At 67.2% G+C, this 912,151-nt stretch carries 893 protein-coding genes, 4 tRNA genes and 23 pseudogenes (2 of these 920 only partly in view); 411 read left to right on the forward strand and 509 right to left on the reverse strand.

Annotated features, from left to right (window positions below):
- Positions 1-534, forward strand: the end of a protein-coding gene (locus D3H54_RS13885; RefSeq protein WP_149379525.1) for an amidohydrolase family protein. It extends 579 nt beyond the left edge of the window; the window shows 534 of its 1,113 coding nt (coding positions 580-1,113); the start codon falls outside the window, past its left edge; the stop codon is at positions 532-534.
- On the opposite strand, the gene D3H54_RS13890 is transcribed toward D3H54_RS13885, so the two are convergent.
- Positions 531-1,574 carry a hypothetical protein gene (locus D3H54_RS13890; protein WP_149379526.1) on the reverse strand — a complete coding sequence of 348 codons (1,044 nt, stop codon included), beginning with the start codon at positions 1,572-1,574 and terminating at the stop codon, positions 531-533. The genes D3H54_RS13885 and D3H54_RS13890 overlap by 4 nt on opposite strands.
- Before the next feature lie 420 nt (positions 1,575-1,994).
- Entirely contained in the window at positions 1,995-2,393 is a 399-nt protein-coding gene (locus tag D3H54_RS13895; RefSeq protein WP_149379527.1) for a hypothetical protein, read from the reverse strand.
- Between the two features lie 177 nt (positions 2,394-2,570).
- On the opposite strand from D3H54_RS13895, the gene D3H54_RS13900 reads away from it, so the two are divergent.
- The gene (locus D3H54_RS13900; RefSeq protein WP_149379528.1) at positions 2,571-3,101 is read left to right on the forward strand and encodes a hypothetical protein; all 531 of its coding nucleotides are present in this window, start codon (positions 2,571-2,573) and stop codon (positions 3,099-3,101) included.
- Positions 3,102-3,106: 5 nt separating this feature from the next.
- Here D3H54_RS13900 and D3H54_RS13905 read toward each other — a convergent pair whose 3' ends face one another.
- From D3H54_RS13905 to D3H54_RS13915, 3 genes are all read right to left on the reverse strand, one after another.
- Complete coding sequence (locus tag D3H54_RS13905) at positions 3,107-3,577, reverse strand: nuclear transport factor 2 family protein (protein WP_149379529.1); 471 nt, start codon at positions 3,575-3,577, stop codon at positions 3,107-3,109.
- Positions 3,567-5,366 carry an N-acyl-D-amino-acid deacylase family protein gene (locus D3H54_RS13910; protein WP_210419696.1) on the reverse strand — a complete coding sequence of 600 codons (1,800 nt, stop codon included), beginning with the start codon at positions 5,364-5,366 and terminating at the stop codon, positions 3,567-3,569. The genes D3H54_RS13905 and D3H54_RS13910 overlap by 11 nt, the downstream gene beginning before the upstream one ends.
- A gap of 66 nt (positions 5,367-5,432) precedes the next feature.
- Positions 5,433-6,353, reverse strand: coding sequence for an SDR family oxidoreductase (locus tag D3H54_RS13915; RefSeq protein WP_149379531.1), 921 nt, complete (start codon positions 6,351-6,353; stop codon positions 5,433-5,435).
- An 84-nt stretch (positions 6,354-6,437) separates the two neighbouring features.
- On the opposite strand from D3H54_RS13915, the gene D3H54_RS13920 reads away from it, so the two are divergent.
- Positions 6,438-7,346, forward strand: coding sequence for a dienelactone hydrolase family protein (locus tag D3H54_RS13920; protein WP_149379532.1), 909 nt, complete (start codon positions 6,438-6,440; stop codon positions 7,344-7,346).
- On the opposite strand, the gene D3H54_RS13925 is transcribed toward D3H54_RS13920, so the two are convergent.
- Positions 7,343-7,693 carry a hypothetical protein gene (locus D3H54_RS13925; protein ID WP_286199234.1) on the reverse strand — a complete coding sequence of 117 codons (351 nt, stop codon included), beginning with the start codon at positions 7,691-7,693 and terminating at the stop codon, positions 7,343-7,345. The two genes, D3H54_RS13920 and D3H54_RS13925, sit on opposite strands and share 4 nt — an antisense overlap.
- Before the next feature lie 102 nt (positions 7,694-7,795).
- Here D3H54_RS13925 and D3H54_RS13930 point away from each other — a divergent pair, with 102 nt between their 5' ends.
- On the forward strand, positions 7,796-8,932 hold the full coding sequence (locus D3H54_RS13930; protein WP_149383528.1) for a glycosyltransferase: 1,137 nt from the start codon (positions 7,796-7,798) through the stop codon (positions 8,930-8,932).
- Positions 8,933-8,971: 39 nt separating this feature from the next.
- Entirely contained in the window at positions 8,972-9,388 is a 417-nt protein-coding gene (locus D3H54_RS13935) for a hypothetical protein (protein WP_149379533.1), read from the forward strand.
- On the opposite strand, the gene D3H54_RS13940 is transcribed toward D3H54_RS13935, so the two are convergent.
- Both D3H54_RS13940 and D3H54_RS13945 read right to left on the reverse strand, forming a co-directional pair.
- Positions 9,341-10,651 carry a cytochrome P450 gene (locus D3H54_RS13940; protein ID WP_149379534.1) on the reverse strand — a complete coding sequence of 437 codons (1,311 nt, stop codon included), beginning with the start codon at positions 10,649-10,651 and terminating at the stop codon, positions 9,341-9,343. The genes D3H54_RS13935 and D3H54_RS13940 overlap by 48 nt on opposite strands.
- 41 nt (positions 10,652-10,692) lie before the next feature.
- Positions 10,693-11,973 carry a cytochrome P450 gene (locus D3H54_RS13945; protein WP_149379535.1) on the reverse strand — a complete coding sequence of 427 codons (1,281 nt, stop codon included), beginning with the start codon at positions 11,971-11,973 and terminating at the stop codon, positions 10,693-10,695.
- Positions 11,974-12,070: 97 nt separating this feature from the next.
- On the opposite strand from D3H54_RS13945, the gene D3H54_RS13950 reads away from it, so the two are divergent.
- The 3 genes from D3H54_RS13950 to D3H54_RS13960 are packed head-to-tail and all read left to right on the forward strand — an operon-like array spanning position 12,071 to position 14,035.
- Positions 12,071-12,739 carry a YoaK family protein gene (locus tag D3H54_RS13950; RefSeq protein ID WP_149379536.1) on the forward strand — a complete coding sequence of 223 codons (669 nt, stop codon included), beginning with the start codon at positions 12,071-12,073 and terminating at the stop codon, positions 12,737-12,739.
- Positions 12,736-13,818 carry a pyridoxal-phosphate dependent enzyme gene (locus tag D3H54_RS13955; protein WP_149379537.1) on the forward strand — a complete coding sequence of 361 codons (1,083 nt, stop codon included), beginning with the start codon at positions 12,736-12,738 and terminating at the stop codon, positions 13,816-13,818. The genes D3H54_RS13950 and D3H54_RS13955 overlap by 4 nt, the downstream gene beginning before the upstream one ends.
- 28 nt (positions 13,819-13,846) lie before the next feature.
- Positions 13,847-14,035 (forward strand): hypothetical protein, encoded by a 189-nt coding sequence (locus D3H54_RS13960; protein ID WP_149379538.1) that lies wholly within the window; start codon positions 13,847-13,849, stop codon positions 14,033-14,035.
- 19 nt (positions 14,036-14,054) lie between these two features.
- Here D3H54_RS13960 and D3H54_RS13965 read toward each other — a convergent pair whose 3' ends face one another.
- Complete coding sequence (locus tag D3H54_RS13965; RefSeq protein ID WP_149379539.1) at positions 14,055-14,558, reverse strand: nuclear transport factor 2 family protein; 504 nt, start codon at positions 14,556-14,558, stop codon at positions 14,055-14,057.
- Positions 14,559-14,599: 41 nt separating this feature from the next.
- The gene (locus D3H54_RS13970) at positions 14,600-15,055 is read right to left on the reverse strand and encodes an SRPBCC family protein (protein ID WP_149379540.1); all 456 of its coding nucleotides are present in this window, start codon (positions 15,053-15,055) and stop codon (positions 14,600-14,602) included.
- Between the two features lie 64 nt (positions 15,056-15,119).
- Between D3H54_RS13970 and D3H54_RS13975 the strand changes: the two genes are divergently transcribed.
- A complete protein-coding gene (locus D3H54_RS13975; RefSeq protein WP_286199235.1) occupies positions 15,120-15,530 on the forward strand; it encodes an SRPBCC family protein in 411 nt (136 codons plus the stop codon).
- On the opposite strand, the gene D3H54_RS13980 is transcribed toward D3H54_RS13975, so the two are convergent.
- Entirely contained in the window at positions 15,517-16,341 is an 825-nt protein-coding gene (locus D3H54_RS13980; RefSeq protein WP_149379541.1) for a polysaccharide deacetylase family protein, read from the reverse strand. The genes D3H54_RS13975 and D3H54_RS13980 overlap by 14 nt on opposite strands.
- A gap of 135 nt (positions 16,342-16,476) precedes the next feature.
- Here D3H54_RS13980 and D3H54_RS13985 point away from each other — a divergent pair, with 135 nt between their 5' ends.
- Positions 16,477-17,352 (forward strand): TIGR03854 family LLM class F420-dependent oxidoreductase, encoded by an 876-nt coding sequence (locus D3H54_RS13985; protein WP_149383530.1) that lies wholly within the window; start codon positions 16,477-16,479, stop codon positions 17,350-17,352.
- A gap of 18 nt (positions 17,353-17,370) precedes the next feature.
- A complete protein-coding gene (locus D3H54_RS13990) occupies positions 17,371-18,381 on the forward strand; it encodes a DUF4331 family protein (protein ID WP_149379542.1) in 1,011 nt (336 codons plus the stop codon).
- Here the strand turns inward: D3H54_RS13990 and D3H54_RS13995 are convergent.
- Complete coding sequence (locus D3H54_RS13995) at positions 18,378-18,944, reverse strand: chorismate mutase (protein WP_286199236.1); 567 nt, start codon at positions 18,942-18,944, stop codon at positions 18,378-18,380. The two genes, D3H54_RS13990 and D3H54_RS13995, sit on opposite strands and share 4 nt — an antisense overlap.
- A gap of 6 nt (positions 18,945-18,950) precedes the next feature.
- Complete coding sequence (locus D3H54_RS14000; RefSeq protein ID WP_149379543.1) at positions 18,951-20,021, reverse strand: S1C family serine protease; 1,071 nt, start codon at positions 20,019-20,021, stop codon at positions 18,951-18,953.
- 160 nt (positions 20,022-20,181) lie between these two features.
- On the opposite strand from D3H54_RS14000, the gene D3H54_RS14005 reads away from it, so the two are divergent.
- The 6 genes and pseudogenes from D3H54_RS14005 to D3H54_RS14030 all read left to right on the forward strand — a co-directional run bounded on the left by D3H54_RS14005 (position 20,182) and on the right by D3H54_RS14030 (position 25,002).
- Positions 20,182-20,421 carry a hypothetical protein gene (locus tag D3H54_RS14005; RefSeq protein ID WP_149379544.1) on the forward strand — a complete coding sequence of 80 codons (240 nt, stop codon included), beginning with the start codon at positions 20,182-20,184 and terminating at the stop codon, positions 20,419-20,421.
- 172 nt (positions 20,422-20,593) lie between these two features.
- Entirely contained in the window at positions 20,594-21,448 is an 855-nt protein-coding gene (locus D3H54_RS14010; RefSeq protein ID WP_149383532.1) for a cyclopropane mycolic acid synthase family methyltransferase, read from the forward strand.
- Positions 21,449-21,636: 188 nt separating this feature from the next.
- Positions 21,637-22,205: pseudogene (locus tag D3H54_RS14015) on the forward strand (lipoprotein LppJ family protein).
- Between the two features lie 107 nt (positions 22,206-22,312).
- The gene (gene fdxA, locus D3H54_RS14020) at positions 22,313-22,657 is read left to right on the forward strand and encodes a ferredoxin (RefSeq protein WP_149379546.1); all 345 of its coding nucleotides are present in this window, start codon (positions 22,313-22,315) and stop codon (positions 22,655-22,657) included.
- Positions 22,658-22,854: 197 nt separating this feature from the next.
- A complete protein-coding gene (locus D3H54_RS14025; protein WP_432246308.1) occupies positions 22,855-24,096 on the forward strand; it encodes a DUF7159 family protein in 1,242 nt (413 codons plus the stop codon).
- 150 nt (positions 24,097-24,246) lie between these two features.
- Positions 24,247-25,002 carry a L,D-transpeptidase gene (locus tag D3H54_RS14030; RefSeq protein WP_149379548.1) on the forward strand — a complete coding sequence of 252 codons (756 nt, stop codon included), beginning with the start codon at positions 24,247-24,249 and terminating at the stop codon, positions 25,000-25,002.
- Here the strand turns inward: D3H54_RS14030 and D3H54_RS14035 are convergent.
- From D3H54_RS14035 to D3H54_RS14055, 5 genes are all read right to left on the reverse strand, one after another.
- The gene (locus tag D3H54_RS14035) at positions 24,992-25,678 is read right to left on the reverse strand and encodes a sterol desaturase family protein (protein WP_149379549.1); all 687 of its coding nucleotides are present in this window, start codon (positions 25,676-25,678) and stop codon (positions 24,992-24,994) included. The two genes, D3H54_RS14030 and D3H54_RS14035, sit on opposite strands and share 11 nt — an antisense overlap.
- Positions 25,675-26,397, reverse strand: a complete 723-nt coding sequence (locus tag D3H54_RS14040) for a FadR/GntR family transcriptional regulator (protein WP_149379550.1) — start codon at positions 26,395-26,397, stop codon at positions 25,675-25,677. The genes D3H54_RS14035 and D3H54_RS14040 overlap by 4 nt, the downstream gene beginning before the upstream one ends.
- 122 nt (positions 26,398-26,519) lie before the next feature.
- On the reverse strand, positions 26,520-27,065 hold the full coding sequence (locus tag D3H54_RS14045) for a YceI family protein (RefSeq protein WP_149379551.1): 546 nt from the start codon (positions 27,063-27,065) through the stop codon (positions 26,520-26,522).
- A gap of 29 nt (positions 27,066-27,094) precedes the next feature.
- On the reverse strand, positions 27,095-28,342 hold the full coding sequence (locus D3H54_RS14050; RefSeq protein WP_149379552.1) for a cytochrome P450: 1,248 nt from the start codon (positions 28,340-28,342) through the stop codon (positions 27,095-27,097).
- A 107-nt stretch (positions 28,343-28,449) separates the two neighbouring features.
- Positions 28,450-29,220, reverse strand: coding sequence for a helix-turn-helix domain-containing protein (locus tag D3H54_RS14055; protein WP_149379553.1), 771 nt, complete (start codon positions 29,218-29,220; stop codon positions 28,450-28,452).
- A gap of 88 nt (positions 29,221-29,308) precedes the next feature.
- On the opposite strand from D3H54_RS14055, the gene D3H54_RS14060 reads away from it, so the two are divergent.
- Positions 29,309-29,596 (forward strand): hypothetical protein, encoded by a 288-nt coding sequence (locus D3H54_RS14060; protein ID WP_149379554.1) that lies wholly within the window; start codon positions 29,309-29,311, stop codon positions 29,594-29,596.
- On the opposite strand, the gene D3H54_RS14065 is transcribed toward D3H54_RS14060, so the two are convergent.
- Complete coding sequence (locus tag D3H54_RS14065; RefSeq protein WP_149379555.1) at positions 29,590-29,781, reverse strand: ferredoxin; 192 nt, start codon at positions 29,779-29,781, stop codon at positions 29,590-29,592. The genes D3H54_RS14060 and D3H54_RS14065 overlap by 7 nt on opposite strands.
- Positions 29,778-31,058, reverse strand: coding sequence for a cytochrome P450 (locus tag D3H54_RS14070; protein WP_149379556.1), 1,281 nt, complete (start codon positions 31,056-31,058; stop codon positions 29,778-29,780). The genes D3H54_RS14065 and D3H54_RS14070 overlap by 4 nt, the downstream gene beginning before the upstream one ends.
- A gap of 114 nt (positions 31,059-31,172) precedes the next feature.
- On the opposite strand from D3H54_RS14070, the gene D3H54_RS14075 reads away from it, so the two are divergent.
- On the forward strand, positions 31,173-31,763 hold the full coding sequence (locus D3H54_RS14075; RefSeq protein WP_149379557.1) for a TetR/AcrR family transcriptional regulator: 591 nt from the start codon (positions 31,173-31,175) through the stop codon (positions 31,761-31,763).
- A 54-nt stretch (positions 31,764-31,817) separates the two neighbouring features.
- Positions 31,818-32,528 (forward strand): SDR family NAD(P)-dependent oxidoreductase, encoded by a 711-nt coding sequence (locus D3H54_RS14080; protein ID WP_149379558.1) that lies wholly within the window; start codon positions 31,818-31,820, stop codon positions 32,526-32,528.
- Here D3H54_RS14080 and D3H54_RS31225 read toward each other — a convergent pair.
- Entirely contained in the window at positions 32,525-32,896 is a 372-nt protein-coding gene (locus tag D3H54_RS31225; protein ID WP_168214859.1) for a hypothetical protein, read from the reverse strand. The genes D3H54_RS14080 and D3H54_RS31225 overlap by 4 nt on opposite strands.
- Positions 32,897-32,954: 58 nt before the next feature.
- Here D3H54_RS31225 and D3H54_RS31230 point away from each other — a divergent pair, with 58 nt between their 5' ends.
- Positions 32,955-33,185 carry a hypothetical protein gene (locus D3H54_RS31230; RefSeq protein ID WP_168214860.1) on the forward strand — a complete coding sequence of 77 codons (231 nt, stop codon included), beginning with the start codon at positions 32,955-32,957 and terminating at the stop codon, positions 33,183-33,185.
- A gap of 105 nt (positions 33,186-33,290) precedes the next feature.
- On the opposite strand, the gene D3H54_RS14090 is transcribed toward D3H54_RS31230, so the two are convergent.
- Both D3H54_RS14090 and D3H54_RS14095 read right to left on the reverse strand, forming a co-directional pair.
- Complete coding sequence (locus D3H54_RS14090) at positions 33,291-34,121, reverse strand: ANTAR domain-containing protein (protein WP_149379559.1); 831 nt, start codon at positions 34,119-34,121, stop codon at positions 33,291-33,293.
- Between the two features lie 10 nt (positions 34,122-34,131).
- Positions 34,132-34,443 (reverse strand): STAS domain-containing protein, encoded by a 312-nt coding sequence (locus tag D3H54_RS14095; protein ID WP_149379560.1) that lies wholly within the window; start codon positions 34,441-34,443, stop codon positions 34,132-34,134.
- Positions 34,444-34,898: 455 nt separating this feature from the next.
- On the opposite strand from D3H54_RS14095, the gene D3H54_RS14100 reads away from it, so the two are divergent.
- A complete protein-coding gene (locus tag D3H54_RS14100; protein ID WP_149379561.1) occupies positions 34,899-35,342 on the forward strand; it encodes a hypothetical protein in 444 nt (147 codons plus the stop codon).
- A gap of 66 nt (positions 35,343-35,408) precedes the next feature.
- Here D3H54_RS14100 and D3H54_RS14105 read toward each other — a convergent pair whose 3' ends face one another.
- On the reverse strand, positions 35,409-36,542 hold the full coding sequence (locus D3H54_RS14105) for a nitronate monooxygenase (protein WP_149379562.1): 1,134 nt from the start codon (positions 36,540-36,542) through the stop codon (positions 35,409-35,411).
- Between the two features lie 207 nt (positions 36,543-36,749).
- On the opposite strand from D3H54_RS14105, the gene D3H54_RS14110 reads away from it, so the two are divergent.
- Positions 36,750-37,046 (forward strand): hypothetical protein, encoded by a 297-nt coding sequence (locus tag D3H54_RS14110; RefSeq protein ID WP_168214861.1) that lies wholly within the window; start codon positions 36,750-36,752, stop codon positions 37,044-37,046.
- A gap of 46 nt (positions 37,047-37,092) precedes the next feature.
- Here the strand turns inward: D3H54_RS14110 and D3H54_RS14115 are convergent, their stop codons facing one another.
- Positions 37,093-37,440, reverse strand: a complete 348-nt coding sequence (locus D3H54_RS14115) for an aminopeptidase (RefSeq protein ID WP_149379563.1) — start codon at positions 37,438-37,440, stop codon at positions 37,093-37,095.
- Positions 37,441-37,523: 83 nt separating this feature from the next.
- The gene (locus D3H54_RS14120) at positions 37,524-38,597 is read right to left on the reverse strand and encodes an NAD(P)H-dependent amine dehydrogenase family protein (protein WP_149379564.1); all 1,074 of its coding nucleotides are present in this window, start codon (positions 38,595-38,597) and stop codon (positions 37,524-37,526) included.
- A 106-nt stretch (positions 38,598-38,703) separates the two neighbouring features.
- Here D3H54_RS14120 and D3H54_RS14125 point away from each other — a divergent pair, with 106 nt between their 5' ends.
- Positions 38,704-39,447, forward strand: a complete 744-nt coding sequence (locus tag D3H54_RS14125; RefSeq protein ID WP_149379565.1) for a glucose 1-dehydrogenase — start codon at positions 38,704-38,706, stop codon at positions 39,445-39,447.
- 10 nt (positions 39,448-39,457) lie between these two features.
- Here D3H54_RS14125 and D3H54_RS14130 read toward each other — a convergent pair whose 3' ends face one another.
- Complete coding sequence (locus D3H54_RS14130) at positions 39,458-40,288, reverse strand: HAD family hydrolase (RefSeq protein ID WP_149379566.1); 831 nt, start codon at positions 40,286-40,288, stop codon at positions 39,458-39,460.
- Between the two features lie 53 nt (positions 40,289-40,341).
- On the opposite strand from D3H54_RS14130, the gene D3H54_RS14135 reads away from it, so the two are divergent.
- Positions 40,342-40,767 carry a PPOX class F420-dependent oxidoreductase gene (locus D3H54_RS14135; protein WP_149379567.1) on the forward strand — a complete coding sequence of 142 codons (426 nt, stop codon included), beginning with the start codon at positions 40,342-40,344 and terminating at the stop codon, positions 40,765-40,767.
- Here D3H54_RS14135 and D3H54_RS14140 read toward each other — a convergent pair.
- Both D3H54_RS14140 and D3H54_RS14145 read right to left on the reverse strand, forming a co-directional pair.
- Entirely contained in the window at positions 40,764-41,660 is an 897-nt protein-coding gene (locus D3H54_RS14140; RefSeq protein WP_149383534.1) for a DMT family transporter, read from the reverse strand. The two genes, D3H54_RS14135 and D3H54_RS14140, sit on opposite strands and share 4 nt — an antisense overlap.
- Before the next feature lie 85 nt (positions 41,661-41,745).
- Complete coding sequence (locus tag D3H54_RS14145) at positions 41,746-44,502, reverse strand: glycoside hydrolase family 2 protein (RefSeq protein WP_286199237.1); 2,757 nt, start codon at positions 44,500-44,502, stop codon at positions 41,746-41,748.
- A 206-nt stretch (positions 44,503-44,708) separates the two neighbouring features.
- On the opposite strand from D3H54_RS14145, the gene D3H54_RS14150 reads away from it, so the two are divergent.
- Genes D3H54_RS14150 through D3H54_RS14160 form a run of 3 tightly spaced genes read left to right on the forward strand, consistent with a single transcriptional unit; the run spans position 44,709 to position 47,150 of the window.
- Complete coding sequence (locus tag D3H54_RS14150) at positions 44,709-45,374, forward strand: GNAT family N-acetyltransferase (protein WP_149379568.1); 666 nt, start codon at positions 44,709-44,711, stop codon at positions 45,372-45,374.
- Positions 45,375-45,388: 14 nt separating this feature from the next.
- Positions 45,389-45,853, forward strand: coding sequence for a hypothetical protein (locus tag D3H54_RS14155; RefSeq protein ID WP_149379569.1), 465 nt, complete (start codon positions 45,389-45,391; stop codon positions 45,851-45,853).
- 31 nt (positions 45,854-45,884) lie between these two features.
- Complete coding sequence (locus D3H54_RS14160; protein WP_149379570.1) at positions 45,885-47,150, forward strand: competence/damage-inducible protein A; 1,266 nt, start codon at positions 45,885-45,887, stop codon at positions 47,148-47,150.
- Here the strand turns inward: D3H54_RS14160 and D3H54_RS14165 are convergent.
- Together D3H54_RS14165 and D3H54_RS31235 are read right to left on the reverse strand one after the other, a co-directional pair.
- Positions 47,147-47,404, reverse strand: coding sequence for a hypothetical protein (locus tag D3H54_RS14165; protein ID WP_149379571.1), 258 nt, complete (start codon positions 47,402-47,404; stop codon positions 47,147-47,149). The genes D3H54_RS14160 and D3H54_RS14165 overlap by 4 nt on opposite strands.
- A 164-nt stretch (positions 47,405-47,568) precedes the next feature.
- Positions 47,569-47,796, reverse strand: a complete 228-nt coding sequence (locus D3H54_RS31235; protein ID WP_168214862.1) for a hypothetical protein — start codon at positions 47,794-47,796, stop codon at positions 47,569-47,571.
- 202 nt (positions 47,797-47,998) lie between these two features.
- Here D3H54_RS31235 and D3H54_RS14175 point away from each other — a divergent pair, with 202 nt between their 5' ends.
- Positions 47,999-48,475: a hypothetical protein gene (locus D3H54_RS14175; RefSeq protein WP_286199238.1), complete on the forward strand. Its 477-nt coding sequence runs from the start codon at positions 47,999-48,001 to the stop codon at positions 48,473-48,475.
- Between the two features lie 65 nt (positions 48,476-48,540).
- Here D3H54_RS14175 and D3H54_RS14180 read toward each other — a convergent pair whose 3' ends face one another.
- The 3 genes from D3H54_RS14180 to D3H54_RS14190 form a co-directional block, all read right to left on the reverse strand.
- Positions 48,541-49,455 carry an alpha/beta fold hydrolase gene (locus D3H54_RS14180; protein ID WP_149379573.1) on the reverse strand — a complete coding sequence of 305 codons (915 nt, stop codon included), beginning with the start codon at positions 49,453-49,455 and terminating at the stop codon, positions 48,541-48,543.
- A gap of 74 nt (positions 49,456-49,529) precedes the next feature.
- Positions 49,530-50,999 (reverse strand): amidase, encoded by a 1,470-nt coding sequence (locus tag D3H54_RS14185; RefSeq protein WP_149379574.1) that lies wholly within the window; start codon positions 50,997-50,999, stop codon positions 49,530-49,532.
- Between the two features lie 51 nt (positions 51,000-51,050).
- Positions 51,051-51,488, reverse strand: a complete 438-nt coding sequence (locus D3H54_RS14190; protein ID WP_149379575.1) for a hypothetical protein — start codon at positions 51,486-51,488, stop codon at positions 51,051-51,053.
- A 217-nt stretch (positions 51,489-51,705) separates the two neighbouring features.
- Between D3H54_RS14190 and D3H54_RS14195 the strand changes: the two genes are divergently transcribed.
- Positions 51,706-52,332 carry a hypothetical protein gene (locus tag D3H54_RS14195; RefSeq protein WP_149379576.1) on the forward strand — a complete coding sequence of 209 codons (627 nt, stop codon included), beginning with the start codon at positions 51,706-51,708 and terminating at the stop codon, positions 52,330-52,332.
- 203 nt (positions 52,333-52,535) lie between these two features.
- Here the strand turns inward: D3H54_RS14195 and D3H54_RS14200 are convergent, their stop codons facing one another.
- Positions 52,536-53,396 carry an AraC family transcriptional regulator gene (locus tag D3H54_RS14200; RefSeq protein WP_149379577.1) on the reverse strand — a complete coding sequence of 287 codons (861 nt, stop codon included), beginning with the start codon at positions 53,394-53,396 and terminating at the stop codon, positions 52,536-52,538.
- 25 nt (positions 53,397-53,421) lie between these two features.
- Between D3H54_RS14200 and D3H54_RS14205 the strand changes: the two genes are divergently transcribed.
- Positions 53,422-54,684 carry an amidohydrolase family protein gene (locus D3H54_RS14205; RefSeq protein WP_149379578.1) on the forward strand — a complete coding sequence of 421 codons (1,263 nt, stop codon included), beginning with the start codon at positions 53,422-53,424 and terminating at the stop codon, positions 54,682-54,684.
- A 47-nt stretch (positions 54,685-54,731) separates the two neighbouring features.
- On the opposite strand, the gene D3H54_RS14210 is transcribed toward D3H54_RS14205, so the two are convergent.
- Entirely contained in the window at positions 54,732-55,589 is an 858-nt protein-coding gene (locus D3H54_RS14210; RefSeq protein ID WP_149379579.1) for an endonuclease domain-containing protein, read from the reverse strand.
- A 182-nt stretch (positions 55,590-55,771) separates the two neighbouring features.
- On the opposite strand from D3H54_RS14210, the gene D3H54_RS14215 reads away from it, so the two are divergent.
- The 3 genes from D3H54_RS14215 (at position 55,772) to D3H54_RS14225 (ending at position 59,407) form a co-directional block, all read left to right on the forward strand.
- Entirely contained in the window at positions 55,772-56,269 is a 498-nt protein-coding gene (locus D3H54_RS14215; RefSeq protein ID WP_149379580.1) for a lipoprotein LpqH, read from the forward strand.
- 100 nt (positions 56,270-56,369) lie between these two features.
- Positions 56,370-58,052 (forward strand): hypothetical protein, encoded by a 1,683-nt coding sequence (locus D3H54_RS14220; RefSeq protein WP_168214863.1) that lies wholly within the window; start codon positions 56,370-56,372, stop codon positions 58,050-58,052.
- On the forward strand, positions 58,049-59,407 hold the full coding sequence (locus D3H54_RS14225) for a CHAT domain-containing protein (RefSeq protein ID WP_149379582.1): 1,359 nt from the start codon (positions 58,049-58,051) through the stop codon (positions 59,405-59,407). The genes D3H54_RS14220 and D3H54_RS14225 overlap by 4 nt, the downstream gene beginning before the upstream one ends.
- Before the next feature lie 62 nt (positions 59,408-59,469).
- Here D3H54_RS14225 and D3H54_RS14230 read toward each other — a convergent pair whose 3' ends face one another.
- Positions 59,470-60,129: a hypothetical protein gene (locus tag D3H54_RS14230; RefSeq protein ID WP_149379583.1), complete on the reverse strand. Its 660-nt coding sequence runs from the start codon at positions 60,127-60,129 to the stop codon at positions 59,470-59,472.
- 66 nt (positions 60,130-60,195) lie between these two features.
- Here D3H54_RS14230 and D3H54_RS14235 point away from each other — a divergent pair, with 66 nt between their 5' ends.
- Together D3H54_RS14235 and D3H54_RS14240 are read left to right on the forward strand one after the other, a co-directional pair.
- The gene (locus D3H54_RS14235; RefSeq protein WP_210419697.1) at positions 60,196-61,515 is read left to right on the forward strand and encodes a hypothetical protein; all 1,320 of its coding nucleotides are present in this window, start codon (positions 60,196-60,198) and stop codon (positions 61,513-61,515) included.
- Positions 61,512-62,642 carry a hypothetical protein gene (locus tag D3H54_RS14240; RefSeq protein ID WP_149379585.1) on the forward strand — a complete coding sequence of 377 codons (1,131 nt, stop codon included), beginning with the start codon at positions 61,512-61,514 and terminating at the stop codon, positions 62,640-62,642. The genes D3H54_RS14235 and D3H54_RS14240 overlap by 4 nt, the downstream gene beginning before the upstream one ends.
- Here the strand turns inward: D3H54_RS14240 and speB are convergent.
- The gene (gene speB, locus D3H54_RS14245) at positions 62,639-63,682 is read right to left on the reverse strand and encodes an agmatinase (protein ID WP_286199239.1); all 1,044 of its coding nucleotides are present in this window, start codon (positions 63,680-63,682) and stop codon (positions 62,639-62,641) included. The genes D3H54_RS14240 and speB overlap by 4 nt on opposite strands.
- 82 nt (positions 63,683-63,764) lie before the next feature.
- Here speB and D3H54_RS14250 point away from each other — a divergent pair, with 82 nt between their 5' ends.
- Complete coding sequence (locus tag D3H54_RS14250; protein WP_149379586.1) at positions 63,765-64,160, forward strand: nuclear transport factor 2 family protein; 396 nt, start codon at positions 63,765-63,767, stop codon at positions 64,158-64,160.
- A gap of 3 nt (positions 64,161-64,163) precedes the next feature.
- Here the strand turns inward: D3H54_RS14250 and D3H54_RS14255 are convergent, their stop codons facing one another.
- Both D3H54_RS14255 and yaaA read right to left on the reverse strand, forming a co-directional pair.
- Positions 64,164-65,288: a GGDEF domain-containing protein gene (locus tag D3H54_RS14255; protein ID WP_149379587.1), complete on the reverse strand. Its 1,125-nt coding sequence runs from the start codon at positions 65,286-65,288 to the stop codon at positions 64,164-64,166.
- 176 nt (positions 65,289-65,464) lie between these two features.
- The gene (gene yaaA / locus D3H54_RS14260; protein WP_149379588.1) at positions 65,465-66,211 is read right to left on the reverse strand and encodes a peroxide stress protein YaaA; all 747 of its coding nucleotides are present in this window, start codon (positions 66,209-66,211) and stop codon (positions 65,465-65,467) included.
- A gap of 125 nt (positions 66,212-66,336) precedes the next feature.
- Between yaaA and D3H54_RS14265 the strand changes: the two genes are divergently transcribed.
- Both D3H54_RS14265 and D3H54_RS14270 read left to right on the forward strand, forming a co-directional pair.
- Positions 66,337-67,617, forward strand: a complete 1,281-nt coding sequence (locus D3H54_RS14265) for a diguanylate cyclase (RefSeq protein WP_168214864.1) — start codon at positions 66,337-66,339, stop codon at positions 67,615-67,617.
- A 45-nt stretch (positions 67,618-67,662) separates the two neighbouring features.
- Positions 67,663-68,301, forward strand: a complete 639-nt coding sequence (locus D3H54_RS14270; RefSeq protein WP_149383537.1) for a nitroreductase family protein — start codon at positions 67,663-67,665, stop codon at positions 68,299-68,301.
- Here the strand turns inward: D3H54_RS14270 and D3H54_RS14275 are convergent.
- The 3 genes and pseudogenes from D3H54_RS14275 to D3H54_RS14285 form a co-directional block, all read right to left on the reverse strand.
- Positions 68,292-69,428, reverse strand: a complete 1,137-nt coding sequence (locus D3H54_RS14275) for an alkaline phosphatase family protein (RefSeq protein ID WP_149379590.1) — start codon at positions 69,426-69,428, stop codon at positions 68,292-68,294. The genes D3H54_RS14270 and D3H54_RS14275 overlap by 10 nt on opposite strands.
- A gap of 21 nt (positions 69,429-69,449) precedes the next feature.
- Positions 69,450-70,210: pseudogene (gene modA, locus D3H54_RS14280) on the reverse strand (molybdate ABC transporter substrate-binding protein).
- 11 nt (positions 70,211-70,221) lie between these two features.
- Positions 70,222-70,626, reverse strand: coding sequence for a TOBE domain-containing protein (locus D3H54_RS14285; protein ID WP_149379591.1), 405 nt, complete (start codon positions 70,624-70,626; stop codon positions 70,222-70,224).
- A gap of 126 nt (positions 70,627-70,752) precedes the next feature.
- Here D3H54_RS14285 and D3H54_RS14290 point away from each other — a divergent pair, with 126 nt between their 5' ends.
- The 3 genes from D3H54_RS14290 to D3H54_RS14295 all read left to right on the forward strand — a co-directional run bounded on the left by D3H54_RS14290 (position 70,753) and on the right by D3H54_RS14295 (position 72,895).
- The gene (locus tag D3H54_RS14290; RefSeq protein ID WP_149383538.1) at positions 70,753-71,532 is read left to right on the forward strand and encodes a CDP-diacylglycerol diphosphatase; all 780 of its coding nucleotides are present in this window, start codon (positions 70,753-70,755) and stop codon (positions 71,530-71,532) included.
- 100 nt (positions 71,533-71,632) lie between these two features.
- A complete protein-coding gene (locus tag D3H54_RS31240) occupies positions 71,633-71,773 on the forward strand; it encodes a hypothetical protein (protein ID WP_168214865.1) in 141 nt (46 codons plus the stop codon).
- A 3-nt stretch (positions 71,774-71,776) separates the two neighbouring features.
- Positions 71,777-72,895 carry a YeiH family protein gene (locus D3H54_RS14295; RefSeq protein ID WP_149379592.1) on the forward strand — a complete coding sequence of 373 codons (1,119 nt, stop codon included), beginning with the start codon at positions 71,777-71,779 and terminating at the stop codon, positions 72,893-72,895.
- 5 nt (positions 72,896-72,900) lie between these two features.
- On the opposite strand, the gene D3H54_RS14300 is transcribed toward D3H54_RS14295, so the two are convergent.
- Positions 72,901-73,398 (reverse strand): Rv1352/Rv1906c domain-containing protein, encoded by a 498-nt coding sequence (locus tag D3H54_RS14300; protein ID WP_432246591.1) that lies wholly within the window; start codon positions 73,396-73,398, stop codon positions 72,901-72,903.
- A gap of 128 nt (positions 73,399-73,526) precedes the next feature.
- Between D3H54_RS14300 and D3H54_RS14305 the strand changes: the two genes are divergently transcribed.
- Complete coding sequence (locus D3H54_RS14305) at positions 73,527-74,456, forward strand: homocysteine S-methyltransferase family protein (protein WP_149379594.1); 930 nt, start codon at positions 73,527-73,529, stop codon at positions 74,454-74,456.
- Between the two features lie 7 nt (positions 74,457-74,463).
- Here D3H54_RS14305 and D3H54_RS14310 read toward each other — a convergent pair whose 3' ends face one another.
- Positions 74,464-74,895 (reverse strand): STAS domain-containing protein, encoded by a 432-nt coding sequence (locus tag D3H54_RS14310; RefSeq protein WP_149379595.1) that lies wholly within the window; start codon positions 74,893-74,895, stop codon positions 74,464-74,466.
- Positions 74,896-75,065: 170 nt separating this feature from the next.
- Positions 75,066-76,028, reverse strand: a complete 963-nt coding sequence (locus tag D3H54_RS14315; RefSeq protein ID WP_149379596.1) for an LLM class flavin-dependent oxidoreductase — start codon at positions 76,026-76,028, stop codon at positions 75,066-75,068.
- Positions 76,029-76,140: 112 nt separating this feature from the next.
- Here D3H54_RS14315 and D3H54_RS14320 point away from each other — a divergent pair, with 112 nt between their 5' ends.
- On the forward strand, positions 76,141-76,731 hold the full coding sequence (locus tag D3H54_RS14320) for a restriction endonuclease (RefSeq protein ID WP_149379597.1): 591 nt from the start codon (positions 76,141-76,143) through the stop codon (positions 76,729-76,731).
- Here the strand turns inward: D3H54_RS14320 and D3H54_RS14325 are convergent.
- From D3H54_RS14325 to D3H54_RS14335, 3 genes are read right to left on the reverse strand one after another with little or no spacing between them, the layout of a single operon-like run.
- A complete protein-coding gene (locus D3H54_RS14325; protein WP_149379598.1) occupies positions 76,707-77,951 on the reverse strand; it encodes a sulfotransferase family protein in 1,245 nt (414 codons plus the stop codon). The genes D3H54_RS14320 and D3H54_RS14325 overlap by 25 nt on opposite strands.
- Complete coding sequence (locus D3H54_RS14330; RefSeq protein ID WP_149379599.1) at positions 77,948-79,027, reverse strand: DUF1214 domain-containing protein; 1,080 nt, start codon at positions 79,025-79,027, stop codon at positions 77,948-77,950. Before D3H54_RS14330 ends, D3H54_RS14325 begins: the two co-directional genes overlap by 4 nt.
- A 2-nt stretch (positions 79,028-79,029) precedes the next feature.
- The gene (locus D3H54_RS14335; RefSeq protein ID WP_286199240.1) at positions 79,030-79,653 is read right to left on the reverse strand and encodes a TetR/AcrR family transcriptional regulator; all 624 of its coding nucleotides are present in this window, start codon (positions 79,651-79,653) and stop codon (positions 79,030-79,032) included.
- A 130-nt stretch (positions 79,654-79,783) separates the two neighbouring features.
- On the opposite strand from D3H54_RS14335, the gene D3H54_RS14340 reads away from it, so the two are divergent.
- The 3 genes and pseudogenes from D3H54_RS14340 to D3H54_RS14350 all read left to right on the forward strand — a co-directional run bounded on the left by D3H54_RS14340 (position 79,784) and on the right by D3H54_RS14350 (position 81,513).
- Positions 79,784-80,263, forward strand: coding sequence for a protein disulfide oxidoreductase (locus D3H54_RS14340; RefSeq protein WP_432246592.1), 480 nt, complete (start codon positions 79,784-79,786; stop codon positions 80,261-80,263).
- A 9-nt stretch (positions 80,264-80,272) separates the two neighbouring features.
- Positions 80,273-81,129, forward strand: a pseudogene (locus D3H54_RS14345) (cytochrome c biogenesis CcdA family protein).
- 69 nt (positions 81,130-81,198) lie between these two features.
- Positions 81,199-81,513 (forward strand): hypothetical protein, encoded by a 315-nt coding sequence (locus D3H54_RS14350; protein WP_149379601.1) that lies wholly within the window; start codon positions 81,199-81,201, stop codon positions 81,511-81,513.
- Between the two features lie 70 nt (positions 81,514-81,583).
- On the opposite strand, the pseudogene katG reads toward D3H54_RS14350, so the two are convergent.
- The 3 genes and pseudogenes from katG to D3H54_RS14365 all read right to left on the reverse strand — a co-directional run bounded on the left by katG (position 81,584) and on the right by D3H54_RS14365 (position 84,544).
- A pseudogene (gene katG / locus D3H54_RS14355) lies at positions 81,584-83,784 on the reverse strand (catalase/peroxidase HPI).
- Between the two features lie 30 nt (positions 83,785-83,814).
- Complete coding sequence (locus D3H54_RS14360; protein ID WP_149379602.1) at positions 83,815-84,246, reverse strand: Fur family transcriptional regulator; 432 nt, start codon at positions 84,244-84,246, stop codon at positions 83,815-83,817.
- Positions 84,247-84,313: 67 nt separating this feature from the next.
- Positions 84,314-84,544, reverse strand: a complete 231-nt coding sequence (locus tag D3H54_RS14365) for a hypothetical protein (RefSeq protein ID WP_149379603.1) — start codon at positions 84,542-84,544, stop codon at positions 84,314-84,316.
- A 130-nt stretch (positions 84,545-84,674) separates the two neighbouring features.
- On the opposite strand from D3H54_RS14365, the gene D3H54_RS14370 reads away from it, so the two are divergent.
- Positions 84,675-85,574: a mycobacterial-type methylenetetrahydrofolate reductase gene (locus tag D3H54_RS14370; RefSeq protein WP_149379604.1), complete on the forward strand. Its 900-nt coding sequence runs from the start codon at positions 84,675-84,677 to the stop codon at positions 85,572-85,574.
- 12 nt (positions 85,575-85,586) lie between these two features.
- On the forward strand, positions 85,587-86,543 hold the full coding sequence (locus D3H54_RS14375; RefSeq protein ID WP_149379605.1) for an enolase C-terminal domain-like protein: 957 nt from the start codon (positions 85,587-85,589) through the stop codon (positions 86,541-86,543).
- Between the two features lie 10 nt (positions 86,544-86,553).
- On the opposite strand, the gene D3H54_RS14380 is transcribed toward D3H54_RS14375, so the two are convergent.
- Genes D3H54_RS14380 through D3H54_RS14390 form a run of 3 tightly spaced genes read right to left on the reverse strand, consistent with a single transcriptional unit; the run spans position 86,554 to position 88,747 of the window.
- Positions 86,554-86,739 (reverse strand): hypothetical protein, encoded by a 186-nt coding sequence (locus D3H54_RS14380; RefSeq protein WP_149379606.1) that lies wholly within the window; start codon positions 86,737-86,739, stop codon positions 86,554-86,556.
- Positions 86,740-86,741: 2 nt separating this feature from the next.
- Positions 86,742-87,722, reverse strand: coding sequence for an MOSC domain-containing protein (locus tag D3H54_RS14385; protein WP_149379607.1), 981 nt, complete (start codon positions 87,720-87,722; stop codon positions 86,742-86,744).
- Between the two features lie 17 nt (positions 87,723-87,739).
- Complete coding sequence (locus D3H54_RS14390; protein WP_286199241.1) at positions 87,740-88,747, reverse strand: DUF3533 domain-containing protein; 1,008 nt, start codon at positions 88,745-88,747, stop codon at positions 87,740-87,742.
- Between the two features lie 178 nt (positions 88,748-88,925).
- On the opposite strand from D3H54_RS14390, the gene qcrB reads away from it, so the two are divergent.
- Both qcrB and D3H54_RS14400 read left to right on the forward strand, forming a co-directional pair.
- A complete protein-coding gene (qcrB, locus tag D3H54_RS14395) occupies positions 88,926-90,551 on the forward strand; it encodes a cytochrome bc1 complex cytochrome b subunit (RefSeq protein ID WP_149379608.1) in 1,626 nt (541 codons plus the stop codon).
- 24 nt (positions 90,552-90,575) lie between these two features.
- On the forward strand, positions 90,576-91,526 hold the full coding sequence (locus D3H54_RS14400; RefSeq protein ID WP_210419698.1) for a zinc-dependent alcohol dehydrogenase: 951 nt from the start codon (positions 90,576-90,578) through the stop codon (positions 91,524-91,526).
- Here D3H54_RS14400 and D3H54_RS14405 read toward each other — a convergent pair.
- Complete coding sequence (locus D3H54_RS14405; RefSeq protein ID WP_432246311.1) at positions 91,523-94,051, reverse strand: glycogen/starch/alpha-glucan phosphorylase; 2,529 nt, start codon at positions 94,049-94,051, stop codon at positions 91,523-91,525. The two genes, D3H54_RS14400 and D3H54_RS14405, sit on opposite strands and share 4 nt — an antisense overlap.
- Before the next feature lie 133 nt (positions 94,052-94,184).
- Here D3H54_RS14405 and D3H54_RS14410 point away from each other — a divergent pair, with 133 nt between their 5' ends.
- The 3 genes from D3H54_RS14410 to D3H54_RS14420 all read left to right on the forward strand — a co-directional run bounded on the left by D3H54_RS14410 (position 94,185) and on the right by D3H54_RS14420 (position 96,400).
- Positions 94,185-94,733: a cysteine hydrolase family protein gene (locus D3H54_RS14410; protein ID WP_149379609.1), complete on the forward strand. Its 549-nt coding sequence runs from the start codon at positions 94,185-94,187 to the stop codon at positions 94,731-94,733.
- 80 nt (positions 94,734-94,813) lie between these two features.
- A complete protein-coding gene (locus D3H54_RS14415) occupies positions 94,814-95,998 on the forward strand; it encodes an acyl-CoA dehydrogenase family protein (RefSeq protein ID WP_149379610.1) in 1,185 nt (394 codons plus the stop codon).
- A 54-nt stretch (positions 95,999-96,052) separates the two neighbouring features.
- Positions 96,053-96,400, forward strand: coding sequence for a hypothetical protein (locus D3H54_RS14420; RefSeq protein ID WP_149379611.1), 348 nt, complete (start codon positions 96,053-96,055; stop codon positions 96,398-96,400).
- A gap of 33 nt (positions 96,401-96,433) precedes the next feature.
- Here D3H54_RS14420 and D3H54_RS14425 read toward each other — a convergent pair whose 3' ends face one another.
- A complete protein-coding gene (locus D3H54_RS14425; protein WP_149379612.1) occupies positions 96,434-97,819 on the reverse strand; it encodes an aspartate aminotransferase family protein in 1,386 nt (461 codons plus the stop codon).
- Between the two features lie 27 nt (positions 97,820-97,846).
- Positions 97,847-99,364, reverse strand: coding sequence for a CoA-acylating methylmalonate-semialdehyde dehydrogenase (locus D3H54_RS14430; protein WP_149379613.1), 1,518 nt, complete (start codon positions 99,362-99,364; stop codon positions 97,847-97,849).
- An 81-nt stretch (positions 99,365-99,445) separates the two neighbouring features.
- On the opposite strand from D3H54_RS14430, the gene D3H54_RS14435 reads away from it, so the two are divergent.
- Positions 99,446-101,032, forward strand: coding sequence for a PucR family transcriptional regulator (locus D3H54_RS14435; RefSeq protein ID WP_149379614.1), 1,587 nt, complete (start codon positions 99,446-99,448; stop codon positions 101,030-101,032).
- Here D3H54_RS14435 and D3H54_RS14440 read toward each other — a convergent pair.
- Positions 101,029-101,856: a formate/nitrite transporter family protein gene (locus D3H54_RS14440; protein WP_149379615.1), complete on the reverse strand. Its 828-nt coding sequence runs from the start codon at positions 101,854-101,856 to the stop codon at positions 101,029-101,031. The genes D3H54_RS14435 and D3H54_RS14440 overlap by 4 nt on opposite strands.
- Before the next feature lie 82 nt (positions 101,857-101,938).
- On the opposite strand from D3H54_RS14440, the gene D3H54_RS14445 reads away from it, so the two are divergent.
- Positions 101,939-102,718 (forward strand): hypothetical protein, encoded by a 780-nt coding sequence (locus tag D3H54_RS14445; RefSeq protein ID WP_149379616.1) that lies wholly within the window; start codon positions 101,939-101,941, stop codon positions 102,716-102,718.
- A gap of 233 nt (positions 102,719-102,951) precedes the next feature.
- A pseudogene (gene ripD, locus D3H54_RS14450) lies at positions 102,952-103,437 on the forward strand (NlpC/P60 family peptidoglycan-binding protein RipD); the annotation flags it as partial.
- A 101-nt stretch (positions 103,438-103,538) separates the two neighbouring features.
- On the opposite strand, the gene D3H54_RS14455 reads toward ripD, so the two are convergent.
- Positions 103,539-103,829, reverse strand: a complete 291-nt coding sequence (locus D3H54_RS14455) for a DUF4193 domain-containing protein (RefSeq protein WP_149379618.1) — start codon at positions 103,827-103,829, stop codon at positions 103,539-103,541.
- Positions 103,830-103,999: 170 nt separating this feature from the next.
- Positions 104,000-104,785 (reverse strand): acyl-CoA thioesterase, encoded by a 786-nt coding sequence (locus D3H54_RS14460; RefSeq protein ID WP_149379619.1) that lies wholly within the window; start codon positions 104,783-104,785, stop codon positions 104,000-104,002.
- 59 nt (positions 104,786-104,844) lie between these two features.
- Here D3H54_RS14460 and D3H54_RS14465 point away from each other — a divergent pair, with 59 nt between their 5' ends.
- Both D3H54_RS14465 and D3H54_RS14470 read left to right on the forward strand, forming a co-directional pair.
- Positions 104,845-106,698 carry a fatty acyl-AMP ligase gene (locus D3H54_RS14465; RefSeq protein WP_149379620.1) on the forward strand — a complete coding sequence of 618 codons (1,854 nt, stop codon included), beginning with the start codon at positions 104,845-104,847 and terminating at the stop codon, positions 106,696-106,698.
- A gap of 4 nt (positions 106,699-106,702) precedes the next feature.
- Entirely contained in the window at positions 106,703-107,491 is a 789-nt protein-coding gene (locus D3H54_RS14470) for a transporter substrate-binding domain-containing protein (RefSeq protein WP_210419699.1), read from the forward strand.
- A gap of 6 nt (positions 107,492-107,497) precedes the next feature.
- Here the strand turns inward: D3H54_RS14470 and D3H54_RS14475 are convergent, their stop codons facing one another.
- From D3H54_RS14475 to D3H54_RS14510, 8 genes and pseudogenes are all read right to left on the reverse strand, one after another.
- Positions 107,498-108,271: an enoyl-CoA hydratase/isomerase family protein gene (locus D3H54_RS14475; protein ID WP_149379622.1), complete on the reverse strand. Its 774-nt coding sequence runs from the start codon at positions 108,269-108,271 to the stop codon at positions 107,498-107,500.
- A 35-nt stretch (positions 108,272-108,306) separates the two neighbouring features.
- Positions 108,307-109,149 carry an acyl-CoA thioesterase domain-containing protein gene (locus D3H54_RS14480; protein ID WP_286199242.1) on the reverse strand — a complete coding sequence of 281 codons (843 nt, stop codon included), beginning with the start codon at positions 109,147-109,149 and terminating at the stop codon, positions 108,307-108,309.
- Positions 109,150-109,298: 149 nt separating this feature from the next.
- On the reverse strand, positions 109,299-109,634 hold the full coding sequence (locus D3H54_RS14485; RefSeq protein WP_149379623.1) for a thiocyanate hydrolase: 336 nt from the start codon (positions 109,632-109,634) through the stop codon (positions 109,299-109,301).
- The gene (scnC, locus tag D3H54_RS14490) at positions 109,631-110,347 is read right to left on the reverse strand and encodes a thiocyanate hydrolase subunit gamma (RefSeq protein WP_149379624.1); all 717 of its coding nucleotides are present in this window, start codon (positions 110,345-110,347) and stop codon (positions 109,631-109,633) included. The genes D3H54_RS14485 and scnC overlap by 4 nt, the downstream gene beginning before the upstream one ends.
- A gap of 12 nt (positions 110,348-110,359) precedes the next feature.
- The gene (locus tag D3H54_RS14495; protein ID WP_149379625.1) at positions 110,360-111,196 is read right to left on the reverse strand and encodes an SH3-like domain-containing protein; all 837 of its coding nucleotides are present in this window, start codon (positions 111,194-111,196) and stop codon (positions 110,360-110,362) included.
- Between the two features lie 115 nt (positions 111,197-111,311).
- Positions 111,312-111,815: an isoprenylcysteine carboxyl methyltransferase family protein gene (locus D3H54_RS14500; protein WP_149383544.1), complete on the reverse strand. Its 504-nt coding sequence runs from the start codon at positions 111,813-111,815 to the stop codon at positions 111,312-111,314.
- A 25-nt stretch (positions 111,816-111,840) separates the two neighbouring features.
- Positions 111,841-112,946: pseudogene (locus D3H54_RS14505) on the reverse strand (type III polyketide synthase).
- A 335-nt stretch (positions 112,947-113,281) separates the two neighbouring features.
- Positions 113,282-115,630: a Tex family protein gene (locus tag D3H54_RS14510; protein WP_149379626.1), complete on the reverse strand. Its 2,349-nt coding sequence runs from the start codon at positions 115,628-115,630 to the stop codon at positions 113,282-113,284.
- 97 nt (positions 115,631-115,727) lie between these two features.
- Between D3H54_RS14510 and D3H54_RS14515 the strand changes: the two genes are divergently transcribed.
- The 6 genes from D3H54_RS14515 to D3H54_RS14540 all read left to right on the forward strand — a co-directional run bounded on the left by D3H54_RS14515 (position 115,728) and on the right by D3H54_RS14540 (position 118,939).
- Positions 115,728-116,159: a pyridoxamine 5'-phosphate oxidase family protein gene (locus tag D3H54_RS14515; RefSeq protein ID WP_149379627.1), complete on the forward strand. Its 432-nt coding sequence runs from the start codon at positions 115,728-115,730 to the stop codon at positions 116,157-116,159.
- A 104-nt stretch (positions 116,160-116,263) separates the two neighbouring features.
- Positions 116,264-116,548: a hypothetical protein gene (locus tag D3H54_RS14520; protein WP_149379628.1), complete on the forward strand. Its 285-nt coding sequence runs from the start codon at positions 116,264-116,266 to the stop codon at positions 116,546-116,548.
- A gap of 200 nt (positions 116,549-116,748) precedes the next feature.
- Complete coding sequence (locus D3H54_RS31245; RefSeq protein WP_168214866.1) at positions 116,749-117,354, forward strand: hypothetical protein; 606 nt, start codon at positions 116,749-116,751, stop codon at positions 117,352-117,354.
- Positions 117,355-117,455: 101 nt separating this feature from the next.
- A complete protein-coding gene (locus D3H54_RS14530) occupies positions 117,456-117,719 on the forward strand; it encodes a hypothetical protein (protein ID WP_149379629.1) in 264 nt (87 codons plus the stop codon).
- A 126-nt stretch (positions 117,720-117,845) separates the two neighbouring features.
- A complete protein-coding gene (locus D3H54_RS14535; RefSeq protein WP_149379630.1) occupies positions 117,846-118,316 on the forward strand; it encodes a DUF5078 domain-containing protein in 471 nt (156 codons plus the stop codon).
- 89 nt (positions 118,317-118,405) lie between these two features.
- Positions 118,406-118,939: a hypothetical protein gene (locus tag D3H54_RS14540; protein ID WP_149379631.1), complete on the forward strand. Its 534-nt coding sequence runs from the start codon at positions 118,406-118,408 to the stop codon at positions 118,937-118,939.
- A 5-nt stretch (positions 118,940-118,944) separates the two neighbouring features.
- Here the strand turns inward: D3H54_RS14540 and D3H54_RS14545 are convergent, their stop codons facing one another.
- Positions 118,945-119,577 (reverse strand): FKBP-type peptidyl-prolyl cis-trans isomerase, encoded by a 633-nt coding sequence (locus D3H54_RS14545; RefSeq protein ID WP_210419700.1) that lies wholly within the window; start codon positions 119,575-119,577, stop codon positions 118,945-118,947.
- 350 nt (positions 119,578-119,927) lie between these two features.
- Here D3H54_RS14545 and D3H54_RS14550 point away from each other — a divergent pair, with 350 nt between their 5' ends.
- The 6 genes and pseudogenes from D3H54_RS14550 (at position 119,928) to D3H54_RS14575 (ending at position 126,299) form a co-directional block, all read left to right on the forward strand.
- Complete coding sequence (locus D3H54_RS14550) at positions 119,928-121,136, forward strand: S1C family serine protease (RefSeq protein ID WP_286199244.1); 1,209 nt, start codon at positions 119,928-119,930, stop codon at positions 121,134-121,136.
- A 92-nt stretch (positions 121,137-121,228) separates the two neighbouring features.
- On the forward strand, positions 121,229-121,672 hold the full coding sequence (locus tag D3H54_RS14555; RefSeq protein WP_149379632.1) for a hypothetical protein: 444 nt from the start codon (positions 121,229-121,231) through the stop codon (positions 121,670-121,672).
- Between the two features lie 70 nt (positions 121,673-121,742).
- Positions 121,743-123,322: pseudogene (locus D3H54_RS14560) on the forward strand (S53 family peptidase).
- Complete coding sequence (locus D3H54_RS14565; protein ID WP_149379633.1) at positions 123,319-124,500, forward strand: zinc ribbon domain-containing protein; 1,182 nt, start codon at positions 123,319-123,321, stop codon at positions 124,498-124,500. Before D3H54_RS14560 ends, D3H54_RS14565 begins: the two are co-directional and overlap by 4 nt.
- Positions 124,497-125,237, forward strand: coding sequence for a hypothetical protein (locus D3H54_RS14570; RefSeq protein ID WP_149379634.1), 741 nt, complete (start codon positions 124,497-124,499; stop codon positions 125,235-125,237). The genes D3H54_RS14565 and D3H54_RS14570 overlap by 4 nt, the downstream gene beginning before the upstream one ends.
- A 21-nt stretch (positions 125,238-125,258) precedes the next feature.
- Positions 125,259-126,299, forward strand: coding sequence for an alpha/beta fold hydrolase (locus tag D3H54_RS14575; RefSeq protein ID WP_149379635.1), 1,041 nt, complete (start codon positions 125,259-125,261; stop codon positions 126,297-126,299).
- Here the strand turns inward: D3H54_RS14575 and D3H54_RS14580 are convergent.
- From D3H54_RS14580 to D3H54_RS14595, 4 genes are all read right to left on the reverse strand, one after another.
- Positions 126,296-127,546: a glycosyltransferase gene (locus D3H54_RS14580; RefSeq protein WP_149379636.1), complete on the reverse strand. Its 1,251-nt coding sequence runs from the start codon at positions 127,544-127,546 to the stop codon at positions 126,296-126,298. The two genes, D3H54_RS14575 and D3H54_RS14580, sit on opposite strands and share 4 nt — an antisense overlap.
- A 38-nt stretch (positions 127,547-127,584) precedes the next feature.
- Positions 127,585-128,532, reverse strand: coding sequence for a phytoene/squalene synthase family protein (locus tag D3H54_RS14585; protein ID WP_149379637.1), 948 nt, complete (start codon positions 128,530-128,532; stop codon positions 127,585-127,587).
- A 36-nt stretch (positions 128,533-128,568) separates the two neighbouring features.
- On the reverse strand, positions 128,569-129,684 hold the full coding sequence (locus tag D3H54_RS14590) for a polyprenyl synthetase family protein (protein ID WP_149383547.1): 1,116 nt from the start codon (positions 129,682-129,684) through the stop codon (positions 128,569-128,571).
- A 91-nt stretch (positions 129,685-129,775) separates the two neighbouring features.
- The gene (locus D3H54_RS14595; RefSeq protein ID WP_210419701.1) at positions 129,776-132,022 is read right to left on the reverse strand and encodes an MMPL family transporter; all 2,247 of its coding nucleotides are present in this window, start codon (positions 132,020-132,022) and stop codon (positions 129,776-129,778) included.
- A 232-nt stretch (positions 132,023-132,254) separates the two neighbouring features.
- Here D3H54_RS14595 and D3H54_RS14600 point away from each other — a divergent pair, with 232 nt between their 5' ends.
- Both D3H54_RS14600 and D3H54_RS14605 read left to right on the forward strand, forming a co-directional pair.
- The gene (locus D3H54_RS14600) at positions 132,255-133,178 is read left to right on the forward strand and encodes a TIGR03564 family F420-dependent LLM class oxidoreductase (RefSeq protein WP_149383549.1); all 924 of its coding nucleotides are present in this window, start codon (positions 132,255-132,257) and stop codon (positions 133,176-133,178) included.
- A gap of 192 nt (positions 133,179-133,370) precedes the next feature.
- Positions 133,371-134,144, forward strand: a complete 774-nt coding sequence (locus D3H54_RS14605) for a cutinase family protein (RefSeq protein WP_149379638.1) — start codon at positions 133,371-133,373, stop codon at positions 134,142-134,144.
- Positions 134,145-134,211: 67 nt separating this feature from the next.
- On the opposite strand, the gene D3H54_RS14610 is transcribed toward D3H54_RS14605, so the two are convergent.
- Positions 134,212-135,585, reverse strand: a complete 1,374-nt coding sequence (locus D3H54_RS14610; RefSeq protein ID WP_149379639.1) for an NAD(P)/FAD-dependent oxidoreductase — start codon at positions 135,583-135,585, stop codon at positions 134,212-134,214.
- A gap of 172 nt (positions 135,586-135,757) precedes the next feature.
- On the opposite strand from D3H54_RS14610, the gene D3H54_RS14615 reads away from it, so the two are divergent.
- Positions 135,758-138,031 carry a putative bifunctional diguanylate cyclase/phosphodiesterase gene (locus D3H54_RS14615; RefSeq protein WP_286199245.1) on the forward strand — a complete coding sequence of 758 codons (2,274 nt, stop codon included), beginning with the start codon at positions 135,758-135,760 and terminating at the stop codon, positions 138,029-138,031.
- Positions 138,032-138,071: 40 nt separating this feature from the next.
- On the opposite strand, the gene D3H54_RS14620 is transcribed toward D3H54_RS14615, so the two are convergent.
- The 4 genes from D3H54_RS14620 to D3H54_RS14635 form a co-directional block, all read right to left on the reverse strand.
- Positions 138,072-139,283: a thiolase family protein gene (locus D3H54_RS14620; protein ID WP_115320048.1), complete on the reverse strand. Its 1,212-nt coding sequence runs from the start codon at positions 139,281-139,283 to the stop codon at positions 138,072-138,074.
- A 35-nt stretch (positions 139,284-139,318) separates the two neighbouring features.
- Entirely contained in the window at positions 139,319-139,717 is a 399-nt protein-coding gene (locus D3H54_RS14625; protein ID WP_115320047.1) for a Zn-ribbon domain-containing OB-fold protein, read from the reverse strand.
- A 75-nt stretch (positions 139,718-139,792) separates the two neighbouring features.
- Positions 139,793-140,236 carry a thiol-disulfide oxidoreductase DCC family protein gene (locus tag D3H54_RS14630; protein WP_115320046.1) on the reverse strand — a complete coding sequence of 148 codons (444 nt, stop codon included), beginning with the start codon at positions 140,234-140,236 and terminating at the stop codon, positions 139,793-139,795.
- 58 nt (positions 140,237-140,294) lie between these two features.
- The gene (locus D3H54_RS14635; protein WP_286199246.1) at positions 140,295-142,649 is read right to left on the reverse strand and encodes a putative bifunctional diguanylate cyclase/phosphodiesterase; all 2,355 of its coding nucleotides are present in this window, start codon (positions 142,647-142,649) and stop codon (positions 140,295-140,297) included.
- Positions 142,650-142,860: 211 nt separating this feature from the next.
- Between D3H54_RS14635 and D3H54_RS14640 the strand changes: the two genes are divergently transcribed.
- Entirely contained in the window at positions 142,861-143,652 is a 792-nt protein-coding gene (locus tag D3H54_RS14640) for an SDR family oxidoreductase (RefSeq protein ID WP_149379641.1), read from the forward strand.
- 203 nt (positions 143,653-143,855) lie between these two features.
- Here D3H54_RS14640 and D3H54_RS14645 read toward each other — a convergent pair whose 3' ends face one another.
- The 5 genes from D3H54_RS14645 to D3H54_RS14665 form a co-directional block, all read right to left on the reverse strand.
- Positions 143,856-144,425, reverse strand: a complete 570-nt coding sequence (locus D3H54_RS14645; protein WP_149379642.1) for an HD domain-containing protein — start codon at positions 144,423-144,425, stop codon at positions 143,856-143,858.
- 86 nt (positions 144,426-144,511) lie between these two features.
- Positions 144,512-145,300, reverse strand: a complete 789-nt coding sequence (locus tag D3H54_RS14650; RefSeq protein ID WP_149379643.1) for a DUF1906 domain-containing protein — start codon at positions 145,298-145,300, stop codon at positions 144,512-144,514.
- Between the two features lie 89 nt (positions 145,301-145,389).
- Complete coding sequence (locus tag D3H54_RS14655) at positions 145,390-145,791, reverse strand: type II toxin-antitoxin system VapC family toxin (protein ID WP_149379644.1); 402 nt, start codon at positions 145,789-145,791, stop codon at positions 145,390-145,392.
- Between the two features lie 30 nt (positions 145,792-145,821).
- The gene (locus tag D3H54_RS14660) at positions 145,822-146,658 is read right to left on the reverse strand and encodes a DUF5666 domain-containing protein (protein WP_149379645.1); all 837 of its coding nucleotides are present in this window, start codon (positions 146,656-146,658) and stop codon (positions 145,822-145,824) included.
- A gap of 68 nt (positions 146,659-146,726) precedes the next feature.
- Positions 146,727-147,200, reverse strand: coding sequence for an SRPBCC family protein (locus D3H54_RS14665; RefSeq protein WP_149379646.1), 474 nt, complete (start codon positions 147,198-147,200; stop codon positions 146,727-146,729).
- 72 nt (positions 147,201-147,272) lie between these two features.
- Here D3H54_RS14665 and D3H54_RS14670 point away from each other — a divergent pair.
- Positions 147,273-148,822 (forward strand): annotated as a pseudogene (locus D3H54_RS14670) (phospholipase D family protein).
- A 24-nt stretch (positions 148,823-148,846) separates the two neighbouring features.
- Here D3H54_RS14670 and D3H54_RS14675 read toward each other — a convergent pair.
- Complete coding sequence (locus tag D3H54_RS14675) at positions 148,847-149,056, reverse strand: hypothetical protein (RefSeq protein ID WP_149379647.1); 210 nt, start codon at positions 149,054-149,056, stop codon at positions 148,847-148,849.
- A gap of 101 nt (positions 149,057-149,157) precedes the next feature.
- A complete protein-coding gene (locus D3H54_RS14680; RefSeq protein ID WP_149379648.1) occupies positions 149,158-149,646 on the reverse strand; it encodes a nuclear transport factor 2 family protein in 489 nt (162 codons plus the stop codon).
- Positions 149,647-149,791: 145 nt separating this feature from the next.
- On the opposite strand from D3H54_RS14680, the gene D3H54_RS14685 reads away from it, so the two are divergent.
- Positions 149,792-150,382, forward strand: a complete 591-nt coding sequence (locus D3H54_RS14685; protein ID WP_149379649.1) for a TetR/AcrR family transcriptional regulator — start codon at positions 149,792-149,794, stop codon at positions 150,380-150,382.
- On the opposite strand, the gene D3H54_RS14690 is transcribed toward D3H54_RS14685, so the two are convergent.
- Positions 150,363-151,115, reverse strand: a complete 753-nt coding sequence (locus tag D3H54_RS14690) for a dienelactone hydrolase family protein (protein WP_149379650.1) — start codon at positions 151,113-151,115, stop codon at positions 150,363-150,365. The genes D3H54_RS14685 and D3H54_RS14690 overlap by 20 nt on opposite strands.
- A gap of 374 nt (positions 151,116-151,489) precedes the next feature.
- On the opposite strand from D3H54_RS14690, the gene D3H54_RS14695 reads away from it, so the two are divergent.
- The 3 genes from D3H54_RS14695 (at position 151,490) to D3H54_RS14705 (ending at position 153,731) form a co-directional block, all read left to right on the forward strand.
- The gene (locus D3H54_RS14695; RefSeq protein ID WP_149379651.1) at positions 151,490-151,867 is read left to right on the forward strand and encodes a YciI family protein; all 378 of its coding nucleotides are present in this window, start codon (positions 151,490-151,492) and stop codon (positions 151,865-151,867) included.
- 62 nt (positions 151,868-151,929) lie between these two features.
- A complete protein-coding gene (locus tag D3H54_RS14700; RefSeq protein ID WP_149383551.1) occupies positions 151,930-153,117 on the forward strand; it encodes an RNA polymerase sigma factor in 1,188 nt (395 codons plus the stop codon).
- A gap of 107 nt (positions 153,118-153,224) precedes the next feature.
- Positions 153,225-153,731, forward strand: a complete 507-nt coding sequence (locus D3H54_RS14705; RefSeq protein WP_149379652.1) for a hypothetical protein — start codon at positions 153,225-153,227, stop codon at positions 153,729-153,731.
- 167 nt (positions 153,732-153,898) lie between these two features.
- Here the strand turns inward: D3H54_RS14705 and D3H54_RS14710 are convergent, their stop codons facing one another.
- Positions 153,899-154,549 carry a maleylpyruvate isomerase family mycothiol-dependent enzyme gene (locus D3H54_RS14710; protein ID WP_149379653.1) on the reverse strand — a complete coding sequence of 217 codons (651 nt, stop codon included), beginning with the start codon at positions 154,547-154,549 and terminating at the stop codon, positions 153,899-153,901.
- Positions 154,550-155,055: 506 nt separating this feature from the next.
- Here D3H54_RS14710 and D3H54_RS32180 point away from each other — a divergent pair.
- The 6 genes from D3H54_RS32180 (at position 155,056) to D3H54_RS14740 (ending at position 160,631) form a co-directional block, all read left to right on the forward strand.
- Positions 155,056-155,331 (forward strand): DUF2254 family protein, encoded by a 276-nt coding sequence (locus D3H54_RS32180; protein ID WP_168214867.1) that lies wholly within the window; start codon positions 155,056-155,058, stop codon positions 155,329-155,331.
- Positions 155,292-155,813 carry a DUF2254 family protein gene (locus D3H54_RS14720; protein WP_149379655.1) on the forward strand — a complete coding sequence of 174 codons (522 nt, stop codon included), beginning with the start codon at positions 155,292-155,294 and terminating at the stop codon, positions 155,811-155,813. Before D3H54_RS32180 ends, D3H54_RS14720 begins: the two co-directional genes overlap by 40 nt.
- A gap of 202 nt (positions 155,814-156,015) precedes the next feature.
- Positions 156,016-156,291 carry a GlsB/YeaQ/YmgE family stress response membrane protein gene (locus D3H54_RS14725; RefSeq protein WP_149379656.1) on the forward strand — a complete coding sequence of 92 codons (276 nt, stop codon included), beginning with the start codon at positions 156,016-156,018 and terminating at the stop codon, positions 156,289-156,291.
- A 568-nt stretch (positions 156,292-156,859) separates the two neighbouring features.
- Entirely contained in the window at positions 156,860-159,193 is a 2,334-nt protein-coding gene (locus D3H54_RS14730; protein ID WP_149379657.1) for a nitric-oxide reductase large subunit, read from the forward strand.
- 2 nt (positions 159,194-159,195) lie between these two features.
- Positions 159,196-159,840: a hypothetical protein gene (locus tag D3H54_RS14735; RefSeq protein ID WP_149379658.1), complete on the forward strand. Its 645-nt coding sequence runs from the start codon at positions 159,196-159,198 to the stop codon at positions 159,838-159,840.
- Complete coding sequence (locus tag D3H54_RS14740) at positions 159,837-160,631, forward strand: slipin family protein (RefSeq protein WP_149379659.1); 795 nt, start codon at positions 159,837-159,839, stop codon at positions 160,629-160,631. Before D3H54_RS14735 ends, D3H54_RS14740 begins: the two co-directional genes overlap by 4 nt.
- 26 nt (positions 160,632-160,657) lie before the next feature.
- On the opposite strand, the gene D3H54_RS32355 is transcribed toward D3H54_RS14740, so the two are convergent.
- The 20 genes and pseudogenes from D3H54_RS32355 to fdxA (D3H54_RS14840) form a co-directional block, all read right to left on the reverse strand.
- Entirely contained in the window at positions 160,658-160,855 is a 198-nt protein-coding gene (locus D3H54_RS32355) for a hypothetical protein (protein ID WP_168214732.1), read from the reverse strand.
- Positions 160,852-161,057: pseudogene (locus D3H54_RS14745) on the reverse strand (hypothetical protein); the annotation flags it as partial. The pseudogene D3H54_RS14745 and the gene D3H54_RS32355, both read right to left, overlap by 4 nt.
- Positions 161,058-161,245: 188 nt before the next feature.
- Complete coding sequence (locus tag D3H54_RS31800) at positions 161,246-161,821, reverse strand: DUF5994 family protein (RefSeq protein WP_353620023.1); 576 nt, start codon at positions 161,819-161,821, stop codon at positions 161,246-161,248.
- A 740-nt stretch (positions 161,822-162,561) separates the two neighbouring features.
- Entirely contained in the window at positions 162,562-163,041 is a 480-nt protein-coding gene (locus D3H54_RS14755) for a GreA/GreB family elongation factor (protein ID WP_149379660.1), read from the reverse strand.
- 325 nt (positions 163,042-163,366) lie between these two features.
- Positions 163,367-163,822 (reverse strand): annotated as a pseudogene (locus tag D3H54_RS14760) (GreA/GreB family elongation factor); the annotation flags it as partial.
- Positions 163,823-163,939: 117 nt separating this feature from the next.
- Entirely contained in the window at positions 163,940-165,202 is a 1,263-nt protein-coding gene (locus D3H54_RS14765; RefSeq protein ID WP_149379661.1) for an NAD(P)/FAD-dependent oxidoreductase, read from the reverse strand.
- A gap of 383 nt (positions 165,203-165,585) precedes the next feature.
- Complete coding sequence (locus tag D3H54_RS14775; RefSeq protein ID WP_149379663.1) at positions 165,586-165,927, reverse strand: hypothetical protein; 342 nt, start codon at positions 165,925-165,927, stop codon at positions 165,586-165,588.
- 156 nt (positions 165,928-166,083) lie between these two features.
- Entirely contained in the window at positions 166,084-167,346 is a 1,263-nt protein-coding gene (locus D3H54_RS14780) for an NAD(P)/FAD-dependent oxidoreductase (protein ID WP_149379664.1), read from the reverse strand.
- Between the two features lie 376 nt (positions 167,347-167,722).
- Entirely contained in the window at positions 167,723-168,208 is a 486-nt protein-coding gene (coaD, locus tag D3H54_RS14785) for a pantetheine-phosphate adenylyltransferase (RefSeq protein WP_149379665.1), read from the reverse strand.
- A 164-nt stretch (positions 168,209-168,372) separates the two neighbouring features.
- Positions 168,373-168,672, reverse strand: coding sequence for a hypothetical protein (locus D3H54_RS14790; RefSeq protein WP_149379666.1), 300 nt, complete (start codon positions 168,670-168,672; stop codon positions 168,373-168,375).
- 152 nt (positions 168,673-168,824) lie between these two features.
- Positions 168,825-169,133, reverse strand: coding sequence for a hypothetical protein (locus D3H54_RS14795; RefSeq protein ID WP_149379667.1), 309 nt, complete (start codon positions 169,131-169,133; stop codon positions 168,825-168,827).
- 368 nt (positions 169,134-169,501) lie between these two features.
- A complete protein-coding gene (locus tag D3H54_RS14800) occupies positions 169,502-170,956 on the reverse strand; it encodes a catalase (protein ID WP_149379668.1) in 1,455 nt (484 codons plus the stop codon).
- 255 nt (positions 170,957-171,211) lie between these two features.
- Positions 171,212-171,823: an Rv1733c family protein gene (locus D3H54_RS14805; RefSeq protein ID WP_168214870.1), complete on the reverse strand. Its 612-nt coding sequence runs from the start codon at positions 171,821-171,823 to the stop codon at positions 171,212-171,214.
- A 10-nt stretch (positions 171,824-171,833) separates the two neighbouring features.
- Entirely contained in the window at positions 171,834-172,640 is an 807-nt protein-coding gene (locus D3H54_RS14810) for a sigma-70 family RNA polymerase sigma factor (protein ID WP_149379670.1), read from the reverse strand.
- Between the two features lie 92 nt (positions 172,641-172,732).
- Entirely contained in the window at positions 172,733-174,259 is a 1,527-nt protein-coding gene (locus D3H54_RS14815; protein WP_149379671.1) for a PucR family transcriptional regulator, read from the reverse strand.
- A 205-nt stretch (positions 174,260-174,464) separates the two neighbouring features.
- On the reverse strand, positions 174,465-174,803 hold the full coding sequence (locus tag D3H54_RS14820; protein WP_149379672.1) for a cupin domain-containing protein: 339 nt from the start codon (positions 174,801-174,803) through the stop codon (positions 174,465-174,467).
- A 17-nt stretch (positions 174,804-174,820) separates the two neighbouring features.
- Positions 174,821-175,108, reverse strand: a complete 288-nt coding sequence (locus D3H54_RS14825; protein ID WP_149379673.1) for a hypothetical protein — start codon at positions 175,106-175,108, stop codon at positions 174,821-174,823.
- 32 nt (positions 175,109-175,140) lie between these two features.
- Positions 175,141-175,569 carry a hypothetical protein gene (locus tag D3H54_RS14830; RefSeq protein WP_149379674.1) on the reverse strand — a complete coding sequence of 143 codons (429 nt, stop codon included), beginning with the start codon at positions 175,567-175,569 and terminating at the stop codon, positions 175,141-175,143.
- Positions 175,566-176,261 (reverse strand): helix-turn-helix transcriptional regulator, encoded by a 696-nt coding sequence (locus D3H54_RS14835; protein WP_149379675.1) that lies wholly within the window; start codon positions 176,259-176,261, stop codon positions 175,566-175,568. The genes D3H54_RS14830 and D3H54_RS14835 overlap by 4 nt, the downstream gene beginning before the upstream one ends.
- Positions 176,261-176,605, reverse strand: a complete 345-nt coding sequence (fdxA, locus tag D3H54_RS14840; protein ID WP_149379676.1) for a ferredoxin — start codon at positions 176,603-176,605, stop codon at positions 176,261-176,263. Before fdxA (D3H54_RS14840) ends, D3H54_RS14835 begins: the two co-directional genes overlap by 1 nt.
- Positions 176,606-177,069: 464 nt before the next feature.
- Between fdxA (D3H54_RS14840) and ctaD the strand changes: the two genes are divergently transcribed.
- From ctaD to D3H54_RS14860, 4 genes are all read left to right on the forward strand, one after another.
- Positions 177,070-178,815: an aa3-type cytochrome oxidase subunit I gene (gene ctaD, locus D3H54_RS14845; RefSeq protein WP_149379677.1), complete on the forward strand. Its 1,746-nt coding sequence runs from the start codon at positions 177,070-177,072 to the stop codon at positions 178,813-178,815.
- A gap of 184 nt (positions 178,816-178,999) precedes the next feature.
- A complete protein-coding gene (locus D3H54_RS14850) occupies positions 179,000-179,608 on the forward strand; it encodes a DUF2249 domain-containing protein (RefSeq protein ID WP_353620024.1) in 609 nt (202 codons plus the stop codon).
- Positions 179,609-179,977: 369 nt separating this feature from the next.
- Positions 179,978-180,418, forward strand: coding sequence for an OsmC family peroxiredoxin (locus D3H54_RS14855; protein ID WP_149379678.1), 441 nt, complete (start codon positions 179,978-179,980; stop codon positions 180,416-180,418).
- A 44-nt stretch (positions 180,419-180,462) separates the two neighbouring features.
- Positions 180,463-180,936, forward strand: coding sequence for a hemerythrin domain-containing protein (locus D3H54_RS14860; RefSeq protein WP_149379679.1), 474 nt, complete (start codon positions 180,463-180,465; stop codon positions 180,934-180,936).
- A 103-nt stretch (positions 180,937-181,039) separates the two neighbouring features.
- Here D3H54_RS14860 and D3H54_RS32185 read toward each other — a convergent pair whose 3' ends face one another.
- Together D3H54_RS32185 and metE are read right to left on the reverse strand one after the other, a co-directional pair.
- Positions 181,040-181,306: a nitroreductase/quinone reductase family protein gene (locus D3H54_RS32185; protein ID WP_353620025.1), complete on the reverse strand. Its 267-nt coding sequence runs from the start codon at positions 181,304-181,306 to the stop codon at positions 181,040-181,042.
- A 296-nt stretch (positions 181,307-181,602) separates the two neighbouring features.
- On the reverse strand, positions 181,603-183,876 hold the full coding sequence (gene metE / locus D3H54_RS14870; RefSeq protein ID WP_149379680.1) for a 5-methyltetrahydropteroyltriglutamate--homocysteine S-methyltransferase: 2,274 nt from the start codon (positions 183,874-183,876) through the stop codon (positions 181,603-181,605).
- Between the two features lie 502 nt (positions 183,877-184,378).
- Here metE and D3H54_RS14880 point away from each other — a divergent pair.
- From D3H54_RS14880 to acnA, 3 genes and pseudogenes are all read left to right on the forward strand, one after another.
- The gene (locus tag D3H54_RS14880) at positions 184,379-184,750 is read left to right on the forward strand and encodes a carboxymuconolactone decarboxylase family protein (protein ID WP_149379682.1); all 372 of its coding nucleotides are present in this window, start codon (positions 184,379-184,381) and stop codon (positions 184,748-184,750) included.
- A gap of 242 nt (positions 184,751-184,992) precedes the next feature.
- A pseudogene (locus D3H54_RS32360) lies at positions 184,993-185,496 on the forward strand (aconitase family protein); the annotation flags it as partial.
- Between the two features lie 118 nt (positions 185,497-185,614).
- Entirely contained in the window at positions 185,615-187,555 is a 1,941-nt protein-coding gene (gene acnA, locus D3H54_RS14885) for an aconitate hydratase AcnA (RefSeq protein WP_502707765.1), read from the forward strand.
- Between the two features lie 156 nt (positions 187,556-187,711).
- Here the strand turns inward: acnA and D3H54_RS14890 are convergent.
- Positions 187,712-188,069 (reverse strand): annotated as a pseudogene (locus tag D3H54_RS14890) (DUF488 domain-containing protein).
- Between the two features lie 117 nt (positions 188,070-188,186).
- Between D3H54_RS14890 and D3H54_RS14895 the strand changes: the two are divergent.
- Positions 188,187-188,984: a helix-turn-helix transcriptional regulator gene (locus D3H54_RS14895; protein ID WP_210419550.1), complete on the forward strand. Its 798-nt coding sequence runs from the start codon at positions 188,187-188,189 to the stop codon at positions 188,982-188,984.
- A gap of 530 nt (positions 188,985-189,514) precedes the next feature.
- On the opposite strand, the gene D3H54_RS32190 is transcribed toward D3H54_RS14895, so the two are convergent.
- On the reverse strand, positions 189,515-189,763 hold the full coding sequence (locus tag D3H54_RS32190) for a hypothetical protein (RefSeq protein ID WP_353620026.1): 249 nt from the start codon (positions 189,761-189,763) through the stop codon (positions 189,515-189,517).
- 475 nt (positions 189,764-190,238) lie between these two features.
- Between D3H54_RS32190 and D3H54_RS31510 the strand changes: the two genes are divergently transcribed.
- Entirely contained in the window at positions 190,239-190,703 is a 465-nt protein-coding gene (locus tag D3H54_RS31510) for a hypothetical protein (RefSeq protein ID WP_210419551.1), read from the forward strand.
- A gap of 1,059 nt (positions 190,704-191,762) precedes the next feature.
- On the opposite strand, the gene D3H54_RS31255 is transcribed toward D3H54_RS31510, so the two are convergent.
- The 3 genes from D3H54_RS31255 to D3H54_RS14915 all read right to left on the reverse strand — a co-directional run bounded on the left by D3H54_RS31255 (position 191,763) and on the right by D3H54_RS14915 (position 192,847).
- Entirely contained in the window at positions 191,763-191,909 is a 147-nt protein-coding gene (locus D3H54_RS31255; protein ID WP_168214871.1) for a hypothetical protein, read from the reverse strand.
- 12 nt (positions 191,910-191,921) lie between these two features.
- On the reverse strand, positions 191,922-192,083 hold the full coding sequence (locus D3H54_RS31260) for a hypothetical protein (protein ID WP_168214872.1): 162 nt from the start codon (positions 192,081-192,083) through the stop codon (positions 191,922-191,924).
- A gap of 167 nt (positions 192,084-192,250) precedes the next feature.
- Positions 192,251-192,847 carry a TetR/AcrR family transcriptional regulator gene (locus D3H54_RS14915; RefSeq protein ID WP_286198891.1) on the reverse strand — a complete coding sequence of 199 codons (597 nt, stop codon included), beginning with the start codon at positions 192,845-192,847 and terminating at the stop codon, positions 192,251-192,253.
- Between the two features lie 159 nt (positions 192,848-193,006).
- On the opposite strand from D3H54_RS14915, the gene D3H54_RS14920 reads away from it, so the two are divergent.
- The 4 genes from D3H54_RS14920 to D3H54_RS14935 are packed head-to-tail and all read left to right on the forward strand — an operon-like array spanning position 193,007 to position 195,325.
- Entirely contained in the window at positions 193,007-193,684 is a 678-nt protein-coding gene (locus D3H54_RS14920; RefSeq protein ID WP_286198892.1) for a hypothetical protein, read from the forward strand.
- The gene (locus D3H54_RS14925; protein WP_149379685.1) at positions 193,681-194,436 is read left to right on the forward strand and encodes a hypothetical protein; all 756 of its coding nucleotides are present in this window, start codon (positions 193,681-193,683) and stop codon (positions 194,434-194,436) included. The genes D3H54_RS14920 and D3H54_RS14925 overlap by 4 nt, the downstream gene beginning before the upstream one ends.
- Positions 194,433-195,044, forward strand: a complete 612-nt coding sequence (locus D3H54_RS14930; protein WP_149379686.1) for a cytochrome c oxidase subunit 3 family protein — start codon at positions 194,433-194,435, stop codon at positions 195,042-195,044. Before D3H54_RS14925 ends, D3H54_RS14930 begins: the two co-directional genes overlap by 4 nt.
- Positions 195,045-195,046: 2 nt before the next feature.
- On the forward strand, positions 195,047-195,325 hold the full coding sequence (locus D3H54_RS14935; RefSeq protein WP_149379687.1) for a cytochrome C oxidase subunit IV family protein: 279 nt from the start codon (positions 195,047-195,049) through the stop codon (positions 195,323-195,325).
- A 13-nt stretch (positions 195,326-195,338) separates the two neighbouring features.
- On the opposite strand, the gene D3H54_RS14940 is transcribed toward D3H54_RS14935, so the two are convergent.
- Both D3H54_RS14940 and D3H54_RS14945 read right to left on the reverse strand, forming a co-directional pair.
- Positions 195,339-196,127 carry a hypothetical protein gene (locus tag D3H54_RS14940; protein ID WP_149379688.1) on the reverse strand — a complete coding sequence of 263 codons (789 nt, stop codon included), beginning with the start codon at positions 196,125-196,127 and terminating at the stop codon, positions 195,339-195,341.
- A gap of 82 nt (positions 196,128-196,209) precedes the next feature.
- Positions 196,210-196,611, reverse strand: coding sequence for a DUF1801 domain-containing protein (locus D3H54_RS14945; protein ID WP_149379689.1), 402 nt, complete (start codon positions 196,609-196,611; stop codon positions 196,210-196,212).
- A 172-nt stretch (positions 196,612-196,783) separates the two neighbouring features.
- Here D3H54_RS14945 and D3H54_RS14950 point away from each other — a divergent pair, with 172 nt between their 5' ends.
- On the forward strand, positions 196,784-196,969 hold the full coding sequence (locus D3H54_RS14950) for a long chain fatty acid-CoA synthetase Faa4p (protein ID WP_149379690.1): 186 nt from the start codon (positions 196,784-196,786) through the stop codon (positions 196,967-196,969).
- A gap of 39 nt (positions 196,970-197,008) precedes the next feature.
- On the opposite strand, the gene D3H54_RS14955 is transcribed toward D3H54_RS14950, so the two are convergent.
- The 4 genes from D3H54_RS14955 to D3H54_RS14970 all read right to left on the reverse strand — a co-directional run bounded on the left by D3H54_RS14955 (position 197,009) and on the right by D3H54_RS14970 (position 199,734).
- Positions 197,009-197,362, reverse strand: coding sequence for a Zn-ribbon domain-containing OB-fold protein (locus D3H54_RS14955; protein WP_149379691.1), 354 nt, complete (start codon positions 197,360-197,362; stop codon positions 197,009-197,011).
- An 88-nt stretch (positions 197,363-197,450) separates the two neighbouring features.
- The gene (locus D3H54_RS14960; RefSeq protein WP_149379692.1) at positions 197,451-198,650 is read right to left on the reverse strand and encodes a thiolase family protein; all 1,200 of its coding nucleotides are present in this window, start codon (positions 198,648-198,650) and stop codon (positions 197,451-197,453) included.
- Positions 198,647-198,883 (reverse strand): hypothetical protein, encoded by a 237-nt coding sequence (locus D3H54_RS14965; RefSeq protein WP_149379693.1) that lies wholly within the window; start codon positions 198,881-198,883, stop codon positions 198,647-198,649. Before D3H54_RS14965 ends, D3H54_RS14960 begins: the two co-directional genes overlap by 4 nt.
- A gap of 2 nt (positions 198,884-198,885) precedes the next feature.
- Positions 198,886-199,734, reverse strand: coding sequence for a sulfurtransferase (locus tag D3H54_RS14970; protein WP_149379694.1), 849 nt, complete (start codon positions 199,732-199,734; stop codon positions 198,886-198,888).
- 328 nt (positions 199,735-200,062) lie between these two features.
- Here D3H54_RS14970 and D3H54_RS14975 point away from each other — a divergent pair, with 328 nt between their 5' ends.
- Positions 200,063-201,214, forward strand: a complete 1,152-nt coding sequence (locus D3H54_RS14975) for a DmpA family aminopeptidase (protein WP_149379695.1) — start codon at positions 200,063-200,065, stop codon at positions 201,212-201,214.
- A 1-nt stretch (position 201,215) separates the two neighbouring features.
- On the opposite strand, the gene D3H54_RS14980 is transcribed toward D3H54_RS14975, so the two are convergent.
- Positions 201,216-202,028 carry an acyl-CoA thioesterase domain-containing protein gene (locus D3H54_RS14980; RefSeq protein WP_149379696.1) on the reverse strand — a complete coding sequence of 271 codons (813 nt, stop codon included), beginning with the start codon at positions 202,026-202,028 and terminating at the stop codon, positions 201,216-201,218.
- Positions 202,029-202,094: 66 nt separating this feature from the next.
- Here D3H54_RS14980 and D3H54_RS14985 point away from each other — a divergent pair, with 66 nt between their 5' ends.
- Positions 202,095-203,549, forward strand: a complete 1,455-nt coding sequence (locus tag D3H54_RS14985; RefSeq protein WP_149379697.1) for an MFS transporter — start codon at positions 202,095-202,097, stop codon at positions 203,547-203,549.
- A gap of 1 nt (position 203,550) precedes the next feature.
- Here the strand turns inward: D3H54_RS14985 and D3H54_RS14990 are convergent, their stop codons facing one another.
- A complete protein-coding gene (locus D3H54_RS14990) occupies positions 203,551-204,417 on the reverse strand; it encodes an EamA family transporter (RefSeq protein WP_168214873.1) in 867 nt (288 codons plus the stop codon).
- A gap of 98 nt (positions 204,418-204,515) precedes the next feature.
- Here D3H54_RS14990 and D3H54_RS14995 point away from each other — a divergent pair, with 98 nt between their 5' ends.
- From D3H54_RS14995 to D3H54_RS15005, 3 genes are read left to right on the forward strand one after another with little or no spacing between them, the layout of a single operon-like run.
- On the forward strand, positions 204,516-204,983 hold the full coding sequence (locus D3H54_RS14995) for a MarR family winged helix-turn-helix transcriptional regulator (protein WP_149379699.1): 468 nt from the start codon (positions 204,516-204,518) through the stop codon (positions 204,981-204,983).
- 55 nt (positions 204,984-205,038) lie between these two features.
- The gene (locus tag D3H54_RS15000; protein ID WP_149379700.1) at positions 205,039-206,202 is read left to right on the forward strand and encodes a sulfotransferase family protein; all 1,164 of its coding nucleotides are present in this window, start codon (positions 205,039-205,041) and stop codon (positions 206,200-206,202) included.
- Complete coding sequence (locus D3H54_RS15005; RefSeq protein WP_149379701.1) at positions 206,192-207,502, forward strand: DUF1214 domain-containing protein; 1,311 nt, start codon at positions 206,192-206,194, stop codon at positions 207,500-207,502. The genes D3H54_RS15000 and D3H54_RS15005 overlap by 11 nt, the downstream gene beginning before the upstream one ends.
- Before the next feature lie 6 nt (positions 207,503-207,508).
- Here D3H54_RS15005 and lhgD read toward each other — a convergent pair whose 3' ends face one another.
- The 3 genes from lhgD to D3H54_RS15020 are packed head-to-tail and all read right to left on the reverse strand — an operon-like array spanning position 207,509 to position 212,302.
- Positions 207,509-208,708 (reverse strand): L-2-hydroxyglutarate dehydrogenase, encoded by a 1,200-nt coding sequence (lhgD, locus tag D3H54_RS15010; protein ID WP_149379702.1) that lies wholly within the window; start codon positions 208,706-208,708, stop codon positions 207,509-207,511.
- Entirely contained in the window at positions 208,695-210,110 is a 1,416-nt protein-coding gene (locus D3H54_RS15015) for a mechanosensitive ion channel domain-containing protein (protein ID WP_149379703.1), read from the reverse strand. The genes lhgD and D3H54_RS15015 overlap by 14 nt, the downstream gene beginning before the upstream one ends.
- On the reverse strand, positions 210,107-212,302 hold the full coding sequence (locus D3H54_RS15020) for an adenylate/guanylate cyclase domain-containing protein (protein ID WP_432246319.1): 2,196 nt from the start codon (positions 212,300-212,302) through the stop codon (positions 210,107-210,109). Before D3H54_RS15020 ends, D3H54_RS15015 begins: the two co-directional genes overlap by 4 nt.
- Positions 212,303-212,476: 174 nt before the next feature.
- On the opposite strand from D3H54_RS15020, the gene D3H54_RS15025 reads away from it, so the two are divergent.
- Positions 212,477-213,331, forward strand: a complete 855-nt coding sequence (locus D3H54_RS15025; protein WP_432246320.1) for an alpha/beta fold hydrolase — start codon at positions 212,477-212,479, stop codon at positions 213,329-213,331.
- On the opposite strand, the gene D3H54_RS15030 is transcribed toward D3H54_RS15025, so the two are convergent.
- Entirely contained in the window at positions 213,328-214,935 is a 1,608-nt protein-coding gene (locus tag D3H54_RS15030) for a flavin-containing monooxygenase (RefSeq protein ID WP_149379705.1), read from the reverse strand. The genes D3H54_RS15025 and D3H54_RS15030 overlap by 4 nt on opposite strands.
- 119 nt (positions 214,936-215,054) lie before the next feature.
- Here D3H54_RS15030 and D3H54_RS15035 point away from each other — a divergent pair, with 119 nt between their 5' ends.
- From D3H54_RS15035 to D3H54_RS15045, 3 genes are read left to right on the forward strand one after another with little or no spacing between them, the layout of a single operon-like run.
- On the forward strand, positions 215,055-216,236 hold the full coding sequence (locus D3H54_RS15035; RefSeq protein ID WP_149379706.1) for an acyl-CoA dehydrogenase family protein: 1,182 nt from the start codon (positions 215,055-215,057) through the stop codon (positions 216,234-216,236).
- A 13-nt stretch (positions 216,237-216,249) separates the two neighbouring features.
- Positions 216,250-217,158: a biphenyl-2,3-diol 1,2-dioxygenase gene (gene bphC / locus D3H54_RS15040; protein ID WP_149379707.1), complete on the forward strand. Its 909-nt coding sequence runs from the start codon at positions 216,250-216,252 to the stop codon at positions 217,156-217,158.
- Position 217,159: 1 nt separating this feature from the next.
- Positions 217,160-218,617: an FAD-dependent oxidoreductase gene (locus D3H54_RS15045; RefSeq protein WP_149379708.1), complete on the forward strand. Its 1,458-nt coding sequence runs from the start codon at positions 217,160-217,162 to the stop codon at positions 218,615-218,617.
- 35 nt (positions 218,618-218,652) lie between these two features.
- Here D3H54_RS15045 and D3H54_RS15050 read toward each other — a convergent pair whose 3' ends face one another.
- Positions 218,653-219,000: a HicB family toxin-antitoxin system gene (locus D3H54_RS15050; protein ID WP_149379709.1), complete on the reverse strand. Its 348-nt coding sequence runs from the start codon at positions 218,998-219,000 to the stop codon at positions 218,653-218,655.
- Between the two features lie 307 nt (positions 219,001-219,307).
- Between D3H54_RS15050 and D3H54_RS15055 the strand changes: the two genes are divergently transcribed.
- Complete coding sequence (locus D3H54_RS15055; protein WP_149379710.1) at positions 219,308-219,946, forward strand: TetR/AcrR family transcriptional regulator; 639 nt, start codon at positions 219,308-219,310, stop codon at positions 219,944-219,946.
- Between the two features lie 46 nt (positions 219,947-219,992).
- Here the strand turns inward: D3H54_RS15055 and D3H54_RS15060 are convergent, their stop codons facing one another.
- The 6 genes from D3H54_RS15060 to D3H54_RS15085 all read right to left on the reverse strand — a co-directional run bounded on the left by D3H54_RS15060 (position 219,993) and on the right by D3H54_RS15085 (position 226,859).
- Positions 219,993-221,276 carry an HNH endonuclease signature motif containing protein gene (locus D3H54_RS15060; protein WP_149379711.1) on the reverse strand — a complete coding sequence of 428 codons (1,284 nt, stop codon included), beginning with the start codon at positions 221,274-221,276 and terminating at the stop codon, positions 219,993-219,995.
- Between the two features lie 90 nt (positions 221,277-221,366).
- Positions 221,367-222,500 (reverse strand): 3-ketosteroid-9-alpha-monooxygenase, oxygenase component, encoded by a 1,134-nt coding sequence (locus D3H54_RS15065; RefSeq protein ID WP_149379712.1) that lies wholly within the window; start codon positions 222,498-222,500, stop codon positions 221,367-221,369.
- 110 nt (positions 222,501-222,610) lie between these two features.
- Entirely contained in the window at positions 222,611-223,483 is an 873-nt protein-coding gene (locus D3H54_RS15070) for an enoyl-CoA hydratase (protein WP_149379713.1), read from the reverse strand.
- Between the two features lie 128 nt (positions 223,484-223,611).
- Entirely contained in the window at positions 223,612-224,445 is an 834-nt protein-coding gene (locus tag D3H54_RS15075) for a mycofactocin-coupled SDR family oxidoreductase (RefSeq protein WP_149379714.1), read from the reverse strand.
- Positions 224,442-225,245, reverse strand: a complete 804-nt coding sequence (locus D3H54_RS15080; RefSeq protein WP_149379715.1) for a mycofactocin-coupled SDR family oxidoreductase — start codon at positions 225,243-225,245, stop codon at positions 224,442-224,444. Before D3H54_RS15080 ends, D3H54_RS15075 begins: the two co-directional genes overlap by 4 nt.
- Entirely contained in the window at positions 225,246-226,859 is a 1,614-nt protein-coding gene (locus D3H54_RS15085) for a flavin-containing monooxygenase (RefSeq protein WP_286198893.1), read from the reverse strand.
- 104 nt (positions 226,860-226,963) lie between these two features.
- On the opposite strand from D3H54_RS15085, the gene D3H54_RS15090 reads away from it, so the two are divergent.
- The 7 genes from D3H54_RS15090 (at position 226,964) to D3H54_RS32195 (ending at position 234,372) form a co-directional block, all read left to right on the forward strand.
- Positions 226,964-227,323 (forward strand): 2Fe-2S iron-sulfur cluster-binding protein, encoded by a 360-nt coding sequence (locus D3H54_RS15090; protein WP_168214874.1) that lies wholly within the window; start codon positions 226,964-226,966, stop codon positions 227,321-227,323.
- Between the two features lie 101 nt (positions 227,324-227,424).
- Positions 227,425-228,606, forward strand: a complete 1,182-nt coding sequence (locus tag D3H54_RS15095) for an acyl-CoA dehydrogenase family protein (protein ID WP_149379718.1) — start codon at positions 227,425-227,427, stop codon at positions 228,604-228,606.
- A gap of 11 nt (positions 228,607-228,617) precedes the next feature.
- Positions 228,618-229,526, forward strand: a complete 909-nt coding sequence (bphC, locus tag D3H54_RS15100; RefSeq protein WP_149379719.1) for a biphenyl-2,3-diol 1,2-dioxygenase — start codon at positions 228,618-228,620, stop codon at positions 229,524-229,526.
- The gene (locus D3H54_RS15105) at positions 229,523-230,992 is read left to right on the forward strand and encodes an FAD-dependent oxidoreductase (RefSeq protein WP_149379720.1); all 1,470 of its coding nucleotides are present in this window, start codon (positions 229,523-229,525) and stop codon (positions 230,990-230,992) included. The genes bphC (D3H54_RS15100) and D3H54_RS15105 overlap by 4 nt, the downstream gene beginning before the upstream one ends.
- A 638-nt stretch (positions 230,993-231,630) precedes the next feature.
- A complete protein-coding gene (locus D3H54_RS15110) occupies positions 231,631-232,476 on the forward strand; it encodes an IclR family transcriptional regulator (RefSeq protein ID WP_149379721.1) in 846 nt (281 codons plus the stop codon).
- Complete coding sequence (gene lipP1 / locus D3H54_RS15115; RefSeq protein ID WP_149379722.1) at positions 232,473-233,399, forward strand: LipP1 family hormone-sensitive lipase; 927 nt, start codon at positions 232,473-232,475, stop codon at positions 233,397-233,399. Before D3H54_RS15110 ends, lipP1 begins: the two co-directional genes overlap by 4 nt.
- A 337-nt stretch (positions 233,400-233,736) precedes the next feature.
- Entirely contained in the window at positions 233,737-234,372 is a 636-nt protein-coding gene (locus tag D3H54_RS32195; protein WP_353620056.1) for a Dabb family protein, read from the forward strand.
- On the opposite strand, the gene D3H54_RS15125 is transcribed toward D3H54_RS32195, so the two are convergent.
- Complete coding sequence (locus D3H54_RS15125; RefSeq protein ID WP_149379724.1) at positions 234,369-235,256, reverse strand: SDR family NAD(P)-dependent oxidoreductase; 888 nt, start codon at positions 235,254-235,256, stop codon at positions 234,369-234,371. The two genes, D3H54_RS32195 and D3H54_RS15125, sit on opposite strands and share 4 nt — an antisense overlap.
- Positions 235,253-237,175, reverse strand: a complete 1,923-nt coding sequence (locus D3H54_RS15130) for a flavin-containing monooxygenase (RefSeq protein WP_149379725.1) — start codon at positions 237,173-237,175, stop codon at positions 235,253-235,255. Before D3H54_RS15130 ends, D3H54_RS15125 begins: the two co-directional genes overlap by 4 nt.
- A gap of 101 nt (positions 237,176-237,276) precedes the next feature.
- On the opposite strand from D3H54_RS15130, the gene D3H54_RS15135 reads away from it, so the two are divergent.
- From D3H54_RS15135 to D3H54_RS15165, 7 genes are all read left to right on the forward strand, one after another.
- Positions 237,277-238,449 carry an acyl-CoA dehydrogenase family protein gene (locus tag D3H54_RS15135; protein WP_149379726.1) on the forward strand — a complete coding sequence of 391 codons (1,173 nt, stop codon included), beginning with the start codon at positions 237,277-237,279 and terminating at the stop codon, positions 238,447-238,449.
- Entirely contained in the window at positions 238,446-240,014 is a 1,569-nt protein-coding gene (locus tag D3H54_RS15140; RefSeq protein ID WP_149379727.1) for an acyl-CoA synthetase, read from the forward strand. The genes D3H54_RS15135 and D3H54_RS15140 overlap by 4 nt, the downstream gene beginning before the upstream one ends.
- Positions 240,015-240,091: 77 nt before the next feature.
- Positions 240,092-240,580, forward strand: coding sequence for a polyketide cyclase (locus D3H54_RS15145; protein ID WP_149379728.1), 489 nt, complete (start codon positions 240,092-240,094; stop codon positions 240,578-240,580).
- Entirely contained in the window at positions 240,577-241,440 is an 864-nt protein-coding gene (locus tag D3H54_RS15150; protein WP_149379729.1) for an SDR family oxidoreductase, read from the forward strand. Before D3H54_RS15145 ends, D3H54_RS15150 begins: the two co-directional genes overlap by 4 nt.
- Positions 241,440-242,477 (forward strand): alpha/beta hydrolase, encoded by a 1,038-nt coding sequence (locus tag D3H54_RS15155; RefSeq protein WP_149379730.1) that lies wholly within the window; start codon positions 241,440-241,442, stop codon positions 242,475-242,477. Before D3H54_RS15150 ends, D3H54_RS15155 begins: the two co-directional genes overlap by 1 nt.
- The gene (locus tag D3H54_RS15160; protein ID WP_149379731.1) at positions 242,467-243,543 is read left to right on the forward strand and encodes a hypothetical protein; all 1,077 of its coding nucleotides are present in this window, start codon (positions 242,467-242,469) and stop codon (positions 243,541-243,543) included. Before D3H54_RS15155 ends, D3H54_RS15160 begins: the two co-directional genes overlap by 11 nt.
- Positions 243,544-243,662: 119 nt before the next feature.
- Positions 243,663-244,106, forward strand: coding sequence for a nuclear transport factor 2 family protein (locus D3H54_RS15165; RefSeq protein ID WP_210419552.1), 444 nt, complete (start codon positions 243,663-243,665; stop codon positions 244,104-244,106).
- A gap of 56 nt (positions 244,107-244,162) precedes the next feature.
- On the opposite strand, the gene D3H54_RS15170 is transcribed toward D3H54_RS15165, so the two are convergent.
- Positions 244,163-245,095, reverse strand: a complete 933-nt coding sequence (locus D3H54_RS15170; protein ID WP_286198894.1) for a hypothetical protein — start codon at positions 245,093-245,095, stop codon at positions 244,163-244,165.
- Positions 245,096-245,301: 206 nt separating this feature from the next.
- On the opposite strand from D3H54_RS15170, the gene D3H54_RS15175 reads away from it, so the two are divergent.
- Positions 245,302-245,898, forward strand: a complete 597-nt coding sequence (locus D3H54_RS15175; protein WP_286198895.1) for a TetR/AcrR family transcriptional regulator — start codon at positions 245,302-245,304, stop codon at positions 245,896-245,898.
- A gap of 24 nt (positions 245,899-245,922) precedes the next feature.
- Here D3H54_RS15175 and D3H54_RS31805 read toward each other — a convergent pair whose 3' ends face one another.
- Positions 245,923-246,201 carry a ferredoxin gene (locus tag D3H54_RS31805; protein ID WP_149379733.1) on the reverse strand — a complete coding sequence of 93 codons (279 nt, stop codon included), beginning with the start codon at positions 246,199-246,201 and terminating at the stop codon, positions 245,923-245,925.
- Between the two features lie 2 nt (positions 246,202-246,203).
- Positions 246,204-247,349 carry a 3-ketosteroid-9-alpha-monooxygenase, oxygenase component gene (locus D3H54_RS15185; RefSeq protein WP_149379734.1) on the reverse strand — a complete coding sequence of 382 codons (1,146 nt, stop codon included), beginning with the start codon at positions 247,347-247,349 and terminating at the stop codon, positions 246,204-246,206.
- A gap of 137 nt (positions 247,350-247,486) precedes the next feature.
- Between D3H54_RS15185 and D3H54_RS15190 the strand changes: the two genes are divergently transcribed.
- Positions 247,487-249,193, forward strand: a complete 1,707-nt coding sequence (locus D3H54_RS15190; protein WP_149379735.1) for a 3-ketosteroid-delta-1-dehydrogenase — start codon at positions 247,487-247,489, stop codon at positions 249,191-249,193.
- Here D3H54_RS15190 and D3H54_RS15195 read toward each other — a convergent pair.
- Positions 249,190-249,852 (reverse strand): PadR family transcriptional regulator, encoded by a 663-nt coding sequence (locus tag D3H54_RS15195; protein WP_149379736.1) that lies wholly within the window; start codon positions 249,850-249,852, stop codon positions 249,190-249,192. The genes D3H54_RS15190 and D3H54_RS15195 overlap by 4 nt on opposite strands.
- Before the next feature lie 100 nt (positions 249,853-249,952).
- Here D3H54_RS15195 and D3H54_RS15200 point away from each other — a divergent pair, with 100 nt between their 5' ends.
- A complete protein-coding gene (locus tag D3H54_RS15200; protein WP_432246321.1) occupies positions 249,953-250,549 on the forward strand; it encodes a PaaI family thioesterase in 597 nt (198 codons plus the stop codon).
- A 54-nt stretch (positions 250,550-250,603) separates the two neighbouring features.
- Positions 250,604-251,440 carry a class II fructose-bisphosphate aldolase gene (locus tag D3H54_RS15205; RefSeq protein WP_149379737.1) on the forward strand — a complete coding sequence of 279 codons (837 nt, stop codon included), beginning with the start codon at positions 250,604-250,606 and terminating at the stop codon, positions 251,438-251,440.
- A gap of 10 nt (positions 251,441-251,450) precedes the next feature.
- Here D3H54_RS15205 and D3H54_RS15210 read toward each other — a convergent pair whose 3' ends face one another.
- On the reverse strand, positions 251,451-252,236 hold the full coding sequence (locus D3H54_RS15210; RefSeq protein ID WP_149379738.1) for a DeoR/GlpR family DNA-binding transcription regulator: 786 nt from the start codon (positions 252,234-252,236) through the stop codon (positions 251,451-251,453).
- Positions 252,237-252,347: 111 nt separating this feature from the next.
- On the opposite strand from D3H54_RS15210, the gene D3H54_RS15215 reads away from it, so the two are divergent.
- From D3H54_RS15215 to D3H54_RS15260, 10 genes are all read left to right on the forward strand, one after another.
- Positions 252,348-253,673: a D-tagatose-bisphosphate aldolase, class II, non-catalytic subunit gene (locus tag D3H54_RS15215; protein ID WP_286198896.1), complete on the forward strand. Its 1,326-nt coding sequence runs from the start codon at positions 252,348-252,350 to the stop codon at positions 253,671-253,673.
- Complete coding sequence (locus tag D3H54_RS15220) at positions 253,670-254,803, forward strand: SIS domain-containing protein (RefSeq protein WP_149379739.1); 1,134 nt, start codon at positions 253,670-253,672, stop codon at positions 254,801-254,803. Before D3H54_RS15215 ends, D3H54_RS15220 begins: the two co-directional genes overlap by 4 nt.
- Before the next feature lie 3 nt (positions 254,804-254,806).
- Positions 254,807-255,784 (forward strand): N-acetylglucosamine kinase, encoded by a 978-nt coding sequence (locus D3H54_RS15225; protein ID WP_149379740.1) that lies wholly within the window; start codon positions 254,807-254,809, stop codon positions 255,782-255,784.
- Positions 255,785-255,791: 7 nt separating this feature from the next.
- Complete coding sequence (locus D3H54_RS15230) at positions 255,792-256,709, forward strand: DMT family transporter (protein WP_149379741.1); 918 nt, start codon at positions 255,792-255,794, stop codon at positions 256,707-256,709.
- Complete coding sequence (locus tag D3H54_RS15235; RefSeq protein ID WP_149379742.1) at positions 256,706-258,028, forward strand: alpha-glucosidase/alpha-galactosidase; 1,323 nt, start codon at positions 256,706-256,708, stop codon at positions 258,026-258,028. The genes D3H54_RS15230 and D3H54_RS15235 overlap by 4 nt, the downstream gene beginning before the upstream one ends.
- Positions 258,029-258,039: 11 nt before the next feature.
- A complete protein-coding gene (locus tag D3H54_RS15240; protein ID WP_149379743.1) occupies positions 258,040-259,317 on the forward strand; it encodes an ABC transporter substrate-binding protein in 1,278 nt (425 codons plus the stop codon).
- 7 nt (positions 259,318-259,324) lie between these two features.
- On the forward strand, positions 259,325-260,215 hold the full coding sequence (locus tag D3H54_RS15245; protein WP_149379744.1) for a carbohydrate ABC transporter permease: 891 nt from the start codon (positions 259,325-259,327) through the stop codon (positions 260,213-260,215).
- Positions 260,212-261,117 (forward strand): carbohydrate ABC transporter permease, encoded by a 906-nt coding sequence (locus D3H54_RS15250; protein ID WP_149379745.1) that lies wholly within the window; start codon positions 260,212-260,214, stop codon positions 261,115-261,117. The genes D3H54_RS15245 and D3H54_RS15250 overlap by 4 nt, the downstream gene beginning before the upstream one ends.
- A 2-nt stretch (positions 261,118-261,119) precedes the next feature.
- Positions 261,120-262,211: an ABC transporter ATP-binding protein gene (locus D3H54_RS15255; RefSeq protein WP_149379746.1), complete on the forward strand. Its 1,092-nt coding sequence runs from the start codon at positions 261,120-261,122 to the stop codon at positions 262,209-262,211.
- A gap of 82 nt (positions 262,212-262,293) precedes the next feature.
- Positions 262,294-263,853 (forward strand): FAD-binding protein, encoded by a 1,560-nt coding sequence (locus D3H54_RS15260; RefSeq protein ID WP_149379747.1) that lies wholly within the window; start codon positions 262,294-262,296, stop codon positions 263,851-263,853.
- On the opposite strand, the gene D3H54_RS15265 is transcribed toward D3H54_RS15260, so the two are convergent.
- Genes D3H54_RS15265 through D3H54_RS15305 form a run of 9 tightly spaced genes read right to left on the reverse strand, consistent with a single transcriptional unit; the run spans position 263,840 to position 273,724 of the window.
- Positions 263,840-264,355, reverse strand: a complete 516-nt coding sequence (locus tag D3H54_RS15265; RefSeq protein ID WP_149379748.1) for an Rv2253/PknI dimerization domain-containing protein — start codon at positions 264,353-264,355, stop codon at positions 263,840-263,842. The two genes, D3H54_RS15260 and D3H54_RS15265, sit on opposite strands and share 14 nt — an antisense overlap.
- Before the next feature lie 23 nt (positions 264,356-264,378).
- Entirely contained in the window at positions 264,379-265,977 is a 1,599-nt protein-coding gene (locus D3H54_RS15270) for an MCE family protein (protein WP_149379749.1), read from the reverse strand.
- On the reverse strand, positions 265,977-267,281 hold the full coding sequence (locus tag D3H54_RS15275; RefSeq protein ID WP_149379750.1) for an MCE family protein: 1,305 nt from the start codon (positions 267,279-267,281) through the stop codon (positions 265,977-265,979). The genes D3H54_RS15270 and D3H54_RS15275 overlap by 1 nt, the downstream gene beginning before the upstream one ends.
- On the reverse strand, positions 267,278-268,753 hold the full coding sequence (locus D3H54_RS15280; RefSeq protein ID WP_168214875.1) for an MCE family protein: 1,476 nt from the start codon (positions 268,751-268,753) through the stop codon (positions 267,278-267,280). The genes D3H54_RS15275 and D3H54_RS15280 overlap by 4 nt, the downstream gene beginning before the upstream one ends.
- A complete protein-coding gene (locus tag D3H54_RS15285; RefSeq protein ID WP_149379752.1) occupies positions 268,750-269,847 on the reverse strand; it encodes an MCE family protein in 1,098 nt (365 codons plus the stop codon). The genes D3H54_RS15280 and D3H54_RS15285 overlap by 4 nt, the downstream gene beginning before the upstream one ends.
- Entirely contained in the window at positions 269,847-270,872 is a 1,026-nt protein-coding gene (locus D3H54_RS15290) for an MCE family protein (protein ID WP_149379753.1), read from the reverse strand. Before D3H54_RS15290 ends, D3H54_RS15285 begins: the two co-directional genes overlap by 1 nt.
- Positions 270,869-272,056, reverse strand: a complete 1,188-nt coding sequence (locus D3H54_RS15295) for an MCE family protein (RefSeq protein ID WP_149379754.1) — start codon at positions 272,054-272,056, stop codon at positions 270,869-270,871. Before D3H54_RS15295 ends, D3H54_RS15290 begins: the two co-directional genes overlap by 4 nt.
- A gap of 12 nt (positions 272,057-272,068) precedes the next feature.
- Positions 272,069-272,917 carry an MlaE family ABC transporter permease gene (locus tag D3H54_RS15300; RefSeq protein WP_149378753.1) on the reverse strand — a complete coding sequence of 283 codons (849 nt, stop codon included), beginning with the start codon at positions 272,915-272,917 and terminating at the stop codon, positions 272,069-272,071.
- The gene (locus D3H54_RS15305; protein ID WP_149383563.1) at positions 272,918-273,724 is read right to left on the reverse strand and encodes an MlaE family ABC transporter permease; all 807 of its coding nucleotides are present in this window, start codon (positions 273,722-273,724) and stop codon (positions 272,918-272,920) included.
- A 370-nt stretch (positions 273,725-274,094) separates the two neighbouring features.
- Here D3H54_RS15305 and D3H54_RS15310 point away from each other — a divergent pair, with 370 nt between their 5' ends.
- A complete protein-coding gene (locus D3H54_RS15310; RefSeq protein ID WP_210419553.1) occupies positions 274,095-274,901 on the forward strand; it encodes an SDR family NAD(P)-dependent oxidoreductase in 807 nt (268 codons plus the stop codon).
- Position 274,902: 1 nt separating this feature from the next.
- Here D3H54_RS15310 and D3H54_RS15315 read toward each other — a convergent pair whose 3' ends face one another.
- Positions 274,903-275,481 (reverse strand): TetR/AcrR family transcriptional regulator, encoded by a 579-nt coding sequence (locus D3H54_RS15315; protein WP_149379755.1) that lies wholly within the window; start codon positions 275,479-275,481, stop codon positions 274,903-274,905.
- Positions 275,482-275,546: 65 nt separating this feature from the next.
- On the opposite strand from D3H54_RS15315, the gene D3H54_RS15320 reads away from it, so the two are divergent.
- On the forward strand, positions 275,547-276,725 hold the full coding sequence (locus D3H54_RS15320) for an acyl-CoA dehydrogenase family protein (protein WP_149379756.1): 1,179 nt from the start codon (positions 275,547-275,549) through the stop codon (positions 276,723-276,725).
- A 184-nt stretch (positions 276,726-276,909) separates the two neighbouring features.
- Here D3H54_RS15320 and D3H54_RS31810 read toward each other — a convergent pair whose 3' ends face one another.
- Positions 276,910-277,041 carry a hypothetical protein gene (locus D3H54_RS31810; RefSeq protein WP_286198897.1) on the reverse strand — a complete coding sequence of 44 codons (132 nt, stop codon included), beginning with the start codon at positions 277,039-277,041 and terminating at the stop codon, positions 276,910-276,912.
- Here D3H54_RS31810 and D3H54_RS15325 point away from each other — a divergent pair.
- From D3H54_RS15325 to D3H54_RS15365, 9 genes and pseudogenes are all read left to right on the forward strand, one after another.
- Entirely contained in the window at positions 277,027-278,145 is a 1,119-nt protein-coding gene (locus D3H54_RS15325) for an ABC transporter ATP-binding protein (RefSeq protein WP_149379757.1), read from the forward strand. The genes D3H54_RS31810 and D3H54_RS15325 overlap by 15 nt on opposite strands.
- A 66-nt stretch (positions 278,146-278,211) precedes the next feature.
- Positions 278,212-279,396, forward strand: a complete 1,185-nt coding sequence (locus tag D3H54_RS15330) for a polyamine ABC transporter substrate-binding protein (protein WP_149379758.1) — start codon at positions 278,212-278,214, stop codon at positions 279,394-279,396.
- Between the two features lie 4 nt (positions 279,397-279,400).
- Positions 279,401-280,276 carry an ABC transporter permease gene (locus D3H54_RS15335; protein ID WP_149379759.1) on the forward strand — a complete coding sequence of 292 codons (876 nt, stop codon included), beginning with the start codon at positions 279,401-279,403 and terminating at the stop codon, positions 280,274-280,276.
- Positions 280,273-281,136: an ABC transporter permease gene (locus D3H54_RS15340; protein WP_149379760.1), complete on the forward strand. Its 864-nt coding sequence runs from the start codon at positions 280,273-280,275 to the stop codon at positions 281,134-281,136. Before D3H54_RS15335 ends, D3H54_RS15340 begins: the two co-directional genes overlap by 4 nt.
- A gap of 62 nt (positions 281,137-281,198) precedes the next feature.
- Positions 281,199-281,854 (forward strand): annotated as a pseudogene (locus D3H54_RS15345) (DedA family protein).
- Between the two features lie 53 nt (positions 281,855-281,907).
- On the forward strand, positions 281,908-282,660 hold the full coding sequence (locus tag D3H54_RS15350; RefSeq protein WP_149379761.1) for a hypothetical protein: 753 nt from the start codon (positions 281,908-281,910) through the stop codon (positions 282,658-282,660).
- Positions 282,661-282,734: 74 nt separating this feature from the next.
- On the forward strand, positions 282,735-284,255 hold the full coding sequence (locus tag D3H54_RS15355) for an HD domain-containing phosphohydrolase (RefSeq protein ID WP_149383565.1): 1,521 nt from the start codon (positions 282,735-282,737) through the stop codon (positions 284,253-284,255).
- A 59-nt stretch (positions 284,256-284,314) separates the two neighbouring features.
- Entirely contained in the window at positions 284,315-285,136 is an 822-nt protein-coding gene (gene mddA, locus D3H54_RS15360) for a methanethiol S-methyltransferase (protein WP_149379762.1), read from the forward strand.
- Between the two features lie 9 nt (positions 285,137-285,145).
- Positions 285,146-285,967, forward strand: a complete 822-nt coding sequence (locus D3H54_RS15365; protein WP_149379763.1) for a DUF1206 domain-containing protein — start codon at positions 285,146-285,148, stop codon at positions 285,965-285,967.
- A gap of 25 nt (positions 285,968-285,992) precedes the next feature.
- Here the strand turns inward: D3H54_RS15365 and D3H54_RS15370 are convergent, their stop codons facing one another.
- Positions 285,993-286,784 (reverse strand): ketosteroid isomerase family protein, encoded by a 792-nt coding sequence (locus D3H54_RS15370; protein WP_149379764.1) that lies wholly within the window; start codon positions 286,782-286,784, stop codon positions 285,993-285,995.
- On the reverse strand, positions 286,784-287,341 hold the full coding sequence (locus D3H54_RS15375) for a nicotinamidase (protein ID WP_149379765.1): 558 nt from the start codon (positions 287,339-287,341) through the stop codon (positions 286,784-286,786). Before D3H54_RS15375 ends, D3H54_RS15370 begins: the two co-directional genes overlap by 1 nt.
- Before the next feature lie 57 nt (positions 287,342-287,398).
- On the opposite strand from D3H54_RS15375, the gene D3H54_RS15380 reads away from it, so the two are divergent.
- On the forward strand, positions 287,399-290,329 hold the full coding sequence (locus D3H54_RS15380; RefSeq protein WP_149379766.1) for an aminotransferase: 2,931 nt from the start codon (positions 287,399-287,401) through the stop codon (positions 290,327-290,329).
- Between the two features lies 1 nt (position 290,330).
- Here the strand turns inward: D3H54_RS15380 and D3H54_RS15385 are convergent, their stop codons facing one another.
- Positions 290,331-291,044 carry an MBL fold metallo-hydrolase gene (locus D3H54_RS15385; protein ID WP_149379767.1) on the reverse strand — a complete coding sequence of 238 codons (714 nt, stop codon included), beginning with the start codon at positions 291,042-291,044 and terminating at the stop codon, positions 290,331-290,333.
- A gap of 189 nt (positions 291,045-291,233) precedes the next feature.
- Between D3H54_RS15385 and manT the strand changes: the two genes are divergently transcribed.
- The 3 genes from manT to mmpH are packed head-to-tail and all read left to right on the forward strand — an operon-like array spanning position 291,234 to position 294,290.
- Positions 291,234-292,505: an MMP alpha-(1->4)-mannosyltransferase gene (gene manT / locus D3H54_RS15390; protein ID WP_149379768.1), complete on the forward strand. Its 1,272-nt coding sequence runs from the start codon at positions 291,234-291,236 to the stop codon at positions 292,503-292,505.
- Complete coding sequence (locus D3H54_RS15395; protein WP_149379769.1) at positions 292,499-293,230, forward strand: class I SAM-dependent methyltransferase; 732 nt, start codon at positions 292,499-292,501, stop codon at positions 293,228-293,230. Before manT ends, D3H54_RS15395 begins: the two co-directional genes overlap by 7 nt.
- Positions 293,214-294,290 carry an MMP endo-(1,4)-3-O-methyl-alpha-D-mannosidase gene (gene mmpH, locus D3H54_RS15400; RefSeq protein WP_149379770.1) on the forward strand — a complete coding sequence of 359 codons (1,077 nt, stop codon included), beginning with the start codon at positions 293,214-293,216 and terminating at the stop codon, positions 294,288-294,290. The genes D3H54_RS15395 and mmpH overlap by 17 nt, the downstream gene beginning before the upstream one ends.
- Here the strand turns inward: mmpH and D3H54_RS15405 are convergent.
- A complete protein-coding gene (locus tag D3H54_RS15405; protein ID WP_149379771.1) occupies positions 294,280-294,957 on the reverse strand; it encodes a class I SAM-dependent methyltransferase in 678 nt (225 codons plus the stop codon). The two genes, mmpH and D3H54_RS15405, sit on opposite strands and share 11 nt — an antisense overlap.
- Positions 294,958-295,039: 82 nt before the next feature.
- On the opposite strand from D3H54_RS15405, the gene D3H54_RS15410 reads away from it, so the two are divergent.
- The 4 genes from D3H54_RS15410 to D3H54_RS15425 all read left to right on the forward strand — a co-directional run bounded on the left by D3H54_RS15410 (position 295,040) and on the right by D3H54_RS15425 (position 297,838).
- Positions 295,040-295,618 carry a TetR/AcrR family transcriptional regulator gene (locus tag D3H54_RS15410; protein WP_149379772.1) on the forward strand — a complete coding sequence of 193 codons (579 nt, stop codon included), beginning with the start codon at positions 295,040-295,042 and terminating at the stop codon, positions 295,616-295,618.
- A 36-nt stretch (positions 295,619-295,654) separates the two neighbouring features.
- The gene (locus D3H54_RS15415; protein ID WP_149383566.1) at positions 295,655-296,155 is read left to right on the forward strand and encodes a DUF6328 family protein; all 501 of its coding nucleotides are present in this window, start codon (positions 295,655-295,657) and stop codon (positions 296,153-296,155) included.
- A 43-nt stretch (positions 296,156-296,198) separates the two neighbouring features.
- A complete protein-coding gene (locus D3H54_RS15420) occupies positions 296,199-297,116 on the forward strand; it encodes a DoxX family protein (RefSeq protein WP_149379773.1) in 918 nt (305 codons plus the stop codon).
- A gap of 89 nt (positions 297,117-297,205) precedes the next feature.
- On the forward strand, positions 297,206-297,838 hold the full coding sequence (locus tag D3H54_RS15425) for an RDD family protein (protein ID WP_149379774.1): 633 nt from the start codon (positions 297,206-297,208) through the stop codon (positions 297,836-297,838).
- A 9-nt stretch (positions 297,839-297,847) separates the two neighbouring features.
- Here the strand turns inward: D3H54_RS15425 and D3H54_RS15430 are convergent, their stop codons facing one another.
- Complete coding sequence (locus D3H54_RS15430; protein WP_149379775.1) at positions 297,848-299,284, reverse strand: GntP family permease; 1,437 nt, start codon at positions 299,282-299,284, stop codon at positions 297,848-297,850.
- A gap of 5 nt (positions 299,285-299,289) precedes the next feature.
- Positions 299,290-299,784, reverse strand: coding sequence for a gluconokinase (locus D3H54_RS15435; protein ID WP_149379776.1), 495 nt, complete (start codon positions 299,782-299,784; stop codon positions 299,290-299,292).
- 124 nt (positions 299,785-299,908) lie between these two features.
- On the opposite strand from D3H54_RS15435, the gene D3H54_RS15440 reads away from it, so the two are divergent.
- Entirely contained in the window at positions 299,909-300,631 is a 723-nt protein-coding gene (locus D3H54_RS15440) for a FadR/GntR family transcriptional regulator (RefSeq protein ID WP_149379777.1), read from the forward strand.
- Between the two features lie 9 nt (positions 300,632-300,640).
- Here D3H54_RS15440 and D3H54_RS15445 read toward each other — a convergent pair whose 3' ends face one another.
- On the reverse strand, positions 300,641-301,174 hold the full coding sequence (locus D3H54_RS15445; RefSeq protein ID WP_149379778.1) for a DUF4333 domain-containing protein: 534 nt from the start codon (positions 301,172-301,174) through the stop codon (positions 300,641-300,643).
- Positions 301,175-301,247: 73 nt separating this feature from the next.
- On the opposite strand from D3H54_RS15445, the gene D3H54_RS15450 reads away from it, so the two are divergent.
- Positions 301,248-302,135, forward strand: a complete 888-nt coding sequence (locus D3H54_RS15450) for an SCO6745 family protein (RefSeq protein WP_149379779.1) — start codon at positions 301,248-301,250, stop codon at positions 302,133-302,135.
- 11 nt (positions 302,136-302,146) lie between these two features.
- Here the strand turns inward: D3H54_RS15450 and D3H54_RS15455 are convergent, their stop codons facing one another.
- The 3 genes from D3H54_RS15455 to D3H54_RS15465 all read right to left on the reverse strand — a co-directional run bounded on the left by D3H54_RS15455 (position 302,147) and on the right by D3H54_RS15465 (position 305,991).
- Entirely contained in the window at positions 302,147-302,365 is a 219-nt protein-coding gene (locus tag D3H54_RS15455; RefSeq protein WP_149379780.1) for a hypervirulence associated TUDOR domain-containing protein, read from the reverse strand.
- Between the two features lie 36 nt (positions 302,366-302,401).
- Positions 302,402-304,387 carry a DUF7064 domain-containing protein gene (locus tag D3H54_RS15460; protein ID WP_149379781.1) on the reverse strand — a complete coding sequence of 662 codons (1,986 nt, stop codon included), beginning with the start codon at positions 304,385-304,387 and terminating at the stop codon, positions 302,402-302,404.
- An 83-nt stretch (positions 304,388-304,470) separates the two neighbouring features.
- Complete coding sequence (locus D3H54_RS15465) at positions 304,471-305,991, reverse strand: carboxylesterase/lipase family protein (protein ID WP_149379782.1); 1,521 nt, start codon at positions 305,989-305,991, stop codon at positions 304,471-304,473.
- 76 nt (positions 305,992-306,067) lie between these two features.
- Between D3H54_RS15465 and D3H54_RS15470 the strand changes: the two genes are divergently transcribed.
- Positions 306,068-306,763, forward strand: a complete 696-nt coding sequence (locus tag D3H54_RS15470) for a hypothetical protein (RefSeq protein ID WP_149379783.1) — start codon at positions 306,068-306,070, stop codon at positions 306,761-306,763.
- On the opposite strand, the gene D3H54_RS15475 is transcribed toward D3H54_RS15470, so the two are convergent.
- A complete protein-coding gene (locus D3H54_RS15475; protein ID WP_149379784.1) occupies positions 306,760-307,773 on the reverse strand; it encodes a cation diffusion facilitator family transporter in 1,014 nt (337 codons plus the stop codon). The genes D3H54_RS15470 and D3H54_RS15475 overlap by 4 nt on opposite strands.
- Positions 307,773-308,135, reverse strand: coding sequence for an ArsR/SmtB family transcription factor (locus D3H54_RS15480; protein WP_115319936.1), 363 nt, complete (start codon positions 308,133-308,135; stop codon positions 307,773-307,775). The genes D3H54_RS15475 and D3H54_RS15480 overlap by 1 nt, the downstream gene beginning before the upstream one ends.
- A 57-nt stretch (positions 308,136-308,192) precedes the next feature.
- On the opposite strand from D3H54_RS15480, the gene D3H54_RS15485 reads away from it, so the two are divergent.
- Positions 308,193-308,825 carry an NAD(P)H-dependent oxidoreductase gene (locus D3H54_RS15485; protein ID WP_210419554.1) on the forward strand — a complete coding sequence of 211 codons (633 nt, stop codon included), beginning with the start codon at positions 308,193-308,195 and terminating at the stop codon, positions 308,823-308,825.
- Here D3H54_RS15485 and D3H54_RS15490 read toward each other — a convergent pair.
- The 5 genes from D3H54_RS15490 to D3H54_RS15510 form a co-directional block, all read right to left on the reverse strand.
- Positions 308,731-309,828 (reverse strand): LLM class flavin-dependent oxidoreductase, encoded by a 1,098-nt coding sequence (locus D3H54_RS15490; RefSeq protein ID WP_149379786.1) that lies wholly within the window; start codon positions 309,826-309,828, stop codon positions 308,731-308,733. The two genes, D3H54_RS15485 and D3H54_RS15490, sit on opposite strands and share 95 nt — an antisense overlap.
- 11 nt (positions 309,829-309,839) lie before the next feature.
- On the reverse strand, positions 309,840-310,859 hold the full coding sequence (locus D3H54_RS15495; protein WP_149383567.1) for an ABC transporter substrate-binding protein: 1,020 nt from the start codon (positions 310,857-310,859) through the stop codon (positions 309,840-309,842).
- A gap of 20 nt (positions 310,860-310,879) precedes the next feature.
- Positions 310,880-311,617: an ABC transporter ATP-binding protein gene (locus D3H54_RS15500; protein WP_149379787.1), complete on the reverse strand. Its 738-nt coding sequence runs from the start codon at positions 311,615-311,617 to the stop codon at positions 310,880-310,882.
- Complete coding sequence (locus D3H54_RS15505) at positions 311,614-312,396, reverse strand: ABC transporter permease (RefSeq protein ID WP_149383568.1); 783 nt, start codon at positions 312,394-312,396, stop codon at positions 311,614-311,616. The genes D3H54_RS15500 and D3H54_RS15505 overlap by 4 nt, the downstream gene beginning before the upstream one ends.
- 174 nt (positions 312,397-312,570) lie before the next feature.
- Positions 312,571-312,900, reverse strand: coding sequence for a hypothetical protein (locus D3H54_RS15510; protein ID WP_102807614.1), 330 nt, complete (start codon positions 312,898-312,900; stop codon positions 312,571-312,573).
- A gap of 142 nt (positions 312,901-313,042) precedes the next feature.
- On the opposite strand from D3H54_RS15510, the gene D3H54_RS15515 reads away from it, so the two are divergent.
- Positions 313,043-313,381: an RNA polymerase-binding protein RbpA gene (locus D3H54_RS15515; RefSeq protein WP_047330568.1), complete on the forward strand. Its 339-nt coding sequence runs from the start codon at positions 313,043-313,045 to the stop codon at positions 313,379-313,381.
- Between the two features lie 11 nt (positions 313,382-313,392).
- Here the strand turns inward: D3H54_RS15515 and D3H54_RS32365 are convergent, their stop codons facing one another.
- From D3H54_RS32365 to cobN, 7 genes are all read right to left on the reverse strand, one after another.
- Positions 313,393-314,166 carry a polyprenol monophosphomannose synthase gene (locus D3H54_RS32365; RefSeq protein ID WP_149379788.1) on the reverse strand — a complete coding sequence of 258 codons (774 nt, stop codon included), beginning with the start codon at positions 314,164-314,166 and terminating at the stop codon, positions 313,393-313,395.
- Entirely contained in the window at positions 314,163-315,899 is a 1,737-nt protein-coding gene (gene lnt, locus D3H54_RS15525; RefSeq protein ID WP_149379789.1) for an apolipoprotein N-acyltransferase, read from the reverse strand. The genes D3H54_RS32365 and lnt overlap by 4 nt, the downstream gene beginning before the upstream one ends.
- Positions 315,892-317,490, reverse strand: a complete 1,599-nt coding sequence (locus tag D3H54_RS15530; RefSeq protein ID WP_149379790.1) for an amidohydrolase — start codon at positions 317,488-317,490, stop codon at positions 315,892-315,894. The genes lnt and D3H54_RS15530 overlap by 8 nt, the downstream gene beginning before the upstream one ends.
- A 44-nt stretch (positions 317,491-317,534) precedes the next feature.
- Complete coding sequence (locus D3H54_RS15535; RefSeq protein WP_149379791.1) at positions 317,535-318,002, reverse strand: FxsA family protein; 468 nt, start codon at positions 318,000-318,002, stop codon at positions 317,535-317,537.
- Between the two features lie 71 nt (positions 318,003-318,073).
- Positions 318,074-318,454 (reverse strand): PPOX class F420-dependent oxidoreductase, encoded by a 381-nt coding sequence (locus tag D3H54_RS15540; RefSeq protein ID WP_149379792.1) that lies wholly within the window; start codon positions 318,452-318,454, stop codon positions 318,074-318,076.
- 3 nt (positions 318,455-318,457) lie between these two features.
- Entirely contained in the window at positions 318,458-318,841 is a 384-nt protein-coding gene (locus D3H54_RS15545; RefSeq protein ID WP_149379793.1) for a PPOX class F420-dependent oxidoreductase, read from the reverse strand.
- Between the two features lie 35 nt (positions 318,842-318,876).
- A complete protein-coding gene (gene cobN, locus D3H54_RS15550) occupies positions 318,877-322,479 on the reverse strand; it encodes a cobaltochelatase subunit CobN (RefSeq protein ID WP_149379794.1) in 3,603 nt (1,200 codons plus the stop codon).
- Positions 322,480-322,574: 95 nt separating this feature from the next.
- On the opposite strand from cobN, the gene D3H54_RS15555 reads away from it, so the two are divergent.
- A complete protein-coding gene (locus D3H54_RS15555) occupies positions 322,575-323,510 on the forward strand; it encodes a TauD/TfdA dioxygenase family protein (protein ID WP_149379795.1) in 936 nt (311 codons plus the stop codon).
- Here D3H54_RS15555 and D3H54_RS15560 read toward each other — a convergent pair.
- Genes D3H54_RS15560 through D3H54_RS15580 form a run of 5 tightly spaced genes read right to left on the reverse strand, consistent with a single transcriptional unit; the run spans position 323,453 to position 327,540 of the window.
- Entirely contained in the window at positions 323,453-323,923 is a 471-nt protein-coding gene (locus D3H54_RS15560) for a hypothetical protein (protein WP_210419555.1), read from the reverse strand. The genes D3H54_RS15555 and D3H54_RS15560 overlap by 58 nt on opposite strands.
- Positions 323,920-325,161, reverse strand: coding sequence for a DUF58 domain-containing protein (locus D3H54_RS15565; protein WP_432246593.1), 1,242 nt, complete (start codon positions 325,159-325,161; stop codon positions 323,920-323,922). The genes D3H54_RS15560 and D3H54_RS15565 overlap by 4 nt, the downstream gene beginning before the upstream one ends.
- Complete coding sequence (locus tag D3H54_RS15570; RefSeq protein ID WP_149379797.1) at positions 325,161-326,123, reverse strand: AAA family ATPase; 963 nt, start codon at positions 326,121-326,123, stop codon at positions 325,161-325,163. The genes D3H54_RS15565 and D3H54_RS15570 overlap by 1 nt, the downstream gene beginning before the upstream one ends.
- Complete coding sequence (locus D3H54_RS15575) at positions 326,120-326,596, reverse strand: hypothetical protein (RefSeq protein ID WP_149379798.1); 477 nt, start codon at positions 326,594-326,596, stop codon at positions 326,120-326,122. Before D3H54_RS15575 ends, D3H54_RS15570 begins: the two co-directional genes overlap by 4 nt.
- The gene (locus D3H54_RS15580; RefSeq protein ID WP_149379799.1) at positions 326,593-327,540 is read right to left on the reverse strand and encodes a DUF4129 domain-containing protein; all 948 of its coding nucleotides are present in this window, start codon (positions 327,538-327,540) and stop codon (positions 326,593-326,595) included. The genes D3H54_RS15575 and D3H54_RS15580 overlap by 4 nt, the downstream gene beginning before the upstream one ends.
- 30 nt (positions 327,541-327,570) lie before the next feature.
- Here D3H54_RS15580 and cobG point away from each other — a divergent pair, with 30 nt between their 5' ends.
- From cobG to D3H54_RS15600, 4 genes are all read left to right on the forward strand, one after another.
- A complete protein-coding gene (gene cobG, locus D3H54_RS15585) occupies positions 327,571-328,683 on the forward strand; it encodes a precorrin-3B synthase (RefSeq protein WP_210419556.1) in 1,113 nt (370 codons plus the stop codon).
- A 16-nt stretch (positions 328,684-328,699) separates the two neighbouring features.
- A complete protein-coding gene (locus D3H54_RS15590) occupies positions 328,700-329,326 on the forward strand; it encodes a precorrin-8X methylmutase (protein ID WP_149379801.1) in 627 nt (208 codons plus the stop codon).
- Complete coding sequence (locus D3H54_RS15595) at positions 329,323-330,777, forward strand: precorrin-2 C(20)-methyltransferase (RefSeq protein WP_149379802.1); 1,455 nt, start codon at positions 329,323-329,325, stop codon at positions 330,775-330,777. Before D3H54_RS15590 ends, D3H54_RS15595 begins: the two co-directional genes overlap by 4 nt.
- A gap of 145 nt (positions 330,778-330,922) precedes the next feature.
- Positions 330,923-332,266 (forward strand): HNH endonuclease signature motif containing protein, encoded by a 1,344-nt coding sequence (locus D3H54_RS15600; protein ID WP_149379803.1) that lies wholly within the window; start codon positions 330,923-330,925, stop codon positions 332,264-332,266.
- Here the strand turns inward: D3H54_RS15600 and D3H54_RS15605 are convergent.
- Genes D3H54_RS15605 through dprE2 form a run of 4 tightly spaced genes read right to left on the reverse strand, consistent with a single transcriptional unit; the run spans position 332,263 to position 335,658 of the window.
- Positions 332,263-332,985, reverse strand: coding sequence for a cobalt-precorrin-6A reductase (locus D3H54_RS15605; protein WP_149379804.1), 723 nt, complete (start codon positions 332,983-332,985; stop codon positions 332,263-332,265). The two genes, D3H54_RS15600 and D3H54_RS15605, sit on opposite strands and share 4 nt — an antisense overlap.
- Positions 332,985-333,740, reverse strand: coding sequence for a precorrin-4 C(11)-methyltransferase (gene cobM, locus D3H54_RS15610; protein WP_149379805.1), 756 nt, complete (start codon positions 333,738-333,740; stop codon positions 332,985-332,987). Before cobM ends, D3H54_RS15605 begins: the two co-directional genes overlap by 1 nt.
- Positions 333,737-334,912, reverse strand: coding sequence for a precorrin-6y C5,15-methyltransferase (decarboxylating) subunit CbiE (cbiE, locus tag D3H54_RS15615; RefSeq protein ID WP_149379806.1), 1,176 nt, complete (start codon positions 334,910-334,912; stop codon positions 333,737-333,739). Before cbiE ends, cobM begins: the two co-directional genes overlap by 4 nt.
- Positions 334,909-335,658, reverse strand: coding sequence for a decaprenylphospho-beta-D-erythro-pentofuranosid-2-ulose 2-reductase (dprE2, locus tag D3H54_RS15620; protein ID WP_149379807.1), 750 nt, complete (start codon positions 335,656-335,658; stop codon positions 334,909-334,911). Before dprE2 ends, cbiE begins: the two co-directional genes overlap by 4 nt.
- Positions 335,659-335,694: 36 nt before the next feature.
- Between dprE2 and D3H54_RS15625 the strand changes: the two genes are divergently transcribed.
- Positions 335,695-336,108, forward strand: coding sequence for a F420-dependent biliverdin reductase (locus D3H54_RS15625; RefSeq protein WP_036337572.1), 414 nt, complete (start codon positions 335,695-335,697; stop codon positions 336,106-336,108).
- On the opposite strand, the gene D3H54_RS15630 is transcribed toward D3H54_RS15625, so the two are convergent.
- The gene (locus D3H54_RS15630) at positions 336,105-337,223 is read right to left on the reverse strand and encodes a M24 family metallopeptidase (RefSeq protein ID WP_149379808.1); all 1,119 of its coding nucleotides are present in this window, start codon (positions 337,221-337,223) and stop codon (positions 336,105-336,107) included. The genes D3H54_RS15625 and D3H54_RS15630 overlap by 4 nt on opposite strands.
- Before the next feature lie 35 nt (positions 337,224-337,258).
- Between D3H54_RS15630 and D3H54_RS15635 the strand changes: the two genes are divergently transcribed.
- A complete protein-coding gene (locus D3H54_RS15635) occupies positions 337,259-338,107 on the forward strand; it encodes a hotdog family protein (RefSeq protein WP_149379809.1) in 849 nt (282 codons plus the stop codon).
- Here the strand turns inward: D3H54_RS15635 and D3H54_RS15640 are convergent.
- Positions 338,095-338,484, reverse strand: a complete 390-nt coding sequence (locus tag D3H54_RS15640; protein WP_149379810.1) for a VOC family protein — start codon at positions 338,482-338,484, stop codon at positions 338,095-338,097. The genes D3H54_RS15635 and D3H54_RS15640 overlap by 13 nt on opposite strands.
- A 29-nt stretch (positions 338,485-338,513) precedes the next feature.
- On the opposite strand from D3H54_RS15640, the gene D3H54_RS15645 reads away from it, so the two are divergent.
- On the forward strand, positions 338,514-339,467 hold the full coding sequence (locus tag D3H54_RS15645) for a 5'-3' exonuclease (protein ID WP_149379811.1): 954 nt from the start codon (positions 338,514-338,516) through the stop codon (positions 339,465-339,467).
- 3 nt (positions 339,468-339,470) lie between these two features.
- Here D3H54_RS15645 and D3H54_RS15650 read toward each other — a convergent pair whose 3' ends face one another.
- The 7 genes from D3H54_RS15650 to pafA form a co-directional block, all read right to left on the reverse strand.
- Positions 339,471-340,238: a DUF4333 domain-containing protein gene (locus D3H54_RS15650; RefSeq protein WP_149379812.1), complete on the reverse strand. Its 768-nt coding sequence runs from the start codon at positions 340,236-340,238 to the stop codon at positions 339,471-339,473.
- Between the two features lie 56 nt (positions 340,239-340,294).
- Positions 340,295-343,081, reverse strand: coding sequence for a DEAD/DEAH box helicase (locus D3H54_RS15655; RefSeq protein ID WP_149379813.1), 2,787 nt, complete (start codon positions 343,079-343,081; stop codon positions 340,295-340,297).
- Positions 343,065-344,000: a twin-arginine translocase subunit TatC gene (tatC, locus tag D3H54_RS15660; protein WP_149379814.1), complete on the reverse strand. Its 936-nt coding sequence runs from the start codon at positions 343,998-344,000 to the stop codon at positions 343,065-343,067. Before tatC ends, D3H54_RS15655 begins: the two co-directional genes overlap by 17 nt.
- A 45-nt stretch (positions 344,001-344,045) precedes the next feature.
- A complete protein-coding gene (tatA, locus tag D3H54_RS15665; RefSeq protein WP_036345393.1) occupies positions 344,046-344,309 on the reverse strand; it encodes a Sec-independent protein translocase subunit TatA in 264 nt (87 codons plus the stop codon).
- A gap of 65 nt (positions 344,310-344,374) precedes the next feature.
- Complete coding sequence (locus D3H54_RS15670; RefSeq protein ID WP_149379815.1) at positions 344,375-345,346, reverse strand: helix-turn-helix transcriptional regulator; 972 nt, start codon at positions 345,344-345,346, stop codon at positions 344,375-344,377.
- Complete coding sequence (locus D3H54_RS15675; protein WP_149379816.1) at positions 345,343-346,332, reverse strand: helix-turn-helix transcriptional regulator; 990 nt, start codon at positions 346,330-346,332, stop codon at positions 345,343-345,345. The genes D3H54_RS15670 and D3H54_RS15675 overlap by 4 nt, the downstream gene beginning before the upstream one ends.
- Before the next feature lie 48 nt (positions 346,333-346,380).
- On the reverse strand, positions 346,381-347,739 hold the full coding sequence (gene pafA / locus D3H54_RS15680; protein ID WP_110918644.1) for a Pup--protein ligase: 1,359 nt from the start codon (positions 347,737-347,739) through the stop codon (positions 346,381-346,383).
- A gap of 116 nt (positions 347,740-347,855) precedes the next feature.
- Between pafA and D3H54_RS15685 the strand changes: the two genes are divergently transcribed.
- Complete coding sequence (locus D3H54_RS15685) at positions 347,856-348,128, forward strand: DUF7162 family protein (protein WP_149379817.1); 273 nt, start codon at positions 347,856-347,858, stop codon at positions 348,126-348,128.
- Positions 348,125-349,834, forward strand: coding sequence for an alpha/beta hydrolase (locus D3H54_RS15690; protein WP_149379818.1), 1,710 nt, complete (start codon positions 348,125-348,127; stop codon positions 349,832-349,834). The genes D3H54_RS15685 and D3H54_RS15690 overlap by 4 nt, the downstream gene beginning before the upstream one ends.
- 6 nt (positions 349,835-349,840) lie before the next feature.
- On the opposite strand, the gene D3H54_RS15695 is transcribed toward D3H54_RS15690, so the two are convergent.
- The 5 genes from D3H54_RS15695 to dop form a co-directional block, all read right to left on the reverse strand.
- Positions 349,841-351,037: an FAD-dependent monooxygenase gene (locus D3H54_RS15695; protein WP_149379819.1), complete on the reverse strand. Its 1,197-nt coding sequence runs from the start codon at positions 351,035-351,037 to the stop codon at positions 349,841-349,843.
- Positions 351,034-351,810, reverse strand: a complete 777-nt coding sequence (prcA, locus tag D3H54_RS15700) for a proteasome subunit alpha (RefSeq protein ID WP_149379820.1) — start codon at positions 351,808-351,810, stop codon at positions 351,034-351,036. The genes D3H54_RS15695 and prcA overlap by 4 nt, the downstream gene beginning before the upstream one ends.
- Positions 351,811-352,689, reverse strand: a complete 879-nt coding sequence (gene prcB / locus D3H54_RS15705; protein WP_149379821.1) for a proteasome subunit beta — start codon at positions 352,687-352,689, stop codon at positions 351,811-351,813.
- Entirely contained in the window at positions 352,686-352,880 is a 195-nt protein-coding gene (locus tag D3H54_RS15710) for a ubiquitin-like protein Pup (RefSeq protein ID WP_036337615.1), read from the reverse strand. The genes prcB and D3H54_RS15710 overlap by 4 nt, the downstream gene beginning before the upstream one ends.
- 105 nt (positions 352,881-352,985) lie before the next feature.
- Complete coding sequence (gene dop, locus D3H54_RS15715) at positions 352,986-354,494, reverse strand: depupylase/deamidase Dop (protein ID WP_149379822.1); 1,509 nt, start codon at positions 354,492-354,494, stop codon at positions 352,986-352,988.
- A gap of 102 nt (positions 354,495-354,596) precedes the next feature.
- On the opposite strand from dop, the gene D3H54_RS15720 reads away from it, so the two are divergent.
- From D3H54_RS15720 to D3H54_RS15735, 4 genes are all read left to right on the forward strand, one after another.
- Positions 354,597-355,739 carry a hypothetical protein gene (locus D3H54_RS15720; RefSeq protein WP_149379823.1) on the forward strand — a complete coding sequence of 381 codons (1,143 nt, stop codon included), beginning with the start codon at positions 354,597-354,599 and terminating at the stop codon, positions 355,737-355,739.
- 1 nt (position 355,740) lies between these two features.
- Positions 355,741-356,904, forward strand: coding sequence for a hypothetical protein (locus tag D3H54_RS15725; protein ID WP_149379824.1), 1,164 nt, complete (start codon positions 355,741-355,743; stop codon positions 356,902-356,904).
- A complete protein-coding gene (locus tag D3H54_RS15730) occupies positions 356,888-357,499 on the forward strand; it encodes a hypothetical protein (protein WP_149379825.1) in 612 nt (203 codons plus the stop codon). Before D3H54_RS15725 ends, D3H54_RS15730 begins: the two co-directional genes overlap by 17 nt.
- Positions 357,500-357,625: 126 nt before the next feature.
- Positions 357,626-357,916 (forward strand): DUF732 domain-containing protein, encoded by a 291-nt coding sequence (locus D3H54_RS15735; protein WP_168214876.1) that lies wholly within the window; start codon positions 357,626-357,628, stop codon positions 357,914-357,916.
- Between the two features lie 27 nt (positions 357,917-357,943).
- On the opposite strand, the gene arc is transcribed toward D3H54_RS15735, so the two are convergent.
- On the reverse strand, positions 357,944-359,752 hold the full coding sequence (gene arc, locus D3H54_RS15740; protein ID WP_210419557.1) for a proteasome ATPase: 1,809 nt from the start codon (positions 359,750-359,752) through the stop codon (positions 357,944-357,946).
- A gap of 147 nt (positions 359,753-359,899) precedes the next feature.
- Here arc and D3H54_RS15745 point away from each other — a divergent pair, with 147 nt between their 5' ends.
- The 3 genes from D3H54_RS15745 to D3H54_RS15755 are packed head-to-tail and all read left to right on the forward strand — an operon-like array spanning position 359,900 to position 361,248.
- A complete protein-coding gene (locus D3H54_RS15745) occupies positions 359,900-360,394 on the forward strand; it encodes an MTB12 family secreted protein (RefSeq protein ID WP_149379827.1) in 495 nt (164 codons plus the stop codon).
- Positions 360,395-360,405: 11 nt separating this feature from the next.
- Positions 360,406-360,954 carry a lipoprotein LppK gene (gene lppK, locus D3H54_RS15750; protein WP_149379828.1) on the forward strand — a complete coding sequence of 183 codons (549 nt, stop codon included), beginning with the start codon at positions 360,406-360,408 and terminating at the stop codon, positions 360,952-360,954.
- Entirely contained in the window at positions 360,955-361,248 is a 294-nt protein-coding gene (locus D3H54_RS15755) for a DUF503 domain-containing protein (protein ID WP_115319899.1), read from the forward strand.
- On the opposite strand, the gene D3H54_RS15760 is transcribed toward D3H54_RS15755, so the two are convergent.
- Complete coding sequence (locus D3H54_RS15760; RefSeq protein WP_149379829.1) at positions 361,245-362,099, reverse strand: tRNA (adenine-N1)-methyltransferase; 855 nt, start codon at positions 362,097-362,099, stop codon at positions 361,245-361,247. The two genes, D3H54_RS15755 and D3H54_RS15760, sit on opposite strands and share 4 nt — an antisense overlap.
- Positions 362,100-362,176: 77 nt before the next feature.
- Here D3H54_RS15760 and D3H54_RS15765 point away from each other — a divergent pair, with 77 nt between their 5' ends.
- Genes D3H54_RS15765 through D3H54_RS15785 form a run of 5 tightly spaced genes read left to right on the forward strand, consistent with a single transcriptional unit; the run spans position 362,177 to position 365,263 of the window.
- Positions 362,177-363,022: a RecB family exonuclease gene (locus D3H54_RS15765; protein ID WP_115319897.1), complete on the forward strand. Its 846-nt coding sequence runs from the start codon at positions 362,177-362,179 to the stop codon at positions 363,020-363,022.
- The gene (locus D3H54_RS15770) at positions 363,019-363,807 is read left to right on the forward strand and encodes a thioesterase family protein (protein ID WP_115319896.1); all 789 of its coding nucleotides are present in this window, start codon (positions 363,019-363,021) and stop codon (positions 363,805-363,807) included. Before D3H54_RS15765 ends, D3H54_RS15770 begins: the two co-directional genes overlap by 4 nt.
- 51 nt (positions 363,808-363,858) lie before the next feature.
- Complete coding sequence (locus D3H54_RS15775) at positions 363,859-364,173, forward strand: ArsR/SmtB family transcription factor (RefSeq protein ID WP_115319895.1); 315 nt, start codon at positions 363,859-363,861, stop codon at positions 364,171-364,173.
- Positions 364,170-364,676: an SRPBCC family protein gene (locus D3H54_RS15780; RefSeq protein ID WP_149379830.1), complete on the forward strand. Its 507-nt coding sequence runs from the start codon at positions 364,170-364,172 to the stop codon at positions 364,674-364,676. The genes D3H54_RS15775 and D3H54_RS15780 overlap by 4 nt, the downstream gene beginning before the upstream one ends.
- Positions 364,670-365,263 (forward strand): flavodoxin family protein, encoded by a 594-nt coding sequence (locus D3H54_RS15785; RefSeq protein WP_149379831.1) that lies wholly within the window; start codon positions 364,670-364,672, stop codon positions 365,261-365,263. The genes D3H54_RS15780 and D3H54_RS15785 overlap by 7 nt, the downstream gene beginning before the upstream one ends.
- Here D3H54_RS15785 and D3H54_RS15790 read toward each other — a convergent pair.
- Positions 365,260-366,702, reverse strand: a complete 1,443-nt coding sequence (locus D3H54_RS15790) for an HNH endonuclease signature motif containing protein (RefSeq protein WP_149379832.1) — start codon at positions 366,700-366,702, stop codon at positions 365,260-365,262. The two genes, D3H54_RS15785 and D3H54_RS15790, sit on opposite strands and share 4 nt — an antisense overlap.
- Positions 366,703-366,993: 291 nt before the next feature.
- Here D3H54_RS15790 and D3H54_RS15795 point away from each other — a divergent pair, with 291 nt between their 5' ends.
- Entirely contained in the window at positions 366,994-368,211 is a 1,218-nt protein-coding gene (locus D3H54_RS15795) for an IS110 family RNA-guided transposase (RefSeq protein ID WP_149378412.1), read from the forward strand.
- A gap of 50 nt (positions 368,212-368,261) precedes the next feature.
- On the opposite strand, the gene lgt is transcribed toward D3H54_RS15795, so the two are convergent.
- The 6 genes from lgt to D3H54_RS15825 form a co-directional block, all read right to left on the reverse strand.
- Positions 368,262-369,833: a prolipoprotein diacylglyceryl transferase gene (gene lgt, locus D3H54_RS15800; RefSeq protein ID WP_149379833.1), complete on the reverse strand. Its 1,572-nt coding sequence runs from the start codon at positions 369,831-369,833 to the stop codon at positions 368,262-368,264.
- Positions 369,830-370,642 carry a tryptophan synthase subunit alpha gene (gene trpA / locus D3H54_RS15805; RefSeq protein ID WP_149379834.1) on the reverse strand — a complete coding sequence of 271 codons (813 nt, stop codon included), beginning with the start codon at positions 370,640-370,642 and terminating at the stop codon, positions 369,830-369,832. The genes lgt and trpA overlap by 4 nt, the downstream gene beginning before the upstream one ends.
- On the reverse strand, positions 370,639-371,877 hold the full coding sequence (gene trpB / locus D3H54_RS15810; RefSeq protein WP_168214877.1) for a tryptophan synthase subunit beta: 1,239 nt from the start codon (positions 371,875-371,877) through the stop codon (positions 370,639-370,641). The genes trpA and trpB overlap by 4 nt, the downstream gene beginning before the upstream one ends.
- Before the next feature lie 36 nt (positions 371,878-371,913).
- Entirely contained in the window at positions 371,914-372,732 is an 819-nt protein-coding gene (trpC, locus tag D3H54_RS15815; RefSeq protein ID WP_149379836.1) for an indole-3-glycerol phosphate synthase TrpC, read from the reverse strand.
- 81 nt (positions 372,733-372,813) lie between these two features.
- Positions 372,814-373,413, reverse strand: a complete 600-nt coding sequence (locus D3H54_RS15820) for a TIGR02234 family membrane protein (protein ID WP_149379837.1) — start codon at positions 373,411-373,413, stop codon at positions 372,814-372,816.
- Positions 373,410-374,930 carry an anthranilate synthase component I gene (locus tag D3H54_RS15825; protein WP_149379838.1) on the reverse strand — a complete coding sequence of 507 codons (1,521 nt, stop codon included), beginning with the start codon at positions 374,928-374,930 and terminating at the stop codon, positions 373,410-373,412. Before D3H54_RS15825 ends, D3H54_RS15820 begins: the two co-directional genes overlap by 4 nt.
- A 53-nt stretch (positions 374,931-374,983) precedes the next feature.
- Between D3H54_RS15825 and D3H54_RS15830 the strand changes: the two genes are divergently transcribed.
- Together D3H54_RS15830 and D3H54_RS15835 are read left to right on the forward strand one after the other, a co-directional pair.
- Positions 374,984-375,448 carry a peroxiredoxin gene (locus D3H54_RS15830; RefSeq protein WP_149379839.1) on the forward strand — a complete coding sequence of 155 codons (465 nt, stop codon included), beginning with the start codon at positions 374,984-374,986 and terminating at the stop codon, positions 375,446-375,448.
- Positions 375,449-375,454: 6 nt separating this feature from the next.
- Complete coding sequence (locus tag D3H54_RS15835; protein ID WP_149379840.1) at positions 375,455-376,249, forward strand: ABC transporter ATP-binding protein; 795 nt, start codon at positions 375,455-375,457, stop codon at positions 376,247-376,249.
- On the opposite strand, the gene D3H54_RS15840 is transcribed toward D3H54_RS15835, so the two are convergent.
- The 9 genes and pseudogenes from D3H54_RS15840 to hisD all read right to left on the reverse strand — a co-directional run bounded on the left by D3H54_RS15840 (position 376,246) and on the right by hisD (position 383,152).
- Complete coding sequence (locus D3H54_RS15840) at positions 376,246-376,797, reverse strand: arsinothricin resistance N-acetyltransferase ArsN1 family B (RefSeq protein ID WP_149379841.1); 552 nt, start codon at positions 376,795-376,797, stop codon at positions 376,246-376,248. The two genes, D3H54_RS15835 and D3H54_RS15840, sit on opposite strands and share 4 nt — an antisense overlap.
- 18 nt (positions 376,798-376,815) lie before the next feature.
- Positions 376,816-377,163 carry a phosphoribosyl-AMP cyclohydrolase gene (gene hisI / locus D3H54_RS15845; RefSeq protein ID WP_149379842.1) on the reverse strand — a complete coding sequence of 116 codons (348 nt, stop codon included), beginning with the start codon at positions 377,161-377,163 and terminating at the stop codon, positions 376,816-376,818.
- Positions 377,160-377,935 (reverse strand): annotated as a pseudogene (gene hisF / locus D3H54_RS15850) (imidazole glycerol phosphate synthase subunit HisF). Before hisF ends, hisI begins: the two are co-directional and overlap by 4 nt.
- Positions 377,935-378,738 carry an inositol monophosphatase family protein gene (locus D3H54_RS15855; RefSeq protein ID WP_149379843.1) on the reverse strand — a complete coding sequence of 268 codons (804 nt, stop codon included), beginning with the start codon at positions 378,736-378,738 and terminating at the stop codon, positions 377,935-377,937. The pseudogene hisF and the gene D3H54_RS15855 overlap by 1 nt, the downstream one beginning before the upstream one ends.
- Entirely contained in the window at positions 378,738-379,472 is a 735-nt protein-coding gene (priA, locus tag D3H54_RS15860; RefSeq protein WP_149379844.1) for a bifunctional 1-(5-phosphoribosyl)-5-((5-phosphoribosylamino)methylideneamino)imidazole-4-carboxamide isomerase/phosphoribosylanthranilate isomerase PriA, read from the reverse strand. Before priA ends, D3H54_RS15855 begins: the two co-directional genes overlap by 1 nt.
- Positions 379,473-379,474: 2 nt before the next feature.
- On the reverse strand, positions 379,475-380,095 hold the full coding sequence (hisH, locus tag D3H54_RS15865) for an imidazole glycerol phosphate synthase subunit HisH (RefSeq protein ID WP_149379845.1): 621 nt from the start codon (positions 380,093-380,095) through the stop codon (positions 379,475-379,477).
- Complete coding sequence (gene hisB, locus D3H54_RS15870; RefSeq protein WP_149379846.1) at positions 380,092-380,700, reverse strand: imidazoleglycerol-phosphate dehydratase HisB; 609 nt, start codon at positions 380,698-380,700, stop codon at positions 380,092-380,094. Before hisB ends, hisH begins: the two co-directional genes overlap by 4 nt.
- The gene (locus D3H54_RS15875; protein ID WP_149379847.1) at positions 380,697-381,827 is read right to left on the reverse strand and encodes a histidinol-phosphate transaminase; all 1,131 of its coding nucleotides are present in this window, start codon (positions 381,825-381,827) and stop codon (positions 380,697-380,699) included. Before D3H54_RS15875 ends, hisB begins: the two co-directional genes overlap by 4 nt.
- Complete coding sequence (gene hisD / locus D3H54_RS15880) at positions 381,824-383,152, reverse strand: histidinol dehydrogenase (protein WP_149379848.1); 1,329 nt, start codon at positions 383,150-383,152, stop codon at positions 381,824-381,826. Before hisD ends, D3H54_RS15875 begins: the two co-directional genes overlap by 4 nt.
- Before the next feature lie 78 nt (positions 383,153-383,230).
- On the opposite strand from hisD, the gene rhtB reads away from it, so the two are divergent.
- Positions 383,231-383,866 carry a homoserine/homoserine lactone efflux protein gene (rhtB, locus tag D3H54_RS15885; protein WP_149379849.1) on the forward strand — a complete coding sequence of 212 codons (636 nt, stop codon included), beginning with the start codon at positions 383,231-383,233 and terminating at the stop codon, positions 383,864-383,866.
- 10 nt (positions 383,867-383,876) lie between these two features.
- Positions 383,877-384,290 (forward strand): nitroreductase family deazaflavin-dependent oxidoreductase, encoded by a 414-nt coding sequence (locus D3H54_RS15890; RefSeq protein WP_149379850.1) that lies wholly within the window; start codon positions 383,877-383,879, stop codon positions 384,288-384,290.
- Between the two features lie 15 nt (positions 384,291-384,305).
- Here the strand turns inward: D3H54_RS15890 and nadC are convergent, their stop codons facing one another.
- From nadC to nadA, 3 genes are read right to left on the reverse strand one after another with little or no spacing between them, the layout of a single operon-like run.
- Positions 384,306-385,163 carry a carboxylating nicotinate-nucleotide diphosphorylase gene (gene nadC / locus D3H54_RS15895; protein WP_149379851.1) on the reverse strand — a complete coding sequence of 286 codons (858 nt, stop codon included), beginning with the start codon at positions 385,161-385,163 and terminating at the stop codon, positions 384,306-384,308.
- Complete coding sequence (locus D3H54_RS15900; protein ID WP_149379852.1) at positions 385,160-386,725, reverse strand: L-aspartate oxidase; 1,566 nt, start codon at positions 386,723-386,725, stop codon at positions 385,160-385,162. Before D3H54_RS15900 ends, nadC begins: the two co-directional genes overlap by 4 nt.
- Complete coding sequence (nadA, locus tag D3H54_RS15905; RefSeq protein ID WP_149379853.1) at positions 386,722-387,783, reverse strand: quinolinate synthase NadA; 1,062 nt, start codon at positions 387,781-387,783, stop codon at positions 386,722-386,724. The genes D3H54_RS15900 and nadA overlap by 4 nt, the downstream gene beginning before the upstream one ends.
- Before the next feature lie 48 nt (positions 387,784-387,831).
- Between nadA and D3H54_RS15910 the strand changes: the two genes are divergently transcribed.
- Both D3H54_RS15910 and D3H54_RS15915 read left to right on the forward strand, forming a co-directional pair.
- Entirely contained in the window at positions 387,832-388,524 is a 693-nt protein-coding gene (locus D3H54_RS15910) for an NUDIX hydrolase (RefSeq protein WP_149379854.1), read from the forward strand.
- 43 nt (positions 388,525-388,567) lie between these two features.
- Positions 388,568-389,902 (forward strand): lipase family protein, encoded by a 1,335-nt coding sequence (locus D3H54_RS15915; protein ID WP_149379855.1) that lies wholly within the window; start codon positions 388,568-388,570, stop codon positions 389,900-389,902.
- A 15-nt stretch (positions 389,903-389,917) separates the two neighbouring features.
- Here the strand turns inward: D3H54_RS15915 and D3H54_RS15920 are convergent, their stop codons facing one another.
- Genes D3H54_RS15920 through bioB form a run of 3 tightly spaced genes read right to left on the reverse strand, consistent with a single transcriptional unit; the run spans position 389,918 to position 391,745 of the window.
- Positions 389,918-390,508, reverse strand: a complete 591-nt coding sequence (locus D3H54_RS15920; protein ID WP_149379856.1) for a DUF2567 domain-containing protein — start codon at positions 390,506-390,508, stop codon at positions 389,918-389,920.
- Entirely contained in the window at positions 390,505-390,732 is a 228-nt protein-coding gene (bsaP, locus tag D3H54_RS15925; protein ID WP_149379857.1) for a biotin synthase auxiliary protein BsaP, read from the reverse strand. Before bsaP ends, D3H54_RS15920 begins: the two co-directional genes overlap by 4 nt.
- Positions 390,733-390,737: 5 nt before the next feature.
- Complete coding sequence (gene bioB / locus D3H54_RS15930) at positions 390,738-391,745, reverse strand: biotin synthase BioB (protein ID WP_149379858.1); 1,008 nt, start codon at positions 391,743-391,745, stop codon at positions 390,738-390,740.
- Between the two features lie 55 nt (positions 391,746-391,800).
- Here bioB and D3H54_RS15935 point away from each other — a divergent pair, with 55 nt between their 5' ends.
- The gene (locus D3H54_RS15935) at positions 391,801-392,379 is read left to right on the forward strand and encodes a TetR family transcriptional regulator (protein ID WP_149379859.1); all 579 of its coding nucleotides are present in this window, start codon (positions 391,801-391,803) and stop codon (positions 392,377-392,379) included.
- On the forward strand, positions 392,376-392,711 hold the full coding sequence (locus D3H54_RS15940) for an MmcQ/YjbR family DNA-binding protein (RefSeq protein WP_149379860.1): 336 nt from the start codon (positions 392,376-392,378) through the stop codon (positions 392,709-392,711). The genes D3H54_RS15935 and D3H54_RS15940 overlap by 4 nt, the downstream gene beginning before the upstream one ends.
- Here the strand turns inward: D3H54_RS15940 and D3H54_RS15945 are convergent.
- From D3H54_RS15945 to D3H54_RS15960, 4 genes are read right to left on the reverse strand one after another with little or no spacing between them, the layout of a single operon-like run.
- A complete protein-coding gene (locus tag D3H54_RS15945) occupies positions 392,704-393,228 on the reverse strand; it encodes a 2'-5' RNA ligase family protein (protein ID WP_149379861.1) in 525 nt (174 codons plus the stop codon). The genes D3H54_RS15940 and D3H54_RS15945 overlap by 8 nt on opposite strands.
- Position 393,229: 1 nt before the next feature.
- Entirely contained in the window at positions 393,230-393,907 is a 678-nt protein-coding gene (gene bioD, locus D3H54_RS15950; protein ID WP_149379862.1) for a dethiobiotin synthase, read from the reverse strand.
- Positions 393,904-395,052, reverse strand: a complete 1,149-nt coding sequence (locus D3H54_RS15955; RefSeq protein WP_149379863.1) for an 8-amino-7-oxononanoate synthase — start codon at positions 395,050-395,052, stop codon at positions 393,904-393,906. Before D3H54_RS15955 ends, bioD begins: the two co-directional genes overlap by 4 nt.
- 31 nt (positions 395,053-395,083) lie before the next feature.
- The gene (locus tag D3H54_RS15960; RefSeq protein WP_149379864.1) at positions 395,084-396,376 is read right to left on the reverse strand and encodes an adenosylmethionine--8-amino-7-oxononanoate transaminase; all 1,293 of its coding nucleotides are present in this window, start codon (positions 396,374-396,376) and stop codon (positions 395,084-395,086) included.
- Between the two features lie 127 nt (positions 396,377-396,503).
- Between D3H54_RS15960 and sucT the strand changes: the two genes are divergently transcribed.
- Genes sucT through treZ form a run of 4 tightly spaced genes read left to right on the forward strand, consistent with a single transcriptional unit; the run spans position 396,504 to position 404,902 of the window.
- Positions 396,504-398,678: an acetyltransferase SucT gene (gene sucT / locus D3H54_RS15965; RefSeq protein WP_149379865.1), complete on the forward strand. Its 2,175-nt coding sequence runs from the start codon at positions 396,504-396,506 to the stop codon at positions 398,676-398,678.
- Positions 398,679-398,719: 41 nt separating this feature from the next.
- A complete protein-coding gene (glgX, locus tag D3H54_RS15970; protein WP_149379866.1) occupies positions 398,720-400,864 on the forward strand; it encodes a glycogen debranching protein GlgX in 2,145 nt (714 codons plus the stop codon).
- 17 nt (positions 400,865-400,881) lie between these two features.
- The gene (treY, locus tag D3H54_RS15975; protein ID WP_149379867.1) at positions 400,882-403,185 is read left to right on the forward strand and encodes a malto-oligosyltrehalose synthase; all 2,304 of its coding nucleotides are present in this window, start codon (positions 400,882-400,884) and stop codon (positions 403,183-403,185) included.
- Positions 403,178-404,902: a malto-oligosyltrehalose trehalohydrolase gene (gene treZ / locus D3H54_RS15980; protein WP_149379868.1), complete on the forward strand. Its 1,725-nt coding sequence runs from the start codon at positions 403,178-403,180 to the stop codon at positions 404,900-404,902. The genes treY and treZ overlap by 8 nt, the downstream gene beginning before the upstream one ends.
- Here treZ and ilvA read toward each other — a convergent pair.
- From ilvA to D3H54_RS16015, 7 genes and pseudogenes are all read right to left on the reverse strand, one after another.
- A complete protein-coding gene (ilvA, locus tag D3H54_RS15985) occupies positions 404,899-406,179 on the reverse strand; it encodes a threonine ammonia-lyase IlvA (protein ID WP_149379869.1) in 1,281 nt (426 codons plus the stop codon). The genes treZ and ilvA overlap by 4 nt on opposite strands.
- Positions 406,164-406,877 carry a sirohydrochlorin chelatase gene (locus tag D3H54_RS15990; RefSeq protein WP_149379870.1) on the reverse strand — a complete coding sequence of 238 codons (714 nt, stop codon included), beginning with the start codon at positions 406,875-406,877 and terminating at the stop codon, positions 406,164-406,166. Before D3H54_RS15990 ends, ilvA begins: the two co-directional genes overlap by 16 nt.
- Complete coding sequence (locus D3H54_RS15995) at positions 406,874-408,019, reverse strand: uroporphyrinogen-III synthase (RefSeq protein WP_149379871.1); 1,146 nt, start codon at positions 408,017-408,019, stop codon at positions 406,874-406,876. Before D3H54_RS15995 ends, D3H54_RS15990 begins: the two co-directional genes overlap by 4 nt.
- Positions 407,991-408,356 (reverse strand): nitrite reductase small subunit NirD, encoded by a 366-nt coding sequence (gene nirD, locus D3H54_RS16000; RefSeq protein WP_149379872.1) that lies wholly within the window; start codon positions 408,354-408,356, stop codon positions 407,991-407,993. The genes D3H54_RS15995 and nirD overlap by 29 nt, the downstream gene beginning before the upstream one ends.
- Before the next feature lie 48 nt (positions 408,357-408,404).
- A pseudogene (gene nirB / locus D3H54_RS16005) lies at positions 408,405-410,928 on the reverse strand (nitrite reductase large subunit NirB).
- Entirely contained in the window at positions 410,925-412,379 is a 1,455-nt protein-coding gene (locus D3H54_RS16010) for a nitrate/nitrite transporter (protein ID WP_149379873.1), read from the reverse strand. The pseudogene nirB and the gene D3H54_RS16010 overlap by 4 nt, the downstream one beginning before the upstream one ends.
- A 95-nt stretch (positions 412,380-412,474) precedes the next feature.
- The gene (locus D3H54_RS16015) at positions 412,475-416,275 is read right to left on the reverse strand and encodes a bifunctional nitrate reductase/sulfite reductase flavoprotein subunit alpha (protein ID WP_149379874.1); all 3,801 of its coding nucleotides are present in this window, start codon (positions 416,273-416,275) and stop codon (positions 412,475-412,477) included.
- A gap of 100 nt (positions 416,276-416,375) precedes the next feature.
- On the opposite strand from D3H54_RS16015, the gene D3H54_RS16020 reads away from it, so the two are divergent.
- From D3H54_RS16020 to D3H54_RS16030, 3 genes are all read left to right on the forward strand, one after another.
- The gene (locus D3H54_RS16020) at positions 416,376-416,984 is read left to right on the forward strand and encodes a TetR/AcrR family transcriptional regulator (protein ID WP_168214879.1); all 609 of its coding nucleotides are present in this window, start codon (positions 416,376-416,378) and stop codon (positions 416,982-416,984) included.
- Positions 416,985-417,062: 78 nt separating this feature from the next.
- Positions 417,063-418,625 carry an MFS transporter gene (locus tag D3H54_RS16025; protein ID WP_149379876.1) on the forward strand — a complete coding sequence of 521 codons (1,563 nt, stop codon included), beginning with the start codon at positions 417,063-417,065 and terminating at the stop codon, positions 418,623-418,625.
- Positions 418,626-418,660: 35 nt separating this feature from the next.
- Positions 418,661-418,852, forward strand: a complete 192-nt coding sequence (locus tag D3H54_RS16030; protein ID WP_149379877.1) for a hypothetical protein — start codon at positions 418,661-418,663, stop codon at positions 418,850-418,852.
- Here D3H54_RS16030 and D3H54_RS16035 read toward each other — a convergent pair.
- Both D3H54_RS16035 and D3H54_RS16040 read right to left on the reverse strand, forming a co-directional pair.
- On the reverse strand, positions 418,849-419,259 hold the full coding sequence (locus D3H54_RS16035; protein WP_149379878.1) for an SRPBCC family protein: 411 nt from the start codon (positions 419,257-419,259) through the stop codon (positions 418,849-418,851). The two genes, D3H54_RS16030 and D3H54_RS16035, sit on opposite strands and share 4 nt — an antisense overlap.
- Entirely contained in the window at positions 419,256-419,648 is a 393-nt protein-coding gene (locus D3H54_RS16040; protein ID WP_149379879.1) for a MerR family transcriptional regulator, read from the reverse strand. The genes D3H54_RS16035 and D3H54_RS16040 overlap by 4 nt, the downstream gene beginning before the upstream one ends.
- A gap of 56 nt (positions 419,649-419,704) precedes the next feature.
- On the opposite strand from D3H54_RS16040, the gene D3H54_RS16045 reads away from it, so the two are divergent.
- Together D3H54_RS16045 and D3H54_RS16050 are read left to right on the forward strand one after the other, a co-directional pair.
- The gene (locus D3H54_RS16045) at positions 419,705-420,148 is read left to right on the forward strand and encodes a PPOX class F420-dependent oxidoreductase (RefSeq protein WP_286198899.1); all 444 of its coding nucleotides are present in this window, start codon (positions 419,705-419,707) and stop codon (positions 420,146-420,148) included.
- Between the two features lie 86 nt (positions 420,149-420,234).
- On the forward strand, positions 420,235-421,038 hold the full coding sequence (locus D3H54_RS16050) for a transglutaminase-like domain-containing protein (RefSeq protein ID WP_149383570.1): 804 nt from the start codon (positions 420,235-420,237) through the stop codon (positions 421,036-421,038).
- Positions 421,039-421,047: 9 nt separating this feature from the next.
- On the opposite strand, the gene dnaE is transcribed toward D3H54_RS16050, so the two are convergent.
- Positions 421,048-424,602, reverse strand: a complete 3,555-nt coding sequence (gene dnaE, locus D3H54_RS16055) for a DNA polymerase III subunit alpha (protein WP_149379881.1) — start codon at positions 424,600-424,602, stop codon at positions 421,048-421,050.
- Between the two features lie 114 nt (positions 424,603-424,716).
- Here dnaE and D3H54_RS16060 point away from each other — a divergent pair, with 114 nt between their 5' ends.
- The 3 genes from D3H54_RS16060 to D3H54_RS16070 all read left to right on the forward strand — a co-directional run bounded on the left by D3H54_RS16060 (position 424,717) and on the right by D3H54_RS16070 (position 426,512).
- On the forward strand, positions 424,717-425,088 hold the full coding sequence (locus D3H54_RS16060) for a YidH family protein (RefSeq protein ID WP_149379882.1): 372 nt from the start codon (positions 424,717-424,719) through the stop codon (positions 425,086-425,088).
- On the forward strand, positions 425,085-425,411 hold the full coding sequence (locus D3H54_RS16065; protein ID WP_149379883.1) for a DUF202 domain-containing protein: 327 nt from the start codon (positions 425,085-425,087) through the stop codon (positions 425,409-425,411). The genes D3H54_RS16060 and D3H54_RS16065 overlap by 4 nt, the downstream gene beginning before the upstream one ends.
- Before the next feature lie 114 nt (positions 425,412-425,525).
- Positions 425,526-426,512 carry an IS481 family transposase gene (locus D3H54_RS16070; protein WP_149378248.1) on the forward strand — a complete coding sequence of 329 codons (987 nt, stop codon included), beginning with the start codon at positions 425,526-425,528 and terminating at the stop codon, positions 426,510-426,512.
- Here D3H54_RS16070 and D3H54_RS16075 read toward each other — a convergent pair.
- Positions 426,509-427,105, reverse strand: a complete 597-nt coding sequence (locus tag D3H54_RS16075; protein ID WP_149379884.1) for a SecDF P1 head subdomain-containing protein — start codon at positions 427,103-427,105, stop codon at positions 426,509-426,511. The genes D3H54_RS16070 and D3H54_RS16075 overlap by 4 nt on opposite strands.
- Positions 427,106-427,132: 27 nt before the next feature.
- On the reverse strand, positions 427,133-428,368 hold the full coding sequence (locus D3H54_RS16080; protein ID WP_149379885.1) for an Rv1490 family membrane protein: 1,236 nt from the start codon (positions 428,366-428,368) through the stop codon (positions 427,133-427,135).
- Between the two features lie 24 nt (positions 428,369-428,392).
- Here D3H54_RS16080 and D3H54_RS16085 point away from each other — a divergent pair, with 24 nt between their 5' ends.
- Complete coding sequence (locus tag D3H54_RS16085; protein WP_149379886.1) at positions 428,393-429,427, forward strand: polysaccharide pyruvyl transferase family protein; 1,035 nt, start codon at positions 428,393-428,395, stop codon at positions 429,425-429,427.
- Here D3H54_RS16085 and rarD read toward each other — a convergent pair.
- Genes rarD through lspA form a run of 3 tightly spaced genes read right to left on the reverse strand, consistent with a single transcriptional unit; the run spans position 429,403 to position 431,812 of the window.
- Positions 429,403-430,305 (reverse strand): EamA family transporter RarD, encoded by a 903-nt coding sequence (rarD, locus tag D3H54_RS16090; protein ID WP_149379887.1) that lies wholly within the window; start codon positions 430,303-430,305, stop codon positions 429,403-429,405. The genes D3H54_RS16085 and rarD overlap by 25 nt on opposite strands.
- Positions 430,302-431,228 carry an RluA family pseudouridine synthase gene (locus tag D3H54_RS16095; RefSeq protein ID WP_149379888.1) on the reverse strand — a complete coding sequence of 309 codons (927 nt, stop codon included), beginning with the start codon at positions 431,226-431,228 and terminating at the stop codon, positions 430,302-430,304. The genes rarD and D3H54_RS16095 overlap by 4 nt, the downstream gene beginning before the upstream one ends.
- Positions 431,228-431,812, reverse strand: a complete 585-nt coding sequence (gene lspA, locus D3H54_RS16100) for a signal peptidase II (protein ID WP_149379889.1) — start codon at positions 431,810-431,812, stop codon at positions 431,228-431,230. The genes D3H54_RS16095 and lspA overlap by 1 nt, the downstream gene beginning before the upstream one ends.
- Here lspA and D3H54_RS16105 point away from each other — a divergent pair.
- Positions 431,811-432,728 carry an asparaginase gene (locus D3H54_RS16105; protein ID WP_149379890.1) on the forward strand — a complete coding sequence of 306 codons (918 nt, stop codon included), beginning with the start codon at positions 431,811-431,813 and terminating at the stop codon, positions 432,726-432,728. The two genes, lspA and D3H54_RS16105, sit on opposite strands and share 2 nt — an antisense overlap.
- On the opposite strand, the gene D3H54_RS16110 is transcribed toward D3H54_RS16105, so the two are convergent.
- On the reverse strand, positions 432,693-434,054 hold the full coding sequence (locus D3H54_RS16110) for a DNA polymerase IV (RefSeq protein WP_149383571.1): 1,362 nt from the start codon (positions 434,052-434,054) through the stop codon (positions 432,693-432,695). The genes D3H54_RS16105 and D3H54_RS16110 overlap by 36 nt on opposite strands.
- Before the next feature lie 110 nt (positions 434,055-434,164).
- Between D3H54_RS16110 and D3H54_RS16115 the strand changes: the two genes are divergently transcribed.
- Positions 434,165-436,366 carry a hypothetical protein gene (locus tag D3H54_RS16115; protein WP_149379891.1) on the forward strand — a complete coding sequence of 734 codons (2,202 nt, stop codon included), beginning with the start codon at positions 434,165-434,167 and terminating at the stop codon, positions 436,364-436,366.
- 3 nt (positions 436,367-436,369) lie between these two features.
- Here D3H54_RS16115 and ileS read toward each other — a convergent pair whose 3' ends face one another.
- Together ileS and D3H54_RS16125 are read right to left on the reverse strand one after the other, a co-directional pair.
- Positions 436,370-439,489 (reverse strand): isoleucine--tRNA ligase, encoded by a 3,120-nt coding sequence (gene ileS / locus D3H54_RS16120; RefSeq protein WP_149379892.1) that lies wholly within the window; start codon positions 439,487-439,489, stop codon positions 436,370-436,372.
- A 253-nt stretch (positions 439,490-439,742) separates the two neighbouring features.
- A complete protein-coding gene (locus D3H54_RS16125) occupies positions 439,743-440,318 on the reverse strand; it encodes a hypothetical protein (protein WP_149379893.1) in 576 nt (191 codons plus the stop codon).
- Positions 440,319-440,452: 134 nt separating this feature from the next.
- On the opposite strand from D3H54_RS16125, the gene D3H54_RS16130 reads away from it, so the two are divergent.
- From D3H54_RS16130 to D3H54_RS16145, 4 genes are read left to right on the forward strand one after another with little or no spacing between them, the layout of a single operon-like run.
- Positions 440,453-440,809, forward strand: a complete 357-nt coding sequence (locus D3H54_RS16130) for an XRE family transcriptional regulator (RefSeq protein ID WP_149379894.1) — start codon at positions 440,453-440,455, stop codon at positions 440,807-440,809.
- Positions 440,810-440,849: 40 nt separating this feature from the next.
- Positions 440,850-441,584, forward strand: coding sequence for a hypothetical protein (locus D3H54_RS16135; protein ID WP_149379895.1), 735 nt, complete (start codon positions 440,850-440,852; stop codon positions 441,582-441,584).
- 39 nt (positions 441,585-441,623) lie between these two features.
- Positions 441,624-442,904, forward strand: coding sequence for a glycosyltransferase (locus D3H54_RS16140; protein ID WP_149379896.1), 1,281 nt, complete (start codon positions 441,624-441,626; stop codon positions 442,902-442,904).
- Positions 442,905-442,949: 45 nt separating this feature from the next.
- Complete coding sequence (locus D3H54_RS16145) at positions 442,950-443,678, forward strand: GAP family protein (protein ID WP_210419560.1); 729 nt, start codon at positions 442,950-442,952, stop codon at positions 443,676-443,678.
- A gap of 9 nt (positions 443,679-443,687) precedes the next feature.
- Here the strand turns inward: D3H54_RS16145 and D3H54_RS16150 are convergent, their stop codons facing one another.
- The 8 genes and pseudogenes from D3H54_RS16150 to mutA form a co-directional block, all read right to left on the reverse strand.
- Complete coding sequence (locus D3H54_RS16150) at positions 443,688-445,040, reverse strand: hypothetical protein (RefSeq protein ID WP_149379897.1); 1,353 nt, start codon at positions 445,038-445,040, stop codon at positions 443,688-443,690.
- 10 nt (positions 445,041-445,050) lie between these two features.
- The gene (locus tag D3H54_RS16155; RefSeq protein WP_149379898.1) at positions 445,051-446,406 is read right to left on the reverse strand and encodes a hypothetical protein; all 1,356 of its coding nucleotides are present in this window, start codon (positions 446,404-446,406) and stop codon (positions 445,051-445,053) included.
- 4 nt (positions 446,407-446,410) lie between these two features.
- Complete coding sequence (locus D3H54_RS16160) at positions 446,411-447,865, reverse strand: condensation domain-containing protein (protein WP_149379899.1); 1,455 nt, start codon at positions 447,863-447,865, stop codon at positions 446,411-446,413.
- Positions 447,866-447,887: 22 nt separating this feature from the next.
- A pseudogene (gene pks2 / locus D3H54_RS16165) lies at positions 447,888-454,135 on the reverse strand (sulfolipid-1 biosynthesis phthioceranic/hydroxyphthioceranic acid synthase).
- Between the two features lie 1,049 nt (positions 454,136-455,184).
- Complete coding sequence (gene lipL / locus D3H54_RS16170; RefSeq protein ID WP_210419561.1) at positions 455,185-456,453, reverse strand: esterase/beta-lactamase LipL; 1,269 nt, start codon at positions 456,451-456,453, stop codon at positions 455,185-455,187.
- A gap of 73 nt (positions 456,454-456,526) precedes the next feature.
- A complete protein-coding gene (gene meaB, locus D3H54_RS16175) occupies positions 456,527-457,510 on the reverse strand; it encodes a methylmalonyl Co-A mutase-associated GTPase MeaB (protein ID WP_149379901.1) in 984 nt (327 codons plus the stop codon).
- Positions 457,510-459,765 (reverse strand): methylmalonyl-CoA mutase, encoded by a 2,256-nt coding sequence (scpA, locus tag D3H54_RS16180; protein ID WP_149379902.1) that lies wholly within the window; start codon positions 459,763-459,765, stop codon positions 457,510-457,512. The genes meaB and scpA overlap by 1 nt, the downstream gene beginning before the upstream one ends.
- Before the next feature lies 1 nt (position 459,766).
- A complete protein-coding gene (gene mutA / locus D3H54_RS16185; protein WP_149379903.1) occupies positions 459,767-461,626 on the reverse strand; it encodes a methylmalonyl-CoA mutase small subunit in 1,860 nt (619 codons plus the stop codon).
- 142 nt (positions 461,627-461,768) lie between these two features.
- Between mutA and D3H54_RS16190 the strand changes: the two genes are divergently transcribed.
- Positions 461,769-462,521: a TVP38/TMEM64 family protein gene (locus D3H54_RS16190; RefSeq protein ID WP_168214881.1), complete on the forward strand. Its 753-nt coding sequence runs from the start codon at positions 461,769-461,771 to the stop codon at positions 462,519-462,521.
- 4 nt (positions 462,522-462,525) lie between these two features.
- Here D3H54_RS16190 and D3H54_RS16195 read toward each other — a convergent pair whose 3' ends face one another.
- Together D3H54_RS16195 and D3H54_RS16200 are read right to left on the reverse strand one after the other, a co-directional pair.
- Positions 462,526-463,767 carry an SPFH domain-containing protein gene (locus D3H54_RS16195; protein ID WP_149379904.1) on the reverse strand — a complete coding sequence of 414 codons (1,242 nt, stop codon included), beginning with the start codon at positions 463,765-463,767 and terminating at the stop codon, positions 462,526-462,528.
- Positions 463,768-463,778: 11 nt separating this feature from the next.
- A complete protein-coding gene (locus D3H54_RS16200) occupies positions 463,779-464,213 on the reverse strand; it encodes an NfeD family protein (protein WP_149379905.1) in 435 nt (144 codons plus the stop codon).
- 77 nt (positions 464,214-464,290) lie between these two features.
- On the opposite strand from D3H54_RS16200, the gene D3H54_RS16205 reads away from it, so the two are divergent.
- Positions 464,291-465,151, forward strand: a complete 861-nt coding sequence (locus D3H54_RS16205; protein ID WP_149379906.1) for an Rv1486c family protein — start codon at positions 464,291-464,293, stop codon at positions 465,149-465,151.
- On the opposite strand, the gene D3H54_RS16210 is transcribed toward D3H54_RS16205, so the two are convergent.
- The 9 genes from D3H54_RS16210 to D3H54_RS16250 all read right to left on the reverse strand — a co-directional run bounded on the left by D3H54_RS16210 (position 465,120) and on the right by D3H54_RS16250 (position 473,989).
- Positions 465,120-466,175 carry a ferrochelatase gene (locus D3H54_RS16210; RefSeq protein ID WP_149379907.1) on the reverse strand — a complete coding sequence of 352 codons (1,056 nt, stop codon included), beginning with the start codon at positions 466,173-466,175 and terminating at the stop codon, positions 465,120-465,122. The genes D3H54_RS16205 and D3H54_RS16210 overlap by 32 nt on opposite strands.
- A gap of 10 nt (positions 466,176-466,185) precedes the next feature.
- Positions 466,186-466,992 carry an NADH-dependent enoyl-ACP reductase InhA gene (gene inhA / locus D3H54_RS16215; RefSeq protein WP_149379908.1) on the reverse strand — a complete coding sequence of 269 codons (807 nt, stop codon included), beginning with the start codon at positions 466,990-466,992 and terminating at the stop codon, positions 466,186-466,188.
- Positions 466,993-467,050: 58 nt separating this feature from the next.
- Complete coding sequence (gene fabG1 / locus D3H54_RS16220) at positions 467,051-467,815, reverse strand: 3-oxoacyl-ACP reductase FabG1 (RefSeq protein ID WP_149379909.1); 765 nt, start codon at positions 467,813-467,815, stop codon at positions 467,051-467,053.
- Positions 467,816-467,878: 63 nt separating this feature from the next.
- On the reverse strand, positions 467,879-468,886 hold the full coding sequence (locus D3H54_RS16225; protein ID WP_149379910.1) for a VWA domain-containing protein: 1,008 nt from the start codon (positions 468,884-468,886) through the stop codon (positions 467,879-467,881).
- The gene (locus D3H54_RS16230; RefSeq protein WP_149379911.1) at positions 468,883-469,827 is read right to left on the reverse strand and encodes a DUF58 domain-containing protein; all 945 of its coding nucleotides are present in this window, start codon (positions 469,825-469,827) and stop codon (positions 468,883-468,885) included. Before D3H54_RS16230 ends, D3H54_RS16225 begins: the two co-directional genes overlap by 4 nt.
- Positions 469,824-470,942, reverse strand: coding sequence for a chaperone MoxR1 (gene moxR1 / locus D3H54_RS16235; RefSeq protein WP_149379912.1), 1,119 nt, complete (start codon positions 470,940-470,942; stop codon positions 469,824-469,826). Before moxR1 ends, D3H54_RS16230 begins: the two co-directional genes overlap by 4 nt.
- Before the next feature lie 130 nt (positions 470,943-471,072).
- The gene (ripB, locus tag D3H54_RS16240) at positions 471,073-471,762 is read right to left on the reverse strand and encodes an NlpC/P60 family peptidoglycan endopeptidase RipB (RefSeq protein WP_149379913.1); all 690 of its coding nucleotides are present in this window, start codon (positions 471,760-471,762) and stop codon (positions 471,073-471,075) included.
- Positions 471,763-471,775: 13 nt separating this feature from the next.
- Positions 471,776-473,233 (reverse strand): NlpC/P60 family peptidoglycan endopeptidase RipA, encoded by a 1,458-nt coding sequence (gene ripA / locus D3H54_RS16245; protein ID WP_149379914.1) that lies wholly within the window; start codon positions 473,231-473,233, stop codon positions 471,776-471,778.
- Between the two features lie 198 nt (positions 473,234-473,431).
- Positions 473,432-473,989 (reverse strand): Rv1476 family membrane protein, encoded by a 558-nt coding sequence (locus D3H54_RS16250; RefSeq protein ID WP_149379915.1) that lies wholly within the window; start codon positions 473,987-473,989, stop codon positions 473,432-473,434.
- A 186-nt stretch (positions 473,990-474,175) separates the two neighbouring features.
- Between D3H54_RS16250 and D3H54_RS16255 the strand changes: the two genes are divergently transcribed.
- Complete coding sequence (locus D3H54_RS16255; RefSeq protein WP_149379916.1) at positions 474,176-477,004, forward strand: aconitate hydratase; 2,829 nt, start codon at positions 474,176-474,178, stop codon at positions 477,002-477,004.
- Between the two features lie 7 nt (positions 477,005-477,011).
- Entirely contained in the window at positions 477,012-477,593 is a 582-nt protein-coding gene (locus D3H54_RS16260) for a TetR/AcrR family transcriptional regulator (RefSeq protein ID WP_149379917.1), read from the forward strand.
- A 19-nt stretch (positions 477,594-477,612) separates the two neighbouring features.
- Here the strand turns inward: D3H54_RS16260 and D3H54_RS16265 are convergent, their stop codons facing one another.
- The 15 genes from D3H54_RS16265 to D3H54_RS16330 form a co-directional block, all read right to left on the reverse strand.
- Positions 477,613-478,008 carry an ester cyclase gene (locus D3H54_RS16265; RefSeq protein WP_149379918.1) on the reverse strand — a complete coding sequence of 132 codons (396 nt, stop codon included), beginning with the start codon at positions 478,006-478,008 and terminating at the stop codon, positions 477,613-477,615.
- Positions 478,009-478,074: 66 nt separating this feature from the next.
- Positions 478,075-478,263 carry a helix-turn-helix domain-containing protein gene (locus D3H54_RS16270; RefSeq protein WP_036345465.1) on the reverse strand — a complete coding sequence of 63 codons (189 nt, stop codon included), beginning with the start codon at positions 478,261-478,263 and terminating at the stop codon, positions 478,075-478,077.
- A gap of 96 nt (positions 478,264-478,359) precedes the next feature.
- Positions 478,360-479,988: an ABC-F family ATP-binding cassette domain-containing protein gene (locus D3H54_RS16275; protein WP_149379919.1), complete on the reverse strand. Its 1,629-nt coding sequence runs from the start codon at positions 479,986-479,988 to the stop codon at positions 478,360-478,362.
- Between the two features lie 57 nt (positions 479,989-480,045).
- Positions 480,046-480,867, reverse strand: a complete 822-nt coding sequence (locus tag D3H54_RS16280; protein ID WP_149379920.1) for an enoyl-CoA hydratase — start codon at positions 480,865-480,867, stop codon at positions 480,046-480,048.
- Positions 480,868-480,893: 26 nt separating this feature from the next.
- Positions 480,894-481,253 carry a thioredoxin gene (gene trxA / locus D3H54_RS16285; RefSeq protein ID WP_115319798.1) on the reverse strand — a complete coding sequence of 120 codons (360 nt, stop codon included), beginning with the start codon at positions 481,251-481,253 and terminating at the stop codon, positions 480,894-480,896.
- Between the two features lie 65 nt (positions 481,254-481,318).
- Entirely contained in the window at positions 481,319-482,434 is a 1,116-nt protein-coding gene (locus D3H54_RS16290) for an oxidoreductase (protein ID WP_168214882.1), read from the reverse strand.
- A complete protein-coding gene (locus D3H54_RS31265) occupies positions 482,427-483,095 on the reverse strand; it encodes a hypothetical protein (protein WP_168214883.1) in 669 nt (222 codons plus the stop codon). Before D3H54_RS31265 ends, D3H54_RS16290 begins: the two co-directional genes overlap by 8 nt.
- Positions 483,092-483,661: a hypothetical protein gene (locus D3H54_RS16295; protein ID WP_149379921.1), complete on the reverse strand. Its 570-nt coding sequence runs from the start codon at positions 483,659-483,661 to the stop codon at positions 483,092-483,094. The genes D3H54_RS31265 and D3H54_RS16295 overlap by 4 nt, the downstream gene beginning before the upstream one ends.
- Before the next feature lie 9 nt (positions 483,662-483,670).
- A complete protein-coding gene (locus tag D3H54_RS16300; RefSeq protein WP_149379922.1) occupies positions 483,671-484,018 on the reverse strand; it encodes a metal-sulfur cluster assembly factor in 348 nt (115 codons plus the stop codon).
- Positions 484,015-484,464: a Fe-S cluster assembly sulfur transfer protein SufU gene (sufU, locus tag D3H54_RS16305; protein ID WP_210419740.1), complete on the reverse strand. Its 450-nt coding sequence runs from the start codon at positions 484,462-484,464 to the stop codon at positions 484,015-484,017. The genes D3H54_RS16300 and sufU overlap by 4 nt, the downstream gene beginning before the upstream one ends.
- Positions 484,465-484,479: 15 nt before the next feature.
- Positions 484,480-485,730 (reverse strand): cysteine desulfurase, encoded by a 1,251-nt coding sequence (locus D3H54_RS16310; RefSeq protein ID WP_149379924.1) that lies wholly within the window; start codon positions 485,728-485,730, stop codon positions 484,480-484,482.
- 1 nt (position 485,731) lies between these two features.
- Entirely contained in the window at positions 485,732-486,499 is a 768-nt protein-coding gene (gene sufC / locus D3H54_RS16315) for a Fe-S cluster assembly ATPase SufC (protein ID WP_149379925.1), read from the reverse strand.
- A complete protein-coding gene (gene sufD / locus D3H54_RS16320) occupies positions 486,496-487,686 on the reverse strand; it encodes a Fe-S cluster assembly protein SufD (protein WP_149379926.1) in 1,191 nt (396 codons plus the stop codon). The genes sufC and sufD overlap by 4 nt, the downstream gene beginning before the upstream one ends.
- Positions 487,687-487,716: 30 nt before the next feature.
- Positions 487,717-489,159 (reverse strand): Fe-S cluster assembly protein SufB, encoded by a 1,443-nt coding sequence (gene sufB, locus D3H54_RS16325; protein WP_149379927.1) that lies wholly within the window; start codon positions 489,157-489,159, stop codon positions 487,717-487,719.
- Positions 489,160-489,176: 17 nt separating this feature from the next.
- Entirely contained in the window at positions 489,177-489,914 is a 738-nt protein-coding gene (locus tag D3H54_RS16330) for a helix-turn-helix transcriptional regulator (RefSeq protein ID WP_432246327.1), read from the reverse strand.
- Between the two features lie 45 nt (positions 489,915-489,959).
- Between D3H54_RS16330 and mptB the strand changes: the two genes are divergently transcribed.
- The 4 genes from mptB to D3H54_RS16350 all read left to right on the forward strand — a co-directional run bounded on the left by mptB (position 489,960) and on the right by D3H54_RS16350 (position 494,412).
- A complete protein-coding gene (mptB, locus tag D3H54_RS16335; RefSeq protein WP_168214884.1) occupies positions 489,960-491,705 on the forward strand; it encodes a polyprenol phosphomannose-dependent alpha 1,6 mannosyltransferase MptB in 1,746 nt (581 codons plus the stop codon).
- Positions 491,702-492,634 carry an ABC transporter ATP-binding protein gene (locus tag D3H54_RS16340; RefSeq protein ID WP_210419562.1) on the forward strand — a complete coding sequence of 311 codons (933 nt, stop codon included), beginning with the start codon at positions 491,702-491,704 and terminating at the stop codon, positions 492,632-492,634. Before mptB ends, D3H54_RS16340 begins: the two co-directional genes overlap by 4 nt.
- Positions 492,631-493,407 carry an ABC transporter permease gene (locus D3H54_RS16345; protein ID WP_149379930.1) on the forward strand — a complete coding sequence of 259 codons (777 nt, stop codon included), beginning with the start codon at positions 492,631-492,633 and terminating at the stop codon, positions 493,405-493,407. Before D3H54_RS16340 ends, D3H54_RS16345 begins: the two co-directional genes overlap by 4 nt.
- A gap of 75 nt (positions 493,408-493,482) precedes the next feature.
- Complete coding sequence (locus D3H54_RS16350; protein ID WP_210419741.1) at positions 493,483-494,412, forward strand: COX15/CtaA family protein; 930 nt, start codon at positions 493,483-493,485, stop codon at positions 494,410-494,412.
- Here D3H54_RS16350 and D3H54_RS16355 read toward each other — a convergent pair.
- The gene (locus D3H54_RS16355) at positions 494,362-495,312 is read right to left on the reverse strand and encodes an ATP-grasp domain-containing protein (protein ID WP_149379932.1); all 951 of its coding nucleotides are present in this window, start codon (positions 495,310-495,312) and stop codon (positions 494,362-494,364) included. The genes D3H54_RS16350 and D3H54_RS16355 overlap by 51 nt on opposite strands.
- Before the next feature lie 18 nt (positions 495,313-495,330).
- Here D3H54_RS16355 and D3H54_RS16360 point away from each other — a divergent pair, with 18 nt between their 5' ends.
- A complete protein-coding gene (locus tag D3H54_RS16360) occupies positions 495,331-496,311 on the forward strand; it encodes a quinone oxidoreductase family protein (RefSeq protein ID WP_149379933.1) in 981 nt (326 codons plus the stop codon).
- Here D3H54_RS16360 and D3H54_RS16365 read toward each other — a convergent pair.
- Complete coding sequence (locus D3H54_RS16365; RefSeq protein ID WP_149379934.1) at positions 496,308-497,237, reverse strand: heme o synthase; 930 nt, start codon at positions 497,235-497,237, stop codon at positions 496,308-496,310. The two genes, D3H54_RS16360 and D3H54_RS16365, sit on opposite strands and share 4 nt — an antisense overlap.
- A gap of 234 nt (positions 497,238-497,471) precedes the next feature.
- Here D3H54_RS16365 and tkt point away from each other — a divergent pair, with 234 nt between their 5' ends.
- From tkt to pgl, 5 genes are read left to right on the forward strand one after another with little or no spacing between them, the layout of a single operon-like run.
- Positions 497,472-499,565 carry a transketolase gene (gene tkt, locus D3H54_RS16370; RefSeq protein ID WP_149379935.1) on the forward strand — a complete coding sequence of 698 codons (2,094 nt, stop codon included), beginning with the start codon at positions 497,472-497,474 and terminating at the stop codon, positions 499,563-499,565.
- Positions 499,566-499,593: 28 nt separating this feature from the next.
- Entirely contained in the window at positions 499,594-500,712 is a 1,119-nt protein-coding gene (gene tal, locus D3H54_RS16375) for a transaldolase (RefSeq protein ID WP_149379936.1), read from the forward strand.
- Entirely contained in the window at positions 500,709-502,274 is a 1,566-nt protein-coding gene (gene zwf / locus D3H54_RS16380; RefSeq protein WP_149379937.1) for a glucose-6-phosphate dehydrogenase, read from the forward strand. Before tal ends, zwf begins: the two co-directional genes overlap by 4 nt.
- Entirely contained in the window at positions 502,274-503,185 is a 912-nt protein-coding gene (opcA, locus tag D3H54_RS16385; RefSeq protein WP_149379938.1) for a glucose-6-phosphate dehydrogenase assembly protein OpcA, read from the forward strand. The genes zwf and opcA overlap by 1 nt, the downstream gene beginning before the upstream one ends.
- A gap of 39 nt (positions 503,186-503,224) precedes the next feature.
- Positions 503,225-503,953, forward strand: coding sequence for a 6-phosphogluconolactonase (gene pgl, locus D3H54_RS16390; protein WP_432246594.1), 729 nt, complete (start codon positions 503,225-503,227; stop codon positions 503,951-503,953).
- A 64-nt stretch (positions 503,954-504,017) separates the two neighbouring features.
- Here pgl and D3H54_RS16395 read toward each other — a convergent pair whose 3' ends face one another.
- Positions 504,018-506,807, reverse strand: a complete 2,790-nt coding sequence (locus D3H54_RS16395; protein WP_149379940.1) for a BREX system ATP-binding domain-containing protein — start codon at positions 506,805-506,807, stop codon at positions 504,018-504,020.
- 184 nt (positions 506,808-506,991) lie between these two features.
- On the opposite strand from D3H54_RS16395, the gene D3H54_RS16400 reads away from it, so the two are divergent.
- From D3H54_RS16400 to D3H54_RS16415, 4 genes are all read left to right on the forward strand, one after another.
- Positions 506,992-507,546: a hypothetical protein gene (locus D3H54_RS16400; RefSeq protein ID WP_149379941.1), complete on the forward strand. Its 555-nt coding sequence runs from the start codon at positions 506,992-506,994 to the stop codon at positions 507,544-507,546.
- A 47-nt stretch (positions 507,547-507,593) separates the two neighbouring features.
- On the forward strand, positions 507,594-508,583 hold the full coding sequence (locus D3H54_RS16405) for an NAD(P)H-quinone oxidoreductase (protein ID WP_149383576.1): 990 nt from the start codon (positions 507,594-507,596) through the stop codon (positions 508,581-508,583).
- Between the two features lie 89 nt (positions 508,584-508,672).
- On the forward strand, positions 508,673-509,017 hold the full coding sequence (locus tag D3H54_RS16410) for an ATPase (RefSeq protein ID WP_149379942.1): 345 nt from the start codon (positions 508,673-508,675) through the stop codon (positions 509,015-509,017).
- Between the two features lie 9 nt (positions 509,018-509,026).
- The gene (locus tag D3H54_RS16415; protein ID WP_149379943.1) at positions 509,027-510,343 is read left to right on the forward strand and encodes a cytochrome P450; all 1,317 of its coding nucleotides are present in this window, start codon (positions 509,027-509,029) and stop codon (positions 510,341-510,343) included.
- Positions 510,344-510,503: 160 nt separating this feature from the next.
- On the opposite strand, the gene D3H54_RS16420 is transcribed toward D3H54_RS16415, so the two are convergent.
- Positions 510,504-510,971, reverse strand: coding sequence for a DUF309 domain-containing protein (locus tag D3H54_RS16420; protein ID WP_149379944.1), 468 nt, complete (start codon positions 510,969-510,971; stop codon positions 510,504-510,506).
- 3 nt (positions 510,972-510,974) lie between these two features.
- On the reverse strand, positions 510,975-513,770 hold the full coding sequence (gene ppc, locus D3H54_RS16425) for a phosphoenolpyruvate carboxylase (protein WP_149379945.1): 2,796 nt from the start codon (positions 513,768-513,770) through the stop codon (positions 510,975-510,977).
- Between the two features lie 130 nt (positions 513,771-513,900).
- Here ppc and D3H54_RS16430 point away from each other — a divergent pair, with 130 nt between their 5' ends.
- Positions 513,901-515,244, forward strand: coding sequence for an HNH endonuclease signature motif containing protein (locus tag D3H54_RS16430; RefSeq protein WP_149379946.1), 1,344 nt, complete (start codon positions 513,901-513,903; stop codon positions 515,242-515,244).
- A gap of 5 nt (positions 515,245-515,249) precedes the next feature.
- Here D3H54_RS16430 and secG read toward each other — a convergent pair whose 3' ends face one another.
- The 6 genes from secG to D3H54_RS16460 form a co-directional block, all read right to left on the reverse strand.
- A complete protein-coding gene (gene secG / locus D3H54_RS16435) occupies positions 515,250-515,483 on the reverse strand; it encodes a preprotein translocase subunit SecG (RefSeq protein ID WP_036337899.1) in 234 nt (77 codons plus the stop codon).
- A 42-nt stretch (positions 515,484-515,525) separates the two neighbouring features.
- Positions 515,526-516,311 (reverse strand): triose-phosphate isomerase, encoded by a 786-nt coding sequence (gene tpiA, locus D3H54_RS16440; protein WP_149379947.1) that lies wholly within the window; start codon positions 516,309-516,311, stop codon positions 515,526-515,528.
- 7 nt (positions 516,312-516,318) lie between these two features.
- Complete coding sequence (locus tag D3H54_RS16445) at positions 516,319-517,527, reverse strand: phosphoglycerate kinase (protein ID WP_149379948.1); 1,209 nt, start codon at positions 517,525-517,527, stop codon at positions 516,319-516,321.
- A 5-nt stretch (positions 517,528-517,532) separates the two neighbouring features.
- On the reverse strand, positions 517,533-518,555 hold the full coding sequence (gene gap / locus D3H54_RS16450) for a type I glyceraldehyde-3-phosphate dehydrogenase (protein ID WP_102807983.1): 1,023 nt from the start codon (positions 518,553-518,555) through the stop codon (positions 517,533-517,535).
- 77 nt (positions 518,556-518,632) lie between these two features.
- Positions 518,633-519,355: an ABC transporter substrate-binding protein gene (locus tag D3H54_RS16455; RefSeq protein WP_210419563.1), complete on the reverse strand. Its 723-nt coding sequence runs from the start codon at positions 519,353-519,355 to the stop codon at positions 518,633-518,635.
- A 10-nt stretch (positions 519,356-519,365) separates the two neighbouring features.
- On the reverse strand, positions 519,366-520,790 hold the full coding sequence (locus D3H54_RS16460) for a glycosyltransferase family 2 protein (protein WP_286198900.1): 1,425 nt from the start codon (positions 520,788-520,790) through the stop codon (positions 519,366-519,368).
- 88 nt (positions 520,791-520,878) lie between these two features.
- Here D3H54_RS16460 and D3H54_RS16465 point away from each other — a divergent pair, with 88 nt between their 5' ends.
- Positions 520,879-521,535, forward strand: a complete 657-nt coding sequence (locus tag D3H54_RS16465; protein ID WP_149379950.1) for an MOSC domain-containing protein — start codon at positions 520,879-520,881, stop codon at positions 521,533-521,535.
- On the opposite strand, the gene whiA is transcribed toward D3H54_RS16465, so the two are convergent.
- The 4 genes from whiA to uvrC are packed head-to-tail and all read right to left on the reverse strand — an operon-like array spanning position 521,532 to position 526,478.
- Positions 521,532-522,509, reverse strand: coding sequence for a DNA-binding protein WhiA (gene whiA, locus D3H54_RS16470; protein ID WP_149379951.1), 978 nt, complete (start codon positions 522,507-522,509; stop codon positions 521,532-521,534). The genes D3H54_RS16465 and whiA overlap by 4 nt on opposite strands.
- Positions 522,506-523,567, reverse strand: a complete 1,062-nt coding sequence (yvcK, locus tag D3H54_RS16475; RefSeq protein ID WP_149379952.1) for a uridine diphosphate-N-acetylglucosamine-binding protein YvcK — start codon at positions 523,565-523,567, stop codon at positions 522,506-522,508. The genes whiA and yvcK overlap by 4 nt, the downstream gene beginning before the upstream one ends.
- Positions 523,564-524,454, reverse strand: a complete 891-nt coding sequence (gene rapZ, locus D3H54_RS16480) for an RNase adapter RapZ (protein ID WP_149383578.1) — start codon at positions 524,452-524,454, stop codon at positions 523,564-523,566. The genes yvcK and rapZ overlap by 4 nt, the downstream gene beginning before the upstream one ends.
- 23 nt (positions 524,455-524,477) lie before the next feature.
- A complete protein-coding gene (uvrC, locus tag D3H54_RS16485; RefSeq protein ID WP_149379953.1) occupies positions 524,478-526,478 on the reverse strand; it encodes an excinuclease ABC subunit UvrC in 2,001 nt (666 codons plus the stop codon).
- Between the two features lie 46 nt (positions 526,479-526,524).
- Between uvrC and D3H54_RS16490 the strand changes: the two genes are divergently transcribed.
- A complete protein-coding gene (locus D3H54_RS16490) occupies positions 526,525-526,989 on the forward strand; it encodes a GNAT family N-acetyltransferase (RefSeq protein ID WP_149379954.1) in 465 nt (154 codons plus the stop codon).
- Here the strand turns inward: D3H54_RS16490 and D3H54_RS16495 are convergent.
- The 4 genes and pseudogenes from D3H54_RS16495 to D3H54_RS16510 all read right to left on the reverse strand — a co-directional run bounded on the left by D3H54_RS16495 (position 526,976) and on the right by D3H54_RS16510 (position 532,204).
- Positions 526,976-527,440, reverse strand: coding sequence for a PH domain-containing protein (locus D3H54_RS16495; RefSeq protein WP_149379955.1), 465 nt, complete (start codon positions 527,438-527,440; stop codon positions 526,976-526,978). The two genes, D3H54_RS16490 and D3H54_RS16495, sit on opposite strands and share 14 nt — an antisense overlap.
- A 139-nt stretch (positions 527,441-527,579) precedes the next feature.
- A pseudogene (ribH, locus tag D3H54_RS16500) lies at positions 527,580-528,050 on the reverse strand (6,7-dimethyl-8-ribityllumazine synthase); the annotation flags it as partial.
- Entirely contained in the window at positions 528,047-529,318 is a 1,272-nt protein-coding gene (locus tag D3H54_RS16505; protein ID WP_149379956.1) for a bifunctional 3,4-dihydroxy-2-butanone-4-phosphate synthase/GTP cyclohydrolase II, read from the reverse strand. The pseudogene ribH and the gene D3H54_RS16505, both read right to left, overlap by 4 nt.
- Before the next feature lie 579 nt (positions 529,319-529,897).
- A complete protein-coding gene (locus D3H54_RS16510) occupies positions 529,898-532,204 on the reverse strand; it encodes an autotransporter outer membrane beta-barrel domain-containing protein (protein ID WP_149379957.1) in 2,307 nt (768 codons plus the stop codon).
- A gap of 69 nt (positions 532,205-532,273) precedes the next feature.
- Between D3H54_RS16510 and D3H54_RS16515 the strand changes: the two genes are divergently transcribed.
- A complete protein-coding gene (locus D3H54_RS16515) occupies positions 532,274-532,726 on the forward strand; it encodes a hypothetical protein (RefSeq protein WP_149379958.1) in 453 nt (150 codons plus the stop codon).
- Positions 532,727-533,133: 407 nt separating this feature from the next.
- On the opposite strand, the gene D3H54_RS16520 is transcribed toward D3H54_RS16515, so the two are convergent.
- Positions 533,134-533,733 carry a riboflavin synthase gene (locus D3H54_RS16520; protein WP_149379959.1) on the reverse strand — a complete coding sequence of 200 codons (600 nt, stop codon included), beginning with the start codon at positions 533,731-533,733 and terminating at the stop codon, positions 533,134-533,136.
- Positions 533,734-533,863: 130 nt separating this feature from the next.
- Between D3H54_RS16520 and D3H54_RS16525 the strand changes: the two genes are divergently transcribed.
- Both D3H54_RS16525 and D3H54_RS16530 read left to right on the forward strand, forming a co-directional pair.
- Positions 533,864-534,562, forward strand: coding sequence for an LppX_LprAFG lipoprotein (locus D3H54_RS16525; RefSeq protein ID WP_168214886.1), 699 nt, complete (start codon positions 533,864-533,866; stop codon positions 534,560-534,562).
- Between the two features lie 11 nt (positions 534,563-534,573).
- Entirely contained in the window at positions 534,574-536,139 is a 1,566-nt protein-coding gene (locus tag D3H54_RS16530; protein ID WP_149379960.1) for an MFS transporter, read from the forward strand.
- Position 536,140: 1 nt separating this feature from the next.
- Here D3H54_RS16530 and lysA (D3H54_RS16535) read toward each other — a convergent pair whose 3' ends face one another.
- From lysA (D3H54_RS16535) to D3H54_RS16585, 11 genes are all read right to left on the reverse strand, one after another.
- Complete coding sequence (lysA, locus tag D3H54_RS16535) at positions 536,141-537,394, reverse strand: diaminopimelate decarboxylase (RefSeq protein WP_149379961.1); 1,254 nt, start codon at positions 537,392-537,394, stop codon at positions 536,141-536,143.
- The gene (locus tag D3H54_RS16540) at positions 537,394-538,119 is read right to left on the reverse strand and encodes a glucosamine-6-phosphate deaminase (RefSeq protein WP_149379962.1); all 726 of its coding nucleotides are present in this window, start codon (positions 538,117-538,119) and stop codon (positions 537,394-537,396) included. The genes lysA (D3H54_RS16535) and D3H54_RS16540 overlap by 1 nt, the downstream gene beginning before the upstream one ends.
- On the reverse strand, positions 538,116-539,552 hold the full coding sequence (locus D3H54_RS16545; RefSeq protein ID WP_149379963.1) for a xylulokinase: 1,437 nt from the start codon (positions 539,550-539,552) through the stop codon (positions 538,116-538,118). The genes D3H54_RS16540 and D3H54_RS16545 overlap by 4 nt, the downstream gene beginning before the upstream one ends.
- The gene (locus tag D3H54_RS16550) at positions 539,549-540,913 is read right to left on the reverse strand and encodes an aspartate aminotransferase family protein (RefSeq protein WP_149379964.1); all 1,365 of its coding nucleotides are present in this window, start codon (positions 540,911-540,913) and stop codon (positions 539,549-539,551) included. Before D3H54_RS16550 ends, D3H54_RS16545 begins: the two co-directional genes overlap by 4 nt.
- A gap of 62 nt (positions 540,914-540,975) precedes the next feature.
- Complete coding sequence (locus D3H54_RS16555; RefSeq protein ID WP_149379965.1) at positions 540,976-542,388, reverse strand: APC family permease; 1,413 nt, start codon at positions 542,386-542,388, stop codon at positions 540,976-540,978.
- The gene (locus D3H54_RS16560; RefSeq protein ID WP_149379966.1) at positions 542,388-543,569 is read right to left on the reverse strand and encodes a M20 family metallopeptidase; all 1,182 of its coding nucleotides are present in this window, start codon (positions 543,567-543,569) and stop codon (positions 542,388-542,390) included. Before D3H54_RS16560 ends, D3H54_RS16555 begins: the two co-directional genes overlap by 1 nt.
- Complete coding sequence (locus D3H54_RS16565) at positions 543,566-544,588, reverse strand: oligopeptide/dipeptide ABC transporter ATP-binding protein (protein WP_149379967.1); 1,023 nt, start codon at positions 544,586-544,588, stop codon at positions 543,566-543,568. The genes D3H54_RS16560 and D3H54_RS16565 overlap by 4 nt, the downstream gene beginning before the upstream one ends.
- On the reverse strand, positions 544,585-545,556 hold the full coding sequence (locus tag D3H54_RS16570; RefSeq protein WP_149379968.1) for an ABC transporter ATP-binding protein: 972 nt from the start codon (positions 545,554-545,556) through the stop codon (positions 544,585-544,587). The genes D3H54_RS16565 and D3H54_RS16570 overlap by 4 nt, the downstream gene beginning before the upstream one ends.
- Positions 545,553-546,470 carry an ABC transporter permease gene (locus D3H54_RS16575; RefSeq protein WP_210419566.1) on the reverse strand — a complete coding sequence of 306 codons (918 nt, stop codon included), beginning with the start codon at positions 546,468-546,470 and terminating at the stop codon, positions 545,553-545,555. The genes D3H54_RS16570 and D3H54_RS16575 overlap by 4 nt, the downstream gene beginning before the upstream one ends.
- Positions 546,467-547,435, reverse strand: coding sequence for an ABC transporter permease (locus D3H54_RS16580; RefSeq protein ID WP_149379969.1), 969 nt, complete (start codon positions 547,433-547,435; stop codon positions 546,467-546,469). Before D3H54_RS16580 ends, D3H54_RS16575 begins: the two co-directional genes overlap by 4 nt.
- Positions 547,436-547,441: 6 nt before the next feature.
- Positions 547,442-549,073 carry an ABC transporter substrate-binding protein gene (locus tag D3H54_RS16585; protein WP_168214888.1) on the reverse strand — a complete coding sequence of 544 codons (1,632 nt, stop codon included), beginning with the start codon at positions 549,071-549,073 and terminating at the stop codon, positions 547,442-547,444.
- A gap of 209 nt (positions 549,074-549,282) precedes the next feature.
- Here D3H54_RS16585 and D3H54_RS16590 point away from each other — a divergent pair, with 209 nt between their 5' ends.
- Together D3H54_RS16590 and D3H54_RS16595 are read left to right on the forward strand one after the other, a co-directional pair.
- On the forward strand, positions 549,283-550,116 hold the full coding sequence (locus D3H54_RS16590; RefSeq protein WP_168214889.1) for a GntR family transcriptional regulator: 834 nt from the start codon (positions 549,283-549,285) through the stop codon (positions 550,114-550,116).
- Positions 550,117-550,145: 29 nt separating this feature from the next.
- Positions 550,146-550,700 carry a type 1 glutamine amidotransferase domain-containing protein gene (locus D3H54_RS16595; protein ID WP_149379972.1) on the forward strand — a complete coding sequence of 185 codons (555 nt, stop codon included), beginning with the start codon at positions 550,146-550,148 and terminating at the stop codon, positions 550,698-550,700.
- Here D3H54_RS16595 and ribD read toward each other — a convergent pair.
- The 8 genes from ribD to D3H54_RS16635 are packed head-to-tail and all read right to left on the reverse strand — an operon-like array spanning position 550,697 to position 559,927.
- Positions 550,697-551,716, reverse strand: a complete 1,020-nt coding sequence (gene ribD / locus D3H54_RS16600; RefSeq protein WP_149379973.1) for a bifunctional diaminohydroxyphosphoribosylaminopyrimidine deaminase/5-amino-6-(5-phosphoribosylamino)uracil reductase RibD — start codon at positions 551,714-551,716, stop codon at positions 550,697-550,699. The genes D3H54_RS16595 and ribD overlap by 4 nt on opposite strands.
- On the reverse strand, positions 551,713-552,387 hold the full coding sequence (rpe, locus tag D3H54_RS16605) for a ribulose-phosphate 3-epimerase (RefSeq protein WP_149379974.1): 675 nt from the start codon (positions 552,385-552,387) through the stop codon (positions 551,713-551,715). The genes ribD and rpe overlap by 4 nt, the downstream gene beginning before the upstream one ends.
- Positions 552,388-552,395: 8 nt before the next feature.
- Positions 552,396-553,889 carry an RsmB/NOP family class I SAM-dependent RNA methyltransferase gene (locus D3H54_RS16610; RefSeq protein ID WP_286198901.1) on the reverse strand — a complete coding sequence of 498 codons (1,494 nt, stop codon included), beginning with the start codon at positions 553,887-553,889 and terminating at the stop codon, positions 552,396-552,398.
- A complete protein-coding gene (fmt, locus tag D3H54_RS16615; RefSeq protein WP_149379975.1) occupies positions 553,886-554,815 on the reverse strand; it encodes a methionyl-tRNA formyltransferase in 930 nt (309 codons plus the stop codon). The genes D3H54_RS16610 and fmt overlap by 4 nt, the downstream gene beginning before the upstream one ends.
- A 4-nt stretch (positions 554,816-554,819) precedes the next feature.
- On the reverse strand, positions 554,820-555,356 hold the full coding sequence (locus D3H54_RS16620; protein WP_149379976.1) for a LemA family protein: 537 nt from the start codon (positions 555,354-555,356) through the stop codon (positions 554,820-554,822).
- The gene (locus D3H54_RS16625; RefSeq protein ID WP_149379977.1) at positions 555,350-557,152 is read right to left on the reverse strand and encodes a DUF2207 domain-containing protein; all 1,803 of its coding nucleotides are present in this window, start codon (positions 557,150-557,152) and stop codon (positions 555,350-555,352) included. The genes D3H54_RS16620 and D3H54_RS16625 overlap by 7 nt, the downstream gene beginning before the upstream one ends.
- Before the next feature lie 25 nt (positions 557,153-557,177).
- Positions 557,178-559,175, reverse strand: coding sequence for a primosomal protein N' (locus D3H54_RS16630; RefSeq protein WP_149379978.1), 1,998 nt, complete (start codon positions 559,173-559,175; stop codon positions 557,178-557,180).
- Positions 559,176-559,207: 32 nt separating this feature from the next.
- Positions 559,208-559,927: a lysoplasmalogenase gene (locus tag D3H54_RS16635; protein ID WP_210419742.1), complete on the reverse strand. Its 720-nt coding sequence runs from the start codon at positions 559,925-559,927 to the stop codon at positions 559,208-559,210.
- Between D3H54_RS16635 and D3H54_RS16640 the strand changes: the two genes are divergently transcribed.
- The 4 genes from D3H54_RS16640 to D3H54_RS16655 all read left to right on the forward strand — a co-directional run bounded on the left by D3H54_RS16640 (position 559,926) and on the right by D3H54_RS16655 (position 563,819).
- Positions 559,926-560,864 carry an alpha/beta hydrolase gene (locus D3H54_RS16640; protein WP_149379980.1) on the forward strand — a complete coding sequence of 313 codons (939 nt, stop codon included), beginning with the start codon at positions 559,926-559,928 and terminating at the stop codon, positions 560,862-560,864. The two genes, D3H54_RS16635 and D3H54_RS16640, sit on opposite strands and share 2 nt — an antisense overlap.
- 94 nt (positions 560,865-560,958) lie before the next feature.
- Entirely contained in the window at positions 560,959-561,354 is a 396-nt protein-coding gene (locus D3H54_RS16645) for a hemophore-related protein (RefSeq protein WP_168214891.1), read from the forward strand.
- Positions 561,355-561,415: 61 nt separating this feature from the next.
- Positions 561,416-563,008: an adenylate/guanylate cyclase domain-containing protein gene (locus tag D3H54_RS16650; RefSeq protein ID WP_149379982.1), complete on the forward strand. Its 1,593-nt coding sequence runs from the start codon at positions 561,416-561,418 to the stop codon at positions 563,006-563,008.
- Positions 563,009-563,075: 67 nt separating this feature from the next.
- Positions 563,076-563,819 (forward strand): 3-oxoacyl-ACP reductase family protein, encoded by a 744-nt coding sequence (locus D3H54_RS16655; protein WP_149379983.1) that lies wholly within the window; start codon positions 563,076-563,078, stop codon positions 563,817-563,819.
- A gap of 33 nt (positions 563,820-563,852) precedes the next feature.
- On the opposite strand, the gene metK is transcribed toward D3H54_RS16655, so the two are convergent.
- The 5 genes from metK to mihF all read right to left on the reverse strand — a co-directional run bounded on the left by metK (position 563,853) and on the right by mihF (position 567,774).
- Positions 563,853-565,061 carry a methionine adenosyltransferase gene (gene metK / locus D3H54_RS16660; protein ID WP_149379984.1) on the reverse strand — a complete coding sequence of 403 codons (1,209 nt, stop codon included), beginning with the start codon at positions 565,059-565,061 and terminating at the stop codon, positions 563,853-563,855.
- Between the two features lie 114 nt (positions 565,062-565,175).
- Complete coding sequence (gene coaBC / locus D3H54_RS16665; protein ID WP_432246330.1) at positions 565,176-566,420, reverse strand: bifunctional phosphopantothenoylcysteine decarboxylase/phosphopantothenate--cysteine ligase CoaBC; 1,245 nt, start codon at positions 566,418-566,420, stop codon at positions 565,176-565,178.
- Positions 566,421-566,441: 21 nt separating this feature from the next.
- On the reverse strand, positions 566,442-566,744 hold the full coding sequence (gene rpoZ, locus D3H54_RS16670) for a DNA-directed RNA polymerase subunit omega (RefSeq protein ID WP_036338010.1): 303 nt from the start codon (positions 566,742-566,744) through the stop codon (positions 566,442-566,444).
- Between the two features lie 81 nt (positions 566,745-566,825).
- Complete coding sequence (gene gmk / locus D3H54_RS16675) at positions 566,826-567,443, reverse strand: guanylate kinase (protein WP_149379986.1); 618 nt, start codon at positions 567,441-567,443, stop codon at positions 566,826-566,828.
- A 7-nt stretch (positions 567,444-567,450) separates the two neighbouring features.
- Positions 567,451-567,774, reverse strand: a complete 324-nt coding sequence (gene mihF / locus D3H54_RS16680) for an integration host factor, actinobacterial type (protein ID WP_036338016.1) — start codon at positions 567,772-567,774, stop codon at positions 567,451-567,453.
- A gap of 469 nt (positions 567,775-568,243) precedes the next feature.
- Between mihF and D3H54_RS16685 the strand changes: the two genes are divergently transcribed.
- Positions 568,244-568,675, forward strand: coding sequence for a hypothetical protein (locus tag D3H54_RS16685; RefSeq protein ID WP_149379987.1), 432 nt, complete (start codon positions 568,244-568,246; stop codon positions 568,673-568,675).
- Between the two features lie 14 nt (positions 568,676-568,689).
- Here D3H54_RS16685 and pyrF read toward each other — a convergent pair whose 3' ends face one another.
- From pyrF to pyrR, 7 genes are read right to left on the reverse strand one after another with little or no spacing between them, the layout of a single operon-like run.
- On the reverse strand, positions 568,690-569,514 hold the full coding sequence (gene pyrF / locus D3H54_RS16690; protein WP_149379988.1) for an orotidine-5'-phosphate decarboxylase: 825 nt from the start codon (positions 569,512-569,514) through the stop codon (positions 568,690-568,692).
- A gap of 9 nt (positions 569,515-569,523) precedes the next feature.
- Positions 569,524-572,865, reverse strand: a complete 3,342-nt coding sequence (gene carB, locus D3H54_RS16695) for a carbamoyl-phosphate synthase large subunit (RefSeq protein ID WP_149379989.1) — start codon at positions 572,863-572,865, stop codon at positions 569,524-569,526.
- The gene (gene carA / locus D3H54_RS16700; protein ID WP_149379990.1) at positions 572,866-573,987 is read right to left on the reverse strand and encodes a glutamine-hydrolyzing carbamoyl-phosphate synthase small subunit; all 1,122 of its coding nucleotides are present in this window, start codon (positions 573,985-573,987) and stop codon (positions 572,866-572,868) included.
- A complete protein-coding gene (locus D3H54_RS16705; protein ID WP_149379991.1) occupies positions 573,984-574,514 on the reverse strand; it encodes a PH-like domain-containing protein in 531 nt (176 codons plus the stop codon). Before D3H54_RS16705 ends, carA begins: the two co-directional genes overlap by 4 nt.
- The gene (locus D3H54_RS16710) at positions 574,511-575,803 is read right to left on the reverse strand and encodes a dihydroorotase (protein ID WP_149379992.1); all 1,293 of its coding nucleotides are present in this window, start codon (positions 575,801-575,803) and stop codon (positions 574,511-574,513) included. The genes D3H54_RS16705 and D3H54_RS16710 overlap by 4 nt, the downstream gene beginning before the upstream one ends.
- Positions 575,800-576,753 carry an aspartate carbamoyltransferase catalytic subunit gene (locus tag D3H54_RS16715; protein WP_149379993.1) on the reverse strand — a complete coding sequence of 318 codons (954 nt, stop codon included), beginning with the start codon at positions 576,751-576,753 and terminating at the stop codon, positions 575,800-575,802. The genes D3H54_RS16710 and D3H54_RS16715 overlap by 4 nt, the downstream gene beginning before the upstream one ends.
- The gene (gene pyrR, locus D3H54_RS16720) at positions 576,750-577,316 is read right to left on the reverse strand and encodes a bifunctional pyr operon transcriptional regulator/uracil phosphoribosyltransferase PyrR (protein ID WP_149379994.1); all 567 of its coding nucleotides are present in this window, start codon (positions 577,314-577,316) and stop codon (positions 576,750-576,752) included. Before pyrR ends, D3H54_RS16715 begins: the two co-directional genes overlap by 4 nt.
- A gap of 122 nt (positions 577,317-577,438) precedes the next feature.
- Here pyrR and D3H54_RS16725 point away from each other — a divergent pair, with 122 nt between their 5' ends.
- Complete coding sequence (locus tag D3H54_RS16725; RefSeq protein ID WP_149379995.1) at positions 577,439-578,641, forward strand: serine hydrolase domain-containing protein; 1,203 nt, start codon at positions 577,439-577,441, stop codon at positions 578,639-578,641.
- A 23-nt stretch (positions 578,642-578,664) separates the two neighbouring features.
- Here the strand turns inward: D3H54_RS16725 and D3H54_RS31270 are convergent, their stop codons facing one another.
- Both D3H54_RS31270 and D3H54_RS16740 read right to left on the reverse strand, forming a co-directional pair.
- Complete coding sequence (locus tag D3H54_RS31270; protein ID WP_168214892.1) at positions 578,665-580,155, reverse strand: hypothetical protein; 1,491 nt, start codon at positions 580,153-580,155, stop codon at positions 578,665-578,667.
- Positions 580,156-580,209: 54 nt separating this feature from the next.
- Entirely contained in the window at positions 580,210-581,358 is a 1,149-nt protein-coding gene (locus tag D3H54_RS16740) for a hypothetical protein (protein WP_149379997.1), read from the reverse strand.
- A gap of 31 nt (positions 581,359-581,389) precedes the next feature.
- Between D3H54_RS16740 and D3H54_RS16745 the strand changes: the two genes are divergently transcribed.
- Positions 581,390-581,656 carry a hypothetical protein gene (locus D3H54_RS16745; protein ID WP_149379998.1) on the forward strand — a complete coding sequence of 89 codons (267 nt, stop codon included), beginning with the start codon at positions 581,390-581,392 and terminating at the stop codon, positions 581,654-581,656.
- 315 nt (positions 581,657-581,971) lie between these two features.
- Here D3H54_RS16745 and D3H54_RS16750 read toward each other — a convergent pair whose 3' ends face one another.
- From D3H54_RS16750 to D3H54_RS16765, 4 genes and pseudogenes are all read right to left on the reverse strand, one after another.
- Positions 581,972-582,724, reverse strand: coding sequence for an inositol monophosphatase family protein (locus D3H54_RS16750; RefSeq protein WP_149379999.1), 753 nt, complete (start codon positions 582,722-582,724; stop codon positions 581,972-581,974).
- Positions 582,721-583,800, reverse strand: coding sequence for an ABC transporter ATP-binding protein (locus tag D3H54_RS16755; protein ID WP_149380000.1), 1,080 nt, complete (start codon positions 583,798-583,800; stop codon positions 582,721-582,723). The genes D3H54_RS16750 and D3H54_RS16755 overlap by 4 nt, the downstream gene beginning before the upstream one ends.
- 25 nt (positions 583,801-583,825) lie before the next feature.
- Positions 583,826-584,641 (reverse strand): carbohydrate ABC transporter permease, encoded by an 816-nt coding sequence (locus D3H54_RS16760; RefSeq protein ID WP_149380001.1) that lies wholly within the window; start codon positions 584,639-584,641, stop codon positions 583,826-583,828.
- Positions 584,638-584,994: pseudogene (locus D3H54_RS16765) on the reverse strand (carbohydrate ABC transporter permease); the annotation flags it as partial. The gene D3H54_RS16760 and the pseudogene D3H54_RS16765, both read right to left, overlap by 4 nt.
- Before the next feature lie 30 nt (positions 584,995-585,024).
- Between D3H54_RS16765 and D3H54_RS16770 the strand changes: the two are divergent.
- A complete protein-coding gene (locus D3H54_RS16770) occupies positions 585,025-585,780 on the forward strand; it encodes a BtpA/SgcQ family protein (RefSeq protein ID WP_149380002.1) in 756 nt (251 codons plus the stop codon).
- Here D3H54_RS16770 and D3H54_RS16775 read toward each other — a convergent pair.
- From D3H54_RS16775 to D3H54_RS16795, 5 genes are read right to left on the reverse strand one after another with little or no spacing between them, the layout of a single operon-like run.
- Positions 585,777-586,916: an acyl-CoA dehydrogenase family protein gene (locus D3H54_RS16775; protein WP_149380003.1), complete on the reverse strand. Its 1,140-nt coding sequence runs from the start codon at positions 586,914-586,916 to the stop codon at positions 585,777-585,779. The two genes, D3H54_RS16770 and D3H54_RS16775, sit on opposite strands and share 4 nt — an antisense overlap.
- Positions 586,917-586,948: 32 nt before the next feature.
- Positions 586,949-587,485, reverse strand: coding sequence for a TetR/AcrR family transcriptional regulator (locus tag D3H54_RS16780; protein ID WP_149380004.1), 537 nt, complete (start codon positions 587,483-587,485; stop codon positions 586,949-586,951).
- Positions 587,486-587,495: 10 nt separating this feature from the next.
- The gene (gene nusB, locus D3H54_RS16785) at positions 587,496-587,975 is read right to left on the reverse strand and encodes a transcription antitermination factor NusB (protein WP_149380005.1); all 480 of its coding nucleotides are present in this window, start codon (positions 587,973-587,975) and stop codon (positions 587,496-587,498) included.
- Between the two features lies 1 nt (position 587,976).
- On the reverse strand, positions 587,977-588,540 hold the full coding sequence (efp, locus tag D3H54_RS16790; protein ID WP_149380006.1) for an elongation factor P: 564 nt from the start codon (positions 588,538-588,540) through the stop codon (positions 587,977-587,979).
- A gap of 14 nt (positions 588,541-588,554) precedes the next feature.
- Positions 588,555-589,649 (reverse strand): aminopeptidase P family protein, encoded by a 1,095-nt coding sequence (locus D3H54_RS16795; protein WP_149380007.1) that lies wholly within the window; start codon positions 589,647-589,649, stop codon positions 588,555-588,557.
- Positions 589,650-589,682: 33 nt separating this feature from the next.
- On the opposite strand from D3H54_RS16795, the gene D3H54_RS16800 reads away from it, so the two are divergent.
- The gene (locus D3H54_RS16800) at positions 589,683-590,300 is read left to right on the forward strand and encodes a B-4DMT family transporter (protein ID WP_149380008.1); all 618 of its coding nucleotides are present in this window, start codon (positions 589,683-589,685) and stop codon (positions 590,298-590,300) included.
- Here D3H54_RS16800 and D3H54_RS16805 read toward each other — a convergent pair whose 3' ends face one another.
- From D3H54_RS16805 to aroC, 5 genes are read right to left on the reverse strand one after another with little or no spacing between them, the layout of a single operon-like run.
- On the reverse strand, positions 590,301-591,179 hold the full coding sequence (locus D3H54_RS16805) for an MBL fold metallo-hydrolase (RefSeq protein WP_149380009.1): 879 nt from the start codon (positions 591,177-591,179) through the stop codon (positions 590,301-590,303). It lies immediately after the preceding gene.
- Positions 591,176-591,625: a type II 3-dehydroquinate dehydratase gene (aroQ, locus tag D3H54_RS16810; RefSeq protein ID WP_149380010.1), complete on the reverse strand. Its 450-nt coding sequence runs from the start codon at positions 591,623-591,625 to the stop codon at positions 591,176-591,178. The genes D3H54_RS16805 and aroQ overlap by 4 nt, the downstream gene beginning before the upstream one ends.
- Entirely contained in the window at positions 591,622-592,707 is a 1,086-nt protein-coding gene (aroB, locus tag D3H54_RS16815; protein WP_149380011.1) for a 3-dehydroquinate synthase, read from the reverse strand. Before aroB ends, aroQ begins: the two co-directional genes overlap by 4 nt.
- Complete coding sequence (locus tag D3H54_RS16820; protein ID WP_149380012.1) at positions 592,704-593,369, reverse strand: shikimate kinase; 666 nt, start codon at positions 593,367-593,369, stop codon at positions 592,704-592,706. The genes aroB and D3H54_RS16820 overlap by 4 nt, the downstream gene beginning before the upstream one ends.
- A gap of 4 nt (positions 593,370-593,373) precedes the next feature.
- Positions 593,374-594,591: a chorismate synthase gene (gene aroC / locus D3H54_RS16825; protein WP_168214893.1), complete on the reverse strand. Its 1,218-nt coding sequence runs from the start codon at positions 594,589-594,591 to the stop codon at positions 593,374-593,376.
- A 103-nt stretch (positions 594,592-594,694) separates the two neighbouring features.
- Here aroC and D3H54_RS16830 point away from each other — a divergent pair, with 103 nt between their 5' ends.
- From D3H54_RS16830 to D3H54_RS16860, 7 genes are read left to right on the forward strand one after another with little or no spacing between them, the layout of a single operon-like run.
- Positions 594,695-595,027, forward strand: coding sequence for a hypothetical protein (locus tag D3H54_RS16830; RefSeq protein WP_149380013.1), 333 nt, complete (start codon positions 594,695-594,697; stop codon positions 595,025-595,027).
- A 15-nt stretch (positions 595,028-595,042) separates the two neighbouring features.
- Positions 595,043-596,044 carry an AAA family ATPase gene (locus D3H54_RS16835; RefSeq protein WP_149380014.1) on the forward strand — a complete coding sequence of 334 codons (1,002 nt, stop codon included), beginning with the start codon at positions 595,043-595,045 and terminating at the stop codon, positions 596,042-596,044.
- A gap of 3 nt (positions 596,045-596,047) precedes the next feature.
- The gene (locus D3H54_RS16840) at positions 596,048-596,911 is read left to right on the forward strand and encodes a DUF58 domain-containing protein (protein ID WP_149380015.1); all 864 of its coding nucleotides are present in this window, start codon (positions 596,048-596,050) and stop codon (positions 596,909-596,911) included.
- The gene (locus D3H54_RS16845; RefSeq protein ID WP_149380016.1) at positions 596,901-597,374 is read left to right on the forward strand and encodes a hypothetical protein; all 474 of its coding nucleotides are present in this window, start codon (positions 596,901-596,903) and stop codon (positions 597,372-597,374) included. Before D3H54_RS16840 ends, D3H54_RS16845 begins: the two co-directional genes overlap by 11 nt.
- Positions 597,365-598,363, forward strand: a complete 999-nt coding sequence (locus D3H54_RS16850; RefSeq protein WP_149380017.1) for a vWA domain-containing protein — start codon at positions 597,365-597,367, stop codon at positions 598,361-598,363. Before D3H54_RS16845 ends, D3H54_RS16850 begins: the two co-directional genes overlap by 10 nt.
- Entirely contained in the window at positions 598,360-599,409 is a 1,050-nt protein-coding gene (locus D3H54_RS16855; RefSeq protein WP_149380018.1) for a vWA domain-containing protein, read from the forward strand. Before D3H54_RS16850 ends, D3H54_RS16855 begins: the two co-directional genes overlap by 4 nt.
- Positions 599,406-600,203 carry a hypothetical protein gene (locus D3H54_RS16860; RefSeq protein ID WP_286198902.1) on the forward strand — a complete coding sequence of 266 codons (798 nt, stop codon included), beginning with the start codon at positions 599,406-599,408 and terminating at the stop codon, positions 600,201-600,203. Before D3H54_RS16855 ends, D3H54_RS16860 begins: the two co-directional genes overlap by 4 nt.
- Positions 600,204-600,212: 9 nt before the next feature.
- Here D3H54_RS16860 and D3H54_RS16865 read toward each other — a convergent pair whose 3' ends face one another.
- From D3H54_RS16865 to D3H54_RS16895, 7 genes are all read right to left on the reverse strand, one after another.
- Positions 600,213-600,902, reverse strand: coding sequence for a class I SAM-dependent methyltransferase (locus D3H54_RS16865; protein ID WP_149380020.1), 690 nt, complete (start codon positions 600,900-600,902; stop codon positions 600,213-600,215).
- 109 nt (positions 600,903-601,011) lie between these two features.
- Positions 601,012-601,440 carry a prepilin peptidase gene (locus D3H54_RS16870; RefSeq protein WP_149380021.1) on the reverse strand — a complete coding sequence of 143 codons (429 nt, stop codon included), beginning with the start codon at positions 601,438-601,440 and terminating at the stop codon, positions 601,012-601,014.
- A 9-nt stretch (positions 601,441-601,449) separates the two neighbouring features.
- Positions 601,450-602,241, reverse strand: coding sequence for a shikimate dehydrogenase (locus D3H54_RS16875; RefSeq protein ID WP_149380022.1), 792 nt, complete (start codon positions 602,239-602,241; stop codon positions 601,450-601,452).
- 78 nt (positions 602,242-602,319) lie between these two features.
- Entirely contained in the window at positions 602,320-603,549 is a 1,230-nt protein-coding gene (locus D3H54_RS16880) for an endolytic transglycosylase MltG (RefSeq protein ID WP_149380023.1), read from the reverse strand.
- The gene (ruvX, locus tag D3H54_RS16885; protein WP_149380024.1) at positions 603,542-604,069 is read right to left on the reverse strand and encodes a Holliday junction resolvase RuvX; all 528 of its coding nucleotides are present in this window, start codon (positions 604,067-604,069) and stop codon (positions 603,542-603,544) included. Before ruvX ends, D3H54_RS16880 begins: the two co-directional genes overlap by 8 nt.
- A 5-nt stretch (positions 604,070-604,074) precedes the next feature.
- Complete coding sequence (gene alaS, locus D3H54_RS16890) at positions 604,075-606,771, reverse strand: alanine--tRNA ligase (protein ID WP_149380025.1); 2,697 nt, start codon at positions 606,769-606,771, stop codon at positions 604,075-604,077.
- A 71-nt stretch (positions 606,772-606,842) separates the two neighbouring features.
- Positions 606,843-607,232, reverse strand: a complete 390-nt coding sequence (locus D3H54_RS16895; protein ID WP_210419744.1) for a secondary thiamine-phosphate synthase enzyme YjbQ — start codon at positions 607,230-607,232, stop codon at positions 606,843-606,845.
- A 127-nt stretch (positions 607,233-607,359) separates the two neighbouring features.
- On the opposite strand from D3H54_RS16895, the gene D3H54_RS16900 reads away from it, so the two are divergent.
- Positions 607,360-607,980 carry an antibiotic biosynthesis monooxygenase gene (locus D3H54_RS16900; protein ID WP_149380027.1) on the forward strand — a complete coding sequence of 207 codons (621 nt, stop codon included), beginning with the start codon at positions 607,360-607,362 and terminating at the stop codon, positions 607,978-607,980.
- 68 nt (positions 607,981-608,048) lie between these two features.
- The gene (locus D3H54_RS16905; RefSeq protein WP_149380028.1) at positions 608,049-608,702 is read left to right on the forward strand and encodes a hypothetical protein; all 654 of its coding nucleotides are present in this window, start codon (positions 608,049-608,051) and stop codon (positions 608,700-608,702) included.
- 7 nt (positions 608,703-608,709) lie between these two features.
- Here D3H54_RS16905 and D3H54_RS16910 read toward each other — a convergent pair whose 3' ends face one another.
- Positions 608,710-610,038, reverse strand: a complete 1,329-nt coding sequence (locus D3H54_RS16910) for a replication-associated recombination protein A (RefSeq protein WP_149380029.1) — start codon at positions 610,036-610,038, stop codon at positions 608,710-608,712.
- Between the two features lie 35 nt (positions 610,039-610,073).
- Here D3H54_RS16910 and D3H54_RS16915 point away from each other — a divergent pair, with 35 nt between their 5' ends.
- Positions 610,074-610,970, forward strand: coding sequence for a DMT family transporter (locus D3H54_RS16915; RefSeq protein ID WP_149380030.1), 897 nt, complete (start codon positions 610,074-610,076; stop codon positions 610,968-610,970).
- Here D3H54_RS16915 and D3H54_RS16920 read toward each other — a convergent pair.
- Positions 610,947-611,528 carry a TetR/AcrR family transcriptional regulator gene (locus D3H54_RS16920; RefSeq protein WP_149380031.1) on the reverse strand — a complete coding sequence of 194 codons (582 nt, stop codon included), beginning with the start codon at positions 611,526-611,528 and terminating at the stop codon, positions 610,947-610,949. The genes D3H54_RS16915 and D3H54_RS16920 overlap by 24 nt on opposite strands.
- Before the next feature lie 97 nt (positions 611,529-611,625).
- Between D3H54_RS16920 and D3H54_RS16925 the strand changes: the two genes are divergently transcribed.
- The gene (locus D3H54_RS16925; protein WP_149380032.1) at positions 611,626-612,414 is read left to right on the forward strand and encodes an SDR family NAD(P)-dependent oxidoreductase; all 789 of its coding nucleotides are present in this window, start codon (positions 611,626-611,628) and stop codon (positions 612,412-612,414) included.
- Between the two features lie 92 nt (positions 612,415-612,506).
- Positions 612,507-613,853 carry an HNH endonuclease signature motif containing protein gene (locus D3H54_RS16930; RefSeq protein ID WP_168214894.1) on the forward strand — a complete coding sequence of 449 codons (1,347 nt, stop codon included), beginning with the start codon at positions 612,507-612,509 and terminating at the stop codon, positions 613,851-613,853.
- 23 nt (positions 613,854-613,876) lie between these two features.
- On the opposite strand, the gene D3H54_RS16935 is transcribed toward D3H54_RS16930, so the two are convergent.
- Entirely contained in the window at positions 613,877-614,602 is a 726-nt protein-coding gene (locus tag D3H54_RS16935) for an IclR family transcriptional regulator (RefSeq protein WP_149380033.1), read from the reverse strand.
- Between the two features lie 105 nt (positions 614,603-614,707).
- On the opposite strand from D3H54_RS16935, the gene D3H54_RS16940 reads away from it, so the two are divergent.
- From D3H54_RS16940 to D3H54_RS16950, 3 genes are read left to right on the forward strand one after another with little or no spacing between them, the layout of a single operon-like run.
- On the forward strand, positions 614,708-615,562 hold the full coding sequence (locus D3H54_RS16940; protein WP_149380034.1) for an LLM class F420-dependent oxidoreductase: 855 nt from the start codon (positions 614,708-614,710) through the stop codon (positions 615,560-615,562).
- Between the two features lie 44 nt (positions 615,563-615,606).
- Positions 615,607-616,050: a nuclear transport factor 2 family protein gene (locus tag D3H54_RS16945; protein WP_286198903.1), complete on the forward strand. Its 444-nt coding sequence runs from the start codon at positions 615,607-615,609 to the stop codon at positions 616,048-616,050.
- Positions 616,047-616,823, forward strand: a complete 777-nt coding sequence (locus D3H54_RS16950) for an SDR family NAD(P)-dependent oxidoreductase (protein ID WP_149380036.1) — start codon at positions 616,047-616,049, stop codon at positions 616,821-616,823. The genes D3H54_RS16945 and D3H54_RS16950 overlap by 4 nt, the downstream gene beginning before the upstream one ends.
- On the opposite strand, the gene D3H54_RS16955 is transcribed toward D3H54_RS16950, so the two are convergent.
- Positions 616,824-618,035 (reverse strand): acyl-CoA dehydrogenase family protein, encoded by a 1,212-nt coding sequence (locus tag D3H54_RS16955; RefSeq protein ID WP_115319687.1) that lies wholly within the window; start codon positions 618,033-618,035, stop codon positions 616,824-616,826.
- A gap of 151 nt (positions 618,036-618,186) precedes the next feature.
- Entirely contained in the window at positions 618,187-619,026 is an 840-nt protein-coding gene (locus D3H54_RS16960) for a DUF3097 domain-containing protein (RefSeq protein ID WP_149380037.1), read from the reverse strand.
- A gap of 87 nt (positions 619,027-619,113) precedes the next feature.
- On the opposite strand from D3H54_RS16960, the gene D3H54_RS16965 reads away from it, so the two are divergent.
- From D3H54_RS16965 to D3H54_RS16985, 5 genes are all read left to right on the forward strand, one after another.
- On the forward strand, positions 619,114-620,346 hold the full coding sequence (locus D3H54_RS16965) for a serine hydrolase domain-containing protein (protein ID WP_149380038.1): 1,233 nt from the start codon (positions 619,114-619,116) through the stop codon (positions 620,344-620,346).
- Positions 620,347-620,474: 128 nt separating this feature from the next.
- Positions 620,475-621,059 (forward strand): hypothetical protein, encoded by a 585-nt coding sequence (locus D3H54_RS16970; protein ID WP_149380039.1) that lies wholly within the window; start codon positions 620,475-620,477, stop codon positions 621,057-621,059.
- Positions 621,056-621,556, forward strand: coding sequence for a flavodoxin domain-containing protein (locus D3H54_RS16975; RefSeq protein WP_149380040.1), 501 nt, complete (start codon positions 621,056-621,058; stop codon positions 621,554-621,556). Before D3H54_RS16970 ends, D3H54_RS16975 begins: the two co-directional genes overlap by 4 nt.
- A gap of 103 nt (positions 621,557-621,659) precedes the next feature.
- Entirely contained in the window at positions 621,660-622,127 is a 468-nt protein-coding gene (locus D3H54_RS16980) for a MerR family transcriptional regulator (RefSeq protein ID WP_149380041.1), read from the forward strand.
- Entirely contained in the window at positions 622,120-623,238 is a 1,119-nt protein-coding gene (locus tag D3H54_RS16985) for an SDR family oxidoreductase (protein ID WP_149380042.1), read from the forward strand. The genes D3H54_RS16980 and D3H54_RS16985 overlap by 8 nt, the downstream gene beginning before the upstream one ends.
- Here the strand turns inward: D3H54_RS16985 and D3H54_RS16990 are convergent.
- From D3H54_RS16990 to D3H54_RS17005, 4 genes are all read right to left on the reverse strand, one after another.
- Entirely contained in the window at positions 623,186-624,286 is a 1,101-nt protein-coding gene (locus D3H54_RS16990; RefSeq protein WP_149380043.1) for a zinc-binding metallopeptidase family protein, read from the reverse strand. The two genes, D3H54_RS16985 and D3H54_RS16990, sit on opposite strands and share 53 nt — an antisense overlap.
- Positions 624,279-625,193: a transglutaminase family protein gene (locus D3H54_RS16995; RefSeq protein WP_149380044.1), complete on the reverse strand. Its 915-nt coding sequence runs from the start codon at positions 625,191-625,193 to the stop codon at positions 624,279-624,281. Before D3H54_RS16995 ends, D3H54_RS16990 begins: the two co-directional genes overlap by 8 nt.
- Positions 625,190-627,841 (reverse strand): circularly permuted type 2 ATP-grasp protein, encoded by a 2,652-nt coding sequence (locus tag D3H54_RS17000; protein WP_286198904.1) that lies wholly within the window; start codon positions 627,839-627,841, stop codon positions 625,190-625,192. Before D3H54_RS17000 ends, D3H54_RS16995 begins: the two co-directional genes overlap by 4 nt.
- Positions 627,842-627,914: 73 nt before the next feature.
- Entirely contained in the window at positions 627,915-631,289 is a 3,375-nt protein-coding gene (locus tag D3H54_RS17005) for a transglutaminase family protein (RefSeq protein WP_149380046.1), read from the reverse strand.
- Between the two features lie 83 nt (positions 631,290-631,372).
- Between D3H54_RS17005 and D3H54_RS31815 the strand changes: the two genes are divergently transcribed.
- Entirely contained in the window at positions 631,373-631,501 is a 129-nt protein-coding gene (locus tag D3H54_RS31815) for a hypothetical protein (protein WP_286198905.1), read from the forward strand.
- 394 nt (positions 631,502-631,895) lie between these two features.
- Here D3H54_RS31815 and D3H54_RS17010 read toward each other — a convergent pair whose 3' ends face one another.
- On the reverse strand, positions 631,896-632,822 hold the full coding sequence (locus tag D3H54_RS17010; RefSeq protein ID WP_149380047.1) for a DUF389 domain-containing protein: 927 nt from the start codon (positions 632,820-632,822) through the stop codon (positions 631,896-631,898).
- Between the two features lie 41 nt (positions 632,823-632,863).
- On the opposite strand from D3H54_RS17010, the gene D3H54_RS17015 reads away from it, so the two are divergent.
- Positions 632,864-633,166, forward strand: a complete 303-nt coding sequence (locus tag D3H54_RS17015; RefSeq protein ID WP_149380048.1) for a hypothetical protein — start codon at positions 632,864-632,866, stop codon at positions 633,164-633,166.
- 25 nt (positions 633,167-633,191) lie between these two features.
- Here D3H54_RS17015 and D3H54_RS17020 read toward each other — a convergent pair whose 3' ends face one another.
- The 5 genes from D3H54_RS17020 to D3H54_RS17035 all read right to left on the reverse strand — a co-directional run bounded on the left by D3H54_RS17020 (position 633,192) and on the right by D3H54_RS17035 (position 638,643).
- On the reverse strand, positions 633,192-636,092 hold the full coding sequence (locus tag D3H54_RS17020; protein ID WP_149380049.1) for an MMPL/RND family transporter: 2,901 nt from the start codon (positions 636,090-636,092) through the stop codon (positions 633,192-633,194).
- On the reverse strand, positions 636,089-636,517 hold the full coding sequence (locus D3H54_RS17025) for an MmpS family transport accessory protein (protein ID WP_168215083.1): 429 nt from the start codon (positions 636,515-636,517) through the stop codon (positions 636,089-636,091). Before D3H54_RS17025 ends, D3H54_RS17020 begins: the two co-directional genes overlap by 4 nt.
- 274 nt (positions 636,518-636,791) lie before the next feature.
- Positions 636,792-637,760: a hypothetical protein gene (locus D3H54_RS17030; RefSeq protein WP_286198906.1), complete on the reverse strand. Its 969-nt coding sequence runs from the start codon at positions 637,758-637,760 to the stop codon at positions 636,792-636,794.
- Positions 637,748-638,125 (reverse strand): hypothetical protein, encoded by a 378-nt coding sequence (locus tag D3H54_RS31820; RefSeq protein WP_286198907.1) that lies wholly within the window; start codon positions 638,123-638,125, stop codon positions 637,748-637,750. The genes D3H54_RS17030 and D3H54_RS31820 overlap by 13 nt, the downstream gene beginning before the upstream one ends.
- A gap of 26 nt (positions 638,126-638,151) precedes the next feature.
- On the reverse strand, positions 638,152-638,643 hold the full coding sequence (locus D3H54_RS17035; protein WP_149380051.1) for a winged helix-turn-helix transcriptional regulator: 492 nt from the start codon (positions 638,641-638,643) through the stop codon (positions 638,152-638,154).
- Between the two features lie 94 nt (positions 638,644-638,737).
- On the opposite strand from D3H54_RS17035, the gene D3H54_RS17040 reads away from it, so the two are divergent.
- Entirely contained in the window at positions 638,738-639,922 is a 1,185-nt protein-coding gene (locus tag D3H54_RS17040) for a thiolase family protein (RefSeq protein WP_149380052.1), read from the forward strand.
- Between the two features lies 1 nt (position 639,923).
- Complete coding sequence (locus D3H54_RS17045) at positions 639,924-640,412, forward strand: DUF302 domain-containing protein (protein ID WP_149380053.1); 489 nt, start codon at positions 639,924-639,926, stop codon at positions 640,410-640,412.
- 15 nt (positions 640,413-640,427) lie between these two features.
- On the opposite strand, the gene D3H54_RS17050 is transcribed toward D3H54_RS17045, so the two are convergent.
- The 3 genes and pseudogenes from D3H54_RS17050 to aspS all read right to left on the reverse strand — a co-directional run bounded on the left by D3H54_RS17050 (position 640,428) and on the right by aspS (position 643,152).
- Positions 640,428-640,850 (reverse strand): pyridoxamine 5'-phosphate oxidase family protein, encoded by a 423-nt coding sequence (locus D3H54_RS17050; protein ID WP_149380054.1) that lies wholly within the window; start codon positions 640,848-640,850, stop codon positions 640,428-640,430.
- Between the two features lie 10 nt (positions 640,851-640,860).
- Positions 640,861-641,292, reverse strand: coding sequence for a nitroreductase family deazaflavin-dependent oxidoreductase (locus D3H54_RS17055; RefSeq protein WP_149380055.1), 432 nt, complete (start codon positions 641,290-641,292; stop codon positions 640,861-640,863).
- Positions 641,289-643,152, reverse strand: a pseudogene (aspS, locus tag D3H54_RS17060) (aspartate--tRNA ligase). Before aspS ends, D3H54_RS17055 begins: the two are co-directional and overlap by 4 nt.
- Before the next feature lie 124 nt (positions 643,153-643,276).
- Between aspS and D3H54_RS17065 the strand changes: the two are divergent.
- The gene (locus D3H54_RS17065) at positions 643,277-643,765 is read left to right on the forward strand and encodes an SRPBCC family protein (RefSeq protein ID WP_149383584.1); all 489 of its coding nucleotides are present in this window, start codon (positions 643,277-643,279) and stop codon (positions 643,763-643,765) included.
- Here D3H54_RS17065 and D3H54_RS17070 read toward each other — a convergent pair.
- Positions 643,762-645,240, reverse strand: a complete 1,479-nt coding sequence (locus D3H54_RS17070) for a carboxylesterase/lipase family protein (RefSeq protein ID WP_149380056.1) — start codon at positions 645,238-645,240, stop codon at positions 643,762-643,764. The genes D3H54_RS17065 and D3H54_RS17070 overlap by 4 nt on opposite strands.
- A gap of 72 nt (positions 645,241-645,312) precedes the next feature.
- Here D3H54_RS17070 and ypfJ point away from each other — a divergent pair, with 72 nt between their 5' ends.
- A complete protein-coding gene (gene ypfJ / locus D3H54_RS17075) occupies positions 645,313-646,191 on the forward strand; it encodes a KPN_02809 family neutral zinc metallopeptidase (protein WP_149380057.1) in 879 nt (292 codons plus the stop codon).
- On the opposite strand, the gene D3H54_RS17080 is transcribed toward ypfJ, so the two are convergent.
- Both D3H54_RS17080 and D3H54_RS17085 read right to left on the reverse strand, forming a co-directional pair.
- Positions 646,169-646,846 carry a DUF427 domain-containing protein gene (locus D3H54_RS17080; protein ID WP_149380058.1) on the reverse strand — a complete coding sequence of 226 codons (678 nt, stop codon included), beginning with the start codon at positions 646,844-646,846 and terminating at the stop codon, positions 646,169-646,171. The genes ypfJ and D3H54_RS17080 overlap by 23 nt on opposite strands.
- A 7-nt stretch (positions 646,847-646,853) precedes the next feature.
- Positions 646,854-647,744 carry an acyl-CoA thioesterase gene (locus D3H54_RS17085; RefSeq protein WP_149380059.1) on the reverse strand — a complete coding sequence of 297 codons (891 nt, stop codon included), beginning with the start codon at positions 647,742-647,744 and terminating at the stop codon, positions 646,854-646,856.
- Between the two features lie 75 nt (positions 647,745-647,819).
- Here D3H54_RS17085 and D3H54_RS17090 point away from each other — a divergent pair, with 75 nt between their 5' ends.
- From D3H54_RS17090 to D3H54_RS17105, 4 genes are all read left to right on the forward strand, one after another.
- The gene (locus D3H54_RS17090) at positions 647,820-648,440 is read left to right on the forward strand and encodes a TetR/AcrR family transcriptional regulator (RefSeq protein ID WP_115319665.1); all 621 of its coding nucleotides are present in this window, start codon (positions 647,820-647,822) and stop codon (positions 648,438-648,440) included.
- 107 nt (positions 648,441-648,547) lie between these two features.
- Positions 648,548-649,777, forward strand: coding sequence for an amidohydrolase family protein (locus tag D3H54_RS17095; RefSeq protein WP_115319664.1), 1,230 nt, complete (start codon positions 648,548-648,550; stop codon positions 649,775-649,777).
- The gene (locus D3H54_RS17100) at positions 649,774-650,907 is read left to right on the forward strand and encodes an acyl-CoA dehydrogenase family protein (protein ID WP_149380060.1); all 1,134 of its coding nucleotides are present in this window, start codon (positions 649,774-649,776) and stop codon (positions 650,905-650,907) included. The genes D3H54_RS17095 and D3H54_RS17100 overlap by 4 nt, the downstream gene beginning before the upstream one ends.
- On the forward strand, positions 650,904-652,163 hold the full coding sequence (locus tag D3H54_RS17105) for an acyl-CoA dehydrogenase family protein (protein ID WP_149380061.1): 1,260 nt from the start codon (positions 650,904-650,906) through the stop codon (positions 652,161-652,163). The genes D3H54_RS17100 and D3H54_RS17105 overlap by 4 nt, the downstream gene beginning before the upstream one ends.
- Positions 652,164-652,173: 10 nt before the next feature.
- Here the strand turns inward: D3H54_RS17105 and D3H54_RS17110 are convergent, their stop codons facing one another.
- The 5 genes from D3H54_RS17110 to D3H54_RS17130 form a co-directional block, all read right to left on the reverse strand.
- Complete coding sequence (locus D3H54_RS17110) at positions 652,174-653,463, reverse strand: carboxylesterase family protein (protein WP_149380062.1); 1,290 nt, start codon at positions 653,461-653,463, stop codon at positions 652,174-652,176.
- An 18-nt stretch (positions 653,464-653,481) separates the two neighbouring features.
- Positions 653,482-654,498, reverse strand: coding sequence for an Rv2578c family radical SAM protein (locus D3H54_RS17115; RefSeq protein WP_149380063.1), 1,017 nt, complete (start codon positions 654,496-654,498; stop codon positions 653,482-653,484).
- Positions 654,499-654,551: 53 nt separating this feature from the next.
- Positions 654,552-655,832 (reverse strand): HNH endonuclease signature motif containing protein, encoded by a 1,281-nt coding sequence (locus D3H54_RS17120; protein ID WP_149380064.1) that lies wholly within the window; start codon positions 655,830-655,832, stop codon positions 654,552-654,554.
- Between the two features lie 102 nt (positions 655,833-655,934).
- Positions 655,935-656,588, reverse strand: a complete 654-nt coding sequence (locus D3H54_RS17125; RefSeq protein WP_149380065.1) for a hypothetical protein — start codon at positions 656,586-656,588, stop codon at positions 655,935-655,937.
- 20 nt (positions 656,589-656,608) lie between these two features.
- On the reverse strand, positions 656,609-657,496 hold the full coding sequence (locus D3H54_RS17130) for an oxidoreductase (protein WP_286198908.1): 888 nt from the start codon (positions 657,494-657,496) through the stop codon (positions 656,609-656,611).
- 27 nt (positions 657,497-657,523) lie between these two features.
- Here D3H54_RS17130 and D3H54_RS17135 point away from each other — a divergent pair, with 27 nt between their 5' ends.
- A complete protein-coding gene (locus D3H54_RS17135; protein WP_149380067.1) occupies positions 657,524-657,976 on the forward strand; it encodes a GNAT family N-acetyltransferase in 453 nt (150 codons plus the stop codon).
- Position 657,977: 1 nt separating this feature from the next.
- Here the strand turns inward: D3H54_RS17135 and D3H54_RS17140 are convergent, their stop codons facing one another.
- Positions 657,978-658,415: an Rv2576c family protein gene (locus tag D3H54_RS17140; protein ID WP_168214895.1), complete on the reverse strand. Its 438-nt coding sequence runs from the start codon at positions 658,413-658,415 to the stop codon at positions 657,978-657,980.
- 204 nt (positions 658,416-658,619) lie between these two features.
- Between D3H54_RS17140 and urtA the strand changes: the two genes are divergently transcribed.
- The 8 genes and pseudogenes from urtA to D3H54_RS17180 all read left to right on the forward strand — a co-directional run bounded on the left by urtA (position 658,620) and on the right by D3H54_RS17180 (position 666,139).
- On the forward strand, positions 658,620-659,882 hold the full coding sequence (gene urtA / locus D3H54_RS17145; RefSeq protein ID WP_149380068.1) for an urea ABC transporter substrate-binding protein: 1,263 nt from the start codon (positions 658,620-658,622) through the stop codon (positions 659,880-659,882).
- Positions 659,883-659,917: 35 nt separating this feature from the next.
- The gene (gene urtB / locus D3H54_RS17150) at positions 659,918-660,802 is read left to right on the forward strand and encodes an urea ABC transporter permease subunit UrtB (RefSeq protein ID WP_149380069.1); all 885 of its coding nucleotides are present in this window, start codon (positions 659,918-659,920) and stop codon (positions 660,800-660,802) included.
- Positions 660,799-661,906, forward strand: a pseudogene (gene urtC / locus D3H54_RS17155) (urea ABC transporter permease subunit UrtC). The gene urtB and the pseudogene urtC overlap by 4 nt, the downstream one beginning before the upstream one ends.
- A gap of 38 nt (positions 661,907-661,944) precedes the next feature.
- Entirely contained in the window at positions 661,945-662,703 is a 759-nt protein-coding gene (gene urtD / locus D3H54_RS17160; protein ID WP_149383586.1) for an urea ABC transporter ATP-binding protein UrtD, read from the forward strand.
- A complete protein-coding gene (urtE, locus tag D3H54_RS17165) occupies positions 662,703-663,395 on the forward strand; it encodes an urea ABC transporter ATP-binding subunit UrtE (RefSeq protein ID WP_149380070.1) in 693 nt (230 codons plus the stop codon). Before urtD ends, urtE begins: the two co-directional genes overlap by 1 nt.
- Positions 663,396-663,483: 88 nt before the next feature.
- Positions 663,484-664,539: a catalase family peroxidase gene (locus D3H54_RS17170; RefSeq protein ID WP_149383587.1), complete on the forward strand. Its 1,056-nt coding sequence runs from the start codon at positions 663,484-663,486 to the stop codon at positions 664,537-664,539.
- The gene (locus D3H54_RS17175) at positions 664,536-665,093 is read left to right on the forward strand and encodes a cytochrome b (protein WP_149380071.1); all 558 of its coding nucleotides are present in this window, start codon (positions 664,536-664,538) and stop codon (positions 665,091-665,093) included. Before D3H54_RS17170 ends, D3H54_RS17175 begins: the two co-directional genes overlap by 4 nt.
- Before the next feature lie 11 nt (positions 665,094-665,104).
- The gene (locus D3H54_RS17180) at positions 665,105-666,139 is read left to right on the forward strand and encodes a DUF2330 domain-containing protein (RefSeq protein ID WP_149380072.1); all 1,035 of its coding nucleotides are present in this window, start codon (positions 665,105-665,107) and stop codon (positions 666,137-666,139) included.
- Here the strand turns inward: D3H54_RS17180 and D3H54_RS17185 are convergent.
- The gene (locus D3H54_RS17185; RefSeq protein WP_149380073.1) at positions 666,122-666,565 is read right to left on the reverse strand and encodes a YbjN domain-containing protein; all 444 of its coding nucleotides are present in this window, start codon (positions 666,563-666,565) and stop codon (positions 666,122-666,124) included. The two genes, D3H54_RS17180 and D3H54_RS17185, sit on opposite strands and share 18 nt — an antisense overlap.
- Before the next feature lie 234 nt (positions 666,566-666,799).
- Here D3H54_RS17185 and D3H54_RS17190 point away from each other — a divergent pair, with 234 nt between their 5' ends.
- Positions 666,800-667,108, forward strand: coding sequence for a DUF732 domain-containing protein (locus D3H54_RS17190; protein ID WP_158249003.1), 309 nt, complete (start codon positions 666,800-666,802; stop codon positions 667,106-667,108).
- A gap of 34 nt (positions 667,109-667,142) precedes the next feature.
- Here the strand turns inward: D3H54_RS17190 and hisS are convergent, their stop codons facing one another.
- A complete protein-coding gene (hisS, locus tag D3H54_RS17195; protein ID WP_149380075.1) occupies positions 667,143-668,402 on the reverse strand; it encodes a histidine--tRNA ligase in 1,260 nt (419 codons plus the stop codon).
- Complete coding sequence (locus D3H54_RS17200) at positions 668,399-669,067, reverse strand: MBL fold metallo-hydrolase (RefSeq protein ID WP_149380076.1); 669 nt, start codon at positions 669,065-669,067, stop codon at positions 668,399-668,401. The genes hisS and D3H54_RS17200 overlap by 4 nt, the downstream gene beginning before the upstream one ends.
- Positions 669,068-669,174: 107 nt before the next feature.
- Here D3H54_RS17200 and D3H54_RS17205 point away from each other — a divergent pair, with 107 nt between their 5' ends.
- Complete coding sequence (locus tag D3H54_RS17205; protein ID WP_149380077.1) at positions 669,175-670,068, forward strand: peptidylprolyl isomerase; 894 nt, start codon at positions 669,175-669,177, stop codon at positions 670,066-670,068.
- 71 nt (positions 670,069-670,139) lie between these two features.
- Entirely contained in the window at positions 670,140-671,129 is a 990-nt protein-coding gene (locus tag D3H54_RS17210; protein WP_149380078.1) for a peptidylprolyl isomerase, read from the forward strand.
- 9 nt (positions 671,130-671,138) lie between these two features.
- Here the strand turns inward: D3H54_RS17210 and D3H54_RS17215 are convergent, their stop codons facing one another.
- Positions 671,139-671,378 (reverse strand): hypothetical protein, encoded by a 240-nt coding sequence (locus D3H54_RS17215; RefSeq protein WP_149380079.1) that lies wholly within the window; start codon positions 671,376-671,378, stop codon positions 671,139-671,141.
- A gap of 128 nt (positions 671,379-671,506) precedes the next feature.
- Here D3H54_RS17215 and D3H54_RS17220 point away from each other — a divergent pair, with 128 nt between their 5' ends.
- Positions 671,507-671,791, forward strand: coding sequence for a hypothetical protein (locus D3H54_RS17220; RefSeq protein WP_149380080.1), 285 nt, complete (start codon positions 671,507-671,509; stop codon positions 671,789-671,791).
- A gap of 16 nt (positions 671,792-671,807) precedes the next feature.
- On the opposite strand, the gene D3H54_RS17225 is transcribed toward D3H54_RS17220, so the two are convergent.
- The 6 genes from D3H54_RS17225 to yajC form a co-directional block, all read right to left on the reverse strand.
- A complete protein-coding gene (locus D3H54_RS17225) occupies positions 671,808-674,159 on the reverse strand; it encodes a RelA/SpoT family protein (RefSeq protein WP_149380081.1) in 2,352 nt (783 codons plus the stop codon).
- Between the two features lie 95 nt (positions 674,160-674,254).
- Entirely contained in the window at positions 674,255-674,788 is a 534-nt protein-coding gene (locus D3H54_RS17230; RefSeq protein ID WP_168214896.1) for an adenine phosphoribosyltransferase, read from the reverse strand.
- Positions 674,785-676,446: an ABC transporter substrate-binding protein gene (locus D3H54_RS17235; RefSeq protein WP_149380083.1), complete on the reverse strand. Its 1,662-nt coding sequence runs from the start codon at positions 676,444-676,446 to the stop codon at positions 674,785-674,787. The genes D3H54_RS17230 and D3H54_RS17235 overlap by 4 nt, the downstream gene beginning before the upstream one ends.
- Before the next feature lie 6 nt (positions 676,447-676,452).
- Entirely contained in the window at positions 676,453-677,724 is a 1,272-nt protein-coding gene (secF, locus tag D3H54_RS17240; RefSeq protein ID WP_149380084.1) for a protein translocase subunit SecF, read from the reverse strand.
- Positions 677,725-677,729: 5 nt separating this feature from the next.
- The gene (secD, locus tag D3H54_RS17245) at positions 677,730-679,562 is read right to left on the reverse strand and encodes a protein translocase subunit SecD (RefSeq protein WP_149380085.1); all 1,833 of its coding nucleotides are present in this window, start codon (positions 679,560-679,562) and stop codon (positions 677,730-677,732) included.
- A gap of 108 nt (positions 679,563-679,670) precedes the next feature.
- On the reverse strand, positions 679,671-680,006 hold the full coding sequence (yajC, locus tag D3H54_RS17250) for a preprotein translocase subunit YajC (protein WP_149380086.1): 336 nt from the start codon (positions 680,004-680,006) through the stop codon (positions 679,671-679,673).
- 131 nt (positions 680,007-680,137) lie between these two features.
- Between yajC and D3H54_RS17255 the strand changes: the two genes are divergently transcribed.
- The 3 genes from D3H54_RS17255 to D3H54_RS17265 all read left to right on the forward strand — a co-directional run bounded on the left by D3H54_RS17255 (position 680,138) and on the right by D3H54_RS17265 (position 683,740).
- Positions 680,138-680,833, forward strand: a complete 696-nt coding sequence (locus D3H54_RS17255) for a nitroreductase family protein (RefSeq protein WP_149380087.1) — start codon at positions 680,138-680,140, stop codon at positions 680,831-680,833.
- 139 nt (positions 680,834-680,972) lie between these two features.
- A complete protein-coding gene (gene gabT / locus D3H54_RS17260) occupies positions 680,973-682,316 on the forward strand; it encodes a 4-aminobutyrate--2-oxoglutarate transaminase (RefSeq protein WP_149380088.1) in 1,344 nt (447 codons plus the stop codon).
- A complete protein-coding gene (locus D3H54_RS17265) occupies positions 682,313-683,740 on the forward strand; it encodes an aminobutyraldehyde dehydrogenase (protein ID WP_149380089.1) in 1,428 nt (475 codons plus the stop codon). The genes gabT and D3H54_RS17265 overlap by 4 nt, the downstream gene beginning before the upstream one ends.
- Here the strand turns inward: D3H54_RS17265 and D3H54_RS17270 are convergent.
- Positions 683,712-684,023 (reverse strand): hypothetical protein, encoded by a 312-nt coding sequence (locus D3H54_RS17270; protein WP_149380090.1) that lies wholly within the window; start codon positions 684,021-684,023, stop codon positions 683,712-683,714. The genes D3H54_RS17265 and D3H54_RS17270 overlap by 29 nt on opposite strands.
- 121 nt (positions 684,024-684,144) lie before the next feature.
- Positions 684,145-684,822 carry a hypothetical protein gene (locus tag D3H54_RS17275; RefSeq protein WP_149380091.1) on the reverse strand — a complete coding sequence of 226 codons (678 nt, stop codon included), beginning with the start codon at positions 684,820-684,822 and terminating at the stop codon, positions 684,145-684,147.
- A 225-nt stretch (positions 684,823-685,047) separates the two neighbouring features.
- On the opposite strand from D3H54_RS17275, the gene car reads away from it, so the two are divergent.
- Positions 685,048-688,542, forward strand: coding sequence for a carboxylic acid reductase (car, locus tag D3H54_RS17280; RefSeq protein ID WP_149380092.1), 3,495 nt, complete (start codon positions 685,048-685,050; stop codon positions 688,540-688,542).
- A gap of 171 nt (positions 688,543-688,713) precedes the next feature.
- Positions 688,714-689,799: a GGDEF domain-containing protein gene (locus D3H54_RS17285; protein ID WP_168214897.1), complete on the forward strand. Its 1,086-nt coding sequence runs from the start codon at positions 688,714-688,716 to the stop codon at positions 689,797-689,799.
- Between the two features lie 25 nt (positions 689,800-689,824).
- On the opposite strand, the gene D3H54_RS17290 is transcribed toward D3H54_RS17285, so the two are convergent.
- From D3H54_RS17290 to ruvC, 4 genes are read right to left on the reverse strand one after another with little or no spacing between them, the layout of a single operon-like run.
- Positions 689,825-690,208 carry a DUF1304 domain-containing protein gene (locus tag D3H54_RS17290; protein ID WP_149380094.1) on the reverse strand — a complete coding sequence of 128 codons (384 nt, stop codon included), beginning with the start codon at positions 690,206-690,208 and terminating at the stop codon, positions 689,825-689,827.
- A gap of 11 nt (positions 690,209-690,219) precedes the next feature.
- Positions 690,220-691,284, reverse strand: coding sequence for a Holliday junction branch migration DNA helicase RuvB (gene ruvB, locus D3H54_RS17295; RefSeq protein ID WP_149380095.1), 1,065 nt, complete (start codon positions 691,282-691,284; stop codon positions 690,220-690,222).
- Positions 691,281-691,874, reverse strand: coding sequence for a Holliday junction branch migration protein RuvA (gene ruvA / locus D3H54_RS17300; protein ID WP_149380096.1), 594 nt, complete (start codon positions 691,872-691,874; stop codon positions 691,281-691,283). Before ruvA ends, ruvB begins: the two co-directional genes overlap by 4 nt.
- On the reverse strand, positions 691,871-692,443 hold the full coding sequence (gene ruvC, locus D3H54_RS17305; RefSeq protein ID WP_149380097.1) for a crossover junction endodeoxyribonuclease RuvC: 573 nt from the start codon (positions 692,441-692,443) through the stop codon (positions 691,871-691,873). The genes ruvA and ruvC overlap by 4 nt, the downstream gene beginning before the upstream one ends.
- Before the next feature lie 103 nt (positions 692,444-692,546).
- Here ruvC and D3H54_RS17310 point away from each other — a divergent pair, with 103 nt between their 5' ends.
- The 3 genes from D3H54_RS17310 (at position 692,547) to D3H54_RS17320 (ending at position 693,932) form a co-directional block, all read left to right on the forward strand.
- Complete coding sequence (locus D3H54_RS17310; RefSeq protein ID WP_149380098.1) at positions 692,547-692,996, forward strand: cupin domain-containing protein; 450 nt, start codon at positions 692,547-692,549, stop codon at positions 692,994-692,996.
- The gene (locus tag D3H54_RS17315; RefSeq protein ID WP_149380099.1) at positions 692,993-693,583 is read left to right on the forward strand and encodes a TetR/AcrR family transcriptional regulator; all 591 of its coding nucleotides are present in this window, start codon (positions 692,993-692,995) and stop codon (positions 693,581-693,583) included. The genes D3H54_RS17310 and D3H54_RS17315 overlap by 4 nt, the downstream gene beginning before the upstream one ends.
- Before the next feature lie 88 nt (positions 693,584-693,671).
- Entirely contained in the window at positions 693,672-693,932 is a 261-nt protein-coding gene (locus D3H54_RS17320) for a hypothetical protein (protein WP_149380100.1), read from the forward strand.
- Between the two features lie 54 nt (positions 693,933-693,986).
- On the opposite strand, the gene D3H54_RS17325 is transcribed toward D3H54_RS17320, so the two are convergent.
- Positions 693,987-694,298: a hypothetical protein gene (locus D3H54_RS17325; protein ID WP_149380101.1), complete on the reverse strand. Its 312-nt coding sequence runs from the start codon at positions 694,296-694,298 to the stop codon at positions 693,987-693,989.
- Between the two features lie 42 nt (positions 694,299-694,340).
- Between D3H54_RS17325 and D3H54_RS17330 the strand changes: the two genes are divergently transcribed.
- Positions 694,341-696,329, forward strand: coding sequence for a molybdopterin-containing oxidoreductase family protein (locus D3H54_RS17330; protein ID WP_149380102.1), 1,989 nt, complete (start codon positions 694,341-694,343; stop codon positions 696,327-696,329).
- Between the two features lie 2 nt (positions 696,330-696,331).
- Here the strand turns inward: D3H54_RS17330 and D3H54_RS17335 are convergent, their stop codons facing one another.
- The 6 genes from D3H54_RS17335 to D3H54_RS17360 form a co-directional block, all read right to left on the reverse strand.
- The gene (locus D3H54_RS17335) at positions 696,332-697,087 is read right to left on the reverse strand and encodes a YebC/PmpR family DNA-binding transcriptional regulator (RefSeq protein ID WP_036338312.1); all 756 of its coding nucleotides are present in this window, start codon (positions 697,085-697,087) and stop codon (positions 696,332-696,334) included.
- Positions 697,088-697,156: 69 nt separating this feature from the next.
- The gene (locus tag D3H54_RS17340) at positions 697,157-697,993 is read right to left on the reverse strand and encodes an ABC transporter permease (protein WP_149380103.1); all 837 of its coding nucleotides are present in this window, start codon (positions 697,991-697,993) and stop codon (positions 697,157-697,159) included.
- Entirely contained in the window at positions 697,990-699,153 is a 1,164-nt protein-coding gene (locus D3H54_RS17345; protein ID WP_149380104.1) for an ABC transporter substrate-binding protein, read from the reverse strand. Before D3H54_RS17345 ends, D3H54_RS17340 begins: the two co-directional genes overlap by 4 nt.
- The gene (locus tag D3H54_RS17350) at positions 699,150-699,881 is read right to left on the reverse strand and encodes an ABC transporter ATP-binding protein (RefSeq protein WP_149380105.1); all 732 of its coding nucleotides are present in this window, start codon (positions 699,879-699,881) and stop codon (positions 699,150-699,152) included. Before D3H54_RS17350 ends, D3H54_RS17345 begins: the two co-directional genes overlap by 4 nt.
- Complete coding sequence (locus tag D3H54_RS17355; protein ID WP_149380106.1) at positions 699,857-700,903, reverse strand: acyl-CoA dehydrogenase family protein; 1,047 nt, start codon at positions 700,901-700,903, stop codon at positions 699,857-699,859. The genes D3H54_RS17350 and D3H54_RS17355 overlap by 25 nt, the downstream gene beginning before the upstream one ends.
- Positions 700,900-701,418, reverse strand: coding sequence for a DUF4242 domain-containing protein (locus D3H54_RS17360; protein WP_149380107.1), 519 nt, complete (start codon positions 701,416-701,418; stop codon positions 700,900-700,902). The genes D3H54_RS17355 and D3H54_RS17360 overlap by 4 nt, the downstream gene beginning before the upstream one ends.
- A gap of 93 nt (positions 701,419-701,511) precedes the next feature.
- On the opposite strand from D3H54_RS17360, the gene D3H54_RS17365 reads away from it, so the two are divergent.
- On the forward strand, positions 701,512-702,108 hold the full coding sequence (locus D3H54_RS17365; RefSeq protein WP_149380108.1) for a TetR/AcrR family transcriptional regulator: 597 nt from the start codon (positions 701,512-701,514) through the stop codon (positions 702,106-702,108).
- On the opposite strand, the gene D3H54_RS17370 is transcribed toward D3H54_RS17365, so the two are convergent.
- The gene (locus D3H54_RS17370) at positions 702,105-702,704 is read right to left on the reverse strand and encodes a TetR/AcrR family transcriptional regulator (RefSeq protein ID WP_210419567.1); all 600 of its coding nucleotides are present in this window, start codon (positions 702,702-702,704) and stop codon (positions 702,105-702,107) included. The genes D3H54_RS17365 and D3H54_RS17370 overlap by 4 nt on opposite strands.
- A gap of 89 nt (positions 702,705-702,793) precedes the next feature.
- Between D3H54_RS17370 and D3H54_RS17375 the strand changes: the two genes are divergently transcribed.
- The 6 genes from D3H54_RS17375 (at position 702,794) to D3H54_RS17400 (ending at position 708,441) form a co-directional block, all read left to right on the forward strand.
- Positions 702,794-704,536: a CocE/NonD family hydrolase gene (locus D3H54_RS17375; RefSeq protein WP_149380109.1), complete on the forward strand. Its 1,743-nt coding sequence runs from the start codon at positions 702,794-702,796 to the stop codon at positions 704,534-704,536.
- A gap of 21 nt (positions 704,537-704,557) precedes the next feature.
- Positions 704,558-704,938: a carboxymuconolactone decarboxylase family protein gene (locus D3H54_RS17380; protein ID WP_149380110.1), complete on the forward strand. Its 381-nt coding sequence runs from the start codon at positions 704,558-704,560 to the stop codon at positions 704,936-704,938.
- 8 nt (positions 704,939-704,946) lie between these two features.
- Positions 704,947-705,837, forward strand: a complete 891-nt coding sequence (locus tag D3H54_RS17385) for an NAD(P)-dependent oxidoreductase (protein WP_149383589.1) — start codon at positions 704,947-704,949, stop codon at positions 705,835-705,837.
- Between the two features lie 62 nt (positions 705,838-705,899).
- Entirely contained in the window at positions 705,900-706,706 is an 807-nt protein-coding gene (locus D3H54_RS17390) for an ABC transporter ATP-binding protein (RefSeq protein ID WP_286198909.1), read from the forward strand.
- Complete coding sequence (locus tag D3H54_RS17395) at positions 706,703-707,671, forward strand: aliphatic sulfonate ABC transporter substrate-binding protein (RefSeq protein WP_149380111.1); 969 nt, start codon at positions 706,703-706,705, stop codon at positions 707,669-707,671. The genes D3H54_RS17390 and D3H54_RS17395 overlap by 4 nt, the downstream gene beginning before the upstream one ends.
- Positions 707,671-708,441: an ABC transporter permease gene (locus D3H54_RS17400; protein ID WP_149380112.1), complete on the forward strand. Its 771-nt coding sequence runs from the start codon at positions 707,671-707,673 to the stop codon at positions 708,439-708,441. Before D3H54_RS17395 ends, D3H54_RS17400 begins: the two co-directional genes overlap by 1 nt.
- Positions 708,442-708,705: 264 nt before the next feature.
- Here the strand turns inward: D3H54_RS17400 and D3H54_RS17405 are convergent, their stop codons facing one another.
- From D3H54_RS17405 to D3H54_RS17470, 15 genes are all read right to left on the reverse strand, one after another.
- Positions 708,706-709,992 (reverse strand): hypothetical protein, encoded by a 1,287-nt coding sequence (locus D3H54_RS17405; protein WP_168214898.1) that lies wholly within the window; start codon positions 709,990-709,992, stop codon positions 708,706-708,708.
- Complete coding sequence (locus D3H54_RS17410; protein WP_149380113.1) at positions 709,989-710,345, reverse strand: cupredoxin domain-containing protein; 357 nt, start codon at positions 710,343-710,345, stop codon at positions 709,989-709,991. The genes D3H54_RS17405 and D3H54_RS17410 overlap by 4 nt, the downstream gene beginning before the upstream one ends.
- Positions 710,342-710,494 (reverse strand): hypothetical protein, encoded by a 153-nt coding sequence (locus tag D3H54_RS31275; protein ID WP_168214899.1) that lies wholly within the window; start codon positions 710,492-710,494, stop codon positions 710,342-710,344. Before D3H54_RS31275 ends, D3H54_RS17410 begins: the two co-directional genes overlap by 4 nt.
- A complete protein-coding gene (locus D3H54_RS17415; protein WP_149380114.1) occupies positions 710,491-712,335 on the reverse strand; it encodes a hypothetical protein in 1,845 nt (614 codons plus the stop codon). The genes D3H54_RS31275 and D3H54_RS17415 overlap by 4 nt, the downstream gene beginning before the upstream one ends.
- A gap of 100 nt (positions 712,336-712,435) precedes the next feature.
- Positions 712,436-713,035 carry a pyridoxal 5'-phosphate synthase glutaminase subunit PdxT gene (gene pdxT, locus D3H54_RS17420; protein ID WP_149383592.1) on the reverse strand — a complete coding sequence of 200 codons (600 nt, stop codon included), beginning with the start codon at positions 713,033-713,035 and terminating at the stop codon, positions 712,436-712,438.
- A 20-nt stretch (positions 713,036-713,055) separates the two neighbouring features.
- The gene (tesB, locus tag D3H54_RS17425; RefSeq protein WP_036338322.1) at positions 713,056-713,898 is read right to left on the reverse strand and encodes an acyl-CoA thioesterase II; all 843 of its coding nucleotides are present in this window, start codon (positions 713,896-713,898) and stop codon (positions 713,056-713,058) included.
- A gap of 5 nt (positions 713,899-713,903) precedes the next feature.
- Positions 713,904-714,830, reverse strand: coding sequence for a pyridoxal 5'-phosphate synthase lyase subunit PdxS (gene pdxS, locus D3H54_RS17430; protein ID WP_149380115.1), 927 nt, complete (start codon positions 714,828-714,830; stop codon positions 713,904-713,906).
- A 100-nt stretch (positions 714,831-714,930) separates the two neighbouring features.
- Positions 714,931-715,905 (reverse strand): NUDIX hydrolase, encoded by a 975-nt coding sequence (locus D3H54_RS17435; protein WP_149383593.1) that lies wholly within the window; start codon positions 715,903-715,905, stop codon positions 714,931-714,933.
- A gap of 63 nt (positions 715,906-715,968) precedes the next feature.
- A complete protein-coding gene (locus D3H54_RS17440; protein WP_149380116.1) occupies positions 715,969-717,129 on the reverse strand; it encodes a glycosyltransferase family 4 protein in 1,161 nt (386 codons plus the stop codon).
- Positions 717,129-718,046, reverse strand: coding sequence for a phosphatidylinositol mannoside acyltransferase (locus D3H54_RS17445; RefSeq protein WP_149383594.1), 918 nt, complete (start codon positions 718,044-718,046; stop codon positions 717,129-717,131). The genes D3H54_RS17440 and D3H54_RS17445 overlap by 1 nt, the downstream gene beginning before the upstream one ends.
- Positions 718,047-718,087: 41 nt before the next feature.
- Positions 718,088-718,768 (reverse strand): phosphatidylinositol phosphate synthase, encoded by a 681-nt coding sequence (pgsA, locus tag D3H54_RS17450; protein ID WP_149380117.1) that lies wholly within the window; start codon positions 718,766-718,768, stop codon positions 718,088-718,090.
- Positions 718,765-719,373, reverse strand: coding sequence for an ATP adenylyltransferase (locus D3H54_RS17455; protein WP_149380118.1), 609 nt, complete (start codon positions 719,371-719,373; stop codon positions 718,765-718,767). The genes pgsA (D3H54_RS17450) and D3H54_RS17455 overlap by 4 nt, the downstream gene beginning before the upstream one ends.
- Positions 719,330-721,390: a threonine--tRNA ligase gene (gene thrS / locus D3H54_RS17460; RefSeq protein ID WP_149380119.1), complete on the reverse strand. Its 2,061-nt coding sequence runs from the start codon at positions 721,388-721,390 to the stop codon at positions 719,330-719,332. The genes D3H54_RS17455 and thrS overlap by 44 nt, the downstream gene beginning before the upstream one ends.
- Positions 721,391-721,474: 84 nt before the next feature.
- A complete protein-coding gene (locus tag D3H54_RS17465; protein ID WP_149380120.1) occupies positions 721,475-721,888 on the reverse strand; it encodes a TIGR02611 family protein in 414 nt (137 codons plus the stop codon).
- On the reverse strand, positions 721,885-722,502 hold the full coding sequence (locus D3H54_RS17470; protein WP_149383595.1) for a PaaI family thioesterase: 618 nt from the start codon (positions 722,500-722,502) through the stop codon (positions 721,885-721,887). Before D3H54_RS17470 ends, D3H54_RS17465 begins: the two co-directional genes overlap by 4 nt.
- Positions 722,503-722,585: 83 nt before the next feature.
- Here D3H54_RS17470 and D3H54_RS17475 point away from each other — a divergent pair, with 83 nt between their 5' ends.
- The gene (locus tag D3H54_RS17475; protein WP_149380121.1) at positions 722,586-723,083 is read left to right on the forward strand and encodes a DUF1990 domain-containing protein; all 498 of its coding nucleotides are present in this window, start codon (positions 722,586-722,588) and stop codon (positions 723,081-723,083) included.
- Here the strand turns inward: D3H54_RS17475 and D3H54_RS17480 are convergent.
- Positions 723,055-724,131 (reverse strand): hypothetical protein, encoded by a 1,077-nt coding sequence (locus D3H54_RS17480; protein WP_149380122.1) that lies wholly within the window; start codon positions 724,129-724,131, stop codon positions 723,055-723,057. The genes D3H54_RS17475 and D3H54_RS17480 overlap by 29 nt on opposite strands.
- Positions 724,132-724,269: 138 nt before the next feature.
- Here D3H54_RS17480 and D3H54_RS17485 point away from each other — a divergent pair, with 138 nt between their 5' ends.
- Genes D3H54_RS17485 through D3H54_RS17500 form a run of 4 tightly spaced genes read left to right on the forward strand, consistent with a single transcriptional unit; the run spans position 724,270 to position 727,296 of the window.
- Positions 724,270-724,983: a glycosyltransferase family 2 protein gene (locus D3H54_RS17485; protein ID WP_168214901.1), complete on the forward strand. Its 714-nt coding sequence runs from the start codon at positions 724,270-724,272 to the stop codon at positions 724,981-724,983.
- On the forward strand, positions 724,980-725,909 hold the full coding sequence (locus D3H54_RS17490; RefSeq protein ID WP_149380123.1) for an acyl-CoA/acyl-ACP dehydrogenase: 930 nt from the start codon (positions 724,980-724,982) through the stop codon (positions 725,907-725,909). Before D3H54_RS17485 ends, D3H54_RS17490 begins: the two co-directional genes overlap by 4 nt.
- Positions 725,906-726,667 (forward strand): PIG-L deacetylase family protein, encoded by a 762-nt coding sequence (locus tag D3H54_RS17495; RefSeq protein ID WP_149380124.1) that lies wholly within the window; start codon positions 725,906-725,908, stop codon positions 726,665-726,667. Before D3H54_RS17490 ends, D3H54_RS17495 begins: the two co-directional genes overlap by 4 nt.
- Positions 726,664-727,296 (forward strand): SAM-dependent methyltransferase, encoded by a 633-nt coding sequence (locus D3H54_RS17500; RefSeq protein ID WP_149380125.1) that lies wholly within the window; start codon positions 726,664-726,666, stop codon positions 727,294-727,296. Before D3H54_RS17495 ends, D3H54_RS17500 begins: the two co-directional genes overlap by 4 nt.
- A gap of 7 nt (positions 727,297-727,303) precedes the next feature.
- Here D3H54_RS17500 and D3H54_RS17505 read toward each other — a convergent pair whose 3' ends face one another.
- The 4 genes from D3H54_RS17505 to D3H54_RS17520 form a co-directional block, all read right to left on the reverse strand.
- Positions 727,304-728,773, reverse strand: a complete 1,470-nt coding sequence (locus D3H54_RS17505) for an Hsp70 family protein (RefSeq protein ID WP_149380126.1) — start codon at positions 728,771-728,773, stop codon at positions 727,304-727,306.
- 91 nt (positions 728,774-728,864) lie between these two features.
- On the reverse strand, positions 728,865-729,494 hold the full coding sequence (locus tag D3H54_RS17510) for a TetR/AcrR family transcriptional regulator (protein WP_149380127.1): 630 nt from the start codon (positions 729,492-729,494) through the stop codon (positions 728,865-728,867).
- On the reverse strand, positions 729,491-730,558 hold the full coding sequence (locus D3H54_RS17515) for an NAD(P)H-dependent amine dehydrogenase family protein (RefSeq protein ID WP_149380128.1): 1,068 nt from the start codon (positions 730,556-730,558) through the stop codon (positions 729,491-729,493). Before D3H54_RS17515 ends, D3H54_RS17510 begins: the two co-directional genes overlap by 4 nt.
- Entirely contained in the window at positions 730,555-731,421 is an 867-nt protein-coding gene (locus tag D3H54_RS17520; protein ID WP_149380129.1) for an SDR family NAD(P)-dependent oxidoreductase, read from the reverse strand. The genes D3H54_RS17515 and D3H54_RS17520 overlap by 4 nt, the downstream gene beginning before the upstream one ends.
- Before the next feature lie 94 nt (positions 731,422-731,515).
- Between D3H54_RS17520 and D3H54_RS17525 the strand changes: the two genes are divergently transcribed.
- Together D3H54_RS17525 and D3H54_RS17530 are read left to right on the forward strand one after the other, a co-directional pair.
- The gene (locus tag D3H54_RS17525) at positions 731,516-732,721 is read left to right on the forward strand and encodes a thiolase family protein (protein WP_149383597.1); all 1,206 of its coding nucleotides are present in this window, start codon (positions 731,516-731,518) and stop codon (positions 732,719-732,721) included.
- 2 nt (positions 732,722-732,723) lie between these two features.
- A complete protein-coding gene (locus tag D3H54_RS17530; RefSeq protein ID WP_149380130.1) occupies positions 732,724-733,134 on the forward strand; it encodes a Zn-ribbon domain-containing OB-fold protein in 411 nt (136 codons plus the stop codon).
- A gap of 3 nt (positions 733,135-733,137) precedes the next feature.
- On the opposite strand, the gene D3H54_RS17535 is transcribed toward D3H54_RS17530, so the two are convergent.
- The 3 genes from D3H54_RS17535 to D3H54_RS17545 form a co-directional block, all read right to left on the reverse strand.
- Positions 733,138-733,608, reverse strand: coding sequence for an ATP-binding protein (locus D3H54_RS17535; protein WP_149380131.1), 471 nt, complete (start codon positions 733,606-733,608; stop codon positions 733,138-733,140).
- A 30-nt stretch (positions 733,609-733,638) separates the two neighbouring features.
- A complete protein-coding gene (locus D3H54_RS17540; protein WP_149380132.1) occupies positions 733,639-734,028 on the reverse strand; it encodes an STAS domain-containing protein in 390 nt (129 codons plus the stop codon).
- 157 nt (positions 734,029-734,185) lie between these two features.
- Complete coding sequence (locus tag D3H54_RS17545) at positions 734,186-735,439, reverse strand: PP2C family protein-serine/threonine phosphatase (RefSeq protein WP_286198911.1); 1,254 nt, start codon at positions 735,437-735,439, stop codon at positions 734,186-734,188.
- A gap of 161 nt (positions 735,440-735,600) precedes the next feature.
- On the opposite strand from D3H54_RS17545, the gene D3H54_RS17550 reads away from it, so the two are divergent.
- The 5 genes from D3H54_RS17550 (at position 735,601) to D3H54_RS17570 (ending at position 740,082) form a co-directional block, all read left to right on the forward strand.
- Entirely contained in the window at positions 735,601-736,956 is a 1,356-nt protein-coding gene (locus tag D3H54_RS17550) for a cytochrome P450 (protein WP_149380134.1), read from the forward strand.
- Between the two features lie 179 nt (positions 736,957-737,135).
- Positions 737,136-737,519: a DUF6319 family protein gene (locus tag D3H54_RS17555; RefSeq protein WP_149383598.1), complete on the forward strand. Its 384-nt coding sequence runs from the start codon at positions 737,136-737,138 to the stop codon at positions 737,517-737,519.
- 95 nt (positions 737,520-737,614) lie between these two features.
- Positions 737,615-737,899, forward strand: a complete 285-nt coding sequence (locus D3H54_RS17560) for a hypothetical protein (protein WP_432246335.1) — start codon at positions 737,615-737,617, stop codon at positions 737,897-737,899.
- A gap of 295 nt (positions 737,900-738,194) precedes the next feature.
- Positions 738,195-739,448 carry a cytochrome P450 gene (locus D3H54_RS17565; protein ID WP_149380135.1) on the forward strand — a complete coding sequence of 418 codons (1,254 nt, stop codon included), beginning with the start codon at positions 738,195-738,197 and terminating at the stop codon, positions 739,446-739,448.
- Positions 739,441-740,082 (forward strand): TetR/AcrR family transcriptional regulator, encoded by a 642-nt coding sequence (locus tag D3H54_RS17570; RefSeq protein WP_149380136.1) that lies wholly within the window; start codon positions 739,441-739,443, stop codon positions 740,080-740,082. Before D3H54_RS17565 ends, D3H54_RS17570 begins: the two co-directional genes overlap by 8 nt.
- 12 nt (positions 740,083-740,094) lie before the next feature.
- Here D3H54_RS17570 and D3H54_RS17575 read toward each other — a convergent pair.
- Positions 740,095-742,640 (reverse strand): annotated as a pseudogene (locus D3H54_RS17575) (excinuclease ABC subunit UvrA).
- Positions 742,641-742,845: 205 nt separating this feature from the next.
- On the opposite strand from D3H54_RS17575, the gene D3H54_RS17580 reads away from it, so the two are divergent.
- Together D3H54_RS17580 and D3H54_RS17585 are read left to right on the forward strand one after the other, a co-directional pair.
- Positions 742,846-743,655, forward strand: a complete 810-nt coding sequence (locus tag D3H54_RS17580; RefSeq protein ID WP_149380137.1) for an RsiV family protein — start codon at positions 742,846-742,848, stop codon at positions 743,653-743,655.
- A gap of 71 nt (positions 743,656-743,726) precedes the next feature.
- Complete coding sequence (locus tag D3H54_RS17585; RefSeq protein ID WP_149380138.1) at positions 743,727-744,125, forward strand: nitroreductase family deazaflavin-dependent oxidoreductase; 399 nt, start codon at positions 743,727-743,729, stop codon at positions 744,123-744,125.
- A 127-nt stretch (positions 744,126-744,252) separates the two neighbouring features.
- On the opposite strand, the gene D3H54_RS17590 is transcribed toward D3H54_RS17585, so the two are convergent.
- Positions 744,253-744,324, reverse strand: a tRNA-Val gene (locus tag D3H54_RS17590).
- Between the two features lie 173 nt (positions 744,325-744,497).
- Between D3H54_RS17590 and D3H54_RS17595 the strand changes: the two genes are divergently transcribed.
- From D3H54_RS17595 to D3H54_RS17625, 7 genes are all read left to right on the forward strand, one after another.
- Positions 744,498-744,570: transfer RNA gene (locus D3H54_RS17595), tRNA-Gly, on the forward strand.
- A gap of 30 nt (positions 744,571-744,600) precedes the next feature.
- Positions 744,601-744,674, forward strand: a tRNA-Cys gene (locus D3H54_RS17600).
- 13 nt (positions 744,675-744,687) lie between these two features.
- Positions 744,688-744,762 (forward strand) — tRNA-Val (locus D3H54_RS17605).
- 185 nt (positions 744,763-744,947) lie between these two features.
- Positions 744,948-745,562, forward strand: coding sequence for a hypothetical protein (locus D3H54_RS17610; RefSeq protein ID WP_149380139.1), 615 nt, complete (start codon positions 744,948-744,950; stop codon positions 745,560-745,562).
- On the forward strand, positions 745,559-745,831 hold the full coding sequence (locus D3H54_RS17615; RefSeq protein WP_149380140.1) for a hypothetical protein: 273 nt from the start codon (positions 745,559-745,561) through the stop codon (positions 745,829-745,831). Before D3H54_RS17610 ends, D3H54_RS17615 begins: the two co-directional genes overlap by 4 nt.
- Before the next feature lie 435 nt (positions 745,832-746,266).
- The gene (locus D3H54_RS17620) at positions 746,267-746,665 is read left to right on the forward strand and encodes a hypothetical protein (protein ID WP_149380141.1); all 399 of its coding nucleotides are present in this window, start codon (positions 746,267-746,269) and stop codon (positions 746,663-746,665) included.
- Between the two features lie 90 nt (positions 746,666-746,755).
- Positions 746,756-747,139, forward strand: coding sequence for a tyrosine-type recombinase/integrase (locus D3H54_RS17625; RefSeq protein WP_210419569.1), 384 nt, complete (start codon positions 746,756-746,758; stop codon positions 747,137-747,139).
- Positions 747,140-747,738: 599 nt separating this feature from the next.
- Here D3H54_RS17625 and D3H54_RS17630 read toward each other — a convergent pair.
- The 3 genes and pseudogenes from D3H54_RS17630 to D3H54_RS17640 form a co-directional block, all read right to left on the reverse strand.
- Positions 747,739-748,299, reverse strand: coding sequence for a hypothetical protein (locus tag D3H54_RS17630; protein ID WP_149380142.1), 561 nt, complete (start codon positions 748,297-748,299; stop codon positions 747,739-747,741).
- Positions 748,300-748,507: 208 nt separating this feature from the next.
- Entirely contained in the window at positions 748,508-748,822 is a 315-nt protein-coding gene (locus D3H54_RS17635; protein WP_149380143.1) for a hypothetical protein, read from the reverse strand.
- Between the two features lie 171 nt (positions 748,823-748,993).
- A pseudogene (locus tag D3H54_RS17640) lies at positions 748,994-749,880 on the reverse strand (tyrosine-type recombinase/integrase); the annotation flags it as partial.
- A gap of 710 nt (positions 749,881-750,590) precedes the next feature.
- On the opposite strand from D3H54_RS17640, the gene D3H54_RS17645 reads away from it, so the two are divergent.
- Genes D3H54_RS17645 through D3H54_RS17660 form a run of 4 tightly spaced genes read left to right on the forward strand, consistent with a single transcriptional unit; the run spans position 750,591 to position 754,225 of the window.
- Positions 750,591-751,166 (forward strand): CHAP domain-containing protein, encoded by a 576-nt coding sequence (locus D3H54_RS17645; RefSeq protein WP_149380144.1) that lies wholly within the window; start codon positions 750,591-750,593, stop codon positions 751,164-751,166.
- A gap of 44 nt (positions 751,167-751,210) precedes the next feature.
- Positions 751,211-752,194, forward strand: coding sequence for a trypsin-like serine peptidase (locus D3H54_RS17650; RefSeq protein WP_149380145.1), 984 nt, complete (start codon positions 751,211-751,213; stop codon positions 752,192-752,194).
- 41 nt (positions 752,195-752,235) lie between these two features.
- The gene (locus tag D3H54_RS17655) at positions 752,236-753,258 is read left to right on the forward strand and encodes a hypothetical protein (protein WP_149380146.1); all 1,023 of its coding nucleotides are present in this window, start codon (positions 752,236-752,238) and stop codon (positions 753,256-753,258) included.
- A gap of 55 nt (positions 753,259-753,313) precedes the next feature.
- Positions 753,314-754,225 carry a hypothetical protein gene (locus tag D3H54_RS17660; protein ID WP_149380147.1) on the forward strand — a complete coding sequence of 304 codons (912 nt, stop codon included), beginning with the start codon at positions 753,314-753,316 and terminating at the stop codon, positions 754,223-754,225.
- Positions 754,226-754,292: 67 nt separating this feature from the next.
- On the opposite strand, the gene D3H54_RS17665 is transcribed toward D3H54_RS17660, so the two are convergent.
- Positions 754,293-754,802 carry an Rv2253 family sensor-like surface protein gene (locus D3H54_RS17665; protein ID WP_149380148.1) on the reverse strand — a complete coding sequence of 170 codons (510 nt, stop codon included), beginning with the start codon at positions 754,800-754,802 and terminating at the stop codon, positions 754,293-754,295.
- An 85-nt stretch (positions 754,803-754,887) separates the two neighbouring features.
- On the opposite strand from D3H54_RS17665, the gene D3H54_RS17670 reads away from it, so the two are divergent.
- Positions 754,888-756,054: a cytochrome P450 gene (locus D3H54_RS17670; RefSeq protein WP_149380149.1), complete on the forward strand. Its 1,167-nt coding sequence runs from the start codon at positions 754,888-754,890 to the stop codon at positions 756,052-756,054.
- Here the strand turns inward: D3H54_RS17670 and D3H54_RS17675 are convergent.
- Positions 756,037-757,026, reverse strand: coding sequence for an IS481 family transposase (locus tag D3H54_RS17675; protein ID WP_149380150.1), 990 nt, complete (start codon positions 757,024-757,026; stop codon positions 756,037-756,039). The genes D3H54_RS17670 and D3H54_RS17675 overlap by 18 nt on opposite strands.
- 308 nt (positions 757,027-757,334) lie before the next feature.
- On the opposite strand from D3H54_RS17675, the gene D3H54_RS17680 reads away from it, so the two are divergent.
- Positions 757,335-757,577, forward strand: coding sequence for a hypothetical protein (locus D3H54_RS17680; protein ID WP_149380151.1), 243 nt, complete (start codon positions 757,335-757,337; stop codon positions 757,575-757,577).
- Between the two features lie 238 nt (positions 757,578-757,815).
- On the opposite strand, the gene D3H54_RS17685 is transcribed toward D3H54_RS17680, so the two are convergent.
- The 4 genes from D3H54_RS17685 to D3H54_RS17700 are packed head-to-tail and all read right to left on the reverse strand — an operon-like array spanning position 757,816 to position 760,959.
- On the reverse strand, positions 757,816-758,109 hold the full coding sequence (locus D3H54_RS17685; RefSeq protein ID WP_149380152.1) for an EF-Tu/IF-2/RF-3 family GTPase: 294 nt from the start codon (positions 758,107-758,109) through the stop codon (positions 757,816-757,818).
- Positions 758,110-758,113: 4 nt separating this feature from the next.
- The gene (locus D3H54_RS17690) at positions 758,114-758,605 is read right to left on the reverse strand and encodes a hypothetical protein (protein WP_149380153.1); all 492 of its coding nucleotides are present in this window, start codon (positions 758,603-758,605) and stop codon (positions 758,114-758,116) included.
- 2 nt (positions 758,606-758,607) lie between these two features.
- Positions 758,608-760,446, reverse strand: coding sequence for an AMP-dependent synthetase/ligase (locus tag D3H54_RS17695; protein ID WP_149380154.1), 1,839 nt, complete (start codon positions 760,444-760,446; stop codon positions 758,608-758,610).
- Between the two features lie 54 nt (positions 760,447-760,500).
- Positions 760,501-760,959 (reverse strand): SRPBCC family protein, encoded by a 459-nt coding sequence (locus tag D3H54_RS17700; protein ID WP_149380155.1) that lies wholly within the window; start codon positions 760,957-760,959, stop codon positions 760,501-760,503.
- An 81-nt stretch (positions 760,960-761,040) separates the two neighbouring features.
- Between D3H54_RS17700 and D3H54_RS17705 the strand changes: the two genes are divergently transcribed.
- Positions 761,041-761,775, forward strand: coding sequence for a Clp protease N-terminal domain-containing protein (locus D3H54_RS17705; RefSeq protein ID WP_149380156.1), 735 nt, complete (start codon positions 761,041-761,043; stop codon positions 761,773-761,775).
- Positions 761,776-761,865: 90 nt separating this feature from the next.
- On the forward strand, positions 761,866-763,224 hold the full coding sequence (gene lysA / locus D3H54_RS17710) for a diaminopimelate decarboxylase (protein WP_149380157.1): 1,359 nt from the start codon (positions 761,866-761,868) through the stop codon (positions 763,222-763,224).
- Here lysA (D3H54_RS17710) and D3H54_RS17715 read toward each other — a convergent pair.
- Positions 763,211-764,821 carry a GAF domain-containing sensor histidine kinase gene (locus tag D3H54_RS17715; protein ID WP_286199291.1) on the reverse strand — a complete coding sequence of 537 codons (1,611 nt, stop codon included), beginning with the start codon at positions 764,819-764,821 and terminating at the stop codon, positions 763,211-763,213. The two genes, lysA (D3H54_RS17710) and D3H54_RS17715, sit on opposite strands and share 14 nt — an antisense overlap.
- A gap of 458 nt (positions 764,822-765,279) precedes the next feature.
- Between D3H54_RS17715 and D3H54_RS17720 the strand changes: the two genes are divergently transcribed.
- Complete coding sequence (locus D3H54_RS17720) at positions 765,280-765,924, forward strand: SRPBCC family protein (protein WP_149380159.1); 645 nt, start codon at positions 765,280-765,282, stop codon at positions 765,922-765,924.
- Between the two features lie 28 nt (positions 765,925-765,952).
- Here the strand turns inward: D3H54_RS17720 and D3H54_RS17725 are convergent, their stop codons facing one another.
- The 3 genes from D3H54_RS17725 to D3H54_RS17735 all read right to left on the reverse strand — a co-directional run bounded on the left by D3H54_RS17725 (position 765,953) and on the right by D3H54_RS17735 (position 768,130).
- The gene (locus tag D3H54_RS17725) at positions 765,953-766,234 is read right to left on the reverse strand and encodes a hypothetical protein (RefSeq protein ID WP_149380160.1); all 282 of its coding nucleotides are present in this window, start codon (positions 766,232-766,234) and stop codon (positions 765,953-765,955) included.
- Between the two features lie 111 nt (positions 766,235-766,345).
- Entirely contained in the window at positions 766,346-766,705 is a 360-nt protein-coding gene (locus tag D3H54_RS17730) for a PNPOx family protein (RefSeq protein ID WP_149383600.1), read from the reverse strand.
- A 54-nt stretch (positions 766,706-766,759) separates the two neighbouring features.
- On the reverse strand, positions 766,760-768,130 hold the full coding sequence (locus D3H54_RS17735) for a WS/DGAT/MGAT family O-acyltransferase (protein WP_168214902.1): 1,371 nt from the start codon (positions 768,128-768,130) through the stop codon (positions 766,760-766,762).
- A 109-nt stretch (positions 768,131-768,239) separates the two neighbouring features.
- On the opposite strand from D3H54_RS17735, the gene D3H54_RS17740 reads away from it, so the two are divergent.
- The 7 genes from D3H54_RS17740 to D3H54_RS17770 all read left to right on the forward strand — a co-directional run bounded on the left by D3H54_RS17740 (position 768,240) and on the right by D3H54_RS17770 (position 774,921).
- Positions 768,240-769,346 carry a 3-oxoacyl-ACP synthase III family protein gene (locus D3H54_RS17740; protein WP_149380162.1) on the forward strand — a complete coding sequence of 369 codons (1,107 nt, stop codon included), beginning with the start codon at positions 768,240-768,242 and terminating at the stop codon, positions 769,344-769,346.
- The gene (locus tag D3H54_RS17745; protein WP_149380163.1) at positions 769,330-770,205 is read left to right on the forward strand and encodes a 3-oxoacyl-[acyl-carrier-protein] synthase III C-terminal domain-containing protein; all 876 of its coding nucleotides are present in this window, start codon (positions 769,330-769,332) and stop codon (positions 770,203-770,205) included. Before D3H54_RS17740 ends, D3H54_RS17745 begins: the two co-directional genes overlap by 17 nt.
- 271 nt (positions 770,206-770,476) lie before the next feature.
- Positions 770,477-771,571, forward strand: coding sequence for a 4Fe-4S dicluster domain-containing protein (locus tag D3H54_RS17750; RefSeq protein WP_168214903.1), 1,095 nt, complete (start codon positions 770,477-770,479; stop codon positions 771,569-771,571).
- Entirely contained in the window at positions 771,558-772,418 is an 861-nt protein-coding gene (locus D3H54_RS17755; RefSeq protein ID WP_149380164.1) for an FAD/NAD(P)-binding protein, read from the forward strand. Before D3H54_RS17750 ends, D3H54_RS17755 begins: the two co-directional genes overlap by 14 nt.
- The gene (locus D3H54_RS17760; RefSeq protein ID WP_149380165.1) at positions 772,419-773,180 is read left to right on the forward strand and encodes an NADH-quinone oxidoreductase subunit B family protein; all 762 of its coding nucleotides are present in this window, start codon (positions 772,419-772,421) and stop codon (positions 773,178-773,180) included.
- Complete coding sequence (locus D3H54_RS17765) at positions 773,177-774,469, forward strand: Ni/Fe hydrogenase subunit alpha (RefSeq protein ID WP_149380166.1); 1,293 nt, start codon at positions 773,177-773,179, stop codon at positions 774,467-774,469. Before D3H54_RS17760 ends, D3H54_RS17765 begins: the two co-directional genes overlap by 4 nt.
- Positions 774,466-774,921, forward strand: a complete 456-nt coding sequence (locus tag D3H54_RS17770) for a hydrogenase maturation protease (RefSeq protein WP_149380167.1) — start codon at positions 774,466-774,468, stop codon at positions 774,919-774,921. Before D3H54_RS17765 ends, D3H54_RS17770 begins: the two co-directional genes overlap by 4 nt.
- On the opposite strand, the gene D3H54_RS17775 is transcribed toward D3H54_RS17770, so the two are convergent.
- Together D3H54_RS17775 and D3H54_RS17780 are read right to left on the reverse strand one after the other, a co-directional pair.
- A complete protein-coding gene (locus D3H54_RS17775) occupies positions 774,912-776,030 on the reverse strand; it encodes an Rv2629 family ribosome hibernation factor (RefSeq protein ID WP_149380168.1) in 1,119 nt (372 codons plus the stop codon). The two genes, D3H54_RS17770 and D3H54_RS17775, sit on opposite strands and share 10 nt — an antisense overlap.
- A 153-nt stretch (positions 776,031-776,183) precedes the next feature.
- Positions 776,184-777,179, reverse strand: coding sequence for an Acg family FMN-binding oxidoreductase (locus D3H54_RS17780; protein WP_149380169.1), 996 nt, complete (start codon positions 777,177-777,179; stop codon positions 776,184-776,186).
- A 293-nt stretch (positions 777,180-777,472) separates the two neighbouring features.
- Here D3H54_RS17780 and D3H54_RS17785 point away from each other — a divergent pair, with 293 nt between their 5' ends.
- Entirely contained in the window at positions 777,473-778,336 is an 864-nt protein-coding gene (locus D3H54_RS17785) for a universal stress protein (protein ID WP_149380170.1), read from the forward strand.
- 39 nt (positions 778,337-778,375) lie between these two features.
- Positions 778,376-779,029, forward strand: a complete 654-nt coding sequence (dosR, locus tag D3H54_RS17790) for a hypoxia response regulator transcription factor DosR/DevR (RefSeq protein WP_149380171.1) — start codon at positions 778,376-778,378, stop codon at positions 779,027-779,029.
- 12 nt (positions 779,030-779,041) lie between these two features.
- Here dosR and D3H54_RS17795 read toward each other — a convergent pair whose 3' ends face one another.
- From D3H54_RS17795 to D3H54_RS17815, 5 genes are read right to left on the reverse strand one after another with little or no spacing between them, the layout of a single operon-like run.
- A complete protein-coding gene (locus D3H54_RS17795) occupies positions 779,042-779,827 on the reverse strand; it encodes a universal stress protein (protein WP_149380172.1) in 786 nt (261 codons plus the stop codon).
- Positions 779,828-779,835: 8 nt separating this feature from the next.
- Positions 779,836-780,186 (reverse strand): hypothetical protein, encoded by a 351-nt coding sequence (locus D3H54_RS17800; protein ID WP_149380173.1) that lies wholly within the window; start codon positions 780,184-780,186, stop codon positions 779,836-779,838.
- Positions 780,183-781,163, reverse strand: coding sequence for a 1-phosphofructokinase family hexose kinase (locus tag D3H54_RS17805; protein ID WP_286198912.1), 981 nt, complete (start codon positions 781,161-781,163; stop codon positions 780,183-780,185). The genes D3H54_RS17800 and D3H54_RS17805 overlap by 4 nt, the downstream gene beginning before the upstream one ends.
- Entirely contained in the window at positions 781,160-783,202 is a 2,043-nt protein-coding gene (locus D3H54_RS17810; protein ID WP_210419570.1) for an erythromycin esterase family protein, read from the reverse strand. Before D3H54_RS17810 ends, D3H54_RS17805 begins: the two co-directional genes overlap by 4 nt.
- Before the next feature lie 38 nt (positions 783,203-783,240).
- Positions 783,241-784,224, reverse strand: coding sequence for an Acg family FMN-binding oxidoreductase (locus tag D3H54_RS17815; protein ID WP_149380174.1), 984 nt, complete (start codon positions 784,222-784,224; stop codon positions 783,241-783,243).
- A 187-nt stretch (positions 784,225-784,411) separates the two neighbouring features.
- On the opposite strand from D3H54_RS17815, the gene D3H54_RS17820 reads away from it, so the two are divergent.
- Positions 784,412-785,869 carry a bifunctional aminoglycoside phosphotransferase/ATP-binding protein gene (locus tag D3H54_RS17820; RefSeq protein WP_149380175.1) on the forward strand — a complete coding sequence of 486 codons (1,458 nt, stop codon included), beginning with the start codon at positions 784,412-784,414 and terminating at the stop codon, positions 785,867-785,869.
- 60 nt (positions 785,870-785,929) lie between these two features.
- Here the strand turns inward: D3H54_RS17820 and D3H54_RS17825 are convergent, their stop codons facing one another.
- Positions 785,930-786,199, reverse strand: a complete 270-nt coding sequence (locus D3H54_RS17825; RefSeq protein WP_149380176.1) for an SHOCT domain-containing protein — start codon at positions 786,197-786,199, stop codon at positions 785,930-785,932.
- Positions 786,200-786,336: 137 nt separating this feature from the next.
- Here D3H54_RS17825 and D3H54_RS17830 point away from each other — a divergent pair, with 137 nt between their 5' ends.
- A complete protein-coding gene (locus D3H54_RS17830; protein WP_432246338.1) occupies positions 786,337-787,092 on the forward strand; it encodes a response regulator in 756 nt (251 codons plus the stop codon).
- Between the two features lie 6 nt (positions 787,093-787,098).
- On the opposite strand, the gene D3H54_RS17835 is transcribed toward D3H54_RS17830, so the two are convergent.
- Complete coding sequence (locus D3H54_RS17835) at positions 787,099-787,338, reverse strand: ferredoxin (protein ID WP_149380178.1); 240 nt, start codon at positions 787,336-787,338, stop codon at positions 787,099-787,101.
- Positions 787,335-788,327, reverse strand: coding sequence for an FAD:protein FMN transferase (locus D3H54_RS17840; protein WP_286198913.1), 993 nt, complete (start codon positions 788,325-788,327; stop codon positions 787,335-787,337). Before D3H54_RS17840 ends, D3H54_RS17835 begins: the two co-directional genes overlap by 4 nt.
- Positions 788,328-788,578: 251 nt before the next feature.
- On the opposite strand from D3H54_RS17840, the gene D3H54_RS17845 reads away from it, so the two are divergent.
- On the forward strand, positions 788,579-789,595 hold the full coding sequence (locus D3H54_RS17845) for an FkbM family methyltransferase (protein ID WP_149380179.1): 1,017 nt from the start codon (positions 788,579-788,581) through the stop codon (positions 789,593-789,595).
- On the opposite strand, the gene D3H54_RS31825 is transcribed toward D3H54_RS17845, so the two are convergent.
- The 3 genes from D3H54_RS31825 to D3H54_RS17855 are packed head-to-tail and all read right to left on the reverse strand — an operon-like array spanning position 789,592 to position 791,500.
- On the reverse strand, positions 789,592-789,867 hold the full coding sequence (locus tag D3H54_RS31825; RefSeq protein WP_286198914.1) for a sensor histidine kinase: 276 nt from the start codon (positions 789,865-789,867) through the stop codon (positions 789,592-789,594). The two genes, D3H54_RS17845 and D3H54_RS31825, sit on opposite strands and share 4 nt — an antisense overlap.
- Positions 789,849-790,805 (reverse strand): histidine kinase dimerization/phospho-acceptor domain-containing protein, encoded by a 957-nt coding sequence (locus D3H54_RS17850; protein ID WP_286198915.1) that lies wholly within the window; start codon positions 790,803-790,805, stop codon positions 789,849-789,851. Before D3H54_RS17850 ends, D3H54_RS31825 begins: the two co-directional genes overlap by 19 nt.
- Before the next feature lie 23 nt (positions 790,806-790,828).
- A complete protein-coding gene (locus D3H54_RS17855) occupies positions 790,829-791,500 on the reverse strand; it encodes a response regulator transcription factor (protein ID WP_149383605.1) in 672 nt (223 codons plus the stop codon).
- A 272-nt stretch (positions 791,501-791,772) separates the two neighbouring features.
- Between D3H54_RS17855 and D3H54_RS17860 the strand changes: the two genes are divergently transcribed.
- The 7 genes from D3H54_RS17860 to D3H54_RS17890 all read left to right on the forward strand — a co-directional run bounded on the left by D3H54_RS17860 (position 791,773) and on the right by D3H54_RS17890 (position 801,545).
- Entirely contained in the window at positions 791,773-794,061 is a 2,289-nt protein-coding gene (locus tag D3H54_RS17860; RefSeq protein ID WP_286199292.1) for a heavy metal translocating P-type ATPase, read from the forward strand.
- Between the two features lie 41 nt (positions 794,062-794,102).
- The gene (locus D3H54_RS17865) at positions 794,103-794,618 is read left to right on the forward strand and encodes an SRPBCC family protein (protein WP_286199293.1); all 516 of its coding nucleotides are present in this window, start codon (positions 794,103-794,105) and stop codon (positions 794,616-794,618) included.
- Between the two features lie 22 nt (positions 794,619-794,640).
- A complete protein-coding gene (locus D3H54_RS17870) occupies positions 794,641-794,895 on the forward strand; it encodes a hypothetical protein (protein ID WP_149380182.1) in 255 nt (84 codons plus the stop codon).
- Between the two features lie 35 nt (positions 794,896-794,930).
- On the forward strand, positions 794,931-796,187 hold the full coding sequence (locus D3H54_RS17875) for an MgtC/SapB family protein (protein ID WP_149380183.1): 1,257 nt from the start codon (positions 794,931-794,933) through the stop codon (positions 796,185-796,187).
- Positions 796,188-796,447: 260 nt separating this feature from the next.
- Positions 796,448-796,999, forward strand: coding sequence for a GNAT family N-acetyltransferase (locus D3H54_RS17880; protein WP_432246596.1), 552 nt, complete (start codon positions 796,448-796,450; stop codon positions 796,997-796,999).
- A 113-nt stretch (positions 797,000-797,112) separates the two neighbouring features.
- Entirely contained in the window at positions 797,113-801,237 is a 4,125-nt protein-coding gene (locus D3H54_RS17885) for a SpoIIE family protein phosphatase (RefSeq protein ID WP_149380184.1), read from the forward strand.
- Positions 801,234-801,545, forward strand: coding sequence for an STAS domain-containing protein (locus tag D3H54_RS17890; protein ID WP_149380185.1), 312 nt, complete (start codon positions 801,234-801,236; stop codon positions 801,543-801,545). Before D3H54_RS17885 ends, D3H54_RS17890 begins: the two co-directional genes overlap by 4 nt.
- 7 nt (positions 801,546-801,552) lie before the next feature.
- On the opposite strand, the gene zapE is transcribed toward D3H54_RS17890, so the two are convergent.
- On the reverse strand, positions 801,553-802,569 hold the full coding sequence (gene zapE, locus D3H54_RS17895) for a cell division protein ZapE (protein ID WP_149380186.1): 1,017 nt from the start codon (positions 802,567-802,569) through the stop codon (positions 801,553-801,555).
- 35 nt (positions 802,570-802,604) lie between these two features.
- Between zapE and D3H54_RS17900 the strand changes: the two genes are divergently transcribed.
- The 4 genes and pseudogenes from D3H54_RS17900 (at position 802,605) to msrB (ending at position 806,743) form a co-directional block, all read left to right on the forward strand.
- Entirely contained in the window at positions 802,605-803,390 is a 786-nt protein-coding gene (locus D3H54_RS17900) for a pyrimidine reductase family protein (protein ID WP_149380187.1), read from the forward strand.
- A gap of 36 nt (positions 803,391-803,426) precedes the next feature.
- On the forward strand, positions 803,427-805,001 hold the full coding sequence (locus D3H54_RS17905) for an alpha/beta fold hydrolase (RefSeq protein ID WP_149380188.1): 1,575 nt from the start codon (positions 803,427-803,429) through the stop codon (positions 804,999-805,001).
- Between the two features lie 20 nt (positions 805,002-805,021).
- Positions 805,022-806,319: pseudogene (gene aftC, locus D3H54_RS17910) on the forward strand (arabinofuranan 3-O-arabinosyltransferase).
- 13 nt (positions 806,320-806,332) lie between these two features.
- Complete coding sequence (gene msrB, locus D3H54_RS17915) at positions 806,333-806,743, forward strand: peptide-methionine (R)-S-oxide reductase MsrB (protein ID WP_168215086.1); 411 nt, start codon at positions 806,333-806,335, stop codon at positions 806,741-806,743.
- On the opposite strand, the gene D3H54_RS17920 is transcribed toward msrB, so the two are convergent.
- From D3H54_RS17920 to hemE, 6 genes are all read right to left on the reverse strand, one after another.
- A complete protein-coding gene (locus tag D3H54_RS17920; protein WP_149380189.1) occupies positions 806,718-809,048 on the reverse strand; it encodes a putative bifunctional diguanylate cyclase/phosphodiesterase in 2,331 nt (776 codons plus the stop codon). The genes msrB and D3H54_RS17920 overlap by 26 nt on opposite strands.
- Positions 809,049-809,142: 94 nt before the next feature.
- Positions 809,143-811,446 carry a putative bifunctional diguanylate cyclase/phosphodiesterase gene (locus D3H54_RS17925; RefSeq protein WP_286198916.1) on the reverse strand — a complete coding sequence of 768 codons (2,304 nt, stop codon included), beginning with the start codon at positions 811,444-811,446 and terminating at the stop codon, positions 809,143-809,145.
- 58 nt (positions 811,447-811,504) lie between these two features.
- The gene (locus D3H54_RS17930) at positions 811,505-813,919 is read right to left on the reverse strand and encodes a putative bifunctional diguanylate cyclase/phosphodiesterase (RefSeq protein ID WP_149380190.1); all 2,415 of its coding nucleotides are present in this window, start codon (positions 813,917-813,919) and stop codon (positions 811,505-811,507) included.
- 95 nt (positions 813,920-814,014) lie between these two features.
- Complete coding sequence (gene hemQ / locus D3H54_RS17935) at positions 814,015-814,719, reverse strand: hydrogen peroxide-dependent heme synthase (RefSeq protein ID WP_149380191.1); 705 nt, start codon at positions 814,717-814,719, stop codon at positions 814,015-814,017.
- A 29-nt stretch (positions 814,720-814,748) separates the two neighbouring features.
- A complete protein-coding gene (locus D3H54_RS17940) occupies positions 814,749-816,104 on the reverse strand; it encodes a protoporphyrinogen oxidase (protein ID WP_149380192.1) in 1,356 nt (451 codons plus the stop codon).
- A 19-nt stretch (positions 816,105-816,123) separates the two neighbouring features.
- Complete coding sequence (gene hemE, locus D3H54_RS17945) at positions 816,124-817,173, reverse strand: uroporphyrinogen decarboxylase (RefSeq protein WP_149380193.1); 1,050 nt, start codon at positions 817,171-817,173, stop codon at positions 816,124-816,126.
- Between the two features lie 198 nt (positions 817,174-817,371).
- Between hemE and D3H54_RS17950 the strand changes: the two genes are divergently transcribed.
- The 3 genes from D3H54_RS17950 to D3H54_RS17960 are packed head-to-tail and all read left to right on the forward strand — an operon-like array spanning position 817,372 to position 819,736.
- Positions 817,372-817,908, forward strand: a complete 537-nt coding sequence (locus tag D3H54_RS17950; protein WP_232077762.1) for a DUF3000 domain-containing protein — start codon at positions 817,372-817,374, stop codon at positions 817,906-817,908.
- 1 nt (position 817,909) lies between these two features.
- Positions 817,910-819,184, forward strand: a complete 1,275-nt coding sequence (locus D3H54_RS17955; RefSeq protein WP_149380194.1) for a ribonuclease D — start codon at positions 817,910-817,912, stop codon at positions 819,182-819,184.
- Between the two features lie 51 nt (positions 819,185-819,235).
- Positions 819,236-819,736 (forward strand): phosphate-starvation-inducible PsiE family protein, encoded by a 501-nt coding sequence (locus D3H54_RS17960; protein ID WP_286198917.1) that lies wholly within the window; start codon positions 819,236-819,238, stop codon positions 819,734-819,736.
- On the opposite strand, the gene dxs is transcribed toward D3H54_RS17960, so the two are convergent.
- The 4 genes from dxs to D3H54_RS17980 all read right to left on the reverse strand — a co-directional run bounded on the left by dxs (position 819,733) and on the right by D3H54_RS17980 (position 826,269).
- Positions 819,733-821,649 carry a 1-deoxy-D-xylulose-5-phosphate synthase gene (gene dxs, locus D3H54_RS17965; RefSeq protein WP_149380196.1) on the reverse strand — a complete coding sequence of 639 codons (1,917 nt, stop codon included), beginning with the start codon at positions 821,647-821,649 and terminating at the stop codon, positions 819,733-819,735. The two genes, D3H54_RS17960 and dxs, sit on opposite strands and share 4 nt — an antisense overlap.
- A gap of 28 nt (positions 821,650-821,677) precedes the next feature.
- Positions 821,678-823,003: a Na+/H+ antiporter NhaA gene (nhaA, locus tag D3H54_RS17970; RefSeq protein ID WP_149380197.1), complete on the reverse strand. Its 1,326-nt coding sequence runs from the start codon at positions 823,001-823,003 to the stop codon at positions 821,678-821,680.
- A 67-nt stretch (positions 823,004-823,070) separates the two neighbouring features.
- A complete protein-coding gene (locus D3H54_RS17975) occupies positions 823,071-824,267 on the reverse strand; it encodes a class I SAM-dependent RNA methyltransferase (RefSeq protein WP_149380198.1) in 1,197 nt (398 codons plus the stop codon).
- A 7-nt stretch (positions 824,268-824,274) separates the two neighbouring features.
- On the reverse strand, positions 824,275-826,269 hold the full coding sequence (locus D3H54_RS17980) for an APC family permease (protein WP_149380199.1): 1,995 nt from the start codon (positions 826,267-826,269) through the stop codon (positions 824,275-824,277).
- 87 nt (positions 826,270-826,356) lie between these two features.
- Between D3H54_RS17980 and D3H54_RS17985 the strand changes: the two genes are divergently transcribed.
- A complete protein-coding gene (locus D3H54_RS17985) occupies positions 826,357-827,034 on the forward strand; it encodes a potassium channel family protein (protein ID WP_115319526.1) in 678 nt (225 codons plus the stop codon).
- A complete protein-coding gene (locus tag D3H54_RS17990; RefSeq protein ID WP_036338541.1) occupies positions 827,034-827,717 on the forward strand; it encodes a potassium channel family protein in 684 nt (227 codons plus the stop codon). Before D3H54_RS17985 ends, D3H54_RS17990 begins: the two co-directional genes overlap by 1 nt.
- On the opposite strand, the gene D3H54_RS17995 is transcribed toward D3H54_RS17990, so the two are convergent.
- From D3H54_RS17995 to D3H54_RS18005, 3 genes are read right to left on the reverse strand one after another with little or no spacing between them, the layout of a single operon-like run.
- Positions 827,714-829,135 carry an MFS transporter gene (locus D3H54_RS17995; RefSeq protein ID WP_149380200.1) on the reverse strand — a complete coding sequence of 474 codons (1,422 nt, stop codon included), beginning with the start codon at positions 829,133-829,135 and terminating at the stop codon, positions 827,714-827,716. The two genes, D3H54_RS17990 and D3H54_RS17995, sit on opposite strands and share 4 nt — an antisense overlap.
- Positions 829,136-829,137: 2 nt before the next feature.
- Positions 829,138-829,857, reverse strand: a complete 720-nt coding sequence (locus D3H54_RS18000; protein ID WP_432246341.1) for a DUF3159 domain-containing protein — start codon at positions 829,855-829,857, stop codon at positions 829,138-829,140.
- A complete protein-coding gene (locus tag D3H54_RS18005) occupies positions 829,854-830,225 on the reverse strand; it encodes an OB-fold nucleic acid binding domain-containing protein (RefSeq protein WP_036338547.1) in 372 nt (123 codons plus the stop codon). Before D3H54_RS18005 ends, D3H54_RS18000 begins: the two co-directional genes overlap by 4 nt.
- Positions 830,226-830,347: 122 nt before the next feature.
- Between D3H54_RS18005 and D3H54_RS18010 the strand changes: the two genes are divergently transcribed.
- The gene (locus D3H54_RS18010; protein WP_149380201.1) at positions 830,348-831,052 is read left to right on the forward strand and encodes an alpha/beta fold hydrolase; all 705 of its coding nucleotides are present in this window, start codon (positions 830,348-830,350) and stop codon (positions 831,050-831,052) included.
- On the opposite strand, the gene D3H54_RS18015 is transcribed toward D3H54_RS18010, so the two are convergent.
- Positions 831,053-831,835 carry a DUF3710 domain-containing protein gene (locus D3H54_RS18015; protein WP_149380202.1) on the reverse strand — a complete coding sequence of 261 codons (783 nt, stop codon included), beginning with the start codon at positions 831,833-831,835 and terminating at the stop codon, positions 831,053-831,055.
- Positions 831,835-832,299 carry a dUTP diphosphatase gene (gene dut, locus D3H54_RS18020; RefSeq protein ID WP_149380203.1) on the reverse strand — a complete coding sequence of 155 codons (465 nt, stop codon included), beginning with the start codon at positions 832,297-832,299 and terminating at the stop codon, positions 831,835-831,837. Before dut ends, D3H54_RS18015 begins: the two co-directional genes overlap by 1 nt.
- Before the next feature lie 24 nt (positions 832,300-832,323).
- Between dut and D3H54_RS18025 the strand changes: the two genes are divergently transcribed.
- Positions 832,324-832,809 (forward strand): DUF3093 domain-containing protein, encoded by a 486-nt coding sequence (locus tag D3H54_RS18025; protein WP_149380204.1) that lies wholly within the window; start codon positions 832,324-832,326, stop codon positions 832,807-832,809.
- Between the two features lie 56 nt (positions 832,810-832,865).
- Here D3H54_RS18025 and D3H54_RS18030 read toward each other — a convergent pair whose 3' ends face one another.
- On the reverse strand, positions 832,866-833,168 hold the full coding sequence (locus tag D3H54_RS18030) for a DUF4193 domain-containing protein (protein ID WP_005145714.1): 303 nt from the start codon (positions 833,166-833,168) through the stop codon (positions 832,866-832,868).
- A gap of 170 nt (positions 833,169-833,338) precedes the next feature.
- Here D3H54_RS18030 and cei point away from each other — a divergent pair, with 170 nt between their 5' ends.
- A complete protein-coding gene (cei, locus tag D3H54_RS18035) occupies positions 833,339-833,989 on the forward strand; it encodes an envelope integrity protein Cei (protein WP_149380205.1) in 651 nt (216 codons plus the stop codon).
- Here cei and D3H54_RS18040 read toward each other — a convergent pair whose 3' ends face one another.
- The gene (locus D3H54_RS18040; RefSeq protein WP_149380206.1) at positions 833,990-834,838 is read right to left on the reverse strand and encodes an inositol monophosphatase family protein; all 849 of its coding nucleotides are present in this window, start codon (positions 834,836-834,838) and stop codon (positions 833,990-833,992) included.
- A gap of 101 nt (positions 834,839-834,939) precedes the next feature.
- Between D3H54_RS18040 and ppgK the strand changes: the two genes are divergently transcribed.
- From ppgK to D3H54_RS18060, 4 genes are all read left to right on the forward strand, one after another.
- Complete coding sequence (gene ppgK, locus D3H54_RS18045; RefSeq protein ID WP_149380207.1) at positions 834,940-835,722, forward strand: polyphosphate--glucose phosphotransferase; 783 nt, start codon at positions 834,940-834,942, stop codon at positions 835,720-835,722.
- Between the two features lie 174 nt (positions 835,723-835,896).
- Positions 835,897-837,390, forward strand: a complete 1,494-nt coding sequence (locus D3H54_RS18050) for an RNA polymerase sigma factor (protein WP_149380208.1) — start codon at positions 835,897-835,899, stop codon at positions 837,388-837,390.
- Between the two features lie 199 nt (positions 837,391-837,589).
- Positions 837,590-838,885 (forward strand): serine hydrolase domain-containing protein, encoded by a 1,296-nt coding sequence (locus D3H54_RS18055; RefSeq protein ID WP_432246597.1) that lies wholly within the window; start codon positions 837,590-837,592, stop codon positions 838,883-838,885.
- A 21-nt stretch (positions 838,886-838,906) separates the two neighbouring features.
- A complete protein-coding gene (locus D3H54_RS18060; protein ID WP_149380209.1) occupies positions 838,907-839,314 on the forward strand; it encodes a RidA family protein in 408 nt (135 codons plus the stop codon).
- On the opposite strand, the gene D3H54_RS18065 is transcribed toward D3H54_RS18060, so the two are convergent.
- A complete protein-coding gene (locus D3H54_RS18065; RefSeq protein ID WP_149380210.1) occupies positions 839,263-839,628 on the reverse strand; it encodes a DUF952 domain-containing protein in 366 nt (121 codons plus the stop codon). The genes D3H54_RS18060 and D3H54_RS18065 overlap by 52 nt on opposite strands.
- Before the next feature lie 159 nt (positions 839,629-839,787).
- Here D3H54_RS18065 and D3H54_RS18070 point away from each other — a divergent pair, with 159 nt between their 5' ends.
- Together D3H54_RS18070 and D3H54_RS18075 are read left to right on the forward strand one after the other, a co-directional pair.
- Positions 839,788-839,979 carry a DUF7455 domain-containing protein gene (locus D3H54_RS18070; protein WP_115319514.1) on the forward strand — a complete coding sequence of 64 codons (192 nt, stop codon included), beginning with the start codon at positions 839,788-839,790 and terminating at the stop codon, positions 839,977-839,979.
- Between the two features lie 60 nt (positions 839,980-840,039).
- The gene (locus D3H54_RS18075; RefSeq protein ID WP_149380211.1) at positions 840,040-841,038 is read left to right on the forward strand and encodes a YihY/virulence factor BrkB family protein; all 999 of its coding nucleotides are present in this window, start codon (positions 840,040-840,042) and stop codon (positions 841,036-841,038) included.
- On the opposite strand, the gene D3H54_RS18080 is transcribed toward D3H54_RS18075, so the two are convergent.
- Positions 841,025-841,264, reverse strand: coding sequence for a DUF3039 domain-containing protein (locus tag D3H54_RS18080; RefSeq protein WP_036338588.1), 240 nt, complete (start codon positions 841,262-841,264; stop codon positions 841,025-841,027). The two genes, D3H54_RS18075 and D3H54_RS18080, sit on opposite strands and share 14 nt — an antisense overlap.
- Positions 841,265-841,341: 77 nt before the next feature.
- Between D3H54_RS18080 and D3H54_RS18085 the strand changes: the two genes are divergently transcribed.
- The 3 genes from D3H54_RS18085 to D3H54_RS18095 all read left to right on the forward strand — a co-directional run bounded on the left by D3H54_RS18085 (position 841,342) and on the right by D3H54_RS18095 (position 843,658).
- On the forward strand, positions 841,342-841,737 hold the full coding sequence (locus D3H54_RS18085; protein WP_149380213.1) for a DUF3099 domain-containing protein: 396 nt from the start codon (positions 841,342-841,344) through the stop codon (positions 841,735-841,737).
- A 117-nt stretch (positions 841,738-841,854) separates the two neighbouring features.
- Positions 841,855-842,844: a sigma-70 family RNA polymerase sigma factor gene (locus tag D3H54_RS18090; RefSeq protein WP_286198918.1), complete on the forward strand. Its 990-nt coding sequence runs from the start codon at positions 841,855-841,857 to the stop codon at positions 842,842-842,844.
- 124 nt (positions 842,845-842,968) lie between these two features.
- A complete protein-coding gene (locus D3H54_RS18095) occupies positions 842,969-843,658 on the forward strand; it encodes an iron-dependent transcriptional repressor DtxR (protein WP_149380215.1) in 690 nt (229 codons plus the stop codon).
- Between the two features lie 6 nt (positions 843,659-843,664).
- Here the strand turns inward: D3H54_RS18095 and D3H54_RS18100 are convergent, their stop codons facing one another.
- On the reverse strand, positions 843,665-844,723 hold the full coding sequence (locus tag D3H54_RS18100; protein ID WP_149380216.1) for a DUF4192 domain-containing protein: 1,059 nt from the start codon (positions 844,721-844,723) through the stop codon (positions 843,665-843,667).
- Positions 844,724-844,898: 175 nt separating this feature from the next.
- Between D3H54_RS18100 and sthA the strand changes: the two genes are divergently transcribed.
- Positions 844,899-846,311 (forward strand): Si-specific NAD(P)(+) transhydrogenase, encoded by a 1,413-nt coding sequence (sthA, locus tag D3H54_RS18105; RefSeq protein ID WP_149380217.1) that lies wholly within the window; start codon positions 844,899-844,901, stop codon positions 846,309-846,311.
- A 4-nt stretch (positions 846,312-846,315) separates the two neighbouring features.
- Here the strand turns inward: sthA and D3H54_RS18110 are convergent, their stop codons facing one another.
- Entirely contained in the window at positions 846,316-847,101 is a 786-nt protein-coding gene (locus tag D3H54_RS18110) for a trypsin-like serine peptidase (protein WP_149380218.1), read from the reverse strand.
- Positions 847,102-847,288: 187 nt separating this feature from the next.
- Between D3H54_RS18110 and D3H54_RS18115 the strand changes: the two genes are divergently transcribed.
- From D3H54_RS18115 to D3H54_RS18125, 3 genes are read left to right on the forward strand one after another with little or no spacing between them, the layout of a single operon-like run.
- Positions 847,289-848,263, forward strand: a complete 975-nt coding sequence (locus D3H54_RS18115) for a proteasome assembly chaperone family protein (protein ID WP_149380219.1) — start codon at positions 847,289-847,291, stop codon at positions 848,261-848,263.
- A gap of 33 nt (positions 848,264-848,296) precedes the next feature.
- Positions 848,297-849,343, forward strand: a complete 1,047-nt coding sequence (locus tag D3H54_RS18120) for an alpha/beta fold hydrolase (RefSeq protein ID WP_149380220.1) — start codon at positions 848,297-848,299, stop codon at positions 849,341-849,343.
- A gap of 23 nt (positions 849,344-849,366) precedes the next feature.
- Positions 849,367-850,053, forward strand: coding sequence for a PhzF family phenazine biosynthesis protein (locus D3H54_RS18125; RefSeq protein ID WP_149380221.1), 687 nt, complete (start codon positions 849,367-849,369; stop codon positions 850,051-850,053).
- Between the two features lie 5 nt (positions 850,054-850,058).
- Here the strand turns inward: D3H54_RS18125 and nrdR are convergent, their stop codons facing one another.
- Together nrdR and D3H54_RS18135 are read right to left on the reverse strand one after the other, a co-directional pair.
- Positions 850,059-850,523 carry a transcriptional regulator NrdR gene (gene nrdR / locus D3H54_RS18130; protein WP_149380222.1) on the reverse strand — a complete coding sequence of 155 codons (465 nt, stop codon included), beginning with the start codon at positions 850,521-850,523 and terminating at the stop codon, positions 850,059-850,061.
- A gap of 89 nt (positions 850,524-850,612) precedes the next feature.
- A complete protein-coding gene (locus tag D3H54_RS18135) occupies positions 850,613-851,095 on the reverse strand; it encodes a LysM peptidoglycan-binding domain-containing protein (protein WP_149380223.1) in 483 nt (160 codons plus the stop codon).
- Positions 851,096-851,308: 213 nt separating this feature from the next.
- Here D3H54_RS18135 and lexA point away from each other — a divergent pair, with 213 nt between their 5' ends.
- A complete protein-coding gene (gene lexA, locus D3H54_RS18140; protein ID WP_149380224.1) occupies positions 851,309-851,968 on the forward strand; it encodes a transcriptional repressor LexA in 660 nt (219 codons plus the stop codon).
- Between the two features lie 18 nt (positions 851,969-851,986).
- Here the strand turns inward: lexA and D3H54_RS18145 are convergent, their stop codons facing one another.
- Both D3H54_RS18145 and D3H54_RS18150 read right to left on the reverse strand, forming a co-directional pair.
- Complete coding sequence (locus tag D3H54_RS18145; protein ID WP_149380225.1) at positions 851,987-854,113, reverse strand: LGFP repeat-containing protein; 2,127 nt, start codon at positions 854,111-854,113, stop codon at positions 851,987-851,989.
- A gap of 221 nt (positions 854,114-854,334) precedes the next feature.
- Positions 854,335-855,507 (reverse strand): acyl-CoA dehydrogenase family protein, encoded by a 1,173-nt coding sequence (locus D3H54_RS18150; protein WP_149380226.1) that lies wholly within the window; start codon positions 855,505-855,507, stop codon positions 854,335-854,337.
- Between the two features lie 136 nt (positions 855,508-855,643).
- On the opposite strand from D3H54_RS18150, the gene D3H54_RS18155 reads away from it, so the two are divergent.
- Entirely contained in the window at positions 855,644-857,926 is a 2,283-nt protein-coding gene (locus D3H54_RS18155) for a molybdopterin-dependent oxidoreductase (RefSeq protein WP_149380227.1), read from the forward strand.
- A gap of 96 nt (positions 857,927-858,022) precedes the next feature.
- Positions 858,023-859,456 carry a PE-PPE domain-containing protein gene (locus tag D3H54_RS18160; protein ID WP_149380228.1) on the forward strand — a complete coding sequence of 478 codons (1,434 nt, stop codon included), beginning with the start codon at positions 858,023-858,025 and terminating at the stop codon, positions 859,454-859,456.
- On the opposite strand, the gene hflX is transcribed toward D3H54_RS18160, so the two are convergent.
- The 5 genes from hflX to D3H54_RS18185 form a co-directional block, all read right to left on the reverse strand.
- On the reverse strand, positions 859,453-860,853 hold the full coding sequence (gene hflX, locus D3H54_RS18165; RefSeq protein WP_149380229.1) for a GTPase HflX: 1,401 nt from the start codon (positions 860,851-860,853) through the stop codon (positions 859,453-859,455). The two genes, D3H54_RS18160 and hflX, sit on opposite strands and share 4 nt — an antisense overlap.
- Before the next feature lie 72 nt (positions 860,854-860,925).
- On the reverse strand, positions 860,926-861,795 hold the full coding sequence (dapF, locus tag D3H54_RS18170; protein WP_149380230.1) for a diaminopimelate epimerase: 870 nt from the start codon (positions 861,793-861,795) through the stop codon (positions 860,926-860,928).
- Positions 861,796-861,799: 4 nt separating this feature from the next.
- A complete protein-coding gene (miaA, locus tag D3H54_RS18175; protein WP_149380231.1) occupies positions 861,800-862,717 on the reverse strand; it encodes a tRNA (adenosine(37)-N6)-dimethylallyltransferase MiaA in 918 nt (305 codons plus the stop codon).
- Positions 862,714-863,400: a class III extradiol ring-cleavage dioxygenase family protein gene (locus D3H54_RS18180; protein WP_149380232.1), complete on the reverse strand. Its 687-nt coding sequence runs from the start codon at positions 863,398-863,400 to the stop codon at positions 862,714-862,716. Before D3H54_RS18180 ends, miaA begins: the two co-directional genes overlap by 4 nt.
- Before the next feature lie 20 nt (positions 863,401-863,420).
- A complete protein-coding gene (locus tag D3H54_RS18185) occupies positions 863,421-864,305 on the reverse strand; it encodes a DMT family transporter (RefSeq protein ID WP_149380233.1) in 885 nt (294 codons plus the stop codon).
- 215 nt (positions 864,306-864,520) lie between these two features.
- On the opposite strand from D3H54_RS18185, the gene D3H54_RS18190 reads away from it, so the two are divergent.
- Positions 864,521-865,846 (forward strand): DUF349 domain-containing protein, encoded by a 1,326-nt coding sequence (locus tag D3H54_RS18190; protein WP_149380234.1) that lies wholly within the window; start codon positions 864,521-864,523, stop codon positions 865,844-865,846.
- On the opposite strand, the gene D3H54_RS18195 is transcribed toward D3H54_RS18190, so the two are convergent.
- A complete protein-coding gene (locus D3H54_RS18195) occupies positions 865,843-866,448 on the reverse strand; it encodes an Rv2732c family membrane protein (protein WP_149380235.1) in 606 nt (201 codons plus the stop codon). The two genes, D3H54_RS18190 and D3H54_RS18195, sit on opposite strands and share 4 nt — an antisense overlap.
- Positions 866,436-867,962, reverse strand: a complete 1,527-nt coding sequence (gene miaB / locus D3H54_RS18200; protein WP_432246342.1) for a tRNA (N6-isopentenyl adenosine(37)-C2)-methylthiotransferase MiaB — start codon at positions 867,960-867,962, stop codon at positions 866,436-866,438. The genes D3H54_RS18195 and miaB overlap by 13 nt, the downstream gene beginning before the upstream one ends.
- 117 nt (positions 867,963-868,079) lie before the next feature.
- Here miaB and D3H54_RS18205 point away from each other — a divergent pair, with 117 nt between their 5' ends.
- From D3H54_RS18205 to D3H54_RS18230, 6 genes are all read left to right on the forward strand, one after another.
- A complete protein-coding gene (locus D3H54_RS18205; RefSeq protein WP_149383611.1) occupies positions 868,080-868,808 on the forward strand; it encodes an amino acid ABC transporter ATP-binding protein in 729 nt (242 codons plus the stop codon).
- Between the two features lie 20 nt (positions 868,809-868,828).
- Positions 868,829-869,665, forward strand: a complete 837-nt coding sequence (locus D3H54_RS18210) for a glutamate ABC transporter substrate-binding protein (RefSeq protein ID WP_149380236.1) — start codon at positions 868,829-868,831, stop codon at positions 869,663-869,665.
- Positions 869,666-869,677: 12 nt separating this feature from the next.
- Positions 869,678-870,358 (forward strand): amino acid ABC transporter permease, encoded by a 681-nt coding sequence (locus tag D3H54_RS18215; RefSeq protein WP_149380237.1) that lies wholly within the window; start codon positions 869,678-869,680, stop codon positions 870,356-870,358.
- A complete protein-coding gene (locus D3H54_RS18220; RefSeq protein ID WP_149380238.1) occupies positions 870,355-871,218 on the forward strand; it encodes an amino acid ABC transporter permease in 864 nt (287 codons plus the stop codon). The genes D3H54_RS18215 and D3H54_RS18220 overlap by 4 nt, the downstream gene beginning before the upstream one ends.
- A 54-nt stretch (positions 871,219-871,272) precedes the next feature.
- Positions 871,273-872,568, forward strand: a complete 1,296-nt coding sequence (locus D3H54_RS18225; RefSeq protein ID WP_149380239.1) for a DUF1254 domain-containing protein — start codon at positions 871,273-871,275, stop codon at positions 872,566-872,568.
- Between the two features lie 326 nt (positions 872,569-872,894).
- A complete protein-coding gene (locus D3H54_RS18230) occupies positions 872,895-873,665 on the forward strand; it encodes an SDR family NAD(P)-dependent oxidoreductase (protein WP_149380240.1) in 771 nt (256 codons plus the stop codon).
- A 112-nt stretch (positions 873,666-873,777) separates the two neighbouring features.
- Here the strand turns inward: D3H54_RS18230 and D3H54_RS18235 are convergent, their stop codons facing one another.
- The gene (locus D3H54_RS18235) at positions 873,778-874,605 is read right to left on the reverse strand and encodes a TIGR03560 family F420-dependent LLM class oxidoreductase (protein ID WP_149380241.1); all 828 of its coding nucleotides are present in this window, start codon (positions 874,603-874,605) and stop codon (positions 873,778-873,780) included.
- A gap of 101 nt (positions 874,606-874,706) precedes the next feature.
- On the opposite strand from D3H54_RS18235, the gene D3H54_RS18240 reads away from it, so the two are divergent.
- Genes D3H54_RS18240 through D3H54_RS18250 form a run of 3 tightly spaced genes read left to right on the forward strand, consistent with a single transcriptional unit; the run spans position 874,707 to position 876,747 of the window.
- Positions 874,707-875,141, forward strand: a complete 435-nt coding sequence (locus D3H54_RS18240; RefSeq protein ID WP_149380242.1) for a DUF4189 domain-containing protein — start codon at positions 874,707-874,709, stop codon at positions 875,139-875,141.
- A gap of 49 nt (positions 875,142-875,190) precedes the next feature.
- On the forward strand, positions 875,191-875,424 hold the full coding sequence (locus tag D3H54_RS18245) for a hypothetical protein (protein WP_149380243.1): 234 nt from the start codon (positions 875,191-875,193) through the stop codon (positions 875,422-875,424).
- A 36-nt stretch (positions 875,425-875,460) separates the two neighbouring features.
- On the forward strand, positions 875,461-876,747 hold the full coding sequence (locus D3H54_RS18250) for a cytochrome P450 (protein WP_286198919.1): 1,287 nt from the start codon (positions 875,461-875,463) through the stop codon (positions 876,745-876,747).
- A gap of 7 nt (positions 876,748-876,754) precedes the next feature.
- On the opposite strand, the gene recX is transcribed toward D3H54_RS18250, so the two are convergent.
- From recX to D3H54_RS18275, 5 genes are read right to left on the reverse strand one after another with little or no spacing between them, the layout of a single operon-like run.
- Positions 876,755-877,273: a recombination regulator RecX gene (gene recX / locus D3H54_RS18255; protein WP_149380245.1), complete on the reverse strand. Its 519-nt coding sequence runs from the start codon at positions 877,271-877,273 to the stop codon at positions 876,755-876,757.
- Positions 877,242-878,294: a recombinase RecA gene (recA, locus tag D3H54_RS18260; RefSeq protein WP_149380246.1), complete on the reverse strand. Its 1,053-nt coding sequence runs from the start codon at positions 878,292-878,294 to the stop codon at positions 877,242-877,244. The genes recX and recA overlap by 32 nt, the downstream gene beginning before the upstream one ends.
- A 57-nt stretch (positions 878,295-878,351) precedes the next feature.
- Positions 878,352-879,125 (reverse strand): alpha/beta fold hydrolase, encoded by a 774-nt coding sequence (locus D3H54_RS18265; protein ID WP_168214905.1) that lies wholly within the window; start codon positions 879,123-879,125, stop codon positions 878,352-878,354.
- A gap of 4 nt (positions 879,126-879,129) precedes the next feature.
- Positions 879,130-879,324 carry a DUF3046 domain-containing protein gene (locus tag D3H54_RS18270; RefSeq protein WP_005148761.1) on the reverse strand — a complete coding sequence of 65 codons (195 nt, stop codon included), beginning with the start codon at positions 879,322-879,324 and terminating at the stop codon, positions 879,130-879,132.
- A 9-nt stretch (positions 879,325-879,333) separates the two neighbouring features.
- Positions 879,334-880,500, reverse strand: a complete 1,167-nt coding sequence (locus D3H54_RS18275) for a glycosyltransferase (protein ID WP_149380248.1) — start codon at positions 880,498-880,500, stop codon at positions 879,334-879,336.
- 42 nt (positions 880,501-880,542) lie between these two features.
- Here D3H54_RS18275 and D3H54_RS18280 point away from each other — a divergent pair, with 42 nt between their 5' ends.
- A complete protein-coding gene (locus D3H54_RS18280; RefSeq protein WP_149380249.1) occupies positions 880,543-880,986 on the forward strand; it encodes a limonene-1,2-epoxide hydrolase family protein in 444 nt (147 codons plus the stop codon).
- Here the strand turns inward: D3H54_RS18280 and pspM are convergent.
- The 5 genes from pspM to pgsA (D3H54_RS18305) all read right to left on the reverse strand — a co-directional run bounded on the left by pspM (position 880,983) and on the right by pgsA (D3H54_RS18305) (position 884,237).
- The gene (pspM, locus tag D3H54_RS18285) at positions 880,983-881,813 is read right to left on the reverse strand and encodes a phage shock envelope stress response protein PspM (protein WP_149380250.1); all 831 of its coding nucleotides are present in this window, start codon (positions 881,811-881,813) and stop codon (positions 880,983-880,985) included. The genes D3H54_RS18280 and pspM overlap by 4 nt on opposite strands.
- Before the next feature lie 14 nt (positions 881,814-881,827).
- Positions 881,828-882,640, reverse strand: a complete 813-nt coding sequence (gene pspA / locus D3H54_RS18290) for a phage shock protein PspA (RefSeq protein ID WP_149380251.1) — start codon at positions 882,638-882,640, stop codon at positions 881,828-881,830.
- A 118-nt stretch (positions 882,641-882,758) separates the two neighbouring features.
- The gene (clgR, locus tag D3H54_RS18295; RefSeq protein WP_149380252.1) at positions 882,759-883,094 is read right to left on the reverse strand and encodes a transcriptional regulator ClgR; all 336 of its coding nucleotides are present in this window, start codon (positions 883,092-883,094) and stop codon (positions 882,759-882,761) included.
- 71 nt (positions 883,095-883,165) lie between these two features.
- Complete coding sequence (locus D3H54_RS18300) at positions 883,166-883,654, reverse strand: CinA family protein (RefSeq protein ID WP_149380253.1); 489 nt, start codon at positions 883,652-883,654, stop codon at positions 883,166-883,168.
- Positions 883,632-884,237 carry a CDP-diacylglycerol--glycerol-3-phosphate 3-phosphatidyltransferase gene (pgsA, locus tag D3H54_RS18305; RefSeq protein ID WP_149380254.1) on the reverse strand — a complete coding sequence of 202 codons (606 nt, stop codon included), beginning with the start codon at positions 884,235-884,237 and terminating at the stop codon, positions 883,632-883,634. Before pgsA (D3H54_RS18305) ends, D3H54_RS18300 begins: the two co-directional genes overlap by 23 nt.
- A 55-nt stretch (positions 884,238-884,292) precedes the next feature.
- Between pgsA (D3H54_RS18305) and D3H54_RS18310 the strand changes: the two genes are divergently transcribed.
- Entirely contained in the window at positions 884,293-884,793 is a 501-nt protein-coding gene (locus tag D3H54_RS18310; protein WP_102806535.1) for an amino-acid N-acetyltransferase, read from the forward strand.
- Positions 884,794-884,857: 64 nt separating this feature from the next.
- Here D3H54_RS18310 and D3H54_RS18315 read toward each other — a convergent pair whose 3' ends face one another.
- Positions 884,858-887,383, reverse strand: a complete 2,526-nt coding sequence (locus D3H54_RS18315; protein WP_149380255.1) for an FtsK/SpoIIIE family DNA translocase — start codon at positions 887,381-887,383, stop codon at positions 884,858-884,860.
- Positions 887,384-887,589: 206 nt separating this feature from the next.
- Between D3H54_RS18315 and D3H54_RS18320 the strand changes: the two genes are divergently transcribed.
- Genes D3H54_RS18320 through D3H54_RS18340 form a run of 5 tightly spaced genes read left to right on the forward strand, consistent with a single transcriptional unit; the run spans position 887,590 to position 891,173 of the window.
- Complete coding sequence (locus tag D3H54_RS18320) at positions 887,590-887,904, forward strand: putative quinol monooxygenase (RefSeq protein WP_149380256.1); 315 nt, start codon at positions 887,590-887,592, stop codon at positions 887,902-887,904.
- A gap of 3 nt (positions 887,905-887,907) precedes the next feature.
- The gene (locus D3H54_RS18325; RefSeq protein WP_149380257.1) at positions 887,908-888,723 is read left to right on the forward strand and encodes a mycofactocin-coupled SDR family oxidoreductase; all 816 of its coding nucleotides are present in this window, start codon (positions 887,908-887,910) and stop codon (positions 888,721-888,723) included.
- Between the two features lie 19 nt (positions 888,724-888,742).
- The gene (locus tag D3H54_RS18330; protein ID WP_149380258.1) at positions 888,743-889,273 is read left to right on the forward strand and encodes a dimethylamine monooxygenase subunit DmmA family protein; all 531 of its coding nucleotides are present in this window, start codon (positions 888,743-888,745) and stop codon (positions 889,271-889,273) included.
- Positions 889,270-890,193 (forward strand): PDR/VanB family oxidoreductase, encoded by a 924-nt coding sequence (locus D3H54_RS18335; RefSeq protein WP_149380259.1) that lies wholly within the window; start codon positions 889,270-889,272, stop codon positions 890,191-890,193. The genes D3H54_RS18330 and D3H54_RS18335 overlap by 4 nt, the downstream gene beginning before the upstream one ends.
- A gap of 5 nt (positions 890,194-890,198) precedes the next feature.
- Positions 890,199-891,173 (forward strand): heme-dependent oxidative N-demethylase family protein, encoded by a 975-nt coding sequence (locus D3H54_RS18340; RefSeq protein ID WP_149383612.1) that lies wholly within the window; start codon positions 890,199-890,201, stop codon positions 891,171-891,173.
- Here the strand turns inward: D3H54_RS18340 and D3H54_RS18345 are convergent.
- Genes D3H54_RS18345 through D3H54_RS18365 form a run of 5 tightly spaced genes read right to left on the reverse strand, consistent with a single transcriptional unit; the run spans position 891,134 to position 896,942 of the window.
- Positions 891,134-892,393, reverse strand: coding sequence for an MFS transporter (locus D3H54_RS18345; RefSeq protein WP_149380260.1), 1,260 nt, complete (start codon positions 892,391-892,393; stop codon positions 891,134-891,136). The two genes, D3H54_RS18340 and D3H54_RS18345, sit on opposite strands and share 40 nt — an antisense overlap.
- A 36-nt stretch (positions 892,394-892,429) precedes the next feature.
- A complete protein-coding gene (locus tag D3H54_RS18350; RefSeq protein WP_149380261.1) occupies positions 892,430-894,109 on the reverse strand; it encodes a ribonuclease J in 1,680 nt (559 codons plus the stop codon).
- A gap of 28 nt (positions 894,110-894,137) precedes the next feature.
- Positions 894,138-895,040, reverse strand: a complete 903-nt coding sequence (gene dapA / locus D3H54_RS18355; protein ID WP_149380262.1) for a 4-hydroxy-tetrahydrodipicolinate synthase — start codon at positions 895,038-895,040, stop codon at positions 894,138-894,140.
- A 24-nt stretch (positions 895,041-895,064) separates the two neighbouring features.
- The gene (gene thyX / locus D3H54_RS18360) at positions 895,065-895,817 is read right to left on the reverse strand and encodes an FAD-dependent thymidylate synthase (RefSeq protein ID WP_149380263.1); all 753 of its coding nucleotides are present in this window, start codon (positions 895,815-895,817) and stop codon (positions 895,065-895,067) included.
- Positions 895,818-895,826: 9 nt separating this feature from the next.
- Positions 895,827-896,942 (reverse strand): GGDEF domain-containing protein, encoded by a 1,116-nt coding sequence (locus tag D3H54_RS18365; protein WP_168214906.1) that lies wholly within the window; start codon positions 896,940-896,942, stop codon positions 895,827-895,829.
- A gap of 65 nt (positions 896,943-897,007) precedes the next feature.
- Between D3H54_RS18365 and D3H54_RS18370 the strand changes: the two genes are divergently transcribed.
- A complete protein-coding gene (locus tag D3H54_RS18370; RefSeq protein WP_149380265.1) occupies positions 897,008-898,567 on the forward strand; it encodes a class I adenylate-forming enzyme family protein in 1,560 nt (519 codons plus the stop codon).
- Positions 898,568-898,644: 77 nt separating this feature from the next.
- Here the strand turns inward: D3H54_RS18370 and D3H54_RS18375 are convergent, their stop codons facing one another.
- The 3 genes from D3H54_RS18375 to D3H54_RS18385 are packed head-to-tail and all read right to left on the reverse strand — an operon-like array spanning position 898,645 to position 901,126.
- Positions 898,645-899,853 carry a winged helix-turn-helix domain-containing protein gene (locus D3H54_RS18375; protein WP_149380266.1) on the reverse strand — a complete coding sequence of 403 codons (1,209 nt, stop codon included), beginning with the start codon at positions 899,851-899,853 and terminating at the stop codon, positions 898,645-898,647.
- On the reverse strand, positions 899,850-900,329 hold the full coding sequence (locus D3H54_RS18380; protein WP_149380267.1) for a dihydrofolate reductase: 480 nt from the start codon (positions 900,327-900,329) through the stop codon (positions 899,850-899,852). The genes D3H54_RS18375 and D3H54_RS18380 overlap by 4 nt, the downstream gene beginning before the upstream one ends.
- On the reverse strand, positions 900,326-901,126 hold the full coding sequence (locus D3H54_RS18385) for a thymidylate synthase (protein WP_149380268.1): 801 nt from the start codon (positions 901,124-901,126) through the stop codon (positions 900,326-900,328). Before D3H54_RS18385 ends, D3H54_RS18380 begins: the two co-directional genes overlap by 4 nt.
- Positions 901,127-901,169: 43 nt before the next feature.
- Here D3H54_RS18385 and D3H54_RS18390 point away from each other — a divergent pair, with 43 nt between their 5' ends.
- The gene (locus tag D3H54_RS18390) at positions 901,170-901,910 is read left to right on the forward strand and encodes a dienelactone hydrolase family protein (protein WP_149380269.1); all 741 of its coding nucleotides are present in this window, start codon (positions 901,170-901,172) and stop codon (positions 901,908-901,910) included.
- On the opposite strand, the gene D3H54_RS18395 is transcribed toward D3H54_RS18390, so the two are convergent.
- Positions 901,899-902,366 carry a hypothetical protein gene (locus D3H54_RS18395; RefSeq protein WP_149380270.1) on the reverse strand — a complete coding sequence of 156 codons (468 nt, stop codon included), beginning with the start codon at positions 902,364-902,366 and terminating at the stop codon, positions 901,899-901,901. The genes D3H54_RS18390 and D3H54_RS18395 overlap by 12 nt on opposite strands.
- 244 nt (positions 902,367-902,610) lie before the next feature.
- Here D3H54_RS18395 and D3H54_RS18400 point away from each other — a divergent pair, with 244 nt between their 5' ends.
- The 9 genes from D3H54_RS18400 to D3H54_RS18440 all read left to right on the forward strand — a co-directional run.
- On the forward strand, positions 902,611-903,159 hold the full coding sequence (locus D3H54_RS18400; RefSeq protein WP_286199296.1) for a TetR/AcrR family transcriptional regulator: 549 nt from the start codon (positions 902,611-902,613) through the stop codon (positions 903,157-903,159).
- Positions 903,160-903,309: 150 nt separating this feature from the next.
- Positions 903,310-907,617: an AAA family ATPase gene (locus D3H54_RS18405; protein WP_149380271.1), complete on the forward strand. Its 4,308-nt coding sequence runs from the start codon at positions 903,310-903,312 to the stop codon at positions 907,615-907,617.
- A gap of 38 nt (positions 907,618-907,655) precedes the next feature.
- The gene (locus D3H54_RS18410; protein WP_286198920.1) at positions 907,656-908,498 is read left to right on the forward strand and encodes a hypothetical protein; all 843 of its coding nucleotides are present in this window, start codon (positions 907,656-907,658) and stop codon (positions 908,496-908,498) included.
- Positions 908,499-908,526: 28 nt separating this feature from the next.
- On the forward strand, positions 908,527-909,669 hold the full coding sequence (locus tag D3H54_RS18415; protein ID WP_286199297.1) for a polyprenyl synthetase family protein: 1,143 nt from the start codon (positions 908,527-908,529) through the stop codon (positions 909,667-909,669).
- Positions 909,666-910,124 (forward strand): hypothetical protein, encoded by a 459-nt coding sequence (locus tag D3H54_RS18420; protein ID WP_149380273.1) that lies wholly within the window; start codon positions 909,666-909,668, stop codon positions 910,122-910,124. Before D3H54_RS18415 ends, D3H54_RS18420 begins: the two co-directional genes overlap by 4 nt.
- Entirely contained in the window at positions 910,121-910,390 is a 270-nt protein-coding gene (locus D3H54_RS18425) for a hypothetical protein (RefSeq protein WP_149380274.1), read from the forward strand. The genes D3H54_RS18420 and D3H54_RS18425 overlap by 4 nt, the downstream gene beginning before the upstream one ends.
- Complete coding sequence (locus D3H54_RS18430) at positions 910,387-911,409, forward strand: hypothetical protein (protein WP_149380275.1); 1,023 nt, start codon at positions 910,387-910,389, stop codon at positions 911,407-911,409. The genes D3H54_RS18425 and D3H54_RS18430 overlap by 4 nt, the downstream gene beginning before the upstream one ends.
- On the forward strand, positions 911,402-911,809 hold the full coding sequence (locus D3H54_RS18435) for an SCP-2 sterol transfer family protein (RefSeq protein WP_149380276.1): 408 nt from the start codon (positions 911,402-911,404) through the stop codon (positions 911,807-911,809). The genes D3H54_RS18430 and D3H54_RS18435 overlap by 8 nt, the downstream gene beginning before the upstream one ends.
- Positions 911,806-912,151, forward strand: partial view of an FAD-dependent oxidoreductase gene (locus D3H54_RS18440; RefSeq protein ID WP_149380277.1) — the 5' portion only. 2,711 nt of this gene lie beyond the right edge of the window; the window shows 346 of its 3,057 coding nt (coding positions 1-346); it begins with the start codon at positions 911,806-911,808; its stop codon lies off the right edge, out of view. The genes D3H54_RS18435 and D3H54_RS18440 overlap by 4 nt, the downstream gene beginning before the upstream one ends.

Consider the following 912,151-nt stretch of genomic DNA (forward strand, 5'->3'; position numbering starts at 1 on the left):
GCCCGTTGGCGCGACGCCGGGGGAGTGCGGCTGGCCGACCGCACACTGTTGAGGTTCGGCGTGCACGAAGGGCTTCGGCTGGGCAAGCCGCTGCAGTTCCACGTCGGCCTCGGCGACCGCGACTGCGATCTGCACCGGACCAATCCGATGCACTTGCTGGACCTGCTGCGCCAGTCCGGCAGTACGCCGATCGTCCTGTTGCACTGCTATCCCTACGAACGGGAAGCCGGTTATCTGGCACAGGCTTTCAACAATGTCTACCTCGATGTCGGTCTGAGCATCAACCACCTCGGCGCCCGCGCCGAAGCCTTCATCGCACGCACTCTGGAGTTGGCCCCGTTTCGCAAGATCCTGTATTCCTCGGATGCGTTCGGCCCGGCCGAGCTGCACTATCTGGGTTCGCGGCTCTGGCGAGCGGGGACGGCCGCGGTCCTCGCCGGCTTCGTGGCGCGTGACCAGTGGAGCCAGGCCGACGCGATCCGGGTTGTCGACCTGATCGGGCGGGAGAACGCCGTCCGCGTCTACGGTCTCTAGCGACCCGATTTCGCCGTTCGCTTGGACCCAGCGGTGCCCTTGCTCGTCGCCTGCGCCTTGGCGTGACCGGTCGAGGATGTGTTTGACGCGGCCTTGTGTGCCGGGCCGGCGACACCTTTGGTCACGACCGGCGCCAGGGTCACCGTCGCCGCACTCGCCTTCGGCAGCAGGTGCGGTAGTGCGAGGTGCAGCGATGCGGGCGGACCGGGCCGGGTCAGCTGTGCCGCGATGGCCTTGGCGGCCTGGAGCAGATTCTCGACGGTCCCGAAACCGACGGTCGCGCCGGACAGCAGACCGCCAGCCGGATCGATGAACGCTGTTGGGCCACCAGGGAATCCGTTGAGAAAGGCGTCGGTCAATACCGCGGGTGCGCTGACGAAGTCCTCGACCACCGAGGTGATGTCGCGCGACGAGATCGAGTCGACGACGTTCTGCGCCAGCGCCGCGAAAGCCGAGACCGTCGCGTTGATCGGGTAGATCGGGGTGAGCGCGACTGAGGCAAGGACGAGCGGTAGCGCGTTCTGGATGACGTCGTTGTAGTTGGCGACCATGTTCTGGATGACCGGCACCACGCCGCCGATCAGCGGCAGCGCCGGACCCAGGAGCAGGCCGGTGCCGGTGCCGAACAGGCCGACGATCGCGTCGCTGACCTGACCGTCGCGCAACTGGGTGATGGTGGTTTGCAGCGCCGCGGGCAAGGCCTTCAGCTGGTCGGTCAATGCGGCTCCGGCTTGGTTGAGGGCAGTGCCGAGAAGCTGGGCATTGCCGGCGCCGTTGGCCAACATCGCGCGCAGGATGGGCAACGGGTCGGCGGCGATCTCGTTCGCGAGCCCGGTCAAGCTGGCCACCGTGTGGGTGACCAGATTGGAATACGCGGTGATCGGATCGACCAAGGCGACCAAGCCCACATCGATGTTCGAAATACGTTGTGCTGCAACATCAAATGGATCGGAAACAGGGGAGACCGGAGTCATGGCGATTGCGCCGGCCCCGAGTAGAGCCACGCCGGCGGTGGCATAGGAACGGATTGCGGTATGCATGGGGGCCCCTTTCGAGTCGGGATCGAACACCCACTGGCAAAGTAACTCCGAAACTTACCCCGAAGTAAGTAAAAGATGCGATCGCAAATACTTGCCGTTGCATGCGCAACAGATTCGGCATCCACTTAGTTTCGCTGCCTAGTTACATCGCCGCGAACTCGCCGGTCGTGTACCGCGCCGTGAGCTTTCGGCGGGGACGCTCGGCACGGCGGCTCTGTCCTCGCGGGTTTCTTGCTGGCCCCGGATCGTCCGCGGAATAGCTGTGATCACAGCATGATTCGTCGAGCGGCGCAGATTTGCTTTCCGGCCGATCTACGAAGTGTCACGGTCGGTATGACATTGACTTACCTGGGAAGACGCTGTGTGCCAACGGAATTCCGTATTTCTTTGCCGGCGGTAGCACCGGTCCCGGCAGATTGGTCAGGAGGGCGGGAAGTGCATCCAGTGCGCGAAGTCGGCCGGCCCGGTGCAGATCAGCGGCACCCCGTAGACCTTGGGCTCCCATTCGTCACCGGCCACCCGCTGCTGCGCGGTGGTTCCGGGTGTGGTGCACGGCAGCGCGTTGGCCGCCTCACCGACCAGCGGTCCCGTCGCCACCCACGTGCCGCTGGCCGCGCAGATGAGGGTGTTCTTCTGACTGTCGAACCCGAAGACGAAGCCCGGGCTCGGTGTGCAGGGTGTTCCGCCGACGACGTTCTGCGCGACATTCGGCACGCAGTTCGGGGAGTGGCATGAGGTCGCCGACGCCGGTCCGGCGAGCGGTATCGCCACGCTCAGCAGTCCCGACGCGACAATCGACCCAATGACGACCCTGCGCATCTATGCCTCCTGACGACGGTGCCGGTTCGGCCTGATCAGACTAGCGTCGTGGGCCCGGGCTGGTGCTCAGATCAGCCCGTTCGCCTCGAAGATCCTCGAGGTGCCGGCCGTCGGGTCGGGATTATCGGGGCCCTTGGACCCTCCCGATACCGCTGCCATGGGGTGACGCTGGTTCCCATGCGCTCGCCACGGATGCTCGTCGCCGGGATCGCCGCGATGGCCCTCACCGCGTGCGGTCCGACGGTCGGCCCGCCGATGAAGACCAGCGTGGTCACCGCCGCGCCGTCGACGCTCACGCAGACCCGGACCGTCGCACCGCCCACCCCGCCGCTTCGGCAGTCGATGCAGGCGTGGTGGGACAACGTGCAGGACCATGTCAGGGCAATCCAGTCGGCAACGGCGGCGGTGTCAGCGGCAGCGCAGGCCAACGACGTCGTGTCGCTGAGTACGGCGTGCTCGAAGTACCACGACGGGGTGGCTGGACTGCAGGGCCACATGCCACCCCCTGACCCGGCTTTCGGCGCCGAATTCCAGGCCGGGCTTTCCGATTACGACGTGGCGATGCACTTCTGCATGGCGGCAACGGACGACATCGACTCCAACGAACTTCGGCACTTGCTCGAGTTCCTGCGCTCAGGCAACGCCGCGATGGGTCGGGCGGGCACGATCCTGGATCAGGATCTCGGGGAATCGGTCCAGCTGGGCTAGCGGGCTCAGATCAGGCCGGTGGCGTCGAAGATCCACGACGTGTCGGCTCCTGCCAGGTCCTCGAGCCAGGTCGGCGGCGCGAAGCTCGTCAGCCCGTTCATGTCCCAGTAGTCCTTCCACAGCGTGATCTTGCCGTCGGCGACCTTGTGCACCGTGACGAAATTCAGCACGCCCTGCTCGCCGGTCGTGAACGTCCACGTCTCGGAGTGCTCGTACATGGCGTCCACGCCGTTGCTGACCAGAACACCGTCGTGATTCTCGTAGCCGGCCAGCGGCTCCAGCCCGACCTTGAGGCGCTTGACAATGTCCTCGGGTCCGCGCGCTGCCGCGATCGGGCCGACCGGCATGTCGACATAGATGCAATCGTCGGACAGGAACGTCTTCAACGTCTCCCAGTCGCGGTTCGACAGCGCCTTCCACATTCCCAACACGGTCTGGGCCACATCCGTGGGTACCGCCGAAGTGTCAATTGACATGCGCCAGCTCCGTTTCCGTCGTCGTGGTCTTTCCGGGTGCCGCCGTCGCCCGGCCCACCCGCAGGAAACTGCCGGTCCGCTCGGACCCGAGAACGGGCGTCGGCTCGCCGTCGCGGACCACCGCACGCCCGCCGATCAGGACCAGATCGACGGCATCGTTGTTGCGGTTGACCATCCGGGGCAGGCCGGCGTACTGCTCGACGGGGTTCTCGGCGTAGTCGTCGAGATGGCTGTCGAGGCGCTTGGGGTTGATCACCACCAGATCGGCCCGATCGCCGACGCGAAGGTGGCCGGCGTCGATCTGATACCAGTCGGCCAGCTCACCCGTCATCCGGTGCACGGCCTGCTCGACCGACATGAAGGGGCGGCCCTTGCGATCGGCGTCGCGCACATGGCGCAACAGCCGCAGGCCGTAGTTGTAGAACGCCATGTTGCGCAGGTGCGCACCGGCATCGGAGAAGCCCATCTGGACACCGGGGTCGCGGGCGAGTTTCTTGAGCACCTCCGGCCGGTGGTTGGAAATCGTGGTGCGCCAGCGCAGCTTGGTGCCGTGCTCGAGCACCAGGTCCAGGAACGCGTCCACCGGGTGCAGCTCACCGCGTTCCATGCCGACCTGCCCGAAGGACTTGCCGACCACCGTGTCGTCGGGACAGGCGACGATCTCGGCGTCGAAGAAGTCCCGGTGCCACACCCGCACCCCGAACTTGGTGTCGTAGTCCTTACGGAACTGGCGGCGGTACGCCTCGTCGGCCAGCAGCGCGTTGCGCTCGACCTCGTCACGCAGGTGCAGTGCGGCAGCACCGGAGCCGAACTCTTCGAACACCACCAGATCGATACCGTCGGCGTACACCTCGAACGGAACCGGCAGATGTTGCCAGCGGAAGTCGCCGCCCAACTTGTTCGCCGCTTTGGCCAAGGGGCCCATGATCAGGATGGCGAACGGATTGGCCTTGACGTCGGCCGCCGACAGCAGGCTGGTCTTCAGCTTGTCGCGCAGAACCGGAATCGATTGCGCCACTTGCGATACCAGATTCAGCGGGTTCTGGATGTCCGGCCCCGACTGCAGCACACGGCCGCGCTTGCGCAACAGCGACTTGAGCCGCCGCAGCTCGCGGGGCTTGGCGTAGGTCGACGGCAGCGTCCGCGACCGGCAGGTCTCGCCGTCGATCTTGTCGAACAGCAGCTGCTGCGACGACATTCCGACGAATCCGGCGTCCAGCGCCTCGGCGAGCATCCGCTCCATCTCGGCCTGCTGAGCAGCGCTGGGCCGCACATCTTCTCGGGTGGCCTGATCCAGCCCCATGACGGCGGTCCGCATGTCGGAGTGTCCGATGAACGCCGCGATGTTGGGTCCCAGCGGCCGTGACTCCAGTGCCTGGACGTATCCCTCGGCGGTGGTCCAGGTCTTGGCGTCGTCGATGGCGGCGACGACGTGCTCGCGCGGAATCGCCTCGACTCGGCCGAAAAGATCGCCGGCATCGCTGCCGCCGACGTGGATCGTGGACAGCGAGCACGAACCGAGCAGGACGGTGGTGACGCCGTGCCGGACCGATTCCGGCAGACCGGGACCACCGAGCACCTCGACGTCATAGTGGGTGTGCACGTCGACCATCCCCGGCAGCACCCACCTGCCGCCCGCTTCGACGACGTCGTCGCAACCGGTGACATCGAGGGGGCGCAGGCTGACGGTGGCGATGCGGCCGTCGCGGATGCCGATGTCCCGGATCCCGGACGGGGCGCCCGTTCCGTCGAACCACCGACCGTTGCGGATGATTGTGTCGTAGCTCACGAGCGTCAATAGAACCGTTTGCTTGCACGAGTGTCAACGATTTAGTGGACACTTTCTTCGATCTGTTTACTCCATGTGCGCCCAGGCGTCCGGCTGCCGCCCGTCGACATCGACGAAGCCGTACGCCCGTGCCAGATCGCCCGCCGACACCGACCGCTGATGCCAGCGCGACCTGTGCTCGTCGGCGGCAATCGCCGCGATCGCCCGGCCCACATACCGCGGCGTTTCGGATTCCGCGAAACCCGGCGGTGCGGTCGGCCCTCCGTCGGCGCGGTCGTCGTCGAGCGCCAACCGCCAGTTCTCCTCGGTGACGCCGTAGTGCTCGAGCATGATCTCCGAGCGCATCCAGCCGGGCGTGACGGCGACGGCAGTCGCACCGTACGGCGTCAGCTCGTGACCGAGCGCGAACGCCATCCGGTTGACCGCACTCTTGACCGCGTCGTAGAACACCGAAATGCGATAGTTCACGGCATTGTATTCGGCTGTGCCATCGGTCATTTCGACCAGCAGTCCACCTGGTCGCTGGACCATCAACGGCAGCAGGGCGTGCGAGGTGATCAGGTGGGTGTCGATGCCGAGACGCAGGATCCGCAGCCCGTCGGCGATGTCGAGCTCCCAGATCGGACGGTTCCACTGCGGCGGCTCACCCTTGAGGATCTCGGCGCCCCAGATGTCGTTGACCAGCACATCGATACGGCCGAACTCCGACCGGATCCGGTCGGCCAACCCGCGTACCTGCTCGGGGTCCAGGTGATCGACCTGGATCGCCACCCCGGTTCCGCCGAGCTCGTCGACCAGCGCGGCGGTGCCCTCGATGGTCTCCGGCCGGTCGTAGTCAGAACCGCCGCGCCCGGTGATACTGCTGCGGCCGGTGCAGATGACGGTCGCGCCGGCCTCCCCGAGTGCGGCGGCGATTCCGCGGCCGGCGCCCCGCGTGGCACCGGCCACGACCGCGATCCGGCCGGTGAGCACAGCCTCTGACGACATGAACCCCAGGCTAGTCAGGCCTGCACGTCCGGTTCCGATCTCTGCTTCAGCTCACGCTCACCCAACAGGCGCATACTCGCCTAGGTGACTCCATTGCAGCGCTACATCGCCGAAGAGATTGCCACGGATCACGTCGACGGCCTGCTGAGCCGCCGCGAAGCGCTGCGGCGGCTGGCGCTGTTGGGCGTCGGCACCGCGGCTGCCGGCGCGCTGATCGCCGCGTGCTCCAGCGACAAACCGAAGACCGCATCGTCGTCACCGGCGACAGCCCCACCGACCTCCGCGGCGCCACCGCCCGGCATGGCCACGGCGCTGCCCACCGAACCCATCACCTTCGCCGGCCCACGCGGGCCGGTGCAGGGCGCCTGGGCACAGGCCGCCACCCCGCGCGGGGGCGTGGTGGTCATCCACGAGAACAAGGGCCTCAACGACTGGGTTCGCACCGTCGCCGGCCGACTGGCCGGGATCGGCTACTCGGCGCTGGCCATCGACCTGCTCTCCGAGGAGGGCGGCACCGCCACGTTCACCGACCCCGCCGCCGCGACCGCCGCGCTGGGCACCATCCCGCCCGAGCGCTTCGTCGCCGACCTCCGGTCGGGGCTCGACGAAGTGGCGCGCCGCACGCCCGGTCAGAAACTCGCCGTCGTCGGCTTCTGCTTCGGCGGCGGACTGGTGTGGCGGTTGCTGGCCGCCGGCGAGTCCCGGCTGGCCGCCGCCGTGCCGTTCTACGGTCCATTGCCGGAGAACCCGGACTTCACCGGGTCGAAGAACGCGGCGGTCCTCGGCTTGTATGGTGCTCTCGACCAACGGGTCACGTCCTCGGAGCCCGCGGCCAAGGCGGCGCTGAATCAGGCCGGCCTCGTCAACGACCTGATCGTCGAGCCCGACGCCGACCACGCGTTCTTCAACGACAGCGGACCTCGCTACAACCCGGTCGCGGCCGCCGATGCGTGGACCCGGGTGCAGGACTGGTTCAGCCGGTATCTGGCTTAGTCGTCGAGCCGGACGGTGACGGTCACCCGGCCGCGGGCATCCCGGGTGGCCACGGCGTGGCCGGGACGCTGCGTGCCGCCGAGCAGGATGGTGAGCGGGGCGCCCTCGCCGGTGAAGTTGCGCCACCACTTCTTGCCGTCGGGCATCGCGACACCGATGAGGATGTCTGAGCCGCGTCGGCGGTAGCCGACAGGTAGCACCACGCTGCGGCCACTGCGCCGGCCCGTGTAGCGGATCTCGGTCAGCCCCAGCCCGACGATGCGGCCCCACCGCGGCGACGTGATCAGTGCGGTCGCGCCGCGATTGATCGCAGCGGAGGCCGCGCGGAACACATCCGAAATCTGCACGTCACCAACGCTAGACCAATTGTGGCTGTTCACCGCGTGTTCAAGACGCGGAAGGTCCGGGGTCGCCATCCGCACATCGCCACACGATCGGATACGGCCATGATGAGGGTCGCGCAGGTCGCGAACTTCTACGGCCCCCGGTCGGGCGGACTGCGCACCGCGGTCGACCGGCTGGGCGCGGAGTACTGCGCCGCCGGACATGAGGTGTTCCTGATCGTGCCCGGATCGAGCGCCACCCATACTGTGCTGCCCAGTGGAGTCACCCGAATCACGGTGCCCGCCAGACAGATTCCATTCACCGGCGGCTACCGCGCGGTGACGCCGGCGCCGGTCACCACATTGCTGGAGCGATTGGCGCCCGATGCCATCGAAGTGTCGGACCGGTTCACCCTGCGCTCGCTGGGCCGGTGGGGTGCGCGACAGGGCGTCACCACGGTGATGATCTCGCACGAGCGCCTGGATCGGTTGACCGGTCAGATCATGCCCAAGCGGCTGGCCCGCCGGATCGCCGACCTGGCGAACCGTCGCACCGCGGCGAACTACGACACGGTGCTGTGTACCACCGGTTTTGCCCGCGAAGAGTTCGACCGCATCGGCGCGACGAACGTGGTGACGGTGCCGCTGGGTGTGGATCTGGACATGTTCCATCCCCGCCGGTTCTGCACACGTACCCGCAACCGGTGGGCCGCCCCGGATCAGGTGCTGCTGGTGCACTGCGGCCGGCTGTCGGTGGAGAAGCATGCCGACCGGAGTATCGATGCACTTGCCGCCCTTCGTGATTCAGGTGTGGATGCCCGGCTGGTGATTGCCGGCGACGGGCCGATGCGGGCGCGGCTGCAACGGCAGGCGGCGCGGCTACCGGTGGATTTCACCGGGTTCATCGACTCGCGCAACGCCGTCGCCACCTTGCTGGCGTCCGCCGACGTCGCGCTGGCACCCGGTCCGCACGAAACATTCGGCTTGGCCGCGTTGGAGGCGCTGGCCTGCGGGACACCGGCGGTCGTCTCGCGCACCTCGGCATTGTCCGAAATCCTCACCTCGGACAGTGGTGCGTGCGCCGACAACGATCCGCGCGCGATCGCCGCGGCCGTCGCCGGGGTCATCGATCGCCCCGAGCAGCAGCGGCGGTTCTGCGCCAGGCGACGGGCCGAGACGTTCACCTGGCCGCGGTCGGCGGCGGGCATGCTGGCGGCGCTGAGCGGTTTGGCCCACGACCGTGACGGGAACGCCGTGAATTGACGGTGCCGTATCAGCGGCCCCTCCACTGAAGGAGCCAGGATGGCCTCGAACAATGTCGTGTGGATAGTCATCGCCGTAGTCGCCGCGCTGATCGTGATCGGAGCGCTGGTCTGGGTCGGCCGTAAACGCCAGATCAGCCGCCGGGTCGCGCAGGCCGAGGAAATCCGCGAGGAGGTCCGCCAGAAGGAAGTCAAGGTGCAGCGGCGTGAGGCGCTGGCGGAGGAAACCGCAGCCAAAGCCCGTGCAGCGCAGGCCGAAGCGGAAGCCAAAGCTGCTGAAGCGGCCCGCCTGCAGGAGAACGCCGAAAATCATCGCACCGAGGCGGCCGCTCACCGCGACGAACTCGACGAACGCGCCCAGCACGCCGACGCGCTCGACCCCCGGGTCTCCGACGAGGATCGCGCCGAGTCAGTCGCGCGAGGTGATCAGCCCGGGCGCGCCGAGGCTGACCGGTAGCTCGGCCCAGCCGCGCAGCACCCGGGTGTCGCGGCGGCTGCCGAGCCCGGCGAGCTGCGCCTCCGGGAAATGCGTGAAGAACCGGCGCAGACCCACCTCGCCCTCGGCTCGCGCCAGCGCGGCCCCGAGGCAGAAATGCCGTCCGCCCGAAAAGGCAAGGTGTTTACCGGCATTGGGGCGGCTGACGTCGAAGCGGTGCGGGTCTTCGAACACCGCCGGGTCACGGTTGGCCGCCGCGAGATAGATCGCCACCATCTCGCCCGCCCGAACCGTTGCGCCGGCTACCTCGGTGTCTCGCAGGGCGATCCGCGCCGACAGCTGCACGGGCGACTCCAGGCGCAGGATCTCTTCGACGGCGCCCGGCCACAGTGACGGATCCTCCTGCAGCCGAGCAAGCTGGTCGGGGGAGTTGAGGAGCAATCGGATTCCGTTGCCCAGCAGGTTGACTGTGGTCTCGAACCCGGCGGCCAGTACCAGCCCGGCGACGCCGGCCAGTTCGTTCTCATCGAGGTGCTGACCCTCGTCCGAGGCGACGATCAGCTGGCTCATCAGGTCGTCGCCGGGATGCTCGCGAAGCTGTTGCAGGTGCGCGGCCAGCCACAGGTTGAATCCGGCAAGTCCCTTTTGCACCCGCTGGTACTGCGACCAGGACAATCCGACATCCAGGCTCGGAGCGGCGAGCTCGCCGAATTCCAGAATCCGCGGCCGGTCGGCTTCCGGGACGCCGAGGATGTCGCCGATCACCGAAACGGGCAACTGCGCGCAATACCGCTCGACGATGTCGACGACGCCGGGACCGTCGGACAGCTGGTCGAGCAGGTCCGCCGCGGTGTCCTCGACCCGGTCCCGCAGCGCGGTCACGGCGCGCGAGGTGAACACGGACGAGACGGTCTTGCGGTACCGGGTGTGTTCGGGGGGCTCGACCGCCAGCAGGGACGGCGGCCGCAGCGGATGCAATAGGTCGTCGCGGGTGCGGCGCTCCACCCAGCGCAGCGGCTTGGGCAGGTTTCCGCCGAGGATGATCACCCGGAAATCGTCGGAGCGCAGGAGCTCGTGGGCGACCGCGTGGTCGAGAGTCAGGTACCCCACTCGAGTGGGAAGCATCGGACCCTGGGGACGCATCTCTTCGAAGAATGAGACCGGGTCGGCGCGCACGGCCGGGTCGAACGCCATCCGGGCCTGTGGGTCGCCGCGACGGGCCGCCGCACTGGCCGCCGCTCGGATCACGCCGTGCATCACCAACCAGTGCACCCGCTGCTTCATGTCCATCACGCTACGAGTGCCGCACCGTCCGCGCCACAATGTCAGGCGGGTGTCCAGCTCACCGGCAGCCGTTTGATGCCATGGATGAACGCGGACAGCAGCATCGAGGGCTCCTCGGTGACCGCGATATCGGGGATGCGGCGGTGCAGTTCTTCGAACACGACGGCGATCTCGCGGCGGGCGAGGTTGGCGCCGAGGCAGAAGTGGGCGCCGCCGCCGCCGAACCCGACGTGATGGTTGGGGGTGCGGGTGACGTCGAAGAGGTACGGGTTGGCGAACTTCTCCTCGTCGCGGTTGGCCGAGGCGTACCACATGGTGACCTTGTCACCCTCGGCCATCGTGACCCCGCTGAGTTCGACGTCGCGGGTGACGGTGCGGCGCATGTAGATCACCGGCGACGCCCAGCGCACCACTTCCTCGACCGCGGTGTCGGTGACGCCGGCGAAGTCGTTCCACCAGATCTCACGCTGCTCGGGATAGCGGGTCAGCGCGAGCACGCCGTGGCTGATCGCGTTGCGGGTGGTCTCGTTTCCCGCGACGGCCAGCAGGATGAAGAACGAGGCGATCTCGGCCGACGTCAGCCGCTCCCCGTCGACCTCGGCCGCCACCAACGACGTGGTCAGGTCCTCCCGTGGGTTGATCCGCCGGTCCTCGGCGAGCGCGGTGGCGTAGGCGCCGATATCGAAGGCCACCTTGAGGAACTCGTCGAAGTCGGTGGTCAGGTCCGGGTCGCCGAAACCGAGAATGATGTTGGTCCAGTGGAATATCCGGTCGTGGTCGTCCTCGGGGATGCCCATCATGTCGCAGATGACCTGCAGCGGCAGCGGACCGGAGAGCTCGGTGACCAGCTCGGCATTGCCGTCCGGATGGTTGGCGATCATCGCCGACACCAGTTGCTGCGCACGGTCGCGCACCGACGCCTCGGTGCGGGCCACCACCTTGGGGGTGAAGGCACTGCGCACGATGTTGCGCAGCCGCGCGTGCCGCGGGTCGTCCAGCGCGATCATCGAGCCGAAGTACTCGGCGACCTCCGGGATCTGATCGCCGATCGTGATGTTCGGATAGGAGCTGAAGATGTCCGGGTGGCGGCTGGCGTAGAAGACATCGTCGAGCTTGGTCAACGCCCAGTGGCCGGGGCCTGCCTCGATACCCTCGAACTCCACCTCGTGGAAGAACTTGATCGGGGCCTCGCGGCGCAGAGTGGCGAACGCGCCGTCGCGCAGCGCGTCGTCCATGCCCCAGAACTCGAAGGTGCCGAGATTGATGTCCTCGAGCGCCATTTCGGGCGGCTGCTGACCATTGACTCGAGTGGCGATGCCCATGCGAATCCGTTCCGTCGTCGCTGCGGTTAGTACGACAGTAGATTCTCTTCACCCACGGTCGTGTTCATTTCCGGATTCAGGCAAGCTTGCTCCCACGATGACGCGCACCTCGACGACACTGCGTTTCGGCCTGCTGCTCACGCTGGCAAACGGCTTCCTGGACGCCTACACCTACCTCGCCCGCGGCGGGGTGTTCGCGAACGTGCAGACAGCCAACGTCATCCTCTTCGCGCTGGACACGAGTCAGGGCAAACTCAGCGCGGCGCTCGCGCATGTGTGGCCGCTGCTGGCGTTCTTCGCCGGCGTGGGGCTGGCGTCGCATCTGAAGTCGGGCCGGGTGGAGCGGTACCTGAAGCATCCGCTGCGCTGGACGATGCTGGTGCAGGCGGTGGTGCTGTTCATCATCGGGTTCGTACCGACCACGGTGGCGCACAGCTATGTGACGGTGCCGATCTCGTTCGTCGCGGCCATGCAGATCGGGTTGTTCCGCAACATCGGTGATTTCGTGTATCTGCCGGTGGCGACCACCGGCAACCTGATGCGTCTGGTGGAAAGCGGTTACACCGGTTTCGTGGACCGCGACGCGACCGCGCGGCAGGCGTTCACCACCTACGCCGCATTGACGGTGTTCTTCGCCGGCGGCGCGGTGGTCGGCGCGTTCGCCACCCGCGCCTGGAGCGTGCACGCGATCTGGATCCCGGCCGCCGTCCTGTTCGTCACGCTGATCCTGTTCGTCATCGACGAACGCAAGGGAGTGGAGCCATGAATCTGCCGCCGCTGCAATGCCGCTCGTGCGGCCGGGAATTCGACGTCGCCGCGCTGGTGTGGCGATGCCCGTGTGGCGGGGTACTCGACGTCATCGAGACGTGGCGACCCGAGGGCGATTCCGTGTTGCCGGTACCGGTCGGCGCATCGATCACCCTCGGTGAAGGAAACACCCCGATGATTCCGTCGACGACGCTGCCGGCCGTCCGGTTCAAGCTCGAATTCTTCAGTCCCACCCTGTCTTTCAAAGATCGCGGCGCGGTGGTCCTGGCGGCGCTCGCTGATCGGCTCGGGGTCCGGGAGGCCGTTGTGGACAGCAGCGGCAATGCCGGAACCGCGGCCGCCGCGTATCTCGCCAGGGCCGGCATCGACTGCCAGGTGCTGGTTCCGGAGGCGACCTCGCCGGAGAAGCTCGCCCAGATCCGCGCGCACGGCGCCGCACTGACGCTGGTGGAGGGGGACCGCGCCGCGACCGCTGCCGCGGCGGCCCGGATCGCGCAGCGCCCCGGCATCTTCTACGCCAGTCACGTCTACCACCCGTATTTCGTGCACGGCGTGAAGACCTACGGATACGAGATCTGGCAGCAGAACGGACGCACGCTGCCGTCGGCGGTGCTGGTTCCCGTCGGCAACGGGACGCTGCTGCTGGGCTGCCACCTCGCCTTCACCGAGTTGGTCGCCGCCGGTCTGGCCGACCGGATGCCGGCGCTGATCGCGGTCCAGGCGGCCGGGTGTGCACCGCTGGCGGCGGGGTGGGACGGCCGAGTTGCGGCCCTGGGGTCCACGGTGGCCGAGGGCATCGCGATCACCGCGCCGCCCCGCGCCGAGCAGATCCTGGCCGCGGTGCGCGATTCGGGCGGCACGATCGTCACCGTCGACGACGACGCGATCGTGGCGGGGCGTCAGGCGCTGGCTCGTGAGGGCCTGTTCGTCGAGCCGACGGCAGCGGTCTGTTACGCGGCGGCGGCCGGCGCCGCCGCCCGATCAGGCCCCGACTGGGAGCGGATCAACGATGTGTTGGCCAACGGCGACGTGGTGATTCCGTTGTGCGGCGCGGGTCTCAAGCATCCCGGAGATTGAACCGCGCTCCAGCGGGAACGTATGAGGCATGGCAACTTACCGCGTGACCAACCCGCATGGCGAGATCGTCGACACCAAAGACATCGAGAGCGCCGAGGACGCGCACGCCTGGTTCGTGGACTCCAGAGCCGACAACTCCGAGCTGGGCTGGCGGATGGAGGTCGAGCACGACGGTGAGTGGAGCTTCTTCGACGACACCGAGGGCAGCTCCGACTGACAGCCGAACCGACGATGCGTCAGGCCAGGTCCCACCTCATCGTGCGGGCGAACGTCACCGCATCCTCGGAGATGGTTCCCAACTTCTTCGACGCCTCGATGTAGCCCTTGACCATCGGCATGAAATTCATCGGGTTGTAGGCGTCTTCCTCGTAGCTCCACAGTCCGTCACCGGCGTACTTGAGCACGGAGATGTTGGGCTCCTCGTGGATGCTGCCGTCGCCGGGATCGCGCATCCGGTTCTGGAACTCGCAGATGACCCAGCCCTTGTCCACGTCGATGGAGTGCCAGGTCGACGGGAACCACGGCATCTCGGTGCCGGGAAAAGTGTTCATGGTGTTGACGATCCATTTCCGGATCGCTTCCCGGCCATGGAACGTGCCGTAGGAATGTTCGACGTATGTGGCGTCCTCGGTGAACTGGTCGGCGAACCGCGACCAGTCCCAGCTGTCGGCGATACCGACGACGACCTGCTTGTGTTCCTCGAACGCGGACTCAATCTCTTCGCGTGACCACCGACCCATGCACCGGTTGTATCAAACCGACCGGCACCCGCGGCGAGGATTCAGTTGTTCTCGACGACCTTCTTGATCCGTTCCAGCGTTGTCCGCATGTCGCGTTCGTTGCGCCGGACTCGCAGAAATCCGCCGAACACCTCGAACACCCGTATGAGCGCCGATTTCGGCATCCAGAAGGATTCGGTCACATCGGTGCCGTCACCGCTGGGCTCGAGGCGGTAGTGCCAGTTGTTGAGCGCCTTGTCGCCGGCGAGGACGGCGAAGCCGAATTCGCGTCCCGGTTCGCAGGCGGTGACGCGGCACGTGGTCCAGTAGACCGGGCCGATCTCGTTGCGCCGCACATGCCCGCGGAACTTCGCGCCCAGCGCCGGGCCGGTGGCGCCGTCGAGCCATTCGGACTCGAACACCTCCGGTGAGAACTCGCCGGTTCTGGTGATGTCGGCGATGACATGCCAGATCTTGTCTGCCGGTGCGGCCATGTGCACTGTCGCGGAGCCTTCCATGGGACCTGATCCTATGCAGCCGGCGCCCCGGCCCGAACGACTATGCGGCGTAGCGTTGGCAGACATGGGGTTTGGTGTGCGAGTTCGGCTGCCGATGGTGATCGTGGACCGCGTAGTGGCGTCCCCGCCCGACGCGGTCTGGACCGTGCTGACGGATCTGGCGGCCTGGCCCCGGTGGGGCCCGTCGATCAGCCGGGCCGCCCTCGACTCCGGCGGCAGGCATCTGGAGGCCGGCTCCACCGGAACGGTGTGGGCGATCGGTGGTGTCCGGGTCCCGTTCACGGTGACCGAATTCGATGCCGGGCGACGGTGGGCGTGGTCAGTGGCCGGGGTGCCGGCCACCGCTCACGGTGTCGAGCCGGCGGCGGGCGGGTGCCGGGTCTGGTTCGAGGTGCCGTGGTGGGCGGCGCCCTACACCACGGTGTGTGCGATTGCGTTGCGCCGCATCGACTCTCTGGCCGCTACGCAGACGTGACGTGGGGGATCTCCGGCTGCAGGAACACGTCGTTGAGGGTGACCGTGCGCAGATTGCGCGACCGGATGACGTCGACCAGTGCGGGGAAGACGTGCGTGACCGGCGGATGGTTGAGGTGGCCGATCACGATGTTCTGCTGGATGAAGTACTGATCGGCCATCTTCACGATGAAGTCCTCGGCCACCGGTGTGGAGTCGGCCAGCGAGCCCGCCCACAGGGTCGGAACGCGGTATCCCAGATCGGCGGCCACCGCGTCGACGGTGTCGTTGTGACTGCCGTACGGCGGTCGGAAATACGGTGTGGCATCGGCACCGAACGTGTTGCGCAGGAACTGGTCGTTGCGCTGCAACTGGTCGGCGACCTGCTCCTTGGTCAGTGTGGTCAGGTCGGGGTGGGACCACGTGTGGTTGCCGAGCTGAATCTGGCCGGAGTCCACCAGCGGCCGCAACAGGGCCGCGTTGTCGCGCCAGGAGTCGTAGACCCCGTTGACGAAGAAGGTGAGCCGGATCCCGGTGTCCTTGGCCAACTGGGTGTAGAGCCGGACCACCTCGGAGTCCACCCCGTCGTCGACGGTGAGGGCCAGCAGGTCGCCCTTGCCGGGGATCCTGGTCAGTTCGCCGCCGCCCGGCAACGGGATACGCGCCGTGGTCGGCGGTGGGGGCAGTAGTGGCGCTGCGCCGAGCGGCGGCGGGGGAGCCTTGGCCGCCGGCGGAGGATTCGTCTGTGACATCGCGATCGCGCTGGACGCGCCGACCAGTCCGGCCGAGGCGAACAACCCGATCACGAACTGGCGGCGGGTTACCTCGGGCACGTCACGATCCCACAACCCCAAGTCACATCTGTAACACCCGTCACACCGATAGGCTAAGCTGTGCGACCGCCGAAACCCGGTACATCCGCCGCTGTGTCGCCGCCCGGACCGGGCTACCGTGGCGAGGTGAGCGACGTGAAGATCCGCTTCGGGATCAGCTTCGGTAGCGGAGTCGAGGATCTGCCCCGCGTCGTGGACCGGCTCGAGGCGGCCGGCATCGACTCCCTGTGGTTTTCCGAGCTGGTGTACACCCCGGCCGTCGACCCGTTCGCCGGAATGGCGTACACGCTGGGGCGCACCACCCGCCTCAAAGTCGGCACCTCGGTGGCGGTGCTGCCCGGGCGCAACCCGGTTCTGGTCGCCAAACAGCTGGCATCGCTGGCCGCCCTCGGCCCCAAGCGGGTGCTGCCGGCATTCGGTCTGCGCCCCGCGTCGAAGGCGGAGTGGGACCTGTTTCCGGTGCCCGACGGGCAGCGCGCGGCGGTGTTCGACGAGGCGCTGGAAGTGTTGCGCGCGTTGCTCACTGGCGACGCTGTCACCTTCGACGGCAAGTACTTTCAGCTCGCCGGCGTTTCGCTGGGCATCCGTCCGCCGGTGCCGGTCGAGGTCTGGCTCGGCGGTTCGGCACCGGCGGCATTTCGCCGGATCGGACGGCTGGCTGACGGCTGGCTGGGCAGCTTCCTCACTGCCGACGAGGCGCGGGTGGCCCGGGAGAGCATCGAGCGCGCCGCGGCGGAGGCGGGCCGCACGGTCGAACCGGACCACTACGGGCTGAGCCTGGCCGTTGCCGACGGGCACCTGCCCGACGAGGTCGCCGCCGCAGTCCGGTCCCGACGCTCCGACGTGGATCCGTCCGAACTGATCGCAGACGACTGGTCGCAGCTGCACCGGCAACTCGACGGGCTGATCGCCGCGGGGCTGAGCAAGTTCGTCATCCGACCGGTCGGCGACACCCCCGCCGACGAGTTCATCGAACGTTTCATCCACGAGCTGTTGCCCCGGCAGAACTGATCCGGCAAGGTTTCGTTGATGTCGAACCATTTCACCGGCTTGAGTCTGGGTCCACCACTGGGCGATCAACGGCTGGATCTGTGCGATCTCTATGCATTTCAGTCGCCCTCCGACCCCGCCCGCACGGTGCTCATCCTGAACGCCAACCCGAACGCCGACGCGCTGCATCCCGATGCCATCTATCGGCTGGCCGTCGACAGCAACGGTGACCTGCGCAACGACATCGCGTTCAGCTTCGTGTTCTCGGCGCCCGAGGACGGGCGGCAGACGGTCGACGTCTTCAAGGCTGTCGGCGACGAAGCGGAATCACCGTATGCGGTGGGGGAGAAGATCTTCGAGAACGTCGAGGTGTCCTTCGGCGAAAACGCGAACGTCGTCCAGTCGGACGGCTACACCTTCGCCGCCGGCGCGCGCAGCGATGCGTTCTTCTTCGACTTCGACGGCATCAAGAATCTGTTCGACACCACCGGCGGACGCAACTTCACCGCGCCGCACCTCGGTGGTGAGTCACCGTGGACCGGGGTGGACTCCAATCTGACGGCCAACGTGTTCTCGATCGCCATCGAACTGCCGACCGCGGAGCTGGCGCCTGATCCCGACCTTCGGATCTGGGGGCGCTGCAGCCTGAACCGCGACGGCGAACTGCTGCACGTCGACCGCGCCGGGCATCCTTCGGTGAGCAGTTTCTTCAACACCGACGACACCAAAGAGGAGTACAACGCCAGCGAGCCGATCCGCGATCGGGAGCGCTGGATCGGGCAGTTCATCCACTTGATGGGACATACCGGCGGCTACACCGACGACGAGGCCATCGAGGCGATCGACACCGAGGGCACGCTGCCGGACATGCTGACCTTCGATCCCGCGAAACCGGCGAAGTACCCCAACGGACGGACGTTCAGAGATGACGTCATCGACTACCGGTTGGCGTTCCTGACCAAGGGTGATTGCCCGCCAAGCGGTCTCGCTCCCCACACCGACACCCTCGACGTCTTTCCGTACCTGGGCAACCCGCACCCGGCGGGTTAGGACCCGCAGTACGACCGGGTCGCCGAGTCCAGCGCGGTGCGGTAGAGATCGTCGAACTGGCGCTGTCCGGCCACGTCGTTCTTGGCCGCGTCCAGCTCGGCTCGGCACCCGGGCGAGCTCAACACCGGCCACTGGGCGGCGATCTGCTCGACCATCTGGCGGTTCAGGCCGTCGATGATCGAGCGGGATGACGCCAGGTCGGGGGCGGACGTGGGCGCCCCGGCCGGGTCGAACTTCCAGCCGGCGAACCGCGCATACTCGACGGCCTCGGTCGCGTTGATCTGGTTGGTGAACACCGTGGTCACGTAATCGGTTGACACACCTCGGGATTCGGCGTCCTTGGACACCGCGTCCAGCACCACCGTGACCCGCGCCGGGTCGGTGATCGGTCCGCCGGTCAGCCATTTGTTGGCCGCCACCGCATCCGCGGTCTGCAAGCGCTGCGCCGCGGCATCGACCAGGTCGTACAGCGGCTCGGGCGAATCCGCCCAGGCCGGCGCGGCCGTCCCGACCGCCATCATCGTCATCATCGCTGCGGCGCCGCGCGCCAGGCCGGTGGTCATCGGAGATCAGCCGACCGGCCCGGAGCCGAGAACGATGGGCGCACTGCGCGGAGCGCCCTCCCGGTCGATCCAGCTCAACGTGATGGTGTCACCCGGGCGATGGGTGTCCATGAAGTTGGAGAGGTCGGTGGCGGTGTTGATGGCGATCCCGTCCGCGGCGGTGATGACGTCACCCGGCGCAAGCCCCGCTCCGCGAGCCGCGGTGTCCGGAAGTACTTGGCGCACAACTGCTCCGGGCGGCGCGCCGGGGCCCGGGTCGGCAATTCCGACGCCGATGAACGCGGTGTCGCCGATATGGATGCCGGGGCCACCGCCGGAGCGGATCGCTCCCGCGACGCCCAGTGCGCGGTCGATCGGGATGGCGAAGCCCTCGCCACCGCGCACATTGCCCATCCGGTAGGTCAAGGTGGCCGCGACGGTCACTCCGACCACCTGACCGGCGGCGTTGACCAGCGGGCCACCCGAGTCGCCGGGCCGGACATCGGCGGCGACCCGGATCAGATCGGTGAGTTCGCGTGAGCCGCCGCCGGATTCGTCGGACGCGCGAACCGAGGCGCCCAGCTGGGTGATGGTGCCCGGGGAGAAGCTCGGCGCACCGCCGGCGCCGCCGGCATTGCCGATCGCGGCGATCGGGTCACCGACCGCCAGGTTCGACGAGGTGCCCAGTGAGGCGACCGGCAGATCACCCGCGCCGCGCAGCCGCACCAGCGCGATGTCGTTGGCGCGGTCGTAGCCGATCACGTCGACGGGATAGGTGCGGCCGTTGGCCAGGCTGGTCGCGGTGATGCCGGTGGCGCCCTCGATGACGTGGTTGTTGGTCAGCACCTCGCCGCTGGGATCGACGACGATGCCGGTGCCCGCGCCGACTGCGCTCTGGTAGTTGAGGGTCGTGTTGATGTCGACCAGACCGGGGGTGACCTGACCGAGCACGGTGGACTGATCGAGCGGCGTCAAGGGAGCCGGCCCGACGTGTACCGGAGCGGCGTGGGCCGGCGCGGTGAGCAGGCCGGGCACCAAGAGAAGGGCAGCCAGCACGGTCGACAGCCGGCGCCCATGACGAAATGGCATTGCGTCCATGACTCAACTTTGCCCGAAAAGCGGCCCACATAACATTCGGGTGGCCTTTTGGCCGCTCGCGGCGTTGCTGAGCGCGCCAGCGCTGTTTGGTGCATCACATTTGTGGGCAGTCCGGTTCCAGCATCACGTCCCCCCGGCATCGACGCGAAGGAATCCGAACGTGAGCAATCCAGAAGGCTCCGAAAGACCCGACGAGAAGCGACCGCACGGTGAAAAGCCGGTGCCGGATGAGAACGCGAAGGCAAAAGCTAAAGAAATGATGACGGCTTACGAGGACCGACCCACGGCGGTGTTGCCAGGATCGGACAACACAGTGACCGGCACGGCGGTCAACGACTGGCTTGACGAGGAAGGACAGCCCATTTACGGCAAAAACGAGGATGCCGATAGATCTTCGTGACAGCTCACACCCAGCTCCCTTCCAGTTTGCTCAAGTGGGGAGATTGAGTGCGGTCGCGTAGGCTACCCGGGAACGTCACGAGGGGAGTGCGACTGGTCTCGCGGGGGTGGGCCGGAATGCAGACGCAAGAATAGGACATCGAGCTTTGAATACACCCGCGAAAACGCAGCATATGGAGCCGCACTTCGACGACGTGCAGCACCACTACGACCTGTCTGATGATTTCTATCGGCTGTTCCTGGACCGGACGCAGACCTACAGCTGTGCCTACTTCGAACGCGATGACATGTCGCTGGAAGAGGCGCAGATCGCCAAGATCGATTTGTCGCTGGGCAAGCTCGGGCTGCAGCCCGGTATGACCTTGCTGGACATCGGCTGCGGCTGGGGCGCGACGATGATGCGGGCCCTGGAGAAGTACGACGTCAACGTCATCGGCCTGACCCTCAGCAAGAATCAGGCTTTGCACGTCCAGCAGCAGTTCGACGATTCGGCCAGTACGCGGTCCAAGCGGGTTCTTCTCGAAGGCTGGGAGCAGTTCGACGAGCCGGTCGATCGCATTGTGTCGATAGGCGCATTCGAGCACTTCGGCTACGACCGTTACGAGGCCTTCTTCACGATGGCCTACGACGCGCTGCCCGCCGATGGAGTGATGTTGCTGCACTCCATCGTTTTGCCGAGCGACGAAGACTTCGCGGCGCGCGGCGTGCCGATCACCATGCGGCACCTGAAGTTCTTCAAGTTCATCATGGACGAGATCTTCCCCGGCGGCCGGTTGCCGAAGGTGACGGACGTGCAGGAGCATGCGACCCGCGCGGGCTTCACCGTCGACCGGGTCCACCCGCTGCGCCTGCATTACGCCCGCACGCTGGAAATCTGGGCGGACGCACTGCAGGAAAACGAGGAAGAGGCGCTCACCTTGCAGTCACGCGAGGTGTACGACCGGTATATGAAGTACCTGACCGGCTGCGCTGACCTGTTCCGAGAGGGCTACACCGACATCTGCCAGTTCACCCTGGCCAAGGGCTGACGCTGCGGCCAGCCCCCGGCTTCACCCCGCACGGGTGATCGGGCATCACCGCGACGCATCCCCCGGCGTGCGCCAGCATCACGATGTCGTTCTTGACGTTAGGGGCCGGATCGTCCCACCGTCGCGGGCCGAAGGCCCACACCTCATAGGGCCATTGGTCCTCTGCTGGGTGTCACTATCGTGATGAGATGCCCGCCGCGACCGTGCTTCGCTCTCGGCCCGCGGTGCTGCTCATCGCCGCAGCGCTGCTGGTCAGTTTGACAATGGGCTTGAGTTTCGTTGCGCTGCACCACTTTCGGGACCTGCGAGGTGCGGCGGTGGATCCGGTGGCGGAGCCGCTCACCGACGACCAGGCCAGAGCGCAGGTGCTCGGGCCGGCTCGCGAGATCGCCGGGACCGGCACGCTGACGAACGTCAGCGCCAGTTACCTGCTCATGTCATGCGCGAATGCCGACGAGCCGCCGTACCAGGGTGCCATCTACCTCAACTTCGACGTGCCGGGGGTGCTGGAGACGCCGAAGTACTTCGACGCGATCGCGACGGCCATGAAGACCGGCGGCTGGACCGAGGCGATGCCGCCGAATCGTCACCCGGGTGGGCGGACCTTCACCCGGGACGGGGTCACCGTCATCTACTTCCGCACGGACGACACCAGCAACCGGGCCACCATGCAGATCTACGGCGAATGCCGAACACCACGGATCACCGCAGAGATGCCACCGGGTGGGTGGACGTCTCCGCCGCGCTCCGCCGCTGAGCTGGCCGGATCCCCGGGGCCGGCCCCATCGGACTAGGGACTTTGGTCCCTGAATCCGGGGCCTTCAACCCGTACCTGGTACGGCGGGTCACACATAGAATCGGTTCATGACCTACGTGATCAGCAGTGCGTGTGTCGACGTCAAGCACAAGGCCTGCATGCAGGAATGCCCGGTTGACTGCATCTACGAGGGTGACCGGACCATGTACATCAACCCCGTCGAATGCGTGGAATGCGGCGCGTGCCGGATCTTGTGCGAGGTCGACGCGATCTACTTCGAATCCGACCTGCCGGAGGAAGAGAAGAAGTTCCTCGCCGACAACGCGGCCTTCTTCACCGAGGTTTTGCCGGGCCGCGACGCCCCGATCGGCAATCCGGGCGGGGCCTGCGAGTTCGGCGCGGTCGGGGTGGACACCCCACTGGTCGCCGCGCTGCCGGTACACCAGTCCTGACCGGCGCCGCACTCCTCGTCGACATCGTCGAGCCCACCGTTATCGCATTGTCGCCGTAGCGGGATCACACGGCGCTCATTCGCCGGTATAAGCCGCTGCGGGTAGGCTCCACGGAGATCGAAGACGACCACGCTGTCCCGGTTCGCTTCCGGCGCTTCCAGCGAAGTACGCCCGTCAGGCCATTGGTGCCTTTGTGCGTGCTGTGTGAGGCCAGCGAAGTCTGCACCGGAGAGGAGTGCTTCAAGTTGGAGACCGTCCTGGGACTGTCGATGACCCCAACCACCGTCGGCCTCGTCCTGGTCGAAGGCGACGGAGCCGAAGGCGCCACGAAAGGCCATGACGCCTTCGAGGTGCGCCGCGGTGGGTTCAGCCCCGTGACCACCTCGGAGTTCGTCGCCGAGGCGCTGTCGCGCACACAGGCCATCGCGGGCGGTCAGCGCCTGCAATCCATCGGTGTGACCTGGAGCGACGACGCCTCCGTCGAGGCGTCGCTGTTGCTCGACTCGCTGGCCGACTGTGGTTTCGCCAACGTGATCCCCATTCGCTTGCCCGAGGCCACCGAGGCGTTCGCGCGTGGAATCGGACAGGTCATCGGATCCGACGTCACCGCGGTGTGCGTCGTCGAGCCCGAGGTCATCGTCGCGCTGATCGTCGATGCGCACGAGGGCACGGTGCAGACCGCCGTGAGCTACGCCCTGGAAACCGACGAGGACCTGATCGACTGGCTGTCCCAGCTGCTGGGCGCCAGCGAATGGGAGCCCGACGGCCTGGTACTGCTGGGCTCGGGCGACGGTTTGGAGCCGATCGCCCGCAGCCTCGAGCAGATGCTGGGCATTCCGGTGTTCGCGCCCGCCGAGGCCGAACTGGCGCTGGCCCGCGGTGCGGCCCTGGCCTCGGTGAACGGCATCGGCGTGTTCGACGACCACCTGTTCGACCTCCCGGTGCCGCCGCCGGCCCGCCGCCGCGAATCGGTGGCGTTGCGCGGCGCGACGGCCCTGCTGGCCGGTGGTGTGGTGGCGTTCGTGGTGTCCGCTTCGGTGGCTGTCGGCCTCGAACTGCTGCCCGACCACGCAGCGCGTCCCGAGCATCGGGATGTCGTCAACACCGCGGAGACGCCCCCGCTGCGCCCGGTCACCGCGCCGGAGGCACCCACGCCCGCGCCTGAGGCGAGCGAGGCTGCCGACGAAGGGTCGCGTCCGGCTCAGGCGCCGCAATCCGCCGGCGAGCCTGTCTTCGACAGCGCACCGGTGGTCGCGATGACGATGAATGTGCCCGCGCCGCCGCCCGAGGCACCGCCCGCCGGGGTGGACGCCAACCCGGAGGCACTCCCGCCGGTCGAGCCCGCAGCGGCGCCGCCGGTCGTGGCCACCGTGCCCCCGGTGAACGAGCCGAAGCAGACGTTGCGGCAGCGGATCTGGGAGCGCGTGCACGGGGGATAGCCGCCCGGCTTTCGCTGACGTGTGACCGTTGCACACGTTCCGACGCCTCGACGGCGCAGTTACGGCATGTCACCGCATGTTTGGCGGGCGCCGCCGAGCGGAACATCTAGACTGTCACTTTGCTGTTCGCCCACGTGAGGACACCGAGCCATGGCCAAACCAATTCGACGAGCACTCGCCGTCGCAGGGATCGCGATGCTGTCATTGGCGGCTTCGGTGCAGACCAGCACGGCAGCCGTCGCTCCCTCCATCGACGGAGCGACCGTCGCGTCGGTTCAGCCCACCAACGGCCAAGTCGTCGGAGTGGCGATGCCGATCACCGTGACGTTCACCAAGCCGATCACCGATCGGTGGGCGGCCCAGCAGACGATCAGCGTGACGACGCCCGCCTCGGTGGCGGGGCGCTTCGACTGGCTCGACGACAAGACCGTTCAGTTCGTGCCCGACCAGTACTGGCCCGCGCACTCGGAGATCACCATGATGGCGGGCGGGATTCCGCGGACGTTCGGCACCGGGGCGATTGTGCTCGGCGTCGCCGACATCTCGGCGCACACGTTCACCGTGAGCATCGACGGGCAGGTGGCGCGTCAGATGCCGGCGTCGATGGGCAAGCCCAAGCACCCGACCCCGGTGGGCAGCTTCAATGTTCTGGAGAAGCAGTCCACGGTTGTGATGGATTCGCGCACCATCGGCATTCCGCTGAACGACCCAGAGGGCTACAAGCTCACCGTGAACGACGCCGTCCGCGTCACCTGGGGCGGGGTGTACGTGCATTCCGCGCCGTGGTCGGTCGGTTCGCAGGGCTACGCCAATGTCAGCCACGGCTGCATCAATTTGAGCCCCGACAACGCCTCGTGGTATTTCAACCAGGTCCACATCGGGGACCCGGTCGTCATCAACGCTTAACTGCCGCAGGGCTTTCCGCGTCGATCGCGTGCAGGTTCCGGGCTGTCGGCGAGGTCGGTACCGAGGCCGCATCGGGATAGGTGCGCAGCATCCGGTCGGCGGTGCCCGGTGTGGTCACCCCGAACCAGTAGTGCTCGTTCTTGAAGTGATGCAACCGGTGGTCGCGCCAGATCACCCGGTAGGCAGCGGTTTTCGGCTTGTAATCGGTGTGCACCAGGTAGTGGCACCATTCATAGAGCAGCCCGCAGGTCAGCATCACCACCAGGAACGTCAGCCCCATCCCGGTGCGGGGGAACAGCCACAGCGCGATCACCACCGCGGAGACCACCGCGCCGATAGCCGACTGCAGCGGGATGAACACCAGATCCACGTCTCGTGGGGCGACGTGGTGTTCGCGGTGCTTACGGGCAAGCATCGGGTCGAGGGTGAACCGGCCGATGCGGCGCGGCCGCCAGTGCAGGACGAAGACGTGAATTGTCCACTCCAGGAACGGGAATAACGCGGCAACCGCGAACGGCACCACCGCATCGCCGAGCCGCCAGTCGCCGACGGCGACGCGGGCGATCACGGCCGCGGTCAGTGCCACGAGAAACAGCCATGGCGTGGGATGTCGCCAGAATTCGCGGCCCGCGTCGGCCAGCGTGAGACTGCGGCGGGCGTTCGTCGATGCACTCACTGTTGTTCCTCCAGTGCGGTCAGGGCTGTCACCAGAGCGGTGGTGGCCGGTTCCAGGAGTTCGCGGGCGGAAGCGGCCGCCTCGTCCGGTTTGCCCGCCGCGATGGCGCGGGCGACGGTGCGGTAGGCCTGCGTCTGTCCGACCTCGGCGGCCATCAGGGTGGCCAGTGCCGGCAGTGCCGGCTCGTAGGCGGCCCGTAATGTGTTGAACATCAACCGAAATGCGATGGAGTCGGCGCCGTCGACGATGTGATCCCAGAACTCCAGCGCATGCCGCTGCTGCTCGAGCGGGTCCTCGGCCGATTCGAGCGCGGCGATCGATCGTTCGAGCAGATCGGCCAGCCCGTCCGGGTGGCGCAGCGCGGCCAGTTCGGCCACCTTGGGCCCGTTGTGCAGGCGGGCCTCGAGAATGCTGCGGGCCACCGACACGTCGAGTTGGCCACCGCGCAGGAGCAATTGGGGGAGCAGGTCCAGGCCGGCATGCCTGCGGAAGTCCCGGACAGTGGTGGCGTCACCCTGGCGGACCTCGACGAGGCCGGCGGCGGCGACCCGCTTGAGGGCCTCGCGGACGGCGGGCCGGGAAACGCCGAGCACCTCGGCCAGCCGGCGCTCGCTGGGCAGCGGTTCGCCCGGCTGCATCTCGCCGCTGAGGACGTCGGCGAGGATCTGCTCGAAGACGTCCTCGGGTACGGAACGCCGGCTCACCGGCTGCAGTGCCATGGCGCCAGCATGCCTCGTGTCTGGCCAGAGGTCAAGTGGTCAGACCAGTGCGATGCCGCCCACACCGACGACCGGCAGGAGAAGTGCGAGTAAAACCCGGCGCAACGTCGATCTCGGCGCGGCTACCTGGGGTGCCGGGCGGTGAACGTCAGCTTCACCTCGTCGGCCACCTTCAGCGTCCCCATGAACAGCGAGTATGGCTTGACCCCGAAGTCGGTCTGGACCACGGCCACCTCGGTGGACATCACCCACATCCCGTCGCGTTCCTCGACGGCCAGATCGACGGATTGCGGGCGCGTCGTGCCGTGGATCGCGACGGTGCCGTCCAGGCGGTAACCGCCCGGAGTCGTGCTGATCGTCTCGGCGTCGAAGGTGATCTGCGGAAACTTCTTGGCGTTCAGAGATTTCAGCGCGTTCGAGCGGACCACGCCCTTCTCCGGTCCGGTCAGCGGCGTCACGCCACCCTCACCCCTGACGACCTGCAACGAGTCGACGTCGACCACCAGCCGGGCCGCGGCCGGGTCGTCCCCGCGCCACTGGACCTGCGCCGTCCAGGACGCAAAAGCGATGGTCAGGCGATGCCCCATCTTGGCGGCAGGACCCCCGACCTCGGTGAAAACCTGCAGTTCACCCTCGGCGGCGGTCAGTGTCCAGGAGGTATCGGTCACGCCTGCACTGTATCGGCTTGTGCCACAAGCTACTTGCTTGCGCCGGCCCCGGTGTAGTCGACCTGCCAGTGCTTGATGCCGTTGAGCCAGCCCGACCGCAACCGCTCCGGCTTGTCCAGTGGCGTCAGGTTCGGCATATGGTCGGCGATCGCGTTGAACATCAGATCGATGGTCATCCTGGCCAGATTGGCGCCGAGGCAGTAGTGCGCGCCGGTACCGCCGAAACCGACATGCGGGTTCGGGTCGCGAAGGATGTTGAAGCTGAAGGGATCGTCGAACACCTCTTCATCGAAGTTGGCCGAGCGGTAGGACATCACCACCCGCTGGCCCTTCTTGATCTGCACCCCCGAGAGTTCGACGTCTTCCAGAGCGGTCCGCTGGAACGACGTCACCGGGGTGGCCCACCGGACGATCTCGTCCACCGCGGTCACCGGGCGCTGCGCCTTGTACAGCTCCCACTGATCGGGGAAATCGGCGAACGCCGTCATGCCGTGGGTGATCGAGTTGCGGGTGGTCTCGTTGCCGGCCACGGCCAGCAGGATCACGAAGAACCCGAACTCGTCATCGGAGAGCTTGTGCCCGTCGACGTCGGCCTGCACGAGCTTGGTCACCAGGTCGTCGCCGGGGTTGGCCGTCCGGTCGGCGGCCATCTGCATGCCGTACATGATCAGCTCGCCGGCGGCACCCTGCGGGTCGTTGCGGTGGAACTCGGGATCTGCCTCGCCCACCATCTGGTTGGACCAGTCGAAAAGCTTCTTGCGTTCGTCCTGGGGAACGCCCATCAGGTCGGCGATGGCCTGCAACGGCAGCTCACACGACACCTGTTCGACGAAGTCGCCCGAACCCTCCGCCGCGGCAGCCTTGGCGATGGCCTGGGCTCGCTCCCGCAGGTTCTCCCGCAACGTCTCGACGGCTCGCGGCGTGAACGCGCGGGAGACGATCTGGCGTAGGTGGGTGTGCCGCGGCGCATCCATGTTCAGCAGGATGAACTGGCCGGTGTCCTTGTGCGATACCGCCGCATTGTCCGGATAGCGCGGCAGGGCGGTGTTCTCCAGGCTGGAGAACACATCGCTGCGCCGGGAGATCTCCTTGACGTCCTTGTGCTTGCTGACGACCCAGTAGCCGTCGTCGTCGAAACCGCCGACGCCGCGCGGCTGCTCGTTCCACCAGATCGGCGCGACCCGGCGTAGCTCGGCGAGTTCCTCGACGGGTAAGCGCGCGTTGTTCAGGTCGGGGTCGGTGAAGTCGAAGCCGGGGGGCAGGTTCGGACTGGGCATAAAAAGCGCACCTCCATACGACGTGATCTAGTGCCCGGTGACCCATGCCTACACCACGCACGGAGGCCTCGGGTGCGGGTTGAGGAAACTCGCAACTAGAACGTGTTCTATTGCCCGGCTGACGTCAGTCGTAGCGCGTCGGCGGTGGCCTGGTCGGCGGGCAGGAAGGCTTCCAGGCTCAGCTCCGCAGCGGTCAGGTCGAGCGCCGTTCCGAACGTCGTCACCATCGACAGGAACGTCAGCGACACCCCGTCGAGCCGGTCGACCTCCAACGGCACCGCGACACCGCCGAGATCGGTCGACGCGTCTTCGCCGCCGGGGTAGGACTCGAGTTCGGCCAGCAGACCGGCGGAGCTCCCGGCGCCGGCCTCGCGGCGTAGCCGGCTGAGCAGGTGATGGCGCCACTGCGCCAGATTGCGAATGCGCGGCGCCAGGCCGTCCGGGTGCAGCGCGATTCGCAGGGCGTTCGGGGTCTCCAGGAGATGCGGCGCGACCCCGTCCAGCAGCACGGCGGTACCCGAATTGATCTGCAGCACCTCCCAATTGCGGTTCACCGCCAGACAGGGGTACGGGTCGTAGGCGGCGAGCACGCGATCAACGCCGGCACGCACGGCCGCCATCGCGGGATCGTCGAAGCTTCGCTCGGCATACGCCGGTGCGAGCCCGGCGGCCAGCAGCAGGTGGTTCTGCTCGCGAGCCGGAACGGCCAGGGCGTCCGCCAGCCGGAGCACCATGGCTCGGCTCGGCGTGGAGCGCCCGCTCTCGACGAAGCTGACGTGCCGGGCCGAGACGTCGGCTTCCAGCGCCAGGTCGAGTTGGCTGAGTCGACGCTGGCGCCGCCAGTCGCGCAACAGGTCGCCGAAGGCTGTGCCGCTCATTGGGCCAGCATCTCCCAGGGCGGTGGCGCTGCGCCATTACCCCGAAGGTAATTGCGCCGCCTACCTCGGCGAGGGGAGCGTGGACAGCATGACACGGCACAGTGATCCGCATCCGGTCCCGCGCTGGCTTGGTTTCGTGCTCAGGTCCGATCGCGCCGGCTCGGCGTGGTTCGTCGGCGCCGGTTTCTTCTTCGCTCCGCTGCTGACCCTGGTGTCACCATGGCCCGCGCTGACCGTCGCGATCTGGACGGTGGTCGGCCTGTTCGGGCTCTGGCTCGGACTGCTGGGCGTGGCGATGGCCACCGGGCTGGCGATGGTGCTGCGCTCGAATGCCGAGATACCCGAGGACTATTGGCGCTCGATCGTGAACTACTGATCGAGGATGACGGCGTTCTCCGGGCAGGCCTCGGCCGCCTCTCTGGCGCTGTCCTCGAGCCCGGCGGGCACCTCGTCGACGATCGCCTCGGCGTACCCGTCGTCGGTCATCGCGAACACGTCCGGACAGACGGTGGTGCACACGCCGTGACCGCGGCAGCGTCCGTCGTCGATGTGGGCTTTCATGCGAGGTCAAACTCCAGATGTAGTTCGGTGAGCCCACGCAGGATGTAGGTGGGCACGTAGGTGTATCGGCGCGCACCGGCGGGGCCGTGGTGTTCCTCGCTGATCCGGATGTCGGTGGTGCGATCCAGCAGTCGCATCAGTGCCACCCGCGCCTCGGCGCGGGCCAGCGGGGCACCCGGGCAGGTGTGGATGCCGCGTCCGAAGGCGATGTGTTGCCGGGCATTTGGCCGTGACGGGTCGAAAGTGTTCGGGTCGGTGAACCGGCGCGGGTCGCGATTGGCGGCGGCCTGGACGACCATCAGTGTGGAACCCGACGGCACGTCCACACCGCCGATGGTGGCCGGCTCTTTCGACAACCGGAAGTCGCCCTTGACCGGGCTCTCGAAGCGCAGCGCCTCCTCGATGAAGTTGCTCACTCCGGAGCGGTCGGCGCGCAGCTGCGCCTGGAATTCGGGATGGTCGCCCAGGATCTGCAGGGCGGCGCTGAGCAGCCGGACGGTGGTCTCCTGGCCTGCCGAGTACAGGTTGGCCGCCACCCGGGCCACGTCGCCCGGATCGGGCACCGAGCCGTCGGGGAACGTCGCCGCGGCCATTTCGGACAGCACGTCGCCGCGGGGGTTGGCGCGCCGGTCTTCGATGTAGGCGCTGAACTTGTCGTAGAGATATTCCAGTGGAGACTTCGCCAGGCTCTCGCCCTTGACGCTGCCGATGCCGCCGCCGTGGTGCGCGCCGCTGGCCATCTCCTTGACGAACTCGTCGCGATCGGCGTCGGGGACGCCGAGCAGGTCGGCGATGATCATCAGCGTGAACGGTTGTGCGAAGCCGGCAATCAGCTCGCCGCCGCTGCCCACGAGGTAGTCGTCGAGTGCACGGTCGACCATCGCGCCCATTGCCTCCTCGTTCTCCTTGAGGCGCTTGGGTGTGATCAGCCGCATCAGCAGCGCGCGGTGATCGGTGTGCACCGGCGGATCGAGCGCAGGCAACTGGTCGTAGAAGGGCAGTTCGTTGCGGTGTCGGTCGATGAGTTCGGGAACGTCGTCACGACCCTCGACGGGAACGGGGAAGCCGGGGAAGGGCCCGGTCACCGCGATGCAGGACGAGAAACGGTCGGCGTCGCCGGCGACCTCGGTGGCTTCTTCCCACCCGGTGACCATCCAGACGCCGTGGTGGGGCTCCTTCGAGACCGGGCAACGGGCCTGCAGCGCCTCCAGATACGGATACGGATCAGCGACCAGACCGCGATCCGTGAAGAAGTTGACGGAGTCTACGTCGGTCACTGAGAAATCCCTTCACGTCACGGCGTTGCCTATACGATCGGCTAGGAGGATGCTAGCCGATCGTATGGTAGTTTACTAGCCGATCGTAAAGTTGGATTGCGAAGGGAGTCGACGATGAGCGCAGTCGCCGCAGCCAGCCCCGACTCCACCGCCGCCCCCGATACCCGGCAGCGGCTGATCGACGCGGCCATCGCGCTGTTCATCCGGCACAGCTTCGCCGGGACGTCGCTGCAGATGATCGCCGACGAGCTCGGCTTCACCAAAGCCGCCATCTACCACCACTTCCGGACCCGCGAGCAGTTGTTGACCGCGATCCTCGAGCCGATCATCGACAAGCTGTCCGCCGTGGTCGACGACGCGGAGACGCAGCGCGGCGTGCAGGCCCGGGCCGAACGCATGCTCAACGGCTACGCGCGCCTGGCCGTGGAGAACCCGATGCTGGTCTCGGTCCTGGCGGCCGATCCGAGCGTGCATACCGTGCTGAAAGCCAACCGCGACTGGACGCACATGATCGCGCGCCAGATGGCGTTGCTCGCCGATGTTCACCCCGGCCCGGCCGGGTACCTGCGGGCGCAGTTCGTCTTCGCCGGCATCGCCGGATCAGCCGACCCGAAACGTGACGCCGATGACGAGTGGCTGCACGGCCAGCTCGTCGACGCGGGCCGGCGTGCGCTCGGTATGCGTGCACCGCGCCGAATGTCTTGATTTTCCAACATCTTTCGATCATCAGGCGGTCAGCCCGCCGGAAAGGGGAAACCTGTGTCCACCTCGAAGACGGCATTGGTGACCGGTGGCGGTTCGGGAATCGGTGCGGCAGTGGCGGAACGGCTGCGGGCCGACGGTCACACCGTGGCGATCATCGACCTCAACCCCTCTGAGGCCGAACACTCCTACGTCGCCGACGTCACCGACCGCGCGCAGATCGACGCTGCGGTCGCCGAGATCCACCGCACCCTCGGGCCGGTCACGATCCTGGTGAACGCCGCGGGCAAGGACAGCTTCCGGCGCTTCCTCGACCTGTCCTTCGAGCAGTGGCAGAACATCATCGACATCAACCTGCACGGTGTCTTCCACACCATCCAGGCCGTCCTGCCGGACATGATCGAGGCCGGCTGGGGCCGCATCGTCAACATCTCCTCGTCGAGCACCCACTCCGGTGTGCCCTACATGTCGGCCTACGTCGCGGCGAAATCCGGCGTCAACGGGCTGACGAAAAGCCTTGCGCTGGAATATGGTCCGGCCGGCATCACGGTCAATGCGGTGCCACCGGGCTTCATCGACACCCCGATGCTGCGCAACGCCGAAGCACGCGGGAACATGGGCGACATCCAGGCCACGATCGACGCCACCCCGGTGCGCCGGATGGGCAAACCGGAGGACATCGCCGCGGCATGCGCCTTCCTCATCTCCGAAGAAGCCGGTTACATCACCGGCCAGATCCTCGGTGTGAACGGCGGCCGCAACACCTAGCCGGCGGGCTTGGTCGTCGTCGGGGTCACCGATGTGGTCACCGTGACGGTGGTGGTGCTCACCGTCGTCGTCGCGCTCGCCGAACTGCTCGCGGTGCCCGAGGTGCTGGCCGGCGAGAAGCTGGCCTCCTTGAACTCGATCCACGAATCCTTGTAGATGACATCGTCACCCGAGGACACCAGGATCTGGGTGGGCGAAACGGCGTACGTGACACCGTCATTGATTGCGACCAGCGTCCCGTCGGAGCTACGCGTGATCGGTAGGTGCAGGGGAGCGTTGTCCGACAGGCGCACGCCGCGGTACTCCAGTCCGCCGTCGGCGTTCACGCAGATCACCACCAGCGATTTCGACGTGCGTCCGTAGGCCATCAGGGTCTGGTTCTCGTCGCACCGTGCGCCGGTGTCGACATAGCCCCGTGAGTCGGCCGTGAACGACGTCGGTGCGCTCGACGTCGACGTCGCGGCCGATGACGAGGCCGGGGACGTCGTCGCCGTCGTGCTGGCCGTCGTCGAGAGCGTCGTGGGCGCCGCCTGGGCGACGGGCAGTGTGTCAGACGAGCCGGCCGCCACGGTCACCGCGACCGCCAGGCCGACCGCCGTCAGCGCTCCGCCGACTCCCAGCCAGGGCAACCAGCGCGACGGCGGGTGGATGGAGTGAGGTTCGTGAGCTGACATGGCCTAAGCGAACCACCTCGGGCGGCGTTTTCCGTGCTGTGCAGCGGCGTTTCTCCGGACTAATCGCAGGAGATGCCCGTCACGCCGGTCAGCTCGCCGGTTCGGCCGGTTCAGGTGACTGGGCCGGTGTCGACTCGTGGGTCAGCACCGCCCACAACAAGCCGGCGGCCTGGCGGGCCTGATCGGTGGGCACGATCGGCGAACCCGCCGCAGGCTGTTCTGCCGGTGCACCGCTGATGTGTTCCACCAGGGCCACGGCCAGTGAGCGGAGCTTCACATTGGATTCATGGCTGGCGCGGCGCAGGGTGGCCCACGCGGTGTCGGCATCACACATCAGTCGCCCCATGATCGCGCCTTTGGCCTGCTCGATGGCTCCGCGCGACTGCAGCACCGCGAGCATGTCGGCGGTGGCGGTCTCGTCCTCGGCGCCGGCCGACACCATGGCTGCGGACACCAGCTGCTCGTAGCCGATCAGGGTGGTCACCGTGGTGGCCGTCGACGGCCGGTCCAGCGCGCACGTCAACACGACCGTGCTGTCGGCCTTCCACACCCCGGGCACCGACACCGCACCGCGAACCTCACGCCAGGCCGCGCTGAGCTCGGGCAGCCGGCCGTCCATCGCCTGCAGGCTGAGCTCCGGCCAGCGCTCGTCGGCCCACAAATCCAGGCTCAGCACCGGCATCTGATGGACGAAGGCGTCGATCACCGGGCCGCCGAGCCCGGCCAGCTGGGCCTCGACGATCTCGCCGCCGTAGCCGCGGGCGGCCAGCACCGTCACCTCGTCCTCGTCGAGGCGCCGCTCGTGCACGGTGATCGCCAACCCGACCGCATGGGGCAGGTCGAGATGGACGCGTTCGAGAATCCGGTCGAACAACTCCTGCTGGGACAGGTCGCGCCGGTGGAACTCGGGGACGGGCATGGTGTGCGACTCACTCCTTGGTGATGACGGTTGCCACCCGGTCGAGGCCGGAGATGCCGAGCAGGGTCTTGATCGGCCCTTCGGCGGCGATGATCATCGTGAGCTCGGCTGTGGCGGCCACGGCAAACAGCGCACGCACCGCCGCGCTGTCGCAGTAGGTGACGTCGGACAGGTCGACGGTCAAGGCGTCAGATCCGGTGGCGGCCTTGGCCACGACGTCCTGGAACTGCCCGACATTGGCGAGGTCGATCTCACCGGAGGCAACCACGTGTGGCGACTCCAGATCGGAATCCACCGCGACCCGGAACTGGGCCTCTGCCATCAGCGCAACTCCTTGAGCGTTTCGACGCCTGCTCCGACGCACAAACCGTAACTGCCGTTACTCGGCGATTGTCGCGGATGGGTCGAACAGCTGTTGCCGGAAACCGCAAGCCGCCACCGGTCGGCACCGTCGCAGGATCGGACCGTCAGCACGATTTTAGGCCCGAACAGGACATCTCGACCGGCGGCAGCAACCGATTTGCCACCGCACGTTTCACCCACTGGTTCTCCCGTCGTCTTCTTCACCCCCGACGACGTAATCGCCGGGCAGCTTAGCAAGCTTCGGTGCGTGCCGAGCAGTCAGCGAGAGCAAAGTCTGCTGCCGGTGCGCTCCGGCCGGGACTCGCACGCCTTTGCGAGTTCACCGCAGACACACCCGCAACAGCAGTTAGGCTCACGCGAGAGGGCTGCCGGGGGGCAAGGGGCCCTGCGGGAAGAGACCTAGAGGGTGGATAGATGCTCCGCGAATTCGTCATCGCAGCAGCCGTCGCCGGAGCGGCACTGGCCGTGGCACCGGCTGCCGCCGCCGATGAACCCCACGGGCCGTTCCCCGGTGATCCGCCGGGCATGAGCTACGAGGCTTACCTCAGCGCGCCGTGCTATCAGTGGGACCGGTTCGCATTCGGGCGCGGCCCCGGTGGCGAGCCGTTGCTCTGCCGCTGGATCCCCGGTCAGTCGCCGATCGGCATGGACCGGCCGCCTGAGGGTGTGGGCTTCTGGGTGCTCTCACCCAAGATCTACGGCGTGCAGGCCGTCGGCTCGCCGTGCCCGGGCTCGCAGGCCGCGGCGCAGTCGCCCGACGGCCTACCGATGTTGTGCCTGGGAGCTCAGGGCTGGCAGCCCGGATCGATGCATTCCGGCGACTGGGGCAACGGGAACGACTTCTACCCGGCCGGCTAACCGGCGAGAACGCAATCAGGGCGAGAATCACGAAGATTCTCGCCCTGATTGCGTTGTGAATGCGGGTCAGACGGACGCCGCTTCGTTCAGCTCGTCGAGGCGGGTGGTGGCCTCCAGGTACTCCTGCACCCAGCGCTCGATCACCGTGGCGGTCTTCTCGACCTTGGTGAACTGACCGACGACCTGTCCGATCGGGTTGAACGCGACGTTGACGCTCTCATTGGGGTACTTGTGCGTGGCGGCCACGGCCATGCCGGACACCATGTACTGCAACGGCATTCCGAGCGGCTTGGGGTTGCCGTCCTTCTCCCACGCCTCGGTCCAGTCGTTGCGCAGCATGCGGGCAGGCTTGCCGGTGAACGAGCGGCTGCGCACGGTGTCGCGGCTCTCGGCCTTCGCATACGCGGCGTGCTGCACGTCGGTGTGCTCGGACTCCTCGACCATGACCCACTGCGAACCGGTCCACGCGCCTTGGGCACCCAGTGCGAGCGCCGCGGCGATCTGCTGACCGCTGCCGATACCGCCGGCGGCCAGCACCGGCACCGGCGCCACCGCCTTGACGACCTGCGGCCACAGCACGATCGAGCCGATCTCACCGCAGTGGCCGCCGGCCTCGCCGCCCTGGGCGATGATGATGTCCACGCCGGCCTCGGCGTGCTTCTTGGCCTGCGACGGCGAACCGCACAACGCCGCGACCTTGCGGCCCTCGGCGTGGATGTGCTTGATCATCTCGGCCGGCGGGGTGCCGAGGGCGTTGGCGATCAGCGTGCACTTGGGATGCTTGAGCGCCACCTCGACCTGCGGCGTCGCGGTCGCCTCGGTCCAGCCCAGCAGCCCCATGGCGTCGTCGTCGCTGTTCTCGACCGGCACACCGTGGTCGGCGAGGACCTTCTTGGCGAAGTCGATGTGCTCTTGCGGCACAAGGTCGTTCAGCGTCTTCTTCAGCACCTCGGGGGACAGGTCCGTCGAGTCCATGCCCTCGTATTTGTTGGGGATCACGATGTCGACGCCGTAGTGATGGTCGCCGATGTTCTCATCGATCCACTTGAGCTCGATCTCGAGCTGTTCGGGGGAGAACCCGACGGCGCCGAGCACGCCGAAGCCGCCGGCCTTGCTGACGGCCACGACCACGTCGCGGCAGTGGGTGAACGCGAAGATCGGATATTCGATATCGAGGTCGTCGCAGAGGGGAGTGCGCATGGACCGGCTCCTTCAAGCGTGGGGCGTAAGCAGACTGAAACGTGTTCTAGTTTAGTACGCGCCGCGCGCGCCAGTTGCAGGTATCCGCCATCGATGCGCGAACGAATGGCTATCGGCACAATCACCCCAGCGAGAGCCCATGACGGCGGCTCTTCGCGGAGTACCGTGAGCAGTGTCGGCTCGTCGTCGGCGAGAGGGTGTAACGCCATGGTTGTCTCGACACTTCGAATGCGGCGCGTCGCGCTGCTCGGCATCGCGGCCGCCCTGACCGCGGTCCTCGCACCCGTCGGCGTGGCCGCGGCGGAGACCGGCCCCGATTGCACCAACGGCGTCGTACCGCTCAACCCCTACGTGGTGAACTGCGGTCTGCCGGCGCGGGGCAATCACACCATCGGGGCGGCGCCCGACGCCGGAGCGATCATCGCGTGCCGGCACAGCCCCATCTGCCTGTCGTACTACGTGAATTACCCAGGCACGCTGATTGTTCCGGGCTACCGGCCCTAGGCCTTGATGCCGCTGCGGCTAGCTGGTCGAGCCGACTCACCGTCGGCTAGCTGGTCGAGCCGACTCCTCGTCGGCTGCTGACCAGCAGCGAGCCACCCGCCACCAGCAGGCCGATCACGGCCACCGGAATCGACCAGGACCGCCGCTGCGACACCGACGACTGGCACTGCGCCACGAAGTCGGTGTGCGGGACGAGCTGGTTCAGGATCGGCACGTTGGCGACGACATTCTTGTCGTTGGCCGCCCGCGCCGACGACAGATCGGCGGCTACGGCGTTGCCGCAGCCGATGCTGCCGCCGTTGCCGTCCGGGGTCGACACCGGCACCAGCATCGCGATGACCCCCACGGCCAGCAGCACCGCACCCACCAGCAGAACCACACGACGCACCGACATGTCCGTCTCCTTACGCATCCGTCGAATCGGAGCGGGGTCTACCCCGGCGACGACTCGGCCAAACGCGCCGCGGTGCGCACCTGTCAGGGCTTGGCGAACAGCTCCACCTCGGAGACCAGCGGCAGGTTGAGCGTGGTGCGGATGCCCGGCGGGGCGGCGATCACCGCCGGAATCGCGTTGACGATGCGGCCTGCGGCGCCGGCGATCGCGGCCTGGTTGTGGTCGCCGTAACTGCTGCTCGGGACGATGTCCACCGCGTACGAAGGCTCACCGGTGATTTCAATGCGGTACGAGCCGCCGCCAGCTGCGGGCTGTGGCAAATCCGGACGCAGATCGGGGCGCAACCGGGTGATGTGCTCGATGACGATCGCGGGGTGGCCGTTGACCATTCCGCGGATCTCGAACTGCAGGACGGCCAGGGTGCCCTTGGCGACATGACCGACCGCGATGTCGAAATCCTCTGGCGCGGGTTCGCGTTGGTACGACTCGGTGATCTCGTCGACCTCGATGCCCAGGCCGGCGGCCAGCTGCCGGATCGCCGTGCCCCAGGCGATGCTGAGCACTCCGGGCTGCAGCAGCATCGGGATCTCGTCCATGGAGCGGGCAAAACCCATGTAGTGCATGACTTCTGCGCCGTCGTAGGACGCGTAATCATGGATCTCCATGCATCGCACCTGCTCGACGCGCTGACAGGTGCTGGCCAGCGCGAGCGGGATCAGATCGTTGACGAAGCCCGGGTCGACACCGCTGATGAACAGGCTCGAATTGCCTTGTCGGGCCGCGTCTTCCACTCTCTGGATGTACTTGTCGGGCATCACGCCCCAGGGGTACTGCAGCAACCCGGGCGATGATCCGACGACGTTGATGCCGGCGGCCAGGATCTTGCGGACATCCTCCATGGCCTCGGGCATGCGGGTGTCGCCCATCGCGCAGTAGACGGCGCACTCGGGCTCGGTGGCCAGCACCGCGTCGAGGTCTTTGGTCGCCAGGATGCCGGTCTTGACGTCCAGCCCGGCCAACTCACCCGCGTCCTTTCCCACCTTCTCGTCGGCCGACACGCACAGCCCGGTCAGCTCGAACCCGGGGTTCTCGATCAGCTCGACCAGGGCTATCCGACCGACGTTTCCGGTGCCGATGTGGGCAACGCGGATGGCCATAAGTTCTCCTCATGCTGGGGTCTGCGGTGGGTTCAGTATGCGCACTTCGGCGCAGAACTGGAACAAGTTCTACTTTGAAAAATATGCTGCGGTAGCCTGTCGGCTCATGGGACGCGTAGACGACAAAGTAGCCATCATCACCGGTGGCGCACAGGGGATGGGCGCCGCTGACGCGCGGATGCTGGTCGCCGAAGGCGCCAAGGTTGTGATCGGGGACATCCTCGACGACAAGGGCAAAGAACTCGCCGACGAGCTCGGCGACGCCGCGCGCTACGTGCACCTCGACGTCACCGAAGCCGATCAGTGGAAGGCCGCCGTCGAGCTCGCGATCGCCGAGTTCGGCAAGGTCAACGTGCTGGTGAACAACGCGGGCATCGTCCAGGTCGCGCCGCTGAAGTCGCTCGACGTGGAGCGGTGGAAGAAGGTCCTCGACGTCAACCTGACCGGCGCGCTGCTGGGTATCCAAGCTGTCCTGCCGTCGATGAAGGAGTCCGGTGGCGGCTCGATCATCAACGTCTCGTCCATCGAAGGCATGCGCGGCGCCGCCTGGGTGCACAGCTATGTGGCGTCCAAGTGGGGTCTGCGCGGCCTGACGAAATCGGCTGCGCTGGAACTGGCGTCGGACAACATCCGGGTCAACTCGGTGCACCCGGGCTTCATCCGCACGCCGATGACCAAGCACCTGCCCGAAGACATGGTCAGCGCCCCGCTGGGCCGTCCGGGCCAGCCCGAAGAAGTGGCCACCTTCATCGTGTTCCTGGCCAGCGACGAGTCGTCGTTCTCCACCGGTTCGGAATACGTGGTCGACGGCGGTCTGATCACCGACGTCCCGCACCGCGCGATGCCCTGATCCTCGGGCCTTAGTCCTTCGGGCTCCGGCGGGTCCGCAGCGCCAGCGAGCCGAACGCCGCGCCCAGCGCGGCCCGTCCCAGCGCGGGGAAGTGGCCGATCACATTGGCCGCCCCGCCGCGGCGGCCGGGGATCGACATCCGCAGCACCGGCCAGTCGCTCGCCGCGGCCTTGGCGGCCAGGCCGGGCCGCGGATTGACCGGACGGGGATGGCCGACCAGCCGCATCAGGGCAGCGTCCTCGTCGCCGTCGGCGTAGAAATAGCTGCCGGTCAGGTCGACCTCGTTTTCTTCGCAAAACCGTTGCACCGCAGCGGCTTTCTGGCGTCCCCAGACGATGGGCCTGGCGATGTTCCCGGTCAGGCGACCGTCGTCGTCGAGCTCGAAGGTGTTGCAGATGACGTCGGCGATCCCCAGCGCGCGGGCCACCGGCTCCGCGTGGATGGTCAACGCTGACGAGCTGACCACCACGGTGTGCCCGCGGTCCCGGTGCGCGGCGACGATCTCGCGCATCAGCGGGTACACCCGCGCCGCCACCTGTTCGGTGTAGAGCCGCTCACCGATCTGGTCGAGCTCGGCCAGCGACTCGCCGCGCAGATACCCCGCGGCGCGGACCAGCAGCCGCTCGAACTGCATGCGGCCCAGCTTGTAGCGCAGCGAGGCCTCGATCACCCCGAGCACCTCGCCGATCCGGGCCTGTCCGCGGCGGACCCGGTCGCTGGCGTGCGCGGTCGCGGTGAAACCGGCGACCAGCGTGCCGTCCAGGTCGAAGAACGCGCCGACGGTCGGACCCGGTGGGCTCCCGGCGATCTGAGCGAGCGGATCCGATGACAGAGTCACCACACCATCATGCCGATCCGCGGGAATGCCTCGCCCCCTGCGGTGTTGCACGCCACATGAAACTCAACGATGCGGCGCGCGCTCTGATCGGCTCCGGTGCCGATGCCACGCTGGTCACCCTCAACCCGGACGGCAGCCCGCAGGTGTCGCTGGTGTGGGTGGCGGTGCAGTCCGGTGAGGACGGCGACGAGCTGGTGACGGCCCACCTGTCGGAGCACAAGAAGGTTCGCAACGTGCGCCGGGACGGACGGGTGGCGCTCACCATCGTCTCGACCGAGCCGGGCGCCGTCATGCGGCCGTATCTGTCGGTCACCGGTACCGCGCGCATCGTCGAAGGCGGCGCACCCGAGGTTCTGCGGGAGCTCGCGGCGGTGATGATCACCGACGACACCGTGGTGTTCCCACCCGACGACGCCCCGCCGGGATACCTGACCCGGATCCGGATCGACGCGGTCGGCGGCATCGGCCCCTGGGCGAGCTAACCCTGCGGGCGGGTCTTGGCTGCCGCTTCGAGTTCCTCTTCCCAGGCGCCCTCATCGCGTCCCAGTGCGATGGTGGCCGCGGCCATGGCGCCGACGGCGATGGCCAGGACGACCGCGACCGGCTTGGTGACCGCGAGGTGCTCGCCGAGCACCACCTCACCGATCAGCACGGCGATCACCGGTTCGAGCACCAGCATCGCCGGGACCGACGCGCGTAGCGACCCGGCGTGGAAGGCCGACTGTTGCAGCAGAGTGGCCACGACGCCGACGACGATCACCACGTAGAGCACCGGCGAGGTGAGCAGACGCCCCATGTCGCCCTCGCGTACGGCATGCATCACGAGCTTCGTCAGCACCGCCACCACGCCGAACAGAACACCGACACCGACCGCCAGCAGGATCGCCCGGCGCCAGTCCGACAGCCGTAACGCCACCAGTAGACAGCCGGCCACGAACAGCAGGCTGACTCCGGCCACCACCACGGCAGGCAACGCCGCGCCGTCGTAGTCGCCGGGCTTGGTTCGGGCCAGCGATACGAACACCGCCAACGCGAGCGTGAGCAGCATCGCCCAGCCCCACTCGCCGCGGGAGACCCGGCGGTGCGCCAGCCGCGCGCTCAGCGGCAGCGCGAACAGCAACGCGGACACCATCAGTGGGGCGACCAGCAGCAGTGAGCCGTAGGCCAGCGCCACCGCCTGGAACGCGTACCCGATCACCGCGGACGCGGTGCCGGCCCACCAGAGCCGGCGGCGCAACAGCGTCGACACCATCACGGTGCTGACACCCTGATCTCGGGGGACGTCCATGGTGGCCCGCTGACGGACCACGATGCCGATGGCCGCGAACACCGCACCGGCAAGGGCGGCTGCCACGACGAGCGCGTGCTGCAGCAATATCCGTCCCTTCACTGGTTGTCCGCGGCGCACCACCGAATCTAGGGCACGCGCGGATCGGCCGACGTCAGCGACGTCGCGTGTGTCAGCGAACCTGCACGACCACCGGTGTGCTGTTGTACCCCGTGACCCTGACCCAGGCCGGGGCGGGTCCCGACCCGGGAACCCGGCCCTTGATCTGGACGGTCTCACCCGGGAACACCGTCACGTAGTTGTCGTCGTACTGGATCGGCAGGATCTCGTCGGCGAGCGGACCGGAGAGCAGTTCGGCGCGTTCGAAGAACGCGATCTGCGGCGTCGGGTTGTGCAGGCTGATGGTGACGTCACGGCCGGCGTCGTCGCCGCCGGTGGCACTGACGTCCAACGGCACTTTCGGCATCGCGTTCAGCGCGGTCATGTCGGCCCAGCTCACCTGGTTGGAGTTGAAGGCCGCGTCGTTGGCCGGCGGACCGACGTCATCGGCCTGCCGGGACTGCCAGTACACGTTGTTGGCCACCACGGTGCCGGTCGCGTCGAGCAGCTCGCAGCGGACGAAGAACACCGGGGAGTCGGCCGGTCCGGGCGGCAGCGTCATCGCCTGCACCGCGCCGCCCGGATCGACGGCGATGTCGTCGGCGGCCCGGTCGTCGCGCAGTGCGCCGTTGAGGCCGTAGATGCGGACCCGCACCCGCAGGTTCTCCTGGGTGTCCGGGGTCTGGTTGACGACGGTCACCTTGGCCTGGCGATGGTTACCGGTGGCGTAGGAGTCGAACACGACCGACAGCGGCTGCAGCCCCTTCTTGGCGCCGTAGTAGGCGCCGCCGGGGCGCAGGTAGTAGTCGAAGATGTTGCCGAAGAACGACGGCCAGTGGCTGTTGAGCATCCAGTAGATCGTCATCTTGTGCCCGTCCCAGCCGTTGGCCGCGAACGATTCGAACTGGGCGCGGGTGGCCTCGTAGTGGGCCAGCTGCGCCTTGTCGGCGAACATCCGGGCATTGCTGGACGGGCCGTAGCGGCGGTCGATGACGCGCTGGACGTTGGCCAGCCGCGAGTTCTGCGGGTCCGATCCGGCGTGGAAGAACCAGGTGTCGTTGATCGGCCAGAGCTTGTCGGGCGGAATGAACTTCTGCAGGCTCGCAAACGGCGGGATGTGCTCGTTGTCGCCCTGCTCGGCCGACGAGCCGCGGGCCGCGCCGTACCGGCCGGCGAACCAGTACGACGGTGGACGCCAGGTGTAGGGCCCGGCCATCTGGATGCCGTCCCAGAGTTGCCTGCCGTCGGCGTCCCGGTTCAGCGACGACACCGTGTCGACGGTGGCGTTCTGCCAGTGCAGATCGGACAGGATCTGGTGGTAGTCGGTCAGCACGTCGGCCGGTGGTCGGCCGTCGCTGCCGTTGGCCCACACGAACACCGAGGGGTGCGAACGCAGCATTTCGATCTGCGAGCGCATGCTGTCCTGCGAGACGCGACGATCCTCGTCGTCCCACTGCTGCCACTTCTCCCACTGGTTGCAGCACATCCAGCCGTACATCAGCGGGACGCCGAGCTCGTCGGCCTGCTCGACGAAGCGCTGCGACGAGATCTTGGACTCCAGCCGCAGCATGTTCAGCCCGAGGTCCTTGACGTAACCCAGGATCGCGGCGTCGCGCTCCGGGTCGTACTTGTAGAGCAGGTCGGGCGTATAGGTGGCGCCGCGAACCAGGAAGTTCTTGCCGTTGACCTGGAGGTAGAAGTTGCCGCCGGTGCCCAGATCGGCGAACGAGTCGTCGGAGTCACGCCCCTGGGTGATGGTGCGGATGCCGAATTTCTGGGTGGCCACCTCGGTCGCCTGACCGTTCTGGACGAACTCCAGCTTCAGGGCGTAGAGGTCGGGCCGGCCCATCGTGTACGGCCACCACAGATCCGGGTGCTGGACGGTCAGCGCCGCGAACTTCTCGGGGTTCAGCGTGATCTCACGCTCCTCGCCGGGCATCAGCGTGACCGGCTCGTCGACGTGGACGGGTGCTTTGCCGTCGCGGGTGATCGTGGCACGCAGCAGGCCGCGCACCTTCTCGGTCGAGTAATTCTTCAGCGGCGCGTACACCGTCAGCCGCGCGCTGTCGGTGTCCGGTAGCGGCAGTTGGGTGTTGACCGTCGCGTCGCCGATCGACACCCGCCCGGATGTCTTGAGGTACACCGGTTTCCAGATGCCGGCATTCCGGTCCGGCACGAAGGAGTTGCCGTTGGCCGCGTTCTTGTCCGGGCCCTGATAGCCCAGATAGCGCCAGTTGATCCAGTCGTACCAGCTGTCGGCGAGCTCGACTCCGTTGACGTCCTGGATGGCTCGTTCCGGGGTGACCTTGACGGCGAGGGTGTTGGGTTGGCCCTGCCTGATCCACCGCGTGACGTCGAGTTCGTGGTCGTTGTACATGCCGACGACTTGTCTGTTGTCGGCGACGCGGCGGCCGTTGAGCCACACCTCGGCGCGGTAGTTGATGCCGGGGAAGTCCAGAACGTAGGTGGGGTAGTCGGTCGGTGCGTTGAACGTCGTGCGATACCACCAGTCCTGCTCGTAGAGATCTTGCGGAACGTCTTGGAGCAGGTTCTTGCCGTAGTAGAGGTTCGGGTAGACGCCGTCGTCCTGCAGGGTTTGCAGGACGGTGGCCGGCATCCGGCGTACGGGGTGCCAGGCCGCGGCGTCGTAGTCGTTGGCCGAGACGGCCGCGCCGTCGGCGGGCAGGCCCTGCGCCGAGGTGAGGCGCCAGCCGTCGGACAGCTCGATGTCCTGGGCGGGCCGCGGTTGCGGACCGCTGAACACGCGCAGGTCACCCGCGCACAGCAGCAGGAGCAGCAGGACGGAGAGCGTGCCGAGGGTCTTCGCCACCGTCCCCAAACTCCTCAACTCGAGATCCGCGACAGGACACCCCCGCGCAACCGTTCATCAGCCGCGCGTTCATCTTGGCAGAGCAGTGGCGCAAACGCCGTATGTGGTTCGTGTGCAACAGCGCACTCCTGACCCGGGGTCCAGGTTAGTCGCCGGAGTTCGGCGCAGCGCCGCCGAACTGGGGCGGGCGGATCTACGCTGGGGCCATGACCGACCAAGACCGCGCCGCGGCCCGCCGCGAGATTGCCGATGCACTGCTCACCGCGCTCGAGCGCCGCCACGAAGTGATCGACGCCATCGTCGCCTCCGACAACCGGGACTCCGCGATCACCGCCATCACCGAACTGCTCGGCACATCGCGCCGGGGCACCGAGGCCGTGCTGGGACTGTCCTTCGAGCAGGTGACCAGAGAATCGCGGGACCGCATCACCGCCGAACTGCGAGACCTGAACAGCCAGCTGTCCTTCACCCTCGGCGAGCGCCCGGCCAGCACAGACGAGAGCCTGCAGCTGCGCCCGTTCGCCGACGAGTCCGACCGCGACATCTTCGCCACCCGCACCCAGGAGATCGGCGCGGCCGGTGACGGTTCGGGCGCGCCCGCCGGGCTTGTGGACGACGAAATCCGTTCGGCACGAAGCCGTTTGGCGGCCGAGGAGGCTGCCTGGTTTGTCGCTCTCGACGGCGACGAGAAGGTCGGCCTGGTGTTCGGCGAGCTGCTCGGCGGTGAGGTCAACGTGCGGATCTGGATTCACCCCGATCACCGCAAGAAGGGTTACGGCACCGCCGCGCTGCGCAAATGCCGGTCGGAGATGGCGGCGGCATTCCCCGCCGTACCGCTGGTGGTCCGAGCTCCCGGCGCGGCTCCACGCTGAGCCTGGCGTCCGATGTGAACGTCGCCGGGCAGATCGTCCTGCTGGTGGTCGGCATCCTCGCGGTGCTCGGGCTCATCGCGGGGGTGATCATGCTGATCTACCGCGGCAGGTATCGCGCCGCCGCGGACCGGCTGGGCACCGAGCTGGCGGTGGAGACCATCGTGCGTCCGCTGGAGCGCGGCAACTATCGGGGCGCCACCGCGCCGGGCTTTCCCACGGTGAAGAACAACGGCCGCATCGCGCTGACCCGGCGGCGGCTGGTCTTCGTCACCCTGACCGGCACCACGATCAGCATTCCGCTGGACTCCGTCACCGGATTGCGGCTGGCGAAAGTGTTCAGGGGCAGCGTCGCCGGCGGATGGACCCATCTGGTGGTGCGCACCGCGGCCGGCGAGATCGCGTTCTACGTCAACGACACCCAGGCCTGGCTGCACGCGTTGGGGGAGGCCACCGGGCTGACGCCCGATCCCGTGGCCTGATCGGCACCGCGCCTGCGTAATCTCGCTCGGTATGAGCGTGCGCGCGGGAATCGTCGTCACCGGCACCGAAGTCCTCACCGGACGCGTCGCGGATCGCAACGGCCCCTGGGTGGCCGATCGGCTGTTGGAATTGGGCGTCGAACTGGCCCACATCACCATCTGCGGTGACCGTCCCGCCGACATCGAGGCCCAGTTGCGGTTCCTCGCCGCCGAAGGTGTCGACCTGATCGTCACCTCCGGCGGACTGGGCCCGACGGCCGACGACATGACGGTGGAGATGGTGGCCCGGTTCTGCGGACGTGAGCTGGCTCTCGACACCGAGCTGGAAGCCAAGATCGCGGCGATCCTCCAACACCTGATGGCCCGATTCACCGGCGTCGACTTCGACGCGGTGCTCGCGGCCAACCGCAAGCAGGCGATGGTGCCGGTGGGCGCCCATGTCCTCGACCCGGTCGGCACGGCACCCGGCGTCGTGGTGCCCGGCTCGCCGACGGTCCTGGTGCTGCCCGGCCCGCCCCGTGAACTTCAGGCGATGTGGCCGGCCGCCGTCGCCGACGATGCCTTCCAGCAGGCCATTGCCGGGCGGACCGTCTACCGCCAGGACACGGTCCGGATGTTCGGGCTGGCCGAGTCGGGGCTGGCCGAGACGCTGCGAGAAGCCGAAAGCCTGCCGGGTTTCGGTGACCTGGAGATCACCACCTGCCTGCGCCGCGGAGAGGTGGAGATGGTCACGCGCTACGAGCCGCAGAGCGCGCCGGCCTACGAACAGCTGATGGAGCTGGTGCGCAGCCGGCACGCAGACACGCTGTTCTCCGAAGACGGTTCGCTGGTCGACGATCAGGTCGCTCGGCTCTTGGCGGGGCGGCGCATCGCGACAGCGGAGTCCTGCACCGGCGGATTGCTGGCGGCCCGCCTGACCGAACGGGCCGGCTCGTCGGCCTATGTCGCCGGCGCGGTGGTGGCCTATGCGAATGAGGCGAAGGCCGATGTGCTCGGTGTCGAGTCCGCGCTCATCGAGCAGTGTGGCGCGGTGTCCCAGGACGTCGCCGAAGCGATGGCGGCCGGCGCGTTGCGCCGATTCGGCGCCGACACCGCGGTGGCGATCACCGGCATCGCCGGACCGGGCGGTGGAACCGAGGAGAAACCAGTGGGAACCGTTTGGTTCTGCGTGATGCTGGGCGACGGCACGACGGTGAGCCGGTCGGTTCGGCTGCCGGGCGAACGCGCCGACATCCGGGAGCGGTCCACCACCGTGGCAATGCACATGCTGCGGCGGGCGTTGCTCGGATTGGCTTAAGCCAGAACATCTTCCGCGTCGGCGACGACGAGCTCGTCGGGATCGCACGCCGCGTACAGGCGTGCCGCGAGGTCGGACAGCTCGACGATGATCTCGGCGCGGCCCAAGCCGGCGTCGAGCGCTTCGCTGAGCAGTAGTTCGATGTCGATGCGGCGGTTCTCAACGGCCATTGCGTCCGCCCCGTCGGCGTGCGAGATCCGCGCGGCGCGAATCATCCGCCAGGCGTAATTGCGTTCGGTGAGGACGTCATTCATTACTTCACCTTTCGACGGCGGCGCGCTGACTTATCCGTCAATACACCGGCGAGGCCCCATTCCTTATGTCAGTTTGGCCGGCCGTTGTGTTTACCGACAGGGACTTCTGGCCCATGCCGACAGGGGCATTGGGCATAACTACGGATCGGCCCGCCCACAAACACCTATTGACGGACCCGCCGAAATTGCCGCGATTGACGTAATTGCTCACGTACCGTGAGACGGTCCAATTCAATCGCGACCCTAATGGGGAGGGACTTCATGCGAAAATTCATCTTGGGTGTTGCGACGGCAGGAATGATCGCCGGTTCTCTGGCCGGTGCGGTCACCGCCAATGCGGCATCGACGAACAATGCCACGCCGTCCGGTCCGGGGCATTCACCGATCATCACGGCCCTGGATTGTCAGGGCGGTACCGGGAATATGGGTTGTGGCGCAGGCTTTTTCTGGCGTGACGGCTGGCGCGGCTGGGGCTGCTACCCCTGCTGATCGACTGTTCGTGATAACCCGGTATTCATTCCTTCTGAACGGAAGTCTTCGAATATGAACTCTCGTTGTATTGGCGGTCTGACCGCCGCCGTGTTATCGGCGGGTATGACGCTCGGCGCCGGCCTGGCATCGGCCGACCCCGGTGATTACACCGTCCTGCTGATCGACCCCAATGTGGTCACCGACTCGCTGGCCTACACGTCGGCCCCGCCGACGCTGAATCCCGGCGGCCAGCCCGGTGCCATGACGGTGTACACCCACCGCGACGGACGCACGATCACCGACACCGTGTGGGTGCTGGCTGATCCGGCCGCGGCAGCCGGTGCGATCAGTTCCGCGCAGGCGGCCACCCCCATCGCCAACCAGAAGTCGGTGGCCGCACCGGTCGGGCAGGGCGGACAGCTGATCACCGGGACCTCACCGGACGGCACGCGATCGCTGAGTGTCCTGTACTTCACCGAGGGCAATGCCGCGTCGTCGCTGGAATTCTCCGGCCCCGCCGCCGACCCGGCGCCCAACGATCTGGTGATCGACTTCGGTCAGAAGCAGGACGCGTTGATCAAGAGCCAACTCGGCGCGTAACACGGCAGCCCGCGTCGCGCCGGATCATCAGCGCGGCGCGGGCTTTCGCCACCGGGCGGGAATGATCACGCCTTGTCGTCGCGGTCCCACAAGTCGAGCATGGTGCGCAGGATGTCTTCGGCGCGTCCGAGGCCGGCCAGGTGGCTTTCACCGGAGAGCGTGTAGAGCTCGGCGTCGGGCAGCTTGGAGACCACGTGCTGGCCGTGGGCGAACGGCACGATGTGATCGCGGTCGCCGTGCCACCACCGGACCGGAACCTTGACCTCGTCGAGCCGGAAACCCCAGTCCCGGGCGAACACCACGATGTCGGCGAGCGGCGCCGCCAGCTGTTTGCGGCTGCCGTTGAGCAGGTCGTCGAGGAACATCGCCTTGAATTCCGGGCGGACGAGCATCTTGCGGTCGCCTTCGGGGGAGATACCGGCATAGATGTACAGAGCCGGCTCGGCGACCGGGCGGATCAACCGAATCAAGCTGACGGCGGCCAGCCGCAGCGGAGCCCCCGCGACCTCGATGATCGGGGCCGCGAACGTGCCGACTTTCATCAATCCGCCGGCGATCGCCTCCGGTCCGACGGTCGGGGCCACCCCGCCGAGCACACCGGCGGCCACGATGCGGTCCGGCATCGCCGTCGCGCAGCCCAGCGTGTACGGGCCGCCGCCGGACAGGCCGACGACGGCCATCTTGTCGACACCGAGGGTGTCGGCGATGATCGCCAGATCTTTCGAGAAGGCCAGCACGTTCTCGTACTGGTACGGCGTGGAGGAGCCGATCCCCGGCCGGTCGACACCGATCAGTCGAATGTCGTTCTGTTCAGCGAACACTCGCGCTTCCACCGGGATCTGACGTCGAGCCCCCGGTGTGCCGTGCAGCCAGAACACGGCGCGGCCCTGAGCGCAGCCGAATTCAGCGAAACCGATCTGGCGGTCCTCGGAGACGGCGACGTTGCCTTCCAACTTGGGACGCGCGATAGCGACAACCATGGGCACAGTGTCTCACGCGGGACAGCGGCCACTGCACGGATCGAAGCAATGGTGAGCGGCCGCAGCAAAGCCGCTCAGACCGCGGGCGCGTCCAGCCATCCCGCCGGGCGCCGCTGCGCCCACGGGATCGCCTGCTCGAGCTGAGCCGCCAGCTGCAGGAGCACGGTCTCCTCGGGAGCCATCAGCTGAACACCCACGGGTAGTCCGTCCTCGGTGGTCGCCAGCGGTAGCGAGACCGCGGCCCAGCCGGTGACGTTGGCCATGGTGGTCCACCCGGTGTGTGCGAACTCGACATCGAAGAATGCCCGGGTGGTGCCGCGCGGCTGATCCAGGATGCCGTAGTGCGGCGGTGGCGCCAGCAACGTCGGCACCAGCAGCACGTCATGGGCGGCCATTCCGGCGACGAATTGGCGGGTCTGGGCGTGGATGGCCTCGATGGCGTCGGCATAGTCGACGCCGGCGGTGGTGAATCCCTCGCGCATCATCACCCAGCTGCTGGGCTCGAACTCGTCCTCGCGGGGATCGCGGCCCAGATGGGACTTCGCGAAGTTGTACAGCTGCACATTGCTGACGTTGTGCAGCACGGCGATCGCGTCGGCGACGACGTCGGGGTCGAACGACGGTGCGCCCGGTTCGATGTGATGGCCGGCCGATTCCAGTGCGCGCCCGGCAGATTCGACGGCGGCCGCGACGCGCGGGTCGGTCGGCGGGGCCGGGAACGGGGAGTGCGTGGCGATCAGGATCCGCCGGCGCGACGGCGGCGCACCGATGGCGCCCAGAAAGGGCTGGGCGGGCGGCGCCGCGTTGTACGGATCGCCGGGGGCGCCACCGGTGACCGCGTCAAGGAGAGCGGCGCTGTCGCGAACCGTGCGCGTCAGCGCGTGCTCGACGGCCAGTCCCTCGAGCAGCTGCCCCGACGGTGCGAACGAGGTGCGGGCACGCCGGGGCTTCAGCCCGACCAGGCCACAGCACGACGCGGGCACCCGGATCGAGCCGGTGCCGTCACCACCCGAGGCGGCCGGCACGACGCCGGCGGCCACCGCCGAGGCCGACCCTCCACTGGAACCACCGGGGGTGATGTCCGGTGACCACGGATTGGCCGTGCGGCCGAACAACGACGGCTCGGTGGTGCAGTGATTGCCCCATTCCGGGGTGTTGGTCTTGCCGAACACCACCAGGCCGGCGTCCAGGTAGCGCTGCACGATCCACGCGGTGTCCGGCGCGATGTGATCGCGCAACGCCCGCGAACCCATCGCCTCGCGGGCACCGGCCAGCGAGGCGCCAAGATCCTTGAGCAGGAAGGGAACTCCGGCCACCGGCCCGGCGGTCCCGCTGCGCAGCGTGCCGCTCTCGTCGAGGGCGACGGCCTGGTCGCGTCCGCGCTCGAACAGGTCGGTGATGACGGCGTTGAGCCCGCGGGTGGCGTCGAGCCGCAGGATGGCCGCGTCGAGCAGCTCGGCGGCGGACACGTCTCCGGAAGCGGCTAGTGCGGCCTGCCCGATGGCATCGAGGTCGGCGAGCTCAGCGGCGAATGTGGGATCCATTGTCACGGATCCTCGCCGCCCGGCCCGGCCCCGGCAAGTTGGCGCGCGGAACTATCCGTTGCCGCCGGGGGTGGCCAGTTCGCTCGACTGGTTCTGCTGGGCGGCGGCATCCTTGGCGGCCTGCTCCTCTTCGGCCGCCTTCTCCGCCTGGCCCTCCGGGCTCGCCAGCGAGTTACCGGCCTTGCCCGCGGTGGCAAGCTTGGCGTTGCAGTTCAGGTACAGCAGCACGGTGTCGGTGACGGGGGAGAAGTTGTCGCCCTTGAGCCAGTCGGCCTTCTGGGACCGCGTCACCACACAGTCGCCCTGGTTGGTGGTGTCGCCGACGGATGTCGCGATGACGGCCTTCTGCCCGGCATCGCCGATCGCCTTGGAGGCGTCTGAGTACGACTTGCCGGCGTAGTCGTCGGCCAGCGCGGCACCGGATCCGAGCGTGAGTGACATCGCACCGAGAGTGATTGCTCCCAGTCCGAGCCGAACGAGCTTGGTCATCTGTGTTCCTCCACGGCAGATCCCCGACAAGGCAGCGTCACAGGCGCCGGGACGCGAAAAATGAGAATAAGACGACTCACTGGCAACCAACTGGGTGACAGCTGGTGGCATGCTGGCAGCCGGCAGGGGGCGCGCGGCCCCGTCTCTTTGCCTACCGGAGCCCGGTCTGTCACTTCGCCGATATCGTCCGGTCGGCCCGGACTAGTTGACTGGCCGCATGTCTGAGACCACGATCGAGCCCGACACCGCCGCCGTCCCGGCCGCCGACGAGCAGCCGCACGAGCAAACCACCATCGTCATCCGCCACGTCCTCGAGCGTCAGATCGCCGTGGGCCAGGCGCTGAGCAGCCAATTACTCGACGCTGCAACAGATGTCACCACCGCGATCGCACACGCACCCGCTGCATTCGCGGGCGCTATTCAGGATGGCGAGACCATCGCCACGGCCTGGGAGCGCACCGGCACCGGCGTACAGGACGTCGTCGACGACGCTCGCGGACGGCTGCGTGCCGCGGTCGTCAGTTACGTCGGTCACCAGGCCACGTTGCCGGTGGCCGTCCTGGGCTACGCCGGTGAGGTCGCCGGTTCGGTGGCCTCCGCGCAGGGCACGCTCGTAGGTTCGGCCCTCGACGGCGCGTTCGCCGTCGCGGCCGCCGCTACCCAGGGTGACGACGTGCGGGCGGCACTGGGCCGCAACATCGACGAATTGCGGGCCACCGCGACCGCCGCCCGGGGCGACGTCAACGAGTCGGTCAGGCGGGCCGGTCGCGAGGTTCGCGAGGCCGTCGGCGGGGAGCTCGAACCGCTGGTTGCCGCGATCACCGGTGCCGGCGAGGATTCTTGACGGACAACGAACTTCAGGTGACAAGCGGCACACTCAGGCGTGTGGCGCGGCGGCCGGTGTCGGTCGGCTGGCACAGTGGTGATGTGGCACAAACACGGCGGACACGATCGGGCTCCTGGCGGCATCCATTGTCGCTGGGGTTCGAAGCGCACCGCGGCATGCTGTTGCTGCGCCTGCGCTGGCACGAGCGGCGCGCGCCCACCTCACATACCGGTGCTGGTGACGCGTCGTCGGTATGACGACGGGGTCTCCCCGCAGAACTGACTGAAGGCTCGGGTGAACGACCCGACGCTGTCGAAGCCCACCGCGGTGGCGGTCTGCTGCACGCTCTGGGCCGGGGCGGCCAGCAGGGCCATCGCCCGCAGCATTCTGGCGTGTAAAAGGTAAGTGCGCCAGGATATCTCGGCCTCGCTCTGAAACTGCCTGCGCAGGGTCCGCTCCGACACCGCAACGGCCCGGCATACCTCGGCGAGCGTCACCGATTGCAGGTGCTCCTTGGTGTAGGCCATCGCCGCGGCCACCACCGGATCCTCGGAGCTCGGAAGGCTCAGGGGCGCTTCGTGATCCAGTGCCTCGGCGACCAGATTGGCGAGCGTGCGAAAGAATCCGTCGGACGTGTCGTCGCCGGCGTCGCGGTAAATCGGCCAGCGCAGGGCGTAGAGCATCATCTCCCGGATCAGCGGGGAGACCGCGAGGATCCGGGCGCGGTCACCGGCGGTCGGGATGAGGTCCGGGTCGAACATCACCGCCAGGGTCTTGACGGCGGGGTTCATGGTCGCCTGGTGTTCCAGTCCGGCCGGAATCCAGGCGGCTTGCTGGGGCGGCAGCAGGTAGTGCGCCGATGCGGTCTCGACCTCGACCACACCGCCGATCGCGTATTCGATCTGATGCACGTCGTGGAAATGCCAGCCGGTGACCAGCAGCTCGCCCTCGTACAGATAGCTGCCGGCCAGGACCCGTCCACCCCGGCGCAGCTCGACCTGCCCGATATTGGCCGGTTGAGGCTCCGGTCGATTTTTGGCCGTTCCGGCCAAGTCTCTGGCCGAATGTGCGGAGACGGTCATGATTATCGAGGGTACAACTGAGGCCATGAATGTCGACGACCTGATCCTGGTGAGCATTGACGACCACGTCGTGGAGCCCCCCGACATGTTCCTCAACCACGTTCCGGACAAGTACAAGCCCGAGGCCCCCATCGTCGTCACCGACGACAAAGGGGTGGATCAGTGGATGTATCAGGGCCGCCCCCAGGGGGTGAGCGGGTTGAACGCCGTCGTGTCGTGGCCTGCCGAGGAGTGGGGCCGCGACCCCGCCGGCTTCGCCGAGATGCGCCCCGGCGTCTACGACGTCCACGAGCGGGTCCGCGACATGAACCGCAACGGCATCCTCGCCTCGATGTGCTTCCCGACCTTCACCGGCTTCTCCGCGCGGCACCTCAACATGACCCGCGAAGACGTCACGCTGGTGATGGTGTCGGCCTACAACGACTGGCACATCGACGAGTGGGCCGGCTCCTATCCGGACCGCTTCATCCCGATCGCGATCCTGCCGACGTGGACACCCGAGGGGATGTGCAACGAGATCCGCCGCGTCGCGGCCAAGGGCTGCCGCGCCGTCACCATGCCCGAGCTGCCGCACCTGGAAGGCCTGCCCAGCTACCACGACGAGGACTACTGGGGCCCGGTCTTCCGGACGCTGTCCGAAGAGAACGTGGTGATGTGCCTGCACATCGGCACCGGATTCGGGGCGATCAGCATGGCGCCCAACGCGCCGATCGACAACATGATCATCCTGGCCACCCAGGTGTCGGCGATGTGTGCCCAGGATCTGTTGTGGGGACCGGCGATGCGCAACTACCCGGATCTGAAGTTCGCGTTCTCCGAGGGTGGTATCGGCTGGATTCCGTTCTATCTGGATCGCAGTGACCGGCACTACACCAACCAGAAGTGGCTTCGCCGCGACTTCGGCTCTCAGCTGCCCAGTGAGGTGTTCCGGGAACACTCGCTGGCCTGCTACGTCACCGACAAGACATCGCTGAAGCTGCGGCACGAGATCGGCATCGACATCATCGCCTGGGAGTGCGATTACCCGCACTCGGACTGCTTCTGGCCCGATGCTCCGGAGAAGGTGCTGGCCGAGCTGGACGCCGCGGGCGCGTCGGATTCCGATATCAACAAGATCACCTGGGAGAACTCCTCCCGGTTCTTCAGCTGGGATCCGTTCGCCCGCACCGCCCGGGACGAGGCGACGGTGAAGAGCCTGCGCGCCAAGGGCGCTGACGTCGACGTGTCCATTCGCCCGCGGGCGGAGTGGGCGCGGCTCTACGACGCCAAGCAGTTCGCGCAGACCTGAGCCACATCACCGAGATCGACGCTGGCGTGTGAAAGTACGAGTTGACCTCACGCCACCGTCGATCTCGGTGACGTTCGGCGGTGGATTGCCTCGCGCACCTGCCGGACGATGCCGTCCGGGCGGTCCTCTGCGATCACCCGGATGACGATCCACCCCAGCTGTTCGAGTCTGCGTAGCCGGCGTTGGTCCTTGACGTATTGAGCTCGGTTCGTTCGGTGATGATCCCCGTCGTACTCGACGGCGACTTTGATGTCGTCCCAACCCATATCGAGGACCGCCAGTATCCGCCAGCCGTCCATGACGGGTATCTGTGTGGTGGGCGGTGGAAAACCCGCATCGATCAACAGCATTCGTAGCCAGGTCTCCTTCGGGGACGCCGCTCCGCCATCGACGAGCGGAAGAATCGCCGTGAGTTGCCGCAGGCCGCGTGCGCCCGGGTGCGCGCGTGCCAGCTGCATGACGTCGTCGATCGAGAAGAAGGTGGCCCATTTGAGCGCGTCAAGACGCGCAACCGCCGTCTCGGCGGGCAGGTGACGACCAAGATCGAATGCGGTTCGCACCGGGGTGGTCACCGGCAGACCTGAGACCTTGGTGACCTCGCCGGTTGTGAGTGTTTCGTTTCGGACGATCAGCCCATCGTGCGGACGGGAGTTGCGGCCGATCAATTCGATCGGCTCGTCGACGTCGACCCACCGGGAGCCGTGCAACGCGGCGGCCGCCACACCCGCGATCACGCCCCGCCGCCTGGACCACAACCACGCGGCCCAGGTCCGATCGCCCAAGGACGGGTCCAGGGATGCCGCGACGTAAACGTCGCGATAGATGGGGCGGTACCAGCGGCGCAACTCGTGCTCGGTCAGCTGCCCGGCGGCAATCGCTTCACTACCGATGAACACGCGATTCATCCCCGCATGCTGGCGCATCCCACCGACAATCCGTCGACATCGACGCCGGCGCGCGAAAGTGCGGGAGGCGGGCACGCCACCGTCGATCTCGGCGCCAGAAGTTTGGGATCGGTAGCCGCGAGCCGCGTCTGTACTTCTCTCGTGACGGTGCCACCGAGGCGCCGCGAACGAAGGGAACACAGGTGAAGCGAATTCTCGCGGTCGGTGTCGGCGTGCTCGGCTGCAGCATGCTGCTCATGGCTTGCTCCGACAACAACAGCAGCAGCAAGGGCTCCAGCTCGGCGACGGGCGCCGCGCCCACCAGTGTCTCGGTGGCCTCAAGCGGGAAGACGTCGGTCAAGGTCGAGGGAAATGACCTGCAGGGCCTGGACCTGAACTCCGTGACGTGCGTGAAGCAGGGCGGCACGATCAACATCGCCAGCGGCGCGGTGGGCGGCCAGCAGGGTCTCGGTGTGGTCATGAAGGACGGCCAGCCGCCGACCGTGCAGTCCCTCGGGATGGTCGTCGACGGCAACGCGCTCGCGGTGAGCGACAACATGGGCATGAAGACCGGTTCTGCGGATGTGAAGGTGGACGGCGACACCTACACCATCACCGGTGAGGCAGCCGGCGCGGACATGAAGAACCCGATGGCCGGGATGATCAGCAAGAAGTTCGAAATCTCCGTCACCTGCAAGTGACGTGACCAACCGTTCGGGCGGCGGGAGGCGGACGTGCCGAGCACGTCCGCCGTCTCGCCGTTACCTGTATCGGCGGCCGTGGCCGATTTATGATCCAGCCGTGTCCATCACCGGCGATCTGCAGCGGGCCCGCCAGCTCGCCCTCGCCGCCCAGGAGGAGAAGGCCAAAGACCTCCTGCTGTCGCTGATGCCGCAGATCGAGAGCGAGGACCGCGACGACCTCGCGCTCGAAGCCTTCGCTCAACTGGGCGAAATCTATCTCATCCGAACGGCTTACGACGGCACCAGGGAATGCCTCCGGCGGATGACCGACTGCATCGCCGCATACCCCGACCGCGGGGCCGAGACCGACCGCATGGTCGCCCGCTACACCCTGCGGGCACGCTTCCTGCGCACCGGTCTGGCCGCGGCCGCCGGTGACCACGAACACGCCGCGGCCGAACTCGCCGGACTGCGCGACGACGACACCGCGCAGCGGTTCGCCGACCTGGAACCCGAACAGCGGCACCTCGCCACGTTGGCCGGGGTGCTGTGCGCGACGGCGCTGTGCGACGACGACCTGCACGTGCCGGCAGCGCAGTTGTGGCAGGACATCATTCCGGTCATCGACGAGCTGGCCGGGGGCACCGACGACGCCGATCAGCTGTTGGTCGCCGCCGGGCTGGCGTACGGCCGGTTCTGCGTGGAGACGGGCCGACTCGACGAAGGGGAGCAGTGGCTGCGCCGGGCCGGTGCCCGCGCGCAGCGCCGCGAGTGGAAACTGTATTGGGCCAGAGCCGAACTCGAGACCGCCGCGGCCATGTGGATGCGTGGTGACCATGAATCCACCGAGCGTCTCGTCGGGTCGGCCTACCCGGTCATCGCCGAGCATTCCCGCGCGCACGACGTCGCGCGCTGCTGGCTCTACTTCGGGCTCACCCGGCTCGGCATCGGCTGGCTCAAGGAGGCCGACGAATCCTGGGGCCATGCCGAGACGCAGTGGCGGGAGTTGGGCCGTCCGCTGTTCGTCCATCGCATCCTGTTGCAGCGCAGCTGGATCTCGGTGTTCCGCGGCCGCTTCGACGAGGCTGTCGAACAGGTGGCGGAGGCGCGGCGGTTCCTCGACGGCTGGCCGCGATCGAGTTGGCTGCAGTATGCGCGGCTCGACGACCACCTCGGTTCGATCTGGCGGGCCGACGCGTTGGCCGACCTGAACTTCGACGGAATCGGCGATCCCTCGGACAGCTGGCAGGCCAACAAGGAGCGCCAGGTCGCCTCGCTGGGCGTCACCCGGTTCGACTCGGGAAGCGACCGGCACCGCAGCGCGCTGGCCAAGCTGGAAAAGGCTGCGGAACTCAAGATTCCGGCCGCGCTCGCGGTCGACTCGGTGCGTTACGCCATGACGGATGCCGACGCGCGCTGGCGGTGGGCGTCCCAGGTCTCGGCACGCATGCTGGCCGGCGCTTTCTCGGTGGCCTGGGAGTGGGAGAACGACGAACTCCTCAGCGAGCTGATTGAATACCACTGCGCACGAGGCACTTTCGCCACCGAGCCGCGCGGCGAAGCCGGCGGCTGGGAGGCGCCTGCCACGATGACCGTTCCCGTCGAGACCGTCGACGAGGAGGCGCTCGCCGCCGGCGGCTACTCGGTCGACGCCCTGACCCAGACGACGCTCGGAGCGCTGCCTCCGCTGCAGATGGATCCCGACGGCTCACCGATTCTGGCGCGTTACCGGCTGCTTGCGCAGAACCGCTACGGCCAGGCCGTCACCTCCGGCGGCCCCGCCTGGTCGACGTGGCCATGACCACGACCCTGGTGCTGCGGTACGCCGACGTCGGCGTGGCGACCTATGCCAGCCTGCGCATCGTCGGCCGGCCGGAGCGCACCGTGACGTGGGTGGTGCACGAGCCGATCGTGCTGGCCGCGCTGGAGGAACTGCGTGGGGCGCTGCCTGATCCCGAGGGCGACGAGAGCCTGGCCGACGCGCTGGACAGGGCGTTGACCCGCGGCCCGTTCGCCACGACGCGGGGGGAATTGACCCTCGCCTACATCCTGGGCGTGCTGCTGATCGCCGAGCCGGCCTGGCAGCTGATCGCCGAAACGACCCGGGACGCGGCATCTGCCGGCGGTCCGCGCCCGCTGCTGTTCATCTCACCGAGCGCGCGCCTGGCCCGAATCCCGTGGGCCGCAGTGGCGGTCCCGCTGACCGGGCCCAGTCCCGAGGAGCTGGTCGCCGCCCGCAAGGAGGCGGTCACCTTCAAAGGGACCACCGCGGCCCGCATTCCGTGGCAGCTCGCCGACATCGACACCGTCACCGAGGGTGTGCGGCTGATGGAGATGGTCGACGTGGCGATGGCGGTACCACCCAACATCGTGCATGCCCCGCGCACACCGGCACGATGGAACGAAAGACGAGGTGCGCCGGCACTTCTCGTGGTCGATCCCCGGGTACCGGGCCAGCGGCCCGATTCCGCCCTGGGGTCGGTGCTGGGCCGGCCGTCGAGCGAGGGCGCGCTGTCCCGCCATTTCGGCGAGCTGCTCGCGCACCGCGCGGTGCTGCCCGACGTCACCGCCCCGGTGGAGTTGTTCCGTAGAAGCGACGCCGACCGGGGCTGGCTGGCCGCACATCTGCAGCGGGCTCCGAGCCGGATGCTCTTCGTCGGCCATGCCAGTGCCGCCGATCGTGCGCACGGGTACGCCGATCGTGCCGCCCTGCACCTGGCCTGCACGGCCGCGGCGGAGGGCGCGGCCGAACCGGTGGGGGATCACCGCCCGCTGCTGGCCTCGGATCTGATGGCCGCCCAGCTGCCGGTGCCCCCGCGGGTGGCTCTGCTCGCGTGCGGTTCCGGCGGTGACTATCAGTTCGACGAAGCGACCGGACTGGTCGCCGCGATGGTCCTCTGCGGCAGCGAGCTGGTGACCGCCACGCTGTGGTCGCTGCCGACAACCGCGGGCTATCGCCGGTTCACCGGGCGGGCCGAGGATCCGATGGCCGAAATCGTGATGGCCGTCGACGATGCCCACGAGGCCGACGACGCGGTGTTGAGCGTCAATCGCTGGCAGCGGGCCCAGATGCGGCGGTGGCGGGACGGCGATGCGGGGGCGAGCCCGTTGTACTGGGCCGCGGTGGTCACGTTCGCGGTCGGGGGTGCCCGGTGAGCGGCGGCGGCCGCGACAGGGCGGCGGTGACCCGCTGCGGTGTCGATGAACGCGCCGAGCGCTTAGGCAGGGGGCACGCACACCGCGATCGCGGACTCGTCCTCCGGGAGGTAGTAGGCGTCGATGATGCTGCCGGGCGAGACCTTGGCCAGCGCTGTCTCGGGCACCAGGGTGATCTCTTGGGCCGGGAACTGGCCGCCGCCCGGTCGGGTGACGATCAGATCGAGTTCCACCTCGCGGAGCTCCTCGCGCTCGCGGCCGGTGGTCCGCATCCCGGTCACCACGCCGCACGACCGGGTGCCGAAGCGGATCAGATCGAGCTGGTTGTGGGTCAGCACGCCGTGGCGCAGCAGTGTGTGGTCGGCGGTGGCCCGCACCGCGATCGCGTCGTCGGCCAGCGAAAGTTGCTTGCGGCTGGCCGGGTCGAAGGACACCAGCACGATCACGCCGGGGCGCAGGGCGGACAGCACCTTGTCATCGGCGCCGTGGCACAGTCGGCCGGTGAAACGCTGGCCGGCAACGCTTTCCACTTCGATGACGATCACGGGATCATCGGATCCCGCCACCATCTGCACCGTGCCGACGCCGATCGAGCGCGGGCAGCGGGTGCTGCGTGGGCGTCGCCTGCGCGGCGGCTGCCCGGCGAGGCCGGCGGCGACGATGATCGAGGCGAGTGCGATGGCGGAGACGATGGCGATGGCGCCCAGGAGTGCATCAGACATGGTGTGCAGCGTGCCGACCGTCGGCAGCTACCGAACCCAACTTTGCGCTGGCCTTATTCTGTCCGGATGAGCGCCGGTCCGGACACGGTCGCAGGTGTCGGCACGTCGCAACCGCGGCGGGCCGTGATCGACCGTGCGTGGCGGATGATCGGTCCGGGCGTCGAGGTTCTCAGCGGCGACGACGGCGGGCCGCTGCGCAGGACGGTGAAGCGGATCATCGATCCGCTGGTGCTGCGGCTGCGCAGCAATCCCGCCTACTCCGCACCGTTCGTCGACGCCGACGTCGCAGCCGAGATGGCCGACGTGATCGGCGACCACGCGGACCGACTGCGCTGGGCCGCAGCATGGTTCGACCTGATGAAGCAGGAACGCCGGCGTCTGCGCATCACCACCGGCAATGCCCAAGACCTCTATTTCCCGGTGTGCTTCGAGCTCGCGGTCACCGACGGCGCGCCCGGCGGGAACGGGCTCGACGTGGCGTCGGCGGCGCTGCGTGCCGTTCACGACGACCGTGACCGCACCGCCGTGGAGGTGCTCAACGCGCACGTCGCCTCACCGCAGGTGATGGCCCGCCTGTCGGCCCAACTGCATCGCAGCTGGGCCGACGTTCGCGCCGACGACAGCATCAGCGGGCCGTTCCTGGCCGGCCTGACCACGGTGCTGGGGCCGGCCGAGGGGCATCGCGCCGCCGTTGCCCGTCAACGGGTGTGGTCGGCGCTGATCGCCGACGCGACGCCGCACAACCTCGGCGCCCGCGCCCGCAGTCAACCGTCGGCGTTGCCGTGGTCGCTGGTCGACCTCGGCCTGACTGCCGCATTGCCGCTGGGGCCACCGCCGTTGGCCGGGGGACCGGAGCGCGACCGGCCGCTGGACCGCAGCGTGGTCGACCGGGTGCGGGCCACTCTGCGCCGCGCGCTGGATCGTGACGAGTTGCCGGACGTGCCCCTGCTGTGCGCCGAGGAGGTCGATCGCGCTTGTGCCCCTTGGGGTTTCCTCGGCGAGGACAACCAGGCCGCGCTGGTGGCGGGTATCGAGGTGGCCGGCCAGCTGGCACCGCTCGACGAACGGGCAGAGACCACCTATCAGGTGGCAGCGATCATCCAGGCCCGGTTGCGCAAAGAGGCGTACGTGCTGCACGCACGCCGGGTGCTGGCCGGCGCCGACCCCGTGCATCCCCGTCAGCGCAGGGTCGTCGAGGAGCTCGCGTGCTTCGCCCAGCCCTACTTGAGTCGGCTGTGGGCGCGGTTGCACGGCCGCGACGTGTGGCAGGAACCCTGTGACGATGTCGACGATCTGCGTGCCCTGCTCGAGGGGGTCGCGCGTTCGGTGAGCCTCGACCACCGGCAGCGGATCAAGGCGATGCTGGAAGTGCAGGTGCCCCAATGAGGTTGGTGGCCGACTCCGGGTTGTGGCGGATCGGGCCCGAGGTGGCCCCGGTGCCGCTGGTCGCGGTGCTCGAGGTCGCCGGCGCGGTCCTGGCCTGGACCGTCGACGAGTCGGCGGACGGGCCCGGTGCGCAGATCACCCTGACCGACGCCGCCCGCGCGGACTGGTTGTGGCGGGTGGTCGGCGAAGACGGCCACCATGCGCTGGCCGCCGCGGCCGCCGAACCGCCGGATCACGATGCCGGAGTGGACCTTTCGGGGGTGGAGGTACGGCCCGGCGCCGTGGCCGGGTTGCGCCGGCTGGCCGTGGGGCATTGGCTGCGCCGATGGTGGCCGGCCAGCGTGCGCGACGGCATCGTCGGCCTCGACCCGGCATTGCTGGATGCCGAGATCGCGCTGCTGACCGCCGACGCCGAGGACTTCGTCACCGACGACGGCCTGGACGCCGACATCGGCGCGCTGCTGGCCCCGCACGCCGGCGCGCTGTCGATGCATCTGCTCGTCGGTGACCCGCGGGTGGTCGAGCTGGTCCGCAACTGTGTGCGGCTGGCCGAGGAGGTGGGCGTCGACGCACCGGGCTGGGCCGACCTGAGCGATGCGCTCGCGAACGTTCCGCTGCAGCCGACGCCGGTCCGCCAGGACGACTACGCGCTGGCCGCCGGCGGCGATACCGGACCGGCTCCGGCCGGACTCATTGCCCGTGGCGCGGCGTCCATCGCGTGGTCCGGGGTACCCGGTGGCGTCTTCGACGCCGCAGAGGACACCGTGAGCTGGGCGGTGGCCGCCGACGGCGACCGGGTGAGCGCGACGCTGCACAGTGCGGTCGTCGGACCCGGCTCACCCGCCGGTATCCCGGTGACACTGCGCTGTGGGGACATCACCGGCGTAGGCGCACTGGACGCATCGGGCCGTGCGGTGATCCCGCTGCTCGATCCGTCGAACGCGCCGCTGACCGCTGCGGGTGGATGGGATCAGGACTGGTCGGCCACCGCCGTCACCGTCGGGGCCGAGGTGACGGAGGCGGCCGAAGCGCGCGAACGGGTCCGGCGGTTCGCGCGGCAGCGACTCGCGCAACCGGGACCTGATGCGTTCCTCGCCGAGACCCTGGCCGCGGAGTCCGACTACTAGGCCAGGGGCGACGGCGGTCCGGGCTTGACGTTGGCCGCGTCGCGGCGGCGGGCCGCCATCCCGGCCAGCGCCTCGAACACCACCCGGTGGGCGGCATTGACCGTCAGTTCGGCGTGGTCGTACGCGGGGGCGACCTCCACCACGTCGACGCCGACGACGTCGTGCTCGTAACAGAGTTGCCGAACCATCCGCAGCAGATCGGCACTGGTGATGCCGCCCGGCTCAGGCGTTCCGGTGCCGGGCGCGTGCGCGGGGTCCAGAACATCGATATCGACTGACACATAAAGTTTTTCGGCCTTGTTGAGCGCCTCCGAGACGGCGCGTCGCATCACGTCCTTGAAGCCATGGTCCCAGATCTCCTGCATGGTGTGCCAGACCATGCCCTGTTCTTGCATCCACTCGAAGGTGTCCTGCGGCGGCCAGTAGCCGCGCAGCCCGACCTGGACGAAATGCGTTCCCGGCACGGCGCCCGACTCGATCAGTCGGCGCATCGGGGTGCCGTGGCTGGCCAGGTTGCCGTCAATGATGTCGGCGGTGTCGGCGTGCGCATCGAAATGCACGATCCCGACATTGCCGTAGCCGTGCACGTCGGCGACCGCGGTGGCTGACGGCCACGTGATCGAGTGGTCGCCGCCGAGGACCACCGGGACGATGCCGCGCGATGCGATGGTGTGCACCCGCTCGCGAATGTTGGCGTGCGACACCTCGGTGGACCCGTGCGGGCAGTGCGCGTCGCCGAAGTCGACGACCTCTAGCCAGTCGAAGATCTCCAGCCCGAGATCCATGTGATAGGTGCCGGGTTCGTACGCGGTGGACCGGATCGCCCGCGGGCCGAACCTGGCGCCGGGCCGATTGGTGGTGGCGATGTCGAACGGTGCCCCGACGATCGCCACGTCCGGGCGCCAGCTGTCCAACTGTTCGGGCTCGGTCAGGAATGGGCGCTGCCCGAACGAGACCATCCCCGAATACGGCAGATCCAGCTGCTCGGCCATACCGGGTGGGAGTTCACGCTCGGGTCTGTGGTCGTGGCCGTGGCTCATCGGCCAGACATTACCGCCGCCGAGCCGGCCGGGTTAGCCTCGACGGGAGAGCGTTCCGTAGGAATCTGTGGGAGTTGACACCGTGAGCGAACCGAGCCGAGCCGAGATCGCCCGCGCGTTCGCCCAGCACCGATTCGACGACGTTCTTCCGCACCTGGCCCGCGACGTCGTGTGGACGATCGTCGGCTACTCGGTGCTGGAGGGTGCCGACGCCGTCGCCACCACATGCCGTGACACCGCGGGCGGACTGGCCGCGACCGTCGCCACCTGGGACCGGTGCCTGACGGTGGAACAGGACGACACCGTCGTCGTCGAGGTGTTGGGCCGGTACCGGCGCCCGGACGGCGTCACGATCGTCTCCAGTTGCCACATCTGCCGATTCGCCGGCGCCGAGATCGCATCGATCACGTCCTACGGCGTGGAGGTCGACCCGGAATCGGTGGGCGCGCCCACCGATGTCCGGCAGGCCACCCGCTGAGGGTCACAGCAGCGGGGTGTCGTACCCGTCGCCGTCGCCGTCGCAGATGCTGAGGTTCGGGCTCACCACATAGCGGGCCTGATTGCCGCCGGCCCGCCGCGCCTCGTACATCGCGGTGGTGGCCAATGCCACGATCTCGTCGAGGATCTCGTTGGGCGGGTGCTCCACCAGCGGCTGCAGCGGGGTGCTCACCACGCCGATACTGGCCGTCATCCCGGCCGGCGACGAGGCCACCGCACCCCGGATCCGCTCGATCAGCGGTGACGAATCGGCCGTCGTGAAGCAATCGGCGACAAGGAATTCCGCCTCGCTGACATGTCCGACGATCGCGTCGCGCCGCACCGTCTCACGCAGCGCCTGGCCCGCGGCCACCCGCGCCCGGTTACCGCCGCGGTTGCCTGCGACGGCGACCATCGCCGCGAAGCTGTCGATGTTGACGACGGCGATCACCAGAAAGCGGTCGTCGCCGCGGTTGCGCGAGGCCAGCAGGGTGGCCGTCTGCAGATAGAACGCGTCGCGGTTGAGCAGTCCGGTGAGCGGCTCGACGGCGTCGGCGCCGTCCTCGGCTCCGGTCAGCCACACCACCAGACGGCAGGAGAACGCCGCGAAGACATACAGCAGCAGAATCAATGCGACGCCGGCCAGCGTCAGCGGAAGATCGGCTCCTGCCATCTGCGCGGCCAGGTAGAGCAGCGTGCCGAGGGCGATGGTCAGGACCGTGGCCAGCAACCGCGGGCCGTGAAAGAGCGCGGCGTATCCGATGACCAGTGCGAACGACGAGGCCCCCAGCAGTCCGTAGAGCGGAACCACCGGAATGACGGACCCGATCGCGATGGACACCGAGGCGACGACCACCAGCAACGCCGACTCGTTTCGGGTCGGCCACCGGTGCCGTAACCAGACGGCCGTCGATGCGAAGCACAGAACAGACACCACTATCAGCAGTGATCGGCTGAACGGCCACCGCAAAGCGGCCGAGCTGCCGATGGTCGACAACGTGATCAGGCCCAGGGTGAAGACGCTGCCGGCGATCACCCGAGAGGTATAGGTTTGCGCGCCGCGAGCCGCGAGCAGGGCGGTCAAGGTGTAGTACTGATTCGCGGATCGGGTGGACAACGCCAGACGCATTACCCCACCCTTCGTGATCGCACCGCTGCTGCACGACGTGTCAGCAACGAAATCGCGTGTGCGCTACCGATGCCGGGTACCGAGCCTAGCGAACGCTTTCTGCACTGGCCACCCCAGGTTTTCTCAGTTTTTCCGCACACGACAATTCGACGGGTGTGGCGAATGGCCGGATTCGGTCACGCCGGGACGACGACGGTCAGCTCGTTGCCTGCCCGTTCGACGTGCATCCCGGCGCGGCGGGCCACGGCGGCGACCGCGGCCGCGTCACCGGGTTCGGACCGCGACGTCGCGAGCGCCCTGGCGAGCCGGCCCTTGTGCGCCTTGTTGAAATGTGTGACGACGGTTCGGCGGCCATCCGGGCGCTCGGCCAGCACGTCGACGCGTACCGCGCCGGGTAGCCGGCCCAGCGCCGCATACGAGCCGGACCGCAGGTCGACGATCAACTCGCCGGCGGCCATCTCGGCCAGCACCGGCTCGAGGACCGGACGCCACCGGGCCGCGAGTGTCGTGCTGCCGGGCAGTTTGGACGTGGCCGACAGCCGGTAGGCCGGAATCAGGTCGTCGGCGCGCAGCACCCCGAACAAGGCGGATCCCACCGCCAGCCGAGCGTGGGCTCGCGCCTTCGCGGCGCCGCGCAGCGACTCCACATCCAGGGCGTCGTAGAGCACGCCGGTGTAGCGGACGATGGCCGGCAGCGTCGGGGAGGTCAGCAGCGCGGCATTGCGGTCGATCTCGGCGTCCTGCGCGGGGGAGATCCCCAGCGCCGCCCGGCACGCCTCGGGATCGGCGGCCAGCGTGACGAGTTCGTCGAGCAGGTCCCGGCGCAGCGGACCCAATGCCGGATTGCTCAGACCGTCGAGTCGCAGCGGGGGGCCGTCCCCGCCACTGCGTTTGGTTTCCGACGGCGGAAGCAGAACGATCACGGTGCAGACGGTAGCGGGGACTCCGCGGCGCCTGTACCTGGCCCCGGCGCGACGCTGATAAGTTTGGCGGTCAGTGTTTTGACACAACAGGACACGACTCACCAGCAGCGCATCGAGGGGTGAAGGTGGCGTCGGCCGAACAGCCGAACCCTGACGACGAACTCCGGCAACTGTGGCAACTCGTCAACCATCTGCCGGGCATCGTCGGATATTGGGATCGCAATCTCCGCAACGTGATTGCCAATGATGCCTACCTGCAGTACTTCGCGATGGCGCCGCATCAGGTGCACGGCAGGCATATCCGCGAGGTGTTGGGCGAAACCGTCTACGCGCTGAACCTGCCCTACATCATGGGCGCCCTCGCCGGCCACGAGCAGCTGTTCGAGCGCGAGCTCGTCGGCCTGGGCGGTGTCACCCGGCGCACCCTGCTCTCCTACGTCCCCAACATCGTCGACGGCGAAGTGCACGGCTTCTACGTTCAGGGCACCGACCTGACCGAGGAGGCGCAAGCCGAGCGCACCCTCGATGACGCGCGACGGCTGTTCGAGGTCAGCATGGCCAACGCCCCGTACGGAAAAGCGGTCGCGATGAAGACCGGCGAGATGTTGCTCGCCAACCCGGCGTTGTGCGAGTTGATCGGCTACGGCGCACCCGAACTCGTCGGCCGCGATTACCGCGAGTTCGTCCACCCCGACGACATTGCCGCCGGTGAGCAGGAGATGGCTGCACTACTGGCCGGGACGGTCACCCAGGTCTCCTCCGAGCGCCGTTACATCCGCCGCGACGGCAGCGTGATCTGGATGCAGCGCAGCGCAGTCCTGGTGCCGGGCCGATTGCCGGGAGCCGAGGACCTCGTCATCGCGCAGTTCCAGGACGTCACCGCGCGGCGGGTCGCCGAAGCCGAGCTGGCCCGGCTGGCCGTCACCGATCAACTCACCGGGCTCTACAACCGTCGGGCTCTGGTCAGTCGCGTCGCCCAACAGCAGAGCGCCCGGCCGGCGACTCCGGTCGGCATGATCTTCATCGACCTGGACGGCTTCAAACATGTCAACGACTCGCACGGGCACGCCGCCGGTGACGTCGTTCTCGCCGAGGTTGCCCGACGATTGAAAAATGCTGTCGACGAACCGAATTCGGCGTATCGCCTGGGCGGCGACGAGTTCGTCGTCCTGCTGCCGGACGCCGCACAGGACGACGAGGTGCGCGTCCTGTCGGTGGCCGTGCGCTCGGCGCTGACCGGCCGCTACACCGCCGACTCGAGCGAATTCGACCTCACCGCGTCGGTGGGGTGGACGTGGGGTCACGCAGAGACCGCCGAGGAGCTCATTCGGAAGGCCGACATCGACATGTATCGGCACAAGGCACGGCTTCGCCAATCCGCCGATCGGCGCGACCGCGACGTCTGATAGACCCTCAGCGTGAAGGCAATCAGCAGCGATATCTGGAATGTGATGTCGACGGCCAGAACCATCAGGCGGTTCACCTCCGAGCCGGTCGACGACGCGACGCTGAGCCGCTGCCTGCAGGCCGCGACGTGGGCACCCTCGGGTGCCAATGCCCAGGGCTGGCGATTCGTGGTGCTGCGTTCGCCCGAACAGCGGGAGGTGGTCGCCGCAGCGGCAGCTCGGGCCCTGGAGGTCATCGAGCCGGTGTACGGGATGAGCCGCCCCGCGCCGGAGGACACCGGAAGACAGGCTCGCAACAACCGCGCGACCTACGAATTGCACGACCGCGCAGGTGAATTCACGTCCGTACTGTTCGCCCAGCAGCACTATCCGACCGCCTCGGAGTTGCTGCTCGGCGGATCGATCTTCCCGGCGATGCAGAACTTCCTGCTCGCCGCCCGCGCTCAAGGACTCGGCGCGTGTCCCACCGGTTGGGCCTCCTACGGCGGTGCGGAACTGTTGCGCGAGGCGGTCGGCGTGCCCGACGACTGGCTGATCGCCGGCCACGTCGTCGTCGGCTGGCCGCGGGGCAGGCATGGGCCGCTGCGGCGCCGGCCGCTGTCGGCCGCGGTCAACCTGGACCGGTGGGACGCACCGGCTGATCACCTGCTGGCCGCCCTCGCGCAGGACGAGCCTCAGCCGTAGGCGAGCAGCAGCGGCACCCGCTGTTCGGCACTGGTCAGCGAGCCGTGCTGGCCGATCAGCGCCGACTCCATCGGTTCGGCCGTCCGTCGCACCAGTGCGGCGCGGTCACGCGTGGCGGCCACCACATCACCGATGCGGGCACGCGCCCGGTCGTCGACCGCGTCACCGAACCAGCCTGCGGTGATGGCCTCGTCGCGCGTCACCACCCAGGCATGCTCGGCCAGCGTCTCGCGCCAGGTGGTCAGGACATCGGCGCCCGCCCCGTCGCGCACGTAGACATGACGGGCCCGCGCCTCGCCGCCGATCGCCGCCACACCGTCGAGCAGATCCGTGGCGGCGTCGAGGTCCACGGTCGCCGCGCCGTCGACGGCCACCATGCCGTGATCGGCGACCACCGCCAGCAGCCCGCCGGCCGGCAGAGCTTCCACGACGGACTCCACCAGCCGGTCCACCTGCCGCAGTTCCATCCGCCACGCGGGGGAGCCGGGTCCGTAGAGATGGCCCATCAGGTCGAGATCCGCGTGGTATCCGTAGCAGAAGCCACCGCCGCCGATCGTGGCGCGGACTTCGGCGGCCAGATCGCCCAGCCCGATCACCCCGACGTAGCGGCCACCGCGCAGCACCGCCCGGGTCAGCCCGGAGCCGGTGAATTCCGCGCCGGAAATCACGCTGACCGCCATGCCCGCTGATGCGGCGCGTTCAAAATTCGTTGGCAGCGGCTGAATCTCCTCCGGAACAGCGGTCTGGCGCGCGTCCTCGCCCCACGGGTGTGGACGCCACCGCAGTGCGTTGATGATGCCGATCTCGGGAAGCCGGAAGGACAGGCCGACCATGCCGTGGCCGCCCGACGGCAGCCCGGTGCCCACCGCCGCCAGACCCGCTGCCGTGGTCGACGGGAAGCCCACATGCAGCGTGCGGCCCCGCATCCCGGCCAGCACCGGGGCATCCTCGGCGTAGGTGTCGAGCAACTCGGCGCCCAGACCGTCGATCAGCAGCACGCAGGCTCCGGCGACGGGTCCGGCCAATCCGATGCGCGGTTCGAAGCCGGCCACGCCCATCGCGGCCAGCACCGAGGGCACCACGTCGGCCAGGTGTGGGGTGTCAGCATCGACGCGGGGCAGGATCACGGCTTCGAGCCTGCCATGTCCTCAGGGTTTGCCGAAACCGGCTTTCGTCAAGATCTCCTGGCCGGCCGGACCGGTCACCAGATCCACGAATTTGCCTGCCAGAGTTGGATTGCCGGCGTGCGCGAGGGTGGCGATCGGATAGGTGTTGACCGCGCCGGCCGCTTCGGGGAACGACACCGCCAGAACCTTGTCGGCGGCGCCCGCGGTATCGGTGACGTAGACCAGCCCGGCGTCGGCCTGACCGCTGGTGATCTTGTTCAGCACGTCGGTGACCGAGGACTCCTCGCTCACCGGAGTCAGTTTCACCCCGGTCTTGTTCTCCACATTCTGGGTGGCCGATCCGCACGGCACCTGGGGTGCGCACACCACGACAGCGAGGCCCGGTGTGGCCAGGTCCTGAAACGTCTTGATGCCCTTCGGGTTTCCGGGAGCGACGGCGATGGTCAAGGTGTTGGAGGCGAAGTTGACCGGCGGCCCGGCGAGCAGCCCGGCTTGGCCGGCTTTGTCCATGTTCTTGGTGTCGGCGGAGGCGAAGACGTCGGCGGGGCGCCCTGGGTCAGCTGGGTCACCAGATCGGAGGAACCCGCGAACGAGAACTCCACGGAGGCACCGGGATTGTCCTTGCTGAACCGATCGCCGATGGCGGTGAAGCTCTTCTTCAACGACGCGGCGGCGAAGACGATGATCGTGTGGTTCCCCGGCGAGGTCGTCGTGGACGACGATTGCTGTGACGGGGAACTGCAGCCGGCGATGAGAAGCAGACCGGCGGCAAGCGCCGGCATCAGACGTGTGATCACTGTGCTCCTGACGTTTCGACGATCACCGTGGTGGCCTTGACGACCGCCACCGCGACGCTTCCCGGTTCGAGGTTCAGGTCCCGCACGGCCTCGCTGCTCATCAGCGAGACGACGGTGAACGGTCCGCACTGCATCTCCACCTGAGCCATCACCGTGTCGGTGACCACTTTGGTGACCAGTCCGGCGAACCGATTGCGGGCGGAGCTGGCGACCGACAGCGGGTCCTTCGGGGCCGCGGCGGCGCTCTTGCGGGAGTGGGCCGCCAGCGCGGCTCCGTCGACGGTTTTGCGGCCGGACTGGTCGTTGCCGGTCGGCAGGTCGCCGTCGTCGATCCACCGCCGGATGGTGTCGTCGCTGACGCCGAGCAGCTCGGCGGCCTCTCGAATTCGCAGCATCGGCACGGCCGAACACTAGCGGATTTTATCCGCACCCGCGGATTCAACCGCTGGTTTCAGCCGCAGTTGAGGAAACAGTGTGGGTAAGCCGGTGCAGTTACACCGGCGTCGTAGGGTGTGGCCGTGCGACTCATGCGCGGTGGCGCACCGCTGGCGGCGACACTGGCGCTGGGACTGCTTGCTCCGCAGCCCGCCAACGCCGATCCGAACGCGTTGTGGCGGATCGTCCACGACCAGTGCGTCGTCGATGTTCAGCAGCACCACGACCCCGCGCCGTGTTCCCGCGTCGACCTCAGCCGCGGCGAGAACGGCGGCTATGCGGTGCTCAAGGACATCGTCGGAGACCGGCAATACCTGCTGATCCCGACCGCCCGCATCCCGGGTATCGAAAGTCCCGAGCTGCGGGAACCCAACGCCACCAACTACTTCGGCGCGGCGTGGCAGTCCCGGTCGTTCGTCGAGCAGCGGGCCGGCGGAACCATCCCGCGAGACTGGATGAGTTTGGCGGTCAATTCGGCGATCGCGCGGACGCAGAACCAGCTGCACATCCACATCGACTGTCTGCGCGCCGACGTCCACGACGCGCTGCGCGCGGCGGCCGGTTCCATCGGCGCGACCTGGGCACCGGTCCCGGTTCCGCTGAGCGGCCACAGCTATTGGGCGATGGCGGTCGACGGCACCGATCTCGACGCCAACCCGTTCACCCTGCTCGCCGACGGCATCGCCGGCGCCCGCGACGACATGGGGGAGTACACGCTGGTGGTCGTCGGCGCCACCGACTCCGCCGGCCGGCCGGGCTTCGTCATCTTGGCCGACCGCGCCGACGACACCGGCGACGCCGGCGGTGAAGAGTTGCAGGATCACGACTCCTGCCCGCCGCCCCTTCCGGCGACGCCCGGCACCGCCAAATAACCGGCGCATCTCGAATCACCGCGAGCGCATTGGTGGTCAGCGCCGCGCCCGGTCGTCACCATCGGCGACGTAAGAACAGTGGCGCGAGCGGAAGGTGACCGTGACCGAATCCTCAGAGCCCGGTGGGAACGACGCGAGCCGGGGTCGTTTCGCCATCGGCGTCGACTGGTGGGCGACCATCGTGGCCGGCATCGTCGTCGTGCTCGCCGCCGCCGACGTCCTCCCCAAGATTCCGTGGTGACCCGTGACCACAACTGACGTCGCACACACTTCGGAAGAGCAGCCGATCTTCACCAGCCGCAACCTGCTCGACTACGTCCCCGGTGTGCTGCTGCTCATCGGCGTCGGGCTGCTCGGCAAGTACGCCCAGATCTGGTGGAATGCGCTTGCCAAATCCCAACATTGGACAGTTCCCGATATCGAGTACGTGCTGTGGGCCATCGTGATCGGTCTGGTGATCGCGAACACCGTTGGGCTACACCGGATTTTCCGGCCCGGAGTACAAACCTACGAGTTCTGGCTGAAGATCGGCATCGTCGCGCTCGGTGCACGATTCGTCCTGGGTGACATCGTGAAACTGGGTGGCATCTCCCTGGTGCAGATCCTGCTGGACATGGCGATCGCCGGAACGATCATCCTGCTGGCCGCCAAGGCGTTCGGGTTGTCGGGCAAATTGGGCTCGCTGCTGGCCATCGGCACGTCGATCTGCGGGGTATCGGCGATCGTGGCCGCCAAGGGTGCGATCAGGGCGCGCAACTCCGAGGTCAGCTATGCCATCGCCGCGATTTTGGCGTTGGGCGCTGTCGCGTTGTTCACGTTGCCGGTCTTCGGCCACGCGCTGGGCCTGTCCGACCACGAGTTCGGGCTGTGGGCCGGCCTGGCCGTCGACAACACGGCCGAGACCACCGCCACCGGCTACCTGTACTCCGAGGAGGCCGGCAAGCTCGCCGTGCTGGTGAAGTCGGTGCGCAACGCCCTGATCGGGTTCGTCGTGCTGGGGTTCGCGCTGTACTGGGCGTCCCGCGGGGAGGCCGACCAGCTCGCGCCGGGGTTCGGGGCCAAGGCGAGATTCGTGTGGGAGAAGTTCCCCAAGTTCGTGCTGGGCTTCCTGGCGGTGTCGACGCTCGCCACGGCCCACGTGCTGACCAAGGGTCAGACGGCGAACCTGGGCAACGTATCGAAGTGGGCGTTCCTGCTGACGTTCGCCGGGGTCGGCCTGAACACGAATTTTCGCGAGTTGGCCCGCACCGGCTGGCGGCCGCTGGTGGTGGCCGTCATCGGCCTGGTGGTGGTGGCGGTGGTGTCGCTGGGGCTGGTCCTGTTCACCTCACGAGTGCTGCACTGGGGCGTCGGCGCCACCTAGCACGCTCAGTACGGCGGCATCTGCCCCTGGCCGGACGCCCCGGCCATCCCGTTGAGGGTGTCCAGAGCATGGCGCAGCTGAAGCTGGGACAGCAACGGTCCCGCGGGTGCCGGCGGCTGCTGATCGGTCAGCGTCCACGGCTGGCAGCCGTCGGTCTTGAATGTGGCGTCGCCCGGATCGATCTGCACCACCGAGGGTTTCTTGGTCAGCGCGTTGTCCACGTTGGTCTGGCCGTCGGGTCCGCCGGTCCGCTTCCAGTAGCACGCACCGCCCTCGACGGGTCCCGCCGATGCATAGGTGCCCGGCACGATGTCGACACCGACCTTGTAGGTGCCGTCGCTGTCGATGGTGGACTTCGGCGCACCGGCCGGCGTGGCGCCCGGTGTCGGTGTCGGTGTCGCACCCGGGGTGGGTGTCGGGGCCGACGCGTCGACCGGACCGGGTGCCGGCCCGGTCGGGGACGGCGTGGGCGCCGGGGTGGTGGTCGGGTCGGCGGCTGCGATACCCCCGCCGACGACGCCGGCGGCTACCGCCAGCGCACTGATCGCGATCACATGTGTTATTCGACCCACGTCAACTAGGGTAACCCGGCGCCGGACCCGGCCGGTCCGGACTGAGCTAACGTCAGCTGATGGCCAGCTTCACCGACGCCGTCGCGAGCGGGATCCCGGTCCTCACCGACGGCGCGATCGAGACGCGCGTCATGTTCGAGACACCGGTCGCGATGGATCCCGACGTCCAGGTCGCCGGACTGCTCGGCGACCGGCAGGGCGAGGCGGCACTGCGGGAGATCTACCGCAGCTATCTCGACGCGGCGGCCGCGACCGGTGTGCCGCTGGTGATCGGCACGCCGACGTTTCGGGCGAGCGTCACCTACACCCGTCGCGCCGGTCTCGGCGACCTCGAGGCCGTCCGGCGCCTCAACAGCGCCGCGGCCACTTTTCACCAGGAGTTGCTCGACGGCCATACCGGCCCGCCGGTCTGGGTCGCCGGGGTGCTCGGCCCGGCCGGCGACGCTTACCGGCCCGCCGAGGCGCCCTCGGCATCTGCTGCCTTCGAGTACCACCGGCCGCAGATCGACACCCTCGCCGAGGCCGGGGTGGACTTCCTGTTCGCGGCAACATTCCCTGCCGTCGGCGAGGCGGTCGGCGCGGCTCGGGCCATGGCCCGGACCGGCTTGCCGTTCGTCGTGTCGTGGGTGCTCGGCGCGGACAACCGCGTTCTGGACGGAACGTCGCTCGCCGATGCGATCGGGCAGGTGGATGACGTCGCGGCGCCCACGTATTTCTCGCTGTCGTGCATCCATCCGACCGTTGCCGCCCGCGCCCTCGACGCCTGCGGTGACGCGGTCGACCGGATCAATGAGGTCAAGGCCAACGGTTCGACGCTGAGCCCCTCCGAATTGGTGGCTCTGGACCACGCCGACAGCGATCCACCCGCGGAATTCGCCGCCGCGATGGACGACCTCAGGCGAAGTTACGGGGTAGCGGTCGTCGGCGGGTGCTGCGGCACGACCGACGAACACATGCGCGCCCTCGGGACGCTGCTCACCACACGGTGAATATCGGTCAGGCGGTCTTGCTCAGCAGGGGAAGCAGCAGTCGACGACGGCTCAGAACCGCGTCGTCGAATTCGTGCTCTGCCTCGGCCACCGAGCCCACGATCGGGAATACGACGTCGCTGTCCCTACGCAGACGGCGGTTCACCGCGTCGCTGCCGACCACGGCCCATTCCACACCGACGGCGGTGCAGACATCGTCGATATCGCACAGCAACCGGATCGCCTGCGGAGCAAACGAGATCACGCCGGACAGGTCCAGAACGAACGGCTTCTCGGCGAGGACGAGCCGCTTGGCGCATTCGGTGACCCGGTCGACGTTCACCGAATCGATCCGACCGCTGACCGCGACAACCGTCGCCATGTGGCGAGAGTGTGCTCGAACGTGGGCGCCCTCGTAGTCGACAGCGGGGTTGCCGTATCGCGACGTGAAGCTCGACATGGGTGCCTCGTTTCGGTCCTGTTGCGTGTGTGACGGGTTGTAGACCGTCTCAACTTGACCCAAACGTTATGCCGCTAATTTAAGGTCCCCGGGAGCAGCGGCTAAATCCTTGTTAAGAACCCAACTTTCGGGCCAACCCCGGATTTCGGGCAACGTCGGCCACCGAACGGCTATCGGAGAGCCGGCAGAACCTCGTCTGTAAGCAGAGTTACGGACTTCCACGCTTCCTCCACCGGCATGCCGCCAACCAGCGGATGCATCACGATGGGGCCGTAGTTTGCGCTTGCGCGAACCTCGTCGATCAGCTGGTCGGGGGTGAGGAATCGGTACCTGCCGGAGGCCCGGACTTCGGCCAGGGTCTGCACACCCGGCAGGTGCATGGACGACCGCGACGGGTCGTCGGACCACGCCCCGTAGGTGACCGCCTCCCACAGAATGTGGCTACCGAGTTCGGCCCATGCCCGCTCGGGGTCGTCGTGCAGATAGATCATTCCGCGGTTGACCGCGGGCGGCATCAGGACGAACGGCTGCAGACCGGCCTCCCGGCACAGCTCGGTGTAGTACTCGGCGAGGTCGGGCCGGTGGTCGGGCAGGCTCAGCGGGAGACCGAACCGCACCGCCCGGCGGACGGTGGCCCGGACGCCGCCGCCGACGTAGAGCGGAGGGTGCGGCTTGGTCCAGGTGCCCGACACCACACCGGAGTCACCGGTCCAGGCGGCCAGCATGGTCTCCAGCAGCTGATCCATGAGTTCGCCGCGGCGACCGAAGTCCACCCCGAGGGTCCGGTACTCCTCTTCCCGGTAACCAAGGCCGACCGTGGTGTGCAACCGGCCGCGGCTCATGGCGTCGACGAGCGCGATGTCCTCGGCCATGCGCACGGGGTTCCACAGCGGTCCCAACGCGCAGTCGATGCTGGCGAAGATGTTCGCCGTGCGGGCCAGGAACATGCCCGCGATCATGACCGGGTTGCAGCTCCAGCCGTGGCCGGTGACGTGGTGTTCATCGACGCTGATCGCCGCGATTCCGTGCCGGTCACCGAACTGGGCCAACTCCATTGCGGCCGAAAGCAATTCACCCTGGACGCCGGGATCTCCTCCTGGAGAGGCGAAATTGAAGCGGAGAATTGCAAGCATCTGAGCACTGTATTGGGGTGATTGCGCCAAACTCGATGCGAACGGGTCACGATTTGGCCGCTGTGCTCGGTCGCCGGGACGGACTGTCGGCGGCCGTCGCTACGGTGGCGGCGTGCGCGAGGGCTCGGCAGCGGTGACGACGGCATTGCAGTGGCTGGGTCTGTGGGTGGTCGCCACCGCGCTGCTGGGGTTCGTCGGCATGCTGAACAGGCTGGGGTGGGTGCTGGCCGCGCTGAGCGCGGTGGCTGTCGTGGTGAGTGTATGGCGCGCGTTGCTGGCCTGGCTGGATCACCGCCGAAACCTCCGGCGCGACGCGCTGTACCGCGCCACCGGGCAGGCCGCCGTCGACGCCATGACGGGCGTCGATTTCGAGCACTACGTGGCGGCGGTGTTGCGGGGCCTCGGCTATGAGGTCGAAATCACCAGGGCAACAGGTGATTTCGGCGTCGATCTGATCGCGACCAAAGGCGACACCCGCACCGCGGTGCAGTGCAAGCGGCAGAACCGGGTGGTCAACGGCGCCGCGATCCAGCAGGTCGTCGCCGGTGCGGCCGTCCATGACTGCACGGCGACGATGGTGGTCTCCAACAACCGGTACACCAGGGCCGCTCACCAACTCGCCGACATCCACGGCTGCGTGCTGGTCGATCGCACCCGCCTGGCGCGGATGTCCCGGGCTCAGCCGATGAACCGGTCCCGGTAGGCGCCAAGCCGCTCGGCGACCTCACCGGCGTCGAGTCCCACATCGGCGAGGTCGTAGATCACCTCGCCGTAGCGGCCGCGGGGATGCTCGGCGATGAAGTCGGCCATGGCGGCTCGCACCTCGTCGTCGAACGGTTGATCGGCCACCCCGTAGATCGCCGCCAGAGTGCCCTGCTCGTCGGCCATGAAGTCGGTGAACCGCACGTCGATCGACTGATCGGCCGGGAGCACGTCGCGGTCGCGAAGGCAGCCGCTGAACAGGTCGTCGGCGCGGTCGAGCCAGTACCGCGCGATCTTCACCGGATCCGGCCGGGCACTGGCCATCCGGGAGGCATAGGCGATCATGGTGACCATCGAGCGCGTCACCTCGACCGGATCGCGATGCGTCACAACGAAAGTCGCATCAGGAAAGGTGGCGTACAGGGTGGGGAACTGCTCGAGGTGTTGCGGTGACTTCAACACCCAGCGGGTCCCGCCGCGCAGCCATTGCATGGCCTGAAGTTGGCGTTTGAGGTACGCGTACGACGGCCCCTGGTCATGGGACTTGTAGTGCGCGGCGAACGACGGCAGATAGTAGGTGGTCTCGAAGAGCATGCCGGAGATGTCGTTGGCCAGCAGCTGGATCTCCTCGTGCGCATGGTCGACGGTCATGTCGTGCATCCGCTTGAATTCCGGCATCGAGGAGTCGACCAGTTCGAGTCCGGTAGTACATCGGTCGCGCCGTGCTTGGTCCTCTTCGCCTGGCGCGGGGAAGGGCTCCAGGCTCTCCCAGTAGGGCAGGTACCGCATGTTGGGGTCGGCGGCGATCAGGTTGTGCAGGTGGGTGGTACCGGTGCGGGGCAGGCCGCAGATGATGATCGGCCGGACGATCTCGATGTCCTCGATGTCAGGGTGCTCGGCGATCAGCGCCTCCAGTCGCAGCCGGTTGACCAGGTTTCCGACCAGCTGCTCGAAGACCACGGCCACGCCGACGTCGGACAGCCCGGCCTCCTCGCGCAGGGACGCGGTCAAGACGTCGAGCCGTTCACGGAAGCCGGCGTCGCCCCACCCGGTCAGCCCGGTGCGTTCGGTTGCCGTGGCCAGCAACGCCTCTGAGGTCAGCTCGAGGATCGATCCGTAGCCGGCGAGCGCATCCCGCATCGGCTGGGCGGCCGCAGGGAACACCGGATGCGCGAGGTCGGTCAACCGGATCGGCTGGGGGCGCTGCACATCGGCGGTCATGCCAGACCCCCGGCGACCTGAGCGACGTCGACGACGCGGCAGCTGGGCCGTTTCGGGGTCTCCTCGGGAAGGAACCAGCGCAGCCAGATCAGGCCTTTGGTGCGTCCGGCCGTCGATACCCAGTTGGGGTGGCCGGGATCGGTGTCGCTGACCACGATTCGCCACGATCCGTCGGGCTCGTAGGTGACGTGCGCGCCGTTGATGGTGACCCGCTCGTAGGTGTAGTCGTAGGTGTGCAGGAACGGATTCCACAGGCAGAGGTTCCAGAACACGCATTCCGGCGACGTGCCGTCGATGATCAAGGCCTGGCCGGGCTGCAGCTCGTAGGCGCCCATCGCGTACGCCGCGTCGCCGGCGGCCCAGCCGTAGGTCTGCTGCGGAACCGGGTAGGGCTCGGCGATGTCGTTGGCGGGCTGCACCGTGGTGGGGATGAACGAGCACTGCTCGGCCAGCCAGGTCCGGGCAGCGCGCAGCCGGCGGGTCAGGTCGGCGCGATCGTCGTGCTTGCGGGCCGGGGGATCGATGGCCTCGATCTTCCACTGCGCACGGCGATCGGTTTCGGGGTTGTCCAGGTAGTCGCGGGTCAGCGCGACGACGGCGTCGTCCTCCAGCTTGAGCCACGCACCTGCTTGCGGGTCGGGACTGATGGTGAAGTCGAAGTTGCCGTCGGCGTCGAACTGCAGGGAGCGGTCGTTCATGGTGCCGACGATGCGGTTGCTGTAGTGGCCGTCGTCGGGTCCGCCGTAGACGGTGATCGACAGGTAGACCGAATCACCCCGGTTGCCGGTCACCCGGTAGGTGCGGGTGGGATCGATCGGCGCCAGTTGATAAAACGCGTCCGAATTGTCGCCACCCCACCGCTGATAGGGACCGATGACGTCGACGAACCGCGGATTGTCCTTGTCTCCCCAGACATAGGCGTCGACGGCGACCCGCAGCAGGCTGAACGTCAGCCGATACCCGTCGAGGATGTCCGCTTCCGGCAGCGGCGGATCGCTGGCCAGGAACTTGCGTTCGATCCCGCCGAGTTCATCGAGCAACTCGTGGAAAGCGGTCGACAATTCATCGTCTGCCATGTTCATTCCTTATCTCGTGTCTGCGCGCCATGCATGATCAGAGAGCAGAGGGTGTCGACCAGGTGGTCGGTGTCGGCGCGCCCGTCGACGAGGACGCCGTAGAACGTGGTGCCGACCAGCATGTTGAACAACGTGTCGGTGTCGACGTCGGTGCGCACCACGCCTTGGGCGGCTGCGGTCCGAACCAACTCGGCGAGCTCAGCCCGGATCTTGTCGTCGAGCAATTGCTGTGTGCGGATGTGTAATTCGGAGTCACGGCGCCGTTCGGCGAGGATGCCCAACGTTGCGGCCTCGACGACGGGCTCGCGCCAGAAGGCCACCGCGCCGCGAACGAATTCCCGCAGATCGGTTTCGAAGTCGCCTGACCGCGGCAGTTCTGCTGTGCCACCGTCGATTCCGAAAGCCGCCTCGAAGACGACATGGGCCTTGGACGGCCAGCGGCGGTAGATGGTGGGGCGGCTGACGCCCGCGGCTCGGGCGATCGACTCCATGGACACCTGGTCGTAGCCGACATCGGTGAGCAACCGGCGGGTGGCCGCCATGATCGCGGAGTCGGTGCGCGGGTCCCGCGGCCGGCCTCGCACAGTCTCGGGGACAGGCGCTCCGGCGTGATCGGGGGCGGTCACGCCGGTTATGTTCCGTTACGTAACGTAAACTGTCAAGAGTGTGACGTCCAGATTGAACCTGTTCACCGCCGGGCATCGTGATTACACAATTAGTGCGCCCCGACGGCCAGGAGGTCATGCCATGAAAGTCATGCTGCGAGCGCTGGCCGTGGTGCTGTCCGCGCTGAGCATCGCGGTCGCGGCCCCGCCGACGGCCAGCGCCGACGATCAGCTGGCGTTCACCGGCACCACCCTGACCGGAGCGCCGTTCAACGGTGCGAGCCTCAAAGGCAAGCCGGCGGTCCTGTGGTTCTGGACGCCGTGGTGCCCGTTCTGCAACGCCGAAGCCCCCAACGTCAGTCAGGTGGCCGCGGCCAATCCCACGGTCACGTTCGTCGGTGTCGGCGCACGCTCCGATGCCGGGCAGATGCAGGCCTTCGTGTCGAAGTACAACCTGAATTTCACCAACCTCAACGACTCCGACGGATCCATCTGGGCCCGCTTCAACGTGCCGTGGCAGCCGGCGTATGTGTTCCTGCGTCCCGACGGCTCGTCGACGTTCGTCAACAACCCCACCTCGGCGATGTCAGAACAGGAGCTCAGCGACCGGGTGCGCGCACTGGTGTCCTGAGCCCCGACAGTGGACGCGAATCTGACCGGCCTGGCATTGGCCGCGGGGATGGTGGCTGCGCTCAACCCGTGCGGGTTCGCCATGCTGCCGGCCTACCTGACGCTGGTGGTGCGCGGTGAGGACGCCGATCCGGGCCGCACCGCCGCGGTGGGACGCGCCTTGGCGGCGACCGCGGCGATGGCGCTGGGCTTCCTTGCGGTGTTCGGACTGTTCGGGTTGCTGACGGTCCCGGTTGCCACAGCAGTCCAGCGCTACCTGCCCTACGCGACGATCGGCATCGGGATAGTCCTTGTCGCCCTTGGTATCTGGCTGGTCTCGGGCCGGGAATTGGCGTGGGGGCCTGCCGGACCGAGCTGGCGGGGGCGCCGACGGCGCGGCTGGGATCGATGTTCGGCTACGGCGTGGGCTACGCGGTGGCGTCGCTGTCGTGCACCATCGGGCCGTTCCTCGCCGTCACCGGCGCCACACTGCGCGCCGGGTCTCCTGTCGACGGCGTGCTCGTCTATGCCGCCTACGCCGCCGGCCTTGCCCTGGTCGTCGGTGTGCTGGCGGTCGGAATCGCCTTGACCAGTACAGCTTTGGTGGACCGGGTGCGCCGGCTGTTGCCCTACATCAATCGCATCAGCGGCGTCGTGCTGATCGCGGTAGGCGCCTATGTGAGCTATTACGGTCTCTACGAGATCCGGTTGTTCAGCGCGCAGGGGGATCCGGCCGATCCGGTGATCGCGGCCGCCGGCCGTCTGCAGGGTGCGCTGGCCGGCTGGGTTTATCGGACCAGCGCCTGGACCTGGGTCGTGGTGCTGGCGGTGCTGATCGCAGCGGCCGCGGTGGTGCGGGTTCGACGCAGCCGTCACCCGCGGCGCTGATCGCCCGAATCCGCGCCTCGCGCGTGGATATACTCCGCTGCACGTTCCATGCAGGGGAGAGGCAACGCGATGAAGCGACAGTCGATGCGAACCTGGGGGGCTGCCGGGGCGGCAGTCCTGGCGATCAGCGGGGTGCCCGCCGCGATCGTGACGATCCAGCCCAGCGGTCAGGCCCACGCCGACGTCTGCGCCAGCGCAGGCCGCCGGGTCACGGTCAGCGGGTGCGCCAACCTGTCCGACGTGATGGCGCCCTACGTGCCGCCACCGTCGTACTACGCGCCGCTGCCGGAGGACTACCCGCCGCCACCGCCGCCGCCACCCCCGCCGGTGACCGGCTGCGTGGGGTACAACGGCCGCTGGGTCAGCGCCGGCGGCTGCCGCTAGCCACAACCACGCACCACAACGACGAAACCCCGCGGGCAGTGCCCGCGGGGTTTCGCTTACTGCAACAGATCTAGGTCAGGTCGTACCGGTCGGCATTCATGACCTTGACCCATGCCGCGACGAAGTCCTCGACGAACTTGCCGGCGTTGTCGTCCTGGGCGTAGACCTCGACCAGGGCGCGCAGGATCGAGTTCGAACCGAACACCAGATCGTTGGCGGTCGCCGTCCACTTGAGCGCACCGGTGGTCCGGTCGGTGCCCTCGTAGACGTTCTCGGAGTTCTCCGACGGCTTCCACTCCGTGCCCATGTCGAGCAGGTTGGTGAAGAAGTCGTTCGAGAGCACGCCGACCCGGTCGGTGAACACGCCGTGCTTGGTGCCGCCGTGGTTGGCGCCGAGCACCCGCAGACCGCCCAGCAACACCGTCATCTCCGGAGCGGTGACACCCACCAGGTAGGCCTTCTCGATCAGCAGCTCCTCCAACGCCGTCTTCTCGCCGGGCCGCACATAGTTGCGGAACCCGTCGGCCCGCGGCTCGAGAACCGCGAACGACTCCACGTCGGTCTGCTCCTGAGTGGCGTCGGTGCGGCCGGGTGCGAAGTGAACGTCGATCGCATAGCCGGCCTCCTTGGCCGCCTTCTCGATCGCAGCGTTGCCGCCGAGCACGATCACGTCGGCCAGCGACACGGTCTTGCCACCCGCGGCGTTGAACTCCTGCTGGACCTTCTCCAGCACCGGAAGCACCTTGGCCAGCTCGGCGGGCTCGTTGGCCTCCCAGCTGCGCTGCGGCTCAAGCCGCAGCCGGGCGCCGTTGGCGCCGCCGCGCTTGTCGGTGTTGCGGTAGCTCGACGCCGACGCCCATGCCGTCTTGACCAGCTGCTGAACCGTCAGGCCGGACTCCAGGATTCTGGCCTTCAGCGTCGCGGCATCGGAGTCGTCGATCAGCTCGCCCTGCACCGGCGGCACCGGGTCCTGCCAGAGCTGCGGCTCGGCAACCCACGGGCCCAGGTAGCGGGTGATCGGACCGAGGTCGCGGTGCAGCAGCTTGTACCAGGCCTTGGCGAACGCCTCGTTCAGCTCCTCGGGGTGGTCGAGCCAACGCCGCGTGATCGCCCCGAACTCCGGGTCGACCCGCATCGAGACGTCGGTCACCAGCATCGTGGGCTTGCGGTTCGGGCCGCCGAACGGATCGGGGATGATCGCCTCGGCGTCCTTGGCCTGGAACTGCCACGCGCCCGCCGGGCTCTTGGTCAGCTCCCACTCGTAGCCGTAGAGAATCTCCAGGAACGAGTTGCTCCACTTGGTCGGGGTGGTGGTCCACACCACCTCCAAACCGCTGGTGATGGTGTCGCCGGCCTTGCCCGAACCGAACGGGCATTTCCAGCCGAGGCCCTGCTGCTCGATCGGGGCGCCTTCGGGCTCAGGTCCCATGCCCTCGTCGGAGCCGGCACCGTGGGTCTTGCCCAGCGTGTGCCCGCCGACGATCAGCGCCGCGGTCTCCTCGACACTCATGGCCATCCGGCCGAAGGTCTCCTTGATGTCGACGGCCGCCTTCAGCGGATCCGGATTGCCCTCCGGCCCTTCGGGATTGACGTAGATCAGACCCATCGTGGTGGCGCCGTACGGCTCCGCCAGCGTGCGCTCATCGGAGTAGCGCTTGTTGGTGCCCAACCATTCGTCTTCCTCGCCGAACAGGATCTCTTCGGGCTCCCAGATGTCGGGGCGGCCGAAGCCGAAGCCGAAGGTCTTGAATCCGGCCGACTCCAGCGCCACGTTGCCGGCGAACACCAGCAGGTCGGCCCAGGAGATCTTGTTGCCGTACTTCTTCTTCACCGGCCACAGCAGGCGGCGCGCCTTGTCCAGGTTGGCGTTGTCGGGCCAGCTGTTGAGCGGGGCGAACCGCTGCATGCCCTGACCGCCGCCACCGCGGCCGTCGAAGATGCGGTAGGTGCCCGCGGCGTGCCAGCTCATCCGGATGAACAGGCCGGCGTAGCTGCCGTAGTCGGCCGGCCACCAGTCCTGCGAGGTGGTGATGACCGACAGCAGATCCGCCTTCAGCGCTTCAGGATCGAGCTTGGCGAATTCGGCCGCGTAGTCGAAGTCATCGCCGAGCGGGTTGGAATACGGCGAGTGCGGGTGCAACTTGGTGACGTCGACCTGATTCGGCCACCAATCCTGATTGGTACGGGCCAGCCATGTGCTTTCGGCTCCGGCGCGTCGATGACCGGATTCTCGCTCTCGGACACTTTTTGCCTTTCCATTCCATATTTCATTGGGGTGATGGGCTGTGATCACTGGTGTGATCAGGAAGGTTCATTCGGTGAGCAGTCGGGACACAGTCCCCAGTAGATGACCTCGGCTTCGTCGAGCACGAAACCGTTGTGCTCAGACGGGGTCAAACAGGGCGCCTCGCCGACAGCGCAGTCGACGTCGCCGATGACACCGCACGATCGGCACACCACGTGGTGGTGGTTGTCGCCCACCCGCGCCTCGTATCGGGCCACCGAGCCCGACGGCTGAATGCGCCGCACCAGTCCGGCCGCGGTCAACGCGTGCAGCACGTCGTACACCGCCTGGCGGGACACGTCGGGCAGGCCCGTTCGGACCGCTCCGAAGATGGTGTCGGTGTCGGCATGCGGGTGCGTGTGCACCGCGTCGAGAACCGCGAGACGAGGGCGGGTGACCCGCAGCTGCGCTGCCCGCAGCTGGTCGGAGAGATCCGAGACGGAGGTCACGTTTTGATAGTTGTCTCTTTTCTGGAACCAGTCAAGAGTTGTCCCGAAATGAATCCTGCGGAGCTGGTCAGGGGCTTTGTGCTGGATCGTTCTTCGGGTTGACGGTGGGGTTCAGGGGCGCGATCGGGGCCGGGCTGAAGCTGTTCGGCCCGGGCAGGGTGGCCTTGCTGGTGGGCTGCACCGAAGAACTCGACGGAGTGGGCGCCGGAGCGCTGTCCATGGATCCGCACGCCGGGAACACCACGGCGCCGGCGCCGGCCAGCGTGACCAGCCAGATCGCTCTCCTGGGACCCTGCATCGCTGAAAGCTACCGCGTTTGGCGGCGCAGTAAGGCCGCGACCGCGCTTTCTGTATGGTGATCGGCGGATCGCGTCCGGCGGCCACCTCGGACCGCACCCGAAATCAGTCGTCTCGTCAGGAGCAGATTCGTGCCCCTCAACACCGTTGCGCTCGAACTCGTGCCGCCCAACGTCGACCGCACGCCGGACGAAATGCTGGAGGAAGCGCGCAAGGTCGTGCAGTTGTCCGCCGAGACCGGACTCGACGGCCGGATCCGGCACGTGATGATCCCCGGGATGATCGAGGAGGACAGCGGCAGGCCCGTCGAGATGAAGCCCAAGCTCGACGTCCTCGACTACTGGTCGCGTATCTCACCGGAGCTGCCCGGCGTGCGCGGGTTGTGCACCCAGGTGACCGCGTTCATGGACGAGCCGACGCTGGTCAGCCGGTTGACCGCGCTGCTCGACGCGGGCATGGAGGGCGTGGCCTTCGTCGGTGTTCCGCGGACGATGAACGACGGCGAGGGCGCCGGCGTGGCACCCACCGACGCGTTGACGATCTTCTCCGAGCTGGTCCCGAATCGGGGCGCGATCCTGATTCCGACCCGGGCCGAGGAAGCCGGCCGGTTCGGGTTCAAATGCGGCCGGGGCGCCACCTACGGGATGACGCAGCTGCTCTATTCCGACGCGATCGTCGGCTTCCTGACCGAGTTCGCCGCCACCACCGACTACCGCCCGGAGATCCTGTTGTCGTTCGGCTTCGTGCCGAAGGTGGAATCCCGGGTCGGCCTGATCAACTGGCTGATCCAGGACCCGGGCAATGCCGCCGTCGCCGCCGAGCAGGACTTCGTCCGCACGCTCGCCGCCAGCGAGCCGCCGGTCAAACGGCAGCTGCTGGTGGACCTCTACAAGCGGGTCATCGACGGCGTCGCCGACCTCGGGTTCCCGCTGAGCATCCACTTCGAAGCCACCTACGGGATGTCCCGCCCCGCCTTCGACACCTTCGCCGAGATGCTGGCGTACTGGTCGCCGGCCCCATCCGCATCCTGACGGCCGCAGCCCATGAAGGAAATGATCGACTTCGACGGCGCACCGATTTTCGCGATCCCGGCGCGCGAGGACTATCGCGGCTTCGGCGGCTGCGAGGGCATGCTCCTCGAAGGCCCGCAGGGGTGGGGTGAGTTCTGCCCGCCCCGCACGGGCAGTGATCTCGTCGCGGCCCGCTGGCTGACCTCGGCCATCGAAGGCGGAACCGTCGGCTGGCCGGACCCGATCCGCGGCCGGGTGCCGGTCGCGGTCGCGGTGCCCGCGGTCGGAGCCGAGGAGGCGGCCGCGATCGCCGTCGCCAGCGGGTGCCAGACGGCCGACGTGATGGTCACCGGTCTGTCCGACGATGCCGACCGGCTCGCGGCGGTCCGCTGCGCCCTCGGACCGGACGCGTCGATCCGCTGCCTGGTCGACGGGTGGTGGGACGTCGACACCGCCGCCGAGACGATCCCCAGGCTGGACACGGCGGCAGTCGGTCTGCAATTCGTGCAGCAGCCGTGCGCGACCGCACGGGAACTGGCCGCGCTGCGGCGCCGGATCGACGTGCGGGTGGCGGTCGACGTCTCCGACCTCAGCAGCGACGGGCTGACGTTGGCCGAGGTCGCCGACATCCTGGTGCTGGACGCCGCCCCGCTGGGCGGCGTGCGCCGGGCATTGCGGTTCGCCGAGAAGTGCGACCTACCGGTCGTGGTGTCCGGCGCCGATCAAACCAGCATGGGGCTGGCCAGCGGCTTGGCGCTGGCCGGGGTACTGCCGGAGCTTTCCTTCGCCTGCGGACTCGGAACCGCCGCGGCCCTGGCCGGCGACATCGTGCCCGCGGGACGCGCACTGATCACCGCCGACGGTTACCTGCCGGTGGCGCCGTCGGCCCCGGCACCCGACCTGCAGCGCCTCGCGGAATTCACCGTCGACGACGCCGAGCGCATCGCGTGGTGGCGCGAGCGGCTGCGCACTGCCCGAGAACTTCTCTAAGCGCCGCGGTTCAGCGGCGCGGACGCCAGGCCGCGACGGCCAGCACGATGCCGACCAGCACGACGATCGGGCCCAGCACCGACCACGTCGTGGTGTTGCTCATCGGGCTGCCCTGAACCGCTCCGAAACCCTGCAGTGTGAACAACAGTCCGAACAGCGCGACCAGCACGCCGAGACCGCCGAGGACGTGACGCATGGTCAACCCTTCTTTCCGCTGGGCATGGCCGCCGACACCGCCCGCATGACGGCCCGCTTCACCGTTGCCGCGCCGCCACCGGCGGTGGCGCTCAGGGTGGAACGGTTCGGTGGATTCAGTTGGAGCACATCACCTTCGGCGATCCGGCCGGCGCGCGTGACATTGCCGTAGACGCCCAGGCAGCGGCGGGTGTGCGCGGCGATGGTGCGGGTGATCTCCTTGTCCCGCTTGAGCTCGGGTTGCTCGTGGGACGGCATCACGCAGCGGATGGTCGGGATCATCGGCGCAAGCTCGGCGTGCGGGGCGTGCAGCCGCCCGCCACACCACTCCCACTCCGGATGGGCGGCGGTGCTGGGGGAGTCCACGACCAGCGTCGGGCGGAACCGTCGCACGTCGAAATCGGAGTCGGGCGCCAGCGCCCCGAGGGTGGCCAGGCTCTGCTCGGTGATGATGTGCACGGGATAGGCATCCACATAGCTGCCAACCGGGGTGGCATAGCGGCTGATCTCCGCCAGCTTGCGCACCGGGAACATCGACAGGTCGGGCAGCGGCTCGTCATCGTCGAGTCCGAAGATCGTGCGCAGGTCGGTTTTGGTGGCCATCGGTCCGCGATACTCGTCGCGACGATCGATCGGCGGCAGCGGCCGAAGTTCCACCTCACAGTCGAGATATCGCGAGAGTGCTTGGTGCACAACCGGATCCGAGCTGGACACTTCGGTACCGTCCGGGAAGCCGATCAGCACCTCCGGTGCGTGTCCGGGCCCGGCGTCGGGTCCCGGCGGCTGCGCGTAGCGCGCCGTCAACCACAACAGACCGGGCAGTCGCTTGGCGCTGGTGGTGGCGTCGGACGCGACGTCACGCACCGCCCAGGTCCGGTCGGCGTGCACCCCCAGGTCACCGACGTCGGCCTCGGCAACCCGCTCGCCCCGCATCGATTTCACCGGATAGCGCCAGATCGAGGTGATACGGCCGGCCTGAATCATCTGCTCAGCCTAGAACCTCACTCCGCCGGCGAACGTCGGAGCGTCTTCGACGCCACGATCAGTGCGGCCAGGCTGACCACCAGCCACAGGCCGAGCACGATGAACGGCAGCAGCCGCTGGTTGTGCGGGAAGTAGGTCGCGGCGTGGATCGCCGACACCGTCGCGCCGCTGGGCAACGCATGGTTGAAGAACGCGAACGGCTGCGGTAGCAGCGACGCCGACACCGCCCCGCCCGACGAGGTATTGCCCAGCAGGATGAACACCAGCCAGGTCGGGATGATCGCCCATCGGTGGATCAACACCAGCATGGTCGAGTTGAACGACGCGGCGACCGCGATCTGAACCGAGATCAGCAACCACAGCTGAGGAAACGGTGTGCTCAGCGCGCCCAGCACCGGGCCGGTCACCACGGCCAACGCCGCGCCACCGACGACGGCGAGCACCGCCATGCTGAGCAGCCAGCGTCGCAAGGTGAGCGTTTTGACGTTGGCCCGCAACTGGAACATCGTGATGAAGCCCAGGATCGTGGCGGCGATGACGAGATAGAAGGTGGCCAGCCCCGCCGGGTCGGACGGCGGCAGCGGATGCAGATCGACGATCGGCAGGATGAACTGTCCCGGTTGGGTCTGGTCGAGCTGGATCAGCGCGCGCGTCCCCGACGGATCGCTGGCGCTGGACAACAACAGCTGCGGCGGCTTCGACGTGGCGTCGATGGCCGCGGTGATGCGTTGCTGGTTGATCGCGGCGACCGCGGCCTCCCGTGTCGCGTACTCGTGGACGTTGAACTCATTGGGGTTGGTGCGCAACGCTTTCTCGAACGGTGCGGTGTCAGCCGTCAATCCGATGACGCCGACGGGCAGGTTGCGCGGCGAGGGCCGGCCCAACGCGACGGTGTAGGCCGCGGCGAAGCTCGACGCCAGCACGATGGCGATCGCGAGCACCGTGGCGACCTTGCGGATCTCCAGCGGGATGCGCCGAAATCCGCGCAGGGGAGCGTCCGGCGATTCCTCGGTCACTGCGGCCACAGCACTCCTCGTCCTGGCGATGGCAGATCAACCTACCTCGGTGGCCCGCCGCCGACCGGAAGCGCCGAGAAGTCTGACGTAAGAATGACCAACAGTCCCGACGGCCATCCGCGACGGACGTGGCTCCGAACCACTCACGCCTGCTCAGTTCACCCGGGCGCAGCTTCGGAGGATCGCTATGAAATCAGCCGCCACGCTCGCCGCATCCCAAGGCGATGCGATCGACTCTCGATACCACCCGTCGGCCGCGGTCCGGCGGCAGTTGAACAAGGTCTTTCCCACCCATTGGTCGTTCCTGCTGGGCGAGATCGCGCTGTACAGCTTCATCGTCCTGCTGATCACGGGCGTCTATCTGACGTTGTTCTTCGACCCGTCGATGACAGAGGTCACCTACAACGGCGTGTACCAACCGCTGCGCGGCATCGAGATGTCGAAGGCGTACGCGTCCACCCTCGACATCACCTTCGAGGTGCGCGGCGGCCTCTTCGTCCGCCAGGTACACCATTGGGCGGCGCTGCTTTTCGCCGCGGCGATCATGGTGCACCTCGCGCGGATCTTCTTCACCGGAGCCTTCCGCCGGCCCCGCGAGGCCAACTGGGTGATCGGGTCACTGCTGTTGATCCTGGCCATGTTCGAAGGGTTCTTCGGCTACTCGCTGCCCGACGACCTGCTGTCGGGTACCGGAATCCGGGCCGCGCTGTCCTCCATCACCCTCGGGATTCCGGTGATCGGCACCTGGATGCACTGGGCGCTGTTCGGCGGCGACTTCCCCGGCGAGGTCCTGATCCCGCGGCTCTACGCCATCCACATCCTGATCTTCCCCGGAATCATGTTGGCGCTCATCGGTCTTCACCTGGCGCTGGTGTGGTTCCAGAAGCACACCCAGTTCCCCGGCCCCGGCCGCACCGAGAAGAACGTCGTCGGTGTGCGGGTCATGCCGGTGTTCGCGGTGAAGTCCGGTGGGTTCTTCGCGGTGACCGTCGGCATCCTCGGCTTGATGGGCGGCCTGCTGCAGATCAACCCGATCTGGCAGCTCGGCCCGTACAAGCCGGCGCAGGTGTCGGCGGGCAGCCAGCCCGACTTCTACCTGATGTGGACCGACGGGCTGATCCGGTTGTGGCCGGCGTGGGAGATCTACATCGGCAACCACACCATCCCGGCGGCGGTGGCGGTCGCCGTCCTGATGGGCGTCATCTTCCTGGTGCTCATCGCCTACCCGTGGATCGAGAAGCGGTTCACCGGCGATGACGCGCACCACAACCTGCTGCAGCGGCCGCGGGACGCCCCGGTGCGCACGGGCATCGGCGCCATGGCGATCGCGTTCTACATCGTGCTGACCTACAGCGCGATGAACGACATCATCGCCTACACCTTCCACATCTCGCTGAACGCGACGACGTGGATCGGCCGGATCGGGATGGTGGTGCTGCCGCCGCTGGTCTTCTTCATCACCTACCGCTGGGCCATCGCGTTGCAGCGCAGCGACCGGGAGGTGCTCGAGCACGGCGTCGAGACCGGCATCCTCAAGCGGCTGCCGCACGGCGCGTACGTCGAGTTGCATCAGCCGCTGGGGCCGGTCGACGCCGACGGCCACCCGATCGCGCTGGAATACCAGGGCGCTCCGGTGCCCAAGCGGATGAACAAGCTCGGCTCCGGCGGCAAGACCGGCCACGGCAGCTTCCTCACCGCCGATCCGGCCGACGAGGACGCCGCGCTCACCGAGGCGGCCCACGCCGCAGAGCAGCGGGCACGCACCGCGCTCAAAGAGCGTCAGGCGCTCGACGGATCCGCGCACGGGCGGTGACGACGCCTCCTGGACAATCGAGCGATGATGCGCGCCGTCCGCTCGATCCAGGGGTCAGCCACCGTCGTCGACGTCGACGAGCCCACGGGTGACTGGCCGATCCTCGAGGTCGGATCGGCCAGCATCTGCGGCAGTGACCTCGGCATGCTGTCGTTCGGCCTGCCGGTCACGATCGGTCACGAGATCGCCGGCACGGTGGACGGTCAGACGTACTGTGTCGAGCCGACAGTGGGCTGCGGGCAGTGCGATCAGTGCCGCGGCGGGTCACCGCAGCGGTGCCGGGGAAGTGCGCCGCACGGTCTGCTCGGGGTCGCGTTCGACGGCGGCCTCGCCGACCGCGTCCGGGTGCCGGCCGAGTGCCTTGTCCCGCTGCCCGACGGACTGCCCGTCTCCGACGCCTGCCTGGTGGAACCGCTGGCGGTCTCCTGGCATGCCTTGCGCAAGGTCGGCGCCGACGTGACCGATCGGATCCTGGTCGTCGGCGGCGGCAGCGTCGGATTGCTGGCCGTCGCCGCGGCCCGCGCCATGCGTCTCGAGGTCGATATGCAGGCCCGCCACCCGCATCAGGTCGAAGCCGCCGAGCGACTCGGCGCCGGAACTCCGAAAAGCGCCGGGACACCGGAAGGCGAGTACGACGTCGTCGTCGAGGCGGTCGGCTCCGACGAGGCGGTGGCCGACTGTGTGCGGCGTGCCGTCCCGGGCGGCCGGGTCGCGATAGTCGGTGTGGCGCACGGCAACCGAGCGGTACCCGGCATCCCATGGATGCTGAAGGAACTGACGCTGACCGCCTCGATGTGCTACGACCGAGGGCGCAACGAGCGCGAATTCATCGACGCGGCAGCGGCGTTGGCCGCAGATCCGGAGATCGCGGCCACCGTCGTCACGCACCGCTTCCCGCTGGCCGACGCGGCGGAGGCGTTCCGGGTTGCGTCCGACCGGCGAAGCGGGGCGATCAAGGTGGTGTTGGAACCCTAGAGCTTCACCGGCATCGCGCCGACATGCCAGATCTCGTCGGAGTATTCGGCGATCGCGCGATCCGAGGAGAACTTGCCGCTGCGGGCCGCGTTGAGGATCGACATCCGCGACCACGTGTCGGAATCCTGCCAGGCGGCGCTGACCCGGGCCTGGCAGTCGACGTAGGAGCGGTAGTCGGCCAGCACCAGGAACGGGTCGTGGTGCAGCAGGTTGTCGACCAGCGGACGCAGTACCTCGGTGTCACCGTGCGTGAAGGTGCCGTCGACGATCAGCTCGAGCACTTCGGCCAACTCGGGGTCGCGCTCGACGAAGCCGGTCGGCCGGTAGCCGTCGGACTTGAGCTGCTCCACCTCGTCGACGGTGAGACCGAACAGGAAGAAGTTCTCCGGCCCGGCTTCCTCGCGGATCTCGACGTTGGCGCCGTCGAGCGTCCCAATGGTCAACGCGCCGTTGATCATGAACTTCATGTTGCCGGTGCCCGAGGCCTCTTTGCCCGCCGTGGAGATCTGCTCGGACAGGTTGGCCGCCGGGTAGATCAGATGCGCATTCTTGACGTTGAAGTTGGGCAGGAACACCACCCGCATGAACCGGTTGACGTCGGGGTCGTTGTTGACGGTGGCGCCGACCGCGGTGATCAACCGGATCATCCGCTTGGCGATGAAGTAGCCGGGTGCGGCCTTGCCGCCGAAGATGAACGCCCGCGGGGCGATCGCGAATCCGGGATTGCGCTTGAGCCGGTTGTACAGCGTGATGATGTGCAACACGTTGAGGTGCTGACGTTTGTACTCGTGGATGCGCTTGACCTGGACGTCGAACATCCAGGTCGGGTCGAGCTCGATACCGGTCGAGGCGTGCACATATTCGGCAAGGCGGCTCTTGTTGGCGCGCTTGATATCCCGCCAGCGTTCACGGAATGCCGGGTCGTCGGCGTAGGCCTCCAGCCGGCGCAGCTGGTCCAGGTCGGTCAGCCAGCCGTCACCGACGGTGTCGTCGAGCAGTGTGCGCAGTCCCGGATTGGACAGCGCCAGGAAGCGGCGCGGGGTGACTCCGTTGGTGACGTTGCCGAACCGCTCCGGCCACATCTCGTAGAAGTCCTTCAGCACACTGGCTTTCAGCAGCTCGGAGTGCAGCGCGGCCACCCCGTTGACCGCGTGGCTGCCGACGGTGGCCAGGTGCGCCATCCGCACGCTCTTGCCGCCGTCCTCACCGATGAGGGACATCCGCCGCTCGCGCTCGGTGTCGCCGGGGAACCTGTCGCGCACCTCCTCGAGGAACCGGTCGTTGATCTCGTAGATGATCTCCAGGTGCCGGGGGAGTGACTCGCCGAAGATGCCCAGCGGCCACGTCTCCAGCGCCTCGGGCAGCAATGTGTGGTTGGTGTAGGCGAAGGTGGCGACGGTGATGTCCCACGCCTCATCCCAGCCCATGTGGTGTTCGTCGATCAGCAACCGCATGAGTTCGGCGACCGCGATCGACGGGTGGGTGTCGTTGAGCTGGATCGCCCACTTGTCGGGCAGTGCGCTCAGCGGCAGCCGGGCCCGCTCGGTGTGGATGCGCAGGATGTCCTGCAGTGACGAGCTGACGAAGAAGTACTGCTGCTGCAGTCGAAGCCGTTTGCCCGCTTCGGGTTCGTCGTTGGGGTACAGAACTTTCGAGATCTTCTCGGAGAGGACCTCGTCCTCGACCGCCTTGTAGAAGTCGCCGGTGTTGAACGCGTCCAGTGCGAAGGAGGAGACCGATCGGGCGCTCCACAGGGTCAGCGTGTTGCAGGTGTTGACCCCGTAACCCTGGATCGGGGTGTCATAGGAGACGCCCTTGATCACCCGTCGCGGAATCCAGCGCACCCGGTGATTGCCCGCGACGTCCTCGTACTGTTCGGTGCGCCCGCCCCAGTTGACCAGATAGCTGGCGTCGGGCTTGTCGATCTCCCAGGGGTTTCCGGCCACCAGCCAGTTGTCGGTCTTCTCGACCTGCCAGCCGTCCTGGATCTCCTGGTCGAAAATGCCGAACTCGTAGCGGATTCCGTAACCGATCGACGGCCGCTGCAGAGTGGCCATCGAGTCGAGGTAGCAGGCGGCCAACCGGCCCAGGCCGCCGTTGCCCAGCCCGGGCTCCTCCTCGCACGCGAGGATCGCGTCGAGGTCCTGCCCGAGTGCGGCCAGCGCTTCGCGGGCTTGGCGCTCGATGCGCAGATTCAGCAGGTTGTTGCCGAGCTGGGGACCCATCAGGAATTCCGCCGACAGGTAACAGGTCACCTTGGCCGGGCCGTGCAGCAGATCCTGGGTGGTGGCCATCCAGCGCTGCTGCATGCGGTCGCGCACCGCCAGGGCCAGCGCGCGGTAGTAGTGCTCGGGGGTCAGCACGCTCGGCGGGCGGGCGATCGAGTACGCCAGGTGATCGGCGATCGCCCGGTGCAGCGCGTCGGCCGACAATCCCGTCCGGCTGTGTTCGTGCGGTTGCGACGGGCTCATGCCCCCGTCACGGTCGGCGACGTCACCGGGTGCACTGCTCACCACATCGGTCATTGCGTTCTCCTGGTCCCAGACCACTTCTCGATCTCGTACGGGACCAGCAGTTTGGCACGGTCGTATTTCAGCGAGGCGAGGTCCATGAGTCGGTCCCGTGAACTGTTGGTCCGCTCGTCCTACGATCGCTGGCATGCCCACGTTGGTGAATCGGCCGAACACGGCCCTGCTCGTCATCGACGTGCAAGACGGCGTCGTGGCCCACGCCCACGACCGGGACGCCATCGTGGCCCGGATTGCCGGGCTCGTCGACCGCGCCCGCGATGCCGGCGTCCCGGTTGTGTGGATTCAGCACGCCGATGCGGAATTACCCGAGGGAAGCGACCAGTGGCAGATCGTCGCCGAACTGACCCCGGACGAGACCGAGCCGCTGATCGCCAAGAACTACGGCGACTCATTCGAGGACACCACGCTGGAAGCCACGCTCGCCGCCCTCGGCGCCGGACACCTGGTCGTGGCCGGCGCCCAGACCGACCAGTGCATCCGCTCGACGATCCACGGCGGCTTCGTGCGCGGCTACGACGTCACCCTGGTCGCCGATGCCCACACCACCGAGGACCTCTCGCAATGGGGCGCCCCGCCGCCCGAGCAGGTGATCGCCCACACCAACCTGTATTGGTCGCAGCAGAGCGCGCCGGGGCGAACAGCGCAGTCGGCACTCGCCGATGACATCGTCTGGTAATCGCTTCCGCCGAGCGCAACCGCGCTATACATTCTTTCAAAAGTGTTCACTACCGTGCGGAACGCAGATCGGACATGACGATGACGTCGACAATTGACTCGAAGACCCGGCCGTTCGGGCTGGCCCGCGGGATGCGCGAGTTGGTGGTTGCACAGGCCGGTGAGTCCGAACGGCTGCGCACCATCGCCCCGTCGATCGTCGACGAGATGTGGGCCAGCGGACTGATGTCGTCGTTCAATCCGGTCGCGGCGGGCGGCGTGGAGCCGTCGTTCGCCGAGATGATCGAGACCTGGATCGAGATGGCCTGGCAGGACGGCTCGTTCGGCTGGATCGGGATCGCCAACCTGCCGTCGTCGTTCGCCGCCGCGGCCTACCTGTCGGACGAGGGTTTCGCGGAAGTCTTCACCGCGCACGACAACCGCGTCACGATGGGCGGCCAGTTCTTCCCCAACGGCCAGGGCGTCGTGGTCGACGGCGGCTACCGGGTGACCGGATCGTGGAGTTTCGGGTCGGGCACCGGTCACGCCGAGTATGTCTGCGCCGGGTTTTTCCCGATGGTGGACGGCCAGCCGGTGATGGGGCCCGGCGGCCTGCCGGAGATGCATGTGGCCGTCATTCCGCGCGAGGAGGTCGTGTTCAAGGACGGCTGGCATGTCCAGGGCCTCAAGGGAACCGGGTCCTACGACTACGGCGTCGAGGATGTTTTCGTGCCGGCCAGCCGGACCTTCCCACTGTTCTCCAGCTCACCGCACCGGGGTAGCTCGCCGGCAACCCGGATGGGGCTGATGCCGGTGACGGCGGCCGGCCACGCGGCGTGGGCCCTGGGCGTGGCCAAGAGCATGCTCGACGACGTCGAGGAACTGGCGGCCACCAAGTTCCGGATGAGCGACATGGCCTCACTGGCCAGCCGGCCGACCTTCCAGAAGGGGCTGGCACACCACGTCGCGGCGTGGCGGGCGGCGCGGCTGCTCGTGCTGGATGCGTTCGGCACCGCCGAGGCCGCGGTCGCTGCCGGCGAGGACCTGACCCCAGGGCTGCGCGCCGACATGCGGGTGGCCGCGGTGTACGCCACCGACGTGGCACGCGAGGCCGCCGAGTGGGCGCACCTGGCGGCAGGCACCACGTCGATCCGGGAGGGCAGCCGTCTCGAGCGGGCGTTCCGCGACATCTACACCGGCACCCAGCACGCGTTCATCAGCGAGAAGGTCGCCATCGATGTGGCGCAGATCTGGCTCGGCATCATCGAGGACCAACCGGGGTTGTGACGCCCCGGCATTTTCCGCGCGGCGCCGGTCCGGCCGCACTAATGTCCAACGGTTATGACCGACTGGTCCGATCCGCGGCTGCCGACCAACCAGACGAGTAGTCCCCGACAGCTCAAACGGCTGAGCCGGAATTTCGCCGGCGTCGGCGTCGGGATCCCGCCCGAGCGTCTGCAGCAGATCGCGATGGGGCAGGCGGCCACCGAGGACGAGTTCGTCGATGTGACGTTCGCGCTGACCGCAACTCAGCTTCGCAGCGAGCAGCGACGCTCCAAAGTCGGTCGCGCGCAACGGCGTTGCGTGCGGGGCGCCATAGTGTTCGTCGCGATCCTGATCGCGATCAACGTGCTGATGTGCCTGGGCCTGTTCCTGTTCGTCCTGACCCAGCACACCACGCCTTATTAGGGCCCTATTAGGCCCCTATCAGGCCGCGCCGGACTAGCCAGTCACGTACCCGTCGGCGACATCGAGCGCCTTGTCCAGAATGGCCAGTCCCTCGGCCACCTCGGCGTCGCTGATGTTGCAGGCCGGCACCGCGTGGATCCGGTTGAAGTTCGCGAACGGCAGCAGCCCGCCGGACTTGCACGCGGCCAGCACCGCGTTCATGGCCGGGCTCGAGCCGCCGTAGGGCGCCAGCGGTTCGCGGGTCTGCTGGTTGGCCACCAGCTCGATCGCCCAGAACACGCCGAGTCCGCGGACCTCACCGACCGACGGGTGGCGGGCTGCCAGCTCGCGCAGACCCGGTCCGAGCACCTGCTCGCCGAGTCGGGCGGCGTTGGCCACCATGCCTTCGTCTTCCATCGCGTTGATCGTCGCGACCGCGGCACCGCAGGCCAGCGGATGCCCCGAATAGGTCAGCCCACCGGGGTAGGCGCGGTCGGCGAACGTCGAGTAGATCGCGTCGTTGATGGCCACGCCACCCAGCGGCACATACCCCGACGTCACACCCTTGGCGAACGTCATGAGGTCGGGCACCACGTCGAAGTTCTGGATTGCGAACCACTTTCCGGTCCGGCCGAAGCCCGCCATCACCTCGTCGGCGATGAACACGATGCCGTAGCGGTCGCAGATCTCGCGCACGCCGGCCATGTATCCGGGCGGCGGCACCATGATGCCGGCGGTACCCGGCACCGATTCCAGGATGATCGCGGCGATCGAGTCCGCGCCCTCGTGCTGGATCAGCCGCTCGAGGTAGTCCAGTGCACGCTCGGACTCCTGCTGCTCGGTCTCGGCGAAGAACGACGAGCGGTACAGGAACGGGCCGTTGAAGTGCACGACACCGGAACTGGCGTAGTCGTTGGGGTAGCGCCGCGGGTCACCGGTGAGGTTGACCGCGGTGTCGGTGCCGCCGTGGTACGAGCGGTAGCGGGAGAGCACCTTGTAGCGCCCGGTGTGCAGCCGCGCCATCCGGACGGCGTGCTCGACGGCGTCGGCACCGCCGTTGGTGAAGAACACCCGGTTCAGGTCACCGGGGGTGCGCTCGGCGATCAGCCGGGCCGCCTCGGAGCGGGCGGCGTTGGCGTGCTGCGGCGCGATCGTGCACAGCTTCGCGGCCTGCTCGGCGATCGCGGCGACGACCTTGGGGTGCTGATGGCCGATATTGGTGAACACCAGCTGCGAGGAGAAGTCGAGCAGCTTGTTACCGTCGCCGTCCCAGACATAGGAGCCGTCCGACGCGACGACCGTCATCGGCTTGATCTGTGCCTGCGCCGACCACGAGTGGAAGACGTGCGCACGGTCCAGTTCGTAGGCCCGGGCAGCTTCGGCGCGGGCGCTATCGAGGTCCTGACCGTTGGGCAGGAGGTGAGATTCGGTCGTCGTCATGCGTGCCTCTTTCGAGCTCGGTGGTGCTCAGTGGTTCTGGGGGAAGCCGAGGTTGATGCCGCCGTGGGAGGGATCGAGCCACCGCGTCGTCACCACTTTGCCACGGGTGAAGAAGTGCACGCCCTCCGTGCCGTGGGCGTGAGTGTCGCCGAACAGGGAGCTCTTCCAGCCGCCGAAGCTGTAGTAGGCGGTCGGAACCGGAATCGGCACGTTGATGCCGACCATGCCGACCTCGACCTCATTCTGGAAACGCCGTGCCGCGCCACCGTCATTGGTGAAGATCGCGGTGCCGTTGCCGTACGGGTTGGAGTTGATCAGCTCCAGCGCTTCGTCGTAGGTGTCCACCCGGACCACCGACAGCACCGGACCGAAGATCTCGTCGGTGTAGACGCTCATCTCGGGGGTCACGTTGTCGATCAGGGTGGGGCCCAGCCAGAAGCCGTCAGCTCCGCCGTCGACCGGGGTGCCGCGGCCGTCGACGACGATGGTCGCGCCGTCGGCTTCGCCCGCGTCGATGTAGGAGGCCACCTTGTCGCGGTGGGCCTTCGTCACCAGCGGGCCCATGTCGGTGTTGCGGGTGCCGTCGCCGATCTTCAACGTCGCGGTGCGCTCGGCGATCTTGGCGACCAGCTCGTCGGCGATCGGGCCGACCGCGACTGCCGCCGAGATCGCCATGCAGCGCTCACCGGCCGACCCGAAGCCGGCATTGACCATCGCGTCGGCAGCCAGGTCGAGGTCCGCGTCGGGCAGGATCACCGCGTGGTTCTTGGCGCCGCCCAGGGCCTGCACGCGCTTGCCGTGCAGGGTCGCGGTCGAGTAGATGTACTGCGCGATCGGGGTCGAGCCGACGAAGCTGACGGCCTTGATGGACCTGTTGGTCAGCAGTTCGTCGACCGCGACCTTGTCACCCTGCAGGACGTTGAAGACACCGGCCGGAAGTCCGGCCTCGGCCCACAGGTTCGCGATCCACAGCGCAGCCGAGGGATCCTTCTCAGAAGGCTTGAGCACCACGGTGTTTCCCGCGGCGATCGCGATGGGGAAGAACCACATCGGCACCATCGCGGGGAAGTTGAACGGGCTGATGACGGCCACCGGGCCGAGCGGCTGGCGGATCGAGGCGACGTCGACGTTGGTCGAGGCGTTCTCGGTCATCCCGCCTTTGAGCAGATGCGAGATACCGCAGGCGAATTCGACGACTTCCTGGCCGCGGCTGACCTCACCGAGAGCGTCGGAGAGCACCTTGCCGTGTTCGGCCGTGATGATCGCGGCCAGCTCTTCCTTGCGGGCGTTGAGCAACTCGCGAAAGGCGAACAGGATCGTGGTGCGCTTGGCCAGCGAGGTGTCGCGCCAGGCCGGGAACGCGGCGGCCGCGGCGGCGATGACCGCCTGCGCGTCGGCGACGTCGGCCAGCGCGACCTGTCCGGTGACCTGGCCGGTGGCCGGGTTGGTCACCGGGGCCGTCCGGTCACTGCTGCCTGCGAAGTTCTTCCCGTCGGCCCAGTGGGCGATGGTCCGGACGCGGGTGTTGGGCGCTGTGAGGGTCATACCAGCGATTCTGGTGCACGATCACCCAGGTCGCGGCCGACGATATGTCAATGAAGTCCTACCGTCTCTTACACTGTGTCAATGCAGTTGACCCTTGCCGACATCCTCGAGCTGCCGTCGGTGCGCCGGGGCGATCCGGACGTGGTGTGCGCCGGACCGATGGACCAGCCGGTGCGCTGGGTGCACGTCAGCGATCTCGCCGACCTGTCCGGCCTGCTGACCGGCGGGGAGTTGGTGCTCACGACCGGCCAGGCATTGGCCGATCCGGAGCGCCGGGACGGCTATCTGCCCGGCCTCGCGAAGGCCGGTGCGGTGGGCGTGGTGATCGAGCTCGGACTGCACATCGACCGGCTTCCGGAGTCCGTGCGCGCCATCGGTTCGGCGCTGTCCCTGCCGGTGATCGTCCTGCACCGGACGGTGCGCTTCATCGATGTCACGGAGGAGGTGCACCGCCGGATCGTCGCTGACCAGTACGCCGAAGTCGAGTACGCCCAACGGGTACACGAAGAGTTCACCGCATTGAGCATGCGCCGCGCGTCGATCGACCAGATCGTCAGTGCGGCAGCTCAGATGCTCGACACACCCGTGGTGTTGGAAGACCTCAACCGTCAGGTGCTGGCGTTCGACGGCCGGGGCCTCTCGGCGGCGGCACTGCTGGTCGACTGGGAGCGGCGCTCGCGGCTGGCGAGTGGCGACGCCTGGACCGCGTGCCCGGTGGGCCCGCACCGCGAGGAGTGGGGCCGGTTGATCGCGCCGCGGATGGCTGCGGCCGACGGCCGGTCGGTGATGACGTTGGAGCGGGCGGCGCAGGCCTTGGCGTTGAACCGGATGGTCGAGCAGAATCGCAGCTCACTCGAACTGCGCGCGCAGAGCGGTCTCGTCGACGACCTGCGCCGCGGTCGCATCACCGATGAGGCCGAAGCCACCGCCCGTGCGCACGCGCTGGGGCTACGGCCGGCGCTGACGTATGTGCCGATGGCGGTGCGGCTGCGGGAGACCCCGGGCGCCGATCAGGTTGCGATCGCCCAGCGGCGGGTTCGCACACTGGACGCGATCATGCACACCGTGCGTGCGGCCGGCCACACCGGTTTGGCCGCCACCCGTGACGACGGGCAGATCGACGTGGTGTTGGCGCCGCAACGCACCAGCCGGGTGCCTGGATCGCTCGACACCGTGTTGGGCGACGTGTGTTCGGCTACCCGGCGCGCGGTCGCCCACCTCGACGGGGTGAGCGGATGCGCCATCGGGGTGGGGCCGGAGAACAGCCGGCTGGTCGACGCGGTGGGCGGTCTGCGCGAGGCAGGGCACGTTGCCGAGGTGGCGATGTCGATGCCCTTGCAGGACAAGCCGTTTCATCGGGCTTCGGATGTCCGGTTGCGCGGCCTGCTGTCGCTGATCCGTAGTGATCCTCGCGTGCAGGCGTTCGCCGAGACCGAACTGGCCGGGTTGCTGGCGCATCGCGCCAAGCATGGCGACGAGGCGTTCGACCTGCTGTGGCATTACCTGGCGGCGGGTGGCAACAAAGCCGAGCTCGCCAGGACACTGCACATGTCGCGGCCCACGCTGTACGCCCGGTTGGAGGCGCTGCAGCGGATCGTCGGACTCGACCTCGACGACGCCGAGTCCAGGACGTCGTTGCAGGTGGCGATGTTGATCCTGAACGTCTAGTCCGTCGTGGGATCTTCGGCGTCGCGACGCTCGTCCTTGAGCCGCTCTTTGCTCCGCAGGAGTCGCAGCAGCGTCACCAGCACCAGACCGCCGACGATATTGCCGACCAGCGTGTACCAGAACCACCCCAGCCAGTCCAGGTAGCCGAACGGCGCCTCGCCGGTCGCCAGGGCACCAAAGATCAACAGCGAGTCCAGGATCGAGTGGAACAGCTGCAGTCCGGCCAGCACGAACGCACCGGCCACCGCGGCCGCGATCTTGCCGGGTACCGAGTCGGTGCCGTGCTGCATGCGGGTCATCAACGTGATCACCATGCCGCCCAGCACCGCCAGCGACATCGTCTGCACCGAGAGCGGTTCGCCGACGAAATGTTCTGCGGACTCGATGGTTTGGTCCTTGAGCTTGGGGAACGCCGCGATGATGAGCGCCATGATCACCCACCCGCCGACCAGGTTGGACACCAGCGTGCCGCTCCACAGCTTGGCCAGCTGGCCCACGCTGGCACGCTTGGCGGCCACCGTCGTGACGGGAACCAGGAATCCTTCGGTGAACAGCTCGCTTCGGCCGAGCAGCAGGGCCAGGAACCCGATCGAGAATGCCACTCCGGCGAGCAGCTGGTTGTGGGTCTCATGCAGAACGGACAGGTAGGCCAGCACCCCCACCGCGACCTCGGTACCGCCGAAGAATCCGGTGACCAGGACCTCACGCCAGCTGCGGTGCAGCCGCTGACCGCCCTCGTCGACCATCCGGTTGAAGGCGGCTTCGAGTTCGTCCTCGATCGGGCTGTCTGAATCGCCCAGCTGGCGCTGGCTCGTTGAACTCACGACCCCGTATACCCATCGGCGGCCAACCCGACACCGGACGCCGCTGAGCAATCGCTCAACGCACGCCAATACACTGGCCGCCGTGGGCATTCTCGTTGGCTTTGCGCCGTGGATCGTCTATTGGGTACTGGTGGGCAACGCGCCGTTCACGACGGCCGTCCTGGTGGCTCTCGCCGTCGCGATACTCGGGCTGGTGATGAGCCGCACCCGGAAGGTGGCCGGCCTGACCTTCGAAATCGGTTCTGTCGCAGCGTTCTTCGTGCTGACGGTGCTGACCTTCGCGGCAAGCCAAGCGTTCTTGGAGCAATGGATACTGCCGCTGAGCACCGCGGGCATCCTGCTCATCACACTGGTCGGGGCGCTGGCGGGCACGCCCTTCGTGCGGGACTTCGCCGCGGCCGGACGCTCCGAGGAGATCGTCAGCAGCGAGCTGTTCACGAAGATCACGTCGCTGCTGACCTGGATCTGGATCGCCGCTTTCGCGGGGATGACCGCGTCCTCGGCGATCCCGCCCATCGCCGCGAGCGACGCCACGATTCTCGACACCGCGAACCCGCTGTCCGTGCTGTGCTACTGGGTCATCCCGTTCGCGCTGCTGGGCCTGGCCGCGGTCGCCTCGCGGATCCTGCCCGACACCATGGTTCTCAGCGACGACGTGGTGCGCGAGACGTCCTTCGTCGCGTACAGCGAAGCCGCGATCGACGAGCTGTACTACCTGGCTCAGGAGCACGCCAACCGCGAGGTCGGCGCGGGCAAGGAAGCCTACGACGTCAAAGTCGGCGGGATGGGGATGACGCTGACCGGCGACGACTGCCGCAAATCGTGGCCGTCGACGTATCGAGTGCGCGACCGCCGCCGCTGAGCAGTCGAGGCCGCGAGCGTCGTGAGTTGCTGACGCCGGTTCGGTGATCGCAACCGATCGGGCAAGGATGCACACCGCTTTGGACACCTTTGCGTCACGGATCGGCTAAAAGCCCTGCTCAGGCCGTGAGCGTGGTAACCGGCTGTCAGCTGATTGCGGTAGAAAGTGACAGAAGTGACCTCTGTGAAGAGGACGGAGCTTTGCTCAGAGGCGCCCGGAAGGTGGAAATCATGATGAAGAAGCGCGTATATGCCCTGGCGATCAGCCTGGTGATGCTGCTCGCCATTCCCGGCCTGCTCACCCCGACGGCGACCGCCGCTCCGGTGGGCCGCGATCAATACGTCAACCTGGTGATCCAGCGCGGGCTCGCCCAGCGGGGCGTGCCCTACGCCTGGGCCGGCGGCGACATCAACGGACCCACCCTGGGCAAAGGGCCGAGCGCGGCCGTCGTCGGCTTCGACTCCTCGGGCCTGATCCAGTACATCTACGCCGGCGTGGGAGCCAAGCTGCCGCGTTCCTCGGGAGATATGTACAAGGTCGGCCAGCACGTCACCGCTGACCAGGCGTTGCCGGGCGATCTGATCTTCTATGGGCCGGACGGCACCCAGAGCGTCGCGATGTTCCTGGGCAACAACCAGATGCTGGAAGTCACCGACACGGTCGTCGCGGTATCCGCGGTGCGGGCCAAAGACATGGCGCCCTACCTGGTCCGCGTCATCGCCTGAGTGTCACGCGGGGGCGTGCCGTTGACCCGCCGTGCAGATTCACGGCGCGACGACGGACACGCCCACCGTCGAGCGAGACCGGGCAGGGCTGCGGGCTAGGCGCAGTCGGTGCAGACCAGGCTGGTGGCATCCGCCAGCCGGCTGCGGTGGTGAACCAGAAAGCAGCTGCTGCAGGTGAACTCGTCAGCCTGCTTGGGGATCACCCGAACCGTGAGCTCTTCGTCTGACAGGTCGGCACCGGGCAGCTCGAAGGAATCCGCCGCTTCCGCCTCGTCGATATCTATTACCGCTGTGGCCGTATCCTTGCGCCGTCCCGCCAAGTCCTCGAGAGACTCTTCCTCAGGCTCGGCCTGGGTGCGGCGGGGGGCGTCGTAATCAACCGTCATGATCCGTGCCTTTCGTTTCCGCATTCGACGTCGCGTCAACGCGGTCGAATGCGAGTTTGTTCCCGTAGCCGGTCTCTGCTAAACACCGTTGTTTCCGGCTGTCTGTGCGCTGGGTCCTGCCTTGCTGTGGCCTGCGGATTCGCCTGCCATAGGCACGTAGAAAGCTGGGCTCAGGTTCGCCAGAGAGATTCCTGGGCGACGCTGGCGATCAGGGTACCGTCATCACGCTGAAATGAGCCGTGCGCCAACCCCCGCGCGTCGCTGTGACTCACCGCGGTGGCGTCGTAGAGGTGCCACCGGTGCGGGTCGGACGGCCGGTGCAGCCACAGCGCGTGGTCGAGGCTGGCGGCTCCGCCCGGACCGGGGAATTCCGGGCCCGGCGGACGTGCCGAGGACACCATGCCCAGGTCCGAGATGAAGGTCAGTGCGCAGGCTCGCAGCAGGGGATCGTCCTCGACCGGTTCGCGGGTGCGGAACCAGAACGGCTGGGTGGGCCACTCGACGCGGCTCTGCGGACCCGGTGCGAGCCGGATGTCGAAGTGATCGGCCCACTCGACCGGCAGTCGTGTGAGAATCGTCGCCTCCGTCAGCGGCACCCGCGGCTCCTGCGGTAGCTGCCAGTCGGTGGTCGTCTCGGGTTGATGAAACGACGCCAGCATTTCGAATATCGCGACACCGTCCTGCGTCGCGGTGACGCGGCGGGTGTTGAAAGAGCGGCCGTCGCGGGTGATCTCGACAGTGAAGTGGATGTCGACGCCGATCCGGCCGCCCTTGATGAAGTAGGCGTGCAGCGACTGCGGCAGCCGGCCGGGTTCCACGGTGGCGCCCGCGGCCGCCAGCGCCTGGGCGGCGATCAACCCGCCGAAGAGCCGGGGACCCGCACCGTAGGACGCCGATGCGCGAAAAGTGTGCCCACTGCGGTCGAGTTGGACCAACTCGGCGATCCAGCTCGACATGCTCTCCTCGGGGGTCGTCGTCGAAAATCGCACTCACGATAGCGTCTTAGACTCCTGGCATGGACCGCGGCCATGTCGACGCACCAGAGGGCCTGCTTCGGATCGAAGACTGCTTGGACGCCGACGGAAACGTCGTATTGCCGGCGGGCGTGACGCTGATCTCGTTGATCGACCGCAACATCGCCAACGTCGGCGACACCGTGGCGTACCGCTACCTCGACTACAGCCGGTCGGCCGAACCGGTGGTCTTCGAGCTGACCTGGACTCAGCTCGGTCAGCGCCTGCGCGCGATCGCGGCCCACGTACAGCGCAGTGCTGCCCGCGGTGACCGGGTCGCGATATTGGCACCGCAGGGGCTGGACTACATCGCCGGTTTCTTCGCCGCGATCAAGGCGGGCACCATCGCTGTGCCGTTGTTCGCTCCCGAATTGCCCGGCCACGCCGAACGTCTCGACACCGCGCTCGCTGATTCGCGGCCCGCTCTGGTGCTCACCACCGCAGCCGCCGCCGACAGCGTGCGCGGGTTTCTGGCCAAGCTACCGCCGGCCCGGCAGCCGCAGCTGATGATCATCGACGAGATTCCCGATTCCTCGGCCGCCGACTTCGTCGAGACCGTTGTCGACGTCGACGACGTGTCGCATCTGCAGTACACGTCGGGCTCGACCCGACCCCCGGCCGGCGTGGAGATCACCCACCGGGCGGTCGGTACCAACCTGATCCAGATGATCCTGTCCATCGATCTGCTCGATCGAAATACCCACGGCGTCAGCTGGTTACCGCTCTACCACGATATGGGCTTGTCGATGATCGGCTTCCCGACGGTGTACGGCGGACACTCCACACTGCTGTCACCCACCGCCTTCATCCGCAGGCCGCAACGCTGGATCCGGGCGCTCTCCGATGCGTCCCGGTACGGCCACGTCATCACCGCCGCACCGAATTTCGCGTACGAGTGGACCGCTGCGCGGGGCCTGCCCGACGCCGGGGACGGCATCGATCTGAGCAACGTGGTGATGATCATCGGGTCCGAACCGGTGAGCGCCGACGCGATCGCCACGTTCTCCGAGGCCTTCGCACCCCATGGCCTGCCCCCGACGGCGTTCAAGCCGTCCTACGGCATCGCTGAGGCCACCTTGTTCGTCGCGACCATCGCACCGACCGCGCCGCCCACAGTGATTCGCCTGGACCGCGAGCGGTTGGCCGAGGGAGTGGCGCAGGAGGCCGACGACGGCGCGGACGCGATCACCCAGGTGTCGTGCGGCCAGGTGGCCCGCAGTCTGTGGGCGGCGATCGTCGACCCGGCGACCGGCGACGAGCTGCCCGACGGCAGGGTCGGCGAAATCTGGTTGCACGGCAACAATGTCGGCCGCGGCTATTGGGGCCAGCCGCAGGAGAGCCGCCGTGTCTTCGGTGCCCGGCTCGTCCGCCGGCGATCCGGGGACGGCCATGCCGGCAGCGTGCCCGTCGACGGCGCCTGGTTGCGCACCGGCGACCTCGGCTTCTATCTCGGCGGCGAGCTCTACGTCGCCGGGCGCCTCGCCGACATCGTGGTGCTCGACGGCCGGACACTGTATCCGCACGACATCGAGAAAACCGCCGCGGATTCCTCAGCACTCGTCCGGCACGGGTACGTGGCGGCGTTCACCCTTCCGAAGAACCAGATGCCTGGTGCGACAACACACGACACCACAGAACAACTGGTGATCATCGCCGAACGCGCGGCCGGCACCAGTCGCAGCGACCCGGCAGCCGCGATCGCGGCGATCCGGTCGGCGGTGTTCGATCGTCACGGTATCGAGGCCGCCGACGTGCGGCTGCTGCCTGCCGGCGCCATCCCGCGCACCACCAGCGGCAAACTGGCCCGGCGGGCCTGCCGCGCCGAATACCTTTCCGATGCGCTGCGGGTGCGGTGATCGTATGCGGCCGTTGACCTTTGGCGCACTCGCCATTGCCGCGACGCTCACCGCGTGCGTCGCGCCGCCGGTCGCCTGGGCAGGCGGGCCGGCCGTCCTGAAGGTCTGCACCACCGGCGACTACCGGCCCCTGACCTACCGCGACCCGGCGACAGGACAGTACAGCGGGGTCGACATCGACATGGCCGCCGACTTGGCCGCGCATCTCGGGCGCACTCCGGTGTTCGTGCCGACCACCTGGTCGACGCTGGTCGCGGACCTCACCTCACCGGGACGATGCGATATCGCGATGGGCGGCATCACCGACACCCCGGAGCGCCGCCGCGACGTCGACGTCACCCGGGCCTACCTGGCCGGCGGCAAGACCGCGCTGGTCCCGGCGGCCAACGCCGAGCGGCTGGTGACCATCGAGCAGATCAACCAGCCCGATGTGCGGGTCATCGAGAACATCGGCGGCACCAACGAACGTTTCGCCCGCACTCACTTCCCCGACGCGCAGCTCACGATCTGGCCGGACAACACCACCATCTTCGATCAGCTCGCGACCGGCGGGGCCGACGTCATGGTCACCGACGCCATCGAAGCCATCTACCAGTCGTCGCTGCACCCCGAGTTGGTGGCCCAGCACCCCGCGGATCCCTTCACCTCCGAGGTCAAGGCCTACCTACTGCCCAAGGGCAGTCCCATCGCCGCTGCGACCGACGTCTGGCTCGTCGGCGCGCTCCACGACGGAACCTACGCCGACAGCTACCAACGGTGGCTGCACGCGCCGGCACCCGACCCGCCCAGCTAGGGCGGTTCAGCGGCCCTTCCACTGCGGCCTGCGCTTCTCCCGCCATGCCTGCAGGCCTTCGCCGACATCCTCGGTGGCGCCGGCGACCTTGCGCATGACCTCGCCGAAACGCACCGACTCGATCCAGCCCATGTCGGCGGTCCGCCAGGCCACTTCCTTGGTGGCTCGCTGCGCCAGCGGCGCGGCTTCGGTCAGGGTTCTGGCCCAGGCCTGGGCTTCGGCCTGCAGGTCCTGGGGTTCGACGAGCTTCCACACCAGCCCGATCTCCTTGGCCCGCTCGGCGCTGATGGGCTTGCCCGTGAGCAGCAGCTCCATGGCGTTGGCCCAGCCGACGCGGTGCGGCAACCGAATGGCGCCGACGATGGTCGGCATGCCCAGGGACACTTCGGGGAAGCTGAACGTGGCTTCGGTCGATGCGATCACAAAGTCGCAGAACAGGACCCCGGTGACTCCGTAGCCGACGCAGGGACCGTGCACGGCCGCGATCGTGGGTTTGAACAGTTCCATGCCGGACTCGAACGAATTGATCGTCGGCTTCTCCCAGAACGTCCCGCCGAAGGTGCCCACCGAGCCCTCGCCGTCTTTGAGGTCACCACCGGCGCAGAAGACGTCGCCGGTGGCGGTCAGAATCCCCACCCAGGCGTCCTCCTCGTCACGGAACCGATCCCATGCGGCGTTGATGCCCTGGCGGAGCGGGCCGTTGATGGCGTTGCGCGCTTCGGGCCGGTTGAGGGTGATCGTCGCGACGTGGTCTTCCAGTTGGTAGGTGACGAGGCTCATTGCTGCACTGTAGTTTCGGGCCAGGCTCCTGACGCTCAGTCGCGCAGGCGGGTGCTGCTGCGGCCGGCGGGACTCGCAACCGCGGTGACCATGCTGGTGCCGAACGCACCCGCATCGTCGAACAGGGTGGCGCTGCCCACCGACACTCCGTTCTCGGCGAAGTGCGTGTCGGCTTGCACACCGATGAACACGCCGCGGGGCAGCCGGGACATGGCCACCGTCAGGTCCCCGTTGATATAGCCCATGTCACCGGCGCCCAGGTTGGTCACCAGGTTCGCCGCCGCCTCGGCGACCACCGCCGCGCGGACGAAGGGCGTCGCCGGCAGACCGGCCACCGCGTCCAGACCGCCGTAGTACGCCCGCTTGCGTCCGGCAGTGTTCTGCTCGCCCATCGGGCTCCAGCCGGTTCCGTCGCCGTCGACGTAGAGGGCGTGGTCCTCGGTGTCGGTCGGCGAGCCGGCGGGCTGTGCCGGCGCGGCGTCCGACCGGTCCGGTGTACGAGATTGCCGGTACTGCAACAGAGTTGCGCGTGCCACGATCCAATCGTCCTGGATGATGTCGCATTCAGCGGTACGCATGCGGTTTCCGTGCCGGATCAGCCGCGTCTGGGTATGGGTGGGGACGGCGCGGGCAGGTTTGAGCAGGTCGAGCGTCAGCCGGGTGGGCAGGTATCCGACACTGCCGTACTTGCGTTCCAGCGTCGATGCCGCGAGCCCGGCGATCGCCTGACCGCTGAGCAGACCCTCGCTCCAGGATGCCGCCGCCGACGGGGTGGGCCGGAAGGTGCCGTTCGGGTGCTGAACGAAATACGCCGGACGGATACCGATTGCGCTCGAAGCCGCTGCCGTGCGCTTCGACAACACCATGCCACTGTTCATCGCTGCCATCCTCTGAGTCGGGGGAGCCGCCGCTTGCTTGACGGCTCACCAGCAACTATCACCCGGCGTGGCCTCGCGAAATATCCACCGATCGGCCGCAACACCGGATGAATGCGATGTCCACCGATCGGGGGACACGTCCCCTGGCGTCAGGCCTCCAGCCGGGCTCGGACGGCGGAAAGACGTTGTTGCAGTTCATCTTCGGTGATGACTCCGCGGGACAGCAGCGAGTGCGCCAAGGAGACCAGCTGGCTCTCGGGGTAGGGGAGGTCGGCATACATGGTGGCCGACAGGTCGTCCTCCTCGTCGCGGCGTTCTTTGAACGTCGGGATGTCGGCCTCACACGCTGCGTGATCGAGTGCGTCACAAAGCCCGTCGAGGCTGGTCTTCCACGGCGGCACCGGGTTCTCCACCCCGTATTTGGCCGCCATCACCGGCCAGACCTGATTGCGGTCGACAATCTGCTGTAACGGCTCGGGTGTCATTCGCCGACCGGATGCACAGCGGGCCGGGTGTCGGTGATGACATTGGTGGTCACCCCGGGCTTCGGCAGCGCGACGCCGATCAGGCAGTCGCGGGTGATGATCTCGGTCAGCTGATCCTCGGTCCAGCCGTCGGTGCCCTCGGGTCGCATCGGCATGACCATGAAGCGGTGCTTCTGGTTGGAATCCTGCACGCGGACTTCGACGTCGTCGGATAGGTAGAGCCCGAACTCGGCGAGAACCTGCCGGGGCCAGCGCACCAGCCGCCGCCGGTAGTTCGGGGTGCGGTACCACTCGGGGGAGTTACCGAGGATGGGCCGCGGGTAGCAGGAGCAGAGGGCGCAGACGATCACGTTGTGCAGACCCGGGGTGTCTTCGAGGATCTGGAACGCGGTGAAGTCGCTGGGGGTGCCGAAGCCGGTCGGCTCGAGCCAGTCGACACCGACCTCCTTGCTGGCGGTCATCGGTTCGGCGAGGGCAAGGGCTTTGAAGTCGGGATCCAGCCAGGCCCGGGCCACCAGGCGAGCCGCCGGTGTGGGGCCGATCTGCTCGGCGAACTCGGTGAAGCGGCGGTGCTCCTCGGCGGTGAAAATGCCCTTCTCGATGCACAATTCGCGCAGCGCGATCTCGAGCACCTCGAAGTCGGTGATCTCGTCGACCATCGGCTTGACGGTGCGGTCGTGGTCATGGTCGTGATCGTGGCCGTGGTCGGTCATGTCCGTCCGTTCCTATGCGGGTGCAAGCCAGTGCTCGGGGATTTCGGTGCGCAAGCTGTCGCTGTCCGGGCCGTTGAAGTCGTTCCACAGCTCGGACATGCTGAATTTGACGATGTAGAACCATTCGGGCTTGGCGTCGGGGATGTCCCAGGTTTCGTCCTCGGCGGCCGGGCTTTCGTAGGCCACCGCATCGATGACGCCCGTGGCGCCGCGGACGTACTCGGGGGTGCGGGTGTAGAACAGCACCGGCAGTTCGCGGACGACGACCCGGTCGCCGACCGTGAACCTCGGTTCGCCTGCCTTGCCCGCGTACACCTGCGGGTCGCCCTTGCCCTGGGCATGCACGATGTGACTGTTGCGCTTGACCTGCGATCCGTCACCTTCGAACTTGGGCCTGGCCGCCAGCGTCTTTCCCTCCAGTCCGCCCGCGTAGCGTTCCTTGACCTCCGCCATCCGCTCGGTCAGCTCGGTGAGACCGATGTGGTGCTTTTCGATCAGGACTCGGGCCACCGACAGCAGCCAGCGGCCGTAGTACGGGAAGCCCAGATAGACGGCGCGCTGGACGTCGACGTTGCCGATCCGGCGCCGTTCCTCCGAGAGCCAGATTCCGCGCCACGCCAGCACCTCGCAGATGACATACGTCATGTGCTCCCAGTACTCGTAGTCCTTGTTCTCGTACTTCATCGGGGCGTCCGGCTCGCCGCCGACGTCGTGCACCGGCTTCATGTAGGCGACGAACCGCGCGTGGTCGAGCAGATCCGGAGTGGGAGCGTCCGGCAACTCGGGATAAGCGGACTTGAGACGGGCCACCAATGCCAGCTGATCGGCGCGTTCTGCGGCAGTGCTCATTGAAGCCCCCTCGTGACCGTGCACAGGTCCCAACGCGAGCCAACGTAACACCGACTATGTCCGAAAGTGGTTGCAATCCATCGACTCTTACCCGCGAGACAATTGCGGGTACTTCTCAGGCGTAGCCCAGCGCCGCGTTCTCGGCGCGGATACGCACGGTGAGCACCAGCGCGTTGGCGATGCTGAACACGATGGCGGTGGTCCAGGCTGAGTGCACCAGGGGCAGCGCCACCACTTCGGCGACCACCGCGGTGTAGTTGGGATGGTGCATCCAGCGATAGGGCCCACGGTCGACCAAGGGCGCACCCTTGATGACGATCAGCCGCGGATTCCAGCGCTTACCCAGCGTGGACACGCACCACCAGCGCAGCGCGGTGCTGGCGGCCACGATCGCCACCATCGGCCAGCCGAGCCAGGGCAGGAACGGCCGGTGCAGGGTCGCCACTTCGACGATGCAGGACACCAGCAGCAAGGTGTGCATGCCGACCATCACCGGATAGTGCCCGCGGCCGAACTCCTGGCCGCCCTGGGCGAAGGACCATCGGGCGTTGCGCCGTGACACCGCCAGCTCGACAAGACGTTCGGCGCCGATCGCGAGGATGAACCCGTAATAGAACATTGGGGTGTAGATCATCGGGACTCCTTCACCAACTCAGAAGCAACAGTTCGAAGCTGAAGCCGGGCCCCATCGCCAGCATGATTCCCAGCGAGCCGGCCGCCGGCGCGTCCGCGAGAGTTCGGTTGAAGACGTCGAGCACCGAAGCCGACGACATGTTTCCGTTGTCGCGCATCGATTCCCAGCTGTGCCGCAGGGCTTCGGCCGGCATGCCGACCGCGTTGGTGATCGATTCGAGCACCTTGGGTCCGCCCGGGTGACACACCCAGGTTGTGATGTCGGCGGTTGTCAGCCCGTGCTCGGCGAGGAACCGGTCGACCTCGGCGCGGAGGTGGTCATCGGCCATCTTGGGAACGTCGCGTGACATCACCAGCTGGAATCCGCTGGAGCTCACATTCCAGCCCATCACCTCGACGGTGTCCGGCAACAGCGCGCTGCGGGTCGCCAGGATCTGCGGGCCCTGCTGCAGGGGAGCCCGGCAGGGACCCGATCGGCGCCCGTGCCGACCACCGCTGCCGCGCCGTCGCCGAACAGGCAGACGCCGATCAGCGCGGGAATCGAGGTGTCGTCGCGTTGCAGCGTCAGAGAGCACAGCTCGACGGAGAGCAACACGGCGACGTGGTCGGGGAAACCGCGCAGGTAGTCATGCAGCCGCGCCATCCCGGCTGCGCCGGCCACACAGCCGAGCCCGAACAGCGGGATGCGCTTGACGTCGGACCGGAGCCCCAGCTTCGACGCGATGCGGGCATCGATGGTGGGCACGGCCACGCCGGTGCTCGACACAGTCAGGATGGCGTCGATCTCGTCAGGGCGCAGGTGCGCCTCGTCGAGAGCGCGGCGCACCGCCTGCTCGCCGAGTTCGGCGGCGACCTCGAGGTAGGCCTCGTTGGCTTCGGTGAAACCGGTCAGCTTCGGGTAGCGCTCCACCGGCAGCGCGAGGTTGCGGTATTCGACGCCGCTGGTTCGGGCGAAGCGGCCGAAGCCGGGTTCGGCGAACTCGGTGAGCGCCCTGGCCACCTCGTCCTGGTCGTAGCGATGTGTCGTGAACGCGACGGCGGTGCCGGCGACGCGGGGATCACCGTGCCGGGGCGTGCCAATCGGGTTCAGCGAGTGGGAGAAAGCAGTATCTGTCATGCGCGATGCAACACTGCCGATGTGCTAAAACCATTCCCCGTTTAGACCGGTCGTGAAATATCGCACACGAACCTGAAATATCCGCCGGTCATCTGTATAAGCAGCGATCACATGGGCATTTATGAAAAGCTAAGAGGCACAACATAAATAGAGCCTGAGAATTCCCAGGAAGGCGGCCTGTTCTGGCAATTAATTGTGCACGGACTGGGGGACTGCTGATAATCCGAAATATCGTTGAACCGGCCTCCCGAAATTTCGTGCACCCATGTGATCATGAAAAGGATTGCCGCAGTCGGTCAGCCTCCCTCCGGAGGCTGAGCCGACCAGGGGGAGTGTTATCGGCCGAAACCGGCGTCGCGCAAGGCTTGTGCCATCGCGCCGGATGATCGGTTGTCGCGGTCCCGCCGCCCGCCGTCGCCGCCACGAGCGGGCTGGCGCCGCTCGCTACGGCCGGCAGGCGCGCTACTGCGCCCAGAGCCCTTGGTCTGCTTGGCTTTCGGTTCATCACCGAGGCGCAGGGTGAGTCCGATCCGCTGGCGATCCACGTCGACGTCGACGACCTTGACCCGCACCACCTGACCCGAGCGCACCACTTCATGCGGATCGGACACGAATCGGTCCGACATCGCCGAGACGTGCACCAAACCGTCTTGATGGACACCGACGTCGACGAAGGCGCCGAACGCCGCGACGTTGGTCACGACACCTTCGAGCACCATTCCGACCTTGAGATCGGCCACCTTCTCCACACCTGCGGCGAAGGTCGCGGTGGAGAAGGCCGGCCGCGGATCGCGGCCCGGCTTTTCCAGCTCGGCGAGGATGTCGGTCACCGTGGGCACGCCGAAGCGGTCGTCGGCGAAGTCGGCCGGCCGCAGTGTCCGCAACGCTCGTTCGTTGCCGATCAATTCGGCCATCGTGATACCCGAACGGTCCAAAATGCGCCGCACCACCGGATAGGCCTCCGGGTGGACGCCCGAGGCGTCGAGGGCGTCGTCACCGCCGCGGATCCGTAGGAAGCCGGCGCACTGTTCAAAGGCTTTGGGGCCCAGGCGTGGAACATCGAGCAAGGCGGTGCGGCTGCGGAACGGACCGGTCTTCTCGCGGTAGGCCACGATCGCTTCGGCCAACGACTCGGAGACTCCCGACACCCGCGACAGCAGCGGAACCGACGCGGTGTTCAGGTCGACCCCGACGGCGTTCACTGCGTCCTCCACCACCGCATCGAGGCTGCGGGCCAGGGTGCCGGGGGTGACGTCGTGCTGGTACTGGCCGACGCCGATCGACTTCGGTTCGATCTTCACCAGTTCGGCCAGCGGATCCTGCAGGCGGCGGGCGATCGACACCGCACCGCGGACCGTCACGTCCAGACTCGGCAGCTCGCGGGCGGCGTAGGCCGACGCCGAATACACCGACGCCCCGGCCTCGCTGACCATAGCCTTCGCCGGTGCGCTGGCACCCGCCGCGCGAATGTCGGCGATCAGCTCGGTGGCCAGTGCATCGGTCTCCCGGGACGCGGTGCCGTTACCGATCGCAATCAGCTCGACGCCGTGCCGGGCAACCAGGGCGGCCAGGGTCGCCTTGGCCGAATCCCATTGGCGCTGAGGCTGATGTGGGTAGACCGCGCAGGTGTCGAGCACCTTGCCGGTGTCGTCGACGACGGCGACCTTGACCCCGGTGCGGAACCCCGGATCGAGTCCGAGCGTGGTGCGGGTACCGGCAGGCGCCGCCAGCAGCAGATCCTTGAGATTTTTGGCGAAGACGGCCACGGCGTCCTCTTCGGCGCGCTGACGCAACCGCATCCGGGCATCGACCGCACCGGAGATCATCAGCCGGGTGCGCCAGGCCAGCCGGACCGTGGTGGTCAGCCATGGGGTGGCCGCAGCTTTGGCGGTCAGATCGACGCCGAGGGCGTTGGCGACCATCACCTCGTAGGCGTCGTCGCTGCCGCCGTCGAAGCGCACGGCGAGGGCTTGTTCCTTCTCTCCGCGCATCACCGCCAGCACCCGGTGCGAGGGCATGTCCTCCAGCCGCTCGGTGAATTCGAAGTAGTCCCGAAACTTCTGTGCCGCTGGGCTCTTCGCGGCCTCGTCGGAGAACGGTGCGGTCCGCACCGCACCCTCGGCCCAGAACTTGGTCCGGATCGCACCCACCAGCTCGGCATCCTCGGCCGCCCGTTCGACGAGGATGTGCCGCGCGCCGTCGAGTGCCGCCGCGGCGTCGGCGACGTCGGCGGTGAGGAATTCGGCAGCGGCGGTTTCGGGGGCGACAGCGGGGTCGGCGAGCAGACGGTCGGCGAGCGGCTCGAGGCCTGCTTCCCTGGCGATCTGGGCTTTGGTACGCCGTTTCGGCTTGTACGGCAGGTAGATGTCCTCGATCCGAGACTTCGTGTCGGCGCTCAGCAGCGCGGACCTCAGCTCGTCGGTCAGCTTGCCCTGCTCGTCGATCGACGCGAGCACCGCGTCCCGTCGTTCGTCGAGCTCGCGCAGATAACGCAGCCGCTCCTCGAGGTCGCGCAGCTGACCGTCGTCCAGGCTGCCGGTGACTTCCTTGCGGTAGCGGGCGATGAACGGAACGGTCGCACCCTCGTCGAGCAGCCGGACCGCGGCGGCCACCCGGGCCTCTGCGACGGCGAGTTCTTCAGCAAGACGGGCATTTACAGATTTGAGGGTTGGGCTCGAAGTCACGCGCAGACCCTACCGAACCTCGCCGACAATCCCACGACCCGTCGAGGGGTGTTGCGCGCGCAGGAATAGCCCCGCGGATCGGGGAGTTGGCCGCTGTATGCCCAGACAACTGACCGAGTCCGAGTGGCAGGAGTTCCTCGCCGCCAAACATGTGGCGGTGCTGTCCGTCGCCACCACCGACGGCCGGCCGCCGGCCAGCATTCCGATCTGGTACCAGTACACCCCCGGCGGGGACATCCAGTTCTCCACCGGTCCGTCGACCCGCAAGGCGCGGCTGATCGCCGAGGCCGGCGCGGCGACGCTGGTAGTCCAAGACGAGGAGCCGCCGTACCGCTACGTCGTCGTCGAGGGCACCCTGGTCGACACCACCGACCCGACGCCGCCGGAGGTCCTGGAGAAGATCGCGGTGCGCTACCTCGGTGAGGACGGTGGGCGTCAGTTCCTCCAGTCCATGGCGGGCCACGCCAACGTGCTGTTCACGATCCGGCCCGACCGTTGGCTGACTGCTGACTTCTCCGACGAGTTGTAGCCGCCGGCCGATCCGGGTCTGAGTTGGGATCGGTAGCCGTCCGGCAGTTCTTCACTTCTCTCATCGACGCCACCGAGGCGGCGGACAACGAGAGGAACAACCCCATGAAGATCGTGCCGACTCCCATCGCGCAGCACATCGACCGCGTCGAGCGCCAGCACAGTCTCTACATCGCGATCAGCACCGGCCTGCTGGCCTTCTGGTCGATCTACCGGGTGCTCTGGTCGATCTACCTGGCGGTGACCTATGACTTCATCTTCGGCTCGCTGGTGTTCCCGATCGTCCTGTGGGGCGCGATCGGTGTGGTCGCGGCGGTCGCGTCGATCGGCTTCGCCACCCGCTACCTCAAGGGATCGGCCACCGGCACCACCGAAACCAATCAGGTCTGACCCGGCATCGCGGGTGCCTGCGCCCGGTGCCTGCGCGCGGCGCAGGCACCGGGGCGTGCTGAAACGGGATGTGGCGGCCGTGCGATAGGACGGAAAGTACACCGGTTTTGCCGCCGGCACGCCGACGGCCAATGTGTGCGACGATGCCCCTACGCCAAGGGGCAACCCTTCGCAGGGAGATCGAGAGGACCGCCGGATTCATGAGTGAACGGCACCGCACCGCGGCACTTGTCCACGCAGTCGCCATCGCGAGCGTCACCGTCGGTGCTGCCCTGGCCGGAGCCGCGACGGCGGCTGCCGACCCGATGACGCCGACGCCCATTCCGGTCCCGTCGGATCCTGCCGCCGTCCCGCCGGGCCAACCCGTGGCGATGCCGGTCGATCCGGCGGCGCCGCCCGCACCCGCACCTCCGCCACCCGGGGCGCCGCCCTCGGTGCCGGAAATCGCCAATCCGACCTACGGTTCGCAGAACACCCCCGGCGTCCTCGGCTCGCTCAAGGACATGTGGCACAACGTCCGCGACCCGTATTACGGGCCTGACGAGTCCGCATCGGCCAGCGGCTCGGTCGCGCCGCCACCGGGTGCCGGAGCGCCGCCGCCGCTGCCGCCCGGATACAAGTCGTACACCGCCCCCGGTTCGGAGGCGCCCCCGAGCGAGTACGGCCCGGGTAAACCGCCGCCGCCGGGAACTCCGGCGCTGCCGCCGGGCTACTACTCGCTGAACGGTCCGCCGCCGCCGGGGTACGAGTTCAACACTCCCGGCCAGCCGGCTCCGATCACGGCGACGCCGGCGCCGACGCCGTAACGCCGCGACGGGCGACGTTACGGGGTAGGGGATTACTCGCGCCGTCTGCTGGTTATGCTTGCTAAGTATCTCGATGACGTCCGGACGCTGGAGTCGTGCTCATGACCTTGATCAAATCCGCGCTGACCGCTGTCGGCGCACTCGCGGTTGGACTCGCGATCGGTATCGCGCCCGCGAGCGCGGACCCGCCGCCGCCGGATCAGAACGTGGGCGAGGTGGCGCCGGACTGGGCGCCCCGCAAACCGGCAGAGGTGTGGGCCGGACACCCGGTGGTGTGGACGCATATGTGGGGCGGCCGCTGGGGCGTCTGGATCAACGACCAATTCATCACGTTGTCGTCCAACCCGGTGACCAACGGCGGCTGAGCGGTTGCTGGTAGCGAGTCTCACTCGTCACATTCGCCGTCCAATCTCGGGCTGGGGTGGATACTCCGAAGTGGACCGCTATATAGTTAGTCCGCTTAAGGTTTTCGGTAATAGGGCAGGAGAACGATGGCTGGTTTGATGAGTCGCGCGAAGCTGGCAAGTCTTGCGCTGAGTGCTGTGGCGGCTGCAGGCGTCATCACCGCCGGCCCCGCTGCCGCCGATGCCAGCGACGACTTCCCGATCCCACACCGCATCATCATCACCCAGTGCGATGTCGAGCAGTACATGGCCGCGGCGCGCGACACCAGTCCGGTGTACTTCGAGCGCTACATGATCGACCGCAGCAACCGGCCCGCCGAGGTGCAGCAGATCGCGTTCGATCGCATCCACTGGTTCTTCTCGCTCGACCCGGTCGCCCGACGGCAGTACTCCGAGAACACCGCGACCAACGTCTACTACGAGTTCGTCGCGACCCGCTGGGGCAACTGGGCCAAGCTGTTCTTCAACAACAAGGGCGTCGTCGCCAAGGCCACGGACGTCTGCATGAACTACCCGCCCGGCGACATGTCCGTCTGGGACTGGCCGGTCGCCAGGTAGCCTCGGCTAATTTCTGAGCGGCGGTAACACCGCCGTCAATTCCAGCTATGTACAGGCATCAATGGTGATGCCCCCTACGTAGGTGGACTATGAAGCAAACCCAAGCGATTGTGGTCGCGGCGCTCGTGACCTGCACCTCGATGATCACGGCGCCCCTGGTTGCAGCCGATCCCGGGCGAGTGCCCTGCGGGGTGCTCGACCAGGTCCGCGAGAGCCTCGACAACGACATCAATGCCGGCATCGGCGGAGTGCGGATCGTGATCAGCTCGCCCTACGCCAGCGGAGCCGCCCAGCAGCGCGACACCAACGTGAAGCTCGCGATGATCAGTCACGGCGTGCACTACATGGAAGACATCAACGGGCCGGGCATCGTCCCGGGCCTGGCTCCGGCTCTGGTCGACCTACGCCGGGCCAGCGACGACATGCGCGACGCCGTGGGTGCGCTGTTCGTCATCTCGCCCGGTTACGGCTACGGATACGGGGATGGCTACGGGAGTTACGGCCCGACGGTGTCCAACGCCTGGCCGCAGCCCTCCACCTGGACCGCGATCGACTACGCCGACCAGAAGAAAGACGACATCTACGCGCTGGTGAACGGCCTCCAGGGCACCTGTACGCCGTAGTCCGACTACGAGGCGCTGAGGATCTTGATGGCGAAGACCAGCGTGTCACCCGGCAGGATGCCGGCCCGCGGCTGGCCCTGCGGGTAGCCGTCGGCAGACACCATGGCGACCGCGACGGTTGATCCGACCTTCTGGCCCGCGATCGCCTTCTGGAAGCCGGGAACCACGCCGTCGAGCGAGAATTCGGCCGGCTCGCCACGCTGGTAGCTGCTGTCGAACACGCTGCCGTCGCGGCCGTTTACACCCTCGTAGCAGACCGAGACGGTGGCCGTCGGTGCGACGACCGGTCCGGTACCTGCCTGCAGCGTGTGCACTTCGGTTGCGTTCACGCTGAACGGGGCGGTCACCGTGACGACCGGGGCCGCGGTGTCCGTCGATCCCGTGACCGCGACACTGCCGGTCGCGCCGGGCAACGTCCACTCCGGAGTTCCCGCGGCGGCCGGCGGCGCGGTCGGGCAGGCCGAATCCGGACCGGCCGCCTGGGTGAGCGTGGACGAGACCGCCGGGGCGGTCGAGGACTTGCTCGCCGACGGGCTGGCTGCGTCCGAGCCGCAGGCCGCAAGGGACACGGCAAACGCGGCGGCGCAGGCACTGAACGCGACAACAGAGGGCAGGCGGGAGAAGTTCACGCTCGTCACGCTACAGCGGATTGACTCGCCGAAAGTCTTGGCTCACACCGAACTCATTCTCAGCAAAGCCTCAGACGGCGTAGGCAAACTGCATCCAGGCGCCTCGAGGCGCGGATCGTTCTTGTCACGAGAAAGCGAAGCTGAACGCAATGGACTACAGGTCAGGACACTCGCCGCAGGAGGGCCACTACCAGTGGCAGCCGAAAGATTCTGTGGAACATTCTAATTCACGGCAGTGGCATCCCGGCGGATATCAGTACGGTCACAGTGCCACCGACACGGCGCAGCTGTACCCGCCCCATTACGGGGCCCCGCCGCGGGATGGGAGATCTGCGTCACAGCAAAATTCCCGGCAACGGATGAAGTCGCGAGTGGGCGTTCTGGTCGGCGGTACAGCCGTGGTCGCGATGATCGCCGGGGCCGCCGGCGCGGTCGCCGTGGTCGACCACTCCGAACGCCCGACGGCTACCGCACCGGGGCAACTCGCGCCCGGGGCGTCGGAGCCGAAGAACCCCGCGGTGGCCGGTCAGCCGGCCAGCTCGGCACCTGTCGGTTCGGTCGAGCAGGTCTCGGACAAGGTGCTTCCCAGTGTGGTGAAGCTGCAGATCACCACTGGTCAGGGCAGTGAGGAGGGGTCCGGAATCATCCTGAGCTCCGACGGGCTGATCTTGACCAACAATCACGTCGTGGCTGCCGCTGCCCAGGGTGCTAGTAGCGGGCCGATGGCAGCCGAGGACGGGCCGGACGGTCAGTTCCCCGGCGGCCCCGGCGGCCGCCCGTCCGGTCAGAGCCGCGGCGGCATGCAGGCGACGGTGACGTTCGCCGACGGCCGGACCGTGCCGTTCACCGTCGTCGGCGCCGACCCGGCCGACGACATCGCGGTGGTTCGGGCTCAGAACGTTTCGGGGCTCACCCCGATCACGATCGGATCGTCGAAGGATCTGAAGGTCGGCCAGAACGTCGTCGCGATCGGCTCCCCGCTCGGCCTACAGGGCACCGTGACAACGGGCATCATCAGCGCGCTGGACCGTCCCGTCGCGACCGGCGACGAGCAGTCCGGCCAGCATTCGGTCATGAGCGCCATCCAGACCGATGCGGCGATCAACCCCGGCAACTCCGGTGGCGCGCTGGTGGACATGAACGGTGACCTCATCGGCGTCAACTCCGCAATCGCATCGCTTGGCGGCGGCCAAGATTCGCAAGCGGCCCAGAGCGGATCGATCGGCCTCGGCTTCGCGATTCCGGTTGACCAAGCGAAACGTATTGCCGACGAACTGATTTCGACCGGAACTGTGCAGCGCGCCTCGCTGGGCGTTCAGCTCAGCTCCGACGACAGCGCGCGGGGCGCACTGGTCGCCGGCGTCGCGGACGGCAGTCCGGCTGCAGCGGCAGGCATGTCGAAGGGTGCGGTGATCACCAAGGTCGACAACAAGGTGATCGACGGTCCGGAGGCGCTCGTCGCCGCCATCCATTCCAAGGCGCCCGGCGACGACGTCACGCTGACCTACAACGACCCGTCGGGCGCGTCACGCACCGTGCAGGTCACCCTCGGACAGATTCAGTCCTAGCGGCACAACCCATCTCGAGATGGACGGTGGCTATTGTCTAATGGCTACCGTCCATTTTTGGCAGTCCATTTCGGCATTGGGGGAGACCGATGATGAACCGCACCACCTGTCGGCTGGGCGTCGTCGTCGCGTTCGCGGGGCTGACGATCATCGGTCTGCCCGGATGCTCGCCGGGGTCCTCGGCACCGGCCGCCGGCACGACGAGCACCCGTACCGCCGATGCCGCCGCCGGCTGCACGAAGGCCGAATTCGCCGACGCGGCCACCACGGCCGTGCACGCCGTGAGCAACGACAACATCTACCGGATCGACGACGTGACATGCGCCGACGGCTGGGCGGTGACCAGCGGCCTCTGGTCCAGCACGGCCAACCCGGACATGGGCGCCCCGAGCACGCTGGTGTTCCAGCAGCACGGCGGCCAGTGGATCAGCCAGGACAAGCAGAAGGTCTGCGGCACGAATGCCTCGGCCACCCCCGCTCCTGCGGACGCGACGATCCCCGCCGCGCTGTACGAGCTCGGCTGCCTGACGGGATAGCTCCCCATTTGTTTGCCGCATGCGCTAACTTGGCGGGGTGTCGAGGGGAGCACACGTCACTGTGCGCGCAGTGCGGTCGCCACTCGTCCTGATCGTCACCGCTGCAGTGGTCGTCGCGGCGATCGCGTTCCGAGTGCATTCGGACTCACGGCTCCCGCAGTTGATTTCGGGCCCATTCGCCTTACTGCTTGCCGCATCGACCAATCTGGGCGATTCGCAGGCGGACCGTGTCGAGCTGACCGCGGAGCTGCCTGATGCGCAACGCCCTGAGCGGCTCGACGCGTGGGCGACGGCCAACGGCTTGTCGGTTCGATGGCGGCCCGGTGAGCGCTGGGCGGTGATCGGCGGCCCTCCTGCTCGGGTCAGCGCCGCGTTCCAAGTGGCCGTCCACGATTTCCGCGGGAAGGCAGGCGCGGTGTTCTACGCCTCGCCTCAGCAGCCCGCCGTCCCGGCGTCGTTGCGTGACAAGGTGACTGGTCTCGGGCGCATCCTCAGCTATACGCCGTATCACTCCAACAGCCCCTCGTTCCGCCCGCTGGACGTGCCCGACCACAGCCTGCCGCCGGACTCGTTGCGGACGACCTACAACGTGCGCCCGCTGACAGAGGCCGGCTACACCGGCAAGGGTGGCACCATCGCGGTCTTCGGGTTCGACGGATTCGATCAGGCCGACCTGGACATGTTCACCGCCACCTACGGGTTGCCGCGGCTCGTTCCCGAGGTCGTCGGCGGCGTGCCAGAACAACGCAGCGGCGAATCCACGATGGATTTACAAGTCGCCCATGCGATTGCGCCTGACGCACGCAAGGTGCTGGTCAACGCCAGGACGACGGTCGCCGGTGGCGGCACCTACGTCAAGATCGCCGAACTGATGCAGTCGGTGGACCGGCAGTTCCCCGGGGCGGTGTGGAGTCTGTCCATCGGCTGGGGCTGCGACAGGCTGATCACCGCGGCCGACCTGGCCCCGATCCGGGGTGCGATCTCCACCGCACTTGCCCACGGCACCACGGTGTTCGATGCGAGCGGGGATCTGGCCGGCCTGGAATGCAAACGCGGTCATGACTGGTCGGCGCCGCCCGGACCGGCCGACGTCGGGCTCGATGCCGTCGCATCGCTGCCCGAGGTGACCAGTGTGGGTGGGACCACGCTGTCCACCGACGAGAACTACCGGTGGCTGGGCGAACAGGCCTGGAGCGACGGTCCATTGACGCAGGGGAGCGGCGGTGGCGTGTCCAACCTCTTCGACCGGCCGCCATGGCAGGCCGGTGTGACCACGACGACCAACACCGTTCGCCGGCTGACGCCCGATGTCTCGGCGGTGGCCGACAATTCGACCGGTGCGGTCATCGTGCAGAACCAGCAATTGGTGGTCGGGGTGGCACGTCGCAATCCGCACCGATCTGGGCCGGCATCGCCGCGGTGATGAATCAGTTCCTGGTCGCCAACGGCGGGCGGCCGGTCGGTGAGCTCAATCCGGTGCTCTACCGACTGAAAGCCGGTGCGGCCCGGCCGGCATTCCACGACATCACGTTGGGTACCAATGCCGTCGCGATCTCGCAGCCGGGCTACGACATGGTGACCGGCCTGGGCAGTCCCGACGTCGACAACATGGTGCGCGACATCCTCGACGTGCAACGGTCTCCGCGATGACCGGCCAGCCAGGCATCGCGACGATGCCGTGCCCGAACTGCGCCCATGACGTCCCCGCGGGACGGTTCTGCGTGCGCTGTGGCGCCCACCTCTCGGTGGCTCCGGGTGAGCGCCCGAGCCCGCTGCGGGTGAGCGATTTCGCCGCCGCACCGGGCGAGAACGTGCTTCAGCCGTCGATCGTCAGCTCGATGTTCCCGCATCTGCCGAGCCGCTCACGGGTGGCATTCCGGTTCGCACTCGGGCTTCTGCTGGCCGTGCTCGTCGCGTTCTGCGTGCTGCAGTGGTATGTGCCGATGCTGGCGCTGGCCATCTTCGCACCGCCCACGCTCATCGCGATCTACCTGGTCGAGTCGCGGGTGCTGGCTGACCTGCCCGCCTGGGTCTGGGCGCTGACCGCCGTTCTGGGTGCTGCGGTCGGGGTGGCGTGGGCGACCTTGACCGGCGCCATCGTGGCCGAGTCCTACAGCCTCGGACTGGGTGCCCAGGTCCCGACCATGCGTCTGCTGCTCGACGCGGTGGTCATTCCCTTCGGCGGCCTGCTGGCGATGCAGGTGCCGGTGATCGTGGTTCGGCTGCTGCGGCCTCCGGTGCGAGAGTCGTTGCACGGCGCCGTGATCGGCCTGCTCGGCGGCGCGATGTTCCTGCTCGCCACAAACGTGATCAGAATGATCCCGCAGTTCGGGGATAGTGCGGTCACCGGCGATCTGCCCATCGAGGACCTGTTGCTACAGGCCGGGGTGCGGGGAATCGGGGAGCCGTTGACCGGGCTCTCGCTCAGCGGCCTCATCGGAGCGTGGCTCTGGTACGTCAACCGCCGCAATCTCCGCACCGTCGCGGTCGGCGGTCTCGGGTTGATCATGGGCGCCGCGGCCTACGCCTGCGTCGGTCTGGCCCAGGCCTACCGGCTGCCGCCGTACCTGCAATTCTCCGTGCACATCGTGTTCGCGGTCGCGGCGGTCATCGCCTTGCGGCTCGCGCTGCAGGTGACGATGTTGCGCGACGAGGACGTCGAGACCTATCCGGCGCTTCCGATTCTGTGTGTGTGGTGTCAGCACGTCGTGCCCGACACCAGGTTCTGCCCGGCCTGCGGTGTCGCCGCACAGGCGGCGTCGCAGACGTCCCGGGCCGCGCGTCGACAAGACCGCCCGCAGCTCCAGATCGCGACGGCGGAGTCATGAGTGCCCCGACCGCGCCGCAGATGGCGGAACTGTATCCCGGTTACGCGGTGGCGCCGGGTGCCTACACCGCTGGGCCGCAACGGTTTACCCCGTTGCGGCGGATGCTCGTGCCACTGGTCGTCACACTGGCGGTCTTGATCGGAGCCTCGACGGCGGCCTGGGCGGTGGTTGGTGGCCCGTCGGTGCGTTATGCATGCCCACCCGATTGCGGGCGGCCGCCGACGGGTGTGCCGGTACAGGCGAGTCCGCGTTTCGTGTCTGCCGACGGCGAGTTCTCGGTGTCGTATCCGGCGGAGGGCACGGCCTACAAGGTCACCATGGAGAACGACGGCGTCTCGGCCACGTACACCGGCGGCGACGGCGGGGTGATGGAGTTGTTCGGGGTCCCGGCCCAGGGCCGCTCCGCCGAGGAGATCATCGACGATCTCCTCAAGGACAAGCAGCCCGACGCGACGGTGGCCTATGTGCTGCCCAACACGACAGTCGGTTATCAGCTCGGATTCGGTGAAGTGCTCGACGTCTACCCGCAGGGCGGCGCCACGGTGTCTCGTACGCGGATCGTCGTGATGGCGGCGGTGAAGAACGATCTTGCGTTGGTGGGTGCGGCCATCGGGCCGTACCGCAAATTCGGACCCGGCAACGGGCCCGGCGTGCCGTCGGGCGCGAATCTGGAACTCGCGCAGGATCTCGGCAAGTACGTCAATAGCTTCCTGTGGAAGGGCGATCCGCCCCGATAAGGCGTCGTACGCTCAACGGCGATGCTCGAGAAATCCGAGATTCGCTTCCTGCCGGTCGGCGAGCGCCGTCTGGCGTACGAAGTGCGCGGCGACGGCCCGCCGCTGGTGGCACCCGCGTGGTGGGTGAGCCACCTCGAACTGGACTGGCAGCACCCCGGCGTGCGGCGGTTCTGGGAAGGTGTCGCGGGCGGCTACACCCTGATCCGCTATGACCGGCTCGGGGTCGGGATGTCGGACCGCGACGTGCAGCAGGCCGATCTGAGCCTCGACGGCGAGGTCACGATGTTGCGCGCACTGCTCGACGAGCTCGGGCTGGACCGGGTGTCGCTGATCGGCGGTTCGTCGGGCAGCTGTACCGCCACGGCCTTCGCCGCGGCGTTCCCGGACCGGGTGGAGCGCCTGGTGCTGTACGGGTCGTACCCGCACGGTGAGGAACTGACGGCCCCCGGGGTTGGCGACGCGATCGTGGCCGCGGTGCGCGCGCACTGGGGGCTCGGTTCGCGGATGCTCAGCGATATCTTCCTCGGCAGTGCCGAGGCGGCGGAGCATGAACGTTTCGCGCGGCTGCAGCGCGAGTCGGCGTCCGCCGACACCGCTGCCGAACTGTTGAGCCTGGTCTACCGCTTCGATGTCCGCGCGCATCTTCCGCTGGTGCGCCAGCCGGCCACGGTCGTGCATCGGCGTGATGATCGCGCCGTGCCGTACCGGCTCGGACGCGAGGTCGCAGCCGCGATTCCTGGTGCGACATTCATTCCGCTGCAAGGGCAATCGCATTTTCCCTGGCACGGTGACGTCGAGTCCGTCATCCGGGCCTGCCGCCAGGGGCTGCATCCCGATCAGACCGCCGGGCCCGGGGCCGGCCGCCAATCGGTGCTGTTGTCCGAGCGGGAACGCGAGGTTCTCGGTTGTGTCGCACACGGTCTCGGTGATCGCGAGATCGCCGAGCAGCTCCAGCTGAGCCCGCATACCGTGCACCGGCACGTCGCGAACATCCGCCGCAAACTGGGGGCGACGTCCCGGACGGCCGCGGTCGCGCAGGCAGCCCGCCTCGGATTGGTCTAGCGTCCCGGCGTTCGCAGCGCCCACTTCTGCAGCAGGCCCTCCACGCGGTCGGCGCCGTGGCGCACCCCGCCGGTGGCCTCGAATCCGGCTGCCACCGCGGCTGCACCCTCACCCATCGTCATCGCTTCTTCCACGGCCGAGCGCAGGCGCTGCCTGGTGAGCCGCCGGGCCGGCAAACGCGTCCCGCACCGCGCGATCTCGACCCGGCGCGCCACCTCGAACTGGTCGCGCCCGAACGGCACCACACACACCGGAATTCCCCGGGCCAAAGCCTTTTGCGTGATCCCCATCCCGCCGTGGGTGATGACGCACACCGTGCGGTCCAGGATCGCCGAGTGCGCGGTGAATCGTGACAGGGTCGCGCCGCGACGTTGCCGCACATCGACGTTCCCGCCGCCGGGCAGTGTCGCCACCACGTGCACCGGCAGCCCTTCCAGTGCGTCGATGGCGGTGCCGACGAGTTCGTTGTCGGCCTGGGCCAGCGACGAGGTTGTCACCAGCACGATGGGGTCGTCGATGTCGTCGAGCCAGGATTCGTCTCCGGTGCGGGGCGGGTCGAACGAGGCCGGACCGATGAGCTCCACGTTCGGGCCCCAGTCGGTGTGCGGGTACTCGAACGGTTTTCCGGTCGCGATCAGCAGCACGGGTGCCCGCCGCAACAGCTGGCCGGCGCTGCGCACTTTCGGCAGTCCCAAACGTCTTCGCACGGGCGATATTTCGGACCTGAACGGTACGTCGAACACCACGCTGGTCACCAGCTGTATGCCGCAGTCACGCACGAAGCCGACCGGGCCGGGGCGGGGCGCGACGCCTGCCCCGAACGGAGCGGAGCCGGGGGATCGCAGGTACGGGATGAACGGACTGAGCACCACCCACGGTTGCGGCATCGTCTCGGCGGCCGATTGGGCTCCCCAGCTGTTGGCGTCGATCAGGCAGATGTCGGGCTCGACATCTCGGACCGCGTCGCGGAAGTCGTCGACTTCGTACTGTGCGCACTGGCCCAGCACACGCACGGTGTTGCCTGCCGCACGCAGCACCCCGCCGGCAGCCGGGCCCGCGCTCTGCAGCGCCTCGATCCGCGGGTCGACGGCCTCGGCGTCAAAACCCAACTGGCGGCACAGGTCCACTCCCGCGGCGAGCGTGCGCACGTGCACCCGATGACCGCGCGACGCGAGCTCGGTCAGCAACGCGCAGAACGGGAAGAGATGGCCCAGCGCGGGTGCGGTGTAGGCCAGTACTACTGCCATCGCGGCTCGGGCCGGGTCTCGGCGACACGGCAGCCCACTCAACGGCTCCTGTCTCGGATGCGGGCGGCCCAGGCCCGTCCGAGGCCGGCTCCGGCGACGGCGACCCGCTGCGTGGTTCCCACGGTGGCCCGCTGGGTGAAGATCTCGAAGTCCAGAGCTTCGATGCGGGACAGGATTTTGGAGTACAAGGTCAGGGCGGTCTCGACACACGGGCGGGAAATCGGTGCCAGCATGGCGATTCCCGGCTGCGCCTGCGCGTACACAGCCCGGGTGAGCGCATGTTGTTCCATCAGTGCCGACCGTACCCGCGCATCGGTTCGCCGGTGCGCCTGACACCACGACAGCAAATCGCGGTCGACTCCGTGCGCGGCCAGTTCGTCGGCGGGCAGATACACCCGGCCACGAGCAAGGTCTTCGTCGACATCGCGCAGGAAGTTGGTCAGCTGAAAGGCTTTTCCCAGCGCCGCGGCATAGGGCGCGGCTTCCTCGCGCGGCACGACGGTGCCCAGCACCGGCAACGTCTGGAAGCCGATGACTTCGGCTGAGCCGTACATGTAGCGCTCCAGGGCGCTGCGATCCGGATAGTCGGTGACGGTGAGGTCCATCCGCATCGAGGCCAAGAAGTCGTCGAACAGCTCCCAGCCGATGGCGTATCGCCGTGCCGTGTCGACCACTGCCGCCAGGATCGGGTCGTCGTCGCACGGTTCGTGGTCGACCAGACCGGTGAACAGCTTGTTCGACAGTGCGGTGAGCTCCGAGGTGCGCTGGTCCGGACTCAGGCCGGTGTCGCGATCGTCGAGAATGTCGTCGGCACGACGAGCGAAGGCGTACAGCGCGTGCACCGCCGGGCGCTGGTAGGGCGCCAGCAGCCGGGTGGCCAGGAAAAAGGTCTTACCGTGCCGGGCGTTGAGCACGCGGCACTGCCGGTAGGCCTCCCGCAGTGCGGGCTGGTGCACACCGGCGGCGTCGAGTTCGGACCCGATCATGGGTGTCTCACCGCGGCTTCGGTCGGTCGTCGTACATCAGGCCACCCGCACCGTGCACGCGTGCGCCATACCGGTCAGTGCGCTACGCGGCTGTTCCGGAATCTGAACGCCGTCAAGCAGATTCAGCGCCCGGGTGCGCAACTGGAGAATCCGCTCCTCCACCCACTGCACCGCGCCGCTGGCATGCACCAGTGCGCGCCAGCGCTCTACGGCGTCGTCGTCGAGTTCGGGGAGAGCCCGCAGCTCCTCGAGCTGCGAGCGCACCCGCGGGTCGGCCAGCTCGTGGGCTGCCACCAGCACACTGGTTGCTTTGTGGGATTCCATGTCGGTGCACGCCGATTTCCCGGTCACCTCGGGTGATCCGAAGACTCCCAGCACGTCGTCGCGCAGCTGAAAGGCTTCGCCGACGGCCGCGCCGTATCCCGACAGCGCGTCCAGGACCGCGGCGTCACACCCGGCCATCTCCGCGCCGAGCTCCAGGGGTCGCCGCACGGTGTAGTTCCCCGACTTGCGGCGCAGCATGTCGAGCACGGCGTCCAGCGTCGGTAGGCCGCCGGAACCGCCCACCAGGTCCGCGAACTGGCCGACGGCCAGCTCGACGCGCATGTCGTCGTAGCGCGGCCACACCCTGGCCAGGGCGTCGGCTTCGACGCCGCTGCGCCGCAGCATCTGCTCGGCCCACACCAGGCACAGGTCGGCCAGCAGGGTCGCCGCCGACTCGCCGAACCGGTCCGCGGGCCCGCCGAGGGAGCGGTCGCGATGCCATTGCCGCAATCGCACGTGCACCGACGGCTTGGCACGGCGCATCACCGAACCGTCCATCACGTCATCCTGGATGAGCGCGAAAGCGTGGAGCAACTCCAGGCTGGCCGACGCCCGCAGGGCCGCCTCGCTGGCCTCGGCACCCGACAACCAGCCCAGGTACATGAACGTCGAGCGCAGGTACTTGCCGCCGTCCACGAAGTCGGCCAGCACCTCACCGGCGATGTCGACCCCCGAGTGCGCCAGCCGGGGCACACACTCGGCCCGCACGAAGTCACCCACGTGGGCGCGTGCCGCCGCGCGCACGTCGTCGAGCAAGCGGGTCGACTCGGGCGAAAGCGAACTGGTGGCTGTCTGCTGCGCGCCCGGTGACCCGACGACGTGCGTCATCAGTGGTGTCCCGGCTCTGTCACCGCTGGTCAACGGCCCAATCCTTTCCTGGGGCAACGATGGCCCTTCCTCGGACAAACGATGGCATCCATCATTCGGAGTCGACGCCGCCATGGATGGGTTCTTTTTTCACCGGGGCGGCCGGCGGCGTCGGATGACCGGTCAGACGGGCATGCCAGCGGGCGATCGGGGCCGGTGCCCACCAGTTGTGCCGGCCCAGCAAGTGCATGAACGCGGGCAGAAGCATCATCCGTACCACCGTGGCATCGAGGACGATCGCCAAGGTCAGACCCACCCCGAACATGCGCATGAAGGACACCTTCGCCGCGAACAGCGCGCCGAAGGAGATCGTCATGATCGCGGCGGCGGCAGTGACCACCCGGCCGGTGTGGGCAAGACCCTGCGCCACGGCTTCGTCATTGGCGAGCCGAGATCGATCGCTGGCCAGCCAGAACTCACGGATGCGCGCGACGATGAAGACCTCGTAGTCCATCGACAGCCCGAACGCGATGCAGAACAGCAGGATCGGCATATTGGCGACCAGCGTCCCGGTGACCGTCGTGCCCAGCGCACCGAGATGGCCCTCCTGAAACACCCAGACCAGCGCCCCGAACGACGCGGTCAGCGACAGCAGCGTCAGGATCAGTGACTTGACCGGCAGCACCACACTGCCGGTCAAAACGAACATCACCGCGAACATGACCGCGGCGATGATGCCCAGCACCACCGGCAGCCTCGAGGTGATCGCGGCCACGCTGTCCTGGCCGACCTGCGTCGCACCGGTCAACCAGATGTCCCGGCCGCCGGGGCCGGGGACCGCCTCGACGCCGCGGAGTGTGTCGACCGCGGCGGGGGAGAAGGCCGGCTCGGTGGTGCTGACCGTCAGGAAGGCCGAGCCGTCGCGCACGGCTGCCATGCCCGCAGGGGGACCGGCGCGCACTCCGGCGGCGAACACAGCGGTGGGCGTGCTCACCTCGGCGACACCGGGAACCTGCGATACCGCCATCGCGTAGGTGTCGATGTCCTGGCTCGACAGCCCCGCGGCGTCGGGCACCACGACCTTGATCGCGCCTTCGGCGTTCTCGGTGAAATCGGAGCGCAGCATGTCACCCACCCGATGAGCCGACGCCGAACTCGGCAGCACCCGTTCGTCGGGCAGACCCCACCGGACCCCCAGGAAGGGCAGGCACAGGGTCAGCAAGGCGGTCGAGCCCAGCACTGCGACGATCCCGGCGCGTCGGGTCATCAACACCGTTGTGCGATACCAGAATCGGTCGTCAGATCGCCGGTGTCTGCCGCCGGCGTCCCGTGCGGTCAGCCGGCTGCCCAGCAGGACGATCGCCGCCGGCGTGATCACCATGGCGGCAAGAGAACACAGCGCCACCGTCGCAACGCCGGCATAGGCGAACGACTTGAGGAAGTACAGCGGAAACACCGCCAGCGCGGCCATCGACATCGCCACGGTGAGCGCGGAGAACAGAACCGTTCGCCCCGCCGTCGCCATCGTGGCGAGCAGGGCGGCGTCCGGTTGCGCGCCGGCGCCGATCTCGTCGCGGTAGCGGCTGAGGATCAGCAGGGTGTAGTCCACCGCCAAGGCCAGGCCCAGCGCCGCGCTGAGGCTCAGAGCGAAGACCGACACATCGGTGATCGATGCGATCGCGCGGAGCAATGCCAGCGAACCCACGATCGAGAACGTGCCGACCGAGATCGGCAGCAGCGCGGCCCACACACCTCGGAAGACCCAGATCAGCACCACAAACGTCAGGGGTATCGCGATCGACTCCATGACCACCACGTCGCGCTGGGTCTGGGAATTGATCTGCGAGAAGACCATCGCCGAGCCGCCCGCCATGACGTCGATCTGGGGGTACTTGCCGTCCAGGCTGGCCGCGACGGCGTCGGCCAGGCGCTGCGCATGCCCGGGTGCGGCGTCCTCGCCGCCGCGAAGACCCACCACAACCAGGCCGGAGCGGCCATCCGTGCTGATCAGCGACCCCGATACCGCCGCAGGCGCCGTCCAGGGGGAGGCCACCGCGGTGACGGAAGGGTCCTTGCTCGCACGATCGGCGATGGCCGTCCCGACGGCGCGGGCTGCCGCGCTCTGAGCGTTCTGCGGGTCGGTGACGGTGAAGACGAGTTGCATGTCGCCCTGGCCGAACGTGTCGGTCAGAATGCGCGTTGCCTGCGCGGATTCGGCATCGGGATCGACGAAGCCGCCCGCCTTCAGGTTGCCTGCCGCCGAGGCGCCGAACAGACCCGCCGCGATCATCACGAACACCGCGCACGCCACGATCCGACCTGGTGCTGCCAGAGCCAGCAAGGTCATCCGGTGCAGCACAGCGGCTTACCTCGCTTCCCGACCGAAGGCGACCATGTACCGACCAGCTTGTGGAAGATCGACAACCCGGGGAACCGAACTGACGTGTTCGTCACCGAGATGTCACGGTTGGCCGACCCCGGTCAGCCGTGCTTGATGTGGGGCGCCCGGGTGCAGCAGAGTGAGGTACGGATCGGGTCGATCAGCAGGCCGGCGCGATGACGGACAGTGACGCGACAGGAGCGTGTTGGTGATGCAGGTAAGCATGTTCGGGCAACTCAGCGGATCGGGCAGCGAGTCACCGATCGACGCGACGATCGCCAACCTGGCAATGTTGCGCGACGAAGGCTTCAAGCGGGTGTGGATGAGCCAATTGCCCTACGAGCCAGATCTTTTCGAGGTACTCGCGATCGCCCTGCATGAGGTCGACACCATCGAAGTGGCGAGCGGGGTGGTGCCGATCCAGAACCTGCATCCGATGCTCATGGCGCAGCGCGCCCTCACCCTGAGTCTCGCCTCGGGCGGCCGATTCACGTTGGGGCTGGGGATGACCCATCAAGCGGTCACCGAAGGGATGTGGGGGATCCCGTGGGACAAGCCGGTACGCCGACTCAACGAATACCTCGACGGGCTGTTGCCCCTGCTGGCCGGCGAGGCCGCCGACGCGGCAGGGGAGACGGTGACCACCCGCGGCGCTCTGATGATCTCCGGAGCACCTCGGCCCGAGGTCTACATCGCAGCCCTCGGTCCGCAGCTGTTGAAGATCGCCGGCCGGCGGACTTCGGGAACCTGCACGTGGATGACAGGTCCGAAGACACTGGCCGAGCATGTCGGACCGGCATTGCGTGAGGCCGCGGAGGGCGCCGGGCGAAGCGACGCGGTCCGGGTCGCCGCGTCGCTTCCGATCAGCGTCACAGACGACGTCGACGCGGCCCGCGCGCAGGCGGCCGAACAGTTCGCCGTCTACGGTCACCTGCCGTCGTACCGCGCGATGCTCGACCGCGAGGGCTATGCCGGCCCGCAGGATGCCGCCATCATCGGGGACGAGGAGACGGTGCGTGGCCGGCTCGACGAACTGGCGGCGGCCGGTGTCGACGAGTACGTCGCCGCGACCTTCGATCCGTCACCGGAGGGCCGGGCCCGCACTCGGGCCCTGTTGCGCGCCTACGACGCGTAGGCCATCACTCCGGAATCCGCCCCGGAGTCCGCGGGCGGCGTTGAGCCGCAATGCCAACGCCCGGCACGGCGCCGGCCATCCCGGTGAGCCGGTTTTGTCCCGGTGAGATAGATCACTTGACATCGGTGGAATCGCAGGTAGGGGATCCCCGCTTGTAGCAGGCAGAAGCCGCTCGAGGATGGGGACGATCTGATGAATACACCACTGGCCCGCACGGTGAACGCCACCAAGGCCGGCGCTCTCACCGCTGTCGCGTTGTTCGCAGTCGTCGCCGGTCTGGTGGCGGGCCCCGCCGCAACCGCGAACGCCGCCGAAGACTCGTGCGCCGCAGTCGAGGTCGTCTTTGCGCGCGGGACGTTCGAGGCGCCCGGCGTGGGCGCCACCGGCCAGGCGTTCGTCGACGCGTTGAGCGCGCGGTTGCCGGGTAGGACGGTCGAGGCGTATGGCGTGAACTATCCCGCGTCGCTGAACTTCGGTCAGGCAGTCGACGGTGTCGCGGATGCGGCCAACAAGATTCAGTCGGTCGCGACGGAATGCCCGTCGACCAAGATCGTGCTGGGCGGCTACTCACAGGGTGCTGCGGTCGCGGGCTACACGACGTCGAGCACGGTTCCGGCCGGAATCACGTTGCCCGCCAGCATCTCCGGACCGCTGCCGGCATCCGTCGCATCCCATGTGGCAGCGGTGGCGCTGTTCGGCACCCCCGACGACTGGTTCCTGGGCCTGGCCGACCGCAACGCGCCCCCGATCTCGATCGGCGGTGCCTACGCCGGCAAGACCGTTCAGCTGTGCGCCACCGGCGACCCGGTCTGCTACCCGGGTGGGCTGGACCGCAGCGCCCACAGTTCCTACAAGAGCAACGGGATGGCCGATCAGGCAGCTGACTTCGTGGTGAGCAAGCTCGGCGGCCCCGCTCCGGCGGCCACGCTGGTTCAGACCGCGGCGCAGGTCGACGCAGCCAACTGACCCTTTTCCCCGACGGCCGGATGTCAGTTCGAGAGGACTGCGTCCGGCCGTCGGCGTGCTCCGCCGTTCACCCGGCACTCTGATCGCGACGGTCCGCCTTCGTCGCCGCGTCGTCTCTCTGGTGCACCGGCGACTGCCACATGTACGGCTCCTCGGGATGGCCGGACCCGCCCAGAATGAAGGTGCGGTCGCTGCGGTTGGCCCGGGCGATGGACGCCATCCACGTTGCGACGGTGCTGAATCGGTTGCGGACGCCGGTGAGGAATGCGATGTGGATGAAGCCCCACCCTAGCCAACCCGCGATGCCGCTCAGCTTGATCGGACCGGCCTGCAGCAGGGCGTGGCCGCGGCTGATGTAGGCCGCGGACCCGAGGTCGCGGTAGCGGAAGTTCTTGCGGGCGCGTCCGTCGAGGTCGCGCTTGATGCACGCGGCGACATGCAGACCGCCCTGCATCGCGTTCTCCGCAACGCCGGGTAGCCCGTCGCGGCCGGCGAGGTCGCCGATGACGAACACCGTGGGATGCCCCGCCACCGAAAGGTCGGCGTCGACCGAGACTCGGCCCGACCTGTCGGTGTCTGCGCCCAGCACCTCGGCCGCCTGGCGGGCAAAGGGCACCGCCTCCACTCCGGCGGTCCACAGCACTGTTCGCGTCGCGTAATCCTTGTCGGGCCCACCGCTTTTCGAACTGACGGTCACCCCGCCGCGGCGCACGTCGGTGACGTGGACGCCGAAGTGCATCTCGACGCCCAGTTTCTCGAGTTCGCGCGTTGCACGGTCGGTGAGGGCAGGAGCGAAGCTCTTGAGCACGCGATCCCCGCCGTCGAACAACAGCACCCGAGCTTCCTCCGGTTCGATGCTGTGGAATTCGTTGGCCAGTGCCCGGGTCGCGAGTTCTCGGATCTGCCCGGCCAATTCGACTCCGGTGGGTCCGGCGCCGGCGACGGCGAAGGTGAGCCATTCGTCCCGTTCGGGGCCGGGCGGCAACGTCTCGGCGATCTCGAACGCCGCGAAAACTCGGCGACGGATCGTGAGCGCATCGTCGAGCGTCTTCATGCCGGGCGCCCAGGCCGCGAATTCCTCCTTCCCGAAGTAGGACTGCCGCATGCCGGCCGCGATCACCAGGTAGTCGTAGTCGAGTTCGAACGTCGTCTCGTCGGGACGGCGGGCCGTGACACGGCGCGCGCCAGCGTCCAACTCGATGGCCTCGCCCAGCAATGTGGTGACGTTGCGGTGGTCCGCCAGTTCCTCGCGCAGGGACCGGCTGATCTGCCCGATGCTGAGTGTTCCCGTGGCGCATTGATACAACAGCGGCTGGAAGACATGGCAGGCGGCGCGGTCGAGCAACGTCACATCGACGTCGACGCGCCCCAGCCGACGGGCGCAGAACAGGCCACCGAAACCGCCTCCGATGATGAGCACCCTGGGGCGTCCACTACCCATGTCGAATCAACCTCATTGTCGTTGAAGTACCCGTTCGGGAAGTGATGAATACGGGCTGCCCGATCGATTTGCCGGTCGAACGCCGACCGTGGTCAGTTGCGCGATAACGGCCCCGGCCGTCGTGCCATTCTGCCACGATATGGGGGGTCGACGCCGCGGGCTGGAGGGGAGCGTGTTGTCGCTTTTGAGTCGCCGCCTGCGTTGCGGGCTGTCTGCTGCGGTGGTCGCCGCGGCAGCGTTCAACGCGCTCGGCCTGTGGGGCGTGGCGACGGCACTGCGGGTGCAATTCGCTCTCGAGGCCGTCGTGTGTGTCGCTGCATTGGTTGTCGGGCTGGCCGTCGTACCGCGAGTGACCGGGCTGTCGCGATGGTGGCGGACGACCCTCCTCACCGCGGTGGCCATCTTCCTGGGAGCCGAACTCCTCTGGAAGCTCACCGGCCACGCCGACCGGCATGCGACCGCGCCGTGGCCGAGTGTGGTCGGCTATTTCGTCGCGGCCTTCTTCTTCGCCGTGGCGATGGTCCTGCTGATCCGCGCGGGCCGCGACCAGGACGTGCCCGGGCAGACGCTGGCGCGGCCACGGGTCTTCACCACCCTGCTCGACGGACTGATCAGCGCACTGTCGTTCGCCCAGTTCATCTACCTCGCCCGGCCCGACGCTGTGGACAGCAGCGCATTGCCGCGATCGACCAACACTGCGGTCATCTTCAGCATCGCCATCGTGGAACTCGTCGTGGTCATGGTCGCTGTTCTCCTCGCGATGTGGTACCCGCCGTACCGCCTGGGGCGGGCCAACTACATGTTGCTCGCGGCGGCAGCGATCACCCTCGTCTCCTCCGATCGGCTGTTGGCCTACCTTCGCAGCGTCGACGTGACCAACCTGGATCTATGGATCGGCACCGGGTTCGTGTTCGCGCCGCTGCTGATCGCGTGGAGCCTGCTCGAACTGCCACCGCGGCCCCGGCCGCAGAACGAACTCCCGACCAACTGGGCGCAACTGACGCTGCCCTACGTCGGCTTCATGGGGAGTACGGCCCTGCTCGCATTCCAGGTACTCGTCGGCCGCGGCATCGACATGTTCTTCGCGTCCACCTATCTCGGCTTGGCATTGCTGGTCGCGACCCGCTATCTGATCGCGATGCGGATCCAGCGGGTGCTGACCGCGCAGCTCGTCGACGCCAAGCGCCGCCTGGCCCATCAGGCACACCACGACGCGTTGACGAAGCTGCCCAACCGGTTGCTGCTGGGGCAGCGGCTGGACGACGCGATCCGCGATGGACCGTTCGTGTTGATCTTCGTCGACATCGACGACTTCAAGGAGGTCAACGACCGGTTCGGGCATGCAGCCGGTGACGAGTTGCTGTGCGCGATCAGCGCCCGCCTCCGCAGCTGCCTTGGGCGCGACGACACACTGGCCCGCATCGGGGGAGACGAGTTCGCCATCCTGATCGCCGGTGAGGTCGGAGCACCGGAGATCGTCGCCGACCAGCTGCGCGTCGCTCTTCGGAGTCCGTTTTCGGTGCACGGGACCTCGGTCCGGGTGCGGGCGAGCATGGGCCTTGTCAGCCCGGGGCATCACGGTCTGCCGCCGACGTCGGACGATCTGCTCCGGCAGGCGGATATCTCGATGTACACCGGCAAGCGAATGGGCAAGGACACCGCGGTGGTCTACCGGCCGGCGTTCAGCGTCTCAGAGGATTTTCCGACGGCGCTTCGCCAGGCGAAAGGCAAAGTGCCGCAGGGGTTCCACCTGAAGTATCAGCCCATCGTCACGCTCCCGCACGGCGCGCCGGTGGCTGTTGAGGCGCTGGCGCGGTGGACGACGCCGAGCGGGATGCAGATCCCTCCGCAGACGTTCGTCTCGCTGGCCGAAGCCAACGGCCTGGGCGCGCAACTGGATGCGCTGGTGCTGGATCAGGCCTGCGCGGAGATCACGGCCGCTGACCTGGACTTGGATGTGCACGTCAACATCGGTGCCGCGCGCCTGGGCAGCGCGGAATTCGAAGGCATCATCAGCCGTACGCTCGCCCGGCACGGCCTGCCGGCAGCCCGCCTCGTTCTGGAGATCACCGAGACCGTTCCGATCGTCGACCTGGTTGAGGGGGCGGCGGCCATCACACGCTTGAACGACCTCGGCATCAGAGTCGCCCTGGACGATTTCGGCGCCGGTTACAACTCGCTGACCTATCTGCACGAATTGCCGGTGCAGATCGTGAAGTTGGACCGCGGGCTCGCTCTGGGCGTCGACCCGGGACGCAATCTCACCCTCTACCGGTCGGTCATCGGATTGTGTAAAGCGTTGAATCTCAACGTCATCGCCGAAGGTATCGAAAGTGCCGACCAGGCGGAGACCATATTCCTGGCCGGTTGCGGACTCGCCCAGGGTCACCTGTTCGGGCGGGCGATGGGGTTGTCCGACATCGGGGTGTCGCTGACCGCACCGTGAGAATGCCGGATCCTCCGAATTGGTTGCACACCAAGGCTATTCAGGCGGCGGACTTCTCCAGGATGTGGACACCGCACGCCGACCCGAGCCCGATCACGTGGGCCAGCCCAACCTTGGCGTTGGCGATCTGCCGATCGCCGGCCTCGCCCCGCAGGTGGTGGCAGATCTCCCAGATGTTGGCGATGCCGGTCGCCGCGATCGGATGGCCCTTGGACTGCAGACCACCGGACACATTGACCGGCGTCGAGCCGTCCCGCCAGGTGGCGCCGGAGTTGAAGAAGTCGGCGGCGCCGCCTTGCTCGCACAGCATCAGGTTGTCGTAGTGGACCAGCTCGGCGGTCGCGAAGCAGTCGTGCAATTCGACCAGGTCGAGGTCCTTGGGTCCGATGCCGGCCTGCTCGTAGGCGGTGGCGGCGGCATTGCGCGTCAGGGTGTTGACGTTCGGCAGCACCTGGCAGCCCTCTTCGTACGGGTCGGAGGTCAACACCGACGCCGACACCTTCACCGCGCGCCGACGTTGTTCGGCCGACAGCGTTTTGAGAGTCTCGCCGCTGCATACGATCGCCGCCGCGGCACCGTCACAGTTGGCCGAGCACATCGGGCGGGTGTTGGGGTAGGCGATCATGACGTCGTTCATGATCTGCTCGAGGGTGAAGCGCTTCTGGTAGGCCGCCAGCGGATTCAATGTCGAGTGCGCGTGGTTCTTTTCGCTGATCTTGGCGAACAGCTCGAAGCTGGTCCCGCCGTACTTGTGGCCGTATTCGGTGCCGATCTGGGCGAACACGCCGGGCATGGCCTCGGTGCCGATGCGGCCGTCGATCGGCGCGACGGCGCCGAAGCGCCCGGCCGGCTGCCAGACATCGGAGTCGTCCTTTTTGCGTCCACCCGCACCGAGAAGTCCTGCACCCGAGAGCTTTTCGACACCAACTGCCATGCCGTAGCGCACCTCGCCGGCCTTGACCGCCATGATCGCGGTGCGCAGCGCGGTGGCCCCGGTGGCGCACGCGTTGGCGACGTTGTACACCGGGATCCCGGTCTGGCCGATCTGCTTCTGCAGCTGCTGGCCGATGCCGGCGCTGGCGTTCATCAGGTTGCCCGCGGCCAGCACGCCGATGTCGGCCATGGTCACACCGGCGTCGGCGAGCGCGGCCATCGCGGCCTCAGCGGCCAGGTCAACGGTGTCTTTGTCGGCGTGCTTGCCGAATTTGGTCATCCGGATACCGAGGATGAAAATGTCGTCGCTGGCACTCATCGCATCTCCTTGGAACAGTTCGGCGGCGGGGGAGTTCAGGCCACGGGCTCGAAGCCGAAGCCGATGGCCTCGGTGCCCTGTGCGTCGGCGCCGAGCGAATAGGTGCTCAGACGCACCTTCATGCCGTCGTGGACGTGCTCGGGATCGGGCTCGACGTTGACGAGATTGGCACGCACCTGCGTGCCGTCGCAGTCGATCACCGACGCGACGAAGGGCACAGGCACGCCCGGTGCGGCGAAAGTGACGATCGTGAATGTGCGCACGGTGCCTTCGGTTGCGACGGGGACCGTGCGGAAATCGGTGGCGAAGCAGTTGGCGCAGGCGTTGCGCCGGTCGAAGAATCGGGCACCGCACGCCGTGCACTCATGGGCCACGAGATGGGGTTCACCGTCGTCGAGCACGAGGTAGTCGACCATCGGTATGCGCTCGGCCATGCGGACCTCCGTTCGTGGGTCCTTGTGACGCTAGCGAAGGGCCGGAGGCCTCAACAGGGCGGGTGTGCCGAGAGCTCAGCCGTAGGCCGAGTCGAGGAAGCGGCTGCGCACGTCGGCGGTCGGGATCGGGCAGGTGTCATGGCGGCCGCCGATGCGATAACGCACGGCGGCGAACCGCTCGTAGAGCCAGTCACGCGCGGCTGGTGGGATCGCGTAGGCCGTCAATGCCAGCCGCCACCAGCCGCCAAGATATGCCGCCACCTGCAGCAACGCCGTCGAGCGAAGGTATACGGTCTCGCCGGGTCGTCCGGCGTCGCGTACGAACACCGCGGTGTCCGCACCCGCCAGCTCGGGATGCCGAGCGATCGTCTCGCGGGCGAAGTCGCTGTCCAACGCGGCGAAGCGCAGAGTCCCGTGCTGGTCGTACCGAAGAATGGTGCGCACCGCGCTGTTGCAGACCCCGCACACACCGTCGTACAGCAGTACAGGCGCAGTAGCGGAGTTGGTTGATGGCGTCATCGCGACCTCCCTCGCCGGCGCGGTTATTCGGCCTCCATCATCCCAAATCGAGCCGGGCTCAGGTCCGGTCTGTTCCTGATGTCACAGGGGATCCCGTACTGATGGGATCCGCGGCCTCGGTGACCATCCGCAGCACGTCGTCGGCGGACAAGGGCACGCTGAAGTAGAAGCCCTGCACCACATCACAGCCGAACTCGACGAGACGCGCGGCGACGTCGGCGTCTTCGACTCCCTCCGCGACGACGATCAAGCCCAGTTCGTGGGCGAGCGTGATCACCGCGTTGACGACGGTCGACACCCGGGCATCGTCCACAATCTGCACGACGAGCCGCCGGTCCAGCTTGACTTCGTCGACTGGCAGCTCGCACAGATAGGACAGGGTGGAGTAGCCAGTCCCAAAGTCGTCGATCGCGATGCGAATTCCACTGCGGCGCAACTGGTTCAGTACGTCGCGGGTACCTTCGATGTTGCCGAGCACCAGGTCCTCGGTGATCTCGACGGTCAGCGCACTGGCGGGCAGGTTTCGGTCATCCAACGCACGGCGGATGCGGGTGGGCAGATGCGGGTCGGCAAGCAGCGGTGCCGACATGTTGACCGCGATCGGCAGATGCACCGCGGCCTGATGCCACCCGTGCGCAGCGTCGAGCGCGGTGTTGATCACCAGATCGGTGACCGGGCGCATCAGACCGTGATGGCGGACGAGCGGCAGGAACTCGTCGGGGCTGAGCAGGCCGCGCCGGTGGTGCGGCCAGCGCACCAGGGCCTCGACACCCACCATGTGACCGGTGAGGAGGTTGAACTTGGGCTGGTATGCCAGCGTGAGCTCGACGGAGTCGATCGCCTGGCGCAGCTCGCCCAGCAGCTGGGCCGCGGCCTCATCCTCGGTGGACGGCGTGCTGCGGAACCGGTGGATCAGGCCGTCGTCGGAGGACTTGGCCAGCTGCAGATCGTGGGTGAATCGGTGCACACCGATGGTGCGGGTCTTCTTGGCCGCATACATGGCCGTATCGGCACGTTTGACGAGCTCTTCGGCCGATACTTCGGGTTCGTCGGCGCCCGCCACGGCCAGCCCGACGCTAGGTCTGATGAACAACTCCTGGCCATCGATGGCGAACGGCTTGTCGAAGGACTCTGCCACGCGCTGCGCGATCTGGTCGGCGTGCATGTGCTTGGGGTCGTCGTCGACGAGGACGACGAACTCGTCGCCGCCGAGACGGGCGACGGTGTCGCCGTTGCGGACGCAACCCAGGATTCGTTCACCAGCACGGTTCAGCAGCTCATCGCCGGCTGGATGCCCCAGCGTGTCATTGACGAGTTTGAAGTCGTTGAGGTCCAGGATGATCAGCGCCACCGCCCTGCAGTCCCGCTCGCGACGCTGCATCGCATCGTCGAGCCGGTCGGAGAACATGGCGCGGTTGGCCAGGCCCGTCAACGGATCACGCAGCGCCTGTTCGGCCACGGTGGCGAGCAGGCGGCGGTTTTCTCGCACCGCCAGGTACTGGCGGCCCAAGACGGCGAGCATCAGCAGCGTCCCGATGGTCCCTACCAGCGGCGTCTGAAAGACGGTGGCCGGTTCGGCGGCGGCGACGATGCCGGCCAGGAGAAGTGGCGCGTAGGGGAACCAGACCGACGCCCAGCCGGCCAGGTTGGCGTGTGTCCGTGGCCGGCGAACCTCGTCACGGCTGGCGGTGGCCGCCACCATGATGAGCATCAGGCCGGCGACCCATCCGATGTCGATCAGGTTTCCGCTGGAGTAGTCGTTCTTCGCCGACAGATAGGTAAAGCCGCTGTCGGACAGGGCGATGAAGACCATCGCGATGGTCAACAGTGTCGACACGCCGCGTTGATCGTCGGCAGCGCGCAGCAACGCCATCGCCGCGATGGTCAGGACCACCACATCCGACAGCGGGTAGGCCAGCGAGATGATCACCGCCGGCGCGCCATCGGACCTGGCGGAGTAGATCGGGTTCAGGATCGTCACCCAGCTCACCAGGAAGAGCGATCCGGCCACGATCACCCCGTCGAGCAGTGTCCGGGTCCGCGACTGACCGCTGTCGGCGGGGAACAGCAGCAGGCCCACGCAGAAGCCGACCGGCATGATCAGATAGGCCGCGTCGGCCAGTGAGGGGAACGGGGGTTCCTCGAGCGCGAGTTCGTAATAGGTCCACAGCACCTCGCCGAGCGCCCAGCCCACCATCCCGATCGTGATGGCAACCCATGCGGCTCGCAGCCTCCCGTGCACCGCTCGCGCGGCCAGGGCCGTGAAGACCGCCGCGGGAATCGTCAGCAGCACGAACACGATGTCGTCGACGGCTTTGACAGCCTCGCCGTGCGATCGCCCGCTGAGGACCCAGACGACGAAGGCCGCGAAGATCACCGAGCTACCGATCGCGACCCGGGCGGTCTTGGGCATCGCGGCCCCTTCCTGCACCGCCCGGTGGCACAACACCCGGGACAACGTAAAGCCGCAGTCAGAATAGCGGACTCGCAAAGGAGAGCAAAGGCAACCCACCGGGCAAACGCTGGCTTAAAGTCACATCAGTGCATCAGTAGCAACGTTTCGATCGTGCGTGGTCAGGATGGCGGCACGCGCGACCTCGGTCACGTGCGCTAGACATGTGCCCGTGGACATCGACGGAGCGGTGGCGGTGGTCACCGGAGCGGGCTCAGGCATCGGCAGGTCCGTCGCGGCGGCCCTGGCGGCGGGCGGCGCATCGGTTGTCGCCGGCGACATCGACGCGGATTCGGCCGCCGACACCGCTGCGATGGTCGGAGGCATCGGGGTGGCGGCGGACGCCTCGAGCGCGGACGGAATCGCCACCCTGCTCGACGCAGCACGTGAGACGTTCGGGCGAACCGACATCTACGTCGCCAATGCCGGCATCACCGGAGAGCCAGGACTCGGCGACGACGAAGCCGCCTGGGACCGCATCATCGACATCAACCTGCGCGCCCACATCCGGGCCGCCAAGGCGGTGATGCCGGAGTGGGTTGCGCGGGGCAGTGGACACTTCGTTGTCACCGCGTCGGCCGCTGGTCTGCTGACCCAGCTCGGCGCCGCCCCCTACAGCGTGACCAAGCACGCTGCCGTCGGGTTTGCCGAGTGGTTGGCGATTCGCTACGGCGACAACGGGATCGGTGTGAGTTGCGTGTGTCCGATGGGGGTGGATACGCCGCTGCTGCGGGGTATGGCGGACTCGCCGGAGGAAGAGATCCGAGTGGCCGGGTCCGCCGTCACGAGTGCGGGAGCGGTGATCGGCCCGGACGCCGTCGCCGCCCTCGTGGTGCAGGCCATCGTCGACGGGACGTTCCTTGTGCTACCGCACCCCGAGGTGCTGACCATGTACCGCCAGAAAGGCGCCGACTACGAGCGCTGGATCGCCGGTATGCGCCGCTACCAACGCACCCTGCGGTAGCTGGCCCGCGACGACGTTTCGAGCGCGACGGGGCGGGGTAACAGGTCGCCAACGTCGCAGACCGTCGGCGTCGCCCGCGAGACGAAGGAAACCTGATGATTCCGTTCATCTGCCCCTCTTGCGGGCAACTCGACATCGACAGCCCCGACTGCGCATCGTGCGCTAGCGTCACCAACGACGCCGCCTGAGGCCAACCGCGTGAATTACCGTGCCGCGAGCCACGGTTCGCGGGCGAACACGTCCTGCACCATCGGCCGGAAGAACTCGAGCGGTCGGTGTTCGAACTGCGCGTCGAAACAGTTCTGGTCGTAGCGCTCACAGAATTCCACCGCATCGTCGAACCATGGGTGGTCGCGATAGCGCTCCCGGGCGTCACGCACGCCGCCCATGTGAGGCGCGTAGTAGTACTGCTGAAATTCGGGGTGCACCCGGACAATCCAGGCGACCTGTTCCGATACGTACGGCGCCAGCACGGCGGCCGCGAACGCACCGTGGGCATGGGGCGCATACGTGTCGCCGATGTCGTGTAGCAGCGCAGCGACGACGTACTCGGCCGGGCGGCCGTCATCGAAGGCGCGGGTGGCCGACTGCAGGGAGTGCTCAAGCCGGCTGACCGGATAGGCCTGCTGTCCCTCGGCGAGAGCGTCGACCAACGCCAGCACACGATCGACCAGTCCGGCATTGTTGGCCGCCTCCGCACGCTCGATGAGCGCATAGTCCTGCGCGGTGCCTTCGGCCATGGTGCGGTAAGTGGCTCGGGTTGGCGCGCTCATCGTCAGCTCCTCTAGGACGGCGTCCGAACAAACCTAACCGGGTCGTGTTTCGGCTACGTGACGCAGCGAGCGCGCGGCTGGTGCCGTCAGGGATGAAGGTTCCACTGGCCGACGTCGGAGGCCAGGACGTCGTTGACGTCGACTTCCAGACCGCCGACCAGTGGGCCGGGGTTCGAGGCGGTGCTCACGATCCGCTGGTAGAGAACGGCGGCGGGGTGCACCCGGTTGCCGGACCACGCCTTGGTCTGCCAGGCCCACACCCGGTCAGGCGTGCTCGATCGGCCGATGACGCCGTCTGCCAACGCCCACTGACACACGTCGATACCGCCGTAGACCCCCGTGCGCTGGACTCCGAGCACCGAGTTGATTCCCCGAAACCATTGCAGTGCAACGCGATTCCACGTATCGCGATTGATGTCCTCATCGATGGTGAAGAAGACCGGCGCACTCTGCCCGCCGCCGGCGGCGGTGTGCAATTGCCAGGCGGTGCGCGCGTCGGCGACGCCGCCGGCGTAACCGCGCAGGAAGTCCGAGGGCGCTGTCCCGCCGGGCTTTCCGTACTGATAATTGCTGACGATCACCAGGCCCGCGGCCGTCAGCGACTGGGCGTAGGGCAGGGTGATCGGCTTCGCACCGAACGACGAGCCCGGACGCGACGTCGAGACGTAGTTGACCACCCCGGAATGCCCGGCGGCGCGGATGTGCTGCGCCGGGATTTGTTTGGCGGCAAAGTCGATCAGCGTGGGGGCCGCGGCGGCAGCTTCGGGCGTACCCCAACTCAGCGATGCGGCACCCAGGCCCGCCACTGCGCCGGCGTAGCGCAACGCGTCACGCCGAGTGACCGACCGTCGTACGGCCGGGGGCAAATCGTGCATCGCGCGATGTTAACGATGTGACTGCCGTGAATGGTGTTCCCACGCTGATTGTTGTGCGTTTCAGCTCAAGATGAGCTTCGATCGTTACGCTAGGGCCGCAGAATCGCGGCGGGGGAGACGGTTTCGACGAAGCCGCGTCCCGCCGCCGCGAGTTCCTCATCCGCGGTGGCCAGCGCGTCTGCTTGCAGCTGAGTCAACGCGATGTATTCGGTTCGGTAGGTATCCGGCCAGTTCAGCGTGGCAGCGATCCGCCACGCGCGGTCCTGCAGAGCTCGATCGCCGAGCAGGCGGATTCGAAGTCCACGAATATCGTCGAGAAGCCTCCGGCCGGCACGTTCGTCGTACTCGCCTCGGCGCACCGAGCCGTACACGAGTGCGAGCGCCTGCGAGCGGAGCAGGGTGGGCGCGGTGAGACTGTGTCCCGGCGGGATGGACTGTCCGCCGGCCGCGAGGTCGATGGCCACCTGTGCGTCGATGACGAAAACTGTCATGGGAACACCGTCGCACGACGGTGCTCCCGCTCATCGGTTCATCGATGGACAGCTGCCGTTGTTGGCCGGCCGCAGGCCGATCATGCTGGCCTGCAGGGTGCCGCTCGCATCCTTGGTGCCTCGCGCGATGACGCACGTGCCTTGCGCGATTGCCTGGACGTCGGCGGCGGCGCGCTTGGTGTAGATGGTGGTACCGGACAGGGTGACGTTGGTGGGTGTGGTGCTTCCCGCCACCGTCACGACCAGCGTGCTGCCACTGACCGAGGCCACCGTGCCGCGCACGCCACCGTGACCGGAGGAGGGCGGCGCCACCCCGAGTGGCGGGCCACTGACCGAGGCCACCGTGCCGCGCACGCCACCGTGACCGGAGGGCGCGCCAGGCGCAGTGGGGGCGGCGGAACCGGCCTGTTGCCGAGCGCCTGCGAAGCACTGGCCGTCTCTGGGTGCGCTGACCGATATCGCGGCCGCAGTCACCGATCCGTCCGGCGCCGGGCTGCTGCCACGGGTCGGACGCACAGCCACACAGCTGCCGACGGTGACGTCGGTGACCGCGGCAGGGGTCACTTCGGAGACCTTCGTCGCCGAGGTGAAGCCCACGGTGGATGTGACGTTCTTGTCGCTGACCGCGAACGTGTCGCCGGTGACCGAAGTGATGAGCCCAGACACGTGGTCTTTGCCGACGCCTTTGGCCGGTACGGAACCCGAAGTCGTCGGCGCCGTCGCGCTCGTCGACCCCGCAGCTTGTGTCGAGGAGGTCGCGGCGGTGGGAGAGGAGCCACATGCCGCCAGTGACAGGGCGGTGAGGCCGATGAGGATCGGCACCGCACGCCGACGCCGCGTCGGTGATTCCGGAACGGTGAGAGTCATGCGTCCACAGTCGGCCGCCGAACTTGGACTGACCTTTACAGCCCGCGTGAGTGAGCTGTGCGCGGCGGCTACCGCGGATAGCCTCGCCGCACGGCCCGCTCGAGGATGCCGAGTGTCGCGCGTAATGCCGGCTCGCCGACGATCGGGAAGATCTTGGCGTCGCGCCAGTGCTGATCGATGTCGGACCAGTCGTAGAACGACGTGACCGCGGTACCGCCGTCCGCCGGCTCGAGCCGGTAGCCGTACACATGCCCGATGTCGGGCTTCAGCTGGCCGAAGATCGTCCAGGCGATCAGCCTGTCCTGTTCGAATTGCGTGATCGACACGGTGACGTCGTATTTGCCCAATGGGTAGTCGTTGAGCGATTCGCGGTCCATGTGCACAACGAAGCTGTCGCCGACCGCGCCGACAGATGACCCGTCGGCGTCCTGCAACATGCCGGTGGCATCGATCGCGACGTGCCCCTGCGGATCGCAGAGGACCGCGAAGATGTCCGCGGCCGGCGCGGGGATGATTCGTTCAACCTCGATGCGTTCGCTCACCACTGGATCCTGTCACGTGCGGTACCCACCCAGTAGTGGCCTGGTGTAGCCCGAACGCCGAACGGGCACTTCATGGGCGTGGTGACCCCGGCCGATTGGTTCCTGACCCGTGACGAGCGAGGTAACCCCGCCACCTGGATACCGGCATGGTCGGAGGGCAACCGCGCCGAACCGCTCATTCACGGTGCCACCTATTTCCAACGGCTGGTCGCCGAAGTGGAGGCGCTACGTGCGGGCGACTATGTCTTCTTCACCGACTGGCGTGGCGACCCCGACGAACTCCTGCGCGACGGCGGGCCGACGATCCGGGATTTGTTCTGCCAGGCCGCAGAACGCGGCGTGGTGGTCAAGGGCCTGGTGTGGCGATCGCATCTGGACAAGTTTCAGTACAGCGAGGAGGAGAACCAGCATCTGGGCGAGGCCATCGAAGCCGCCGGCGGCGAAGTGCTGTTGGATCAGCGCGTGCGGGTGGGCGGATCGCATCACCAGAAGCTGGTCGTGATTCGGCATCCCGAAGCGCCCCAACGCGATATCGCATTCGCCGGTGGCATCGACCTGTGCCATTCCCGCCGCGATGACGAATCGCACGAGGGCGACCCGCAGGCGGTGCAGATGGCCGAATGCTATGGGAGCACTCCGCCATGGCACGACGTGCAGCTGCAGATCCGCGGGCCGGCCGTCGGGGTACTCGACACCACCTTCCGGGAACGCTGGAATGATCCAACGCCGCTCGACGCGTTGTCGCCGGTCGCCTGGGTGATGGACAAGTTGCGGGGCGCGGACCTCTCGGCGGACCGACTACCGGAACAACCACCAGATCCGCCGGCGTGTGGACCTCACACCGTGCAGGTCCTGCGCACTTACCCGGATGCGCACTTCCGGTACGCCTTTGCGCCCCGCGGGGAGCGCAGCATCGCCCGCGCGTACAACAAAGTCGTACCCCGCGCGCGCCGGCTGATTTACGTCGAGGACCAGTATCTGTGGTCGGCACGGGTGGCCACCTTGTTCGCCGACGCACTGCGCACCAACCCCGATCTCCATCTGGTGGCGGTGATCCCGCGCCACCCCGACGTCGACGGCCGGCTGCAACTGCCGCCGAACCAGGTCGGTCGCTGGCAGGCGATTGCGACCTGTCAGGCCGCGAGTCCTGAGCGGGTACACATCTTCGATGTCGAGAATCACCAAGGCACACCGGTGTACGTGCACGCGAAGGTGTGCGTCATCGATGACACCTGGGCCTGCGTCGGCAGCGACAACCTGAACCGGCGGTCCTGGACCCACGACAGCGAATTATCTTGTGCGGTAATGGATTCCGACGGTGAGTTCGCTCGCGATGTGAGGCTGCGGCTGTTACGTGAGCATCTGGACCGGCCGGCTGATGGGAGTGCGGACGGAAATCTGGTCGACCCGATCACAGCGGTACGTGACATCACCGCGACGGCGGAGGCGCTCGACGCGTGGTACCGGTCGGGCTGTCAGGGGAGAGGCCACCGGGGCGCTTGCGCCCGCACAAGCCGGAGCGTCTCGGCTGGCGAACCCGCGTATGGGCAGAACCCTTGTACCGCTTGATCTACGACCCGGACGGACGCTCCTACCGCGATCGGCTACGCAATCGACTGTAGAACAGCTTGGGGTTAAAGCTTCGCTTACGCGACACTGCTGACGATCGCGATCACCAGCCCGAGGAGCGTCAGCAACCCGACCATCACCGTGGCGGCGATCGCCCGGCCCCGTCGGTGTCGACGTACGTCGTAGATCGCCACTGCGATGCCGGCAAAGATCAACGCTGCGTAGGTCGCCAGTCCAACCGTCAGCGCCGCCGTTGACGCGGCGCTGGCCAGGATCACGTTGTGCACGCCGTGAAGCCTACGGTGCGACGGAAGCATCGCGACGCCTGGCGGGTTCGAGGCTCACGGATGCCGGTGGAGACATCCATGCAGGACAGAAGATCGAGGTATCAGAGACCGAGGTCAGACAGGCTCGGATGATCTGCCGGTCGTGGCGCGTTCCGGTCCCAGAAGAACTTTCGCTCGCCTTCATCGATCTGCACATCGTTGATGCTGGCGTGGCGATGTGTCATCAAGCCGTGCTCATTGAATAGCCAGTTCTCGTTGCCGTAGGCGCGGAACCATTGACCCGAATCGTCGTGGTACTCGTAGGCGAAGCGGACCGCGATGCGGTCGTTGCTGTGCGCCCACAGCTCTTTGATGAGTCGGTATTCGTGTTCGCGGTCCCACTTACCGCTCAAGAATTCGACGATCTGTGCACGGCCTGTCACGAACACGGAGCGGTTACGCCAGACGCTGTCGACCGAATATGCCTGCGAGACGACCTGCGGATCGCAGGTATTCCAGCCGTTTTCAGCCAGCCGGACCTTCTGTGCAGCCGATTCATCGGTGAACGGTGGGACTGGAGGCTTGGACGTGATTGCAGAGGTCATGGTCATGGTCGTCTGTCACTTTCGAAGGTTGATCGAGTGGGGATGCCTATGTAGACAACCCTGTCTACATGTACGCAACAGTAACCCACGTAGACAGGTTTGTCTACACCAACCGGGTGCATCTGTGGACAGCTCTGTCTACACTGGTGGCGTGAGCATCGCCGAGACTCTGGATCCGCAGATCGATGTGCCGGCCCTCCCGGCCCGGGAGCGGATACTCGCCACCGCGTACCGACTGTTCTACCGCGAGGGAATTCGGGCTACCGGTATCGACAAGGTGATAGCGGAAGCCGGGGTCACCAAGGTGACGTTCTATCGTCACTTTCCAAGCAAAGACGCACTGATCTTGGCGTACTTGGAACTGCGACATCAGCGTTGGATGGACTGGTTTGTCGATGCGCTCGATCGCCACGCCGCCAATCGTCGCCGGTCCCCGGTGGTAGCTGCGGTCGAGGAGTGGCTGACGGCGGACTCCTTCCGTGGGTGCGCCTTCCTGAACAGTGTTAGCGAGATCGGCGCCGAACTGCCCGAGGTTCACGCCATCACGACTCGGCACAAGGCAGACATGGTCGCGGCGATCAAGGCGACCCTTCCGCCGGGCGCGAACCGAACCCGGACCGCACAAGCGCTGGGTGTGGCTGTTGATGGTGCCGTCGTGGAGGCGCAGTATCAGCACAACGCCACGTCGGCGGTGAAAGCACTGGCGACGATCGCGTCAGCTGTTACAGCAGTGTCTCGCTGAACAGATCCAGCACCGCCCGCCATGCCCGGGCCGCATGCAGGGGGTGATGCTCCACGCCGGGCACGGTGGCCATGGCGTGGGTTGTGCCACCGGTCAATGAGCCGTCAGGTTGTGTCGGGGCGGCCCAGAAAGCGTGCTTGGCCCCGCCGTAAATGTTGACGCGCCAGTCGATTCCGGCGTCCTGGAGCGCGCTGGTGAACGTCAACAGTTGGTCGGGGGTGCACAGTGGGTCGTCGGAGCCTGTGCACAACAAGTAGGCTCCGTGCGCATTCACCCAATCGTCGGTGCGGGCGGGCGGCAGGCCCGGATGGATGGCGGCGAGGGCCGTGAAAGGCACTCCAGCGCTGGCGAGTTCGAGGACGATTCGGCCGCCCGCACCGTAGCCGAGCGCCGCGAGCCGCTCGCGGTCCGCGCCGGGTACCGCGAGCAGGATGTCGAGCGCAGCGCTCCCAATGGCGCGCATCCGGGTGGGATCGGCCATCAGGGGCATGACCCGATCCAGCATCGCATCCGGCTCGCCGAAATACGTTCGGCCGGCATGGTAATCCATTGCAAGAGCGACGTAGCCGCGCTTGGCGAGGTCGTCGGCGCGGCCGCGTTGATAGCCCTCGAGTCCGATTCCGTCGTGTCCGATGAGCACCGCCGGCCACGGACCCTGGCCGTCGGGCAGCGACAGGTGGGCGACCATCGTCAGCCCGTCGGCGTCGTAGGTGACTTCGCGCGTGACGACCATGTGCTCACACTAGGCAACTCCATAGCCCGTGGGGAACGCGTTCACGTTCAGCGAACCGACTGTGCGTCATAAACCGTTGGTGGCGAAACAGTTTGATCACGTCCTATCTGACGCAGCAGTGAATTGGGTGGAATGCGAGAGGGGAGAGGTGCTGACTGCTGGCCAGATCGTCACCGGCGGCAGCGGCCTCGCTCATGTTCCCCGTAGGCATTCGAGGTGGTAGTTGTTGGTGGTGGACGTGGGAGCGATAGCCGAGTGCGTCGCAGCCCTGGGCGGGCGCGGCGGTGACAAGTGGCGACAGTTCGGCGAATGTCGAATCGACGGCACCTGAATCGTCATGACTATGACGACACACCCGACGTGAGGACGAATCCATGCGCTACTGCCTGTTGATGCACTACGAAGAGGGATCCTCGGTCGGCTTGACCGAGGCGGATATGGCTCCGGCCATGGCAGCCTTCGCCGCCTACGCCGACGACCTATCCGACGCCGGGGTCCTGATCGCCACCGAGGTCCTGGACGTGGTGGCCAACACCACGACCGTGACAGCGCGGGGAGGGGCGCCGGAGATCCAGGACGGCCCCTTCGCCGACACCAAGGAGAAGCTCGGCGGCATCTTCGTGATCGAGGTGTCGGACCTGGACGAGGCGCTGGCGTGGGCCCGGCGGAATCCTGCGAACGGTTGGGGATCGATCGAGATCCGGCCCGTGGCGCGGACGTACGCCCCCGGCCGCGGGTGGTACCAGCCCTGAGCGGCCGCCAGTCGCGGGCGGTGGAGGCGGCCGCGTCGATCACCCGCGATTCCTACGGACGGCTGCTCGCCGTTCTCGTCGCTCCCGGTCGCGACCTGGTGGCGGCCGAGGATGCGTTGGCCGACGCCCTCGAGCGGGCCCTCATCCGCTGGGACGTCGATGGCGTACCCACCAATCCGGAGGCGTGGATCCTCACCGTGGCGCGCAACCGCCTACGAGACCTGTGGAAGTCGTCGGGGTACCGATTGACTTCGCCGCTGGGGGACACCGACCGGGTTGCCGAGGAGATCGACGCCGCCGAGATTCCCGACCGTCGGCTGGAGCTGATGCTGGTGTGCGCCCATCCGGCCATCGCTCCAGCGGTGCGGACGCCACTGATGCTTCAGACCGTGCTGGGGATCGACTCGGCAGCCATCGCCACTGCTTTCGCTGTCGAACCCGCCGCGATGGCACAACGTCTGGTGCGGGCGAAGCGGCGCATCCGCGACACCGGCATACCCTTCGCGATACCCGGGCGCGATGACCTGGCGCCCCGGCTGTCGGCGGTCATGGAGGCCGTGTACGGGGCGTACGCGATCGACCGGCACACAGAGCTCGGCGGCGGACCGGTCGAATCCCTGTCGGCGGAAGCACTTCATCTCGCACTGACGCTGGCTGAGTTGGTGCCCGACGAACCCGAAGTGCTGGGGCTCGCGGCGCTGGCGTGCCTCGCGGAGGCTCGACGTCCGGCTCGTACGGACGCCGACGGAGTCTTCGTGCCACTCGACGAGCAGGATCCGTCGGCGTGGGACCGTTCGCTGCTCGACCGCGGAGAGGATCTGCTGGCGCGGGCTCATCGATGCGGTCAGCCCGGTCGGTTTCAGTACGAGGCGGCCATTCAATCCGCCCATTGCAGCCGCGCATTCGGACGGGCGGTGAATCCCGAGGTGGTGCGAAAGCTGTATCGGGCACTGGTCGCGGTTGCGCCGTCGCTGGGTGCGCGAGTGGCGCTGGCGGCGCTCGACGGCGAGATCGACGGCCCGCTGGCGGGTCTGACGAGTCTGGATCGGCTCGACGCCGAGAATTTTCAGCCGGCCTGGGTGGTCCGCGGACACCTCATGACGACAGCCGGTCACGCGGCGGAAGCGACTGCCGCATACAGTCGCGCGGTCGCGCTGACGACTGATCCCGCCGTGGTGAAACATCTGGCCACACGTGTCCGGTCTCAATATTGCTGTCACCCGCCACCTGCAGAAATGCCAAGTCACTGAGACGATTGCGGTCCCGATTGTCTCAATCAAGTTGTCATTTCCGTAATGGCGACAGTGTCCTCGTGAGTTGTGGTCCCCGGGGCTGATCAACTCCACGGTCCCGTGGCGTGGTCGGTGTTTCCGGCGATGTCATCGCCAACCTCGAGCTGCTTTTCATCCTCTACAACATCCTCGGCAGAAAGCTGTACGCATTTCGGGATGGCTACTCGACGGATATCGACCGGCTGTCATGGGATTGGATATCAGGCTGTCGGCGCCGCGGTTCACGAGATCAGGGAGACCGCCGACGGTGTCACGGTGAGCGGACCGATTCAAAGGGCTTGCGCCACAACGATACCGGTTGGGGTGCGACGCTGACCGCTCGGGCCGACACGATCCCGAACCTGGCTTCTGAACGTTTCGACTCCGATACCGAGCAGCCCGCCGAAGCCTTCGGCTACCCCAAGTGCGTGGTGATGAATACCAGAGTCACCCGAAAGCCCGGGGGCATCGTCGCGTCGGTGATCAACATCCCCGAGCCCGTCGGTCCCAACGCCATAAGGCTCACCTGCGAGCAGAACAGGGCGCCGGGGCGCGCGCCGGAAGGCCATGGGCTGCTTGACATCCTGACATGACGGAGGTCGCCGAGAAGATCATCGACGACGACACTGGTTGTTGTTGCAGTGTCGCTCAGCCAAATAACCGGCGAGCCACTGTGCACCAAGCTATTGCGCTTGAATCTGAAGGCGTCATCACCGCAGATGGAGTACTGGAGATGGTCACCCCACACCGGTCCAGGGGGCTATCGCGGACGAGCGCCGTCCATCCGCCGTTGTCGGCGGCCGAGCCGCCGGGCCACTACCTGTTGCCCTGGGCCCGTCAGCTCCCCGATGACACTGTGCCTACCAGTGACCGCCATCAGCACGGCTTCCGCCGGTCCGGTCAGTTCTGGCCCCTTGCCGTGACTCCAGTCCAGGTCAGTCGTTGTCAGGCGTACGCCGCGGGCGAGGTGCCAACCCGGCAGCTCAGGGGTGCGCAGACTGTCGCCCAGCACACAACGCAGCCGTTCGGCCGGGATCTGGCGCGGCAGATCGAGCGGGCGGCGAATGTCTTGATGATGGACAGTGACGTCGAGCAGCGCGAGCCGGCCGCCGAAGGACGTCGCCAGCCCCTGCGGCCGCAGCCGAGCCTGCACCCGCTCGAGGAGCTCGTCGGTGCTCAGGGATGCGAGTTCGTTGACCCATACCTGATTGGCGTCAACGATCCGACCGCGGACGACACGACCAAGCAAGCTGAGCAGGCTGACGCCGTCGAAGCCGATGACATGAGCGACCACGTCCCGCACCCGCCAGCGTGCACACAGTGACTGCGCCTCCCACTGCTCGGGCGTCAGCGTCGCCAGCAGACCGACCAGGTCTGTCCGCTCGGCGGTGGCCATCTCGAGACCGTCCACGAGATCAACTCTTCCTCACGCCGACGCCGATTGGTCACATCGTGACCGCCGGTCGCAAAATGATGATGACGCCAGTGTCGTCCGGCCTCCGTGAAGTTGTTTGCCGTATTAGCGACCAATCGATGCCTGCCCCCGCCTCCTCTGTAGCCAGGAGCACCCCGTCGCCCCAGGTGGCCCGTGGCCGACCCGGGAGGCCAGGTATCGGCCCGCGCTGAGCTTGTCTAATTCCCACACCTGGGTCTCCCGATGCACCGAGGCTTCTGACGCCCACTCGGTTCGGTAGCGGAGATTCGTGCCCATATCTCACCAGCGCAAACACGGGAGTTGGACGGTTCGCGCCCCGTGCCGCTGCCTTACGTTGATCCGTACCAAGAAGCAAGGCGACTCATAGCTGAACTTGTCGGTTTTCGACTACTTGTCGACGGCGGCGACGACGGGGTTGCTCTCGTGCCCAGGATCTCGGCGACGATCCCCTTCCTTCTTGGGCTGGTCAGCGTGCTCGGGCGGTGTTGTTCCTGGCTCATCTGGCTCGCCGAATTGGTGTCGCAACCATGTTGCGCGATGTCCACCAGGACGCCAGCGCGACGGTCCGGATCGTAACCAGCCAACGCGAAGAGACCCATCTCCGCCCGGCGATCCCCACCCCGCCTCACGGTGCCGTCGCTCTGACCGCGCCGTCGTCGGGCTTCCTTGCCAGCATCGATGAGTCCGAATTATTCTCTGCTGCAACCAGAGCCGAGGCATGCCTGGTCATCGATTCTCATCGGGCAGCTCCTTCATAGAGGGCGTGGCGGTCGGGGCGACGTGGTCGGAACATAGCCAGCTTGACGCTGGGGCCGTCGATCGGCTCCAAACTGCCGTCAACCATGCCATCCGGATCGGGTATGAGCGCACCGCCGCGCAAGACGTCGGCTACGGTCTTCGGCAGCTCACCGACGTTGCAAATAAGGCACTCTCGCCCGGTATCAACGACCCGACCACGGCAATCCATGCGCTCGGCCACATCTCCGCTCTCCTGTGCCAACTGGCCTCCCGTGAGCTCGGCCCGGTGCTGTTGCGCGACGACGATGACCGGGTGCGGGTAGTGCTGCACCGACCCAACCTTGGCGATTTGCTTGATCTCTCGATCACCCAGCCCCGCCGGTACGGGTCATCTGATCCCCAAGTGATGATGCGACTGTTCCGGCTACTCGAAGACTCGTGGATGACACAGCGCTCTTGCGGGCGCAGCTTCACCGGTTGCGGGCGACTGTCACAAGTCTGATTCGACGACACCGCGATCTTTCATCTGGGCGAGACGGGGCGGCGAGTCGACCTCGCCCTGAACTCGTCCACCGCAGCTGCCGCGACCACCCTTGCGTGACCTCTGAAACGCGACCCGAGGGCGAAATCATTGCGCGTGAGGCGAACTGCGCAGAAGCGGGTATACCCGGTTCCACCGCACCACCTATGAAGGAGCAGCAGAAATGATCGGAACCATTCTCGGTGCCATCCTGGTCGGCCTGGTCGTCGGCGCATTGGCGCGGCTGATCATGCCCGGCAAGCAGAACATCGGCGTGATCATGACGGTGCTCCTCGGAGTCGTCGGCTCGTTCCTCGGGACCTGGGTGACCTACAAACTCGGCTATTCCAACGCAAACGGCGGTTTTGAGATCATTCCCTTCCTCGTCGGGATCATCGTCGCGATCGTCCTGATCGCTGGCTACCTCGGCATCACCGGACGCCGCCACACCACCCGGTAGGCGCGCCCTGATTTGCAACTTCGACCGATAGCGCTCATACGGTCGAATACCGGTTATGTGAAACCAGTGCCTCGACCCACCGCCGCACGGTGACGTCGATCTCCGTGGCAGCAAATGCGGCGACCACCACGGCCTCATTGTTCGTCTACTGTCGTATGGCGCCACCCATGCGCCACATCATGTTCCGACTTCCTACTCTGGGCCGAATCGCGGCCAGTTCGACGACGACTGGGACGCACGAGTCGATTTGCCTTGCAGGAACTAGCTTTTGACTCTGGTAGGGTTGCCATGGCCGGTTCGCGGGGCCACCCCGGCCGAGTAGAGTGGACAGCACCTCGTATCGGCGCTGACCATCGCAGTGCGCCGCGGTCAGCTGGTCGCCACACCCGCCCTTTGCGCGATGAGTTGGCGCTCAGGAGCCGGCAATTCGCTCAGGCGTTTCCACGGGGATAGGCAAACGGGCATCTTATCCCTGCGGAACGTGATATGACATGCAGGTTCGGACAAGATTGAGGCACGCTCGCCGTTTTGAGCATCGGTCAGAACATCGTGGTGAGGAGTTCTAGGCATGGCAAACAAACGGGCGCAATCGATTTCACCGTCAAACGTGGACGCATCACGGCAGGGACTGATCGGAAGGGGCTGGCTCCAGGGCGTCGCCCTAGTGATGATCTTCGGCTTCTTCGTGATGGGCATCCTGGCCTACCGCACCTACACGGCGTCAATGCCGCTGCCGGACAAGGTCGTCACGCAGTCCGGTGACGTGTTGTTCACCGGCGAGCAGATCACTCACGGGCAGGAGCTCTTCCAGGCGAGGGGACTCCAGGAGTACGGCTCGGTCCTCGGCCATGGCGCCTATCTCGGTCCCGACTACACCGCTGACTACCTGCGGATGGCCACTGACGACGTCACCGCTCAATTTCGGGCCGAAGGGGTTCCCGATCCCAAAGAGCAGGTCATCAAGGAGTTCCGGACCAACCGCTACGACAAATCCACCGGCACTCTGGTGTTCACCGATCACCAAGCCGCCGCGTTCGAAAACATCCAGCGCCACTACGCGGCCTATTTCGGCGAGAACTCCACCAAGTACGGGCTGCTGCCGGGTCTCATCACCGATAAGGCCCAGATCCGCGATCTCACCGCGTTCTATGCGTGGACAGCGTGGGCTGCGGCCGCCGAACGTCCCGGGCACAGCTACAGCTACACCAACAACTGGCCCGCCGAGGCTCGAGTCGACAACGGGCCGACCGCGCCGATGGTGGTCTGGTCGGCCCTGTCGCTGATCGTGCTACTTGGCGGCACCGGCATCATGTTCGCGGTCTACGGCCGGTGGAGTCAGAAGATCGGCTGGCACGGCACTGAGACGTCGACGCTGTCGTTTCGGCAGCCCGGCGAGGTGACGCTCACCCCCGCGCAGCGGGCCACCGTGTGGTTCTTTGCGATCGTGGCGGTGCTGTTCCTGGCCCAGGCTCTGGTCGGCGCCGCAGCCGAACACTATCGGGCAGACCTGTCCACCTTCTTCGGCCTCGACCTGGCCCGCATCCTCCCGTACAACCTGGCTCGAACCTGGCACGTGCAATTGTCGTTGTTCTGGACCGCGGCGGCGTTTCTGGCCGGCGGAATCTTCCTCACCCCCTTCATCGCCCGGCGTGAGCCGCATCGCCAACATTGGCTGGCCTACGGTTTGCTCGGTGCGGTCGCACTGGTGGTTTTCGGCTCGCTGATCACCGAGGCACTGTCCATCTATGGGGTGGTGCCGGAAGGTTCAGTGTTTTCTCAGCAGTGGGAGTACCTGGACCTGCCTCGGATTTGGCAGGTTCTGCTGATCGTCGGAATGTTCCTGTGGATCGCGATCATCTGGCGCGGCATGCGGGCGCGGCTCAGAGGCGAGTCGAAGTCGAACATGCCCTGGCTTTTCTTTTTCTCGGGACTGGCGATCCCGATGTTCTATGCAGTCGGGGTGCTCGCCGCCAGCGACACCCACTTATCCGTCGCGGAATTCTGGCGGTTCTGGGTGGTGCACCTGTGGGTCGAGGACTTCCTCGAACTGTTCACCACCGTGATGGTCGCCTACATCTTCGTGCTGCTCGGCGTGGTGCGTGAACGCATCGCTCTGGGCATCATCTTCCTCGACATCATCCTGTACTCCGCAGGTGGCGTAATCGGAACGATGCACCACCTGTACTTCTCCGGAACCCCGGTCGAGCACATGGCGATGGGGGCGTTCTTCTCGGCGGCCGAAGTCATCCCGCTGACCTTCTTGACCGTCGAGGCCTGGGCCTTCCTGCAACTCGGTTCTCGGCAGCAGTCGGCTGACGCGAAACCGTTCCCGCACCGGTGGGCGGTGATGTTCCTGGTTGCGGTCGGATTCTGGAACTTCCTCGGTGCTGGCGTCTTCGGCTTCCTGATCAACCTGCCGATCGTGTCCTACTACGAGATCGGCACGGCGCTCACGGCAAACCATGCGCATGCGTCGATGATGGGTGTTTACGGGATGCTTGCCGTCGGACTGGCGATGTTCGCGTTCCGTTACGTCATCCCGGCCGAGAAGTGGCCGGAAAAGGCTGCCCGGCTGTCATTCTGGTGCCTCAACATCGGATTGGCGTGGATGGTGTTCGCGACCCTGCTCCCGTTGGGGATCCTGCAGCTGTACCACTCGGTGAGCGACGGATACTACGAGGCACGCACACTGGGTTACATCACCCGCCCCGGCAATTCGTTGCTGGAGTGGCTGCGGCTGCCCGGCGACCTGGTGTTCATCGTGGGCGGCGTCCTGCCGTTCCTCTGGATCGCCTGGCTGGCGGTTCGGTACTTCCGCGGCAGCGGCAGCATTCAGGAACTGCCCGAGAACCCGCTCTACACCGAGATCGGCGTCGGCTCAGCCGCGTCGGCCAAGGAGTGAACGTGGCCGCGCCGGCGACTGCGGTGTGGCTGGTGGCCGCCTACTCCCTGGCGCTCGTAGCCATTGCGTGGGGATTTGATCTGATGGCGCGCAAATCCTCGGCGCGGGCTGCGCGCTGGCGCACGGGGCAGTTCGTCTACCGCGCCGATCACGACGCCTGGGTGTGTCCGGAGGACCAGTGGTTGTGGCCGACGTCGTTCGACCCTAAGAATCGTGTGATGCGCTACCGAGCGCAGCCGATCGTGTGCAACAGCTGCCCGGTCAAGTCGAGTTGCACCACCTCGCACCATGGCCGCGAGATCAGCCGCGAGGTCGACCCGTGGCCGTTCTCCGAGGCGGGGTTGTTTCATCGGGGTATTGCCTGCGTGGTGGCCGGTCTTGCTCTGGTGTTGCTGCTCGGCATGCTCATCGGCCGGCATTCGCCAGCGGATGTGCTGGTGCTTCTGGGTACGGCGCTGGTGGTGATCGCCGCGACGGTGCCGCTGGCGCGCCATCTGTGGACCACCCCGTCCAATGCACCGGCTCATCTTCCGCATCGGTCGTTGCACGAGGACGCGGTCGCTGCCGCTATCGACCGGTACTCCACCCGCTGGGGTAGCGATGACAGAGCAAAAAAAGCCGCCCCCAAAGAGGACCCAGCACAGTGACGACGATCGTCTTTGCCGTCCTCGGTGCGGTCATCGTGCTCGCCGTCCTGGCGTATTTGTCACTGTCGGTGCTGCGCGAGTACGAACGGGGCGTGGTGTTCCGAATGGGCCATCTGCGCCCGCTGTATCAGCCGGGCCTGGTGTTCCTGTTTCCTCTGTCGGACAAGATGATCAGAGTCGATCAACGGGTGGTGACGCTGACGATTCCGCCGCAAGAGGTCATCACAAAGGACAACGTGCCCGCGCGGGTGAACGCCGTAGTCATGTTCCAGGTGACAGATCCGATGAAGGCGATTATGGCTGTGGAGAACTATGCAGTCGCCACCTCGCAGATCGCGCAGACAACGCTGCGCTCGCTGCTGGGCCGTGCCGATCTGGACACCTTGCTGGCGCACCGGGACGACCTCAACGCGGATCTGCGGACGATCATCGACAAGCAGACGGAACCCTGGGGCATCGAAGTTCGGGTAGTCGAGATCAAGGACGTGGAGATCCCGGAGTCGATGCAACGGGCAATGGCCCGCGAGGCCGAGGCCGAACGTGAGCGTCGCGCAAAGGTGATCAACGCACGCGGTGAGCTTCAAGCGTCCGAGGAGTTGAGCCAGGCGGCCGCGACGTTGTCGAAGAACCCGGCATCGCTGCAGCTGCGCTATCTGCAGACACTATTGGAGCTTGGCGCGGATCAGAATTCGACGGTGGTCTTCCCGCTGCCGGTAGACATCATCACGCCCTTTCTCAAGAACCCGGGAGCGCTTCGGGGCATTGTTAACTCGATGAACGACGAGGAATGAGCTTTACGACACCAGGCCTTGTTTAATCAATCAGTCGCGTGCCACAGGGCAGGGTCGTCGCCATTGTTGTCGACCTTCGCGTTGAAGGTGAGCATCGTTTCGTTGGTGAGGTTCGGATTCAGCCGGGCGAAGTGGCGTATTCCCACCGAATGAGTCCCGCTGATGTGCACCCGTTGCTTCGAGCCGTGGACAAGACCGTGTCCGCTGGCACGATCGTAGGTCAAGCCAACACGAAGTACCGCAGCCACAGATAGGGCGCGGCGATTGCGATGGCCAAGGCGGTGACGATGGCACCCTTACGAGTGAATTCCCAGAAACTCATGGGGTGGCCTTCGCGGGCAGCAATGCCGAGCATGACGACGTTGGCACTGGCTCCGATGGCGGGGAGGTTGCCGCCGAAATCGGCGCGCCCGCTGCGAGCGCCCACCGGAGCGCTTGCGACTGAGCGGGATCGGAGATTCGCCCAATTGTCTTCATTCTCAACCACTTGGCCACGTCACCACAGCGGACACAAGCGCAGGATGACCATCAACCGACCGACAATGACAAGAGCCTGCAAGCGTCTGTCCGCCCCGGCGCTGGCATTGACGTAGACAGACACCACGCCGAGATTGTCAGTGCGCAGCGGATTTCACGGCTGGCCCACCAAGCTGTGGTCGGGTTGTCGGACAAAGGGATCCTCCGTCTGATTCCCATCGATGCAGGGCAATTGGGGTCAGCGGGCGCTCCACTGCGCTGTCGTCGTCGATTCCGAGTAGTTGGTCGGGGGTCGATGAATCGAGGGCGCTGGAAGCAGTCGTGACCACGGTGTAGGCGTGTGTGGCTTCGGTGTATGGGGGCACCACGAGCAGGGTCAACTTCCCGAACTGAAGCCCGAACACTGAGATGACGTTGGGGGTGTCGTTGCTGGAGTCCATCAATACGGCCCTACCGGGAGGCTGGACGTGTTGGGATGTTGGGGACCAATCACATTCGTTGTATTGCACGCGTTCAATCGCGCCGAACCGCGACGACAGTGCCGCGAGCAGAGGTGGAAGTTCGGCTGCTAGCTGCGTTGATCGTGGCCACCATGCTCCTTGCACAAATCCGCAGGTTTGGTGTGCGGGTTTCAACTGCAGTCGTGGGGTTTCGATGGCCGGTCGGCGCGTTTGTGCAGCTCTAGTTGCCATACTTTCCATCGTTGTTGTCATTGTGTTGCCTTCCTGTAGTCGTTGTGGGACGGCGTTACTGGAGCTTCTTGGCGTTCTGCGTGGTCTTTCGGCTTCAGCGGCACGGACAATGCGATGACCCAAGAGGCGTCCCGCCGGTTTGGTTGGTGATGTCAACTGGCTGGGTTGACATCACCGAGGGCCTAACGGCGTAGGCAGTTCTTCGCGGGCTATTCGTGAGGCGCGACGGATGTTGGTCGTCGTCAGTGGTCATCGCGCCCGTAGGACGGAAGCGACGAGCCACACCAGGGCAACGATGATAAATATGATCCCAACCGGGTCGACGTCGTCAAACAACATGGGATCGCAGCGTTTTCGTTCGCTTCGTGCTTATGGGGGCCGTGGAGACTGGCGCAGCACGGTTGTCGTTTTCCTGTGGGTGCGCCACGGGGGGACGGGCTCGCTGGGTCGCGAGCTTACCCAGTTGATCGCCGATGCCGAATCTGTCACCACGGCCCTGGTCAGGCGACGAGGCCTGCACCGGAGTCGAGGTGAGTTCGACGGTGGAGCGCGTGGGAGATCTCTGTGAGTGCGATCGGAAGGTGGCGGCGCGGACCAGTCTGATTTGGGCGAATAGCTTAGGTTCGTCTGATTTGAGGTCGCGGCTTCGGTGGTGGGCCTTATTGAGTTGGTCGTTCGGGGCGACGAGAATGGGGGTTGTAGGAGACACGTGACTTCCTCTTAACTGCCTGTGCGCGTGATCTTTTGGACGCTTTGAGATCTCAGCGCGCGACGGGCTGGTTCGGATCGGCTGTGTGAAGGCCGTAGGGCACTGCTTCGAGTAGTGTGACGGCCAGGGCGGGACCATTGGGCAGTCGGTAGGTGCGGCGTTGACCGGCGCGTGCGCCGGCAATCGCGGCGCCCAAAGGGGATTGGATGGAATAGACCACCATGTCGGCGTATTCCGCGCCGTGCACGCCCAACAGGAATGTGTCGGTGTCACCGGTCGCGTCGTAGCGGATAGTGACGACCATGCCGGGTTCGGCTATCCCGTCGTTGGGTGGGTCCTCGCCGACGACGGCGTGGATCAGCAGTTCATGAATCTGCTGAATCCTTGTCGCCCAAGCGCTTCGGACAGCGGCGGCGTTTTCATCTGTATCATCAGCGATGCCGGCGGAGAAGAGAAACTGCAGAGTACCTAGTTCCTGATTCAGCCGCTCATGAGCTTGCGCTGAGATCCATACGCGTGGGGTAGTGGGCATGTTAATTCCTTTTTCATCTCACCAGCGTGGTGATCGCGCGCGGTGTTGTCGTACTTGATGACTCGGTTGCATCCCGCTGCGGGTGTTGGGTTCCGACGCGGCGTTCGCTTTGCTGGGTTGGCACGGCGGGCATACGCCGATGGTCCTGGTCGCGACCAGATCGTGTGGTTGATCGCTCCCAACCCCATTAGGTGGCGGAGCGGGCGACGACGCGAGTTGTCGGTGGGCGTCTGGTTGTGCGGGCGCTGTCCGTTTGCTCGGCCTCAGGTCGTCGGCGAGCGTTGCGTTGTGGCGAGACAGACTGTGACCGAATAGGTTTCGGGGCGTGCATGCCGTAGGGCACCGCCGTGAGGAGCGTCACGGGTAGGTTGGTCCCACTGGGGATGGAGTAGGTGCGTTGTTCGCCGGGGCGTGCGCCGACGATGGCGCTGCCCAGCGGTGACTGTATCGAGTACACGTCGACGTCGACGTCTTCGACGCCACGCACGCCTAACAGGAATGTTTCGATCTCACCGGTGTCGTCGTATCGAACGGTTAGGACCATTCCTGGTTCGGCGATGCCGTCGTCGGGCGGGTCCTCGCCGACCACCGCATTGGTCAGCAAATCTTGTATCTGGCGGATGCGCGCTTGTCGCGCAGCGTAGTTCGTGACGAGATTTTCGTCGTAGTCCATCACGTCCTCAGGTCCTTCGGTGGTGGGGCGTGCACGCAGGGCGGCCAGTTCGGTCTGCAATCTTGTGTGGGCCTGTCGCGTCATCCACACAGGTTCGGTGCTAGTCATTTTGAGGTGGCTTCCTTTCATTGAGGCAGGGATGTCGTCAGGGGCGGGCCGTCGCAGAGCGCCGCCCCTGACGACTCGAGGGCCCTTGAGGGCCGGGAGTTCGGGGTCTTGGAGGGGTCAGCGGCCAGGTCGGCGCAGCGGGTCGAACTCGCGCAGAGCTTCGGGTTGCTTGCCGGTGGTGATGTATTCAGCCAGCAGTCGCCCGGTCACCGGGCCGTGCGCCAATCCCCACATGCCGTGACCCCCAGCGACGTAGATCCCTCGCGACACCTCACCGATCAAGTGCCGGCCATCGGGCGTGATCGGGCGCGGACCAACCCAGGTGTCATCGCGTTCGGCCCAGCGCACCCCGTCCAGCAAGGGGCTGGCAGAGGCGACGATGGCGTCCACCCGCGCTGGTATGGCTGCTTCGTACGGGTTGCGGAACTCCATGGTGCCCGACACACGCAAGGCGCCCTGGTATGGCGTGCAGGCCACCCGCACGTCGGGCAAGTAGATAGGGCTGGGTATGGGGCGTTCCACCGGCACCGTGAACGAGTAGCCGCGGCCGGCCAGCACGGGTACGCGCACGCGGGAGCCGGCCAGCCGAGACAACCATGCGCCGGTCGCGATCACCGCGGCGTCGGCGGTCAATATGTTGCCGCGCGAGTACACAGTGACCCCGCTACCCGAGCTAGAGACGTCGCTGACCTCCAGCGTGCGTATCGTTGCCCCCCGGTCGACGACCGCGTGACCCAGCGCGTGCACGAAGCGGCCCGGGTCGACAAAACGCTGGCCGTTGATGTTCAGCGCGGTGGTGATCGCCGATGATGCCAACGGCACTTGTTCGCGCAACGCCTCACCGGCCAGTGCGGTGACAGACATTGTCTGCCCGGCGGTTTCGAGGTGGCGAAGCTCACGCACCAAGCGCTCCGCGGCTTTGGTGGTGCGGAACAGCGCCGTGATCGGCGCGTCGGTCAGCGGCGCAGCGACTCCATTGGCGACGAGTACGTCGAAGGCCTCAAGGCTTTCCTCGTTCAGCGGCACGTTTGCCCGTACTGCGCGCTTCCATGACGATCGGCGGCAGTTGGCGGCGAAATGCATCAGGAAGATCCCGAGCGCGGAGTCAGCGGTTAACGGGATGTGCAGCGGGGCGGCGGGGTCGAGCATTGCGCGCAGGCCGTAGCGAAACACCTCCGGGGAGTTCAACGGAAGGGTCAGTGCCGGCGAGATCCAGCCGGCGTTGCCCCAGGATGCTCCGGCGGCCACGCCGGTGCGATCGACCACGGTGACATCGACTCCGCGTTCCTGCAGGAACCACGCCGTCGACAATCCGACGATGCCCGCACCGACAACGATCGCCGATCGCGGTCCGCCATCAATGCGCTCGACGCCGCCCATCACATGCCTCCACAGTTGACCTTTGGTTGTTATCTCCATGGTGGCGTGGACCGCACCCGCAACGTTTGCTGAATTCGGACAACCCGCCGATGCCCCGTTGTGCGTATCCGACAAAGCCGGTTGATAAGCGCTGGTGGCGCGCACGGCCGGTGGATTCAGGCTTGGGTGCGAGCACATGAATAAGGAGCGAGGTGGCACTTTATTTTTTCTGACGTATGGTCGGGTCAGGTGGTTGCCACTTCGAATAAGGGAGCGACAATGGCTGACAAATCTCCGGGCAAAATTCTTCGAAAGCCCGCACTGTCCATCAGGGAGCGCCGGGCTGCCAAGCGCGCTAAGGCCGTCGCGTCAACGCCGATTGCGCGAAAGCGCAAGGACCGACGTTAAAACGGATTTGCACGCTGCTTCAAAGAACATGCGGCAGAAATTCCGCAATTGAGCTGTTGGTAAAGGCCGCAGATTGAACCGATGAGTTGGATCGCAGAAAAGGTGGGTTTGATACGGGTATGCGATGGGATGTAGCGGCCAATCGCGAAGGTGCGGTAAGTGAGCAGGAGAAGCAGCTGTCGGGGCCCGTACCGAATTTGGGTTTGCTGTCGTGCCGGTTGTTGACCGCGGCGATCGACAGTCAGCATCCTCACCAGCAGCGTAAGCGAAGTGCTGCGCGCGGGCGAGCTCACCGACGCGACCGTGGGCGCGGCGATGACCGCGCCCACGGTGGTCACGACGGATTACCGACCTGACCGAACCGATGCAGACGCCGCCGCAGCACCGGGCTTCGCCGCCGGCCGCTCGTCGACGACGAGGGACATTGGCGGGGCAACTTCAGCCGGGGTGACGCGCTGAAGATGATGCTTCACACCCGATGAGTCTCGCCAGAGTTAGTGGCCGGTTCGCCGCAGCGGATCGAACTCGTGCAGGGCTTGGGGTTGCTTGCCGGTGGTGATCTGTTCGGCCAGCAGCCGGCCGGTGACCGGACCGTCCGTCAGTCCCCACATGCCGTGCCCACCGGCCACGTAAACGCTTGGTGACACCTCACCGATCAGCGCGCGGCCGTCGGGGGTGACTGGGTGCGCCCCAACCCACACGTTGCGGCGCTCGTCCCAGCGCACCCCATCTAGCAAGGGACCGGCCGAGGCGATGATGGCCTCCACCCGCTGTGGTATCACGGCCCGGTGGGGGTGATGGAATTCCATGGTGCCCGAGACTTGCATCGCGCTGTTGTGGGGTGTGCACGCCACCCGGATGTCCGGCAGGTAGATCGGGGTGAGTATTGGGCGGTCCACGGGTACGGTAAAGGAGTAGCCGTGTCCGGCCTGCACCGGCACGCGCAGCCAGCGGCCCGCCAGTTGCGATAACCGTGCGCCGGTGGCGATCACCGCGGCGTCGGCGCTCAGTACATTGTGGCGCGAGTACACGGTGACACCGCTGCCCGAGCTAGACACGTCGCGGATTTCCAGCCTGCGCATCGTGGCCCCGCGGTCCAGCACGGAGCGGCCCAGAGCCTCCACAAATGACCGCGAGTCGATGAACCGCTGCCCGTTGATGTTCAGCCCGGCGGTGACCGCCAGTGATGCCATGGGCACTTGCTCGCGTAACGCCTCGCCGGATAACCCGGTGACATCCATTGGCTGGCCGGCTTTTTCGAATTCGCTGAGCTGCCGTGCCATGTGCTCCGCGTCGTCGGTGCTGCGAAACACCGCGGTGATGGGTGTTTCGGTGATCGGGGCGTCGACGCCATTTGAGATGAGCACGTCGAAGGCTTCCATGCAGTCCTCGTTGAGGGCCACGTTGGCCCTCATGGTCCGTTTCCACGATGAGCGTTGGGAGTGGGCGAGGAACTGCGATAAGAAGACTCGGCCTCCGATGTCGGCGGTCAACGGGATGTGTAGTGGCGCGGTTGGGTTGCGCAGTGCGCGAAGGCCGCGGCGTAGCACCCCTGGGGAGTTCAGTGGAACAGCTAGCCCCGGGGCGATCCATCCGGCGTTGCCCGAGGACGCGCCGGCGGCCACTCCGGTTCGATCCACCACCGTGACCTCGACTCCGCGATCCTGCAAGAACCACGCCGTCGACAATCCGACGATGCCCGCACCGACAACGATCGCCGATCGCGGTCCGCCGTCGATCCGCTCGACGCCGACCATCACAGCACCTCCTCTCCTGACCTTGTTATCTACTTCCAATGGTGGCGTGAGGTGCGTGGCAACGCTTGCCGGAAGCCGACGATGCCGAAGCGGCATTTTGTCGCCACCCGACAACTCCGCCTCGATCGTGACTTGCCTAAACTTCTGCGGTGGCAGGGATGTCGACTGAATCGATCTCCTCGGGCACGCGACTCGAGTTGCGCAGCGGCCGCGGCGCGTTGGGCGGGATCGCGAATGCTCAATGCATCGGTCTTCTCTCGGGTGAGCGGTTTTCGATCATCGAGATGGAGACATTGCGGGACCACCACAATCGCCGTCACCACCAGCTCAGGCCGCGCGCACTTCGCGTGCTGGCGTGGATATCCCGTAGTTGGGGCTAGCCGTTGGCGCGACGCAACTTGTCTGACAGACGGCGGCTTACCGATTCGGAAATCAGGTTCGACACGTCGCCGCCGAGGGTCGCGACCTCTTTGACAAGCGACGACGACACGAACGAATACTGCGGGGCGGCCGCGACGAAAACGGTGTCCACGCCAGCGATGTGTTTGTTCATCTGTGCCATGTGCAGCTCGTATTCGTAATCGGTGCCAGTGCGCAGACCCTTCACGATGGCGGACAGTCCTCGTGACCTAACGAAGTCAACCACCAGGCCCTCGCTGGCCTCCACCCTCAGATTCGACAGATGCGTTGTCGACTCGTTGATCATCGCGATCCGCTCATCAACGTCGAACATGCCCCTTTTGATGGGATTGACCAGGATAGCGACGACAACGTCATCGAACTGGGCGGCGGCTCGCTCGAAAATGTCGACGTGGCCCAGCGTCACCGGATCGAACGACCCCGGGCATAACGCGCCGCTCATGACCGATGACGGTAGCAGGAAACCTTCAGCGGGTCCGGCGCGGAGACGGGCGGGCCGCAGCGCAGCGGTATGGGGCAGTCTGAGTCCAGCCAGTAGTGGGTCATGGGCGGTCACGGCGACCGCTAGACAGCTATCGCACCATAGGATTCGGAACGACCGGCGGTTCAGCTCGACTGAAGTCGAGGTACAAATGTCAGTTCGTCACCGTGGTACCGCATTCCGTCGAAGCCGACCACACCGGCGATCGAAATTCCGGCAAAGTGCGCCGATGTGAAGCCGTTGGACACGTTGTGATGCAAATTGTGTAGGTCGTTGAACGCGGCTTCGGCGAGATGTGCGTAGGCGAGGCCCAGACGACCGACCACGGCAGCCAGTACTGCCTGCGTACACGCCGACAAGGAGGAATCGCCGACGGTCAAAGCGTCGTAATAGTCGAAGTTTCGGGTCGTTTCTCGTCTGTGAATGCGTCACCGGCGACTACATCGCCAGGGTGACGTCGGCCTGCTTGACATCTGCGTGCGGTACAGCCGAAGTACGGGTCGCGCAACAGAAGTGGATACGTGCTCGCTGTAGTCGCAGCGAAGTCCCACAGCGCTTGCCGGGTAGCGGTCTCGGCTTATTCGTGCACTCCGAGCCCGCGGTTGAATGGCATCATCATGTGATTGGCGCGATCGCGCCAATACGTGGTCTCCTCGTCATTTGCCCCGAAGGGGCGGGCGATCGCCGAGCGGCGCGCACAGGAGTCGACGGCGTCGTGAAGGTTCTGCTGCGTCATCATGTTGACGCACGGGTTATCGTCCACTCGCGCAAAGTATACATCGGACCTGGTGACACCGCGGATGCGAATTTTCCAGACGCGTCGTGGTGGCCGAAGCTGGATTCTAGGCGCGCAGTTGCTACCAGCAGCGTTACGCCGCAGTGATATTCAAGTTGCCCATCTCCGGTAGCCGCAACGCATCGGACCGGTGCGTAAGCGATGTCGGGCCTGTACACCGCTGCTGTCCCGGCAAATCGTTAGCTGGAACATTCGTTGCCTTTGATGTCCGTCACGAGAACATAGCTCCGACGTGGTCCTGATTCGCGGACACGTCGTTTCACCTTGCCCGGCATGAATGCCGCCAGCGCAGGGCTTCAACGGCGTTGTCCTGCACGGTGTGTCAGCATCGGTAGTGCGTGAATTGCGATGTCCCAGCATGCGTGGCCGTCGTAACTCGATCCCGACTTGCCGGCAGTGCTCGGCGGTCGACGCTTGCGAGCTGGCATTGTTGCGCGCGGCCCCGGCGAAGGTCTAGCTCATTGCCGGGCACCCTTTTCGATCCGATCGCCGAGCTCACGGTCGATGTTGCGCCAGTAGCCGAAGGCGCGTTGCAGCACCGCCTCGCTGACGCCGGCGCGAAGATGACCAACGACGTTGTCCACCAGGCGGCCCCGCTCGGCCTCGTCCATCACGTCGCGAACCAGGGTGCCGGCTTGGCCCCAGTCGTCGTCCTCGGCTCGCCGCGTGTAGGCGGTGCGCACCATGTCACCGTCGGTGTGCCAACCCGCGGGCTCGCCGTAGCGTGCGGTGTCGGCCAGCGGGCCGCCTTTGGAGTTGGGCGCATACATCGGGTCGGTCGCCAGCTGGTAGCGCATGTTCCCGGCGGTGCTGTAGCTGTGCACAGGCGAGTGCGGTGCGTTGACGGGCAGTTGGTTGTAGTTGGCGCCGATGCGGTAGCGGTGGGCGTCGGCGTAGGCGAACATTCGACCCAGCAGCATCTTGTCCGGGCTGGGCCCGACGCCGGACACCATGTTGGACGGCTCCCAGGCACCCTGCTCGATCTGGCTGTGATGGTCGGTGGGGTTGCGATCCAGGGTCAGGGTGCCGACCTCGATCAACGGATAGTCGGCGTGCGGCCACACCTTGGTCAAGTCGAAGGGGTTGAACCGGTAGGTCTTGGCCTCGTCGAACGGCATGATCTGCATCTTCAGCGTCCAGCTCGGATGCTCGCCTCGCTCGATCGCCTCGAACAGGTCACGGGTGTGGTGATCGGTGTCGAGCTTGACCAGCTCGTCGGCTTGGTCTTGGGTCAGGTTCACCACGCCCTGGCCGGTGATGAAATGGTATTTGACCCAGAACTTTTCGCCGCTGGCGTTGATCCACATATAGGTGTGTGAACCGTAGAGATTCATGTGCCGCCAGGTGGAGGGGATGCCGCGATCACCCATCAGGTAGGTGACCTGATGGGCGGACTCCGGTGAGAGCGTCCAGAAGTCCCACTGCATGTCGTGGTCGCGTAGGTTGCTGTCGGCGCGGCGCTTTTGCGAGCGGATGAAATGGCCGAACTTGAGCGGATCGCGAATGAAGAACACCGGGGTGTTGTTGCCGACGATGTCGTAGTTGCCCTCGGTGGTGTAGAGCTTCAGGGCCCATCCGCGTGGGTCGCGCCAGGTGTCTGGGCTGCCGCGCTCACCGGCCACGGTGGAGAACCGGATCACGGTCTCGGTTGTGGTGCCGGGCTGAAACACCGCCGCTTTGGTGAAGGCACTCACGTCATTGGTGACCTCGAAACGCCCAAAGGCGCCGCTGCCCTTGGCATGTGGTTGGCGTTCCGGGACGCGTTCGCGGTTGAACGCGGCCATCTGCTCGATCAGGTAGTGATCGTGCAGCAGGATCGGTCCGTCGGGGCCGATGGTCAATGAATGCTCGTCACTTTCGACCGGGATGCCGGCATCGGTCGTGGTCGGCGGTGTGGGTCGTGTGGCGGTCATGGGGTGCCTTTCGGTGGGGGTTGACTATTCAGGATCTAGCAGGACAGGCATGTCCGGTAACTCATCTCGTTGCAGAGCACCTCCGTCAGATTCCCAGCGCTGCAGCGAGATCGGGGCCAGTGACGGGTCTGTTGTACCGTGCATGCCGTTACCGATTGGCTGACCGTGGCCAAATGATTCATGGGGTGCTGGCCGGGGTCGTCTCCAAGATGTATGTGTCCGTTTCGGGGGTGTGTGGGGCTGTCATGAGCGGGGTCACCGTTCCACGCTGCGGCCGGGATGCTGATGCCCGTTCCCGTTGCTGAGCAGGCTGTCGAGATCGTGTTGCCATGCGGTGAACCGGATACGGTTACACACTGCTCGGGCGAGCGTGGAAAGGGTCGCCGCGAGGGCGACCACGCTTATCCACATCACCAGTGCGCCCGTCGCTGCCTCCACGGCGGCGCGGGTGGTCGGGGTTGGTGCGGGCACTTGCGCTCCGTTGTGGTCGATCCAGATCTCAACAGTGTCACCAGGTTTGATGGCCGATGGTGCCTTGACCGCGCCGGTGTGTTCGGTGCCGTCGGCTGTCCATAGGGCCGGTACCGTGGTAGCGCCGGTGCGCGAGTTTTGTTGCGGGGACGGGCCATCAGTGACCGTCGCGGCCACGGTGCGGCGGGTGTCGGCCTGCTCGGCGTAGGCCTGCCGGCGGGAGTCATACACTGCGGTGCCCACAGCGCCCGCGATCGGGAGGGCAAACAGCGACACGACGACAGCGAGCACCATGACTAAAGCCTCGATCCGATCGGTACCACGTACCAGCGGATCGCGGCCGGCTAGCCGCAACACGAGGGGCCACCGGGGAAAGCGCACGGTAAAGGTGTCCATCACGGCTTCGTCAGTGCCCCAACGAGCAGTCCCACAGTGGTCGTGGGGACCGTGGGGATTCATCGAAATCCTCTCCCTTCAAGTCGGCTTCGGTATCCGGCGTCGAAGGGATGGGAGGCGGTCGGGTCGCATATGTCGGCAGCCGGTGGCGTGCCGCCGATGTATTGAGCGGGAGCCGATGAGGGGCGAGCAGCCCGCGCAACTGTCGTCGTCCGCGGGACAGCCTCGAAAGCACGGTTCCGACTGGGGTGCCCATGACCTCAGCGAGCTCTCTCCGCCGGAGGCCTTCGACATCGGCGTAATACACCGCCATTCTGAAATGCTCAGGCAGCGCCTGCATCGCTGCCTTAATCACGTTGTTCGGCAGCCCTGCCAGGGCCCCATCCTCGGCCGAGCGCGGCCCGGTTGGCGTCTGCTGCGCATGTCTTGCCAGCTGCCGGTCAGTGGTCTCCTCAGCCGGGAACTGTGCCGGGCGCCGCTGTCTCTTTCGGTAGCCGTTGATGTAGTTCTTGGTCAATATCCGGTACAGCCACGCCCTGAGGTTCGTACCCCACTGGAACACGTCAACATGTGCCCATGCTTTCAGCAGCGTGTCCTGCACGAGATCCTCCGCGTCGGCATGCTGGCGGGTCATCCGCAATGCTTGCCAGTACAGCGGCCCGATCAGCGGCGTGACCTCGTGGACGAATGCGACCGTCGGCTCGTTTGTGGAACCAGCTAATTCAGGCAGTCCTGAGCTCACGGTTCGTGCTTCCACAGGGGCATCGACCCGATCCGGGGTGACCATCACCACCTCGACATCTGAGCTTTGCCTCATGATATTGATGGTGGTGGGACTGGCCAGCGCAGGCTTGCCTGAACCACACAACGATGCGGCCGCCCTTTGTCGTGTTTCGACAGTGCGCGCGGTTAGTCGGTGTCGGCGGCTGCGAGTTCGATCATCATCGCCAGCCGTTTCTTGGCGTCGTCCAGTTGCAGGTTAGCGATGTCGGCCATCTTGCGTAGCCGGTATCGCACGGTGTTCTCGTGGATTCCCAACCGCTCGCCAGCCTCGGCGGGATCACCCTGTCCCTCCAACCACGCCTGCAGCGTCACCACGTATTCGGTGGCATTGGCCTCGTCATGGCGGCGCAACTCGGCCACCGGCCCGCGATCCGGGGATCGACCTGTGCGCGCCGCCGTGCGCAGCCGCTGCAGCAGGATATCGTCCCACGACTCATCGTAGGCGGGGGGCGTGGTGCCGCGAGCCCACACTTCGTGAAGTGCCAGACACTCGTCGGCCTCGCGTCGCGCCGCGACGAGGTCCGCCGCCCCGGCCGGCCCGCTGATACCGGCCAGCACCGTCACCTGCTCAGGTAGCGCCGCTCGCAGACCGGCGACCCACTTGCGAGCCGTTGCCGATGGCTCGCCGGGAAGCAGGGTGTAGACGGTGTTGCCGGCCAGGGCGCTGCGGCCCGGCCGTGACCAGCCGAACCCAGTGGTGGCGCGCTCGAACGCCAACAGCAGGGATGCGTCTCGTTCGGCGCCGATGAACGCCTGGACCGCGATCACCCGCAACAGGCTGTGCGGTAGGCCCAGGCGGCTGGCCGCGGTGGCGGCATCGGCGGTACCTTCCAGTAACCGGATCACGAGTTCGGTCTCGATCTGGCGTTCCAGGTCGGCGCTGGCGCGGGAGCGCAACAGGTGCAGGGCCACCGTGCGGGCGCCGTCGATCAACGCGGTGAGCGCGGCCCCATCCAACGGCGCCCCACATTCCACCCACACCGAGCCCAGGAGTTCTCGACCCGAGCGCGCCGCCACCACCATGCGTCCGGTCATCCCATGATCGGCGTCTTGGGCGACAAACAGCGGTTCGTCGGAGGCCACCAGATGTGTGTACACACCACGGGCCGCGAAGAACGCCCGAATCCCCTTCGGTGCCTGTCGCTCCAGGATGGTCGCTGCTCGAGCCGGGTCGGCGTGCTGGTGCAGCCGGGAATACGCCAGCACGCGGCACAGCCGGTCCTCGATAATAACCGCGCCACCGATCGCCTCGGCCAAGCTGTCGGTCAACGCGAATAAATCCGTTGGGCCACGGCCGGATTCGGTCTCGCGGCCTTCCATCACCAAGCCGTAGATGATGGCGGCCAATTCGCTCCAGGTCACTGCTGGATCGACCACCATCACCGCGACGCCCTCGTCCGCGCCACCGAATGTGGTGTCGTCATCACCGCCGCGGATCAGCACCACAACCGCGTGCGCCGCGGCCGCCCAGCGCACCGCTTGTTTGACCGAGTGAGCACCGATACCGAGCAAGACGTCGCCGACAACCGTCCGATCATCGGTCACCTCATGCAGGATGACGCTGCGCAACTCTGTGGACCGCGGTATCGGGCAGAAACGCAGCCGTACGCCGTAGCTGCCCAGCACATTCACCAGGCGGTCTAACGTGACCACAAACTGCCCCCTACACCGAACCGATCACCCAGCGTAACCAGCAGCCCACCACGCAGTCGGCAAATCACATTTGTGTCGGGGAGAGGTTTGGCCGCCGGGATCGGCGTCGTTGGCGGGGTGTTTTCTCGTTGCAGCCTGAAGCAACACAGCTCGCGTGGGTGTTGGCCGCGCTGTCACGACAGGCCATGGTCACGGCGGGATGTCCTTACTGCTGAACAGATTTAGCGACGGTGAGCAGTACGACGCAATCATCGACGGCGTGCAGGCCGTGGCGGGTGGAGGGGATGACGAGGTGATCGCCGGGGCGGCCGTCCCAGCTGGTGTCGGGACTGGTCAGCCGAACGCGACCGTGCAATACCTGAATTGTGGCCTCGCCCGGACTGTCGTGATCGTCGAGGCTGGTGCCCGCGGTCAGGGCAATCAGGGTTTGTCGCAACGTGTGTTGGTGTCCGCCGTATACGGTATGTGCGCTGCGGCCGCTGTGGGCGTCGTGGGCGGCGGCCAGGTGTTGTCGGGCGAGCGCGGTCAGTGAGATCTTGTCCATCTGGGTTGTCCTGGTTCTCAGTGATTTGAGGGCTGTGTCAGCTGGTGGTGCAGGTCCTCGACATAGCCGTCGTAGGCGGCGGCGACGGTATCGAGGTCGACCTGCTCGGGCAGGTCGTCGGGGTTTTGACGGGCGATCAGGTAGGCCGCGGTCGCCTCGACGACGCGCTGCTCGTCCTCGGCGATTTGCGCAACCACGGCAGGGTCGGCGTGCACGCGCACGACAATCGTCCCTTCGTCCTGTGCAAATCGGACCAGGTAGTCGTGATCGCCGAGCGCCTCGAGGGCCGGCTGATGAACGCTCATGGTGTTCTCCTTCGTGGGTGGTTGGGGGATCGTCATCCCGCCAGGAGTGCGGCGCCAAGGGCGATCAGAGCGGCGAGCTTGACCGCCTCCAAGCCGATGTAGGCGTGGTGTGCGCGGGAGCGGGGTGCGTCGTAGCCAGCCAGCACGCGCGCCGTGCGCCGGTTGAGCTTCGGCCGCACCAACAGCAGTTGGACGGCGAGCAGGACGACTGTCAGTGCGGCGAGGATGAGCACCGGGCCCGATGATCTGGTAACGCTCAGGCATACCGCGATGACGACGGCCCAGACGACCTCGGCGATATTGAGGGCCTGAAACACGATGCGCCCGATGGCCAGGCCCACCCGTAGCTCGAGACCTTCGGCGCGGAACTTCAGGGGTGCTTCCAGGAATGAGATCGCCAGGACCATGCCCAGCCATATCAGCGTGGCCGCCGCAGCCACCCGAATGGCGAGGTCGGTCATGACGATGCCCGATCACGTGTCGGTGCGGGTGCCAGATGGGCGACGCACAAGTCCGGTTCGACGAACGGATCGAGGCGATCCACGGTGACCGGTGCCCGTAACGTGCTCAGTGCACCCTGCATCAGGCCCAGGTGCACAGAACACACCACCTCGCCATGTTCTTCGGCCAGGTTCTGGAAGGGACAGTGCCGCAGCCGGATCTCGCGGGTGCGCGGACCGTCAGCGGGTTCGGGCTCAAAGCCCAAGTCGGCCAGCAGCTCAACCAGTTCGGTGACCGCGCGGGTCTTCGACGGCGCGCGGCTCTGCTGGGCGGATGACACCAGAGCCGGGCTCGTTGAGCGGCCCAGGTGTGCGGCGATTCCGGCGGGATCGGGGCTTCGGGCGACATAGTCGGTCAGGATGCTGGCGAGGAGCCGATAGTTCGTCGGTCCGGTGGGGTCCATCCGGCGGCTGGCGCGAAACAGGACCGGCGGACGCCCGCGCCCGACGGAGCCACCGAGGACTTGTTCGACGCGGCCGGCGCGCTGCAGTGCATCGAGGTGAAACCGAACCGTGTTCGGGTGCACGCCGAGTTCCTCGGCGACGCTGGTGATGCTGCGCGGCACGGTCGAGGCGCGCAGCACCTGCAGGATGACGTCTCGGCGCCCCGGGTGGCCGGTCCTCGGGTTATGTGTGGCCGCATCGGTGGACATCAGTGGCCCTGCGGCGGCAGGGCCGCCACCATCGGGGTGTCGGCGTCGATGACGCCGAGTTTGGCGGCACCGCCCGGTGATCCCACGGGATCGGCCTGACCCGGCAGGATGTCGGTGAAAAATTTGACGTTCTCATCGAGATAGGGCCGCAGCGGTTCGGGCAGATCGTCTTCGTAGTAGATCGCTTCCACCGGGCATACCGGCTCGCACGCGCCGCAGTCAACACACTCGTCGGGGTGGATGTAGAGCATCCGCGCGCCCTCATAGATGCAGTCCACCGGGCACTCATCCACGCAAGCACGGTCCTTGATGTCCACGCACGGTTGTCCGATCACGTATGTCATGCCCACGACATTACTCCAATTACGGGTTGTAGGAATAGCGCTATCGCGATGCCCCAGGGAATCCGCAAACGCTTGCACCGACGAGATCGGCGTACGCCAAACGCCCGAATCCCGTAGGCGCTCCGAGGCCCGCTGTGACACAACCGCGGCATCGACCCGGAGCTACCGCGGGCAGCTGGACATGGCTGCCGTTTGCCATCGCGCAGTGGCTGCCGTGCGTATATGCAGTGAAAAGCCTTTTCCGACAAGGCCCTTAGGCTGCAGGCCATCCGCCTCGCAGCCAGTGTGATCGTGGCGACCCGCTGCTACACGGCGCCGCCCGGCCCCTAGCGTGCCTCGGCGCTGCCGTCCTACACCCCTTACCTAAACCTATTTAGCGGGCTATAGTCCGTTAAAGTCTCGTAGTGAAAGTGATGACACATGGCACCTGAGATGACGCATCTGCTCGCCGGTGTGGGCCCGCCGTGAGTTTCCTCGTCGAAGTGACACCTGCTCGACCGTTCCCGCAACGTCGTGGACTCAGGGGCACGTTCGCGTACCGGGTGGTGACGACGACTGATCCCAAGTTGCTCGGGATGATGTACATCGTCACCTCGGTCGCATTTTTCATGGTCGGCGGATTGATGGCGCTGTTCATGCGCGCCGAGCTTGCCGCGCCGGGTTTGCAGGTCTTCTCCAACGAGCAGTACAACCAGCTCTTCACCATGCACGGCACGATCATGCTGTTGCTGTATGCGACCCCGATCGTGTTCGGGTTCGCCAATTGCATTCTGCCGCTGCAGATCGGCGCACCCGATGTGGCGTTTCCGCGCCTGAACGCGCTGAGTTACTGGCTGTTTGTGTTCGGTGCGCTCGTCACGGTGTCCGGTTTCATTACCCCCGGGGGAGCCGCCGATTTCGGCTGGACTGCATACACGCCGCTGAGCGACGCCATTCACTCCCCGGGCGCCGGCGGTGACCTGTGGATCATGGGCTTGGCGGTCGCGGGCCTCGGTACCATCCTGGGCGCGGTCAACATGATCACCACGGTCGTATGCATGCGAGCGCCGGGGATGACGATGTTTCGGATGCCGATCTTCACCTGGAACGTTTTCATCACCATGATCATGGTCCTGTACGCCTTCCCCCTATTGACCTCCGCGCTGCTCGCACTGGCCGCCGACCGCCACCTCGGCGCGCATATCTACGACCCGGCCATCGGCGGAGCGATCTTGTGGCAGCACCTATTCTGGTTCTTCGGCCACCCCGAGGTGTACATCGTCGCGATCCCGTTCTTCGGCATCATCACCGAAGTCATTCCGGTGTTCAGCCGCAAACCGGTCTTCGGGTACACGACCATGGTCTACGCGACCGTGAGCATTGCCGCGCTGTCCACCGCGGTCTGGGCGCATCACATGTTCGCCACTGGGGCCGTTCTCCTACCCTTCTTCTCATTCATGTCGTTTCTGATCGCCATCCCCACCGGCATCAAGTTCTTCAACTGGATCGGCACGATGTGGCACGGCCAATTGACATTTGAGACACCGATGCTGTTCTCGGTGGGCTTCATGCTCACCTTCCTCCTCGGGGGCCTCTCCGGCGTCATGTTGGCCAGCCCCCCGCTCGACTTCCACGTCACCGACAGCTACTTCCTGGTCGCCCACTTCCACTACGTGCTGTTCGGCACCATCGTGTTCGCCACCTATGCCGGCATCTACTTCTGGTTCCCGAAGATGACCGGGCGTCTGCTCGACGAGCGGCTGGGCAAGCTGCACTTCTGGCTGACCTTCATCGGCTTCCACACCACGTTCCTGGTGCAGCACTGGCTCGGCAACAAAGGCATGCCGCGCCGCTACGCCGATTACCTGCCCGCCGACGGATTTCAGACGCTCAATATCGTCTCCACCGTCGGGGCGTTCACCCTCGGCGTATCCATGCTGCCGTTCGTCTGGAACGTCTTCAAGAGCTACCGCTACGGCGAGATCGTCACCGTCGACGACCCATGGGGCTACGGCAACTCCCTCGAGTGGGCCACCAGCTGCCCACCGCCGCGCCACAACTTCACCGAACTACCCCGAATCCGTTCGGAGCGGCCCGCTTTCGAACTGCACTACCCCCACATGATCGAGCGGATGCGTGCCGAAGCCCACATTGGGCAGCGCCATCGCCCCGGCGTGGACGCCACGAGCGACACTCCTAGCACGAACCAGAACCGGGCTCCCGGTGGGTAAACGGTGACCAACTAGCAGAAGTCGGTGGGCAGCCGCCCACTGGGCCTCTCATGTGACCGGCATTCGGGCATCGCGGGCGTACGGGGTCTGTCGTTGTGGCACAGGCATTTTGACGTAGGGGTGTTCTTGCGAGGTTCGGCAGGCGAGCACACTTGTTTTTACACAAACTGGTATTGTGAAAACTGTGGAGAACGTTGAGATGAGCGCCCGGGAGCTTGATGTGCGTGTTCTACCCAAGCCGGACAAGCACCCGGCGATCTTCGCGGCGTATGAGCATCTAGGCGTGGGGGAACTGTTCGTTCTGGTGAACGACCACGACCCCAAACATCTGCACGAGGAGTTCGAAGCCGACTATCCCGGCTCCTACGGCTGGGCCTACATCGAGGCGGGACCGCGGGTCTGGCGCATCGGCATCACCAAGCTGGCCTCCACAGCGCTGCCCCGAGTTGTGGTGACCACAGTGGACGATCCGCGGGGCGCCGGCTCGACGGTGGCGTGGCGGCTGCAGCCCCGCAAGCGCGACCTGGACGCCAACATCATTGCGCTACCGCCCGATGGCGTCATCGACACCCACACCGGTCCCGACCTCGACGTGCTGATCCATGTCATCGCCGGGAGCGGCCAGCTCGACACGGAACGCGGCGGCATCGACATGACGCCCGGCGTGCTCGTGTGGCTGCCGCGGCAATCGGTGCGGCGGTTCTCCGCCGGCCCGAACGGGCTGCGATATCTGACCGTGCATCAGCGCCGCGAAGCGCTGACGCTGCACGCGCCACTGCCGCGGGGAGTGTGATGAGCCGTCGGCAGTTCCGCAACTACGCGCCATCGCACCCGGTGCACTCGTCGCTTGTCGATGCCTGATTTCGCCGAGGGCATCGTGGCACTGATTTGCTCGCCGGCCGGGTACGCGTGTACCGCGTCCCGGCACTATCGATCTCACCCGCGCACCGCCGCCGAAATCCTTGTTCACGTGAGCAAAGAATCACTGGCGCTGTCAATCTGGCGACAACGAAGATGCCCGACAAGGGACCTCAGGCCATCGTTAGCAAGCAAGCCATGGGCTAGCTTTTACACAAATCGTATTTGTAATAATTAGCGATCCGCTCCTGCGGCAGATGTGGACGTCTGCATTGGGAGCGCAGATAGTAAGGAGTTCGTGGGTATGAGCATCGCGGATCGAATCGTGCGGACCAACTGGGAGGGTCCTCTCGCGTCTGGCAAAGGCGCTCTGTCAGGGGGCAGTAGCGCGGCGCTGGACGGCCTGCAGGTGACCTGGGCCTCTCGAACCGAGCAACCAGGCGGCAAGACCAGTCCGGAAGAGCTGGCGGCAGCGGCACATTCATCGTGCTTCGCGATGGCGCTGGCATTGAAACTGGGCGAGAACAACACTCCGCCGCAACGGCTGGACGTGAAGTCCACCGTGACTCTGGATGCAGTCGACGGAGTTCCGACGATTACTACCTCCCAGCTGACGGTCAGGGCAGAGGTTGCTGGTCTGGGCGCGGACACCTTCGCGGCCGTGGTGGATGAGGCCGCAGCTCTGTGTCCGGTGTCGCGATTGTTCGCCGGGGCCAAGATCAGCGTCGATGCCAAGCTTGATTAGGCCGATCGGTGCAAGTGCTGTGAACTGACGAAGCGGAGAACGCCATGCCCGACGGGGTTCTGGCTGCTCTTCTGAAACGTGAGCACCACGAAATAGACAGTGGAATAGCGACCTTCATCGACAACCTCGATGTTGGCTGCGTCAAGCCCGGACTGTCGAGCACGTCGTTGGACGCACTGCGCCGTCACATTTACTTGGAGGAGACCTTTCTGTTCCCTCCGATCCGCGAGGCCGGCATGATCATGCCGATCGGCGTGATGATGCGTGAGCACGGCGAACTGTGGCGCACCACGGGCGCCCTGACCGATCTGCTCGTTGACAGAGCCGACTACGAACAGCTGCGCGATATCTCCCATCGGCTGCAGGGGCAACTCGAGCAGCACACCTCGAAAGAGGAACCCATCATCTATCCGCATGCGGATAGCGACCTTCCAGCGCAGGTGAGCGCGGAGATTGCCCGCTTCATCGCATTCGGCCGAACTCCGGACGGATGGGTTTGTCGGCAGGCTGGTCGGTGATGCGTACCCACGGCGACAGCGGGAACAAGCTCGGTGCGGTCGGAAGAGACAGATTCGTCGTGTCCTCACCGGGGCCAGCGCTCGATCTACCCGTGCGCCCACACTAGACCGGTTCACAGACCACCAGCGGAATCACGCGGTCGGTCCACGATTGATATTTGGCCCAACGCGGGTTGTGTGCGATGAATCGCGGCCAGAGTTGCGCCCGTTCCCGCCTTGTCGGCAACGCGAGCGCGCATGGTGTGGTCTGCGCTCGGATCTGCACGTGCACATCAGGATTCGCGCGCAGGTTCAGAAACCACATTGGGTGTGTGGGCACACGGCCCTCCGACGCCACCACGACCACACCGATACCGTCGGCCATAAACATTCAACGGACTCGTTCGGGATAATCCGCTCGTGCGGCCCGTCGTAGTCAATAGAGATAGGGGATCCCCAGCTCATGCCACCACCCGCGCGTCGGTGACGCGATAGATTGCCACGTTCGACTTGGCCATCCATTTCAAGAGACCTGGGCCAGAACCGACATGAGAACCGGCGGTCTCTTGGATGCCATTTTCCGAGTCTAAATCGGTCGATGTAACGCGCTGGATCAATGGGTGTCCGCACCGGACTGGATGAGGCGGGCCGTACCATCCGCCGCGTTTGCCCAATTCGGTTGCCCCGTCATGCGCTGCGGGTCCGCACCTGCTGCGCGGCGGCCACCAGACGCTGCAGGGATGCCGTCACTTCATCGGTAGTGCGTGTCTTCAACCCGCAGTCGGGGTTGACCCAGAGCCTTTCGGCGGGAACCGATTCCAGCGCCTCGCGCAGCAATGAGATGATCTCATCTACGCCGGGAACGCGTGGTGAGTGGATGTCGTAGACACCTGGCCCCACGCTGTTGGCGAAGCCTGCCGCGTTGAGATCGCCGAGTACCTCCATGTGGCTGCGTGCGGCCTCGATGGAGGTGACGTCGGCATCGAGATCCGCAATCGCACCGATTACCTCCCCGAACTCCGAATAGCACAAATGGGTGTGGATCTGGGTGGAGTCCGCGACTCCTGAAGTCGAGAGCTGGAAAGCGCTAACTGCCCACCGAAGGTAGGCGTCCTTGTCCTCAGTTCGCAGGGGCAGCAGTTCACGCAGCGCGGGCTCGTCCACCTGGATGATGGCGATACCGGCCAACTCCAGATCGATTGCCTCATCGCGAATCGCCAGCGCCACTTGGGCTGCCGTCGCGGCCATTGGTTGATCGTCACGCACGAACGACCACGCCAGAATCGTCACCGGACCGGTCAACATGCCTTTCACCGGTTTGTCGGTGAGCGACTGGGCGTAGGTGATCCAGTCCACCGTCATCGGGCGGAGCCGAGCCACGTCGCCGTACAGGATCGGCGGGCGCACGCACCGACTGCCGTAGGACTGCACCCATCCGTTCTGTGTCGCGAAGAACCCGTCGAGCTTTTCGGCGAAGTACTGCACCATGTCGTTGCGTTCGGGTTCACCGTGGACCAGCACGTCGAGGCCGAGCTCCTCCTGCAGCGTGATGACATCAGCGATCTCCGCCTGCATCCGCCGCTCGTACTCAGCCTGGTCGATGTTGCCGGCCCGCAGATCTGCCCTAGCGACTCGGATGGCCGATGTCTGCGGGTAAGAACCGATGGTGGTGGTCGGCAGCTCGGGCAGATGCAACCGCTCGGTTTGCGCCGCACGGCGTGCAGCTGCGGGACCCCGTCCTGCTCCTGACGCTGTGATTGACGAGATGCGGGATCGGATCTGGCCGTTGTTCAGCCGCGGGTCAGAGCGGCGCGACGCAATCGCTGAGTTGGAGGTGGCGACCTCATCGGCGATAGCCTCGCTGCCCTCTCTCAAGCCGCGCGCCAAGGCGACGACCTCGGCGACCTTCTCCGTGCCAAATGCCAGCCAACTACGCAGTGCGGCATCGATATCCGATTCGGCATCGAGCGTGTACGGAACGTGCATGGTTGAGCAGGACGTCGCCACTGCGACCTGGCCACCCTGTCCTTGCAGGCTGACGAGCGTACCTAGAGCCGCCTCGAGATCCGCGCGCCAGATGTTGCGCCCGTCGACGATGCCCGCCACGACGAGCTTGTCGGCTAGCTCGGGAATGGCCGCGACTGCTGAGATTCCACCGGCCACGAGATCGACTCCGATCGCTTCGACTGCGGTGCGCGCCAAGACAGGCAGCACTCCGTTGAGCGTGCCGAAATAGGTGGCGACGAAGATGGCAGGACGCGTGACTAGACGTCCGAGCATCTCGTAGCTGCGCGCCGCCAATTCTTCCGCGTTTTCCAAAGCGTCGGTAACCAGCACGGGCTCGTCGACCTGAACCCAATCCACACCCTTATCGACGAGCAACTCCAGCAGCTCGCCGTACACGACAAGTAGCTCGGCGAGCCGGTCGATCGGCGCACCCGCACCATCGACGGCCTTACTCAACGCTAGGAACGTGATCGGCCCCACGATGACCGGTCGGGCTGGAATCCCCAGTGCGCGGGCCTCTTCCAATTCCGCCAGCACCTTGCCCGGATTGAGCGTGAACTCCGTGTCGGGCCCGATTTCGGGAACGATGTAGTGGTAGTTGGTGTCGAACCACTTGGTCATTTCCAATGGCGCGATCTCGTCGTTGCCGCGGGCGGCCACGAAATAACGCTCCAGATCGTCGGTGACGCCGGTAGCCCGGGTCGGCAATGCGCCTACCAGGACCGCGGTGTCGAGCACCTGGTCGTAATAGGAAAACGTGTTCACCGGAACCGAATCCAGCCCTGCGGCGACCAGTGACTTCCAGGTATCGCTCCGCAGTTTCGCAGCGATGAACTCAAGCTCACTGCGGGCGAGGATGCCCGCCCAGTACATCTCGACAGCGCGCTTAAGTTCGCGGTTGGGGCCGATGCGCGGTGAACCGAGAATGGTCGCGGTAAACGGTGCTGCGGTCATCACGACGTCCTCCAACGTCCGACGGGATGGTCATCGCCAGGAGACGTCGCACCGAGGACGGCGCGAAGGCCGCTCCGGTCATCCGCCCGTCCCACGAGGCGACAAACCACCGGATGCGGCGCGCCCGGAGCAACTGCCAGGTCTTCGGACTCGCAGGCTCGCGTCGCGCGGTCCCGCACGCCTACTGACCGACGCTCATATACGCGGTCGTAGCGCGGGGGATAGGCGACGTTGCCGACCGCGACAACGTCGTTGATCGCAGCAATACCGACCTTGTCTGAGCCGGCCATGACTTTCGGTGTGGTCCGACCCTTCCGTCCGGGACCGTTGATAGACACTGTCGTCGCCATCACACACCTTCCACGCCGTGGCGCCACCCGTTGCAAATATAGAGGATGATACCCATTTATATCCCGGACTGCGGGTAGAGTGGCTCAGTGAGACCAGCGCCGCGGGCGCGACGAGCATCGCTACGGCCGGCAGCGCAGAGTGGAGATGTGTTGTGTCCGAGTCCCTTTATCAGCCGGCGACACGGCAGATGTCGGCTCGCCGAAAGGCTCTTGCCCCCAACATCCACGATGCCTTCGACGGGTTTTCTCGTGCGGTGTTCGCCGAGGGTGCGCTGCCCGAGAAGACCAAGCAGCTCATCGCTGTCGCGGTCGCACACGTGACCCAGTGTCCGTACTGCATCACCGGCCACACCAAGCTGGCGAGGCGCAAAGGCGCAAGCCCTGAAGAGATCATGGAGGCCGTCTGGGTCGCCGCGGAGATGCGGGCCGGCGGCGCGTTTGCCCACGCAGAGTTTGCCATTCACGCGATGGACCAAATCGACGCCCACTCTCACACCCCGGGTGCGGATGGCGCGCCGTCGTGAGCCTCAACAGTTTCGGTGCCCGTGATCGGCTTGTCGTCGACGGCGAAGGCCACGAGATCTTTCGTCTGGATCGGGTGCAGACCGCACACCGGCTGCCCTACAGCCTGCGGGTGCTGCTGGAGAATTTGCTCCGCAATGAGGACGGCCGTCTGGTTACCGGGGAGCAGGTGGCGGCGTTGGCAGGGTGGGATCCCATGCGGCAGAGCGGTACCGAGATCCAGTTCACGCCGGCCAGGGTGTTGATGCAGGATTTCACCGGCGTCCCGTGCGTGGTCGACCTGGTCGCGATGCGTGATGCGATGACCGCGCTGGGCGGGGACGCGACCAAGATCAACCCGCTGATCCCCACGGAGCTGGTGATCGATCACTCGGTGATCGCGGACGTGTTCGCCCGTCCCGACGCGTCCAAGGTCAATGCTGGCCTGGAATTCGACCGCAACCGGGAGCGCTACCAGTTGCTGCGGTGGGCGCAGCAGGCGTTCGACGATTTCTTGGTCGTGCCGCCAGACACCGGAATCTGTCATCAGGTCAATCTCGAATATCTGGCCCGAGTGGTGTTCACCCGGGCCGGCCCTGAGGGCCCACAGGCCTATCCAGACACTCTCGTCGGGACTGACTCGCACACCCCGATGGTCAACGGGCTCGGCGTGCTCGGTTGGGGAGTCGGCGGCATCGAAGCGGAGGCCGCCATGCTCGGGCAGCCGATGAGCATGCTGATCCCGCAGGTGCTCGGCCTCAAGCTCACCGGGGAGCTGCGCGAGGGCACGACCGCGACCGATCTGGTGCTCACCGTCGCCGAACTCCTGCGCCAGACGGGGGGTGGTGGGCAAGTTCGTCGACTTCTACGGCCCCGGTGTGGCGACCGTGCCGCTGGCGAACCGGGCGACCCTGGGCAACATGAGTCCCGAATACGGGTCGACCTGTGCGATCTTCCCGATCGATGCGGAAACATTGACCTATCTGAGGCTGACCGGACGCTCCGAACCGCAGATACGGCTGGTCGAGGCGTACGCCAAAGAGCAGGGTTTGTGGCATGACCCGGACGACGAGCCGGTCTACAGCCACAGCGTCGAACTCGACCTGTCCAGTGTGGAGCCCTCGATCGCTGGGCCGAAGCGACCCCAGGACCGCATCCCGCTGTCGATGGCATCGAATGCGGTCGATTCGCGACTTGCCAGTGGTCCCCGGGTTGTCGTGCAGGCGGGCGGGCTCGATGAGGCGTTGAGCGAATCATTCCCGGCAAGTGATCCGGTCGCCATCGATCACGACCGCGACGACGACGTCCCGTTCGCGCCGCGCGGTTACGGCCAGTCCCATGAACTGCAGTCGGATCCGGTGTCGGTGACCCTCGAAGATGGCACCCGCACGGCAATCGCCCACGGGCATGTGGTGATCGCAGCGATCACCTCGTGCACCAACACTTCCAACCCATCGGTCATGATCGGTGCCGGCCTACTGGCCAAGAAAGCCGTCGAGCGCGGCCTGTCTCGAAAGCCTTGGGTGAAAACGACACTTGCCCCGGGCTCGCGTGTCGTGACCGACTACTACGACCGAGCCGGCCTGACCCCGTACCTGGATCGGCTCGGGTTTTCCCTGGTCGGCTACGGCTGCACCACCTGTATCGGCAACTCTGGACCGCTGATCCCACAGGTCAGCGAGGCCGTCACCGAACACGACCTGACGGTCTGCTCGGTACTGTCCGGCAACCGCAACTTCGAGGGCCGCATTCATCCCGAGTGCAAAATGAACTTCCTGACCTCCCCGCCGCTGGTGATCGCCTACGCGCTGACCGGCACCATGCTCGCCGACCTGCTCAACGATCCCCTCGGCACCGACTCTTCGGGGCAGCCGGTGTATCTGCGCGACATCTGGCCCAGCACCCAGGAGGTCAAGGAGGTGATCGACGAGTGCGTGCGAGCGGAGATGTTCACCCGCGGCTACGCCGACGTGCTAGTCGGCGACGACAATTGGCGCGGCCTCGACGTCGCCACCGGGCAGATCTTCGACTGGGACAACGCCTCCACCTATGTCCGCCACCCCCCGTATTTCGACGGCATGAGCCGAGAGCCGGACCCCGTCGACGACATCACTGGAGCGAGAGTGCTTGCCGTGCTCGGTGATTCGGTCACCACCGACCACATTTCGCCCGCCGGTGCGATCAAGGCCGATAGCCCCGCCGGGAACTACCTGAGCGGCCACGGGGTCGCGCGGGGCGAATTCAACTCCTACGGCTCCCGCCGTGGCAACCACGAGGTGATGATTCGGGGCACGTTCGCGAACATCCGGCTGCGTAACCTCCTCGCTCCCGGTACCGAGGGTGGGGTCACCCGGCATCTACCCGGCGGCGAGCCGATGACCATCTTCGACGCATCCACCGCGTATGCCGCCGACGGGGTGCCGCTGATCATCCTGGCCGGTGCGGAGTACGGCTCGGGCTCGTCGCGGGACTGGGCGGCGAAAGGCACCCTGCTGCTTGGGGTGCGGGCGGTCCTGGCCACCTCCTTCGAGCGGATCCACCGCTCGAACCTGATCGGCATGGGAGTGCTGCCCCTGCAGTATCCGGCCGGCGCCTCAAGGGAAAGCCTCGGCCTCACCGGCGAGGAGCTGTATTCGATCACCGGACTCGCCGGCGCCGACCCTGCCGCACCGTTCCCCAACGAGGTCACCGTCCACGCCGAACGAGACGGGCAGAACACCGAATTCGTCGCCACTGTGCGCATCGACACTCCCGCCGAGGCTGCCTACTACCGGCACGGCGGCATCCTGCAATACGTCCTGCGGCAACTGCTCGCAGGCAAAGACTGAGCGAAGACCCGTAACTACCGACGATATCGGCGTGCGGTCCGGTAATGCCACGATGGTTGTGGCCGGCCGCGTTGAGCCGGGCTGCAGAGCTCGCGCCCCACTACCGAATAGGTCGATGCGGCGGCGATCGGAATAGTCGATGCGGCGGGATCGACGTCAATGCAGTACCGCTGCAAGCACGGCGGCCTCGCTGATGTCGACGGCCTTACTCGCCGTAAGCAGCGTCAACGTTCCCTTCTTGCGAGGTAGCGTAAGTGCGTCAGGACTTCGGCGCGCGCAGGTTCGGTCAACTCCTCCTGATAGCGGCGAGTGAACTCCTCGAACCGTTCCGGAGCGTGGTTGTACCACTTACGCAGCTCATTGGACGGCGCGATCTGCTTGCACCATTCGTCCACATCCGCTTTTTCCTTGGTCATCCCGCGCGGCCAGATCCGGTCCACCAGCACCCGAGTACCGTCGCCGCGTACCGATGGTCATAAACACGGCGCACCTGCACCGCGTAGGCGTTTCCCATTGGTTGCCTCCCGGCTCAGATAAGGCATCTCGTATGTTCCATGGACGTCTGAAGCGACGGACTCTGTTAATATAAATGAAGTATATCCGTTAAAAGTGTGAAGGGTATGGATCGAGGGTGAACGAGGAAACCGACACCGTGGCCGGTCCGCGTGGGCGTCGACGAGAGCGCCTGCCGCGCAACCGGCAACGGGAGCGAGTGGTTCAGATGGTCCGTGAGCACGGCGGCGCGATTGACGCGGTCGAGCTCGCTTCGCGGCTAAATTTGCACGTGACCACCGTGCGTTTCCACCTGGATGCGTTGTGCGACGAAGGCGCGATCGAGCGTACTCGGATGAACCGGGACGGTGTGGGCCGCCCCCGAACGGGATACCGTGCCGTCGAGGAGCGTCTGGATTACCGGATACTTGCTGAGATCCTCGCGATGGAACTCGGCGAGACGGTGCAGACGCGCGCTCGGCGCGCCCAGCGCGCTGGACAGCAGTGGGCCGCGCGGATCGCCGATTCCCGAGGTCAACCCTTTGCGGGCCAGGCTGATTCGGACGCGGGGGAGGGGGGTGACCCGCTGGATCGCGGAGCGGTTCTGGCCACCGAGATCTTCGTCCGGATGGGGTTTGATCCCGAACTGGCTGCTGAATCAGAACCCTCGGCATCGCTGTCGGCCGATAGGGAGCAGGTGCTTGGGCGGGAGCGGGTCATTCGGCTACACGCGTGCCCGGTACGGGATTTGGCCCGTGCCCACCCCGAGGTGGGTTGCGGTGTGCACCTGGGGTTGTTGCAGGGCGTGCTCGACCGCACTGCGGCGGCCGGCGGGCATCCAGACCGCCAAGATGCGGCTCTGTCGGCCCGGCTCGAACCCTTCGTTGAACCCGAACTGTGTCTAGCTCGATTGGCTGTCTCGCGAAGGTCCAGATGATTGAGGTCGGGCCGCCGCTGGAGCGACCTTCCTCGCTGATGCCCGTCCAGTGGTACGGCGTCGATTCGTGAAACAGCAACTCCCCGGCTGCCTTTCGGGCAGCCTTGCGTCGGGTGCGCACCCGCGCAGATCCCGCGGCGCAGCGCCGATCGGCGTTGGCCGCGACGATGGCACGTTCGAGCAGGGTCATGATTGATCCTCTCCGTTCCATCGCTCAACTTTTCACCGGGATGTCAACACCTCCCTCGCGGGCGATGCATCCCAGCCGCGGCTCGACGTGCGCACGGGATGGCGATTGCTATCGACGGCCGGTGCAGTCGAGATGGCTCGCAGACCGATTGACGATGAACGCGGCGACCACGAGCTGGTGCGCTCACACCCGAGGTGGTGACCGAACCGCGGTGGCCCAAGACGGTGGTTGGTGACACCTTGGCGGGATGCCCTCACTGCGGCAGCACGTCGAACAAGCCGTCCGGCTCGGATCAGATAAAACGGACGGGCCCGAACGGGTACCGGTCAACGACGACTGGCTACGCCGCAGCGACTCCGCCACGGAGGCGCTGTCGAAGGGAACGGAGCCGTCCGCGCAGTCGCGAGGCGATCACCTCTCGCGGCAGCTGGCTCGGAGTGGGGTAGGCGACGATAACCCTTCCGCCATCCGGGTCGCATCCCTCGACGAAGCTCACCCCGTTCTCGGTGTAGGAGAATGTCGCCACATCGTAGGCGAACAGACGCTGCGATATTCGGAGCAATTCTGCGTGGCTGTCGGTTGCCCACATGAGGTACCGGACACCTGTGGCGCCCACACGTGGTCGCCGAGACGGCCCTTTCGAGCGCAGATAGATCTGAAAACCGCCCGGTGTCAACAGCAGCGCCGTGTCCTGCTCGTGCAGTGCGACACGGCAAGAGAACACATCACAATAAAAGTTGATCGATCGGGCCAAGTCGGAGACCATCACCAGGGATGAGGCCACCGTGACGGTGACCTCACCAGCCGGCTCGGGTGGATCCTGACGGTCCGAGTCCGACACCGTAGCCGCCGACCCTAATTTAGATGATTGCATTCCTCTATAATACGGGTTTCGGGGTAGAGATAGAAGACACCCCCGGGATCCGGGATCGCTGGCTGCCGCCACTCGAGGCGCGCGGCGATCACGAAGAGGTCGGCGGGCCTCGCCGTTCGACGACGCGTGTACCGCTGGCAAGATTTGCCGGTCAGATTGACTGTCGGACAGGGCTATCGAGTTCCTCCGAGTGGTTCCCGGTAAGCCGGCGGTGCATCGCGCGGGCGATTCTTGCCGCTTGGATCTTGGCGTGTTCGGCAACCGGGCCCTCATACATCTGGTCGAGGGTGCTGTTCCAGAGGCTGAGCCATCGCAAGAAGTGACGGGCGGTCAGCGCTTGCCGGTCATGCACGGGCTGATGAGCACGCACCGCGCTACCTCTATAGAGCCCGGCGTGGAACAGGACAGTCTGCCAAAAGTCGCACATGATCGGAAGATGCGACTCGAGGCCGTTAATCCGTATCTTCGCGAACGGCTCGGCAAGGATGCCGTCGACAAGGACCCGGCCGTAAAAGCGGCGCAGCGCCGATCATGTGCTGTTGACGCAGCCCAGCTTCGTCGATCTACCGCCAGCATCAACGAGAACGACATGGTTGACGGCAGCACTACTAGAAAAAAGTTGATGATGAGTGGAAATCACCAGGGGCATATCTGATTCCAGGATCCCCAACCCCAAACCGAGATGACAACAAAACTGAGACAACCAGCCACAATCCGTAAAGGGACAACTTCACTGCGAAAAATGACAGCTTCACTGAGACCGGACAACAGACGATTCGCATCAGATGCGAATAACCAACTTACAACTTGACATAATGTGGCTTATCGGCAAAACGTGGACCTGGGCGGACTCGGGATCCCATCGATTCGTGGATCCCTGGATCCCTGGATCCCCGGCGTCGGCATTCCCATCGCCACGCACGCAACACAGTACTTGTCGGGAACCCGATATCACCGGTGATACCGAGTTCCCGACGACAGCCATGTATGTCCGTCCGCCAGGCCTGAGGTCCGCCCAAAAGCTCTGAGGCGAGCTCGTTTCCGTCTGACGCCGGACGCAGCCCAACGTGCCATATTCGTCACTGTGACGTTTATACAGCGGCGGGTACGCCGTCGGTCGTCGGCCGGCCGGGGCGTCACCGCGGCCGACGCCAGCCGGCGGGCGTTCGCCGATCGCCGCGAGGGCATCCCGCGTGGCCGATGGCCGATGAACCCTTCCCCGTCACCCCACCCCCGCCCCTCCGGTCCCCGAGAGGAATTCGTCAGAGTGACGGAATGCCTCTACCCGACTCTCGCGAATCACATTCCCCGGCAACATCTTCGAACACAATGAGTCGTCGTTTGCCCGGTCGGCCACACCACCCCGGCTTGGACACCCGTGCAATCGTGATCGCAATGCTACGCCGAAAGGGGCACGCCCCCAACGTAATTCGTCACTGTGACGATTATGCCTAACTGAAGCTAGAATCCGTCACTGTGATATCTGCGCCTCGGGGCGAGCGCTGATGCGACCAGACGTGTGGGGCCGGTGCCTGACGGCACTCGTTCTCGCCACCTCGGCTGCCGGGCTGGAGACCTTTGCCATGACCGGCACGGCAGCGGCCGATTGCTTCCAACGCGGCGGTTACAACCCTGCCCCATGCGCAACCACAGCTCCGAAAAGCGGTGGTGCGTCGAAGGCGCCGTCGACCAGCAGCCCGCCTGCCCCGGACGATCAGAATGCCGACCAGGACGGGTCCGGCTCACCGGACAAGGACCAGTCGGAAAGCAGCCCGACCGGGACCACACCTGCCGATTCCGGGATGACCGCCTGCCAGAACCAGGGCGCGATGACGACCTCGCTCGGACTGCCGACCGCCACGTGTCGCGCGAGTCAAGGCCCGAACACCCCACCGGACTCCGGGATGACGGCCTGCCAGAACCAGGGCGCGATGCCCATCGCCATCGGCCTACTACCCACCACCTGCCGAGCCAGCCAAGGACCCAACACCCCACCGGACTCCGGCGTGACCGCCTGCCAGAACCAGAGCGCCATGCCCATCGCCATCGGCCTGCAACCCACTACATGCCGAGCCAGCCAAGGCCCCAACACCCCACCCGATTCCGGCGTGAATGCGTGCCAAAACCAGAACGCCATGGCGAATTCGCTCGGTCTTCAGCCGGCGGTCTGTCCGCCCAGCGCACGCGACTGACGCCTGGCGCCTACGGCCGAAGGCTGCGCAGCGTGCTCTTGACGAACTTCGCGAGGACCACATCGCGGGCCGCCCCGGTTTCTCGGGCACTGATGAGAACGGCATGGAGCCCGATGAGGAAGAACGCGGCCCCGTCGTAGGCTTCGACATCGTCGTAGAGTTCACCGCGGATACGGGCACGCTCGATCTCCGCGGCAAGCAATACGAAAGTCGGGTGTCTGCTCCACTGCTCGTCCTGAGCCAGGGCCGGCGAGAAGTACAGACTGATGACATCGCGGAACAGCGCAGCACCCCAACGATTCTCGAGATCGACGACAAGCCTGATGATCTCTTCGAGGACGGCTTGCAAATCGTGCCGCGACTCCAGGAACTGACTGAGTTCCTCGCCGAGGTAGTCCTCGTCGCGCCGGATCAGCTCGAGCAGAACGTGCTCTTTGGTCGGGAAGTGAAAGTAGAACGTGCTTCGGGCGACTCCCGCGGCCTCGACGATGGCGTTGATGTCGGCCGAGCTGGTGCCGGCCCGTTGAAACTCGACGATGGCTGCGTCGAGTACGCGCGCACGCGTCCGACGGCGCTGGGCTTCGCGGCTCGTCGCGGTCTCTCGCACGTGCCCATTGTGCCGCACAAGTCCCGTTCGCCGACAGATGTCACTGAAATATGCCTAACCACCGGCACAGCTGCCCTGTCCCGCGGCAATTTCGTTGTCATCTGTCAGCGAACGTGCTACAAAAAGCTCGATGAACACACGAGGTCAGCGCATTCTGTTGTGGACCGCGCCGCCGGCGGCAGCTCTGCTCGCCCTGGCCTACGTACTGTTTCCAGTCTTCTCCCCGCCGCTGTCCCCGACGTTGTCCCCCCCGACGACGTTGCGGCGTTCTTCCGAGACAACGCGACGGGCGTGCTCGGCGTCGCGATTCTGTGCAACTTGATCGCCGGTGCCCTGATCCCGCTCTTCGCGGTGACGGCTGTCCAGATATCGCGTGTCGCGACCTCCAGCGTGGTGCTGACCTACGCGTACATCATCTGCGTCGGTGTGGGGACAACGGCGTTCATCCTTGCCGACTATTGCTGGGGCATGGCGGCTTTCAGGCCCGACCGCGATCCCGAACTCATCAGCCTGCTCAATGACATGGCCTGGTTCTTCTTCATCGCGCCGGTCGGCACCATCATCGTGCAGAATCTGTGCTTCGCACTGAGTGTCTACCTCGACGAGCGTCCCGACCCGATCTTCCCGCGCTGGGCAGCGCATTTCAACGTCGCCACCGTCGTGCTGCTGGCCCCGAGCGCGTTCTCGATTCTGGTCAAGACCGGTCCCCTCGCCTGGAACGGCACGCTGTCATTCACGTTGCGGCTGGTGACTTTTGCGGTCTACATCGTGGTGATGTTCCTCGTGCTCCTGCGTGCGGTGAATCGCCAGGGCAATGAGCGGGAAGTCCTCGCGTGAGACCGCGGCGCAGGAACCGCAAGCTCGACCAATGGATCACGTTCTGGAGTGTGCCGTTCTTCTTCACCGTGTTCGGTCTGGTGTTCGTGCCGCTGAGCTGGATGATGCCGCCGAGATCGCCGAGCGCCCCTACATCGCAGATCGTCGCATTCATGCAGTCCCACAATCTGCTCGTCGCGTGTGTCCTACTGACCCTCACCTTCGGACTCGCACCGGTGTCAAACGCGGTGTATCTCATGCAGATCAAGCGGATGGCGGTCAGCCCGGCGTTCCGCTACACGCTGATGATGGGGGCCATCACCGGTGCCATCGTCGGCATGCTGTTCCCGATATTCTGCTTCGGCGTCGGCGCGTTTCGCACGGGCTACAGCCCGGCCGTGTTGTCCATGCTCTACGACTTCGGCTATCTGGCGTTCATCGGATCCCTCGGCTGCTTCTGTGTCATGTGGCTGGCGTTCGGGCTGGCCATCCTCCTCGACACCAACAACGTCCTGCCGAAGTGGTTGGGCTATTACACCGTGTGGCAGTACATGACCGAACTGATGGCCGCACCGGTCTGGATCAACAAGTCGGGCCCTTTCGCGTGGAACGGGCTGATGACGTTCTGGTTCACCGTGGTGCTCTACGTCTCGTGGCAGATGGTCGTGTACACCTGTATCTACCGGTCCATCAAGAGACAACCGGACGCCGAACTCGACAACGCCGACCTGTACACCGCCACAGGCGATCCCCGCGCCGGGGCAAACGCATGACCGAGGTCGCCAAGGGACACCCCGACGACCTCAACGAGTCCCATCCAGACCAGCACGAGCGGGCGCACATCCCCGGCGATCCGAGCATGTGGTTCTTCGTCATCGGCGATCTGCTGATCTTCGGCATCTACTTCGTCGGCTACGTGTACTACCGCGGCCAGAACCCGGATCTTTTCCTACAGAGCCAGGCCCGGCTCAACGTGGACATCGGTGCAGTCAACACCGTTGTGCTGCTGACCAGTTCGTTGTTCGTGGTTCTCGGGACCACCGCGGCACGAGCCGGCAACTCCGCGGACGCGCTGCGCCGGTTCGCGCTCGCGCTGGTTCTGGGTTCGGTGTTCCCGCTGCTGAAGATGATCGAATGGATTCCGGAGATCACGGCCGGCATCACGCCCGGAACCAATCTGTTCTTCATGTTCTACTTCGTGATGACCGGACTTCATCTGTGTCACGTCCTGCTCGGTCTGATCATCCTGTGCTTCGTGATCCGCAATCTGAGAGTGTCGAGGCCGCCGGAGATCTCGTTCGTCGAGACCGGGGCCACCTACTGGCACATGGTCGACGTCCTCTGGCTGGTCCTGTTCGCCGCGTTCTACTTGATGAGGTGACGATGACGTCGTTGATCCGCAACCCGCTCACCATCGTGTGGGCGCTGCTGACGGCCGTCACCGTCGTATCGTGGTTGGTCTCCCGCGACGGCGGAGCCGCCCATCAGCTCAATGCGACGGTCACCACCGTCGTACTCCTGATCGCAGGCGTGAAGGCGCACCTGGTGATCTGGCATTTCATGGAGGTCCGCCGGGCGCCGTTGTGGCTCAAGGCTGTTACCGGCGGCTGGGTGATCGTGGTAGTCGCGGCAATGCTCGGCGTCTACTTCACCGGCCGGTAGTGCCGAAGGCCCGTCACAACTCGGTCCACCACGGCTTGAGATCAAGATAGAACGAGATGGTCTTCGGCGCGCGGCTGGTGCCGCCGAACCAGCTGTTGATCCGGAACGCACACAACTGATTCGGGTGCAGGCCCTCGGGAATCGGCTTGTATACCACCGTGTCTCCGTATTGCACGGTAATGCCTTGGTAGTCGGCATTGAAGCTGAATTTCTGCCCGACGGGTACCGAGATGATCTCGGAGTCGGTCGGCATGATCCTGGCGGTGTCGACGTTGTAGTAGGGCCCGACTTCGAACATCTGGGTCGTCACGTTGTATCGCCAGGCCACCATGATCGCGTCGGTGTCGGGCCACAGCAGCGTGAACGAGATGCCGGTCAGCTTGTTCCAGTCGTACTGGTCGACGGTCTGCAAGTCGTAGACCGAGTTCTCGGTGAAGGTGGCAGTCCCGGCAACGTGTTTGGCGAAGAACACCATCTGCGGGGGTAGCGCCAGGTGGGTGTTCTTGAAGATGACGATCCGATTCCGTATCGGGCTTCGGGCCGAAGACGCGGCGGCCGCCGGTTGACGCGCTGTCGCGACAGGTCGATTCGTCGTGCTGGGGGCTACCCGGGGGGCCGCCGACCGGCGGGCGGCGGTGGTCTTGTGGTCGCGTGCGCTGGTCGCAGTGTGCGCGCTGGTGCTGTCGGAGGAACCGGCCGGTGCCGCCGACGCGGGCTGCGCACCAGCGATCCCCATGGCCAGCCAGATCCCGAATCCGACCGCCACGCCGCCCAAGCACCCCGCCAACCGCACCCCCGGCATCAGCAGAGCGTATCGACGGGTGATGGGCGGCGAGTCGTGTTTGCGGAGATCGGCTGCCCGGCAATTTGGTCCGAGAGTCGAGCTATGTGCGTTTGCGCGACCGCGGCTTCGAGGACATGTTCAGTTCAACAGCCGACTGGATGAGGGCCGCCAGCGCACGTTCGTCGATGACATCGCCTTCGTGGAAATCGATGGCCCGCCGGGTGTTCCCCTCGAGGCTCGAATTGAACAGACCTGAGGGATCCGGCAGTGACGCGCCTTTGGCGAATGTCATCTTGACCGAGGCCTTGTACGTCTCTCCCGTGCAGATCATCCCGGCGTGCGACCACACCGGGACGCCCCGCCACTTCCACTCCTCGACCACCTCGGGATCGGCTCGCTTGATCACGGCGCGGATGTGGGCGAGTGTCTCGCCTCGCCAATCGTCGAATTCGGCAATTCGGGCGTCGATTCGCTGTGCAGCGGTGATGTCATCGTCAGCCATATCTCCATCATGGCCGCACCCTCCGCGATTTTGTATTCCCAGTCACAGAGAGTATCTTTTCCCGCGGCCCAGAATCGTTTCGGAAAGCTTGAAGATGCGTACTCATTACAGAACTCGCGGCTTCTCTACTCGTCCGCAACGGGGTCTTCGCACCCATCAGGTGTTGCGGCCGATGGCCGGTCAGTGCTTCGAAATCGATATTCGGTTCGAGAGCAATCGGTGGATTGTCCGGATTCCCGAAATCAACGATGCCACCGAGGCAACAGCACGCGACAAGGTCGAACTTGCTGCCCGCGAATGCATTGCCGCCCGCACCGGCATCCCCATCGGCTACATCTCGGTCTGGGTCCGCGACTGATCGCAATCCCGTTGCCCGGCAACGGTTGAGTACAGCCTGTCAGTGAGCGACCGGCCGGAACAACGGTATCCACACCCGGGTGTCCTCGCCGCCGGACAGCGCGGTCCAATCTTCGAAGAACACCTCTACCTCGAGCCCGATTCTCATGTCCGCCGGCTCGACGTCCACGACATTGGTGATCAGCCGAACCCCGGGATCCTCGGCGATCTCGACGATCGCCACGATGTAGGGCGGCTCGAATCCCGGAATCCAGGGTTGGCGGTCGACGCTGAACGCGGCGACGGTGGCTCGCCCGGAGACCTTTTCGGGCGCGACATCGGTGCTGCGGCAACGCCAGCAGGCCGGCCCCGGCGGGTGGAAGAAATGGCCGCACGCGTGGCAGCGGCTGATCATGAGGTTGCCGTCGCGGCCGCCCGTCCAGAATGCTTCCGACTCGGGTGTGGGGCTGGGGGCGCGAGGCGTAGATCCGGTCGCTGATAGCTCATCGGCTGCTCACCAACATCGAACCCGCGACGGGACCTCCGCCGACGCCGACCGCAACGACCTCGGGTGTGCGCGGAGCCTGACGTTCGCCACCCTCGCCCCAGAGCTGCACACAGGCCTCGTGCAGGAAGCCCATCCCGTGTAGCCGTCCACCCGACAGCTGCCCACCGCTGGTGTTCAGTGGCAGCGGTCCGTCCAGGGCGATTCGGTCACCGCCCTCGATGAACTCACCGACCCGGCCATGCTCGCAGAATCCCAACGCTTCCAACCACATCACGGTGAGAAAGCTGAAGCCGTCGTACAACTGGGCCATGTTGACGTCACTCGGCCGCAGTTCTGTGTGCTCCCACAAAGTGGCGGCCGAATCGTGGGCCGCCATCGTGGTGAGGTCGAAACGCTGCTCCCACGTTGGCCTTTCGAACATTCCCGGTCCGACCGACTCGACCGTCAACGGATGGCGGGGCAAGCCGCCGCAGGCGTCCCGGCGGGAGACGATGACCGCGGTCGCCCCGTCGCAGGGCACATCGCAGTCGTAGAGGCACAAGGGTTCTGAGATCATCCGCGCGGACAGATAGTCCGCCATCGTCAATGGGTCGCGGTAGACGGCGTCGGGGTTACGGCCCGCGTTGCGCCGGGCGTTGAGCGCGATCGCGCCGAGTTGTTCACGGGTGAGCCCGAACTCGTGCATGTACCGCTGCGCCGGCATCGCCAGCCAGTTGGCCGCCGACAGCGCCCCGAACGGCGCGGTCCACTCCATCTGCGGGGGCAGCTTGCCGCCTCCGCCGAGCAGCACCGATGCGTGGCCGCCGCCGGCCCGCTGGGCGGCGGTGGACTCCCACACCGACCGGAATACCACCACGTGGTTGGCCAGGCCGAGGGTGACGGCCATACAGGCTTCGATCACCGGGCCGATCTGTCCCGCGGTCTCCAACCCGGACATGTACCACCTGCTTCGCAGGCCCAGAGCGGTACGCACCTCGGTGACATTGGCACCGGAGAAGCCCGGGTTGGCGGCGACCGCACCCGGGTAGCTGGCGATGCCGTCGACGTCGTCGACATCGAGCCCGGCGTCGGCGATCGCGCGCAGCACCGCTTCGATCGTCAGTTCCAGCCCGGTGCGGCCCAGTCGGCGCCCGACCTGCGACTTGCCTGCTCCGGTGATGACGGCCTTACCGTCGAAGGGGCCGCGGTTCGTCACGATCTGCGGGCCTCGTCCTGCGCGCGAGCCACCTGCTTGGCCCGCATCGTCTGGTCGGTCAGGCCGAGCGCGATCAGCACGTCGATCGCGGTGATCACCAATCCCCAGTAGTACATCCACCGGATGGTCGGGTCGGGTTGCGCGGCGAAATACACGACCAGGAATATCGGGCCCACGATGCCGAACACGAAGCACATCGCCTGAAGCTTGAGGTACACCCGGAACGTCTCCATCGTCACTGCTCGCCTCGGGCGACCGGGCGGTCCGGATCCGAACTCCACTGCGACCACGATCCCGGGAACAGCGCGGCGTCACGGCCCGCGGCGGTCAACGCGGCGACGGCGACCGCCGCGGTGATGCCCGATCCGCAGTAGACGCCGACCGGTGCGTCGGCACCGATGTCGCGTGCGGCCAGCAGGCCCTCCAGTGCGGTACCGCTGATGAAGCTCTCGTCCTCGGTGAGCAGTCCCGTGCTCGGCAGGTTGCGCGCGCCCGGGATGTGCCCGGCCACCGCATCCACCGGCTCCACGTCACCGCGGAAACGTTCGGGCGCGCGGGCGTCCAGCAACGGCCGGCTGCCGACCTCATCGGCGGTCAGGGTGGGCAGCGCCCCGGCGTAGAGGTCCTCATGGGCCACCATGACGTCGCCCGGGGACGGTTCGACCGCACCGGTATCAACCCGCCCACCTGCCGCCTTCCACGCCGCCCAGCCGCCGTCGAGAATGCGCACGTCCGGGAGCCCCGCGGCGGTCAGCACCCACCAGGCACGTGCCGAGCCGGCCCGGTTCCAGTCGTCGTAGACCACCACGGTCTGCCCCGCGCGGATCCCCCAGCGACGCGCGGCGGCCTGCACCGCGGGTCCGGACGGCAGCGGATGCCGTCCGCGGCCCGACACCGTGTGGTCGCTCAGGTCGTCGTCGAGCGATACATACACCGCCCCGGGAACATGGCCCTGCAGGTAGTGCTCTCGGCCGTCCGGCTCGCTCAAGGTCCAGCGCACGTCGAGCACGGCCACCGGTTCACCGGCTGCCAATCGATTGACCAGCGCTTCAGCGGTGATCAGCACGTCAGCGCGCCCAGTCATCGAGTCCCCCGTTCGTCGTCGGTCGGCACCGATGATCATGCCCCCGCGCGCAGGTGGACGCAGGCACCAGGTGGTCAACCTGAGAAGAAGCTGAAATCAAGTAGTGCACTACGCGTGCGCACGTCGATATCGGACCGATAACTTTGCTACAGCATCAGACGACACACGGATTCCGCCGGGGGCGCCGGGATCGCCTGATCGTTCGCACCACGGCTATGGGGGGTGTGGTGCGAACGCCAGGCGGCGCTGGGGAAGGTCATCGAGCCTTCCCCGGCGTCCGTGGTTTCTCGGACATCCTCGTCCGGCAGCCGACGGTAGGGTCGGCCGGATGACGTCTCCAGCGGCATTCACAGCCGACGGCCGGCCGCGCGCTCGTGGACTCGGGATCCCGCTTGCCGGCGAGCCAGGACCACTCAACGCCATCACCGATGTAGCCGGCGTCGAGGTCGGCGTGACCACCCTGGTGGCCGGCGACGGAGCACTGATCGTGGGCAGCGGACCGGTGCGCACTGGCGTCACCGCGATCCTGCCTCGCGGCCGGGCCGGACTCGGTCGGCCGTGCGCCGCGGGCTGGTTCTCACTCAACGGCAACGGTGAGATGACCGGCACCACCTGGATCGAGGAGTCTGGTGCCTTCAATCTTCCTGTGCTGCTGTCGAATACACATGCGGTCGGCGCCTGCCACGCGGGCGTGATCTCCTGGGTGAACCAGACCGATCCGGTGCTGGCCCGTCAGTGGCTGCTGCCGGTGTGCGCCGAGACGTGGGACGGCTATCTCAACGACATCAACGGCGGGCATGTGCGTCCCGAACACGCCGAAGCGGCACTGGACCGGGCCACCGGCGGTCCGGTGCCGGAGGGGTCGGTCGGCGGCGGCACCGGGATGAATTGCTATGAGTTCAAGGGCGGCAACGGAACTGCGTCCCGGCTGGTGCGGTACGGCAGCCACACCTTCACCGTGGGTGCCTTCGTCCAAGCGAATTTCGGTGCGCGCCAAGAACTCACCGTGGCCGGGCGTCTCGTCGGCCCGCACCTGGACACCGAGAATCCGCTCGACGGTGACTGGTTCGAGCGCGACCTCAACCGGCCGCCGCCCGGAGCCGGTTCGGTGATCGTCGTGATCGCCACCGACGCACCGCTGCTACCCGGGCAGTGCAAGGCCCTGGCCCGGCGGGTGCCGCTCGGGCTGGCCCGCACCGGCACCACCGGCAGCCATTTCTCCGGAGACATCTTCCTGGCCTTCTCGACCGCCGATGCACCGGATCTGGCCAGCCGGTTCCCCATCGGTCCGGTCGGCGACGACGAATTCGGCCACCTGCGATTCCTGCCGTGGGGCCGGATGGACGACTTCTACGCCGCCGTCGTACACAGCGTGGAGGAGGCCGTCCTCAACGCATTGGTGGTCAACGCCGACATGGTGGGTCGCGACGGGCACCGCTCCCCCGCGTTACCGCACGACCGACTGCGCGCGCTGCTGTGACTCAGACGTTCAGCGTCGGGATCGTGTCGGGCTTGCTGAAATCGATCTGAGCCGCCGGGTTCGCGATCGCAGTGACCAGGCCGGTCGCAAAGGGACCGGCGTCGTCGAACAGCGTTCCGGAGCCCACCGAGATGCCCTGCGACGTCCAGTGCGAATCTCCTTGCACACCAATGTGTTCCGACTGAGGCAGTCGGGACAGTGCGACGGTCAGATCACCGTTGATGTAGCCGATGCCCTTGGTGCCGAGGTTGCTGACCAGGCTGGTGGCCTCGGCGACGACGACGGTGCGGACGAACGGCGTGATGTCGTGGCCGGCCACCACATCGATCGGGCAGTGGTAGACGCGCTTGCGTGAGGTGTTCTGATGCGCGCCGCCGTCGGCGAGCCAGCCGACATCGTCGCTGCCGATGAAATAGCCGTGCCGCTCGCCGCCGGGCGGTGGGGTGAACTCGGCATGGGCCACCCACTCGTCGCCGGGCGGCGGTTCGGACAACCGGTACTGCACCAGCGTCGCCCGCGCGACGATCGCCTCGCCCTGGAGGACATCGCACTCCGAGTTTCGGATCCGCCTACCGTCCCGAATCAGCCGGACGCGGACCGTCGTCGGCACCCGGCGGGCCGCCTTGAACAAGTCGACCGTGAGCCGGGCCGGCAGGAACTCGGGCATGCCGAACCGCTGCTCGAGGTTGAACGCGGCCAGACTCACCACGGCAGGCCCGTTGAGCATGTCGTCGCCCCAGCGGCTTCGGGCGTTCTCCGTCGGATGGAAGTTGCCGTCGGGATCGGAAATGAAATGCGCCGGTCGGGTGGCCATCCGGGCATCCTCGCATAGCCCCCTCCGGCGTCCGGCACTCGGTGCTTAGACGACATAATCAACTACGTGTCCGACCTCCACGCCGCCCACGCCGGCACCGGGTATCACCGCCCGGGGCTGCTCGTGGCCACGCTGAGCGTCGTCGCTCTGACCGTGGCGGTGCTGCAGACCGGTGTTGTGCCGGTCCTCGGCGTGATGGCCCGGCAGCTGCATGCGTCCCCGGTCGACGTCAGCTGGGCGGTGACCGCCAACCTTCTCGCGGCGGCGGCGACCACTCCCCTCATCGGCCGACTGGCCGATCTGTACAGCAAGAAAGGCGTGCTGCTGGCGGTCCTGGCGGTCGTGCTCGCCGGGTCGCTGCTCGCCGCGCTGACGTCCTCGCTGCCGCTGCTGATCACCGCACGGGTGCTGCAGGGTGCGTCGTACGCGCTGTACCCGATCGGGGTGTCCATCCTGCGCGAGGAGTTGCCCACCGACCGCCTCATGCGGGCGATGGCCGTGCTGTCGGGCTCCCTCGGATTCGGCGGCGGCATGGGTCTGGTCGTCACCGGGCTGTTGATGCGCGGTGACGCGGGCTATCACCGGGTGTTCTGGTTGACGACGGCGTTCACGGTGCTGGTGATCGTCGCGGTGCTCGTGGTCCTGCCAACCCGCCCGCGCAGTTCGGCGGGGACAGTCGACTGGGGCGGCGCGGCCGGGCTGGCGTTGGGTCTGTCCGCGGTGCTGCTGGCGATCACCCAGGGCCACGGCTGGGGCTGGGTGTCCGCACGCACGATCGGCTGCCTGGCCGCCGGGCTGGCGGTGTTGAGCGTCTGGTGGTGGTGGGAACGGCGCAGCCCGCACCCGTTGGTGTCGACGGCGATGCTGTCGCGCCGCCCGATCCTGTTGACCAACCTCGCGACGATCCTGGTCGGAATGGGCCTGTATTTCGCGTTCCTCGGGCTCACCGATTTCGTCCAGGCGCCCGCCGGTAGCAGCTACGGCTTCGGTGCGACGGTGCTCGGGGCCAGCGTCGTGTTCCTGCTGCCCGGCGCGCTCGCCGGCTTCCTGACCGCGGTGGCGAGCGGCCGCTACATCGACCGCTTCGGCGCCCGCGCAGTGTTGATGGTCGGCGCCGCGGCAGGCGTCCTCGGGTTCGTACTGCTGGCAGTCCTGCACCACCAGCCGTGGCAGGTGATCATGGCCGGTGTGCTGGCCAACGCCTACATCAGCCTGGCCTATGGCGCGTTGCCCGCCTTGGTCGTGCGCGAGGTCGACGCAGGCGAAACCGGGGTCGCGACAAGCATGAACGCCATCGCGCGCACCGTCGGCAGTTCGATCGCCGCCGCTATCGTCGCGGTACTGCTGGGCCGATCGGAACACGGCCACATCCCGGAGAGCAGCTTCACCGTGATCTTCGCCCTCGGCGCGATCACCGCCGCCGCTGCGATGCTGCTGATCGCGATCACCCGACCGAAGCTGCGGGACGCCTCATCCGAGGACGTCACCGAGTCGCGCGCGATGAACCACGAATGGGGCTGAGCTACCCGGGCTGAACGGGCACCGACGCGTCGCGGGTGCCGGCGCGGGCAGCGCCGATCCCGGCGGCGACGACGAAGCCGACGCCGAGGATCGCCCACGAGTTGGGCACCTGGTGCACAACGACGAACCCGATCAACAGTGCCAGCGCCGGCTCCAGGCTCATCAACGTCCCGAATGCCGCGGTGTTCAGTCGGCGCAGTGCCAGCAACTCGAGGACGAACGGCGCGATCGGCAGCAGCAGCGCCAAGCCGAGGCCGATGAGAATCATGTCCGGCGTCATCCGGGGCAGCACCGCCCAGCCGACCGCGGCCGTGACGGTGACGGCGGCCACCGGCATCGACACCCCGAGGCTCTGCAGCCCGCTCACCCGGTCGCCGACGCGCTGGGTCAGCAGGATGTAGGCCGCCCAGCAGACGGCGGCACCCAGCGCGAACCCCACCCCGACCGCGTCGATCGCACCCTGCGCGGGTTGCGTCAGCGCCGCGACACCGACTGCGGCCAGTGCCGGCCACACCCAGCGGCCTCGCCCTCGGCCGCTGACGACCGCGACGGCCAGCGGTCCGAGAAACTCCAGAGCGCTGGCCGTCCCCATCGGGATTCGCGCCAGCGCGGCCATGAACAACATGGTGGTCAGCGCGGTCACCAGCCCCAGCAGCACGCAGATCCCGAACGTGGCCCTGGTGAACGCCGAGGGCCGCGGGCGCACAAGCACCAACAACAGCACCCCGGCCCAGGCCACCCGCAGCCACGCGGCGCCTTCAGCCCCGATCCGGCCTATCAGTCCGATCGCCACCGCAAGCCCGAGCTGGACGCACACCATGGCTCCCACTGCCAGGGCAGCGCCCACCCGGGCCGGATGTGCGGTCATGGTTCGCATTCAACGACACCAGGCGCACCGTGACGGCGCCGGGCTGGTATCAACGTTCTGACACCCCTTAGGGAACGGACGCTGCGGAACGGACGCGCTTGACTTCTTCACCGAAGGACGAGTCTCTCGACTCGATCAGCCGATCGCTGGCCCAGGTGGTGCGCCTGACCAGCAGCCGATCCCTGTTTGCTCGGCAGGCCGGCGCCGCGGGCGTGTCTCTGACCCAACCGTCGTATGCGCTGCTGCGGATCCTGATCGACAACGGCCCGCTGCCCATGGGCGCTCTGGCGCGCGGCGCCCACATGGACCTGGGGATGGCGACGCGGCAGGTCACCTCCCTGGTCGATGCGGGACTCGTGACCCGCACACCGGATCCGAACGACCTGCGGATCGCTCTCGTGTCGGTCACCGCTCGCGGCCGGCGCGAAGCCGGAAAGCTGCTGGGCGTCCGAATCGGTCATCTGAGGCGGGCACTGTCGGGGTGGACAGAAGCCGAACTCGACCAGTTCGACCGGTTCCTGACCCGGTTTGTCGCCGACTCCCTCGCCACCCCGATCGACGACTGACCCGCCACCGACGATTTGCTTGACTTTGTCAATCTTTCGCTTCTAGCCTTCGACCATGGCCGGGGCACGGTTCCATTTCGACGTGGGCAACTACGTCACGATGCTGCGGCTGGTGCGTGCCGAGACCGACACATCCCGCCGCCGAAAGCTGCTCGCTGCGTTCCTGATCGGTGTTCCGGTGATGGCCGCCATCCACGCCGTCTGCTTTGCGTTGGACCCGCTGCTGTTCCCCTCCTTGAGGCGCACCGAGGTCCGTGAGCCGGTGTTCTGTGTCGGGCACGCCCGCAGTGGGACCACCTACCTGCACCGACTGATGGCCCGTGACGACCAGTTCAGCGTGGTCATGATGTACGAGATGTTCTTCCCGTCGCTGTTGCAGAAGCGGGCGCTACGACTGCTGTTCCGTGCCGACGAGGTTCTGTGGGGGAAGCGGCTGCGACACCGGATCGAGGCGATCGAAGAGCGTGCTTTCGCCGAGACCAACGACATGCACCGCACCGGGTTCTTCGCCGCAGAAGAAGACGATTTCCTGCTCACGTGGTCACTGGGATCCGGATTCTGGATCGTGCTCTTCCCGTACCTGGGTCAACTCGACTTCTACCACGTCGACCAGTGGAGCGAACGCAAGCGCCGGCGCCTGATGCTGTTCTACAAAGAGTGTGTGCGACGCCAGCTGGCCCTCAACGGCGGCCGGACGCATCTGAGCAAGAACCCGACCTTCTGCGGACGCGTCGAGGCGCTCATCGAGACCTTCCCCGATGCGAAATTCATTGTGCCGATTCGCAATCCGTACGAGACCATTCCGAGTCTGCTGAAGATGTTGCAGACCACGTGGGAGTTGCAGGGCCGTGACGAGCGGCTGATCCTGGAATCGATGCGGGTCCTGGCCGATCAGTCGTTTGACGCGTACTGTCATCCGCTCGAGGTGCTGGCTCGCCATCCCGAAACACGGTCGTGCGTCGTCGATTACCGTGACCTGGTCGGCGATCCCGCGTCGACCATGCGGCGCGTCTACGACGAGCTCGAGCTCGATCTGCCCGCCGACGTGGCCGTGGCAATCGGGGCGTCCCGCGGCCAGGGCCACGAAACAACCCACCGGTACAGCCTCGAAGAGTTCGGCCTGGACCCCGAAGCGATCCACATCCGGCTCGCGACCCTCTTCGACCAATTCGGTTGGGTAGGCGACGGACACGAAGGAGAGCACGCCGATGCCAACTGATCACGGTGCAGCCGAGTTGCGCGCCGCCTGGGACGACCTGACCAGCGCCCTGAACCGGGCCCGCGACGCCGTCGACTCCGACGCGCTGCACGCTCCCCCGCCGACCGAACGTGGACTGGCCGAGGGCTACCGGTATCTGCTCGGGTTCACCTTCGCCGCCATCGAACGTGCTTTCTTCGAAGACCCGGACTTTCCGTACTTCCGCCGGGCCATTCAACCTGCCGACAAGGCCACCATCGACAATGCCGACGCGCTGTATCTGTCCGCGGCGATCGACGGCGAGCAGACCTACCGCATCAGGGGACGGTTACTCGCGAAAGCGCCGCAGTACATCATCTTCGAGACCCATACCGCCTATGCGGGAGACTCGGGCAGCCTCATGGAACTGAGCCCCGCCCACCGCATGATCACCGGGTCGCTGGACAGTGGCGAACTGCGCATCGACGACGACGGTCAGTTTGAGATCGTGGTAGGTCCCGAACCGCCCCCCGATTCTGACGGCAACTTCCTTGCCAGCCGTCGGGTCACCGACAACGGCTCCGGGACAGCGCAATACGTCATCGTCCGGCTGCTGTTCCACGACTGGGCCACTGAGGTCTGCCCGGATCTACACATCGAGCAGATCGGTCAACAGGGACGGCATCCCGCGCCGATCGACGCCCCGGGAGCAGCCGGCCGGATGCGCAGGGCCGGTGCGATCGTCGAGAACCAGATGAAGTTCTGGAATGAGTTCTACGACGTCATCCTGGAGGCCCACGGCGACCGCAATGGTGACGGCGCAACGTTCATGCCGCGCAACGGATTGAACGCACCGGCTCGTGCCAACCTGGCGACCGGCGGCGGCCAGAACACCAACGTCTACGCCGGCGGGGTGTTCGATCTCGACCCGGATGAGAGTCTGCTGATCGAGACCAAGGTGCCGGTCGAGCCCGCCTACAGCGGATTTCACCTCAGCAATCTGTGGGGTGAGTCGCTGGACTATGCCAATCACCAATCCAGCCTCAACGGGTTTCAGGCCGAACCGGACGACGACGGTGTGGTCCGCTATGTGGTGGCCGCGCGCGATCCCGGCGTGCCGAACTGGCTGGACACGACCGGCTTGCCGAAAGGCTTCCTCAGCTTCCGGTGGACCTACACCCAGGACCCCGAGCAGCTGCCCGAAGTATCGGTCAGCACTGTGCCGTTCGCTCAGCTGCGCGACCACCTGCCTGCCACCACTCGAACGGTCTCGGCCGCCGAGCGTACCGAGCAGATCGCCATCCGGCAGGCGCACGTCCAGCGTCGGTACCGCCAGTACTGATCCGGCTCAGCCGGTGACGCGGTCGACCAGTTCGCCGGCGAGTGCGAACGCCGACGTGGCGGCCGGCGACGGCGCGTTGCGGACATGCGAGATGTGGCCGTCCCGGGAGATCACGAAATCGTCGACCAGAGAGCCGTCCCGGCCGACGGCCTGGGCCCGGACACCGGCGTGGGAGCTGCCGTCCAGATCCGCCAGGCTGAGGCCGGGCATGTATCGGGCCGCGGCGGTGACGAATGCCCGTCGGCTCGCCGCCATCCGGATCTCGTCGAGCCCCACTCGCCAGTACCGTCGTGCCACACGCCAGGTCCCGGGCCAGGCCAGCGTCTCCCATGAGTCGCGAATGCTCAACCGGCGCAGTGAGTACGCGTCCCGGGCGCCCACCATCATGGCGGTCGGCCCGAGCGTCACCTCACCGGTGATGTGCTTGGTGATGTGCACCCCGAGAAACGGCAACTCGGGGTTGGGCACCGGGTAGATCATCCCGTTCAGTCGCGGCGAATCCGTGGGCGTGAGCCCGAGGTAGGCACCGCGGAACGGCACGATCTGCGGGTCGCGGGGCGCCCCGGCCCGACGGGCGAGGCGGTCCGCCCACAATCCGGCGCAGGCGATGACGGTGCGGGCGCGCACCGGGCCGCCGGCAGTGTGGACGATCGGGTTGTCTGCCCCCTCGATCCCGGTGACCTCGGTGCCGAACCGGATCGACACACCCGCGGCCGTCAGCTCCGCGACAAGGGTGCGGGCCACCGCGGGATAGTCGACGATCCCGGTATTGGGTGCGTGAAGTGCCTGCAGACCAACAGCATTGGGTTCGATCTCGGCTATCTCCTGGGCACCGATACGGCGCAGCCCCGGCACGGCGTTGGCGATGCCCCGCTCCTGCAAGTCGTCCAGACGGCCCAGCTCCTCGGCCGACACCGCGACGATCAGCTTGCCGCACCGCTGGTGAGCGATGGCGTTGTGCTCGCAGTACTCGTACATCAGCCGAGCGCCGTCCACGCAGAGCCGCGCCTTCAGCGATCCCGGTTGGTAGTAGATGCCACCGTGGACCACCCCGGAGTTGTGCCCGGTCTGGTGTCGGGCAGGCCCGTCCTCCCGCTCGAGGACGGCGACAGAGTCCTCGGGACGCCGGGACATCCACTCCCGGGCCACCGCCAGTCCGACGATGCCCGCACCGACGACAACGAGGTCATGCTCAGGACGCGTCATCACCCTCACTCGTCGCGACCGCTCGCAGCATGTAGTCACGGCGCTGCTCGATCGTGCGGCCGAATTCCTGCAAGAGCAAGGGATTGTCGTGAACGATCGTCTCAACCTGCTCGCGGGCCAGGTACACCATGGTGACCTCGCCCACCGCGTAAGACCAGCCGATCACGGGCTGACGGGTTAGCGTGCTCTGTCCCAGGAACGAACCGCGCTCGTGGCTGCCGACCACCACCTCGGTGCCGTCCTCTGCGATAGCGGTCAACCGAACCTCGCCGGAGACAATGAATTTGATGCCGGCGGGAACCTCACCGGAGCGCTGCACAAGCTCTCCGTCGCCGAACCGCTCCATCGTCGCATGCGGGATCAAACGCTGCTGCTCTTCGCGGTCCAGTCGCAATGTCGGCGCGACGATGGAACGGATCGCCGCGGTGACTCGCTCGGGAGTGGAGAATTGGTCCTCCGCCTCGTCCAAGTGCAGACCTGCACGTCGGGCCGAGTACCAGACCCAGCGTAGAAACGTCGCTTTGGCCTTGCCGTCATCGGCCGGCGACTTCAACGGAATCTTGGTCTGATACTCCTTGGCCCCCAAAGGAACTGCCGACGGGGGCAGATCAGGATGGCACTGCGGTAGCTCCGAGGCCACCCGCACGAGCATGGCGCACACTTCGTCAGGAGCGTCATCGACCGCGAAAACGCTCGTGACCATGATTGTGTGCTTTCCCGGCGGCCGGCTCAGGTTCGTGAACGATGCCCCGGCCAGTACCGAGTTCGGTGTGATCTGCAGGCCGGTGCCGGTTTCGAGATGGACGGCTCGCCAGTTCACCTCCACGACCCGCCCTTTGGCGGCCGGAGTATCAAGCCAGTCGCCGATTTTGAACGGCTGCTCGAAAAGCATCAGCAACCCGGAGATGATCTGGCCGACCGAGTTCTGCAGTGTCAGGCCGACAACGATCGAGGTGATTCCGAGCGCGGTGAAGAGGCCCTTGACGTTCGCACCCCAGATGTAGGCGAATATCATCGCCAGGCCCACGGCGATCAACAAGAAACGGGCGACGTCGAGGAAGATTCCCGGAATTCGCTTCCGCCAGCTTCCGTCCGGTGCGCTTTGGAACACTGCGGCGTTGATCCCCGAGAGCAGCAGGACCAGGACGACGAAAGCTACCAGAGTGCCCACCATCCGCACCGAGGTCGATCCCGCCGGCACCCGGCTGGCTTCGATCATCAAGAGCAGCAGCGCGCCCAGCGGCAGAAGGTAGTTGCGCAGCAGAGTCACCGGCTTCAGCAGAAAGCTTTTCCTGCGGCGGAGCGCGTGCTGCCACTCGGTGAGGGTGATCAGCCCGACGGGTAGCCCGATGGCGATCCCAATTGCCCAGTAGAACCAGGCCGAGGTGAACACGTCACTCATCGCTGGTCCTCCGACACCTGCCAGATCGGTTGAGACGTATCACCGACCGTGACCGACCCCGCCTCGACGAACGTCATCGTGTCTCGCAGGGCTTCATAGACCTTGGCGGTGACAAAGATGCCCGGACGCGGTGAACCATCCTTGACCTGATGTGCCAGGTTCACCGCGTCGCCCCACATGTCATAGACGAGCGATGGGCTGCCCATGAGGCCGCTACCCACATCTCCACTGTCGATTCCGGCCCGCAGTTGCAAGGCGATGCCCGCATCAGAATTGAACCGTTCGACGATCCGCACGCATTCGACCGCGAAATCCACGGTACGTCGGACGTTGTCGAGTCGGGGCACTGTCAGCCCACAGCTCGCCAGATAACCGTTGCGTACGGTGTGGACGCTCTCGATGCCCAAGTCGGTTGCGGCGGCTTCGATCTGACGCATCAACTCATTGCCCAGCGCCAGGTAGTCGCCGGGGCTCATCTCGGCCTGCAGGCGGTCGATGCCGAGCAGGTCGGCGAAAATGACGGTGACATTGTGGTGTTCGCTGGCGATCGTCTCTTCGCCTTGCCGGAACCGTTCGACTACGGCGTCCGGCATCAGGGACCGGAGCAATTCGTCGTTTTGCTGCCGCTGCTCTTTGAGGAGATCATCTTTGACGGTCAGACTTCGACTCATATCGTTGAACGCCCGCGTCAAGTCACCGAGTTCGTCTCGCGTTTCCACGGGGATGGCGACCAGATAGTCACCCGCAGCGATACGTTGTGCCCCGGCCTCCAGCCGGCGGATCGGACGCACGAACACCTGCGCGAGGTAGGCCGCCAGGACGCAGACGATGAAGATCATCCCGACGGTGCTGAGGACCATCGTGCGGGTGAACGAGGATTCTTTGGCGAAAGCCTCGGCCACGTCCACCTTGGCGATGATTGACCACTGCAGTCCCGAATTGTGATCGGGCAGAGGGGCATAGGACTGGAGAGCTCGGTTGCCCAGATAGTCGCTGGACACCAGCGTGCCGGTCTCGCCCCGCCGCGCGTTGGATGTGGCTTGGGATACGTCGGGCTGCACCAACGTGGTGCCGCCGAGCAGAATCGCCTTGTCGGCGACTTCAGCGGGTGTACCCGCCGCAGTCACCTCGCGCTTGTACCGCTGCGGGTCCTCGACGAACACTCGCGAGTCCGACCGCATCAGTCCATCGGGTCCGACGAGAAAAGTCTCTCCAGTGGCGCCGAGGCCGGCATCCTTCCACTGTCGGTCGAAGGTCATGAGCTGGTTGATCTTCGAGATGGGGAACTGCAAAGCGAGCACGCCTTCGGTTCTGCCGTTCGGCGCGATCGGGGCGACCATCCACGCGGTGGGCTGCATCTGAGCCGGCTGATAGAACTCGAAATCGGTAAGGCCGACATAGTCGACGGTGTTGGCCGACATCGCCTTGAGATAGGCGCCATGCAGTTTCGAGCCGGCGTAGGGCCCGGTGATGATGTTGGTGCCGAGGTCGACACCCTTATATGCGCTGTAGACGACGTTGCCGCGCGCATCGAGGAGTAAGGCGTCCTGGAAACCGAACCGGGTGGCGATCTGCCGGAAGAAATCCTGGTACCGCGCGTTTGCGGCCGACCACTGGCTCCCGTCACCGGCGTCGCCCATGGCGATTGCCGCGTCGTCGGTGGGTAGCCGCGCTGTGTAGTTGGCTTGCAGATATCGCTGGGCGGGGGCTGTGGGCAACAAGGCGGCCGCATCCAACTGGGTGCCGCTCTGCTGTTCGGTTTGCTTGATGAAGGTGTCGTAGTAGGCGAGCACTCCCTGCCACTGCGCCGGGCTGATCGCTACGTTGTCGAGCTGATTGAACCCGGCGGTGAACGCCGCAAGCGCGTCCGATGTGCTCGTGCCATGGCTGTAGATGACCAGCGAATTCTTGAGATCCTGGAACTGGCCCTCGAGGGCACGGGACTGCGCCTCCCGGATTTCGATCAACCGGCTGAACACAGCAGTGCGGAGCGACGTGCGGCCGACCTCGAAAGCGATCGCGCCGACGACCGCTGCGGCCAGCATCGTGCACAGCACGAGCATCAAGATCAGCTTGGACTGGATGCTGACCCGCGCGAGCAGCCGATCGCGGCGGAACCGCTCCAGCAGCCCGCGCTTGCCAGGGCCGGGATCCGGCGTCGGCACGGGTTGCGACGCGCTCTGCTCAGTCACTTGCGACATCGGCACCCTTTCGCGGTCACCCCGCAGCTAACCGGTCCCGGTGCAGATTAGCAGGATGATGTGGCAAATGAGGCCTACGAGACTGCTGATATCAGCCCGAGCTACGGCCCGGCCAGCGGTACACCTGGTTGCCACACCCCCGGGCCCGATGGTCGGATAGCACCCGTGGACACGACTTACGAAGGCACCAAGCGCGAGATCGCCACCGAGAAGGGCGTTCTGCGCTACCACGAGGCCGGTGAGGGCCCCACCCTGTTGCTGCTGCACGGATCCGGGCCGGGAGTCACCGGCTGGCGCAACTTCCGCGGCAACCTGGCGTTCTTCGCCGAGCGCTATCGGTGCCTGGTGCTGGAGTTCCCCGGATTCGGGGTCAGCGACGACTTCGGCGGCCATCCCATGCTGGATGCGCAGGCGGCGGTGCCCGCGTTCGTCGACGCGCTCGGCCTGGACAAGGTCGACGTCATCGGGAACTCGATGGGCGGCGGCGTCGGCATCAACTTCGCGATCAATCATCGCGACCGGATCGGCAAGCTGGTCACCATCGGCGGTATCGGGACCAATATCTTCAGCTCGGGCCCGAGCGAGGGAATTCGGCTGCTCCAGGAGTTCACCGAGGATCCCACCCGCCAGCGGCTCATCGACTGGCTCAACTCCATGGTCTACGACCCGGCACTGGTCACCGAGCAACTCATCGAGGAGCGCTTCGCACTGGCCACCGATCCCGAGACCCTCGAGAGTGCGCGGCGGATGTACGGCAAGGCGGCGTTCGCGGCCATGACGAAGATGATGCGCAACGCCGACTTCCCACTGCCGTGGGCCATCATGCACAAAGTCAAGGCGCCCACTCTGCTGACGTGGGGTCGCGACGATCGGGTCAGCCCGTTGGACATGGCGCTGATTCCGATGCGCACCATCGCCAACGCCGAGCTGCACGTGTTCCCCAACTGCGGGCACTGGGTGATGATCGAGGCCAAGCAGGCGTTCGAAACCACCGTGATGAGCTTCCTGCAGCGGGACTAGCTCATCCTGATCAGGTCGAAACCCCGGTATCCGTCGGCGGCGACCTCGGCGCAGATCTCGTTGTAGGTCCCGAAGCCGCCGATGAAGAGCATGAAAACCCTTGGCTTACCGGGCACATTGGCACCCAGATACCACGAGTTGGCTTTCGGGAACAGCGTGGTCGCGGCGCGCTGGTCGAGCTCGGCGAGCCAGTTCTCAACCGCGTCCGGGCGCGCCTCGATGCCGGCGTACCCATGCTCATCGAGATAGCCGATGGCCGTGGCGATCCAATCCACGTGCGCCTCGGCGTGCAGGACCATGTTCGCCAGCACGGCCGGCGCTCCCGGGCCGGTCACGACGAACAGGTTGGGGAATCCGTCGTCGCCCAGACCGAGGTAGCTGCGGGGGCCGTCTGCCCAGTCGTCGCGCAGGAGTTCTCCCCCGCGCCCGACGATGTCGATTTTGCCCAAAGCCCCGGTGAGCGCGTCGAATCCGGTGGCGAACACAATCGCGTCGAGGTCAACATGCTCCGCGGAGGTGGTGATGCCGGTGTGATCGACCGACACGATCGGGGTGCGGCGGACGCTGATCAACGTCACGTTCGGCCGGTTGAAGGTCTGAAAGTAGTTGGAGTCGGTGCAGATTCGCTTGGTCCCGATCGGATGGTCGTCGGGTATCAACAGGTCGGCGACTGCCGGGTCGTCGATGACCGTGCGGACCTTCTCCTCCCAGAACTTTCTCGCCTCGTCGTTGGCGGCCTGGTCGGTGAGCTGATCGGGGAACGTCTTGGAGAACAGCACTCCCCCGAGGCGCCAACGCTTCTCGAACGCTTCCCGCCGCTCTTCGGCCGACGCCTCCATCGTGGGTGTAGTCGTGCCGACATAGGGCGAGCCGCCGCCGCTTCGCATCGAGAGCCGCCGGCGCTCGGCATAGTTCGCCTTGACCTCGGCCACCTGTGCGGCGGTCAACGCGGAGTTGCCTGCCGGGATGCTGTAGTTGGGGGTGCGCTGGAAGACATAGAGATGCGCAGCCTGTTCGGCGAAGATCGGGATCGATTGAATACCTGAGGAACCCGTGCCGATGACCGCGACACGTTTGCCAGTGAAATCCACGCCCTCGTGCGGCCAGTGCGCGGTGTGGTAGATCTCCCCGCCGAAGGTGTCCAGCCCGTCGAACGCCGGCGTGATGGCCGCCGACAATGCTCCGGTCGCCATCACCACGAACCTGGCGGTGGTCACCCGGCCGTCCTCGGTCGTCACCGACCAGCGCAACGTGCTTTCGTCGAGTACCGCTGAGGTCACCCGCGTGTCGAAGGTGATGTCCCGACGAAGGTCGAGCGTGTCGGCCACCCAGTTCAGGTAGCCCAGGATCTCGGCTTGGGTGGCGTATTTCTCGGTCCACGTCCATTCCTGCTGCAGCTCGTCGGAGAAGGAATAGCTGTAGTCGACGCTCTCGACGTCACACCGGGCTCCGGGGTAACGGTTGAAATACCAGGTACCGCCCACCTCCGGCGCCGCTTCGAACACCCGGACCGACAGCCCCTGCCCGCGGAACTTGTGCAGCGCGTACAGCCCGGCGAAACCGGCGCCGACCACGACCACGTCGAGTTCGTCTGCTGGGCTCATGTCCAGCAGAGTAGGTCCAAATTCTGACATTGCCCCGCTCATCGAGACATTGCCCGGTACCGACCGTCGCGCGGGTTCAGGATGACACCAACAGCTCAGACCTGGACTAAGGATGCATGATGACCGCTTCGGTGCTCGACAAGACGATGGAGCTCGCCGACCAGCTGCGTGAGCAGGCCGTAGAGGCCGAGAAGATCGGCCAACTCACCGACGTCACCGTCAAGGCGATGAAGGAGGCCGGCCACATCCGGCTGCTTCAGCCGGCCAAGTACGGCGGCTTGGAAGTGCATCCGCGGGAGTTCGCCGAGACCGTGATGGCGATTGCCGCACTCGACCCGGCCGCCGGCTGGATCAACGGCGTTGTGGGCGTGCATCCCTACCAGCTGGCCTACGCCGACCCGCGGGTCGCCGAGGAGATCTGGGCCGACGACGTCGACACCTGGGTGGCTTCGCCCTACGCACCGCAGGGCATCGCCCGGCCGGTCGACGGCGGGTACATCTTCAACGGGCGCTGGCAGTTCAGCTCCGGAACCGACCACTGCGACTGGATCTTCCTGGGCGCCATCAAGAGCGACGCCGACGGCAAGGTGCAGATGCCGCCGCAGATGCTGCACATGATCCTGCCCCGCAAGGACTACACCATCGTCGAGGACTCCTGGGATGTGGTGGGGCTGCGCGGCACCGGCTCCAAAGACGTCATCGTCAAGGACGCCTTCGTACCCGAATACCGGGTGATGGATGCGTTCAAGGTCATGGACGGCACCGCCCAGCGGGAAGCCGGGATGACCGACACCCTCTACCTGATGCCGTGGTCGACGATGTTCCCGCTGGGCATCTCCTCGGCCACCATCGGTATCTGCGAAGGCGCACTCGCCGCACATCTGGACTACCAGCGTGAGCGGGTCAGCGCGGCAGGCACCGCCATCAAAGACGACCCCTACGTGATGTATGCGATCGGCGAGGCCGCCGCCGACATCAACGCCGCCCGCCAGGAGATCCTCGCCAACGTCGACCGGATCTACGACATGGTGGACTCCGGCAAGGAGGTCTCGTTCGAGGACCGCGCCGCCGGGCGGCGCACCCAGGTGCGCGCGGTGTGGCGTGCGGTCAGCGCCGTCGACGAGATCTTTGCCCGCTCCGGCGGCAACGCCATGCGGATGGACAAGCCGCTGCAGCGCTACTGGCGCGATGCCCACACCGGAATGGCCCACGCCATCCACGTGCCGGGCACCGTGTACCACGCGTCGGCTCTGAGCTCGTTCGGTGTCGAGCCGCAGGGCCCGCTCCGGGCGATGATCTGACCGGAGCGCACCCGTGAGCCTCCTGAAGAGCCTCGGCTACGTCACCATCCAGACCGCCGACATCGATCGGTGGCGCCAATTCGCCTTCGGCGTGCTGGGATTCGCCGAAGGGAAGGGGCCCGATCCGTCCGCGCTGTACCTGCGCATGGACGAACGGGCGGCGCGGATCATCGTGGTGCCCGGCGACGGTGATCGGATCTCCACGGTCGGCTGGGAGGTCCGCGACCACGCCGCGCTGGAGCAGGTGAAAGAGGTCCTCGACCGCGCCGGGGTCGGCTATACCCAGCTGACGCAGTCCGAGGCCGACGACCGCCGAGTCGAGGAGGTCGTGGCGTTCGACGACCCGGCGGGCACCCACCTGGAGGTCTTCCACGGCGCGGTGCTGGATCACAGCCCGGTGGTCACCCCGTTCGGTGCGCGATTCGTCACCGGCGACCAAGGATTGGGCCACGTCGTGCTGCCGGCGCTCGACGCACCCGGCCTGTTCGACTTCTACACCCAGGTCCTGGGCTTCGTGTCCCGCGGTGCATACCGGGTGCCGCTGCCCAAGGAGTTCGGCCCGATCCGGATCCGCTTCCTCGGCATCAACGAACGCCATCACAGCTTGGCGATCGCCCCGGCGATGCACCAGCGCGATCCCGGCCTGATCCACATGATGGTGGAGGTCGACACCCTCGACGCGGTCGGAGAGGCGCTGGACCGCATCGCCGCGCAGGAGTTCCAACTGTCGTCCACACTCGGTCGGCACACCAACGACAAGATGGTGTCGTTCTACGTCCGCGCTCCCGGCGACTGGGATATCGAGTTCGGCACCGGCGGCGTACGAATCGACGAAAACCATTACACCGCCGAGGAAATCACGGCGGACAGCTACTGGGGTCACAAGTGGGTCGGCGACCTGCCCGCCGCCATGCGGCCCTGACATGACCGGCGTCCGCCCGGTTCCGGCAGCCTCGGTGACGACCTGGGACCACGAGGCCGACGTGGTTGTCGCCGGCTACGGTGTCGCCGGTGCGGCCGCGGCGGTCGAGGCTGCCGGTGCCGGTGCTGATGTCCTGGTGCTCGAACGAGCCGGCGCCTGGGGTGGGGCTGCCGCGCTGGCCGGCGGGTTCATCTACATGGGCGGCGGCACCGGGCTCCAAAAGGCCTGTGGCTTCGAGGATTCCGCCGAGAACATGGCGGCATTCCTGGATGCCGCCATGGGACCGGGTGCCGACCGCGAGCGCATCGCCGACTACTGCGAGGGCAGTGTCGCCCACTTCGAGTGGCTGGTGGCCTGCGGGGTGCCGTTCAAACCGGAGTTCTTCGGTGAGCCGGGGTGGGAACCGCTGGGCGACCAGGGACTGATATACAGCGGCGGCGAGGACGCCTACCCCTTCAACACCGTCGCCGAGCCTGCGCCGCGCGGACATGTCCCGCAGATGCAGAACAAGAAGCAGGGCCAGGCCAGCGCCGGCTTCATGTTGATGAAGCCGTTGGTGCAGAGAGCGACGGACTTGGGTGTCCGCGCGCTCTACGACGTCCGCGTGCAGGCTCTCGTGGTCGAGTCCGACGGCCGCGTCGCCGGGATCACCGCACGCCAGTACGGCACCGAGGTCACCATCCGGGCCCGCCGTGGCGTGGTTCTGGGCACCGGCAGCTTCGCCTACAACGAGTCGATGATGGCCCGCTTCACACCCCGCATCGCCGGCAGGCCGGTGTCCGCGGTGGAACAGCATGACGGGCAAGGCATCCGGATGGCGCAAGCGCTCGGCGCGGACCTGGCCCATGTTGATGCCACCGAGGTCGCGTTCCTGGTCGATCCGCAACAGTTGGTGCGCGGCATCCTGGTCAATGCGCGCGGCCAGCGCTACGTCGCCGAAGACACCTATCCCGGCCGTGCCGGTCAGCTCACGCTCTATCACCAAGACGACACGGCATATCTCATCCTCGACGGGGATGCTCACGACGAGGCTGTGGCATCGCAGACACCGAAACTGATTCTGCGCAAGCCGAAATGGGTGTGCGAGACCGTGGCCGAGCTCGAGGCCGAACTCGGCCTGCCCTTCGGCAGCCTGCAGGACACAGTGGCGCGCTACAACGCTGCCGCCGCCCGCGGCGAGGATCCGTTGTTGCACAAGAAGGCGCGCTGGCTGCGGCCGATCGGCAGCCCGGTCGGCGCTCTCGATCTGCGGCACGCCACCGGCGGGTTCCCGCTGGGCGGGTTGCGCACCAACCTCGACGCGCAAGTGCTGCATGTCAGTGGCGAGCCGATCCCCGGCCTGTACGCGGCCGGACGCTGCACCGCCGGCCTGGCGGCATGGGGGTACGCCAGCGGCATCTCGTTGGGAGACGGCAGTTTCTACGGCCGCCGGGCCGGACGCTCAGCCGCCCGCGGGTAGGTATCGGTCGCCGAACTATCGAGGCGGGATGGCGATTACGAGTCCCTCGTCAGTTGGCTGACTCGTTGTGAGGAGACGTCGAGGAGTTCGGCGATGTCGCGAACAGGTACACCGTTGGCGATGAGCCAATGGGCAAACTCGCGGGCACTGGCGACCGATTCCCGCTCGAGCCGACGAGCTTGCTCACGTAGGTCACGGATCTTCTCTGCCATCGCCCCGATCTCACGAAACTCGGGCCGCTTCATGCGGATGCTGGCGATCTCGATGCTGATTTCGTAGAGAGGCACGTTCAGCTGAAGCGCCAGGTATTCGCGCGCCATCGCTTCTGCTTCTTTGAGTCGATGCACCTGGGTGGCACCGTGGACTTCGGGAATGCGGATCATCCACCAGCGACCGTCACGAACGATCTCAATTTTATATACTCGCATCAGTCTTCAATCTGGCCGCCACCCGTCCGTGAAGTGCGCCGACCACGCTCGTAGAGTCCGTCAAATAGGTTGCGGTAGAGCAATTTTAAAAATCGTGGATATCAGTTCAGGTTTCGTGGACACCATGGAATCCCCCTCTTTCCTCTGACGTCACGGCGACCTGATCATACACAGTGAACCTCATTCGTATGATCTGTGCAATTCGGGTACGGTACCGTTCCAGCGGACGGCGGCCTCGCCACACGATGCGGCAGGAGACGGTATGCGCACTCGCGGGTGGGGAGGCGATGTTCCGGCGTCGGACGCGGAGGCGATCACCCGTATCCTCACCGGGGCGCGTAGCGCGATAGAAGAATTCGGCGAGCGGACGACCATTGCGGACGTCGCGCGAGTCTTGGGAGTGACCCGGCAGACGATCTATCACTACTTCGCCAATACCGACCAGCTGATGGCGGCCGTCGGGGCGGAGGCGTCCACAAGCTTCATCGAGGGAATACAGGCGTCGCTCCGCGGTATCACCGATCCGGCCGATGCTGTTGTCGAAGGGATTGCGCTCGCCCTCGAGCGACTCCCGGGTGACCCTCTCGTAGGGCTGATGGTGCGGGCGCAACGTGCGACCGCACTGGCTGAAATCGTTCTGCGCGAGAACTCCAACGCGCGAATACAGGGCCGCGCCATGCTCCTCGGGCTGGACATCGACTGGTCCGCCCTGCCGCCGGGCGCCGTTGACGATGTTCTGCATATCTCTCTTCGGACACTGCAGTCGTTGATCATCTCGCCGCTGGATGATTCGAACGAACTTCGTGAGCTCCTCCGGCTGTGGATTGCCCCGGCGATCCGCGCAATGCAGAGCGAAGCGGCCTCACCACCATCCAGACCGGCGCGAAGGCGGCAAGGCTGACGCGCGAGATGACCCGTCACCCCGGATGCCTCGCCCCGACGTCGCCTCAGTCTTTCTCGTCGTCTTTGGGCAGCAATCGTTCCGGGTGGTGATAGTCGTTGGTGCCGCCGCGCAGCGGGACGCCGGGCGGTGGGATCCACTCGGTCTGACCGTCGGGACGCTGTCGGGTTGTCCAGCCCTCGTTTTCGACAACGAGGTTGTCGCATTTACACGCCAGGGTCATGTCGTCGATGTCGGTGTTGCCGCCGTGCTTCCAGTCCTTGGCTGCATGGTGGACCTGGCTGTTGTAACCATTGACTGTGCAACCGGGCGCGGTGCAACCACGATATTTGGCCAACAACATGATTCGTTGATCTGCCGACGCCAACCTCTTGCTTCGGCCCAACCACAGCGATCGGCCCGTCACGCCGTCGAACACCGCCAGATAGTTGTATGAGGATGCGGCTGCCCTGATGAGATCCGTGATCGGAACCAGCGTTCCGCCGGCGGTGACTGCGTGCCCCGCGCCGCTCTGGAGCTCCTGCAGGGTGGTCGTCACGATCATGGTGACTGGAAGTCCATTGTGCTGGCCCAGTTTCGGATCTCCGAGACGGCTGCGGACCATGTCGGCCAACGCGTCGTGTTGGCGCTGGGCATGACTGCGAAGATCGTCGGGCTCCGGCGCGGCAGCCTTGGCGAAGAACGCATCCAGTTGTGCCCGCAGCACCGGATCGGCGATCAGCTTTCCGGCGCTCATCCCGTCGGGGCGCTGGCCCCCGCACCACTGGAAGCCACGCTTACGGGCCCGGTCTTCCTCAGAGTATTTGCCGTCGGGGTTGAGGTGCACGGCCAACCGATCGGCGACCTTCTCCAGTTGATCGGGCCGCATCGTCCGGGCGTGCTGCGCCAAGGTGCGCTCGGCGTTGTCCACCTCGACCGGGCCGACGTGATCGGGTATGTCACGGAAGAACTTCTGGATGACTCGGACATGCTCGTCGTCCAATTCGCCGGCCGCCCAGGCCTTCCCGGTCTCCGGCAGCAGCGCCGCCAACGGCTCGCCGGTCAACGTGGTGCGCGGGGTCAGCTGTTGGGCGTCGCGCAGTCGGCGCTTGGCCGCCGTCCGGCTGATCCGCAACACGTCAGCCAGCACGATCGAAATCGGCGGGCAGCCCTCGTAGCGCTCCAGGTGCGTGATCTGCTCGTGGGACACCGCGAGCTGGCGACGTACCGCACCTTCCAGACGTTCTACAGCAGCGAACCGCTGCTGCGGGGGCAGCTCCTCGATGTCGGCGGCACCCAGCATCTCGACCGCGGCGTCGAGTGCGTCCAGCGCCGCCGTGATCGAACCCATGTTCGAATTCTACGTTGGGCCACCGACAATTCCGCCGCGCTCGACCGGATCTGTTGATGAATGCAGCTGTGTGGAAAATCCTCCACCGCTTTACAATTCGGCCGCCTGAGCCGCCAGGTTCTGCTCGACCTCCTGCTGCCACGCGTCACGCGGCCGGGAGACATCGACCTCGTATTCGAACCGGTCGACCATATCCGGCGTCACATCGGCCACATCGACGTAGAACTGCTCGTACCAGCGGCGAAGTTGGTACACCGGTCCGTCTTCTTCGCACAGCAGTGGATTCTCGATCCTGGTCTTATTCCGCCAGATCTCGACATCCTGCTCGAAGCCCATCTTGACGTAGTCCCCGAGCGCGACGGCGGCCTGCATAGCCGCTTCTTCCGGCAGATCGGGAGATTTCTTGACGATGATCCCGTATTGCAGCACAAAGGAATTCGCGTCGATCGGGTAGTGACAATTGAGCAGGACGGTCTGCTGGTCGCCATGCTCGTAGTGGTAGAGGAGGTCATCGATCATGAACGACGGCCCCCAGTACGACGCCACCGACGTCGTGCCCAGCATCACCGGACCTTCGGGCAGCGGCTGGTCCCGACGCACACCGCTGTTCATGTACTGGGTGGCGACGTGCCCCTCGAAGATGTTCTTGAAGAACGTCGGCATTGCGGAGTGCACGTAGAAGAAGTGGGCCATGTCGACGACGTTGTCGATGATCTCCCGGCAATTCGAGTTGACCACCGTGGTGTACCAGTGCCAGTCGGTCCACTCGTCGCTGCCTGCGCCCTCGATACGCGGGATGACGACTCCGGCTGGGGGTGGGTTGCCTTCCGGGTCGTTCCAGACGAACAGCATCCCGTCCTGTTCGAGCGTCAACCAGGTCGCGGTCCGGGCCAGCTTGGGAACCCTGCGGCTGTACGGAACCTGCTTGCAACGGCCGTCGCCGCCCCAGCGCCAGTCATGGAAGGGGCAGGCGATCTCGTTTCCTTTGACCTCGCCCGCCGACAGATCGCCACCCATATGCCGGCAGTAACCGTCCAGCACGTTGAGCACCTGATCGGCACCGCGGAACACGACCAGTTTCTTGCCGAACGCGTTCACCGCGTGCGGCGTCCCGTCGCCGAGGTCCCGGGTCAACCCCAGGCAGTGCCATCCCCGTGCGAATCGAGTGGGTGGCGTGCCAGCCTCGATCTGGCGTACCTCGACCTCGGTATCCATCGCCGTCATGTCGGACCTCCGTCATTGACCCGTCCCTGACAGCGTGACACCGCCCCACGGCACGTGTCGGCAGAACGACCAGGTTCCCCGCGACGACAGCACCGGCGCGGCTGCCGCCGCTATCCCCCACTCTCGCCGCGAGGCGTGCGACTCCCCGCGGCCATCGCCTTGGCGTCGAGACCCCCGAGCGAGTCCTGGCCCACCTCCGCGTTATGCGCGTGGGCGAAGTGGTGCAGTCCGAAGACGGCGTCCATCCCGTTGCGCAGACCCATCTGGTCCTCGCACTGATTGACGGCCCGCTTGGCCAGGGCCAGACCGAATCTCGGCATGGTGCCGATACGGTCCGCAACCTCGAACACGGCGCCCCGAAGCTCCGCTTTGGGCACCACCTTGTTGACCATTCCGATCTCGTAGGCGCGCTGAGCGCTGAACTGTTCTCCGGTGAACAACATCTCTTTCGCGAACCGGGAGCCCAGAATCCAGGGATGGGCGAAGTACTCGACACCCGGAATGCCCATCCGCACAACAGGATCAGCGAAGAAGGCATCCTCGGAGGCGATGATCATGTCGCAGACCCAGGCCAGCATGAGACCGCCCGCGATGCAGGCGCCGTGCACCATCGCGATGGTGGGCTTGGGAATTTCGCGCCATCGTCGGCACATCCCCAGATAGACCTCGACTTCGCGGGCGTAGCGCATATCGCCGCCCTCTTTGTCGACGTGATCCCACCACAGCGCGGCCTTGTTGTCGTAGGAGACGTGGTGGTCGCGGTCCGGTGTGCCGATGTCATGCCCTGCGCTGAAGTGCTCACCGTTGCCGGCCAGCACGATAACGCGCACTTCATCGTCGGAGACCGCCCGCTGGAAGGCGGCGTCGAGCGCGTACGTCATCACGGAGTTCTGGGCGTTGCGATAACGCGGCCGATTCATCGTGACGATCGCCGTCCCGTCGACGACTTCGTAGGTCACCACGTCAGTGTCGTGTGCAGTCATTCCAACCCTCCGCATCCCTCGGTGTCTGCCTCCAATGTGCATCGCAGCAGACAGCCGTTCGCATGCAATGTGCCAGTGACCGGGAGTTGGCCCGGTCACAGCTCACCCCGACGGCGGTTCTCCGCTTCTCATCGTTGGGTGGCGCCAGCATCCACTGGCAAGCTTGTCGAGGTGATGTAGCGCGCCTCGTCGGACGCGAGGAACAGGCTGGCGTTCGCGACGTCCACCGGGTCTACCCAGGGCACCGGCAGCATGTTCATCCCGCTGGCTGCCTCGGCGAATTCTTGTCGGCTCGGGGGGCGGCTCAAGTCGGGCCGAAACGCGCTGCTGACGACATCGTTCTGGATCATCGGCGTATCGACGTTCGTGGGGTGCACACAGTTGACCCGAATGCCGAACGGCGCCAGGTCAATCGCCAGACTTCGCATCAGGCCGACGACACCATGTTTGGCGGCCGTGTAGTGAGCGACGCCGACGAGGCCCCGCAGCCCGGCGATTGAACTCACCAACACGATGGAACCTGCCCCACGGGGGATCAGATGTGGCGTCGTGGCGGTGCAGGTGTTCCACACGCCGGTGAGATTGACGTCGAGCATAGTCCGCCACATGGACTCGGCCATGTCGACGGCGGGGGCGCGTGAGGTGATTCCCGCTGTGGCACAGACGATATCGAGACCGCCGAAACGGTCGGCGCCCCGGCCGGCCGCCACTCGTAACGCGTCCACATCGCGTACGTCGACGGTCTCGGTCACGATACGGCCGCCAAGGTTCTCGACCAGCCGGGCCGTCTCGTCGAGATCGTCCCGCGTGCTCGCCGGCACCTGCACCGACTCGACAGGTCCGCACAGGTCGACGCCGACGATCGCCGCGCCTTCCTGGGCGAACCGCACCGCCTGTGCGCGGCCGATTCCGCGCGCCGCCCCGGTGATGAATGCGGTCTTACCCGCCAGCCGTCCCGTCATGTCGTCTTCTGGGTCAGGCCCGCGTCGACGACGAGCTGAGTGCCGGTGATGTAGCGGGCATGGTCCGAGGCGAGGAAGACGACGGCATTGGCCACGTCGACGGGCTCGACCCACGGCACCGGAAGCAGGTTCCGCGCAGTGAGCACCTCGGCGGCATCAGCCTCGGTAGGGTCGTCGAGGTCCGGCCGTAACCGCCGGTACGTCGCCGGATTTCGCACCATCGGTGTGGCGACGGCACCGGGGTGCACGGTATTGACCCGAATGCTTCGCGGACCCAGCTCATTGGCCAGTGTGCGGGCCAGGCCGACGACAGCATGCTTACTGGCCGTGTAGTGGGCGGTGCCGGCGGTGCCGCGTAAGCCGTTGGTGGAGCTGATGATCACGACGGAGCCGCCCTCGGACCCGACATGCGGCACACCCGCTCGGACGGTGTGCCATACCCCGGTGAGATTGACGTCGATAGTGCGCTGCCAGTCCTGAGCAGTGATCTGCCACGCCGGGGCGCCGGGACTGTGGATGCCGGCGTTGGCGACGATCACGTCGAGGCGGCCGAGGCGCTCGATCCCTGCATCCACCGCGGCGGTGACTGCGGCAAGGTCGGCGACGTCGGCCGTCCCGAGGACGGCGCGCCGGCCCCGCTGTTCCACCCGCAGTGCCGTCTCACGTAGATCATCGGCCGCGTCGCTGTGGTCGAGCATGATGACGTCGGCACCCTCGTCGGCGAACCGCTCACAGTGCACGCGACCCGTGCCGCGTCCCGCCCCGGTGACCAGGACGACCTTCCCCGATAGGCGTGACATTCACGGCGCCTTGAGCAGATCGAAGCCCTTGTACCCGGCGCCGGCCACCTCGTTGCAGATGTCGAGGTAGGTGCCGAAGCCGCCGATGAACAACATGAATTGGCGTGGTTTGCCGGGCACGTTTGCCCCCAGGTACCAGGAGTTGGCCTTGGTGAACAGTGTCGCCTCGGCGCGTTGCGCGCATTCCGCGATCCAGGAGTCCACGGCGTCGGCGGTCGGTTCGATTCCGGCGTAACCGTTTTCGTCGAGGTATGAGATGACATCGGAAATCCAGTTCACGTGGGCCTCGGCATGCAGCACCATGTTGGCCAGCACCGCCGGCGCCCCGGGGCCGGACACCAGAAACAGATTGGGGAACCCGTCGGTGCCCAATCCCAGATACGTGCGCGGCCCGTCGGCCCAGTCCTGCACCAGCCGTTGACCGGCGCGACCCACGATGTCGATCTTGGCCAGAGTGCCGGTCATGGCATCGAACCCGGTTGCCAGAACCAACGCGTCGATGTCGAAGTGCGTTTCAGCGGTGGTGATTCCGGTTTCGTCGATCGACTCGATGGGCGTCTTGCGCACACTGACGAGCCGGACGTTGGGCCGGTTGAACGTCTGGAAGTACTGGGAGTCCGTGCAGATTCGCTTGGTGCCGATCGGATGGTCGTCGGGGATCAGCAAATCGGCCAGATCCGGATCGTCGATGACCGCGCGGATCTTCTCCTCGTAGAACTTGCGGGCTTCCTCGTTGGCGTCCAGGGACACCATCTGATCGGCGAAGGTCTTGGAGAACAAGACGCCCCCGAGTTCCCAGCGCGTTTCGAAAGCGGCCCGCCGTTCCTCGGGGGTGGCGTCCATGGTCAGCTTCGGATGCGCGACATGCGGTGACCCGCCGCCACTGCGCCACGACATCCGCCGACGCTCGGCGTAGTTGGCTTTGATGTCGGCGATTTCCTCGGCCGTCAACGGCCGGTTGCCGGCCGGCACGCTGTAGTTCGGCGTGCGTTGAAACACATACAGCTGCTGGGCTTGTTCGGCGATGATCGGGATGGATTGAACTCCCGAAGACCCGGTACCGATCACGGCGACGCGCTTGCCGGTGAAGTCCACGCCCTCATGGGGCCAGTGCGCCGTGTGGTAGATCTCGCCTCGGAAGCGCTCCAGCCCTGGGAAATTCGGTGTGATGGAGGCCGACAGGGGGCCTGTTGCCATCACCACGAATCTCGCCACGACGCTCTCCCCTGCGTCGGTGCTCACCGTCCAGCGCACCGTCTGCTCGTCGAGCACCGCGCCCACCACGCGAGTGTTGAAGGTGATGTCGCGGCGCAGGTCCAGCTTGTCGGCCACCCAATTGATGTACGCCAGGATCTCGGCCTGAGTGGCGTACTTCTCGGTCCACGTCCACTCCTGCTGCAACTCGTCGGAGAACGAATAGCAGTAGTCCACGCTTTCGACATCACAGCGAGCGCCTGGATAGCGGTTGAAGTACCAGGTGCCGCCGACATCAGGTGCCCCCTCGAACACCCGCACCGACAGCCCCTGCGAGCGGAACTTGTGCAGGGCGTACAGGCCGGCGAACCCGGCCCCCACCACAACGACATCGACATGGGACTTCGATCCAGTGCTCACACGCCGAAACGGTAGGCGGTCCGCGCTCTCGCACCGGGGCGGTCTCCCGGTGACCGGACGCAGAGACGCCCCGTCCCGGCCATCGGGCCGCAGAATCGATGCCTATGTCAGACGTCGACAACCGCAGCGAATTACCCGGTGACCTTCTCGGAGATGACACCAGCTCAGCGGCAACCACTTTCGGCAGTACCGACACCGCGACCGTTCGGGTTGATCTGGACGGAACCAGTCACCATCTGCGGTGGCCCCGGGACGCCACACTGGTCGACACCTTGATCTCAGCCGGAATCGAGGCCCCCCACTCCTGCCGTGAAGGCCACTGCGGGTCATGCGTGGCGACTGCCGTGCGCGGTGAGGTGCACATGGCCAGCTGCGGCATCCTCGAGCCCGACGACCTTGCCGACGGCCTGATCCTGGGTTGCCAAGCCAGGCCCGTGTCTGACGACCTGCACATCGAGTACTGAAGGCACGGCCACAACAGCTTTCCGCTGACCGGGAAGCACCGCAGCGGGTGCACCAGTGGCGGTCCACGATCAGTGTCAGCCAGCGACGATAGGACCAGATGATGACTGAGCGGGTAATCGACCGGGTGCGCCAGGTCGCCGAGGAACTGCGCGGCCAGGGACCCGAGGGTGAAAAGGTCGGCAAGCTCACCGACGAGACCGTGAAGCTGATGAAGTCGGCGGGCAATATCCGCCTGCTTCAGCCGAAGATCCACGGCGGCCTGGAGGTTCATCCTCGCGAATTCGCCGAGACGGTCATGGCCACTGCCGCGCTCGACCCGTCCGCGGGCTGGATCAACGGCGTCGTCGGCGTGCATCCCTATCAGCTGGCGTATGCCGATCCGAGGGTTGCCGCCGAGATCTGGGCCGACGACGTCGATACCTGGGTGGCCTCACCCTACGCCCCGCAGGGTGTCGCCCGGCCGGTCGACGGCGGCTATATCTTCAACGGCCGGTGGCAGTTCAGCTCCGGGACCGACCACTGTGACTGGATCTTTCTGGGTGCGATGCTCGGCGACGCCGACGGTAAGCCGGTCATGCCGCCGCAGATGCTGCACATGATTCTGCCGCGCACAGACTACGAGATCGTCGAGGACTCATGGAATGTGGTGGGGCTGCGTGGCACCGGGTCCAAGGACGTCATCGTCAAGGACGCATTCGTGCCGGCCTACCGCACGATGGATGCGACGAAGGTGATGGACGGCACGGCTCAGCGCGAGGCGGGCATGACCGACACTCTCTACCTCATGCCATGGTCGACGATGTTCCCCCTCGGCATCAGTGCGGCGACCATCGGCATCGCCGAAGGCGCCCTGGCCGCCGCGCTGGATTATCAACGCGAACGGGTGAACGCCAGCGGGGTGGCGGTGAAGGACGACCCGTACGTCATGTACGCCATCGGGGAGGCGGCCGCCGACATCAACGCCGCCCGGCAGGAACTGCTCGCCAATGCCGACCGCATCTACGACATCGTCGACTCCGGAAACGAGGTGTCCTTCGAGGACCGGGCTGCCGGACGGCGCACCCAGGTGCGCGCGGTATGGCGCGCGGTCTCCGCGGTCGACGAGATCTTCGCGCGGTGCGGCGGCAATGCCGCACGGATGGACAAACCGCTGCAACGGTATTGGCGGGATGTACATGTCGGCCAGGCCCACGCCATCCATGTGCCAGGAACCATCTACCACGCCGCGGCGCTCAGTTCGCTGGGCGTGGACCCGCAGGGTCCGCTCCGGGCGATGATCTGAGGCGGAGAAGCATGAGTCTCATCAAAGGCCTGGGCTACGTCACCGTTGCCGCCTCCGATATCGAACGCTGGCGCCACTTCGCATTCGGTGTCCTCGGCTTCGCCCAGGGCAAGGGTTCCGATGCGTCCGCGCTGTATTTGCGGATGGACGAGCGGGCCGCGCGCATCATCGTCGTGCCCGGTGATGTGGACAAGATCGTCACGGTCGGATGGGAGGTGCGGGACCACGCCGACCTGGAGCGGGTCAAATCCGCCCTCGATTCCGCCGGGGTTCCTTTCACGCAGCTGTCCCAGGACGAGGCAGACGGCCGGCGCGTCGAGGAGGTCATCGCGTTCGAGGATCCGGCGGGAACCTCGCTGGAGGTGTTCCACGGGGCGGTACTCGATCACTCCCCCGTCGTGACACCTTTCGGCGCCCGATTCGTCACCGGCAACCAGGGATTGGGCCACGTCGTACTTCCCGCACTCGACGTCGACGGGGTCTTCGCCTTCTACACCCAAGTCCTGGGGTTCACGTCCCGCGGCGCATTCCGGGTCCCCGCGCCTCCCGAATTCGGACCGATCCGGGTGCGGTTCATGGGTGTCAACCAACGCCACCACAGCCTGGCGATCTGCCCCGCACAGACGGTTCGCGATCCCGGACTGATCCACCTGATGGTCGAGGTCGACTCGCTCGACGCGGTGGGACAGGCGCAAGATCGGGTCAACGCCGAGGGCTTTGCACTATCGTCGACCCTGGGTCGGCACACCAACGACAAAATGGTGTCGTTCTACGTGCGCGCACCCGGCGATTGGGACATCGAATTCGGCACCGAAGGGATGCGCGTCGACGAAATGTACTACACCGCAGAGGAAATCACCGCTGACAGCTACTGGGGGCATCAATGGGTGTCCGACCTTCCTGCGGCCATGCGCCCATGACAGTCAAAGATGACGTCAGCCCGGTTCCCGCGTCGTCGATCGAGAACTGGGATCACGAAGCCGATGTGGTCATCGTCGGCTACGGCATCGCCGGTGCAGCGGCTGCCGTGGAAGCAGCGCGTGCAGGCGCCGACGTGCTGGTGCTGGAGCGCACCGGCGCATGGGGCGGCGCGGCGGCGATGGCGGGTGGATTCATCTACCTCGGCGGTGGCACACCGATCCAAAAGGCCTGTGGCTTCAGCGATTCTCCTCAGAACATGACGGCTTTTCTCAACGTGGCGATGGGGCCGGGCGCTGACGAAGCCCGCATCGCGGACTACTGCGAGGGCAGTCTCGACCACTTCGACTGGCTGACGGATTGCGGTGTGCCGTTCAAGCCGGAGTTCTGGGGCGAGCCCGGGTGGGAACCGCCGGGCGACCAGGGTCTGATGTTCACCGGCGGTGAGAATGCCTACCCGTTCAACACGATCGCCGAACCTGCTCCGCGCGGGCACATCCCGCAGATGACCGGGAAGGTCGCCGGCGAGAAGAGCGGCGGTTTCATGTTGATGAAGCCACTGGTCGAGACCGCGACGGCGCTCGGCGTACGAGCCGTCTACGACGTGCGGGCACAGACGCTGATCGTGGAATCCGACGGACGGGTGGCGGGGGTGCTCGCGCGGCAATACGGCGAGACGGTGCGGGTGCGCGCCCGGCGCGGGGTTGTGCTGGCCGCCGGCAGCTTCGCCTACAGCGAGTCCATGGTCAAGCAGTTCGCTCCGGCCATCGCGGGACGCCCCGCCGCCTCCATCGAACAGCACGACGGCCGCGCAATCCGCATGGCGCAGGCTCTCGGCGCGGATCTCGCGCACATGGACGCCACCGAGGTGGCGTTCCTCATCGATCCGCAGCAGACCGTGCGCGGCGTTCTCGTCAACGGCCTCGGTCAGCGCTACGTACCCGAGGACATGTACTCCGGCCGGATCGGTCAACTGACGCTGTACCGGCAGGAGGACACCGCCTACCTGATCATCGACGGCGACGCCCAAGAGGACGCGATGGCGGCGACGTCGGCCACCCCGTTCCTCAAACGGCCCGCGACGTGGGTGTGTGACACGGTCGCCGAACTCGAAGCGGAGATCGGTCTACCGGTGGGCTCGCTGCAGTCGACGATCGGCGCCTACAACGAGGCGGCCTCGCGCGGCGAGGATCCGCTGCTGCACAAGAAGCCGGAGTGGCTCAAGCCGGTCGGTACCCCGGTCGGTGCGATCGACTTGCGGGCCAGCTGCGGTGGCTTCACCCTCGGCGGACTGATGACCTCATTGGACGGCGCGGTACTCCACGTCAGCGGACACCCGATACCCGGGCTGTTCGCGGCGGGGCGCTGCACCGCGGGGCTTGCGGCGTGGGGTTACGCCAGCGGTGTCTCACTGGGCGACGGCAGCTTCTATGGCCGCCGCGCAGGTCGTTCCGCCGCCACCGCCTGACGGCTCGATCACACGACTTCTGCCGCAGTACCGCTGCCGGCCACCATCGATGTGGCCGAATATGCGTCCCGTATGAATCGTTCTCACGAGGTGGCCCGGGCACCAGGGCGTGGGTAGAACGGAGTTAGGACGAATTCGACGCGACAACCACTGTCGCACCGCCGATTACGTTCATCAATAGATGACACACATTGCGCCGCAACAGTTGTGGCATGTCGATACGGCGGCTCATCGATTCTCCCTGACAGAAGGGATTGCATGATGAAAATCAAGTCACTAGGACTCTCGGTAGCCATCGCAGCCGCCGGCCTGACCGCCGGGTTCATGGCCGGACCGGTAGCAAACGCGAGTGTGGATCCATGCAGCGAGGCGGTCTCGTCATCCCGCTGCCTGGGGCCTGCCGGAGTTGCCGGCTTCGCTGTGCCCAATTCCAGCGCAGGCGCCGGTCACCAGAACGGGCCTTACGGTCCGTGGGGTTCCATGCCGCCGCTCGGCTGATGCGGCATGGGCGCCGGGCGTCGAGCACCGGGCGGATGAGGTCTGCGTGTTGGTGTGACAGCGCCCACACCACCGTGCTACAACTATATGACTAATAGTCATATGCCGGGTTGGCATGCAGTGGTAGCAAGGAGGCCCCCATGACAATGGCTGTCGAGAAGGCTGTCGAGAAGTCGAGTGAGACGCCGAGCGCCGTCATCGACCGGATCTCACTGGTCCTGGATTCATTCGACGGGCCGGGGCGGCTGACGCTGGCACAAATCGTGCGCCGCACCGGCCTGCCTCGATCGTCGGCGCACCGGATGCTCGAGCGTCTGGTCGCGCTGCGGTGGCTGCGCCGCGACGGCCGCGACTACGAGCTCGGGATGCGGCTGGTCGAGCTGGGATCGTTGGCACTGCATCAAGACCGCATCCATCGGGCCGCCATCCCGCTACTGCGCGACCTGCACCGGGCAACCGGGCTGGTCGTGCACCTGGCGGTCCTGGACGGCTCCGACGTGGTCTACCTGGAGAAGATCGGCGAACAGATGGGAGCGGCGATCCCGACCCGCGTCGGCGGGCGTCAGCCGGCCCACTGTACGGCGATCGGTAAAGCCATCCTCGCCGACAAGGACGTCACCGGGCTCGATCTGTCCGACCGCAAGACCCGGTTCTCGATCGCCACCGCTCCGCAGCTGGCCGCCGAGATGGCGAAGGTCCGTGCGCACGGAGTGGCCTTCGAACGTGAGGAGTCGCTGCCCGGCTTCGGCTGCGTTGCCGCACCCATCGGCCCGGACGGTCACGCGGTGGCGGCGGTCTCGGTGTGCGGACCGATGAATCGAATGGCCTTCGACAGCCGACTGGTGGCACCGGTGAGAATGACGGCCATGGGTATCTGGCGAAGCGCCGAGGGCGGACCGGACCGAGTCGCTCCGACGCTGCAGCCGCTTCGTCCACTACGCGCCGGCCCCACGCCCCGCACCATCGGACGCCTGCAGCCCGCGTGACCCTCGATCCCCAGATCGCCGGCCTGATCGACACTCTCGACTCCGGCTTCCCGCCGGTCCATACGATGACCGGCGCCGAGGCCCGAGCGGCGATCCGATCCCGCTTCGTCCCGAACCCGGACCCCGAACCGGTTTTCCGGGTAGCCGAACACCGCGTCGACGTTGTCGGCGGCAGCGTCGGGGTCCGGGTGTACCAGCACGCATCCGGCAGCCCGTTGCCGATACTCGTCTACGCCCACGGCGGCGGATTCGTGTTCTGCGACCTCGACAGCCACGACGGACTGTGCCGAAGCTTCGCCAATATCATTCCCGCCGTGGTGATCTCGGTCGACTACCGCCTCGCACCCGAGCATCGTTGGCCCACAGCGGCCGAAGACGTCTTTGCGGTCACACAGTGGGCGGCGGCGCACGCCGCCGAACTCGGCGGCGATGCCACCAGGCTTGCGGTCGGCGGGGACAGCGCGGGTGGCAACCTCGCCGCGGTCACCGCCGTGATGGCCCGCGACCGTGGCGGCCCGGCCATCGGCGCACAGTTGCTGCTGTATCCCGTGATCGCCGCCGATTTCGACACCGAGTCCTACCGGCTGTACGGCCGCGGCTTCTACAACCCGCGGCCGGCACTGCAGTGGTACTGGGATCAATACGTGCCCGCGGTCGAGGATCGGCAACATCGGTATGCCTCACCGCTGCAGGCGGATCCGACCGGGCTGCCGCCCGCCGTCGTGGTGGTGGCCGGCCATGACCCCCTGCGCGATGAGGGCACCGCGTACGCAGACGCCCTGACCGCCGCCGGGGTTCCGACCACCCGATGCTCCTACGAAGGCGGCATCCACGGTTTCATGACGATGCCCATGCTCGACATCGCCCACCAGTCTCGCCGGGAGGCCGGCCGAGCGCTGGCTGAGTTGCTCGATCATGGCTGAGGTGTTCGTCATCGACCGCGTGGTGACCGCTCCGGGCTGCGCACAGGCTTTCGTCGACGCCTATCTGTCCGGCTATGTCCCGGGGGCCCGCGAGCGCGGGATGGAATTGCGCGACGTACTCGTGAGCCCACCGATCCGTTTCGACGACCGTCCCAACACCGTGACGATCACCTGGCGCCTACCGAGCCCGCAAGCCTGGTGGCAGATGACGTGGCGGGCTCGCCCCGATCCGGCCATAGCCCGCTGGTGGGAGGACATCTCAGGTCTGGTGATCGAGCGCAGCCGCAGTGTCGCGTCGCACGCCGCCGATCTGGGCACCTCCGACACCTCGGTGACACTGCCCGACTCGACCGGCAGCTCAGCGTGGGGTGTCACGCGATTACTCGATGTCGTCGAGTCAGAACGGCCGCGCATACTCGATGTCCTGCGAAGCAAAGCCGAAGCCAGCGGTTCACTGCGCACTGTCGTCGAACCGACGCTGGCCGGTTCCCGCAACGGCGGCGACATCCTGGTGCACCTACGGTTCACCGATCAGATGACCTGGGCGCAAAGCAGTTTCGACGAAGTTCTCGAGGACCCGGCAATCACCGGAGTCAATGGGGTGACCTATGAGGGAACACCATTGCGTCGTGGTAGCGGTGTCGTGTACCGAACGCTGCTGTTGCGGGTGCCACCGGAGGTCCCTGACGACCACGTCGCCGCATTCGAACAGGAACTGGCGATGATGCCCCGCTACGTGCCGACCATCCAGGCCTGGCAGCTCAGCCGGGTCAGCCAGGCAATCGGTACGACCCGGTGGACCCACGTATTCGAGCAGGAGTTCACCGACGTCGACGGCCTGATGGGTCCGTACCTGATGCACCCGGTGCACTGGGCGGTCGTGGACCGTTGGTTCGATCCGGAAACGACCGACATGATCGTGCGAGATCGGGTGTGCCACAGCTTCTGCGAGACCGGCGCGCCGATCCTCTAGAGCCCGGCGGGCAGGATGTTCGGATTCGCCGTTGCCGGTGGTTCCAACGGGGGCAACACGGTCAGCCCGTCGAGTGTGTGCACCGGCAGGTCCTGCGCCCACGGGTAGTGCAAGCTGAAGGCCACCAGACCCGTTCGCTTTTCGGCCGGGAGGTGACACATCGCCAGGACAGTCTCGGCCAGGTACTCCACTGGCTCGGTCGGGAAGCTGTCCGGTATCAAGGACGCCGCGCCGGGAGTGCGCACCGCTGTCGACGGACCGACGCAATTCACCGCGATGTTGGCGTCCACCAGTTCGGCGGCGACGCCTTGGGTGAAGCGGTGCAACGCGGCCTTGCACGACGCATAGATCACGTCCCCGGCGGTCTTGTTGTAGTCGCGAAACGGCCGGACCGGCGGCACTCCGGTGACCGATCCGATGTTGACGATCCAGCCCGCGCCTTGTCGGCGCATATGTGGCACAGCGGCTTTCGTCAAGACGAATGGCGTCCTCAGATAGTGCTCGACGGTTCGATCGAACGTCTCCATCGACATGTCCTCGACAACCGAATAGTCGGCATAGCCCGCGTTGTTCACCACGATGTCGATGCGGCCGGTGCGCTTCACCACCGCATCGATCACGCCGCTGCGCGCCGCGTCATCTTCGAGATCGGCGGCGAGACCGAACGCGTCGCCGCCGGCGTCTTCGATGAGCGCGACCGTTTCCTCGATGGTGCCGGGCAACGCCTGACTGACTCCGGAACGCAACGACGGCGACGGTGTGTAGGCCCGGGCGGTGACCGCGACGGTGGCGCCTTCGGCAGCCAACCGCTGGGCGATCGCGCGCCCGATTCCGCGGCTGCTCCCCGTCACCAAGGCCGTTCTCCCGGCGAGGATCTGACTCATTGCAGGATGAAGTCCTCTTCGACGGGCGCCCGGTGCTGTCGCCACAGGTCGACCAGTCGGTAGGGCGTGGCCACGACGACACGGCCCGACTCCGACCGGTAGTAGGTGTGGGCATTCGGTGTGTGGCACCAGACTGTGCGTTGCATGGCCCGGTCGACGTCGGCGACATAGTCGTCGAAGGCGCGCTGAGTCACCTCCATGGTCGTCGCGTCGCGCAATGCCATGAGCTGCAGGCACTCCACGATGAAATGGGCGAGGACCTCCATCGCGAAGTTGGCGCCCGCCCCATGTCCGGGGCTGTAATTCGGTGCCGAGGTGATGAACAGGTTCGGGAACCCCGGAACGGTTCCGCCCCGGTATGCGCGCGGGCTGTCTCCCCACTCCCCCGCCAGCGTCTTGCCGTCACGACCGCGGATGTCGACCGTCGACAGGAAGTCCAGGTGGTAGCCGGTGGCATAGATGATGACATCGAGGTCGATCTGGCGGCCGTCGGCAGTGCGAATACCGTCGGCATTCACCGCCGCGGGTTCACTGGCTTCGACAGCGACGTGGTCGCGGGTCAGTGCCGCGTAGTAGCCGCCGGGATCACGAATGATGCGCTTGCCGTACGGCGCGAAGTCGGGAGTGACCTTGCGCGCCAATTCGGTACCGGCGCCGAAGGTTCGGTCGATGTAGTCCAGGCACATCTGCAACAGGACGTCGTTGGCCGGTGAGATGGACAGATGACTCTGCGCCCAGTCCGGGTCCCGCAGGATGACCGGGTAGTTGTTGTCCGCTGTCGCCCAGTACGACTTGAGCCGGTGCCACATCGCGTAGTAGGGCAGCGCGCGTCCCAGATAGCGGCGGTGTTCGGGGACATCGTCGGAGAGCCGTTTGCGCGGGGCAACCCAGTGCGGTTGACGTTGGAACACGGTGAGCTGTTCGACCTCGTCGACGCAGGAATCCACGATCTGCACAGCCGTGCAGCCGGCCCCGATCACAGCTACCCGTTTCCCGGCAAGATCCAGGTCAGGATCCCACTGGGCCGAGTGAATGCTTTTTCCGGAGAACGTATCCCGCCCTGCGAGGTCCGGAAAGCGCGGCCGGTTCAGGTAGCCGGCGGCGGTGACGACGACGCTGGCGTAGTCGACGGTGCGAGCTCCGTCGGCCGCGCGCGAGTGGATCTGCCACTCTCGCCGCTGCTCGTCCCACCACAAGGCTTCGACCTCGGTGCCGAACCGGATGTGGCGCCGCAGGTCGTGCTTGTCGGCCAGCGCCACCAGATACGCCTGATACTCGGCGCCTTGCGGATAGTAGTTGGACCAATCGGGGTTCACCTCGCGAGACAGCGAGTAGTAGGCCGACGGCGTATCCACACCGATCCCCGGGTATGTGGTGGTCAGCCAGGTGCCGCCGACGTCGTCGTTGCGATCGTAGATCGCAAAGTGCACACCCTCCTCGGCCGCTGCCAGCGCGACGGCGATACCGGCAAGGCCGGCGCCGATGATCGCCATCGTGGTCGTCGGCGGAATCGGGGTGGTCCGGGGCAGCGTGGGCTGCGACGGTCGGAAACCACCCTGTTCCAGGAGGAGATCGACGTGTTCGTCGTCGACCACCGCGCCCAGAGCGACAGGCAGCGCAGCGGCGAACAGGTCACGGTCGTCGGCGGCGAGCGCACCGACCGGTCGTGGCCGACCCAGCGCCGAGACGATCTCGTCGACCAAGGTATCCATCGTGACGGGGTCCGTCGTCCCGGCACGTTCGGGCGGGTCGGGAACGTGGTCGATCTTGGCGGCGTACCGGTCGACGACAGCGGGGTCGCCGGTCATCTGCGCCAGCACGGCGACCAGGACGCCGGGGTCGGCCTGCATCAGGTGAGCTCGCAACACGCGCGGGTCGACGTCTGTGCTCGGTGCGACGGCAGATGGTCCAGTGCTCATGGGACCCGAGTATCCGAGGACTGCGCACCGCCGGCAGCGCTGTTGTCTACTCAGCGGGAGACTCAGCGGTGGCAGCCGCCTGCGGTCTTAGAGTTCGGTCCATGCAGCGCGTGCACTACGACGACGACCATCTGGCCTTCGGTGACCTGGCCGGCGATTTCGCCGCCAAGGCGATAGCTCCCCACATCGAGTCGTGGGAGACCGCCGGCATCGCCCCGCGCGATGTCTTCGCGGCCGCGGGAGCGATCGGTCTGCTCGGTTTCGCGGCGCCTGAACAGTTCGGTGGCATGGGCGTCAACGACTTTCGCTACAACCAGATCCTCATCGAGCGCTGTATGGCGGCACACGCCGGCAACGTCGGACTGAGCTTCGCGGTACACAACGACATCTGCCTGCCCTATCTCGCGGAGGTCGCCGATGACGAGCAGCGCCGTCGATGGCTGCCCGGCTTCGTGCGGGGCGAGTTGATCGCCGCGATAGCCATGACCGAGCCGGGGGCGGGCTCCGACGTCGCCGCCATTCGGACGAGCGGTGCCGATGCCGGTGATCACTTCGTGGTCAATGGCGCCAAGACCTTCATCACGAACGGGCAGAATGCCGACCTGGTGATCACCGCGGTGCGCACCTCCCCCGATCGCCACCGGGGACTGACGTTGATGGTCATCGAACGTGGCATGCCCGGCTTCGAACGAGGCCGCAACCTCGACAAGCTCGGCCTGCATTGCCAAGACACCTCGGAGCTGTCCTTCACCGACGTGGCGGTACCGAAAGCGAACGTTCTCGGCGACGTGGGCCGGGGTTTCGAATACCTGATGCGCAATCTCCCCCAGGAGCGGATGCAGATCGCGGTGGGCAGCCTCGGGCGGGCTCGCGCCGCGCTGCAGTGGACGATCGACCACGTTCGCGATCGCACCGCCTTCGGGAAGCCCATCGGCGCCCTGCAGAACACGCGTTTCGCGCTGGCCGACGCGGCAACCGAGGTCGCGGTCGCAGAGGCCTTCGTCGACCGCTGCGTCATCGAACTCAACGCCGGTCGGCTGACTCCCGCTGACGCCGCAAAGGCGAAACTCTGGGCAACCGAGATGGAGTTCCGGGTGCTCGACAGCTGCCAGCAGTTGTTCGGAGGTTACGGCTATATGCGCGAATACCCGATCGCCCGCGCGGCTGTCGACGCGCGCGTCACCCGGGTGTACGGCGGCACCTCGGAAATCATGCGGGAGATCATCGGGCGCGACCTCGCCCTGGACCCGACGCGAACGAAGGCCCCGGCGTGAGTGTGCAGGACCTGGTTGGCGCCGCCCGCGGTCACGGCCTCGGAGACATTCCCCGGCGCACCGCCCGCCGGTTCCCGGACAAGGTCGCTGTCGTCGACGGTGAGGTCACCCTGACCTTCGCCGAGTTCGACGAGCTCGTCGATCGCGCCGCTGCCGCGTTGAGCGACAACGGGTTCGGGCCCGGTGATCGGGTGGCGTTGCTGGCCCGCAATTGCTGGCAGTACGCGGTGCTCGCGTTCGCCACGGCGCGCGCAGCAGTGGTGCTCGTCCCGCTGAACTTCATGCTCACCGCCGAAGAAATCGCCTACATCGTGGATCACTGCCGAGCCACGGGCTTCATCGCCGAGGCTGATCTCACCGCGGTGGCCGAGGAAGCGATGCGCCGCAGTGGAACTGTCCCGACGCGGATCGCCATCCCCGCGCCGGGATCGCCGCTGCCACCGGGATGGATCGACTTCGATCACAGCCTGACCACCACGTCGCCCCCGCCGAGGCCCCGGGTCGACGATGACCAACTGCTGCGGGTGATGTACACCAGCGGAACCGAGTCACGGCCCAAGGGCGTCATGCACACCAGCCGCAGTCTGATGTGGCAGTACGTCAGTTCCATCACCGCGGGATCGATGAGCACCGACGACATCGAAATTCACTCACTGCCGCTCTACCACTGTGCGCAGCTGGACAACTTCCTGGCGACCGATATCTACCTCGGCGCAACGAGCATCCTGTTACCGCGGCCCGATCCGGAGATGGTGCTGCGCACCATCGAGCGGTACGCGGTGACCAACTACTTCGCTCCCCCGACGGTATGGATCAGCCTGCTGCGGAGTCCGGTGTTCGATCGAGTCGACCTCTCGAGCTTGCGAAAGGGTTACTACGGAGCGTCGGCGATGCCGACCGAGATCCTGCACGAGATCCGGCACCGCCTACCCAACCTGCAGCTCTGGAACTTCTACGGGCAGACCGAGATTGCACCACTTGCGTCCGCGCTCGGCCCGGAAGATCAGGAGCTTCACGCCGGTGCCGCGGGGCGCCCGGTGCTCAACGTGGAAACCGCGATCCTCGATGACTCCGACATCCCGGTCGCGGCGGGGACTGTCGGCGAGATCTCTCATCGGAGTCCGCACCTCATGCTCGGATACCTCGACGACCCGGACAAGACGGCCGAGGCCTTCCGCGGCGGCTGGTTCCACTCGGGCGATCTCGGCTTCTACGACCACGCCGGGTTGCTCCATGTCGTGGACCGGAAGAAAGACATGATCAAGACCGGCGGCGAGAATGTGGCCAGTCGCGAGGTCGAGGACGTGCTGTACTTGCACGCCGGTGTCGAGGAGGCGGCGGTTTTCGGGCTGGCGCACCCGGTGTGGGTGGAAGCTGTGGTGGCCGCGGTGGTCCCGCGCTCCGGCGCGGAGCTGACCGAGGACGACGTCCTCGGCCATTGCCGGCAACACCTGGCCGGGTTCAAGACGCCCAAACACGTGTTCTTCGTTGATCAGTTGCCGAAAAACCCCAGCGGGAAGCTGCTGAAACGCGACCTCCGGCAACGGTTCACACTACCGATGTAACCCCACCTCGATCTGGGTGTTCCACTCAACGGGCAGGTGCGGTTTTTTTGGCGCCCGGCCCGAGTTGACTGCCGGGTATGAGCAACGAGATCACGGTGGCCGAGGTGCAGGAGTTCATCGCCGGATTCTGGTATCACTACGACCAGGGCCACTTCGACGAGGTGGGAATCCGCCTCGCCGACGAGATGGAGTACCTGAGTCGGTCCGATTCCGGTAACTGCCCGTTCGAGCACCTGCTGGCAGCCGAATTGAGCGGCAAGGCAGAAACACTCGCGTGGCTGACCGAGCATCGCAACGAGAACCCGTATCCATGCCGGCACCACGCGACCAACATCTTTCGCACCGGTGTGGCTGGCGACGTGACCACTGTTCGCTTCTATATGTTCGTCAACCAGATCACCAACAACGTGCCGTTCGCGGTGTCCAGCGGCATCGCCGACGCCGGTATCCGGCGCGCCGGCGACTCGCTGGTGCTGACCTCCCTGACGGTGGTGCTCGACGCCGAGGATTCGATTCCGTTCGCTCAACACGCGGCCAAGGCCGCAGCCGGTACGCAACCGGCGTGAGCGCCCGCGAGACCTTCGGCGGGGGCGTCGCGGTCATCACCGGTGCCGGCGCCGGAATCGGCGCGGGCCTGGCCCGCCATGCCAGCAGCCTGGGCATGACGGTGGTGCTGGCCGACGTCGACGCCGCCGCCGTGGCGGCGCTGCGCGAAGAACTCTGCGCGACAGGTGCATCCGCGATCGACGCGGTCTGCGATGTGCGTGACGCCGACGCCGTCCAAGCGTTGGCCGATCAGGTGTACCGCGATCTCGGCGGCGTTCGCCTGCTCGTCAACAACGCAGGTGTCGAACAGTTCGGCTACCTGTGGGACACCCCCGTCGACAACTGGCAGCGCGTCGTGGACGTCAACATCAGCGGGGTCTTCAACGGTATCCGGGCGTTCCTCCCGAAGATGATGGCCACCGATGCGCCGGCATGGGTGTGGAACCTGTCCTCGGTCGGCGGCGTCGCGGTGGTCCCTCTGCAGGCGCCCTACATCATGAGTAAGCACGCTGTGCTCGCACTGACCGAGTGCCTGCATCTGGAAGTTCAATCCGCGGGTCATGCTCACCACCTGCACGTCCAGGCGGTACTGCCCGGCGCTGTGGCCTCCAACATCTTCGAGTCCGCCGGCGGAGTGGATTCCGGCGACGCACAGGCGGCCGAGGCACAGCGGGCCGCCATGCTGGACATCAAGGCCGAGGCCATGGACCCGTTGAGCGCCGCACAGGTGGTCTTCGACCAAGCCGCCGAAGACCGGTTCTATCTGCTCACTCAACCCGACTACGTCGGCTCGGCGATGGCGGAGCGAGCCCGGGTGCTGACCACTCAGGAGCCGCCGACGTTGCGCACCCGGCGCCGATTCGACCCGAGCCGGCACTGATGCGTCCCCCACAACTCGATCCGGACGCGGCCGACCGCGTCGCGTCCCTGGGTGTGCTGCCTCCCATGCGAATCCGGGGTCTGGCCGCGGTGCGGTCCGGCCTCGAAGCCGCGCCGCGTCCGCAGATGCCTCCGATGGCCGAGATCCGCGACGTGGCGGCATCGGGACCGGCGGGGTCGATCCCGTTGCGGATCTACCGGCCCACCAACGACCCTCACTCACCGGTGTTGGTGTACCTGCACGGCGGCGGCCTGGTGATGGGAAGCAATCACTCATTCGAACCCCTGGCGCGGGAGCTGGCCCACGCCAGCGGCGCGGCGGTGGTAGCGGTCGAATACCGGCTCGCGCCGGAGTCACCGCCGCCGGCTCAATTCGACGACGCCTACGCGGCCACCGAATGGGTTGCCGCCCATGCCGATTCCCTGGGCTTTGATGGCAGCCGCCTCGCGGTGGTGGGCGACAGCGCCGGTGGCTCGCTGGCGGCCGCCGTCGCTCTGGCGGCACGCGACCACCGCGGACCCCGAATCTGCGCTCAGGTGCTGCTCTATCCCGGCCTGGACCGAGATATGGGTGCCGCATCGATCACGTCGATGCCGGATGCGCCGATGCTGCGCCACGACGACATCCTGTACATGCACGAACTGGTCGACCGCGGCGCCGGAGCGCCGCACGATCCCTACCAAATCCCAGCCTATGCAGAGGATCTGAGCGACCTGCCGGCTGCCATCGTGGTCACCGCAGAGTGTGACCCGATCAGGGATTGGGGAGAACGGTACGGGTGCCGGCTGCGTGATGCCGGCGTGCATACGACGATCACGCGTTACCCGGGTGTGTATCACGGATTTTTGATGCGCTCGGATGCCACCGCTCGTGGGCGGCTGGCCATCGCAGAAATCGGGGCTCTGCTGCGCACCAAATTCTCTCACTCCCTCGGTTGCAGCGAACCTCCCGATCAACGGACGTCGGCCCCATCCGCCGGGCCATCGCCCACCACAATCGAAAGCCTCATCACCGAAGGAGATCATCGTGCTGACTGACGAGCAGCGTCTGGAATTGTCCGACATCCTGCGTCCGGTGGCGCCGCCGCGTGAGATCTCCGATATCTATACCGCGGACCAACGACGCCGGCTGCTCGATGTCGTGCACACGCAAGGCCCGTGGAAGCTCATCATCGCTCAGCATTTCGCGTCGGCCGATGAATTGATGGCCACGATGAGTGGCGCCTTTCCCGAGGGGTTCACGCCCTCGCTGGACCTGTTCCTCACCCCCACCTTTCGCGGCTATCTGGCAAACTACGGCACCGTCCTCTACCCCGAGTTGCACGACTGCTTCTACAACGCCGACTTCGTCGAGCATGCGAAGAGCTACTGGAACGCGCAGTACGCCAAGCCCGAGATGATGTTGTTCAACATCAATGGCCCCTGCGCCAACCGCGACCCCGGACACCTGGACTCCCCCAGCTTCCGCGGCGTGCGCCACTCGAATGCGCCCACCTGGTTGTGCAGCGTGATGGGCAAGTCCGGGCTGTTCACCGACTACCTCATCAAGATGGCTCAGGTCATCACCTGGTTCTCTCTCGACGAAGGATCCGGTTTCACGTATTGGCCGGACGGCCCCCTCAAGCCACCTGCCCGCGTCCTGCCGCCGATCAACAACCGCGGGGTCGTCGTGCAGAACGAAATGATGGTGCACCGCGGGGAGGCGAATGGACCACTGGAGCAACAGGTTCCGGCCGGACTGGAATTCGATACCGTCTTCGCCGGCGATCCTGCCGACCGCGACAGCTGGGTCCTGAAGAACGGCGAGGACGTGATCGCCCGTCACCACACCGACGAACTGCGATTCCTCGTGCACTGGTCGGCCGAAGTCTTCACCGACTTCGACGAACTGAAGAAGAACATGGACGGCTCCGACGACATCACGATCGAGCGCGCCATCGACATGATGGTCGACGACCTCAACGGCAAGGGCATCACACTCGACGTGCCGAGCGAGCCGCTGCACGATCCGCAGTTCATCAGCGCCCTCAACGCTGCCTACGATCTCGGCGGTCCAGCCAGCTACCCCGAGGATGCACCCGTGAGCGCGTTCCAGTTCGCCTGAGCAGAAAGCCGCCGCTGTCATCGCTATGGTTGCCTCCGATGACGGTGCGTTCATCACCGGCAGCGAAATCCGGGCGGACGGCGGCGACACACGCCTGATCGGCAAAGGAGACACGGATCATGGATCCAGATTCCCTGGCCAGGTTGCTCGACGAACGTCTCATCGAACGGGCATTGACCCTGTTCGCGCGCGCGATGGACGACCGGGACTGGACCGCGATGGCCGCACTTCTCACTGACGATGCGGTGGGCGACTTGGGGACCGGCCCCCTCGCAGGCAGCGGGGCGATCATCGAGTTGATCCGCGGCTATCTCGACAATTGCGGCCCCACTCAACATCTGTTGGGCAACGTCATCGTCGATGTCGCCGGTGACATCGCTACCAGCAGGGCCTATATCCATGACGTCCACCTCAACGCGGCTGCCGATCCGGCGGTTCGCTTCTACACCCTCGGCGACTACCACGACACCTGGCGCCGAATGGGCGACGGCAGTTGGCGCATTTCCGAACGGCTCAAAGCCAACCGCGGCTACGTCGGCCCACTGGAGATTTTCGGCGACTGACCGCTCGGGTCTCCGCGGGGAGCGGCCGCCTCCGTCACATGGTATTGGAGTACCGGTCACTTCGATACGGTCACGTCCATCAGCGGAATGCGCTTCATGGCAGACGCGCGCGGATCCGGCGCGGCCGCCGCAGCCGCGTGGTTTTCCTCACCGCGGGTGTAGGTCCACACACAGAAAGGTTCGCCTGCGGCGAACTTGAAATCCTTGGGCGGCAGGTTGATTGCGAGCTTGCAGCCCGGGAAGAACGGTGCGGATATCCGCTGCTCGAATGTGCAATTCATCCACGCCCGCGCCGGCGGGTAGAGGCCCTCGTCGGTGTACTTCTGCAGCACTTCGCAGCGGCGCATGTTCAGCACCACGTGGTCCGGGTTGTAGACGATGTACTCGCCGCCGTAGCCGAGGGTGCCGTCGATACTCAGGACTGCCAGCTTGAGGAAGTCCACCACGTGCACGGGTTCAATCTTGAAGACTTTGGCGAGCTTCGGGTACTGGTAGTCGATGATCAGCTGGTACATATCCGGCAAGCCGAGCCAAACCTCTTCCTCGGGGATGATCTTGGTCCACTGGTCGATGAAGTAGTTGTGGCCCTTGAGGTACTGATCCCAATACGTTTTGATGAGCCGGATCAACGCCTGCTTATTCAAGTCCTCGGTCTGCACGTCGAACGGAATAGCCTGGTATTGCGGATCTTTCCAGTCCCACCCGGGAGGTGCGACGAACCGTCCCATGGGCATGACCTGTCGCATGCCCGCTCTCGACACCTCGGCCGCCACATCCATCGCCGCGTTGATGCCGACCTTGTCTGAGTAGATCTTCACGTGGGCGTAAGACATGAAGTTCACGACGTCTTCGAACACGCGAGCCAACCCGACGAGGAAGTCGCGCGAGAAGTCCTGGATATTGCCGACCTTGCCCATGAAGTCATGGGTGTAGTCGTCATAGTTCAGGTCCTCGGTGGTGGTGTCGGGTTCTCCTGCAGCGGTTGACACTGAATCCTCCTAGCAGCGTTCGGCTCTCACCTATTGTCAGATTCAGCCTCTGTGGCAGAATCTGACAAAGACGTTATAGGCGGCGCATTCCGCGGCCCGGTGCGATTCCCGGTCAACGGGAGAATTGCTCGTCGGCCAAGCGAACACCCGACATCGCAGTGGATAGGATGAAGCGACTGGTCAGACAAGGGGACGACAGCATCGCAGTGACGGGTAGACCTGCCAACCTGACGGAACGGCGCGCCGAGGAATTACGGCTTCACGTCGCGTTGACGGCCCGGGACATCTTCCTCGCTGACGGTGCCTTCTCCGCCACCGTCGAGCGAATCTGTGAAGCCGCGGGCATCGCGCCTCGGACGTTCCACCGCCATTTCGCCGTCAAGGAAGACGTTGTTCTGCCTCTCTTCGGGAAGTTCGGCAGCCTGAGCATTCACGTGCTGGCCGAAGCAGAACCAGACAGTGACCCCGTGGACGTACTGGTGCAGGCATTCGGCAGTGAAGTCTCCAAGCGCGACCAATTCGAAGTCGACCGGGCGTTCATGGCGCTGGTGCTGAGTGACCCTCAGTATCGGCTGCGTTGGCTGGACTGGGGTCAAGACCTCGTTGGGCCCATCACCGACTTCATCGAGGCTCGGTTCGACGTCGGAACCGACTCATTCTCGCGAGAGTTGCCGGCTCAGTTGGTGGTCCAGGCTTGCAGACATGCTTACGTGCACTGGGTCCAACACGGCGATTTCACCAACTTGCAAGCCGCATTGAGGGTCGCGATGGAGATGATCGTCGGATCGCTTGTTGCGAAATAGCGTCGGAAACGCGCGAAGCGTCGATCAGGCGGAACCGTCGAGAACAGGAACCGTCCCCGCCTTCACCGCCTCGACGATCGAACCGCTCAGCGCCGAACAGGCCAGGAAGAGACCGCGACCACCGTCTCCCGCCAATTGCGCAGCAGTGCAACGCTCTTCGCACCGGCTGAACGCAGACTCACTCCACTGCACACTGGTCTGATTCCAGCTGCTCTTCCGAACCTGGACACCCGCCCCGCAGCGCCCACAGGTCACGGGAACCATCGGCGCATCGTCGAGGCGGTTGTCGCGGCGAACTCCCACCTTCACTCCGTCGACCCGGACGTCGTCGCGCGCGCCGCGATATTGGCGTCCACTTCCTTCATCCACGCCGCGGTGGGCTGTGTTGTGTCGAGTTCGAACTCGAAGCGGTCCACCATGTCCGGCGTGACGTCGGCGACGTCGACATAGAACTGCTCGTACCACCGCCGGAGTTGATAGACCGGCCCGTCTTCCTCGACCAGCAACGGATTGTCGATCCGGGTCTTGTTGCGCCAGATCTGGACATCCTGTTCGAAGCCCATCTTGACGAAGTCGCCGAGGCCGATCGCCGTCTGCATAGCGAGGTCGTCGGGAAGCTCGGCAGACTTTTTGACGATGATTCCGTACTGCAGGACAAAGGAATTCGCGTCGATCGGATAGTGACAATTGATCAGAACCGTACGGTGGTCGACATCGGTGTAGTGGTAGGTCAAATCGTCGATCATGAACGACGGACCGTGGTAGGAGGCCACCGACGTCGTTCCCAGCATCTGGGTTTCGCCGGGTTCCCCGATATCAGGGCGGCCCCCGCTGTTCATGTACTGCGTGGCGACGTGACCCTCGAAAATGTTCTTGAACTGCGTGGGCAACGATCCGTGAATGTAGAAGAAGTGCGCCATGTCGACGACGTTGTCGATGATCTCTCGGCAGTTCGTCTGCACCACGGTGGTGTACCAGTGCCACTCGGTCCAGTCGTCGCTGTTCGCACCCTCGATGCGAGGGATCGTCACGTCGGCCGGTGGCGCTGTGCGCTCCGGGTCATTCCAGACGAACAGCATGCCGTCCTGCTGCAGGGTCGGCCACGATGCAGTACGGGCCAGCTTCGGTGTGCGCTTGCTGTACGGAACGAGTTTGCACCTGCCGTCCGCGCCCCAGCGCCAGTCGTGGAACGGGCAGGCGATCTCGTTGCCCTTGACGGTCCCCTGCGACAGGTCACCACCCATGTGACGGCAGTATCCGTCGAGCACGGCGATGGTGCCGTCTTGGCCGCGGAAGACGACCAGCTTCTGACCGAACGCAGTGATCTGGTGGGGCTCGCCGTCATCGAAATCGCGAATCAGCCCCAGGCAATGCCATCCCCGGGCAAACCGGGTCGGCACCGCGCCGGTCTCGATCAATCGAATCTCGTCGGCCTCGGGTTGCGTGGTCATCGTGCTTCCGTCCTTCGATCGATCCGTTCGCGGGCTGAGGTCCATTGAACTGCGGAGAAGCTCCATCGGGAGGCACGCGTTCCGCTCAAAGGGAGATCAGATCCGAAATCGCCGGGAACGGCTCTATCGTCGCAGTCGTGACCGCCACCAGCCACAACACCGTTCCCACCGGACTGACCGTCGCCGACATCGAGGTGGATCTCCTCGTCGTCGGATCGGGTACCGGGCTGGCGGCCGCCCTGGCCGCCAGAGAGCAGGGCTTGTCGGTCCTCGTCGTGGAGAAGTCGTCTCACGTCGGCGGCTCGACAGCACGCTCCGGTGGTGCGTTGTGGCTGCCCGCCAGCCCGGTGATCGCCGAATGCGGCGGGGTCGACACCGCGAGCCGGGCACAGACGTACCTGGATTCCGTCGTCGCCGGATCGGCGCCCCGAGAGCGCTCGGCGGCGTATGTGGACAGTCTTCCCGCGACGGTCGACATGCTGCGCCGCACGACTCCGATGAGATTGTTCTGGGCCAAGGAGTATTCCGACTACCACCCCGAGGCGCCCGGCGGATCCGCTGCGGGGCGTACCTGCGAGTGCCGTCCGCTCGACACCGCGATTCTCGGCGAGTATCTCCCGGATCTCCGCCCGGGCATCATGGAGGCCAGCATCCCGATGCCGACCACCGGTGCGGACTACCGCTGGATGAATCTCGTGAGCCGGGTACCTCGAAAAGGGCTGCCCACCATCGTCAAACGGCTTGCGCAGGGTGTGGGCGGGCTGGCGCTCGGCAGGCGGTACGCCGCCGGCGGTCAGGCTCTGGCCGCCGGTCTGTTCGCCGGAGCCATTCGCGCCGCGATCCCGATCTGGCTCAACACCGCCCTCACCGAGCTCACCGTCGACGGGGGCAACGTCACCGGGGCGATCGTCGAGCACGCGGGTACGACCGTCACCGTCACAGCGCGGCGCGGTGTCGTGCTCGCGGCCGGCGGATTCGACCACCGGATGGACATGCGGCACAAGTTCCAGTCCGAGGCATTGGAAAGCAATTTCAGCCTCGGCGCCGAGACCAATACCGGTGACGCGATCCGGATCGGCCAGGACGTCGGCGCCGACATCGCGCTGATGGATCAGTCGTGGTGGTTCCCCGCGGTGGCACCGTTGCCCGGCGGGGCTCCGGCGGTGATGCTGGCCGAGCGGTCGCTGCCCGGATCGTTCATCGTCGACCACAACGGTCGTCGGTTCGCCAACGAGTCAGCCGATTATATGAGCTTCGGCCAGCGCATCCTGCAGCTGGAAAAAGCTGGGACACCGGTGGACAGTATGTGGATCGTTTTCGACCAGCAGTATCGCAACAGCTATGTGTTTGCCGCCGAACTGTTCCCCCGCATGCCTATCCCCCGATCCTGGTATGACGCCGGAATCGCCGTGCGGGCAGACGATTTCGGTTCGCTGGCCGCCCGGATGGGCGTTCCCGAGGAGAACTTCCGCGCGACGGTGGACCGCTTCAACGAAGATGCGTTCGCCGGTGAGGATCCCGACTTCGGGCGCGGCCGAAGCGCCTACGACCGGTACTACGGAGATCCGACGATCACCCCCAACCCGAACCTGCGGCCACTGATCAAAGGACCGTTCTACGCGGTGAAGATGGTCCTGAGCGACCTCGGAACCTGCGGTGGTCTGCGCGCCGATGACCGCGCCCGGGTGCTGCGCGAGGACGGGACCGTCATCGCCGGGTTGTACGCGATCGGCAACACCGCGGCCAACGCGTTCGGACACACCTATCCCGGCGCCGGCGCGACGATCGCGCAGGGGCTCGTGTACGGCTACATCGCCGCGCTGGACGCCGCGGCGCGGACCTAGGCGTCCTCGGCGTCGGCCTTGCGCTCGATCTCGTACCAGTAGGACGGATCGGGCCACGGAATCTTGCCGCCCTCACCGACTTTCGGGAAATTCGCCTCGGCCTCGTCGAGATCCTTGATGAGTTTGAGGGTGAGTTCCCGTTCGGATGCGTAGTATCGGTCGGCCCAGTCCAGCGCGATCTTGGCGTAGGCCCAGGAGGGGTCCGCAGCGGCCCATCGCGCTTCCTTGGCGGCGTCGCGCTGCATCCTGTCGATGTACGCGATGTGCTCTTGCAACATCTGCTTGAGCGACGCCGGATCGCTCAGGTGCCCCAACGTCACCCGCAGGATCGCTGGATGCTTGAGCGACGGCGGCTCGACCGGCGCCTCCCTGGCCCAGCGGGTCACCGCGTCCATCCCGGTCGGGGTGATCTTGTACAGACGACGGTTGCGGGTGCCTTCACCGTCCACTCGCGAGGTGAGCAGGCCCATCTTCTCGAGCTTCTTGAGCTCCGAATAGATCTGGCTGAACGCAGGGCTGCCGTAGTAGTAGCGCATGCTCCAGTCGATCCACTTCCGGATGTCGTAACCCGACAGCTCCGTCTCGTACGACAGCATCCCGAGCAACGCCCAGCCGGTCGCGGACAGCGACGGCATGGCGCCAGACTCGGGTTCGGTCATCTGCTCAGGGTATCAACCCAGGTCACAGGTTTGCCTGCACCGGCCGCTGGCCGGGATGCCGCATTGCGCGGCGACGCCCGCCCGCCGAAAGATGGTCGGGATGTCCGCACCGCACGAGGATGACGCCGCCGAGGCGCTGTACGCATCACTGACCAACTCGGTGCGCCGGTTGGTCGATGTCACGATCCGCAGTCACACCGATCCGGACGGCATCGCATCGGCGAAGGCCAAGATCGACGCTGCGGCCGATGAGCTCAGCAGCAGCTTGGTTCCCGGATCGTTCGGCGTCCAGCTGGACCCCTCCGGGCGCCCCCGGGCATGGGGCAACGCGGTCATCGGATTGCGCAACGCCTTGGCGCCGCCGCTCGACGTACACCGGGAAGCCGACGGCACCGTGTGGTCAGAGGTGACGCTGGGGGCGGCCTACGAGGGACCGCCCGGGCATGTGCACGGCGGCGTCTGCGCCTTGCTGCTCGATCACATTCTCGGGGCGACCGCACACCAGCCCGGCCGGCCGGCGGTCACCGGAACGCTCACGCTGCGCTACGAGTTGGGGACGCGGCTCGGACCTGTGCGGGCCGAGGCTCACGTGGACCGGATCGAGGGAGTGAAGACCTACGCGGTCGGCCACCTGTCGACCCCCGACGGGGTCACGGTGCGCGCGGAAGGGGTCTTCATCCATCCGCGGACGGCGTGACGGGACCGCACGCCCGTGCTGGACACCGCGGCATCACGCTGATAGGACAGGCAGATGCCGCTCGCTCGAACCGCCGACCTCGTCGCCGCCGCGTACCGCGAGGGTTCCGAAGTGCTCGCCTGCAACGTCATCACGCTCGAACATGCCGAGGCCATCGTCACCGGCGCCGAACATGTTGGCAGGCCGGTGATTCTGCAGCTCAGTGAGAATGCCGTCAGATTCCACCACGGCAGGCTGCACCCGATCGCGGCCGCCGCGAGCGCCGTCGCCGCCGCGGCGGAGGTCGACGTCGCGGTTCATCTCGACCACGTCGAGGACGAAAGCCTTCTGCACGCCTGCGCCGGCACCGGTGCATCGTCGGTCATGTTCGATGCGTCCGCTCTGGACTATGCCGCCAACGTCGCCGCCACGAAATCCGCAGCGCAATGGGCACATCGGGAGGGGCTGTTCCTCGAAGCCGAACTCGGCGAGGTCGGCGGCAAGGACGGCGCACACGCCCCCGGTGTGCGCACCGACCCCGGCGAGGCAGCCGACTTCGTCGCGGCAACCGGCGTCGACGCACTGGCTGTCGCGGTGGGAAGCTCCCATGCGATGGCGGAACGCAGCGCCGCCCTGGACTTCGAGCTCATCCGGCGGCTGCGTGCGGCTGTGCCGGTTCCCCTTGTGCTGCATGGCTCTTCAGGCGTCGCCGACAGCGAACTGCGTAAGGCCGTCGAGGCGGGAATCACCAAGATCAATGTGGGCACGCTGCTCAACGTCCGGTTCACCGCCGCGGTGCGCGCGCACCTGGCCGCCGACCCGAACGTCAACGATCCGCGCCGTTACCTCGCGCCGGCACGCGAAGCGATCGCCGAGGCGGTGGCCGCGCTGATCACGACGGTCGACGGCTAGTCGCGCGGCCTCAGGCGTCGCCCACCTCGACGACGTGGACGTGCACTCCCGCCGCGCCGATTCGCTCCAGCTGCGCCGGGTCGGCGGTCGAATCGGTCACGAGGTGATCGATCTCCTTGAGTGTCACCATCTTTGCGAGAGTGACCTTGCCGATCTTGGAGCCGTCGACGGCGACGATGACCTGTTGCGCGTTGGCGGCCATGGCCATCGCGGTGCGGGCTTCAGCCTCGTCGAACGTGGTCGGCCCCACTTCCGCGGACATCCCGTCGGCGCCGAGGACCGCGGTGCCGACATTGATCACCTGGAACGCGTGCTCAGACATCGGCCCCACCGCTTCCAACGAGTTCGCCCGCACCAGACCGCCGGTGACGATCACCTTCATGTGCGCGTCGACGGCGCACTCGGCGGCGATGGTCAGGGAGTTCGTCACGATCGTCATCTGCGGGCGCCCCTTGAGTGATCGCGCGACTTCACTTGTGGTGACACCGCCGGTCAAGGCCACTGCCTGAGGTCCGGCAGGCACCAGCGCGGCGGCATGCTGGGCGATCCGCCGTTTGATGGCGATCATCCGGTGATCACGCAGCCGGACCGGAATCTCGCTGCCGCTGGGATCGAGAGCCCGTGCCCCGCCGTGCGTTCGGACCAGCAGTCCCTGGTCCTCGAGCTCGCTGAGGTCGCGGCGCAGCGTCGCCGCCGACACCCGCAGTTCGGCGCGAAGCACCTGCGAGTCGACTTCGCCCCGGGCCCGCAGCAGTGAGAGCACCTCACGCATCCGATCGGTGCGTCTGGTCGACATGACGGTGCCTCCTCCGCTGCGCAGGCCGGGCGGTCAGCCAAACGATCAGTTTTAGTGATCACTTGACGTGATTGCGTTGCGCACTCTGAGCGAGCTTCCCATGATCAAGCAATGTTGCAAATGTCCGGGGAGCGGATGAGCTGGCTCGCCGACACGATCCGCCGACACAAGTCCGGCGACACGGTCGGCGTCTACTCGGTCTGCTCGGCGCACCCCACGGTGGTCGAGGCGGCGATCATGCAGGCCGGCGCCGACGACGTTCCGGTGCTCATCGAAGCCACCTCCAACCAGGTCGACCAGTTCGGCGGCTACACCGGGATGCGCCCGGCCGAGTTCCGCGACCTCGTCCTCGGCATCGCCGACCGGTGCGGATTCCCGCGGAGCCGGGTCGTGCTCGGCGGCGATCATCTCGGCCCCAACCGTTGGCAGGGTGAAACCGCCGCCGCCGCAATGGAAAAGGCCGACGCACTCATCGCCGCCTACGTCGAGGCCGGCTACTCGAAGATTCATCTCGACTGCAGCATGTCCTGTGCCGACGACCCGGCAGTGCTCGATGACGAGACCGTCGCGCAGCGCACCGCACGCCTGCTGCACGTCGCCGAAGAATCCGCGCAACGCAGCGGCGCCGGCCTTCCGATGTACGTCATCGGCACCGAGGTACCGGTTCCCGGCGGGGCCCACGAGACGCTCGGCGTTCTCACCCCGACGCCGGCCGATCGCGCCCGCCGCACCATCGACGCCCATCGGGTCGCGTTCACCCGATCCGGGCTCGATCACGTCTGGCCCCGCGTCATGGCTTTGGTGGTTCAGCCCGGGGTGGAGTTCGACCATCTTCAGGTCATCGACTACCGGCGCGACGCCACTGTGGCGCTTCGGCGCGTTCTCGACACGGAACCGCATCTGGTGTTTGAGGCGCATTCCACCGACTATCAGCGACCCGCACAATTGCGCGAGCTCGTCGAAGATCATTGGGCCGTGCTCAAAGTCGGCCCAGGATTGACCTTCGCGATGCGTGAGGCACTCTTCGGGCTCGCCCACATCGAGAACCAACTCCTGCCGCGGCAGTCGCGGTCCGACCTGATCGAGGTCGTCGAACGACGAATGCTCGCCAATCCCGGGTACTGGCAGGCCTATTACGACGGGGATCCGCAGACCCAGCAGACGGCCCGGCGGTACAGCTACAGCGACCGGCTGCGGTACTACTGGGCCGACGACGAGGTCGACGCCGCGCGCCGACAGCTCCTGGATAACCTCGACCGGGTCGGCATCCCACTGCCGCTCGTCAGCCAATTCCTCCCCCATCAGTACGACCGCGTCCGCGCCGGCGAACTGGACCTGACCGCCAACGCCTTGGTGATCGACAGGATTCGAGACGCGATGCGGCCCTACGCGCGTGCCTGCCGCACTGAGAACAACACCACCGGAGACCATCGATGACCAGTTCCACGCCCGCTCAAGAGGACGGCGGCGCAACGATTCTCGAGATCGGCCAGCAGCCCGGCGTCTGGCGCGAGGTCGCCCGCCGCAGCGATCCCGCGATCACTGCTTTCGTGCGAAAGGTCGTCGAACAGCCGGATATCCGGGTCATCCTGACCGGCGCGGGCAGCTCCGCGTTCATCGGCGACATGGCAGCGGCCGCGCTTCGACGGCACCTCGGGCGCCGCGTCGAGGCGATCGCGACCACCAGCATCGTCAGCAATCCCCTCGATCACCTCGAGCGTCATGTCCCCACGCTGGTGGTGTCGTTCGGCCGTTCCGGCAACAGCCCGGAGAGCCTGGCCACCACCGCGTTGGCCGATGAGCTGATCGACGATGTCTGGCATCTGGTGCTCACCTGCGATGCCGACGGTGCGCTCGCGAAGGCGCATACCGGCCGGGCGAACTCCGCTGTCGTCTGCATGCCCGAGCGTGCCAATGACACCGGCTTCGCGATGACCTCGAGCCTGACCTCGATGCTGTTGACGTGTCTGCGGCTTCTCGGTCCGGCCACCGCCGACAGCGGTGAGGCACTGGCCGCCGCGGCCGAGTATGTCGCGGGCCTGCAGAGCGACATCGCCGCCCTGGCCAGGACCAAGAAGAGGCGGCTCGTCTACCTGGGCAGCGGAGCGCTCGAAGGACTCGCGCAGGAATCCGCACTGAAGATGCTCGAGCTGACCGCCGGTGAGGTCGACACCTACTTCGACTCCCCGCTGGGCTTCCGGCACGGGCCGAAGTCCGTGCTCGACGGTGACACGCTCGTCGTCGTATACGCCGCCACCGACCCGTACACCCACCGCTACGACCTCGACATCATCGCCGAGATCCGCGCCCAACTCGGCGATGACGCGGTCGCGGTGATCAGCACTGAGCCGCTGCCCGAGGAGTACGGCGATGCTGTCGTGCTGCCGGGCCTCGACGGTCTCGACGACGCACAGGTGGCACTGGCGTATGTGGTGTTCGCGCAATACCTCGCGCTGTTCACCGCGCTGGAACACGGCAAGACACCGGACAATCCATTTCCCTCCGGCGAGGTCAGCCGCGTCGTGCGGGGCGTCACGATCCATCCCATGACCAGGAACGGACGGTAGACGATGGCACGTTATCTGGGGGTCGACGGCGGCGGTTCGAAGACCGCGCTGGCGCTCGTCGATGACACCGGCCACATCATCGCCCGCGCAACGGCTCCGACGTCCTACTACTTCAACGACGGCTTCGACATCGTCGAAAAGTCACTCGCGCAGGGCGTTACGGACATCTGCACCCAGGCTGGAATCACGACCGCCGACATCGACGCCGCCTTCTTCGGTCTGCCCGGGTACGGCGAGGCGAGCGGCGACATCGAAGCCCTCGACGCGGTCCCGGCCGGCGTGCTGGGCCACGACCGCTACAGCTGCGACAACGACATGGTCTGCGGTTGGGCGGGCTCACTTGCCGGTGAGGACGGGATCAACGTGATCAGCGGCACGGGGTCGATGACCTACGGCGAACGCCAGGGCATCGGCCATCGCGTCGGCGGCTGGGGCGAGCTCTTCGGCGATGAAGGCTCAGCGTATTGGATTGCCGCACAGGGGCTCAACGCCTTCTCCCGGATGAGCGACGGCAGGCTGCCGAAGGGCCCGTTGCACGCTCTGATGAAGAAGCGTCTGGAGGTCAGCGGCGATCTCGACGTCGTCAGCCTGGTCATCGACACGTGGAAGGGCAACCGCAGCAAGATCGCCGCACTGGCGACGACGGTCTGCGAGGCCGCCGAAGCCGGCGACGAGCCGTCTGCCCGCACCTTGAGCGCGGCGGTCGACGAGCTGGTCACACTGATCGAGACGACCCGAACGCTGATCGGATTCACCGATGCCGACACCGTGCCGGTGTCCTACTCGGGCGGGATGTTCTCCAACGACGGCTTCCTGACCCGGTTCGTGGCCGCACTACAGAACTCCCCGGCCAGATACGACCTTCAGACTCCCCGGCTCGACCCGGCGGTGGGCGGTGCGCTCTACGCCGCCAAGCACAGCGGCCACCCGCTGAGTCCGGCTGCCGTGCAACACCTTTCCGACCACAACCCGACAAGGTGACGTCACCATGACCATGACCACCGCACCACGGACCCGCAGCTGGATCTTCTACGCCGCCCTGCTCATCCTGTTCTGGGGCGTGTGGGGCGCATTCTCGGCCCTGCCGTCGTCGAAGTACGGCTATCCCGACGAGATGATCTACAGCATCTGGGCGCTGACCATGATCATCCCGGCGGCCGTCGCACTCCGCGGCCAGACGTGGGATCGCCGCCCGGCCGCGACCATCTACGGCCTGCTGATCGGCCTCACCGGCGCAGGCGGGCAGCTGATCCTGTTCCAGGCGCTGACGATGGGCCCCGCCTATCTGATCTTCCCGATCGTGTCGATCTCACCGGCCATCACGGTGATCATGGCGATGGTGCTTCTGCGCGAACGCATCTCACCGCTGGCCGTGGTGGGTTTGGTCTTCGCGCTCGCCGCGATCGTGTTGTTCACCGTCACCGGCGGTGACTCCGAGAGCTCGTCGGGTCCGTGGCTGCTGCTGTCGATACTGATCTGCGTGGCGTGGGGCGTGCAGGCCTACTTCATGCGCAAGTCCGCGACGGTCGGGGTCAACGAGGCCACCACCTTCGGCTGGATGACGATCAGCGGCCTGGCCCTGATCCCCGTGGCGCTGATCTCGCTCGGCGGTATCCCCACCGACTTCCCCTGGCAGGCACCGGCATTGGCGGCCGGCACCCAGATCCTGAACGCGATCGGCGCGTTGTTTCTCGTCATGGCGCTCGCCCGCGGCAAGGCGTCGATCGTCGCGCCGACGACGAACGCGCTCGCGCCCGCGCTCACCGTGATCATCTCGCTGATCGCCTACCAGACCCTGCCCACGCCGTACGGTGCGATCGGCATCGTGCTGGCGCTCGTCGGCTCGACGCTAATGGTCTACGCCGACGAGAAGCGCGGCGAGTCCCTCACCGAGGCGGTGCGATGAAACCCACCGTCGTCATCATCGGCGCGGGCAGCGTCGAGTTCACCCGCGAGCTGCTCGGCGACATCCTGTCGTTCGCCGAGCTGGGCTCGACGCGGGTGGTGTTGCACGACATCGATGCGCAGCGGCTCGAGACGGCGCAGGCGATCGCTCGCGCGACCGCGCTGGCCGCCGGTGCCGAGCCTGAGATCGTCGCGACGCTCGACCGCCGCCGCGCGCTCGACGGCGCCGACTACGTCATCAACGTCATCCAGGTCGGGATGCACGAGGCCACGGTGCGGGACTTCGAGATCCCGGCGCGTTACGGGCTGAAGCAGACCATCGGCGACACGATCGGCGTCGGCGGCATCTTCCGCGGCCTGCGGACGTTCCCGGTGCTTGCCGATATCGCACGCGACATGGCGCAGGTGTGTCCCGACGCCTGGTTGTTGAACTACACCAACCCGATGGCGATGAACATCTCGTTCCTTCATGCTGTCGCCCCGAAGCTGAAAGTGCTTGGGCTGTGCCACTCCGTGTACTGGACGATGGTCGGACTGTGTGAGCTCATCGACGTGCCCTACGACGAGGTGGCCTACTGGTCGGCGGGAGTGAACCACCAGGCTTGGGTGCTGCGGTGGGAACGCGGCGGCCAGAATCTCTATCCCCTGCTGGACGAACGCATCGCAGGTGACTCGGAGTTGCGCCGACGGGTCCGGGTCGACATGTACCGGCGGCTGGGCTATTACCCCACCGAGACCAGCGAGCACAGCAGCGAGTACGTCGGCTGGTATCTGCACGATGACGCCGAGATCGAACGGTTGCGCATCAACGTCGGCGAGTATGTGTCGATCAGCGAGGCCAACCTTGCCGAATATGCCCGGGTTCGAGCCGAATTGGCCGACTCCCCGACGCTACCGATCGACACCGGCTCCACGGAGTACGCACCGCAGGTGATCCATTCCCTCGAGACCGGGACGCCGCGGGTCATCTCGGCCAACGTCATCAACGACGGATTGATCACCAACCTGCCCGACGGGCTGGCGGTCGAGGTGCCGACGCTGCTCGACTCCCTCGGTGCGCATCCGATGAAGGTGGGCGACCTCCCGCCGCAGTGCGCGGCGCTCAACCGCAGTTTCCTCGGGCCCGTCGACCTCACGGTGCGCGCGGCCGTCGACGGCGATCCGCGGCTGGTGCGCGCCGCGGCGATGGTCGACCCGAACACCGCCGCGACGCTGACCGTCGATCAGATCTGGGCGCTGTGCGACGAACTGACCGACGCGCACGGCGACCTGCTGCCCCCGCCCCTGCGTTCCCGATCCGCCCGAGATCTCGTCAACTAAGGAGTGTCACCGTGATTCGACGTAGGTTGTGCATCGCACTGGTCGCCGTCCTCGCCGTCGTTCTCGCCGGGTGCGGTGGCGGCGGCGGATCGTCGGGCCCAACCGAGATCGCGGTGTGGCACGGCTATCAGGACACCGAGGGCGAGGTGTTCAAGAGCCTGGTCGACCAGTACAACAAGGAGCATCCGGACGTCAAGGTGTCCGAGTTGTACTCCAAGAACGACCTTGTGCTGCAGAAGGTTCTGACCGCGGTGCGGGGTAACAGCGCACCGGATGTGGCGTACATGTTCGGGTCGTGGTCGCCCAACATCGCGAAGATTCCCTCGCTGGTCGACATGGCCGACGAGGTCAAGAAGCCGGACTGGAAGTGGGACGACTTCTACGAAGCCGAACGCAAGGCGGCGACAGTCGGCGACAAGGTCGTCGGCGTGCCCGCCCTGGTGGACAACCTGGCGATCGTCTACAACAAGAAGCTGTTCGCCGATGCCGGCGTTGCGCCACCGACGCCGGACTGGACCTGGGATGACTTCCGTGCGGCGGCAGCCAAACTCACCGACCCGGCCAAGGGACAGTTCGGTTGGCTCATTCCCGCCGACGGCAGCGAAGATACTGTGTGGCACTACATTCCGATGTTGTGGGAGGCCGGCGGCGACATCCTCAACGCCGACAACTCCAAGGCCGTCTTCAACTCCGACGCCGGTGTGCGGGCGCTGACGACGCTGCAGCAGATGGCGGTGACCGACAAGTCGCTGTACCTGGACACCACCAACGAGAACGGCCCCAAGCTCATGAACAGCGGCAAGATCGGGATGCTGGTCACCGGCCCGTGGGACCTGTCTTCGCTGTCGGACATCGAGTATGGCGTCCAGGTGATGCCCAGCTACCCAGGATCCGCCGGCGGACATCAGACCATCGCAGGCCCCGACAACTGGGTGGTGTTCAACAACGGCGACAAGCGCAAGCAGGCGGCCATCGACTTCGTGAAATGGCTGTCGGCACCCGAACAGGTCAAGAAGTTCTCGTTGGGCACCGGCGATCTGCCGATCCGCGCCTCGGTCGGTGACGACAAGTCCGTGCTCGACGAACTCGACAAGAATGTCCCGGGCACCGCGGCGTTCGTCGAGAATCTGAAGAACGTGCACATGGTGCGGCCTCAGGTCGAGCAGTATCCGGCGGTGTCGGAAGCGCTCGGCCAGGCGGTCATGTCTGTCATGCTCGGCACGGACCAGCCCAAGGCCGCCCTGGACTCCGCCGCCCAGGCCGCCGACGCGAAGCTGGCCGAGAAGTAGGGAGTCGATGCCTGCACTGCTTCGGCGGCTGAGCCGCACAGACACCGTGTCGGGGTGGGCGCTGGTCAGCCCGGCGGCGATTCTCATCGGGATCTTCGGGCTGCTCCCCGTGCTGATGTCGCTGCAGCTGTCGTTCCAGAAGTCCGACCTGCTCAGCGCAGAGACACCGTGGGTGGGGTTCGACAACTACAAGAAGCTGGCCGACGACCCGGTCTTCCTGGATGCGATCAAGCACACCATCATCTTTACGGCGCTGTTCGTGCCCGGCACGATGCTGGTGGGGCTGTTCGTCGCGGCGGCGCTGAACCGCTCGGTGCGATTCATCTCGGTGTACCGGACCGCCGCGTACATCACGATGGCGGTGTCGACGATCTCGCAGGGCATCATCTTCCTGTGGCTGACCGACCGTGACTACGGTCTGGTCAACGCCGCGCTGAATGCGGTGGGTGTGTCGTCACAACCGTTCCTCGCTTCCCCGTCACAGGCGCTCTACGTGATCGTGGCGATGACGATCTGGGGTTGGACGGGCTTCTCGGTGATCGTGTATCTGGCTGCGCTGCAAGGTGTTCCAGAAGAGTTGCATGAGGCGGCCGCAATCGACGGTGCGTCGGCGTTCACCCGGTTCCGCACCATCACGGTGCCGCTGCTCGGCCCGGCGAACCTCTTTCTTCTCGTGTGGCTGACGATCAACGCGCTGCAGCTGTTCGACGAGGTCTATGTGACGACGCGTGGCGGCCCGCTGCGTGCCACCACGGTGATCGTCTACTACCTCTGGGACCGCGCCTTCGTCCAGTTCGACGCCGGCTATGCCGCCGCGATGGCCTACGCGCTGTTCGTCGTCATCCTGATCGTCACGGCCGTCCAGTTCCGGCTCGCCCGAAGGTATGTGCACTCATGACCGACCTTCTCACTCCCCGCAGTGTCGCCGCGGCCGACCCCGTCGAACCCGACCGGAGGTCCGGCTGGCGGCTGCCGTTCAGCCCGTGGCATCTGGTCCTGATTCCGTTGACGTTCATCCTCCTGGTGCCGTTGTTGTGGATGCTCGTCACCTCATTGGAGACCGAAGGCGAGGCCAATCGCTTCCCGCCGGTGCTGTTTCCGGAAAGCCCGCGGTTCTCGAACTACACCGAGGCGTGGGCCGCGGCGCCGTTCGGACACTTCTTTCTCAACAGCGCGGCGGTGACCGGTGTCGTGTTGGTGAGCAACCTCCTGGTGTGCAGTCTGGCGGGATACGCGTTCGCACGCATCAGGTTTCTCGGTCGCGGAGCGCTCTTCGTGACGTTGATGGCGACGCTGATGGTGCCGTTCCAGGTGACGATGATCCCGGTGTTCCTGATCGTCAAGTGGTTCGGCGACAACGTCTGGGCGGGTCTGGGCATCGATCACATCGGCGCGTTGATGCTGCCGAACCTCGCGACGGCGTTCGGCATCTTCTTCCTGCGCCAGTTCTTCATGACCGTTCCCGTCGAACTGGAGGAGGCGGCTCGGGTCGACGGGACGTCGCGAATCGGTGTGCTGGTGAAGATCGTCCTTCCGCTCTCGTTGCCGGCGCTGTCGACGTTGGCAGCGCTGACCGTCCTCACGTCGTGGAACGACTTCCTGTGGCCGTTGATCGTCATCACGTCGCAGGACCAGATGACGATCCCGTTGGGGCTGAGCTACTTCCAGGGTGCCCACCATGTCAAATGGCCCCTGCTGATGGCGGCCAATGTGATGAGCCTGTTGCCGATGTTGCTGGTATTCGTCGGCGCGCAGCGCTATTTCGTGCAATCGGTCGCAAGCCAGGGATTGAAGGGCTGAGCATGGCAGAAGTCGAGTTCCGGGACGTGACACGGCGTTACGCGGGCGGGGTCGTCGCCTTGAAGGACTTCAACCTGACGGTTGCCGACGGGGAGTTCCTGATCCTGGTCGGGCCGTCCGGGTGCGGCAAGAGCACGGCATTGAGACTGCTTGCCGGGCTTGACAAGCCGACATCCGGTGAGATCAGGATCGGTGATCGGGCCGTCACCGGCCTGGCACCGGGCGAGCGTGACATCGCCATGGTGTTCCAGAATTACGCGCTGTACCCACACATGTCGGTCTATCGGAATCTGGCCTACGGACTTCGTCAGCGCAAGACACCGCGCGCCGAGATCGACCGGCGGGTCCGGGAGACCGCCGCCCTCCTCGAGATCGACATGCTGTTGGATCGCAAGCCCGGTCAGCTTTCCGGCGGCCAGCGCCAACGCGTCGCGATGGGCCGTGCGCTGGTCCGCCAGCCGCAGGCGTTCCTGCTCGACGAACCGCTGTCGAACCTCGACGCCAAGTTGCGCAACCAGGTCCGTGGGGATCTGAAGCGGTTGCACCGCGAACTCCCGGTCACCTCGATCTACGTCACTCACGATCAGGTCGAGGCGATGACGCTCGGCGACCGGCTGTGTGTGATGTCCGGCGGCGCAATCCAACAGATCGGCACACCCGACGAGATCTACAACCACCCGGCCAACACCTTCGTCGCCGCGTTCATGGGCAGTCCCCCGATGAACCTCATTGCGGGCGAGGTCCGCTCGGGAGTGCTGCACCTCGCCGACGCCGCCGTGACCGCGGTGTCGACGCCGGACGGTCCGGTGACGGTCGGCGTACGTCCGGAGCATCTGCACCTGCACGACAGCTGCACCGACGGGCTGCTGCCTGCGCGGGTCGATGTCGTCGAGCCGCTGGGCAGCCACGTACTGGTGACCGCGCTGGTCGATACCGGTGACCCGGACAGCACGCGGGTGATCGTCCATGCGCCGGCGGGCACCGACCTACCGGCCGGCACCCGCATCGGGCTCGAGATGCCGCCGGAGCGGACGTATTTCTTCGACGCCGATACGGGCGCCGCCCGCCGCAGTCGCGAGCACATCGCGCTCTGAGCGGCCACCCCGCTCACCGGGAGTGGTTGTTGCTTCCCGCTCGGGCACCGATCACAGTGGGTGCCAGCGACAAAGGAGGCCGATGACTGCGCAGGACACCCCGTTCGACGAGACCGTCGACGTCATTGTGGCCGGTTCCGGCGGCGGTATCACCGGCGCCTACACCGCGGCCCGCGAGGGCCTGTCGGTGGCGCTGGTGGAGGCGACCGACAAGTTCGGCGGCACCACCGCGTATTCCGGTGGCGGCGGCATGTGGTTCCCGTGCAACCCGGTCCTGCAGCGTGCGGGCAGCGATGACACGATCGACAAGGCGCTGAACTATTTCCACGCCGTGATCGGTGACCGCACTCCCCGGGAGCTGCAGGAGACCTACATCCGCCGCGGACCCGGTCTGGTCGAATACCTGGAAGCCGACGAGAATTTCGTGTTCAGCGTGCTGCCCTGGCCGGATTACTACGGGTCGGTGCCGGACTCCCGCAGCGACGGCCTGCGCCACATCGTGGCGGCACCCATTCGCGGTGAGAAGCTCGGCCCCTACGCCGGTTCCGTGCGCGGGCCGCTCGACCATGACCGTCTCGGCGCGCCGGCACCGGACAAGCTCTTCGGTGGGCGGGCGCTCATCGGCCGGTTCCTCGCCGCGCTGGCCGGCTACCCCGACGCGGTGCTGTACCGCAACACCCAGCTGACCGATCTGATCACCGACGAGGGCCGGGTGGTCGGGGCGGTGGTGCAACGCGACGGCACCCCGGTGCGGATCGGCGCCCGGCGCGGAGTTCTCTTGGCGGCAGGCGGATTCGAGCACAATCCCGAGCTTCGACGGACGTACGGGGTGCCCGGCGACGCCCGTGACACCATGGGCGGACCCGGCAGCACGGGTGCGGCGCTGCAGGCGGCGATGCGGATCGGAGCGGCCACCGATCTGATGGACCAGGCCTGGTGGTCACCGGGGCTGACCCACCCCGACGGTCGCTCCGCATTCGCGCTGTGGTTCACCGGCGGAATCTTCGTCAATCAGGCCGGGCAGCGGTTCGTCAACGAGTCCGCCGCCTACGACCGGATCGGCAGGCAGATCATCGCTGAGATGCAGGCAGGCCGCCTCGACATCCCGTTCTGGATGGTCTACGACAACCGCGAGGGCGAGGTCCCGCCGGTGAAGGCGACCAACGTCTCGATGGTCGACACCGAAAGCTATCGGACCGCCGGATTATGGCGCAGCGCAGACACTCTGGCCGAACTGGCCGAGCTGATCGGGGTCCCCGCCGACGCCCTGGACGAGACGGTCACCCGGTACAACGCAATGGTCGCCGCCGGTGCCGACACCGACTTCGGTCGCGGTGACGAGGCGTACGACCGGGCGTTCTCCGGCGGCGAATCACCCATGGTCGCGATCGACACACCGCCATTTCATGCGGCGGCGTTCGGGCTGTCCGATCTCGGGACCAAGGGCGGACTGCGTACCGATACCAGAGCCCGGGTGCTCGACGAATCCGGTGAGCCGATCCCGGGCTTGTACGCGGCAGGCAACACCATGGCCGCGGTCAGCGGCACCACCTATCCCGGTGGCGGGAACCCGATCGGCGCGTCGATGTTGTTCAGCTACGTGGCCGCGCTCGACATGGCCGGTGACGTCAGGTCAGCTTGATCAACTTGAACGGCATGTTGATGAACAGCGCGAGGCTACGCCCGCAGGCCCCCGGCTGACCGGTGGTCGAGTCCTGACCCACCAGCATGTTGGAGGTGGGATCGGTCTGATCACCGCCCGGGGTGGAGCCGTGGAACCGGATCACCTGTAATCCCGGGGCGCTGGTGCCGTCCTGGCACGGCATCCAGTCCTCGATGACGCGCTTGACCCGCCAATCCCCGCCGGTCTGATAGATCGGGGCGGTCCACCCGGCGTCGCTGCTGACCGTGCCGGTGCACTCGGTCGGATAACTGCAGGTCGAGTTGATCGTCCAGATGCTGCGGATGCTGCGCTCGTCGTGGAACACGTCGTTGGTGGTGGCCCACTCGCCGTTGGACGTCGCCTGGAATGTGCCGTTGAGCGCCCATTTTTCGCCGGCGTTCGCGGCGGCCGGATTCAGGAGGCCGCCGAGCATCGCAGTGGTCAGCGCCGTGACGCCGATCAGCATTCGTGACTTACGCATGTGGCCTCTCCCCTCACCTGTGGTCATGTCGTCGGCAGCAGGTCCTTCCACGACATATCCCCGTTCACGTTGGCCAGATTGGTCTGCTGGCCCGCGTGGCCGTCGGGCGTGGCGTAATGCCCGGTGGCCGGGTCGTAAGTGGCGATCGCCACCGACGGGCCGCCTGCCGAGCCGGGGGTGAACGCGCTCGGCGCAACCGCCGGCCCGCCGCCCTGGTCGGTCGGCGCGATATCCGGAGCAGCGCCCGTGGGCGCCAACGTTGCCGGGACAGGAGGTATCGGCGTACCGGCTGGTGCCGGGACCGGTCCCGGCGGCAGCGGAGTGCCCTGCAGCGGCCCGTAGATGTGATCGTTCAACGTCGTCCTGTCATCCGGCGGGATGCCCTGTGCGATCAGGTTGGGATCGATCGGGTTGGGACCTGTCGCATGCTGGCGCATGGCAAGCGGCTCATACGGCTTGTCGCTGTCACAGATCTCCACCGTGGGTGCCCGCTTACCGGGCTCACCCTGACACGGATAGTTGCGGGCGCCGCGGACCGCGATAGGCGAATCCTGGGGCAGCTTGCAGTAGAGGCCGTCCGGGGTGTCGATGGTCGACGTGTCTTCCGGTGAGCGCCACTGCGACGGGGGCAGGAAGCCCACCGTGCACGCGGGTGGATCGCTGATCGTCAGGGTGAAGTCACCCAGCGTCATACCGGTCGGGTTGTTCAGCGGTGACCCGACCGCCTGAATCGAGCCGACGTACGGCGGCAACAGCACCAGAAGTTGTTCCAGGCTCTTGTTGTACGTCACGCCGATCTGGCCCACCGTCGAGAGGCTTGCCAGCAGGATCGGCAGCGTCGGCTTCACCTGGTTGAACAACGCGGAGGCCTCGTCGGCCGCACCGGGCCCGTTGGCCAGGATGCCGCGCCACTGCGGGTCGTTGGTGTTCAGCTGGTCGGTGATGCCGGCCAGGCTGCGCGCCCAGGTGCGGATGGAATCGGTGGAGGCGAGCTGGCCGTCCAGCAGCGGGCGGCTGTCCTCCACCAGCGTGCGGGTCTGATCCGCGGTGGCATTGAAATCGGCGGCCAGTCGCGAGGCCGAGTCGTTCAGCGTGGTGAGGTCGTCGCCAGCGCCGTTGAGGCCCTGATACGCGTCGTCCAACAGATCGGTGAGACGGTTGGTCGGGATGCTCTTGAGCAGCTCGTTGGTTTGATCGAGCACCGGACCGACCGCCTGCGGCACGGTCGCGTTCTTGGCGGGAATCACCGAGCCGTCCTGGAGGTACGGCCCGGAATCGGTGCGCGGCACCAGATCCACGTACTGCTCACCGACCGCCGACACGCTGAGCACCCGCGCCTGCAGATCGACGGGCACCTTCGGATTGCTGGCCAGCGACAGGGTGGCCACCGCCCCGGAGCGGGTCGGCACCACCTCGGTGACCTTGCCCAGCTGCACGCCGCGGTAGGTCACGTTCGAGAACTGGTACAGCCCACCGGTTCTCGGCAGCTCGAGCTTGACCGTGATCCGGCCGATGCCGAGCAAGGTGGGCGCCTGCATGTACACCATGACCATGACGGCGATCCCGACCACCGACGCGATGGTGAAGATGATCAGCTGATTGCGGACGAAGCGCGTCAGCATCAGTTACCCCCGTCCTGTGGCGCTGCTTCCGGAGCCGGACCCGGCAGCGGGCCGGTCGCCGGACCCGGCAGCGGGCCGGAGCCCATGCCGGGAGCGGGCTGCGTGGCGCCGGTCAACGATGCCTGCTGGTTGGGCGCCGCCGGGCCCGGGCCCACCAATGGTGGGATGTCCGCCACCTGCGTCGGGGGCGGCGCCGGGCTGAACGGAGCGTTCAGCGGATCGTAGGTATAGGTCGCGTACCACGGATCACCAGGCGCGGGAACGAGTTTGGCGTTCTCATCACCCCAGCGCGTACCGAGCATCAGGGTCTTCTTCAACCGCGGCACGGTGAAGTCGAAGATGATGAACTGGTTCAGATAGTCGCCGCGGATCGCCCGGTCGATGACCTGCTGGGTGTACGGGAACGTCGGCAGGTACGCCAGCGCCGTGTCCAGCTTCGGTCCGACGTCGGCCAGCGCCTTCAGCGTCGGCTCGAGATTCTGCAGGTTACGTACAAGGTCGGCCTTCGTATCGTTGACCAGACCGGTGGCCAGGTTGGAGAAGTCGCGGAACTTCTCCAGCGCGGTCGTGATGCGGGGACGCTCCTTGACCAGCACATCCAACGCCGGCGGGATCCGGTTCAGCGCGTCGGTGAGGACGCCCTGCTGCGCGGCGAAGGTACCGGCCAGCCGATTGAGAGAGTTCACCGCCTCGTTGATGCTGTCGCGCTGGTTGGCCAGCAGGCCGATGAAATCGTTGAGCCGCGTGAGCAAGTCGCGGATCTGGTCGGTCCTGCCGTTCAGCGCGGCGCTGAACTCGTGGATGATGTCGCCGATCTGGCCCAGTCCACCACCGTTGACGACCACCGACAGCGCCGAAAGGGTCTGCTCGGTCGACGGGTAGGTCGACGAACGATTGAGGCCGAGCGTGGCACCGGGTTGGAGGACCCCGCTCGGCGCCTGACCCAGCGGGGGGTTCAGCGCCAGGTGCATGGATCCCAGCAGGCTGGTCTGCCCCACCGAGGCCACCGCGTTGGCCGGAATCACCACGCCGGGCTGGACCGAGACCTCGACATCGGCATGCCAGTCGGTGACCGTCATGTCACCGACGCTGCCGACCACGACATCGCCGACCATGACCGGTGAATTCGATTCCAGCTGGCCCACATTGGCGATCTCGATGTGATAGGTGTTCGAGCCCTTGCCGTGGCCGACCGTTCCCGGCAACGGCAGCGAATTCAGACCACCGAAGCTACAGCCGGTCACTGTGACCGCGACACAGGAGGCGGTCACCACCAGGCGCTGCACCGAACCTCGACGGATCATGATGGCGGATTCCCTTCAGCGGCAGCCGGAGCCGGAGCAGGCGGCGCCGCTTCGGCGGGCAGCAGCATGCCCTGCAGGTTGGACGGCGGCTGAGCTGCCGGCCCGACGGGGACCCCGGGCGGGATCGGCGCGCCGGGGAACAGAGCCGGCGACGGATCGGCGGGCAGCCCGTTCGGGGCGTACGACCCTTGATGCGTATTCGGCGGGCCGCCCCAGCCTGCCGGGCCCGGCACGTCACCGTTGTACCCGGTGTAGGCCGAGACGGCGGGCGGCACTTCGTAACCCGGCGGGGTTCCGCCCGTGCCACCCGGGGCCAGACCCGGCTCGGTGTAGATCAGCTTGTCGGGGCTGGTGGACTTGCCCAGGTAGGCGTTGAACGGGAACGGCAGGTAGTTGAAGTTCAACAACCGCAGTGCCGGGCCGAGATACTGCGCGCACAGCTTGCCGGTCTCCGGGGCGGTGGCGTTCTGCACTGCCCCGATGGCCGAGCAGATGACCTGCAGCGGATTGGAGAAGTTGGCCAGCGCGAAACCGCCCAGCGCACTTTGGGAGTCCGGGTTGTAGATGTTGTAGGCATTGCCGATCGCGTTCGGCGCCACGTGCAGCAGGTTCTCGACGACCAGCTTGTTGTCGGCGAGGTTCTTCGTCACGTTGCCCAACCGCTGGATCTGTTCGGCGGTCTGGTTGCGGCTGCCGGCGATGAACCGCTGGACGTCGACGACCGCGCTGGACAGATTCGTCAGCGCCCCGTCGAGGTCGGACCGGCTGCCGTTGACCACGCTGGTCAGCGAGGCCAACCGATCCTGGAACTGGACGATCTGAGTGTTGCTGTCACGCAACGCCGTCACGAAGATCTGCAGGTTCTTGATGGTGTCGACGATGTTGCCGCTGCCGTCGGCCAGCACCTTGCTGACCCCGGACAGCTGCTTGATGGTGTCCCGCAGCTTCTCCCCGTTGCCATCCAGAGCGTTGGCCGCGCTGTCGATGAAGCGGCCGACCGAGGTGGGCTGCCCGTCGCTCTTCGGGCCGAGATCGGTGGCCAGGCGCATCAACTCGGTCTTGATCTGATCCCACTCGACCGGAACCGCGGTGCGGTCCAATCCGATCACCGCACCGTCGGCCATCTTCGGGCCCTTGTCGTCATAGGGCGGCGTGAGCTGGATGTAGCGCGCACCGACCAGGTTCTGCGAGACGATCACCGCCTCGGCATTGGCCGGAATCGGCACGTCCCGGTCGACGGCCAACACGAACTTGGCTTTGGTGCCCTGAGCGTCGATGGAGTCGATCTTGCCGACCTTGACCCCCGCGACCCGCACTTCGTCACCGGGGTAGATCGCGGTGGCGCTGGTGAAGTAGGCGGTGATCGTGTTGGGCTTGAAGAACGCCTGGCGGACCAGAAGCGCGATCCCGCCGACGATCAACACGGCCAACACCGCAGACACGACGACCGTCAGTCGCCCGCGAGACTTCATGGCTGCCCCCATCGCTCATATGGCTGCGGAATTCCGTTGTACGGGAACGGGATTTCCGCACGCGGTCCGGCATTGTCGGCCGGCTGCCCCGCATCGGTACCGCGCCGGAATCCCAGCGCGTAGTCGAGGAATGGCTGCAGGGTCTGCGCCGGGTTCAGGTTCGCGACGAAGGCGTTGTAGTAGAAGCCGTTGTTGACCGCTTCCGCCTGCGTGAGCTGGAATTTGGCCAGGCCCTTCATGGCCGCCGTGATGTTGTCATTGTTCTTCTCCAACATCGCGGTCACCGAATTGAGCTTCTCCAAAGCCGGTGCCAGATCCTTTTCGTTGTCGGCCACGAGTCCGCTGAGCTGCTTGGCCAGAGCCGAGGTGGAGGCCAGCAGGTTCGCGATCGCGTAGCGGCGCTGCGACAGGACGCCGACCAGGTCGTTGGCGTTGAGCAGCAATGTGTTCACCTGCGCACTGCGCTGCGACAGGATCCCGGTCACGTTCGCCGCACTCTTGAGCAGGTTGCCCAGTGATTCGTTGCGCTCGTTGATCATCCGCGACAACTTGCTGATGCCGTCGAAGGTCGGGCCCAGCTGCGGGCTGATCCGATCGAGGGTGTCGGACAACGTGTCGAGCGACTGGTTGACCGCCGCGGTGTCGGTGTCTGCGGTGTTGCCCGCGAAATCCTCCAGCGACTGGCTCAGCGAGTACGGCGACCCGGTGCGCGACACGGGGATCACGTCGGATGCCCGAAGCGATCCCTTGCCGTTGGACTCCAGGGTCAGGATCCGTTGTCCCAGCAGCGTTCCGGTGCGGATGTGTGCCGAGGTGTCGGTACCGAGCCGAACCGAGCCCTTGACCATGAAGGTCACCAGCGCCTTGCCGTGCTGCAAGGACACATCAGACACGGTGCCGACCTTGACACCGGACACCTTGACGTCGTTACCGGGCTGCAGGCCGCCTGCTTCGGTGAACAGCGCCTGATGCCGGATCGACGTGGCAAGCGACACCAGCCGTTCGGGCTGAAGCCCGATGGTGATGACGAGCACTATCAGCGCCAGGCCGATGAAGCCTGCCCTGATCAGCGAGGATCCACGATATTTGAGCATTAGGGCTCCGCGCACCTTCCAGTGTGTTGGATGATCCAGGGGAAGTAGGCGGTGCGGCCTTGCAAGTCACTGACACGCAGCGACAAGCCACACAGGTACTGGTTGATCCAGCTGCCATACGACCCGAGCCGCACCACCTTTCGGTAGTTCGCCGGAGCCTTCTGGATCGAGATGTCGAGCAGTTCCTTGTCCTGGTCCAGCAGCGGAGCCAGGCGACCGAGCTGGTCGACGGTGCCGGCCAGCGGAGTGCGTGCCTGGTTCAGCAGATCGGTCAGCGACGCAGTGCCGTTGTCCAGCGCGGTGATCGACTCACCGATCGGGTCCTTGTCCGCGGCCAGTTCGGTGACCAGCTTCTGCAGTTTGTCGACGGCTCCGGAGAACTTGTCGCCGTCCTTGCTGATCGTGGTGATCACCGTGTTGAGGTTGTCGATCAGCTGCTGGACCGTCTGGCCGTTGTCGGCCAGCGAGCTGGTGAACGACTGCGTCTTGGAGAACAGCGAGTCGAGGTTGCCCTCCTGGCCCTGCAGGATCTGGATCAACGAGTTGGTCAGCGCGTTGACATCGTTCGGATTGAGCCCCTGCACAACCGGTTTGAGTCCACCGAGCAGCAGGTCCAGATCCAGTGCCGGCTCGGTGCGGTCCAGCGGTATCCGGCTGCCCGGCGGCTGGATCTTCGCCGACCCCGGGCTGTCGACCAGCTCGAGGTAACGGTCACCGACCAGGTTGAGGTAGCGGACTGTCGCCTTGGTGCCGGAGGTCAGCACGATCTTGCGGTCGGCGTCGAAGTCGACGACCACCTTGTTGTCGGGTTGCAGCGCGACGTCGGTGACGGTGCCGACGCGAACACCGGCCACCCGCACCGAATCTCCGGACTTCAGACTCGAGGCGTCGGCGAACAGCGCCGAGTAGGAGTTATCCGAACCCGTCCGGTACTGGCCGAAGATCGCGAACAACGCGGCCGTCAGCAAGATCATCACGACGCCGAACACGCCGACCTTGACGAGCGTCTTCCACAGCGCGGTCATCCCGGTTGTCCGATCTGTGCGGTGTTGCGCGGCGGTCCGTCCAGCGGGCCGAACAACGCCTGCTTGAGACCGTCGGAGTTGAGCAGGATGCCCTGGTTGCCGTACTGAGCCGGGTTCGCTCCGATGTCAGCGACCACGAACGGCGGGCTGGTCTCGAACGGCACCTTCGGCAGATCGGTACATTGCGGGCCGCCGGTCGCGGCGACCTTCGGGAGGTTGGCCGGGTACCGGTAGCGCTCACGGCCGAGGAAGAACGACTGCAGCAGGACGGCTCCCGGCAGGGGCAGACCCGGTCCGGTGGCCAGCGGAACCAGGGCGCCGATACCGCAATTCAGCGCCGGGCTGTACTTGTTGAGCAGGTCGGTGGTGGGAACCAAGAGGTGAACCACGTTGGTCAGCGATTCCCGGTTTTCGCCGAGCACCTCGGTGCCGATATCGGCCAGGCCGATGGCGCTGACGAGCAACGCGTCCAGGTTCTGGTCCTGGTCGACGATCGTGTCGCTGATCTTCGCCGTGTTCTTGACGGTGTCCAGCAGGTCACCGGAGGCGTCGCCGTAGGCGTCGAACACCTGTGGTGCGACGGCCAATTCATGGTTGAGCGTGTCCAGGCTCGGGTTGATCTTGGCCAGCGCGGTGTCCAGGTCCACCAGGGTCTGGCCGAACTTGTCGCCGCGCCCGTCCAGCGACTTGGAGATTGCCCCCAGGGTCTGGTTGAGCTTGGTCGGCTCGATCTTTGACAGCACCGAGACCAGCTGCTGGAACACGGTGTTGATCTCGACGGTGACGTGCTTTCCGTCGATCACCTGCCCGGCCTGGATGGACTTCGCCGACGGATCGGTCGGCGGGTTCAGCTCGACGAACTTCGAGCCGAACACCGTCGAGGAGGTGATGTCGGCGCTGACATTGGCCGGGATGTCGTTGACCCGGGCGGGGTTGATCGCGAGATGCAACGCGGCCTTGCCGTCGGGCAGTGAATCGATGGACGCGACCTTGCCGACCTGCGCGCCGTTGAGCTTGACCTTGGCGTCGGGGTACATCACCAGGCCGGCACGGTCCGAGATCACGGTCACCGGAACGGTTTTGGTGAAGCTGTCCTGGAACAGACCAACAGCCAGCGCGATGATCGCGGCAATGACCACCACGGTCGCCAAACCGGCGATCGGGCGCGCGGCACCTGATTTCATCTGGCTCCTCGACTATCCGGAGAGGTTGAAGTTGCCGTTGGAGCCGTAGATGGCCAGGGATATGAGCAGGGTGACCGAGACGACCACGATCAGGGAGGTGCGTACGGCGTTGCCCACGGCGACGCCGACTCCGGAGGGTCCGCCGGTGGCGAAGTAGCCGAAGTAGGTGTGGATCAACAGGATCGTGATGGCCATCAAGATCGCCTGCAGGAAGCTCCACAGCAGGTCGATGGGGTTCAAAAAGGTGTTGAAGTAGTGGTCGTAGAGGCCGCCCGATTGGCCGAAGAGCACCACCGTGGTGAACTGCGAGGCCACAAAGCTGAGGATGACCGCGATCGAGTACAGCGGGGTGATCGCCACCATGCCGGCCACAATCCGCGTCGAGACGAGGTATTCGACTGGGGGGATGCCCATCGATTCCAGGGCGTCGATTTCCTCGTTGATCCGCATCGCCCCCAACTGGGCGGTCACGCCCGCCCCGAAAGTCGCGGCCAACCCGATCCCGGCCACCACCGGCGCAGAAATCCGCACGTTGATGAAGGCGGCCAAAAAGCCGGTGAGTGCTTCGATACCGATATTGCCCAGCGAGCTATAGCCCTGCACCGCCAGGGTGCCACCGGCAGCCAGGGTCAAGAACCCGACGACCACCACGGTGCCGCCGATCATCGCCAACGTGCCCGCGCCCATCGAGATCTCGGCGATCAGCCGGATGATCTCCTTGCGGAAGTGCAGGGCCGCGTGCGGGGTGCCCGCCAACGCCCGACCGTAGAAGATCGTGTGATCCCCGATCCGCCCGATCGTGCCCAACGGGCGCCGGACCTGGCGGGCGATCCGCGGATACAACGCCTGTAACGATGCCATCTAGCGCGCACTCATCCGGATACCGATGGCCGTGACCACCACGTTCACCACGAACAACGCCATAAACGCGTACACCACCGTCTCATTGACCGCATTACCCACCGCCTTGGCGCCACCCCCGGTGATCGTCAACCCCCGATAACAGGCCACCAGACCGGCGATAAGACCGAACAGGGCGGCCTTGACGCACGAGATGATCACCTCGGGCACCCCGGTCAACAACGTGATCCCCGCCGCGAACGCCCCCGGATTGACATCCTGGACGAACACCGAGAACACATAGCCACCCAGGATGCCGATGATCACCACCAACGAATTCAACAGAAGCGCAACAAGTCCAGAAGCCAACATCCGCGGAGTCACCAGGCGCTGCACCGGGTTGATCCCCAGCACCTCCATCGCGTCGATCTCCTCACGGATCGTGCGCGACCCCAAATCCGCACACATCGCCGTCGCCCCGGCACCGGCCACGATCAACACCGTCACCAACGGGCCCACCTGAGTCACCGCACCAAACGCCGCCCCCGCACCCGACAGATCAGCAGCACCCAACTCCCGCAACAAAATATTGAGCGTGAACGACACCAACACCGTGAACGGGATCGCCACCAACAACGTCGGCGCCAACGACACCCGCGCCACGAACCACGCCTGCTCCAAAAACTCCCGCCACTGAAACGGCTTCCGAAAAATGAACCGCACAGCATCCGCCGACATCGCAAACAAGCCACCAATAGCCTGCATCGGACCCGACAGCCCGTTCAGCGCAATGCCCGGCGACCAACGATTTGATGTGGGATTAGCCATGGGTGTCTTCAGAACCTCCAACGTCATCGTGTTCATCGCCCCAGCGTCATGGCACTAACCGGTCCAAAACTGGAACGTGTTTCAACGACGCCAACGCAGATTAGTGCACTTACCGCCCGCGCGGTAGCGAATCTCGGCAATCGAGATGTGTGACTGGTGGTGTGGCTGTTTCTCGCCAGCTATTCGAGACGAGTCGGGTGCAAGTGTCTCGTTGAGCGTCCCGCGAGCCGTCGTCACGGTGGAAGAGTGAACCGCCAAGCGACCCGGATGGCGCGCGGTTCCCGGTCAGCGGGATCCGCTTCGCGCACCGAAGATCACGGCCCACAATGTTGGGCGACTTCATCGCAGACCGAATAGGAGTAGATCCGCCATGGCGACCTTGCAGCGTTACACCGATCGTCGTGTGTTGGTCACCGGTGGCGGGTCCGGGATCGGGCAGGCCTGTGTGCTGCGGATTCTCGACGAAGGCGGCCGGGTGGTGGCGGCCGACATCAGCGAATCGGGCCTCAAGGACACCATCGCCAAGGCCGGTGACGCCGGCGATCGGCTGACCACGGTGGTGGTCGACGTCGGCTCCGAGGACTCGGTGAAAGCGGCTGTGGGTGAGGCGATCTCTGCGCTCGGCGGTCTTGACACACTCGTCAATGTGGCCGGCATCCTGCGGTCGGACCACTTTCTCGACACCACCCTCGCCTCCTTCGAACAGGTGCTCCGGGTGAATCTGGTCGGCACGTTCCTGGTCACCCGAGAAGCGCTCCCGGCGCTGAAGGCCGGCACCGCCCCGGCCGTGGTGAACTTCAGCTCGACGTCGGCGACGTTCGCCCACCCCTATATGTCGGCATACGCCGCGTCCAAGGGTGGCGTGCAAGCAATGACGCACGCGTTAGCCGCCGAGTTCGCCAAGGACGGCATCCGGTTCAACTCGGTCCAGCCGGGTTCGATCTCCTCCGGCATGACCGACGGCACCGGGGAGTCCAAGCAGAGCGTCGGCCCCGGCCTGCCCGACGATGTCGACTACAGCTTGTTCGGCCGGGTCGCTCCCCTGGTGCCGTTGCCCAAGGGGGAGATCTTCGCGAAACCCGATGCGGTCGCCAACGTCGTTGCGATGCTTGGCAGTCCGGACGCCTACTTCGTCTCCGGCACCGAGGTCCGGGTCGACGGCGGCGCCCACATGTGACTCAGGCGTCGATCCCGGATGTGAGGATGGCGGCCAGTTCCCGGTAGGCCGCGGCGTCATCGAGTCCGGTGGTGGACCGTACGATCCCCTGCTGGATGCGGACCATCATCGCCGCGGCCAGATCCGCGGCGAATGCCGCGTGTACATCTCGAAACTCCTGCGCCGCAACACCTTCAGCGATCAGTTCGCTGACCCGGCGGGCGGCGATCGCGGTGTTCTGCTCGTAGACCGCCCGCGCAGGCGCGAACGCGTCCAGGTCGGCCATGAAGCGGTCCGACGCGACCTCCAGCGCAGCCCCGACCGCGGCGAGGTAGGCGGTGATGCGCGCTCGTGCATCGCCGGCCCGAGCGACCTCCTGCTCGACGTCCTCGGTGGCCCGCCGGAAGAAGTGGACCGCCACGGCGTGGACCAACTGCTCCTTGCTGCCGGCAAGTGTGTACAGCGTGCCCTTCGAACAGCGCAGCCGGGCGGCGATCTCGTCGAGGGTCAGGTGCGCGAAGCCCTCGGCGAGAAAGAGCGTCAGAAGAGAGTCGAACAGCTCGCCGCGGCGCCGGGTTCCGAAACTCGGGCGGGTGGCCATGCACCGAATAGTACTGGTAAATGTAATTCAGTACTATTTTGAGTATCAATCGAGAGGTCCCGCCCATGCCCGTCGACCGACTGCTCCCCAACCCGGACGCCACGGATCTCATCGCGCTGACCCGCGACATCTGCTCTCGTGTGCTCGACCCGATCGTCGACGACCACGAACGCACCGAGACCTATCCCGAGGGCGTCTTCGCCCAGCTGGGCGCAGCGGGGCTGCTGAGCCTGCCGCAGCCGGAAGAATGGGGCGGCAGCGGCCAGCCATATGAGGTCTACCTGCAGGTCCTCGAGGAGATCGCGGCGCGGTGGGCCGCAATCGCGGTGGCCGTGAGCGTGCACAGCCTGTCGTGTCATCCGCTGCTGGCGTTCGGCACCGACGAGCAGCGCGCGCGGTGGCTGCCGGGCATGCTGTCCGGCGAACAGATCGGCGCGTACAGCCTCTCGGAACCCCAAGCCGGTTCGGACGCCGCCGCCCTGCAATGCAAAGCCTCCCCCGCCGGCGGCGGGTACGTCATCAACGGCTCGAAGGCATGGATCACCCACGGCGGACGCGCCGATTTCTACACCCTGTTCGCCCGGACGGGCGAGGGATCGCATGGCGGGCAGGAGCGCAGCGACTCGGGGAATCGGGGGAGCATCTCCTGCTTCCTCGTACCGCGCGACCAGCCCGGACTGAGCTTCGGCAAGCCCGAAGAGAAGATGGGACTGTCCGCGGTTCCCACGACATCGGCGTTCTATGACAATGCGGTCATCGACGCCGAGCGCCGGATCGGCACCGAGGGCCAGGGCCTGCAGATCGCGTTCAGTGCACTGGACTCGGGCCGGCTCGGCATCGCCGCCGTCGCGGTCGGCATCGCGCAGGCGGCCCTCGATGACGCATGCGCCTACGCCAACGAGCGGACCACGTTCGGCCGCAAGATCATCGATCATCAAGGGCTGGGTTTCCTGCTCGCCGACATGGCCGCCGCGGTGGCCAGCGCGCGAGCCACCTACCTGGACGCCGCGCGGCGTCGCGACGCCGGCCTGCCGTACTCGCAGCAGGCCAGCGTGGCCAAGCTGGTGGCGACCGACGCCGCGATGAAAGTGACCACCGATGCGGTCCAGGTTCTCGGCGGCGTCGGCTACACCCGCGACTACCGGGCCGAGCGCTACATGCGCGAAGCGAAGATCACCCAGATCTTCGAAGGAACCAATCAAATTCAGCGACTGGTTATCGCACGCGGACTCACGATGGCCTGACCGGATGGCCTGAACGGGGTTACGATCCGTCCAGCGACGACCCTGAGCCACCTGGGCCCGCGTCGAAAGCCGTGCCCCAACCCGGGTCGCGACGAGCGAATCCATCGAAGAATTCATATTTCGTTGCGGAATCGGTTGCGAAGAGCACGCAAATCCGCAATCGTTTAGGGGCGGAGTCGACGGGTCATGTCTCGCCGGCCCGCGGGATGAAGGAGGACGGGCCCTGACCGACACCGGCGCCACCGCCACCCAGCAGACCCCCGGACACACCGGACCACGACGCGCCAGCGGCGCACCGGTCATCGAGATCGACCACGTCGTCAAACGTTTCGAGGACTATGTCGCCGTCGCCGACGCCGACTTCTCGATCGGCGCAGGCGAGTTCTTCTCCATGCTCGGCCCGTCCGGCTGCGGAAAGACCACCACCCTGCGGATGATCGCCGGGTTCGAACAGCCCACCGAGGGTGCGATCCGACTCGAAGGCGTCGACGTGTCGCGGGTGCCGCCGCACAAGCGCAACGTCAACACCGTCTTCCAGCACTACGCGCTGTTCCCCCACATGACGGTGTGGGACAACGTCGCCTACGGGCCACGCAGTCAGAAGAAAGACAAGGCCACTATCAAGAAGAGCGTCGACGAGATGCTCGAGGTCGTCCGGCTCACCGACTTCGCCCAGCGCAAGCCTGCCCAGCTCTCCGGCGGCCAGCAACAGCGCGTCGCACTGGCCCGCGCGCTGGTCAACTACCCCAGCGCCCTGCTGCTCGACGAGCCACTCGGTGCCCTGGACCTCAAACTGCGTCACGTCATGCAGTTCGAACTCAAGCGCATCCAGCGCGAGGTCGGCATCACCTTCGTCTACGTGACCCACGACCAAGAAGAAGCGCTCACGATGAGCGACCGAATCGCGGTCATGAACCAGGGCAACGTCGAGCAGATCGGCACCCCGAACGACATCTACGACCGTCCCGCCACCGTGTTCGTGGCCGGCTTCATCGGCCAGGCCAACCTCTGGCACGGCCGACAGACCGGCCGGGTCAATCGCGACTTCGTCGAGGTCGAGGTGCTGGGCACCAAACTCAAGGCACGGCCCGGCGACACCACCATCGAATCCGGCGGTCAGGCCACCCTGATGGTCCGACCCGAACGAGTTCGGGTGTCGATGGACCAGCCCACCGGCGATGTGGCCTCCGTCAGCGCCAAGGTCGTCGACTTGACCTTCCAGGGACCGGTGCTGCGGCTGTCGCTGGCGGCCGCCGACGGTGCCCCGATTCTGGCGCACGTCGGGACCGACCAGGATCTGCCCATGCTGCGCCCCGGCGACGACGTGTTCGTGGCCTGGGCCCCCGACGCATCCCTGGTCCTGCCCGCCGCCGACATCCCCACCACCGAAGACCTCGAGGAAATGCTCGACGACTCCTAGACCGCATCGACGCCGCTACCGCCGCTCATCCTCCGACCTTCCCCCTTACGAAAGGCATTACGGCACATGGCCACAGAGAACGACCCCCGGATCTTTGCCTCGAACGCGTCCCGGCGCCGGTTCATCGGTGGTGGCGCCGCCGCCGCAGCCGCACTGGTCCTCGGACCGTCCTTCCTCGCGGCGTGTAGCAAGTCCGACAACAAGAGCAGCTCGAGCGGCCCGGCCACCCCGTCCGATGACGGCTCCCCCGCCACCGGAAAGCTCCGCATCTCCAACTGGCCGCTCTACATGGCCGACGGATTCGTCGCGGCGTTCCAGACCGCGACCGGAATCACCGTCGACTACAAAGAGGACTACAACGACAACGAGGAGTGGTTCGCCAAGAACAAGGAGCCGTTGTCCCGCAAGCAGGACATCGGCGCCGACCTGGTGGTGCCCACTCAGTTCATGGCGGCCCGGCTCAACGGGCTGGGCTGGCTCAACGGGATCAGCGAAAGCCGTTGGACCAACAAGAAGAACATGCGCGAAGACCTGCTCAACGCCAAGGCCGACCCGGGCCGCAAGTTCAGTGCGCCCTACATGTCCGGCATGACGGCGCTGGCCTACAACCGGGCCGCGACCGGTCGCGACATCACCAAGATCGACGATCTGTGGGATCCCGCGTTCAAGGGCAAGATCAGCCTGCTCGCCGACACCCAGGACGGGCTCGGCATGATCATGTTGTCGCAGGGCAGCTCGGTGGAGAACCCGACCAGCGACGGCGTGAACAAGGCGGTCGAGCTGATCAAGCAGCAGAAGGACGCCGGCCAGATCCGCCGATTCACCGGCAACGACTACGCCGACGACCTGGCCTCCGGCAATGTCGTTATCGCCCAGGCGTATTCGGGCGATGTGGTGCAGCTGCAGAAGGACAACCCGGACCTGAAGTTCGTGGTGCCGGAGACCGGAGGCACCACGTTCGTCGACACCATGGTGATCCCCTACACCACCCAGAACCAGAAGGCCGCCGAGGCATGGATCAACTACGTCTACGACCGGGCCAACTACGCGAAGCTGATCGCACACACCCAGTACGTGCCGGTGTTGTCCGACATGACCGATGAGCTCAACAAGATCGACCCCGGCCTGGCCGCGAACCCGTTGATCAACCCGCCGAAGGCGACCCTCGACAAGCTGAAGACGTGGGCTGCGCTCACCGACCAACAGACCGACGAGTTCAACAAGGCCTACTCCTCAGTCACCGGCGGGTAACGCGATGGCAGGAGTAGCCAGTAGCAACAGACAGCGGAGCAAGCTCGCTCCGTACCTGATGATCCTGCCCGCGCTGGCGTATCTCGGGGTCTTCTATGTCATCCCGTTCGTCTCGCTGTTCCGGACGTCGCTGTCGACCATGGGTGGCTCGATCTATCTGCCCGAGCTCACGTTCGCATGGGAGTTCAGCAACTACGGCGACGCGTTGAGCCAGTACCGCGAGCAGATCCTGCGCTCGTTCGGCTATGCGCTGGCCGCGACGGTGCTCTGCGTGCTGTTGGCCTTCCCGCTGGCGTATGTGATCGCCTTCAAGGCGGGGCGCTACAAGAACCTGCTGCTGGGTTTGGTGATCCTGCCGTTCTTCGTCACGTTCCTGATCCGCACCCTGGCGTGGAAGACGATCCTGGCCGACGACGGCTGGGTGGTCCACGCGCTGGGCACGGTGGGGCTGCTGCCGTCGGAGGGCCGGCTGTTGTCGACCGGCTGGGCGGTGGTCGGCGGGCTGACCTACAACTGGATCATCTTCATGATCCTGCCGCTGTACGTCAGCCTGGAGAAGATCGACGCTCGGCTCCTGGAAGCCTCCCGCGACCTGTACGGCACCAACCGCAGGATGTTCGGGAAGGTGATCGTGCCATTGGCGATGCCGGGCATCCTGGCGGGCAGCATGCTGGTGTTCATCCCCTCGGTCGGTGACTTCATCAACGCCGACTATCTGGGCAGCACCCAGACCAGGATGATCGGCAACGTCATCCAGAAACAGTTCCTCGTGGTCAAGGACTACCCGGCCGCGGCCGCACTCAGCTTCGTGCTGATGGCGCTGATCCTGGTCGGTGTCCTGATCTACACCCGGGCGCTGGGTACAGAGGATCTCGTATGACGACCGAGGCCGGTGCGGCGATCGCCCAGACCATCGACCACGGCGGACTGGCCAAGCCGGGCCGCAACTTTCGCGGCACGTTCAAGCTCGGCGATATCGCCCTGCGGGTGATCGCCGGCTTGGTGCTCTGCTATCTGTTCCTGCCGATCCTGGTGATCGTCATCTTCTCGTTCAACAAGCCGGCCGGGAAGTTCAACTACACCTGGCAGGGCTTCACGCTGGACAACTGGGCCAACCCGTTCAAGTATCCGGCCCTGACCGAAGCGCTGAAGCTGAGCCTGAACGTCGCTGCGGTGTCGACCCTGATCGCCGGCGTTCTCGGCACCCTGGTCGCGGTCGCCCTTGTGCGCCAACGCTTCCGCGGCAGCAAGGCCGTCGACACCTTCCTGGTTCTGCCGCTGACCTCGCCCGAGGTCGTCATGGGTGCGTCGCTGCTGACCCTGTTCCTCGACCTGGGCTGGGCCACCGGATACACCACGATCGTGATCGCACACGTGGCCTTCGAGATCAGCTTCATCGCGATGACGGTGCGCGCCCGGATCCGTGGCTTCGACTGGACACTCGAAGATGCCTCACTGGATTTGGGTGCCGGCCCCGGCCGGACCTTCTTCAGGGTGACACTGCCGCTGATCGTGCCGGGCATCGTGGCGGCGGCGATGCTCTCGTTCGCCCTGTCGTTGGACGACTTCATCATCACCTACTTCGTCAGCGGCTCGACGGTGACGTATCCGCTCTATGTGAACGCCGCGGTGAAAGCCGCTGTGCCACCGCAGATCAACGTGCTCGCCACCGCGATCCTGGTGATCAGCCTGCTCCTGCTGGCCGCCGGAACGCTGTACCGGCGCAAGCGCGACACCTGATTTCGACACGCGAACCAGCCGGTTGGCTCCGGTAATCGCGGTCGGTACGGCATCCTTGGCGGGTGACGGTCGACGCGATACTGGAATCCATCCCACCGCTGGCGGTGTACCTGGTCGTCGGCCTCATCATCGGGCTGGAGAGCCTGGGCATTCCGTTACCGGGCGAAATCGCGTTGGTGAGCGCGGCGCTGCTGGCCTCCCGGCACACCCTCGACATCAGCCCGGTGTGGGTGGGAGCGGCCGCCACCATCGGCGCCATCATCGGCGATTCGATCGGCTACACGATCGGCCGGCGATTCGGGATGGGGTTGTTCGAGCGACTCGGTAAACGCTTCCCGAAGCACTTCGGTCCCGGGCACGTGGCACTGGCCAAGCAGCTGTTCACCCGGTGGGGGTGTGGGCGGTGTTCTTCGGCCGATTCATCGCACTGCTGCGCATCCTGGCCGGCCCGCTGGCCGGCGCCCTGCACATGCACTACGGCCGATTCCTCGCCGCCAATGCGTCCGGCGCCGTCTGCTGGGCCGGCGGCACCACCGCGGTGGTCTACTACCTCGGCCTGGCCGCCGAGAAGTGGCTGGCGCGGTTCTCCTGGGTTGCGCTGGTCATCGCGATCATCGTCGGCGTAGGAATGACCCTGCTGTTGCGGGAGCGCACCCGCAGCCTGATCGCCCAACTCGAGTCCGAGCACGACTGGGAGACCCTGCGCAAGCGCGAGTGATGTGAGGCAGCTGCCCCATGCCCGGACCCGGTGCGGCAGTCGAGCATTGGCTGATGACCACACCTCACAGCGCACTGCGCGCCGCCGCAGATCATCCGAGCCTGCCTTCCGGCACCGACGACCGGGTCACCGGCTTCGGCATCATGGGCCTGCCGTTCGCCACCGGACACTATCTGGCATACCGGGACTTCAGCGCATCCTCGTTCTCCCCCGCCTACCGATCGGTGTGGCACCGCGACCCAGACGGTCGATGGACTTTCTACGCCACCACACCCGCCGAGCAGAGCTGTTCACGCTATTTCAGTTCAGCCACGACGGTTCCCGCCGTGCAATGCGACATCACGATGTCCTGGACCGACCCCTGGTCCCTGGTCATCGCCATCCCCGGGCTGCTGCGCTGGACCGTCGGCATGAGCAGCACGCCGATCACCCGCGCCGTCAGCAGGCTCGGCCACGCCATGCCCGAACGGGCCTGGACCAGTGTCCCGGTACTCGAAGCCATGGGGCGGATCGCCGGCCCGCTGTTGCGGACCGGCGGGATGCGGTTGGCCGGCTCCGCCCCCAACGGTCAGGCGTTCCGCGTGGCGCCGCGCCAGATCTGGGCGGTCCGTCGCTCGCGGGCGGTGTTCAACGGCGTCAGCCTCGGCGCTGTCGCCCCACTGGCCAGCCAGAGCAGGCTGGCCGATTTCCGGCTCCCGCAACGCGGCCTGTGCGTGATCGGCACTGCTCGCTTCGACAGCTTCGACCCACGCCGACACGCCTCGGCGCGCCGGACCGCGCCAACCGAACCCCGTACCGCGTGTTAGGGAGCACAATCGAGGTCGTGGCTGCGCCGAGGACGCCCACCGGTCCGCCGTCGCGGGCGCCGAGCCGGGCCGAGATGCTGGCCGCTCTGTCGGTCGCGATCGACCTCGGCCTCGGGCAGCCTGCCGAACACATGCTGCGGGCCGCGCTGATCGGAACCCGCATCGCCGACCGACTCGGCCTCGAGCCACAGCAACGCGATTGCGTGTACTACAGCACCCTGGTGATGTGGATCGGCTGTCACGCCGACTCCCACGAGTTCGCAGGCTGGTTCGGCGACGACATCTCGGTGCGCCGCGACGCTTATCACGTCGACTGGGCGGGCCTGCCCTACTACCGGTTCCTGGTCGCCAATATCGGCCGGGGCGAACCGATCACGCAGCGGCTGACCTCGATCGCGACGTTGTTCCTCAACGCCCGGGGCAACATGTCGGCGCTGATCCACTCGCACTGCACATCGGCGGCGCTGCTGGCCGACCGCATGGGGCTGGGCGCCGGCGTGCAGAACGCTCTCGAATTCAGCTTCGAACGCTTCGACGGCAGCGGCCTGCCCAGCGGCACCGGTGGCGCGGACATCCCGATCGAGATGCGGGTGGCCCAGCTCGCCGACATGGCCGAAGTGCACCACCGGACAGGCGGGGTGAGTGCGGCCGTCGATATGGCCGTGCAACGCCGCGGTAAGCAGTTCGACCCGGATGTGGTGGACGTCTTCACCGCACACGCCGCCGAGATTCTGGCCGGCCCACCCACAGGCGAGGTCTGGGACGCCGCCCTGTCGTGCGCGCCGGATCGCCACGAACCGCTGCACCAGCAGTCCCTCGACGAACTACTGGTCGCGCTCGGCGATTTCGTGGATCTGAAATGTCCCTTCACACTGGGTCATTCGCGTGCCGTCGCACAGCTGGCCGGTGATGCCGCCGAGGCGATCGGCTTGGGCGCGGACACCGTGACACTGGTCCGCCGCGCCGGTCACGTCCACGATCTCGGTCGCATCGGCGTCTCCAACCAGGTGTGGTCCAAACCCGCCACCCTCTCGGCGGCCGAGTTTGAACGGATGCGACTGCACCCCTACCTCACCACCCGGATCCTGAGCCGGATCAACGGGCTCGAATCGGTCGCGCAGGTCGCCGGAAACCACCACGAGCACATCGACGGGTCCGGCTATCCGCGCAGCCTGCCGGGCTCCGCACTCGGTATGCCAGACCGCGTGCTCGCCGCCGCAGTCGCCTACCAATCAGCTTTGGAGCCAAGGCCTTATCGCGCCGCGCTCGATCCCGCGGCGGCCGCTCGACGGGTCCGCGACCGGATCCGCAACGGGGAACTCGACGATGTCGCGGCCGAGGCCGTCCTCCAGGCGGGCGGGCACCAGAGCCGACGGTCCGCGACGCGGCCCGACGGCCTGACTCCCCGCGAGATCGAGGTGCTGCGTCTCGTTGCCCGTGGTGCCTCCAACAAAGAGATCGCCGCCGCGCTCGTGATCAGTGAGAAGACGGCCCGCAACCACGTCGAACGAACGTACGCCAAGATCGGGGTGTCGAACCGGATCGGTGCCAGCATGTACGCGCTGCGCCACGGTCTGACAGAAACGTTGAGCTGACCGACAGTTGGGGCGAATGCCCCATGATGATGGCGGTCGCGGGGACGAGTCTGATGGCTATGACACACAATCCAGCGTCCGCGCGAGAGCGGACCCGTCGCATCCTTATTACGGGCTACGGGGTGGCGAGTTACCTCGTCTTCCTCGTCGCATTCTGCTACGCCGTCGTCTTCGTCGGCGCCATCGTCGTGCCGCGCACGGTCGACCACGGCATCGACGGTGCCCCGTGGGGCCTGGCGCTCGTGATCAACACGGCGCTGCTCGGGCTGTTCGCCATCCAGCACAGCGTGATGGCCAGACCCGCCTTCAAGCGGTGGTGGACTCGCTTCGTGCCGCGGGAGATGGAACGCAGCACGTACGTTCTGCTGGCCAGTCTTGTTCTGCTGCTGCTGTATTGGCAGTGGCGGACCATGCCCGGGGTGATCTGGCAGGTGGACCAGCCGGCGATCCGGGCGCTGCTGTGGACGGTGTTCGCGGCGGGGTGGATCACCGTCTTGGCCGCGACGTTCATGATCGACCACTTCGAGCTGTTCGGGTTGCGCCAGGTGTTCGAGGCCTGGCGCGGTTCGTCGCGCCGCCGGACGGGATTCCGGGCCACCCTGCTCTACCGGCTGGTTCGTCATCCCCTCATGCTGGGATTCCTGATCGCCTTCTGGGCGACTCCGGTGATGACCGTGGGTCATCTCCTGTTCGCGATCGGTACGACCGGTTACATCCTGGTGGCCCTGCAGCTCGAGGAGCGCGACCTGATCGCCGAGCTCGGCGACAGCTACCGGGACTACCGCAAGCAGGTGCCGATGCTGGTGCCCGGTTTGCGTGCGCGGTCATGCCCGGTGACCGGGGCGGCGCCGGACGGTTTTTCCACCCCGTCGCGGGGGTAACCGCATGTCGTGGCTGACAATGCGATGCACGGAGCTGCGCGAGCAGCCACTGGGAGCAGACCCTTCGAACTCGCGGCCAGGGCCGGCTACAGCATCAGCGGTGTGTTGCACCTGGTGATCGCCTACATCATCGTGCACCTTGCCTTCGGGGTGGCCGGAAACGCCGACCAGTCGGGTGCGATGGCGACACTGGCCGCCCAGCCGGGCGGTGCGGTGGCCCTCTGGGTGACCGCAGCCGGCTTGGCCGCGCTGGCCCTGTGGCGCGTCGCCGAGGCAATTCTCGGCTCCCATCCCACCGAGGCGGGCCGCGAACACGAGGGCGCCTCGGATGCGTTCGACCGGATCAAGTCCGGTGCGCTGGCCGTCCTCTACGTCGGCATCGCGCTGGCCGCGGTCCGGTTCGCCCGCGGCGGCGGCCAGTCGAGCGGCGAACAGAACAGCGGCCTCACCGCCCGACTGCTCCAAACCGGCTGGGGTAAGGGCCTATTGCTGATCGCCGCAGTGGTGATCATCTGCATCGGCGGATACCACGTGTACAAGGGTGTTTCGACGAAGTTCGAGGAGGATCTCACCGTCACCGGCGGCGGCCCGCTGATCACTCCGCTGGGCATAGCCGGGTACACCGCGAAGGGGATCGTGCTGGGCGGCGCCGGAGTACTTCTGGTGATCGCCACCTTCACCGCCGACCCCGCCAAAGGCGCCGGGCTGGACGCCGCGGTCAAGAGCCTCGGCCAGGCCCCGTTCGGCAAGGCGCTGCTCATCGTCGCGGCGGCCGGCATTGCCGCCTACGGCGCGTATTGCTTCGTCATGGCCCGCTTCGCGCGGATGTAGCGCGCGGATGTAGCGGAGGCGCCGACTACTCGGCGAAGTAGCGAAGCCGGGTGATCGACCCACCCGCCGCGCCCAGCTCGGCAATCACGACGCCGGCCTGCGGCCCGCGCAACGACGCCGTCACCGACGAGCCGGCAGCGATGACTTTCGTCCACGAGACCCCCGCCAGCTCGTCGACGAATGCGCCGAACTTCATCGGGCTCTGCTCACCGCGGGTGATCAGCGCTCCGGAGCCGAGGGCGCGCCAGGCCCGCAACTGATCGCCGGCCGTCACCGCCTCGAGGAAGCCGCGCACCGTTCGTTTGCCCCGGAACCGGGCGCCCCGGAAGCCGGAGGCGAACCCCAGCGTCCCGCGCCACCGTTGATTGCGGATCAGCGCGCGACTCAGGTCGACCGCCTGCGGAGCCGCCGCCGGCCCGTTGCGGGCGAACTGCACCACCATCGCCGGGAGTTCCCAATAGGCGCGCAACTGCTCGATGCGCCAGCCGTCGGTGACCTCCCGCAGGTCATAACGCAGCACCGCCGGGATGTGCATCGTCACCGAGGGGCCCATCCCGACGTCGAGGATGACATCGCGAATGACGGCGGAGTCCGAAACGATGTCGGCCTCGTGACGGAAGACGATCCGGCGCGGCGCGATGAAGGTGTCGTAGAACCGGCCGATCTGTAGCGACCCGACATGCGGGCGCGATCCGACGGGATCCTCGACCCGGCCGTCATCGGTGAACAATCCGACCCAGCCGGCGCGGTCGTGAGCGGCCGCCATCAGCGGGGAGCGGTCGACGACGTCGATGAGTGTCGAACGGGGTGCGGTCATCAGGCGGTGTGAACCAGTTCGATTCCGCGATCGCGCATCTCGTCCAATGCGTCGGCAGTCGACCCGGGGGCAACACCGGCCGTCAGGTCGACCAGCACACGGGTTGTGAATCCGGCGCGGGTGGCATCGGCCGCGCTTTGGCGCACGCAGTAGTCGGTGGCGATCCCGGCGATGTCGACTTCGTCCACGCCTCGTGCGCGCAGCCAGTCAGCCAGTGCGGTGTGGTCGACGTGGCCTTCGAAGCCGCTGTACGCCGCGGTGTGGGCGCCCTTGTGGAACACCGCCTCGATCGGGGTGGTGTCCAGTTCGGGGTGGAAATCGGCTCCGGAGGTCCCGGCCACACAATGCGGCGGCCACGAATCCTTGAAGTCGGGGTGTTCGGCGAAATGGGGACCGGGGTCCACGTGGTAGTCCTTGGTGGCCACCACGTGGTCGTAGCCGTGGTCACCGGCCAGCAACGCGTTGATCCCCCGCACCACGTCGCCGGCCCCGGTGACCGCCAACGATCCGCCCTCGCAGAAATCGTTCTGCACGTCGACGATGATCAACGCCCGCATCTGCCCACCGTATCGGCAGATCCGAGGCTGTCCACCCGCAGTACAGTTCGTAGCGATATGACACCGTTCGACTTCTTCCAGGCCGAGGAGCTGCCGGTGCCGGCGATCACCCCGGCGCAGGCCCATGACATCGCCACGACGCAATTCGGGATCGACTGCGAGGTGACCGCGCTGGGCAGCCAGCAGGACGCCAACTACCTGCTGAGCCGTACCGACGGTGAGCCGATCGGGGTGCTCAAGATCGCCAACCCCGCGTTCTCCCGCGTCGAGATCGAGGCCCAGGACGCGGCAGCCGAATACCTGAGTCAGGCCGGATGTGACGTGCGCGCCGCGACCAACGTCGCGTTTGCCGGCGTCGACCCGATCGCCGAGGTGCGCGACGGCAACGGCGCGGTCGTGTACGCCCGGATCATCGCGCATCTGGCCGGCGGCACCTTGAGCGGTGACCGATACATCACGCCGGCCCGGGCGGCGGCGCTGGGCGCCCTGGCCGGCCGCACCGTCCGCGCGCTGGCCGACTTCGACCATGCGGGCGTCGACCGGGTGTTGCAGTGGGACCTGCGCCACGCCCTGCGCACCGTTGAGGTGCTTGCCGAGCATGTCTCCGACCCCGGACGCCGGGAGGCCCTCGAAACGGCGGCGGCCGCCGCGTGGCAGGTGGTCGCCGACCTCGCCGACGATCTGCCGGTCCAGGTGATCCACGGCGACCTCACCGACGACAACGTCGTGTGCAGCCCGGCGGAGAGCGGCCGGCTGCCCGACGGGGTGATCGACCTGGGCGATCTGACCCGGTCCTGGACCGTCGGCGAACTGGCCATCGCCATCTCCTCGCTGCTGCGCCATGAGGGTGGCGAACCCGTCGCAACCCTGCCCGCCGTCGCGGCCTTCCACGCCGTGCGTCCGCTGAGCCCCGCCGAGATCGAGGCCCTCTGGCCTCTGGTCGTGCTGCGGGCGGCCGTGCTGGTGGTCAGCGGTATCCACCAGGCCTCGATCGACGCCGACAACGCCTACGCCACGGGCGCCCTGGACTACGAATGGCGGATCTTCGAACGCGCCATCGACGTTCCCGGTGACGTCATGACCGCGACCATCCGAGCGGCACTCGGCGCGGCGCAGGCGAGCGAGCCGCTGCCCGTGGACATCCCGTTGATCGGCGGGCTCTCGCCGGAGACCGTCGTGCGGCTGGACCTGTCGTCGGAGGCCGACGCGATGGACTCCGGCCGGTGGCTGGCCGCCGACTGCGAAGACGATCTGGCTGCCGAGGCGCTGGCCGGTGGCGCCGGTGCGGTCGTGACGACGTTCGGCCAGCCGCGCATGACCCGCTCGGCGCCGCTGAGTCCGGAGTCGTCGGCCACCGTCGGCACCGGCCTGGACCTGTGGCTGGCCGTGCTGTCGCCGATCACCGCGCCCTGGGACTGCGTGATCGACGCGGCCGCCGACGACAGCATCGCCCTGACCGGCACCGCGGGAACGGTGCACGTCCGCGGCCGCCTGCACATCGGTGATCAGATCCGGTCCGGCGACAGCGTCACCGCGGGCACTCCGCTCGGCAGCGTCGAGGGTCGGGCCTGGATCCAGTGGCGCAACCGGCCCGACGTCTCGGTGCCCGACTTCGTTCGCGCCGAATACGGCACCGGCTGGCTCAGCCTGGTGGAGAACCCGAGCGCGCTGCTCGGCCTGCCCGCCGTGGCGGCGGCGGCCGACGACAGCGAGGCGCTGTGGCGCCGCCGGGCGGACTCGTTCGCGACGGTGCAGGAGCACTACTACCTGAATCCGCCCCGCATCGAACGCGGCTGGCGCGAGCACATGGTGTCCACCGAGGCGCGCAGCTACCTCGACATGGTCAACAACGTCGCGCTCCTCGGCCACGGCCATCCGGTGCTCGCCGACGCCGTCGCGCGCCAGTGGCGTCGGCTCAACACCAATTCGCGATTCAACTACGCGGCGGTGGTAGCGCTCTCGGAGCGACTGGCCGCCACCCTGCCCGATCCATTGGACACCGTATTCCTGGTGAACTCCGGCTCGGAGGCCGGCGACCTGGCGCTGCGACTGGCGATGGCCACGACCGGGCGCCATGACGTGGTCTCGATGGCCGAGGCCTACCACGGCTGGACGTATGCCACCGACGCGGTGTCGACGTCGGTGGCCGACAACCCGAACGCTCTGGCCACCAGGCCGAGCTGGGTCCACACCGTCCCCTCACCCAACGCCTACCGTGGCGAGTACCGCGGGCCGGACGCCGCGCGCTATGCACCCGAGGCGGTGCAGATCATCGAACAGCTTGCCGCGCAGGGCAATCCGCCGGCAGCGTTCATCTGCGAACCGTTCTACGGAAACGCCGGCGGGATGGCGCTGCCCGACGGCTACCTCACGGCTGTCTACGCCGCGGTGCGCGCAGCGGGTGGACTGGCGATCGCCGACGAGGTGCAGGTCGGCTACGGCCGCACCGGCCGCTGGTTCTGGAGCTTCCAGCAGCAGGATGTGGTGCCCGACATCGTCACGGTGGCCAAGGCGATGGGCAATGGTCAGCCGCTCGGCGCGGTCATCACCACCCGCGAGATCGCCGAGCGGTACCGCACCCAGGGCTACTTCTTCTCCTCCGCAGGCGGCAGCCCGGTGTCCTGCGTGGTCGGCCTGACGGTGCTCGATCTGCTGGAGAAAGAGGGCCTGCAGCACAACGCCCTGATCGTCGGCGACCACCTCAGGGCCCGCATCGAGGAGCTGGCGACCCGTCACGAGCTGATCGGCACCGTGCACGGCAGCGGGCTCTACATGGGCGTCGAGCTGGTCCGCGACCGCACCACGCTGGAACCCGCCGTCTCCGAGACCGCGGCGATCTGCGAGCGGCTGCTCGAACTCGGCGTGATCGTGCAGCCGACCGGTGACCGGCAGAACGTGCTGAAGGTCAAACCGCCGATGTGCATCACCCGGGAGTCGGCGGACTTCTTCGTCGACATGCTCGAACGGGTACTGACCACCGGGTGGTGAGTCAGCCCGACAAGGTTCGGGCCGCCAGCCAGTCGCGCTGAGCGCGCACGAACGGCGCGTCGACCACCGCTCCGTGACCGGGCACGTACAGCGCGTCGTCGCCACCGAGTTCGAGTAGCCGGTCCAGGGCGTGCGGCCAGGCCGGCAGATCCGAGCCTGCGTCGATCGCCGGGTCGGCGGACTCTTCGACCAGGTCGCCACAGAAGACGACCGTGCGCTGGTCCGCTGCCACCGGCGGCACGACTACCACCAGGTCATGGTCGGTATGGCCTGGTCCCGGCAGTTCGAGATGCACGCTGCGGCCACCGAGGTCGAGATCGGCGGCGGTGACGGTGTGGTCGGGTGCACGGACGCCGGCGATCGCCTGGTCCAGCCGGTCCGGGTCGGCCCCGTACCGCAGGGCGTGGGCCCGAACCTGGCCGATTCCGGAGGTCAGCGCGCGGGTGACGGCCGACGGCGAATACAGGACGGCCGTACCGAAACCTGCCGAGCCCAGGATGTGGTCGAAATGGTGGTGGGTCATCACCACGTCGGTCACCGCGGCGCCGGTGATCGCGACGACGTCGTCGGCGATCTGAGCGGCTTCGGAAAGCGTTGTACCGCAATCGATCAGCAAATTTCGGCGCTCGCCTCGAACCAGCCCGACCGTGACGTCGAGGAACGACAGCCGACAGCGGTATACACCATCGGCCAGCGTTTCCCAGAGGAGGTGCATCACAGGAAAGATAGACCCTGGCCTACGGTGGTGGTGGGCACTTACGTTGCACTGTGTAGCTAAGCGAATTATAGTCCAGACACATGTCCAGACAGTTCGCTGACCGTGTCCGGTTACATACACGATGACATATGCGAGCTCGGCGGGTAGTTCAGCCGTATCAGTCACGGACGTTGCAGGAGCGTGAACATGCGGATTGCGTTGCTGTCCTACCGCAGCAAAACCCACTGTGGCGGGCAGGGCGTCTACGTCCGGCACTTGAGCCGCGGACTGGTCGAACTCGGCCATGACGTCGAGGTGTTCTCCGGTCAGCCCTACCCCGAGATCCTCGATCCCCGGGTTCGGCTGACCAAGGTCCCCAGCCTGGACCTCTACCGGGAACCCGACCCGTTCCGGGTGCCGCACCCCAGCGAGATCCGCGACCGCTACGACGCGCTGGAACTGGCCACCATGTGGACCTCCGGCTTCCCCGAGCCGCGCACCTTCAGCCTGCGCGCCGCCCGGCTGCTGGCCGCCCGCCTCGACGAGTTCGACGTGGTGCACGACAACCAATGCCTGGGCACCGGCCTGCTGCGCATCGCCGACATGGGCCTGCCCGTCGTGGCCACCGTGCACCATCCGATCACCCGGGACCGCATTCTCGACCTCGCCGCGGCGAAGTGGTGGCGAAAGCCGTTGGTGCACAGGTGGTATGGCTTCGCGCAGATGCAGAAGAAGGTCGCCCGCCGCATTCCCGACCTGCTCACCGTGTCGTCGTCGTCGGCCACCGATATCGCCGACGATTTCGGCGTCAGCCCGGCGCAACTGCGTGTCGTGCCGCTCGGGGTGGATACCGAGCTCTTCAAACCCTCGGACCTCCCGCGGGTGCCGGGCCGCATCATCGCGATCTCCAGCGCGGATCGTCCGCTGAAGGGCATCGGGCACCTGCTCAACGCGGTGGCCAAGCTGCGCACCGAACACGACCTCGAATTGCAGCTGGTGGCCAAGCTGGAGCCCAACGGGCCGACCGAGAAGCTGATCGCCGAATTGGGTATCAGCGACGTCGTGCACACTTCCAGCGGCTTGTCCGACGAAGAGCTTGCGAGCCTGTTCGCCTCGGCTGAAATCGCCTGCATCCCCTCGCTTTACGAAGGCTTCTCACTGCCCGCGGTGGAGGCCATGGCCAGTGGGACACCCATTGTGGCCAGCCGTGCCGGCGCGCTACCCGAGGTCCTGGGCCCCGACGGTGAATGCGCCGACCTGGTGACGCCGGGCGACGTCACGGAACTGACCGCCGCACTCGGCCGCCTGCTCGAATCCCCCGCCCGCCGTCAGTGGCTGGGCACGGCGGGCCGGCGCCGCGCGCTCGACGTCTTCAGCTGGGAATCGGTGGCCGCACAGACCGTGCGGGTCTACGAGCAGGCGATCGCCCGGACCGGGCGCGTGACGAACTCTGTCGAGGCGGTGGACGAATCATGCTGACCGTCGACTACGACCGCCTCGACGTCGGGCCGGGTACCACGGTCATCGACGTGGGCTGTGGCGCCGGGAGGCACAGTTTCGAGGCCTACCGCCGCGGTGCCAACGTGATCGCCTTCGACCAGGACGCCGAAGAACTGGCTAACGTCGACACTCTGCTGCAGGCGATGGGCGAGGCCGGTGAGGCACCCGCATCGGCCAAGGCTCAGGTCGTGGTGGGTGACGCACTGGCGCTGCCGTATCCCGACGCGTCGTTCGACTGTGTGGTCGCCTCGGAGATCCTCGAGCACATCCCCAACGACGACGGCGCCATCGCCGAGTTGATTCGGGTGCTCAAGCCCGGTGGCAAGCTCGCGGTGACCGTGCCGCGCTGGCTTCCCGAGCAGATCTGCTGGCTGCTGTCCGACGAGTACCACGCCAACGAGGGCGGGCACATCCGGATCTACAAGGCCGACGAACTGCGCGACAAGCTGGTTCGCGGTGGCCTGGAGTTCACCTACTCCCATCACGCGCACGCCCTGCACTCCCCGTTCTGGTGGCTCAAATGCGCGGTCGGCGTGGAGAAGCCGAACCACCCAGCCGTCAAGGCGTACCACCAGCTGCTGGTGTGGGACATGATGTCGCGGCCGGCGCTGACCAGACTGGCCGAATCCGCGCTCAATCCGCTGGTCGGCAAGAGCGTGGCCCTCTACTTCGAGAAGCCGATCACGAATGCCACGCTCCAGTGATCTCGAGGGTGTGCCCGGCGTAGCCGACATCCTCACGCCGCAGCAATGTCGTCAGACAGCGGAATCGATTGCCGCCGTTCAGGAATCGTCGGGCGAGATCCCGTGGTCGGAGATCGGGCACACCGACGTGTGGGATCACGTCGAGTGCGCGATGGCCCTGACCGCGGCCGGCCTTCTCGAGCCGGCCCGCGCCGCCTACGAATGGTGCCGCCGCGAGCAGCGCGATGACGGGTCCTGGCCCATCCAGTACCGGCGCGGCGTGATCGAGGACGCCAACAGCGACAGCAACTTCTGCGCCTACATCGCCGCCGGCGTCTGGCACCACTATCTGGTGACCGGTGACGTCCGGTTCGCCGAGTACATGTGGCCGACGGTCCGGGCGGGAATCGACTTCGTCCTCGGTTTGCAGGCCGGTACCGGTGAAATCTATTGGGCGCAAGGGCCGTCCGGCGTTCTCGAGGAGGCGCTGCTGACCGGCTGCGCGAGCGTGTACCACAGCATCCGGTGCGCGCTGGCACTCGCCGATCGGCTCGACGATCCGCAGCCCGAATGGGAGGTCGCGCTGGGCCGGCTGGGCCACGCCATCGCCGAACACCCGGACGCCTTCACCGAGAAACCGCACCACTCGATGGACTGGTACTACCCCATTCTCGGCGGTGCACTGCGCGGCGAGCAGGCCAGCGCCCGAATCGCCCAGCGCTGGGACGATTTCGTGGTCGACGGACTCGGCATCCGCTGCGTCGACGACCGGCCATGGGTGACCGGGGCCGAGACCTGCGAGCTGGTCATGGCGCTGGACGCCATGGGCGACCGGTCGCGGGCACTCACCCAGTTCAAGTCCATGCAGCACCTGCGCGAGAAGGACGGCTCCTACTGGACCGGCCTGGTCTTCGCCGACGGGAAACGCTGGCCGGTCGAACGGACCACCTGGACCGCGGCGGCAGTCATCCTGGCCGCCGACGCGCTGTCGTCGACCACCGGCGGCAGCGCCATCTTCCGGGCCGCTGACCTGCCGCGCGGTCTCGAGGGCGAGTACGACTGTGAATGCGTCAGGCGCTGACCACGTCTCCGGCCGCTCCCGAGGTGCGCTCCAGGACCCGCAGCGAGCCGGTGCAGCCGACTTCGGTGAACTGGCCGGATTCGATTGCCCGGCAATAGATGTTGTAGGGCGGCCGGCCGCCGTCGCGCGGATCCGGGAAGACGTCGTGAATGATCAGCGTGCCGCCGGGGGCGACCCACTTGGCCCAGCCGTCGAAATCCTGCTGGGCGGCGGTCTCACTGTGCCCACCGTCGATGAACAGCAGATCCAGGGGTGTGCGCCAGCCGCGCGCGACGACCGGCGACTTACCGACCACCGCGACGATCGTGTCGTCGAGGTCGGCAGCGTCCAGCGTCCGCCGGAACGTGGGCAAGGTGTCGAACCGTCCGCTGACCGGGTCGACCATCGTCGTGTCGTGGAATTCCCAGCCGGCCTGGTGCTCTTCGGAGCCGTGATGGTGGTCGACGGTGTAGAGCACGCTGCCGGTCGCCGCGGCGGCGGCGCCCAGCATGACGGTGGACTTTCCGCAGTAGGTGCCGATCTCGACTGCCACCCCGGCGTCCAGGTAACGCAGCGCCGCGTCGTACAGCGCGCGCCCTTCGTCGGCCGGCATGAAGCCCACGACTTTCTCCGCCAATTCGAAAAGTCGGGAAGTTTGCGCTGCAGAGGCAGTATCGGTGCGGCTCATGATCCGAACCTAGCCCTTACGCATGGTCCATGGCCAGCGCGCACCTTGTCGGTGCAGGTCAGTTGTAGTAGCGTCCGGACATGTGTCTGATCCGGTAGCTCGGGAATCAACGCGACGCCGGTTGACCGCCAAGCAGGCCGCTACGGTGGACCGCTTGGGCCGGGCCGCGGTCGAGGTGCTGAGCCGAGAAGGTTTCTCCGGGCTGACAATTCGGATGGTCGCTGCTGAAGCCGGGGTCGGCGCGGCCACCGCCTACACGTACTTCTCGTCGAAAGAGCACCTGGTCGCCGAGGTGTTCTGGCGCCGACTGGCCTCGACACCGGCACCGCCGGACGACTCGCCGGACCCCGTCGACCGCGTGGTCGGTGTGCTTCGGCATATCGCGCTGCTGGTGGCCGACGAGCCGGAATTGGCCGGCGCGGTCACCACCGCGCTGCTCGGCAAGGATCCCGACGTCGAGCATCTGCGCTTCCGGATCGGCCGCGAAATACACCAGCGGTTGTGCACCGCCCTTGGGCCACAGGGTGATTCGGATGCCGATGTCATCGAGTCGCTCGAGCAGCTCTACGCAGGCGCGCTGGTGCGAGCCGGCATGGGGTACGCGTCCTACACCGAGATCGCCAGCCGGCTCGAGGCGTCCGCCCGCTTGCTGCTGACCTGAGGTTTCAACCGGCGAGTGCCCGGGCACGACCACCCCATGGATGTCGACCATCCTGAGTCCGACCAGCCATGGAACGCCGCGGCCCGATCCGAGACGGAGGCCGAGCGGCTGGACCGCAACTGGTCCAACCTGCTTCAGGAGCTCCGCGTCACCCAAACCGGCGTCCAGTTGCTCACCGGTTTCTTGCTGACGCTGCCCTTCCAGAACCGGTTCACCACGGTGAGCACCGACTTGCGTGTCGTGTACCTGGCGACCGTGATCTGCTCGCTGGCCGCGACGGTCCTGCTGGTGGCGCCGGTCGGCATGCACCGGATGTTGTTCCGCCGCCATAAGCTGCGTCCTCTGGTGGCGACCGCGCATCGTTTCGCGTTCTGCGGGCTCCTGCTGCTGGGCACCGCGCTGACCGGGGTGGCGATCGTCGTGTTCGGCACGGTGCTGGGTGAGGGTGCCGGAGTGCTCGCCGGCATCGTGACCGCTGTGGTGATGTTGGTGGCCTGGGTGGCGTTCCCGCTGTGGATGCGCCGCCTCGACGGGTGAGCCCCCGGGTTTGACCGGCGGGCCGGTTGGGAACACCCGCGCCATGTTGATTCGCAGAGTTGCCCGGCCAATGTTGGCAGCGGTGTTCATCGGTCAAGGATTCGAAGCGCTGAAAAGCCCGAAACCGGCCGCCGAAGCGGCCCGCCCGGCGCTCGAAGGTTTGCAGAAGCTGCCCGAGTCGGTCAGCGCCAACGTGCCGAACGATCCGGAGACGCTCGCGAGGATCACCGCGGCCGTTCAGATCGGCGGCGGGCTGCTGCTCGCCTCGGGTCGCCTGCCCCGAGTGGCCTCAGCGGCCTTGGCGGCCACCGTGATTCCGGCCAACCTCGGCGCGCACATGTTCTGGGATGAGCCCGACCAACAGCTCAAGGCCGAGAAGCGCCGCGCGTTCCTGACCGATATGAGCTTGCTCGGCGGTTTGATCATCGCGTCGGCCGACACCGCCGGGAAGCCGTCGCTGGGCTGGCGTGGACGCCGCGCGGCCCGCAAGGTCAGCGAGGCCGTCTCGGGCAGCCTGCCCGGCTCGAGCCACGGCCTGCTGGACAGCGACCTGCTGGACCGGGTCGGCCCCAAGGTCGGCCACGGCCTGCAGGTCGGCGCCGAGCGTGGTCGTGAGCTGGCCCTGAATGCCGGCGAGCGCGCTGCTCCGCTGTTGGAGACGGCACGCAAGCGTGGCGTCGAATTCGCCGAAATCGCCCGCGAGCGAGGAGCTGAGCTGGCCGACATCGCCAGCGAGCGAGGAGCCGAGTTGGCCGACGTCGCCCGCAAGCGCGGCGCCGATTTCGCCGACGTGGCCAGCGAGCGCGGCGCGGAGCTTGCTGATGTCGCCCGCAAGCGCGGCGCCGATTTCGTCGACGTCGCCAGGGATCAGGGTGGCGAACTCGTCGACACCACGCGCGCGCGAGCACGCAAGGCCAACAAGAAAGCCAAGAAGGAAGCCAAGAAGCTGGCCAAGCGCTGAGCCATTCGGATCACGGCGCGCGTAGCCCCTGCTGTATCCGGCCCGGAGGGTAGATTGGGCCGGACTGATTTCAGCGGGAGGAGCGAGCAATGACCACCGGTGACAACGACCCGAACGCGTACGGTCCGCCCGGGGGCTATCCCCCGCCTCCACCGACGGGTCAGCCGGGGAGTTATCCCCCGCCTCCGTCGGGATATCCCCCGCCGCCGCCCGGCTATCCGGGTGGGTACGCCCCGCCGCCGCAGAGTCCTTACGGCCAGCCGAGTTACGGCGGCGGTTTTCCGCCGCCGGTGCCTGCCGGTGGCCAGCCGGGCGGGCTGGGCATTCGGTTCGCTGCGCGTCTGATCGACGGCATCATCGTCGGGATCGTGTCGTTCGTGCTCGCGTTGCTGTTCGATGCGACCAGCAACATCCTTGTGACAGGGCTGTTTTCGGGCGTGTTGACGTTTGCGTACTTCGTGGTCTTCGAGGTCACTCAGGGCTGGACTCCGGCCAAGAAGATCCTGGGCTTGAGCGTGCACGGTCCCGGGGGCGCACCCAAGCCGAATGCCCAGCAGTCGGCGATCCGCAACTCGTTCACGTTGCTGTCGGTGATCCCCTACATCGGCGGCCTGCTCGCCGTCATCGCCTACATCGTGATCGCGGTGACGATCAACGGCAGCCCGACCAAGCAGGGCAAGCACGACGAACTCGCCGGCGGAACCCAGGTGGTCAAGGGCTGACCGCGGCGGTCAGATCACCAGACCGAGCAGCAGGACGACGATCAGGCCGGTCACTGACAGCACCGTCTCCATCAGTGACCAGGTCTTGATCGTCTGACCCACGGTGATCCGGAAGTACTGGTTGACCAACCAGAATCCGGCGTCGTTCACGTGCGAGAAGAACAGCGAGCCGGCCCCGACGGCCAGCACGACCAGCGACACCTGACCGCTGCCGAGCCCTTCCACCAGCTGCAGCACCAGCGCCGAGGCGGTGATGGTGGCGACCGTCGCGGAGCCGGTGGCCAGCCGGATCAGCACAGCCAGCACCCAGGCCAGCAGGATCACCGAGACATTGGCGGTCTTGGCCCAGTCGGCCAGGAGCGTGCCGATGCCGCTGTCGACGAGGACCTGTTTGAAACCCCCACCCGCGGCGACGATCAGGATGATGCCGGCCACCGGGGGCAGACCCGATTCGACGCACTTCATCACCTCGGACCGGCTCATCCCGGCGCCGCCACCCAGGGTGAAGATGCCGACGATCACCGCGATCAGCAGCGCGACCAGCGGGGTACCCAGCACGTCGAAAGTGATTCGGAACCATTGGTTCTCGTCGTCGATGAAGATGTCGACCAGCGCCTTGCCGAGCATCAGTACGACGGGCAGCAGCACGCTGAACAGCGTCACCGCGAAGGACGGTCGGCGACTGCCGCGGTTCTCGTCGGGAATGACCTCGGCCTCCGGGCCGGCGGCGCGCAACGCGGCAGCACCCGAACCGAACGTGTCGGGCGCCTCCACCACAACCCAGCGCCCGGCCAACTTGCCGAACAACGGGCCGGCCACGATGATCGTCGGGATCGCCACTGCCACACCGAGCGCCAGCGTCAGACCGAGGTCCGCGTGCAACAGGCTGATCGCGGTCAGCGGTCCCGGGTGCGGCGGCACGAAGCCGTGCATGGCCGAAAGGCCGGCCAGTGCCGGGATTCCCACGGTGATCAGAGACAGCTGAGAGCGTCGCGATACCAGGTAGATGACCGGCATCAGCAGGACCAGGCCGATCTCGAAGAACATCGGCAGGCCGATGATCGCGCCCACCAACGCCATCGCCCACGGCAGCGCGCGCGGCGAGGCACGCCCGACGATGGTGTCGACGATTTCGTCCGCGCCACCGGAGTCGGCCAGAAGTTTGGCGAACATCGCACCCAGCGCGATCAGGATGCCGACACCCGCGGCGGTGGAACCGAAGCCGTCGCTGAAGGACTTCAGCACCTTCTCCAGGTTCTCCCCGGCGACGATGCCGACGGTCAACGCACCGAATATCAAGGACAGGAACGGGTGCAGGTGCAGCACGGTGATGAGCACGACGATCACCGCGATACCGGCGAGGAAGGCCAGTATGAGCTGCCAGCCGGGCGCGACCGGTGTCGCCAGTTTGGGCGCTTCGGCCAGGAGGATGGCGTGGGTGTTCATCGGCGTCACTTTCCTTCAGCGCGGGATACGTAGTTGTCGACGATCGAGTCGATGCTCTGATCGACGTCGATGCTGATGCCGTCTTCATCGGCATCGAGGGGTTCGAGCGTGTCGAATTGCGATGCCAGCAGGCTCGCCGGCATGAAATGGCCTGGCCTGCTTGCCTGTCGGCGGGCGATGACCTCCGTGGTTCCGCTCAAGTGCAGGAACTTCAGGTCGGCGCAGTGTCGTCGGAGCTGATCGCGGTACGCGCGCTTGAGCGCCGAGCAGCTCATCACACCGCCGCGGGGGTGCTCGGCCAGCCACACCCCGATCGCCTCGAGCCACGGGTAGCGGTCCTCGTCGTCGAGAGCGTGGCCTGCGGTCATCTTGGCGATGTTGGCCGGTGGGTGGAAGTCGTCTGCGTCGGCGAAAGGCACCCGTAGCCGCTGCGCCAAGGCCGCGCCAACGGTGGATTTCCCCGAACCGGACACTCCCATGACGACGATGGGTGAGGTCATGCCTGCGTCTACCCTGCTGTTCGGCATGTCACACAGCATTCATCAATAGTCATACCTTTGCAATACCAAATCGTGATGAATCTGTTTTTACCTGGCTGTGCTCCATGTATGACAACATGTATGAGTGGGTTCCGAGCCAATCGTCAGCGAGCTGCACAGCAGCGTGCTGACCGCGCTCGGCGAAGCGATCGTCTCCGGCCAGTACCAGCCCGGGCATGTGCTCACCCTCGACGGCGTCAGCGCCGACCACGGGGTCTCCCGCTCGGTGGCGCGCGAGGCCATCCGGGTCCTGGAGTCCATGCGGATGGTCGCGCCACGCCGCCGGGTCGGCATCACCATCCAGCCGTCGAGCAAGTGGAACGTGTTCGACCCCAGGGTCATTCGCTGGCGGTTGGATGTCGGTGACCGTGCCGCACAGCTGATGTCGCTGTCGGAGTTGCGGCGTGGTTTCGAGCCTGCGGCTGCCGCATTGGCGGCGCGGCGCGCCGATCCCCATCAGTGCCGGATCATGGCCGCCGCCGTGTCCGACATGGTGGTACACGGCCGCTCCGGCGACTTGGAGTCATATCTGCTGGCGGACAAGATTTTTCATCGCACATTGTTGGAGGCGAGCGGCAACGAGATGTTCCGGGCGCTCAACGATGTGGTCGCCGAGGTGCTCGGCGGACGAACACATCACGGCATGATGCCCGATCGGCCCAACCCCGCCGCGATCGAACTGCACGACGAGGTCGCGCGCGCGATACGGATGCGCGACGAGGCGGCCGCCGAGCGCGCCATGCGGGCCATCATCGACGAAGCCGCGACAGCACTGGCTGGTGATCTCTCGGCGCCGTCCGGGAATTAGGTTGCGGGCCTAGGCCGCCGGCTGCACATGGAAGTACATCATCAGGCCCTCCACCTTGGTCACGGTCACCGTCTGCCGCGTTGTTTCGCCTGCGGCCGTCACGTCGCAGTGCGCCTCCGCACCGGTTTTGCCGTCCAGACCGCCGTCGCAGTCGGCTGAGTCGACCGTGGCCCCGGACGACTGCGACACCGTCTTGGCCACCAGCTTGTCGAGCTGTTCCTTCGATGCGGCAGGGACCATGCTGTAGCTGATGTTCTCACCGTCGATCTCCGTCGCGGTGACCACGAGGTCGAAGCTGTCGGAGCCGTTCAGCAGCACCTCGCAGCGGGTGGTCTTACCGACCTCGCCCCGCAGATTCTCGGCACAGGTCACGGTTTGCGGCTTCTCGCCCGCCTTCTGCAGCCGCTGGGTGATGTCTTTCTCGAGATCCGTTTTCGACACGGCAAGCCCACCGGTGCTGACGTCGAAGGAGCATCCGCTCAGCGCGGCTGCGGCGACACCCACGGCGGTGAGCCCGGCGCCGAGCGCCGTCGTGGCACGCATCGTGACCTCCAGCCGGCCGGCGGCGCGGACGGCCGCACGATGCAAGCAAGATATCAAGTGGTTCACTACATCTGTGACCAGAACACCAGCACTCGCGCGCCGCTTCTTCGACCGTTACGAGCCCGTACACGGCATCACATACTTCGCGCCAGGTGGGCGAAGTGCCTTCGACGCCATGGGATTCGTCGGGTTCTGGCGCGGCTACTTCGCCGGCCGCTCGGCACCGCTGGGTCGGGTGCCGGTGGAGGTGGTGACCGCGACTTTCTACAACTTCTCCACCGAACGGGTGGCCAAGGCGATACCGGCGATCTGGGACATTGCCACCCCCGCGGAGGTGCTACAGGTCCGGCAGGACATCGCGGTCGCGACGCTGCAAGGCTACGGGCTCAGTGACGACACCCCGGGAGTGGCCGAAGCCGCCGAACTGGCCGGTCTGGCGGCACGACACGCACCGCTGGACGGCCGGCCGCTGTTCGCGGCGAATCGGGCGCTGCCCTGGCCGGACGCCCCACTGGCAGCGCTGTGGCACGCCGCGACCCTGTTACGTGAGCACCGCGGGGACGGGCACATCGCCGCGCTGGTGAGCGAAGGCATCGGCGGTCGTGAATCCAACGTCTTCCATGTCGGCGCCGGCGCGGTGCCCGCTGATTTCATCAAACGCAGCCGCGACTACTCCGATGAGGAGTGGGACTCGTGCGTGGGGTCGCTCGCACAGCGCGGATTGCTGACGCCCGCAGGAGCTCTCACCGAAGCAGGCCGGGCGTTGAAGGACCACATCGAACTGCGCACCGATGCCCTGTCGCTGCCCGCGCTGGATGTCCTTGACGACGACTCCGTGGAGCGCTTGTTCCAGGCCCTCACGCCGATCACCCGGCAGGTCATCGCCGGCGGTGACCTGCCCGCGGCGACACCGATGGCGCTGCGCCGCGACGAACTCGACGACGGCAGCGCACACCTGTAGGAAACCGCGCCTCAGCTCGACTTGCGATGCAGCGCTTCGGGTTTGTGCACGGCGTCGTTTCCGCTCTTGTCGCTGCGGACCCGATACTGGGGATCGGAGGCCGACGCGCGCACCGTACGCTTCGCAGCGGTGGTGTCGGAGGTGATCTTCTCCTCCACCGTCCCCTCGGCGGTGCTGCCGTGACTCTGCCAGGTGACTTTGTCACCCTTGTGGAATTCGTCCTTGCCCATCCCTGCGCGTACCCGCGCACGGCCGGCGCTAACCGGTCACAGGTTGCGGTTCCACTCCACCCAGCCCGATCCGGTCCTGCCGTCAGTGGTTTCGACGGTGACCCAGGCCCGCGGGAAGAAGCTCACCTGACCCTCCGGTGCCACCAGCCGGACGGGCGCGTGACCGCGGATATCGACCGTCGTCTCGACCGGACCGGGCAGGTAATCGATAGTCGTCGTCAGCGGTAACCCGTTGTCGGAGAACGTCGCTTCGGCACGCACAGTCGTCGTCTCGGTGACCGGTTCGCCGGCTCGCTGCAGGTAGCCGACGCTGATCGGATCCATACCGGGGATGCGCAGGTCGACACCGTGCAGGTGGGTGCCGTCGTCGAGGTGCAGGGCGCTCCAGACCCAGTCCATGCTCCACCAGTCCCGAACACCGTGGGAGTGATCGCGCTGCCCCGGGACTGCCTCGAACTGGTGCACCCGCCCGTCGATGGTGACGGTTCCGGTTACGCTGCAGGGGATTTCATACCGGGTGGTGATGCGATACGCGTACGGTGTCCCGACCGTCGTCCAGGTGAGGTCCATGGCCAACTCGACCGGCCGGCCGGGCTCGTCGCGCAGCAAGGCCGACGGATCGTCGTATTCCAGTGCGGTACCGCGGACCTCGACGCGGTAGGTCTGCAGCGGCGTGATGGCGCCGTGGCGCAGTTCGGCGCCGTCGGCCTTGGCCACGAGGGGGTCGGCGGGCATCGGCGCCTCGAAGTTCACCAGCGCAACGGTGGGCATATCGGGACCGCACACCAGCGCGTTGATCCATGCGACGTTCTGGTTGGGCACCAGGCCGAGCCGCAGCCAGCCACCGATGCCCTGAGCCGGGTCGGCGAAGTCCCAGTACCAGCTCTCGTTCCACAGTGGCTCGTCACCGGGCTGATGTGCGCCTTCGTCGGCGGGGTCGGGCGTCAGAGCCGCGACGGGCGCGGCCGGTGGCAGAACGTCGAGCGCACCGGTGTCGAGGACATGGCTGGTGTGCCGGTCCAGCATGGTCAGGAACATCTCGTCGCCGCGGTCGGTGCGCTCGACAAGCATCGACGAGACCACCGCCATCATCACCCCCGCGAAGCTCTGGCGCCGGACGCCCTCGCGCACCTGGTCGAGAGTGACACCCGAATCAGGGCCCAGCCCTTCGTGATACGCGCGAAGCAGCTCGTCGTAGTGGGCACGCCGATCATCGATGGTGACGGCACATCCGATGAAGTACGCCACGTCGGTCATGGCCGGGCCCCAGGTGACCGTCTGCCAGTCGACGACGGTGAGGTCGCGCCGGGATCCCGGGCGGCCGAACAGCATGTTGTCGAGCCGGTAATCGCCGTGCACCAGACCCTTGATGCGCTCCGGCAGGGACTCGTCGGCCACGTAGGCATCGAAACTGCCCGCCAGCCGTTCACACACATGCCGCTGGTCGGCGGTGATCGCGTCGCCGTAGCGGTCGGCGAAGCCGGCCCAGAGCTGACCGATCAGGGCCTGGTCCAGCGGCGCCGCCCGGGTCAGCCATTCGGCGTCGGCGAGGCTCTCGTTGCCGATCACCGGGGCGTGCAGGCGGCCCAGTTCGTTCAGCGCCAGCACGGCGTCTTCGATTGTGGCGCCGCGGATTTCGTTACCGACCTCGGCGGGAGCCGCGTCGTCGAGAAGCAACGTGAAGATGCCCGTCTCGGGGTCGTAAAAGTGGTGGTAGCACTCGGCCACCGGACCGCCGAGGCGTGGGGCGACGTCGGCATAGAACTTGACCTCGCGCTCGTAGAGCCCCAGCGCCATTCCGGTCTGTCTGCTCGTCGGATCTGTCGCGGCGACCTTGAGAACTACCGAGACTGGTCCCTCGACACTGTCGGCATACGTCAGTCCGACCCGGTAGCACTCGCTCATCTGACCGGTACCGATGCGGTCGATGGTGAAGCCTGCGACCGGAAAACCGATGGCGGCGGTCAGCCATTCAGCGGTCAGGTCACTCGGTCGCTCGATGACGATGTCGTTGGTCTGCACGCGACCAACCTAGGACACATCCCTGGCGGCCCGGAAGGTTTTCCCGCCATTTCTTGACGGGTGTCAAATCAGTCCTGGTCAGGCTAGCGGCCGGCCAGCGAAAACCCTGCCCACGCCTCGCGACGGTGCGGATGCGGGTCGTAATCGACGCGGGTGTGCCGGTCGAACACCAGCACCGGGCGCTCCGCTTCGGTGTAGCGCGGCCAGCCCTCGCCCGGCACGCCGGTACGGCTGAAATGCCGCCATCTGGTCTGCAGATCTCGGCTGACCTTGAGCGCCGAGCGCCTGTCCATCGCCGCGGTCAATGCGGCGCCGAACCGGGTCCGGTAGATGTCGAAGACGGCCAGCAGTTCGGTGGCATGGGTGGCACCCAGGCCCGACCAGTGCAGGGTCCGCGGTGCGTAGTCGTAGCGGTACACATAGGTCGGCGCGTGCCTGCCGTGCGCTTCGGCGATCTGCCAGGCAGCGGTTCCGAACGCGAAGTCACCGCCGAGCTGGACGCAGGCCGCCGGCCGTGGGTAGCCCGGGTAGGCCGCGGTGATGCGTTGGCGCGCTTCGGGTTCCGCACTCGCCAGCAGGCGTTCGATGGCGGGCTCGGTGGTCGGCAACAACTTCATGAACCGGGTGAACAGCTTGCCTTCGTCGGCGTTGGTACCGACGATCAGCGGCACCTTGTGGATCGCGCCGCGCCGCATCGCCGCGATCGGATCGTCGGGCAGGACGTCGTCGCCGTAGGTGGGGCCGAGCGAGAAGGCACCGTCCATGTCGGTCATGCTCTCGACGAGCAGGGTGTCGAGGGCGGCGACCAGATCCCGCGGCCGGGCCCGCATCACGGTTTCGGCGCCGTCGTCTCCGCCGGCCCCGAGCAGCCGGGCGAACTTGCCGGCAATCGTGGCGGCGGTCTCCGGGCCGCTCACCAGGCCGGAGGCCGGGCTCTCTGAAATAGCTTGCGCAAAAAGGCCTTCGGCTTCCGGAACGGCCAGCAGCGTCGCGACGGCATGTGCACCGGCGCTCTCGCCGAAGATCGTCACGTTGCCGGGGTCACCACCGAAGGCACCGATGTTGTCGCGTATCCAGCGCAGCGCCATCACGAGGTCGCGCAGGAACAGATTGCTGTCGATCGGGGTGTCCGGCGTGGACAGCGACGAGAGATCCACGCAGCCGAGGGCGCCGAGGCGATAGTTCACCGAGACGTACACGCAGCCACGGCGGGCCAGGGCAGCGCCGTCGTAGAGCGGGGTGGCCGAGCTGCCCATCAGGTAGCCGCCGCCGTGGATGAAGAACATCACCGGCAACGGTTCGTGGTCCGGCTCGCTGCCCGTCCACTGCGGAGTGACGACGTTGAGCGTCAGGCAATCCTCGCCCATCGGCTGATACTTGCCCACCGCCAGCATCGTGTAGCGGCGCTGCTGAGGGGCACAGTTGGCGAAGCCGTGGCAGTGCCGGACGCCGCGCCACGGCTGCGGGGGCTGCGGCGCGCGGAAGCGCAGCGCACCCACCGGTGGGCGGGCGTAGGGAATCGAACGCCACCTGTTGACCCCGTTGCGGACGAACCCCTCGACGATGCCGCTGCGCGTGGTGGCGCGGACGGTGTGTTCGTGCATCACTCGACGGTAGCGAACATTCCGCTCCCCGACGCGCCTGACAACCCGAACTGCTGCGGCCCGCTAGCCTGTCGGGATGCGGATCGCCGTGCTGCTCACCGCGTCGCTGCTGGTCGCGGGATGTTCCGGCGCGACGGGCGGCCAGGCGCGCCAAACTCAGCTGACACCGATCACCCCGTCGCGCACGGTCACGTCGTCGTCTGCGCCGTCGTCGTCCACCTCGGCCACCCCCACGTCGTCGCTGCCGGCGCCCGCGGCCGGGGTGCCGATCGCCGAGGCGATCCGATGGATCGAGGCGGCTCCCCCGATCGACGCCGCGCAGTACCACATCGCGTTGCGCGGCGGGGTCACCGCCGACCTCGGCGAGGATGTCGCGTTCACTACCCCTGGCGGTACCACCTGCATGACGGATGCCAAGCACGGCGCCCCGGCGCTGGCCTGCCTGGTGGAGCTGACCAGCCCGCCGCCACGGCCGCCGGACGTGTACGGCCAGTGGAAGGGCGGCTGGGTCGACTTCGACGGTTCGACGGTCCAAGTCGGTTCGGCGCACGGCGATCCGGGCCGCTTCGCCGCGGGGCAGGGCCGCGAACTGCCGTATGACGCGTCGTTGTCGTTCGGCAATTACCGCTGCCGCACCGACGCCAGCGCCCTGGTGTGCGTGAATTACGCCCAACAGTCGGCGGTACGGCTTGCCGCCGACGGCGTCGACGCATTCGCGTGCGCTCGGCAGGTCACCCCGCCGGCCGGCATCGGCGTGCAGTACGTCTGTTAGTGCGTGTGCGCCGGGTAGGCGTGGATCATCGCGGTGGCCAGTTTGGGTACGGCGTGGGTCAGGTCGTGTTCGGCTTCGTGGGCGATGTGATGTGCTTGCGCCAGAGTGAGATCGGGATCGATGTCGAGTTCGGCATCGACGTGCAGCCGGTGACCGATCCATCGCATGCGCACACTGCGCACCGCCCGCACTTCCGGCCGGGCAGCGAGCGTCGCCTCAGCCGACTCGACGAACTCCGGATCGACGCCATCCATCAAGCGGCGGAACACATCCCGAACCGCGGTGCGTAGCACCGCCAGGATGGCCACGGTGATCACCAGACCGATGATCGGGTCCGCCAGCGGAAAGCCAAGGGCGACACCGCCCGCGCCGATCACCACGGCCAGCGAGGTGAAGCCGTCGGTGCGGGCGTGCAGCCCGTCGGCGACCAGAGCCGCCGAGCCGATCCGGCGCCCGACACGGATGCGGTAGAGCGCGACCCATTCGTTGCCGATGAACCCGAGGAGCCCCGCGAGCGCGACCCAGCCGAGGTGCTCGATGGGCCGCGGGTTGATCAGCCGCCCGATGGCCTCGTACCCGGCGACGATCGCCGACAGGGCGATCATCGCGACGACGAACATCCCGGCGAGATCCTCCACGCGGCCGAAGCCGTAGGTGTAACGCCGCGTTGCGGCTTTGGTACTCAACGCGAATGCGATCCACAGCGGCACCGCGGTCAGCGCGTCGGAGAAGTTGTGGATGGTGTCGGCGGCCAGTGCGATCGACCCGGACGCCATGACGACGGCGATCTGGGCAAGCGCGGTCACACCCAGCACGACAAGGCTCGTCTTGACCGCGCGGATGCCCGCCGCACTGGACTCGAGCGCGCTGTCGAGACTGTCGGCCGCGTCATGGGAGTGCGGAGCGAAGATGTCGGTGATCGCTGCGCGCAGACCGGAATGGTGGTCATGGTCATGGTCGTGGTGCAGTGCAGCGGTGCGCTTTTCGCTGTCGTCGTGGATGTGAGCCATCACGCGCTCCCTCTGGCCGGCAACTCGTGCACCCCGCGATGGTGGGCCGGGGTCCCGCCGGCGGCGTGCTCGGCGTTGTACACCGCGTCGGTGACGAGTTGACGTACGTGGTCGTTCTCCAGGCGGTAGAACACCTGGGTGCCTTCTCGTCGGGTGCGAACCAGACGGGCCATCCGCAGTTTGGCCAGATGCTGGGAGACCGACGGCGCCGGCTTGTGGACGCACTCGGCGAGATCGTTGACGCTGAGTTCGCCGTCGATCAGCGACCAGAGCAGTTGAACACGGGTGGCGTCGGCCAGCATGCGGAAGACCTCGACGACCAGCAGCGCATGGTCGTCGGCAAGCTGCCTATCTGCATTCATACGCAGATAATAGCGGAACAACGGAACAAATCGACCCGGTCGCCAGTTTGGCGTGAGGTGAATGAACACACGCTCGTGGTGTACGCCAACCCTCGCGGGCTGGCGTCACGCGCCAATGCGGCACTTCTGCGCGCGGTTACAGACCGGCCGGATACCGAGACTCGGGACCTCGTCGCCCTCTACCCGGACGGTCTCGTCGACGTCACCGCCGAGCAGGCGGCCCTGGAACGCGCGGATCAGGTGGTGCTGCAGTACCCGACCTACTGGTATTCGATGCCCGGGCCGATGAAGAGCTGGCTCGACCAGGTGATGACACCCGGTTGGGCGTACGGCCCCGGCGCGCCGGGCGTGCTGGCGGGCAAGACATTGCGGATCGCGACGACCACCGGCGGTGTCACCGAGGACTACCAACCGGGCCGGCTGCACGGGTTCGAGTACGCCGACCTTCTGGCGCCGCTACGGGCGACCGCGCGTCGACTCGGCATGCAGTTCGCCGAACCCCTTGTGCTCCATGGTGTTCGACATCTGAGCGATGACGAACTCGCCGCCGCGGCGGCTCGATACGAGGATCTGCTCGCCAAGCCCCTGGTCCCGGCTACGCGGCCAGAACTCCCTTGGCGCGCAGGATCGGAAGCACACCCTCGGCGAACCAGTAGGCCTCTTCGAGGTGCGGATAGCCCGACAGGATGAACTCGTCGAAACCGACCGAGTGGTACTCCCAGATCAGGTTGGCGACCTCTTCGTGGCTCCCCACCAGCGCGGTGCCTGCACCGCCCCGGACCAGCCCGACGCCGGCCCACAGGTTCGGGTAGATCTCCAGCTTGTCCGTGCGCCCACCGTGCAGGGCCGTCATCCGGCGTTGCCCCTCGGACTCCGAGCTGGCGTGCTGCTTGGTGGCCTGCTCGATCTGGTCCGGAGTCAGCTCGTTGACGAGCTCTTCGGCGACAGCCCAGGCTGCTGCCGAGGTGTCGCGGGTGATCGTGTGCAGCCGGATCCCGAAGCGCAGGCTGCGACCGCGCGCCGCGGCCAACTCGCGCACCGCGTCGATCTTGGCCTTCGCGGCCAGCGGCGGCTCACCCCAGGTGAGGTACACGTCGACATGCTCGGCGGCGATGGGCAGCGCGGCCGCCGACGAGCCACCGAAGTAAAACTCCGGCAACGGGTTCGGTGGCGCGGACACCCGCCCGTCGCGGATCTTGTAGAAGTCGCCGTCGAAGTCATACGACTCCTGCCCCCACACCGACTTGACGATCTGGAGGAATTCGCCGGTGCGGGCATAGCGCTCGTCATGGTCGAGCCAATCGCCGAATCGCTGTTGCTCGAGGTCGTCCCCGCCGCTGACGACGTTGAGCAGCAGGCGGCCATCGGAGAACCGCTGAAGAGTCGCCGCCTGCTGGGCGGCCAGTGTGGGCGGCACCAGGCCAGGCCGGAACGCCACGAGGAACTTCAGCCGCTCGGTTTCGGCCAGCAGAGCCGATGCCGTCAACCACGCGTCCTCGCACCAGGTTCCGGTCGGCGTCAGCACCCCCTCGAATCCGAGCCGGTCGGCGGCTCTGGCCACTTCGGCCAGATAGCGCCGTGTCGGCGGGCGGTATCCGTCGGGGATGATGTGGTGTGACGACGCATGCGATGCCCCGACGATCGAACGGCTGTCACCGTTGGTGGGCAGGAACCAGAAAAACTTCGCAGACAAGAAAAACCCTCCTAATTCGAACTGACGAGAACTGGCTCAAGCACACCGGCGTAGCGGCGGTCGACCCACTTCGAGAAGTCAGGCGCAGTCTGGATCTGCCCCGATTTCGCGAACAGATCGGCGATCTTCTGCTCCGATGCGATCACTTCGTCGCTGAGAGCTGTCGGCAGACGTAGGCTGCGGCTCTGCGACACTTCGGCAGCCTTCAGATCCAATCCCACTGCTGCGGAATATTTTTCGGCCCACTCCTGTGGGTGATCCTGAGCCCACTTCGCGGCCTTGGCGAACCTGACGAGCAGATCGGCGAGAGCGGAACTGCGCTTGGGATCGGCAAGCGCAGCGTCGGAGGCCACTCCGAACCAGTAGCCGTTGGTCACCCCCTTGGCCTGGGCGATCGACCGCACCGTCAGCTGCTGCTCGGCCTGAGCGGTGTAGGGGTCCCAGATCGCCCACGCATCGGCCTGGCCCGCCTTGAACGCCGACAGCGCATCGGCGGGCTGCAGGAACACCAGCTTCACATCGGCCGGTGTCAGCCCGGCCTTGTCGAGTTGACCCAGCAGGTGGCCGTGCGCGGAGCTGCCCTTGCCGACCGCGATGCTCTTACCGCGCAGGTCACCGACGGACTGGATCGGCGAGTCCGCCTGGACGAGGATTTGGTCCCCGACGCCACCACCGTTGTAGGCCGAGACCACCTTCACTTTCGCGTTGGATGCGGCACCGAAGATCGGTGGGGTGTTGCCGGTGATGGCGAAGTCGATTTTGCCCGCGGTCGCGGCCTCGATCTGCGGCGGTCCGGACGTGAACGTCGAGAACGCGATCTGGTAGGGCAGGTTGTCCAGCGCACCCGCGGCGCGCAGCAGCGACTCGGTCCCGCCCTTCTGATCACCCACCTGCAAGGTGAGGCCCGAGAGTTCACTGAGCGGAACCGTCGTCGGAGCCTGGGCTGCACCCGTGTTCTGCTGGCGCGACACGCAGCCCGTCAGGAGCAGCCCGACCACGGTCAGCGCGATGAACGCGCGACGAAATGCTATGAGAGACAACCTAGCTCCTGTCAGATCTGAACACCGAGTTGCGAGAGCAACTCGGTGCGGTGATTGTCGTTGGCGGTCGACGAGCTGCCAGTGGGCAGCCGTGGGTCGGTGATGGCCGTCTGGAATACCACTTCACCGTCGTCCAGGACCAGCACCTGATCCGCGAGCGCGACAGCCTCGTTGACGTCGTGGGTGACCAACAGCACCCCGAACCGGTGGCGCCGCCACAGCTGCAACAACAAGGAGTGCATGCTGAGCCGCGTGAGCGCATCCAGGGCGCCGAACGGTTCGTCCAGCAGCAGCAACTGCGGCTCGGCGACCAGGGCCCTGGCCAGGGAAACCCGTTGTGCCTGACCGCCGGACAGTGTCAGCGGCCACGCATCCGCGCGATCGATCAGGCCGACATCGGCCAATGCCTGGTCGGCCCGCTCGGCCACCTCGGCGCGAGAAAGCCGGAATCGGGTCAGCCCGTAGCCGACGTTGGTGCGCACCGTGCGCCACGGAAACAGCCTCGGCTCCTGGAACGCCAGCGCCGGTGCTCCGCTGACGATGCGCTCACCGGTATGGTCCTGGGACAAGCCGGCCAGCACGCGCAGCACGGTCGATTTCCCGGATCCGCTACGCCCCACCAATGCGACGATCTGGCCCGCGCCGACCGCGACCGAAACATCCTTGAGCACATGATGTTCGCCGTACCACTTGTCGATGTGCCGCAGTGATCCGGCCACCCCGGTCTGGCGATCGTAGGTCACGGTCATGACCGATACCTCAGTGCGCGGCGCTCCAGGGAACGCACGATCGCATCAGTCGTGATGCCCAGCAGCGCATACACGATCAGACCGAAGATGATGATGTCGATGCGCAGGAAGTCGCGTGCGTTGTTGATCAAGTAGCCGATGCCTTTGTCGGCGTTGATCTGTTCGGCGACGATCAACGTCAGCCACGCGATCGCGAGTGATTGCCGCAGGCCCACCAGTACCTGGGGCGCGGCGCTGGGCAGAATGATGTTGGCGAACCGCTGACGAAATGAAAAGCCAAGCACCTCAGCTGTTTCGAACAATTTTGGGTCGACCTGTCGGATAGCCGAGAAGGTGTTGAGGTACAGCGGGAAACTGACACCGAGCGCGACCAGCAGAACCTTGGGAAGTTCGCCGATACCGAACCACAGGATGAACAGCGGGATCAGACCGAGGTGAGGTAGCGCCCGCAACATCTGCATAGGCGGGTCGACAGTCGCCTCGGTCCACCGGGACAGGCCCACCGCGCTGCCCAGGCCGATCCCGATCACGCCGCCGAGCAGCAGTCCCTGCACCACCCGCGCTCCGGATACCCGCAACGCATCGGCGAGCTGACCATTGCGGATGAGTTCGAGCCCGGCCTCGGCGATCAGCGACGGTGCCGGCAGTACTTCTTGGGAGATGAATCCCAACGCGCTGCCCAGCTGCCACAACGCCAGCAGGAACACCGGCGAAGCCCACCGGGCGATCGTCCACTTACGCTCCCGGCGGCGTGGACGGGTGCGTGAACCGGCAGGCAGGACCGGCGCAGAAGCCTGCACGGCTGATGTGGTCACGGTGTGTGGGTCCCCCGGCGGCACGTGGGTGGCTGACGATCGGCACGCGACAGCACGAATCAGCCGCGTCCATCGACCCTAAAAACGACCGCTCGCCCGGTGAAGGGTTTGATTCGTGGTGACCAAAAGATCCGGGGGTCAGCGCCAGCCGTCAGCGGCCTTGGCGGCGCGAACCAGCGCATCGCACAGTTCCCGCAACTCGGCCGCGGCCGCACCCTCGTCGACCGCGGTCGCGACGTCTTCGGCGGCACACCGCACCTGGAACACCCGATCGGACAGTTCGGCGGCCTCGTCGGCTGAGAGCACCACGGCATCCTCGGGAATGGCGCTGCCCTTGACCAACGCGCGCTGCTCGTAGGCGCGCTGCCGGCAGGACTGGCGGCAGTACTGCCTGCGCCGGCCCATCCCGACGTCGGCCACCTCACGTCCACACCACCGACACGGCTGGGACCGGGAACGACGCGTCACATCATGTGACTGTAGACGGCATGGCGAAGTGATCCCGGTATCATGGGGGGTCGAGTCGGGAACCGTAGCGAGTGGTCTTGCGTTGACTACCCGGACTTCATAAAGGGCTCCGGCCCTTGACAGACACTGAGGAGAGTTGACGATGGCTGATCGTGTCCTGAGAGGCAGTCGCCTCGGAGCCGTGAGCTACGAGACGGACCGCAACCACGACCTGGCGCCGCGTCAGATTGCGCGGTACCGCACCGAGAACGGCGAGGAATTCGAGGTTCCGTTCGCCGACGACGCCGAGATCCCCGGCACCTGGCCCTGCAAGAACGGCCTCGAGGGCACCCTCATCGATGGCGACCTGCCCGAACCCAAGAAGGTCAAGCCGCCGCGCACCCACTGGGACATGCTGCTGGAGCGCCGCTCGATCGAGGAGCTCGAAGAGCTGCTCAAGGAGCGGATGGACCTGATCAAGTCCAAGCGCCGCGGCAGCTGATCGCCGCCTAGCTACCTGACGATGCCGCGGGCGCGGTCCAGTCGCCCGCCGAGGCCCCACTGGGCGACCTTGACCATCGCTTCGCGGATGTTCGAGCCGCTCATCTTCGACACGCCGAGTTCGCGCTCGCGGAACGTGATGGGCACCTCGGTGACGGTGAACCCGCTGTTGATCGTGCGCCAGGTCAGGTCGATCTGGAAGCAGTAGCCCTTGGAGTCGACCGCGGACAGGTCGATCTTTTCCAGCACCTCACGCCGGTAGGCGCGGTAGCCCGCGGTGATGTCGTGGATGCCGACCCCAAGCAGTACACGGGAGTAGGTGTTGGCGGTCTTGGACAGCACCAGCCGCCGGTAGGGCCAGTTGCGCACCGTGCCGCCCTGCACGTAGCGCGACCCGATCGCCAGGTCCGCGCCGTTGTCGATGGCGTCGAGCAGCCGGTAGAGCTGTTCGGGCGCATGGCTGCCGTCGGCGTCCATCTCCACCAGCACGTTGTACTGGCGGCTCAGACCCCAGGCGAACCCCGCGAGGTACGCCGCGCCGAGGCCGTCCTTGGCGTTGCGGTGCATCACGTGAACCCGGTCGGTGTCGGCCAGCGCGAGCTCGTCGGCGAGCTCGCCCGTCCCGTCGGGGCTGCCGTCGTCGACGATCAGCACGTGCACCTCAGGGCAGGCCTTGTGCACCCGGCCCACGATCAGCGGCAGGTTCTCCAGCTCGTTGAACGTCGGGATGATCACCAGGGTGCGTTGGCTGGGCCGCACGGCGCCCGTGTTTCCCCGGTCGGTCATGACTCTCCTTTGTCGTGCTGCCCGGCCAGGGCGGCGGTTGAATCGCCCTGCTCCGGCGTGTTCTCGCCGTCGTCTTCGCCCCCGGACATGCTGCCTGCGTCCCGTTCCCGCCGCCTACGACGCAACGGACGCATGAACCAACCATTGTGCAGCATGGCCCCGATCACGACCGAAATGGCGGCTCCGACCAGCACCCATTGGACCAGCGGGCCCCATCGCGTGGCCGGGGTTTCGCTGGTCTTGAGCCGCATCGTCAGGTCCAGATACCCCGGCGTGAAGAACTGGGTGCGGGCGATTTCCGCACCGTCCGGGGCGATCACCGCGCTGATACCGGTGGTGCCGGCCACCACGACGTAGCGGTCATGTTCGACGGCCCGGGCGCGCGCGAACGCCAGCAGCTGTTCGCTCATGTTCTGGTCGAATGTGGCGTTGTTGGTCGGAACGGCCAATAGCTGGGCGCCGTTGCGCACCGATTCGCGCAGCGCCCGGTCGAAGATGACCTCCCAGCAGGTGGCGACACCGACCGGCACACCGGCGGCGTGCACGACGCCCGAACCGCTGCCGGGCACGAAGTAGCCGGCCCGGTCGGCGAACGACGACAGGTGCCGGAAGAATCCCCGCCACGGCAGGTACTCACCGAACGGCTGGATGATCTGCTTGTCGTGGCGCTCCCCCGGCCCCGTGACCGGATCCCAGACGACGACGGTGTTCGAGGCGTACGGATTCTGCGGGGTCCAGTCCGGGCGCGCGACGACGGCACCGACCAGGATCGGCGCGCCGATCGCCTGCGCGGCCACGCTGATCTGCTGGGCTGCGTCGGCGTTGGTCATCGGATCGATGTCCGAGGAGTTCTCCGGCCAGATCACGAACTGTGGCTGGGGTGCCCGGCCGGCGCGCACGTCCTCGGCCAGCTGCACGGTCTGGCGGACGTGGTTGTCGAGCACCGCGCGGCGTTGACTGTTGAAGTCCAGCCCCAGCCGCGGCACGTTGCCCTGGACGGCGGCCACCGTGACCGTCGGCTCGTTGCCTGCTCCCCCGGCGGCGCGACGGACCTGAGGGGCGGCCACCGCGGTGGTGAGCAACACCGCGGTGATGCACAGCCCGGGCAGCAGCACCCCGGGCAGCGACACGTGCCCGGCCGGCTTGGCCTGGCTGCTGTGCTGCCACCAGCGTGCGATCTCGAGCACAAGCGCCGCCAGCGACGTGCCCATCAGGACGATCCCGAACGACAACAACGGCACCCCGCCGAGCTGCACCAACGCCAGGAAAGGGCCGTTTGTTTGCCCGAAACCGACTACGCCCCAAGGGAACCCACCGAACGGCACGGTCGACTTGAGCCACTCCTGAGCCGTCCACAACAACGCGAGCCACAGCGGCCAGCCGGGGACCCGGCGCACCACCACGGCCAGCAGCCCGAAGATCGCCGGGAAGAGCGCCTCCATGGCGGACAACGCCAGCCACGGCACCGGGCCGACCAGTCCACTGATCCACGGAATCAGCGGAATGTAGAACGCCAGCCCGAACAGGAAGCCGTAACCGAAGCCACCGGCCGGCGTCGTCCTGGGGTGCATCAGCACCCAGCTCAGCAGCGCGAAGCTGACCACCGCCGACCACCACCAGCCGATCGGCGGGAAGCTGATGCACAACAGCAGCCCGGCGGTCACCGCGACGAGGAGCCGGAACATCCGTGGCGGCAGTGCGGTGCGGATCCAATTCAGCAGTCGGCTAGCCATGAAGCACGACACCCCGGTGCACGGTTTCACGGCAGCGCGGCAGCGGATCGCCGGGCGCCAACCGCGGCAGCGCGGGCACCCGCGAGCGCGGATCGGTGGACCAGCGCTGCACGCCGTCGGCCGGAGCGGCCACGTCCAGGCCGCCGGCGCCGAGCTCCCACACCGCGTACGACGCGGGCGCACCCGGGACCAGGGTCCCGCTGACACCGTCCCGCACCCCGCCGGCCCGCCACGCGCCGCGAGTCGCGGCGGCGAACGCCGCACGCACCGAAATCGAACTGCCGTCGGTCTGGTGATTGCTGGCCGCACGCACCGTCCCCCAGGGATCGATGCTGGTCACCGGGGCATCTGAGCCGAACGCCAAAGGCACGCCTGCCGATGCTAGTAGTGCGAGCGGGTTGAGCGCGGCCGCTCTACCGATACCGAGGCGGCGGGCGTACATCCCGTCGGCGCCACCCCACAGTGCGTCGAAATTGGGTTGCATGCTGGCCGTCACCCCGCACTGGCCCAAGGTGGCCGCCTGCTGGGCGTTCACCATCTCCAGGTGCTCGAGCCGGTGCCCACAGCGGGCGACGGCGGGCGCGCCGAACCGGTCGACGAGCCGGCTCAGCGCCTCGACCACCGCGGTCACGGCGGCGTCGCCGATGACGTGGAATCCCGCGGTCACGCCGGCCTCGGTGCAGGCGAACAAATGGTCGGCAATGGCCTCGGGGTCGAGGTAGCAGTTACCGGTGCTGTCCGGGGCGTCGGCGTACGGCCGGCACAGCCAGGCGGTGTGCGAGCCCAGCGCGCCGTCGACGAACAGGTCTCCTGCCAGCCCCTGCGCGCCGGTGGTCTCGATCAGGGCGGTCGCCTGGGCGGCGCTGGACACCGCCTCACCCCAGTAGCCCACCACCTCTACCCCGTGCTCGGTGGCGCGCAGCTCCTGCCAATCGTCAGATCCGCCGATCTGGGGTCCGGCGCACTCGTGCACGGCGACGATGCCCGCGGCGGCCACCGCGTCGAGCGCGGCGCGCCGGGCCTCGGCACGCTGACGGACGGTCAGCAGGCGGCGGGCCTCGGAACGGACCAGGTGGTGAGCGTCCGCCGACAGCGGGCGCTGCGGGTCAAATCCGGCGACCGCGGGCAGGCCGGGCACCAGCTCACGCAAACCGGTCGAGGCCACAGCCGAGTGAACGTCGATGCGGGCAAGGTAGGCCGGGGCCGCCCCGACGACGGCGTCGAGATCCTCGGTGCTGGGCGCCTCATCACGAGCCCAGCCGGTGTCGTCCCAGCCATGCGCCCAGACCGGCTGGCCGGGATGGGCGGCGACGTGCTCGGCGACCAGGGACAGGCAGTGCTGCTTGGACGTCGCACCCGTCAGGTCCAGGCCCGTCATCAGCAGACCGGTCGACGTGACATGGATGTGGCTGTCGACGAAGGCGGGTGAGACGAACGCGCCGTCGAGGTCGATCGTCTGCGCGTCCGCGAACTGGGATCGGCCGACCTCGTCGCTGCCCAGCCAGGCGACGACGCCGTCGCGCACCGCCATCGCGGTGGCATCCGGGTGCGTCGGGCTGTGGATGCGCCCGCCCAGAAGCAGTGTGGTCACGGTCAGTCAGTCTCCCCCGCAGCTGCGGGACAGACGCAACGGGATCAGTACCGGCGGACGATGTTGGCGTCGTGGACCGGTCCGTGAACCTGTTCCTCGATGATCTCGCCGTCGATGTAATCGCCGCGACTGGAGTAGCCGGGCGCGGTCAGGTTGATGACGCTGACCCGGCGAGCGATGCCGCGGGTGAGCAGCATGCCGGCCACTGGTCGCACCACCCTACGAGTCGGGGGCAGCAGCATCAGCGCGCCGACGGCGGTGGAGACGATCCCGGGAATGAACATCAGGACGGTGCCGAGTGCGACGAGCATGCTGTCGGCGACCGCGCCCTGTGGGTCGGTCCGGGTGCGCTGCAGTTTGAGGATCTGCTTTTTGACCTGCGAGCCGGCCAGCGCGACACCGATGACCGAGGTCGCCAGCAGGATCAGGAGCGTCCAGCCGATGCCCACCGACCAGGTCAGGGCAGCCAGCACCGCCAGCTCGACCACGGCGTAGAGGAAGAACGTCCGCATCACCATGTACTGGCAACGACTCGCGTACCGGTCGGGTTCCGGTTGCCGCTGATAGCAGCCTGAGAGTTCGGTTACGCGGTGATCTCGAGCGCGACATGCACCTTGTCGATGCCGCCGCGAACAACGCTGTGCAGATAGAACCACCACGAGTGCTGCCAGTAGCGGCGCAGCACCTTGTTGTAGACGTCGCGGGTCTCCGAATCCGGCAGCACCCGCGCCGTCGCCTCCACCGCCGGGCCCTTCGGCTTCCCGAGCACGTGACATTCGGCGATGGTGACCCGCGGGGTGTTGCGGATCCGCTTCACCTTCCACGAAACGCGATCGGTGATGACCAGCAGACGGTCTCCGTCCGGGACACCCCAGATGGCCGTCGGCTTGGGGGTGCCGTCCTTGGTGAACGTGGTCAGCAGCAGATATTTCGACTGGGCGACATCGTGAAAGGTGGGCGCCATGGGTCAGGCGGCCCGCAGTTCCAGGCCGACGTTGCGCTTGGTGCCCCCGCGCAGCTTGGAGAAGAAATTGAACACCTTGCCGAGCAGCCCGTACCGGTTTCCGATCGCGTCATAGACCCGCTCGATCTGGGGGCCGCCGTCGAGGATGGTCGCGACCGCCTCCACGGCTTCGCCCTTGACGTTGCCGCTGCGGTCGCAGACGGCCAGCGTCACCCGCGGGGTGTTCCGAATCCGCTTGACCTTCCAGGAGTCCTTGCCGGTGATCACCAGAGCGCGGTCGCCGTCGGGGGCGATCCAGATCGGTGTCGGCTTGGGCCTGCCGTCCTTGGTGAAGGTGGTCAGCGAGACGTACTGAGACTTGATCACTTCGCCGAAACTGGGAGCCATCTGCCCAATCTAGCGCTCTCGTAGCAACCGGCTGGTTACCGTGCTTCCAAATCGCCTTCGGTCTCCAGCAGCACCTGACGCAGCCCGTCCAGCGTCGCCGGATCCGGGTTCTCCCACATGCCACGCCCGACCGCCTCGAGCAGTCGCTCCGACATCCCGTGCAACGCCCAGGGATTGGACTCGTTCATGAACTTGCGGTTCTCCGGATCCAGCACGTAGGACTCGGTGAGCTGCTCGTACATCCAGTCGGCCATGACGCCCGCGGTCGCGTCGTAACCGAACAGGTAGTCGACGGTCGCGGCCATCTCGAACGCGCCCTTGTAGCCGTGCCTGCGCATCGCCGCCATCCAGCGCGGGTTGACCACCCGCGCCCGGAACACCCGGGTGGTTTCCTCCGACAGGGTGCGGGTGCGCACCGCGTCCGGGCGGGTGTTGTCGCCGATGTAGGCCGCCGGCGCCGTACCGGTCAGCGCCCGTACGGTCGCCACCATGCCGCCGTGGTACTGGAAGTAGTCGTCGGAGTCGGCGATGTCGTGCTCACGCGAGTCGGTGTTCTTGGCGGCCACCACGATTCGCCGGTACTGGGCGGACATGTCCTCAGCCGCCGGCCTGCCGTCGAGTTCACGACCGTAGGCGAACCCGCCCCACGCGGTGTACACCTCTGCCAGGTCCGCATCGTCGCGCCAGTTGCGGCTGTCGATGAGTTGCAGCAGACCAGCCCCATAAGTTCCCGGCTTGGAACCGAAAATTCTTGTGGTGGCGCGCCTTTCATCGCCGTGCTCGGCGAGGTCGACCTGGGCGTGGGCCCGGACGAAGTTCTGTTCGACGGGCTCGTCGAGACCGGCAACCAGTCGCACCGCGTCATCGAGCATCGTCACGACGTGCGGGAAGGCATCGCGGAAGAAGCCGGAGATCCGGACGGTGACATCGATCCGCGGCCGGCCCAACTCGGCCGGCGAGATGACCTCCAGGTCGACAACGCGCCGGGATGCGTCGTCCCACACCGGCCGGACACCCAGCAGCGCAAGCACTTCGGCGATGTCGTCGCCCGACGTGCGCATCGCCGAGGTGCCCCATACCGACAAACCGACCGAGGCAGGCCAGTCACCGTGGTCGGTGCGGTAGCGCTCGAGCAACGAATCCGCCATCGCGACACCGGTTTCCCACGCCAGTCGCGACGGGACGGCCTTCGGGTCGACCGAGTAGAAGTTGCGCCCGGTGGGCAGCACGTTGACCAGGCCGCGCAACGGCGAGCCGGACGGGCCGGCCGGGATGAACCGGCCGTCCAGTGCGCGCAGCACCTGCGTGATCTCGCCGGCCGTGCCGGCCAGCCGCGGCACCACCTCGGTTGCCGCGAACCGCAGGATCGCCGCGACACCGTCGTCGTCGGTCAGCTCCGCGACCCGGCCGGCGTCCCAGCCGGTGGCCTGCAGACCGGCCAGCAGCGCGCGGGCCTGCTTCTCGGCCTCGTCGACCTCGGTGCGGTCGGCGCTGCCGTCCTCAGCCAGCCCGAGCGCCTGACGCAGACCTGGAAGATGTTGCTCACCGCCGAACAGCTGCCGGGCACGCAGGATGGCCAGCACCAGGTCGAGTTGTGCCTCATCGGCAGGCGCGACACCGAGGATGTGCAGCCCGTCGCGGATCTGGACGTCCTTGATCTCGCAGAGCCAGCCGTCGACGTGCAACAGCATGTCGTCGAACGAATCGTCCTCGGGCCGTTCGGACAATCCCAGATCGTGATCCATCTTGGCCGCGCGCATCAGCGTCCAGATCTGCTGGCGGATGGCCGGCAGCTTGCCCGGGTCGAGTGCGGCGATGTTGGCGTGCTCGTCGAGCAGCTGTTCCAGGCGGGCGATGTCGCCGTAGCTTTCGGCCCGCGCCATCGGCGGGATCAAATGATCGACCAGGGTGGCGTGGGCACGGCGCTTGGCCTGGGTGCCCTCCCCCGGGTCGTTGACCAGGAACGGGTAGATCAGCGGCAGGTCACCGAGCGCGGCGTCCGGTCCGCAGGACGCCGACATGCCGACCGTCTTGCCCGGCAGCCATTCCAGGTTTCCGTGCTTGCCCAGGTGCACGGCGGCGTGCGCGCCGAAACCGTGCCGCACCCACAGGTAGGTGGCCAGGTAGTGGTGGCTGGGCGGCAGGTCGGGATCGTGGTAGATCGCGACAGGGTTCTCCCCGAATCCCCGCGGTGGCTGCACCAGGATCAGGACGTTCCCGGATTGGATTGCGGCCACGACGATTTCGCCATCCGGGTCCCGACTGCGGTCGACGAACAGCTCGCCGGGCGGCGGCCCCCAGTGGGTGACCATCGCGTCGGTGAGCTCCGCGGGCAAGGTGGCGAACCACTCCCTGTATTGCGCGGCCGGGATGCGAATCGGGTTGCCCGCCAGCTGACCATCGGTCAGCCAGTCCGGGTCCTGTCCGCCGCGTTCGATCAGTGCGTGCATCAGGGCGTCGCCGTCGGATGCCTCGACTCCGGGGATGTCGCCGATCTGGTACCCCGCGTCGCGCAGGGCGTGCAGCAGCGCGACGGCGCTGGCCGGGGTGTCCAGGCCGACCGCGTTGCCGATCCGGGAATGCTTGGTCGGATAGGCGGAGAACACCAGGGCCAGCCGTTTGTCGGCGGGCGCCACCCGGCGCAGGGTGGCGTAGTTGACGGCCAGGCCGGCCACCCGCGCGCACCGCTCCGGGTCCGGCACATACGAGATCAGGCCGTCTTCGTCGATCTCCTTGAACGAGAACGGGACGGTGATGATCCGGCCGTCGAATTCAGGCACCGCGACCTGGGTGGCGACATCCAGCGGGCTCATGCCGTCGTCGTTGTCGGACCAGGTGGCCCGCGAGCTGGTCAGGCACAGCCCCTGCAGGATCGGGACATCAAGGGCAGCAAGATGTTTGACGTTCCAGTTCTCGTCGTCGTGGCCTGCACCGGCGGTGGCCGGCCGGGCACCGCCGGCGGCGAGCACGGTGACGACCATGGCGTCCGCGGTGCGGAGCAGCTCCAGCAGTTCGGGTTCGGGCGTGCGCAACGAGGTGCAGTACACCGGAAGCGGGCGACCGCCGGCCTGCCTGATCGCCGTACACATCGCGCGGATGTAGGCGACATTGCCCGCCAGTTGCTGCGCGCGGTAATAGAGCACCGCGATCGTGGGACGGGAATCTGTCCCGCGCTCCAGCCCGCAGCCGTCGCACCCCTCGCAGCGCGGCTCCAGCACACCCCACGCCGGGGTGGCGGACGGCGGGTTGAAGCCGAAGCCGGTCATCAGCAGGGTGTCGGAGAGGAAGGAATGTAGGTTCCGCAGGTTCTCCACGCCGCCCTGGGCCAGGTACACGTGGGTCTGCACCGCGATCCCGGCGGGCACCGTGGAGCGTTCCATCAGATCCGCGTCGGGGGCCTGTTCCCCGCTGACGACGACGGTCGGTCGTCCACTGGCCGCCAGCGCGTCGATACCGTCCTGCCAGGCCCGGTAGCCGCCGAGAATCCGCACCACCACGACATCGGCGTCCTCGAGGAGCTCGGTGAGCTCACCCTCGACCAGTCGCGCCGGGTTGCGCAGGAGGAAATCAGCCCCGCTGGCGCGGGCGGTGATCAGGTCGGTATCCGAGGTGGACAGCAGCAACACGGTGCTAGACACCCTCCATTCGTACCGTACGACGGCCGTCGCACCCTATTCGGATCAGGGCCAGCGCAACGGTGTACGCCGTGGCCGCACGCCGAGACCATCGACCCATGCGCATCTCTCTGGACGTTTCGAAGCTCGGCGCCACGATCGGCGCGGTCGTTCACGGCGTACGACTCGGCGGCGACCTGCACCCCGGCACCGTCGACGCCATCCGCGCGGCGCTGCTCGAACACAAGGTGATCTTCTTCCGCGAGCAGCACCATCTCGACGACGACGAACAGATCGCGGTGGCCCGGCTGCTCGGCGTGCCGACCATCGCCCACCCGACCGTCACCTCGCGCGGCGATACGGTGCTGCCCATCGATTCGCGCTTCGACCGCGCCAACTCGTGGCACTCCGACGTCACGTTCGTCGACCGCATCCCGAAGGCGTCGCTCCTGCGCGCGGTGACGCTGCCCGCCTACGGCGGCAGCACCGTGTTCGCCAACACCGAGGCGGCCTATGAGCAGCTGCCGCCGGCGTTGCGTGCGCTTGCCGAGAATCTGTGGGCCACCCACACCAATCTCTACGACTATGCGGGCGGGCACGCCGAAGCGACAGTGAGCGACGAGACCCGGGACTACCGGGCCGAATTCGAGTCGTCCTACTACGAGACCGAGCATCCGGTGGTGCGGGTGCACCCGGAGACCGGTAAGCGGGTGTTGCTGCTCGGGCACTTCGTGAAGCGGTTCATCGGCCTGGGCACCAGCGAGTCGGCCAGCCTGTTCACGCTGCTGCAGAATCGGATCACCCGGCTGGAGAACACTGTCCGGTGGGGTTGGCAGCTCGGCGACATCGCGGTGTGGGACAACCGCGCCACCCAGCATTACGGGGTGGCCGACTACGACGACCAGTTCCGCTTTCTGAGCCGGGTGACATTGGCCGGTGACGTTCCGGTCGATGTGCACGGGCAGTCCAGCCGGGTGGTGGCCGGCGACGCATCGCACTACTCGGGTGTGGTGTCCCCGGATGTGGTTGCCGCAGTACCGGTTCGGGCCGCCTGAGGGATATCGACAAACGGGCTCAGCACCACCCCGACAGCGACGACCACGGCAACCGGCGCCAGCAGCGGCAGCCACGGCAGGTCGGCGGGCACCGTGGTGGCCAGGGCACCGACCGCGGCGAAGCCCGCGATCCCGACCGCCGTCGCCCGGGTGAGGGCGGCGTAGGTCAACACCAGGTAGGCCGCCGCGCACACTCCCGACGTGGCGGCCAGAATCGGGTGCGGTTCGGTCAGCACGAGCGCGGCCATCGCCGCCAGGACGGCCACCGTCGCCGCGGCGCGCACGTACAGCCCGACGAGGATGGCGATCAGCGCTGTCGCCGCCGCGGCGAGCCCGCGGTGGTCGGCGCCGAGCGCGGCGGCAGCCGTCATCGCCATCGCGAACAGTGCGGCCACCAGCCGCCGCACCGTCATGACGACCGCCGGCCACGATCGGGCACCAGACTCATCGCCTGATCGAGGGTGACCTCAGCCGGCCACGGCACCACGTCGACGCCGATGACCCGCATGTCGCGGTACATCGACGAACGCTGCAAAGCCCACATCCGCTGCAGAAGCGGCTCGTCGTCGTCGGCGAAGGGCCAGCCTTCCAGCACGTCGACCGCCACCACGGTGTGCCCCCGCTTGCACAGATCGATCAGTGCGAGCGCGAATTCGGTGTCGAGCAGCGTCGAGAACGCCACCACGACGGCGCCCGGCGGTACCGCCGCCCGCGGCGCCAAAGTGCCTGCGGTCTGCTGGTATTCGCTTCCCACACCGAGCGCCGCGTCGAGCACCCGGTAGAACTGGCGCCTGCCGATATCGGCACCGAGCCAGCGCGGCCGGCGGCCCCCGAGCCCGACGATGCCGGCCCGGTCGCCGTTGCGCAGGGCGGTTTGCACCACCTGTGTCGCGCCGCGCAACGCCCGTTCGGTGACCTCGGTGGCCGGGCCCGCGGGTTGCGCACTCATGTCGACGAGCACCACGACGTCGGCGGCCCGGTCGGTCAGCCGTTCGGTGACGTGCAGGCTGCCGCGGCGGGCACTGACCGGCCAGTTGACCGTGCGGAGCTGATCACCCGGCAGGTAGGGGCGAATTTCGGCGAACTCGACGCCCGGACCGATGTGGCGGGTCAGGTGGGTGCCGAGACGGTCGGGCAGTTCGGTTCGCGGAATCCCGGTCGGTTGCGGGGGCGCGACCGGGAAGACGAACAGGTCCGCGGCGTCGACGGTGGCGGTGCCGGTGAGCAGTCCGCCGGCCGCGTCGAGCCGGACCCGGGTGCGTAGTGGGTAGTGGCCCCACCGCCCCGCCGTGGCGGACACCGTCACGCGCCTGCCGTCGGCGGTGATCGGCTCGATGTCCAGACCGGCCACCGGCTGCAATTCCAGTGTCGTGTCGGCGTTGTTCTCCGCGAGCTCAGCGCTGAGCCGCACCGCTTCGTTCTCAAAGCACCGGGTCAGCGCCGGGTGGCCGACGACCGTCACCGACACCGGTCTGCGCTGCCAACCGATCGACGCGAGCACCCCCAGCATCGGCGCCACGAATGCGATCAGCTGCCAGCGCGACGCGATCACCGCCACGGCCAGCCCCACCCCGGCACACGTCACCAGCGTCAGCGTCAACGTGGATGCGCGCCAGTGCAATACAGCGTCGACCGAGCGGGGGCCGTCCATCATCGTCCGCTGGCCCGGGGAACCGGCAGCCGGCGCAGGAGTTGGTCGACAACGTCGGATCCGTGCACGCTGCGAACCCACATCTCCGGTCGCAGGCTGATCCGGTGGGCGATCGCGGGGACCGCCAGCGCCTTGACGTCTTCGGGGATCACATAGTCGCGGCCCGACACCAGGGCGCGAGCCCGGGCCAGCTGGACGAGGTCGAGTTCGGCGCGCGGGCTGGCGCCGACAGCCACCTGGGGATGGCTGCGGGTGGCCGTCGCCAGCGAGACCACATAGCGCAGAACGTCGTCGTGTACCGACACCTGCTCCACCAATTCCCGCATGGCCAACAGATTTTCGGCGTCCACCACCTGATTGATGGTGGCCTCTGCCGAGCCCCGGTCCAGGCGGCGGCGCAGCATCGACGCCTCGTCGGTCTCGGACAGATACTTCAGCGCCACCTTGACCGCGAACCGATCCAGCTGGGCTTCCGGCAGCGGGTAGGTGCCCTCGTACTCGATCGGGTTGTCGGTGGCCAACACGATGAACGGGGCCGGCAGCCGGTGGGTCTGACCGTCGATGCTGACCTGGCGTTCGGCCATCGCCTCCAGCAGCGCAGCCTGCGTCTTGGGAGGCGTGCGGTTGATCTCGTCCGCCATCAGCAGATTGGTGAAGATCGGGCCGGGCCGGAATTCGAAGCGGCCCGACTGCATGTCGTAGATCGTCGAACCCAGCAGGTCCGCGGGCAGCAGGTCCGGGGTGAACTGCACACGGGTGAATCGCAGGCCCAGAGCCGCGGCGAACGACCGGGCGATCAGCGTCTTGCCCATGCCGGGCAGATCCTCGATCAGCACGTGACCGCCGGCGAGCACCGTGGTGAGAATCAGGGTGAGCGCGGCGCGCTTTCCGACCACCGCCCGCTCGATCTCGTCGAGCACCGCTTCGCAGTACGCCGTCATCGCCGGGGCAGGCATGGTCATAGGTTTTCCATCCGTCGCAGGATCTCCTCGAGGCTGGCGTACCCGGGTCCGGGTTCACTGCTGCGGGTTCGGACGATGTTGTTGGGATCAACCCAGGGCCACAGCTCGTCGCCGAACACCATGCGCCCGGTCGCCTGTAACGCCGCCGGATCCCGCTGGCGGGTGGCGAGCACGAACTCACGGGCCAGCCTCGGCCGCAGATGCCGGTCCCAGTCTTCCCGGGTGGAATCCGCCCACTGAACCGTCGACTCGGTGCGCGACCGCCAGCGCCACAACGACTCCGCGGGGTCATCCGATGGAGGTTCACTTGCCGAACGGCGTTGCGCCGCAGTGACAGTCAGCCGGGCGCCGATGAGGAACACCGCTACCGCGAGCCCCGCGATCGGCATGATCCACCGGCCGGCACTCAGGACGATCGCCAACACTTCGGCGGCCACGACCAGCAGGAGTCCGCCTCCCACCAGCCGGATCACACCGGGCTCCGCAGCTCGCTGCGGACCAGGCGAAGCGCCCGCTCGGCGGTGTCACGGTGGCCCTCGTTCATCACGTGGGTGGAGAACCGGGCCTCGGCGAACAGGGTGACCAGTTCGGTGGCGCTGCCGGCGTGGATCGCGTCATGCTCGACGGCGCGGGCCAGCACCTCCGACGGGGTGTCCGAGTCCTGCGGGGCTGCGCCGGGGGCATTGGCCAGTGCGTGTTCCATTGCCGCGTAACACGCGATGATGGCCTCCCGCGGTTCACGGCTGAGGTCGCCGACTTCCGCCAGACCGCGCTCGGCCGCCAGCGCGAGCGATCCGGGTCCGGGCGGCGCCGCGTCGCGGGGATTGTCGACGGGTGGCGGTGGTGGCGGCTCCCGACGTCGTTCGCGGGCCCGGAGCACGATCGCGCCGATCAGCGTGACGAGCAGTAGGGCCGCGAAAGCGGACAGGAGATACCAGAAGAGCGGGTCGGCAGCGGGCTCGGGCGCCGGCGGCGGCCGGGGCGGGGCCTGGCCCGGCGGGCCGGTGCCGGTGGGCGTGGTGACGGGCTGCGCCGGCGGCGGACCACCGCCCAGTTCTGGCAGGCGCAGCTGAGCGAGCAGTGCGGCCACCATCAACCACGCCAGCAGGGCGGCGACGATCACCAGCACGAAGCGCCAGCTCCGTCGCACACCGACCCCGCCACCGCCGCCGGGCACATAGATTCGCGCGGCCTGCCTGGCGCGCTGCGGGTCGCGCAGCTTCGCCACGAACGCGACGATGATCACCAGCAGACAGGCCAGCACCAAGGTCAGCAGTGCCAGCAGGCTGCCGGTGCCGCCGGCCGGCTGGGTCCGCGGCGACCGCGGCGCATCCGGCAGATGCCCGCGCAGGGCGAGGCCGAGCAACAGGACCAGCGCGACCAGTGCGGCAGCCCGGTGTACGGCAGCCGTCGCCATGGCCCGAACATACGCCCGTACGGTGGACGGGTGGAGCGTTTGCGTGACGATGACGCCTGCCCCGGTGCCCTGCAGGTGCACGAGGCGGCGGACGGCGCGCTGGCCCGCCTACGGCTGCCCGGCGGGATGATCGCCGCGCAACAGTTGGAAGCGCTGGCGCACACGGCGATCGAGTTCGGCAACGGCACTCTGGAACTCACCGCGCGCGGCAATCTGCAGCTGCGCGGGATACGGGATACGGCGGCGGTCGCCGAGGCGTCGGCCGCTGCCGGGCTGTTGCCCTCGCCGACACACGAACGGGTGCGCAATATCGTCGCTTCGCCGTTGTCGGGTCGGGTCGGCGGCGTGGCCGATGTGCGGCCGTGGGTGACCGAACTGGATATCACCATTCAGGCCGATGCGGAGTTGGCGCGGTTACCGGGAAGGTTCCTGTTCGGCCTGGACGACGGCCGCGGCGACATTTCCGGATTGGCCGCCGACGCCGGCGTCCATGTGCACCCCGACGGGGTTGCGGTGCTGCTGGCCGGTCGCGACACCGGGGTCCGGGTGGCCCCGGGCGACGTGGTGTCCGCATTGATCACGATTGCGCGGCGGTTCGTCGAGATCCGCGGAAATGCTTGGCGGGTAGCCGAATTGGATGATACGTCGCCGCTGCTGGCGGGATTCTCGGCAACGGCGGCACCCGGGACGGAGTATCCCCCTGTGTTGCGTCCGCCGGTCGGCTGGATCGCACAGGACGACGGCCGGGTGACGCTGGGCGGTGCGATCCCCCTCGGCGTCCTGCAGTCCCGCCAAGCCGAGTTCGTCGCGGCGATCGACGCGCCGGTGATCATCACCCCGTGGCGCTCGCTGCTGGTCTGCGACCTGGACGAAGGAGTGGCCGACACGGCGCTGCGGGTGCTGGCCCCGATGGGGTTGGTGTTCGACGAGAACTCGCCGTGGCTGGACATCACCGCCTGCGTGGGCAGCCCGGGGTGTGAGAAGTCGCGGGCCGACGTGCGTGCGGAGGCCACCCGGGTGGCGCTCGAAGAAGATGTTGAAGGCCACGTTCACTACGTGGGATGCGAGCGGGCGTGCGGCAGTCCCCCGGCTGGTCAGGTGTTCGTGGCGACAGCGGAGGGGTTCCGGCCCGCATCGCGGTAGGCCGTAGGGTGATCGCGTGCTCGACTACATTCGCGACGCCGCCGAGATCTATCGGCAGTCGTTCGCGACGATTCGCGCCGAGGCCGATCTGACCGCGTTTCCCGAGGATGTCGCGCGGGTCGTGGTCCGGTTGATCCACACCTGCGGTCAGGTCGACGTGGCCGAGCACGTTGCGTTCACTCCCGATGTGGTCAGCGCGACGCATACCGCACTGCTGGCCGGGGCGCCGATCCTGTGCGACTCGTCGATGGTCGCGGCGGGGATCACCGCCGCCCGTCTGCCCGCAGGCAACGAGGTGGTGTCGCTGGTGGCCGATCCGCGGGCGCCCGAGCTGGCCCAGCGCACCGGGAACACCCGCTCGGCGGCCGGGGTCGAGCTGTGGGCCGACCGGATGGCCGGGGCCGTCGTCGCCATCGGGAATGCGCCGACGGCGCTGTTCCGGTTGCTGGAGCTCATCGACGACGGTGTGCCGGCCCCGGTGTCGGTGCTGGGCGGACCGGTCGGATTCGTCGGCTCCGCGCAGTCCAAGCAGGAGCTGATCGACCGGCCGCGGGGCATGGAGTACCTGGTGGTGCAGGGCCGGCGCGGGGGCAGCGCGATGGCGGCCGCCGCGGTGAACGCGATCGCGAGTGAGCGCGAATGACCGGCACTCTCTACGGGGTCGGCCTCGGTCCCGGTGACCCGGAGCTGGTGACGGTCAAGGCCGCCCGGATCATCGGCGCGGCCGACGTGGTGGCCTATCACAGCGCGCGGCACGGCCGCAGCATCGCGCGGCGCATCGCCGAGCCCTACCTGCGGGCCGGCCAGGTCGAGGAGCACCTGGTCTACCCGGTGACCACCGAGACGACGGAGCACCCTGGCGGCTACGCCGGCGCGATGGAGGACTTCTACCGCGAGGCGGCCGAGCGGATCGCCGCCCACCTCGACGCCGGACGCGACGTGGCATTGCTGGCCGAGGGTGATCCGCTGTTCTACAGCTCCTACATGCATATGCACACCCGGCTGACCGAGCGGTTCAGTGCGGTGATCATTCCTGGCGTGACGTCGGTGAGCGCCGCATCGGCGGCGATCGCCACTCCCCTGGTGACCGGCGACGAGGTGCTCTCGGTGCTGCCCGGCACCATGCCGGTGCGTGAGCTGGCCCGCCGCCTCGCCGACGCCGACGCCGCAGTGGTGATGAAATTGGGGCGGACGTATCCGCAAGTGCGGGAAGCACTTTCGATGGCGGGACGCCTGGACCAGGCATTCTATGTCGAGCGCGCCAGCACCGACGCGCAACGCGTGCTGCCGGCCGGTGAGGTCGACGCCGAGTCGGTGCCGTACTTCTCACTGGCCATGCTGCCGGGAGGCAGCCGGGCCAAGCCGGTCACCGGCGGCGTCACGGTGGTGGGGCTCGGTCCCGGTGACATCGACTGGATGACGCCGCAGAGCCGCCAGGAGCTGGCGACGGCCACCGATCTGATCGGCTACGGCCCCTATCTGGACCGTGTCCCGGCGCACGCCGGGCAGATTCGCCACCCCAGCGACAACACCGACGAACCCGCGCGGGCGCTGCTGGCGTGCGAGCTGGCCGAGCAGGGACGCGCCGTCGCGGTGGTGTCCTCGGGCGATCCCGGCGTCTTCGCGATGGCCACCGCGGTGCTCGAAGAGGCCAAGCAGTGGCCGAACGTCTCCGTCCGCGTGATCCCGGCGATGACGGCCGCACAGGCTGTCGCCAGCCGGGTCGGTGCGCCGCTGGGCCATGACTATGCGGTGATTTCGCTGTCCGACCGGCTCAAGCCCTGGGACATCATCGCCGCCCGGCTCTCGGCGGCCGCTCAAGCGGACCTGGCGCTGGCGATCTACAACCCGGCGTCCAAGAGCCGCACCTGGCAGGTCGCCGCGATGCGGGATCTGCTGTTGGAGCACCGCGAGCCGGGCACGCCCGTGGTGATCGGCCGCGACGTGGCCGGACCTCAGGAGTCGGTGAAGGTCGTCCGGCTTGGCGATCTCGACCCCGCCGACGTCGACATGCGGTGTCTGCTGATCGTGGGCTCCTCGCAGACGCAGTGGTACGGCGAAACCGTGTTCACGCCGCGCCGTTATCCGAGCTGATCGCTGGACGAATCCCCTTTAGCCGCAACCTTTTTAGGTATGCGCCACATCTCTGACCCTATCCTCAAGAATTTCTTTGGCCTCATCGACCACACGCGTCACAATCGGGCCGAATCTGTCGGATGATCGAACTAATGTTCGAAGTGTGATAGAGGTGCTGGATGATGTGCTGACCGCCTGGGACAAGGTGGCAGCCCTTCCGGCACATGGGATGAGGGCCCCCGAACTGCTGGCGGTACTCGAACGGGTTGAGCGGCTACGCCGGTTGCTGCCCGCGGTGGAACACACGGTCCTGACGCAGCTCCAATCGCAGACGTCACCTGTCGAGATGGGCGCCAAGTCCTGGCGTGCAGTCCTGACCCACCGCCTCGGTATCAGCGGCGCCGACGCAGGCCGGCGGTTGACCGATGCCGCCGAGCTGGGACCACGGCATTCTGTGACCGGAAAAGCACTGCCACCGGCACTCCCGACGACCGCGTCAGCCCAATCCCGTGGTGAAATCAACGCCGACCACGTAGCGGTGATCCGCACATTCCTGGACCACTTGCCCGCATCCGTCGACGTATCCACCCGCGAGCATGCAGAGGCTCAGCTGGGTGCACTGGCCGGCGGGCTCACCCCGGAAGGGCTGCGCAAACTCGCCCACCAACTGATGGCCATGATCAACCAAGACGGCGATCTCGACGACGAACGAGACCAGGCCCGCAAACGCGGCCTAAGCATCGCTCAACAACAGGTCGACGGAATGAGCAGGATATCGGGCTGGATAGATCCCGAATTACGTGCGGCACTGGACGCCATAAACGCGAAACTTGCCGCTCCGGGTTACTGCAACCCCGACGACGAAGCTCCTTGCCTGGACGGCACACCCTCTCGCGATCACATCGAAAGCCATTCGCGCTTTTCAGCACAGCGGAACCACGATGCGCTCAAGGCCTCGTGCATGGCCATGCTCTCCTCGGGTCAGCTCGGTCAGCACAATGGGCTGCCCGTCACCATCGTCGTCACCACCACCCTCGAGCAGCTGACCTCCGCCGCCGGACTGGCCCACACCGGCGGCGGCACGTACCTGCCCATGCCGACCGTCATCCGGTTGGCCGCCCAGGCCCATCCTTACCTGACCGTGTTCGAATCACCAAGAGACATCAAGCTTTATTACGGGCGCAGCCGCCGTACGGCAAGTCCGGGACAGCGCCTCGCCCTCTTCGCGATCGACAAGGGCTGCACCAAGCCCGATTGCACGGCACCGGCTTACCACACCCAAGTCCACCACGCCGCCCGCGACTTCGCCCGCGGCGGAAACACCGACATCAACGAACTCACGTTGGCCTGCGGATGCGACAACCGGATGGTCAACAAGGGACCCGCCGGCTGGGTCACGCGAAAACGCCGACGCGACAACAAGACCGAATGGATCCCGCCCCCGCACCTCGACCGCGGACAATCTCGGGTGAACTACTACCATCACCCCGAAGAGCTGCTCTACTAGAGGCCGGCCACCCAGGTCGCCGCTTCATCCACTGTTCCCACGGCGGCCACGCCCACCGGCAGCGGCGGCCGGTCGATCATCACGATGGTGACGCCGAGATCGTTGGCGGCGTGCAGTTTGGCCTCGGTCAGCGCTCCACCGCTGTTCTTGGTGACCAGCACGTCGATTCTGTTGTCCCGCAGCAGTGTGCGCTCGTCGTCGTAGCCGTAGGGTCCGCGGGACAGCAGTACCTCGTGGTTACGCGGGAGCACCTCGGCGTCGGGCGGTGTCACCACGCGGATCAGAAACCACGCACCGCTGCCGGTGAACGGTTTCACTCCGGAGCGGCCGGTGGTGAGGAACACCCGCGAAAATCCTTGTTCGGCGATGAGATCAGCGGCGTCGGTGTCGGAGGGCACCCGCACTGCGCCGGCAGGGTCCCATGCTGGGCGGGACAGCACCAGATGCGGCAGGTTCAGTTCGGCGCATGCCTGCGCGGCGTGTGCGGTCATGGTCGCGGCGAACGGGTGCGTGGCGTCGACGACAGCGCTGATGTCATTGGCACGCAACCACTGTCGTAGACCGTCCACTCCACCGAATCCGCCGATGCGGACCGGACCGACCGGCAGCGCCGGATCCGGTACCCGACCGGCCAGCGAGCTGACGATGTCGCGGTCCGGGTGCAACCGAGCCGCCAGTGCCCGCGCCTCCCCCGTGCCGCCCAGCAGCAGGATGCGCATCAGTGCCTGCTGCCGCGGGTACGGCCCGAGGAGTACAGGTAGCTGTCGGTAAAGCCCTCGGCGGCAAGCACATCCCCGACGATGATCACCGCGGTCTTGGTGATCTGAGCATCGTGCATCTTCTCGGCGATGTCGGCCAACGTGCCGCGCAAGACGGTCTCCTTCGGCCAGCTGGCGAAGGCGACGACAGCAACCGGGGTGTCCGCCCGGTAGCCGCCGTCGAGCAGTTGCGGCACTATCGTGTCGATCCGGTGCGCGGCAAGGTGCAGCACCAGCGTTGCGCCGGGCTTGCTGAGGGTGACCAGGTCTTCCCCTTCGGGCATCGCGGTCGACAGGGTGGACACCCGGCTCAGCGTCACGGTCTGTGCCACCCCGGGCACGGTGAGCTCCCGGCCGAGCGCCGCGGCGGCGGCGGCGAACGCCGGTACGCCAGGCACGATTTCGTAGCCGATGCCGAGTGCGTCGAGGTGCCGGCACTGCTCGGCCAGCGCGCTGTAGATCGCCGGGTCACCGGAGTGCAGCCTCGCCACGTCGAGCCCGGCTGCGTCCGCTTCGGCCAGCTCGGCGATGATCTGCTCCAGGGTCAGCGGGCCGGTGTCGACCACCTTGGCGTCGGCGGGGCACAGCGCCAGCAGGTCGTCGGGCATGATCGACCCGGCGTAGAGGCAGACCGGGCACTGTTGCAGCAGCCGCTGCCCGCGCACCGTGATCAGGTCCGCCGCGCCCGGCCCGGCACCGATGAAGTACACCGTCATTGCTTGGTCACCACCCACTGTGTGACGGGCATGGCCGGTCGCCAGCCGGTGAATCCGCCGACAGGTTCACCCTTGTAATGCTGGAACTTCCTCAGTTCGCCGCCCATCTTCGAATGCCACTGAGCGAGAAGCGCCTCGGACTCGACGGTGACGGCGTTGGCGACCAGTCGCCCGCCGGCAGGTAGGTATTTCCAACACTCATCCATCAGGCCGGGCTGACTGACTCCACCGCCGACGAAGATCACGTCCGGTGATGGCACCGTGTCGAACATCTCGGGAGCGTCAAAGGTCACCTCGACTCGCGCACCGAACGCCAGGACGTTGGCCGCGATTCGTTCGCGGCGCTCGGCTACGCGCTCGAAGGCCGTTGCGCGACAACCCGGCCCGCTGCGGCACCACTCGATGGCGATGCTGCCCGAGCCGGATCCGACATCCCACAGCGACTCACCTGGCCGGGGTGCCAGCGCGGCCATGGTGACCGCGCGCATCGCCTGCTTGGTGATTTGCCCATCGTGCGCGAAAGCAGCATCCGGCAGAACTGACGACTGCCGCTCATCGGGCAGGTATTCCACCGCAACGACATTGAGATCGTCGAGGTCGTCAGGCGGGTCGGTGGCCCAGCCGTTCGCGGTGGCGGTGCGGCGGCGTTCCCGTGGGCCGCCGAGCTGCTCGAGGACAGTGAATTCCGAGTGACCCCGGCCGGTTTCGGTCAGCAGGCGCGCCAGCTGAGCCGGGCCGTGAGCATCGCGGGTCAGCACAATCGCGCGACCCCCTCTGCGCACGGCCGCTGCCGGAACGTCCAGCATCAGGCTGATCACCTCGGTGTCCTGAACCGACCAGCCGAGCCGGGCGCAGGCCAGCGTCACGCTCGACACATGCGGCAACACCCGCACCCGGTCAGCCCCGCACACCCGGATCAGCGAGCCGCCGACACCGTGCAGCATCGGATCGCCACTGGCCACCACGTGCACGTCACCGTCGAAGTCCCGGACCGCGCACAACGCGTCCAAAAACGGCTTACCCCATTCCCGGCGCTCCGCGGTGACCGACTCGTCGAGCAGATCGAGCTGACGCTTCGCCCCGTAAATCACGGTGGCCCTGCGCAATTCGGCGCTGGACGCCGGCACCAGGCCGGCCATGCCGTCGGCGCCGATTCCGACCACGGTGATCATCGCGGTAACCTCCGCCACACGGCGCGAGGCATCATCCGAAACGCGAACGCCAACAACGCAAGAGGCCCCGGCACCCACACCTCGCGGCGCCCGGCGCGCAGGGCCCGGGCCGTCGCGTCGGCCACCTTGGCGGGCGTGGTGGACAGCGGTGCGGGCTCCATACCTTCGGTCATCCTGCCGATCACGAACCCCGGTCGCACGAGCAACAGGTGCACCCCGCTGCCGTGCAGCGCGTCGGCCAGCCCGCACGCGAAAGCGTCCAGTCCGGCCTTGGCCGAGCCGTAGACGTAGTTGGCGCGGCGACCCCGAACCCCGGCGATCGACGAGAACACCACCAGCGCGCCCTCACCGGCGGCGCGCATCGCCAAGGAAAGGTGAGTCAACAGACTGACCTGTGCGACGTAGTCGGTGTGCACCACCGCCACGGCGTGCGCAGCGTCGGCTTCGGCGCGGGCCTGATCGCCCAGGATCCCGAACGCCAGAACGGCCGTTCCGATCGGTCCGTGCTCGGCCACCAGTCGCTGGAGCAGCGGACCGTGGGCCGCGACGTCGTCGGCGTCGAATTCGACGGTGTGCACCGCCCTGGCCCCGGCCGTGCGCAGCGCCCTGACCTGCTCCTCCAGCTGATCGGCACGTCGCGCCGCCAGCACCACGGTGGCGCCGGGCGCCAGCCGTTGCGCGAGTTCGACGCCGATCTCGCTGCGGCCGCCGAAGATCACGACCGAACCGGCCCCCGTGTCACTCACACCTCGAGATTATTCACTGCGATAGCGTGGACGTTGATGGCGAACTCAACGACCCGACTGACCAGCGATGCGCTGGCATTTCTCACCGAACGCCACCTCGCGATGCTGACGACACTGCGCGCCGACAACTCGCCGCATGTCGTGGCGGTCGGCTTCACCTTCGATCCCAAGACCCACATTGCCCGGGTCATCACCAGCGACGGCTCGCAGAAGGCGATCAACGCCGAGCGGTCCGGCGTGGGAGTGCTGTCCCAGGTTGACGGTGCCCGGTGGCTGTCCCTGGAAGGCCAGGCCAGTGTCAACCGGGATCCGGCCGCGGTCCGCGACGCCGAACTGCGGTACGCCCAGCGCTACCGGACGCCGCGGGTCAATCCCAAGCGGGTCGTGATCGAGGTGCACATCACCCGGGTGCTGGGCTCCTCGGGCCTGCTGGACCACACGAAGGCTTAGACCGGTACCACCGTCAGCCCGTGCGGGCCGGTGTTCACCGCCTCGGCACCGTCGGCGGTGACGATCACGATGTCTTCGATGCGCGCACCCCAGTGGCCGGGGAAGTAGATTCCCGGCTCCACCGAGAACGCCATCCCCTCCGCCAGCGGCAGGTCGTTGCCGGCGACGATGTAAGGCTCCTCGTGAACCGAGAGTCCGATGCCGTGCCCGGTGCGGTGCACGAAGTACTCGGCGAGCCCCGCTTCGGCGAGCACGTCGCGGGCGGCGGCGTCGACCTGCTCGGCGGTCACGCCGGGACGCACCGCCTCGACAGCGGCGGCCTGCGCGCTCTGCAGCACCGCGTACTGTTCGGCGATGTCGGCGCTGGGCTGGCCCAGGCTGTAGGTGCGGGTGCAGTCGGAGTTGTAGCCGGGCGCGTACGGGCCGCCGATGTCGACGACGACGATGTCGCCGGGCTGCAGGACACGGTCGGATTGTTCGTGGTGCGGGTCGGCGCCGTGCGGGCCGGACCCGACGATGATGAACGCCACCGCTGAATGTCCCTCGGCCACAATGGCTTCGGCGATGTCTGCGGCAACCTCGGTTTCGGTACGGCCGGGCCGCAGGAACTCGGGCACCCGGGCGTGGACCCGGTCGATCGCGGCGCCTGCCTTGCGAAGGGCATCGATCTCAGCCGGATCCTTGATCATCCGCAGTGACCGCAACACCTCGGTGGCGAGCACCGGAACCGCGCCGAGCCGTTCGGCCAACGGCAGCAGATGCAGCGCGGGCATCGAGTCGGTCACCGCGATCCGGGCGTGTCTCCCCAGGGCGGCTGCCACCACCTCGTACGGATCATCACCGTCGACCCAATCCTGCACGCTCAGGCCGAGTTCGAGGATCGCGGAGTCCTTGAGCGACGCCAACTCCAGCCGGGGCACCACCACCGTCGGCGCACCGGTTGCCGGCACCACCAACGCCGTCAGCCGTTCGAAAGTCTGCGCCGCCGAACCGACGAGGTAACGGAGGTCGTATCCCGGGGTGATCACCAGCCCGGCGACACCGGCAGCGGAGGCCGCCGCTGCGGCGGCGGCGAGCCGGCGGGCATAGACGTCGCTACTGAAACGGTCGGTCATGCCAGCCAGGCTAGCCGCAGGCATACGATGACGCGATGCTGCGCGACATCCGTGAGCTCGCCGATGACCCGGCGGCGTACGCCGCGGAACTCAACCGGCGCTGGGGCGGCCTGCTCAGCTATCGCTACCTGGGCCGCAGCTACTCGACGATGGACGTCGATGCCCAGGACACCGTCACGATCCGCCACGACATGCGCAATCCGGCCGGCGGACTGTTCCTGGCGGTGCTGGGCATCGTCTCCCCGGACAGTGGACTGGTATCCGACCTCGAAGCGGTGCCCAACCCGGTGATCCACTCCATCCAGGTGGTCGACCCCGGCCAGGACGTACGTCGCATCGAGATCCAGTCCGAGGACCTCAAGCGCGGCAGGCAGATGGCCTACAGCCGGTCGCGAATCGTCGACGCGGACAACCCTTCTCGGGTGCTCGCGCTCAACGAGGGCCAGGGCGTGAGCATCGGTGTCCCACCGGACGGGCTGGCCAAGATGGAGCTCAACCCGATCGAGGTCGTCGATTCCCCCGACCTGCCGCCGCTATGGCAGGTCTTCGGCGCGGTCCGGCGGCCCGGCGGGGCGTGGGCGATGCCGGAACTCTCGGTGGAGGTGGCTTCGCCGGATGCCGCGCTTCACGTCGGCCCTCAGTTCGTGATCCTGGAGACGGCCGCGCTGGACGCCGCGGCCGCCGTGGCGGGCACCGACCGCCTGCAGGGAGTCAGCTCGCACGTGATGTTCCTGGCACGCGGCAAGGTCGGGCCGTTCCGAGCCGACGCCGAGCCGATTCGCGGACCTCGCGGCACCGTCGCGGTGCGTGTCACGCTGCATGACGAAGGGGCCGGCGGCAAGGCGATCACCACCGGTTCGTATCTGTTCCGCTACGTCGGGTAGCTGGCTACCTCGACGAGGTTTCCGTCGGGGTCGCGGCAGTAGTACGACGTCATCGCGCCCAGCGCACCGGTCTTTGTGACAGGCCCCTCGGTGATCGCCACCCCGGCCTCCCGCAGCTGCGCCTCCACGTCGTCAGGCGCGGCGGTGGTGATGAAGCAGAGATCGAGCGAACCCGGTGAATCCGCCGCTCCCGTCGGCCAGTACGGCGCACCGGTGGGCCGCAGGTTGAGCTTCTGATCGCCGAAGCGCAGCGCGACCCGGTTTCCGGAGAACACCTCGCGGCGCATGCCGAGCACCTGGACGTACCAGTCGGCGACGGCCTCCTTATCACGGCAATTGAGCACGACGTGGTCGATCCGCTCGATGACGAACGACATCCCTCGACGCTACTGGCAGGATGGCTCGCATGTCTGCACCGGTGTTGCTGCTCGACGGCGCGAGCATGTGGTTTCGTTCGTTCTTCGGGGTGCCCTCGTCGATCACCGCGCCTGACGGCCGACAGGTCAACGCCGTGCGCGGCTTCCTGGACAGTGTGGCCACGCTGGTCAGCCGGGAACGCCCGGGCCGCCTGGTCGTGTGCCTCGACCTGGACTGGCGCCCGCAGTTCCGGGTCGATGCGATCCCGTCGTACAAAGCGCACCGGGTCGCTGAAGAAAAGCCCAGCGGGGAAACGGATTTGGAAGAGGTCCCCGACGAGCTCAGCCACCAGGTCGAGATGATCATGGAGCTGCTCGACGCGTTCGGGATCGCCACCGCGGGCGCACCGGGCTATGAAGCCGACGACGTGCTGGGCACGCTGGCCACCGCCGAGACGCGCGATCCCGTCGTCGTCGTCAGCGGCGACCGCGACCTGCTGCAGTTGGTGGGCGACGATCCGGTCGCCGTGCGGGTTCTGTATCTGGGCCGCGGGTTGTCGAACGCCACGATGTTCGGGCCTGCCGAGGTCGCCGAGAAGTACGGGGTGCCGCCGCATCGCGCGGGCGCCGCCTATGCCGAACTGGCTCTGCTGCGCGGTGATCCCTCCGACGGCCTGCCCGGGGTGCCGGGTGTCGGGGAGAAGACCGCGGCCACGCTGCTGTCCCAGTACGGTTCGCTGGAGGACATCCTGGCCGCCGCGCACGACCCGAAATCGAAGCTGTCCAAGGCTTTTCGCAGCAAGATCCTGGCGGCGACCGACTACATCGAGGCAGCCGGACCGGTGGTGCAGGTGGCCCGCGACGCACCGGTGGAGTTCAGCACCGATGGCGACCGGCTACCGCTGGCGGCCGCCGACCCGTCACGCGTCGCGGATTTGGCCAACGCCTACGGTGTCGGCTCGTCCATCGGACGCCTGCAGAAAGCGCTGGACGCCCTCGACTAGCGGCTACTTGGGCCGGCCGACCTCGTAGGTGCCCTTGTCGTCCTGGAAGGTGACCGTCACCTGGCGCTTGGTGCCGTCGATGCTCACCTCGCAGGTGAAGGTGTCACCCTTCTTGACCGTCGGGTTCTGGCCGTTGTTGCACTTGACGTCCTTGACGTTCTTGGCGCCGTAGCCGTTGGTCTCGTCGGTGAGGATGTTCTGCACACCCTGCTGGGCCTTGCCGATATCGAGCTTGGTGGTCACGAAGAAGCCCGGCTTCCAGAAGCCCAGCACCAGCACGACGGCGACGACGATCGCGGCCAGCACTCCGATGACCGTGAAGAGCACTGCCGAGGACTTCTTGGCGCCCTCGTCACCCGGCTGGGGATACGCGGCGTACTGCCCGGGCTGGTTGGGGTCGCCCGGCTGCTGCGGGTACTGACCAGGCTGCTGCGGGTACTGCCCCGGCTGCTGGGGGTACTGGCCGTACTGCGGCGGCTGGCCGTACTGCGGGTACTGCTGACCCGGCTGCGCGTAGGTGCCCGGGTTGTACTCGGTCGGCTGCTGGTACGGCTGCTGCGGGTACTGCTGACCGGGCTGCTGGCCGTACTGCGGGTATTGCTGCGGGGTGTAGGCGGGCGGCTGCCACGCCGGCGGCTCACCGGACGGCTGCTGCCAGGCCGGGGTTTCGCTGCCGCTGGGCTGCTGCTCGGAGCCGGGGGCAGGCTGATCCTGACCTTGCCCGGGTTGAGCCTGCCAGGGATTAGGTTCTGATCCCTGCGGTCCGCTCATCGTCTCTCCTTGATCTGGTAGCGATTCGCCGCTCCCACCGTAGCGTTTGCATGAGCCTACCCGCCATCAACAGCGACGACGCCGCGCCGGATGTCGTCTATGGCACGGTTGGCGGTCTTCCGCAGCCCGGCTTCCGGCCCGGCGTTGCGGACTTGGTCGAGCAGATCGAGCACTTGTCGGCACCACCGCACGAAATCGCCCGCCGGCAGCGGGGTCCCGGCACCGGCGACGTCGGAGGCCGCCAGCGCGGCCGCCAGGTCGCCGGTCGTCGCCCACCGATAGATGGCGGCGACGAATCCTTCGTCGGGCTCGCGTGTCGGGCTGATCCGGTGCCGGTTCTCGTCGGCCCGCAGTTGCCCGGACATCCGCCGCATCTCGACCAGCGCGCGCCGCACGTTGACTGTCGGCATCTCGATGGCATGCGAGGGGGTGGGGCCGTCGCTGCCGCGGGTCTCGAACACCACGGCGGACAGCGCGGCAGCCAATTCGGCGGGCGCCAGCCCCTTCCAGACACCCTTGCGCAGACATTCGGCGACCAGCAGATCGCTTTCGTTGTAGATCCGCGTCAGCAGCCGGCCGTCGGCGGTGACGCCGAAATCGCCATCGCGCTGTTCGATGAAGCCGCGCTCGGTCAGCAACCCCACGATCCGGTCGAACGTTCGGGCCAGCGAGTTCGTCGCCGCGCTGACCTTCTTGCGGATCTGCTCGTTGTCGCGTTCGACCCGGAGATAACGCTCGCCGATCCGAACCTGGGCCTCCCGGCCGGCCATGTCGTGCACGGAGTGCTTGCGCATCGACTCCCGCAACGCGAGCAGCTCGGGATCGATGTCGGGTGCGTCCTCGGCGTCGCCGCGGCGTTTCCTGGTCGACGGCACCCGCAGCCCGGACGCCGCCGACAGCAGCGCCGAGGCGAGGTCGCGACGCACCCGCGGCTGCCGGTGCTCGACCCGCTTGGGTAGCGTCATCGATCCGATCGCGGCCGCGACACCGGCGAAATCGGCCGAGGAAACCCTTCCCGCCCAACGGTTTTCGGTCAACACCAGGGGCCGCGGATCGGTCGACTCGTTGGCCGCCTCCAGCACCACGGCCAACCCACCGCGGCGGCCCTGCGTGATGTTGATGATGTCGCCGCGGCGCAGCGCCGCCAGCGTATCGGTGGTCGCCTGCCTGCGTTGCAGTCGCGAGGCCCGCGACTGCGCCCGCTCCCGCTCGCTGATCTGCGCGCGCAGCCGCACGTAGTCGAGGATCGCCGGCTCTTTGTCCGGCTGTGTGCGGCGGTCCCAGCCCAGCTCGGTGGCGATGTCGTCGAGCATCTTCTCGCCGCGTTCGACACCACGGACCAGCCCCACCACCGACCGGTCGGCCTGGAACTGCGCGAACGACCGCTCCAGCAACTGGTGGGCCTGCTCCGGGCCCATCTGGTTCACCAGATTGATCGTCATGTTGTACGACGGCGCGAACGAGCTTCGCAGCGGGAAGGTCCGGGTGGACGCCAGTCCGGCGACCTCGGCGGGCTCCACGTCGGGAGTCCACAGCACCACGGCGTGGCCTTCGACGTCGATCCCGCGGCGACCCGCACGCCCGGTCAGCTGGGTGTACTCCCCCGGCGTCAGCGGCAGGTGCTGCTCGCCGTTGAACTTGACCAGCTTCTCCAGCACGACGGTGCGGGCCGGCATGTTGATGCCCAGCGCCAGTGTCTCGGTGGCGAAAACGGCCTTGACCAGTCCGGCGGTGAACAGCTCCTCGACGGTGTGCCGAAAGACCGGCAGCATGCCCGCATGGTGGGCGGCCAGCCCCCGCAGCAGCCCCTCGCGCCATTCGTAGTAGTCCAGCACCGCCAGGTCCGCGTCGGCGAGATCGCCGCAGCGCCGGTCGATCACCTGCGCGATCCGCTTGCGGTCCTCGTCGTCGGTCAGCCGCAGCGAGCTACGCAGGCATTGTTTGACCGCGGCGTCGCAGCCGGCGCGGGAGAAGATGAAGGTGATCGCGGGCAGCAGACCCTCACGGTCCAGCGAGGCGATCACATCGGGGCGCGACGGCGGACGGTGCAGGCCCGATCTCCCACCAGGACGCCCCGACCCGCGGCGGCGCGGCTCCCAATCGGTCAACCGTTCGGCCTCACGCCGGTGCGCGATGTGGCGGACGAGGTCCTGGTCGACGAGGTGCTGCTTGCCCACGCTGTTTTTGTCGGAGTAGTCGAACAGGTCGAACAGCCGCTTGCCGACCAACACGTGCTGCCACAACGGAACCGGCCGGTGCTCGTCGACCACGACGGTGGTGTCGCCGCGCACGGTCTGGATCCACCCGCCGAACTCCTCGGCGTTGCTGACCGTCGCGGACAGGCTGACCAGCCGCACATCGTCGGGCAGATGCAGGATGACCTCCTCCCACACCGCACCGCGCATCCGGTCGGCGAGGAAGTGGACTTCGTCCATCACGACATGCGAAAGCCCGTGCAACGCATCAGATCCCGCGTACAGCATGTTGCGCAGCACTTCGGTCGTCATGACCACCACCGGCGCGTCGCCGTTGACCGACTGATCGCCAGTCAGCAGACCGATGTTCTCCGCGCCGTACCGGCGCACCAGGTCGTTGTGCTTCTGGTTGCTCAGCGCCTTGATCGGTGTGGTGTAGAAGCACTTTCGGCCTGCCGTGAGCGCCAGGTGTACCGCGAACTCGCCGACCACCGTCTTGCCCGCGCCGGTCGGTGCGCACACCAGCACACCGTGGCCACGTTCGAGCGCCTCACACGCCTTGCGCTGGAACGGATCGAGGGTGAACGTCAGCAGGTCGGTGAACTGCGCCAGGCTGCCGACCCCGCCGGCGTCAGGTGATGTCGTCATGCTGTGCCGCATACGTCGCCGGGGCGGCCACCGGTTCCGGCGCCTCGATGGGTGCGGCCTGCTCGTCGGGAATCTCGGCCTGCGCCTGGCGTTTGGCTTTGCGCCGGTCGCTGATCCGGGCGATCTGGATGGCGAATTCCAGGAGCAGCGTGAGCGCAAGACCCAGCGCCAGCATCGAGAACGGGTCCGAGCCGGGCGTGGCGAACGCGGCGAAGACGAATACGCCGAAGATCAGGCCGCGCCGCCAGGACTTGAGCCGCGCGTAGGGCAGCACGCCGATCAGGTTCAACATGATGATCAGCAGCGGGAACTCGAAACTCACACCGAAGATCAGCAGCAGGTTGATCAGGAATCCGAAGTACTGGTCGCCGGACAGCGCGGTCACCTGGACGTCGCTGCCGACCGTCAAGAGGAAGTGCAGGGCCTTCGACAGGACGAAGTAGGCCAGCACGGTGCCCGCCACGAACAGCAGGGCGGCGAAGAAGACGAACACCGACGCGAAGCGGCGTTCGTTGCGGTACAGGCCCGGGGTGATGAACGCCCACAACTGGTGCAGCCACACCGGGCAGGCCAGCACGATGCCCGCGGTCAGTCCGACCTTGAGCCGCAACATGAATTGGTCGAACGGCGCTGTCGCCAGCAGGCGGCAGCCCCCGTCGGCACTGATGTCGGCGCGGGCCGACTGCGGCAGCGAGCAGTACGGCTCGCGTAGCCATTCACCCAGGCTCTCCAGCCCGAAGAACCCGTGGCTGTACCAGAGGAACCCGATGATTGTGGTCAGTGCGACGGCACCCATCGCGATCAGCAGTCGGTACCGCAACTCCCGGATGTGGTCGACGAGGGACATCGTCCCGTCCGGATTGACGCGGCTGCGGCGTTGACGGGGGTCCAGCCGCGACAGAATTTTAGGTGTGCGCACGGCAGCGGCAGACTACGGGCGTCGGAGCGCCCGGTTGTCGTCGGTTCAGGCCGGTTTGGCGTCGGTGTGGCTCTGGGCCGGCGGGGTCACCGGTGCCTCGACGCGCTCGGACTGCACCTGAGTGGGAGGCTGCGCGGGCGTGACGGGAGTGTCCGCCTTGTGCTCGTTCTGCAGCTCCTTGACCTCTGACTTGAAGATGCGCATCGACTTGCCCAGCGAGCGGGCGGCATCAGGCAACCTCTTCGACCCGAAGAGCAGCACGACCACCGCGATGAGAATCAGCCAGTGCCACGGTTGTAGAGCACCCAATTTGGTCACCTCCAGAAGTTGTCTCGATGCTACCCCACCGGCCCCACGTCCAGCCGATATGCAGGTCAGCCGCTCAGCTCGGAATATGCGGCCAAGGCCGCGGACGCACTCTCACGGACACGGGTCACCAGCGACTCCGGTTCGAGGACTCGGACGTCGGCGCCGAATCCCAGCAGCGCCCGGCACATCCATTCCTCGGAGGCGTAGGTCATCGAGGCCTTGTGATAGCCGTCGGGCAGTTCCTCGAGGATCCGCATCGGGTAGTACTCGAGCATCCAGGTCGCCGTCGGGGCCAGCAGCAGGGTCGCGGCGGGCAGCGCCGGATCGGCGTCGAACAGTGAGGTGTCCGGGGGTGCCTGCTTGGCCGGTTCGGGCGGGACGGCGGCCTGGTCGAGCACCGTCGCCTCGACGATGCGATCGAACCGGAACAGTCGCACTCCCTCGGCGTCGCGGGCCCAGGCCTGCAGATAGCTGTGGTCGCCGACCAGCACCACCCGGATCGGGTCGACGACGCGGCTGGTCAGGGTGTCCCGGGACGCCGAGTAGTACTCGATGTTCAGGGCGCGACCGTCACGGACGGCGGCGCGCACCGCGGCAGCGGTGTCACTTTCGATGGGCGCCCGCTCGTCCACCGCGGCGACGGCGTGGGTGTGGTCGTGGCCGACGGTGCCGGCCGCCGATTCGATCTTGGCGATGGCGCTCAGCGCGGCCTGCGGGTCGACGACACCGGGGATGTCGACCAGCGCCCGCAGCGCGACCAGCAGACCGGTGGCCTCCGGCGACGTCAGCCGCAGCGGCTCGTCCATGCCCGCCGAGAACGTCACCTTGATCGAGTCGCCGGAGAACTCGAAGTCGATCAGATCGCCAGGCCCGTACCCGGGCAGGCCGCACATCCAGAGCTGATCGAGGTCCTGCTGAAGCTGCTTGCGGGTCACGCCCAGATCGGCGGCGGCCTCGTCGTAGGTGATGCTGGGGTTGGCCTTGAGGTACGGCACCATGTTGAGCAGCCGCACCAGCCGCGTCGAAACGGGTGTCATGTCTGCACCCCGGCTTGGGCCCGCAGCCTGGTGATGACGTCGTCGCGCAGTGTGGCCGGCTCCAGCACCAGCGCGTCTGCCCCGTAGCCCGCGACCTCGCGCGCGAGCCGGTCGCGGGTGCCGATGTCGAGTTCGATCACCTCGCCCGAGCGTCCGCCGATGCTGCGCGCTCCCGTGGATTTTCCGTTGCGGCGCAACGACATAGCCTTACCGTCGGCAACCCACACCGAAGCCTGCACCCCGCTGGGGGCTTCGCCGATCGCCCGGTCGACGATCGCCCGCAGATCGACCCCGACGGGTCTGGTGACCGATCCCGGCGGGCCGACCGTTGTGATGTCGGCGCCGATGCGGGACAGCCGAAATGTTCTGGTGGCGTTGCGGTCCCGGTCATGCCCGACGAGATACCAGCGGCCCCGGTCGGTGATCACTCCCCACGGTTCCACCGTGCGCACGGTGTAGGGGTCGGTCGGCAGGGACCGGTGCCGGAACTGAACCGGCTGACCGGAGTCGATGGCCGACAACAGGTTTCCCAGCACGTCTTCGGATCCGCGCAACCCGGGCGGTCCCGAGGCGGTGGTGATCGCGACAGCGGCATCGGGATCGACGTCGACGCCGGCCGCGCGCAGCTTCAGAAGCGCACCCTGGGTCGCGGTGATCAGCTCCGGCGATTCCCAGAGCTTGGTGGCGATCGCGACGGCGCCCGCCTCCTCGTCGGTGAGTTCGATGTCGGGCAGCGCATAGGCGTCGCGGTTGATCCGGTAGCCCTCGGTGGGGTCGAACGACGACACCCGGCCGGTCTCCAAGGGGATGCCCAGATCGCGCAGCTCGTTCTTGTCGCGCTCGAACATCCGGGAGAACGCCTCGTCGCTGGGGCTCTCTGCGTAGCCCGCGACGCTTGCGCGGATGCGTTCCGCGGTGATGTAGCCGTGCGTGGACAGCAGCGCGATGACGAGGTTCATCAACCGCTCTACTTTGGATGTCGCCACTCGGAAAACCTTAGCGGGAAACGGTGCGCCGCCCCTGCGGCGCGCTCGTCACATGCTGGCGATGAGTCGCTTCACCCGCTCGTCGACCGAGCGGAACGGGTCCTTGCACAGCACCGTGCGCTGAGCCTGGTCGTTGAGCTTGAGATGCACCCAGTCCACGGTGAAATCGCGGCCCGCCTCCTGGGCGGCGCTGATGAACTCACCGCGCAGCTTGGCCCGCGTGGTCTGCGGCGGGGTGTCGACGGCGGCCTCGATCTCCTCGTCGGTGGTGATCCGAGTCGCCAGGCCCTTGCGCTGCAGCAGATCGAACACACCGCGGCCGCGCTTGATGTCGTGGTAGGCCAGGTCCAGCTGGCTGATCTTCGGATCGGACAGCTCCATGCTGTAGCGGTCCTGGTAGCGCTGGAACAGCTTGCGCTTGATCACCCAGTCGATCTCGGTGTCGACCTTGGCGAAGTCCTGGCTCTCGACGGCGTCGAGTTGGCGGCCCCACAGGTCGACCACCTGGTCGATCTGGGTGTTGGGTTCGCGGGTCTGCAGGTACTCCACCGCGCGGGCGTAGTACTCGCGCTGGATGTCCAGGGCACTGGCCTGCCGTCCACCGGCGAGGCGCACCGGCCGCCGTCCGGTCAGGTCGTGGCTGACCTCGCGGATCGCCCGGATCGGGTTGTCCAGTGAGAAGTCGCGGAACGCGACCCCGGCCTCGATCATCTCCAGCACCAGCGAGGCGGTGCCGACCTTGAGCATGGTGGTGGACTCGCACATGTTGGAGTCCCCGACGATCACGTGCAGCCGGCGGTACTTCTCGGCGTCGGCGTGCGGTTCGTCGCGGGTGTTGATGATCGGGCGCGACCGGGTGGTGGCGCTCGAGACGCCTTCCCAGATGTGTTCGGCGCGCTGGCTCAGGCAGAACGTGGCCGCCTTGGGCGTCTGCAAGACCTTGCCCGCACCGCAGATCAGCTGGCGGGTGACCAGGAACGGCAGCAGCACATCGGAGATCCGGGAGAATTCGCCGGCCCGCACGATCAGGTAGTTCTCGTGGCAGCCGTAGGAGTTGCCGGCCGAATCGGTGTTGTTCTTGAACAGGTAGATGTCCCCGCCGATGCCTTCGTCGGCCAGTCGCTGTTCGGCGTCGATGAGGAGGTCTTCCAGCACCCGCTCACCGGCTCGGTCGTGAGTGACCAGCTGCGTCAGGTTGTCGCATTCGGCGGTGGCGTACTCGGGGTGGCTGCCCACGTCGAGGTACAGGCGCGCGCCGTTGCGCAGGAACACGTTCGAGCTGCGGCCCCACGACACCACCCGACGGAACAGGTACCGGGCGACCTCGTCCGGACTGAGCCGACGATGGCCGTGGAACGTGCAGGTGACACCGAATTCGGTTTCGATGCCCATGATTCTCCGCTGCACGACACCGAGCCTACTGGTTGCTGTGCACTAGCGGTGGGCAAGCGGGGCGCGAAACGGGTTCAGAATCCCTGTGGATGGCGGAAAGACCGCCGCCGCGGGGCATGCCAGCATGAGCCGTGCCCGAGCGCGTCGTCGTCGATACCGCCACGTTGGGGGCGCTGGCGGACGCGCTGACCCGCAGGGCAGGTCACCTTTCAGGCCTTGCGATACCCGGCGTCGCAGAGCTACCCGGTTCTGCGCTGGTCGGTGTGGCCGCACCGGCGCGCATCGCGGCTGAGGTGCACCGACTCGGTACGGCTCTGCAGGATTGGGTTTGCTCGATGCGCCGGTCGGTGGACGAACTCGGCGCCGCCGACGACGCCACCGCACAACGTCTTCAGCCGCGGTGAGCCCGCCGACCGTGTCGCAGGTGCTCACCTGGCGGCCGCAGGCGCTGGTCGAGGTCGCCGGCGCGTGGGACGACGCCGCGAGCCGGCTGCAGGCTCAGGCCGACGCCGTCGACGACGAGGTGGCCGGCAGCGCCGGCGTGTTCACCGGGTCGGCCGCGAGCGCGGCACGCGAAGCCATCGGCCCGACCACCGCGGGTCTGCGCGGGGTGTGCCGGGCACTGATCCTGGCCGCCGCGCAGGCGCGGGACGCGGCCGCGGTCATCACCCGCTGTCGCGACCGGGTCCTGGCGGTGGTGGCCGACGCCCGGCGCGACGGATACGGGGTGAACGAGGACGGGACGGTCGATCCCCCGGCGGCACCGTCAGAGCTTCTGGTGGTGTGCAGCGGCGGTTCCGATGCGGTGGCGCGCACGATGCTGGACGTGCGGGCGGCCGAGCTGACTCGCGTTCTGCACGGGGCGCTGTCGGCGCTCGGCGCGGCCGATGCGGAGGCGGCGACCGCGATCGACGCGGCGTTCGATGCCACCCCGGCCGGCCCGGCACCGGTTCGGCCGGCAGGGGCCGCAGGCAATCCGGTGGCCGACTGGCCACACCTGAGCCAGGACAGCATCGCCGCGGCGGTGACCGGGATGTCCGACGCCGACCGACAGCGGCTGATCGAGTCGAGGCCCCACGAGGTGGGCAACACCGACGGCGTGCCGTGGGAGACCAGGATCGCCGCCAACCGGATCAACATCGCCGATGCGATCCTCGACCAACGCCGTCGCATCGAGGTGCCCGACGAGGTCAAATTGCGGGCCGCCGTCGCACCGACGCTGGAAGCAGCTGATGCCGAACGACTTTGGGCGACACTGCACGCAGACCCGACCATGCGAGCCGCGGCGATTGCCGCGTACGACCGCGACGCACGCAGTCGCATCGCCTACTACGAGAGCCTGCTCGCCGACGTTCCCGATCCGGTGGACCGTGATCGCCGCGTGCCCAGACAGATCCTGGCATTCGACCCGCAGCGCGAGAGCTTCATCGAGTTGTCCGGTGACCTGACCCGGGCACACGCACTCGCGGTGCTGGTTCCCGGGCTCAACACCACCTTCGAGGGCGCAGCCGACGATGTCGCGACGGCGCGGCGTTTTGTCGCCGGATCCACCGGAGACGTCGCGATGATCACCTATCTGGGTGGCCCCTTCCCCACCGGGCAGCTGCTCGCCGGGGTCGCCGACGCCGCCGATCCGCGCTATGCGCTCACGATGGCGCCGCGACTGGTGGCGTTCAGCGAAGACGTCGAACGCCGCGCCGGTTCCATGCCCGTGACCTATATCGGCCATTCGTACGGCGGGTCGATCCTGGGCACCGCGGAATGTTTCGGGCTCACCGCCGACCGGGTGATCTACGTCGAGGCCGCGGGCGCCGGTGTGGGCGTTCATGATCCGTCGGACTGGCACAACCGCAACCCGGATGTGTTGCGATTCTCCCTGACCGCGCCCGGCGATCCGATCGGCCTGGTGCAGGGCATCCCGCTCGGGCCGCACGGGGCCGACCCCGACCAGTTACCCGGTGTGATCCCGCTGGCGGCCGGACGCACCCTCACCGGCGGGCCGATGGGCGGACTGTCGTCGCACAGCGACGTCCTCAACGAGCCGTCCGACGCGTGGCGCAACATCCTGGCGGTCATCACCGGCGACCGCGAGCACATCCGGGTCGGTTGAGATCGGCTACGCCACTGGGTAATCCGGCAGCGCCACGCGCTGCCCCACCCCGGCGGATGCGCGCGACAACAGCGCCGTCGCAGCCTTGGCGGCCGGGCTTGCCGCGGCGCGGGCAACGCCACGGAGCGTCGCGATGCCAATCCGGCTGCGCGGGTTGGCAATCCGCAGCACTCCCGGCCGTACGACGGGCGCCGAGTCCGCGAACGGCTGCATGCGGTGCTGGTATCGGCCCAGGGCCGCCGCATGATCGGAGGTGGCGGCCAGTTCGCCGGCGAGGATATAGGCACCGATCAGCGCCAGGCTGGTGCCCGCACCGCCGAAGGTGGCGTTGCAGAACGCGCAGTCGCCGAGCAGGCCGATGCGGCCCTTGCTCCACGAGGGCACGCGAATCTGGCCGGCGACCGAGAAGTACATCGGCGCACCGGCTTCGATCTCGCGCAGAATGCGCGGAGCGGCACCGCCGACATCGGCGAAAGTCTTACGCAGGATCGCGATCTGGTCACCCGGATCGAGATCTTCGATACCGCGGACATCGGAGATGAAGGTCAAGATGGCTCTGGTGCTGCCCAGGTTGTCCGGTCGCAGATGCACTCCGCGGGATCGTGTCGCGTGCTGCCAGTTCCACCATTGGTCATCGCTGTCGGACCGAGGGATGGTGGCGTAGGCGAAGTACATTCCCAGATCGTTGACCTCGTCGGCGCTGACGAATCGGCGCGATCGGGAGCGCAGACCTTCGGCGACGATCACGACGTCGGAGTCGAGCACGCTGCCGTCGTCGAGCACGGTGGTGACGTAGTCGCCGTGATCGGTGAGGTCGGTGATCTGGGTGCCGAAGCGGTAGTCGGTCTGACCCTCGGTGCGTTTGATCAGAATCCGCGACAGTTCGCCGCGTAGGATCTCCAGTTCCGCGGTCGGGCCGTCGGGGCCGCCCGGTGCACCGACCGGAAAGGAAGCCGCAGGCTTCCCGGTTGCGGTGACGAACCGGGTTCCGACCTCACCGGTGTTGGCCCGGCGTACCTCGTCTTCGATGCCCATCTTGCGCACGACTTCCCTTGCCGCACCACGGATGTCGACGTTCTGGCCTTCGTCGCGGCGCTGGGGGTAGCGCTCGATCACCGTGGTGCGCCAACCGCGCGCGGCCAGTTGGTCGGCCAGCGCCGGCCCGGCGATACCCGCACCCGAGATGACGGCGTGCGAGCTCAGGAGGTGGCCTCCGCGGCGCCCTCGGCGGCGGGCTCGTCACCCGCACTGGGCAGCAAGGCCTCCAACGCCGAACCGGTGATCCGCCGGAATGCCCGTCGCGGCCGCTTCGCATCCAGGATGGCCACCTCCAGGGTGGCCGGGCCCAGCACCCGCGGCTCGGCCGGCGGGGTGCTGCTACCGCTGGCGCCGGTGCCGTTGATACCGGCCCGCAACGCCTCGACGGCGATACCGACCGCATCCTTCAGCGGCGCGTTCTCGGAGTAGGACTCCTTGAGCGCGGTGATGATCGGCTCGGTGGTGCCACCCATGACGACGAAGTGCGGTTCATCGGCGATCGAGCCGTCGTAGGTGATCCGGTACAGCTCAGGGGGTTTCGTTTCGCCGTAATGGGCCACCTCGGCCACACACAGCTCCACCTCGTAGGGCTTGGCCTGCTCGGTGAAGATCGTTCCGAGGGTCTGTGCGTAGACGTTGGCGAGCTGGCGCCCCGTCACATCGCGACGGTCGTAGGCGTACCCGCGGGTGTCGGCGAACTGGATGCCGCCGCGGCGCAGGTTGTCGAACTCGTTGAACCGGCCCACGGCGGCGAAGCCGACGCGGTCGTAGAGCTCACTGATCTTCTGCAGGGACCGCGACGGGTTCTCCGCGACGAACAGCACCCCGGAGTCGTAGGCCAGCACGACCACGCTGCGGCCCCGGGAAATGCCTTTGCGCGCAAGCTCGGAACGCTCACGCATCGCCTGCTCAGGCGAGATGAAGTATGGGAAGCTCACTTAGTCCACCCGCGGTGCTTCGTTGCTGGGTCCTGTGCCGGGCCCGAATGTGTTTGTCGTGGAACGCTTTTCGATCACCTCGCGAGCGAGCGCGGAGATCCGGTCCTCGGGAACGTCGGTGGCGCCCTCGGCCTCGATCGTGACGGCCGTCGGGTATATGCCGCGCACCAGGTCCGGACCGCCCGTTGCCGAGTCGTCGTCGGCGGCGTCGTAGAGCGCCTCCACAGCGGCCCGCAACGCCGAATCCGCGTCGGTGACACCGGGATAGAGCTTCTTGATCGACGACTTGGCGAACAGCGAACCGGATCCCACCGACTGGTAGCCCTCTTGCTCGATGTTCCAGCCACCGGCGGCGTCGAACGACACGATCCGTCCGGCAGCTTCCGGATTCGGGTCATCGAGGTCATAACCCACCAGCAGCGGCAGTGCGACGAAGCCCTGCAGTGCCGCGCCGAGATTGCCGCGCACCATCGTCGACAGCCGATTCACCTTGCCGGGGAACGTCAGCGGGACGCCCTCGACTTTTTCGTAGTGCTCCAGTTCGACGGCGTACAGCCGGGCGAACTCCACGGCGATCGCGGCGGTGCCGGCGATACCGGTGGCCGTGTAGTCGTCGGTGATGTACACCTTCTGCACATCCCGGCTGGCGATCATGTTGCCCTGGGTGGCGCGGCGATCGCCGGCGATCAGCACTCCACCCGGATACCTCAGCGCGACGATCGTGGTGCCGTGCGGCAGCGCGTCACCGGGCAGCACACCGCTCGCGCCGGTGCTGGTCGGCAGCAGCTGGGGCGCTTCCCGCCGGAGATAGTCGGAAAACGAGGACAGATCGGTCAGAGGTGAGCTGGTGGCAAGGCGATCAGAGAACGGCCAGGTCACTGTCCGCCCTTTTGCACGTATGCACGCACGAAGTCCTCAGCGTTCTCTTCCAGGACGTCATCGATCTCGTCCAGCAGATCATCGGTCTCTTCCGCGAGCTTGTCGCGACGCTCTTGCCCGCCGGCACCGGTGCTACCGAGGTCGTCATCCTCGCCGCCCCCGCCGCCACGCTTGGTCTGCTCTTGAGCCATCGCTGCCTCCTGCTCGGGATCGGCGACTGTGTCGTGCCATTCGGCACGGGCCGCCGGTTCTTCTACCCTACCGGTCGAGACCGGTATTGCTCCGTCTAACGAACGTCAGGTCGTCAGTTGTTCCACGAGTTGCACTGCGCTGTCGACCGAATCGAGAAGCGCGCCCACGTGGGCTTTGCTACCGCGCAGTGGTTCCAGGGTCGGGATCCGCACCAGCGAATCACCGCCCAGATCGAAGATCACCGAGTCCCAGCTCGCCGCCGCGATGTCGGCACCGAAGCGGCGCAGGCATTCGCCACGGAAATACGCCCGGGTGTCGGTCGGCGGGTTGTCGACGGCGTCGATCACCTCCTGCTCGGTGACCAGACGCTTCATCGAGCCGCGCGCCACCAGCCGGTTGTACAGACCCTTGTCGAGCCGGACATCGGAGTACTGCAGGTCGACCAGATGCAGTCGCGGCGCAGACCAGCCGAGGTTCTCCCGCTGCCGGAAGCCCTCCAGCAGCCGCAGCTTGGCCGGCCAGTCCAGCAGCTCAGCGCACTCCATCGGGTCACGTTCCAGCAGGTCCAGGATGTGCGCCCAGGTTTCGACGACCTGCGTGGCCTGCGGATCGGGGTCGCGCGCATCGACCAGCTTGGCCACCCGATCCAGGTAGATCCGCTGGATGGCCAGCGCGGTGAGTTCCCGGCCGTCGGCCAGTGCCACGGTGGCCCGCAGCGACGGATCCCGGCTGACCACATGGACGGCGTGCACCGGCCGGGCCAGCGCCAGATCCGACAGATCGAGGCCGAATTTGGGGCCTTCCTCGATCAGATCCAGGACCAGCGAGGTCGTTCCCACCTTCAGATACGTCGAGGTCTCGGCCAGGTTCGCGTCGCCGATGATGACGTGCAGGCGGCGGTACTTGTCCGCGTCGGCGTGCGGCTCGTCGCGGGTGTTGATGATGCCGCGCTTGAGGGTGGTTTCCAGGCCGACCTCGACCTCGATGTAGTCGGCGCGCTGGGACAGCTGAAAACCCGGTTCGTCACCGGACGGACCGATCCCGACGCGGCCGGAACCGGTCACCACCTGCCGCGACACCATGAACGGCGTCAGGCCCGAGATCACCGCCGAGAACGGCGTCTGACGGCTCATCAGGTAGTTCTCGTGCGACCCGTAGGACGCGCCCTTGCCGTCGACGTTGTTCTTGTACAGCTGGAGCTTGGCCGCGCCGGGCACGCTGGCCACATGCCGGGCCGCGGCTTCCATCACCCGTTCTCCGGCCTTGTCCCAGATCACCGCATCCCGCGGATCGGTGACCTCGGGGGCCGAGTACTCCGGATGGGCGTGATCGACGTAGAGCCGGGCGCCGTTGGTGAGGATCATGTTCGCCGCGCCCACCTCGTCGGCGTCGACGATCGGCGGCGGTCCCGACGTGCGGCTCAGGTCGAACCCGCGGGCGTCCCGCAGCGGCGACTCCACCTCGTAATCCCACCGGGTGCGCTTGGCCCGCTGGATGCCGGCGGCCGCGGCGTACGCGAGCACCGCCTGGGTCGAGGTCAGGATCGGGTTGGCGGTCGGATCGGAAGGCGAGGAGATGCCGTACTCCACCTCGGTTCCGATGATCCTCTGCATGGCCGCCAGCCTAGCCGCCGCTGTTGCGCGCCTGCCGCGTGGACGGTGCCACTTCCGGCTAGGGTGACCTGACCCGAAAGCCCATATCGGAGCCGCGCAACGATGACATCACCGGACCGCCACGCCGAAGAACGCTGGTTTCTGGTTCGCGGTCTTCCCGCGGTGGTGCGGCGCGGCGCTCTGTTGCGCCAGATCTGGGGTCGATCGGTACCGGCACTGGCCGGAGTGGCCGTCTTCGCCGCCAACTCCATCCTGGTGGTGACGTTGTCGGGCAAGCACACCATCGACATCGACGGCAGGCCGACCGTCGCCGAGGGATTCCTGCTGGCGCTGATCGTGCTGGTGTCCCCGGTGGCGGCGCTGGTCGGGTGGTTGGTGTCGCGGATCGAGCGTCCGCTGTGGCGAGTCGTGGCCGCCAACGTCTCGGTGGCGGTCGCGATCCTCGGGTGCGTCTTCGGCGGTCCGAGCCCGCGCATCATGGTGAATCTGGTCCTGGTGGCGATCTCGATCGCCGTCATCGTGGTGGCCACCGCGTCCGGTGTCGGCTCGATCGCGGGCTGGGCTGCGCGGGACACCATGTCGAACCTGGCGCTCGCCAGCGGAATGTTCGTCCGCGCGCTACCGGTCGTGCTGCTGACGTTCCTGGTCTTCTTCAACACCTACGTGTGGCTGATGGCGGCGATCGTCAGCCGCGAACGACTGTGGCTGGCCATCGGATTCCTGTTCGCGATCGCCGCCGCCTTCCTGGTGTCGAGCACCCTGGAGCGGGTCCGCCCGATCCTCGGCGAGACCGCTGCCACCTCCGAGGACAAGGACCGGCTGGCGGGCACGCCATTCGAGGGCATCGCCGACGAACCCGGCGTCGACCCACTGTCCGGCGCCGAGCGGGCCAACGTGGTGTTCGTCGTGGCGGCCTCGCAGGTCGGCCAGGTGCTGACGGTCGCGCTGGCCACCGGGACGATCTTCTTCGTACTGGGACTGATCGTGCTCAGCCCGCCGCTGCTGGCGTCGTGGACGCGTGACAGCGGGCGCAACGACGGTCACATCCTCGGCATGACGCTGCCGGTTCCCGACCCGCTGATCCAGACGACCATGATGCTCACCGCGATCACGTTCATGTACCTGGCGGCCAAGGCCGTCACCGACAAGGAGTACCGCGCGCAATTCCTCGACCCACTGCTGGCCGACCTCCGGCTCACCCTGGTGGCGCGGGATCGTTACCGCTCCGCGCGGCGGGGACGCTGACATGACGTCGGCCTCGGCCCGTGAGGTTCACGAGTGGTTCCTGGCCCGCGGCCTGCCTCTGGTCCTGACACGACGGGTGCGTTCGCGACAACTGATCGCGCGGTCGGCGCCGGTGGTCAGCGGCATCGGAGCGTTGATCGCGGCGACGGCATTGATCGCCGATGTCAGCGACGGTCAGGTGGACGTCGGAACCGTTGTGCGGCTGGGCATCATGGCGGTCGTGCTGACCGCGGCGCCGTTCGTGCTGTATCTGCTGCACCGTGCCGGCACCACCCGCAGCGAGGCGGGCCGACGAAGCGCCGCCCTGTTGGTGATGGCGTTGTTCGTGATCGGTTTCCCGCTGGTCGACCGGGGCTGGACGGGGCTGACCGCGGCGGAGGTGGCCGGTTTCGGGGTGATCGCGCTTGTCGCCATCTGGCTGACCTATCTCGGTATCGGGTCGATTGTCTTGTGGGCGTTCCGATTCGCTTGGGTGCAGTTCGGGGCGCTCGGAACGCTGATGAGTCGCGCGCTACCGCTTCTGATGCTGACCGTGGTGGTGTATTTCACCGGCGAGCTGTGGCAGCTGTCGGCCCGCATGACGCGTGAACGCCTCTGGCAGACAATCGGTTTCCTGGCATTGGTCGCACTGGTGTTCATGGTGGTGACCATTCGTGACGAGGTGTCGGCGCTACGCGAAGACCGCTCGGGTCCGCGCGACACGGCGGCGCTGCTGGCCCGCACACCCCTGGCCACCCGGACCGACCCGGAGCGCACGCCGTTGTCGCCGGGCGAACAGGTCAACGTCGTCGCCGTCATGGTGGTCGCGCAGGCGATCCAGGTGGTGTTCTTCACCACCGGACTGTTCGCGTTCTTCCTCGCGCTGGGCACCATCGCGATTCCCGACGACGTCACGGTGCTGTGGTCGGCCGAGCAGTCGTGCCCGGTGGGTCAACCCCCCTGCGCCGGAACGTGGTTCGGCATCCACGTGCCGATACCTCAGACGGTGGTGCACACTTCTTTGTTCGTGGCGGTGCTCTCCGGGCTGTACTTCACCGTCAGCACGAGCGTTGACCCGCTGTACCGGCAGCGGTTCTTCGATCCGTTGGTCGCGGACGTCGCCGTGAGTCTGGCCGGCCGCGACGCGTATCTGGAGATGGAGGCAAGTGATGACCGAGCGCGATGACGTATTCGACAAGCGGTACGGGGAGGTGCTGCTGGTGACGGCCGGCCCCGACGGGCCCGAAGCGGCCGTCTACAACAGCTTTCCGCTCAACGACTGCCCGGCCGAGCTGTGGGACAAGCTCGACGCCGAGGCGATCGCCAAGGAGCACGGCGCGATGGCCGCGCTGCTGAACGGCCCGCGACATTGGCTGATGACCACCATCGACAAGGTCGCGCCCGATCGCCAGGAGATCGAGACCTTCGGCGGGATCGACATGATCAAGCAAGCCACGGTCAAGCTGTCGTCGATGAGCCCCGCGCCGTACACCGTCAACCACGTCGACCGCCGAACCGTGTTCAACTTCGATGCCGGCCGACCGATTTTCGAGCTTGTCGACCCGCAGGGACAACGCTGGGTCATGCAGACCTACAGCAAGGCGGTGGACCGCGAACTCGACCTCACGAACCTGGCGAGCTTGGCCACCCGGCTGGATCTGCCCGAGGGGTGGCGTTACGAGACCCGCACTTTGACCGAACGACTGAGCGTCGACACCACCACTCGCGATGCCCACGTCACGCAGGACAACCTCGGCAACAGCTACTCCCTGGAGTTTTGAGCTGCTGTAACAACTGACGGTGGCGACGATAACGCTGCGGTAAGGCTCACCTACGCCATACACTCCGGCCATCGTGCGCCGCCGATGTCGGCAGAGGTGTGCGATATCCGGGTGAAAGGAACCACCATGAAGAAACTCGTGATCACCGGCATCGCCGCTGTGGGATTCGGGTTGGCACTCGCCTCACCGGCATACGCGGATCAGGACTCCTTCATCACGACACTGGCCAATGACGGCTGGCATGGACCCGTCGACACCGCGGTGGCGCTGGGACAGCACATCTGCAGCGACATCGCCGCGGGTGTTCCGCAGGCGACCACGCTGCAGACCATCTCCGACAACACCACCGACGGCGTCGAGCCGAAGGATGCGGCCTTCTTCTACAGCGCCGCCGCCTCCCAGCTCTGCGGACACTGACGACGCGACCCTCGGCCCGGCCGGTACCTACAGGTACTGGCCCAGGTTCGACTCGGTGTCGATGGCCCGGCTGGCACTGCTGCTCTTGCCGGTGACCAGCGTGCGGATGTAGACGATCCGCTCGCCCTTCTTGCCCGAGATCCGCGCCCAGTCATCGGGATTCGTGGTGTTGGGCAGATCCTCGTTCTCGGCGAACTCGTCGACGATCGAGTCGAGCAGGTGCTGAATCCGAAGACCCCTCTGCCCGGTCTCCAGGACCGACTTGATCGCGTACTTCTTGGCCCGGTCGACCACGTTCTGGATCATGGCGCCGGAGTTGAAGTCCTTGAAGTACATGACCTCCTTGTCACCGTTGGCGTAGGTGACTTCGAGGAATCGGTTGTCGTCGATCTCCGCGTACATCCGGTCGACGACCTTCTCGATCATCGCCCGGATGCACAGCCCCCGGTCACCGCCGAACTCGGCGAGATCGTCGGCGTTCACCGGCAGGTCCTCGGTGAGGTACTTGCTGAAAATGTCCAGTGCCGCTTCGGCATCCGGGCGTTCGATCTTGATCTTGACGTCCAGGCGACCGGGCCGCAGGATCGCCGGGTCGATCATGTCCTCGCGGTTGGACGCGCCGATCACGATGACGTTCTCCAGCCCCTCCACACCGTCGATCTCCGACAGCAGCTGAGGCACGACCGTCGTCTCGACATCGGAGCTGACACCGGTGCCGCGGGTACGGAAGATCGAGTCCATCTCGTCGAAGAACACGATGACCGGCGTTCCCTCGGAAGCCTTTTCGCGCGCCCGCTGGAAAATCAGCCGGATGTGCCGTTCGGTCTCGCCGACGAACTTGTTCAGCAGCTCGGGGCCTTTGATGTTGAGGAAGTACGACTTCGCCTCGCGGGCGTCGTCGCCGCGAACCTCGGCCATCTTCTTGGCCAGTGAATTGGCCACGGCCTTGGCGATCAGCGTCTTACCGCACCCGGGCGGGCCGTAGAGCAGCACACCTTTCGGCGGCCGCAGCGCGTACTCGCGGTACAGCTCCTTGTGCAGGAACGGCAACTCGACGGCGTCGCGGATCTGCTCGATCTGGCGGGTGAGGCCGCCGATGTCGCTGTAGGCGACGTCGGGCACCTCTTCGAGAACCAGATCCTCGACCTCGGCCTTCGGAATCCGCTCGAAGGCGTAGCCGGCCTTGGTGTCGACCAACAGCGAGTCACCTGGGCGCAGCTTGCGGGGACGCAGATCGTCGTCGTCGAGTTCCTCGGCCACGTCGGCAGGCAGGTCCTCGATGGCGACCAGCGGTTCGGCCAGCCACACGATGCGTTCCTCGTCGGCATGCCCGACGACGAGCGCCCGATGTCCGTCGGCGAGGATCTCGCGGAGGGTGGAGATCTCCCCCACCGATTCGAAGTTTCCGGCTTCCACGACCGTCAGCGCCTCGTTGAGGCGAACCGTCTGGCCCTGCTTCAGAGCCTTCACGTCGATGTTCGGGGAGCACGTGAGCCGCATCTTGCGGCCGGAGGTGAACACGTCGACGGTGTCGTCCTCGTGGGAGCCCAACAGGACGCCGTATCCACTCGGCGGTTGACCGAGCCGGTCGACCTCTTCGCGCAGAGCGAGCAACTGCTGACGGGCTTCCTTGAGGGTGTCCATCAGCTTGGCGTTGCGCGATGCCAGGGAGTCGATGCGCGCCTCGAGCTGATGCACATCACGAGCACTGCGGGCGCCGCCCTGTGCACTCATGGCGTTCTCCAGCTGATCGCGCAGCACTGACGCCTCGCGGCGCAGCTCTTCTAGTTCGGCGGCGTCTTCGCCGGACAGCTGGGGTTCTTGTGCCTCGCTCATGTTGCGCTCCTTTCCCACACCGAGAGTTGGCGCGGTGGATACCTCAACGCTACCGGCCCAACCTCGATCATGTGCGTGCGGGGAATTTCGACACACTGGCAACACTGTTAATCTCTCTAATGAGTCGGGCAGATCGAGAGGACAGCCGTGACCCTGAAAGTCCTAGCCACGGGCGTTGCCGCCGCAGCCATCATCGGCGGCGTTGCCGCCGGTGTGACTTCGGTTGCATTCAGCTCGCCGGTGCCCGCACCGGCCGTGCAGCCCGTCGTCTTCGGCGCACCGATGCCGCAGACGCCGGCGCCGGAGCTCCAGAGCCAGCTTGTCGAAACCCTGAACGGGATCCAGGGCGGCGGGTCGTTCTCCGGCTCCAAGGCCTCGTACATCCAGTTCGGGCTGGGCCGCTTCGAGGGCATCGCCGCAGACCGCGCGTTCAACAACGCGTCGGCCAAGGGCCTGCTCCCGTTGAGCTTCAACGTCGCCGACATCGACCAGGAAGGCCCGACCGCGACGGCGAATGTCACCGCGACCGCGCCCAATGGTCAGACCGCGACCCAGAGCATCCAGTTCGTCGAAGGCCCCAGCCCCAGCGGCTGGCAGCTGACCAAGCAGTCGGCGCTAACGCTGATGCAAGGAGCCGGCTGAGTCAGCGCGGGATGCGACACCCGTTCTTCGTAGGTTTGAGCGCCGCCACAATCGTGGCGGCGCTCAGCCTCTCGGGGTGTTCTGACCACGTCGAGCCGAAATCGGCCCCGAGCCCGTTCGAGCAGTCGTCGACGCCGTTGGCGCCGGCTGACCACAACGCTGCTCCGCTGCCGGCACCCGACGCGCTGACCGATGTGCTCTACCGGCTGGCCGATCCGGCGGTGAAAGGGGCAGACAAGCTTCAGCTGGTCGAGTCCACCACGCCGGCCGACGCCGCGACCATCGACAAGTTCGCGGCGGCGCTGCGCGACGGCGGGTTCACACCGCTGACGTTCACCGCCTCCGAGATCCGGTGGTCGGATCGCCGCCCCGACGATGCGCTGGCATCGATCAACGTCACCACCTCGAACCCGGCCAACCCCGGTAACTTCACCTTTCCGATGGAGTTCCGGCAGGACCGCGGCGGCTGGCAGCTTTCTCGTGAGACCGCCGACATGCTGCTGGCCTTCGGCAATGCCCGTGGCGGTGCGAGCCCGGCCAGTCCGACCCCGACGCCCTGAATGTGGATCGGCTGGTTGGAATTCGACGTCCTGCTCGGTGACGTCCACTCGTTGAAGGAAAAGCGTGCCGTGGTGCGGCCGATCGTCGCCGAACTGCGCCGTCGATTCACGGTGTCGGCGGCTGAGACGGGTTCGACCGATCTGCACCGGCGGGCCGGCATCGGGGTGGCGGTGGTCGCCGGCGAGCGGGCCCACGTCGTCGAGGTGCTCGACGGTGCGGAACGGTTGGTCGCGGCGCGCCCCGAAATCGAATTGCTCTCGGTGCGACGCGGACTACACCGCAGCGACGACTAGGGCGCGAGCTTCTTGCGGCGCAGCGGGGTCGGCGTGATCGTGCCCGGGGCCAGCCGTCGCGCCGAGATCAGGAACGCCGTGTGGCCGCGCATGTTGTGCTGGGGACGCACCGCAAGGCCGACAACGTTCCAGCCGCGCTGCAACGATTCCCATGCCCTGGGCTCGGTCCAGCACTGCTGTTCGCGCAGCAGCTCGACGGTCTTGGACAGCTGGGTCACGGTTGCCACGTACACCATCAGCACCCCGCCGGGGATCAACAGCCGGGCCACGGTGTCCAGGACGTCCCACGGCGACAGCATGTCCAGGATGACGCGGTCGACCGACGCCTCGTCGAGGTCGGAGTCGACCAGGTCGCCGATGATCAGCCGCCAGTTCTCCGGGTCCTCGCCGAAGAAGGTCACCACGTTGCGCCGGGCGTGCACGGCGTGGTCGTCACGCACCTCATAGGAGATCACCTCGCCGTCGGGGCCGACGGCACGCAGCAGAGAGCACGTCAGCGCGCCGGAACCCGCTCCGGCCTCCAGGACCCGGGCGCCCGGAAAGATGTCGCCCTCATGCACGATCTGGGCGGCGTCCTTGGGGTAGATGACCTGGGCGCCGCGCGGCATCGAGAGCACGTAGTCGATGAGCAGCGGGCGCAGCACCAGGAAAGCGTCGCCGTTGGTCGACTTGACCACGCTGCCTTCCGGCAGGCCGATCACCGCGTCGTGCTCGATGGCCCCGCGGTGGGTGTGGAACTCACTGCCCGGGTTGAGGATCATCGTGTAGTGACGGCCCTTGGCGTCGGTGAGCTGGACGCGGTCCCCGACGACGAAGGGGCCGGTGCGGCGCGGGGCGGGATCGTCGGTCACAGCCGTTCAGCCTGCCATAGCGGACTCGCCGCGCCGCATACCGTCACCTTGTCGGCACACCGTCCTAGGCTGCAGTTATGTCAGATCAGGTGCTGCAGGCGTCGCGTCCCGCGTTGTCGCCGTCGCGGGCCGCCGACTTCAAGCAGTGCCCGCTGCTGTACCGCTTCCGGGCCGTTGACCGGCTGCCCGAGCCGCCGTCGACCGCTCAGCTGCGGGGTTCGGTGGTGCACGCCGCCCTCGAGCAGCTGTACGGTTTGCCGGCCGCCGAGCGTGGCCCGGATACCGCATTGTCGTTGGTCGACCCGGCGTGGGAGCGGGTGCTGTCCGAACACCCGGACTTCGCCGGCGATTTCACCGACGAGCAGCGCACCCAGCTCGTCGCGGAGGCACGCGCCCTGCTGACCGGCTACTACCGACTCGAGGACCCGACCCGCTTCGATCCACAGAGCTGCGAGCAACGGATCGAGGTCGAACTGGCCGACGGAACGCTGCTGCGCGGTTTCGTCGACCGGATCGACGTCGCGGGCACCGGCGAGCTCCGGGTGGTGGACTACAAGACCGGGAAGGCACCACCGGAGGCCAGGGCACTCGCGGAGTTCAAGGCGCTGTTTCAGATGAAGTTCTACGCCGTCGCATTGCTGCGTTCCCGTGAGGTGCTGGCCAGCCGATTGCGGCTGATCTATCTGGCGGACGGCCAGGTGCTCGACTACTCCCCTGCGCTCGACGAGCTGCTTCGCTTCGAGAAGACTCTGATGGCGATCTGGCGCGCCATCCAATCGGCCGGTGCGACAGGCGATTTCCGGGCCAACCCCTCGCGCCTGTGTAACTGGTGCAGCCATCAGGCGCTCTGTCCGGCGTATGGCGGCACGCCGCCGCCCTATCCCGGCTGGCCCGAACAGATCGGCGGCGAGCCGGCCGCATGAGCTGTTACTATCGGCGGCTCGGAATCGACGGCGAGGCAGAGCTTTTCGCGTCGACCGACGACACCCGGAGCAACTGGAATTCCGACATCCAGCACGGGTCGCCGCCGCTGGCATTGTTGACCAAGGCGATCGAGGCGAAGCTGTCCGACGGTATGCGGATCGGCCGGTTGACTCTGGACATCCTGGGGGCGATACCGATCACCGAGATGCGGGTGCAGGCCAGGGTTGACCGGCCGGGCAGCCGCATTGCGCTGCTCTCGGCCGAGATGTCGGCGGAGCGTCCCGACGGTCCGCCGCGCGCCGTGGCTCGGGTGACGGCCTGGGCGTTGGCCACCTCCGATACCGCCGACGCCGCAACCGATCGCTATCCACCGCTGATCGAGGGCCCCACCGCACCGCTGGAGCTGCACTGGAAGGATGCGCACGGCTACGTCGAGTCGGTGGAATGGCGGCGGCAGTACGACGGATCCGACAGCGGCACCGTGTATTGGATGTCGCCCATTTCCAATCTGGTGGACGACGAGCCCACCACCGCGCTCGAGCGACTCGCCATGGTGGTCGACTCCGCGAATGGCATTGGCGCCGCGATAGATCCGCAGAAGTTCATCTACATGAACACCGACACGGCGGTGCATCTGCATCGCGCGCCGGTGGGCAGCGATTTCGGTGTGCGCGCTCGCGGATCCATCGGGCCGGACGGGATCGGGGTGACCACGGCCGAGTTGTTCGACCGCGACGGATTCATCGGAACCTCGGCGCAGACGCTGCTGGTGCAGCGCCGGTAGGCAGCCTATATCTACTTGCGTCTATATAGACGTAGTGCAATACTCGGAGATGTGGACGTCTTCGAGGCAGTCGCCGAACCAAATCGCCGGGTGTTGCTGGATACCTTGGCCGCCGGTGATCGCACCGCCGGGGAACTCGTTGCGGCACTGCCGGATCTGACGCAACCCTCGGTGTCGCGGCATCTGCGCATCCTGCGGGAAGTCGGGCTGGTCGAGGTCCGCCCGGATGCGCAACGCAGGATCTACGCGCTGCGCGCCGACGGACTTGTCGCGATCGACAGCTGGATCGAGCAGTACCGCCAGTTCTGGAGCGGCCACCTCGACGCGCTCGAACGCCACTTGAAGACGACCAAGGAGAGCTCATGACCACCCGCGAGGGCCGGCTCAGCATCGAAAATGACCGGGCAGTGCTGACTTTCGAGCGCCGACTCCCCCACCCTGTCGAGCGGGTGTGGGACGCGATCACCAACCCGGAGGAACGCAGCAAATGGATGGGTGACACCACCATCGACGCCCGCGAGGGCGGGACGATCGACATGATCCCTGCCGCACCACCGATCCCGGCCGACGAGAAAAGGATGGCGGGCCGCATCCTGGTGTGGGATCCGCCGCATGTCTTCGAGCACGAATGGAACCAGCGGATCGTCGAACCCGGGGTTGTGCGTTACGAGTTGGTTCCCGACGGCGACGGAACGCTGCTGCGATTCAGTCACCGCGGGCTTGGTGTGCGCAACGCCAACGGTTTTCGGCCCGGGACGCATGCCTACCTGGACCGCCTCGAGGCCTATATGTCCGGGGGCGAGATACCCGACTGGCAGGAGCGCTACCGCGAGGTGGCCGAGAGTGCATACGGAGGACAAGCATGGTGACACCGCACGTGGTGGTGGCATCTCACTCAGGCTTCGGCCACACCGCGACCTTGGCGCAGGCCGTGGCGCGGGGAGCGTCGGCGGCGGGAGCACAGGTCCGGCGGATAGCGGTCGACACCCTCGGCGACGACGATTGGCCGATACTCGATGCGGCCGACGCGATCATTTTCGGCTGCCCCACGTACATGGGAAACGTGTCGGCCGGTTTTCAGGCTTTCGCCGAACGCACCGGCCGGCGCTGCATGGAGGGCACCTGGCGCGACAAGGTGGGTGCGGGCTTCACCAACTCCGGATCGAAGGCCGGTGACAAGCTACAGACCCTCAGCGCGCTTGCGGTGTTCGCCGCCCAGCATCACATGCACTGGGTCAACCTCGGCCTGACTGCGGGATGGAACACCAGCGCCGCAAGCGAATTCGACCTGAATCGGCTGGGCTTCTGGCTGGGCGCCGGTGCCTCGACCGATGTCGACGCCGACCCGACCGCGGTACACGACGCCGATCTGCGCACCTGCGAACACCTTGGCCATCGCGTCACCTCGGTGACGCGACAGCTTCTGGCCGGACGCGAGCTCTGCGCGGCACCCTAGAAGGGTGGTGGGTCGTCCGAATCGGGTGGCGCCGGCCCGGCAGACGACAGTGAGCGTTCAGCCCGATTGCGGGCGCGCTCCGCCTCAATCTGGTGGCCGCGGTTCTGCCGCCGGGTCGTTCGACGCTTCGGCATCATTACCGAGCGGTCACCACAGCGATGCGCTATCGGTTTCGGACTCGGGGGCGGACCGGTAGGAGTCATCAACCCGGGAAACAGCAGGAGGCTGCCGGGCGTCGTCACGTAGATTTCGCCATTGGGCAAAGTCCAGATCACCGTGCCGTCGGGCAGCTGCTGATCCCTCCAGCCCCAGAAAGTCTTGAGAATGTGATGTTCTCGGCATAGGCACTTCAGATTGGAGGCGTGTGTCGCCCCGCGCGGCCACGGAACAGTGTGGTCGATGTCGCAATGGGTGGCCGGGCGGTCACAACCAGGTGCCCGGCAGGTGAGGTCGCGGGCTCGCACGAAATCGGCAAGCGCACGCGAGGGGTGGTAATCGCAGTCGGACAGTATGTCGACGGGAATGGTCACCGGACGCTGACGCGCGGTGGCCTTCAACCCGGCGAGCTCTTCTGCCGAGATCAGCTCACCGCTGTCGAGCAGGTAGGCGGGTTTGTTGGATGTGCCATCGAGCGTGGACTGCTCGGCGACGACATGAATGACGACCGACCCTGCTGGCTTTTCCGTTGCGGTGCAGTCGGGTTCGCCGCAGTCGCAGGGAAGTCGGTCAATGCCGGTGCCGAGCGCTCCCAGCGCGTCGGAGCGACGTTGTCCCATCGTGCGCGGATCGCTCTCGCACACGGACTTCGCCAGAGTGTTGAGCCGCTTTTCGAGGGCCGCCGCGTGGCCGGTGGACAGCCGTGCCGTCAGGTCCACGTACCCGTCACAAGACTCCCAGAAGGTGACATCACGATCACTACCGCGATCTTTCATCCGCCGAACCGCATCCGGGTCTCGCCGAACCACGAGCTCGTCGATCTCACTGGCGAGTCTGCCCCGGGTCATCGACGGCCAGCGGGCAACGCGGGCGGCCAGGTCCGCATCGAGTTCAGCCATGGTGTCGACGTCGGTGACGAGATGGGTTCGGAAGACGATCGTTTGATACAGCCGGCAATCGATATCGCCGGCCTCGAATACAGCAGCGACTGCAGGCAACCGCAGCATCGCCAATGCGTAGTTCATGTAGCTGTTGGCCTTGGCCAGGCTGAGCCGCAGTGCGGCAGCGACTTCGGCGCCGACGGTGGCCCACGTGTCCACGGCCCAGTCTTCGCGTTCACCGTGCTCTACCCGGCGCAGTTCGAAGAGGTCGGCGATTGCGCGCAGCCGAAGTGCGGCCGCTTGATTCTCCAGCCGCGCCGCGTTGGTCAGCCGGTAAACCAGGCCGCGCGAGCCATCGGTGTCGGGCGACTCGAACGGCCGACCTGGCCATTCATCGAACATGTGTTCGAGTATGCCACCGGCCTACGACATTGATTCTGTTAAACGGGTTCGGGTGAGATGGTCTTGGCCGTTCGCCGTTGGTGATGACTCGTGGTCCGACTGATGCCCTGTTGGGTTGTCTTCCAATTGATTTGTCTCACCAGCGCCGTGCGGTCAGGCACCGCAAACGAGAGCCCGGCGGGGCGGACATGACTTAATCAGGAGCCTGGACAGTTCCCTCGTCAATGTCTTGTCTGCCCGTCCCGCCGGGTTGTCACCCACCGCCGCAAAACGGAGAGGACACCCACCATCGTGACATCCCCACGCCGCGTCGTCATCGGCGTCGATACCCATCTCGACACCATTCACCTCGCAGCACTGACCGATAGCGGTCAACCCCTCGGCGATGCCGAATTCAGGACCAACCCGACCGGCTACTACGTCGCGATCACCTGGGCCCGAAGCTTCGGGGAGGTGTTCATTGCCGGGGTGGAGGGCACCAGCAGCTACGGCGCCGGGTTCACCCAAGCGTTGCAGGACAACGATATTCACGTCGTCGAAGTCAATCGGCCCGACCGCGGCGCTCGGCGCCGTCACGGCAAGTCCGACCCGTTGGATGCCTACAGTGCCGCCCGCGCGGTGCTATCCGGTCACGGTCTAGCAGTTCCCAAAGACCGCACCACCGGTGCGCTCAAAGCCCTCCTGATCGCCCGCCGTGGCGGCATCAAAGCCCGCAGCGCAGCCATCCAGCAGATCAAAGACCTGCTCGTCACCGCACCGGCTGACCTGCGCGAGCGCTACCGCCGCTACCCGACAACCTTGCGGCTGGTGCAGGCGTTAGCGCGCTGCCGGCCCACCGCCCACCACGACCCGACCACTAACGCGGTCCTCACCGCCTGCAAAGCCCTGGCCCAGCGCATCGAGTTCCTCGAGCGCCAAATCGGCGAGCTGACCACCCAACTCGACACCATGACCCGCGCCCTGAACCCCGCGCTACGCGCCGCCTTCGGGGTAGGTCCCGACACCGCCGCCCAGTTGCTGATCACCGCCGGCGCCAACACCGACCGACTGCGCTCCGAGGCCGCCTTCGCCCGCCTCGCCGGGGTGGCCCCTATCCCGGCCTCCTCCGGCAAAACCACCCGCCACCGGCTCTCCCGCGGCGGAGACCGAGCCGCCAACAACGCCCTGCACCGCATCGCGCTGGTCCGCTGGTCTCACGACGAACACACCCGCACCTACGCCGCCCGCCAACTCGCCGCCGGCAGATCCAAAAAAGACGTCCTGCGCCTACTCAAACGCGCCATCGCCCGCGAGATGTTCAAACACCTCACCGCACCCTGCCCAATCGATGACTACAGCGACCTCAGACCCACCCGACAAGCCCGAAACATCACCCTGACCAGCGCCGCACAACACCTCGGCGTCTGGCCCACCGTCATCTCACGACTCGAACGCGGACTCCAACGCCACGACACCCTGGCCACCACCTACCGCCACTGGCTCAACACCCACCACATTGACGCCGCTTGACTCCTAACACAGATAGGAGCATCAATTCTCAGTCGTACTGACCGACGAGGTCAGTCGCGGTGGACTTCAACGCCCCAGAGCACGCGGCGGACGACCGTGCGGAATCCGCGGGGTTGGGAAGCGGGGTCGGGCTCGGTCGGGGCCTCCGGCTCAGGCTCTGCCGCAGCCCCCGGCTCGGCTTCAGCTTCGGGCTCAGCTTCCGCCTCGGGCTCGGGCTCGGGCTCGGGCTCGGGCTCAGGTTCAGGTTCAGCCTCGGGCTCAGCTTCAGCAGTCGGTTCGACTTCAGGCTCGGGCTCAGCTGCAGCCTCGGGCTCCGGCTCCGCCTCGGGCTCAGCAGTCGGTTCGGCTTCCGCCGCAGGCTCCGCCTCGGGCTCAGCAGTCGGTTCGGCTTCCGCCCCAGGCTCCGCCTCGGGCTCAGCTGCAGGCTCCGGCTCCGGCTCCGCCTCAGCTTCCGGCTCAGCCTCGGGCTCGGCCTCCGCCTCAGCTTCCGGCTCGGCCTCGGGCTCGGCTTCCGCCTCAGCTTCCGGCTCGGCCTCGGGCTCGGCTTCCGCCTCAGCTTCAGCTTCCGCCTCAGCCTCAGCTTCCGGCTCAACCTCGGGCTCCTCCGTATCGCCAACAGCGGCGGCGTCTTCGGAGTCATGTTCGGCTGCCACGGTCGCGGCGGCGACAATACCTCCGCCCGTCGCGACCGCCACCAAGTCCTCGGCCATCCGCTCGGCCGGCGACTCCTCGTCGGCCTCACCGGCTGCCGCGTGCTCACCGCCCAACGTGGTCGGATCCTCGCGGCCCTTGGGCGCCAACAGGATGTACACAATCGCACCGATGAACACGAACACCGACGTGAACGAATTCACCCGGATACCCGCGATATGGGTGGCGGTGTCGTCGCGCAACAACTCGACCCAGAATCGGCCGATGCAGTACGCCGCCACATACGCCGCGAACAGCCGGCCGTGGCCGATCTTGAACCGCCGGTCGATCCAGATCAGGAAGAGGAACACCAGCACGTTCCACAGCAGCTCGTAGAGGAACGTCGGCTGCACCACCGCGGCGACCTGCCCGGTCGACACCCCGTCGAGGGAGTGCACGTCGACCATCCCGGACGAGTCCCGCCGGTAGAAGATCTCCATCCCCCACGGCACGGTGGTCTCGCGGCCGTACAGCTCCTGGTTGAAGTAGTTCCCGAGCCGGCCGATCGCCTGCGCCAACACAATTCCCGGCGCGATCGCGTCGCCGAACGCGGGCAACGGAATCCCTCTGCGGCGGCAGGCAATCCACGCACCCACACCGCCGAGGGCAACCGCACCCCAGATGCCTAGGCCGCCATCCCAGATCCGCAACGCCGCACCGACGCCGGCGCCACCCTCGGCGAAATACGTTCGCCAGTCGGTCATCAGGTGATACAGACGCCCACCGATCAGACCGAACGGCACCGCCCACAGCGCGATGTCGTAGATGACGCCCCGCTCGCCACCACGGGCCACCCAGCGGCGATCACCGATCACCAGCGCCGCGATGATGCCGGCGATGATGCACAGCGCATAGGCCCGGATCGGTACCGGGCCCAGATGCCACACGCCCTGAGACGGACTCGGGAAATAAGCCAAGACGGTCGTCGTCACGAAGCGGACACCTTCTGTCGCACACCCACGGCCAACTCCTCGGTCAGCGTCCGCACTGCCGCCAACCCATCGGTCAATGCCGACACAAGAGCCGAACCCACGATCACCCCGTCGGCGAAGGCCGCGATCTCGGCGGCCTGCTCACGGGAGCGCACGCCAAGACCGACCCCCACCGGGATGTCGGAAACCTCTTTGACCCGCCGCACGAGTTCCGGTGCTGCGCTCGACACCGCGTCCCGCGCGCCGGTGACACCCATGGTCGACGCCGCGTAGACGAAACCCCGCGAGGCCTGCACGGTTTTGGCCAGCCGCTCCGGGGTCGACGACGGTGCCACCAGGAAGATCCGGTCCAGATCGTGTACTTCTGCGGCGGCCAGCCACTCGTCGGCCTCGTCCGGAATCAAGTCCGGGGTGATCATGCCCAGTCCCCCGGCGGCCGCCAGATCGCGCGACCACGCGTCAATTCCGTAGTGCAGCATGAGATTCCAGTACGTCATAACAACGGCATGACCGCCGGCCGCGCTGATGGCCTCCACCGCGCGCAGGGTATCGCGAACCCGGACGCCGCCCTGCAACGCGGCCTCGGTCGCGGTCGCGATGACCGGCCCGTCCATCCCCGGATCGGAGTACGGAACCCCGACTTCGACGATGTCACAACCAGATTCGACCAGAGCCACCAGCGCGTCGATCGACACGTCGACGGACGGATACCCGGTCGGCAGATACCCGATCAGAGCGGCACGGCCCTCGTCGTGGCACGCCGCGAACACCGAACCCAGCCGTCCCGCCTGGGCGTGCTGGACGGTCATGAGGCTCCCGGGCCGGTCTGGTCGAACAGCCCGAACCACTTGGCCGCCGTCTCCACGTCCTTGTCGCCGCGGCCCGACAGGTTGACCAGGATGATCGAACCCGGGCCCAACTCGGCCGCCAGCTTCACCACGCCGGCCACGGCGTGCGCCGATTCGATGGCCGGGATGATGCCCTCCAGTCGACACAACAGCCGGAACGCGTCCATGGCCTCGGTGTCGGTGATCGGCTGGTACTCGGTACGCCCGATGTCCTTGAGGAACGCATGCTCGGGTCCGACGCCCGGATAATCCAGACCCGCCGAGATCGAATGCGACTCGATGGTCTGGCCATCCTCGTTCTGCAGAAGATACGAGTAGGACCCCTGGAACGCTCCCGGTGTTCCACCGGCGAAAGTCGCTGCATGCCTTCCGGTTTCGACGCCATCACCGGCCGCCTCGTAACCGATCAGCCGCACATTCACGTCATCGATGAACGGGTGGAAGATGCCGATCGCATTGGACCCGCCACCCACGCAGGCAGCCACCGCATCCGGCAGCCGGCCGGCCTGCGCCAGCATCTGCGCCCGCGCCTCGAGGCCGATGATGCGCTGGAAGTCGCGCACCATCATCGGGAACGGGTGCGGCCCGGCGGCGGTCCCGAAACAGTAGTACGTGCTGTCGGCGTTGGTGACCCAGTCGCGGAAGGCGTCGTTGATGGCGTCCTTGAGCGTCTTCGAGCCGGACTCCACCGACACCACCTCGGCGCCCAGCAGCCGCATCCGCGCGACGTTGAGCGCCTGGCGCGCGGTGTCCACCGCGCCCATGTAGATCACGCAGTCCAGACCCAGCAGCGCACACGCGGTCGCGGTCGCGACGCCGTGCTGGCCGGCGCCGGTCTCGGCGATCACCCGGGTCTTGCCCATCTGCTTGGCCAGCAGCGCCTGGCCGAGCACGTTGTTGATCTTGTGCGAGCCGGTGTGGTTGAGGTCCTCGCGCTTGAGAAAGATCCGTGCCCCACCGAGGTGCTCGCTCAGCCGGACCGCTTCGTAGAGCGGCGACGGGCGCCCGGCGTAGTGGGTCTGCAGGTTGTCGAGGCGATCCAGGAATTCCTGGTCGGTGCGCGCCTTTTCGTAGGCGGCCGTCACCTCTTCGATCACGGCCATCAACGCCTCGGCCACGTACCGTCCGCCGTAGGCGCCGAAGTGCCCGCGGGCATCGGGTTCGTGCAACGTCTGCTCGGCCACGGCCGCGCTCATGCGCGGCACGTTCGGAGTGGAGATATCAGCCACGACTCAGCGAGCGGGTTTCGGGCAGGAGGGATGCGCTCCCGCGGTCACCAGGTCTGCGACGGCGCTGCGCGGGTCACCGCTGGTGACCAGACCTTCGCCGACCAACACCGCATCGGCTCCGGCGCCGGCGTACGCCAGCAGGTCACCGGTGCCCCGGACACCGGATTCGGCGACCCGGATGATCTCGGACGGCAGCCCCGGCGCGATCCGCGCGAAGCAGTCCCGGTCCACCTCCAACGTCTTGAGGTCGCGGGCGTTGACGCCGATGACCTTGGCTCCCGCCTGCAGCGCCCGGCTGGCTTCTTCCTCGGTGTGCACCTCGACCAGCGCGGTCATGCCAAGCGACTCGGTGCGCTCCAGCAGCGACTCCAGGGCGGGTTGCTCGAGCGCGGCGACGATCAGCAGCAGCATGTCCGCGCCGTGCGCCCTGGCCTCGTGAATCTGATACGGCCGGACGATGAAGTCTTTGCGTAGCACCGGGATTCGCACAGCGGAACGTACCGCGTCCAAGTCGGCCAACGACCCGTGGAAGCGGCGTTCTTCGGTGAGCACGCTGATCACCCGCGCGCCGCCGCTCTCATACGCCCGAGCCAGCTCGGCGGGGTCGGCGATATTGGCCAGCTGCCCGCGGGAAGGGCTGGCGCGCTTCACTTCGGCAATCACGGCGATGCCCGGCGCGCGCAGCGCGGCCAGCACGTTCAGCGGCGCCGGTGCAGCCTCCGCGGCGGCTTTGACCTCAGCCAGACTGACGATCGCCTCGCGGGCGGCAACGTCGGCGCGCACTCCCTCGATGATCGAGTCGAGCACGCTTGCCGAACTCATGGCTGCCGGATCCCTTCTCACGCCCTGGCGATCTCGCTTGCGTCGTCCAGTGAAGGGTAGTCGTATCGAGCCGCGCATACGTCACCGACCCTCGGTGTCGGTACGACGATCCGTGGGATCGACACCTTCGTCCAGCGCATCCCACATGCCCCGCTCCGAAACGCTTGGATCCGTGTCCTCGCTACGTGCCGCGCTGCGACGAGCAGCCGGTGCCGCATATTTGGCGGTGGCCTGGCGTCCAGAGGCCGCCGAGCGCATCAGCAGCACGGCAGCGACCAGGGCACATGCCGCCGCGCCGATGGTCAACCCGGCGCCGAGGTACTGGCGAGAGCTGGCGACCAGCGTGTGCACCGGGATCTGGGCGAGTTCGGCGGCACGCGGACCGACGTCCGGGGTGCGGATCAAGCTGACACCGAGGTAACCGAGCAGCAGGGTCACCACCGCCACCAGCATCGCGACCGCCCGCAGGCCCCATCCCCGTACCGCCAGGCCGGCCACCGCCGCGGCGAGCAGCAGCACAGCCAACGGCAGCAGGGCATTGGACCAGTTGGCGCCCGTCAACATCACCGTCTTGGGCTGGCCGAGACCGTCGAACGACGTCACCGACACCCAGGCGAGCCGGGAGGCGACCCACAGCAACACCGCCGACACGACCAGCAACAGCTGTCCGATGCGGATCACGGGGCGCTCAGAGTTTCGGCGGCGGCGATCGCGTTCAGTACCGCCTTGGCCTTGTTGGCGGACTCGTTGTATTCGTAGGGACCGTTGGAGTCGGCCACCACGCCACCACCGGCCTGCACGTACGCGGTGCCCTTGCTCATCAGGGCGGTGCGGATGGCAATGGCGAAGTCGGCATTGCCGGCGAAGTCCAGATAGCCGACGACCCCGCCGTAGAGGCCGCGACGGGTCTTCTCCACCCCTTCGATGAGCTCCATGGCCCGCACCTTCGGCGCACCGGTCAGCGTGCCGGCCGGGAAACAGGCCGTCACCGCGTCCAGGGCGGTGCGCCCATCGGCGAGCAGCCCGGTGACGGTCGACACGATGTGCATGACGTGGCTGTAGCGCTCGATGTGGCTGTAGTCCTCGACGCGCACCGTGCCCGGGACACACACCCGGCCGAGGTCGTTGCGTCCGAGGTCGACCAGCATCAGATGCTCGGAGCGTTCCTTCTCGTCGGCCAGCAACTCCTTCTCGAGCAGCTGGTCTTCCTCCTCGGTCTGGCCGCGCCACCGCGTTCCGGCGATCGGATGTGTTGTTGCCCAGCCGTCCTTCACCGTCACCAACGATTCCGGGCTGGACCCGACGATCGAAAACGCCGTTCCCCCAGTCTCATCCGGCACGTGCATGAGATACATGTACGGGCTGGGATTGGTGACCCGCAGCATCCGGTACACATCGATCGGGTCGACCGCGGTGTCGATCTCGAAGCGCTGTGAGGGCACCACCTGGAAAGCCTCGCCGGCCTCGATCTCCTTGACCAGGCGCTCGACGATCTCGCTGTACTCCTCCATCGTGCGCTGGGAGCGGTGCCGAGACTGCGGGCGGGAGTAGGTCGCCACGGTCGACGACAGGGGCTGGCCGAGCGCCTGGGTCATCACGTCGAGGCGCGCGACGGCGTCGTCGTAGGCCTCGTCCACCCGCTCGTCGGTGCCGTTCCAGTTCACCGCGTTGGCGATCAGGGTGATGGTGCCCTCGTGATGGTCGACGGCGGCCAGATCGGTGGCCAGCAGCAGGAGCATGTCGGGCAAGCCCAGGTCGTCGGTGACCAACTCGGGCAGCCGTTCGAGGCGCCGGACGAAGTCGTAGGCGAAGAATCCGACCATCCCGCCCGACAGCGGCGGCACTCCCGGCAGCGATTCGGTGGACAGCAACGTCATCGTCTCGTGCAGGGCCTGCAACGGATCGCCACCGGTCGGGGCGTCCTGCGGGGTGGCGCCCAGCCAGACGGCCTCGCCGTCACGCACGGTCAGCGCCGAGGGTGCACCCGCCCCGATGAACGACCAGCGCGACCACGAACGGCCGTTCTCGGCGGACTCGAGCAGGAATGTTCCGGGCCGGTTGGCCGCCAGTTTCCGGTACGCCGACAGCGGTGTCTCACTGTCGGCCAGCACCTTGCGGATCACCGGCACCACGCGATGTTCGGCGGCCAGCGCCCGGAACTCCTCACGCGTGGTGGTGGCGGCGAGGTTGGATTGCACGGGTACATCCTCCCAGACCCGCCGTGCCGGATTGACCGGCGTAGCCTGCACCCATGAAACGTGGAGACCGGGTTGCGGACTTCGAACTGCCGGACCAGACCGGCACCGTGCGCTCACTGACTGAATTGCTGGCCGATGGGCCGATCGTGCTGTTCTTCTACCCGGCCGCGATGACGCCCGGCTGCACCAAGGAAGCCTGTCATTTCCGCGACCTCGGCTCGGAGTTCGCCGCACTCGGCGCCAGCCGGGTCGGCATCAGCACCGACGCGGTGGACAAGCAGGCACGGTTCGCCGACTCCCAGAATTTCGACTACCCGCTGCTGTCCGACGCCGACGGCGCGATCGCCACCGCGTTCGGCGTCAAGCGCGGGCTGCTGGGCAAGCTGATCCCGGTGAAGCGCACAACGTTCGTCATCGACACCGATCGCACGGTGCTCGAGGTCATCTCCAGCGAGGTCAACATGGACGCCCATGCGGACAAGGCGCTGGAGGTGCTGCGTCAGCGCCAGAAGGCCTGACGACGCGTGTCGGTTCTGCGTCTGTCGGATGTGACGTTCCGCCGCAACGGCAAGCAGATCATCGACGGAATATCGCTCACGGTGGAGCGCGGCGAGCACTGGGCGCTGCTCGGCCCCAACGGTGCGGGCAAGAGCACATTGCTCGGTTTCTGCGCCGCCGAGACGTTCCCCACCACCGGTACGGTCACGGTGCTCGGCCGCCAGATGGGACGCACCGATCTGGCCGCGCTGCGCCGATCGATCGGATACGTCAATCCCCGCCACCGCCTTCAGTATTCGCTGACGGTGCGCGACGTGGTGCTGACCGGCATCACCGCCACCATCGACCTGCCGATGCGCTGGACACCGAGCCCGGAACAGGCTGAGCACGCCGACGCGATGATCGCCGCGGTGGGGATGAGTCGTAAGTCCGACGACGTGTGGCCGACGCTGTCGCAGGGTGAGCGTGGCCGCGCTCTCATTGCGCGAGCACTGGTTTCGGAGCCCGAACTGCTACTGCTCGACGAGCCGACCACCGGGCTGGACGTCGCTGCCCGCGAGCAGTTGCTGGAGACCATCGACAGCCTCGACCACACCCATCCCGACGTCGCGTCGATCCTGGTGACCCATCACCTCGAAGAGCTGCCGACCACCACCACCCACGCGCTGCTGATCGCCGACGGGCGCACCGTGGCGAGCGGTCCGGCGCACGAGACGATTTCGACTGACAACGTCACCGCCGCCTTCTCGCACCCGATCGCGGTCGGCTATCAGCAGGGCCGCTGGACCGCGCGGGCCAAGGCGACGGCGATCGACGTCTAGGCGAGCGCCGCGGCGACGACGTCAGCCGGTAGCTCGGACCACGGCCGCGGGTCGGCGGGCCGCTCAGGCGGGGCGCAGAGCGGGCGATGCCACCAACCGACATCCCACCACTTCCCCATCTTGAAACCGACGCGCTCATAGGTCCCGATATGGCTGAAGCCCAGCGCCTCGTGCAACCCCACGCTGGCCGCATTGGGTAGAGCAATCCCGGCGTAGGCATTGATGTACCCCTGTGCGGCAAGCACATTGACCAACGCCGTATAGGCGCGCCGACCATGACCTCGACGGTGCGCCGAAGCTGCGAAATACAGCGACACCTCAGCGCACCACCGGTAGGCCTCCCGTGACCGGTGCGGCCCGGCATAGGCATACCCGACGACGTGGTCGGCGTCGGTGACGACCAGCCATGGGAAATGCTCCAGTGTGGTCGTCAGCCTCGCCGCCATCTCCTGCGCAGTGGGCGGTGTGAGCTCGAAGGAGATCACGGTGTCACGGACATACGGGGCGTAGATGTGCGCAATGGCGTCAGCGTCCGCCGCAGTCGCCATCCGAATGCCCACCAGCGGCTAGCTTTCCGGCGCCAGGATCTGGTCGGCGTCGAAGCAGCTGTGGTCACCGGTATGACACGCCCCGCCGACTTGGTCGACCTCCAGCAGCACGGCGTCGCCGTCGCAGTCCAGCCGCACCGAATGCACGTGCTGGGTGTGCCCGGAGGTCGCACCCTTGACCCAGTACTCGCCGCGGGAGCGCGAATAGTAGGTCGCCTCGCGGGTTTCCAGCGTGCGGGCCAGCGCCTCGTCGTCCATCCAGGCGACCATCAGCACGTCGCCGCTGCCACGCTCCTGCGCGATCGCGGCGAAAAGTCCGTTGGCGTCGCGCTTGAGCCGCTTGGCGATTTCCGGGTCGAGGCTCATCGGACGGTAATTCCTGCCGCAGCCATCGCCGCCTTCACCTCACCGATCGTCAACTCGCCGAAATGGAAGACGCTGGCCGCCAACACCGCGTCGGCTCCCGACTCGACGGCGGGCGCGAAGTCGCCGACCGCGCCGGCGCCGCCGCTGGCGATCACCGGAACCGTGACCGCCTTGCGGACTGCACGCAGCATCGCCAGGTCGAAACCGGCTTTGGTGCCGTCGGCGTCCATCGAGTTCAGCAGGATCTCGCCGACCCCCAATTCGGCTCCGCGTCTTGCCCATTCGACCGCGTCGATACCGGTCCCCTGCCGGCCACCATGCGTGGTGACCTCCCAGCCCGACGACGGGTCGGCGCCGAACCGGCCGGCACCGTGCGGGCATCCACCGACAGCACGATGCACTGCGAGCCGAACTGCCGGGACAATTCGGCCAGCAGCTCAGGGCGGGCGATCGCGGCGGTGTTCACCGAGACCTTGTCGGCCCCGGCGCGCAGCAGCACGTCGACGTCCTCCACCGATCGCACGCCGCCGCCGACCGTGAGCGGAATGAACACCTGCTCGGCGGTGCGGCGCACCACGTCGAGCATCGTCGCCCGGCCCGACGAGGACGCCGTGACGTCCAGGAAGGTCAGCTCGTCGGCACCCTCGGCGTCATAGACGGCGGCCAGTTCGACGGGATCGCCAGCGTCCCGCAGGTTTTCGAAGTTCACACCCTTGACCACCCGGCCGGCATCGACATCCAGGCAGGGAATCACACGCACCGCGACGTCCATCAGAGGTAATTCTCCGGCGGACCGACCTTGTCGAGGATCTCCATGACGCGCTCGTGCACGCCGGGGGCGGCGGCCAGCGCTGCCCGAGACGACGGCGTCCAGTGCTCACCGGACAGATCGGTGACGACTCCCCCGGCCGAACGCACCAGCGCGACGCCGGCGGCGTGATCCCAGATGTGATCGCCGAAACTGATTGCCGCCCCCATGATTCCGGATGACACATAGGCGAAATCGACGCCAGTGGCGCCGTGCATGCGCAGCTTCGAGCAGACCCGGCTCAGGTTCTCCAGCACGGCCAGCCGGTAGCGGCCGGGGAAGCGTCCCCGCCAGTCGACGTTGAACGTTCCGATGCCGATCACGCACTGGCCGATCTCGCCGTGCCCGATCGGCGGTTGCGCCTGCCCGTTGTAGTACACCGGGCCGCCCACCACCGTGCTGTAGCGCTGGTCGGTGAACGGCAGCCAGGTCAGCCCGGCGACGGGCTCGCCGTCTCGCAGCAGACCCAGCAGGATCGCGGCCATCGGCGACCCGGCGGCGTAGTTGAAGGTGCCGTCGATCGGGTCGAGCACCCAGACCAGCGGCGAGTCGATTGGGGCGCCGCCGAATTCCTCGCCGTGCACACCGATGCCGGTGGTGGCCTCCAAGGCCTCGACCACCTGGCGTTCGATGGCCAGATCCACCTCGGTGGCGAAGTCGTTGCCCTTCTTCTGCACGGCCGAGTCGGCCCGATGTCCGGCGATGAACGGTGCGGACGCCTCGTCCAGAATCACCGCCGCCTGGGCCACCAGGGTGTCGAGGTCCACTAGCGGCTCACCGCGGCAAGCGCCTCCGGCAGCGTGAATCGGCCGGCGTAGAGCGCTTTTCCGACGATCGCGCCTTCGACACCGCTGTCGACCAGGGTCGCGATCGCGCGCAGGTCGTCCAGGCTGGACACGCCACCCGACGCGATGACAGGCGCGTCGGTGCACTCGGCGACGCCTTCGAGCAGGTCGAGGTTGGGTCCGGTGAGCGTGCCGTCCTTGGTGACATCGGTGACCACGAACCGCGAGCAGCCCTCGCTGTCAAGGCGTTCCAGCACGTGCCACAGATCGCCGCCGTCGGTCTCCCAGCCGCGGCCACGCAGCCGGTGCTCCCCCTCGACGATCTGCACGTCCAGGCCGACGGCGACCTTGTCGCCGTACTCGGCGATCGCGGCGGCGCACCACAGCGGGTTCTCCAGCGCCGCGGTGCCGATGTTGACCCGGGTGCAGCCGGTGGCCAGCGCCGCCTTGAGCGACTCGTCGTCGCGGATGCCGCCGGACAGTTCGACGTTCACGTCGAGTTGCCCGACCACCTCGGCCAGCAGTTCACGGTTGGAGCCGCGACCGAATGCGGCGTCGAGATCCACCAGGTGGATCCAGTCGGCGCCGTCGCGCTGCCAGGTCAGCGCGGCGTCCAGCGCCGAGCCGTACTCGGTCTCGCTGCCGGCCTTGCCCTGCACCAGACGGACCGCCTTGCCCTCGACCACGTCGACGGCAGGCAACAAAATCAGTGGCACTCTTACAGCCCCTCAACCCAATTGGTGAGCAACGCCGCACCGGCGTCACCGCTCTTCTCCGGATGAAATTGTGTCGCCGACAGCGGACCGTCTTCGACCGCGGCCAGGAACCGCACGTGATGGCTGGCCCAGGTCAGCTTCGCCTCGGGTGCGCCCTCCCACTTCTGCGCTGCATAAGAATGCACGAAGTAGAACCGGGTGTCGGCGTCGAACCCCTTGAACAGCACGCTGTCCGGTGCGGCGTCGACGACGTTCCACCCCATGTGCGGGATCACCGGCGCTTCGAGTCGGGTGACCGAGCCCGGCCATTGCCCACAGCCCTGCGATTCGACCCCGAACTCCACGCCCCGGGCGAACAGGATCTGCATGCCCACGCACACGCCGAGCACCGGCCGGCCCGCGGCCACCCGGTCGGCGATGATGCGGTCGCCCCCGATACCGCGCAGGCCGACCATGCACGCCTCGAACGCACCGACCCCGGGTACCACCAGGCCGTCGGCGTTGAGCGCGCGCTGAGCGTCGGCAGTGACCTCGACATCGGCCCCGGTGCGTTCCAGCGCCCGCTGCGCCGAGCGCAGGTTGCCCGAGCCGTAGTCCAGGACGACGACGGATCTAGCTGTCACAGTGAGCCTTTGGTGGACGGCACGCCGGAAACCCGGGGATCGGGCTCGACGGCCTGTCGCAGGGCCCGCGCCACCGCCTTGTATTCCGCCTCGGTGATGTGGTGCGGGTCGCGGCCGTAGAGCGTGCGCACATGCAGCGAGATGCGGGCGTTGAATGCCAGCGACTCGAACACGTGCCGGTTCACGACCGTGTGGTACGGCACGCTGGAGCCGGCGATGGTGAAGTCGACCATGTAGTCGGGTTCACCGGTGTGCACGAAGTAGGGACGGCCGGAGACGTCGACCGCGGCGTGGGCCAGCGTCTCGTCCATCGGGATGAAGGCGTCGCCGAAGCGGCGGATGCCCTTCTTGTCGCCGAGCGCTTGCCCGAGGGCTTGCCCGAGCACGATCGCGGTGTCCTCGATGGTGTGGTGACCCTCGATGTCGACATCGCCCGTGGCCGAGATCGTCAGGTCGAAACTCGCGTGGGTGCCCAGCGCGGTCAGCATGTGGTCGAAGAACGGCACCCCGGTGTGCACGCTGACCTCTCCGGTGCCGTCGAGGTTCAATTCGACGACGATGTCGGATTCGCGGGTCTTGCGCTCGACCTTTGCGATGCGGGTCATGGTGCTCCTAAGTGGGCCAGTTCGGAGGCGGCCAGCCGTGCACTGGCGGCCAGGAAGGCGTCGTTCTCCTCGGCCAACCCGATGGTGGTGCGCAAAAATCCGGCGATCCCGACGTCACGGATCAGGACACCGTCGTCGAGATAGTGCTGCCATGCCCGTGCGGCGTCGGCGAATTCGCCGAACAACACGAAGTTGGCGTCGCTGGGGATGACGCGGAAACCGTAGTCGGTCAGCGCGGCGCTGACCCGCTCCCGTTCGGCGATCAGCGTCGCGACGCTGCCCAGGGTGTCGTCGGCGTGGCGCAGCGCGGCGCGGGCGGCGGCCTGGGTGACCACCGAGAGGTGGTAGGGCAGCCGGACCAGCAATACCGCGTCGATGATCGCCGGGGCGGCGATCAGATATCCCAGCCGACCACCGGCGAACGCGAATGCCTTGCTCATGGTGCGGCTGACGATCAACCGCGACGGGTACTCCTCGATCAGCGCGATCGCGCTGGGCTGGCTGGAGAACTCACCGTAGGCCTCGTCGACGATCAGGATGCCGTGGTGCATGGCGTCCAGCAGCCGCCGCAGGTCATCGAGCGGAACGCTCTGGCCGGACGGGTTGTTCGGGCTGGCGACGAAGACGACGTCCGGGTCGCGAGCGGCGATGACGGTCGCCGCGGTGTCGACGTCGAGGCTGAAATCGGCCGCGCGCACCGACTCCACCCACTCGGTTTGTGTCCCGTTGGAGATGATCGGGTGCATCGAGTACGACGGCACGAAACCGATGGCGCTGCGGCCCGGGCCGCCGAACGCCTGCAGCAGCTGCTGCAGGATCTCGTTGGATCCGTTTGCCGCCCAGAGGTTTTCCTGCGCGACCTCGACGCCGGTCTGATCGCGAAGGTAGGCGGCCAGGTCTGCGCGCAGCGCGACGGCGTCGCGGTCGGGATAGCGGTGCAGCTCCGCTGCGGCCGCCTCCACCGAACGCGTGACGTCCTCGACCAGTGCCGGACTCGGCGGGTGCGGGTTCTCGTTGGTGTTCAGCCGCACCGGCACGTCGAGTTGCGGTGCGCCATAGGGCGATTTCCCGCGCAGGTCATCACGCAGCGGCAGATCGGCCAGCGTCACGCCGGCACCGAGGCTCACCGCTCGAACCTCCGCCGGACGGCTTCGCCGTGAGCCGGCAGATCCTCCGCCTTCGCCAGTGTGATCACATGCCCTGACACGTCTTTGAGCGCCGCCTCGGTGTAGTCGACGACGTGGATGCCGCGCAGGAAGGTCTGCACCGACAGACCGCTCGAGTGCCTGGCGCACCCCGCGGTTGGCAGTACATGGTTGGAACCGGCGCAGTAGTCGCCGAGGCTGACCGGCGACCACGGCCCCACGAAGATCGCGCCGGCCGCTCGGATACGGCCGGCCACCTCGTTGGCGTCCTCGGTCTGGATCTCCAAATGCTCTGCGGCATAAGCATTGACAACCCGAATTCCGGTGTCGACGTCGTCGACCAGCACGATGCCGGATTGGCGCCCGCGCAGTGCTTCGGTCACCCGCTCCTGGTGCTTGGTGGTCTCCAGCTGCACGGCCACCTCGGCTTCGGTGGCCTGCGCCAGTTCGGTGCTGTCGGTCACCAGCACACTGGCCGCCATCACGTCATGCTCGGCCTGGCTGATCAGATCGGCCGCGACATGGACCGGGTCGGCGGTGTGGTCGGCGAGGATCGCGATCTCGGTGGGCCCGGCCTCTGCGTCGATACCGATCTGCGAGCGGCAGATCCGCTTGGCGGCGGTCACGTAGATGTTGCCCGGCCCGGTGACCATGTCGACCGGTGCCAGCTCGGCGCCGTCGGTGTCGGTGCCGCCGTAGGCCATCAGCGCCACCGCCTGCGCGCCACCGACCGCCCACACCTCCTCGACACCGAGCAACGCGGCCGCGGCGAGGATCGTCGGGTGCGGCAGACCACCATGGCCGGCCTGCGGGGGGCTGGCGATCACCAATGAGTCGACCCCGGCGGTCTGCGCGGGCACGACGTTCATCACCACACTGGACGGGTAGACGGCATTGCCGCCGGGCACGTACAGACCGACCCGCTCCACCGGCACCCAGCGCTCGGTGACCGATGCGCCGGAATCGAACAGCGTGGTGGTGTCGGTGCGCCGCTGATCGGCATGCACGGCGCGGGTGCGGTCGATCGCCACCTCGAGCGCGGCGCGCACATCGGCCGGCAGTTCGGCCAGCGCCGCACCCAGCGCGGCGACGGGAACCCGCACGGTCGCTGGGCGCACCCCGTCGAATTTCTCGCCGTACTCCAGTGCCGCGACGGCACCGCGCTGGGCGACATCGTCGACGATCGGGCGGACCTTCGGGACCACGGCGTCCACGTCCACGCCGCCGCGCGGAAGCGCCGCACGCAGCGAGGCGGCGGTCAGCGCGCGGCCGCGCAGGTCGATCCGGTTCATGGCGAAGCTGGTCATCGGTTCAATTGTCCCCGATCGGTGCACCCGAATAAAAATCGATTGAGCGCGGCCGCCACCGGCCCGGATACTGCGGGTATGCAATTCGAGCTGTGGCTGGCCTTCATCGGCGCCGCGATCGCCATCAGTGTGTCCCCCGGGGCCGGCGCGATCCAGTCCATGGCGACCGGTCTGGCGCACGGCCTGCGCCGCGGGTACTGGAGCATCACCGGACTCGAAATAGGCCTGATGCTGCAACTCGTGGCGGTGGCGGTCGGCCTCGGCGCGGCGGTCGCGCAGTCGATCGTCGCGTTCACGGTGATCAAGTGGATCGGCGTGCTCTACCTGATCTATCTGGCCGTCCGCCAATGGCGCAGCAAGCCCTTTGAGCTGGGTGAACAGCTTGAGACCACCGCCAGCGGCGGACGATGGTCCCTACTGGTGCGTGGCTGCCTGGTCAACGTCACGAATCCGAAGGGGCTGGTGTTCCTGCTGGCCGTGCTGCCCCAGTTCGTCGTGCCGACCGCCCCACTGTTGCCGCAATACCTCGCGATCGGGGCGACGATGGTGGTCGTCGACCTGGTGGTGATGGGCGCCTACACCGGGCTGGCATCCCGGTTGTTGCGGTGGCTCCGCACACCGCGCCAACAAACAGTCATGAACCGGACGTTCTCCGGCCTGTTCGCGACGGCGGCGGTGGTGCTGTCCCTGGTGCGCCGGGGCGCGGCCGCCTAACGTGAGCGCCATGTCGACCAAGGATCACCCGAACAACGCCCCCGGTGTGCCGATGAAGTTCCCGGTCTGGTTCGAGAACTTCCAGATCAAGTACTTCAATCCGGCAGTGAAGCCGCTGGCCAAGTTCATGCCGGGCATGTCGGTCATCTCGCACCGCGGCCGCACCTCGGGCAAGCAGTACGAGACGGTGGTCTCGGCCTTCCGTAAGGGTGACACCCTGGCCGTCATGCTCGGCCACGGTAAGACGAACTGGGTCAAGAACATCCTGGCCGCCGGCGAGGCCGACATCCGGCACGGCCGCAAGACCCTTCATATGGTGAACCCCCGGGTGGTGCCGGCGGGCACCGACGATCCGTCCCTTCCCGGCGTTGCCCGTCGCGGCGTGAAGCGCGGCGTCGGCGCGTTCGTCGCCGATATCGCCTGACTCAGACCTCGGGGCTTACAGGTCCAGACCGACGTCGAGGACCCGTACCGAGTGAGTCAGCGCCCCCACGGCGAGGAAGTCGACCCCGGTCCCGGCATACTCGGCGGCGCTGTCCAGGCTCAGGCCGCCCGAGGATTCCAACAGCACGCCGGGGGCGTTGGCGTTGCGACGCTGTACCGCGATCTGGGTCTGCCACACCGGGAAGTTGTCCAGCAGGATCAGCTGCACATCCTCGGCGAGCACCTCGTCGAGCTGTTCGAGGGTGTCCACCTCGACCTCGCACGGCAGATCCGGCGCGGCGGCGCGCACGGCCCGCAGCGCGGCGACCACCGAGCCGGCGGCGGCGACGTGGTTGTCTTTGATCAGCGCGGCGTCGCCCAAGCCCATCCGGTGGTTGACGCCGCCGCCCACCCGCACCGCGTACTTCTGCAGTGCCCGCAGCCCCGGCAGGGTCTTGCGGGTGTCGCGGATCTTGGCTTTGGTGCCGTCGACGGCGTCGACCCACGCCGCGGTGGCGGTGGCGATCCCCGACAGGTGGCACACCAGGTTCAGCAGGGTCCGCTCGGCGGTCAGTAGCCCCCGCGTCGGCGCCTGCACCCGGAGCAGGGCAGCACCGGCCTCCAGCCGGGTGCCGTCGTCCACCCGGTCGACGACCTCGTAGCCGTCCTGACCGAGCACTTCGTCGAGGACCAGCAGTGCCACGTCGATCCCGGCGGCGACGCCGGACTCCCGGGACACCAGCGACGCGACCGTGGCGGCGTCCTCGGGCACCGTGGCCAGCGTGGTGACATCGGGGCCGTAGCGCAGGTCCTCATCGAGGCCGCGAAGGATCGTCGTGCGAGCTTGCGCAAGCTCGTCGTCGGTGAGTTTCATTGCAGGCAGGCCGCCGCGTGGTCACCGTGCAGGGTGCGGCTGAACCCCTGTGCCGGATCGGTGTCGGGGTGATCGCCGCGGTGGTGGCAGCCGCGGGATTCGGTGCGCGCCAACGCCGCCGCGGTCACCGCGCGGGCGGTGGCTGTGAGTGCGACGTCCTCGGCCGCGGCGCGGGTGGTCATCCGTTTTGGCTCGGCCTCGGCGAGGAGGTCGGTGAGCCGCTGCAGTCCGGCGGCGTCGCGGACCACCGAGGCGAACTCGGTCATCGCCGTTTGCAACACCGTACGATCGAGTGCATTGTGTTGGCGCTCATCGGCTTTCGCCACCGGCGCACCCGCGTCACGGGAATGCTCGACTGCGGCCCGCCCGGCGCGGTTGCCGACCACCAAACCTTCCAGCAGGCTGTTGGAGGCCAGCCGGTTGGCGCCGTGCATGCCGGTTCGGGCCACCTCGCCGGCGGCGAACAAGCCGGGCAGTTCGGTGCGGCCGGACACGTCGGTGGCCACCCCGCCGCAGCTGTAATGCGCGCCCGGAACGACCGGGATCAGCTGGCGGGTGGGATCGATGCCCGCGGCGCGGCAGGCTGCCGTGACCGTCGGGAAGCGTTGTGCGAACTGGTCGATGGAGCGCGCGTCGAGGAAAACGCACTCGTCGCCGCTCGCCCGCAGCCGCGCCTCGATGGCGCCCGCCACCACGTCGCGCGGCGCGAGATCACCCAGCGGATGCACTCCCTCGGTGACCGACTCGCCGCGGGCGTCGCGCAGAACGGCGCCCTCACCCCGCAGCGCCTCGGTGATCAGCGGCCGGCGTCCGGTGGCATTGCGGTCGAACAGCATGGTCGGGTGGAACTGGACGAATTCGATGTCGGTGACGCCGACGCCGGCCCACAACGCCAGGGCGATGCCGTCGCCGGTGGAGCCTTCCGGGTTGGTGGTCGCCCGGTACAGGTGGCCCAGACCACCGGTGGCCAGGATGACCGACGGGGTGTGCACGATGCCGAGACCGTCGGCGTTGCGAACCAGTACGCCGGTGACCGCCGTGCCATCGCTGAGGACTTGCAGCGCAACATGATTACGGCGGATGTCCAGAGTGGCGGCGGCATGGTCGAGTGCGCGCTGCACCTCAGCACCGGTGGCGTCCCCTCCGGCGTGGATGATGCGCCTGCGGGAGTGGCCGCCTTCACGGGTCAGCGCCCACTGCCCGGGCGCGCTCTCGTCGAACCGGGCGCCGTCGTCGACCAGGTCGGCCACCGCGCGGTAACCGTCAGCGACGATCGAACGTACCGCCTCGGGGTCGCACAGCCCGGCACCCGCCGCGAGAGTATCGCGCACGTGCGCTTCCACCGAGTCATCGGTGTGCGGCAGCACAACCGCGATCCCGCCCTGGGCGTAGAACGTAGCGGTATCAGGCGCCTTGCTCAGAATGACTGTGCGACTGCCCTTTCGATGTGCGGCCAGGGCCGCGGCCAAACCGGCCACCCCGGTGCCGATCACCACGACGTCGGCACGCTGTTGCCAGTCCACACCCGCGGCACCGACGCCGCAGGCGAAGGAGCGCGTCATTCGCCGCCGCCGGGCTGGCCGATCTCGATCATCCGCTGCACGCTGGCACGGGCCAGGCGGGCGGTCTCGGGATCGACGTCGACCTCATCGGCGCCGTCGACAAGGCAGCGCAGCAGTGCGGCCGGCGTGATCATCTTCATGTACTTGCACGACGCCCGGTCGTTGACGGCCTGGAAGTCGATTTCCGGTGCGGCGCGACGCAATTGGTGCAGCATCCCGACCTCGGTGGCGACCAGCACCTGTTTGGCGTGGGAGGCCTTGGCGGCGTCCAGCATGCCGCCGGTGGACAGGATCTTGACCCGATCCGACGGGAAGGCGCCCTCACCGGCCAGATACAACGCCGACGTGGCGCAACCGCATTCGGGATGGACGAACAGCTCGGCGTCGGGGTGGCTGCGAGCCTGGTCGGCTAACTCGTCGCCATTGATACCCGCGTGCACATGGCACTCGCCGGCCCAGACGTGCAGATTGGTCCGGCCCGTCATCCGGCGGACATGGGCACCGAGGAACTGGTCGGGGCAGAACAGCACCTCGCGGCCTTCCGGGATGGAGGCCACCACCTCGACGGCGTTGGACGACGTGCAGCAGATGTCGGTGAGCGCCTTCACTGCTGCGGTGGTGTTGACGTAGGAGACGACGACCGCACCGGGGTGCTCGTCCTTCCAAGCCTGCAGTTCGTCGGCGGTGATCGAGTCGGCCAGCGAGCAGCCGGCGCGCTGATCCGGAATCAGCACCGTTTTCTCCGGGCTGAGGATCTTGGCGGTCTCGGCCATGAAGTGCACGCCGCAGAACACGATCGTCTCTTCGGCGGCCTCGGCGGCGATCCGGGACAGTGCCAGCGAGTCGCCGACGTGGTCGGCGACGTCCTGAATGGCCGGCAGCTGGTAGTTGTGCGCCAGGATGGTCGCATTGCGCAAGGTGGCCAGCCGGCGAATCTCGGCGGCCCATTCCTCGTCACCGTTCACGCCGGTGTAACCACCGGGTCCGTCGGTGATGCGAGCGACAAGGCCGGCCCCAATGCCGCCGTCGAGGGCGTCAGAACGATCCAGGACGGTCATTTCCGCCTCCTGTCTTGCTTGCGAGGTTTTCGACTTATAATCGAAAACGTGCCTCATACTAGCACCGAACACGAAGTACTCGCCGTCGTATTCCAGGTTGGCGACGTCCAGTCCCGTACACCCGCCCTTAACGTGCTGTTATGGCAGCGCGGCCTGGAACCTGAGCGGGGCAAGTGGTCATTGCCCGGCGGCGGGCTGCGCGCCGACGAGGACCTGATCAGTTCCGCGCGACGCCAGCTGGCCGAGAAAGTCGACGTCCGCGAGATCGCGCACCTGGAACAGCTCGCGGTGTTCTCCGATCCGGGCCGCGTGCCCGGTGTTCGCACGATCGCCTCGACATTCCTCGGTTTGGTGCCCTCGGTCGCCACCCCCGAACTGCCGCCGGATACCCGCTGGCATCCGGTCAGCGACCTGCCGGAGATGGCCTTCGACCACGCCCCGATGGTGGAATACGCCCGCACCAGGCTGGTCGCCAAGCTGTCCTACACGAACATCGGATTCGCCTTGACACCAAGGGAATTCGCGCTTTCGACGCTGCGCGACATCTATGGCGCCGCCCTCGGCTATCAGGTCGACGCCACCAATCTGCAGCGGGTGCTCGCGCGCCGCGGCGTCATCACGCCGACCGGGACGACAGCCCATCCGGGCCGCAGCGGCGGGCGCCCGGCGGCCCTCTATCGCTTCACCGACTCGCATTTGAGGGTGACCGACGAGTTTGCCGCGTTTCGGCCACCCGGGTGAGTCGGCTGGCTTCTTAGACCATTCTTAAGGTAGAAAGGGTGGAATGCATCCGGTAAGCGCTGGGGCGCCGAGCCCCGAATGGATCGGCCGCGCCCCGCACGAGGAACTCGAGCGTGGTGCGCATCCACAGCTTCCGGCTGATGACCCGTTCTACGAACCGCCCGCCGGCTTCGAACACGCCGAGCCGGGCACCGTGCTGCGCTCCCGTGACGTCCAGCTGGGCTTTCTCGGGCTGATCCCGCAGCGAGTGCGGGCCACCCAGCTGCTGTACCGCAGCACCGACCACAACGGTTTGCCGCAGGCCACCGTCACCACGGTGCTCATCCCGACCGGCCACACCCCCGATCGGGTCCGCAACGTCGTCTCCTACCAATGCGCCATCGACGCGGTGGCCTCGCGCTGCTTTCCCTCGTACGCCATGCGCCGGCACGCCAAGGCCGTCGGGTCGCTGCCCCAGCTGGAGTACCTGCTCGTCGCGGCCGCACTCGCCGAGGGCTGGGTGGTCTCGGTCCCCGACCACGAGGGCCCGGCCGGCATCTGGGGCGCCCCCTACGAACCCGGCTACGCCGTCCTCGACGGTGTGCGGGCGGCGCTGAGCTTCGAGGCGTTCGGCCTCGCCGCGGACAGCCAGGTCGGGTTGTGGGGTTACTCCGGCGGCGGGCTCGCCACCGCGTGGGCAGCCGAGGTGCACGAGGACTACGCCCCCGAGCTGAACATCGTCGGCGCCGTCCTGGGTTCGCCGGTCGGCGACCTGGGCCACACGTTCCGCCGGCTCAACGGCTCGTACCTGGCCGCGTTGCCCGCGCTCGTGGTGGCCGCGCTGGCCAAGACCTATCCCGATCTGAACCGGGTGATCGAGCAGAACGCCACCGAGGACGGACTGGCACTGCTCCGCCGGCTCGAGAACATGACGACCGCGGAGGCCGTCATCCGGCTGTTCCGCACCGACTTCGACGACCTGGTGCACCCGCCGCTGGAGGAGATCCTGGCGACGCCGGAGGTTCAGTACGTCTTCGACAACATCAAGCTCGGCAAGGCGGTGCCCGACCTTCCGGTGCTGATCGTGCAGGCAGTCCACGATTCGGTGATCGATGTCGACGACATCGACGACCTGGTGCACACCTACTCTGCGGGCGGAGCGCGGGTGACCTACCACCGCGACATGTTCAGCGAGCACATGCTGCTGCACCCGATGTCGGCGCCGATGACGCTGCGCTGGCTGACCGACCGGTTCGCCCAACGCCCGATCGACGAGCACATCGTGCGGACGAAGTGGCCGACGCTGCTCAATCCCATGACCTACGCGGGCATGTGGCGCCTCGGCGGGATCGTCGCGCGTGTGGTGTCCGGCGGCCGGGTTCCGTTCCGACCACTCTAAAAAGAGGGCCCAGCTCTAAGCGGAGACGCGGTCCATCGGCGGCCAGGCACCGAGATCGTCACGCGGTGTGGCCACCGCCATCAAGGCATACGTCAGCGCCGCGATCGCGGCCGGAAAAAGTAGCGTCGTCGCGATCTGCAGCGGCCCGTGCGCGAAGAACACCGGCGGCGCCTCGGAGTAGTAGAAGATCCGGTTCTCCGGCGTGACCGGAGCCGTGTCGAACGGCACCGGCCCGTAGTGCCAGCGCACCAGCAGCGCACCCACACCCGCGGCCGCACCGGCGCCGGCGATCGAACCCACCCACAGTGCCGTCGCCAGCAGCGGGCCACGATGGGCACGCCACTGCCACACCAATACGGCGGCCACGATCGCCATCGACGTCAGCAACCCGATGAGCAACGCCGCCGCCACGAACAGATGGTCGGATTCGCTGCCGAGGTAGGTCTGCACCCGCTGACCGGAGCGGGTCAGCGCCACCACGCCGTGCGCAGACGGCGCCAGCACCGACCACACCGCGCCGATCACCGCGCCTGCCACGGTCAACCCGGCGACCACCACAAGTGCCGCACGGCGCCTCGAAAAGCGTTGTCGTGGTTCGGGATTCACCGCTGGTCCTCCAGATCGTGGGAGTCGACCCGACCATGCCGCGAGCACTTGGCCCACCAGCCGTCCGGCCGCACCTGGACCACCATTCGGCGGCCGCACTCCGCGCAGAACCGAGGCGGCTCGAGTCCGAGCTGTGCCGCGGTGGGCACGAGGCTGCCGGCGAGCTCGCCGGTGTAGACGTTGTAGACCCCGGCACTCACCGGTGCGGGCAGCTGTCCGACCATCGCCACTACAGGCTGGCGTTCAGTGCCTTGATCGGCATCTGCAGATCTTCGAGCAGCTCGAGATCGGCCTCGGCCGGGCGACCCAGCGTGGTCAGGTAATTTCCGACGATCACGGCGTTGATGCCACCGAGGATGCCCTGCTTGGCGCCGAGGTCGCCGAGCGTGATCTCCCGGCCACCGGCGAACCGGAGCATCGTGCGCGGCAATGCCAGGCGGAACGCGGCGACGGCTTTGAGGGCCTCGGACGCCGGCAGCACGTCCAGATCACCGAACGGGGTGCCCGGGCGCGGGTTCAGGAAGTTCAGGGGCACCTCGTGCGGATCGAGTTCGGCCAGGTTCGCCGCGAACTCGGCGCGCTGCTCGAGTGTCTCCCCCATACCGAGGATGCCGCCGCAGCACACCTCCATGCCGGCCTCGCGCACCATCTCCAGCGTTCCCCACCGCTCCTCCCATGAATGTGTGGTGACGACGTTCGGGAAGTAGGACTGCGCGGTCTCCAGGTTGTGGTTGTAGCGGTGGACGCCCATCTCCTTGAGGCGATCGACCTGGTCCTGGGTGAGCATCCCCAGCGAGCAGGCGATCTGGATGTCGACCTCGTTGCGGATCGCTTCGATGCCCGCGGCCACCTGGGCCAGCAGCCGCTCGTCGGGTCCGCGCACGGCGGCCACGATGCAGAACTCGGTGGCGCCGGACTTCGCGGTCTGCTTGGCAGCCTCGACCAGGCTCGGGATGTCCAGCCAGGCACTGCGCACCGGCGAGGCGAACAGACCGGACTGCGAACAGAAGTGGCAATCCTCCGGGCAGCCACCGGTTTTCAGGCTGATGATGCCCTCGACCTCGACCTCCGGGCCGCACCACTTCATCCGGACCTCGTGGGCCAGGGCCAGGAGTTCTTCGAGGTGATCGTCGGACAGCTGCAAGACCTCGAGCACCTGATCGCGGGACAGACCCTCGCCGCGCTCGAGCACCTGCTCGCGCGCCAGTGCCAATACGTCCGTCGCTGCCTGCGTCACCGGCTTGTCCTCCTGCGTTCGCCAACTTGAACAGTGTTCAGGCTAGGCTACGCGTGTGCAGCTCCACAAACGCGACGTGGTCGATGCGGCGACGACACTGCTGGACAACTACGGCATGGCCGACCTGTCGATGCGGCGGCTGGCCCGCGAGCTCGCGGTCTCCCCCGGCGCGCTGTACTGGCACTTCGCCAACAAGCAGCAACTGCTCGGCGCGGTGGCTGACCGAATCCTGTGCACCGTCCACGACGTGCCTGCCGACTGGCGTGTCCGCGTCGAGGCGATCTGCGATCAGCTGCGCGACGCCCTGCTGTCCCACACCGACGGCGCCGAGCTGGTGTCCGCCAGTTTCGCCGCGGGCCAGTCGGAGGCGATGACGCAGATCCTGGGTTGGCTGGCCGATGCGGCTGTCTCCGCGGGCGTCGATACCGGGCACGCCGTGACCGCCGGCCGCACTGTCCTCTATTACGTACTGGGCTTCACCGCTGACGAGCAATCCCGCCTGCAGTGGGACGCCGCCGGCGCCGACCTCCCCGACGAACAATCCGTGCTCGGCGCCGACCCCAGCCGCCGGTTCGGCTTCGGGGTGCAGCTGCTGATCGACGGCATCGCGGCGCGGCGGAGCCTGCCGGTGTGATCACCGTCGACCAGGTGCGCCCGATCGCACTTGCCCTGCCGAGGGCCTACGAGACCGTGGTCCGCGATCGGATCACGTTCCGGGCCGGCAGGCTGGTCTTCCTCGCGTTCTCCCGCGACGAGACCGTGATGGGGGTCGGGTTCCCGAAGGAGGAGCGCGAGGCGATGGTGTCCGCCGAGCCGGACAAGTTCGCACTGCCCCGCCCATCGAACATGCGCTACAACTGGATCCACGTCCGCCTTGATGCGGTCGACCTCGACGAGGTACGCGAACTGGTGATCGACGGCTGGAAGATGTGCGTTCCGAAAAATGTTGCCGCGCAAATCAACTGATCAATATGTGGTCGGTACGCGCGTCGCTGTCCCAACGCCGCAGTCCGACGATGCTCGCCCGGATGTCCACGGTGATCCCGTCGACCAATGCGAATGCGTCGCCGGCTTGCGCCGGGGTGAAGCGGCGCCCCAGCGTGACGTGCGGCGTCCACCGGCCCGGAGCACTGTGCGCGAAGACATTGGTCACCGACGGCAAGCACACGTCGTAGACCTCGTCGTGCATCGCCAGCAGCGCAGCCGACGGAACCACCAACCGGGCCAGCGTCATCCGCCCCACGCCGAACACCAGGGGTGCGCCGAGCACAGCCCGGAGCGGGAAGAGATCCGCCAATGTCGTGAGCCGGTCGTCCACATCGGGCGAGATCCGCTCAGCGGCGATCAGCGTGATGTGCGGGCGGTTCGTGGCGGAGTTCACTCGCAGCTGGCTGGGTAGGCCGGCATCGGCCAATGCCTGCCACGTGTGCCGCACGGCATCGTCGGCACGCTGGTCGAGGAGCAGCTCAATCGAGTGCGCCATCTCAGACCAGGCCGGTGACCCAGTCCGGGTCGAACGCCCGAGCGCTGAACAACGCGAAGTCATTCGGGGACACCGCGGCCACTCCCGCCGGGAGCGCGGCGCGGACCGGAGCCAGCTTGGCCAGCGCGTCACGGTTGGACTTCTCCGCCGGACCGGGCTGGGCGGGCCAGGCGCCGATCACCAGACCGGCACACGAAAGCCCTTTGGCACCAAGCCCTTCCAACGTCAAGGAGGTGTGATTCAGCGTGCCCAGGCCCGGTTCGACGACGACGAGAACCGGCGCGGCCAGCTCGACCGCGAGGTCGCGCAGCGTCGCGCCGTCGGCCGTCAATTCCACCAGCAGGCCACCGGCCCCCTCGACCAGCGTCAGCCGGCCGGGCCGGTCGACGTCGCGGATGACGCTCAGCAGCTCGCCGGTGCTGGGCAACGGCAGGCCCGCACTTTCGGCGGCGGCCACCGGCGCCAGCGGATCCGGATAGCGGGCGACGCCGAACAGTTCGGTGACCCCGGAAAGCCTGCCCACTTCGGCGAGGTCGTCGTCGCCGTCGGCGGTACCGGTCTGCACCGGCTTGCACACCGCGACGTCCCGCTCGGCGACCCGCGCGTGGCACGCCAGCGCCGCGGTCACAACGGTTTTTCCCACCCCGGTCCCGGTGCCGGTGACGACCAGCACGCTCATCGGGGGTGCACCGCCAATACCGTGGTCAAGACGTCGCGCGCGGTGTCCATCTCGTCGTCGGTCAACGATGCCCGCGCGGTCAGTCGCAGCCGCGAGGTTCCCGCGGGAACCGTCGGTGGCCGGAAACAACCGACCCGCACCCCGGCCTCCAGACAAGCACTCGCCGCGGCCACCGCGATCTCCGGATCGCCGAGAATGACTGAGACGACGGCAGATTCGGGCTTCTCGGGGACGTCGCACATCTCGGCCAACTCCCCGGCCCGAGCGATCACCGCGGTCGCCCGCTGCGGTTCGGCGGCCAGCACGGTGAGCGCGGCCAGTGCCGCGCCGACGGGCGCCGGGGCCAGTCCGGTGTCGAAGATCATCGTGCGCGCGGCGTCGATCAGGTGATCGCGCACCGCGGCGGGGCCGAGCACCGCGCCGCCCTGGCTGCCCAGCGACTTCGACATGGTGGTCGTCATGATCACATCGGGCGCCCCGGCCAATCCGGCCTCGTGGATCAGGCCACGTCCGCCGGTACCGCGCACCCCGAGGCCGTGGGCCTCGTCGACCAACAACAGCGCCCCGTGCTTGCGGCAGACCTCGTGCAGCCTGCGCAGTGGCGCCAGCGCGCCGTCGGTGCTGAACACCGATTCGGTGATCACCAGCGCCCGCTCTTCGTCGCGCCCGGCCAGCGCGGCCTCGACCGCCTCGATGTCGAGGTGCGGCGCGACGACGACCCGCGCCCGCGACAGCCGGCAGGCGTCGACCAGCGAGGCGTGCGACAGCGCGTCGGACACGATCAGCGAGCCCGGGCCGGACAGCGCCACGGTGGCGCCGATGTTGGCGGTGTAGCCCGAGGAGAACACCAGCGCGGCCTCGGCGCCGACGAAATCGGCCAGGGCGCTTTCGAATTCCTCGTGCAGTTCGGTGTTTCCGGTGACCAGCCGCGAGCCGGTCGAGCCCGCCCCCCAGGTGCGCAACGCAGCCACCCCGCCGTCGATGACCGCGGGATGCTGGGACAGGCCCAGATAATCGTTGGAGGCGAGGTCCAGTTCGGTGGCCACGGCGGGCCGGGTGCGCAGCGATCGGCGCAGGCCGGCGTCCCGGCGCTGCTGCTCGACGGTGTCGAGCCAGGCCAGTGGGGAAAGACCGACGCGGGTCACAGGCACTCCTCCGACGCTACTTGAACACCGTTCAGGTTAAAGCACGGGCCACGGCCACCATCGCCGAGGTGATCTGATCCACCTCGTCCGGCGTGCAGATGAACGGCGGCATCGCGTAGATCAGGTTGCGGAAGGGCCGCAGCCAGACGCCGTTGTCCAGGGCGACCGGGGTGGCGACGGTTAGGTCGACCGGCTGCCGGGTCTCGATGACTCCGATCGCGCCGAGCACCCGGACATCGGCCACCGACGACAGCGCGCGGGCCGGCTCGAGGCCCTGGGCCAGCCCGGCACCGATCTCGGCGACCCGGCCGCGCCAGTCCTGCGCGAGCAACAGTTCGACCGAGGCCACCGACACCGCACATGCCAGCGCATTGGCCATGAACGTCGGGCCGTGCATCAACGCGCCGGCATCGCTGCCGCTGATCGTCCGCGCGATATCCAGCGTGCAGAGTGTCGCCGCCAGCGTGACGTAACCGCCGGTCAACGCCTTGCCGACACACATGATGTCCGGACTGACCCCGGCGTGGTCGGCGGCGAACAGCTCGCCGGTACGCCCGAACCCGGTGGCGATCTCGTCGAAGATCAGCAACACTCCGGCGCGGTCGCACAGCGCGCGCAGGTCGGCGAGGTAGCGCGGATCGTGGAATCGCATCCCACCGGCGCCTTGCACCACCGGCTCGACGATCACGGCGGCCAGCTCATCGGCATGCTCGAGCAGCTGGTCTCCGAACGCCGCGACGTAGGCCGGGTCGTAGTCACCCGGCACCGGGGGCGCGAACACCTGCGGGGACAACACGTCGCTCCACAGCGAATGCATGCCGCCGTCGGGGTCGCAGATGCTCATCGGGGTGAAGGTGTCGCCGTGATATCCGCCACGCCACGTCATCAGCTTGGACTTGCCGAACCGGCCCGCGCTGCGCCAGTACTGCAACGCCATCTTGACCGCGACCTCCACGGCCACCGAGCCGGAGTCGGAGAAGAACACGGTCTCCAGCCCGGCCGGCGTGATATCCACCAGCAGCTGCGCCAGACGCGCGGCGGGCTCGTGGGTCAACCCGCCGAACATGACGTGATTCATCGTCGCCAACTGGTGGCTCAGCGCCGCGTCGAGCACCGGGTGGCCGTGACCGTGCACCGCCGTCCACCAGGACGCCATCGCGTCGAGCACCCTGATCTCGGCGTCGTCCCGAACCAGGGTCAGCCACGCGCCGCGGGCGCCGGTGGCCACCACCGGCGCCATCGCCTCGGCGCCGATCGTGCTGTACGGGTGCCAGATGTGCGCGGCGTCGATCTCACTGATCTGGTGGGGGGTCAACGCCGACACGCTGTGTGAGCCTAGCCGAGGTCGCGAGTAGCCCCAGAACGCGTTTGCTCAACGGATTCCGTAGCTTCGGCGCGCCGTTCGCTGCAGATGAGAAGAATAGCTGGGTTGGGTAGATTGAGTCCCGATCATGATCACCCTCAGCCCGCCCCGCCCGCCAGCAATGGCGCCAGCGGACTCCCCTCCTGACGCGGCGATGGGATCGCGGAAATCGGGCTTCTACCGTCACGATCTGGACGGTCTGCGCGGGTTGGCGATCGCTCTCGTCGCGGTGTTCCACGTGTGGTTCGGGCGCGTCTCGGGCGGGGTGGACGTCTTCCTGGTGCTCTCCGGGTTCTTCTTCGGCGGTTCCCTGTTGCGTACCGCGCTGAATCCTGACTCTTCGCTGTCGCCCTGGCCAGAGATCCGCCGACTTGTCCGCAGGCTGCTGCCGGCACTGGTCGTGGTGCTTGCCGCAGGCGCCGTTTTGACCGTCCTCATCCAGCCCCAGACCCGCTGGGAGACCTTTGCTGACCAGAGCCTGGCGAGCCTGGCGTACTACCAGAACTGGGAGCTGTCGGCGACCGAGTCGAACTACCTGCGGGCCGGCGAAGCAGTCAGTCCGCTGCAGCACATCTGGTCAATGTCTGTTCAGGGCCAGTTCTACCTTTCGTTCCTTGTCCTTATTTTCGCGTTCGCATATTTGCTGAGGCGTCCGCTGGGCGCACGTTTGCGGCCAACGTTCGTTGCTTTGCTGACCGCCCTCACCATCGCGTCATTCACCTTTGCCGTCGTGCTGCATGGCAGCGACCAGATGGCCGCGTACTACAACAGCTTCGCCCGCGCCTGGGAGCTGCTGTTGGGCGTTCTGGTGGGTGCGGCGGTCCCGTACATCCGCTGGCCGATGTGGCTGCGCACGCTGGCGGCGACCGTCGGGCTGGCCGCCATCGTCTCGTGCGGTGCGTTGATCGACGGAGTCCGCGAGTTCCCCGGTCCGTGGGCGCTGGTACCGGTCGGCGCGACCGTCCTGATGATCCTGGCCGCGGCGAACCGCCAGGCGCGGCCGTCGACCAGTGACCGCCTGCCGCTGCCCAACCGGCTATTGTCGGCCGCCCCGCTGATGACACTCGGCGCGATGGCCTACTCCCTGTACCTGTGGCACTGGCCGCTGCTGATCTTCTGGCTCGCCTACACCGACGGCAGCCGCGCCGGCTTCGTCGATGGCGCCGTCATCCTCGCGATCTCCGGCGTGCTGGCCTACCTGACCATGCGATTCATCGAGGAGCCGCTGCGGTTCCGGCGCAGCGGCGCGGCGCAGGCGGCACCGCAGCCCAGCATCCCGTGGCGCACCCGCCTGCGCCGGCCCACGATCGCGCTGGGCACCACCGTGGGGCTACTCGGGGTGGCGCTGACGGCGACGTCGTTCACCTGGCGCGAGCACGTCACCGTGCAGCGCTCGCACGGCAAGGAACTGGTGACGCTCTCGGCCGCGGGTTACCCGGGGGCGCGGGCGCTGACCGAACACGCCCGGGTGCCGAAGCTGCCGATGCGGCCCACCGTGCTCGAGGCCAAAAACGACCTGCCCGAATCCACCAACGACGGATGCATCAGTGATTTCGACAACGTCGGGGTCATCAACTGCACCTACGGCGACCTGTCGGCGACCCGAACCATCGCCCTGGCGGGCGGATCGCATGCCGAGCACTGGATCACCGCCCTGGACGCGCTGGCCAAGATGCACCACTTCAAGATCGTCACCTATCTCAAGATGGGCTGCCCGTTGACCACCGAGCAGCAACCGCTGGTGATGGGTGACAACCGGCCGTACCCGAACTGCCACGAGTGGAACGAACGGGTGATGGCCAAGCTGATCAGCGACCGTCCCAGCTTCGTGTTCACCACGTCCACCCGGCCGTGGAACATCAAGCCCGGCGACGTGATGCCGGCCACCTACATCGGGGTCTGGCAAACCTTGTCGGACAACAACATTCCGATCCTGGCGATGCGGGACACCCCGTGGCTGGTGCGCAACGGCGAGCCGTTCTTCCCGACCGACTGCCTGGCCAAGGGCGGCGACGCGGAATCATGCGGGATCAAGCGCTCCGACGTGCTCTCCGATCGCAATCAGACACTGGATTTCCTGACGCAGTTCCCACAGATGCGGATCCTCGACCTCAGCGACGCGGTGTGCCGTCCGGACGTGTGCCGCGCCGTCGAAGGAAATGTGCTGGTCTACCACGATTCTCATCACATCTCCGCGACCTACATGCGCACGTTGATCCCTGAACTGGGCAGGCAGCTGGGGGCAGCCACCCGGTGGTGGTGACAACTTGCGCATCACGCGCGCCACGTCGATAAGGTCTAACGATGGCATCGAGCGAACCTGCGCAGGTCACCAGGTGGCCGGGTACCCCCTACCCGCTCGGGGCCACCTATGACGGAGCCGGCACGAATTTCTCGGTGTTCTCCGAGGTCGCCGACTCCGTCGAGCTCTGCCTGATCGCCAAAGACGGCACCGAGACCCGCATCACCCTCGACGAGGTCGACGGATTCGTCTGGCACACCTACCTGCCGACGATCACCCCGGGACAGCGCTACGGCTTCCGGGTGCACGGCCCCTGGGACCCGGCGGCCGGCCACCGATGCGATCCCAGCAAGCTTCTGCTCGACCCGTACGGCAAGTCGTTCCACGGCGACTTCGAATTCGGGCAGGCGCTCTACTCCTACGACCTCGATGCCGAGGACCTGGCATCCGGCGGCACCCCGCCGATGGTCGACTCGTTGGGCCACACCATGACCAGCGTGGTGATCAACCCGTTCTTCCAGTGGGGCTCCGACCATCCGCCGCGCACGCCGTACCACGAGACGATCATCTACGAGGCGCACGTCAAGGGAATGACCCAAACCCATCCCGGTATCCCCGACGAGCTTCGCGGCACCTATGCCGGGCTGGGCCACCCGGCCATCATCGACCACCTCAAGAGCCTCAACGTGACGGCCATCGAGTTGATGCCGGTCCACCAGTTCATGCACGATCACCGGCTGCTGGATCTGGGACTGCGAAACTACTGGGGCTACAACACTTTCGGGTTCTTCGCACCGCACTACCAGTACTCGTCCACCCAGCATGCCGGCGGGGCGGTGGCCGAGTTCAAGACCATGGTTCGCTCGTTCCACGACGCCGGCATCGAGGTGATCCTCGACGTGGTCTACAACCACACCGCCGAGGGCAACCACCTGGGCCCGACGATCAACTTCCGCGGCATCGACAATGCCGCCTACTACCGGCTGCTCGACGACGACAAACGGTTCTACAAGGACTTCACCGGCACCGGCAACAGTCTCAACGCCCGGCATCCGCACACCCTGCAGCTGATCATGGACTCGCTGCGGTACTGGGTCCTGGAGATGCATGTCGACGGATTCCGCTTCGACCTGGCCTCGACACTGGCCCGGGAGTTCTATGACGTCGACCGGCTTTCGGCATTCTTCGACCTGGTGCAACAGGATCCGGTGATCAGCCAGGTCAAGCTCATCGCAGAGCCGTGGGATGTCGGCGAGGGCGGCTACCAGGTCGGCAACTTCCCCGGCCTGTGGACCGAGTGGAACGGCAAGTACCGCGACACCGTCCGCGACTACTGGCGCGGCGAGCCTGCGACCCTCGGCGAGTTCGCCTCCCGGCTGACCGGTTCGTCGGACCTCTACGAGGCGACCGGCCGACGACCCAGCGCAAGCATCAACTTCGTCACCTGCCACGACGGCTTCACCCTCGCCGACCTGGTGTCGTACAACGAGAAGCACAACGAGGCCAACGGCGAGGACAACCGCGACGGCGAGAGCCACAACCGGTCGTGGAACTGCGGCGTGGAGGGCCCGACCGACGACCCGGCGATCATGGCACTGCGCCATCAGCAGATGCGCAACATCCTGGCCACCCTGCTGCTCTCGCAGGGCACTCCGATGATCGCCCACGGCGACGAGATCGGTCGCACCCAACAGGGCAACAACAATGTCTACTGCCAGGATTCACCGCTGTCCTGGATGGACTGGACGTTCAAGGAAACCCACGCCGAGTTGTTGGAGTTCACCACCCGGGTGACCGCACTGCGCAAGGCGCACCCGGTCTTTCGGCGGCGCCGGTTCTTCGACGGTGAACCGCTGCGCACCGGCGACCAGGTGCGCGATATCGCCTGGCTCACCACCGCCGGCCAGGAGATGTCCCATGACGACTGGAACTCCGGCTTCAAGTTCGTGGGCGTGTTCCTCAACGGCGAGGCCATTCCCGAGCCCAACCTGCGGGGGGAACGCGTCGTCGATGACTCGTTCCTGCTGTGCTTCAACGCCCACAAGAAGCCGATCGAGTTCACCGTTCCCGACGGCGAATACGCGCAAGAGTGGAGTGCGGTCCTGGACACCTCGGAGGCCACCGGCACCACCGACATGGTCGTCAAAGCGGGCGAAACGATAAGTGTCCCATCTCGCTCGGTTTTGGTGCTTCAAAAGACTGCCTAGCGGGAACAGGCTGAGCTATGGCTTACCCGGTGCTGTCCACCTACCGCCTGCAACTACGCGGCGCTTCGGCGGGCGACGCGTTCACCTTCGCCGACGCCGAGAGACTCGTCTCCTATCTCGACGATCTCGGCGTCTCCCACCTCTACCTCTCCCCCATCCTGACCGCGGCGCCGGGCTCCACCCACGGCTACGACGTCACCGACCCGACCACGGTCTCCGAGGAACTGGGCGGTGCCGACGGCCTGGCGCGGCTGGCCGAGGCGGCCAAAGCACGCGGCTTGGGTCTGGTCGTCGACATCGTCCCCAATCACGTCGGGGTCGACCAGCCGCAGCGCAACCCCTGGTGGTGGGACGTGTTGCAGCACGGCCGACAGTCCCCGTACGCCACGTATTTCGACATAGACTGGTCCGTCGATCCCGAAGGACGAATCCTGTTGCCGGTCTTGGGATCTGACAGCGACGTCGCAGATCTGACGGTCGACGGCGGCGTGCTGCGGCTCGGCGACCTCGCGTTCCCCATCGCCCCCGGAACCGGTGACGGCTCAGGCCCTGATGTGCACGACCAGCAGCACTACAAGTTGATCGGGTGGCGCAACGGGGTGTGCGGCTATCGCCGATTCTTCTCGATCACCTCCCTGGCGGGTCTGCGCCAGGAGGACCGGGTGGTCTTCGATGAGTCGCACGCCGAAGTGGCCCGCTGGTTCGGCGAGGGCCTGGTCGACGGGGTGCGCATCGACCATCCCGACGGCCTGACCGATCCGACCGGATACCTGGGATGGCTGCGGGAGCTCACCGGCCCGCAGGCCTGGATCGTGATCGAGAAGATTCTCGGTGTCGACGAGGCGCTGGATCCCACGCTGCCGATCGACGGCACCACCGGCTACGACGTACTGCGTGAGGTCGGCGGCATCTTCGTCGACCCGACCGGCGCCGGGGCACTGACCGAACTGGTCGATGCCGAGGGTTTCGACTACGCCGGGACGCCGGAACTGTTGCGGCAGTTGAAGATCGACACCGCCACCACCACGCTGTCCAGCGAGCTGGCTCGACTGTGCCGCTCGATCGTGGCCGCGGTGGGCGCCGATCATCCGCAATTGCCCGATGCGGTGGCGGCGCTGCTGACCGAAGTCGGTGTGTACCGGTCGGATTACCTCACCCTGTCGGCGGTGCTGTCGACCGCGTTCGCGCACACCGTGGCCGCCCGGCCGGAGCTGGCCGTGCCGCTGCAGCTGGTGTCGGCCGCGCTGGCCGGTGACTCAGGCGAGCCGGGCGCGCGGCTGCAGCAGCTGTGCGGCGCGATGACGGCGAAGTCGGTGGAGGACTGCTACTTCTACCGCGACGCCCGGCTGGTGTCGCTGAACGAGGTTGGCGGCGAGCCGCACCGGTTCGGTGTCAGCGCCGCGGAATTCCACCGCAGCTCGGCGGTCCGCGGCCGGCTGTGGCCCAAGTCGATGACCACACTGTCCACCCACGACACCAAGCGCGGCGAGGATGTGCGGGCCCGCATCGGCGTGCTGTCGCAGGTGCCGTCGCTGTGGGCCGAGTTCGTCGGCAGCTGGCAGACCACCACACCCGCACCGGACGCCGCCACCGGTTTGTTCCTGTTGCAGAACATCTTCGGCGTATGGCCGGTCGATGGCCAGGTCACCGACGAGCTGCGGACCAGGCTGCACGCCTACACCGAGAAGGCGATCCGTGAAGCGGGCTGGCATACCTCGTGGAACGATCCGGACACCGAATTCGAAGACGGCGTGCATACCTGGCTCGATGCCATCCTGGACGGGCCGGTGGCCACCGAGATGACCGGAGTGGTCGTCCAACTCGAACCGCACGCCCACAGCGACGCCCTCGGCCAGAAGCTGCTGGCGCTCACCGTCCCCGGTATCCCGGACGTCTATCAGGGCACCGAGTTGTGGGAGGACAGCCTCGTCGACCCGGACAACCGCAGGCCGGTCGACTATGCGACGCGCAGTTCGGAGTTGAAACAGCTGTCGCACAGCAAGATTCGCGTAGTGCGAGCGGCGTTGCACGCCCGCCGCGACCATCCCGAGGCGTTCCTGTCCGGCGATTACCACCCGGTGCTCGCCAGCGGTGCCGGCGCGGCTCACGTCGTGGCTTTCCAGCGCGGCGTCGATGTGGTGGTCGCCGTCAGCCGCTGGACCGTCCGGCTGCACCACGACGGCTGGGGCGACACGACCCTGCCGTTGCCGGACGGAGTGTGGGCCGACCGCCTGACCGGTAACCGGTGGACCGGCACGACGCGGGCCGATGAACTGTTCGCCGAGCTGCCCGTCGTCCTCTTGGAGAGATCACATGTCTGAATTCGCCGTGTGGGCACCGCTGCCCAAGCAGGTGCGCCTCGACGTCGACGGGCAGCTCCATGACATGACCGTCGACGACAACGGCTGGTGGCGCGCCGACGTCGACGCCGCTGCGGACGCCCGGTACGGCTACGTCCTGGACGACGACCCGACAGTGCTGCCGGATCCGCGCTCCGCCCGCCAGCCCGACGGTGTGCACGCGCGATCCCAACTCTGGGATCCCACCTCCGCGCAGTGGTCGGATGCGCAGTGGGCGGGCCGCTCCATCGAGGGTGCGGTGATCTACGAACTGCACACCGGCACGTTCACCCCGGAAGGCACGTTCGACGCCGCCATCGCGAAGCTGGACTACCTGGTGGACCTCGGTGTCGACTTCGTCCAGCTGATGCCCGTCAACGCCTTCAGCGGCGACCACGGATGGGGCTACGACGGAGTGCTGTGGTACGCGGTGCACGAACCCTACGGCGGCCCAGACGGTTTGGTGCGCCTGATCGACGCCGCACATGCTCGCGGGCTCGGAGTGCTGATCGACGCGGTGTTCAACCACCTGGGGCCGTCCGGCAACTATCTGCCCAAGTACGGACCGTACCTGTCGTCGGTCAGCAACCCTTGGGGTGAAGGCGTCAACCTGACCGGACCCGACGCCGACGAGGTGCGCCGCTACATCCTCGACTGCGCACTGCGCTGGATGCGCGACTTCCACGCCGACGGTCTCCGACTGGACGCGGTGCACGCGCTGGTCGACAACACCGCGATCCACATCCTCGAAGAGATGACCGCCGAAACCGATGCGCTGTCAGCGGCCGTGGGCCGACCGCTGTCGCTGATCGCCGAGAGCGACCTCAACGATCCCCGGCTGATCACTCCCCGCGATCGCGGCGGATATGGTCTGACCGCGCAGTGGGACGACGACATCCATCACGCCATCCACACCGCGGTGTCCGGCGAACGGCAGGGCTACTACGCCGATTTCGGCTCGATGTCGGCATTGGCCAGCACCCTGCAGAACGGTTACTTCCACGCCGGCACCTACTCGTCGTTCCGGCACCGCAGGCACGGCAGGCCGCTGGACAAGACCCTGATCCCGGCCACCCGACTGACGGCCTACACCTGCACCCACGATCAGGTGGGCAACCGCGCGACCGGTGACCGGCCGTCGCAGAACCTGGACTACGGCCAGCTCGCCATCAAGGCGGCGCTTGCCCTCGGATCGCCTTACACGGCAATGCTTTTCATGGGCGAAGAATGGGCGGCGTCCACCCCGTTCCAATTCTTCAGCTCGCACACCGAACCCGAGCTGGCGAAGGCGACGGCGGAGGGCCGCAAGGCGGAGTTCGCCGACCACGGCTGGGATGCCGACGACATCCCGGACCCGCAGGACCCGCAGACATTCCTGCGCTCGAAGCTGAACTGGGACGAGGTCGACGACGGCAGGCACGCCGAGTTGCTGGACTTCTACCGCGGTCTGATCGCGTTACGCCGCAACGAACCCGACATGGCCGACGCGTGGCTGCAGCATCTGGTGATCGATTTCGACGAGGACGAACGCTGGATCGTGATGCGGCGCGGCCACATTGCGATCGCCTGCAACCTCGGCGAGCGGTCGGTCAGCGTGCCGGTCACCGGCGAGGCGATCCTGGCGTGGGGCGAGCCCGAGGCGGGCGAGCACGGCACCGCGCTGCCCGGACACTCGGTGGTGGTGACCCGAACAGGCTAGGTCAGATACCGGTAGGCCGGCGAGCCGGGCTCCAGCGGCTCGACGTGCAGCCCGGACGCATCCATCCGGGCCCGCAGCCCGTCGAGCCCGGCGGCCGACCCCAGTTCGATGCCGACGAGCGCCTCACCGGTTTCGCGGTTGTTGCGCTTGACGTACTCGAACAGGGTGATGTCGTCATTGGGTCCGAGGATCTCATCGAGGAACCGGCGCAGCGCACCGGGCTCCTGCGGGAAGTCGACCAGGAAGTAGTGCTTGAGGCCAAGGTGCACCAACGACCGCTCGAGCACCTCGCCGTAGCGGGACACGTCGTTGTTGCCGCCGGAGATCAGGCACACCACCGTCGACCCCGGCTGCACCCCGGCCTCCAACAACCCGGCCACCGACAGCGCCCCCGCAGGCTCGGCGATGATGCCTTCGTTCTGGTACAGGTCCAGCATCGCCGTGCAGACCGCACCCTCGTCGACCGTCGTCACCGACACCATGTCGCCCGCCGCGGCCAGCGCCTGATACGGCAGCGCACCGATCTGTTTGACCGCCGCACCGTCCACGAACTGGTCGACGTGGTCCAGCTCCACGGGGCCGCCGGCGGCCAGCGCCGCGATCATCGAGGCCGCGCCCGCGGGCTCGACACCCAGCACCGCGGTGTTGGACGTCCGCTCGGCCAGATAGGTGGTGATTCCCGCGATGCAGCCACCGCCGCCGACCGGGACGATCACCAGGTCCGGTTCGGTGTCGAGCTGGGCGAGGATCTCCACGGCGATCGTGCCCTGGCCTGCCATCGTGCGCAGATCGTCGAACGGCGGAACCAGGGTGGCGCCGGTACGGGCGACATCGTCGAGGGCCGCCTCGGCCGCCAGGTCATAGGTCGCCCCACCGACGATCAGGTCGATGAACTCCCCACCGTGATAGCGGATGCGGTCGCGCTTCTGCTTCGGGGTCTTGGCCGGCACGTAGACCCTGCCGTGTACGCCCATCGACCGGCAGGCAAGCGCGAAGCCCTGCGCGTGATTACCGGCCGACGAGCACACCACGCCGGCGGCGATTTCGGCGGCGGAGAGCTGTTTGAGCAGGTTGTAGGCGCCGCGCACCTTGTAGGACCGCACGCTCTGCAGGTCCTCGCGCTTGAGGTAGACCTCGGCGCCGGTGGCCTGCGAAAGCCGGTCGCTGTACTGCAGCGGGCTCTGGCTGACCACGTCGCCAATTCGCTGACCGGCCTCATCGATGTCGGCCGCCGAGAGCGGCGACGTTCGACGGCTGTGGGTCAGTTCAGCGGACACCGATCAATGGTGCCACCACCAGGGCCGAATGCGGGAATCGGGGTGAGCGCGAATCGGCGCGCCAACAGCGCCACGAGTTCCGGGTGCGCGCCCAGCGGATCGGTCACTCCGTGTGCACCGCAACCGGCCAGCCTGGTGTGGAACACCCCCGGCGCCAGCAGGTAGGACGCGACGAACACCCGCCGCCCGGCCGCTCTGATCCGGCCCACCAGGTCGGCGACCGTCGGGACACCGGTGGCAACGAAGCCGAGGTGCACCTCGCCCACCAGATCACCCAGCAGGGCCGCGGCCCGGACCAGCTCGTGCCGGGCCGCCGGATCGGAGGACCCGGCGGCCGCCATCACCACCGCGTCACCGGGAGTCCAGCCGACCTCGAGCAGCCTGGTGCGCATGATCTCGGCCAGTACCGGGTCGGGTCCCAGCGCGGCAGTGATGGTGACATCGGCGTGGCCGCTCTCCGCGACTCGCGCCGGCAGATCGACGTTGACGTGGTAGCCCGAGGCTAGGAAAGCCGGCACCACGATCGCCGGGACTGTCGAATCGGCCAGCAGCTCGCGCGGATTGGGCCCGAGGACGTCGACGAACGCGGTACGCACCGGGCCGACGTGTTCGGCGACGGCCGCCGCGATCTCGGTGACGGTGGCCAGCCCCTGCGGATTTCGGGTCCCGTGGGCGACCAGGATCAGCTCGGATGTCACGTCGCCTCCACATCCACGGCGAGTCGGTAGCCGCGTTTGACGACGGTCTGCACCACCCTGGGTGCGGACAGTGCCGAACGCAGCCGCGCCATCGCGGTCTCGACCGCGTGGGTGTCGCCACCGCCGCCGGGCAACTCGGCGAGCAGTTCCTCGCGGGACACCACCAGACCGGGTGCCACCAGCAGCCGCCGCAACAGCGCCATGCCGGCCGGCGGAAGCACCTTGAGCTCACCGTCCACCTCGACGCTGGCGCTGCGGACACTGATGCGGTGCCCTCCGGCACTGTATTGCTTTGCCAAGCAAGGCAATTCGTCGGTGATGAGCCGGGCCAGCGCGCCGAGGCGATAGCGCTGCGGAGAACGCGGCTCGATACCGAGGCGGGCCAGCGGGGTCGCCGTCACCGGACCGACACAGAACACCGCGACGTTGTTGCGTAACGCGGTGATCAGACAGTCCAGTGCGCCAATGGCTTTCGCGCGCTCGAGCAGAGATGCGACGGCGGGCGCGCTGGTGAAGCTCACCGCGTCGACGTCGGAGTTGACGATCATGCCGATCAGCTGGTCGATGCGCCGGGTGTCCTCGGGCTGTTCCCAGCGATACACCGGCACCTTCACCACCTGGGCACCGGCCCGGGTCAGTGCGTCGCAGATATCGGTGTCGGGCTCCCATTCGCTTGCCGCACCGTGCAACTGCACCGCGATCCGCAGCTGATCCACCCCTTCGGACAGCAGGCGTTCCAGCACTTCGACCGAGGACTCCGACTCCGGGCTCCACTCCTCGCACAGCCCGGCCTGCCGCACAGCGCCCCGCGCCTTCGGCCCGCGGGCCAGGATGCGCGTCGACCCCAGTGCGGCGAGCAGCCCGTCGTGCACGTCCCAGCCGTGCGCGGCCTCCACCCAGCCGCGGAAACCGATCCCGGTGGTCACGACAACCAGATCGGGCGGCTCGGCGATGAGGTGCTCGGTCACCCGGTGCAGTTCGACGTCGTCGACCAGCGGCACGATCCGGATCGTCGGGGCGTGCACGACCGCCGCGCCGCGCCGCTCCAGCAGCGTGATGAATTCCTCGGCCCGGCGCGCGGCGGTCACCCCGACGGTGAAACCGGCCAGCGGGTCAGCGACTTCTGATCTCGACGAATCCATCGACCACCCTGACGTCGTAGACCGGCAGTGCGTGTGACTCGTCGTCGAGGCAGCGACCGTCGACCAGGGAGAACACCTGCTTGAGCAGCGGTGACGCCACCGTGGGCTCACCGCGCCGGTCCCCGACCAGACCGCGGGACATGACCGCGGCACGGCCGAACGGGTCGATGTTGCCGACCGCGGCCAGCGTGCCGTCGGCCAGCAAGAACAACGCCGCCTGCGCACCGCCGGGCAGCAACACCGCGACGCCGCGCCCGGCGAGCAGCGCGCTGCGCGGGCACGCGGGCGTCCAGACATCGAGGTCGAGCCCCAGGCGGGTATCTGCAAGAACTGTCATGGTTTCAAGCCTCCAAGACCTTGATAGAGGGGTCGTGTTTCGCCGCTGTTACGCGCGGCTTTCCACCGCGTTGACGCTGCCGGGCATACCCAGCAGCAACGGCACCTTGCGCGGGCCGCTCTCGTCGAACGCGACCGTCGGGTCCGACTCGTCCGGGGGCATTGACGAACGACACGAAGCGAGCCAGTTTCTCCTGGTCGTTCAGGACGCCCGCCCACTCGTCGGAGTAGCCCTCAACGTGGCGCGACATCGCGTCGTCGAGGTCCGCGGCGATGCCCAACGAGTCGGAGCACACCACGTCCCGGATGTGATCAAGTCCACCTTCGATGGTCTCCTGCCAGACGGCGGTGCGCTGCAAGCGGTCGGCCGTGCGGATGTAGAACATGAGGTATCGGTCGATGTAGCGGACCAGGGAGTCGGAGTCGAGATCACCGGCCAGCAGTTGCGCATGCTTCGGGTTGGCCCCGCCGTTGCCGCCGACGTAGAGATTCCAGCCCTTCTCGGTGGCGATCACCCCGACATCCTTGCCACGCGCCTCAGCACATTCGCGTTGGCAGCCCGACACCCCCATCTTGATCTTGTGCGGCGAACGCAATCCCCGGTACCGCAGTTCCAGCGCGACAGCCATTGCGACCGAGTCCTGGACGCCGTAGCGGCACCAGGACGAGCCGACGCAACTCTTCACGGTGCGCAGCGATTTGCCGTAGGCGTGGCCGGATTCCATCCCCGCGTCCACCAGCCGCTTCCAGATCTGCGGCAGCTGCTCGACGCGGGCACCGAACAGGTCGATCCGCTGGCCGCCGGTGATCTTGGTGTACAGCCCGAAATCCTGTGCCACCTGGGCGATCACCATCAGCTGCTCCGGTGTGACCTCACCGCCGGGCAGTCGCGGCACCACCGAGTACGTGCCGTTGCGCTGGATGTTGGCCAGGAAATGGTCGTTGGTGTCCTGCAGTGCGGCCGTCTCGTCGTCGAGGATGTGGTCCGACGACGTGGATGCCAGGATCGATGCGACCACCGGCTTGCAGATGTCACAGCCGGTGCCGGTCCCGTGCTCGGCGATCAGCGTCGAGAAGGTCCGGATACCGGTGGACGCCACGATCTGGAACAGCTCCGCGCGGGACTGCGGGAAGTGTTCGCACAGCGCCTTCGACATCGCGACACCCTGCGACTCGAGGAGCCGCTTGAGCATCGGGATGCAACTGCCGCAGGAGGTTCCGGCGGCGGTCGCACACTTGATCGCCGGGACGTCATGGGCGCCGTCCGCGATCGCGCCACAGATGCTGTGCTTGGACACCGCGTTGCACGAGCAGATCTGCGCGTCGTCGGGCAGTGCGCCGACCCCGACCTCGGCCCCGGCCGGCGAGATCAGCGTCGCCGGGTCGGCGGGAAGCGGACGGCCGACCAGTGGGCGCAGAGTCGAGTAGGCGCTCGCGTCGCCGACCAGTATGCCACCCAGCAGGGTCGAAACATCATCGGACACTACGAGTTTGGCGTAGGTCTGGTTGACGGCGTCGTTGAGGACGACCTCCAGCGCGCCCGGTGTACTGGCGTGCGCATCGCCGAAGCTCGCAACGTCGACACCGAGCAGTTTGAGTTTGGTGGACAGGTCGGCACCCGGGAACTCGGCGGTGCCGCCGACCAGCCGGTCGGCCACCACCTCGGCCATCGTGTAGCCGGGCGCGACCAGCCCGTAGCAGCGGCCTTCGACCGCGGCCACCTCACCGATCGCATACACCCGGGGATCGCCGGTGGCGCAACTGATGTCGGTCAGCACTCCGCCACGCTCGGCGAGCGGCAGACCACAGTCACGGGCCAGCTCGTCACGTGGGCGCACGCCGGCGGAGAAGACCAGCACCGCGGCGTCGAGCTGTTCACCGTTGGACAGTGACACCGTGATGCCGTCACCGTTGTCGACGATGTCGGTGGACGCCACATCGGTGTGCACGACGATGCCGAGCTCGGTGATCAGCCGGTTCAGAAGTGCACCGCCACCGTCGTCGACCTGAATGGGCATCAGTCGCGGGGACCGTTCCAGCACATGCGGAGTCAGCCCCAGCATGCGCAGCGCGTTGGCCGCTTCCAGCCCCAGCAGGCCGCCGCCGACCACGATGCCGGTCGCCCCGGGGCTGGTCGCCGAGGCCGCCGCGCGGATAGCGTCGAGGTCTTCCAGCGTTCGGTAGACAAAGCACCGGTCCAGATCGCTGCCGGGGATCGGCGGCACGAAGGGGTACGAGCCGGTGGCCAACACCACCGCGTCGTAGCCGATGCGCTCCCCCGTCGAGGTGACGACCTCGCGGGCGTCCCGGTCGATCGCGGCGGCCGGTTGCCCGACTCGCAGATCGACCAATGTGTCTCCGGCGTAATCATTTCCAGACAGCGCCAGACTGGCGCGGTCCCATCCGTCGATGTAGGAGGACAACCCGACCCGGTCATAGGCCGCGGTGGGTTCCTCGCAGAGCACCACCACCCGCCAGCTTCCATCGCGGTCGCGATCTCGCAGTGCTTCGACGAACCGGTGGCCGACCATTCCGTGACCGATGACCACGACGGTCCGGTGTGCGGCGGTCATGCGGCGGCTGCTGCGCTGTCGACCGCGGGGGTGCCGGTGGCGATGGCGGTAGCCGTCTTGGGCCTGCGCACGTAGGCGGCCCAGGTGATGACCGCGCACAACACGTAGAAGCCGAGGAACACCCAGAAGGCCATGGTGGCGGATTTCGCCGGCGACAGGTACGACGCTCGCAGTGCGATGTTGACGCCGACTCCGCCGAGGGCTCCGATCGCGCCGGCGATCCCGATCAGCGCTCCCGACATCCGCAGCGACCAGGCGCTGCGTTCCGGCGCGCTGAGCCGGTCCATGCCACGGGACTTGGCCTCGAAGATCGACGGGATCATCTTGTAGGTGGAGCCATTTCCCATGCCGGACAGGATGAACAGCGCGATGAATCCGGCGATGAACGCGGCCATCGTGGCGCCCGTCGCGGGGCCGGGGGTGGCGTCGTCGATCTCACCGGCGGCGACCAGCCAGCCGGCGGCGGCGATCATGGCGAAGAACGTGTAGAGCGTGACCTTGCCGCCACCGAAGCGATCCGACAACCAGCCGCCGACCGGACGCGACAGGGAGCCGAGAACCGGTCCGATGAAGGCGATCTGGGCCGCGTGCAGGGACGCCTGCGCTGTCATCGCCGGGGTGACGGGTCCGCCGTGTGACAGTCCGGCCAGGAAGTTGATCTGCAGCACCTGCCCGAAGGCGAACCCGAATCCGATGAATGATCCGAAGGTGCCGATGTAGAGCAGTGAGATCAGCCACGAATCACGATGCGCCAAAACCTCGATCATCGACCGCGCGTCCGTGCGCTGGTTGGTGAGGTTGTTCATGAACATCGACGCACCCACCGCGGCCAGTGCGACCAACACCAGGTAGGCCGCGCAGACCAGGTGCGGTGACCGGTTGCCGACAGTCGCGATGACCAGCAGCCCGATGATCTGGATGACGGCGACGCCGATGTTGCCGCCACCCGCGTTGAGGCCGAGCGCCCAGCCCTTGTACCGCTGCGGATAGAACGCGTTGATGTTGGTCATCGAGGAGGCGAAGTTGCCACCGCCGAGTCCGGCGAAGGCGGCCACGATCAGGAACGTGGTGTACGAGGTGCCCGGATGCGCCATGAAGTACAGCGTCAGCAGAGTCGGCACCAACAACGCCACGGCCGAGAACATCGTCCAGTTACGACCGCCGAAGCGGGCGGTGGCGAACGTGTAGGGAATCCGAAGCACGGCGCCGACCAGGGTGGGCACGGCCACCAGGAAGAACTTGCCTGCGGCGTCGATGTGGTAGACGTTCTGCGGCATGAACAGCACCATCACCGACCAGATGGACCACACCGAGAATCCGACGTGTTCGGCGAAGATCGACCAAATCAGGTTGCGGCGTGCGATTTTCGAGCCGCCGGCATTCCAGGCTTCGACGTCCTCGGCGTCCCAGTCGTCGATGTCGTAACCGCTGCGGGTAGGTGAAGTCTGCATGCGCTCACGGTAGGAATTCTTTGTTGCGCCTTCGCACCTGCGCGGTGATCCTGGTGTCACAACTCGCTCACTTTCCGGGCGGGGCCGCGGTGAGGTCAGTACACGTCGCGCAGATAGCGCTTGGTGGCGACGAGTTCGCGCTTGTAATTGTGGGCGGCTGCGGGACTGAGACGCCCGTGCGTGGCGATGATCGTGCTCAGCGCGGCGTCCACTCCGGTGGCCATGCCGTTGGCGTCGCCGCACACGTACAGGTGTGCACCGTCTTGCAGCCAGCCCCACAGCAGCGCACCGTTGTCGATCATCTTGTTCTGCACATAGATTCGCTTGGCTTGGTCACGGGAGAACGCGAGGTCGAGCCGGCTGAGGAAGCCGTCTTCGACCATGCCGGTCAGGTCGTCGGAGAAGTAGAAGTTCTCAGCTCGGTGCTGATCGCCGAAGAACAACCAGTTGCGTCCGGTATGGCCGAGCGCGCGGCGCTCCTGCAGGAACCCGCGGAACGGCGCGATACCGGTGCCGGCACCGATCATCACGATCGGGGCGCAACGGTCTTGCGGCGGACGGAAATGCGGGGAACGCTGCAGAAAGATCGGAGTGGCGGCGTCCGCCGCCCGGTCGGCCAGGTAGGTCGAACACACTCCCCCGCGCCGGGCGCCGTCCGGTCCGTCGTAGCGCACCACCGACACGGTGAGCTGCACCTCGTGGGGACTGATGAGCGGGCTGGAGGAGATGGAGTAGAACCGCGGCGCCAACCGCACCAGGGCATCCTGCCACTGCTGGGCGTCAGCCCGAACACCGAAGGCGCGGATGACGTCAATTCCATTGCGCCCCAGTCGCCATGACTCCAAGTCGGCCAGCGCCGCGCGAAGATGCTTGACCACCGCCTTGTCGGTCGCGGCGTCGGCGAGAAACGTCACCAGGTTCGGGGTCAGCCGGCAGATGTCGTAGCTGGTCGTCAGCGCCTCCCGCAGTGAGCACTGCACCCCGTCGACCTCGACGACCTCGTGACCGGACAAGCCGGTGACGGAGAGCCATTCCGCCACGTCATCGTCATCGTTGATGGGCATCACTCCCAGCGAGTCGCCGACCGAGTAGCCGACGTCGTGCTCGGAGATGTCGAAACCGAACTCCCGCACCTCCTTGGCTGCCGAGCGGGGCGTGAGCCGAACGTTCCGGCTGAGCTTCGCATGGATGGGATTGGCGCGGGTGAACCGCTTCGGTGTCGAGACCGTCGGGATGGACAGCACCGCAGCAGGATTGACAAGCGTGACGATTCGCCGGAGCCAGGCCTCGACAGAGTCCCCGTCATGAATCTCGGTGTCCTGGCGGTCGAGAAGCCGGCGGCCACCGAGTTCGGCCAGCCGGGCGTCCAGCGCGCGAGCGTGTCCGCAGAACTGGCCGTAGGAGCGGTCGCCGATGCCCAGAACGGCGAATTCCAGCCCGTCCAGAGCGGGGGCATCCGGTGAGCGGAGCTTCTCCCAGAACTCGGCACCGTTGTCCGGCGGGCCGCCGTCACCGAAGGTGCTCGTCACGACGAACACATTCCGGACACCGGCCAGCCGAGCGGGGTCGATATCGGTCATCGCCGCTGATTCAGCGTCAATGCCCTGTGCCGCAAACTGATCCACCAGCCGAATGGCGAGGTCCTCGGCATTGCCGGTCTGCGAGGCCCACAGCACCACCGGACCGGCGCCCGCCAGTCGCGTTCGGTCAGGCTGCACCTGCACCGGGGGCGCTCCGACCGGGTGTAACCGCACCGCGCACACCTTCAGTTCCGGCTGCAACGACTGCGGATCGACCGCGTCGTTGGTCACCGCGTTGACCGTCAGATCGTCGCCGTGTTCGTCGTTCCAGTGGAACGGCGCGAAGCAGTTTCCCGGCCGCACCCGATCGGTGACGACGGCGGGCAGCACCGCGCGGCCGCGCCTCGACGAGACCTCCACGAGTTGGCCGTCGAGAATGGCGAGAGCGGCGGCGTCGGTGGGATGGATTTCGACGAAGGGGCCGTTGTCGAGTCGGGTGAGCTTGTCCACCCGGCCGGTCTTGGTCATGGTGTGCCACTGGTGTGGCAGCCGACCGGTGTTGAGCAGCAACGGGAATGCATCGTCGGGGCACTCGTGCGGTTCCACGTGCGGCCGGGCGTGGAAGACGGCACGGCCGGACGGAGTGGCGAAGCTCAGCATTCCGTCGGCGAGGTAGCGGATCGGGTGCCGGTCGTCGGTGTCGCCGGGCGGGCACGGCCATTGCACCGGAGTTTCCCGCAGCCGCTGATAGCTGACGCCCCGGATGTCGTAGCCGGTCTGGGGATTGGCGAAGCCGCGGATCTCGTCGAAGATCTCTTCACTGGACTGGTAGTCGAAGTGCGCACCGAAGCCCATCGCAGTCGCGACCTGGCAGATCAGCTGCCAGTCGGGCCTGGCCTGGCCCACCGGCGAGACACATTGCCGGACCAGGGTGAGGTTGCGTTCGGAGTTGACCATGACGGCGTCGGACTCCGCCCACAACGCCGCGGGCAACACCACGTCGGCGAAGCGGTTGGTCGCGGTGTCGGCGTAGGCATCCTGGGTGACCACGAGTTCGGCGGCCCGCAGACCGTCGATCACGGCGGCGCGGTTGGGGACGCTGGCCACCGGGTTGGTGCAGATGATCCAGCAGGCCTTGATGTCGCCGGCTGCCATCCGCTCGAACATGTCGATGGTCCCGCGGTTCACCTCGGTGCGGATCGTCGCCGGCTCCAGACCCCACATCGCCTCGACGAATGATCGGTCCTCCGCGGAGGCCACCGAGCGCTGGCCGGGCAGTCCCGGCCCCATGTAGCCCATTTCGCGGCCGCCCATCGCATTGGGCTGACCGGTGAGCGACAGCGGACCGCTGCCGGGGCGGCAGATCGCGCCGGTGGCCAGGTGCAGGTTGCAGATCGCGTTGGTGTTCCAAGTGCCGTGGGTGCTCTGGTTGAGCCCCATGGTCCACAGCGACATCCACTCGCCGGCTTCGGCGATCATCGTTGCCGCACAACGGATGTCGGCCTCGGACAGGCCGGTGAGCTCGGCGACCCGGGCCGGCGGATAGTCGGCCAGGAAGTCGGGCATCGCCGCCCAGCCCTCGGTGTGCGCGGCGATGAAATCGCGGTCGATGTCGCCGGAATCCACCAGCAGATGCAGCAACCCGTTGAGCAACGCCAGGTCGGTGCCGGGCCGGATCTGAAGGAAGAGGTCGGCCTTGTCCGCGGTGGCGGTGCGCCGCGGGTCGACGACGATCAGTTTGGCCCCGGCCCGCAGGCGATCGGCCATCCGCAGGAACAGAATCGGGTGACAGTCGGCCATGTTGGCGCCGATGACGAAAAACAGATCAGCACAGTCGATGTCGGCGTAGGAGCCGGGCGGCCCGTCGGCTCCGAGCGATTGCTTGTACCCGGTGGCCGCGCTGGCCATGCACAACCGGGAGTTGGACTCGATGTTGACCGTACGGATGAAACCCTTGGCGAGTTTGGTGGCGAGGTACTGCGCCTCGAGTGACATCTGGCCGGAGACGTAGAGGGCGATCGAGTCCGGCCCGTGCCGCTCGACGATGTCAGCGAGTCGGGTGCCGACGATCGCAGCGGCATCGTCGACGGAGGCAGCTTCGAATTCCTCGCCCCGGGCGGGCCGGATCAGGGCACTCATCGCGCGGCCGTCGCCACTGGCCATCAACTCGGCGTGTGTGGCCCCCTTGGTGCACAAGCGACCCGAGTTGGTGGGGTGAAGCCGGTCACCGACAACACTGGCGATGACCGGACCTCCAGGGCCGGGTGTGGTGCGCACCTCGATGCCACATCCGACGCCGCAGTACGAGCAGGCGGTGCGGATGTGGTCGGCGCAATCTCTCCCGACAGCCACGGCGCAACAGTGCCCGGCGGACATTACGGGAGGCGCCGAGGCGCGTTATCGCGACGATAAACCGCGCTCACATCGCCGGCGACGCTGGTGTGAGAACTTGCCCGGCGATGTAACACTTGTCAACATGGCGACCGCCTCCTACCACCACGGAAACCTCCGGCAGGCCCTGCTCGACCACGGGGTCGCGCTGGCCAGGGCGGGCGGGCCGGACGCGGTGGTACTGCGCGACGTCCAGCGCCTGGCCGGGGTGAGCAACTCGGCCGCCTATCGGCACTACGCCGACCGGCATGCGCTGCTGGCCGCGGTGCAGGTCTACGCGATGAGCGAGCTCGGCACGAGGATGCTCGATGCACTCGACCAGGTTTCCGGCCGGCCGTCGGCGGCAGAGCGGGCGCTCGCGCGCTTGCGGGCCACCGGACAGGCCTATGTCGAATTCGCGCTGGCCGAGCCCGGCCTGTTTCGCACCGCATTCGCCGCCGTGGGCCAGCCCGGCGTGGATATGGTGCCCGCCGACCATCACCCGTATCAGATCCTGTGTGGCTGCGTGGACGACCTGGTGTCCGCCGGTGTTCTGGCCGAAGCCAACCGGGACGGGATCGACGAGGCGGCGTGGGCCGCAGTGCACGGACTGGCGTCGCTGTTTCTGGACGGGCCGTTGAGCGAGGCGGCCAGCGATCGCAAGCACCTGATCACCGAGCGCCTGCTCGACGTCGTCGGCGCCGGCCTGCGCTGAGCCCCTAATGTTGACAGCGTTAACTTCGACTGGCATGCTCCAAGATGTTATCGCCGTCAACATAAAGGGGCGTTGCCCATGTCCGTCGACACGTCAGCCGTCCCGGCACCGATCGGCGCCCCGCGGCGAGCCCGCCCGGTCGCGATCCTCGCGGTCGTGCTGGTCGCCGCCCTGGCCATCAACGTCGAGACGACGATCGTCAATGTTGCTCTGCCGACCCTGAATTCGGCCCTCGGCGCGTCCACCCGGGCGTTGCAGTGGATCGTCGACGCCTACAACCTCGCCTTCGCGGCGCTGGTCCTGGCCGGCGGTACCATCGGCGACCGGTTCGGCCGGCGGGGCACCCTGATCGCGGGCCTGGCCCTGTTCGCGGCGGGCAGCGTCGGCGCCGCCCTGTGCACGTCGACCGGACCGCTGATCGGCATGCGGCTGGTCATGGGCGTGGCCTCGGCACTGATCTACCCGACGACGCTGGCCATCATCACCGACACCTTCCGTGATCCCCGGCATCGTGCCGCGGCCATCGGGGTCTGGGGCGCGGTCACCGGCCTGGGCGTGGCCATCGGGCCCATCCTCGGCGGCGCCCTGCTCGAGGTGTTCTGGTGGGGCAGCCTGTTTCTCGCGCTGGCGCCGATCGCGGTGGCCGCCGCCGTGGCCGCCCCGATCGTCATCCCGGCCTCGACGCCCGGCAGGCAGCACCGGCTGGATCGCGGCGGGCTGGTGCTGTCGGTCGTCATGCTCGGCGCGCTGGTCTACACGATCATCGAGGCACCCGACCGCGGGTGGACCAGCGCGCCCACGCTGGCAGGATTCGCCGTCGCGCTGATCGCCGCGGTGAGCTTCGCATGGTGGGAACGCCGCCAATCCGACCCGCTGATCGACGTCAGCCTGTTCACCAACCTGCGATTCAGCGCCGCCAGCGGTGCGGTGACCGTCGCCTTCTTCGCCTTGTTCGGGTTCATCTTCCTGATCACCCAGTTCATGCAACTGCTGCAGGGCAACAGCCCGCTCGAGACCGGCGTCCGAATCCTGCCCGTCGCCCTGTCCATCGCCGTCGGCTCGGTCCTCGGCACCCGGTTGGCGGTGACCCGGATCGGCACCAAACTCGTTGTCTTCGTTGGACTTCTGCTGCTGACGGCCTCATTCGGGTGGATCGCCGCCAGCGACCTCGCAATCACCTACCCGACGATGGCCGTTCAGATGCTGCTACTGGGTGGCGGGCTGGGGTTGACCACCGCCCCGGCCACGGACTCGATCATGGGCGTGGTGCGACCCGAGCAGGCCGGGGCGGGGTCGGCGGTCAACGACGCCACCCGCCAGGTCGGCGGCACCCTCGGGGTCGCGGTCATCGGCAGCATCTTCTCCACCCTCTACATCCGGCACCTGGCCGACAGTCCGACGGTTCGCGCATTGCCGCCGGCCGCGCAGTCGACCGCGCGTGAGGGGCTGGCCCAAGGGCTCGCTGTCGCGGGCCAGGCGCCGCCGCCATTCGGTGCCGCCCTGCGCGGCGCCGTCGACACCGCGTTCCTCGCCGGCCTGCAGGCCGGGTGCCTGACTGCAGCCGGGGTGTGCCTGGCCGGGGCGGTATTCGTGCTGGCAGTGCTGCCGTCCCACCCGAAAACATCAGTTGCCGAATCCTAGGTTTCGGGTGACCGAAAACGCGGTATAGTCGAGCCATGACGAGCATGGATCTGGTGCAGATCGCGGGTGTTCCGTGGCCGCGCTACAAACTCGTCGCTCTGATGCTCGGCCTGATCGTCTTCGCCGTCGTCGGCGTCGTCACGATGAGCGCCGCCCCCGCCGTGCTGCTGGCCGCCGGCACCTCGACCGCGGTGTGGCTGGCGTTCGGGCTGCGCCGCAGGCGCTAACGCTCCAGAACTCGTTTCAGGGTCGCCAGGTCGGCCGCCACCGCGGCCGCGTCGGCCGCATAGTCGTCGTCCGACATCTCCGGCCTGCGCCGCAACGTGAACACCACCTCACACCACTGGTCACCGGCGGGCACCACGCGAAGCGGATTGAACACCGGCTCACCCGACGGCAGATTCACCACATGGTCGAGCACGCCGAGATCGTTTGCCGGGGTGAACTCGATCGTGATCTCCCCCATCGGTGACTGCGCGACCCAGGTGTCGCCGACCCGGGTCAGCTCGCTCGTCGCCAGGCCGGCCGCCCACTGCGGCAGGTTGGCCGGATCGGATGCGTAGCGATAGACGTCGAGTGCCGACCTGTTGATCCACGCGCTGATGTGCCGGGACTCGTTCGTGTCATCGGTCATGCTTTTCCCTCGTTGCAGTGAATCCCGCACGTGCAGGTGTCGATCGATGGACACGTGCAGGCCATCGCCCATTCGATGATGCCGCGAGCCCGGGCCAGCGTCGCCAGCTGCGCGTCGATATCGGCCAGTTTCGCCTCGGCCAGTGCGCGGCTGGCCGGCCGCCCGGGCGCCTGGTCCTGCAGCAGCACCGCGATCTCGTCGAGGGTGAATCCGGCGGCCTTGCACAGCCCGATGACCTCGAGCCTGGTCAGCACGGCGCCGTCGTAACGGCGCTGCCCACCGGCCCGCGACGGCACCGGCAGCAGCCCGATCTTCTCGTAGTAGCGCACCGTGGTCGCCGCCACGTCGGTGCGGCGAGCGACGTCGCCGATGGTGAGTGCTGTGGTCATGGCACCTTCCCGGACTGCTTGACTTGGAGCCAACTCTAAGTCCTTCAATGGCCGCTATGGATACCTTGCGCGCCAGCCGCTATGCCCAGCTGCGGACCTACCGCCGAGACGGCAGCGCTGTCGATACCCCCATCTGGTTCCACCTCGACGGCTCCACCCTGGTGTTCCGCACCAAGGTGGGGCCCAAGACCACGCGGATCGTCAACGACCCGCGGGTGCAGCTGCGAGCGTGTGACTACAAGGGCCGCGTGCCCGGCTCCGCTCCCGCGTTCGACGGGCACGCGCACCTGCTGTCGGGTGCCGAGGCCGACCAGGCCAACCGGCAGCTGCACGCGCGGTACGGCTGGCAGTACAACCTCGTCCCGCTGCTACCCCTGCCCGGCGTCAACAACGTCGACGCCGGCCTGCCGTGGCGGGAAAAATGGCAGCGGGTCCGCACCCGAACCGTCTGGCCGGGCAGCGCGATCGTGCGGGTCGAGCTGACCGGCCGGCTCCACTGAGCGACAACCATCGCGGGCCGTTAGGGTGAGTAGATCAACGGCACACGGGTCCAGCGAAGGTGGTGCGCGATGCGGGTACCGGGGTGCTGAAGCGCGACGTCGGCGCCGAGATCGATGTGACGGTCACTGCGCCAACGACTTTGGAGTTCCAGATCGCGGTCGCGCCGGTTCCCGGAGCGCACCTCACCGAATCGCTGGAATACCGCGTCAACGGAAAACTCATCAGCCCCGACGAGATCATCGGCGACCACGGCACCCGCATTCACCGCTTCGACGCCGGTGAGGGTTCGGTGACCGCGTCATATCGCGCCACCATCGAGGGCCGGATCGATCCGCCACCGGTGCGCGATATCGATCTCTCGACCTACCTGCGGCCCAGCCGCTACGCCGAGGCCGACAAGTTCTACGGCTACGCCGCCACCGAATTCGGTCAGTACGCGAACTCCGTCACGGTGCTGGAGAAGGTGTCCTCGTGGGTGGGGACACGGCTGAATTACGTTCCGGGGTCCAGTGATCCGACCGACGGCGCCGTGGACACCCTGCTCGCGGGAGCCGGCGTCTGCCGCGATTACGCGCATCTGGTGATCGCGCTGCTGCGCGCGGTGAACGTCCCGGCGCGGCTGGTCGCGGTCTACGCACCGGGCTGTGACCCGATGGACTTCCACGCTGTCGCCGAGGCGTTCGTCGACGGCGCCTGGCAGGTCGTCGACGCGACCTGCCTGGCGCCACGTCAATCGATGGTGCGGATCTCCACCGGCCGCGACGCCGCGGACACCGCGTTTCTGGACAACCACAACGGTGCGATCACGCTCAACAACATGGAGGTCACCGCAGTCGTCGACGGCATGTTGCCGTTCGACTCGGTGCACGAACTGGTGGCGCTGAGCTGACCGCTGGGCCTAGCCCCCCAGACAGCCCGGCCCCAGCAGCGCCTTCAGGTCGCCCATCAGCGCCGAGGACGGCGTCACCCGCAGTGACTGGTCGAGTTCCAGCGTGGTGATCCGGTCACCGCTGATCAGCCGCAGGTGCACCTGAGCGGTACCCGGATGGCGAGCCAGCACCTGCTTCAGCGCACTCACCTTGTCCATCGTGCACTGCCGGGTGGGCAGGCTCACCGCAAGGGGCCGGTTCGCCTGGGCGCCCGAAAAGTCCGGCACCACAAGCTCGTTGGCGATCAATGAGATCCGGTCGTCCTGGATGCGCACCTTGCCGCCGACGAGCACCACCGCGTCGTCGGCGATCTCGGCGCCGAACAGCGAGTAGGTCTGCGGGAAGAACATCACCTCGATGCCACCGGTGAGATCTTCCAACTGCGCGGAGGCCCAGGGCATCCCGTTCTTGTTGACCCGGCGGTTGACACCGGCCAGAATTCCGCCGACCCGCACCTGGGTGTCGTTGGCGACGTCACCGCCGAGGATGGCCGGGATCTGGGTATCGACCTGGGCGTTCAGCAGGTGCGCCACCCCGTTGAGCGGATGCCCGGACACGTACAGCCCCAGCATCTCCCGCTCGAGGGCCAGTTTGTGCTTGTCGTCCCACTCCTCGTCGGGCACGCGGATGGTGAACGCCGAATCACCCGTGTCACCGTCGCTGTCTCCCCCGCCGAACAGGTCGAACTGACCGATCGCTTCGGCCTTCTTGGTGCCCAGCACCGAGTCGACCGCATCGGTGTGCACCAGGAACAAGCCCTTACGCGGATGCTTCAGCGAATCGAAAGCCCCTGCCTTGATCAGGGATTCGGTGACCTTCTTGTTGCAGGCCGCGATGTCGATCTTGTTCAGGTAATCGGAGAAGTCGGTGAACTTGCCCTTGGCGGTCCTGGTCGCGATCAGCGAGCTGACCACATTGGCGCCGACGTTGCGGATCGCGCCGAGCCCGAACCGGATGTCGTCTTCCACCGAGGCGAAGTTCTGCACCGACTCGTTGACGTCGGGCGGCAGAACCGTGATGCCCAGCCGCCGGCAGTCGGCGAGGTAGACCGCCGCCTTGTCCTTGTCGTCACCGACGGAGGTGAGCAGCCCGGCCATGTACTCGGCCGGGAAGTTGGCCTTGAGGTACGCCGTCCAGTAGGACACCAGTCCGTAGCCGGCGGCATGCGACTTGTTGAACGCGTACCCGGCGAACGGAAGGATGGTGTCCCACAGCGCTTTCACCGCTTTTTCGGAGAACCCGTTGGCGGTCATCCCCTCTTTGAAGCCCTGATACTCCGCCTCGAGCACCTCGAGCTTCTTCTTGCCCATGGCTTTTCGCAGCGCATCGGCCTTGCCCATCGAGTAGGAGGCGACCTTCTGCGCGATGAACATGATCTGCTCTTGGTAGACGATCAGACCGTACGTCTCGGACAGGATCTCCTTGAGCGGCTCTTCGAGCTCCGGATGGATCGGCTTGATCGCCTGCCGGTTGTTCTTGCGATCGGCGTAGTCGTTGTGGGCGTTCATGCCCATCGGGCCGGGGCGATACAGGGCCAGCACGGCGACGATGTCGTTGAACTCGGTGGGCTGCATGCGCCGAAGCAGGTCCCGCATCGGCCCGCCGTCGAGCTGGAACACTCCCAGGGTGTCGCCCTTGCCCAACAGCTCGTAGGCCTTGGGATCGTCCAGCGGAAGCGAATCCAAGTCCACGTCGATACCGCGGTTGGCTTTGATGTTCTCGATGCAGTCACCGATGATCGTCAGGTTCCGCAGGCCGAGGAAGTCCATCTTCAGCAGGCCGATGGCCTCACAAGACGGGTAGTCCCAGCCGGTGATGATCGCGCCGTCCTGCGGGCGCTTCCACAGCGGGATCGCCTCGATCAGCGGCTCCGAGCTCATGATCACCGCGCACGCGTGCACACCGGCGTTGCGGACCAGGCCCTCAAGGCCGCGCGCCGTCTCGTAGATGGTGCGCACATCGGGGTCGGTGTCGATCAAGGCACGGACCTCGGCGGCCTCCTTGTACCGCTCATGGTTCGGGTCGGTGATCCCCGCCACCGAGATGTCCTTGGCCATGATCGGCGGCGGCAGCGCCTTGGTGATCCGGTCGGCGATCGCGAAGCCCGGCTGGCCGTAGTGGACGCGGGCCGAATCCTTCAGCGCCGCCTTGGTTTTGATCGTGCCGAACGTGATGACCTGCGCGACCCGGTCACTTCCCCACTTCTCGGCGGCGTAGCGCACCATCTCACCGCGGCGACGATCGTCGAAGTCGATATCGATATCGGGTGCCGACGGGCGTTCCGGGTTGAGGAACCGCTCGAACAGCAGCCCGTGCGGGATCGGGTCGATGTTGGTGATGCCCAGCGCGTAGGCCACCAGCGACCCGGCGGCCGAACCACGGCCCGGCCCGACCCGGATGTCGATCGACTTCGCGTAGTTGATCAGGTCGGCCACGATCAGGAAGTACGACGGGAAACCCTTGCCGCAGATCACGTCGATCTCGTAGCTGGCGCGCTCGGTGTACTCCGGCGGCACCGCGTCCGGAAAACGCCGCCGCAGACCGGCCGCGACCTCGTGACGCAACCAGCTGCCCTGGTCATGGCCTTCCGGCACCGGGAAGATCGGCATCCGGTCGGTGGGGGCCCACACGTCGGCGTAGGACTGCACCCGTTCGGCGATCAGCAGCGTCGAGTCGCAGGCCTCAGGAACCTCCGCGTCCCACAGCGCGCGCATCTCCGCCGCCGACTTCAGGAAGTAGCCGTCGCCGTCGAACTTGAACCGGTTGGGGTCCGACAGTGTCTTGCCGGTCTGGATGCACAGCAGCGCTTCGTGGTTGTGCGATGCGTCGCGGGTCACGTAGTGGCAGTCGTTGGTCGCCAGGGCCGGGATGCCGAGCTTGCGGCCGACGTCCAGCAGGCCCTCGCGGACCCGGCGCTCGATCGACAGACCGTGGTCCATCAGCTCCAGGAAGTAGTTCTCCGGCCCGAAGATCTCCCGCCACTTGGCGGCGGCCTCCAGCGCTTCCTTCTCGTGGCCCAGCCGCAGCCGGGTCTGCACCTCACCCGACGGGCAGCCGGTGGTGGCGATGATGCCCGCGGCGTGCTCGGCGATGATCTCGGCATCCATCCGGGACCACTTGCCGAGCTGGCCCTCGAACGAGGCGAGCGTCGACAGCTTGAACAGGTTGCGCAGGCCGGTGGCGTTCTCGGCGACCATCGTCATGTGCGTGTAGGAGCCGCTGCCCGACACGTCGTCACTCTTCTGGCCGGGATCGCCCCACAGGATGCGGCGGGTGTCAAAACGAGAAGCGGGCGCGATGTAGGCCTCGACACCGATGATCGGTTTGATGCCGACCTTGGTGGCCGCGTTGTAGAACTCGCTGGCCCCGAACATGTTTCCGTGGTCGGTCATGCCGATGGCGGGCATCTCGAGGCGCTGCGCCTCGGCGAGCATGGGGGTGATCTTCGCTGCACCGTCGAGCATCGAGTACTCGGTGTGGTTGTGCAGGTGCACAAAAGAGCCGGCTGAAGTTCCAGTACCCATAGGCCCGTCAGTCTAGGGCCGCGGACCGACAGCCTTCGGCGTGTCGCGTACGTGTCTGGCGGCTCGTGTCGATTCTCTCCGCGCCGGCCCGCCACTCCTGATAGGCAGAACCCTATGTTCGCGCCCAAGCCCCCGCTGCGCAGTGTGGGCAGCGACCCCGACTACCGCTTCACCCTGGCCAACGAGCGGACCTTCCTGGCCTGGTTGCGGACGGGTTTGGCGCTGCTCGCCGGTGCGGTGGCACTGGCCAGCCTGGTCCACGATTTCGGGCCGCGGCCGTTCCGGATCGCGATCACCGTGCTGCTGCTGGCGTTGGCGCTGGTGGTCACCGCGGGCGCCTACCTTCGCTGGGACCGCACCGAGCGGGCGATGCGGGAGAAACGGCCGCTGCCGACCGACCCGCTGCCCCGGATCGTCGTCTCCGGTCTGACCATCGTCATCGTGGCCGCGGCGGTTCTGGTCTACCTCGCCGAATTCACCCGATGACCGAGCTCACCGACGCCACCGCGGTCGCCGAGCGCACGGCACTGGCCTGGCAGCGTTCGTTCATCGGGGTGCTCGCCGTCGGCGCGCTCGTGGTGCGGTGGAGTGTGGCTGAGCGGTTCCCCCTCTGGCCGGGCGTCGTCCTCACCGTGGCGGCGGCGCTGGCCAGCCTGGTTCTGGTCCGGCGGCGCTACCAACGGGTCCGCGCCGCGGTGCTGGCCGGGCAGACGCCGCTGTCGCGTTACTTCGTCCCCGGGGCCACCGCGGTCATGCTGGTGGTCATCACGGCCGTCGGGGCGGGAATGCTCTCGGAATACGGCGCCTGAGCTAGGTGTACTGACCACGGACGTTAAGTACGGCGTGGCGTAGTGACATGACGAAGACCTCCGAGTGAAGTGCGAGCTGCTTAAGGAACGCACCAACTCACTCCGGAGGTCTTCATGGTCCACCGTAATGCCCCCTTGTCCGAAACCGGTCGTCTGCGGCTGGCACGTTGCGTTGTCGAGGATGGCTGGACGCTGCGACGGGCGGCCGAGCGGTTCCAGGTTGCGGTCACTACCGCTGCGCGCTGGGCCCGCCGCTACCGCGAACTAGGCGAAGCCGGCATGGCCGACCGCAGCTCACGCCCACATCACAGCCCTAATCAAACCCCCACACGCACCGAGCGGCGCATCATTAAAGTCCGAGTACTTCGACGTTGGGGACCGGCTCGCATTGCTTATCTGCTGGGACTGAATGTCTCGACTGTCCACAACGTGTTGAGGCGCTACGGCCTAGCCAAGCTGCGGTGGCTGGACCGGCCCACCGGGCGAGTTATCCGGCGGATGGAGTCAGCCAGCCCCGGCGACCTGGTGCATGTCGATGTCAAGAAGGTAGGCAAGATCCCGGCTGGCGGCGGATGGCGCATGTTGGGCCGCAGCGCAGGAAATCATCACTCCCGCAAGGACAGAAGCATAGGAACTGGCAGCGACCGTTCCGGGCGGCGTGGTTATCACTTCTTGCACACCGCCATCGACGCTCACTCCCGGCTGGCCTACTCCGAACTGCTAATCGACGAACGCAAAGACACAGCTGCTGACTTCTGGCAAAGGGCTAACGAATGGTTCAACGCATGCGGCTTCACCGTACGGAAAGTGTTGACAGACAACGGCTCCTGTTACCGATCCCACTCATTCCGAGATGCACTCGGGCAGATCGAACATCGTCGAACCAAACCCTATCGACCCCAGACGAACGGCAAGGTGGAGCGATTCCACCGAACCCTTGCCGATGAATGGGCATATGCGCGGCTCTACACCAGCGACGCCGAACGGTGCGCGGAGTTCCCTCGCTGGCTGCATACCTACAATCACCATCGCGGCCACACCGCACTCGGCGGCCAACCACCCGCCACCCGCGTACCTAACCTCTCAGGTCAGTACAGCTAGGCCTCGTCCTTGAGCATGCGGGCGATCTCACGGGCCTGCTCCTCGGTCACGTCACCGGAGAGCTGCAACACCTCGCCGTCGATTCGCTCGGTGATCTTCGGCGCCCACACGACCAGGTTCGACCGCACGAACGCGACCTGTTGATCGATGTGGGACGCGGTGAAATCGGCGAACGCCCGCGCCGACTCCGGGGTCATCGTGACCTGCACCATCTGTTTGGCGGTCAGCGGGTTCAGGAACGAGTCGACGTCGGTGAGTTGAACCGTCAACGCCTGCGGCCCCAGCTCGTACACCGCGGACTTGACGATGTCGCAGATACGCAGCGGGGCCTCGGGCGGCGTCGGGGGCGGCGGGTCGCAGTCCCCGGGCCGGATGACGAACGGCCCCCCGGTCACCGGCCGCAGTGACAGCGGCTTGATGGTCAGCGGCGGCGGAGTGGTGGTCGTGGTCGTCATCGAGGCGGCGTCCTGCTGCTTGGTCAGGACACCGGGGGTGAGCAACACCCCGAGGACGGGGACCACGATCGCCGCCGCGGCCAGCGCCGCCACCACGGCGATCATGATCCGCCGGTTGCGGGGGGACTTGTCGGTCATGCGCTCCTCGATCTGAATGTCATTGGCTCACATCGGAACCGGCGCACCGAAGCCGGGGATGATCCCGATCGGGATCACCGCCAGCAGGATCGCGCCGACAGCGAACACGATCAGCGTGCGCCGAGTCGGTGGTTCGTCGATTTCGGGCTGGTCGCGGGTGTACAGCAGGAAGACCACCCCGAGGTCGAAGGCGATGATCACCCACCACCGGACCCAGTCCACCCCGGTCGCGAACACCGGCAGGATCATCACGATGCCGACCAGCAGGGCCAGCGGCCGCCCCCGCACGACCGCGGTGAACCGCCGGATCGGAACACCCGCGACGTGGCCGATGGCCAGCATGCCGATGACCAGCGTCGCCAGCCCGTAGACCGTCGAGCCGGCCAGCGCGACGACGCCGATGCTGCCGACGAAGCGCAGGCCCTCGCTGAAGGTCATGTCGAACAACGGCAGGAAAGCCCGGCAGAACCAGTCGTGATAGTCGACGTAGTAGTGGAAACCGCTCAGCAGCTGGCCGATGGTCGGTTTGCCGGCCAGCGGATGGTTCATCGGCCCGTGCTGCACCAGCTGGCACAGCTGCGGGGACACCTTCTGCCTGCCGAATGCGGCCAACGCCATTGCGATCAACACCGACGGTCCGAGCGCCGCCACGACACTGGTCCAGAACGCCCTGGCGTCCAGGTGCCGCGCCAACACCGTCAGCGCGACCAGCACACCGAGGCCGAACAGGAACGGCGTCGCCTCATGGATCAGTGTCAACACGGCAAGCGCCAAACCGTAGACCGCACTGGCGATTACGGTCGCACGGGTGGTGGCAACCCTGGTCAGCACGACGGCGAAGAAGGCCAGCGCGGCACCCCCCAGCAGATCGGTGCGCGCCGAGAACAGCGCGAACGCGAACCCGAACGGCAGCACCGGGATCAGCAGGGCGATCAGCCGCCGTCGCTGGGAACGACCGGACCTGACGGCTATCGTCGCGGCCACCGCGGCGAGGCCGAGCACGAAGGCCACCGTCGGAATCCAGCGCAGCACCGCCAGACCACCGAAGTAGTGGGCGCTGCCGAACAGCCCCAGCAACTCGCCGGCCAGTCCGCGCCGGATGAAACCCACCGAGTAGTCGATGGCGAAGTAGGAATACCAATAGCCGTCGGGGACCACCGTGATCGCCAGTGTCAGAAGCACCGCGGCCCACACCACCAGCAGCACCGTGAACGTGACGAAGAAGCCCCGCCTGCTCCCGGTGTCGACCGCGGTGCTCGGCATCGGATGAGTATAGGGTCGATTCACGTGAGCCAAGACGCGACGGTCGCCTATCTGGGCTTCCACGACAAGGACAATCTCGGCGACGACGCGATCTACGACGCGGTGAAATCCCAGTTGCCCGGGGTCACGTTCCACGACGTTCCGCGGCTCGCGCACGAATTCGTATTCCCACTCGGCACGGCCCTGCACCGGGCTCGCACGCCCAGCACGCTGGTGATGGGTGGCGGGACGCTGGTGGGGGTCCGCTACTTCCGGCTGCTGGCCAGGGCGGGCCTTGCGGTGACGAAGAACAACGGCAAGTACGCGATCGGCGTCGGTGTTCAGGACCCCGGCTATGCCGGGCGTGGCAGCGGATCTGGCAACGACGAGCTCACCAAGTGGAAGCCGATCCTGGCCGGGTTCGACTCGGTGTCGGTTCGCGGGCCGCGCAGCGTCGAGCTGCTCGCCGATATCGGGCTGACCGCACAGGTGACCGGAGATCCGGCACTGATCCTGCCGCGGCCCACGGTGCCGGTCGAGGACGGTCTGATCGGGGTCAATCTCGGCTACGGCGATGACCTGTGGGGGCATGACCCGGCCGGGGTGGCCAATCAGGTCGCGGCCGCGGTGCGAGAACTCGCAGGCCGGGGTCACCGCTTCGTCGGCATCCTGATGAACCCGAGCGACCGCAAGTGGGTGGAGGTGGCGTTCGAGGGCCTGCAGGCCGACATCGTGCTGCCCGCCGACGCCGCCGCGGCCGCTCGGGAATTCGCGCGCTGCTCGGCGGCGATCGTCTGCCGCCTGCACGCCGGAATCCTCGCCGCGCTGTCCGACACCCCGGTGGTTTCCCTTGAGTACCAACCGAAGTGCCGCGACTTCGCGATGTCGATCGACGACGAGCGGTCATTGATCCGCACCGATCAGGTGACCGGCACCGCCGTCGTCGACCGGGTTCTGGAATCGCTGGCCGAGTCACGCGCAATCCGGGCGAACAAGCGGGCCGCCGTCGACCGGCTGCGCACCCAGCTGGACTCCGAGTACAGCGCGCTGCGCCGTCAGCTCGGCGTCGCGGGCGCCTGACGGGCCCGCCGCAGCGCGTCACCGCTGAACACCAGCAGCGCCAGCCAGATCAGCGCGAACCCGGCCCAGCGGGCCGGCGGCATCGGCTCGTGCGCCACCAGCACGCCCCACGTCATCTGCATGGCCGGATTCAGGTACATCAGCAGCCCGAGGGTGACCAGCGGCAGGCGCTGGGCCGCGGCGGCGAAGAACAGCAGCGGGATCGCGGTGATCGGCCCGGACAGAACCATCAACGCGAGGTGTCCCGGCCCGTTGCTGGCGAACTGACCATGCCCACTGAGCTGCAGCACGACGATGTACGCGATGGCGAAGGGGGCGGCGATCGCGGCCTCCACCCCCACGCTGACCCGCGGGTCGGTGGGGACCACCTTCTTGACCACACCGTAGAGGCCGAACGTCGAAGCCAGCCCCAGCGCGATGATCGGCGGCCCGCCGACCTCGATGCCGAGCAGGATCACCGCGGCCAGCGCGATCAGCACGGCCACCACCTGGGCCCGGTTGAGCCGCTCCCGGAAGATCAACACCCCGAGCAGCACACTGATCAGCGGGTTGATGAAGTAACCGAGTGCGGCGTCGACGACATGGCCGTTGCTGACCGCGAAGATGAAGATGACCCAGTTGGCCGACACCAGCGCCGAGGCGCAGAGCAGCAGAAGCCAGGTACGGCCGGTGATCGTCCGTAGTTCGGACAGCTTGCGCATGGCGACCACGACACCGGCCATCAGCACCAGCGTCCAGACCACGCGGTGCGCCAGAACCTCCAGCGCCCCAGCCGGTTTCAGCAGCGGGAAAAAAGCGGGGAACAGACCCCAGGACCCGTAGGCACCGATGCCGTAGAGCAGACCGCCGGTCTTGGTGTCCTGTTGGGGGCCCGTCACGATTCGCCGCGCAACACATCCAATGCGTGCTGCAGGTCGGCCGGGTACGGGGCGGTGACCTCGAAGTGCCTGCCGTCGGCGGGATGGGCGAACGCCAGGGAACGGGCGTGCAGCCACTGCCGTTCCAGGCCGAGCCGCTTGGCCAGGACCGGGTCGGCGCCATACGTCAGATCACCGGCGCACGGGTGGTGCAGCGCAGCGAAGTGCACCCGAATCTGATGCGTGCGACCGGTTTCCAGGTGGATGTCGAGAAGACTTGCGGCCCGGAACATTTCGACGGTGTCGTAGTGGGTGATGCTGTGCCGCCCGGTTTCGGTGACGGCGAACTTCCAGTCGTGGCCGCGGTGCCTGCCGATCGGCGCGTCGATGGTTCCGCTGGACGGATCCGGATGGCCCTGCACCACAGCGTGATAGCGCTTGTCGACGGTGCGCTGCTTGAACGCCCGCTTGAGCAGCGTGTAGGCCCGCTCGGACAGCGCCACCACCATGACACCGGAGGTGCCGACATCGAGCCGGTGCACGATGCCCTGCCGCTCGTGGATGCCCGAGGTGCTGATCCGGAATCCGGCCGCGGCCAGACCGCCCAGCACCGTGGGTCCGTGCCAGCCGACGGTGGCGTGGGCGGCCACCCCGGGCGGCTTGTCGACGGCGACGATGTCGGCGTCGGAGTACAGGATCGTCATGCCCTCGATGTCTTCGGGCGTGTTCTCCGGCGGCGGCGCTTCTTCGGGGATCCGCACGTGCAGCCACGCGCCGGCCTCGAGCCGGTCGGACTTGCCCGCCCGCGCGCCGTCGAGTTCGACGCCGCCGTCCTCGGCGATCGCGGCGGCGGCGGTCCGGGACAGCCCCAGCAGCCGGGCCAGACCCGCGTCGACACGCATGCCGGCCAGACCCTCGGGGACCGGCATGGACCGTTCGGTCATCAGGCCGTCTCGGCCTTGTCGTCGCTGGCGGCCGGCTCGGCCGTGCGGCGGCCCGCGGTGTCGAAGTCGTAGCCGAACAGCGACAACCCGACCAGCAGGATGGCCCCGCCGACCACCGCCGGATCGGCCACGTTGAACACCGGCCACCAGCCGATGGACAGGAAGTCGACGACGTGTCCGCGCAGCGGGCCGGGCGAGCGGAAGAACCTGTCGACCAGGTTGCCCAGCGCGCCGCCCAGGATCATTCCGAGGCCGACCGCCCACCACGGCGACACCAGCCGCCGGCCCATCCAGAAGATCCCGATGACCACACCGGTGGCCACCAGCGTCAACACCCAGGTGTAGCCGGTAGCCATCGAGAACGCGGCTCCGGAGTTGCGCACCAGCGTCCAGGTGACGGTGTCGCCGATGATCGACACCGGCTGGCCGGGGGTGAGCCAGCGCACGGCCAGCACCTTGGTGATCACGTCGAGGGCCAGCACCACACCCGCCACCGACAGCAGCAGCCGCAGCCGACGTGGTGCCTTGGTGCTGTCCGGAGATTCGTCGGTCACACCCCCATCATTCCCTAGTCTGTTGGGCATGCCCCGACTCGTCGTCGTTACCACCGGCGGGACGATCGCCACCAGCGCAGACGATGAGGGCGTGCTGCGCCCGGTCCATGGCGGCGCCGAGCTGGTCGCCGGGCACGATGCGCAGGTGATCGACCTGTTCACCCTGGACAGTTCGCAGCTGACACCGGCCGAGTGGGTGCGGATCGCAGACGCCGTCACCGCGGCCGCCACCGGGGCCGACGGCGTCGTCGTCACGCACGGCACCGATGCGATGGAAGAGACCGCCTTGTGGCTGGAGCTGACGTACGCCGGTGACGCCCCGGTGGTCGTCACCGGCGCCGCCCGGTCGGCCGACGCCCCGGACGCCGACGGGCCGGCCAACCTGCGCGACGCCCTCGCGGTGGCGGCCAGCCCCCGCGCCCGCGGTCGGGGCGTGCTGATCTGCTTCGCCGGATGGGTGCGCCCGGCGCTGGGGACGACCAAGGTGGGCGGTCCCGACCTGTTCGGCGGCACCACGCCGGTGGGCCGGGTGAGCGACGGGGCAGTCGAGTGGACCGGCGGCACGCGGCGGGCGTACCTGGGGGCGGTCGCCGAGGCCGTGCGCGTCGACATCGTGGCGGCCTATCCAGGCGCCGACGGCACCGCGATCGACGCGTTCGTCGACGCCGGTGCCGCGGGCCTGGTGATCGAGGCGATGGGGGCGGGCAACGCCGGGACGCCGGTGATCGAAGCGGTGCGCAGGGCCTGCGCCCGCGGGGTGGCCGTGGCGGTCACTACCCGGGTCCCCGGCGGGCCGACGGCGGCGACCTACGGGCCGGGCCACGACCTGGTGGGTGCCGGCGCAGTACTGGTGCCGCAGTTGCGCAGCAGCCAGGCCCGGGTGCTGATGATGGCGACGTTGAGCGCGGGACTACCCGTGCCCGACGTCATCGCCCGCCTGGGCTGAAGCCCGGCTTTCCAGACCCCCGACGTACTCGGCCCAGTCCAGGCTGTCGACCGGGTTGGCTTTGACCAGGTCCGGTTGGTCGATGGCGAACGTCCGCATCACCCCGGGCCCGCTGCCGCGCGTTTCGAAGCGCACGCTGACCACGCCGTGCCCGGCGCCCTGCACCCAGCCGTGGCCGAGCTCGGGATGACTGACGTCGTCACCGATGCGCCAGCCCCCGGCTTCGGGCACCGGCACCGGCATCGGCGCCTGGGTGTCCGGCGCCTCGGCGACCTCGGCCTCCAGCTGCTCGAGATCGGGGAACAACGACTCCTGACGGACATCGGACAGCCCCGAAAAGCCAACGCCCAGAAGGCGAATGGGGCCGATCTCCCGAGGATCGAGGAGGAGCCGGTACGCGGTGGCGGTCAGTGTGCCGACGTTGCCGGTGGCGTACGGCAGTGTTGCCGAGCGGGTGAGGGTGCTCATGTCGGACCGCTTGAGCTTGACCGTGACCGTGCGGGCGGCGCGACCGTCACGCTGCAGCCGCTGGTGGGCGTGCTCGGCGATCGGGCCGATGGCGTCGCGCAACTGGTCCATGGTGGTGAGGTCGGCGGCGAACGTCGACTCGGCGCTGATCTGCTTGGCCTCGGCGCGCTCGGCCACCGGGCGGTCGTCGATGCCGCGGGCCAGGCGGTGCAGCGCGGGTCCGACGGTGGCACCGAGGATGCTGGCCGCTTCGGCGTCGGTCAGCGCGGCCAGCTGGCCGATGGTGTCGACGCCGAGCCGGTGCAACTTGTCCTCGGCGATGGGGCCGATCCCCCACAGCCGGCGTACCGGCAACCCGTCGAGCAGGGTGCGCTCCTCGTCGCGGCGGACCACCCGAAACCCGTCCGGCTTGGCCAGGTCCGAGGCGATCTTGGCGATCTGCTTGCCCGATCCGGCCCCGACGGAGGCCACCAGGCCGGTCTCTTCGCGGACCCGGCGACGCAGCAGCGCGGCGAACTCCTCGACCTCCTCGGCACTGGCACCGGCCAGTTCGATCGGCTCACCGAACGCCTCGTCGAACGACAGCTGCTCGAGGACGGGCACCATGGCGCGCACCGTGTCGAGCACCCGCCGGCTGGCCACCCCGTACACCACACCTCGGGGCGGCAGCACCACCGCGGCCGCGCCGACCATGCGCCGTGCCTGGTGCATCGGCATCGCCGAGCGGGCGCCGAACACCCGCGCCTCATAGCTGGCGCCGGCCACCACACCGCGGCCGCCGAGCCCGCCGACCAGAACGGGCCTGCCACGCAGGGTCGGGCGGGTCAGCTGTTCGACGGATGCGAAGAACGCATCCATGTCGAAATGCAAGACCCAGCGCTCCACGACTCCCGATGCTATTGGCTGCCGATAAATGCAGTACCCGGCTACGTAATCCCCCGGGGCTCAAGGCGGCGCACGATCACCAGATGAGTACGGGGCATGTCGTCGGCTACGTCGGCGGATTGGCGGTGGTGCTGGGTGTCGGCACCGCGATCATGGCGAGCGCGCCGGCGGCGTCGGCCGATGCGTCGGCGCCGTCACACAGTGCGGCCTCGGGGACCGCGAAATCAGCGCGGCCCACCCAGCGCGCCAACCCGGTCGCGTCGATGCGGCCGGTTCCGACGCGCAAGGTCGCTGCGCCTGCCTCGTCGGTGACACTGCTGATGGCCGCATCGACGGCAGACCCGAGGCGGACGCCGGCTCGCGCGGTTCGCGGCGCGGCACCGGTACAGGCGGCGGCCTCGACCCCGCCGCCTGCCGACACAGTCCCCATCGACAACAACAACCTGGTCATCGACAGCGAAGGAAACACCACCCGGATTTCGTTGCAGGACAAGACCACCGGCACCCAGACCGGAACCACGCTCGTCCTCACCGGCCGCATCGCGCAGCCCCCGCTGCTGGCCCTCACCGAAGGCCGAGCCGTGATCGCCACGAGCTGGGACACCTCCACCACGTACCTGAGCCAGGTCGCGGTGTTCGATACCGAGACCGGAACTCAGACCGGCACGACTCTCGACTTCACCGGCTCGCCTTCCGTTGCGCTGGTCGGGGACGGCCTCGCGTTGATCGGCGCCTACCGCTACGACGTCGCCACCGGTGGCGCGACTGACTTCACGGTTCTCGACGTCTCCTCCGGTGACCCCCTCGGCGGCGGACTCACCCTCGCCGGTGGCCCCTGGAATGGCCCTGCGGTCCGGGTAGGCAGCGATCGCCTGCTGGTCAGGGCCGTGAACCAGAACTACTGGGCAGGGACGGCGACCGTCAGCGCGGGAGTGCTGAACATTACGACGGGCAGCCAGATCGGCCACGCGGTGAGCCTGGACGGCGGTCCGTGGGTCGATCCGATCGTGAACGACGACGGTGTCCACGTCCTTCTCACCTCGAGCATCGCCGGGGCAAGCCATGCCGCGGTCATCGACACCGTGGCCGGTGAGCAGTCCGGAGTTACGGTGGACCTCCAGGGCACGGCAGGTTACGTACTACCGGCCGTCGACGGAGTCCACGTTCTGCTCACGACGTACGACGGGTCCTCCAGCCGCGTCGCGGTGGTCGACGCCACGACCGGCGATGAGGCCGGCAACACCCTGACCATGAACGGCCGACTGGAGCGTCCGCTGCTGAGCGCCGACGGCGTGCACGCACTCATGACCGCCTACGGGCCGGACTCCACCGAGGTCGCGGTGCTCGACACCGTGACCGGCGAACGCACCGGCGTCCCTCTGGTTTTCAGTGGCCAGGTGAGGGGTCCGCTGGTCAACATCGACGGCATCCACGCTCTGTTCGCGTCGAGCACCGGCAACTCGACCCAGGTGTTCGTGGTCGACAGCAGAACCGGCGAACTGACCGGCGATGCCGTCGCCATCGACGGGACGATGAGTTACGTGCTGGTCGATGCCGGCCAAACCCATGCTCTGGTGGTCACGAGCGACGGCGGGTCGACCCGGTTCACGTCTTTCGATTCCGCGAGCGGTCAACCTCTCCGGGTCTCGCTGAGCTTCTCCGGTGAACTCACCGGCTGGCCCCAACCGTCGACCGCTGCGGACGGCACCCATGCCTTGTTCATCCTCGACGATGCCGACATCACGCGGTTGGTGCTGATCGACATCTCGACCGGCGCCCAGACCGGCACGGGCCTCGTCCTACCGGGCGACCCGGGCATCCAGATCGTGAGCGACGACGGCAACCACACCACGATCGTCACCCGGACCGCCGCGACGAAGTCCCACGGCAGCAGCACCCGTGTCGCGGTGATCGACACTACGACCGGCAATCAGGTCGGCGTCACCACCCGGCTCACCGGCACCCCCGCCGTCCTTCCCCAGCTGAGCGCCGACGGACACCACGTCGTGGTCAGAACCTTCGCCGGCCTCAGCGCAAACCTTGACACCACGACCGGCACGGCCACCACCCACATCGCCGGACCGCCGTGGGGCTTGGACTTGGAGGCCTTCGCGCTCACGCCGATCGGGCGCGTCGTGACAGCCATCCAGACGGCGGTTGCCACCGCCTATCTGGTCATGGTGCAGTTCGTGCTTCTCGGCTTCTTCTGGTTGGGCGGCATTCTCTCCCAAGCACAGAACAGCTCGCCCGCTGCACCGTTCGGCAACGCCACCGTCGCCGGGTGAGTCTCAGGCCTTGGCGATCGCGACCCGCACGCCGTCGCCGATCTCCACGCCGTCGGCCGGCTCGCCGAAGTCGAAGCTCGTTGCCAGAATCTCCCCCGCGATCAGATCGGTATGCGCCACAGCCCAATCCGACCGTTCGGCGGGCACCGACATGACCACCCGGATGCGGTCACTGACGTCCAAGCCGCTGGACTTGCGCAGATCCTGCAGTTCGCGGATGCGGTCCTTGGCCCAGCCCTCGGCTTCCAACTCCGGGGTGACGGCGCCGTCCAGCACCACCAGACCGGCACCGTCGGGCAGCGCCGCCGTCCACTCCGGATCGGCGGCCACCAGTTTGGCCGTGAACTCCTCTGGCAGTAGCACCGCCGGTCCCGCGGTGAGCGTGCCGTCGGCATTGAGCACATAGTCGCCGGCTTTGACAGCCTTTATGGCGGCCTGCACGTCCTTGCCGATGCGCGGTCCCGCCGCGCGGGCGTTGACCGCGAGTTCGAAGCGGCCGTAGGCGGGCACGTCGTCGGTGAGCTCGACGGCCTTGACGTTGAGCTCGTCGGCGATCAGGTCCGCGAAAGGTTCGAGACTCTGCGGATTGTCCACTGCAACAGTCAATTTCGGTAGCGGCAAACGAACCCGGAGCTTCTTGGCCTTGCGCAACGAGGAGGCCGTTGAGCAGACGTCGCGCACCTGGTCCATGGCCGCCACCAATGCCGGGTCGGCCGGGACCACACCCGGCTGCGGCCAGTCGGTCAGATGCACCGAGCGCTCACCGGTCAGACCGCGCCAGATCACCTCGGTGGCCATCGGCAGCAGCGGGGCCGCCAGCCGGGTGGTCACCTCCAGCACGGTGTGCAGGGTGTCGATGGCGTCGGGATCCTCTTCCCAGAAGCGCGAACGCGACCGGCGCACATACCAGTTCGTCAGGGCTTCGGTGAACTGACGCAGCTGCTCACAGGCACCGGAGATGTCGCAGACGTCCATCGAGTCCGTCAGCTGGTCGCGCAGCTCGGCCAGCTTGGCCAGGATGTAGCGGTCCAGCACGTGGGTCGAATTCGTGCGCCAGGTGCCGACTTTCGGCGCATACAGGGTGAGGAAACTGTAGGCGTTCCACAGTGGGAGCAGCACCTGCCGGACACCTTCGCGGATACCCTGCTCGGTGACGATCAGGTTGCCGCCCCGCAGGATCGGCGAGGCCATCAGGAACCAGCGCATCGCGTCGGAGCCGTCGCGGTCGAACACCTCGTTGACGTCGGGATAGTTGCGCAGCGACTTGCTCATCTTGGCGCCGTCGTTGCCGAGCACGATCCCATGTGACACACAGGTTTTGAAGGCGGGCCGATCGAACAGTGCGGTAGCCAGCACGTGCAGCGTGTAGAACCAGCCGCGGGTCTGCCCGATGTACTCCACGATGAAGTCACCGGGATTGTGGGTACTGAACCAGTCCTCGTTCTCGAACGGGTAGTGCACCTGCGCGTACGGCATCGAGCCGGAGTCGAACCACACATCGAAGACGTCCTCGATGCGGCGCATCGTCGAGTTGCCGGACGGATCGTCGGGATTGGGCCGCGTCAACTCGTCGATGTACGGCCGGTGCAGATTGTCCGGGCGCACACCGAAGTCGCGCTCGAGCTCGTCGAGGCTGCCGTAGACGTCGATCCGCGGGTACCCCGGGTCATCGGAGACCCACACCGGAATCGGCGTGCCCCAGTAGCGGTTTCGCGAGATCGACCAGTCCCGGGCCCCGGACAGCCATTTGCCGAACTGACCGTCCTTGACGTGGTCGGGATACCAGGTGATCTGCTGATTGAGCTCCACCATCCGGTCACGGAACTCGGTGACCTTGACGAACCACGACGACACCGCCCGGTAGATCAGCGGATTGCGGCAGCGCCAGCAGTGCGGGTAGGAGTGCTCGTAGGTTTCGTGGCGGATCAGCACCGGGGCGTTGACGGCGGCGGATCCGGTGCCGTTCTTCAGGTCCCGGATGATCTGCGGGTTGGCGTCGAACACGTGCTGGCCCTGATAGTCGGGCACGCTGGCGTCGAAGCGGCCCTTGGAATCCACCGGCGTCACCGGCACGATGCCGACGGTGTCCGTGGTGGCCTTGTCGTCCTCGCCGTACGCCGGGGCCATGTGCACCACGCCGGTGCCGTCCTCGGTGGTGACGAAGTCGCCGCGAAGCACCTGAAAAGCGTTGGCGGAGTTCAGGAAGTACGGGAACGGCGGCAGGTAGTGCAACCCGAGCAGCTGTTCACCGGTGACGGTGGCGAGCACCTCGGGCTCCTCCCCCAGCTCCCGCGCGTAGGCGGCCAGCCGGGCCTGCGCGAGCACCAGGCGCCGACCGTCCACCTGCACCACGACGTAGGCGACCTCGGGGTTGACCGCGACGGCCTGGTTGGACGGCAACGTCCAGGGCGTGGTGGTCCAGATCAGCAGGTAGGCGCCATCAAGGTCGGAGCCGGCCTGGTTGATCCGGAACCCGACCGTGATCGCCGGGTCCTGCCTGCTCTGGTACACGTCGTCGTCCATGCGCAGCTCGTGCGACGACAACGGGGTCTCGTCGTTCCAGCAGTACGGCAACACCCGCACGCCCTCGTAGGCCAGACCCTTGTCCCACAACTGCTTGAACGCCCAGATGACCGACTCCATGAACGACAGGTCCAGGGTCTTGTAGTCGTTGTCGAAGTCGACCCAGCGGGCCTGCCGGGTGACGTAGTCGCGCCACTCATTGGTGTACTTGAGCACCGAGGCGCGGCAGGCATCGTTGAACTTCCCGATGCCCATCTCTTCGATCTGGGCTTTGTCGGTGATGCCGAGCTGACGTTGCACCTCGAGTTCGGCGGGCAGCCCGTGGGTGTCCCAGCCGAACCGGCGCTCCACCTTGTAACCGCGCATCGTGCGGTAGCGCGGCACGATGTCCTTGACGTACCCGGTCAGAAGGTGGCCGTAGTGCGGCAGTCCGTTGGCGAACGGCGGACCGTCGTAGAAGACGTACTCCTCGGCACCGTCGCGTTGGGCGATGCTGGCCCGGAAGGTGTCGTCGGACGCCCAATAGTCGAGGACATCGAGTTCGAGGGCCGGGAAGTTCGGTGAACCACCAGCCGGCTTGGGGTAGCCATTCTCGGTCACGCGCGCGTTCGTCTCCTGTGCCAGGTGCCTGGACACGGGGACGACGACGCGCCGGTGCGCGAGCGCCGCGGTACCACCCCGCTTACGCACGTGACCGTGCGTCGCTCTTGACAGGCTGTGACGGGCCCACCCGTTCGGTTCTACTCGGTCGTTTCCGCGCCGGCGGCGCGGGCCTTTCTTCCGAAGGCTCCCCGGTGATGGCCGGATCGGTGCCGCTGGCGAAGATTCTAGCCGTTAGACGGGGCGGTAGACCTCAGGTGGCCTCGGACGTCACGCTGATCAGGCCGAGCCGGAACTGGTTGGCCAGTTCCTCGACCGTGCAGTGGTCCAGCCGGCGCGAGTCGTACCACCAGTCCATCTGCACCTCGCCGTCGCCGCGGTAGGCGAGCACGCCCAGCGCGGGACCGTCGGCCAGTTGCAGCGGCCCGAGCGACGGCTCCGGCGGCAGACCGAGGAACGAGAAGGCGACGTCGGCCGGCGATGTGCTGAGCCGGGCTGGCGTCAGCGCTTCGCGGACCTCGGCCAACAGGTCGTTGGCGTCCATGCCGCGTTCATCGGCACAGCACAGCCGAAAAGGCTGCACTGCGGTCAAGCCACTGACCGTCACGAAACCGACCCCGATGGTTCGAGCGATCGCCCGGCCCAGAGCGGCCAGCAGCACTTCCTCGATACCGACCCGCGCAGCCTCGACGGCTCCGTCCAGTTCGGCGGTCAGTTCGTGGGACAGGGGCGCCGACAATCGAACCAAATCTTCTGGTCGAGGCCGGCCGGGAATCTCATCATCGACTACCCGCACATTGCTAGACGGGTAGGTCACAGGAGCAACCATGGGATCACCGTAGCGGGCGTGTCCCATAAATGGGAGACCTATCCCAGAAGTGTGACGACGGTGTCAATTAAGTTATCAATTTGTCGTTTGCAGGCGGCGGTACCCAATACCGGGAGTTCGGGTTATTGTGAGGCGTGCCCAGGACCGATGAGAACGGACGCCAGCTCAAAACCCTGCTCGACTACCTCCTCGACGGGGACATCGAGGCCCGCGACATCTATGACGCGCTAGGCACCTCCAGCAGCACTTATTACCGACGGGTGAAGGACCACGACTACCCGAACGCCGAGGAACTGCGCCTGGTGGCTTCCCGATTCGGTCTCAGCTATCCCGATTTGCAGGTGCGATTCGGACTAATGAGTCGTGAAGAAGTTCAGCAATATGTCGAATCTTCCCCATTTACGTTGGCGACAATTGATACCGTCACCGCGACGCGTAATCCCGTGAAATTCTCAGAATTGAAGCCTCGACTCGACGCTCCTCCGCTGTAGTATTTGCTGAAGTTATTCGGGGGCGTAAGGCGACGAAGGCATGGGTCTTGGGGCACTAATCGCGATCACGCTTGCGTGCGTGGCGTGGAGCCTGTGGATCAGGCGACTCACCTGGTCCTGCCGCTGGGAAGTGGCGGCAACCTTGAACATCGCACTGCAGGGTGCGGCGGTGTTCCTGATGTCGCCGTTCGCCTCGGAAACCATCGGTCAACTGCTCCACTCACTGACCGGAGTGTGGAACCTCGAGGACTACATCGGCCACGACTGCTATGTCGTGGCGGCCTCCGCGATCGTCTACAACGCGCTGGGCCGACTGCAGGACGACAATGCGACGCAGGCGGCATTCAAGCAATATGTCGAGCGTCCGGCGACGGTGTGCATTCCCTTGCTTTTGGCAACCTTTTCGATGGGCAACGGCGCGAAAATATATCGCTCCGACTTCTTCACCGTGCCCACCGACTTCTGGCTGTCGGCCTACTGGCTGGTGCTATGCGGAACGCTGATCTATCTGCTCGGCTACGGCGCGCGGGCACTGTTCGTCCTGCGCCAGGACCCGCGGTCGCGGCGCATCGCCAACATCTACCTGGTGGCGTCGGCCAGCGGCATCCTGGCCTGCACGATCCGCATCGTCACCGCCTACGTCCCCGCACTGCAGGAGATCGAAGGCGGCGTGCTGGTGTGGTTCTTCGCCTGCTTCTGCGGTGCCGGCTTTGCGCTGACGTCGGCACATTCGTGGCGCATCAAGACTCGATGGTTCACCCACACGCCCAGCTGATGGCACGCCCGGACTCCGCGGGCCTGATAATGGTGATCGATGAAAATCGCGGTGACTATCCACGGGACCCGTGGTGATGTCGAACCCTGTGCGGCGGTAGGACTCGAGTTACAGCGCCGCGGCCACGACGTACACATGGCCGTGCCCCCGAACCTCGTCGCCTTCGTCCGGTCCGCCGGACTCCCGTCGACGGTGGCCTACGGACCCGACTCTCAACAACAGCTGCAGGGCGATGTCTTCGAGCGGCCGGATGCGCTGACCGCCGCGGGCCCGGCGGACTGGGTGCGGCTGGGCAATCCGCTCACCGCGCTGCGCAAGGCCCGAGCCGCGGCCACCCGCGGCTGGGACGAGATGGCCGACACGCTGCTGGGCATGACCGAGGGCGCCGATCTGATCATCAGCGGGACGGCCTATCAGGAGATCGCCGCCAACGTCGCGGAGTATCGCGGTCTCCCACTGGCCGAAGTGCACTACTTCCCCGTCCGGGCCAACACCCAGGTCCTGCCGCTGCGGCTACCCGCGCCAACGGTCCGGGCCGCGTATGCGGCAGGCGAGTGGATGCACTGGCAGCTGTTGAGGCCGGCCGAGACCCGGCAGCGCCGCGCCCTGGGTCTGCCGGCGACCAGGACCCGGCCGGTCGGCCGGATCGTCGGCACGGGCAGCCTGGAGATCCAGGCCTACGACCCGGTGTTCTTTCCCGGGCTGGCCGGCGAGTGGGGTGACCGACGACCGCTCATCGGGTCCCTGACGCTGCAAATGCCCACCGAGGTCGACGATGAGGTCAGCTCCTGGATCGCCGCGGGCACGCCGCCCATCTACTTCGGCTTCGGCAGCATGCCGCTGGACTCCCCCGCCGAGGCGGTGCGGCTGATCGGCGACGTGTGCGACGAACTCGGCGAGCGCGCGCTCATCGGCGCTGGGTTCTCCGACTTCGACACCGCCGGTACGGCGCCGCACGTCAAAATCGTGCCGTCGGTGAACCACGCCGCGGTTTTTCCGGCCTGCCGCGCGGTGGTGCATCACGGCGGCGCCGGGACGACCGCGGCGGGCATTCGCGCCGGAGTTCCCACCCTGGTGCTGTGGGTGGCGGCCGAACAGCCGCTCTGGGGCAAACAGGTCGCGCGGCTCGGCGTCGGCGCGACCCGGCGGTTCGCAGCGACCACGCGCGGTTCGCTACTAACCGACCTGAGAGCAGTGCTGGCACCGGAAATGGCACAGCGGGCCCGTTTGCTCGCCACGCGCATGAGCACGCCGTCAGAGAGCGTCGCGACGGCGGCCGACCTTCTGGAGAAGGCCGCCCGCAACCGCCACGCGGGGTGACGTCCACTCTGCCCACCGGATCCCGGCAGGGTAGAATTCGGCGTTGTGTGGACAACCGTGGTGCTGCTCGGCCTCGCGGTGAGCATCGAGCCCGCACGAATCGCACTGATCGCACTGCTGCTGACCCGGCCCCGTCCCGCGCGGCACCTGACGGTCTTCCTGTGCACCGGCCTGGCGATGAGCCTCAGCGTGGGCTTCGCGGTGCTGTTCATCTTCCATCACAGCTTCCTGGGCAAGGCCGACCTCAATCCGGCCCTCATCCAGATCGGCATCGGCGTCGTCGCCGTGCTCCTCGGCGCCCTGCTCATGTCGAAAATCCCGTTGCGCCAGTTCTCCCGCAAGGAGATGGCCGAGGTGCCCGCGGGGGGCGCCAACGAGACCGTCCTGGAGGTCGAGCAAGAGCTGGCGCCGGGCCGTTGGAAGCGACTGACCGCCAAGGTGCGCGCCTTCGTGCAGGGGGAATCGTCCTGGTTCTCCGGGTCCATCGGCGCTGCGCTGGCGATGCCGAGCGTCGACTACATGGCGCTGCTGGCGCTGATCATCGCGTCGAAGACCCCGCCGGCCGAGCAGGCCGCGGCCCTGGTCACCTTCCTGCTGCTGGCCAGCTGGGCGGCGGTGATCCCGCTGCTCAGCTTCATGGTCGCGCCGGCAAAGACCAGAGTGTGGGTGCAGAGCTTCAACGAATGGATCCGCACCCGCACCCGCCGGCACGCGGGCATCTTCGTCACGGTGGTCGGTGTGGTTCTGATCGGGGTCGGCCTTCACGGCCTGTGACCCCGCCAGTCACTCGATGACGGCGTTGAGCCCGAATTCGGTCAGTGTCTGATCCACCAGGCCCCGCAGTCGCTGCTTGGTGTTCTCGGCGCCGATCTCGTAAGCCTCGATCGAGATCACGACCTTGCCGTTGATCCGCGCGGACACCACGACAAGCTGACCGTGCGAACGTTCGATCTCGCGCCGCGTCACGTTCTGGTCGAGGGCCCTCAGGACGACCTTCTCCGCGGTTGTGCCGTCGACCTGAGCGATCTGCGGAGGCAGATCCCCGAGGTTCGAGCAGGACACCGGGAGGTCCTCGGAGTACGAGAACAACAGCTCGGCCACTCCCTTGACGGCGACCTGTGGCAGCCATGGCATCAACGGGAAAAGTTGCATCGCCGGGTCGGTCTGTTCCTTGGCCATCTGCCGGGACTCACGCACGACCGCACGCGACTCGGTCAGGTCGACGGTCACCTTCTCCGGATCGACGGTGGCGTTGGCGAAGGCCATTGCCAGTGCACGGTCGTCCTCGAGGCTCTCGCGCAGGTTGATCGCGATCACCAGCGTCACCGCGCCGTCGGACTTGCGGCGCCGGCCCAGTCGCTCGGCGACCTTCGCGGTGACGCCGACGAGCAGCGAATAGCCGTTGCCGCCAAGGCTTTCCGCACGGGCATCCCACTCGGCGAGGTCGACGAACGCGGCCACCGAGGGCACGTGGACGATCTCGTCCAGGCCGGATTGATCCACGCGCTTCCTGCGGGACCGGATCACGTCCCGCCGCTTGCTCCACAGCAGCTTCGCGCCGATGGCCAGCGCCCGACGCGTCTCGGGCAGGTCCCGCAGCGCCTGGCGTGCGTCGGCGGCCAGCGCCTGGCGCCGGGGCCGCGAGCCGGGCCGGTCATATCCACCGTCGCGGACGTTGCCGGTGACCGCCTCGAAGATCGCCAGCCCCGCTGCGGTGCCGTCGCCGATGACATGCGACGCCACGATGCTGATAGCGGTGGCGCCGTCGGTCAGCGGCTGCACCACCAGGTACCAGGTGGGGCCGCGTTCCGGGTCGATCGGGAGCGTCGCGAGCTCGTCGGCCCAGTCCATGAGTTCGTCACGCGGACGCGGCGTCTCGTTGAACTGGATCTCCGACGGCGCCTCGCGGGGTTGGACCCAGCGCGGCCTACCGAACGGCAGCGGCGAGCGCTCGATGCGCCGGCCGCCGAGCGAGTCGGCGATGTTGCGGTGGAACCGTCGCAGACCCTCGACGTCGACGGGATGTTCGTACACCCACACGGCTTGCATGAGCTGCCCGCGACCGGTGGCCCGCATCAGCTCGAAGGCCGTCTGATCGAAGAACTCGAGCCGATGGTCTCGGGCTTCAGCGGTCACTGCGCAAACCTCACTCGACGATGCCGGACAGGTCGAACTCTGCCAGGGTCTGGGCGATCACCTCACGCAGGCGTTGACGTGAGTTGTCGGCGCCCGGTTGGTAACTCATGACGGGAACGATGACCATACCGCCGACACGCGCCGACGCCACCGTCATCAGGCCGCGCCGCCGTTCGAGGACGTCGAGGGTGAGGTTGCGGTCGACCCCACCGAAGTAGAAGCGCTCGCTCGGTGTCCCGTCGAGCTGCAGCAGATCGTCGGGGACGTCACCCATGTTCGAACAGGACACCGGCAGGTCGGCGGAGAAGTTGAAGGCCATGTCGGCCATCCGACCCATCGCCCGCTTGGGCAAAAACGGGATCAGCGGGAGTAGCTCGACCATCTCGTCGGGCTTCTCGCGCGCGGTGATCAAACCCTTCTTGATCGCCGAGCGAGCGCCGGAGAGATCCTTGGCGACCGGGCCCGGGTCGAACGTCACGTTGGCGATCGTCACGACGTTGCCGCCGGTGTCGCCGGGGTTATCCCGCTCGCTGACCGGGATCATCAGCGTCGCCGCCCCGTCACCGGGACGGGTTCGGCCGAGGTTCTGCGCCAGCTTGCCGGCGAACCCGGCTACCAACGAAAAGTGGTTCCCACCAAGGTCTTTCGCGCGCTGATCCCATAGCTCCTTGTCGATGACCGCGGTGGTGAACGCAATCATCACCGGCTGGCCACCACCGTGGGTGGGAGCCGACACCGGCTCGCTCGGACGCACCAGCTCGTCTTTGCGACGGGTGGCGACTCTGGCCGCTTTGACCAGCGTCCGCCCGATCTCCGGCAGATCGGACCCGAGCTGACGCAGATCCTCCAGCACGGCGCGTGAGCGGGTGCGGGAATTGCGGGGCGGATAACCGAGGTCCTTGCCGGCGCCGTGGACCGCGGCGATGACCGACGCCACGACGCCGCCGCCGTCGACGACGGTGTGCGAGACGACCAGGCTCACCGCGCTCGTGCCGTCGGTGAACGACTGGACGCCGATCCGCCAGGCCGGTGAATATTCGGGGTCGAGCGGCAACTCCACCTGCTCGTGCGCCCAGTCCCACAGCTCCTCGCGGGGCCGCGGCTGCTCGGCGATCTCCAGCGGCGCCTGCGGCCCGGCGACCGACACCCACCGGTGCCGACCGAACGGCAGCGGTGAGGTCTCGACCAACCGGCCGACGAGCCCGCGGCCGAAGTTCTGGTGGAATCGCCGAACACCGTCCAGGTCGAGGGTGTGCTCGTAGATCCAGATGAGCTGCATGACGGCCTCTTGGCCGGCGCCACGCAGCGCCAACAACAACGCCTGATCGGCGTAGGGCACTACGTTGTCAGTTTTGGGCTTCCCCACCGGGTCAGACCGTCGCGATGGGCACGCGAGACGACGAGACCAGCTCGGAACGGCCGTCGGCCACCCGCAGATAGATGCACTTCATCAGCTCGACGAACTCGGCGACCGATTCGCGGGCGATCGGGTTGTCCGGGTAGGCGACGGTGATGATCGTGCCTTCGGTACGACGGTTCACCCACATGCCGACCTGATTGGCCGCGCCCAGATCGGTGTAGATGTGCCCGTTCTGGGCGTACCACTGCGACATGATGACCGGGTTCAGCGGCGGCAGACCCACATCGAGGTAGGACAGCATCGGCACGCCGGGACCGGCCGGCCGGATGCGCGGCCTGTCCTCGGTGTCGGCGAGCTCATAGACCCGCTCGATCGGAACGTTGGCCAGCGGCATCCCGGAGTCGAACGACTCCTGGGCGGCGCGGGCGACCTCGGCGAAGTTGCGGGCGGCGACCGGCACCGACAGCGGAACAACGCCGGTGAACCAGCCCGTGGTCATGAATTCTGCGGGCGTGCTGCGGGTGGTGGTCGGGGTGATGACGTAGTAGTCGTCGTCGCCGGTCAGCTGCCGGTGGGCAAGGGCCGCGGCGGCGAACACGCCACCGATGAACCGCACACCGGCCGAGGTGCAGGCCGACTCGAATCGGTCTGTCTCGTGCTCGTCCATCAGCTGCACGGTGAGCAGGTCCCCGCTGCAGTGCACCGACGGATCGCCCAACGGCAGCGGGAACGTCGGCATGGTGCCGCCGTTGCTCTCCAGGAAGTCCAGCCAACCGCGGACATCAGGCGAATCCATGGTCAGCTGCTCGGTGTAGTCGTGCTGACGCGCGCAGTAGTCCTGGTAGCTGCCGGCCTCGGGCAGGCGCAGCGGTGCGCCACCGCCGGCCAGGGCCTCGTAGTTCATGTGCATTTCCACGAACAGCGCCATCATCAGCATCGCGTCGGCGTGCAGATGATCAACGCTGACGTAGAACGTGAAGTGGTCGTCACGCTGGATCACGCCGAACCGGAAGCAGTCCCACTCCAGCGGGCTCGGGGTGTCGAGCACGTGCTTCTTCCACTGCGCGGAGTTCATCTCGCCGTGCTTGGTGGCCACGAACTGGATGTCGTTCGGGTTCTCCACCGTGTGGCGGACCAGCCGGTCGGTGCCGCTGTCGTCGGCGACGAACTCGAACCAGCTGTGGAAGGTGTCGTGCCGGCGAAGGTAGGCGTTGATGACGAACGTCATCGCGCGCACGTCGCACTTGCCCGGCATGTTCCACGCCGGGATCAGCAGCCGCGCCATCTCCAGGCCGTTGGCCGTGTGATTGCGGTAGCTGCGGATGTGCTGACCCTGCTGATAGCTCGCAGGCACATCGCTGACCGGTGCGTCCTGAACCTTCTTCAGGCACGCCGGTGACGGGCTCCACGACACGACCTTGCCTGGCGCGTCCACCCAGTCATGGATTGCGGTAAGTGCAACCACCCTAAATACCCCTTCGACCCAGTTAGCGGGATGCAGCTGACGTGATGACGCCGGCCAGTGTTTCGCACAGGCTCTCGGCCAACGACCGGACAGTCGTTATGTCCATCGATCTGACGCGTATTCCCGTTTCAGTTTCAATACGCGTTCTCAGTTCCAGGTTGCCCAAAGAGTCCAGACCGTATTCGGAAATCGGCCGGTCCGGATCAATCGAACGACGCAAAATCAGGCTGAGCTGCTCGGATACCAGACGACGCACCCGCGTCGGCCATTCCTCGACCGGCAGGTCGTGCAATTCCGCCCGGAACGTGCTGGTGTCCGCGGGACGGTCGCCGCTGGCCTTGAAGGCCTCGGCGAACGGGCTTCGGGCAGCCAGATCGGTCAGCCACGGCGTCCCGATCATCGGCGCGTAACCACTGTAGGCGCGGTCGTGGCGCAGCAGCGCCTCGAAGGCGCGAGCACCTTCATCCGGGCTGATCATCGTGGTGTCGCCGGCAGCGGCCAGGTGCTTGCCCGCACCGATCTCGTCCCAGGCCGCCCACGCGATCGCCGTGGCAGGCAGACCCTGCGAACGGCGCCAGTGGGTGAACCCGTCGAGCCAGCTGTTGGCCGCGGCGTAGGCGCCCTGTCCCGGCGAGCCCATCAGGGCGGCAGCCGAGGAGAACGAGCAGAACCAGTCCAGCGGCTGTGCGGTGGTGGCCCGATGCAGGTGCCAGGCGCCGTAGACCTTCGGAGCCCAGTCCCGGTCGATCAGCTCGTCGGTGATGTTGGGCAGGATGGCGTCTTCGACGACGGCGGCCGCGTGCAGCACACCACGCACGGCCATGCCGGTCGCGGTGGCCACCGTCACCAGGCGGTCGACCGTCTCCGACAGCGCGATATCGCCGCTGACGACCTCGACCTGCGTTCCGGCGGCCCGCATGCGCTCGATCTCGACCAGCGCCTCCGGCTTCGGCTCCGACCGCGAGTTCAGCACGATCCGGCCGCAGCCGGCGTCGGCCATCTTCGAGGCGAGGAACAAGCCCAGCCCACCGAGACCGCCGGTGATGATGTACGAGCCGTCGCGGCGGAACACCTTGGCCTGCTCCGGCGGGACCACCACGCTGCTGTGGCCCACCTTCGGCACCGACAGCAGCAGCTTGCCGGTGTGCTCGGCCGCACCCATCACGCGGATGGCGGTGGCGGCGTCGGCCAGCGGGTAGTGCGTGGTCTCCGGCTGCGGCAGCACACCTTCGGCCGTCATCCGGTAGACGGTGTCCAGCAGTTCGCGGATCTGCGCGGGATGCGTGGTGGCCATCAGAGCCAGGTCGACACCGTAGAAGGCCAGGTTCTTGCGGAACGGGAACAACCCGAGGCGGGTGTCTCCGTAGATGTCCTTCTTGCCGATCTCGACGAACCGTCCGCCGAAGGCCAGCAGGTCGACGCCGGCCCGCTGCGAGGCGCCGGTCAGCGAATTCAGCACGATGTCCACGCCGTAGCCGTCGGTGTCCCGGCGGATCTCCTCGCCGAAGGCCGCGCTGCGCGAGTCGTAGACATGGGTGATGCCCATGCCGCGCAGGATGTCGCGGCGCTCCTCGGTGCCCGCGGTGGCGAAGATCTCCGCACCGAAGTGGCGGGCGATCGCGATCGCGGCCTGGCCCACACCGCCGGTCGCGGAGTGGATCAGCACCTTGTCCCCGGCCTTGATCTTGGCCAGGTCGACCAGGCTGTACCAGGCGGTCGCCGAGGCGGTGGACACCGCCGCGGCCTGATCGTCGCGCAGGCCGGACGGCAGCGTGACGGCCACATCGGCGTCGCAGGTCACGAACGTGCCCCAGCAGCCGTTGGGCGACATACCGCCGACGTGATCGCCGACCCGGTGCGAGGTGACGTCAGGACCGACTGCGGTGACCACACCGGCGAAGTCGATGCCCAGCTGCGGGTGCAGGCCCTCGAAGCTCGGGTAGCGGCCGAACGCCAGCAGCACGTCGGCGAAGTTCAGGCTGGACGCGGTGACCGCGACCTCGATCTGACCCGGTCCCGGCGGGATCCGGTCGAACGCCGCCAGCTCCAGCGTCTGCATGTCACCGGGGACGCGGATCTCCAGGCGCATGCCGTCGCGGGAGTGGTCGACGACGGTGGTGTAGCGCTCGTCCGGCTGCAGCGGGCTCGGGAACAGATGCGCGGTGTACCACTCGCCGGCGCGGAAGGCGGTCTCGTCCTCCTCCGAACCGGTCAGCAGTGCGCGGGCGACCAGCTTGGCGTCGACATCGTCGTCGACGTCGATCTGGCTGGGCCGCAGCTGCGGGTACTCGGCGCCGATCACGCGCAGCAGACCCCGCAGGCCGGCCTGCTCGAGGTTGGGGCGGTCGTCGGCCAGCACCGTCTGGGCGTTGCGGGTGACGACGTGCAACCGCGGCGGCTCTCCTGCGGTGTCCGCGAGCTCACGGGCGATCCGGACCAGGTGGCGTACCTGCTCTCCCCCGCGCAGCGGCATCTGCTCTTCCGGGCAGCCGGCGATGCGCGCCGGGGACACCACGACGACGTTGTCGAACCCGCCCTCGGAGAAGTACGACGCGAGACGCTCGGCGTTGGCGGCATGGTCGGCCTGCTGCGGCCAGGACATGGTGGTCACGTCGGCGTCGTTGAGCTTGAGCGCATCGGTGAGGGCCGAGGCCAGCAGGTCCACCGTGTCGGAGGTGCTGACCAGCAGCCAGGTCGCGGAGTTGTTCTGCGTGACCTCGGCGAGTTGGTGCTGGCGCCACTCGATGCCGAGCAGCCGCTCGTTGAGCACCCGGTCGCCCTCGTTGCTCTCCGACATGCCGCTGCCCATGCGCAGACCCTCGACGGTGAACAGCACAGTGCCGTAGTCGTCGAGCAGATCGATGTCAGCCTGAACCGTGGAGCCGTCGAGTGAGGTCACCCGGGTCAGGCAGTAGCGGGCGTTGCGCACCGCGCCGTGCACGCGCAGACGGTCCACGCCCAGCGGCAGCAGCAGCGCGCCGGTGCCGGAGGCCTGCACGCCCGGGTGGGCCGCGACCGACTGGAAGCAGGCGTCCAACAGCGCCGGGTGCACACCGTACGAGGTCTGCTGGTTGCGGATCGAGGTCGGCAGTCCGATCTCGGCCAGCACGGTGTCGGCGTTCTCGTCGGCGGCGTTGACGGCCTGCAGAGCGGTGAACGCCGGGCCGAACTGGACGCCGCGGCCGTCGAACCACTGCCGCACCCCGTCACCGTCAGCACGGGTGGGATGAGCGCTCTGCAGCGCGTCCATGTCGTAGGGCTGCGGCTGCTCGCCGGCCTCACGCGCGGTCAGCACCGCGCTGGCGCGTTGCTCACGCTCGCCGTCGATATCGGTCTCCACGATGAACTGCAGGACGCCCGGGGCGTCCGCCGAGGCGGTGGCGCTGACCGGGGTCAGATCCTTGAGCAGCAGCATCGCGTCGAACGTGACGTCGCGGACCTCGGCGTCGTCACCGAAGATGGTGCGCGCGGCGGCCAGTGCCATCTCGCAGTAGGCCGCGCCGGGGAGCGCAGCGACGTTGTTGATCTGGTGGTCGACCAGCCACGGGTGCGCACCGGTGCCGACCTCGGCGGCCCAAGCATGCCGTTCGGGCTCCTCCAGCAGCCGGACGTGCGACCCCAGCAGCGGGTGGGCAGCGACCAGGTGGGTGCCGCGGGTCTGGTTCTCCGCGCCGTCCGGAATCAGCACCAGGTTGCGGTGTGCCCAGGTGGGCAGCGGGGCGTCGACCAGGCGGCCGGCCGGGTACAGCACCGAGAAGTCGACCTTCGCACCGGCGGAGTACAGGTCACCGAGGAACTCGCCCATGCCGTGCGGCACGTCCTGGCCGCGGCGCATCCCGGCCAGCGCGGCCACGGAGATGTCCAGCGTGGCGGCGGTCTGGTCGATCGCGCGGATCAGCAGCGGGTGCGGGGACAGCTCGCCGAACACCCGGAAGCCGTCCTCCAGTGCGGTCTGCACGGCGGCCGAGAACCGGACTGTGTGGCGCAGGTTGTCGACCCAGTAGTCGGCGTCGCAGTACGGCTGCTCGCGGGGGTCGAACGAGGTCGCCGAGTAGTAGGGCACCTCGGGGGCCATCGGGCTGATGTCGTCGAGCATCTCGGAGAGTTCGTCGAGGATCGGGTCGACCTGCGGCGAGTGTGACGCCACGTCGACGTTGACCTCGCGGGCCATGATCTCGCGGGCTTCCCAGCCCGCCACGATCCGGCGGACGGTCTCGGTGTCGCCACCGATCACCGTCGACTTGGGCGACGCCACGACGGCGACCACCACGTCCTCGATGCCCTGCTGTTCGAGTTCTTCACGGACCTGCTGGGCGGGCATCTCGACCGACGCCATCGCTCCCCCGCCGGCCAGCCGCAGGCACAGCAGCGAACGACGGCAGATGACCTTGACGCCGTCTTCCAACGACAGCGCGCCGGAGACGACGGCGGCGGCGACCTCACCCAGCGAGTGGCCGATGACCGCTCCGGGCTGGACTCCGTAGGAGCGCATCGTGGCGGCCATCGCAACCTGGACGGCGAAGATCGTGGGCTGAACCCGATGGATGCCCTCGACGGTCTCGGGGCGGTCATCGCCTCGGTGACCGAGAAGTCGGATTCGGCGGCGATCAGCGGCTCGATCTCGGCGATCTTCGCGGCGAAGACCGGCTCGGTGGCCAGCAGGCCGGTACCCATCGAGGCCCACTGCGAGCCCTGGCCGGAGAAGATCCACACCGGACCGCGGTCGTCGTGACCGACGGCCGGCTGGAACGGGTCGTCGCCCTCGGCGATCTGGCGCAGGCCGCTGATCAGTTCGGCACGGTCGTCGGCGATGACCGAGGTGCGCAGCGGGCGGTGTCCGCGACGACGGGCGAGCGTGTAGCCCAGGTCCCGCAGCGACAGCTCCTCGCCGGCGGACTCGACCCAATCGGCGAGACGTGCCGCGGTGTTGCGCAGCTCCTCGACGGAGCTGGAGCACACCGGGAAGACCAGCAGCTCCTTCGCGGCGTCGGGCTTGGCGGACTCGACGACCACGGGGGCCTCGGGCGCCTGCTCGAGAATCAGGTGCACGTTGGTGCCCGACATGCCGTAGGACGACACGCCCGCGCGGCGCGGTCCGCTGTCCTTGGGCCACGGGATGTTGTCGGTCGGGACGAACATGCCCGTCTTGACCTTGGCGTTCTTCTCCGACAGCTGGGTGAAGTGCACGTTCTGGGGCACAACGCCGTGATGCACGGCCAGGACGGCCTTCATCAGGCCGAGAACACCCGCGGCGGACTCGGCGTGGCCGAAGTTGCCCTTGACCGACGTCAGCGCGCACGGACCGTCGGTGCCGTAGACGGTGGAAACGCTGTTGAACTCGATGGTGTCGCCGACCGGGGTGCCGGTGCCGTGGGCCTCGACCATGCCCACGGTGGCGGGGTCGACGCCGGCCGCGGCCAGCGCGGCCTGGAAGACGGAGACCTGGGCGTCGCGCGACGGGGTCAGGATGTTCTCGGTGCGGCCGTCCTGATTGGAGGCGCTGCTCTTGATGACAGCCAGCACCCGATCGCCGTCACGCTGGGCGTCGTCGAGTCGCTTCAGGACGACGATCCCGCAGCCCTCGGAGCGCACGAATCCGTCGGCGGCGACGTCGAAGGAGTGGCAGCGTCCGGTCGGCGACAGCATGCCCTGCCCCGACGACGAGGCGTACAGGCGCTGATCCAGCATCAGCATCACGCCGCCGGCCAACGCCATGTCGCTTTCACCCTCGTGCAGGCTGCGGCAGGCCTGATGCACCGCGACCAGGCTCGAGGAGCAGGCGGTGTCGGTGGTCAGCGCCGGGCCGTGCAGGCCGAGCGCGTGGGAGATACGGCCCGAGGCCATGCTGAACGGGTTGCCGGTGAAGGCATAGGCCTGGTCGAAGGCGCCGGCGTCGCTGGTGACCATGGCGTAGTCGTCGTGGGACATTCCGATGAAGACACCGGTCGACGTGCCGGACAGCGACGACGGGGTGAAACCCGCCTGCTCGACGGCTTCCCAGCTGGTCTCCAGCAGCACCCGGTGCTGCGGGTCCATCGCGGTGGCCTCGCGCTCGTTGATGCCGAAGAAGTCGGGATCGAAACCGGTGACGTCATCGATGAAGGCACCCCACTTCGACACCGAGCGGCCGGGCACACCGGGCTCCGGGTCGTAGAGGTCGTCAGCATCCCACCGGTCGGCCGGAACTTCAGTGACCAGATCGGCGCCATCGAGCAACGCTTCCCACAGCTTGTGAGGAGAGTCGATACCACCGGGCAACCGGCACGCCATGCCGACTACGGCGATGGGGGTGACAGATGTCTGACGCACGTCCGCTCACACCTCTCTTGGCACTTGCCAAGGCAACCCAACCCGACGTTGTAGCTCCGCGCGCCACGTCAAAGTTGCCAATGTCCTCGGTAGCCTAGCTGTTTTTCGTTAAGTGCGCGACAAATGTTTCGACTTTTTGATTAGGGTTTGGACAAAGTGACCTTTGGCCCTCAGGGGTTGGCTGGTCCGGCGCATATCTGATTGCTGCCGTTTCCCTCACAGGACCCGACAAGACAGCTGCAGCGCTTTATCGAGAGATTCTAAAAATCGCTTCTACCTGCAGTTTTGCAAACTATTCGCCATCTGGGCAAACCGCCGTACACCGTCGGCAACCCCGTCCCGGGGGCCAAGTACGAAGTTGCAGGGTGTTTACTATCGCAATTCAGCCACAATTTGGCATCGCGAGCGTTATAGCAAATTTGGGAAATGGGTTCACCGGAAAAGCTCGCCAGGTGGATCCCAATTGCTTGCCAGCCGCCATTCGATAATGCCTCATATCGCCCGGAACCGCGCACCACACCTGCGTGATAGCTTGGCGTCCCTGAGAGTTTCCGCTACCGCGCCTCAGCATCAGAAAACCCTCTAGCCTGCGGATACCGCTCCGTCACACAGGAGATGGCTACTAACCTGAGAGTAGGCTGAGATTTCAATATCAGAAACCAGGGAAACGTGATTCAGACCACATTTAGCCGCCGACATCGGCGCCGACTACAGGTTCACTGATATTTCACAGGCTGAGGCAGCAAACGGTTCTGGATAAATGACCGGCTATTCGCAGATATTTGGCGAACTTTTGCCGGAAAGGCATCTTTAGCGCGGTTCAGCCGACACCCCGTGACATTTATCACCCGTGTATGGGGGTCTTGTGAACTCCCTGTGAAAGTTAGCTGGAGCCCCGACGAGGGACATGTGGCGAGGCCGGCGGCGGCGTTCCGGAACCCTCCGACCAGGCAACTTCACGAACATCGCGGTTCCACAGCAAGGGCTCAGAACGGCGATATGACGCGGAGCTAACCCGCGACGACCCCCGATATCGGCCGGGGGAACCGGGCGCCGAACTCGGTGACCGGGGTGAAGCCATGCTTGCGAGCTGACGCGGCGCCGCGCCGGATCAGTGCGGCGGTTGTTACGAAACCAGCCTGGTCAGCCAGCACGAACGGGGTCAGCAGCCGATTGTGCACGAAACTGAATGACAGCCCGGCCTCCGGAATTGCCCAGCCGAGCGACCCGCCGAGTCCGACATGACCGAAGCCGGGCAGCACGCCCGGAATGGGCAGCGCGTGATAGCCGAGGTGGAATGCCAACGGCAGGATCAAATTGCGGTCCGGGGTCAGATTGCGCCGACCAGTCAGGCCTGCGACCAATTCCGCGGACAGGAAGCGCTTACCGTCGATCTCACCGCCGTTGGCGATGGCGCCGTACATGCGGGCCAGGCTGCGTGCCGTGGCGACCCCGTTGGCGGCGGGCAACTCGCTGTCCAGCAACGGCATCGCGCCCTGCACCGTCGACCTCATGCCGGGGAAGTACATGGAACCGAAGATGGCGGACAGCTCGAGGGCCGCGATCCTGGGCGCGACGCTGTTGAAGAACGGGTTCGGGATGTTCATCTGGGGGCCGATGATCGAGGCCGCTCTCGTCGGCGCGCCCGCCGGCGGCCGGCCAAGGTGGATCCCATCGGTGTCGAGCGGCGCGGCGACCTCGGTGCGGATCAGCTCGCGCATCCCGATCCCGGTGACCGCGCGCGCCAGGCCGGACAGCAGCCAGCCGTAGGTGAGCGCGTGATATGCAGGCTTGCCGAAGTTGCGGCCGACCGGCGCTGCCGCGATGCGCTCCTCCATGACCAGGTGGTCGAGCAGGTCGCGCCTGCGGACTCCCCGCAGATGTGCCAGACCGGCGCGGTGCTGCATCATGTCGCGCACGGTGATGGCAGCCTTGCCGTTGGCCCCGAACTCCGGCCAGTACTCGGCAACGGGTGCGTCGTAGTCAATCAGGCCGCGGTCCACGAGCCGGTGGATGACGGTCGATGCCACGCCTTTGGTCGCCGAGAACACCATCGCGCCGGTGTCGGCCGACCAGCGCTGCCGTCCCCGTCGGTCCGACCAGCCGGTCCAGACGTCGACCACCGGCTGCCCGTCGAGGTAGACCGCCAGCGCCCCGCCCCCGAATCGGGGATGCGGAAACATCGCGGAGAAGTTGCGCAACGCGCAGGCGAAGCGCGGATCCGCGGCGCCCTGCAGCCCGTGGGGCAGTGCGTCGTGTCCGAGAGTCGCCTGAGTCACAGCTGAGAATTTAATCGGTCTAAGCACACCTGTAACGAATTGTTGCCATTTCGTTAGCTTGATGCGCGGGGCGTCAGTTTGACTGGTCGGCGGCGTCGAGGATTCGCTGCGCCGCCAGCGCGGGGGTCAGCTCACCGTCGCGCACCTGGCGCTCGATCTCGGCGCGCTGCGTCCGCACGGCCGGATGGTTCAGCACCCGGTCGAGGACCGCGTCGCGCACCATCGACCACGTCCAGTCCACCTGCTGCGCGCGCCGGCGGGCGTCGAACTCACCGGCCTCGGTCAGCACGTCGCGGTGTTTGAGGACCGTGTCCCACAGTTCCGACAGGCCCGTGCCTTCCACCGCGCTCATCGTCAATACCGGTGGGCGCCAGATGGTTTCGCGTGGATAGATCAACCGGATGGCGGCCGACAACTCGCGCGCGGCGGACTTGGCCTCGGTGGCGTGCGGGCCGTCGGCCTTGTTCACCACCACGATGTCGGCCAGCTCGAGAACACCTTTCTTGATGCCCTGAAGCTGGTCGCCGGTGCGGGCCAGCGTGAGGAACACGAAGGTGTCCACCATGTTGGAGACGGTCACTTCGGACTGCCCCACGCCGACGGTCTCCACCAGGATCACGTCGAACCCGGCGGCCTCGGTCAGCACGATCGTCTCCCGTGTCGCCTTTGCCACCCCACCGAGGGTTCCCGAGGTCGGCGACGGACGGATGTAGGCGTCCGGATGCACGGCAAGCCTCGCCATCCTGGTCTTGTCCCCCAGGATCGAGCCGCCGGTGCGAGTCGACGACGGGTCGACGGCCAGCACCGCGACCCGATGACCCCGCTCGATCAGGTACATGCCGAGCGCCTCGATGGTGGTCGACTTCCCCACCCCGGGCACCCCGGTGAGGCCGACGTGCAGCGCCTTCCCGGCGTCCGGCATCAGCTCGAGGAGCAGCTGCTGGGCCTGGTCGCGGTGATCGGCGCGGGTCGACTCGACCAACGTGATGGCCCGCGAGAGCGCCGCACGATCGCCGCCGCGGATCGCCTCGGCCAGTGCTGCGACGTCGGAGGGCATCAGGTGAGGTCGTACCCGAGCCGCTCGGCGAGCTTGTGCAACAGATCCACGGCGGCGTCGGCGATGACCGTTCCGGGCGGGAAGATCGCAGTGGCGCCGGCGGCGTACAGCTCGTCGAAGTCTCCCGGCGGAATGACGCCACCGACCACCACCATGATGTCGGGGCGGCCGACCTCGGCCAGCGCGTCCCGCAGCGCCGGCACCAGCGTCAGGTGCCCGGCGGCCAGCGACGACACACCCACTACGTGGACGTCGTTGTCGGCGGCCTGTTGCGCGACTTCCTCCGGGGTGGAGAACAGCGAGCCGACGTCGACGTCGAAGCCGATGTCGGCGAAGGCGGTGGCGATGACCTTCTGGCCGCGGTCGTGGCCGTCCTGGCCCATCTTGGCGACCAGGATGCGCGGCCTGCGGCCGTCGGCCTCGGCGAACTTTTCCACCAATTCGGTTGCGGCGCTCACATTCTGGGCCTTCCCGACCTCGTCCCGGTACACCCCCGCGATGGTGCGGATCTCGGCCTGATGCCGGCCGTACACCTTCTCCAGAGCGTCGGAGATCTCGCCGAGGGTGGCCTTGGCCCGCGCGGCGTTGATCGCCAGCGCCAGCAGGTTGTTGCCCAGCCCATCCTCGCCGGCCGGACCGGAAGCTTCAGCGGCCCTGGACAGTTCGGCCAGTGCGGATTGTGTCGCGCGCTCATCTCTTTCGGCGCGGAGTTTCTCCAACTTGGCCAGCTGCTCGGCACGCACCCGGCTGTTCTCGACCTTGAGGACCTCGATGTCCTGGTCCTCGTCGACCTGATACTTGTTGACCCCGATCAGCGGCTGAGCACCGGAGTCGATGCGCGCCTGCGTGCGTGCGGCGGCCTCCTCGATGCGCAACTTCGGAATGCCCTCGTTGATCGCCTGCGCCATGCCGCCGTGCTCGGCGACCTCGGCGATGTGCGCCCGGGCCTTCTCGGCCAGCTGGTAGGTCAACCACTCCACGTAGTAGGAGCCCGCCCACGGGTCGATGGGCCGGGTGGTGCCCGACTCCTGCTGCAGCAGCAGCTGGGTGTTGCGCGCGATACGCGCCGAGAAGTCGGTGGGCAGCGCCAGCGCCTCGTCGAGGGCGTTGGTGTGCAGCGACTGGGTATGACCCTGAGTCGCTGCCATTGCCTCGATGCAGGTCCGCGCGACGTTGTTGAACACGTCCTGGGCGGTCAGCGACCAACCGGAGGTCTGCGAATGCGTGCGCAGCGACAGCGATTTGGGATTCTTGGCGCCGAACTCGGCAACCAGCTCACTCCACAGCAGCCGGCCTGCCCGCAGCTTGGCGACCTCCATGAAGAAGTTCATCCCGATACCCCAGAAGAACGACAGGCGCGGCGCGAACTTGTCGACGTCCAGACCGGCGTCGCGGCCTGCCTTCAGGTACTCCACACCGTCGGCCAGGGTGTAGGCCAGCTCGAGATCGGCTGTGGCCCCGGCTTCTTGGATGTGATAGCCGGAGATCGAGATGGAGTTGAACTTCGGCATCTTGGCGCTGGTGTAGGCGAAGATGTCGGAGATGATCCGCATCGAAGGCTTCGGCGGATAGATGTAGGTGTTGCGGACCATGAACTCTTTGAGGATGTCGTTCTGGATGGTCCCGGCCAGCTTCTCCGGCGACACCCCCTGCTCTTCGGCGGCCACCACGTAGAGCGCGAGGATCGGCAGCACCGCGCCGTTCATGGTCATCGACACGCTCACCGTCGACAGGTCGATGCCGTCGAACAACTGGCGCATGTCCAGGATCGAATCGATGGCAACACCGGCCATGCCGACGTCACCGGCGACGCGGGGATGGTCGGAGTCGTAGCCGCGGTGAGTGGCCAGGTCGAAGGCCACCGACAGACCTTTCTGACCGGCAGCCAGATTGCGCCGGTAGAAGGCGTTCGATTCCGCGGCGGTCGAGAATCCGGCGTACTGCCGGATGGTCCACGGCTGGTTGACGTACATGGTCGGGTACGGACCGCGGATGAACGGCGGTTCCCCGGGAAAGCTGTCCAGCGGATATCCGGCCGCGGCGACGGCGGCGCGATCGGCGCCGACGTAGACCGGTTTGACGGCGATGCCTTCCGGTGTCTGCCACTCCAGCTGCTCAGCGGTGTAGCCGTGCGCCGACGCGGCGGCGGCGACATGGTCGGTGACGGCGGCCTCGGTGGGCGCCGGCACGGGCCGGTCGCCGTGCAGCGGAACGTCGGCGAAGCTGGGTACGGTACCGGTGGTAGAAGCAGTCATATCAGGCCCCCAATCGGGTGAGCAGGGACGAAAGCGCTTCGACCGCATCGATTTTCGCGGTCAGATAACCGTCGGGCTTGGCTGCCGCCTCCGCGACCGCCTTCTCCGGGCCGGCCAGGTAGATCTGGGTCAGACCAGCGGCTCGTGCGGCCGCCACCACATCGGAGACGTCGGTGCCGTAGCGGGCGTCGGTGCCACAGAGCACCGCGACCGAGGCGCCACTGTCGGCGACGGCGGCGGCAACGGTTGCGGCGTCGACGGTGCCCGGGTTGACGGCTTCGATCCCGCCGGAGGCCAGCAGGTTGGCCGCGAACGTCGCACGGATGTTGTTTTCCGCCAGCGGGCCCAGCGGCAGCAACAGCACCTGCGGCCGCCCACCGGTGCGGTCCAGGAAGGCGTCCGAGCGATCCCTCAGCGCTTCGAACCCGGCCGCGTAACGCCGGACGGTCTCCGACGAGTTGTAGTGCGGCAGCGGCGGTTCGGCGAGGTTCGGGAACTCATTGATTCCCGTCACCGGGGTCCGCCGATGGGCGATGTCGTCAGCCCGGCGCGCCCGCACCTGCTCGATCTGCTCGGCGACGTGATCGACGGCCGCGCCGAACCCGCCCCGGGACTCGATGTCCTGGAAGTGCGACCAGGCTTGCGCGGCAAGATTTCCGGTGAGGTCCTCGACGTACCAGGAACCGCCCGCCGGATCGAGCACCCGCCCGACGTGCGACTCCTCCAGCAGCAACAACTGGGTGTTGCGGGCGATGCGGCGGGCGAAACCGGCGCTGACTCCGGGGAACCCGCTGGGGATCGCCACGTCGAACGGCAGCACCGTCACGGTGTCCGCTCCCCCGACCCCGGCGCCGAAGGCTGCCAGCGTGGTGCGGAGCATGTTCACCCACGGGTCGCGTTGGGTCATCATCGGCAGCGAGGTGACCGCATGCACGGTCGCGGCCCCGCTGTCGGGGTGGCCGAGCACATCGGCGATCCGGGCCCAGAGTTGGCGGGCCGCACGGAATTTCGCGATCGTCAGGAACTGGTCGTCGTCAGCCACCAGCCGGAAGCTGACCTGGCGCAGCGCATCGGAGACCTCGACGCCCGCGTCGGACAGGGCCCGCACGTACTCCACCGCGGCCCCCAGCGCACCGGCGAGTTCCCACGCGGCGTTGGCGCCGCGGTTGTGGAACGCCGGTCCGTCGACGGTGATCGCACGAACACCCGCGCCACCTGCCACGTTCGCGGCGACGCGGGTGACCTCGTCGAGGGTTGGTGCGTGGGCGCCGCTGAGCGCCGCGGTGAGCGGGTCGGCACCCAGGTCGATCGACATCGTGGCGCGTTGGGCGTCGTCGGCGCCGGCGATCAGGGTCAGCACCGCCTCGGCGGCGGCGGCGAACTGCGCCCCCGCGTCCAGGATCACCGGCGCGAGCTCGAGGAAGACCCCCTCCAGCAGCCGGTCCAGGTCGGCGGGGGCCACGCCGGTGTCACCGACGCGCAGCACCAGCGCGCTGACACCGTCCCCAAGGGCACTCAGCACCGCGGCGTTGCCGTCGGCGACGGTGCCGGAAACACCGGGCCCGCCGAACACTTCGGCGACTTTCCAGCCTGCGACCACGTCGCGGTGGGCGTCGCCGCCGCGGACGAACGGCCAGGTTCCGGGTAACGGCGATTCGGGCAACTCATCGAGTGCGGTGTAGAGCGGCCGGATCGCAAAGCCCTCGTAAGTCGGTGAGTCCAGCAGACTTTCGGGCTCGGCGGGCAGATCCGCCGGGTCCTTCCGGCTGCTCTTGGCCAGCACGCCGGCCACCGCGGTCCGCCAGCGGGCGCGGGCTTCCTCAACCTCTACTGACACCGGCAACTCCTGTTGTCGCAGCATGGGGCAGTCCGTCGCGGGACCAGCCATCAGACCATCAGGCTAAATGATCACTCCAGCCGTGACGTGGCCGACTACGGCTACCCGTCGGTAACCGGCGTCGCATCGGGCGCGTTCTCACCGGAGGGCCGTAACCTTGGTGAACGTGACGTCGAAGACCCGCAGCACGTGGCGCAGTGTGCGCTCAGCGGTGATCTCCACGGCGCGCCAGGTTTCCCGGACGCGCCTCATCGTCACCGCCGTCGCCGCTGTGATTCTCGTCGCAGTCGTGTTGCTGGTGCCGCTGCCGACCGCGCTGCAGCTGCGGGACTGGGCAACGTCTCTCGGCGTCTGGTTCCCACTGGCCTTCTTCGCCGCCCACATCGTCGTCACGGTGTTCCCGTTCCCGCGCACCGCGTTCACCCTGGCCGCCGGCCTGCTGTTCGGTCCCGCGTTGGGCGTGGGGATCGCGGTGGTGGCCAGTGCGCTCAGCGCGCTGCTCGCCCTGCTGCTGGTGCGCGCCCTGGGCTGGCAGTTCAGCAAGCTGGTCAGCCATCCGGCTCTCGAGTCGGTGGACACCCGGTTGCGTGCCCGCGGCTGGCAGGCGATCTTCTCGCTGCGGATGATCCCCGCCGTACCGTTCTCGGTGCTCAACTATGCCGCCGGCGCATCGGCCGTACGGGTGATGCCGTACCTGTGGGCGACGCTGGCCGGCCTGATCCCGGGCACCACCGCGGTGGTCTTCCTCGGCGATGCCCTGACCGGCAACGTCAGCCCGCTACTGGTGTTGGTGTCGGTGTGCACCGCGGCCGTCGGTATCGCGGGTCTGGTGTACGAGGTCAAGACCCATCGCCGCCACCACCCGGCCGGTCAGGCCGAGGTGCGCGACGGCGATGACGTCGCCGCGAACACCCCGTAGATCCCTACTGCTGTTCGGAACCGTGCCGCGGCGCGTACTGCGGGTCGGCCGGCGGGGCCTGCTGCTCGGACAGCGGCGGATACGACACCGGCGGGGCGATCTGCGGCGGCGGCGGAATCGGAGCGGCGCCCACCGGGGACACGGTTGCGCGGGCCTCGGCCTCGGCCTTCGCCACCGCCTGGGCGATCGCCGGGTCGGTCTGCGTGTCGAACCAGTCGGCGACCTCGGCTGCGTCTTCCTCGTCGGATTTGGCCGGATGGTCGTCGACCGGCGACGGCGTGTAGCGGAACACCCCGTCCTCGCCGGGTGCGCCGAGCATCTTGGTGAAGCCCTGCAGCGCCGAGCCGAAGTCGCTGGGCACCAGCCACACCTTGTTGGCCTCGCCCTTGGCCATCTGCGGCAGCGTCTGCAGGTATTGGTAGGCCAGCATCTCCGGTGTGGGGCGGCCGGCCTTGATCGCGGCGAACGTCTTCTCGATCGCCTTGGCCTGGCCCTGCGCCTGCAGGTAGGACGCGGCCCGTTCACCCTGTGCCCGCAGGATGCGGGATTGCCGCTCGGCCTCGGCGGCCAGGATCGCGGCCTGCTTGGCGCCCTCGGCCGCCAGGATCTGGGCCTGCTTCTGACCCTCGGCCTGCTTGATCGACGCCTCCCGGCTACCTTCCGCGGTGAGGATCATCGCGCGCTTCTCCCGGTCGGCGCGCATCTGCTTCTCCATCGAATCCTGGATGGACGGCGGCGGGTCGATACTGCGCAATTCGACCCGGGCCACCCGAAGGCCCCAGCGTCCGGTGGCTTCGTCGAGCACGCCGCGAAGCTGCCCGTTGATCTGGTCGCGTGATGTCAGGGTCTGCTCGAGGGTCATGCCGCCGACTACGTTACGCAGTGTGGTGGTGGTCAGCTGCTCGACGCCGACGATGTAGTTGCTGATCTGGTACACCGCCGCCTGCGGGTTGGTGACCTGGAAGTAGACGACGGTGTCGATGTTGACGGTCAGGTTGTCCTCGGTGATCACCGGCTGCGGCGGGAAAGACACCACCCGCTCGCGCAGGTCGACGCGGGCGCGGACCTTGTCGATGAACGGGATCAGCAGCGTGAGCTGCCCGGAGACCGTCTTGCTGTAGCGCCCCAGCCGCTCGATGACGGCCGCCTCGGCCTGCGGGATCAGAGCGACGGACTTGGCGACGACGATGATGGCGAAAACCACCAGCACCGCCAGCAGAACCAGACCGGCTATGGCACCGTCCATACGAGTTCTCCTTACTCGTTCTTCCAGACGACCGCGGTGGCACCGTCGATGTGCATGACAGTGACGTGGTCGCCCGGCTCGTAGACATCGTTGTCGTTGTAGGGCCGCGCCGTCCAGATTTCGCCGTCGAGTTTCACCTGGCCTTCATGGCGCGCGACCCGGTCGAGCACCAGCGCGCTCTTGCCTTCCAGCGCCTTGACCGGCTCAGGCAGGCCCTTCCCGCCGGTGAATTTGCGCCGCAGCGCCGGGCGCACGAGTGCCAGGAGTACCACCGAGACCACCAGGAAGACCGCGCCGTCGGCCCACACCGGCCAGTCGAGCAGCCAGCTGGACCCGGCGGCGGCCAGTGCGCCGCCGGAGAGCATCAGCAGGAACATGTCGCCGGTCAGTGCCTCGGCACCGGCAAGACCCAGCGCGAACACGAGCCAGATCAGCGCCGCGGGCATGGCGCCAGGATAGCCCGCGCGGCGCGGAGCGGTTGCGGAAAGCCGGTTCGGTGCCGAACCACTACACTGCGAGCATCATGTGGTGCCCAAGTGTTTCGCTCTCCGTATGGGCCAATGCCTGGCTCGCCGGCAAGGCCGCACCCGACGACGTCCTTGACGCGCTATCGGCCTGGGCTCCAACGCATTCGGTGATCGCCTACGATTCGGTGGCGGCCGGCCATACCGGCCTGCCGTGGCCCGACGTCGACGATGCGGGTGCGGTGTCGCTACTGCAGACGCTGCGTACCGTGGCCGGTCGCTCGCTCGAGGCCGGACCGCCTGCGATCAGCCTGGCGCTGCCGGTGCCCGGCGATGTCCGCGGCCTGGCGGCGGGCACCCAGTTCCAGAGCGACGCCCTGTCTGCCGGTGAGGCGATCATCGTCACCAGCCCGATCGGCGACACCATCGGCCTGGTCCCCGATTTCGAGTACGACGACACCGACGACGAACTACCGGACTGCGATCGGCATCCCGAACTGTGCGCACTGTCCTGGACGGTGTACTCACTGCCGTCGCGCCCCGTCGTCGATCACCTCGACCTCGGCGAGTCGGAATACGGTCTGCGGTCGGCGGTGCGTTCGGCCGCCGAGGCGCTGGGCGCGCTGCAGCTCGGGGCCGCGGGCGGCATCGACGATCCGCGCGGACTGGTCGAGCAGGTGCTGGAAACCGGTCGCCACCATCGTGCTCCCGATCACGCGCCGACGCGGGCGCTTCGGGTGCTGGAGAACGCCGCGCACGTCGACGCGATCATCACGGTCAGCTCGGGGCTCATGCCGATCGGCACGCAGAGCGCGTCGGAAGCTCAGATCGCCAGCGACGCGCTGCGGCCGCTGGCGGCGGTCGTGCGCTCGGCGCGGATCGCGGCGGTCACCGCGATCCTGCACTCGGCCTGGCACTGACCTCACACGCGGGCGTGCAGAACGCGCCGTTGACGCTGCAGCCATAACCCGGAACCGGTTGAGCTCCAACCACCCTCGCGGGTTCGCCGCCGTCACGAACTTCGTCGACGAGATCGAGGACCAGCTTCGCGAACCGGCGCTCGGCATTGGGCGTCGAGGCCCGCGCCAACGCGACGCCAAGGCCCTCGGCCTGCTCGCGCAGTTCGCTGTCCAGGTCCCACACCACCTCGATGTGGTCGGCGACGAAGCCCACCGGGCAGACCACCACGGCCTTCGCGCCCGCTTCGGCCAGCGCTGAGAGGTGATCTCCCACATCGGGTTCCAGCCACGGAACCTGCGGCGGACCCGACCGGGACTGCCAGACCACGTCATAGTCATCGTAGCCGGCCGCGGCGGCCACCAGCGAGGCGGCGTAGCGGACCTGGCGGGCATACAGGTCGGGGCCGCACCGATCGGCGGCCCGCACCGGGATCGAATGCGCGGTGAACACCAGCCGGGCGCCGGCCCGCAGCGGCTCGGGCAGCGTCGCGGCCGCCGCCGCGATGGCGTCGGCGAACATCGCCACCAGCAGTGGATGGTCGAAGAACTGGCGCATCTTGACCAGTTCCGGGGCACCGTCGCCGACCGCCGCGCGGGCTCGGGCGATGTCCTCCTGGTACTGCGTGCACCCGGAGTAGCCGCCCCATGCCGAGGTGGAGAACACCGCGGCTCGCCGCACACCGTCGGACGCCATTGCGGCAACGGTCTCTTCGATCATGGGGTGCCAGTTGCGGTTGCCGAAGTACACCGGCAGCTGTTCGCCGCGCTCGGCGAGTTCGGCGCGGATCTCCTCGATCAGGGCGCGATTGATCCCGTTGATCGGCGAGACACCACCGAAATGCAGATAGTGCTCAGCCACGGCGGTCAGCCGCTCCGGCGGTATCCCGCGGCCGCGGGTGACGTTCTCCAGGAACGGCATCACCTGTTCCGGCCCCTCCGGACCACCGAACGACAGGATCAGCAGCGCATCAAATGTGGTGGGCACGATGGCGGAACTAGAGCAGCTGGGTGCTGGCGCCGCCGTCGGCGAAGATGATGGTTCCGGTGGTGGCGGGCAGCCAGTCGGACAGCAGCGCACACACGGTCTTGGCGACCGGCGTCGGGTCCTTCATGTTCCAGCCGAGCGGGGCACGCTGATCCCAGCCCTCCTCCAGCAGCTGCATCTGCGCACCGGCCTCCTCGCCCAGCGCGCCGCCGACGATGGCACTCATCGCCAGGGTGCGGATCGGACCTGCCGCAACGAGATTGGAGCGCACGCCGACCTTGCCCGCCTCGCGGGCGACGAACCGGTTGACCGACTCCAGCGCGCTCTTGGCGACCGTCATCCAGTTGTAGGCCGGCATCGCGCGGGTGGGGTCGAAGTCCATGCCGACGATCCCGCCGCCCGGATTCATCACCGGCAGAACGGCTTTGGCCAGCGAAGCGTAGGAATACGCCGAGATGTGGATGCCCTTGGCGACGTCTTCGTACGGGGCGTCGAAGAACGGGTTGATACCCATGCCGGTCTGGGGCATGAAGCCGATGGAGTGCACCACGCCGTCGAGCTTGTTGCCTTCGCCGATCACTTCGGTGATCCGGCCGGCCAGGGAATCCAGGTGCTCCTGGTTCTGCACGTCGAGTTCGAGCAGCGGCGCCGGGTTCGGCAGCCGGTCGGCGATCCGCTGGATCAGTTTCATCCGGTCGAAGCCGGTGAGCACCAGTTCGGCGCCGGCCTCCTGCGCCACCTTGGCGATGTGGAACGCGATGGACGAGTCGGTGATGATCCCTGTGACGAGGATCCGCTTGCCCTGCAAAAGTGTCATGCGAAGTCTCTTTCTCGTTGTACCGACCGGGGCCTAGTGGCGCTGTGTCTACCGGGGCCTAGTGGCCCATTCCCATGCCGCCGTCGACCGGGATCACCGCGCCGGCGATGTAGCCGGCGTCCTCCGACGCCAGGAAGCTGACCGCCCCGGCCACATCCTCGGCGGTGCCGACCCGCTTGGCCGGGATGAAGTCCAGCGCGCCGGCCTGGATGCGCTCGTCGAGCGCGCGGGTCATCTCGGTGTCGATGTAGCCAGGCGCCACCACGTTGGCGGTCACGCCGGCCTTGGCCAGTTCACGGGAGATGGACCGGGCCATGCCGATCAGGCCGGCCTTGGCGGCCGCGTAGTTGGCCTGGTTGCCGATCCCCCACATGCCCGATACCGAACCGATGTAGATGATCCGGCCAAACCGCTTGCGCTGCATGCTGCGCGACGCCCGCTGCGTCACCCGGAACGCGCCGGTGAGGTTGGCGTTGATGACCTCTTGGAAGCGCTCTTCGGTCATCCGCATCAGGAACGCATCCTTGGAGATGCCCGCGTTGGACACCAGCACCTCGACCGGTCCCTGGTGTTCCTCGACTTCGGTGAACGCCCGGTCGATGGCTGCGGTGTCGGTGACGTCGCACTCCACCCCGAACAGCCCCTCGGGCACTCCGGAGCCGCGGTGGGTGACGGCGACCTTGTGGCCGTCGGCGGCGAGCCGCTGGGCGATCGCCAGACCGATGCCCCGGTTTCCACCGGTGACAAGGACGGAACGGGAGACAAACGGCGGTTTGCCGGCCGGTTTGACGTCGGCCGATTCTGCGGCAGCGGTTTCGGACATGGGAGCCAACTTAGTGCCTGCCGTCGGCCGGACCGAAATCCGCCACCGGCGATTTCACCGAAATCAGCCCGGCAGGCGCCGGTTGACCAGCAGTGCGGCCAGCGCCGCGAGGGCCAGGACCAACGCACCCAACCGCAGCCAACCGGTGCTCGCGTCACCCTTGGTGGTCTCGTAGCCGATCTGGTCCTGCAGTGAGGTGAAGACCTCCTTGAGCTGCTGCAGGCTCGACGCGGTGTAGGCGCTGCCGCCGGAGAGCTCGGCGATCTTCTTGAGCATCTCGTCGTCGACCGGGACCGGCTGGCGCTGATCGTTGATCTCCACGTAGCCGTACGGGGTGCCGAACGACACCGTGGAGATCGGCACGCCCTGATCCTTGGCCGTGCGGGCGGCGGTGAACGCGCCCTTGGGGTTGTCCGGGTTGGACGGCACTGTTTCCTTGCCGTCGGACATCAGCACGATGCGCGCCGGCGGCGGGGTGTCGCCGCCGCCGATGACCGCGCCGACGGTGGCGATCGCCTGCAGCGAGGTGAAGATCGCCTCGCCGGTGGCGGTGCGGTCAGCCAGCTGCAACTTGTCGATGGCGTTCTTGGTGGCTTCCCGGTTGGTGGTCGGCGACACCAGCACGGTGGCGGTCCCGGCATAGGCGATCAGGCCCAGGTTGATGCCCGGGGTCAGCTGGTCGGCGAACTGCTTGGCGGCCTCCTGTGCGGCGGCCAGCCGGCTCGGCTCGACGTCGGTGGCGCGCATCGACTGCGACACGTCGATGGTCAGCATCACCACGGCGCGGTTGCGCGGGATCCGCACATCGTGCGTCGGGCCGGCCATCGCGATCGTCAGCAGTACCAGCGAGGCGATCAGCAGGATGGCCGACAGGTGCCGCCACTTGTTGGGCCGTTTGGGCGCAACACTTTCCAGCAGCTCCATGTTGGCGAAGCGCAGGAATCGCTTCTGCCGGGCGAACTGCACGACGACGTAGAGCCCGACCAGTCCGGCCACGACGAGCAGGAACAAGAAGAACCACGGGTGTTCGAAGCCGCCCAGCGTCATCGGCCCGAGCAACGGCAGGGTCATTGGCTGCCCGCCAGTGCACCGCGGCGACGGGACGCGACGAACCGCACGATGTCGGCGATCCAGTCGCGGTCGGTGCGCAGGGTCATCAACGGCGCGCCGCAGCGGCGCAACGTGCGCGCCACTTCCTCGCGGTGCACCGCGGCGGCGCGGGCGAAGTCGGAGCGCAGTTGCTCGTCGATGGTGAACTCACGGGTGACACCGGATTCGGTGTCCTGCAGGATCACATCGCCGACCGGGGGCAGTTCGACGTCGCGCGGGTCGAGCACCTCGATGCCGAGCACCTCGTGGCGCGCGGCGATCGCGCGCAGCGGCCGCATCCAGGTGATCGGGCCGAGGAAGTCGCTGATCACCACGGCCATGCCGCGCCGGCGTTCGGGCCTGCGCAGCGCATCGATGGCCGCGGCCAGATCGCCACGCACCCCGGCGGGGGCCTGCGGCATGGTGGCGATCGTCCGCAGCAGAGTCTGCTCGTGCATCCGGCCGGACAGCGCGGGCACACGGGTGATCTTGTCGCCGTTGGCGATGATCGCGCCGATCCGGTTGCCGCCGCCGCTGTTGAGGTAGGTGATCGCCGCCGCGGCGGCCACCGCCAGGTCGCGCTTCTCGCAGCCGGTGGTGCCGAAGTCCAGGCTGGCCGACATGTCGACCACCAGCCAGGTCTCCAGCTCGCGGTCGGCGATCATCTGCCGAACGTGCGGGTGGGTGGTGCGGGCGGTGACCGACCAGTCCATCCGGCGCACATCGTCGCCGGGCTGGTACATCCGCGACTCACCGGGCTCGGAGCCCGGGCCGGGGATCAAGCCGAGATGGTCACCGTGCAGCACTCCGTCGAGCTTGCGCTTGACCGTGAGCTCGAGGGTGCGCAGCGCCGCCGAGAGCTTGGCGTCACCGATCTCACCGCGCTGAAAGGACGGCGGGTGGACGGTTTCGGATTCGCTCACCGACCGTTGGCACCCGCCCCGGCGGGAACCACCGGCGGCGCCGAATGCCCTTGCTGCGAAACGGCATTGACCTGAGGCAGGGCGACCGTTTGCAGGATGCGGTTGATCACAGTCTCGGCCTTGATGTCATCGGCCAGCGCGTCGTAGGTCAGCACCAGCCGGTGGCGCAGGACGTCGGGGATGACGTCGATGACGTCCTGCGGGATGACGTAGTCACGGCCGCGGACCAGCGCCAGTGCGCGGGAGGCGGCGATGATGCCCAGCGACGCACGCGGTGACGCGCCGAACGCGATCCAGGCCTTGACGTCGGGCAGACCGAACTGCTCGGGCCGACGCGTCGCCGTGACGACCCGGACCACGTAGTCGACCAGAGCATGGTGGACGAAGTTGTTGGCCGCGACGTTCTGCAGGCGCAGCAGGTCGCCGGTCTCCAGAATCTGCTTGGGCTCCGGCGGGGTGACACCCATCCGGTAGATGATCTCGCGCTCTTCTTCCGGCGACGGGTAGTCCACGTTGATCTTGAACAGGAAGCGGTCGCGCTGGGCTTCCGGCAGCGGGTAGACACCCTCGTTCTCGATCGGGTTCTGGGTCGCCATCACCAGGAACGGCTTGGGCAGCTCGTAGGTCTTGCCGCCGATGGAGATCTTGCGCTCGGCCATGACCTCCAGCAACGCGGACTGCACCTTTGCCGGGGCGCGGTTGATCTCGTCGGCCAGCAGGAAGTTCACCACCACGGGGCCGAGTTCGATGTCGAATTCTTCCCGGCCCTGGCGGTAGATGCGGGTACCGATGATGTCGGTGGGCACCAGGTCGGGGGTGAACTGGATGCGGGCGAAGGTACCGCCGACCACCTTGGCGAACGTTTCGACCGCCAGGGTCTTGGCGACGCCCGGCACACCTTCGAGCAGCACGTGGCCCTTGGCCAGCAGCCCGACCAGGATCCGCTCGACCAACTGGTCCTGGCCGACGATGATGCGCTTGACCTCGAAGATCGCCCGTTCCAGGGTGTTCACCTCACCGGCCAGACCGTTACCGCCCGACTGTGGGGCGGCCGGGGCTCCGCTCGGCCCGGCAAACGATCCGGGGCCTGCAGGCGACCCACCTGGTGACGTCATCGACTTCCTCCACGAGCTGTTGGTTTTGGCGGGCACGCCGTGCCCTGCCACAACTATTCCAGGCGTTCTGAGATCCGTCGACGTGCCCCATTCGCTGGCGCGTCGAGGAGCTCGCCGTCCGCGCGGACTCTCAGGTCTCGATGATGCGGGTCAGGTACGGCGTCATACCCGCGGTGCGGACCGGGCTGACGGTCACGTGACCGGCCGCCGACGATGCCTCGAGCATCTGCCCGTTGCCCAGGTAGATGGTGACGTGCTGGGTCCCGCCGGGTCCGTAGAAGATCAGATCGCCGCGCTTCGCCTGCGAGGGCGGGATGTGCCGGCCGGCGTTGTACTGGTCACCGGAGTACTTGGGAATCTGCACGCCGACGCCGGCGAAGGCGTAGCGGGTGAAGCCCGAGCAGTCGTAGCCCACCTTGCCGGCGTCTTCCTCCACGCCGGCACTGGGCCCGTTGATCGCGCCGCCACCCCACGAGTACGGCACGCCCTGCTGCGACGCGCCCCGGGCGATGACGTATTCGATGGCCTGCGGTCCGCGGACCCGGCTGCCGGGCAGCGCCGACGGCGAGCCGCCGAAGCCCAGACCGGACAGGAACTTGCGGCCCAGGTCCATGGTCGCCTGGGCGGCCTGCTGTGTGACCTGCAACGAGGCGTTGGCCATCGCGACCGGATCACCGGGGGCGCCCGCGCTCAGGATCTTGGGCAACGTCGGATCCCACTCGCCCGGATCGGCATTGGCCGGGCTGGCGATGCCCAACCCCAGCGTGAGTGCCGTCAGGATCGTCCCGACGAAGAGCCGTCGAGAAGTGTTGCGAGACATGGGTAAAACTCCGTCAGTATTCGATGTAGCGGATGACGAACGGTGTCATGCCGCTGGTACGCACCGGTGAGATCTTGACGTTCGATCCGGTGTAGGGAGCCTCGAGCATCTGGCCCTGGCCCAGGTAGAGCGTCACGTGCTGGCTGCCGCCGGGGCCGTAGAAGATCACGTCACCGCGGCGCATCTGCGAGGACGGGATCTTGCGGCCCATGTTGTATTGCGACCCCGAGTAGTGCGGCAGCTTGATGCCGACGCCGGCGAACGCGTAGAGGATCAGACCCGAGCAGTCGAAGCCGACCGTGCCTGCACCGCTGTCGATCCCGTTGCTGGGGCCGGTGGCGGTGCCGCCACCCCACGAGTAGGGCACGCCCATCTGGGACATGGCGCGTTTGATGACGTACTCGGAGGCCTGCGCGCCGTTGGCATACGGGATCACGCCGTTGGTGATTCCGGTGTCGTCGGGCTTCAGGATGCCGAGCTTCTGCAGGAAGCTCTTGCCCATCTGCTTGGTCGCGTTCAGCGAGGAGGACGAGATCTGCAAGACGGCGTTGATGATCTGGATCGGGTCGCCGGAGACGAAGGCGCTGGGCACCATCGGCAGGGTGGTGTCCCATTCGGAGGCACTGCCGTAGGGCGGGATCGTCCCGCCGCCCGGCGCCTTCGGCGAGCCGGGGGCGGCCGGGTCCCAACGATCCCCCGGGGTCGCCGGGCCGGTCGCCGCCGATTGTGGAACCGCCGCAGGCGAATTCGCGGACGCCGACCACTGCCGAGCGGCGTCGAGCTTGTCCTGGGCGGTTTTGCGCTCGGCGGCCAGCCGGTTGATCTCGGCCTGCTGGTCGGAGAACGTCTGCTTGGCCGCGGTCAGCGCGTCGACCGCGGACTGCTGGCTGGCTTCGGCGTCGGCGAGGGCTTTGTCGGCGTTGTCCTTGGCCAGCCGGGCCGCGGACTCCTGGTTGATCTGTTCAGTGCGAGCCCGCTGCAGGTCGGTCATCACCTGCTGCGAGCTGACGGCCAGGGTCTGCCCCACCGAGGCGGTGGACAGGATGTCCTCGGGGTTGGTCGCCATCACCAGCGACGCGGACGGCCCGTTGATGTAGGTCGCGGCGGCGAAGGTGTCGAATCGCTTCTGGGCGTCGGCAATTGCGGCGTTGGCGTCCTTGACCCCTTGCGCGCTGGCGTCGACCTTCTCCTGGGCGGCGGCCGCCGCGTCACGCGCGGTCTGGACGTCGACGAGTGCTTTGTTGACGCTCTCCTGCTCGGCCTGCACCTTGGCGCCGATGTCCTGAAGCCGCTGGTTGGCGTCGGCCACATCGGCGATCAGCCCCGCGATGGTGGTGGGCGCGGCACCGGGCTCGGCCTGGGCCAGTCCGGGCATCGTGAACGTCATGGCGACGCTGAGCGCCAGCGGGCCCACCGGCTTGGCGATCCGAATGGCCGGCCGGACAAGAGAGCCGCGAAGGGAACGTCTCATTCGACCCTGGTCTCCTCTGCTTCACACGTGCAGTCACGCCAGCAACAGATGTCACATGAGTCACATCATTAACAATGGCGACAGTTGCACCGTACGTCACATTTGTCGCAGAGGAAACTTCCGGCAAGAATTACATGTTTGTCATTTACGGGATGTTGCCGAAAAGTAATCTTATTGATTTGCCAGGGATGGCTATTTTCACTGCTCAGACGCCATTTCGCTAGGTTGCGAACGGCGGGCCCGAAGCTGCAGAACTCGGGTCAAAACAGCCGCTACAGCCACCCCGATCACAAGCGTGATCGTTAATCCGATCCAAGGAAAGTCGGGGGTCTGCAATTGATCGACAAATGCCTGCGTACCGACCACCGGATTGGGCGCGGTCTTGGCCACGTCCTGACCGGCCTCGAGGATGACGCGGTCATAGGTGGTGCTGTACGTCCCCGCCCATCCGGGGCTGAGGACGAGCACCGTCGAGCCGGGAGTGTCCTGCCCGATCTCGGTGGCGATATCGCGCAGTGGGGTGTCGATCGCCGGGCTCTTGTCCATCACGACGACCTTGAGATCGATGCCGTGTTCCTTGGCCGAGGCCACCACCTTCTGGAGGGCGGCGACATCGGCGGCCGGCGCAGCGACACCGTCGGCGGCAACATCGGCCTTGACCGCGGCCAGACACTGGTCGACCGGAGTCGACGGGGCCAGCCCGGCACTGCTGCACACCTCCACCGGGATGAAGGTCGGCGCGTGCGGAATCGTCACGGTCCAAAACGGTACCGCGCGGCCCACCCCGGGGTGGCACCACGCGCCGGAGAAGACAAGACTGGGTGTCGGCCCGCCGGCCGTGGCGGGCATCGAACCACCCGTTTAACAGGACAACCGTACTGTTAGTATGGAGACGGATGTCGACACAGCCCGTCGGCATCGAGGACAACGCCGGGAGTTGATGTGAGCAGCGAAAATTCGTCGAATTCGTCCCTGAACACGTTCGAAGCGCGCGACACCTTGAAGGTCGGCGACAACAGCTACGAGATCTACCGCCTCGACGCGGTCCCCGGCACGGAGAAACTTCCCTACAGCCTCAAGGTGCTGGCCGAGAACCTGTTGCGCACCGAGGACGGCGCCAACATCACCAAAGACCACATCGAGGCGATCGCGAACTGGGATCCCTCGGCCGAGCCGAGCATCGAGATCCAGTTCACGCCGGCCCGCGTGCTGATGCAGGACTTCACCGGCGTCCCCTGCATCGTCGACCTGGCCACCATGCGGGAAGCCGTCGCCGCGCTGGGCGGCGACCCGGACAAGGTCAACCCGCTCTCGCCCGCCGAGATGGTGATCGACCACTCCGTGATCCTCGACGTGTTCGGCACCGCCGATGCCTTCGAGAGGAACGTCGAACTCGAATACGAGCGCAACGGCGAGCGCTACCAGTTCCTCCGGTGGGGTCAGGGCGCCTTCGATGATTTCAAGGTGGTCCCGCCCGGCACCGGCATCGTGCACCAGGTCAACATCGAGTACCTGGCCCGGGTGGTCTTCGAGCGCAACGGCGTCGCCTACCCCGACACCTGTGTGGGCACCGACAGCCACACCACGATGGAAAACGGCCTGGGCGTGCTGGGCTGGGGCGTCGGCGGTATCGAGGCCGAGGCCGCGATGCTGGGCCAGCCGGTGTCGATGCTCATCCCCCGCGTCGTCGGCTTCAAGCTGACCGGCGAGATCAAGCCGGGTGTCACGGCCACCGACGTCGTGCTCACGGTCACCGACATGCTGCGCAAGCACGGTGTGGTCGGCAAGTTCGTCGAGTTCTACGGCAAGGGCGTTGCCGAGGTGCCGCTGGCCAACCGCGCCACGCTGGGCAATATGAGCCCCGAATTCGGTTCCACCGCAGCGATTTTCCCGATCGACGACGAGACCATCAAGTACCTGCGGCTGACCGGGCGGACCGACGAGCAGCTGGCGCTGGTCGAGGCTTACGCCAAAGCCCAGGGCATGTGGCACAACCCGGACTCCGAGCCGGTGTTCTCCGAGTACCTGGAGCTGGATCTGTCCACCGTGGTGCCGTCCATCGCCGGGCCGAAGCGCCCGCAGGACCGGATCGAGCTGACGGACGCCAAGAACGCGTTCCGCAAGGACATCCACAACTACGTCGAGGAGAACCACCCCACTCCGGAGACGAAGCTCGACGAGGCGGTCGACGAGTCGTTCCCGGCCAGCGACCCGGTGTCGCTGTCCTTCGCCGACGACGGCGCGGTTGATGCGCGTCCGTCGGCGGCCAACGGATCCGAGGGCCGGCCGAGCAAGCCGATCACGGTGAAATCCGCCGAACGCGGCGAGTTCGTCCTCGACCACGGCGCCGTCGTGGTTGCAGGCATCACCTCGTGCACGAACACCTCCAACCCGTCGGTCATGCTGGGAGCCGCACTGCTGGCCAAGAAGGCCGTCGAGAAGGGCCTGACCTCCAAGCCGTGGGTGAAGACCAACATGGCTCCCGGCTCCCAGGTGGTCACCGACTACTACAACAAGGCCGGCCTGTGGCCGTACCTGGAGAAGCTCGGCTACTACCTGGGCGGGTACGGCTGCACGACGTGCATCGGCAATACCGGCCCGCTGCCCGACGAGATCTCGGCCGCGATCAACGACAACGACCTCTCGGTGACCGCCGTGCTGTCCGGCAACCGCAACTTCGAGGGCCGCATCTCCCCCGACGTCAAGATGAACTACCTGGCGTCGCCGCCGCTGGTGATCGCGTACGGCATCGCGGGCACGATGGACTTCGACTTCGAGGTTGATCCGCTCGGGCAGGACACCGAGGGCAACGACGTCTTCCTGAAAGACATCTGGCCGACGACCGCGGAGATCGAAGACACCATCGCGTCCTCGATCAACCGGGAGATGTTCACCGACAGCTACGCCGACGTCTTCAAGGGCGACGACCGCTGGCGCTCGCTGCCCACCCCCGAGGGCAACACCTTCGAGTGGGACGAGGCCTCGACCTACGTCCGCAAGGCTCCGTACTTCGACGGCATGCCCGCCGAGCCGCAGCCGGTCAAGGACATCACCGGGGCCAGGGTGCTTGCCCTGCTTGGCGATTCGGTCACCACCGACCACATCAGCCCCGCCGGGAGCATCAAGAAGGGCACCCCGGCCGCGCAGTACCTGGAGGCCAATGGCGTCGAGCCCAAGGACTTCAACTCGCTGGGGTCGCGCCGCGGTAATCACGAGGTGATGATCCGTGGCACGTTCGCGAATATTCGGTTGAAGAACCAGTTGCTCGACGACGTGTCCGGCGGCTACACGCGCGATTTCACCCAGCCGGACGGGCCGCAGGCGTTCATCTACGACGCCGCGCAAAACTATGCGGCACAGAACATTCCGCTGGTGGTGCTGGGCGGAAAAGAGTACGGCTCCGGCTCGTCGCGCGACTGGGCGGCCAAGGGCACCAGCCTGCTGGGTGTGCGCGCGGTGATCACCGAGTCCTTCGAGCGCATCCACCGGTCGAACCTGATCGGCATGGGTGTGATCCCGCTGCAGTTCCCGGCCGGTGAGTCGGCGGCGTCGCTGAAGCTGGACGGCACCGAGGTCTTCGATATCACCGGGATCGAGGAGCTGAACAACGGCAAGACGCCGAAGACCGTTCACGTCACGGCGACGAAGGCCGATGGGTCCGCGGTGGAGTTCGACGCTGTGGTCCGCATCGACACCCCCGGCGAGGCCGACTACTACCGCAACGGCGGCATCCTGCAGTACGTGTTGCGCAACATGCTGCGGACCGGCTAGCGCCGACGTGCCCAGGGTCAGCGAGGATCATCTGGCGGCCCGCCGCCGCCAGATCCTCGACGGCGCACGGCGCTGCTTCGCCGAGTACGGCTACGAGCAGGCGACCGTGCGCCGGCTGGAGCAGACCATCGGTCTGTCACGCGGTGCGATCTTCCATCACTACCGCGACAAGGACACGTTGTTCTTCGCCCTCGCCCGCGAGGATGCCGCTCGGATGGCCGAGGTGGCGGCACGCGAGGGCCTCATCCAGGTGATGCGGGAGATGCTGGCCGCGCCCGATCAATTCGATTGGCTGGCCACACGATTGGAGATCGCCCGCAAGCTGCGCAACGACCCGGTTTTTCATCAGGGCTGGGTGGAGCGCTCAGCGGAGTTGGCCTCGGCGACCTCGGAGCGGTTGCGCCAGCAGAAGCAGGCCGGCCGGCTGCGCGACGACGTGGCACCCGACGTATTGCAGTGCTACCTGGACCTGGTGCTCGACGGACTGGTCGCACGGCTGGCGACGGGCGAGGACCCCCAGCGACTTTCGGCAGTGCTGGACCTGGTGGAGGATTCGGTGCGGGCCGACGACGCAGGCCGCCGGGCCTGACGGCACGCCACCGACCGGGCTAGCCGATCTGCTCCCGCAGGGACGCGAAATCGGCGAGGTCCCACACGTGGGTGAACCTGTTGCCCTCGACGCGGTAGATGGTGAACTCGGAGATGGTCACGGTACGGCCGGTCGGCTCGATCCCCTCGAAGACGCCGCGGTGGGTGCCGGTGACAGAGAAGTTCAGTGAGATGTGCGTCGCGTCGATGATCATGTTGCGCACCGTCCAACGCCAGTCCGGGAACGCCGCGACCAGTGGGGCGAACTGCGCGGTGACCGTCCGCGCGTCGGTGGGCGTGTCGTTGATGGAGATGATCGGGGCGTAGAACGTCGTCATGCGTTCGAAGTCATGATCGTTACAGGCGACGAGGTAGTCGAGATACAGGGACCGGAGCCGCTCGACGTCGCTTACCATCGTCTCGTTTCTGTTGTGCACTGTGCGCCAAACCTTTTCGCAGACGCGCGCCAGTGGGGTCGAGCGCTAGCGACGCGTGACGTGGTTGGGGCCGCCGCGGCTGCGCATCGTGGTCCCGGACTCGCGCAGCAGCGCGTGGATCGAACCGTACGAACGACCCGTCGACGCCACCAGCGTGCGAATGCTCGCGCCGCCCTCGTAGGCATTTCGCAGAGTGTCCAGCAACTGGTCTCGAGCTTCGTTGGGCTTCCTCATGATCACCCTCCCCGGTGAATCCGCGCCGATAGGCATGAGAGTAGAAGCGCGGGTCGGCGAGTTGGGGGGAATGACCGAAATCGTTTATGCCAGTTGTCAGGCGAGCTCGATGAGGTCCCGGTACTCGTCGGACCAGAAATCCTCGGTGCCGTCCGGGAGCAGCACCACCCGTTGCGGGTCGAGCGCTTCGGCGGCGCCCGGATCGTGGGTCACCAGCACGACTGCACCCTGGTAACTGCGCAGCGCGTCCAGAACCTGTTCGCGGGACGCGGGATCGAGGTTGTTGGTCGGCTCGTCGAGCAGCAGCACGTTCGCCGTCGACGCGACCAGACCCGCCAATGCCAGCCGGGTCTTCTCACCGCCGGACAGCGTGCCGGCCGGCTGTTCGAGCTGCGGACCGGTGAACATGAACGCGCCGAGCAGGCCGCGCAGGTCCTGCTCGCCGGTGTCCGGGGCGGCGTGGCGGATGTTCTCCCACACCGTCGCGTTGTTGTCGAGCGTGTCGTGTTCCTGTGCGAAATAACCGATCTTGAGCCCGTGGCCGGGTTCCAGTCCACCGGCATCGGGTGTTTCGGTGCCGGCGATCAACCGGAGCAGCGTGGTTTTACCGGCGCCGTTGAGGCCCAGCACCACGACGCGTGAGCCGCGGTCGATCGCGAGGTCGACGCCGGTGAACACCTCGAGGGAGCCGTAGTTCTTGGTCAGGCCTTTGACGACCAGCGGTGTCTTGCCGCACGGCGCGGGCGTCGGGAACTTGATCCGGGCCACCTTGTCGGCCACCCGCTCGGCGTCCAATTCGGCCATCATCCGCTCGGCGCGGCGCAGCATGTTCTGTGCGGCAACGGCTTTGGTGGCCTTCGCGCCCATCTTGGCGGCCTGGGTACGCAGCGCGCTGGCCTTCTTCTCGGCATTGGCGCGTTCACGGCGCCGGCGCTGCTCGTCGGTGGCCCGGGCGTCGAGATACTTCTGCCAGCCCATGTTGTAGACGTCGGCCTCGCCGCGCACGGCGTCGAGGAACCACACCCGGTTGACCACATCGGCGAGCAGGTCGACGTCGTGGCTGATCACGACAAGCCCGCCGCTGTGGTTCTGCAGGAAACCTCGCAGCCAGCCGATCGAGTCGGCATCGAGGTGGTTGGTGGGCTCGTCGAGCAGCAGGGTGGTGGCCGAACCGGAGCCAGTATCACTGGCGGCGAACAGGATCCGGGACAGCTCGACGCGCCTGCGCTGACCGCCGGACAGGGTGCGCAGCGGCTGGGTGAGCACCCGGTCGGGCAGACCGAGGCTCGCGCAGATGCGGCCCGCTTCGCTCTCGGCGGCGTACCCGCCGAGGGCGGCGAAGCGTTCCTCGAGCTGGCCGTAGCGGCGCACCGCCTTGTCGCGGGCGGCCTCGTCGACCACCTCGGCCATCAACACCTGCTGCTTCTCCAGATCCGACAGCAGCGTGTCCAGGCCGCGCGCCGACAGCACCCGGTCGCGGGCCAGCACGTCGAGGTCGCCTTCGCGAGGATCCTGCGGCAGGTAGCCGACGTCACCGGTGCGCACGACGGTGCCCGCGTAGGGCTCGCCCTCCCCCGCCAGGATGCGCATCGTCGTCGTCTTGCCTGCGCCGTTGCGGCCGACCAGACCGATGCGGTCGCCGGGCTGGATGCGCAGCGCCGGGCCTTCGGCGAGAAGCAGTGTGCGCGCGCCGGCGCGGACCTCCAGGTCCGTTGCGGTAATCACGCGCGCTACTCCTCTGTCTTCATCCCCGGGTCGCTTCGCTCCTGCCCCGAGGTGCTCTTACTTGTCGTCGGTGAAGACCGGGGCGCGGTTCTCGGCGCGCGCAGCAACCGCCTCTTCGAAGTTGGCGGTAAGCAGGCGCACATAAAGCTGCCCGAGGCCCTCGGCCTGCATATGCCCTTCCAGGCTACCGGCGTCTAGTCCACTCCACAGCGTCCGCTTGGTCAACTCGGTTCCGGGCCGGGAGAACGCCGCGATGCGGGCAGCGATCTCGAAGGCGGCCGGCAGCAGCTCCTCGTCGGGCACCTGACGGGACACCAGTCCGATCCGTTCGGCCTCCTGGGCGTCGACGTCACGCCCGGTGAGCATGATCTCGAAGGCCCGCGACGAGCCGATCGCCCGTGGCAGCAGATAGCTCAGTCCCAGTTCACTGGCGGTCAGCCCGTTATTGATGCCGGCCGCGCGGAAGTAGGCGCCGCTGGCCGCCACCCGGATGTCGGCGGCCAGGGCCAGACATAACCCGCCGCCGATCGCCGCGCCGTTCACCGCGGCGATGATCGGCTGGTGCAGCTTGCGCATGGCGAGAATCACATCGTCAAGCACGTCCATCGACCGCAGTCCGAACGACGGGCGGGTCAGCCCGGCGACGTGCGGGACCGAGCCTGCGGACTTGTGGTCGGCGCCCGACGAGAATCCCCGGCCGGCGCCGGTCAGCACGACCGCGCGCACGTCGTTGTCGTGCTTGAGTTCGGTGAGGACTTCCCGCAGCGGCAGCATGACGTCGAACGCCATGGAGTTCATCCGCTCGGGCCGGTTCAGGGTGACCAGAGCGATGTTGGGCTGCGGTTTTTCGACGAGGACGAAACCTGTGTCACGAATCACCCGTGCACGGTAACCCGCCTACTAGGTCAGGCGTCCTCGGACTGGGACGAGACTGCCGAGTCGACGTCGAACTCCTTGACCTGGCGGATGAGGTCCTCCAGCGCGGCGGGCGGAAGCGCACCGGCCTGGTTGAAGATCAGCTTGCCCTTCTTGAACGCCATCAGCGTCGGGATGGAGCGGATCTCGGCGGCGGCCGCCAGTTCCTGCTCGGCCTCGGTGTCGACCTTGCCGTAGACGACGTCCGGGTGCTGTTCCGACGACGCGGTGAAGGTCGGGGCGAAAGCCCGGCACGGTCCGCACCACGACGCCCAGAAGTCAACCAGCACGATGTCGTTGCCGGTGATGGTGTCGTTGAAGTTCTGTGCGGTCAGGTCTTGGGTAGCCACGTCAGTCCTAACGTCTGGTTGTCGCTGTGTGTTCCCTGTAGCTCTCAATACAAACGGGGTGGCTCTCAATACAAACGGGCCAGCGCACTGGCCGCATCGAAACCGCCGAACTCGTCGAGCTTGCCGTCGCGCAGGTGGTTGACCCACGCCGGGTCGGCGAGCAGGGCACGCCCGACCGCGACGATGTCGAACTCGCCTGCCTCGAACTGGTCGAGCAGCCGGTCGATGGGCGACCGCGGGATCGGCCCGCCGCCCGCACCGGGGTTGAACTCGGTCTCCAGGCCCACCGACCCGACGGCGATGACGGGCAGGCCGGTCATCTTCTTGGTCCAGCCGGCCAGGCTCAGTTGCGGGTCCTCGCCGGGGAAGCCCGGCAGGTAGTGCCGTCGCGTCGACGGGTGCAGTATGTCCACGCCGGCCTCGACCAGCGGGGCCAGCAGTTGCTCGAGTTCTGCTGCGCTGCCGGCCACCTGCGCGTCGTAGCGGTTCATCTTCCACTGCGAGAAGCGGTAGATGATCGGGAAGCCGGGACCCACGGCCGCACGCACCGCAGCGACCACCTCGGCCGGGAACCGGGTGCGCGCCGCCAGCGAGCCGCCGTAGCCGTCGGTGCGGTGATTGGTGTGCTCCCAGAGGAATTGGTCGAGCAGGTAGCCGTGGGCGCCGTGGATCTCGACGGCGTCGAAGCCGGCCGCCGCAGCGTTGGCAGCCGCCAGCGCGTACGCCTGCGCGAGCGCAGGCAACTCTTCGGCGTCCAGCGCGCGGCCGGTCGCTCCGCCGCCGATGTCGATGCCCGAGGGGCTGACCGGCGTCTGGTCGGGACGGTCCCCGTCGTGGACACCGCGCGCGACGCCCTGATGCCAGAGCTGGGCGGCGATCGTCGCACCCTCGGCGTGCACGGCGTCGGTGACTGCGCGCCAGCCGGCCAGCACGTCGTCGCCGTCCAGGTTCGGGATGCGGTCCGGCCAGCCGGCGGCGGGATGCGGGATCCGAACGCCCTCAGTGATGATCAGTCCGGTTCCGCCGGCCGCGCGGCGGCCGTAGTAGGCGGCGACGTCGGCTCCCGGGACACCGTCCGGCGATGCGGCGCGGGTCATCGGTGCCATCGCAAACCGGTTGGGCACGGTCAGCGATCCGACGGTCAACGGGGTGAACAGCTCCTGCACGCGGGCATCATCCATGATCGTGTGCAACACCGCCGTCGACCGCGTTGATTCCGCGCCGGAAGAAGTCGGCGATGTCGGTGGCGAGGGTGTCGACGTCGGCGGCGAGATCGAGTGCGCGCACGGCGCCGAAGGGCGCGTTCCACAGCGGCCCGGTGCGCGGTGCGGTGGTGAAGTCCCACGGGCCGACGTAGGCGTACGGCAGTTCGTGGAAATCGTCGCCTGCCGAGACCCCGTAATTGACCTCGTCGACTGTGGCCGCGACGTCGAGGTGTTCGGGCCAGAGCACCGGATGCGCTTCTGGCAGAGCGGCTTTGATCGCGAACCCGCCGGCGTACAGGCTGCGGTAGATGGTGTCGGCGGCGCCGGTGTCGATGTCGAGAACGGTGTCGGGCTCCAATTCGGCGACCGCGCGATACACCGAGGCGGGCGGCGGACCGACATCGAGCCCGGTGGCGGCGGCCAGGTCACGCACCCGGCCCGCCAGCGGGATGCTGCCATCCGGCCACACCAGCGTGGTCCCGCGCACCGCGACCGCCAGCGTGGTGGCGGTGAAGCCATCCGGACGAACAGCCAGCCGGATCGTCCCCGTCGCGCGGTACTGCGGCCCGGCAAGGAAACTCTCGGCGACGCCGTGCAATTGACGCCGGGCGGCCACCACTGTGGGTTCTGCGATCACTGCGCCGTTCCTCGGGTGCGCTCGATCAGCGCCACCGCACGCTCGCGGGCGCGATCGGCGTTGGTGAGCAATTGATCTCGGCGGCCGGGCCACCAGAACAGCTCGAAGCCCAGCAGCACCAGGTACACGCAGGACGCGATAAGGTCACGCGTCGAGCCGAATACCGCGTCCCACGCGGTAATTCCGATCGCGACCACGAGGATCAGGGGCAGCACCCACCGGAATGGCCGCCCGGTCTCGGCGGACCTGCGCAGGCCGTCGGCGTAGTCCACCACCGGCTGCGCCAGGGCGGGGTCGCCGATACGGCCGCCCCAGCGGGTGACCCCGGCTACGCGCACTCGATGCTCCCCGGTCAGCGCCGTGGCGCCGGGCCAGTACCTGGCCATCCGCAGTCCCAGCCAGATGCCGTAGATCACCGCGACGATGGCGCCGGCCAGCAATCCGGCGAACCACCAGCCGGAGTCCAGCCACGCCAACAGGCCGATGACGACACCGGCGCCCACGCCGACCATGACAGCCCGCATGACTGCGCCGCCGCGCCACATGAAGGCGGGGACGGTGAGCATCAGCTCAGATTAGACAGTGAATCCCAGCGCGCGGAGCTGTTCGCGGCCGTCCTCGGTGATCTTGTCCGGGCCCCACGGCGGGTTCCACACCCAGTTGATCTTGGCCTCACTGACCAGGCCGGCCCCGACCAGCGCGGTGAGCGTCTGGTCTTCGATCACATCGGTCAGCGGGCAGGCCGCCGAGGTCAGTGTCATGTCGATGAGCGCCACCGTTCCGGCGTCGCCCTTCTCGACGTTGAGGTCGTAGACCAGGCCGAGGTCGACGACGTTGATCCCCAGTTCGGGATCCACCACGTCGCGCATGGCTTCCTCGATGTCGTCGAGCAGCGGATTGGGCAGCTGATCGGAATCAGTCATCGCTTGTCCTCCAAGTCTTTTCGATGCGATGCCTGGGCCACCGCGTCTTTGAACGCCAGCCAGCCCAGCAGCGCGCACTTCACCCGGGCCGGATACTTCGCCACACCGGCGAACGCCACTCCGTCGCCGAGCACGTCCTCGTCGCCCTCGACGGTTCCCCGCGACGACACCATCTCGGTGAACGCCGCCACCGTCTTCAGGGCGTCCCCGACGGTCAGCCCGATCACCTGGTCGGTCAGCACCGAGGTGGCCGCCTGGCTGATCGAGCACCCCTGGCCGTCGTAGGAGATATCGATGACCTGTTCGCCGTCCTCGGACAGCGCCACCCGCAACGTCACTTCGTCGCCGCACGTCGGATTGACGTGATGCACCTCGGCGCCGAACGGCTCACGCAGCCCGCGGTGGTGTGGGTGCTTGTAGTGGTCCAGGATCACTTCCTGGTACATCTGCTCGAGTTTCACTCAATCCCGCCCAAAGAACTCGATGGCCCGCTTGACGCCCGTCACCAGACGATCCACCTCGTCGACGGTGTTGTAGACGGCGAACGATGCGCGGGCGGTGGCGGCGATGCCGAACCGGCGGTGCAGCGGCCACGCGCAGTGGTGCCCGACACGCACGGCCACGCCGTCGTCGTCGAGCACCTGGCCTACGTCGTGGGCATGCACACCGTCGACGACGAAACTCACCGGCGAACCGCGGTGTTCCATGCTGGTCGGCCCGATGATGCGCACCTGCGGAATCGCTCCGAGACCTTCCAGCGCGGCGGCCACCAACTCGTTCTCGTGCGCTTCGACCGCGGCCATCCCGATCTTGTCCAAATACCGTGCGGCCGCACCCAATCCGACCACCTGCGAGGTCATCGGCGTGCCCGCCTCGAATCGCTGCGGTGCGGGCGCATAGGTGGCGCCCTCCATCGTGACGGTCTCGATCATCGACCCACCGGTGAGGAACGGCGGCATCGCGTCGAGCAGCTCACGTCGGCCGTACAGCACGCCGATACCGGTGGGGCCGAGCATCTTGTGTCCGGAGAACGCGGCATAGTCGACGTCAAGGCCGTGGAAGTCCACCGGCTGATGCGGCACCGACTGGCAGGCGTCCAGCACGGTCAGCGCACCGACAGACCGGGCCCGCCGGACAATCTCGGCGACGGGTGCCACCGCGCCGGTGACGTTCGAATGATGGCTGAACGCAACGACTTTCACTCGCTCGTCGAGCTGCAACGAATCGAGATCGATGCGGCCGTCGTCGGTCACGCCGTACCAGCGCAGGGTCGCCCCGGTGCGGCGGGCGAGCTCCTGCCAGGGAATCAGGTTGGCGTGGTGTTCCAGCTCGGTGGTGACGATGACGTCGCCGGGACCGACCACCTTCTCGAATCGCTTGTCCCCCAGCACGTACGAGACCAGGTTGAGCGACTCGGTGGCGTTCTTGGTGAACACCAGCTCGTCGGTGTCGGCACCGACGAAGGACGCGATATCGGCACGGCCCTGCTCGTAGGCGTCGGTCGACTCCTCCATCAGCTGGTGCGCACCGCGATGCACCGCGCCGTTGGATGTGGTCAGGAACTCCCGCTCGGCATCGAGAACCTGCAGCGGTTTCTGCGACGTCGCCCCGGAATCCAGGTAGGCCAGCTGGTGTCCGCCCCGCATCACCCGACTGAGGATCGGGAAATCCGCGCGGATACCCACGACGTCCAGATCGACCGAGGCGGTCATGTCAGGCTCCTGCCGCCGCCTGGGTGAAGCGCACGTAGCCGTTCTCTTCCAGCTCGTCGGCCAGCTCGGCGCCGCCGGACTCGACGATCCGGCCGTCGACGAAGACGTGGACGAACTGCGGGTGGATGTAGCGCAGGATCCGGGTGTAGTGCGTGATCAGCAGGACACCGGCATGTTCGGCCTCGGCGTAGCGGTTGACACCTTCGGAGACCACGCGCAGGGCGTCGACGTCCAGGCCGGAGTCCGTCTCGTCGAGGATCGCGATCTTCGGCTTCAGCAGACCCAGCTGCAGGATCTCGTGGCGCTTCTTCTCGCCACCGGAAAAGCCTTCGTTCACACTGCGTTCGGCGAACTGCGGGTCGATCTCCAGATCGGTCATCGCCGACTTGACTTCCTTGACCCAGTGCCGCAGCTTCGGGGCCTCGCCGCGGACCGCGGTCGCCGCGGTGCGCAGGAAGTTCGACATCGACACCCCGGGCACCTCGACCGGGTACTGCATGGCCAGGAACAGGCCGGCGCGGGCGCGTTCGTCGACGCTCATCGCCAGCACATCCTCACCGTCGAGCGTGATCGATCCCGACGTGACGTGGTACTTGGGATGACCGGCGATCGAATACGACAGCGTGGACTTCCCGGAACCGTTGGGGCCCATGACCGCATGGGTCTCCCCCGAATTCACGGTCAGGTTGACGCCCTTGAGGATCTCCTTCTCGGTGCCGTCCTCGTTGGCGACGCTGACGTGAAGATCCTTGATTTCCAAAGTGCTCATGGCTGTGTGGCTTTCGACTCAGTGATGGCAAGTTCTCGTTCGATGGCATCGGTCAGGCGCTCGCGCACCTCGGGGACCGCGATTTTGGCGATGATCTCGTTGAAGAAACCGCGCACCACCAGCCGGCGGGCTTGCGCCTCCGGGATGCCGCGGGCGCGCAGGTAGAACAGCTGCTCGTCGTCGAAACGGCCGGTGGCACTGGCGTGCCCGGCGCCGACGATCTCGCCGGTCTCGATCTCCAGGTTGGGCACCGAGTCGGCACGCGCGCCGTCGGTGAGCACCAGGTTGCGGTTGACCTCGAAGGTGTCGGTGCCGGTGGCCTCGGCCCGGATCAGCACGTCGCCCACCCAGACGGTATGCGCATCGGGCTTCTTGGAATCCGGATCCCCTTGCAGCGCACCCTTGTACAGCACGTCCGACTTGCAGTTCGGTTGCGCGTGGTCGACCAGCAGCCGCGACTCGAAGAACTGCCCGGCGTCGGCGAAGTAGGTGCCGAGCAGCTTGGCGTCGCCGCCGGGGCCGGTGAACCGCACGGTGGTCGAGGTCCGCACCACGTCACCGCCGAGGGTGACGTTGACGTGGCCGAGGACCGAGTCCTTGCCGAGCTTGGCGTGGTGCGCGCTCACGTGCACCATGTCGTCGGCGAAGTCGGCGATCCAGATGACGCCCAGGCCGGCGGAGTCGCCGACGATGATCTCGACGTTGTCGGCGTAGGTACCGCTGCCGCGCAGGTCGACGACGACGATCGCCCGGGACAACTCCTCGACCCGGATCTGCAGGTGACCGTAGGCCACGGCGCCCTCACCGGGGCCGTCGACGGTGATCTCGATGGGCTCGGCCACCTCGGTGTCGCGCGCGACGGTCACCACCGTCGCCGAGTTGAACGACGAGAACGCCTGCGCGGCAACCCGATCGCTGGGCACCCCGCCCTGGCCCAGTCGCTCGTCACCGCGCCGGACGGTCTCGACCGTGACACCGGGACGCTCGGTCACCGTGATCGCGGCGGTGCCATTGGCGACGGCCGAACCGTCGTGCAGGCCACGAAGTCGCTTCAGCGGGGTGAACCGCCACAGCTCGTCGCGACCGCCGGGCACCTCGAAGGCGTCGACGTCGAACGAGCTGAATTGCTCGCCCTTGTTGGCGGCAGTGAGGCGCGAACCCTCCACTGCCTTAGTCAGATTGCTCATATATGTTTCCCGTCGCTTCGCTCGCCCGAGCTAGCCGACAGCGCCTTCCATTTGCAGCTCGATCAGCCGGTTCAACTCCAGTGCGTATTCCATGGGCAGCTCCTTGGCGATCGGCTCGACGAAGCCGCGCACGACCATCGCCATTGCCTCGTCCTCGGTCATGCCGCGGCTCATCAGGTAGAACAGCTGATCCTCGCTGACCTTCGACACGGTGGCCTCGTGGCCCATCGTGACGTCATCCTCGCGGATGTCGACGTAGGGGTAGGTGTCGCTACGGCTGATGGAGTCGACCAGCAGCGCATCGCATTTCACGCTCGCACGTGATCCGTGCGCGCCCTTGTTGACCTGGACCAGGCCGCGGTAGGACGCCCGGCCACCGCCACGGGCCACTGACTTGGACACGATGTTGCTCGACGTGTACGGGGCCAGGTGCAGCATCTTGGCGCCGGTGTCCTGATGCTGTCCCTCGCCGGCGAAGGCCACCGAGAGAACCTCGCCCTTGGCGTGCTCGCCGGTCATCCACACCGCCGGGTACTTCATCGTGACCTTCGAACCGATGTTGCCGTCGACCCACTCCATGGTGGCGCCGGCCTCGGCGCGGGCACGCTTGGTGACCAGGTTGTAGACGTTGTTCGACCAGTTCTGGATGGTCGTGTAACGGCAACGGCCACCGGGCTTCACGATGATCTCGACGACCGCGGAGTGCAGCGAGTCGCTCTTGTAGATCGGCGCGGTACACCCCTCGACGTAGTGCACGTAGGCGTCTTCGTCGACGATGATCAGCGTCCGCTCGAACTGGCCCATGTTCTCGGTGTTGATCCGGAAGTAGGCCTGCAGCGGGATGTCGACGTGCACGCCCTTGGGGACGTAGATGAACGAACCGCCCGACCACACCGCGGTGTTGAGCGCGGAGAACTTGTTGTCCCCGGCCGGGATCACGGTGCCGAAGTACTGCCGAAACAGTTCCGGGTGCTCACGCAGGCCCGAGTCAGTGTCCAGGAAGATCACGCCCTGGGCCTCGAGGTCCTCGCGGATCGAGTGGTAGACCACCTCGGACTCGTACTGCGCGGCAACACCGGAGACCAGGCGCTGCTTCTCCGCCTCCGGGATACCGAGCCGGTCGTAGGTGTTCTTGATGTCGGCGGGCAGGTCATCCCAGGTGGCGGCCTGCTTCTCGCTGGAGCGCACGAAGTACTTGATGTTGTCGAAATCGATGCCCTCGAGGTTGGATCCCCAGTTCGGCATCGGCTTCTTGTCGAACGTGCGCAATGCCTTGAGCCGGATGTCGAGCATCCAGTCCGGCTCGCTCTTCTTGCCGGAGATGTCGCGCACCACAGCCTCGGACAGCCCGCGCTGTGCGCTGGCACCCGCAACGTCGGAGTCCGACCAGCCGTAGCCGTACTTGCCCAGCGAAGCGATGGTTTCTTCCTGGGTCAGCGGCTCGGCCGTCTTGGCTTCCGGTGTGAGTGTCATGGTGACGCCCTTCTGGTCTAGTGGTGTGCCGGGGTGAGCGGCACGTGGGTGGTGCAGGCGCAGTCGCCGTTGGCGATCGTCGCCAGGCGCTGGACGTGGGTGCCGAGTACCTCCGACATGGCTTGCTGCTCGGCTTCGCACAGTTCCGGAAACTCTTCGGCGACATGCGAGACCGGGCAGTGGTGCTGGCAGATCTGGATCCCCTGCATGGGCCCGCCCACCCGCGTCGTCGTCGCCGCATAGCCGGCCTTGGTCATCGCGTCGGCGACCCGCTCCGCAGTGGATTCAATGTCGTCGGGGCCCTGGGTTACTCCCGCGAGGATGGCGTCGATACGGCGCCGGGCGAACGTCTGCACCGCCTGGTCACCGCCGATCTCGCGCAATTGGCGGATCGCGGCGGACGCCAGGTCGTCGTAGGTGTGCTCCAGCTTGGCCCGTCCGGCCGCGGTGAGCCGGTAGCGCTTGGCGGGCCGGCCGCGGCCTGCCTGCTGCCACGCCGCCGCCGCGTTGGCCTGGGCGTCGCCCGCCTCGATCAGAGCGTCGAGGTGCCGGCGCACACCAGCGGCGGAGATGCCCAGCCGCCGGCCGATCTCGGCGGCGGTGATCGATCCCGACTCGAGCAGGAGCTGCACAATTGCCCGGCGGGTCTGCCCGTCATGCACAGCGGTGCCCACCACGGGCACAGCGTCAGCATCGGACGGGAATTTCACAACACCAGTGTTACGCAATTGCCCGAACAGGTCTAGCAAGGGCACCCTTAGCAAGCTGAGGGCGAAAAAGCCGCCCGTTAGAGTGCTGTGGTGGCAGCCCGCCAGCTTTCGCTGAGTTCCTCAATCGCCCGTCTGCACGGCGATGAACGCACCGTTGGCGCACCACTCAACGACGCCGAATTCCGCGCCATGCGCCGGACCCGGTTGTTCGGTGCCACCGGAACAGTACTGATGGCAATCGGTGCGCTCGGCGCCGGCGCCCGCCCCGTCGTGCAGGACCCCACCTTCGGGGTGCGGCTGCTGAACCTGCCGTCGCGCATCCAGACCGTCTCACTGACCATGACCACCACCGGTGCGGTGATGATGGCGTTGGCCTGGCTGATGCTCGGCCGCTTCGCCCTGGGCAGCCGCCGGATGTCGCGCAGTCAGCTTGATCACACCCTGCTGCTGTGGGTCATCCCGCTGCTGATCGCTCCGCCGATGTACAGCAAGGACGTCTACTCCTATCTGGCGCAGAGCCAGATCTCGGCCAATGGGCTCAATCCCTACAAGGTCGGGCCCGCCCCCGGACTGGGTCTGGACCACGTCTTCACCCTGTCGGTGCCCAGCCTGTGGCGCGAGACGCCTGCGCCGTACGGCCCGCTGTTCTTGTGGGTGGGACGCGGGATCTCGGCCCTGACCGGGGAGAACATCGTCGCCGCTGTCCTGAGTCACCGCGTGGTGGTGCTGCTCGGCGTCGGGATGATCGTGTGGGCGGTGCCGCGCCTGGCCCGCCGCTGCGGCGTCGCCGAGGTCAGCGCGCTGTGGCTCGGTGCGGCCAACCCGCTGCTGCTGATGCATCTGGTCGCCGGCATCCACAACGAGGCGCTGATGCTGGGCCTGATGCTCACCGGAACCGAATTCGCGCTGCGCGGCATCGACTCCGCCAAGCCACTGTGGCCACGGCCGATGCACTGGCCGCACGGGCGGGACCAGTGGGCGCAGTGGATGCCGCCGGCGATGCTGGTGTTGGGCTCGATGCTGATCACGATGTCGTCCCAGGTGAAGTTGCCGGGCCTGTTGGCCCTGGGCTTTGTGGGGATGGCCCTGGCGTACCGCTGGGGGTCCACCATCACGGCGTTCCTTCTGGCCAGCGCGTTCATGGGGTCGCTGTCGCTGGTGGTGATGGCGATTATCGGCTGGGCCAGCGGCCTGGGCTTCGGCTGGGTTTTCACACTCGGCACCGCCAACGTGGTGCGCAGCTGGATGTCCCCGCCGACGCTGCTGGCGCTGGGCACCGGCCAGGTGGGAATTCTGCTCGGGCTGGGTGACCACACCACCGCCGTGCTGTCGCTGACCCGCGCCATGGGTGTGCTGATCATCATGATCACCGTCACCTGGCTGCTGCTGGCCGTGATGCGAGGCCGGTTGCATCCGGTCGGCGGCCTCGGTGTGGCGCTGGGCGCGACCGTCCTGCTGTTTCCGGTCGTGCAGCCCTGGTACCTGCTGTGGGCGATCATCCCGCTGGCCGCCTGGGCCACCAGGCCGGGCTTCCGCATCGCGACCATCGCGGTGTCGCTCGTCGTCGGGATATTCGGGCCCACCGCCAACGGCGACCGTTTCGCACTGTTCCAGATCGTCGACGCCACCCTGGCCAGCACGGTGATCGTGCTGATGCTGATCGCGGTGACGTTCCACCGGCTGCCCTGGCGCACAGTGCCCGGGACCAACGAAACGTTCAGCGGTCAGGAGCCCGACACCTCGGCCACCCCGGAGTCCGGCACACCCTCGCCGGAGCCACCGACCGAACCACCGGCGCCGCGCCCGGCGCCCGGCGCATACGCTGACTCACCGTGAGTTCCGGCCGCGAAATCCCCGTGCGACTGCGCGGGGTGTCCAAGCACTATGGGTCGACGACGGCCGTGGCGAATCTCGACCTCGAGGTGCACGCGGCCGAAGTGCTGGCCCTGCTGGGCCCGAACGGGGCGGGCAAGACCACGACCGTCGAGATGTGCGAGGGCTTCACCCGGCCCGACGGCGGGACCATCGAGGTGCTGGGCCTGGACCCGGTCACCGACAACGCGCGAGTGCGCGAGCGGATCGGCGTCATGCTGCAGGGCGGCGGCGGTTACCCGGCCGCGCGGGCCGGCGAGATGCTGAACCTGGTGGCCTCCTACGCCGCCAACCCGCTCGACCCGGCCTGGCTGCTGGACACGTTGGGGCTGACCGAGGCCGCCCGCACCACCTACCGCAGGCTCTCCGGCGGCCAGCAGCAGCGGCTGGCGCTGGCGTGCGCCCTGGTCGGCCGGCCCGAGCTGGTCTTCCTCGACGAGCCCACCGCCGGCATGGACGCGCACGCGCGGCTGGTGGTGTGGGAGCTCATCGACGCGCTGCGCCGCGACGGCGTGACGGTGGTGCTGACCACCCACCAGCTCAAGGAGGCCGAGGAGCTCGCCGACCGGATCGTGATCATCGACCACGGCTCGGCGGTCGCGTCGGGCACGCCCGCGGAGCTGATGAACTCCGGCGCCGAAGGTCAGTTGCGATTCTCGGCACCCCGTCAGCTCGACCTGTCGCTGTTGATCGCTGCGTTACCGGAAGGCTATGCGGCCAAAGAGGTTTCGCCCGGCGAATACCTGGTGGAGGGCAAGATCGACCCGCAGGTGCTGGCGACCGTCACCGCGTGGTGCGCGCGGCTCGACGTGCTGGCCACCGATGTCCGGGTCGAGCAGCGCAGCCTCGAAGACGTGTTCCTGGAGTTGACCGGTAGGGAGTTGCGGTCATGACGAGTGAGCTCTTCCCGCCGGGCACCTTCGCGCCCGACCCGCGGCCCAGCACCGTGCCGCGGATGCTGGCCGCGCAGTACGGCCTCGAGCTGAAGCTGTTGTTGCGCAACGGCGAACAGCTGTTGCTGACGATGTTCATCCCGATCACCCTGCTGATCGGGCTCACCCTGTTGCCGTTCGGCTCGTTCGGCGCGCACCGGGTCGCGGTGTTCGTTCCGGCGATCATGGCGTTGGCGGTGATCTCGACGGCCTTCACCGGCCAGGCGATCGCCGTCGCGTTCGACCGCCGCTACGGGGCGCTGAAACGGTTGGGCGCCACCGCACTTCCGGTGTGGGGCATCATCGCCGGTAAATCCCTGGCCGTGGTGACGGTGGTGTTCCTGCAGGCACTGCTGCTCGGCGGCATCGGTTTGGGGCTGGGCTGGCGTCCGCATCCGGTCGGCCTGCTGCTCGGCGCGGTGGTGATCGCACTGGGCACCGCGGGGTTCGCGGCGATGGGCCTGCTGCTGGGCGGCACGCTGCGCGCCGAGATCGTGCTGGCCGTCGCCAACCTGCTGTGGTTCGTGTTCGCCGGGTTGGGGGCGTTGACCCTGGAGACCGGGGCGATTCCGCGCGGGGTGGCCTGGGTGGCGCGGCTGACGCCGTCCGGGGCGCTCACCGAAGCACTGACCCGGGCCATGTCGCTGTCCGTGGACTGGTTCGGTATCGCGGTGCTGGCGGTGTGGGGCCTGGTGTCGGCGCTGGCGGCACTGCGCTGGTTCCGGTTCACCTGAGCTGATCCCTACTACAGGGCGTAGTTAGACGTCCTCTACGATCAGGCCGTGCCCGTCGGACGGTTTTTTCTGCGGCTGGTGGACCTGCTGCCACTGCCGAGCCTGTGCGTCCAGCGCATCATCGCCGCCGCGGTCATCCTGACCCAGGGCGGGATCGCCGTCACCGGTGCCATCGTCCGGGTCACCGCATCCGGGTTGGGCTGCCCCACCTGGCCGCAGTGCTTCCCCGGCAGCTTCGTCCCGGTCCCGCACGCCGAAGTGCCGGTCATCCACCAGGCCGTCGAGTTCGGCAACCGGATGATCACCTTCCTCGTCGTGCTCACCGCGATCCTGGCCGTGCTGGCCGTCACCCGCGCCCGCCGCCGCCGGGAGGTGCTGATCTACGCCTGGCTGATGCCGGCGTCGACGGTGGTGCAGGCGGTGCTCGGCGGGATCACCGTGCTGGCCGGGCTGGCGTGGTGGACGGTCGCGATCCACCTGCTCGCGTCGATGGCGATGGTGTGGCTGGCCACCCTGCTCTACGTCAAGATCGGCGAGCCCGACGACGGCATCTCGACCGCGCTGGTGCCCAAACCGCTGCGCCATCTGACCGTGCTCGGCGCACTGACGCTGGCCGCGACGCTGACGACTGGGACCCTGGTCACCGGCGCAGGCCCGCACGCCGGCGACAAGAGTCCGCAGCGTTCGGTACCGCGCCTCGAGGTCGAGATCCTCACGCTGGTGCACATGCACTCGACGCTGTTGATCGCCTACCTGGCGCTGCTAGTCGGGCTGGCCGCCGGTTTGCAGGCGGTGTTCGCGCCGCGGTCCATCATGAAGCGGTTGGCGGTGCTCGTCTGTTTGGTGCTGGCCCAAGGACTGGTCGGCGCGGTGCAGTTCTTCACCGGCGTGCCTGCCGCACTGGTGGCCGTGCACGTCGCGGGCGCGGCGGCCTGCACCGCGGCCACCGCGGCGCTATGGGCGTCGATGCGACAGCGGGCCGAGCCCAAGACGCTCACACGCTGACTCCACCTCGAGCGCGAACGCACGCTGCTGCAGGTCGCGGGTCCGCTCGTCGAGCTGTCCCCAGCCAAGCCCGGGCTCGATGACCTCGAGCTCCAGCAGCACCGGATTTTCCGCGCCACCAATGAGATCCACGCGGGCGTAGAGCAGCTCGGTGGTGGCGATGCCCAGGTGCGCGCACGCGGCGTCCAGCGCGGCGACGCCGACATCCCACATCGCGAAGTCGGGATCGGCCGATGTCAGTTTCTCGGCGACGTAGGTGCCCGACTCGTCCAACAGGGCCTGCTCGCCTTCGGGCGGCAGCATCGGCCCTTTGGTGAAGGCATGCGACTGCCGTCCGCCGAGGAACACCAGCGCGGTCTCCCCCTGCTCGACGCGGGCGTCGTACGGCTGCACCAACGCGGTGCGCCCGGAGTCCTGCAGTGCGGCGACGTGTGCGCGCGCCGCGGCCCGGTCCACGAACCGGCCGGTGTCGATCGAGCCCGCGCCGATCGCGGGCTTGACCACGATCTCGCCCTTGGGCAGCGTGACCTTCTGGCCGGGTTCGACGAAGTGCGACGGGATGGTGGGCACCCCGGCCTCGGCAAGATCCCGCAGGTAGTGCTTGTCGCTATTCCACGCCACGACATCGGGGGCGTTGAGCAGGTGGCGGACCCGCCGGGTCCAGGCCAGGAATTCCTCGCGGCGTTCGGCGTAATCCCAGGCGGCGCGCAGGATCACCAGGTCGGCGGTCTCGGTCTGCGGGTCGTCCCAGGACAGCCAGCGGGCGTGCAGCCCGCGGGTGCGCAGGGCGGCGATCAGGCCGTCGTCGTCGCCGTCGCCGGAGACGAGCTGCGGACAGCCCGCCAGCACGATGCTCGGATGGAAGACATCGGGACGTGCCAGATTCGGGCGAGGGCTCACAGCGGGGATGATAGTGACATGCACGCAATCGAAGTCGCCGAGACGGGCGGCCCCGAGGTCCTGAACTACGTCGAGAAGCCGCAGCCCACACCCGGCCCGGCCGAGGTGCTCATCCAGGCGGACGCGATCGGCGTCAACTACATCGACACCTATTTCCGGTCCGGCCTCTATCCGCGGGAGCTGCCGTTCGTGGTGGGCACCGAGGTGTGCGGCACGATCGTCGCGGTCGGTGACGACGTCGCGGCCATCACGCCCGGCGACCGGGTGGTCACCGCGGTGGCATCCGGCGCCTATGCCGAGTTCTGCACCGCCCCGGCCGATTTCGTTGCCTACGTGCCCGATTCGGTGCCGTCGGACGCCATCGCCTCGGCGCTGCTGAAGGGCATGACCGCGCACTACCTGATCAAGTCGGTGTACGCGGTGCAGGCCCGCGATTTCGTCCTCGTGCACGCCGGGGCCGGCGGCGTCGGCCTGATCCTGACCCAGTGGGCCACCAGCCTGGGCGCCCGGGTGATCACCACCGCCTCCAGCCCGCAGAAGGCGGAGCTGTCCCGGCAGGCAGGCGCGATCGAGGTGCTCGACTACCCCGAGGACCCCGCCGAGTTCGCCGCCACGATCCGCGACCTCACCAACGGGCACGGCGTGGCCGCCGTCTACGACGGTGTCGGCAAGACCACATTCGACGCCAGCCTCGCGAGCCTGGCGATTCGCGGCACGCTGGCGTTGTTCGGCGCCTCCAGCGGACCCGTACCGCCGGTGGATCCGCAGCGGCTCAATGCCGCCGGGTCGGTGTTCCTCATACGGCCCAACCTCGCCCACTTCACCCGCACGCCGGACGAATTCGCGTGGCGCGCGGGTGAACTATTGGATGCGATCGCGTCCGGCGCCATCACGATCACGGTCGGTGGCCATTACCCGCTGGCCGAAGCCGCCCAGGCGCACCGGGATCTGCAGGGCCGCAAGACGACCGGCTCGATCGTGCTGCTGCCTCAGAACTAGCTGAACAGCGTCGGCAGCGCCAGCGCCGAGTCGACGGCGAGTGCGACGAACACCAGCGCCAGGTAGTTGTTCGACTGCAGGAACAGTCGCAGCGGCTTGACCGGGTTGCCGCGGCGCACACCGGCATGCAGGCGGTGCGCCATGATCAGGAACCAGACGCCGGCCAGTGCGGCCACCGAGCCGTACAGCCAGCCGCAGGCCGGCGCGAGCGCCAGCGTGGCGATCACGGTCAGCCAGGTGTAGATCAGGATCTGCTTGGTGACCTGCAACTCGGTGGCCACCACCGGCAGCATGGGCACGCCGGCGGCGCGGTAGTCGTCCTTGTACTTCATCGCCAGCGCCCAGGTGTGCGGCGGCGTCCAGAAGAAGATGATCGCGAACATCACCAGCGCCTGCCAGCCGATCGTGTCGGTGACGGCCGACCAGCCGATCATCACGGGCATGCAGCCGGCCGCCCCGCCCCACACCACGTTCTGCGAGGTGCGGCGCTTGAGCAGCAGGGTGTAGACGAGCACGTAGAAGGCGATGGTTGCCGCGGCCAGGTGCGCCGAGAGCAGGTTGGTGGTCCACCACAGCCAGAAGAACGATCCGACCGAGAGCGTCAGCCCGAACACCAGGGCGTGGCTGCGGGGCACGGTCGCGCGGGCCAGCGGCCGCCGTTCGGTGCGCTTCATCACCTTGTCGATGTCGGCGTCGGCCACGCAGTTGAGCGTGTTGGCGCCGGCTGCGGCCAGCAGACCACCGAACAGGGTGTTGAGAATGAGCGGCAGGTCGACGGTGCCGCGGCCGGCCAACAGCATGGCCGGAATGGTGGTGACGAGCAGCAGTTCGATGACCCGCGGTTTGGTCAGGGCGAGGTATCCCAGGAGCCTGTCGCGGAACCGAATGGGCGCCCCGTCAACGAGGTGCACTTCGCGAACTCTCACGCAACTGACTCCTGACCAGACGATCTACTACAGAGGATGGTAGTCGGCCCCGGAGGGCGTTCGACACCGAAGGGTCGATTCACGGCGATTCCACCGTGATGACACAGTTCCAGGTGTAGATCTTCACCCGCGGGCAACGCTGGTAGCAGCACTATGCAGCCAAGCACCACGCGGCATTAGGGTGAAGAGGACCACCCCAGCTTGCCGCATGTTGACTAAGCCAGGAGCGAGTTTGTGACCACTGTCGAAGAGATCGCCACGCTGACCCAGCCCCACCACCCGGACGACTGGACGGAGCTTGACTCCAAGGCCGTCGACACGGTGCGGGTCCTGGCCGCCGACGCGGTGCAGAAGGTCGGCAACGGCCACCCCGGCACCGCGATGAGCCTGGCACCGTTGGCCTACACGCTGTTCCAGCGGGTGATGCAGCACGATCCGAGCGACACCCACTGGCTCGGGCGCGACCGGTTCATCCTGTCCTGCGGGCACAGCAGCCTGACGCTGTACCTGCAGCTGTATTTGGGCGGATTCGGCCTGGAGCTCTCCGACATCGAGTCGCTGCGCACCTGGGGTTCGAAGACTCCCGGCCACCCGGAGTTCCGGCACACCCTCGGGGTGGAGATCACCACCGGCCCGCTGGGCCAGGGCCTGGCCTCCGCGGTGGGCATGGCGATGGCCGCCCGCTACGAGCGCGGCCTGTTCGACCCCGACGCTCCGGCCGGCACCAGCCCGTTCGACCACTACATCTACGTGATCGCCTCCGACGGTGACATCGAAGAGGGCATCACCAGCGAGGCGTCGTCTCTGGCAGGCACCCAGCAGCTGGGCAACCTGATCGTGTTCTACGACCACAACAAGATCTCGATCGAGCACAACACCGACATCGCGCTGTCCGAGGATGTCCCGGCCCGTTACCGCGCCTACGGCTGGCACGTGCAGGAAGTCGAGGGCGGCGAGAACGTCGTCGGTATCGAGCACGCCATCGCCGAGGCCAAGAAGGTGACCGACAAGCCGTCGTTCATCGCGGTCCGGACGATCATCGGCTATCCGGCGCCGACCAAGATGAACACCGGTGGGGTGCACGGCGCCGCGCTCGGCGACGACGAGGTGGCCGCCACCAAGAAGGTCCTCGGTTTCGACCCGGACAAGAAGTTCGAGGTCCACGACGACGTCATCGCGCACACCCGCAAGCTCGTCGACCGCGGTCGCGAGGCGCACGAGAAGTGGCAGGGCGACTTCGACGCGTGGGCGCAGCGCGAACCGGAGCGCAAGGCGCTGCTCGACCGGCTGCTGGCACAGGAGTTGCCCGACGGCTGGGACTCCGACATCACCTACTGGGAGCCCGGCTCCAAGGCGGTGGCCACTCGCGCCGCCTTCGGCCAGGTACTCAACGACGTCGCGCCCAAGCTGCCCGAATTATGGGGTGGCTCAGCCGATCTGGCGGGCAGTAACAACACCACGATCAAGGGTGTGAAGTCGTTCGGGCCGCCGTCGATCTCCACCGAGGACTTCACCGCCGACTGGTACGGCCGGGTGCTGCACTTCGGTATCCGCGAGCACGCGATGGGCGCCATCCTGTCCGGCATCGTGCTGCACGGGCCGACCCGCGCCTTCGGCGGGACGTTCCTGCAGTTCTCCGACTACATGCGGGCCTCGGTGCGGCTGGCCTCGCTGATGGACATCGACACCATCTACATCTGGACGCACGACTCGATCGGCCTGGGCGAGGACGGCCCCACCCACCAGCCGATCGAGCACCTGGCCGCGCTTCGGGCGATCCCGAAGCTGTCGGTGGTGCGTCCCGGCGACCCCAACGAGACCGCCTACGCCTGGCGCAGCATCATCGCCCGCGGCAACGACGCCGGGCCGGTCGGTTTCATCCTGACCCGCCAGGGCATTCCGGTGCTGGAAGGCACCAGCGCCGAGGGTGTCCAGCGAGGTGGTTACGTGCTCGGTGGCGGCAACCCGGCCGATGACGCCGACGTGATCATCATCGCCACCGGATCCGAGTTGCAGCTCGCGGTCGACGCGCAGAAGTTGTTGGCGGCCAAGGACATCAACGCCTATGTGGTGTCGATGCCGTGTGTCGAGTGGTTCAACTCGCAGCCCCAGGAATACCGCGACAGCGTTCTCCCGCCCGACGTGTCCGCCCGGGTCGCGGTGGAAGCCGGTGTGGCGCAGAGCTGGTACCGGTTCGTCGGCGACACCGGTGAGATCATCTCCATCGAGCACTACGGCGAATCCGCCGACGACAAGACCTTGTTCCGCGAGTTCGGGTTCACCGCCGAAGCCGTCGCCGACGCCGCGGAACGCGTGATCGACAACTAACCCCGTACGACCAATTGAAGGGAACGTCATGGCACAGAATCCGAACCTCGCCGCGCTGTCGGCGGCCGGTGTGTCCGTCTGGCTCGACGACCTGTCCCGGGACCGGCTGCGGTCGGGCAACCTCCAGGAGCTGATCGACACCCACAGCGTCGTCGGGGTCACCACCAACCCGTCGATCTTCCAGGCCGCCCTGTCCAACGGAAACGCTTACGATGCACAGGTTTCCGAGCTCGCCGAGCGTGGCGCCGACGTCGACGCGACGATCCGCACCGTCACCACCGACGATGTCCGAGAGGCGTGCGACGTACTGCGCCCGCAGTGGGAGACCTCCGACGGCGTCGACGGCCGGGTCTCGATCGAGGTCGACCCGCGCCTGGCGCACGACACCGACAAGACCATCCTGCAGGCCATCGAGCTGTGGAAGATCGTCGACCGGCCCAACCTGCTGATCAAGATCCCAGCCACCGAGGCGGGCGTGCCCGCCATCGCGTCGGTGTTGGCCGAGGGCATCTCGGTCAACGTGACCCTGATCTTCTCCGTGGAGCGCTACCGGCTGGTGATGGACGCCTACCTGCAGGGCCTGGAGAAGGCCAAGGAAGCCGGCCACGACCTGTCCAAGATCCATTCCGTCGCGTCGTTCTTCGTGTCCCGGGTGGACACCGAGATCGACAAGCGGCTGGAGAAAATCGGGTCCGATGACGCGCTGGCCCTGCGCGGCCAGGCCGGAGTCGCCAACGCGCGGCTGGCCTATGCCGCCTACGAAGAGGTGTTCCTCGGCGGCGACCGCTTCCGCGCGCTGGCCGATGCCGGCGCCCGCGTGCAGCGTCCGTTGTGGGCGTCCACCGGTGTCAAGAATCCGGACTATTCCGACACCCTCTACGTCACCGAGCTGGTCGCCCCCAACACGGTGAACACCATGCCGGAGAAGACGATGGACGCAGTGGCCGACCACGGGGTCGTCACCGGCGACACCATCACCGGCACCGCGGGCGCGGCGCAGGAGGTGTTCGACAAGCTCGATGCCATCGGCATCGACCTGCGTGACGTCTTCTTGCTGCTGGAGAACGAGGGCGTCGACAAGTTCGAGAAGTCCTGGCAGGAACTGATCGACGCCACGCAGGAACAGCTCAACGCCGCGGCCAAATGACGGACCGTCCCGTACCCGGGGTGGTAGCGCCCGCCCCGACCAGCTGGCGCAACCCGCTGCGCGATAAGCGGGACAAGCGGATGCCGATGATCGCCGGCCCGTGCGGGGTGGTGATCTTCGGTGTGACCGGCGATCTGGCCCGCAAGAAACTGATGCCGGCGATCTACGACCTGGCCAACCGCGGCCTGCTGCCGCCGTCGTTCTCGTTGGTCGGTTTCGCCCGGCGGGATTGGGCCGACGAGGATTTCGGCGCCATCGTGCACGACGCGGTCTGCGAGCACGCCCGCACCCCGTTTCGCCAAGAGGTGTGGGACCGGCTGGCCGAGGGCTTCCGGTTCGTTCAGGGCGCCTTCGACGATGAGGCGTCGTTCAGCCGGCTGGCCGAAACGCTGGAAAAGCTCGACGTGGAACGCGGCACCGGCGGCAATCACGCCTTCTACCTGTCGATTCCACCGAAGGCCTTCCCGGTGGTGTGCGAGCAGCTGAAGAAGTCCGGCCTGGCACGTCAGCAGGAGGGCCGCTGGAGCCGGGTGGTCATCGAGAAGCCGTTCGGCCATGACCTGCAGAGCGCGATCGAGCTCAACAAGGTGGTCAACAGCGTCTTCCCCGAGGAGTCGGTGTTCCGCATCGACCACTACCTCGGCAAGGAGACGGTGCAGAACATCCTGGCACTGCGCTTCGCCAACGAACTGTTCGAGCCGATCTGGAACAACCATTACGTCGACAGCGTGCAGATCACCATGGCCGAGGACATCGGCCTCGGTGGTCGCGGCGGCTACTACGACGGAATCGGTGCGGCGCGCGACGTCATCCAGAACCACCTGCTGCAGCTGCTGGCGCTCACCGCGATGGAAGAGCCGGTCAGCTTCCACCCGGACGAGGTGAAAGCCGAGAAGATCAAGGTGCTGTCGGCGACCTCGCTGGCGCAGCCGTTGGACGCCACGTCCTCACGCGGCCAGTACACCGCGGGGTGGCAGGGCGGCGAGAAAGTCGTCGGACTGCTCGACGAGGAGGGCTTCTCGAAGACATCCACCACCGAGACGTTCGCCGCGATCACCCTCGACGTCGACACCCGGCGCTGGGCCGGTGTGCCGTTCTATCTGCGGACCGGAAAGCGGTTGGGCCGCAGGGTGACCGAGGTGGCGCTGGTGTTCCGCCGTGCTCCGCACCTGCCGTTCGATGCGACGATGACCGAGGAATTGGGCAAGAACGCGTTGGTGATCCGCGTCCAGCCGGACGAGGGCATCACGCTGCGCTTCGGGTCCAAGGTCCCCGGCAGTGCCATGGAAGTCCGCGACGTCAACATGGACTTCTCCTACGGCTCGGCGTTCGCCGAGGATTCGCCGGAGGCCTACGAGCGGCTGATCCTCGACGTCCTGCTCGGCGAGCCGTCGTTGTTCCCGGGCAACGCCGAAGTCGAATTGTCTTGGGAGATCCTGGATCCCGTGCTCGATTACTGGGCTGCGCATGGCAAGCCCGATCCTTACGAGTCGGGCACCTGGGGACCCGACTCGGCGTTCGAGGTGCTGCAGCGGTCCGGTCGCGAATGGAGGCGCCCGTAATGATTGTCGATCTGCCCGATACGACGACCAACGCACTCAACAAGAAGATCACCGCCCTGCGCGAAGAGGGCGGCGCGATCACGCTGGGCCGGGTGCTGACGCTGGTGGTCGCGCCCGACACCGAGGCCCGGGTGGAGGACTCCATCGAGGCGGCGGTGGCGGCGAGCCGCGAACATCCCTGCCGCATCATCGTGGTGGTTCCCGCCGACCGGCTGGCCGCCGAAGCACGGTTGGACGGTCAGTTGCGGGTGGGCGCCGATGCCGGTGCCGGCGAGGTGGTGGTACTGCGCATCTCCGGTCCGCTGTCCAACCACGCCAGCAGCGTGGTGCTGCCCTTCCTGCTGCCCGACACCCCGGTGGTGGCCTGGTGGCCCGGCGTCGCGCCGGCCAACCCCGCCGAGGATCCGTTGGGCCGCTTGGCGCTTCGCCGGATCACCGATGCGACCGGGACGGAAGACCCGCTTGCCGCGATCAAGAGCCGGCTGAAGGGCTACACCGACGGCGACACCGACCTGGCGTGGAGCCGAATCACCTACTGGCGCGCGCTTCTCGCGTCGGCGGTGGACCAGGCGCCGTACGAGCCGCTGACGTCGGCGTCGGTGTCGGGGTTGAAGGACGAGCCGGCCCTCGACATCCTGGCGGGCTGGCTGGCCAGCCGGATCGACGGCACCGTGACCCGCGCCGTCGGCGAGTTGAAGGTCGAGTTGGTGCGGGCCTCCGAGACCGTGACACTGGCCCGCCCACAGGAGGGCGTGACTGCCACCCTGACCCGCACCTCCCGGCCGGAGGCGCTGTTGCCGTTGCCGCGGCGGGAGACCCGCGAATGCCTTGCCGAGGATCTGCGCCGGCTCGACGCCGACGAGATTTACCACGAGGCGCTGGCGGGTATTGAAAAGGTGCAGTACGTCTAGTCGAGCCGCGTCGAATCGAAAGGTCGCGATGTGAACCAGATGGTCGAGACCTATCCGGATACCTCAGCGCTGGTGGCCGCCGTCGGCGACCGGCTGGTCGGGGCGATCACCGCTGCCATCGCCGCGCGCGGGCAGGCGTTCATCGTATTGACCGGCGGCGGAACGGGAATCAACCTGCTCAAGCATGTCGGCGCACACGACGAGGCGATCGACTGGTCGAAGGTGCACATCTTCTGGGGCGACGAACGCTACGTCCCGGCCGATGACGACGAGCGCAACGACAAGCAGGCGCGCGAGGCGCTGCTCGACCACATCGACATCCCGGACAGCAACGTGCACCCGATGGCGGCCAGCGACGGCGAGTTCGGGGACGACCTGGACGCCGCCGCACTGGCCTATGAGAGTGTGCTCGCCGCCAATGCCGGACCGGGCGACCCCACACCCGTATTCGATGTGCACCTGCTGGGGATGGGGCCGGAGGGCCACATCAACTCGCTGTTCCCGCACACCCCGGCGGTTGCGGAGACCAAGCGGCTGGTGGTCGGCGTCGAGGACTCCCCCAAGCCGCCGCCCCGGCGGATCACGCTGACCCTGCCCGCCGTCAACCGGTCGCGCGAGGTGTGGCTGGTGGTATCGGGTGAGGGCAAGGCCGAGGCGGTCGCCGAGGCGGTCGGGGGCGCCAAGCCCGCCGACTGGCCGGCGGCCGGCGCGAAAGGCCGCGACGCCACGGTGTGGCTTCTCGACGAAGCCGCGGCAGCCAAACTCTGATCCACCCAGCGGCAACGCTGCCTTCGTCGACGTCGCCACCATCGACGTGCTCGGCTGTGACGAGTCAGCACTCCCCCGGCAGCGACGCGTTCAGTTCGCGCACTCGCTGCTGAATCTCCTTGCGACTGTTCAGCAGCCACTTGTCGTAGACGTGACGAATGTGGGTGATGACGGTGTGGGGCGAGATCACGAGCTCCCTCGCGATCTCGTCCGTCGTACGGCCGTCGGCGACGCGGACCACGACGTCCCACTCCCGGGCGGTCAATCCGTGACGTCGGTCCACGGTCGCCACGACGGGCCGCGATCTCACCCCGATGCCGCGCAACCACGCGCGCACCCGGCCGGCGTCGTGGACGGCGCCGGCACGCTCATAGCGTTCGGCCGCCTCCCTCCAGGCGGCGACCCGCCCATCACCGTCGTCCAGTACGCCCAGGTCGGCCAGGGCATCGGCCAACACCAGCGCGCGAGGCAGACGTCGATAGCACTCGATCGCGTCCCGTGCGACAAGCGGGTCGTCGTCGGCAAGAGCGCGAACGTGTGCAGCCACCGCCCGCGCCAACAGGTTCTCCGGATTCCGCCCGGCCCGTCGTGACGACCTCTCGACGACTGCTCGAAGGACGTCGGTGCGTCGCGCATCCCGTGCCATCCTCGCGAGGTGAACGTCGTCGGCGAAGTCGACGGGCGTACTCATGAGCGGCCGCTCGTCCCGCAGCGCGGTGACGATGTCGTCGAGCTGGTCGATGGCATCCTGCGGTCGCCCCTGGCAGGCGTAGGACAGCGCGGCGAGCCACTGCGCCGCGCGGGACGACGCCCCACCGGCAGCCGACATCCGGCACGACAGGTCGCTCGGCAACCCCGCTTGATGACCGCCGCGGTGCAACGCGCACCGGAACAGCACGACGCCGGCCGTCGCGTCGGCGAACTCGCCGAGACCCACCTCGTCGGCGACCAGGTACACCGCCTCTGCGCGCGCCTGAGCCTCGTCGAGGTCGCCGAGGTCATAGGACACGCGGGCGCTCACCATGGACCAGTACGCCGCGCCGGTGGCCGACTCGATGCGGTTGGCCGACGCCAAACCGTCCCTCGCCAGACGCAGCGCCTCGGCACAGTCCCCAAGGCTGTCGTGAAGGAACGTCTCCCACAGACACTCGGGGTACCACCGTTGGCGGTCGCGTTCCGTGGCGTGTCCGATGGTCAGGCGCGAACGTTGGCAGAGCAGCAGCGCGGCGTCGAATCTCTCGGCTGACAGCAGACTCACGCTCTCAACGGCCTGTACGGTCGCCAACGCCGGCGTCGGTTCGGACCCCATGCCCGCATACGCCTGTGGGAGCTCGCGAAGCACTCGAGCGTGGTCACCGGTGTTGGCAATGGCGAGAATGCGAATCGCCAGCAGATCTCGCCGCACCGTAGCCGATGCATCGTCGCAGCGCAGCCCTCTGTCTGCCGCGTCTACGGCGTCCTTGAACGCAGCTTCGCTGAGCGCCCGCGCCGTGATGAGTTCCATGCGGGCGCGTTGCGCCCCGTCGAGGTGAGGCCGAAGGCGCTGCGCCAAGGCGCTCATCGACCGGGTGCGCCCGCCCGCCCACAGCACGGGCATCACGTCGATGAGTCTGTGCGCCCACGGGACGAGGTCCTCTCCGATGGTTGCCATGGCGTTGGCCGCCAGCGTTGCCGCCGCGCGGGCGTCCGCCGGTGCCAACCGGAGGGCACATTCGACGAGCAGGTCGATCGACGCCGGGTCGTCGGCGCGCACCGCGGCCCCCGCGGCCGCCGCGATGCTGAGCACATCCGCGCCGGTGTCCAGACGAATTCGGATGGCTTCCTTGATCGCCACCCGCCGTATCGGCTGGGGCAGCCCACGTTCGGCGACTTCCCGGATGACGTCGTGATGGAACTCGAGGTGATCAGCCCGCTCGTCGAGCAGCCCCGCGTCGATGGCCTTGCGTACCGACGGGACCGCGGCGTCATACCCCAGGCTCGAGGCCAACGCCACGAGGTCGTCGAGCCGGAAGCGGCGCCCCAGCACTGCAGCCAGTTCGACGATCTGTTCGTGGTCTCGGCCCAGCAGCGCCAGGCGCTGCTTCACTGACTCGCCGAAGGCGACCGCGCGGCCGGAATCGGTGACCCCCACCACACCGCGATGGCGTACGAGGGAGCCGGTGTCGGCGAGCGCTGCGAGCATCTCGGCGATCAACAGCGGCATGCGATCGCAGCGGGACAGGCAGCCCTTGAGCTCCGTGTCCAGCGGTGCGCCCAGGATGTCCTCGGCGATGCGCTCGGCAGCCGCATCGCTGACCGGTTCGAGCTGCACCGGCTCCCGCTCCGACATGGCGAACGGGACGGCGGGCCGATCGGCTCCGGTCGACCGCACTGCACACAGCCAGTACACCGGCGTGCCCTCGAGGCGCCGAATCATCGTTCGCAGCACCGCCGCCGACGCCCCATCGCACCACTGGGCGTCGTCGACGACGACGAGCGTGCCCTCGGGATGGCGCTCGATCATGTCGGCACAGGACATCGCCAGGTTCAGACGACGGTCTGCCGACCCGCCACCGGTAGCCCACGGCTCGGCATCGCCGATGAACGGCCCAAACCCCGCCAGAAACGTCGACAGCGGCAGCAGTGCAGCATCGGGATCGGCGGCCAACTCGACGGTGAGCCACCGTCGATTCATGGCTTCTCGCAGCGCTTCTCGAAGGAAGCGCGTCTTCCCGACGCCAGGCTCTCCCGCGACGATGCGCACGACACTGCGGCCTGCGGCAACCAGGGCGAAATCGGCCAGCACCGTCGTCCACGCTGCTTCGCGGCCGCGCAGTGGCATCACGGTGACGGCGGCGCGCGTCGGATTGGTCACGGCCACATCTTGCCTCGCCCTGCGTCGACGGTCCCACGCGCTCACTCATCCTCGAGCACACGCCAGGCCTCCGCAGGGGATGTCGGGGCCGCCGACGGGTGATGTGCACTCCGACGAGCCGCCCTACGGTCGGATGCACCCGCCCGTGGAACACGGGACGAATCCACGACCAGAAGGAGCCCCGATGACTTCCCCGACGATCCGCGAGGACCTCGTCCTCTCCCACGCCGTCGTCACCGCCGAGGTGAGCGCGCCGTTCGACCACGTGGACATCGCAGGTTGGCTCACGACACTGCCGACACACGAATACCAACGGTGCGCGCCCGGCGATCACAAGGCTGCCGGGTACACCGTCGACGACGACGGGACGCCGATGTCGATCAACGTCGAGATGATCGGCACGGGACTGGTGGTACAGCAGTACCGCTTCGAGGTCGCCGAGCCGCACTACTGCAAGATGGTCTCGCTGTCCGACGTGTTGACCCCGGCCGGGTGGACGACCACACAGGTGATCTGGGAACTCCGCATGGAACGACTCGACGGCGAGCGGTGCCGATACACCAACTCGGTGACCTCGCACCCGACCGACGACTTCCTGTCCTTCATCGCCGCGCAGGACCAGACGTTCGACGACGCCGCGGCCGCCCGCCAGGAGGCCTCTGGGCGTCACTGCGAGAAGGAAACACCTCTCTACGCGCAGAGCATCGCCAGGCACGCGACCGCGAGGGCCGCCGCATGAGCGCTGACGCGGCCGCCGTCCAGGCGATGCCCGCGGACAACCACCCCATCCACGCCGCGATGTTCGAACGCCCCGGCCCGCCCGAGGTGCTCCAGTGGCGGCCGGTCGCACCGATCCGGCCGGGGCCGGGCGAGGTGCTCATCGCGGTGGCAGCCGCGGGGGTCAACAACGCCGACCTACTCCAGCGGCGCGGGCAGTACCCGCTTCCGCCGGGGCCGTCCCGCCCGCTCGGCCTGGAATGTTCCGGGACCGTCACCGCCGTCGGTGACGACGTGACGACGTGGTCACCGGGCGACCAGGTGTGCGCGCTGCTGGACGGCGGCGGTTACGCCGACGAAGTGGCCGTTCCCGCCGCCCAGGTCATGCCCATCCCCGCCGGCCTGACCCTGGTCGAGGCGGCAGCGATCCCCGAGGTCGCCGCCACGGTCTACTCCAACCTGGCCATGGTCGCCGGGCTCACCGCGGGACACACGGTCCTGATCCACGGCGCCGGGGGCGGCATCGGCACCTTCGCCATCCAGTGGGCCACCGCGATCGGCGCGAGCGTCATCACCACGGCAGGCAGCGACGACAAGGTGCGCATAGGACGAGAGCTGGGTGCGACCACCGCGATCAACTACCGCAGCACCGACTTCGTCGCCGCCACGTTGGCCGCCACCGACGGACGCGGTGTCGACGCCATCCTCGATGTGGTGGGGGCGGACTACCTCGGCCGAAATCTCCAGTGCCTGGCCGAGGATGGCCATTTGGTGATCATCGGCGGCGCCACCACGCCGGCACCGCTGGACATCGGGCTGCTGATGACCAGACGCGCCAGCGTGTCGGCCACGATGCTGCGCAGACGACCGCCAGGGCAGAAGGCCGAGATCGTGGCGGGCGTCGTTCGAGACGTCCTACCGCTGTTCGCCTGCGGGGCGGTCCGGGTCGTCGTCGACACCGTGGTACCCATCGCCGACGCCGCCCGCGCGCACCGGCTCCTGGAATCCAAGGCCACTGTGGGCAAGGTCGTGCTCGCTCACGACGAACACCGAAAATGAGCGCGCTTCTCGACACCGAGGCGGCCGGCAAGCTGCCAGACTGAGCCCATGGTTGACAAGCCGCCCCGCCACGGTCGGGCCGGGACCGGATCAAGATTCTGGCCCAGGCGGCGCTCAACGCCGACGTCACCGTCGACCAGCTCGACACCATCCTGTCCGGGATGAGCGACGCGCTCACCGATCTGAACAAGACGATGAGCGGAATGAACGGGACCCTCGAGTACTTCGAGGAGACGCTGGTCGTGTTCAACTCCACGTTGAGCCGCATCGACGAGCTGGCGCCCCGGCTCGACGCGGTGGTCGCGCGCATGGAAGGGATCGTCGAGCGCGTCGAACGCATCGTGGGGGTTGGTGAAGCGGTGATCTCACCGCTGGCCGCTACCGAGTCCGCCATCCGCGGGGTGGTCAGCGCGATCCGCCGCCAGGGCCGCTAGCGCGTCACCATGGGCCTGCACGTCACAACCCGGGTGCACTGGTTGTTGGATTACGGACTCACCCGTTCGGTGCTCACGCTGCTCGCTCGTCGCGGAGACCCGTTCGCCCGGCTCGTCATCGACAGCGGTAGACCCGAGAACGCCTATCACCTCGTCGAGGAGATCCGTCAGCGCGGTCGACTGTCTCCCGGGATCGGAGGCGGTTGGGTCACCGCGGACGCACAGATCGTCCGAGACGTCCTGCGCGACGACCGATTCCGGACCGTCAAACCGCAGGATCGGTTTCCTGTTCGCGCGGTCCGGTGGGTAGCTGCCAAGACGGCCCCGGACATGATGAATCCCGTCGAGCCGCCTTCGCTCCTGGTGGTGGATCCACCAGTACACACTCGGCTGCGTCGGCTGGTATCGCGTGCTTTCACACCGCGCGCGATCGACGGACTGCAGGATCGAATTCACGAGATCACCAACAGGGTGCTCGACGATCTCGACGGCCATTCGCACTGCGACCTGATCGCCGCCTTCGCGGCCCGAATCCCCATCGAGGTCATAGCCGAGATGCTGGGAGTCCCCCGCGACGAGATACCCGCGCTCCACGCCTTCGCCGATCCTGCCGCCAAGCTACTGACCACAACCGTCCCCGCCTGGAACGACTTTTACACCGCGTCGGTGGCCTTGCGCGAATTCGAAAGCTACATCGCCGCTCATATCGAGCGGCTTCGGCTCTGCGACGCGGACAACAGCATCCTGTCCGCCGTGCTCCACGACAGCGACCTGACCGAGGACGAGGTCAGGATGTTCGCCGGCCTGCTGCTCGGTGCCGGATTCATCACCACCACACACGCATTCGGCAACGCGGTGGTGGCGCTTCTGCGGCATCCGGAACAGCTGGCGCATCTGCAAGCGCATCCCGAAGGCTGGCCCAACGCAGTCGAGGAGACGCTCCGCTATGACTCCGTCGCCCAGATCGGGTTGCGGGTGGCGACCAAGCCGGTGCAGATCGAGGGCTGCACCATCGACGAAGGGCAGGCAGTGTTCGTGCTCATCGCCGGAGCCAACCGCGACCCATCGATCTTCGAGCATCCGCACGAATTCGACACCACACGCGCCAACGCCCGCGAACACCTCAGCTTCAGTTCCGGCATTCACGTCTGCATCGGCGCAGCACTCGCCCGCTTGGAACTCAGCATCGGCCTGGAAGCACTCTTTCGCCGCTTTCCAGCACTCGCGCTGGACGGCGAACCGGCGCTCAACGACAGCACGTTGCTGCGCGGCGTGAAACGCCTACCCGTCAGCCTGGGAGCCGCACCGCGCGGTGCCGGCCGCTAGCGCGTCACCACCAGGGGTCACCGGGATCGGTGCCTGACCACTCGCCCAAGACCTCTGCCGCGGTCTGCGGTAGCGGTCCGAGCAGTTCGGCGGTGTTCTCCAGGGAGCAGTCGGGTTGTGTCATACCGGTTTTGACGCAAGCGCCCAACCGTTGGTTCCGTCACCGGGTCAGTCGCGGCCGCAGCTGCTGCGGATCGATCTCGACGCCCGCGGTGAGATCGTGTGCGAGCGCGGCCCCGGTTGCGGTCAGACCGACGATGTCGATGCCGTAGGGCGCTCCCGGGACATCGGCAAGCAATGCTGATGCCCTGCGCAGCACGGCGGCGGCACCCGTGCGATTGCCGCGTTGGATGTGGGTGAGACCGACCGCGAACTGGGCCAGCCCCTGCCACAGCGGCCGCTCGTCCTCGGGTCCGTTCTTCCAGGCCGCCTCGAAGACTTCGTGGGCGTGGAACGCCTGCCCTCGGCTCAGCAGATCCTGCGCATAGGCCACGGTGTCGGCCGGCGGGAGACTCAGATCGTCGGGAATGCGGGGTTCGCCCTGCACGCCCGGCGGCAGTGGTCGGCCCAGCGCGTCGCGGGCCCTGGCATTACGGGGCCGGCCGGACTCGTCGCGGTCGCGATCCATCGGCTAGCCGCTGTTGCGCAGCGCCGACGCCAGCCCACTCATGGTGAGCAGGATGCCGCGCTGGACCAGCTCGTCGTCGTCTCCGGACCGGTAGCGGCGCAACAGCTCGACCTGTAAGTGGTTGAGCGGCTCCAGGTATGGAAAGCGGTTGAACACCGATCTGGCCAGTGCCGGGTTGTCGGCAAGCAGGTCGTCCTGCCCGGTGATCAGCTGATGGATCCGCAGCGTGCGGCCGTACTCGGCGACGATCTTGTCGAACACCCGGGCGCGCAGTTCCTCGTCGTCGACCAATTCGGAATACCGCGCGGCCAAGCCCATGTCGGCCTTGGCCAGCACCTGCGCCATGTTGGAGAGCACGGTGGCGAAGAACGGCCAGTTCTTGTACAGCTCCTGCAGTACTTCGAGCCGGCCGTCACCATCGGCGATCCACTCCTCGACCGCGGTGCCCGTGCCATACCAGCCGGGCAACATCACCCGCGACTGGCTCCAGGCCAGCACCCACGGGATGGCCCGCAGATCGGAGATCGACGTGGTGGGTTTGCGCGAGGTCGGCCTGCTGCCGATATTGAGTGAGCCGATCTCACTGACCGGTGTCGAGGCCTTGAAATAGTCGACGAACCCCGGTGTCTCGTGGACCAATTCGGCGTAGGCCCGCTGGGCGCGAGCGGCGAGGTCGTCGAGCACCTCGTACGCCTGTTCGGCCAGGTCGCCGAGTCCTTCGGTGTCGAGCAGAGTCGACTCCAGCGTGGCGGCCAGCAGGGTCTCCAGGTTCCGGTGCGCGATCCGCGGCTCGGCGTACTTGGCGGCGATCACCTCGCCCTGCTCGGTCAGCCGCAGCGAGCCGTTCACCGCACCCGGGGGCTGGGCCAGGATCGCGTCGTAGCTCGGGCCGCCGCCGCGGCCGACGGTGCCGCCGCGACCGTGGAAGAGCCGCAACCGGATACCGGTCTTGCGGGCCGATTCCACGAGATCCAGCTCGGCCCGGTAGAGCGCCCAGTTGGCCGCCAGGTATCCGCCGTCCTTGTTGGAGTCCGAATAGCCGAGCATCACCTCCTGGCTCTCGCCGCGGGCGTGCACCATCGCGCGGTACAGCGGCAGGTCCAGCACCGACTCGAGGATCGAGGCGCCGCGCTGCAGGTCGTCGATCGTTTCGAACAGCGGCACGATGCCCACCGGGGCGTAGACGTCCTCACCTGAAACATCCAGCAGCCCAGCTTCTTTCAGCAGGATCCCGGCCTCCAGCATGTCCGAGACCGACTGACACATCGAGATGATGTAGTTGGGCACCGCCTCGGGACCGAACACCCGCACCGCCCGGGCGGCGGCGAAGACGATGTCGAGCTCCTTGCGAGCCAGCTCGGAGAGCTCAGAGTCGTCGCGGACCAGGGGGCAGCGGGTTGCGAGCTCGGCGGCCAGCACCTCGACCCGCTCCGCCTCGGACAGCGACGCATAGTCCGGATGCACCCCGGCCCAGGACAGCAGTTCGGTGATGACCTCTTCGTGCACCTCGGAGTTCTGCCGCATGTCCAGGCTGCTCAGGTGAAACCCGAAGACGTCCACGGCTTCCCGCAACCGGGTCAGCCGGTCGTCGGCCAGCAGGGCGCTGCCGTTGGCGCGCAGTGACGCGTCGATGGTGTTCAGGTCGGCGAGCAACTCGTCGGGTGTCTCGTACGGGGGTAGACCGAGGTCGAGGGTGTGCGCCGGTTCTCGGTCGAGGATGGCCTGACCGGTCGCGGTGAGCCGGGCGTGCACCACCCGCAGTGCCCGCCGGTAGGGCTCGTCCATCCGGGCCGGCTCATGGCAGGCGTCGGCCAGCGTGACGAGAGCGTCGGTGGTCTTCACCAGCCGCGCCGACATCGACAATTCCTGCTCGAGCTTGTTGAGCTCGGCGAAGTAGTGGCCCAGCGCGGTGTAGGCGGCGCTGCCGGTGGCCAGCCGGACCACGTCGGCGGTGACGTTGGGGTTTCCGTCGCGATCACCGCCGATCCACGAGCCCGGCCGCAGGATCGGCTCGGGCAGCAGATCGGCGTCGGGCCAGCGGGTCCGCAGCGCGTTGCGAACCTCGGCATTCACCTTCGGGATCACGTCAAAGAATGCCGCCGGGTAGTACCGAAGGCCGACTTCGATCTCGTCTTGAATCTTCAAGCGGGACAATCGGATCAGTGCGGTCTGCCATAGCGTGAGGATCTGCCTGCGCAGTTCGGTCTCGACCGGCCGGCCGTCCTCGGTTTCGTCCTGACCGTGCAGCCGTACCCGCATCAGCTGGGTGATGCGGTGCTGGGTGTCGAAGACGGTGCGCCTGCGGGTCTCGGTGGGGTGGGCGGTGATGACCGGCGCCACCAATGCCCCTGTGAGCGCTTTCTGTACCGTCGCCGCGTCCAGCTGCGCGGCATCGAGCTTGTCGTAGGTGGCGGCGAGGGTGCTGTTCTGCGGCGCTTCACCGGCGGCGACGTGGATTGCGCGGCGCCGTTCGCGGTGGATGTCCTCGGCGACGTTGGCCAGCAGGGCGAAGTGGCTGAACGCGCGGATCACCGGGATGGCGCGGTGGACGTCGATACCGTCGAACAGCTGGGCCAGCTCGGACCGGTCGATCTCGGATCGGCGCACCCGGAACGATTCGACGCGGGCCTTTTCGACGAGGTCGAACACCTCGTCGCCGTTCTGCTCGCGCACGGTGTCACCGAGGATCGCCCCGAGCAGCCGGATGTCCTCCCGCATCGGCTCGGTGGCCTCCCGCCCGACCTGGGTGCGCTGTACCGCGCCGATCGGTTCCAGCGACACGTCCGGAGCTTCAGCCATCCCCCAAGTATTCCGGTGCTCGCTGTGGGCTGCAGGGCGTGGGGTCGTGGCGTTGTCCACAGACCCGACTTCATCCACAGGTTGCGGCTTCGCCCCTGCTATTCGCACATGTGTTCGATACCGTGGTGGCATGTCCGCCGAACCCCTGACCGCCCAGGCGGTGCATGACCGGGTTCGCGCCGAACTCGACGCGATCGATGCCGCATACGGCCGGCTTCGGTCGATCTGTACTGATCTGGCGGGCAACGCCTTTCGAATCGAGGTGGCCGAACGCCTCGAGGACCGGAACCGGGTGAACCGCGGGCTGTCCTACCGCATGTTCGGCGAGATCGCCGAACCGGTCGACGGCTCGTCGTTGGCTACCGGAGCGAAGGTCCGCGACGTCCTGGCCAGTCGGTTGCGTGTGACCGCCGGGGAGGTCAAGCGGCGGTTCGCGCTGGCGGCTCGGCTGCGGCCGCGTCGATCACTGACCGGGCCGACACTTCCGCCGGAGTTGCCCGTGTTGGCGGCCGCGGTCGAGGCCGGTGAGGTCGGCGAGGATCACGTTGCGGCGGTGTGCCATGCACTCGATCGGCTGCCGTCTTTCGTCACGCCGGCCGACCGGGACGCAGCGGAACGCGCACTGGTTCGCCGCGCGCGAGAACAGGATTCGAAGTTCGTCGCGGCAATCGGAGTGGAGATCGCCGACTGCCTGAATCCCGACGGCACGTTCACAGACGAGGATCGGGCACGACGCCGCGGCCTGCGACTGGGCCGGCAGGGTCCCGACGGCATGAGCCGGCTTTCCGGCTGGGTGGATCCGGAGAGCCGCGCCTACATCGAAGCGGTGACGGCCGCGGTCCGGCCCGGGCGGCATCTCCCCGGTGATGCCGAGGGACGCGACAACCGAAGCCCGGAGCAGCGCTGCCACGACGGAATCACGCTCGGCCTCAAGGCGGCTGTGTCATCGGGAGTCTTGGGGCAGCATCGCGGACTGCCGGTCACCGTGATCGTGACGACGACACTGGGCGAGTTGGAGCAGGCGGCGGGCTGGGCCCGTACCGGCGGAACCGGCCGCCTGCCGATGCGCGATGTCATCCGGATGGCCGGCGAAGCGGTGCACTACCTGGCGGTGTTCGAGGATCACTCGGCACGCCCGCTGTACCTCGGTCGCGCGAAACGCCTTGCGACGGCCGATCATCGGATCATCTGCCACGCCCGCGACCGCGGGTGTACCAAGCCGGACTGTTTCGAGCCCGGATACCACTCAGAAGTGCATCACGCGCTGGAGTGGAGCGCCGGCGGCCCGACCGACGCCGACAACCTGTACTTCGGCTGCCCGTGCGACCACGCGATGGCGACCGACGGCACGTACACGACGACTGTCACCAAAGACGGCCGGATCGCGTGGAGCGACGGCACCGGTCCCCCACGGGTCAACGACGCGCACCACCCGGAACGGTTGCTCCGGAAGGACGACGAGGAGTCGGGGTGAACGGACTAGCTGTACTTGATCTGGAGGGCCATGCCGATGATGGACACCACCCAGATACCGGTGACGAACAGCGTGAGGCGGTCGAGGTTCTTCTCGACCACAGTCGAACCGGACAGGCTGGACTGCACACCGCCGCCGAACAGGGTCGACAGGCCGCCACCCTTGGCGCGGTGCAGGAGCACCAAGAGCACCACCAGGACGCTGGTGGTGACCAGGATGATCTGCAGAGTCAAAACCATGGCGACCAGACTACCTGGTCGGGGCCACGGTCACGGCATCGGTCACGGGAGGGGTCCGCCCGCGGCGATCGCCGACAGGGTGGCGAACTGCTCCCCATCCAGCGACGCCCCGCCGACCAGCGCGCCGTCGACGTCCTTCTGCGCGACGATCTCACCGACGTTCTTGGCGTTCACCGAGCCGCCGTAGAGCACCCGGACACCGCCGGCGATCTCCTGCGTGGCGATGTTGCCGAGCTCGGCCCGGATCGCGGCGCACACCTCCTGCGCGTCGGCGGCGCTGGCCACCCGGCCGGTGCCGATCGCCCACACCGGTTCGTAGGCGATGACGACGTCGGCAAGCTGCTCCTTGGTGAGCCCGGCCAGCGAGCCGCGCAACGAGTTCACGTTGAACTCGACGTGGTCGCCGGCCTCGCGGACCTCGAGCTGTTCGCCGATGCACACGATCGGCGTCAGTCCGTGCCGGAACGCCGCGGCCGCCTTCTCGGCGACCACCGCGTCGTCCTCGTGGTGATAGGTGCGCCGCTCGGAGTGCCCCACCACCACGAACGTGCAGCCCAGCTTGGCCAGGAACGCGCCGCTGATGTCGCCGGTGTAGGCGCCCGAATCGTGCTGCGAGAGGTCCTGCGCGCCGTAGGTCAGCCGCAGCTTGTCGCCGTCGACCAGGGTCTGAACACTGCGCAGATCGGTGAACGGCGGGATCACCGTCACGTCGACCTTGTCGAAGTACTTGTCGGGCAACGAGAACGCGATCTTCTGGACCAGCGCGATGGCCTCGAAGTGGTTGAGGTTCATCTTCCAGTTGCCCGCGATCAGCGGTTTACGGGACACAGGACTCCTAGTTCAATACTTCGATGCCGGGCAGTGTTTTGCCCTCAAGGTATTCCAGCGATGCGCCGCCGCCGGTCGAAATGTGCGAGAAACCGTCCTCCGGCAGACCCAGTTGGCGCACCGCAGCCGCCGAATCGCCACCGCCGACGACGCTGAAGGCGCCCTTGCCGGTCGCAGCGACGATGGCCTCGGCCACGCCCTTGGTCCCCGCGGCGAACGCCGGGAACTCGAACACCCCCATCGGCCCGTTCCAGAAGATGGTGCGGGCGTTGGACAAAAGCTTGGTGAACCGCTTGACCGACTCCGGGCCGATATCCAGGCCCATCTTGTCGGCCGGGATGCTGTCCGCCCACACGGTTTCCGCCGGCGAGTCGGCCGCGAACTTCTCCGCGACCACGATGTCCACCGGAAGATGGATGACGTCCCCGTAGGTCTCCAGCAGCCGGCGGCAGGTCTCGATCATCTCCTCCTGCAGCAGCGACGTACCCACCGAAACACCCTGCGCGGCAAGGAAGGTGAAGCACATGCCGCCGCCGATGACGATGCTGTCCGCCTTCGTCGCCAGATTCTCGATGACCGCGAGCTTGTCCGACACCTTCGATCCGCCGAGCACCACGGCATACGGCCGCTCACTCGAGCTGGTCAGCTGTTGGAGCACCTTGACCTCGGCCGCCACCAGCGTTCCCGCGTAGTGCGGCAGCAGTGTGGCCACGTCGTACACCGACGCCTGCTTACGGTGCACGACACCGAATCCGTCGGAGACGAAAGCGCCGTCCTCGCCGACCAATTCGACGAGCGCCTTGGCCAGCGCCAGCCGTTCGCTGTCGTCCTTGCTGGTCTCCCGCGGGTCGAACCGGATGTTCTCCAGCAGCAGGACATCACCGTCGGTGAGTCCCTCGGCGCGGGCGAGCGCGTCGGTGCCGACCACGTCACCGGCCAGCTGGACGTGCCTGCCAAGCCGTTCGGACAGCGCGGTGGCCACCGGCGCCAGCGAGAACGCCGGGTGCACACCACCTTTGGGGCGGCCCAGGTGAGCGGTCACGATGACCTTCGCCCCGGCGTCGGCCAGCGCCTTCAGCGTCGGGACCGACGCGATGATGCGACCCGGATCAGTGATCTTCCCACCGTCGAGCGGGACGTTCAGGTCGGAGCGCACGAGAACGCCCCGACCCGAAACACCCTCGGCCAGCAGGTCGTCGAGTGTCTGGACAACCATCGCTACTACAGCGACTTGCCGACCAGCGCGACCAGGTCCACCAGACGGTTGGAGTAGCCCCACTCGTTGTCGTACCACGACACGACCTTGGCCTGGTTGTCGATGACCTTGGTCAGACCCGAGTCGAAGATCGAGCTGTGCGGGTCGGTGACGATGTCGCTGGACACGATCGGCGCGTCGTAGTACTTGAGGATGCCCTTGAGCTTGCCGTCGGCGGCGGCCTTCATCGCGGCGTTGATGTCGGCAGCGCTCGCCGACTTGCTCAGCTCGGCGGTCAGGTCGGTCACCGATCCGGTGGGGATCGGCACCCGCAGCGCGTACCCGTCCAGCTTGCCCTTGAGCTCCGGCAGCACCAGGCCGATCGCCTTGGCGGCGCCGGTCGAGGTCGGCACGATGTTCAGCGCGGCCGCCCGGGCACGGCGCAGGTCGCTGTGCGGGCCGTCCTGCAGGTTCTGGTCCTGGGTGTAGGCGTGGATCGTCGTCATCAGGCCCTTGACGATGCCGAACTCGTCGTTGAGGACCTTGGCCAGCGGGCCGAGGCAGTTCGTGGTGCACGATGCGTTGGAGATGATGTTCTGGCTACCGTCGTACTTGTCGTCGTTCACGCCCAGCACGATCGTGATGTCCTCGTCGGTGGCCGGCGCGGAGATGATGACCTTCTTGGCGCCCGCATCGAGGTGGCCCTGCGCCTTGTCACGCTTGGTGAAGATGCCGGTGGACTCGACGACGATGTCGACGCCGAGGTCGCCCCACGGCAGTTCAGCCGGGCCGGCCTTGACCTCGAGTGCCTTGATCTTGGTGTCGCCGACGACGATGGTGTCCTCACCCTCGAGGCTCACGTCGTAGGGCAACCGGCCCAGGATCGAGTCGAATTTCAGCAGGTGCGCGAGCGCCGCGTTGTCGGTCAGATCGTTGACCGCGATGATCTCGATATCCGCGTTCTTGCCCTGCGCCTTCTGCGCGTCGAGAGCCCGGAAGAAGTTGCGTCCGATGCGGCCGAAGCCGTTAACGCCAACCCGGATGGTCACGTTGTCTCCTCTAGTAGCTTCTCAGTACCCGCCCAGCCTAGTGGCCTGCTCACCGGCATGCGCGACCGCCCGGAACCTCAGGAGATCTGGGGCCCGCTCTGGTCGGCGCGCGGCGAGCCGGTCCACCGCTCCCGGATCGCCGGCAACGTCCCGTCCTCCTCGAGAGCGGCCTGCGCGACGTTGATCCGGCCCAGCAGTGCGGTGTCGGTGGTCGGTACCGCGATCGCGATCTTCTCGGTGGTGATGCCGCGCTGAACGACGGCCACTCCCGGCGTTGCCTCGGCCAGCCGGGTCAGCACCGGGTCGAGTTTCATGAACGCATCACAGCGTCCGGTGGACAGATCCCGCAGCGCGGTGCGGATGCTGCCGTAGTCGTAGACGCGGACCCGGGCGACCTTGCCGTCGGCCAGCATCCGGTTGGCGATCGGCTGGCTGGTGTTGCCCTGCTGCACGCCGAGGGTCAGCCCGTCGAGATCGTCGATCGATGTGACGTCGGGCAGCCGGGTGGCGTCGACGGCGAGCGCCTGACCGGAGATCAGGTACGGATCGCAGAACGCGGCTTTCAGCGCGCGGGATCCGGTGATCGTGGTGCCGGAGGCGACGCAGTCGAACTCGCCGGAGTCCAGCGCATCGAAGATGCCGTTGAAGTCGCGTCCCTGGTAGCGGATGAACTCCACCGACGCGCCGAGCCGCTGGCCGATGGCGGCCATGAGTTCGACGTCCAGGCCGGAACCTGTCGGCCCGCCGTCGTTGAACGGTGGGTCGGGCAATGCCGCCCCGACGCGCAACACCTCGGCCATGGCATGCACGCTAGCCCCTGGTCTGGCGCCCCCACCGGTGCTCGCCGCCGAGGAACGCCGCCCAGCCCAGCACCGCCCCGGCGTGCAGCAGCAACGTGAACGTCACCGGCTCGATCACCAGGGCCGCGGCCGCGGCAGGCAGGCTGGCCCGGCCGGGGTCACCCACCCAGCGGCGGTAGCGGCGCAGCGCCCACACGCCGAATGCCGCGTCGGTCGCGAGCTTGCCTGCGATCACCACCAGCACGGGCGCCAACCCCGCGACGTGCCGGGTCGCCAGGAAGTAGATCAGCAGCCCGAACGCGGTCAGCCCGTACAGCGGCGCCACCGTGTCGATCGCCTTGACCGGCAACATCACGGTGCCCAGCCGACCGAACCGGGGATCGCCGACCATGCCGCGATACCACCAGTGGGTCTGCAGGAAACCGCCGAACCACCGGCGGCGTTGCCGCAGGAACGCCCCGACCGACGCGGGCGCCTCGGTGTGGGCCTGCGCATCGCCCAGAACCCGAAATCGCCAGTCCAGGTGGTGTTCTCCCGCGTAACGGCGCATGCGGGCGACCAGCTCGTAGTCCTCGACCAGGCAGGCGTCGTCGAATCCACCGACGTCCGTGACGGCGTCGCGGCGGAATCCGGCGAAGGCACCGGAGATCAGCTGCAGGCAGTCCACCCGCATCCAGGCGTACCGACCCAGGAAATTGCGGATGTATTCATAGGTCTGGAACCACTGCATCGCCCGGCCGAGCGCGGTGGGAGGGCAGCGCGGAGTGACCACGCCGGTGCAGGCGACCAATGCGGGCTCGCGTGAAAATGCTTGCCGCACAGCACCGATCGCACCCGCTGCGGGCACGGTGTCGGCGTCGACGGTCACGATGACATCGGCATCGGTGCGCAGCAGGGCGGCATTGAGCGCGGCCGACTTGCCGGCATGCGGCAGCCGCAGCCAGCGCAGCGTGGTGGCCCCCACCTGCACCGGCGCGCCGGCCTGCCCGACGGAGAGCATCGCGAAACCATAATCAGCACAGAGTTTTTCGGCGGTCGCATCGGTCGATCCGTCATCGGCGATCAGGATCTCGTCGGGCGGGTCGGACTGGGCCAGCAGTGCGGACAGGGTGTCCGGCAGTGCGGTGGCCTCGTTGCGTGCGGCGATGATGACCGTCACCGTCACCGTCGTCTCGGTGAGGAGTGCGGCGGCCGCGGCAGGGGCGCCGATACGCCGGATCTGCCATCCGGTGAACACCTGCAGCGCGGCGTCATAGCCGAGGTAGGCCAGTCCCACCGACCAGGCCAGTACGCCGCCGCGACCGAACGCCAGCAGGAACAGCGTGACCCACAGGGCGAACACCATGAGGTGAATGAGAATGCTGACGGCGGGGGTTCCCGGCCGGGTAAGCCGCGCCGACGCGCGAGCCAGCGCGGGAGTCAGTGAATCAGTCAACGGTTCGATGATAGAAGAACGGCGTTGCGTCCAAGTCGGTTCGACTGCCCGCCCCGCTCGACTGCCGCCCCGCCATTACCCTGTGGTGGTGGCAAGTGTGTTGTCGGTCAATCTGGCCCGCGTCCGTGCGAATCCCGACAAGCCGGCGAGACGCACCGGCATCGACAAGGCTGCGACGCCCGACCCGGTGATGGTGCGCGCGCCGGGGCCGATGCGCGGCGGCCTGGGCAGCGGCCTGGTCGGGGACACGATCGGCAACCAGAAGCTGCACGGTGGCGACGACCAAGCCGTCTACGTCTACGCCCGCGAGGACCTCGACGAGTGGGCCGCCCGCCTCGAGCGGCCGCTGACCGACGGGATGTTCGGTGAGAACCTCACCACCTCCGGCGTCGACGTCACAGGAGCGCTCATCGGCGAACGCTGGCGGGTGGGCACCGGCGGTCTGCTGCTCGAAGTCTCGGCGCCCCGCACCCCATGCCGCACGTTCTCGGCGTTCCTCGACATCGCCGGCTGGATCAAGACGTTCACCGACGCCGGCAAGCCCGGGGCCTACCTGCGGGTGATCTCCCCCGGCACCGTGCGTGCCGGAGACGAGATCGTCATCGAGGACAAGCCCGATCACGATGTGACGATCGCCCTGGTGTTCCGCGCGCGGATGACAGACCCCAGCCTGCTCCCCCGGCTGCGGGCCGCCGACGCGTTGTCCGACGAACTCAAGGCCTACGTGGCGAAGAAGAGCGCTTAGGCGTCTTCCAGCAGGTCGGGCGTCACGGCCGACTCGGTGTCCGGGATGCCGTCCTGCTTGGCTTTGCGATCCGCCATCGACAACAAGCGCCGAATACGGCCGGCCACAGCATCTTTGGTCATCGGCGGGTCGGCGAGCCGGCCCAGTTCCTCCAGCGACGCCTGCCGGTGTTCGACCCGCAGCCGGCCCGCGGCGGCCAGATGGTCGGGCACCGTGTCGGCCAGGATCTCCAACGCCCGCTCCACGCGGGCCGCGGCGGCAACCGCGGCGCGGGCCGAGCGACGCAGGTTCGCGTCGTCGAAATTGGCCAGCCGGTTCGCGGTGGCGCGCACCTCGCGGCGCATCCGCCGTTCCTCCCAGGTGAGCCTGGTGTCCTGGGCGCCCATCCGGGTCAACAGCGCACCGATGGCCTCGCCGTCGCGCACCACGACCCGGTCGGTGCCCCGCACTTCCCGCGCCTTCGCGCTGACCCCGAGGCGCCGGGCGGCGCCCACCAGAGCCAGCGCGGCTTCCGGTCCGGGACAACTGACTTCGAGCGCCGAGGACCGCCCCGGCTCGGTCAGCGAGCCGTGCGCGAGGAACGCACCCCGCCACGCCGCCTCGGCGTCGCCGACGCTGCCGCCGACCACCTGCGCGGGCAGCCCGCGCACCGGCCGGCCGCGCATGTCCAGCAGGCCCGTCTGGCGGGCCAGCGCCTCACCGTCCTTGGCGACCCGCACGAGATACCGGGTGCTCTTGCGGATGCCGCTGGCCGACAGCACGTGCACCACCGCGTTGTAGCCGTACAGGTCGTAGATGTCCTTGCGCAGCCGCCGGGCGATGATGCCCAGATCCACCTCGGCTTCGACCACGACTCGGCCCGACACGATGTGCAGGCCACCGGCGAATCGCAACAGCGAGGCCACCTCGGCCCGGCGCGCGCTCACAGAATTGACGGCCAGCCGGCTGAGTTCGTCCTTCACCTCGGCAGTCATCGCCACAGGTCGTCACCTCTCGGTCCGTTGCCAGTCGGGTCCTGCACCCCGTCCCCCTGTCCCCCTCCGCCGGCCTGCACGGAAGCAGCAGATGGATGGGAAGGCGGGGCGGTCACCGAATTTCGGGTGCGCACACCGTCAAGCGCTGCAGCCAGCTTGGCCGGGTCATGTAAAGGTGTACCAGGTCTGGTCACGTCGGCAAACTGAACTGAGGCTTCCAGCAGGCTTGCGGTACGCCGCAGTTGGTCACGCTCCCGGTCAGACGGGACGCGGGTGGCGTCGACCACGATCTCATGCACCGAGAAGCCCGGCGCATGCTGAGCGAGAACGTGCAGATGCCGCTCGGCGGAGAAACCGGCCGTCTCCCCCGGCTCGGCGGCCAGGTTCAGCACCAGCGCGCGGCGGGCGGTGGTCGCCTTCAGCGCTGCGGCCAGCTCCGGCACCAGCACGTGCGGGATCACACTGGTGAACCAGGAGCCCGGTCCGAGCACCACCAGATCGGCGTGCATGATCGCGTCGACAGCCTGGCGGGTGGCCGGCGGATCACCCGGCAGCAGACGCACCCGGCGCACCTTGCCGGGCGTCGTCGCGACAGCCACCTGACCGCGGATCACCCGGCTCATCCGGGGGTCGCCTTCCAGTCCGGCGACGTCGGCTTCTATCTGCAGCGCGATCGGGCACATCGGCAGCACCCGGCCTTTGACGCCGAGGATGCGGCCCAACTCGTCAAGCGCGGCCACCGGATCGGCCAGCAACTCGTTGAGGCCGGCCAGCATCAGATTGCCGATCGGATGTCCGGCCAGTGCGCCGCTGCCGCCGAACCGGTGCTGGATGATGGTGGCCCACAGCCGGCCGTGCGGACTGTCGGATGCCAACGCCGCCAACGCCATTCGCAGATCACCGGGCGGGATGATGTCGAGCTCGCTGCGCAGCCGTCCGGAGGAACCACCGTCGTCGGCGACCGTGACGACCGCGGTGACGTGCGGCGTGAGCCGGCGTGCCGCAGACAGCGTCGCGTACAGACCATGGCCACCGCCGAGGGCGACGATACGTGTCATTCGCGACCCAGATCGCGGTGCAGGACGCGGACGGTCAGGCTCTCGTTGTGCTCCAGCAACCCGGCGAGCGCCTCGGCCATGGCGACACTGCGGTGCTTTCCGCCGGTGCAGCCGATGGCCACGGTCATGTAGCGCTTCCCCTCCCGGCTGTAGCCCTCGACGACCAGCCTCAGCAGCTGATGGTAGGTCTGCAGAAACTCCGTGGCACCCGGTTGGCCAAGGACGTAGTCGCGGACCGCCGGGTGCTGCCCCGAGTGCGGCCGCAACTCGTCCACCCAATGCGGATTCGGCAGGAAGCGGACATCCATCACCATGTCGGAGTCCATCGGCAGGCCGTACTTGAACCCGAACGACTCGACCGTGACGCTGGTCTGCGCGACGGTCTGGCCCGCGAAGGCCCGTTCGATGCTCTCGCGCAGACCGTGCACCGACAGGGTCGAGGTGTCGATGACCAAATCCGCCGACGCCCGCACCGGGGCCAGCATGGCCCGCTCGGCGGCAATGCCTTCGGCCAGGGTCTGGTTGCCCTGCAGCGGGTGACTGCGCCGGTTGTTCTCGTAGCGGCGGACCAGAATGTCGTCGGAGGACTCCATGAACAACACCCGGGGATGGATGCCGCGGGTCACCAGCTCGTTGCGTACCCAGTCCAGATCCCCGGTGAACCCTCGCGACCGGACATCCATCACCACCGCCAGCTGGGTGATCCGCGACCCGGCGGTCAGCCCGAAGTCGACCATCTGGGCGATGAGTTCGGGCGGCAGATTGTCGGCGACGTACCAGCCCAGGTCTTCGAGCACCTTGGCCGCGGTCCCCCGGCCTGCCCCGGACAGGCCCGTCACCAACACCACGTCGATACCTGAATCCTCGCCGGTGTGGCCGGTGTGCATCTCTTCGCCTGTGCTGTGATCTGTCATCGGGTCGCCTGTTCAGCAGACTGATCTTTGCCGACCGGATCTTCCGGTGCAGCCGTTACCGGTGAATCCACTGTCACGCCTAGCGCTTCCAGCACCGCGGCGGCGGTCGCGGTTCCGATGCCCGGCACCGTGGTGATCTCCTCGACACTGGCCTGACGCAGTCGGGCCAGGGATCCGAAGTGGCTCACCAAGGCCTTGCGCCGGATCTCTCCGAGCCCCGGCACCGAGTCCAGCGCGGACGCCGTCATTCGCTTGGAGCGCTTGCTGCGGTGGTACGCGATGGCGAAGCGGTGGGCTTCGTCGCGGACCCGCTGCAACAGATAGAGCCCCTCGCTGTTCCTGGGGAGAATGACCGGATCTATCTCATTCGGCACCCACACCTCCTCGAGGCGCTTGGCCAGACCGATCACCGCGACATCGGCGACCCCGAGGTCGTCGAGCACCGCCTGGGCGGCGTTGACCTGTGGAGCGCCGCCATCGACGACGTACAGGTTCGGCGGGTAGGCGAACTTGCGCGACTTGCCCTCCGGGGCCAGCTCGTCGAGCGGCTGCTGCTGTTCATGGACGTGGCGGGCGAACCGCCGCCGGGTCACCTCGGCGATCGAGGCGACGTCGTCCGAGCGACCCTCGCCCGCGGCCTCCCGGATGGCGAAGTGCCGGTAGTCCGACTTGCGCGGCAGACCGTCCTCGAACACCACCATGGAGGCCACCACATCGGTGCCCTGTACGTGGCTGATGTCGACGCACTCGATGCGCAGCGGCGCATCGGCCAGTCCGAGGGATTCCTGAATGTTCTGCAGTGCAGCAGATCTGGCGGTGAAGTCGCCGGCGCGCTTGAGCTTGTGCTGCTGCAATGCCTCTTGCGCGTTGCGGTGCACCGTATCGGCCAGCGCCTTCTTGTCGCCCCGCTGCGGCACCCGTAGCGCCACCCGCGACCCGCGCAACCCGGACAGCCAGTCGGCCAGCTCGTCGGCGTTGGGCGGCAGGCACGGCACCAGCACTTCGCGCGGCACCGGATTGGTGGATTCGTCTGCGGCGCCACCCAATTCGGCCTGGTCACCGTAGAACTGGGTGAGGAACTGCTCGACCAGCCGCCCCTCGGCCGATTCGCCCGGGTCCGACGGCTTTTCGACGACCCACCCGCGCTGGCCACGCACCCGCCCGCCCCGCACGTGGAAGACCTGGACGGCGGCCTCCAGATCGTCGTCGGCGAACGCGACGACGTCGGCGTCGGTACCGTCCCCGAGCACCACGGCCTGCTTCTCCAGCGCCCGCTTGAGCGCGGCGATGTCGTCGCGCAACCGGGCGGCTCGCTCGAAATTCAATTCGGCGGACGCCGCGTTCATCTCCAGTTCGAGTTCGCGGGCGAAGCGGTCGGTCTTGCCGGACAGGAAGTCGCAGAAGTCCAGAACGATCTGGCGGTGTTGCTCGGCGCTGACCCTTCCGACGCACGGCGCCGAACACTTGTCGATGTAGCCCAGCAAGCACGGACGCTCGATCTGGCTGTGCCGCTTGAAGACTCCAGCCGAACAGGTACGGGCAGGAAAGACCCGGGTGAGCAGATCGAGGGTTTCGCGGATGGCCCACGCATGCGAATACGGGCCGAAGTAGCGCACGCCCTTGCGGCGCGGACCGCGATAGACCGACAGCCGCGGATACTCCTCGTTGAGGGTGACGGCCAATACCGGATAGGACTTGTCGTCGCGGTACCGGACGTTGAACCGCGGATCGAACTCCTTGATCCAGTTGTATTCCAGCTGCAGGGCTTCGACCTCGGTGGTGACCACCGTCCACTCGACTTTGGCCGCGGTGGTCACCATCTGGCGGGTGCGCGGATGCAGGGCGGAGATGTCCTGGAAGTACGACGTCAGCCGGGGCCGCAGGCTTTTGGCCTTGCCGACGTAGATGACCCGGCCATGCGGATCTCGGAATCGGTAAACGCCCGGTTCCACCGGAATGGACCCGGGCGCCGGGCGGTACGTCGACGGGTCGGGCACGTACACAAGGTTAGTCCGAGCGCCGACAGGCACTACCGTCGTGGGCGTGCCGGCAGCGCGCATCACTCGTCTCACCGAGTCGGACTGGGAACAGTTCGCCGAGCTGAGGCTGCGCGCGCTCACCGAGACGTTCGGAACAACCGACAAGCAGTACCTCGTCGAGGCCCGGTTCACCGCGACCGACTGGCGGCGGCGACTGCGCGACCACGCGCAGTTCGTCGCCATTCGGGAGGGCAGGCCCGTCGGCATGGTCGCCGCCTATCAGGAGAGCGCTCAGGCGGCGTACGTGTACTCCCTGTGGCTGGAGCCGGAGGCACGCGGGCGCGGGCTGGCCCGCAGACTGGTGGCCGCCGCGGTGGACTGGGCCCGCAGGCGCGGGGTTCGCACCGCGACCCTGCGGGTGGCACCCGACAACGCCGCCGCGCGAATGGTCTACGAAAGCCTGGGGTTCACCGAGGTGCCGAATTGTGGTGCCGCGGGCGAAGCCGTGATGAGACTCACGATCCCGTGAGATCCGGCCGGTACTTGGCGAGCTGAGCGCGCAGGGTGTCCATCGCGTGCACCGCCCGTTCGCCGTCTATCGCCTGGATGGCCAGCACCGCGGTGTATTCGTAGTCCTCCAGATCGACGCGGGCCCACCGGGAGCCCTGCGGGAACGACACCCCCACCACGTCACTCCACGGGATCACCCGCTCGAGCAGGACGTTGCGAACACCGAGACCGGCCGGTCCGATCCGCAGGCGCGGCGTGGCCAGCAGCAGGATCGCGGCGGCCAGGATCACCCCGAGCACGCCCATCGCCACCTGATCGGCGGTCTGCAGAATCGCCCCGGTGTAGCGGATCTTCAGCAGGAGACCGACGACGATGCCGGAGGTCGCGACCACGAACGCGGCGGCGTACGCGACATACGGCGTCAGGCGAGGCCGCAGCACGACATCCCAGCGGCTGGTGGTCTCGGTCATGCCCCGCGGAGGTGACGCAGCGTCTCAGAATCGCCGGTGTGCGGACTGCGCGCGCCGGGACCGCGAGTGCCGAGGGCGCCGACGGCAACGCGGGCGGCGCGCGACATAGGCAGGGCCGGCACGCAGCACCCCGTGGCCCGCGGAGGTGACGCAGCGTCAACGCGGTCGACAACGCGGCGGCAGCCGCCTGGGCGCCCTTGTCCTCGGCGGAATCCGGCAGACCGGCGCGGTCGAGCGCCTGCTCCTCGGTGTTGGTGGTCAGCACCCCGTTGGCCACCGGCGTCGACTCGTCCAGTGACACCCGGGTCAGGCCCTGGGTGACGGCGTCGCAGACGTAATCGAAATGCGGTGTCTGCCCGCGGATGACGACACCCAGCGCGACGACGGCGTCATGGGTGCGCGCGAGTTCCTGTGCGACAACCGGGATTTCGATGGCCCCCAGCACGCGGACGACGGTCGGGTCGGCCACGCCGGAGTCGTCGGCCACCCGGCGGGCACCGTCGAGCAGCGCGTTGCAGATCTTCGAGTGCCAGGTGCTGGCCACGATGGCCAGCGACAGCTCCGAGGCGTCCATCTCCGGAAGTTCCGGGACGCCGGCGCCTCCGCTCACAGAGCGCCACCGAGATCACCGGGAACGACCTGGTCGTAGTCGTCGAGGCCGGCCAGGTCGTGACCCATGCGGTCGCGCTTGGTCATCAGGTAGCGGATGTTCTCGGCGTTGGCCCGCACCGGCAGCGGCACCCGCTCGATGATGTGCAGCCCGTAGCCGTCCAAGCCGACCCGCTTGGCCGGATTGTTGGTCAGCAGCCGCATCGAGCGCACCCCGAGGTCCACCAGGATCTGTGCGCCGATCCCGTAGTCGCGTGCGTCGGCAGGCAGGCCGAGCTCGAGGTTGGCGTCGACGGTGTCGGCGCCGGCGTCCTGCAGCTGGTAGGCCTGCAGCTTGTGCATCAGGCCGATGCCCCGGCCCTCGTGGCCGCGCATGTAGAGCACGATGCCGCGACCTTCGCGCGCGACCATCGCCAGCGCGGCGTCCAGCTGGGGACCGCAGTCGCAGCGCCGCGAACCGAACACGTCACCGGTCAGGCATTCGGAGTGGACTCGCACCAGCACGTCGTGGCCGTCGTTCTCCGGACCGCTGATATCACCCTTGACCAGGGCGACGTGCTCCACCTCTTCGTACATGCTGGAGTAGCCGACGGCGCGGAACTCGCCATGCCGGGTGGGGATCCGGGCTTCGGCGATGCGCTCAATGTGCTTTTCGTGCTTGCGCCGCCACTCGATCAGATCAGCGATGGAGATCAGGGCCAGGTCGTGCTCGTCGGCGAAAACTCGCAGCTCGTCGGTCTGGGCCATCGAACCATCGTCCTTTTGGCTGACGATCTCGCAGATCGCGCCCGCCGGCTGCAGACCGGCCAACCGGGCCAGGTCGACGGCGGCTTCGGTGTGGCCGGGGCGGCGCAGCACGCCGCCGTCCTTCGCGCGCAACGGAACCACATGGCCGGGCTTGGTGAAGTCCTCCGACACGCTGCCGGGATCGGCGAGCAACCGCATCGTCGTCGCCCGATCGGCGGCCGAAATGCCCGTTCCCACACCATGTTTCGCGTCGACAGTGACCGTGTAGGCAGTGCCGTGCTTGTCCTGGTTGACCGCGTACATGGGCAGCAGACCAAGCTTGTCGCAGATCTCGCCGGACAGCGGCACGCACAGGTAGCCCGAGGTGTAGCGCACCATGAACGCGACCAACTCCGGCGTCGCCTTCTCGGCGGCGAAGATCAGGTCGCCCTCGTTCTCGCGGTCTTCGTCATCGATGACGACGACGGCCTTGCCTGCCGCGATATCGGCAACCGCCCGTTCGACGGTGTCCAGCCTCGTCATCCCTGCCGCCTACCCCTGTCCAATGTTGCTGCTACCAGACAGTATGAACCACCTGCGCCGCGTGATTATTGCCCGTCCTGTTGAGCGGCCCGCTCACTCGGCCGGCCCCGGCCCGGGACGCCGATATGTGCAGGCCAACGCTGTGGTGTGACGTACGTGACAGGACTGACCCCGCGGGGTGAGCGACGAGTCGACTGTGCGGTCTCATACGCACACGTCGGTGTGTCGCGGATGAAACCGCACAGCCGGTGGTGATTAGAAGTGCGATGAAGCGACCCGGTCTCGATGTCGAAGTGCTTGGCGTTCCGCCGTTGGGGCGCGACCCAATTGGACTCCCCGCTGGCCCGCGAGCCGTGGCTGCGGCCGGTCGGATCGGCTGAACTAAGCCGGTAGGTCGGGATGATGTCGCGGGAGAGACTGGTCGGCTTTGTCGCGCTGCCCGACTCCGATACCGGCCCTGAGTGCCCACCCGCTGACCGATCAACCGCTCATGACCTGCGGCACCGTGGCTGCCAAATCATGCCGCACGCAGTCGATCTCCCCCATCAAATGCGCACGGGAACCATCATCGATCGAATCTCAGGGTGGCGTGGCGTCCGTCTCCGAACCACTCCCGCCGCCAAGCGACGTGCCATTGGTCCAGGTCCGCACCGCGCCCGCCCTGGTCGTATCGACGACACCGTTGACAACCTTGTAGTAGCCGTCATAGACGGTGAGGCTGACGGGGTTGTTGACACCCCACTTCGTACCGGTGCCGTCGTAACCACCGGTGAAGGTCCCGTTCTGGGACCAGATGTAGGTGAGGCCGTCACCGTCGCTGTCAGTCACTTTGACTACGGTCACGTTCTTGGTGAACACGGCGCCGTAGGTGCCCGACGTCACCGGCCTGTTGTTGGAGGCATAGACCGGCAGCCGCACCGCGACCATTGCGGTGCCCGAGTATCCGTCGGTCACCGTGAGGTCGAGGTAGTCGTTCCTATCACTATCTGAGGCAACGATCTTTGCCGCCTGGTGGGATTGCGCATCGGAGACGTTCCGCGTGTAGGTGAACGATCCGTCACCCTTGAGCACAACGGTGCCGCCGTTTCGGGTGGACAGGGTGACGGTCCCAGAACCGACCGGGACAGTGATTCCGTTGATCTTCAGCGCGTCGCCGTCGGTGTCGTTCCACTTGATCGTCCCAGCCGGCATGGTCACGGTCTGTGTCGTGCCGCTGCGACTACCGACGCCCGCTGTACCAGTGACGGTCACCGTGGGCGCGGCGTTAGGTATCGTGGGCTGGACAAGCAACCGCAGACTGACCGTACGGCCATTGGCATCGGTCGCGAGTATGTTCACGTAGTCGTCGGTCGTGGGGCCATGACCCAGACTCTCATCACGGTGATAGGTGAAGGCGCCGGTCGTCGGATCGAACGATGTCACCGAACCCTTCGTCGGAGGGGCGCCCAGCGAGAAGCTCGAGAATCCGCCGGGGAGGTAGGTCGACGAGCCAGGCACCTTACCGCTGTAGTAATACTGCGTCGAGGTGTTGATGTTGGTCGGAGTGATTGCCGCTGTGCTGTTAGTCACCGTCACCGTGACGACTGTGTTGCCGTAATGGCCGTCGTTGATATTCACCTGGAAGCTCTGGCTGCCGCTCACCGTGGCCGATGAGATATACGTAAAGTCGCCTGTATCCGGGTTTATGGTGACGATGCCGCCGTTGCCAGCCCCATTCTTCGTGTAGGCGGAGTTGTTGCTCAAACCGTTGACCGACGAGCCGACCAACGAGTACTTCAGCGTGTCGCCATCGGCGTCGCCGCCGTTTACTTTGCCCTTCACCACGCCAAGGCCGTCGGTGCCAATCACCGTGACGGTTCCGGTGGGGTTGGCGTTTGTACCGCCGATGATCCCGATCTTGAACGTGAGGGTGTACGGAGCACCGTCTGCGGACAAGACCGGAATCTGCACGGTGTCGTATCGGTCGGCCTCGTTCTCCGAGGTGGACCTGTGGAAGAACGCGTCGTCCTGGAACTTGGAGTCCCACACCGCCGGCGGCGTGTAGGTGAACCCACCTGTGGAGTTATTGACGGTGACCAGCGCGTGACCGTCCGACGTATACGTCCCGCCTTGAGAGACGCCAAAGAACTGAACCGGGTTGCCGTCCTGATCTACCACATGGAACGTCCCGGCGGCATACATGCCCAGCGCGTTCTTATAGTGCCAGCTCTCGTACGTCGTATTGGTTGTGTACGTCTGGAAGAGGGCTATCTCCTGGAACCGCTTGTATAGGGCGACTAAGGCGACATACGTCACCAAAGTGAACGGATTCACTTGAGCTGCAGTCAAAGTGGGCAGAACGATGTTAAATGCCTCTTCGGGACTGCTGTAAACGCCACCTCCCAGGGCTACCGAGGCACCGACCTTGAGTCCTAGCGTGGTGGCGTTATGAAGGTCGGACCTCGTGACGGTGGCCCCGGTGGTCGTGTAGATGACGTCAATCGCGATCTGCTCCATGTCATACACGCCGTTAAGCATGTCGCCCAGAACAGTCGCCGTCCCGGCCACGGCGGCACCCATGATCTTGTACACCGAGATGATGTTGAGAGCGCCGGCGCCGTCGGCGATCCTGAAGGGCGGCACGACGCGGTTCAGAAAATCGCCCCACGCATTGAGGGTGGAGGCGAACGTGTAGCCCGGGATCGATGACGTGACAAAGATGGCTGCGAAATCCAGCGAATCCTTGATCCACCGTTGCGGACTGCCGATTGGCGCGGTCGCAATCAATTGGTCGAGTTGGGCCGTCAGCGCATCGAGACTCTGGTCGATCGGATGATTGGTGATGTCGACGAAGTGTCGGGGCGGCCCAGGCCAGCCAACGAGACGAGCGAGCGCCCTCGCGACCACGCTGAGGTAAATCGGATCCTGTGTCGGGTCTGTCGTGGCGGCAGCTGTGGCAGCGGGGTCGGAGCGGCTTTGACAGCAGCCAGCGTGGACTTGGCGGCCTTCGGCGTGGCCGTGACCACCTCGACTGAATCCGGCGTTTCCGTGCTGGGCGAGGAGCTTGACGCATTCGCGCCTGTTGCCGGCTCCGTCGAGACCGGGGTTTTCGAGCCATCGGTGGCGCCCGTGCCATCGGTGTCGTCGGGCGTGCCCTCGCTGGTCGAAGGCGTCGAGCCAGCGGTGGTCGAGGGCGGCGGCGGCGTGATGTCGGCATCGGTAACAGCCCGGCTCGATCCGGTTGCGCTCGTGGTCGATGAGGAGCGGGGCGCTGGCGCCGACTGCTTGCTGGACTGGCGATTGCGTGCGGACCCAGCCGAACCTGCCGTCCGCTTGGGACTCGAGGCGCTTCCGGAGTCATTCGCCGAACTCGCCTTCGGGCCAGAATCCGCCGAACCGCCGTCGGTTGCGGCTGCCGCCACGCCTTGACCGGCCGCTACCGTCAGACCGATTCCCACAGCAGCAGCCACGATCCCATTGCGAGCCGCCTGCTTCCCGTTATGCGTTACCGGCTTGCGATGACGTCCGGCGTGCTTTCGGTGGCGACCCCCGCGCTTCTTGGAACTCACCAGCTCTCCCGCTTATCCGCAGTGTGACGAGACTCATGGATCTGCAGCGCTAGAGACGCACGCCACTTTGATGACACCGCAACGTAGCATTCTCCGAGGCACATTTTCAAAGTTTGCCACGGTCAGATTTTCCGAGATCGGCTCCACCAGCAACTTCATCGTATTTTTCGGAGTCCGTGTCGCGATAGCGAAGCTGGTAAGCCCACACAGGAAGCAGCGTGCAGCAAATTTACCCACTAATCAATTGATCAGTTGGGAATGTGCAGGTCAGCGCACGCGGTCGGCGAGCAAACGTTCCACGTATTTGGCGATGACATCGACTTCGAGGTTCACCGGCGTGTCGACCGCCGCACGACCCAGGGTGGTGAGCGCCAGCGTGGTGGGGATCAGCGAGACCTCGAACCAATCGTCACCCAGCCCGGACACCGTCAGGGAGATGCCGTCGACGGTGATCGAGCCCTTCTCCACCACGTACCGCGACAGCTCCGGCGGCAGCGCGATCCGCACGATTTCCCAGTGCTCGGACGGTGCGCGGGAGATGACGCGGCCGGTCCCGTCGACGTGACCCTGCACGATGTGCCCGCCGAGCCGGCTGTTGACCGCCGCGGCGCGCTCCAGGTTGACCGCGCTGCCGACGTCGACCGCGGCCAGACTGGACCGGTTGAGCGTCTCGGCCATCACGTCGGCACTGAACTGCCCGCCGGGCAGCACCTCGACGACGGTCAGGCAGACGCCGTTGACGGCGATCGAATCGCCGTGTCGGGCATCGGCGGTGACGACGGGGCCGCGGATCACGAACCGGGCCGAGTCGGCCAACTCATCCTTGCCGACGATCTCACCCAGTTCTTCAACGATTCCGGTGAACACGCGCCCAATCTAGCCTCGGCGTGACGACACTCGCTTAGGTGCACTAAATCTGCAGTTCACGGGCTATAACGCGAGCCCGGTCCAGCCCGGCGCCGCAGGTCTGGTCACCCCGACCCTCTACGATGCACCTATGCCGACGTGCCGCCGAATGTTCGCCGTCCTTGCCGCCCTCCTCGCAACAGCCGCCCTGTTCGTCGCGGGCTGCTCGTCCTCCTCCAAGCCTTCCGAGCCGCTACCGGAGGCCGCCGGTCTGCTGCAGCAGTCCATTCAGGTCACCAAGGCCCTCAAGAGCGCCCACCTCGAGATCACGGTCGGCGGCAAGATCGAGGGTCTGCCCGTCAAGAAGCTGTCCGGCGACCTGACCAACGTGCCCGCGACCGCGGTGTCCGGGAACTCGACCATCTCGATGGGCGGCTCGGACGTCGACATCCAGTTGGTCGTGCTCGACGGCACCCTGTACGCCGCACTGACCCCCAACAACTGGCTCGACATGGGCCCGGCCAAGGACATCTACGACCCCTCGGTGGTGCTCAACCCGGACAACGGGCTGGCCAACTGGCTCGCCAGCATCACCGACGCCAAGTCGGAGGCCAGCGAGACCATCAACGGTGTGGACACCATCCGCATCACCGGCAACGTCAGCGCCGACGCCATGAACAAGCTGATCCCGCTCAAGGCCTCCAGCCCGCTGCCCGCCACCGTGTGGATCCAGAAGGCCGACCCGCATCAGCTGGTCCAGGCCAAGGCCGACACCGGGAACGGCAGCAGCATCCAGATCACGTTGTCGGAGTGGGATAAGCCGGTCAGCGTCTCCAAGCCCGCCGTCTGACGGGCCCGGTGATGGCTGAGTCTGTGGACACCGCTGCACACCGGGTGGGGACCTCCGGCCGCAGCCGCCGGATCGTGATCAGCGCGGGTAGCCTCGCCGTTCTGCTCGGGGCGCTCGACACATATGTCGTGGTCACGATCATGGTCGACATCATGTCGACGGTCGGCATCCCGGTGAACAAGCTGCAGCAGGTCACCCCGATCATCACCTGGTACATGCTGGGCTACATCGCGGCGATGCCGCTGCTGGGCCGGCTGTCCGACCGCTTCGGACGCAAGCTCATGCTGCAGCTGTCCTTGGTCACGTTCGCGGCCGGCTCGGTGGTGACCGCGCTGTCCACCGACCTGACCATGCTGGTGGTCGGCCGGCTCGTCCAGGGCGTCGCCGCAGGCGCCCTGCTGCCCGTGACGCTCGCGCTGGCGGCCGACCTGTGGGCCGCCCGCAGCCGGGCCGCGGTACTCGGCGGCATCGGCGCCGCCCAGGAGCTGGGCAGTGTGCTCGGCCCGCTGTACGGCATCGGTGTGGTGCTGCTGCTGGGCAAGTGGCAGGACGTGTTCTGGATCAACGTGCCGCTGACGCTGATCGCGATGGTGGCGATCCACTTCAGCCTGCCTTCCCACGACCGCAGCGAGAACCCCGAAAAGGTCGACCTGGTCGGCGGCATCCTGCTCGCGATCGCATTGGGCCTGGCCGTGATCGGGTTGTACAACCCGAACCCCGACGGCAAGACGCTGCTGCCGCCGCACGGCCTGGTCCTGGTCATCGGCGCGATCGTCGCGGCCATCGCATTCTTCGTCTGGGAGCGGTTTGCCCGCACCCGGTTGATCGAACCGGCCGGCGTCCGGTTCGTGCCGTTCCTGGCCTCGCTGGGCACCTCGCTGTGCGCGGGCGCGGCGCTGATGGTCACGCTGGTCAACGTCGAACTGTTCGGCCAGGGCGTGCTGGGCAAGGACCAGACGCAGGCCGCGTTCCTGCTGCTGCACTTCTTGATCGCGCTGCCGATCGGAGCGCTCATCGGCGGCTGGATCGCCACCCGGATCGGCGACCGGATCGTCGCCGTGGTCGGCATGCTGATCGCCTCGGGCGCCTACCTGCTGGTGTCGCACTGGGGTACCAATGTGGCCACCACCCGCCACGATCTCGGCTTCGTGTCGCTGCCGGTGATCGACACCGACCTGGCGCTGGCCGGCTTCGGGCTGGGTCTGGTGATCGGCCCGCTCACCTCTGCCGCGCTGCGGGTGGTGCCGGCGGCTCAGCACGGCATCGCCTCGTCGCTGGTCGTGGTGGCCCGCATGACCGGCATGCTGATCGGCGTCGCGGCGCTCAGTGCGTGGGGCCTGTACCGGTTCAACCAGATCCTGGCCACACTGCCGAGTCCGGGCGGCAACAGCCTGGCCGCCAAGATCGCAGGCGAGGCCGAGCGCTACCGCACCGCCTTCGCCATGCAGTACGGCTCGATCTTCTTCGTCACCGTGATCGTGTGTCTGGTCGGCGCCGGGCTGGCCCTGTTCGTCGGCGGCAGGCAAGCGCACGCCGGCTCCGCGGATGCCGAGTCGTCGCTGACCCCGTCGCAGTAGCTCACACGTCGCGGGCCAGGAGGTCGGCCCAGGTGTCGCGGCGCACCACGAGCCGGGCGTCCCCGTTCGCGGCGAACACCACCGGGATGCGGCGCGCCCCGTTGTACTGGTTGGACATCGTGTAGCAGTACGCGCCGGTGACCGGGACGGCCAGCAGGTCCCCGACCACTGGATTGTCAAGGGAGACAACGTCGATCAGCTGGTCGCCGGATTCGCAGTGCCTGCCGACGACGGTGACCTCGGAGCCCCCGCCCACCCGGTCGACGAGGGTGGCCTCGAACCGCTGCCCGTACAACGACACCTCGAGGTTGTCCCCCATCCCGCCGTCGACCGCGACGTGGGTGACCACCCCGTGTTTGACGGTCGTCACCCGGTAGACCGTGCACGCCGCGGTCGCGGTCATCGACCGGCCCGGCTCGACGATGATGCGGGCGTCGGCGGGGACCAGGCCGCGAGCCTTCTCGATCATGGTGTGGGCGTAGGCGTCCACCGTCGGCGGGTGATCGGCGTAGGTGTAGCGCACCCCGAGCCCGCCGCCGAAGTCGTATACGTCGAAGCTGCCCAGCTCGGCGACCGGAGCCACGGCGGCGGCGAGCTGGTCGGCGTCGAGCAGCTGCGAGCCGACGTGAGTGTGCACGCCGTCGCAGCGCAACACCCGGCTGCGTCGGATCTTCTCGATCGCCAGCCGGGCATCTGCCGGCAGCAGGCCGAATTTCGAGCCGGCGTGACCGGTTGCCACCGCGGCATGGGTATCGGCCTCGATACCCGGCACGACCCGCACCAGGCAGGGCTGCCTGCGGCCCGGCTCGACAATGCGTTCCAGCCGGTCGATGTCGTCGAAGTTGTCGACGACGATCAGGCCGACACCGCTGCTGACGGCCATACCGATTTCTTCGTCGGTCTTGGCGTTGCCGTGCAACAGCATCCGCGCCGGATCGGCCCCGGCGGCCAGTGCGGTGGCGATCTCTCCCCCGCCGGCCACGTCGAGCAGCAGCCCTTCCTCGCTGGCCAGACGTTGAATTGCGGTGCAGGGGAACGCTTTCGACGCGAATGCCACATCGGCTCGGGCCCACCGGCTGCGGAACGCGCTCAGGTAGTCCCTGGCCCGCTGCCGCACGGCGTCCTCGGCGACCACCATGACCGGGGTGCCGAATTCGGCAGCCAGCGCATCGAGTCGGCAGCCCCCGACGGTCAGGACGCCGTCGGAGTGCTGCGAACCGGGCGGAAACAAACCGAGTACATCGGGATCGTTCATCACGCCATCCTGCTCCATGCCGCGCGGTCCGCGATCACTGTGACATCCCCGTGCCGCTGCAACACCGATGCCGGCACAGCCGCGTCGACGGGGCCGCGCAGTGCGGCAGCCAGCGCGTCGGCCTTTGCCCGACCGGCCGCCAGCAGCAGGATGGAGCGGGCCCGACCGATCGTCGCCAGTCCCTGGGTGATCGCGCTGCGCGGGACGTCGTCGACCCGGCCGCCGAAGAACCGGGCGTTGTCGTGCCGGGTCTGGTCGGACAGCTCCACCACCCGCGTGGTCGAATCGAGCGGCGAGCCGGGCTCGTTGAACGCCAGGTGCCCATTGGAGCCGATCCCGGCGATCTGGACATCGACACCGCCAGTCTCGGCAATCCGCTGCTCGAATGCCTCCGCCACAGCCGCCGGATCGGCGCTATCTCCTTGCGGCACATGAACATTGGCGATAGGGATACCGAGCGGATCGGCGACGCGCGAACGCACGTAGGCCGTGTAGCTGCGTGGGTCACCGTCGTCGAGACCGACGTACTCATCGAGTGCGAGCACCGTGGCACCGGAGAGGTCGACCTCGCCGCGACGGCTGCGCGATGCCAACTCGGCGTACACCCGCATCGGGGTACCGCCGGTGGCCACCCCGAGCGTGGGCGCGGCGGACGGCAGCCGCTCCAGCAGGGCGGCGGCCGCGGTGGTGGCGAACATGTCGTCGTCGACGACGGTCACTTTCATCGGTTCACCTTCGCGCTCGCCCGCAGCCGTGCGTCGTCATGGCGGGCCAGGCAGTCGGTCCACCAGCCATGCCGGTCTGGTCGGGGCGCGACGATCCGCGGGGCATCGTCGCGGATGATCGGATTCCCGGTCACGCCCGCGGCGAACAGCGCCGCGCCGATCGCCGAATGGTCGGTCACCGCCGGATCCACCCACACCTCTCGTCCCGTCGCATCCGCGATGTCCTGCCACATCAGCGGGCTTACCGCACTACCGCCGCCGAGCCGGACCGGACCCGACTCACCCGTCGCAGCGGAAAGCACATCGATGCACCGGCGCAACTCGACCACGATGCCGGTCAGCAGTGCCCGGCCGATATGACCGACGCCCATCCCCAGCCGGAGGCCCTGCACGGTGCCGGTCAGGCTGGGATCCCACAAGGCGCCCTGCTCCCCTGGCGATAGATACGGCAAGAACAACGGCGCGTCGGCGAGCGCCACCGTTGCTGCCGCCTCGAGCAGATCGGCCGGTCCGTCCAGGCCGAACAGCGCGGCGATGGCGTCGAACGCCGAACCCATTGCGAGCAGATCCATTTCGAGTCCCCAGCCGGACCCGGCCAGTGGGGTGACCAGGTAGCGCATGTCGGGATCGCGGGTCGGCCGATCGGAGACACCCAGCACGACTGCACTGGTGCCGGCGATCACCCCCACCTCTCCGTGCGCCCGCGCCCCCACTCCCAGCACACCGAGCACCGAGTCCGCCGCGCCCAGCACCACGGGCAGCTCGCCCGGCACTCCCCACCGCTGCCGCCATCGTTGCGTGAGGGGCAGTGCGGTGGCCGAATGGGCCACCTCGGGCAAGCTCGGCAGACCGGACGCGGCGACCAACTCCGCACTCCAACAACCACGTTCGAGATCGAAGACGGCGCTGCCCGCCGCGGTGCTGGGGTCGGTGAGCAACGACCCGGTCAGCTGGTGGAACAACACGTCCTTGGCGCCGGCGACGGTTGTACCGGCGCAGCCCAGCCCCTGAAGCCGGGCGTGCATCGGCGCCAGGTACCGCCCGTCGACCCGCTGTCCGGTGATCCGATAGAGCTCGGCGTCCCCGACCATGGCGCGCAACTGGTCGGCCTGCCGCTCAGCCCGGCCGTCCTCCCAGGTGATCGCCGCCCCCACCGGCTCGAGCATGGTGTCCAGCTCGACCAGTGTGGGCAGCATCGCGCTCAGCCCGATCGCACTCCACCGCCGCGGCGGAACCAAGCCGGCCACGACGTCGCCGGCCGCTCCCAGCGCCTCCCACCAATGGTGCGGATCTTGTTCGGCCGCTTCGTGTTCGGGCCGCCGGGTGGGATACTCCGACCGCGCCGATGCGACGACCGCACCGTCGTGATCGACCGCGACGACCTTGACCGCCGAGGTGCCGAGGTCGACGCCGATGACTACCGGTGCGGTCACGACCGGGACGCGGCCGTCCGGGTGCGGGCAACAACGGTCAGCGCGTCAGCGGCGGCCTGGAGCGTCTCGTCGATGTCACGGTCGTCGTGAACCAGCGAGACGAACAGATTCTCGAACTGCAGCGGATGGAACAACACCCCGCGAATCACCATCTCCTCATACCACCGGGTGAACAGAGCCTCGTCGGCACGGCTCACCGCGTCGCGCCAATTGTGGATAGGACCGTCGGCGAACCACAACTGGAACACCGTGCCGAGTCCTTCACAGTAGGCATCCAGGCCGCGCTCGGCGGCCAACTCGCCGAGGCCCGCGGCCAGGCGGTGCCCCAGTGCCCGCTGCCGCTCATACAACCCCGGTTCGGCCAGCAGGTCCATCGTCGCCGACACCGCGGCGCATTGCACGACGTTGGCGTTGTAGGTACCCGAGTGGGAGTAGATGCCGTCGGCGACCAGGTGCATGGCTTCCGTCGAGCCGCCGACCGCGGCGACCGGGAACCCGCCGCCGAGGCCCTTGGCCAGGGTGGTGAGATCCGGTGTGACGCCGAACCATTCCTGGGCCCCGCCGCGCGCGAACCGGAACCCGGTGATCACCTCGTCGAAGATCAACAGAGAGCCGTGTTTGCGCGTTTCGCTGCGCAGAAGTTCCAGATAACCCGGTTCGGGCAGGATGCACCCGGTGTTGAACACCGCGGGTTCGGTGAGCACCGCAGCGATCTCGTCACCGCGCCGGTTCATCAGCTCCACGAAGCTGTCGGCGTCGTTCCACGTCAGCACCACGAGGGTGTCTTCCAGTTCGGCCGGGACCCCGGGTCCCATCGCAACCGGTCGTGGATGATCGGCCGGTCCGGCCAGCACCGGGTCGACGTGGTTGGACCAGTACACGGTGTCCTGCCAGCCGTGGTAGTGCCCCTCGAACCGGACCACGATTCGCCGTCCGGTGGTGGCCCTGGCCAGCCGAACCGCCGTGCCCACCGCCTCGGATCCGGAATTGGTGAAGCGGACCTGTTCGATACCCGGTACGGCGGCCACCACCTTTTCGGCGGCCTCGATCTCCAGCTCGTACGGCAACCCGAAGCACGTGCCGAGATCGCGGACGGCCTCGGTGACAGCGCTGGTCACCACCGGATGGCGATGCCCGAGGATCATCGGACCGAGCCCCAGCAGATAGTCGATGTAGGTATTGCCGTCCACGTCGGTCAGGCGCGATCCGCTGCCGTGCGCCATCACGATCGGATAAGGCTTCCACCCGTTGCGCGGCAGCCGGGCCGTCGAGCCCGCACCGCCGGGAATCGTTCGCTTGGCCCGTTCGTACAGCGCCTTGGTGACGGGGGTCCGGGCCGCATAAGCATCGGTGAAGTGCATCAGGGAATCTCTTTCATCGTTGAAGGTCGTGGTAAGTGCAGTGGCCGGCTCATGCCGGCGGGTCAGTGCGGATTTCGCGGCGCGGTGTAGAACGGCGCCTTTCCGACCGTGGCCGAGACGACGGACAGCAATAGCCCGACCAGCGCGAGGCCGACGCCGAACCCGAGTTCGATTCCGTTCAGCGACCCCGAGGTGATCGAGTAGACGACGACGAACGCCATGAACGCCGCGCCCAGACCCGGCATCAATCCCCCGATCACGAAATCCTTGACAGAGGAGACGATCTGGCGCCGGTAGCACCAGATGGCGGTCACCGCGGTCAGCAGATAGAAGATCGCCGCCATCAATCCGAGCGTGCTCACGATGTTGGCCAGCGCCTCACCCACCGCGCCGATAAGCGTTGAGCCCCAGAGGAATGCGATGTTGAGCAGACCGAACAGGATTGTCGCGTTCAGCGGCGTGCCGTACTTCCCACTGACTTGTGCCAGCCAGGACGGCACGACCCGGTCTCGCCCCATCGCGAATCCGATCCTCGAAGCACTGACGATCGCCGCAAGCAACGACGCGAGGGTGCCGCCGAGTACCGCGACGATCATCACGTTCGCCCAGAAGCCGCCACCGATCCGTTCACCCACGAACGCAAGGATGTTGGCTGCGTGATCTTGCATGTCCTGCATCGGCGCGATCCCCTGGAACGCCAACACCGACACCGAGTAGATGACGAACAGCAGGACAACGCTGGTCACGGCGGCCCGTCCGGCAGTGCGGCCGGAAGCTTCCTCACCGACGTAGGCAGCGGTGTCCCAGCCTGAGTAGAGGAAGATCGCCAGCAGCACGCCCGATATCAACGACTTGAAGCCGCCCGCCCCCTCGACCGTGAACCACGAGATGCTGGGCTTGACCACGTCACCGTTGCCGCGGGCGATGAATATCACGGCCAGGACGGCGAACCCGATGAGCAACGCGTATTCGAAGATGGCCCAGCCCAATTGGAACCGGGCTGACAGGGCCACGCCCAATGCGGCCACTGCGGTGACGATCAGGTCGAACACGGTTCCCACGGCAGCCACCGCGACCGGGCTGTCTGCGGCGTGATCGGAGAAGAAGCTGAGCAGGTAGCTTCCGAGCGGGATGGTCAGGCTCGTCGTACCGACCGTGTAGTACAGCAACATGATCCAGCCGGCGAAGAACCCGGCATGCGGGTTGAGCACCCGGCCCACCCAGGTATACGTCGCCCCCGCACTCGGTTGCCATGCGTGCAGGCGTTGGTAACCGAGTGCGATGCCCAGCATCGGGACGAAGCAGATGAGAATCGGCACGACACCGGCGTACGCGACGGTCGCCAGGATCGCGGCCAGCGAGACGGCCACGCTCTGAATGGGTCCCGAACTGGCCAGCGCCATCACCACCACGTCCACTGCGCGCAGTGCTCCCGACCGCAGTCCCCCAGCCGGGGCAGCCATGTCCCGGGCCATCAGGAATCGCCGTCCTTGCGACCGATGAGCGTTACGAGGGTCTGGCGCAGGATCTCGGCGGTCGCGATCATGTCCGGAATGGACACCCACTCCTGGGCCGCGTGGTAGTTGCCGCCTTCCGGCCCGAACAGGACCGTGGGGATGCCGGCACTTTGGAACAGCGCGGCGTCTGTCCACGCGTTGAGACCGGTCACTGGTGAGCGGACTCCGTTGACGGCTTCCGTTGCGTCGCCGAGTGCGTTCAGCAGCTCCTCGTTGCCCGCACCGGTGAAGGGGTCGCGGTCCAGGCGGACGACGACCTCACCACGAAAGCGCGGTTCGGATTCGGTGACCTCGGCGAAGATCGCCTCGATCTCGGCGACTCGGTCGGCCAGTGTCTCGCCCGGCTGGGTGCCGATCTCGATGCCCAGCACGGCCTGGTTGGGATAGGTGGCGTAGTCGGTGCCGCCGCGGATCGTTCCGGTGTGGAACACGGTGCGGCCGTTCTTGGGATCGGGGTTGGGTTTCCAGCGCGTCTCGTCGAGCCGGTGCAGGCGGGCCACCACCTCGGCCATGTGGACGATGGCGTCGACGCCCTTGTCGGGCGCCGAACCGTGCGCCGGCTCGCCGTGCACCACGATGTCGATCCAGCCGAACCCCTGATGTTCGCCGTAGATGGTGTGCGAACCGTCGGGTTCGAGGTTGATGGCCAGGTCGATCTCGGCGGCATGATGGGCGACCAGGTGCTCCGTGCCGATGCTGACACCCTCCTCGTCGATCACCAGGGCTACCAGCACGTTGCCTGCCAATCCTGTTCCGGAGCGCACCAATTCGCGTACCGCGAGCATCGCGGCGGCGCAGCCGCCCTTGTCGTCGGCCACGCCGAGTCCGATCATCCGGTCACCGTCGACGACGGGGTGCAGTGCGCTGTCGGCCCAGTTCGCGTAGCCGACGGTGTCGCTGTGTGCGGACAGGCAGATCGTCGGGCCAGGTGCACTGCCCCGCAACCAGGCCAGCACGTTGGGGCGGCCGGGTTCCACCTCCTCCAGCGTCGCCTCCAGCCCGAGGTCGGCCAGCCAGTCGCGCATGAAGCGGGCGACGTCGCCCTCGCCGGCCCCTCCCGGGATCAGCCAGGGCGTCACGGAGTCGATTCGAACCATCGCCTCGAGTAGCTCGATCGCTTCCTCACGAGTGACGGTCATGTGGTGCTCTCCTTTGGTGTTGGTGATTCTGTGACGTCTGAAAAATGGCACGCCACTTGGTGTTCCGGCGTGGCATCGGTGAGCATCGGTTGCTCGGCACGGCAGCGATCGGGTTCACCGAGCTGCCGGTAGAGCGGACAGCGCGGCGCGAACCGGCAACCCGGAGCGGTGGCGGTGGCGTTGGGCGGCTCACCGGTCAACAGCGCGCGGGCCATTCGCCTGCCGCCACCCGCCTTGGGCATGACGTCCACCAGCGCGCGAGTGTACGGATGCCGGGGTGTACCGATCACATCGGCGGCGCAACCCTGCTCGACCACCCGGCCCAGGTAGAGGACGGCAACCCGATCCGCAAAAACACCGGCCAGTGCGAGATCGTGGGTGATGAAAAGGATTGCCACGTCCAGGCGTTCGCGCATGTCCAGTAGCACCCGGATGACCCCGGCACGCAACGAGACATCGAGCATGGACACCGGCTCGTCGGCCACCAGGAGCCGGGGCTGCAGCGCGAGTGCGGCCGCGATCGCGACCCGCTGGCGCTGCCCCCCGGATAGCTGGAAGATGCGGCGCTGCGCGATCGCTGCGGCCGGTGTCAGCCCGCACATCTCCAATGCCGCCAGCGCCACCCCGCGTCGCGCCGCGGCATCCAGGTCACGTCGATGGATCGCCAGCCCCTCGCTGACGAGGTCGACCGCGGTCGCGTTGACCGGCAGGCTTTCGAACGGGTCCTGGAAGATCATCTGGAACTCGCGGCGCTGTCTGCGCAGCGCGGCGCCGCGGGCATGGGTGATGTCCACACCGCCTACCGACACCGTTCCCGAACTGGGGTCGACCAGCCGCATGAGGGTGCGCGCGACAGTGGTTTTCCCGCAGCCGGATTCACCGACCAGTGCCACGATCTCACCCTCGTGGACGGACAGGTCGACACCGTCGACGGCACGTGCTGTCAGCCGTCGCCGACCGTGCCGGACCGGAAAGTGCACATGCAGGTCGCGTACCTCGGCGACCACCGGCTTGGTCATGCGCGGGCCTCCACCGTATGGCATGCTGCGAGGTGAGCGGCAGCGCCGGCAACCTCCTGCAGCGCGGGATCGTCGGTCGCGCACCGTGCCAGCTTTTCGACACACCGGTCATTGAATCGGCAGCCCGCCGGCGGGTGTGCGAGATCGGGTGGGCTGCCGGGTATTCCGCAGATCGACGCCTGCCCCGCGTCCAGTCGCGGATAGCAGTCCAGCAGTCGGCGGGTGTAGGGATGCGCCGGCCGTGAGTCCGAGCTCAAGATGTCCTCGGCACGACCACATTCGACGATGCGCCCGGCGTACATCACCGCGACCCGGTCGCAGAGTTCGGACAGCACGGTCAGGTCGTGGGAGATGATCAGCATCGACAGCCCCAGTTCGTCGGCCAGACCGCGGATCAACTCCAGGATCTGGGCCTGGGTCATGACGTCGAGCGCGGTCGTGGGCTCGTCGGCGATCACCAGGTCGGGGCGGCAGGCCAGCGCCATGGCGATCATCGCGCGCTGCTTCATGCCGCCGGAGAGCTGGTGGGGATAGTCGGCCGCCCGCCCGGAGGCGATCCCCACCTGGGTCAGCAACTCGGCGACACGGCGCCGCACCGCTTTGCGGTCGGCCTCCGGTTCGTGCGCCCGGATCGCCTCGCGCACCTGATCGCCGATCGTCATCACCGGGTTGAAGCCGTTCATCGCGCCCTGGAACACCAGCGACAGCCTCCGCCAGCGCAGTGCCCGGAGTCCGGCCTCGTCGACGGTGCTCAGATCCGTGCCGGCGAATGTCATCTCGTCGGCGGCCGCAACAGCGCCGGGCGGCAGAAGACGCGCAACGGCGAGCGCCAATGTACTTTTCCCACAGCCGGACTCGCCGGCCAGCCCGACCACCTCACCGGCGGACACATCCAGGTCGACACCGTCCACCGCGCGCACGCCACCGCGGTAGGTGACGCTCAGGTTCCGAACGCTCAACAAGCTCATTCGGCCACCGCCAGCCGAGGGTTGAGGATCCGTTCCAGACTCTGCCCGACGAGGGAGAACGCCAGCACCACCAGCACGATGCCGACGCCCGGTGGCAGGAAGTACCACCAGAAGCCGTTGCCCACAGCGCCGGCGGCGAACGCGTTGTGCAGGATCTGGCCCCACGAGGTTCGGGTCGGATCGCCGAGGCCAAGGAAGGACAGGGTGGCCTCGGCGAGGATCGATCCGGCGATGACCAGAACGGCGTTGGCGATCACCAGCGCCAGCACCCCGGGCAGGATCAGTCGCCACAGGATGCCTGCCGAGGACAGGCCGACGGTCTTGGCGCGGGCCACCACTTCGCGTTCACGCAGCGCCAGCACCTGGGAGCGGACGATGCGCGCCGTACTGGGCCAGCTGGTGATTGCGATGACCAGAACGATCATCGGCAGGCTCTGCCCGATGATCGCGCCGAGTGCGATCATCAACGGCAAGTTGGGCAGCACCAAGAAGAAGTCGGTGATCCGCATCAGCACCGCGTCTATGAAGCCGGTGAACCAGCCCGCCAGCGCCCCGACCAGGGTTCCGATGAGCACTGTGATGACAGTGGCGATGAGCCCGATCTCCAGTGACACTGATGTTCCGGCCAGTACCTGCCGCAGCACATCGCGGCCGAGTTCGTCGGTGCCCAGCCAGTGGGCGGCACTGGGTCGCAACAGGATTCCGGCGCGTGTGTCGGCGACGTCAGTACGGTCGTAGGGCGCCAGCAGCGGGCCGGCGATCGCGACGACCATAACCGCGACCACAGTCAGCAGCCCGGTGCGGCCCATTCGGTCGGCGAAGAGTTGGCGCAGCACGCCGCGCCAGCCGCCCGGCACGTGTGCCGCGGCAGGTTCCTCGGGTTCCAGTGCGGGGTTCATCAGCGGTCCGGTCATGTCAGCCGCACCCGCGGGTCGAGCATCCGGTAGACCAGGTCACTGGCGAAGTTGGCCAGCACGACCACTACCGCGAAGATCAGGAAGCACGCTTCCATCACCGGGTAGTCGCGCCGGATCACCGACAGGTAGATCAGCTGTCCCATGCCGGGCCAGGAGAACACCGTCTCAACCTGGATCGTGCCGCCGACGGTGGCGCTGGCGTAGAGCGTCGTGGCGGTCACCACGGGCAGCAGCGCATTGCGCACGCCGTGTCGCCAGAGCACCCGCCGCGGGGTCAGGCCCTTGGCCCGGGCAGTGGTCATGTAATCCTCGGACAATGTCGCCAGCAGTGAGCTGCGGGTGATCAGGACGAACTGGGCGATGTCGACCAAAACCATGGCGACGGTCGGCAGGACGAGATGCCTTGCCAGGTCCGCCATTCGGGTGAACACGGTGGGGTACAGCGCGTCGGCGGTGTACATGCCTGCGATCGGAAACCAGCCGAGTGACACAGCGAAGACGAAGATCAGCAGCATGCCCACCCAGAACGTGGGCAGACTCCAGAACACCAGCGATCCGATGACCAGCCCGGAGTCGGTGCGCGAGCCGCGCCGGGAGGCGGCGAACACCCCGATCAGGACGCCGAGGAGGATCACCAGCAGCGTCGAAACGGTGACCAGGATCAGGGTGTTGGCAAGGGCTTTCACCACGATCGGGCCGACCGACCCCTGGTAGGTGTAGGAGAAGCCGAGGTCACCCTTGAGCAGGTTCTGCAGATAGGTCACGAACTGCGAGGCCATCGGCTGGTCCAGGCCGTAGTAGGTGCGCAGCCGGGCGATCGCGTCGGCGTCCAGGTGTTGACCACGCGCGATGTGGGTCACCGGGTCTCCCGGCATCAGGTGGAAGAGAACGAAATTCGCCGCAACCACCGCTACGAGCGTGAGCACCAGGTACGAGATCTTTTGGCTCAGATACCGAAGCATCGATGCTCAGGCCGGCTTCACGTCGAGGTAGTTCACCCGCGGGAAGTTCAAGATCATGCCGCCGTTCATCGGCTGCCATCCCGTCCAGGTGTTGGTTCGGGTGCCGGTCAGCTTCTTCTGGTACCACATCACGATGTACGGGCAGGCGGCATAGTGAATCGCCTGCATCTCCTGCACGATTGCGACCCGGGCGCCGCGATCGACGGTCGTCGACTGCTGGTGGTAGAGGTCGTCGTAGCGCGGGTCGGTCCAGAACGTGTCGTTGTTGCCACCGATCTGGTCGGTGGTGGCGATGCCCAGAAGGTAGGACGGGTCGTAGAACGAGGAATCCCAGCCCCAGATCATGACGTCCCAGTCCGGCGTTTCGGCGTTGTAGATCGTCGCTGTCATGCTGTCGGCGTCGGTACTGGAGAGCTTGAGGTTGACTCCGACAGCCTTGGCTGCCGTGATGAACAGGTCGGCGGCTTTCATGTCGACGGTGGTATCGGCGATCACGAGCAGCCGGAACTCAAGCGGCGCACCGTCTTTGGACTCGCGGATGCCGTCGCCGTTGCGGTCGGTGTAGCCGGCCTTGTCGAGCAGCTCTTTCGCCTTGCCCGGGTTGTTGTCCAGGACCGCGTCGGGCGCGGGGACGAAGTGGAAATCGCCGAAGGCAGGTGGCAGCAGATCGGTGCCGGGTTCGCCGTAACCGGCCAGGGCGAGCTCCACGAGCTGTTGCCGGTTGACGGCACAGGCCAGCGCCTGGCGGACGATCTGGTCCTTCAGGATGGGATTGCCCTTCGATCCCGGGGCGGTCGAACAGTTGAAGCCGATCATGTGGAACGAGAACGATTCCATGGCAGTGGTTTTGACGTTCGCGGCGTTCTGCAGTCCGGTGTAGATCGTCGGCGGGACCTCGGGGACGATGTCGATATCTCCGGTGCGCAGTGCCTGCGTGACCACGTCGTCGGAGCCGAACTTGGTCCAGGTGACCTTTTGCGCCGCCGGTTTGGTGCCCCACCACGAGTCGTTTCGGATGACGGTGGCAACGCTGCCCTTGTCCCATGACACGAAGCTGAACGGTCCCGTTCCGACTGGTTTGTCGTTGGCATACTTGGGCAGGTCATCCTTGGCCACGCCCTCCCACAGGTGCTTGGGGGCGATCGGCATGATGACGCCGGGCTGCAGTGTCTGCGGCTGCGAATACGTGAGCCGAACCTGGTTGTCGCCGACCTTGACCACGTCGGTGAGGTCCTTGAGGTACGCCCCGTACGTGCCATAGTCGTTGTCGCGCACCATCAGGAAGGTGAAGACGACGTCGTCGGCACTGAAATCCTTGCCGTCGTGCCACTTCACCCCGGATCGCAGCGTGTAGGTGAAGGTCTTACCGCCGTCGGTCGTCTGCATGTCGGTGGCCAGCGAGGGTTGGATGTTGAGCTGTGCGTCGTAACCCATCAACCGGTCGTAGACCAATTGCAGAACGTCGTCGGACTGAGTGGAGTCGGCGGTGAACGGGTTCAGCGAGTCGATGTCGGTGGTGGAACCGACCCGCAGCACGGTGCTGCTGGCCGTCTGCGGCGCGCACGACGCCAGCGCGGCCGCGCCGCCGAGTGCCGCCGCCACCACCGCCGAGGTCCGGAGAAATTTCCGACGATCCATCGCTGAAGCCATGACAATCCCTTCCACTCTCACTCTGTATACAGAGTAGTATGAGTGAAGATCATTGCCGGATAATTGCGCGATTGTTTCGGAATTTTTTCCGATGGTTCGCAAGAAATCCCAGCTCCTACCGCATGATTATGGGTGTACCGGGGTAACTGCATACTGAGTGCGTGAACCTCATGGTTTCAGGACGGGAGGACGTGAGGATGCCGACGGCGAAGCGAGCCGACCACGCGGGGGCGTCCACCGAACGCAAGCTCCGCTACCAGCACGTCTATGACCTGGTGCTCGGGATCATGGCCGAGCGTGGGTTGCAACCCGGAGATCGACTGCCGTCCACCACCGAGTTGGCCGAGATCGCCGGAGTCAGTGGGATCAGCGTGCGGCGCGCTCTCGACGAGCTCGAACGGGCCGGCAAGATCACCCGACGGCAAGGTCTGGGCACGTTCGTCGCCGAGCCGCGCATCGCTAGCGACCCGACACGTCCGGGAGAGCTGCTGCACACTCTGCTGGACAACGAACTCGGGTTACCCACGGTCAGAACGGCTCTGATCTCGATCGGTGTCGGTCTGCCCAGCATGACGATCGCGACCGCGCTGGGCGTCGACCCGGGCCAACCGGTCTGGGAGATCTGGCGCAAACGCGAGATCGGCGGCACAGACAAGATCCTCGAACGTGCCGTCCTGCCGCTGGACCGGGTACCGGCGATCGACCACGATCTGCTGGCCGACGGCGGGTCGCTGTATCGCTTCATCGAGGAGCGCTACCAACTCACCGACGAATACACCGAGCAGGCCTTCGAAGTCGACACCCCCAGCAGCTGGGAGGCCGAACATCTCGAGATGCCGGACGGTGACCCGATCGTGCGGGTACGTGGGGTCAGCTTCGACGCCGACGGGCGGGCCTTCGACTGCTTCGAACAGTGCTACCGCGCTACGAAGTTCACGTTCTACACCGCGGGGCAGACCCGCCACCGCATTCTGGGTCCGACGGAGCTGTCGAACTGGTCGGTGGCACCGCTGACCAACCCGGGGTATTGACCGCGCGGTCGGCGGGTACCCGGCTGATCATGAGCAACGAACTCTCCGGCAAGAAGATCGCATTCCTGGTCGCCCCCGAGGGCATCGAGCAGGTCGAACTGACCAAGCCATGGGAGGCCGTCGAGCAGGCCGGCGGCACCCCGGAACTGGTGTCGACCGAGGTCGGCAAGGTCCAGGCGTTCAACCACCTCACCCCGGCCGACACCTTCGAGGCGGACAAGACTGCCGACGCCGTCTCGGCGTCCGACTACGACGGTCTGGTGCTGCCCGGCGGGGTGGCCAACCCCGATCTCCTGCGCACCAACTCGTCGGCGGTCGACTTCGTCAAAGGCTTCTTCGACGCAGGCAAGCCGGTGGGCGTGATCTGCCACGGACCGTGGACCCTCATCGAAGCCGACGTGGTCGAGGGCCGCCAGATCACCTCGTGGCCGAGCGTGCAGACCGATCTGCGCAACGCCGGGGCCGAGTGGGTGGACCAGGAAGTCGTGGTGTGCACCGGCGGCCCGAACACGCTGATCTCCAGCCGCAAGCCCGACGATCTGCCGGCGTTCTGCGGGCAACTGGTCGAGACGTTCGCCGGCTAGGCGGGCACCAGGCTCAGCAGCAGGTCCGGACCGATCCGGTCGACACCGTCGTACCGCCAGCGCAGCGCTCGCGCGATGCTGGGCACGCCGACGTCGTCGACGGCGGTGACCGGACCACCGAGCAGGATCGGGCCGACATAAGCCAGGATCCGGTCGATCACCCCGGCCCGCAGGAATGCGCCGGCCAGCGTCGGCCCGCCCTCGAGCAGCACATCGGTGCGGTCGGACAGTGCCTGGATCACCTCGTGCGGATCATGGGTGCGGATCACCATGGTGTGCGAATCCTCGTTGAGCACATTGGCTTCCGGCGAAATCTCCCGCATGCCGACCACCACGCGCAGCGGCTGACGCTCGGCGAGCCCACCGCCGGGCAGCCGGGCCGTCAGCGTCGGATCGTCGATGTCCACCGTGCCGGTGCCGACGACGATCGCGTCGCATGCCGCGCGGCGGACGTGCAGGTCGGCGCGAGCCGCCTCACTGGTGATCCACTGCGAGGACCCGTCCGCGGCGGCGCTGCGCCCGTCCACGCTGGTGGCGAATTTCCAGGTGACGTGCGGACGCCCGGCCCGCTGCTTGTGCAGCCATTCCCGCAGTGGGCCGGCGGCCACCTCGTCGGCGCACACCCCGGCGACGACGTCGATTCCGGCGCCGCGCAGGCGATCAGCACCTCCGGAGGCCACCGGGTTGGGATCGGCGACGGCGTACACCACGGTGGCCACCCCGGCCTGGATCAGGGCATCGACGCAGGGCGGAGTGCGTCCATGGTGGTTGCACGGTTCGAGGGTGACGACGGCGGTGCCGCCGCTCGCCCGCTCCCCCGCCTCCCGCAGCGCGACCACCTCGGCGTGCGGGCCACCGGTCGGCGTTGTTCCTCCGACGCCGACGACTTCACCCTCGGCACTCAGAATGACCGCTCCCACAGGCGGATTCGGATACGTCGAGCCTTTGACCCGCTGCGCCTGATCGATGGCCAGCCGCATCGCGGCGTCGACCTCCGCCGACGTGGGTGCGGTCATATGCGCAGATGCTGCGACGCGGTCGCGGCCTGCCTGCGCAATGCCTCGACCGCAGCGGCCGGGTCACCGGCGCCGTAGACCGCCGACCCGGCGACGAAGCAGTCGACGCCGGCCTCGGCGGCTTGCTCGATAGTGTCCGCGTTGATGCCGCCGTCGATCTCCACCAGGATCGTCAGCTCGCCCGAGTCGACCAGCCGGCGCGCGGTCGCGACCTTGGACAGCACCTCCGCGATGAAGCTCTGGCCGCCGAAGCCCGGCTCGACCGACATCACCAGCAGCGTGTCGAAGTCGCGCAGGATGTCCAGGTACGGCTCCAGCGGGGTGCCCGGCTTGACCGACAGGCCGGCCTTGGCTCCTGCGGCGCGAATGTCACGGGCCACCGCGACCGGGTTGTCGGTCGCCTCGGCGTGGAACGTCACGTTGTACGCGCCGGCCTCGGCGTAGCCGGGCGCCCAGCGGTCCGGATCGTCGATCATCAGATGGCAGTCCATCGGGATGTCGGTCGCCGCCAGCAGGCTCTCCACCACCGGCAGACCCAACGTGAGGTTGGGGACGAAGTGGCCGTCCATCACGTCGACGTGCAGCCAGTCGGCGCCCTCGACCGCGGCGGCCTCCTCGGCCAGGCGCGCGAAGTCGGCGGACAGGATCGACGGGGCGATCAGGGGTCGCATGGCAGCCATTAAACAGTCTTCTGCAGAGCGGCCGCGAACATGGCGTCGGTGCCGTGCCGGTGCGGCCACAGCTGCACGTGCGGACCGTCGCCGAGTTGGTCGGCCGGGGCGAACAGTGGCCGGGTGTCCAGCGCGGTGACCGGATGGCGGCGCAGCGCATCGGAGACCACCCCGACGGTCTCGGCCAAGTGCGGGGAACAGGTCGCATAGAGCACCACGCCGCCCGGGCGGACCAGGGCGATCGCGGCAGCCAGCAATTCGCGCTGCAGCTTGGCCAGCACCGGTACGTCGCCCGGGGTGCGGCGCCAGCGGGCCTCCGGGCGGCGACGCAACGCTCCCAGCCCGGTGCACGGCGCGTCGACCAGTACGCGGTCGAAGCTGCCGGGCTGCAGCGCCGACTCCCGGCCGTCGACGCGCAGCACCTCGACGGGCAGGCCGCGGGTGTTCTGCTCGACCAGCCCGGCCCGGCGCAACGCCGGCTCGATCGCGGTGACCGTGCCGCCCTGCTGCGCGGCGATCGCAGCGATCAGCGCGGTTTTGCCGCCCGGGCCCGAGCACAGGTCCAGCCACCGGCCGCCGTCGTCGCCGACCAGTGGGGCCAGCGTCAGCGCCCGGGCCACCAGCTGGCTGCCCTCGTCCTGCACCAGCGCCTTGTCCTCGCGCACCGCCGCCAGCCGGCCCGGGTCCCCGCCGCCCAGGTACACCGCGTACGGCGAGTAGCGGCCGACCGTCCCATCGACGGCGGCGGCCAGCTCTTCGGCGGTCAGCACACCGGGGCGCGCCGCCAGGTGCACACCGGGGCGGGCGTTGTCGGCGGCCAGGGCCGCGTCCAGCTCGCCGGCGCGGGCGCCGAGCGCATCGGCGAACGACTGCGCGATCCAGCGTGGGTGGGCGTTGACGAACGCCAGGTGACCGACCGGGTCCGTGTCCTTGGACGGGGCCAGTTCGGCCACCCAGCCGGCCTCGTCGCGGCCGGAGATGGTGCGCAACACGCCGTTGACGAAACCTGCTCGGACACTGTCGAATTCGATGCCGGCCTGCTCGACGGTGGTGGACACTGCGGCATGTTCGGCGACGTTGGTGCGCAGCAGCTGATAGGTGCCGAGGCGCAACAGGTCCAGCAGCACCGGGTCGATCTGCTCGATGGGGCGTCCCGCGGCGGCCGCGATCACGGCGTCCAGCAGACCCATGGTGCGGCAGCTGCCGTACGCGAGTTCGGTGGCGAATGCCGCATCGCGACCGTGGATGCCGCGCTCGGCCAGCATCGACGGCAGCACCAAGTTCGCGTAGGCATCCCGTTCCGACACCGCGCGCAACACGTCGAACGCCGCCTGACGCGCCGGATCCAGCGGGGTGCGCCGGGGGCGGCGCGGTGGCCGTTGCTGGGCACGATCCCGTCCCGGCGGCGCTCCGGTGCGGTCCCGTTTCTGGCCGGAGCCATCTTGAAAACGCTTGCCGCCCTGCGGTTTATCGCGCCCCCCGCGCTGCGGTCGGTCAGTCATGACGCCCGCACCGTCGCGTCGAGCCGGGCACCGCGGGCCCAGTCCGCCGCGTTCATGAGCTTCTTACCGGGCGGCTGTACCTGGCCCAGCAGAACCGGCTGCGACCCGGTACCGACGCGGACCCCGGACCGGTCCACCGTCATCTCCCCCGGCGGCAACGCCGGCGCCGCCTCGTCGACGCTGACCGGGCCGACCTTGACTCGCAGGTCGCCGATCATCGTCCACGCTCCGGGATTGGGGGTGACCGCGCGGATCCGGCGGTCGACGACGTGAGCGGGCAGGTCCCAGGAGATCCGCGCCTGCTCCACAGTGATCTTCGGCGCCACGCTGATCCCCTCGGCGGGCTGGGGCACCGGCGTCAGGGTTCCGTCGCCGATTCCGTCGAGTGTCGCCTCCAACAGCCCCGCGCCCGAGACCGCCAGCCGGTCCAGCAGGTCACCGGAGGTGTCGGTAGGTCGCACCGACTCGGTGACCACGCCGTACACCGGTCCGGAGTCCAGGCTCGGTTCGATCAGGAAAGTCGTTGCGCCGGTGACGGAGTCGCCGGCCGCGATAGCGGCCTGCACGGGCGCCGCGCCGCGCCAGGCGGGCAGCAGCGAGAAGTGCAGGTTGATCCAGCCGTGCGGGGGAACCGCGAGCAACGCCTCGGACAACAGCGCTCCGTAGGCCACCACCGCGCAGCACTCCGGCGCCAGCTCGGTCAGCTCGGCGATGAACTCCGGCGAGTTGGGCCGCGCCGGGCGTAGCACCGGGATCCCCGCCTCGTCGGCCAGCCGCGCCACCGGTGACGGTGCGGGTTTGCCGCGGCGTCCGGCCGCCGCGTCCGGACGGGTGAGCACGGCGATCACCTCATGGCGTGGTGAGTCGATCAGCCGCTGCAGCGACGGCAGGGCCGGTTCTGGTGTGCCGGCGAAAACGATTCGCATACCTCTACTTTGGCACCTGGTAGAACTCGCGCTGCGACACCCCGGCCATCCCGGCCACGAACATCGTCGGAATCGTGGTGATCAGCCGGTTCGAGGTGGCCACAGCGTCGTTGTAGTACTGCCGGGCGAACGCCAGCTTGTCCTCGGTGTCGGCGAGGTTCTGCTGCAGATTGAGGAAGTTGCTCGAGGAGTTCAGTTGCGGGTACGTCTGGCCCAGCGCCAGCACCTGACCGACCGCAGTGTCGAATTCTTTCTCAGCCGAACTCCGTTGCGCCACAGACTTTCCCGAGGTCGCAGCCGCCAGAGCGGTCTGCGCGTCGGCGACGTGGTCCAGGATCGCCTTCTCGTGCGCCGCGAAGGCCTGGACGGTCTGCACCAGGCTGGGGATCAACGACGCCCGCCGGGTGAGCTGAACGTCGATGCCACCCAACGCCTCGTCGACCCGGACGTCGGCGGCGCGAACTTTGTTGTAGCCCAGCACAAATCCGATCAGCACCAGGACCGCGAGCACCAGCACCACGATCAACACGAAGCTCACCATGATCCGCCTCCTCCCCCGCCACCGCCGCCGCCTCCTCCGCCGCCGCCCCCACCGCCGCCACTGCTGGACGACGAGGAGGACTGCGAGGCGGTGTAGGCGCCGATCGACGACGACAACGCCGACTCGAAGCTGTCGAAACTAGCACCCCCGCTGGTCGCGGCATGCCAACTGGTGCCCGACGACGAGTGATACCAGTCCGGCTGCGGATCGACCTGACCGGTCGCGGTCTGGTACTTGCGTGCCCACAGCGCGGCCACCCCGCCGGCCACCGCAAACGGGATATAGGCGGTGTAGAGGTCCTTGCGGGCGGCGAAGTCGAAGCGCGACTCGGCCGAGTCGGTGGCCAGCATCCGGTGGAAGCCGCCGACCTGCGACCACAGTTCGCGCCCCGCGGCGGTGCGCCTGCTGCCCACGCCGTCGGTCCAGGATCTGGACGACTGCAGGAAGAACAGCGCGAACGGCAGGCCCCACAGGGTGAACGGCGCCCAGACGAAGGCGCAGACGGCCAGCACGAGGGCCAGGAAGTTGAAGAACCGCAGCCAGAGCTCCTTGGAGCGTTTGACCATCAGCCCGTCGAACGCCCATTTCTTGACCGACGCGGCCATGTCCTCCTTGGCCTTGGACAGCTTCTTGCCTGCCGTCACGGTGCCGTTGGCGTCGAAGCGGGCGTCGGGTCCGATGATCTTGAGTGCGCCGCCGACGTCGATGCTGACCGGGTCGACATCGGCCCACGCCGCGGCAGGAGCACTGCCGGTGATGGTCCACTTCTTGTCGCTGACCTGGTGCAGGGTGATCAGCTTGCGCTCGGCGAGGTAGAACAGGGTCGCGGTCAGCCCGTTGGCCGGAACCTTCTCGGTGCGGATGTATTCGCATTGCACCGGCCCCAGGCCGGGCGGCGGCGCGTACTGCAGCGGAAACCCGGGTGGGGTCTCGACCGTCGTCCGCCACCACAGGTAGGCGCCCAGCGCGGCGGCCACCGACGTCCCGAGCAGCCACAGCACCAGCGGCAGCGAGCGGCCCAGCACCGGGTCCCACCGGTAGGACCACGGCAGTTCAGCGCGCGGTGGGGTGGGTACGTCCACTCCGGCGCGCACGGTCACCGGCGTCCGCGGATCCAGGTTGCTGGCCGCCAGGCGGATCCGGTCACCGCTGACGGTGAGGTCGTCGCAGGCACGGCCGACGCCGTAGCCGACCGAGCACTGGGCGCCGCTGACGCCACCGGGCAGCGTGACCGAGATGTCGGCCCGCTCGATGACGTTGTTCCAGCCCGGGGCAACGACATTCCAGAAGAACGCCGACCGCGACGACGGGTCACCGGTCGACGACGCGAATGTCTTGCCTGCGCCGGTGTCACCGGGGTCGAGGACGCCGTCGATGCTGTAGCGGATCCGGTAGACGTGGGTGCCGTAGTCGAGGTAACTGTTCGGATCGCCGATCTTGGCCACCCGGAACCGTTTTCCGCCCTCCCACGACAGTGCGTAGGGCACCGGGCGGTCGTCGAGAAGGATCTCGCTGACGTGAGGTGGCTGGCGGACCCGCGGGCTGTTGACGTTTGCGACGTCCCAGTACCGGAAGATGCCGTGCCGCCCGCTGGGGAACCGGCCGGTGATGATCTCGGTGGCGTCCAGCCTGCCGTTGGCGTCGACGACGAACTCGGCCTGGTAATCGGTGATGACCACCGGATCCGACGGCGGGCTGCCCTGCGAGCCGCCGGTGAGCACCAGCGGCCACAACAACCCAATGACGATGAGCAGCAAAACGATCGAGAGCCGGATGATCCGGCCGGTCAATTTCATCTCGCCTCCCCCGTTTCGTCGGGGTTCACCCTATGTGCAAAGGATCGATCTGTACCCGAACTGCCTCGTGGTCGTGCCGGGCGCTGGCGATCGCGATGGCGCTGCGCAATGAGGCGGCCAGCGCCAGACCCTCATCCCGGCCGACCCGCACCAGCATGCGGATGACGGGTTCACCGGGGGCGGTGGCGGGTGGGCGGCGGACTCCCGGCGGCAGATCGACGGGCCCGAGCTGGTCGGCGTCCTCGGGCAGCTCGGCATGGTCGAGCAGCGCGCCGACCGCGGCCGCGCCGCCGTCGATGGCGGCCATGTGCACGCACGGCGGCAGCCCGACCTCGGCGCGGGCCTCCACCTCGGCTTCGGCGTGACCGACCGGATCCCACTTGATCAGCGCCTGCACGGTCGGGATGGCTGATTCGGCGACCACCGCCACCACGCCGCCGTCGCCGCGGGGCCGTACCTGCGCGGCAGCGCCCATCCAGCGTCGCAGGGTGTCCTCGGCTGCCCGCAGGTCCTGGCGGCCCAGCAGTGCCCAGCTGTCCAGCAGCAGCGCGGCGCCGTAACCGCCCCGCACCCGGGGTTCGGCGCCGGGGGTGGCGACGACGAGGGCCGGCCCCGGCTCGATCTCGGTGTGCACGGCGTCGCCCGCCGAGGTGATCACCGTGGTGCCCGGGAAAGCCCGGCCCATCTCCTCGGCGGTCCTTCGCGCGCCGACGATGACGGCGCGGATCGCGTCCGAGCCGCAGCGCCGGCAGCGCAGTGCGGTGTCCATCCGGCCGCACCAGCGGCACACCGCCCCGGCGGCGTCTCGCTCCGACAGCGACAACGGCCCCATGCAGTGCCGGCAGCGGGCGATCGTCCGGCACCGGGCGCAGGCCACCGACGGCACGTAGCCCCGCCGCGGCACCTGGATCAGCACCGGCGCCTCGCGTTCGAGTGCGCCGCGCGCAGCGCGCAGGGCCAGCGACGGCAGCCGGACCGAGCGGGCGGCCGGGTCGCGCTCCTCGGCGTAACCCTCGTCGTCGAGGGCGACCACCCGCGGCGCGGCCGCCCGGACCAGCGGGCGGGCCGCCACCAGGTCGTGCGCCCAGCCGCTGCGGACCAGCGCATGCGCCTCGGCGGTGCGGGCGTAGCCGCCGATCACCGCCGCGCAGCGCAGCTGATGCGCGCGCAGCATCGCTACTTCGCGGGCGTGCGGGTACGGGGCGCGGGGTTCGGCCAGGGTGTCGTCGCCGTCGTCCCAGACGATCACCAGACCGAGGCGCTCGACCGGGGCGAACACCGCGCTGCGGGTGCCGATGACCAGGCGGGCATGGCCGCGCAACGCCGACAGCCAGCGCCGGTAGCGCGCCGACGGTCCGAGCCCTGCGGACAGCGCGACGACGGCGGCCGGGTCGATCCGGGCGGTGGCGGCTTGCCACAGCGCGTCGATGTCGCGCTGGTCGGGAACCACGGCCAGCACCCCGTAGCCCCCGCTGACCGCCGCCGCGGCGGCTTCGGCGATCCGGTCACACCACTGCTCACCGGGCAGCGCCTGCCAGACCGCGCGGGCGGCCCGGCCTTCGCTCAGGGCGGTCAGGAACTGGTCGCCGCGGCCGTAGCGGGCCCAGCCGGCCGGGTCGACCGGCTCGACCACGGGCAGCAGCGGCGCGTCGACCTGCGTCTTCTCGGCGCGGGCGTGGCGTGGCGGAATGGCCAGCCGCAGTACGTCCGGGCGGGTGCCCGCGTAGCGGGCAGCGACGGCGTCGACCAGCCTGCGGACTTCCGGGGTGAGCACCGGCTCGGCCGAGATCACCCGGTCCAGCCAACCCAATTGGCCGACGTGGTCGGTATCGGACCGTCGCTCGAGCACGAAGGCGTCGACCAGCCGGCCGTGGAAGCGGACCCGTACCCGTACCCCGGGCTGCGCGTCGTCGGACTGTTCGGCCGACACCAGATAGTCGAACTCACGGTCCAGGTGCGGCACCGACAACATCGGCAGCACCCGGGCGATGGGTTCGTGCTCGGCGGCCCGCCGGATCGGCATCGTCGAAGACTATCGACGGGCCCGACAAACGTTTAGTCAGCCGCCGTCTTGGGGTGAGCCACGGCGCGGCCGAAGAAGAAGCCCGCCGTGATCAGCACCTGCGAGGTGGCGTACACCCACCAGATCGGGACTTCCAAGGCCTGCGAATCCAGCACGAAGCGGCCGATGCCGATCATCCCGTCGGAGATCGCGAAGCACACCGCTCCCAGTGCCGTCCACGGCGTGGGCAGCCGGGCCACCAGTGCCGCGCAGACCATGGCGGCCAGCACGGCCATGTAGACCATCACCGGGATGGTCAGCCCGTCGGACACCAGCCGCGGCCAGAACCGGACCAGCAAACCGACACACGCGACAACTACGACCGCCGACGCGAGCAGCCGCGGTGTGGTCGGTGCGCGCAGCGGCAGCAGCGCGCCCAGATAGCAGAGGTGGGCCACCAGGAACGAGCCGAGGCCCAGCACGAACGACGGCTGCCACCACGGCATCGCGAGGAAGAAGTCGCCGCCGGCCGAGAACAGCAGCGCCGCGACCAGCCAGCGCCGCTCCCGCACGTGCGGATGCCACAACGCGGCCACTGCCAGCAGCACGGCCATCAGTGCTTTGACGGCGGGCTGGCCGGGGAAGCGGCCGGTGAGTTCAGCGTTCTCGGGCAGCCGCAGCGCCTCGACGGCCAGGAAGACGCCGTAGCCGACCGCGACGGCCGCACCGGCCGCCCACCATGTTGTCAGGGTGCGTAAGTACGGTGATTTCATGCCCAGTTCGGACAAACCGCCGGTCGATGCCATCCTGCAGAAGGTACTGGACGCAGTGCCCTTCCAGTTGACCGTCGACGGCGGCATCGATGAGGCGCGTCGCCGGCTGCGCGATCTCCCGCGCCGCCCGGTGCATCCGGACCTGCGGGTGGAGAACCACCAGATCGACGGGCCGGCAGGACCGATCCCGGTCCGGGTCTACTGGCCGGACTCAGTGACAAATCCCCCGGTGACCATGTACTTCCACGGCGGCGGCTTCGCCGTCGGCGACCTGGACACCCACGACGGCACAGCCCGCGACCACGCCGTCGCCGCAGGCACACTGGTCGTGTCGGTCGACTATCGGCTGGCCCCGGAACACCCCTACCCGGCCGCGGTCGACGACGTCTGGGCTGCCACCCGGTGGGTGGCCGACAACGCCGATCGCTTCGGCGCGGACGCCTCACGGCTGGCGGTGGCCGGCGACTCCGCAGGCGGCACGCTGTCCGCGGTCGTGACCCAGCTGGCCCGGGACAACGACGGCCCGCCGATCGCGTTCCAGCTGCTCTGGTACCCGTCGACGATGTGGGACAACTCGCTGCCGTCATTCGCCGAGAACGCCGACGCGCCGGTACTCGACAATGCCGCCATCGAGGCGTTCACCAGGTGGTATGCCGGCCATGTCGACCTGACCGACCCGCCCGCCGGCCTGGCGCCGGGCCGGGCCGCCGACCTCTCCGGTCTGCCCCCGGCCTACATCGCCGTCGCCGGCCATGACCCGCTGCGCGACGACGGCGCCCGCTACGCCGAGCTGCTGGCCGCCGCAGGTGTAACAGTCGACCTGCATTTGGCCGACACATTGGTGCACGGCTACCTCGGTTACGCCGGGGTGGTGCCGGCCGCCACTGAGGCGGCCGACCGTGGATTAGCCGCTCTGCGCGCAGCGTTGCACGCCTGAGCGGACGAAAACGCACGGCTAGCAGCAAACCTTGTCGGGACCGTCCGGACAGGCCAGAATGGCACCAATCGCCACAATCGGGAGGATCTACCCCATGAACATTGCTGAAGCCGCCGGAGCCCGGCGCACGCTCGGCATCTGTCTCGGCGCTGTCGCGGTCGGTCTGGCATCGGCCGTCATCGCCGCTCCGGCCGCCATGGCGGCACCGGATTGCAGCAAGCCCGCCGTCGATGCCCAGGTTGCGCAGTCTCAGGGCGCGATCCAGGGCTACCTGAACACGCACCCGGACGGGCAGCGGGTGCTGATGACCGCGGCACTGCAGCCGCGCGCTCAGGCCTCCGCCACCCTGCAGGCCTATGCGCAGTCGAACCCGCAGGAATACCAGGAGTTCACTGCACTCCTGGCTCCGCTGGGCACGCTGCAGAAGCAGTGCGGCGTCCAGGTCATCCCGCCGCAGTATCAGTGGGCGTTCGACCAGTTCGTCGGCTGATCAACTCCGCCTCACCAGTACAGCCCGGCCGTTATGACACGACGGCCGGGCTGACTGTTTGATGCCCGCACCACGAACTCACCGAGTCCTGGAGTGGCTCACCCAGCAGAGCACCCAGTCCCAGGCCACACCGGAGTACGGCTCCTGGCTGCTAGGGCGAGTCTCGGAAAGCCAGCGCCGCCGGCGCATTCGAATCCAGGTCATCCTCACGGTCTTCGTGGTGGTCGCCAACCTCATCGGTGTCGCCGTCGCGATGTCGGTGATCACCGTCGCCATCCCGGTGCCCAACATTTTCGCCGGCCGCGCCCACCTGATCACGACCGTGGTGGCTCCCGCCTACGTGGTCGTCGCGGTGATCGTCGGCTGGGTGTGGGCCACCCGCCGCATCCTGGACGCCTTGCGGTGGTCGATCGAAGACCGCCCCCCGACCCCGCGCGATCAGCGCAACACCTTTCGTGCCCCGTGGCAGTTGACCGTTATCCCGTTGGTGCTCTGGGGCGTTGGCGCGGCACTGCTGACCACTCTGTACGGCATGGTCGACACCGGCTACATCCCGAAGATGTTGTTCGGGATCACGTTCAGCGGGATCGTGGTGTCGGCGAGTTGTTATTTCTTCACCGAGTTCGCGTTGCGGCCGGTCGCGGCGCAAGCCCTGGAGACCGGTACGCCCGACCACCGCGGCGGCCCGGGAGTGCTGGGCCGGACGATCATGGCGTGGGTGCTGGGGTCCTGTGTGCCCGTCATCGGGATCGCGCTGGCGGCGGGTTTCACCCTGACACTGCGCAACATGACGGTGACCCAGCTTTCGGTGGCGGTGTTGCTCTTGGCCGCTGCTGCAGCGATTTTCGGCTTCATCCTCATCCTGATCTCCTCCTGGTTGATCGCCACACCGGTTCAGGTCGTGCGCGCGGCGATGCAGCGGGTCGAGGACGGCGATCTCGACACCCACGTGGTGGTGTTCGACGGCACCGAGCTCGGTGAACTACAGCGCGGTTTCAACCGAATGGTCGAGGGACTGCGCGAGCGCGACCGGGTTCGGGACCTGTTCGGACGCCATGTCGGACGCGATGTCGCGCTGGCCGCCGAAAAGCGCAACATCAACCTCGGCGGCGAAGAGTGTTCGGCCGCTGTGTTATTCGTCGACATCGTCGGATCCACTCAGGTGGTGGGCAGCCGGCCGCCGGTCGAGGTCGTCGAGCTGCTCAACGAATTCTTCGGCGTCGTGGTCGACGAGGTCGAGCGCTGCGGCGGTCTGATCAACAAGTTCGAAGGCGATGGCGCACTGGCGGTGTTCGGCGCGCCGGTGGCTCAGGAACACCCCGAGACCAACGCCCTCGCCGCCGCCCGGGCGATCGCGGATCGCCTGCGGCGCGACGTGCCCGACATCTCGGTGGGCATTGGGGTGGCGTCCGGCATCGTGGTGGCCGGCAACATCGGGTCCCACCACCGTTTCGAGTACACCGTCATCGGCGATCCCGTGCACGAAGCGTCCCGGCTGTGCGAGCTGGCCAAGAAGACCGGCGCCGGCGTGCTCGCGTCCGCTCCCACCCTCGAAGCAGCCGACGCCGCCGAGCAACGCTTCTGGACTCTGGGCGACGAGGTGGTGCTGCGCGGCCGCTCGTCGCCGACCCGGCTGGCCGTCCCCGCGGAATGATCTCGGCCGTCCGCTACTTGTTCTGGTTTGGCATTCCAACAGCTGGACAACGTAACGGAGGAACCCCATGACCACACCCCTGGCCGGCCGGCGCGCACTGGTCACCGGCGGCTCGCGCGGAATCGGCGCCGAGATCGTCCGGCGCCTGGTCGCCGACGGCGCCGCGGTGGCGTTCACCTACCAATCGTCGGCGCAGACGGCACAGGCACTGGCCGACGAACTGGTCGCCGCGGGGGGCAAGGTCGTCGCGATCCAGGCCGACAGCGCCGACCCGGCCGCCGTCACCGCCGCGGTCGACGACACCGTCGCGGCCCTGGGCGGCCTGGACATCCTGGTCAACAACGCCGGTATCGCGTCTGCCGGACTCATCGAGGACTTTCCGCTCGAGGAGTTCGACCGGTTGCTCGCGGTCAACGTGCGCGGTGTCTACGCGGCGATTCAGCGTGCGGTCCCGCACCTGGGCGAGGGTGGTCGGATCATCACCATCGGCAGCGTCAACGCCGACCGGGTGCCGATGAACGGGCTGGCGGTGTACGCGTTGACGAAGGCAGCAGTCGCCGGCCTGACCCGCGGTCTGGTACGCGAGCTTGGGCCGCGCGGCATCACGATCAACACCATCCAGCCGGGGCCGGTGGCCACCGACATGAATCCCGAGGTCGGCGGATTCTCCGACCAGGTGCGGCCCTTCATCGCCGTCGGGCGCTACGGGCAGCCGCGCGATATCGCCAGTGCGGTCGCCTATCTGGCGTCACCGGAGGCCGGTTACGTCACCGGTGTCACCTGGAACGTCGACGGCGGCTTCGTCATCTAGACAGCGGTGAACCACCGCCCGAATCGACGAAAGCTAGACCGAGTTCTTCAGGTCGTCGACCTTGTCGAGGCGCTCCCACGGCAGGTCGACGTCGGTGCGGCCGAAGTGGCCGTAGGCGGCGGTCGGCGCGTAGATCGGGCGCAGCAAGTCCAGGTCGCGCACGATGGCGCCCGGGCGAAGGTCGAACACCGCGGTGATGGCCTTCTCGATGCGCGCCGGGTCGACGGTCTCGGAGCCGAAGGTCTCGACGAACAGACCCACCGGGGCGGCCTTGCCGATCGCGTAGGCGACCTGAACCTCGACCCGCTCGGCCAGGCCGGCGGCGACGACGTTCTTGGCCACCCAGCGCATCGCGTACGCGGCCGAGCGGTCCACCTTTGACGGGTCCTTGCCGGAGAACGCACCGCCGCCGTGACGGGCCCAGCCGCCGTAGGTGTCGACGATGATCTTGCGGCCGGTCAGGCCGGCGTCACCCATCGGGCCGCCGAGCACGAACTTGCCGGTCGGGTTGACCAGCAGCCGGAAGTCCGAGGTGTCCATCGTGTCGTGGCCGAGCTCGGCCAGCACGGTGTTGACCACCTTCTCCCGGATGTCCGGGGCCAAGGTGTTCTCCAGGTCGATGCCGGCGGCATGCTGCGTGGAGAGCACGACGGTGTCCAGCCGCACCGGGGTGGTGCCCTCGTACTGCACGGTGACCTGGGTCTTGCCGTCGGGACGCAGGTAGTCCAGCACACCGCTCTTGCGCACCTCGGTCAGCCGGCGGGCCAGCCGGTGCGCCAGCGCGATCGGGAGCGGCATGAGCTCCGGGGTGTCCTTGATGGCGTAGCCGAACATCAGGCCCTGGTCGCCGGCGCCCTGCAGGTCCAGCGGGTCACCCGCACCCTCGACGCGGGTCTCGTGAGCGGTGTCCACGCCCTGGGCGATGTCGGGCGACTGCCGGCCGATGCCGATGTTGACGCCTGCGGTCTCGCCGTCGAAGCCCTTTTCCGAGGAGTCGTAGCCGATCTCCAGGATGCGCTTGCGCACGGTGTCGTTGATGTCGGCGAACGCTTCCTTGGCCGACGTGGTCACCTCGCCGATGACGTGCACCTGGCCGGTGGTGACAGCGGTCTCCACCGCGACGCGGGACTTCGGGTCCGCGGCGAGCAGCGAGTCGAGAATCGAGTCGCTGATGGCGTCACAGATCTTGTCGGGGTGTCCTTCGGTGACCGACTCGCTGGTAAACAGCCGACCTGTGCTCACAGTGTTTTCCTTTCAAGAACTTAGTTCGGCGAATCATATATTCGCCCCTGACAGACCAAACCGGCACGGTACGTCCCGCGCAAGGCTTATGCGCACATTTCTTCTCTTGCGAAGCTAGGCCTCGCGCCGCAGGAGCATCGCGATCGCGTCCACGATACGGCTTGCCATCAGCGTCTTCGACCCGTGCTCCAACGCGAGCTCGGTGCCGTCGGCGCTCAATAACCATCCGTCGTTGTTGTCCACCTCGAATGCCCGCCCCTCGCCGACCGCGTTGACGACGAGCAGATCACAGCCTTTGCGAGCCAGTTTGGCCCTTGCGTGGAAGAGCACATCGCCTTCTTTGTCGCCGGTCTCGGCGGCGAAGCCGACGATGGCGCGCATATTCGGCAGCTGGCCGTCGGTACGCTGACGCACCGCCCCGGCCAGCACATCGTCGGTTCGCACCAACTCGATAGCGGGCGCATCCACCACATCGGGCTTCTTCTTGATCTTGCTGGCCTCCACATGTGCGGGCCGGAAGTCGGCGACGGCGGCGGCCATCACGAGAACGTGGGCGTCCGGCGCGTGCTTGGTGACGGCCTCGTGCAACTGCTCGGCGGACGTGATGTGCAGGACGTGCACGCCGGCCGGGTCGGCGAGCCCGGCGGTGTTGCCGGCGATCAGCGTGACGTCGGCGCCGCGCTGGGCGGCGACCCTGGCCACGGCGTACCCCTGCTTGCCCGAGCTGCGGTTGCCGATGAAGCGGACCGGGTCGATCGCTTCGCGGGTGCCACCCGCACTGACCAGGAGTTTGATACCGCTGAGGTCGAACGGCATCGCGTCGGCGCGGGCCAGCAGAAGTTCGGCGAAAGTGGTGATCTCCTCCGGCTCCGGCAGCCGTCCGGGGCCGGTGTCGGCGCCGGTGAGGCGCCCGGATGCCGGTTGCAGCACGACGGCCCCGCGGCGGCGCAGCGTCTCCACGTTCGCGACGGTGGCCGGGTGCAGCCACATCTCGGTGTGCATGGCCGGCGCGAACAGCACCGGGCAGCGGGCCGTGAGCAGAGTCGCGGTCAGCAGGTCGTCCGCACGGCCGGAGACGGCGCGGGCCAGCAGGTCGGCGGTGGCCGGCGCGACGACGACGAGGTCGGCTTCCTGACCGAGCCGGACGTGCGGGACTTCGTCGACGTCTTCGAAGACGCCGGTGCGGACCGGATGCCCGGACAGGGCCTCGAACGTCGCCGCACCGACGAACCGCAGTGCCGATTCGGTGGGGATGACGCGGACGTCATGACCAGCCTCACTGAGCTGGCGGACGACCGAACACGCCTTGTAAGCGGCGATGCCTCCGGCGACGCCGACGATGATCCGCTTGCGGTTCATCAACTGGCCCGGGCTGCTGGGCTACTCGCCTTCGGTGTGCTCGAGCAGGTCGCCGTGGATCTCGCGCATCGAGATCGACAGCGGCTTCTCCTGCAGGCCGGGCTCGACCAGCGGGCCGACGTATTCGAGAATGCCGTCGCCGAGCTGGTTGTAGTAGTCGTTGATCTGCCGGGCCCGCTTGGCTGCATAGATCACCAGCGCGTACTTGCTCGACACCCGGTCCAGCAACTCGTCGATGGGCGGGTTGGTGATGCCCAACGGTGTGTCATAGGCGGTTGCGGCACCCGGGGCCGGATCGTAGTGATCCGTGCTGGCTTGCGTCACGTAGAACTTCTTCCTGGCGGATTGTGTGTCTGACTCGGTCTGGTGAGGCGGTGTCTCACCCCGGCTTCGGGGGCTGGATTGTCATGAATCTTCGCGGCCCACCAGCAAGGATACCAATTCGGCGCAGGCCGACTCCAATTGGCTGTTCACGACAACCACGTCGAACCTGCCCTGAGCTGCGAGCTCGGCCCGGGCGGTGGCCAGGCGACGCTCTACTTGCTCGTGCGTTTCGGTTCCCCGACCGGCCAATCGCTGTTCGAGGGCCTCCCAGCTGGGGGGCGCCAGGAACACGCTCACCGCCTCGGGCATCGCCCGTTTGACGGCGTCAGCGCCTGCCAGGTCCACCTCGATCAGGACCGGGTGACCAGTTTCGGCAGCCTCGGCCACCGGCGCGGCCAGCGTGCCGGAGCGCTGCAGACCGTTGTGGATCTCTGCCCATTCGAGCAACTCACCATCGTCGATGAGTTGCTGAAAACGTGCGGGGGTGACGAAGTGGTAGTCGACCCCGTCCACCTCACCCGGGCGGCGGGCCCGGGTGGTGGCCGACACGCTGAAATGCAGGTCGGGCACCTGCTCGCGCAGGCAGCGGACGATCGTCGACTTCCCCACCCCGGATGGCCCGGACAGCACCACCACTCGGCCACGGCCGCGGTGGTCGGGCGAATCGCCCGCGCTGTCCGGCCCTCCGCCGGCATTCACCGACTGTCTAGTCAGCGGTGAAGTCGAACTTTTCCAGCAATGCCTTGCGCTGCCGATCGCCGAGTCCGCGCAGGCGGCGGGTCGGGGCGATCTCGAGCTCGGTCATGATTTCCTGCGCCTTGACCTTGCCCACCTTGGGCAGGGCTTCCAGCAGTGCGGAAACCTTCATCTTGCCGAGGACCTCGTCGGTCTCAGCGTCCTTGAGCACCTGCTTGAGGTTGGTGCCACCACGCTTGAGCCGATCCTTGAGCTCAGCTCGTGCGCGACGCGCGGCAGCAGCCTTCTCCAACGCGGCTGCACGCTGCTCGTCGGTCAACTGGGGAAGGGCCACGGGTTCCTCCGTCTCATCACCATCATTGTTTTGCCTGGGCCGGGTACTTCAGCCAGCGACGCCGACCGTACCCACGCTCTCTGACGAAATCTAACCCCACCCCCTGATTACCGGTGCAAAGCCGCAGGATATGGCCCAAGATCACCTTGTTCGGACAGCTGTCGGGACAGCCGTCTGCCTGCTCTGCGGCGGCGCTCGGATCTTCGCGGTCAGACCAGAAAATGCGGTTCCACCTGCATGTTCTTCCCAACCAGGTGGGTCGCCGAGGACCGGACACCCGTCCACCGGGGTGGGCCGGGGCCAAATTTCACCTCACAGGCAGGTCGCGGCGTGTCGGGCGTGTCGAGACGACCCCGTCCGCGCACTTACCGCACACACAGCTGAGCGAAAGATTTTGCATAGACCAGCTACCTAACGTCGGCGATGTCGGGGTGTTCAGCGAGAAATTCGACCCTCGAAGGGGCGTGCCATGTCCATCACACATTCCACCCGCGCTGCCGCACTGACCGTCGGGATCACCATCGCGGGGCTGACGGTGGGAGCGGCGCCGGCGCTGGCCGACCCGGGCCCCGGGCCAGGACCAGGCCAGTGCGGTTTCCAGGGCTGCCAGGGACCCGGCCAGCGCGGTCCTGACGGGCCCGGAGGCGATCGGCGCGGACCTGGCCCGGCGGACTGGCGCGGCGGCCCCGGTGGCGGGCCTGGCGGGCCGCAATGGCGCGGCGACGACGACCGCGGCTGGCGACCCGGACCGCCGCCACCCGACCTCGGGTGGCGCGGGATCGACCAAGGCCGCTGGGACCATCAGCCGTTCAACTACAACGGCAACTGGGTCAACCCGGTGTTCGACCAGGGCTACAACGCGTGGGGGTTCTGGCTGTTCGGGATCTGGATCCCGCTGTAAGGCGCCGGCGGGACTCAGGCGAGGTAGGCGACTGCGTCACGCAGCTGCTCCCCCGCTGCCCGGATCGCGGCGACGTCCGGTCCGGCGCGCAGGACCTCCCGGCTCACCGCGGGCAACACCTGCCCGGGCCGGGCGCCCCCGAGACCGCCGAGCGCCTCGGGGCGTCCGCCCTGGGCGCCGACGCCGGGCACCAGCACCGGCCCGCCGAGCTGACTGAGGTCAGGCACCACGTCCAGCGTGGCGCCGACCACGACGCCGACCGAGCCCAGCTGCGGCTGCTCCGCCCGGTTGATCGCGGCCGCGTCGTCGACGATCGCCTGCGCGACAGTGCGCTGCCCGGCCATGGCGCGCTGCACCGAGGCGCCTTCGGGGTTGGACGTCGCGGCCAGCACGAACACCCCGCGGCCGTTGTCCGCGGCCAGATCCAAAAGCGGTTGCAGCGAACCGAACCCGAGATACGGCGAGGCGGTGACGGCGTCGGCGGCCAAGGGTCCGTCGCCGGCCCACGCCTGGGCGTACGCCGCCATCGTCGACCCGATGTCGCCGCGCTTGGCGTCGGCGAGCACCAGGACACCGGCCTCCCGCAATGCGGCGATCGTGGTCTCGAGGACCGCGAAACCCGCTGAGCCGTAAGCCTCGAAGAACGCCACCTGCGGTTTGACGATCGCGAATCCGCTATAGGCCTGCACGCAGATCTCGCTGAACCGGGCCAGACCCTCGGCACTGACCGGCAGGCCCCAGGCGCGCAGCAGCTCCGGGTGCGGGTCGATGCCCAGGCACAGTGGACCGCGCTCGGTGATCGCGGCCGCCAGCCGGGCGCCGAACCCGCGCTCAGTCATCGGCCCATCTCAGTCATGACCCAGCGCGGCGTGCAGTTCCTGGAGCGAGCGCACATCGATGTCATCACGGATGCCGGCCTCGATACCCTGCACCGCCGCCGAGGCGCCCTGCACCGTGGTGATGCACGGGACGTTCATCGACACCGCCGCCGACCGGATCTCGTAACCGTCGATGCGCGGCCCGGAGTTGCCGTACGGGGTGTTGATCACCATGTTGACCTCGCCGGCGAGGATGGCGTCCACCGCCGACATCGCCGGGCGGCCGTCTCCTGGCTCCTCGAAATGCTTGCGCACGACATCGCACGGAATTCCGTTGCGCCGCAACATCTCCGCGGTGCCTTCGGTGGCGAGAACCCGGAAGCCGAGGTCGGCGAGACGTTTGACCGGGAAGACCAGCGAGCGCTTGTCCCGGTTGGCCACCGACACGAAGATCGTGCCGGTGCTGGGCAGCGATCCGTAGGCGGCGGTCTGGCTCTTGGCGAACGCGCTACCGAAGTCGCGGTCGATGCCCATCACCTCGCCGGTGGACTTCATCTCCGGCCCGAGCAGCGAGTCGATGCCGGTGCCGTCGGCCTTGCGGAACCGGTGGAACGGCAGCACCGCCTCCTTGACCGCGATCGGCGCGTTCGGCGCGGGGGTGGCGCCGTCGCCGGTGGCGGTCAGCACCCCTTCCGCGCGGAGCTGGGAGATGCTGGCGCCCAGCATGACTCGTGCGCACGCCTTGGCCAGTGGCACCGCGGTGGCTTTGGAGACGAACGGCACGGTTCGACTGGCCCGCGGGTTGGCCTCCAGGACATAGAGGATGTCGTCCTTGAGCGCGTACTGCACGTTGAGCAGTCCGACCACCCCCACACCGTGGGCGATGGCCTCGGTGGCCCGACGCACCGCCTCGATGTCGCTGCGGCCCAGCGTCACCGGCGGCAGTGCGCACGCCGAGTCACCGGAGTGGATGCCGGCCTCCTCGATGTGCTCCATCACGCCGCCGATGTAGACCTCGGTGCCGTCGCAGAGCGCGTCGACGTCGATCTCGATGGCGTCTTCGAGGAATCGGTCGACCAGGACCGGGTGTTCGGGTGAGAGCTGGGTGGCGCGGGTGATGTAGCCGTGCAACGTCTTCTCGTCGTACACGATCTCCATGCCGCGCCCGCCCAGCACATAGGACGGCCGCACCAGCACGGGGTAGCCGATCCTGGCCGCGATCTCGCGAGCCTGCTCGAAGCTGGTGGCGGTGCCGAATTTCGGTGCGGGCAGGCCGGCTTCGTGCAGCACCTGCCCGAAGCGGCCGCGGTCCTCGGCCAGGTCGATGGCCTCGGGCCGGGTCCCGACGATCGGCACCCCGGCGTCGGCAAGCCGCTGCGCCAGGCCGAGCGGAGTCTGCCCACCGAGCTGCACGATCACCCCGACCACACCCGGGCCGCCCTGCCCGGACTGCGATTCGGCGTGGTAGACCTCCAGGACGTCCTCGAAGGTGAGCGGCTCGAAGTACAGCCGGTCGGCGGTGTCGTAGTCGGTGGACACCGTCTCGGGGTTGCAGTTGACCATGACGGTCTCGAAGCCGGCCTCGCTGAGCGTGGTCGCGGCGTGCACGCAGCTGTAGTCGAACTCGATGCCCTGCCCGATCCGGTTCGGCCCGGAACCCAGGATCAGCACCTTCGGCCGCTCGGTCTGCGGGGCCACCTCGGTCTCGGCGGCCGGATCCAGCTCATAGCTGGAGTAGTGGTACGGGGTCTTGGCCTCGAACTCGGCCGCACAGGTGTCGACGGTCTTGAACACCGGGTGGATGCCGAGACGCCGGCGCAGCGCCCGAACACCGGCTTCCCCGGCCAATTCGGTGCGCAGCGAGGAGATCTGACGATCCGAGAGCCCACTGTGCTTGGCCCGGCGCAGCAGGTCCTCGTCGAGCACCGGGGCGTCGAGCAGCTCCTGGCGCAGCGCCACCAGACCGGCGATCTGCTCCACGAACCACGGGTCGACACCGGAGGCCGCCGCGGTCTCTTCCACACTGGCGCCCAGCCGCAGCGCCAACTCGATGTCGTAGAGCCGCCCCTCGGTCGGGGTGCGCAGCCGCTCCAGCACGTCGGATACCGGGCCGCCGTCGTCGGGACCGGTCCAGAAGCCCGCGCGGGTGGTCTCCAGCGAGCGCATCACCTTGCCGAGCGCCTCGACGAAGTTGCGGCCCAACGACATCGCCTCGCCGACCGACTTCATCGTGGTCGTCAGCGTCGCGTCGGCGCCGGGGAACTTCTCGAACGCGAATCGCGGCGCCTTGACCACCACGTAGTCCAGCGTCGGCTCGAAGCAGGCCGGCGTCTCCTTGGTGATGTCGTTGACGATTTCGTCGAGGGTGTAGCCGATCGCGAGCTTGGCGGCGATCTTGGCGATCGGGAACCCGGTGGCCTTCGACGCCAGCGCACTGGACCGCGACACCCGCGGGTTCATCTCGATCACGATGAGACGGCCGTCTTTCGGGTCCACCGCGAACTGGATGTTGCAACCCCCGGTGTCGACGCCGACCTCACGCAGGATCGCGATCCCCAGATCCCGCATGACCTGGTACTCGCGGTCGGTGAGCGTCATCGCCGGAGCCACCGTCACCGAGTCACCGGTGTGCACGCCCATCGGATCGAAGTTCTCGATCGAGCACACCACCACCACGTTGTCGTGGTGGTCACGCATCAGCTCGAGCTCGAATTCCTTCCAGCCGTAGATGGATTCCTCGATCAGCACGTTCGCGGTCGGCGATGCGGCCAGGCCGTCGCCGGCCATCCGCTCGACGTCCTCGACCGAGTACGCCATGCCCGAACCCAGGCCGCCCATCGTGAACGAGGGCCGCACGACGACCGGCAACCCCAGCTCGCTGACGGTGTCGCGGACTTCGGCCATGGTGTAGCAGACCCGCGACTTCGCCGATTCGCCACCGACTTTGGCGACGATGTCCTTGAACTTCTGCCGGTCCTCACCGCGCTGGATCGCGTCGAAGTCGGCGCCGATCATCTCGACGTTGTAGCGCTCCAGCGCGCCGTTCTCGTACAGCGCGACCGCGGTGTTCAGCGCGGTCTGTCCGCCCAGGGTCGCCAGCACGGCGTCGATCTTGTTGCCGCGCGCCGCCTGCTGGGCGATCACCTTCTCGACGAACGCCGGGGTGATCGGTTCGACGTAGGTGTGGTCGGCGTACTCGGGGTCGGTCATGATCGTCGCCGGGTTGGAGTTGATCAGGGTGACCTCGAGGCCCTCGGCGCGCAACACGCGACAGGCCTGGGTGCCGGAGTAGTCGAACTCGGCTGCCTGCCCGATCAGGATCGGGCCGGAGCCGATGACCAGGATGTGCTTGAGGTCGTCGCGACGTGGCATCTACTTCTCCCCCGCCATCAGGTCGATGAATTGGTCGAACAGGTAGTTCGCGTCATGTGGTCCTGCCGCGGCCTCCGGGTGGTATTGCACCGAGAAGGCCCGTCCGTCAACCAGTTTGATGCCCTCGACGACGCCGTCGTTGGCGCAGGTGTGGCTGACGATGGCCGGCCCGAAGTCGGTGTCGAACCGTTCGCCGGCTTCGCCTTCCAGCGCGAAGCCGTGGTTCTGTGCGGTGATCGCGACGGTGCCGGTCTGGTGATCGATCACCGGCACGTTGATGCCGCGGTGCCCGAACACCATCTTGTAGGTGGACCGGCCCAGCGCCCGGCCGAGGATCTGGTTGCCGAAGCAGATGCCGAACAGCGGGATTCCGGCGCCGAGCACCGCGCGGGTGACCTCGACGATGTGGTCGGCGGTCGCCGGGTCGCCGGGCCCGTTGGACAGGAACACCCCGTCCGGCCGCAGGTCGGCGATCTGCTCGAACGTCGCCCCGGCGGGGAGCACGTGGGTGGCGATGCCGCGTTTGGCGAAGTTGCGCGGGGTGTTGGTCTTGATGCCGAGGTCGATGGCCGCGACTGTGAAGCGTTGCGCGCCAACGGGAGAGACCGTGTAGACCGCGTCGGTCGACACCTGGCCGGCTAGGTCGGCGCCCAGCATCGAGGGCTGGTTGCGGACCCGGCTCAGCAATTCCTCGGTATCGGCGAGCGCCGGGCCGGAGAACACGCCGGCCTTCATCGAGCCGCGGGTGCGCAGGTGGCGCACCACCGCGCGGGTGTCGATGCCGGCGATCCCGACGATGCCCTGCCGGGTGAGTTCGTCCTCGAGTGTCCCGGTGGCGCGCCAGTTCGAGGCCCGCGGCGACGGGTCGCGCACGACGTAGCCGGCGACCCAGATCTTGTCGCCGCGACTCTCGGCGTCCTCGTGGTTCCAGCCGGTGTTGCCGATCTGCGGGGCGGTGGCCACCACGATCTGGCGGTGATAGCTGGGATCGGTGAGGGTCTCCTGATACCCCGACATCCCGGTGGAGAACACCGCTTCGCCGAGAGTCTCTCCGACAGCACCGAATTCGGTACCGGTGTAGACCCGCCCGTCCTCCAGTATCAGATGGGCTTTACCCGTCACGCTGCTTCTCCTGTTGTCGTCCACCGGGCGTAGTCGCGGCGGTCGTCGCCGCGAAAGCCCGTATCAATCTCGGTACCTGATGGCAGCCGCCACCGAATCGCCAGAATGCCTGCCGGCGATTCGGACTTGCTGCGGCCACCGGGGATGACCTTTCCCGCCAGTCCGCGCTCGGTACGGATGGCGGTGATGGCCTCGTGCGGAATCCAGATCGGCGTCGCCCCGGAACGCTCGAGGAGGATGCCCTCGGGATAGCCGGTCAACACCGCCTTGGACCGGTAGCCCAGGTCACCGGCGGCGATGCGTTCCAGCCAATTGGGTGCCAGCGTACTGCCGATATAGAGGCCGCGGGTCGGCGCGACGGTGGCAGAGCCGAGCAGGTCGGGCAGGGCGGGCAACTCGCCGAGCAGATCCATCTGGCGCCGGGCGCGCTGCTTCCAGCCGCGCAGCATTCGGCCGATGAGCACACCGATGATGACGACGATCACGAACGCGAAGACGAACGATCCGATCGCCGTACCGGTATTCATGCGGGGCTCTTCCCGTCCCGCGCCGTGACCACGCCGCGCAGCAAGGTCGCGGTGACCGTCGCCGGCAACGTCATCGCGGCGAACGGGGTGTTGGCCGAGCGGCTGGCCAGTTCGGCGCCCTCGACCACCCAGGTGGCGTCGGGATCGACGACGACGAGGTTGGCCGGCTCCCCCACCTCCAGTGGGCGGCCCTGGTCGTCGAGGCCGACGATGCGGGCCGGGTTCTCGCTCATCACCCGTGCGACGCCGCGCCAGTCCAGCAGGCCGGTGCGCACCATCGTCTCGACGACCACCGACAGCGCGGTCTGCAGACCGAGCATGCCGGGCCGGGCGCGGGAGAACTCACAGCACTTCTCGTGCTCGGCGTGCGGGGCGTGATCGGTGGCGACACAATCGAGCACCCCGTCGGCCAGCGCCTGGCGCAGGGCTTGGGCGTCGGCGGCCTCGCGCAGCGGCGGGTTGACCCGGTTCACGCCGTCGTAGCTGGCGAGCCTGCCGTCGTCGAGCAGCAGGTGGTGCGGGGTGACCTCGGCGGTGATCGAAATGCCTTGCTGCTTGGCCCATTTGATGATCTCGACCGTCCCGGCGGTGGACGCATGGCAGATGTGCACGCGGGCCCCGGCGTCGCGGGCCAGCAGCGCGTCCCGGGCGACGATCGATTCTTCGGCGGCCCGCGGCCAGCCGGCCAGGCCGAGCCGCGCGGCGTTGGGGCCTTCGTGCGCGACGGCACCGACGGTGAGGCGGGGCTCTTCGGCATGCTGGGCGATCAGCACACCCAGGCCGGTCGCGTACTCGAGCGCCCGGCGCATCACCAGCGGATCGTCCACGCACACACCGTCGTCGGAGAACAACTTGACCTGGGCGAGCCCGCCTGCCATCAGGCCCATCTCGGTGAGCTGCTTGCCCTTGAGGCCCACCGTCACCGCTCCCACCGGGTGCACGTCGACCAGGCCGACCTGCTGACCGCGCCGCCACACGTGGTCGGTCACCACCGGGCTATCGGCCACCGGGTCGGTGTTGGCCATCGCGAACACCGCGGTGTAACCGCCCAGAGCCGCAGCGGCCGAACCGGTTTCGATGTCCTCGGCGTACTCGCGGCCCGGCTCACGCAGGTGGGTGTGCAGGTCGACGAAGCCGGGCAGCAGCACCTGGCCGGTGGCGTCGATGACGTCGGCATCGTCGGGGACGGCAAGCTTCGGGCCGATCTCGGCGATCTGGCCGTCGGCCACCAGGACGTCGACCTGATCGCCGTCGCCGTAGAGGCGCACGCCCTTGATTAACACGCTCATACCGACACCGCCTCGTCCGTGCCGACCAGCAGATGGAACAACACTGCCATCCGGACATGCACACCATTGGAAACCTGTTGCAGCACAGCTGATTGCGACGAGTCCGCGGCCGCGAACGAGATCTCCATGCCACGCAGCATGGGGCCGGGGTGCAGCACCACCGCATGCCCGGGCAGCACCGCCTGCCTGCGGTCGGACAGCCCGTAGCGGATGGAGTACTCGCGCTCGGAGGGGAAGAATCCGCCGTTCATGCGTTCGGCCTGCACTCGCAACATCATCACCGCGTCGGCGCCGGGCAGTTCGGCGTCCAGATCGTGTGACACCGTCACCGGCCAGTCGGAGACCCCGACCGGCAGCAGCGTCGGCGGGGACACCAGCACCACTTCGGCGCCCAGGGTGGCGAGCAGGTTGACGTTGGAGCGGGCCACCCTGCTGTGCAGGATGTCGCCGACGATCACCACCCGGCGGCCTTCGATGTCACCGAGGCGCTGGCGCAGCGTCAGCGCGTCGAGCAGCGCCTGCGTCGGATGCTCGTGGGTGCCGTCCCCGGCGTTGATGACGCAGGGACCGGTGCCGTCGTCCTCCAGCGTCCATTCGGCCAGCTGTTGGGCGGCGCCGGAGGCCGGGTGGCGGATGATCAGCGCGTCGGCGCCGGCGGCGCGCAGCGTCAGGGCGGTGTCCCGCAAGGATTCACCCTTGGCCACCGAGGATCCCGAGGCGCTGACGTTGATCACGTCGGCGCTCATCCACTTGCCTGCCACCTCGAACGACACCCGGGTGCGGGTGGAGTTCTCGTAGAACATCGTGATGATCGTGCGCCCGCGCAGCGTCGGCAGCTTCTTGACCTCGCGCCCGAGCAGCGCCTGCCGGAACCGGTCGGCGTTGTCCAGGATGGCGGTGGCCTCGTCGCGGGTCAGGTCGGCCGCCGAGAGTAGGTGTCTGATCGTCATCTGGCGGGCCCTCCCTGCGGTGCGATCCAGATACCTTCCACGCCGTCGTCTTCGACCAGCCGCACCTTGACGTTCTCGCTGCGTGAGGTGGGCACGTTCTTGCCCACGTAATCCGCCCGCAGCGGCAGCTCGCGGTGCCCGCGGTCGACGAGGACCGCCAGCTGCACCACGGTGGGGCGGCCGATGTCGCGCAGGGCATCCAGCGCCGAGCGGACCGAGCGCCCGGTGTACAGCACGTCGTCGACCAGGATCACCAGGGCACCGTCGATTCCGCCGGCCGGGATGGAGGTCTCCTCCAGCGCGCGGGGCGGCTTGAAGTCCAGGTCGTCGCGGTAGAGCGTGATGTCCAGGCCACCGCGCTCGACGGTGACGCCGGAGAATTCATGGATCTTGGCGGCCAGCCGGTTCGCGAGGGTGACGCCCCGGGTCGGGATGCCGAGGAGGATGACGCGGGGCGCATCGGGGCCGTCGAGAGCGGTCTTCTCGATGATCTGGTGGGCGATGCGGGAAACGGTTCTACCGACGTCCGCATCGGACATCAATTCGCGGTCGGTGGAGCCCACGAGCTTTCCGGACCTCCTTCTCCGCCTCTCGGGACGGATCGTTAAAGGATGTCGAACTGTCGGGCAGCCTAACACCCCTTGCCGGCGGATCTCGAAACACGCCCGTCAGTAGAGTTCTTACGGTGAACCTCGCGGACAACCGCACCTCCGTCGTGCAGGCAGTCGATTCGGGACTACTGGCCGGGGCCGTCACCCTGGCCTGGCAGCGGGGAAACATGCTGCAGGTCAACGAGATCGGGTATCGCGACGTCGAAGCCGGTCTGCCGATGCAGCGCGACACGATCTTCCGGGTCGCTTCGATGACCAAGCCCGTGACGGTCGCGGCCGCGATGGCGCTCGTCGAAGAGGGCAAGCTCACACTGACCGATCCGGTCACCCGGTGGCTGCCCGAGCTGGCCGACATGCAGGTCCTGGTGGACCCGGCCGGCCCGCTGGACCGGACGGTGCCAACCCGCCGGCCGATCACGATCGACGACCTGATGACTCACCGCAGCGGGCTGGCCTACGTGTTCTCGGTGCTCGGCCCGATCAGCCGCGCCTACGGCCGGGTGTCGCTGCGCCAGGACCAGGATCACTGGCTCGCCGAGATCGCTCAGCTGCCGCTGGTGCACCAGCCCGGTGAGCGGCTCACCTACAGCCAGGCCACCGACGTGCTCGGCATCGCGATCTCCCGCATCGAGGGCAAACCGCTGCACACGGTCCTCGCCGAGCGGATCTTCGAGCCCCTGGGCATGTCCGACACCGGCTTCTTCATCTCCCCCGACAAGCGCGCCCGGGCCGCCACGATGTATCGCCTCGACCCCGAATCCGGCCTGCAGCACGACGCCATGGGGCCAATCCCGGTGACCGAGCCGCGGTTCTGTCAGGGCGGCGCCGGCCTGGTCACCACCGTCGACGACTACCTGCGCTTCGCCCGAATGCTGTTGGGCGGCGGTGACGTCGACGGGGTACGGGTCCTGTCGCCGGAGTCGGTGCAGTCGATGCGTACCGACAGGCTCACCGCGGAGCAGAAGCAGTTCCCGTTCCTGGGTCTTCCGTTCTGGGTGGGCCGTGGCTTCGGCTTGAACCTGTCGGTGGTGACCGATCCGGCGAAATCCGGCCAGTTGTACGGCCCCGGCGGGCTGGGCACGTTCAGCTGGCCCGGCGCGTACGGAACCTGGTGGCAGGCCGACCCGGCCAACGACCTGATCCTGATCTATCTGATCCAGAACTATCCGAACATGAGCGCGCCGGCCGAGGCGGTGGCCGGCAACACCTCGCTGGCCAAGTTGCAGTCGGTGCAGCCGAAGTTCGTCCGCCGTACCTACCAGGCGCTGGGCATCTAGCCGGCCCGACGCGGCCCGCGCACTCAGCCCCGCTTGGCCTTCGCAGCCGATTTCGGGGCCTTCGCGGCCGAATTCGGGCCGTTGGCAGCCGGTTTCGAGGCTTTGGCGGACGGCTTCGAGGCTTTGGCGGTCGTTCCCGTGATGTTCCCGTCGACGTCGTTGTCGGACGACCCAGTCATCCCCGGTCTGCCGGTGCTGCCCAACGGGCCGCCCTTGCCCCCGGCACCGCCGGCGCCGCCGCTCGCTTCGCCTGTGCCCCAGGTCGCCGACCCGCCGCCATCACCGCCGTTACCACCGCTCGACAGGGCAACGCCGCTGCCGCCGGCACCACCGTCACCGCCGAAAGCTCCGCCGTCGTCGGAGTAAGCGCCGCCGCCGTCGCCGCCGTGTCCACCGGCACCGATGCCGACCTTCCCGCCCGCGCCGCCGGGCCCGCCGACGCCCTGAGCGACGTTGTACGCGTCTCCATAACCGCCGTCGCCACCGTTGCCCGACGCCCCATAAGCCGCGTCACCGCCCCGGCCGCCTTCGCCGCCGAATGCGACGTCGGTAGCGTCGTCGCTGGTCGCCTCCGCGTCGCCGCCTTTGCCGCCCTTGCCGCCGGAACCGATCGTGCCGGCGCCACCAGCGCCGCCGTCGCCGGCAACGGCGTTGCCGCTCTCGGTGATGGCCTTCCCGCCGGCACCGCCACGGCCACCCGAGCCGGACACACCGCCCTTGCCGCCCACTCCGCCGTCGGCGCCGAACGCGTCTCCGATCGCCCGGGTGTCCGCACCGCCGGCGCCGCCCGAGCCGCCGTACCCGAACAGGGCCGCGCCCGCACCGCCGGCGCCTCCGTCGACCGCCGCTGACAGCTGGTTGCCATCTTCGTCGTACACGGCGTCCGCACCGTCGCCGCCGTCGCCGCCGATCCCCATGAACAGACCGGCATTACCGCCGCGGCCACCGTTGGCGCCATTGCCGCCGTTGCCGAACAGGATTCCGCCGTTGCCACCGTTGCACGCCGCACCCGTGCAGTCCGCCGGTGCGTCAAGGCCGTTGCCGATGAAGTAACGGACCATATCGGCAACCTCGGCGAGCGGGCCGGGTACGGCAGCCGCGAGGGCCGCAGTCTTGTGAGTCGAGGGGCCGACATGCACGGGGGCCCCTGCGAGGGTGAGGAAGACAAGGTCGGCGACCGGTGCCGTCGAGGTCGCCACGTCGGAAGTGCTGACGCTCGACACCGTCGCATGCGCGATGACCGCCGGCATCTGCACGGGTTGACGCACCCGAGACGGTGCGACGACCGACGCCCCCGTGCTGCGAGTAAGGGGGGCAGGCGCGGCCGGAACAGACGTGTAGGCCATCGGGACCGTGGCAGTGGAAGCAGCGGGCAGCTCGGCGGCAGGCGCGGCCGACTGCGTGACGGCTGGCATGACCACCGAACCGGCGACCACCACGCCGGTGATCACGGGCGGTGCGAACGTCCCCATGCACCGGCCGACGACCCCGCGGACGCCACGAGTTTGCGCCATTACCATTTCCCCCTGAGTTCAGTTGTGCGGCAGTCGTATTCGAAGAACGCGACGCTAGACTTTGATCGTTCTGGGAATCGCACGATTCTCGATGAAGAGTTCTGGAGTGCCGCCCGCAATGGGAACTTCCACCCGGACGTTGCTCAGGTAGATCGTCTGTACCGGCGTCTGCACCACCAGCGTGCCGGTCACAACGTCAACCGGAACTTTGGCCTCGACCCACCCCGTGGTGTGCGGCGGCAGCGGAACTTGCACCGTCTGAGTGGTGGTGAAGGTGTCGGTCCACGTGCTGGTGTATTCAGTGCTGACTTCAGCCTTGATCACGCCCAGTAGGTCGAACCCACCCTTGACGCCGCCCTTCAGGCTGGACGAGTACGCCTTCGAGACCGTAATGGCCACTGGTGAACTCGTGTCCTTGTCGGTGTTGTTGTGCACGACCGAACCGACCACCTGCGCCTGGCCGTGGCCACCGGTTACGACCTTCGAGTCCACCCATCGGCAGCTCACCCCAGATGCACTGCAGAGACCGACGAGCTTCTGTTGGCGATCTACCGGCAGGTTGGTCGCGTCGAGGGCAGAGTTACCAGCAGCGAGCACGAATACTGTCCGGCGGGCGTCCCCTTCGTCACCTTCCACCTTGCACCGGCTGGTATCGCAAATCGCCAGGCCGCCATTGCCGGTCACCGGCCGAGCCTGCCAATAGGTGTATTCCGCACGGACATCAATGATGGCGCCGTCGCTGTCCTTGAACGACAGGATCACATCGGTGTCCCGGAACGCCGTGGTCGTGAACAGTCCGAGGATCGAGGTGCGCTTCTGGGCGAGTTCGAGCGTGATCTTCTCGCCCGGAGCGACGATAGTGCCGACCGGAGGCGTCCTGACGATGGACCGTCCGGCGCCTTCGGGCGTGACGATCTTCACGTCGGTCAAGGTGAGCGACGTCGGCGCCATGTTGTAGATCGTGTAGAGCTGGAATCCCTTGGACGGGGTATCGGACGACCTCGTGTCGATTGTGGCGGCAGCCGTGCGCAGCGCGGCCAGACCCGCGGTCATGGAGCCGGCGGGGTTGGTGAACAAGGTCGTCACCGACTGCGAGAGTGCCGATTGCATGTGCTCCAGGTCCCGGCGCACGCCACCCAGCATTGCTTCAAGATCTGCTGGTGATGGAATCGCCGGAGCGCCACCACCTTTCAGCGACGCCAACGGATTGGACGCCGATCGCACGGTGGCGGCCTTGACCGATGCCGAGGTCTGCAATGCCGGCCGGGTGGCCGCGCCGGCCCGCACTGAACCAGACCGCGGCGTGTCCGACTTCGAGGCATCCGACTTCGATGTGGCCGGCTTCGACTTGGCGGCCGCGCGCTGCAGTCCCGCTGACTTTGACTCGGTACCGTGCGAGCCATTGTCATTGGATGACGGTGCTGCGGCGGCGATTCCGTGCCCGGTGGCCAGCGCGGCACCGAGTCCGGTCGCGACGGCCAAGCCACCGATCCGTGCGTAGCGCATTGCCGACTGGCGCGAAGAAGTTGCTCCCACGACCCAAACCCCCGATAACGATGTGCGATGAGACGACGCCTCCGTGGTGCAGAATGACAGCACCAGATGGCGAACCCGCGGAGTTACTGTAAACAGCAGTGGGTAGTTTGGCAACCGAAGATGAACTTATCTAAGTAAGTGCGCCATCACGCGCCTGGCCAAAGACCTAGGCAGAGAGCGTGATTTCAGCCATCACCCTCGACCCCACGATTTGGCGCTCATCAATGCAGCAAATTACGCTGCGAGACGGCGCGAATTGTGTTAAAGCACTGGTCTGACCTCACGGCAGCTCGACGGCCACTGCCGACGCTCCCGGGACCGGCCGGCTGACCCGAAGCCCGGCTTCTTCGGCGATGACGGCCGCGGCGGCCCAATCATGCTCGGCGAGATCGGTTTCGACGAACCCATCGATGGCGCCCTCGGCGACTGCACAGATCGCCAATGCCGCCGACCCGAAGATCCGCGCGTCGGTGTAGTCGCGCATGTGCTGCGCGGTCAACGTGAACTGCTCGCGCCGGACATCGGCGGAGTACGAGTACCCCATCCCCAGCAGACGCGCCCCTGCGCCGTTGTCGGGCCCGGCGAGCCGGCGCACTCCGGCGGCGTCGGCGAGCCAGGCACCCCCGCCGCGGTGCGCGAAGTACGTCTTACCCAACGCCGGCGCGACCACCGCCCCGGCGAGCCAGTCGCCGTCGGCATCCACCGCCCCTACACATGTTGCGTAGTACGGGATTCCCCGGGTGAAGTTGGTGGTTCCGTCGAGCGGATCGATCGACCACCGCACCGCAGCCGTCGGTCGTCCGGCCGGGGGCAGTTCCTCCCCGGTGATCTCGTCAGCGGGCCGCCGCGCCCCGATCACCCCGCGCACCGCATGCTCGGCGGCGACGTGGACGTTCGTGACCAGATTGCCCTGCTCCCCCTTGGTGGTGATCTGAAGATCGCCTCGGGCGCCTGCGGCGAGCACGTCCGCGCCGCTGCGGGCGGCCGCCAAGGCGACGTCGAGCAACTCAGCGGCGCTCAGGACTCCGGTCACGACTCGATCCGGGCGCCACTCGTCGCGTCAAATGCGTGGACTCCGCCGGGCCGCACCGACATCGTCACCACGGCCCCTTCGGTCAGGCCACCCAGCCCGGCCATGTCGACCACGCTGATCAGGGTGGCGCCAGGCGCCTCGACAGCGACGATGGCCCGCGGCCCCAGATGTTCGATGAGGGCCACCCTCCCGGTCGAGGCAGGCTCCACGTCAGCGTCGGCGGGTTCGATCACCAGATCCTCCGGGCGGAAGCCAAGCGTCACCGGATCCGCTTGGCGTCGAACAACGTTGCCCACCGCGAACACCAGACCGTCAGCGGAGCGGAAGACACCGCTGTCGATCACTCCGGGCACCAGGTTCATCTTGGGACTGCCGACGAATCCGGCGACGAAGGTGCTGGCCGGCTTGTTGTACACCTCCAGCGGGGCGCCCTGTTGCGCGATGCGGCCCTCGTTCATCACGACCATGCGGTCGGACAGCGTCATCGCCTCTTCCTGATCGTGGGTCACATACAGCGATGTGATGCCCAGCCGGCGCTGGATACGCAGCAACTCGGTGCGGGTTTCGACGCGGAGTTTGGCATCCAGATTGCTCAGTGGCTCGTCGAACAGGAACACCGAAGGCTCCCGGATGATCGCCCGGCCGATCGCGACGCGCTGCTGCTGACCGCCGCTGAGGTCCTTCGGCTTTCGCGACAGTGCACCGGTGAGGCCGAGTGTCTCGGCGACGGCCGCGGCACGATCGCGGGCTTCCTTCTTGGCGATTTTCTTGGCGCGCAGCGGAAACGCGATGTTCTGCTCGACGGTCAGGTGCGGGTACAGCGCGTAATTCTGGAACACCATGGCGATGTCGCGGTCCTTGGGTTCCAGTGCGGTGACGTCCTTGTCGCCGATCCGGATGGTGCCCGCGGTGACGGGTTCCAGGCCGGCCAGCATCCGAAGCGACGTCGACTTACCGCATCCCGACGGACCCACCAACACCGTGAATGACCCGTCCGCCATCTCGAGATCGAGGTCATGGACGATGCGAGCATCGCCGTAGGCCTTGTTCACACCACTGAAAGTGACTGTAGCCATGCTGTTTTCGTTCTCTCCTGCCGTGCTAGGTCTTGACCGCGCCGCCGCTGATGCCCTGGACCAGGCGGCGCTGAACAAAGAAGCTCGCGATGACGACCGGGACGACGGCGATCAGGATCGCCGCGCACATCGATCCGATCTGCACTCCGCGGAACGTGTTGAATCCGGCGATCGCCACCGGGAGAATCTTCGCGTTGCCCGGCGCCAGGATCAGCCCGTAGAACATGTCGTTCCACGACAAGGTGAAGCCGAAGATCGCCGATGCGCCGATACCGGGCAACACCTGCGGTAAGACCACCAGCAGGAATGCCCGAAACCGGCCGAAGCCGTCGACTCGGGCCTGCTCTTCGATGGATTTCGGCACCGCCTCGAAGAACCCGATGAGAAACCACGTCACCACCGGCGCGACGAAGCTCAGGTGCGCGAAGATCACGGGTACCAGGCTGTCCTGCAGGCGAAGCGCATACGCCATGGTCAGGAACGGGAAAACCAGCACGGCCGGTGGAATCATCTGGGCGGCAAGCAGTCCGAATCGGGTAGCGGTGCCGCCGGCCCGATAGGCGGTGATCGCGTAGGCACCCATGCAACCGACCACCAGGCTGATCGCCACACTGATGAATGCCACTCCGAAGCTGCGGGCCGCCGCGTCGAGAATCCCCGAGGACAGCACCGAACGCCAGCTGTCCAAATTCGGGCTGAACAGGACCAGAGCCGGATCATTGAGCTGCACAGGCGTTTTGAGGCTCGCGAGGATGATCCAGGCGATCGGCATGACCACCACGACGACGCCGACCCACAACACCACGATGCGGGCCAGGGTGTATCCCTTCACGCTGCTCATGCGTCGCGGTTCCTCTCCAGCAGCCGGAATGTGAGCACAACCGCGGTCAGCACCACGGCGAGCACCACGAACGCCATCGAGGCCGCGCTGCCGAGCCGGAAGAACTGCACGCCGGTCTGGTAGGTGAAGTACTGCAGTGTCTGGGTTTCGGTGCCGGGACCGCCTTTGGTGGTGGCGTAGACGTATTCGAAGACCTTCATCGCGTCCAGCGCCCGCAGGAGCACGGCGACGGCCAGCACGGGCCGTAGCAGCGGCAGGATAACGCGCCAGAACACGTACCAGGGCGGTGCGCCGTCCACGCGGGCCGCCTCCAGTGGCTGTTTGGGGATCGATTCCAGGCCGGCGAGCAGCAGGTCTTCTCCGTTCAGAAGCCCGTTATCGCGATGCTTCACCTCTCCGCGCTGCCCGGCGACCCCGGATTCGACACCCGCGCCGGGCTTTCGGCCGTGGTGGATCGCGCCAAGGAGGAGCTCGACGCGCTCCAGCAGGGCGGCGTCGACGGTGTGATGATCTCGAACGAGTTCAGCCTGCCCTACCTCACCAAGACCGAACCGATCACCGCGATCACCATGGCCCGCATCATCGGCCAGTTGCTCGGTGACATCTCGATTCCCTACGGGGTCAACGTGTTGTGGGACGGTCGCGCGTCGATCGACCTCGCCGTCGCCACCGGGGCACAGTACGTCCGCGAGATCTTCACCGGTGTGTACGCCAGCGATTTCGGGTTGTGGGACACCAATATCGGTGAGGTCGCCCGTCATCGCACCCGGATCGGCGGCGCCGGGGTCAAGCTCTTCTTCAACATCGTTCCCGAGTCCGCCACGTACCTTGCTCAGCGCGATCTCGCGTCGATCACCCGCACAACGGTGTTCGCCACGCTTCCCGACGCCATCTGCGTATCGGGGCTGACAGCCGGCGCCCCAACGGATCTCGAGGCGTTGTCCGTCGTCAAGAAGTCCGCGGGGACCGTCCCGGTGTTCGTCAACACCGGAGTCAGGGCCGAGAACGTCGCCGACCAGTTGGCGGTCGCCGATGGCGCGATCGTCGGGACGTACTTCAAGAAGGACGGCATCTTCGAGAACCCGGCTCAGCGCGAACGGGTGGCCGAGCTCATGGCCAATGCCAGGAGCGCCGGCTAGACCATCGCGATCGGCGAGACCGGCGCGCCGATCTCCAGCGCGCCGGCCAGTTCGCGGCTCACGTCGTAGTCGAACACCACGTGGCCGGAGATGACGTCGATGTCCCGTTTGGCGCGCTGCAGCGGGTTGTGCAGGAAATGCGCACTGGCGCCGGAGGATTCGAGTAGGTCGGCAACGACAGCACGGGACTCGTGCACGATGTGCGCGGCCGCCACCCGGGCTCGGGCACGGACCGTGCGCGGGATCCGGGTGCCGTCGGTGACCAAGCCCTCGATCAGTTCGACCGTGTCGTCCAGCAGGCCGTGCAGCGCGCGTAACCGCACCCGCGCATCGCCGAGGCGGATCTGCGCGGCCGGCTGTTGTTTCTGGGCCACCCCGGAATAGGCCAGCAGTCGCTCACCGAGGCGGGTGGCGAACCCGTCGGCGACCGCCTCGGCGGCACCGAGTGCCGGCATCGCCGCAAGCAGCGACAGCGCGGGCACCATCGGCCACCGGTAGGCGCTCGCATTGTGCAGCGCCGCACCCGGCGCGGTGCCGCCGTAGACGTCGACCACGCCGACCAGGCGGTGCTCGGGCACAAACACGTCGTTCACCAGCACATCGTGGGAGCCGGTCCCCCGCATCCCATCGGTGTGCCAAACATCCTCGACCGCAACGTCATCGAACGGCAACAGGGCCAGCGCGGGATACCTGGCGTCGTCGGGTCCGCACAGTGCGCCGACCATCACCCAGTCGGCGGCCATGATCCCGGTGGCCCAGGACCACCGCCCGGACAACCGCACGCCGCCGTCGACCGGCACTCCGCGACCGGTCGGTGCCAGCGGCGCCGGGCACAACACCGGCCCGTCGGCGAACACCTCGTCCTGCGCCTGCTCGCCGAACAGTGCCAGCATCCAGTTGTGCAGGGTGTAGAACCCCAACGTCCAGGCGCTCGACGCACAGCCATGGGCCATCCGGCGCACCGGTTCCAGAATGTCCGGGAACGGCGCCTGGTCCCCGCCGTAGCGAGCCGGCAACAACAGTCGCGGCAGTCCGCTGGCGCGGTAGTCCCCGATGGTGGCGTCAGGCAGGCGGCGCAGCTCTTCGGCCTCTGCGGCGCGCCGCGCCAGGCACGCCACGAAGTCGTCGCTGATCATCGATCGGACGCTACCATACCTTTTGGTATGGTTTAGTGCCGCAGCATGATGTCCAGGAATCGCTGTTGCTGCGCAGCAGCTTTCGAGCCCGGCGCCGATGCTGAGAGGTGCAGGAATCCGACACCGGCGGCGAACGTCGCATCGGCGCGCACGGCGGCCTCTTCGGTGCTGAACCCGTCGTCGAGGTAGGCCTGCCGCACCGCACGGCGCACCCGCCGATCGGACGCGGCCACCGCCGACGCGACATCGGCATCGGTGCGTGCCCACTCCCGCATCGCCCGCTCCAGCATCCAATGCCGTTGCCCCAGAAGGGCTCCCATCATCCGGCTGAGCCGCTCGCGCGGCGCAAGCCCGGCCAGCCGGGTGAACTCGGCACGGTCGGTGTCGTTCACCTCGGCCCAGGTATCGGCCAACGCGCGCCGATACGTACCGAGGTCGGTGAAATGCCAGTAGAAGCTGCCCTTGGTGGCACCCACCCGCTCGCAGAGCCGGCCGACGGTCAGCGCCTTGACGCCCTGCTCGGCGAGCAATGAGAACCCGGCTTCGACCCAGTCCGCAGAGCTCAGCATGGCGGGGAGGTTACGCCTCCGGGCTGGGGCCCCGGACTGCCTCGGCGGCCGCACGGATCTGCGGCGTCACCAGCATGACCTGGCCGAGCACCCCGTTGACGAAGCCCGGCGAGTCGTCGGTGGACAGCTCCTTGGCCAGCTCGACCGCCTCGTCGACGGCCACCGGTTCCGGAACGTCCTCGGCGTGCAGCAGCTCCCACACCGCGACCCGCAGGATCGCGCGGTCCACGGCCGGTAGCCGCTCCAGCGTCCAGCCCTGCAGGTGCGAGGTGATCAGTTCATCGATATGGGCCGTGTTCGCCGTGACGCCCTGCGCGACGGTCACCGTGTACGGATTCAGCGCCGACACGTCCACGTTGGCCTCGGCCAGCGCAGTGCGCCCCTCGGCGACCTCGGCCGGGGTCAGACCCCGGGCCTCGGCCTCGAACAGCAGGTCGACGGCACGCTTACGCGCCTGATGCCGACCCTTGTCACCCTTGCGGTCGGCCATATCAGGAGTTCACACGCCCCAGATAACTGCCGTCGCGCGAATCCACCTTGAGTTTGTCGCCGGTGTTGATGAACAGCGGAACCTGGATCTCGGCCCCTGTTTCCAGGGTCGCCGGCTTGGTGCCCGCGCTGGAGCGGTCGCCCTGCAGGCCGGGCTCGGTGCTGGCGACCTCGAGCTCGACGGTCACCGGCAGTTCCAGGTACAGCGGCGCGCCCTCGTTGAACGCGATCTGCACCGGCATGCCCTCCAGCAGGAAATCTGCCAGCCGGCCCACCAGCGGCTCCGGCAGCGGGTGCTGCTCGAAGTCCTCGGAGTCCATGAATACGAAATCCGAGCCGTCGCGGTAGAGGTAGGTGGCGTCGCGCCGGTCGACGGTCGCGGTCTCCACCTTCACCCCGGCGTTGTAGGTCTTGTCGACGACCTTGCCCGACAGCACGTTCTTGAGCTTGGTACGCACAAACGCCGGGCCCTTGCCCGGTTTGACGTGCTGGAACTCGGTGATCTGCCAGAGCTGGCCGTCGATGTTCAGCACAAGGCCATTCTTGAAATCGGCAGTGGATGCCACGGTCGGTCGTTCTCCTAGGTCAGGACGGTCAGTTCCTTGGGGAACCGGGTCAGTAGTTCGGGGCTTCGTTCGCCGACGACCAGGGTGTCCTCGATGCGGACACCGCCACGGTCGGGCAGGTAGACACCGGGTTCCACGGTCACCACGGAGCCAGCAAGCAGTGTACCGGCGGCGGCGGAGTTGATTCCCGGCGCTTCGTGGATCTGCAGTCCGACCCCGTGCCCGAGACCGTGCCCGAAGAACTCGCCGTAGCCGGCGTCGACGATCACCTGCCGGGCCGCGCCATCGACGTCACGAAGCTCCGCCCCCACCTCGAGAGCGTTGCGGCCGGCCCGCTGGGAGGCCGCCACCAGGTCGTAGATCTCCAGCTGCCAGTCGGCCGCTGCGCCGAGCACAAACGTGCGGGTCATGTCGGAGTGGTAGCCGCCGACCAGCGCGCCGAAGTCGATTTTGACGAAGTCGCCGCTGGCCAGCACCGCGTCGGTCGGCCGGTGATGTGGGATCGCCGAATTGGCTCCGGTGGCCACGATGGTTTCGAACGACGGCCCGTCGGCGCCGTGTTCGAGCATCAGCGCCTCGAGCTGGCGGCCGACCTCCCGCTCGGTGCGGCCCGGCCGCAGCCCGTCGCTGCTCACCAACACCGCCAGGGCTGCGTCGGCGGCTTCGCAGGCCAGCCGCAGCAGCGCGATCTCACCGGCATCCTTGATCTCGCGCAGCGCCTCGACGGTCCCGGAGGCCCGCACCAGCTCGGCCGTCGGCTGCTCGTCGACTTCGCGCGCCAGGGCGTCGAACCCGTCGACGGTGACGACGTGGCTCTCGAACCCGATCCGGCGGGCTCCGTCGGCCACCGCGCGGCCCACGAGGTGACGTCCGCAGGCCCGCTCGATGACGGTTTCCAGGTCCGGCGCCTGCTGTGCGGCCTGCGTCCGGTACCGCGAATCGGTGGCCAACACGTCGGGCGTGTCGCCCGCGAACACCAGAAGCGCCGCGTTCGACCCGCTGAAACCGGAGAGATAACGCACGTTGACCAGGTCACTGATCACGATTGCGTCCAGTCCGTCGGCGGCCAGTGCGGCTGCCAGCCGGTCCCGACGTTGGGAATGTGTCACGGTCGCTGACGGTACTCGCTACCCTGACTAACCATGACTACGTGGTTGTTGCGCGGACTGGCGTTCGCCGCCGGCATGGTGATCGTCCGGATCGTGCAGGGCACGCTGATCAACATCTACGAAACCAAGGCGGCACTGATCAGCGTCGTGCTGGTCGTGGTGTTCGGTATCGCGGCATTCCTGTGGGGTCTGATCGACGGCCGCGGCGACGCCAACGACAACCCTGATCCGGACCGCCGCCGCGATCTGGCGATGACCTGGCTGCTGGCCGGACTGGTCGCCGGCATCGTGAGCGGTCTGATCACCTGGATCGTCTCGCTGTTCTACAAGAACGTGTACGCCGAGGGCCTGATCAGCGAGGTGACCACCTACGCGGCGTTCACCGCGCTGATGGTGTTCGTGCCTGCCGTCGCCGCCGCGGCGATCGGGCGCTTCCTGGTCGACCGCAAGCGCCCCGACGAACCCCGCCGCCGTTACGGCGAGGCGCACGACGTGTTCGACGCCGTCGAGACCGAGGACCGTACCGGGCCGATCGCCGGACTCAGCCACGAGTCCGCGGCCACCGAGGCGCACACCTCGCCGGTGGCCACCGCCGAGCGCGACGAGCCGACCGAGCAGATCGACATGACGGGCAAGTCCGACAAGTCCTAGTCAGATCGCGTCCAGCGGCGCCCAGCCGCTGACGTCGAAACCGTCGTCGCTCGCGACGAGCACCGGTCCCCCATGTCCGGGGTAATGCGCGGGAAAGACCGTCGCCTTGGCCTGCGCGGCCTCGGCGAACACTCGACGCCGCGTGCCGCGGGCGGCGGCCGGGTCGACGTCGAAAGCGCACGCGTCGTCGGGCCTGCGGATCTGGATCGGGCAGTGCGTGAGGTCGCCGACGAACACGGCAGGGCTGCCTGCGTCGAGCCACAGCACCGAGGATCCGGGCGTGTGTCCGGCGGCCGGGCGCAGTCGCAGCGAGTCGCTGAGCTTCAGGTCGCCCGACCACAGCTGGATCTGGTCGGTCACCGGAAGCACGCTGTCGGCCAATACCGTTCGCATGCCCTCGTTTTCGCCGTCACCTCCGGGACCGAAGAAGCGGTAGTCGGCTTCGGGCATCACGTAGCGGGCGTTGGGGAACGTCGGCACCCAGCGTCCGTCGACCAGTTGGGTGTTCCAGCCGACATGATCGGTGTGCAGGTGGGTGTTGACCACGATGTCGACATCGGCCGGGTCGAAGCCGGCCGCGGTGAACGCGGCGAGGAAGTCGGTCGAGAGATGGTCCAGGGGCGGCATGTGCGGCCGGTCGCGATCGTTGCCCACCCCGGTGTCGACCACGACCACCAGACCGTCGACTTCCACCACCCAGGACTGCATCGCGATGCGCCACTGCTCGGCGCCGCGATCCCAGAAGTGTGGCTCCAGCAGGTCTGCGTTGTCGGCCCAGGCCTGCGCGGGGGTGTCGGCGAACAGCGATGTCCGCATCTGGACCTGAGTTTCGACGACGCGTGTGACGCCGGCCCTGCCCAGCGCCAGCCGGTTGGTCACGGTTGGTCGGGCGCGGTGTCCAGGGTGGCCAGGTAGCGCAGCGCCAGCAGGTAGCCCTGCACGCCCAGCCCGACGATCACACCGGTCGCAACCCCGCTCAGATACGAGTGATGCCGAAACTCTTCTCGCGCATGCACATTGGAGATGTGCACCTCGATCAGCGGAGCAGTCAGCTCGGCACACGCATCGCGCAGCGCGATCGAGGTATGGGTCAGGGCGCCGGCATTGAGGATCACCGGGTCGCCGGCGTCGGCGGCCGCGTGCAACCAGTCCAGCAGCTGGCCTTCGCTGTTGCTCTGGCGCACCACGGCGGTGAGTCCCAGTTCGGTCGCCTGCGTCTCGATCAGGGTGACGAGGTCGTCATAGGTTGTGCTGCCGTAGATCTCGGGTTCACGACGGCCGAGCCGGTCGAGATTCGGTCCGTTGAGCACCAGCACTGTGGTCACTTCGCCACCTCCGCATAGGCCGCTGCCAGCAGCGCCGGGTCCGGACCTTCCAGCCGCCCCGGCTTGGCCAGCCCGTCGAGCACCACGAACCGCAGCACCCCCGAGCGGGTCTTCTTGTCGCCGGCCATGCTCTCGACGAGTTCGGGCAGGGCGTCGGCGTCGTAGCTCACCGGCAGGCCCAGCGCCGTCAGCACCGCGCGGTGGCGCGCCGCGGTCTCGTCGTCGAGCCGGCCGGCCAACCGGCCCAGCTCCGCGGCGAACACCAGGCCCACCGAGACCGCCGCGCCGTGGCGCCACTTGTAGCGCTCGCGGCGTTCGATGGCGTGGCCCAACGTGTGCCCGTAATTGAGGATTTCGCGCAGCGCCGACTCTTTTTCGTCGGCGGCCACCACCTCGGCTTTGACCGCGATCGCCCGCCGGATGAGTTCCGGCAGAACCGAGCCGGCCGGGTCGACGGCGGCCTGCGGGTCGGCCTCGATGAGGTCGAGGATCTTCGGGTCGGCGATGAAGCCCGCCTTGACGATCTCGGCCATCCCGGCGACGAGTTCGTTGCGCGGCAACGTCTCCAGCATCGCCAGATCGACCAGCACGCCCGCCGGCTGATGGAAGGCGCCGACCAGATTCTTGCCGGCCTCGGTGTTGATCCCGGTCTTCCCACCGACCGCGGCGTCGACCATGGCCAGCAGCGTGGTCGGGATGTGCACGACGTCCACACCGCGCAACCAGGTGGCCGCGGCAAAGCCGGCCACATCCGTGGCCGCACCGCCACCGAGGCTCACCAGCGCATCCTTGCGGCCGATTCCGATGCGGCCCAGCACTTCCCAGATGAAACCGACAACCGGCAGGTCTTTGCCGGCCTCGGCGTCGGGAATCTCGATGCGATGTGCGTCGACCCCCAGCTCCGCCAGGTGCGCCCGGATCGCCTCGGCGGTCTGGGTCAGCACGGGCTGGTGCAGGATCGCCACCTTGTGCCGGCCGCCGAGCAGCTCACCGAGCTCGCCGAGCAGGCCGGTGCCCACGATCACCGGGTAGGGCGGATCGACGGCGACCTCGATGGTCACCGGCGACAGGGACTCAGTCATTTGCGAACTCCGGCGCGGCGAGCGGCCAGCGCCGCCGGGGTGGCGGGCGTGACCGGGGTGGACTCCACCGGGTCATCCGGTGGCGTTGGGGTGGAACCTTTTTCGGACGTCGATGATGAACGCCGCCATGGCGGCCTGCGCCTGCGGGGCGGCTGCGGATTCTCCAGACGCGAAATGATATGGCGCACAACGGCACCGGGATTGCGGCGATTGGTGTTGATTCGGATCGTGGCGACCCGACGGTAGATCGGCACCCGCTCGTTCATCAGCGTGCGGTACTTCTCGGCGTGGTCGGGCCCGGCCAGAAGCGGACGTACCGTGCTGCCGCTGGTCCGTCGCACACCTTCGGCGGCACTGATCTCCAGGAACACCACCGTGTGCCCGGCCAGCGCTTCACGCACCCCTGGGGTGGTGACCGCGCCACCGCCGAGCGACAACACGCCGTCGTGGGTGGCCAGGGCGTCGCGGATGACTTCTTCTTCGATGCGGCGGAATTCCTTCTCACCGTCGTTCGCGAAGATGTCGGCCACGGTGCGACCGGTCTTCTCCTCGATGGCGGCGTCGGTGTCCAACATCGCCACCCCCATCGCCTTGGCCAAGCGCCGCCCGATGGTCGACTTCCCGGAGCCGGGCAATCCGATCAGCACGGCCTTCGGCGTCATCGTGCTATCCCGACGCCCGCACTGGCGACTCGCGCGTCTCCGCGGGCATGCGCTCAGCCACAGCCTGCAGGTAGCCCTCGACGTTGCGTCGCGTCTCCTGCAGCGAGTCACCACCGAACTTCTCCAGCACCGCGCGCGCCAGCACCAGGGCGACCATGGTCTCGACGACGACGGCGGCGGCGGGCACCGCGCACACGTCGGAACGCTGGTGGATCGCGACGGCCTCATCACCGGTGGCCATGTCGACGGTGGCCAGCGCCCGCGGCACCGTGGAGATCGGCTTCATCGCCGCGCGCACCCGCAGCGGCAGACCATTGGTCATGCCGCCTTCCAGGCCACCGGCCCGGTTCGTGGAGCGCACCACACCGTCGGGGCCGGGGTACATCTCGTCGTGGGCCTGGCTGCCGCGGCGGCGCGCGGTCTCGAAGCCGTCGCCGATCTCGACACCCTTGATGGCCTGGATTCCCATCACCGCGCCCGCGAGCTGACTGTCCAGCCGATTCTCACCGCTGGTGAACGAGCCGAGCCCGATCGGCAGGCCGTGGACGACGACCTCGACGATGCCGCCCAGGGTGTCGCCGTCGCGTTTGGCCGCCTCGATCTGGGCGATCATGTCGGCTTCGGCGTCCTTGTCGAAGGCCCGGACCGGGCTCTCGTCGATGCGGTCGGAGTCGCCGGCGGCCGGCGGCGGTCCGTCATAGGGCGCCGACGCCCCGATCGAGATGACGTGGGAGAGCACCTCGACGCCGAGGGCCTGACGCAGGAAGGACCGGGCCAGGGTGCCCGCCGCGACGCGGGCGGCGGTTTCGCGGGCACTGGCCCGCTCCAGGACCGGGCGGGCGTCGTCGAAGCCGTACTTGAGCATGCCGGCGAAGTCGGCGTGACCGGGCCGGGGGCGGGTCAGCGGCGCGTTGCGCGCGACATCGAGATCCTCGGCGGCGACCGGGTCGGACGCCATCACGGTTTCCCACTTCGGCCACTCGGTGTTGCCGATCTCGATGGCGATCGGGCCGCCCAGCGTCTCGCCGTGGCGCACTCCGGCCAGCACGGTGACCTGGTCCTGTTCGAATTTCATCCGGGCGCCGCGGCCGTAGCCCAGGCGCCGGCGGGCCAGCTGATCGGCGATGTCGGTCGAGGTCACGCCGACACCGGCGACCATGCCTTCGACCACGGCTACCAGCGCGCGGCCGTGGGATTCACCGGCGGTCGTCCATCGCAACACGCGTCCCATCTTCCCACGTCGGTCACGGCAGACCCAATCTGCTTTCCCACCGCCAGGGGTTCGCCGCGCAACCAGCGGGTAACCCGCCCTGTGGGAGGAGATCATGCGCAACGCGGTCATCGTCGCCGCAGCCGGCTGCGTGATGTTCCTGGTGGCGCTGATCAGCGGCAGCGTCTGGGCCGCGGCCGGGGTTATCGCGTTGGCGCTGGCCGGACTGGGACTGGTCGCCGCGGACCTGCGTCGGGAGCGCAACGGCGAGGAGTCAACCGGCGTCGCGCCCGTGCTGGTGCCGGAAAATTTCGCTCCCGACATCACCGACGGTGTCACCGGCGACGTAACGGAGCCCGACCCGGAAGGGGATGAATACGGTGAATACGACTTCCCGTTCGGCGAGCCCCTCCCGGCCCCGGCGGATAACGACACCCGAATCGCCTAGTCCTGAAAGGACTCGATGACCACCGCACAACCGCAGACCGATCCGCGTTCGCTCGACCATGCCCGACGCACCGTCGATGCGGTGTCGGCCGCCTTTTCCGCGACCGTGGTCGGGCAGGACAACCTGCGGGAATCGCTGCTCATCGGGCTGGCCGCCGGCGGCCATGTCCTGATCGAGAGCGTGCCAGGGCTGGCCAAGACCACGGCCGCCCGCGTGGTCGCCGAATCCATCCACGGCGGCTTCCACCGCATTCAGTGCACCCCGGACCTGCTGCCCAGCGACATCATCGGAACCCAGGTGTACGAGGCTGCGACCAACCGGTTCGTCACGCAGCTGGGGCCGGTGCACACCAACATCGTGCTGCTCGACGAGATCAACCGTTCCAGCGCCAAGACCCAGAGCGCGATGCTCGAGGCGATGGAGGAACGCCAGACCACCATCGCGGGCACCGTCTACCCCATCGACGAGCCGTTCCTGGTGGTCGCCACCCAGAACCCCGTCGACCAGGAGGGCACCTATCCGCTGTCGGAGGCCCAGACCGATCGGTTCATGCTCAAGGACGTCGTGGCCTACCCGTCGGTGGCCGAAGAGGTCGAGATGATCCACCGGTTGGACGCCGGTCTGTTCGACAAGGACCGTCGCCGCGGCGCGGTGGTCGGCCTCGACGACATCCGCGCCCTGCAGCGGGTGGTGCGCGGCGTGCAGATGGATCCGGCGCTGATGCGCTACGCCAGCGAACTGGTCGCTGTCAGCCGCAACCCGCAAGTGTACCTGGAGCCCAAGCTGGCCCGGCTGGTCGAGTACGGCGCCAGTCCACGCGCCACGATCGCGTTCTGCCGGGCCGCCCGCGCGCTCGCGGTGCTCTCCGGGCGCAACCACGTCATCCCCGACGACATCGCCACACTCGCCCACCGCATCCTGCGGCACCGGCTGATCCTCGGCTTCGAGGCGGCCGCCACCGGCGTCACCTCCGAGACGGTGATCGACGCCATCCTGCACGCGGTTCGAGTGCCCTGAGGCATGGGTCAGCATCTCAACCGGGCCAAGCGGTTCTTCGGCACTGACACCCGCGGTCTCCTGGAAGGCGGCCGCTACGCGCTGCTGCACACCCGCAGCATGGAGTTCGACGACCTGCGCCCGTACGTGCCGGGCGACGACGTCCGCGACATCGATTGGAAGGCCACCGCGCGATCGGGCACGGTGCTGATCAAGCGTTTTGTGTCCGAGAAGCATCACAAGATCCTGCTGGTTGCCGACGCGGGCCGGAACATGACCGCACTGGCTGCCGGCGGTGAAACCAAACGCGATGTGGCCGAGGCCATTCTGGGCGCGTTCGGGTTGATCACGCTGGGCCGCTCGGATGAGATCGGGATGGTGTTCGGGGACGCCCGAGGGTGTGTGAGCATCCGGGCCGGCCGCGGTGAGACACATATCGAGGGCATGCTCGACCACTTTTACCGGCACACCACCACCAGCCCGGGGCCGAGCAGCATCGAAGACCAATTGCGCTATGTGGCAACGCATTACCGCCGACGGATGTTGGTGGTCGTGGTGTCCGACGAGCCTGATGTGACCGCCGGCCTCGACGAGATCACCGCCCGGTTGGCGGCCCGCCACGACGTGTTGTGGGCTTTTGTGTCCGACATGCCCGCGGTCAGCGGTGACAGCGACGGCTATGACGTCACCACCGGTGCGGTGGTGCCCAGCCGGACCCGGTTGGGCCGGCGGGTCGAGGTCGCCTACCGACGCGCCGAGCAGCGCAGGCGGGCGCGGCTCGAAGCGTTCCTGACCACCCACGCGATCCCGTTCACCGCGATCGGGCGCAGCGACGAGATCCGGTCGCGACTCACCGCCATGGCGGAGGTGTTCGCCCGTGCCGGGTGACCTGTTGCGCTTCGTCGGCGGCCCCACGCCGTACTCGTCGTGGTGGCTGTGGCTCGCGCTCGTCCTGCTGGTGGTTGTGATCGTCTGGTATGCGGCGGTTTTCGTGGTGACCCTACCCAACGACCGGCTTCGCGAGCTGCCCGCGTTCGGCGATCTGCATGCCCGGCTGACGCGGCGGCGCTTCGCAGGCGGCATCCGCCACATCATCGACCTGCGACGCCGCGGCGAGTTGTCCGATGCGCAGGCCTACGACCAGATGAGCCACACCGTGCGCAGCTTCCTGCATCAGGCCACCGGGGTGCGTGCGCAGTATCTGCACGTCAACGAGATCGCGGCGGGGACGCTGGCGCCGGCAGCCCCGCTGATCGCCGCGTTGCGCGACGCCCGATTCGGCGCCGGTACCGACGCCGACCCCGATCGGTTGGGCGCGCAAGCCGAGGAGTTGATCCGCTCGTGGACCTGAGGTGGTGGCCGATCGCCCTGACCGGGGTGGCATGCCTGGCCGTCTGCGTGGTGATCGCCGTGACCCTGCCGACAGCGAAAACCGACCGGATGCTGCGGCCGCTGGCCCACATCGACCGGCTGACCGCACTGCCCGAGTACGCCCGGATCCGGCGGCGCGAAACCGCCCTGGCGGCAACGACGATCGCACTGCTGGTGGCCCTGTTCCTGACCGCCGCGTTGACCGCCGCACGGCCGTCGGGATCGGGGCGGGAATTCGACGCGCTGCACCCCGAGGACGTGATGCTGTGTGTCGCGGCGCCGGTCACCGACGGCACCACCGCGCAGTTCCTCAATCACTTCGCCGCAAAGGCAACGACTTTCGACGCCCAGCGGATCGGGTTGACCTCCCCGACGGTGCGAGTGCTGCCGCTGACCCGTGACTATCAGTACGCCGCCCAACGTCTTGGCGACTACGGCGCGCCGACCCCGCAGCAGGCCGCGCAGTTCGCCAAGTCGGTGACGTACACCGACTATGCGCCCAGCCTGCGGGACACCCTCGCGTTGTGCATGACCGGTTTCGGCACCGAACCCACCACTCACCGCCGGTCGCTGATTTATCTGGGGCCCAGCACATTCGGGCCCGGTGACGGGCGCACCCTGTTCACCGAGCAGCAGGTGGCCGACATGGCGGACAAGGCGGGCATCCAGGTGAACGCCATATCCCGGGTGGATGTCAGCGATGCCGCCCAGCGCGGTGACGCCGAGCTCGACGCTCTCACCGGCCGCACCGGCGGCCGGTTCTTCCGCTATCACTCCGCCGGGCCGGGCGGTTCGGATCCCACCCTGACCGATGATCTGCAGGCGATCGCCGCCAACCCTGCCCCGGTGGTGCTGCCCGGCGGCGCGCGGATCAGCGGACAACTGCCGGACGAGCCCGGCCCGCTGCTCATCACCGGGCTGGCGGCCGCCGCCCTGCTGGGCGTGGCCCTGGTGGTGGCGCGCCGATGACTATGCATCCCGTGCTGCCGATCGCCATACTGCTGGTGCTGGCAGCCGTCATCGTCGGCGCCCGGGCCGTCACCCTGTCGTCGGTCCTGGCCCACCCCGGCGATCGTCGACGGGCGGTGCTGTTGCGCTGGGCTGCAACAACAGTGGCGATGCTGCTGCTGGTCGTCGCGGCCGCGCGGCCCGGCATCGAGTCGCCGGCCCAGGCCCAACCCGATCGCGATGCGGCCGCCGTCAGCCAGGGCGTGAACACCAACGTGTTCTTCGTCGTCGACCGCTCCGTGGATTCCCGGGTCTCCGACTACGGCGGGGCGACGCGGATGTCCGGTATCCGCGCCGATATGGCGGCGATCGTCGACACCTATCCGAAGGCACGGTTCGCGGTGATCGGTTTCGCGTCGGACCCGGAAATCGACTGGCCGCTGTCCGAGGACGTCTGGAGTCTGACGGCCGCGATCGCGGGCCTCTCCCCGTACGTGAGTGTGCCCCCGGATGCCGCCGCTGCGGTGAATGCCGGGGCGGCGGCCAATCTGCTGCGCTACCAACTCATTCAGGCGACCCAGCAATACCCCGGCGCGCGGAACCTGGTGTTCTACTTCGGCGAGGGCGCCGGCGGGTCGACGGCAACGCAGGCCCGCTTCGAGACGGGCGACCGGGTGTCCGGCGGCGCGGTGTTCGGCTACGGCACCGCGGCCGGTGGCCCGATTCCGGGCGCCTACGTCGACGGCGCGGTCACCTACCTGTCGGATGCCCGCTCCGGCGGACCGGCGATCTCCACACTTGACGAGGGCCGGTTACGCCGTGTCGCAGATGAACTCGGTGTTCAGTACGTGCATCGAGACCCGGCTCAGCCGGTGACGCGCGTCCTGCCGACGCTGCGGCCCGACGGCGGTAACGAGGCCGCGTCGTTATCGTCCACCCCGGCTCCCGAGCGCGTCGAGCTGTACTGGTTGCTCGCGTTGCTGGCCGCCGTCCTGCTGCTGCCCGAGATCTATCTGACGGTGCGGGAGTTCTGGCGACACCGCACATCGCGGCGGGAGGCGCGGTGACGGCCGGCCGGTTGCGGTTGCGCCGGCGGCTGCTGCTGTGGTCGGCCCCGGTGGTGCTGCTGGCGGTGGTGGCGGCTGTCAAGATGATGTCGGTTGTGGTGGTGGGCAACTCGGCGGTGTCGCATTTTCACCGGGGCGACGGAGCGGCGCTGCAGAACGACGCGTCGAGGCTGGGCGTGCTCGATGTGATCGAGCCCGCGAAGGCGCCGTTCGCACAGGGATCCGCCGCGGTCCTGGAGGGCCGCCTCGCCGATGCCGACACCGAATTCTCCCGCGCCCTGGCCGGCGGCCAGTCCTGCGCGGTGAGCGTCAACCTGGAGCTGGTGCGCGAGACGCAGGGCGACGTTGCGGCCGCCTCGGGCCGGACCGACGCAGCCGGCGAACGGTATCGCAGCGCGCTGCGCGCCGTCGCCGAGGCGCCCGCGGGCTGCTTCGCCGGAAATGACGACCCGCAACCCGACCGGCGGACGGTCCGCGCGGAGGCCGACGCCCGGCTCGCGGCGAAAATCGCTGCACTGCAATCTGTTCCGCCGCCACCGCCACCGGAACTGGATGCCGTACCACCGCCCCCGCCGCCTCCGCCGCCGCCGGCCGGTGCGGCACCGGCAGATTCCGATACACCGCCGCCGGCACTCGGGCCGTCGGGCCAGGGATTGTCCGATATCGCACCCGACCGGCTGCCCAGTCCCGGAGCCCCGCCGTCGCCGCCCCACCAACTCGGTGGCGGCGATCCCATGGACCGGCTACGTCAGCTGCTCACCGACGCCGCATCGTCAGGCAGCGACTCGGGATGACGCGGCTGCTCAGGCGATACCGGACTCGGACTTCCTCGCGTGCAGCAGATATCCCGGGAACTGCAGCCGTCCGAGTTCATCTCGCTCGAAAGGCAGCACCAGATCTGGAAGTCCAGGCAGCGCTTCCACTTTCGCCAGGATGGGCGCGGGGCGAATGAAGTCGACGTCAAAGTACCGTCCGACGGCGGCGTGAAGCTCGTAGGCGTCGACTTCATTGGGCTTGGACTCCATCTCAGCGGGGTACGCGCCCTTGGCGAAGACGAGGATGTAGTAGTCGGCGCCCGCGGCAGCGGCGCGATGCACGGATTTCAGGTATGCGTCGCGCTTGTCCACCGGTAGTGCATGGAACAACGTGCAGTCGACCACGCTGGAGAACCGTCCGTCCTGACCTGACAAGGCGGTGATATCGCCCTGTTCGAATGTTGCACGGGACAGGCCCCGTTGGGCCGCCGACCGCCGAGCCCATGCCACCGCCGTCTCGGAAAGCTCCACACCCAGCACCGTGCAGCCGGCCGCAGCCAACGCCAGGGACACCTCACCGTGTCCGCAGCCGGCGTCGAGGACATCGCTGCGGAACGCGCCGGCCCGGATGAGGTCGGCGATCACGGGTTGTGGCTCACCGATGTTCCACGGCGGCGGCCCGTCGAAGAATCCGTCTTCCCGGTAGGCGCCGTCCCAGTCCAGTGAATCGATCGTCATGCATTCCACGGTAGCGCCGGATTTCCGCAGCTAGAGCGGGGTTTTCGTGTGGACCTTCTCACGTTGTCAAGCGGGGCGGCACCTGCTCGGAGCTGGTGGGGAGTCGGCGTCAGAACACCACCAGCGCCGCGGCGGCCAGGCTCGCCAGACACATCGACGGACCGTGCGGCACGCTCGCTGTTCGGTCCCGCACAGCCACCGCGACCGCCAGCACGGCCGTCAGCACCGGCGCACCCAGAGCGGCAAGCAGCCATACGTCGGATCCGAAAGCGCCCGTCAGTCCCCCGACACCCAGCGCCAACTTCACATCACCGGCACCCAGTCCAGTCGGAACCGCAAGGTGCACAACAAGATAGAGCGCGGCCAACGCCAATGCGCCTGCCAGCGCGGGTAACCCACGACCACACGCCAGAGCACCAGCTAGAACCGCGGCCGCTCCGGGGAGCGTCAGGAAGTTGGGCAGCCGCCGGTGGCGCACGTCGAACACCGTCAACGCCATCGCCCACAGCAGCACGATCCCGACCACCACAGCGCGCATGGGCGGACGTTAGCCCAGTGCGGCCGCCATCTGCTCTCGCGGCGCCGGCCGGCCTGTGAATTGTTCGACCTGACTGAACGCCTGGTTCAGCAGCATCTGCACACCGCTGATCACCTCACCGCCGCTGTCCAGCACGGCTGCGGCCAGCGGGGTGGGCCACGGATCGTAGATCGCGTCCAGCAACACCGGCACGCCGGCGAACACCCCGGCGTAGGCGGCTGCGGCGTCGGCGGGGATGGTGCTCACCAGAACATCGGCGGTCGCCACCACTGCCGGAAGCCCGGCGTCGGTCAGGTCGTAGAAGTCCGCGGTGACCTCGACTGCCCGGCCCAGATCCAGCAGCCGGGCCGCCTTGTCACGATTGCGGGCGACGACGGTGACCTCGGTGACGCCGAGGTCGGCCAGCGCCACCACCGCCGCGGGCGCGGTGCCGCCCGACCCCAGCACGATGGCCCGCCGCAGATGGCGGACGTGTCCCAGCGCACCGGCGACCCCGTCGATGTCCGTGTTGTCGGCGCGCCAGCCGCGACCGGTGTGCACCAGGGTATTGGCCGAGCCGACCAGTTCCGCGCGTTCGGTTCGCTCATCGGCGACCGCGAGCGCGGCGAACTTGCCCGGCATCGTCACCGACAGCCCGACCCATTCCGGACCGAATCCCCGCACCAGGGGCGGCAATTCGGCGGCCGTGCATTCGATGCGCTCGTAGGTCCAGTCGGTCAGGCCCAGCGCCCGGTACGCGGCCAGGTGCAGCTGCGGCGACTTGGAGTGCGCGACCGGCGAGCCGAGGACTGCGGCTTTCATGACTAGCGTGCTCCAGCTCGATTTGCCCTCTTCACTTCGTTCATCGGGCCCCGGCTCGATTTGCCCTCTTCACTTCGTTCATCGGGCGGAGTCGAGCACGCCGTTGCGTCGTGCCAAATCGATATTCGCCAGGTGCTGCTGGTAATCCCGGGTGAACAGTGTGGTGCCCTCGGTGTCCACCGTCACGAAGTAGAGCCAGTCCCCCGGTTCGGGGCGTTCGGCAGCCGCCAGCGCGTCCTGGCCGGGCGAGCAGATCGGAGTGGCCGGCAAGCCTTCCATGGCGTAGGTGTTCCACGGTGTGACCTGCCCCCGGTCGCCGTCGGTGGTGGCGACTTCCTGGCGGTCCAGCGGATAGTTCACCGTCGAATCGAATTCCAGCTTCTGCGGCACGCCCAGCCGGTTGTAGATCACCCGGGCCACCTTGGCGAAATCGTGCGGCTTGGCCTCACGCTGCACCAGCGAGCCGACGATCAGGATCTGATACGGCGACAGACGCATCACCGCGGCGGTATCCAGCAGGCCGACGGCGACGTAGTGGTCGGCGCTCTGTCCGACCAGCTTGGCCAGGATCTCCTGCGGGGATGCCGACGGATCGACGTTCCAGGTGCCCGGCGCGATCAGGCCCTCCAGCCTGCGGTGGTTCTTGCCCAGCGCGGTCACCGGCTGCGCAGCCCACTCCGGCACGTTCAACTCCGCCGGCGGCGCCTGCTCGGCCGCACGGCGCAGGTCCTCGGCGGCGACGCATTTCTGCTGACCGTTCGCCGGGATACAGGTGGACTTCGAGATCAGGGTGAAGATGCCGTCGGTGACCTTGCCCGAGCCGACCTCGGCGATGTCGTCGAGTTGCCGACCCTCGGGGATCACCAGCTTGCCCACCCGGTTTTTCGGGTCGGCCAACCGATCGACCGCCGCCGACGCTGACATCTCGGTCCGCACCGTGTAGAAGCCCGGTTGAATCGCGGCGATCGAGGCGTTGTTCTTGGCCGCGTCGACGAATCCCTTGATGTTGGAGATGACGTTCTTGTCGCGCAGCGTCTGACCGATCTGGGTGGTGGAGTCACCGTCGTGCACCTGGATGACGACGTCGTCCTTGCCCTCGCCGGCGTAGCCGCTGTCCCCACTGAAGAGCTTGGCACCCAGATACACCGCCGCCACCACGACCACCACCAGCAGGGCAGCCGCCCCGGCGCCGATCATCCTGCGCCGGTTGCGGTTTCGCTTGGCACGGACACGCTCGAGGCGGCTCAGCTTGCGCCGGGGCCGACCGACCGCCACCGGACCGGACCGGTCGTCATAGCCGTCAGGCATCGTCGCTCCCGGCGCTCGTCGTTTCCCGGGTCGCTTCCCCCTCCGAGGCGTTCCGGCGCTGGTCGAGCCAGCCCTGCAAGATCCCCACCGCGGCCGCCTGGTCGATGACGCCGCGTTGAGCCTTGGCGCGGACGCCGGCCTCCCGCAACGACCGCTGGGCGACCACCGTCGTCAATCGTTCGTCGGCCAGCCGGACCGGCACCGGCGCGATGCGTTCGGCCAGCGCGTCGGCTACCTCGACCGCGTCCTGCGCCGACGTTCCGGCCCGGTCGGCCAGTGTGCGCGGCAGTCCGACCACCACCTCGACGATGTCGTGTTCGGCGACCAGCGCGCTCAGCCGGCGCAGATGCTTGCCGGTCCGCTCACGACGCACCGTCTCCACCGGAGTGGCAAGGATGCCGTCGGGGTCACTGACCGCCACGCCGATGCGCACCGTGCCCACGTCGACGCCGAGCCGTCGCCCTCGCCCGGGATCGTCTGCGCCGGGCCGGTTGGGCACACGGTTCTGTGCGGGGAGCACTGACGCTAGCTCCGCGCGATCTCTGCGCGAACCGCCCCCAGTGCCGCATCTATTCCGGCTGGGTTCTTGCCGGATCCCTGCGCCAGATCAGCCTTGCCGCCGCCCCGCCCGTCGACAGCCGAGGAGATGTGTGTGATGAGTTCGTTGGCGCGCAGGCCGGCGTCCTGCGCGGCCGGATTGGTCGCGACCACAAACGGAACGGTGCCTTCGTCACCCTCGCTGATGAGCACCACGACCCCGGGCTCGGAGCCCATCTTGCCGCGGATGTCACCGACCAGGGAGCGCAGATCACCGGCGTTCATCCCTGCCGACATCCGCTGCGCCACGAGACGGACCTTACCCACCTGCTCGGCACCTGCGGCGGCGTTCGCCGCGGCAGCGCGTGCGGTGGCCAGCCGGACCCGGTCGAGCTCCTTCTCAGCGGCCTTGAGCTTCTCGACGAGGGTGGCCACCCGGGCCGGCACCTCGTCGGAGGGCACCTTCAGCGACGAGGCCAGACCGGCCATCAGCGCGCGTTCCTTGGCGAGGTGGCGGAACGAGTCCAGGCCGACGTAGGCCTCGACGCGGCGCACCCCGGAGCCGACCGACGACTCACCCAGGATCGTGACCGGACCGATCTGCGCCGAGTTGTGCACGTGGGTGCCGCCGCAGAGCTCCAGGGAGAACGGCCCGCCGATCTCGACCACCCGGACCTCGTCGGGGTAGGACTCGCCGAACATCGCCATGGCGCCCATCGCCTTGGCTTTCTCCAGCTTCTCGTTGAAGGTGTGCACCTCGAAGTCGGCCTGTACAGCCTCGTTCGTGACTTCCTCGACCTGCGCCCGCTGGTCGTCGCTCAACGCGCCCTGGTAGTTGAAGTCGAACCGCAGGTAGCCCGGCCGGTTCAGCGAACCGGCCTGAACGGCGTTGGGGCCCAACACCTGCCGCAGTGCCGCGTGCACCATGTGGGTGCCGGAGTGGCCCTGGGTGGCACCGCGGCGCCACTCCGGGTCGACGGCCGCGGTGACGGTGTCACCCTCCACGAACTCGCCGGACTCGACGTTGACCCGGTGCACCCACAGGGTTTTGGCGATCTTCTGCACATCGGTGACGGCGGCTTTGGCCGACGCGCTGCCACCGGTGCCGGAAATCGAGCCGGCATCGGCGATCTGCCCGCCGGACTCGGCGTAGAGCGGCGTGCGGTCCAGCACTATCTCGATGCGCTCGGCAGCTTGCTCACGCCCGCCGTGCGCTACCACCGGCACCCTCTTACCGTCGACGAAGATCCCGAGAATTCTTGCTTCAGAAGTCAATTCGTCGAATCCGGTGAACTCCGTCGGCCCGGCGTCGACCAGCTCGCGGAACGCCGACAGGTCGGCGTGGGCGTGCTTGCGGGCCGCGGCGTCGGCCTTGGCGCGGCGGCGCTGCTCGGCCATCAGCTCACGGAAGCCCAGCTCGTCGACGCTCAGGTCGGCCTCGGCCGCCATCTCCAAAGTGAGCTCGATCGGGAAGCCGTAGGTGTCGTGCAGGGTGAACGCCTCCGAACCGCCCAGCACGGTTTTGCCCGCCGATTTCGTTGCGGCGGCGGCCTCCTCGAACAGCCTCGAGCCCGACGCCAGTGTCCGGTTGAACGCGGTTTCCTCGGCCACCGCGATGCGCTGGATGCGGTCGAAATCGGTGACCAGTTCCGGATAGGACGGGCCCATCGCGTCGCGGACGGTGACCATCAGGTCCGCCATGATCGGCTGCTCCACCCCGAGCAGCTTGGCCGACCGGATGATGCGGCGCAGCAGCCGGCGCAGCACGTAGCCGCGACCCTCATTACCGGGGGTGACACCGTCGCCGATGATGATCGCCGAGGTACGGCTGTGGTCGGCGATCACCCGGTAGCGGACGTCGTCCTCATGCGAGCCCTGGCCGTAACCGCGCGGGGCCCAGCCGCTGACAATGTCGATCACCGGCTTCAGCAGGTCGGTCTCGTAAACGTTGTCGACGTTCTGCAGCAGGCAGGCGATGCGCTCGACACCCATGCCGGTGTCGATGTTCTTGCGCGGCAGTGGGCCGAGGATCTCGAAGTCGTCCTTGGACGTGCCTTCGCCGCGCTCGTTCTGCATGAACACGAGATTCCAGATCTCGATGTAGCGGTTCTCGTCGGCTTCCGGGCCGCCCTCGACGCCGTACTCCGGGCCGCGGTCGTAGTAGATCTCCGAGCACGGCCCGCACGGTCCGGGGATGCCCATCGACCAGTAGTTGTCGGCCATGCCGCGGCGTTGGATACGTTCCGGCGGCAGTCCGGCGACCTCCTGCCAGAGCTGCTCGGCTTCGTCGTCGTCGTAGAAGACGGTCGCCCACAGCCGCTCCGGGTCGAACCCGTAACCGCCCTGCTCGACCGGCTTGGTCAGAAGCGACCAGGCCAGCTCGATCGCGCGGCGCTTGAAGTAGTCGCCGAACGAGAAGTTGCCCGCCATCTGGAAGAAGGTGTTGTGGCGGGTGGTGATGCCCACCTCGTCGATGTCGGGGGTGCGGATGCATTTCTGGATGCTGGTGGCCGTCGGATACGGCGGCGTGCGCTGGCCGAGGAAGAACGGCACGAACTGCACCATGCCCGCGTTGACGAACAACAGGTTCGGGTCGTCGAGGATCACCGAGGCACTCGGTACCTCGGTGTGGCCCGCTTGCACGAAGTGATCCAGGAATCGCTTCCTGATCTCGTGTGTCTGCACTGGGTTTCCTTGCGTTCGGGGTGCGGCTCGACGGACGCTTCGACCGCACCACATTACCGGGCGCCTTCTCCTCAGCCGCCGACGAAGCTCAGCCGGACCGATCGGCGCGGATTGTCCCGGTTCAGGTCGACCAGCACGATGCTCTGCCAGGTGCCCAGCAGCGGCGTGCCGTCGGCCACCGGCACGGTCACCGACGGCGCGACGATGGCAGGCAGCACATGATCCGCGCCGTGCCCCGGCGAACCGTGCGAGTGGCGGTATCGGTCGTCGCGCGGGAGCAGGCGATCCAGGGTGTCGAGCAGGTCGTGATCGGAGCCGGCCCCGGTCTCGATGACGGCGACGCCGGCGGTGGCGTGCGGGACGAACACATTGCACAGTCCGTCACCGCGGCCGCGGCAGAACGACCGCACCTCGTCGGTCAGGTCGACGATCCGGCGCCGCGAGCTGTCGATGTCGAGCACGTCGGTGTCCACGGTTTCCAGCCTAGGCGACCTGGCCGAAACCGTTGCCAGCTCATATCGAGGGGAGGAAGGTGAACAGTGCCGGTGGCGCCACCGGGGCGCCGCCCCGAGTCGAAGGGGGTGGACCGTGCACGCACGATCTACCACGTTTGCCGCGCGCCCGGAATCCATCGATGCCGGTATCGCGGTCTTCCGCGACGAGGTGATGCCGGCTCTGCAGGGCATGACCGGATGTGTGGGCATGTCACTGCTGACCGACCGCGAGTCGGGCCGCTGCATCGTCACCACCGCCTGGACGGACGACGCGGCCATGCACTCCAGCGCCGACGAGGTCCGGCTGTTTCGCGATCGGGCGGCCCAGGTGCTCGGGGCCACCGCAACGGTGGACGAGTGGGAGATCGCCGCAGTGCATCGCGACCACCGCTCCGGCGCGGGTGCCTGTGTGCGGGCCACCTGGCTGCAGGCCAGGCCCGACCAGTTCGAGCAGGCCGTCGAGTTCTACAAGACGACGGTGCTCCCGGAGATCGAGCAGCTCGACGGGTTCTGCAGCACGAGCATGATGTGCGACCGTTCCACCGGCCGTGCCGTGGTGTCGACCACGTATGACAGCCAGGACGCACTGGAGCGCAGCCGCGACGCGGCACGGTCGCTGCGGACCGCACTGCTGCGCGATCTGGGCGCCGACCAGCTCGACGTCGGCGAGTTCGAGCTGGCGATCGCCCGGCTGCGGGTCCCGGAGCTGGCCTAGTTCCAGAGGACAACCCCGGGACTTAAGGCCCTGCCCCGGGCCCGTTCGCCGGGGCAACGTTGCAGGCTATGAGCAAGCAGAGGCCGGTCCTCGCCACGTGGATGGCGGCCGCCGGGATCGCCGCGGTCTACCGGTGGGTGCTCCGACCCGCGATGTACGGGTGGGGTGCCACCGATGCGGAGGTCGCCGCCGAGCTGCCCGGCGACGCCTTGGTCGAACCGGGAAGCGCCCGCACCACCCGGGCGATCACCATCGACGCGCCCGTCGAGGAGGTCTGGCCGTGGTTGGTGCAGATCGGCGAGAACCGCGGCGGTTTCTACAGTTATGACGTTCTCGAGCGTCTGGTCGGGACCCGGATGCACAACGCCGACGTCGTCCACCCGGAATGGCAGCAGCTGCAGGTCGGTGACACGGTGTGGCTGGCTCAACGGTATGGCCGGCGGGCCAGTCAGCTGGTCGCGGAGATCGTGCCCAACTCGCATCTCGTGCTGATGTCGGCGGCGGACTACGAGCGGGTGCAGCGCGGCGAGAAAGCGTTCGGATCATGGGCGTTCTGTCTGCGGCCGCAGTCCGGGGCGACCCGGCTGCTGGTCCGCGGCAGCGGCGCACCGGTCGGCCAATCAGCCTTCGACATCGTGCATTTCCTGATGGAACGCGGGATGCTGCGCGGCATTCGCCGGCGGGCGCAGCGGCCGGCTCGCCCGGCGCCGCTTCCGCACTGACACCACTTCAGCGCCTACGCCGGATGATCGCGCGCAGTTTGTCCAGTCGGCCGGCGATCTCACGCTCGACGCCGTGGTTCGTCGGCTTGTAGTAGTCGACGCCCACCACTTCGTCGGGTGGATACTGTTGCGGCACAACACCATCGGGGTCGTCGTGCGGATACCGGTAGCCGACCGCGTTGCCGAGCTTGGCGGCCCCGGCGTAATGCCCGTCACGCAGATGCGCCGGTACCAGACCGGCCTTGCCGCTGCGGATGTCGTTCATCGCGGCACCGAGCGCGGTGGTCACGGCATTGGATTTCGGCGCGGTGGCCAGATGCACGGTCGCGTGCGCGAGGGTCAGCTGCGCCTCGGGCATGCCGATCAGCTGTACGGTCTGCGCGGCGGCGACCGCGGTCAGCAGTGCCGTCGGGTCGGCCATGCCGATGTCCTCGCTGGCCAGGATCATCAACCGGCGGGCCAGGAACCGGGGGTCCTCCCCCGCCACCAGCATCCGCGCCAGATAGTGCAGCGCAGCGTCGACGTCCGAGCCGCGGATCGACTTGATGAACGCGCTGATGACGTCGTAGTGCTGGTCGCCGTCGCGGTCGTAGCGCACCGCCGCCTTGTCCAGCGACTGCTCGATCACCTCGACGGTGACGTGCTCGCCGGATTCGGCGGCGACTTCCAGCGCGGTCAGCGCACGTCGGGCATCCCCTGCCGACAGCTGCACCACCAGGTCGACGGCGTCGTCGTCGACCGTGACCGCGCCGCCCAGCCCCCGCGGGTCGTCGATCGCGCGCAGCAGCACGGTGCGGATGTTGTCGGCGGTCAGCGGCTGCAATTGCAGGATCAGGGAGCGCGACAGCAGCGGCGCGACCACAGAGAACGACGGGTTCTCGGTGGTGGCCGCCACCAGCAGCACGATCCGGTTCTCGACCGCCGCGAGCAGGGCGTCCTGCTGGGTCTTGGAGAAGCGGTGCACCTCGTCGATGAACAGCACGGTCTGCTCGCCGTAGGCCGCGGCGCGCCGTGCGTTGTCGATGACGGCGCGGACTTCCTTGACTCCGGCGCTCAGCGCGGAGAGGGCCTCGAACCGCCGCCCGGTCGCCTGAGACACCAGCGACGCGAGCGTGGTCTTGCCGGTGCCGGGCGGTCCGTACAGGATCACAGATGCGGCGCCGGAGCCTTCGACCAGGCGGCGCAGCGGTGACCCCTGGCGCAGCAGGTTCTCCTGCCCGACGACCTCGTCCAGGCTGGCCGGGCGCATCCGGACGGCCAGCGGGGCCGACGTCGGCGCCGCCGAGCTGACCCGGGCGTCGGCGTCGCCGGGCACGTCGAACAGGCTGTCGGACACGCCCCCAGACTTACCACGTTCGTAATGTGGTCGTCGTGACTGCGCGCGGCTGGGCCCTGTTCGCCGCGATGAGCGTCATCTGGGGCATCCCGTATCTGTTGATCAAAGTGGCCGTCGACGAGGTGTCGGTGCCGGTGCTGGTGTTCACCCGATGCGTCGTCGGCGCCGTGCTGCTGCTGCCGATGGCAGTCTCGCGAGAGGCCCGCACGCTGCTGCGGCGGCACTGGAAAGCAGTGGCGGCGTTCGCGTTCTTCGAGATGATCGCGGCCTGGCTGCTGTTGTCGGACGCCGAGCGGCACCTGACGAGCTCGCTGACCGGGCTGCTGATCGCGGCCGCCCCCATCATCGCGGCGATTCTGGACCGGCTGACCGGTGGTGAGCGGCTCGGGCCCGCCCGGTTGTTCGGGCTCGGGGTTGGGCTCGCGGGTGTGGCGGTGCTGGCCGGGCCCGGATTGTCGGCCGGTGGCGCGTGGCCGGTGATCGAGGTGCTGCTGACCGCGACGTGCTACGCGATCGCGCCGCTGATCGCCGCGCGGTATCTGGCCGACGTGCCGGGCCCCGCTCTGACGTCGGCGTGCCTGGGCCTGGCCGCACTGGTGTATCTGACCCCGGCGGTCCTGACCTGGCCCCGGCACGCATTGACGCCGCACGCGTACGCGGCCATCGCGACGCTGGCGGGAATCTGCACGGCGCTGGCGTTCGTGGTGTTCTTCGCGCTGATCAGGGAGGTGGGAGCCACCCGCGCGCTGCTGTTCACCTACGTCAATCCGGCGGTGGCGCTGGTCGCCGGGGTGCTGCTGCTGCGCGAACCGCTGACCTGGTTCCACATCGCCGGGCTGGTGCTGATCCTGACGGGTTCGGTGCTGGCGAGCCGGACGACCCCGGCCGGGGTGGCAGCTCGGAATCCGTCAGAAAACGTCGCCGACGAGTAGTCGGCAGGCCACGTCGACGTCGGCCAGCGCGTCCTCGGGGCGCAGCGCACCGCCGACTGTCCAGGTGAGGATCCCGAACGCGGCCTGCTGGACCAACCGGGTGCGGCGCAGCTGCTCGGCGGTGGGGTTCTCGACGCCGGCGATGTCGAGGATGAGCTCACGAAGCGTGGGATCGTCGGGAGCGTCTTCCTGCGCCCGGACGATCTGCGTCGAGGTGATCATCGCGTGCGCAAGATGCTTGTGACGCAATAGATTTCGACACGCCGCCACCATCAGGTCGGCAATGTCTCCGGCCGGGTCGCCGCTGGGTGGCGGCGGACGGAACTTGGACACCTGGGCGAAGAGCACCGCGGCGAACACGTGGTGCTTCGAAGGGTAATAGCGGTACAGGGTGCGCAGCGCCACACCGGCGTCGGCCGCGATCTCCTGGGCCCCGATGCGGTCGATCTCTTTGGTAGCGCCCAGCCGGGCAGCGGCCGCGAGGATGGCGCCACGGCGATTCTCCTGGTCATCGGTCGCCGGGCGGGCCGGCGCCCGGGGCTCTCCGATCCGCGGCACGTCACTCAGTATCGGGCATGAGCTACCGGACCGCGCAGTGGTACCGATCAGCGGGACCCTGCCCTCCGGTTTGGGCACGGCACGTAACGATCGGTAGGTGTCCTATGCGAAATACGGTCCATGGGCGGTGATCGCCGGCGGTTCTGAAGGCGTCGGCGCCGAATTCGCCCGCTTGTTGGCGGAGTCGGGCGTGAATCTCGTTCTGGTGGCACGCAAACCGGAGCCCCTCGAGGTGACGGCCGCGAAATGCCGTGAGCTCGGCGTCGAAGTACGCACTGTGGCAACCGATCTCGTGTCGCCCGCCGCGCTCGACGAGGTGACCGCGGCGACCGACGGGCTCGAGGTCGGGTTGTTCATCTACAACGCGGGCGCGAACACCTGTAGTGCTGAGTTTCTCGACGCCGACCTGGCCGACTTTCAGCGGGTGGTCGACCTGAACATCACCACGATGATGGCGCTGACGCAGCACTACGGCCAGCTGATGCGGCAGCGGCGCCGCGGCGGAATCCTGCTCGTGGGCTCGATGTCGGGATATCTGGGCTCGGTGCGCCACACGGTGTACGGCGGGGTGAAGGCCTACGGCCGCATCTTCGCCGAGGGGCTGTGGCTGGAGTTGCGCGACTACGGCGTCGACGTGCTGGAGCTGGTACTCGGCGTCACCCGCACGCCGGCGATGGAACGGGTCGGCCTGAACTTCGACGTGCCCGGCATGCGGGTGGCCGACCCGGCCGACGTCGCCCGCGAAGGGCTGGAGCAGTTGCCGAACGGCCCGGTGTTCGTCGCGGGCGGCAACGCGGAAGACGTTGCGCGGCGCAATGATCCGGATCGCACGAAGGTGGTGGCCGGTGCGCACCGGATGATGCAGAAGTTGATGGGGCTGACGTAGCCGTCCCCAGATCGGCGTCCATCCCCAGGGCGGCTCCGCGATCAATTTTTTGTCAGTGGTTCGCACTAGTGTTCGAAGTGTGAGTGGGATCGATGTCATGCGGGAGGCACGCGCTCGATACCTCGAGTGCGTGGCCGCAGTCGATCTCGATGAGCTTTCCTCGGCCGACCGTTTTGGTGCTCGAGGAGTGGGAGTCCGCAATACGTCATCAGGTCGCGCTATCTCACACATTGATTTCTCGGCTAGAACAGGTCGAAGGCTGCCCGCCGGTGGCGATCACCTTGGCCGACGTACTGCGGATCAGCCCGCGTGAGGCCAAACGGCGTATCCGGGATGCCGAGCAACTCGCACCCCGCCGAGCGTTGACCGGTCAGCCGCTACCGCCACTTCTGCCGGAAACCTCGAAGGCGTGGCATGAGGGGCGACTCGACAGTGAACACCTGCGGGTGATCCAGAAGTTTTTCCGCGACCTACCCGATCACGTGCCCCCGGTCGAGGTTGAGAAGGCCGAGAAGTCATTAGCCGACAAGGCGTCGGTGTTGCGGCCCGATCAACTCGAGAAAGTCGCCCACCGGTTGGCCTTGCATCTCAATCCTGACGGGACATTCTCCGACGAAGACCGAGCCCGCAAACGCGGCTTCGTCTGGTGCGGCGGCCAACAGGTCGACGGCATGAGCGTGGGCCGATTGATCGCCGACCCCGAGCTGCGGTCGCTGATCGACGCTTGGATGGCAAAGTTCGCCGCACCGGGAATGTGTAATCCGGCCGACGAGAGCCCCACCACCACCCCAACCGGCGAAGTCGCCGAGCGGGATCTCCGCAGTTATGGCCAACGTCAGCACGATGCGCTCAAGGCCCTGCTGCGAGTGTCGTTGGGTGATCCGAAGTTCGGCCAGCACAACGGGTTACCGGTCACAGTGATCGTGTCGGCGACCCTGCAGGACATTCAGGCCAAGACCGGGCATGGGGTCACCGCCGCCGGCACGTTGCTGCCGATCTCGGAGGTCATCCGGCTCGGCGCCCACGCGTATCACTATCTGGCCCTGTTCGACAAAGTCGATGGCCGCGGGTTGTGGCTGGGCCGCACCAAACGCGTCGCCTCGGCCGATCAGCGAATAATGCTGCACAGCAAGGAACGTGGCTGCACACGCCCCGGATGCGACGCACCCGGCTATCTCACCGAAGTGCACCATGTCGACGAATGGGCCGATGGCGGCCTGACGAACATCGACAGGCTCACCCTTACCTGCCGACCCGATCACCGGCTACTCGACCAAGGCTGGAGAACGCGAAAACTCGCCAATGGCGACACCGAGTGGATCCCACCACCCGAACTACCCATGCTGCATCGCGGTACCAACGACTATCACCATCCCGAGCAGCTGCTCGGGAACGACGTCGACCCGCCCGCCGAAGACACCGGCGACCCGGCTGCCTGATTTGCGGTCGGCGAGCCAGCCGCCTAGTTGGTCGCGCCCGCCAACGAGCGGGCGATCCGCGCCGCCGATGCGGCGACCAGTGGCTGACATCGCTGCGCGAGCACCCGGTCCGAAGTGACCAGCCCGATCGCGGCACGCGAACCGACCGTGGCGGCCACCGACACCATCGGGCCGGCGTAGTCACCGTGGCGCACGACGACGCGGCGGCGGACCTTGTGCAGTTCGCCCCACCACGTCGCGTCGGGCTCCCAGCCCTGGACATAACTCAGTTCGGCGACCACGTCCTCCGGCGACAACCCGGCCAGCGCGGCGACGCCCAGCGCCACCCGGTGGGCCGGGATCCGCACGCCGACCGAGGTCGGCACCTGCCGCGCCGACGGCCCGCCCAGCTTGTCCAGATGTACGACCTCACCGCGGTCGAGCAGGCCCAGATGCACCACCGCACCGGTGCGCACCTGAAGCTCGTGCAGCACCGGCGCCGCGACCGACCGCAGCCGGACGTCGGCACTGTCACCGGTGCCCCACGCCGAAGTCCGCGCGCCGAGCCGATAGCCGCGACCCGAATGCGTCAGCCACTGCAGCCGCACCAGCTGGTCGAGAATCCGGTGCGTGGTCGAACGCGGCAGATGCGCCCGTGCGGCGATCTGATCCAGCGTGAGACCTGCTGACGTGTCGTCGAACGCGTCGATGATGGCCGTGAACCGGTCGAGCATCGAGGCCGGCGCGGTATCGGTGAGAGCCGCGGTCATCAGCACTCCTGTCCGGTTGGGGAGAATTCGTTCTACCGCACCGTAGCGGTCTCGATCACCGGGACGCAAGCATCCGACCGGTGTGGCGCCGGTTAGACAAGCACTGTGCGGATCGGACTGTCGACGCCGATGGTGATGCAGCTGCCCGGGGTGTCCTCCGCATGGGAGACCACCGCAGGCGTCGACGACCTGGCCCATATCGCCCGCACCGCTGACGAGCTGGGCTTCGACCACCTCACCTGCGCCGAACACATCGCCGTCCCGGTCGGCGACGGCGCGCAGCGCGGCCTGACCTACTGGGATCCACTCTCGACCTTCGGCTTCCTGGCCGCCCACACCACCCGGATCTCGCTGACGACATCGGTGGTGGTGCTGGGCTATCACCACCCGCTGGACATCGCCAAGCGGTTCGGCACGCTGGACCGGCTCAGCGGCGGCCGACTGGTCCTCGGCGTGGGCGTCGGGTCGCTGGCCGAGGAATTCGACCTTCTCGGCGCATCCTTCGACGACCGCGGTGAACGCGCCGACGACGCGATCCGCGCACTGCGCGCGTCGCTGTCGACCACCCGGCCGTCCTACCGCGGCAGCCATTACGCATTCGACGGGTTCGCCGTCGAGCCCTGCGCCGTGCAGGAGCGGGTGCCGATTCTGGTCGGCGGGCGCACCCTGCGATCGCTGCGCCGCGCGATCCGCCTGGCCGACGGCTGGATACCGTTCGGCCTCACCACCACCGAGATCGACGCGATGCTGGCCAAAGAGAACGTGCCGCCGGGTTTCGAGGTGGTGCTGTCGACCGGCCGTGCCGTCGATCCGATCGCCGATGCCGACCGAACGGTCAAGCGGCTCATCGCGTTACGCGATGTCGGCGCCACCGCGATCACCTGTTCGGTGAGCGCCGACTCCCCCGAGCACTATTGCGACCAGCTCGCCGCGCTCCGGGATCTGGCCGGCGAACTGTAGAGAGGAAGCCCGTGAGCGATACCTTGGAGAGCCTCGCGCGACGCGTGAAAACCCTTGAAGACGAACGCGATATCGCCCGTCTCATCGCCTCCTACGGACCGCTCGTCGACTCGGGTGACCCCGACGCGGTCGCCGCGCTGTGGGCGGTCGACGGCGGCTACGACACCGGTGACTGGCAGATGTCCAGCCGCGACGACGTCGCCGCCATGGTGCGCTCGGAGGAGCATCGGGGCTTGATCGCCCGCGGCTGCTGCCACTTCTTCGGCCCGCCCGCGGTCACCGTCGACGGCGACGAGGCCGTCGCGATTTGCCAGTCGATGCTGCTGGTGCGCCGGGAGTCCCGCGGCTTCGCCGTCGCCCGGGCCGGCGTGCACCTCATCCGCCTGCAGCGCGCCGACCACGGGTGGGAGATCGTCAGCCGCACCGCCCGCCAACTCGACGGCAGCGGTCAGGCCATGACCCTGATCGCGGAAGGACTCGCCCGATGAGCGGCGCACTGGAGGGCAAGGTCGCGCTGGTCACCGGCGCCGGCGCGGGAATCGGTGCGGGCATCGCGCGCAGGTTCGCCGACGAAGGCGCCCGCGTTGTCGTGGCCGAATTCGATTCCACGGCAGGCACGTCGGTGGCCGAGGAGATCGGCGGACTGTTCGTCGCCACTGACGTGTCCCAACGCGACCAGGTGGAGAACGCCGTCGCCGCAGCAGTGACCGAATACGGGTCGATCGATGTCCTGGTGAACAACGCCTGGGGCGGCGGCGGTATCGGCCGGGTGGAGAACAAGACCGACGACGAATTGGCCCATGGTCTCGCCGTCGGCTACTACGGCCCGTTCTGGGCGATGCGAAAAGCGTTCGGCCACATGAAGCAACGTGGCTGGGGCCGGGTGATCAACATGTGCAGCCTCAACGGCGTCAACGCGCACATCGGCTCGCTGGAGTACAACGCCGCCAAAGAGGCGTTGCGCACGCTCACCCGCACCGCCGCACGGGAATGGGCGCCGACCGGGGTGACCGTCAACGCCATCTGCCCGGCCGCCAAAAGTCAGGCGTTCCTGGCGGTGGCCGCCCAGCATCCCGAGATCGCGGCGATCGCCGACGCCGCGAATCCGATGGGCCGGATGGGCGACCCGTACGACGACATCGCCCCGATCGCAGTGTTTCTGGCGAGCGAGGGCTCGCGCTACCTGACCGGGAACACCCTGTTCGCCGACGGCGGCAGCCACATCAACGGTGTGGCCTGGGCGCCGGACCTGGGCGACTAGTTACCGCAGCGGCAGACCGGTCAGCGCCCGCGCGATCACCAGTCGCTGAATCTCGCTGGTGCCCTCGAAGATCGTGAAGATCTTGGCGTCGCGGTGCATCCGCTCCACCGGGTAGTCGCGGGTGTAGCCGTTGCCGCCGAGGATCTGGATCGCCTCGTCGGTGACGTACACCGCGGTCTCGCTGGCGAACAGCTTGGCCATCGACCCCTCGGCCGACGCGAACGGCTTGTTGTTGCGCATCATCCAGCCGGCCCGCCAGATCAACAGCCGGGAGGCGTCGATGCGGCTCTTCATGTCCGCCAGCTTGAAGCCGGTGCCCTGGAAGTCGCCGATCGGGCGGCCGAATTGTTCGCGCTGGCAGGAGTATTCGAGCGCGTACTCGTAGGCGGCCCGGGCCACGCCCAGTGCCATCGCGCCGACCGCGGGCCGGGTGCGCTCGAATGTCGCCATCGCCGCCTGCCCGGAGGTGCGCTTGCCTTCCCGGGCGCGGGCGATCCGCTGCTCGAACTTCTCCATCCCGCCCAGAATCAGATTGCCTGGCACGCGGACGTTCTCGAGAACCACCTCGGCGGTGTGCGAGGCGCGGATGCCGTGCTTCTTGAACTTCTGCCCCTGTGAGAAGCCGGGGGTGTTCGGCGGAATGATGAACGTCGCCTGACCCCGGGTTCCGAGCTCGGGATACACCGAGGCCACCACTATGTGGACGTTGGCGATACCGCCGTTGGTGGCCCAGGTCTTGGTGCCGTCCAGCACCCACTCGTCGGTGGCCTGCTCGTAGCGGGCGCGGGTGCGTACGGCGCCGACGTCGGAACCGGCGCCGGGCTCCGAGGAACAGAACGCCGCCAGGTGCGGATCGCCCGGGGTGCCGAACATCTCGGGCAGCCAGTGGCCCAGCTGCTCGGGGGTGCCGTTGGCGGCCAGCGATGCGGCGGCCAGCCCGGTGCCCAGGATCGACAGCGCGATGCCGGCGTCGCCCCAGAACAGTTCCTCGAACACGGTGATCATCCCGAGGCCGGAGGGTTCGACGGACATCTCGGCGAAAAGCTCAGGGGTGTAGAGGCCGACCTTGGCGGCCTCTTGGATCAGCGGCCAGGGGGTTTCTTCGCGCTCGTCCCACTCGGCGGCCGCGGGTCGCACCACGTCGGCGGCGAACTGGTGCACCCAGTCGCGGACGGTGACGACTTCTTCTGGCAGTTCAAGGGAGAAAGTCATGGCTGTGCAGGCTCCGGATCAAGTCGTACCGCGTCGGCCGCACCAAGTGACGACGACCAGACTGCAGTCGGCGGTAAATCGTTACAGTGAACGACTGTACACCGAGTGGGAACCGATCGGACCTGCGACATTCGTCACATGTTCAACGAAATCAGGCGGGCTGGGTCACGAAGTCGATGAGTTCCTCGACCCGGCCGATCAGTTCAGGCTCCAGATCGGTCCAATCCCGCACCGACGACCGGATCCGCTGCCACGCCCGGGCGATGTCGGCCTGGTTGTTGTGCGGCCACCGCAGCGCGGCGCAGATCCCGTGCTTCCATTCGACGTCGCGTGGGATCGACGGCCACGCACTCAACCCGACGCGCTCCGGCTTGACGGCCTGCCAGATGTCCACATAGGGATGGCCCACCACCAGCGTGTGCTCACCGCCGGGACCACGCCGGACGGCGTCGGCGATGCGGGCCTCCTTGGAACCGGTGACCAGGTGATCCACCAGGACGCCGAGCCGACGACCCGGACCTGGCCGGAAGTCGGCCACGATGCCGGCGAGATCGTCGACCCCGCCGAGATACTCGACGACGACGCCCTCGACCCGCAGATCCTCGCCCCACACCTGCTCGACGAGTTCGGCGTCGTGCCGGCCCTCGACATAGATGCGGCTGGCCAGGGCGACCTTGGCGCGGGTGTCGGCCACCTTCACCGAGCCGGATTTCGTGCGTTGCGCGGCCGCCGGTGCCTGCCGACGCAGTCCGGTCAGGATCACCGGCCTGCCCTCGTACAGGAAGCCCGGCCCGAGCGGAAACACCCGCCGCTTGCCGTTGCGGTCCTCGAGTTCGACCCGCGGTCCTTCGACGCCGACCACCGCGCCGACGAACCCTGATTGCGGGTCCTCGACGACCATTCCAAGTTCGACGGCCTGCTCGGTCGAGCGGGTTCGGTTCGACCTGTGCGGGTTGTTGGACAGTACGTCGGCGCCATAGCGATCAGCCACCCGGCGATCGTAGGGGCCGCCGCCGCGAATGCGGCCCTGTCGCGCGGCGCGTCGGCATATCCTCTCGGCAACAAAAGGGGATCGTCGATGGTGCTCAAAGTTGCGGTGTCACCGGACATGATGGGCGGCGACGTCGACGAGGGCTACGGCAAGGTGGCCGACGCCTTCCGCGCGAATCTGGCGTCCGGCAAGGAGATCGGCGCCGCTGTGGCGGTGTATCGCGACGGCATCAAGGTCGTCGACCTGTGGGGTGGTTACCGCGACGGAACAGCCAGGGCACCGTGGCAGGCCGACACGATGGTCAACATGTTCTCCACGACCAAGGGTGTCACCGCGATGGCCTTCGCGGTGGCGGTCTCCAAGGGGCTGCTGTCCTACGACGCCAGGGTCGCGGACTACTGGCCGGAATTCGCCCAGTCCGGCAAGGGCGGGGTGACCGTGCGCCAGCTGCTGGCCCATCAAGCCGGCTTGTGTGCGCTCACCCCGGCCCCGAGCCTCGCCGACGTCGCCGATCCGGACCGGCTGGCGCCGATCCTGGCCCGCCAGGCCCCGGCGTGGCGGCCGGGCACCCGGCACGGCTACCACGCGATCACGTTGGGCTGGTACCAATCCGAATTGATTCGCCGGACCGACCCGGCGGGCCGCACGGTGGGCCGGTTCCTGGCCGACGAGATCGCCACGCCGCTGGGGCTGGATCTGCATATCGGCCTGCCTGCCGAGGTCGACCGCAGCCGGGTCGCGCACCTGCATCAGTGGAAGCGGGCCGAATCGCTGCTGCACCTCAACGTGATGCCGGCCGGCTTTGCGCTGGCGGCGCTGAACCCGGTAGGACTGGCCGCCCGAGCCACCGGCGTGCCCAGCGACGTCAAACCGTGGGATGGCGATTACAACCGCGACGAGGTGCGCGCGGTGGAAATGCCGTCGAGCAACGGGATCGGCACGGCCCGCGCGGTGGCCCGGCTCTACGGCGCGGCTGCGGCCGGCGGTGCCGACCTGGGTTTGACCGGCGCGGTGCTGGACGACCTCGCCGGGCCCGCGCCGACGCCCAGCGGTGGCATCCGCGACCGGGTGATGAACGTCAAGATCCTGTACTCGCTGGGTTTCTGCAAACCGGTGCCGGCGGTGCAGTTCGGGTCGTCCGACAAGGCTTTCGGCACACCGGGTTTCGGCGGATCGTTCGGATTCGCCGACCCCGACACCGGCATCGGCTTCGGCTACGTGATGAACCGCCTCGGCTTCCACCTGGCCAGCGATCCACGTGAACTGGCACTGCGGCAGGCGGTCTTTCGCGACGTGCTCGGAGCGCGGCCGCAGTCGTGAGAGGCCACCGGATCGACGTGAGTTGATGACTCGCCCCGCAACGGCGGGGGCGACTGGAGGCAATCGTCCCTGTGTCGGGGGCAGTTCGGCTCTTACTCTGGCCGTCGGATGCCACCCACTATGGAGTGGTGACGACCGGCACCGACAGCACGCTCATCGATCAGGCGATGCCACGCTACGACGTGACAATCGCCGAAAGCACGGTGGTACAGGCGGACTCGGACACAACATATCGCGCCACTCGAAGTCTGGACCTGCTACGGGTACACACCCCGCTCCTCGACGCCGCCATGTGGGTGCGGCAGTTGCCGATGAGGCTGACCGGGCATGCGGCGCCACCCTCGTCACCGGTCGTGGTCGGCGATGGGCTCGGCATCCCGGGTTGGCTGGTGCTGGGCGAGCGCGAGGGACATGAAATCGTGTTGGGCGCAGTGGGACGGTTCTGGCGCCCTGTCATCGACTGGCGGACCGTCGACGCCGACGAGTTCGGTCATTTCACCGAACCCGGGTGGGGCAAGATTGCTGCCGGCTTCTCGATACTGCCCCACGGATCAAGCGAAACTTTGGTCACGTATGAATGTCGCACGGCTACAACGGATCCGGCTTCTCGTCGAAGCTTCGCCAGGTACTGGTGGCTGGTGCGCCCGTTCGTGGGGCACATCATGCGAGCCACGCTGCACCAGATCAAGAATGACGCGGAGGGCGTGAGGTGAAGCGCGTACTCGTTGCCTATGGCTCAACCCGGGGTGGCACCGCCAAACTGGCGGCCATGATCGGTGAGGCGCTCACCGAGGCAGGCTTGACTGCAGTGGTGATGCCGGCCCGGGATGTCATGGGCCTGGCCGATGTCGATGCGGTGATCGTGGCAGGGGCGCTCTACGCGAACAGATGGCACCGTGACGCGAGGCGCTTCGTCCGCCGACACAGCTCACCGCTGCGCGACCTGCCCGTGTGGCTCGTCAGCAGCGGGCCGCTGGACGACTCAGCGGCGAGAGGCGTTATCGCGCCCACCCGCCAGGTGGCGAAACTCATCGAGCGGGTTGGAGCCCGCGGCCATCAGACGTTCGGTGGATCGTTGGCAACAGATGCACGGGGCTTTCCCGCGAGCGCGATGGCGAGGACCAGGGCCGGAGACTGGACCGATGTCGATCACGTACGTCGATGGGTCGCCACCATCGCACAACAGCTGGTGTCCGCGGACGCCAGCTGAGTAAAGCTGCAGAGCAACCGCGCACGACGCTCGGCTGATCGCCCGCTTCCGTGATCAGCCGCACACTTGACTTGAAGCGCTTTAAGTTCGACATAGTGGCTGTATGCCAACCACACCGTTAACCAGGGACCTGACCATCCAGGAGGTTTCCCGTCAGAGCGGTCTGACCGAGTCGGCGCTGCGCTACTACGAGCGGATCGGGCTGATCGACCCGGTGCCGCGCGACGACAGCAGCGGTCACCGCCGCTATCCGCCCGCACTGGTGGACGCCATCGAATCCCTGAGCTGCCTGCGCAGCACCGGCATGAGCGTGCAGAACATGCGCGCCTATGTCGACAACATCCGCCGCGGCATGGCGGCTGCCGCCGATCAGCGGCAGCTGTTCGACGACCACGCCCGGCGGCTGGCCGACGACATCGCCCGGCTGCAGGTGCGCCAGAAGTATGCGGCAGCGAAAGCCCAGCTGTGGGCGGCGCGTGAACGGGGCGACATTGCTGCTGAAGAAGCGGTGGTGCCCGACATCATCGCGCTGGGTGCGCAACTGATATCCGAGGAGAAGACTCATGCCTGAACCCGTTCGGGTGTTGGTGACCGGCGGCTCCGGATTCGTCGCGGGCCACCTGATCCGGCGATTGCTCGCCGACGGCTACCTGGTTCGGGCAACCGTCCGAACCAGCAACCGCGACAAGGAACTCCGCAAGACGATGGCCGGTGCCGGTGTCGACGTGGAAAACCTGGACATCGTGGTGGCCGACCTGAATTCCGACGACGGCTGGACCGAGGCGGTGCGCGGCTGCCGGTTCGTGCAGCACGTGGCGTCACCGTTCCCGCCCCGCCAGCCGGCCGACGAGGACGAGGTCATCATCCCGGCGCGCGAGGGCACCCTGCGGGTATTGCGGGCCGCCGCCGCCGAAGGCGTGCGCCGGGTGGTGATCACCTCGTCGTTCGCGGCGATCGGCTACAGCCCCAAACCATCGGGGACGCCGTACGACGAAACCGATTGGACCAACCCCGACGACGCGGTCAGTCCGTACGTGAAGTCCAAGACGCTCGCCGAGCGCGCGGCATGGGATTTCGCGCAGCGCCCAGGCAGTCCTGAACTCGCGGTGGTCAACCCGGTCGGGGTGTTCGGGCCACCGCTGGACGAGAACCTGTCGACCTCCGTGCAGATCATCGACGCCTTGCTGCGCGGGCAACCACCGCTGCTGCCCGTTGGCCAGGGTCCGCTCGCGGAACCGGTTCCCCGGGTTCGACCCCGGGTCGCCCGCGCGCGGGCAACCACCGCTGCTGCCCGCGCATCGTTCGCGGTGGTCGACGTTCGTGACGTCGCCGACCTGTTGGTGCGCGCGATGACCAGCCCGCAGGCCGCCGGTCAGCGTTACCTCGCCGCAGCGGGCCAACCGGTGACGCTGCCCGAGATCGCGGCGGTGCTGCGCTCCCGCCTGGGAGCCGGCGCCGCCCGGGTGCCCAGCCGGGATGTCCCGGACTGGGCCGTGCGGTTCGGCGCACGATTCGTCCCACCGCTACGCGAATTGGCCGGCCTGCTGGGCACACCCAAGTCGGTGAGCAACGCCAAGGCCGTCACGCAGTTGGGCTGGCACCCACGCTCGGCCGCCGACACCGTTGCGGCTACCGCGGAAGGCTTGTTGGCGCCCAGCTCTGCTGCTGTTGCTGACCGCTGATGGCCGCGTCCAGCTTGGTCGGCGACGACGTCACCTCGTCGATGACGGTGTGGATGAAACGCATCTTCTCCAGCACCGGCACCGGGAGCACGAACGGATACAGGTCGTCTTTGCCCATCGACCGGTTCACCATGTTCAGCGACCACGCCAACGGCAGCCACATCTCGAGGATGTTGTCGAATCCGCTGGGCCCCAACACTCGTCGCTCATAGGTGGCATTGGCCGGGGCGATACCGAACGCCGCGGCGGTGTCCAGGGTGTCGCGGATGTGCAGGTAGTGCGCGAACGTCTCGGCCCAGTCCTCGGCCGCGTGCATGGTGGCATAGGAGGAGACGTAGTTCTCCTCCCACCCGGGCGGCGCGCCTTCGCTGTAGTGCCGGTCCAGGGCGGCCTGGTAGTCGGCGTCCGGGTCGCCGAACAGTTCGTTGAAGCGCTCCAGGTACGTCGGTGAGGTGCCGACCAGTCGATAGAAGTAGTAGTGACCGACCTCATGCCGGAAGTGTCCCAGCAGCGTGCGGTACGGCTCGTCCATCGAGGTACGCAGCTGCTCGCGGTGCACGTCGTCGCCCTCGGCGAGATCCAGTGTGATCAAGCCGTTGTCGTGGCCCGTGAACACCTTCTCGTTGGCGCTGGACAACAGGTCGAAGGCCAGTCCGTACTCCGGGTCCTCGTCACGGCCGACGATCGGCAACTTGAGTTCGTGCAGTTCGGCGATCAGGCGTCGCTTGGCCCGTTCGGCCAGCGCGAAGGCGCCCAGCGCAGGCAGGTCGTTGTCATTGGGCCGGGTCCGGGTGAGCCGGCAGGACGCGCACAACAGCCGGACCGGTTCCACCCGGACCAGCCAATTGCATTCGGCCAGATGAAGATTGGCACACAACTGGAAGTCGGCGGCGTCGACGGCACCGCCGTGTTCACTCTCCTCACCGGAGGCGATCACCAGAAATGCCATGTCGTCCAAGGAGAATCCGACCGAGCTACCGCACGACAGGCAGACCGAGTTCTCGAACGCCAGATGCTGCCCGCAGTTGGGGCAGATGAAGTCACGCATGCGCCAGACCCCCGTCATAGGGTGCCACGTCCACCGAGACGTCGATCACGCTGCGTTCGGAGTCGGTGTAGATGATGCCGCGCAGCGGCGGGATGTCGGCATAATCCCGCCCCCAGCCGACGGTGATGTAGCGCTCATCGACAAGCTGATCGTTGGTGGGATCGAGCCCGAGCCAATCATTTTGCGGTGTCCACACCGCGGCCCAGGCATGGGTGGCGTCCACGCCGTACATCCGTTCCTTTCCGGGCGGCGGGTCGGTGGCAAGGTAGCCCGATACATAACTCGCCGCCAATCCGTTGGCGCGCAGGCAGGCGATGGCCAGCCGAGCGAAGTCCTGGCATACCCCTTCTCGCGCCACCAAAACCTGACCCACCTGGGTGGACACCGTCGTGGATCCCGACTTATAGGTGAAATCAGAGAATATTCGTGAGTTGAGATCTCGCAGCACCTCGACCAGCGGACGGCCGGGCTCGAAACTCGGCGCGGCGTACTCCCGTACTTCGTCGGTGATCTCCGGGGGGCGCAGGTCCAGACTGAACTCGGATGCCAGCGCACCGTTGTGGCCGACCGGCCGGACGGCTTCCCACGGCGCCAGCGCCCAGCCGGCCTGATAGTGCTCGGCCGCGGGCGGATCGACCTCGACGACCGAGCGACTGGTCACCGTCAGCGCCCGGTGATGCTCGGTGACGTGGAAGTAGGAGCTGATGTTGCCGTAGACGTCGAGGCTGGTGGAGCGGTCGGCGGGTATCGGATCGATGTCGAGTTCGTAGGACAGACACCGCTGTCCGGTGGTGTCGCGCGGGGTGAGATGGCCGCGGCCGTAGGAACTGGTCACCACATCGGAATAGCCGTACGCGGTGCGATGCGTGATCCGGTACGTGCGCGCTGCGCTCTCCCCCGCCGTCATGGCATCACCCGCAGTTGATCAGGCCCCCACAGCGGCTGCATCCCACCGGGCAGCGACAACTGGGTGCGGGTGATGACGTCGGACAGATCGCGTAGCGCGGTGTGCATCCCACTCAGCAGCCCGTCGAGCTCGCTTCGGCGGCCGTCGTCGTCGACATGCTCGAGTTCGGCGGGGTCCAGCCGGCGCAGCCGCGTGCTGATCTCGTCGACCAATCGCTCGGGCCGCGACGAGCCCGACGAGCCCGGCAGCAACCGCAGATTCGACCGCAGCCGTTCCAATTGGTAGACAAGGGATCTGGGGTTCTCCGGGTCGAACAACACCAGGTCCGCCACCGCGGCCACGCTGACCCGGCCCAGGTTGCGTCTGCGGTATATGACCGACGATTCACAGACCACCAGTGCGGATTCGGTGATGGTCTGTTCGGCGTCCGGGCTGCGCACGGTGGTCAGCGTGGCACGCAGCAGCGCCGACAGCGCGAGCCCGCGTTCGATGCGCTTGCCGATGTCCATCAGGGTCCAGCCGGCGTCACGGACCATCGACTCGGCGGCCACCCCGGACAGCGCCAGCATGCCTGCCAGGGTCTGCTGTTGGGCGAGAGCGAGCTGGGTGTCGTCGATCCGCGCCCCGCGCGGCGAACCGGCCTGCTCGGCCAGCGCCCGCTCGACGGCGCCGAGCACCATCCACGTGTCGTTGGACATCTGGTCGCGCACCGAGCGGGCGGCCAGCCCGAGCCGTTCGACGGAGTGGGCCAGCGACCCGGGGCGCTGCCGGTCGACGGTCAGCGACCAGAGGGTGCGCTGAGCGCCGGACACCGCCTCGGCGTAGGTGCCCGCGGCGTCGGTCTCGGTGCCGGTGACCACGCCCAGGGCGTGCAACAGGACCGGCACACATTCGCTGCCGTCCATGTCCTGGCGGTAGCGATATTCGTGGTACCGCTCGCGGGTGACGATCAGCAGCCGGGCCAGGTTCTCGGCGCGCTCGCCGTAGCGGCCCATCCAGAACAGGTCAGACAACACGCGCGGCGAGCTGACCGAGCGGGTGCCGCTGGGCAGCTCCACCGGCGGCACGGTCAACGTATCGGCCTTGGCCCGCGTCGGCGGTCGGATCCAGACATCCTTGGCGGCAATGGTTTTCAGCACATAGGCGGAGTTGCCGGGCGCCAGCACGTAGCCCAGCCCACCGATCATCGGCGCATACCCGCCGCGCTGAGACACCGTGAACAACCGCATACCGACACTGGCTGCCGACACCCCGCCCGGGTAGCGGTCGGTGGGCGCGGAGGAGAACTGCGGCAGCTCCTGGCCCACCCACTGCCAGGGGTGGGCCTCGATGCGCGCGGTCAGCTCCTGGCGCTGCTGCGCCGACAGCGCGGGCCCCACGATCGTCTCGCCCCCGACCGTCGACTTGATCAGCAGCGTGTTCAGCCGCGCCACCAGATGGGAGCGCTCCCGGTCGAATCCGCCCCAGTAGAGCTGCGGGGTGTCCAGCAACGGCTTCTCCCCCAACAACCGTTCCGCCAGTTGAGGCAGGAAGCGCTGCAGCCCAGGGCTTTCCAGAATCCCGGCGCCGAGGGTGTTCACCACCGTCACCGCGCCCCGCCGCTGCACCTCGACCAGTCCGACCACGCCGAGCCGGGAATCGGGTCGCAGATCCAGCGGGTCGGCGTAGTCGGCGTCGACCCGGCGCAGCACCACGTCCACGCGCTTGAGGGTGCCCAGCGACCGCATCAACAGCTTGCCGTCGCGCACCACCAGGTCTGCACTCTCCACCAGCGGAAAACCCAGCACCGACGCCAGGTAGGCCTGGTCGAAGGCGGTCTCGGAGTGGATGCCGGGGCTGAGCACCACCACCACCGGATCTTCGGCGGCCTCGGGCGCGGCCTCGATGAGTGCCAGTCGCAGCGCCTGCGCGAACGGCGAGGCCGGGCGCGGACCGATGCGTTCGTAGACGTCGGGCACGGCGTGGGCGACCACCCGGCGATCGGCCAGTGCGTACCCGGCCCCCGACGGCGCCTGCGCCCAGTCGGCGTTGACCACGAATCGGCCGTCGGCGGCCCGGCTGACGTCGCAGCCGAGCATGAACAGTTGATGGCGCCCGGGATTCTCGATGCCGCGGGCGGCCCGGATGTACCCGGGATGCCCGAACAGCAACTGCGGCGGCAGGATCCCGGTGGTGATCGCCCGCCGCTCACCGTAGAGATCGGTCAGGACGGCGTCGAGCAGCCGGGACCGTTGCAGCACACCGGCTTCCAGCGTCTCCCAGTCGGCGGCGGACACCACCAGCGGTATCGCGTCGAGATGCCAGGTGCCCGGCGTCGCGATGCCCTCGCCGGGGGCGGCTCCCGAGTCGTCGACCTCGATGTAGGTGATGCCGTCGTTGTCGACCAACCCGCGCACCACGCCGCGCAGCCGTTCCAGTCCGGCCCGGCCGCGCTCGCCGATGAGATCACCGAGTTCCTGCCACGACGGTCGGATGGCACCGGTGGCGTCGACGAACTCGTCGTACCCGGTGTCACCGAAGGCACCCGCCCCACCGCCGTGCAGGTCGAACAACGCGTCCTGGGCGCGTGCGGCGCGGTATCCGGCGAGCAGACGGTCCGGGTCATGACTTGAGCGGCTCAATCCAGAACCGGCAGCGGACAGCGACAACGGCCCACCTCCTGATTCCAGACTCCTGCGCACGCATGGCCCGCCCCGAGCATATTCGGGTCGGTGGTCCCCATCAGTTCTGCAGCACTGTGCGGGCCCGTCGCAGGTCGAGGATCCCCGGCGCACCGACATCCGTGGATTGCCGGGCCAGTTTCTCCCTGATATCGCCGATATCGACCTTGCCGGGGGTGAACCCGGTGGCCTCGAAGCGCCGTCCGCGGCGTGATTCGGCCTCTACCGCGTTGACCGGCGGGGTGTCGTACGACCGTCCACCGGGGTGGGAGACGTGATAGGTGCAGCCGCCGCGGGACGTACCGGTGGCCATATCGACCAGTTCGAACCGCAGCGGGCCGTCGACGGTGATGGTCGGGTGCAGCGCGCTCGGCGGCTGCCAGGCCCGGTAGCGGACGCCGCCGACCAAGACGTCGGGGTTGTCGGTGCCCAGCATCGGGATCGGGTAGCCATTGCAGGTGAGGATGTGACGCTGCCGGTCGGCGCCGATGGTGCGGACCTGGATGCGCTCCACCGACGAGTCGACGTAGCGCGCGGTGCCGGTGCCGGTGGATTCCTCGCCGAGGGTGTTCCACGGTTCGATGGCGCCGCGCAGCTCGATCTCGACATGGTCGAACACCGCGGTGCCCACCCGCGGGAAGCGGAACTCGGTGAACGGGTCAAGCCAGCTGGTGTCGAAGTTGACGTCATGCGCGCGCAGATCGGCGCAGACATCGGCGATGTCGTGAATGATGAAGTGCGGCAACAGGTATCGCCCGTGGAGATTGAGCCCGTGTCGGATCAGTGGCGCCCGCAGCGGCTGGTCCCAGAACCGTGCGACCAGCGCACGCACCAGCAGCGACTGCACCATCGCCATCTGGTAGTGCGGGGGCATCTCGAAGCCGCGCAGCTCCAGCAGGCCCAGCCGGCCGCGGGGACTGTCGGGGCTGTACAGCTTGTCGATGCAGAACTCGGCGCGGTGGGTGTTGCCGGTGATGTCGGTGAGCAGGTGGCGGAGCGCCCGGTCGGCGATCCACGGAGCGACGCTTGCGGAGCGACCATGATCGGGCGCGACGCTTGCGGAGCGACCATGATCGGGAGCGGCGCCCTCTTCCGCGGTCAGGCGGGCGATCTCGGCGAAGGCGATCTCGAGTTCGTAGAGCGCTTCGGAGCGGCCCTCGTCGACCCGGGGAGCCTGCGACGTGGTGCCGATGAATCGGCCGGCGAACAGATACGACAGCGCCGGGTGGCGCTGCCAATAGGTCAACAGTGACACCAGCAGATCGGGTCTGCGCAGCAGCGGCGAGTCGGCCGGGGTGATGCCGCCCAAAGTGATGTGGTTGCCGCCGCCGGTGCCGCCGTGCGTCCCGTCGACGTCGAACGTCTCGGTCGACAGCCGGGCCAGCCGAGCCTCGTCGTAGAGGGTGCGCAACTGGTCGCGCTGCTCGGCGAAGCTGGCGGCGGGCGTGACGTTGACCTCGATGACACCGGGATCGGGCGTGATGGACATGGATTGCAGCCGCCCGTCGGGCGGCGGCCCGTAGCCCTCGACGACCACCGCGCAGGCGATCTTCGCGGCGGCCGCCTCCACCCGGGTGATCAGGTCGACGAAGTGTTCGAGCTCTTCGGTGGGCGGGATGAAGATGTACAGCACGCCGTCGCGGACTTCGGCGACCATCGCGGTGGTGGGCGCGGTGGGCGAATCCTCCACGGCGGCCTCGGTGGTCTCGGGATCGGCCGGCAACGCGCGGGCGCCGCTGGCGATCGGGTCGGCAGGCGCGGACGGGCGCGGTGGCTCCCAACTGATCGAGTCCAGCGGTAGTCGCAGGCCGGCCGGCGAGTCCCCCTCGAGCAGCACCACCCGGCCCCGGCGCAGCCGCCAGTCGGCACTGGCCCAGCCGGCGTCGTCGTCTCGGCGGTGCAACGGCAGCACGTAGGCGGCCGGTTCGGTCACCGGCTCTTCCAGGCGGGCCAGCAGCGCCGCGCGCGCGGCCGCGGTGTCGGTCTCCAGATCGTCGCCGGGTTCGACAGGCTCGCCGACGGGCAGGCGCACCGCGTGCGCCAACCGGCTCAGCGGGTCCTCGAACGCCGCGCGCACCTGGGTGGCCGGCAGTCCGAGACCGTCGGCGATCACCGACAGGATCTGTTGCGCCGCCTCGGGTTTGACGTCGCCGCGGTCACCGCCCCAGGGGTCGGCCAGCAGTGCGGCGTCGGCCCACAGCGGCTCGCCGTCGCGCCGCCAGTGGATTCCGATCTGCCAGCGCGGCAGCGGTTCTCCCGGATACCACTTGCCCTGGCTGCGCTGCACCAGACCACCGGGCGCCCACACCGCCTTCAGCCGCGCGGCCAGCACCGAGGCGCGCTCCCGTTTGTGCGGGCCGTCGGCGGCGGTGATCCACTCCTCGTCGAGCTGGTTGTCCACCGAGACGAAGGTCGGCTCGCCGCCCACGGTCAGCCGCACATCGGCATCGGCCAGCCGCTCGTCGATGCGGGCGCCGAGCTGGTTGATCGCGGCCCAGGCGGCGTCGGTGTAGGGCAGCGTGACACGCGGATCCTCATGCACGCGGGTGACGATGTTCGCGAAATCCAGGGTGGCCTCGGCGATCCCGGTGGTACCGGTGATCGGCGCCGCCGACGACGGATGTGGAGTGGCGGCCAGCGGAATGTGGCCCTCCCCGGCGAACAGACCGGAGGTGGGGTCCAGCCCGATCCAGCCGGCGCCGGGGACGTACACCTCGGTCCAGGCGTGCAGGTCGGTGAAATCAGCCGCCGGCCCGGACGGACCGTCGAGCGCCTCGACGTCGGAGGTCAGCTGCACCAGGTAACCCGACACGAACCGGGCCGCCAAGCCCAGTCCCCGAAGGATCGACACCAGAAGCCACGCGGAGTCGCGGCAGGATCCGATCCCGGTGCGCAGGGTGTGATCCGGGGTCTGCACCCCGGCCTCCATCCGCACGCTGTATCCGACGTCACCGTTGACCGCGCGGTTCAGCGCCACCAGGAAGTCGATGGTCCGGGTCCCGGGTGCGACGACGAAATCCCGGACCCACGAACCCACCAGGTCCCCCGGCCCCGATCCCTCGTCGCCTTCGTCGACCGGGCGCAGGTAGGGCTCCAGGTCGTCCTTGAGCGCCTTGGGATAGACGAACGGGAAGGTCTCCGCGTAGTCCTCGATGAAGAAGTCGAACGGGTTGATGACCTTGAGGTCGGCGATCAGCCCGACCTTGATGGTGAGTTCCCGTGTCCGGGTGGGAAACACGAGCCGGGCCAGGAAGTTGCCGAACGCGTCCTGCTGCCAGTTGATGAAATGATCGGCGGGCTCGACCTCAAGCGAGTAGGCCTCGATGGGCGTCCGCGAGTGCGGCGCAGGCCGAAGCCGGACGACATGCGGGTGCACCTCCACCAATCGGTCGAAGGTGTAGGTGGTGCGGTGCTCGAGCGCCACTTTGATGCCCATAGGCCGCTAATCCCATCACAAGACCCTCGACAACGCATGGCGCGGTGCGACTGGCCCGATCTTCTCAGCTACGCCGTCCGCCGTTGGGAAGCAGGGTTGAGGGCGCCCGGCTGGGCCGGATGGGGAAGGCCGGCTGCTCGCTGGGCGTGGTGGATGTCTCGGTCGGGCTGGTGGTCGCCTCCGTCACCGTCTGCGTCGGAGCCACTGTCTGAGTCGGGATCACCGTCTCGGTCGGAGTCGGCGTGTAGGTCGGGCTCGGAATCGGCGCCTGTGTGACTGTCGGAACGGGTTCCGGGGTCGGCGGTGGCGGCGGTGGCGGGACCGCCGGTGACGCAGCCGCACCAGAATTCGGCGTCTCGATGGCAGGTCTCGGCGCCGTCGCAGGCTCGATCCAGGGGGCGTTGGAACGGCTCGGCTCAGGTGAGGCGGGGCCGACGTCGGGCGGGGTCGGCACGTGGAGCAACGTGGCGACCGCGAGGCCTGCAACCACGGCGGCAAAGACCGTCATTGCGATTCCGCGGCGCGATACATGGTCTTTCAGACTTGCGATGTTGATCATCCACCCCACAGGCGCTAGACACTAGTCGGTCAACAGTCCCGCCACGGTCAGCCCGCACCGTGGCGGCGAGTCTCGTGGCGGCGGCGCATCGCCAGCACCAGCACTCCGGCCAGGGTGATGCCGACCAGGTTGATCGCCAGTTGCGCCGCGGATTCGACAGCGACGTCCCATTCTCCGACCGATGCGGCGACGACCGCGAAACCCGCGGCGGGCACGGTGGTCACCGAGATGAACACCCCGACCAGCGCCGCGGACTTGGCCGACACCAGCGACAGCATGCCTGCCGCACCGGCCAGCAGCGCGACGACGAACGACAACGGGCCGACCTGAAAGATGAAGTCGACGTCGGTGAGTTGGCGGGTGCTGCCCAGCTTGATCCAGCCCAGCGCCTCGCCGCCGAGCACGAACGCCGCGGTGACGGCCATGGCGACCGGGAACCCGACCAGCAGCGCCAGTGACGCACGGCGGGCCAGGTCCAGCCTGCGGCGCACCAGCGCCACCGCCAGGGCCGCCAGCGGGCCGAACTCCGGGCCGACGACCATGGCGCCGACCACCGTGACGGGAGAGTCGGTCACCACACCGACCGCGGCGATCATGCACGCCAGGCACAGAAACAACAGGAAGGTGATGTTGAGCGTGGACTCCTCGCGGGTGCGGGCCGACAGCTCCTCCCAGACGATCGCGTCCCCCGGGTCGCCGTCGGCCTCCTTCTCGGCGCGGTAGGCCGCGGTGGAGACCACGGTGTCCACCAGATCGAGGGTGATGGCGCCCTTGTGGTGCAAGTCCAGTGCCTTCAGGTCGTCGATGACGTCGTTGGCGCATTCCCGTGCGATGTCGGCGGAGATCTCATCGCCCGGCGGGTCCAGCGCCGCCCCGCGATGCACCACCAGGTGCGTCACCCCGACCTGCCGCTGCAGGACAGCCAACACGTCGTCACGAACCTCGACCGGCGCGATGACCCGCAGATGCAGCACAACCGCGAGACTACTTCCCCAGGGGTGCAAGAATCTTCGGTGTGGATCGGCCCAAGCCGCGGTGGATACCCGACCGTCTGTGGCCCTGGCTCGGCAACCGCTGGGTTCAGGCCGTACTCGTGATCGCGCTGTTCGCCATCCTCGGCGTGGTCTTCATGATGACCTCGGACCGCAAGGACACCGCCTACTGGGCCGGCTACACCGACGGGCAGCGGTGGGTCGACGCGGGCGGCTACCAGGCGCACGAGGAGTCGATCGCGGCGTACTGCGCGGGCCAAGCCGCCCACCACGCCGCCAGCTACCAGCGCGGCTGCGTGGACGGCGCCCACAACGCCATGCACTGACCCGGACCGCGTCGAAAGCGGTTGGCTACTGCTGGGATTGGGCCGAGATCGGCTCGGTGTCGGCCGCTCTCGTCGCAGGCGACGGCCACGGGCTCGGCACCGGACGTGGACGCACCCGCTGTGGCCACCAGAACCACCGGCCCAACAGGGCGGCGATCGACGGCGTCATGAAGGACCGGATCACCAGCGTGTCGACCAGCAGACCCATGCCGATGGTGGTGCCGACCTGGGCGATGACCGTCAGCTCGCTGAAGGCCATGGCCGCCATCGTCACGGCGAACACCAGGCCTGCGGAGGTGACCACCGAACCGCTGCCGCCCATGGCGCGGATGATGCCTGTCTTGAGCCCGGCGGGGATCTCCTCCTTGAGGCGCGCCACCAGCAGCAGGTTGTAGTCGGAACCGACCGCGAGCAGGATGACGATCGCCATCACCATCACCATCCAGTGCAGCGGACGGCCGATCAGGTCCTGCCAGATCAACACCGACAAACCGAACGACGTGCCCAGCGACAACGCCACCGTGCCGACGATCACTGCGGAGGCCACCACGGCTCGGGTGATGATCAGCATGATGATGAAGATCAGGCACAGCGCCGCCAATCCGGCGATCATCAAGTCGTAGTCGGCGCTGTCCTGCATGTCCTTGAAGCTGGCCGCGGTACCGGCGAGGAAGATCTTCGAGCCCTCCAGCGGGGTGCCCTTGATCGCCTCGAACGCCGCATTCTTGATCGGGTCGATATGACTGAGACCCTCCGGCGACATCGGATCACCCTCGTGAGAGATGATGAACCGCACCGCTTTTCCGTCCGGTGACAAGAACATCTTCATGCCGCGCTTGAAGTCCGGATTGTCGAACGCCTCCGGCGGGAGGTAGAACGAGTCGTCGTTCTTGGCCTCGTCGAACGCCTTGCCCATCGCGCTCTGGTTGTCCTGCATGGCCGCGATCTGGTCCTGCTGACCGGACTGTGTGCTCTGCAGGGTCAGCTGCATGGTCCGCATCGAGCGCATCGTGTCGATCATCGGCGGCATCAGCGTGCGCATCTGGGCCGTCAACAGGTCCAGCTTGTGCAGATCAGGCACCAGGACCTGGAAGTCGTCCGTCATGGTGTCGATGCCGTCGAGGGTGTCGAACACCGACCGGATGGACCAGCACACCGGGATGTCGAAACAGTGCGGTTCCCAGTAGAAGTAGTTGCGGATCGGCCGGAAGAAGTCGTCGAAGTCGGCGATGTGGTTACGCAGCGTCTGGATGTCGGCCAGCGTCAGGTCCATCTTGCCGACCATGCTGTGTGTGACGGCGTTGAGCTGCCCGAGCAGGTCGTACATCTGCGTCATCGTGGCGATGGAGACGTTCATGTCGTCGCCCATCTTCAGCATGTCCTTCATCCGGTCCTGCATGTAGGACTGGTTCAGCGTCTGCGTGGTGCCCTGCATACCGAGCAGGAATGGGATCGAGCTGTGTTCGATCGGGGTACCCAGCGGCCTGGTGATGGTCTGCACCCGACCGATGCCCGGCGTGTGGAAGATGGCCTTGGCCACCCGGTCGATCACCAGGAAGTCGGCGGAGTTGCGCAGGTCGTGATCGCTCTGCAGCATCAGCAGTTCGGGGCTCAGCCGAGCCTCCGGGAAGTGCCGCTCGGCGGCGGCGAACCCCTCGCTGGCCGGAATGTCGGCGGGCAGATAGTGCCGGTCGTTGTAGTCGGTCCGGTAGCCGGGCAGCGCGAGCAGCCCGATCAGGCAGACGAAGGTCGTCGCCACCAGGATCGGTCCGGGCCAGCGGACCACGGCGGTGCCGATGCGCCGCCAAAAACGTTCGCGGGACGCCGCTTTGGGCTCCAACAGGCCGAAGCGGCTGGCCGCGGTCACAACGGCGGGGCCGAGCGTCATCGCGGCGGCGACCACCACCACCATGCCGACGAACAGCGGAACGCCCATCGACTGGAACATCGGGCTGCGGGTGAAGTGCAGACAGAACAACGCGCCGGCGATGGTCATGCCGGAGCCGACGATCACGTGCCCGGTGCCGTGATACATCTCGTAGTAGGCCGACTCTTTGTCGACGCCCTTGCTGCGCGCCTCCTGATAGCGGCCGAACAGGAAGATGACGTAGTCGGTACCGGCCGCGATCGCAACCATCACCAGCAGGTTGACCGCGAACGTCGACAGCCCGATCAGGTGGTGATAGCCCAGGAAGGCCACCACGCCACGGGCCGCCGCCAATTCGAGGAACACCATCACCAGCGCGATCAGCACCGTGACGATCGAGCGGTAGACGACCAGCAGCATCACCGTGATGACGCCGAACGTCAGACCGGTGATGATCTTGAGGCTGCGGTCACCGGCGATGTGGGTGTCGTTGATCAGTGCCGACGATCCGGCGACGTAGGCCTTGATCCCCGGTGGTGGGGGCACACTCTCGACGATCGTCTTGACGGCCTCGACCGACTCGTTGGCCAGACCCTCACCCATGTTGCCGGACAGATAGGCCTGTACATAGGCGGATTTGCCGTCAGAACTCTGGGATCCGGCGGCGGTCAGCGGATCGCTCCAGAAGTCCTGGATGTGCTCGACGTGTTTCTTGTCGGCCTCGAGCTTCTTGACGATCTCGTTGTAGTACTGGTGCGCGGCGTCGCCGAGCGGCTGATCGCTTTCCAGCACGATCATCACCGAGGTGTTCGACTTGAACTCCTGGAACGTGCTGCCGATCGTGCTCATCGCGACGGACGACGGCGCGTCCATCGCCGTCATCGGCACCGACTGCTCCTGACCGACGACCTCGATCTGGGGCACGACGATGTTCGTGATGACGGTCAGCGCCAGCCAGCCCAGGATGATCGGGACGGACAGCCAGCGGACCCACTGCGCGATGTGCGGCCGCCTCCCCGGTTCGGCCTGCGGCTTTTCGTCTTTGTTCAGCAGGATCATGCGGACTTGACCAGGCAGAAGGTCTGCGCGTTCACACCGGTGTTGGTCTTCTCGTCCTTGAGTTCGCCGTTGACGGTGATCCGGCAACCGATCGTGTCACTGTCGCCCTGGGCGACGATGTTGGCCGAGGCGGCCGGCGCGGTGGTTGTCAAGGTGAGCGACCACGGCAGGGTGACGTCTCGCACGATCTGCGGCTGGGCGTCCAGGTCGAGGTAGTTGATGGTGGCGACGGCTCCCGGCGGGCCGTAGATCTCGTACACCACGGTCTTCGGGTTGAACGGCTTGGTGTCATTGGCCAGACCACTACCCGGACGGGTCGTCTCGGTCTTTCCGAACACCCCGTGCAGGCGGAAAACGCCGAAGGCGGCGATGGCGATCACCAGAACGATCACGATCGGCAGCCATACCTTGCGCAGGAGGTGCAGCGGTCCACGGCGCTTGGTGCGGTGACCTGCGGGGTGAGCCTGTTTCTGATCCGGGCCGGCGGGGGCGTCATCGGCCGGCGCGCCCGAGGATGCGTAGGTCTGGCTTTCCAGCGTCACGACCGGACCCCCTTCTGGCCTCGCAGATCAGCCTGTCGATTCACCGCGGCCCCATTTAGCACCGCTACATAGTAGGACTAACGGATCTCGTCAGCATAACCCGTGTGATCAGCCTCATGGGTCACCACAATTTCTGACAGGCGTCACACGATTCCGGTTACTCGATGGTGGCGGTGAGCCCGAATTCGTCGAGGACCTCGCCCACCGAGGCCTTCAGCAGGTCTTTGCTGTTCGGGCCACCGGGACGCCACGCCGAGACCGACAGCGAAACCTCACCGTTGACCTGACCCGACGCCAGGAACAGGGTGCCGCCGAGCCGATCGAGAATGTCCGCGGTGATCCGCGACTCGAGCTGACGCACGACGATGTGGTCGGCGTCGGTACCGTCGGGCCGATTCACCGCCGGGTCCAGCTTCCCGAGATTGGAACAGCCGATCGGCGCGCCCGCGCCGAGCGCCATCCCCTCCAGCCGACGGGCCAGCCCGGGCGGGATCAGCGGCGCCAGCGCCACCGGACCCAGCAGCTCGAAGCGGCTCTCCGACAGCGCGGCCAGGTTCTTCTTCAGTTCGGCACGCACATCACGCAGGGTCTGCGTGACGTTGGCGGGGTCGATGCTCACCGTCATCCCGGTCAGGGCGTTGGCCCGGGTGTCGCCCTCGGTACGTTCGCTGACCGGGAACTGCAGCCGAACCCGACCGTTGTCGTCGACCCGCCCCTGCTCCTGCCCCAGCTTCGCAGCGATTCCGGCGAACAATGAATTGCTGGTTCCGCCAAGGCTTTCCATGCGCTCTTGCCATTGCGTCTCGTCGATGTAGGCAACCAGCGCGGGAACGGTGACGAGCCGGGTTTCGTCGATCTTGGCCGGCGCCGGCGCCGAACGTCCGGCCGATGAGGTGAGTTCAGTGCGGTTGTTGCGGGCCAGTTTCACCGCGGCAGCGATCGCCTTGGCGAAGTCCGGCACCGCGCGCACCAGGCCCGCGGCGTCTTCGCGCAGGGCCTCCCCGCGGGTACGGGAGTGGGGTTTCGGATAGCCGAGGTCCCAGGTCTCCCCGCTCGCGGCCTGCTTGATGGCCAGGGTGATCGCCAGTCCGTCGCAGATCGAATGCGAGGCGATCAGCGTGACCACGGCCCCGCCCTCGGTGAACGGCTGAACGGCCAGCCGCCACGACGGGCCGCCTTCGGGATCGATCGGGACCCTGATCTGCTCGTCGAGCCAGTCCAGCGCCTCGGCGCGCGCGGGCGGGCGGCAGCCGCGACGTCGATGTCAGCCGGGCCGGTCCACGCCACCCAGTGGTCGCGGCCGAACGGCAAAGGCGAGCGCTCGATGCGCCGCCCCAGCAGGCCGCGGCCGAGATTGTGGTGGAAGCGACGCAGCCCGTCGAAGTCGACCGGGCGCTCATAGATCCAGGCGTACTGGGCCAGCGGCCCGCGCCCGAGCGCCCGTAGTCCGAGGAAGGATCCTTGATCGATGTACGCCAGCGTGGAGTCCACACCGGCCATCGTAGGCGGGGGCGGTGTCACCGCGACGTAGGCGCGGCGCCTTTCCGCCTGAGCTCCACACCCAGCTCGTCAGGTGGCACGAGATGCCCCTCCGCGCAACGGATTTCGACGGTCGCGTCGGCGCCACAGTTCAGGTGGGTCAACCGCAGCCGGGTGTCCTCGGCCAGGTGCCGCCGGCCCCACTCGAACATCGCCCACACCACCGGCATCAGCTCGGTGCCGGCGTCGGTGAGCACGTACTCGTCGCGCACCCGCTGCCCCGGCTCGCGGTAGGGCCGCCTGGTCAGCAGGCCGGCGTCGACGAGTTCGGTGAGCCGCGCCGACGTGGCGGCCTTGGTGATACCCACCCGCCGGGCGAAGTCGTCGAACCGGGTGGTGCCGTAATAGGCCTCCCGGAGGATCAGCATCGCCGACTTGGTTCCGATGACGGCCATGGTCTTCTCGATCGGACATTTCCCGACCGCCGACCAGGAGTCGCGATCGGCAAGAGGCCCCTGCAGCAGTGTCACGTAAGTCACTCCATTTCTGAGTTGTTTTCACTATACCTAGGTGTTATAGCTGAGTACAGAAAGCAATACTCAGCGACGAGTTCAGGAGGACAACATGGCCGGTTTCTCAGGGCGGGACGCCGTCATCGTGGGGGCGGTCCGCACGCCGATCGGCAAGGGCAAGCCCGGCGGCGCGTTGCACGGTGTGCTGCCCGCCGATCTGCTGGCGCACAGTCTCTCCGAGTTGGTCGCGCGAACCGGCGTCGACCCGGCCGAGATCGACGACGTCATCGCGGGCGCCGTGACACAGGTCGGCGACCAGGCGGTCAACATCGCCCGAAACGCGCTGCTGGGCGCGGGCTTCCCGGAGTCGGTTCCCGGGACCACGGTCGACCGGCAGTGCGGTTCGAGCCAGCAGGCGATCTCGTTCGCCGCGCAGGGCGTCATCGCGGGCGCCTACGACGTGGTGATCGCCGGTGGCGTGGAATCGATGAGCCGGGTACCGATGGGGTCGTCGGTGCTGCCGGGCAGCGATCCGTTCGGCACCCGGTTCGCCGAGCGGTATTCGGACGGCCTGGTGCCGCAGGGCATCAGCGCGGAGCTGATCGCCGCACGATGGGGACTGTCGCGCACCGAACTCGACGAGTTCTCCGCCGCCAGCCACGAGAAAGCCGCGCACGCCACCAAGGACGGCTTGTTCGACAACGAGCTGGCACCGATCGCGGGACTGCAGACCGACGAGATCATCCGTCCCGGAACGACGGTCGAGACGCTGTCCGGATTGAAGCCGGCGTTCTACAGCGAGGCGTACGCCGCGCGCTTCCCGCAGATCAACTGGGAGATCACGCCGGGCAACTCCTCACCGCTGTCCGACGGCAGTGCCGCGGTGTTGATCACCACATCGGAGGTCGCGCATCGGCACGGCTGGAAACCGTTGGCGCGCATCCACACCACGACGGTGGTGGGCTCGGATCCGCTGTACATGCTGACCGGCGTCATCCCCGCGACCGAGAAGGTGCTGGCCCGGGCCGGGCTGACACTGGCCGACATCGACCTGTTCGAAGTCAACGAGGCGTTCGCGCCGGTGGTGCTGGCGTGGGCCCGCGACACCGGAGCCGACCTGGGCAAGACGAACGTCAACGGCGGCGCGATCGCGATCGGTCACCCGCTGGGTGCCAGCGGGGCGCGCATCATGACCACGTTGGTCAACGCGCTCGAGCAGCGCGGCGGGCGCTACGGCCTGCAGACCATGTGCGAGGGCGGCGGGATGGCCAACGCCACGATCATCGAGCGGCTCTGACATGGCAACCGAGACCCGGTTCGACGGGGTTCGGCTGCGCTACGACAGCGCCAAGAGTTACGACGACCTGGTTGCCGCGCTGCTCGCCGACATCGGCGAGCAGCCGGTGCCGATCGGTGACATCGGGGCGGCCGGCGGTGACTGGCAGTCCTACCAGAAGCGCGTCGAGAAGTACGTCGGGCCAAGCGGATTCATGCTGTTCGCGTTGCTCGACCACGGCGCCTGGATCGCCAAAGCCGGCATCGAACGCAGAGTGTTGCGGGTCATCCTCGGCAACCCGTTGATCGCGATCACCATGCTTCGGCATGACGTGACGGCGGGCCTGTTCGCCCCGGTCGAACTGGTGATCCTCGACGAGGGCGACGGCAGCAGTCTGACCTACGTCAAGCCGTCGTCGTTGATGGTGGTGGAGCCGAATCCGGAGCTGCTCAGCGCCGCCGAGGCGCTCGACGCCAAGCTGGCGGCACTGGCCGCCAAGGTGACCGAGTGAGGTCGCGCCGCGGTGTCACATCGCGTAGCGGCGGACGGTTTCCGGTTCGATGATGACTCGCAGCCACTCCTCGTCGCGCATCTGCGCCAGATCCTGAGCCCGGATGGGATCGTCGAGATCCCAGTATCGGGCAGCCAAGCGCTCGACGAGTTCCCAGGCTCCGTCGGAGACCAGTGTTGTCGGACCAGCCACCGACAGCCAGCGTTCTCGCTCGCCGACCGGCGCGGCCACCACCAGGGATGCGCGCGAATCCCGGCGCAGCTGGCGCACTTTCGGGGTGTCAGCCCCGGTGAAGAGTTCGACGTGACCGGTTGTGGTCACCTCGAACCACACCGGCCGGGGCTGCGGCGGTACCGCTCCGGCGGCGGTCGAGAAGAATCCGTAGAGCGGACGCGCGAGAAACGACAGGTCTTCGCTGGTCAGCGTTTCGATGGTCATCGCTGCGCGGCTACGACCGGGTGAGCTCGAACAGCGGGATGACCCGGCTGGTCTTGGACTGGTATTCCCCGAACCCGGGAGCCTCGGCCACGACCTTCGGGTAGGCGTCGTCGCGTTCCTCGCGCGAGAATTCACGAGCGACCACGTCGTAGGCATCGGTGCCGATCTCGATGTGCGCCCGCGGGTTGGCCCGCAGATTGTGCACCCAGTCCGGATTGGTGTCGGCGCCGGCCTTGGAGCCGATGATGATCAGCTTGCCGTCGACGCGGAAGTACGCCAGCGGGGCCAGCCGCGGCTGGCCGGACTTCGCACCGGTGGTGTGCAGCAGCAGCAGCGGGCGGCCTTCGAACGGTCCGCCGACGACTCCGGCGTTGGCCCGGAATTCCTCGACGATGTTCTTGTTGAAGTCGTTCAGCGACGCAAAGTCAGGGGTTTCGGTCATGGCTTGTCCAGCTTCTCCGGCTTGAAATCTATTCCGGATTCCTTGCGCTGTTGGGCGGTGATCGGCGCAGGCGCATCGGTCAGCGGGTCGACGCCACCGCCGGACTTCGGGAATGCGATCACCTCGCGGATCGAGTCGACCCCGGCCAGCAGCGCGACGATGCGATCCCAGCCGAACGCGATGCCGCCGTGCGGCGGGGCGCCAAAGGTGAAGGCGTCCAACAGGAATCCGAACTCCCGGGCTTCGTCGTGATCGATGCCCATCATCGCGACACGCGCTGCGGGCGCCAAAGGTGAAGGCGTCCAACAGGAATCCGAACTTCTCCCGGGCTTCGTCGTGATCGATGCCCATCATCGCGAACACCCGCTCCTGCACGTCGCGGCGGTGGATACGGATCGAACCGCCGCCGATCTCGTTGCCGTTGCAGACGATGTCGTAGGCATTGGCGATCGCCGACCCGGGATCGGTGTCGAACGTCGCCTCCGACTCCGGCATCGGCGAGGTGAAGGCGTGGTGCACCGCGGTCCAGTTGCCTGACCCGACCGCGACGTCGCCGGCGGCGGTCGCATCGTCGGCCGGTTCGAACAGCGGCCACTTCACGATCCAGGTGAAGGCCCACGCGTTCGGGTCGATGAGGTCCAGCCGCTTGGCGATCTCGATGCGCGTCGCCCCGAGCAGGGCGCGGGCGCCCTTGGGGGTGCCGGCCGCGAAGAACACACAGTCGCCCGGTGCGGCACCGACGTGCGCGGCCAACCCTTCGCGTTCGGTGTCGGACAGGTTCTTGGCGACCGGGCCGCTCAACTCCCCGTCCTCACCGATCAGTACGTACGCCAAGCCCTTGTGCCCGCGCTGCTTGGCGAATTCCTGCCAGCCGTCCAGCGTGCGGCGCGGCTGCGACGCACCGCCCTGCATGACCACGGCACCGACGTAGGGCGCCTGGAACACCCGGAACGGCGTGTCCTTGAAGTACTCGGTGCACTCGACGAGTTCGACGGCGAACCGCAGATCGGGCTTGTCGGTACCGAATCGGCCCATCGCCTCGTCGTAACACATCCGCGGAATCGGCGTCGGGAGGTCGTAGCCGATCGTGGACCACACGGCCCGCAGCACTTCTTCGGAGACCGCGATGACGTCGTCGGCGTCGACGAAGCTCATCTCCATGTCGAGTTGGGTGAACTCCGGCTGGCGGTCGGCGCGGAAATCCTCGTCGCGGTAGCACCGCGCGATCTGGTAGTAGCGCTCCATGCCCGCGACCATCAGCAGCTGCTTGAACAGCTGCGGACTCTGCGGCAGCGCGTAGAACGAACCGGGCTGCAGCCGGGCCGGCACCAGGAAGTCGCGCGCCCCCTCCGGCGTCGATCGGGTCAGCGTCGGGGTCTCGATCTCGACGAAGTCGTGGGCGGCCAGCACCGAGCGCGCGGCCGCATTCACCTTGGAGCGCAACCGGATTGCGTCACCGGGACCGCCGTGCCGGCGCATGTCGAGATAGCGGTATTTCAGCCGGGCTTCTTCGCCCGCCTGCTCGTCGAGCTGGAACGGCAGCGGGGCGCTCTCCCCCAGCACCGTCAGCGCTGTCGCGTTGACTTCGATCTCGCCGGTGGGGATTTCGGCATTGGCGTTGCCCTCGGGGCGGATACCGACGACGCCCTCGACGGCGACGCAGAACTCGGCGCGCAGCCGGTGCGCCTGCGCGAGCACGTCGGCATCGTGGAACACCACCTGCGAGACACCTGACGCGTCACGCAGATCGATGAAGATGACGCCGCCGTGGTCGCGCCGGGTGGACACCCAGCCGGCCAGCGTGACCGTCTGTCCGGCGTCGGAGGCCCGCAACGAACCGGCGGCGTGACTGCGCAGCACACAAACTCCTGAAAATCGAGAAACGGATGTAAAGGAAATCGAGGGTTCAGTCTATGAGGTGGACCCGACCGGACATACGTCACCTCGGTGTATGGTCAGCGCGGAGGTAGCCCCGATGACCACGATGTATCCCTGTGAGCGCGTCGATCTGACGTTCATTCGCGACGCGAAGTTCCGCTACTCCAACAGCGTGGACCTCGCCATCACACCTGAGCAGCTGTTCGAGGTCCTCTCCGACGCGGACTCCTGGCCGCAGTGGGCCAAGGTCATCACCGGGGTCACCTGGACCAGCCCCAAGCCGTACGGCATCGGCACCACACGCACGGTCAACATGCTCGGCGGACTGGTGGGTGACGAGGAGTTCCTGGCCTGGGAGCCCTACACCTACCTGGCGTTTCGGTTCAACACCTGCTCCAACAAGGTGGTGGCCGCCTTCGCCGAGGAGTACCGCGTGGAGGAGACGCCGGGTGGCTGCCGGCTGACCTGGACGGTGGCACAGAAGGCGAACGGCCCGGCCCGGTTCGGGCTCATCGTGGGCGGCCCGCTGATGAATCTGTCGTTCCGGTGGTTCCTGGCCAATCTGCGCCGCTACACCGACAAGCGGTTCCACTAGTACAGCCCGGCCCAGACCTCCCTGCGCAGCGCGTCGGGGTCGTCGACCGAGACGTCGCGGTTGGAACGGATGACGCGGGTAGCGCGCCGCACGGAGTCGTAGCGGGGCCAATCTTCCAATTCGCCGTGGGTGGCGAAGTTCAGCCAGGTGCGCTGCATCCGGCGACCCACCGCGGGCTGCACGTGACGGCCGAGCGGGTGGATTTTGCGGCCCAGATATGAGCCGTAGCTGTGCTGGATGTGCACGATCTCGCTGCCGTGGGTGGCGCCGAGGCCCAGCATCCGCAAGGTCCACGTGGTGTGGTCGAACCGGTATACGTGTGTGGTGGCGTGCGGACTGTACGCGTCGGCGAAGGCCCACGTCGGCGCGCCGAACATGACGTCGGATCCCACGGCGATCTGCGCCCGCCGGCGCGGATAGTCCGGATAGCCGGCCAGCACCCGGTTCCGCGCGCCCGGCGCGACCCGGTCGAAATAGGCGTCGATCCCGTCGGTGGTGGTCGGCAGCATCGGCGGTTTGGACCACGCGAACATCGACGCCTCGTGGCTGTTGGTCCCGATGATCAGCGGCACCGGATTGACCTCGCCGGCCCGCGCCGCGTCGATCGGATGCCGCGGCAACAGGTCCACGCCGTAGGTGAGCCCGTAGGCCAGCGTCGGGGTGGCCTCGGCGCTGCGGCGCTGCATCTCCCCCGCGGCGCGGCGCAGCACCCGCTGCGGCAGCACCGGGAACGCGGCGGGATCGGCGCCGACGAGGTCGACGAATTCATGGGCGCGCTTGGCCCGGGTCGCCCGGTCGGCGATGAGCGGCAGCGCCGGGCTCTGCGCGATTGCACGGGCGAACAATCCCTCGCCGGCCGGGCTCGCGAGCAGGGCCAGCACCGATGTCGCCCCGGCCGACTCGCCGAAGATCGTGACGCGCTGCGGGTCTCCGCCGAAGGCGGCGATGTTGTCCTGCACCCAGCGCAGCGCCGCGATCTGGTCGCGCAGGCACAGGTTGTCGGAGAATCCGGCACCGAGATCGCCCAGTTCGAAACCGCCGAACACGCCGAGCCGGTAGGTCACGTTGACCACGACGACGTCACCGTTGGCGGCCAGCCGGGACCCGTTGTAGAGCTGCAACTGTCCAGCGCCGTACACGAAGGCGCCGCCGGGAATCCAGACCATGACCGGCAGCGGGGTGTCGGTGGCCGGCGCCCAGATCGTCAGGGTCAGGCAGGCTTCGTCCCGGATCTTCGGGTCGTCGCGTCCACCGCCGACGAACGAGCGGCCCTGTGGCGGCACGGGTCCGTGCTCGACGGCGTCGCGTACCCCGGCCCACGGTTGCACGGGGGCGGGAGCGCGAAAACGGCGCTCTCCGATGGGTTGTTCGGCGTAGGGGATGCCGCGCCAGACCCGCACACCGCTTTCGGTGGTTCCGCGCAATGCACCCAGGGTGGTGTAAGCCACGGTCGACGGATCCGCGACGACGGTCACGACGAAATCGTAGTGTGGCAAGGTGAACGCGGTGGGTAACCGCACCTCAAGTTCCGATCTCGGGGAGTGCTGATGACCTTTAACGAGGGAATGCAGATCGACACCAGCACCACCTCGACCGGTGGTGGCGGCGGTCGGGGCATCGCGATCGGCGGTGGTCTGGGCGGCCTGGTGGTGGTGCTGCTCGCGGTGTTCCTCGGTATCGATCCGAGCCAGGTCACCACTCCGCAGCAGACCCTGCCGCCCGGTGCCGAGCAGTCGGGCTACGACCTGAGTAAGTGCAAGACGGGCGCCGACGCCAACCAGTACGTCGAATGCCGCGTGGTGGCCACCGGCAACTCCGTCGACGGTGTGTGGAGCGACCTGCTCAAGGGCTACACCCGGCCGAAGATGATGTTGTTCAAGAATCAGGTGCAGACCGGATGCGGCCCGGCGACCAGCGATGTCGGACCGTTCTACTGCCCGGTGGACAAGACCGCGTACTTCGACACCGATTTCTTCGATGTTCTCAAGACCCGATTCGGTTCCAGCGGTGGGCCGTTGGCGCAGGAGTACGTGGTGGCCCACGAGTACGGCCACCATGTACAAAACCTGCTCGGCGTACTCGGCCGCGCCCAGCAGGGGGCGCAGGGCGCCACCGGCGGCAGTGTGCGCACCGAGCTTCAAGCCGACTGCTACGCCGGTGTGTGGGCGCACTACGCGGCCATCACCAAGCAGCCCGGCACCGACGTGACCTACCTGGAACCGTTGACCGATAAGGACATTGCCGACGCGCTGTCGGCGGCAGCGTCGGTGGGTGACGACCGGATCCAGAAGCAGGCCACCGGGCGGGTCAATCCCGAACAGTGGACGCACGGTTCGTCGGCCGAACGACAGAAGTGGTTCACCACCGGCTATCAGACCGGTGACCCCAAGCAGTGCGATACGTTCAGGGCCGGCGATCTGGGCTAGGCAGCTCGGCGCTCACCTCGGCCCGCTCGGGATCGAAGCTGAAATAGCCTGCGATCGCCGCGGTTTCGGGCAGCGGGTCGTCGTAGCTCCACGCCACGTCGTCGACGTCACCGGCGGCCCAATAGGTGGCATATCCCTTGTAGTTGCAGTAACTCGAGGTGTCCGTTCGGCGCAGCAGGCCGGTGCGCACATGGTTCGGCGCAACGTAAAGCCGTGGCGCCAGCGCGGTTTCGAACACGATCACGGTGTCGTCGGTGTCCACCAGTACCTCGCCGCCGACCAGCACCCGTAGCCGGCGGCGGGTGGGCCGGCAGTCCACCCGGTGGTACGGGTTGGGCGGATAGTGCACCAGGGTGCGGCCCTCCTCCACCCAGGTGTCGACGGCATCCCACGGAACCCGCACATAGCCGGGCGCTTCGGGCTCGGGTTCGGTTGGCAGATCGGCTGTTTCGCCGCTCGGGAAGGCGTAACTCAGCGGCGCCCCGGCGCGGTGGACCAGCAGCGCGTTCTCGGTGTCGATGACGGTCTGCCCGTCGCGCACCGCCTGCACCCGGCGCGGGTGCGGCTCGACGTAGACGATCGGATCTGCCACCGGCGCGGAGAACCAGCCGATCCGGTCCGGACCGAGCGGGCCGCGGCCGGCGACCAGACTCATCGGAGCGCTAGATCCGTGCTTCGGCGGCGATCGCGTTGTCGGAGGTCCGAAGCGGCCGGATCAACGCATCCTGGGTGAAGGACGCGATCAGCTCACCCTCCTCGGTGTGCACCGCGCCACGAATGTAGGACATGCCGGCACCCACCTGGGTGCTTTCGTGGGTGTAGAGCAGCCAGCCGGTCCAGCTCACCGGCTCGTGGAAGCTGACCGTGACCGTCATCGGCGCGGTCGACACCGTGAAGTGCGACTGCGCGGTGCCGATCCCTTCGTGCGCGCGCATGGTCGTCGAGATACCGAGATGCCCGGTGAAGTAGGCGATCAGGGCCTTGGCCAGATCGTCGCGAGCCGGAATGGGGTCGTAGTGCAGCCAGGCGTAGACCTCCGGCGGCCCGACCTCGTCGGGGCTGTTGATGTCGATGACGTCGACGAGCTTGACTTGCCTTCCGTCCATGGGCATTTCGCACACGTTGGACTCACCGGGCCCGGCCACCTGCGGACGTGGCAGGTGGTGGCGGATCACGTCCGGGGTGGGCACGTCGGCCAGCACCGTGAACGTCATGCACCGCTTGCCGTTCTGCGACGCGGTGATGATCGCCGAGGCTGTCGAGCGTCCTTCAGAGACGACGTCGATGTCGAGGATGACCGGCGGTCCTACCAGGACCGCGCGGGCGAAGACACTGTGGACCGAGCGAATCGATTTGCCGCCAAACCGTTTTGCGGCCGCAACGATCACCTGGGCGAGCACCTGGGTGCCCTCGACGACCTGCCGTTCGTCGGCGTCGGCGATGCCGGTCGGGGCGATGTAGCGATCCTGGCTGTCGGCTTCCACGTCGAAGAGTTCGAGCAGCCGCGCCACCGTCCACGGGTTCTGAACGGCTTCCCCGGAATTCGCAGTCATGTGTTCCTCACCTTGTCGCATTCCAAGACGGTAACGTCATTCTCGTCACTGTAACCCGACCGATAAGCTGACCCGATGGCCAAGGCCAACGAACGATCGCCCGAGGCGGTACGCGCCGATCCGGACTCCCGGGAGAGCCGCTTCATGCGCTCAGCGCTGTCGATCCTGGCCGAGACGGGCCGCACCGACTTCACCGTCCTCGAGGTCGTCGAGCGCTCAAAGACGTCGTTGCGTTCGTTCTACCAGCACTTTTCCACCAAGGATGAGCTGCTACTGGCGTTGATCGACACGATCATGGCCGAGTCGACCAGGCACTGGCGCACCGAGACCGATGCACTGCCCGCCGCCGAGGCGATGCGCGTGTTGATCGACCGCATCTGCACCCCGGCCGAATCCACCAAGCAGGACAGCATCAACCGCGGCCTGACCTACTACAACGACCACCTCGCCGAGTCGCTGCCGCGGGAGTACGCCCGGGTGCTGTCGCCGCTGCACGAGTTGATCGGCGAAATCCTGAACCGCGGCATCGACGAGGGCAGCTTCCGGCCGGGCCTCGAGGTGGAGACCACGGCGGCGTTGATCATGCAGGCGGTGCTCGGAGCCATGCGACTGCGGAGCCTGGGCGCCGAACTCAACGGGGTGCCCATCGACGGCGAGCACATCTACGAATTCTGTGTCCGCGGCCTGCTGCCCTGACTCGTCTTCGCTGCTAGACCACCCTTTTACGACCAACCTGTCGGCCCGTCTACCGTCGTGGTAACGTCATTACCGTTATCGACCAATCAGACTCTCTGGAGGCGGACATGCCCTCGCGCGAGCTTCCCTATCCCGTGTTCGACGCCGACAATCACTTTTACGAGCCGAAGGAAGCGCTGACGCAATTCCTGCCGGACAACCGCAAGGGCGTCATCGACTACATCGATGTCCACGGCCGCACCAAGATCGTGGTGCGCAACACGATCAGTGACTACATCCCCAACCCGACCTTCGAGGTCGTCGCCCGCCCGGGCGCGCAGGAGGAGTACTTCAAGCACGGCAGCGGCGGCAAGAGTTTCCGCGAGATCATGGGCAAGCCGATGAAGGCCATCCCCGCCTTCCGCAATCCCGAGGCGCGCCTCGAGGTGCTCGACGGGCTGGGCCTGGACTACACGATCATGTTCCCGACCCTGGCCAGCCTGGTCGAGGAACGCCTCAAGGACGACCCGGACCTGATCCTCGACATCATCCACGCGCTGAACCAGTGGATGTATGAGACGTGGCAGTTCAACTACGAGGGCCGGATCTTCTCCACCCCGGTCATCGACCTGGCTGTCGTCGACCGCGCGCTCGAAGAACTCGAATGGTGCCTGGAGCGCGGCGCCAAAACGGTGCTGGTGCGGCCCGCCCCGGTGCCCGGCTACCGCGGAACCCGCTCGCTCGGCCTGCCGGAGTTCGATCCGTTCTGGGACGCCTGCGTCAAGGCCGGCATCCCGGTGTGCATGCACGCCTCGGACAGTGGCTACGCCGCTTACCTCAACGACTGGGAGCCCGCCGACGAGTTCCTGCCGTTCAAGCCGACGGCGTTCCGGATGGTGTCGATGGGCAAGCGACCCATCGAGGACACCATGGCGGCGCTGGTGTGCCACGGTGCGCTGACCCGCAACCCGGATCTGCGCATCCTGTCGATCGAGAACGGCGCGTCGTGGGTGCCCTACCTGTTCTATCAATTCAAAGACGTGTATTCGAAGATGCCGCAAGAGTTTCCCGAAGACCCGATCGAGGCGTTCAAGCGGGCCGTCTACGTGGCACCGTTCTGGGAGGACGACTTCAAGAAGATGTCGGAGCTGTGCGGTGTCGACCGCATCATCTTCGGCTCGGACTGGCCGCATCCCGAAGGCCTCGCCGATCCGATCAACCTCGTCGACGACCTGCAAGCTCAGGGCCTGACTGAGGAAGAGCAGCGAAAGGTGATGGGCGGCAATCTGGTCGACCTGTTCAACGTGCCCAACGTCTCGGTCCACAAGCCCGACGTCCCTGCGCTTGTCATCGCATGACAGGAATCGCCAATCCCGAACAGATGCTGTTCGCATCGACGACGCAGGCCTTCCTGGAGAAGGAGGCGTCGCTGACCCGGGTGCGTGAACTGCACGCCTCGGATACCTCGTTCGACGGCGCCTGGTGGCAGCGCGCAGCCGAGCTGGGCTGGGCCAGCCTGCTGGTGCCCGAAGATCTTGGCGGCGGGAGTGTTTCGGGCGACGGTGTGGCCGATCTGGCGTTGGTGGCCGAGCAGATCGGACACAGCGTGGCACCCGGTCCGCTGCATCCGGTCAGCGTCGTGCTGGCGGGTCTGGTCGAGGCGCCGGAGGGACACGGCGACACCATCGACGCGCTGGTCTCCGGTGAACTGGTGGCGTCGTGGGCGGTCTACGAACCAGGCCTGCCGCTGAGCCCGCTGCAGCCCGGTGTCACCGCGACGCGTACCGGATCCGGTTACCGCATCGACGGGGTGAAGGACCGTGTCGAAGCGGGCACCGACGCGGACATCTTCCTGGTGGTCGCCGATCTTGACGGCAGTCCTCGCCAGTTCCTCGTTCCCACCGACCGCGCAACAGTCACCGAGCAACGCTCGGTCGACATGGTGAAGCGTTACGCCCGAGTGCAATTCGACGGTGTCGAGGTCGACGAGTCCGCGGTGGTCGGCGAAGCCGCGCAGACGCCGGCGATCATCGAGCGGCAGCGGCAGGTCGCGCTGGTGCTGCAGTGCGCAGAGATCGTCGGGATCCTGGAGACCGTGCTGGCGATGACGACGCAGTGGATGTTCGACCGCCACAGTTTCGGCAGACCGCTGGCCTCCTATCAGGCGCTCAAGCATCGGCTCGCGGACATGAAGATGTGGTTCGAGGCGTGCCGGGCGACGACGGCGGGCGCGGTGGCCGCGGTGTCGCAGCGCTCGGATGACGCCGCCCTCCTGGTCAGCGTGGCCAAAGCCTATGTGGCCGAACGAGCCCCGGTGATGCTGCAGGATTGCGTGCAGCTGCATGGCGGCATCGGCGTCACCTGGGAACACGACCTGCACCTGTTCCTGCGCCGTACTGCGCTGTACCGCGCGCTGTACGGTTCGCCGGAGGAGCACCACCGTGCGGTGTATGCGTTGAGCGCGGGCCCGAAGGAGGCTTCGGCATGACCGAAACCACGATCTCCACAGCCACCGAGTCGGTCGCGGATTTCGCCGCCAGGGCACGCGCCTGGCTGGCCGAGAACATGCCGACCATCGATCCCGATCATCCGCCATTCTCGGTGCGCGCCGAACAAGCCTCCTGGGATCACGCCAAGGAACTCCAGAAGCGGTTGTACGAGGGCGGATTCGCCGGTATCTGCTTTCCCCGTGAATACGGCGGGCTGGGTCTGGATCACGCGTACCAGAAGGCGTTCGACGCCGAGTGCCGCGGCTACGAGATGCCGCTGATCCTCAATGTGCCGACCTTCACGATCTGCGCGGCAACCATCTTGGACATGGGCACCGAAACCCAGAAACGCGAACGTATTTCGGCAGCGATCCGCGGTGACGAGATCCTCTGCCAGCTACTGAGCGAACCGAGCGGAGGCTCCGATCTGGCCGGCGTGATCACGCGTGCCGATCGCCGTGGTGACACCTGGGTCGTCAACGGCGCCAAGACGTGGAGCACCAGCGCCTTCGCTGCCGACTACGGTCTGATGCTGGCGCGGACCGACTGGACTGTGCCCAAGCACGAGGGCCTGACCATGTTCCTGGTCCCGTTGAACTCCCCCGGCATCACGATGCGCAGGATCAAAGAGGTCAACGGCAACGAAGAGTTCTGTGAAGAGTTCTTCGACGGCCTGGAGCTGGGCGATGACGCCGTGGTCGGCGAGGTCAACAACGGCTGGGAAGTGGCGTCCCGCCAGCTGTTTCACGAACGTCGCGCCGTCGGCGGCGGATCGGAGTTCGCCAGCGGTATCGGCGCGGAGAACGCCAGTGAAATGCCGCCCGACCACATCGGCCTGATCGAGCGCACCGGACAGGCCGACGATCCGGCCGCTCAAGAGCGCGCGGGGCGTGCACTGGTCCGCCGCACCGTCAAGGAACAGCTGATCAACCATGTCGGGCGGGCGATCGGCAACGGCTCACTACCGCCGAACGCCGGCACCTTGATTCGGCTGTTCCACGCCGAGACCACCGAACTCGAGGTCGACACCGCGCTGGCGCTCGCCGGCACCGCCGGTGTCGTCGACGAGGGCGGAGAGTTGTCCGACCTGGCCGATATCGGAGTGCGGTATCTGTCGCGGCAGACCGGCTCGCTCGGCGGCGGTAGCAGCGAGATGGCTCGCAACGTGATCGCCGAGCGCATCCTCGGGTTCCCCCGTGAACTGGCCGCCGACAAGGGTGTGCCGTTCAATCAGGTCAAGCGCGGCCGGACCTAGGCGCCGAAGCTCACAGTCGGAGATTCGACGTCCCGAGGCCTGCGACGCCGGCGTGGGCAAAGGCGGACCATAAGCCGCGCACCCTCCGCGCCAGATTCGTGTCGATGGCGTGGGGCGCCGAGCCGAGCATCGGCGCATCGGTCCACGCCGGCGAAGCGAACAACAGCGGCAGCTCGATACAGTGACACGCGCCCAGTGGTGCGCCTGGCGGCGACCAGTCGACGCTGTACGTTGCGGCGTTGCCGCCGTTCGATTTCCAGGTATCGGCCAGTCCGAGCGTGGGCGCACCGAAGATCCGCCGCGTCATGACGGCGCCGACGGGCCGGGTCAGGCCGAGCCGCTGGAGCTTTCGGGTACGCGGGTTCATCGCCAGGAACGGGCGCGCGTCATCGCGCGTGTAGCCCACGAGTATGTCTATGCGCGGGGCGACTTCGGCGAGGCGGCGGTGTGTGTCCGCCGCGGCGGGCAGTGGGTCCAGGCCCGCGATCGGCGCGAACGGCAGTCCACTGCACAATCCGAAGCTCTGCGCGGCTGCCACAGCAGCGGTTTGAGCGTCGAGCAGATTCTCTACGCCGGCGTCCTCGGCGGCGATGCCGCCGAGCGCCTCGGCCACGGCAACACGCATCGCCGCGGTCATCGACTCTCTCCCGTCACGCAGACCGAGGGGTGCGCTCTGGATGATGGCCCGATTGAACAAGCCGGTCGTCTCCGAGCTGAGGATCAGGTTGAAAACCGAGTCGCCACCGGCTGACTGGCCGAAAATCGTTACCCGCGAGGGATCCCCGCCGAAGTCTGCGATGTGTCGCTGGACCCACTGCAGCGCGGCGATCTGGTCCCGCAGGCCCAGGTTGGCATCCGCGCCGGCCCGGGGGTTGAGGTAGCCGAAGATACCGAGGCGGTAACTGACTCTGACGACGACAACGCGTCCCTCGGCGACCAGGAGATCGGGGTCATACTTGGGCGCCTCTCCACTACCCGACATGTACGCCCCACCGTGAAACCACACCATCACCGGAAGTTGGTGAGCGTCGCTGGGTGCCGTGATGCTGAGTACCTGGCACGCCTCGCTCTGCGCCAGACCGTCGAGGACGGGGCCGGTCACGAAATCCAGGCGAGAAGGCAGCTGGGGGCATGCCGGACCGCGGCGAGTCGCATCGTGAACGTCGCGGTGCGGCGGCGCGAGGACGGGTGCGGCGAACCGTTCGGCGGTCGCGTAGACGATCCCGCGCGCGGACACGCGCAGGCCGTCGTCCTCGACGAGCAATGGCCCACATCCGGCGGCAAGTACTCGGTGCGCCACGGAGTAACCGTACCTGCGTCAGAACAGCGTCGGCTGCGGCTCCGGCAGAGCCGACGGGTCCGGCGGCGTGGGCGGAGTGAACAAGCGGCGATCACCGCCGAGCTTGTACTTGGCGACCAGCGGTGCGGCCCTCTGCCGCAACATCTCCCGGTAATCGGCCGGAAGGTAGGCCCCGCGCCGGTACAACTCGCGGTAGGGCGCCACCAGTTCGGGATGTGACCGCGCGAGCCAGCTCATGAACACTCCCCTGGTCGAGCTGCGCAGGTGCAGACCGAACACCGTCACGCCGGTGGCCCCGGCCTCGGCGATCGCACCCAGCAGGCTGTCGAGATGCTCCGCGGAGTCGGTCAGATATGGCAGCACGGGTGCGACCATCACATGGCAGTCCAGCCCGGCGTCACGGACGGCGGCGATCAGGCCGAGTCGCGCCTGCGGGGACGGCGTTCCCGGCTCGACGTCGCGGTGCAGATCGGGGTCACCGACGGCCAGTGAGATCGCCACTGACACCGGAACTTGTTGCGCCGCATCCGCTATCAGCTCGAGATCGCGGCGCAGCAGAGTTCCCTTGGTCAAGATCGACATCGGCGTGCCCGAGTCCGCCAGCGCTCCGATGATGCCCGGCATCAGGGCGTAGCGACCCTCGGCCCGTTGATACGGATCCGTGTTGGTGCCCAATGCCACGGTCTCCCGGCGCCAGGACCGCCGGCCCAGCTCCCGCCGCAGCACCTCGACGAGGTTGGTCTTCACCACGATCTCACTGTCGAAATCGTCGCCGGGATCGAGTTCCAGGTACTCGTGGGTGGGCCGGGCGAAGCAGTACCGACAGGCGTGCGCACAACCGCGGTAGCCGTTGACCGTGTACGTGAACGGCAACATCGAGGCGGCGGGAATCTTGTTCAGCGCCGACTTGCACAGCACCTCGTGAAAAGTGATGCCCTCGAATTGCGGTGTCCGAACGCTGCGCACAAACCCGATGCGCTGCAGGCCGGGCAGCGCGCCGTCGTCGACCGCTATCCCCTGGCCGCTCCACCGCATCGCTCTATTCGAACGCACGTTCGATGGTCTGTCAATGGCGCGGCGGGCCGACGTCACGGATCTTCCCACTCCCCGAGAAGGCGTTCGGGGTGGTGGTAGTCGTTGCTGCCGCCGCGCATGGGTACGTCAGGCGGTGGGGTCCATTCGGTGTGACCGTCGGGGAGTTGGCGGGTGGTCCATCCGTCGTTTTCGACGAGCAGGTTGTCGCACTTGCACGCCAGGGTGAGGTCGTCGATGTCGGTGCTGCCGCCGTGTTTCCAATCTTGTGCGGCGTGGTGGACCTGGCTGTTGTAGCCATTGACGGTGCAGCCGGGTGCGGTACAGCCGCGGTACTTGCCCAGCAGCATGAGTCGTTGATCGGCTGAGGCCAGTCGCTTGCTGCGGCCCAGCCACAGTGATTGGCCGGTCACGCCGTCGAATACCGCGAGGTAGTTGTAGGAGGGCGCCGCGGCACGGATCAGGTCCGTCATCGGGATCAACGTGCCGCCCGCGGTGACGGCGTGACCGGCCCCGGCTTGTAGTTGCTGGAGGGTGGTGGTGACGATCATGGTCACCGGAAGTCCGTTGTGCCGGCCGAGTTTCGGATCCCCCAGCCGGGATTGAACCAGTGTGGTGAGCGCGTCGTGCTGACGTTGCGGGTGGGTTCGGGTGTCCTCGGGTTCGGGGGCGGCGAATTTGGCCAGCCAGGCGTCGAGCATTCCCCGCAATCGGGGGTCGGCCACCAATTTTCCGACACTCATGCCGTCGGCGCGCTGACCGCCGCACCACACGAAGCCACGCTTGCGGGAGCGGTCTTCCTCGGAGTACTTGCCGTCGGGGTTGAGGTGGACGGCGAGGCGGTCGGCGATCTTCTCCAGCTGATCGGGCCGCATCGCCTGGGCGTGTTGGGCGAGTGTGCGTTCGGCCTTCTCGACCTCGACCGGCCCGACGTGATCGGGCAGGTCCCGGAAGAACTTCTGGATGACCCGCACATGCTCGCCGTCGAGAAGCCCGGAATTCCAGGCTGTGCCGGTCGCCGGCAACAACGGCGCCAACGGTTGCCCGGCCAGCGTTGTGCGTGGGGCCAACTGTTCGGCATCACGCACCCGCCGCCGGGCAGCGCCCCGACTGATCCGCAGCACATCGGCCACCACCAACGGGATCGGCGGGCACCCTTCATACCGCTCCAGGCGCGCGATCTGACTGTGCGAGACGGCGACCTGGCGGCGGATCGCCGTCTCGAGCCGCTCCAGAGCCGCAAAGCGTTCCGGCGCGGGCAATTCGCCGATGTCGGCTGCACCCACGAGTTCGACCGCGGCGTCAAGCGCGTCAAGCGCCAGTGCGATCGAACTCATGTTCGAAACATTACGCTGCGCCACCGACAAAAACCGACGATGAGAACGCGCTGTGGATCAAGTTCACACTGGGGATAACCCAAGTCGCAGAATCGAATTCGACTAGTCGTCGAGCTCCCCGGCGATTCCCCGTTCGAGGGCCGCGGTGGTCCGGTCGGGCAGCACAAGCAGGCCGTCGAGCTCGCCGCGAGCCAGGTCGTAGGCACGTTCGCGTTCCTGCGGGGTGGCGCCGCGATCGGCTGCCACCCGCAGCAGGCTCTGGGCACGGGTCAGCCGCTGCTGATCCTGGCGGGAGAAGTCACCGCGCCGGCGCCGTTTTGCCTCGTTCTCGGCGGCCTCGAACGCGGTCACGTACGCCTCGACGGCGTCGAGATACTGCCGTGCGGCCTCGCCATCGTCGAGCAGGTCTTCGGCCTTGCCGGGGCGCACCAGTTTGGCGCGTAACTTGGCCCGGTGGAAGGCCACCGTCAGCGGATCCCGCATGTCGGTCATCGCCGGGAAGTCGAGCAGCTTGGCGGCATCGAGTTCGTACTCCAGCCAGCGAGCGTCGGTCCGCTTGTGTTCCTCGATCACCCGGGTGATCGTGCGCCATTGCACCGCTTGGCTTTTCGTGCTGTCCTGCACCGTGACAGTCGGCTCGGCCACCGGCTCGTTCTGCCGCCTGATGGCGGAGATGCCCTTGACCGCGGCGTAGATCGCACCGGCCAGCGGCACGATCACGAGCAACAGCTCGACTAACCGGAAAATCAGCCCCACCTGGCCAGGATGCCACTTGGTCAGCCGGGTCCGTCGCTGGCGGCGGCCAGCAGCGGAACCAGCACGTCACCGACGGGCGTGTCCAACCCGTGCCTGGCGGCCTTGCGCACGATGACGTTGTTGCGGATATCCCATTCCAGCCGGCGATGCGCTTCGGCGTCGGTGAGCATCGACGTCGTCAGATCCTCGGGTGCGGTAGCGAACATGTCGGTCACCTCGTCGATGACCGAATCGGGCAACCGCGCGCCGTCCGCCCGAGCCACGGTCACGCACTCGGCCAGGTAGCGCCGCGCAAGAGCCGCGACGTCGGGGCGGCGGAACATCCCCGATCGCCGTCTGGCCAACACCATGAAACCGGCGAGTGCGTTGAACAACAGCTTGCGCCACGCCGCGGTGGTGAAGTCTGGGTCGAGCTCGACGATCATCTCCGTCGAACGCAGCACCGCCGCAAGGATTTCCGCATCGGCGGTGTCGGGCAGCACCAGACGCGCTTCGGTGCGCAGCCGCACCCAACCGTCCGGCTGCCGCTCCGCCGAAAACCACACGACGGCGGGCACGATATGCGCCGACGGGCAGAACGGGCCGACGCGCTCGACCTGTTCGACGCCGTTCTGCAGGACGCAGACAATCGTGTGGTCGTCGCACAGGCGCTCCAGCCAGCCGGCCGCCTGCTCGTTCTGGGAGTCCTTGACCGCCAGGAACACCACGTCGACCGGACCGTCGACGCCACCCGGGTCGGTCAGCACCGGGCCGGGCACCACGATCGGCTGCTGGTCATCGGGCCGGACCTCGATCTGATCGCGCGGGGTGTGCCCACATACCGTGACCGCGTGCCCGGCGGCATGCAACACAGCGGCGACGGTCGAACCGATCGCGCCGGGACCGACGAGTGCTATCGAGGTGCCCACCGCACCCAACATACTTACGGTGACTGAGTGGCCGAACCGTCGTTGCGCCGGGCGATACCGTCCGATGCCGTATCCATCGCCGAGCTCGCCGAACGGGCGTATGAGAAATACGTCGCGCGCATCGGCCGGCGGCCGGCGCCGATGGACACCGACTACGCCGCACTGATCGGCGCCGCCAACGTGTGGGTGCTGACCGACGACAACGGACTGGTCGGCAGCCTGGTCACCTGCGTGATGGACGACCACCTGCTGCTCGACGCCATTGCCGTCGCGCCGCACGCTCAGGGCCGCGGGTACGGGGCGTTACTGCTACGCCGCGCCGAGGACGACGCCCGCGAGGCCGGCCTCACGGAGGTCAGGCTTTACACCAATGCCGCGATGACCGAGAACGTCGCGATGTATCCGCGGTTCGGCTATGTGGAAACGCACCGCGGCGGTCAGGACGGCTTTCGTCGGGTGTTCTTCAGCAAGCGCCTGTGATTTAAGACGTCCACTTGGAGAGGTAGCACTGCGGGCTGTAGGGCGCGTCCTGGGCGACGGCGACCTGGCCGTCGATGGACACCTCGCAGTGCGCGTTCGGGGCACCCTGTCCGCCATGCGTGGTGCTCGCCACCTGCAGGAATGCCCACTGCGGGTCATCGAGGGTGGTCTGGAAGACCCACGGAGCGTCCGGCGACACGGTGATGGTCTCGCGCTTCATGAACGGGTTCGAGTCCGCGTTGAAAGCGTCCTTGCTGGGCGGCTGCGCCGTCAGATAGGTGATCGTGAAGTCGTACGTACCACCGGTCGCGAGCGTGTAGGTCACCTGATGCCCGGGCGCCGGCTCAGCGTTCGACGTGGCGTGCGTGGCTGCAACACCGGCGGCCGCCAACACCAGCGCCGCCCCGACTCTTGCTGTCACATTTCGCATATCGGCCATATCGACCACGCTACCGACATCGTTACCCGTGTCGGCCTGCCCCGGCATCCAGCGAATGACTAGCAGGTTAACGAGTTCGTCACACACAGATATGTCACAGAAACTTATTGGTCCTAACGTCCGGGTCGACACCAACCGTGGGTTCGGGGGCCATCAGGTCTGTTGCGGCCCAATGCTTGTCTTTCCCAACATGAAAGGGCCTCTATGCATCTCCGGCGCTCCGCATTGAATCGATCGTTTTTGGCGGCGACAGGCGTGGCGGTGACCGCGGGCCTGCTCCTGTCCGGCTGCGGCAGTAAGGCCACCGAGACCGACACAGCAAAGTCGGATTCATGCGTTGACACGTCCGGGTCCACTATCAAGGTGGGGTCGCTGAACTCGTTGTCGGGCACGATGGCCATCTCCGAGGTCACCGTGCGTGACTCGATCAAACTCGCGGTCGACGAGATCAACGCCAAGGGCGGTGTGCTGGGCAAGCAGGTCCAGATCGTCGGTGAGGACGGGGCTTCCGACCCCGCGGTGTTCGCGCAGAAGGCCGAGAAGCTGATCAAGAACGACTGCGTGGCCGCGGTGTTCGGCGGCTGGACATCGTCGAGCCGCAAGGCCATGCTGCCGGTCTTCGAGAGCAACAACGCGCTGCTCTACTACCCCGTGCAATACGAGGGTCTGGAGTCCAGCAAGAACATCTTCTATACCGGTGCCACCACCAACCAGCAGATCGTCCCGGCCCTGGACTTCCTCAAGGAGAAGGGCATCACGTCGCTGTACCTGGTGGGTAGCGACTATGTGTTCCCGCAGACCGCGAACCGCATCATCAAGGCGTACGCCGCGGCCAACGGCATCGAGATCAAGGGCGAGGACTACACCCCGCTCGGCTCCACGGACTTCTCCACGATCGTGAACAAGGTTCGTTCGTCGAATGCCGGTGCGGTGTTCAACACCCTCAACGGCGACTCCAACGTGGCGTTCTTCAAGGAGTACACCAACGCGGGACTGACTCCGCAGAAGATGCCGGTGGTCTCGGTGTCGATCGCCGAGGAGGAGGTCCAGGGCATCGGCGCGCAGAACATCGCCGGCCAGCTGACCGCGTGGAACTACTACCAGACGCTGGACAACCCGGTGAACAAGGCGTTCGTCAAGGCGTTCAAGGACAAGTACGGGCAGAACCGGGTGACCTCCGACCCGATGGAAGCCGCCTACGTTTCGGTCTACCTGTGGAAGAACACCGTCGAGAAAGGGAAGTCGTTCGACGTCAAGGCGATTCAGGACAACTGCGCCGGCGTGACGTTCGACGCCCCGGAGGGTTTGGTCACCATCGACGGCGAGAATCACCACATCACCAAGACCGCGCGGATCGGCGAGATCCATCCCGACGGACTGATCTACACGATCTGGGAGTCCCCCGGCCCGATCACCCCGGATCCGTACCTGAAGTCCTACCCCTGGGCCAAGGGTCTGTCGGGCTAGTCCGGGCGAGCGGAGCGACGGGAAACTAAGACAGCATGGAAGTCCTTGTCGGACAGCTGGCGACGGGATTGAGCCTCGGCTCGATCCTGTTGCTGGCCGCATTGGGGCTGTCGCTGACATTCGGCCAGATGGGCGTCATCAACATGGCGCACGGCGAATTCATCATGGTCGGCTGTTACACAGCCTTTGTGGTGCAGAAGGTCATCTCGAATGCCGGTGCATCACTGCTGGTTTCGCTGGTGGTCGGATTCGTGGTCGGCGGCCTGCTCGGGGTGCTGCTGGAAGTCACGCTGATCCAGCGGATGTACGACCGTCCCCTGGACACCTTGCTGGTGACTTTCGGTGTCGGGCTGATCCTGCAGCAGGCCGCGCGCAGCATCTTCGGCGCACCCGCGGTGAACGTCACCGCACCGGCATGGCTGTCGGGCGGTGTGGAGATCCTCGGCGCGGTGGTGCCCAAGACCCGCATCTTCATCCTGGTGCTGGCCGTCGTCTGCGTCGCCGTGCTGGCCGCCGTGCTCAAGCTCAGCCCGATGGGCCGGCGGATCCGGGCCGTCGTGCAGAACCGCGATCTGGCTGAGACCAGCGGCATTTCCAGCCGGCGAACCGACATCACCACGTTCTTCATCGGTTCGGGACTGGCCAGTGTGGCCGGCGTCGCCCTCACCCTGATCGGATCGACGAGTTCCACCATCGGCCAGAGCTATCTGATCGACGCGTTCCTGGTGGTTGTCGTCGGCGGACTCGGCCAGATCAAGGGCACGGTGATCGCTGCGTTCGCACTCGGCTTGATGAACTCCTTCATCGAGTACAGCACCACCGCGTCGCTGGCCAAGGTCATCGTGTTCGTGGTCATCGTGATCTTCCTGCAGGCGCGCCCGCAAGGCCTGTTCACCGTGCGGACAAGGAGTTTGGTATGAGGACCCTTGTCGGCAGGTGGCAGACCTGGGCGGGCTTCGCGGTCGCGGCCGTCATTCTGTTCGGCGTCGCACCCGCGATGCTGACCAGCTTCCGGCTCGGCCTGCTGGGCCAGTACCTGTGCTACGCGATCGTGGCCGCCGGCATCGGCTTGGCCTGGGGCCGCGGCGGAATGCTCACCCTCGGTCAGGGTGTGTTCTTCGGCCTCGGCGCCTACATGATGGGTATGCATCTCAAGATCGCCGACGCCGAGATCCGCAAACAGTCGGTGCCGGACTTCATGCAGATCGCGGGAATCCCTGCGCTGCCGTCGTATTGGGAACCGTTCTCGTCTGCCGCCTTCACCATGGCGGCGATCGTGGTGATTCCGACCGGCATCGCCGCGCTGCTCGGACTCGGTGTGTTCAAGCGCCGCGTCAAGGGCGCCTACTTCGCGATCCTGTCCCAGGCGCTTGCCGCGGCACTGGCGATCCTGCTCGTCGGGCAGGCCACCCTGGGTGGCAGCAACGGGCTCAACGGCTTTCGGACGTTCTTCGGGTTCCGGCTCTCCGACCCGGTGAACCGGCAGATGCTGTATTTCATCGCCGCCGGCACGCTGCTGGTGGTGGGTGGCCGTCGTGCGTCAGCTGATGCAGAGCCGCTATGGCGAACTCCTGGTTGCCGTTCGTGACGGCGAGGAGCGAGTCCGCTTCCTCGGCTACGACCCGGCCACCATCAAGGTCGTCGCCTACACCGCGGCCGCGTTGTTCGCCAGCATCGCCGGTGCCCTGTTCGCGCCGATCATCGGATTCATCACGCCGGCTCAGGTCGGCGTCGTGCCGTCCATCGCGTTCCTGATCGGCGTCGCGATCGGCGGACGCACCACGCTGCTCGGACCGATTCTCGGCGCCATCGGTGTGGCCTGGGCGCAAACCGCGTTCTCCGAACGGTTCCCGTCCGGATGGACCTACGCACAGGGATTGCTGTTCATCGTCGTCGTCGGCTTCTTCCCCGCCGGCCTGGCCGGAGTCGGGGCGCTGCTGCGCCGGCGCCGCCGTACCAAGGCGGTTCCGCCCGCCGGCGACGAGCAACAGACGGAAGTCGAGACCGTGGGAGCGGCAACGTGACCGAGCTCGCCGAACCGGTAGCCGGCGGCAATGTCGGCATGGGCACCGAATACCTCGAAGTCCGCGGTCTGACCGTCGATTTCGATGGGTTCAAAGCGGTCAACGACGTCGACCTCACCCTGTTCCAGGGCGATCTGCGATTCTTGATCGGCCCCAACGGGGCAGGCAAGACCACCGTCATCGACGCGATCACCGGCCTGGTGCCGGCCACCGGTTCGATCAACAAGTCGGGTGTGGACCTGCTGGGCAAGAAGGTCCACCAGATCGCCCGGCTCGGTGTCGGGCGAACCTTCCAGACTGCCAGCGTGTTCGAGCAGCTGACCGTGCTGCAGAACCTCGACATCGCCGCCGGCGCGGGCCGGTCCTGGTGGACGCTGCTGCGCAGGCGGCACGGGGTGCTGCCTGCCATCGAGGAGGCGCTGGAGACCATCGGCCTGTCGGATCTGGCCGACCGGCCGGCGGGCGTGCTCGCACACGGCCAGAAGCAGTGGCTGGAGATCGGCATGCTGCTGGTGCAGAACGCCGACGTGCTGCTTCTCGACGAACCCGTCGCCGGGATGAGCGGTGAGGAACGCGAGGAGACCGGAAACCTGTTGCGCCGCATCGGTTCCTCGCGCACCGTTGTGGTCGTCGAGCACGACATGGACTTCATGCGGGCGTTCGCGACGTCGGTGACGGTGCTGGCCCGCGGCCAGGTGATTGCCGAAGGGTCGGTCACCGAGGTGCAGGCCAACCCGAAGGTGCAAGAGGTCTATCTGGGCACCGCCGCGGCCGGAGACTTGGAGGCAAGCGAATAGTGTTGCAGCTCATCGATGTCCGTACCGGATACGGACGCTCTCAGGTCATCCACTCGGTCAGCATCGAGGTGCCCTCCGACGGCGTGGCCGCGGTGATGGGACACAACGGGGCAGGCAAGACGACCTTGCTGCGCGCGGCGGTCGGGCTGTTGAAATGCAGCGCGGGCCAGGTGCTGCTGCACGGCGAGGACGTGACCAAGCTGCGTCCCAACGCCCGGGTGGCCCGCGGGCTCGCCTATGTGCCGCAAGGCCAGCAGTCCTTCGGTCAACTCACCACCGCCGAGAACCTTCAGGTCGTCGCCGACGGCCGCAAACGCGGCAAACAGCTGATCGACGAACAGCTCGACCTGTTCCCCGCACTCAAGGAATTGTTGACTCGCCGCGCCGGTCTGCTCTCCGGCGGCCAGCGCCAACAGCTGGCCATCGCGCGAGCACTGATCACCAGCCCGACGATCCTGATACTCGACGAACCCACCGAGGGCATCCAGCCGTCCGTGGTCGCCGAGATCGAGGCGGCGATCACGGCGCTCACCCGCCGCGGCGATCTCGGCGTCCTATTGGTCGAACAGCACATCGGTTTCGCGCTGGAATCGGCTCAGCGGTACTACATCCTGGAGGCCGGGCGGGTGACATCCAGCGGGACCGGCGGGTCGGCGTCGGAGTCCGACGTCCGCGCGGCGATGGCGATCTAGACTTCGGGTCGTGAGCTGTGTCACGACAGTGAACCGAACCCTGCTACGGCGCGTCCCTGGTTAAGTGACGAACCGCCCGCGCTGGGGAATGAACACCGCCGTCAACCGCCGATCGATTCTGGTCGGGCTCGGGGCCGTCGGCGCGTTCCTGGCCGTCGATCTCGGCGCCGTGGCCTACGCCAACAAATGGATCGGGTCCGAGTCCCCCCGTAAAACGTTCCTCGACGGGTTCCTCAGCGTCTACGGACGCCAGCTCGGCTTCCGCAAGAACCATGCCAAAGGCGTCGTCGTCACCGGGTATTTCGAGAGCAACGGCAGCGGCGCACAGCTCAGCCGCGCCACCGTGTTCCGACAGGGACAGGTGCCCGTCGTCGGCCGGTTCTCGCTCGCCGGAGGTGACCCCCACGTCTCCGACACCCCGGGTGCGGCCCGCGGCCTGGGGCTGGCGTTCGGGTTCCCCGACAGCGGGCAATGGCGCACCGCGATGCTGAACCTGCCGGTGTTCCCGGACAATTCAGCGCGCGGGTTCTATGACCGGTTGCTCGCATCCAAGGTCGTCCCCGGCACCAAAGCGCCCGACCCCGCCGCGATGAAGGCGTTCCTGACCGACCACCCCGAAACCGCGGCCGCCATGGCGATCATCAAGAAGCACCCGCCGTCAGCCGGCTTCGGTGACAGCACCTTTCGCGGTCTCAACACGTTCTATTTCGTCAACGATGCAGGCGTCCGTTCAGCGGTGCGGTGGTCGCTCATACCGCAGCAGGGCGCACCCGCACCACGATCCGGCGACCCCAACGGATTGTTCGACGCGGTGGTGCGCCAGCTGCGCGACGGGCCGCTTCGCTGGCGTCTGCTCATCACCGTCGCGGGCCCGGGCGACCCGCTGACCGACCCCACCCTGCCGTGGCCGGAGGACCGGCCCAGCGTCGAGGTCGGCACGCTCACCCTCACCTCCGCGGCGACCGAGGCACCGGGTAACGCCCGCGACATCAACTTCGATCCGCTGGTGTTGCCCGACGGCATCGAACCCTCCGAGGACCCTCTGCTGTCCGCCCGCAGCGCCGTCTATGCGGCGTCCTACCGCCAGCGCACCGGGGAACCGACGTCGCCGTCGGCGGTCCAGGTCAACGAGGTCGGGGCATGACGCCGGTCGAGCGCTACCCGGTCCGCACCCGAATCCTGCACTGGCTGACCGCCGCCCTGGTGTTCAGCGCACTGTTCATCGGGTTCGTGATGGTCAACTCGCTGGGCGGTTACGGCGCTCTGGTGGGTGCGCACGTGACGCTCGGGGTGCTGATCCTGATCGTCGTGGTGTTCCGGGCGGCCAACCGCTTCACCCACCGCACCCCGCCGCTGCCGGCCACCGTGGGGTCCGTCGAGCAGCTGCTGGTGGTCGGCTCCGAGGTCGGGCTGTACGTCCTGCTTCTGGCTCAGCCGCTGGTGGGGTGGGCGATGGTGTCGGCAAGCGGCCGGCCGGTGGTGCTGTTCGGTTTCGTGCCACTGCCGCGGATCGCGCCGTTCGATGCCGACCTGTTCTTCCTGCTGCGCCAGACCCACTCGGTACTCGCCTACCTGCTGGTGGCTGCGATCGCCGCGCACGTCGCCGCGGTGCTGTTGCATACGCTGACGCTGCGCGACCGGATGCTGAGCCGGATGACCTTCGGTGGCCGGCGCGAGGAAGCGGAACCCGCCGACTGACAGGAGCCGTGATGCGACCCGTGCTGATGATGGGTGCGGCAGTCCTGGCCGCGGGGATGCTGGTCGCCACTCCCGGAGCGACAGCGGGCGCGTGCGCCTGCGGCGGCATCGTCAGCCCAGATCTGGATGCCCGGGTGACCGGCGAACAGAGCCTGGTCGCCTTCGACGGCGCCGCCGAGACCATTGTCATGCGCCTGGATCTGCAGTCGGTGGCCGACAACGCAGCGCTGATCGTGCCCACCCCGACGCCGGCCACCGCGAGTGCGGCCGACCCCGGACTGTTCAGCGAACTGGAACGGCTCACCGCCCCGCGCATGGAGCGCGGCGGAACCGGACACAGCGGTCGCGACGAGGCCGGCGCCGTCCCCGGTGCCGCACCGACCGTGGTCGCGCGGGTGCAACTGGGGCCGCTGGAGGCGACCACACTAACGGGGGGTGACCTCACCGGCGTGCGACGGTGGCTGGACTCCAACGGCTACCGTATGCGCCCCGAGGTCCTCGGCCGGCTCGAGGCGTACCTCGGGCAGGGTTGGTCGTTCGTGGCGATGCGGCTCACCGGCGATGCGCCGCTGTCCGGTCAGCTCGACCCGGTGCGGTTCGACTTCACCTCCGACCGCATGGTGTACCCGATGCGGATGTCGGCTGCCGCCAAGGAGACTCAGCGGGTCGTGATCTACACACTGGCCCAGCACCGGATGCAACGCGTCGACGGTGACGCCGCCCGTCAGGATGTCACGGTCGACTACGCCGGGTCGATCAGTGGCCGCACCAGCGATCCCGCGCTGACCGAGTTGAGCGCCACGAGTCCCTACCTGACCAAGATCTCGACAACGATCGCCGAACCATCCTCGATCACAACAGATTTCGTCTTCACCCCGGCTCCGAACGACGATCCGTACCAGCGCGTCATCGGCCGCCCCGACGGTGGTGCCGACCTCGGTGCGTTGCTGGTGGCGTTGAGCGCATCGGCGGTCGTCGTGGTGCTGGCCGCCGCGGGCGGGTTGATCTGGTACCGCCGCTATCGGCGCTCAGCCGGCGTCGAGTAGATGCGTACCGCCGGGCGACAACGCCACCGTGGCGCCCAGCCGGCCGAACAAATCGATCGCCGACTGGACCGTCTGATCGACGAAGGGCCCGAAGTCGCCGTCTGTGGCGTGATAGCGCCGCTCGGCGACCACACCGATCAACCGTGGGTCGGAGGACGGGAACACCGTGGCGGTGGCGTGGGTGTCGGCGCCGTTCCATTGCTGCACCAACGCCGCGACCCCGGCCCGGTGATCGGCCGGGTAATAGCGCTCCGCGGTGATGGTGATGTGAACCGCGGACCCGCTCGGCTGCAAGTGCACATGCAGGCGACCGTGGTAGGCGTTCACGAGAAAGAAAATCTCGTCATCGTGGTGGCCGCAGAAATACCGCAATTGGCGGCTGTTCACATAGCCCTCAATGACCTCGGCGCCGATCGCGGTGTTCATGTCTGTCCAACGGACCGCACAAACGACACGGTTCCCAGATCAGCCAAGGTTGCGCCAAGAATCTGGTGAGAATTGGTTAAATAGGGGTGCACTGCCGACAACGTGAATTCATTTGTGTTCGCGCCGAGATACCGGCGTGATGAGTCGTGCCTAAAATGTTTGTGCTTTCCCTGCACGTGTGCTGAGAATCTAGTAACTTCTGCCGCAGCAGTAACTCCAATGCACATTAGGGACATGACAATGATCAAAGGTTTGTTGACGGCGGCTGCTGCCGCCGGAGCTATCGCGCTGGCCGGCGCGCCGTCAGCCTGGGCGATCACCAACGCCGAGGCCGATTACATCAAGGATCTGACCAGCGCCGGTATCGCCGGCGACCAGGCGGCGCTGATCGCCGATGGTCACACCATCTGTTCGGCGCTCGCGCAGGGTGCAGACCCGAACGAGCTGTCGCAGACCTACTTCAAGAACTCAGGTCAAATCAGTCACGCTCAGGCGGATGCGGCGATCAACTTCGCCAAAACCGATCTGTGCCCCGCCGGCTGACACAAGTACGAACCGAGAGCGCGGCTGGCCTGTTCTAGGCCAGCCGCGTAATCACTTCTGCGACAAGCGAATCGACGGGGATATCGACCTGCGCGCCGGTCGCGAGATCTTTGACGCCCACGGTGCCGGCCTCGATGTCCCGGTCGCCTGCCACCACGGCGATGCGCGCGCCTGAGCGATCAGCGGCACGCATCGCTCCCTTCAGCCCGCGGTCGCCATACGCCAGGTCGACGCGCACGCCCTCGGCGCGCAGAGCCGCCGCCAGCGTTGCCACCACCAACTTGGCCTGCTCGCCCAGCGGCACCCCGAAAACGTCGCAGCGGCTTGGGTTTCCGACCGTCTTACCCTCGGCCCGTAGCGCCAGAACGGTCCGGTCCACGCCGAGCCCGAACCCGATTCCCGACAGATCCTGGCCGCCGAGCTGGCTCATCAACCCGTCGTATCGGCCGCCGCCACCGATCCCGGATTGCGCGCCGAGGCCGTCGTGTACGAACTCGAATGTGGTCTTGGTGTAGTAGTCCAGGCCACGCACCATCCGCGGGTTGACCACGTACCGCACGCCGAGCGCGTCGAGATGCGCCAGCACGGTCTCGAAGTGCTGCTTGGCCCCATCGGACAGATGGTCGAGCATCACCGGCGCGTCGGCGGTCGCCTCGCGCATCGCCGGCCGCTTGTCGTCGAGCACCCGCAGCGGGTTGATCTCCGCTCGGCGCCGGGTGTCCTCATCCAGGTCGAGCGTGAACAGGAACTCCTGCAGCAACTCCCGGTACTGCGGCCGGCAGCTGTCGTCGCCCAACGAGGTGATCTCCAGGCGGAAGCCGTCCAGTCCCAATGACCGGAAACCGGCATCGGCGACCGCGATCACCTCGGCGTCCAGCGCCGGATCGTCGACGCCGATGGCCTCGACCCCGACCTGCTGCAGCTGCCGGTAACGACCGGCCTGCGGGCGCTCGTAGCGGAAGAACGGGCCCGCGTAGCAGAGCTTGACCGGCAGGGCCCCGCGGTCCAGACCGTGCTCGATGACCGCGCGCATCACTCCGGCCGTGCCCTCGGGGCGCAGCGTCACCGATCGCTCGCCGCGGTCGGCGAAGGTGTACATCTCCTTAGAGACCACGTCGGTGGATTCGCCCACCCCGCGGGCGAACAGCGCGGTGTCCTCGAAGATCGGCAGCTCGACGTCGCCGTAGCCGGCCAGCCGGGCGGACCGTAAGAGACCGTCGCGGACCGCGACGAACTCGGCGGAGTCGGGCGGCAGGTAGTCAGGGACACCCTTGGGCGCCTGGAATTCGCTCACTTCAAACCTTCGAGAAATGGGTTGGTACGGCGTTCGAGACCGATGGTGGTGGATTCACCGTGCCCCGGTAATACCAGGGTGTCGTCATCGAGCACCAGCAGTTTGTCGACGATCGAGCTCAGGAGATCTCTCCCGCTTCCGCCCGGCAGGTCCGTGCGGCCGACGCTCTGTTTGAACAAGGTGTCACCGGTGAAGGCCATCGGGTCGCGTCCGGAGGCCCGATCGACTCGGAACACCACCGACCCCTTGGTGTGACCGGGCGTGTGATCGACGGTCACCGTGATGCCACCGAGTTCGATCTTGTCCCCGTCGCGGTCCAATTCGACGACCTGCCTGGGCTCGCGGAACAGCGCGCCCAGCGCGATCTGGCCGAGTCGCGGCCCGAACCCGCGGATCGGATCGGCGAGCATGAAGCGGTCCTTGGGGTGGATGTACACCGGGCAGCCGAAAGTATCGCCCACCTTCTGCGCCGACCAGATGTGGTCGATGTGCCCGTGGGTGAGCAGAACGGCAGCCGGGGTCAGCCGGTTCTCGTCGAGGATGCGGCGCAGCGTGGCAAAAGCGCGCTGCCCCGGGTCGACGACGATCGCGTCGGCCCCGGCGCGTGGGGCCAGCACGTAGCAATTGCATGCCAACATGCCCGCCGGGAACCCGGTGAGTAACACGTTGTCCAGTTTCCCATCCCCTGTTGGCGAGGGTCGTGCCCCCTTGCTTCAGCATCAACTGGCACACTCGGTGCCGACTCACCCGATCTCAACGGAGGATCATCACGGTGCCCACCAACGAACAACGACGTGCGACGGCCAAGCGCAAGCTCGAGCGGCAGCTGGAGCGCCGCGCTCAACAGGAGAAGCGCCAACGGTTGTTTGTCGTGATCGGCGGCGTGGTCGCGATCGCCGTGGCTGCAGCCCTGATCGCCACGTTCGTGTTGACCAACAAGGACAGCAAGGACACCAAGACCGCGTCGGGCGCCACCAGCACCGCCCCGGTCGACGCCGGCGGCGGTCCATCCACGAGTCCCCCGGCCACCGGGGGTCTGCCGCCGTTCAAGGCCGCCGCGAACCTGGGCGCCAACTGCCAGTACCCCGCCTCGCCCGAGCCGGCTGCCAAGAAGGTCGACGCACCCCGCAGCGGCAAGGTGCCCACCAGCCCGCCGACGGTGACCGCCAGCATGAGCACCAATGAGGGCAACCTCGGCCTGGTGCTGGACAACGCGAAGACCCCGTGCACGGTCAACAGCTTCGCCAGCCTGGCGCAGAAGGGGTACTTCAACGACACCCCCTGCCACCGGCTGACCACCTCGCCGTCGCTGTCGGTGCTGCAGTGCGGCGACCCGACCGGCAGTGGCACCGGCGGCCCCGGCTACCAGTTCGCCAACGAATACCCCACCGACCAGTACCCCGCGAATGACCCTGCACTGCAGCAGCCGGTGACCTATCCGCGCGGCACGCTGGCCATGGCCAATGCCGGCCCGGGCACCAACGGCAGCCAGTTCTTCCTGGTCTACAAGGATTCGCAGTTGCCGCCCAACTACACCGCGTTCGGCACCATCGATGCGACCGGCCTGGCGACGCTGGACAAGATCGCGGCGGCCGGTGTCGCCGGCGGCGGTCAGGACGGCAAGCCGGCAACCGACGTGCGGATCAAGTCGATCCTGCTGGACTAGCCGGCCATGAGCGACGCTCGCGGAGCGAATCAACCGCGGATATGCGGGACCCGAGCCTGCGAGAGGACCGCATGAGCCAGCCTCCGCCCTACTACCCGCCGCCGCCGTACGGTTCGCCGTACAGGCCCGGTCCGTATCCCTATCCGGCGCCGAAGCCGACCAACGGGATGGCGATTGCCTCGCTGATCTGCGCGTTCGTGTTCGCGCCGCTCGGCATCATCTTCGGCCACGTCTCGCTGTCGCAGATCAAGAAGTCCGGCGAGGACGGCCGGGGACTGGCGATCGCCGGGCTGGTGATCAGCTACCTGGTGACCGTGTTGAGCATCGTCGTGATCGTCGCCGGGGTGGCGTTCTTCTCGTGGATGGGCCGGGAGCTGGAGAAGACCGGCGGGGCCGGCATCCCGCGCACCATCCCCGGCGGCAGCGGACAGCTTCCGCCGTTCAATCCCCCGGCCACCCTCGGCGCGAACTGCCAGTACCCGGCTACGGCGACCCCGGCCGACAAGCCGGTCAAGCCGCCGGTCGCCGGCAAGACGCCGATCACGCCGGCGACGGTCGACGCGACAGTCGTCACCAACGCCGGTCCGATCGTCGTCCACCTCGACAACGCCAAAGCGCCGTGCACGGTGAACAGCTTCGAAAGCCTGGTCCGGCAGAACTACTTCGACAACACGCCATGTCACCGGCTGACGGACATGCCGTCACTGTCGGTGCTCCAGTGCGGCGACCCGACCGGGCAAGGGACGGGCGGGCCCGGATACCGGTTCGCCAACGAGTATCCGACGAACCAGTTCCGCCCGTTCGATCCGGCGCTGCGACAGGCGGTGAAGTATCCGCGCGGGACCCTGGCCATGGCCAACGCCGGGCCGGACACCAACGGCAGCCAGTTCTTCATCGTCTACCGCGACTCGATGCTGCCCCCGACCTACACGGCGTTCGGCCAGGTTGACAAGACCGGTTTCGGCGTCATCGACGACATCGCCGCCACCGGCATCGCCGGCGGTTCTGACGACGGCAAGCCGGCCAGGCCGGTCACGATCAAGTCGATCCGGCTGAACTGACCCCGGACCTCAGCCGGGCAGGCCCTGCTCTTCGGTCGGCAGCGGCGCCGGCCCCTTGATCGCGGGTGTCGCGGCGGGAAGCTGGCCCTTGGGCTGATCCGGCGACTGGGTGACCGTGACCCCGGTCGACATCTCCGAACTGATGAATGAATCGGATGTCTGCGGATCGGCCGCGACCGCGGCGAAGACTCCGAGGGAAACCAGGGCACCGGCCCCGATAGTGGTGGACAACACGTGAAAGTGCTTCATAGTCAATCTCTTTCCAAGTAGGTCTTGGCACCTGACAACACGTATGGGTACAAGATCGTTGTGCCCGTCGGATATTCCGCTGTCGCCGACGAAATAATCTGCGGCGCAGACACGTTGGACAACACGTTATGACCGTTAGCCTGCAAAGAATTGTTCGTGTTGCCCTTGGCGCGCTGGCCGCAGCCGCCTTCCTACTCGCACCCACCGCGCTGCTGGACACCGCGCCCGCCCAGGCCACGCCCGTCGCGCAGGGCTGCTACGACGGCGTGATGCCGTGGAATCCGTACCTGAAGAGCTGCAGCCTGCCGTCGACTCAGCCGCACATCCGTGGGGCCGCTCCCGATGCCACCGCGATCATCGCCTGCCACGACCATCCCGGCTGCCTGTCCTGGTACGTCAACGGCGGGCCGTAATCGGCTGGTCTGCCGATCAGGCCGCGCTGGTCACCCGATATACGTCGTAGACACCCTCGATGTTGCGGACCGCGTTGAGTACATGGCCGAGATGCTTGGGATCACCCATCTCGAAAGTGAAGCGGCTCACCGCAACTCGATCGTTGGATGTGGTGACCGACGCCGACAGGATGTTGACGCGTTCGTCGGCCAGCACCCTCGTGACATCGGAGAGTAGCCGGTGCCGGTCGAGGGCCTCGACCTGGATGGCCACCAGGAACACCGAGGTCGGTGACGGCGCCCATGTGACTTCGATGATGCGTTCCGACTGTTGTTGCAGGGACGCGGCATTGGTGCAGTCGGTGCGGTGCACACTGACCCCGCCACCCCGGGTGACGAAGCCCATGATGTTGTCGCCGGGAACCGGAGTGCAGCACTTGGCCAGCTTGGTCAGCACCCCGGTCGCACCGGGCACTGCGACCCCGGTGTCGTCGCTGCTGCGCTGACGCACCGGCATGGTCGCAGGCGTGGAACGCTCGGCGAGCTCGTCCTCGGCACTCTCGGCACCGCCGAGCCGCGCCACCAACCGTTGCACGACGTGCCGCGGCGATACGTGACCCTCCCCGACCGCGGTGTACAGCGCCGAGACGTCGGCATACCGCAGTTCCTGGGCCAGTGCCGCCATCGCCTCACCGTTGACCAGTTTCTGCAAAGGCAGCCCGCCTCGGCGCACTTCGCGTGCGATCGAGTCCTTGCCGGCCTCCAGCGCCTCGTCGCGGCGCTCCTTGGCGAACCACTGCCGGATCTTGGCCTTGGCTCGCGGGGACACCACGAAGCCCTGCCAGTCGCGCGACGGCCCGGCGTTGGGGGCCTTGGAGGTGAAAACCTCCACCCGCTCGCCGTTTTCGAGCTTGCGTTCCAGCGCTACCAGGCGGCCGTCGACCCGGGCGCCGATGCAGCGGTGGCCGACTTCGGTGTGTACCGCGTAGGCGAAGTCCACCGGTGTCGAGCCGGCCGGCAGGGTAACCACGTCGCCCTTCGGCGTGAACACGAAGATCTCTTGCACCGCAAGGTCGTAGCGCAGCGACTCCAGGAACTCGCCGGGGTCGGCGGCTTCCCGCTGCCAGTCCAGAAGCTGACGCATCCAGGCTGTCTCGTCGATCTCGGCGGCGCTGTGCGGGTGCGGAACACCGTTGCGGCCCTTGGATTCCTTGTAGCGCCAGTGCGCCGCGATGCCGAACTCCGCGGTGTCGTGCATGTCGCGGGTGCGGATCTGCACCTCCAGCGGCTTACCCTCCGGTCCGACGACCGTGGTGTGCAGCGACTGGTACACCCCGAACCGGGGCTGGGCGATGTAGTCCTTGAACCGGCCGGGCATCGGCTGCCACAGCGAATGCACAACGCCGACAGCGGCGTAGCAGTCGCGGATCTCCTCACAGAGGATCCGCACACCGACCAGGTCGTGGATGTCGTCGAAGTCGCGGCCCTTGACGATCATCTTCTGGTAGATCGACCAGTAGTGCTTCGGCCTGCCCTCGACGCTGGCGACGATCTTCATCCCCGACAGAGCGCTGTTGATCTCGACGCGAACCTTGGCCAGATAGGTGTCCCGCGACGGCGCGCGGTCGGCGACCAGCCGGACGATCTCTTCGTATCGCTTCGGGTGCAGGATCGCGAACGAGAGATCCTCGAGCTCCCACTTGACCGTGGCCATGCCCAGTCGATGGGCAAGGGGGGCAATCACTTCCAGCGTCTCGCGGGCTTTGCGGGCCTGCTTCTCCGGCGGCAGGAACCGCATGGTGCGCATGTTGTGCAGCCGGTCGGCGACCTTGATGACCAACACCCGCGGATCGCGCGCCATCGCGATGATCATCTTGCGGATGGTCTCGCCCTCGGCGGCGGTGCCCAGCGCGACCTTGTCCAGCTTGGTCACCCCGTCCACCAGGTGGGCGACTTCTTCGCCGAAGTCGGCGGTCAACGCCTCCATGGCGTAACCGGTGTCCTCCACGGTGTCGTGCAGCAACGCGGCCACCAGCGTGATGGTGTCCATGCCGAGTTCGGCGAGGATGTTCGCGACGGCCAGCGGGTGGGTGATGTAGGGGTCGCCGGAACGGCGCAGCTGATCGGCGTGCTTGGCCTCGGCCACCTCGTAGGCGCGCTGCAGGATCGCCAGATCGGCCTTGGGGTAGAACTCCCGGTGAACTGCCACCAGCGGTTCGAGGACCGGGTTGACGGTGCTGCGCTGCGATGTCATCCGCCGTGCAAGCCGGGCGCGGACCCGCCGCGATGCACTGCTGGTGGTTTTGGGGGTCTCGGCCCGCGGCTCGGCGGGCGGGACGTCGGAAACCGGCGCCGGCGCGGCGGTCAGCGAAACATTGTCGTCTGCCATGCCGCACCTCCTCGCCACCAGGACCGACTTCGAGGATATCTCCCCGTCCACAGCCGAGTGCCGGGCGTGGCCGGTCCGCCCTGATCCCGTCCGGCTCAGATGGTCTGCAGGCTGGTCACCTGCAGCGGCGCCACCTTCTCGCGCCCGCCGAGCCCAGGCAGTTCCAGCACCACCGCGGCGGCGGGCACCTCCGCACCACCGGCTGCGAGCAACGCTGCGGCAGCGGCCAGGGTTCCGCCGGTGGCGAGCACGTCGTCGATGATGACGACGCGCCGACCGGACAACTCGATCCCCTCAGCCGGGATCTCCAATGTCGCCGTGCCGTATTCCAGCGTGTAGGTCTCGCTGTACACCGGCGGAGGAAGCTTCCCGCCTTTGCGGACAGCCAGCACACCGATACCGAGCCGATGGGCGACCGCCCCGCCGAGCAGGAAGCCGCGGGCATCGATGCCAGCCACCAGATCGGCGCCCTCGGCGATCTCGGCCATCGCGGCGGTGATGACGGCCAGACCGTGCCTGTCGGCCAGCACCGGGGTGAGGTCCTTGAACTGGATGCCCGGCTCCGGGAAATCCGGTACCTCCCGGGTGAGTGCCTTGAGGACGTCGACCACCGCTTCGCGAGACGTCACTTCTCGAACACCCACCTGTCCATGTTCCAGCCCGCACCCCACTTGGTGGGATTGCCTTCGACGGCGTACATCTTCTTCGACACCAGCACCGTGCGCTGCTGACGGTACAGCGGCAGGGTCGGCATGTCGCCCCACAGAATGGGCGAACTGTCGGCCAGCAACCTGGCCTGTTCCTTCGAATCCGACGTGATGGCCAGCGCCGAGATGATGCCGTCGATCTGCGGATTGGAGTACCGCGGCAGGTTGTTGCCGTTGCCGGCGAACAGCGTGTAGGCATCCAGCGCCGACGACCCGGTCGAGCCGCTGCCCGTCGCGCCGCCGGTGCTGGCCAGCAGGACGTCGAGCTTGCCGTCACGCAGCGCCTGCGGACCCGCCGAATCCGACGTCGCATCGACGACGGTGATGCCAGCGGCCTCGCATGACTTAGTGATCGCGCCGACGGTGGCTGCCAGCCGCGGATTGGGCGCCTGGTAGCCGATCCGCACGGTCAGCGGCTGGCCGCCGAGCGCATCGCGGGCGGCGTCGGGGTTGGCCGCACCGAACTGGGGGCCGATCGCCGCCCCCTCGATACCGCTGAAGGCGTCGTCGTTGGCGGGGTTGAGGCGGGCATTCGAGATCGGCGTCTCGGCGTTCAACGCGATCAGGTCACGCGGCGTGCAGAGCGCCACCGCGCGGCGGGCCGGCGTCGCGGCCAGTGGTCCGTCCGGGGCGAAGATCAGCTGCTCGATGCCACCGGACGGCAGCTCGCGACGGTCGTAGCTGTCGGGGGTGGTCAGTGTGCCCGACGATCCGGTCGCTACGTCGACCACCTGGAACGTGCCACTGTTGATGCGGTCCTGTACGTCGACACCGCGCGGCCACACCGTGATCCGCTTGGTGATCGGCTTGGCGCCCCACCAGCGGTCGTTGGCCGTGAGCACCACGGCGCCTTCCGGCAGAACAGCGTCGATCTTGTACGGACCCGACGACGGGAAGCGTTTGAGGTCGTCGGCATTCAGGCCGGGTTTGAGGTCCCACACCGAGTTCCACGCCTGGGCGATGCGGTCGATGGCGGCGGGGTCGCCGCCCTGGATAGTCCGGGTGACGTCGACTCCCAGGACGTCGCCGAGCACATGCGACGGCATCATCGAGGTGGCGGTGAACAGCTGCAGGTAGTCCGTGACGGCGCGGCCCGGAAAGTACGTGACCCGGGCCTTCTTCTGGCCCGGCTGGCAGTCGACGGTGTCGATGTCCAGGTAGCCGGCGCGGCTGGCGGCGTCGAACGCCGGGAACCGCCCCGACTGCGCCGCCCACGCCAGCACCATGTCGTCACAGGTCACCGGCTTGCCGTCGGAATACACGGCGTTGTCGGCGATCTGGTAGTCCAGCACCAGCGGATCGCGACCCACCACCGACACCGACCCGAAGTCGTGATCGGCCAGCACCTGGCCGTCGGGCCCGTGGAAATTGAAGCCGGTGAGCACCCGCGCGAAGGCCTGCGGACCCGCCGAGGCCGCCCCGCGCACCGTGTTGGTGTTGTAGCTGAGCAACATGCCGTCGACGGCGTAGTTGATCTGATCCGCAGGGCTACCCGAACATGACGTCAGGACGCTCGGCGCGAGCACCCCCAGGACAGCGGCCACTGCGACAGCGGCGGCGCGCCGGCGCCTGACTGCCATGGCGCGCTATCGCCCGCGGGGGCTGCGTTTGCCCGTCGGCCGGCCCGGGCGGGCCGGACGGGCACCCGGCGTGGGCTTGTTGCCGACCGCGGGAGTCCCCCCGATGGCCGCTTCGGCCGGGACCGCGCCGGCGGCCTCGTCCAGATCGGCGGCTCCCCCGGTGACGACGTCGCTGGCCGTCGGGGACGGCTTGCGGCGGTTGAGCACCCGGCGGGTGTGCGTGCGCACCAGATCGGTGCGCTCGCGCAGCGTCACCAACAGCGGGGTCGCGAAGAAGATCGACGAGTAGGTGCCGACGATGACACCGACCAGCTGCACCAGCGCCAGATCCATCAGCGTGCCGACACCGAGCAGCCACACCGCGACCACGATCAGCGCGATGATCGGCAGCACCGAGATGAGGCTGGTGTTGATCGATCGCATGAAGGTCTGGTTCACCGCGAGGTTCGCCTGTTCGGCGAACGTTCTTCGGGTGGTGTGCTCGAACCCGTGGGTGTTCTCCTCCACCTTGTCGAACACGATGACCGTGTCGTACAGCGAGAAGCCCAGAATTGTGAGCAGACCGATCACCGTCGCCGGCGTGACCTCGAAACCGACGATCGAGTACACCCCCGCTGTGACGACGAGGTCGAACACCAGCGTCAGCAATGCCGACATCGCCATGTAGCGCTCGTAGCGGAAGGTGATGTAAATCGCCGCGAGCACCAAGAACACCGCGAGCGCGATCAGCGCCTTCTTGGTGATCTGGTCGCCCCAGGTCTCCGAGACCGCCGAGTCGCTGATGGTCGATTTATCGGGCTGACCATTGCCGGCCTTCGGCTTGAACGCCTCGAACAGCGCGTCACGCAATTGCTCGGTCTGCTGGTTGGTCAGCGCCTCCGAGCGGATCTGCACCGTGGCGGAGCTGCCGTTGCCGACCAGCACCACGGACTCCGGCGCCTTGCCCAGCGTCTTGGAGAAGACGTTTTCCACCTGCTGGGTGGTCGCGGTGCCGTTCTGGCCGGCGACCGGCATGCCGACCTTGGTGCCGCCCTCGAAATCGATACCGAAGGTGAAGCCCTTGATCGCGATGCTGGCGATGCAGAGCAGGACGATCAGCCCGCTGATGGCATACCAGAGCTTGCGTTTGCCGATGACTTCGAAGGCACCGGTGCCGGTGTAGAGGCGGACGAAGAAGCCGTGCTTGGGCGCGCCGCTGCCGGCTGCTTCCAGGTCCGGCGCTTCGACGGCGGTGGATTCGGCGACGTCCGCAGCGTCCTCGGTGGTTTTCTCAGCCATGGGAGTTACCTCCGTCCCGTCGCAGTGGCGGCGGCTCGCCGTTCTCGGGCGATCTGCTGCACCGCGCCGAGACCGTTGAACGCCGGTTTGGCCATCGTCGGCGACTTCGACGCCAGGTAGACCAGCGGCCAGGTCACCAGGAACACCACCACAACGTCGAGGATCGTCGTCAGGCCGAGGGTGAACGCGAAGCCCTTCACCTGGCCGACGGCCAGGAAGTACAGCACCGCGGCGGCCAGGAAGGTGACCGCGTTGCCGGACAGAATCGTCTTACGTGCGCGAGCCCAACCGCGTGGCACCGCCGAGCGGAACGACCGCCCTTCTCGGATCTCGTCCTTGATGCGTTCGAAGAACACCACGAACGAGTCGGCGGTCGTGCCGATACCGATGATCAGACCGGCGATACCGGCCAAGTCGAGGGTGTAGTTGATGTATCTGCCGAGCAACACCAGGATGCCGAACACCATGGCGCCGGAGGCGACGAGCGACAGCGCCGTCAACAGTCCCAGCACTCGGTAGTAGAGCAGCGAGTACAGCAACACCAGGCCCAAGCCGATGGCGCCCGCGATCAGGCCCGCCCGAAGCGATGCCAATCCCAGTGTCGCCGAAACGGTTTCAGCCTCCGAGGATTCGAAGGACAACGGCAGCGAGCCGTACTTCAGTACGTTGGCCAGTTGTTTGGCGGTGTCGGCGGTGAACGGCGGGTTGCCGCCGCTGATCTGGGTACGCCCGCCCGGGATCGCCTCGCGGATCTGCGGGGCGCTGACCACCTGGGAGTCCAGCGTGAACGCCGTCTGGGTGCCGATGTTGGCGGCGGTGAAGTCCGCCCACGTGGTCGACGCCTGCTCCTTGAACTCCACGTTGACGACGTAGGCGCCGCTCTGCTGGTCCATGCCCGAGGTGGCGTCCTTGATCTGGTCACCGCTGATGATCGACTTGTCCAGCACGTAGATGTACTTGTGGTCCTGCGAGCACGCGACCAGCGGCAGGTTGGGGTCGTCGTTACCGGCCAGGATGTCCGGCTGGTCGCACTTGCCCGCCATGTACTGCACCGCGATCAGCAGCAGGTTCTGGTTGGTGCTCTGCCGCAGTTGCTTCTCGAAGCTGATGCGCGCGGCCAGGTCCTTGCGCGGGTCCGGCGGGGCCGGCTGCGCGGGCGGGGCCGGCTGCCCGGGGGCGGGCGGCGCCGGGGCAGCCGTCGGCGGCTGGCTAGGTGCAGGCGCGGGCGGTGCGGGAGTGGGTGACGGCGCCGGCTCTTCCGGGTAGGGACGCGGCTGTGGCGCGGGCGCGGGTGCCGCCGGCGGTGGGGCGGCCGGCTCACCGGCCGCGGGTGGCGGTGCTCCGGGGGCCGGCGCTCCCGCTGGCGGTGCGCCGGGTGCCGGTGCCGGCACCGGACCTCCGGGCCCGCCGGCGCCGGGCACGCCCGCCGCCTGCATCTGCTGCTTGATGGCCTCGACCGGGATCGGCTGACCGATCACCGGTCGGATGAACAGCCGGGCGGTCTGACCCAGGTTGCGGGCCTCGTTGCCATCGTTACCGGGAACGGTGATGACGAGGTTGTCGCCGTCGATCACGACTTCCGAGCCCGAGACACCCAGGCCGTTGACGCGGGCGCCGATGATCTGCTGAGCCTGGTTCAGCGCGTCGCGGGTTGGACGGGAGCCGTCCGGGGTGCGCGCAGTCAGGGTGACGCGGGTTCCGCCCTGCAGGTCGATGCCCAGCTTGGGGCTGGAGCGTTTGTCTCCGGTGAGGAAGACCAGCAGGTACACCCCGATGAGCAAGACCAGGAACAGCGCCAGCCATCGGTAAGGATGCACCGGCGCTGAAGACGATGCCACGTTGTTGTCTCTCCTAGGTTGTGCCGCGACCCGCTGGGTCGTTGTGCCGCGTCCCGCGGATGCGGTCCTCTTCAACTCCCGCTAGAGGGTACGTGGCGAGCCTGGCGATCAGTCTTTGGTCAGGCGGTCCGCGTCGGACTCCGTGAGCTCGGTGGCCTCACTTGTCTCGTCGTCGGTGTCGTCGGCCTCATCCTCGATGCGGTCGCGGATGGCCAGCTTCATCCAGGTGGTCACGACACCAGGGGCGATCTCGAGGTCGACGGTGTCGTCGGTGATCGCGGTGATCGTGGCCTGAAGGCCGGAGGTGGTGTGCACCCGGTCGCCGACAGACAAGGACTCGTGCAGGTCGATGGTGGCCTGCATGGCCTTGCGCTGACGCCGGGAGGCGAAGTACATGAATGCGCCCATGATGATGATCAGGGGCAGGAAGACGAGCAGGTCCATGGCGGAACAATCTTTCGTATCGGATGCCGGGTTCAGCGCGCCGCGACCATCAGGTCACGGGGTTCATAGCTGACCAGTGTGCCATTGCGCCGGTCCGGCGTGGACCGCCACCGCCGGTGGAAGATGGTCGGATGGACCTGATTGATGCCCTGCGCAGCACCGGGTCGGTGCGCGAGTTCACCGACGAACCGGTCGACGACGCCGTGCTGGGACGCATCCTCGACACCGCGCGCTTCGCCCCCAGCGGCGCCAATGCGCAGGCCTGGCGCCTGGTCGTGGTCAAGGATCCGGAGATCCGGGCCCGTCTGCGCGATCTGTATCGCCGGCCGTGGGTGGAGTATCTGGCCCTCACCGCGGCCGGGCTGCGGCCGTGGTCACCGGTGAACGACCCCGCCGCCGAGACGTCCGCCCTGGCCGCCGGCACCGGGCAGGCCGAGCAGGCCGCGGCGAGCGGATTGGCCGCCCACCTCGACGAGGTTCCCGTGCTGCTGGCACTGTTCGCCGACCTGTCCCAGCTGGCCGCCGTCGACCGAGACCTCGACCGCTATTCACTGGCCGGCGGCGCCTCGGTCTATCCGTTCGCGTGGAACATCCTGCTGGCCGCTCGCGCAGAAGGGATGGGCGGCGTGCTGACCACGATGCTCATCAGGGAGGAAGACGAGGTCAAGCGCCTACTCGGCGCCGAGGGACCGTTGGCGCTTGCGGCGGTGATCGCGCTGGGCCACCCGGTTCGCCAGGTCAGACGGCTGACCCGCCAGCCGGTGGAGTCGTTCACCACGATCGACCGGCTGGACGGCACACCCTTCCCCGCAGTCAGCTCCGACTGATTGCGTTGATTACGTACCCGCCAGCGACGTAATCCATTGCCCAATAGGCCTTGAGGCTAAGTTTTCAGTTGCATCGCGCTGTCACGCGACTAGGCTCGGAATGCCCTCGTCGCGCCAGCCCTCGTCTAGGAGACCGAAAGTGACCACCCTCGAGCAGAGCCGCAAACTCGTCACCGAGATTCCCGGCCCCGGGTCCATCGAACTGAGCAAGCGCAGGGTCGCCGCGGTGTCGCACGGCGTCGGCGTCACGATGCCCGTCTTCACCGCGCGGGCCGGTGGCGGAATCATCGAAGACGTCGACGGCAACCGCTTGATCGACCTCGGCTCGGGCATCGCGGTCACGACGATCGGCAACGCGTCGCCGCGGGTGGTCGAAGCCGTGCAGGCGCAGGTCGCCGACTTCACCCACACCTGCTTCATGGTGACGCCCTATGAGGAGTACGTCGCCGTCGCCGAGCACCTCAACCGGCTCACCCCCGGCTCCTACGAGAAACGCTCCGCGCTGTTCAACTCCGGATCCGAAGCCGTGGAGAACGCCGTCAAGATCGCCCGCTCCTACACCCGCAAGACCGCGGTGGTGGCCTTCGACCACGCCTACCACGGGCGCACCAACCTGACGATGGCGCTGACCGCGAAGTCGATGCCCTACAAGAGCGGGTTCGGCCCCTTCGCCCCCGAGATCTATCGCGCCCCACTCTCCTACCCCTTCCGCGACGGGCTGATCGACAAGGAATGGGCCACCGACGGCGAACTGGCCGCCGAGCGGGCACTGAACATCATCGACAAGCAGATCGGCGCGGCCAATCTGGCCGCGGTCATCATCGAGCCGATCCAGGGTGAAGGCGGCTTCATCGTTCCCGCCCCCGGGTTCCTGCCGACGCTTCGGGCGTGGTGTTCGGAGAACAACGTGGTGTTCATCGCCGACGAGGTCCAGACCGGGTTCGCCCGCACCGGCACGATGTTCGCCTGCGAGGACGAGGGCATCGAGCCGGATCTGATCGTGACGGCCAAGGGCATCGCCGACGGTCTGCCGCTCTCGGCGGTGACCGGGCGCGCCGAGATCATGGACGCCCCGCATGTCAGCGGCCTCGGTGGCACCTACGGCGGCAATCCCCTGGCCTGTGCGGCCGCGCTGGCCACCATCGAGACCATCGAACTCGACGGCCTGGTGGATCGGGCCAAGCAGATCGAAGCGGTGATGAAGGACAAGCTCGGCCGGATGCAGGCCGACGACGACCGCATCGGTGACGTCCGTGGCCGGGGCGCGATGATCGCCGTCGAGTTGGTGAAATCCGGTACCGCCGAACCGGATCCGGAGCTCGCCAAAACGCTGGCGGCCACCGCGCACACCCAGGGTGTGGTGGTGCTGACCTGTGGGACGTACGGCAATGTGCTGCGCTTCCTGCCGCCGCTGGCGATCAGCGACGAGCTGTTGACCGAGGGACTCGACGTGCTGGCTGAGATTCTCGCCGGCCTCCGATGACGCAGAACTTCATCGACGGCGAGCTCGTCGACTCGGTGAGCGGGGCGACGATGCCGATCGTCGACCCGTCCACCGGCGAAAAGTACGGCACCGCACCGATTTCCACTGAACAGGACATCGACAATGCATACGCCGCGGCGAGCCGGGCGTTCGCCGAATGGAAGCGCACCACGCCCTCACAGCGGCAGAAGGCACTGCTGGATTTCGCCGACGATGTTGAGAAGCATGCGGAAAGCCTGGTTGCCGCCGAGGGGCGCAACACCGGCAAGCCCAACCACGTCACAATGGCCGAAGAGATCCCTCCGATGCTCGACCAGATCCGGTTCTTTGCCGGTGCGGCAAGGATTCTGGAGGGCAAGTCGGCGGGCGAATACCTGGCCGACCACACCTCGTGGATCCGTCGTGAGCCGGTCGGGGTGATCGGGCAGGTCGCGCCCTGGAACTACCCGATGATGATGGCGATCTGGAAGTTCTGCCCCGCCATCGCCGCCGGCAACACCGTCGTGCTCAAACCCAGTGACACCACCCCCGTCACCACGGTGATGCTGGCCGAGATCGCCGCCAGGCACTTCGGGCCCGGTGTGCTCAACGTCGTGTGCGGTGACCGGGTGACCGGCGCCGGCGTCGTCGCGCATCCGACCCCGCAGATGGTGTCGATCACCGGATCGGTCGCCGCGGGGCGCGCGGTCGCGGTCAGCGCCGGCGGACACCTCAAACGAACCCACCTCGAACTCGGCGGCAAAGCGCCGGTGATCGTGTTCGACGACGCCGACATCGCCGCCGCCGCAGAGGGAATCGCGACGGCCGGCTACTTCAACGCCGGCCAGGACTGCACCGCGGCCACCCGGGTGCTGGCCCGCGCGGGCGTCGCCGAGGACCTCACCGCGGCACTGGCCGAACAGGCCAAGGCCGCTGCCACGACGTTCGGACGCGCCGCCGACGACGAGGATGCCTGGGTGCCGCCGGTCAACAACACCAATCAGCTCGACCGGGTGCTGGGGTTCCTGTCCGACGTTCCGGCTCACGCGACCGTCGCAGCAGGCGGAAACCGCCAGGGCGACAAGGGTTTCTACATCGAGCCAACCGTCATCGGCGGCCTGCGCCAGGAGGACCGGCACGTCCAGGAGGAGATCTTCGGGCCGGTGATCACCGTGCAGTCTTTCGCCGACGAGGATGAGGCTCTCCGCTGGGCCAATGGCGTGGAATACGGTCTGGCCTCGTCGGTGTGGACGTCGGACGTGTCGCGGGCGCTTCGGGTGTCCAATGTGCTGGATTTCGGGTGCGTGTGGATCAACACGCACATCCCGCTGGTCGCCGAGATGCCGCACGGCGGCTTCAAGTCGTCAGGCCACGGCAAGGATCTGTCGATGTACGGCTTAGAGGACTACACCCGCATCAAGCACGTGATGGCCTACACCGGCTGAGCCGCGCGTCGGGATTCGTCACCAGTTCGGCGACACGGCAGCGGATCTGGTCGTCGGTCAGGCCCGACATGACGAGCCGGCCGAGTTCGTCGTCGGTCGTTCGCCGGCACCGTTCGGCGATGAGAACGTCAAGGTAATGATTCAATTCGTCGATGGCCCGGCCGCCGGGCAGTTCGTCGGCCCATCGCCAGAACAGCACCCGATCGTCGTCCGGCACACCCAACGCGGTGCAGATGTCGGCAATCCGGGTGAAGTCGGCGTCGGGAACGAACGTTTCGGCCATGACTACCACTGTGTCCCGAATGCCGCTGGATCCCATCAGTTGTGGCGGACATCGCACAGTGATACGGGTTACGCGCCACCCACCGCACCGGATGGGCGGTGGATGGCGCTCAACCTAATTTCTAGTGCGCGACGGGAGTCCGGCGAGATCTGCCGAACATGTCGCGCAAGCCGCGACGACGGCGTGGCTCCTCCTCGACGACGTCGCCGGCCCGGCGATGATGCCCCTCGACGACCGGCTCAGTCGTCGTGGCCACGGCAACCGGCTCGGCGGCAACGGGTTCGGCGACCACCGGCCGCGTCGCGTAGCGCACGTCGCGCACGCTGTGCACCGATACCCGTCCCAATGCCATCGCCCCGAAGAAGATGATCAGTGCGCCGAGCCCGCTCCAGAACGCCAGCTCGAGTGCGACCTGGCCGGCCGTGCTGCTGGCCACCGGTGCGCCGAAGTCGCCCAGACCCCAGGGGCTGGCGAAGAGCCGGCCGATCACGAACCAGGCGCCGGCGATGACGGCCAGCCAGCCGCCGAGCAGAGCCGTCGCCCGGTTGCGCGACATCAACAACAGCACTCCGCCGATGACCGCGACCGCGCCGGGCAGAACCTCGAGCCAGCCGCGGGCCGAGGTCCAGGTCCATGGTGTGTCCGGGTCGTAGGCGAAGTCGAAGTACGGCCCGACGAACGGAATCAACGCTCCCCAGAGCCCCAGCACTACGAGCAGAAATCCACTGGCCGCACCGCGGCTGCGGGCGATCTCCATCCGGCCCGCGCGCGGATCCAGACGGGTGTCCACGTCTTTCATGACGCCTCCTTGACTCAAGGGTCTATCCCGAGATGAGGGACGGGTACCCGTGTGTCGCAGGCCTCTAACGGAGCTGAGGCGGCGGACAGAGAGCAAGTTCACAGGACTGGTTTCTAGCATCAACCGTGACCGAGGAATAACGTTAGTTTTGCTAACGTAGTTTTATTTGGGCGCAACGAAGCGCCCGCCAATCTTCTTTCTCTAGTTCATCGATGGAGTCTCGTCATGCCGACTGATACTCGCGAAGCCCGGTTTGAGCAGCGCGTTGCCGATCTCTACGCCACCGACCCGCAGTTCGCTGCGGCCGCGCCCGATCCCCAGGTGACCGCAGCCGCCAGCCAACCCGGTTTGCCCCTGTCCGCCATCATCAAGACCGTTCTCGACGGCTACGCCGACCGCCCCGCCGTGGGCCAGCGCGCGGTGCGATTCGTCGAGGATCCGCACACCCATCGCACCACCGCCGAGCTGACACCGGCGTTCGACACCATCACCTACCGCCAGCTGTGGGACCGGGTGCAGGCCGTCGCCGGAGCCTGGTCCGCCGACCCCGTCGCCGTGGGCGACCGCGTCGCGATCCTGGGGTTCACCAGTGTGGACTACACGACCATCGACCTCGCGCTGACGCAGCTCGGCGCGGTATCCGTTCCGCTGCAGACCAGTGCCGGCGCGGCCGCGCTGACGCCGATCATCGCCGAGACCGAACCCGTGGTGGTGGCCTCGAGCATCGACAACCTGGATGACGCCGTCGAGCTCGTTCTCGCGGGCCCGGCACCACAAAGCCTCGTGGTCTTCGACTATCGCCCGGAGGTCGACGATCAGCGCGACGCGTTGGCCGCCGCCCGGGACCGCCTGACCGGAACCGATGTCGCCGTGACCACCCTCGCCGACGAGATCGCCCGCGGCTCAGGTGGTTCCGCTGTCACCGTGGACAACGCCGGGGATGACCCGCTGGCTGTGCTGATCTACACCTCCGGAAGCACCGGCGCCCCGAAGGGGGCGATGTACCCGGCGTCCAAGGTCGCCGACATGTGGCTGGCCGCCGCGGCGCATTGGGACGACAAACAGGGCGCCTACCCGTCGATCGTGCTGAGCTTCATGCCGATGAGCCACGTGATGGGCCGCGGCGCGCTGTACGGAGCGTTGAGCACCGGTGGCACAGTCTATTTCGCTGCACGGCCCGATCTGTCGACGTTCCTCGAGGACTTGGCATTGACCCGCCCGACGCAGCTGAACCTCGTTCCCCGGGTGTGGGACATGATCCATCAAGAAGTGCAAAGCGACGTCGACCGCCGCGCAGGCGAGGCCACCGAGGCCGAGGTACTGGCGGAGAAGCGCGCCAGCCTGCTCGGTGACCGGTTCGTCTCCGCGCTCACCGGCTCGGCGCCGATCGCACCGGAACTCAAGGAGTGGGTCGAGAAGTTCCTCGACATGCACCTGGTCGAGGGCTACGGCTCCACCGAGGCCGGCGCGGTGTTCGTCGACGGTATGGTGCGCCGCCCACCGGTGACCGACTACAAGCTGGTCGATGTGCCGGAGCTTGGGTATTTCGGTACCGACCTGCCGCATCCGCGCGGCGAGCTGTTGGTGAAGTCGACGCAGCTGTTCCCGGGCTATTACAAGCGCCCCGAGGTCACCGCCGCGATGTTCGATGAGGACGGCTTCTACCGAACCGGCGACATCGTTGCCGAGACCGCGCCTGACCATCTGCAGTATGTGGACCGCCGCAACAACGTGCTCAAGCTGTCGCAGGGCGAGTTCGTCACGGTCTCCAAGCTGGAGGCCGCGTTCGGCCGCAGCCCGCTGGTGCACCAGATCTACTTGTACGGCAACAGCGCCCGGCCCTACCTGCTGGCCGTCGTGGTGCCTACCGCCGAGGCAGTGGCCGGCCATGACGCGGCCGAGCTCAAGGCACTGATCGCCGACTCGCTGCAGGATGCCGCGCGCAGCGCACGGCTGCAGTCCTACGAGATCCCGCGTGACTTCCTGCTCGAGACAACACCTTTCACCGTGGAGAACGGTCTGCTGACCGGCATCCGCAAGCTGGCCTGGCCGCGACTGAAGGAACGCTACGGCTCGGCCCTCGAGCAGCTTTACGTCGATCTGGCCGAAGGTCAGGCCGACGAGCTGCGGGCGCTTCGACAGAGCGGAGCCGACGCCCCCGCGCTGGCGACCATCACGCGCGCCGCCGGCGCGCTGCTGGGTGCCGCCGCAGCGGACCTGCAGCCCGATGCACATTTCACCGATCTCGGCGGAGACTCGCTGTCGGCGTTGACATTCGCCAACCTGCTGAACGAGATCTTCGACATCGAGGTCCCGGTGGGCGTGATCGTCAGCCCGGCCAACGACCTGCAGGCCATCGCACGCTACATCGACAGCGAGCGCAGCTCGGGCAGCAAGCGCCCGACATTCGCCTCGGTCCACGGCGCCGGGGCCACAGAAGCGCATGCCAGTGATCTGACCCTGGACCGCTTCATCGACGCGGCCACCCTGGCCGCCGCACCGCAGCTGCCCGGCCCTGCGAAAGAAATCCGCACCGTATTACTCACCGGCGCAACCGGATTCCTGGGCCGTTACCTGGCGCTGGATTGGCTCGAGCGGATGGACCTGGTGGACGGCAAGGTGATCTGCCTGGTCCGCGCCAAGGATGACGATTCCGCGCGCGCCCGGCTGGATGCCACGTTCGACAGCGGCGATCCCACGCTGCTGGCGCACTACCGGAAACTGGCCGCCGAACACCTCGAGGTCATCGCCGGCGACAAAGGTGAGGAGAACCTCGGCCTCGACCCGGCGACGTGGCAGCGTCTGGCCGACACCGTCGACCTGATCGTCGACCCGGCCGCGTTGGTCAACCACGTGCTGCCCTACCGGGAGTTGTTCGGGCCCAACGCTGTCGGTACCGCCGAGCTCATCCGGATCGCACTCACCACGAAGCAGAAGCCATTCGTCTACGTGTCGACGATCGGTGTCGGTGCGGGGATCGCGCCGGGACGCTTCGTCGAGGACGGCGACATCCGCGAGATCAGCGCGACCCGGGCAGTGGACGACTCGTACGCCAACGGTTACGGCAACAGCAAGTGGGCCGGCGAGGTGCTGCTGCGCGAGGCCAACGACCTGTGCGGCCTACCGGTCTCGGTGTTCCGCTGCGACATGATCCTCGCCGACACCACCTATGGCGGCCAGCTCAACCTGCCCGACATGTTCACCCGGATGATGCTGAGCCTGGTGGCCACCGGCATCGCCCCGGCGTCGTTCTACGAACTCGACGCCGACGGCAACCGTCAGCGCGCGCACTATGACGGCCTGCCGGTGGAGTTCATCGCCGAGGCGATCTCCACATTGGGTGCGCACGTGACCCAGGGGTTCGAGACCTACCACGTCATGAATCCCTACGATGACGGCCTCGGGCTCGACGAATTCGTCGACTGGCTGATCGACGCGGGCTACCCGATCCAGCGGATCGCGGACTACGGCGACTGGCTGCAGCGGTTCGAAACGGCGATGCGGGCGCTGCCCGACCGGCAGCGTCAGTACTCGCTGCTGCCGCTGCTGCACAACTACCAGCACCCGGAACGGCCGGTCCGCGGATCGATCGCTCCGACCGAGCGGTTCCGCGCCGCGGTCCAGGACGCGAAGATCGGCCCGGACAAGGACATTCCGCACGTGTCGGCGGAGGTCATCGTCAAGTACATCACCGACTTGCAGCTGCTCGGTCTGCTGTAAGCGGGGCGGCATCCGGCACCAGGGTCGTCGATCGACGATCCTGGTGTCGTTTCGGTTGCAAAGACCCTTACCCGACGGACACCCGCCTGCGCGGGTACTATCCGCTGAGGCTTCCAGCCCTCGGGGGGCAGGCTGCGGCCGGTTCGGGAGCATATGCACAAGCACGTGGGCATGGCCGCGTGGGTTCGGCGGTGGTGGGACCAACCCGGCCAGTACGACTGGTTGTCCGAGTATCTTGCGTCGCGCGACCTGCTGCGCTTCAGCCGAATTCTGATCGTGTCGGTCGTCGTCGTCCTCGGGGTCATCCCCTTGGTGATGTTGTTCAGCCCGTCGGGTCCGCAGGGTGAGGTGCACCGGACTGCCGCGGTCGTGATGTCGGCGTTGTCGTTCGGCGGGGCGGCCACCTGGGTGGTCGGCTGGCCGAGCCGCCGTCAATCCGCGCTGTTCGCCGTCGGCGCCAACGTGGGTGTGACCCTGGCGTGCCTGATCGCCGGGACGCCGGCCACGGGCTTGTTGGCGTGTGCCACCTTCGCTCCCATCGCCGGATACGTCGGGCTGTACCACTCCGGTCGACTGCTGGCGGCGACGCTGCTGAACGCGGTCGTCACCACCGTCCTGGCCGGGGCACGGATCGCCGCGGGCGGTGACACCGCGATGGCGATCGGCCATGTCCTCGGTGTGCTGATCGCGGTGCTGGCTGTGCCGTTCGGAAGTCAATTGCTCCTGCATCTGCTGAGCCTGGACGCGAGGATGTCGAACACCGATCCGCTCACCGGGCTGCGCAACCGTCGCGGGTACGACGAGTCAGCGCTGAAGCTGATCGTCGCCGCGGACAGGGCGCAGTCGCAGTGGCTGGCCGTGATTCTGGTGGATCTGGACGGGTTCAAACAGATCAACGACGCCCATGGCCACGGCTACGGCGACGTGGTCCTGGTCGCCGTAGCGGACAACCTGCGCCGCGCCAGCGCCATGAATTCGGTGGTGGCCCGTCTCGGCGGTGAAGAGTTCCTCATTGCCGAATTGATCGAGCCGGACGACGCCGAACGCACCGCCGAACGCATCCGCAAGGCCGTCGCGACCGCGCCCGGCGGAGTGACCGCCAGCGTCGGAGTCGCATCGATCGCACTGAGCGATATCGGCAGCGGCGCGATTGCGACGCTCTCCGGGCTGGTGGACGCAGCCGATGCCGCTATGTACGACGCCAAGCGGGCGGGCGGAAACCAAATCCGCCACCGGGCCGCGACGAGCACCGCGTAGTCCGATCGGACGCGGGCCCCGAAGGTCAGACGAGCGCGATCGCCAACAGCACGACCGCGACCAACGGGAACGCCCCCTGGGTGATCGCGGCCCGCGCCTTGTCCGGGGCCGACGCCAGCAGCACTGCCGCCGCCGCGAGCATGGAACCGACACCCGCGAACACCAGGGCAGCGCCGATCCCGGTGTGCCCCAAGGTGATTGCGACGATACCCACGATGCTGACGATCGCCAGGAACAGGTTGTAGAAACCCTGGTTGAGCGCCATCAGTTTGGTGGTCTCGGCTTCCTCGGCGGTGGTGCCGAACGTCTTGCGGGTGCGCGGCGACGTCCAGGTCAACGACTCCATCGTGAAGATGTAGACGTGCAGCAGCGCGGCGAGGCCGGCGAAAACCAAGGCGGCGATGATCATCGGCGCTCCCATCACTCGAATAGGCCGGACTGGCCGAGCCCACTGGCCCGCGGCGGCGCAACCATACCCAGGTGGGTCCAGGCTAATGGCGTGGCCACCCGCCCACGGGGAGTCCGCGCGATCATTCCGGCGCGGACCAGGAACGGCTCGCACACTTCTTCGACCGTGGTGGCTTCCTCCCCCACCGCGACGGCCAGGGTGGACACCCCGACCGGGCCACCGCCGAAGCTCCGGGTGAGCGCGGAGAGCACCGCGCGATCCAGCCGGTCCAGGCCGAGTTCGTCGACGTCATAGACGGCCAGCGCGGCCTTGGCGATATCGCGGGTGATCACCCCGTCGGCGCGCACCTCGGCGTAGTCGCGCACCCGCCGCAGCAGGCGGTTGGCAATACGGGGTGTCCCCCGCGAGCGGCGGGCGATCTCGGAGCCGGCCTCGGATCCCAGTTCGATGCCGAGGATCCCGGCCGAGCGGGCCAGTACCCGTTCCAGTTCCGGCGGTTCGTAGAAGTCCATGTGCGCGGTGAACCCGAAGCGATCACGCAGGGGTCCGGTCAGCGCACCGGAGCGGGTGGTCGCGCCGACCAGGGTGAACGGCGCAACCTCCAACGGAATCGACGTCGCCCCAGGGCCTTTCCCGACGACGACGTCGACCCGAAAGTCCTCCATGGCCAGGTACAGCATCTCCTCGGCGGGCCGGGCGATGCGATGGATCTCGTCGATGAACAGCACGTCGCCCTCGACCAGGTTGGACAGCATCGCGGCGAGGTCACCGGCGCGTTCCAGGGCCGGCCCGGACGTCACCCGCAACGCGGAGCCCAGCTCGGCGGCGATGATCATCGCCAGTGATGTCTTGCCCAGCCCCGGCGGCCCGGACAACAGGATGTGATCCGGTGTGCCGCCGCGGTTCTTGGCGCCCTCGAGGACCAGCTGCAGCTGCTCGCGCACCCGCGGCTGGCCGATGAACTCGCCCAGCGAGCGCGGCCGCAGGCTGGCGTCGACGTCACCTTCACCGACGGTCAGCGCCGGCGACACGTCGCGATCGACTGCCTCGTCGTCCTCGTCGTCGAATCTGCTCACTTGGTCTTTCCTAGTAGCGACAACGCCGCACGCAATGCCGTGGAGGTGTTGGCCTCACCGTCGGCCGCCAAAACCTTGTCGGTGGCCTCCTCGGCCTGCTTGATCGCGAAGCCAAGTCCGACAAGGGCTTCCACCACGGGGGTGCGCACCGCGTGCCCGGTGGCCGCGGCCACGCCCGCACCACCGGCGACCGCGCCGATCTTGTCCCGCAGTTCCAGCACCATACGTTCGGCACCACGCTTGCCGATGCCGGGCACCCGGGTCAATGCCGTCACGTCGCCGTCGGCCAGCGCCTGACGCAGCGCGGTCGCGTCATAGACGGCCAGTGTCGCCAATGCGATCTTGGGGCCGACGCCGGAGACCCCGAGCAGGGTCGAGAACAGGTCGCGCGCATCGGAGTCGGCGAATCCGTACAGGGTTTGGGAGTCCTCGCGGACGATCATCGCGGTGATCAACCGAGCCTCACTGCCGCGGCGCAGCGTCGCGAGCGTCGACGGGGTGGCCATCACCTTGTAGCCGACGCCGGCGGCCTCGATGACGACGTGATCGAGGGCGATGTCGAGGACCTCGCCCCGTACCGAGGCGATCACTTGGCTGCCTTCAGGGTGCGCGCCGACTTCAGCCGGGCCTGGTAAGCCCGCTTCTGTTCGGCGGCCATCGCCTCGGCTTGCGCCATGCGGGCGATCATCGGGGCGCGCCAGCAGTGGCAGATCGCCAGGGCCAGTGCGTCGGCGGCGTCCGCCGGGGTCGGTTTCTGCTGCAGCTGCAGGATGCGGGTGACCATCGTGGTGACCTGGGCCTTGTCGGCGCGCCCGTTCCCGGTGACGGCTGCCTTGACCTCGCTGGGGGTGTGGAAATGCACGTCGATACCGCGGCGGGCGGCGGCCAGTGCGATCACCCCACCGGCCTGCGCGGTGCCCATCGCGGTGTTGGCGTTCTGGTTGGCGAACACCCGCTCGATCGCCACGACATCGGGCTGATGGGTGTCCATCCAATGGTCGACGGTGTCGCTGATGGTCAGCAGCCGACGCTGCAACGGCTCGTCGGACGGCGTGCGCACCACATCGACGTCCAGCGCGATGACCTGGCGGCCACCTCGGCTCTCGATCATCGAGAGTCCGCAGCGCGTCAACCCAGGGTCGACTCCCATCACCCGCACGGATCGCCTTCCGACTACGAACAGCTGTTCGATCACAGTAGCGGGCCGCGCGGACAGGACCGGTCAGGACACGCTGTCTCCCGCGCGTGGTTATGGTCGGTCCATGGGCGGCCCCGACGCATTCCATCCCGACTTGTCCGGAACCGAGCCGGTTCGCAATCAAGTGCGCCATATCCGCGCCGGTGACCTCGACGGCGGCACCGGTCAGACCGACGGCATGCAGCGCTTCGCCGCGATCAGCGGCGCGACGGTCGGGGCGGAAAAGCTGTGGATGGGCGAGACCCACGTCGGGCCCGGCGTGGCGTCGGCCAACCATCACCACGGGGAGTCGGAGACCGCCATCTTCGTGCGCAGCGGGCACCCGCAGTTCGTCTTCCACGACGGTGTGGACGAAGTGCGAATCAGCACCGCGCCGGGCGACTACATCTTCGTGCCGCCGCATCTGCCGCACCGCGAGGAGAACCCCGACCTGGAGGAGCCGGCCGTCGTCGTGATCTCGCGCAGCACGCAGGAGGCCATCGTGGTCAATCTGGAGCGGCTGTATCCGCTGTGAGCCTCGACGACATCACCGAAGACCACGGACGGCCGCGCAGTGAGCAGTCCCGCTCGGCGGTCGTCCGCGCGACGTCGGAGTTGTTGCACGAGTTCGGTCTGCGGGCCATGACCACCGAGCAGATAGCGGCCCGCAGCGGCGCCAGTAAGGCCACGATCTACAAGTGGTGGCCCAACAAGTACGGCGTGGCGATCGACGCGTTCTTCTCGGAGCTGCAAGCCGACTCCCCCGACCCCGACACCGGTTCGGCCCGAACGGATTTCACGGTCTGGCTGCGGGGACTGTGCCGCTTCTATTCCGGCCCCAGCGGGCGGGTGTTCGCGCAACTGTTCGGGGAAGCGCAATTCGACCCCGAGGTCGCCACCGCTCTGCGTGACGGTCTGATCCGCTCGCGCCGTGCCGCGCTCGAATCCATCTGGGAGCGCGGGGTGGCCCGCGACGAGCTACGCGGCGATATCGATGCCGGGGTCGCGATCGACCTGATCATCGGACCCGCCCTGTACCGGTTGATGGCCGGCCACGCGGAACTGGATGACACCGCCGCCGATGCGATCGTCGACGCGGCGTTGCGCGGGCTGTCCCGGTGAGCCAGTTCACCGGCGCGGATGGGACTAATCGCCACAGCGCGGGCGCTATACATTTCGAAACTGTACGTTCAGTTTTGAAGGAGTCCTCATGACACTCACCATCCGTCTCGCCGCCGGCCTCGTGGCCGCGGGCATCGCGGGCGCGGTCCTCTCCGCTCCGGTTGCCGCGGCGGCCGACGATCCGCACATGGTCTGCACCGTCGTCAGCGATGGCAACAGCCAATGCGAGACACCGGGCAACGCCCAGCTCACCGCCTCACCACAGGATGTGCCGTACCCGACGCTATATCCGTTTCTGCTCGGCGGCGGACTGATCTTTCACGACGGATCCGGCCACGGAATGCGTTGATCAGACCTCGGTGGTGAACGGGGTCAGCGACCCCTCCCGCGCGGACAGGACCGGTCAGGACACGCTGTAGGGCATGCCATCGCGCAGCGTCTGGATGATCTCCTCCATCCGCGCACGGGAGCGCGCCCAACCCTTCACCTTCTCGCGGCCGATTTCCTCACCGTCTCGCGTCGTGATGATCGTCCACGGCACCCCGCACCATTTGGCCAACAGCCAGAACGGCCACATCACCATGAACGGCAGCACGATGAGGAAGATCAGCGCGTCGAGGGTGGCGAAGCCGGTCTCCCAGGGGATCGTCTTCCACCACCAGCGACGCACCGACCAGCTGGACCCGTCAGGGTCGGTCACCGTCAGCTGAGACATCGTCACCTCCGATTCGTTGCCCGCAGCGTACGGTTTTGTTCCATGGCGACGGGCGATTCCCGCACAGTACGAAGCTTTTGCCGGGTGTGCCCGTCGGTGTGCGGCATCCTCGTCGAGATCGACGATGAGCAGGTGGTGGCCGTCCACGGCGACCGGGACAATCCCTTCTCCGGTGGCTACACCTGCCCGAAGGGCCGCGCGCTGCCGCTGATCCACCACCATCCGGACCGACTCGAGCGGCCGATGATGCGCGACGGCGGGCAGCTGACCGAAACCAGCTGGGAGGCTTGCCTCGACGATCTCGGCGCCCGATTGCGCGACATCATCGCCGAGCACGGTCCGGCGGCGGTCGCCGTCAACTTCGGCACCGGCATCGGGATGGACGCCGCCGGCTACCGCACCGCCGAGGCACTGCACCGCGCGATCGGCACGCCCGCGAAATTCAGCCCACTGACGATCGATGGCACCGCCAAGGTTCTGATCGCGGAGCTGATGGGCGGCTCGGCCGGCCTCACCGGGCGCCCCGACTACGAGAATGCCGAACTCGTCATACTGATCGGCAGTAATCCTGTTGTCTCCCATGGCCATACCGTCGGCATGCCGAATCCTCGCGGGGTGTTTCGCGACCTCGCCGCCCGGGCTCAGCTCTGGGTCGTCGATCCCCGCCGCACCGAGACCGCCCGGTTGGCGACCCGCCATCTCGCGCCGCGACCGGGCACCGATTACGCGGTGCTGGCCTACCTGGTGCGCGAAATACTGCGCGACGGTGCCGATCCGGACGTCGCCGTCCAGGACCTCGACCTGCTGGCCTCCGCCGTCGAACCGTTCACCCGCGAGCATGCCGCCGAACTCGCTGACGCCGACCCTGCCGATCTCGACGATCTGCTGGCCGCCGTCCGCAGGGCCGGGCACATCGCGATCGACACCGGTACCGGCGTCACCATGTCGGCCAGTGCCAATGTGACGCAATGGTTTTCGTGGGCGCTGCTGATCCTGACCGGGTCGATGAACGTGCCCGGCGGTGAGTGGTTCCATCCCGGCTACGGCTATCAGCTGGAGATGTTCGAGCTGCCGATCGCGCCGCCGGAGGGCAAAACCCGACCGGGACCGCGCAGCCGGCCGGAGACGAAGGCCTTCATGCGGGAATGGCCCTGTGCCACACTGCCCGACGAGATCGAGGCCGGTAACATTCGCGCGCTGCTCAACCTCGGCGGCAGCCTGCTCACCGGTTTCCCCGCCACCGATACCCTGCGCCCGGCACTGGCCAAGCTCGAGGTGTTGGCCACCACCGAGATTCTGCCCACCGAGACGACCGCGCTGTCCACCCACGTCCTGCCGACCAAAGGCCAACTCGAGCGGCCCGACGTCACGTTGTGGGATTTCATGAGCCCGCGGATCTCCGCGCAGCACACCCCGGCGATGATCGCCCCGATCGGCGACCGCCGCTCGATGTGGTGGGTGCTCGCCGAGATCGGCACCCGGCTCGGTCACGACATCGCCGACACCGCCATGACCGACGAACAGATGTTGGCCACGCTCAACGGTGGCGGCCGCACGAGCTACGAGGGTCTGGTCGCCACCGGCTGGGCGCAGGCCGAGCGGGAGCTACCCGCGGCATGGATGCAACGCCACGTCGAGCGTCTCGGCGGCTGGCGCCTGGCGCCGCAGCTCCTGATCGACCAGTTGCACGGCCTGCGTCACACGACCGGGCCGGTGTTGGTTCCGCGCCGCCAATTGCGAAGAGTCAATGCGCAATTGGAGTATCTCGGCGAGCAGCCCGAGATACTGCTGAGCCCGCAGGACGCCGCGGCCGCCGGTATCGCCGACAACCAGAAGCTGGTGGTGCGCACCGAATACGGTGAAGTCACCGGGATCGCGAAACTGGACCCGTCGGTGCGCAGCGGCGTGGTGTCGGTGCCGCACGCGCACGTCGGCGCCAACGTCAACCTGCTGACGAGCAAAGACGACCTGGATCCGGCGACCGGGATGACCCGCTATTCAGGGGTGCCGGTCAGCCTGCACCCGGCCTGACCTCAGTCGTCCTCGAGCTGAGCCAGAACCTCGTCGGGGATGTCGGCATTGGTGTAGACGTCCTGCACGTCGTCGCTGTCCTCCAGCGCGTCGACGAGCTTCATGATCTTGCGGGCGCCTTCGGCGTCCAGCGGCACCGTGACCGATGCCTGGAATCCGGCCTCCGCGGAGTCGTAGTCGATGCCGGCGTCCACCAGCGCGGTGCGCACGGCGACCAGATCGGTCGGCTCGGAGATCACCTCGAAGCTGTCGCCGAGGTCGTTGACCTCTTCGGCGCCGGCATCCAGGACGGCGAGCAGCACGTCGTCCTCGGACAGGTCGTTCTTCTCCAGCGTGACCACGCCCTTGCGGGAGAACAGGTAGGCCACCGAGCCGGGGTCGGCCATGTTGCCGCCGTTGCGGGTCATCGCGACCCGGACCTCGCCGGCCGCACGGTTGCGGTTGTCGGTCAGGCATTCGATCAGCACGGCGACACCGTTGGGCCCGTAGCCCTCGTAGGTGATGTTCTGCCAGTCCGCGCCGCCGGCTTCCTCGCCACCGCCACGCTTGCGGGCGCGCTCGATGTTGTCGTTGGGGACCGAGGACTTCTTGGCCTTCTGGATGGCGTCGTACAGGGTGGGGTTACCGGCCGGGTCGCCGCCGCCGACGCGCGCCGCGACCTCGATGTTCTTGATGAGCTTGGCGAACATCTTGCCGCGCTTGGCGTCGATGACGGCCTTCTTGTGCTTGGTGGTAGCCCACTTGGAATGGCCGCTCATCGGGTTCTTCTCCGTACTGTCCGTTCTGCCGTAACCCGATGAGTCTACTGGCCGGTGGCCACGGTCGAGCTATCCGTCCAGGCTGCGGCCCTTCCGCCCGCCCAGCGCGAGGCGGGCGATCAGATCGAGCAGGTAGCCGACGACGCCGATCACCAGCACAACGGCGACGACCTGGTCATAGGCCAGCTGGTCCCGGGCGTTGAGAATCTGGTAGCCCAGGCCTGAACGCACGCCGAGCATCTCCGCGGGCACCAGAACCACCCAGGCGATGCCGAGAGCCAACCGCAGGCCGGTCTGGATGTGGCCGCGGACGGCCGGCAGAACGACTGCGGTGAGCAGTTCGGTGCGGGTGGCATGGAACGACCGGGCGACGTGGAGGAAGCCGGGTTCGATCGCGTGCACACCCGCCACGGTGTTGAGCAGGATCGGCCACACTGCTGCCGCCGCGATGAGGAAGATCACCGGCTGGTTGCCGATACCGAACACGGCCAGCGCGATCGGCGTCCACGACAGCGGCGAGATCATCCGCAGGAACTGTACGAGCGGGGTGGCCGCCCGTTCGACGGTGGTGTTGAGCCCGATCAGTAGCCCCGCTGGGATACCGACGACGGCGGCGACCAGCAGGCCGACCACCAGGCGATAGAGGCTATAGCCGGTGTCGGACAACAGCACCCCGCGACTGAGCAGGTCCCCGATGGCCGGCAGCGCCTTCTGCGGTGCGGTCTGGCGCAGCAGCGACGTCGGTTCAGCCAGCACCGAGGTGGCCAGCCACCACAGACCGACCGCGATCGTGACAGCCGCCAGTGGCGGCCACACCCGGCTCCACCAGGACCGGCGGCCCGAACTGCGCAGGGAGACGGAGCTGTCGACGAGCGGGTCGCGCGGGCCGGCCTCGGTTGTGGTCATAGCGGTTGCACCTCTTCAATTCTGGTGAGGTCTGTGGGCAGGCCGAAGGCGGCCGGCCCGCCGTGGGAGTACAGGGAGTGACGGACGAACTGGTCGTCGATCAGATCGGTGTGAACTTGAGCGGGGTCAAGTCGCTCGAGGAAGCGCCGGTCGCCGTCGACGACGGTCTCGCCCATCGCTTCCAACAGGCGCTGGGTGAAGCTGGGAAAGGGGAAGGGCTGGAAGCCGAGTCGTTGCGGCTGCCAGTCCGGATGGGTGAACTCATACGGCGGCTTGGGATAGGTCAGTGCCGTCTGTACTGCGGGCAGTGGCTGCGGGAGGTAGCGACCGGCAAGGGCGGCCGCAGCAGCTTTGCGGTCACCGTTGATGCGCGACTGTGCTGCCACGACCGCGTCGGTGACGGCTTGCACCGCGACCGGATTCTTGGCGATCACGTCGTCGCGGGTGATCAGCACGCAGCAGGCATGATCTCGCCACACATCGCCCAGGAAGGTGTGGATGCGGCCGATCTTCTTGATCTGAGCCATCGCGTTGAACGGGTCGGCGACGACGTATCCGGCGATGGACCCGTTGGCCAGACCCGGCACCATGTCCGAGGGGCTCATCACGATCAGTTCGACGGTGCGGTCGGTCTTGGATGCATTGCGGCGCACCACCGGCCGTATTCCGTTGGCCCGCAACAGCTGTTGTAAGACGATGTTGTGTATCGACCACCACCCCGGGATGCCGACCTGTTTTCCCGCGAGGTCGGACAGGTCGTGGATGTTCGGCGCCACGGTCAGCGCCGAGCCGTTGGTGTGATTCCAGCCGAGGATCCGCACTCCCCCGCCGAGCCCGTAGCGCAGTTGCACCGCCATCGGCATCAGCAGGTGCACGACGTCAACCTGACGGCTGATGAACGCTTCGGCCAGCGAGGCCCAGCTGCGAAAGAGCACCGGTTTGGCGGAGCTGACCACACCGGCCGGATACAACGCTGCGCTGTGCGCGATCAGAAGTGGTGCGGCGTCGGTGATCGGCAGATAGCCGACACGCAATTGCCCGCTCAGATTGGCGGCGTTGCTGGTGGCGCTGCGGGACAGATCCCCGATCCCGACCAGACCACCGGCGGCTGCCAGCCCGGCAGCGCCGGCCAGCAGCTGCCGCCGTGAAAGTCCGGTCACCGCAGGGCTTCCGCGGTCTGCCGGTAGCGGTCCAGGATCTCCCGGCGAACCTCGGCGGTCGCGTCCGGAGTGGCGGCACCGCTCAGGTGCCACCGGCCGTGCACGGCTCCATCGGAACCCAGCAGCACCACCCGGTCGGCAAGGCCGAGCGCCTCGTCGACATCGTGGGTGACGAGCACGACGGTGACCGTGAGGGTTGCCGCAACGTCGGCCAGCCAGCGCTGCAGATCGTCTCGGGTGGCCGGGTCCAACGCGCTGAAGGGTTCGTCCAGCAGGAGCAGCACCGGGTTGGTGGCGACGGCACGCAGGATTGCCACCCGCTGGGCCTGGCCGCCCGACAGCTGGTCGGGGTAGCGCGACGCCAACGAGTCGATACCGAAGCGCTCTAGCAGCCGGGCCACGTGCTCGTCGTCGAAGGCATCCCGGTGAGCAGCGAATCGCTTTGCAAACGCGACGTTTTCGGCCACCGTCAACCACGGCATGAGTAGGGGCTGTTGGAAGACCACCCCGGTGCGGGGCCGGCCGCCGTCGGTGGACCAGCTGATGTCCCCGGCCGAGAGTGTGTCGAGTCCGGCGAGCACCCGCAGCAGGGTGGACTTTCCACTACCGCTTCGACCGAGCACAGCCAGGAATTCGCCCTCCTCGATACTCAGATCGATATCGCGCAGCGCGACCGCCGCCCCGAACCGCTTGATGCCGGCCCTTATTCGTACCGACTCAGTTCCCACCGCAATTGTCCTTCCGAAGGTGATTGAACGGGCAGGAAAGCCGCTTCCCGGAACCGTCGATTGGCACTGCTGCCGCGCGCGTAGCCGGCGCCACCGACCAAGGTGGATTCCAGCCGGGTCGCGGCGAGCGCGGCGCCGGCCGCGTCGAGTCGCAATCGGATCAGAGCCGCGATGCCCACTCGCGCCGGCTTATGCGCGAACTCGTAGAGTCGCGCGCGCAGTGCACCGCTGTGCTCGCCGAGCGCGGTGAGATCGTCGGTGAACTGGTCGGCCAGCACACCGCCGGCGCGATCCGCACCGGCGAGGGCCGCGCGAGTTACGCCGACACAGAACGCCGTCTGCGCCAACAGGAAAGCCGGTCGGATGCCTGCGCAGAATCCGGCCAGGTCGGAGCTGATGATCTGGTCCGGACCGACTCTCACGTCCTGGAACTGCAGTGAACTCGAGACCGTCGCGTTCAGCGCCATCAAGGCCGGTGGCAGGTCGACGGTGACACCCCGGGCGCTGGCGTCGACGGCCACCACGTAGCTGGTGCCCGACTCGTCGCGGGCGGGCAGCACGATCACCGCATCGTCGAACAGGTTGGAGGCCCAGCGAATCGGTCCGTTGATCGCCAGGCCGTCACCAGCCCGACGGGCCATCACCGGCACCTGACCGAGGCCGGCTACCTGCTTGAGGCCGGTGGCCATGGCCGTGACGCCGACGCGAGCACCGGTCCGCACCTCGTCGAGATACCTGTCGCGAAGGGGTGGGGAGCCGTGGCCCAGATAGGTCAGCGCCATGACGTGCGCCCAGGCACTGAACGCGACAGTCAGACTCTCCGTGGCTATTTCGTCGATGAGTCCGGCGATGTCGGGCAGCCCGGCATCGGACAACGCGGAGTCGAACAAACCGGCCCGACCGAGCTCGGCGATATCGGCCCGCACGTCGGCGCCCTCCTCATCCAACACGGCGGCGCGCCGCGCCACCCATTGGACCGCCGTGGCCACCGCCGCCCGGCGGTCAGCCACCAACGTTGTCACCGACGATCCTCATCGAGGCGGTGCAGCCGGTCGATCGGCGTCGAGACGGCGTCGCGAGCACGGCGCACCGCCTCCTCGTCCGGTGCGTTGTAGAAGCAGAGGCATTTGTCCATGTCCTCGCGCACATAGGTGCGCAGGAAACTCACCTCGGGCACGTCGGCGTAGCGGGGTGCATTGGCCTTCTTGCGGGCAAGGTAAGAATCCATGTCGAGCTCGGCGGGAAGATCCCACTCGGCCAGGTAGCCCGCCGCGGGGCGGACCGCTTTGAGGTCCTCGAGCGCGGCACCCACCAACCGGACCTGGTGCGGCCCGGTGATCTCGGCGCCGCCCAGCGCGGCGGAATCCAGGGTCGGCGCCTCGTTCTCGAACTCCGCCACCGCGAATATCCGCTGTGCGGTGGTGATCTGGACCTCGATCAGCTCGCCGCCGAGGCGGTGCGTGAGGGCGTCAATCTCTTTGAGGACGTGGTCTGTGTCGGACTCCACAGCATTGATCTCGTAGAGATGAAGGGGCACGGTGGCTCTTTTCGTCGTCGTCGTGAGTGCACCGACGACGCTTCCACGGACAGACCGGTCTGTCTATTGGCCCGGCTGGGCTACCCTGCTGCTATGAGTTCGACCGTGAAGACCTCCGCAGCCGGGCCGCTGCAGGCCGAGCCGAGTTCACGGCCGGCAGATCGATTGCTGCGGACTGCGGCGAAACTGTTTGCATCACAAGGCATTCGGGCGGTCGGAATCGATCAGATATTGCGTGAAGCCGGGGTCGCCAAAGCCAGTCTCTACAGTACCTACGGGTCCAAAGACGCTCTGGTGCTGGCCTACCTGACCGATTTGGATCAGGCTGATCGCAACCGCTGGCTGCAGGCGGCTGCAGAACTGACCGATCCGGTCGCCAAGGTGCTGCTGTTCTTCGATCTGGCCGCCAGGGCCGCCAGCGCGCGGGACTTCCGCGGCTGCCTCTACGCCAACGCCGCAACCGAGTTTCCCGGCGTGGACTTCGAACCAGTTGTCGCGCACCGCCGTTGGCTGGTCCGGACTATCTCCGCGCTGCTGACCGACGCGGGTGCGCGCGATCCCGACGAGTTGGCCAGGCAGATCCAGCTGCTCTACGACGGCGCACTCGTGGGCTCCAAGATCTCGCGGTCCACCGAGCCCATCACGCAGGCGCGGGCCTGGGCCGCAGAGCGGATCGCTGGGACTTCCTAATCCAGGTCGCCGTCGACATAGCGCTGCACGTTCGGTGCGACTGCGGCGACGATGTCGTCGTCGCTCATCGACGCCAGCGGTTCGATCTGCCATATGTAGCGCATCATCGCCAAGCCCATGATCTGCGACGAGATCAACCCGCTACGCCTCATCCGGTCCGCCTCGTCGACACCTAGCTGAGACACGCCCATCAGTTGACCCTCGACCACTCTGCGCAGCTTCTCGCGGGTACTCGGCTCGTGCGCGGCGGTCTGCAGCACCGCCCGCAACACCGGGCCGATCTCGTCATCGGCCCACGCGCCCAGCATCAACCGCAGCAGCGCGGTCCCGAGCTGTGGCACCGGTGTCGTCCAGGTCTTCGCGACGTCGGCCAGCCAGCGTTGCGGCGGATCGGTGGCCGCATCCAGCAGGCCTTCCTTGGAACCGAAGTAGTGGTAGACCAGTGCCGGGTCGACGTCGGCGGCTCGGGCCACCGCCCGGATCGTGGTGCCTGCCGACCCATGCTGAGCGAACTCGGCGCGCGCGGCGTCGACAATCCGGCCGGCCAGCACCCCCTTCTCGTCTCTGGGTCCCGGCGCCGTGACTTTCTTCGCCATCCGCATCACCTCAAGGGTTTCATATTGCGTTGAGACTAGTTTCATCGTAGCGTGAAACTAGTCTCAAGAGGACGTGAAAAAGGATCGGGATGACAATCACCAGCGTTTCAGGCATCGAACCGGGTCAGCGCACACTCAATGGGCCACAGACGACCGGCCGGGACTACCGCAACCTGAGCACGCCGGACCACCGCATCACCACCGACATCAACATCGCGGTCCCGATGCGCGACGGTGTCATGCTGCTCGCCGACGTCCACCGCCCCGAGACTAACGGCCGCTTCCCCGCGCTGATCGCCGCATCGCCCTATCCGCGCCAGATCCAGGACCTCGGCGCCCCAGCCGGCTTCATCGAGGCCGGCGCCACCGACTTCTGGGTGCCGCGCGGCTACACCCACGTCATCGCCAACCTGCGCGGCACCGGCGGATCCGGCGGCACCTTCGGGTTCTTCGACTCCCAAGAACGCCGCGACCTATACGACCTCGTCGAATGGGTGGCGGCGCAACCCTGGTGCGACGGGAACGTCGGGATGATCGGTATCAGCTACTTCGCGATGACCCAGCTCGAGGCCGCCGTCGAACGGCCGCCGCATCTCAAGGCGATCTTCCCGGTGGCCGTCACCGCAGACCTCTACGAGGCCGCCATGCACCACGGCCTGTTCAGTGCGTCGTTCGTGACGCCGTTCCTGTCGATGCTCGGACTCACCGCCGCCCGCAGCGACACGTTCTGGCACAGCCGACCGCTGGGAGCGGCACGCTGGGTCCTCAACACCCCGCGGGTGCACCACAAGTTCGCGACGATGAACGGCGAGGCGGCCGTGACGATGATGCGCGGGCTGCTCAAACTTCCGCACGACCCGCACCCCTGGGACGAGCTGTGGCTCGACGCGGCGGTCAAGCACCCCACCCGCGACGCGTGGTGGGACGAACGCAACCTGCTGCCACTACTCGAAAAAGTCGACATCCCGGCCTATTTGGGCTGCGACTGGCAGAACGTACCGTTGCACCTGCCCTCGACGTTCACCACCTACGCCGGGCTGACCAACAGCCCCTGCGTGCGCATCGGCATGCTCGACGAGTACGGCCTGACCTGGCCGTGGGAAAGCCTGCACATCGAAGCGCTGGCCTGGTACGACCATTGGCTCAAAGGCCGAGACACCGGGATCCTCGACGGCCCGGCGGTTCGTTACGTCCTACCCGGCACCGGCGAGTGGCGCACGAGCGAATCCTGGCCGCCGGCAAGCACCGTCCGCGAGTTGGCACTGCGCGCCGACGGCACCCTCGACGATGACGAAGGCACCCCCGGCGCGCGCGACTTCATGGCGCTCGGCGGTGGGCTGGGCCGGGCCAAACCCAGTTCGATCGATCCCCCCTCCGCGCTGACCTGGATCAGCGAACCACTGACCGCGGCGATCGACGTCGTCGGCAACATCGAGTTGCGGTTGACCGCCGCCGCCACCGCCGCCGACACCGCGTGGATCGTCACGCTCTCCGACGTCTCCCCCGACGGCGAGACGGAACCGGTGACCGCCGGCTGGCTGCGGGCCGGCCTGCGCGAGGTGGACGATGCCGCCAGCCGGCCAGGCGCACCGATCCTGCCGTGTCGTCATCCGCAGGCAGTACCCGTCGGTGACGACGTCGAGTACCGAATCCCCCTGGTCCCCAACGCCCGTCGCTTCGACTCGGGTCACCGCATCCAGATCACGATCACCAGTGACGACCAAGACCCGGACACCCCGGCGATCATGAACTTCCGGCATGCCGGCGTCGGCACCAGCAGCCTCAACACCGTGCGGTCGTCCTCGCGGCTGGCGCTGCCCGTCCTCACCTGACCCGGTGCGATCATGGACGCCATGGACCAGGCAACATACGACAAGGGACGACAGATCCGCGCCGCGGTGCTCGGCGAGGAGTACGTCGCCGACGCCGAGCGGCAGGCCGACGACTTCAGCAAACCGCTGCAGGATCTGCTGACCGAGTATTGCTGGGGTGCGGTGTGGGGCCGTGAGGAGCTGCCGCTGAAAACCCGCAGCATGCTCAATCTGGCGATGATCTCGGTACTGAACCGCCCCCACGAACTGAAAACTCATGTGCGCGGGGCACTCACCAACGGGGTCACCCGCGAGGAGATTCGCGAGATCCTGCTGCAGGTGGCGATCTACGCCGGGGCGCCCGCAGCCGTCGACGGCTTCCGGGTCGCCCGAGATGCCTTCGCCGAACTCGACGCTTCGTGAGCCACCCCATGAACCTCGGCTTCATCGGCCTGGGCAACATGGGCTTGCCGATGGCCACTCGCCTGATCGAGGCCGGCCACCCGCTGGTGGTATTCGATACCCGCCCGGGGATCGTCGCCGCGGCGGTCGATCTGGGCGCCCAGGCCGCGTCGTCCCCGCGCGACGTCGCCGACCGCGCCGAGACCGTACTGGCGAGCCTGCCGTCGGTGCAGGCCTCCCGTGATGTGGCGGTTGGCGCGGACGGAGTGATCGAAGGACGCCGCGTCGAACGGTTCGTCGACCTGTCCACCGTCGGCAGCACCGCCGCTCAGCAGATTCAGGCACAGCTGACCGAGCGCGGTATCGCGATGCTCGACAGCCCGGTCAGCGGTGGTGTCGGCGGTGCCGCCAAAGGGACGCTGGCGCTGATGGTTTCGGGCCCGCGCGACGAGTTCGAGATCGTCGAGCCGATCCTGGCCCGGCTGGGCACGCCGTTTTTCGTCGACACCAAACCCGGTGCGGGCCAGACGATGAAGCTGGTGAACAACCTGCTGGCCGCCACCGCGCTGGCCGCCACCTCGGAGGTGGTGGTGATGGGCGTCAAGGCCGGGCTGGACCCGTCGGTGATGATCGAGGTGATCAACGCCGGGTCGGGAGCCACCAACGCCAGCCGCGACAAGTTCCCCAAGTCGATTCTGCCGCGCAGCTTCGACTACGGGTTCGCCACCGGTTTGATGGTGAAGGACGTCCGGCTCTATCTGGAGGAGGCCGAGGCGCTCGGGCTACCCACGGAGGTGGCCGCGGCCGTCGGGCGATTGTGGGAGCTGGTCATGCGCGAAGAGGGGCCTGAATCCGACTTCACCGCAGCGATCAAGCCCATCGAGGCGGCTGCGGGTGTGATTGTGGAGCCGCGGAACTAGACTTCGAATCACCTTGGCGTTAAGGCTGGTTCAGCCTCCCACAGGCCCCATACTCTGCGGCAGTGAGTTCACCCCGGCGACAGCCGGCAGCCGTTGCGCTGCGCGGAGTCGGCCGAGTATTCGGACCGCGCACCGTACTGCGCGACATCACGCTCGACATCGCACCAGGTGAGATGATCGCCCTGCTCGGAGCGTCGGGCAGCGGCAAGTCAACATTGCTGCGCCTGGTCGCCGGGCTGGACCAGCCCACGAACGGCCGGATCGAGATCGACGGGAAAACGGTGCGCGGCATCGACTCCCGATGTGCGGTGGTATTCCAGGAACCGCGCCTGCTCCCCTGGCGCACGCTGGCCGGCAATGTCGCATACGGCTTGCCCGCGGGCACGTCCCGATCCGACGGCCAGGCTGCCGTGCAGCATTGGCTGGAAGTGGTCGGCCTGCAGGGCTTCGAGAGCCATCGACCTCGCCAGGTCTCCGGCGGGATGGCCCAGCGTGCCGGACTGGCGCGCGCACTGGCACGCAGGCCCGGCGTGCTTCTGCTCGACGAGCCGCTGGCGGCACTGGACGCGCTGACCCGCATCCAGATGCAGGACCTGCTAGGCCAGGTGCGCCAAGAAGCCGGCGCGACAGCCGTTTTGGTGACCCACGACGTGGAAGAGGCGCTCGTGCTGGCAGACCGTGTCCTGGTACTGCGCTCCGACGGCAGCAACGGCGCAGGCATCGCGGTAGCCATCGACGTCACCGTACCCAAACCCAGGGATCGCACCGATCCCGCACTGGCCGCACTGCGCCACCGCTTGCTCGGCGAGCTGGGCCTTCGCGGCCGCGGCGTTTCGACCGATTCCCATCTGCAGGAGGCTCTGACATGAGAGTTCGTTGGCTGGCAGTTGTCGTGCTGAGCGCCGTGATCGCGGCGGCATCAGCGTGCAGCAGCAACAGCGGGCAGGCAACAGCGAAGGAAGTGCACCTCGACTACGCCTACTACAACCCGCTGAGCCTGGTGGTCCGGGACCAGAAGTTGTTGGAGAACAAGGGGTATCAGGTCACCTGGGTACTGTCGGCCGGCAGCAACAAGGCCAACGAAGGCCTGCGGTCCAATGCGCTCGACTTCGGCTCCACCGCGGGCGCAGCCGCACTGGTGGCCCGCGCCAACGGCTCGCCGATCAAGATCGTCGATGTCTACAGCAAGCCGGAGTGGACGGCACTCGTCGTCACCAAGGACTCCCCGATCACCTCGGTCGCCGAGCTCAAGGGCAAGAAGGTCGCCGTCACCAAGGGCACGGATCCCTACTTCTTCCTACTGCAGTCGCTGGCCACCGCGGGCTTGTCGCCGTCGGATGTCGAGATCGTCAACCTGCAGCACGCGGACGGCAAGACCGCACTGGAGCGCGGGGACGTCGACGCCTGGTCCGGTCTGGATCCGTTCATCGCCCAGACCGTGCTGGAGCGCGGGTCCCGATTGCTGTACCACAACGCCGATTTCAACAGCTTCGGCGTGCTGAACGCGCGCGAGGACGTCATCACCACCAAACCCGACACGGTGCAGGCGGTCGTCGATGCCTACGAACAGGCCCGCGGCTGGGCCAAGAGTCACCCCGACGAGTTGGCCGCACTGCTGGCCCGCGAGGCGAAGGTCTCTCCCGACGTCGCCAAGGACGAGTTGGCCCGGACCGACCTCAACATCGATCCCACCCCGGGCCCTGCGTTGCAGGCGGTGTTGACCAAGATTCTGCCGCTCGCGGTGGCCGACAACGACATCAAGTCGCAGCAGGAGGGTCAGAAGGCACTCGACACCATCATCGAGCCGAAGTTCGCCCAGCAACGGGCGCAATAATGGCCGGTGCGGCGGCGCTGCGGCGCACGCCCGTCATCATCGCCGGCGTGATCGTCCCGCTGGCACTGCTCGGCGTGTGGCAGCTCGTGGCGGATGCGCACGTGTTCTCTCCCAGCCAGTTACCCCCGCCCGTCGATGTGGCGCAAGCCTCGGTGGTGCTGCTCGGCAGTGGCCAACTCTGGGTGCATCTGCAGGCCAGCCTGGGCCGGGTGTTCCTGGGGTACGTGTCCGGAGCCGCGGCCGGGCTGGCACTCGGATCGCTGGTGGGATTGTCGGTCACGGTCCGTCGACTTCTCGGACCGACCGTCGGAGCCATCCGTACCGTGCCATCCCTGGCCTGGGTTCCGCTGCTGCTCTTATGGTTTGGCATCGGCGAGGAACCCAAGGTGCTGCTCGTCGCGATCGGCGCCTTCTTCCCCGTCTACACCACCACCGCCTCGGCGCTTGCGCACGTCGATCCGCACCTGCTCGAGGTCGGACGGGCCTACGGGCGGGGCGGCGCGAGGCTTCTGGGGACCATCTCGCTGCCCGCCGCCGCACCCGAGTTGATCAACGGTCTGCGCCTGGGACTGGCCAACGGATGGCTGTTCCTGGTCGCAGCCGAGCTGATCGCGTCGTCGAAGGGACTGGGCTTCCTGCTGATCGACAGCCAGAACACCGGCCGGACCGACGTGATGATCCTGGCGATCCTGCTGCTGGCGTTACTCGGAAAGCTCACCGACAGCGCGTTCCACGTCGCGGAAAACCGACTGGTCCTCCGGCGTAGGTGATCAGCTACAGCGCACGCCACCAGCTGATCGGTCGCTCCGCAGCGGGGTTACTCTGCCAGGCCGGGCGCCACAAACCCGCGGTCGATTTAGCGCCCTGATGCTCGAGTACTCGATGAATCCGACGAATCACCCAGTTGTGTGACATCACCACGACCTCCTACCACCGCGCCGCGCGCCGAGACCTCGAAGTATGGGCGTCTCGCCCGGCATAGCGGGACTGCCCAGATTGACGTCGTCTAAACGTCGCGCGACAAATTGGCGGGGTCAGCCACCGAAAAGCAGATATAACCCGGTGAATGTGTAGGCCACCATCGTCAGCATCATCGTCAGTTGTCCGGTGATCTGGTGACCGGACGGCAGCAGCCGGATCGCCGCATCATGCGCGGCGACCACCCCCGCGATATGGCCGGCCACCACGAAGCAGACCTTGAGGGTGGCCAGCACGCCCGGGTGAGCGGACAGGACATAACCGACCTCGACGTCGTGGAGCCCGAACAGCGCGATGACCGTCTGCTGCCCCTTCTCCACGAGGTACGAAAGATAGTGCGCGAACACATATCCGACGACGATCGGGATCAGCGAGTGGGCCATCTGCCCGGGCAGCTCGCGACGGCGCGCGCGGTCGATGCCTCCGGTGGCCTGCGCGGCGCCCCAGAAACTGAAACCGACCACGAGCACGAACACCAGGAGCCCGACACTGCGTGTCACGGCAGGGTTGACCCCGAGACCGTCGGCAAAGTTTCGCCAGTCCGGGCTCGCCGAGAAGCTGTCGAACGCAGTCGAACCCAGCAGAACCGCCAGCACGGCAAGCGTTCCCGGCCGCACGGGCAGTGTCCGCAGATGGTTGAACGGGTTGACCAAGGCCAACTCGCCGCTGTCGCGGTTGCGGCTGAACACCGCCAGCCGGGATGCCACCACGCTGTAGACGTCGAACGGGTCGGCGCGGGACAGCCAGCGTGGGCCGCACAGTAGCGCGCCGCCGAGCGCGATGACGACGTAGCACGCCAGCCAGATCTTGATCGCTGTCAGCGATCCCGGATTCGGGCTGGCCAGCTCCAGCCAGACGAATGCGAACAGTCCCACCGCGCCCGGCCAATACCCGAGCGCCTCCGGGTAGTGGCGCAGCGCGCCCGACGGCATCAGCCGAACAACGGTGCGTATCGGCGAGATCACCCGCCACACCGGACCGATGAGCACCGACAACGCCGGAACACCCACCCACAGCAGCACATAGAACGCGCCCGGTAGCGCGTTGCCACCATCCTGCGGCCCGATGACGCCGGCAACGACGACCCAGATCGCCAGCGCCAGAGCGACCCCGGCCACCAGGGCACGGGTGATCGGTGAATCGACCGCCGTCGTCAGCCAGTGCGGCAGCGGGCGGCCCGGCCGGTCAGGGTCGAATCGTGGTGTACGCCAGGCAAACGCCACCACCGCGAAGGTGAGCGTCAGCGCCCATGCCGCGCCGATCAGCGCGTAGGAATACGGAATCGGTAGATCGGTGGAGCCACCGAGGCCGTGTGCGAGCACCGCCACGGACGGCTGGGTCACGGCTGGACTTGAATGGTCGCCACCGTTCGGTCGAGGTGATGCAGTTCGACCGCGACGCTGCCCGGAACGCTGACGGTGAACGAAAATTCCTGGTCGGCGACGGGTTTGACCTCGAACTCGTGGTCGGGGGTGGAGTGCACGTGCAGTTCATCATCGGCGTCGCTGGTGACCCGCAATGTGATCGGCTGGTTCACTTTGGCGGTCAGCGTCGCGTTGGTGGGAGTGACTGCGCCTTTGGCGATGGTGATCTCGACGACCGGCCCGGCGGCCTGCGGCACCGGCGGTGTGGCCGAGCTGCACCCCACCGCGGTCGCCAGCACAGCGCTGACGGCAATCAGCTTGCCCACCTTCACTTTTCGTCCCCTTCAGAGTCGACGCCAGCCTCACCGCGACGGCGGTCGCGGATGGCGATGAACAACACCACACCCACCAAGACCACAGCCGGGGTCAGAGCCGGTAGTGCCAGCACGAGCGCATGGTGGGCGCCGTACGTGACGATCACACCTGCGGCCCCACCTTCGGTCGCGGCTCCTCGAGGCGCGCAGGCTCCTCTTCGGTCCGATTGATCCGGCCGCCGCCCCACGTCAGCGCGGCGATCAGGATCAGTGTGCAGATCAGCACCACCACACCCCCGGCGGCGAACAGCCACGACGGGTGGTCGAGGTTGCGCTCGCGCTGCAGGATGGTGATCTCCGGAACGAACGGGCGGGTGCTGTTCAGCTCCGCGGGCACTCCCGGCGCGTTGATGCCCGGGTCCTCCGGCAGATAGATCGGAACACCGGCCATCAGGGTCCCGTCCTGTACGCGCAGCAAGGTCTTCCACTGGCCCCAGATCGGAACCGGGCGCGTCGAGCGGTAATGGCCGGGGCCGACTCGCTCGAGCCGGTCGACGACCAGGCCCCGCTCATTGGCCAGCCCGCCCTGCCAGGACAGGATGGTGACCCACTCCGGGTTGTCGCTGACCAGACCCGGCGGGTTGATCCGCACGTCGGCGTTGACCATCCGCTCCCCCTGCGGACTCGGCAGATCAGTCAATGTGATTGTGGCGGTGTCATTTTGGGGAACCTCAGTGCGCAGCCCGGTGGCCACGGCACCGCCGATGGCCAGCACCGTCACCACCACGACGGTGATGCCGATCGCGGGTCTGGGCAGTCGCTGCCCGGTGAGGACGATCGACAGCAGCGCCCCGCACAGCCCCATCGTGACCGCGACGGGGATCGCGATCGCCAACGCTTCGGGCCACATGCTCGTCGGCCACGGATAGTGGTAGACCGCCCCGATCCACAACGACTCCAGCCAGAGCCCGACCGTGCCCACACCCAGGCCGGCCACGGCGCCGAACAGGATCGGGCGCTTGGCCAACGCGGTCAGGGCGAGGAGTTCGACCACCACCGCGCACCCGAGGTAGAGCGGGAACCAGCTGGTCGGTGCGCCCAGAACCGGGCCGACGACCAGTGCGACTCCGCCGCGCAGACCGATCGCCAGGAGTGCGGCGATGATGGCCGCCCCGCGGCCCAGCGTCAGTCTCGCGGCCACGAGCGCCATCGCCGCCGCGGCGCCGATCATCATCGGCTGCAGCACCAACCGGAACTGTTCGACACCGAAGTCGTATTCGATCTGGAAGACCGACAGACCGACCACCAGGCCGCCGAACGACAGGTATTGCAGGAACGTGACGAACCGGCTGTCCGCCGGCGCGTCGGCGCCCATCGCGCGGCGCCCCTCGTATTCGAGGTACAGCACAGCCACCAGGGACAGCCCGGCGCCGCCGATCAGCATCAGGTGCGTGGGTCCCCACAGCGTGACGTCTTGGCCGAAGATCCGGTGCCAGACGTCGTCGAGGGGGAAGCCGATCAAGGCGTACAGCCCGCAGCCGGCCATCAGCAGCCCGCCGACCGGGGCGTACCAGTGCCGGGTGATCCGCACGGCAGCCGAGCCGGGCTTGTCGTAGGGCAGGACGACCGCCAGGACTCCGGCGATGAACAGCAGGAACAGTCCGAACAGGATGAAGTAGTGCGCCGGGTTGGCCAGCGGTCCGGGGTCGCGACCCTTACCGATGTGCAGGCTCACGTCCCAGATGAACCCGAACAATGCACAGATCAACGTCGCGGAGAACAGCATGATGCTCAGCGCCACCCATGGCGGACGCTTGAACCTGTTGCCGCCGCGCTCGGCGATGTTGTTCAACCAGGTGATGCGCTTGGTGCGGTGCTGATAACCGATCCACAGCAGCACAGCGGTCACGATTGCCGCAACCACAGACAAGCCGATCACCTGATCCAGCGCCGCGCCACCGCCCTCGGATGCCGCCGCCAGAATCGTCGTACGTTCCCCACCGATCATCGTTGATCCACTCCGCCGTCGAAGTCATGCCGGTATCGGCCTGAAACTGTCCGCCGGAATACCCGGTACCGGCGGTCTCTACACGGAGTTTTTCATGCCCTCAGGCGCGGCGGGCGACCACGTCCACAAACAGCTTGTGCACCCGCCTGTCACCAGTCATTTCGGGGTGAAATGCGGTGGCGAGCACCCGGCCCTGCCGAACCGCGACGATGTGGTCCCCTGCGCGCGCCAGGACCTGCACGTCCGGCCCGACCCGCTCCACCCATGGCGCCCGGATGAACACCGCGTGCGCGGGGCCGTCGAGGCCCTCGAAGTCGATGTCCCCCTCGAAGGAATCGACCTGTCGGCCGAACGCGTTGCGCCGCACGGTCATATCGATGCCACCGAGAGGAACCGCCTCGCGCCCCTCGGCGCCGGCATCGAGGATCTCGGTGGCCAGCAGGATCATGCCCGCACACGAACCGTAGGCCGGCATGCCGTCGGCCAGCCGCGTGCGCAGCGGCTCCAGCAGCTCGAATTCGCGCAGCAGGTGGCTCATGGTGGTCGACTCGCCACCGGGGATGACCAGGGCGTCGACGGCGTCGAGCTCGCTCGCGCGGCGCACGGTCGAGGCTTCGGCGCCGGCCTCACGCAGGGCGGCCAGGTGTTCGCGGGTGTCGCCTTGCAGGGCCAGCACGCCGACGTGGACCGGAGCCGCCAGGCCGGCGACATCGGACGGCGTCACGGCCCGGCGTACCCGCGCTTGTAGCGGGTCAGCCCCTCCTGCATGACCGCCGCGACCATCTCGCCGTACTGGTTGAAAATCTTGCCCTGGGTCAGCGACCGGCCACCGCACGACGACGGCGAGGACTGGTCATAGAGAAGCCACTCGTCGGCGCGGAATGGCCGCATGAACCACATGGCGTGGTCCAACGAGGCGACCATCAGGTGCTTGCGTTCCTCGACGTGGTTGACCTGCGCCGAGCCGAGCAGCGTGAGGTCGCTCATGTAGGCCAACGCGCAGATGTGCAACACCGAATCGTCGGGCAGCGGGTCCTTGTGCTTGAACCACACCTGCTGCTGAGAAGCCTTGCCGGGCAGCCGGGTCACCTGGTCGCGCGGGACCATCCGGACGTCCCACTCCTCGAACTGCGCGAATCCCGCCTCGTCGAACACACCGCCCTTGGAGATGAAGCCGGGCAGGTCGTCGGGCGGCGGCGCGGCGGGCATCTCGTCCTGGTGCTCGATGCCGCTCTGGTCGGTCTGGAACGACGCCGACATCGAGAAGATGGTCTCGCCGTGCTGGACGGCGTTGACCCGCCGGGTGACGAAGGAGCCGCCGTCACGCAGCGCCTCGACGAGATACACCGCCGGAGCGGTGGCGTCGCCGGGCCGCAGGAAATACCCGTGCAGCGAGTGCACCTGGAACTTGGGGTCGACGGTACGCACCGCCGACACCAGCGACTGGCCGGCCACGTGACCGCCGAATGTGCGCTGCAGGAAACCGGATTCGGGACTGAACACCCGGCCGCGGTAGATGTTGACCTCGAGCTGTTCCAGATCGAGGATCTCTTCGATTGCCACGGGGTTTACCAGCCGCGCTGAGCGAGTCGGTGCGGCTCCGCGATCTCCTCCACGTTGATTCCGACCATGGGCTCACCCAGACCCCTCGACACCCGCGCCAGAACATCGGGGTCGTCGTAGAACGTGGTGGCCTTGACGATGGCGGCCGCCCGCACGGCGGGGTCGCCGGACTTGAAGATTCCGGAGCCGACGAACACACCTTCGGCGCCGAGCTGCATCATCATCGCGGCGTCGGCGGGAGTGGCGATGCCGCCTGCGGTGAACAGCGTCACCGGCAGCTTGCCTGCCCGGGCGACCTCGACGACGAGGTCATACGGCGCCTGCATGTCCTTGGCGGCGACGTAGAGTTCGTCCTCCGACAGCGACGACAGCCGGCGGATCTCGGCGCCGATCGCGCGCATGTGGGTGGTGGCGTTGGAGACGTCGCCGGTGCCGGCCTCGCCCTTGGAGCGAATCATCGCCGCGCCTTCGGTGATGCGGCGCAGCGCCTCGCCCAGGTTGGTCGCACCGCAGACGAACGGCACGGTGAACTTCCACTTGTCGATGTGGTGGGTGTAGTCGGCCGGGGTCAGCACCTCGGACTCGTCGACGTAGTCCACCCCGAGGCTCTGCAGGATCTGTGCCTCGACGAAATGCCCGATGCGCGCCTTGGCCATCACCGGGATGGTGACCGCGGCGATGATGCCCTCGATCAGGTCGGGGTCGCTCATCCGGGCCACGCCGCCCTGGGCGCGGATGTCGGCCGGGACGCGTTCGAGCGCCATCACGGCCACTGCTCCGGCGCCTTCGGCGATGCGCGCCTGTTCAGGGGTGACGACATCCATGATGACGCCGCCCTTGAGCATCTCCGCCATGCCGCGCTTGACCCGAGCGGTACCCGTCTGCGCGCTGGCCGAGCCGTTGGATCCAGCCGCGTTAGCTCCGGTTTCCACTGTTAGTCCCTTCGTTTGATACGGATCCAGTCTAAAGGGCGATTCCAAACTGAATATTTCACCGGTGGGCAGGAGCGAAGCGACCCGGGAATCACCCTGCTCAGTGGATCGGGTGCAACTCTGCGCGCGGCCCGCCACGGCCGTCGGCCAGCGAGTTCGCCTCCTCGAGAAGCTCCCCGAGCTGCAGCGGATATACCCGCTGCCCGCTCGCGGCCAGCTCACCGATCGTGCTGGAGTCACACCATCTGTGGCCGTGAATGTACCGCAGTTCCAGCGGCGTCCGCCCGGCCGCGGTCGGTTCGAACCGGGCGGTGCGGTGCACGAAGTAGAACTCCTGGCTGGCGACGACGGTGCTGTTGAAATCGATGATCGACTCGCGCCGCCACACCGGCCCGACCATCGCGTCCGGGTCGACACGCAGTCCGGTCTCCTCGAGGATCTCCCGGACCGCGGCGTCGACCAGCCGTTCCCCGGGCAGCGCCTGCCCGCCGACGGTGAACCACCAGCGCGGCGCCTCCCCGCCGGTGAACGCGGGGTCGGATCCGCAGAACAACAACACGGCACCCTGCTCGTCGAGCAGCACCACCCGCGCCGAGGTGCGGCGATCAACCTGATCGGAAGCATCCGGGGTGGATTCGGGAACGCGCTCGGCGATCTCGAAGTAGGTCGGCAGCGGTGCCGTACCGGCCAGCCGCAACCACCGCACCGGACGCCGTTCCCGCAACGCCAGGGTGTCGCGCACGGCGTCGTTGTGGAACCGGCGGGCCAGCAGCACGCGGGCCTCGGCGTCGGCGAGCTCGGCCACCAGCGACACCGGCATGGAGATCGGATCGACCATCGCCAGCGCGGCGGACAGATCGTTCTCGGCGGCCTCGCGGCCGCTTCGGGGTGCGCGCTCGGCGGCATCGGCCAGCGCTGCGAGCCGCTTTCCTTCAGGTCGTCCGCGATAGCTGTCGGCGGCGACCGCGCGGGCCACCACCGCGCGCCGGGCCAGGGCCCCGTCGAGCGCCTGCCAGGACAGGTCGTAGCGGATGTGCAGACGGTTCAGCCGGCTGGCGGTCTGCAAGGCCAGCATTGCGCTGACCACCAGCACGAGGATCAGGATCGCGGTCAGCACCCAGTACAGCGGGGCAGGCACTTAGCTCGACCCCCGAGTCGCTTCGCTTCTGCCCGCCGAGCCCGCCACCTGAACTTTGATCCCGGCCCCTGCGACGGTTTCGTAGACCCGCATGATCTGGTCGGCCACCACCGGCCAGTCGTAGCGGCGCACCGCGACATTGGCCGCTTTCACGTACCGCGCGCGCAAGGCTTCGTCGTCGAGGAGCTCGATCAGCGCGTCGGCCATGGCAGCGGAGTCGTCGACAGCAACCAGCCGGCCGGCCTTGCCGTCGAGCAGCACCCGCCGGAACGCGTCGAGGTTGCTGGCCACCACCGGGGTGCCGGCGGCCATCGCTTCGACCAGCACGATGCCGAAGCTCTCACCGCCGGTGTGCGGCGCGCAGTAGACGTCGGCGCTGCGCAGTGCGGCCGCCTTCTCGGCATCGTCGACCTGACCGAGGAACCTCAGGTGACCGGCCAGCTCACCGCACTCCTCCCGCAGCTTGTCCTCGTCGCCTCGCCCGACGATCAGGATCTCGACGTCGGGGAACCGCTCGACCAGCCGGGGTAGCGCCCCGGTGAGGACCGCCATTCCTTTACGTGGTTCGTCGAACCGCCCGAGGAACAACACCGTCTTTCCCGGGCGCGGGTAGCCGTCGAGCCGGGGTGCCGAGGCCAGGGCGGACACGTCGACGCCGTTGGGGATCTCGACGGCGTCGGAACCCAGCGCCTCCATCTGCCAGCGCCGCGCCAAGTCGGACACCGCGATCCGGCCGACGATCTTCTCGTGATACGGCCGCAGGATTCCCTGAAACACGCTGAGCGTCAACGACTTTGTGGTGGAGGTATGGAAGGTCGCGACGATCGGCCCTTCGGCCGCCTGCAGGGCCAGCATCGACAAGCTTGGCGCGTTCGGCTCGTGCAGGTGCAGCACATCGAAGTCACCCCCGATGAGCCACTTCTTCACCTTGCGGTGGGTGGCCGGGCCGAACCGCAGCCGGGCCACTGACCCGTTGTAGGGAATCGGGACCGCCTTGCCGCCGGAGACGACGTACTCGGGCAGCTGCACATGCGGCGACGACGGGGCGAGCACGCTGACCTCGTGGCCGCGCTCGCGCATCACCTCGGCCAGCTGCAGAATGTGCGACTGCACCCCACCGGGCACGTCGAACGAGTACGGGCAGACCATCCCGATCCGCATCAGCTCGGGCCTTCTCCATCCCTCAAGCGGGCCTGCCGCTCATCGGACAGGTCGGCCAGCCACTGCGGCTGCATCATGTGCCAATCCTCGGGATGCTCAGCGATATTCGCGCCGAACCGGTCGGCCAGGGCCTGGGTGATCTCGCCGACGTCGCCGCTGGAGCAGTCCAGCTCGGGATAGAAGTCGACGACCCAGCCGTCGTCGGTGAACCAGGAGTGCACGGGCACCAGGGCCGCGCCGGTCTCGATCGCCAGCTTGGCAGCACCGGCCGGCATGCGCGTGGCCTCCCCGAACAGATCGACGGGCACGCCTGAGCGGCTCAGATCGCGCTCGGCCATCAGGCACACCATGCCGTTGGCCCGCAGCCGTTCGACGAGCACCTCGTAGGCGGGTCTTTCGCCGCCGGTCAGCGGCAGCACCTCGAAACCGAGGCTTTCGCGGTAATCGAGGAAGCGCTTGTACAGCGACTCCGGCTTGAGGCGCTCGGCGACAGTGGTGAACGGTCCGTGGGTCTGCACCATCCACACCCCGGCCATATCCCAATTGCCGCTGTGCGGCAGCGCGAGGATCGCGCCACGCCCGGCGGCCAGCGCGGCCTCCAGGTGCTCCTTGCCGGTCACCGCCTTATCAATTTGGGCGCCCAGCGCTTTGTGGTCCATCGTCGGCAACCGGAAGGCCTCCCGCCAATATCGGGCGTAGGAGGCCAGCGAAGCACGAACCAGCGAGTCCGGCACCTCGGCGGGTGTGGTGCCGATGACCCGGGCCAGATTCTTGCGCAGCTGCTCGGGACCTCCGCCTTGCGCCGCATACCAGGCTCCGGCGTCGAAAGCGTTGCGCGCCACGAATTCCGGCATAGCCCGCACCACCCGCCACCCCGCGGCATAGCCGAGGTCACTAAGGAGGTCGGTGCGTGGCAGCCGGTTGCGTCCGGCCGCCCAGAGTTGCCCCGGGGTGCTGATCACGGCTCGGTGCCTTCGGTTTCGTCGCCGACCGGCTGTGGCGCGGCCGGCGCGATCTTGTCCATGGCGCCCGGGCTGGAACGCACCGAGTGCACCCGCTGGCCGACCGTCACCAGGCTGGTCACCGCCAGCAGCCACATCGCGATCGGCAACACCACCGGCATCGGGAAGAACGGGAGGTCGGAGAAGCCGGCGCCGACCAGAACGATGATCAGCCGTTCGGGCCGCTCGATCAGACCGCCGCCGCCCTCGAGACCGCTGGCCTCCGCGCGGGCCTTGACGTAGGAGATCACCTGCGAGGTCACCAGGCAGATCATCGTGGCCACCGCCAACGACGAGCTGTGCATGCTGAACGCCACCCACCACAGCAGCCCGCAGAAGATCGCGCCGTCGCTGATCCGGTCGCAGGTGGCATCGAGGACCGCCCCGAACCGGGTGCCGCCGCCGCGCTGGCGTGCCATCGCGCCGTCGAGCATGTCGGCCAGGACGAAGACGAACACGGCCACCGAGCCCCACCAGAGCTGACCGATCGGGAACATGATGAGCGCGGCCAGCACCGAACCCGCGGTGCCGATGATCGTCACCATGTCGGGGGTCAGCCCGATCTTGAGCGCCCCCTTCGCCACCGGCGTGCTGAGCTTGGCGTACGCCGCGCGGGTCATCAGGTAGAAGTCGCTCACGGCTGCGCCACCCATTCGTCGGCCAGCAGCTTGCGGGTATCGCGCAGCAGCTGCGGGATCACCTTTGTCTCACCGACGACGGTGATGAAATTCGCGTCGCCGGCCCAGCGGGGCACCACATGCATGTGCAGGTGTTCGGCGAGCGACCCCCCGGCGGACTTGCCGAGGTTGAGCCCGACGTTGAAGCCGTCCGGGCTCGACACCGACTTGATGACACGAATCGCCTTCTGGGTGAACGCCATCAGCTCAGCGCTCTCGCCGGTGGACAGATCCTCCAGCTCCGACACCCGCCGGTACGGCACCACCATCAGATGGCCCGGGTTGTACGGGTAGAGATTGAGCACGACGTAGACCTGCTCGCCGCGGGCCACCACCAGACCGTCCTCGTCGGGCAGGGTGGGTATCAAGCTGAACGGCTCCGAAGATCCAGCGGAACCCGCCGATCCGCCTTCGGCCTTCTTCGCGGGGACGTCGAGGATGTAGTTCATCCGGTGCGGTGTCCACAGCCGCTGCAGGCGGTCGGGCTCGCCCGCGCCTCGATCGATGAACGCCTCCGCGTTGTCAGCCACCGTCGACCTTGACCAGTTCGGCTGTGGGGACGGCATTCTCGCGCTCGCCGATCCACTTCTTGATGGTTGCGGCCGCCTGCGCCCGGGGTACGCCGTTGATCTGGGTGCGGTCCCCGAACCGGAAGCTCACCGCGCCGGCCTCGACGTCGCGGTCCCCCGCGAGAAGCATGAACGGCACCTTCTGATTGGTGTGATTGACGATCTTCTTGGCCATCCGGTCATCGCTCGTGTCGACCTCGACCCGAATGCCCTGCGACTTCAGCTCGGCGGCAACGTCTTCCAGGTACGGGATGTGAGCGTCGGCGACGGGGATGCCGACCACCTGTACCGGCGCGAGCCACACCGGGAAGGCTCCGGCGTAGTGCTCGGTGAGCACCCCGAAGAACCGCTCGATCGAGCCGAACAGTGCGCGGTGTATCAACACAGGGCGCTGACGGGTGCCGTCGGCAGCGGTGTACTCCAGCTCGAACCGGTCCGGCATGTTGAAGTCCAGCTGGATTGTCGACATCTGCCAGCTGCGGCCCAGCGCATCCTTGACCTGAACGGAGATCTTCGGCCCGTAGAACGCGGCGCCACCGGGGTCGGGAACCAGCTGCAGACCGGATTCTTCGGCGACCTGCCGCAGCGTCTCGGTGGCCTCTTCCCACATTTCGTCGGAGCCGACGGACTTCTCCGGATTCCGGGTGGAGAGCTCCAGATAGAAGTCGTCGAGGCCGTAGTCGGCGAGCAGGTCGAGCACGAACCGCAGCAGCGAGGCCAACTCGTCGCGCATCTGCTCGCGGGTGGTGTAGATGTGGGCGTCGTCCTGGGTCATGCCCCGCACCCGGGTCAGCCCGTGCACCACGCCGGACTTCTCGTAGCGGTACACCGAGCCGAATTCGAAGAGCCGCAACGGAAGTTCCCGATACGACCGCCCCCGCGACCGGTAGATCAGGTGGTGCATCGGGCAGTTCATCGGCTTGAGGTAGTAATCCTGCCCCGGCTTGCGCAGCTTGCCGGCCTCGTCGAACTCGGCGTCGATGTGCATTGGGGGGAACATGCCGTCGGCGTACCACTCCAGGTGGCCGGAGGTGATGTAGAGCTGTTCTTTGGTGATATGCGGGGTGTTGACGAACTCGTAGCCGGCCTGCTCGTGCTTGCGGCGCGAATAGTCCTCGAGCTCGCGTCGGATGATGCCGCCCTTGGGGTGGAAAACCGGTAGGCCGGAGCCTAATTCGTCGGGGAAGCTGAACAGGTCCAGCTCGACGCCGAGCCGGCGGTGGTCGCGACGCTGCGCCTCCTCGATCAGTTCGAGGTGGCGGTCCAGGGCTTCCTGCGATTCCCAGGCCGTGCCGTAGATACGTTGCAGGCTGGCGTTGTTCTGGTCGCCGCGCCAGTACGCCGCCGAACTGCGGGTGAGCTTGAACGCGGGGATGTACTTGGTGGTCGGAATGTGCGGGCCGCGGCACAGGTCACCCCAAACCCGTTCCCGCGTCCGGGGATTCAGGTTGTCGTAGGCGGTCAACTCGTCGCCACCGACCTCCATGACTTCAGGATCGTCGGACTTGGTCAGATCTCCAGAGACGAGCTCGAGCTTGTAGGGCTCATCGGCGAGTTCGGCACGGGCTTGGTCCTTGGACTCGTAGACCCGGCGCGAGAACAGCTGACCGTCCTTGACGATCTTCTGCATCCGCTTCTCGAGCTTCTCCAGGTCCTCGGGCGTGAACGCCTCGGGCACGTCGAAGTCGTAGTAGAAGCCGTCGGTGATCGGCGGGCCGATGCCGAGCTTGGCCTGCGGGAAGAGTTCCTGCACGGCCTGCGCCAGAACGTGGGCAGCCGAGTGCCGGATCACGCTGCGGCCGTCCTCGGTGTCGGCGGCCACCGGGATCACCTCGACGTCGACGTCCGGCGTCCAGCTCAGGTCACGCAGCTTGCCCTCGCCGTCGCGCACCACGACGATCGCGCCGGGTTCGCCGCGGCTCGGCAGTCCTGCGTCGCGCACCGCAGCGCCCGCGGTAGTCCCGGCAGGCACCCGGATCGGTGCTGCTGGGGCGGGGTGTGCGGGGGCGGTCATTGCGGGCCTCTTTCGGCGTCGTGGGGCTCGATCGGATTCTCGCCGGGGCAGGCGTAATCGCCGACCATGCTATCGGGGTGCTGGTCAGGCACCGAGGCCGATGGGGCTGTCCAAGGCCGGATGGTCAAACCCGAGCAGTCCCGCCGACCAGCCCACCGCGCCGAACAGCCACAGCGTGGCGACCACCACCGCGGCGGTGAACACCGCACCCAGCGCCTGCACCCACCTGCCCTGCCTGCGGAACCATGCCATGACACTGTCGTAGCGGTCCCGGGTGAACGACAGGGTTCGATGCGCCCAATAGAACTCGCTGGCCAGGATCGCGAGCCCGACGAACACGATCGCCCAGCCTGGGCCCGGGTAGGGAATGGCGACGATCCCGACGGCAAGAACAGCGAGCCCGACGACGCCGACCACCGCCCGATAGACGAAGTCGGCGACCCGGCGGTGCCTCAGCCGCTCCCGCCGGTCCTTCCACTGGTGCAGGAATCGCTTCACGGTTGACCCGGTTTCAGCAGCACGAACAGCCCTTCGCCGTCGGCCAGCAGGTCGTCGCCGTCGCACAGCCGGATGTCGACGTAGATCTTGCGGCCTTCGGTGCGCACGACACCGGCCTCGACCTGGAGTTCCGTTTCGATGGGCACGATCTTGCGGTAGTTGACGTGCAGGTAGGCGGTGCGTTGATACGGGCCGCCGGTCAGCACGAACGATGTCTTGCCGAGCACCGAGTCGAAGAGGTGGGCGATCAGACCGCCGTGCACGGCGCCGTTGCGGCCCAGGTGGTAGCGGCGGAACCGGGCCCAGCCGCGCAGCCGCCCGTCCTCACCGACCTCTGTCTCGTTGGGAATGGACAGGATGTTGCCCCGCATCGGCAGGTCGGTACGGCGGCCCGATGGTGTGGTCCATTCGTCGGCGTCGTACGGCTTCAGCAGCGCCGACGCCCGCTCGAGGAGGTCGGCGGCCTGTGTGATCACGTCGTCGGGCGCGTCGACGGCGCGGGCGTGGTCCTGCATGTCGCGCACCGCATCGATGAACCGGCCGTAATCGGGGCCGCCCCGGCCCGTCGGCACCGGCGGGTTGAATCCGCCACCGGGATGCAGCGCCGCCGTCATGTCCTCTACCACCTGGTTACCGTATGCGCCCCGGATGCGGGTTGCTCACTTCGAGAGTACGTAACGGATGGCAGGCTGTAGCGGTGAAGCTCAGCGACCTGGCCGGCCGCCCGTTGACCTACGCCGAGGTGGGCGCGACGGCCGCAGGTCTGCCTGCTGGTTACCACCACGTGCGGTTGTCGTCGTGCATCGGCAGCGGGCGGGCACGCTTCGAGCGCGCAGCGGACTCGGTGATGCGCTACGGGATGCTGCGCGGTGCAGGTCTGCGGGTCACCGCCACCACCGAGGTGGCCGAGGTGGGCACCGACGTGCTCGGCAGGCTCGGACCGTTCTCCGCACCGTGTCGGGTGGTGTACGTGGTCGACGAGACCAACCGTCGCGGCTTCGCCTACGGCAGCCTGCCCGGCCACGCCGTCTCCGGCGAGGAGATGTTCGGCGTGCGTTTCAACCCCGGCGATGAGTCGGTGCACGCCGAGGTGGTGGCCTTCTCCACGCCGGCCACGTGGTGGAGTCAGGTCGGGGCGCCGGTCGCGTCCCTGGTTCAGCGGGTGATCACTCGGCGCTACCTGTCGGTGGTGTAGGCGCCGCCCGCTCCGTCGCGACGTCCACTTGGTAGGACAGGATCGCCAGGCCGAAGAGGCCGATCGACAGGGTGATCAGAGCGGCGAATCCTTCGGTCGCGAAATGCACCAGCGCACTGAGGAAGGTGAACACCAGGGCGGCGGTGCGGAGCAGCCGCAGCGGCCACAGCTTTGCCGTCCGCGGTAGCGCGATCATCGCCGGCAACGCCATCGCCAGGGTCAGCGCGGCGCCGATCATCAGGATGATGGTGGCCGGGGTCTTGCCGGCCAGGTGAACCGAGACGTGGCCGTCTTGATAGAAGTAGCCGCCCAACGCGATGCCCAGCGCGTGGAAGAGCAAGCCGAGCACCGCGCCGGCCACCAACAGCCAGCCCACCCAGGGCACCAACTTCGGGCTTCGAAATACGTTGGGAATCAATCGTTGTGCCCAACGCCGTGCCCGATAGCCGCGATCGGTGGCGTGCGCCGCCGAAAGCAACAGCGCGCGGACGTGCTCGACGTCGTCGGTCGACGCTCCCCTGGCTCGGGCGTATTCGACGAGTCGCACACCGATCTCGCGGCGGTGGTCCGGCAGTCCGCGGGCCACACCGTCGGCGGCGATCGTCGCCGCGGAGGCCAGGCATTCACGCGCACTGAGCGGTCGGATCGCCCGCACCAGGCGGGCGCCGGCCAGGATCAGGCAGACCAGGATGTACATGATCTCGGCGGCCGGCCCGTAGAAGTAGTCGTTGTCCTTGGTGACGAATTTGCCCACCTCGTCGAGGAACAGCCCGAAGCCGATCCCCCCGAGCACCACGGCCAGCGACCTCGGGCCCGAGCCCAGGACCATCCACCCGATCAGCAGGGCGACCATCATCAGCGCACCGCCCCACAGCGCGTGCGCGATGTGCAGGTCTCCGCCCCCGACCTGCGGGTAGCCGGTGAGTTGGAGGTAGAGCCGGGTCAGCAGGATCGTCGCGATCGCGATGATGACGAACGCCTCGGCCGACGTCAGACCAGTGGCGTTACGGGTGATCGGTCCGCGCCGCACGCGGGTCTGTTCGGTCATCGAATCTCCTCTGCGCCGATGTTGCACCACCCATCGTGGCGGGAATGGCAGCTGTCATGTCGGTCGCGCGAGGATTCCCCGTTGCGGACCCCAGACCGGCGAAGTGTGAAACCACCCCAGACCGGCTATTGAATTGACGTGCCTGCTGCTGATTTCGACCGCGCGGTGATCGTCGTCCCCGCACACAACGAGGCGTCGGCGTTGCCGGAATGCCTGACGGCGATTGCGGCTGCGGCCGAGCGGGCGGACCTCCCGGTCACCGTGGTGATCGTCCTGGACAGCTGCGACGACAGCAGCAGCGCACTGGCGGAGCGTTTCGGCACCGGTGTGCACTTCCTCGAGATCGACGCACACAATGTGGGCAAGGCGCGGGCAGCCGGCTTCTCATTCGCCCGCGACCAAGGTCTGAGTAGTCCGACCACCTGGTATGCGACCACCGACGCGGACAGCCGCGTCGACCCGAACTGGTTGGTGCGGCAACTGACGGCGGCGGCCGACATGGTGCTCGGGGTCGTGCGGATCACGAACTGGCGGCAGATCCCCGGCAACGCGGTCCGGCGTTACCTTCGGGCGTATCGCGCCAAGATCCACTCCGACCGCGGGCATGACCACATTCACGGCGCGAACATGGGCTTCGCGGCCGACGCCTATTGGGCCGTCGGCGGATTCGAGGCGCTGACCAGCGACGAGGACGTCGATCTGGTCCGCCGGTTCGAGGTCGCCGGCTACCGCATCCGTCGCGACACGCGCCTGTCGGTGGTGACGTCGGCACGCCAGATCGGTCGGGCCCCAACGGGATTCGCTGCGCATCTGCGCGGAGTGCTGGCCGATCCGCAACGCGACTCAGCATGACACCTTCTACTGTGCTGCGCTGGCTGGACGCCGGCGAGCTGAACCTGCCGTTACCCGGCTCGGGCGCCACGTTGACCCGCTGGCAGGCACTGGCCGCGCTGTGCGAACGCGATGTGGTGGCCGGCCGGCTGGCGGAGGCGCACACCGACGCGATTGCGATCCTTGCCGAGCTTCACGGGCCGCGGGCGCAGCCAGGCCGGCTGTGGGGTGTGTGGGCAGCCGAAGCCCCCGGCGCCACCGTCACCGCCCATCGCGACGACGACGGCGTGACGTTGAGCGGCATCAAGGCGTGGTGCTCCGGGGCCGGGTTGTGCGCCGACGCGCTGGTGACGGCCCAGACCCAGACCGGTGCCCGCGGCCTCTACGCGGTCGACCTGCGCGGGCCGGGCGTAGAGCCGCAACCGAGCACGTGGCGTAACGCGGGTATGGCCGGCTCGGACACCCGAGCCGTGCAGTTCAGCGCCGCGCCGGCCACCCCGGTCGGCGGTCCCGACGAGTACCTGACACGGCCCGGGTTCTGGCACGGCGCGGCCGGCGTCGCGGCCTGCTGGCTGGGTGCGGCCCGCGCGGTGGCGACACCGCTCTACCGCGCCGTCGCCGATCGCCAGAGCGAGAACCCCTATGCTGCAGCACATCTCGGTGCCGTCGACACCGCCCTGGCCGCAGCCGGCGCCCTGATGGCGAGCACCGCTGAACAGGTCGACGCGGCCCCACACAGCGCCGGACAAGTGGCGGCTCGGCGGCTACGGGCAGCCGTCGAAACCGCGGTGGACGAGGCCATCGCCCGGACGGCACGCGCGCTGGGACCCGCGCCGCTGGCCATGGATGAATTGCACGCCCAGCGTGTCGCCGATCTGACCATGTACGTCAGGCAGAGTCACGCCGAGAAGGATCTCGCGGCGCTGGGCCTGCTGGTGGCCCGGTGAGCGCGCCGTCCGGCAACGCCGCTCGGTTCGCGGCCGTGCCGATCTCCGGTGGTGGCACACCCACCGAGGAATGGCTCCGGCGCGGGGATGCGTTTCCGTCGTTGCCGCTGGATCAGTGCCCGGGTCTGGTCGTGGTGGCACCCCATCCTGACGACGAGACGCTCGGCTTCGGCGCGGCAGCCTGCGGGGTCGCGGCCCGCGGCGTCGACGTGCACACGGTCATCGCCACCGACGGTGGTGCAGCGTGGCCTGGCCTGTCGGCGTCCGAGCAGGCCCGACTCGAGGAGTCCAGGCGTTGCGAGTCACGCACCGCGGCAGCGGTTCTCGGCCTTCCGGCGCCTGTTTTTCTCGGGCTGCCGGACGGCATGCTCGCCGAGAACGAATCCCGACTCGCCGATATTCTCACCGAGGTTCTGGCGGGCCGCCCCGAGGGCACCTGGTGCGCGGCGACGTGGCGCGGCGATGGTCATCCCGATCACGAGGCGGTCGGCCGGGCCGCCGCCGTGGCCACGTCGCGTACCGGAGCGGTGCTACTGGAGTATCCGATCTGGATGTGGCACTGGGCCCGACCCGGTGATCAGGCTGTGCCGTGGCGGCACGCAACACGGCTTGTCGCGGATCCGACTGCGGTGCAACGCAAACGTGAGGCGGTTGCTTCGTTCCGAAGCCAATTCGAGAGCGATGCCGGCCGTGAGCCGATCCTTCCGCCGTACGTGGTGGAGCGGTTGGATCGCGTGGGAGAGGTGGTGTTCCAATGACATCCGGTCTGCCCCGCAGCTACTTCGACGCTCTCTACGAGGAGTCGGCCGATCCCTGGGAGCTCGGCTCACGGTGGTACGAACGGCGTAAGTACGCGATCACGCTGGCCCTACTCCCCCACGAGCGGTACGGGCACGCATTCGAACCGGGATGCTCGATCGGGGTTCTCACCGAGCAGCTGAGCACCCGATGCGATCACGTGACGGCCGCCGACGTCGCCGACGCCGCGCTGGCGCACGCCGACGCCCGGCTGCGCGCCAGTGGACAGCGCGACGCAGTGACACTGGTGAACAGCTCATTCGACACTGACTGGCCGGCAACTGATTTCGATCTGGTGATGATCTCCGAGGTCGGCTACTACTTCGACGCTGAGACCTTGCGCGACACGTTGACGCGCGAACTCCCCAGGCTGCAGCCGAACGCTACGATCCTCAGCGCGCACTGGCGCCACCCGGTGTCCGACTATCCGCTGTCCGGTGATGCCGTCACCGCGATCATCGCCGCCACACCCGGATTGCACCGGATCGGCGGCTACCGGGACGACGACGTCATCATCGAGGTGTTCGACACCGGTTCGGCACAGTCGGTCGCAGCGCGCACGAGCGTTCCCGGAGCCGAACCCCGCTGAAGAAGCGTCAGGGCGCCACATTGAGATTCGGCGCCGGCGGCAGGCCGGGAATCCGGGGCGGCGGCGGCAGCCCGGGGATCAGCGGCCGACGTGTCGAGGTGGTCGTGGTGTCCCACTCGGTGGTGGTCGTCGGAATCGTGGTCGTGGTGGTCGGCGTCGTCGTCGTGGTGGTCGTTGTGGTGGTTGTCGTCGTGGTGGTCGTCGTGGTCGTGGTCGGCGGGGTCGTGGTGGTGGTCTCCACGGTCACCACGGTGGTCGGGGCCTGCGGCGCGGGCGCCTGCTCCGTGACAGTCTGGACCGGCGGGTTGGTCATCGTGACGGTCTCCGCCGGCGGCGGCGCTTGCGGCGCGCTCACGATCGACGAAACCGCAGTGGCCGGAAGGGGTTTGACCGACGGCGTGCTCGGCGTGCTGGTCCCGGTGAGGGTGTAGGCGAAGCCGCCGACGGCGACTGCCGCGACGGCGGCCGCCCCACCGAGCAGCAGCGGCACGCTGCGGGTCAGGCTGGACCCGCGCTTCTGAGGCGGTTCCCCGCCGAGGATCGACAGGTCGTCGTCCTCGATGTCGCTGTAACCGCGGTAGTCGGCGTCGCTGTAGCCGTAGGACTGGTCGTACCCGTTGGTGTCGTCCGGCGTGTCGTCGTTGGACCAGGCCAGCGGAGCGGCCATCGTTGCCGACTGCGGACCGAGGTCAGCGATCAGCGGCGCGGGCGCCATGCCGGTCGGCGCGTCGGCAGCCAGCTGCCGGGCGGCGGCCAGGCCCGCTCCCAGGGCCGCATCCAGATGCGGGTGTGCTGAGACCGTGACCGGCATCTGCAGGTGCTCGGCAAGGTGGTGGGTGGCCGCCGGTGTCACCGATTCGCCGATGACGGCGACGGCGCTGACATCGGCACGGCCGATCCTGGCGCGCTCCAGCGTGCCGTCCAGTGCGCAAAGGAAGTCGGTGTCCTCGCCGGACAGTTCCGCGAAGCGGGTCGTCTCCCCGATCTGGCGGTAGTCGGCGGCCGCGTCGGCCAGGGTGACCGACGTGCCGCCGCCACCGAAGTCGCACACCACGATCACCCCCTGGCGAGGCAGCCCGGGGTCGCTCTGCAGCGAGCGCAGCGCCGCGGTCGCGTCGGAAACCAGCAGCGGCGGTGCGGCCGCCGACGCCAACGCCGGCATATTCCAGAGCGCGTCCCGCAGCGCGTCACGGCGACCGGGCCCCCAGTGCGCCGGGACCGCGACACCTGACACCGCGGCCAGGCCCGAGCCCTCGGCGTCGGCCAGCCCGGATAGCGCCGCGGCGAGCAGCTGCTCGGCGCGATAGGAGAAGCCGTCGGCTCCGGTCACGGGGATCGCATCACCGACGCGGTCGACGAAATCGGTCCACAGCTGATCACCGAGCGTGACCTCGGCGGGACGGATCACCGGCGCTGCCCCGGCCCGCGCGGCGACCAGGCTGGCTGTGCCCACGGAGATACCCAGCGGTTCGGTCATCCGGCCATGATCACCAAGGCTCGGTGCCAAAGTCACCCAGGCGCGCCGATTCGGCACACCCCTATGACCTAACTGTGACTTAGCTTGGTGCTCATTGCCTTTGCCCATGGCAATCGAGGTAGGAACAGATCACATCGACCAGCGCGGTGAGCTCCCGATTGCTGCGGGCAGCGCCGGCCATGACCAACTCGGTGATCACCAGCCCACGCATGGTGGCCCAGATCAGGTCACCGATGGCCGCGGCGTGTGGATTGTCCAGCCCCTCAGCAATATCACGGCTCAAATCTGAGATGGCCTTTTGCAATTCGACGAGGTGACGGGTGCCCCGTTTGTCGCGCATGGCCCGGGTGCCGATGAGAATTTCCAGCGACGCGCGTGACGTCGGGCTGGAGAACGCCGCCCACGCTGCGTGGACCACCAGTTCGACCCGCTTGCGCCGGGTCTGGGCGGGCGACGGCGGTGGCAGGCTGCGGAGCAATTCCAGTAGTTCGGTGAAACCGCGGTCGACAACGGCCATCAGCAGGCCGTCGCGGTCACCGAAGTGGTACTGCACCACGCCCCAGGTGACGCCGGCTCGTTCGGCGATGTGCTTGGCGCTGGCGGCGGCGAAGCCCTCCTCGACCACGCAGCGCACCGTCTCGTCCAGCACCGCCTCGCGGGTTCGGTCGGCACGCTGCTGACTGCCGCCGGGTGGCCGTCGCGGTGCGATCTTGGGTGTCACCACATCACCGTGTCGGCGTGCGCGGCAGGCAGATCCTTGACCGACAACAGGCCCGGCGGCGCGGCGCACACCGCGTCGATCGCGTTGACGGCTCGCGCGGCGGTCGAGATGACACCACCGTCGTTGTGGTCAACACCGTCCAGGCCCAGGTGGGTGTTGATCTCCACCCCGGGATTGCCGTGCACCACCACGCGGTGTACGCCGAGGCGGCCGTCCGGCGGATAGGGCCAGTCCGGCGCGGTGACCGGGGTGAGCCGGTTGACGTGTTCCATGGTGATCACCGGCTGTCCGTCCCGGATTCCCTCCACCGCGAACCGGACGGCGGCGACATGACCGGGTGCAACGCTCATCATCGTGCAGTCGATCGGTTCGGGCGTCACCCAGCTTTCGTGCCACTCCCGCACCTCGTCGAGCGTGACCCCCAGGACATCAGCAAGCGAGCGGACCTGGCCACCCCACAGTGAGGACAGCACACCCGGGGCGAACATGATCGGCGTGTGGTCCGGTGTGGTGCCGAAACCGAAACTGACACCGGTGAATTCGGCGTCGTCATAGCTGCCGTAATCACAGATTTCCGAGACTGTGATCGCGGTGGCCCGCCCGGCCAGCGTCAGCGCGGTGTAGACCAGGCTGTCCCCGGAATAGCCGGGGTCGACGCCGTTGATGTACAGCGAGGTGCCACCTTCGGCGCAGGCCGCGGCCAGCGGTTCGCTGATCCACGCGTCAGCGTGGTGCGGGGCGACCAGCCACACCATCGATGTACCAACCACATTGGTGCCGGCCCGCAGGAACCGGCAGATTTCCTCGATGGCCTGCTGTGGGCGCATTTCGGCCTGGGAGGTGTACACGACGCAGTCGGCGCCGAGAGCCACCAGCTCGTCGATGTCATTGGTGGCGATGACGCCGGTGGGCTCGGGCCGGCCGCAGATGTCGGCGGCGTCGCGGCCGACTTTGTCGGGACCGTGAGCGTGCAACCCGATCAACTCGAGGCCGGGCCGCTCGATGATCATCGGCAGCGCATGCTTGCCGACGTTGCCGGTGGCGAACTGGATGACGCGCTTCACAGCAGATCCGTGATCGTCTTGAGGCCGGCTTCGTAGAGCACGCCGGGCATCATGCCGCCGTCGATCTCGATGGTGGTGCCGTTGATGAAATCGGCTGTGCCACCGCAGAGGAACACCACGGCACGGCCCACCTCCTCGGGCTCTCCGGCGCGATGCAGGGGCACGGCGTGGAAGTACTTCTCGCCGTTCGGATCGTCCTTGGGCAATACGAACGACTTGAAGTTGTCGGTCATCGTCGGCCCCAGCGCCAGACAGTTCACCCGCACCTTCGGTCCCCATTCCACGGCCAGCGATCGGGTCAGATGGTTGAGGCCGGATTTGGCCGCCCCGTAGGACACCAGCGTCGGCGAGCCGGCGGGATGTCCTGCGCCGCTGGAGATGTTGACGATCGAGCCGGTGCCGTCCTGTTCGCGCATCTGCCGGTACACCCGGATGGCGAACCACATCGGGCTGATCAGGTTCATCTGAATGGCGAAGGCGTGGAACAGGACTGTGCGTTCGTACTCGTCGTCCGAGGTCGGCGCGCCCTGGATGTGGGAGACCAGCCCCGGGATGCTTTCGACGTTCGGCGCGGGCACGGTGCCACCGGCGTTGTTGACCAGGATGTCGATGCGGCCGTAGTCGGCCACCACGTCGTCGACGAAGTGGTCGATGGCCCGGTAGTCGCCCTGGTCGCACACCCGCTGCGAGGAACGGGCCAACCACTCCGGATTGTCGGCCACCCCGGGCATGGCATCGAGGGGTCGGCGCGAGCAGCCGACGACAGTGGCACCGGCGCGCAGTAATTCGTGCGCGATACCCAGTCCCACGCCGCGGCTGGTGCCGGTGACGACGGCGACCTTGCCGTCCAGGGGTGATGCCACTGTGAGCTACCTCTCGCCGGATCCGATTCTCATTAAGCGCTCAATATGATTACATGCTCAATGTTATTGGGCAATGACTTTGGAGGACAGCGGCATGGGTCTGCGCGGAGAGGCCGCGATCGTCGGCTACACCGAACTTCCCTCCACAAAACGGCCGACCGGCCCACTTGAGTTCACCCTCGAGCAGTGGGCTCGGCTGGCGAAAGCCGCACTCGACGATGCTGGTCTGTCGGCCTCCGATGTGGATGGCATCTGCACCACCCACGTGCAGGAGTCCCAGATCTTCGTGCCGTCCACGGTGATCGAATATCTCGGCATCAAAGCCAATTTCGCCGAGATGGTCGACCTCGGCGGGGCCAGCGCGGTGGCGATGGTGTGGCGCGCGGCGGCAGCCATCGAGCTGGGCCTGTGCAACGCCGTGCTGTGCGTGATCCCCGCGACGCCGATGACGCCGGTCAGTGCGCAGAAGCCGCTGGATGTCACCGAGCTGATGTACTTCGGGGCGTCGAGCAACCGGTACGGCTCGCCGCAAGCCGAGTTCGAGATTCCCTACGGCAATCTCGGCCAGAACGGTCCCTATGGTCAGGTCGCGACGCTCTACGGCGCCACGTACGGCTACGACGAACGGGCGATGGCCAAGATCAGCGTGGACCAGCGGGTCAACGCCAATCACACACCCGGGGCGATCTTCCGTGACTCGCCGATCACCGTCGACGATGTGCTCAACAGTCCGGTGATCGCCGCACCTCTGCACATGCTGGAGATCGTCATGCCGGTGATGGGCGGCGCCGCTGTGCTGGTGACAGGAGCCGATGTGGCCCGTCGGAGCTCCAACCGTCCGGTGTGGATCAAAGGGTTCGGTGAGCGGGTGCCGTACAAGACGCCGACCTATGCGCAGGATTTGCTGCAGACTCCGATGATCAAAGCGGCCGCGTCGGCATTCTCGATGGCCGGGCTGACGCCGGCCGACATGGACATGGTGTCGATCTATGACTGCTACACGATCACCGTGCTGCTCAGCCTGGAGGACGCCGGCTTCTGCCAGAAGGGCAAGGGCCTGCAGTTCGTCGCCGAGCACGACCTCACGTTCCGTGGCGATTTCCCGATGAACACCGGCGGTGGCCAGCTGGGCTACGGGCAGGCCGGCACTGCCGGCGGCATGCACCACATCTGCGACGCCACCCGCCAGATCATGGGCCGCTCGGGCGCCACCCAGGTCAAGGACTGCAACCGCGCCTTCGTCTCCGGCAATGGCGGCATCTTGAGCGAACAGACCACTCTCGTACTGGAAGGCGACTAGTCATGGGCGACTTCGACAAGCCGATGCCGATCCCGACGCCGACCACTCAGCCGTTCTGGGATGCCCTGGCCGAGCACCGAATCCGCATCCAGTATTCGCCGTCGGCTCAGCGGTACGTGTTCTATCCGCGTGTGCTGGCACCGGGAACGTTGGCCGATGATCTGGAGTGGCGGGAGATTTCCGGCGCCGCTTCGCTCTATACGTTCACGGTGGCATATCGACCGGTGGCACCACACTTTGCCGGTGACGTGCCTCAGCTATTGGCGGTCGCGCAGTGGGACGAGGGGCCGCGGTTCTCCACCGAGATCGTGAATGCCGATCCGACGGAGCTGGAAATCGGGATGCGACTGAACCCGGTGTTCTACGACTATCCCGACGCCGGCGTCACGATGCTGCGCTACGAACCGGCCTGAGGACTACCCGACTCGGGCGTCGTCGTCGGACTGCTGGACGGCATGGACCTGCTCGAATCGCAGGCAGACCGTGGTGCCCAGCGCCGACGAGTCAATGGTGAGGTCGTCGGCGAGCGCGCGCATCAACGGGATGCCGCGACCCCGCGTACGGCTCTGCGTGGCGGGGGTGGACTCACGCCATTGGCCTTGGTCAGCGATCGTGATGGTCAGGGTGTCGCCGTCGCGCACGGCCTCCACGTCGATGGTGCCCACCCCGCCCTTGAAGAGATAGGCAAACTCGGCCGTATTGGCCAGCGCTTCGTTGACCGCTAGCACGACGTCGCTGAAACGAACTCGGTCAATATCTCCGCAGGCCCGCAGCCAGGTGGCGAATTCGTCGCGAACCTTTGCTGCGTTGTGCGCATCAGCGACGACATCGTTGCGCGCGAAGCGGTCACCTTCGGGTGTGTGACTTGGGTAACTCGGTGTCGTCATGGCAAATCTCTTATACCCAACTTCCGAGAATTACTCACCAAGTGCGGCGCGCGCCTCATCCAATGTTGCGTAGAGGCCGATGATGTCGGCGAGGCCGACCAGTTTCAGCGGCCGGCTTGTGGCGGGCCCACTGGCCACGACACCGAAGCCGATTTCCGCCGATGCCTTGTCACGGGCGGCGACGAGAACACCCATCCCCGCCGACGCCAGGAAGTCGACACCTGACAGGTCGACGATGATGGCAGCCGGGTTCTTTGTCAGAGAGGTGGTGATGCTGGCCTCGAGCTGAGGCGATGTCAGCATGTCGACCACGCCGGTTGCAGATATGACGACCGTTCGCCCGAACCACTCTTCGGCGATGACGCAGCCGGTATTGGCCGCGGTCGTCGTCCCGGTGGTTGCAGTGGCTTGCTCGTCCAAGATTCACCTCACTACGCGCGCCAGACGGCGCGTTCGCAATCACAAAAGGCTTGCGAGGCTTCCGTCTGAACCTGGCAAGAACTTACTAGCTGTGTGCGCCGATCTGCTCGCGACGCGTTGTCATCGCCCCAAATTCTACGGGACCGACCGCCCAAGGCTAACGCACCTCGCCTGCGGATGCGTCAATGACAGTCAACGCCAGGAACGCCACGTCGTCGTCGGGACGCAGTACAGCGACCAGTTCGGCCAACTCGGCCACGAGCTGGGCGGCTGGCATTCCGACCCGCTCAGCCAGGAAAAGCCGGAAGGCCGATTCACCGAAGGTGGTGTGCCCGTCGGGCCGGGCCTCCACGATCCCGTCCGTATAGAGCAGCAGGGTCTGACCCGGGCTCAGCAACGTCTCGCACGCTTCGAACGTGGCGTCTGCAACGGCACCGATCAACATGCCGCCAGATGAGCGAACCGGACGGATCGATCCACTGTCGCGATCCAGCAGCAGGGCGGGCAGGTGCCCTCCGGTCGCCAGGGTGATGCGGAAGCCGTCGGCTTCGGGCCGAAGCTTGCCGGACAAGACGGTGCAGAACCGGCGTTCTCCCGCATCGGCGATCAGCGCCGCGTTGAGCTCGTCCAAGCCGTCGGTCGGGTCGTCGTAGTGCAGAGCCGCCGCACGCAGGGTGTGGCGGACCAATGCGGTGACCGCCGCCGCGGGGGCGCCGTGCCCCTCGACATCACCGAGAAAGAAGGCCCACTCGTCACGAGCCACGCCGAACACGTCGTAGAAGTCGCCGCCCACCCGACCGGAGGCGGCCGGGTGATAGTGCGCGGCCATCGACAGGCCGGGGATCGAAGGCAGCGCAGACGGCAGCAGGGCGCGTTGCAGCACCGAGGCGTACTGCTGGGCGGTGTCGCGCAGTTCGCGTTCGGCACGCACGGTCGTCAGCGCCGACAGTCGCAGCTCGAGTGCCTTCATCACGATCGCGGCGAGGTCTTCCAGGGTGGCCAGCTGGTCGTCGGTGACGTCACCCGGCTCGGAGTCGAGAACACTGACGGTCCCCAGCTGATGACCGTCGTCGGTGGTGACGGGCGCGGCTGCATAGAACCGGATTCCGAATTCACCTGCGACGCTGGGGTTTCGGGACACGTATGGGTCTGCGGAGGTATCGCGAACCACGTAGGTCCGGTTGTCGCCGATCGCCAGGCTGGACAGCCCGGCATCGCGCGGGATCTCGGTGAGGCCCTCGACACCGTACGTCGCCTTGAACCAGATCCGGTGCTCGTCGACGAAGGTGATCGACGCCATGGGCTTGTCCAACGAGCGGGCGGCCACCCGGGCGATGCGGTCGAACGCCGCGTCGGGTGCAGTGTCGAGAATTGCGTAGCGGCGCAAGGCCCGCAGTCGTTCGCTTTCCACGTCTGCACTGCTGCGTGAAGTGAAATCAGTGGTCACCATGGGCTTTCGGCCGTCCGGTTAGTTGCCGATCCAACCCTACGCGCGTCGACCATCTCGCGCCGTCCACAGGTTTTTCGTCCGATCCCGGGAAACCGCTGCATCGGTCTTCCTATACTGGACTCATGTCTAATAAGACGCCGTCGACGCTGCCACCCGGCCCTGCGCTGCCACCCGTGGCCCAAGCCATGCTGATGCTGCGCTACTGGCCGCGATTCGTCTCGGCGTGCCGGCGCCGTTACGGCCACACCTTCACACTGCGGATCGCCGGAATGGGCACGCTCGTGTATCTCGACGATCCGGCCGACATCAAGCAGGTGTTCGCCGGCGATCCCGCGATTTACCATGCGGGCGAGGCGAACTCGATGCTGTCCGGCCTGCTGGGCCCGGCATCGGTGTTGGTGGTCGACGACGAGGTGCACCGCGATCGCCGGCGGCTGATGCTCGAGCCGTTCCACCGCGATGCGGTGGCGCGCCAGACTGAGATCATGGCCGAGATCGCGGCCGCCAACATCGCCGGTTGGCCGGTGGCTACGGCGTTCGCGGTGGCACCGAAGATGTCGGAGATCACCCTCGAAGTGATCATGCGGCTGGTGATCGGCGCCAGCGATCCGGCCCGGCTCGCCGCACTGCGCGCGGTGCTGCCGCGGCTGCTGAACCTGTCGGCGTTCCAGCTGCTGGCGATCGGGACGCCCAGCCTGCAGCAGCGGCTGCCGTGGCGCGGGGTGCGCCGCCGCATCGAGGAGGCCGACCGGCTGCTGTATGCCGAGATCGCGGAATGCCGCGCCGATCCCGACCTGGCATCCCGCACCGACGCGCTGGCCATGCTGGTGCGCGCGGCCGATCAGGCCGGCCGGACGATGACCGACGCGGAGCTGCGCGATCAATTGATGACATTGCTCGTCGCCGGGCACGACACCACGGCGACCGGGCTGTCCTGGGCGCTGGAACGCCTGACCCGCCATCCCGCCGCGCTGGCCAAAGCGGTGCGGGCCGCCGAGTCGGGAGACGATGAGTACCTGGATGCGGTGGCCAAGGAGACGCTGCGTAGTCGACCGGTGGTGTTCGACGTGGGCCGGATCCTCAAGCAGCCCGTCGACATCGCCGGGTATCTGTTGCCGACCGGTGTGATGGTGGCCCCCGGGGTGGGACTGGTGCATTCCGACGACCGGATCTACCCGGACGCGGACCGCTTCGACCCGGATCGGATGATCGGCGCGACGTTGAGCCCGACGACCTGGCTGCCGTTCGGTGGCGGGGCCCGCCGGTGCCTGGGCGCAACGTTCGCGATGGCCGAAATGCGGGTGGTCCTGCGTGAAGTGCTGCAGCGGGTGAACCTGGCGACGACGACGGAACGTGGCGAACGGCAGCGCGTCAAACATGTCATCCTCACCCCCGAGCATGGTGGCCGGATCACGGTGACAGGACGGCGGACACCCCACCCGATCGTGGGTCACGAAAACACCGCAGCAACAACGTAATTCGGTGGCCGGTCGACCCCTGTCTCGGACGACACGCCCCGCGGACCGCTTTGCCATCCGTCGAACGTATGTTCTACTGAACGCACTTGCAAGCCGCCGCGAAAGCTGTCCAGGAGGACCTCGACGTGACCACGACCCTAGACACCCAGGCAACCGAAGCGCCGTCTGCCCACGCTGACATGCCGGACGCGTTGCTTCGCTCGATCGAAACGACAGTCCCCGAAAACCCGGTGTCGCCCACTCCTGCCGAATCCACCGAGCCTGCGAAAGCGCCGGCCAAGAAAGCCGGTAAGAAGACCAAGACGCTCGAGCTCACCCTCACCGTCACCGGTACCGCCGACGGGGAATGGCGCGCCGAGCTCAAGCGGGGCACCACGTACGTGGCCCGCAACCTCGCTATCGCGGCGGCAGCGGTGTCACGGGCCGCCAAGGAGCTGCACCAGGACTTGGCGACCCCGATCGACGAGGTCATCGAGGAGGCGCGCTCAGAGCAGGCAGCCCGAGTCGCCGCACTCGAGGCTGAGCTGGAAGCGGCTCGCCAGGCGCTCGCCGAGCTGGACTGACGCCGCCTACCGGCAGGTGACGCCGCACCCTGAGTTTCAAATCGGTCAAATCTGTGAACTATCTGCGTGCTGTTCCCAACCGAGAGAGGTTCCCAGTGAAGCGAATCGTGTACCCCATCCTGGCGGCATCGGCGGCGGCAGCCGTCCTGAGCAGCTGCTCGGCCTCGGAGGTCGTGAACACCGGCGGCGACACCAAGTGCAAGGACTTCCTCACTCAAGACGAGAAGAAGCAGAACGACGAAGTCAGCAAGATGCTCAAGGACAAGAGCGGGCAGGATCCGGCGAACCTGGAGATCACCGCCACCAAGACTTCGGTGACGCTGTACTGCCAGACGCTTGGCAAGGAAGACACCAAGATTTCCGAGGCGCCGCACGGCTAAGCGACTTTGCCGGCCTACGGGCCGACGCCGCGGATGGGGTTCGCCAGCTTGGCGGACCCCATTCTTGTGCGTGCGTAACTCGGGGCGTCAGAAGAATTGTGCCGCAGCGCAAGTGAAGAACATGCGGGGCGGAGCCTCCTGTACGGACACTTCGAGCAAAGATGTATGACGATGCGCACACGGCGCACCGCTTGATCTGGATCTATGCAGTCTCCCATTGACGATTAAGGCCAGTGGTCATACGCTTCACCAATATCTGTCCGTATGTCCGGCGTGATGGGAAGTTGGAACCTCGATGTCCGTAAACAACACCGCCCCGAGCGTCTTTGATGCTGACCTGCCCACCTTCAGTTACGGGCTCGACGCCACACCCAGCGACATCTTCGACGATCTTCGGGCGGCCCAATCCCGTGCGCCTATTGCCATCGGGCCGCTCGGACCGGAGATCCTGTCCTACGAATTGACCCGGGAAATACTGCGCGACAACCGATTCCGTCTACCCCCCGGCATTACGCTTGCAGCGCAGGGCATCACGTCAGGTCCGTTGTTCGACAAGCTCGCGACCAGCCTGCTGGGGCTGGACGGCGCACCACACGTGAGGTTGCGCAAACTGGTGTCCAAGGCGTTCACACCCCGCGCCACGTCACGTCTTACCGACACGATCCACGAGGTGGTCAACGGGCTGATCGATCGGGTGATGGACGCCGGCCGCTGCGACGTCGTGACCGACATCGCGCGGCCCTACCCCACTCCGATCATGTGCGCGCTGATAGGTGCGCCTCCGGAGGATTGGCAGCTGTTCTCGGATTGGACCGAACAGATCTTCAAGGCCTTCAACTTCCAGCCGGATGCCAACTTCGACGAGTCCGAGATCATGCGCGCGTGGGGCGAACTCGACGCCTACGTCGATGACATGGTCGCTGCCCGCCGGAACAATCTGACCGACGACTTGCTCTCCGAGCTCATCCGCGCGGAAAGCGACGGCGACCGTCTGAATCTCGACGAACTCCGCGGGCTCGTGGCCGGCTTCCTGATGGCGGGAACGGACACGACGCGAAACCAGTTGGCGGCGTCGGTGCAGGTGCTCTGCGAGCACCCGGACCAGTGGGCGAGACTGGGCGAACAACCCGAGCTTGCGATGCAGGCGGTCGAGGAGAGCATGCGCCACTCCCCCGCGGCCTGCATCGTGCCGCGGGCAGCCGTCGAGGATGCCGAATTCGGCGGCTATCTGTTCCCTGCGGGCACCTTTGTGTTTGCGAATACGTTTGTGGCCAACCGGGATCCGGCGATCTACGACGACGCCGACCGCTTCGACATCTCACGCAAGGACGTACCGGCGATTCTGACCTTCGGCGGCGGCGCGCACTACTGTCTGGGGGCCAATCTCGCGCGCCGGGAGTTGGCGGAAGCACTCGTCGTCCTCACCCGCCGTCTACCCGCACCCCACCGCGCCGGTCCGGCCCCGTGGAAGTCCGTGCTGGGAATGACCGGCCCGACAACACTTCCCATCGAGTTCGACGTCGACATGCTGGCGACAACGCATGCGTAGCCGAGGTTGGGCGGGCGTGACACCCGCCTCGGACGAGGAGGCGATCGCCCGAATACTCGACGTCGTGGACCAGGTGGTCGCCGAGAACGGCTCAGCGATACGCATTGCCGACATCGCCCGCACGCTCGGAGTCACGCGCCAGACGGTATACCGCTACTTTCCCAACGGTGATGCGCTGCTCATGGCCAGCGCGATGCGTGCGGTCGACGGGTTCATCGACCAGGTGATACAGCACGCCAGCGGGCTCAAAGATCCGGTAACCGCGATCGTCGAAAGCTTGTCGTTCGGTATCGAGAAGCTCGCCGGCGATCCGCAGCTGGAGAATCTGCTGACCCAGCGGCAGGACGGCGAGGCCGTGACCTCGCTGACGTCGCAGACCGCGACGACGTTCTGCCTGTCCGTTTTTCGCCGCCTCGATGTGGATTGGGGCCTGCACGGTTACGACACCGCCGCACTGGGCGAACTCGCCGAAATGACGCTTCGCACCGTGCAATCCATCCTGACCGATCCTGGCCAACGGCCACTCAAAGGAATCGAACTGCGGCGCTTCATTACTCGATGGCTCGGTCCGGCGATTCTCTATCCGCGGATGACGGCACTGGTACCGACGGAAACCAGCCGTCTCACGCCGTAGTGCGGACCTTTGTCACCGCATAGCCGATGACGCCAGTCGCTTCGCCAGAAACGGTGCCGTGCGGCTGTCCGTCGCACGCGCCACGTCCTCGGGCGGCCCCGCCGCGACGACCCGACCGCCGGAGTTGCCGGCACCGGGTCCCAGGTCGATCACCCAGTCCGCACCCGAGACCATCCGCATGTCGTGTTCGGCCACCACCACCGTGTTACCCGCGTCGACCAGGCGGTGAAGCTGGCGGTCGAGCAGATCCACATCGGCCGGATGGAGTCCGGTCGTCGGTTCGTCAAGGACGTAGAGGGTGTGTCCGCGGCGGGGTCTCTGCAGTTCGGAGGCGAGTTTGATCCGCTGTGCCTCGCCGCCGGACAACTCGGTCGCGGGCTGTCCCAGTCGGAGATACCCCAGGCCGACCTCTCGCAGCGTGGTCAGGCTCCGCGCGGCGCTCGCTACGTCGACCAAGAATTCCGATGCCTCGTCGACGGTCATTGCGAGCACGTCGGCGATCGTCCGGTCGCGATAGCGCACTTCGAGTGTCTCATCGGAGTAGCGCGCGCCCTTGCATGCCGGGCAGGTGGCGTACGTGCCTGGCAGGAACAATAATTCAACTGATACGAATCCCTCCCCTGACAGGTGGAGCAGCGACCTTCAGCCACGTTGAACGAAAACCTGCCAGCCGTCCAGCCGCGGCGACGGGCCTTCGGAGTCGTGGCGAACTCACGGCGAACCGCATCGAACAAGCCGGTGTAGGTCGCCAACGTCGAGCGCGGCGTGCGTCCGATCGGTCGCTGGTCGACCGATACCAGCCTGCTGATCTCTTCGACACCCGATGCTGTGACACCGATGCTCGCATCATGATCGAGATCGACTATGCCACCCTCAGTTTCGTCGTCGATGGGTTCTGCGGGCTCGGCGGCGTGTGCCGTGCCGAGGTGGCTGCTCACGACATCGCCGAGGACTTTGACGACGAGCGTCGACTTCCCCGATCCGGACACTCCGGTGACGGCGGTGTACACACCGAGTGGCACGTCGACGTCGAGGTCTTTCAGATTGTGGAATCGGATCCCGCGCAGCCGCAGCCACTCGGATGGCGTGCGCAGCGGACGAGACTGCCGCGCGGCCCCCTCGAAGAGGTACCGACGAGTGACCGACTTCTCGACCTGAGCGAGGCCCGGCACCGGCCCGCTGTACAGCACGTCGCCGCCACACTCCCCAGCCCCGGGCCCCACGTCGACGATCCAGTCGGCGCGGCTCACGACGTCCATGTCGTGTTCGACGACGAAGAGTGAATTTCCTGCGCGCCGTAGCCGGTCGAGGACGTCGAGGAGCGGTTCGACGTCGGCGGGATGCAGTCCGGCCGATGGTTCGTCAAGCACATAGAGCACGCCGAACAAGCCGGCACGCAATTGAGTGGCCAGCCGCAGTCGCTGCAGTTCGCCCGGTGACACCGTCGGAGTGCGGCGAGCAAGGGTGAGATAACCGAGGCCGAGATCGACGAGTACCTGCAAGCGTGCGACGAGGTCGGCGGCAATCATCGTCGCCACTTCGGTCAATTCACCGGAGTTCGTCGACTCGTATGCTGCGGCGGCATCGGTCCGAGAAGCCGTCGGGTGCAACGTTTCCGCGAGATCGGTCAACGGCATCGCCATGTAGTCGGCAATGGTGCGTCCGGCGAACGTCACCTGCAACGCCTCCGGCCGCAGCCCGGAACCGCCGCACAACGGGCACTCGACGCTGTCGACGAACTGCAATACGCGGCGGCGCATCATCGCGCTCTGCGAGTTGGCCAACGTATGGCGGACGTGACGTTCGGCGCTGGAAAAGGTGCCGTTGTAGTAGTAGTCGGCCTGCACGGGATGTTGGCTCGGATCGATCTCCACCGTTGGCTGTTCGTCGGTGAACAGGATCCAATTGCGTTGGCGCTTCGAAAGTTTCTTCCATGGCTTGTCGATGTCATATCCCAGCGTGACGAGGATGTCGCGTAGGTTCTGCCCCTGCCATGCGCCTGGCCATGCGGCGACGGCGCCTTCGCGGATGGTCAGTGACGGATCGGGTACCAGCGTCTCTTCGGTGACCCGGTGTATTCGTCCCAACCCGTGGCACTCAGGACACGCTCCGACGGCTGTGTTCGGGGAGAACGCATCGGAGTCCAATCGTTCAGTCGCCCCGGGCGGGTAGGTTCCGGCTCGGGAGAACAACATTCGGAGCAGGTTCGACAGGGTGGTGACGGTGCCGACCGTCGACCGCGACGTCGCCGAGCCCCGGCGCTGCTGCAATGCGACTGCAGGGGGTAGCCCGGTGATGTCATCGACTTTGGGTGCGCCGGTGGGCAATAGCAGCCGGCGCGCGTAGGGCGCGACCGATTCGAAGTAGCGGCGCTGGGCTTCGGCATAGATGGTGCCGAAGGCCAGGGACGACTTGCCGGACCCGGAGATGCCCGTGAACGCGACCAGAGCGTCGCGCGGTGCTGCGACGTCGACACCTCGCAGGTTGTGGACCCGAGTCCCGTAAACCCGCACGCACGGGTCGATAGTGTCCGCGCTGGGGAAGGACGATTCAGTCATGGTGCTCAGCCGAGTACCCGTGTTTGTGGCGGTGAACGCGCCTTCTAGGGCACTTCCGGTAGCGGACCGGCTCGAGGCCGCGGCGTGACCCGATCTGCACCTCAACTAGGCTATACAGCGCCGATGCCGTCGGGGGCGCTTTGCTGGCGTGGTGACGATGATCGTTGGTCGCGGCGTGCGCCGCGTGTGCCTGGAGGTTTTTCCCATGCGTTCTTTCAGCGCGGCAGTGGTTCTCACAGTTGCCGCTGTGTCCTTTTCATCCGGACTGGCAACCGCCGCCCCGAAGGACTACTGCGCCGACCTCAAAGGCGGCAACACCGGCAGTACCTGCGAGATCCAGCTCTCCGACCCCGCGTACAGCGTCGACATCAGCATCCCGCTGGATTACCCGGACCAGAAGTCAGTCGCCGATTACATCTCCCAGACGCGCGACGCGTTCCTCAACACGGCCAAGTCCGGCGCGCCCAGCGGCACGCCCGCCACGTTGAGCATCAAGCCGACGGAGTACAACTCAGCGGTTCCCCCGCGCGGCACGCAGGCCGTGGTGTTCACGGTGACCCAGAACGTCGGCGGTGGGGCCTCCCAGACGACGTACAAGGCGTTCAACTGGGACCAGAGCTACCGCAAGGCGATCACCTACACCGCCGCCCCCGACGACAAGCTGAACACGCCGTTGTGGCGGGTGGACGATCCGCTGAAGACCGTCGCGCCCATCGTCGCGTCCGAACTGCAGCAGCAGCTCGCGCCGCCGCCGCCGCCACCGGCAGCGCCGACCACGCAACCCGGGCAGCCGGTGACGACCACACCGACCAGCACGTCGTCCACCACCCCGCCACCTCCGCCGCCATTGGCGTTCGTGCCAGGAGCGCTCTACAACTCGGCCAACTATCAGAATTTCGCAGTGGTCAACGACGGCGTGATCTTCTTCTTCGATCAGGGATCGGTGTTGCCCGCTTCGGCCGGCGCCCTGCATGTTCTGGTGCCCCGGTCTGCGATCGACCCGATGATCGCGTAACTCGCTGCGCTGTCGCCGGTTAGACGCGACGATGTGTCGATGGCGAGCCATCCTGTGAGGGAAGGACTTTCATGCGAGTACCGCGCGCTGTCGCACACTTCAATCGCCACGTCACCAATCGAGTGGCTCAGTCGATCACCCCATGGCTCCCGGGGCTGGGAACCCTCGAGCATGTCGGACGCAAGTCCGGTACGCGATACCGAACACCGCTGTTGGTTTTCCCGACCCGAGACGGCGTCGTCGTTCTCATCGGCTACGGGCTTGAATCGGACTGGTTGAAGAATGTCATGGCCGGCGGCCCGACAGTGCTGCGCAAGCGGAACAGAGCTGTGCCGTTGGCCGACCCGCAGATCTGCCGCAAGGCTGAGGCGGCGAACCTCGTCACACCGGGTTTCCGGCCGTTCTATCGCCTGTTCCCCTACAACGAGGCGGCATTGGTGTTGACGAGGAGTGCAAGCACGCCACCGTGAAGGGCGCCGTTGGTGTTCTACGGGTGCCTGGCCGGATCTACGCCGACGTGACGGCCGTTCAAGAGCTCGCCGAGCCTGTTGTCGACTGAGGCGCCCAACCACCGTGGACTGATGAAATGTTGTGAAGTGGTCCCGGCTGGTATCGAACCAGCGACCTTCCGCGTGTGAGGCGGACGCTCTCCCACTGAGCTACGAGACCCGGTGCGCGCACCATGAGAATGGTGCCCGATTCGCCGAGGAGGAACATTATCACGGCACACCCGTCCGGCCGGAATGCGCTCGTCGCGGCGCTGCGGCGAGGGGATTTGTGCCGCTTCGCCTAAGTCGACTATTGTCGTCCTTCGCAGCGGGCGACGATCTCGTCCGAAGCGCGCGGATGTAGCGCAGTTGGTAGCGCATCACCTTGCCAAGGTGAGGGTCGCGGGTTCGAATCCCGTCATCCGCTCGAAGGTGCAAGTGCGGCATCAGACCCAACGGTGGAGTGGCCGAGTGGTGAGGCAACGGCCTGCAAAGCCGTGCACACGGGTTCGATTCCCGTCTCCACCTCCAAGAGTTTCGACCCGCGCGATTAGCTCAGCGGGAGAGCGCTTCCCTGACACGGAAGAGGTCACTGGTTCAATCCCAGTATCGCGCACCAGAGTTTATGCAGGTCAACAGTCGCTTTTAGCCGACCTACGCGAATCTCATACAACTTTCATGCAACATGGCGTCGCATACCGCGATATAGAAGTCGCCTGCCGATGGCGGATATGACCACTGCACGAACTAACGACATCGTTATTTTGCGTCTCGGCCGGCGCTGGTCTGCGTAGCCTCCTTTGCGTGAATCATCAGGATGTAGCGGGAGTTCCCGCCGATGCTGTCTACGCGATCGGTGCCATCACGCTCGGCGCTGGACGACTCGAAAACATTGTTCGGGTCATCGCCGCCGATCTGTACGAATACCCCGGCAAAAGCCGCACCAGTGACCTGGTCAAGCACATACGGCGATGTGGCGCGCAGCCGAACCTTCCAGCCCATGCGACGGCAACCGGACCAGACATCGTGAAGTGGGCTGACGAGGTGCGGGACGCACTGAAGCAGCGCGACGAAGTGCTCCACTCAGTGGGCGTCAAGATATTCGACGGCTCCGTGTGGGAGCCGCACCTCGTACACATGCGCACCCAGGAGCCCACACCTGCCGACGCGGTTACGCTCCTCCACCTATCCCAAAAGCTCTTGGCGTTATCCGCTAGAGGCTCCGGCCTGCTTAAGGGCTTACGCCACTCCCCCCGCCTGGGAGTCTTCATCCCCAACACTGTCGTTGATGACAAGTGGCAGCCCATCTGTGACACAGACATCGGCGGGGCGGACCTGGCCCGACCGACTGAGGCTGAACTTGACGATTGGTGGAAGACGTACGGCCCTTTCCCAAAGCTGGGCAAAACAGCGTCATGAGACGGCACGAAGATATTCAACGGGGCGAGAAGAGGATTCGGTCGTCAGCGGGCATCTCGGTACATCGCATCGAGCTGTCGGACGGACAGTTGCCCGACATGGCCTGCGGCGTCAACGGGGTCGCGCAGCAGACCTCATTTAGGCCAACCCACATAGACGTGGAGTTCGACGCGAAAGGTGTGGTGGAGACCCGCATCTACGGCCCGCAGGTTAAGCAGGACGGCTCCCTGAGCCAGCGCGAGTTAGACCACCGTTGGCGTCGTCAATGACCTAAAGCACCTCCATTAACCGACGTGCGATGTTGAGATTCCCTGGCAGAGTTTACGATTCGCGATCTAGGTGACACGACACCTCAAGCTGCCACCAGTGGGTGCCGAGGGGGTGCCGTGCGTAGCGGTGAGAGATTATCGGGGGTACGCCGCGCGTACTCGCGGCGCTTCTCTACTCGCGGTAGCTTCGGCACCTATGACGCCCCCGTCTGATCGCCGCCGTGATCTAGACAGCCTGTAATATGCACTATCCCCGCACGTCGTCCGCGCCCGGTGATGAACTTCCCAATGCTCAGGGTGTACGACGATTTAGCTTGGCCTCTTCCGGCTCCCGCGGAGGCAATGGCGATGCCGCCCGGTGGGGACTCACCCGAGGCGGCCTCTCGCCATTGGTGGTCGAATTCAACTGCTGCGCAACGCATTACGTCACCCGCGGTGACGCGACAGTGGCTGCAATGCAACGCGTTTCCGCGATGGCAATACACGCCCCCTATCGCCTGGGAGGACGCCATCACGAACTGGCTCACCTGGCTTGCGGTCGGCGGTACACCCCCCACCACACGCCGACTGCGCCGCGGTCACCTCCGGTTCATCGCCCGCCACAGTCACACCAGCCACCCGGCCGAGCCGAACTTGGCCATGATGGACCGCATCTGCCACACCCAACCGTGGTCAAACGAGCACCGCCGCAGCGTCCGCCGATCGCTCATCGACTTCTACGACTGGGCCGTGCATCATCGGCTGGCCGTCGCCAATCCCGCCGCCGGATTCCCCAAAGTCCCGGCAGCAAGCCACACCCCCGGCCGGTGCCCGAACACATCTGGCGCGAGCTGAAGACGGCGGCCAACCCGCGCGAGCTGATGATGGCCAAACTCGCGTGCGAGGGCGGGATGCGCCGCGCTGAGGTGGCTCGGTGACGACGCGATGACCTACTCCACGACGGTTGACCACCGGTGGGCACTGTTGGTGCACGGCAAGGGCGATAAGCAGCGCGTCGTGCCGATCACTGACCGCCTGGCCGTCGAGATCACGTTGTTCTGCCCACAGGGCTACCTGTTCCCGAATGGGGTCGGTGGCCATCTCACCCCCGAGCGGGTCGGCAAGTGCATCTCGGACCTGTTGCCGCCTGGCTGGTCCATGCACAAGCTGCGCCACCGGTTCGCCAGCCGCGGTTTGGCCGGCACCGGTGACCTGCTGGCCGTACGTGACGCACTCGGTCACGCCAGCGTGGCTATTACGCAGCTCTACACCGCCGTAGCGGACGGCAAAGTGAGCCGGGTGTGTGAGGTCGCCGCCGATGATCATTGAGGCCGCCTACGCCGTCGCGGTGGTCAACAGCGGCCGCAAGCTCACCAGCGAATGGCACGAGGATCTCGACTCCCTCTGGCCCGTCATTCCCCAGCTGGCCGCCCTTTAAGCACCGACCAGGTGGTCACGCACGAGACCGTGCAAGGCCTGATCGACGCCGAACTGTGGGCCGAAGGTTGCCCTGGATCAGGCTAGTTGGCCGCGCGCTTGCGCGCGATCGCGAAGACGTTTTGCCTTCTTCTTGCCTGCGGTATTGACCCGCTTGGAGTCATTTAGGTGCGCCGTGTAGTCAACAGATACATGCCACGCCGAGCGCCCGTCTTCGCCACCGTCATCGATGAGAGGTAATTCCTCAGCCTCGCATTCGGTGACCGTTGGAGCCCAAATGCCCGCGACCCCTTTAAGTTCGAGTGTTTCGAGATACGTCTTAGCACCACCGGGCCGGTCTCCGTGTTCGGTCGACCAAAGGCCGTTATCGACGGGTCGGGGGTAAAAGCAAGACTGCTAATTTCCCCTGTTATCACGTCGACTTCTGTATCGAATACAGCCCGAAGCAACCGGGTATGACCGTTAAAGGGTAGTCCAGAAGCCAATCTGGGTCAGGCTCCGTGACAAACAAACTCTACGAGATCGGCGGTGGTCGGCGATTGGATCACCGTCTCATCGTCGTCGTCCGGCCCAAGCACCGTCAAGATAAGTTCACCGTCACATGTAATTTCGGCTTCGTAATCGTAATCGCCGCGCCGCCACTCCATGTGTATGCCGCCGTCGGCAGTCGGTGTCGGCTGTGCTGGCCCGAGGAGCCGCCCCGGGAGAACCTGTACAACAGACAGATAGAAGTCTCGCGCAACCTTGCTTGGCGCCAACGATCCCGGCCCGCGCCAACCGTCTTTCAGCGCCCACACCTGACCCATCTTGCGCCCGACCAGCTCTCGTGTTCGAGCTTCGTTGGCGCCGCCTTGGATAGAACGAGTGACCACCGCAATCAAGCGATCATCTGACCTAAGTTCCTCAACCTCAACGGGATTCACCTCACCCTCAGGCAAATGGCGCGCCGCCAGGAACACGCTCTCCCAAAATTGACCTACGTTGGTACGAACCTCGGGCATCGCAACCGCAATCAAGCGATCGTCTGGCAAAAATTCGTCAGCGGGATTCACCTCACCTTGAGGTGAGTGGCGCGCTGCCCAAAACACGCTCTCCCAAAATTGACCCACGTTCGTATGGATCTCAGGCACCCTGGAAACAACCGTCGCCGGGCTCGGAACTCCGCCACCATGCGAAGCGAAAATGGACCCCGCTACGATCGGTGCATCGAACCGCCACGTGTCGCGTCCATGCTTGCGATCGGGCCGCAGCGGCGCATGATCAGTCGGCATTACTGGCCCCTGCCTCTCTGCGTTCCTTAATCTCCCGCTTCTTGCGGTCGACGATCTCGTTCAGCAATTGGGCAAGTTCGTTCGCGTTGCGGTATGTGAGGTGCACGGCCGCACGAACGTCAGGCACCACTGTGGCACCTCCGGCCGGTGGGCTGGTCGTGAACGGCGGGATGTGCCCCATGCCGAGGTATATCCCCTGGCCGTCGTCGGACAGCACAAAAATATTCGTCATGGCTGCATCCCGATAGATATCAGTCGGCCATTCGACTTTCAGGTCGATGCTCTGATATTCGTCGTCTGCCACGGCACCCCTCTGGTCAGATAGTTCGTACATCATCCACGACCGCACCAGCTAGAGCCAGAGCAACCGGCAAACTGCACTGACGCGCTCACGCCACACTGTCAATCTGCCCATATTTGGCGCACATCACTGTGCCCATACTCCCTGGTCACGGCCATATCATCTACTGTACCGCTATTCGTTCAGCGCGATCTTAGACAACGCCGCCGCAATCGCCTGATCTCGGCCCTGTGCCGCGTGCTGGTACCGCATCGCGGCCTGCGGAGTTGCATGCCCGAGGCGAGCCATCAGTTCGGCCAGGGTGGCCCCCGTGGCCGCCGCGAGAACCGCACCTGAATGCCGTAAGTCGTGAAACCTCAGATCGGCCGCATGGCTGCCTCGCGCGCATTGTAGAACTGCCGGTAGAGCGTGGCCGGCGCGAGGTGGCCGCCGTGAACGGCTGGAAACAACAGAGCGTCCGGCGCCGGCTTCACATGGGTGGCGAGATGCTCGCGGGTGGCAGGCACCAGGTGCGGCGGAATCGCCACGTCGCGGGTCTGGGCGTCGCTCTTGGGCGTTGAGACTGCGTACCCGTCGTTGAGTCGCACCATGGCCCGCTCTGTGCGAATAGTCCCAGTATGCAGCTCTACCCCGTCGTCGTCGGTGGTCGTCGCCAGCACCACGTCACGGCGGCGCAACTCAGTCAGCTCGCCGAAGCGCAGCGCGCACCATGACGCGAGCAAGATCATGGCCTGGCACGGATCAGGTATCGCTCCGGCGATTGTCGCCAGCTCTGGCAGGGTCGCGGGCCGAATCTTCTTGACACGCTTGGCCGTTCCCGCTCCGCGAATTACGCACGGATTGCTGTTGATCTTGCCGTCGCTGGCCGCGGCGCCGAGGATGGTCCGCAACAGGCCGTAGGCGTGCGTGCGCAGCGTCGGTGTCTTGGTTCCGAACGTGGCGTACCAGGCCCGCACGTCGTCGGGGCTGATCGACGCCAGCGGCATCGCGCCGAAGGGCTTGCGCAACTGCTGCTCAAACAGCCGTTCGTAATGCTCGCGGGTGCGTTGCTTGATATCGCGCTCGACCGCTCCGAAGGTGCCTGGCGTGCGCGTCACTGAGTGCTGCCTCCGCGATACTGACGTGGGCTGACGGTGGGCCGCAAGTGCCTCACGGGCTGAATTTGGGCTAAAGCTAGCACACTTATTGCCGCACATTGCTGCACGCCTGGACGGTCATATTTGCTGTTCAGATGCTATACCGTGACGCCAGGTGCGCTCCGCGCGCTTCTCGCCAGCAAACTCTAGGTGAGATTCAATCCCAGTATCGCGCACCAGCGTTATAGCAGGTCAATGCCGGTAAAGCGAAATCTTTCGACATCAACCTACTGATCCGCGTGAATGCTTCAGTCGACCGCGCACCCACACGCTTCAGCTGGTCATCGCAGCCGAAGTCATTTGGCCGGACGCCGGTCGCCACCCTTTCGTCGCAACCACGCACCTAGACAGTGACGACCGTGGTGTCCTCACCGCGGGAACACAGCCGACATGGGTGCTGGGAACCGCGCCGAGCACCCTGTAGATGCGGACGCACCCTGGCGAGCGCACACCTCGACTACGTAGATGGTTCTCCGGCCTCCTCAGCGAAGTCGAGTATCGCGCTACTCGATAGGGCGGGTACGGCTCGCCGTAGGTTCGCGTCAGGCCAGATCAGCGATCGTCTGCGAGACCGAACTCGCTCGGACCACTGCTCGCCGACCTGGCCCCGAACTGCCAATCGACGGGGGTAAACCATGGCCAGTTTGCTTGTGAGCGAGGACTATTCCGGAAGGGTGGCGATGCCACCACCAGGCTTCGATGTCGATTCCGTCGCCTCGCGCGTGGGACTCGATCCAGCTGAGACACACGACGACAACGTGCTCGAGATCGCCGCGTCAGCACCATCCGGTCATTCACCGATAGGTCTTCGGATGGTCGAGATCGCGACAGGGCAAATAGGCGTGTGCGAAACCGCCAATAACGGCGGCATTCCACTCACCCGATATGTCCATCCGTTCGCACCGGGGTCTCCCGGCGTTCCATGGTGCGCCTTCTTCGTCTCCTGGTGCTATCTCCAGACGACGGGCAGCCGGCCGCCGTGGAACAACCCCGGCTGGGTGCAGTCGATCTACGCATGGGCGGCCAACAACCGACGCCTCGTCGGGACACCACTGCGTGGCGACATGTTCGGACTCGGCGGCAATCACATCGGACTCGTCGCTCGTTCTCTGCGCGATCGGGTCATCACCGTGGAGAGCAACACCTCCACCGGCTGCGTGCGGTCTAATGAGCGCCCCTTGACGGGGTTGTGGTTCGGCCGACCTAAGTGACAACCCCCATAACCATCGCAGCATTGCCCCCGAAGGAGGCTCTCATGGTCAGTGCGCCGCAACTCGATCAGCACCGAGCAAGGATCATCGTCCCCACGTCCGTCGACTTCGTGAAGCAAGTGACGCGCGACCGCCAGGGCAACTACCGAAGGGCGACAACATGCAAGAAGCGCGAGCACCTCAAGGCCAAGGGTGTGCCGGTGCCTGCGCAGGCCACAGACCGACAGGTCAACACCGCGATCGAGCGCATCATCGACGGTGATGATCTGAAGCCCATCTCCTGGCTGACCAAGGCCCGAACCGCAGCCGCGGCGGTGGGCCTGATCTCGATGAAAGTGGATGGAAAGGAGGCCAGCGCCACGGGCTTCATGATTTCACCGTGCCTGATGATGACCAATCATCACGTGCTGCACACAGCCGAGGAAGCAAGCGACCCGTCGGTGAACTTCACGTTCGGCCACGAAAAGAGCTCCGACAACAGACCTTTGGTCGGTGAAGAGACGATTTCGCTGGACGCTGCGGCGTTCTTTGTGTCGAGCGAGGAACTCGACTACACGATCGTCGGAGTGGGTCGCACCACCGACCGACAGCTACCTGGGGATAAGTATGGGCGACTTCCCCTGATCAAAGCGTCGAGCAAAGCACTGCCGGGAAGCGCACTGAACATCATTCAGCACCCCGGCGGTAACTACAAGCAGATCGCGTTCCGCAACAATCTGATGACCGACGCGGAAACTCCGAACCTATTGGTGTATCTCGGCGATACGACTCCCGGCTCGTCCGGCTCACCGGTGCTCGACGACGACTTCGACCTCGTCGCGCTGCACCACGGCAGCCGAGACTTCATTGATGATCACGGCAACAGGATCGATCTCAACGGCGACCCGGTAACGGCGGAAACTCCCGAGGCACTGCGCTATTGGGTAGCAAATGAGGGATGGATACGTATCTCTGCGATCGTCGCCGATCTCGCGCGCCGGCAGATGTCGCCCCAACAACGCGCCTTGATCTCCGCCGCCATTCTCTGAACTCCCGCCCCACCGCCCGACTAACGAGAGCAGGTTCCACCATGAGTACAAAACTCGTCATGATCCATGGCCGCAACCAGGCTAGTGACCAGCAGACAGCTGACGACCCCGCCAAATTGGCGGCCTACGTCGACAACAAAAAGCGCCAATTCCTGGCCGGTCTTGCGAAGGGATTGGTCCTCGCAAACCGCCCTCCCATAGTGGAGGGCGAGGTGATCTTCCCCTTCTACGGCAATGTATTCCGTGATTCCATCGCCGATTACGAGCGCAGCGGCGGCATTCCGCCCCACTTGGAGGCGGCAGATCCTGCTACCGAACTCGAGGTGAACACCTGTGGCGACCAGGACCAGATTCGCGCGCTGTCTACTCTGCAGGCGAACCTGTTGCAGGACATGGCGGGTCATCTGGACTACGACGCCGTGCGCGAGCTCCGTTACCAAGGCGGCAGCGCGGACGAGCTGGCCGTGTCCGACGTACTTGGGGTCCCCTTCGTGACTGGGGCCTTGCAGTTCCTGAGCCGCAAGACGGGAGTCCCAGCCGCGATCATCCGCAACCACCTGGCAGACGTCGCCTACTACATCGGCATGGAATCAATGCGCCACAAGGTCCTTGATGTCGTCCGACGAGAAATTCTCTCGCACACCTCGGCTGACGACGACCTGGTAGTGATCGCACACAGTCTCGGTAGCGTCGTCGCCTACGACCTGCTCGCAGACCAGGACAACGCCTTGGGCGATCGTCGAGTGAAACTATTCGTCACTGTCGGCAGTCCGCTGGGGTTGAAGCTGGTGAAAGCCCGTCTTCACGGTAGACAACCAGCAGTGCCCGCCGGTGCACCACTCAAGGTCATCGAAAGCAACGCCCGCTGGCTCAACGGCTACGACGTGCTAGACATCGTTGCCTTGATTCATCCACTCGCCCCGGAGTTCAAGGGCACAGACCGACTTTCCGACGAGCGGACCTACAACCCAACCGGCCCCCACGCGATCATCGACTACCTAGCCGATCCAGACATCGCCGCGCCGATCAGCGACCATATGGCCATTCTCGAACCGGTCGGCTGAAGCCGAGCACCCAAGAGAATCTTGCGGCGGAGCGGCATGAAGGAAGAAGGCCAACGTGATACAAGGCATCAGCGGGGTTGCCACACGAGACCCGCATGAATTTTTGGCAGAACAGGCGCAGGCGGTGGCCGCCCGTTGGTCCAAACAATGTGACGACCTGCGTGCCAGTGCAACTGCCTGGGGCAAAGGTGTTCTCACAGTAGGAACTGTGATCATCGGCGGCTTCGGTTTATCGAGCGTGACCGGAATCTTTCCCATCGATGGCCACTTGGCCTGGCTCTACGCCTCACTCGCGCTGGCATCGATTCTTATGATGGCGGTCGCCGCTATTTGGCTGTCGCGCCGGTTATCCCGGGCTAGCCGGACGATCGTGATGTCGGCAGACCTAGAGGTGATGCGGGCGCGGCGGGACAAGAACGACGAGTCCGCTCTTCCGCACGTTAAGCACCTCGACGACAACTCCTTCACCGAAGCTGAACTTGAGACGATAGCCGCGGTGTACGACGTTTTCGCCGAGCTCAACAGACCGAATTCCCTTCCTTTGGAACAGAAGTACACGCTGAAGGACTACCTGCAGATCGCGCTGGATATCGAGCGCAAAGCGGAAAGCGCGGACCCCGACATACAAGCTGTCGGCCAGCGGCGTCTTCCTCGCGCCGCTCAAATTCGTGCCGAGGTCTACGCGACTCAAGCAAAAGCCATGGCCCACGTCATCCGGATGCGCGTGAATGAAGCGACCAGCGGCGGCGGGACGATCGCCGCCATGCTCTTGTTCGTTGCGTCGCTGGTGACGGTGGTCATGTTCGCCAGCTTCGCCAGCGACACTCGCAGCACTCACAACAACTCAATCGAGCACGTGAGGCAGTGCGCCGAAGCGGCCAAGGCCTACCGCGAAGCGCAGGATCCGAGACTTGTGAATCTGCCCGAAAGCTGCTTGAAACCTACAAGACTTTTAGCTTTGCCGTAGAGGCCGTCGAGGCGGATCGGGCTAGAACCCCGTCCACATCGAGTACGAGCAGCAGATGCCGCGCCGGCTAAGCGCGCTCGGCCGTCATATTCATCTCGACAGTGCCCTGGCAGGCGCCGCTGAAGATTTCGGTGTGCATCGTGCCCGACAGGGATCCGTCGGCCTGAGGCGTGTACCGCACCTCGGCGTGCGCCGGATTCCACTGGATCGTCTCGTCGGGCATCAGACACTGCCACTGAAAGTCGCTGGCTTGCGCCCACGATGACCCATCCCAGGTGAACTGAACAGGCTGCGGAACCGTCGGGTTACTCGGCGGAGGGCCGCTCGTGATCGTGGCGATGCACTTTCCGTTCGTGCAGTTCGATTGGAAGCCATAGGTTTCGGTGTGCTGTTGCTCGGGCTGACCGGCGGCCACACTCGTTCCGGCCTTCGGGCCGACGATGAACGTGATCGCGTACTCGCCGTTCCAGGATGCTGAGTCGGCTGCGGCAATCGGGGCGAGCCAGAACGCCATCGCGGCCGGCGCGGCGCACAATCCGGCGAAGGCGCTCAAGCTGCGAAGATTGGTGTGAGCCATCGCTGCATACTAAAGCCGAGGCAAACAAGACCAGTAGTCTTAAAAAAATGGTCCGCGCGTCCTCAGCCAGTCGTACGCTCCCACCATGACCGCCACCGCCCAGCTGCCGTTCCGTCAGAGCCACCCGCTGCGCTCCCCCGACGACCTCCTCGCACTGCAGGGCACCGGACCGATCCACAAAGTTCTGACCTCTGTCGGTGACGAGGCCTGGCTGGTGACCGGATACTCACTCGTACGCAGCCTCATGGACAACGAACTCCTCGGCCGCACGCACCGCGACCCCGCCAACGCCCCGCGCAGCCGCACCTCGGCGCTGTTCGGCGGGCCGATCGGTGATTTCGATTCCGAGCCGACCGACCACGCCCGCATGCGCCAACTGCTGCAGCCGCACTTCGGTCCACGGCACATGCGCACCCTGCAGCCGAAGGTCCAAGGTCTGTGCACCGCCCTGCTCGACGACATGGAACGCCAGGGACCGCCGGCCGACCTGTTGACCAGCCTGGCTCAGCCGCTGCCCATCCTGGTGATCTGCGATCTGCTCGGCGTTCCCTACGCCGACCGCGACCGCTTCCGGCTCTGGGTCGACGATGCGGCGTTCTCCCCCGACGACGACGTCTCCCTCAAGGGGCTCGAATCGCTGCTCGGCTACGGCATGGAACTGGTCGGCGTGAAGCGCGCGAACCCGGACGACGACGTCATCTCCCGCCTGTGCGACGAGCCCGATCTGGCCGACTTCGAGATCGCCACGCTGGCGATGCAACTGCTCTTCGCCGGTCATGAGACGACGGTGACCCAGATCTGGGTGGGCTGCCTGCTGCTGTTGAGCAACCCCGACCAGTGGCAGGCCCTGCTGCACAACCCGGACCTCATCCCGAAGGCTGTCGAGGAGGTGCTGCGCGCCGGCATGACCGGCGGCGTCGGCGTGCCACGGTATGCCCGGGGCGACATCGACGCCGGTGGAGTGACGATCCGGGAAGGAGATCTGGTCCTGCTCGACCCCGGCGCGGCCAATCATGATCCGGAGGTCTTCACCGACCCCTACCGGCTGGATCTCAACCGCACCGGCGCGGCGCACGTCGGCTTCGGCTACGGCCTGCACTACTGCCTCGGCGCGGCGCTGGCTCGCCTGGAACTCAAGACCGTCTACTCCCAGCTCATCCCCCGCTTCCCCACCCTGCAGCTGCGCACTGATCCGGCAACGATGACCGCGGGCTTCCATTCCCTGTCCCACGGGCTAGTTGTACTGACCTGAGAGGTTAGGTACGCGGGCGGCGGGTGGTTGGCCGCCGAGTGCGGTGTGGCCGCGGTGGTAATTGTAGGTGTGCAGCCAGGTGATGAACTCGTCGCAGCGTTCGGTGTCGCTGCGGTAGAGCCGGGCGTAGGCCCATTCTTCGGCCAGCGTGCGGTGGAACCGCTCTACTTTGCCATTTGTCTGTGGCCGATAGGGCCGGGTTCGGCGATGCTCGATGGTGCCCAGTGCGTCCCGGAAGGGATGTGATCGATAGCATGATCCATTGTCGGTCAACACTTTTCGAACGTTGATGCCATGTTGGGCGAACCAGGTGTTGGCTCGTAGCCAGAAGGCGGCGGCCGTGTCTTTGCGTTCATCGCTGAGTATCTCGCTGTAGGCCAGCCGGGAATAGCCGTCGATTGCGGTGTGCAGGAAGTGATAGCCGCGTACCGGTTGTCGACGTTTGTTGGTCTGTCCACTGCTTTTGTCGGCTTGGTGATTGCGGTTACCCACCGAGCGACCCAGCATCCGCCAGCCGCCGCCGGCAGGAATTTTGCCCAGCTTCTTGACGTCGATGTGGACCATTTCGCCGCACTCGGCGGGTTGCATGCGTCGGATCACGCAGCCAGTGCCGCGGTCCAGCCAGCGCAGTTTGGCCATGCCGTAACGAGTGAGGACCCGGTGCACCGTCGAGGGGTGCAGGCCCAGCAGATAACCGATGCGCGCCGGTCCCCAACGGCGAATGACACGCACCTTGATGATGCGCCGCTCGGTACGTGTTGGAGTCTGATTGGGGCAGCGGTGAGGCCGTGAGCTGCGGTCGACCATGCCGGCCGGACCATATTCGCGGTAGCGGCTCGCCCAGCGACTGGCGGTAGTCACTGCTACCTGGAATCGGTCAGCAGCGCGTCGAAGACTCCAACCGTCCTCGACGACGCAACGGGCCAGTCGCAGGCGTCCGGTTTCAGACAACGGGGCGTTACGGTGGGACACGAAGACCTCCGAGATGAGTTGGTGCGTTCCTAGACAGCTCGCACTTCACTCGGAGGTCTTCGTCATGTCACCACCGTCCCCCCCCGCCCGACGCGCAACGCCGTCCCGCGCGCGCGCCGCGAACTCGGAGGTCTTCGTCATGTCACCACGCCACGCCGTCCCTAACGTCCGTGGTCAGTACAGCTAGTTGAACTCCCCGTTACGTGGGGATAAAACCCTCAGATCGATCCTGCGGGAACGCTTCCTGGTCACTGTGACACTGCTGTCTGGCCTACCCAGCCCGTAGTCGATCAGCTACGGTCCGCGCTATGCCGGGGGCAAAAAGGGTCGTCAAAAAGTTGAAGCGGCGGGCCACCGTCGTCGAGGTGATCGTCGCCGGGGCGGCGGTCGTCGTCGCTGCCATTGCGATCGCAGCGGTGTACTTCTACAAGCCGACTCCACCCCCCGACTTTCACAGCGTCTCGTCCACCTCGCAGACATCGGCCGCCCCGCCCACGGCACCTGGACCGGCCCCCATGCCGGTCACCGCCACCAAGGCACCGAAACCCTGACGGCACCGGCGCCCGATGGACTCTTACCAAATCGTCAATATTTCTGTCGAAGTCGGACGCCGACCACCGCCGGTGTCGTACATTTCTGACGACGCTGAGAACACAGCCGACCGGTCGGGGCCCGGTAGCGCAATCACACCGCAGTCCGACCGTCACAAGCGGGTCTCCAGGGGTGGGCTATGCGAAGTGGCCACCCCCTTGGGCCACCGGCCCCCCGCCCCTGGGGACCACTTGGCCCCTACAAGCGAACGTCGATGCCGTCCGAGACCGAGCCGACCGCCCCGATCGTGAGCACATCACCCGGTGAGAGATCACTGCGGCCGAGCCCGGAGAACAACAGCCCGACGTTATCGCCGGTCACCGCCTCGTCCACCGTCTTGCGGAAGCTCTCGATCGCGTCGACTCGAACCGTGCGAGCGTCGTTGATCCGCACCTCGTCACCGGCCGAGACCTGACCCAGCTCGACGCGGCCTGTGGCGACCAGTCCACGGCCCTTGATGGCGAACACGTCCTGCACCGTCAGCCGAAACATGGGCCTACCCCAGCCCCGGCGGCAGATCCTCGGACCACAGACAATCACCGTTCATCGTGATGGTGAACAGCTTCGGCAACACATCCAAGTGCAGAGGTTGCCCCACCTCACCGGGTGAATGCACCACGGGCGCAAGCTCTCCCGGACCGATCACGGTCACCTGATCGGCACTGCACACCGCGGAAGGGTCCAGCGGCGTCGCGGTCCACTGCCCCGAGCGCAGGTTGGGGTTACGAAATCCCTGACCGTGCAACGTGATTCCGGCGCCATAGCTCAGCCAGCGACTGGCCGGGTCGAACGGGCCGAGCACCGGAACCCACGTGCCCGACGCCTGGCAGACGAGGAAGTCACCCACGTCGGGCAGCCGGGTCATCACGTCCGCGAAGTCCGCCGGGCATGACGCGCCCGCCTGTGGCACCGGAGCGTCCGCTCGTGCGGTCGCCACACCGAACGACAACGCGGCCGTGGCGGCCAGCAGCACGCCGCAACGCCGCACGATCAGCCGTATAGCTCGTCGATGTTGTCGTGGAAGTTCTCCACGACAGCCTTGCGCTTGAGCTTCAGGCTCGGCGTCAAATCGCCCGCCTCGACCGTCAATTCGCGATCAATAATGTCGAAGCGCTTGACCTGCTCCCACCGGTTCAGGTGCTTGTTGAGGGTCTCGACGTATCCCTCGACCATCTCCCTGGTCTTCTGGTCACGGGCGACTTCCTCGAAGGACTTGCCCTCCATACCGTTGCGATCCGCCCACTCCCTGATGGCCTCCGCATCGAGGCTGACCAGTGCGACGCAGTACGGCTTGCCCTCGCCGTAGATGATGATCTCGCTGGCGAACGGACAGATACCCTTGAACGCCGCCGAAATCGCCGAGGGCGCAACATATTTGCCCTGTGACGTCTTGAACATGTCCTTCTTGCGGTCGGTGATCCGCAGATAGCCCTCGGCGTCGAGTTCACCGATGTCCCCGGTGTGGAACCAGCCGTCGGGTTCGATGGCCTCCGCGGTCGCCTCGGGCAGGTCGTGGTAGCCGCTCATCACACCCGGCCCCTTGAGCAACACCTCACCGTCGGCAGCGATCTTGACGTCGGTGTACGGCAACGTCCAGCCCACCGTCCCAAACCGATAGGCATGCAGGCGATTCAGCGATGACGCCGCGGATGTCTCGGTCAGCCCGTAGCCCTCCAGGACGATGGCCCCGACGGCGTCGAACCACTGCGCGATGTCGCGGTCCAGCGCGGCCGACCCGGAGATGAAGAACCGCAGGCGGCCACCAAACCGCTGCCGGATCGTGTTGAACACCAGCTTGTCGGCGAGTTTGTGTTGCAACGCCAGCAACGGCCCGACCCGGTGGCCGGCTTGCCGGGCGCGCGAAACCTGCAGGCCCACGTCGGTGGCCCAGTCGAAGAGCCGCTTCTTGACGCCGCCCTCTTCGACCATCGTCTCTGTGATCCGGCCGTGCACTTTCTCGAAGATCCGCGGCACTGCACCCATGAACGTCGGCTTGATGATCGCCAGGTTTTCGACGATCTTGTCCACCCGGCCGTCGATGACGGTGGGGAAACCCATCAGCAGCGGCATGGCCAGCATCACCTTGCCGAACGAGTGCGCCAGCGGCAGCCACAGATAGTTGAGGTCTTTGTCGGACAACACCTGCAGCGAATCCAGTGCTGCGGCGGTGTAGGTCCACGCCTCGTGGTGCAGGCGCACACCCTTCGGCTTGCCGGTGGTGCCGGAGGTGTAGATCAGGGTGGCCAGCTGCTCGGGCGGGATCGCGTCGATGCGTTCGGTCACCGCGGTGGGGTTGTCAGCCAGCAGTTGCTTGCCCAGTTGCTCGAGATCGTCGAGGGTGATCACCCAGTCGTCGTCACTCGTCCCGTCGATCATCACCACCTTCTCGACGGCGGGCAGGTCGGCACGGTTGGCGGTCAGCTTGTCCACCTGAGACTGGTTCTCCGCCACGACAACGCGACTACCGGAGTTGGCGACGATGAACGCGGTGTCCTCGGCGTTGGTACTCGGGTAGACCGTCGTCGTGGCCGCGCCCGCGGACAGGATGCCGAAGTCGACGACCACCCACTCGTAGCGAGTTCCCGCCGCCAGCGCCACCCGGTCCTCGGGGTTGATGCCCAGGGCGATCAGCCCGGCGGCGATCAGCTCGACCCGTTCACCGACCTGCGCCCAGGTGACACTGGTCCACCCGTCTTGGTCGGGATAACGGAACGCCTCAGCGTTGGGGGTGGCCGCGACGCGATCGAGAAACATCCGCGGCACCGACGGCGCCCGGTTGTCGATCTTGCTCACGTCGGGCCGCTCGTCGGACTTGCGCGGGCCTGCCATGGCGCGAGTTTATGTCGCGGCGCGCCGCCCGTGGCGAAATCGGGAAGCCCGGGTCTAGTTCTGGTCGAATTCGGCAGGCTCGCGATCCGCCGCGAGGTTGGCCAGCCGCCAGGTGGATTCGCGGTTGCGGGGCCAGAACCCGGCGAGCTGTAACCGGTCCGGCACGAATCTCATCGGCCCCTCCACTGCCACCTCTGCCATCTCAAGTCGGCAGCCGCCCTCGATATCGCTGAGCCGCAGTGTGATTCGCGCTGCCCCGGCAGGACCGAGCCGGGCCAGCAGTACCAGCTCCTCCTGCGGCGTGCAGCGCAGCACCACAGTCTCGTCGTCGATGACCGCAGGCCACACGCCGATCGAGTGCAGGATGCGGGTGCCCGGCGCCGGCCAATCGGCGTCGACCGCACGCATCCGGCTGTTACCGACCACCCATTGCGAGTAGGTCCACCCGTCGGCCAGCACTTCCCAGACTCGTTCCCGTGGCGCGTCGATGTCACGCGTAACGCTCGTTGGCATGCTGGGCGAGTACCCGCTCCACCGGATGTAAACCGTCAACTCACGGTTGACGAAGTGGCATCGTCAACCTACGGTTGACGCATGGAAGACCAGGCTCGCATCGCTTACCCGATCCGACTCGACGACCTCATCGACGGCATCAAGAAGGTCCACACCGACGCCCTTGACCAGCTTTCCGACGCGGTGCTGACCGCGGAAGCCCTCGGTGACCTGGCCGACCACCTGATCGGCCATTTCGTCGATCAGGCCCGCCGGTCGGGTGCTTCGTGGACCGACATCGGCAAGAGCATGGGGGTCACCAAACAGGCGGCACAGAAGCGCTTCGTGCCGAAAATGACCAATCTCGACGCCGCCGATCTGGATCCCGCTCAGGGCTTCGCGCGATTCACCCCGCGGGCCCGCAGCGCCGTCGTCGCCGCCCAGAACGCGGCCCACGGGGCTGGAAATGCCGAGATCACCCAGTCCCACCTGCTGCTGGGTGTGCTCACTGATCCGGCCGCGCTGGCCACTCCCCTGTTACGGGCCCAGCAGATCAGCCCGGATGCGACGCGAGCTGCCATCGTTCTGCCACCACGGGTGGCGGAAGTACCCGCCCTGATCCCATTCGACGCCGGCGCCCGAAAGGCCCTGGAGCTGACCTTCCGCGAAGCACTTCGCCTGGGCCACAATTACATCGGCACCGAGCACATGCTGCTCGCGCTCGCCGAAGCCGAGGAGGACGGCGGCACACTGCACCGGCTGGGATTCGACAAGGCGCGCGCCGAGGCCGACATCGTCGAGATGCTCGCCGCGGTCACCTCGACCAAGGAGCCGTGAGCACCGCCGGCCATCAAAAACTCAGCGTCAGGTGTCAAGGCATCGTCAAGAAATCACAAACCGGGCTCACCCCGGCGTATCGATTGAGCCATGACGCTTTCTGAGTTGCTTCCCTCCCTCGGGCACGCCGGACTCGACCGTCGAATCTGGCCCTCGAGCACTCACTTGGACGACCTCGGGCAGCTCTGCATCGGAGGGGTGCCGCTGACCGAGGTAGCCGACAAATTCCGCACGCCCACCTACGTATTGGACGAATCGGACTTCCGCAGCCGGATCAGCCGTTACCGTGCCGCGCTGCCGGGCGTGTCGATCGCCTACGCGGGCAAATCCCTGCTGACCACCACCGTCGCCCGCTGGGTCGAGGAGCACGGCGCCGACCTCGACGTCTGTTCGGGCGGCGAGCTGGCCGTCGCATTGGCCGCGGGCGTGAACCCGGCGCGAATCATCATGCACGGCAACGCCAAAACACCTGATGAGCTGCGCGACGCTGCGGCCGCCGGGGTGGGCCGGGTGGTACTGGACTCACCGCTGGAGATCGCCTTCCTATCCGGTCAGGTTCGCCGCCGCCAAACCGTGCTACTCCGGGTCATTCCCGGCGTCGACATCGGCGGACATCCCGCCGTCGTCACCGGCGTCGAAGACCAGAAGTTCGGGTTCACCATCGCTGGTGACCGTGCGCTGGACGCAGTTGGCCGCATCCTGAACCAGCCGTGCCTATCCCTGGCGGGGCTGCACTGCCACATCGGCTCCCAAGTCGCCGACCCCGCCCTCTACGGGCACGCGATCACCCGGATGATCGCCGTAATGGCAGACATTCGAGGGCGTTACGGTGTTGCCCTGCCTGAACTCAACATCGGCGGCGGGCACGCAGTGCCCTACGTTTCGAGCGACCCTGAGTTCGACCTCGCCCGCTTCGGCGACATCATCGAAGACAGCCTCACCTCCGCCTGTGCGGCAACCGATTTTCCTCGACCACAGCTGACCGTCGAGCCCGGTCGCGCGATCAGTGCGCGCGCCGGTGTCACCCTCTACCGAGTCGTCGCGATCAAGTCCCAGCCGGGCGGCCGGACCTTCGTCGCCGTCGACGGCGGTATGAGCGACAACCCCCGGGTTGCCCTTTACGGCGCGAAATACACTGTCGCGCTGGCCAACCGGCACACCGCTACCCCGTGTACCGCGGTAACCGTCGTCGGCCGGCACTGCGAGGCCGGTGACGTGGTCGTCCGGGATGCCCAGCTACCCGCCGACATTCATCCCGGCGACCTGCTTGCCGTCGCGTGTACCGGCGCCTACCACCACAGCATGGCGTCCAACTACAACGTGGTCGGCCGGCCGCCACTGGTCGCAGTGGCCGATGGCCGATGCCGCCCGCTGGTCCGCCGCGAGACCATCGCCGATCTGCTGTCGCGCGACTGCGGTGTCGAGCTACCGCACGTCATTCCGAGGTAAGCGGAGCCGTCCACACCAATTTCGTTCCGCCGGTCTCAGCGTCGGACACCGTGAAGACCCCGCCCGCCGACTCCGCGCGGCGAGCGAGGTTGTGCAGACCACTGCTGCGTCTGTTGTCCGCCGGGATCCCGCAGCCGTTGTCGGTGACCATGATGGTCAGGTCATCACCGACTGCGACACTCACCGTGACCTCCGAGGCGCCGGAGTGCCGGACCGCATTGCTCAGGGCTTCGGTGACCACTGCTTCCGCGTTGGCGGCGAGTTCGGCGGAAACAATGCTCAGCGGGCCACTGAGATTCAACCGTGCGGCAATGTCCCGATTGTTCGTCAGCTGCTCGAAAACATTGTGGATGCGCGCGGCCAGGCCGCCTGTCGAATCGACCGAGTGCTGCAGATTGAAGATGGTCGAACGGATCTCGGTGATGACGGCCTGCAGCTCATCGACCGAACGCGATAGCCGCTGGGCCATCTCGGGATCCCGGATCCGAGCGATCGCGCCCTGCAGATCCAGTCCGACGGCGAACACCCGCTGTATCACCTGGTCGTGCAGGTCATGGGCGATGCGCTCCCGATCGGTGAGCAAGGCGAGCTCAGCTGTGTACCGCCGCGCCCGAGCAATCGTCAGGGCGATAGCTGCGTGGCCGGCGAAATCCCGCACCAGGTCTAGATCTTTGGCACCGAACCGCGCAGCGTTGACGTTACGTGCGACGACCAGCACCCCGAGGCTGTGCCCGTCGGCCCACAACGGGACGACGATCGCCGGGCGTTCACCGATGTCGGTGAACGACTGGATCGGCTTGCGGAACGTCTCGGTGATCACCGGCTCGCCGGAGCGGAACACCGAGCCGCTGGTCGATCCGTCGACCGCAACCCGCTGGCCGAGAACATCGTCTGCGTAGCGACCGACCGCCGCTGAGACCACGAGCGTGTCCACCTCGTCGTCAGGCTGGTCAGCATCGTCGGGAAAGAGCACGATGGCCTGCTCGGCCTCGGTGAGCTCGCACGCCCGCGCCGCGATGAGCTGCAACGGGCGAAGGATAGGCTGCCCATCGGACAGCACGGCAGCGGTGATCTCGCGACTTGCGCTCGTCCACAACGCCGCAATGCGGGTCGCATCGAACAGCTGGGCGTTGTCGATGGCCACCGCGGCCACCGACGCCAATGCACGCCCGGTGACCTCGTCCGACTCGCTGAACGTGCGCCCGGTCCGGTCGTCTGCGACATACAGACTGCCGAACGCCTTGTCGTCGCGGATTCGGATCGGAATACCCAGAAAGGCGCGCATTGGTGGGTGCCCGTCCGGAAAACCCGCCGAGGCCGAATGTTGAGTCAGATCATCGAGCCGTAACAGATCCGTCCGGTCCCGCAGTGCCCCGAGGAGTCCCTTGCCGACCGGAAGGTGACCGATCTGATCAACGGTGCGCTCATCCATCCCGTCATGGACGAACGAGGTCAACAAGCCGTCGGGGCCCCACACGCCGATCGCGCCGTAGCGCGCCCCGGTCAGGGTCAACGCGGCACTGATGATTCTGTGCAGCGTCGGCTCCAGCTCGAGGTCAGAGCTGATCTCGATCGCCAGCTGCAGCAGCAGCCCCATCTGGTCGCGGTCAGCGGCCAGCTCGTCGAGCTGATCGTGAATTCGGCGCACATCCCCCGAGCGCTCCCGGCCGAACTGCGCCCCGGGTCTACCTTCGCTGATCAAACCCGTCCCCTGCGCTTCCCGACTGCATCTCCCGCATTGTGACAGTCCGATCTTGCTCGTGAAAGGGTGACCAACCACCGCTTTCCGCAAAATCCCTCTGCCGACGTCGATGTCGGCCGGCGGCATGATCGTTGCTGAAACTGTCCGAGCAATGCCAAACATGTCGGGCCGACACAGTCGATCACGGTCGTCGAATGCCTAGATCGTTGCACGACAAGCGATCTCATCATTCTCGCGACTGCGGACACGAGAGCCTGAAGTCCCAGTCGGCCAGGCCGTTCGTCGACGTCTGTGGGCCACATCAAGGTCCACCGGCCCTACCGCCCCGGGACTCCCCGCCGCAGAGTCGAACCATGACAGCAATGACGCGCCTGGGCGCGACTGCCGCAATCCTGCTCGCGGCCAGGCAGTTCTTCCGGAACTGGGGCACCACGAAAGCCGAGTGCGCGATGCCGCTGCCGGGCGACAGCCTGGTCGGTCAACCTGCGGTGGTGACGACCGAAGGGATCACGATCGACAGGCCGCCGGAGGCGGTGTGGCCGTGGCTGGTCCAGATCGGTCTGGATCGCGCTGGCCTGTACGCCTACGAGACACTGCACGCCCTGGCCGGGTTGGACTACCACGACGCCGATCGGATCCACCCCGAGTGGCAGCACCTCGCCGTGGGTGACACCGTCCGCCTGGCGCCCCGGGGATGGCTGGGTCTGGACGACGGCATCGTGGTGACGGTAGCCCAGATCGAGGAGGGCCGATCGATCGTCTTACGGACGAGAGGCGGCGATAGCTTCTGGGACGCCGTGTGGTCGCTGAACGTGGCGCAGCACGGCGACGACGGCACCCGGCTGCTCATCCGCACCCGGGTGCCGTTGCGACGGCCCGGAGCCGTCGTGGGCGCCGAACTCATCGCGCCGCCAAAGGCCTTTGTGACGCGGGCCATCCTGCGAGGGGTGAAGCATCGCGCGGAGAGCGAGCCCGCCCCGCGTCGCGATCCACCGTGACGCCCCCACCAGGAACCCGCCGCGCCGGTCAGCGGTCGGTGTCGGACTTGGTCAGTGCGCGATCTGCCGTGTTGAGCAAGCTGCGGTGAAACTTGTACTGGGCGGAGACCAGGTCGTCGGCCAAATCCAGTGCGGCTTGCACGATCTTGTCGCGCAGGGGCTGAACGGATTCGGGAATTGCGTCGTCGACCGCGTCACGGAACTTCCGCAACGCCTGTCCCGCCGCGTGCTGACCCGCTTTGGCAGACTCACGCAATTCGTCGGTCAGATCAGGTGACTCAACCGTGGTCTGGTTGCCGGTTTCGGTCATGATAAATGCTCCTTTGCCTAATAGGACTGTAAGACAACACTATTGCGATCCGCCGGAGTCCGTACCGGCCGAAAGTCCCCTGCCCCGGTGCAATAGTCCACAGTCGTTTACTCACTCCACCGTGACCTGGAGGAACTCGGAGATGCCGAAGCGGTGGAAAGACCGGCGGTGTCGCGCCGACAGCTTCGGTGCGGCCGAGGCCGCGTCGATGATTTCCGGTGCGACGACGTCATAGGTCCGGCCGCCGGAGGTGATCGTCGCCCGGCCCGCGGCGAGTACGTTGCGCAGCCAGTCCACGCCGGTGCCGTAGGGCAGCGGAATGATGAACCCGTCCGGCACCGGATCGGCCACCACCGGAGTGACATAGCTCGTACCCGTGACCCGGCCGGTATGTCGAATGGCGCTGGCATACCAGTGTTTACGGCCCGCCAGATGTAACATCGCCGGGTTCAGCACGTGCTTGTTGAACATGCGCACGCCGTCTCGGAGAGAGGGTGGTGTCACGGTGCCTCCTTGCCAGGAGTGTCAGCCGACGGCATTTGCCGCCGCGGACAACTGCGCGACCGCCTGCTCGATGCCTCGCGCCAGCTCGTCGACGTCAGGAGCTGCGTCGTAGTCGGCGATGATGCCGAACACCAGGCTGTCCGCATAGCTGAGAATGGCGATGCCGGTGCGAAGTTGAAGCGCGATCGGCGGAATCGGCAAGACATTCAGAACTTCTCGACCCAAGATTCGTGATCGGCTGCGCGGCCCAGGGACGTTCGTGGCGACCGTGACGACTCCGCGTTGCGGCAATCGGGTCAACGCCCGGATCGCCCACGCCGTCACCGGGAACGGCAGCGAACCGATCGCCGAGACGAAGGCGCTGCCGGCCTGGCGCTGACCGCTGCCTTTGGCGCTCGTCAAGCGGGTATGCACCTCGCGGAGCTGCTCGACCACGTCGTCCTTCTCGACGGGAAGGCACGGAAGCATGATCGACACCCTGTTGTCGATCATCTCCCGCGCGTCGTTGGAGCGGACCGACACCGGCACCAGCGTCCGCAACGAGTTTCGTCGTGGCTGTTCGCCCCGCCGCACCAGCGCTGACCTGAAGCTGTCGGTGATGGCGGTCAGCGCAACATCGTTCACGGTCACGCCGAATTCATCGCAGATCGCCGTCACCTCGTCGAGGCTCACCCGCGCAGCACTGTAGCCGCGCATCTTGCGAATGGGACCGGCCAGCGACGAGGGGCTGGCCGGGCTTAGCAGGCTACCGGTGATCTCGATGACACCCTCGACGGCCAACGACGCGGCGTTCGTCACGTCGACAGCGGTCCGCCACATGCCCGATGCCCAATCCAGCGGATTCAGACTGACTCCTGCGAATCGACCACGGTGATCTGTCGAGTCTTTGGCGGCGCGAATCTCGGTGGCGAAGGTTTCGCCTTCCCCGTCGTCGCTGAGCCCGGCGAACAGGTGCATGGTCGCGATGCCGTCTGCGATGCAGTGATGGATCTTCATCAAAACTGCCCACCGGCCGTCGGCCAAGCCTTCGATGATCCAGCACTCCCATAGCGGGCGGTCGCGATCCAGGCGTCGCTCCATCACGTCGGCGGCGAACCTGTACAGAGTCTTGTCGTCCCCCGGGTGGGGCAGCGCCGCGCGGTGAATGTGATGGGAGAGATCGAAATTGGGATCCTCCACCCATTCCGGGGGCTCGAGGTCGAGAAAGTGCGTATGCACGACCTGTTTGAACCGGGGAACGCTGAGAATCCGTTCGGCGACACCGTCCGCCAGTGACGCGAAGTCCGGCATCGGTCCTTCGATGACCGAGATGCCGCCGACCGCCAAGCTCACATGTCGATCTGAATCCTCGGCCTCGAGGAATCCGGCATCCAAGGTGGTCAGTTGTTCCACCACCATCACAATCCGCCCGCCACAGCGGACCGGCAAGGGCCCAAGGTCCCGGCCGTCGATGCCCAATGATCCCTATCAGCTCACTACGGCACCGGCTCACTATGAATCAATGACGCGCAAGCGGTGGCTGATGATGGAACCGTCGGAAGGCGGTGACACAGCGCCGTTTCACACCCGGCTGGCCGCCGCGGGCAGACACCTGCCCACCACCCACCTCACGACCGACGAGTTGATGTCGACCACACGCCATCAGACGCACATCGATCTTGAACGGCTGACCGGGATCCGTGAGCGCCGGGTGTCAGTGGGCGACGAGGACTCCTACACGCTCGCCGCCGCGGCGGCCCTGGATTGCCTGAACAAGGCCCAGCGGCCGGCCGATTCGATCGACGCCGTCATCAGCTGCAGCATCACCAAGTTTCGCGACGGTCTCACTCAGTGGCTGGAGCCGACCATGAGCAGTGCTGTGGCGGCGCGGATCGGCGCCCCGACGGCGATGACCTTCGACGTCTCCAACGCCTGCGCGGGAATGCTCACCGGAGTCACGATCGCGAACAACTGGATCAGGCAGGGCATCATCGAGCGGGCCCTGGTGGTCAGCGGTGAGTACATCTCGCAGCTCGGCCAGAACGCGGCTCGTCATATCCGTTCCATCATGAGCAAGGAGTTGGCCTGCCTGACGCTCGGCGACGCCGGCGCGGCGCTTCTGCTCGAGCGTGCGCCGGCCGGTTCGGCCGGCATCACCATGGCCGGCTTCACCACCGTCGCCGACTACAGCCGACTATGTCTGGCGTATCCGAAGGGGCCCGATCCCGGCGGGCGAATGTTCACCGATGCACGCGGCATCCATCGGGCCGCGATGTCGGACACCCCACTGCTCTTGCACGAGGTGCTCGACACGGTCGGCATCTCGATACACGACATCGATCACGTGATAACCCACCAGACGTCGGCCCGCGCGATACGCAAGGGGATGGCCAAGATCGCCGACGACTTCGGTGACAATCCACGGCACGACGCGGTGATCACCGTCGACCGATACGGCAACACCGCGTCGACCACCCACACCGTGGCGCTCGTCGAGGAACTCGAAGCGAATCGCATCCGCCCCGGCGAGACCATTGCGCTGATCGCGCTGGCATCCGGACTGGAGATCGGCGTGGTCATGCTGACACTGGACGACGAGATGGTGGATCACTATGGGCACCGTAATTGAGCAGGTCGCCATGGGCAGGAGTCGGTGGCGCCACCGGCACAGCGCCCTGCACCTCGCGGTGAGCACCGCACAGGATTGTCTGCGGATGGCGCACCGAGAACCGCACGACGTCGACCTTCTGATCAACGCGGGAATCTACCGCGACCGGAATCTGGGCGAGCCGGCGCTCGCGGCGTTGATCCAGGAGGATGTCGGCGCCAATCCCGAGGATCCGCATACGGGCACGCATGGCACGTTCTCCTTCGACGTCGCGAACGGCACGTGCGGTGTCCTCACTGCGTTGCAGATCGTCGACGGCTTCCTCACATCGAGAACCATCGACTGCGCGATGGTGGTGGCCAGCGACGCCGATCCTGGCCACGGCATGAGCGAACATTTCCCGTTCTCCCCCACCGGGGCGGCACTGCTCTGCAGCCGGACCGGCGACGATGACGGGATCGAACAGGTCCACTGGGCGCACATTTCAGACGGTGGCGAAACATTCAGTGCCACAGTTGGTCTCGTCGACCACAAGAATGTTCTCCGCTTTCGGCACTCCACTGCACGCGACGAACGCTTCGCCGCTGCTGCCGCCGACGCCGCTGCGCGCTGCCTTCGTGCGTCCGAACGCACGATCGCCGACGTCGACGCGATCGTCGCCGCGCCGGCGTGGCCGGGATACCGCGCAGCGCTGGCCACCATGCTGGGGGTGCCGGCTCAGCGCATCATCGTCGCCGACGACGACGCCATGCACACCGCGTCGCTGGCGGCGGCTCTCGATCGCGCAACCCACGAGCTCGATGGCGGCAGTCTGGCCATCCTGATCGCAGCAGGTGCCGGAATCACCGCCGGCGCAGCCCTTTATCGCATACCGCGGTGAGGGGTGGCCCCGGATCACCCCTCGGTCTCCGGGACCGCCCGTACTTCCACGTGACCGACTCGACCGGTACGCGCCGAGACTCTCAGCATGCCGTGCCCGCCGGCGAGCGGCACGGGAATTCGGAGGGATTGTGCGTACCGTCGTCCACCGATCACCCGGCCGTCACCGAGCCGTCACTCGCCGCCAGTGGGCCACGAGCGAGGACCTTTGACGCTCAACTGAGGACCCAAGACCATGCGCCTGGTCGCGGTCTTTCGCGCACGATTACCCCATGACCAACGCGGTGATAGACGCCGCCGGGTTGACCGAACTCGTGTCCGCGTTGATCGACCGCGGCTATCGGGTGGTCGGGCCCAGCGTGTCGGAGAACGCGATCGTGCTGGCCGAACTGACATCGGCCGGCGACCTCCCCCTGGGCTGGGGCGTCGACGTGGCACCCGGGAGTTATCGGCTGCGCCGCCGCGACGACGACGCCGCCTTCGGCCATTCGGCGGGTCCCCAGTCGTGGAAGCAGTTCCTGCACCCGCCGCGGCAGCAGTTGTGGTCGTCCGACGGCACCGAACCCGAGGAACCGGCACGGTATGCCTTCCTCGGGGTGCGGGCCTGCGACCTCGCGGCGATCGCGATGCTCAACGCGGTGTTGGGCAAGGGCAGCCACCCCGACGAGGGATTTGCGGGGCTGCTCGGACGGGTCTTCGTGGTGGCCGTCAACTGCACTGAACCCGGCGGCCTCTGCTTTTGCGCATCGATGGGAACAGGACCCGAGGTGGGGCCGGGCTACGACCTCGCACTCACCGAACACATCGACGACGACGGCCGTCGCTACCTCGTCGACGTCGGTAGCGACGACGGCGCGGAGGTCCTGGCGGCGCTCCCCCACCGGCAGGCCGCACCGGATGAGATCGATTCGGCCAGAAGCGAAGTCGCAGAGGCTGCACACCACATGGGCCGGCAGATGCCCGAGACAGATCTACGTAACCTTCTGATCGCCTCCCGCGAGTCCCCACACTGGGACGAGGTCGCCAGTCGGTGTCTCACCTGTGGCAATTGCACCATGGCGTGTCCCACCTGCTTCTGCACCAGCGTCACGGACACCACCGACCTCACCGGTGAGCACGCCGAACGCTGGATGAGTTGGGCGTCGTGCTTCGAATTCGACTTCACGTTCGTCCACGAGGGAAGCGTGCGCACATCCGGACCGTCGCGATATCGGCATTGGATCTCACACAAACTGGGGACCTGGCACGACCAGTTCGGCAGCAGCGGCTGCGTGGGCTGCGGACGGTGCATCGCCTGGTGTCCGACGGGGATCGACATCACCGAAGAAATGCACACCCTGGCTCAGGAGCGCGATGGCGACGACTGACACGGCGGCCTTCCCCGAATCCCCATCCGCGATGAGCCCGGTCCCGTACCGGGTGCGCCGCCGGGTATCCGAGAACCGCGATTCGGCGACGGTGGAGCTGGAACCGGTGGGCCGGCCGCTACCGGCGCCGCTGCCGGGCCAATTCATGATGATGTACGCGTTCGGGATCGGTGAGATCGCCATCTCCGTCAGCGGTCTCACCACCGGCACCGACGCCACCATCACGCACACGATCCGGTCGGTGGGGGCGGTGAGCCGTGCGCTGCACGACGCGCAGCCGGGCACGGTGATCGGGATCCGCGGTCCGTTCGGCACTGATTGGGGCCTGCGTGCCGCGGCCGGAGGCGACGTGGTCATCGTGGCCGGTGGCGTCGGCCTCGCTCCGCTGCGCCCCGTCGTGCTCGCGATCCTTGCCGACCGTGACGCCTTCGGCACGGTCACCCTGATCGCCGGCGCCCGGTCCCGCGACGACTTCTTGTACGGTGACGAGCTGCGGCGGTGGGCCGACAGCGGCACCATCGATGTGCATCTGACTGTCGACGTGCCGGTGCAGGGGTGGTCCGGTGAGATCGGGTTCGTCACCGAACCGCTGCGCAGATTGCCGCTGCGCGCCCAGAACACCACCGCCTTCCTCTGCGGCCCCGAAGTGATGATGCACAACTGCGCCACCGAACTGATGCGAAAAGGACTGCTCGCCAGCGCTATCCGTGTCTCGCTCGAGCGCAACATGCAATGCGGAATCGCCTGGTGCGGGCACTGTCAACTGGGCCCGTTGCTGTTGTGCCGGGACGGACCGGTCGTCGGCTACGACGTCGCCGAGCCCCTACTCGCAGTCCAGGAGTTGTAGATGAGCGGCCCCCCCTCGCTGGCGGTGTGGAAGTTCGCTTCCTGCGACGGCTGCCAGCTCACGTTGCTGGACTGCGAGGACGAACTACTCACCCTCGCCGGTCAGGTGCGCATCGCCACCTTCCTGGAAGCCTCCAGTGAGATCGTCCCAGGGCCCTACGACGTGTCACTCGTCGAAGGGTCGATCACCACCGCCGCAGACGAGCGACGTATCAGGGAGATTCGGGATCAGTCCCGGATCCTGGTCACGATCGGTGCCTGCGCGACCGCAGGCGGCATCCAGGCGCTGCGCAATTTCGCCGACATCGACGAGTTCGCCTCGGTCGTCTACGCAAAGCCCGAGTACGTCGACACGCTCGCGACATCCACGCCGGCATCGGCACACGTGCCGGTCGACTACCAATTGCAGGGCTGCCCGATCGACCGCCATCAGCTCCTCGACACGCTGGCAGCGCTGCTGGTGGGACGCGCACCGCGGTTGCCTGCCAAGACGGTGTGCACCGAATGCAAACTGCGGGGGGTCACGTGTGTCGCGGTGGCCGAGGGCATTCCATGCCTCGGCCCGGTGACCCATGCCGGCTGCGGCGCGTTGTGCCCAGCGCATCACCGCGGCTGCTACGGCTGTTTCGGGCCCGCCGCGACCCCCAACACCGCGGCCCTGATCCCGCTGCTGCACCGTGACGGAATGTCGGAAGCAGGCGTAGAGCGCGTCTTTTCGACATTCAACGTCACCCGATTCGCCGCCGAACGGAATGACGAATGACATCGCAGACACGCACCCTGTCCGTGGGCGCCTTGACCCGTGTCGAAGGCGAAGGCGCACTGCATGTCACGTTGGTCGACGGCGCCGTCGACAGCGTCGAGCTCAACATTTACGAGGCGCCGCGATTCTTCGAAGCCTTCCTGCGCGGCCGGGCCTACACCGAGCCGCCGGACCTCACCGCACGAGTGTGCGGTATCTGCCCGGTCGCGTACCAGGTCAGCGCGTGCAACGCGATCGAAAACGCCTGCGGGATAACGATCGATCCCGAACTCGCCGCCCTGCGCCGGCTGATGTACTGCGGTGAGTGGATACACAGCCATGCGTTGCACATCTTTCTGCTGCACGCTCCCGATTTCTTGGGCTATCCGGACGCGATCAGCATGGCCAAGGATCATCCCGACCTGGTCAATGGCGGGCTGGCGATCAAGAAGACCGGCAACCGGCTGATGGAAGTGGTCGGCGGCCGGGCAATTCACCCGATCAACGTCCGGTTGGGCGGCTTCTATTCGGTCCCCCGCGCGCGCGACCTCGAACCGCTGACCGAGATGCTGCGCCGCTCGCTCGACGACGCCCTGGACACCGTGCGGGCCCTCGCCGAGCTGGAGTTCCCCGACGTTGAGTTCGACCACGAATTTCTTTCGCTGTCCGACGGTGACCGATATCCCATCGAGAACGGCACCATCACACGCAGTGACGGACCGTCGTTCGACGTTGCCGACTTCAGTGCCCACGTCGTCGAGGCGCAGGTCAAGCATTCCACCGCCCTGCAAGCCACGCTGGACGGCAACCGGTACCTGACCGGTCCGCTGGCACGGTATTCGCTCAACTCGGCGGCGCTGTCACCGGTCGCTCGCGAGGCTGCCGCTGCCGCCGGGCTGGGCCCGGTGTGCCGAAACCCGTTTCGCAGCATCGTGGTTCGCGCCGTCGAGGTGGTCTATGCCATCGAAGAGTCACTGCGGATCATCGCCGAATATGAGCGCCCGCCGAGGCCGTTCGTCGATGTGCCGGCGCGCGCGGGCGTCGGGCACGGAGTCAGCGAGGCCCCACGGGGGCTGCTGTACCACCGGTATGAGATCGACGGTGACGGACTGGTCCGCGCGGCAACACTGGTGCCGCCCACCTCGCAGAACCAGGGTGCCATCGAGCATGAAATGGCCGAACTCGTGGCCGCGAACCTGGCGCTGGACGACGCATCATTGACGTCGTTGTGCGAGAAGTCCATTCGCAATCATGACCCGTGCATCTCATGTTCGGCGCACTTCCTCACGCTGAACATCCATCGGACATGACGAGCAGCGTTCTCGTCATCGGCATCGGCAACGACTTTCGGACCGACGACGGGGTCGGCCTCGCGGTCGCAGCCGAAGTCGCCAGGCGACGTCCGCCGGGCGTCGAGGTGCTCTCGGCGCTGACGGATCCCGGGCAGATCCTCGACGCCTGGGCGGACATCCCACTGGTTGTCGTCGTCGACGCGGCCAGCGGCCCCGACGTGGTCGCCGGAAGGATTCGGCACTGGATTCCCGGCGACGACCACCAACCCACCGTGGTCAGCTCGCATTCGCTTGGCCTGCCGGACATCTACGCGCTGGGGCAGGCGCTTGGCCAAATCCCTCGGCAGTTGGTGGTGCTCACCGTCGAGATCGTGGACGCCGGTCACGGTGTCGGGCTCTCGCCACCCGTCGCCCGCGCTGTGCCCGCGGCCGTAGAGGCCGTTCTCACCGAGGTCTGTCGTCAACCCTGAGTTGGGGCGTGGCGCAACAGCGCTCCCACGCCATCGGTCAGTCGCAGATGTTCTGGAGCGCAGACGAGGTCGGCCCCGATGGCCATCGCCGCATAGGGGAGCGCCTCGTCGGCGCGCAGGGTCTGTGTCGGCGCGATGCCGAAATCGGACAGCGTCTCCGGATCGGTACCCGGAAGCGTCAGATCATCGCCGGCAAGCACTGTTTCGTCATGCACCTGTCCGATGATCAACGTGGCGACCGAACGCTCACGCAGTGCCGCGGTGACCGCCGCCAGCCCGGCCACGGCAAGACCTGACTCACGCCCCTCTTCGGCCCCGTACTGATCCATGATCTTGTTTCTGTGGATGGTGCGCCTGTTGTTCAACTCGTGCACGATGGCGGCGCGGACGACACGGTCCACCCCGGTCTGGCGAGACCCGATTCCAGGTTGGACGATACGTTCGGCAACCCGATGTGGCAGCTCGGACACCAGCTCGGCCCGCGCACGCTCCTGGCCGATGAGAACGATGAAGTCCAGCGGATGGCCGTCCATCTCCGCGGTGAGCCGGTCGGCGACCGCGCGGAGGTTCTTGCGCACCTCCTCCTCCACCCGATGTTGCGAATCTCCCCACGCGTTCAAACCCGCCGAAGCCGCCTTGTGGACCGGAAAACCCTCCCCCACGACGGTCTCCGAAAACGTCGACTTTCCTTGATAGCGCGTGAGATCGGCGCCGACCTGGTCGACGGCGGCGACCATATACGGCCCCGAAACGAATCCGTTGTCGACGAGCGGAACAACAAAGGGAAGCGCCGAGACCCGGATCACCGGGGTGACGGGCGGCACGACGAGGTGCTCGTCGACCGCCACCCCGTCCAGGCCGACAATCAACGCCCGCCCACTCCGATGCTCAGTTGCCGGCCGCTCGTTCATTGCGCGCGTGACCGACACGATGAGCGGGTGCGGCGCGCCCTGGTGCTCCAACTCACGCGCGACGTCACGCTCGAGCACCGCGAGGCGCTCGGCCGCGTCCTGCGTGTCATGGGAGTCGTCGTAATAGACGGAGGCGACCGGGCCTCGGGTGGCAAGAACTTTCTGTGCCAGCGGTGAATACGTCGCTGCGCTCGTCATCGGTGATCTCCTTCCGATCTGACGGGATCGGTTTTAGCCGAGCAGAATCTCGGCCGCTGCGACCCACGATGCGCGCGGCGGCCAGCACCAACAAGTGCCAAAAGTCCCCGCACCGAAGGCTCTTACCGGGGTACGACCGGTGCGGCGGGCGCCCTAACCGACAAAGGCCGAGCCGTCCAGGCGGCGAAGGGCATCGGCCAACGGTCGTCGCGGCGTCGCCGGTAACGGGTCGGCGTTCAGCGGGGACCACCCCACTCTGAGCAGTACCTGGGGAAACTGTTCACTGCCGAACACGTCCGCGCGGAACGCCTCTCGGGTATCGGGGACCTCGAGTACCTCCGACACCGCGCATGAGGCCAGGCCCTGAACGGTCGCGGTGAGCATGACGACGCTGGCGGCTTCACCCGCACGCAATTGACACGCGACGCTGTCGAGCGCGGTCCCGAGGGCAAGCAGGACACCGTTGTCTTCGGCTGCCGAGACCTCGTCGGGTTGGTCGAGTGCCGTACCGGAGAAGATCCGGCCAGGTACTGCGGCGGCACCATCTATGGGTGGAACATTATGCGCGGGAACACCTTCCGCCGCGGCGTAACGCCCACTCCACGCCATCAGCTCGGCGACGTAGCCGGTGTCGTCGATGTGCCGGCGCGCTGCCTGCTCTACCAATTCGACGAATTGACCGGTCGTTTCGACCCGTCGCATCGTGACGCCGAAGCGCGCCGCACGCGCGCCCATCAACGCGATGTCTCCCATCGCAACCGGCCACGAACTGTAGGTGCGCCGATCGGTTCGCCGCCGCGGAATGGCTGCCGCCATGGCGATATCGGCCTCTCCCGGCGGTCCGCGATGCACCTGCACTGCCGCCAGATGATTCAGGTCGTCCGGGTTCGGTACCCGATGGACCGACGCGCGCCAGCCCAGTGCCGCCAGTGCGACGGTGGCGTGATGCAGGGCGGCCCCGCAACTGACGATCATGTCGCGGCCGTCAGGGTCGGTGTGAGGGAGGCGCAACTCGCGGCGCGAATACAGGTTGATGCTGTGCGGGCCGACTCTCCACTCCCACGGCTGGGTGTTGTGGATAGACGGGGCACGGCCGGCCAAGTCCAAGGCTGCCCGCACGGTGGCGTCATCAGGGAAATTGGTCGTCATCGCCGCCCACCGCCTTCCGTGCATGATGCTGGCTCAACCGACGATGCCGGTCGTGTGCACGGTGAACCAGAGCCGCAAGTCCCCAAAGTTGATGACCGGGGATCTGCAGCATTGTTCGGTCGGCGGAGCTGCCCGATCCACCGCCCTCCCTGCGGATTTCCATCGCCGGACCACGCGCTCGACGATGTGTCGCTGAGGACTAGTGGCCTTCGGGCAGGGACTTTGGCCCCTGCGCGTGGTCAGTTTTTGACGATAGCGTCGAAATGTCCCGGCAAGTTGACAGGAACCGGCCAATGCCCGAACGAGAGCGTGTCGCGCCGTCTGTCGTCGTGGGTGTGGACGGTTCACGGTGGGCCACCGAGGCCGCGTGCTGGGCTGTCGATGAGGCGGTCCGCCGCGCCATTCCCCTGCGGTTGGTATACGCCGTCGACTCGGGAGACGACAACGACGATGCCCAACGCATCGCCCGCCAATTCGCCTCGGCCCAAACCGCGGTGCGCTGCACGGCTGCCGCCGTCGAGTCGACCGATATCCCGGTCAAGATCGAAGCGGAGATCGTGCAGCAGCATCCCGTGGCAGCGTTGCTCGAGGCGTCCAGAGGGGCCGCCATGCTGTGCGTCGGCGCCATCGGGTTGAACCACTTCCGCGACCACCACACCGGCTCGACCGCAACCGCCTTGGCGACAGCCGCACACTGTCCGGTGGCCGTCGTCAGGGGACATGATCCGGTGGCGTCGGCCCAGCGATGTGTGGCCGTCGAATTGGACGGGTCAACCGGTGATGGCGCCTTGCGCCATGGCTTCGATGAGGCACGTTCGCGCGGTGCGCCGTTGCGGGTGCTGACGACCTGGCGATCGCGGTACCCCGATATCCACGACGGCCACGCCGTTGCCGCCGGAAACCGAGATGCCAAGGCAGCCCTGGAGCGTCGCCTGAAATGCTGGCGCGCACGCTATCCCGAAGTGGAGGTCACCACAGTGGCCCTGCACGGCAATTCGTTGAGTTACTTGATCACACATGGCGATTCGATCCAGCTGTTGGTCGTGGCCCACGAACGCGGCCAGGGCATCGCGGAACTGCTGGGAGCAGCCGGAAATGCGGTGCTGGCGCACGCCGATTGCTCGGTATTGGTCTGCGAGCCGCAGAACCAGTTGTAGTCCGCGAAACACACTGATCCCTGATTTCTGGAGGCCGGCATGGTGAAAGTCTTTCTGGTAGACGACCACGAGGTGGTCCGCCGCGGACTCATCGACCTTCTGAGCGCGGACCCGGATCTGGAAATCGTCGGTGAGGCCGGCTCCGTCGCCCAGGCGATGGCACGCATTCCCGCCGCCAAGCCCGACGTCGCGGTGCTCGATGTGCAGCTGCCCGACGGCAACGGTGTCGAGCTGTGTCGTGACCTGCTGTCTGTGCTCTCCGATTTGCGCTGTCTGATGCTGACCTCGTACACCTCCGATGAGGCCATGCTGGACGCAGTCCTGGCCGGCGCCAGCGGCTACGTTGTCAAAGACATCAAAGGCATGCAGCTGGCGCAGGCCGTCAAGGACGTCGGCGCGGGCCGCTCACTGCTGGACAACAGGGCCGCCGCGGCACTGATGGCCAAGTTACGCGGCACCACACAGCGATCCGATCCGCTCTCCGGGCTGACCGATCAGGAACGGTCGTTGCTGAGTTTGCTCGGCGAGGGGCTGACCAACAAACAGATCGCCGACCGGATGTTCCTCACCGAGAAGACAATCAAGAACTATGTCTCACGGCTGCTGGCGAAACTCGGTATGGAGCGGCGCACACAGGCGGCGGTGTTCGTCGCCAAACTGGATCATCCGGTCCACGAACACGGCGGCTACTAGCCGCACGGCACGTCAGCCAGGCCGGGCCGCGTGCCTCACCAGTAGGACCGAGCAGTCCGGATAGCCCAATATCGGATGGCAATTCGGCACGCTGACCGAGGTGAGAGTGTCAGCATCGGAAGCACCGACGACCGCGAGGCCGACCTGCCGCTCATGCGGATCTCCATCGTGGCGGCCTACCCACCCGGTGCCGGCCGAAACCGTCTCGACGTGAACATCGGGATACCGCCGAATCCAACTGTCAGCGCGCCGGTCGATCTGCCGGACAGTCGCGTCGCGTAATCGGCCTTCCTGCATGGCCAGATGCACGACGTCGTCGTTGTCGGGATCATCGGACAACACCACCGACACCACGCCACCGACGCGTGCCCTGCCATCGTCGCCGCTGCGGATGATGGCCACCGGACAGCGAGCGTGGTCGGCGAGATGACTCGCCGTTGCGCCGAAGAGCCGTCCCGCTGCCACATGCGGTGGGCGGGCGCCGATACACACCACGGCGGCGTCGGCGGACTCCCGGGCCAGCACGTCGCCGGGTGATCCGATCACCGACGCGGTCTCGGCACGTACATCACGATGAGTACGATTCGCCGCATCCTGGGCTTCGACGAGGACTGCGTCCCAATCGAACCCACTCTCTGTTGCCCCGGGCACAGCGGTCGGCACGGCGTGGACCAGGCGCAGCGTCACGCCGCGGCTGACGGCCTCGGGCACCGCCCAGTTGACCGCGTTCAGCGACCATGGGGAGCCATCGACTCCCACGACCACGGCGCCAGGTGGTTCAACGGCGTGAACGTCCACGGAGGCACCTACGGCCGAAAGGTGATCGCCAGGATGGCGGCGTCTGCCAGCAGAAGTCCCAGCCCCACCAGCGGAACCACGATGCCGTACCTGCGATTCGCGGCGAACACCGACGCGACGATCGTCACCAGCGCTACCAAAGGTGGCCCGTACGCAAGGATTCCGAACCAGAACTCACCTGGACCCATGTGCGGGCAGGCGGTCGTGTCGGTACACCGCGCGATGCCCATCACGGCGCCGAACGCAACGAACATGACCACGACCGCAGCCGGAATCGTCAGCAGCGCCAGAAACCAGGTGAGCCACCTCGGTATACCGCGACGGGCTCCCGGGGTCGTCTCCTGCGTCGTCTCGATCATGGTGTGCTCCTTGCTCGGCCATTGCATTCAGAGACCACTGGCTCCGGAGCCGGAACCTGATCGAGGTAGCGGTCGACATCGGCTCTGTCGAATGTCGACGTGCCCGGCGTCTGAAGCTTCGCCGTCGCCGCGGCGATGCCGTAGCGAACCGCGCTCTCCATCCCCCACTCACGAGACAACCCGACCACGATGCCGGCCACCATCGCGTCACCGGCACCCACACCGCTGACGGTGTGAACGGCCACCGGCGCGAAACGACTGCACCGATCCCCTGTGACGAGCAAGGCTCCGTCGGCGCCGAGGGAGACCACGATCACCTCGGCGACGCCGCGGTCGATCAAATCCCGCGCCGCAGCTATCTGCTCACCTTCGGTGACCAGCGGACGGCCGACGCATTCCCGTAGCTCGCGCACACTGGGTTTCAGCAGGAACACACCCGAGGTGATGTGCTCGAGACCCCCACCCGAGGTGTCGAGGACGAGCCGGACCTGCCGCCGCCGGCATATGTCGGCGATCCGCTGATAGAAGTCGGCAGGCACGCCGGGCGGCAGGCTGCCGCTCGCGACCACGAATGCCGCGCCAACTGCACTGGCTTCGATCACCTCGAGGCAGCGCAACTGCTCGTCGGCGGTCAGCGTGGGTCCGGGCAACACGAACCGGTACTGACGGCCCGTAGACCGTTCGTTGACGGTGAAGCTCTCCCGGGTGTCCCCGCGCAATGCGACGAAGGTATTGGGCACCGTGGCGGCGTCGAGAATCTCCACCAGGCGTGCGCCGATCGGACCGCCGGCCGTCAGCACGGCCGAGACGGGAGCACCCAACACCCGCGCAAAACGGGCGACATTGATTCCACCGCCGCCGGCATCGTATTGGTCTGCGCAGCAACGGACTTTGTCTGTCGGCCCCACACGTTCGGCATCAACGGTGATGTCGAGTGCCGGATTCATCGTCACCGTGACGATCACGGGGGCGCTCACAGGCCGGTCGGGTAGGTCTCGGGGGTCTCGCCTTCGACCCAGACGCTGGTGACCTCCAACGGTTCCAGGGCGGTCGTGTGATCGATGTGAATGATCGCGTCGTACTGATCGCCCGGCCGCACGTGGTAGTAGTGACTCTGCCGTTCGGTGGCGGGTTGATATATGACCCCGATCGCCCGGCTCAGCCGAACCGTGTCCAGTGGTTCGGCCACCTCACGACTGACGAGTGAGGAGACCAAGAATTCTGGCCGGTCGACCTCGTGCAGCAGTTCCTCGACGCTGCCGTTGAGAGCGGGGCGGACCACCTTCCGCTCGGCGATGGCACCCCATTCACTTGCCGCGGTGACCGTGCCCGAGTAGGTGGTGAATCCGATCAACACCGCCTGCTCGGCATATCCCTCTCGAACGAGCTGCCCCAGCGTCAGCTGCCCGTCGGACCCCACCTCGGTTGCCCGGGCGTCACCGACGTGGGAATTGTGTGCCCACACCACGATTCGAGCAGGTTCACCGTCGTGCTGATGCAGATGGGCGCGCAGCGCTTTCAACGTTTCGAACATGTGTTGGTCCCGCAGATTCCATGAGGAAACCCGGCTACCGAACATCGAGCGGTAGTAGACCTCCGCGTTGCGGACGGTCTGCGCATTCTGTTGCGCGTAGAACAGTTCGTCCTCGGCGAGAAGTCCATCTCTCCGCGCGTACTGCAGACCACTGCGCTGCAGTTCGACCAACTGCTCGACGACCTGCCGCTCGCAAGACATCCCGGCCCCGAAGGCGGCGGCGAAACCGTACGCCTGACCGTCGTCAGCGCCGGTGTGATCGAAGCAGGCGTAACGTTCTCGTGCCCGTTGCGCTGCCGCGGGGTCGACGTTCTCCAGGTATGTGATCACCTCATGCATCGACCGATGCAGGCTATAGAGATCCAGGCCGTAGAAGCCTGCCTCGCGCCGACCGTCGGCGCGGCACCGGGCATTGTGCGTGTGCAGCCAGGTGGTGAAGTCACGGACGGTGGTGTTGCGCCACATCCACGCCGGGAACCGCTCGAATCCCGTCAATGCATCGTCGGCCGAGGCATCGTCACTGCGGCCGCGGACATACCGATTCACCCTGTACGCGTCGGGCCAGTCGGCTTCCGCCGCCACCGCGCAGAAGCCTTTCTCCTGGATCAACCATTTGGTGATCTCAGCGCGCGCTTCGTAAAACTCGCGAGTGCCGTGCGAGCTCTCACCGATCAGCACGACCCGCGCATCGCCGATGATCTCCTCCAGCGCCTCCCTCGGCGGCACGCCCGAGGGCGCATCGACAGCACAGCGAGCGATCACCTCCGCGGGTGTCTCGGCTTTGCGCAGCCGCGCGGTGCCGATGCCCGTCGTCGGAGTGGCCAGCAGATCCCGCACCTCGGTGTCACTGACCTGCTCGAAGTTCCAGAATGACTCGCCCACCGCCAAGAACGGGGTGGGCATCGACGCGCAGACGAGATCGTCGACCAGACCGGCGAATTCGCGACAGGTCGATTGCGGCGCGGCGGGGACGGCGACCACGATCTCAGCCGGGTCCATATCCCGCAATGCCTGAACGGCGGCGAGCATGCTCGCCCCGGTGGCCAAGCCGTCGTCAACGAGGATCACCGTCTTGCCCGCCAACTCCAACGGCGGGCGGCCGCCGCGATAAGCCCCCTCGCGCCGCGCCAGTTCCCGGGCCTCTCGCTCGGTGACGTCGCGCAACTCCTGCGTTGTCACCCGCAATGCCCGGATGACGTCATCGTTGACGACCACCCGTCCACCGGAAGCCAAGGCACCCATGGCGAACTCGTTGTGCCCGGGTGCACCCAGCTTGCGCACGATGAAGGCATCCAGCGGAGCCCCCAGGGCCGCAGCGACTTCCCAGGCCACCGGTACGCCGCCGCGGGCCAGCCCGAGAACCACCAGGCCGTCGCGACCGCGATAGCCGTCCAACAAGTGAGCCAGCACACGACCCGCTTCTCGGCGGTCACGGAAGATCCGTCGTGGATGCTGGTGTGCAGTCGTTCGGGCTGTGGTCATGGGTGACTCCATTCAGTCTTTCGGGTGTTCCCGACTGTTCAACCGCGGAACTCGAGCACGTCGGACAGCGGCCGGCGCGGGGTGACCGGGGGTAGCTGCGCATTCACCGGCGCCAGGCCGATGCGGATCAGCAGTTGCGGATGGTCCTCGGCGCCGGTGAGGGCGCGGACCACGGCGCGGCTGGCCTCCAGCTCGGTGATATGGGTCAGCGTGCAGGTGGCCAACCCGGCCAGGGTGGCTTCCAGCAGCACGTCGGAGAGCACCTCGCCGCAGTCCAAGGCATCGCGGCGGGAGTCCTCGTAGGTCGACAGCACCACGATCGTGGACCGGTCATACGGGACCTCCGGCCGCCGGTCGGGGTGCTCTGTTGCCGGGAACACGCGGGCAACGTCGACTCGATCGCCCTCGGCGACTGACACCAGATTGCTGTAGGGAACACCCGCAGACACCTCGTATGGCGCTGTCCACCAGTCTAATTCGGCGTGATACGAGGCGTCGTAGCGACGCAGCGACTCAGTGAGGCGCGAAGCCTCGGCCAACTGCGGACGTACCGAGTCCGGCAACACCCGCAGCGTCACCCGATCGGTGTCGATGGTGCTACGCAACACCGACTCGAACGACGCCCAATCCGGCGGTGGTGCAAGCGGTAACCGGTCAGTGCGCCGCGCCACGATCGCATCGGCGCGCTTGCGCACAGCATCGGTCACAAACTCCACGGCGCTGAAATCGATCGTCGCCAAGTGGTCGCGTTCGTTCGGATTGGGAAACCGCGAGATGACCGTCTGCCAACCGGCGGCAGCAACCGCCACCCGGAGATGGTCAAGGGCGGCCCCGCAACTGATGACGGCCTCCCGGCCGGACCGGTCCGTTGCGTGCGGCACCCGGCTGGCGTCGAGGAAGAGTTTCAGCGAAGGCCCTTCGGCGACCCACCGCCACGGTTGGCTGTTGTGCACCGATGGCGCCCGGCACGCCAACTCCACCGCGTTCGCGATCACCTGGGGATCAAGCGCCGACATGGCCATGGGCAATCACCGCCTTCTGTGTCCCTGACACTACGTCCGCGCGCAGCGGATGCCAGGGGTCAGAAGTCACCTTTGCCGGGGACCTATCTTGAAGGCCTTTGTGCTCTGCAGGGAGGGACCTTGCACCCGCGCGCAGTGGCCGGAGGACCGCTGTGATCACGGGGCCTGGGAGACCAGGATCGACGATATGGGATGGCACCCGCGGATCGCGGAAACGCACACGGGAATGGTGTTCTTGGCCGGCGATCGGGCCTACAAGATCAAGAAGCCAATCGTCACAGACTTTCTCGACTTCTCCACCCTCGAGGGGCGCGAACATGCGTGCGCCAGCGAGGTGGCTCTCAACCGCCGCCTGGCACCCGAGAGCTACCTCGGCGTCGCCCACTTCACCGCCCCGGGCACCGACCCCGAGCCGGTCATCGTCATGCGTCGCCATCCCGACGAGCTGCGATTGGCGACCATGGTGGGTCACGGCGAACCGGTCGAGGATCAACTGGCGGCGGTGGCACTGGTGCTCTCGCGGTTCCACGCCACGGCTGCTCGCGGCCGTGATGTCGATGCCCAGGGCCGGGTGGACGCGATCGCCGCACGCTGGCAAGAGAATCTCGTCGAGCTGCAGCGCTATGCCGACAGCGGGGAGGCCGGCATCGATCCTGATGCGGTTGACGAAATCGCCAGACTGTCAAGTCAATTCATCACCGGACGGGCGGTGCTGTTCGCGCAACGTCTCGGCGAGCACAAAATCGTGGACGGTCACGCAGACCTGCGGGCCGACGACATCTTCTGTCTGCAGGATGGCCCTGCACTGCTGGACTGCCTGGAGTTCGACGATCGCCTGCGGTATGTCGACGTCATCGACGACGCGGCGTTCCTGGCGATGGATCTGGAATTCCTGGGCCGCGCGGATCTGGCTGCACTGTTTCTCCGTCGCTACATGGAGCTATCCGGCGACGATGCGCCAGACTCACTGTGCCACTTCTATATTGCCTATCGGGCAGTCGTTCGCGCCAAGGTCGACTGCATCCGCCATGCCCAGCAGGACGCGAATGCCGACGACGACGCGCGGCGTCATCTCGAGATCGCGCTCGACCATCTGCGTGCCGCGGCAGTCCGGCTGATTCTGGTGGGCGGCGGCCCGGGTACCGGCAAGACCACCTTGTCCCAGTCGCTGGCGAAAGAGATCGGCGCGGAGGTGATGTCCACCGATGATGTCCGCGCCGAGATGGTTCGGTGTGGTGAGATCGCCGGTGCCCCCGGGGTACTCGACGAAGGCCTCTACAGCCGGGAGAACATCGACGCGGTCTACGGCAGTGTGCTGCGTCAGGCCCATCTGAAGCTGTGCGAGGGCCGTAGCGTCGTGCTCGACGGCACCTGGCTCGATCACCGCCACCGCGCACTGGCCCGGCGGATGGCCGCCGACAGCGGCGCGGTGGAGATCGAGTTCGTCTGTACCGCTCCGCTCGATGCCACCGTCGCCCGAGTCAGTGACCGCCCGAAGACCACGTCGCAGGCGACGCCCGAGATCGCCGTCGCCCTTGCCGATCGCGGCGACGACGCCTGGACGGACGCCCATCGTGTCGACACCAGCGGCCCGCAGGCCCACTCGGTGGCGCGGGCCAAGGAAATTTGCGTGCTGGCCGTTTAGTGTGCCTGGCAGAACAATTGGACGCGTCCGCGCGCTGCTACCGCACCGCGCCGAGCAGCGTCAGCGCGGTTCCCTACCATGCAGGACCGCCAATCGCTGGTGGTACTCCGCTTCGTCGATCTCTCCACGCGCGAACCGGGCAGCCAGAAGCTGTTCCGACGACGCGCCGTACGCCGGGTACGACGGACCCGGACCCGCCTGGGACGGACCTGCGGTGAACCGCACCAGCGCAACGATTCCGGCGATGACGAGCGCCCAGAACAGCACCATGCCGACAGCCATGCCCGTGTACCCCCACCCACTCATGTCATGGTCAAACCAGAACATCATCTCCAGCCACCCTCTCGTCTCGGCAGCTCCGGTTACGCATTCCACGCTGCGCCGGACCGATGCGCCTTTTGGTGTTGGTTCGGTAAAGATTGGCTCAAGACGCCAACCCGCCGCGATGGCACGGCACGATGAAGGTCATGGACTCCCGATCGCAGGCAGCTCCGCACGACGCTGACCTGGGTTATCGCGCCTTGGTGGTGGACGACGAGAAGCCGCTGGCCGAGGTCGTCGCCAGTTATCTGGAACGCGAGCATTTCGAGGTGACGGTGTGCCTGTCCGGGCTCGAGGCTCTGGACGTGGCACGACAGGTCGACCCGGATGTGGTGGTGCTCGACCTCGGCCTGCCGGGCATCGACGGCCTCGAAGTGTGCCGGCAGTTGCGGACCTTCTCCGACGCCTACGTGGTGATGCTGACCGCCCGCGATACCGAAGTCGACACCATCGTCGGGTTGTCGGTCGGAGCCGACGATTACGTGACCAAACCGTTCAGCCCCCGAGAGCTGGTCGCCAGGATCCGGGCGATGCTGCGCAGGCCCCGGTCGGTGACCGCACCTGCCGCACCCGCCGGTGAACCGCACACCGAATCGCCGCCACGGGTGTTCGGCCCGCTCTCGATCGACGTTGCCAGTCGTCAGGTGTTCGTCGACACGAAGCCGATCTCGTTGACCCGCACCGAGTTCGACATACTGGCGGCGCTGTCCTCCCGGCCCGGCGTGGTGTGGACCCGTCGCCACCTGATCGACGAGGTCTGGGGTGAACCGTGGGTGGGTAACGACCACCTTGTCGATGTCCATGTCGGGCACTTGCGGCGCAAACTCGGCGACAATCCCGCCGAGCCGAAGTTCGTATTGACCGTGCGGGGGGTGGGCTACCGGATGGGAAGCGGGCAGTGACCGTCGTCAGGCGTCGTCGACCAGAGTCAGGGCCAACCGCGGACAACGGGCAACGGCGCGGCGCGCATACTTCACCACAGGCCCGGGCACCGATGGTTCCCGGGAGTTGTCACGACTGCGCGGATATCCCCAATCGTCACGGCTCAGCAGCTGTGGCAGCAGTTCGGTGCACAGCCCGCGTCCGTCGCAGCGTGTCCAATCGATATGCAGCCGCAGCGTTGTCGCTCGCGTCGCGTTCTCCCTCATCTTCGCCCACCTGACTTCTCTGCCGGCCAACCGCCGAGCGTGTGCACGATCCCGTCGCTGTCCACCAGCCGAGCGGGCAGCCCCTGCGTCCGGATCCACTCGACCGCGCGCCGGCCGCGGATCACCGCCGCGGTGCTGACCGTGTTGGCCGCCAGACAGCTGGCCGCGACGACGCTGACTGTGCGCCACACCGGCTCCGCCGGCCACCCGGACCGGGGATCGACGATGTGGTGCAACGCCTGCTGACCACGACGCCATCGGCGGCGCAGCGTGCTCGACGTCGCCATCGCCACGCCCGGCGACAACGCGACCATCGCCGCCGGTTCGTCGTCACCGTCGCAGACCAGCACCTGCCACCCCTCGTCGGGAGCATCCCCGGCCGTCGCGATGTCACCGCCGAGGTTCACCAACACGCCCGCGCCGGTGACCCGGTGCGCCCGTGCCGCGCAGCGATCAGCGGCGATCGCCTTGGCCGTCGACCCCAGGTCTAGTACCACCCCGTGCGGCACTGCGGCTGTCCGCCCGCGAAGGCTGATCATCGACCAGTCGGCCGGTTGGATGACTGACGTCGCCAGCGGCACAGACGAATCCATAGCGGCGATGTCGCGGTCGTAACCGAGATCGATCAGCCGGGCGCCGATCGTCGGGTCGATGTCACCATCGGTCTGCTGTGCCGCCAGAAGTGCGGCACCGAGCAGTTCGGCGAGTAGTTGACTGATCTCCGTGGGCCGGCCACTCCGCGAGAGGGCGTTGATCTCCGAATCCGGGTTGAACCGGGAGGCCGCCATGTCGATGGCATCGAGTTCCGCGTCCACGGCGCGCCGCGCGCCGGCAAGTGCGTTTTGATCCGTGACGATGATCTGCATATCCATCGTCCAGCGCTGCCAATGGCTTTCCGCGGTCGGCAAATCCCGGCGCGCAGCCGGCGTCTCGGCCACCGCCCCTGACGTGGCCACAGCGCAAGGCATCGCAGAACCGGGTGAGTCCATGACCTCATGTTCACAGCCAGTTTTTTGAATCCTCGAAGAATTGCCCCAGCACCCGCTGTCAGCGACGGCCGCCGCATCCGGCGGCGCTGGCAGTAACCTGAGCGTGGGGCGTGAGTTGTCTGGCAAATCCGGCCTGAATTCGCTTGGGAATCTGTGTCTTTGGCGGCACCTCGCAGTTTCACGCCTCGCGTCGCCGGTGCCGGCCGGATGTTCTTTGTGGGCTCAAAGAATGCGACATGAATTTGTAACGCATGGTATCGAGCCGGTCACCTCTGGAGCTGATGGTCGTCGCGACGGCATGCGGTCTGCGCAGCGCGGCACGGCGGCTCGGCACTCCCAAACAGACAGTTCCACGCGCAGAAAGGGCATTCCGGGCCGCGCTTCTCATACCGGTATTCGCGGCGTTGTCACTGCTGCTGCGCGGCTATGGCCGTCTGGGGCACGCGGTGAAGATGCCGGGGCGCACCGGCTTCGACGCGACCCTGATGTGCCGGTTGCCCGATCTCATCGCCACCTATATCTGGGTTTTCGATGAGTGGGAGCCGGACTTGACCCGCTTCATCGCGAGCCGGCTCGGCGACGGCGACGTTTTCATCGACGTCGGAGCGAACATCGGCTACTACTCGCTTCTCGCGGCCGGCCCGGTGGGTGACCACGGCGGGGTCGTGGCGGTTGAGGCATCGCCGGCGACGTTCGACGATCTGCGCCAGAACGTGGATGTCAGCAGCCATCGCGATCGCATTCGTGAGGTGAACATGGCAGCAGCCGCGAAATCGGGGACATTGACGGTGTACGCCGGTCCGCGGAACAACGCCGGAATGTCGACCACCCTGGCGTCGCGCGGTCTGCATGCCGAGTCGACGATCGACGCCAAGCCGCTCGAGGAAATCCTCACGTTCCGCGAGATCACATCGGCGCGGCTGATCAAGATCGACGTGGAAGGCGCCGAACCCGATGTCCTGGCCGGGATGCGCAACATCATCGGCACACTGCGGGACGACGCGGAGATCGTCGTCGAACTCTCGCCCCGATGGTGGCCCGACCGGCAGCTCCGGCCGGTGGACGTCCTGCGCCCGTTCATCGAGGCCGGTTTCAACGTGTACGAGCTGACCAACAGTTACGCGGCGTGGCGATACCTGTGGCCCAACGACGTACGCGATGCGATTCGGCTGCGCGATCCGCTCACCGCCCGGGTCTCGCGGCTGGACCTGGTTCTGTCTCGCCACGACGGTGAGCGGCTGGCGATCGACGCGCGCGCACCCCACTAGCCCACGGGGGCGGCCGGAAGAGTCAGCGTGAAGGTCGCGCCCTCGCCCGAGATCGACTCGACGCTCACCTCCCCGCCGTGGGCATGGGCGATCTCGCGCACCAGCGCCAATCCGATCCCGTACGACGGCCGATGTGTGCGGGTGGTGTGCTCGGTGCCGCGCGCGAACCGGGTGAACAGCGTGGCCATCGCGTCGGCTTCGATGCCGACACCGTCGTCGGCGACCTCAGCCTTGATCATCGGGCCGTCCCGGCTCAGACGAATGTCGACCACTCCCCGCTCCGAGACGAATGGTCGCCACTCCCCCCCCCGGAGTGCTCGTGACTCAGGGCGTTGTCCACCAATGCGGTGAGCGCCCGGCGCAATGCGGCACTGGAGCCGATGATCTCGTAAAGGCCGGTGCTGCTTGGCTTTTCGTAGCGAAGGCTGACCCCCAGCGCGTCGGCGTACGGTGCCAGGCTGTGGTGAACGTCGGCTGCCACCGAAGCCAGGTCCACCCGGTCGCGGGGCGTCTCGCCGGCCGTCATCGTCGCCGAAGCCAGGAGATCGTCGACGATGTCGCTGAGCGCCCGGGTGTCGGCGACCAGTGCGTCGGCGTCGGCGCGGATCACCTGGGCGTCCGCGGTCCCGGCCCGCTGGGCCAGCATCTGGGCACGGGTGTGCAACACCGTCAACGGCGCTCGCAGTTCGTGCGATGCGTCCGCGACGAATCTGCGCTGCAGGGCCAACGCCTGGGCCAACGGACGCACCGAGCGGCGGGTGAACAGCACCACCACGGCGATCGATGCCAGGATGCCGGCCAGTTCGGCGAACGCCACCGACATCAGCAGGCGGTTGCGGCCCGCGTGGTAGGGGGCCAGGTCCATCATCGCCACCACCCGCCCCTCAGGCCGGTCCACGACGAACGTTCGGTAATGGCGCCCCTCAGCGCGAAGGTCGCCGAAGCCCGCAGGCCCGGCCAGCAGCGCCACGCCGGGCTGCCCGCCATCGCTGGCCGACACCTCACCGTCGTTCTCGCGCAACGCGAGTTCCATGTCGGGCGGCGGGTCGCCGGCGTCGTCAGCCGACATCGCCAATGTCCGCAACTCGGCGTCGATCTGACGGTTCTGCGCGCGCACATAGACCATGAACACCACCCCGCCCACGACCAGCAGCACCAGGGCAAGGGCAACCGACGCCTGAATGGCCGCGATGCGCCCCGCCCGCCTCACCACAGCGAGATCACCCGCCGGGGTCATTCGAACCCGAATCGATAGCCGGACCCGTGCACCGTGCGGATCACCTGCTTGCCGAGCTTGCGCCGCAGATAGTGGACGTAGAGATCCACCGCTCCGCCGGACTCGACGCCTTCGAACACCAAGTCGAGCAACTGCGCCCGGCTGTACACCCGTTTGGGCGCGGACATCAGCGTCGCCAGCAGTGAGGCTTCCCGCTCGGACAATTCGACCTCGCCGTCGATGCTCGGCCCGGAAACCCGTCGGGTCATCCGGTCCAGTCGCAGGCCGCCGGCACCGACGACGGTGGCGGAGTTGTCGATTCGCCGCAGCAGCGCGCGCACCCGGGCCAGCAGCTCGGGAACTTCGAAGGGCTTCACCAGATAGTCCTGCGCGCCGGCGTCGAGGCCTTCCACCCGATCGTCCACCGCTCCACGCGCCGTCAAGATCAGGGCAGGTGTCGCGATCCCCTTCGACCTGAGCAGCGCGATCAGGTCCGCGCCGTCCATCACCGGCAATCCACGATCCACGATCAAGGCGTCGTAATCCCCCGTCAGCCCCCGGTGCAGCCCTTGCTGTCCGTCGTATGCGGTGTCGACGCGGTACCCCTCCTCGGCCAGGAGCGCCGCCAGCATCGCGCTGAGCGCATGATCGTCCTCGACGACCAGAACCGCGGGGGCGACGCTCGGCATGGGCACTCAGCGAGCGTGCCACGCAACACGACTCGTCGCCGCCGAACACACTTTCTTTCAGCGCTCAAAGAAGGTGACCTTGTCCTCTTAACGCAGGATCCGGATGTCATGAGGATGACGGGAGAAGGTCGAGGAGGGCGTGTGATCCGAAATTCCGTGCCCGTTCGCGGACGATGCGGGGCCGGGCCGTGAGCGGTCCCGACAGCGCAGAGCGATCGTTGTGGCTGCGGATCCGGCCACTGCTCGAGCCGGTTCTGTTGGCGGTCACCGTGATGGCGCTGCTCCTGGGCGGCGTGGCCTGGCTCACCGGCCGGCATGCGGTCGCCGACGGCATCTGGGTCGCCGGCACGCTGTCCGCTGTGGTGCCCGCGCTGGCCTGGGTTGTCCTGTCGCTGTACCGGGGCCGAGCCGGGGTTGATCTGCTGGCGGTTCTCTCACTGGTCGGCACGCTGTGGGTGGGCGAGTATGTGGCCGGCGCCTTGATCGCGGTAATGCTGTCGACGGGACGCTTTCTGGATGCCGCCGCGCAGCGTCGCGCATCGAAAGATCTGCGAGCACTACTCGAGCATGCGCCACGCTTTGCGCGACGCAAGTCCGGCGACACTGTCACCGTCGTCCCCTTGGCGGACGTGGCGATCGGTGACGTGCTGGTGGTCGGTCCCGGCGAGGTGGTGCCCGTGGATGGCCGGATCGAGGGCACCGACGCGATTCTCGATGAATCGGTCCTGACCGGAGAGCCCCTGCAAGTCGAACGCGCGATCGGCGAACCGGTCCGCAGCGGTGTGGTGAATGCCGCCACGGCCTTTGACATCCGCGCGACGGCCACCGCCGCGAACAGCACGTACGCCGGCATCGTGCGACTGGCCGAGCAGGCCGGCTCCGAAAGCGCACCCATCGTCCGGCTCGCCGACCGCTATGCGGCAGCCTTTCTCCCGGTAGCACTGGTGGTGGCGGCCGCCGCGGGCCTGGCCGCCGGATCATGGGTGCGGGCAGTGGCGGTGCTGGTGGTGGCAACCCCGTGCCCACTGCTGCTGGCCGCACCGGTGGCGATTGTGTCCGGCTTGTCGCGCGCATCCCGCCACGGTGTCGTCGTCCGCAGCGGCGGTGCGCTCGAGAACCTCGGACATGCAAAGACATTGGTGATGGACAAGACCGGCACGCTCACTGCAGGCCGTCCCGTCGTCGTCGAGGTTCTGCCAGCGCCCAGCTACGATCGCCGCGAGGTCCTGCGCCTCGCCGCGTCCGTCGACCAGATGTCTCCCCACGTGCTGGCCGAGGCGATCGTCACCGAAGCACTCGCGCAGGGAATACCGCTGTCGTTGCCTGTCAACATGATCGAGGAACCGGGGCGCGGCGTCGCCGCCACGGTCGATGGTGCACAGGTCTCCGTCGGCAAGCTCTCCACCGCTGTTCCGGAGGCGGGGTGGGCGCGCGCGGCGGTCAATCGTGCGAGCCTGGACACCGCGGCCATCGCCTGGGTGGCGGTCGACGAGCATGTGATCGGCGCGGTGCTGCTGCGAGATCCCTTGCGCCGCAGCGCACCCCGAACCATGCGCCGGCTGCGCGCGGCGGGCTTCACCCGACTGGTCATGCTGACCGGCGACCGGGCCGCGCCGGCGCGGGAGGTGGGCACCGTCCTCGGTTTGGACGAGGTGTACGCCGATCAGAGCCCGGCGGACAAGGTGGCCGCCGTACGCGCCGAACGGGAGGACGCGGTGACGGTCATGGTGGGTGACGGCGTCAACGACGCCCCCGCCCTGGCCGCGGCCACAGTCGGTGTCGCGATCGGTGCACGCGGCGCCACCGCGTCATCGGAGGCCGCCGATATCGTGTTGACAACGGATCGGCTGGACCGCCTGGCCGACGCGATGGACATCGCCCGGTGGTCACGGCACATCGCAGTGCAGAGCGCGGTCGTCGGAATGGCACTGTCGTTGCTGGCGATGGGTGTCGCGGCATTCGGTTGGCTGCCGCCCGCGGCGGGAGCGCTCCTGCAGGAGGGCATCGATGTCGCCGTGATCCTGAATGCGCTACGCGCACTTCGCGGTAATCCCGCGGTGGGGATTGCGCTGCCGCACGAGACCGAAGCCCTGTTGCTGCGATTCGCCGCCGAACACGACATCCTGCGCGACGCACTCTCCCAGCTTCGTGACGTCGCCTCCCAACTCGACAGCCACGACGACGAGTCGACCATCGACGCGCTCGACCGTGCCTACCGGTTCCTCACCGAGCAGTTACTGCCCCACGAGGATGCCGAACAGAACGACCTCTATCCGGCACTGGCCGCACCCCTGGGCAGCGCCGAAGCCACCGCCACCATGAGCAGGACCCATGCCGAGATTCATCGACTGACCGACCGGATCGGCAACCACCTCGAGTTGGGCCGAAACGCCGGAGCCGTCCAGTTCGATCAGCTCGACGACCTTCGCGCCTGCCTGTACGGCCTGCACGCGTTGCTGCGTCTGCACTTCCTGCAAGAGGAAGAGAACTACTTCACCCTCACCGACGCTGAGGACCACGGGACGAAGCGGACAGCGGACCAGATACCACCAACTCGATGACGTTGGACCCTCACGTCGTCACGGCAGCGGCAATAGCGTTGATGGAACGTGATATTGCGGGAGGTCCTACGGTGTTGACAATCCGATCCGAAGTAACCGTTCCGGGGTTGACCGCAACCGAGGTCACCGGATTCCTGTCCGACTGGAGCGATGCGGCGTACCAGAAGTGGTGGCCCGGAGTGCACCTGCATCTACACCCCGCCACCGCGGGACGAGCCGGCCACGTGGGCGATGAGGTCTTCATGGACGAGTTCATCGGCAAGCGTCGCCTCCGAATGACGGCGGTGGTCGTCGCGACCGAACCCGGCCGAAAGATCGTGTGGCAGATGAAGAAAGGCATCCGACTGCCGGCGTGGCTGACGATCGAGGTCACCGATCGCAATGGCGGTGTGGATGTTCGCCACACGATCACGGCCGGGTGGACGGGACCGGGCCGCCTGCTCGACCCGCTTCTGAGGATGTATCTGTCGCCGGACTTCGCCGCGGCGATGGACCAGCATGTGCGTACCGAATTTCCGTTGATACTCCAGCGGCTGCACCCGGCCGCACAGGAATAGCGCTCGAGGATAGGAACCGACCATGAATCGCGAAGCGTGCAAGTTTTTTTCGGGATCGTTCGCCGCTTTGGGCTACGCCCACGCCGCATATGCGGTGGCGACCTCCCGCGGAATCATCAACGAGCCCGTCTTCCTCGGACGACGCTGGGGTGTGGGCTTCATGTGGTCAGAAGCGGCGATATACACCGCGCTGGCGGTGGCACTGGGGTATGCGGGGTGGGGCGCGAAAGACCAAGAGCAGCAGCGGAGCATTCAGGGCAGTGAACCCTCGCCATAGGATGGCGCCGTGACTGTGACGCGGGGGCCGAAGCTGTGAACTTGCAGCAACTGGAGCCGTTTCTGGTGGCGTTGGCGATCGGAATGTTGCTCGGCTTCGAGCGTGAACGTAGCCACAGCCGCCGGCTGCCGGCCGGGTCCCGCTCGTTCGCGCTGCTGTCGCTTGCCGGCGCGGTCGCGGCGAGCTTCAACGCATGGGCTGTCATAGCCGGGATGGTCTGCGTTGCAGCGCTTTTCACCCTTGCCTATCTCCGCACCAGCCAGGACGATCCCGGTACCACCACCGAAATTGCCGCGTTTGTGGCGTATCTGCTCGGTGCCCTCGCCTACACCCGGCCGGCACTGGCCGTCGCGCTCGCGGTGATCGTGACGCTGCTGCTGGTGTCGAAAACCCGGATCCATCGGTTCGCCCGTGAAATCGTCAGCGAGATCGAACTCGAGGACGCGATCAAGTTCTTCGTGGTCGCCTTCGTGATCCTGCCCATGCTGCCGGACCGCCAGATCGGGCCCTACGGGGTCCTCAACCCGTCGAAGGTGTGGCTGCTGGTCGTGCTGCTGACCGGCATCGGCTGGGTGGGCTACATCGGTGTTCGCGCGCTGGGCCCCCAGCGCGGCCTGCTTGTCACCGGCTTGGCCGGCGGGTTCGTGTCGGCAAGTGCGACCACGGCGTCCATGGGCCGGGCCAGCCGCACCGATGCCGGATTACGCGCACCGCTGGCCGGCGCACTGCTGGCCAGCGGTGCCACCTTTGCCCAACTTCTCCTGGTGATCGGCCTGGTCGACATCGACGTGCTGCGCAGGCTCTGGCTTCCCGTCGCCGCCGGCGCCGTCGTCCTCGTCGGCGTGGCGCTAATGGTGTACCGAAGCGCCGCACAGGACCGCCGCCGGGCCACGGAGCCCACCCAGGACGCCGGGTCCACGCCGGCCGCCCGGCCATTCGCGCTGCGCCCCGCTCTCATCCTGGCCGCGGTCCTGACCCTCGCCCTGCTCGTCGGACGCTGGGGCGCCGACGTGTTGGGGCCACAAGGCGCGGTGCTTGCTGCGTTCGCAGCCGGGCTCGCCGACGCGCATGCCGGTTCGGTCGCGGCGGCAAGCCTGGCCGCCAAAGGCGACATCAGCGTCGACACCGCATTGATCGCGATCGCCGCCGCGCTCGGGTCCAACCTGCTCGTGAAAATTGTGCTGGCGTTCACCGCAGGGGGGCGCCGCTTCGGGCTCGGCTTCGTCGCCGGAATGGCCGGCCCGACGGTGGTGTTCGGTGCGGCGCTGGCCGCGGCAATCAGCGCCGGCTGAGCTCTCGACAACCAGTCGGCGGGACCGGCCAAGTCGACGCTGCTCTCTTTCACCCGTCGCGTCACTGACGCTACGCCCGCCTCGGGAAATCTGGTGGTGCCGCCCGCCGATCGAGCCCGCTGCCGTACCGGCGACCTCTCAGGCACGATTGGGGTGTCATCATTCCGTTGGGGCGAGGAGGAGTTCGTGCGTTCTCTACTGTCTGCCGCATTGAAACTGAACGCCGCGGTCGGGCGTCTCGGTGACACACCGCTGTGAACCTGAACTCTCCCAAAGGTTTTGAGGCCGTCGAGATATCCGATGCCGTCGAAGCCGACGCCGTCGAACTCGCCGAACTCGCGGCCGCCACCTTTCCGCTCGCGTGCCCATCCACCTCGCCGCCCGGCGACATCACGGCCTTCATCGCCACCCACCTGTCGCGCGGGCGGTTCAGCTCATACGTGGCGGACCCGTCGCGCACCGTGCTCGCCGCCCGAGCCGGCGGCCGAATGGTCGGCTACGCCATGCTGATCGACGGGGTCGGTACCGATCCCGACGTCACGCGGTCGGTCACCCCGCGGCCCGCAGTCGAGCTGTCCAAGCTCTATGTGCTGGCCGACAGCCACGGGTCGGGAGTCGCTGCGGCGCTGATGGGCGCCGCGGTGAAGCGCGCGGCCGCCGGCGGGGCCCGGTGCGTCTGGCTGGGCGTGAACCAGCGAAACAATCGCGCGCAACGGTTCTATGGCAAGCACGGGTTCGTCGTCGCCGGAACCAAGACATTCCCGATGGGGACACACACCGAACAGGACTACGTCATGGTGCGCCCGTTGTAATCTCGCGCCACGGAGTTGGGCTTGTTCGACTATCCCGCTGGTTTAGCAACGGGGCCGTAAGGTGAACCTGTTGGCTGATCACACCAGGCCGGATCTAGCCGAAAGGACGTTTGGTGGACGTTGGATCAGCTTCCGGCCCCGACGACCGTGTCGGTGATGATCTGGCCAAAGTCGATTGGGCGTCGACCCCGCTAGGACCGTCCGCCGACTGGCCGCAGAGCCTGCGGACCGCCGTCAGCATCGTGCTGTCCTCCCGCTTCTCCATGTGGATGGCCTGGGGTCCCGATCTGACGTTCTTCTGCAACGACGCCTACCGTCGAGACACACTCGGCCGCAAATATCCGTGGGCACTGGGGCGGCCCGCCAGCGAGGTCTGGACCGAAATCTGGGACGACGTCGGGCCGCGCATCGACCGGGTGTTGGCGACCGGCGAAGCCACCTGGGACGAGGCTCTGATGCTGTTCCTCGAGCGGTCCGGGTACCCGGAGGAGACCTACCACACGTTCTCCTACAGCCCCCTGCGCGACGACGCGGGACAGGTCGTCGGCATGTTGTGCGTGGTCAGCGAAGACACCGACCGAGTGATCGGTGAACGGCGGATGGCGACGTTGCGCCATCTCGGTTCGGACCCGTCCGTGGTGCGCACCGAGTCGGAGATGTTGTCGTTCGCGGCTCGTCAGCTCGATCGCAACACTCTCGATCTGCCGTTCACTCTGACCTATCTGTTCGATGACGACGGCACTGCACGCCTCGCCGGAGTCAGCGGAATCGCCACCGAACACCCCGCCGTGCCGGCGGCGATCCGCAGGGGCGATTCGGGAATCTGGCCTGTCGACGAACCCGCGCGCGGCGAATCGGTGGTCGTTGACCTGGACCGTCCACCGTTCACCGATCTGCCCACCGGTGAATGGCCGAAACCACCGAGCCAAGCACTGGTGACGCCACTGCTGGCGCAGGGCGGCGCACCGTCCGGCTTCCTGGTCGCGGCACTCAACCGGTACCGGCCCCTCGATGACGAGTACCGCGGGTTCATCGACCTGGTGGCCGGGCACATCGCCACCGGCGTCTCCAGCGCCCGCAGTTACAGCGAGCAACAGCGCCGAGCCGATGAGCTGGCCGAGCTGGACCGCGCCAAGACGACGTTCTTCTCCAACATCAGCCATGAGTTCCGCACCCCGATCACCCTGATCCTGGGTCCGGTGGCCGAGCTGCGTGCCCACCCCGATCTCGATGAACGTGCTCAGCAGGAACTCGACGTGATCCAGCGCAACGCGCTGCGCCTGGCCAAGCTGGTCAACACGCTGCTGGACTTCTCCCGGATCGAGGCCAACCGGGTCCAGGCCCATTACGAGCCGGCCGACCTGGCCCAGGTGACCGCCGAGCTTGCCAGCGTGTTCCGTTCAGCCATCGATCGCGCCGATCTCCAGCTGATCGTCGAGTGCCCTCCGCTCGATCAGCCGGTGTACCTGGATCGCGACATGTGGGAAAAGGTCATCCTCAACCTGCTGTCCAACGCGCTGAAGTACACCTTCTCCGGGTCGATCACGGTCCGGGTCACCCGCGACGGGGACGAGGCGGTGGTGACGGTCGCCGACACCGGCATCGGCGTGTCCGCCGCCGAGATGCCGCGCCTGTTCGAGCGGTTCCACCGGATCGAGAGCGCCCGCGCGCGGTCCACCGAGGGCAGCGGCATCGGCCTGGCCCTGGTGAAAGAACTCGTCAGCCTGCACGGCGGCACGATCACCGCCGACAGCGTCGAGGACTCCGGCACGACCTTCACCATCCGGCTGCCGATCGGAGCCGGGCACCTGCCCCCCGATGCGCTCAGCCCGGCGGGTACCAGCCGGTCGTCGAACATCGCCGAACCGTACGTGCAGGAGGCGTTGCGCTGGCTGCCCGACAGCGGCACCGGTGACCTGGCTGCCGTGCCCAACCCGCCGCCCACCGTCGACTCGCCCAGCCGTGTGCTGGTGGCCGACGACAACGCCGATATGCGCGAGTACCTGGTCCGGCTGCTGCGCGGCGTGGGGTATCAGGTCGACGAGGTCGCCGACGGCCAACAGGCCCTGAGCCGCATCCGAGCCGATCCCCCGGACCTGGTGGTCAGCGACGTGATGATGCCCCGGCTGGACGGCCTGGCCCTGGTCGCCGCCCTGCGCAACGATCCGCGCACCGTGGCGGTGCCCGTGCTGCTGCTGTCGGCGCGCGCCGGCCAGGAGGCGTCGATCGAAGGTCTGCAGGCCGGCGCCGACGACTACCTGGTGAAGCCGTTCGTCGCCGCGGAGCTGTTGGCCCGAGTACGGGCGAACATCGAACTTGCCCGGCTTCGCAGCCATCACCTCCGGTGGCGAACCGCACTGGTCGAGTCGCTGCAGGAGGCGTTCTTCGTCTGCGACGAAGTCGGTGCGGTGATCGAGATGAACAAGGCATTCACCGACATCCTCGGCTTCGGCCCCGAAGACCTGCCCTACGACCCGGTCCATCCGTGGTGGCCGGACGCCGTAACCCAACCCGAGGCCAATGCGCAGATCGTCGATGCGTTCGCCGCCATCGCGGATCAACCGCACGGCAGCTACACCGTGCCGGTGAATCACCGGGACGGGCACCGGGTGTGGATCACCGCCAACATCGCCCACGCCCAGGATCCGGCGACGGGCCGCAGCGTGATGGTCGGCACGTTCCGAGACGTCACCGCCGAGCACTACAGTGTGCAGCGTCAGACCGCCCTTGCCACACTGAATCAACAACTGGCACAAGCGGATGCGGTCGATGACGCGCTACATGGGGCGTTGGAGCAGGTGCGCGGACTCTGGTCGGCCCGCCGGGTGCTGGCGGCGATCTTCCCGGGTGGCGGTGCGACCGGGCCGGGATCGGAACACCCCGAGTTCGCCGGAGATGCCGATGAGGCTCAGTGGGCCGCGCTGGCGCCGGACGTGCGCGAGCACATCGCCGAACTCGGCAGCAGCGGAAATCTGCTCACGCCCGACACCAGCATCGCCGGGTCGGCAGCCATTGCGTTGCAACATCCGCGCGGCACCCTGGTCATCTGGATCGAACTGCCCGCGGAACGACCGTTCACCCCCGAAGACATGACGTTGCTGACCGTGCTCGCGGGCCGTCTCGGCCAGGGTTTACAGCGCGTCCACCAGGTTGATCAGCAGCGGGAAACCGCACTGGCACTGCAACATTCGATCCTCGGCCCGGACGATCTACCTGCCGGGTTCGCGGTGCGGTATCAGCCGGCATCGCATCCGTTGCAGGTGGGCGGCGACTGGTACGACGTGATCGCACTTGACGACGGCCGGATCGCCCTCGTCGTCGGCGATTGCGTAGGCCACGATTTGACGGCGGCAACCGTCATGGGACAGCTGCGCAGCGCCTGTCGCGCGCTGCTGCTCGAAAGATCAAGCCCAGCAGCGGCATTGGCCGGGCTGGACCGTTTCGCCGCCCGGCTGCCCGGCGCTCAGTCCACCACCACCTTCTGCGCCATCCTGAATCCCGCCACGGGAGCGCTGGTGTACTCCAGCGCGGGCCATCCCCCGCCGATCCTGGTGTGCCCGGACGGCACCACCACCCTGCTCGAAGGCGGCCACTCCATCGCGCTGGGTATCCGGCCCGACCGGGAACGTCCCCAGACCGAGGTGACCCTGCCCCCGCAGGCCACCCTGCTGCTGTACACCGACGGCCTCGTCGAGCGCAGGCGGCGCTCGCTCGACGACGGAATTAGGGAGGCCACCAACGTCATTCGTGACGACAGCGCCCTCGACCTCGACCCGTTGGCCGACCAGATAATGACGAGCCTGGCGCCGCCAGGCGGATACCAGGATGACGTCGCCTTGCTGATCTACCGACATCCCAAACCTCTGGAAGTAACGATCCCGGCCGATCCGCTGCACTTGGCGCCGGCCCGCGCCGCCCTGCGTGACTGGTTGACCTCGGCGGGCATCGATCACGACCAGGCGCAGGACGTGCTCGTCGCCGCCGGAGAGGCTGTCACCAACGCCATCGAGCACGGATACCGCAACGGCAACGGCGGCACGATCACCTTGCAGGCCGCGTCCGACGTCGATCTGTTGCGCCTGACCATCACCGACGCCGGCTCCTGGAAACCGAAGGAGTCCGGCTACACCCACCGCGGCCGTGGCATCCAGATCATGGAAGCGTTGATGGAGGATGTCTCGATCCTCCCTGACGCCACCGGCACCGTTGTCCGCCTGTCGACGAGGATCCGCCGATGAGCACCCCGCTGACCGTTACAGTCGAAACGGCCGCAGACGGCCGGAACGTGCTGCGGGCGGCCGGCGAGATCGACGCCAGCAACGTGGCCGACTTCGCCGAGGCGCTCACTGCGGCGGTCAACGGCGGCAGCGCCCTGAACGTGGATCTGAGTGCGGTGGACTACCTGGACAGTGCCGCGATCAATGCCCTTGTCCCCCACGCTGAATCGCTGGAGATCATCGCCAATCCGGTGCTGATGCGGGTGCTGACGGTGAGCGGCCTGGCCGAACTCACCAAGATCCGGCCCGCAGCCGAACCCGACGACTGACGCCGGCTTACAGCCCGCCCGGGCTCGTCAGCGCCAGCAGTCGCGACGTCGCGCGCAGATATTTCTTGCGGTAGCCGCCGGCCAGCATCTCGTCGGAGAAGACGGTGTCGAGTTTGGCGCCCGAGGCCACCACCGGGATTCCCGCGTCGTACAGCCGGTCGGTGAGAGCCACCAGCCGCAACGCCACATTCTGGTCGTCGATCGGGTGAACGCCGGTGATGTACACGCACGCCACGCCTTCGATCAGGGTGAGATAGCGCGACGGGTGCATGGTCGCCAGATGCGCGCACAGCGAATCGAAATCGTCGAGGGTGGCACCGGGCTGCGCGGCCGCCCTGGCCGCCACCTCCTCGTCGGTGAGCGGGTCCGGCGCCGGCGGCAGGCCACGGTGCCGGTAATCCGGGCCTTCGATCCTAACTGTCGTGAAAATGCTTGCCAGCGTGTTGATTTCGCGCAGAAAGTCCTGCGCGGCGAAGCGCCCCTCGCCCAATTGCTCGGGCAGCGTGTTCGACGTCGCGGCGATCGAGACGCCGCGCTCCACGAGCTGCGACAGCAGCCGCGAGATCAGGGTGGTGTTACCCGGGTCGTCGAGTTCGAACTCGTCGATGCACACCACCACGTAGTCGGCGAGCAGATCGATGCACTCGACGAACCCGAACACGCCGGCAAGTTGGGTCAGCTCCCCGAAAGTGGCGAACGCCTTGGGATGTTCGGCCGAGTCGGGCAGTTGCCGGTAGGACGACGCCAGCAGGTGGGTCTTGCCCACGCCGAAGCCGCCGTCGAGATAGATACCGGTGCCGGGCAGGGTCTCCCGCTTACCGAACAGCTTCTTCTTCCCGGCCCGCCGACGGGCGGCCTCCTCGCAGAACGCCTGGCAGGCGTCCACAGCCGCGGCCTGGGTGGGCTCGTCGGAGTCGGGCCGATAGGTCGCGAAGCTGACACCCGCGAACGTGGGCGGCGGGACGAGTTGAGCGACGAGCCGCTCTGGGGACACCGTCGGATGCCGGTCGGCGAGGCGGTCCATGACAGGAACCCTAGCTACGTGCTGCAATCGTCTGTATGGCCGACCCGAGCGCGAACGACCCGGATGGGACGTACTTCACACTGCTGGGTGACATCAGCGCCGTCGATGATGATCGGCTCTACGAGCTCTACGCCTACCCCGCCGTCGCGGAACGCTGCGTGGTCCGGGCCAACATGATCGCGAGTCTCGACGGCGGTGCCTCCACCGACGGCACCTCGGGCGGGCTTGGCGGCTCCGGTGACCGGCAGCTGTTCCGGGTACTGCGCGAACTGGCCGACGTCATCGTCGTCGGCGCGGGCACCGCGCACGGGGAGGGCTACTCGGGTGCGCAGATGACGGTCGCGCAGCGCGGCAACCGGCAGCGCCGCGGGCAGGGCGAAGTCCCACCGATCGCGCTGGTCACCCGCTCGGGCCGAGTCGACAACGACTGGCAGGTGCTGACCCGCACCGAGGTGACGCCGCTGGTGCTCACCTGTGCCGACGTCGCGGCGGACACCGGTGCCCGACTGGGCGGCGCGGCCGAGGTGATCGCCTGCTCGGGCGACGACCCGGCCGAGGTGGACCCGGCCGTCGCGCTTGCCGCGCTGGCCGAGCGCGGATTGCGCCGGGTGCTCTGCGAAGGCGGGCCCACGCTGCTGGGGACGTTCATCGACCACGGCCTGCTCGACGAGCTGTGCCTGACCACCGCCCCGATGCTGGTCGGCGGTGAGGCACCCCGAATCGTGGGCGGCTCCGGTCAGGTGCTGACCTCGATGCGCCGCACGCATCTGATGGCGGACGCCGAGGGCTATCTGTACGGGCGCTATACGCGCGTCGGCTGAGCTATTCGCGCCGGCGGTGTCGCTAGGGTGGTGGGCATGCGCGATCGTCGGGTCTGGGCCTCCCAGGCCATAGTCAGCCTCGGCACCGCGGCGCTGACAGTTCTGCTGACCGGATGTGCCCCGTGGCTGGCCGCCAACCCGCAGTTCGCCAGCGACAAGGCGCACAACCCGTCGGGCCCGACCACCACCAATCCGGCGGGCGGACCGCCGGCCATCGCGGCGCCCAAGAACGAGCTCGGCTGGAAAGACTGCACATCGAAGGTCTTCGGTGACGCCGGGACGCCGCCCGCACCCGGCGTGATCCTCGAGTGCGCCAGCTATGACGCCGACCTCGACCCGATCGCCGGAGCCACCGGCACCGTGAGCATCGGTGTGGTGCGCGCCCGTTCGGTGCAGACCCCGTCTGACGCCGGACCGCTGGTCTTCACCACCGGCACCGACATCCCGTCGTCGATGCAGCTGCCGGTGTGGTTGTCCCGGTCCGGCGCCGACGTCCTCAAAAGCCATCCCGTCGTCTCGGTGGACCGCCGCGGCATCGGCATGTCCAGCCCGGTGGACTGCCGCGACTCGTTCGATCGCCAGGAGATGCGCGACCAGGCACAGTTCGAGTCCGGCGACGACCCGGTGGCCAACCTCGGCGCGATCACCATGACCGCGACGACAAGCTGCACCGACACCATCGCGCCCGGCGACTCCGCCTACGACAATGCCCGCGCCGCCGAGGATCTCGAACGGCTGCGTAGCACCTGGGACGTGCCGGCGCTGGCCCTGATCGGTGTCGGCAACGGCGCGCAGATCGCCCTGGCCTACGCGGGTTCCCATCCCGACAAGGTGGCCCGGCTGGTGCTCGACTCCCCCGTGCCGCCCGGCGTCAACGCCGAAGCCGCGGCCGAGGAACAGGTCAAAGGCCAGCAGGCCGCCCTCGATGCGTTCGCCCAGCAGTGTGTGGCGGTCAACTGTGCGCTCGGGCCGGACCCGAAGGGCGCCGTCGACTCGCTGCTGGCGGCCGCCCGGGCCGGCCGCGGTCCCGGCGGAGTCTCGGTGGCGGTGCTGGCCAACGCGATCGTCACCGCGCTGGGCTACCCCAGCGGCGACCGCATCGGCAGCACCGTGAGCCTGGCCAACGTTCTCGCCGCCGCCCGCGGCGGTGACGTCAACCAGCTGAACAGTCTGATCAACCGAGCCGAGGCGATGCGCGACAGCGACGGCCAGTTCATCAACTCCTGCAGCGACGCCCTGAACCGCCCGACACCCGACCGGGTTCGTGAACTCCTCGTCCAGTGGGGCAAGCTCTACCCGCAGTTCGGGGCGGTCGGCGCGCTCGGCCTCGTCAAGTGCCTCAACTGGCCCAGCGGCGCGGCGCCCAAGGACCCGAAGGACCTGAAGGTCAACGTGCTGTTGTTGGGCGTGCAGAACGATCCGATCGCCGGCAACCAGGGTGTGCCCGCGTCGGCGGCCACGATCATCAATGCCGGCGCGGCCAGCAGGCGGGTGATGTGGCAGGGCATCGGGCACGGCGCCAGCATCTACACGGCGTGTGCGCTGCCGCCCATGATGAGCTATCTGGACAGCGGGAACATGCCGCCCACCGACACCTACTGCCCCGCCTGAGCATCTGACCCCTCCGGCCGGTGTACGGTGCGACCGTGGCGCTAGCTGACTCATCGCGATCCGGCCTGCTGGCCGCATTCCGCCCCCGGACCAGCCCACCCACCACCGCAGCGGTCCTGCGTTCGGTGCTGTGGCCGATCGCGATCATGTCGATCATTCACCGCAGCTACGTGCTGTCCACCAACGGTTACATCACCGACGACTTCGGGCCCGTCTACCGGGCGGTGTCGAACTTCCGCCGCGGGTTCGACATCTACAACGAGCACTTCGACTATGTCGACCCGCACTATCTCTATCCGCCCGGCGGCACCCTGCTGATGGCACCGTTCGGCTACCTGCCGGTCTTCGCCTCACACAACTGGTTCGTCTTCTTCAACACCGCGGCAATGATCATCGCCGCATGCCTGCTGGTGCGACTGTTCAGATTCCCGTTGAGCTCGGTGGCCCTGCCCGCGCTGCTGCTGGCGATGTTCTGCACCGAGTCGGTGACCAACACACTGGTGTTCACCAACATCAACGGCTGCATCCTGCTGTGCGAGGTGCTGTTCTTCCGCTGGCTGCTCGACGGCAAGGTCAGTCACCAGTGGTGGGCGGGCGTGGTGATCGGGCTGTCATTGGTGGTCAAACCGGTGCTCGGGGTGCTGCTGCTGTTGCCGCTGCTGAACAAGCAGTGGCGCGCCGTCGTCGCGGCGATCATCGTGCCGGTTGTGTTCAACCTGGCGGCCTGGCCGCTGGTCGCGGATCCGATGAACTTCGTCCAACGCACGCTGCCCTACATCTTCTCCACCCGGGACTACTTCAACTCCTCCGTGCTGGGCAACGGCGTGTACTACGGGCTGCCGATGTGGCTGATCGTCGTACTGCGGGTGATCTTCCTGGCGCTGGCCGTGGCCAGCCTGTGGCTGCTGCACCGCTACTACAAACACCGCGATCCGCTGTTCTGGATGCTCACGTCGTCGGTCGGGTGCTGCTGATCGCCTCCTGGCTGGTCCTGTCGCTCGCCCAGGGCTACTACTCGATGATGTTGTTCCCGTTCCTGATGACGGTCGTCCTGCCGAACTCGGTGGTGCGGAACTGGCCGGCCTGGCTGGCCACCTACGGGTTCTTGACCATGGACCGCTGGCTGCTGTGGCGCTGGCCGACGACCGGACGCTTTCTGGAGTACATGAAGATCACCTACGGCTGGTCGCTCATGCTGGTCGTGGTCTTCTGCGTGCTGTACTTCCGCTACGCCGACGCCAAGGCCGACGACCGGCTGGCCGATGGTATCGATCCGCCGTGGATACGCGAACCCCGGCGGGACGCCGCTGTAACGTGAATGCATGAGTTCCATTCCCGCCCCAAAGCTGGAACTGACCGACGACGAGTGGCGCAAGCGGCTGAACCCGGCTGAATACGCCGTGCTCCGAGAGGCCGGTACCGAGCGTCCGTTCACCGGCGAGTACACCGACACCAAGACCGAAGGCATCTACGCCTGCCGGGCGTGCGGCGCCGAATTGTTCCGCAGCACCGAGAAATTCGAATCGCACTGCGGCTGGCCGTCGTTCTTCGACCCGTCGCATTCCGAAGCCGTCATCCTGCGTCCGGATGACACGCTCGGTATGCACCGGGTGGAAGTGCTGTGCGCGAACTGCCATAGCCATCTCGGTCACGTCTTCAGCGGTGAGGGCTACCCGACGCCGACCGATCAGCGCTACTGCATCAATTCGATTTCGCTCACGCTGGTGCCCACGGAGGATTAGCGAGCATCGCGAGCAGCCGTTCGAAAGGCACCGGACGACTGAAGTAGTAGCCCTGCCCCACGTCGCAGCCGTATTCGCGCAACTGCTCCAGCGTCTCGACGTCCTCGATCCCTTCCGCGACGGTGGTCAGTCCCAGCTCGTGGGCGAGGTTGATCACCGCCCGAACAACTGCTGCCGCACGAAGATCCGAGGTGATCGGCGCAACGAAGCGACGATCCAGCTTGACGTGATCGATGGGCAGATCGCGCAGATACGACAGAGCCGAGTAGCCGCTTCCGAAGTCGTCGACGGCGATCTTGACCCCCTTGGCCCGCAGGTCGCGCAAGACGCGCGAGGCCTGCTCCAGACCTTCCAACACCACGTCCTCGGTGATCTCGACGATCAGCGCCGACGCCGCAAGCCCACAGTGTCTCAGGGCATCTGACACAGTCGTGGCCAGCCGGGTGGTGCCCAGCGACGGCGCGGACACGTTCACCGCGACCGGAATGGCGAACCCCGCGTCGTGCCAGACCCGAGCGTCATCAAGAGCTCGGCTCACCACGTGGTCGGTGACGGCACCCATCAGCCCATGCCGACGAACCAGCGGCATGAACTCGTCAGGACTGAGCACCCCGCGCTCGGGATGCGGCCAGCGCACCAACGCCTCGGCCGCAACGATGTCGCACGTGCGGAGGTCGAGCTTGGGCTGATAGACCAGAGTGAGCTGACCCTGGTCGATCGCGCGCCGGAGCTCACCGAGCAGCCGAACCGCCGACCCACGGGCCCTGGTGGCTCCGCTCTGCGGTGCAGGCGACACGACACCGGCGGCGAAGAAGTCGGCTTCCATCTCCGCGGTGAACGTGTGCACCCCTGCAACGCGAGATGTCTTGGCCGCGTCCAGCGCAATGTCCGAACGCTTCAGGAGTTCCTCGGCGCTGACGTCGGGATCATCGCTGTCGGCCACCGCGAGGCCGACGCTGGCACGGACCATCAGCTCTTGACCGTCCACGGCATACGGCAAGTCGAACGACTCCGCGACCCGATGGGCGATGACGGACGAATGGTCGTCGCGTCCCTGGATGAGGACGGCGAACTCGTCACCACCGACGCGGGCTACGGTGTCGCCGGTCCGGACAACGGTGAGGATTCGCAAGCCCACGAGGTTGAGCAGTTCGTCTCCGGCCCGATGGCCGAAAGTCTCGTTGACCATTTTGAATTCGTCGATATCGAGAGCCATCACCGCGACCGACACCCCACCTCGGTCGCGCATCTGCATGGCATGATTCACCCGGTCGTGGAACACCGCCCGGTTGGCCAAGCCGGTCAACGGATCGCGAAGGGCCTGCTTGGTCACGGCCTCGAAGAGCCTCCGGTTCTCGCCGACGACAATGAGTTGACGCGCCAGGAACGCAGCGATCAGCAGCCCGCCAGCGACGGTCGTCGGGCTGGTCAGCATGACATTCGGTTCCCGGCTGAACGTCGCCACGGTTGCCGCGGCCACCGGAATAAAGGGCAGCAGCACCGAAGCCGACGACGGCGGCCGCACCACAACGGCGTGCCGATACTCGCATGTCCGTCCGGCAATCGCGACGGCGACGAACAACAAGAGTCCGGCGAGCCATCCCACGGCGACGACGCGATGATCTGAATAGTGCTGTGCCGCAATGTATGAGACTGCAACGTCATTGGTCACAGCGAAACAGATGCTGGCCGCGGTGATCAGTCCGGTCGTCAAGCGTTGGCCCGGTAAAGCCCTCATGAACACCAGGAGGGCAATCGTCACCAACGCCGCGTCGAACATCGGGTACGCGGTCGACGTGGCCAGCAGAACCCGATCGCCGGGTCGGTTTTGATATGCGTCCTCTAGTGCACCGATCCAGGCCACGATCACGAATGACCCGGCAACGACGAGCCCGTCGAGCAGCAACCGCACTCGCGACATCCGGCTCAGCCCCAACGGGAGCAGCAGCACCAGGACACACCCGCCCAGCGGAAGGAGTAGGCGCAGCAGGTCCGCTTCGAATGGGAACTCTCGTTCGCGACCACCGAGCGCGTCCCATGCCCGGACCCCGACCCCCGTACCGAACGCTGCGAGACCTAGGGCAAGTCCCAGCCAGGCAAGCCGGGCCTGCCCTCGGCTCAGTAGCGCCGTTCGCACTGTCGCGCCGACTGCCACAGCCGCGGCGAGGGTCAGCGCGATCTTGAAGACGGCAATAGTTGTGGCGCTTGGCGACCGTTCGATCGCGACGGCCGCGATCGCCGGAAGTACGACCGCGGCAAGAACAGCGGCAAGGACAGGCCTGGCGTTGCCAAGCAGCTGTCGCATACGCCTCTACCCCCGGACCGAAAAGTAACGCTAGCCTAACAACCTTCGACTCCCATTTCTGGGATAGACCCGGGCCCTCCGACCGGGCTGCCGGCTACCGGCCCTTCACCAAACCGGGCACCTGGTCGGCTGTCACGGGAACACCGTAGAAGAAGCCTTGCCCGACATCACATCCCAGTTCGCGCACAAGTGCCGCCGTATCGGCATCCTCGACCCCTTCCACCACCACCGTCAGGTCAAGCACGTGCGCGAGGTCGACCACGGCCCGCACGACGGCCGCGGCCCGGGCATCGGTCAGAATCGGTGCGACGAAACTGCGATCCAGCTTCACCTCGTCGATCGGCAGGTCCCGTAGATAGGACAGTGCCGAGTAACCGCTGCCGAAGTCATCGATCGCGATCCGAATCCCATTGCTCTGCAACTCCTCCAGCACCGCACGGGTACGTTCTGTGCTGTCCAGGAAAAGTTCCTCGGTGATTTCGACCGTCAGCGCGGTCGGAGGAAGGCCGCGCTCGGCCAAGGCATGGGTAATGGTCGCCGGCAGAGCGCTGTTGGCCACCGAGGGCGCGAACAAGTTGACGGCAACCGGCACTTCGACGCCGGCACGGCGCCACGTCAGTGCGTCGTCGAGGGCCATGCCGATCACCAGTTGGGTGATCTGCCCCATCAGGCCGTGCCTGCGAACCAGTGGCAGGAATTCCTCCGGTGCCAGCACGGTCCCGTCCGATTGCGGCCAGCGCAGCAAGGCCTCGGCCCCGGCGTTCTCAGCGGTGTGTAGGTCGACCTTCGGCTGGTAGACCAGAGTGAGTTCGGACGTGTCGATGGCCTGCCGGAGTTTTCCCAGCAGCTCGATCGCCGCGGCGCCACCGGCGTCGAAGCTGGGTTCGAACGCCCCGAACAGTCGTTTGTCGGCTGCCGCGTCCAGCGCAGCGATATCGGGGTGGTACACCTGAACACCGCGGCTGCGGGATCGCTTGGCCGAGTACATCGCGGTGTCGGCCCGCTGCAGCAGTTCGTCGGCCGTCAGCTTCGGAGCGTCCGACTCGACAAGTGCGAGTCCGACACTCGGGCGCATCAACACCTCGTGGCCGCTGAGGACGAACGGCTCCTCGAAGGCCTCGACCACCCGGTTGCCGACCAGCTCGGCCACGTCGTGACCGCCTTCGACGAGGATCGAGAACTCGTCGCCACCGAGCCGGGCGACCGTGTCGCCCGGCCGAACACAGCGCCGCAGCCGCTCGGCCACGCCCACCAGCAGATCGTCACCCACCAGATGGCCGAGGTGATCGTTGACGAGCTTGAATTCGTTGAGGTCCACCGCCAGCACTGCGAGCGAAAGGCCTTTCCACTCATGAAGGTGCATCGCGTGGCAGAGGCGGTCGCTGAACAACGCGCGGTTGGCCAGCCCGGTGAGCGGATCGTGCAGTGCCTGTTGGGCGACAGTGGCCACCAGCCGCCGATTCTCCTGCACCGCGAGGAACTGTCGGCCCAGAACAGTCACCACCAGAATGCTCGCCACGATCAGAACTGGCTGAGACCGCAGATCCGGGACCGGCTGCGCGGCGGCTACGACCCCGGCGACCAACAAGGGCGTGTAGGGCAGCCATACCGAGGCCCAGCCTGGCAGCGCGAACGAGTTGCGCCGCTTGCGATTACTCTCCCGGGCCGCGGACGCTGCCACGCTGATGAACAGCAGACCCGCCGCCCACCCGATGTCGATGACGCTGCCGGAGCTGTAGGAGCCTTTTGCCGAGAGATAGGCAAAGGCGCTGTCCGCCAACGCGAAACATGCCAGACCTGCGGTCAGCAAGACCAGTGACATACGCTGCTGGCCGCTCGACCTGACCAGCACCACGCCGGCCACAGTGAGGATGACGACGTCCGATATCGGGTAGGCCAGCGAGATGACGAAGCCGAACTGATCGGATGTGTAGGACTGATCGAGCGGGTGCAGGATCGTCACCCAACTCACCAGGAAGAGCGAGCCCGCCATGATCACACCGTCGAGAAACAGCCGTCCACGCGACTGACTGGTGTGATCGACGGGGAACAGCAGCAGCGCGGCACAGGAGCCCACCGGCATCAGCAGGAACGCCACGTCGGCGATCGACGGGAACGGCGGCTGATGCAAGTGGACCTCGTAGACGGTCCAGATCGCTTCGCCCACAGTCCATCCCAGCAGACCGACGGTCATCGACAGCCATGCCAGCCGCCGACGGCCCCACAGCGAGCGGGCCGCCAGCGCGGAGAACGCGACGGCAGGCATCGCCAGGGCCAGGAGCGCGAAATCGTCGACGATGGTCAGTGTCGAGCCCTGCAGCCAGCCGCTCAGTATGACGGAGACGAACACGACGAACACGACGACGGCCCCGACCGCGACACGAGAAGTCTTGGGCATAACGGCACCCTCCCCCCGTCGGCCGCCGAGACAATATTGACGACCGGCGCAAGTGTACCTACCGCGTCAGTTCGATGTGGGGCACATCAGACTCCGACCAGTGACAAGAGCCGTACCGCAATGAACATCCCGAAACCCGGCACACGGCATCGCGATCACATTTCTTGAGAATTTCGCGCACCTTGTCGGCCGTCAACGGCTGGCTGAAGTAGTAGCCCTGTCCGATGTGGCAACCGTGCTCACGCAGCCAGTCGGCGGTCGTCGCGGTCTCGATACCCTCGGCGACGGTGGTCAGGCCCAGCTCATTCGCCAGGTTGAGCACGGCCCGGACCACGGCGGACGCCCGCTGGTCGGCAGGGATCGGCGCGATGAAGTGCCGGTCCAGCTTCACTTCGTCGACCGTGAGATCGCGCATGTAGGACAGTGCCGAATAGCCGCTGCCGAAATCGTCGATCGCGATCCGAATCCCGAACTCCTGCAACTGATTCAGCACCGTCTTCGTGCGCTCCATGTGGTCGAGGAACAGATCTTCGGTGATCTCGACGGTCAACTGCGACGGGCTCAGGTTGCGATCGGCCAAAGCCTTGGCGAACTTTCCGGGCAACCGTAGGTCGGCCATCGACGGCGCGAACATGTTCACCGCGATCGGCACCTCGAGAGAATCCTGCCGCCAGCTCACGACGTCATCGAGAGCCTGGTTGATCACCAGGTCGGTGATCGAGCCCATCAGCCCGTAGCGCCGGACGAGCGGAAGAAACTCATCCGGCGACAGCAGGCCGCGCCGGGGGTGCGGCCAGCGCACCAGCGCCTCCACGCCCACGATCGACGCCGTAGTGAGGTCGAACTTCGGCTGGTACACCAGCGTGAGCTCGAATTGATCGATGGCCTGCCGCAGCTCGCCCAACAACCGGATAGTGCCGGCACCGCTGCGCGACGCCGGCATCGGTCCACTGGCGAACAGATCGCCGTCGGGTGTCTGTGCCAGCAGCATCTCCGAGTTGAACGGGTGCACGCCGCCGGTGCGCGATCGCTTCGCCGAGTACATCGCGATGTCGGCCCGCTTCAACAGGTCCTCGGCTCGTAGGTCCGGTTCATCCTGTTCGGCGACCGCCAGGCCGATGCTCGGCCGGATCAGCAGATCCTGTCCGTCGACGATGAACGGCTCGTCGAAGGCCTCGACCACCCGGTTGGCGACCAGCTGCGATTTGTCCACCCGGCCCTCGATCAAGACCGCGAACTCGTCGCCTCCCAGGCGTGCCACGGTGTCACCGGCCCGCACGCTCCCGACGATCCGTTCGGCGACCAGGCTGAGCAGCTCGTCGCCAACCGGGTGGCCGAGGGTGTCGTTGACCACCTTGAAGTCGTCGAGATCCATGACCAGGACCCCGACCGCGAGTCCGTCGCGCTCACGCATCTGCATGGCGTGAGTAAGCCGGTCCCGGAACACGATGCGGTTGCCGACACCGGTGAGCGGATCACGTAGGGCCTGCTCGGCCACCGTCGCCAGCAAGCTGCGGTTCTCGCTCATCACCAGCAGCTGGCGGGCGCTGAACGCGATCAACAGCATCAGCCCGATCGCCGGGACCGGTCCCGATTTCAGCTCCTCGGGCGATGCGGTGAACACCGCGGCACTGGCCAACAGCACCGGTATGAAGGGCAGCCAGACCGAGGTCCACGAAACAGGTTGCGCGGCAACGGTATCGCGGTGCACGAACCCACGGCTTGTGACGGCCGCGGCGATGAACAAGGCAAGCCCCGCCAGCCAGCCGAAGTCCACGAACTTGATACTCGTTTTCTGTTCCGTCGCCATCAGATACACGAAGGCGCCGTCGGCGATGGCGACGCTCAACATGGCAAGCGTCAACATCGCCGGCGTTCTGCGATGACCCCGTTGAGCGCGCGCCACGACCAGCACACCGATGGTCAGTGCGGCAGCGTCCAGCACCGGGTAGCTCACCGAGACCGCCACCTGCAGCCGGTTTCCCGGCTCCGAGTCCCACAACTCGTCGAGAACCACTGCCCAGCTCACGATGGTGAACGACCCGGCCACGATGACACCGTCGAGAATCAGTCGCGTCCGGGAGGTGCGAGTGAGCCCGGACGACAACAGCAACATCGCGACTGCAGTGGCGATCGGCAGCACCAGGTAGGCCATGTCGGCCACCGACGGGAACGGATCCTCGATGCCGACCACGTGGTAATAGCGCCACAGCGCCGCGCCCAACGCGAAGCATCCGAGCCCGATCGCAATGGCGATCCAGGCGCCGCGCACCCGTCCGCGACCCGTGCTCGCCGTCAACGCGGCGACAACGGTGGCCACGGCCGCCAGCGCGATGATCATGTTGTCGGTATTGGTGAGCTGTGACAGCAGCGAGGTGGCCGACCATCCACTGAGAATCGTGGCGATCATCAGCACGGCCACGACGAATCCGACGACCACCGCGATCGTCTGCTTCGCTCTCAGCCCTCCCACGCGGGCCCCCGATCGTGTCGGCCGCGCAGAAACTCACGGCTACGCAATCGTAGCGAACTATCGGCCCCCGAGCGGGAAGTATGCGGGCTCGTTTGCTAGGGCAGTTTGGCGACCAATTCCTCAACACCGATCCGCGGACCGGTGAAGAAGGGGACTTCCTCGCGCACGTGCCGACGGGCTTCGGTGGCGCGCAAGTCGCGCATCAGGTCGACAATGCGGTACAGCTCAGGGGCTTCGAACGCCAGAATCCATTCGTAATCGCCGAGCGCGAAGGCAGGCACGGTGTTGGCGCGCACGTCCTTGTAACTGCGGGCGGCCATGCCGTGGTCGGCCAGCATCTTGCGGCGGTCTTCGTCGGGCAGCAGGTACCAGTCCAGCGAACGCACGAACGGGTAGACGCAGACGTAGTTACCGGGCTCCTCGCCGGCCAGAAACGCCGGAATGTGGCTCTTGTTGAACTCCGCGGGCCGGTGCAGGGCGACGGCGCTCCACACCGGGGTGACGGCCCGACCCAGGGTTGTGGTGCGGCGGAAGTCGTTGTAGGTCGCCTGCAAGGACTCGATCCGCTCGGCGTGCGTCCAGAACATGAAGTCGGCGTCGGCGCGCAGACCCGCGACGTCGTAGATACCCCGTACGACGACGCCGTTGTCCTCCTGCTGTTTGAGGAAGGTCGCCGTCTCGTCGGCGACGGCGGCGCGGGTTTCTTCGTCGAAGCCCAGCTCGCCCGGTTCCGCCGCGAAGGTCGAGAACATGACGTAACGGATAGTGGCGTTGAGCTCGTCGAAGTCCAGTTTGGCCATGGCACCTATCGTGCCACGCAGCAGTTCGCCTATCGGCGGATGGTGGCGGCCACCACAGCCTCGGCCGCGCGGCCCGCCACGCCCACGCAGGCCGGCACCCCGATGCCGTCGAGGTAGTTGCCCGCGATCGCCAGGGTGGGCGGCAGCCCGGTGCGCAGCCCCGCGGCCAGCTCGCGATGCCCGGGCGAATACTGCGGCATCGCGTCCAGCCAGCGGTGCACCCGCACATCGACCGGATCGACCGCGATCCCGAACACCGTCAACACGTCGGCCAGCGCCCAGCTCTGCAGTTCGGTGTCCGACGTCGTGCGCGCCAGATCATCACCGAAGCGCCCGAACGACAGCCGCAACAACTCGGCGTTGCCGCGCGATCCCCACTTGCGGGTGGACAGCGTAATCGCCTTGGTGTGCAAGCGTTCTCCGGTCGCGACCAGGACACCGGACTGCGCAGGCAGGGGTGTCCCACCGGGGACGGCCAGCGCCAGCACCGCTGCGGAGGCGACCGGAATCCGAGCTGCCGCCGCGCCGGCGGTGGGCGCGATGTCGGCCACCAGCGGCGCGAGCCGAGGAGCCGGTACCGCGACGATCACCCCGTCGGCACCCCACTGCCGGCCGTCGTCATCGCGCAGGCTCCACCCGGTCCCGTCGCGTGCAATGTGCTGTATCGACGTCTGCACCCACTGCAGCCGGCTGCGTGCCACCAACGCGTCGAGCAACACCTGGTAGCCGCCGTCGATGGCACCGAAAACCGGGCCCTGCGTGCTGCCCGGCAATGCGCGGCGGCCCGCGTCGGTGAGGCTGGGGGCGCCCGCGTCAAGAGCGGCAGCCACCGTGGGCACCGCGGAACGGATCCCGATGGTGGCCGCCGAGCCGGCATAGACACCGGACAGCATCGGGTCGACCGAGCGGGCGACGACCTGGTCGCCGAAACGGTCGGCGACCACGGCACCGACCGCCGGGTCGGAGCCCGGCCGCCAGTGCAATGGCCGGCTGGGCTCGGCCGCCATCTGCGCGATCGTCGCGTCGTCGACCAGGCCGGTCACCGACGCGGCGGACGTCGGGATGCCGTTGACGGTGTCGGCCGGCAGCGGATGCAGGCGACCTTGGCTGTAGATGGTGGGACGCACCCCGGTGGTGCTGATCTGGCGCCCGGCGAGGCCGAGCTCGGTCAGCAGTGCCGGCACCTCGGGGCGGCGCACCACGTAGGCCTCGGCACCGATGTCCATCGGTTGGCCGGCGATCCGTTCGGTGCGCAGGATCCCACCGAGGCGGTCGGCCGGGTCGAACAGGGTGATGTCGGCATCCGGGCCGGCCAGCATGCGCAGCCGATAGGCCGCGACCAACCCCGAAATGCCGCCCCCGACAACGCAATACCTCACCGCAATCCCCGCCCCTGCCCTCCGCTCACAAGGAGTGCACCAGTGCGACCAGATCGGTCAGGATCCCGGGATCGGTGGGCGGCAGTACCCCATGCCCCAAGTTGAAGATGTGCCCCGCCGCGCCGGCATCGACCGCCAGCCTGCCGTCGTCGACCACCGCTCGCGCCGCCTGCTCGACGACCGGCCAGCCGGCCAGCAGCACGACCGGATCCAGGTTGCCCTGCAGCGCCAGCTTCGGGCCCACCCGCAGGGCGGCGTCGGCCAGCGCGGTGCGCCAGTCGACGCCCACGACCGTCGCTCCGGCCTCCCCCATGGCACCCAGCAGCTCGGCGGTGCCCACCCCGAAATGCGTCATCGGCACCCGGTAGTCGGCCAACGCGGCGAACACCCGCGAGCTGTGCGGCAGCACGTGGGTCCGGTAGTCGGCCAGCGACAGCGTGCCCGCCCACGAGTCGAAGACCTGGATGGCGTCGACGCCGGCGTCGAGTTGCACCTTCAGGAAGGCGATCGTCAGGTCGGTCAACAGCCCCATCAGCGCGTGCCATGTCGAGGGGTCGGCGAACAACATCGCCTTGGTCCGCTCGTGCAGCTTGCTGGGCCCGCCCTCGACCAGGTAGGACGCCAGCGTGAACGGGGCGCCCGCGAAACCGATCAGCGGCACCTCACCGAGTTCACCGACCAGCAACTCCACCGCATCCGAGACAGCGCTGACCCGCTGCAGCTCAAGACCTTTCAGCGCGGCGACATCGGCCGCGGTCCGCACCGGGTTGTCGATCACCGGGCCGACGTCGGGGACGATGTCCAGGCCGATTCCCGCGGCACGCATCGGTACCACGATGTCGGAGAACAGGATCGCCGCGTCCACCCCGTGCCTGCGCACCGGCTGCAGGGTGATCTCGCTGATCAGGGCCGGGTCGAAGCAGGCCTGCATCATCGTGTTCTTGGCCCGCAGTTCGCGGTACTCGGGCAGCGATCGGCCGGCCTGCCGCATGAACCAGACCGGGATGCGGCTGGGTTTGCGGCCAGTGGCGGCGGCCAGATAGGGCGCCTCGGGCAGCTGGCGACGGGTACTCATCGCGTCCATGCTGCCACGGTCCGATCAGCCCGGCCCATGAGCCCTCAGCCCGCCGGAGCCCATCCCCGAGTCGCTCCGCTCCTGCCCGCCGGATCACACCAAATCGGCGCGCCTGCCCGCCCGGCCTCGACGATAGGTCTAGCGTCAATCGCCGTGACCACTGCGGAACCCGCGCTTTTCCGCGAGGCGGTGGCGGCGATGAACACCGCTCAGGTACGGGCGGAGATCGAACTCGGTCCGATCCGTCCACCTCAACGTCTCGCGCCGTACAGCTATGCGCTGGGCGCCGAGGTCAAGCACCCCGACACCGAGATCGTCCCGGAGACCTCCGACGGCGATGCGTTCGGCCGGCTGATCCTGCTGCACGATCCCGAGGGCTCGGAAGCCTGGGACGGCACCATGCGACTGGTCGCCTATATCCAGGCCGACTTGGATTCCAGCGAGGCTGTCGACCCGCTGCTGCCCGAGGTGGCCTGGAGCTGGCTTGTCGACGCCCTGGAAAGCCGCTCCGAACACGTCACCGCACTCGGCGGCACCGTCACGGCCACCACCTCGGTGCGCTACGGCGACATCTCCGGTCCGCCCCGCGCCCACCAGCTCGAGATGCGCGCATCGTGGACCGCCACCACCATGGCGCTCGACACACACGTCCAGGCATTCTGCGAGGTCCTCGAACACGCCGCCGGTCTGCCGCCGGTGGGAGTGACGGACCTGGGTTCCCGCTCCCGCGCCTGACATGACACCAGACGATGACGCCGCGACCACGGCGCCCGATGCCGCAGCCGAGGACATTCCCGAGGCGACTCCCCTGCTCAGCCCGTCCGAGGGTGTGCCGCCGCTGTCGGTCAGCGCCGACGAGATCGCCCGGGCCGCCGACCAGCTGGCGAAGGGCAGCGGACCGTTCGCCGTCGACGCCGAGCGCGCGTCGGGTTTCCGGTACTCCAACCGCGCCTACCTGATCCAGATTCGCCGCACCGGCGCCGGAACCGTGCTGATCGACCCGGTCAACCACGGCAGCAGTCCTATCGATGTGCTGCGGCCGGTGGCCGAGGTGCTGGCCGACGACGAATGGATCCTGCACGCCGCCGATCAAGACCTGCCCTGCCTAGCCGAGGTGGGGATGCACCCGCCCGCGTTGTACGACACCGAATTGGCCGGCCGGCTGGCCGGATTCGAGCGGGTCAACCTGGCAGCGATGGTGCAACGCCTGCTCGGACTGGGGCTCGCGAAGGGGCACGGCGCGGCGGACTGGTCCAAACGTCCGCTGCCCGACGAGTGGCTGAACTACGCCGCACTGGACGTCGAAGTCCTGATCGCCCTGCGCGACGCGATCGACGGCGTGCTCAAGGAGCAAGACAAATCCCATTGGGCCGCAGAAGAATTCGAGCATCTTCGCCGTTCCGAGGCCACCCCCACCCGGCGCGACCGCTGGCGGCGCACATCGGGGCTGCACAAAGTCCGCAACCGCCAAGCCCTGGCCGCGGTGCGCGAACTGTGGACGGTGCGCGATCAGATCGCCCGCCGCCGCGACATCGCCCCGGGACGGATCCTGCCGGACTCGGCGATCATCGCCGCAGCCGTCGCCGACCCCAAGACCGTCGAGGAACTGACCAAGCTGCCGATCTTCGGCGGGCACAAACAGCGCCGCAGCGCCCACGTCTGGCTGGCGGCCCTGGAGTCCGCCCGCACCAATCCCGACCCGCCCGACAGCGCCGAACCGCAGAACGGGCCGCCGCCGGCGGTGCGCTGGGCCAAACGCAAACCCGAGGCGGCCGCCCGGCTGGACGCCGCGCGTGCGGCACTCGCCGAGCTCTCGGCAAGGGTGAACGTCCCCACCGAGAACCTGGTCTCCCCCGAACTCGTCCGCAGGCTGTGCTGGGATTGGCAGGACACCGGCGACGTCAGCGGGGCCATCGAGGCAGTCCTGCGCGACGGCGGGGCGCGGTCGTGGCAGCGGTCACTCGTGGTGCCCGCGCTGGCTCAGGTGCTGACCCAGGCCGATTCCGGGTAACTGTTCGCGGTTCGGAACATGTTCGCTGCCGACCGGCTAACCTGGCCATCGGTGAGCGAGGATCAGACCATCGACGAAACGCCGGACGAGCAGGAGCGGCAACGCTTGGCCGACCGGGTTCTCAGCGTGGTCGAGGATGTCTTGTATTGGGCTATCGCGGTCCTGCTCATCGCGGGATCGGTGAGTCTGTTGGTCGCGCAGATCACGACGCTGCTCAAGCTCCGCGACGCGGCGACGAGCACGGTGATGCTCGAACTGCTCGACGGACTACTGCTGATTTTCATCTTCGTCGAGCTGCTCTACGCTGTGCGAACCAGCCTGCGCTCCCACGAAATCGCCGTGGAACCGTTCCTCGTGGTGGGAATCTTGGCATGCCTCAAGGAGATCGTGGTTCAGTCGGTCGAGGCGGCCAAACTCCTGGATGACGGCCCGCAGTTCGCCCGCGCGATCGTCCAGACCGGTGTGCTCGGCGGGCTGGTATTGGTACTGGTAGTGGCCTCAGCCGTGTGGGTGCGGCGGCACCGCCAGCCGGCGAAGTCGGACCCTGCCTAGTCGACCTGTTCGGTAGCGCCGGCGACGCTCTCGTCGAGCGCTCCGAGTGCGGCCACCCAGCCGGTGACCTGACGGGCGATGTTCTGCTCGGTCAGGCCGATCTCCTCGAGCACCTCACCACGGCCGGCGTGGTCGATGAACTGTTGCGGCACACCGAGATCGCGGCACGGCACGTCGATGCCTGCGGCGCGCAGGAAAGCCGAGACGGACGAGCCGATGCCACCGTGCACACCGCTGTCCTCCATCGTCACCACCAGCTTGTGTGATGTGGCAAGCGGCGCAATCCCGTCGGGCACCGGAAGAACCCAGCGCGGGTCGACAACCGTCACCCCGATGCCCTGATTGCGCAGTCGCTGCGCCACTTTCAGTGCCATCGGCGCGAACGAACCCACCGCCACGAGCAAGACGTCCTGACTCAGGCCGTCGGCCGGGCGGGCCAGAATGTCCATACCCGACACCCGCTCGAGTGCCGGAATGTCTTCGCCCACTTCGCCTTTGGGGAACCGGATGGCGGTCGGGCCGTCGTCGACTTCGAGTGCCTCGCCGAGTTCTTCTCGTAGGCGGGCGCCGTCGCGCGGCGCGGCCACCCGCATGCCCGGAACGATGCCCAGGATCGACAGATCCCACATGCCGTTGTGGCTGGCACCGTCGTTGCCGGTGATTCCGGCGCGGTCCAGCACGATCGTGACCGGCAGCTTGTGCAGCGCGACGTCCATCATCATCTGGTCGAATGCGCGATTGAGGAACGTCGAATAGATCGCCACCACCGGGTGCAGGCCACCCATCGCCAACCCGGCCGCCGAGGTCATCGCGTGCTGCTCGGCGATACCGACGTCGAACAGCCGGTCCGGAAAGCGCTCACCGAATGCCGACAGCCCGGTCGGGCCGGGCATCGCCGCGGTGATCGCCACGATGTCGCGCCGCTTGGCGGCGTACGAGATCAGCGCATCGGAGAACACCGACGTCCAACCGGGTGCGGCGGACTTCGTGGCCAGCCCGGTGTCGGGATCGATGACGCCGCAGGAGTGCATCTGCTCGGCTTCGTCGTTCTCGGCCGGTGCATACCCCATGCCCTTGCGGGTGACCACGTGCACGATCACCGGCGCCTTGAAGCCCCGGGCATGGCGCAGCGCCGTCTCGACCGCATGCTCGTCATGGCCGTCGATCGGGCCGACGTACTTCAGACCGAGGTCGGTGAACATCACCTGCGGTGACAGCGCGTCCTTGATACCGGCCTTCACGCTGTGCATGGCCTGGTAGCAGGCCTCGCCGATGATGGGCATCCCACGCACGGCGACCCGGCCGCGTTCCAGCACCCGCTCATAGCCCGGCTGCAGCCGCAGCCCGGCCAGATGATCGGCCAGCCCGCCGATGGTCGGCGCGTACGACCGTCCGTTGTCGTTGACGACGATGATCACCGGCCGTTTGGCGGCGGCGATGTTGTTCAGGGCTTCCCAGCACATACCGCCGGTCAGCGCACCATCGCCCACCACGGCCACCACGTGCCGGTTGCGATGTCCGGTCAGTTCGAAGGCCTTCGCCAGGCCGTCGGCGTAGGACAGGGCTGCCGACGCGTGGCTGGATTCCACCCAGTCGTGCTCGCTCTCGGCACGCGCGGGATACCCCGAGAGGCCGTCCTTCTTGCGCAGCGTCTCGAAGTCGGCGGCACGGCCGGTCACCATCTTGTGCACGTAAGCCTGATGGCCGGTGTCGAAGATGATCGGATCGTGCGGAGAGTCGAAGACCCGGTGCAGCGCCAACGTCAACTCGACAACACCGAGATTCGGCCCGAGGTGGCCGCCCGTGGCAGCGACCTTGTGGATCAAGAACTGGCGAATCTCAGCAGCCAGATCTGTCAGCTGGGCCTGGGACAGGTGTTGCAGATCTGCGGGGCCGCGAACCTGTTCAAGCATCTGGCCAGTCTACGCACCGTAGTAGAGATCAGTCCTGTCCAGACTCGTAGATGTCGGGCACACCGTCGTTGTCGAGATCGCGGTTTTCCAGCTCCCACACCAGGCGGTAATGCCGGTTGCGCAGGCGCAGCACGATCGACGCCAGCAGGGCCGCCAGCAAACTTCCTGCCAGCACTGCGACCTTCACCACGTCGTGGCGTTCGGAGCCCGGTTCGTAGGCCAATTCGCCGATCAGCAGGGACACCGTGAACCCGATCCCGGCCAGCAGCGACATGCCGAACACGTCGATCCAGCGCAAAGCCGAGTCCAGCCGGGCACGGGTCACCGCGGCCAGCACCCAGGTGGTGCCGAACACCCCGACTGTCTTGCCGACCACCAGCCCGGCGACGATGCCCATCGCGATCGGATCGGACAGCGCCGTTATCAAACCGTCATAGCCACCGAAGGTCACACCGGCGGCGAAGAACGCGAACACCGGCACCGCGAAGCCCGCCGACACCGGGCGCATCCGGTGCTCGAAATGCTCGGCCAGCCCGGGCCCGGCCTCCGGACCGCCGGCCGCCGCGCTGCGCATGACCGGCACGGCGAAACCCAGCAGCACCCCTGCGACCGTCGCGTGCACGCCGGACTCGTGGACGAAGGCCCAGGTCAGCGCGGCCAACGGAACGAGCAGCCACCAGGACCGGATCCGGCGCTGCACGAGCACCGTGAACAGCGCCAGCGGGATCAGTGCGACCAGCAGCGCGGTGAGATTGATCTTCTCGGTGTAGAAGATCGCGATCACCGTGATCGCCAGCAGGTCGTCGACGACGGCCAGGGTCAGCAGGAACGTGCGCAGCGCCCCGGGCAGGTGGGTGGACAGCACGGCCAGCACCGCGACCGCGAACGCGATGTCGGTGGCCGTCGGGATCGCCCAGCCTCGCGCCGCACCGCCGCCCTCGCTGAGCGTGAAGGAGACGAAGATCACGGCCGGTACGACCATGCCGCCCACCGCGGCGGCGATCGGTAGCGCAGCCCGACCGGGATCACGCAGATCGCCTGCGACGAACTCCCGCTTGAGTTCGAGCCCGACGACGAAGAAGAAGATCGCCAACAGCCCGTCGGCCGCCCAGCCGCCCAGGGTCAGGTCGAGGTGCAGGCCCAGCCGGTCGGTGCCGACGTGGAGCTGCCCGAGCCGGTGGTACGCCGCCGACCACGGTGAGTTGGCCCAGATCAGGGCAGTCGCGGCCGCCACCAGCAGCAGCGCGCCACCGACTGTCTCCTTGCGCAGGATCGTGCTGACGCGGGATGTCTCCGACCACGATCCCCGGCTGAGCAGGGCGCGCGGTCGCAACGGCTTAGGGTCGGCCACCATTCACCTCATCGACGGGCATGGGGAATTCACTGCCGACCAGACTTCCCGGCACACCTGGGGCCAGAGTCTAGCGGCTGAGTATCGCAACGCACTCGATGTGATGAGTGAGCGGGAACGAGTCGAACACCCGCAGTTCCTCGACGGTGTAGCCGTGCTTGCGATAGAGCCCGATGTCGCGGGCGAATGATGCTGCCTCACAACCGATGTGGATCACCCGCGGGACTTCGGCGGTCGCCAGCTGCTCGATGACCTCCCGGCCGGCACCGGCTCTGGGCGGATCGAGCACCGCGACGTCAGCGCGTTTTGGCTGTGCGCTCAGTGCCCGCCGAACCGAGTCGGTGACCACCGAGACGCACTCGAGGTCCGCCAGCGCCGCGTGCGCCGCCCGCGACGAACCGCGCGAGGTGTCGACGGTGACCACCTGACCGGTGTCGCCGACACCTTCGGCGAGTGCCGCCGCGAAGACACCCGAGCCGCCGTACAGATCCCATGCCGTCATCCCGGCGTCCAGCTGCGCCCACTGACCGATCAGGCCGCTGTACACCCGGGCGGCGTCGCGGTGCGCCTGCCAGAACGCCGTGACGGGTATCCGCCACGTCCGGTCGCCGACCCGTTGCACCGCTTCGTAATTGCCCTCGACGACCCGGGTCGAGATCTTGCGGCCCGACCGCGGCCCGGACTGCACGACGTGCCGGTCACCGTCGTCGTCGACGGCCACGTGCACGTGCGCCCCAGGCGCCCACGCCATGTCGGCCAGTCCGTCGAGCATGCCGGGCGGCAACTGCGCGCAGTCCAACTCGGTGACGAGTTCCGAACTGTGATAGCGATGAAAACCCACCTGGCCGGCAGCCGTGGTGTCCAGCCGCACCCGGGTGCGCCAGCCACGGGCCGCGCCGTCACCGAGCGGCTCGGCCACCCCGTCCCAGTGAAAATCACCGAGCCGGGCCAGCTGATTGGCCACCACCTGCCCCTTGAGCACCCGAGCCGCCTCGGGCGTGGTGAACGCCAGATCGCAGCAGCCGGCCCCGCCGACGCCGGCGATCCGGCAGTGTGACTCCACCCGGTCCGGTGACGGTTGTAGAATCTCGATTGCCTCTGCGTGCCAATAGGATCCGCGGTCGCCGGTCACCCGGGCCCGCACCACTTCCCCGGGCAGCGCGTACCGGACGAACACCACCCGGCCGTCGTGGCGTGCCACGCAGCTACCCCCGTTGGCGGCCGCGCCGGTGGTCAGTTCCAGCTCGACCGTGTCCCCCTGACTCACTGTCGATTCACTCCAAGAAGCCCCGTCGTACGTTGCCGGGAGCGTTCTGCGACTGCAACTCGTGCACACGCTCCGACGAATTGAGTTGCCACGGAACCGAAGTCACCATCACATTCGGCATGAACAGCAGTCGGCCCTTGAGTCGCAACGCGCTCTGGTTGTGCAGCACCTGCTCCCACCAGTGCCCGACCACGTACTCCGGGATGAAGACCGTCACCACCGTGCGCGGCGCTTCCTTACTGATCCGCTTCACGTAGTCGAGTACCGGACGGGTGACCTCACGGTACGGGGAGGCAACGACTTTCAGCGGGACGGTGATGTCACTGTCTTCCCACTTGTGGACCAGCTGCCGGGTTTCGGAGTCGTCGACGTTGACCGTGATGGCCTCGAGCACATCGGGCCGGGTGGCCCTGGCGTAGGACAGTGCGCGCAATGTCGGCATGTGCAACTTGGAGACCAGCACGACCGCGTGGTTGCGGCTGGGCAGCACCACGTCGCCCTGCTCGGCTTCCTGCTCGGCCAACTCGCGGGCCACGGTGTCGTAATGCTTGTGAATCGCCTTCATCAGAATGAAAAGGCTTGACATGGCCAGGATCGCGATCCACGCGCCGGCGACGAACTTGGTGACCAGCACCACGATCAGCACGGCGCCGGTGGCGAGGAAGCCGATCGTGTTGATCACCCGTGAGCGCATCATGTGCCGGCGGACGCGCGGATCGGTTTCGGTGCGCAGGTGGCGCGTCCAGTGCCGGACCATGCCGATCTGGCTGAGCGTGAACGACACGAACACGCCGACGATGTAGAGCTGGATCAGGGCGGTGACTTCCGCGCGGAACGCGACGACGAACGCGATCGCGGCCAGCGCCAGGAACAGGATGCCGTTGGAGAACGCCAGCCGGTCACCGCGAGTGTGCAATTGGCGCGGCAGGTAGCGGTCCTGGGCCAGGATCGAGCCGAGCACCGGGAAGCCGTTGAACGCTGTGTTGGCGGCCAGCACCAAGATCAGCGCGGTGACACCGGTGATCAGCAACAGGCCCAGCGGGAAGCCGGCGAACACCGTCTCGGCCAACTGGGCCACCAACGTCTTCTGGTGATAGTCGGCTGGGGCGCCCCCGAGTTGCTCGGCAGGCCGCTCGGCGATCTTCACCCCGATTTTGGTGGAGAGCGCGATGATGCCGATCAGCAGCGCCACCGCGATCGTGCCCAGCAGCAGCAGCGTGGTGGCCGCGTTCTTGGACTTGGGCTTACGGAACGCGGGCACGCCGTTGCTGATCGCTTCCACACCGGTCAGTGCCGCACAGCCTGACGAGAAGGCACGGGCGACAAGGAATACCAGCGCGAAACCCATCACATCGCCATGCTCGGAATGCATCGTGAACTTGGCCGACTCGGCCTGCAGATCGTCGCCCAGCACGTAGATCTGGACGAAGCCCCAGATAAGCATGATGAACATGCCGACGATGAACGCGTAGGTCGGGATCGCGAACGCGGTGCCCGACTCGCGGATGCCGCGCAGGTTCGCCGCGGTCAGAAGCACGATCGCGACAACCGCGAACCACATCTTGTGCTGGGCGATGAACGGGATCGCCGAGCCGATGTTCGACATCGCCGAGGCCATCGACACCGCCACCGTCAGCACATAGTCGACCAGCAGCGCGCTGGCCACCGTCAGACCGGCCGTCGGGCCCAGGTTGGTGGTCACCACCTCGTAGTCGCCGCCACCGGAGGGATAGGCGTGCACGTTCTGCCGGTAGGAGGCCACCACCACGAGCATCACCAGCGCGACGGCCACCCCGATCCACGGCGCCATGGCGTACGCGGACAGCCCCGCCACCGAGAGCACCAGGAAGATCTCCTCCGGGGCGTACGCCACCGACGACATCGCGTCGGAGGCGAAGACCGGCAACGCGATGCGCTTGGGCAGCAGCGTGTGACTCAGCTTGTCGCTGCGGAACGGCTGCCCCAGGACCAGCCGACGTGTGGCGGTCGAAAGCTTAGACACGAGTGCCAAGAGTAGGCCTTCGCCGATTTGGCTGTAGCGTTCCCCATACGGTCGGGTCGGCGCACGCCAAAGTCGAGAGGACACCAGGTGCGGGTAGTGGTGATGGGATGCGGCCGCGTCGGCGCCTCGCTGGCCGACGCGCTGTCCCGGATAGGCCACGAGGTGGCGATCATCGACCGGGACCCGACGGCGTTCCACCGGCTGTCCCCGGACTTCTCCGGTGAACGGGTGCTGGGCATGGGCTTCGACCGAGAAGTTCTGCTGCGCTCGGGAATCCAGAACGCCGATGCGTTCGCCGCGGTGTCCTCCGGCGACAACTCCAACATCATCTCAGCGCGCGTCGCCCGCGAGACGTTCGGTGTGCAGCGCGTGGTCGCGCGCATCTACGACGCCAAGCGCGCCGCGGTCTACGAACGGCTGGGCATCCCGACGGTGGCCACCGTGCCGTGGACCACCGACCGCCTGCTGGGCGCGCTGGTGCGCGACACCGAGACCACCAAATGGCGGGATCCCACCGGCACGATGGCCGTCGCCGAAGTGGCGCTGCACGAGGGGTGGGTGGGTCACCGGCTCACCTCGCTGGAGGAGGCGACCGGCGCGCGAGTCGCGTTCGTGGTCCGGTTCGGCACCGGCATCCTGCCCGAGCCCAAGACCGTGCTGCAGGCCGGCGACCAGGTGTACATCGCGGCGGTGTCCGGGCGCGCCGCCGAAGCGCTGGCCATCGCCGCGCTGCCACCGGGCCCTGACGTCGGAGAGGGGCACTGATGGGCGACAAACGGCTCAAAGTGGCGATCGCCGGGGCCGGCGCCGTCGGCCGGTCGATTGCCCGCGAACTGCTCGAGAGCGAGCACGACGTGACGCTCATCGAGCGCAACGCCGAGCACCTCGACGTGGACGCCATCCCCGCCGCGCACTGGCGGCTCGGCGACGCCTGTGAGATCAGCCTGCTGGAGTCGGTGCACCTGCAGGAGTTCGACGTCGTCGTCGCCGCCACCGGTGACGACAAGGCGAACGTGGTGCTGTCGCTGCTGGCCAAGACGGAGTTCGCGGTCTCGCGCGTCGTGGCCCGGGTCAACGATCCGCGCAACGAGTGGCTCTTCGACAATTCGTGGGGCGTCGACGTGGCGGTGTCCACGCCGCGGATGCTGGCCTCACTGGTCGAGGAAGCTGTCGCGGTCGGCGACCTGGTGCGGCTCATGCAGTTCCGCCAGGGCCACGCCAACCTCGTCGAGATCACCCTGCCCGACGACACCCCGTGGGGCGGACGACCGGTACGCAAGCTGATCCTGCCGCGGGACGCCACGCTGGTGACGATCCTGCGCGGACCGCGGGTGATCGTGCCCGAAGCCGACGAGCCGCTGGAGGGGGGCGACGAGCTGCTGTTCGTGGCTGCCCCGGAAGTGGAAGACGAGCTGCGCAAGACCGTGCTGTCCGCCTCGACCGGCTAGTCCCGGTACGCGGGCGCCGGGGGCGGCCCGTCCCGGTCGTGGCACGCCGCCGCCGCGGCCGACGACTCGGCGGACAACGCAGCCACGCCGTCGCGGATGCCCACCGCCGCGATGATGCCCGCGATCACCAGCAGCACCGCCGCAGTCACCACACCCTGGCGGAAGCCGTCGGAAGTCATTGCGCCACCGACGATCACAGAGGTGAACGCGATCGCGATCAAGCCCGCCACCCGGGCGACCGCATTGTTGATCGCCGAGCCGATACCGCTGTGCGACGGCGCGACCGCGGCCAGGACCGCGGCGGTCAGCGGGGACACGGCGACCGACAGCCCCACCCCGAACAGCGCCATGCCCGGCAGCGTCTGCAGCCACACGTTGCCTGCGCCGATCGCCATCCAGCCGAACCCCGCCGCGGCGATCAACGGTCCGACGGCCATGAAGCGGCGCGGGCCGTAGCGGCCCGCGAGCTCGCCGAACCGGGCCGCCAACATGAACGACAGGACCGGCACCGGCAGTGTCGCCAGACCGGCCTGAGCGGGCGACAGTCCCCCGACCTCCTGCAAGAACAACGCCACCAGCAGCTGGCCCAGCGAGATACCGGCGTAGAGGAACACGGTGGCCAGGTTGCCGACCGTGAAGTTGCGCGCCGAGAAGACCGCGAGCGGCAGCATCGGATGGCGGGCATGGCGTTCCCACCAGCCGAACGCGATCAGGCTGGCGGGCCCGACGATCAGCGCGGCGACGATGGCCGGATCGTGCCAGCCCAGCCGCTGCTGCTCGATCATCGCGAAGACCGTCGCGCTCAACCCCACCGCCGTGAGGACCGCGCCGACGGCGTCGATCCGCGCATCCGTGCGGGGGGTCTGATCGGTCAGCTTGCCGGTGAGGAGCAGCGTGACCGCCAGCGGGACCACGTTGACGGCGAACACCCACCGCCAGCCCAGGGTTTCGACGAGCACACCACCCAGCAGCGGCCCGATCACGAATGCGGTGCCGGTCCAGGCCGTCCAGACCCCGATCGTCCGGGACTGTTCGGCGCCGGTGAACCGGGCATTGAGCATGGCCAATGAGCTGGGGACCAGAAACGCGGCGCCGAGTCCCTGGATGCAGCGGCCGATGACCAGAACCAGTCCGCTGGGTGCGGCCGCGCACAGCAGTGAGGCGACGCCGAACACCACCAGCCCGGCGCGCAGCACCGTCAGCCGTCCGAAGGTGTCGGAGACCGTACCGGCAAGCAGAATCAGGGCGCCCAACGTCAGCAGGTATCCGTCGACGACCCATTGCTGGATGGCCAGGCCGCCGCCGAGTTCGGCGCTGATGGCGGGCAGCGCCAGATTCACCACCGAGCTGTCGAGAAAGGCGATGAAGGACGCGAGTATTGCGACGGCGACGAGCAGACGGTCGTCGCGCGCAACCACAGTCAGTCTTCGGCGGGCGCGACGTCGCCGTCGTGGCTGCGTGCGTGGGCGGCGTGGATGGCGCGTTGTGCGGCGCGGATCGCCAGGTAGGTCACCAGCGCGGCCACCGCGGTCAGCGGCCAGCCCATCGCGATTCGGGCCACGCCGAGCCAGCCGGTCTGGTCCGCGTCGTAGAGGTGGCGTTGCACCGCGAACCGGGAGGCGAACACCAGCACCCAGGTCAACGTCGCGACGTCGAAGGCGAATACCGCGCGCCGGTTACCCCGCCACGTGCGGTCCTTGTTGCTGATCCAGCTCCAGGCGTACCCCACGACGGGCCGGCGGATGACCACCGACAGCGCGAACACCGCCGCCCAGATCAGCGACGTCCAGATGCCCAGCAGGAAGTAACCCTTCGACGCCCCGACGAACCAGGCGATGAGCGCGCTGATCCCTACGCCGATGAACCCCGAGATGGCGGGCTGCACCGAATCGCGGCGGTAGAGCCGCCACACCAGGATCAGCGCGGCGACGCCGAGCGCGGCACTGATGGCGGGCACCAGACCGAAGGCGGTGTTGACCGGGACCAGCACCGCCACCGGCAGTGCCGAGTAGATCAGGCCGCTGACGCCGCCCATCTGAGCGAGCAGCGCCTGAGCGGGTGTCTTCTCCTCGGGGGTCACCGCCGGGGTGTCGGCCGCCGCGTCCTGACTGCGATCGCTGTCTTCGACGGGACGACTCAAGTCTGGATCTCGTAGTGCGGGTTGTAGATGGCCTTGGTGCCGTTCTCGAGGGTGCCCAGTCGGCCACGCACCCGCAGGGCTCGACCCGACTCGATGCCGGCGATACGACGCTGTCCCAGCCAGACCAGCGTGACGGTGTCGGTGCCGTCGAAGAGCTCGGCGCGCACGCCGCCGGCGCAGCCCTTGGCGTTGGTCTCGACACTGCGCAGGGTGCCCACCATGGTCACCTCTTGGCCTCGCTGGCAATCGATTGCTCGCTGGGCGCCGGTGCCGGCGGCTTCGTCGGTGAGTTCCTCGACGTCGCGCTGCTCAGGGTCTTCCGTCAGCCGACGAGTCAGACGTCGGACGAAACTTTCGGCCGTAGCCATGGCCTCTCCTGATACTCCAGCGGATCACAATGCCAACGCAACGGTAGACCTCTTGGTTGACTAACGCCACGTGGCATACCCGCGGCGGGCGTTGCTCATACGTCACAGGGCACGATCATGAGATGACGATCACTTTTCGCGGTGTCACGGCGGTGCTGCTGCCCGGCACGGGAAGCGATGACGACTACGTCTACCGGGCATTCGCCGGTCCCCTGCACGGTGTCGGCGCGGTGGTCACCACGCCTGCCCCGCAGCCCGCCCGGCTGATCGCCGGCTACCTCGACGCGCTCGACGACGCCGCTCGGAACGGCCCGATCATCGTCGGTGGGGTGTCCATCGGCGCGGCCGTGACGCTGGCCTGGGCACTGGCCCATCCCAGCCACGCGGTCGCGGTGTTGGCCGCGCTGCCGGCGTGGAGCGGCGCAGCCCAATCCGCTCCGGCCGCGCTGTCGGCCCGTCACACCGCGCATCAACTGCGCACCGAGGGTCTGGTGGCCACCACCACGCAGATGCGCGCCTCCAGCCCCGCCTGGCTGGCCGACGAGCTGGCCCGAAGCTGGCTCGGTCAGTGGCCGGATCTGCCCGACGCGATGGAGGACGCGGCGCAGTACATCGCGCCGAGCATCGCCGAGATGGAACGCCTCAGTGTCCCAATGGGTGTGGTGGGGGCTACCGACGACCCGATCCATCCGCTGGAGGTGGCGCTGGAATGGGTGGCGGCGGCGCCGCGGGCGGCCCTGCGGACGGTCAGCCTCGACGACTTCGGGCCGAAGCCGGAGCTACTGGGTTCCGCATGTCTGGCGGCGTTGACCGACGCCGGCGGCTGATCAGCCGCCGGTGGAGGAGCTGCGGAGCTGCTGCATCGCCGAGCCGGATGCGCTGCGGCGCTCGGTCGGCGGCTGGGCCTGGCCCTGCTGCTCCTGGATCATCGCCTGCTGTGCGGCCGCCATCTGAGCCTGCTGGGCGGCGGCCTGACGCAGCTGCTCGAGCATCGGTTCGGGCAGCTGGACCTGGAGCGGGGTGCGGACTGGCAGCGGGGTGTCGCCGCGACGAACAACGGTGTCGCCCAACGCTTCTCGCGCCTCGGCGACCAGGTTCGCCATGGCTTCTGGCGCGCCGTTGACCACACAGCGGATCATCCAGCGATAGCCGTCGACGCCGATGAAGCGCACCACGCCGGCCCCGGTGCCGACCACCTCGCGGCCCCACGGGCCGTCTTCGATGGAGACCTGCGCGTTGTCCTTGCGCAACGAGTCGGCCAGCTCACTGGCCACCTCACGCCACAGCCCGGGCGACTTCGGCGCCGCATAGGCGGCGATCGTGAACCGGCCGTGCGGCGTGACCACCCAGACCGCGCTGGGCACACCCACCTCGTTCATCTCCACCTGGATCTGCCCGGCGGGCGGCATCGGCACCAGCACGGAACCGAGGTCCAGGCGGGCTTCGGCGGCGTCGGCCGGGTTGTCGAAGTCCTCGATGTCGAACGGGCCGCCGTCGTAACCGTCGTCGGTGTCGTCGACGTCGTCGGAAGCGGGGTCCTGGACCACCGCGGCCTGCGCAGTCTCGTCCGCGCCGGTGTCTGATTCGTTCTTACGTCTGCCGAATGCCATCACAAACTCGCATGTCCGCCGGAGGATCCGTGGCCGCCTTCGCCACGGGTGGTGTCAGCCAGTCCGGCCTCGTCGAACGAGGCCACCTCGACCAGCTCTGGAAGTTCGACCCGCTGGACCAGCAGTTGGGCGATGCGGTCGCCACGCCGGATCGTGATCGGCGTCGCGGGGTCGAGGTTGATCAACGAGATCTTGACTTCGCCGCGATAACCGGCGTCGATCGTGCCGGGGCTGTTGACGATCGAAAGGCCAACGCGCGCAGCCAAACCGGAGCGCGGGTGGACCAGTCCGACCATGCCGTGCGGAATCGCCACGGCGATGCCGGTGGCCACCAGCGCGCGCTCACCGGGCGCCAGGTCGACGTCCTGCGCGCTGAACAAATCCACGCCCGCGTCGCCGTCGTGGGCGCGGCTGGGCATTGGGAGATCGCGGTCGAGGCGAACCACCGCGAGACTGGTCGGCACGATGCGAAGACTACCCTTGGCCGCGTGTCTGGTTCGCGTGTGACCTCGCAAACCGTGCGGTACCGCGAGCGGCTCTGGGTGCCGTGGTGGTGGTGGCCGCTCGGACTGGCATTGGCGGCACTGATCGCCAAGGAAGTCACCATGGGTGTGCGCACCCTGCCGGAGTGGCTGCCATATGCCGTACTCGGTGCCGTCGCGGTGGGCGTGCTGCTGTGGATGAGCCGCACCGAGGTCCGGGTCGTGACCGGCGGCGAGAACGGCGATGAGGTCGAATTGTGGGCAGGTCAGGCGCATCTGCCGACGTCGGTGGTGTCCCGGTCGGCCGAGATCCCGCCGACCGCGAAGTCGGCGGCGCTGGGCCGTCAGCTCGATCCGGCAGCGTTCGTGCTGCATCGCGGCTGGGTGGGCCCGCTGGTTCTGGTGGTGCTCGACGATCCCGACGATCCGACGCCGTACTGGCTGGTCAGCGCCCGCCACCCGGACCGGGTGCTCTCAGCGCTGCGGAGCTGATGCCCCGCTCCTCCTCAGCCTCGTCCCTCGGCCGCATCGTCACGGACGGGAGATGACTACGCGGCGCAGTCCGTGCAGATCATGACGCCGTTCTTGTCGCTGGCCAGCCGGCTGCGGTGGTGCACCAGAAAGCAACTCGAGCAGGTGAACTCGTCCGCCTGCTTGGGAACCACGCGTACCGACAGCTCTTCGCCCGACAAATCCGCGCCGGGCAGCTCGAAATTCTCCGCGGAATCCGTCTCGTCGACGTCTACTACGGCCGACTGCGCCTCGTTGCGGCGCGCCTTGAGTTCCTCCAGTGAATCCTCGGACACCTCGTCGGTCTCGGTGCGCCTCGGGGCGTCGTAGTCGGTAGCCATCTTTTGTCCCCTCGTAACCTCAGCATGGCTTTGTATCAGCGTGGAACGGATCCGCCAAACGATTAGTGCCCAGATCCCCCTTACGTCGTATGTGATTTACGTCACATGTATTCATTCTGATCGACGGGCGTGTTGGGCCGGGATCCGCCCGGTGCCTCTAGAGTGCATCCGTGGTCGCTCAAATCACGGAGGGTACGGCCTTCGACAAGCACGGTCGCCCGTTCCGTCGACGCAACTACCTGCCCGGACTCATCGCCCTGGGCGTGATGTTCGTGATCACCGCGATTGTGTGGGGATTCGTGCTGACCCGCCCGGTCGACGTGCGGGAGGCCGCGGCCTGCAACCCGCCGCCACCGGCCGCCGATCCCGGCGCCCCCACCCTCGGCCAGCAGGTGTCGCACTCCTCGATGATCGACGTCGCACCGGCCAAGCTCGTCGACACCAAGATCCGGGTGCTCAACGCCAGCGGCCAGGGCGGGCAGGCCGGCGAGGTCGCCGGCGCGCTGCGTGACCTCGGCTTCGCCCAGCCCACCGCGGCCAACGATCCGATCTACACCAACACCCGGCTGACCTGCCAGGGCCAGATCCGCTTCGGCAGCAGCGGCCGGGCGGGCGCGGCCGCGGTCTGGCTGGTGGCACCCTGCGTCGAGCTGTTCCAGGACGACCGCAAGGACGACTCGGTGGACCTGGCCATCGGCACCGACTTCACCACGCTCGCGCACAGCGACGACATCGACGCCGTCCTGGCCGGTCTGCGTCCGGACGCCACCGAGCCGGCCGATTCGACGCTGCTGACCAAGATCCACAACGGCACCTGCTGACTAGGCCAACGGCCGCAAGCCCCCGAAACCCGCCAGGGCGTCGGTGAGCGCTCCGGCAATCCCCGGCGCCGCCGCCACCAGCAGCGCGCCGTCCTCCTCGAGCCGCGGCAAGGTCACCACCGCGCCCGCCTCGGCGGCGATCAGAGCCCCCGCGGCCCAATCCCACACGTGCAGACCGTGCTCGTAGTGGGCATCGAGACGGCCCGCGGCGACCATGCACAGATCCAGCGAGGCCGACCCGATCCGGCGGACGTCACGCACCAGCGGCAGCAACTGCGCCAGGAGCGCCGACTGCTCGGCGCGCCGCTGCGGGGCGTAGCCGAAACCGGTGCCCACCAACGCCATCGACAGCTCGGTCACCGGGCCGGCCCGCAGCTCCCGACGCTGCCCGCCGCTGGACACGTGGGCGCCGTGCCCGGCGGCCGCCGAGTACACCTCGCCGCTGACCACGTCGGCCACCGCGCCCGCGACCGACACGCCGTCGATCTGGGCGGCGACCGAGATCCCGTATGCCGGAATGCCGTACATGAAGTTCACGGTGCCGTCGATCGGGTCGAGCACCCAGCAGACCGCACCGTCCGTGCCGGCCGCCGGGCCGCCGCCCTCCTCCCCGAGAATCACATCGTCGGGGCGCAGCGCGCTGAGCCGATCACGCAGTAGCAGTTCGGTTTCGGTGTCCACAATCGTCACCGGATCGGTCGGGGTGCTCTTCGTCTGAACCGTATGCGTGCCGATCGACCCGCGCTCCCCATCGAAGACCTCCGCGCGCCGGCGGCGGACGAACGCGGCGGCTTCGGCGGCCAGCTGTTCCGCCAGCGCCCGTAACTCGGGTCCCCCGTTGCCGTTCATCTGACCATCGCAGCACAGACCTCCCGACACCGAACACAAAGGGCCGCGCAGCCACTAGTGTGTGCATCGCGCAGACCGCCCGCGTCGCCGAGGAGCAGCCCATGCCCGAGACCGAATCCCCCACCACCCCCGGACAGAACCGCGGCTTCGGCGTCGACGTCGGTGGCAGCGGGGTCAAGGGTGGGATCGTCGATCTCGACACCGGCAAACTGATCGGCGACCGCTACAAACTGCTGACCCCGCAGCCCTCCACCCCCGAAGCGGTCGCCGCGACGGTCGCCGAAGTGGTCCGGCACTTCGACTGGACCGGCCCGCTCGGTGTCACCTACCCCGGCGTCGTCGTCAACGGCGTCGTACAGACCGCGGCCAACGTCGACAAAGGCTGGATCGGCACCAACGCCTCCGAGGTCATCGGCGCGGCCCTGGACGGCCAGCACGTGGTGGTGCTCAACGACGCCGACGCCGCGGGCATCGCCGAGCAGCACCACGGCGCCGGACGCAACCGGGACGGCGTGATCATCTTGCTGACCTTCGGTACCGGGATCGGATCCGCGGTGATCCACGACGGTCAGCTGCTGCCCAACACCGAGTTCGGCCATCTCGAGGTCGACGGCAAGGAGGCCGAACATCGGGCGGCGTCCTCGGTCAAGGAACGCAAGGACTGGAGCTACGAGCGGTGGAGCCAGGAAGTCACGAAAGTGCTGGTCAGCATCGAGAACGCGCTCTGGCCCGACCTGTTCATCGCCGGTGGCGGCATCAGCCGCAAAGCCGACAAATGGATCCCGCTGCTGAAGAACCGGACACCGGTGGTCGCCGCGGAGTTGCAGAACGAGGCGGGCATCGTCGGGGCCGCGATGGCGGCACAGGCCGACGTCACACGCTGATTTTTCATCGCTCGGCGCGGTAGCGGCCCACACTGTCGTTACAATGGTCGATGGCGGCCGCCTACCGGATAGCGGCGAGAATCCACCACGAGATCCACGCCAATAGTCCTCATAGCCGACGCTTTCGGTGCGCGCCCGCGCCCGCCGAGAGCCAGCACGACCGAAAGGGTGTACGTGGCAGCGACGAAGGCAAGCCCGGCAACCGATGAGCCGGTGAAGCGCACCGCCACCAAGACTCCCGCGAAGAAGCCGGCAGCCAAGGCGGCCAACGGTTCCGCGCCGGTCAAGCGTGCCGCCAAGGCCGCTCCCCGCGCCGCCGGAGCCGAAGCCGGCGATTCCGAGATCACTGACGGAACGGCCACGCCGACCAAGGCGCGCGCCACCAAGGCTGCCGCGAAGAAGGCGCCGGCCACCCGCGGCCGGGCCAAGAAGGATGCCGCCCCGACCGACACCGACGCCGAGGCCGGCGCCGATGAGGAACTCGACGGCGACCTCGACGTCGATCCCGAAATCGACGTAGCCGAGGACGACATCGAACTCGAGGACCTCGAAGACGTCGCCGATTCTGATGACGCGGCCGACGAGGAAGGCGCCCCCGCCGCGGGCGCGCCGGCCGCCGAGGGCGAGGCCGGGGACGAAGAAGACATCGCCGAGCCGTCGGAGAAGGACAAGGCCTCCGGCGACTTCGTGTGGGATGAAGAAGAGTCCGAGGCACTGCGGCAGGCCCGCAAGGACGCCGAGCTCACCGCCTCGGCCGACTCGGTCCGCGCCTACCTGAAGCAGATCGGCAAGGTCGCGCTGCTCAACGCGGAGGAGGAGGTCGAGCTCGCCAAGCGGATCGAGGCCGGCCTCTACGCCACCCAGCTGATGGCGGAGAAGACCGACAAGGGCGAGAAGCTGCCCGTGCAGCAGCGCCGCGACATGCAGTGGATCTGCCGCGACGGCGACCGCGCGAAGAACCACCTGCTCGAGGCCAACCTGCGTCTGGTGGTGTCGCTGGCCAAGCGCTACACCGGTCGCGGTATGGCCTTCCTGGACCTCATCCAGGAAGGCAACCTGGGTCTGATCCGCGCGGTGGAGAAGTTCGACTACACCAAGGGCTATAAATTCTCCACCTACGCGACGTGGTGGATCCGCCAGGCGATCACCCGTGCGATGGCCGACCAGGCCCGCACCATCCGTATCCCGGTGCACATGGTCGAGGTCATCAACAAGCTCGGCCGCATCCAGCGTGAGCTGCTTCAGGACCTGGGCCGCGAGCCCACCCCCGAAGAGCTGGCCAAGGAAATGGACATCACGCCGGAGAAGGTGCTGGAGATCCAGCAGTACGCGCGTGAGCCGATCTCGCTGGACCAGACCATCGGTGACGAGGGCGACAGCCAGCTCGGCGATTTCATCGAGGACAGCGAAGCTGTGGTGGCCGTCGACGCCGTGTCGTTCACCCTGCTCCAGGATCAGCTGCAGTCGGTGCTCGAGACGCTGTCCGAGCGTGAAGCCGGCGTGGTGCGGCTGCGGTTCGGCCTTACCGACGGCCAGCCGCGCACCCTCGACGAGATCGGCCAGGTGTACGGGGTCACCCGCGAGCGGATCCGGCAGATCGAGTCGAAGACCATGAGTAAGCTGCGGCACCCCAGCCGCTCTCAGGTGCTGCGCGACTACCTCGACTGAGGCCGAGCCAATTCCGTTGCGCCGGGGCCGTTTTCATTGGGCAGCCCGCGCTGCCGGGTGCGTACTGCTGACCTTGGCAACCGCGTGTTCTCACGGTCCCGCGCCGCACGCCACGGTCACCCCGGCAGCGGTTCCCACGTATGTGCCCGCGATGCCGGCCGGGGCGCCGACACCCGATCTTCCCGCGGTGTCGACGATCATGACCGAGGCCGTCGCCGCCAATCGCCTGCCCGGTGCGGTGGTCGTGGTGGGGCACGCCGGCACGGTCGTGTTCCGCAGGGCCTACGGGGTGCGCAAGCTGGCCGGCGAGCGGGGCTTGGACGGATCACCTGCGCCCGCCGAACCGATGACCGAGGACACCGTCTTCGACCTCGCGTCACTGACGAAGCCACTGGCCACCGCGACCGCTGTCATGCAGCTCTACGAGCAGGGCCGGCTGGCATTCGACGACCCGGTGCAGAAGTATCTGCCGGACTTCAACACCGGCAACGATCCCAAGCGCGCCGCGGTGACGGTGCGGATGCTGCTCACCCACACCTCAGGTGAAACCGGTGACGTCGAGCTCAGGGACCCGTGGGGATTGGCCTCCCCCGACCGCGCCGAGGGTTTCCGTCGTGCGCTGACCACGCCGCTGGAATCGCCTCCGGGAGAAGGGTTTCGCTACTCCGACATCAACTTCATCCTGCTCGGCGCGCTGATCGAGCGAGTCACCGGTGAGCCCGAGGACGACTACGTTCAGCAGCACGTGTTCGCCCCGCTGGGCATGACCGACACCCGCTATCTGCCGCTGGCGAAAGTCTGCGGCCACCACACGATCACGGGCGCCGCAGTCCGGTGGTCACCCACCGAGTCATCTGAATGTGCTGCAGGCCAATGGACTACGGATCTGCTCCCCCGCATCGCGCCGACAGCGTGGGATGAGGACAACCCCGGCGAGCCGGACCGCAACCCGGATTTCGGTCACCTGCTGCGCGGCACCGTGCACGATACGACGGCGCGACGAATGGGTGGGGTGGCCGGACATGCCGGGGTGTTCTCCACCGCCGCCGATGTCAGCGTCTTCGCCCAGGCACTGCTCGACCGGCTTGCCGGCAGGCCCAGCGCCTTTCCGCTGAAGCAGTCGACCCTCGAGTTGATGACCTCCCCCCAGCAGCCGGGCCATACCGCGGCACAGCTCGACGCGGCCAACGCTGCGCGGGGCGGGAACCCAGGCGACCTCGCGCGGTATCCGGCGATCCCCGGTGCGAACCTTCGCGGTTTCGGTTGGGACATCGATACCGGCCAGTCCAGCACTCGCGGCGCGGTGTTCCCCGTCGGCAGCTTCGGCCACACCGGTTTCACCGGCACGTCGCTGTGGCTGGACCCACGGTCCGACACCTACGTGGTGCTGCTGTCCAACGCGGTGCACACCCGGGGCAGCTCGCCGATCACGTCGCTGCGCTCTGAGGTGGCCAGCGCCGCCGCGCGATCGCTGCGTCTCTACGGCGGTGGGTGACCAAGCTCCTATTGTGAGCCCATGTCAGCACGGCGGGTGAACCTTGGATCAGGCACCGAGTTCGAAGATCTGGTCGGCTACTCGCGGGCGGTTCGCATCGGCCCGCACGTCGCGGTCTCCGGCACCACCGGCGCCGGCGCCGATATCGTCGAGCAGACCCGAAACGCCTTGCAACGCATAGCAACAGCGCTGGACGATCTCGGCGCCTCGCTGTCCGACGTCGTCCGAACCCGGATCTACGTCACCGACATCACGTCCTGGCGCGCGATCGGCGCGGTGCACGCGGAGTTCTTCGGGGCGATCCGTCCGGCCGCCACCATGGTCGAGGTCGCCGCGCTCATCGAGCCCGGGCTGCTGGTGGAGATCGAGGCCGACGCCTACGTCGAGGACACGAACGGCGGAAACCGGCCGTCGGGCCCCGGCAGGTAGGGCGTGACGTTCATCACGGCCGAAGTGGGCAATCGGCCGTACAGGTGCGGGAACCGCATCGACTCGGGATCCGTTGGAACACCGTGTTCCCAACGCAGCGGCGCCTGCAACTGCTGAGGGTCGATGTGGAGCAGCACCAAATCGGTTCGGCCGGCATACAAGCGGTTGGCCGGCAGGTGCACCTGCTCCGGTGTCGACAGGTGGATGAATCCGGCATCGCTGCGCGATGCGGGGCAAAGTTCACCACTGGCCTCAGCGGTTTCCCAGTCTCGCTGTCCGCACAGGTGGAGTAAGAATTCCGGATTCGGGTACATACGACCACACTGCACCACCCGCAACACGACAAGGCGTGAGACACGACACAGCGTTAAACCCCCGGGGAACAAGGCCGGAACACAAAACGTCTGAGACAGTAGAGATACGTGACGGTGGCGACCAGTCACCGAAGCGCTGAGCACCTTACGGAGGAGCCCATGAACGCGACCCTGACCAGTCCTGAATTGACCAAGGCTGATCGCTGCGACCGCTGTGGTGCAGCGGCTCGGGTGCGCGCCAAGCTTCCTTCCGGTGCCGAACTTCTGTTCTGCCAGCATCACGCCAACGAGCACCAGGCCAAGTTGGTCGAGCTGGCCGCGGTAATCGAAGTCAGCCCGTCGGAGGCGTAACCACTACTCACGGCCGCGTCGCTGGGCAGGATCGCCGTCGTCAGGAATGCTGGACTGGTCATGACTGACCAATCGGCCAAGCCGTCCCGTCACCACGTATGGCGGATCTCGAAGCGCACATTGTCCAAGAGCTGGGACGACTCCATTTTCTCGGAGTCGGCCCAGGCCGGTTTCTGGTCGGTGTTGTCGCTGCCGCCGTTGCTACTGGGCGTGCTGGGCAGCCTGGCCTATATCGCCCCGTTGTTCGGGCCCGACACGTTGCCGACCATCCAGAACCAGCTGATCAACTTTGCCGACAGCTTCTTCTCCAAGAACGTTGTCAACGAGATCATCGAGCCGACCGTCCGGGACATCGTGGCGGGCGCGCGCGGTGAGGTGGTCTCGGTGGGCTTCGTGATCAGCCTCTGGGCCGGCTCGTCGGCCATCTCAGCGTTCGTGGACTCGGTGGTGGAAGCCCACGATCAGACGCCGTTGCGCCATCCGGTGCGGCAGCGGTTCTTCGCGTTGGGCCTCTACGTCGTGATGCTGGTCTTCGTCATCGCCGCGGCGCCCTTCGTCGCGCTCGGTCCCCGCAAGATCTCGTCGTACCTGCCCGACAGCTGGGACAACATCCTGCAATACGGCTACTACCCCACCCTGGTTTTGGCCCTGGTGCTGGCAGTGACGATCCTCTACCGGGTAGCGCTGCCCAAGCCGCTGCCGACGCATCGTCTGGTCTGGGGTGCAGTCTTGGCGACGACGGTGTTCGTGGTCGCCACGATGGGACTGCGGTTCTACCTGACCTGGATCACCAGCACCGGCTACACGTACGGGGCGCTCGCGACGCCGATCGCGTTTCTGCTGTTCGCGTTCTTCCTCGGCTTCGCGATCATGATCGGCGCCGAACTCAATGCCGCCATCGAAGAGGAATTTCCCGCCCCCACGCCGCACGCTGAACAGGTGCGAACGTGGTTGAGGCGCAAGGCGAAGTCGATGGGTGACAAAGACACCGCCGCCGACGACGAGCCGCAGCCGGCGCCCGGCGAGACGACCGAAGTCGCCCCGGTCAGCCCTTCTTGAGGTTTTCGTAGACCCGCTTGCAGTCCGGGCAGACCGGCGAACCCGGCTTGGCCGCGCGGGTCACCGGGAACACCTCGCCGCACAGTGCGACGACGTGGGTGCCCATCACGGCACTCTCGGCGATCTTGTCCTTCTTGACGTAATGGAAGACCTTGGGGGCGTCGTCGTCGGTTCCGTCGTCGACGCGTTCGTCTGCGTCGGTGCGCTCGATCGTCTGAGTCTGCATAGAAGACATTGTGCCCGGTAAGACAGCCGTAAGAAACCGGCATGCATATCGATCACAAACTGTGGAACAGTAGAGCTATGAAGCGTGAGCTGGGATTCGACGACGAAGGTCGGCCCGTGCTCATCACCGCCGCGGCGACACCGTACGAAGAGCAGCATCGCCAGCGCGTGCGGAAGTACCTGGCGATCATGTCTTTTCGGATTCCCGCGCTGATCCTGGCGGCCGCCGCGTACGGCCTGTGGCACAACGGCCTGATCTCGCTGGCGATCATCGCGGTGTCGTTGCCGCTGCCGTGGATGGCCGTCCTCATCGCCAATGACCGTCCGCCCCGGCGCGCGGAAGAGCCCCGTCGCTTCAACGACACCCCGCAGCGCACTCCGTTGTTCCCGCGGGCCGAGCATCGCGCGCTCGACGCCGGGATCTCTGCTGCGCAACCGCATCCGGCCGGTGGTCCCGACCGCGGTTCCCACTGACCGCCAACGCGGCCGTTTCTCAGGACATTCTCAGGGCTTCTCACTATTCCCGCACGTCAGAGGGTGTGAACAGACGCGCTTACGGGAACTCTTTGATCGGATCGCACGTTAAACGCTGTGACAGTTGCAGCCGATCAGGAGGCCACCATGGCAAATGCCACCACCAGCCGGATTGACAGCGATCTGGACGCCCAGAGTCCAGCCGCCGACCTGGTGCGCGTCTATCTGAACGGCATCGGCAAAACCGCCCTGCTCACCGCAGAGGACGAGGTAGAGCTGGCCAAGCGGATCGAGGCGGGGCTGTTCGCCCAGCACCTGCTGGAGACCAAGAAGCGACTCAGCGAGAACCGCAAGCGCGATCTCGCCGTCATCGTGCGCGACGGGCAGGCCGCCCGCAGCCACCTGCTGGAGGCCAACCTGCGCCTGGTGGTGTCGCTGGCCAAGCGCTACACCGGTCGCGGCATGCCGCTGCTGGACCTCATCCAGGAGGGCAACCTGGGTCTGATCCGCGCGATGGAGAAGTTCGACTACACCAAGGGTTTCAAGTTCTCGACGTATGCCACGTGGTGGATCCGTCAGGCGATCACGCGCGGCATGGCCGACCAGAGCCGCACGATCCGGCTGCCAGTCCACCTCGTGGAGCAGGTGAACAAGCTCGCCCGGATCAAGCGTGAGATGCACCAGAGCCTGGGCCGGGAGGCCAGCGACGAGGAGCTGGCCGAGGAGTCGGGTATTCCGGTCGAGAAGATCAACGATCTGCTCGAGCACAGCCGCGACCCGGTGAGCCTCGACATGCCGGTCGGCAGCGACGAGGAGGCCCCGCTCGGTGACTTCATCGAGGACTCCGAGGCGATGTCCGCCGAGAACGCGGTGATAGCCGAGTTGCTGCACACCGACATCCGCCACGTGCTGGCCACGCTGGACGAGCGGGAGCAGCAGGTGATCAGGCTGCGGTTCGGCCTCGACGACGGTCAGCCGCGCACCCTCGATCAGATCGGCAAGCTGTTCGGCCTGTCCCGCGAGCGGGTCCGCCAGATCGAGCGTGAGGTCATGTCGAAGCTGCGCAACGGCGACCGGGCCGACCGGCTGCGGTCGTACGCCAGCTAAGTAAGCAAACCCCTCCAGTGTGCCCGTCGGCGAAGCCGGCGGGCACACTGCTGTGGGCGGAGGTGTTGCACGTCCATTTACCCAGCTAGCCAAGTAGACTCGGGGCAGACGAAGGGTGTCCTTAATGAACGATCTGGTCGATACCACTGAGATGTATCTGCGCACGATCTACGACCTCGAAGAGGAGGGCGTGATCCCCCTGCGCGCACGCATTGCCGAGCGGCTCGAGCAGAGTGGCCCGACGGTCAGCCAGACCGTGGCCCGCATGGAACGCGACGGACTGCTGCATGTGGCCGGCGATCGGCACCTTGAACTGACCGAAAAGGGGCGCGAATTGGCGGTCTCGGTGATGCGCAAGCATCGCCTCGCCGAGCGCCTGCTGGTGGACGTCATCGGGTTGCCGTGGGAAGAGGTGCACGCCGAGGCCTGCCGCTGGGAACACGTGATGAGCGAGGACGTCGAACGCCGCCTGGTGCAGGTGCTCGATGACCCGACGGTGTCCCCGTTCGGCAACCCGATCCCCGGCCTGTCGCTGCTCGGCCTGGACATGAGCAAGTTCGAAGACGCCAACCTGGTGCGTCTGACCGAGCTTCCGGCCGGCTCCCCCGTCGCCGTGGTGGTCCGCCAGCTCTCCGAGCACGTCCAGGGCGACGTCGAGCTGATCGGCCAGCTCAAGGGGGCCGGTGTGGTGCCCAATGCCCGTGTGCAGGTGGAGAATGGCCCGCACGGCGGTGTGACGATCCTGATCGGCGGCCACGAGAACGTGCACCTGCCCCATGAGATGGCCCACGCGGTCAAGGTGGAGAAGGTCTAGCCCGCTCTACACCGCGCGGCGACCGAACGTTCGCCGCGGCGGAAGCCGCACGCCCAACCGCTTGGCCAGCCGGTACCCGGCACCGGCCAGCTCCCGGATCTGCTCGGGCCGCATGCCCGACTGCAGCGCGGTGTCGAGCATTTTCGCCATCCCATGCTCGGGATCGCTGCGCAGCGCCGCTTCCAGCGACAGCCCGGCCAACGGCCCATCACCCCGCGTGTACGCCGAAAAGGCCAGCAGTACAAGCGCTTCGGTCCGCCAAGGGTCGGGAAGGGTTCGTGCCAGCACCGTCCACAGCGCCTCGGCGTTGCCGGCCACCGCACCGACCGCCAGCGCGTACAACGTGTCGCGGACCGCGACGTCGGTCAGCGCGCACGCCAGCATCGCAAGTTCGGCATCCTCGAGGCCCGCACCGTCACTGACCCGGGCGGCGATGGCGATGGCCGCCTCGACATCGCGGCGACCGCGCCCGTCGGGATCGGCCCGGCAGTCGGCCTCCCGCGCCTCGGCATGCGCGGCGATCGCCGGCACCAGCGAAGCGGCGCGGCCGGCGTCGGCGACCGCGACCACCGCCTGCAGATCGGACCGGCGCGGATACAGTCGTCGTCCCTCGAGAACGGCGGCCGCGGCGAGCGGGGAGGCCATCGGATCCTCCACGGCGCCGAATGCGCCGCACCCGTCGACGCAGTGCCACCGGCCGCCGGCCTCGATCCGGTCGACCACGTGGGTGGCGTAGACGGTCATGTCGTGGGCGGACAACGCCGCGTCCAGCTCGTCGCACATGTCGCGGTAGTCGTGGTTGCACATCGGGCACGGGGCGCCGTCGGCGTCGACGATCACGGCCACCACCGTGTCCGCTCCCGAGGCGGCCGCGACTTCCGCGAGGTGAGTGAGGTCCCCGTCCATCGCCTTGGACAGGTCGAGGCGCATGACGGCTCCCATCTCGCGGTCCTCCAGGGACACCAGCACCAGTGACTTCTCCGGCACGAAGCCGAGCACAGCGGGCAGCGCGGCGATCAGGGCGCCGGGACGGGTGAAGCGATAGTCAGGTTCGTGTGTGGTCATGGCCCGACGGTCGCAACCGCCGCCGACCAAACCTGTCCGCCGAGCAGCGACGAGCACGCGGCTGGGGATCAACGCGGAACTGGGGATGGACGCCGGGCAGCCGCGCCAGATTGTTCATGTCGTATTGACATCGTCGGCATGCGAGATTCGGCAAACCGGCGTACACCTTGTCCTCATGGGTTTGGAATACGACCTCGTCGTCATCGGCTCGGGTCCCGGCGGCCAGAAAGCCGCCATAGCCGCGGCCAAGCTGGGCAAGTCGGTGGCCGTCGTCGAGCGAGGCCACATGATCGGCGGCGTCTGCGTCCAGACCGGGACGATCCCGTCCAAGACGCTGCGCGAGGCCGTGCTGTACCTCACCGGCATGAGCCAGCGCGAACTCTATGGAGCCAGCTACCGGGTCAAGGACAAGATCACCCCGGCCGATCTGCTCGCCCGCACGCAGCATGTGATCGGCAAAGAAGTCGACGTGATCCGAAACCAGTTGATGCGCAACGGTGTTGAGCTCTACATGGGACGCGGCCGGTTCCTCGATGAGCACACCGTGATGATCGAAGACCCCACCCGCGCCGAGCATTTCACCATTAGCGGCCGCTACATCGTCGTCGCGACCGGCACCAAGCCGGCGCGCCCGGCCGGTATAGAGTTCGACGAGAACCGGGTCCTGGACTCCGACGGCATCCTCGACCTGAAGAGCATCCCGGGTTCGATGGTGGTGGTCGGCGCCGGTGTCATCGGCATCGAGTACGCCTCGATGTTCGCCGCACTGGGCACCAAGGTCACCGTCGTCGAGAAGCGTGATTCGATGCTCGACTTCTGCGACCCCGAGATCGTCGAGGCCCTGCGCTTCCACCTTCGCGACCTGGCGGTGACGTTCCGGTTCGGCGAGGAGGTGACCGCGGTCGACGTCGGCTCGGCAGGCACCGTCACCACCCTGGCCAGTGGCAAGCAGATCCCCGCCGAGACCGTCATGTACTCGGCCGGACGGCAGGGCCAGACCGACCACCTGGATCTGGCCAACGCCGGCCTGGAGGCCGACAACCGCGGCCGGATTTTTGTCGACGACAAGACGTTCCAGACCAAGGTCGACCACATCTACGCCGTCGGCGATGTCATCGGCTTCCCCGCCCTGGCGGCCACCTCGATGGAACAGGGCCGGCTCGCGGCCTACCACGCGTTCGGCGAGCCGACGGCCGGCATGACCGTGCTGCAGCCGATCGGCATCTACTCGATCCCCGAGGTGTCCTACGTCGGCGCCACCGAACAAGAGCTGACAAAGGATTCCGTCCCCTACGAGGTCGGGGTGTCCCGCTACCGCGAGCTGGCTCGCGGACAGATCGCCGGCGACTCCTACGGCATGCTCAAGCTTCTGGTGTCGACCGAAGATCTGAAAGTCCTCGGCGTCCACATCTTCGGCACCGCGGCAACGGAATTGGTGCACATCGGCCAGGCCGTGATGGGCTGCGGCGGGACCATCGAGTACCTGGTCGACGCCGTCTTCAACTATCCGACGTTCTCGGAGGCCTACAAGGTGGCTGCGCTCGACGTGATGAACAAGCTGCGCGCGCTGAACCAGTTCCGCCGCTAGGCGCTCAACACTCGCTGTCGAGCAACGCCGGCGCGTCGTCGCCCGGACCGCCTTCTTCGGCACGGGCCAGCAGGGCTGCCGTCGCCGCGTCGAACGGAGCCGAGTACGAGACGTTGTCCTGGCAGCCGCCGCCGTCGCGCCCGCCGATCACGCCGACCACCGTCGCGCCGGCGATCCACGGGCCGCCGCTGGTGCCGTCGACCAGGCCGTTGCAGCGCAGTGCGGGATACCCGTCCTCGATGCGGGCGACCGTGTCGCAGCCCAGCGGGGGCCCGCCTTCGCCCATCGGGTAACCGATCACCGTCACCGGCGCGGACTCGGTGGGTGCAGCGCCGAGGGTGAGTGCCCGACCCGCAACGGATTCGACGGTGCCGCCGGCGGATCTGCTGACCCGCGCGAACGCGTAGTCCGCCTTGGGGTCCTGAGTGCTCAGCCAGCGAGGGTCGAGGTAGACGGTGTCGACGGTCCAGACGTCGCCGGGAGCGGCGCTCTCGTTGAATCCCGGCACAAAGGTCGCAGGCAGACCCGCTGCCAGGCAGTGCGCGGCGGTCAGGATCAGATCCTGACCTGCCGAATGAACCACCGAGGCGGTGCAGGTGTGGGTATCGGTGGCACCGAGGAACAGCGCTCCCACGGCAGGCCGGGCCGCCACCGGCTGGGCATTCGCGGCCGGTACCGCCGCCGCGCTGGGCTCCTCGGCGGCCTTGGCCCGCGGCTCGGCGGTGGAATGGCACCCGGACACCAGAACCGTGGCAACCACCAGGTTCAGCGCCGCAACGACCATCCGCATGGCTCGATCATGCCCGATCTGCGCGCTTTCGACCCGGGTAGACGACCGGCACGGGGAACGGCGGGCACGCCACCGGCGTTGTGCAACACGAGCGCTATGGTCAGCGCTCACCCGATTCTGAGAGACACTGGTTGTCACGGTGCAAGGGGATGACGACGTCCCCGCGCATCGCGAGGAGGCGGAGACGATGACTGACGAGCAGGGACAGCCCTACCAACCCGAGCCGACCGGAATGTACGAACTGGAGTTTCCGGCGCCGCAACTGTCCGCACCCGACGGGCGTGGCCCGGTGATGATTCACGCTCTCGAAGGCTTCTCCGACGCCGGCCGCGCCATCCGCTTGGCCGCCGACCACCTGAAAGCCAAGCTGGACACGGAGTTGGTGGCCTCGTTCGCGATCGACGAACTGCTGGACTACCGGTCGCGCCGGCCGCTGATGACGTTCAAGACCGACCACTTCACCGACTACGACGATCCTGCCCTGAATCTGTACGCCCTGCGCGACAGCCTCGGCACACCGTTCCTGCTGCTCGCCGGGCTGGAGCCGGATCTGAAGTGGGAGCGCTTCGTCACCGCCGTCCGGCTGTTGGCCGAGCAACTCGGGGTGCGTCAGATCATCGGGCTCGGCACCATACCGATGGCCGTGCCGCACACCCGGCCGGTGACGATGACCGCGCACTCCAACAACCGCGAACTGATCACCGAATTCACCCCGTGGGTCGGCGAAGTGCAGGTCCCCGGCAGCGTGTCCAACCTGCTGGAGTACCGGATGGCCCAGCACGGCCACGAAGTCATCGGCTTCACCGTGCATGTGCCGCACTACCTGGCCCAGACCGACTTCCCGCCCGCCGCCGAGGCGCTGTTGGAGCAGGTCGCCAAGCTGACTTCGCTGCAGGTGCCGTTGCGTGGGCTCACCGATGCCGGCGCGACCATCCGCACCAAGATCGATGAGCAGGTCGAAGCCTCGCCCGAGGTCGCTCAAGTGGTGACCGCGCTGGAGCGACAGTACGATGCTTTCGTTGCCGCTCAAGAGAACCGGTCGCTGCTCGCGCACGACGAAGAACTCCCCAGCGGCGACGAATTGGGTGCGGAATTCGAGAAGTTCCTCGCTCAGCACGCCGAGGACTTCAAAGACGGTTTCAACGAGAACGGCGAGACCTAGCGGAGTCCACCCCACCGATGACAGGGTTGGCCAGTGACTCAGCAGAAGACTCAGCAGAAGTCTCAGCGAAAGCCCAATCTCCAGCCCGTGCGGGATGTGACGCCCACCCTGCATTTCCGGACCATTCACGGCTACCGTCGGGCCTTCCGGGTGGCCGGGTCGGGTCCGGCGCTGCTGCTGATCCACGGGATCGGTGACAACTCGACGACCTGGCATCCGGTACACAGCAAGCTCGCCCAGCGGTTCACCGTGATCGCCCCGGACCTGCTGGGGCATGGACAGTCCGACAAACCGCGCGCCGACTATTCGGTGGCGGCCTACGCCAACGGCATGCGCGATCTGCTCAGCGTGCTCGACCTCGACAAGGTGACGGTGGTCGGGCATTCACTCGGCGGCGGCGTGGCGATGCAATTCGCTTACCAGTTCCCGCAATTGGTGGAGCGGCTGATCCTGGTCAGCGCGGGCGGGGTGACCAAGGAGGTCAACATCGCGCTGCGGGCCGCCTCGCTTCCGTTGGGCGGGGAGGCCTTGGCGCTGCTGCGACTGCCGATGGTGCTGCCCGCACTGCAGCTTGCCGGCCGGGCGCTGGGCAGCGTCTTCGGCTCCACCGGTTTGGGCCGCGACCTGCCGGATGCGCTGCGCATCCTGGCCGACCTGCCCGAGCCGACCGCCTCGTCGGCATTCACCCGCACACTGCGCTCGGTGGTGGACTGGCGGGGCCAGGTGGTCACCATGCTGGACCGATGTTATCTGACCGAATCCGTTCCCGTACAACTCATTTGGGGCGATTTGGACGCGGTCATCCCGGTCAGCCACGCCCGGATGGCGCACTCCGCCATGCCCGGCTCCCGGCTCGAGATCTTCGGCCGTTCCGGGCACTTTCCGTTCCACGACGACCCCGACCGCTTCGTCGAGATCGTCGAGAAGTTCATCGACGCGACGGCCCCCGCCGAATACGACCAGGACGCCTTGCGTGAACTGCTTCGCAGTGGGCTCTCCGAGCGTTTGGTCACCGGGTCATTGAAGACCCGGGTCGCGGTGCTCGACGCCCTCGGCGCTGACGAGCGCAGTGCCACCTGACCTCAGCGTCGTAGAGTCGAATCATGACTGTCGACGTGACTGTGTTGCGGGTGTTCACCGATGAAGGTGGCAACTTCGGCAATCCGCTGGGCGTGGTGGACGCGGCCACCGTACCCGCCGGCGATCGCCAGCGCATTGCGACCGAATTAGGCTACAGCGAAACAATATTCATCGATCTGCCGGCCGACGGATCAACCACAGCGCACGCCCGCATCTTCACTCCGGCCACCGAATTGCCGTTTGCCGGGCACCCCACCGTGGGCGCGGCCTGGTGGCTACGGGAGCGCGGCACGCCGATTCACACTCTGCAGGTTCCTGCCGGCATCGTCGGGGTTTCCTACGACGATGACCGCACGGTGATCCGGGTTCGGGCGGAGTGGTCACCGGAGTTCGCCATCCACGACCTGGAGTCGGTGGACGAGCTGCTGGCCGCCGATCCGGACGATTATTCCGACGACGCGGAGCATTATCTGTGGGCCTGGCTGGACCGCGACGGCGGGCACATCCGGTCGCGGATGTTCGCCGCCGACCTCGGGGTGCCGGAAGACGAGGCCACCGGATCGGCGGCGGCGCGGGTGACCGATTACCTGAGCCGTGACCTGACGATCACACAGGGCAAGGGATCGCAGATCTTCACGACGTGGGACGCGCAAGGGTGGGTGCTGATCGCCGGCCGAGTGGTCAGCGACAGTGTGCGACAGCTGGATTGAGCTGCTCAGCCGGATGTGCCGACGGACCGGTGCGCGCGCAGCGCCTCGATCTCGCGCTCGAAGTCCTCAGCTGAGCTGAACGAGCGGTACACCGACGCGAATCGCAGGTAGGCGACCTCGTCGAGTTCACGAAGCGGGCCGAGGATGGCGAGTCCGACCTCATTGCTGGGGATCTCGGGCGAGCCGGCGGCCCGCACCGTGTCCTCTACCTGCTGCGCCAGCAGATTGAGCGCGTCGTCATCGACGTCGCGGCCCTGGCAGGCGCGGCGAACGCCGCTGACGACTTTTTCCCGGCTGAACGGCTCGGTGACGCCGCTGCGCTTCACGACCGCCAGCACCGCGGTCTCCACAGTGGTGAACCGCCGGCCGCACTCCGGACAGGAGCGGCGACGCCGAATGGCCTGGCCTTCATCGGTCTCGCGGGAATCGACAACGCGGGAGTCCGGGTTGCGGCAGAACGGACAGTGCATGACCGCTCCTTCGCTCAGTGGCCCGATACGTCGAACCATTGAGAGCCTACCTGCGCCGCCCGCGGGAGCGGCTGCGGCCGGCACGGCCGTCAGCCGATCGGCGCGATCAGCGTCTGCCCGGCGTCCAGCGACGCCGACTCGAGCTTGTTCAGGTCGCGGATGCGCTGCGCCACCTGTCCGGCGGGCGCATCCGGTGCGACCCGCCCGGCCAGCTGCTGCAACGTCTCCCCCGCCTGGACCTGGACGACGGCGAGCTGATCCGGCATCTGCTCGGTGGCCGCCGGCGTGGCGCTGAAGTGCCCGACCAAGCCCAGCCACAGCGTGATCAGCGCGGCCACCCCGGCCAGCGCGATCGTGACCGCGGTGCTGACCGGCCGGCGGGTATGCGGTGCCCGGGAGAACGCGACACCGGTGCCGCGGTACTGCATCGGCGTGATCGCCGGCCGTGCCGGGTACGGCCGATGCGCGCGGCCGCCGGCCGGGCGGCGCCGAGCAGGCACAACGGGCGCGCCGGCTGTCCGCCGGTACACCGGTGCCGAGATGTAAACCTGTCGATCATCGATGACTGTCACGTCCGTGTCCTTCCTTCAGGGCCGCCCCGGTTCGCTCTTGTGTTCGAAATATACTCGATCATGCGTTCGAACACCGAACATGTGAGCGAGCGTGTTCGAAGAATAAATCCGACCACCGACAAGTTCTGTTCCGCCGGCCGCCGAGAACGCAGAATCGCGACACGGTCGAACAAATGTTTGAATTTTGACGCGGGCCCGGCTAGATTCGGCCCCATGAGCGAGCGCAGTGAGACATCCGGGCTGACCGAGCGGCAGCGAACCATCCTCGACGTAATCCGCGCCTCAGTCACCAGCCGCGGCTATCCCCCCAGCATCCGTGAGATCGGCGACGCCGTCGGGCTCACTTCCACGTCATCGGTGGCCCACCAGCTGCGCACTCTGGAGCGCAAGGGCTATCTGCGCCGCGATGCCAACCGGCCGCGTGCGGTGGACGTGCGCGGAGCCGACGACGCGGTGAGCACCGTGCGCACCGAGGTCGCCGGTTCGGACACGCTGCCCGAGCCGACCTTTGTGCCAGTGCTCGGCCGGATCGCTGCCGGCGGCCCGATCCTCGCCGAGCAAGCCGTCGAGGATGTGTTCCCGCTACCGCGCGAGTTGGTCGGCGACGGGTCGCTGTTCCTGCTCAAGGTCGTCGGTGAGTCCATGATCGACGCCGCGATCTGCGACGGCGACTGGGTCGTGGTCCGTCAGCAGAATGTGGCCGACAACGGCGACATCGTCGCGGCGATGATCGACGGCGAGGCCACGGTGAAGACGTTCAAGCGCACCGGCGGTCAGGTCTGGTTGATGCCGCACAACCCGGCGTTCGACCCGATTCCCGGTAACGACGCCGCGATCCTCGGCAAGGTCGTCACCGTTCTGCGCAAGGTCTAGCGGACGGGGGCGGAAGCCTCACTCCGCCTTGTGGAATCCGTTCGCCTGCGCGAGTTCCTCACTGGCGAACCACACTTCGGGCACGGTGTGGTCGTAGAGCGCCGAGTCCGGGGTGTAGTACAGCCCCGAATGCGTATTGGCCTTGACCACATACCCCTCGGGCGCCTGATACGGATCCGACAGCGGAAGGTGGATCGCCGGGCGATTGGCTGCGGCTTCGGCGTGCACGTCGGACTGCAGGACCTCTGCCGGCTGGGTGGAGTCTTCTTCCTCGATGTCGACGACGTCGGACTCGAGAATCTCCTCCGGTGCCGGCTCGGGCGCCAGTGGGGTCTCCGGCTCCGCGGCGCGACGACGCCGCGGCGTGCCGAGCTCGCCCATGTCGAGTCGCCACATCGATTGCGACTCTCCGAGATTCACCGCCGCATGCCGGCCTGAATCGCTCGATTCGTCGTCGTCTTCGACTTCCTCGACCTCGGCGTACTCGAGTTCCGCGGGCACCTCGTCGGCTTCCTCAGCCTCGTACCCGCCGGTTTCGGCAGCCTCGGCGGGAATGCGGGTCGGCGTGGTGTCGATGGCGTCCTGATCGCCGTCGAACACGTCCTCGGGTCCGGGTTGAGACTTCTCGTCTCCCTCGGGCGCCCAGCCGAAGCCCGGCGCAGCGGCGACCTGCGGGACGCCGCCGTCGGGATAGGTCGAGAAGCGCGAGGCCGCCGCCGCGTCGGCCTCACCGGCCACCTCACTGGGCCAGTGATCGTCGTCGTCGTAGTCCTCGAAGTCGTCGTCGATCTCCTCGCCACCGCTACGGCGGCGCTGCAGCCACAGCACGCCCAGGCCGATCACGGCCAGCAACAACAGGACCGGGACGATGATCAGCAGCCACCACCAGTGGAAGGTGGAACCGCTGCCGGACTTGGCGCCCGACTGGCCGGCCTGCGGCCCGGCAGCCGGAACCTGAACGCCGGACAGCGAACCGGCGAGCTCCGGCGGTTTGGTCGTGAACGTGTTGCTGGCCTTGTTCCAGGAGATTTCGCCACCACTGAACTTCTGCGTCACGGTGTCGCCGTTGACGCTCTGCTCGCCGGTCGGCACTCCCAGCTTGCCAGTTGCCCCGCCCAGCTTGGTCCAGGCGGCGTTGATCGCACCGCGCACCACGATGGCGCCGTTGTCGGGCGTCCAGAAGATCACCGGTTTGTCAGCGGCGCTGAAGGCGCTGACCCGGCTGTTGGGCGCGCCGCCGTCGGCTTCGGTCCCGGTCGGCAGGCCCAGGTCGCCGGTCGGCCCACCCTGCGCCTCGTACTTGGCCAGGATCGCGCCCGTCACCGCATGCGCGCCGGTGGCCGGTGAGTAGAAGATCTTGCCGCCCGCGTAATCCTGGGCGGCGCCGTCGGTGCCGATGGCCTGCTGGGCTCCTTGGCGGGCACCGAGCGGTCCCGCGAGGCCCCCGGCGGCCCGCCAGGCCTGGTTGATCGCCGTCGTCGCGTCGCTGGGTACCTCGACACCGGTCAAGTTGCCAGCGAGCTCGGGCGGCACGGTGGTGAAAGTCTTCGCGGCGGTGTCATAGGAGATCTCGCCGCCGGTGAACTTCTGGCTGATCACCGTGCCGTTGAAGGTCTCATCCTCGGTGGGGACGCCCATCGTGCCTGCCGAGCCACCGAGCTTGTCCCACGCCGCGTTGATGGCGCCGCGTACCACCCACGCGCCGGTCGCGGGTGTCCAGAAAATGGCCGGCTTGTCGCTGGCACTGAACGTGCTGACCTGGCTGTCCGGCCCGACCAGACCCGCGACCGCGTCGATGGTGGGGAATCCGAGGTCGCTGTCGGCGGCACCGCCGAGCGCCTGGTACTTGTCCAGGACTGCCCCGAAGAGCAGGTGGGCGCCGGTGGCCGGAGTGAAGAAGATCTTGCCGCCGCTGAAGTTCTGCGCGAATCCGTCGCCGACGGCGTAGACGTCGCCGTCCTTGGTGCCTACCGGCGAACCATCGCCGCCTGCGGTCTCCCACGCCTGATTGATGGCGTCGCCCGCATCGGTTTCCGGACTCGCGATCGCCCCGGGCGCCCACAGCAGCGCGGCCGCAGCCGTCGCGAAGACGCCGAGCGCCATCCGCCCGACGCCTCTACTGAGACGACTTCCAAGCCTGGTCATGCACTCTCCCCGCAGTGTCGGTCAAGATGCTTCCCCTCATCCTCCGCGTCAACTGTGCTTCAGCACCTCACGACACGCGGCGTTTCGACGAGATAACCGACGCGTTGACGGGGGAAAACACCCGAAATCCCCAGGACAAACCGGGGCGCATCACCAGCGCCCTCCGCTTCGGCAGCCGAGTGACGGGGAACCAAAACCGCAGTTCAGCCCCGCTTGCGGGGTCAGACGCCCAGGCTGCGGCCGATGATCTCTTTCATGATCTCGGTGGTGCCGCCGTAAATCGTCTGGACGCGGGCATCGAGGTAGGCCTTGGCCACCGGATATTCGCGCATGTAGCCATAACCGCCGTGCAACTGCAGGCAGCGGTCGACGAGATGAACCTGCTTCTCGGCCGCGTACCACTTGGCCATCGAGGCCTGCTCGGCGGTCAGCTTGCCGTCGAGGTGCAGCCGGATGAACTCGTCGACCATGATGCGGATGGCGGTGGCTTCGGTGGCCAACTCGGCCAGCAGGAAGCGGCTGTTCTGCTGGCTGCCGATCGGCTTGCCGAACGCCTTGCGCTCCTTGGTGTACTGCAGGGTCTGTTCGAGGACGCTCTCCATGGCGGCAGCCGCCATCACCGCGATGTTCAGGCGCTCCTGCGGCAGGTTCTGCATCAGGTAGATGAAGCCCTGGCCCTCCTCGCCGAGGAGGTTCTCGACAGGGACCTTGACGTCGGTGAAGGACAGTTCGGCCGTGTCCTGCGCGTCCAGGCCGATCTTGTCCAGGTGGCGGCCACGCTCGAAGCCCTCCATGCCGCGCTCGACGACCAGCAGTGAGAAGCCCAGCGCGCCCTTCTCGGGGTCGGTCTGGGCCACCACGATCACCAGATCGGAGTTGATGCCGTTGGTGATGAACGTCTTCGAGCCGTTGAGCACGTAGTGATCACCCTGCTTGACCGCGCGGGTCTTGATGCCCTGCAGGTCGCTGCCGGTGCCGGGCTCGGTCATCGCGATCGCGGTGATGTACTCGCCGCTGCAGAACTTGGGCAGCCAGCGCTGCTTCTGCTCCTCGGTGGTCAACTCCAGCAGGTACGGCGCGACGACATCGTTGTGCAGGCCGAACCCGAGCCCGCTGTAGCGGGCCGCCGCGGTCTCCTCGGTCAGGATGACGTTGTAGCGGAAGTCCGCGTTGCCGCCGCCGCCGAACTCCTCCGGCACGGCCATCCCGAGGAAGCCCTGCTTGCCGGCTTCCAACCAGACGCCGCGGTCGACGATCTTGTCCTTCTCCCACTGGTCGTGGAACGGCGCGACGTGCCGCTCGAGGAACGACCGGTAGGCCTCGCGGAACAGTTCGTGCTCGGGCTCGAACAGGGTCCGCTCGTACTTGACGGTTGCGTTCTTCTCGACAGCCATGACTTCCCTCCGGACGCGCTGTGGGTTTGTAGACGAGGATAACCAACCGGATGGTTGGTCACCACGGTGGCCCCGTGCGACGGCCGACGGATTTGCCAAAGTCGCTGGTGGAAGCGTCGCCGCTTAGACTCCTGGGGTGCCCGACGCCCGCAGCAGCCTGACTCACTGGGGTGCGTTTCGCGCCGACGTTGCCGACGGCGAAATCCTCGCGGTGACCCCGTTTCCCGGCGACACCGACCCGTCTCCCCTGCTCGGCAACCTGCCCGGGTCGCTACGACATTCCTCGCGCATCGCCACACCCGCCGTCCGCCGCGGATGGCTGCGCGACGGCCCCGGGCCCACCAGCGCCCGCGGCGCCGACGAGTTCGTCGCGCTGGACTGGGACGAACTGACGGAGCTTCTCGCCGGCGAACTGCGCCGGGTGGTCGACACCTACGGCAACGAGGCCATCTACGGCGGGTCCTACGGCTGGGCCAGCGCGGGCCGGTTCCACCACGCCCAGAGCCAGGTGCACCGATTCCTGAAACTACTTGGCGGATATACGTTTTCGCGGCACTCCTACAGCCTGGGCGCCACCGGCGTGATCATGCCGCGGGTGGTCGGTACTCACGACGACCTGTTCAAACGGTCCACCGAATGGAACGTCATCGTCGAGCACACCGACCTGCTGGTCTGCTTCGGCGGCGTGAACCTGAAGAACACCGGGATCAACCACGGCGGCACCACCGGGCACCCGGCCCGCGAAGCGCTGGACCGGTTCCGGGCCGACGGCGGAAAGATCGTCTCAATCAGCCCGCTGCGCAGCGACGTCGACGGTGAGTGCGAGTGGTTGCCGGCCGTCCCCGGCACCGACGTGGCGATCATGTTGGCCCTTGCCTACGTGCTGGCCACCGCGAACCTCGCCGACCGCGAGTTCCTCGACACCTACTGCACCGGCTACGAGCAGTTCGAGCGGTATCTGCTCGGCGCCGATGACGGCGTGCCGAAATCGCCGCAGTGGGCCGCCGCGCTCTGCGGCATCGACGCCGCGGTGCTCACCGACCTGGCCACCAGGATGGCCGCGCAGCGCACGATCGTCACCGTCAGCTGGTCACTGCAGCGCGTCCGACACGGCGAGCAGGCGCCGTGGATGGGGCTGACGCTGGCGGCCATGCTCGGCCAGATCGGCCTTCCCGGAGGCGGATTCGGCCACGGGTACGGCTCGATGAACGAACCCGGCCTGCCTCCGCTGCGGCATCGGCTGCCGTCGCTGCCGCAGGGGCTCAACCCGGTTCGCACGTTCATCCCGGTCGCGGCGATCAGCGACATGCTGCTGCACCCCGGTGAGACGTTCACCTACAACGGCCGCACCCTGACCTACCCCGACATCAAATGCGTGTACTGGGCCGGCGGCAATCCCTTCCACCACCACCAGAACCTGCCGCGGCTGCGTCGCGCATTGGGCCGCGTCGACACCGTGGTGCTACACGAGCCGTACTGGACGCCGATGGCCCGGCACGCCGATATCGTCGTCCCGTCCACCACCGCGTTCGAACGCGACGACTTTTCCGGGTCCCGAAACGACCCTCTGCTGGTGGCGATGCCCGCACTGGCGCCGCCCTACGCCCAGTCCCGCGACGACTACACCACCTTCGCCGCGCTCGCCGAGCGGCTGGGCTTCGGCGAGCAGTTCACTTCGGGCCGCACCGCACGGCAGTGGCTGAAGCACATGTACGAAAAGTGGTCGGCAGAAATCGATTTCGCGGTTCCCGACTTCGACCAGTTCTGGGCCGACGGCGTCCTGCGGCTTCCCGTGGAGACCGGACTGACCCTGCTGGCCGACTTCCGCGCCGACCCGCAGGGGCATGCGTTGGCCACCCCGAGCGGCAAGATCGAGATCTACTCCGACGACATCGCGGGCTTCGAATATCCGGACTGCGCCGGTCACCCCCGCTGGTATGAACCCGTCGAATGGCTGGGTGGCGAACGTGCCCAACGCTTTCCGCTTCACCTGATCGCCAACCAGCCGGCCACCCGGTTGCACGGCCAGCTCGACGGAGGCGCGGTGAGCCAGAACGCGAAAGTCCAGGGCCGCGAACCCATCCGGATGCATCCGTCCGACGCCGCGCAGCGCGAACTGGCCGACGGCGACGTGGTGCGGGTGTTCAACGACCGCGGATCGTGTCTGGCCGGGCTGGTCATCGACGAGGCGCTGCGGCCGCAGGTGGTGCAGCTGTCGACCGGAGCGTGGTACGACCCGCTGGATCCCTCGGACCCGGATTCGATGTGCGTGCACGGCAATCCCAACGTGCTGACCGACGACGTGGGCACCTCGTCGCTGGCCCGGGGCTGCACCGGCGCCGCGGTGCTGGTGCAGGTGGAGAAATTCGCCGGTCCGCTGCCACCGGTTCGGGCGCACCAGCCACCGGTGATCCGATAGCCGGTTTTCTCAGCTTTTTCTCACATTCCACTCACGGCATAAGTGCGCTCATGCCATGATCGCAGCAATCTCGATATCGCTAAAGAAAGTTTGCTGATGCGTAAAAATCTCCGCACCGCCGCACGCTCGGCGATGGTGGCCGTCCTGGCCACACTCGCCGCGATCGTTCTCGCAGTTACCAGCACGATCACCTCGGCGGTCAGCCTGGCGGCGGTGGCGCTGATCGTTCCCGGCACCGGCACCCCTGACCCGTCGGTGCCACCGCTTGGCACTAACTACATGCAGAACGCAGTGAATTACTACATCCAGCCGCTGGATCCGGCCTGCGCGACGGTGTGCACACCCGAGCCGGTGCCCTACACCGCGCAGTTCTGGCCGTTCCCGTTCGCGGGCTGGGGCGGCCTCAACGGGGCGAAGTGGAACGTGTCGGTGGCCAGCGGCGTGCAGAGCCTCAACGACCAGATCGACGCCGCCAACACAGCCGACCCGGGCGGCGACGTCGTGATCTTCGGCTACTCGCAAGGCGCGACGGTCTCCAACATCGTCAAGCGCCAGCTCGCCGACGCCAACGGCGGAGTCATCCCCGACCGGTACTCCTTCGTCCTGATCGGTGACCCACAACGTCCGAACGGCGGCCTGTTCGAGCGCCTGGCGTGGCTGGGCACGGTGCCGGTCCTGGACGCCACCTTCGGTCAGCCGGCTCCCACCGACACCACGGTGCTGCCAGCGGTGAACACCACTGACATCGCGTTCCAGTACGACGGCGTCGCCGACTTCCCGGCCAATCCGCTCAACCTGCTGGCCGACCTGAACGCGCTCGCCGGGTTCTGGTACATCCACGGCAACTACCTCTCCCCGCGCGGCACCCAGCCGTCCACCGAACTCCCCTACGGCTACACGATTCCCGAACTCGAGCAGGCCATCGACTGCTCGCAGAGCCCGAAGAACTGCCAGACCTACAACGACACGCTCTACATCACGATCCCGGCCAAGACGCTGCCGATCATGCAGCCGCTGCTGGACATCGGCGCCGCGACCGGCACCACCGCGATCATCAAGCCGTTCGTGGACCTGATCTCACCGGTCACCCGCGTGCTGATCGAAACCGGTTATGACCGAAGCAATTACGGTCAGCCGACGCCGTTCACCATCTTCACTCCGATCAACCCGGTGAAGCTGAGCGTCGACCTCGCCAAGGCCGCCGTGCAGGGTATCCACGACGCGCTCGGTGACCTCGGTGTGGCGGTCCCCGCGGCGCCGTCGGCACCGGCGTCGACCTCGGGGAGCACGCTGGCCGCTGCGACGACCAGCGAGCCTGCCGCTCAGAAGGCGGCCACCGAGACCGTGTCCAAGCCGGTGCAACGCAAGGCATCTGCGAAGCCCAGCCTCACGGCCAAGTCTGCGAAGCCCAAGACCGGTGACGAGGTCAAGAGCTCCGGCAAGCCGGCGAAGTCGGGCACCGGCAAGAGCGGAAAGCCCACAGCGGCAAGCGCTTCCGGACAGGGCAACTCGGCGAAGGACGCCGCCTAACTGCTGAACTCGCGCAGGCCTGCGGCCAGCGCGGCGGGCACCCGGGCTTTCAGGCGGGTGCCCGCTTCGGTGTGCTCGACGGCATCGACGTGCCCGTCGCTGTGCAACCGCGCGACCAGATCGCCCCGGTCGTACGGGATCGTCACGTCGACGGTGATCTCGCGCGGTTCGACGAGCTCACCGAGCCGGGCGCGCAGCCGCGGCAATCCCTCGCCGGTGTGCGCCGAGACAAAGACGGCTCCCGGCAGCGCGCGGCGCAACTGAGCCAGCATCAGGTCGTCGGCGGCGTCGATCTTGTTGACCACCAACAGTTCCGGGGCCGGCGGTGCGTGGTGGTCGTTCTGCACCTCGCGGATGACCTGACGTACTGCCTCGATCTGAGCCAGCGGGTTGCTGTCGGACCCGTCGACCACATGCACCAGCAGGTCGGCGTCGAGCACCTCTTCCAGGGTGGAGCGGAACGCCTCGACCAGCTGGGTGGGCAGATGCCGGACGAAGCCGACGGTGTCGGTCAGCACGAACGGCCGTCCGTCGTCGAATTCGCCTCGGCGAGTGGTCGGTTCGAGGGTGGCGAACAACGCGTTCTGCACCAGCACGCCGGCGCCGGTCAATGCGTTGAGAAGACTGGACTTGCCGGCGTTGGTGTAGCCGACGATCGCGATCGACGCGGTATCGCTGTGCAGCCGCCGGCTGCGCTGCGTGTCGCGGATCTGCTTCATGTCCTTGATCTCGCGGCGCAGCTTGGACATCCGTTCGCGGATGCGGCGCCGATCGGTCTCGATCTTGGTCTCACCCGGGCCGCGGGTACCCACACCGCCGCCGCTGCCGCCGGCGCCGCCGCCCTGGCGGGACATCGATTCACCCCAGCCACGAAGCCGCGGCAGCATGTACTCCATCTGCGCGTAGGCCACCTGCGCCTTGCCTTCCCGGCTGGTGGCGTGTTGGGCGAAGATGTCGAGGATCAATGCGGTCCGGTCGATGACCTTGACCTTGACCACTTTTTCCAGCGCATTGAGCTGGGCGGGACTGAGCTCGCCGTCGCAGATCACGGTGTCGGCGCCGGTCGCGATCACGACCTCGCGCAGCTCCTGAGCCTTGCCGGAGCCGATGTAGGTGGACGGGTCGGGCTTGTCGCGGCGCTGGATCAGCCCTTCGAGCACCTCGGAGCCCGCGGTTTGGGCCAGCGCGGCCAGTTCGGCGAGGCTGGCCTCGGAGTCGGCGGCGGTGCCCTCGGTCCACACCCCCACCAGGACGACCCGTTCCAGCCGCAGCTGGCGGTACTCGACCTCGGTGATGTCGGTGAGTTCGGTGGACAGCCCGGCGACGCGCTTGAGGGCGGCGCGGTCTTCGAGCGCGAGCTCGCCGAGGCTGGGATCGGGAGCGTCAGCTTTTGTCATAGGCGTTTCTGTCATAAGCGGTAATCGATGGTGCCACGGGAGTCCAACGTCGTGCACCTGAATAACGTGCCGTCAGAGTTGGGCCGCCCACCAGGCGTCGGCGAGTTCGCCGTGCGCGACGAGGACCGAAGGGCCTCGCAGCGAGCTCGATGTGTGACTGACCTCGACGGTGACCTCCCCGCCGGGGATGCGGACGCGCAGCGTGCCGGTCGACAGATTGAGGTGGGCCAGGGCCGCGACCGCAGCGGCGACCGTTCCGGTCCCGCAGGAGCGCGTTTCGCCGACACCTCGTTCGTGTACCCGCATGCTGACCGCCCCATCGCGGGCGATCGTCAGCACCTCGACGTTGACACCGTCCGGAAACTGGCCGCGGTCGAACAGCACCGGCGCGGCGACGTCCAGGTCGGCCAGCGCTTTTTCGGTGAGGTCGGGATCCAGGCAGGCCAGGTGCGGATTCCCGACGTCGACGCCGACGCCGGTGAAGTGCCTGCCGCCGACGGTGGCGGTGCCGGCCCCGAGCAGGTTGACTTTGCCCATGTCGACGGTGACCTCGGCCGTCACAGCATCGGCGTGGTGCACGACCACCGGGCGCGGTCCGGCCAGCGTGCCGACCACGAACTCGTCGCGCTGCTCCAGGCCGCTGGCCCGCAGGTAGTGCGCGAACACCCGGACCCCGTTACCGCACATCTGGGCGATCGAGCCGTCGGCGTTGCGGTAGTCCATGTACCAGTCGCCGCTGTCCACGCCTTCGGGCAGCCGGTCCAGCACGCCGGCATCGACGACCGCGCCGGCGGTGGTGACCCGCAGGACGCCGTCGGCGCCCAGACCCCGGCGCCGGTCGCACAGCGCTGCCACCGCGGAAGGTGCCAGCTCCAGCTGCGCGTCCAGGTCGGGCAGCAGCACGAAGTCGTTCTCGGTGCCGTGCCCTTTGGCGAAGATCACCTGATCAGGATACGTCCCGCCACCGGGCGATCACCTGGTCGGCAAGGTCGGGGGCGGCACCGTCGAGCCAGTGGATGCGATGGTCGCGGCGAAACCACGACCGCTGCCGGCGCACATACCGCCGGGTGCCGATGAAGGTCAGCTCGCGCGCCCGGGCCAGATCCTCATCTCCTGCGCCGGCATCCAGCGCGTCGAGCACCTGGGCGTAGCCGAGTGCCCGGGCGGCGGTGACACCCTGACGCAGCCCGGCGTCGAGCAGCGCCCGCACCTCCACGACCAGGCCGGCCTCGAACATGAGGTCGGTGCGCCGCTCCAGGCGATCATCGAGAATGCTTGTGTCCCAATCTAATCCGATGATGACCGTGTCCCAGCGGGGCGCACCGATCCGGGGCGCCGAGGCCGCGAACGGCTGGCCGGTCAGTTCGACCACCTCGAGCGCGCGCACGATCCGGCGGCCGTCGGTGGCCAGGATCGCCTCAGCCGCGGCGGGATCGCGGCGGCCCAGCTCGGCGTGCAGCGCGGCCACCCCGATCTCGGCGAGCTGGTGTTCCCACCGGGCCCGCACCTCGGGGTCGGTGGCCGGGAAGGCCCATTCGTCGAGCAGCGACTGTATGTAGAGCATCGACCCGCCCACGATCACGGGGGGCACTCCACGCGACGCGATGGTCTCGATGTCGGCGGCGGCGGCTTCCTGATAGCGCGCGACCGTCGCGGTCTGCGTCACGTCGAGGACGTCGAGCTGGTGGTGCGGGATGCCGCGCCGTTCGGCGACGGTGAGCTTGGCGGTGCCGATGTCCATGCCGCGGTACTGCTGCATGGCATCGGCGTTGACGATCTCGCCGCCGAGCCGTTCGGCGACGTCGAGGGCCAGTGCCGACTTCCCGGTGCCCGTCGGCCCGATGACGGCAATCGGTCTCGTCATGGACGCCACGTACCGACGAAGTACCCCACCCCGTACGGTGCGCCCCGCACCAGCTCGGTGGCCTCCTGCGGCCCGATTCCCATGAGCCCAGCCAGGACCTGGTAGGCGACCCGGCCGATGATGCCACCGGGCAGCCCGGCCAGCGCAGCACTGTCGCCAGAGGCCAGCGCATCGTCGAGGGCGGTTTGCGCGGCCGCCGCGTCGGGGTCGTAGCCGCCGGGCGCGGGCGGCGTCAGCGTGTTGGCGCCGTCGGCGACCACCAGGACACCGACCGGTTCCTCGGTGGCGTCGATCTCGGCGCGCAGCAGCCGGCCGAACTCGAGAGCCCGTTCGGCGTCGTGGTCGGCGTCGTACACCCGGACCTGCGCCTGGGCCGACGGCTTCGCCTGCCCGCGCAGCCAGCCGGTGAACAGCGCGCAGAGCGGCAGCATCCGCACCCCGGCCTGCGCGTCCGGGGACAGCGTGACGGGAACGTCGACCCCGTAGCCGGCGAAGGTGCCGCAAGCGTCGGCCTCGATGGTCTGATCGGCCGCGCCGACGCCGATGGCGACCCAGCGATCGGGCAGTGCGGCGGCCGCCGTCAGCGCGGCATCGCGGAACTCGGCGACCTCGGCGGCGGCCGCACCGGCCAGTTCGGGCACCAGGACGGGCGCCGAGGGGGTCAGGACAACGGCGGACAGCACGTCCCCCACGCTAGTGGCCGTCAGCCGGGCGCCGGCTCGGTGGGATCCGGCACCGGCGCGGCCTCGGTGCGGGCCAACTCCACGGTTGCCGCGATCATCACCACGACGGCGATCACCAGAAACGCCCACCCGGACCGGCCGGGGCGCAACATCTCCCCGAGGATGGCGACGCCGAGAACCGAGGCGACCAACGGTTCGCTGACCGTGACCGCCGGGAGCGACGCGGCCATCGACCCGGCTCGGAACGACGACTGCTGAATCGCCGTCGCCGCGATAGCCACGACTGCCCACACGTAGAGCTCGGGGAGCTTCAGTACCGCCACGATCCCGTCGTCGAGTTCGTCGACGACACCCTTCATCAGCACGGCGAACAATCCCCACAACGAACCCGCCACCAGCCCCAGCAAGACCGCGGCCAGCGGTTTGCCGCGAGCAACCCGCGCCCCCAGCAGGCATAGCACCAGCAGCGGACCGAGCGTGGCGGCCACCCAGCTCCACATCTCGAAGCCGGCCCGCGCCTGCCCCCTGGAGGGGTCGCCGACCGTGACGATCACGGCAACGGCCGCGGCCAGCAGCACCGCCCAGATCCACTGGTAGCGGGTGATCCGCCGTCCCGCGAAGCGCGCGCTCAGCGGCAGCGCGAACAGCAGGGAGGTCACGATCAGCGCCTGCACCAGAAGGACCGAGCCGAACCCCAGGGCAGCGGCCTGCAACACGAATCCGCCGGCGGCCACCAGGCTGCCCAGCCACCAGGTCTTGTCCCTGAGCAAGTGCAGGAACAGGGCGATGGGACCGACCTGCTCATCGGTGACGTCGTGGGCGGAACGTTGCTGGATGACGTCACCGATCGCGATCAACAGCGCGGCCCCGAGGGCGAACAGGGTGGCGATGTCCGACCTGTGCATCACTGATCTCCTCGTGCTCGGGCAGTCAGCGTGCCCGCCGATTGGCGCCGTCCGCAACCTCAGACCCGCCAACCCGGGCGCATGGGTGGCATCGACCTGGTTCAATACCAACGAGGACGGCGGCCGTGACCACGGTCGCCGGACGTGCAGCAGTGGCGCCGCGTCGCGCGGCAGATGCGCGGGAACACCGCGCGGAGGGTAGGTGAGGCGAGCCCATGACGATCGACCAACCCAGCGCCGACGGAGCCCCGAAGCCGGCTCCCCGACCGGGACCGCCGAGACCCGTCCCGAAACCCCACGCACCCACCGCCCCCGTGGTGCTGCCGCCATCCAGCGACCCGCACCGGTTCGGTCGCGTCGATGACGACGGCACGGTCTGGTTGATCACCTCGGACGGCGAACGCACCATCGGCTCGTGGCAGGCCGGCGACACCGAGGCGGCCTTCGCCCACTTCGGAAGGCGCTTCGAAGATCTCGCCACCGAGGTCACGCTGATGGAGACTCGGCTGGCCTCCGGCACCGGTGATGCGCGCAAGATCAAAGCGGCGGCCGCCTCTCTGGCTGAAACCCTGCCCACGGCAAGCGTTCTCGGCGACCTTGACGCACTGGCCGCGCGGCTCGCCGCAATCCGCGACCACGCCGAGGAAACCGCGGCGGCCGACCGGGCCCGGCGCGAGCAACACCGGGCCGAGCAGACCGCGCGCAAGGAGGCGCTGGCCGCCGAGGCCGAGGAACTGGCGACGAATTCCACCCAGTGGAAGGCCGCCGGCGACCGGCTGCGCACGATCCTCGACGAGTGGCGCACCATCACCGGCCTGGACCGCAAGACCGACGACGCGTTGTGGAAGCGCTACTCGGCGGCCCGCGAAACGTTCAACCGGCGCCGGGGCTCGCACTTCGCCGACCTGGACCGCGAACGCGCCGGCGCCAGGCAGGCCAAGGAGCAGTTGTGCGTGCGCGCCGAGGAGCTGTCCGGCTCCACCGACTGGTCGGCGACGGCCTCGGCGTTCCGCGATCTGCTCGCCGAGTGGAAGGCGGCCGGCCGGGCCGCCAAGGACGTCGACGACACCCTGTGGCATCGGTTCAAGGCGGCCCAGGACACCTTCTTCGCCGCGCGCAATGCGGTGAATGCCGAGCGCGACACCGAATTCCAGGCCAACGCCACCGCCAAGGAGGCCCTGCTGGCCGAAGCGGAGAAGCTCGACACGACCAACCCGGACGCGGCCCGGTCGGCATTGCGGACCATCACCGACAAGTGGGATGCGATCGGCAAGGTGCCTCGGGAGCGGTCGGCCGATTTGGAACGCCGGTTGCGTGCGGTGGAGAAGAAGGTGCGCGACGCCGCCGACTCGGGGCGGACCGATCCGCAGGCTGCGGCCCGCGCCGAACAGTTCCGCGCCCGGGTCGAGCAGTTCGAGCGGCAGGCCGAGAAGGCCGAAGCCGCGGGCCGTACCAAGGATGCCGAAGCGGCCAGGGCCAGCGCCGAGCAGTGGCGGCAGTGGGCCGACGCGGCAGTCGAGTCGCTCAGTAAGAAGCGCTAACCCTCGGCGGGCGGCTGCTTGCGCTCACGACGGTCGACGTCGTCGAGCAGGCTGCGGGATTGGCCTTCCCTCGCCGCGAGGCGGCGCTGTTCCTCGGCCGCCAGCTGCACCGCGGTGCGCGTCCAGACCACCCGCGCCCAGTGGAAGGTCAGCAGGATGACCGCCAGCCACCCCACCAGCAAGCCGATGCCCGGGCCGGGATGGCCGTGCACGGCGGTCTGACGGGACCAGACCGCCAGCAACCCGAGCGCGCAGGACAGCGCCGATCCGGCAAGGGCGATCCAGGCCAGGACCCAGCGCCGGGTGGTCAGTGCCAGCATCGAGAAGCCGACGCCGAACACCAGCGCGAACCAGCTGAACAGCCGAGACGGTAGGGCGATACCCACACTGATGGCCTTGTCGTCGCCCATCAGGACGTCGACGCCGCGGGCGGCGCCGGTGTGCGGCAGGATCAGCGACACCAGCAGGACGAACACCAGGATCGCCACCACCATGGCGCGAGCGCCCGGCTCGATCTCACCGGCGACCTTGCGTTCGGCCTTCTCCATGTCAGAGCGGTAGGCCTCGCTCGGATCTTCGTCCTGGCGACTCATTGCTGGCATCCCGTCGTTTCCTCGATCTGCGGTCTGCCCACCGGCGGCAGCCCCAGGCCGACGGTACGGGGCCGTTGCCCGGCGGCGTGGGCGTCGCCGGCACGGGTGCGGCGGTGACCCAGCAGCGGCGCATCGGCGATCAGGTGGTGCGGAGCGGCGCCGGTGACCGTGGTGGTGACGATGTCGCCGGGGCGCGGGGTGGCATCGCCCGGCGTGAAATGCACCAGCCGGCCGTCGCGGGCGCGTCCGCTCATCCGGGCGGTGCTGGCGTCTTTGCGGCCCTCGCCGGTGGCCACCAGCAATTCGACCTCACGACCGATCTGCGCGGTGTTCTCCTCGAAGGAGATCTGCTCCTGCAGCTCGATGAGTCGGTTATAACGTTCCTGCACAACGGCTTTCGGAAGCTGACCGTCGAGTTCGGCTGCCGGGGTGCCGGGCCGCTTGGAGTACTGGAAGGTGAACGCGGTGCTGAACCGGGCCTGGCGCACCACGTCCAGGGTGGCGGCGAAGTCGTCCTCGGTTTCGCCGGGGAAGCCGACGATGATGTCGGTGGTGATCGCCGCATCCGGCATCGCCGCGCGTACCCGGTCGATGATGCCGAGATACTTCTCGGCACGGTAGGAGCGCCGCATCGCCCGCAGCATGCGGTCCGACCCGGACTGCAGCGGCATGTGAAGGGCGGGGCAGACATTCGGGGTCTGGGCCATCGCCTCGATGACGTCGTCGGTGAACTCGGCCGGGTGCGGTGAGGTGAACCGGACCCGCTCCAGTCCGTCGATGCGCCCGCAATCACGCAGCAGTGCGGCGAAGGCGCCACGATCGCGCGGGGTGCCTGGGTCGGCGAACGAGACTCCGTAGGCGTTGACGTTCTGTCCCAGCAGGGTGATCTCCAGCACGCCCTGATCGACCAGCGACTGCACCTCGGCGAGGATTTCGTCGGGCCGGCGGTCCACCTCCTTGCCGCGCAGCGCAGGCACGATGCAGAACGTGCAGGTGTTGTTGCAGCCAACTGAGATGGAAACCCATGCAGCGTAGGCGGATTCGCGTGCAGCGGGCAGCGTGGAGGGGAATTCCCGCAGGGACTCGGCGATTTCGACCTGAGCCTGCCGGTTGTGCCGGGCCCGCTCGAGCAGCGTGGGCAGTGAGCCGATGTTGTGGGTGCCGAAGACCACGTCGACCCACGGCGCTTTCTTCAGCAGGCCTTCGCGGTCCTTCTGGGCCAGGCAGCCGCCCACCGCGATCTGCATGTCGGGGTCGGCCTGCTTGCGCGGGGCCAGATGGCTGATGTTGCCGTACAGCTTGTTGTCAGCATTTTCCCGGACCGCGCAGGTGTTGAACACCACCACGTCGGCGTCGGTGCCCTCGGGCGCGCGGTGATATCCGGCGGCCTCGAGCAGCCCGGCGAGCCGCTCGGAATCGTGGACGTTCATCTGACAGCCGTAGGTGCGGACCTGGTAGGTACGACCTTCGCCCGAACCGGGCAGTTCGCCCGCCGGATTGTCGTTGGTCAGCACCGATGTCACGTGCTCATCGTACGGAGCACTGCGAGGCGGTGAGAAATCGCGGATCGGTCAACGCTCGGCAAACTGGGGGTTACCTGGGTAGGGTCTGAACGCATGGGGCGCAGCGGCGAGAAGCCGATGATCTCGATCCAGGGCGTCAACAAGCATTTCGGCGACCTGCATGTTCTGAAAGACATCGACCTTGAGGTCGACCGCGGCCAAGTGGTGGTGGTGCTGGGGCCGTCGGGGTCGGGCAAGTCGACCTTGTGCCGCACGATCAACCGCCTGGAAACCATCGACTCGGGCACCATCACCATCGACGGTGAGCAATTGCCTTCGGAGGGGCGCAAACTCGCGCAGTTGCGCGCCGATGTGGGCATGGTCTTCCAGTCGTTCAACCTGTTCGCGCACAAGACCATCCTGGACAACGTCGCCCTCGCTCCGGTGAAGGTGCGCAAGGTGGCCAAGGACAAGGCCCGCGAACACGCTATGTCGTTGCTGGAACGGGTGGGTGTTGCCAACCAGGCAGACAAATACCCAGCCCAGCTGTCCGGCGGCCAGCAGCAGCGGGTGGCCATCGCACGTTCGCTGGCGATGAAGCCGAAGGTGATGTTGTTCGACGAGCCGACCAGTGCGCTCGACCCGGAGATGATCAACGAAGTGCTCGATGTCATGACCTCGCTGGCCTCCGAGGGCATGACGATGGTGGTGGTCACCCACGAGATGGGCTTCGCCCGTCGCGCCGCCAACCGGGTGGTGTTCATGGCCGACGGAGCGGTCGTGGAGGACGCCCCGCCGGTCGAGTTCTTCGACAACCCGCGCTCGGAGCGCGCCAAAGACTTCCTCGGCAAGATCCTCAACCACTAGGGCGAAAGGAACACCCGCTGATGCCTATTCTTTCTGGCCAGTCCCGGCCACGTTTTTCCTGGCGGCTCGTCGGCGCCGCCGTGCTGGCCGTCGCGTTGCCGTTCGCCGCGACCGGGTGTGGTGGCGGTGGCAGCGGCGACAAGCTGGTCATCGGCACCAAGTTCGACCAGCCCGGCCTGGGGTTGAAGAACCCGGACGGCACGATGAGCGGCTTCGACGTCGACGTCGCCAAGTACGTCGCCAAGGAGCTCGGCTACCCCGAGGACAAGATCGAGTGGAAGGAATCCCCCTCCGGCCAGCGGGAGAACCTGATCCAGAACGGTCAGGTGAAGTACATCGTCGCGACCTACTCGATCACCGACTCGCGTAAGCAGAAGGTCGATTTCGCCGGCCCGTACCTGGTGACCGGACAGTCCCTGCTGGTTCGCGCCGACAACACCGACATCACCGGCGCGGAGTCGCTGCAGAACAACAAGAAGCTGTGCTCGGTCAGCGGGTCGACCCCGGCGCAGCGGATCAAGGACAAGTACCCGGGTGTCCAACTGCAGCAGTACGACACGTACTCGGCGTGCGTCGAGGCGCTGAAGAACGGCGCGATCGACGCGGTGACCACCGACGAGGTGATCCTGGCCGGCTACGCCGCACAGTCGCCCGGCGCTTTCAAGATCGTCGGCCAGCCGTTCTCCGAGGAGCGCTACGGCATCGGGCTCAAGAAGGGCGACAAGGAGCTGTGCACCAAGATCACTGACGCGGTGAAGAAGATGGAAGCCGACGGCTCCTGGAAGGCGGCGTTCGACAAGAACCTCGGCCCCGCCGGCATCACCGCTCCGGCGCCGCCGGCACTCGACGGCTGCTGAGGTCGCGCGGGCGTGGACATCTTCAGCGAGTATCGCGGCCAGATATTCGAGGCGTTCTGGACCACGATTCAGCTCACGGTGTTCTCCGCGATCGGGGCGCTGATACTGGGCACGGTGCTGGCCGCGATGCGAATGGCACCGGTGCCGATGCTCAACTGGCTGGGCACCACCTACGTCAATGTGGTGCGCAATACTCCGCTGACGTTGATCATCCTGTTCTGCTCGTTCGGTCTTGCGCAGACGCTGGGCATCACGCTGGTGGACACGAACTCGCCAACGTCGATCGAGGACAGTAACTTTCGGCTTGCGGTACTCGGGCTGACGGTCTACACCGCGTCTTTCGTCTGCGAGACCGTGCGCTCAGGAGTGAACACCGTGCCGATCGGCCAGGCCGAAGCAGCCCGTTCGCTGGGCTTCACGTTCGGACAGAACCTGCGGATGATCCTGTTGCCGCAGGCATTCCGTTCGGTGATCATTCCGCTCGGCTCGGTGCTGATCGCGTTGACCAAAAACACCACGATCGCCTCGGCCATCGGGGTTGCCGAGGCGGCGCTGCTGATGAAGGGGATGATCGAGAACACCGCCGCGCTGGTGGCGGTCGGCACGATCTTCGCGCTGGGCTTCGTGATCCTCACCCTGCCGTTGGGGCTGCTGTTCGGGTGGCTGGGTAAGCGTCTGGCGGTGGCGAGGTGAGCACGGCTTCGGTCCTCTTCGACGCGCCGGGCCCGCGGGCGCGGGTCCGCAACCGGATCATCACTCTGGTGACGATCGTCGTTGCCGCCCTGGTGGTCTGGGCGGTGATCGCCAAGCTCGCCGGCAAGGGACAGCTGACGGCGGCCAAATGGCAGCCGTTCCTGACCGGCAATCTCTGGAAGACCTACGTGCTGCCGGGCGTCGAAGGCACGCTGACGGCAGCGGGACTGTCGATCGTGCTGGCGGTGATCCTCGGTTTCGCCCTCGGCGTGGGGAGGTTGTCACGCGTCGGCTGGATCCGCTGGCCGTCGGCGGTGATCGTGGAGTTCTTCCGCGCCGTGCCGGTGCTGATCATGATGATCTTCGCGTACTTCCTGTTCGCGCTCTACGACGTGTTTATGTCGACGCATCTGGCGCTGGCCGGCGTGGTGACGGGCCTGACGCTCTACAACGGCGCGGTGATCGCCGAGATCGTCCGTGCCGGCGTCAACTCGCTGCCGCGCGGGCAGGGCGAGGCCGCGGCCGCGCTGGGATTGCGGTCGGGCCAGACGATGCGGTCGATCCTGCTGCCGCAGGCCATCACCTCGATGCTGCCGGTGTTGGTCTCGCAGCTGGTCGTGGTGTTGAAGGACACCGCGATCGGCTACCAGATCACCTTCGTCGAGATGGTCCGCCAGGGCACCGTGGTCGGGTCGAGCTACGGCAACTACGTTCCGGCGCTGATCGTGATCGCGGTGTTGATGATCAGTGCCAACTTCGCGTTGTCGGTGGCAGCCACCCGCCTGGAGCGGCGGTTGCGGCGGTCCAAACGAGCGGGTGTGCCCGTGCAGACGCAGGCCGCGCTGGAACCGGGCGACTAGCCAGGTCGATCGGGTAGGGTCGGCCCACCAATTGACGCCGACGATAGGACGCCTATGAGCACCTTGTCCGCTGACCTGCGCACGCTCAGCTGTGAGGCGTTCATCTACTTCTACCCGTTGGTGACGATGGACGTCACCCGCCTGCAGTCGGTCAACCGCACGGGTGTCGGGTCCGGGCTGCCCAACCAGTTCAACCACATCCGCCAATACCCCGACGCCGACTTCCGCGCGGTGGTGCGCCCCAACTTCGACACCCTGTACTCGTCGGCCTGGCTCGACCTCACCGCCGGACCGGTGATCCTGGACGTGCCCGACACCGATGACCGGTACTTCATGCTTCCGCTGCTGGACATGTGGACCGATGTCTTCGCCAATCCCGGGAAGCGAACCTCCGGCACCGGACCGCAGCGCTACGTGATCGCCGGCCCGGGCCACACCGGTGAGCTGCCGCAGGACATTCCGGTGATCCACGCACCGACGCCGTATGTGTGGGTCATCGGCCGAACTCAAACCAATGGGCCGGCGGACTACCCGGCGGTGCACGCCGTTCAGGACGGCTACACCCTGACCGCACTGGCTCCGTCGACGTTTGTCAGGGACGAGGCCTACGACGTCACCACCGAACCGCTGCGCACGGTCAACGGCATGGCGGCACTGGACTATCTGAGCTACGCCGCGGACTTACTGCGCGTCAATCCCCCACACCCCACCGACTTTTCGATCCTGGCCCGGCTGTCGGGTCTTGGCATCGAGGCCGGCACGCCGTTCGACCCGCAGCGGTTCTCCGCTGAGCAGCGGGCCGAGATCGAGGCGGGCAAACAGGATGCACTGGCGACCATCACATCGGCCGCCCCGACCCTGGGCAACATCGTCGACGGGTGGATGGTCCTGGCCGAAGGCATGGGCGTCTACGGCAACTCGTATCTACGGCGCGCGGTCGTCACGCTGGTCGGGCTGGGAGCCAACCCGCCCGAGGATGCGGTGTACCCCTTGCTGGTGACCGACGCCGACGGTCAACCACTGTCCGGCGAGAATGATTACGTCATCCACTTCGATGCCGGGAAGCTGCCTCCGGTGGACGCCTTCTGGTCGGTGACGATGTACGACGCCGAGGGGTACCAGGTCGCCAACGAGATCAATCGGTTTGCGATCGGCGATCGAGATGCCTTGCAGTACAACGCAGACGGTTCACTGGATCTCTACATACAGCATGTGAACCCCGGCCCCGAGAAGGTGGCCAACTGGCTGCCCTCGCCGCTGGGCACCCTCGGGGTGACGATGCGGCTCTACGCGCCGCGCCGCGAGGCCATCAGCGGAGCGTGGCATCCGCCCGCGGTGCGCCGAGTGTGATCGTCGGCTAGGCGAGTGGCGCCGAGTAGCACTAGTTAGCCTCAGATCCGATGTCAGTTGCTGTACGCCGTGTTCCTCGGATGAATCATCCGACACCGAGGCGCCCTCTCCTGCCGCGTCGCTATGGCCAAAGTAATTCGACACCAACGACTTACGGGGCTCGCGCGAGAATCGCACCCTCGTTTAGTGCGACTGCGGCGCCCGGCCCCCGAGCGTTATATCTTTGCGGTAGAGGCCAACAGTTGACGTTCAGCCGAGGGAACTCTCACCGCCGATTCGACGTCGACAGCGACCGTCTGGGTGGCGAGCAGACAAGGAGAGAGTGAATGACCCGTTTTAAAGACCGGGTTGCCATCGTCACGGGGGCCGGCTCCCCCGACGGGATCGGCGCAGCTGTAGCCCGTCAGCTCGTCGACCAAGGAGCTCGGGTGGTACTCGGGGCGACCTCCGAGCGGGTGCACCAACGCGCGGCGGAACTAGGCGACTCGGCAACGGGAGTGATCGCTGACCTCACCGTCGACGGTGCCGCCGACTCCATGGTCCAGGCGGGTCTGCGACGTTGGGGGCGAGTCGACATTCTGGTTAACAATGCTGGCATGACGTCGATTTCGTCTGGCTGGGATGCCGACGACGATGTCGCCGATCTCTCGCTCGCTGACTGGAACGCCGCGATCGCCCGCAATCTCACGACGGCATTCCTGGCTTGTCGCGCGGTGGTACCCGTGATGTGCGAAGCCGGCTACGGCCGCATCGTCTCGATTGGTTCCACCACCGGTACGGTCAATGCAATGCCCGGACAATCCACCTACACCACTGCCAAGGCAGCCCTGGTCGGACTCACCCAGTCGTTGGCGCTGGAAGTGGTGAACAAGGGCGTTACGGTGAACCTTGTTGCGCCCGGCTACATTGCAACTGGATCGCAGCTTGCGTTCGAGGCTGCGGCCGCGTCGGCCGGTCCAATGGCGCGCAGTGGTACTCCCGATGAGATCGCCGCCTGCGTACTGTTTCTGGCACACGAATCGGCCTCCTTCGTCAACGGATCGGTATTGGTTGCCGACGGCGGTCACAACTTGCCCGAGACATGGCCGACTCGATGAATGTCACGCCAAGGACCTGACAGGTCGGTGTCAGCGCGCTCTAGACGATCTCGGTTTCGACCAGGTTGCGCTGCTGCCGTCCGGATCAGCTGCCACCCACCGTTATGGCGGATCAGCGTGAGAGCTCCGCACATCGCTCCAGCAGCTCGGTCGACGGTGGCTGGTAGAAGCTCAACACCACATGCTCGCAGCCCAACTCGGCGTACTGCGGCAGCTGATCCAGTTGCGCGGCAACCTGTTCGGGGTCACGCGGGTGCAGGAAGAGCTGAACCGACCGCCGGACCTCACCCGGGTCGCGGCCGACCTCGGCGCAAACCTCGGTGAGCTGCCCGTTGACCTCGCCCCACTGCTGGGGACCTTCATGGCTGGGCATGTTCCACTCGTCGGCATGCCGGGCGATCACCCGGAGCATCTTGGGCTGGGAGCCGCCCACCACGATCGGCGGGTAGGGCCGCTGCAGCGGCTTGGGTTCGCAGATCGCCTCGTTCAGCGTGTAGAACCGGCCCTCGAACGTCACGATCTCTTCCGTCCAGAGCCGGCGAATCACGGTGAGCGCCTCGTCGAGCATCGCCACTCGTGTTCCTGCGCTGGGGAATTCGATTCCGAAGCCACGATGCTCGGCTTCGTGCCAGCCTGCCCCGATGCCGAAGTTCAATCGTCCGCCGCTGATGTGGTCCACGGTGACAGCCATCTTGGCCAGGATCGCCGGATTGCGATACGTCACGCCGGTGACCATGCACCCGATCCGGGCCTGGCCGACCACCACAGCCATCGCCGCCAGGCTCGTCCACCCCTCGTGGGTCGGCTTTCGATCCTCGGTAAGCCCGTAGAAGTGGTCGTAGTTCCAGACTGCTTCGAAACCCAGTGCATCCGCCGTGCGCCAGAACTGTTCGAGCTCGGGATAGTCGAATGTGGGCGCCAGCTTGGCCGAGATCTGCATGCGGTGAAGCCTAGTATCACCTTCGATGCCCCAACGAAGGCGTCAATTGCGGCTACAGTGACGGATCACCTGTGCCGATCAGCTCGAAAGGCAGGACCCGAATGGCGCTCACCCGCAGGGTTTCCACGATCGTCGCCGTCGGGGTTGCCGCGGCGACGCTTTCAGTAGCGTCGGCGTGGGCCGGCGGACCGGACGGTGCGATCGACGGCACCGACGACATGTCACAGGCTGTTGGCTCGGGCGTGCTCAATGGAGTACTCGCCGGGTTCTCGGCTACCGGCCCGACCAATGCGGCTGCCTCGGCGGCGGTGATCGCCGCGTGCCAGCAGGCCGGCGCGCAGGAGTGCAGCCGCGACGAGGTCACCAACGACAACCTGTGCGTGGTCTCGGTGGGTGCCGACAACGGCAGCGGGATTGTGTCCGGTGGCGCCGGGCCGACGGTCGAGGCAGCGCGAGACGACGCGTTCAGGCACTCCCAGGACGCCGACGCCCCGCTCGATCCGAGCGCTCGAATTCTCGTGTCGGCCTGTCCGTGACAGCCGCGGCTCGGACTGCCACCCCATACCGCGCGAAAGGAATGACGTTGTGAACGTGCGAGGAAAGATCTCGCTGCTGACCACAGCTGTGGTTGCGGCGTCACTCATTTCGGCTCCGGTGGCAGGTGCCCGGCAGACCTGTCATGACGCGGGCAGCCACGTCATGTGCGAGACCAGCGGCAGCGTGTCCATCAAGGCCGTGCCACAGACGCGTGCCCCCAACGTCAGTGAGATCACGCCGAATAGCCGGGACCGGCGCCGCGGAATCGTCTGGAGCTGGTAGCTGGGTCGACACAGCCCACACGATCACTCGCCGATAGTGCCGAGCCCGCTGGAAGTCCTACCTGTCGCCGATGGCGTCGGGCTGCCATGGGATGTCGCGGTCGACGACGCAGTGGCCGCGATCGCCAGGGCGCGCGAACGATGCGGCGACGCATTCGTGGTCGAGAGTGGGGGCAGCTACTACCTCTTCACCTTCTCGCCCACCGGCGTCGAATCGTTCTACGCGCTCACCGAAGAAGCGGCGAGCAAGGGTGTCGCGGATTTCCTCATGCTGCGACGCAAGCTGCCCGAGGAGGTGCTTGCCGGCAGGCGCCTGCTGCCGAGTTCGTTGTTTCGCCGCGACGACGTGACGTCATACCTCGCCAACCTCGACCGTGCCCTCGATGCGACCGAGGTCGAACTCGGCGAGAGCGGCACCGTCGACCTGTTCGCGCTGACCCGACGGCTCGGCCACCGCATGGGTTTGGCGTCGTGGGCCGGACCTGGCTGCGCCGACGGGGACGCGTTCGAGCGTCTGGTTCGCGCGTTCGATGTGCTCGACGGTTCGGACGCGTTCGTTCACCCCGACGCGATGGCCGCCGTGGCCGCGTCGGGTATGCGGGCCGAGCGAGCCGCCTTGGAGGAGGTCTCCGGGGTGATCGAAGAGTCGCTGCGGCAACATGATTCGACGCCCCAGGATGGCGCGGGGTTGTTCAGCCGAATCGTCAGTGCCTGGGCTACGGAATCGCCGGAGATCCGGAGTCGCGGTATCGCGATGGACGTCGCGCTCATCCACATCGCCTCTATGTCGAACCTGATGGCAGCACTCGGCTGGGCGCTCGTCGACCTGATCGTCCATCCCGATCAACTCCGCCTCGTCGCAGACGGCGATCGCGACCTCGCCTCCAGGTGTGCACTCGAAAGCACCCGGCTGGCGCAGCGCTCGATCATGGCCCGCGCCGTACTCGAGCCGGTCGCATTCGACACCGGCGCAGGTGTGGTGGACGTACCGAAGGGCTGGACCATCGCCACGCTACTACCGCTGCTGAACTCATCGGCGGCTGCCGGCTTGGAGGAATGGAATCCCAGCCGGTGGCACCGGCACCGACTCGCCGACGCACATGCGTTGCCGTCACCGATGCTGGTGACCGCCTTCGGGCACGGCAGGCATTCCTGTCCGGCACAGCCCTTTTCGTTGGCCGCGATGACCATGGCGATGACCCGCCTCTTGGGTCGCTACGACATGAGGCCCGAATGGAAACGACACCCGCGTCCGGTGCCCGCCCAGATAGGCGGCGTGGCGCGGGCGGCCGATCCCTGCACCGTCAGCTACACGACGTGCTGACCGAAAGCTAGACCCGGCGGCGCTCCCGCTCTGCCGCCAGTTCGTCTCTGACCACGGCCACGGCCATGCTCTGGTTGTAGCCGCGCCGGGCCAGCATGCCGACCAGCCTGCGCATCACCTTGGTGTCGTCGCCGTCGTCCAGCTTCTCCCGGCGCAGCTTCTGCTCCACCAGCTCCTCGGCGCGTTGCCGTTCGGCGCCGGCGTCGATGTCGTCGAGCGCCGCGGCGATCACCTCGTCGTCGACACCTTTCGTCCGCAACTCAGCGGCCAAGGCGCGCTTACCTTTTCCCGCTCGCGCCCGCCGCGAGCGCACCCACTGTTCGGCGAAATCCGCGTCGTCGATCAGGCCGACAGCGGCTAGCCGATCGAGTTCGTTCGAGATGACGTCGTCGGGGTATCCCCGCTTGGCCATCTGACCGGAGAGCTCGGATCGGGTTCGCGGACGCACGGTGAGCAGGCGCAGGCACAACGCGTGCGCCTGCTCTTCGCGGGTCTCAGAAGTCGACTGGGGCGGGGAGGACGTCATCGATGGGTCCATCGGTCACGACCGCGCCGATACCAAGCTTCTCCTTGATCTTCTTCTCGACCTCGTTGCCCACATCGGGGTTCTCCAGCAGGAACTTTCGGGCGTTCTCCTTGCCCTGGCCAAGCTGCTCGCCCTCGTAGGTGAACCACGAACCGGACTTGCGGATGAAGCCGTGCTCCACGCCCATATCGATGAGCGACCCCTCGCGGCTGATGCCGTGGCCGTAAAGGATGTCGAATTCGGCCTGCTTGAACGGCGGTGACACCTTGTTCTTGACGACCTTGACGCGGGTGCGGTTGCCTACCGCGTCCGTGCCGTCCTTGAGTGTCTCGATCCGCCGCACATCCAGGCGGACCGAGGCGTAGAACTTCAACGCCTTACCGCCCGTGGTGGTTTCGGGTGAGCCGAACATCACGCCGATCTTCTCGCGCAGCTGGTTGATGAAGATCGCGGTGGTGCCCGAGTTGTTCAGCGCACCGGTCATCTTGCGCAGCGCCTGGCTCATCAGCCGGGCCTGCAGACCGACGTGGCTGTCACCCATCTCGCCCTCGATCTCGGCGCGGGGCACCAGCGCGGCCACCGAGTCGATGACGATGAGGTCGATGGCGCCCGATCGCACCAGCATGTCGGCGATCTCGAGCGCCTGCTCACCGGTGTCGGGCTGGCTGACCAGCAGTGCGTCGGTGTCCACCCCGAGCTTCTGGGCGTAATCCGGGTCCAGCGCGTGCTCGGCGTCGATGAACGCCGCGATGCCGCCGGCGGCTTGAGCATTGGCCACCGCGTGCAGTGCGACGGTGGTCTTACCCGACGATTCCGGGCCGTAGATCTCAACCACGCGACCGCGCGGCAGTCCGCCGATGCCGAGTGCGACGTCGAGGGCGATCGATCCGGTCGGGATGACCGAGATGGGCTGGCGCACCTCGTCGCCCAGTCGCATCACCGAGCCCTTGCCGAAGTTCTTGTCGATCTGTGCGAGCGCCAGCTCGAGGGCCTTTTCGCGATCAGGTGCCTGCGGAGCCATGGTGATACCTCTTCCGGTAGTCGTTGTTGACCGGTTCTCGGTCGGTTGGCCGTGACGTTAGGACAAGGCTCCGACAAAACGGGCGAACGTTGACCACCATAACGAACATGTGTTCGATGGCAAGGAGGCGCGCCGCCGCGTGTCAGACGATCCGATGCAGGGCGTCGGCCAGAGCCGCCGGGCGGGAGTAGAACGGCGAATGACCCCCGGCAGCTCCACCACCTCCGCTTCGAGCCGCTCCGTCGCCACCCGTCGTGACCAGCCTGGATCGACCATCCGGTCGTCTGCGCACACGATGTAGGTGGCCGGAATCGATGGGAGCCGATCGAACGTGCAGCGCTGCGACATCGGCTCGCGCGCCTGAACTCGCAGCCGTGGGATCGCCGACGTGACGATCTCGTCATCACAATCCGGATAGAAGATCGATCGCGCCAGGTCGAGGTCGACCCATCGGGTGCCGCCGTCGACCTTGGCGAGTCCGGCCGAATGATCCGGATTGAGTATGTGTTGCTCCCGATTCAGCTCAGCGATGGTGCGGCCGGGCTCCGCGACCAAGCCGCACAAATACACCTGGTGACGAAGCAGGCAGCGATCGGCGATCCACGGCAACGCATAGCTGCCCAGCGAGTGTCCGACAGCGACGACGTCGTGGTCGTTCTCATCAATAGCTGCCGCAAATGTGGCGGCATGGTCGGTGAACGTCGCCGCCGGATCATCGAACCGTACGTCCACCGCGACCGCCCGGTGCCCGCGCCGCTCCAATTCGGGAATCAACCGCTCCCAGCACCACGGTCCGTGCCAGGCGCCATGGATCAACGCGAAGGTACTCACGCGCTCACCACTGATCGCGCGGCACGTCGAAGTCCGCGCACAGCGCCCGCCACACGTCGCGGGGCTCCACACCGTCCTCGATGGCCTGCGCGGCGGTCCGTCCGCCCAGCTGCGTGAGCACATGGTCGACCACCAGCGAGCCCCCTCGAACCGGACCGAACTGCGCATCGACCAGCTCGTGGAATTCCGTCAGCCGCACGCCACCAACTTACCCAGCCACCGATTCATGGCACACCCGTACCGGATCGGCGACTCCCGCAATGCTCTGGCCGGCGCGCCGTGCCGCCTCCCGATAGCCCGGCGAGGACAGCACTTCGCCCACCTCGGCCACCAGCGCCTCGGCGGCAAGCGGCCGGATCAGACGCGCACTACCTTGTCGCACAACGCGATTCGCCAACTCCCACTGGTCACCACCACCCGGGATCACCACCATCGGCACGCCGGCCAGCAGCGTCTTGGACAGCATCCCGTGCCCGCCACCGCAGATCACCAGATCGGCGTGGGTCAGCAGCTCGTCCTGGCGACCCAGCCCGGCACACGCCCACGGCGGCACCTCGAGCTCCTCGCCGCCGAGCCGGGAGATCACCACCCGCGACCCCGCGGGCAGCGTACGGCCGGGCATCAGGTGTTCCAGCACAAGCTCGGCGACTCCCCCGGCGCCGGTGGTGGCGGTCGACGGCGCCACCACGATCACCGGGCCCTCCCCCGGCGGAACCGGCAGCACCGCGTCGGTGGGTTCGAAATGCAGCGGCCCGACCACGACGGCCTCGGCCGGCCAGTCCGGCCTGGGCACCTCGAGGGCGGGCAGGGTGGCGATCAGGCGGCGCAGTGGTCCCGGATCGCGGGCGGGCAGCCCGATCTGCACCCGTGCCGTCGAGCGCTGACGGGCCCCTTCCTTCACCGACCGGGCGGTCAGGGCGCGCATGATCGAGTCCCGCAGCCGGCCGCGGATTCCAGCGCCGGGCGCCAGCCCGCTGCCCAGTGGCGGCAGGCCCCGCGAAGGTAGGTACAGCGGGTGCGGGCACAGCTCGACCCACGGGATGCCCAGCAGTTCGGCAGCCATCCCGCCGCAGGCGGTGATGACGTCGGAGACGATCAGATCGGGCGCCAGGGCGCGCAGTGCCGGAACGTTGAGAACCGCCATCCGCGCCGCGCGCTGGTGGATCTTGGCGCCGGCGTCGGTGTCATCGTCGTCGTCGTCAGGATCCAGACCGGCGAGTTCGACGGCCTCGATCCCGGCGGCGCGCGCCGTGTCCAGCCATTCGGTGCCGGTCAGCAGGATGGGGTGATCCCCCGCAGCCGCCAGGCGCAGGCACAGCGCGATCGCGGGAAACGCATGGCCGGGATCCGGTCCTGCCACCACCGCGACGCGCACGGGCCTACCCTGCCACAGCGGATCCGGCCTAGGCTCGAGTGCATGACCGAGCAGATCACCAACGTGAGCTCCGATATCGACAATGCCCATACGGTCGAGGTTTTCCTGAACGCGCTGCAGGAGCAGGACCTGGCCACCGCCGATCTTCAGCTGGACGACAATCTCGTCTACCAGAATGTCGGTTTCCCCACCGTCCGCGGCCGCAAGCGAACGATGAAGCTGTTCAAAGGCCTGCAGCGTCCCAGCTTCGGCTTCGAGGTGAAGATCCACCGCATCGCGGTCAACGGCCCGGTGGTGCTCACCGAGCGCACCGACGTGCTGCGGGTGGGCCCGGTGCGGTTGCAGTTCTGGGTGTGCGGCGTCTTCGAGGTCAAGGACGGCCGAATCACCTTGTGGCGGGACTACTTCGACATGTTCGACATGACCAAGGCCACTGTGCGCGGCCTCATCGGGGCGGTCGTGCCGGGGTTGCGGCCGACGCTCTAGGCCCGGCGGAGCTGGCCCAGTTCGTCGAAGGCCTGCGCCCAGCCCATCAGGCGGTCGGTCGCTCCTGCGAGCTCGTTGCGGTAGCGCTGCTGCGACATCGGCGAGCTCGACATCGCGCCGGTATTGGCCGCGGACACCAGTTGCGCTGCGGCGGTGACCATTTCGTTGTACTGCCGCACCCCGGAGCTGAGCTGCGCGGTGAACGCGTTGATGGTCGGCGCCAGGTAGGACTGCGAATGCGGCGTCTCGATCGCGGCGCGCTCCATCGACACCACCTCGTCGGCCGTGGCCGCCATGGTGGCCGCGGTGCGATCCGCTGCTGCGATGAGTTCGCGAATTTCTTCGGGCGGCAACATGTTCCCGCGCTGCATCACACCCAGTAGCGAGTGAAAGCCACGCTCAGAAGCCCCGAGGGCCGACATCGACGGCCGCGCCACCGAGCCGTGCGGCGGCAGCCGGCGGCCGCTGACCTGACGGGTAGGTGGCAGCGGCTCGCCCCGCAGCCAGCGGTAGCGCAGCAAGAACAGAGTGGCGGGCACCGCGGCGCCGGCGGCGATCACCCCGGTGATGATCAGCCCCCAGACCGGTGTGCTCCACGTGGCAAGGAGTCCGGTCACGGCTACCCAGAACACGGTGGCGAAACTGAAGAAGATCCCCAGCCGCAACGCCCAGCGCCGCTTGCGCAGCAGCCGGGCCCGCGGATCGGAGACGGCACTGAGCTTCTGCGCCGCCACGTCGGCGTACTCACTGACGGTGTCGATACCGCGCTGCATGACCGAACGCCATTGACGCGATACGAATCCCGGTTTGTCCGGTGTCACCGCCATCGAATGCTCGCCTCCTACTGGCCTAGTGGCTTCTCGGGCTCGGGGGTGACCGCCGGTGCGGCCGGGGTGGCCGGCGCGGCCGCGGTGCCACCGGCAGGCAGAGCGTCCCCACGCATCGACGCGCGGATCTGCTCGAGCCGGGAATGTCCGGCCATCTGCACACTGGCCTGCTGCACTTCGAGCATGCGGCCCTGCACCGAGTTCTGCGCGAGCTCCGCGGCGCCCATCGCGTTGGCGTAGCGGCGTTCGATCTTGTCGCGAACCTCGTCGAGGCTCGGGGTGTTGCCGGGTGCGGCGATCTCGCTCATCGACCGCAGCGAGGCGCTGACCTGCTCCTGCATCTTGGCCTGCTCGAGCTGGCTGAGCAGCTTCGTGCGCTCGGCGATCTTCTGCTGCAGCACCATGGCGTTCTGCTCGACGGCCTTCTTGGCCTGGCCGGCGGCTTGCAGCGCCTGGTCGTGCAGAGCCTTGAGGTCCTCCACACTCTGCTCTGCGGTGACCAACTGCGCGGCGAACGCCTCAGCGGCGTTGTTGTACTCGGTCGCCTTGGCGGCATCACCGGACGCCACCGCCTGATCGGCCAGCGTCAGCGCCTGCCGGACGTTGACCTGCAGCTTCTCGATGTCGGCGAGTTGACGGTTCAAGCGCATCTCGAGCTGGCGCTGATTGCCGATGACCTGGGCGGCCTGCTGGGTCAAGCCCTGGTGCTGACGCTGGGCATCCTCGATCGCCTGCTGGATCTGCACCTTCGGGTCGGCATATTCGTCGATCTTCGAGTTGAAGAGCGCTGTGAAGTACTTCCACGCCTTGACGAACGGGTTGGCCATCAGTTGCTCCGTCTATGTATCGAGTGCCGCAGTTCGGGTGGTCGTGCCCAATTTATCGGTTAACCACGCCCGGCCACACCCTTGGCTGCATGTGACCCGGTCGCGGCCGGTTCGAGGCTCAGGCCACCGCCATCGTGACGGGGTGCGGAATGACCACCTTGGTGGCGACGTCGATGGTGCCGTCCTGCGCCGGCACGGCGGTCAACCGGGCGATTCGCTCGCGGTCGGCCATCTTGGCACCGGCATCGGTCAGCACCCGCGACAGCGGGACGTCCAAGGCGGTGCAGATCGCGCTGAGCAGCTCACTCGAGGCTTCCTTGCGGCCGCGCTCGACTTCGGAGAGGTATCCCAGGCTCACTCGGGCCGAATCGGACACCTCACGAAGGGTGCGCCCCTGCGACGTGCGAGCGTCACGCAGCACGTCGCCGATCACCTCACGCAGCAGTATCGCCATCGGGTGTCCTCCTCCAAGAGTTGCAACGAACCGTTCAACGCCGCGGACGCCCGATTTGGTTCCCAGAAACCTCAGGCTTGCTCGACACACTGATGCAGCCGCCCGATCGCCTGGTGCACGGCCGCCAGCCGAATATCCCAGCGTGAGCCGGCCAGCCGCAGCTCGGCGACCTCCGTCGGCCCGGGACCGGCCAGCCCCAGGAACACGGTGCCGACCGGGTGCCCGCCGTGCGGTTCCGGCCCGGCCACCCCGGTGAGGCCGACGCCCCAGGTCGCCTGACAGCGATCGCGCGCCCCTTCGGCCAGCGCGGCGGCCGTCGGAGCCGCGACGGGCCCGACATCGTCGAGCAGCTGCCGAGGCACGCCTGCCAGCGCGATCTTGGTCTCGACGGTGTAGGTGACCAGCCCGCCGCTGAGCACCGTGCTGGCTCCGGGCACCCCGGCCAGCGTCGCCGCCAGCAGACCGGCGGTCAACGACTCCGCGGTCGCCACGGTCTCGCCGCGCGCGGTCAGCAGGGCGACCAGCGAGCGGGCCCCGTCATCGGCCAGCGGTTCGCTCACGGGAGTCCTTGATCGCCGAGACCACGTAGTCGACCCCGGTCGCCACGGTCAACACGATGGCCGCCCACATGGTCACCCAGGCCACGATGTGCCAGGTCGGCGGCCAGTTGTGCAACGGCAGCACGAACAGTCCGATCGCGACGGCCTGCACCAGCGTCTTGACCTTGCCCCCGCGGCTGGCGGGGATGACCCCACGCCGCAGCACCGCGAAGCGCAGCACCGTGATGCCGAGCTCGCGGATCAGGATGACCACCGTCACCCACCACGGCAGGTCGCCGAGCATCGACAGCCCGATCAGGGCGGCGCCGATCAGCATCTTGTCGGCGATCGGGTCGGCCAGCTTGCCGAATTCGGTGACCATCCCGTAGGTGCGCGCCAGGGAACCGTCGAGCCGGTCGGTGATGACCGCCACCGCGAAGATGATGAAAGCCGTTAGGCGGCTGCCCGTTTCGTGGCCGTCACCGGCGAACAGGAACAGCAGGAAGATCGGGACCAGAACCAGACGGATACCGGTCAGGAAGTTGGCTAAGTTGGCGACCCGCACGCGCGGGACCGCCGGACCGGTTTGCGGTTGTCCCGACACGGCAAACAGAATATCGGTTGGCAGCCGGGCGCCTCACGGCCGATACTCTGCACCCGTGAGCTCCGATGTCGTCGTCCGCCGCGCCCGCACCTCGGACGTCGCCGATATCAAGCGTCTGGTCGACATCTATGCGGGCCGCATCCTGTTGGAGAAGAACCTGGTCACCCTCTATGAGGCGGTCCAGGAATTCTGGGTGGCCGAGGTTGACGGCGAGGTCGTCGGGTGCGGGGCGCTGCACGTCCTGTGGGCCGACCTCGGCGAGGTTCGCACAGTCGCCGTCGACCCGAAGGTCAAGGGCCGCGGTATCGGCCACACGATCGTCGACCAGCTGCTCACGGTCGCCCGCGAGCTGCAACTGCAGCGGCTGTTCGTGCTGACCTTCGAGACGGAGTTCTTCGCCCGGCACGGTTTCGCCGAGATCGAGGGCACCCCGGTCACCTCCGAGGTGTACGACGAGATGTGCCGGTCCTACGACATCGGTGTCGCCGAGTTCCTCGACCTGTCGTACGTCAAGCCGAACATCCTCGGCAACACCCGGATGTTGCTCAAGCTCTGACGCCCAAACCGACGTTTCGCGGTGATTATGCGAGTAGATCGCTGCGAAACGTCGATCTCGGCGGCTAGAAGTCCTCGTCCTCGTCGTCGTCCTCGTCGGCGCTGCCACCACGGATCAGCATCAGCGTGGCGGCCAGTTCGTCGGGCTTGACCAGAACCTCACGGGCCTTGGAGCCTTCTGAGGGCCCGACGATATTGCGGGTCTCCATCAGGTCCATGAGCCGGCCGGCCTTGGCGAAGCCGACCCGCAATTTGCGCTGCAGCATCGACGTCGAGCCGAACTGCGAGGACACCACGAGTTCGACGGCCTGCAGGAAGACGTCCATGTCGTCGCCGATATCGGGGTCGACGTCGGTGCGCTCGCCGCTCGGCTTGGCGGCGGTCACGCCCTCGGTGTATTCGGGCTCGGCCTGGTCCTTGCAGGCCTGCACGACGGCGTGGATCTCCTCGTCGCTGACGTAGGCACCCTGCAACCGCTCCGGCTTGGAGGCGCCCATCGGCAGGAACAGACCGTCGCCCATGCCGATCAGCTTCTCGGCGCCCGGCTGATCGAGGATGACCCGGCTGTCGGTCAGCGACGACGTCGCGAAGGACAGTCGCGACGGCACGTTGGTCTTGATCAGACCGGTGACGACGTCGACCGATGGCCGCTGGGTGGCGAGCACCAGGTGGATGCCGGCCGCGCGGGCTTTCTGGGTGATGCGCACGATGGCTTCCTCGACGTCGCGTGGCGCGGTCATCATCAGGTCGGCGAGCTCGTCGACGACGGCCAGGATCAACGGGTACGGCTTGTAGACGCGCTGGCTGCCCAGCGGGGCCGTGATCTCCCCGGAGCGCACCTTGGCGTTGAAATCCTTGATATGCCGCACGCGGGAGGCCTGCATGTCCTGGTAGCGCTGCTCCATCTCTTCGACCAGCCACGCCAGCGCTGCGGCCGCCTTCTTGGGCTGGGTGATGATCGGCGTGATCAGGTGCGGAATGCCTTCGTACGGCGTGAGTTCCACCATCTTCGGGTCGATGAGGATCATCCGCACTTCTTCAGGGGTGGCACGCGCCAGCAGCGACACCAGCATCGAGTTGACGAAGCTGGACTTACCCGAGCCGGTGGAGCCGGCCACGAGAAGGTGCGGCATATCGGCCAGATTCGCCGAGACGAAGTGCCCCTCGATGTCCTTGCCCAGCCCGATCACCAGCGGGCGGTGGTCGCCGCGGGTGGACGGCGCGGTGAGAACGTCTGCCAGCCGGACCATTTCACGGTCGGTGTTCGGCACTTCGATGCCCACAGCGGACTTGCCGGGGATCGGCGCGAGGATGCGGACACTTTCGGTGGCCACCGCGTAGGCGATATTGCGTTGCAGCGCAGTGATTTTCTCGACCTTGACGCCGGGGCCGAGTTCGACCTCGTAGCGCGTCACCGTCGGGCCCCTGGTGCAGCCGGTCACCGCGGCGTCGACCTTGAACTGCTGCAGGACCGATGAAATCCGCTCCACCATCTGGTCGTTGGCCGCGCTGCGTCGCTTCGGCGGGTCGCCGGCCACCAGCAGATCCAGCGACGGCAGCGTGTACGGGCCCTCGACCACGCGATCCAGGACCTTGGTCTCCTGCGTGGCGGTGTCCGGCGTGGGCTCCGGCTTCGGAGTTGCCTTCTTGCGCCGCGCCTTCACCGGCTCGGGCACCGTCGGCGCATCCTCGTCGAGCGGATAGTTGTCCAGCGGTGTGCCGACCGGCCCCTCCGCGCCCGGCCAGGCCGTCGCCTCGTCGGTGTACGACCGCGGATCGTCGTAGTAGCCGTCGGAGAAGTCGTCCGGCTCGGCGGGGGCGATGCCCTCGCGGTCCTCGGGCTCCTCGTCGTCGTAGTACTCGTCGTCATCGTCGTAGTGGCCGCGCGTGCTGAACATCGCGTAGAGCGTGTCGGGCACCTCACGGATCGTCGTGCCCGTCAGCAGCAGCAGCCCGAACAGCGCGGCAATGATCAGCAACGGTGTGGCGATCCACGGGGTCAGCCCGTCGGACAGTGGTCCGCCGATCGCGAAGCCGATGAAACCTGCTGCGCGTTGCCGCGCCGCGGGGTCCTGTGGCGCACCCGACCAGAGATGCCACAGACCCAAGACCGGCAGGGCGACCATCGCGCACCCCAGGATCAGGCGGGGCCGCGCGTCGGGATTGGGTTCGGTGCGCATGAGAAGGACAGCGATGGCGCAGATGATGACGGGCAGCAGAACCACGGCTCCGCCGACCAATGTCCGCAGCACCGAGTCGATCCAGGCGCCGACCGGCCGAGCGGCGTCGAACCACGAACTGGCCGCGATCACGACCGCGACAGCCAGCAGCCCCAGCGCGATGCCGTCACGGCGATGCCCCGGCTCGATGTCGCGGGCCCGACCGACCGATCGGGCGGTCGAGCCCGCCCCCTTGGCCAACATCAGCCAGGTCGCCCGCGCAGCGCGTCCCCCGGTCGCGGCCGCGGTGGCAACCGGCGAGGAGGTGCGCTTCTTGGCGGGCTTGCGCCGCGGGGCCGGCTTGGCCGACCGCGTCGCACCCTTTGACCTGGTCGTTCGCGCGCTTGAGCGAGCGGCCGTCTTGTTCGCCATGCGGGCAAGCCTAGTCGCATGTGCCCCATCTGCACCATCCGCAACACCCGTTCCACGGCGCGTCGTTGCCAGACTGCGACCAACGCCGGCTGAGGTCGATTTCGGGCACCCCGCGCCGCTGACCGGGACCCCGTCTCGTGGCATTACAAAGCCGGGCTAACGTAAGCGCCGTCACACTTGTCCCGAAGAGCTGAGGAGCTCCGCTCATGCCCGTGGTCGTCGTAGCCAGCTTCACCGTCAAGCCCGAATCCGTCGACGCCGTGCGCGAGGCCTGCAAGAAGGCCGTCGCAGCGGTCCATGACGAGCCCGGCTGCGACCTGTACGCCGTCCACGAAGGCGACAAGACCTTCGTGTTCGTCGAGCAGTGGGCCGACGAGGACGCACTCAAGACCCACAGCACCGCGCCCGGCGTGACCGCGCTGTTCGGCGAGATCGGCGAGCACCTCGACGGCGCCCCCGACATCAAGATGCTCACCCCCATCCCGGCCGGCGATCCGGCCAAGGGCCAGGTCCGCCCCTAAGCCATGGGGGAACTCGACGGCAAGGTCGCGCTGATCACCGGCGCGGCCCGCGGCCAGGGCCGCGCGCATGCGGTGAAGCTGGCATCGGAGGGTGCCAGCATCATCGCGGTGGACCTCTGCGACCAGATCGCCAGCGTCCCCTACCCGATGGCCACGCCGGAGGACATGGCGGCCACCGTCAAGCTCGTCGAGGACAGCGGTGCGCGGATCGTCGCCCGCGAGGCCGACGTCCGCGACCGGACGGCGTTGAAGAATGCCATGTACCAGGGCATCGAGGAACTGGGCCGGCTCGACATCGTGATCGCGAACGCCGGGATCGCCCCGATGGCTGACGACGGCGCGTGGCAGGACGTCATCGACGTCAACCTCACCGGGGTCTATCACACCGTCGACGTGGCGATGAAGCCGATGATCAAGCAGGGCGACGGCGGTGCGATCGTGCTGACCAGTTCGGTGGCCGGCCTGGTCGGCATCGGTGCGCCGGTCGCGGGATCGCTGGGCTACACCGTCGCCAAGCACGGTGTGGTGGGCCTGATGCGGGCGTACGCGAATTTCCTTGCCGCATTCAATATTCGGGTCAACTCGGTACATCCGGCCGGGGTGAACACCCCGATGATCGACAACGAGTTCACCCGTTCCTGGCTCGAAGGCATCGCCCAACAGAACTTCGGCGGCCCGGACATGACCAACGCGTTGCCGGTCCAGACGCTGGAACCCGAGGACGTCGCCAACGCGGTGTACTACCTGGTGTCGGACGCGGGCCGCTATGTCACCGGAGTCGCGTTGCCCGTCGACGCGGGGTTCACGAACAAGCGTTAGCACTTACGATCGGGTGACGATGACACCCGATCTGGAGCTCACCAGCGTCCCGGCCTGGGCCGTCGAACCAACTTGTCCGGCGGCCGATCTCACCGGCCGGCACTGGACGGTGCTCGCCGTTGGCATTGACGCGGCCGCCATCGCCGCACGGTGGGTCGACGAGATCTGCGCCGTCCATCCGGACGCCCGGCCCCGGGTGCACCAGGTGGCCGACGCCGATGCGGCGTGTGCCGCGCTGGACGCCGACCTCGAGGATGCCGTGGTCGGGTGGCGGCTTCTGCTGGCCGGCCCCGCGCACGCGTGTCTCCGCATCCGCGCCCGCGCCTTCGAATTCGGCGCCGCTGATGACGAAATCACCGTCGCGAGTACCGAAGTGGCCACCCGCGAGGTCTACTGCGCACACTGCCGCATCACCGCCACGGCTGCGACGGGATTGGCCGAGGAGATCACCTGCCCCGGCTGCGCACGCCGACTGTTCGTGTATTACCACGTGTCTCGGCGGATGGGTGCCCACCTCGGATTCGCGATGACCGCCGACGCGACGCCATGACCGGGCTGACGTTGCACGTCGTCGCAATCGACGACACCGTGCCCGGGATCAGGACTCTGACCCTGGCCCACGCCGACGGTGCGGTGCTGCCGTCGTTCACGCCCGGTAGCCACGTGGTGATCGAATGCGCCGGCGGGGCCAACGCCTATTCGTTGACCGGGGAGAGTGCTGCGCCCCGCGACTATGTGGTGTCGGTGCTGGAATGCCGTGCGGGCCGCGGCGGCTCGCGGTGGATTCACCGCGAACTGAGCGTGGGCGACGCTGTCGTCGTTCACCCGCCGCGCAGCGCCTTCGCCCCCGTTCTGCGCGCCCGGCGACACCTGTTGATCGCCGCCGGGATCGGGATCACCCCGATGGTGTCGCATCTGCGCAGCGCGCGACGCTGGGGCCGGGATGTGCGGCTGCTGTACATCTTTCGTGAGGGACGCGGCGCGTACGTCGACGAGATCCGCTCGCTGAGCGAGAACGCCTCGTTCTTCACCGACCGGGCGGCCTTCCTGGCCGAGGTGACCACGACGCTGGCCACCCAGCCCTTCGGCACGCACGCCTATCTCTGCGGTCCACCCCAGTTCATCGACGACGTCGTCGCGGTCGCCACCGGGCTCGGCTGGCCTCCAAGCCGCATCCACATCGAACACTTCGGCGGGGAGTTGGCACCCGGCGATCCGTTCGAGGTCGAACTGTCCTCCGATGGAAGCATTTTCACCGTCGAATCGGGTGTCTCACTGCTGGAGTCGTTGACCGCTCACGGACATGTCATCCCCAATCTGTGCAGGCAGGGTGTCTGCGGTGAATGCCGGGTACCGGTGCGCGGCGGGTCCGCGCTGCACCGCGACCTCTTCCTCACCGACGATGAGCGACGCCACTCGATGATGGCCTGCGTCTCGCGCGGCTCCGGCCGGGTGGAGTTGGACCTGTGAGCGAGCTGGTGTCGGCACCGGATCTGGTTGCGTGCTTTCCGTTCCCGTATACAGCCGACTCCTACCGGTACAGCACCAACATCGCGCCCGCGCGTGCAGTGGTGAGAACCGCGACCGGTCAGTGGGGTGAGCCGGTGGTGGACATCGACAGCGAGTACACCCGCGAACTCGCCGAACGCCGCCGCATCCTGGCCGCCGATCCATCCCGGCATGCGGTGTTGCCGCACATGCGAGTCGCGTGCTGGGACACCATGCTGACGTTGATGACCGAGCTCGCCCGCTCGTATCCGGCGACGATGTCCCTGAGCCGCGACGGCGACACCGGGTGTTGGCGCAACGAATTACTCGGTATCACCCAGGAATTCGTGGTCGGCGACGAATCAAGCCTGCCGTGCGATCCGCTGGCCTATATCGCCGGTCAGGTGCAGGAGGACATCGTGCTGCTCGACCAGCGTGACGGCGACCTGTTCGCCGACGCCGGGGTGGTCACGTTCGCCGCGGGCTGGTCGTTCGGCTTCGACGTCGGGATGACATTCCTGGATATTCACGGACCGGTGCCCCGGCTACGTGAGACCGGGGTGATCACCCGGGCCCGGGAATTCCTGATGCGATTGCAGGCCGGCGGCATCTACCGCCGGACCAACTGGTCGATGACTGTCGGCAGGCGGCTCGACGTGTCTACCGAAGCGTTCCCGCAGTGGCTGCCCGATCGCGCGCACCTGGACGCTGTCGACGACGACACGTTCGGCCGGCTCATTCATCTGCGGGTGGAGGTCCAGCATCTGATCCGGCTGCCCGAGTCAGGTGCGATCTGCTTTCTGATCCGCAGCTACATGCTGCCGCTGGCCGATATCGCGACTGTTGACCAGTGGCGTGTGCGCACCGCCGCGGTGTTGGCCGAATTGCCGTACGACATGGTCGAATACAAGGGACTGGCCGCCTATCGGGACCGCGCGGTCTCCTGGCTGCTCTCCCGCTGAATCCGCGGGACCAGCACCGCGGAGAACGCGGCGGCGACGGTGAGCGCCAGCATCGTGACGAGCGGCCAGACCGCGGGCGCCCCTTCGGCGATGATGCCCAGGCTGAATCCGGCGACGATCATTCCCAGGCTGATGACGATATGGGTGCAGCTGATCAGTACGGCCGCAACCGCATTGTCGGCGTGGTCGAAGATCCAGTCGTAGGCGGCGGGCAGCAGCGCCTGGTTGGCGACCGCCGAGAGCAGCATCGCAGGGCCGAACGCCCACAGCCCCGGCACGACATGCCACTGCTGCGAGGCGATGCACAGGGCCGCTGCAGCCATGCTGATCAACGCGCTGCACAGATAGACACCGCGGGCTCCGTGATTGCGGCGAACTACCCGCCACAGCGGAATTCCGGCGAGCAGGCCGACACCGACGAACACCAGGAACTGGTCGACATTGATGGTGGCGCTGAGGAATTCGGCCGCGTAGATGGCATAGAAGGTGGGCGTCAGGATCACTGGGATGAACACCAGATTCGTTGTCAGGAAACGCCGCAGCCACCGATTGGTCCGCAGCTGCGAGCGTCCTTGCCGCAACGTGTCGACCATGCGGGTCGGTCCCGTCGCCAGCTGCACGCTCGGCGTTCGCAGTGTCGCGCAGCACAGGGCACCTAACACCATGGCCGCCACCGAGATCCACAGCAGATCGGCGTCGTGCCATCGAGGTGAATTGGGCAGCAGGCGTCCCGCGGTGAAGGCGGTGATCAGAACCACCAGCGCGCCACTGTATCCGGCTTGCTTGAGCATGACGTCGCCACGTTGCTGGGCCGACAGCAGCGCCGACATGGCCATCGGCGAGACCACCTGCGAGCTGCCGGTGACGGTGCCGATGAGCAGGCAGGCCAGCAGCAACGGATACGCGAACAGCCAGGGAGGCGCCAGCGCGATGTCGAGTGCGACCAGTGCGGTGAGCGCGGCCTGCGTCAGCGCAACTCCGACCAGCAATCCGGTGACCGAGTCGGTGAGTCGTAACACCTTGGGCCCGAGCACACTTCCCAGCAGCGTTCCGACGGTGAACGCCGGCATCAGCAGTGCCACCACGACGCCGGGACTGCCGAGTTGGTCGGCGATGTAGGGGATGACGGCCGAGATACTGCTGACTTGGACGCCTACCTTGAAGAACGTCCCCTGCGTGAGCAGTGCCCGATAGTTTCCGCCCCGCGCGGAGCCCGTCATAAGCAGGAGAGCTTATCCGGGGATGGGGCGGGCCCGTCAGATTTCGATGACCGTCGGCACGATCATCGGCTGGCGGCGGTAGGTCTCCCCCACCCACTTTCCGATCGTGCGCCGCACCGTCTGCGCGATGCGCACCGGGTCGGTGACATTCTCGGCGGCAAGTTTTTCCAGCTCGGCTTCGACCTTGCGGGCAGCGGGCTCCAAGGCCTTGGGGTCCTCGGAGAAGCCGCGCGAATGCAGCTGCGGCGGGGCTGCCGAGCGCCCGGTCTCGCGGTTCAGCACCACCGTGGCGGCGATGAATCCCGAACTCAGGATGAGTCGCTCGCCCAGGGTCGCCTCGCCGACGTCGCCCATGATCAGGCCGTCGACGAACATCTTGCCGACCGGAACCGCGCCGGCGATCGAGACCCGGCCGCCGACCAGATCGACGCTGACGCCGCTCTCGGCCACCACGATGTTCTCCTCGGGCACGCCGCTGCGCGCGGCCAGCTTGGCGTTGGCGCGCAGCATCCGCCAGGTGCCGTGCACCGGCATCACGTTGCGCGGCCGTACCCCGTTGTAGAGGAACAGCAGCTCCCCGGCGTAGGCGTGGCCCGAAACATGAACTCGTACTTGCTGATTGGTGACCACCCTGGCGCCGATCTTGGCCAGGTCGTCGATCACTCCGTAGACGGCCTCCTCGTTGCCGGGGATCAGCGACGAGGACAGGATGATCAGGTCGTCGGAGGTGACCGTGATGCTGCGGTGCTCTCCGCGCGACATCCGGGACAGCGCCGCCATCGGCTCGCCCTGCGTACCGGTGGTGATCAACACCACCTGCCCGGGCGTCATCTCCTCGGCCATCGCGATGTCGACGACGTCGCGATCCTCGACATGCAGGAAGCCCAACTCGCGGGCGATCGCCATATTGCGCAGCATCGAGCGGCCGACGAACGACACCCGCCGGCCCAATGCGATTGCGGCGTCGACGATCTGCTGCACACGATCGACATTGGAGGCGAAGCAGGCCACGATGATCCGCTGCCCCTCGGCATTGCGCATCAGCCGGTGCAGGTTGGGTCCGACCTCGCTTTCCGAGGGTCCTACGCCGGGGATTTCGGAGTTGGTCGAGTCACACAGGAACAGGTCCACCCCGGCGTCGCCGAGGCGGGACATGCCGGGCAGGTCGGTGGGGCGGCCGTCGGGCGGCAACTGGTCGAGTTTGATGTCACCGGTGTGCAGGACGGTGCCGGCTCCGGTGTGGATGGCGATCGCGAGTGCGTCGGGGATGGAGTGGTTGACCGCGAAGTACTGACATTCGAACACTCCGTGGCTGCTGCGCTGACCCTCGGCGACCTCGACGAACACCGGGTTGATCCGGTGCTCGCGGCACTTGGCGGCCACCAGCGCGAGGGTGAACTTGGAGCCCACCACCGGAATGTCTGCCCGCATTTTGAGCAGGTACGGGATCGCGCCGATGTGGTCTTCATGGGCATGGGTCAGGACCAGCGCCTCGATGTCGTCGAGGCGGTCGGAGATGTGTCGCAGGTCCGGCAGGATCAGGTCGACGCCGGGTTCGTCGTGGTTGGGGAACAGCACCCCGCAGTCGACGATCAGCAGCCGGCCGAGATGCTCGAAAACGGTCATGTTCCGGCCGATTTCGTTGATGCCGCCCAGTGCGGTCACACGCAGACCTCCCGGGGCCAGCGGCCCGGGAGGTGAGAGCTGCTCGTTCATCGCCGGAGCCGCCGGGCCGGCGACAGACTCATCGGAGTACGCCCGCTGCGCGCAGGTCGGCGGCCAGCTCGTCGAGCTGCTCGGCGGTGGCCGGCACCTGCGGCAACCGCGGGTCACCCACGTCGATGCCCAGCAGGTGGAGCCCGGCTTTGGCGAACGTGACTCCGCCCAGACGAGTCTGAGCGGCGTTCAGCGGCGCCAGCGTCACGGCGATCTTGCGCGCGGTGGCGATGTCACCGGAGTTGAAGGCGCTCAGCATGTCTCGCAGCTGACTTGCCGCCACATGGCCCCACACGCTGACGAAGCCGACCGCACCCATCGCCAGCCACGGCAGGTTCAGAGCGTCGTCGCCGGAGTAGTAGGCCAGTCCGGTCTCGGCCATGATCTGCGCGCCACCGTGCAGATCGGCCTTCGCGTCCTTGACCGCCACGATGTTGGGGTGCGCCGCCAGCGTGCGCATGGTGTCCCACTCGATCGGGACGACCGAGCGCGGCGGGATGTCGTACAGGATCACCGGCAGGTCGGTGGCGTCGGCGACGGTGGTGAAGTGCGCGATCAGACCGGCCTGCGGCGGGCGCGAGTAGTACGGCGTGACGACGAGCAGACCGTGCGCCCCCTCGGCGGCCGCGGTCTTGGCCAGATGCACGCTGTGGGCGGTGTCGTAGGTGCCGGCGCCGGCGATGATGCGGGCCCGGTCACCGACCGCCTCGAGCACTGCGGCAAGCAACGCTCGCTTCTCGTCGTCGGTGGTGGTCGGCGACTCCCCGGTGGTGCCGGACAGCACCAGCCCGTCGCATCCGGAGTCGACGAGGTGGGTGGCCACCCGCACCGCGGCGACCGTGTCGATCGTGCCGTCGGGCTTGAACGGAGTCACCATTGCGGTCAGTACGGTGCCCAACTGGGCGCTGACATCGATTCCGCTGGTGCTCACGGACATCTAGATTACCCGTTCCGCTCAGACCTCTGTCGCCAGCGGGGACGTCGCGACCTCCGTGCCGTCGGCCAGTTCGGTGATCTCGAAATCGGCGAAGACGGCGGGCGCGGCGTCGCTGAGTTCCCGCAGGCAGGCAATGGCCAGGCGGCGAATCTCGACGTCAGCATGTTCACTGGCCCGCATGGCGATGAAGTGCCGCCAGGCCCGATAGTTGCCGCTCACCACGATGCGGGTCTCGGTGTCGTTGGGCAAGACCGCGCGGGCCGCCTGCCTGGCTTGTTTGCGGCGCAGGACGGCGTTCGGCTGGTCAGCGAATTTGGCTTCCAGTCGGGTGAGCAGCTCCAGGTAGGCGGCACGGCTGGCATCGGCGGCCTCGAGCAGGATCTGGCGCAACTCCTGGTCGTCCTCCAGCCCGGGTGGGACGACCACCTGGGCCTCGTTCTCCGGGACGTACCGCTGAGACAGCTGGGAGTACGAGAAATGCCGGTGCCGGATCAGCTCATGGGTGCAGGACCGGGAGATGCCGGTGATGTAGAAGGTCACCGATGCGTGCTCGAGCACCGAGAAGTGGCCGACGTCGATGATGTGCTTGAGGTACGACGCGTTGGTCGCGGTCCGGGGGTTCGGCTTGGACCAGCTCTGGTAGCAGGCCCGGCCGGCGAACTCGACAAGCGCCTGGCCGCCGTCGGCGTCGGTGTCCCACGGCACGTCGGCGGGCGCCAGGAACTCCGTCTTGGCGATCAGCTGCACGCGCAGCGGCGCGGTCTCGGCCACGGGCTCACCTTAATGCGCCTCTGACCCGTCACCCGTCAGGTCCCCGGCATAGCGAATCTGATTCCCGCCGCTGCGTTTGGCCTCGTACATGGCGGCATCGGCCCGCGCGATCAGCCATTCGATCAGATCGAGCGGTTTCAGCGCGGGCGCGCGGATCACCGTCGACGCCAAACCCAAACTGGCGGTCACGCCCCACGGCGCGGCAGCGATGGCCGCGCGCAGTTCTTCGGTGCTCTCCCGGGCCTGCTCCGGAGTGGACAGCTGCGCGAACAGGAATTCCTCGCCTCCGACCCGGGCGATCGCGGTGTTGGTTCCGCTGACGTCTCTGAGGCTGTCGGCGACAGCAACCAGAACCCGGTCCCCGGTCGGGTGGCCCAAGGTGTCGTTGAGCCTCTTGAAGCCGTCGAGGTCGATCATGGCGATCGTGAAGTACGGCCGCGATCGGTAGTCGGCGTGCCGCAACAGGGTCTGCGCCGACCGGAAGAAGCCGCGCCGGTTCGGCAACCCGGTGAGCGTGTCGGTCGAGGACTTCAGCGAGTCGACCGACAACCAGTGCACGATCACCTGACCGCAGAAGGGCACCGCCAATATCCCGCCGCACAGGATCAGCAACTTGGCCACCGCCATCGCCGTATCGCCCGCCATGGCGATCCGTGCGGCGCTGACGGCGGCGGTCGCCACGCCTGTTCCAAGGGTCAGGACCAGAAACGGTGCGGTGTGGAAGAAGGCGACGTATCCGGCCAGGCCGACGAAGGCGACCGCACCGATCATCGCGGTACGCGGGTCGGATTCGGCCAGCACGCCCACCGCAATGCACGCATTACCCGCGATCGAAAACACCTGCGACTGAAAGCGAGTGGGCCATCGGAAGAGGTACGACGCGGCTATCGCGGCCAGCACCGCGCTGGCCACGCAGGTGGCAATCCGCTGCGCCGGGGTTTGCGGACCCGAGGGGCTGGCCAGTGCCAGCGCGGTGGCGGCGGCGATGGTCGCCAGGACGGTGAACATCAGCCAGCGCATGAACGTCAGGAGATGGCGCGCTTTCAGGTAGGACGTCAGCCAGTCGTAGTGGTCGGGTTGTCGCCACCACAGGCCGATGCCGTGCACTTGTCCCCGCGCCCCCAAGCTGTGATCGTGATTGCCCCTGATGGTAGTGATGTCGCAGGGATGCGATTGCCAAAAGGAGTCAGATGCCGGACGTGCGCTGGGGAAGCGATATTGACGCCGCCGGCTACGCCGGTCACCGGGGCCTGCAGTACTCCCCTCGGCCAACCACATTCGCGCAGGTATTCGCCGACACGCAGCGCTGGGCCGAGCGCACCTTTCTGGTGCATGGCCAGCACCGTATGACGTTCGCCGCGTTCACCGAGGCGGTGAACGCCGGTACCGCGACCCTCCGGGATGACGGCGTCCAGCCCGGCGACCGAATCATGCTGTACGCCTACAACAGTCCGGCCTGGGTTGTCGCCCTGTGGGCGGTGTGGCGCAGCGGCGCTGTCCCGGTACTCGCCAATCGCTGGTGGAAGCAGGCCGAGGTGGACCACGCCATCGATCTGCTCGATCCGCATCTCATCATCGCCGACACGTCCCTGCCGGGGGTGGCGCCGGCGAGGACACGGGACGTCGGTGAATTCGCCGACGGCCGGCTCGCGTCCCCCGCGGTCGGCTCATCGGAAATCGCGGATCCCGATGTGACCTCGGCGATCCTGTTCACCTCGGGCAGCTCCGGGCTGCCCAAGGCGGTCGAACTGTCCCGGCGCGCTGTGATCGCCAACCAGCACAACGTGCTGGCGATGACCAAACGCCTGCCGCATCAGCTTAATCCTGATGCCCCGCAGTCGGTCTCGCTGGCAAGCACCCCAATGTTCCACGTCGGCGGGCTCTCGAATCTGTTGAGCAACTACCTCACCGGCGGCCGGGTGGTCATTCCCGAAGGCCGGTTCGACGCCGGTCAGATACTCGGGCTGATCGAACGCGAGGGTGTGCACAGTTGGGGTGGCGTTCCGACCATGGCGATCCGGGTGCTCGAGCACCCGGACTTCGACTCGTTCGATCTGTCGACGCTGCGTTCGTTCCCGCTCGGCGGGGCGGCCGTACCCACCGCGCTGCTGGACCGGATGCGGATCCGGCTGCCTCAGCTCGCCGGCCGGGGACTCGGAAACACCTGGGGCATGACCGAAGCCGGTGGATTCCTGACCTCCGCGACAGGCCGCGATCTGGAGCAATATCCGGGCACCGTCGGACGGCCCTACCCGGTCGTGGAGCTCGCCATCGACCGGCCGGATGCCGACGGAGTCGGCGAGATCCTCGCGCGCTCACCAACAGTGATGAACGGCTATGTCGGTATCGACGACGGCACTGTCGATGACGAGGGCTGGCTGCACACCGGCGATCTCGGCCATCTGGTGGACGGCTACCTGTTCATCGACGGGCGCGCCAAGGACATCGTCATCCGGGGTGGCGAGAACATCGGGTGCGGCCACGTGGAAGCCGCCCTGTCCTCCCATCCGGCGGTTGTCGAGGTCGCCGCCATCGGACTGCCGCACCCGGGCCTCGGCGAGGAGCTCGCGGCGGTGGTTGTCCACCGCGCGGGCGATGCGGCACCGACCGAGGATGAACTCCGTGCCTACGTGTCGGATGTGCTGGCGCACTTCGCGATTCCGACTCGGTGGCATATCAGCACCACCGCCCTGCCGACGCTTCCCGGCGAGAAGATCGACAAGAAGAGCCTGGCACAGCGATTTGACTGACGAGGATCACCCGCAGCGAGATCGACACCATGGCTGCTGATCGCCGAAAGCCACAACCATAGCGGCGATCTGGGCGCCTACAGCGCCGCGGACAGCGCCCCGACCAGGTCGCCGCGTGTGCCGACCGTGGCGTTGCCCAACCCGAGCCAGGCGGCCATGCTCTGCAGTTCGGCAGCCATCTGCGATGCCACGAATGTCGGGTCCTGGCCTGGCTCGGTGAATGCTCCGACCACGTTGAGCGCGTCGTTGGCACGGTCAGCCTTGAGGTCGACACGTCCGACGAGGCGCCCGTCGAGCAGGAACGGCCACACGTAATAGCCGAACTGCCGCTTGGGTTCAGGTGTGTAAATCTCGATGCGGTAATGAAAACCGAAGAGTCGCTCGAGGCGCGGGCGGAAGAAGATCAGCGGGTCGAACGGGCACAACAGCGCCGTGCCGCGATCCACCCGGGGCACCACCACACCCGGCGCCAGGTACGCCGGCGCAGACCAGCCGTCGACCTCGACCGCTTCGAGAGCACCCTCGGCCACCAGCGCGGCGACCGCGGGCTTGCTCTGCTTGGGACTCAGCCGGAAATAGTCACGCAGATCGGGTTCGGTGGCCACCCCGAGCGCACCGGCGGCGCGCTGCACCAACTCCCGCACCGCCTCGTCATCGTCGACCTCGCGGGCCAGCACATGCGGCGGCAACACCTTCTCGGTCAGGTCGTAGTGCCGGGCGAACCCGATTCGCGTCGCGGTCGTCAGTGCTCCCGACGACCACAGCGCCTCGGCCACCCACTTGGTGTCGCTGCGATCCCACCACGGACCCTTGCGCCGCGCGCGTTCCCCTTCCAGGTGCGCTTCGATCTGGCCGGCCGTACTCGGTCCGAGTTCGTCGACGGCAGCCAGAACATTGTCGGCCAGACGCGGGTTCTTCTTGACGATCTCCTGGCCCCAGCGGCCGTGGGCGTATTCCCGCATCCGCCAACGCATCAGCGGCCAGTCCTCAACCGCCATCAGCGCGGCCTCATGCGCCCAATACTCGACCAGCAGCCGCGGCGCCCGGGCAGTGTGGCTCCACGCCGCGGCGTCGAGGACGCTGCGATCGTAGGGGCCGAGCCTGCTGAACACCGGCGCGTAATGCGCGCGCACGGCCACCGACACCGAGTCGAGCTGCAAGACCTGGATGCGTGCGATGAGCCGGCGCAGGTGCGCGCGGGTGACGGGTCCGCGCGGTGCGGGTTCGGCCAGGCCCTGAGCGGCGACGGCGATCCGGCGGGCTTGGTCGACAGAAAGCCGGGTCATGCCCGAACGAAGGTGTGGAACCGGTAGCGCAGACCCGAACTGCTGTCCTGCCAGTCCCCCGACGTGCCGACCCACGATTCGTCGAGAGCCGGAGCCAAGGCGTCCTCGTCCTCGAGGCGCAGGTCGATCTCCACCTCGGTCACCTCGCAGCGGTTCGCCACCGCGAGGGCGAGGTGGTAGACCTCCGAACCGCCGATCACCCACATGTCGTCATCGGGCACGTCGTTCAGCGTGCCCACCACCGTCGCTCCGTGCGCCATGTAGTCAGCCTGCCGGGTGAGTACGACATTTTTCCGGCCCGGCAGCGGCCGCACCGAGCCGGGCAGCGATTCCCAGGTGCGCCGGCCCATCACGACGGTGTGTCCCATCGTGAGTTCCTTGAAGCGGGCCAGGTCCTCCGGAAGCCGCCAGGGAATGCCGCCGTCGCGGCCGATGACACCAGAGGTCGACTGCGCCCAGATCAGGCCAATCGTCATACGGCGACCGGCGCTTTGATCGCCGGGTGTGGATCGTAATTGCGGATCTCGACATCGTTATAGGTGTAGTCGAAGATCGAATCGCGTTGAGCGAGAACCAATTCAGGGTACGGGCGAGGGTCGCGGCTCAACTGTTCGGTGACCTGCTCGACGTGGTTGTCGTAGATGTGGCAATCACCGCCGGTCCAGACGAAGTCGCCGACCGCCAGTCCGGCCTGGGCGGCCATCATGTGGGTGAGCAGCGCGTAGCTGGCGATGTTGAACGGAACCCCGAGAAACAGGTCGGCGCTGCGCTGGTAGAGCTGGCAGCTCAGCCGCCCGTCGGCGACGTAGAACTGGAACAGCGCATGACACGGGGCCAGTGCCATCTGCGGGATCTCGCCGACGTTCCACGCCGAAACGATGATCCGGCGGCTGTCCGGGTCGGTGCGCAGCAGGTCCAGCGCGGCGCTGATCTGGTCGACGTGCTCACCTGACGGGGTCGGCCACGACCGCCACTGCACCCCGTACACCGGTCCGAGATCGCCGGTGGCAGAAGCCCATTCGTCCCAGATGGTCACACCGTGCTGCTGCAGCCATTCGACGTTGGATTCGCCACGCAGGAACCACAGCAGCTCGTAGACCACCGACTTCAGGTGCACCTTCTTGGTGGTGATCAGCGGGAAACCGGCCGACAGGTCGTAGCGCAACTGGTGGCCGAACAGACTGCGGGTGCCGGTACCGGTGCGATCAGATTTCGGCGTGCCCTGCTCGAGCACAAGTCGCAGCAGATCCTCGTACGGCGTGGCGATCGGCACGCCGCTCAGCTTACGTCCGCAGGCAGAGAGTACAAACGAAGCCATGCCGACCATCTCTGACACCGTCACCACTGCCGATGGAACCTGTCCGGTCATCCTCGCCGTTCCCGACGGGCAGGGCCCGTGGCCGGGTGTGATCATGTATCCCGACGCCGGCGGCACCCGTGCCACGTTTGTCGACATGGCGGCCCAGCTGGCCGACCTGGGGTACGTGGTGTTGGTGCCCGACGTGTACTACCGCAGCGGCGATTGGGCGCCGTTCGACATGGAGACGGTGTTCAGCGACAAGGCCGAGCGGCAGCGGCTGTTCTCGATGATCGGCAGTGTCACGCCCGATGCGATGGCCGCCGATGCGCGGGCGTTCTTCGACTACCTCGCCGGCCGCCCCGAGGTGACGGGCGAGGCGTTCGGCACCACCGGCTACTGCATGGGTGGCCGCACGTCACTGACGGTCGCGGGGCGGGTACCCGAACGCGTGGCCGCCGCGATGTCGTTTCACGGCGGCGGGCTGGCCTCCGAGGACCGGGACAGCCCGCATCTGCTGGCCGACCAGATCACGGCGGCGGTCTATGTCGGCGGAGCTCAGGACGACGCCTCCTTCACCACAGCCCAGTCCGACACCTTGGACAAGGCGCTGACAGCGGCCGGCGTCGACCACACCATCGAGTGGTACCCCGCCGCCCACGGCTTCGCGGTGCCCGACAACGGGCCCTACGACGAGGCCGCCGCCGGTCGGCACTGGGACGCGATGAGGGACTTCTTCGGGGCCCACCTACCCCGCTGAGTCGTCCTTGTGGCGGGAGTGGCGCAGGCTGGCCAGCGCCCGGATGACGCCGCGCGACGCGTAGACCGCGACGACACCGGACAGCAGGATCAGGAACACGAACATCACCAGCCAATTGGTTCGGCTGTGCGGCACGTTCCACCACACGATGGTGAACAGCACCGCGCAGACGAAGACCACGATGTCGCGCCAATTGCCCTTGTACGACGTGGCGATCTCGCGCAGCTCACGGCTTTTCTCGGTGGCGTCGATGAGGTCCACGATCCGCGCGTCGATGCTCTGGCGCAGCCTGGCGCGCAGCTCGACGTTCTCCTCGGGCAGCTGGTCGAGCAACTCGAGGTCGGCCTTGATGGCGCCGCGCACGTCGGGCCCACGGAGATTACCGGCGGCGACGCCCAGTAGCGCCCCGCCGGCGATCGGCGCGGCCCCCAGAGCGATCTCAGCGATTCCCGGCATGCACAAGACCGTAGGGCCGACCGGCCCACCGGGTCCAGAAAAGACGTCAGATCGTCCGGTCTCGGAGTCGGCCTGGCCGCGATAAGCCAGGTGGCAGGGCTGATGACGTACTTTGACTAGGCGAGCCGATCCCGATTGGAGGGCGAGACCGATCCCAGCCACACGCCAGCCCAGCGACAACGCCAAGCGCCGTATCGAGCGGCGCGCAGCAGATCGCCGGGCGTCGAACGAGCGGTGGCGCAGCATCCTTCTCGGCGCCACCGAGGTTTTCCGGCGTGAAGGATTTGCCCGTGCCCGGCTCGAAGACGTGGCTGCCGAAGTCGGCATCAACCGGGCCTCGCTCTACTACTACGTCGGAACCAAGGAAGAGTTGCTACTCGCCCTCGTCGAGGAGCCGGCCCGCGACATGACGCGGCACTGCCGTGCTGCACTGGAATCCGACGAGCCGGCCGACGTCAAACTACGTGCTGCACTGCATTCCTACGTCGACGACCTACAGAACCACCCTGAGCTGTTCCTGCTGTTCAGCGAGAGCCAGCACCTCGCCGCGATCCCCGATGCCCACGGCATCACCACCAACGCCGAGGATTACACCCGCACCCTGCTCGCGATCGTCGAGGAGGGCGTCGGGACCGGGGTTTTCCGCGACGATCTGGAGCCGCGGCTGGTGACGCACGGAATCCTCGGCATGCACAACTGGATCCATCGGTGGTACGCGCCCAGCGGGCGGTGCTCACTGACCGAAATCGGCGAGGTCTTCGCCGAGATGATCCTTTCCGGCCTGCGGCCCTGACCAGGCGCGGATAGCGCACGCAACCGCCGATTCGTCACTACTATGCATGACACTGCCCTCGGGGGGTCTGGCCATGCATTTCGACATCAACCTGCGATGTCCTCACCGTGCCGTCGGACCGACGGCCCCGCATGAGGTGTCGTTCCGGCCGTGACGACTCCGGTTCTGGATCTCGGCGGCCGTGTCGTCGACCGCCGGAACGAGCTCGCCGATCTCCGAGCCGCGGTCGACGCGGCGGGACGGACCGGCGGGGCGTGTCTGCTGCTGAGCGGCGCGCCGGGCGTCGGCAAGTCGACGCTGATCCACGCTTTCGGCATCGAGGCATCCCGGGGTGGGTGTGTTTTCGGCTACGGCAGATGCCGGGCTGACGCGCCGGCGCCGTATTCGGCGTTGTCCGTAGCGCTGGGCTCGATCGTGCGCACCATGCAGGCCACGGGTCCGGCCGAGCGCACCCGCTGGGAAGCCGAACTCGTCGCCGAGATGTCGGGTTTCGCGGGCATTCTCACCGAACTTGTGCCCGAATTGGCCTCGCTTCTAGGCGAATTCGCGAATCCGACCGAACTCGACGCCGCGGACTCTCGACACCAGCTGCACCGCGCCATCATCCGGCTGCTCGCTGCCACCGCATCGTATCGACCGGTGGTGCTGGCGATCGACGACCTTCAGTGGGCCGACCGGGACACGCTGCTGCTGTTGGCTGAGCTGTTGACGGTGTCGCTGCGCAACGTGCTGGTTATCGGCGCCCACCGGCAGGGCGAGTTCGATCCGGCCGGGGTCGCCCTGAAATCGGATGGCCTGCAAGCTATCCAGCTCGAACCTCTGGCCCTCGGCGATATCGAAGAGCTGCTGGCCGATGTCTGCGGCCGCAGTGTGGAGATGGGCGACGTGGCCGCCGAGTTTCACCATCGGACAGGCGGCAACCCGCTGCACGTCCGGCAACTGTTCTACCGGGCCCAACGCGAAGGCGCGCTGGTCCCGGTCGGCCCGGGTGGCCACCCGAGCTGGGACCTGCGCGTACTCACCTCGATCGAGGTGTCCGCCACCACCGCTGAGTTCCTGGGCCGCTACCTCGACCAGCTTCGCCCGCCAGACCGGGAGATCTTGAGTTCACTCGCGTGCATCGGGGGCGAATTCGACCTCGAGGACGCCACCGCCGCGGCCGCGCAGTCGCCCGATGTCGTGGCCCGCGCATTGTGGGAATGCCTCGAACTCCGGCTGGTCGAGGCGCTTGACGCAGGCGGGCAACGGATCACCAACGCGATCAGCCACGATGCCCGCTATCGGTTCAGCCACGATCGCGTGGCCGAAGCCGCCCGCGCGGAGCTGTCGGCCGACGATATGCGTGCCATCCACTTGCGTATAGGGCGACGGCTGATCACGCTGGGCGATGACCGAGTCTTCGAAGCGGCGCGCCATGTCGGCATCGCCGGCCTCGGGTCGGCGACCGAGACCGAACGCAGGAGCTTCGTCGAGGTCGTGCGTCGAGCGGCCCGAAAAGCCCGGGCGCAGGCCTCATTTCCGCTGGCGCTCGGTTACTGCCGCAGTGCGCTGGACCTGCTCGGCGAACAACGCTGGAGCACCGACTTCGCTCTGACGCGCGAGCTGCAACTCGACGCCGCGGATGCCGCGTTGCTCGTCGGTGATGTGACGACACTCAACACGTTGCTCGACGAGGCCGAACAGTTCCTGCACCAGCCGCCGGACCGGGCGCATATCGCGTATCTCCGTCTCAAAGGCTGCGTGACCGAGAATCGTCTGCAGGATGCGCTCGAAATCGGGCTTCAGGCTCTCGCGCAACTCGGCGAACAGGTGGCAACCGACGCCGGCAAACCACGAATGGGCAACGCGATCGTCCGGATGAAACTCACGATGCGACGCTGGAGCAACGAACGTCTGTTGGCGCTGCCGCACTGCGATGACGAGCGGGTCGTCGCGCTTCATCCAATCCTCGCCGAGCTGTGCAACATGGCGGTCCTCATACGGCCGAACATCCTGCCGCTATTGGTGCGAAAACAACTCGATCTCACCCTGGCCCACGGCCACACGCCCTCCTCGCCAGTGGTCATCACCGGGTACGGCATCGTGCTCGTGTTGCTCGGCGACCACGCTGGCGCCCAGCGCTTCGGCGAGGTCGGCCGGGCACTCGCGGAACGACCCGAATTCCGGGAGGCCCGTCCGCAGAACGTCTTCATGTACCTGGACTACATCCATCACTGGCGCCACCCCATCCGCGACGGCGTGGCGGAGCTTCGCAGTGCGGTGGATGCTGCACTCGACCAAGGCGACCAGGAGAACGCAGGTTTCCTGGTCGCGGTCCTGCTCTCGCAGTCGTTCTGGCTTGGTCGTCCGCTGACCGAGATCGACGCCCTCGCCAGATCCCTGATCCCGCAGATCCGTTCACAGCCGGTGCCCAGTGCCCTCTGTCAGGCCGTGCAGCAACTGTGCCTCAATCTGATGGGGCGCAGCGCCGACCCACTCCTGCTCGCCGGCGAGAGCGGGTACGACGAGCGAGACGTGCTTCCAGCGGCTCGCCGCGAGGGCGATGCCGTGGCCCTCGCCGCGGCCGCGGCCATGAAGCAGGGGCTGCATTTCTGGTGTGGTGACTACGCCGGCGCGGCCGCCGCCACGCATGAGGCCATCGAGCACATCGACGGGTTGGCCGGGGTCCCGGCCTCACAGCTGGTGTACCTACTCGGCGCGCTCAGCATGATCCACACCGCACCAAAGGATTCCGCGACCGCCCGCTTTGTCCGCCAGGCTCTAACGTTGCACCGCAAGTGGGCGGCGGGCGCACCGGACAACTATGCGGCACCCTATGCCCTCATTCAGGGGGCGTGGGCGCGAGCTCGCGGCCAGAACACGAAGGCCGATCGCTTACTTCACCAGGCGATCGGGCTCGCCGAGGAGAACCAACTTCCGATCGTGAGCGCATACAGCCACGAGGAGGTCGCCGCCCTCTACGCCGGCACCGGGCGCGCAACGCTCGGCGAGCACATGCTGCGCAGGGCCTACCAGCGATGGCAGAACCTGGGTTTCGTGGTGCGCGCCGACAGGCTGGCACGGGAGCATCCCTGGCTACTGCGGCGCGACCTGTCGGGTTCAGGCGGTATCGACCCGGTCGGGGCGCACCAGCTACTCCACTCCCTGTCCGCCGCGCGGACCGCGGACACTCTGGCCAACATCGTTTTGGGTTCGGTGTCGGACACCACCGGCGCGGATCGGGTCCTGTTCCTCACCGGCGAGCCCGAACACCTGGAAGTTCGCGCCATCAACGACCGTGGCGCCATCTCGATCGTGGACGGCCCATGGACCGAAGTTTCCTACGACCCGGTGATCGTGCGTCGAGTGATCGACGATGGATCACCCGTGATCGTTGCCGCAGATCGCGCAGCAACGACCCCTTCAGTCCTAGCATCACCGATCCGATTGCACGACAACATAATCGGTGTGATCTACGCCGAGAAGGGCGAATCTGGAGGAGTTTTCAGCGGCGACCACGAACAGGCGGTCGTGTTCTTGTGTGCGCAAGCAGCGGCTCCGCTGTGGAACTTCCAACTCGAGGCACGACTTCGGGCCGCCGACGAGTACCGGCAGTCGCTGATCGACGTTCAGTCGCGATTCGTACCGAACGAACTCCTGCGCATCCTCGACATCGACGACCTCCGCCGCGTCCGCAGCGGCTACCGGGTCGAACGCGAGATGACGGTCCTCATCAGCGATATCCGTAGCTACACCACGATGATCGAGGATATGAACGTCGCCGAGGCGGGCAACCTGGCGACGGACTTTCTGCGGGCCATGGAATTGCCGATCATCAGCTACAACGGCATGGTCCAAGACATGCGCGGCGACGAGATCGTCGCGGTCTTCGAGTCCGAGCCCGACGCTGTGCGCGCGGGGTTGGGCATGCTGCGCTCCTTGCACGATCACAACCAGGAGCGCAAAGCACTCGGCTCTCCAGAGCTGCGGGCCGGCATCGGGATCACCACCGGCACGGTGGGGGTCGGCCTGGTTGGTGGCGTCAACCGCATGGTTCTCACCATCATCGGCGACGCAGTTAACCTCGCTGCGCGCATCGAGAGCACCAACAAGCGTTACGGCTCGGCGTTGCTGATCTCCGATCAGACCCATGCGCGGATTGCCCACTTGGCCGAATTCGACGTCCGCCGCATGGAACGGGTCAAGGTGGTCAACCGGCGCCAGCAGGTGACGATTTATGAAGTGTACGAATCGGATTCGATTGCACTACGAGAGGCCAAGCGTGCGGCTCAGCCCGCCTTCGACGAGGCCTTCGCCCTGTTCGACGCGGGCGATGTCGAAAAGGCCCGCGCCGCCTTCGAACGCTGCCGAAAGTTGCTGCCCGACGATCCGGTTGCGCCGTTGCACTTGGCGCACTGTGATGCGATAACGCGTGGCGAAATGGACCCCGGTCAAGAAATAGTTCTCCTGAGCAAGTAGTTCACTACTCCATTTTCGGAATTCGGCGAATTGATTGCGTGCGCGTCGATTTCGTCTGCCATGATCGAGGCCAAATACCTACGACTTGTCGGGGGTCCGTAGTCATGTATCTGAGTGCAGAACGGTTGGCCTTGGCCAATCAGGCCGTGCGCGACACATTCGCGAATTCGAGCATTGCCTGGCAGACAATCCCGCACTGGGACACCGGCGATCCCGGCCAGTTGTTTGTCTCGGACGGCATTCTTTCGCCGCCGGGTGTCGTGCCGCTGGACTTCAAGGATTCGAAATTCGTCGTAACCCTCGCGCAAGCCAACGCGCCCACTCCTGACGCCCTGCTGACCGCAGTGATGGCGGCCGCAACAGATTTGGCGAAGCAGGTCGATGGGGATGTCATCCCAAAGCTCTACGGCAAGGCGACTGCAACGCCACCCTTGACAGGCAGCATCAATCCCAAAGATCTCCAACCACCCCTACTCGAAGCGCGGATCAATGTGGAGAACGCTGGCTATCGAGCGCCGTCGTGTCTGATCACCAACTCGCCGGGACTGCTGAAGCTCAACGAGTTCATCAGTGGCTACGTCAACATCGTCGAGCAGCTCATGCAGGTGGCGAACGTCAATGCCTTGCACCGAGCCAGTGACGTCGACCCGCCCGATCCGAAGACGCGATTAATTCTCATCGGCCGCAGGCGGCGAATCCCCCAGGGGGCGGCCACGGAGGCCTCGCCCGGCGAGGAGCCGGTGGACCTGGCGGTCAGCCTGATGCCCAGTGTGGAGGTGGCCGGTGAGACCGTCAACGGCGCAATCGAGCTGCACGCCCGGATCCGATACGCGTTGAGAGTCACAGATGTTGCGGGTGTCGCCAGTATCAAGCACGCGTAGCCGACTCCACGAGGGTGGTCATCCACCGCTGTGCAGCCCGCTCGACGACTACCTCGCGCTCTGCAAAGAGGCCTGTGACGGTGAGATCGCGCGGCTGTACGGTCCCGGTGAGCGTGACAAAGGTGGCCTCTACGACCTGATCCTCGACTATCCGCTGCGGGGCGGCAAGGCGCTTCGGCCGGCACTGAGCATCGCGGCGTGCCTTGGGCTCGGCGGCCATCTCGAGGCAGTGTTACCCACGGCGGCCACCCTGGAGCTGTACCACAACGCGTTCTTGATCCACGATGACATCGAGGACGAATCCTGGTGGCGGCGAGGCAAACCCACGCTGCACATCGACCACGGTGTCCCGATCGCCATCAACGTCGGCGACGCCATGCTCTCGCTCTCACTGCAACCGCTACTCGACAATGTCGAACGAATGGGACTCGGGCCGGCACTGCGTATTCTGCGAGCGGTCGCAAAAATGACCCGCCTGACTGTCGACGGCCAGGCGCTGGAACTGGACTGGGTGCGCTCGAACAGCTGGCGGCTCAACGACGCCGACTACCTGAAAATGGTGGAACTGAAAACCAGTTGGTACACGTTCATCACGCCGTTGCAGGCCGGAGCGATCGCTGCGGGGGTAGACCCCGAGCTCATGGAGCCGCTGGAGTCCTTCGGTCGGCATCTCGGCGCGGCCTTCCAGATCACCGACGACCTGCTCAATCTGCGCGGCGACCCGCAGGAGTACGGCAAGGAGATCGGCGGGGACCTGTGGGAGGGCAAGCGAACCCTGATGCTTCTGTACACCTTGCGCCATGCTGAGCCGAAGGATCAGGATCGCGCCATAGCGATCCTGGCCAAGCGCCGCCCGAGTCCTGACGGTGAGGAGCTGACCGACCTGCTCGATCGGCTGGCAGCACAAGGCGACCTGTCGCACTCGGGGCGCGCCGAACTCGTGGCCCGTCTGCAGAGGTACCAGCCGTCGGAGTGCAAGAGCATCAGCGAAATTCACTGGTTGTTCGAATTGATGCGCGACGTCGGATCCCTGAGGTATGCGCGTGATGTCGCCGCAGCACATGCGGAGAAGGCCGCCGCGGTGCTGGCAACCCTCGATTGGTTCCCGCACAGCCGCCACCGGGACGTATTAGCCGATCTTGTCGACTACGTGCATGGGCGGACGCGATGACACCCGAAGAGATGGCCGGCATGCTTGCGGAACTCGAGAGAGTCCGTGAGCTCACCCTGGATCTCATCGAGCGGGAGACACCACATCTGCACCCGCCGCCACCAGACGACGGCGACGGGACGGAACGGGCTGTGTTCGACCTGCTGATGAGAGCGCGCCGCGCTGTACTCGGCAACCCAGCAGCCGCTCGCAGGTTGCATGACCTTCTCATTGCGGAGGGCCGCCGCTACGCCGGTACCCCTCGCGGAGCGCGATTGCGCGATGGACTGGCCGCGTCCGAATCGGTGGAGAACCTCCGCCGGGTGTGGGAGATGGTGAGCCTCAACGCTCTCGGCGGCCCCGCTTCGCCAAGCGGAACCCCGGACGCGTGGGCTGATCTGCTGGTCGACGCCCTCGCCGGGCAGGGCCTCGACGACACCATCCTGGCGCGGCTGCGGCCCGAGGGGTTCACATGACTCTGACTGATCCTCGTGACGCGCTTGCCGACAGGAGCGATTTCATCGGCTACCTGGTCGGTCTCACCGCACTGGCCGACGTGGTTCGCGCTCTGGCCTCCGACACCGACCGCCGCACCGCGCCGGTACGGGACTGCGACGACTTCGGATATGCCCTGCTCGGGCTGGCCAGCATAGGTTCGGCCATAGAGCGGATGGCCAAATGCGCTGTTCAACAGACGGATACGAATGCGACCTCGATCGCCGCCACAAGGTTTCTCCGATGAGCGCCGTGCTCGCGCGCAGCGACTTTTTGCGAACTCCGATCTTGGCCCGCGCACGACCTGCGTGCTTCAAGGAGTGGCATCACTTCGTGATCCATGGTCACGGCGTGCGAGTGTTGATCAACTTCAGCCTCAACAACGAAGTCTTCGGGGCCGACGAGGTGCGGCCGGCACCCCGCGTCATCGTCATCGCACACGACGAGAACTGGACCGGCGCCATCGAGCGGTTCGACGGGCATGCGATCGAGGTATCGCCAGATCTGGGCGACCTGGCGATCGGCGGCAACCGGATGACGGTCCAGGCCGACGGCTACCGCGTGTCAATAGATCTGCCTGAGAACGATATTCGGGGCGAACTGCATTTCGCTGCGACCAGCCAGCCGTTTGTGGTTCGCAACGAACCTGCGGGTGACGGCCGGATCAGCTGGCTGTTCGTGCCACGACTGCGCGCGACGGGGTGGCTGCACATCGGTGGCCGACATCACCGATTCGCCGACGATCTCGCCTATCACGACCACAACTGGGGCCGATTCCGGTGGGGCGACGATTTCGGCTGGACCTGGGGAACCATCTTGCCCACCGCCCCCGAAGACCCGTGGTCGATGGTGTTCGTCGAGATAACTGACCGCACCTGGCTGCGGTCGGTATCGCGATCGCTCTACGTCTGGCGCCACGACGAACCCGCCGCGATATTCCGACACGCGGCCGTCCAGACCCACTCAAATGGCAGACTCAGCCGCCCCGCGGACTGCACCCTTCCCCCTCCGATGCGGCTGCTTCTCGACGGCGAAGTACCGGGTGTGCCGGAGCGGGTAGAGATCACCGCGGCACGAGCAGGCGATTCTGTGCATGCCGAGTTCCATTCGCGGTCCTACGCTCGCCTGGCGCAACCGAGCGAAGTGCGCCTGGACCGATCGACCGTGCTGTGCGAAACCGACGGCAAGGTTCGGGTGAACGGCACGATCAATGGCGAGGACTTCGCCTTCGTCGGTACCGGAGTATTCGAGTTCCTCTATGGCTGAACAGGTGTCGTCGCTCTTCCGACGGTCGGTGGACCATCTCGCGGACGATATGCCCGCCAGTTATCGGTTGCTGGTTGCCGAACTCGGCGGCCTGGTCGTTGAACTCGGCGTCGGCGACGACGTCTTCTCGGTCCACGCCACGGGTGAGCGCCTCCAGGTGTCGGACGGCCCTGCGGAGGCGGCCAGGGTCCGGGTCCGAACCTCGCGAACCGCCATTCTCGATCTGATCGACGCCAGAGTCGGTCTCGACGAGGCCGTGGAAGCCGGTGCGGTGTCGGTTTGCGGTTGCCTCGATGACGTTCAGCGCGCCCACGACACACTGCTGGCATACCTCCACGGCGCCGTTCGAGCGGCCTCGGTCCCCACGCTGCTGTCGGAGCTTCGGGCAGGCGTGCCATGACCGACCACAGCATCACGACCCCGGCCTCCTGCAAGCGCCGGCCCTGCGTGGCAGTGCTCGGCGCCGGTATCGCGGGGCTCACCGCTGCACACGAGCTCGCCGAACGCGGCTTCATCGTCACGGTGTACGAAGCCCAACAGGATGAACGCAACGGGTTGGGACCCCAACGCACGGGGACATACCCACCCGTCAAGCTCGGTGGCCTTGCCGCCTCTCAGTATTCGACGGTGGGCACGCGCGACGGGAGCCAAGCCGAACTGCGTGCATTCCCCGGACGACGGGGCCATCCGCCTGCACCGGGGCGTGCCGTCGCAGGCGAACACGGCTTTCGCTTCTTCCCGG

The sequence above is a fragment of the Mycobacterium sp. ELW1 genome (genome assembly GCF_008329905.1).
Taxonomy (GTDB): Bacteria; Actinomycetota; Actinomycetes; order Mycobacteriales; family Mycobacteriaceae; genus Mycobacterium.

Excerpts from the sequence above, each read along its gene's own strand:
- D3H54_RS17665 (WP_149380148.1), bottom strand. The coding sequence starts at position 754,802 with ATGGCTCACACCAATCTTCGCAGCTTGAGCGCCTTCGCCGGATTGTGC.
- D3H54_RS16125 (WP_149379893.1), bottom strand. The coding sequence starts at position 440,318 with ATGGTTGCTCCTGTGACCTACCCGTCTAGCAATGTGCGGGTAGTCGAT.
- D3H54_RS16610 (WP_286198901.1), bottom strand. The coding sequence starts at position 553,889 with ATGACTGACCGACCGCAGCGCGGGGGGCGCGATAAACCGCAGGGCGGC.
- D3H54_RS14195 (WP_149379576.1), top strand. The coding sequence starts at position 51,706 with ATGTCTGAGACCACGATCGAGCCCGACACCGCCGCCGTCCCGGCCGCC.
- D3H54_RS16650 (WP_149379982.1), top strand. The coding sequence starts at position 561,416 with ATGCCCGCACCACGAACTCACCGAGTCCTGGAGTGGCTCACCCAGCAG.
- D3H54_RS15330 (WP_149379758.1), top strand. The coding sequence starts at position 278,212 with ATGGCCACAGAGAACGACCCCCGGATCTTTGCCTCGAACGCGTCCCGG.
- D3H54_RS14555 (WP_149379632.1), top strand. The coding sequence starts at position 121,229 with ATGAACCGCACCACCTGTCGGCTGGGCGTCGTCGTCGCGTTCGCGGGG.
- D3H54_RS14100 (WP_149379561.1), top strand. The coding sequence starts at position 34,899 with ATGCTCCGCGAATTCGTCATCGCAGCAGCCGTCGCCGGAGCGGCACTG.
- D3H54_RS14990 (WP_168214873.1), bottom strand. The coding sequence starts at position 204,417 with ATGACCGCACATCCGGCCCGGGTGGGCGCTGCCCTGGCAGTGGGAGCC.
- D3H54_RS15185 (WP_149379734.1), bottom strand. The coding sequence starts at position 247,349 with ATGACCACGCAACCCGAGGCCGACGAGATTCGATTGATCGAGACCGGC.
- D3H54_RS15890 (WP_149379850.1), top strand. The coding sequence starts at position 383,877 with ATGTCGACCAAGGATCACCCGAACAACGCCCCCGGTGTGCCGATGAAG.
- nrdR (WP_149380222.1), bottom strand. The coding sequence starts at position 850,523 with ATGCACTGTCCGTTCTGCCGCAACCCGGACTCCCGCGTTGTCGATTCC.
- D3H54_RS15405 (WP_149379771.1), bottom strand. The coding sequence starts at position 294,957 with ATGAGCCGCACCGATACTGCCTCTGCAGCGCAAACTTCCCGACTTTTC.
- D3H54_RS15420 (WP_149379773.1), top strand. The coding sequence starts at position 296,199 with ATGTTGATTCGCAGAGTTGCCCGGCCAATGTTGGCAGCGGTGTTCATC.
- D3H54_RS17270 (WP_149380090.1), bottom strand. The coding sequence starts at position 684,023 with ATGGCCGAAACGTTCGTTCCCGACGCCGACTTCACCCGGATTGCCGAC.
- lnt (WP_149379789.1), bottom strand. The coding sequence starts at position 315,899 with ATGGCTAGCCGACTGCTGAATTGGATCCGCACCGCACTGCCGCCACGG.
- D3H54_RS17065 (WP_149383584.1), top strand. The coding sequence starts at position 643,277 with ATGTATCCCTGTGAGCGCGTCGATCTGACGTTCATTCGCGACGCGAAG.
- D3H54_RS16645 (WP_168214891.1), top strand. The coding sequence starts at position 560,959 with ATGAACATTGCTGAAGCCGCCGGAGCCCGGCGCACGCTCGGCATCTGT.
- D3H54_RS18430 (WP_149380275.1), top strand. The coding sequence starts at position 910,387 with ATGAGCGCCGTGCTCGCGCGCAGCGACTTTTTGCGAACTCCGATCTTG.
- D3H54_RS14055 (WP_149379553.1), bottom strand. The coding sequence starts at position 29,220 with ATGAGCGGCACAGCCTTCGGCGACCTGTTGCGCGACTGGCGGCGCCAG.
- D3H54_RS18280 (WP_149380249.1), top strand. The coding sequence starts at position 880,543 with ATGACCGAGCAGATCACCAACGTGAGCTCCGATATCGACAATGCCCAT.
- treY (WP_149379867.1), top strand. The coding sequence starts at position 400,882 with ATGGCTTACCCGGTGCTGTCCACCTACCGCCTGCAACTACGCGGCGCT.
- D3H54_RS17330 (WP_149380102.1), top strand. The coding sequence starts at position 694,341 with ATGGCGACGGGCGATTCCCGCACAGTACGAAGCTTTTGCCGGGTGTGC.
- D3H54_RS14480 (WP_286199242.1), bottom strand. The coding sequence starts at position 109,149 with ATGAACAGTGGCATGGTGTTGTCGAAGCGCACGGCAGCGGCTTCGAGC.
- D3H54_RS16590 (WP_168214889.1), top strand. The coding sequence starts at position 549,283 with ATGCCGACGGCGAAGCGAGCCGACCACGCGGGGGCGTCCACCGAACGC.
- D3H54_RS14425 (WP_149379612.1), bottom strand. The coding sequence starts at position 97,819 with ATGACGACGACCGAATCTCACCTCCTGCCCAACGGTCAGGACCTCGAT.
- D3H54_RS15545 (WP_149379793.1), bottom strand. The coding sequence starts at position 318,841 with ATGGCTCCCAGTTTCGGCGAAGTGATCAAGTCTCAGTACGTCTCGCTG.
- D3H54_RS15015 (WP_149379703.1), bottom strand. The coding sequence starts at position 210,110 with ATGAGTGACGTGTTCACCTCGGCCTGGTTCTACTGGGCAATTGGGATC.
- D3H54_RS17645 (WP_149380144.1), top strand. The coding sequence starts at position 750,591 with ATGGCCAGTTTGCTTGTGAGCGAGGACTATTCCGGAAGGGTGGCGATG.
- D3H54_RS15415 (WP_149383566.1), top strand. The coding sequence starts at position 295,655 with ATGGATGTCGACCATCCTGAGTCCGACCAGCCATGGAACGCCGCGGCC.
- D3H54_RS15280 (WP_168214875.1), bottom strand. The coding sequence starts at position 268,753 with ATGAAGTCTCGCGGGCGACTGACGGTCGTCGTGTCTGCGGTGTTGGCC.
- D3H54_RS14430 (WP_149379613.1), bottom strand. The coding sequence starts at position 99,364 with ATGACCCTCACAGCGCCCAACACCCGCGTCCGGACCATCGCCCACTGG.
- D3H54_RS18115 (WP_149380219.1), top strand. The coding sequence starts at position 847,289 with ATGACTGACGAGCAGGGACAGCCCTACCAACCCGAGCCGACCGGAATG.
- D3H54_RS16575 (WP_210419566.1), bottom strand. The coding sequence starts at position 546,470 with ATGACCGGACCGCTGATGAACCCCGCACTGGAACCCGAGGAACCTGCC.
- carB (WP_149379989.1), bottom strand. The coding sequence starts at position 572,865 with ATGCCACGTCGCGACGACCTCAAGCACATCCTGGTCATCGGCTCCGGC.
- D3H54_RS16800 (WP_149380008.1), top strand. The coding sequence starts at position 589,683 with ATGACTACGTGGTTGTTGCGCGGACTGGCGTTCGCCGCCGGCATGGTG.
- D3H54_RS14120 (WP_149379564.1), bottom strand. The coding sequence starts at position 38,597 with ATGGCCATCCGCGTTGCCCACATCGGCACCGGAAACGTCGGTCGGATA.
- D3H54_RS15430 (WP_149379775.1), bottom strand. The coding sequence starts at position 299,284 with ATGAACACCCACGCCATCCTCCTGGCCGAAGCGCCCAAACTGGCGACA.
- D3H54_RS14290 (WP_149383538.1), top strand. The coding sequence starts at position 70,753 with ATGCGCGGTGGCGCACCGCTGGCGGCGACACTGGCGCTGGGACTGCTT.
- D3H54_RS15730 (WP_149379825.1), top strand. The coding sequence starts at position 356,888 with ATGACCGAGCGCGATGACGTATTCGACAAGCGGTACGGGGAGGTGCTG.
- zapE (WP_149380186.1), bottom strand. The coding sequence starts at position 802,569 with ATGGACCGCCTCGCCGACCGGCATCCGACGGTGTCCCCAGAGCGGCTC.
- D3H54_RS17470 (WP_149383595.1), bottom strand. The coding sequence starts at position 722,502 with ATGACGGCGGCGCTGCATCCCGGTGGCGGATTCAACCCGCCGGTGCCG.
- D3H54_RS18375 (WP_149380266.1), bottom strand. The coding sequence starts at position 899,853 with ATGACCCGGCTTTCTGTCGACCAAGCCCGCCGGATCGCCGTCGCCGCT.
- D3H54_RS15225 (WP_149379740.1), top strand. The coding sequence starts at position 254,807 with ATGGCACGTTATCTGGGGGTCGACGGCGGCGGTTCGAAGACCGCGCTG.
- D3H54_RS15090 (WP_168214874.1), top strand. The coding sequence starts at position 226,964 with ATGTCAGACGTCGACAACCGCAGCGAATTACCCGGTGACCTTCTCGGA.
- D3H54_RS14455 (WP_149379618.1), bottom strand. The coding sequence starts at position 103,829 with ATGACGGTTGATTACGACGCCCCCCGCCGCACCCAGGCCGAGCCTGAG.
- D3H54_RS15075 (WP_149379714.1), bottom strand. The coding sequence starts at position 224,445 with ATGACGGGACGGCTGGCGGGTAAGACCGCATTCATCACCGGGGCGGCG.
- D3H54_RS14660 (WP_149379645.1), bottom strand. The coding sequence starts at position 146,658 with ATGACTCTCACCGTTCCGGAATCACCGACGCGGCGTCGGCGTGCGGTG.
- moxR1 (WP_149379912.1), bottom strand. The coding sequence starts at position 470,942 with ATGACGTCACCAGGTGGGTCGCCTGCAGGCCCCGGATCGTTTGCCGGG.
- D3H54_RS16495 (WP_149379955.1), bottom strand. The coding sequence starts at position 527,440 with ATGACCGAGACCACCAGCCGCTGGGATGTCGTGCTGCGGCCTCGCCTG.
- D3H54_RS17180 (WP_149380072.1), top strand. The coding sequence starts at position 665,105 with ATGCGACCCGTGCTGATGATGGGTGCGGCAGTCCTGGCCGCGGGGATG.
- D3H54_RS18010 (WP_149380201.1), top strand. The coding sequence starts at position 830,348 with ATGACGATCACTTTTCGCGGTGTCACGGCGGTGCTGCTGCCCGGCACG.
- D3H54_RS15385 (WP_149379767.1), bottom strand. The coding sequence starts at position 291,044 with ATGCACCTCCTCTGGGAAACGCTGGCCGATGGTGTATACCGCTGTCGG.
- D3H54_RS17705 (WP_149380156.1), top strand. The coding sequence starts at position 761,041 with ATGGAAGACCAGGCTCGCATCGCTTACCCGATCCGACTCGACGACCTC.
- D3H54_RS16525 (WP_168214886.1), top strand. The coding sequence starts at position 533,864 with ATGCCGACGTGCCGCCGAATGTTCGCCGTCCTTGCCGCCCTCCTCGCA.
- pyrF (WP_149379988.1), bottom strand. The coding sequence starts at position 569,514 with ATGACTGAGCGCGGGTTCGGCGCCCGGCTGGCGGCCGCGATCACCGAG.
- D3H54_RS16585 (WP_168214888.1), bottom strand. The coding sequence starts at position 549,073 with ATGGATCGTCGGAAATTTCTCCGGACCTCGGCGGTGGTGGCGGCGGCA.
- urtA (WP_149380068.1), top strand. The coding sequence starts at position 658,620 with ATGCATCTCCGGCGCTCCGCATTGAATCGATCGTTTTTGGCGGCGACA.
- D3H54_RS18225 (WP_149380239.1), top strand. The coding sequence starts at position 871,273 with ATGAGCACCTTGTCCGCTGACCTGCGCACGCTCAGCTGTGAGGCGTTC.
- D3H54_RS15650 (WP_149379812.1), bottom strand. The coding sequence starts at position 340,238 with ATGAGCGGACCGCAGGGATCAGAACCTAATCCCTGGCAGGCTCAACCC.
- coaBC (WP_432246330.1), bottom strand. The coding sequence starts at position 566,420 with ATGAACCGCAAGCGGATCATCGTCGGCGTCGCCGGAGGCATCGCCGCT.
- recA (WP_149380246.1), bottom strand. The coding sequence starts at position 878,294 with ATGGCTCCGCAGGCACCTGATCGCGAAAAGGCCCTCGAGCTGGCGCTC.
- D3H54_RS14340 (WP_432246592.1), top strand. The coding sequence starts at position 79,784 with ATGCTGCGAGCGCTGGCCGTGGTGCTGTCCGCGCTGAGCATCGCGGTC.
- D3H54_RS18390 (WP_149380269.1), top strand. The coding sequence starts at position 901,170 with ATGCCGACCATCTCTGACACCGTCACCACTGCCGATGGAACCTGTCCG.
- D3H54_RS16445 (WP_149379948.1), bottom strand. The coding sequence starts at position 517,527 with ATGGTTGTCCAGACACTCGACGACCTGCTGGCCGAGGGTGTTTCGGGT.
- D3H54_RS14575 (WP_149379635.1), top strand. The coding sequence starts at position 125,259 with ATGCTCGAGAAATCCGAGATTCGCTTCCTGCCGGTCGGCGAGCGCCGT.
- D3H54_RS17725 (WP_149380160.1), bottom strand. The coding sequence starts at position 766,234 with ATGACCGAAACCGGCAACCAGACCACGGTTGAGTCACCTGATCTGACC.
- D3H54_RS15435 (WP_149379776.1), bottom strand. The coding sequence starts at position 299,784 with ATGACCTCACCCATCGTCGTCATGGGAGTGTCCGGTTCGGGGAAATCC.
- D3H54_RS16565 (WP_149379967.1), bottom strand. The coding sequence starts at position 544,588 with ATGACCAAGCCGGTGGTCGCCGAGGTACGCGACCTGCATGTGCACTTT.
- D3H54_RS15475 (WP_149379784.1), bottom strand. The coding sequence starts at position 307,773 with ATGGCTCACATCCACGACGACAGCGAAAAGCGCACCGCTGCACTGCAC.
- D3H54_RS17770 (WP_149380167.1), top strand. The coding sequence starts at position 774,466 with ATGACGAGCAGCGTTCTCGTCATCGGCATCGGCAACGACTTTCGGACC.
- D3H54_RS16400 (WP_149379941.1), top strand. The coding sequence starts at position 506,992 with ATGACTTCCCCGACGATCCGCGAGGACCTCGTCCTCTCCCACGCCGTC.
- D3H54_RS15670 (WP_149379815.1), bottom strand. The coding sequence starts at position 345,346 with ATGACACCCGTTTCGACGCGGCTGGTGCGGCTGCTCAACATGGTGCCG.
- D3H54_RS16995 (WP_149380044.1), bottom strand. The coding sequence starts at position 625,193 with ATGACGGCGGGGGAGAGCGCAGCGCGCACGTACCGGATCACGCATCGC.
- D3H54_RS16775 (WP_149380003.1), bottom strand. The coding sequence starts at position 586,916 with ATGATCAGCGACGACTTCGTGGCGTGCCTGGCGCGGCGCGCCGCAGAG.
- D3H54_RS17535 (WP_149380131.1), bottom strand. The coding sequence starts at position 733,608 with ATGACGACACCGAGTTACCCAAGTCACACACCCGAAGGTGACCGCTTC.
- D3H54_RS14765 (WP_149379661.1), bottom strand. The coding sequence starts at position 165,202 with ATGGGCGGCGTCGAGCGCATTGATGGCGGACCGCGATCGGCGATCGTT.
- D3H54_RS14605 (WP_149379638.1), top strand. The coding sequence starts at position 133,371 with ATGAATACACCACTGGCCCGCACGGTGAACGCCACCAAGGCCGGCGCT.
- D3H54_RS15655 (WP_149379813.1), bottom strand. The coding sequence starts at position 343,081 with ATGACGACATCACCTGACGCCGGCGGGGTCGGCAGCCTGGCGCAGTTC.
- D3H54_RS14540 (WP_149379631.1), top strand. The coding sequence starts at position 118,406 with ATGAAGCAAACCCAAGCGATTGTGGTCGCGGCGCTCGTGACCTGCACC.
- D3H54_RS17435 (WP_149383593.1), bottom strand. The coding sequence starts at position 715,905 with ATGCTGGCCTTGCAGACCGCCAGCCGGCTGAACCGTCTGCACATCCGC.
- D3H54_RS18345 (WP_149380260.1), bottom strand. The coding sequence starts at position 892,393 with ATGACGGGCTCCGCGCGGGGCGGAAACTATCGGGCACTGCTCACGCAG.
- D3H54_RS17045 (WP_149380053.1), top strand. The coding sequence starts at position 639,924 with ATGGCAACCGAGACCCGGTTCGACGGGGTTCGGCTGCGCTACGACAGC.
- D3H54_RS16455 (WP_210419563.1), bottom strand. The coding sequence starts at position 519,355 with ATGGCCGAGGTGTTGCGCGTCGGGGCGGCATTGCCCGACCCACCGTTC.
- D3H54_RS17755 (WP_149380164.1), top strand. The coding sequence starts at position 771,558 with ATGGCGACGACTGACACGGCGGCCTTCCCCGAATCCCCATCCGCGATG.
- D3H54_RS15065 (WP_149379712.1), bottom strand. The coding sequence starts at position 222,500 with ATGACGGCGATGGATACCGAGGTCGAGGTACGCCAGATCGAGGCTGGC.
- fdxA (WP_149379546.1), top strand. The coding sequence starts at position 22,313 with ATGACCTACGTGATCAGCAGTGCGTGTGTCGACGTCAAGCACAAGGCC.
- D3H54_RS16225 (WP_149379910.1), bottom strand. The coding sequence starts at position 468,886 with ATGACCCTGCCGTTGCTCGGGCCGATGACGCTGGGCGGCTTCGAACAC.
- sufC (WP_149379925.1), bottom strand. The coding sequence starts at position 486,499 with ATGAGCACTTTGGAAATCAAGGATCTTCACGTCAGCGTCGCCAACGAG.
- D3H54_RS17835 (WP_149380178.1), bottom strand. The coding sequence starts at position 787,338 with ATGAGGGAGAACGCGACGCGAGCGACAACGCTGCGGCTGCATATCGAT.
- D3H54_RS18240 (WP_149380242.1), top strand. The coding sequence starts at position 874,707 with ATGGCGCTCACCCGCAGGGTTTCCACGATCGTCGCCGTCGGGGTTGCC.
- D3H54_RS18040 (WP_149380206.1), bottom strand. The coding sequence starts at position 834,838 with ATGAACGGCAACGGGGGACCCGAGTTACGGGCGCTGGCGGAACAGCTG.
- hemQ (WP_149380191.1), bottom strand. The coding sequence starts at position 814,719 with ATGGCCAAACTGGACTTCGACGAGCTCAACGCCACTATCCGTTACGTC.
- D3H54_RS15340 (WP_149379760.1), top strand. The coding sequence starts at position 280,273 with ATGACGACCGAGGCCGGTGCGGCGATCGCCCAGACCATCGACCACGGC.
- D3H54_RS15305 (WP_149383563.1), bottom strand. The coding sequence starts at position 273,724 with ATGGCTAATCCCACATCAAATCGTTGGTCGCCGGGCATTGCGCTGAAC.
- D3H54_RS15395 (WP_149379769.1), top strand. The coding sequence starts at position 292,499 with ATGCTGACCGTCGACTACGACCGCCTCGACGTCGGGCCGGGTACCACG.
- D3H54_RS17310 (WP_149380098.1), top strand. The coding sequence starts at position 692,547 with ATGGGCGGCCCCGACGCATTCCATCCCGACTTGTCCGGAACCGAGCCG.
- lysA (WP_149379961.1), bottom strand. The coding sequence starts at position 537,394 with ATGAACGATCCCGATGTACTCGGTTTGTTTCCGCCCGGTTCGCAGCAC.
- D3H54_RS14410 (WP_149379609.1), top strand. The coding sequence starts at position 94,185 with ATGCCCACGTTGGTGAATCGGCCGAACACGGCCCTGCTCGTCATCGAC.
- D3H54_RS16630 (WP_149379978.1), bottom strand. The coding sequence starts at position 559,175 with ATGCCGATCCGGCGGGCCGCCGAGCACGAACCCATCGCCCGGGTGCTG.
- D3H54_RS15220 (WP_149379739.1), top strand. The coding sequence starts at position 253,670 with ATGACCAGTTCCACGCCCGCTCAAGAGGACGGCGGCGCAACGATTCTC.
- secG (WP_036337899.1), bottom strand. The coding sequence starts at position 515,483 with ATGGTTTTGACTCTGCAGATCATCCTGGTCACCACCAGCGTCCTGGTG.
- sufB (WP_149379927.1), bottom strand. The coding sequence starts at position 489,159 with ATGACACTCACACCGGAAGCCAAGACGGCCGAGCCGCTGACCCAGGAA.
- D3H54_RS14205 (WP_149379578.1), top strand. The coding sequence starts at position 53,422 with ATGAATGTCGACGACCTGATCCTGGTGAGCATTGACGACCACGTCGTG.
- D3H54_RS15455 (WP_149379780.1), bottom strand. The coding sequence starts at position 302,365 with ATGGGCAAGGACGAATTCCACAAGGGTGACAAAGTCACCTGGCAGAGT.
- urtB (WP_149380069.1), top strand. The coding sequence starts at position 659,918 with ATGGAAGTCCTTGTCGGACAGCTGGCGACGGGATTGAGCCTCGGCTCG.
- D3H54_RS13945 (WP_149379535.1), bottom strand. The coding sequence starts at position 11,973 with ATGGGCATCGCCACTCGAGTCAATGGTCAGCAGCCGCCCGAAATGGCG.
- D3H54_RS16595 (WP_149379972.1), top strand. The coding sequence starts at position 550,146 with ATGAGCAACGAACTCTCCGGCAAGAAGATCGCATTCCTGGTCGCCCCC.
- nhaA (WP_149380197.1), bottom strand. The coding sequence starts at position 823,003 with ATGGTGGCCGACCCTAAGCCGTTGCGACCGCGCGCCCTGCTCAGCCGG.
- D3H54_RS14655 (WP_149379644.1), bottom strand. The coding sequence starts at position 145,791 with ATGACAGTTTTCGTCATCGACGCACAGGTGGCCATCGACCTCGCGGCC.
- D3H54_RS18435 (WP_149380276.1), top strand. The coding sequence starts at position 911,402 with ATGGCTGAACAGGTGTCGTCGCTCTTCCGACGGTCGGTGGACCATCTC.
- D3H54_RS14720 (WP_149379655.1), top strand. The coding sequence starts at position 155,292 with ATGCCTGGTCATCGATTCTCATCGGGCAGCTCCTTCATAGAGGGCGTG.
- D3H54_RS14730 (WP_149379657.1), top strand. The coding sequence starts at position 156,860 with ATGGCAAACAAACGGGCGCAATCGATTTCACCGTCAAACGTGGACGCA.
- D3H54_RS15725 (WP_149379824.1), top strand. The coding sequence starts at position 355,741 with ATGACGTCGGCCTCGGCCCGTGAGGTTCACGAGTGGTTCCTGGCCCGC.
- manT (WP_149379768.1), top strand. The coding sequence starts at position 291,234 with ATGCGGATTGCGTTGCTGTCCTACCGCAGCAAAACCCACTGTGGCGGG.
- D3H54_RS17855 (WP_149383605.1), bottom strand. The coding sequence starts at position 791,500 with ATGCCGAGCGTCGCCCCCGCGGTTCTGGTCGTCGAGGACGATCATGCG.
- qcrB (WP_149379608.1), top strand. The coding sequence starts at position 88,926 with ATGAAATCAGCCGCCACGCTCGCCGCATCCCAAGGCGATGCGATCGAC.
- D3H54_RS16420 (WP_149379944.1), bottom strand. The coding sequence starts at position 510,971 with ATGGATCGCGACCGCGACGAGTCCGGCCGGCCCCGTAATGCCAGGGCC.
- D3H54_RS17325 (WP_149380101.1), bottom strand. The coding sequence starts at position 694,298 with ATGTCTCAGCTGACGGTGACCGACCCTGACGGGTCCAGCTGGTCGGTG.
- D3H54_RS15565 (WP_432246593.1), bottom strand. The coding sequence starts at position 325,161 with ATGGACGGCCCCCGCTCGGTCGACGCTGTATTGCACTGGCGCGCATCC.
- D3H54_RS14165 (WP_149379571.1), bottom strand. The coding sequence starts at position 47,404 with ATGAATGACGTCCTCACCGAACGCAATTACGCCTGGCGGATGATTCGC.
- D3H54_RS14180 (WP_149379573.1), bottom strand. The coding sequence starts at position 49,455 with ATGGTTGTCGCTATCGCGCGTCCCAAGTTGGAAGGCAACGTCGCCGTC.
- D3H54_RS15060 (WP_149379711.1), bottom strand. The coding sequence starts at position 221,276 with ATGGGTTCGATCACGGCGGCGCTGGACGCACTCGACGCCGCGGTCGAG.
- D3H54_RS14825 (WP_149379673.1), bottom strand. The coding sequence starts at position 175,108 with ATGAGCGTTCATCAGCCGGCCCTCGAGGCGCTCGGCGATCACGACTAC.
- D3H54_RS14235 (WP_210419697.1), top strand. The coding sequence starts at position 60,196 with ATGAGCGCCGGTCCGGACACGGTCGCAGGTGTCGGCACGTCGCAACCG.
- D3H54_RS14500 (WP_149383544.1), bottom strand. The coding sequence starts at position 111,815 with ATGTTCTATTACGGGTTCATCCTCGCGATCGGCGCCGAACGTCTTGTC.
- D3H54_RS14475 (WP_149379622.1), bottom strand. The coding sequence starts at position 108,271 with ATGAGCCTCGTCACCTACCAACTGGAAGACCACGTCGCGACGATCACC.
- D3H54_RS17760 (WP_149380165.1), top strand. The coding sequence starts at position 772,419 with ATGAGCGGCCCCCCCTCGCTGGCGGTGTGGAAGTTCGCTTCCTGCGAC.
- D3H54_RS14240 (WP_149379585.1), top strand. The coding sequence starts at position 61,512 with ATGAGGTTGGTGGCCGACTCCGGGTTGTGGCGGATCGGGCCCGAGGTG.
- ypfJ (WP_149380057.1), top strand. The coding sequence starts at position 645,313 with ATGACCTTTAACGAGGGAATGCAGATCGACACCAGCACCACCTCGACC.
- D3H54_RS14095 (WP_149379560.1), bottom strand. The coding sequence starts at position 34,443 with ATGGCAGAGGCCCAGTTCCGGGTCGCGGTGGATTCCGATCTGGAGTCG.
- D3H54_RS17385 (WP_149383589.1), top strand. The coding sequence starts at position 704,947 with ATGAACCTCGGCTTCATCGGCCTGGGCAACATGGGCTTGCCGATGGCC.
- opcA (WP_149379938.1), top strand. The coding sequence starts at position 502,274 with ATGATTGTCGATCTGCCCGATACGACGACCAACGCACTCAACAAGAAG.
- D3H54_RS16780 (WP_149380004.1), bottom strand. The coding sequence starts at position 587,485 with ATGCTGAGCTCTGCGGACTGGGTCGAAGCCGGGTTCTCATTGCTCGCC.
- D3H54_RS18005 (WP_036338547.1), bottom strand. The coding sequence starts at position 830,225 with ATGGCTACGGCCGAAAGTTTCGTCCGACGTCTGACTCGTCGGCTGACG.
- D3H54_RS16530 (WP_149379960.1), top strand. The coding sequence starts at position 534,574 with ATGGCTGAGTCTGTGGACACCGCTGCACACCGGGTGGGGACCTCCGGC.
- D3H54_RS32365 (WP_149379788.1), bottom strand. The coding sequence starts at position 314,166 with ATGACCGACCGGGGAAACACGGGCGCCGTGCGGCCCAGCCAACGCACC.
- D3H54_RS14000 (WP_149379543.1), bottom strand. The coding sequence starts at position 20,021 with ATGGACGCAATGCCATTTCGTCATGGGCGCCGGCTGTCGACCGTGCTG.
- thrS (WP_149380119.1), bottom strand. The coding sequence starts at position 721,390 with ATGACCGCCCCCGCACACCCCGCCCCAGCAGCACCGATCCGGGTGCCT.
- D3H54_RS15995 (WP_149379871.1), bottom strand. The coding sequence starts at position 408,019 with ATGGATTCGTCGAGATCAGAAGTCGCTGACCCGCTGGCCGGTTTCACC.
- D3H54_RS15770 (WP_115319896.1), top strand. The coding sequence starts at position 363,019 with ATGAGCTGTTACTATCGGCGGCTCGGAATCGACGGCGAGGCAGAGCTT.
- D3H54_RS16755 (WP_149380000.1), bottom strand. The coding sequence starts at position 583,800 with ATGGCTACAGTCACTTTCAGTGGTGTGAACAAGGCCTACGGCGATGCT.
- D3H54_RS15765 (WP_115319897.1), top strand. The coding sequence starts at position 362,177 with ATGTCAGATCAGGTGCTGCAGGCGTCGCGTCCCGCGTTGTCGCCGTCG.
- D3H54_RS16950 (WP_149380036.1), top strand. The coding sequence starts at position 616,047 with ATGAGCGGCGCACTGGAGGGCAAGGTCGCGCTGGTCACCGGCGCCGGC.
- D3H54_RS17120 (WP_149380064.1), bottom strand. The coding sequence starts at position 655,832 with ATGAGTTCGATCGCACTGGCGCTTGACGCGCTTGACGCCGCGGTCGAA.
- D3H54_RS14460 (WP_149379619.1), bottom strand. The coding sequence starts at position 104,785 with ATGTCGAGCTGGATCGCCGAGTTGGTCCAACTCGACCGCAGTGGGCAC.
- D3H54_RS16140 (WP_149379896.1), top strand. The coding sequence starts at position 441,624 with ATGAAAATCGCGGTGACTATCCACGGGACCCGTGGTGATGTCGAACCC.
- pspM (WP_149380250.1), bottom strand. The coding sequence starts at position 881,813 with ATGGCGGTGACACCGGACAAACCGGGATTCGTATCGCGTCAATGGCGT.
- D3H54_RS15310 (WP_210419553.1), top strand. The coding sequence starts at position 274,095 with ATGGCGACCTTGCAGCGTTACACCGATCGTCGTGTGTTGGTCACCGGT.
- D3H54_RS14150 (WP_149379568.1), top strand. The coding sequence starts at position 44,709 with ATGACCGACCAAGACCGCGCCGCGGCCCGCCGCGAGATTGCCGATGCA.
- D3H54_RS15250 (WP_149379745.1), top strand. The coding sequence starts at position 260,212 with ATGACCGACCTTCTCACTCCCCGCAGTGTCGCCGCGGCCGACCCCGTC.
- sufU (WP_210419740.1), bottom strand. The coding sequence starts at position 484,464 with ATGTACCAGGAAGTGATCCTGGACCACTACAAGCACCCACACCACCGC.
- D3H54_RS32185 (WP_353620025.1), bottom strand. The coding sequence starts at position 181,306 with ATGTTTATGGCCGACGGTATCGGTGTGGTCGTGGTGGCGTCGGAGGGC.
- D3H54_RS17320 (WP_149380100.1), top strand. The coding sequence starts at position 693,672 with ATGACACTCACCATCCGTCTCGCCGCCGGCCTCGTGGCCGCGGGCATC.
- D3H54_RS14620 (WP_115320048.1), bottom strand. The coding sequence starts at position 139,283 with ATGAGTGCCAGCGACGACATTTTCATCCTCGGTATCCGGATGACCAAA.
- D3H54_RS14565 (WP_149379633.1), top strand. The coding sequence starts at position 123,319 with ATGACCGGCCAGCCAGGCATCGCGACGATGCCGTGCCCGAACTGCGCC.
- D3H54_RS17650 (WP_149380145.1), top strand. The coding sequence starts at position 751,211 with ATGGTCAGTGCGCCGCAACTCGATCAGCACCGAGCAAGGATCATCGTC.
- D3H54_RS14970 (WP_149379694.1), bottom strand. The coding sequence starts at position 199,734 with ATGACTGGGCGCGCTGACGTGCTGATCACCGCTGAAGCGCTGGTCAAT.
- ripB (WP_149379913.1), bottom strand. The coding sequence starts at position 471,762 with ATGTCTCGCAACACTTCTCGACGGCTCTTCGTCGGGACGATCCTGACG.
- D3H54_RS14535 (WP_149379630.1), top strand. The coding sequence starts at position 117,846 with ATGGCTGGTTTGATGAGTCGCGCGAAGCTGGCAAGTCTTGCGCTGAGT.
- D3H54_RS13930 (WP_149383528.1), top strand. The coding sequence starts at position 7,796 with ATGAGGGTCGCGCAGGTCGCGAACTTCTACGGCCCCCGGTCGGGCGGA.
- aroB (WP_149380011.1), bottom strand. The coding sequence starts at position 592,707 with ATGACTGAGTCCCTGTCGCCGGTGACCATCGAGGTCGCCGTCGATCCG.
- D3H54_RS14625 (WP_115320047.1), bottom strand. The coding sequence starts at position 139,717 with ATGGCCGAGCGCATACCGATGGTCGACTACCTCGTGCTCGACGACGGT.
- D3H54_RS32190 (WP_353620026.1), bottom strand. The coding sequence starts at position 189,763 with ATGTGGGCAACCGACAGCCACGCAGAATTGCTCCGAATATCGCAGCGT.
- D3H54_RS14065 (WP_149379555.1), bottom strand. The coding sequence starts at position 29,781 with ATGAAAGCCCACATCGACGACGGACGCTGCCGCGGTCACGGCGTGTGC.
- D3H54_RS14530 (WP_149379629.1), top strand. The coding sequence starts at position 117,456 with ATGACCTTGATCAAATCCGCGCTGACCGCTGTCGGCGCACTCGCGGTT.
- ribD (WP_149379973.1), bottom strand. The coding sequence starts at position 551,716 with ATGACCGCACCCACGTCGGCGGAGGTCGACGCCGCGATGCGGCTGGCC.
- D3H54_RS14800 (WP_149379668.1), bottom strand. The coding sequence starts at position 170,956 with ATGACCGCCACACGACCCACACCGCCGACCACGACCGATGCCGGCATC.
- D3H54_RS13895 (WP_149379527.1), bottom strand. The coding sequence starts at position 2,393 with ATGCGCAGGGTCGTCATTGGGTCGATTGTCGCGTCGGGACTGCTGAGC.
- D3H54_RS14860 (WP_149379679.1), top strand. The coding sequence starts at position 180,463 with ATGCCCGACGGGGTTCTGGCTGCTCTTCTGAAACGTGAGCACCACGAA.
- D3H54_RS14950 (WP_149379690.1), top strand. The coding sequence starts at position 196,784 with ATGGCCGGTCAGTGCTTCGAAATCGATATTCGGTTCGAGAGCAATCGG.
- D3H54_RS15005 (WP_149379701.1), top strand. The coding sequence starts at position 206,192 with ATGCCAACTGATCACGGTGCAGCCGAGTTGCGCGCCGCCTGGGACGAC.
- D3H54_RS17235 (WP_149380083.1), bottom strand. The coding sequence starts at position 676,446 with ATGGCAGTCAGGCGCCGGCGCGCCGCCGCTGTCGCAGTGGCCGCTGTC.
- D3H54_RS14255 (WP_149379587.1), bottom strand. The coding sequence starts at position 65,288 with ATGCGTCTGGCGTTGTCCACCCGATCCGCGAATCAGTACTACACCTTG.
- D3H54_RS14975 (WP_149379695.1), top strand. The coding sequence starts at position 200,063 with ATGACGTCTCCAGCGGCATTCACAGCCGACGGCCGGCCGCGCGCTCGT.
- D3H54_RS15165 (WP_210419552.1), top strand. The coding sequence starts at position 243,663 with ATGGATCCAGATTCCCTGGCCAGGTTGCTCGACGAACGTCTCATCGAA.
- D3H54_RS17810 (WP_210419570.1), bottom strand. The coding sequence starts at position 783,202 with ATGACCACAGCCCGAACGACTGCACACCAGCATCCACGACGGATCTTC.
- mmpH (WP_149379770.1), top strand. The coding sequence starts at position 293,214 with ATGCCACGCTCCAGTGATCTCGAGGGTGTGCCCGGCGTAGCCGACATC.
- D3H54_RS14010 (WP_149383532.1), top strand. The coding sequence starts at position 20,594 with ATGGAGCCGCACTTCGACGACGTGCAGCACCACTACGACCTGTCTGAT.
- D3H54_RS15095 (WP_149379718.1), top strand. The coding sequence starts at position 227,425 with ATGACTGAGCGGGTAATCGACCGGGTGCGCCAGGTCGCCGAGGAACTG.
- D3H54_RS18420 (WP_149380273.1), top strand. The coding sequence starts at position 909,666 with ATGACACCCGAAGAGATGGCCGGCATGCTTGCGGAACTCGAGAGAGTC.
- D3H54_RS17955 (WP_149380194.1), top strand. The coding sequence starts at position 817,910 with ATGACACCAGACGATGACGCCGCGACCACGGCGCCCGATGCCGCAGCC.
- D3H54_RS16295 (WP_149379921.1), bottom strand. The coding sequence starts at position 483,661 with ATGCTCACCGTCCCCGCCTTCATGTGGCGCGGCGGCGCAGTCATGCGG.
- ppgK (WP_149380207.1), top strand. The coding sequence starts at position 834,940 with ATGCCCGAGACCGAATCCCCCACCACCCCCGGACAGAACCGCGGCTTC.
- D3H54_RS18325 (WP_149380257.1), top strand. The coding sequence starts at position 887,908 with ATGGGGGAACTCGACGGCAAGGTCGCGCTGATCACCGGCGCGGCCCGC.
- D3H54_RS14930 (WP_149379686.1), top strand. The coding sequence starts at position 194,433 with ATGACCGAGGTCGCCAAGGGACACCCCGACGACCTCAACGAGTCCCAT.
- D3H54_RS15300 (WP_149378753.1), bottom strand. The coding sequence starts at position 272,917 with ATGGCATCGTTACAGGCGTTGTATCCGCGGATCGCCCGCCAGGTCCGG.
- D3H54_RS14090 (WP_149379559.1), bottom strand. The coding sequence starts at position 34,121 with ATGCCCGTCCCCGAGTTCCACCGGCGCGACCTGTCCCAGCAGGAGTTG.
- D3H54_RS14600 (WP_149383549.1), top strand. The coding sequence starts at position 132,255 with ATGCAGGTAAGCATGTTCGGGCAACTCAGCGGATCGGGCAGCGAGTCA.
- D3H54_RS17845 (WP_149380179.1), top strand. The coding sequence starts at position 788,579 with ATGGTATCGAGCCGGTCACCTCTGGAGCTGATGGTCGTCGCGACGGCA.
- D3H54_RS14725 (WP_149379656.1), top strand. The coding sequence starts at position 156,016 with ATGATCGGAACCATTCTCGGTGCCATCCTGGTCGGCCTGGTCGTCGGC.
- D3H54_RS15580 (WP_149379799.1), bottom strand. The coding sequence starts at position 327,540 with ATGGCGACGGCTGCCGTACACCGGGCTGCCGCACTGGTCGCGCTGGTC.
- D3H54_RS18235 (WP_149380241.1), bottom strand. The coding sequence starts at position 874,605 with ATGCAGATCTCGGCCAAGCTGGCGCCCACATTCGACTATCCCGAGCTC.
- D3H54_RS17785 (WP_149380170.1), top strand. The coding sequence starts at position 777,473 with ATGCCCGAACGAGAGCGTGTCGCGCCGTCTGTCGTCGTGGGTGTGGAC.
- D3H54_RS16835 (WP_149380014.1), top strand. The coding sequence starts at position 595,043 with ATGACCACCGCACAACCGCAGACCGATCCGCGTTCGCTCGACCATGCC.
- D3H54_RS13915 (WP_149379531.1), bottom strand. The coding sequence starts at position 6,353 with ATGTCGTCAGAGGCTGTGCTCACCGGCCGGATCGCGGTCGTGGCCGGT.
- D3H54_RS31270 (WP_168214892.1), bottom strand. The coding sequence starts at position 580,155 with ATGGCGCAAACTCGTGGCGTCCGCGGGGTCGTCGGCCGGTGCATGGGG.
- hisI (WP_149379842.1), bottom strand. The coding sequence starts at position 377,163 with ATGAGCCTCGACCCGGAAATCGCCAAGCGGCTCAAGCGCGACGCCAAC.
- D3H54_RS14580 (WP_149379636.1), bottom strand. The coding sequence starts at position 127,546 with ATGGCAGTAGTACTGGCCTACACCGCACCCGCGCTGGGCCATCTCTTC.
- D3H54_RS16025 (WP_149379876.1), top strand. The coding sequence starts at position 417,063 with ATGTCCGTCGACACGTCAGCCGTCCCGGCACCGATCGGCGCCCCGCGG.
- D3H54_RS15125 (WP_149379724.1), bottom strand. The coding sequence starts at position 235,256 with ATGAGTCAGATCCTCGCCGGGAGAACGGCCTTGGTGACGGGGAGCAGC.
- D3H54_RS18370 (WP_149380265.1), top strand. The coding sequence starts at position 897,008 with ATGCCGGACGTGCGCTGGGGAAGCGATATTGACGCCGCCGGCTACGCC.
- D3H54_RS17100 (WP_149380060.1), top strand. The coding sequence starts at position 649,774 with ATGACAGGAATCGCCAATCCCGAACAGATGCTGTTCGCATCGACGACG.
- D3H54_RS16830 (WP_149380013.1), top strand. The coding sequence starts at position 594,695 with ATGCGCAACGCGGTCATCGTCGCCGCAGCCGGCTGCGTGATGTTCCTG.
- D3H54_RS17715 (WP_286199291.1), bottom strand. The coding sequence starts at position 764,821 with ATGGGGCTGCTGCTGCAGCTGGCGATCGAGATCAGCTCTGACCTCGAG.
- fdxA (WP_149379676.1), bottom strand. The coding sequence starts at position 176,605 with ATGACATACGTGATCGGACAACCGTGCGTGGACATCAAGGACCGTGCT.
- dop (WP_149379822.1), bottom strand. The coding sequence starts at position 354,494 with ATGCAGAGGATCATCGGAACCGAGGTGGAGTACGGCATCTCCTCGCCT.
- D3H54_RS17255 (WP_149380087.1), top strand. The coding sequence starts at position 680,138 with ATGGACCTGATTGATGCCCTGCGCAGCACCGGGTCGGTGCGCGAGTTC.
- D3H54_RS16540 (WP_149379962.1), bottom strand. The coding sequence starts at position 538,119 with ATGAAAGTGACCGTCGTCGACGACGACATGTTCGCCACCACCGCGGCC.
- lhgD (WP_149379702.1), bottom strand. The coding sequence starts at position 208,708 with ATGACGCGTCCTGAGCATGACCTCGTTGTCGTCGGTGCGGGCATCGTC.
- D3H54_RS17095 (WP_115319664.1), top strand. The coding sequence starts at position 648,548 with ATGCCCTCGCGCGAGCTTCCCTATCCCGTGTTCGACGCCGACAATCAC.
- D3H54_RS17775 (WP_149380168.1), bottom strand. The coding sequence starts at position 776,030 with ATGACGAGCGCAGCGACGTATTCACCGCTGGCACAGAAAGTTCTTGCC.
- D3H54_RS15465 (WP_149379782.1), bottom strand. The coding sequence starts at position 305,991 with ATGCACGAACACACCGTCCGCGCCACCACGCGCAGCGGCATCGTCGAG.
- nirD (WP_149379872.1), bottom strand. The coding sequence starts at position 408,356 with ATGACAGTTCTTGCAGATACCCGCCTGGGGCTCGACCTCGATGTCTGG.
- D3H54_RS17440 (WP_149380116.1), bottom strand. The coding sequence starts at position 717,129 with ATGCGGATCGGGATGGTCTGCCCGTACTCGTTCGACGTGCCCGGTGGG.
- D3H54_RS15035 (WP_149379706.1), top strand. The coding sequence starts at position 215,055 with ATGACCGCTTCGGTGCTCGACAAGACGATGGAGCTCGCCGACCAGCTG.
- D3H54_RS15045 (WP_149379708.1), top strand. The coding sequence starts at position 217,160 with ATGACCGGCGTCCGCCCGGTTCCGGCAGCCTCGGTGACGACCTGGGAC.
- D3H54_RS18085 (WP_149380213.1), top strand. The coding sequence starts at position 841,342 with ATGAAGCGTGAGCTGGGATTCGACGACGAAGGTCGGCCCGTGCTCATC.
- D3H54_RS31245 (WP_168214866.1), top strand. The coding sequence starts at position 116,749 with ATGAGTGAACGGCACCGCACCGCGGCACTTGTCCACGCAGTCGCCATC.
- D3H54_RS18425 (WP_149380274.1), top strand. The coding sequence starts at position 910,121 with ATGACTCTGACTGATCCTCGTGACGCGCTTGCCGACAGGAGCGATTTC.
- D3H54_RS14030 (WP_149379548.1), top strand. The coding sequence starts at position 24,247 with ATGGCCAAACCAATTCGACGAGCACTCGCCGTCGCAGGGATCGCGATG.
- lppK (WP_149379828.1), top strand. The coding sequence starts at position 360,406 with ATGCGACACCCGTTCTTCGTAGGTTTGAGCGCCGCCACAATCGTGGCG.
- glgX (WP_149379866.1), top strand. The coding sequence starts at position 398,720 with ATGGCATCGAGCGAACCTGCGCAGGTCACCAGGTGGCCGGGTACCCCC.
- D3H54_RS18330 (WP_149380258.1), top strand. The coding sequence starts at position 888,743 with ATGACACCCGATCTGGAGCTCACCAGCGTCCCGGCCTGGGCCGTCGAA.
- D3H54_RS17500 (WP_149380125.1), top strand. The coding sequence starts at position 726,664 with ATGACATCCGGTCTGCCCCGCAGCTACTTCGACGCTCTCTACGAGGAG.
- D3H54_RS18100 (WP_149380216.1), bottom strand. The coding sequence starts at position 844,723 with ATGACCACACACGAACCTGACTATCGCTTCACCCGTCCCGGCGCCCTG.
- D3H54_RS18395 (WP_149380270.1), bottom strand. The coding sequence starts at position 902,366 with ATGCCGGGAATCGCTGAGATCGCTCTGGGGGCCGCGCCGATCGCCGGC.
- whiA (WP_149379951.1), bottom strand. The coding sequence starts at position 522,509 with ATGACTGCCGAGGTGAAGGACGAACTCAGCCGGCTGGCCGTCAATTCT.
- D3H54_RS17950 (WP_232077762.1), top strand. The coding sequence starts at position 817,372 with ATGAACACCGCTCAGGTACGGGCGGAGATCGAACTCGGTCCGATCCGT.
- D3H54_RS16635 (WP_210419742.1), bottom strand. The coding sequence starts at position 559,927 with ATGAAATCACCGTACTTACGCACCCTGACAACATGGTGGGCGGCCGGT.
- D3H54_RS17170 (WP_149383587.1), top strand. The coding sequence starts at position 663,484 with ATGAACACCGCCGTCAACCGCCGATCGATTCTGGTCGGGCTCGGGGCC.
- D3H54_RS18380 (WP_149380267.1), bottom strand. The coding sequence starts at position 900,329 with ATGACGATTGGCCTGATCTGGGCGCAGTCGACCTCTGGTGTCATCGGC.
- D3H54_RS16965 (WP_149380038.1), top strand. The coding sequence starts at position 619,114 with ATGGTGCTCAAAGTTGCGGTGTCACCGGACATGATGGGCGGCGACGTC.
- mutA (WP_149379903.1), bottom strand. The coding sequence starts at position 461,626 with ATGCTGCGACAACAGGAGTTGCCGGTGTCAGTAGAGGTTGAGGAAGCC.
- dnaE (WP_149379881.1), bottom strand. The coding sequence starts at position 424,602 with ATGGGTACTGGAACTTCAGCCGGCTCTTTTGTGCACCTGCACAACCAC.
- D3H54_RS16640 (WP_149379980.1), top strand. The coding sequence starts at position 559,926 with ATGCCCAGTTCGGACAAACCGCCGGTCGATGCCATCCTGCAGAAGGTA.
- D3H54_RS17480 (WP_149380122.1), bottom strand. The coding sequence starts at position 724,131 with ATGACCGAACAGACCCGCGTGCGGCGCGGACCGATCACCCGTAACGCC.
- D3H54_RS16550 (WP_149379964.1), bottom strand. The coding sequence starts at position 540,913 with ATGCACTTCACCGATGCTTATGCGGCCCGGACCCCCGTCACCAAGGCG.
- trpC (WP_149379836.1), bottom strand. The coding sequence starts at position 372,732 with ATGAGTTCGGCAAGCGTGCTCGACTCGATCATCGAGGGAGTGCGCGCC.
- D3H54_RS17455 (WP_149380118.1), bottom strand. The coding sequence starts at position 719,373 with ATGCCGTCCCCACAGCCGAACTGGTCAAGGTCGACGGTGGCTGACAAC.
- cobM (WP_149379805.1), bottom strand. The coding sequence starts at position 333,740 with ATGACGGTGTACTTCATCGGTGCCGGGCCGGGCGCGGCGGACCTGATC.
- D3H54_RS14075 (WP_149379557.1), top strand. The coding sequence starts at position 31,173 with ATGAGCGCAGTCGCCGCAGCCAGCCCCGACTCCACCGCCGCCCCCGAT.
- D3H54_RS16195 (WP_149379904.1), bottom strand. The coding sequence starts at position 463,767 with ATGGACGGTGCCATAGCCGGTCTGGTTCTGCTGGCGGTGCTGGTGGTT.
- mddA (WP_149379762.1), top strand. The coding sequence starts at position 284,315 with ATGACACACAATCCAGCGTCCGCGCGAGAGCGGACCCGTCGCATCCTT.
- D3H54_RS14830 (WP_149379674.1), bottom strand. The coding sequence starts at position 175,569 with ATGACCGACCTCGCCATTCGGGTGGCTGCGGCGGCCACGCTGATATGG.
- lspA (WP_149379889.1), bottom strand. The coding sequence starts at position 431,812 with ATGCCCAACAGACTAGGGAATGATGGGGGTGTGACCGACGAATCTCCG.
- D3H54_RS17720 (WP_149380159.1), top strand. The coding sequence starts at position 765,280 with ATGACAGCAATGACGCGCCTGGGCGCGACTGCCGCAATCCTGCTCGCG.
- trpB (WP_168214877.1), bottom strand. The coding sequence starts at position 371,877 with ATGAGCGCGGCCGTGGCCGAGCAGACGTTGCACGAACCCGATGCCCGC.
- D3H54_RS14635 (WP_286199246.1), bottom strand. The coding sequence starts at position 142,649 with ATGCCCAAGACCGCCCGGGTCGCGATCGGTAGCTCGGTGATCTTCGCG.
- D3H54_RS17380 (WP_149380110.1), top strand. The coding sequence starts at position 704,558 with ATGGACCAGGCAACATACGACAAGGGACGACAGATCCGCGCCGCGGTG.
- D3H54_RS17175 (WP_149380071.1), top strand. The coding sequence starts at position 664,536 with ATGACGCCGGTCGAGCGCTACCCGGTCCGCACCCGAATCCTGCACTGG.
- D3H54_RS15260 (WP_149379747.1), top strand. The coding sequence starts at position 262,294 with ATGACTGCGCAGGACACCCCGTTCGACGAGACCGTCGACGTCATTGTG.
- D3H54_RS16115 (WP_149379891.1), top strand. The coding sequence starts at position 434,165 with ATGAGTACGGGGCATGTCGTCGGCTACGTCGGCGGATTGGCGGTGGTG.
- lysA (WP_149380157.1), top strand. The coding sequence starts at position 761,866 with ATGACGCTTTCTGAGTTGCTTCCCTCCCTCGGGCACGCCGGACTCGAC.
- D3H54_RS15555 (WP_149379795.1), top strand. The coding sequence starts at position 322,575 with ATGCGCATCTCTCTGGACGTTTCGAAGCTCGGCGCCACGATCGGCGCG.
- D3H54_RS14650 (WP_149379643.1), bottom strand. The coding sequence starts at position 145,300 with ATGCACGATTTGCCCCCGGCCGTACGACGGTCGGTCACTCGGCGTGAC.
- D3H54_RS15630 (WP_149379808.1), bottom strand. The coding sequence starts at position 337,223 with ATGACCGACCGTTTCAGTAGCGACGTCTATGCCCGCCGGCTCGCCGCC.
- D3H54_RS17990 (WP_036338541.1), top strand. The coding sequence starts at position 827,034 with ATGGGCGACAAACGGCTCAAAGTGGCGATCGCCGGGGCCGGCGCCGTC.
- treZ (WP_149379868.1), top strand. The coding sequence starts at position 403,178 with ATGTCTGAATTCGCCGTGTGGGCACCGCTGCCCAAGCAGGTGCGCCTC.
- D3H54_RS18060 (WP_149380209.1), top strand. The coding sequence starts at position 838,907 with ATGTCAGCACGGCGGGTGAACCTTGGATCAGGCACCGAGTTCGAAGAT.
- D3H54_RS16415 (WP_149379943.1), top strand. The coding sequence starts at position 509,027 with ATGGGCCTGCACGTCACAACCCGGGTGCACTGGTTGTTGGATTACGGA.
- D3H54_RS16685 (WP_149379987.1), top strand. The coding sequence starts at position 568,244 with ATGTCCATCACACATTCCACCCGCGCTGCCGCACTGACCGTCGGGATC.
- D3H54_RS16935 (WP_149380033.1), bottom strand. The coding sequence starts at position 614,602 with ATGACCGCGGCTCTCACCGATACCGCGCCGGCCTCGATGCTCGACCGG.
- D3H54_RS16955 (WP_115319687.1), bottom strand. The coding sequence starts at position 618,035 with ATGACTTTCTCCCTTGAACTGCCAGAAGAAGTCGTCACCGTCCGCGAC.
- D3H54_RS18210 (WP_149380236.1), top strand. The coding sequence starts at position 868,829 with ATGCCTATTCTTTCTGGCCAGTCCCGGCCACGTTTTTCCTGGCGGCTC.
- D3H54_RS14230 (WP_149379583.1), bottom strand. The coding sequence starts at position 60,129 with ATGTCTGATGCACTCCTGGGCGCCATCGCCATCGTCTCCGCCATCGCA.
- D3H54_RS14060 (WP_149379554.1), top strand. The coding sequence starts at position 29,309 with ATGACACGGCACAGTGATCCGCATCCGGTCCCGCGCTGGCTTGGTTTC.
- D3H54_RS18070 (WP_115319514.1), top strand. The coding sequence starts at position 839,788 with ATGAACGCGACCCTGACCAGTCCTGAATTGACCAAGGCTGATCGCTGC.
- D3H54_RS16205 (WP_149379906.1), top strand. The coding sequence starts at position 464,291 with ATGTGGTGCCCAAGTGTTTCGCTCTCCGTATGGGCCAATGCCTGGCTC.
- dxs (WP_149380196.1), bottom strand. The coding sequence starts at position 821,649 with ATGCTTGAACAGGTTCGCGGCCCCGCAGATCTGCAACACCTGTCCCAG.
- D3H54_RS16715 (WP_149379993.1), bottom strand. The coding sequence starts at position 576,753 with ATGACGATCAGACACCTACTCTCGGCGGCCGACCTGACCCGCGACGAG.
- D3H54_RS17580 (WP_149380137.1), top strand. The coding sequence starts at position 742,846 with ATGCGTTCTTTCAGCGCGGCAGTGGTTCTCACAGTTGCCGCTGTGTCC.
- D3H54_RS15200 (WP_432246321.1), top strand. The coding sequence starts at position 249,953 with ATGTCCGCACCGCACGAGGATGACGCCGCCGAGGCGCTGTACGCATCA.
- D3H54_RS16555 (WP_149379965.1), bottom strand. The coding sequence starts at position 542,388 with ATGGCCCGGGACATGGCTGCCCCGGCTGGGGGACTGCGGTCGGGAGCA.
- D3H54_RS17780 (WP_149380169.1), bottom strand. The coding sequence starts at position 777,179 with ATGACGACCAATTTCCCTGATGACGCCACCGTGCGGGCAGCCTTGGAC.
- D3H54_RS14695 (WP_149379651.1), top strand. The coding sequence starts at position 151,490 with ATGCGCTACTGCCTGTTGATGCACTACGAAGAGGGATCCTCGGTCGGC.
- D3H54_RS15595 (WP_149379802.1), top strand. The coding sequence starts at position 329,323 with ATGACCGGCACTCTCTACGGGGTCGGCCTCGGTCCCGGTGACCCGGAG.
- D3H54_RS16770 (WP_149380002.1), top strand. The coding sequence starts at position 585,025 with ATGCTTCACCTCTCCGCGCTGCCCGGCGACCCCGGATTCGACACCCGC.
- D3H54_RS17080 (WP_149380058.1), bottom strand. The coding sequence starts at position 646,846 with ATGAGTCTGGTCGCCGGCCGCGGCCCGCTCGGTCCGGACCGGATCGGC.
- D3H54_RS17830 (WP_432246338.1), top strand. The coding sequence starts at position 786,337 with ATGGACTCCCGATCGCAGGCAGCTCCGCACGACGCTGACCTGGGTTAT.
- D3H54_RS14385 (WP_149379607.1), bottom strand. The coding sequence starts at position 87,722 with ATGATTCAGGCCGGCCGTATCACCTCGATCTGGCGCTATCCGGTGAAA.
- D3H54_RS18320 (WP_149380256.1), top strand. The coding sequence starts at position 887,590 with ATGCCCGTGGTCGTCGTAGCCAGCTTCACCGTCAAGCCCGAATCCGTC.
- D3H54_RS16990 (WP_149380043.1), bottom strand. The coding sequence starts at position 624,286 with ATGCGTGACTTCATCTGCCCCAACTGCGGGCAGCATCTGGCGTTCGAG.
- D3H54_RS16430 (WP_149379946.1), top strand. The coding sequence starts at position 513,901 with ATGTCCGCCGAACCCCTGACCGCCCAGGCGGTGCATGACCGGGTTCGC.
- D3H54_RS17530 (WP_149380130.1), top strand. The coding sequence starts at position 732,724 with ATGGGCGACTTCGACAAGCCGATGCCGATCCCGACGCCGACCACTCAG.
- D3H54_RS16345 (WP_149379930.1), top strand. The coding sequence starts at position 492,631 with ATGACGAGTGAGCTCTTCCCGCCGGGCACCTTCGCGCCCGACCCGCGG.
- D3H54_RS15380 (WP_149379766.1), top strand. The coding sequence starts at position 287,399 with ATGACACCGTTCGACTTCTTCCAGGCCGAGGAGCTGCCGGTGCCGGCG.
- D3H54_RS17800 (WP_149380173.1), bottom strand. The coding sequence starts at position 780,186 with ATGATCGAGACGACGCAGGAGACGACCCCGGGAGCCCGTCGCGGTATA.
- D3H54_RS17745 (WP_149380163.1), top strand. The coding sequence starts at position 769,330 with ATGGGCACCGTAATTGAGCAGGTCGCCATGGGCAGGAGTCGGTGGCGC.
- D3H54_RS14955 (WP_149379691.1), bottom strand. The coding sequence starts at position 197,362 with ATGATCAGCCGCTGCCACGCGTGCGGCCATTTCTTCCACCCGCCGGGG.
- D3H54_RS16820 (WP_149380012.1), bottom strand. The coding sequence starts at position 593,369 with ATGACGCCGAAGGCCGTGCTGATCGGATTGCCCGGCTCCGGGAAGTCG.
- D3H54_RS17565 (WP_149380135.1), top strand. The coding sequence starts at position 738,195 with ATGTCCGTAAACAACACCGCCCCGAGCGTCTTTGATGCTGACCTGCCC.
- D3H54_RS17340 (WP_149380103.1), bottom strand. The coding sequence starts at position 697,993 with ATGACCACAACCGAGGCCGGCCCGCGCGACCCGCTCGTCGACAGCTCC.
- D3H54_RS15790 (WP_149379832.1), bottom strand. The coding sequence starts at position 366,702 with ATGTTCGATGAATGGCCAGGTCGGCCGTTCGAGTCGCCCGACACCGAT.
- D3H54_RS13970 (WP_149379540.1), bottom strand. The coding sequence starts at position 15,055 with ATGGAAGGCTCCGCGACAGTGCACATGGCCGCACCGGCAGACAAGATC.
- D3H54_RS16300 (WP_149379922.1), bottom strand. The coding sequence starts at position 484,018 with ATGACTGATTCCGATCAGCTGCCCAATCCGCTGCTCGACGACATCGAG.
- D3H54_RS17085 (WP_149380059.1), bottom strand. The coding sequence starts at position 647,744 with ATGACTGCGAATTCCGGGGAAGCCGTTCAGAACCCGTGGACGGTGGCG.
- D3H54_RS14415 (WP_149379610.1), top strand. The coding sequence starts at position 94,814 with ATGACGTCGACAATTGACTCGAAGACCCGGCCGTTCGGGCTGGCCCGC.
- D3H54_RS18335 (WP_149380259.1), top strand. The coding sequence starts at position 889,270 with ATGACCGGGCTGACGTTGCACGTCGTCGCAATCGACGACACCGTGCCC.
- D3H54_RS14855 (WP_149379678.1), top strand. The coding sequence starts at position 179,978 with ATGAGCATCGCGGATCGAATCGTGCGGACCAACTGGGAGGGTCCTCTC.
- D3H54_RS14495 (WP_149379625.1), bottom strand. The coding sequence starts at position 111,196 with ATGAGCACTGCCGCAGAACGCGCCGATCAGCTGGCATTGGTGGCCCGT.
- bphC (WP_149379719.1), top strand. The coding sequence starts at position 228,618 with ATGAGTCTCATCAAAGGCCTGGGCTACGTCACCGTTGCCGCCTCCGAT.
- D3H54_RS16095 (WP_149379888.1), bottom strand. The coding sequence starts at position 431,228 with ATGACCGAACGGTCCATGCCGGTCCCCGAGGGTCTGGCCGGCATGCGT.
- D3H54_RS16870 (WP_149380021.1), bottom strand. The coding sequence starts at position 601,440 with ATGCGCGCTGTGGTGGTCGGGATCGTGCTGCTGTGGGCGATGGCGTTG.
- hemE (WP_149380193.1), bottom strand. The coding sequence starts at position 817,173 with ATGAGTACCCGTCGCCAGCTGCCCGAGGCGCCCTATCTGGCCGCCGCC.
- D3H54_RS17680 (WP_149380151.1), top strand. The coding sequence starts at position 757,335 with ATGCCGGGGGCAAAAAGGGTCGTCAAAAAGTTGAAGCGGCGGGCCACC.
- D3H54_RS15080 (WP_149379715.1), bottom strand. The coding sequence starts at position 225,245 with ATGTCACGCCTATCGGGGAAGGTCGTCCTGGTCACCGGGGCGGGACGC.
- D3H54_RS17220 (WP_149380080.1), top strand. The coding sequence starts at position 671,507 with ATGACCGTTAGCCTGCAAAGAATTGTTCGTGTTGCCCTTGGCGCGCTG.
- D3H54_RS15320 (WP_149379756.1), top strand. The coding sequence starts at position 275,547 with ATGCCCGTCGACCGACTGCTCCCCAACCCGGACGCCACGGATCTCATC.
- D3H54_RS14040 (WP_149379550.1), bottom strand. The coding sequence starts at position 26,397 with ATGGCACTGCAGCCGGTGAGCCGGCGTTCCGTACCCGAGGACGTCTTC.
- D3H54_RS14465 (WP_149379620.1), top strand. The coding sequence starts at position 104,845 with ATGGACCGCGGCCATGTCGACGCACCAGAGGGCCTGCTTCGGATCGAA.
- D3H54_RS16905 (WP_149380028.1), top strand. The coding sequence starts at position 608,049 with ATGAGCAAGCAGAGGCCGGTCCTCGCCACGTGGATGGCGGCCGCCGGG.
- D3H54_RS16310 (WP_149379924.1), bottom strand. The coding sequence starts at position 485,730 with ATGACCGCCTCGGTCGATCTGGACGTCGTGGGTATCCGCGCGGATTTC.
- trpA (WP_149379834.1), bottom strand. The coding sequence starts at position 370,642 with ATGACCGTCCAGCACGCCCAGGCGGGACGGCTGGGTTCGGTGTTCGCG.
- D3H54_RS14160 (WP_149379570.1), top strand. The coding sequence starts at position 45,885 with ATGAGCGTGCGCGCGGGAATCGTCGTCACCGGCACCGAAGTCCTCACC.
- D3H54_RS15900 (WP_149379852.1), bottom strand. The coding sequence starts at position 386,725 with ATGACGCGCTCCTTCGCCTGCGGCGTCGGTGCCGCGGGTGTGGACTGG.
- D3H54_RS13905 (WP_149379529.1), bottom strand. The coding sequence starts at position 3,577 with ATGTCAATTGACACTTCGGCGGTACCCACGGATGTGGCCCAGACCGTG.
- D3H54_RS15155 (WP_149379730.1), top strand. The coding sequence starts at position 241,440 with ATGCGTCCCCCACAACTCGATCCGGACGCGGCCGACCGCGTCGCGTCC.
- D3H54_RS16045 (WP_286198899.1), top strand. The coding sequence starts at position 419,705 with ATGGATACCTTGCGCGCCAGCCGCTATGCCCAGCTGCGGACCTACCGC.
- D3H54_RS16985 (WP_149380042.1), top strand. The coding sequence starts at position 622,120 with ATGCCTGAACCCGTTCGGGTGTTGGTGACCGGCGGCTCCGGATTCGTC.
- clgR (WP_149380252.1), bottom strand. The coding sequence starts at position 883,094 with ATGGCGATACTGCTGCGTGAGGTGATCGGCGACGTGCTGCGTGACGCT.
- D3H54_RS14380 (WP_149379606.1), bottom strand. The coding sequence starts at position 86,739 with ATGCGTCACGTCCTCGGCGGTCTCGGCGTGCTGGTCGCGCTGTTCGGA.
- D3H54_RS15145 (WP_149379728.1), top strand. The coding sequence starts at position 240,092 with ATGAGCAACGAGATCACGGTGGCCGAGGTGCAGGAGTTCATCGCCGGA.
- D3H54_RS31260 (WP_168214872.1), bottom strand. The coding sequence starts at position 192,083 with ATGGCGCTCTGGTTCTGGCAGGCGGTCACGCCGGAGTCCGGTGGGGTG.
- car (WP_149380092.1), top strand. The coding sequence starts at position 685,048 with ATGCCGACTGATACTCGCGAAGCCCGGTTTGAGCAGCGCGTTGCCGAT.
- D3H54_RS16560 (WP_149379966.1), bottom strand. The coding sequence starts at position 543,569 with ATGACCGTCACTCGTGAGGAAGCGATCGAGCTACTCGAGGCGATGGTT.
- D3H54_RS13955 (WP_149379537.1), top strand. The coding sequence starts at position 12,736 with ATGAATCTGCCGCCGCTGCAATGCCGCTCGTGCGGCCGGGAATTCGAC.
- miaA (WP_149380231.1), bottom strand. The coding sequence starts at position 862,717 with ATGACGAGACCGATTGCCGTCATCGGGCCGACGGGCACCGGGAAGTCG.
- D3H54_RS14585 (WP_149379637.1), bottom strand. The coding sequence starts at position 128,532 with ATGATCGGGTCCGAACTCGACGCCGCCGGTGTGCACCAGCCCGCACTG.
- D3H54_RS17290 (WP_149380094.1), bottom strand. The coding sequence starts at position 690,208 with ATGATCATCGCCGCCTTGGTTTTCGCCGGCCTCGCCGCGCTGCTGCAC.
- D3H54_RS17615 (WP_149380140.1), top strand. The coding sequence starts at position 745,559 with ATGAGACGGCACGAAGATATTCAACGGGGCGAGAAGAGGATTCGGTCG.
- D3H54_RS18030 (WP_005145714.1), bottom strand. The coding sequence starts at position 833,168 with ATGGCTACCGACTACGACGCCCCGAGGCGCACCGAGACCGACGAGGTG.
- D3H54_RS15720 (WP_149379823.1), top strand. The coding sequence starts at position 354,597 with ATGACATCACCGGACCGCCACGCCGAAGAACGCTGGTTTCTGGTTCGC.
- recX (WP_149380245.1), bottom strand. The coding sequence starts at position 877,273 with ATGACGTCCTCCCCGCCCCAGTCGACTTCTGAGACCCGCGAAGAGCAG.
- D3H54_RS15625 (WP_036337572.1), top strand. The coding sequence starts at position 335,695 with ATGGCGAACTCAACGACCCGACTGACCAGCGATGCGCTGGCATTTCTC.
- D3H54_RS17815 (WP_149380174.1), bottom strand. The coding sequence starts at position 784,224 with ATGGCCATGTCGGCGCTTGATCCCCAGGTGATCGCGAACGCGGTGGAG.
- D3H54_RS15335 (WP_149379759.1), top strand. The coding sequence starts at position 279,401 with ATGGCAGGAGTAGCCAGTAGCAACAGACAGCGGAGCAAGCTCGCTCCG.
- D3H54_RS15030 (WP_149379705.1), bottom strand. The coding sequence starts at position 214,935 with ATGAGCCCAGCAGACGAACTCGACGTGGTCGTGGTCGGCGCCGGTTTC.
- D3H54_RS14350 (WP_149379601.1), top strand. The coding sequence starts at position 81,199 with ATGAAGCGACAGTCGATGCGAACCTGGGGGGCTGCCGGGGCGGCAGTC.
- D3H54_RS14550 (WP_286199244.1), top strand. The coding sequence starts at position 119,928 with ATGAAGTCGCGAGTGGGCGTTCTGGTCGGCGGTACAGCCGTGGTCGCG.
- D3H54_RS17525 (WP_149383597.1), top strand. The coding sequence starts at position 731,516 with ATGGGTCTGCGCGGAGAGGCCGCGATCGTCGGCTACACCGAACTTCCC.
- D3H54_RS18095 (WP_149380215.1), top strand. The coding sequence starts at position 842,969 with ATGAACGATCTGGTCGATACCACTGAGATGTATCTGCGCACGATCTAC.
- D3H54_RS16065 (WP_149379883.1), top strand. The coding sequence starts at position 425,085 with ATGACCGAGCTCACCGACGCCACCGCGGTCGCCGAGCGCACGGCACTG.
- D3H54_RS16265 (WP_149379918.1), bottom strand. The coding sequence starts at position 478,008 with ATGGTAAGCGACGTCGAGCGGCTCCGGTCCCTGTATCTCGACTACCTC.
- D3H54_RS17505 (WP_149380126.1), bottom strand. The coding sequence starts at position 728,773 with ATGACCGAACCGCTGGGTATCTCCGTGGGCACAGCCAGCCTGGTCGCC.
- D3H54_RS15245 (WP_149379744.1), top strand. The coding sequence starts at position 259,325 with ATGCCTGCACTGCTTCGGCGGCTGAGCCGCACAGACACCGTGTCGGGG.
- D3H54_RS17820 (WP_149380175.1), top strand. The coding sequence starts at position 784,412 with ATGGGATGGCACCCGCGGATCGCGGAAACGCACACGGGAATGGTGTTC.
- D3H54_RS14050 (WP_149379552.1), bottom strand. The coding sequence starts at position 28,342 with ATGCCCAGTCCGAACCTGCCCCCCGGCTTCGACTTCACCGACCCCGAC.
- D3H54_RS17925 (WP_286198916.1), bottom strand. The coding sequence starts at position 811,446 with ATGCCCAAGACTTCTCGTGTCGCGGTCGGGGCCGTCGTCGTGTTCGTC.
- D3H54_RS14225 (WP_149379582.1), top strand. The coding sequence starts at position 58,049 with ATGACCACGACCCTGGTGCTGCGGTACGCCGACGTCGGCGTGGCGACC.
- D3H54_RS16290 (WP_168214882.1), bottom strand. The coding sequence starts at position 482,434 with ATGGATGATGCCCGCGTGCAGGAGCTGTTCACCCCGTTGACCGTCGGA.
- D3H54_RS15230 (WP_149379741.1), top strand. The coding sequence starts at position 255,792 with ATGACCATGACCACCGCACCACGGACCCGCAGCTGGATCTTCTACGCC.
- D3H54_RS14835 (WP_149379675.1), bottom strand. The coding sequence starts at position 176,261 with ATGTCCACCGATGCGGCCACACATAACCCGAGGACCGGCCACCCGGGG.
- D3H54_RS15195 (WP_149379736.1), bottom strand. The coding sequence starts at position 249,852 with ATGACCGAACCCGAGTCTGGCGCCATGCCGTCGCTGTCCGCGACCGGC.
- tal (WP_149379936.1), top strand. The coding sequence starts at position 499,594 with ATGGCACAGAATCCGAACCTCGCCGCGCTGTCGGCGGCCGGTGTGTCC.
- D3H54_RS17105 (WP_149380061.1), top strand. The coding sequence starts at position 650,904 with ATGACCGAAACCACGATCTCCACAGCCACCGAGTCGGTCGCGGATTTC.
- D3H54_RS15535 (WP_149379791.1), bottom strand. The coding sequence starts at position 318,002 with ATGCGGACGTTCTTCCTCTACGCCGTGGTCGAGCTGGCGGTGCTGGCT.
- D3H54_RS17700 (WP_149380155.1), bottom strand. The coding sequence starts at position 760,959 with ATGCCAACGAGCGTTACGCGTGACATCGACGCGCCACGGGAACGAGTC.
- D3H54_RS14470 (WP_210419699.1), top strand. The coding sequence starts at position 106,703 with ATGCGGCCGTTGACCTTTGGCGCACTCGCCATTGCCGCGACGCTCACC.
- D3H54_RS14325 (WP_149379598.1), bottom strand. The coding sequence starts at position 77,951 with ATGACCGCCGATGTGCAGCGCCCCCAGCCGATCCGGTTGACCGACCTC.
- D3H54_RS17870 (WP_149380182.1), top strand. The coding sequence starts at position 794,641 with ATGAATCGCGAAGCGTGCAAGTTTTTTTCGGGATCGTTCGCCGCTTTG.
- D3H54_RS15445 (WP_149379778.1), bottom strand. The coding sequence starts at position 301,174 with ATGCGTGCCACGACGGCGCTCGGCGCCGGGCTCACCGCCGTGGGTGTC.
- D3H54_RS14330 (WP_149379599.1), bottom strand. The coding sequence starts at position 79,027 with ATGGCAGACGATGAATTGTCGACCGCTTTCCACGAGTTGCTCGATGAA.
- D3H54_RS17555 (WP_149383598.1), top strand. The coding sequence starts at position 737,136 with ATGCCGGACGCGTTGCTTCGCTCGATCGAAACGACAGTCCCCGAAAAC.
- D3H54_RS14400 (WP_210419698.1), top strand. The coding sequence starts at position 90,576 with ATGATGCGCGCCGTCCGCTCGATCCAGGGGTCAGCCACCGTCGTCGAC.
- coaD (WP_149379665.1), bottom strand. The coding sequence starts at position 168,208 with ATGAGCGGCGCGTTATGCCCGGGGTCGTTCGATCCGGTGACGCTGGGC.
- D3H54_RS17210 (WP_149380078.1), top strand. The coding sequence starts at position 670,140 with ATGAGCCAGCCTCCGCCCTACTACCCGCCGCCGCCGTACGGTTCGCCG.
- D3H54_RS16840 (WP_149380015.1), top strand. The coding sequence starts at position 596,048 with ATGGGTCAGCATCTCAACCGGGCCAAGCGGTTCTTCGGCACTGACACC.
- D3H54_RS17050 (WP_149380054.1), bottom strand. The coding sequence starts at position 640,850 with ATGACCATCGAAACGCTGACCAGCGAAGACCTGTCGTTTCTCGCGCGT.
- D3H54_RS13940 (WP_149379534.1), bottom strand. The coding sequence starts at position 10,651 with ATGAAGCAGCGGGTGCACTGGTTGGTGATGCACGGCGTGATCCGAGCG.
- D3H54_RS18080 (WP_036338588.1), bottom strand. The coding sequence starts at position 841,264 with ATGCAGACTCAGACGATCGAGCGCACCGACGCAGACGAACGCGTCGAC.
- D3H54_RS15110 (WP_149379721.1), top strand. The coding sequence starts at position 231,631 with ATGACAATGGCTGTCGAGAAGGCTGTCGAGAAGTCGAGTGAGACGCCG.
- ripA (WP_149379914.1), bottom strand. The coding sequence starts at position 473,233 with ATGAGACGTTCCCTTCGCGGCTCTCTTGTCCGGCCGGCCATTCGGATC.
- D3H54_RS16110 (WP_149383571.1), bottom strand. The coding sequence starts at position 434,054 with ATGGATGCGTTCTTCGCATCCGTCGAACAGCTGACCCGCCCGACCCTG.
- D3H54_RS15425 (WP_149379774.1), top strand. The coding sequence starts at position 297,206 with ATGACCACCGGTGACAACGACCCGAACGCGTACGGTCCGCCCGGGGGC.
- D3H54_RS15265 (WP_149379748.1), bottom strand. The coding sequence starts at position 264,355 with ATGCGTAAGTCACGAATGCTGATCGGCGTCACGGCGCTGACCACTGCG.
- D3H54_RS17625 (WP_210419569.1), top strand. The coding sequence starts at position 746,756 with ATGACCTACTCCACGACGGTTGACCACCGGTGGGCACTGTTGGTGCAC.
- D3H54_RS13900 (WP_149379528.1), top strand. The coding sequence starts at position 2,571 with ATGCGCTCGCCACGGATGCTCGTCGCCGGGATCGCCGCGATGGCCCTC.
- D3H54_RS17140 (WP_168214895.1), bottom strand. The coding sequence starts at position 658,415 with ATGGCCGATATGCGAAATGTGACAGCAAGAGTCGGGGCGGCGCTGGTG.
- ppc (WP_149379945.1), bottom strand. The coding sequence starts at position 513,770 with ATGGCTGAAGCTCCGGACGTGTCGCTGGAACCGATCGGCGCGGTACAG.
- D3H54_RS15560 (WP_210419555.1), bottom strand. The coding sequence starts at position 323,923 with ATGACGGTGCGGCGGCTGGTGGCCGCACTGTTCGCGATGGCGATGACG.
- D3H54_RS14755 (WP_149379660.1), bottom strand. The coding sequence starts at position 163,041 with ATGCCCACTACCCCACGCGTATGGATCTCAGCGCAAGCTCATGAGCGG.
- D3H54_RS17090 (WP_115319665.1), top strand. The coding sequence starts at position 647,820 with ATGGCCAAGGCCAACGAACGATCGCCCGAGGCGGTACGCGCCGATCCG.
- D3H54_RS16875 (WP_149380022.1), bottom strand. The coding sequence starts at position 602,241 with ATGAAAGCCGCAGTCCTCGGCTCGCCGGTCGCGCACTCCAAGTCGCCG.
- D3H54_RS17585 (WP_149380138.1), top strand. The coding sequence starts at position 743,727 with ATGCGAGTACCGCGCGCTGTCGCACACTTCAATCGCCACGTCACCAAT.
- D3H54_RS14125 (WP_149379565.1), top strand. The coding sequence starts at position 38,704 with ATGGGACGCGTAGACGACAAAGTAGCCATCATCACCGGTGGCGCACAG.
- scnC (WP_149379624.1), bottom strand. The coding sequence starts at position 110,347 with ATGACCGACCACGGCCACGATCACGACCATGACCACGACCGCACCGTC.
- D3H54_RS14945 (WP_149379689.1), bottom strand. The coding sequence starts at position 196,611 with ATGGCTGACGATGACATCACCGCTGCACAGCGAATCGACGCCCGAATT.
- D3H54_RS17040 (WP_149380052.1), top strand. The coding sequence starts at position 638,738 with ATGGCCGGTTTCTCAGGGCGGGACGCCGTCATCGTGGGGGCGGTCCGC.
- D3H54_RS14315 (WP_149379596.1), bottom strand. The coding sequence starts at position 76,028 with ATGCTTGCAATTCTCCGCTTCAATTTCGCCTCTCCAGGAGGAGATCCC.
- D3H54_RS16865 (WP_149380020.1), bottom strand. The coding sequence starts at position 600,902 with ATGACGATCGATTCACTGGACTGGGACGGCGCCTACCGGGAAGACGGA.
- D3H54_RS18160 (WP_149380228.1), top strand. The coding sequence starts at position 858,023 with ATGCGTAAAAATCTCCGCACCGCCGCACGCTCGGCGATGGTGGCCGTC.
- hisB (WP_149379846.1), bottom strand. The coding sequence starts at position 380,700 with ATGACCCGCATCGCAAAGGTCGAGCGCAAGACCCGCGAATCCGACATC.
- D3H54_RS17395 (WP_149380111.1), top strand. The coding sequence starts at position 706,703 with ATGAGAGTTCGTTGGCTGGCAGTTGTCGTGCTGAGCGCCGTGATCGCG.
- D3H54_RS17860 (WP_286199292.1), top strand. The coding sequence starts at position 791,773 with ATGGCGCTGCTCCTGGGCGGCGTGGCCTGGCTCACCGGCCGGCATGCG.
- metE (WP_149379680.1), bottom strand. The coding sequence starts at position 183,876 with ATGACCGCAGCACCGTTTACCGCGACCATTCTCGGTTCACCGCGCATC.
- fabG1 (WP_149379909.1), bottom strand. The coding sequence starts at position 467,815 with ATGTCCGAAACCGCTGCCGCAGAATCGGCCGACGTCAAACCGGCCGGC.
- D3H54_RS17655 (WP_149380146.1), top strand. The coding sequence starts at position 752,236 with ATGAGTACAAAACTCGTCATGATCCATGGCCGCAACCAGGCTAGTGAC.
- D3H54_RS18125 (WP_149380221.1), top strand. The coding sequence starts at position 849,367 with ATGACTGTCGACGTGACTGTGTTGCGGGTGTTCACCGATGAAGGTGGC.
- scpA (WP_149379902.1), bottom strand. The coding sequence starts at position 459,765 with ATGACTGCTTCTACCACCGGTACCGTACCCAGCTTCGCCGACGTTCCG.
- zwf (WP_149379937.1), top strand. The coding sequence starts at position 500,709 with ATGACGGACCGTCCCGTACCCGGGGTGGTAGCGCCCGCCCCGACCAGC.
- D3H54_RS16060 (WP_149379882.1), top strand. The coding sequence starts at position 424,717 with ATGTTCGCGCCCAAGCCCCCGCTGCGCAGTGTGGGCAGCGACCCCGAC.
- D3H54_RS17840 (WP_286198913.1), bottom strand. The coding sequence starts at position 788,327 with ATGGACTCACCCGGTTCTGCGATGCCTTGCGCTGTGGCCACGTCAGGG.
- fmt (WP_149379975.1), bottom strand. The coding sequence starts at position 554,815 with ATGCGAATCGTTTTCGCCGGCACACCAGAACCGGCCCTGCCGTCGCTG.
- D3H54_RS14105 (WP_149379562.1), bottom strand. The coding sequence starts at position 36,542 with ATGCGCACTCCCCTCTGCGACGACCTCGATATCGAATATCCGATCTTC.
- D3H54_RS18055 (WP_432246597.1), top strand. The coding sequence starts at position 837,590 with ATGACCGAGGCCGTCGCCGCCAATCGCCTGCCCGGTGCGGTGGTCGTG.
- D3H54_RS14630 (WP_115320046.1), bottom strand. The coding sequence starts at position 140,236 with ATGACGCCATCAACCAACTCCGCTACTGCGCCTGTACTGCTGTACGAC.
- D3H54_RS17740 (WP_149380162.1), top strand. The coding sequence starts at position 768,240 with ATGACGCGCAAGCGGTGGCTGATGATGGAACCGTCGGAAGGCGGTGAC.
- D3H54_RS16880 (WP_149380023.1), bottom strand. The coding sequence starts at position 603,549 with ATGCCTGACGGCTATGACGACCGGTCCGGTCCGGTGGCGGTCGGTCGG.
- nadA (WP_149379853.1), bottom strand. The coding sequence starts at position 387,783 with ATGACCGTCCTGGATCGTTCTGACGCCCTCGACGGCGGCATTGGGGCC.
- D3H54_RS14200 (WP_149379577.1), bottom strand. The coding sequence starts at position 53,396 with ATGACCGTCTCCGCACATTCGGCCAGAGACTTGGCCGGAACGGCCAAA.
- D3H54_RS14965 (WP_149379693.1), bottom strand. The coding sequence starts at position 198,883 with ATGGAGACGTTCCGGGTGTACCTCAAGCTTCAGGCGATGTGCTTCGTG.
- D3H54_RS13950 (WP_149379536.1), top strand. The coding sequence starts at position 12,071 with ATGACGCGCACCTCGACGACACTGCGTTTCGGCCTGCTGCTCACGCTG.
- D3H54_RS15375 (WP_149379765.1), bottom strand. The coding sequence starts at position 287,341 with ATGCGGGCGTTGATCATCGTCGACGTGCAGAACGATTTCTGCGAGGGC.
- D3H54_RS15640 (WP_149379810.1), bottom strand. The coding sequence starts at position 338,484 with ATGTCGTTCGTCATCGAGCGGATCGACCACGTCGTGCTCAATTGCCGT.
- D3H54_RS15780 (WP_149379830.1), top strand. The coding sequence starts at position 364,170 with ATGACCACCCGCGAGGGCCGGCTCAGCATCGAAAATGACCGGGCAGTG.
- D3H54_RS16710 (WP_149379992.1), bottom strand. The coding sequence starts at position 575,803 with ATGAGCGTGTTAATCAAGGGCGTGCGCCTCTACGGCGACGGCGATCAG.
- D3H54_RS15500 (WP_149379787.1), bottom strand. The coding sequence starts at position 311,617 with ATGACCGTGACCTACGATCGCCAGACCGGGGTGGCCGGATCACTGCGG.
- D3H54_RS15255 (WP_149379746.1), top strand. The coding sequence starts at position 261,120 with ATGGCAGAAGTCGAGTTCCGGGACGTGACACGGCGTTACGCGGGCGGG.
- D3H54_RS16270 (WP_036345465.1), bottom strand. The coding sequence starts at position 478,263 with ATGAGGAAGCCCAACGAAGCTCGAGACCAGTTGCTGGACACTCTGCGA.
- D3H54_RS15785 (WP_149379831.1), top strand. The coding sequence starts at position 364,670 with ATGGTGACACCGCACGTGGTGGTGGCATCTCACTCAGGCTTCGGCCAC.
- hflX (WP_149380229.1), bottom strand. The coding sequence starts at position 860,853 with ATGACAAAAGCTGACGCTCCCGATCCCAGCCTCGGCGAGCTCGCGCTC.
- inhA (WP_149379908.1), bottom strand. The coding sequence starts at position 466,992 with ATGACACTTTTGCAGGGCAAGCGGATCCTCGTCACAGGGATCATCACC.
- D3H54_RS14810 (WP_149379670.1), bottom strand. The coding sequence starts at position 172,640 with ATGAGGCAAAGCTCAGATGTCGAGGTGGTGATGGTCACCCCGGATCGG.
- D3H54_RS14185 (WP_149379574.1), bottom strand. The coding sequence starts at position 50,999 with ATGGATCCCACATTCGCCGCTGAGCTCGCCGACCTCGATGCCATCGGG.
- D3H54_RS17215 (WP_149380079.1), bottom strand. The coding sequence starts at position 671,378 with ATGAAGCACTTTCACGTGTTGTCCACCACTATCGGGGCCGGTGCCCTG.
- dosR (WP_149380171.1), top strand. The coding sequence starts at position 778,376 with ATGGTGAAAGTCTTTCTGGTAGACGACCACGAGGTGGTCCGCCGCGGA.
- D3H54_RS14365 (WP_149379603.1), bottom strand. The coding sequence starts at position 84,544 with ATGCAGGGTCCCAGGAGAGCGATCTGGCTGGTCACGCTGGCCGGCGCC.
- D3H54_RS17905 (WP_149380188.1), top strand. The coding sequence starts at position 803,427 with ATGCGCGATCGTCGGGTCTGGGCCTCCCAGGCCATAGTCAGCCTCGGC.
- D3H54_RS14305 (WP_149379594.1), top strand. The coding sequence starts at position 73,527 with ATGGCCAGCTTCACCGACGCCGTCGCGAGCGGGATCCCGGTCCTCACC.
- D3H54_RS15635 (WP_149379809.1), top strand. The coding sequence starts at position 337,259 with ATGCTGCGCGACATCCGTGAGCTCGCCGATGACCCGGCGGCGTACGCC.
- D3H54_RS14270 (WP_149383537.1), top strand. The coding sequence starts at position 67,663 with ATGTCGACGGCCAGAACCATCAGGCGGTTCACCTCCGAGCCGGTCGAC.
- D3H54_RS14420 (WP_149379611.1), top strand. The coding sequence starts at position 96,053 with ATGACCGACTGGTCCGATCCGCGGCTGCCGACCAACCAGACGAGTAGT.
- D3H54_RS17765 (WP_149380166.1), top strand. The coding sequence starts at position 773,177 with ATGACATCGCAGACACGCACCCTGTCCGTGGGCGCCTTGACCCGTGTC.
- D3H54_RS15315 (WP_149379755.1), bottom strand. The coding sequence starts at position 275,481 with ATGGCCACCCGCCCGAGTTTCGGAACCCGGCGCCGCGGCGAGCTGTTC.
- D3H54_RS15915 (WP_149379855.1), top strand. The coding sequence starts at position 388,568 with ATGCATCCGGTAAGCGCTGGGGCGCCGAGCCCCGAATGGATCGGCCGC.
- D3H54_RS18015 (WP_149380202.1), bottom strand. The coding sequence starts at position 831,835 with ATGGCATTCGGCAGACGTAAGAACGAATCAGACACCGGCGCGGACGAG.
- D3H54_RS18075 (WP_149380211.1), top strand. The coding sequence starts at position 840,040 with ATGACTGACCAATCGGCCAAGCCGTCCCGTCACCACGTATGGCGGATC.
- D3H54_RS14680 (WP_149379648.1), bottom strand. The coding sequence starts at position 149,646 with ATGACCATGACCTCTGCAATCACGTCCAAGCCTCCAGTCCCACCGTTC.
- D3H54_RS15515 (WP_047330568.1), top strand. The coding sequence starts at position 313,043 with ATGGCTGATCGTGTCCTGAGAGGCAGTCGCCTCGGAGCCGTGAGCTAC.
- D3H54_RS17550 (WP_149380134.1), top strand. The coding sequence starts at position 735,601 with ATGTCTAATAAGACGCCGTCGACGCTGCCACCCGGCCCTGCGCTGCCA.
- D3H54_RS15070 (WP_149379713.1), bottom strand. The coding sequence starts at position 223,483 with ATGACTGCACACGACACTGACGTGGTGACCTACGAAGTCGTCGACGGG.
- D3H54_RS15275 (WP_149379750.1), bottom strand. The coding sequence starts at position 267,281 with ATGATCCGTCGAGGTTCGGTGCAGCGCCTGGTGGTGACCGCCTCCTGT.
- D3H54_RS18145 (WP_149380225.1), bottom strand. The coding sequence starts at position 854,113 with ATGACCAGGCTTGGAAGTCGTCTCAGTAGAGGCGTCGGGCGGATGGCG.
- D3H54_RS14485 (WP_149379623.1), bottom strand. The coding sequence starts at position 109,634 with ATGACACCCGAGCCGTTACAGCAGATTGTCGACCGCAATCAGGTCTGG.
- urtD (WP_149383586.1), top strand. The coding sequence starts at position 661,945 with ATGGGCACCGAATACCTCGAAGTCCGCGGTCTGACCGTCGATTTCGAT.
- D3H54_RS16360 (WP_149379933.1), top strand. The coding sequence starts at position 495,331 with ATGCACGCAATCGAAGTCGCCGAGACGGGCGGCCCCGAGGTCCTGAAC.
- D3H54_RS16655 (WP_149379983.1), top strand. The coding sequence starts at position 563,076 with ATGACCACACCCCTGGCCGGCCGGCGCGCACTGGTCACCGGCGGCTCG.
- D3H54_RS15290 (WP_149379753.1), bottom strand. The coding sequence starts at position 270,872 with ATGACCGCGCTGTGGAAGACGCTCGTCAAGGTCGGCGTGTTCGGCGTC.
- D3H54_RS17185 (WP_149380073.1), bottom strand. The coding sequence starts at position 666,565 with ATGAACACCGCGATCGGCGCCGAGGTCATTGAGGGCTATGTGAACAGC.
- D3H54_RS18195 (WP_149380235.1), bottom strand. The coding sequence starts at position 866,448 with ATGCCAGCAATGAGTCGCCAGGACGAAGATCCGAGCGAGGCCTACCGC.
- D3H54_RS16625 (WP_149379977.1), bottom strand. The coding sequence starts at position 557,152 with ATGAAATTGACCGGCCGGATCATCCGGCTCTCGATCGTTTTGCTGCTC.
- D3H54_RS17695 (WP_149380154.1), bottom strand. The coding sequence starts at position 760,446 with ATGGCAGGCCCGCGCAAGTCCGACGAGCGGCCCGACGTGAGCAAGATC.
- D3H54_RS15055 (WP_149379710.1), top strand. The coding sequence starts at position 219,308 with ATGCGCACTCGCGGGTGGGGAGGCGATGTTCCGGCGTCGGACGCGGAG.
- D3H54_RS17750 (WP_168214903.1), top strand. The coding sequence starts at position 770,477 with ATGACCAACGCGGTGATAGACGCCGCCGGGTTGACCGAACTCGTGTCC.
- D3H54_RS18065 (WP_149380210.1), bottom strand. The coding sequence starts at position 839,628 with ATGTACCCGAATCCGGAATTCTTACTCCACCTGTGCGGACAGCGAGAC.
- D3H54_RS15000 (WP_149379700.1), top strand. The coding sequence starts at position 205,039 with ATGGCCGGGGCACGGTTCCATTTCGACGTGGGCAACTACGTCACGATG.
- D3H54_RS17020 (WP_149380049.1), bottom strand. The coding sequence starts at position 636,092 with ATGATCCTGCTGAACAAAGACGAAAAGCCGCAGGCCGAACCGGGGAGG.
- D3H54_RS16010 (WP_149379873.1), bottom strand. The coding sequence starts at position 412,379 with ATGCAGACTTCACCTACCCGCAGCGGTTACGACATCGACGACTGGGAC.
- D3H54_RS17265 (WP_149380089.1), top strand. The coding sequence starts at position 682,313 with ATGACGCAGAACTTCATCGACGGCGAGCTCGTCGACTCGGTGAGCGGG.
- D3H54_RS15840 (WP_149379841.1), bottom strand. The coding sequence starts at position 376,797 with ATGGCGACTGCGGCGGACGCTGACGCCATTGCGCACATCTACGCCCCG.
- D3H54_RS17365 (WP_149380108.1), top strand. The coding sequence starts at position 701,512 with ATGAGTTCGACCGTGAAGACCTCCGCAGCCGGGCCGCTGCAGGCCGAG.
- D3H54_RS14135 (WP_149379567.1), top strand. The coding sequence starts at position 40,342 with ATGAAACTCAACGATGCGGCGCGCGCTCTGATCGGCTCCGGTGCCGAT.
- D3H54_RS17570 (WP_149380136.1), top strand. The coding sequence starts at position 739,441 with ATGCGTAGCCGAGGTTGGGCGGGCGTGACACCCGCCTCGGACGAGGAG.
- D3H54_RS14190 (WP_149379575.1), bottom strand. The coding sequence starts at position 51,488 with ATGACCAAGCTCGTTCGGCTCGGACTGGGAGCAATCACTCTCGGTGCG.
- rhtB (WP_149379849.1), top strand. The coding sequence starts at position 383,231 with ATGCAATTCGAGCTGTGGCTGGCCTTCATCGGCGCCGCGATCGCCATC.
- D3H54_RS18230 (WP_149380240.1), top strand. The coding sequence starts at position 872,895 with ATGACCCGTTTTAAAGACCGGGTTGCCATCGTCACGGGGGCCGGCTCC.
- D3H54_RS14210 (WP_149379579.1), bottom strand. The coding sequence starts at position 55,589 with ATGAATCGCGTGTTCATCGGTAGTGAAGCGATTGCCGCCGGGCAGCTG.
- D3H54_RS14110 (WP_168214861.1), top strand. The coding sequence starts at position 36,750 with ATGGTTGTCTCGACACTTCGAATGCGGCGCGTCGCGCTGCTCGGCATC.
- D3H54_RS14980 (WP_149379696.1), bottom strand. The coding sequence starts at position 202,028 with ATGGCCACCCGACCGGCGCATTTCATTTCCGATCCCGACGGCAACTTC.
- nusB (WP_149380005.1), bottom strand. The coding sequence starts at position 587,975 with ATGGCCGACCGCAAGGGTGACAAGGGTCGGCATCAGGCGCGTAAGCGT.
- D3H54_RS14820 (WP_149379672.1), bottom strand. The coding sequence starts at position 174,803 with ATGGACAAGATCTCACTGACCGCGCTCGCCCGACAACACCTGGCCGCC.
- D3H54_RS14940 (WP_149379688.1), bottom strand. The coding sequence starts at position 196,127 with ATGCCGGGGGTGCGGTTGGCGGGGTGCTTGGGCGGCGTGGCGGTCGGA.
- D3H54_RS17490 (WP_149380123.1), top strand. The coding sequence starts at position 724,980 with ATGACACCTTCTACTGTGCTGCGCTGGCTGGACGCCGGCGAGCTGAAC.
- D3H54_RS13960 (WP_149379538.1), top strand. The coding sequence starts at position 13,847 with ATGGCAACTTACCGCGTGACCAACCCGCATGGCGAGATCGTCGACACC.
- yajC (WP_149380086.1), bottom strand. The coding sequence starts at position 680,006 with ATGGACCTGCTCGTCTTCCTGCCCCTGATCATCATCATGGGCGCATTC.
- D3H54_RS16030 (WP_149379877.1), top strand. The coding sequence starts at position 418,661 with ATGACGAGCATGGATCTGGTGCAGATCGCGGGTGTTCCGTGGCCGCGC.
- meaB (WP_149379901.1), bottom strand. The coding sequence starts at position 457,510 with ATGCCCTCCGACGTCGCAGCACTGGCCGAGGCGATCCGCGGCGGCGAT.
- D3H54_RS17005 (WP_149380046.1), bottom strand. The coding sequence starts at position 631,289 with ATGGGCATCAAAGTGGCGCTCGAGCACCGCACCACCTACACCTTCGAC.
- D3H54_RS17825 (WP_149380176.1), bottom strand. The coding sequence starts at position 786,199 with ATGATGTTCTGGTTTGACCATGACATGAGTGGGTGGGGGTACACGGGC.
- D3H54_RS17670 (WP_149380149.1), top strand. The coding sequence starts at position 754,888 with ATGACCGCCACCGCCCAGCTGCCGTTCCGTCAGAGCCACCCGCTGCGC.
- D3H54_RS14935 (WP_149379687.1), top strand. The coding sequence starts at position 195,047 with ATGACGTCGTTGATCCGCAACCCGCTCACCATCGTGTGGGCGCTGCTG.
- D3H54_RS15370 (WP_149379764.1), bottom strand. The coding sequence starts at position 286,784 with ATGACCGCACCCCGTTCGACACTCATCGACGTCGTCGACCGCTCCCCG.
- D3H54_RS17865 (WP_286199293.1), top strand. The coding sequence starts at position 794,103 with ATGGAACGTGATATTGCGGGAGGTCCTACGGTGTTGACAATCCGATCC.
- D3H54_RS14435 (WP_149379614.1), top strand. The coding sequence starts at position 99,446 with ATGCAGTTGACCCTTGCCGACATCCTCGAGCTGCCGTCGGTGCGCCGG.
- D3H54_RS15350 (WP_149379761.1), top strand. The coding sequence starts at position 281,908 with ATGACCACACCTCACAGCGCACTGCGCGCCGCCGCAGATCATCCGAGC.
- D3H54_RS16075 (WP_149379884.1), bottom strand. The coding sequence starts at position 427,105 with ATGACCGACAAGTCCCCCCGCAACCGGCGGATCATGATCGCCGTGGTG.
- D3H54_RS15205 (WP_149379737.1), top strand. The coding sequence starts at position 250,604 with ATGCCGCTCGCTCGAACCGCCGACCTCGTCGCCGCCGCGTACCGCGAG.
- pspA (WP_149380251.1), bottom strand. The coding sequence starts at position 882,640 with ATGGCCAACCCGTTCGTCAAGGCGTGGAAGTACTTCACAGCGCTCTTC.
- D3H54_RS17685 (WP_149380152.1), bottom strand. The coding sequence starts at position 758,109 with ATGTTTCGGCTGACGGTGCAGGACGTGTTCGCCATCAAGGGCCGTGGA.
- D3H54_RS13990 (WP_149379542.1), top strand. The coding sequence starts at position 17,371 with ATGTCGAACCATTTCACCGGCTTGAGTCTGGGTCCACCACTGGGCGAT.
- D3H54_RS31225 (WP_168214859.1), bottom strand. The coding sequence starts at position 32,896 with ATGGCCTACGGACGCACGTCGAAATCGCTGGTGGTGATCTGCGTGAAC.
- D3H54_RS15215 (WP_286198896.1), top strand. The coding sequence starts at position 252,348 with ATGTTGCAAATGTCCGGGGAGCGGATGAGCTGGCTCGCCGACACGATC.
- D3H54_RS17370 (WP_210419567.1), bottom strand. The coding sequence starts at position 702,704 with ATGGCGAAGAAAGTCACGGCGCCGGGACCCAGAGACGAGAAGGGGGTG.
- D3H54_RS16035 (WP_149379878.1), bottom strand. The coding sequence starts at position 419,259 with ATGACCGATGACACGAACGAGTCCCGGCACATCAGCGCGTGGATCAAC.
- rpe (WP_149379974.1), bottom strand. The coding sequence starts at position 552,387 with ATGCGACCCCTGATCGCCCCGTCGATCCTGTCCGCCGACTTCGCGCGC.
- D3H54_RS16580 (WP_149379969.1), bottom strand. The coding sequence starts at position 547,435 with ATGCTTCGGTATCTGAGCCAAAAGATCTCGTACCTGGTGCTCACGCTC.
- D3H54_RS17285 (WP_168214897.1), top strand. The coding sequence starts at position 688,714 with ATGGCCGCGTGGGTTCGGCGGTGGTGGGACCAACCCGGCCAGTACGAC.
- D3H54_RS15470 (WP_149379783.1), top strand. The coding sequence starts at position 306,068 with ATGCGGATCGCCGTGCTGCTCACCGCGTCGCTGCTGGTCGCGGGATGT.
- D3H54_RS17890 (WP_149380185.1), top strand. The coding sequence starts at position 801,234 with ATGAGCACCCCGCTGACCGTTACAGTCGAAACGGCCGCAGACGGCCGG.
- D3H54_RS17225 (WP_149380081.1), bottom strand. The coding sequence starts at position 674,159 with ATGGCAGACGACAATGTTTCGCTGACCGCCGCGCCGGCGCCGGTTTCC.
- D3H54_RS18190 (WP_149380234.1), top strand. The coding sequence starts at position 864,521 with ATGACGATCGACCAACCCAGCGCCGACGGAGCCCCGAAGCCGGCTCCC.
- lexA (WP_149380224.1), top strand. The coding sequence starts at position 851,309 with ATGAGCGAGCGCAGTGAGACATCCGGGCTGACCGAGCGGCAGCGAACC.
- D3H54_RS15540 (WP_149379792.1), bottom strand. The coding sequence starts at position 318,454 with ATGGCGCCCACCTTTCACGATGTCGCCCAGTCGAAATATCTGCTGCTG.
- D3H54_RS17375 (WP_149380109.1), top strand. The coding sequence starts at position 702,794 with ATGACAATCACCAGCGTTTCAGGCATCGAACCGGGTCAGCGCACACTC.
- D3H54_RS13935 (WP_149379533.1), top strand. The coding sequence starts at position 8,972 with ATGGCCTCGAACAATGTCGTGTGGATAGTCATCGCCGTAGTCGCCGCG.
- D3H54_RS17115 (WP_149380063.1), bottom strand. The coding sequence starts at position 654,498 with ATGCGGTGGAGCGGCCAGGGGATAGCGGTCGACGACGGCGCGCTGCCC.
- D3H54_RS15130 (WP_149379725.1), bottom strand. The coding sequence starts at position 237,175 with ATGAGCACTGGACCATCTGCCGTCGCACCGAGCACAGACGTCGACCCG.
- D3H54_RS15210 (WP_149379738.1), bottom strand. The coding sequence starts at position 252,236 with ATGTCGACCAGACGCACCGATCGGATGCGTGAGGTGCTCTCACTGCTG.
- D3H54_RS13995 (WP_286199236.1), bottom strand. The coding sequence starts at position 18,944 with ATGACCACCGGCCTGGCGCGCGGCGCCGCAGCGATGATGACGATGATG.
- D3H54_RS14515 (WP_149379627.1), top strand. The coding sequence starts at position 115,728 with ATGCCCAGACAACTGACCGAGTCCGAGTGGCAGGAGTTCCTCGCCGCC.
- D3H54_RS14690 (WP_149379650.1), bottom strand. The coding sequence starts at position 151,115 with ATGGTCGTCACGCGCGAAGTCACCTACGACGCCGACGGGCTGACGATG.
- D3H54_RS17335 (WP_036338312.1), bottom strand. The coding sequence starts at position 697,087 with ATGAGCGGCCATTCCAAGTGGGCTACCACCAAGCACAAGAAGGCCGTC.
- D3H54_RS16040 (WP_149379879.1), bottom strand. The coding sequence starts at position 419,648 with ATGACCACAGCACTCACCATCGGCGACGTCGCTCGCCGCACCGACGTG.
- D3H54_RS17055 (WP_149380055.1), bottom strand. The coding sequence starts at position 641,292 with ATGACCGAAACCCCTGACTTTGCGTCGCTGAACGACTTCAACAAGAAC.
- D3H54_RS15295 (WP_149379754.1), bottom strand. The coding sequence starts at position 272,056 with ATGAAATCAGGTGCCGCGCGCCCGATCGCCGGTTTGGCGACCGTGGTG.
- D3H54_RS17920 (WP_149380189.1), bottom strand. The coding sequence starts at position 809,048 with ATGCGACAGCTGCTTGGCAACGCCAGGCCTGTCCTTGCCGCTGTTCTT.
- D3H54_RS16705 (WP_149379991.1), bottom strand. The coding sequence starts at position 574,514 with ATGAATACCGGTACGGCGATCGGATCGTTCGTCTTCGCGTTCGTGATC.
- D3H54_RS16570 (WP_149379968.1), bottom strand. The coding sequence starts at position 545,556 with ATGAGCTTGTTGAGCGTTCGGAACCTGAGCGTCACCTACCGCGGTGGC.
- D3H54_RS14175 (WP_286199238.1), top strand. The coding sequence starts at position 47,999 with ATGACGCTCGGCGCCGGCCTGGCATCGGCCGACCCCGGTGATTACACC.
- D3H54_RS14310 (WP_149379595.1), bottom strand. The coding sequence starts at position 74,895 with ATGTCGAGCTTCACGTCGCGATACGGCAACCCCGCTGTCGACTACGAG.
- D3H54_RS14405 (WP_432246311.1), bottom strand. The coding sequence starts at position 94,051 with ATGACCGATGTGGTGAGCAGTGCACCCGGTGACGTCGCCGACCGTGAC.
- bsaP (WP_149379857.1), bottom strand. The coding sequence starts at position 390,732 with ATGGTCGGACAGCTGCCCGCACCGGTGAGTGCCGGGGTCTACAACGTC.
- D3H54_RS16930 (WP_168214894.1), top strand. The coding sequence starts at position 612,507 with ATGTCATGCGGGAGGCACGCGCTCGATACCTCGAGTGCGTGGCCGCAG.
- D3H54_RS15050 (WP_149379709.1), bottom strand. The coding sequence starts at position 219,000 with ATGATCCGCATTCCCGAAGTCCACGGTGCCACCCAGGTGCATCGACTC.
- D3H54_RS16135 (WP_149379895.1), top strand. The coding sequence starts at position 440,850 with ATGGGTCTTGGGGCACTAATCGCGATCACGCTTGCGTGCGTGGCGTGG.
- D3H54_RS15135 (WP_149379726.1), top strand. The coding sequence starts at position 237,277 with ATGCAGCGCGTGCACTACGACGACGACCATCTGGCCTTCGGTGACCTG.
- D3H54_RS14780 (WP_149379664.1), bottom strand. The coding sequence starts at position 167,346 with ATGGTCGGCGTCGAGCGGATCGACGGCGGACCGCGATCGGCGATCGTT.
- D3H54_RS15285 (WP_149379752.1), bottom strand. The coding sequence starts at position 269,847 with ATGCTCAAATATCGTGGATCCTCGCTGATCAGGGCAGGCTTCATCGGC.
- arc (WP_210419557.1), bottom strand. The coding sequence starts at position 359,752 with ATGAGCGAGGCACAAGAACCCCAGCTGTCCGGCGAAGACGCCGCCGAA.
- D3H54_RS13975 (WP_286199235.1), top strand. The coding sequence starts at position 15,120 with ATGGGGTTTGGTGTGCGAGTTCGGCTGCCGATGGTGATCGTGGACCGC.
- D3H54_RS18350 (WP_149380261.1), bottom strand. The coding sequence starts at position 894,109 with ATGAACGAGCAGCTCTCACCTCCCGGGCCGCTGGCCCCGGGAGGTCTG.
- D3H54_RS31800 (WP_353620023.1), bottom strand. The coding sequence starts at position 161,821 with ATGACAACAACGATGGAAAGTATGGCAACTAGAGCTGCACAAACGCGC.
- D3H54_RS16620 (WP_149379976.1), bottom strand. The coding sequence starts at position 555,356 with ATGGTGAGCTTCGTGTTGATCGTGGTGCTGGTGCTCGCGGTCCTGGTG.
- D3H54_RS15645 (WP_149379811.1), top strand. The coding sequence starts at position 338,514 with ATGTCTGCACCGGTGTTGCTGCTCGACGGCGCGAGCATGTGGTTTCGT.
- D3H54_RS16505 (WP_149379956.1), bottom strand. The coding sequence starts at position 529,318 with ATGACGAGGCTGGACACCGTCGAACGGGCGGTTGCCGATATCGCGGCA.
- D3H54_RS18185 (WP_149380233.1), bottom strand. The coding sequence starts at position 864,305 with ATGCACAGGTCGGACATCGCCACCCTGTTCGCCCTCGGGGCCGCGCTG.
- D3H54_RS15105 (WP_149379720.1), top strand. The coding sequence starts at position 229,523 with ATGACAGTCAAAGATGACGTCAGCCCGGTTCCCGCGTCGTCGATCGAG.
- D3H54_RS15755 (WP_115319899.1), top strand. The coding sequence starts at position 360,955 with ATGTGGATCGGCTGGTTGGAATTCGACGTCCTGCTCGGTGACGTCCAC.
- D3H54_RS14570 (WP_149379634.1), top strand. The coding sequence starts at position 124,497 with ATGAGTGCCCCGACCGCGCCGCAGATGGCGGAACTGTATCCCGGTTAC.
- secF (WP_149380084.1), bottom strand. The coding sequence starts at position 677,724 with ATGGCTGAGAAAACCACCGAGGACGCTGCGGACGTCGCCGAATCCACC.
- D3H54_RS15270 (WP_149379749.1), bottom strand. The coding sequence starts at position 265,977 with ATGCTGACGCGCTTCGTCCGCAATCAGCTGATCATCTTCACCATCGCG.
- D3H54_RS13965 (WP_149379539.1), bottom strand. The coding sequence starts at position 14,558 with ATGGGTCGGTGGTCACGCGAAGAGATTGAGTCCGCGTTCGAGGAACAC.
- D3H54_RS15480 (WP_115319936.1), bottom strand. The coding sequence starts at position 308,135 with ATGAATGCAGATAGGCAGCTTGCCGACGACCATGCGCTGCTGGTCGTC.
- D3H54_RS15570 (WP_149379797.1), bottom strand. The coding sequence starts at position 326,123 with ATGACCATGCCTGCCCCGGCGATGACGGCGTACTGCGAAGCGGTGCTC.
- sthA (WP_149380217.1), top strand. The coding sequence starts at position 844,899 with ATGGGTTTGGAATACGACCTCGTCGTCATCGGCTCGGGTCCCGGCGGC.
- D3H54_RS15830 (WP_149379839.1), top strand. The coding sequence starts at position 374,984 with ATGAAACGTGGAGACCGGGTTGCGGACTTCGAACTGCCGGACCAGACC.
- D3H54_RS17190 (WP_158249003.1), top strand. The coding sequence starts at position 666,800 with ATGACAATGATCAAAGGTTTGTTGACGGCGGCTGCTGCCGCCGGAGCT.
- D3H54_RS15710 (WP_036337615.1), bottom strand. The coding sequence starts at position 352,880 with ATGGCTCAAGAGCAGACCAAGCGTGGCGGCGGGGGCGGCGAGGATGAC.
- D3H54_RS16080 (WP_149379885.1), bottom strand. The coding sequence starts at position 428,368 with ATGCCGAGCACCGCGGTCGACACCGGGAGCAGGCGGGGCTTCTTCGTC.
- D3H54_RS15945 (WP_149379861.1), bottom strand. The coding sequence starts at position 393,228 with ATGGCGCACTCGATTGAGCTGCTCCTCGACCAGCGTGCCGACGATGCC.
- rapZ (WP_149383578.1), bottom strand. The coding sequence starts at position 524,454 with ATGCACACCGGCCACACCGGCGAGGATTCAGGTATCGACGTGGTGTTG.
- yvcK (WP_149379952.1), bottom strand. The coding sequence starts at position 523,567 with ATGACACGTATCGTCGCCCTCGGCGGTGGCCATGGTCTGTACGCGACG.
- D3H54_RS16980 (WP_149380041.1), top strand. The coding sequence starts at position 621,660 with ATGCCAACCACACCGTTAACCAGGGACCTGACCATCCAGGAGGTTTCC.
- D3H54_RS17275 (WP_149380091.1), bottom strand. The coding sequence starts at position 684,822 with ATGAAAGACGTGGACACCCGTCTGGATCCGCGCGCGGGCCGGATGGAG.
- D3H54_RS17900 (WP_149380187.1), top strand. The coding sequence starts at position 802,605 with ATGGCCGACCCGAGCGCGAACGACCCGGATGGGACGTACTTCACACTG.
- D3H54_RS16020 (WP_168214879.1), top strand. The coding sequence starts at position 416,376 with ATGGCGACCGCCTCCTACCACCACGGAAACCTCCGGCAGGCCCTGCTC.
- pgl (WP_432246594.1), top strand. The coding sequence starts at position 503,225 with ATGGTCGAGACCTATCCGGATACCTCAGCGCTGGTGGCCGCCGTCGGC.
- D3H54_RS14805 (WP_168214870.1), bottom strand. The coding sequence starts at position 171,823 with ATGGACACCTTTACCGTGCGCTTTCCCCGGTGGCCCCTCGTGTTGCGG.
- D3H54_RS15605 (WP_149379804.1), bottom strand. The coding sequence starts at position 332,985 with ATGCGCATCCTGCTGCTGGGCGGCACGGGGGAGGCGCGGGCACTGGCG.
- D3H54_RS16015 (WP_149379874.1), bottom strand. The coding sequence starts at position 416,275 with ATGTCCGCCGGGCACTGTTGCGCCGTGGCTGTCGGGAGAGATTGCGCC.
- D3H54_RS17730 (WP_149383600.1), bottom strand. The coding sequence starts at position 766,705 with ATGTTCAACAAGCACGTGCTGAACCCGGCGATGTTACATCTGGCGGGC.
- D3H54_RS14610 (WP_149379639.1), bottom strand. The coding sequence starts at position 135,585 with ATGGGTAGTGGACGCCCCAGGGTGCTCATCATCGGAGGCGGTTTCGGT.
- cbiE (WP_149379806.1), bottom strand. The coding sequence starts at position 334,912 with ATGATCACCGTGGTCGGAATCGGCGCCGACGGCATGGCCGGCCTGGTG.
- D3H54_RS16070 (WP_149378248.1), top strand. The coding sequence starts at position 425,526 with ATGGTCCACCGTAATGCCCCCTTGTCCGAAACCGGTCGTCTGCGGCTG.
- D3H54_RS14590 (WP_149383547.1), bottom strand. The coding sequence starts at position 129,684 with ATGACGCACGTCGTCGGGTCACCGGGCGCGCAGCAGACAGCCACCAGT.
- D3H54_RS17415 (WP_149380114.1), bottom strand. The coding sequence starts at position 712,335 with ATGATCGGTGGGGAACGTACGACGATTCTGGCGGCGGCATCCGAGGGC.
- D3H54_RS18110 (WP_149380218.1), bottom strand. The coding sequence starts at position 847,101 with ATGCGGATGGTCGTTGCGGCGCTGAACCTGGTGGTTGCCACGGTTCTG.
- sucT (WP_149379865.1), top strand. The coding sequence starts at position 396,504 with ATGATCACCCTCAGCCCGCCCCGCCCGCCAGCAATGGCGCCAGCGGAC.
- D3H54_RS16200 (WP_149379905.1), bottom strand. The coding sequence starts at position 464,213 with ATGCCCGCGGCGCTGATCTGGCTCGTGTTCGCGCTGGGTCTTGCCGGT.
- D3H54_RS14115 (WP_149379563.1), bottom strand. The coding sequence starts at position 37,440 with ATGTCGGTGCGTCGTGTGGTTCTGCTGGTGGGTGCGGTGCTGCTGGCC.
- sufD (WP_149379926.1), bottom strand. The coding sequence starts at position 487,686 with ATGAGCAATCTGACTAAGGCAGTGGAGGGTTCGCGCCTCACTGCCGCC.
- D3H54_RS16855 (WP_149380018.1), top strand. The coding sequence starts at position 598,360 with ATGACTATGCATCCCGTGCTGCCGATCGCCATACTGCTGGTGCTGGCA.
- D3H54_RS18150 (WP_149380226.1), bottom strand. The coding sequence starts at position 855,507 with ATGGCTGTCGAGAAGAACGCAACCGTCAAGTACGAGCGGACCCTGTTC.
- D3H54_RS15735 (WP_168214876.1), top strand. The coding sequence starts at position 357,626 with ATGAAGAAACTCGTGATCACCGGCATCGCCGCTGTGGGATTCGGGTTG.
- D3H54_RS17400 (WP_149380112.1), top strand. The coding sequence starts at position 707,671 with ATGGCCGGTGCGGCGGCGCTGCGGCGCACGCCCGTCATCATCGCCGGC.
- D3H54_RS16105 (WP_149379890.1), top strand. The coding sequence starts at position 431,811 with ATGCCCCGACTCGTCGTCGTTACCACCGGCGGGACGATCGCCACCAGC.
- nadC (WP_149379851.1), bottom strand. The coding sequence starts at position 385,163 with ATGAAACTCACCGACGACGAGCTTGCGCAAGCTCGCACGACGATCCTT.
- hisD (WP_149379848.1), bottom strand. The coding sequence starts at position 383,152 with ATGACCAGCTTCGCCATGAACCGGATCGACCTGCGCGGCCGCGCGCTG.
- bioD (WP_149379862.1), bottom strand. The coding sequence starts at position 393,907 with ATGAGCGTGCTGGTCGTCACCGGCACCGGGACCGGGGTGGGAAAAACC.
- D3H54_RS15355 (WP_149383565.1), top strand. The coding sequence starts at position 282,735 with ATGCTGGCCGCTCTGTCGGTCGCGATCGACCTCGGCCTCGGGCAGCCT.
- D3H54_RS16760 (WP_149380001.1), bottom strand. The coding sequence starts at position 584,641 with ATGAGCAGCGTGAAGGGATACACCCTGGCCCGCATCGTGGTGTTGTGG.
- speB (WP_286199239.1), bottom strand. The coding sequence starts at position 63,682 with ATGAGCCACGGCCACGACCACAGACCCGAGCGTGAACTCCCACCCGGT.
- D3H54_RS15235 (WP_149379742.1), top strand. The coding sequence starts at position 256,706 with ATGAAACCCACCGTCGTCATCATCGGCGCGGGCAGCGTCGAGTTCACC.
- D3H54_RS18205 (WP_149383611.1), top strand. The coding sequence starts at position 868,080 with ATGATCTCGATCCAGGGCGTCAACAAGCATTTCGGCGACCTGCATGTT.
- D3H54_RS14645 (WP_149379642.1), bottom strand. The coding sequence starts at position 144,425 with ATGAGCGCGCCAACCCGAGCCACTTACCGCACCATGGCCGAAGGCACC.
- D3H54_RS14375 (WP_149379605.1), top strand. The coding sequence starts at position 85,587 with ATGAAGGAAATGATCGACTTCGACGGCGCACCGATTTTCGCGATCCCG.
- D3H54_RS13890 (WP_149379526.1), bottom strand. The coding sequence starts at position 1,574 with ATGCATACCGCAATCCGTTCCTATGCCACCGCCGGCGTGGCTCTACTC.
- D3H54_RS14520 (WP_149379628.1), top strand. The coding sequence starts at position 116,264 with ATGAAGATCGTGCCGACTCCCATCGCGCAGCACATCGACCGCGTCGAG.
- D3H54_RS18315 (WP_149380255.1), bottom strand. The coding sequence starts at position 887,383 with ATGGCGAACAAGACGGCCGCTCGCTCAAGCGCGCGAACGACCAGGTCA.